The following is a 735219-nucleotide window of genomic DNA, read 5'->3' on the forward strand; positions in this document are numbered from 1 at the left end:
GCGTCGAGGCCGGGCAGCTCGGAGCGGGCGATGCTCACGACCTCTTCGGCGAGGCTGCGCGTGGCGCTGCTGGGTACGCCCGGTACGGCGAGAACGAGCGCGGGCGCGTTCTCGGGAGCCGCCACGGGCTCCGGGCGGCGGTGCCGACCGGGCTGGCGGGGTCGCGGCATTCGTACGGGCAGGCCTGATGCGGGCCCGGTGGGGGAGCTCATGGCCCCGCATGCTACTGGTCCACGGGGCTTCGCTGTTCGGGGAGGGTACAGGTGGGCGGTATAAGTCCGGTTTTGTCTTATGAGTTACGTAAAGCTCAACTGTCGTACTCCGTGTGCACGGTGAGCATGCGCGGGTCGAGCGGCAGGCGCAGCCGGTCCGCGGCGAGGTCGGCGGCGATGCGCACGGCGCCGTCCAGCGGGTCACCGGCGGCCGGAACGACACGGACATGCCGCAGGCGGCCCGTCAGCTCCGCGCGCATCGGGCCGAGCAGCGCGTCGCCCATCTTGAACAGGCCACCGGTCAGGGCGACTTCGGGCCGCTCGCCCTCGGTCACCGCGTCGGACGCCGGGCAGACCGCGGCCGCGGCTTCGGCGATGTGCCGGGCGGCGTCCCGCAGGATCGCCCCGGCCACGGGGTCGTCCGGGGCGCAGTGCGCCACTTCGGGTGCGAAGGAGGCGAGCATCGCGGGCCGGTCCGTACGGGGGTAGAGCTGTCCGGGGATTCCCTGCGCGGGGCCGAAGAGTTCCTCGGCGCGGGCGAGCAGCGCCTTCGAGCCGTGGCGCCTGCCGTCGAACGCCCGCATCGCCGCTTCGAGGCCCGCGCGGCCGATCCAGGCGCCACTGCCGCAGTCGCCCAGGAGATGCCCCCAGCCGTCGGCGCGGTGCCAGGCGACCAGGTCCGTGCCGATAGCGATCATGCCGGTGCCCGCGGCGACGACCGCGCCGGGCCGGTCACCGAGCGCGCCCACGTACGCGGTGACGCCGTCCGCGGCGAGCGCCAGGCGCCCAGCGCCCAGATCCCGGTGGAGCGCGGCCGGAAGCTCCGCGCGCAGCTCGTCACCGAGGCTCGCCATGCCCGCCCCGCCGACGGCTACGGCGGTGATCCGCCCGCCGCCCGCACACGCCAGCAACTCCCGTGCCATGGGCACCAGTTGCTCCGTGAAGTGCCCGGCGTCGATGCCGCGCTCGCCGGTGGGCACCGGCTCCTTCGAGCTCACCGGGGACGGGCCGCCCGCACCGTCGAGGCCACCGAGGGCGACCCGCATCCCGGAGCCGCCCGAGTCCACCCCGAGGACCCATGGGGCGTCCGTCACGGAAGCCGCCAGTCCACCGGCTGCCCGCCCTGCTGGACAAGGAGGTCGTTGGCCCGGCTGAAGGGGCGCGAGCCGAAGAAGCCGCGGTCCGCCGACATGGGCGACGGGTGCGACGACTCCACCGACGGCAGCGGGCCGAGCAGCGGCCGCAGATTGCGGGCGTCACGCCCCCACAGGATGGAGACGAGGGGGCGCCCGCGTGCGGCGAGCGCCTTGATGGCCTGCTCGGTGACCTCCTCCCACCCCTTGCCCCGGTGCGCGGCAGGGCGCCCCGGGGCCGTGGTGAGCGCCTTGTTGAGCAGCAGGACGCCCTGCTGGGTCCAGGGCGTGAGGTCGCCGTTCGACGGCGGAGGGAGGCCCAGGTCGGAGCCCATCTCGCGGTAGATGTTGATGAGGCTGCCGGGCAGCGGGCGCACCTCGGGCGCGACCGAGAACGACAGACCCACCGCGTGCCCGGGGGTCGGATAGGGATCCTGGCCGACGATCAGCACCCGCACCTCGTCGAAGGGCTGTTGGAACGCCCGCAGGACGTTCGGCCCGGACGGGAGGTAGGTGCGTCCCGCGGCGATCTCCGCGCGCAGGAAGTCTCCCATCTCGGAGATCTTCCCGGCGACGGGTTCGAGGGCCTTCGCCCAGCCCGCTTCGACGATTTCATGCAAGGGTCGTGGTGCCACGGCGTCACCCTACTGCCGTAAAGGGGGCGTCGATCAACCGATGGCCGCCGCCCTGACGCACAGTACGTCGGGCAGGTGGGACGCCAACTCCCGCCAGCTTTCGCCGTCGTCCGCCGACGCGTACACCTCGCCGTTGCGATTGCCGAAGTAGATGCCCGCGGGATCCTGGTCGTCGCTGCACATCGCGTCGCGCAGCACCGTGCCGTAGTGGTCGCCCGCCGGGAGGCCCGCGCTGAGCGGCTCCCAGCTCTTGCCCGCGTCCGCCGTGCGGTAGACGCGACACCGGTGGTCGGCGGGGACGCGGTCCATGTCGGCGTTGATCGGGAAGACGTACGCCGTGTCCCCGCGGTGGGGGTGGGCGACGGCGGCGAACCCGAAGTCGGAGGGCAGGCCCTCGCCGATGTCCGTCCAGTGCGCGCCCGCGTCGTCGCTGCGGAACACGCCCCAGTGGTTCTGCAGATACAGGCGGTCCGGGTCGACCGCGTCCCGCGCGACTTTGTGCACGCACTGGCCGAACTCCGGGTTCGGGTCCGGCAGGAAGACCGCGGACACGCCGTTGTTCGACGGGGCCCAGCTCTGTCCGCCGTCCAGGGTGCGGAAGACTCCGGCGGTGGAGACGGCGACCGTCACCGCGTCCGGATCCCGGGGGTCGGTCAGGATGGTGTGCAGACCTTCGCCGCCTCCGCCCGGCACCCACTGGGCGCGCGTGGGGTGCTCCCAGAGGGGGCGTACGAGCTCGAAGGTCTCGCCCCGGTCCAGTGATTTGTAGAGGGCGGCCGGTTCCGTGCCCGCGTACACGACGTCCGGTTCGGCGGCTGCGGGGTGCAGTTGCCAGACCCGCTCCAGGGAGGCGTCGGTGTCCTTGGGGAACTTGACCGGCGCCTTGGACGGCTCCGTCCAGGTCCTGCCCAGGTCGTCGGAGTGGAAGACGGACGGGCCGAAATGGGAACTGTCGCCGCCCGCGAGAAGGCGAGGCGTGTCACCTCGGGTGTCGATGGCCACCGAATAGATGGCCTGGGCGTTGAAGTACGGACTTTCGTCGAACTGCCAGGTGCTCGCGCCGCCGCGCTTGCGGCCGATGAAGAGGCCTTTGCGGGTGCCTACGGTCAGGATCATCTCGGCCATGGTGGCCACCTCCGGGACGTCGTTGTCTCAGGTATGGCTCAGTCTGCACCCCGGCACTGACAGTGACCCCCGGGCCGGGCGTCTCCGCAGGTCGGTGCGGGTGTGGCGGAGGTGCCGCCCGCCCTGACGCCTCGCTACGACCGCCTCGCTACGACCGCCCGGTCCCGGACAGCTCCGCGGCCACCCGCGTGATCGTCTCCGGCCCCACCCGGCAGCAACCCCCGATCAGCCGTGCCCCCGCGTCCCGCCACCCCGCGGCCCGGCCCGCGGAGAAGTGCGCCGGGCCCCGCCACGTCCTTGCGGCCGCGTCCCACGTCTCGCCGCTGTTCGGGTACGCCACCACCGGCTTTCCCGTGATCCGCGCGGCCAGGCGCACCGCCGCGTCCGCGTCCTGCGGGTCACAGCAGTTGACGCCGACCGCGAGGATCTCCTCGGCGTCGGCGGCCAGCGCGAAGGCCTCCGTCAAGGGCTGGCCCGCCCGCGTGTAGCCGCCGGAGACGGTGTACGAGAGCCAGGCGGGCACGCCAAGGCCGCGCACGGCCCGCAGCAGGGCCCGCGCCTCGTCCGTGTCCGGCACCGTCTCCAGGGCGATGACGTCCGGTTCCGCGTCGGCGAGGACCTCCAGGCGCGGGCGGTGGAAGCGTTCGAGCTCGGCCACCGTCAGGCCGTACCGGCCCCGGTACTCGGAGCCGTCCGCGAGCATCGCACCGTACGGTCCCGCGGACGCGGCCACCCACACCTCGCGCCCGGCATCCGATCCCGCGTCGCGGGCCAACTCCACGCTCAGGCGCAGCAGTTCCGCGGTGCTCACCGCGTCGACGCCGTGCTTCGCGAAGCCTTCGAACGTCGCCTGATAGCTCGCCGTGGTGGCGATGTCCGCGCCCGCCTCGTAGTACGCCCGGTGCGCCGCCGCGATGGCCCCGGGTTCGTCGGCCAGTAGCCTCGCCGACCACAGGGCGTCGCTCAGGTCGTGCCCGGCGGCCTCCAGCTGGTTGGAGAGGCCGCCGTCGAGCACGAGCGGGCGGCGGGTCAGGGCATCCGCGAGTTTCACACTGCCGACGCTAGCCGAGGCGCGGACAGGGGGAAGTGGCACGCGACCTGGTGTCCCGCACTGTTCGGGGTGGACACGGGCGGCTCCGTGGTGGCGCACACCTCCTGGGCCAGGGGGCACCGGGTGCGGAAGCGGCAGCCCGACGGCGGCTTCGCGGCCGAGGGCGTCTCGCCCTCCAGGGGGGTGCGGCCTGGGCCCTCCGCCGCTGTCGGGTCCGGCAGGTTGACCGTGTCGAGCAGCCCCCGCGTGTAGGGGTGCAGCGGATGGGAGTACACCTGCGCGGCCGGGCCCGACTCGACCAGCTTGCCCAGGTACATCACGCCGACGGTGTCCGCGAGGTGGCGCACCACCGCCAGGTCGTGCGAGATGAACAGATACGTCAGGCCGCGTTCCCGCTGCAGCTCCCGCATCAGGTTCAGGATCTGCGCCTGCACGGAGACGTCGAGCGCCGAGACCGGCTCGTCCGCGACCACCAGGTCGGGAGACAGAGTCAACGCCCGTGCCAGACCCAGGCGTTGGCGCTGGCCACCGGAGAACTCGTGCGGGTAGCGGTGCACGGCGCCGCGCGGCAGGCCGACCGCGTCCAGGAGTTCGCCGATCAGCTTCTCCTGGTCGGCGCGGGTGCCGACGCCCTGGATGACCAGGGGCTCCCGCAGGATCTCGCCCACCCGCATCCGGGGGTCCATGGCGGCAGTGGAGTCCTGGAACATCAGCTGCACGCGCCGCCGCTGCGCCCGCCGCTCGGCCCGCGACATCTCTGCCGGGTCGTGCCCCTCGAAGCGCACGCGCCCGGCGGTCGGCTCCTCCAGGCCCGCGACGATCCGGCCGAGCGTGGTCTTGCCGCACCCGGACTCGCCGACCATGCCGAACGTCTCGCCCTTGCGGACCTCCAGGGACACCCCACCGACCGCGCTCACCGTGCCCCGACGGCGCGAGAAGGCACCGCCCTTGAGGGGGAAGTCCTTGACCAGGGCGTCGAGTTCGAGGAGTACGTCGCCGGGTGCGCGCGGCGCGGGGACGGCCGGCGGGATCACGACCTCCTCCTCCGACGCGTTGTCCGGCACCGGATGGAAGCAGGCGAACCGGTGCTCGCCTCCCCGCACTTCGTCGTCCGCGAGCTGCGGCTCCCGCTCACGGCACTCGTCCGTCGCGAAGGCGCAGCGCGGCGCGAAGCGGCACCCCGTCGGACGCACCGCCAAGTTCGGTGGAAGCCCCGGGATGGTTTGGAGCGCGGTGCCGCTGTCCGCGGCGCGCTCGGGGAGCGAGGCGAACAGCGCCTCCGTATAGCGGTGCCGGGGTCTCGCGAACAGGCCGCGCACATCGGCCTGTTCGGCGACCTTGCCCGCGTACATCACCGCGACCCGGTCGACCCGGCTCGCGATGACACCCAGGTCGTGCGTGACCAGGATCATCGCCATGCCGAGCCGCTCGCGGAGCCCGTCGATCAGCTCCAGGATCTGGGCCTGCGTCGTCACGTCCAGGGCGGTGGTCGGCTCGTCCGCGATGAGCAGTTTCGGCTCGCAGACCAGGGCCATGGCGATCGCCACGCGCTGGCGCATGCCGCCGGACAGCTGGTGCGGATACGCCTTCATGCGCTCGGCGGGCTGCGGCATGCCGACCAGGCGCAGCATCTCCTCGGCCCGCGCCCACGCCTCTTTCCTGCTCAGCTCGGGGCGGTGCAGGACGAGCGGCTCCGCGACCTGCGCCCCGATCGTCATCGTCGGGTTCAGCGAGGTGAGCGGGTCCTGGAAGACCATGCCGATGGTGTTGCCCCGTACGTCCTGGAGGACCGGCGCGGTGGAAGCGGCCAGGTCCTGGCCGTCGAACAGGACGCGTCCGCCGGTGACTTCGCCGCCGGGCGGAAGGAGTCCGAGGACGCTGAGCGCGGTCATCGTCTTGCCGCAGCCCGACTCGCCCACGATGCCGAGGGCCTCACCCGGGGCGAGTTCGAGGGAGATGCCGTCGAGGGCGTGGACGGTGCGCTCGCGCGAGGTGATGTCGACGCGCAGATCTTCGATCTTGAGCAGAGGGTGGGTCATGTCTGGTGCTCCCTTACTTCCGCAGCCGTACTTCGAACGCGTCCCGCAGCCCGTCACCGATGAAGTTGAACGCGGCGACGACCAGGACGATCGCGATGCCCGGCGGGAAGATCAGCCACCAGTAGCCGTTCTGGGTGTAGGTGATGCCGGCCGAGAGCATCGAGCCCCAGTCGGCCGACGGCGGCGGAATGCTCAGGCCCAGGAAAGCGAGATAGCTGACGTAGAGGATGGCGTCGGCGATCTGGAAGGTGCAGTTGACGATGACCGTGCCGATCGCGTTCGGCACGATGTGCTTGAACACGGCCCGCGCGCCACCGCCGCCCATCATCCGCATCGCCTGTACGTACTCGCGGTCGCGCAGCGAGAGCGCCTCGCCGCGCACCAGACGGGCAGGGGAAAGCCAGGCCACCGACGCGATGATGACGATGAGGACGCCCTTGCTCGGCGTGATGATGGCGGCGACCACGACGAGCAGGAACATCGCGGGGATCGCGAGCGCCGCGTCCGTGATCCGCATCATCGCCGCGTCCACCCAGCCGCCGAAATACCCCGCGACCGCCCCGTACACGGTCCCGAAGAGCGTCGCCAACAGGCCCGCCGCAAGGCCTATTTCGAGCGAGGTCCGCCCGGCGACCATCAGCCGCCCGACCATGTCGTAACCGAGGTCGGTGGTGCCCAGGAGGTGGCCGGGGCTGCCCGGCGCGAGATTCGCCTGGGAGAGGTCGGTGCGCACCTGCTCGGTGGGGTGGAGCAGCGGCCCGAGGTAGCTGAAGGCCAGGAGCAGGACCAGGACCACCACGCCCGTCAGGGCGAGCTTGTTGCCGGTGAAGACCTGGAGCGTACGGCGCGCGAGCGAGGGCGTGGCCTGCGCCGCCGCCTCGTTCCCCGGCGTTGCCTCGGGGGTGACGTCTGCGGTCGCGGTACTCATGCCACGCTCCGGATCCGGGGGTCGAGGACGGCGTAGAGGATGTCGGTGAGCAGCGAGCCGACGACGGTGGCGACGCCGACGACGAGCGTCACGCCGAGCAGCACGGGGAAGTCGGAGCCCTGCGCTGCGTTCCAGAACAGCAGCCCCATGCCGGGGTAGTTGAACATCGACTCGACGACGAGCGCGCCGCTGAAGAGCGTCGGCAGGTACAGGCCGAGCAGCGTGGCCAGCGGGATGAGCGCGTTGCGCAGGACGTGGCGGACCATGATGCGGCGGTTCGACTGGCCCTTGGCCATCGCCGTACGGACGTACTCCTCGGTGAGGTTGTCGAGGACCGCCGAGCGCATGTAGCGGCTGAACATCGCCACGATGCCGAACGCCATGGTGACGACCGGGAGCACCAACCCCGTGAAGTCGCCGAGGAGTTCACCGACGCTCTCGCCCTGCGGTGCCTCCGCCGGGAGGATCGGCAGCACCTGCGCGAACACGATGATCATGATGAGGCCGAGGAAGAACACCGGCGTCGCGTAGAGGAGGAAGGCGAGCCCCGTCAGCGCGTAGTCCGACGCCTTGCCGCGCCGCACGGCCTGAAGCAGGCCCAGCGGGACGGCGATGACCACGGCGAGCGCGGTGGAGAGCACCGTCAGGAGCAGGGTCTTCGGCAGGCGCTGCTTGAGCAGCTCGAAGACCGGCGAATTGAGCTTGAACGACTCGCCCAGGTCGCCGGTGAAAAGACGCTTCAGATACATCACGTACTGCGCGGGCAGCGAACGGTCGTACCCCTGCTGGTGGTTGAAGTGCTCGATCTGCTGCGGTGTGCCCTTGGGGCCGAGAATGGCGCGGGCGGGCCCGCCGGGCAGCATGTGGAGCAGCGTGAAGACGATGACCGAGACGAGGAACAGCACGACGAGCGCCTGAAGGAAGCGCTTGACCAGAAAGCCGGTCACTTGTCGGCTCCCTTCTTCTTGACGTAGTACCAGTCCTGCGGCGCGAAGGTGACGGTCGGGTTCTGGCTGACGCCACGCAAGTCGTTGCGGATGACGGAGACTTGGTAGGCGGGGTTGGGCATCCACATCACCGGCAGCTGCTCGGCGAGGTACTCGCCGTACTCGTGCACGGCCTTCATGTCGGGCGAGTACTGCACCGCGCGGATGATCCGGTCGGCTTTCTTGTCGCTGTAGTTGCCGAAGTTGGCCGAAGCGCCGGTGGAGAAGAGCTGCTCACCGCTCGGGTTGAGCGGGTAGTACCAGCTGCCGGCCGTGCCGAAGAACGACATGTCCCATGCGCAGCCGGGGTCCTTCGCCTTGCAGGGGACGGAGTTGCCGAGCACCGAGTTCAGCGGCTGCTGACGCACCGTCAGGTCGATTCCGCCCTTGGAGAGCGAGGACTTGAGCTCCTGCATCATGTTCGTGGTCTCGGTGGAGCCGGACTGGGAGAGCAGGGTGAGTTCGAGCGGTGCGTTCCTCGCGATGCCCTTGCCGCACTCGTCGGGGCCCGTTCCGGGGCGTACGCAGCGGGCGGTCCCGTCCTCGGTCTTCCAGCCGTGCCCGGTGAGAAGCCGCTGGGCCTTCTGCACGTCGAAGGGGTACTGGTTCTTCTCCATCGCCTTCGACAAGTACTGGCTCTTCGGCGTCACCGGCACCGGTCCGAGCGTCGGCGTGGCGCTGCCCTGCCAGATGACGTCGCTCATCGCCTTCTGGTCGACGAGGTGCTGCATCGCCCGGCGGATGTAGAGCTGGTCCATCATCGGGCCCGCGTGCGTGGAGTTGAAGTTGTAGACGATGTACGTCGCCGCCCAGCCCTCCCAGGGGTCGACGCGATAGCCCTTCTCCTCGAACTTCTCCTTCTGTGCCATCACCGACGGCGGGATGTAGCCGTAGTCGACGCCTCCCGAACGCAGCACGTTGTACTCGGAGTCGGCCGTGGTGAAGGGCTTGAAGACGACCTTGTCGAGGTGCGGGCGCTGCGACTTGGGACCGGTGTACTTCTCGTTGGGCACGATGGTGACCTGACCGCTGTCGCGCCAACCCGCCAGCTTCCACGGGCCGTTGACGGTCTTCCAGAGAGGGTCGGAGCCGTACGAACCCAGGTTCTTGGCGTGCCGCGTGAGCCGCGCGAAGACGGTTTTGGCGCCTTCCTTCGTGCGGTCCCAGTCGCCGATCTCGCCGCCGTCGGTCTTGGCGTCCCAGGCGTGCCGGGGGAGTGCCCGCATCAGCGTGAGCTGGTTGGCGGTGAACCAGTCGGGGTTGTACGCGCGGCTCAGGTGCAGGCGCACGGTGTGGTCGTCGACCGTCTCGAAGCGCTTGACGTTGTCGGGCATCGTGCCGACCGAGTAGTTGCCCCAGTCCGCCTTGTTGGCCTTGAGGAGGTTGAACCAGAATTCCACGTCGCGCGAGGTGACCGGCTTTCCGTCGGACCACTTCACACCCTCGCGCAGCGGCACGGTCACGGTTTTGTTGCCGTCGCTGAACTTCGGCTCCAGGCCGAGCGTGCTCGGGCCGTGCGTGGTCAGCTCGCCCTTCTCCTGTACGGCGTCGTACACCGGCGTGAAGAACAGCGAGTAGATCCCGTTGTTGTACGAGGCGCCGTAGCCGGGCGGGCCGATCGGGAAGATCCAGTTCGGCGTCGCGGCGGGCGGCAGCGCCATCGTCACGGTGCCGCCCTCGACCGGAGTCCCGCCGGTGGGGGCCATGTCGATACGGCCGCCCTCCCGCGTGCAGCCCGTGAGCGCCGCCGCGAGGACGAGCAGCGCTGCCGCCGCGGACCTGAGTGAGCGCATGGCGATGGGCCTCCAAGGGGTACGGGACCGGCCCCGTGCCGGAGAACGACGAGGCGGCGCCCGAACGCTAGGCCGCACGAGAAAACCAAGTCAATAGCTTCATTCGGCAAGAAGTCCCAAAGTCGGGAGGGTCTGGCCAACTTGCTTCGAAGAGACCTAGTGTTCGTCCTGATGTCGAACGAACAGATCGAAGCAACTGGGGGCGGCATGGCCGGAACACCGCACGGCGAACGGGGGTCGGCGCAGCACATCCTGCAGCTGGTCTCCTCGGGCGCCGCCTCCTCGCGGGCCGATCTCGTACGGGAGTTGGGGCTCGCCCCCTCCACCGTGTCGCTGCGCGTCCAGGAACTCGTCGCCGCCGGCGTGCTCACCGAATCAGGCGAGGGAGCCTCACGCGGCGGCCGACGCCCCCGGCTCCTGCGCGTCCACGCGCAGGGCGGCGTCGCCCTCGCCGCCGACCTCGGCAGCCACCACGCCCGTATCGGCGTCGTCGACCTCGGCGGCACCGTCCTCGACGCCGTCGACCTGCCGCACGACATCACCGCCGGGCCCGAGTCCGCCGTCGACTGGCTCTGCGGCCAGGTCGCCGAACTGGGCGCTCGGCAGCGCGAGGCGGGCCGCACCGTCCGCGCCCTCGGCGTCGCGTTCCCCGGTCCCGTGCAGCCCGCCGAGGGCCGCGTCCTGAGCCCCTCCCGCATGCCCGGATGGCACCGCTACCCGCTGCGCGACGTCCTCGCCGAACGCCTCGGCATCCCCGTCACCGTCGACAACGACGCCACGATGATGGCCGTCGGCGAGCACCGCACCGCCCGCCCCGGACTCGACCACCTGGTCGTCGTCAAGGCGGGGCGCGGCATCGGCAGCGGCGTCATCGTGGCGGGCCGCCCGCACAACGGCGCGGGCGGCTCCGCGGGCGACATCAGTCACGTACGCATCGAGGCGGCGGGCGACCGCCCGTGCAGCTGCGGCAACATCGGCTGCCTGGAGACCGTGGCGAGCGGCGCTGCCCTCATCCGCGAACTCGCCCTCCAGGGCGTCGAGGTGGAGGACACCACCGAGCTGCTGCGGCTGGTCGCCGACGGCGACCCGCAGGCCACCACCCTCGTCCGCACCGCAGGACGGCACATCGGCACGGTGCTCTCCGTCGTCGTGAACTTCTTCAACCCCCAGGCCGTCGCCCTCGGCGGCGTCCTCGCCACCGCCGAACCGCTCGTCGCCGCCGTACGCGGCGTGCTCTACGAGCGCTGCCTGCCCCTGGCCACCGCCGACCTGGAGATCACCACCACCGTGACAGGGCGCGACGCGGGCCTCCTCGGTGCCGGACTCACCGCCCTGGGCCAGCACCTCCCGACCACCCCGGCACCCCAGGAAGAGAGCGCCCCCGCATGACCACGAACCAGCGCCGCCTCCGCATCGGCATCGGCGGCATCGGCATCGAGTCCTCCACCTTCTGCCCGCACCGCTCCACCGCGGACGACTTCCGTCAGACCCGTGGCCAGGACCTCCTGGACCGCTACACCTGGACCGGGCCGGAATCGGACCTGGCGTACACGGTCGAATGGGTGCCGCTCCTGCACGCGACCTCGCTGCCCGGCGGCCCTGTGGAGGCCGAGTCGTACCTGATCCTCAAGGACGAACTGGTCACGCGCATACGGGAAGCGGGCCCCCTGGACGGCCTCGTGTACGACATCCACGGCGCCATGAGCGTCATCGGCCTGACCGACGCCGAGGCCGACCTGACGGAAGCGGTCCGTGCCGCCCTGGACGCCGTCGGAACCCCCGACGGCGGCCGCCCGATGATCTCGGCCGCCATGGACCTGCACGGCAACGCCTCACGCCGGTTCGCCGAGCCCGTCGACCTGCTCACCGCCCACCGCCTCGCCCCGCACGAGGACGCCTGGGAGACCCGCGAGCGCGCCGCGCGCAATCTCGTACGCTGCCTGCGCGAGGGAACCCGGCCGCACCGCGCCTGGGTCCAGGTGCCGGTGCTCCTGCCCGGCGAGAAGACCAGCACCCGCCTGGAGCCCGCCAAGTCCCTCTACGCCTCGCTCGCCGACATCGAGAAGCTGGACGGCATCCTCGACGCCGCGCTGTGGGTCGGCTACGCCTGGGCGGACGAGCCGCGCTGCAAGGCCGCGATCGTCGTCACCGGCGACGACCCCGAACTGGCCGCCGCCGAGGCCGAGAAGCTCGCACGACGCTACTGGGACGCGCGCCGCGACTTCGTCTTCGTCGGCCCGACAGGCGGCGCGGAGGAGTGCATCGCCAAGGCCGTTGCCTCGGACAAGCGGCCCTTCCTGATCAGCGACTCCGGCGACAACCCCACGGCGGGCGGCGCGGGCGACCTCGCGTACATGCTCGGCAAGCTCCTGGAGAACGACGCCATCCGCTCCGGGAAGGTCACCGCCGTCCACCCCGGCATCACCGACCCCGTCGCCGTCGCCCGCTGCTTCGAGGCCGGAGTGGGCGCCGAGGTCACCCTGAGCGTCGGCGGCAAGGTCGACGCGCACCACGGCGGTCCGTACGAACTCACCGGCACCGTCGTGGCGTTGCAGCGCGCGACCGAGCAGAAGGACCGGGCGGAGGGCGGCGCCTACGACCGTGGCGTCGACATGGCGGCCGTACGGACCGGTGGCGTGACCGTCATCCTGGTCGAGCGCCGCAAGCCCTTCCACACCCTCGCGGATTTCATGGGCCCGGCGGACGGCGGCCTCGGCATCGACCCGCGCACCTTCGACCTGGTGGTCGTCAAGATCGGCTACCTGGAGCCCGAGCTCTACGACATGGCCGCCGACTGGCTCCTCGCCCTCACCCCGGGCGGCGTCGACCAGGACCTGCTCAGGCTCGGCCACCATCGCGTTGAGCGTCCGCTGTACCCGTTCGACGAGGACGCGTACGACGACGGGGCGGGCCCCGATCTGACACCCACTCAGCTGGGGTCGCCCGGCAGGTGAGAGGGGGCTTCACCGGCGGGATCGCTTCTGCGAAGGTGATCTCTCCGAGCCGCGAACCCGTACGGAGGAGCCCCCGTGAAGCGTGCCGCCACCCTGTCCGCCCTGGTCTGTCTGCTCGCCGTCACGGCCGCCGCGCCCGCGTCCCCCGACGCCGGGCGCGGCAAGGACCGCCACCACGGCAGCCTCCTGGACTCCGTGCCGAAGTCGGGGGTCCTGAAGGTGTGCACGACCGGCGACTACCGCCCGTTCACGCACCTGGACCCCGCCGACAAGACGTACAGCGGCGTCGACATCAAGATGGCCGATGACCTGGCGGAGAGCCTCGACGCCAAGCCCAAGTACGTGGCCACGACGTGGGCGAACCTCACCAAGGACGTCGCGGCGGGACGCTGTGACATCGCGGTCGGCGGCGTCTCCATCACCCTTCCGCGCGCCCGTCAGGTCTACTTCAGCGAGCCCACCCGCGAGGACGGCAAGACACCCATCGTGCGCTGCGCCGACAAGGAGAAGTTCGGCGAGGGCACGCTCAAGGACATCGACAAGCCGGGCACCAGGGTCATCGTCAACCGGGGTGGCACGAACGAGCAGTTCGCGCGCGAGAACATCAGGCAGGCCACGATCAAGCTGCACCCGGAGAACACCACGATCTTCAAGGAGATCATCGCGGGGCGCGCGGACGTGATGATGACGGACGCAAGCGAGACCCGCTACCAGGCCAGGATCCACCCCGAACTCTGCTCCCTGCACCCCGACAAGCCCTTCACCTTCTCCGAGAAGGCCTACGCATTGCCGCGCGGGGACGAGGAGTTCAAGGAGTACGTCGACCAGTTCACGCACCTGGCGACGCACGACGGGACGTACGCGGGGTACGAGGCGGAATGGATGGGTCCTGCCTCGGGGTCCTAGTCGCCACCGGTCGTCCCAGGTCCGGGGTTATCCCTGAGCCCGTCCCCGATGTCGGGGCAGTGGCGCCGCTCTACCTTCCTGGGCATGGCTTCCTTCCGTGAGCGGTGCATCCACAGCAGGCAGAGCGGTCGACTCGCGTCGACCACCACCGCCGACATCGACGAGCTCGTGGCCGGGCTCAAGGACCGGCCGCGCGTGGTGCTCCACTTCCACGGTGGACTGACCGACGACACGCTGGGGTTCGCCACCGCCGAGCGGCTCGCGCCCGTGTACGAGGCGGCGGGCGCCGAGCCTGTCTTCTTCGTGTGGAGCAGTGGGCTCATGGAAACCCTGCGGGGCAACCTGCCGCAGATCCTGAACGAGAGCGTCTTCCGCACGCTGCTCAACAGGGTCACGCGTTACGCCACCGGCACGATCTTCCGGGAGCCGGGACAGCGAGCCCTCGGGGCGGTGACCACCCCTTCCCCGAGGGCCGTAGCAGCCGAACTCGCCCAAGTAAGGGCGGGGCAGGAGCCTTACGCGCGGCTGACCGCCCCGCGCGAGGTGCCCCCGCTGAACGAGGTCGAGCAGAGGCAGATCGCCGCCGAACTCTCGGCGGACACCGAACTGGCCGAGCGCACCCGGGAGATCGTGAACTCGGTGACGCCCCGGGCCGGGGCCCAACCCACAGAGCCGGTCGCCGCGGCGCGAGACATCATCGGGGGGCGTGCCGCGGCGGCCACACTGATGTCACCGGATGTGGTGGCCGACCTCGCGGACAGGGCGGGCACGGGGGAACGTGCCCTGGTGAGCACCGCGTTGATCGTGCGCAAGACCGTGCGCGTCGTGGCGGCCGTCGTCGGCCGCTTCCGGCAGCGCAACGACCACGGGCTCTATGCGACGGTCGTCGAGGAGATCCTCCGCGAGTTCTACCTCGCCAACGTGGGCGCCGCGATCTGGGGCGCGATGAAGCGGCAGACCGCGGACACCTTCGCCGCCGCGGACGACGAGGTCCGCGCAGGACGGTACTTCCTGGACCGGTTCGCCGAGCTGCTCGCCGCCGGCACCCGCCCCCAGGTGACCGTCGTCGGCCACAGCGCGGGCGCCGTGTTCATCAGCAACCTGCTCGACGACCTCGTGCGCAGGCGCGCCGCGGAGAACGACCCGCTGCCCGCCGACTTCCGGCTGCGGGACGTGGTGCTCCTCGCGCCGGCCTGCACGGTGGCGCAGCTCGCGCCGGTCGTCCGCCGGCAGGCCGAACTCTTCGACCGGTTGCGGATGTTCACGATGACCGACAGGGCGGAGCAGGCCGACCACCTCGTGCCGTTCCTGTACCCGAGGTCGCTGCTCTACTTCATCTCCGGAGTCCTGGAGCGCGGGCCGTCCGGGCAGTCCGTGGTCACGCCGATCGCGGGCATGCAGCGCTGGTACCTCGACTCCGCCGCCCCGGGGCCCGACTCCGACGACCTGCGCGGCTTCCTGCGGGCGGACTCCGCGCGCACGGTCTGGTCGCCGGGCCTGGGCGCGGGGGCGCGCAGCCACGTCGCGTTCGACGACGACCCGCAGGTCCTCGCGAGCGTGGCGGCGATGCTCGCGGACTGACGGCGCGAGGACTGAACGTAGGGGGAGAGTCCGATGAACGACCTGCACTACGCCGTGGTCGTCGGCATCAACCGTTATCCGGCCATCAGTGACCTTCAGGCCGCGCGGGGTGATGCGGTCCGGTTCCGTGACTGGCTCGTCGACCCCAAGGGAGGCGATGTGCCCGAAGGCAACGTCACGCTGGTCACCGCCACCGAGGAGCAGGAGCGCGTCGCCGACTTCATGAGCGCCGTACCGACCAGGGAGAACGTCGATCTGGCGCTCTACCGGGCGAACATCGCGGTCCAGCGGGCGATAGAGGACCGGCCCGAGGAGGAGTGGGAGGCCGCGAGGCAGCGGACCCGTCTCTACTTCTTCCTCGCGGGGCACGGATTCATGACGCCCCCGAACAGCACCGCGCTCCTGATGGCCAACGCCGCCTTCGACCTGCTCGGCAATCACCTCGCCGTGGGCCAGTACTTGGACTGGTACGAGTCGTCGTCGCCGTTCCGCGAGATCGTCTGCTTCGCGGACTGCTGCCGTACGAGCAGCGGCAACGGCTCCATGTTCCCCTTCGGGCCGCCCTTCACCACGACAGCGGGGGCGCTGGAGAAGGTCGACTGCTTCGTCGGTTACGCCACCTCGCAGGGCGACCCGGCCTACGAGGAGCAGAACGCCGAACCCGACCTGGCGCGCGGGCACTTCACGACCGCGCTCCTCGACGGTCTCGGCGGTCGCAGCGCCAACCGCAAGGGGCTCATCACCTCCGACAGCCTCGCGGACTACGTCGTACGGCATGTGGAGGACCGCACCAGTCATCTGCTGGTCCCGCAGCAGCCCAGGTTCGTCAAGGGCAGCGCTCCGATGGTCTTCGCCCGTGACGTGGAGAACGGCATGCCCGCCGTCACGCTGCGCTTTCCCGACGGCTTCCGGGGCTGGGTGCAGCTGCGCGGCGGCGATCCCGACGAGCCACCGCTGAGGCTGCTCGTCGACGCCGCGGAACGCGTCGAGAAGCTCGCCCCGGGCTTGTACCGGGTGACGCCGGAGAGCTTGACGGCGGACGACTTCCAGAACGGTGGATTCTTCGAGGTAATGACAGGCGGTGGGAATGGTGTCCAGCTCTGAAGAGCGGCGGCGCGCCCGGGAAGATGCGGCGAAGGAGCGGCGGCGCGCCCGGGAGGAGACCGCGAAGCACGTGCCGTTCGTCGTCATACCGGACACCCCGTCGGTGCTTGTCACCGTCACGGACTCCGCGTTCCGCGAGGTGGCGCACGCGATGGGCACCATCGACACGACGCTGCCGCCCGGTATCTACCGCATCGAGCAGCGGTTCGGCGGCGAGGTGGAGAGCCGGTTCGTCGAGGTCGGCACCGAACCGTTCGTCGAGCGGCTCGCGCTGCCCCGCATGCCCACGGCCACGCCGGTCGAGGGCACCCCCACGACACGTGAGGACCACCGCGCGGCCGCGATGCGCTGGAGCGCGGAGGCGACGCACGGCGGGGGCCCGCCGACCCTGATGGTGCTCATCCGCAACCTGCGCCGGGGCTGGCAGCTCGACCCGTTCGCCCTGGAGGTCGCCGACGAGCACGGCGCGCCCGTGGACGGCGGCGCCGGGGGCTGGGAGCCTTCCGGAGGACAGGAGTGGTCGGCCTGGAGCGGCGAACTGCCGCCCGGCGGCTACCGGTTGAGGACGCGCAGGCAGCCCGCCGACGGGTTGCCCCTCGCGCAGGCGCTGCACGTCCTCGACGGGTGGACGACCTTGGTGTTCGTGAGCAACGGACCGCAGGGCCCGCAGCCGCAGTTCGCCTCGATCCAGATGGTGCCCCAGGGCATCGGCTGGCAGTCGGCGGACCGCACCCTGGACCTCGCCCTGGAGGCCGCCCTCTCGGGGCTGCGGCAGGGGATCGACCTCGTCTCGACGCGGCAGCTGCACGGCCTGCTCGACGCACGGAGCGTCAACCCCTTCCTCGGCATCATCGGCGCCCATGCCCTGCTGCTGCACCCGACCCCCGATCTGGGGCGGATCCGCGGCATCCTGGACCGACTCGTCAAGTACGCCCCCGACCAGCCGGACATCGCCGCCCTGTGCACCCTGCTCGGTGAGCCGGTGCCGCCGGTCGCGTCACCGCCCATGCTGGCCGCCTCCTGCCGCCTCCTGGTCCGGGCGGACTCGGCCGACCCCGGCATCCTCCAGGACGGTTCGGTGGCCGAGAGCGCGGCGGAACACCTGGTCGGGCGCGGCGTGTGGACGACCTGGCTGGAGCAGGAGCCACGGCCGGTCATCGCGGCGCGGGGCGGCCTCGTCGCGCCGGTGGCGGGGGACGTACTCGCGGCGAGGTGGTCCCGGATCGTCGATCCGGTCGACCGGGTCCAGCGCTACGTGTGGGAGATCGCGAGCGTCGAGGACAAGAGCGTCGACGACGTACTGAGCAGCATGGAGCCCAAGGACCTGTCACGCAGGACCGGCCTGCCGCACAAAGCGGTCGACAAGGCCATCGAGGAGCTCAGGAAGCCGCGAGGGGAGTGACACAGGGGGGATTGAAGGGGGGATAGGGGGAACGCGGTGACGGCCCCGGGAGGCATCGCCTGCCGGGGCCGTCACCGCTACCGGCGTCCCCGTACCGCGCTCGGCACCCCCGTGACCGTGCGTGGCGGAACGTCGGTGGCCTGCCGGCCGCGTCCCCCAACACGGCCGGCAGGGGTGGGTGGGACGACCTGCGGCCCGTGCGCCCCCGAGCGCGCACGGACAGACAGGCCGACGGTGACGTGGTGGCGCGTCACCCGCTCTTGAGGAACCCCCACCGCGGTTCCGGTCACCATGGCTGCCTCGCCTCCGGGTCGAGTCCGTCAGGACAGCGCGTGCCGCACCATCGTGCGGAACTGCTCCGAGGGTTCGACGCCGAGCTCCGTGCGGAGCAGCGTGCGGAACGCCTTGAAGTGCCGTACCGCCTCCGCGAGGTTGTTCTCGGCGAGGTGCACCGTCACGACCGCACGGTGCGCGCTCTCGCGCAGCGGATCGATCCTGGTGCTTTCCAGGGCGGCCTCCAGGGCGGGTGCGTACTGCTCGCGCACGACGAGCCGCGCCGAGAGGGCTTCGAGCGCGTGCAGCCGCAGCTGATGCAGCCGCTCGCGCTCGAACACCACCCAGTCCTGATGCCAGCCTGGCAGCAGCTCCCCCATGCCCATCAGTGCGGAGCACGCGGCCCCGGTTCCCTCAGCCGGGGCCGCGAGTATGCGACGTGCCGTGGTGGTGAAGTCCTGGATGTCCATCCGGACGCGCCGGCTGAGCGCGAGCACCCCGGGCCGGGGGCCGCCGACGGCCGAACTCGCCGCGTTGAGGCGCCAGATGGCGGTACGGAGGCAGGCCCGCGCACGTTCCTCGGTGACGTCGGGCCACAGGGTCCCCGCGAGCACCGAACGTGTCGCGGGGCCGCGGAGCCCGAGGAGGGCGAGCAACTGCTGCCCGCTGGCGGACACGTCGACCTGCCCGCCGCCGTCACCCTCGCCGCGGCTGAGGTGAAACCCCCCGAGCAGCCGCAGACGCAGGGCCGGTGGCGCGTCGCCGCATACCGCCGGACATTCCGTGACAGCCATCTGTGCACCCCCACTTGTGCATCACATCCCCTGACCAGCCAAGAAACTACGCCGGACAGAGGCGGGGGTGCCTCAGGGAACCGCCCAGGGATAACCCCGGTGTGCCGGGGCTCGGGCCTGGGGGCTTACTACGGTCTACGACGACGTGCGCCGGTCCTGGGGGGCGAAGTGGTGCACGAGCCCGATGCGCGAGGTGATGCCGAGCTTCGTATAGGTGTGGCCCAGGTGGTACTCGATGGTCTTGACGCTCAGTGCGAGCGCGGTGGCGATCTGCCGGTTGGTGAAGCCCTGCGACGCCAGGCGCGCGACGGCGAGCTCCTGCGGGGTGAGCCCTTCGGCGGCGGAGTCCACGTCCGCCGGGTCGTGCGCGGGCCGCGGGGGCGCCGCTCGCCCGCAGGCGTCCAACTCCCTTTCGCAGCGCGCGAGATAGGGCGCGGCGTCCAGCTGGCTCATCGTCGTGTACGCCGCCTGGAGCTGGGCCACGGCGACCGAGCGGCGGCCGATCCTGCGCAGGAACGCCCCGTGGTCCAGCTGGACGCGGGCGCGGCCGAACGGTGACGGGATCTGCGCCGCCTGGTCGTGCGCGCGCAGGAACGACGCCTGGGCGCGGTCCGTCTCCCGGCGCGCCGCGTGCAGATTGCCCCGCACCCGGGCCGCGGCGGACAGCGCCGCGTGCTGCCCGCGTGCCTGCGCCCGCTCCTCGTAGGGCAGCAGGACCGCCTGAGCCTCGTCGAGGTCGCCGAGCTGGATCAGCGCGTCGACCAGGAGCTCACGCCAGGACACCACGCCCGGTTCGTTCACCCCGTCGTGCGAGGCGAAGTCCAGGAGCGGCCGCAGCGCGTCCACCACCCGCTCGGGCTCCGCGCGGGCCTCGGCGAAGGCCCCGTGCGCCGACGCCGCGTACGCGTAGGCCAGCGCGCTCTCGTCGCAGCCGGGGGCGTCCAGGGCGAGCCGCAGGTGCACCGAGGCGCGGTCCCAGCTGCCGCGTGCCGAGAGGATCCAGCTGGCGATGGCGTGCGTGACGGGCTTCAGCCACGACTGCTCGGTGTCGTCGGCGATCGAGGCGGACGCCTCGGCGTGGATCAGCGCCTCGTCCCAGTCGCCGAGCCGGTGCAGGGTCTGGGCGAGCGCGGAGGCCGAGAGCAGCCGCAACGGCACCGTCCCCTTGCGGCAGTTGGCCACGGCGCCCAGCAAGTCGGCGCGCGCGCCGAGGAGGTCGTCCGACCAGAGCCTCAACTGGCCGCGCGCAAGCAGCAGATCGATGTTCGACGGCGGCACGAGGAGCGGATCGGGAAGGTCACCGGCGAGTTCGATTCCCTTCTTGGCGCACCCGCTGAGGCCCAGCGCGAGAAGGTGGTTGAAGCGCAGCATCCGGCTCGGCCCCTGGAGGGTGGAGAGCCGCTGGGCGCGCTCCGCCCACTGGGCGGCGTCGGCGGAGCGCCCCCGCATGACGGCGGCGTAGCTCAGCTGCTCCGCCGCCCGCGCCGCCAGCGAGGGATTGCTCTCGTGGTCGCACTGGTTCCAGGCGTCGACGAGCAGCGTCTGCGCCTGCTCCATGCGGCCCTGGACGCGGGCCACATATCCGCGTACGTACCCGCGCAGCGCCGGGTCCGCGCCGGCCGGAAGTCCCGCGGCGAGTTCGGCCGACTCGTGCACACGGCCGTCGAGCAGCAGCGCCTCGACCGCCTCGACGGCGAGCCGGTCGCGCTCCAGGTCGGTCGTCGCCACGCGGGAAGCGTGCCGCAGGTGGGTGCCGGCCACCGCCCACTGCCCGGTGGCGGCCTCGCGCCTCGCGCAGGCGGCGAGGGCGGCGGCGAGATGTTCGTCGGGGCCCGTGGCGGCGAGCACGCGGTGGCGCAGACTCGCGTATTCGTCGTCGACCAGGGCCGCGGCCCGCGTGTGCAGATCGGCGCGGTGCGCGGGGCCGATGTCCTGGTAGACGGCGGCATGGACGAGGGGGTGCGGGAAGGCGATCTCGGGTGCGGCCCCCGGGTGCGTCTCCTTCAACAGGCCTGCCTTGACGGCCCGTTCGAGCGCGGGCAGCGGTGCGGTGACGCGGGCGAGCGAGGCGGCCGCGCTCAGCGGGCAGGAGAGCCCGAGCACGCTGACCGCCTGGACGAGCCGCAGCGCCTGTGCCCCGCACTCCGCGAGGTTGGCGAGCACCAGCATGGCGTACGAACGCGGCGCGGGCAGTGGTGTGGTGACGTCCCGTAGTACGTGCGCGGGCACCTGGTCAAGGAGCGCGCGGGCATGCAGCGGATTGCCGTGCGTGTGGTCACGCAGGCGTACGGAAGCGGAGTGCGGGAGCCGGTCGCTGCCCATCTGCGCGCTGAGGGAGCCCAGTTCGTCCGGGCTGAGCCCGTGCAGCGGGATGCGCCGGGTGCGCACGTCGGCGAGCAACCTGCGGATGCCTTCCGGCAGTTGGGGTGCCTGCGGGTCACGTGCCGCCACGATCGCGAGGACCTTGTCGACGCGCAGCCGACGCAGCGCGAACGTCAGCGCGTTCAGCGACGCGGAGTCGGCCCAGTGGGCGTCGTCGAGCACCAGGATGACGGGGCCCTTGTCCTGCAGCTCGCTCAGCAGGTCGAGCAGACCGAAGCCGGCCGCGAGCGGCGGCAGGGTGCCGGGCGCCGAGCGGGGCGTGCGGACCAGTGACCCCAGGCTGTCGGGCAGCGGGAGAGGGCTCTGCCCGACGAACTGGGCGAGCACCCCGCAGGGCAGCGCGCTCTCGTTCTCCTCGCCGCTGGCCTGGAGCACACAGGCGTCGCCCGCCGTGTCCAGGAACCTGCGCACCAGCGCGGACTTGCCGATGCCGCCGGGCCCGTCGATCAGGACGAGCCGCGGCACGCCCTCGCGCGCGTGGCGGAACTCCTCCTGGAGCGCCGTGAGTTCGCGCGTACGACCGGAGAACGCCTCATGGGGCGCCGGTGCGTGGACATGGCCGTTCAGTATGTCGCCGGACGTCATCACCGCCCCCACATGTCGGCACCCGGTACGGGCGCCATGACTGTGACGGTGACCCGTGCCGGGCGCATGGCCCTGAACGTCCACGATGATGCCCAAACCGCTCTCGGGACAAGCCGATTCCCCACTCCCGGAGAGCCGGTTCCCGCGAGGCGGTATCAGGCGTCACAGGAGTCATCACCTGCCGCGCAAGAACGTTCTCCGGCTTCCGCGGACGCGGCGTCCGGGGGCGGTTCGAGCAGCGAGAGCAGTTCGAGCCAGCCGTGAAACGGCGTGCAGTGGCCCGAGTCCCCCTCCTCGCAGCCCGTATCCACCACATTGCCGTGCACGCCCCCGGGGGAGCGGAACACCTCGATGACGTAGCGCACAACGTCCTCCCGAGGGCCGGTACAGGCCCCGAACCGTGACACATCGCGACAGCGCCACGGTATGAACCCCGGTCGGGGCCGCGCTTCGGGGAGTCACCTAGGGATGACCCCAGTCCCCAACCCTTGGCCAAGGCTGGCGCGGCACGTGGGCCTGTGCCGTGGGGCTCAGACCATCCGGTGGTACTGCTGGGGCGTGGCGACCTCGCCGCCCAGGTCGTTGGCGGCGTGGCGCGCCCACGAGGGGTTGCGCAGGAGTTCGCGGCCCAGGAGCACGGCGTCCGCCTCGGAGTTGGCGAGGATCTTCTCGGCCTGCTCGGGGTCGGTGATCATGCCGACGGCCGCCACGGGGAGCGCCGTCTCCGCCTTCACCCGCGCCGCGAACGGGACCTGGTAGCCGGGGCCCGCCTCGATGCGCGCCCTCGGGGCGTTGCCTCCGGTGGAGACGTCCAGGAGGTCCACGCCGTGCGCGTGCAGTTCCTTCGCGAGCCGTACGGTGTCGTCGGCCGTCCAGCCCTCGCGCTCGTCCTCGGGGTTCTCCGTCAGCCAGTCGGTCGCGGAGATCCGGAAGAAGAGGGGCAGTTCCTCGGGCCATACGGCGCGGACGGCGTCGACGACTTCGAGGGCGAGCCGGGAGCGGTTCTCGAAGGAGCCGCCGTACTCGTCCGTGCGGTGATTGGAGAACGGCGAGAGGAACTCGCCGATGAGGTAGCCGTGGGCGCCGTGGATCTCGACCACCTGGAAACCGGCGTCAAGCGCGCGCCGTGCCGCGGCCGCGAACTGGCCGACGACGTCACGGATCTCCTCCGTGGTGAGTTCGTGCGGCACGTGGTGGCCCTCATCGAAGGGGAGCGCGCTGGGCGCCACCGGCTGCCAGCCGTGCTCGTCCTGGCCGACGGGTCCGCCGCCCTTCCAGGGGCGGTCGGTGGACGCCTTGCGGCCCGCGTGGGCGAGCTGGATGCCCGGGGTGGTGCCGTGGGTCTTCAGGAAGCCGGTGACGCGGCGGAGCGCCTCGACCTGCGTGTCGTTCCATATCCCGAGGTCCGCGGGGCTGATGCGGCCCTCGGGGCTCACGGCCGTCGCCTCGACGAGGATCAGGCCGGTGCCGCCGGCGGCGCGCGCCGCGTAGTGGGCGAAGTGCCAGTCGTTCGCCACACCCGCGTTCGGCCCGAACACCTCGGCCGAGTACTGGCACATCGGGGCCATCCACACACGGTTGGGGATGGTCAGCGATCGCAGGGTGTAGGGCTCGAACAGCGCGCTCACGGCGGACTCCATTCGTCACGGACGTCGGTACGGTTCGTACGATAGACCTCGTAGTACGGCAGATGTCAAACTACGATGACTCTCGTACTATGGAGGCCTTCGAGAAGACGTGAAGCCCCGACGTGAAGCCCGACGTGGAGCCCCGACGAAGTGGAGCCGTCATGACGACCGCACCGATCAGCAGCCGTGCGCTCGACCATCCGACGCGTGCGGAGATCCGCCTCGAGGGTGTGCTGCACGCGTTGTCGGACCCGATGCGCCTGCGGGTCGTGCGGCAACTGGCCGGGTGCGAGCCGGGCCTCGACGGACTCTCGTGCTCACAGATCGACCTGCCCGTCACGAAGTCCACGAGCACGCACCACTTCAGGGTGCTGCGCGAGAGCGGCGTGATCCAGCAGATCTACCGCGGCACGGCCAAGCTGAACGGCTTGCGCCGCGAGGACTTGGACGCGCTGTTTCCGGGCTTGCTCGACGCCATCCTCACCGCAGCCACCGCTCAGGCGCAGCGCACGGGGGCCCCGTAAGGGGGCCCCGCCAGGGGCGCGGGGAACTGCGCGCCCAGCCCCCACCGGCCCGCGGCCAAGATGCTGACCGGCTCACCGCTCACCGCCGCGCGCAGCGCCCAGCAGCCCCGCCCAGTCGGCGATCTTCACCGGCCCACGGCCAAGCGCAGCGCCGAGCTGAGCCTCCGCTCGCTCGATCGACTGCCAGCCCTGCCACTCCACGGGGTCGAGTCCCGCATCGCGCAGACCCCGCAGAGGATCGTCCGGCACCCCTCTCCGTACGAGGGCAGGCGCATCCTCCAGGAGGGACAGCACCGTCTCCTTGGCGCACGGGCGGTTGGTCCCGATGACGCCCGTCGGCCCCCGCTTGATCCAGCCCGCCACGTACTCGCCGGGGGATGGGGCACCCTCCCGCAGCACCCGACCCGCCGCATGCGGCACCGTGCCGAGCCCGGGGTCGAACGGCAGCCCCTCGATGGGCACCCCGCGGTAGCCGACCGAGCGCAGGACCAGCTGCCCCGCGATGTCCTCGTACTGCCCGGATCCCGTCACCCCGCCGAGGCCGTCCGGCAGCGTCCGCTCGAACCGCACCCCGCCGACGCGCCCCGCGGCCTCCGTCACCGCCACCGGACGCAGGAAGAAGCGGAGCCGGATGCTGCGCGGCAGATTCCGCGCGGGGCGCTCGGCCCAGCCGCGCATCACCTCGACGTTACGGCGGCCTACCGCGGGCAGGCCGGAGGGGTCGGCGTACGCGGGATCGAGCGCCAACTCCGCGGGATCCACGATCACTTCGGTGTCCGGGAGCGAGCCGAGCTCGCGCAGCTCCTTGGTGGTGAAGCGCGCCTGCGAAGGGCCGCGCCGCCCCACCATGTGGACCTCGCGCACCCGGCTCTCGGCAAGCACGCCGAGCGCCGCCTCCGGCATGTCGGTGGGCTGCAGCTCGGCCACGCCGCGCGCCAGCATCCGGGCGACGTCCACCGCGACGTTGCCGACGCCGATGACCACGGCGGACTCCACGCCCCCGATGAATCCGTCGGCCGTCGCGTCCGGGTGCGCGCTGTACCAGGACACGAACTCCGTGGCCGAATGGCTGCCAGGCAGGTCCTCGCCCGGCACCCCCAGCTTGCGGTCCGCCGCCGCGCCCACGCAGTAGACCACCGCGTGGTAGAGGTCGAGCAGCCGCGCGGTGGGGAGGCCGCCGGGGCCGATCTCGATGCCGCCGAGGAAGCGGACGCTGTCGTGTTCGAGGACCGTGCGCAGGTTGTTCTGGAGGGACTTGATCTTCTCGTGGTCGGGCGCGACGCCGTAACGGACGAGGCCGTACGGGCAGGGGAGCCGGTCGATGACGTCGACGCGCACCCCCGGCACGAGGTCCTGCTGGACGAGGGACTGCGCGGTGTAGACCCCGCTCGGGCCCGATCCGACGACGGCGACCTGCAGCACGGCGGTGCTCCTTCCGCGAGGCGGCCTCGGGGGATGTCTTCAGCATCGCACCCCTGTGCGTGAAGGGGGAGACGCCGTGAGGGGCGCGTTGATCCGGGCGCCCGGGCGCCCCGCTCAGGGGCCGTACGCCGCGCGGGCCCTGCGTGCCGTTCGTGACCTAATGCGATCGCACGGCTACCTTTTGATTGTGCTTGAGAGCCCCTTTCTTGGCGTTTCTGATCACTATCGACCGAATGCTGATGGCTCGCCCTCTTTCTCACCCAGCCCCGCCCTCGTTCCATGTACGGCTGACCTTCGGTGACGGAGCCGCCATCGACGCGAGGGCCGTGGTGTCGGAAGGACGGATCACCCTGGAGGGGCTGCACGCCCAGCCCCCGCACGCGGATGGCGGCGCGACCGCTCCGACCCGCCGCGACGCCCTGCGCCCGCAGGACCGGCCCGCCGTACGCCGCGCCCGCCCGCCCTGGCCGCGCGGACGCGAGGGGCGGCTGATGGTGGCTCAGGAGTACCGCGCGGCGCAGAGCGCGGGGCGGGACCCCGTCCTCGCGGTGATGCAGGCGACCGGCCGCAGCCGCCGCAGGTCCCTCAAGCTCATCGCCTCCGCCCGGGACGCGGGAGTGCTGCCACCGCGCCACAACCGCCGCTAGGCGCATGGTTGTGGCCGCGCGACGCCGTGGTTTGACCTGCGGACCCCTCGCCGGTTTGGATGCCGCAGGTCAAAGTGAGTGTGTTCGAGCGCGCGGCAAGGGGTGGCACGGGGTATGGCGGCCAGGCGGTCCCTCGGGCGGCAGTTCGGATGGCTGTGGGCGGCCTACACGGTCAGTGTGTTCGGCACGCGGCTCGCGTTCGACGCGTTCCCCCTGATCGCGATCCTGGCCCTGGACGCCGGTCCGACGGAGGTGTCGGTTCTCGCGGCGGCCGGGTTCGCGGTGGGCGCGGTGGTGGCGGTGCCGCTCGGGCCGTGGGTGGAGTTCCGCCGCAAGCGGTCGGTGATGATCGCGATGGACCTCGCCCGGTGCGCGGCGCTGCTCAGCGTCCCCGCCGCGTACGCGCTCGGTCTGCTGGGCTTCGGCCACCTCCTGGCTGTGGCGATCGTGGTCGGCGCGGCCGACATCGCCTTCAGCGCGGCGAGCGGTGCGTGCCTCAAGGCGCTCGTACGAAAGGAGGACTTGATCGTCGCCAACGGCCGCCTGGAGTCCACGAGTTGGACCGCTCTGATGCTCGGGCCGCCGCTGGGCGGGGCCGTGATCGGGCTCTTCGGTCCGGTGATCACGGTGCTGGCCGACGCGGTCAGCTATCTGCTCTCGGCCCTGGGGGTCCGCGCGATCGGCGGCAAGGAGCCGCACCCCGTGCGCACCGGGCCGGCGCCCCGCTTCCGGGCGGGCGATCTGCTCGACGGGTGGCGCTACATCCTCGCGGGCCCCGCGCTGCGCCCGCTGTTCTTCAACACCGTGCTGAACAACGGCCTGATCATGGCGACTTCACCCCTCCTGATCGTCCTGATGGTCGGCGAGCTCGGCTTCGCGCCCTGGCAGTACGGCCTGGCGTTCGCCGTGCCCTGCGTCGGCGGCCTGATCGGCTCGCGGCTCGCCCGGCCGCTCGTCGAGCGGTTCGGGCGGCACCGGGTCCTGCTCACCGCAGGGACGCTGCGGGCGTGCTGGCTCATCGGCCTCGCCTTCGTCGGCCCCGGTGTCGCAGGGCTCGTACTCGTCATCGTCGTCGAGTTCGGCCTGATCACCTGCTCGGGCGTGTTCAACCCGGTGTTCGCCACCTACCGCCTCGACCACACCCCGGCGGACCGCGTCGCCCGCACCCTGTCCGCGTGGTCGGTCACCAGCAAGCTCTCCATCGCGGCCATGACCGCACTGTGGGGCCTGCTGGCCGGAGTCACAGGACCGCGTACCGCGGTCGGGATCGCCGGCGTCCTCATCCTCGCCACCCCGCTGCTGCTGCCGCGACGGGACCACGAGCCGCACGACGAGCGGGACGCCGCGCGGACCGGCGGCTGACGCCCGGCGCCGCAACGCCCGGCGCCGCACGGTCCGCGCCCCGATGCCCCGCGCCGTAACGCCCGGTGCCTCACATCTTGCGCATCCGGCTGATCTCCGTCGTCTGCTGCGCGATGACGTCGTTGGCCATCTCCTCGACCTGGATGTTGTTGCCGTCGGAGAGCACATCAGTGGCCATCGTGACCGCGCCGTTGTGGTGCGTGATCATCAGCTTCAGGAAGAGCTCGTCGAACGTCTTCCCCTTCGCGGCGCGCAGCTGCTTCAGCTGCCCCTCGGTGGCCATGCCCGGCATCGTCCCGTGGTCGTGACCTGGCTGCTTCTTCGCGCCGCCGTTGCTCTTCAACCAGCCCTTCATCGCGCCGATTTCGGGGCGCTGCGCGGCCGAGATGCGGTCGGCGAGGCGCTTGACCTGCGTGGACTCGGCGCGCTTCGGGGCGAGTTCGGTCATCGTGAGCGCCTGGCCGTGGTGCGTGATCATCATCTGGGTGTAGCTGAAGTCCGCGGAGTTGGGGGTGTTGTCGTCGGTTCTCTGCTTGGCCGCGTCCTCGGCGGACATCGTCGCGGCGCTCTCGCCCGGTTTGCCGGGAGCGATCACCGAAGGACCGGGCGCGGCCTTCTTGTCCGGCTGTGAACCGGCGTCGGAGCCTCCTGAGTCGCAGGCGCCGAGCGCCAGAGCGGCGGCCGTGAGGAACACGGTGACGGCGGGCGTACGGCGGTGGTGCACGGCTGCCTCCTGTGGCGCGCGGGGGAGTTGGGGACCGTCCTAGCACGCTTACGCGCGGTATTGATCAAAAACTTTCATTACAGATGTGTTGCCACCTGTTGATCTGTGCATGATGAGCACGATACTGCGGGGTGTCCGTGAACCGTTCAATTACGAACGGCGACTAGGGAGGACGCAGTGACCCTGAACAACCCCCGAACACGGCGCAGACGCTTCGGTGTCGGCGCGGCCGCGCTCGGTCTGATTGCCGCACTGTTCAGTGCGGCGCCCGCCGGAGCGACGCCCGATCCGGGCGACTCGCCGGCCGCACCCAAGAGCGTTTCGAAGAGCGATGCCGCCGATGCGAAGGCGGCCATCAAGAGCGGGGAGATACCCGCGCCCGACGAGATCGTGCACTCGGACAACATCAAGCACCTCGCCAACATCCCCAAGGACGCGCTGCCGGGCACCAACTCCGACCTCGCGTTCCAGGGGAAGTACGCCTTCGCGGGCAACTACGACGGCTTCCGCATCTTCGACATCAGCAACCCGAAGAAGCCGCGGACCGTCTCCCAAGTCCTGTGCCCGGGCTCGCAGAACGACATCTCCGTCTCCGGGAACCTGCTCTTCCTCTCCACCGACTCCTCGCGCAGCGACAACTCCTGTAGCAGCACCTCGCAGCCCGCGACGGAGAAGTCCTCGTGGGAGGGCATGAAGGTCTTCGACATCAGCGACAAGTCGAACCCGAAGTACGTCTCCGCCGTCGAGACCGCCTGCGGCTCGCACACGCACACCCTGGTGCCGGAGAAGCGGAACGTGTACGTGTACGTCTCCTCGTACTCCCCGAGCGCGACGTTCCCGGACTGCCAGCCGCCGCACGACGGCATCTCGATCATCAAGGTGCCCCGCAAGGCCCCGCAGAAGGCCGCGGTCGTCGACTTCCCCGTCCTCTTCCCGGGTGAAGGCCCCGACGGCGGCGGGAACCCGGGCGGGCCCACCAACCCGGGTGTCTCCAAGACCACCGGCTGCCACGACATCACCGTGCTGCCCTCCAAGGACTTGGCCGCTGGCGCCTGCATGGGCGACGGGATCCTCTTCTCCATCAAGAACCCCGAGAAGCCCAAGGTCATCGACCAGGTCCAGGACAACAAGAACTTCGCGTTCTGGCACTCGGCGACCTTCAACCAGAGGGCCGACAAGATCGTCTTTACCGACGAGCTGGGCGGCGGCGGCGCCGCCACCTGCGACGAGGCCACCGGCCCGGAGCGCGGCGCCAACGGCATCTACGACGTCACAGGCAAGGGTGACAAGCGCAAGCTCGTCTTCAAGAGCTACTACAAGATCCCGCGCCACCAGGCCGCGACCGAGAACTGCGTGGCCCACAACGGCTCGCTGATCCCGGTCAAGGGCAAGGACCTGATGGTCCAGGCCTGGTACCAGGGCGGCGTCTCGGTCTGGGACTTCACCAACTCCTCGAAGCCGAAGGAGATCGGCTACTTCGAGCGCGGTCCCCTGAGCACCGACGCGATCCAGACCGGCGGGTCCTGGTCGGCGTACTACTACAACGGCTATGTCTACTCGAACGACATCGCCAAGGGCTTCGACGTCCTGAAGATCGACGACAAGCGGACGGATCCCGCCGAGCGTGTCCGCGTCCGTGAGCTCAACGTCCAGACCCAGCCGGACTACTTCGACTGAGTGGACTTCTCAGCGGACCGCTTGGCGGACCGCGTCTCCTGCGCGGCCTGATCGGCGACTCGCGCATGTGTCCCGCCGGGCGGTTCCTCGCCCGGCGGGACTCCGAGCTCCCAGGCGAGCCCGTACCGCTGGAACAGCTCGGCACGCAGCGCGCACAGCGGCATCGGAGCCCCCGGAAGCAGCACCGCGAAGACCGCGCCCATCAGCAGGGCGCGCAGCAGCGGATAGTCGGTGTCCACGTCGGGCGACCCATGGCGTACGACGGTGTCGCGGAGCAGTTCTGCGAGGTGCTGCTGCTCAGGGCAGCGCACGAACCCGTCCGCCTGGAGGATCCCCGCCATGTGCGTGCGCATGAGGACGGGCTGGTCCCTGGCCAGGCCCAGGATCGCGTCGATGGCACGGGCCAGGAGCTCATCGCCGTCCGTCGACCGCGGCTCCTGTTCGAGCGCGGCCTCCAGCGTGCGGTGCATCAGCCGGTGCACCGCCGACTGCAGGAGCTGACGTTTGCCGGGGAAGTAGTACGACACCAGGCCGCGGGCCGAGCCCGCGCGGTCCGCGATGTCGCCGAGTGTCGTCGCCTCGTAGCCGCGCTCGCTCACCAGGTCGACGGTGGCTTGCAGGAGCCGTTCCCTGGAACGCCTTCGCAACTCTTCATTGACCGACGGGCTACGCGGGGACATCCTGTAACTCCTGCGTTGACTGGCTGGGAGCCAGTATACTCAGCGTGTCTCGGACCCAGGCCCTCAGTGGTCGTCTCATCGTGGTCCGGTGCGGCCTGGGGCAGGCAACACCGCGGGGGAGTGTTGCCTGCTCACAGGTGCCGATCGGCCGAACCCTCCTTACAGTGGGCCGGGGGGCCGAGGAGGCGTACTGAGATGGATCAAGAGCAGATTCTGTCCCGGATCGCGTCGATGGTCGACGACGAGCGGACGCTGCGGGACTCCCTGGCGTCGGGAGCGATCGACGAGGCGACGGAGCGTGCGAGGCTCGGCGTGATCGAGCGTGAACTCGACCAGTGCTGGGACCTGCTGCGCCAGCGGCGCGCGAAGGCGGAGTTCGGCGAGAACCCTGACGAGGCACGGGTGCGGCCTGCCGCCGAGGTCGAGGGCTACCGGTCATGAGCCGTGCCGCGCCCCGGGCGTAGGCCGAGGAGCCGCATGGGCGCCGAGCGGGCCAAGCCGTACCGAGGAGAGCACATCACCGTCACGTTCGACGGTCGGCGCTGTCTGCACGCCGCGGAGTGCGTACGCGGGCTGCCCAGGGTCTTCGACACCGGGCGCCGCCCCTGGATCTCCCCCGACGCGGCACCGGCGGACGAGGTGGCCGACGTGGTGCGCCGCTGCCCGTCCGGGGCGCTGCAGTACGAGACGGCGGCGGGGGCGACGGAGAGGCCGACCGCCCCCACGACGGTCGAGCGGCGGGCTGACGGCACGCTCGTGATCCGCGGTGACCTGCGGATTAGGGCGGCGGGGGACGGCGGGGCTGGGCGGGAGATGCGCGAGACGCGCGTGATGCTGTGCGGCTGCGGCGCGAGCGGGAACCAGCCGTACTGCGACCACGGGGGCACGTGCGGAAAACGGCCAGGCAACGCCTGACATCTCAGCCTCTCACTCTCTCAGCCCCGGTCGACGAGGCCGAGGACGGGGCGCAGCCCGGCCGGCCGCTGGTCCACGGGCAGATGGTCCACGAAGCGGACGGCGCAGCCGATCGCGGCGGCGCCGCCGTCCGCGTGCCGGTCGTCGCCGACCACGGCCGGTGACGGTGTCTCAGGGGCTGTGCGCCGCGGCCCGTCGGCTGGGAGTGGGCTTGTTACGTGGGGTCCGTTGGGCGGGGGGTCGGGCGGTATGCGTATGTGGCGATTGCCAGGGTGACCATCAGGGCGCCCAGGAGCCAGCCGCCTACGACGTCCGACGGCCAGTGCACGCCGTTCCAGACTCGGGTCACGCCGACCCCGACGACGGAGACCACGGCGATCGTTACGCTCGTGCGCCATACGGCGGGCCCGACGCCGTACACGCGCAGCAGCCACAGGAGCAGCCCGCAGACGACCATCGCCGTCATGGCGTGGCCCGAGGGGAACGCCGCGTAGTGCGCGGAGTCCACCGGGTCCGGCCACCGCGGGCGCGGCTTGTCGACCGCCGCTTTGAGGCCCTGTTGCACCACGGTGCCCACCACGCAAGTGACCGCGAGCCACAGGGCCAGCCCGTACGCCCCGCGGAAGGCGAGCCACACCACGGCCACGGAGACCAGCGCGCGCATCGTCCACGGATCCCACACCCAGTCGGTCAGGATGCGGCTTGCCTGGGTGACGCCGTCGTGCGCGACGGCCCAGCGGTGCATGGTGCGCGCGATGTCTCCGTCAAGGGTGCCAAGTGGTCCCCATTCCAGCTCGACCAGGAGGATCAGCAGGAGCGAGGGGACGCACAGGAGCGCGGCGACGAGCGGGGCGCGGGGCCTGCGCGGACGGGGCGGACCGGGCGGCGAGTCGAGGGGTGCGGCGGGGTGCATAGGGAGATCCTCGCCGACGGGCGGCGCCGGAGGCCATCCCGGGGCGTGGTCCCGCGGGGTGAGCCCCGGCAGCCGCGGCCTCCGGCGGCAGGCCACTACCCCAGCGCGCGCAGCCCCGGCACGAACGTCACCAGGAGCGGGACCACCGGCACCAGCGCCGCGGCAGCCGTCAGCCGCAGCCGCCGCCCCGCGGTGAGACGGGGCCGCGCGGACAGCAACCGGTGCACCCGCTGCGGCACATGAGCCTGCGGGGTGGGGCAGGGTCCGAACACGCCCCGGTCTTCGTTCAGCTCGACCAGCGCGAGGGCGATCGTCAGGCGCCCGAAGCGCCGCGAAGCCACATCGTCGGCGGCCAGCTCGACCAGGCGGTGCATCTCGTCCCGGAACGCGGCGAAGACCGGCACCTGCGGGAACCCCGTGGCCAGCGCGCCCGAGCAGTGCAGGAGCCAGTCGTGCCGCGCCTGCGCGTGCCCCTGCTCATGGGCGAGCACGGCATCCAGCTGACGGCCCTTCAGGCGCCGCAACGCTGCGGTGGTGATGACCAGTTGGGGCGCGGCCCCCGGCAGCCACCAGGCGTCGGGGCGCTCACCCTCCAGGACGACGAGACGGTCGGCGCCGGGCTCCTCGCCGGGCAACAGCGGTGCGCGCAGGAGGAGTTCGGCACGCCCCTTGCGGCGCCTCGCCCGAGCCCGGGCGATCTCCCGGGTCAGCATCGCGGCGGTCCACACGCCGCCAAGGGCCAGCGCCACGGCGGTCGCGGGCGCCCAGTAGCCGCCCGCCCCGAGCGCGTAGGCGTCGACCACGTCGTGCGGCGCGGGCGCGAAGACGTGGCCGCGTACGGCCTGCCACGCGGCGGCGGCGCTCAGCGTCATCGACAGGGCACAGCACATGAGCACACCCGCCACGACGCACTGCCACGCCCACAGCGCGACCACCGGTTCGCGCTCCGGCCAGTCGGCGCGTGCGAGGAGGCGCGGGGCGACGACGGCGGTGAGGGCGCCCAGCAGCAACAGCGCAACGGGGAGCAACATGTGTCAAGACTATGAGGGCGGCGCTGTCGGAGGGTATGGCCTATCGCCTCAAGTGACGCACGCCACGGCCGATCGCGGGATATCGCCCCTTACGGCCCGGCCCTCCAAGGCCTCGCGTCCTCTGCCGTGGTGTTCTACAGCGTCAGCAGCATCGCGATCATGGCGATCCCCATGGACAGTCTGCACGCCATCGCCAGTTCGGTGAGGTCGGCCCACCCCGTGACCGTCCCGCCGCCGCCCCCCTCCGCCACCGCGAGCGTCGGTACGGGCAGTAGGCGGGCCCCCGACCACAGCACGTATCCCGCGAAGTACAGCAACAGGGCACCGGTGAGCGCCGGAGTGCCCCCGACGCCGTGGCCCGCGTGCGCGGTGGGTGTCGCGGCCATGGCCACCGCCATGTAGACCATGGCGCAGGCGCCGACCAGGTGATGTAGGTGATGCAGGTGGTGGCGGTGGTGCCGGTTCCGGCGGACGGCCCAGAGCGCGTGGAGCGCCGCCGCGCCGAAGACGGCCGCATATCCCAGCCAGGCCCACCGTGGCGGAGCCGGAACGGCGGCGGGCAGGGCCATCAACGCCATCCCGAACCCCATGAGCGCCTCTCCGCCGGCCGTCCGGCGCTGTGCCTCGATCCTGCTGCGCATCCGCAGCAGGCAGTAGGACCCGGTCGCCGCGCACAGCGCCACGAGCAGCCAGCCGGCCTGCGCCGGTCCGTGCACCGCACACCTCCCCGATCGACGGTATCGACGGTGTCGTGTCGTCGGGTCGATGCCCTCGCACGGGGCGTCGTACGCGAGCGCACGGGTGTACGTGGGGAGCGCGGGGGGAGCGGGAGGTGGTTCCCCATGTGAATCATTTCCGAGTAAAACACTTGCTAATGTTCTAGGTATGAGCAGTGCACCGGTGAGCAGTACGCCGCCACCTTCCCCCAGCCCTTCCACCACCTCCAGCCCCTCCAGCCCCTCCCGTGTCCGACGACTCCCGCTCGCCGGTGTGCTGCGCCCGGGGCAACCGTCCGACATCTGGTTCAAGCCCGCGTCCAGCGTGGTCGTCGCCACCGCGATACCGAATCTGACGCTCCTCGCGATCGGCCGCCTTGACCTCGCCATGTACACGATGGCCGGATCGTTCTGCGCCCTCTACACCCACAACCTCCCCTACGCAGCGCGGGCCCGCGCCCTCGCCGGTGTCGTCCTCGGCATGCTCGCTGGCGTCGGCATCACCATGGTCGCCGCCTCGCTCACCACGTCGGCGGCGGTGCTCGTCGCGGTCGGGGCGCTGCTCGCCGCCGCGCAGAAGACGCTCTGCGACGCGACCCGCATCGGCCCGCCCGGCCACCTCATCTTCACGTTCATCAGCTCCGCCACGCTGTTCGCGCCGCAGGCCATCGGACAGGTCCCCGGTCACCTCGCCCTGACGCTCGGCGCGGGCGCCGTGGCCTGGCTGGTCGGCATGGCCCCCGCGCTGGTGCGCCCGCACGGCCCCGAGCGCCGGGCCACCGCGCGGGCCCTGCGAGCGGCGGCCGCGTACGCAGAGGCAGCGGGCCCCGGCCGTGAGCGCGCCCGGCCGGCGGCGGCAGCGGCCGTCCACGCGGCGTGGCAGTCCCTGCTCTCCGCCGGTGCCCGCACGGCGGCGCGGCGGGCCCTGGAGCGCCTGGTCATCCGCGCCGAGGAGGCACTGGCGGCACCATCGGCGGCGGACCCCGCCCAGCTGCGCGCCTGGGCGGCGGGACTGCGCGGCACGGGCGCTGTGCCCCGCGTCGGCGGCGTACGCCCCGAAGAGGAGGACGAACTCCTCGGAGTGGAAGCCGAGTTGGCGTCGGCTCCCTCTCTCTGGCGGCGCCTGGGCCCCGGATCGCCGCTGCTGCCCATCGCGCTGCGCACGGCCGTCGGCTGCGCGCTCGCGGGGTACGCGTCGCTGGCCCTCGGCGTCGGCCGCCCCTACTGGGCGCTGGTCACGGCGGCGTCCCTCTACCAGGCCAACGTCACGCTCACCTGGAACAGGGGAGTGCAGCGCGTGGTCGGCAACCTCGTCGGGGTGCTCGCCTTCGCCGCGATCGCCCCACTGGCCCACCTCAGCCAGGCCGCGCTGATCGTCTGCTGCCTGGCGCTCGCCTTCGGGGCGGAGGCGCTGATGGGCCGCAACTACTGGCTCGGCAGTGTGTGCGTCACGCCGATGGCGCTGCTCGTCACCGAGTTCGCACGGTTCCAGCAGCCAGGGGAACTGATACTCGACCGGGTCGTGGACACGTTCGTCGGTGCGCTGCTCGGCATCGTCGCGGCGATCGCCGTCACCAACCGGCGCGCCGCCGACCACATCGAACTGGCCATCGACGCCACGGACCGGGCCCGCGCCCGCGCCGAGCAGGCCCTGACGACCACCCCCGCCAACCTGCGCCCGGCGCGCCGCGACCTGACCGCCGCGCTGGTCGACCTGCGCGCCACCCATGACGCGGCGGCGGGCGAATGGTGGCAGCGCGCCCTGCCGGAGCAACGGGTGCTGGCCGCCGAGCAGGCAGGACACCGTACGCTCGCGGCGACGGTACGCGGCATGGAGCACGGCGAGCGCGTACGGGTGTGACGATCCGGGCGACACGAGGACAGGGGCGCATGAGGAACGGAAGCGAACGGGCCACGGCGGGAGAAGCCGCGGCCCGTACGGGAGATGGCGGCACGGACGGCCCCGCCCCGGCGCCGCGCGGCGATGCCTGGGCGCCGGGCAGCGCCGACTCCGCGTCGGGCGGTGCGGGTCGTGCGTCGGGCGGTGGCGTCGCTGGGTCGGGTGGTGCTGGTCCTGCGCCGGGCGGTGGCGCCTATGCGTCGGGCGGTACCGGCCCTGCGTCGGGCAGTCGCGTCTCGGGCAGCGCCGGTCCTGCAACGGGTGGTCCCGCCGCTGCCACGGGCAGCACCGCGCCCGCGTCGGGTGGCGCCACGCCCACGACGAGCAGCGCCCTCTCCGCGTCGGGTAGCGCCCTCTCCGCGTCCGGCAGCGGCGCCTCCGCGGCGGGTGGTGCCGGGCCTGCATCGGGCAGCGCCGACTCCGTGCCGGGGCGTGCCGCGGCTGCGGAAGGTGGTGCCGCGCCCGCGTCGGGTGGTGCTCCCTCCGCGTCGGGTGGCGCCGCCCCCGGTGCGGCAGGCGTCGCCCCGCGCGCGCCCCGTGACACCGTCGCCGCTGTCGTGCGGCAGTGGCAGGCTGTGCGGCCGGATATTGATACCGGGCCCATGGAAGTCATCGGTCGCATCAACCGTTGTGCTGCCCTCCTGCAACAGGCCGAGGACGCCCCGCTGCGCCGCGTCGGTCTGACCCGGCCCGAGTTCGACCTCCTCGGCGCGCTGCGCCGCACCGGGCATGAACTGACCCCCGGTGAACTGGCCCGCGAGACCTTCTCGTCGGGTGCCGCCGTCACCAAGCGCCTCAAGCAGCTCCAGGAGCGCGGCCTGGTCGACCGGCGCGCCGACACCCGTGACCGCCGTGTCTCGCACGTCGGCCTGACCGACGCGGGCCGTGACCTGGTCGACTCGATCCTGCCCGATCAGCTCGCCTACGAGACCGTCGTCCTCGCAGGGCTCGACGAGGACGGGCAGAGTCAACTCAGCGCGCTGCTCGGGGATTTGCTGGGTCAGCTGGAGGGGCGGCTCGGTCTCTCACCCGGCTTCCGGGGTTGAGCCGGGGGTGAGTCCAGGCTTCGTCAGTGGTCCTCCATCGACGCCGCCAGCAACTCCCTTGCCTCGGGCTCCACATGCTCCGCGTAGTACTCGTGCAGTGCCGTCCGGCCCAGGCGGGCGGCGAGTGGGGCGTCGCCCGCTGCGATCGCCGTCAGGACCTCGCGGTGATGGGCTATGGAACGCTCCATCCAGGCCGCCGTGTCCGCGACGCCCGCGATCTTCTTCTCGATGACCTCCACCACCGCCTCGTGCACGGCACGCGCGCACAGGCCCAGGAGGGAATTGCCGCTCGCCTCGGCGATCGCGCGATGGAAGAGCGCGTCCGCCTCGCTGAACGCGTGCAGGGACGCCGGGCCGCCCCGGCTGAGGGACTCCATGCGGGTGATCTGCTCCCGCATCCGGGCGAGGTCGTCCTCGCCGTGCAGACGCGCCGCCAGGCGGTTGCTCTCCGCGTCCAACACCATGCGGAACTGGACCAGTTCGCCGAGCGTCGCCACGCTGGAGCGGGTCAAGCGGCCCAGAGCCTGGCTGAGGTTGTCGGGGGAGACGCCGAGGACCTCGGCGCCCAGCGGGTCGCCGGGCCGGGAGCGGATCAGGCCCGCCGACTGCAGGACCCGCAGTGCCTCGCGGACCGTGGACCGGCCCACGCCGAAGCGGTTGACCAGCTCCCGCTCGGCGGGCAGACGGGAGCCGGGCGGCAGATCACCGCTGAGGATGCGCTCCTCGATCTGCTCGGCCACCCGCTGATAGGCGCGGACCGGTGTGACCGGCCGGAACAGGTCGGTGTCATCGGCGGCCATCGGCCCGCCCCCCCTCCACGGTGCGTATCTGATGCGCGGCTGATACGCAGCTGGTACGCGGTGTCGGCGCGGGAAAACCAAGATCTGGTGGTTGACCCGGCCCTGAACGTGCAGGCAGAGTACGGGAATTCAACTGGTCTGACCAGTCGACTGGCCTCTTGGCCGACCGACTTGGAGGTTCCATGCACACCAGCTCAAGTCACACCAGCTCAAGCCACGCCGGTCCGGGGCCCACCGGATCGAGCACGTCCGTCCCCGGCCCCGTCCCTGACATCGACCCCACCGCCGTCGTCGCCTTCACCCAGGATCTGGTCCGGCTGCGTACCGTCAACGCGGCCGGAGCCACCGACGTGGAGCGGCCCGCGGCCGAACTCGTCGCCCGCCTCTTCACCGAGTTCGGCTGGGAGTACGACGTGGTGGAGGTCGCGCCGGGGCGGCCCAACACCGTCGCCGTCATCGAGGGCGGGGGCGGCGAAGGACCGACCCTGATGTTCGAGGGGCACATCGACGTCGTCACGGAGGGGGACCCGGCGGACTGGAGCGTCGATCCCTACGGCGCGGAGATCCGGGACGGCAGGCTCTGGGGGCGCGGCTCCGCCGACATGAAGTCCGGTGTCGCGGCGATGATCTACGCGGTGCGTGCCCTGCAACTCTCCGGACCCTTCCCGGGCCGCGTCGTCCTCGGCGTGCTGTGCGACGAGGAAGGGCTGATGCTCGGCGCGAAGGCGTTCGCCGCGACCCCGCTCGCGCGTGAGGTGGACGGGGTCATCGTCTGCGAGCCGGAGGGGTACGAGGTGTGCACCTCAGCCCGCGGCGGCATCCGGCTCAGGCTCGATCTCGACGGGGTGATGGCCCACGGCGCCATGCCGCAGGAAGCCAGGAGCCCGATCGTCGCGGGGGCCCGCATCGTCGAGGCGCTCGCCCGCGTGCAGGACTGGGCCCAGGAGCGGTACGGCACCCACCCGCACGCCGGGAGCGTGACGGTCACGCCGACCGTCCTGCACGGCGGGGACCCGGACCAGCTCAACGTCATCCCCGCGCACGGGCTCGTCGGCATCGACGTACGCACGATCCCCGGCACCGATCACACCGAACTCATCGGAAGAATAAGGGAGTTCGCCGTCGAGGCGGCCGGGACCGTGGGGGTCGGCGTCGGCCTCACCGTGGTCGACGACCGGCCCGCCATCGAGATCCCCGAGGACCACCCCGTGGTCACCGCGCTCGTCGACGGTCACCGCCAAGTGCACGGCAGCCCACCGCCGTTCGGGGCCGTGCCCGGCACCACGGACGGGACCATCCTCACCCGCGACGCCGGTCTGCCGACCGTCGTCTACGGACCCGGCGGGAAGTGGATCGCGCACCAGAAGGACGAGTTCGTCGAGGTACGCGAGATCGTCGAGTACACCCGCGTGTACGCCGCGGCGGCGCGCTCCTTCCTGAACGGCGCGACCGGAGGTGCGCGATGACCCGCCCCGAGACGTGCCCCGCAGGGCTGCCCGTCGGAGACGGCTGGGTGGCCGCGCCCGCCAGTGGGCCCGTCCGCTTTCCGTACGACGGCAGCGAGATCGGCACGGCGCCGATCGGCGACGAAGACCTCGCGGTACGGGCCGTCGAACATGCCGCGGCGTTGCGGGCGGGGGTCGGCAGGCTGACCGCCGGTACGCGGCGGCAGGTCCTCGCGGGAGTCGCGGCGGCGCTGGCCGACGCGGTGCCGGAACTGGTGGACCTTCTCGTCCTGGAGACCGGGAAGCCGCGGGTCGACTGCGAGGTCGAGATGCGGCGGTCCGTGGCGACCTGGCAGTCCGCCGCCGACGAGGTGGCCCATCTGCACGGCGAGACCGTGCCGCTGGACCTCCAGCCGTCCGGGGAGGGTCTCTTCGGCTTCTGGACGCGCAAGCCCGTCGGCGTCGTGGTCGGCATCGCGGGCTTCAACTACCCGGTCCTACTCGCCTCCCACAAGATCGCACCGGCGCTCGCCGCGGGCTGCCCGGTGATCGTCAAGCCCGCACCGGCGACACCGCTGGCCACCCTGCGGCTCGTCCATCTCGTACGGGAACAGCTCACGGCAGCCGGTGCGCCCGCCGGAGCGGTGCAACTCGTCACGGGGGACGCGGAGGTCGGCCGTACACTCACCACGCACCCGGAGGTCGCCGCGGTCTCGTTCACCGGGTCGGCGGCCGTCGGCCACCGCATCGCGCGGGACGCGGCGCCCCGCAAGGTGGTCCTCGAACTCGGCTCCAACGCGGCGCTCGTCGTGGCCGCGGACGCCGATCTCGACGCGGCGGCCGACGCGGTGGTGCGGGGCGGGTTCTACGCCTCGGGGCAGGCCTGCATCTCCGTACAGCGGGTCATCGCCGTGGCCGCGGTCGCGGAGGCGTTCGAGAAGCGGCTCGCGGAGCGGCTGCCGGACGTGGTGGTCGGCGACCCGCGGGACCCCGGGACCCGCGTCTCGGCGCTCATCGACGGGGCGGCTACGGAGCGGGTGCTGGACTGGATCGGACGGGCGCGGGCGGCGGGCGCGCGGCTCGTGGCCGGGGGAGTGCGCGACGCGGGCGGCCGGTGCGTTGCCCCGACCCTGCTCGCGGAGGTCCCCGACGGCGAACCCGCCTGGGACGAGGAGATCTTCGGCCCGGTCGTCTGCCTGCGCACCGTGCCGGACCTGGACGCCGCGTACGACCTCGTCAACGCGAGCCGCTACGGCCTGCACGCGGCCGTCTTCACCCGGGGCCTGCGGGCGGCGCTGGAGGCCGTGGACCGTCTTGAGGTCGGCGGCGTCGTGGTCAACGAAGTCCCCGGCTACCGCAGCGACGTCGCCCCGTACGGCGGCGTCAAGGACTCGGGCATCGGCCGCGAGGGCCCCAGGTTCGCGATCGAGGAGCTGACGGTGACGCGGATGGCGGTCGTGAGGCCCTAGGCGAGGACCGGGCCGCTGTGCCGCTGTGCGGCGGTCTCCCTCGCGCCTGCGGGCCGGGCGGAGCCGCCACCCTGCCGAGCGCCTGGGCCCAGCTCGCCCCGGCCCGCAGCCCGCCCCTCAGCAGACAACCCACGACAACCGACCTCGACCCTGACCCCCGGACCCGGCCCCCGCCAAGAGAGGCAGCATCACCATGGACTACGGCAACCTGTTCCGGCTCGACGGCCGCCGCGTCGCGGTCGTGGGCGGCGCGAGCGGCATCGGCCGCGAGGCCGCCCGCGCGCTGGTCGCCCAGGGCGCGCACGTCATCGTCGCCGACCGGGACGCGGAGGGGGCGGCGGAGACTGCCGCGCTCGCGGTGAGCGGGGGAGGGCGCGGCGAGGGTGCTCCCGGCACCGCGGTGTCCGGTGGTCCGGCGGCCACGGGGCCCGCTGACCCTGCGCGGCCCGGCGCGTCGGACCGTACGGGGGCCGACGCACTGTCGCCGGACGCCCCGGCGGCGCCCGGCGTCAGTGCCGCCCCCGCCCCCGGCGAGGCCCCCGCCCCCGGCACCGCCGCAACCCACCCCCTGGACGTCCTCGACCCCGACGCCGTCCGTGCCGCCGTCGCCGCGTGGGAGCCGCTCGACGGGCTCGTGGTCACCGTCGGGGCCAACGTGCGCAAGCGCCTCGCCGACTACAGCCTCGAGGAGTTCGACCGCGTCATCGCGTTGAACCTGCGCTCCTACCTCACGCTCATCCAGGCCGTCGCCCCCGGCATGGCCGAGCGTGGCCGGGGGAGCGTGGTGGGGTTCGCCTCGATGCGGGCCTTCCAGGTGGAGCCGGGGCAGGGGCCGTATGCCGCGTCCAAGGCGGGGCTGATCCAATTGCTGCGGACCGCGGCCGCGGAATGGGGGCCGCGGGGCGTGCGGTTCAACGCTGTCGCGCCCGGCGTCGTCCGTACTCCGCTCACCGATCAGATCGCCGCAGACCCCGCATGGTTCGATGCCTACGCCCAGGCCTCCGCGCTCAAGCGGTGGGCCCGCGCCGACGAACTCGCGGGCGCCGTCGCCTATCTCGTGTCGGACGCGTCCACCTTCGTCACCGGCACCGTACTGAGCGTCGACGGCGGCTGGACCGCGGTCGACGGGCGTTACGACCCCACGGTGTGACTCGCCCCGCCCTCCGATTTCGCCCCTCCGATTTCGCACCTCCCCAAGGAGCCTCCGCATGCCCCCCACAGCCGAAGCCGGCGGCGAGCAGGGTCCGCCCGACCCCGCGGCCTCGCCCCTGGACGGCCTCCCCACCCTCCGCGGCGTGGCCCGGCCCTCCCTCTGGCTGCTCCTCGTCCCCGTGGTCCTCTACGGCTCCGCCCCGTTCGTGGCCAACCGCATCGAGCCGCGCGTCCTCGGTATCCCCTTCCTCCTGGCCTGGGTCATCGCCGCCACGGTGATCAGCCCTCTGGTCATCTGGCTCGCCGCCCGGCTCGACCCGGCGTACCGCGCGAACGCCGTGGAGCCCATCCCGGCCGACGACTTCGCCGACGGTCTCGCAGCCCCCGCCACCGAAGGAGGCCGCCGATGAACGGCTCAGCGGCCGTCGCCACCACCATCTTCGGGCTCGCCATGGTCGCGACCATCCTGATCGGCGTCTGGAGCGCCCGCGGCCGGTCCAAGGGCCTCGCCGAGTGGTCCGTCTCCAGCCGCGGGCTCGGTGTCCTGTTCATCTGGCTGCTCATGGCCGGCGAGACGTACACGAGCTTCTCGTTCCTCGGCACCGCGGGCTGGTCGTACTCCTTCGGCGCGCCGATCCTCTACCTGGTCGCCTATCTGACCGTCGGTTTCGCCGTCGCGTACGTCGTCGGCCCCGCCCTGTGGACGTACGCGTCCCGGCACGGCCTCATCTCCATCGCGGACATCGCCGAATTCCGGTTCCGCTCACGGCCGGTGGGGATTCTCGTCGCCGTCGTCGCGACGGTCTTCATCGTCCCCTACATCCAGGTACAGATTCAGGGCATGGGCGTCGTCGTGAACGCGATGACGTACGGCAGTGTCGATCTGAAGGTCGCCGCCGTCATCTCCTTCGTCGTGGCGGAGGTGTTCATCCTCGTGTCCGGTCTGCGCGGCTCGGCGTGGGTGAGCGCGCTCAAGGACATGCTGGTGATCGTCGCCGTCGTGTTCCTCGCCGTGTACATCCCGATGCACTATCTCGGCGGTTTCGGCGACTTCATGCAGCGCATGGTGACCGAGAAGCCCGAGTGGCTGACCTTCCCCGGGCACGAGTCCGGAGGGCGCAACGCCATGTGGTTCCTGAGCACCGTGGTGCTCAACGCCGTGACGATCACCATCTTCCCGACCACTGTCGCCGGCTACCTCAGCGCGAAGAGCCCGAACGCGCTGCGCCGCAACGCACTGCTCCTGCCCTGGTACCAACTGCTCCTGTTCGTCCCGATGGTGGTCGGTGCCACGGCCCTGTTCGTGATGCCCACCCTGGGCAATCCCGACCTGGCGCTCTTCAGCCTCGTCACCGATTCACTGCCCTCGCCCGTCGTCGCGCTCATCGGCGTGGCGGGCGCGCTCTCGGCGATCGTGCCGATGAGCGTCTTCATGCTCTCCATCGGCACGTTGTGGGGCCGCACGGTCCTCGGCGGCGGCAACGGCGCCGACCCGCGGGCGCGCCGCCGCGCGCCGGGTGCGTCCGGCGACGCGAACGACATGCGGGCCAAGCGGCTCTCCCAACTGGTCTGCGTCGTCGCGGGTCTGATCGCCCTCGCGGGCAGCCTCTTCTACCCCAACACCCTCGTGGAGCTCTCCGTCCTGTCGTACGAGGGCCTCGCGCAGCTGGTGCCTGTCGTGCTCCTCGCCTTGTTCTGGCGGCGGTTGACCGCGCGGGCCGCCGTCGCCGGGATGCTCACCGGGCTCGTCGTGATGACCGCGCTGTGGGCCACCGACAACGACCCGTACCACGGTGTGAACGGTGGCATCATCGCCCTCGCGGCCAACCTCGTCGTGCTGCTCGCCGTCGTCCGGATCGCGCCGGGCCCGGGACCGGCCGCGGTGCCCGCGGCCAACCCGGCGGTAACGGACGGTAGTTCGGCGCGAGCCACCGCGAAGGAGCCCCGATGACGGACAGAGACAGCTTCGATGTGCCGGGCCTCCAGGAACCCGTGGAGATCCGGATCGACCAGTGGGGCGTCCCGCACCTGTACGCGGCGTCCCAGGACGACCTCTTCCTGGCCCAGGGCTTCAACGCCGCCCGCGACCGCCTCTTCCAGCTCGACCTGTGGCGGCGACGCGGACTCGGCCTGCTCGCCGAGGTGTTGGGGGAGCGGTACGCCGAACACGACCGCGCGGCTCGGCTGTTCCTCTACCGCGGCGACATGGCCGAGGAGTGGCGCGCGTACGGCGACGACACGGAGCGGGTGACGACGGCCTTCGTCAACGGCATCAACGCCTACGTATCGCTGTGCCGCGCGGACGCGACGCAACTCCCGCCGGAGTTCGCCCTTCTGGCATACGAACCGGCGTACTGGCAGCCTTCCGACGTGGCCCGCGTCCGCAGCCACGGCCTGCAGTACAACCTCCGCGACGAGGTCGCCCGAGCCCTCACCCTGCGCGATCACGGCCCCGAGGCGGAGGATCTGCGCCGCCGGCGCGAGCCCGCGCCGCACCGGCTGCGCGTCCCCGAAGGCCTCGACCTGTCCGTCATCCCGTCCGACGTCCTGCGCGTGTACGAGATGGCCACCACGCCCCCGTGGGCGGCGGACGCGGCGCCCCGCCAGGGCCTGGACGGCTCCAACAACTGGGTCATCGCCCCGTCCCGTACGGCAACCGGCCGCCCCCTCCTGGCCAACGACCCGCACCGCGGGATCGCCCTGCCCGCGCTGCGCTACCTCGCGCATCTCTCGGCGCCGGGCATCGACGCCATCGGAGCGGGCGAACCGGCCCTGCCCGGCATCTCCATCGGCCACAACGGCCACGTCGCCTTCGGCCTGACGATCTTCCCGATCGACCAGGAGGACCTGTACGTCTACCGCACGAACCCGGCGAACCCGTACGAGTACTGGTACGAGGACCGCTGGGAGCCGATGACGCACGTCGCGGAATCGATCCCGGTGCGTGACGCGGACCCGGTCCAGGCGGACCTGTGGTTCACCCGCCACGGCCCGGTCATCCGCGAACTCCCCGAGCGGAACGCCGCGTTCGCGGTCCGCGCGGCCTGGCTGGGCCCCGGCATGGCCCCGTACCTGGGCAGCATGGACTACATGCGGGCGGCGAGCCCCGACGCGTTCGTTGCGGCGATGGCCCGCTGGGGAGCGCCCGGCGAGAACCAGGTCTACGCGTCCCCCGACGGCACGATCGGCTGGCGCCCCGCCGGACGTGTCCCCGTCCGCCCCGGCTGGGACGGCACACTTCCGGTGCCGGGCGATGGCCGCTACGAATGGGACGGCTTCCTGGACGTCGAGGAACTGCCCTCGGTCCGCGACCCGGCCCAGGGCTGGTTCGCCACGGCCAACCAACTGAACCTGCCGCCCGCGTACCCGAACGCGGAGAAGACGGTGACGTACGACTGGTACGCGCCGACCCGCCACGACCGGATCACAGAGGAACTGAACGCGCACGCGGCCTGGACGGTGGAGGACTGCGTACGACTCCAGACGGACTACGTGAGCCTGCCGGCCCGAAGGGTGCAGAGGCTGCTCGCGGAACTGGGGGATGTCGTGCCTGGCGATGGCGCGATCGGGGGCGGCGTGCCCGGCGATGGCGCATCCGCCCAAGCGACGCCGGTCGACGACGCCCACGCCACCACGGCGGGTGGGCCCGCCCCCGGTCTGAGCGCTGCCCTCTCCCTCCTCCGTGACTGGGACGCCCGCATCACCGCCGATTCACCTGCCGCCGCCCTCTTCGAGGTCTGGTACCGGCGGCATCTGCGGCCCGCCCTTCTGGCGCGGGCCCTCGACGGGGTCGTGGGTGAGGAGCAGCGGGAGCGGGCTCTGGCGCGGGTTCTTCCCGTCGAGGACGCCGCGGCGGACGCCCGCGTCGATCTGGAGCTTCTGGAGGGGGACCCGGACCCCGCGCTGCTGCTCGGCACGCTCTCGGCGGCTGTCGACGAGGTCGCCGGGCTTCTGGGGGCCGACCCGGGCGCCTGGTCCTGGGGCGCCCTGCACCACGCCCACCCGCACCACCCGGTCGCCGCCCTGCTCGACGGACCCGCCCCGGAGTGGGCCTCCGTGGGGCCCGCCCCGCGCGGCGGCAGCGGGGACGCCGTGGGAGCCGCCGCCTACGGGCCCCGGTTCCGGCAGACCGCGGGGGCCACCTTCCGGATCGTCGTGGACGTCGGTTCGTGGGACGAGTCCGTGGCGATGAACGCGCCGGGGCAGTCCGGCGTTCCCGGCAGCCCGCACTACGACGACCTGTTCGCGAACTGGGCCGCCGACGGCTCCTTCCCGCTCCTCCACTCCCGCGACGCGGTGGAGAGGCACACGCGGCGGCTCATCACGCTGAGCCCGAGTCGAAGGGCAGGTAGTCCACCTCGTACCCGAAGCAGCGGGGGCCGGTCAGTGCGAGGCCTGCCGGAGTGATCCAGCGTGGGTCGCAGCGGGCGGCGATGATGCTCACGCGCTGGCCGTAGCGCAGGGACTCCGTAGTCACCGGGTCACCGGTCTCGCTGTCCAGGACACAGATCAGGTCGGGGGTGGTCGCCACCGTCGCCCCGTCGCGCGTGGCGAGCAAGTGCTCGTTCTGGAAGCCGAGTTCGAGCACCCGGCCCGCGTCATCCCGCGTCCCGTCGACGCGGGCGTGACCGCGCGCGAAGCCGCCCTCCGTGCGACGGATCACGTCGGCCACCTTGCCCGTCAGGAGGGGGACGCCGTCCAGCAGCGACCGCGCCGCCGCCACCGGATCGCCGTGCGCGGCGCGCGCCTCCCGTACCACCGCGCCGAGCCGCCCCGCCAGCGTCAGCGTCGCCGGGACCAGACCGTCGGCCAGCTGATCGCCACGCAGCACCGTGTCCGCGCAACTGATCTGGCAGCCGAGCTCCACACACACCGCGCGGGCGATCCGCTCGGCGGCGTGGTTGTCGACGGCGTCGACGATGACGGTGTTGCCCTTGTCGTCGGCAAGCGCCATCGGCGAGTTGCTGATCCCGGCGAGGCCGGGCAGCACCATCTGTGCCTCGGGGAACGCCCGACCCATGGCGTCCCCGTCCACGAGGGGAAGCCCGGCCTGCGCGGCGCACGCGATCGGCAGCATCGAGTTGACCCCGCCGACCTCCAGCGGCGTGAGGTGCGTGGCCCTGCGCCCGAGGTGTCGCTCCAGGGCGCGCAGCGCGGCCAGGCACTCCCGCCCGTTGGGCACACGCTCCAGGAGGACGGTGGGCGCGCCCATCCCGGAGATGGGGACCACGGTCGCGTCGGCGTCGACCTCGCCGATGTGGGCGACCCGCACCGGACCGTGCGCGCGGATCGCCTCACGGGCGAGCAGTTTGCCGATGTAGGGGTCGCCGCCGCCCCCCGCGCCGAGGATCCCGGCGCCCCGGGCGATGTCGTCGAGGTTGTCGAGGGTGATCTCACGCACGGGACATCACCTCGGAGCCGGACGCGGTGGCCTCGCCGAGGCGCCGCAGGTCCAGATCGCCCACGGCCTTGACGCGGATGCGCGTCGCACCGCCGGGCAGATAGGCGAGCGGCACCTCCTCGATGTCGACGACGCGTACGCTGCCGGGCCGCGCCCCCGCGTCCAGCGCACGCCCGACGGCCTCCTCGCGGGCCCCGGCGAGCACCGCGTCCCGGTGTCCGTCGGGAACCCGGAAGACCCGGTCGACCTCGCCGCCGACCTGCGCGATCGCCGCACCCACCGCGTTGGCCACGTCGAAGTGGCCCGGCCTGCGCACATCGGTGAAGCCGGGCAGCACCTCGGGCACGAGGATGGAACCGCCTCCCACGGCGACCACGGGCAGCACCGCCGCCGAGGTCCGCATCCGGTCGACGCCTTCGGCGAGCCGCTCGGCGACGCGGCCAAGCGCGCGCACGGTGAACTCGCGCCCCAGATGGGCGACATGGGAGCGGTCCCCGATGTCCGCGCGCCCCGCCGCCACCGCGAGATCCGTCGCCGTGAGCCGCGTGCCGCCGAACACGAGCGCCTCCTCCGTGAGGAGGTAGCCCACCGACCGAGGCCCCGTCTCACCGTCGCGCGACACCAAGGACCCTCCGCCGATGCCGAGCGAAAGGACGTCAGGGATACGGAAGTTGGTGCGGATCCCCGCGGCCTCGCTATCCCCCGCGGCCTCGCGCGGAAAGCCCCCGCTCAGTACGCCGATGTCGGCCGTCGTGCCGCCCACGTCGACGACCGCGCAGTCCCCGAGCCCGGAGAGCAGCGCCGCGCCCCGCATCGAATTGGTCGGCCCCGAAGCGAACGTCGCGACGGGGTACGCGCGCGCGACGTCGACATCCATCAGCGTTCCGTCGTTCTGCGACAGAAAGAACGGCGCCGTGACCGACATCTCGGCCAGCGCCTTGCCGAACGACTCGACGATGACCGAGGCCAGGTCCCGCAGCGACGCGTTGATGATCGTGGCGTTCTCCCGCGCGAGCAGCCCGACCCGGCCGAGGTCGTGCGAGAGCGAGAAGTGCACGCCCTCGCCGAGCTCCTCCCGCAGAATCTCGGCGGCGCGCCACTCGTCAGCCTCCGCGACCGGCGAGAAGACCGACGACACGGCGACGGAGGTGAGACCGCGCGCGGCGATGTCGGCGGCCGTCCGCCTCAGCTCGTCCGGGTCGAGCGGCGACAGCGGCCGCCCGTCGAACTCCCTTCCGCCGTGGCAGAGATAGCCGTGCCCGCCGACGGCCGCCCGCTGCCGCGCGGGCCAGTCAGCCATGGGCGGCAGGGCGGCGGTGGCGGGCAGGCCGAGACGCACGGCGGCCACGGGAGTGAGCCGGGCGCCCTCGACGAGCGCGTTGAGGAAGTGCGTGGTGCCGATCATCACCGCGGTGACGGATTCGACGGGTGGTGCAAGGCCCTGGACCGCCGCGGTGACGCCGGAGGTGATGTCGGGGGTGGTCGGTGACTTGGTGGCCGCGAGCACTCGGTCGTCGTACCCGAGGAGGACGGCGTCGGTGTTGGTCCCACCGACATCGATGCCGATACGCATGGTGGTGGAGTCCTTCGTGTGGCGATGGGCGAGTGACGCGTAGTACGTACGTGGAGTGCGCCGCGATCAACCAGGCGGCGAGACGGCGGGTCCGGGCCGTCTCTCGGCCATCTGGCGGCGGGCATCGACCTTGAGACGAGGGCCGCGGCATTCCGGAGCCCAGAGCAAGGCCTCGGCACGTTGCGGCGGCGCCTACCCCACCACTGGTAGTCGCCCGCCGCCCGCACGACCAGAGAGGCAGCGATGTGCCCCGGCGTGCGCGCGCGAGCCGGTGCCGCTCACGCGCGAAGGCCGGTGCTCGCTGACTGCGAGCACCGGCCTCCGATCGAACTCTCCGACGGGCTAAGGGAACAGCGGCTTCTCCGGGGCCATCGAACGCGCCGCCACCTCCGACGACATCCGTGCGTGGATCTCCTCCGGCGAGAGATAGACGTCCGTCTTCTCGAAGTCCGCCAGCGTGGCGGGCCGTTGGGACTGGAACCCGGTGCGTACGTAGTCGTCGCCGGCGAGCGCGTTGAGGCCCCAGTTCGCGGCCGTACGGAAGCGCGCGGTGACGGTGCGCAGCGCCCCCAAGTGGTAGCCGCGCGCGACGATCTGAGCGGGCAGGCCGCTCAACTGCACGCCCAGCGGCTTCGATACGGCCTGGATGCCGCCGAGGTCCACGACCAGGCCCATGTCCTTGTGCCGGTAGGCGGTCAGCGGCGCGCCCCGCAGTGCCGCGGTGACGTTCTTCGCGGCGGCCCACCCCTGGCGCATCGCGTGCTGCGCGGTCGGCGGGCAGATCGCGCCGCCGCCCTTGGCGAGGTCGGGGACGGCCGCCGCGTCGCCGAGCGCGAACACGCCGTCCATGCCGGGAACCGTCAGCTCGGGGTCGACGACCAGGCGGCCCTTGTTGGTGTCGGCGCCCAGCGTGGCGATGAGCGGGCTCGGCGCGACACCGGCCGTCCAGATCAGCGTCCGGCAGGGCAGCACGCGCCCGTCGGTGAGAGTGACGGTGTCCTCGGTCACCTTGTCCACCGTCACGCCGAGCGACACCTCGAGGCCGCGACGCCGCACGATGTCGAGGGCCTTCTCCCCGAGCCGGTCGCCGAGTTCGGGCATCAACTTCGGTGCCACGTCGACCAGATGCCACTTGATCTGCGAGGGGTCGAGCCCCGGGTACCGTTTGACGGCGGCACTCGTCAGACGGTGCAGATACGCCGCCGTCTCCGTCCCCGCGTAACCGCCGCCGACGACCACGAACTGCAGCCGGGACTCACGCTCGGCCCGGTCGGAGCTGGCCGCCGCCAGGTCGAGCTGCGAGATCACGTGGTCGCGGATCCAGGCGGCCTCGGCCAGCGTCTTCACGCCGACGGCGTGCCGGTCGACTCCGGGGATGTCGAACTGCCGGGTCACGCTGCCCGGCGTCAGGACGAGATAGTCGTAGCGCTCCACGACCTCCTCGCCGTTGATCTTCCGTACGATCACGGCCTTCGCGTTCGGGTCCACGCCGATGGCCCCGCCCGGCACGATCGCCGTACGGCGCAGCATGCGGCGCAGTGGCACCGCGACCGACTGCGGGGTCAGCACGCCCGACGCGACATGGGGAAGCAGGGGCAGATACAGCTGATGGTCCTGTGGGCTGATGAGCCGTAGTTCGGCGTCCTGTGCCTTGAGCGTCCGCTCCAGCTTGTGCGCGCACTCCATACCGGCGAAGCCACCGCCGATGATCAGAATCCGGGGACGTTGCATACGAGATCGCTCCAGGGTTGGGCGAGGGGTCCGGTCAATCCTCCGACGAGGGGCTGCCCGGCGCACGTCGGGTGCGCCGGGCGAGGAACCCGAGTACCCCCGAACCGCCGGACGATTGCACCCGAACCGTCGGATCAGCCGCCTGCCCCGGCGAGCCGGAGATAGTCCCACGGATCGTGCGCGTTGAGGACGGTGAACTCGTCCGTCCGGGTGGCGACCTCCCGTAGCCGCCCCTGATTGGCGACCCGCAGCTCGGCGTCCACCTGGGCGTCCAGCTGGATGATGTCCATCAGGGGATGCGAGTGCGGGGCTTCCCGCGCGATCTCGCGGTGGTAGAAGTACGCGTCCCCGGCATGCACGAGCCACCGCCCGCGATCGCGTACCGCCACGGCGGCGTGCCCCGCGCTGTGCCCGCCGAGCGGCACGATCAGGAACTCATCGCCGAGCCCCGCCAGTTGGCGGACCCCGGAGAATCCGGCCCACTCCTCGCCGGCGTTCTCCTCGTACGTCTCCCAGCGCGGGCCGTGGGCCCAGTGCGCGGGCCGGTAGCGACGGCTGGGGGCCTCCGCGAGGGCCGCGGTGAGTTCGGCGGCCATGAGGTGGACGCGTGCCTCGGGGAAGTCGGGGAGGCCACCGCTGTGATCGACGTCCAGGTGGGTGAGCGCGATGTGCCGTACGTCGGATGCCGCGTACCCCAGCCGTTCGACCTGCGAGAGAGCGGTCTCGGCGAAATCCAGTTCAGGGGCGGCGAGTTCGGTCCACTCCGGATCGAGGGATTCGAGCGGCCTGCGCACATCGCCCCGCCCGAGCCCGCTCTCGACGAGCACGAGCCCGTCCGCGTCGGTCTCCACCAACAGGCAGTGGCACACGGCGTGCAGCGGCGGCGGCCCGTCGTAGGTGGGCTCGATCTTCATCATGGACCCGCAGTTGAGGTGGTGAACCTTCACGCGTTCCTCCCCGTTCCCTTGTCAGGGTGCGCAGCACTCTCCAGGCTCCGCGCGACGACCGAGCCGACGCGCCGGGCCACCGACGAGACGACCGCGGTGTCACGCCGCACCTGCGCGAGGAGGAGGGCCCCCTGCAACGACGACATCACGAGCTCGGCAAGCTCATCGGCCTCCTCATCGGCGGCGCCCCACCCCCGGAACGCCTCCGCGAGCCCCGACAGCCAAGAGCCGTAGGTGACCTGACAGACGTCGCTGATGGGTCCCTCGCCCCCGGCTTGCTCCAGCGCGACGGTGGCGACGGGGCAGCCGTCCCGGAAGCCGGACTCGCGCAGCCCTCGCGCGAGCAGTTCACCGATCCCGAGAACGGCTTCCTCCGCCCCGCCCGAAGAGCCCACGACGGAGGCTATGCGCGCCCCCATCTCGCCCCCGGCGAGCGCCACGGCCTCGGCGGCCAGCTGCTCCTTGCCTCGCGGAAAGTGGAAGTACAGCGACCCCTTGGGGGCGCCACTCTCGGCGAGCACTTGATTGAGTCCCGTCGCGCCGTAGCCCTGCCGCTGGAACAGATCGGCTGCGGTACGCAGGATGCGGGCGCGGGTGTCACCGCGTGTCTTGGTCACACACAGGACTCTAGACCGACCGGTCTAGAGATGACAAGAGGTCAGGGGGATGGCAGGTGGTAGGGGCAAGGTCTTTCGTCAGATCCCGGGCCGGTACCTGATGGGATGTTCCTCCGGTACTTCGACGATGACGATCTTTACGCCGTCGGGGTCCGCGATCCACATCTCGACAAGACCCCAGGGCTCCTTCACCGGCTCCCGCACCACCTCGACGCCCCGCTCAAGCAGCTCCGCGTGCGCCGCCCGCACGTCCGCCACCTGGAGCCAGAGCTGGAGGCCGGGGGAGGGCGGACGCTCCGAGCGGCCCGAGACCTCGAGGTGGCCGCCGCCCAGGAAGTAGACCGTGCCGCGGTCCGGGCCCGTGCCGAACTCGCGGTAGACGGCGAGGCCCAGCGCGTCGCCGTAGAACGCCCGTGAGCGCTCGGGGTCGGTGGGCCGGAGGAGGATCCTGCTGCTCAGTACATGCACCATGCGGCCGCACCTTAGTGGGGGGATCGGCCGGGGGGATACGCTCGGCGGTGCCTCGCCCACGCCGCGCCCGACAGCGGCGGGCCAGAGAGATATCGGAGAACCCGCCCCATGGACACGGCCCCGCACCCCAGCACGAGCGACCTCACCTTCCGTGACGCCACCGACGCGGACGTCGACGTACTCGTCTCGCTGATCCAGTCGGCGTACCGCGGCGACTCGAGCCGGGCGGGCTGGACCACGGAGGCGGACATCCTGGAGGGTCAGCGGACCGACCCGCAGGGCGTCGTCGCGGTCATCAAGGCCCCTGCGAGCAAGCTGCTCACGGTCGAGCGCGACGGCGAGATCGTCGCCTGCTGCCAGCTGGAACACCGCGGGGAGCACGCCTACTTCGGGATGTTCGCGGTGAGCCCGGCGCTCCAGGGCGCGGGCCTCGGCAAGGTGATCATGGCGGAGGCCGAGCGGATCGTCCACGAGGTGTGGGGCGTGCGGGAGATGCACATGACCGTGATCTCCGTACGCGACGACCTCGTCGCCTGGTACGAGCGGCGCGGCTACCGCCGTACGGGAAAGATGACTCCCTTCCCGTACGGCGACGAGCGGTTCGGCATTCCGCAGCGGGACGACCTTCAGTTCGAGCTGCTGGTCAAGCCGCTGGTCTGAGCGGGGCACGGTCAGGCCGTGAAGCGGCCCGTCCGCTTGATCTCCGGATAGTCCGTGGTCGCCCCGTCCAGCTGCAGCGCGCGCACGAGCCGCAGATCGTCCTGCGTGTTCACGACCCAGCCGATGATCCGCAGGTCGGCCTTCTTGGCCCGCTCGACGATCTCCAGCGTCAGACGCCTGATGTTCAGGACGAGGGTGGTGGCACCGACCGCCGTGGCGCGCTCCACGACGTCGGTGCCGTAGCGGCTCGCGACGAGCGCGGTGCGTACGCCGGGGACGAGCCGCGCGATCTCGGCGATCGCCTCGTCGTGGAAGGAGATCACCTCGACGCGGCCCACCAGATCGCGCCGGTGCATCACCTCGGAGAGGGCGCGGGCGGCGGCCACATCCTTGATCTCGGCCTGCAGCGGCGCCTTCACCGCGTCCAGGACCTCTTCGAAGACGGGGATGCGCTCACCGCGCCCCGCGTCGAGCTCCCGCAGCTCGGCCAGGGTCTTCTCGGCGATCGGTCCCTTGCCGTCGGTCGTACGGGCCACGTCGGCGTCGTGCATGACGACGAGGGCGCCGTCCTTGCTCAGATGCAGATCGAGCTCGATGAGATCGAGGCCCGCGGCTTGCGCGGCGATGAAGGACCGAAGGGTGTTCTCGGGTTCGACACCCATGACCCCGCGGTGACCGATGGTGAGGAAGTTCAAGGTTCACTCGCTTCCGTCGACGGCGGCTCGATGGCCGCGCGGCGAGGACAGTGGGTGCCACGCGGCAAGGTCGCAGCCTAACGGCCCGCTTCCGCGAAGGAACCGCCCGTACGGGGGTGCCCGGCCGAATCGGAGTCGTCCCCTCTGCTTCCCACGATCCCGAGCAGGAGCCCGGTGATGACGGCGGCGACAAGGACGGCGCGGGTGGTCACAGGTGCACTGCTCCGTACGGCGGGGTCGGCTGACCCCGCCCGTCCTACCGGCCGCGGCCCCCGCGCCGCGAGCCACGTCACCCGTGGGTGGGCGAGTCCTCGGGGGGTTGACCGGAGGGAGCGGAGGCGCCGGTTTCCGCGCGCTCGGTGGGCGTCGGCGTCGCCATTTCCGTGAGATCGGCGAGCATCGCCTCCGCGAGCTCGATCTCCGCCTCTAGCCGCCGCCCGCTCCAGCGCAGCGCGATCAGCGGATGTGTCCAGGCCGCCTCCCCCTCCGCCCGGGCGAGCGCGTCGTGCACCTCCTTCAGCTCGCCCCGCGTGTGCGCGATGTGCTCGTTCACCAGGGCCCGCAGATGATCCGGCGACGCGAGGTGCCCGAGCCAGACCCGCAGGAGCAGCGGGTGCTTCAGGACGGCGGGACCCGCGTCCCCGGCGCCCCCAGCCCATCCGATCAGCGCCGCACGGCCCTCGGCCGTGATGGCGTACGACCGCTTCGCACGGGGCTCCTCGGGTCCCGAGCGCCGCGACGTCGCGTACCCGAGCGCTTCGAGGCGCCGCAGCTCGGCGTAGATCTGGCTGATGGCGGGGGACCAGTAGAAGTGGCGCAGCGAGGCGTCCGCCCACTTCTTCAGTTCGTACCCCGTCCGCTCCCCGGGGAAGGAGAGCAGGCCGAGCACGGCCCACGCGGTCGGCGGCAGCTCGGAGGGCCGCTGCGGTGAGGTCGGACGGGGGGCTGCCATATGACTGATTGAAGTGAACGTCACAGTCCCGGCGCAAGATGTGCGCGGTGCGAAGAGCGTGCGGGGGTATAGGGGGTGCATGAGTGATCTACCGACCTCGCACATCCGCAGACTGCTCGGTGCCACCGACCGCCTGGCGTTCCACCGCGTGGCCTCCCGCTCCTGGCCGGCGGCGCAGCCTGTCCTGCCGCGGCTGAGCCGGAGCGCCGACCACGGGCTGCTGTGGTTCGGCATCGCCGCGGGGATGTGGGCGTTCGGCGGTGCGCGCGGCAGGCGTGCGGCGGTGCGCGGCGTCGCCTCGCTGGCCCTCGCGTCGGCCACGGTCAACACCCTGGGCAAGAGTGCGGTGCGCCGCTCCCGGCCGCTTCTCGACGCCGTGCCGGTGATCCGGCACCTCTCGGAGCAGCCGATCACCAGCTCCTTCCCCTCCGGGCACTCGGCGTCGGCGGCGGCGTTCGCCACGGGCGTGGCCCTGGAGTCGCGGGGGATGGGCGCGGCCGTGGCCCCGGTCGCGGCGTCGGTGGCCTTCTCCCGCGTCTACACCGGCGTGCACTACCCCAGCGACGTCCTGGTCGGCGCGGCCCTCGGCGTGGGCGCCGCCTACGCGGTGCGCGGCATGGTGCCCTCCAGGGCGCAGATGCCGCCGCCCGCGCGGCCCCGGACGGACGCGCCCGCGCTGCCGGACGGCGACGGCCTTGTCGTGGTGGTCAACCCCTCCTCCGGGGCCCAGCCCCAACTCATGGACCCGGTCCGGCAGTTGAAGACGGCCCTGCCCCGGGCGGAGGTGGTCCTCTACGAGGAGGAAGCGGGGCCGCTGCCCAAGGTCCTCGAGGAAGCGGCCAGGGACGCGGCCCGGCGCGGCGGTGTCTTCGGCGTGTGCGGGGGCGACGGCACGGTGAACGCCGCCGTGACAGCGGCCCTGCGCTTCGACGTGCCGCTGATGGTGCTGCCCGGCGGAACGTTCAACCACTTCGCCGCGGACCTGGGCGTCGACACGGTCGCGGACGCCTGCGCCGCCCTCGCCGAGGGCAGTGCCGTACGGGCCGACGTCGGCCGGATCAAGCCCCTGGCCGGGGTCGGTCCCGGCGGCAGGACGCACGCCGAGCCGGTGTACTTCCTGAACACGTTCAGCCTCGGCGCCTACCCCGAGCTCGTACGCATCAGGGAGGAATGGTCCCCGAAGGTCGGCGGTCCGCCCGCCGCGCTGCTCGGCGTCGCCCAGATCGTGCACACGGGGCGGCCGCTGCGCGCGGTGGTGAACGGCAAGCCCCGCTCGATGTGGCTGCTCTTCGCGGGCAACGGCGCCTACCGCAGCACCGGCATCGCCCCCGTGCGCAGGCACGACCTGGCCGACGGGCTGCTCGACGTCCGCATCGCGAGCGGCGGCCGCTTCGCCCGCACCCGGCTGCTGGCCGCGGCGGTGGCCGGCCAGCTGACCAAGACCCGCCTGTACGCGTCCGCCAAGGCCCAGCGCCTGCTCATCTCCGGCCTGCCCGAGGGCACCCAGATGGCGTACGACGGCGAACTCGCCCCGGCGCCCGCCGCGCTGCTCCTCGACAAGCTCCCCGAGGCGCTCACCGTCTACCGGCCGACCCTCGACTGACCGCGGATCTGACCGCGGGGCGGCCACGGAAGGTGTTACGCCAAGCGGAGCATTCGGGGTGCGGGTCGCTCCCGTCGCCAGTGTGCTGGCCTTCATGGGCTACGACATAGACAGCCCGCGTGAAGCGGGCAGCACACGACGCGACGTACTCGGCGTCGCCGCGGTCCTCCTGGCCGGCGGCGCCTTCACGGTGGCGGGACCCGCGCCGCACGCCGCCGCCGAGACCGACGGCGACTGCGGCATCGGCTACGACGAGGAGTTCGAGGAAGCCCTCGCCGAGGCGGACGAGGCGGTCCCGGAGAACCGGGCGCTCGCCCAGGACAAACCACGGCGCAAGTTCGCCTTGCCGATCCGCCGGCGCTTCCGCGTCTCCGCCCGCTACGGGATACGCGGCAACTGGCTCGCCGGACACCACACCGGCATCGACCTGGCGGTCCCCACGGGGACCCCGGTGCACGCCGTCGGCGGCGGCACGGTGGTCCTGGCCCGCTGGTCGGGCGCGTACGGCAAGGCGGTGACGGTGCGGCTGCGGGACGGGCACTACGCCGTGTACGGGCATCTCTCCCGCATCTCCGTGCGCCAGGGGTCCCGCATCGGCACCGGCGACCGGCTCGGCAGCAGCGGGGCCACGGGCCGGGCCACCGGGCCCCACCTCCACCTGGAGATCAGGGCCCGGCGCGGCTACGGCTCCGACATCAACCCGGTCCGGTACCTCGCGAGACGGGGCGCCCGGCTGCTGTGAGGGCGCGTGCCGCCTAGCCCACGCTGGCGCGTCCCGCGACCGCGGTGGACGTCGTCGTGGTGTGGGCCAGGCGCGCGGTCCGGGTGGCGACGTCGACCGTGTAGGTGTCGACCGTCATGGCACGCTCGGAGACCTTCAGGACCATGAACCCCACGTCGGAGAAGTTCTGCCAGGCGGCGGGGTGGTCGAAGTGGGCCCTGCCGTCACCGGACTTGGCGGCTGCCCCGCAGACGATCTGGCGGGTGCCTGCCGTGCGGGTCGTGGGCTCCAGGATCTGGAGGGTGTGGTCGTGCCCGGACAGGATCAGGTCGGCCCTGCCGCACACCACCTCTTCGTACAGCTCCTTGAGGTGGATGCCGCTCGTGTAGTGGCCGATGACGAACCCGTCGTACGAACCGGCGCTGCCGTGCTTCCCGTTGTTCAGGTAGGGGTGGTGGCCGAGCACCACCTTCCAGCGGGCCCGGGACGCGGCGAGCGCGGAGTCCAGCCACTGCCGCTGGGCGCGCATGTAGGGGCCGTCCCACCGGTAGTGGCGCGAGGTCTGGGCCACCGTGGAGGCGACGGGGTTGGTGTCGAGGGCGAAGAACTCCACCACCGGGTCGCCGTCTCCCGGGGCGTCGGACGACGGCAGGGCGACGTTGTAGTAGCGGCTCGGCATGTACCAGCGCGGTGACGCGGCCGCGTAGGAGACCTCACGGTCGCCGCGCGAGGGGTCACCTCCGCTGCCCGGGATCAGGCCCGAGCAGTCGTGGTTGCCGAGGACCATGAGCCAGGGGACGTCGATGCCGGTGTTGGGCGTCTCGAACTTCTCCCGGAACTCGGAGTCGTGGTCGGACTCGGGCCCGTTCTCGTAGATGTTGTCGCCCAGGCCGACGGCCAGCGAGATCCCCTCGTCACGGCACACCCGCCGGGCGGCCTCGGTCACGGCCAGCTGCTCCTCGCCGCCGGTGCCCGCGTCGCCGGTCACCAGGACGGCGAACTCCCCCTGCCGGTTCGGCGCTTCGGGGAAGGGGAACTTGGCGGCGCCCTGCGCCGCCGTGGCCTGCGGGGCGCCGAACGGCAGCACGGCGAGCGCGGCCCCGGCGGCGGCACCGCCGAGCAGCGTCCGCCGGTGCAGCGTGAGGGCCTGCGGCCCCCACGTGGCGGCGAGGTCCTGGGCGAGCGATTCGTCGGCCCGCAGCCACTGCTTCTCGGTCAAGTCCGCCCTGGGCGGCATCAGTTCGTCATCGCACACCCGAGCGTTCTCCCACAGCGGTGCGGACAGAGGAAGACGATCAGGCGAATTACCGGTGGAGATTACGGTGGGCAGGTCCCACGCGCCACGCACAAGGAGACCGCCGCACATGCCCGATGAGCCCCGCCCCGCTTCCCCCTTGCTCGGCATGAAGGTCGTCGACCTCTCGAAGATCCTCGCCGGTCCCTACGTCACCATGTCCCTCGCCGACCTGGGCGCGGACGTCATCAAGGTCGAGCACCCCCAGGGCGGCGACCCGACCCGCGCCTGGGGCCCGCCCTTCAACGGCCCTGACGCCACCTACTACTTGGCGGCGAATCGCAACAAGCGCTCGGTGACCCTGGACCTCAAGTCCCCCGAGGGGCAGGAGGCCGTCCACCGGATGCTCGCCGACGCGGACGTGATGGTGGAGAACTTCCGTCCCGGCAGTTCCCTGGCCGACGTCTTCGACTACCGCACCCTCAGCGAGCGCTACCCCCGCCTGGTCCTGCTCCACATCTCGGCGTTCGGCGACACGGGACCGCTGCGCGACGAGCCCGGATACGACATGGTCGCCCAGGCGAGCGCAGGCCTGATGTCGCTCACGGGCGAGCCGGAAGGGCCGCCCGTCAAGGCCGGGTACGCGATGGGCGACCTGGGGGCCGCCCTCTTCGGCCTCATAGGCGTCACATCGGCCCTCGTCGAGCGCGAGCGCACAGGACGCGGCCAGTACGTCACGACCTCCCTGTACGAGTCGCAGCTCGCCCTGCACATCAACTGGGCCACCGGCTACTTCGCCACGGGCGAGCGGCCCACCCGCCTCGGATCCGGCCACCCCAGCCTCGTCCCGTACCAGGCCTACCCGGCATCCGACGGGCACTTCGTGATCGCCGTCGGCAGCGACGGACTCTTCCGCCGCCTGAGCGAGTCGCTCGGCCACCCGGAGTGGGCCGACGACCCGCGCTTCGCCACCAACCGCGCCCGCGTCACCCACCGCAGAGCCCTCAACGCCAAGCTGGAGGCGGTACTCGTCGACGAGACGGTGGCCCACTGGTGCGCGCTGCTCAAGCCGCGCGGCGTCCCCGTCGCCCCCATCCGCACCCTCGACGAGGTCTACGACTGCCCGCAGACCGAGGCGCTCGGCATGGTCCAGAAGGTCGACCACCCCGATGTGGGCCCGCTCCAGCAGGTCGCCTTCCCCGTCAGCTTCCGCGGCGAGCGGCCCGCCGTACGCACCGCCCCGCCCACCCTCGGTCTGCACAGCAGGGACGTACTCGCCGAACTCGGCTACGACGACGCGGACATCGACCGCCTGCTCGGCCACTCGCGAGGGCCCCGCTGAACCTCAGCGGCCGAGCCGGTGCAGCGCGGCGCCCACCAGGGTCCGTACGCCCGGCAGCAGGACCGTGAGGTCCGGGGCGAACAGAGGGCTGTGGTTGCCCGGCACCCCGGTGATCTTCTCGCCGAGTTTCTGCCCGGGGGCGGCCTGCCACGCGGCCTTGGGCGTGGAGGGCACGAACCAGAAGTCGTAGGGCACCCCGGTGGGCACCAGGAGGGAGAAGTCCTCGCTGCCCATCGCGGGCCCGAAGTCGAGCACGCTCTGCGCGCCGAAGAGTTCGCGATGCAGGTCGGCGATCTCCGCGTCGAGCGCCGCGTCGTTGACCGTGGCCGGGAAGCTCGCGCCGGTGTTCACCTCGGGCGGCTCGGGGCATCCGGCGGCCTGGCACTCGCCTTCGACGATGCGGCGGACGGCGGAAAGGACCCGCTCGCGCACCGTCGCGTCCTGAGTACGGAGGTTCAGCCCGAGCCGGGCCTCGGCGGGGATGATGTTGGGCCGCTGCCCGGCGTTGAACTGCCCCGTCGTCAGGACCACCGCATCCGACGCGGACACCTCACGGGAGACGACGGTCTGCAGCCGCGTGACGATGTACGCGGCCGTCACCACCGGGTCGACGGTGGCCTCGGGCCGTGAACCGTGGCCGCCGACCCCCGGCACCACGATGTGCAGGTCGTCGGCGGCCGACATGATCAGCCCCGGGGTGTGGGAGACGAGGCCGACGGGGCCGGGGGCGACATGCTGGCCGAAGACGGCGTCGGGGCGGGGGAACCGTTCGTGCAGCCCGTCGGAGACCATCGCTCGCGCTCCGTCGCCCCCTTCCTCCGCGGGCTGCCCGATCACGACGAGGGTGCCCGACCAGGTCTCACGGCCGGCGGCGAGGGCCTCGGCGGCGAACGTCAGCCAGGTGACGTGCATGTCGTGACCGCAGGCGTGCATCACACCGTCGACGGTGGAGGCGTACGCGAGGCCCGTGGTCTCCGTGACCGGCAGCGCGTCCATGTCGCCGCGCAGCCACACCACGGGCCCGTCGCCGTTCTCCAGGACGCCCACGACGCCGGTGCCGCCGACTTTGGTGGTCACCGCGTACCCGGCGCCGCGCAGCCGTTCGGCGAGGATCCCGGCCGTGCGGTGCTCCTGGAAGGAGAGCTCGGGGTGGCGGTGCAGGTCCTGGTAGACCTCCTCGAGGTCACGCGTCTTCAGCCCTGAGGTGAGGTCCAGGGCCAGGCTCGCTGCGGTGGCTGCCGTGGGCATGCGGCTCCTTGCGTTCGAGGTGTTCGAGGCGCGGTGTCCGAGGTACGAGATCACCCTCTGAGCCACCCTCGCACAGCGTGTGCCGCCCGGCAGGGGCTGCCTCGGAAGGTGCCTCAGGTGACAAAGTGCAAAAATCGTGCCATACCCCTCAGGAGGAGTGTGGTCAGTGTGTCGCGGAACCGCCGTCTGATCCTGGCCTCGCCGGCCGAGGTCTGGAGCCTGCTGTCCGACGGCCACCGGTACGGGGAGTGGGTGACGGGAACCCAGGAGGTCCTCGCGGCGGACCCGCACTGGCCCGCGGTGGGTGCCTGCCTGAAGGTCCGGGTCGGCGTCGGCCCTCTGGTCCTCGACGACTCCTGCGTCGTCCGCATCAGCGAGCCGGAGAGCCGTCTGCAACTGGAGGCGAAGGCGGGCCCCTTCGGCGCGGCCCGCATCGCCATCAACCTGATCCCCTGGGGCGAACACACCCTCGTCATCCTCGACTGGCACCCGCTTCGGGGCCCCGGCACCCGGATGCACGGCCTCCCCGTGGACTACGTGGTCGCGATCCGCAACGGCATGATGCTGACGAAGCTGGCGCGTATCGCGGTGGCCGAACACGGCCGGGCCGTCTGACCGCCAGGGGCGGGTCGGCTCAGGAACGTGGCTGCGGGCGTTGCAGACCCCGGAGGAGGAGCTCGATCAGGCGCCGGGCGTCGTAGCGGCTGGGATCGGTGTCGTGTCCGATGCAGAGGTTGCCGATGCCGCGCATGAGTTCGTAGGCGCGCGTACCGGGCTCGATCTCGTCGGCGTCGGCCGCCGCGTCGAGCAACTGCTCGCAGACGGGCACCAGGCGGTCGAGGAAGTACGTGTGCAGCGCCTCGAAGCCGCTGCTGTCCGACTGCATGGCGCCCGCGAGCCCGTGCTTCGTGACCAGGAAATCGACGAAGAGATCGATCCACTGGCGCAGTGCCGCCAGCGGGGAGTCCGCGCCCGCGAGCAGGGTCGGGCCGGCCTCGGCGCACGCCTCGACCTGATGGCGGTAGACGGCGACGACGAGATCCGCCCGGGTGGGGAAGTGGCGGTAGATCGTTCCGACCCCGACGCCGGCACTGGCCGCGATCTCGCGGATCGGCGCGTCGACGCCGGAGGTGACGAACACCGCGGCGGCGGCGGTGAGAAGCGTCTGTTCGTTGCGCTGCGCGTCGGCCCGTTTGCTGCGGGCCGGCACCTCTCCGGAGTGGCTTGCGGCGGGCATGCGCCCCCTTCCAGTGGTCGTTGACAAAGCGGAACAGCGTTCCGTATCGTAATCGGAACAACGTTCCGCTTTCAGGGTATCTGAAGCCGGGACGCTTCTGACCGCCTCCCTGACTGCCGGTCGCGCGAGACCGGCGGCAAAGGCCATCGAAGGGAAATGCGCACCATGAGTGCATCGACTTCCACAGCCGACATCTTCAGCTCGCCCAGTCCCGTCCTCTCGGTCAGCCCCGTCGTCCTGTCGGCTCCCGACCGGGCCGTGGACCTGGAGCTGCGGGTCTCCGCGCCCGTGACCGGCAGCGATCTGCCGGTCATCCTCCTCTCGCACGGTCAGGGCTTCTCGAACCATCTCTCCTCACTGAACGGCTATGCCCCCCTCGCCAACTTCTGGGCGGCGCACGGCTTCGTCGTGATCCAGCCGACCCATCTGAGCTCGCGGACGCTGAGCCTGGACCCCAAGGCCCCCGGGGCGCCCCTGTACTGGCGGTCGCGGGCCGAGGACATGAAGCGCGTACTCGACCGGCTCGACGAGATCGAGTCCGCGGTCCCGCAGCTCCGCGGGCGCATGGACCGGAGCAAGATCGCCGTGGCCGGACACTCGATGGGCGGGCACACCGCGAGCCTGCTGCTAGGCGCGCGGCTCACCGATCCGGACGACGGGAAGGAAGTGAACCTGGCCGACCCCCGCATCAAGGCAGGCATCCTGCTCGCCGCGCCCGGCAGGGGCGGTGACGCCCTCACCGAGAACGTGGCCAAGAGCTTCCCCGCCTTCTTGACCACGGACTTCTCCGAGATGACGACGCCGACGCTCGTGGTCGCGGGCGACAAGGACGAATCCGCCCACATGACGGTCGCGGGCGCGGACTGGCACGCCGACCCGTACGTCCTCTCCCCGGGCCCCAAGTCCCTGCTCACCCTCTTCGGCGCGGAGCACGGCCTCGGCGGCATCTCCGGATACGACGTCGCCGAGACCACGGACGAGGACCCCGAGCGCGTGTCCGCGGTCCAGCGCCTCACCTGCGCCTACCTCCGAGGCGAACTCCACCCCGGGGACTCCGCCTGGCAGACCGAGCGCGACGCGCTGGCGGCCGCGTCCGAGCCGCTGGGGCGAATCGAGTCCAAGATCGAGTCCAAGATCGAGTCCAAGATCGAGTCCGAGTAAGTTCAGCGGACGACGTCGAAGACGTTCTTCTGGATGCCGTTGGCGTAGGCCTCGTGCTCCACGAGCTTCAGCTTCTGGGCATCCTTGTCCGTGTCGCTGAACAGGCGCTTGCCCGCGCCCAGCAGCAGCGGGAAGACGAGCAGGTGGTAGCGGTCGATCAGACCGGCGTCGGAGAGGTTGCGGTTCAGGGTGGCGCTGCCGTGCATGATGATCGGGCCCCCCTCGGTCTTCTTCAGTTCGGCGACCTCGTCCAGGGAGCGCAGGATCGTCTGCTCGCCCCAGCCGGAGACCAGCTTGTCCTCGGTGAGGGTGCTGGAGACGACGTACTTCGGCATGTTCTTGTACTCGGCGAACTCTTCCATGCCCGGCCAGACAGGGCTGAACGCCTCGTAGCTGACCCGGCCGAACAGCATCGCGGTGGCTTCCTCCTGCTCCCGGCCCTTGATCTCATAGGCCTCGGGGAGGAACTCCACGTCCTTGAAGGTCCAGCCGGAGTTCCGGTAGCCGGGCTCGCCGCCCGGGGCCTCCACGACTCCGTCGAGGGAGACGAAGGCAGTGCTGATCAACGTACGCATCTCAATATCTCCTGGTGATGTTTAGCCGGTCGCCGCTTCATCATCGCGGTTACGGGGGTACTGACTGCCCTGCACGCCGAAACTCATCGGCCGTCGTCCTACAGGGGCTCCGCGGCCCGGAGAAGCCGTGCGGGGAGGTAGGGGGACGAGACGCGGATCGTCCAGCCCCGTCGGCGCGCATGGCAGGCCAGGGCCAGGATGTTGAGGTTGACCGCGGCATCGGGGTCCTCTGCCCGGTCCGCCACGCGGTAGTGATCGCGGTGCGTCTCGAGCGCGTCGAGGAGCGCGAGGTTGAAGCTCTCCTCGTCGCCCTCGACGAGCTGGGACAAGAGGATGGACGGAGGCGGCGCGAAGCCCCCGCGTGCGCACTTCTCCAGATCCGCGACGGCACGGTCAGTGGCGGGCTCGGGGTCCACGCCGCGCAAGTAGTCGTGCAGAGCCTGGTAGTACGACGCGTAGGCGGAGCCGTCGGAGAGCAGCGCCGGATCGACGAGGACCAGCGGAGCGAGGTCTTCGCGCGTACCCGTGATCAGAGCGAAGCTGACGGCGGTGAGCCAGCGCCAGGCGCCCGTGTAATGCCGGTCACGCGGGTCGTCGCCACGGGCGGAACGGAAGGCCTCGGCCCCCTGCCGCGAAGCCAGGGTGAGGTTCTCGAACTGCTCGTCGGTGACATCGGGCGTCAGCGTGGAGCGGAACCGGAACAGCAGCTCCTGGTCGTTCATCGCATCCGACCAGTCCGCGGCGGAGACCGGTTCCTTGCGGTTCGGGTCGAGGATCTCCTTTGTGTCCATCTCCAGCTGAGCCACGTACTCGTCGGTGACCGGCAGGGGATTCTCGGGGCGCTCGAACTCGACGGGCCCGGCGGCGAGTTGAGCCACCGCGTCGGGGCGCCGGTCGCGGCCGTACGCCCCTACGCGTGGCCCCGCTTTCTCGAACCCCGTGACCAGCGCCCGCGGAAGGTAATCCGTCTCCACCGGCACCTGCCACCCCTCACGGCGGTGGGCGAGCGCGGCCAGCGTCAGGGGGAGCAGCGGGAGCAGGGCCTCCGTACTGTTGCTGCGCGCGGCCACGCGGCTGTGATCGGTCAGCAGGGTGATCAGCGCCGCGGCGAACGCCTCTTGGTCACCCGCGGCCAGGGCGCGCAGGCCGCGCAGCGCCGTGCTCTCGGGCTTGTCCGGCAATCCCGCGTCGAGTTCACGGTCCAGGTCCTGGATCCGGGCGAGCGCGGCGTCGATGGCGGCCAGCTTCTCCTCCCTCGACGGCGGATATCTCGCGTCGTCGTCCCCGGTGTCCCCGGCGACGTACGCCATCAGACCCTGGACGAGCTCGGCGGCCGGGCGCCCCGCCGCGCCTTGCAGGGGCGCCTCGCGGGCGAAGTGGAAGGCCTCGCCGTGCCATTCGGCCCGTTCGGCGAGGACGGCAAGGCAGAAGGCGTCGATCCAGTCGTGCGCCGAGACGGTCTCGGGAGCTCCCTCGGACCCGGCGTCGTACGCCATCCCGAAGTTCACGTAGTTCAGGGAGACCTGGAAGGAAGCCACCGGGAAGTACGCGGCGTACGCGACCTTGCCCGCCGCGGCCTCGGCGGCATCGCCCAGGACGGCCTTGGCCTCCGGGGTGTGCAGGTCCGGTGTCTCGACGGAAAGCGCGCCGAGGTAGTCGAGGAACTCCTCGGCCAGCATGCCCCACTCGTACCCGGTGACCGGGCCGGCCTTCGACATCGTGCGGACCTCGCGGCCGATGCGGTTGGTGAAGTCCTCACGCACCGCCAGGACGGCGGCTTCGTCGATGTGGTGGCGTTCTATTCGCACGGACCTGCTCCCCGTAGATGATCTCGTGACCGCAGCCTAGAGCGTGCCGCGCGAGCGCCACATGCCGCGGTCGCGGGCGGCGGGCGAGGTGAAATGGTGACCACCGGCCGCCCCAGGGGTGAGCAGCGGATACGGTGCTCTGGTGACTGATGGGGAGGGGACGGTGCCCGGGACCGCGCTGCTGATCGCGGCCGCGCCGGTCGGCAAGGCCCGTATGGTGGACGCGGCTTCCGTGCTGCCCGTGCTCGCGGCGGTGTCGCCGGCGGTACTCGCCGGGACGGCGACCGCGAGCGTCGTGGAGCTCGCGGACCCGCTCGATCCGCAGACCGTGCTCACGCGGCTGCGTGCGGCCGCGATGGCGCCGGGGCCTTTGACGGTGTACCTGGTCGGGCAACTGCACCTCGATCGCCGTCAGCGACTGCAACATGTGGCCCTGGCGCGGACCACGGCGGCGACGGTGCGCTACACCGGTTTCCCCTGGCACTGGATCGCCCAGGAGCTGCGGCTGCGCCCGCCCGGCAGTACGACCGTCATCGCCGATCTGCACGCCGACGCGGACAGTTGGCAGCAGCTGGCGCAGCGCGCCCTGGACGTGGGGCCGGGAGTGGCGCTGTACGGGCGGATCGCGCCGCCGCCCGGTCGGCGTGCCGTGGCGGCGCCCTCGTACATGAAGGCGCTGGCGACGGTCTTGCGCAGCGGGCACCGGCCGCCGCTGGCGGACCTGCACCAACACGTAGCCGCCCAGACGGTGGAGGAGGGGGCGACCGGCGTCGTACTGCTGTCCGCCGACCCTGCCGTCGCCTTCACCGCAGGCGGACTTGGGGGCATGCCCGACAACCGTGCGCCGGTGCCCGCCCAACAGCAGGGCATGCCGCCCTCCATGGCGCCGCGGACCGCGGGTGCGGACCCGCATGCGGCGATCACCAAGGCCGTGGAGGCGGGGCGGCACGGCGAGGCCGCGGCCATGGCGGCGGCCTGGGAGCAGGAGGCGCTGCGTACGTACGGGCCTTCCTCGCCCGAGGTGGTGCACTGGATGGAAGTCCGCGGACATCTGGCGATCTTCGCCAAGGACCCGGGACGCAGCTGCGAGATCTGGCTCGCCGTGGTCTCCACCAGGCTCACGGCAGGCCAAGCACCCGACGCCCCCGATGTCGAGGCCGCCGCGGATCTGGCCCACCACCAGTGGGAGCAGGTCCGCGACCCGGACACGGTCCGCGAACTCGGCCCGGCCCTGGTCGCGTTGCGACGCCGCGTGCCGGGCCGTCAGCGCGGCACGGTGAAACTCGTCCAGCAGCGCCTGGTGCAGTTCCATACGCAGGTCGGCTGAGGCCCGGGCGGACGGGCGTCCTAGCTCGGTGCGCCGAACCACCTCGGCAGTTGGTCGAGCAGATCCTGCTGGTCATCGCCGACCCACGCCACGTGACCGTCGGGCCGCAGCAGCACCGCGGGCACGTCCAGTTCCTCCAACTCCTCGCTGACATCCACGACGTGGTCGACCCGGTCGGCCCACCCGGCGACCGAGAGCCGCCCGGTCTGGTCGAGCAGCAGTCCGCGGCCCTCGTGCATCAGCCCATAGAGACGCCCCTGCTTCAGCTCCACGTCCCGCAGCCGCAGGCCGAGCAGTTCGTGTCCCTCTCCGAAGTCGTAGCGGACGTCGACCGCGGTGATCATCCCGGTCACGTACCGGTTCACCTCCTCGAAGTCCATCAGCTTGGAGAACAGCGCCCGCAGCGCGGTCGCACCCGGATCGGCCCCGAGCAGCGTGATCTGCGCGCGGGTGTTGTCGATGACGCGGGCGCCCACCGGGTGCCGTTCGGCGTGGTAGGTGTCGAGGAGGCCGTCCGGCGCCCAGCCGTGAACCGCCGCGGCCAGCTTCCATCCGAGGTTGAACGCGTCCTGCACGCCGAGGTTGAGCCCCTGCCCGCCGGTCGGCGGATGGATGTGCGCCGCGTCGCCCGCGAGGAACACCCGGCCGACGCGGTAGCGCTCGGCCTGCCGGGTTGCGTCGCCGAACCGGGAGAGCCAGCGCGGCGAGTGCACGCCGAAGTCGGTGCCCGCGTAGGCCCGTAGCTGCTGCTTGAAGTCGTCCAGGGTCGGCTCGGTGGCACGGTCCTCGACGACACCCTCGGCGGGCACGACCACGCGGCACACACCGTCCTCGTTGGGCGGGGCGATGCCGAACCGCAGCTGGGTCTTGTGTACTTCCTTGACGGCGGCGGCGACCGTCTCCGGGTCCGCGGTCACCTCCATCTCGCCGAGGAGCGTCTCGACCTTGGCAGGCTCGCCGGGGAAACCGACGCCGAGCAGCTTGCGCACGGCACTGCGGCCGCCGTCGCACCCGACGACGTAGCGCGCGCGCAGGTGCGTGCCGTCCGCCAGCTCGACGGTCACTCCGGCCCCGTCACCGCCCCCGCTCCCGTACCCGTTCCCGTCCTCGTCGTCGGTCTGACTCAGCCCGACCACTTCACAGCCGCGCCGGATGTCGGTGCCGAGTTCGACCGCGCGCTCGTTGAGCAGCCGCTCGGTGACCGGCTGCGGGGTGGCGACCCCGTACGGGTGAGCCGTGTCCAGCGTGTCCGGCCACGGCTTCACGACGCCGCCGAACAGGCCTCCTGCCTGGAACTTCTCATTGACCGCAAGGAACCGGCCCAGCAGACCGCGCTGGTCCATCACCTCGACGCTGCGCGCGTGCAGGCCCTGCCCGCGGGACTGCGCGGTGGGCTTCTCCGCCTTCTCCAGGACGACGGTGCGCACACCGTGCAGCCGAAGCTCGCTCGCCAGCATCAAACCGGTCGGTCCGCCGCCGACCACGATCACGTCAATCATTGTTCTCATTCCGCTGGGTTCTGGCGCAGGCTGTTCTGGCTCAGACCGTTCTGGTTCTGGTTCTGGCTCAGGCCGATGATTCTGCGGCAGGACCGGGGCCTTGCCGCAAGGCCCCCCTTGCGCTATAAGTTGAGAGTGGCAAGGAGTTCGAACACTCCTTGCCTTTGTCATGCCTGGCCACTGGTACGCGACGAGGAGCGTCACGGCATGAGCACTCTCGACATCCTGTCCGAGGACGAGCAGTCCGTCGTCGCCACGGTGCGGGACTTCGTCGACAAGGAAGTGAAGCCGGTCGTCCAGGAGTTGGAGCACTCCGACACCTACCCCGAAGCCCTGATCGAGCAGATGAAGCGCCTCGGCGTCTTCGGCCTCGCCATCCCCGAGGAGTTCGGCGGCACACCGGTCTCCACGCCCTGCTACGTCCTCGTCACCGAGGAACTCGCCCGCGGCTGGATGAGCCTGGCCGGTGCGATGGGCGGCCACACCGTGGTCGCGAAGCTGCTGCTCCACTTCGGTACGGAGGAACAGAAGCGCCGCTACCTGCCGAAGATGGCCACCGGCGAGGTCCGGGCGACCATGGCGCTCACCGAGCCGGGCGGCGGCTCGGACCTCCAGGCCATGCGCACCTCCGCCCGCAAGGACGCGGTCACGCACAGCGACTCGGGCACGCACCCCGACTCGGACACGGCCGGATACGTCGTCAACGGGACGAAGACCTGGATCACCAACTCCCGCAGATCCGGGCTCATCGCCCTGATGTGCAAGACCGACCCGGCTGCTCGCCCCGCCCACCACGGCGTCTCGATCCTGCTCGTCGAACACGGCCCCGGCCTGACGGTCTCGCGCGACCTGCCCAAGCTCGGCTACAAGGGCGTGGAGAGCTGCGAGCTGTCGTTCGACGACTACCGGGCGCCGTCCGACGCCGTACTGGGCGGGGTCGAGGGCAAGGGCTTCGCGCAGATGATGAAGGGCCTTGAGACCGGGCGGCTCCAGGTCGCGGCGCGCGCACTCGGGGTCGGCAGGGCCGCTTTCGAGGACTCCCTCGCCTACGCCCAGGAGCGCGAGACCTTCGGCGAGCCGATCTGGAAGCACCAGTCGATCGGCAACTACCTGGCCGACATGGCCACTTCGCTGACTGCCGCGCGCCAACTCACCCTGTACGCGGCCCGGGAGGCGGACGCGGGCCGCCGTGTGGACATGGAGGCCGGCATGGCCAAGCTCTTCGCCTCCGAGACGGCCATGCAGATCGCTCTCAACGCCGTACGTATTCACGGTGGTTACGGCTACTCCACCGAGTTCGACGTGGAGCGCTACTTCCGCGACGCCCCCCTGATGATCGTCGGCGAGGGCACCAACGAGATCCAGCGCAACGTGATCGCTCGCCAGTTGGTCAAGCGCGGAGGCCTCGATTCCACGTGACTCGACGCACGCGGGGCGTCGGCATCGCCGATGCGATGGCTCACCACGTCATTGATGGCTCACCACATTGACGACCCGCCCGTTCGGGTCCCGCACGAAGAACCGGCGCACTCCCCATTCCTCGTCCCGCAGGGGATGCACGATCTCCGCGCCGCTCCCGCGCACCGCTGCGTAGACCGCGTCCACGTCGTCCACTTCGACACTCATGTCGGGTACGACGGGCGCGGTCTTGTCGTGGCTCATGAAGGTGACCTGGGCCGTGGGGTTGGAAGGAGAACCGAGGGTCATCACCCAGCCGAGGTTCATGACCTCCTCGAACCCCAGAAGGCCGTAGAAGTCCAGGCTCTCCTCCATGGCCTCGGTTCGGATGTCGGGCATGGCCCGGCGAATGGACATGGGGGCTCCTACGGGCAGACGGGATCGAACGTGTCCCTGATTCTCTCCAGGAGCGCAACGTCGCACTCGTCGCAACACACACGGTCGGCGAACGCGTCGTACGGGCGGTGAACGCGTCATACGGGCGGTCTGCGTCCGAGTTGCTTCTCGGCACCGCACGTGACGGAACTTCGAGGGGCGGGGAGGCGTTGGCAGGAGGACGCGTGGAATGCGCGCGGACGAGCTAACAGGTAGCCGAGGTGGCACGGATGGCGATGTGGGACCGGATCAAGGACCAGGCCAAGGGTCTGCAGCAGTCGCAGGGGGCGCGGAGCTCCGGCGGTCAGGGACGGCCGGGATCGGGATCGGGGACAGGGTCAGGGTCCGGAGGGGGGTCGAAGGCGCAGCTCGTGGGCGTGCTCAAGTCCCAGCTCGCCTCCCTCAAGACGGAGCTCAAGAGCGGCGCCTACCGTGACGCCAGCATGGCCATGTGCGCCCTGGTCGCCGCGGCGGACGGCTCCGTCGACCCGGCCGAGCGGCAGCACGTGGAGTCGCTGATCCTGCAGAACGACGTCCTGAAGAACTTCCCGCCCGAGCAGCTGCAGCAGCGGTTCAACAAGCACGTCGACCAGTTGACGTTCAACTTCCAGCAGGGCAAGACCGAGGCCATGCAGGAGATCGCCAAGGCGGCGAAGAAGCCGATGGAGGCCAAGGCGGTCGTCCAGACCGGCTTCGTCGTCGCGGGCGCGGACGGGTACATCGCCCCGGCCGAGGAGCAGGTCCTGCGCGAGGCGTGCGCGGCGCTCGGCCTCTCCCCGCAGGAGTTCGGCCTCTGATCGCAGGCGCACTTCGCTGCCCGAGCTGGGGCCCGCACCCGAGGTGCGGGCCCCTCCGGGCAGCCGACGCAATCCCCGCACCCTTGCGCCGGACGGTGCCCGTGTAGTCCGCTGAGCCGCATGGGGAAGAGGAGCATTGCCGCAATGACCGCCGCCCTTGTCGCGGGGTCCCTTCTGACGGGCGTGACGAAGGCACCGAGTGCAGGTGCGCAAGCCGCCGAGCACGGCACCGGCAGCTCGTCGCCACCGACCGGGGCACCGCTCGTGGCCGGGGTCGATCTGGACACTGTGACGATTCCGGAGTTACAGGCGCGCATGGCGGCCGGTTCGCTGAGTTCGTCGACGCTGACCCGCGCCTACCTGCGGCGCATCGAGCACGTCGATCCCAAGATTCACTCGGTGCTGCGTACCAGCCCGACAGCCCTGCGCCAGGCGGCCGCCAGTGACGCCAGGCACCGGCGTGGCGAGACCCTCGGGCCGCTGGACGGCATCCCCGTACTGCTCAAGGACAACGTGAACACCCGTGACATGCCGACGACGGCCGGGTCGCTCGCACTCGCCGGAAAACCGCCCGCCACCGATGCCGCGCTGGTGACCCGGCTCCGCAAGGCGGGGGCGGTGATCCTCGGCAAGACCAACCTGTCCGAATGGGCCAACTTCCGCGCGGCCAAGCCGACATCGGGGTGGTCGGCGGTGGGCGGGCAGACCAACAACCCCTACGTCCTCGACCGGAATCCGTGCGGTTCCTCCTCCGGCTCGGCCGCGGCGCTAGCCGCGTCGCTGTCGCAGGTGGCGATCGGCACCGAGACGGACGGTTCCATCGTGTGCCCGGCCGGGATGAACGGCGTCGTCGGCCACAAGCCGAGCCTCGGCCTGGTCAGCCAGTCGGGCGTCGTGCCGATCTCCGCCGAGCAGGACACGGCAGGGCCCATGGCGCGCAACGTGACCGACACCGCGCTCACGTTCTCGGTGCTGAGCGAGGGCAAGGCCAAGGAGGCGGCCCCAGGCCACGGAAGCAGTCTTCGCGGCAAGCGGATCGGTCTGTGGCGACTGCCTTCGCTCGGACCCGACGTGGACGCGGTGATGACCCGTACGGCGAAGAAGCTGCGCAAGGCCGGAGCCGTGGTCGTCGAGGTGACACCCCCGTACCAGGCGCGGCTCGCCGAGCTCGAATTCCCGGCGCTGCTCAGCGAGTTCCACCGGGACATCGACGCCTACCTCGGCACGCGCGAAGGCCCCCGGAACCTCGCCGAGCTGATCGAGTTCAACCGCGCCAGCCCCGAGGAACAGACCTGTTTCGGCGGTCAGGAGCTGTTCGAGCAGGCACTCGCCGCGCCGTCCACCACCGATCCCAAGTACCGTGCCATGCGCGCCGAGTTGAAGGACCTCTCCCGGCGCTCCCTCGACGAGACCATGGCCTCCCATCACCTGGACGCCATCGCCGCGCCCACGAACCCGCCCGCCTGGACGACCGACTGCGCGCGCGGCGACAACGACGTCATCCCGTCCTCCACACCGGCGGCCGTCGCCGGATACCCGTCTCTCTCGGTGCCCGCCGGGTCCGTGAACGAACTGCCGGTCGGCCTGCTCCTGATGGCCGGTGACCACCAGGACGCCGAACTCCTGTCGCTGGGCGCCGCGGTGGAGCACCGGCTGAAGGCCTGGCGAGCACCGCGCTACCTGCCGAAGGCCGGGTCCGGAGCGCCGCGGTGAACACCGGATCCGGGCTCGCTAGAAGGTGTGCGGCGCCCCGTCGTGAGAGGTCATACGGCTCACGGCGGTCTCCCGCGCCACGCGTGACAGCTTCTCGGGGTTGCGGACATGGTAGGCCCCGGTGACGCGGCCGTTCTCGACCCGCAGAGCGACGACGCCGTCGACCTCCCCGTCGACCCGGACGAGCAGCCCCGGGCCGCCATTGATCTGAACCGGCTCGACCGACCTCTCGGCGTCACGCTTCCACCAGCCGGCGGCCAGCAGGCGGGCGACGTTGTCCGCGCCCACGATGGGCCGCAGCAGGGCGTGTTTGACCCCGCCGCCGTCGCTCAGGGCTACGACGTCCGGCGCGAGGATGTCGAGCAGGCCCTGCAACTCGCCGGTCTCGACCGCTTGTTGGAAGGCCTGGAGCGCGGCTCGGGTCTGGGTCGGGGAGACGGTGCCGCGTGGTCGGCGCGCGGCGACGTGTGCGCGTGCCCGGTAGGCGAGCTGGCGGACCGCGGCCGGGCTCTTGCCGACGGCTTCGGCGATCTCGTCGTACCCGAGATCGAACACCTCGCGCAGTACGAACACCGCTCGCTCTACCGGCGCGAGCGTCTCGAGGACCAGGAGCATCGCCATCGAGATGCTGTCGGCCAGTTCGACGTCCTCGGCCACGTCCGGGGTGGTCAGCAACGGCTCGGGCAACCACGGCCCGACGTAGGACTCCTTGCGCCGGCCGAGCGCACGCATGCGGTCCAGTGCCTGCCGGGTGACGATCCGCACCAGGTAGGCACGTTCCTCCCGCACGGTTGCCAGATCGACGCCCACCCACCGCAGCCAGGTCTCCTGGAGGACGTCTTCGGCGTCGGCGGCCGAACCGAGCATCTCGTAGGCGACGGTGAACAGCAGATTGCGGTGAGCGACGAACACCTCGGTGGCGGAGTCCGCCGACTGCCCCCGGCCGGCCCGGCCGATCGGCTCGGCTGTGCCCGTGGTTCGTTCGCTGTGCTCACTCATACCCGGCTCCTGCCCGTTCGTTCCCACTTCTGCTCCACGCACTGGACGCCGGTGCCCGCCGTTTCATAACACCCCCGACCGGTGGCCTACGTCACACGGCCGTGATTGTTACGGGCTGCGGGGCGCCGGCGTCTCGTGTTCGTCAGGACTGCGAGGCCGAAGAAGGGCAGGGAACATGAGCACCAGTAAGTTCGCGGTGGCGGGAGCGACCGGGCGGCTGGGACGCCACGTCGTGGACGTCCTCGCGGAACAGGGGCACCAGGTCGTGTCGATGTCCCGCGCCACCGGCGTGGACATCATCGCTGGTGAGGGGCTTGCCGCGGCGCTCACCGGGGTCGACATCATCATTGACGTCGCGTCATGGCACGCCTCCGACCAGGAGGCCGCCACGGAGTTCTTCCGCACCGCCACCCGCAACCTGCACGAGGCGGGCCGGCGTGCGGGAGTCGCACGGATCGCCGCCGTATCCATCATCGGCACCGACAAGGCCACCGCCGGTTTCGTCGCCGCCCAGCAGGTGCACGAGGAGGCCAACCTGTCCGGCCCGCTGCCCGCTCGCATCCTGCGGGCCGCGCAGTTCCATGAATTCGTCGGTCAACTCCTGGACTGGCAGCAGGGCGATGTCGCGTACGTCCCGGCCCTGCCCACCCAGCTCGTGGCCTGTCGCACCGTGGCCGAAACGCTGGTCGCGCTGGCCACCGACCCCGACGTGCCCGCCCAGCAGAGCCCCGGAACACCGATCCCCGAGATCGCGGGGCCCCGCAGGGAGAGCATGGCCGAAGCGGCCCAACTCCTGGGTGCCCGCCGAGGGATCAAGGTCGTCGAGGTCGACGGCTCCGGCATGCCCGATGCCGAGACCGCGGCGGCCGGCGGCTTCCTGCCGAGCCCGCACGCCGAACTCGCCGGCCCCACCTTCCAGGAGTGGCTCGACACCCAGCCCTGACGCGAAGGGTCAGTCGAAATACGATTCGAGCGTGCCGCGCCGCCGGACATCGAGTGTCGCGCAGTGGAATGAGCCGCCGAACGGCGCGTAGTGCAGCAGGTCGCACGGGATCGGCTCGAACCCCCATCTCTCCAGCGCGCGCAGGGTGTCCGTGTGGTGCCGCTCCGCGATGACCCGCTTTTCGTCCACCATGAGCACGTTCATGTTGAGCCACTTGCCGCACATCGAGGTCATCTTGAGCAGACGCTCGTCGAGGGGGTTGGGCTCGGGGGCGACCAGGACGTCCCAGGAGTTCAGCACGTCGGGCAGGCGGTCGACGTCGATGTAATCGGGATTGACCAGCACCTTTCCGGGCGCGAGCAGGAGGAACGTCGTGTCGATGTGCATAGGCGTCCGGCAGCGGCTCTCGATCTCGTGGATGCGGTATCCACCTCCGAGATGGCGGCGCAACCAGTCGATGCCCATGCGGTTGGTGACATTGCTCCGCGTCACGAACAGGTCGCGTCCCGCGCGGACGAAGTCCGCCGCGTCGAAGACCGGCTCGAACTCGGTGAGGATGTAGCGCATGGGCTCGTCGTCCTCGGGGGCGCTGAAATCCTCGTCGAACAGCTCGTCGGTGAGCTGCGGCCTCGGCGCCGCGGTCCAGCGCGCTCCGCGCCGGAAGTAGTCCTTGAGGACCGTGCGATACGAGTGCGTCTCGAAGTACCGGCACGGCCAGGCCATCGGTGTCTCGATGATCTCGTCGCCGATCACGAGCATGCTGTCGCGCGGACAGGTGTTGCAGAATCCGCGCGACGACCAATCGGGGGTGCTGAAGCGCTGCCTGTGGTCGACCTCGTCAGGGCGCGTGACCGTGACGCCGAGGGACTGCAGGAGAGCGATGAACTGGTCGAGCTCCTGCTGTGCCGGCTCGATCAGCAGGCTCGGGTACTCGAAGCCGCCGGCAAGGCCCTGCAGTCGCGCCGCCCACGGCGGGATGTTGCAGGCCACGACCGGATGGTTGGAGGGGATCGTGGCGCCTTCGAGACGCCCGACGATGACTTCCTCCAGCGGATCCCACTCATTGTGCGAACTGACCGGCGAAACGGGAGTCCCCCCGGCGTCACCGGTCGTATCCGTCGACGTCGCCATGTTCAACCGCTTTCGATCAGGGCGATCGGCAACGGGCCGCGCCGCCCGGTGCAGATCGACTCATCCAGGGATGGTGTGCCAGAAAAGGTGCCAGCAGGCTGGTGTGAATGCAATCGCCCTTCAGTGAATGGCGCTTCGCGTCTACCGAACGAGGTACGGAGCGTCGGGACCTCGCGCTCGCGCGGCCCTGACCGAAAAGAGCCCGCGCGCAAGCCCTTGCTACTTCAGCACCTGACGACTAGTCATATGGCTAATCGAAACAAAGGCGCCCACGCGCACGACGCAGCGGCCCAATTCCCTGGAGGGCACGTGAAGTTCTCCGTCATCTTCGAAGCGCAGCTCGCCGACCCCACAGTCGAGCGCGAGCATCAACTCATCCGTGACAGCGTCGAACAGGCCGTCCTGGCCGAGCAGATGGGCTTCGATCGTGTCTGGGCGGTCGAGCACCACTCCCTCAAGTGGTACGCCCACATGAGCGCACCCGAGATCTTCCTGACCTGGGTGGCCGCGCGCACCAGCACCATCCGCATCGGGCACGGCGTGGTCTGCATGCCGTTCAAGTTCAACCACCCGGCGCGGGTGGCCGAGCGCGCCGCCATGCTCGATCTGCTGTCCGGGGGACGGCTTGACCTCGGGGCGGGGCGCGGCGGGACCCTCCAGGAGACCTCGCTCTGCGGCGTCGACAAGGAACGTACGACCCAGGAGGTCGAGGAAGCCCTGCAGATCATCGGGAAGGCCTGGGAGGGGGAGGAGCTGGAGCACCACGGCGCCCTGCTCGACATCGACCCCCATCCGATCCTGCCCCGGCCGCGGCAGACCCCCCACCCCCCGCTCTTCCTCGCCTGCAGCAGGACCGAGACCCTGACGCAGGCCGCCGAACTCGGCGTCGGCGCACTGGTGATGGGCTTCGCGGGGCCCGAGTCGATCGCCGAGATGCGTGCGGCGTACGACGCGGCGATCGCGGGCCGCGGCGACGCGCGCTTCGTGTCCAGCGTCGTCAACGACCACTTCTCCGTGCTCTGCCCGACCATCGTCCTCGACGACCGGGACGCGGCCCGGAGCGTCGGCATCCGCGGCCAGCGGTTCTTCGCGCAGTCCATCGGGCACTGGTACGGCGGCGCCGGCATTCCCGACGAGGCCGTGGTCGAAGGCGCCGACGAGGCGGCCGCGATGCGTGAGGCCGCCGAGCAGGTCGTCGCGCGGCTGCACGAGCACGACATCCCGGTACGGCCCACCTCCACGGCCACCTTCAACGCCGATCACGCCTATGGAACCGCCGACGACGCCATCGTGTACGTGGAACGGCTCCGCGACGCGGGCGCCGACGAGATCATGTGCCTCATCCAGATGGGCACCGTCCCGCAGGAGGCCTGCATGGAGACCCTGCGGCAGTGGGGCGAGAAGGTCATCCCGTACTTCCGCGCCCAGGAGGCGGGGTGATGGCGGCCGACGGCACGTACGGCGATCGGCTCGCCCCTCAGGCGCGCACCCTCGCCGACGCCCTCAGCGCCGCCTTCCCCGACCTCGGCGGCACGGTCACCGACGCGGCCGAGGCCCGCCGCATCCTCGCCGCGGCGCCCCCTTCCGGCAAGGCCGCGCCGCCTGTGGGGACGGTCGAGGACCGGAGCATCCCCGGTCCCGCCGGGGCCCCCGACCTGCCCGTACGCGTCTACCGCCCCGAGGGTCTGAGCCGCTCACGCCCCACCGTCGTCTTCTTCCACGGCGGTGGCTACACCCTCTGCGGCCTCGACACCCACGACGCCACGGCCCGCACCCTCTGCGCGGAGTCCGGAGCCGTCTTGGTCTCCGTCGCCTACCGCCTCGCCCCCGAGCACCGCTTCCCCGCGGCCGCCGAGGACGCGTACGCGGCCCTGTGCTGGGCGGCGGCCGAGACCCGGGCGGGCGCGCTCGGCGGTGATCCGGGCGCCGTGGTGACGGCCGGGGACAGCAGCGGGGGCGGCCTCGCCACCGTGGCGGCCTTGATGGCGCGGGACCGGGGCGGGCCCGCCGTGGCGCTCCAAGTGTTGATCTACCCCGTGCTCGACGCGGGGCAGGGCAGCGACTCGTATACGTCGAACGCGACCGGCTACTTCCTCACCGCCGCGCACCTGAGCTGGTTCTGGGAGCAGTACCTCGGCCCGGACGGCGACGGCACCCATCCCTACGCCTCTCCGCTGGGCGCGGACGTCACCGGGCTGCCGCCCGCGCACATCGTCACGGCGGGCTGCGATCCGCTGTGCGACGAGGGCGCCGCGTACGCGGAGAAGCTGCGTCTGGCGGGGGTTCCGGTGACGCGGGGGCACCATCCGGAGATGTTCCACGGGTTCCTGGGCTTCCCGCTGCTCCTGGACGATGCGCGGGCCGCGGTGGGAGAAGTGGCAGAAGCAGTCGCCTCGACGGTGTCCGGCAGGAAAATTAGCGGTGATGTCGGGGGTGTCACAGGATAATTTCCCGAGCCCCCTCTTGTGGTGGAGAACCTCGCACACATACGGTGTTCTAACGCGAGGTTCTCCCGTGGAGGTTGACAAGTGACGGAAATTCTTGTGCAGAGGGTTACGGAAGGGGCGGTTCCTCCCGCGAGTGGGGGTGCCCCAGTGGGAAGGGTCGTGGAGCACCCGGCTTGGCCGATGCTCAAGGACGCCGTGGAAGAGATCCGCCCGTGGCAGTCCGCGGACGGCTCGATCGACTTCGACGCGGAGGACGCCCCGGCGAAATCCGTGGCCGAACTGGCCGTGGACCGAGTGATATCCGCGATCGACCAGCTCGCCCCGCTCCTGCCGCACGACGCCGCGTACCACCAGGCGCTCGGCACGGACCTGCGGCGCTGGGCCGACGGCGGCTTCGAAGTGCCGGACTTCCTCGACTCGCTGCTCGCCTTCCAGCCCGCGGCGCACCGCGAGGACGGCCTGCAGCACCTCGTGGTCTTCCCGATGTACACGCAGAACGGCAACCCGGACCGCAACCTCGAAGCGGTCGTGCTGCGCATGGTCTGGCCGGAGTGGCTGGCCGAGCTGGAGCGCACGCGCTACGACAACCCGCTGTTCTGCGGCATCACCTTCGAGGACTTCACCGCCGGGTACGACACGAACTCTGCCGTGCTCTTCCCGGAGACCATCGCCGTGCGCGAGGCCCCCGAGCGCTTCAGCTGGGGCGGCATCTTCTGCGACCGCGAGGCGGCCCGCTTCCGCCGCGTCACCGAGGCCTCCGTCGACATCCTCGGGCTCGAACTGCCCGACGACATCCGCGAGATGATCGGCGACCAGGACCGCTGCCAGCAGGCGTTCGTCCTGTGGGACATGGTCCACGACCGCACCCACAGCCACGGCGACCTGCCCTTCGACCCCTTCATGATCAAGCAGCGCCAGCCGTTCTGGATGTACGGCCTCGAGGAGCTGCGCTGCGACCTCACCGCCTTCAAGGAGGCCGTGAAGCTGGAGGCCGAGGGCGTCCCGCAGGCCCGTGACGTGCAGTACGCCGTCCTCTTCGACCGGATGTTCCGCTTCCCGGTCACCGGCGACCGCGTCAAGAACTACGACGGGCTCGGCGGCCAGCTGCTCTTCGCGTACCTCCACAAGCACGACGTGGTCCGCTGGACCGACAACAAGCTCAAGATCGACTGGGAGCGCGCGCCGCAGGTCACCAACCAGCTGTGCGCCGAGATCGAGGAGCTGTACCGCGCGGGCATCGACCGCCCCAAGCTGGTCCACTGGTTCGCCGCGTACGACCTGGTGTCCCAGTACCTCGCGCCGCACCCCGGATCGCGCTGGGCCAAGGGCCCCGACGCCCTGGATGTGCAGCTTCCGCCGAGGAAACTCGTCGACGACGTGCTTCCTGACGAGTTTCCGCTCAGCATGTTCTATGAGGCGCTCTCCAAGAAGCTCAAGCACGTGATCGCCTCCACCAAGGGGATCACCGCGGCGCGCGCCGAGCAGGTCGCCGCATGAGCGACCGCACCAAGGAGGCGAGGACGATGTCCGCACTCGATGGAGCCGTGGTCGCGGTCGCGGGGGCAGCCGGTCCTGCGGGCCGTGCCACGCTGCTGAGGCTCGCGGAGGCCGGTGCCACGGTCGTGGCGTCCGACGCAGACGCGGCCCGCCTGGCGGAGGCCGTGGACGCCGCGCGGTACGCGCACGGCGGGGCCACCGTCATAGGCGACACGGTCGATCTCCTGGACCTCGGCGCGACCCGGGAGTGGGCCACCCGCACCGAGAAGGAGTTCGGGCGGATCGACGGCCTGGTCCACCTCGTCGGCGGCTGGCGCGGCAGCGCCACCTTCGCCGAGACCGACCTCGCCGACTGGGACCTGCTCGAAAAGCTCCTGATCCGCACCGTGCAGCACACCTCGCTCGCCTTCCAGGACGGCCTGCAGCGCAGCGACCGCGGCCGCTATCTCCTGATCAGCGCGGCCGGCGCCTCCAAGCCGACGGCGGGCAACGCCGCGTACTCGGCTTCGAAGGCGGCGGCGGAGGCCTGGACCCTCGCCCTCGGTGACGCCTTCCGGAAGGCGGGGGCCGAGAAGGGCCTGTCATCGGCGGCTGCCATCCTGGTGGTCAAGGCGCTGGTGCACGACGCGATGCGCGCGGAGCGGCCCAACGCGAAGTTCGCGGGCTTCACGGACGTCAAGGAGCTGGCCGAGGCCATCGCCGGAGTCTGGGAGCGGCCCGCCGGAGAAGTGAACGGAACCCGCCTGTGGCTGACCGAGAAGCCGTGACCGCTCGCGACCCCCGTGACCGAGAAGCCGTGAACCCTCCGAAGACCGACGCGCGCCGTCACCACGACCCGGACGTACGGGGGTTCGCGAGCGACAACTACGCGGGCGCCCACCCGGAGGTGCTCGCCGCCATCGCCCTCGCCAACGGCGGTCACCAGATCGCGTACGGCGAGGACGACTACACGGCCAACCTCCAGCAGGTCATCCGCGGTCACTTCGGCCCCACGGCCGAGGCGTTCCCGGTCTTCAACGGCACGGGGGCCAACGTCGTCGCGCTCCAGGCGATCACCGACCGCTGGGGCGCGGTGATCTGCGCCGAGTCCGCGCACATCCACGTGGACGAGGGCGGCGCCCCCGAGCGCATGGGTGGCCTGAAGCTGCTCACGGTGCCGACGCCGGACGGCAAGCTCACGCCCGAGCTGATCGACAAGCAGGCGTTCGGCTGGGACGACGAGCACCGGGCGATGCCGCAGGTCGTGTCGATCGCGCAGAACACCGAACTGGGCACGCTCTACACGCCCGACGAGATCCGCGCCATCTGCGACCACGCGCACGGCCTCGGCATGAAGGTGCACCTCGACGGCTCACGCATATCGAACGCCGCCGCGTCCCTCGACGTCCCCATGCGGACGTTCACGAACGCGGTCGGCGTGGACATCCTGTCCCTGGGCGGCACGAAGAACGGCGCGCTCTTCGGGGAGGCCGTCGTTGTCCTCAATCAGGACGCCGTCAGCCACATGAAGCACCTGCGCAAGATGTCCATGCAGCTCGCCTCCAAGATGCGTTTCGTTTCGGTGCAGTTGGAGGCCCTGCTCGCCAAAGATCTCTGGCTGCGCAACGCCCGGCACGCGAACGAGATGGCGCAGCGCCTGGCGGAGGGTGTGCGCGCCGTCCACGGCGTGGAGATCCTCTACCCGGTGCAGGCCAACGCTGTCTTCGCGCGGCTTCCGCACGACGTGAGCGAGCGGCTGCAGAAGCAGTACCGCTTCTACTTCTGGGACGAGGCGGCGGGCGACGTCCGCTGGATGTGCGCGTTCGACACGCGCGAGGAGGACGTGGACGGCTTCGTCGCGGCGCTCAAGGAGGAGATGGCGCGCTAGCCTCTCCACTTCGGTATAGAACTGCATAGGTATGCGATCGACCGTAAAAGCATTGACCCGCGGTCGGTCGCATTTCTATGCTCCCGTGGCATGCAGCTGATCCAGGAAACCCCTGACCTGTCCGCCTACTTGGCCGCCGACGACGTCATCGATCACCACCATCCGCTCGTACGCGAGACGGCCGCACGCATCGCCGCACAGGCCGAGGATTCATATGCATACGCCCGCGCGGCCTACGAGTTCGTGCGGGACGCCATCCCGCACTCCGCCGACAGCGGCGATCTGCGCGTGACGTGGCGCGCCTCCGACGTCCTTGAGCAGCGCACCGGCATCTGTCACGCCAAGGCTCACGCGCTGGCCGCGCTGCTGCGGGCCGAGGACATCCCCACCGCGTTCTGCTATCAGCGGCTGGCGTACGACGCGGGTACGGGGTACTGCGTACATGGTCTCGTCGCGGTCCGATTCCGGGGAGCCTGGCATCGGCAGGACCCCCGCGGGAACAAACCCGGAGTCGACGCCCAGTTCTCCCTCGACGGGGAGCGGCTGGCCTTCGCGGCGGATGTCGAGTCCAGTGAGATGGACTATCCGGTACTCTTTGATGTACCGCACCCGGTGGTCCTCCGCGCCCTGAAAGACGCTCCGGACCGGCCGTACCTGTGGGAGCACCTCCCCGACACACTCTGAACGCAAGGCAGACGATGACCTTCCAGATCACCGTGACCGACGAAGTGCGCGCCCTCGCGCCCGGCTTCACCCACGTCGCCATCGAGGCCCACGGGCTCGTCAACGGCCCGAGCACCGAAGAGACCTCGGCCCTCCTCGACGAGGCTGCTCGCCGCCTCGCGGAGCGGCTCGACGGCCGTGCCCCGCACGAGGACCCGCACATGGTGGCCTGGCGCGCGGCGTACACCGCCTTCGGCGCGAAGCCGTCCCGCACGCGCAACTCCGCGGAGGCGCTGGCCAAGCGCGCCCTCGCCGACGGCGGTCTGCCGCGGATCAACACCCTCGTCGACGTCTACAACGCGATCAGCGTCGCCCACCTGATCCCGGTCGGCGGTGAGGACCTGGACCACATCAAGGGCGGCATGCGCCTGGTGCGGGCGGACGGCACCGAGGACTTCGTCACCATGGCCGCGGGGGAGCAGGCCGTCGAGCACCCGGACGCGGGCGAGGTCGTGTGGTGCGACGACGAGGGCGTCACCTGCCGCCGCTGGAACTGGCGCCAGGGGCCGCGCACCCGCCTCACGGAGGAGTCGGTCAACGCCATCTTCCTGCTGGAGGGGATGGGGCCGGACTCCGGCGTCGAGGAAGCGGGCGCCGAACTGGCCGAGCTGCTCGCGAAGTTCAGCCCCGGCGCGCGACTCACCGTCCACGCGCCGGAGCGGGCGTCCGATCGCCCGGAGTAATCGATTCAGCTCGCCTCGGCGGCCTTCACCTCGGCCGGAGTCGGCGCGGTGCCGCCGAGGTGCGCCGGCATCCACCACGTGTCGTCCGGGCCCTTGGGGCGTACGGGATAGGCGCGCTGCGCGGCTTCGAGGAGCTCCTGGCAGCGCTCGCGAAGGCGCCGGGTGATCGCGCCCGCGAACTGGTCCTTCGGGGCCTCGACCGGCTCGCCGACGCGGATCGTGATCGGGATGTGGCTGCGCTTGAAGTTGCGCGGCTGACCCTTGGTCCACAGCCGCTGCGTGCCCCACAGCGCCATCGGGATCAGCGGGACGCCGGCTTCCTGCGCCAGGCGCGCGGCGCCCGACTTGAAGGTCTTCAGCGTGAACGACGGCGAGATCGTCGCCTCGGGGAAGACGCCGATGATCTCCCCGGAGCGCAGCGAGTCGAGCGCGTGCTGGTACGCCGCCTCACCCTGCTTGCGGTCGACGGGGATGTGCTTCATGCCGCGCATCAGTGGACCGGAGATCCTGTGCCGGAACACCGACTCCTTGGCCATGAAGCGCACCAGACGCTTCTGCGGCAGGGCCGCGAGGCCGTCGAAGATGAAGTCGAGATAGCTGATGTGGTTGCTGACCAGCACCGCGCCGCCGGTGCGAGGGATGTTCTCCGACCCCTTGCAGTCGATCTTCAGGTCCCATGCCTTGAACAGGGTTTTCGCGGCACCGATGACCGGACGGTAGACAAGCTCTGCCATGGGTGGGGATGACCCTTCGTTTCTGCCTGGGGAGGGGGTTCCCGGCGGGAAGTTACGCAGCCGTAGGTTTTTCGGCGTTGCGCAGATCGTGCCCCAAGAACGGACGGCTGGCCACCCATCGTGCCCGGCGGGCGCGAGATTCTCGTCACGTTGGGAATGTTCGCGTGCGCTGGGACGCTGAAGCCGAGGACGGTTGGATCATGACGCGGGGCGGGAGGCTGACGTGCGGATACGCGAGGCGGGGGACCGGCTCGAGACGCCGGCGCCGGACACATGGGCGGGGTACGGACTGGGGGAGCGCGCCACGCTCGTGCAGTTCTCCAGCGCCTTCTGCCAGCCCTGCCGCGCGACGCGGCGCGTCCTCTCCGAGGTGGCCGAAATGGTCCCCGGCGTCTCCCACGTGGAGATCGACGCCGAGGCAGAACTCGATCTCGTACGGGACCTGCGCGTCCTCAAGACGCCGACCGTGCTGGTGCTCGACGCGGACGGACGGGTCGTGCAGCGCGCGGCCGGGCAGCCGCGCAAGGCCGATGTGATCGCCGCCCTCGGCAAGGCCGTGTGAGATCCAGGGCACGGGGGAGGAGGGGCATGACCCAGGGAACGACCCAGGCAGTGACCCAGGGACGTCTTTCACATCTTTCACATCGCGGAACGGACTTGACTGCACCCCGCATCCATCGCCAGCCTGCTCCCATGCCTCCGGAGCTCCTTCTCTACGAGCGCGTCCACGTGGACCTCGCCCGTCATGCAAGTGCGCGCTGTCCGGGCTGCTGAGCAGCCACGGAACCGCTCGTACCTCCTGCAGAAGGACAATTCCATGACGGCCACGCCCGATCTCCGCACTCCCCAGCTCGCCTCCCCCGACCTCCTGCGCTCCGTCTTCCGGCAGCACGCGGCGGGGGTCGCCGTGATCACCGCTCAGGGCCACTCCGGGCCCGTCGGCTTCACCGCCACCTCGCTGGTCTCGGTCTCCGCCGAGCCCCCGATGCTCTCGTTCGGCATCGGTACGGGTGCCTCAAGCTGGCCCGCGGTCTCCGAGGCCGAACACGTCGGCGTCCACATACTCGGCGAGCACCAGCTCGACCTCGCCACGACCTTCGCGCGCAGCGGCGCCGACCGCTTCGGCGGGGACACGCGCTGGTACGAGGGGCCCGAGGGGGTGCCGGTGCTGGATGGCACGCTGGCCTGGCTGGTGTGCAGGGTCGCGGCGCGCGTGCCCGCAGGTGACCACCGGATCGTCCTCGCGGAGGCGGTGGTGGGCGACCCCGCGGGCGCCGGCCGGCCGCTGCTCTACCACCAAGGGCGCTTCAACGCGCTGCGCGACTGAGAGTTCCCGAATGCCCCGCTCCGCGCCCGATTACGGAGCGTTGGGAAGGTCACAGTTCAAAGCGCTTGCTTAGTGGGAATGTACTGGGTGTACTGGCGAGTAATATTCTGGTCGGAGCGCGGGCCGCCCCGACCGGGATCCGCCCCTTCAGGCGCCTATGCTGCCTGCAAGAAGGCAGTGGCCAGAGCAAGGCAGCAGCCCAGTAAAGACGATGCAGTAGGAGAGCCGGCGTGAGCTTGAGGATCGTTGTCACCGTGAAGTACGTGCCTGACGCCACCGGCGACCGGCACTTCGCCGATGACCTGACCGTCGACCGTGACGACGTGGACGGCCTGCTGTCGGAGCTCGACGAGTACGCGGTCGAGCAGGCCCTGCAGATTGCCGACGAGGCGGACGACGCGGAGATCACCGTGCTGACGGTGGGCCCTGAGGACGCCAAGGACGCGTTGCGCAAGGCCCTTTCGATGGGCGCCGACAAGGCGATCCATGTCGAGGACGACGACCTGCACGGCACCGACATCATCGGCACCTCGCTGGTCCTGGCGAAGGCGATCGAGAAGGCCGGCTACGACCTGGTGATCTCGGGCATGGCGTCCACGGACGGCACGGCCGGTGTGGTCCCGGCGCTGCTGGCCGAGCGCCTCGGCGTCCCGCAGGTCACGCTGCTCTCCGAGGTCTCCGTCGAGGACGGTGTCGTCAAGGGCCGCCGCGACGGCGACGCCGCCTCCGAGCAGCTGGAGGCCTCGCTGCCCGCCGTCGTGTCGGTCACCGACCAGTCGGGCGAGGCGCGTTACCCGTCCTTCAAGGGCATCATGGCCGCCAAGAAGAAGCCGGTGGAGGCCTGGGACCTCTCCGACCTCGACCTGGAGGCCGAGGAAGTGGGCCTGGAGGGTGCCTGGACGAAGGTCGAATCGGCCACCGAGCGTCCCGCGCGCACCGCGGGCACGATCGTCAAGGACGAGGGCGAGGGCGGCAAGCAGCTCGCCGAGTTCCTCGCGGGCCAGAAGTTCATCTGAGCTTCAGCCACCCCTGAAATCCGCCCAACTTCTTCGTAACCGCAGGAGATTGAAGTCCCATGGCTGAAGTTCTGGTCTACGTCGACCACGTGGACGGCTCCGTCCGCAAGCCCACCCTCGAGCTGCTCACGCTGGCCCGCCGCATCGGCGAGCCCGTCGCCGTCGCCCTCGGCAACGGCGCCGCCGACACCGCCGCCGCGCTCGCCGAGCACGGCGCGGTCAAGGTTCTGACCGCCGACGCCCCGGAGTTCGCCGACTACCTGGTCGTGCCGAAGGTGGACGCGCTGCAGGCCGCCTACGACGCCGTGTCCCCGGCCGCGGTGCTGGTGCCGTCGTCCGCGGAGGGCAAGGAGATCGCCGCCCGCCTGGCGGTGCGCATCAAGTCCGGCATCATCACCGACGCCGTCGACCTGGAGGCCTCCGACGAGGGCCCGGTCGCCACGCAGTCCGCGTTCGCCGCGTCCTACACGACCAAGTCGCGCATCTCCACGGGCACCCCGGTCATCACGGTCAAGCCCAACAGTGCCGCCGTTGAGGCCGCCCCGGCAGCGGGCGCCGTCGAGGCCCTCACCGTCTCCTTCTCGGAGCAGGCCACCGGCACCAAGGTCACCGGGCGCACGCCGCGTGAGTCGACCGGGCGTCCGGAGCTGACCGAGGCCGCGATCGTGGTCTCCGGCGGGCGAGGGGTGAACGGCGCGGACAACTTCCACCTCATCGAGTCCCTGGCCGACAGCCTGGGCGCGGCCGTGGGTGCCTCGCGCGCCGCGGTGGACGCGGGCTGGTACCCGCACTCCAACCAGGTCGGCCAGACCGGCAAGAGTGTCTCGCCGCAGCTGTACATCGCCTCTGGTATCTCCGGCGCGATCCAGCACCGGGCGGGCATGCAGACCTCGAAGACGATCGTGGCGATCAACAAGGACGCCGAAGCCCCGATCTTCGACCTGGTCGACTACGGCGTGGTCGGCGACCTCTTCGACGTCGTCCCCCAGCTCACCGACGAGGTCAACACCCGCAAGGGCTGAGCTCATCGATCGCACGAGGCCCTCACCCCGCAATGAGCGGGGCGGGGGCCTCGCCGCGTCACAGGGTCAGCGAGGCCTGCACCGGCAGATGGTCGCTCGGGAACTGTCCGCCCTGCGAGAAGGTGTTGATCACCGCCGAGTGGACCCGCACCCCGGGCGTCGCCAGGATCCAGTCGATCCGGTCACCGTCCGGCACCAGCGGCTTGTAGCCGTGGAAGGTGGCGTACGCCTTGCTGCGCTCGTCCGCCGCGTCCCACGTGTCGACCAGACCGGCGCCCAGCATGGTGTCGTAGACCGGGTTCTTGTGCGCCGCGACGTTGAAGTCACCCGTGACCAGAAGCGGCAGGGACGGGTCGAGGGTGGCGATCCGTTCGGAAATCAAACTCGCGGCACGCGTGCGTGCGTACTGGCTCGCGTTGTCGAGGTGGGTGTTGAGGACGTACAGCTCGGTGTCCGTGCGCAGGTCGTGGAAGCGGACCCAGGTGACCATGCGGATGGAACCGCCGCCCCAGGTGTTCGATCCGATGACGTCCGGGGTGTCGGAGAGCCAGTAGTGGTCGTACTCGATCGGCGCGAGCCTGCGGGTGTCGTAGTAGACGGCCATGAACTCGTCCCGGCTGCCGCCCGCCCGGCCGGTGCCGATCCAGTCGTAGTGCGGGCCCAGATCCTCGGCGATGTCCTGTACCTGCTGGTAGAGGCCTTCCTGGGTGCCGATGACATGAGGGCGCGCGCGGCGCAGCAGCTCCCGGGTCACCGGGCGGCGGTCGGCCCAGGTGTTGGGCGGCGTGGTGCTCGCGTAGCGGAGGTTGAACGACATGACCTCCAGGCGGCGCCCCGCGCGCTCCACCCCGTGGGCGGGCGAGGCGGCCAGCGCGGTGGTGAAGAGGGGCAGGGCCACCGCGGCGAGCGCGGTCTGCAGGCCGAAGCGGCGCGTTACTCGGGTGTCATTCGGCACGCGGTCTCCTTCAGTGGGTGGCGGTCAGGATGAGGTGCGGGCACGCGAGTGCGGAAGCAGGATCTGAGACATGGATGAACGCACGAGGTCCGGCAGACGAGAGGGTGTTGACCAGCGGGAAGGTCGACGGATAACTTCGCCATGCGGATTGTTGATTCCGTGAAGCGGAAATATTGAGTGGTCCTGAGTGTGTGGTCCTGAGTGTGTGGAGGGTGCAGGAATGGGTCAGCAAGAGAAGGTGGCAACGAGCCTCGCCGGCGCGGTCAGCGAGGGCATCAGCGCTTCCCTCGCCCCGGTGGACGCGGAGCTCGAGCGCCGCTACCCCGGAGACCCGGGCACCCGCCAGCCGGTCCACACCGTGTACGTCCCCGGTGAGCTCTTCGGCGCCGACACCATCCGTACGTGGGGCGACCAGGCCCTGAAGGCCCTCGACGAGCACGCGCCGGACGCCGCCTCCTTCGCGGCCGTCCTCGGCCTCGCCGACGACCTGGCCGCGCCCGTCTACGACCGCGTGCGCGCCAAGCTGGAGCGCGAGCCGATCGAGGACCTGCGCATCGACTTCGAGGACGGCTACAAGGGCGCGGACGAGGACCAGGACGCCGCCCGCGCGGCCCGTCTGGTCGCCGAGGCCTACAAGAACGGCACGGCCGCCCCGTACATGGGCATCCGCATGAAGTGCTTCGAGGAGAACGTGCGCGACCGCGCCATCCGCACCCTCGACATCTTCCTGTCCGGCCTGATGGAGGCGGGCGGGCTGCCCGACGGCCTTGTACTGACGCTGCCCAAGGTCACCTACCCCGAGCAGGTCACCGCGATGGTGCGCCTCCTGGAGGAGTTCGAGAAGGTGCGCGGCCTGGAGCCGGGGCGGATCGGCTTCGAGATCCAGATCGAGACCAGCCAGTCCATCCTCGCCGCCGACGGCACCGCCACCGTGGCCCGCATGATCGGCGCCGCCGAGGGCCGTGCCACCGGCCTGCACTACGGCACCTTCGACTACAGCGCCTGCCTCGGTGTCAGCGCCGCCTACCAGACCAGCGACCACCCGGCCGCCGACCACGCCAAGGCGATCATGCAGGTCGCCGCGGCAGGCACCGGCGTACGCGTCTCGGACGGCTCCACCAACGTCCTGCCCATCGGCACCACGGAGAAGGTCCACGACGCCTGGCGGCTGCACTACGGCCTCACGCGCCGCGCCCTGGCCCGCGCCTACTACCAGGGCTGGGACATGCACCCCGGCCACATCCCCACGCGCTACGCCGCCGTGTTCGCGTTCTACCGCGAGGGCTTCGAGCAGGCCGCCGCGCGCCTGTCCGCGTACGCCGCGCACCGCGAGGGCGGCGACGTGGCGGACGAGCCCGCGTCGGCCAAGGCGCTCGCCGGGTACCTGCTGCGCGGCCTGGACTGCGGCGCCCTCGACGTCGGCGAGGTCACCCGGCTCACCGGCCTGACGCTGGCCCGCCTGCAGAGCTTCTCTGGCCCGCGCCGCGGGGACCTCACGCCGCACGGCAAGTAACTCCCGGCACGCACTGTCACCCCTGCCCCGTAGTCTGTGAGCCACGAAAAGTGGTGTCACAGGAACGGGGCAGCGGTGACTTCGGGGGATCAGGAACAGAGAGGCGGTATCGGCCGCCTTCTTGCCGGGCGCTATCGCGTGACCGCGCAGCTCGGGCGCGGCGGCATGGGGGTCGTCTGGCGCGCCGTCGACGAGGTGCTCGGCCGCGAGGTCGCCGTCAAGGAACTGCGGACGTACACGGACGCGGCCGGGCCCGAACTGGCCGACCTGCGCGTACGGATGCAGCGCGAGGCCCGCGCCGCCGCCCGCGTGCGCCACCCCGGAGTCGTCGCCGTGCACGACGTCGCGGAGGTCGACGGGCGTCCCCTGATCGTCATGGAGCTGGTCGAAGGACCCTCCCTGGACGACGTCCTGCGTGATCGCGGCACCCTCGACCCCCACGAAGCGGCGGCCATCGGCGCCAAGGTCATGGACGCGCTCGCCGCCGCCCACCGCGCCGGAGTCCTGCACCGCGACGTCAAGCCCGGCAACATCCTCCTGGAGACCGGTGGCCGCGTCGTCCTGACCGACTTCGGCATCGCCACGATGGACGACCCGGGGGACGGCTCCGCCACGCACCTCACGCGCAGCGGCGAACTTGTCGGCTCCCTGGACTACTTGGCGCCCGAGCGCGCCCAGGGCCAGGACCCGGGCCCCGCGTCCGACGTGTGGGCCCTGGGCGCCACGCTGTACGCGGCGGTCGAGGGCGCGTCCCCCTTCCGCCGTACGTCGACGTGGTCCACGCTCACCGCGATCGTCACCGACCCGCTGCCCGAACCGCAGCGGGCAGGCCCGCTGATCCCCGTGCTGCGACAGCTGATGCACAAGGACCCGCAGGCACGCCCGGCCGCGGAGCAGGCGGCGCTGACCCTCGCCGACGCGGCCGGGGGCGCCGTCACGGCCGCCCCGCGCGAGCAGGCGCCGAGGCCGAGGGAGGCCACCGAGCGGAGCATCCCGAGCGGGCCACCGCCGGGCTTCGGGCCGCCGCTTTCCAGTGGTGTGGTGCCACCCGGGGCGGTGGCGCCCGGGGCGGTGCCACCCGCCGCGCCCCCGCCCCCGGAGCGGCAGTCGCGCCGCGGGCGTGCGCTGCTCGCGGCTGTGGCCGTGGTGGTCGTCCTGGCGGCGACGGGCGTCACTGTCGCCCTCCTCAACGGCCAAGAGGACAGCGGAAACCAGGCCCAGCGACCCGCCTCCTCCGGGGGCGCTGCCGAGCCGGAAGCCGACAACAGCCGCGGCGCCCTGGAGGGCACGGACGGCCCCAAGCCCTCGAAGCAGGGCGACGAGAAGTCCCGTAAGCCTGACGCGAAGGAATCCTCCTCGGGCAAGGAAGACGACCCCAAGTCCACGGACAGACCGGCGACCCGCCCCAAGCCCTCCGCCGAGCCAACCTCCAAGCCCACCGGGGACGATGGTGCGTCGGGCGGCGGCGACGATCCGGCGCCCGAAGCCGCCTGCCACGCCGCGGGCGGCGGCAAGTACAACTGCTCGGTCTGGCGTACGGCCACCTCGTACACCGCGTCGGGCGCCGAGGCGGGCGTACTGAACGCGGGCACGAACTACTTCTACTGCCAGCAGAACTTGGGCCGCCGCGAGACGCACGGCGAGTGGACGAACGTCTGGTGGGCCAAGACGGACGACGACAGCGGCAACAGGGACGTCTTCGTCAGCGACGTCTACATCAAGGGCGGCGACAACGACAAGCCGCTGCCCGGCCTCCCGGTCTGCTGAGCGCGCTCTTGCCGCCAACTGTCATTCCGCGGGCGGCAGTTCGCCCGACCCGCGCTTGATGAGCCGCGTCGGGAGCTCGATGCGCTCCGGGGTGTCGGACGCGCCGTCCAGCTGCCGGAACAGGCGCTCGGCGGCGGTCCTGCCCAGCTGCGCGGCGTCCTGGGCGACGACGGTCACGCCCGGCTGCAGCAGGTCCGCGAGCTCGATGTCGTCGAAGCCGACGAGGGCCACGGGGCGGGGGAGCCCGGCGAGGACGCGGACGACGGTCACCGTCACACGGTTGTTGCCCGCGAAGATCGCCGTGACCGGTTCGGAGCCGCCCAGCATCGTCCTGGTGGCCTGCTCGACGCGGTCCGGGGCGGTGGGGCCGAGGGACATCCACTCGTCCTCGACGGGGATGCCCGCGTCCTCCATGGCCGCGCGGTAGCCGCGCAGGCGCTCTATCGCGGTGTGGATGCGCGGCTGGTCACCGATGAAGCCGATGCGGCGGTGGCCGTGGGCGATGAGATGGGCGACGCCGTCGCGCGCGCCGCCGAAGCTGTCGGAGAGCACGACATCGGCGTCGATCTTCCCGGCGGGGCGGTCGACGAAGACGGTCGCGACACCGGCGGCGATCTCCGGCTCCAGATAGCGGTGGTCGTCACCGGCCGGAATGACGACGAGACCGTCGACCCGGCGCGCGCAGAGCGCGAGCACCAACTCCTGCTCCCGGTCCGGGTCCTCGGCGCTCGACCCGTTGATGAGGAGCGCGCCGTGGGCGCGCGCCACTTCCTCCACGGCGCGGCTGAGCGGGCCGTAGAAAGGGTCGGCGAGGTCTTCGAGGACGAGGCCGATGCTGGCCGTGCGGCCCTTGCGCAGGACGCGCGCGCTGTCGTTGCGCCGGAAGCCGAGGGCGTCGATGGCCTCCTGCACACGGCGCTCGGTGTCCGGGGTGACGCCCGGCTCGCCGTTGACGACACGGGAGACCGTCTTGAGGCCGACTCCGGCGCGGGCTGCGACGTCCTTCATGGTCGGACGGTTGCCGTAGCGGGGTTCGGGTCGCTCGGGTCGGCTGGCGGTCTCGGCCACGGTGCGCTGTCCTGTCGTCGACGAAGGTGAGCTGAAAGTGGTGCGTAAGTGATGTGGCGTCGAGCATAGAACCTGGACAACGTTGTCAGATGCAAGAGAGACTGTCCATCGCATTCTCCGGCCTGCCCTTTCACCGGGAGAGCCCGGGAGAGCGGCCTGCCCATTCACCAGGAGATCTGACACTGATGCACACGGACCTCGTCGCCGCACTCGACATCGGCGGCACCAAGATCGCCGGCGCCCTGGTGGACGGGCGCGGACGGATCCTGCTGCGCGCCCAGCGGCCCACGCCCGCGCGCGAGGACGGCGACACCGTGATGCGGGCGGTCGAAGAGGTTCTCGGCGAGCTCACGCGCTCCCCGCTGTGGGGCAGGGCGCGCGCGGTAGGCATCGGCAGCGCGGGCCCCGTGGACGCGTCGGCGGGGACGGTCAGCCCCGTCAACGTCCCCGGATGGCGCGGATACCCGCTGGTCGAGCGGGTGCGTGCGGCCACCGGCGGGCTTCCGGTCGAGCTGGTCGGGGACGGCGTCGCGATGACGGCGGCCGAGCACTGGCAGGGCGCGGCCCGTGGCCACGACAACGCGCTGTGCATGGTGGTGTCCACGGGAGTCGGGGGAGGACTGATCCTCGGCGGCAAGCTGCACCCCGGCCCCACCGGGAACGCAGGCCACATCGGCCACATCAGCGTCGACCTGGACGGTGACCCCTGCCCGTGCGGGGCGCGGGGGTGCGTGGAGCGCATAGCCAGTGGGCCGAACATCGCGCGGCGTGCGCTGGAGGGCGGCTGGCGTCCGGGGGCCGACGGCGACACGTCCGCCGCCGCGGTGGCCCTCGCGGCGCGGGCCGGGGACCCGGTCGCCGTCGCTTCCTTCGAACGGGCGGCGCAGGCGCTCGCCGCGGGCATCGCGGCCACGGCGACGCTCGTCGAGATCGACATCGCCGTGATCGGGGGCGGGGTGGCGAAGGCGGGGAACGTGCTCTTCGACCCGCTGCGACGCTCCCTGAGGGACTACGCCACGCTCTCGTTCGTACGTCATCTGACCGTGGGTCCGGCCTTGATGGGGACGGACGCCGGATTGGTGGGCGCCGCGGCCGCCGCGCTCAGCCAGGAGGACAGGGCCGTCGACTTGCGTCCAGCCGTGGGGAGTTGACCGTGCTGGGGGCCGGGCTGCACGACGTCAGCCCGACCCCCAGCCCTCGATCAAGGGGTCACGCGGCTCAGCAGCTGAGCACCGGGTCCGCCCAGTCCGCGTGGTCGGAGTCCCTGCCGTCGCCGCCGTCCGTGACGACGAGGCGTACGACCTGGGCGCCGGTCACGTCGGCCGAAAGGCCTTGCGCGGCATGGGCGTTGGTGAGGACGCCGGTCGACGCGGCCTTCTTTCCGTCCGCCCAGATCTCGAAGGCGACCGTTCCCTTCAGGCCCTTCTCGTCGTCGACGCCCACCTGCGCGGTGACCTTCTCGCAGGCGCCGCCGGTGTAGTACTCGACGGCGCTCTCCGCGTGCACCCCGAGCCCCTTGGCATAGACGGTCCCGCCGATGGTGATCGGATTGCCGTCGCCCGCCGCCTCCTCGCCGTTGCTGGTGTCCTTCTCGACCGGGCCCCAGCCGTTGACCGTCGACATCCACGGCAGGTCACTGACCGCCGAGTTGCCCGCGGGCGGCGGCACCACGACATGCGCCGTCAGCGGCAGCACGCTCTCGGCGCGGGTGCCGGCGGGGGAGCGGTAGCTGGTCCTGAGCGTGAGGTCGTACGCTCCCGGAGCCGCGCCCGGCGGTGCGGTCACCGACCACGACGTACTCAGCGACTTGCCCGTACCCAGGGAGCTCGCGGTCGAGGGTGACGTCGCCTTGATCTGCCAGCCGGAGGGGGCCGTGAAGGTGGCGGACACCTTCTGTGCGGGGGTGCGGCCGAGGTTGGTGACCTTCGACGTCAGCTGCGCGGGCTTGCCCGCCTCCACCAACGGGGCGCCGCCCAGGCCGAGTTCGACGGCGGGCGGGTTCTTGGCCCACTTTCCGTCCGCCGAGACGCGCAGCAGTACGGTGCCGTGCGCGGGGACGGTCGCCGAGATCCTGCCCGCCGTGTTGTAGCTCTTGTGCTTCCACAGGTCCCGCAGCGTGTATCCGTCGGCGTCCGGGAGCCCGACCGCCTTCGCCGATGTGGCGATCGACTGGGCGGTGCCCGTCTCGTTGAACAGCGCCACCGCCCGGCTGCCGTCCTTCATCTCCTTGGCGACGACCCAGCGACCGCCCTCGGACGACAGCACATCGCCCTGCTTGCCCAGCGGGTCCTGGTCGACGGCGATGACTTCCTTGTTGCCGATGATCTCGAAGGTCTCGGGTGAGGCCTTGCGCAGGTCGGAGCCGATGAGCAGCGGCGCGGCCATGATGGACCACATCGAGAAGTGCGTGCGGTACTCGGTGTCCGTCATGCCGCCGTTGCCGACCTCCAGCATGTCCGGGTCGTTCCAGCGGCCAGGGCCCGCGTACTTCGCGAGCGGCAGGTTCTGCTTCATGATCGACAGCATCGACGACCAGTTGTCGCTGATGTCGCCCGTGGTGCGCCACAGGTGGCCCACGTCGGCTGCCCACTCCCAGGGCTTGTTCTCGCCCCACTCGCAGATGCTGTAGACGATGGGGCGGCCGGTGGCCTTCAGCGCGTCGCGCATCGCGATGTACCGCTTCTTGGCGTCGACGCCTTGGTTGTTGCAGTTGTCGTACTTGAGGTAGTCGACGCCCCAGTCGGCGAACTGCCGTGCGTCGCTGGCCTCATGGCCGAGTCCGCCGGGGAAGCCCGCGGTGTTGCAGGTCTTCGTGCCGGCGCTGGTGTAGATGCCGAACTTGAGCCCTTTGGCGTGCACGTAGTCGGCAACTGCCTTGATTCCGTTGGGGAATCGCTTGGGGTCGGGCACCAGCTTGCCGTTCGCGTCCCGTTCGGGAAGCGCCCAGCAGTCGTCGAGGTTGACGTACTGGTAGCCGGCGTCCTTGAGGCCCTTCTCGACGAAGATGTCCGCGATCCCCTTGACCATCGCCTCGTCGAAGTCGGCCCTGCAGTGGGTGGAGTTCCAGTTGTTGAAGCCCATGGGCGGGGTGAGGGCGAGACCGTCGGGGAGCTGCGCTCCGGAGGCGCCGTTGGGCTTCGCTCCGTCGGTGGAGGGCTTTGCGGCCGTGCTCCGTTCGCCCGTGTCACTCGCGCCGCCTGTGCCGTTCGCGCTGCCCGTGTCGCGTGCCGCCGCCGGGGCCGCGAGCCCCGCGGCGCACAGCAGTGCGGCGGCCAGCGATCCGACGACTCTTCGACGCGTGGCGCGGGCTGAGAGATGACGCATCGTTACATTCCTCCGTACTCGCAGAAGTTGGGGGCTGCATGTACGTGTCAGAGGTGCGCGCTTACGGTAGGGCGTGTTGGACTCTGTTGGAAGAGGAGCCGTAACGGTTCGAGCACCCGGACGCCGAAACCCTTGACTGTGGTGGCGCTTGGGAGTGGGATCGCAACCCTTGCGTTCGGTTGTGTTCGTTTGCACCCCGAGGAGGGGGACATGGCACAGTCATCGTTCATGGGTCCTGCCACGCCTCGTAGCATGTCAGGACATCGGATGTCCCGACGGAACGTCCTGCGTGGTGCCGCCGCCGGAGCCGGAGCGGTCACCCTTCCGGCCCTGCTCACGGCCTGTGGTGAAGGACCGGGCGGCAACAAGGACGAAGTCACGATGGGGTCCAATTCCTCGGACGCGGTGCCCAAGAAGGCGTTCGCCGCCGCCTTCGACGCCTATGAGAAGAAGTCGGGGAAGACCGTCAAGGTCAACACGACAGAGCACAACGAGTTCCAGCAGAACATCACGCGTTATCTCCAGGGCACGCCGGACGACGTCTTCATGTGGTTCGCCGGATACCGCATGCAGTACTTCGCCGAGAAGGGCCTGCTGATCGAGATCAGCGACGTATGGAAGGGATTCAAGGGCTTCTCGGACGCGCTGCGGGAGCAGTCCACACACGAGGGCAAGCAGTACTTCGTGCCGTATTACTACTACCCATGGGCCGTCTTCCACCGCAAGAGCCTCTTTGAGAAACAGGGCTACGAACAGGCCAGGACGTGGGACCAGTTCATCGCGCTCGCCAAGAAGATGAGCAAGGACGGCATACCGGTCGCCTTCTGCGACAAGGACGGCTGGCCCGCCATGGGCACCTTCGACTACATCAACATGCGCTTGAACGGATACGAGTTCCACGAGAGCCTGATGGCCGGTGAGGAGGCCTGGACCGACACCAAGGTCAAGAAGGTCTTCGACCTGTGGCGCGAACTCATGCCGTACTACCAGAAAGGCGCGCTCGGCCGTACCTGGGAAGAGGCGGGGCAGGGGCTCCAGCAGCGCAAGACCGCCATGGCCGTCTTCGGAATGCCGCACCCGGGCCAGCAGTTCCCGGCGAACGAACGTGACGACATCGACTTCTTCGCCTTCCCCGAGATCGATCCGGCCCACGGTCAGGACGCCGTCGAGGCGCCGATCGACGGATTCTTGGTGGCCAAGAAATCGAAGAACGTCGACGGCGCCAAGGAACTCCTGAAGTGGCTCGGGACACCGAAGGCCGAGGACATCTACCTGGCCGGAGACCCCAACAACGTCGCGGTCAACGACGGTGCCGACACCAGCAAGTACAGCCCGCTCCAGAAGAAATCGGCCGAACTCGTCGCCGGGGCCAAGCAGATCTCGCAGTTCCTCGACCGGGACACCAGGCCCGACTTCGCACAGACCGTCATGATCAAGGCGCTACAGGACTTCATCGACAATCCCAAGGACGTCGACGGCCTGGTCAACAGCATCGAGCGCCAGAAGAAGGACATCTTCTCCTCGGACGTCAGCTGAGCAGCGGGGGATCGCGCCCGTGCCGCAGAAACCCGTGCCGCAGAAATCCATGCCGCAGAAACCTGTGCCGCAGAACACCGCGCGGCGCGCCGGACGGCGGGGACCACGGCGCTTCACACGCCGTGACATCGCCGTGCTCGGCGTGCTTCTGGGAATTCCCGTACTCCTTGACATCTTCATCATCTGGGGCCCGACCCTGGCCTCCATCGGCCTGTCCTTCACCTCCTGGGACGGCATAGGCGACATCCAGTGGGTGGGCGGAAAGAACTACGAGAACCTGGTCGACAACTACCCGGCGTTCTGGCCCGCCGTCCGCCACAACCTGCTGTGGATCGCGTTCCTCGGCCTGGTGGCCACGCCTTTCGGCCTGCTCCTCGCGGTCGTCATCGACCGCGGAGTGCGCTTCAGCCGCTTCTACCAGTCCGTGCTCTACATGCCGGTGGTGCTCTCGCTCGCCGTGGTCGGTTTCATGGCCCAGCTGATACTCGGCACCGACCAGGGCGTGGTCAACACCATCCTCAACAACCAGAACGACCCGGTCGACTGGCTCGGTAACTCCGACATCAACATCTGGATGATGATGCTGGCCGCGAGCTGGCGGCACACGGGTTACGTCATGATCCTGTACCTGGCAGGGCTGAAATCCGTCGACCCGGCCCTGAAAGAAGCAGCACAGATAGACGGCGCGAACGCCCGCCAGACATTCTTCCGCGTCGTCTTCCCGACACTCCGCCCGGTGAATGTCATCGTCGGCGTCATCACGGTCATCGAGGCCCTGCGCGCCTTCGACATCGTCTACGCGGTCAACAAGGGCCGCAACGGCCTGGAACTGCTCTCCGTACTCATCACCGACAACATCATCGGCGAGGCGAGCCGCATCGGATTCGGCTCCGCCATCGCGGTCGTACTCCTGACTGTCTCGCTCGGATTCATCGTGACGTTCCTGGTCCAAGAGCTGCGAGGTGCGCGCGACCGATGACAGCCGACATCCACACGACGCCGCTCGACGAAAAGCCCGCACCCCTTGCGGAGAAGCCCGCGGGCCGCGGTCGCCGCCCCGGCCGTTTCGGGGTGCACATCTTCCTGATGGCGGTCGCCCTCGGCTTCCTGGCGCCACTCCTCCTGGCCGTCTACGCCTCACTTCGCCCGTACGAGGAGACGGCGCGGCACGGCTATTTCTCGTTCCCCAAGAGCCTCTCGTTCGACTACTACCGCCAGGCCTACAGCGATTCCGGCATGGGCAAGTACTTCACCAACACGCTGCTCATAGCGGTGCCCGCGGTCCTGATCACGCTCTTCCTGGCGTCGTTCGTGGCCTTCGCCGTGTCCCGCCTGCGGATCCGCGGCGGAATGATCCTCCTGATGTTCTTCACGGCAGGAAATCTGCTGCCGCCACAGGTTCTGGTCACCCCCCTCTACGTTCTCTTCCTCAAGATCCCCCTCCCTTGGTGGATGTCCGATTCCCTTACCCTGTACGACTCGTATTGGGCGATCATCATCGTCAACATCGGCTTCCAGGTCGGTTTCTGCGTCTTCGTGCTCTCGAATTTCATGCGGACGCTGCCGCAGGAAATCCTGGAGGCGGCGATCGTGGACGGCGCGGGGGTATGGACGCAGTTCTGGCGCATCACTCTCCCATTGTGCCGCCCCGCCCTCGCGGCGCTGGGCACGCTGGAATTCACCTGGATCTACAACGACTTCCTCTGGGCCCTCATCTTCATCTCCAACCCCGACAAACTCCCGATCACGTCATCCCTGAACAACCTGCGGGGCCAGTTCTTCACGGACTACAACCTCCTGGCGGCAGGCTCGGTCCTGGTGGCGCTCCCCACGGTCCTGGTCTTCCTGCTCCTGCAGCGGCACTTCATCGCGGGGCTGACGCTGGGGTCGAGCAAGGGGTGACTTCGTCCCATCCGCCACCGACAGATCACCCCGGAAAACCTCCACACCTTTCGGGCACCGCCGAAAGGCGGCGACACGCACCCGGCGAGTGCCTACCGTCGCGCCATGAACCTTCTCAGCGCGTCGACGAGACGCGGACTCAGCCCCGGGCGACTGCTCGGGCTCCTCACGCTGTTGTTGGCTCCCGCCCTCGCGGCACCAGCCCTGGCCGCGGCGCCCGCGGAGGCCGAGCCCAACGGTGACCCCGGCTTTCTCCAGGTCTACGACGCCAACGTGGAGAACCTGCCGACCTCGGACGAGCAGCCGCCCGCCACCTGTGCCGGTGACTGGCACGACCTCATGTACTACATGCGCACCCAGGAGTTGAAGCCCGACGTCTACCTGGTGCAGCAGCTCAACAACAAGGCCCAGCTCGATCTGCTGCTCGACCGGATGGAGACACATTTCGGCGAACGGTACGCCGGTGTCCTCGCCGAGAATGACCCGGAGCCGTCCAAGGAGAGCGCGGGCGGCGAGTGCTGGGACTTCAAGAAGCGTCAGACCAACGCCGTGATCTGGCGGACCGACCGGCTGCAGCTCGTCAAGTCGCAGCCCCCGGACAACCGTTGGCAGGCGCAGAACCTCGTGGACGGCCAGTGCGTGAACAACAATCAGCCACGCACCAAGGGCGTCAAGGCCCTCCTCCACGACAAGGTGTCGGGCAAGACGGTCACGGCTGCTTCGTTCCACTGGCCGACGATGGGCCACGGCGGCACGGAGTGCGCCGACGAGAACGCCGTGGAGCTGTCGAACGAACTGACCGAGGACGGATACGACAGCCACGCTCCGTACGGCGCGACCGACCTGTACATCGCCGGCGGCGACACCAACGCCCACGACCGGGAGGACGCAACCTGGCGCAAGTGGTACGCCATGGCCAACGGCGACCTGCCCGGCAGCACCCTCGGATTCCGTGACGCGGTCTACGCGGACTGCCAGACCAAGCCGGACCCGAGTGCGTGCCGCAAGGACCGGTGGACCCTGGTGACGAGCGTGAACCGGCGCGTGGACTACATCCTCGGCCGCAAGCCCGGCGGCGCGCTGCCGCGGATGACGGACGCGGTGGTGCCGACGTTCGACGAAGGGGATCTGGCCGACGAGGCGCTCTCGGGCGACGGCGACAACCGCGACCTGGACTACTCGGACCACAGGGCGGTCGGCACGCGCGTGCACTACTGAGTTCGCGGGAGGCCCCGGACGGCGGCCGTGCGGACCGGCGCCGTCCGGTGTGACGAGTGGTCGCGGAGACGGCCGTCCGCATGATCCACTCTGTGTCATGGGGCGTCACATCCCGTACTGACCAGGGGGATTGAGATGGTCGGAGTGTGCACACCGACCACCTCCAGCAGACGGAGCGCTCCGCATGAAAGCCCCGAAGTACGCGCGTGACATCCCTGGCCTGTGCTGGGACGAGAGGCCCGGTGATGTCCTGCACTGCACCCTCGCTCAGGACCATGCCGGCGACCACTTCCACGCCTACACGCGAACCCGGTGGCCCAACCGCGCCCGTGCTGCCCGGCCTGCGGCGAAGCCACGGTGAGTGCGTGTTTCACACGGGGTGTGAACGGAGTGCATATATGCATCGTGCGCGCCTACTCCCGGCAACGGCGTATGCGAGGCAGGCTCTGAGTGCTGCCCGGACCCCGCAGCACCCCTGAGAGCCCGCCGCCCCCTGAGGCGGGCTCACTTCTGCCGCAGCGCCTCCTCCAGCGTGGAGACCGGTAACAGCATGGGAGTCAGACCCGTGAGCCGCAGGACGCGAAGGGTCAGCGGGTGGGTGCAGACCACGGACAGGCGGGCACCTCTTGCCTTCGTGCGACGACGTGCGCGGACCAGCAGTCCGAGACCGGAGCAGTCGAAGAACGTGGTGTGGGTCAGGTCGATGATCACTGCTGGCGCTGTTCCACCGGTGATGGGGTCCAGGAGCGGGATGATCCGCTGGTAGGCCAACAGGTCGACCTCACCGTGGAGTTCGACGACGACCGCGCCGTCGTGGCCGTACACCCGCGGCTGCGGGTCGGATTCCTCGAAGGCGAATTCGTTCAGTGCATCGAGTTGCACGTGTCCCCCAGAGTCGGACATCGGCCGGATCCTCGCGCGGACGGGGTGCATCGAAAGAGCCGGATTCAGGAGGTCACCAGGGGCTGGGGCGCCTGGCGGATCACGCTAGCGGGGGAGGGCCCGCCCCGCAGTGAGGGAACGATTCATGCAGGGTGACTGCCACCCGATGGGGTGAAGTGGAAGCGAACCGCTTGACATGTTGTGGCGCCTTTCGGTCCAGGCAATGGCCGCCTCATCAGGGCCTGGTTTCCGTGGCAGGGTGTTGCGGGCAAGCCACAGGGGGCCAACAGAAGAGGGGGAACCGTGATCGTCTGGATCAACGGCGCGTTCGGTGCGGGCAAGACCAGCGCCGCACGGGAACTGATCGAGCTGATCCCGAACAGCACACTCTTCGACCCCGAGGTCATCGGCGGCGGACTGCGCGAACTCCTGCCGCCCAAGCGCCTCGCCGAGGTGAGCGACTACCAGGATCTGCCGCTCTGGCGGCGCCTTGTCGTGGACACGGCGGCGGCCCTGCTCGCCGAGGTCGGTGGCGTCCTCGTGGTGCCCATGACCCTGCTGCGGCAGGACTACCGCGACGAGATCTTCGGCGGCCTCGCCTCGCGCAGGATCGCCGTACGACACGTCGTCCTGGCCCCGGACGAAACGATCCTGCGCGAACGAATATCAGGTCGCCCCGTCCCGGACCTGCCCGACGGCGAGATGCGCGTGCGGCAGTGGTCGTTCGACCACATCGAGCCGTACCGCGCCGCGCTCGCGGGCTGGCTCGGCGCCGACGCCCACCGCATCGACACCGGCGCGCTCACCCCCTGCGAGACCGCCGAGCGCATCGCCGACGCCGTACGCACCGGGGCCGCGTCCGTCTGCGACATCGTGCAGACCCCGGAGCCCACCGCGGAGACACTCGCGGCCGGCGTGCTGCTCTTCGACGAGCGGGACCGGGTGCTGCTCGTCGACCCGACGTACAAGGCCGGCTGGGAGTTCCCCGGCGGCGTCGTCGAACGGGGCGAGGCGCCCGCGCGCGCGGGCGTGCGCGAGGTGGCCGAGGAGACCGGCATCCAACTCGCCGACGCCCCCCGGCTCCTCGTCGTCGACTGGGAGCCGCCGAGGCCGCCCGGCTACGGAGGGATGCGGTTCCTCTTCGACGGCGGGAGCCTCGACAGCGGCGAGGCACGGCAGCTGCTGCTGCCAGGACCCGAACTCCGCGCCTGCCGCTTCGTCACCGAGGAGGAGGCGGCCCGGCTGCTGCCCTCCGTGCGCTACGAACGGCTGCGTTGGGCCCTGCGGGCGCGGGAGCGCGGGGCCGTCCTCTACCTGGAGGCGGGGGTGCCGGTCGGCGGCCAGTGACCGTCAGCGCGCCGCGTACTTCTGGAGGAACAGCGCCTCGGCCACCGAGAGCCGCTCCAACTCCTGTGGCGACACGCTCTCGTTGACCGCGTGGATCTGCGCCTCGGGCTCGCTGAGACCGATGAGCAGGATCTCCGCCTCGGGGTAGAGCGCGGCGAGGGTGTTGCACAGCGGGATCGAGCCGCCCTGCCCCGCGTACTGCATCTCCTCGCCCGGGTACGCCTCGCCCATCGCCTCCGCCATCGCCGCGTACGCCGGGCTCGTGGTGTCGGCGCGGAACGCCTGGCCCTGCCCGATCTGCTCGGTGGTCACCCGCGCGCCCCAGGGGGTGTGCGACTCCAGGTGCGCCTGAAGGAGCTTGGTGGCCTCGGCCGCGTCCACGCCCGGCGGCACCCGCAGGCTGATCAGCGCCCGCGCAGCCGCCTGTACCGACGGGGTCGCGCCGACCACCGGCGGGCAGTCGATGCCGAGCACCGTGACCGCGGGACGCACCCAGATGCGGTCGGCGACCGTGCCCTTGCCGACGAGGCGGACGCCGTCGAGGACCTTGGCGTCCTTGCGGAAAGTGTCCTCTTCGTACTGAAGCCCGTCCCACACCTCGTCGCCCGTGAGCCCGTCGACCGTCGTCGAGCCGTCCTCCGCACGCAGCGAGTCGAGCACCCGGATCAGTGCCGCGAGCGCGTCGGGGGCCGCGCCGCCGAACTGTCCCGAATGCAGATTGCCCTCAAGGGTGTCGATGCGGACGCGCATGAGGGTCATGCCGCGGAGCGTGGCGGTGACCGTCGGCAGGCCGACGCGGAAGTTGCCCGCGTCGCCAATGACGATGGTGTCGGCCGCGAGGAGGGCGGGGTGCTGCTCCGCGTACCGCTCGAGACCGCCCGTGGCCTGCTCCTCGGAACCCTCGGCGATCACCTTGACGGTCACCGGGACACCGCCGTTCGCCTTCAGGGCGCGCAGCGCGAGCAGGTGCATCAGGATGCCGCCCTTGCAGTCGGCGCTGCCGCGTCCGTACCAGCGCCCCGCACGCTCGGTCAGCTCGAACGGCGGGGTCGTCCACGCCGACTCGTCGAGCGGCGGCTGCACGTCGTAGTGCGCGTAGAGCAGCACGGTGGGAGCGCCCTCGGGGCCCGGCAGCAGGCCGTACACCGACTGTGTGCCGTCCGGGGTGTCGAGCAGGGCCACGTCCTGGAACCCCTCGGCGCGCAGCGCGTCCGCCACCCAGTTCGCGGCGGCCTCGCTCTCGCTCTTGGGGAACTGATCGAAGTCCGCCACCGACTTGAAGGCCACCAGTTCGGTGAGCTCCGCCTTCGCCTCCGGCATGAGCGAGGCGACGGTCTCGGCGATCGGATTCGGCGACATGGGCACGCTCCTCGTAGGTGCGACGTTGTACGTATGTGGGTGGTGTGATCCTCCCACAGGAGGGTGGCCGAGGTGCCCGCCGTAGGATGCCTTGGAAAGCGCGGCCAACAGCTGGATCGGGAGCGGTAGACCAACGTGAGCAGCGAGAACTCAGCGGACGACGCGCAGTACGTGTGGGACGTCGTCGTGGTGGGAGCAGGGCCGGCGGGGGCGTCGGCGGCCTATGCGGCGGCCGTCGCGGGACGCAGTGTCCTCGTCCTGGAGAAAGCCGAACTGCCCCGGTACAAGACGTGTGGCGGCGGCATCATCGGCCCCTCGCGTGACGCGCTCCCGCCCGGGTTCGAACTGCCCTTGAGGGACCGGGTGCACGCGGTGACGTTCACCCTGGACGGCAAGTTCTCCCGCACCCGCCGCTCGAAGCAGATGCTCTTCGGGCTGATCAACCGCCCCGAGTTCGACCAGCAACTGGTCGAGCACGCCCAGAAGGCGGGCGCCGAGCTGCGCACCGGCGTCACCGTCGCGCGCGTGGAGCAGCACGGTTCCTCGGTGCCCGACCGGCGGACGGTCGCGGTGGTCCTTCAGGGCGGCGAGACGGTGCTCGCCCGCGCGGTCGTCGGGGCCGACGGCAGCGCGAGCCGCATAGGAGCACATGTCGGCGTGAAGCTCGACCAGGTGGACCTGGGTCTTGAGGCCGAGATCCCGGTGCCGCAGAGCGTCGCCGAGGACTGGGCGGGCCGGGTCCTCATCGACTGGGGCCCGATCCCGGGCAGTTACGGATGGGTGTTCCCCAAGGGCGACACCCTCACCGTCGGTGTCATCTCCGCACGCGGCGAAGGCTCGGCCACCAAGCGGTACTTGGAGGACTTCATCGCCCGCCTCGGTCTCGCGGGCTTCGAGCCGAGCATCTCCTCCGGCCATCTGACGCGCTGCCGCAGCGACGACTCGCCGCTCTCGCGCGGCCGGGTCGTGGTGTGCGGTGACGCGGCGGGGCTGCTCGAACCGTGGACGCGCGAAGGCATCTCCTTCGCGCTGCGCTCGGGGCGGCTCGCGGGGGAGTGGGCGGTGCGGATCGGCGAGGCGCACGACGCGGTCGACGCCCGCCGCCAGGCCCTGAACTACGCGTTCGCCATCAAGGCGGGCCTCGGCGTCGAGATGAGCGTCGGGCGGCGCATGCTCACCGTCTTCGAGCGCCGTCCGGGCGCGCTGCACGCGGCGATCACGGGGTTGCGTCCCGCGTGGAACGCGTTCGCGCGGATCACCCGTGGCTCGACGACGCTCGCCGAGCTGGTGCGGAACCACCCGCTGGCGGGCCGGGCGCTGAGCGCGCTGGACCGGTAGGCCGGGCAGGGCTGGTGGGATCGGTCCGCTCGCGGTAGCCCGGCCTCACTTCGTGAGGGCGACGCGGAAGACGGGGTGGTCGCCCGCGGCCGCCTCGATCTCCGCGTCCGTGGACTTGGCGGTGACGCCCTTGAAGTACTGGTTGACCTCCCAGCCCCACTTCTCCAGATAGCCGCGCAGCAGCGGCAGCTTCTCGGCGTCCGGGACCTCCTCGACGGTGAACGCGCGGACCTTGCGCCCCACGCGCAGCTCACCGCCGCCCGCCACGCGCATGTTGCGCACCCACTGCGAGTGCCCGCGGGCCGAGATCAGGTACTGGGCACCTTCGTACGTGAACGGGTTGACCGGGATGCGCTGCAGCTGCCCGCTCTTGCGCCCCCGTACGGAGAGCTCGACCGATCCCGCCAGGCTGATTCCGCGCCGCGCCAGCCAGCCGATCACGCTGTTGAGCCGCACGGCGAGCGGGCTGCCCTTGAGGTAGTAGGGGGTGGGGGAGCCGGAGGAGGAAGACGCCGAGGGGGAGGAGGAAGACATGGTGACCGCCAGAGTCGGGAGGGATTCCGAGAGCACTGCTCTCGCTTAAGAGCAGTGTGCACGAGATGGGTGCTCCATTTCAAGAGCAGTGCTCTCGAAAATGTGCGGTGCTCACGTCGAGGTGCGCTGATCTCGTTTTGGTGCACCGCTCCGAACGCATGGCACACTGCCCGTATGAGCAGCGCCACCAGCGGGGCCAGGGCCCGCGCCCGAATCGAAGTCACCGCCGCCATCAAGGACGAGGCGCGCAGACAGCTGGCCGCCGACGGCGCCGCCAAGCTCTCGCTGCGCGCCGTCGCCCGCGAGCTCGGCATGGTGTCCTCCGCCCTCTACCGCTACTTCCCCAGCCGCGACGAGCTCCTGACCGCGCTCATCATCGACGCCTACGACTCCCTCGGTGCCGCCGCCGAGCAGGCGCACGCCGAGGTCGCGTCGGCCGAACCTGTGCGGCGCTGGACGGTCGTGTGCGAGGCCGTGCGGTCCTGGGCGCTCGCGCATCCGCACGAGTACGCCCTCATCTACGGCTCGCCCGTCCCCGGTTACAGCGCGCCCGCCTCCACGGTCGAAGCCGCCGCCCGCGTCGGGCAGCTGCTCATCGGGATCGTGCGTGACGCTCATCAGAAACGTGGTGTCGCCGTGCGGCCGCTGCCGGGCGGGCTGCGTACCGAGGCCGAGCGGATCGCGGCCGATCTCGCGCCCGATCTGCCGCCTGCGGTGATCACGGCGCTGGTCGCGGCGTGGGCCCAGCTGTTCGGGCTCGTGGGCTTCGAGGTGTTCGGGCAGTTCAACCGCGTCGTCGAGGACCGTGCGGTGTTCTTCTCGTACGCGGCCACTCAACTCGCCCATGGGGTCGGTCTTTTGGAGCAGAGCTGAGCAGAGCTGAGCAGAGCTGAGCCTTCGGGCTCAAAGACCCGCCCCCTCGCGGGTGTGGCCTCGGGTGCCTTCGAGGTACTCCCGCGGGAGTACGCGTGATCGCCACGTCCGGGTGACGCCCGCCGCCCGCCGCGCGGTCTAGCGTGGCGACATGGATGAGCAGCGCGAACACAGGCGCGGCGGTCCGCCCCTGCCCTGGGGCGGACCGGCGATGTGGCGGCAGGGGCCGCCGTGGTGGAACCAGCGCGACGAGACGGGGAACGTCAGCAGGCTGCCGTGGCTGACGACCCTGGCGATCACCGTGTTCGTACAGGTCGGCTCGAAGTACGCGGCGGAGGGCCAGCTCGACCGCGAACCGCTCGACATCTACGCCCGGCTGCTCCTCCTCGCGGGCACGCTCTCGCTCCTGCTGCGTCACCGCCACCCGATCCCGGTCGCGTACGTCACGGCAGGGACCGCCCTCGTCTACCTCGGGGCCGGGTACGCGTACGGCCCGGTCCTGATCACTGTCGCCGTCGGCTGCTTCGCCGCGGTCGTCGCGGGGCACCGGCGTGCCGCGTGGGGCGCCGTCGCGATGCTGTGGGCGGGGCATCTGCTGGTCGCGCACTGGCTCTACCGGTGGCTGCCGCCGGACGGTGACGGACCGCGGACGTGGGGCGAGGAAACCGTCGTCGCCGTCTGGGTCGTCGCCATCATCGCCGTGTCCGAACTGGCCCGCGTACGACGTGAGCAGTGGATGAAGGAGCGTGCCGAGCGTGCGCAGGCCGCCAAGAGGCGGGCCGACGAGGAGCGGCTGCGCATGGCCCGCGAGCTGCACGACGTCCTCGCGCACAGCATCTCCGTGATCAACGTCCAGGCGGGCGTCGGCCTCGCGCTCCTCGACTCCGACCCCGAGCAGGCCCGCACCGCCCTGACCACCATCAAGGCCGCGAGCAAGGAGGCCCTCGGGGAAGTCCGCCAGGTCCTGGACACCCTTCGAACGCCCGGCGACGCGCCCCGCGCACCGGCTCCCGGGCTCGACCGGCTGCCCGAACTCGTACAGCAGGCCGCAAGTACAGGGCTCACGGTCGACCTCGACACGCAAGGGACCGGCAGAAAGCTGGCGCCCGGCGTCGACCTCGCCGCCTTCCGCATCGTCCAGGAGGCCCTCACGAACGTCGTACGCCACTCGGGATCGCGGCACGCGCGCGTCCTTGTGCGGTACGAGGCCGCGGCGCTCACCCTGCGGGTGGACGACGACGGCCCCGCGACCGGCGCGGACGCGGGCGGCAGCGGCAACGGTCTCGCGGGAATGCGGGAGCGCGCCGCCACCCTGAATGGCACGATCGAGGCGGGCTCGCGCCCGGACGGGGGATTCCGGGTCACCGCGGTACTGCCCACCCGCACGTCACCTCAGGAGGATCAGTGATCCGCGTACTGCTCGCCGATGACCAGTCGCTGGTCAGGGCAGGGTTCAAGGCGCTGCTCGACGCCCAGCGGGACATCGAGGTGGCGGGAGAGGCCGCGGACGGCGAGGAAGCCGTGCGCAGGGTGCGGGAACTGCGGCCCGACGTCGTCCTGATGGACATCCGCATGCCGCTGCTCGACGGGCTCGCCGCGACCCGGAAGATCACCGAGGAGCCGGACCTGAACGACGTCAAGGTGGTCATGCTGACCACCTTCGAGCTGGACGAGTACGTCTTCGAGGCGATCCGTTCCGGGGCTTCGGGCTTCCTCGTCAAGGACACCGAGCCCGAGGAACTGCTGCGTGCCGTCCGGGCGGTGGTCGACGGCGACGCGCTGCTCTCGCCCGGTGTGACGCGCCGCCTCATCGCCGAGTTCGCGGCCCGCTCCAAGGAACCCGCGGGGCCCGAGCCGCTGGGTGAACTCACCGAGCGGGAGCGGGAGGTGATGGCGCTGGTCGGCATCGGCCTGTCGAACGAGGAGATCGCCCGCCGTCTGGTCGTCAGCCCGCTCACCGCGAAGACGCACGTCAGCAGGACCATGGTGAAGCTCGGCGCCCGGGACCGCGCCCAACTGGTCGTCCTGGCCTACGAGTCGGGCCTCGTACGCCCCGGCTGGCTCGGCTGACGCGTCGCGCGCCGGTGGCGTACGAGGATCGTCACCAGGGAGACGGCGAAGACGACGGCCCCCGCGATCAGGCCGGCCCGGACCAGCGTGCCCTCGCTGGGTGACGTCACGCCGAAGAAGAACGCCGGTGAGGCCACGGCCAGCGCCGTGATGCCCGCGAAGGACGTGGCGGCGAAGAGCGCGAAGCCGATCTCCACAGTGTCCGCGTCGCGCTCGGCCTGCGTCCTTCGTCCCATCCTCAGAGTGTGCGGTGCGCGCTCCCGGCGGGCAAGCAACTACACGCCGGGAACGGCCTGTTGATCTGTGAGGCGGTCAGTCGCGGGCGGCCACCGGCTCCCTCTCCACCGCCTCCTGGGGCTGCGACTTCGCGACGACGACCGTCTCCCGCGTACGCCGCGTCCATACTCCGGTGAGGGTGATGAGCAGCCCCGCGACCGCGATGGCCGTCACCACGATCAGGCCGGGCCGGTAACTGTCGAGCACGGCCTGAGGCGAGGCGTCGGCGCCGTGGGACGACGCGGTGATCACGGCCGTGACGACGGCGAGGAAGATCGCGCCGCCCACCTGGATCGAGGTGTTCAGGAGGCCCGAGACCATGCCCTGCTCGTCGTCGTCCACGCCGTTGGTGGCCTGGATGTTGAGCGAGGGGAAGACCAGGGCGCACGCGAAGCCGAGCAGGATCATGGAGGGCAGCACCATGGACGCGTACGACGGGGTGAGGCTGACGCGCAGGAACAGCGTGTACGAGGCGACGAGCAGGACGAAGCCCGCCACGATGACCCGCGGAGTGCCGAACCGGTCGATCACCGAGCCGACCTTCGTGGACGACAGGGCGACCAGAGCGCCCGCGGGCAGGAAGGCGAGTGCGGTCTCCAGGGCGGACCAGCCGAGCAGTGTCTGGAAGTACTGCGTGGCCAGGAACTGGAAGGAGACATAGCCGCCGAAGAACGTCATCGCTCCGATCTGCGCCCGGAGTTGGGGGCCCGAACGCAGCACGCCGAGGCGGATCAGCGGGCTCGCGGTGCGCAGTTCGATGCGTACGAAGACGGCGAGCAGCACGGCCGCGGCGAGGAACGACAGGAGGGTGCGGGCCGAAGCCCAGCCGGCCTCCGGTGCCTCGACGACGGTGAAGACGAGCAGCAGCATCGCCGCAGTGCCGGTGACGGCGCCCGGCACGTCGTAACCGCCGACGTTCTTCTCGCGGGGGCTGCGCGGGATCAGCTTGAGCCCGGCGATCAGCGCGATGACGGCGATGGGTGCGGGCAGCAGCATCGTCAGGCGCCAGCTGGCTTCGGTGAGCAGTCCGGAGAGGACGAGTCCCATGGAGAAGCCGGTGGCGGCGCAGGTGGTGTAGATGGTGAGCGCGCGGTTGCGGACCGGGCCCTCGGCGAACGTCGTCGTGATGATGGACAGGCCGGCGGGCGCGGTGAACGCGGCGCTCAGGCCCTTGATGAAGCGGCTCGCGATGAGCAGCGGACCCGAGTCGACGAACCCGCCGAGCAGCGAGGCGAGGGCGAAGACGGCGAGCGCGATGAGGAAGACGCGGCGCCGGCCGAGCAGGTCGGCGGCCCGGCCGCCCAGGAGCAGGAGGCCGCCGTAGCCGAGGATGTAGCCGCTGACGACCCACTGGAGGGTCGAGGTGGAGAGGTTCAGTTCTGAGCCGATGGAGGGCAGCGCGACGCCGACCATCGATACGTCGAGTGCGTCGAGGAACATCGCGGCGCAGAGCACGAGGAGGGTGCCCCACAGACGCGGGGACCAGCGCTCCGGGGACGCGGAGGCAGCTGTGAGCGGAGAAGTCATGCGGAGCACAGTACATGCATGTGCATTGACTGCAAGTGCATTTAATTCCGATGCAACAAAGGGGGTGTTTTCTGCTACCGTGCGATGTCATGGCGGCGAAGAAGGCCGAGCAGGGGCTCGTGGACCAATGGCGCGACATCCTCGCGGTGCACGCACGCACTCTGTGCGAACTCGACAACGCCCTGCGTGAGCACGGCCTCGGGGCGAGCGACTTCGAGGTCCTCGACGTCCTGTCCGAGGGCGCCGCCGCGGACGGCGACTGCGCCTACCGCGTGCAGGACATCGCGGGCCGGGTGCATCTGAGCCAGAGCGCGCTCTCGCGCCTCATCGGCCGCCTGGAGAAGGACGGCCTCGTGGAGCGCGCCATGTGCAGCGAGGACCGGCGCGGGGTGCGCGTCGTGCTCACCGACAAGGGGCGCCGGCTGCACGCGGAGGTGCGGCCGTTGCAGCGCGCGGTCCTTGAGCGGATGCTGGCGGAACCCAGCTCCAAGTAGCCCTCCTTGGGGCTCACACGCCCGACGTCTCGCTCCACAGCGCGCTGAGCGCGGTGTCCCCGCTGACGTGGGGGAACGGCGCGCGATTCCATAGCGCGAGATAGAGGCGCTCCGCGGGTCCCGACACCTCGCAGTCGGCCGGGCCGTCGTCGCCCCGCTCCGTGGCGGGCGGCTCCTGGGACAGGCGGACGGTCCACACGGCGTCCGCGTCGGCGTCCGTCGCCCGCACGCGCAGGACGCGCGGCTCCGGCGTACGCACCCTGCTGCGCGAGCGCGCGTGAAACCCGCGGAGCAGCTCGTCGATCCCGTCCGCGGCGAACTCCGTGCCGATCGGCGACGGCGCGCCCCCGCGCGCGGACTCGGCGTCCACGCGGTGGATCGTCGTCTCGTTCGCCTGCCGCCGCGCCCAGAACGCGAGCGGGGACGGCGCGGGCAGGAACGCCCAGCACCGCACGTCGGGCGCGGCGACCCGAAGCGTGGCGACCAGGTCGGCGTGCGCCTGCCGGTACCAGTCGACCAGCGCGGCACCGTCGAGCTCCGGCGGGTCGCCCAGAGGTCGCGGCGAGGCGTGCTCCTCGGCCACGAACGCCCCGGCCCAGCGGTGCACCGCTCCCGTGTGCCGCAGCAGATCGCGCACCACCCAGCCGGGGCAGGTGGCCACCTTGGCACCCGTCCCGGCCGCATCGGCGGCGCGGGCCAGCAACTTGCCTTCCGCGTCCAGAACTTCAAGGTGCTCGGAGATCTCCATGTGCGGGATTGTGCCGGATGGAGTGAGCTCCAGGGGATCGGGGTCCGCTTCTACTTCTGCTCTTGCTTCTGCTGCTTCAGCGTCTCTCTCCCGTTGAGTTGATACAGCTCGGGCACGGAGACCTTGATCGGTTCCTGCGTGGTCCGGGCGATCACGACGACCGCGGGCTCGTTCGGATCCGGGTTCTCCTCCCGGTGTGGGACGAACGGCGGCACGAGGAAGAAGTCACCCGGTTCGGCGGCGAGCCGCACTTCCTCGGCGCCGTCGTGGTAGACGAACACGGGGTGACCGCTGACCACGTAGATGCCCGCCTCCGAGTCTCCGTGATGGTGATTGTCGGTCGCGCTCAACGGCGGGTTCTCCACCATCCCCATCCAGAGCTTCTTCGAACCGACCGTGCCGCCACTGATGGCGGCGAAGCCGTCCAACTCGCCGGATCCGACGTGGTGGACGCGGTTGTTCAGCGGTGCGTTGTCAGTCATCGTGCGGCCTCTCGGTTTCGATCTCCTTTACGTGGACCAGGCTGCGACCCCAACTCCGCCTGCCGCAAACGTTGTTGCGGTTATGGCAAAGAAGCGGGTCTCATTGGTTAGGGTGGCGGACAGAGACTGATCCGGGGCCTTCGGCCAGGGGGAAACGGGGAGCCGCTGCGTCATGACCGCCTCTCAGTCGGCGCCCGCGGTGCTGCCCCCGACCCTGCGCGTGTGGCTCGGTCTTATCGCTGCCCTCGCCACGCTGGTGGTGGTCGTGCTCGGGGTCCTGTACGCAGGCCACGGCGAGCCCGGCAGGGTGGACAGGTGGGTCATCGATCCGACGGCGGACAGTGTGCGGCCGCCGTGGCGGCAAGTCGCCCTGGCCACGGACTTCTTGGCGGAACCCGTGGGAGCGGCGCTGCTGGTCGTCGCCGCCGTGGCGGGCTGTCTGCTGCTGCGTCATCGCCGCGCGGCCGTGCTCGTCGTTGCCGGCGCAGGACTCACCGTGGCGACGACGACGCTGCTCAAGCACCTCGTGGGACGCACCATCCACGGCGACGGCAACCTGTCCTATCCGAGCGGCCACACCGCCTTCCTCACCGCGCTCGCCCTCGTGGTGGCGCTGCTCGCGACTGGCAGGCTCGGCCTCGGCAGGACGGCGGGCACACTACTCGTGCTCGCCGCGGCGCTGGTGGCCGGAGCCGGAATGGGCTGGGCGCAGGTCGCCCTGGGCGCGCACTACCCGACCGATGTCCTGGGCGGCTGGTGCACCGCGCTTGCGGTGACACCGGCGACCGCGTGGCTGGTCGACAAGGCGGCTGACGCCAGGCGGCGGGAGCCACATTGACGTCACGTCACATCACGCGGCGCCACGCCACCTAACGTCACGCCAAGCGGCGGAACACAGGCTTCACCGGACGCCCCGCCAGCCACGGCGTGGGATCCGCGGCGTCAAGTGCCTTCCGGTACACCGCACATGCCTCGGCCACCACATCGACGGTGCGGTCGATGTCGGCGGCGTCGAGCGCGCTGCTCACCACGAACGACGGGGCGAGCACCCCGCCCGCGAGGAGCTTGCGCAGGAACAGGGTGCGGTACTCCTGCGACGGCTGCCGGTTCTCGTCGAGGGTGGCGAAGACCAGATTGCTGGCCCGGCCCCGGACCACGACGTGCTCGCCGACGCCCATACCGGCCGCGGCCTCGCGGACACCGGCCGCCAACCGCTCGCCGAGGGCGTGCAGTTGCGCGGTGATGCCCTCCTCGGCGTAGGTGGTCTGCACGGCCATCGCGGCGGCAAGGGAGTGCGTCTCGGCGCCGTGCGTGGTGGACAGCAGGAACACCCGGTCACCGGAGTGACGAAGCCCGCCCCGCTCCATCAACTCGCGGCGCCCGGCGAGCGCGGAGACGGCGCATCCGTTGCCCAGCGCCTTGCCGAACGTGGAGAGGTCGGGAGTGACGCCGTACAGGCCCTGGGCTCCCGCCTCGGACCACCGGAAGCCGGTGATCATCTCGTCGAAGACCAGTACGCAGCCGTGCCGGTCGGCCAGTTCGCGGAGTCCTTGGAGGTAGCCCGGCGGCGGCTCGGTGTGCCCGGCGGGTTCGAGGATCAGGCAGGCGACCTCGTCCTGGTACCGGGTGAGCAACTCCTCCGTGGCGGCCAGGTCCCCGTAGGGGAAGGACACCGTGAGATCGGTGGTCGCCGCCGGAATGCCGGCGGACATCGGCGTCGTACCGATGAACCAGTCGTCGACGGAGAAGAACGGATGGTCGGCGCAGATAGCCACCCGCTCGCGCCCGGTGGCGGCGCGGGCGAGGCGTACCGCGGCGGTGGTGGCGTCGGAGCCGTTCTTCGCGAACTTCACCATGTCGGCGGTCGGCACCGTGGCCAGGAAGCGTTCCGCGGCCTCGACCTCCACGATGGAAGGACGGACGAAGTTGCTGCCGCGGTCGAGCTCCCGCCGCACCGCCTCGATCACGCGGGGGTGGGCGTGGCCCAGGCTGACCGACCGCAGGCCTGACCCGTACTCGATGTAGCGGTTGCCGTCGACGTCCCAGACGTGGGCCCCGCGTCCGTGGCTGATGACCGGGGCCAGGTTCTCGGGGTACTGGTCGTCGCCCTTGGCGTAGGTGTGCGCGCCCCCGGGGACCATGGCGTGCAGCCGCTCGTTCGCCGACCGCGACCTGGGCAGGTCGAACTCTTCGGTGTCCACGGTGAGTTCAGCTCTCCTTCTGCTTCAGGGCTTGCGCGAGGCTCGGCGCCTCCCGGTCCCGCTGGGACATCGATGTGGGCGGCAGCGGCCAGGGAACGGCGAGCTCCGGGTCGTCGAAGGCGATCGTCACGTCCTCGGCCGGATCGTGCGGCCGGTCGATCCGGTACGAGGTGTCGGCGGTGTCGGTCAGCGCCTGGAAGCCGTGCGCGCATCCCGCCGGGATGTACAGGGTCGTCTGCGTCTCGCCGGACAGCTCGAAGGTGGCCACGTTGCGGTACGTCGGCGAGTCCGGCCTCAAGTCCACGACGACATCGAAGATCTTCCCGTACGAGCACCGCACCAGCTTGGCCTCGCCCGCACCGGAGCGCAGGTGCAGGCCGCGCAGCACGCCCCGCACCGAGCGGGACACGCTGTCCTGGATGAAGGCGTACGGGTCGAGGCCCACCGAGCGGACCACATCGGCGTCGAAGGTGCGGCAGAAGAAGCCGCGCTCGTCGGCGTACGGGGTCGGCTCGAACAGGAACGCGCCTGCGATCGCCGGGACTTCGGTCGCTTTCATGGAGTCTCCTGCCGGGCGGCCGCCTTGAACAGGGCCGTGGTCAAGGCGGTGAACTGGTGGGTGAGTTGCCGCGCGGCTTCCTGGTTCCGCTCGGTGAGGGTCCGGCGCAACTCCGCCGACCGCTTCTCCAACTCCCGGAACTGTTCGAGGAGTTTGCCGGCGTCGACCTCGCGGGCCGGATGGCAGTACGCGCCGAGGCCCATCATCGCCATGAGCGCGTCACTCTTGGCGGCATAGCTGAGTGCGAGGGTGGGTGTGCCGGCCTTCAGCGCGCAGATCAGGTTGTGGTAGCGGGTGGCCACCACGGCGTCGGCGGCCGCCGTCTCCTTCATCAGGTCGGCGAGGGAGGCCACTTCGGCGGCCGTGACCAGGGGCGAGTCCACCGCTTCGAGGATCGCGTCGACCACCGTCGTATCGCAGTCGTCGCCGGTGAGCAGGCGGACCTGTCTGCCCTCCTCGACCAGTGCGCGCACGAATCGGGTGGTTCCTTCGAGGTAGCGGCGGTGGATCTCGTCGGCCATCGCGCGGTCGTCGTCGCCTCCGTGGAAGTCCATGACGCCTACGCAGACCTGGCCGTTCGGTCCTGGTGGCGGCGGCGTCGGCAGGGCGAAGGCGAGGTCCGGGTAGACCTCGTCGCGCGCGGTGTCCACGCCCATCGCCCGCATCGCGTCGCGGGACTGGGCGTCCCGGTACGAGCGGTACGCGGCGAGGCGTGCCGACCAGCGCACCAGGGCCCGGGTCGGCCGGTTGCCGATCTCGGCGGCTCCGACGCCGACCAGGGCGACGGGGGTACGCAGCAGCTTGCCGCTCGCGCAGAGCAGGAACAGCGAGTACGGGAAGCCCCACGGCCGCAGCGGCAGCGTGGCCTCCAGGACGCCCATGCCCGGCACGATCACCACGTCGTGCCGGCGCACCCAGGCCGCGGTACGGACGGCGTCGACGAGTTTGCCCAGGCCCTTCCCCGCGACCGCGCCCGCACGTGACGCGGTCCGGTACTCCCCGCGGTACCAGTGCAGCCGCGTCGCGGGGATCCCGTACCGGGCCTCGACGGCCTCGGGACCCCCGCACAGCGCGTCCACGACCGCCTCCGGGTGCTCGGCGCGGAGGTAGCCGAGCACGGCCTCCAGGGACCCGTCGTTGCCGAGGTTGCCGGAGCCGAGCAGGCCGAACACCCCGACGCGGGCCGCGCTCACCCCTGCCTCCCCTCGCGGCCAGCGACGAGGGCGTCGACGGAGACGGTGAGCAGGGCCGGGTCGACCGGGGCGCGGTCCTCGACGCGCTCGCCCGCGCCGGGCCGGACCCGGCTGGTCATCCACGAGGCCAGGTGGCGGTAGCACGCGCGCCGGTCGGCCGCCGACAACGGCGCCCGCCGGACCGCCGCGACGAAGCCCCAGACGTACTCGGCGAGCAGCCGGGGCGTCGGGTGCAGCGGGCCGGCCCGGCGCGGGTCCAGGTTGACGCACCGGGAGCGCTTGGAGGGGTTCGCCCGCTCGGCGCGGGTGGGGTGGTCGCGGCGGAAGTACAGCAGCTCCGGCACCTGGTGGAAGGGCCCGTGCAGGGTGATCTCGGCGACGAACGTACGGTCCGCGTGGTGGTAGCTGTCGTGCGGCTTCACCCGGCGCAGCACGTCGGCCCGCATCACCCCGTAGAAGTCGTCGCCACCGGGCTCGAACAGCAGGCTGCGGAAGCGCTCCGGCGCGCGCGGCGAATCGGTGGCGAGTCCGTACGCGTACGGGACCTTCACCTGGCCGTCGCCGTCGATGACCGCCTGGCCGGAGTGGGCGAGGACCACGTCCGGCCGCTCGTCGAGGGCGTCCACGCAGCGCCGCAGCAGATCCCGGGCGTACAGGTCGTCGTGCGAAGCCCACTTGAACAGCTCGCCGCGGCACTCGGTGAACACGTAGTTGTGGTTCGGCGCCGCGCCGATGTTCCGGGGCAGCCGGATGTACCGGATGCGTGAGTCCCGCGCCGCGTACTTGCGGCAGATGTCCTGGGTGCCGTCGGTCGAGGCGTTGTCCGAGATGACCAGCTCGAAGTCCTCGTAGGTCTGGCCGAGCAGGGCGTCGAGCGCCTCGGCGAGGTACTCCTCGCCGTTGTAGACGGGCAGGCCGATGCTCAGCCGGGGATGGGCGGTCATGACGTCCTCACTTCAGGGATGGGATTGCGGTGGCGCTCGCGCAGGGCGGACCGCAGCTGCAGCCACCACATGGCCGAGGCGCAGACGGTCGCGGCGGCGACGCCCCAGGCCGAGCCGACCGTGCCGGCCACAGCTGCCCCGCCGAGCCCGCCGCCGACATAGCAGGCGGAGGCGAACAGCTGGCTGCGCAGGCTGCGCCGGGCCGCGGCGAGCGCGCGCAGGCCGGCCGCGGCGCCCGTGCCGAGTCCCGCGCCCGCGACGCCCAGCGCGGCCGGCACGATGAGCTCCGATGCGGAGCTCCAGACATCGCCGAGCACGAACTCGCCTGCCCGGTCCGGCACAAGCAGCAGCGCCACGCCCCAGAGCAGGGCGGCGGCGGCCTGCCCGCCGCCGAGCAGGAGGCAGAACCTGCCGAGCCGGTGCGGGGCCTGGCGCAGCACCCGTGCCGCTTCCGCGACGGTGACCAGCGACAGGCCCATCAGCACGGCGAGGAACGGTCCGAGGAGGAGCTCGGCGCCCCGGATCGCACCCACCGCGCCGACCCCGACGATCGCGCCGAGCCCGTAGGCCCGCAGCTGGCTCGCGCCGCTGAGGCTGACGTTCTCGACCAGGTACCGGTAGCCGAGGTCGCGGTGTTCGCGGAGCCATCCGCGCGCCCGGGTCACCCGGGGCCGGATGCCCGACTGGAGGCAGCCGTACCCCGCGGCCACCGCGGCGGACGCGCCCCAGGCGAGCACGAAGGCGGCCACGCTGCCCACGTGTGCCGCCACGACCATCGCCGGGACGAGCGCGACGCCCCAGACGAGGTCGTTGACGAACGCCTTCCGCCCGGCGCCCGCGGCGAAGAACGCGTACCGCCAGGCGTCCTGGAGCAGCAGCCCCGGCAGCACGACGCCCAGGCACGCGAACGCGGGCCCGACGCGGCCGCCGACCGCGAGACCGACCACCAGGCAGGCCGCGCCGATGGCGGCGCCGACGCCGAGCGCGGTGCCCGACGAACGGGCCGCCGCCGCGCGCCAGGACGCCTCCGGCACACCGCTGAAGCGCACCACGAGCGGATCGGTCGCCAGGCCGCGGGCGACGTTGAGCACCACGCCGTAGGTCAGCCAGGCCAGGCTGAACACGCCGAACGCGGTCACCCCCAGCGAGCGGGCCACATAGATCCCCACCGCGAAGTTGGTCATGCTGGAGGCCGCCTGGTCGGCGAGCCCCCAGGACAGCCGGCCGGCCATGGCCCGTCTGGCGGTCCGCTTCTCCCCCTCGGTGGTCATCTGGGTCATGCCTTGATCAGCCCGGCGCCGTGCAGGGCGTCGGCCGCGGCGGCGACGGCGCCGAACGGCAGCCCGGACCGCTCGGCGACGTCGAGCAGGCTGTGCTCACCCTCGGAGAGACTGAGCACCCAGAGCATGGCCATCTCGGCCTGCTTCGCGTCGCTGCGGCCGCCGAGCGAGTCGTACAACCCACGTCGGCCCAGCTGTGGTTCGCCGTAGGGGCTGAGGTTGACGTAGCGCCGGTTGCGGTCGAGGACGGCGAACGCCTCGCGGCACACCGCGAGGGTGTCCGCCATCGCCTCCGGGGAGACGAAGTCCGGGTTGTCCGCCGAGGTGTGGTACTCGGCGTAGCCGGCGTACGGCGTCCTGCTGAGCGAGCCCACGCCGAGATCGAACCCGGGGGAGCAGTACTGCCGCTCGTCGTAGCCGTACGGCGTGAACTCCTTTACGTGGTGCGGGCGTTCGGACGCGGAAAGGACGTGCCGCATCACGCGGTCGATCTCCGCGTCGCCGCGCCTGCTCTGCTTGTACGTCAGTTGGCCCCGGTCGCCCGCGCAGGCCAGGACAAGGCCGTGCTTGATCCGCTCGATCCGCTCCGCGTTGCGGGCGAGCCACGTGATCGCCCCGATGGTGCCGGGCGCGAAGATGAACCGGTAGGTGTAGTACGGCGTCGTCTCCGCCAGCGCCCGGGCCAGGAACGTCGCCACCGCGATGCCGGCCAGATTGTCGTTGGCGAGCGACGGGTGGCAGACGTGGCAGGAGACGATCACCTCGTCGGGCACCTGCCCGGGGACCACGTGCTCGGCGTAGGTGAGGTGGCCGTCGGCGAGTGTGGAGTCGACGTGCACCTCGTAGTCGCCGTCCGGCAGCGCGTCCAAGGTCTCCTGGGCCAGGCAGAACCCCCATTCCGGTTTGTAGTAGCTGGTGCGGTACGGCACCCAACTCGGGTGGTCCGGCAGCGTGTGCAGGTGTGCACGCAGCTCGGACAGCGGCAGGGTCCTCGACACCGGCACGCTGTAGCCGAGCACGTGCAGGCTGGACGCGGCGAAGTCGACGACCCGGTTGCCCGCGGTGTCGGCGACGTACGCGTCCCGGATGTTCCACTCCTGCGGCACCGTCCAGTCGAGCACCTGCGTCCCGGTCGGCACCTCGTGCACCTGCAACGGGACGTACTCGCCGACGATGTCCAGGGTGGCGCGCACGCCGTCGCCCGTGATGCTCCGGCAGAGCGGGTAGAGCCGCTCCACCAGCGCGTGCATCTGAGCGCCGAGCTCGGTCATCGGCGCCACCGCAGGGTGTCGTCGACCGTGCCGGCCTCGGACGCCGCGCTCAGCACGGCGAGGCGGGTGAAGCGTCGCTCGAAGTCCTCGCGGGTCAGGCCGAACTGCCGGTAGGCGTCGGCGAGTTCGAGCGCGCCCTGCTTGACCGTCCACTCGCAGTCGAAGCCCGGAATCGCGGCGCGGAACCGGGAGAAGTCCACCCGGTACGAGCGCGGGTCGGCCCCGGTCTCGCCGGTGATCACCACCTTCGAGCCGGACACCGCCGCGGCGACCTGCTCGGCGATCTCGGCCACCGTGACGTTGTTGATCTCGCTTCCGATGTTGAACGCCCGGTCGTGCACCGCCTCTTGGGGCGCGGTCAGCGCGGCCGTGAAGGCCCGTGCGATGTCGGCCGCGTGCACCAGCGGGCGCCAGGGGGTGCCGTCGGAGAGCACAAGCACCTCGCCGGACAACAGCGCGTGGCCCACCAGGTTGTTCAGCACGATGTCGGCGCGCAGCCGGGGTGAGTAGCCGAAGGCGGTGGCGTTGCGCATGAACACCGGGCTGAAGTCGCCGTCGGCCAGCGCGTGCAGGTCGTCCTCCACCCGCACCTTGGACTCCGCGTACGGCGTCACAGGCCGCAGCGGGGCGTCCTCGGTCACCAGGTCGCCACCGCCCGCGGCGCCGTACACCGAGCAGGTCGACGCGTACAGGAAGCGCCGCACTCCGGCGTCGCGGGCGAGCCGGGCAAGGCGTACGGACGCGTGGTGGTTGATGTCGTAGGTGAGCTCCGGGGCAAGGGATCCCAATGGGTCGTTGGACAGCGCGGCCAGGTGGATCACGGCGTCCACCCCGGCCAGGTGTTCGGCCGTGACGTCGCGCAGGTCCACCTGGTGTCCGGACGGGTCCGCGGGCGGCGGGCCGAGCACGCAGTCGGCGAACAGTCCTGCGTCAAGACCGACGACTTCGTGTCCGGCTGCCGCGAGGACCGGGGCCATCACGGTGCCCAGGTACCCCTGGTGTCCGGTGAGCAGTACGCGCAAGGTTCATTCCCCCAGATCGAAAGTGCCGAGATTGAGCGTGAGTTTCGTGGCGGCGAACGCCTCGGCGTAGCGCGCGTGGCATTCGATGCCGCGGATCCGCGCGAGACCGAGGAAGGCCTCCCGGTCGTACCAAGGTCGGTGCCGCTGCGAGGGGTAGTGCTCCTGAAGCAGCCGCACCTTCCGCTCGGCGATCTCCGGCGCCAGCGGCTGGTACGCCGAGGGGCGGCCGAGATCGCCGTCCCACTTGACGATCTCGTAGCCGAGCACGAGGTGGTCGCGGAACGCGGTGGGTATGAGCCGGGCCAGGCCGCGGTGGTCCTGGTGCGCGTCGTCCGTGCGCGGGGCCAGGATCAGCTCCGGCTCGGTCTGCCCGCGCAGTTCCTCGACCGCGGCCTTGGCCTCGTCCCAGTGCACGGGCATCCGGCCGTCCGGCAGCTTGAGCACGGTGAGGCGCAGGTCGGCGCCCGGGCAGAAGGCTTCGAGCGCGGCCCGCTCCTCCTGCTCACGCTCGCTGCCACCGCCGGAGAGCACCAGCGCGTCGACGCGGATGCCCGGCCGCGCGAGGCACAGCGTGAGGAGCGTGCCGCCCGCGCCGATGGCGATGTCGTCGCAGTGCGCGCCGACCGCGACGATCCGGTTCAGGGGCCCGGCCCCGAGCTCGATCACGCGGACCCCACCGCGGCGCGGTCCCGCTCCCACACGGCCCACGGGCGGTCGCCCCGCGCGTACGCCTCGTCGAGCGCGGCCCGCTCCTTGACGGTGTCGGTCGGCTTCCAGAAGCCGCGGTGCTGGTGCGCCACGAGGCGGCCCTGCTTGGCCAGTTGGGCGCATCCGTCGGCGACCAGGTCCCCGTTCTCCGGGATGTGGTCGAAGACCTCCTGGCGGAGCACGAAGTAGCCACCGTTCTCCCACATCGGCAGTTCGCTGACCGGGGTGATGCCCCCCACCAGGCCGTCCTCGCCCAGGTCCACGCAGTGGAACGAGGACTGCGGCGGCACCACCATCATCGACGCACCGGCGTCGCGCCGGGCGAACTTCTCGATCATCTCCGGCAGCGGGGCGTCGGTGAGCACGTCGGCGTAGTTGGCGAGGAACATCTCGTCGCCGTCCAGGTGGTGCCGCACCCGGCGAAGGCGTTCCCCGATCGGTGACTCGATGCCGGTCTGCGCGAACGTGATCGTCCAGTCGGAGATGTCGGTGGAGAGCAGCTCGGTCCGCCCGCCCCGCAGCACGAAGTCGTTGGACGTCGTCTCCTCGTAGTTGAGGAAGAAGTTCTTGATGTGATGGGCCCCGTAGCCGAGGCACAGGATGAACTCCGTGTGCCCGAAGTGCGCGTAATAGCGCATGACGTGCCAGATCAGCGGCCGGGGTCCGACCATCGCCATCGGCTTGGGCACGTCGTCAGCGGCGCCGCTGCGCATCCGCATCCCGTAACCGCCGCAGAACAGTACGACCTTCATGATGTGCCCTCGACAATGCTCAGTTCCGGGATGGGGAAGACAAGGCGGCCGCCCCAGTCATGCACGAAGGACAGCTGCTCGACCAGCTCGTCCCGCAGGTTCCACGGGAGGACGAGAACGTAGTCCGGCCTGTCGGCGGCTATCTGCTCGGGCGGCAGGATCGGGACGCGGGTGCCCGGGGTGAACCTGCCGTGCTTGTAGGGGTTCCGGTCGACCGTGTACGGGAGCAGGTCGGGCCGGATGCCGCAGTGGTTGAGCAGGGTGTTGCCCTTGCCCGGGGCGCCGTAGCCGACGACCGTCTCGCCGCGCTCGGCCGCCGTGATGAGGAACTTGAGGAGGTCCCGGCGCACCTTGGCCACCCGGGCGGAGAACTCGGTGTACCCGGACAGCTCCTGCAGCCCGGCGGCCTTCTCCCGCGCCAGCACGTCGGCCACCCGCTGTGTCGGCTCACCGGCCACCTCGGTGGGCCGGGCCCACAGCCTGATGGAGCCGCCGTGCGTGGGCAGCAACTCGACGTCCACGAGGGCGAGTCCGCCGCTGGCGAGCGCCCGGATCGCGGACGCGACCGTGTAGTACTGGAAGTGCTCGTGGTAGATCGTGTCGTACTGGTTCTCCTCGATGAGGGTCAGCAGGTGCTGCACCTCGATGGAGACCCAGCCGTCGTCGGCCACCAGGGCGCGCAGCCCCTGGGTGAACCCGACGACGTCGGGGATGTGCGCGTACACGTTGTTGGCCACGACCAGGTCCGCCGGGCCGTGTTCGGCGCGGACGGCCGAGCCGGTGTCCGGGCTCAGGAACTCCGTGAGCGTGGGCACACCCGCGTCCCGCGCCGCGGCACCGACGTTCACCGACGGCTCGATGCCCAGGCAGCGGATCCCCCGGTCCACCACGTGCCGCAGCAGGTATCCGTCGTTGCTCGCGACTTCGACCACGAAGGCCTCGGCGCTGTCGGAGCCGAGCCCCACCCGCTCCACGGCGTCGGCGACGAACGTACGCGCGTGCTCCACCCAGGAGGTCGAGAAGGAGGAGAAGTACGCGTACTCCTTGAACGTCTCCTCCGGCGTGATCAGCGGCGGTATCTGCGCCAGCCAGCAGTCCGTGCAGACCCGCAGATGCAGCGGGTACGCGGGCTCCGGCTGGTCCAGTTGGTCCGCGGCGAGAAAGCTCTCGCACGGTGGGGTCGCCCCCAGATCGACGACGCTCGACAGCGCCGCCGAGCCGCAGAGTCGGCATCCTGTCATTTACTGCCCCCCAATGATTCCGTCCGCCCCGCGATCGCGTTGCGGTACCCCTCCACCAGGCGTTCGAGGCCGACGGCCGGGCTGAAGCCCTGCTCGTAACGGCGCCGGGCCGCCTGTCCCATCTCCTGGTTGCGGGCCTGCTCGGCCGCGATCCGGCGTATGCCGTCCGCGAGCGAGGCCGCCTCGCCCGGCCGGTGAAGCAGCCCGGTCACGCCGTCATCGACGAGTTCGACGAACGCGCCGTGACCGGCGGCGACGGTCGGCACCCCGGCCGCCATCGCCTCGACGACCACCAGGCCGAACGCCTCCAGCCACGTCGAGGGAGCCACCACCGCGACCGAGCGCGCGATGGCCTTCTGGCACTCCGCCCCGTCGTACAGACCGACGTAGCGCACGTCGTCCCGGCCCGCGGCCCAGGCGGTCACCTCTCGCTCGAGCGGCCCCGTGCCGGCGACCACGAGCGGCACGCCCACACCGCCGTCGGCGGCGATCGCGTCCCACGCGGCCATGAGCAGCCGCACCCCCTTGGCCTCCGCGAGGCGGCCGAGATAGAGCAGATGCTCACCGGCGCCCTCTCGGCGGGCGTCCGGTTCGGGCACGAAGTTGTGCTTCACCACAAGGCGTTCGGCCGGCATGCCGGACCGCACCAGGACGTCGCGCTGCGCCCCGGAGATGCAGAAGAACCGCTCCACCCCGGACCACCACCGGCGCCGGTTGACCGTCAGGCTGACCGCGAGCGGCACCGTCGCGAGCCGGGAGTTCCGGTAGCAGCCGTGCCGGACGGCGGGCAGCGGCGCCGCTGCCCCGACGCACTCGGTGCACGGCCGGCCGTCACGCTGCAGCGTGCCGGGCGGGCAGACCTGGGTGTAGTTGTGCAGCGTGGCGACGGCGGGCACACCGGCGTCGGCGCAGGCGGCAAGCACCGCGGGGGAGAGGAGCGGGAAGACGTTGTGGACGTGCACCACGTCCGGCCGCTCGGCGCGGAGCCGGGCGGCGAGCTCCTTGCGGACCGCCGGGTTCCACGGCACGAGGAGCGGCACCGCGGCCTTGGCGGGCAGGGACCGGGCGGCGATGTCGTCGCTGCGTCGCTCGAACACCTCGACCCGGTGGCCCGCCGCGCGCAGCAGCTCCACCTCCTGGTCGACGACCTTGTTCTCGCCGCTCGGCTGCGCCGAGGCGTAGCGGTTGTGCACCACGAGGACGTGCATGCTCAACTCACCTCCGTATTGCGGGCCCATCGCGGAACACGTCGCGGGGCACGTCGTCGCGTGACCGCGGGCGCCGGCAGGTGCGAGGCCGCCGCGGGCGCCGCGAGGAGCGAGGCGGCCAGGGCCAGATGCAGCAGATAGGGCGAGGCGTCGCCAAGACCGGCCTCGGTGTACGACGCGATCGCGCAGTAGCTGATCAGGAAGATCGCGCACGCCCTCGACAGCGACGGCGGCCGCAGCAACGCGACGCCGGCGAGCACGATGATGGCCGTCGCCACCAACGCGATGCCGATCAGGCCCTGTTCGTGGTAGACGGCGAGCCAGCTGTTGTCGATCGGCAGCCCGCCGAACGACTTGTCGCCCAGGCCCGTGCCGAACACCTTCTCCGCGGTCGTGCGGGGCGCGGCGAGCAGGGCGTCCCAGACCTTGGCCCGCCCGGTGAGACTGCTGAGGTTCTCCTCGTCCTGTCCGCGCAGGAACCAGACCTGCAACGCGGAGCTGAACCCCACCGCGGCCACCGCGGCGCACAGCACCGCCCAGGTGAAGAACCGCCGGGCGGCGGCGCTGGTCAGTATGAGGGAGCCGATCGCCAGCGCGAGGCCGATGAACAGGCCGAGCGTGGCCGTACGGGTATGGGTCAGCACGAGCAGGACGAGCGAGGGCACGATGACCAGCGCCGCGCTTGCCCTGTCGATCCGGCGGCCCAGTACGAGCAGCACGGTGAGCCCGATGATCACCGCGGCGTACTGGCCGATCTGCGGCGGGGTGAGCGGCCACAACGCGCCGACGAGGCGCCCGCCGTAGAGCTCGGGCATGGCCGCGCCCGGCGAGACGACCAGGCCCGCGGCCACCGACCCGAGCACCGCGAAGTACATCCGGATGTGGTGCCTGACGAACGTCAGGCTGCCGTCCCACCAGCGGCCGAGCAGCCACAGCGTGCCGACGAAGAGCGCGAGCCGGGCGCAGCGGAACAGCGCGCCGAGCCCGGACTCCAGGTCCGCGCTCGCGATCACGCTCGGCACGAGCAGCAGGGTGAGCAGGAACACGAAGGCGCCGGCCCGGATGCGCAGCCGGAGATTGACCGCGAGGGCCAGCGTGAACGCGGCGACCAGCGCGCCCATGGTGACCATCTGGATGAGCGAGCGGGGCAGCGGGACGATGGTCTTCGCCCCGGCGGAGCCGAGCGTGTTGAGGATCAGCAGCCCCCAGACCGTCCCGACGATCTTCGGCGTGTGGTCCGTGATCTTCGACGTGAGATCCGTGTGGTCCGCGCGCTCCGTGTGGTCAAGGCTCATCTCAACCACCGTCCCGTGCGCGGAGGGTGCTGCCCGCGTCCTGCCGGTACGGCGTGCCCTGCCACTGCCCGAAGTCGAGCTTTCCGCTCGGGTCGTGGGCGATGAAGCTCCACGGCCCGCGGTAGACGTTGTCGTGCCAGCGGTTCTTCTGCTTCCCGGTGATCGCCTCGGACACCCGCTCGCCCTTGTACGGCGACCAGTCCGGATAGGTGCCGTAGTTGGCGAGGACCGCCATCCGGCCGCACTTCGCCGTGCACTTGACGACGGACGGGTCGAGCACGAAGCGGTTGTGGTGGATGTCCACCCGCTGGGTCTTCCACCGGCAGTCGGCGTAGAGCGGTGCCTTCGTGATCGCCGGCTTCGCGCAGCGGTCGGTGTTCTTCACCAGCAACGTGCAGTCACCGGACGAGGTGTTGGCCGGGCTGTTGCAGAACCGGTCGGCGTTCTCCCACAGGGTGATCCCGGACCAGTTGTTCTCCAGGAGGTTCCGGTCGATCTCGATCTTGTCGGTGCGGGCCGGGATCCGTGGTTCGCCACCTGACTCGGACACGTAGATGGTCGCGAGCGGGAAGTTGTCGCCGCGGTCGGCGTACCTGCGGCCCTCGACCCAGTTGTTCTTCCTGACCGTGTTCTTCCGGATGACCGCGTTGTAGCTGGTCTCGTAGATCAGGGCGGCACCGTCGTTGGCATCGAGCACGTTGTTCTCGATGCGGAAGTCGTTGTTGTTGGTGTCCGCCCACAGCCCGGTTCCGCGGTTGTCGTGCACCCAATTGCCGCGCACATCGGCGCCGTTGACCGCCCAGAACTTGATGCCTCCGGTGCAGCCGCAGCCCTCCCGCTTCCGCTCCCAGTCGTCGGTGTTGTTGCCCACGATCTCGTTGCCCTCGACCACCAGGCCGCTGATACGGCCCCCGGCCTTGTACGCGTTCATGCCGTACTGACCGTTGTCGCGCAGGCAGTTGGCGCGGACCTGCTGGCGGGCACCGGCCATCAGCCCGGCACCGGAGTTGTTCTGGATCGTCGCGTGCTCGATCACCCATCCGTCGGCCGAGTCGTGGTTGACCACGCCCTCGTCCGGCGGCGCCACGAAACGCTGCACGGTCAGGTGGCGGATGGTGACGTCGCGGGCGGCGCCGCCGAACGCGTACTGGTTGGTCTTCCGGCCGTCGAGCACCGCGCCGGGCGCGCCGAGGTAGCGGTTCCCCTTCTTGGGGATGACCTGGGCGTAGCGGTCCGGATCGAGCCTGTGCTTGCCCGGGCGGAGCCAGAACGTGGTGTTCGGGGGGCTGCTCTTGGTCTTCGCGGCCAGGTCACCCGTGTCCGCGGGGTCGACCGTCACCGCGCCCTTGGGCGCCTTCGTGGGACCGGGTTCGGGTTTGGCGCACACGCGGGCCACGGAGGTGGAAGGCGCACCGGAGGCGGACGGCGCACCGGTCGGCTTCGCCCGGGCGTCCGGCGTGCTCGTACAGCCGGTCGCCGCGAGCAGGGCCAGCGCCAGCGGTGCCGCCGGCAACGCCAGGCGCCGCCACTTGATCCCCACGTGTCCTCCCCTCCTATCCACGGAACTTGAGCACGGTGGTTAACTCCCCCGACTGAGTCGTGCCGTCGGTGAAGCCGGTGCCGACCAGCGTGGTGGCGGGCTCCTTGCGTCCGAAGCCCGCGGAGTACCAGCCCAGCGGTGGCTCGGTCTCGCCGCGATGCGCCCGCCAGGACAGCTGCCCCGGCAGGTCGAGCACCGCCGAGCGCTCCTCGCCGTCCCGGGTCCAGGTGAGCAGCGCCCAGTTCCCCACCAGGTCCGCGGCGATCGCCGGGCCGAGGTGGAACGCCAGGCGCACGGCCCGGCGCGGGCCGCGCACCTCGTCGACCACCCGCAGCTCCTGGCTCGCGCCGGTCAGCTCCACCCGGCGGCGGTGCACGGAGCCCTGGTAACCGTCGTGCTCGGCGCTCCAGCGGGCCGTGCCCCCGTGGGAGGCGCCGGACGGGTCCGCGACCAGGACGCGGCTGCGGGCATGCCGGGTCCACAGGAACGGGCCGCCGGAGACCGACTGGTCACCGCCGTCCAGCTGCAGGGTGTTGTGGCCGAGGGTCGACCGGAAGTACTGCCGCCACTCGGGCTGCCCGTGGTAGCAGAACGTCCCCGGGTCGGCGAGCACGTCGACCCCGTCGTGCCGGACCTCCACGGACAGCGCGTCCGCGTGGGCGTGCGCGGCGATGGACAGGAAGCCGTGCGGCCCGCCGTCGCAGCGGCACCAGACCTCCTCCGCCGGATCGCGCAGGATGGTCATGCCCGCGTCGGCGAAGTGGCCCGGCCTGCTTGCCGGGCGGGCCACGGCCGGTGCGGAACCACTTTTCGCGTACGGCCGGACGAGCGCGGCAAGGAGCGGGGTGCGCACGTCGGTCGCGGTCACCGCCGGCCACCAGGCGAGCCGGCCGAACACGGCGTCTCCCGTGGACAGGAGCGAGGCCCAGCGGTCGGTGCCCGCACCGTCCACGATCAGACCGTGCCCGTCGTCCGCGTCCCCCTGGCGCGGCGGCCGCAGGTGACTGTCCACGACGGCCGCGAGCGCGTCGGTCATCCGCAGCAGCACGAGGCGGACCGACGCGGGAATCGGCACGTGGGCGGCGTCCGCCTCGGCCACCGCGGCCAGGCCGAGCTCAAGGACGAGTCCGTGATACTCGGTGGCCAACTCGCGGTTGAGGCCGGAGCCGAAGGTGTTGCCGCGCAGCTGCCGCTCGAGGGACCGCAGTGCGTCGGCTCGCCAACGCGCCGACGAGGGGAACCATCCGAAGGCGCAGGCCGCGGCGAACTGCCCGGCGGCCTCGGCGATGACGTGGTTGTTCGCCGAGGAACCCCGGCTGGGGAAGGCGGCGAGCCAGCGCTGGTGGTGCCAGATCTGGTTCAGCGCCACCGGGTTGTCCTCGAAGAGGCCGGCCGCGCCGGGCCAGCCGTCGAGCAGCCGCCGTACCCACACCCAGGAAAGCAGCCGGATCCCCAGCTCGATGCCGCTGATCCAGTGGACCCCGCGCAGCGGCGGGTTGGCCGCCCACCACAACCGCAGGTGCTCGGCCACGCGTTCGGCGTACCGCTCGTTCCCGGTGATCGCGTAGGCGGCGGCGAGCACGGTGAGGTACTGGTGCCGGGACAGCTCCCAGATCTGCTTGATGTCCCCGACCGCGTCCTCGTCGCGGTACGGCATGTCGAAGGCGTAGCCCCACGGAGCACGGCGCCCGGTCTTCGGGTCGTACCACCAGTCCGGGTCGGCCAGGTCGTCGCGTTCGACGCCGAAGTACTCGGCGTGCCCGGCCATCAGCCGGTCCGCCTCGGCGACGAGGCGTTTCGCGGCGTCCGGTGGCACCGAGGCGATCGTCCCCGCGGGCAGAACCGCGGTGAACCGGGCGCCGGTCACGGTCGGGCACTCCGGCCGCGCCGACCGCCATCGCCGCCTGCGCAGCGCGTCGCCCAGCCGGCCGCCGACCTCCCGCGGTCCCATCCGGGACAGCCGCCGCAGGTACCAGACGGCGCTCATGGTCATCGCGCCCTCGCCAGGGTCACCGGCACGCCGCCGGCCAGGCCGGTCCGTACGGCGAGGGTGGCCGCCGTGGTGGCGACGAGCGACTCCAGCGGCACCGGCATCGGCCCTCCGGTCCGCACGGCCTTGATGAACGCGGCCAGCTCGGCGTTCTGGCCCTTGTCCCGGGCCTTGGGCAGCCGTGAACTGACCCACCGCTTTCCGCGGCCGTCGTAGACAGAGGCACGGACGAAGTCGTCGAGCCGCAGCGCACGGCCGTCCGCGACCAGGTCGAGGGTTTCCTTGGGGAAGCCGGCCGGGCCGGTGGTGACATAGCTGATGGTGGCCGTGGACCCGTCCGGGTAGCGCAGCACGACCTGGAGGTCTTCGTTGCCGGACGCGGCGACCGCGTACACCGATTCCGGGTCGGCGTCGAGCAGCCAGCTCGCCGTGTCGATGAAGTGCCCGCCCTCACCGGCGAACCGCGAGCCCTCGGTGCCCTGCTGGAGGTACCAGCTGCCGTGCTGCAGGCGGCCCGCGTTGACCAGGTAGCGGAGGTTCGCCGGGCCGCTCCGGGTGCCGAAGCGCTTCCTGGCCTCCTGAAGCAGCGGCGCGAACCGGCGGTTGAAGCCCACTTGCAGCCGGTCGTTGCCGGACTCCTCCACCGCCGCGAGCACGCCGGCCAGGTCGTCCTCGGTGAGGGCCAGGGGCTTCTCCACGAACACCGCCTTGCCCGCGAGGAGTGCCCTGCGGGTCAGTTCGGCGTGCGAGCTGTGCCGGGTGACCACGAACACCGCGTCGATGGACTTGTCGCCGAGCACGGCGTCGAGATCGGTGGTCGCGTCGGCGAAGCCGAACTTCCGCTGCGCGTTGGCCGCGGAAAGCGCCGTCGTGGTGACGACGGTCGACAACTCGACGCCGTCGCGCTGTGCCAGGTGCGGCAGCAGCATCGACGTCGCGTAGTTTCCCGCGCCGACGAACGCGAGCCGTACGGGCGTCTTGGCGACCCGAGCCGGACCCCGCTTCGCGCTTCCGGCGGACACAGCCACCGCGGGCACGGCCACCTCCGGTGCCTCCGCCTGCCCGGCTTCCCCCGTGTGCTCGGGGTACCGGAACAGCACGGCCACGGCCTTCAAGTCGCCGTCCTTCAGGCGCTGGTACGTCTCGACGGCGTCATCGAAGTCGGCGATGTGGGAGATCAAGGGCTCCACGTCGACGCGGTCGCGGGCCAGGAGATCGAGGAAGCACGCCAGGTTGCGGCGCTCCGTCCAGCGCACATAGCCGATCGGGTAGTCGCGCCCCTCGAGTTCGTACGCCGGGTCGTAGCGCCCGGGGCCGTAGGAGCGGGAGAACCGGACGTCGAGCTCCTTCTCGTAGTACGCGTTCCACGGCAGGTCCAGGCGGCACTTGCCGATGTCGACGACCCGGCCGCGGTCCCGGCAGAGCCGGGCGGCCAGCTCGACGGGCTGGTTGCTGCCGCCGCCGGCGGCCAGGTACACCTGATCCACGCCGTGACCGTCCGTGAGCTCGGCGACGGCGGTCTCCACGGCAGCGGACGCCGGATCACCGCAGGCCGCCGCGCCCAGGCGTTCGGCGAGCTCGCAGCGCCCCGCGTCGGGGTCGGCCCCGACGACGCGGACTCCCGAGGCGGTGAGGAGCTGCACCACCAGCTGCCCGATCAGGCCGAGGCCGATGACGAGGGCCACTTCGCCGAGCTGCGGCTCACCCTGGCGGACGCCCTGCATCGCGATCGAGCCGACGGTGCCGAAGGCCGCGTGCCGTGGCGCGAGGCCGTCCGGCACCGGGGCGTAGAGGTTCTTCGGCACCCAGTTCAGCTCGGCGTGCAGCGCGTGCTCGTTGCCGGCGCAGGCCACGACGTCGCCGACCTTCACGTCGTCGATACCGGCGCCGACCTGCTCGACCACCCCGCACAGCGAGTAGCCGAGCGGCGTGTAGGAGTCCAGCTTGCCCATCACCTTGCGGTAGGTGGCGGGCACCCCGTTGGTGGCCACGCTCTGCATGACCTTGGCTACCTGGTCAGGCCGGGAGCGGGCCTTGCCCACCATCGACATGCCGGCTTCGGACACCTTCATGAGCTCGGTTCCGGTGGATATCAGCGAGTAGGCGCTCCGGACCAGCACACCGCCCGGCTTGCACCCCGGCACCGGTACGTCGAGCAGCGCCAGTTCGCCGCTCTTGTAGTTCTGCACAACCTGTTTCACCCGAGCTCCTCTTGTTTCCACTCCGTCAAGCCGCCCGGCTCTGGCCGGAGCCAGAGGTCGCGCCGCGATACCAGTACTCGAGGGTCAGCACATGCCACAGATGCTTGGAGAAGTCCCGCTGCCCGGCGGCATCTTCGGCGACCATCCGGGCCAGCGCGTCGCGGCGCAGGATCCCGGAGTTGACGAGCACTCCGTCGTGCACCACCTCGCGCACCAGCGGCGCGAGATCCCGGCTCATCCAGGCGCGCAGCGGGGCGCTGAACAGGCCCTTGGGCCGGTACACGATCTCCCGGGGCAGGACCGAGGTGGCCGCCTCCTTCAGGACTGCCTTGCCCTGTCGTCCGACGATCTTGCGTTCGCCGGGCACGGCGAACGCCGCCCTGACCACTTCGACGTCCACGTACGGCACCCGCACCTCGGTCGACGCGGCCATGCTGGAGCGGTCCGTGTACGCGAGGTTCAGCCCCGGCAGGAACATCCGCGCGTCGCCCAGGCACATGCGGTTGACGAAGTCGTCGAGGTCGTTGTCCTCGTAGACGTCCGCGTGCTCGGTCAGTACGTCGTCGACCGTCCCTGCCAAGTCCGGGTTGACCAGGGAGAGCAGCTCGTCCTGGTCGTACATGGTGTAGCTGCGCCGGAACGCGGTCTCCTCCGGCAGATCGGCGAAGGACAGGAACCGCTTCGCGAAGCGCACCGACCGGTACCCCCGGCGGGCCGTGGCGACGGGCAGCCGGTCCACGGCCCTGGACAGGCCGCGCCGCAGGGGCCGCGGGACGCGCTGGTAACGCAGCGCGAGCAGGTTGGCCAGGTGCTTGCGGTAACCGGCGAACAGCTCGTCGGCGCCCATCCCCGAGAGCATCACCTTGACCCCGGCCTCCCGGGCTGCCTCGCAGATCAGGAACGTGTTGATCGCCGCGGGGTCGCCGATCGGCTCGTCCAGGTGGTACGTCATCTTCGGCAGCAGGTCGAGCACGTCCGGGGCGATCTCGATCTCGTGCAGGTCGACGCCGAACCGCGCGGCCACCTGCCGGGCGTAACGCAGGTCGTCCGGCATCGCCTCGAACTTGGCGTCCTCGGCGCGGAACCCGATCGTGTAGGCGGAGATCCCGGGCTGGTAGCGGGCCGCGAGGGCGGTCAGGTAGCTGGAGTCGAGGCCGCCGGAGAGGAAGGTCGCCACGGGTACGTCGGAGAGCATGTGCTGCCGGGTCGACTCCTCGACGATGGCGGCCAGGTCCGGCCGCTCACCGCTGCGGGCCCGCTCCTTGCCCTCGGCGGCGACGTCCTTCAGGTTCCAGTACTGGCCGCGCTCCACCCGGCCGTCGGGCCTGCACCGCAGCCAGCTCCCCGGCGGCAGCTTCTCGGCCTCGCGGAACGCGCAGCGCGAGTCCGGCACCCAGTAGTAGAGCAGCGAGGCCACCAGGGCCCCCTCGTCCACCTGCAACGATCCGCCGGTCACGGCGGCGAGCGCCTTGAGCTCGGAGGCGAACACCAGGCCCGCGCCGCGCCGGAGCAGGAACAGCGGCTTGATGCCCAACTGGTCGCGGGCAAGGACCAGTTCACCGGTCCGCTCGTCGAAGATGCCGAACGCGAACATGCCCCGCAACCGGGGCAGGCAGTCCGTGCCCCAGCGCCGCCAGGCCTCAAGGAGCACCTCGGTGTCGGACGTGCCGCGGAAGCGCACCCCGGCGGCCGTCAACTCGGCCCGCAGTTCGGGCGCGTTGTAGAGCTCGCCGTTGTACGTGAGGGAGAGGCCGTCCGAGACCATCGGCTGGGCGCCGGTCTCGGACAGGTCGATGATGGCCAACCGGCGGTGCCCGAGGTGCACTTCGCCGTCGCCGGCACGGTGGCCGTACCGGCCCGCCCCGTCCGGACCGCGGTGGGCGAGGGTGTCGGTGAGCCGGTCGGTCACGGCTTTCCCGTCCGGCCATCGATAGGTACCTGCGATGCCACACACGTCTTACCGCGCCTCCTGGTCGGTGTCCGGGACTCGTACGGCCCAGGAAGGCCGCTCCGTCCGCAGCTGGCCCATCTCGTTCTGCCGGGCGAGGCGCTCGCTGTGGCCCCGCAGCGCGATGTGCAGGCCGTCCCACAGCGTGCCGTCGGTCCGGTCGCGCGGATCGGGGTCGATCAGCACCACTCCGATCACCGGAATGCGCTGGTCCGCGAGTTGCCGCGCCACGGTGTGCAGCCAGTCGGCGCTGCCGTGCCCGGCACGCACGACGAGCACGGTCTGGCCGCCGAGGTACTGGAGGTCGGTCCACGCCGTGCCGGGCGCGACCGAGCCGACGCCGAGCCTGCGCTCCTGGCGCTCCACGGCCGCGGCACGCTCGCCGCTGACCACGGCCGGGTCGCCCGGCTTCCGGCGGCTGTCGGCGAGCTGCGGTCCTGGCAGCCCGTCGACGATGACCACCGGCCCTTCCGCCGCCAGCGCCCTGGCGACGTCCAGGGCGATCACGCTCGTGCCGCGCGCGCAGCCCAGTTCGAGCAGCGACACCGGTTCCGCGGAGCCGCGCACGGTGCGGGCCAGGGTCGTGGTGAGCCGTTCGTGGGCCGCCCGGCTCTTCCGGCGCCGCCACGGCCCGGCCCGCCAACGGGGCACAGGGCGCAGCTCCGCGATGACCGAGGCGCCCAGGTGAGCCGCGATCTCCCGGCGCAGCACGGGTCGGCCGGCCACCACGGCGCCGACCGCGGCCACCGCGAGTCCGAGGACGAGTCCGAGGAGCAACCCGATCGCGGCGTTGGTGACAGCAGCCTTGGGCAGGGAGTGCCGCACCGCGCGGGGCGCGTCCACGATCTGCGTGCCGGAGACGATCTGCGGCGTGCCGGTGCGCGCCTCCGCGGCGCGCTCGTCGAAATCGGCGATCCGCGAGATGAGCTCTGCCCGGCGCGCGAAGAGCGACTCGACGCTCGCCGACTCCTTCGGGTCGCTTTCCGGCGATCGGTCCCCGATCTCCTTGTTGACCTCGGCGAGTTCGCCCCGCATGCGGTCACGCTGGTCGAGCAGGGCCTTGGACTTGGCTTTCGCGGTCTCCCGCATCCGCCTCACATGGTCATCGACGAACGCGTCGGCCAGCGCCTTGGCCCGGGCCACCGCATCCGCGTCGCTGTCACCCGTCACATCGATCTGCAGCAGGTTGTTGGTCAGGCCGGTGCCGCGGTAGTCCCGCATGAAGTCCTCCGGGTTTTCGGGGGACTTGAGGGACTTGAGGGCCTTGCCGGCGATCCGCGTCGTCCCGAGGAGCTCGACGTCGGTGCGGATCAGCGTCCCGGTGTCGTTCGGCTGGTCCTCCTCGTGCGTGACAAGCACCTTGGTCACGGCGGACGGTGGCGGCGGCAGCAGGACCGCCACCGCCGCGCCGACAAGGAGTCCGAGGAGCGCCAGGGAGCACCAGAGGCGCCTGCGCCTGCGTACCGCCGCCACCAGCGCCTGTAGGTCGAAGAGCGGAGTGGTCGTCGACGACTCCGAAGTCTCGCTCGTCGTCACGCTGAACCTCCCCTCGCGTCGTCGCGGCCCGCGAGCGCCGGTGCGGCGTGCTGCGCGGGACGTCCGGCGGTGCGCGCCGGGCGGGCCAGGACCGTTGCGGCGACGACGATGCCGGCGATCTCGTGCCCCGCGTCCGCACACGCCTCCGCGATGCCGGTGAGTTCCGCCGCGGTCCAGCTGCCCGCGCTGAGCACGACCAGGGCGCCGGACTCGGTGTCGCGGTCGGGCACCATCGGCCGCTCCACCGAGACTTCCGCCACCCGCAGCAGCGGGTCGCTCGCGGCCTCGGTGACCAGCTGTCCGGCGGCCCGGCGGGCGATCTCGTCGCTGTCCGGTACGACGACCAGCAGCCGCCGGGGAGCCGGTAGTTGATTTCTGAGGCGAGCGCACAACCGCCGGTAGCGGATCCGCCTGCCGGCCTCGTCGCCGGACGCCTGCGGAGCCGGAACGTCCCACCGCGTGTCGACGCCGAGGAGCCGGCGGATCCGGGCCCGCGTGCCACGGCCCTGCGGTCGGTGCGCGGACCGTTCATCAAGTACGTCGACGGTGCCGATGAGCGCGGAGCCCAGGGCCGCGGCGATCTCCTGTTCGGTGCGCAGCCGGCGATTCGCCCGTGCCGCGACGAGATGGCCGATGACCGTGAGCAGGAAGAACAGCAGGGCCCCTGCCATGATGAGCTGCGTCCTCGTCGGCGGCGCCTCGCCGGTCGGCCGGGCGGCCGACCCCATGACGACCATGTTGGCCTTGTCCGTCGCCGGGTCGGCCTGGTCCAGCTTCTTCATGGCCTCCGCCAGCGCGGTGCGCAGCTTCTCGAGCTCGGTACGGACCTGCACGCTCTCCACCGTCTGCCCCGGATCGGCCGCATTGGCGAGATCGGTGATGCGGCGGTTGGTCTGCACCACCTCCTCCCGCAGTGCCTCGGGCCCCGTCGCCTCTTCGGAGTCGGTGGAGTCGCCCGCGAGGCGTGCGGCGAAGGTGACGAACTCCTTGGCCACTTGGTCGGAGAGCCGCTGCGCGCGGCCCGGCGTCTCGGCCGTACCCGAGATCTTGATGATGTTCCCGTCGGCGGCCTCGGCGCTCACCTGATCCCGCAGTTCGGTGCCGCTGACGCCGGACCAACCGAGCGTGGCGGCGGCGCGGTCGGCCACCTCCGAACTGGTCGCGATCTCCGCCTGGGTCAGCAGCTCGCGCTCCTCCCACTGTCCCGGCAGGAGCACCGAAGCCGACGTGGTGTAACTCGGCGGGAACACCAAAGAGGCGCCGTAGCCGACGAGGGCGCCCAGCACGGCGACGACGGCGAGGAGCCGCCGGCGCCGACGGAAGATCCGCCCGATCGTGACCAGGCGTATCGTGTCATCGCTCAACGGCGCGGCCTCCGCACGTTCCGGGCCGGGCCGCCCGCGGACACCGAAGTGTGCTCGCGGCAGGCCGCGGCGTAGGCGGCGAGCAGCGACGCCTGCGAGTTCCGCCAGGCAAGCTGCCCGTTGATCCGCTCCTGGCCGATCTCGCCCATGCGGGCCCGCTGTTCCGGGTCGTCGAGGAGCAGCGCGATGAGCTTGGCGAACTCGGCCTCGTCGTTGGCGGGCGCGTAGAGGGCGGCGTCACCGGCGGAGACTCTCGCCTCCCGGAGGTCGAACGAGACGATCGGCCGGCCCATCACCATGTACTCCAGGACCTTGTTCATGGTCGACACGTCGTTGAGCGGATTGCGCGGGTCGGGGGAGAGGCACACGTCCGCGGAGGACAGATAGCGCACCAGGTCGGCGTCCGGAACGCGCCCGGTGAACTGCACCTGCTCCGACAGGCCGAGCCGACGGGACAGCTCCACCATCGCGTCGAAGGTGTCGCCGCCGCCGACGAACACCGCGTGCCAGTCGGTACGTCCGAGCTCGTCACGCAGCTTCGCGAGGGCCCGCAAGGCGTAGTCGACGCCGTCCTGCGGCCCCATGACCCCCAGATAGCACAGCAGATGGGGCTTGCCGCGCTTCAACTCCGGCTCGGGCGGCACCGGTTGGAACCGGTCGGTGTCGGGCGCGCTGCGCACCACGAAGACGTCCTCGGGGCGCCGGCCGCCGCGGCGCACCGCGACGTCCCGGTAGCTCTCGTTCGTGGCGAGCACGACGTCCGACGCCTTGTAGGTCAGCCGTTCAAGGGCGCACACCGCGCGGTAGAGCCGGTCCTTGCCGCGGTCGAACCGGGAGAGGTACAGCTCGGGCACCAGGTCGTGCTGGTCGAAGACGAACCGCGCGCCGCGCCGCTTCATCCACAGTGCGGGCAGGAACAGCAGGTCGGGCGGGTTGCAGGCGTGGACCACGTGGACCGGGCCGACCTTGCGGGCAAGGCGGACGGTGTGCCACAGCGCCGATCCGTACTCCCGCAGATAGCCGGCAGGACCTCCGGTGGCCGCGCGCAACGGGTAGCGGTGGATCCGCACCCCGTCGATCACCGCCTCCGGCTCCGTGTCCCGCTTCTCCCCCCGGGGACAGATGACGTGGACCTCCCAGCCCGCGTCGCGCAGCGTCGTGCACTCCTGCCACACCCGCCGGTCGAACGGCACGGACAGGTTCTCCACCAGGATCAGCGCGCGCCGTTTCCGCCGGTCGCCGCCGGTTGTGCCACCAAGCGATGTGTCACCAGACGATGTGCTGCCGAACGATGTGTCACCAGACGATGTGTTACCAAGCAAGGCCTATGTACCCCGGTTCATTCCGGCGCGCCTCGGCGTCGGGTAGGTGGATGAGGTCGACGATCACCGGACCCTCGCCATGGGGCAGTGCCGAGAGCACGGCCGGGTCCCTGGTTCCCACCAGGCACACCTCGGAGTGTTCGAGCACCTCCTCGACGGAGTTCGCGAGGAGCTGCGCGAGGTGCGGAAGGCGGGTCTCGATGTACTCGCGGTTCGCGCCGAGCAGCCGGGACAGGCTCACGTTGGCGTCGTAGATCTTCAGGTCGTAGCCCTTGCCGAAGAGTCTCTCCGCCAGCTCGACGAGCGGACTCTCGCGGAGGTCGTCGGTACCGGGTTTGAAGGAGAGCCCGAACAGGCCCGCCCGGCGCTTGCCGGTGCGCTCGACCAGCTCCACCGCGCGTTGCAGATGGTCGGAGTTGGAGGGCAGTACGTGGGAGAGGATGGGCACCGAGACGTCGGCCCGCCGCGCCGCGTGGACCAGGCTGCGCAGGTCCTTGGGCAGGCAGGAGCCGCCGAAGGCGAAGCCCGGCCGCAGATAGGCGGGGCTGATGTTCAGCTTGCGGTCGGCCAGGAACACGTCCATCACCTGGTGCGAGTCCACCCCGAGCGCCTGGCACACCGCGCCCAGCTCGTTCGCGAAGCCGATCTTGAGGCCGTGGAACGCGTTGTCCGCGTACTTGATCGCCTCGGCTGTCGGGACCGGCACGCGGAACACCTCGCCGGGCAGACCGTCGTACAGAGACGCCACCACGTCGCCGCTCGCCGGTTCGAGCTCGCCGATGACGGTCTTGGGCGGGTCGAAGAAGTCCCGCACGCTCGTGCCCTCGCGCAGGAACTCCGGGTTGACCGCGACCCCGAAGTCCACCCCTGCCGTGCCGCCGACGTTCTTCTCCAGGATCGGCACAAGCAGGTTCAGGCAGGTGCCCGGGAGCATGGTGCTGCGGAACACGACGGTGTGCCGGCCCCCTTCCTCGGCCGCCTCGGCGAGCGCGGCGCCGATCTGCTCGGTGACCCGCTCCAAGTACGTGGTGCACAGGCTGCCGTTGGGCTCCGACGGCGTGCCCACGCAGACCAGCGACACGTCGCTGTTCATGACGGCCTCGCGGACGTCGCCGGTGGCGCGTAACTTCCCGGTCCGCACGGCCTCGGCGACGAGCTCGCCGATCCGCTCCTCGACCACCGGGGCCTTGCCGTCGTTGACCAGGTCGACCTTCACCTGGTTCACGTCGACCCCGATGACCTCGTGACCCATCCCTGCCAGGCACGCGGCCGACACACAGCCCACGTAACCGAGCCCTAAGACACTGACTCTCACAACCCGTTCCTCCCCCCGGGCAAGCCCTTGCGGCCTGCCTTCCGTGCGCCGCTTTGACAGTTGGGCCGCAGCCCCCCGCGCATCAGTAGGCCCCCTGCCCGTGGAGCACCGCACGCAGCGTCTTCCACAAGATCACTGTGTCCAGGGCGAGCGACCAGTCCTCCACGTACCGCAGGTCGAGCCGGATCGCCTCCTCCCACGGCAGGTCGCTGCGTCCGCTGATCTGCCACAGGCCGGTGAGCCCGGGCTTGACCAGGAGCCGCCGCCGGATGTCCGGGCCGTACGCGGCGGACTCCTCCGGCAGCGGCGGCCGCGGACCGACGAGCGACATCGATCCGGCGAGTACGTTGAAAAGCTGCGGGAGTTCGTCGAGCGAGTACCGGCGCAACACCGTTCCCACCCGGGTCACCCGCGGATCCCGGCGGATCTTGAACAGCAGGCCCGCGCCTTCGTTGCGGTCGGCCAGCGCGTCACGTGCCGCGTCGGCGCCGACGACCATGGTGCGGAACTTGAAGATGGTGAACTCGCGGCCGTCCTTGCCGACTCTTCGCTGGCGGTACAGCGCCCCGCCCCGGCTGTCCACGAGCACGAGCAGGCCCACGAGCATCATCAGCGGCGCGAACAGCAGCAACAGGACCGCCGCGCCCATCCGGTCGACGACCCCTTTGACCACCCTGCGGCCCCCGGTGAAGGTCGGCATGCTGACCCGGAGCAGCGGGATCCCGAGCACCGCGTCGACGTGCAGCCGCGGTCCCGCCACCTCCATGAGCACGGGTGCCACGACCATCTCGGCATCGCTGCCTTCGAGGTTCCAGGCCAGCCTTTGCAGGCCGTCCGGTGACCAGTCGGGGTCCGATGTGACCGCGACGACGCGGTAGCCGTCGCGGCGGACGTGGCCCGCGACGTCCGTCAGCCTGCCGACGACCGGCACTCCGTCCAGTTGGTCACCGTCGAGCCCGAGACCGTCCGGCGTGCACACCGCCTCCACCCGCCAGCCGAGGTGCGGGAACTTGCGGGTCCGGGTGATCAGATCGCGTACGGTGGCCGGGCTCCCGGCGGCGAGCACCGGGCGCAGACACTGCCCTTCCTTCCGCTGTTTGTGCAGCCAGAGGCGCAGCAGATACCGCTCGGTCATGGTGATGAGCGCGATCGCGGGGATCGCGACGAAGATCCAGAGCTTGATGTTGCGCGAGGTGAGGGCGATGCCTCCGAGCGCGAGTATGACGGCCGCCGTGAACAGTGAGCGTCCGAGCCGGCGGAATTCCTCGGCTCCCTGGCCGAGCGTGGCCGGAGCCCATGCCCTGCTCACCGCAAGCGCTCCCAGCACGAGCAGCTCGGTGCCGAAGGCGAGAATCCCCCACTTCTCGTGCCAGTTGGCCGCGTCCCGGGCCCCGAAGAAGCTGCCGATCGCCGCCACCACGAAGGCGGTGGCCACCGTATCGCTGACGATCACGGTACGGCGGTACCGCTGTTCCCAGTCGATCGCGGGCCGGCTGATCGCCCCGTTCGCCAGATGCCCGCGTTCCGACGGTAACGGGCTGACTAATTCCCCCTGTTGCACGGGACCCCCCAGGTCGCCAGTGGTTCGACGTGCTCGCCCATCACTGTTCTCGGGAAGCCCCCGCCCCCCGCGCCGCGCTGTTCCTCCCCCTCGGGAGGCCCCCCGGCCTCCCGCGCATGACAACTCCGGCTGTTTCAACGCCACTTGAACAAGATCAATACTGGTCGCTTTGTGCCTGAACAGCTGAAGCACGGTCAATTTAGACCATGGGGATGAGTATGTAGAGGGGTTGTGTGTAATTCGTGCACAAGGTTTGATGCTGGTGCCATCGACCGGCCACGGCCGACGGGATCCTCGACGAAGACGCACTGTTGCCCTGCATGCATGTGCGGCTGCCGGGAACCCCGTGTCCCATGGACTCCAGCCTCACCTGCCCCATCGCGTCCCACCTGTGCGTGGACGCCCTCGACCTGGTGATCGAAGCCGAGCTCAGCCTCACGTACACCACCAAGGATCCTCTGGCCGTCACCCTCACCTTTCCGCCGCCCGCGGCGGAAAGGGCCCCGACGACCTGGGTGTTCTCCAGGGATCTGCTGGCCGCGGGGCTCCGAGCGCGCGCGGGCGAAGGCGATGTCGTGATCCGGCCGAACGGGCCTCACCGGGTACTGGTGACTCTCACGTCCCCAGGCGGACGCGTCCGGGGGGAACTTGAGCGGGCGCAGGTCGAGGCGTTCGTCCGCGAGACGTACGCTCTGCTGCCCGTCGCCGAGGAGAGCGCGGCGCTGGGCCTGGACGAACTGGTCGCGGCTCTCCTCACGGCACCCTGAAACCCGGCCCCGGCGGCCCCGGCGGTCCCCATGCCCTCACACGGGCTGCGGGGCCCCCGGCTCACCGTCAGCCATGGCCACTCGCGCCCGGGCGGCCACGAGCGCCGACTCCACCTCACGGGTGCCGGTGGTGACGCAGAGGGTGTACGCGATGTCCTCGAGCCTCCGGCGGGCCTCAAGGGCGCCGTTGCTCGTATGCAGCGCACTCAGGGCCTCGTACTGCTCCAGCAGGTCGCGCAGTATCCTCGGGTCGGCCATCAGCACGGCAGGGTCTCCTTCGCTCTCGACGAGCAGTGGTGGGCTCCCTCGACGGAAGTCTCAACAGGCTGCGGCACAGGGGGGCTTGGCCCCATCCTGCACGCGCGGGCACGCGCCACCTCACGCGTCACGGCAGGCGGAGTTCCGCGAGGCGCGCTTCGTGTGGATGGCGGTCGAGGAAGAACAACACTCGCTCCATGGAAGCAGGGCTTTTGGGCGCGGCCGCTTCCTGACCTCAGGTTCAGTGTGCCCACGAGAGGACGCCGGACGCCACCCGGCGCTGTGACGTGTGCCGCACGCACCCGGTGTTTGGGCCCTCCGCCGCTTGGTATGCGGCCGTCGGCGCCGCCTGCCACCATGACCCTGTGCGTCCTGGCGGGTGGAGCGCCCGTCGCCGCCGTCCCACCCGGAGGAGTTCTCGTGACCGACCGGAAGCACGTCCTGCGCGGTCGCACAGCTGTCGTGACCGGCGCCGCACGCGGTGTGGGCGAGGCCGTCGCCAGAGAGCTCGCCGCCCGGGGAGCCGCGGTGGCACTGCTCGGCCTGGAGGAGGAGTCACTCGCCCGTGTCGCCCATGAGCTTCCTACGCAGTCGCGGCATTGGCACGTGGATGTCACCGACGCCGACGCGATGGCGCGCGTGGCCGAGGAGGTACGCGAACGTCAGGGCCCCGCATCGGTCGTCGTCGCCAACGCGGGGGTCGCCGAGGGCGGGCCGTTCGTCGACTCCGATCCCGCCGTCTGGCGACGCGTCATCGACGTCAATGTCGTGGGCAGCGCCAACACCGCCCGGGTCTTTCTGCCCCAACTGCTCCATACCCGCGGCTACTTCCTCCAGATCGCTTCCCTTGCCTCCATCAGCGCCGCACCGCTGATGAGCGCCTACTGCGCCTCCAAAGCGGCCGTGGAGTCCTTCAGCCACTCCCTGCGCGCGGAACTCGCCCCTCGGGGTGTCGGAGTGGGCGCCGCCTACCTGGGCTGGACCGACACGGACATCGTCCGCGAGGCCGACCAGCACGCCGTGCTGCGCGAACTCCGCGCGCACATGCCTCCGGCGGCCCGCAAGGTTTACGCCACGGACCACGTGGCCCGCCGCTTGGCGGACGCCGTCGAACAGCGGGCGGCCACCGTGTACGTGCCGGGCTGGCTGCGGGCCCTGCAAGTGGTGCGGGCCGGGCTGCCGCCCCTCGTCAGCAGGTACGCACGCCAGGAGCTGACGCGCTCGGAGTTCACGTCCACGGGCCTGCTCGGGCCCGGCGGGCGCGCCGCGGGGACCTCGACGAGGCCCCGCTGAGGTCAGCCCCGTCGAAGACGCCGGCCGATCCGGCCCCGCAGCGCGGCGCGGGCGGCGTTGGCGCCGGGAGCACCGTGGACGCCGCCACCGGGGTGAGCGGCGGCCGACGCGAGGTAGAGGCCCTTGACCGGGGTCTCCGGGCGGCCCGTGCCCGGGGTGGGGCGGAACACCAACTGCTGGTGGGCCGATGCCGTGCCGCCGTTGATCGCGCCCCCGTGCAGGTTGGCGTCCATGGCCTGGAGGGTGTTCGGGGCGAGGAGACGCCGGGACCTGATGCGGGAGCGGAATCCCGGCGCCCAGCGTTCCACCTCGTTCTCCATGCGGTCCGCCATCACTTCCTGTTCCCGCCGGTCCCAGGAACCGGTCAGGCCGTCGTCACCCGCGTCGCCCTTGATCCGCTGCGGGACATGCGTGTAGGCCCAGGCCGATTCGGTGCCCGCCGGTGAGCGGGAGGAGTCGGCGGTGGTCATCTGCCCGAAGAGCAGGAAGGGACGGTCGGGCACCTGCCCCATCGCGATCTGTGCCGCGAACCGCGTGAGGCCGTCGACGCCGTCGGCCAGATGGACCGTCCCCGCCGTGGCCGCATCGCGCGCCGTCCACGGCACCGGGCCGCTCAGCGCCCAGTCGACCTTGAAGGTCGCGAAGTCCCAATGGAACCGGCGCAGATCCCCGAGGAGCCGCCCCGGCAGATGCCGTGCGTCGACCAGGCCGCCGAACAGCGCCGGTGCGGAAACATCCGCGAGAACCGCACGGGACGCCGGCACGCTCTCGCCGCCTGCGGTGCGCACACCGACCGCGCGCCCGGACCGTACGACGACCTCACTCACGCGCTCCTTGCAGCGGACCACGCCTCCGTACCGTTCGAGCCGCCGCACCAGGGCCGACGTGAGCGCGCCCGCCCCGCCGACCGGGACGGGGAAGCCGTACGTCTGGCCGAGCATGGACATCAGCCAGCCGAAGCCTCCGCTGCCTGCCGCTTCCGGGCCGAGGTCCGCGTGCAGCGCGTTGCCCGCGAGCAGCAGCCGGCCGCCCTCGCCGCGGAACTCCTCCTCGCCGAGGCGCCGGACCGGCAGCGCCAGGGTCCGGGCCATCCGCACACCGCCGGCGCCCCGGAGCTTGGCGGCGAGGCGGATCCCGGACCGTACGGGCGGGAACGGGGTGAACAGAGCCCCGAGGAGGTCGGGGCCCACCCGGTTCCAGGTGGCGCAGAGGCTGAGCCAGGCGGCTCCGTCGCCCGCCGCGAAGGCGTCAAGGCCCGCCGCCGTGTCCGCCGCACCGCGGGCGAGGACCGCGCACCGGCCGTCCGGCAGGGGGTGCGCCAGGACGCGGGGAGCGTGGCTCCAGCTGAGGCCCTCCTGCTGGAGCTGCAGGTCGGCGAGGACCGGGGAGGCCGCGGCCAGCGGATAGAAGGCGCTGAAGAGGTCGTTCACGTAGTCGGGATGAACCCCGCGGTCGCTGCGGACGGCGCCGCCCGGCTCCTCCTGTTCCTCGAGGACCTCCACGCTCCACCCGGCGTCGGCGAGCAGGTTCGCCGCGACGAGACCGTTGGGCCCCGCGCCGATGACCACCGCGTCCGGCATCCCTGACTCCTGACGTTCGCTCGAACTGGTCGAGCGGCCACTCCGGCAATCTGCTCGACCGGCTCTCAGGCCGATGCGTACGCACGCTCCGGGGAGTTCTCCACGACGTCCGCGAGCCGGGCGAGCATGGCGCGGTGCCGCAGTTGGATCAGTGCGTCCACGGCCGCGTTGTGGAGCGCTCCGCCGGGCCCGTCCAGCGGGTGTTCGTCCACGATGACCAGGGCGTACTTGCCCCAGGGCCGTACGTCGACGGCGATCCGCGCGGTGCCGAGCCAGCCGCTGTCGGCCTCGAGTTCCAGAATGCCGGGCTCCTCGCACCGCCGGACGGTCGTGGTCCCCGACAGGGTCCGCCACCCCACCCGCACGGTGTACGTGATGCTGGAGCCGACCTCGGGCCAGCGGCCTTCCCCGGGCTCGGAACGGGACGTGCCGACCACCCAGTCGCCGTAGCGTGACCCGTCCGCGAGGACCGCCCAGACGTCGGCCACGGACCGCTTGATCAATCGGTGTCTTACGGCCATTCGGCTCTCCAGCCCTCGGCGCACGCGGCAGTCCGCGTCGCATGCGGCGGCTCTCCGGTACCCGGCCCGCCCGTTCTCATTCCTGTTCACCCTCGCAGGCGTTCGAGAGGTTCGCCGCTTGCCGGACGCCGAACCGGGTACGCGCGCGTGAAGATCCCCCTGAGCGCCGTGCGGTGCCTCGCGCGGCCTACGCGGCCTGGATCAGTTCGGCTCGGCCGAACAGGAGGGCGTAGCCGGAGGGGAGTTGGGCCAGGATGCGGGTCAGGAGATCGGGGCCCGCAAGGACGGCGACGGCGGCCAGGACAGCGCCGGTGTCCCAGCGTGTGGTGGCGGGGCTCGCGCCGGCTCGGGTGGCGAGATCCTTGACGAAGCCCCAGCCGGTGAGGGGCTGGGTGGCGGGGATCTGGGCGGTGAGGACGCGCGCGGCCTCGACGGGCAGGCGGGCGGCCAGTTCGACGCGTTCATCCCCGGTCAGCTGCCTGCCCAGACCGCCGAGGACCAGCTGGACGGCTTGCTCGGCCCGCTCCTGTGTGGGGTAGGCGCCTTCGCGGCGAACCTTCTCCAGCATCTGCCGGAAGGTCATCGCGGGGTGGGGCCGGTTGGGTGCAGGCCGTTCGAACGTCACGGACATGGCTGAGTGCGCGCCTTTCTCGTCGCAGGGGTTGTCGGGGCGGGTGTGGAGAACGGAGGCGAGGGGGAGGCCGGCCCGTCCTCCGCACCACTGGTCAGCGGCTCAGGATCAGCCGCGGATCTGCTTGCGGGACTCTTCGTTCCCGATGGAGATCTTGCGGGGCTTGGCACGCTCGGCGATCGGGATGCGCAGCGTCAGCACCCCCGCGTCGTAGTCCGCCTGGATGCGCTCGGTGTCCAGCGCGTCGGCCAGCACGATCTGGCGGGAGAACACGCCGAGGGGCCGCTCGGACAGCTCCATCTGGACGTTCTCGGACTTGGTGACCGGCCGGCGCTCGGCCTTGACGGTCAGCATGTTCCGTTCCACGTCGATGTCGATCGCCTCGGCGGTGACGCCGGGCAGATCGAAGGCCACCACGTACTCATCGCCTTCGCGGTAGGCGTCCATGGCCATCGCGGACGGCCGTGACCAGGTGCCGGGGCCGACCAGCTGCTGGGCGAGGCGGTCGAGTTCGCGGAAGGGGTCGGTGCGCATCAACATCGCGAAACACCTCCTGAAGGTTCGGGCAGTACCTGCCAATGCGCTTCACCTGCCTCCCGTTGTAGCATGTCGTCCAATGGATGACAAGCTAGATGTCATCCAAGTGATGACACCGAAGAAGGAGGCCCTCATGGCAGCAACCGGCCCGCCGAACCCACCCCACGCCGAAGGCCGGAATCCGGCGTCCTTCCCGGCCGCGGCCTCTGCCCTGGAGGCCATCCGCGACGCCATGCAGGTCGCCGGACAGGAGGCCGCGGACGCGTCGCCCACCGACGACACCGGCGACACCGACCCGGAACAGGCCCTGGCCTCGCTGCTGTTGCTGCGCGAGGTCCGTGAACAGCTCGCCGCGTGGGAAGCAGGCCTGATCGAGACCGCCCGCCACGCGGGCGCCAGTTGGGCCGATCTCGCCCAGCCTCTGGGGGTCGCCAGCCGCCAGGCCGCCGAACGCCGCTACCTGCGCCAGCGCCCCGGGCCGACCGGAAGCACCGGCGAGCAGCGCGTACAAGCCACCCGTCAGCGCCGTGCCGCCGACCGCACCCGCACCGCCTGGGCCCGCACCAATGCCGCCGCCCTGCGCCGCCTCGCCGGCCAGGTCACCGCCCTCACCGGACTCGCGCCGCAAGCCCGGGTCCCGGTCGGCCATCTCGACGCGGCTCTCGCCGACGACGACCCCGCGGCCCTGATCGACCCACTGAACGCGGCCCGCCCGTACGTGGAGCGAACCCGCCCCGATCTCGCCGCCCAGCTCGAAGCCCTCGTCGGCGACCTCGACGAGAACGGCCCCGCCTGAGAACGGACTGCAGGGCGGACGGCCGGTACGTGCTGAAGGCAGAGCGCTCACGTCACGGATGGTCAGGTGCCTGGTCCGGTGGTGAGAGCATCGGGACCAGGAACTGCCTTGCCAGCGCCCGCAGTTGACCCTCGTCGTCCAGGTCGATGATCTGGCTGGGGACGACCAGGAAGGACGTGGAGACCCGGACCATCATCTCCGCCACGACGTCCACGTCCACCTCGCCGGACAGGTTGCCCGCGCGCTGCTCCTGGCGAAGCCTGCCCGCGACGAACTGCCGGACGCCGGCCAGTGTCCGGCCCCCGTCAGTGGTCATCGACGGCACGACGGCGTCCGGTTCCACGGTCAGCAAGCCGCCGATGAGCGGGTTGGAGCGGATGGCGCGCAATGAGCTCACGAATCCCAGGACGACCCGGTCGGCGACGGACCCGGCGTCCTTGATCTCGACGATGAACTGGTCGAAGTACCGGCGGAACTCACGCCGTACGACCTGTTCGACCAGCGCCTCCTTGGAAGCGAACCGGCGGTAGACCGTGATCCGGGAGAGCCCGGCGAGGCGTGCCACGTCCGCCATGGTGGAGCGCTTGATGCCCATGCGGCAGAACTGCTCGTAGGCGGCGTCGAGCAGGCGCGTGGTGATCTCGTCGTCCGGGGCGCCACCTTTGACACCTTCGGCGCCTTCAAGGCCCTCGATGCCTTCGACGGCCTCGGTGAAGGCGAGTTCAAGCAGCGACCGGGGGACCGAGGGGTTCATGAGGGCCTCGCCTGATTCTGTGCCGCCTCTGGCGTTCATGGTTCGACTGTGCTCCTCTGTGGATACACAGATACTCAATGTGTTTCACAGTACCAGGCCGGCGACTTCAGGGCTCTAGGAGGAGTTCGGAGCAATGGACCGACTCAGCAGGCGCAACGTATTGATGGCGGGCGGAACGCTGGGCGCGCTCGGCGCCCTCGGCGCCGCGGCACCCGCGCAGGCGCGCGTACCGTGGACGTGGTCCCCCAGGGGCTCGGTGGCGGGCGCCGGTGCGGGCGAGGACCCCCGGTGGGTGTGGGACCCGGAGGCCGACCCGCTGGTCGCCTCACTGCTCGACCGGGGCGACGTCCCCAAGGTCAACGCGCTGTTACGCACCTGGACCAAGAACGGCCAGCCACTGCCGGCCGAACTGCCCGCGGACCTGCGGGACTTCATGGAGAAGGCGCGTCAGCTGCCGTCGTGGGCCGACAAGGGCAAGCTGGCCACCGCGGTCGAGTTCAACGAGAAGCGCGGACTGTACCTCGGCGTGCTGTACGGCCTGGCCAGCGGCATGATGAGCACGGTCATCCCCAAGGAGGCACGCGCGGTCTACTACTCCAAGGGCGGCGCGGACATGAAGGACCGCATCTCCAAGACCGCCAAACTCGGGTACGACATCGGGTCCCGCAACGCCTATCAGCCCGACGGCGAAATGATCGTGACCTGCGTCAAGACCCGGCTCGTGCACGCGGCCGTACGCCACTTGCTGCCGCAGTCCCCGCACTGGGCCGACGCCGCCGACGAGGAAATCCCCATCAGCCAGCGGGACATGATGGTCACCTGGCACAGCCTGCCCACGACGGTCATGCAGAAGCTGACCGCGTGGAAGGTGCCGATCCCCGCCGCCGAGTCCGCGGCCTTCCTGCACTCCTGGCAGCTGAGCGCGCACCTGCTCGGCATCAAGACCGAGTACATCCCCGCCTCGTGGGACGAGGCCAACTCCCAGGCCGAGCAGGTCCTCGACCCGGTCCTCGCGCCGACACCCGAGGGCATCAAGCTGGCGGACATCCTGCTCAACCTCGGCTCCGAAGTCGACGGCGGCATCGTCAGCAAGCACGTACTCGGCGCCTTCACACGCTTCCTTCTCGGCGACCGGATCGCGGAATGGCTGGAGATCCCCAGAGAGGTGATCTGGGACTCGCTGCTCAAGACGGCCTGGGGGCCCTTCATCGCCGTACGCGAAGGTCTGCTGCCCCTGCCGCTCGCACCGAAGGCCTACTGGACCTTCGACGAGTTCCTGCGCAAGGCAGCCCTGCTCTTCCTCTCCGAAGCGCGGCCGATCAGCATCGAGATCCCGCAGGCCAACCGCCCGTCCTGAGCAGGGACGCAACTCAAGGAGGAGTGCAGGACATGGCAGAGCTCAGCAGGCGCAGAATGCTGGCCTCGGGTGGGGCCTTGGGGGCGCTCGGAGCGCTGGGCGCGGCGACCCCGGCGCAGGGGCGCGCCCCGATGAACTGGACCTGGGCGCCCAGTGGTTCGGTCGCGGGCTCCGGTGCCGGCAGCGATCCGCGGTGGGTGTGGGACGAGGAGGCCGATCCGCTGCTCGCCTCGCTGCTCGACCGCGGGGCCGTGCCCGAGGTCAACCGTCTGCTCTGGGACTGGAACCGCAACGACCAGCCGCTGCCGCACGGGCTGCCGCAGGATCTGCGGGCGTTCATGGAGAGGGCGCGGCAGCTGCCCTCGTGGGCGGACAAGGGCAAGCTGGAGACCGCGGCCGAGTTCAACAAGTCCCGTGGGCTGTACCTCAACCTGCTCAATGGAGTGGGCGGCGGCATGCTCAGCACCGCCATACCGAAGGAGGCGCGCGCGGTCTACTACTCCAAGGGCGGCGCCGACATGGAGGACCGCGTCGCCAAGACCAGCATCCTGGGATTCGCCGTCGGAGCCCTCAACGCGTACCGCCCAGACGGCGATTGCGTCGTCAACGCGGTCAAGACCCGCCTGGTGCACGCGGCGGTCCGGCACCTGCTCCAGCAGTCTCCCCACTGGGGTGACGACATCCCGATCAGCCAGAACGACATGTTGGTCACCTGGCATACCCTGCCGACCTTCGCCATGCGTAAGATGCGCGACTGGAAGGTCCCGATCACCGGGGCGGAGTCCGCGGCGTATCTGCACGTCTGGCAGGTGACAGCGCACATGCTCGGCATCAAGGACGAATACATTCCCGCCACTTGGGACGCGGCCGACTCCCAGTCGGACCAGATCCTGCCGCCCGCCATGGGGCCGACCCGCGAGGGCGTCGAGCTGACCGACATCCTGCTCGGCCAGCTCGCCGAGCAGACCAGCCCCGGCAGCATCAGCAGACCACTGTGCAACGCCCTCGCGCGCTACCTGGTCGGCGACGAGGTGGCCGACTGGGACGAGATCCCGCGTGAGCCGGTCTGGGGACCGGCGATGAAGCTCGCGTGGCCGGCCCTGGTGAAGTTCCGCGAGGGCCTGATCCCCCGGCCGCTGGTTCCCGAGATCGCCTGGGCCATCGACGAGGCCGCCCGGCAGTACATCCTCTTCTACCTCACCAAGGGCAAGGAGACGAAGATCGATATCCCCGTCGTCAACCGTCCTGAGAGAGCGGGACGCTGACACGATGACTGAGCCACTCGGGCGGCGACGGTTCCTCGGATACGTCATCGCGGCTCCCACCCTGGTGGCCGCGGCCGAACTCGGCCCCGCCCCGGCGGCCGACGCCGCCTCCGCCGCGGACGCGGGGATTCCGTCGCCGGACGTCACGGAACTGTTCGACCTGAACGACATGATGACCGCTGCGGCGCTGCCGACCTCGGGCCTCATCACGGTCGAGGTCCACCAGGACGGCACCGTGTCGTTCGCCCTGCCGCGGGCCGAGGTCGGGCAGGGCATCACCACCTCGACGGCCATGCTCATCGCCGAGGAACTGTCCGTGCCGCTGGACCGGGTGCGCGTCACGCTGGCCGACGCCCGCCCGGAGCTGGTGTTCAACCAGCTCACCGGCGGATCGAACACGACCATCGCGACCTACACCCCGATCCGGGTCGCCGCGGCCATCGCCCGACGGCGACTGCTGGAGGCTGCCGCCGTCCAACTGGACGTAGAGGAAGCCGACTTGAAGCTGAAGGCCGGGGTGATCACCGACCGCTCCGGCAACAGCGTCGGCATCGGCGCGCTCGCCGAGAAGGCCGCGAGCACCCGGACCAGGAAAGTGCCCGTCGAGCTCACGGCGCGCGAGGACTTCACCGTCATCGGCAAACCCCACAACAGGATCGACGCCCTGGCGGCGGTGACCGGGCGCAAGAAGTTCGCGATGGACCTCGACGTCCCGGACGCGAAGCCGACGATGGTGTGCCGCCCGCCGACCATCAACGGCAAGGTCGGCTCGGTCGCCAACCTCGCCGAGGTCCGCGCCATGGCGGGCGTCACCGATGCCGTGGTGATCTCCACCGGTGTCGCGGTGCGTGCCGAGACCTTCGGCCAGTGCATCGACGCCGTACGGGCACTGCGCGTGGCCTGGAGACCGGGCAGCGCCGAAGGGAAGTCCGACGAGACCGTGCTCAAGGAGCTGGAGGCGGCGGAGCTGCCGCTCGGACTGCGGCCGCCGACTCCGACCGTCGAGGGAAAGTTCACCTTCTACTTCCGCGGCAACAGCGCGCTTGAGCCCAACTGCGCGGTCGCCGACGTGCGTTCGGACCGCGCCGAGATCTGGGCGTCGCTGAAATCGCCGATCGTCGCCAAGCAGGCCATCGCCGCCAGGCTCGGGCTGCCTCCCGGCAAGGTCACGGTGCACGTCACCGAAGGCGGTGGCTCCTTCGGCCGCAAGCTGTTCTTCGACGCGGCCCTGGAAGCCGCCGAGGCCTCCCGGAAGATCGGCAAGCCCGTGAAGCTCATGTGGCACCGCGCCGACGACTCCCGGCAGGGCCGCACCCACCCGATGGCCACCTCGCGCGTACGCGTCGCCTACGCGGGCGACACCGTGCTGAGCTACAAGCAGCGGCACACCAGTGTCTCCACGGACCTCGGCCACGGGCTCGGGGAGATCATCACCGCCATGGCCGCGCGGCTGCCGGTCGGCGACATCGGCTTCTCCGAGACGTTCTTCCAGCTCAGCCAGACGATGTCGTACGACTTCGGCCTCAACAGCCGCCTACTCAGCGAGACCGACAAGGGCTTCAACACCGGCAGCATGCGCAACGTCTACTCACCCGACGTGACGTGTGCCCGGGAGCTCATCGTCGACCGGCTCGCCGCCAAGATGGACAAGGACCCGTACCGCTTCCGGCACGATTTCCTGCGGGACGACCGCTCCCGTGCGGTTCTGAAGAAAGCCGCCGAGGCAGGCGACTGGGGGCGGCAGATGCCGGCCGACACCGCGCAGGGCATCGCCTTCCACGCCGAGTACAAGGCGGCAAGCGCCGCCCTCGTGGAGATCGACTGCCGGCCCGAGACCGTCAACCGGCCCATCCGTGACGGCGTGAGCGGGCCACGCGTCACCAAGGTCGTCTTCGTGGTGGACGTCGGCCTCGCCGTCAACCCGCGCGGCCTCGAAGCGCAGATGATGGGGGGCGTCATGGACGGCATCGCGCTGGCCCTGACCTCCAGTCTGCACCTGCGTGACGGGTACTTCCTCGAAGCGAGCTGGGACAACTACTTCTACACCCGACAGTGGAACACCCCGCCCGAGCTCCAGATCATCATCATGCCGAGTACGTCCGAACGGCCCGGTGGTGCGGGGGAGTTGGGTGTCGCGGCGTCGATGGCTGCGGTCGCCTGCGCGTACGGTCGCGCGATCGGCACGATGCCCACCAGCTTCCCGATCAACCACGGAAAGCTCTCCTTCACCCCCAAGCCCACGGTCCCGCCGATCCCTCAGTCCCCGACCGACGGTCTTGACCACAGCCGCTGAGAGCTTGGAGATCCCCGTGCCTGAGCACACCTTCCGCGTCAACGGCGAGCAGGTCACCGTCAGCGTCGCCGACGACGTACGCCTGTTGTGGGTGCTGCGCGACATCCTCGGCATCACCGGGCCGAAGTACGGTTGCGGCATCAACGTCTGCAAGGCCTGCACCAGCCACCTCAACGGCGAAGCGGTCAACCCCTGCGCGATCCCGGTCAAGGACCTCGGTCCCACCGACGAAGTGACGACCATCGAAGGGCTCCCGGCCACGGTCGGCAAGGATCTGCACCCGATGCAGCAGGCGTGGCTCGACCACGACGTCGTCCAGTGCGGCTACTGCCAGCCCGGCCAGATCATGGCCGCCGTGGCGCTGGTCCGCCGTGTCGCCGCCGAAGGCCGCGACATCACCGACGCCGACCTCGACGGAATCCGCAACATCTGCCGCTGCGGCACCTATTTCCGCATCCGCGAAGCCATCAGAGCAGGCGCCGCGGGCTGACCGGCGGGATATCTCGAACTGACTCAGTAGGCGGAGTCGACGTTGTCGATCGAGCCGTACTTGTCGGCGGCGTAATTGGCGGCCGCGGTGATGTTGGCGACGGGGTCGGTGAGGTTATTCGGCGTGCCCTTGACGTGGTAGGCGTCGAAGGTCGGCTGAATCACCTGGAGGAGCCCCTTGGAAGGGGTGCCGTTCTGCGCGTTCACGTCCCAGCCGTTCTGGGCGTTGGGGTCACCGGCGGACTCGCGCATGATGTTGCGGTGCAGGCCCTCGTAGGAGCCGGGGATGCCCTTGGACTTCATGATGTCCAGGGACTCCTTGATCCAGCCGTCGAGGTTGTTGGGGTACTTCTTGTCGGCCTTGGCGGCCTGGGAGACCTTCTTGCTCGCCGCGGTCGGCTCGGCGGCCTGGGCCTGCGAGGGGATCAGCGTGAGGGCGGCGGCCGCGGCACCTGCGGTGGCGATACCGGCGACGGAGAACGAACGGATACGGGCGATGCGGGTGGTGCTGATGCGCGTGGGCATACGGGAGTGAACCTTTTCCATGGGGGACGTGGCGCGGGGGCCGGTGCGGTCGAATGGCGACGTATGGCGATGTATTCGCGCTGTCCGACTTCCGGCCCCGCGATGTCGACCATGGTTAGCGGTGACGGGAAAGGGGCGCAAGGATGTGACGTACTACCCGACTACGCAGAAGGCATTTCCGAGGGCGCCTTCGAGGCGATTACAGGGCCTGTGCGGGCCTAATGCCTTCTACTACCGCCATTAGCGTGTGACGTGGCCCCTATGGGCGGGCTCACAGACAAGGGCCCGAGTATTCCCGGAAAAAGCCCGCCTATTCCTGATCGGGCTCCTTAATTCGACTGCGAGATGCCGGACGAGGCAGGAGTGACAGCGGACGTACTGGGCACTCGGGTGGGGAGAAAGTGCTCCGCCGCCCGGCCCCTGCGGACAAGGGACCGGGCGAGCACACGAGGAAAGGTGTCATCCGTGTCGCAAGTCGAACAGTCCATCGAAGTCAATGTGCCGGTCCGCTCGGCGTACAACCAGTGGACCCAGTTCGAGGCGTTCCCCGAGTTCATGGAGGGCGTGCAGCGGATCGAACAGCGCACCGACACACTCACCCACTGGGTGACGAAGATCGACGGTGTGGAGCGGGAGTTCGACGCCGCCATCACCGAGCAGATCCCGGACGAGCGCGTGGCATGGACCACGGTGGAGGGCCAGGCCAAGCAGGCCGGTGTCGTCACCTTCCACCGCCTGGACGACGCGCGTACCAAGGTCATGCTTCAGATGAACTACGACCCCGACGGCCTGGCCGAGACGGTCGGCGACAAGCTCGGCTTCGTCAAACGGCAGGTCAGCGGTGACCTGGGACGGTTCAAGCAGTTCATCGAGCAGCGAGGCGGTGTGGAGACCGGCGCCTGGCGCGGCGAGGTCTAGTCCGACTCCTCACAAGGCGAGCGAAGGCCCGGGCCCCTTGCGGCCCGGGCCTTCGCCATCGCGGGCCCCGGCAGGTGGTACACGTTGAACGCCTTGCGGATGACCGGCTGGGCGACGTTGCGCACCGGCACGCCGCCGCTGGTCATGCCGTGTTCGGTGCCCGCGTGTGCGTGGCCGTGGACGGCCAGGTCCGCGCCCGCCTCGTCGATCGCCTCGGCCAGGAGGTAGCTGCCGAGGAACGGGTAGATCTCCAGGGGTTCGCCCGCCAGGGTGTCCGGCACGGGCGCGAAGTGCGTGAGCGCCACCCGGACCTCGCAGTCCTGCTCCGCCAGATCGAGCAGCGACGCCCGCAGCCCCTCGGCGCGGCGGCGGGTGTACCGGATGAACTCCTTCATCAGGGGTTCGCCGAACTCGCTGCCGCTCCGGCCGATGAATCCGCCCCCGAAGCCCTTGGTGCCCGCGACGCCCACGCGTGTGCCGTCGACCTCGACGACCGTTCCCTGCCCTTCGAGCACGTGCACGCCCGCCTCGCGCAGGATGGCCGTGACCTCCTCGGGCCGCTCGTCGTGGTGGTCGTGATTGCCGAGCACCGCGATGACGGGGACCGGCAGCCCGGCGACCTCCTGAGCCACGACGCGCGCCTCCTCCGGCGTGCCGTGGCGGGTGAGGTCCCCCGCGAGGAGCAGCAGGTCCGCACAGTCCGGGAGGGTCTCGAAGGCGGGCCGGAGCACGCCGTGACTGTCGAGGCCCATATGGATGTCCCCCACGGCTGCGACGCGGATCATGCGAGCTCCTCCGGGTGGTCGGGGGCGGACGAATCGGCCACCACGATGTCGAAGTGGACCGTCAGGCCGGCCATCTCCTCGTTCACGGTACGCAGCAGTTCCTCGCGGCAGTGCGCCGTGGGCACGGTCCCGGCGACCACCACGGACGACCCCCGGTTCTCGATGCGAATGCCCAGTTCGCCCAGCTCCTCCGCGGCGAGCCGCTCCTTCAGATGGGCGATGCGATAGTCGGCATGTGCCTGGTCGTTCATCGGTCTCCTCCTTTCGGTGCGATGACGTGCAGGCGCTCCAGCAGATAGAGGAAAGCCGCCGGCATCGGCGCATCCCCGCAATCACGGCGGACCGCCTCCCAGTCGATCTTCTCGCGCAGTAGCCGGGCGATCGGCAGGACGGCTCCGAAGTCGCAGTGATGCTCGGAGAAGGCGGCGAGCAGGGCCCGCATCAGGTCCGTCGGCGCCAGGACCGGCATCTGCACCGAGTCCACCGGCAGCTCCGATGCCCGCCCCAGCAGCTCGGCGGTCACCGGCTGGTGGGCCAGCTCGAAGATGAGGTCGATGTCCTGCCCCAGGCACTTGGCCTTGAGCAGCCAGTCCTCCGGCGGCGCGTACACCGTGAGGCCGGCCGCGTCCAGGGTGGCCGCGACCGCTTCGGCGTCCTCCGGCTTGATGCAGAAGTCGGCGTCGTGCTGGAGGTTCCCGGCCCCGCCGTGCGCGTGTACGGCGACGCTGCCCGCGAGGGCGAAGTCGTGACCGCCCCTCTTGAGTACGGCGCCGACCTGCTTGGCCGCTTCAAGAATGGCCTGGTGGAGGTCAGGGGGGAGTTCATCCGCGGGGGAGTCGTGCTGTGTTCTGATCCCGATGGGATCTCCCGCCGGAGGCAGCTGGGTGACCGGCTTCCGCCGGTCGCCGGTGGTGTGGCCTGGGGTGGCGTCTTCCGCGTTCCGCGTCACCTGCTGCTCCGTTTCCGGACATCGGCTGCCGCACCGCTCGTGCGGGCCGGCCGTCTCCGACGATTTCTGACCCAGGCATCCCTGGTACCCGGCAGGCCGGACTCGACCCGGACCAGTTCGCTGCGGGGCGCCGGGGCGTACCGGAGCCTCAGGGCCGGCGCCACTCGTCGCTCCGGAGGTGGGAACCGGCCTGGGGCCCCATCCGCACCATGCCGCCGTCCGCGACCCAGGACGCGCCGGTCACGTACGAGGCGTCGGACCCTGCGAGGAACGCGATGACGGCGGCGATCTCACGGGCGTCGCCCGCACGGCCGAGCGGGATGCCGGGGCGGCTCTCGGCGTGCACGTCCGTGTCCTCCTGCCCGGTCATGGGTGTGGCGATCTCGCCGGGGGCGACGGAGTTGACGGTGATGTCGTGCTCCGCGAGTTCCAGGGCCATCACCTGGGTCAGCAGGCCGAGCCCGCCCTTCGCGGCACAGCAGGGGGCCGCGCCGACGCGGGGCTGGTGCTCGTGCACCGAGGTCACGTTGACGATGCGACCGCCTTCGCCCTGCTGGATCATGCGCCGCGCGGCGTGCTGGCCGCACAGGAACGGGCCGACGAGGTCCACGTCGAGAACTCGTACGACGTCTTCGTGCTTCAGATCGAGGAAAGGGGTGGCGGTGCCCGTGCCGGCGTTGTTGACCAGGATGTCGATACGGCCCAGCCGATCGGCGAGCTCGGCGACCACCCGTGCCGCATCGGGCAGCCGGGACAGGTCCATCCGGGCGACGGCCGCGCGCCGTCCATGCCCGCGCGCCTCCTCGGCCGTCCTCTCGGCGCCCTCCTGATCGCTGTGCCAGGTGATCCCCACATCCACCCCGGCCTCGGCGAGACGGACGGCCGTCGCCCGGCCGATGCCGGAATCAGCGCCCGTGACGACGGCCGCTCTGGCGGTGCAGGCGGTGCGGTCGGTCATGGAACCTCCTCCTGTGCCGGGCCCGGCCGGTCTGGCGCCCTGAGTCCAGGTTCGGTCATGCACGCTTCCGGGTCTCCTCGACGCTTGTGGGTGCGCAGGTGTGGATGGGGATCACCGGGGCACCCAGCCCGGGGCGACGACACGGGGAGAAGGCTCCATCGTCGCCGGGTGAAGCCCTCGGGGGACGACGAACCACATGCCACGACGGAGGGGAAGACATCTCCATGAGCCCGCGCACCGAGCCCCGTCGGCGAAGCCCCGAGCTCCCCGATCCTCGCGGCGTTCTGTCCGACGACGTCCTCGCCGCGCTCCAGCGCAACGAGCCCTCGTGCCTCCCGCCGGGCCAGGCACAGCAGGCCGATCCCTATGGGGACGATCTCCAGCTCGCGCTCTACGTCCTCTATGAACTCCACTACCAGGGATTCAAGGGCGTGGGCGGCGACCGGGAGTGGGACCCCGGCTTACTGACCCTGCGGCAAGTCCTCGAACAGCGGTTCCTCGCCGCGCTGCGAGCCGACGTGGCGCCGCACGACGATGCTGAACAGGCGCTGGACGCCCTGCAGTTGGAGCCCTCGGGACATGACAGGTCGAGCGTCAGCCAGCATCTCCAGCGCGAGGGCGAGCTGTGGCAGCTCAGGGAGTACGCGGCGCTGCGTTCGCTGTACCACCTCAAGGAGGCCGACCCGCATGCCTGGGTAATTCCGCGGCTGCACGGCAGGGCCAAGGCCGCGATGGTGGCCATCGAGTTCGACGAGTTCGGTGCCGGGCGCGGCGAGGACATCCATGCCGGGATGTTCGCCGATCTCATGGCAGACCTCGGCCTGGACACTGCCTACGGCCACTACCTCGACGCGGCCCCGGCGGAGGCCCTCGCCACCGTCAATCTCATGTCCCTGTTCGGGCTGCACCGTGCTCATCGTGGAGCGCTGGTCGGGCACTTCGCGGCGGTCGAGGTGACGTCGTCGCCCAGCTCGCGCCGCCTGGCCGCGGCGCTGCGCAGGACCGGAGTGGGCCCCGCCGCCCAGCGGTTCTACGACGAGCACGTGGAGGCCGACGCGGTGCACGAGCAGGTGGTACGCCGTGATGTCGTCGGAGGCCTCCTGGCCGCCGAACCAGCCCTGGAAACCGACGTCACCTTTGGTCTGCACGCGACGGGCTTCCTCGAGGACCGCCTTGGGAGCAGGCTCCTGGACTCATGGCACCAGGGGCGCAGCGCCCTACGCGCTCCACTGACCGCCGCGCTTCCCCGGGGTGCCGTCGGCTCGGTCAGTGGCGGGTGGTGTACCCGATGAGGGCGGCGAGGCCCGCGAGTGCGGCGACGCTGGTGAGGGCGATGGGGAGGGTGAACCAGTCGGCCATGAAGCCGATGGCGGGCGGGCCGAGGAGCATGCCGCCGTAGCCGAGTGTGGAGGCGGTGGCGACGCCGCTGGGTCCAGCGTGGGCGCCTGCGCGTTCGACGGCGACGGGGAAAATGTTGGCGAGACCGAGGCCGGTGATGGCGAAGCCGATGAGGGCGAGCCAGACGGTGGGGGCGAGTGCGCCGAGGAGCATGCCTGCGGCGGCTGTGGTGCCGCCGGCGACGAGTATGGGGGTCTGGCCGAGGCGTTCGAGCAGCGTCGTTCCGCTGAGTCGGCCGATGGTCATCGCAAGGGCGAAGCAGGAGTAGCCGGCGGCTGCGAGGCCGGGATGGGCGTTGAGGTCCTGTTCGAGGTGGAGGGCGCCCCAGTCGGCGAGCGCTCCTTCGCCGAAGGCGGTGCAGAGGGCGATGAGGCCGAAGACGATCACAAGGCCGCGGGTACGGGTGTCGAGGCGGCGGGGGGCGCTGTCCTCGCGGCGGGCGTCGCTCGGCGGGGCCGGGGGTTCGAGGCGCAGCAGGGTGCGTCCTGCGAAGGCGGTGACGATCAGGCCGATCACGGTGAGACCGAGCAGGTGGCGGGTGGGGGAGAGGGAGCCTGCGATGAGCCCGCCGAGCCCGGCGCCGACCATGCCGCCCAGACTGAAGGCGGCGTGGAAGCTGGGCATGATCGGACGCCGCAGGGCGGCCACGAGGTCGACGGCGGCGCTGTTCATCGCCACGTTGATCCCGCCGTAAGCGGCACCGAACACCAGGAGCACGAGCCCGAGCGCGAGTGCCGAATGCGTCAGCGGCGGCAGCGCGATGCTCAGCGGCATCAGAACCCCGCAGGCCACGGTCACCGGATGGCTCCCGAAGCGGCGGCACAGCCGTCCGGTGAGCGTCATCGTGATGACGGCACCGGCGGAGACCCCGAGCAGCGCGAGCCCGAGGTCGCTCGCCGATGCGCCGGTCTGTTCCTTGATGGCGGGGATGCGGACGACCCATCCGGCGAAGATGAAGCCGTCGAGCGCGAAGAAGACGGTGAGTGCGACACGGAGCCGGACGAGGCCCGGGGGAGTGGCCCGCGACGCTGCGGACGTGGTTTTGTTTAGTAGCGGCACAAAGTCAGAGTAGAGGTGCGCCCCCGTGGCGTACAAGACAGTTCCTGTGAGGCGGCGGTCACCGGAGGGCGGAGGGCCCTTGGTGGGTCGGCGGGCACGGGCGGGGCGGAGGGTTCCCATGAGGTGGCAGTGGAAGGGCAGGGGAAGGGCAGTGGACGGGCGGTGCACGCGCGGATGACGACTGAACGGCGAGGCGGCGTACGGATCATGGGAGACTCGCCCTCATGAACGGCAAGGCTGCCCCCCGCATCGAGGGGGATCTGTCCACGCGTACGCGCCTGGAGCGAGGGCGCGGCGCGCTCGGGCCCGCCCTCGAACTCGTCCACACCGGGCGCGCCCCGACCCGTGCCGTGCTCACCGCCGAACTCGGCGTCACCCGCGCCACGGCGGGCGCCGTCGCCGCCGAGTTGGAGGCGCTCGGCCTGATCAGGATCGACGCGAGGCCGAGCGCGCCCGCGGGTTCGCAGGGCCGCCCCTCGCACGGGCTCTCCATCGCGGAGGACGGCCCGGTGGCGCTTGCCGCACAGGTGCACTCCGACGGTTTCCGGGCCGCGCTCGTCGGGCTCGGCGGACGGATCGTCGCCACCGCGCCCGGCTGCGAGACGATCGACGCCGACCCGGCACAGGTGCTCGGCTCGGTCATCGACGCGGGAGCCCAACTGCTGCGGGAAACCGGCAGGCGGTGCGTGGGCGCGGGCCTCGCGGTGCCCTCGGCCGTCGCCGAACCGGAGGGCACCGCGCTCAACCCGCTGCACCTGGCGTGGCCCGCGGGCTCACAGGTCCGCCAGATCTTCGCCGACTGCGTACGGGAAGCGGGCATCGCCGGACCGGCGTTCGCCGCCAATGACGTGAACCTCGCCGCGCTCGCAGAGCACCGGCACGGCGCCGGGCGCGGCGCCCGCGATCTGCTGTGCGTGGCGACCGGGCACCGGGGAGTCGGCGGTGCGCTCGTCCTCGACGGGCGTCTGCACACGGGCAGTTCGGGCCTCGCGCTGGAGGTCGGCCACCTCACCGTCAATCCGGAGGGCCGCCCCTGCCACTGCGGCAGCCGGGGCTGCCTGGACGTCGAGACGGACCCGCTGGCCTTCCTCACGGCGGCGGGCCGCGAGCCGGGCCCCGAAGGGCTGTTGCTGCAGGCCCGCGAACTGCTCCGGGACGGGGGCGGAGATCCGGCGGTCCGTGCGGCGGCCGAGGAACTCATCGACCGACTAGGCCTGGGGCTCGCGGGCCTGGTGAACATCCTCAACCCGGACCGCATCATCCTGGGCGGCCTGCACCGAGCACTCCTCGAAGCCGACCCCGAGCGGTTGCGCGCCGTCGTGGCCGACCGGAGCCTGTGGGGGCGCAGCGGCGGCGTGCCGATCCTGGCCTGCACGCTGGACCACAACAGCCTGGTGGGGGCCGCCGAACTGGCCTGGCAGCCGGTGCTCGACGACCCCCTCGCGGCGTTGGGCTAGACGCGGGCGCACTCCTTCGCGGTCTCCGTCGTGGTCTCCTGCGGTTCAACTGCCGTGGCCGCAGGCGTGGTTCGGGTGGGCGTGGTTCGGCCGTTACGCAGCCGCTTCAGGTCGGGCAGCAGCGTGACGAGGCCGAGTGCGGCGAGGGTGGCGCCGATCCAGAGCGGGGCCCGCAGGCCGAACGTATCGATGGCGGGCCCGCCCACGGACGTCGCGATGATGATGCCGAGGGTGATGAACGAGGAGTGGACGGTGTTCACCAGCGGCCTCGCGTTGCCCGTGCGCTGGACGCGGGTGACCAGGGCAGGGTTCATGGTGACTCCGACCAGGCCGATGCCCATCATCAACACCACGGCGGCAACGCTCAGTTGGGCGAAGACTGCGAAGCCGGCGAGGAACGCCAGGTTGAGCAGCAGGCCCGTCAGCAGGACCGGCACGGTGTGCTTGTCGGCGAACCGGCCGACGACGGTGTTGCCGATGACGGTGGCCGCTCCGTACGCGATGAGCAGCAGCGGGACGGTGCCGGTGGAGAAGCCGGTGACCTCGGTGAGGATCGGGTTGAGGTAGCTGAAGGCGGAGAACGTGGCGCCGATGACGAAGGTGCTGGTGGTGAGTGTGAGCCAGAGCCGGGGGTTCCGGAAGGCGCCCAGCTCCTGGCGCAGGCCGCCTCCGCCGTCGTCGCCGTCGGCGCGCTCCGTGCGGGGCACCCCGGCGAGAGTGGCGAGCGCGGCGATCACGGTCAGGCCGGTGATGGCCCAGAACGCGGCGCGCCAGCCCAGGTGTTCCCCGATGACGGTGGAGATCGGCAGTCCGAGAAGCGTGCCGAGCATCAGGCCGTTGAGGGCCACCGCGATGGCCCTGCCCCGGACTTCGGGGCGGGTGAGCTGTGCGCACATGGAGATGGAGACGCCGAAGAAGGCCTGCGACGCGACACCGGTGATGACACGCGCCACCAGCATGGTGCGATAGTCCGGCGCGAGGGCGGCGAGGACGTTACCTGCTAGGAAGACTCCGAACAGGACGATGAGGGCGGACTTCTGACGCATCTTCAGCAGTGCGATCGTGAGGAAAGGTCCGCCGAACGCCATCGCTGCGGCGAAGGCGGTGATCAGGTAGCCGATCTCCGGGATCGTGGCGTCGAGTCCGTGGGCCATTTGCGGCATCAGACCGGCGACCACGAACTCGCTGGTCACCATGGCGAAGATGCCGAGGGCCAGGAGGTAGACGGCGCGGGGCATGGGGGCTCCAGTTGATGGGTTTTGGGCTGATGAGTTATGTACTGATCGGTGCAAAACTCGGACATACGCCTGCGGGGGCGGGGGCGGGGGCTGGGCGCGGACAAAGGGCAGGGCAGGCCAGGTTGGGAAGGTTGGGCAGGTCGGTGAGCCAGTGAGTCAGTGAGTCAGCGCGTCCAGGGCGGTATCGGCGATCGCCGTCAAAGCCGCGCGATCGGCGCCGCCCTGCGCGGCGATCCGCATGCCGCCGATGACGGCGTTCAGGAAGCGGGCCAGATCGCCCGCGTCCCGCGTGGAGGTGATGTCGCCGCCGCTCTGCCCTGTGCGGATGACGGCGCTGATGGCGGCGAGCCGCACCGCCTGGTCGCGAGCGAGCATCTCGGCGGCCTCGGGGTCGCGCCCGGCGAGCTCCACCGTCGTATTGACGGTCAGGCAGCCGATGCTGTGCCCGTCCTCGCGGCACTCGAACTCGGAGTCGAGGATTCGGGTGAACAGGGCGCGAAGGCGCTCCATCGGGGGCCGCTCCGCGTCCTCCAGGATCTCGACCTGGATGGACGTCATGGAGTCCATGTAGCGGGCCAGGGCGCGCTGGAACAGTTCGTGCTTGCTGCTGAAGGTGTTGTAGATGCTGCTGCGGCCCAGGCCGGTGGCTTCGCACAGATCCTGGGTCGAGGTGGCCTCGTAACCGTTCACCCAGAAGGCGTGCATCGCCGCGTCCAGGGCCCGTTCCTCGTCAAAGGTTCTCGGTCGGGCCATGCCGGAACCGTACAGGTTTTGGAACGAGCGGTGCAATACGCAATGCAGGTTACCTCTTAACCGGATCTACTGGTAACGTCGATCGCCGGGACGGAAGCACGGAGCGGATCGCGACAGCGGGAGGCACCCAGTGACGTGGCACCTGGCGGAGAAGTTCGAGACGTCGGACGGTTACGTGAGGTGGACGTCGTTCGGGGCGGGAGATCCTGTGGTCCTCCTGCACGGATCGCCTTTCTCGTCGTACATCTGGCGCGAGATCGCCCCCGCCCTCGCCCGCACGCGCAAGGTCTATGTCTGGGACCTGCTCGGCTTCGGGCAGTCGGAGCGGCGGGAAGGGCAGGACGTCGGCCTGGCGGCGCAGGGAAAAATCTTCGCCCGCCTGCTCAAGCACTGGGGCCTGTCCCGGCCCAGCGTCGTCGCGCACGACGTGGGCGGTGCGGTCGCGTTGCGGGCGCTGCTCCTTGAGGGCGCGGGGTACGGGGATCTCACGCTGGTGGACGCGGTCGGCGGCGGCGCGTGGGGGACGGGCTACTTCAAGCTCATCCGCGAGAACGCCCACGTCTTCGAGCAACTCCCGGACTACGCCCACGAGGCGCTGGTGGCCAGCCACCTCCGTCACGCCACACACACCGGCTACGGGCCGGGCGTACTGGACGCGTACGTCGCCCCGTGGCGCGGCCCGGAAGGCCAGGCGGCCTTCTACCGCCAGTACCGCCAGTTCGAACAGTCCCAGACGGACGAGCTGGAGCCTCACCTCGGCAGGGTGGCTGTGCCGACGCGCATCATCTGGGGCCGCGAAGACCGCCTGCTGCCAACTGAGTTCGCCGAGTATCTGCGGTCACGCATCCCGCATGCCGAACTGACGTGGGTGGACGGCGCGGGCCACACCATCCAGGACGACGCACCTGCGCGACTGCTTGCGCACTTGGGGGCGGGTTTCCACACCGCGAGCGTCTGATGAGCGGCCGGGCCCCTATGCCCACTCCACCGCGAACGCCCGCGCCGGGTTTTCCTTGAGTATTCGCCCCACCACACCTCCCCCAAGGGTGAGTTCGAGCCGTGGTCGTACCCTGCGCAGCAGATACGGCAGGCCGGGGCCGCCGTTCACCGCGCGGGCGCCGGACGTCGTCGTGTCGCCGCCCAGGAGGAGCTGGTCCGTGAAGCCTGCCTCGGCCAGGGCCTGGACGGCTTCCGGCATGCGCCAGTCCGTGGCGTGGTTGGCGCGCGAAGGGCCGTCGAAGGCGAGGTAAGCGCCGACTTCGGCCGCCTGGTGGTGGATCGCGAGGTCGGGGGAGCGGTTCAGATGACCGAGGATCAGACGGTCGGGCGGTACGTTCAACTCTCCGCACAGCAAGCCGAGTGCGTCCAATGCGCCTGTGCCTAGCTCCAGGTGGACGGCGATGGGCGCCCCCGTCGCATGGTGGGCCTCGGCCGCCGCCTCCATCGTCCAGCGGGCGTGCGCGTCCAGGCCGTGGAATCCGCCCGCGACCTTGATCAGCCCAGCCCGTACGCCGGTGTCGGCGATGCCCTCGGTCACCTCCCGTACGAAGAGGTCCGCGAGTCCGTCTGCGCGGAGGCGGCTCAGCAACTCCGGTGCGTAGTGGGCTGCTTGGTGGAGCCCTGTTGCCGCGACGATCCGCACGCTCGACGTCCGGGAAAGCTCCGGCAAGTCCTCCGCGCGGCGTCCCATCCCGTGCGGGGTCCACTGGATCAGGCTCTCACCGCCGGCATCCCGGAAGGCCGCGAGCTCCTGGGTAGCTGATGTGGGTGAGTCCAGCTCCTGGTCCGGGAGTTGAGGGCTCGTCAGGAAGAGGTGATCGTGGGCGTCGCAGGTGCCGAGCCCTGCCGGATCGACGTCTCCGAGGACCGTGCGGACCGCGCGAACTGTACGGGCCGTGCTCACTACTGCTGCCCCATGGGAAGCAAGTGCCGCTCCGGCGCGGACAGGTGCAGCACCTGGAACACGTCACCCTGACCCTTGGGCGACGCGTGATCCCAGACGGAGAAGTGCAGTGCCTCCCACGTGCGCGGGTCGATGGCCGCGGCAGCGTAGAGCGCTCCGTCCTGGCGGGCCAACCGCTCGGCCTCGTGGACGAGTTCGGTCGCCAGCGCGCCGACGGGGGTGCCCGGCGGGATGCGCATTCGACGTCGTATCGCCGCCTTCGCGGACGGTGCCGCATCCGAGGCGGCATCCGAGGCGACCCCCTCCACAAACGCCAGCCCCGTCCAGTGCTGCACCTCCGGTCGCCCGAAGTCGTCGACGATGCCCTGGAACCCGGGGCCCCAGAGGAAGGAGTTCATGCCCTCGGGGGTGTTCCAGAGGTAGAACGGCGCGTACTGGTTGACGGGGGAGCCGTCGACGCCGCGCTCGCGGATCAGATACGCCTTGGCCCCGAGGCCCGGGTAGTTGTCCAGCAGATGACCTTTGGTGGCGACCCTGTGGCGGATGATGCCCATGTCGTAGTCGGCCGGAAGCGTGATCTCGTACTGCATCGCGTGCATGGTGCTTCGCTCCTCGCGCTCAAGCCGCCGGGTACTCGTCCGCACCCACGTGGGCGGCCCAGTGCGTGGTCGTGCCGTCGTCCGTCGCCTCGACGACCGCCAGATGTGTCATGAAGGTGCGGGGCGCGGCGCCGTGCCAGTGCCATTCGTCCGGCTCGATCCAGACGGTGTCGCCCGCGCGGATCGTCTCCGCCTCGCCTCCCTCGCGCTGCACCAGGCCCTCTCCCTCCATGACGTACAGGACTTGGCCGTGCGGATGACGGTGCCAGGCGGTGTGCGCCCCGGGGGCGAAGCGGACGTTGAACATCCGTAGCCGGGAGGGGGACGGGGGCGCGGCGATCTCGTCCAGCCACACCGTGCCGGTGAAGTTCTCGGCGGGGCCCGCCTGGCTTTCGGGGCGGTTGCGGGTGATGTGCACTGCTCTTCAAGTCCTTTACGGGGAAGGGGTGGTGGCCGCGAACAGCAGGGCGAGCAAGCCGCGTACGCCGGTGTCGAAAGCCGCGGGCGACCCCGATGCGCGGGCCAGTACATAGCCGCCCTGGACCGTCGCGACGACCGTCGCCGCGATCGCCCGCGCGTCGAGCGTGGCCGCGAACTCGCCCCGCTCCTGGCCCTCTTCGACGATCCCTGCGATGCGGTCCCGCAGCCAGTCGAGCGTCTCGGTGACGGGCGCGCGCAGCTCGTCGCTCGCGATGACGTCCGGGTCCATCGTCAGCCGCCCGACCGGGCAGCCGCGCAGTACGTCGCGCTCGCGCAGCAGATACGCCTCGATGCGTTCGTACGCCGACCCGGTGCCGCCCAGCACGCCCTCGGCCGTGGCGCGCATCTCGTCCGCCGTACGCCTGATCGCGGCGAGCGCCAGGTCGGGTTTCCCGGCGAAGTGGTGGTACATGCTGCCCTGCCCGGCGCCCGCGTGCTGCTGGATCGCCTTGGGGCTCGTGCCGACGTAGCCGCGCTCCCACAGCAGTTCGCGGGTGGACTCGATCAGGCGCTCCGGGGTGCTCATGAAAGCACTGTACATACTAGTAGGTACAGAGATCCAGGGAGAGATCCGGACGCCATCCAGTCGCGCGGACGCCCCCCAGCCAGCCCACCCCAGGAGCAGCTCCCCAGCCCCCACGTACTCCCGGAGTGGTACGCGCAGTGCCGCTGGCCGTACGACGACTCGGACCCCCTCGGAGCGCGAGTCTCTAGACATCGCACGAGACACGAGACACGAGACCCCGCAGAACAGACAGCTTCCGAGGAGATGGACACCATGAACACACTGGCTCACTTCGACGGCGGGCCCGGCCCGTGGATCCTGTTCTTCCCGCTCATCTGGGCTGCCGTCGTGATCGGCGGCATCACCCTCCTGCGCCGCACCGTGTGGCGGGGCCGCCGCGCACCGTGGCAGCGGGACGGCGTCGAGCGGAACGTACGCATCGACGAGAACTCACCCATCGCCGTGCTCGGCCGTCGCTTCGCCTCCGGCGAGATCGACGAGGACGAGTACTGGCGTCGTCTTTCCGTCCTGAACGAGGAGTTCGGGCGCATGTCCAAGGGCGGTGCGGCATGACCACCGCGACCGGATACCGAAGCGGTACCGACACCGTCGACGCCGCCCGCGTCACCGAGGCCGTCAAGGTCTACGGCAGCGGCGACACCGCCGTAAGGGCCCTGGACGGGGTGAGCGTCGGCTTTCCCGCCGGGCGCTTCACCGCGATCATGGGTCCGTCGGGCTCGGGCAAGTCCACCTTGATGCACTGCGCCGCGGGCCTCGACACTCTCACCTCGGGGTGCGCCCACATCGGTGACACCGAGCTCGGCTCGCTCGACGACCGGCGTCTCACGCTGCTGCGCCGCGACCGCATCGGCTTCGTCTTCCAGGCCTTCAACCTGGTGCCGACGCTGACCGTCGCCGAGAACATCACGCTCCCGATGGACCTCGCGGGCAAGCGCGGTGACGCAGCGTCAGCCGAGTGGACCGACGCCCTCATCGACGTGGTGGGGCTGCGCGACCGGCTCCACCACCGGCCCGCCGAGCTCTCCGGCGGACAGCAGCAACGCGTCGCCGTGGCAAGGGCGTTCGCGGGTCGGCCCGACGTCGTCTTCGCCGACGAGCCGACCGGCAACCTCGACTCGCGCTCCGGCGAGGAGGTCCTGCGCCTGCTCGGCCGCGCCGTACGTCAGATGGACCGCACCGTAGTCATGGTCACCCACGACCCGGTGGCCGCGGCCCACGCCGACGAGGTCGTCTTCCTGGCCGACGGCCGCCTCGTGGACCGGATGGCGGACCCGACCGCCGACAAGGTCCTCGACCGGCTCAAGGCCTTCGATGCCAAGGGGGCACCGTCATGAGTTCCCCGAGTGGTGGTTCCCTGAGTGGTTCGCTCAGCTCGTCCGCGCGCATCAGCCTCTCCTCGCTGCGCGGCCACAAGCGACGCTTCGCGGGTACGTTCCTCGCGGTCATGCTCGGTGTCGCCTTCCTGGCGGGCACGCTCGTCATGGGTGACACCCTGCGCGGCAGCTTCGACACGATGTTCGGCAACGCGACGAGCGGCACCGACGCCGTCGTCCGCAGCGCCGACACCATCACCACCCCCGACGACAGCCAGGGCACCCGGCAGCCCGTCAAGACCTCGCTCGTCGCGAAGATCGAGCAGACCGACGGCGTCGCCGCCGCCGCGCCCAGCATCCAGGGCGCGGGCCAGCTCCTCGGCAAGGACCGTGAGCCCATCGGCGGCGAAGGCCCGCCCACCCTCGCCGGCAACTGGATCGACGACAAAGAGCTGAACGCCTATCAGCTGGCCGACGGCCGCGCCCCCGCCAAGTCCGGCGAGGTCGTCATCAACCGAGGCGCCGCCGAATCCGGCGACCTGAAGATCGGCGACACGACCACGCTGCGCACCCCCGACCCCGTCCAGGTGACGGTCGTGGGCCTCGCGACCTTCGGCGGCGAGGACGGCATGGCGCAGACCACCTTCACCGGCATGACCCAGGCCGACGCCGAGAAGTACCTGACGCCGAAGCCCGGCGAGGCCGCGACCATCCAGGTGCGGGCCGGCCCCGGCGTGAGCGAGCGGGAACTCGTCGACGCGCTGAGTCCCGTACTGCCCAAGGGAGTTGAGGCGATCACCGGCGAGGCGTCGGCGGCGGAGAACACCGACAACATCTCCGGGCAGTTCCTGACGCTCTTCACCAGCTTCCTGCTGGTCTTCTCCGGGGTCGCGCTGCTCGTCGCCACCTTCAGCATCCACAACACCTTCGCGATCGTCGTCGCCCAGCGCACCCGCGAGAACGCCCTCCTGCGCGCGCTCGGCGCCTCGCGCCGGCAGGTCACCGCGGCCACCCTGATCGAGGCGAGCGTGGTCGCCGTGGTCGCGTCCGTCGCGGGCCTCGCGGGCGGCATCGGGATCGCGGCCGGGCTCCAGGCACTCTTCCCGGTCATCGGATTCCCCTTCCCCGAGGGCGACTTGGTGATCAGCGGCCTGTCGATGCTGCTGCCGCTCGCCGTCGGCATCGTGGTCTGCCTGGGCTCCGCCCTGCTGCCCGCCGTACGCGCCGGGCGCACCGCACCCCTGGCCGCGCTGCGCGAGACCGCGGTCGACCACTCCGGGGCCTCGCGGACACGTGCTGTCACAGGTGCGTTCCTCGCGCTCGCCGCCGTCGGGCTCTCGCTGACCGGCGTCCTCGTCAGCCCGTCCGTGTGGCTGGCCGGGGCGGGGGCGGCCCTCGCGCTCGTCGCGTTCGTGGTGCTGGGTCCTGTCGCTTCCTCGCGAGCGGTACGTATTCTCGGCGGGCCCCTCGACCGGATGCGCGGCGTCACGGGCGGGCTCGCCCGGCGCAACGCCCTGCGCAGCCCCAAGCGGACCGCCGCCACCGCGAGCGCCCTGATGATCGGCGTCGCCGTCGTCTCGCTCTTCACGGTCTTCGGCGCCTCCCTGAAGGCGACCATGGACCAGACGGTGAACCGCTCCTTCGCCGGCGACCTCGCCATCAGCACCCCCGGCTTCGGCGCGGGCGGCAGCGGACTCAGCCCCAAGCTGGCCCCCGCGCTCGCCGAGCAACCGGAGGTCGCCACCGCGGTCGGCCTCGGCAAGGGCGCCGCGGAGGTCGACGGGGAAGGGCGCGCCCTGACGGTCACCGACCCCGGCCCCTTCGCCAAGTCCTTCGACCTCGGCAAGGTCGACGGGTCCCTGGACGGCCTCGGCACCAACGGCATCGCGATCACCCGCGCGGAGGCCGAGAAGCAGGACCTGAAGGTCGGCTCCAAGACCGAGCTCGCCTTCGCCGACGGCAAGAAGGCCACCTTCACCGTCCGCGCGCTGTACGGCCAGTCGGAGCTCGCGGGGGACTACGTCATCACCCGCGAGGCCTGGGCGCCGCACCGCATGCAGGACGCGGACAGCCTCGTCTCCGTCAGCTTCAAGGACGGCGTGAGCGCGGACGACGGCAAGGCCGCGGTCTCCAAGATCGCGCAGGAGTACGGCAATCCGGATGTGCAGACCCGCGGTGAGTACGCGCAGTCGGCCGCGGGCGGTATCGACATGATGCTCACGCTGGTCTACGCCCTGCTCGCGCTCGCCGTACTGATCGCCCTGCTCGGCATCGCCAACACGCTGACCCTCGCCATCCACGAACGGACCCGTGAGCTGGGCCTGTTGCGTGCCGTCGGCCAGACCAGGGCGCAGCTGCGGGCCATGGTCCGCTGGGAGTCGGTGCTCGTCGCCGCCTTCGGCACGGCAGGTGGCCTGGCGCTCGGCGGCTTCCTCGGCTGGGTGCTGGTCAAGGCCTCGGACGGCGCGACCGACAGTGCTTTCGCGTTCGCGGTGCCGCCCGTGCAACTGGCGGTGGTCGTCCTGGTGGGCCTGACGGCGGGAGCCCTCGCGGGTCTGCGTCCGGCACGGCGGGCCGCACGCCTGGACGTGCTGCGTGCCATCGCCACCGAGTGACGTAGGACGCCCGCGGCGCGGAGCCTGTCACCGCCCGGTCAGCCGACAACGGCCGACCGGGCGGGAGCGTGTCCGGGCGCGTGCCCGTCGGCGAGGGACTGCGACCCGGGGGCCAGGTCCGCGAAGGGACCCGTGGTGGTCGCTCCGTACGCCGGGTACGCGGACGGCAGTGCGGCGGTGGAGGCAGGGGCCGGAAGGGTGAACCAGACGACCTTGCCCCTGTCGCCGTGGGGGCGCACCCCCCAGCTCTCGCTGACCGCGGCGACCATGGCGAGCCCGCGGCCGCAGGTCGCGGACGCCTCGGCGTCGTGGACCTCGGGAAGGCGGGGGTCGTGGTCGTGCACGGAGACCGTGAGGCGGTCGAGCAGCAGCTCGATCTCCACGGTGCACACCTTGTCCGGCTGTGCGTGCCGGTGCACGTTGGTCAGGAGCTCGGTCACACCGAGCGCGGCCTGGTCTATCAACGGATCGAGACGCCAGTAGCGCAACTGTGCCGATACGATTCTGCGTACCTGGCCGATCCGGGACGGCAGGGCCTGAAGCTCTACCGTGCAATACCTGCTTGGCTGGCTGATCACGGCTGCGACTCCCCGAATTGCGGTCCGGAAGAAGACGACGATCGGATCCAGCAGCGGCCGCGGGGTCTGCCGGCTGCTGTTCGCGGCCGGCGGGCTGGTTCGCAGCGTCATCGCCGGTGAACCCAGAGTGATGTGAGACCAGAGTGACTCAGGGGGTGCGGGCGTGCAACTCGCACCGTCCCGGCCGGGAGCGCGAGGGCTCCTCAGGCGCGTGCTTTCCGGCCTCCGGCCCTGCGTACCGCGTCGATGAACTTGCCCACCGTGGGCGGCCCTGATTTGCCGGGCGCCGGATCATGATCGGCGAGGGTGAGTCGATAGCGCGTGCCGTTGAGTTCGGCAAGGGCCCGGTCGTCGGCGGCGAACCACGGCTTGCCCGCCCGCACCGTCTGCACCGGCGCGCTGTCGATCTCGCTGCCGTAACTGGTCAGCAGCTCGAACCTGCCGTCGGTGATGCGGATTTGACCCGCCCGGGTGAGGGAGCGCAGCCGTCGTCCGATCCGCACGCCTGTGGCCGTGAACTCCGGCTCCGCCATGACGTTCCGCCCCCTTGAGCGCTTCGGTATGCCGTTCCGTACGGGACCGCCTGCCCGTGCGGTGCAGTCTGCACGCACCGGACGTCGAGCACCAGTGCGTATGAAGACGTGGTCACAACTGGACGACGTCCCCTTCACAGTGTGCCGCGCCTCTGCCGCCACTGGCTGCGCCAGGTGTGCCTTTGAGGTGCTCAAAGGTGTGTTTATGCAGGTGAGAAGCGTGCGGAAGGTGCCTATGATCGAGGTGTCCTGCCCGCTCCGAGCGCGGCCAGGTTGACGCCAAGGAGCCGCGCGGTGAGCACCACACAGCAGGATCAAGCCGACGAGCCGATGACCACGCTCGACGTGGACCGCAGCGACGCGGAGTACCGGGCCTGGCTCAAAGAAGCCGTACGCAAAGTGCAGGCCGATGCCAACCGTTCCGCCGACACGCATCTGCTGCGCTTCCCGCTGCCGGAACAGTGGGGCATCGACCTGTATCTCAAGGACGAGTCGACCCACCCGACCGGCAGCCTCAAGCACCGCCTCGCCCGCTCGCTCTTCCTCTACGGCCTCTGCAACGGCTGGATCCGGCCAGGGCGGCCGGTCATCGAGGCCTCCAGCGGCTCGACAGCCGTCTCCGAGGCGTACTTCGCGAAGCTGATCGGGGTGCCGTTCATCGCGGTGATGCCCCGCACGACCAGCGCCGAGAAGTGCCGCCTGATCGAATTCCACGGCGGCCAGTGTCACTTCGTGGACGACTCACGCACGATGTACGCCGAGTCGGCCGCCCTCGCCGTCGAGACCGGCGGGCACTACATGGACCAGTTCACCTACGCGGAACGGGCGACGGACTGGCGGGGCAACAACAACATCGCCGAGTCGATCTACCAGCAGATGAGGCTGGAGCGCTATCCGGAACCCGCGTGGATCGTCGCCACGGCGGGCACCGGCGGCACCTCGGCGACCATCGCCCGCTACGTCCACTACATGCAGCACGACACCCGGCTCTGCGTCGCCGACCCCGAGAACTCGTGTTTCTTCGACGGCTGGACCAACCACGAACCGGACGCCACCAGCGACTGCGGATCCCGCATCGAGGGCATCGGCAGGCCGCGGATGGAGCCGAGCTTCGTGCCCGGCGCGATCGACCGCATGATGAAGGTGCCGGACGCGGCGAGCGTCGCCGCCGTGCGCGCCCTGGAGCAGGCGATCGGCCGCAAGGCGGGCGGCTCGACCGGCACCGGTCTGTGGAGCTCCCTGAAGATCGTCGCTGAGATGGTGGCCGAGGGTCGCACGGGCAGTGTCGTCACGCTCATCTGCGACCCGGGCGACCGCTATCTGGACAAGTACTACTCGGACGCGTGGCTGGCAGAACAGGGCCTGGACATCACGCCCTACGAGGCCGCGATCAAGTCGCTGCTCGCGAACGGCACATGGACCTAGAAGCCCTCAACCGCCGTACGGGACTCAGGCGTTGGCCGCGGCCAAGCGCCGGTCGAGGGCGGTGACGGCGTCACGGAAGGCGCGGCCCATGCCCGGCCTGCCGAGCTTCAGGGCGAGGCGGAAGGGGGCGGCGCCGTCCGCGGCGAACGTCCACTGCACGTGGGTGCCGGTCCCGGACGGGGTGAGCCGCCACTCCTCGAGCAGGGCACGCAATCCCGGGGCGTTCGACTCGTCGACGCGGTAGGCGTACCGCACGGAGGGCTCGGCCGCGACGATCGTCTCCCAAAAACGCGTGCCGCCCTTGAGCCGGACCTCGCGGCCCTTGCCGCCGTCCGCGCAGTCGATGGGTTGGCACAGCGTGACCGCCGTGAACCACTCGGGCCAGCCGGCCATGTCGTCGGCGAGCGCGCGGTACACCGCCTCCGGGGACGCGCTCACCTCACGCGCGAAGACCAGACGCAGCGGGGCGGACTCGGCGAACTCCAGCCCCACGGGCCTCAGTCGGCGTGCCATCGAACTCAGCCCCCAAGCGGAATCGGGTCGTTGACCGGGCACCGTCACCATAGCTGGCGGACCGTCAGATGTCTGCGGTGCTCCCGGCGTTCCCTGCCGAACCGACGCCCTCGCCCCGCCCGACGCCCTCGCCCCGCCCGACGCCCTCGCCCCGCCCGAAGCTCTCGCCCTGCCCGTCGGCCCCCGGCTCCTCGGACTCGCCCGTGACCACCAGGCGCCGCAGATGCTCGGAGATCTCCACCCGCGCCTCCGCGGGCAGCCCCGCATCCGTCACCAGCGTGTCGACCTGCTCCAGGGTGGCGAACGAACTGAGGCCCACCGTGCCCCACTTGGTGTGGTCGGCGACCACGATGACCCGCCGCGCCGACTGCACCAGACGCCGGTTGGTCTCGGCCTCCGCGAGATTCGGCGTGGACAGACCGGCCTCCGCCGATATGCCGTGCACACCCAGGAAGAGCACATCGAAGTGCAGGGCGCCGATCGCCTGGTCGGCGACCGGGCCGACCAGCGAGTCCGACGGAGTGCGCACACCGCCCGTGAGGACGACGGTGGCCGCGCCCTGACGCTGGCCCGAGGTGCGCTGCGCGGAGTGGAAGACATCCGCGACCCGCACCGAGTTCGTCACCACCGTCAGATCCGGCACGTCCAGGAGATGGTGCGCCAGCGCGTACGTCGTCGTGCCGCCCGAGAGCGCGATCGCCGTGCCCGGCGCCACCAGGGAGGCCGCGGTGCGCGCGATGTCCTCCTTGGCGTTCAGCTCCAGGCCCGACTTGGCCTCGAACCCGGGCTCGTGCGTGCTCGCCTCGACCACCGGGACGGCGCCGCCGTGCACCTTCTCCAGGACGCCCTGACGGGCGAGGGCGTCGAGATCGCGGCGGACCGTCATGTCCGACACACCCAGCTTGCGGGTCAGTTCATTGACGCGGACCCCGCCCCGGCGGCGTACCTCATCGAGGATCAAGGCGCGGCGCTGCTCCGCGAGGAGGTTCTGATTCTCACTCACGTCCGTCCCGGCCCTTCTGCCTCGTCACACCCGTCGCGCTTGCCAATTGCGCTGCCTCATCCTCGCATGAGCCACCGACAGGCGGCCCACTGCCCGAAGCCGTGCGTTCACCCGGAACGGGGAGATTACGTGACGGGGGGTGTGGACAGGGCCGGGAGTGGAGATCCTTGTGGCCTGACCACGCGCACGTTCGGGGGAACACGCGCACATCGGGGGAAGCGAACAGTGGCAGCTGACCACAGAGAAGAGACAGCTCTCGAACTCCTCGCCCACGGAGTCGGGGGCACCACGCCCGAGGAGATGCTGGGCGATCCCAGGACCGTCCGGATCTCCGGTGACGAGACGGCGGCCGTGTTCCGCCGCACCGAGGACGCCGACGCCGAGAAACGCCCGGACGACTACCGCGGCAAACCGGTCCCTGAGGCGTACGTCTGGTGCAATCTCACCTCCGGGAACGGCTCGCGGGCCCTGTGGCTCCTGCTGCTTCCGTTCATGGTGGTCAACCTCGCGCACTGGATGCGCCCCACGTCACGGCGCATGCGCAAGACGGTCCGTACGTACGGCCTCCTGGTGCGCCTGACCGGGCTCAGCCTCACCGTCCTGCTGGTCGCCGCCGCCTGCGAGGTCGCCATCGACCTGACGGCCTGGCAGTGCGCAGGCACGCCCGCGTGCGCCGCCGACCGCTCGTGGCTCGGCTTCCTGGCGACCGACGCCTCCGGGCACGGCGGCTGGTGGAGCCAGCCGGGACGCCGCCTCGCGTTCGCCGCCCTGCTGCCCGCCGCACTCACCGGGCTGCTCTGGTACCTGTCCCAGCGCACCTGGAGCGCGTACGAGTCCCAGACGCCGCTGCCCCACCAGGCCGACCCGGAGGAGGAGGCCGGACGCACCGCGCTCGGCAAGCCCGGCTTCTGGTACGGGCGCCGCCTGGTGGCCCGCCTGCGTGCCGCGCACACGGCCGCCGGGTTCCTCACGGTGGCCGCCGCGGTCGGCACATCGGCCGCGCGCCACGACCGGCGCGCCGGCGGGCCCGCGCTGCTCGACGCCCTCGGCTGGATCCTCGACGTGACGCTCGTCCTGGGCGGGGGCATCGTCGTCCTGGTGGTCTGGCGCAGGGGCCGCAGCGAGAACAAACTCGACCGGCACCTCGACGAGAAGCTGATCCGCGGCCTGCCCCTGGGAGCCCTCACCCTGCTCGTCCTGACGCTCCTGTACGCCGGGTGGTCACGCCCCGACTGGACCTCCCAGGGCAGGCTGCCGGGCAACGCGACCTTCGGAGCCATCGCCCTGGGCCAAGGGCTCCTGGTCATCGCCCTCGCGGTGGTCGCCCGCCTCCTCTACCGCACGGCACCCGACCCGCGCACCGCCCTGCGGGGCTTCGCGGGGCCCGCTGTCGCGATGCTGGCCTGCGCGCTCGGCGGTGTGATGTCCGGAGGCGGCGCCCAGCGCGTCGCCGACTGGCTCGACGGCGCGGGGGCACCGGGCTCCGGCGGCACCATCGACGGCCCGCCCGTGCTCCTGACCTGGCAGGCGTCCGTCATCCCGCCCCTCCTCGTGGTCGTCGCGGCGCTCTGCGGCTGGCTCGGCCTCCGCACCCTGCGGCAGGCACGCCGCGACCGGCCGAACATCCCGGGCGAGTACCCGGGCGAGCCCAAGGACGCGGCCCGCAGCCGCCGCATCGCCGGCACGCGCGCGCGTGCCGCACTCACCGACCGGGCCCCGCTCCTCGTCGGCATCACCTCGGCGGTGACACTGCTGCTCGGCGCGGGCGCGCTCGCCGGCGCCTGGGTGAGCGAGGAAGTCCCGAGCGAGGCCGCGCAGGGGCTGCCCCTCTTCTTCGAAGGAGCGGCCGAGACCTCGCAGGCGCTCGGCTCCTGGCTGATCGGCTTCGGCTTCATACTGTTCGTGACGTGGGGCCGCCGCGCCTACCGCGACCCCTCCGCGCGCCGGACCATCGGCATCCTGTGGGACGTCGGCACCTTCTGGCCGCGCGCCGCCCACCCCTTCGCCCCGCCCTGCTACGCCGAGCGTGCCGTCCCCGACCTCACCTGGCGCATGCACACCTGGACCCGCGCGACGCGCGCCACGGGCGGCAGACTCGTCATCTCCGGCCACTCACAGGGCAGCGTCCTCGCGGCCGCGGCCGCCTGGCAGCTGTGGCCATCCGTGCGCAAACGGGTCGCCCTGCTCACGTACGGCTCACCGCTGGAGCGCCTCTACGGCCGCTGGTTCCCCGCCCACTTCGGTCCCGCCGCCCTCAGCTCCCTGCACCGCGAGGTCGACTGCTGGCGCAACCTCCACCGCACCACCGACCCCATCGGCGGGCCCGTCCGGGTCCACCCCGACGGCGACGGACCGCAGGTCGACCGCGAAGCGCTCAAGGACCCCCTGGTCTACGGCCGCACGGAGGAGCACCCGCTGCCCGCACCGATCCTGGGCCACGGGGACTACCAGGCCGACCCCGCCTTCGCCGAGGAACGCGCAAAACTGCTCGCCCGGCTCAAGCCGGCCGTGCCGTCGCCCCGGCCGGAGGCGACGGTCACGGCAGCTCCGGCAGATCCTCCGGATACAGCAGGGTGAGGTCGTCCGTGCTCGGCTCCTCGAACTGGGCGACCCGCCCCGCGTGCCGCTCCACCATCGCCTCGAACGTCTGGCGCGCGGTACGGCCGTTGCCGAACGCGGGGCCCTTCGGAAGTGCCGTGAAGTACTTCAGGAGGGCCTCACCCGTCCCCGTGTCCAGGCGGTACTCGTGCTCGTCGGCCTGCTGCTCGACGATCCGCAGCAGCTCCTCGGGGGAGTAGTCGCCGAAGGTGATGGTCCGTGAGAAGCGGGACGCCACACCGGGGTTGACGGAAAGGAAGCGCTTCATCTCCGCCGTGTAGCCCGCGACGATCACCACCACCGCCTCGCGGTGGTCCTCCATCAGCTTCACCAACGTGTCGATGGCCTCCCGGCCGAAGTCACGCCCCGAGTCCTCCGGCGAGAGGGCGTACGCCTCGTCGATGAACAGCACACCGCCACGCGCCCGGTCGAACGCCTCCTGGGTGCGGATCGCGGTCGACCCGATGTGCTCGCCCACCAGGTCGACCCGCGACACCTCGACCAGATGCCCGCTCTCCAGGACGCCGAGCGACGCCAGGATCTCGCCGTAGAGCCGCGCCACGGTCGTCTTGCCGGTGCCGGGGGAGCCGGTGAACACCAGATGGCGGCGCACGGACGCGGCCTTGAGCCCCGCGAGCTGCCTGCGCCGCCCCACCTCGATCATGTCGGTGAGGGCGCGCACCTCGCGCTTGACGCTGTCCAGGCCTACCAGAGCATCGAGTTCACCGAGCACGTCCTTCGAGGAGCGGGACGGCGGCTCGGGAGCCGTGTTCTTCGCGGGCGCCTGGTCCGTGCGCTGACCGGGGATCGCGCCGAGCAGCCCCACGGTCTGTGTGGCCGTCTGCGGGGCAGCCTCCTGCGCGGTGGCCGCAGCGGTCCTTACCCCGCCGCTCTCGTCGCTGGTGCAGTCCTCGACGAGCGGGCCGTCCTCCGCGAACTCGAAGCCGCCGCGCGCGCACCGCTCCGTACGGCACTTCTTCAGCGTCGTACGGCAGCCGTCGATGACGTGGAAGCCGTAGCCGCCGCTGTCGGTCACCCGGCAGCCGTGCAGGCTGCCGCGGCCGCCCGCGGAGACGTAGAAACCGGCCTCCGCGGGTGAAGTGACCGTGCAGCGCTCGATGGTGGGGTCCGCGCCCTTGGTGACGATGACGCCCGTCTGGACACCGTCGACGGTGCAGTTGGCCAGTGTGCCGCCGCTGCCGTGGTCGCGGAACCACGCGCCGGTGGCCGCCTCGCGGATGCGGCAGTCGTCCAGCTGCGCCGTCGCGCCGTCGCTCACGGACACCGCGGTGTTGCGCACCTGGGAGAGATCGCTGTCGACGACGTCGGCGCGCGAGCCGCGGTCGAGGACGAACAGCGCGTCCGGCACGTCGTGCACCCGGCAGGACTCAAGGACGACCGTCGCGCCGTCGCTGACCCACACCGCGGGGTAGTCGCCCGTGCTGTCGTGGATCTCGCACTGGTTGGCGTCCACGCGCGTGCCGGGGTCCCAGACCGAGAGGCCGTTGCGCCCGAACTGCCGCACGGTGGAACGGGTCAGGGTCAGGACCGAGCGGGAACGCAGGTCGATCGCGTTCTCCGGGATGTCGTGGATGCGGCAGTCGGCGAGCGTGAGCACGGCGTCCGTGTCGAGCGTGACGCCGTCCGAGGTCGTGCGGTGCACGTCGCAGTCCGTCAGATGCGCCACCGCCCGGCCGGTGATCTGCACGCCCGAGCCCTTGACCTCGTACACCTCGCAGCCGATCGCCTCGAGCCCCGAGTGCTCACCGGTCACCGACAGCCCCGCGCCGGACGCGTGATGCACGCGGCAGCGCTCGAGACGGGGGTGCGCGCCGCCGCGCACGGCGATGCCCGACTGCCCGGCCGATACGACCTCGCACTCCTCGAAGACACCGCCGCCGCCGTCGAGCACGGCGATGCCGATGCCGCCGGGGTTGTCGACCGTGCAGCGGCGCACCGTGGGGCGCGCTCCGCCGCGCACCTCGATGCCGGTCGCGGAACGCGTCACCACGCGTACGTCGACGAGTTCGGGCGCCCCGTCCTCGACGAGCAGCGCGGGCGCGGCCGAGTCCTGCCCCTCGACGTGCAGGTCCTGGACCACGGCGGACGAACGGATGGTGAGCGGCACCCCGTCCGACGGCGCGATGCGGACGGAGCCGGGGGAGCCCTCGGGGCCGCGCAGCGTCACCGCCCGCTGGACGACGAGATTCTCGCGGTACGTGCCGGGGGCGATGGTGAGGACGTCCCCGTCGCTCGCGGCCTCCAAGGCGGCAGCGAGCGATACGTACTCACCCGTGCGGCGCCGCCACCGCGAGGTGCCGGTGTGCGTCACCTGGACCGTGCCCTGTGCCATGGAGTTGCTCTGCCCCCACCTTGTCGTACGCGGGACCTCACGACCTCGCGCAAGGCGCCGAAGAGTTCGGCCGGTCCACCGTAGCGCGCGCGGCGAGGGCGAGTTGACCCGATCGCCAGGCTCTCACCTGGTCATCGCCGGTCTCTCACCGGCCTCCAGAGCAGGCATCGGCATCTCAGGAGCCGGTGCCGGTGCGTCCCCAGTCCGGTCCCGCCTTCTCCCAGGCCTGGTCCCAGCGGTCGTAGCGCCGAAGGACGATCCGCCAGACGACGATTCGCCTGGCCCCCTCGACGAGTCCGGCGACCGCCACGGCGGCGCCTATCCCGGCCAGTGCCGCGTGCGTGCTCGCCGTCGCGCCGTCCAGCGGACGGCCGACCACCTGGCCGCGCTCGTCCGTCCAGAGCCGGAAGCGGTCGCCCGGGTCGGGGGACTTAAGGGCGGCGACCACCGTGCCGGAGTGCGCCGTGCCGTCCGGAGCGATCCACTCGGCGAGCACACGGCTGTGCCTGTCGCGCGCGGACGACGTCTCGGGATCGGGGTCGACCGGTGGTCTCGACACCTTCCTGACCACCGTGCCGGTGACTTCGTGACGCACCTCGCGCTGTTCCCGCACCGACTGCAGCAGGGCGTCCCGCGAGGCACCACCGATCGCGAGGCCGGCCAGCGGCGCGGCGACGGCGATGAGCAGCACGGCCGCACAGGCCACCCAGGCTTCGACGAGGTCGGTCTTCCGGCGCAGCGGATTGTGCCGCCACCGCCAGAGTCCGACGAGCGCTCGCACAGTCCTGCACCCCCTTCCGCCTTCCGCGTCCGTCATAACCGCGTACGGCACGGATCACGCGTCGACGGGGAGAAGAGAGAGGCAGATCACCCTTCTCATCCCCGCTCAACGACCGTGCCGGGCCTTCGAGTTCCCGGGCGGGGGATGTTCAATCGAGGACGGTGAACGGGTCGCCGATCCGGACCGATCCGGTCGTTTCCGGCACCAGATTCTGGCCGAAGACCAGCTGGTCCCCGAAGCGGCGGTGCTTGGCGAGCGTCCGCAGCGGCTCCTTGCCGCGCTCCGCGCTCCGCTGGTCGGTGGTGGTCACGACACAGCGACCGCACTTCTTGGCCACCCGGAAGGTGACATCGCCGATCGCGACGCGCGACCAGTCGTCCTCGGCCCAGGGCGCCGTCCCGTCCACGACCACATTCGGCCGGAAACGGTTCATGGGGAGCGGGCCCTCGTCGGAGTGATCGCCCTGCGCGATGAGCGAGTTCAGGGCGTCGAGTGAGGAGAGCGTCGTCAGGAGCAGCGGATATCCGTCGGCGAAGGAGACGGTCTCGCCGTCTTTCGCGTACGCGGGATCGATGGGGCGCCGGGTGGCGGGGTCGTCGAGGTGGACGAGCCGGACGTCCGTGTCCAGATAGGCGCTGAACCAGGCGTGGGCGGCCGCGTCGGCCGGTACCGCGTCGACCTTGTCCTTCCAGATCTCCACCGTGACGGTCTCGCCGGAGGGCGGCACGGCGACCGTCAGCGGCTCCTGGCCGGGCGCGGACATGCGTATGCCGCCGCCGGGCAGAAGCTCGGCGGCGGCCAACGCCAGCCTTGGATGCGGCCGTTGCGTGATGATCCGTCCCGCGCTGTCCACAAGGACCCACCGTCGGTCACCCGCGAGCCCCCAGGGCTCGACGACGGCCTCACGCGGAGCGTGTCCCCCGACCGCCTTGAGCGGGTAGAAGTGGATCGAGTGCAGCGCTGGATTCGGCATGACGCCATCCTGCCAGCAGCCACTGACAGGGACGCATGCGGGCGAATCAGTAGCCGCGGTAGGGGCGGTTGTACGGATCCTCGTACGTCGCCGGGGCGGGGCGGGGTGCCGCGGGGCGCATGGCCTCGTAGCCCGTTCCGGCCGGGGGACGCTGTTGTTGCTGGGGGCCCGGGTATCCGCGCGGCGCCGACGGCTGCTGCGGGATGTACGGCGCGGGCGCCTGCTGCAGCGGCGCGGGCTGTTGCGCGTAGCCGTACGCGGGGTTGTGGTGGGACGGTGCAGCCGGCAGTGCGGGCAGGGCTGACTGCAGCGCGGGCAGGTGACTGTGGCTGCCCGTGTCGTACGCGGAGGGGACCCGGATCGGGGCGATCTGAGGAGTACCCCGCTCGGCGACAAGGGAGTCGTAGATCGGAGTGTCCGGGAAGGACGGCGCGGAGTAGTAACCGCCGCCATAGGTGGAGCGGGGGGAGGTCATGACACATAAGTTAAGCCCTTGATGTGCTGGTTGGGGAGACCGATAAGAGGGTTGTTTTACGTGTCGGTAGTGACCTGGCATCCCCAATGCGAGCGAACTTAGGAAAAATCGGTCGCGCGGCGGCGTAGGGATCGTGTAAAAGCCAAGCTCCGTACGGGTTACCGGCGGTTGACGCAGGGTTGACGGAACGTCCGCGCGGCGGGGTGTCGGCGGTGGACATGGGCCTCCCGGGGGTCCGGGTAATAGGTTGGGCATGAACGGGACGGCGGTCCGGCCGGACGTGGCGACTTGCGATGCGAACTTGTGATGCGAACTTGTGATGGGGGCGGACATGACAATGTCTAAAGGCTCGAATGTTCCCGTGCCGGCACCTGCCGTGCGGGTCGAATTGGGGTGGTCTTCAGGAGCCGGGGTGCCGGACGCCGACGCGTCGGCCCTGCTCCTCGCCACTTCCGGAAAGGTCCGCTCGGACGACGACTTCGTCTTCTACAACCAGGCGGTCCACTCCTCGGGCGCGGTGCGGCACGAGGGGAAGAAGGCCGACGGCGGCCGGGTGACCGACGCGCTCGTGGTGGACCTCGCGCGCGTGGAGCCCGCCGTCGAGACCGTGGTGCTCGCCGCCTCGACGGACGGCGGCACCTTCGGGCAGGTCCCGGGCCTCTTCATCCGGGTCGTCGACGCGGCGAACGGCGCCGAGATCGCGCGCTACGACAGCGAGGACGCCACCGTGGAGACGGCGTTCGTCCTCGGTGAGCTCTACCGCCGCCAGGGAGCGTGGAAGTTCCGTGCCGTCGGGCAGGGTTACGGCAGCGGGCTCCAGGGCCTGGCCACCGACTACGGGATCTCGGTGGACGAACCGGAGCAGGCGCCCGCCCCCGCTCCGGCCGCGGTGCAGCCTCCCGCGCCTCCGGTGGCTCCCGCGGCCCCTGTTCAAGCCCCGCCGCCGCCCGCCCAGACGCCCGCCGCCCCCGCGGGCCAGCCCGTGCGCCTCTCCAAGGTCACGCTCACCAAGGACGCGCCGTCCGTCTCGCTGAAGAAGCAGGGCGGCACATCCGGCGCGATGCGCGTGAACCTCAACTGGGAGGTGCGCAAGCAGTTCAAGGGCTGGGCCAGCAAGCTCGGCCGGGCCGTGGCGATGCACGCGGATCTCGACCTGGACCTGTGCGCCCTGTACGAACTGGCCGACGGCCGCAAGGGCGTCGTCCAGGCGCTCGGCAACGCCTTCGGAGCCCTCGACCAGCCCCCCTACCTGCTGCTCGACGGCGACGACCGCACCGGAGCCGTGTCCAGCGGCGAGAACCTCACGGTCAACCTCAACCACATCAACGACTTCAAGCGCATCGTCATCTTCGTGACGATCTACGAAGGAGCGCGCAGCTTCGCCGACCTGAACGCCACGGTCACCCTGCAGCCGCAGCACGGCGCCTCCATCGACTTCTCGCTGGACGAGTGCACGGTGCCCTCCACGGTGTGCGCGCTCGCCCTGATCACGAACAACAACGGCGACCTCTTCGTCCAGCGCGAGGCCCGCTACCTGGTGCCCGAACGCGGCGTGAGCCCGCAGCGCACCATCGACTACGCGTACGGCTGGGGCATGAACTGGACGCCCGGCAGGAAGTGATCAGCGCTGATCGGGAGCTGGATCGGGGCGGTTGTACGTCCGCCCCTTCCAGGCCGCTCCACGCCCCCTGTAGTGCTGCACCGCCGAATCCACCGTCATCAGGAGATAGAGGAAAGCGGTGAACGGCAGCAGGGGAGCGAGCCACAGAGTCTGCCGGTAGTAGCGCAGCATCGGGATGTACGTCGCCGTCATCACGAGCCACGCGGCCCCGCCGAGCACGGCGGGTGCCGCGCTGCCGGTGGCCAGGCCGCCGAACAGCGCGACCGGCGGCACCAGATAGATCAGGGCGAGCCCCAGGACCGTACCGAACAGGATCACGGGGTTGTGGCGCAGTTGGGCGTAGGCGCTGCGCGAGACCATCCGCCAGAGGTCGCCGAGCCCGGGATAGGGGCGCACGCTGTCGACGCGCTCCGCGAGCCCCAGCCAGATGCGGCCGCCCGAGCGCTTGACCGCCCTGGCCAGCGTCACGTCGTCGATCACGGCGTGCCGGATGGAGTCCGGGATTCCCGCGCGCTCGGCGGCCGACGTGCTCACCAGGACGCATCCGCCGGCCGCCGCTGCCGTGCGCGAGCCCTTCTTGGCGATCCAGCGGAACGGATACAGCTGCGCGAAGAAGTACACGAACGCCGGGACGACGAGCCGCTCCCACATGCTCGCGACGCGCAGCCGCGCCATCTGCGAGACAAGCTCAAAACCGGCCGTCTCCGCCGCGGCGACCAACTCCCGCAGACTGTCCGGCTCATGGGCGATGTCCGCGTCGGTGAGCAGCAGATACCGGGGCGCACGCGCGCGTGCCAGGCCGATGCCGTGCCGTACGGCCCACAGTTTTCCGGTCCAGCCGGGCGGGGGTTCTCCTGGCGAGCCGACGGTCAGCGGGAGGCCGCCGTGCCGGTCGGCGAGGGACCGGGCCAGCGTTCCGGTGCCGTCCGAACTCCCGTCGTCGACAAGGAAGATCTCGGCCTGCCCCGGATAGTCCTGGGCGAGCAGCGAGGGCAGGCTCTCGGGCAGCACGGCGGCCTCGTCACGGGCCGGGACGACGACGCAGACCGAGGGCCAGGCGTCCGGGTCGCGGCGCGGCGGCAGACGCAGGTCCGTGCGCCAGAAGAAGCCCTGTCCCAACAACAGCCACAGCCAGGCGGCAAGCGATGCGGCGGCGGTCCACACAACGGCGCTCATCCGCCGCAGTCTGCCCCACGCCGCCGGGCGCCGTAGGCCCATCGACTATGGTGACCGGGTGAAGATCGCGCTCATGGACTCCGGTATCGGCCTGCTCCCCGCCGCGATGGCGGTACGCCGCCTGCGGCCGGACGCCGATCTCGTCCTCTCCTCGGACCCCGACGGGCTGCCTTGGGGACCACGCTCCGCAGAGGACATCATCGAGCGCTCACTGGCCGTCGCCGAGGCGGCCGCCGCCCACAACCCCCAAGCGCTGATCGTCGCCTGCAACACCTCGTCCGTGAGCGCCCTGCCCGCCCTGCGCGCCCGCTTCGAACCCGACCTGCCCGTCATCGGGACCGTACCGGCGATCAAGCCGGCCGCGGCGGGCGGCGGCCCCATCGCCATCTGGGCCACCCCCGCCACCACCGGAAGCCCCTACCAGCGCGGCCTCATCGAGGAGTTCGCCGGCGGCGTCGACGTCACCGAGGTGCCCTGCCCCGGCCTCGCGGACGCCGTGCAGTCTGCCGACGAGGCGGCCATCGACAAGGCGGTCGCCGCGGCAGCGGCCCTCACTCCGCGTGATGTAAGGGCAGTCGTCCTGGGCTGCACCCATTACGAGCTGGTCGGTGAGCGCATCCGCGCGGCCCTCCAGCAGCCGGACCTGCCGCCCCTCGTCCTGCACGGCTCCGCCGGAGCGGTCGCCGCCCAGGCCCTGCGCAGGGCCGGCGAGCTGCCGGGCCCCGGCTCCGGCGCGGAAGGCGGCCTGACGGTGATCCTGAGCGGTCGCCCCGCCGAGCTGCCCGTCGCCGCCCACACGTACGCCGAAGGCAGGCTGCTCGCGGCGGTCACTCCCGCCCGCTGAGTCCCGTACGGACGTGTGGCGGGTCCGCGCTCCGGGCCACTGCCCCGCCCGCGTACAGAGCGGTCCCGCCCGTACAGCCGGAGCGGTAACGCTCCGCGATGCCGTGCCTTCCCTCCGGAACGTCGGTACTCTCGGTCGCATGAGGGACCACACCCACGGCGAGCGGGGCAGCACAGCCGACGCCCCGCCGGAAGTCTGGACCGGAAGCGCGACCAACCGCGTGCAGTGGCTGCTGGCGCTGGCCGGCGCCCTCTGCCTGGCACTGGGGATCGAGCTGGCCGTCGACAACATGTGGACGTCCGGGATCACCGCCCTCGCCATGTCCGTCGTGGGGTGCATCGCCGCCGGGCTGCTGATCCTGTTCGGCACCCTCGCCTTCGTCCATGTCGAGGTGAAGGTCGACAAGGACTGCCTGGAAGTGCGCTGCGGGCACATGGGCGTGCCGCGCCGCCGCATCCTCCTCTCCCACGTCGTGGGCGCCGAATTCGCGCAGGTCGTCTGTCCCAGACAGTGGGGCGGCTGGGGCTACCGCTCGCGGCCCGACATCGGCACCGCCGTCGTGGTCAGGCGAGGTGAGGGCCTGGTCCTCAGCCTCGGCGACGGCCGCAAGTTCACGGTCACCGTCGACGACGCCGAAGCGGCCGTACGGTTCATCCGCCACCGGCTGTCCACGGTACGGAGCTCGGCGGCCTGACCTGCGCCGGTTCGTCGCCCAGCGGTCGCGCCGTGGCGATGCCCGCGAGGTATCCCGCACCCGTCGTCACCGCCGTGAGGCTCAGCGCGTTGCCCACCGAGGCCACGGCGGCCAGCGCCGTCAGGGCCGCGCCCGCCGACAGGACGACCTGGGTGGAGCGCGGCGAGCGGTACAGGGCGTACAGAAGCCAGCAGAACACCGCCGCGAGAAGGACCACGCCCACCAGACCCTGCTCGGCCGCCTGCTGCAACGGCGCCGAATGGGGCTTGCCGTCCGTGAGGAGCTGCTCGGCCACCGTGGGGCTGGCGTCCGCGAACCGGCCGGGGCCCACCCCGAGCGCCGGTTCCCGGCCCGTGAGCGCGAGCGCGTCCTGCCACAGCTGGACCCGGTTGCCGTCGAGCTGGCCCTCCAGGGACGCGCTCAGCCCCTCCGGCAGTACGTCGTCGGCGATCGCCCACGTCAGTCCGGTCACCACCGCCGTCGCCAGGGCGAGGCCCGCGAGGCCGAGCACCCTGCGCCGCATCAGCGCGGTGGCCAGCGAACACAGCAGGATCCCGGCGCACGCGACGAGACCGGCCACCGAGCCGAGCACCGCAGCGGCCACCACGATCCCCACGGCGAGCAGCCGCATCGCGAGCCGCGCCGAAGGACTCCGAGCCGCCCACGCCGCGGAACAGGCAGCCCCCGAAGCCAGGATCAGGAGCGCGGCCGTGGCTCCGGTGTGGCCGAGCGGCGCGGCGCTGACGGGCCCCGGCGAAAGCTGCGGGGCAGCCGCCGCGAGGCCCACCCCTGCCAGCGCACCGGCGCAGGGCGCGGCGACCGGGAGCAGCGCGCCGCAGATCCGCCCGCCCGCGTACCCCGCGGCCACGGCGAGCACCGCGAGGAGCACGCCCTCGGGCCGGCCGCCGTGCACCCCGGAAGTGATCAAGGTCCAGGCCGCGCACACGCCGAGCAGCGCGCAGCCCGTCGCGTCGGACGCGCTGCGCCGTTCGTACGCCGCTGATGGCCCGGCCGTCGTGGCCGTCCCCGTTGTCCCCACCCCGTCGCCCCCCGCCGTGTGACGGGCCCCGAACGCTGTGGCTCGATCCGGCCGCAGGTCAGGGACTCGGGCACACCGTAGTCGCTGGGACCGTGAGATGTGGACATCTTGCGCAGGAACGATCCGTCGATCGTGTGGACGAAACCCCCGGCGACCGGTGTGCCCCCGGGGGCGGGCGAAGCCGCGGCGGCCGGGCACGACCGTCCTGTCTCTGTCCACGTGACGCGCCGTACACTCCCCGAGTGACCGCCACCACCACCTCCGTAGACGAGTCGGAGCAGCTCGGAGCGCAGCCCGCGCCCGCATCGCGCAAGGCCCGCTTCCTGCGAGCGCTCGTCCCGGCCGCCGCGGCGGCACTCTCCGGAGTGCTGCTCTACGTCAGCTTTCCGCCACGCACCCTGTGGTGGCTCGCCCTGCCGGCCTTCGCGGTGTTCGCGTGGTGTCTGCACGGCCGCAGCTGGAAGGCGGGCCTCGGACTCGGCTATCTCTTCGGCCTCGGCTTCCTGCTGCCGCTCCTGGTGTGGACCGGCGTGGAGGTCGGCCCAGGGCCCTGGCTGGCGCTCGCGGCCATCGAAGCGATGTTCGTCGCCCTCGTCGGAGCGGGCATCGCCGCCGTCTCCCGGCTGCCCGTATACCCGCTCTGGGCCGCCGCCCTCTGGATCGCCGGTGAGGCCGCACGCGCGCGCGTGCCCTTCAGCGGATTCCCCTGGGGGAAGATCGCCTTCGGCCAGGCGGACGGTGTCTTCCTGCCGCTCGCCGCGCTCGGCGGCACTCCCGTGCTCGGGTTCGCGGTGGTCCTGTGCGGCTTCGGCCTGTACGAGATCGTCCGGCAGGTGTACGCCGCGCGCGGCACCCGCGTCGTACGCCGTGGCGCGGCGGCAGCGGCCCTGCTCAGCGTGCTCGTCCCGATCGCCGGTGCCTTCGCCGCGCGCCCGCTCGTCGGCGACGACGCCGAGGACGGCACCGCGACCGTCGCCGCCATCCAGGGCAACGTCCCGCAGGCGGGCCTGGACTTCAACGCCCAGCGCCGCGCCGTGCTCGACCACCACGTGCGCGAGACCCAGCGGCTCGCGGACCGGGTGAAGGCGGGCAAGGCCAAGCAGCCCGACTTCGTCCTGTGGCCGGAGAACTCCTCCGACATCGACCCGTTCACCAACCCCGACGCCCACGCGGCCATCGAGCGCGCCGTCAAGGCGATCGGCGCCCCCATCTCGGTGGGCGGAGTCGTCCAGGCCAAGGACGGCAAGCTCTTCAACGAGCAGATCCTCTGGGACCCGGAGAAGGGCCCCACGGACACCTACGACAAGCGTCAGATCCAGCCCTTCGGCGAGTACATCCCGCTGCGCGACCTGGTCGGGTTCTTCAGCAGCGACGTCGGCATGGTGCGCCAGGACTTCAGCCGCGGCACCGAGCCCGGCGTCTTCACCATGGCGGGCACGAAGGTGGGCCTCGCCACCTGCTACGAAGCCGCCTTCGACTGGGCCGTGCGCGACACCGTCACCCACGGCGCGCAGCTGATCTCCGTACCCAGCAACAACGCGACGTTCGACCGCAGCGAGATGACCTACCAGCAGCTGGCCATGTCGCGGATCCGCGCCGTCGAGCACAGCCGCACCGTCACCGTCCCGGTGACCAGCGGCGTCAGCGCGATCATCATGCCGGACGGTCATGTCTCGCAGAAGACGAAGTGGTTCACCGCCGACTCACTCGTCCAGGATGTGCCGCTGCGCTCGTCGCAGACCCCGGCCACCCGGCTCGGCGTCCTGCCCGAGGGCATCCTCGTGCTCATCGCCGCGGGCGGTCTCGGCTGGGCGATGACGGGCGCCGTACGGGCCAGGCGCGCCCGCCGGTCCCGTTAGGGTCGACGGCATGGCAACTCCTGACTTCATCCGCACGATCCGGGCCGACGCGGGCCACCAGCTGTTGTGGCTCCCCGGGGTCACCGCCATCGTCTTCGACGACGAGGGCAGAGTGCTCCTCGGGCGGCGCTCCGACAACGGCAAGTGGTCGGTCATCGGCGGCATCCCGGACCCGGGGGAGCAGCCCGCCGAGTGCGCCGTACGCGAGGTCTTCGAGGAGACCGCGGTGCACTGCGTGCCCGAGCGCATCGTGCTCGTCGAAGCCCTGGAGCCGGTGACCTACCCGAACGGCGACACCTGCCAGTTCATGGACATCACGCTGCGCTGCCGCGCCGTCGGCGGAGAGGCCCGCGTCAACGACGACGAGTCGCTCGAAGTGGGCTGGTTCGCGCTGGACCAGCTGCCCGACCTGCACGAGTTCGGAGTCTTCCGGATCAAGCAGGCGATGGCGGAGGAACAGCCCGCCTGGTTCGACCGCTCCTGAGCTCCGCCGGCGGCGGTATCAGCCCGCCTTGATCATGTCGGCGCACTTCTCGCCGATCATCATGGTGGTGATGCACGGGTTGACCGCCGGCAGGAACGGCATGACCGACGCGTCGGCGACACGGAGCCCGGTGACGCCCTTGACCCGCAGTTCCGGGTCGAGCGGCGAGTCCGCGTCGTCCCTCGCGCCCATCCGCACGGTGCCCGCCGGGTGGTAGACGGTGTTGTGGGTCTGGCGGATGTAGGCGAAGAGCTCGTCGTCGGTCGTGGCGTCCGGTCCCGGAGCGAGTTCGGCGCCCGCCCAGTCGGCCATCGGGGCCTGCGCCGCGATCTCCCGGGCGAGCCGGAGCCCGTACGTCATCACGCGGATGTCGTGCTCGTGCGTGAAGTAGCGCGGGTCGACCGCCGGCTTGTCCCGGAAGTCGCGGGTGCGCAGCCGGACCGTACCCATGGAGCGGGCCCGCGTGACGTTCGGGGTGAGGCAGAAGGCGTTGTCGGTGGTCGGATAGCCGCGCCGGTAGGTGTTCATGTCGAAGGGCACCGAGCCGTAGTGGAACATCAGGTCCGGGCGGTCGAGGCCCGGTTCGGTGTCCGCGAAGATGCCGATCTCCCACCACTGCGTGGAGGAGGTGACCATCGGCTGCTTCGCCTCCCACATGATCACGCCCTCGGGGTGGTCCTGGAGATGCGCGCCGACCCCGGGGGAGTCCACCCGCACCTCGACGCCGCACTCGCGCAGATGCCCGGCAGGACCGATCCCCGACAGCATCAGGAGCTTCGGCGAGTCGATGGCCCCGCAGGACACGATCACCTCGCGGCGCGCCGTGACGCTCCCGCTGTGAATGGTGTCGGGCTCCAGGTACTCGACGCCCGTACAGCGCTTGTTCTCGTCGAACAGCAACTGCCGTGCCTGCAGACCGGTGCGTACCTCAAGGTTGGGCCGCTTGCCGAGGATCGGGTGCAGATACGACACCGACGCGGACGAACGGGTGCCGTCCGGGCGGGAGTTGATCTGGAACCAGTGGGCGCCCCGCACCACCGTCTTGCCGGTGTTGAACGGCGTCGTGGGGATGTCCGCCGCCGCGCACGCCTCCAACAGGGCGGTACCGCACGGGTCGTTCGGCGGGACGCTCATGATGTTCACCGGGCCCGAGCGGCCGTGGTGGTCGCCGGGCGCGTCGTTGGTCTCCAGACGCTGGTAGAGCGGGTAGCAGTCCGCCGCGCTCCAGCCCGTGCAGCCCAGCGAGCCCCACTCGTCGAGGTCCTCGGCAGGGGCCCAGAAAGCGATGCAGGAGTTGTGCGAGGAGCAGCCGCCGAGCACCTTGGCGCGGGCGTGCCGCATGAAGCTGTTGCCGTTCTCCTGCGGCTCCACCGGGTAGTCCCAGTCGTAGCCGGACTCCAACAGGGCCATCCACCGGTCCAGTTGGAGGATGTTGTCGTCGCCGACGTCCGAAGGCCCGGCCTCAAGGACGCAGACGCTGACGTCCGGGTCCTCGGTCAGCCGCGCGGCGACGACGGCGCCTGCCGTACCGCCGCCGACCACCACGTAGTCGAACTCGGCCTTGGGACTCTCAGCGGGCATGACGACTCCAGATCAGAGGGGTTCAGGGTGCGGCCGGCGGTGGCGGGGGAGACGTGGGGTCGACGGCCTCTTCGAAGCGGTGCTCGGCGAGGACGCCGGTCTTGTGCCGCTGCACGAACCAGTAGTAGGCGAAGCCGCCGAGGGCGACGATGCCGATGAAGAGGAACGCGCCCCAGCGCAGGTACCAGTGCTGAGGTCCTGTCGCGTTGTAGACCTCCGCGCGGGGCCAGGCCAGGTTGAGGGACATGGCAGCGCCCCAGAGCACGGCGATGATGTTGATGGGCAGGCCCCACCGGCCGAGCGAGAACTTCCCCTCGGCGGGCGTCCACTCGCCGCGCAGCCGCTTGAGCAGCATGGGCACGGTGACGAGCAGGTAGGCCACGTAGATCATGATGATCGCGATGCTCGTGATCACCGAGAAGATCTGCGGCTGGTTGATGTTGATCACCAGGATGACGACACCCACGACACCGATCAGCACGGCGGGCACCACGGGGGTCTGGAAGCGGGGGCTGACCTTGGCGAGATGCGTGCCGGCGGGCAGGTTGTTGTCCCGGGCCATGGCGAACATCAGCCGGATACCGGCGGCCTGCACGGCCAGCACACAGACGGTGATGGCGACGACCACCGCCCAGAGGAAGATCTCACCGATGGTCGAGCCGAGCGTTTCGAGCACCACGTACTGCAGTCCGCCGGTGGAGAGCTCCTCGGCGTGCAGGTCCGGCACCGCGAGCAGGGCGAACAGCAGGATGAACGCGCCGATGGTGAAGGAGGCGATGAGGGCACGCAGGATGGCGCGGGGCGCGTTGCGGCCCGGATTGTGCGACTCCTCGCCGAGCGAAGAAGCCGTGTCGAAGCCGTACATCACATAGGCGGAGGCCAGCGACGCGGTCAGGAAGGCGCCGAAGTACCCGAGCGTCTGGCCGCTGCCGAGGCCGTTCGTCTCGGTGAGGGCGCTGCTGGGACCACGGGTGATGTGCGCCGCCAGGAAGATGATCAGCGCGACCGCGGCGATCAGCTCGATGAACACACCCGCCGAGTTGATCCGGGCCATGAGCTTTACCCCGAAGGCGTTCACCGCGGTGGAGAACAGGATGAGGACCGTACCGAGGAGCACGGCGTTGGCCGCCGCGTCGTTCTTGCCGCTGCCGTCACCCACGAACTGGAACCAGTCTGAGATCTGCGGCAGCGTGATCTGGTAGGCGAGCGCCACGGCGGAGAGCGTGACCATGGTGGCCGTCATCATCATCCAGCCGCCGAGCCAGCCGACGTGCGGACCGCCCATCTTCTTGGCCCAGTTGTAGATGGAACCGGCGACCGGATACCGGGCGGCGAGCTCGCAGAAGCAGAGGGCCACCATCAACTGGCCGACGAAGACCATCGGCCACGACCACCAGTAGGCGGGGCCGCCGAAGCTGACGCCGAAGTAGAACAGCTGGAAGGTGCCGGTCAGGATCGAGATGTAGCTGATCCCCGCGGCGAAGGTGTGGAAGTTGCCGAGGGTGCGCTTGAGCTCGGGGCGGTAACCGAGCTCGCCCAGGGCGTCGTCGTCATCCTGGCTCTGGGACCTCGCCGGAGCGGTGGGGTCCGGTCCTGGGCCGTTGTCCGTACTCATTCGAACCACCTCTGCGGGGTCGGCGCGAGGTTGCGCCAGATGTGTTTGGCCTCTTGGTACTCGGCAAGGCCCGCCGGGCCCAGTTCGCGGCCGAAGCCGGACTGTTTCATGCCGCCCCACTCCGCCTGCGGCACGTAGGGATGGAAGTCGTTGATCCACACCGTCCCGGCGCGCATCCGGGACGCCACGCGGTGCGCCTTGCCGGTGTCCTGCGACCAGACGGCTCCCGCGAGTCCGTAGACGGTGTCGTTGGCGAGCGCGACCGCCTCGTCCTCGTCCCGGAACCGCTCGACGGTGAGCACAGGGCCGAACGACTCGTCGGTGACCACCGACATGCCGGGGGTGCACTCGTCGAGCACCGTCGGCGGGTAGTAGTAGCCGTCCCTCAGCGCCGGGGCGTCGGGGCGTGCGCCGCCGCAGCGCAGCACCGCACCCTCGGCGATGCCGGCCGCCACGTACGCCTCGACCTTGTCGCGGTGCGCGGCGGAGATCAGCGGACCCGTGCGGGCGTTGAGATCGAAGGGGCCGCCGAGCCGGATCTGCTGCGCCCGCTCGACCACGGTGTCCACGAACGTGTCGTGCAGTTCGTCCTGGACGAGGAGCCGGGCCCCGGCCGAACAGACCTGGCCCGAGTGCAGGAAGATCGCCATCAGGGCGTAGTCGACCGCCGCCTCGAAGTCGGCGTCGGCGAAGACGATGTTCGGGTTCTTGCCCCCCAGCTCCAGGGCGACCTTCTTCACCGTGGGGGCCGCGGCGGCCATGATGCGCCGCCCGGTCACGAGCCCGCCGGTGAACGACACCATGTCGACCCGCGGGTCCTCGCTGAGCGGCGCGCCCGCGGTGGGGCCCGCGCCGAGGATCAGATTGGCGGCCCCGCCGGGCAGTCCGGCCTCGGTCAGCAGGCGCATCAGGATGATGGACGTGTGCGGGGTCAGCTCGCTGGGCTTGAGGACGAAGGTGTTGCCCGCGCCGAGCGCCGGGGCGACCTTCCAGGCGGTCTGCAGCAGCGGATAGTTCCACGGCGTGATCAGCGCACATACCCCGACCGGCTCGTGCACCACCCGGCTGTCCACTTCCGCGCTTCCGGCGTCGACGATCCGGTCGGTGCCGCCCGCCGCCGTCAGGTTGCCGAAGTAGCGGAAGCAGTTCGCGATGTCGTCCATGTCGTACTCGCTCTCCACGAGCCGCTTCCCGGTGTCCAGGGATTCGGCGCGGGCGAGCGCGTCCTTGTCGCGTTCGAGCAGGTCGGCCACGCGCAGCAGCAGGCGGCCGCGTTCGGCCGCCGGGGTGCCGGGCCAAGGGCCGCTGTCGAAGGCCTCACGGGCGGCGGCGATCGCCGCGGCGGCGTCCTTCGGTCCGGCTTCGTCGACGGTCGCGACCAGGGTGTTGTCCGCCGGGCAGCGGATCTCACGTACCTGCCCGTCCACGGCAGTGGTCCATGTTCCGCCGATGAACAGCTCCGGCATGACGGCTCCTCGGGGGGTGGGATGCGCGGGTGCTCCACGAAAGGACGGTAAGGAGAAAGGGCCGCGTCCGCACTACATGAGCCGCTATTCGGCGCAGTGGTCTCGCTCCGTCCCCGCTGGATCAGGCGTCCCCGAAGATCGTGTGCGCGTCACTCGGTTAGCCTGAAGGCACGATGAACCGGCTGATCACGTCATGGGGCGCTTACGACCTCACACGATTTCCCGAGGACCCTCGCGACCCGCTGCGTGCCTGGTCCGCCGCCGACGCCTACCTTCTGCGGCATCTCGCGGGCGAGGCGGGGCCTGCGGGTGAGACGGGTGAGGCGGCGAAGCCCGTCGACCTCTCCGGCACCGTGGTCGTCGTCGGTGACCGCTGGGGTGCGCTGACCACCGCGCTCGCCGAGCACCGGCCGACGCTGATCACCGACTCGTTCCTCGCGCGGGAGGCGACGCGGGCCAACGTGGCACGCGCCGGGTTCGCGCCTGACGCGGTGCGGCTCTCGACGACGGATGACGCGCCGCCGAGCCGGATCGACGTACTCCTGGTGCGCGTGCCGAAGAGCCTCGCGCTCCTGGAGGACCAGCTGCACCGGCTCGCGCCCGCGCTGCACGCGGGCACGGTCGTCGTCGGCACCGGAATGGTCACCGAGATCCACACCTCGACGCTCGACCTCTTCGAGCGGATCATCGGCCCTACGCGGACGTCGCTCGCCCGGCAGAAGGCACGGCTCATCTTCAGCACGCCGGACCCGGAACGCGACGCGGGGCCCAGCCCCTGGCCCCGCAGCTACGTCCTCGACGCCGACTCCGGAGCGGGTTCCGGGCTGACGGCCGTCAACCACGCCGGGGTGTTCTGCGCCGAACGTCTCGACATCGGCACCCGCTTCTTCCTGCGCCATCTGCCGACCGGCAGGGGCGCTTCGGGGGGCGCCGAGGGGGGTGCTCCGGGGGGCGCCCCGCACATTGTGGACCTGGGCTGCGGCAACGGCGTGCTCGGCACGGCCGCCGCCGTCGCCGACCCCGAGGCCACGGTCACCTTCATCGACGAGTCGTACCCCGCCGTCGCCTCGGCGGAGGCCACCTTCCGGGCGAACGCCGCCCCGTCCACCCGGGCGGAGTTCATCGCGGGTGACGCGCTGTCCGCCGTACCCGCGGGATCGGTGGACCTCGTACTGAACAACCCGCCCTTCCACAGCCACCAGGCGACCACCGGCGCGACCGCCTGGCGGATGTTCGCCGGAGCACGCGCGGCCCTGCGTCCGGGCGGCGAGCTGTGGGTCGTCGGTAACCGCCACCTCGGGTACCACGTGAAGCTGCGCAGGCTCTTCGGCAACTCCCAAGTCGTCGCGTCCGACCCGAAGTTCGTGGTCCTGCGGGCGGTCAAGCGCGACCGCTGACGTTGCGTCAGGTACTGCGGCGCCTCAGGAGTCGCAGCGCCTCAGGCGTCGAAGGCGGTGGCCCGGGTGATCTTCTCCCAGGTGGCGATCTCCGCGCGGACCGAGTCGAGGTGACCGACGACCGCGTCCACGGCGTCATCACCCAGCGGCAGCCGCAGCGGAGTCTCCTCGGCGTCCAGCGCGGTGATGATCGCGGCGGCGGCCTTCGCCGGGTCGCCCGGCTGCTCACCGTCGCCGCCCGCGACCATCGCGCGGGTGGCGCCCGCCGTCGGCGCGTAGTCCGGGATCTCGACGGGGCTCGCGCTGGTGTTGCCGAACAGGCTCGTCCGGAACGCGCCGGGCTCCACGACCAGGACCTTGATGCCGAGCGGCCCCACCTCGGCGGCCAGCGCCTCCGACATCCCCTCAAGGGCGAACTTCGTGCCGCTGTACGCCGAGAACCCCGCGAAGGACATCTGCCCGCCCATGCTGCTCATCTGCACGATCGCTCCCGAGCGCCGCGCCCGCATGTGCGGAAGGACGGCGCGGGTCAGCGCGGCCGGGCCGAAGACGTGCACGTCGAACAGGGCGCGCAGCTCGGCATCCGAGTCCTCCTCCAGGGCGCCGACGTGGCTGCGGCCCGCGTTGTTCACCAGGACGTCGATGCGGCCGTGCCGGTCGGTGACGTCGCGCACGGCGGCCGCGATGCCGGCCGTGTCCGTCACGTCCAGGGTGAGGGCCTCGACCTGGTCGGGGTGGGCCGCGACCAGGTCGTCCAGGGACGACGTGTTACGTGCGGTGGCCACGACCACGCCCCCGGCGGCGACGGCCGCCTCGGTGATCGCCCGGCCGAAGCCGCTGTTCGCACCCGTCACGAGCCATACCTTCGTCATCACGAACTCCCTTGTGGTAGCGGCCGGTTCGTGCGTCCCCGGCTGTGTGGATCATCCTGCGGCGGAATCTGGTGGCCCGTCCAAGACCTGACGTGATAGCTGATGGTTATGGACCTTCACGGCAGGGACGTGCACAGCAGGGATCTGCGCTACTTCGTCGCGGTGGCGCGGGAGTTGCACTTCACGCGGGCCGCCGAGCGGCTCTTCGTCTCGCAGCCCGCGCTGAGCAAGCAGATACGGGCGCTGGAACGGCAGCTGGGCGCCGAGCTGTTCGTGCGGGACCACCGCGGCGTGCGGCTCACCTCCGTGGGCACCGCGCTCCTGTCGCACGCACAACAGGTGCTTGAACGCTGGCAGTCGGCGGTCGACGCGGTGGAGCGCGCGAAGACCGAGGAGCGTGCGACGCTCTCCGTGGGCATGAGCACGCGACCGGCCCGCGGCGGAATCCTCCCGGCGGTGCGGTCCCGCTTCGCCGAAGCTCAACCAGAGGCCACGATCCGGCTGCGGCAGGTGAGTTGGGAGGACGCGAGCGCGGGACTCGCGGACGGCACCGCGGACGTGGCCTTCATCTGGCTGCCGCTGCCCGACCAGGACCGCTACGGCTGGGTGGTGGTCGCCGAGGAGCCGCGTCATGTCGCGCTTCCCATGACGCACCGCCTCGCGGGGCGGGATGAGGTCGACTTCGCCGACCTCATCGACGAACCGTTCCTCGCGCTGCCCGGAAGCGCGGGCGCGCTGCGGGACTACTGGCTCGCGCTGGACGCCCGCGCGGGCAGCCCGCCCCGCATCGGCGCGGAGATCGCCAGTACCGACGAGACGTACGAGGCGCTGGTGGACGGCCGAGGCGTCTGCCTGGTCGCCGCGGGCAACGCGCCCCTGATCACGCTTGGCGGTGTCGTCACGCGCCCGGTCCGAGGCATCACGCCCAGCCGGTTCGCCCTGGCCTGGCGCGCGGGCGAGGACCGCCGCCCGCTGGTGAGCGCGTACATCAAGGCGTGCGGGGATGCGCTGGGGAGTGCGGACTGAGAGCTCGCGGAGGGGCTCGGCGGGAGCCCGGAGGCCTATCTCGTCGCAACCGTTGACCTTGCCCCAACACCCCCTTACCGTTTCGGCGTTCGGAGTATCAGATGGCGTTCGAAATCACGAACGCCGACGTGAGGGGACGCTCGCACCATGGAGCGCACAGTGCTCAAGAAGACCGCGTGGCGGCTGCTGCCGTTCCTCGGCCTGCTGTATGTGATCGCCTACATCGACCGCTCGAACGTCGGGTTCGCGAAACTGGAGCTCCAGGCCGAACTGGGCGTCAGTGCCACGGCGTTCACCCTCGGCCAGGTCTTCTTCTTCACTGCGTACGCCCTCTTCGAGGTGCCGAGCAACCTCATGCTGCACCGCGTCGGCGCGCACCGCTGGATCGCGCGGATCCTGCTGACCTGGGGCCTTGTCACCATCGCCACAATCCTCGTGCAGAGCACCTGGCAGTTCTACCTGGCCCGGTTCGCGCTCGGCGCCGCCGAGGCCGGATTCTTCCCCGGAGTGCTCTACTACCTCTCCCGCTGGTTCCCCGGCAGCCACCGGGGCCGCGCCATCGGCGCGTTCATGCTCGCCGCGCCCGTTTCGTTCATCGTCGGCAACCCGCTGATGGGCGCCCTGATGGACCTCGACGGGACCTGGGGCCTGACCGGCTGGCAGTGGGTCTTCCTGGCCACCGGCATCCCGGCCGTGCTCATCGCCCCGGTCGTGCTCGCCCGGCTGCCCGCGGGACCGGAGCAGGCGCGCTGGCTCGCCGCCGATGAGCGCCGGTGGCTCACCGATGCCCTCGCCGCCGACCGTGCGGAGGCGGGCGAACAGCCGGGGCACGCGCTCGCGGTCCTGCGCGACCGACGCGTCCTGACCGCGGCCGTCTTCTTCCTCGCCTTCCCCCTCTCCACCTACGGCCTGTCCTTCTGGCTGCCCACGATCATCGACGGCTTCGGCGACCTGACGAGCACCGAGGTCGGCTTCGTCTCCGCCATCCCGTACGTCTGTGTCGCCGCCGGACTCGTCGTCGTACCCCGCCTGGTGGCGCGCCGCGACACCCCGTATCTGTGGACCGCGGCGATGCTCGCCCTGACCGTCGCCGGGTTCACCGTCACCGCGCTCTTCGGCTCACCCGTCGTGCAGATGCTCGGCCTGTGCGCGGCCGCCGTGGGCGGATATGCGGCGCAGCCCGCGTTCTGGGCGCTGATCCCGCGCTTCCTGACGGGCGCCGCCGCGGCCGCCGGAATCGCCGCGGTCAACGCGGTCGGCAACCTCGGCGGCGGCTTCGGCCCGCTCGGCATCGCGGCGGTCGTCGACTCGACGGGCAGCGCGCTGACCGGCCTGCTGTTCCTCCTCGCGGTCGCCGTGCTCGGCCTGCTCGCCGTCCCCCTGCTGCGGCGCGTGCTGAGCACACCTCCCGCGCCTCCGTCCGTTCCGATCCCCGAGACGCAGTCAGCAGCGGAGAAGTCCACCCCGTAAACAGATCAGCCCCATCTACCTACCGAGGGAGCCACATGAGCCACAGCGAAGTACCCAGTCGCAGAACCGTGTTGAGAGGAACGCTGGCCGCCGGCGCTCTCGCCGCCGCACCGGCCATCGCCCAGGCGGCGCCCGCCCACGCCGCGTCCCGGGCGGCCGCCGCCTACCGCAACCCGCTCGTCGAGCAGCGCGCCGACCCGCACATCCGCCGCCACACCGACGGTCACTACTACTTCACGGCGACCTCACCCGAGTACGACCGCATCATCCTGCGCCGCTCCCGCACCCTGCGCGGCCTGACGCGGGCGGACGAGTCCGTCATCTGGCGGCGGCACACGAGCGGTGACATGGCCTCGCACATCTGGGCGCCGGAACTCCACCACATCAACGGCAAGTGGTACATCTACTTCGCCGCGGCCCCCGCCGACGACGTGTGGAAGATCCGCATCTGGGTCCTGGAGAACGCCAACGCCAATCCTTTCAAGGGGAGTTGGACGGAGAAGGGGCAGCTCACCACGGCCTGGGACACCTTCTCCCTGGACGCCACCACCTTCACCCACCGCGGCAGCCGCTACCTGGCCTGGGCGCAGTACGAGCCCGGCATGGACAACAACACCGGCGTCTTCCTGTCCCGCATGTCCAGCCCCTGGACCCTGACGGGACCTCAGATACGCCTGACCACACCCGAGTACGACTGGGAGTGCGTCGGCTTCAAGGTGAACGAAGGACCCTCCGTCATCCAGCGCAACGGCCGCGTCTTCCTGTCGTACTCGGCGTCCGCGACCGATTTCAACTACTGCCTGGGACTGCTCACCGCCGACACCCGCAGCGACCTCATGGACCCCGCGTCCTGGTCGAAGTCGCCGACGCCCGTCTTCACCAGCAACGACACGACCAAGCAGTACGGCCCCGGCCACAACTGCTTCACCGTCGCCGAGGACGGCCGCACCGACGTCCTCGTCTACCACGCCCGCCAGTACAAGGACATCGTCGGCGACCCCCTGCACGACCCCAACCGCCACACCCGCATCCAGAAACTCGGCTGGAACCCGGACGGCACACCGGACTTCGGCATCCCTGTCGCGGATGCTGCCGGATCGGCGTAATCCCACTATCAGAGGGCGGCGCGCGGTGACGGTCGTCGCCCGCGACTCCGGCGACGACTCGCCGGTGGCAGGCCGCGTGCTGCTCGACGGGAGCGACGTGGGAGCCACGAACGTGTCGTTCAGGGAGCAGTACGACGCGGGCATCGTCACGTTCACCGTGCGCTGCCCGGGCTACGCCGACGCGCAGGCCGAGCTCCGCGTGCGCGAAGACCCCAAGCCGCCGGACCGGCCCGGGGACCGGTGACGACGGTGGCGGGCGGGCGAACGGGTGTCAGCGCCCCTTTCGAGCCACGTAGTAGACGTTGAGGATGTCGCCCTCCACCTGGCGGACGTCGACGTCGCCGAAACCGGCCTCGGCCAGCATGCGCAGGGCGGTCTGCCTGCCCCACACCGTGCCGAGGCCGGCGCCGCCCTCGCCGAGGGAGACCGTCATGCAGTAGAAGACCGAGAAGGTGTAAAGGGTGGGGCCCAGCGGATGATCGAGGTTCTCCTCCAGCTTGCTCGACGCCGCGATGTCCCCCATCAGGAACACCCCGTCGTCGCGCAGGGCATCGGAGATCGCCGACAGAGTGCGTGCCGGGCGGGCCAGGTCATGGATCACGTCGAAGGCGGTGATCAGGTCGTAGGAGCCGCTCAGTTCGGCCGAGTCCACCACATCGAACCGGACGTTTCCAAGGCCGAGCCGCGCGGCCTCGTCGCGAGCCGCCGCAATGCCGGTCTCGGACATGTCCACGCCACGGAAGCGGCTGGCGGGAAACGCCTCGGCCAGGACGGTCACCGCATGCCCCTGCCCGGTGCCGACGTCCAGCACGTCGATGCCTTGACGCAGCCGCTCCGGGAGGCCGGGTGCCACCGGGACGATGCCGTCCACCAGGGCGGCGTCGTACACCCGCGCGGTCTCCTCGGCCTGGAGCTCCTGGAAGCGGGGATAGGACGAGTACGGCACGCCGCCGCCTTTGTGGAACGACGCGAGGACCTGATCCTCGACGATGCCCAACAGGGCGAGGTCCTGCATGAAGGACGCCATGTTGTCGGGGCCGGCGGCCCGGACGAGGGAGGCGGCATGCTCGGGCGGTAGCCAGTACGTGCCGTCTTCCGGGGCGTACTCGACGAAGCCACCCACGGTCATCCCGCCCAGCCACTCCCGTACGTAGCGCTCATGTAGGCCCGCGGCCTCGGCGATCCGCTCGCTGGTGGCCGGCGGCATGCCGGACAGCACATCGAACAGCCTCGTTCGGTGACCGAGGCTGCACAGGTATCCCAGGCAGGAGTCATTGAGCACCTCGACCATCCGCTCCGCGAACCGCTCCTGTCGTACCGGGTCGAGGTCACGTGTCTGCGCGGTCATCTCGCTCCCCATCCTTCGGCCCGGGAGCGGCGGGCGGGGCGCTCTGCCACAGCTGGCCGAATTGGCCGATTTGTTACAATTTTACGTCGGAACTCCGAGGATGTCCCGGAGTGGCCGCGGGTCGCCGTGGGCCGTCATGGAAACGGGTCATCGAAGAAAGGGCCGCACGAAAGAGCGCACGAAGGCATTGCGGAACTTCCCTTGCGGGTCGAGGCGTTGGGCCAAGGCCGCGAACTCCGCCGCGTGCGGATAGCGGACGCCCAGCTCGGCGGGATCGGCGGCGAACACCTTGCCCCAGTGCGGCCGGGGCCCGAACTGCGCCAGGCGCTCCTCGACGAGCGCGATCACCGGGAGCACGGCCCCAGCGTCCGGCACCCACGTGAAGTGGAACGCCACGGTGTCCCGGCCATGAGCGGGGCTCAGCCACTGGGCGTCCGCGGCCACAGTGCGCGTCTCGCACACCTGGAGGACGGGCGCCACCTCGTCCCCGATGGCGGCCAGGGCATGCAGCGCGGCCACGGCGTGCTCGCGCGGCAGCAGATACTCCGACTGGAGTTCCGCGCCGCTGCTCGGCGTGAACTCGGCCCGGAAGTGCGGCAGCCGCTCGTGCCACGGCCCCGGAACGCCCAGCTGCTGCGTGCAGTTGACGGCGGGCATCCCCGGCACGGGGTGGCTCGGCTCCTTCACGGGCGCCGCCCACGGGAAGTCGACCGGGGCGTCGCCGCGCTGCTTGAGCCACACCTGGTTGAAGCGCGGTCCACGCCAGTCCGTGAAGAGACTGACGCTGTACGCCGCCGCTGCCACCGCCTCGAAGTCCAGGCCTGTCAGCGGGAGTTCGCCGTACACGTGCTGGCTCACCGTGTAGGACGGCTCCAGGTCGAGAGTGAGGGCCAGGACCACGCCGAGTGCGCCGAGCGAGACCACGACGCCGTCGAAACCGTCGTCGCCGCGGTTCAGTACGCGGGTCTCCCCGTCGGCGGTCACCAGCTCCACCGTGCGCACGACCTCCGCGAGCGACTGGTTGCCGTTGCCCGAGCCGTGCGTTCCGGTGGCGACCGAACCGGCCACCGAGATGTGCGGCAGCGAGGCCATGTTGGGCAACGCGAGCCCGAACGACGCGACGTGCCGGGCGAGTTCGGCGTACCGCACGCCGCCTGATACGCGCACGGTGCGCGCCGCGGTGTCGACGTCGATGGACGGATCGAGAGCGGAGAGCGAGAGAAGGGCCGTGTCCGCTCCGTCGCCGTCCACATCGGCGATCCGGTTGAAGGAGTGGCCGCTGCCGAGCACCCGCACCTGCCGGCTGCCCGCGACGAGCGCCCGCAGGGCGGACGGCGACGCGGGCCGGTGCAGCTCACGGGCCGAGAAGGTGATGTTCCCGGCCCAGTTGGTCACGGCACCGTCCCGGCCGGTGGCCAAGGTGTCGTCAGTCATGTTCGGGTCCCTCCCTCACGGCCGCGGGGGAGTGAGCCCTGCGCGGCCTCGTCCTCGTACGTACGTCTACGTACGTCTACGTACGTCAGGGTCCATGCACGTCAGGCCGAACCCCGTATCACCAGCTCCGTCGGCAGGATGACCGCGGCCGGGTCCTCGCCGCCGAGCTGGGCGAGCAGCACCCGCACCATCTCGGCGCTGATGCGGTCCCAGGGCTGGCGGACCGTCGTCAGCTCGGGGCGGGCGGTCAGCGCGGCGGGCGAGTCGTCGAAACCGCCGACCGCGATGTCCTCCGGGACGCGGCGGCCCGCGCGGTGGAGGGCGGTGAGGACACCCTGCGCCATGAGGTCGGAGGCGACGAAGACGGCGTCCAGGTCGGGAGCCTGGTCCAGGAGACGGGTCGCCGCGGCCTCGCCGCCCGCCCGGCTGTAGTCGCCGGACACGACGAGCCGCTCGTCGACCGCGATCCCCGCCTCGGTGAGGATCTCCCGGTACCCCGCGAGCCGGTCCACACCGCCGGGGGTGTCGAGCGGCCCGGTCACCGTGCCGACGCGGCGCCGCCCGAGGGAGAGCAGATGGCGCACCATGTCGCGGGCGCCGTCCCGGTCGTCCGCGGCGACATAGCTCACCTTGGACGCCTGGCCGATCGGCTTCCCGCACGCCACCAGCGGGACCCCGGCATCCCGCAGCTCGTCCGCGACGGGGTCACCGGAGTGGCTGGAGACCAGGAGCACCCCGTCGACATGGCCCGCGGTGATGTAGCGCATGATGCGCCGCCGCTCGTCCGGGGTGCCCGCCAGCATCAGGAGCAGCGGGATGTCGTGCGCGGCGAGCGCCTGCGTGCAACCCCGCAGCAGGACATTGAAGTTGGGGTCCTCGAAGAAGCGCTCCTGCGGTTCGGTGAGGAGGAAGCCCACCGAGTCGGAGCGGCCGGTGATCAGCGAGCGGGCGTGCCGGTTGACGACGTAACCGGTCTTGCGGATGGCCGCGTTGACGGCTTCCTGGGCGGAAGGGCTCACATAGTGGCCGCCGTTGAGGACGCGGGACACCGTGCCGCGCGAGACGCCGGCCTCGCGGGCCACGTCGTGGATCGTCGGCGGCCTGCGCCTGCCCCCCGTTGCGTTCATGGTCACGACTTTACGGCTCCGGACAGCAGGTCGAGGCTCCAGAAGCGCTGGATGACCAGGAAGAGGGCGATGAGCGGTACGACGGCGAGCAGGGCCCCGGTGATCACGAGGGTGTAGAGCGCGGGGGTGTTGGAGCCCTGTTCCAGGAGCGTGAACAGGCCCAGCGTGATGGGGAACTTCTCGTCGTCGCTGAGCATGATGTAGGGGAGCAGGAAGTTGTTCCACACGGCCACGAACTGGAAGAGGAACACCGTCACGAGGCCGGGCACCATCATCGGCAGCGCGATCCGCGTGAAGATCCGCCACTCGCTCGCGCCGTCCATCCGTCCCGCCTCCACGACATCACCGGGCACCGCAGAGGCGGCGTAGATCCGGGCGAGGTACACGCCGTAGGGGGAGAGGATCAGTGGCATCAGGACCGAGGCGTACGAATCGGTGAGATCGGCCTTCGCGAGGAGGAGGTACTGCGGGACGGCCAGGATCACCGGGGGCATCAGGACGCCCGCCAAGAGGATGTTGAACACGGTCTCGCGGCCGCGGAAACGGTAGATCGCGAGGGCGTAGCCGCTGACCGCGGAGACGGCCGTGGACAGGAGCGCGCCGAGCCCCGCGTAGAGGGCCGAGTTGCCCATCCACCGCCAGTAGATTCCCTCGCGGTAGGCGGACAGGTCCGTGACGTTGTCGGCGAAGCCGCTGCCGGGCCAGAACGTGAACGTGGAGAACAGCTCGCGGCCCGACTTGGTGGAGGCGATCACCACCCAGAGCACGGGCAGCAGGCAGTACAGCGCGCCGAGCAGCAGCACGGCCGTCGGCAGTACGGCGATCCGGCGGGGCGCGGGCGGGCCCTGGGCGGTGCCGGGGGTCGTGCCCGCGGCGGGTGCGGCCTTGCGGAGCGCGGACTTGCGGACGGCGAGCGAGCGCGGCGAACTCATCGGGCCGCCTCCTTCTTCGTACGGGAGTTCGCGGCGCGCAGGAACCCGAAGGACAGGACGAGCGTGACGACGGCGATGATCACCGCGGTCGCGGCCGCCGAGTTGATGTCACCCTTGCCGAAGGCGTCCTGGTACACCTTCATCAGCGGACTCCAGGTGGTGGAGACGGAGTTGGTGAGCGGCTTGAGGGTGGTGGGCTCGCTGAACACCTGGAGCGTCGCGATGATCGAGAAGAAGAACGTGAGCACCAGCGAGGGCGCCACCATCGGGATCTTGATCCGCAGCGCGATCTGAAGCTGTGAGCAGCCGTCCAGCTTCGCCGCCTCGTGGACCTCGGCGGGGATGGCCCGCAGCGAGGTGTAGATGACGATCATGTTGAAGCCGGCGCCGCCCCAGACCGCGATGTTCGAGAGCGCGAGGTAGAGCGGGCCTCCGTCGAGCAGGTCGGGCTGTGGCAGGCCCAGCTTGTCGAGGACGAAGTAGAAGGGGCTGACGTCCTGGAGGTAGAGGAACCCCCACAGGAGCGCGGCGATGACCCCGGGCACGGCGTACGGCAGAAAGATCGCGAGGCGCGTGAAGGGCGTCAGACGCACCCGCTCGGTGTCGAGGAGCAGCGCGAAGAGCAGGGCGAGGCCGAGCATCACCGGGATGACGATGGCGCCGTACCCGAGCACGCGCAGCGCGCCGTGCAGCAGCTCGGAGTCGGTGAGCGCGTCGGTGTAGTTGCCGATCCCGGCCCAGACCTCGCGCCGGGCGTCCTTGCCGAGGCCGAGGCCCTTCACCTCGACCTTGTGGAGGCTGAGCCAGAGCGCGTAGCCGATGGGCAGCGCGAAGAAGAGCGCGAAGAGCAGGGTTGCGGGGAGTAGAAAGGCGTACGGGGCGCTCCTCATCCCGTGCGAGGTGCGGCGGCGCGGGCGTGCGGTGGTCACGGCGCGACTCCGAAGCCCTGCTTCTTCAGGTCGGCGACGGTGGTGTCCTGCATCGTCTTCAGCGCGCCGCCGAAGTCGGACTTGTTCTTGGCGGCCGAGCCGAAGGCGTCCTTGAAGGTGGTGTACGCGACGTTCACGTTCGGTCCCCAGGCGCCGGGCGCCGCGGTCTTCGCGATCTCGGCGGCCTGCGGGTAGAAGTCCTTCTGGCCGGCGAAGAAGGCCGGGGGTTCGGCGAAGGCGCCGCTGGTCTGCGCCGAGGTGGCGGCGGGGTAGATGCCGCCTTCCTTCGCGAGTGCGTCAAGGGCCTTGGGGTCGGTGTTCAGCCAGGCGGCGAACTTGGCGGCGGCGGCCTTGTGGCCGCTGTCGGTGGTGACAGCGGTCGATGAGCCGCCCCAACTCCCGGTGGTGTTCCCGCCCTTGGACCACTGCGGCAGCGGGGCCATGGCCCACTTGCCCTTGGTGTCGGGAGCGGCGGTGGTGAGGGTGCCGGGCGCCCAGACGGCGCTGACCCAGGCGATCTGCTTGCCGGTGTTGAGGGCCTTGTTCCAGGCGGGCGTATACATCGGCTGGTTGTCGATGGCGCCCTCCTGCACGAGGCCGCCCCAGAAGTCGGCGACCTTGCGCGTGGCGCCGTCGTCGATGCCGACCTTCCACTTCTCGCCCTTGGTGGTCCACCACTTGGCGCCGGCCTGCTGGGCGAGGCCCGCGAAGAGCCCGGAGTCGTTCGCGGAGAACGTGGTGAGGTCCTTTTCCGGTGCCTTCTTCTTCAGGGCGCGGGCGGTCTTCGCGAACTCGTCCCAGGTGGCGGGGACCTTCAGGTCGTACTTCTTGAACAGGTCCGCGCGGTAGTAGAACATCATCGGCCCCGAGTCCTGCGGCACCGCGTACACCGCGTCCGAACCGAGCGTCGTCTGCTGCCAGACGCCCTCGGGGAACTCGCCCTTCACCTGGCCCACTTCACCGGATATGTCGGCGAGCGCGTCATTGCTGACCAGGGTCGGCAGCGCCTGGTACTCGGCCTGGACCAGGTCGGGGGCCTTCTTGGCCTTGTGGGCGGTGAGGATCTTGGTGACGAGAGTGTCGCCGGACGCCTGCTTCTTGACCGTGACCTTGATCTGTTCCTTCTTGCCGGGGCCCTTGTTCCACAGATCGACGACCTTGTCCATGCCGGGCGTCCACGCCCAGTACGTCAGGGAGGCGGGGCCCGATTCGTCCTGGCTCCCGCCGTCCGACGAGCCGCAGGCGGTGAGGGTGGCGGCGCCGAGGGCGAGGGCGAGCGAAGTGGCGTGGAAGCGACGGTGCTTGGTGAACGGCATGAATGGTCTCCCCTGACCGGGTGGCTGTGCCGACTGCGTCGAGCGGCCTGCCACGCATCTGTGAGCGTTCACAGTAGAGAAACATCCAGGACACTTGTCAATGGTTGTTGCTGTGCGGTTATGTTGAACTCACAGCCGCGAAAGTGTGTGTGCACGTTCCCATTTGATGTGTCCAACTGATCGATGACTCGGGAGAGATCCATGCCGGAGAACACCCCAAGGGGCCTGAGCGGGCTCGCCTTCGGCGGGGACTACAACCCCGAGCAGTGGCCGGAATCCGTCTGGCGCGAGGACATGGCGCTGATGCGCGAGGCCGGCGTCACGATGGTGAGCGTCGGGATCTTCTCCTGGGCCCTGCTCGAACCATCGCCCGGCGCCTACGACTTCGGCTGGCTCGACCGAGTCCTGGACCTCCTGCACGAGAACGGCATCCGCGCCGACCTCGGCACCCCGACGGTCGCGCCGCCCGCCTGGTTCTACCGCGCACATCCCGAAGCCCTGCCCGTCACCGCCGAAGGCGTGCGCTACGAGTTCGGCTCACGCGGCGCCATCTGCCACAGCAACGCGGCCTACCGCGAGGCGTCCGCCGCCATCACCGAGCAGCTCGCCCGCCGGTACGCAGGGCACCCCGCGCTCGCCATGTGGCACGTCCACAACGAATACGGGGTGCCGGTCTCCGCCTGCTACTGCGCGACCTGCGCCACCCACTTCCGGGCTTGGCTCCAGGCGGCGTACGGGAACGTGGAGGCGGTCAACGAGGCCTGGGGAACGACCTTTTGGGGGCAGCGGTACGGCTCCTTCGAGGAGATCGAGCCGCCGCGCGCCACACCCACGGTCGGCAACCCCGCCCAGGCCCTGGACTACCGCAGGTTCGCCGACGCGACCCTGCGCGAGAACTTCGTGCGCGAACGCGACATCCTGCACCGCCTCGCCCCCGGCGCCCCCGTCACCACCAACTTCATGACCGCGCTCAGCCAGTGCGACTCCCTCGACTACTGGGCCTGGGGCCGCGAGGTCGACCTCGTCACCAACGACCACTACCTGATCACCGACGGCCGCCGCACCCATGTCAACCTCGCCATGGCCGCCGACCTCACCCGCTCCGTCGCGGGCGGCGCCCCCTGGCTGCTCCTGGAGCACTCCACGTCGGGCGTCAACTGGCAGCCCCGCAACCCCGCGAAGGCGCCGGGGCAGATGGCCCGCAACTCCCTGGCCCATATAGCCCGCGGTTCTGAAGGCGCCCTGTTCTTCCAGTGGCGGCAGTCGCGGCGCGGGGCGGAGAAGTTCCACTCGGCGATGCTTCCGCACGCCGGAACGGACTCCCGGGTCTGGCGCGAGGTCGCCGAACTGGGTGCGTCTATAGGCGAGTTGGCGCCCCTCAAGGGCTCGCGGACCGTCGCCGACGTGGCGATGCTGTGGGACTGGCACTCCTGGTGGGCGCAGTCCCTGCAGTGGCGGCCCAGCGAGGACCACGACGCACGGGAGCGCGCCGACACGTTCTACGAGGCCCTGTACGACCGCCACCTCACCGTCGACTTCGCCCACCCCGAGGCGGACCTGTCGGCGTACCCCTTGGTCGTCGTGCCCGCGCTGTACCTGGCGACGGAGGCAGCGGCGCTCAACCTCAAGGAGTACGTGGCGCGGGGCGGCACCCTCCTCGTCTCCTACTTCTCCGGCATCGTCGACGAGCACGACGCCGTGCACCCCGGACCCTGCCCCGGTGCCCTGCGCGACGTACTCGGCCTGACCGTCGAGGAGTTCTCGCCGCTGCTCGACGGACAGACGGTGCGCATCACGGGACCCGACGGCGCCGGACTGACCGGGGACGTATGGACGGAGTTCGTCGTGCCGCGTGGCGCCGAGACCGTGTGGACGTACGCCGACGGCCTGGCCGCGGGCCTCCCCGCCGTCACCCGGAACCAGCTGGGAGAGGGCACGGCCTGGTACGTCTCCACGCGCCTGACCGCCCGCGACCTCGACGCCCTGCTGGCCACCGCCTGCGCCGACGCGGGCGTCACCGAGCGCCCCGAACTCCCGTGTGACGTCGAGGTGGTGACCCGGCGCGGCGACTCCGGCACCTATGTCTTCGCCATCAACCACACCGAGTCCGACGCCAAGGTGCCGCTCGACGCCCATGGCACCGAACTCCTCACCGGCGAGCGCGCCGGGGGCCACCTCGGAGTGCCCGCGGGCGCCGTACGGGTCGTCCGCCTCGACGGCTGACCCGAGGCCCATCTGCTCACCTCACCCCGACCCCACGTACCGCGAAGTCGAAGGGACATCGACGATGCACGGAAACGGAACATTCAGCTCAGGCACCACCCGCAGAGCAGCCCTGGCAGCAGCACTGGGAGGCGCCGCCGCCATGGCCCTGCCCGCCCGGTCCGCCAGCGCCGCGTCCACCCTCACCAACGGGGGCTTCGAGAGCGGCACCACCGGCTGGAGCACCTACGGCGCCACCGGTGCGTCCTTCACGGAGGCGGGCGGCCGCACGGGCGGTCAGCGCCTGGCGCACTGGTCGGCTTCGGCGTACAAGGTCGAGACGTACCAGTACCTCACCGGCCTCACCAACGGCACGTACACGCTCACCGCGTGGGTCCGGTCAAGCGGCGGGCAGAACGCGGCATACCTGGCCCTCAAGAGCGGTTCCGCCGAACAGCGCACCGACCTGCCGCCCACCCCGAACGGTCCGTGGCTCCGCATCGTCACCTCTGTCACCGTGACCGGCAATGCGTGCACGGTCCGCCTGTACTCCGACGCGAAGGCGGGGAACTGGGTCAACTTCGACGACATCACACTCACTCCCGGCTCAACAGGCCTGCCCATCAGGGGTGCTGACATCTCCTCACTCATGAAGAGCGAGGACTTCGGCGGCGCCTACCGCAACAGCTCGGGCGCCACGGCCGACGCCCTCGCCGTGCTCAGGTCCGCCGGGATGAACTACGCCCGCCTGCGCGTGTGGGTCGACCCCGCCGACGGGTACTGCGACAAGGCCCGCGTCCTCGCCGTGGCCAAGCGCGTCAAGGCGCGGGGCATGAAACTCCTCGTCGACTTCCACTACTCCGACACCTGGACCGACCCGGGCGCCCAGACGATCCCTTCGGCCTGGTCGGGACACTCGTACGCCCAGTTGAAGACCGACGTGTACGACCACACGTACGACGTCCTGAACGCACTCAAGGCGCAGGGCACCACCGCGGACATGGTGCAGATCGGCAACGAACTGAACGGCGGCATGCTGTGGCCCACCGGCTCGACCTCCAACTGGTCGCAGCTGGCGGGGCTTCTGACTGCGGGGGCCACCGCCGCGAAGGCTGTCTCGTCCGGCACGCGGGTGACCCTCCACCTTGCCAACGGCGGAGACAACGCCCTGTACCGCACCTGGTTCGACAACGCGGTCTCGCGCGGCGTGCCCTTCGATGTCATCGGCCTGTCCTTCTACGGCTACTGGCACGGCGCCCTCTCCGACCTCCAGGCCAACCTCGACGACCTCGCGACGCGGTACGCGAAGCCGCTCTTCGTCGCCGAGACCGCCTACCCCTTCCGGCTGGACAGCGACGACGACTGGGAGAACGTCATCGACAAGGCAGAGGAGCTCGTCGGCGGCTATCCCGCCACCGAGGCGGGCCAGGCGGCCTGGTTCCGTGACATCCAGAGCGTCGTCGAGGCGGTCCCGGCAGGCCGTGGCCTTGGCGTGTTCTGGTGGGACGCCACCTGGACCGCCGTCGAAGGCAACGGCTGGGACCCGACCGACCCCTCCACGGGCAACGCCTGGGAGAACCAGGCGCTGTTCGACTACGACGGCGTGCCCACCGAGGCGATGAGCGCCTTCGCGCACCGCTGAGTCAGGGGCTCAGGCCCGCATCACAAGACGGTCCACCGCCGGGTTCCCCGTGCCGTAAGGGACTGGCAGAAGTCCGGCGTCCCCGGCCGCGTACAGCGCCTGTTCGAGACCGCTGATCAGGGGCTGTACGTCGACCGGCGGGCGGACCACGAGGCGCAGGAAGCGGCTGGAGCTGCCGATCTTGTTGCCGCACTCGCGGACCAGGATGCCGTGCTCCGCGAGCAGCCGGTCGCGCAGGACCGCTCCGTCGACGCCGTCGGGCAGCCGCACGTACACGAAGTTGCCCTGCGAGGGATAACTGGTGAGGCCGGGGAGGCGGCCGAGGTGCCAGATCATCTCCTGGCGGTCGCGGCGCACCTGACGCAGGCTCAGGTCGTAGGCGTGGCGGTGCTGTCTCAGCATGAACACCACGGTTTCCGCGAAGGAGTTGAGGTTCCACTTCGGCAGGGCGGCGCGCACCCGGCCGGCCAGGCCCGGATTGGCGACGAGATAGCCGAAGCGCACGCCGTGCAGTCCGAAGTTCTTGCCGAGGCTGCGCAGCACGATGACATTGGGCCGCAGAACGGCCTCGTCGGCGACGCTCGACTCCGGCCCCGCGTCGGCGAACTCGAGGAACGACTCGTCCACGACGACCAGGTCCAGATCCTGCAACGCGTCGAGCAGCGCGAGCACGGAGCGGCGTGGGAGGAGGCCGCCGTCCGGGTTGTTGGGGTTGCAGATGACCGCCGTGCGGGAGCCGCGGGCGCGCACGAAGTCGACGTAGGCCGCCGGGTCGAGCGCGAAGCCGTCGGCCTCCGGAAGCAGGAACATGTCGACGCGCTTGCCGGTCTCCATCGACTGATCGGTCCACCGCCCGAACGTCGGCACGGGCACGGCGAGCGCGTCGCGCACCAGCAGGTGGTCGATCCAGGTGATGAGCTCGGTCGAGCCGTTGCCCATCACGACGGTCTGCGGATTGAGCCCGAGCACGGCACTGAGCTCGGCGGTGATGGTGTCCGCGCCGCTCGGGTAGTACGTGAGGATGTCCCGCAGCCGACCGCCGAGCTCCTCGTACATCTCGGGCGTGGGGAAGTACGGATTGCACGGGATGCAGAAGTCGACGAGCGGTCGCCCGCTGTCCGCCGCCGCCCTGTTCAGCGCGGAGTAGGAGGGGCTGTGCGCGGTGGACGCGCGGAAGAGGGCGGTGACGCTGCCCGCGTCTGCCATGGGAGGCCTCCGGGTGGGGGAGGGTGGTGTCTCCCGTACATACGTACGCGGGCGAGGGCACGCTCAACCGGTGAGGCGAGAGGAACGGGTGAGCCCCCGCCCTGAGGGGCGGGGGCTCATGCCGGGGGGCAGGTGCCAGGTGTTAGAGCGTGCCGGAGGCGGCGATGGCGACCTCGGCCTTGGTGGCGCCCGACTGCGAGCCGAAGCTCTCGATCTTCTTGACGAGGGCCATGCTGTCCTCGTCCGCGACCTCACCGAAGACCACGTGCTTGCCGTCGAGCCAGCTCGTGACGACCGTGGTGATGAAGAACTGCGAGCCGTTCGAGTCGGGGCCGGCGTTGGCCATCGAGAGCAGGCCCGGCTTGGTGTGCTTGAGCTGGAAGTTCTCGTCGGGGAACTTCGCGCCGTAGATGCTCTTGCCGCCCGTGCCGTTGCCGGCGGTGAAGTCGCCGCCCTGGAGCATGAAGTCCGGGATGACGCGGTGGAACTTCGAGCCCGCGTAACCGAAGCCCTTCTCGCCGGTGGCGAGCGCGCGGAAGTTCTCCACGGTCTTCGGCACGACGTCGTCGAAGAGGTTGAACGTGATACGGCCTTCGGGCTTGCCGTCGATGGTGATGTCGAAATAAGCCTTGATTGTCATGGTCCTCATCCTGTCATTGCCCTGTCCCCGCCCGCCAACCGAACCCCCCGAACAGCCTGGCTTAACCCGTTTGACCAGGCATGATGCTGTTTGGGCTCAGTCGGTCCCGATCCTCATGAAGGTGATCGAATTCGCCGGGAAGGTGTACGAGAACGAGTCGGACACGCCCTTGAACGTCGAGGTCACCGGCTTGACCGGCGTCGCGTCCTTCGTGTTCTCGGCTGCCGGGTCGGCGGCGAGCGTGGTCACCTCGGCGCTCGGACCCGCCTTCGTGGCCGAGCCCAGGGCGATCTTGGTGCGGGCATCCGATCCCTGCGCGTTGACGACCTTGACGATGAGGTCACCGGTGGCCTTGTCGCGCGTGACGACCTGGCGGAACGGCTCGGCGGGCTTGTCGTCCGTGAAGGAGCCCCACTTCTTGCCGTCGAGGAAGAGCGTCACCTGACGTCCGCGCACCTCCACGCGCAGGTCGTAGGAGCGGCCCGTCTCGATGGTCGTCGTGTCCTGGACCATGGTCTGCTTCGCACCGTCGACGGTCTTCTCGACGGCCGACTGGCTGTTGTTCCAGCCGCCCAGGTTCCACCAGTAGTGGTTGCCGGAGTCCTTCACCCCGAAGGCGACCATGAAGCCCTCCTTGCCGGACTTCTTGGTGGCCTTCACGTTCAGGTCGTAGTTCTGCCAGCTCTTGTCGCCCGCCGTGACCAGGGTGTTCTCCGCAGACTCGTCGGACTGGACGTAGGCGCCGTCCTGGACGGTCCAGGTGCCCTTGTCCGCCGCCTTGCTCCACCGGCCGTCACCGCCGGAGAAGTCGTCGGTCAGGAGCGTCTCGCCGTTCTCGCCGGTGACCTTCACGTCGTCGTACGCGGCGCTGGTCGCCCAGGTGGACAGGCCGACCGCGCCGGTGATGGGGCCGGACGTGGCGGGGGTCCCGGAGGCGGTGGACGGCACGACCTCGTCGCCGACGTTGCGCATGAAGAGCTTCTGCGTCTCGTAGTTGGCCGAGCCCCATGACTGGTCGTTGTCGTACCAGATCATGTTCGGCTTCCACTGCACGTAGTCCTCGTTGGCGAGCAGCGGGGCGTACGAGGCCAGCTTGACGATGTCCGCGTTGCGTTCGAGGCCGGTCATGAAGGCCGCTTCGGACAGGGCGTTGGAGAACTTGTTGCCCTGCGACGCGTACTCGCCGAGGAAGACCTTGGGGCCCTTGCGGTCGTAGGAGTCGTAGCGGTCGTTGTTCTCCAGGAACCACTGCGGGCTGTTGTAGTAGTGCTCGTCGACCATGGCGACATCTGCGTCGCGGTTGAGCTGCCAGGCCTTGTCGAAGACCGAACCACTGTCGTCGGGACCGGAGTTGGAGATGACGGTGATGTCCGGGTACTTCGCCTCGATGGCCGCGCGGAACTCCTTGAAGCGGGCGAAGAACTCCTCGGGGAGGTTCTCTTCGTTGCCGACCGCCAGGTGGGTGAGGCGGAAGGGCTTCGGGTGGCCCATCGCCGCCCGCTTCTTGCCCCACTCGCTCGTCGCCGGGCCGTTGGCGAACTCGATGAGGTCCAGGGTGTCCTGGATGTGCCGCTTGAGGAGGGCCGGATCGTCGGTGGCCTTGTTCTGGCCACAGCCCGTCACCAGGGCGGGCACGACGGGCAGCGGCATGGCGCCGGTGTCCTCGGCGAACTGGAAGTACTCATAGTAGCCGAGGCCGTAACTCTGGTTGTAGCCCCAGAAGTTGGCGTTCGTGGCGCGCTGCTCGACCGGGCCGATGGTGTCCTTCCACTGGTAGGAGCGCTTGCGCTGCCAGCCGGACTTCTCGTCGTACGCCTCGTGGGAGCCGGTGTTGACCAGGCAGCCGCCGGGGAAGCGCAGGAAGCCGGGGTCGAGGTCGGCGATCTTCTGGGCGAGGTCCTTGCGCAGGCCGTTCGCGCGGCCCTTGTAGGTGTCGCGCGGGAAGAGCGATATCTCGTCGAGCGCGACGGGGGCGCCCGAGGCGACCGCGAGCCGGCCGGTGGCGGAGGTGCGGCCCGCCGTGAAGGAGGCCTTGTACTTCGCCCAGCCGCCGCGCGCGGTGACACGGCGGGCCGGGGCGAGTTCGCCGGAGGAGTCGCGCAGGGTGATGGTCAGAGGGGCCTTCTGCGTGCCGCCGGTCCGGGCCCAGACCGAGAAGTCGTAGCGCTTGCCTTTGGCTACCGCGATGCCGGTGTTGTAGCCGGAGTTGGTGACGGACGCACCGCCGTCCAGGGAGAGGTAGTTGCGGTTACGGGTGTTGAGGCGGCCGTCGTCGTTCACCACCTTGGCGACGCCGGACGAGTCCCAGGAAGTCAGCGGCGTGTAGGAGGCGTTGTCGGCGGTGGAGTACTCGAAGGAGCGGTTCTGGACGAGCTCGGCGTAGAGGCCGCCGTCCGCCGCGCGGTTGATGTCCTCGTAGAAGACGCCGTACATCGAGTCGTCGATCTTCGCGCCGGTGCGGGCCGTGTCGACGTCGATGGTGTAGTCGGTGGGCTCGGCCGCGGCGGTGGGCCCCACGGCGAGCGTTCCGGCGAGCAGGGCCCCCAGGGTGATCCCGAGTCTCCATCGTCTGCGTGCCATGCGTACCCCAGTCTTGAGCGTGTGCGGCATGTGTGCGGTATTTCGAACGCTGATCAGTGGGTCGAACGGCAACTTAGGCAGTGGGGGGCGGCGCGTCAACGCATTGCGCAGGAAGTGGCCGAGGTGGGCCCTGGGGTTCGTGATGTCGAACAACTTCCAAGAGATTCCCGGGACTTCGCCACCGGCTCTGTCCGAACCGTTGACGTGCAAGGCGTTCGACCTTACGGTCCCGTTCGAAGTTGCGAGCAGCATTCGAAATATCGAACAGAAGTGAGCCGCAATGTCACCACCCCTCCCGAGCCGACGAGGTGTGCTCGGCGGCATCGGAGCGCTCGCCGTCGCGGGCAGCTTCGGACTCGCCGCCGCGAACCGCAGCGCATCCGCGATCGCGTCGGACGCGGACGTACGGGTCCGCTACTGGAATCTGTTCTCCGGCGGCGACGGCGCCAACATGATCGCGATGCTTGACGCCTTCCGCGCCGCGAACCCCCGCGTCGACGTCAAGGACTCGACCCTCCAGTGGGGCAATCCGTACTACACCAAGCTCGCGATGGCCGCGTCGGGAAATCGCGCCCCCGACCTCGCGGTGATGCACCTGGGCCGGATACCGGGCTTCGCTCCCGGACAGCTCCTGGACCCGTGGGACGTGCGGCTGCTCGCCAAGTACGGTGTGCGCGAAGCGGACTTCGACCCGTTGCTGTGGAAACGCGCCGTGGTCGACGGCAAGCTCTACGGGCTTCCCCTCGACATCCACGCCCAGCTCTGCTTCTACCGCAGGGACGTGTGCGAGAGGGCGGGACTGCTCGACGCGGGCGGTGATCTGGCCGAAGTCACCTCGCCCGAGGACTGGTTCAAGGCGCTCAAGGCCGCCAAGAAAGCCGTCAAGGGCGACGTCCACACCATCGGCATCAAGGCCGACGAACCGAACTTCTCCTGGTGGTTCTTCCTCTCCTTCTACACCCAGCTCGGCGGCACCTGCCTCAGCGCCGACGGCCAGGGCGTCACCCTCGACACCGACAAGGCCACCCAGGTCCTTGAGTTCCTGCGCCGGCACCTGACCGACGGCTACTCCACCGCGATCGGCGTCGCCGACGGCGAGTCCTTCGTCAACGGCTCCGCCTTCGCCTGGGAGGGCAACTGGTCGGTGCCCGTCTTCAGCGGCGCGAAGCTGAAGTACGGCGCGACCCCGCTGCCACCCGTCTTCGGCAAGCCCGCGACCCACACCGAGTCGCACTGCTTCGTCCTGCCGCACCAGTCGCTGCGCGGCGGCGTCACCAACGAGGGCGCGCACCAACTCGCCGCGTACGTCGTCAAGAACGCCACGGCCTGGGCGCGGGGCGGCCACATCCCCGCCTACCTGCCGACCCTTGACGACAAGAAGTACGTGTCGCTCAAGCCGCAGTCCGAGTACGTCTCGGCCATGGATCACATGGCGGTCGAGCCGCCCGCCTGGTTCGCGGGATCCACCGGGCTCCTCGCCCAGCGCATCGGCCCCGTCATCGCCTCCTCGAACGTCGGCTCCGCCAAGCCCGATGCCACCGCGCGGCGCATGAAGGACGTACTCGAAAAGCTGGTCGCGATGAAGAACCCGATGGAAGGCCGTTCCGCCACCGAGGGAGGGTCCGCCGCATGAGCGCCGTCGACACCGCGGTCGCGCCGCCCACCGTACGGTCCGTTTCTGCGACGGAGGTCGATTCGCTGCGGGCCCGGCTGACCCGTCGCGTCCAGCACGGCGGCTGGTTCGTCGCCCCGTTCCTCGTCCTGTTCGCGTTGTTCGTGCTGCTCCCGATCGGCCGTGGCCTGTGGCTGAGTTTCACCGACGCCAACATCTCCGGCACGGGTGAACGCTTCGTGGGTCTCGACAACTACCGCGAGGCCCTCGACAGCCCGCTCCTGTGGGACTCGCTCGGCCACAGCGCGTACTTCACCCTGCTCGTGGTGCCCTGCATCGTCGTCCTCGCGTTCCTCCTCGCGATGCTCGCCCACCACATCGAGCGCGCCAAATGGCTGTGGCGGCTCTGTTTCTTCGCCCCCTTCCTGCTGCCGTCGACGGTCGCGGGGAACCTCTGGCAGTGGCTGTTCAACCCGGCCACCGGAATGATCAACCACGTCTTCGGGCTCGACACACCCTGGCTCACCCAGAAGTCCACCGCCCTGCTCGCCGTCGTGATCACCACCCTGTGGTGGACGGTCGGCTTCAGCTTCCTGCTCTTCCTCGCGGCGCTGCAGAACATCCCACGGCATCTGTACGAGGCCGCCGAGCTCGACGGCGCGGGCGCCTGGCACCGCATGGTGCACATCACCCTGCCGATGCTGCGCAACATCATCGGCCTCGTGATCACGCTGCAGATACTCGCCTCGCTCCAGGTCTTCGACCAGGCCGTGGTGATGCAGGACTTCGGCCCCGGGCCCGAGGAAAGCACCCGCACTTTCGTCCAGTACACCCTCGAAGAGGGCTTCACCGCCTACCGCGTGGGCTACGCCTCGGCGATCTCCATCATCTTCTTCGTGCTCATCGCGGCCGTCGCCCTCGGCCGGATGTGGCTCCTGCGCAAGCGTGAGGAGGGCGTGCGATGAGCACGGCCATCGTCGTACGGAAGAACAAGAACGCCCCCAAGAGCCGCAAGAAGAAGTGGACCCCGAGCCAGATCGTGCTCACCGCGCTCGGCGTCCTGGTCTCCGCGCTGTGGATGACGCCCCTGCTGTGGGCCCTGTTCACGTCCCTGAAGTCGGAGGCCGAGGCCGTCGAGGTGCCCACCCACTGGGTGCCTCAGGAGTGGACGGGCCAGGCGTGGAAGGCGCTCTTCGAGAGCGGCAACATCACCAACTGGTTCGTGAACTCGGTCGTCGTCTCGGTATGCGTCACCTTCATCGTGGTGTTCGTCAGCGCGCTCGCCGGGTACGGCTTCGCGCGCACCGAGTTCCGGGGCAAGAACGTGCTGCTCGGCCTGGTGATGGCGGGCCTGATGGTGTCGCCGGCCGTGCTCGGCGTCCCGCTCTTCACGACCGTCCAGTCGATGGGGATGGTCGACACCTACTGGGGCATGATCCTGCCGCAGTGCGCGCCCGCCGCGATGGTCTACATCCTCTACAAGTTCTTCCAGTCGATCCCGCACGAGCTGGAGGAGGCCGCGTACATCGACGGGGCCGGACGCTGGCGGGTCTTCTTCACCATCGTCCTTCCGCTGTCCAGGCCCTCGCTCTCGGCCGTCGGGATCTTTACGTTCATCGCGTCCTGGAACAACTTCCTGTGGCCGTACATGGTGACCAACAACCCCGACCTGATGACGATGCCGAACGGCATCGCGACCGTCATGAACTCCTACGGGATCCAGTGGGCGCAGCTGATGGCGGGCGGCCTCATGGCGGGGCTGCCCCTAATCGTGGTCTTCGTCTTCTTCCAGCGCCAGATCGTCAGTGGCGTGGCGCATACGGGCCTGGCCGGGCAGTAGACCCGCACCGTCCGACCCTCACTGTCCGGCCCTCACCTTTCCGGTGGGCGCCGGGCGGTGGTCTCCCGGGGTACGAGCCGATGGCTGAGCGTGGTGGTCGTCCCGCCGTCGGCGCCCGGGCCCGGCGCGGACTCGATGATGCGCCGGGCGGCCATGGAGCCCATCTCGTACAGCGGGAGGCTCACCGTGGTCAGGCCGACGTGCCGGGCGACGCTGAGGTCGTTGATGCCGGCGACGGAGATCTCGCCCGGTACGTCGATGCCCGCCTGACGCAGGGCGCCGAGCGCGCCGATCGCGACTTCGTCGTTGGCCGCGAGGACCGCGTCGGGCAGCGGCCGACGCGCGATGAGCCGCAGGGCCGCGGTGTGACCGGCTTCGTGGTCGAAGCCGCCCGGCACACAGTGCGCGCTCCCGCCGAGTCCCGCGTCGCGCATGCCGGCGAGGAAGCCCTCCATGCGCTGTCGGGTGACGGTCATGCCGGGCGGGCCCTCGATGAACGCGATCCGGCGGTGGCCGAGCGCGACGAGGTGGTCCGTGACGTCCCGGGCGGCGGCGTGGTTGTCGACGGTGATGGTCGGGCAGCCGAGGTCGCGGTCGGCGAGTGAGACGGCCCTGATGCCCTGCTCCTGTGCCTGCCGGACGGCCTTGACCAGGCCCGGGTTCCGCGGGTCGTCGACCTGGCCGCTGCCCGCGAAGATCACTCCCGCGGCGCGGTAGTCCCGCATCGCCTGTAGCCGGTCGATCTCGGTGGCGGTGCTGCGGTCGACGTTGGACAGCATGGTCACGTAGCCGGCCCGGGTCGCCACGTCGTCCACACCGCGGGCGATCACGGAGAAGTACGGGTTGACGATGTCGCTCACCAGGACGCCCACGAGACGGCTGTTGGGCGAGACCATCGCCCGCGCCAGGGCGCTCGGCGAGTACTCCAGCTGCTCGGCGGCCGCGATGACCTTGGCGCGTGTGCTGGCCGACACGGGATGGTCGGACCCGCTCAGGACCCGCGACGCGGTGGCCACGGCCACGCCCGCCGCCCGGGCGACATCCACCAGCGAACTCACGGCCCACCCCCAGAGGGAAACGTTTTCCTCAACATGCCACAGGGCGTGGCCGGTTTGCAATGGGCGCGGACAAGTCCCGGCGCTCTGACCTGAGTTGACCCCTTGACGTTTGTCGGGACCGGGTCGCTACCATCCCGGTGAGGAATACGTTTTCCTAAGCGATGACCTTGGGGAACGTGCAAGGACGTACGAGAACGTACGAGAACGAGAAGTCGACCGAAGCAGACCGAAGCAAGTGGAGGAACCGAAGGGGGAGATCATGCAAGTCCGTACCCGCGCGAAGCGGCTCGCCGCTTTCGCGCTCCTGTCCGTCGTCACCGCGACCGCCTGTGGCGGACCCGGCACCCAGATCCGCGCCGACGGAAAGCTCTCTTTCACTGTCGCGCTCATCGAACCCGACCTCACGACCGTGCCGCTCCTTGCGGCCGTCGACGCCCTCCGTGACCAGGGCCACGAGGTCGATGTCGTGGAACTCGCGGAACCGGAACTGGCCGTCGAAGGACTGGCCAAGGGTGACTACGCCATCTCGGCAGAGGCGACGGGTCCGGCGTTGAGCGCCATCGAACAGAACGCCCCCATCAAGATCATCGCCGATGTCGTCGGCAACCAGTGGGCGCTGTACGGCAGGTCCTCCGTCTCGTCCTGCGACGACCTGAACGGCCGCCCGTTCGGGATCTTCAGCGAGGGCGCGGTGGCGACCGCGATCGCCAAGGACTGGGTGGACGCCGAGTGCGGCGCCGGCAAGCGCCCCGACTACCTGACGATCGGCGGCTCGGACGTGCGCGCCCAGGCCCTCGCCTCGGGGGAGATCGACGCGACGCCGCTCGAGGTGTCCGACGCGGTCGCCCTGGAGTCGTCGGGCGCCACCGGGCTCACCAAGGTCGTCGACTTTGCCGAGCGCCTGCCGGACCTGCATCCGCAGACGGTGTACGCGAACGGCGCCTTCCTCACCCAACACCGGGAGGTGGCCCAGGAGTTCGTCACCGCCCTGGTGCGGGAGCACAGCAAGATCAATGCCGATCCGCGGCATCTGGTGGGGCTGGTCGAGCGGTACCTGCCGGACGAGGACCAGGAGGACGTGGCCACGACCGCACGGCGCTACCGCGACGCGAAGCTGTTCGACGCGGCGGCCCTGACGCGGAACAACGTCCAGGGCACCATCGACTTCTTCGCCCGCGCCGGCGTGATCGAGCGGGGGATGACCACGAAGGACGCGGCCGACCTCAGCTTCATCGAGGAGGCGTCATGACGGTTAATCAGGGAGTCCATCAGGGACGCGTCGTGACGGCCGCAGCGGCACACCGCCGGATCCTGGACGCCAACTGGCCCTACCGGCTCGTCACGTTCGCGCTCTTCGCCGCGGGATGGGAGCTCTACGCCCGCGAACGGGGCGGCCTGCTCCTGCCGGGCTTCGCCGAGACGGTCCGGGCCACGGCCGGGCTCCTCGCCGACGCCGAGCTGTGGCGTGCCCTGTACGTCAGCAACCAGGCGCTCGTGCTCGGCTTCTGCCTCGCCCTTGTCGTCGGCGTACCCGCGGGCATACTCATCGGCAGGTTCCGGCTTCTTGAGCGGTACACGGACGTGTACCTCAACATCCTCCTCGTCACGCCGATGGCCGCGGTCATCCCGCTCCTCGTGATGTCGGTGGGCGTGGGCCTGACCTCTCGGGTCCTCCTCGTCACGGTTTTCTCGGTCGTGATGGTGGTGGTGAACTGCCGGACCGGAGTGCGGCAGGTGGACCCCTCGCTGATCGAGATGGCCCGCTCTTTCGGGGCCCGCGAGCGGCAGATCTGGACCCAGATCCTGCTGCCCGGTGCTCTCCCCGCGATCATGACGGGCGTTCGGCTCGGTGTCGGGCGGGCGGTCACCGGCATGGTCATCGTCGAACTGCTCATGGTCTCCGACGGGTTGGGCGGACTGATCCTCAAATACCGCGGCCTGCTCAAGGCGCCACAGCTCTACGGCACCGTCGTGATCATCCTGGCGGAGGCGCTGCTCCTGATCTCCGTCGCGCGGTGGGGCGAACGCAAGCTGACCCGATGGGCAGGGACACAGACGGCTGGAGGCGCTCGATGATCACGATCCATGGACTGGGCAAGAGCTTCGTCGGACAGGACGGGACCACCGTCCAAGCGTTGCGGGACGTGGACCTGGAGGTGGGCGCGAACGAGTTCCTGACCGTGCTCGGGCCCAGCGGCTGCGGGAAGACCACCCTCCTGAAGGCCGTCGCAGGGCTGACCCCTTGGGACGCCGGAGACATCCTCATCGACGGCGCTCCGGTACGCGGACCCGGGCCCGACCGCAGCGTGGTCTTCCAGAACTTCGCGCTCCTTCCCTGGGCGACCGTCCTCGACAACGTCGCCTTCGGGCTGCGGATGAGGGGTGTCGGCCGGGCCGAACGCGAGGAACGCGCCCGCTCGCTGATCGGGACGGTGGGCCTCGCGGGGTTCGAGACCAAGCTGCCCGGTGAGTTGTCGGGCGGCATGCAGCAACGCGTCGGCATCGCCCGGGCGTTGGCCGTGGAACCCCGGGTGCTGCTCATGGACGAGCCGTTCGGAGCGGTGGACGAGCAGACCCGGCGTCTGCTGCAGGAGGAGCTCCTGTCGATCTGGGAGGAACACCGGCTGACCGTCGTGTTCATCACCCACAGCATGGCGGAGGCCGTGCTGCTCGGAGACCGCGTCGTCCTGATGAGCGCAAGGCCCGGACGGATAGCGGACATCGTGCCGGTGGACCTGCCCCGGCCGCGCTCGGCCGACATCGGCTCCCTGGAGCGCTCGGGCCGGTACGCCGAGATCACGGCGTACCTGTGGGACCGGCTCCGCGCGATGCACGCGGAGCACCGCCCCTCGAAGGTGGCCCGGTGAACGCGCCGGCCGCGCCGGTCAGCCTCGCTGTCGGCGCCCTGGCCTGGGAGCTGACCGGGCGCATGGCGGATGCGTCGTTCTTCCCGCCGCTGAGCACGGTCCTGGCCCGGCTGCGCGAACTGGCCGCCGATGGACTGATCTACGCCAGTCTGCGCGACAGCCTGGTCAATCTGGCCCTGGGGTTCGCCATTTCCCTCGTGGCGGGCCTCGGCATCGGCATGGCCATGGGCCATTGGCGGAAGGTCGACGCCGCGCTCGGCGTGTATGTGTACGCGCTCCTGACGGCCCCGTCGCTGGTCTTCGCGCCGGTCTTCTTCGCCCTGCTCGGCGCGGGCCGCGCCTCGATCGTCGCGGTGGTGGTCACGTACGCGATGTTCGTCGTCATCGTCAACACGGCGTCGGCCGTGCGGGCCGCCCCCGCGCACCTGGTGGAGATGGCACGCTCCTACGGCGCCGGCGAAGCGCAGGTGCTGCTGCGTGTCGTACTGCCTGCCGCCGCACCCATGATCATGGCCGGTGTCCGTCTCGGCATCGGCCGCGCCGTCACCGGGATGATCAACGGCGAGATGTTCATCGCCGTCGTCGGGCTGGGGCACGTCGTCACCGAAGCGGGCGGGCGCTTCGACAGCGCGGGTGTTCTCGCCGTGCTCGTGGTCGTGCTCGTCGTCGCGCTCGGGGCCACCGCGCTGGTCCAGGCCGTCGACCGCAGGGTCACCCGCTGGGTTCCGAACACGTCGAGGGGACACCGATGAACGTCAGCAAAGTGGACGCGTACAGCCACATCCTGCCCGCGCCGTATTTCGCGCGCATGCGCGAGCTCGCCGTCGACACGGGTGCTCTCAAGCGGTGGCTCGAACTGTCCGCGCTGCACGATCTCGACGCGCGGTTGCGGATGATGGACGAGTTCGGCGACGGCTACCAGCAGGTGCTCACGCTGTCGTCGCCGCCGATCGAGCTGCTCGCGGGGCCGTCCGCGTCCCCGGCGCTCGCGCGGCTCGCCAACACCTCGATGCACGAGCTGTGCGTGCGTCACCCCGACCGGTTCCCGGCGTTCGTCGCCGCCCTGCCGATGAACGCCCCCGACGCCGCGCTCGCCGAACTCGCCTTCGCCGTCGACGCATTGGGCGCGCGCGGCGTGCAGGTGTTCACCAACGTCAACGGCAGGCCACTGGACGATCCGGCCTTCCGGGACGTGTTCGCCGAGATGGCGGCGCGGGACCTGCCGATCTGGATGCACCCGACCCGCGGCGCCGCCTTCGCGGACTACGCCGCCGAGGACACCTCCGCGTACGAGATCTGGTGGGCGCTGGGCTGGCCCTACGAGACCAGTGTCGCCATGGCCCGGCTCGTCTTCTCCGGGTTGCTCGAAAGGCACCCGGACATCAAGATCATCACCCATCATCTGGGGGCGATGATCCCCTTCCTCGAAGGCAGGATCGGCCTGGGCTGGAGCGATCAGCTCGGCAGTCGCACGGCCGGCGAGGACTTCGAACGGTTGCGCCGCGAACGGTTGCCGAAACGGCCGCTGGAGTACTTCCGCCGGTTCTACGCCGACACCGCGCTCTCGGGCTCCGCCATCGGCACCCGGTGCGGCCTGGACTTCTTCGGCGCGGACCATGTCCTGTTCGGCACCGACTGCCCCTTCGACCCCGAGGGCGGGCCGCTCTACATCCGCGAGACGATCCGCGTCATCGACGAGCTGGACCTCACGGACACCGCACGCGAGCAGATCTACCACCACAACATCCGGCGCCTGATGCGACTGCCGGGCGAGCGGCCGTGTCGACTGCCGGACGAACGCTCGTGACGACCCATTGACCCCCGGCTGCGCCCGTCTTACGGTCTGTCCGGGAATTCGTTCAACGTCCGGTATATCGAACCAAGTTGAGGGGACCATGACCCGTACCGCCCGCTTCACCCTCGACCCCGCCTTCGCCGTGGGCGCCGTCGACCCACGGCTGTTCGGCTCCTTCGTCGAGCACCTCGGCCGCTGCGTCTACACCGGCATCTACGAACCGGGCCACCCCTCGGCCGACGAGGCGGGCCTGCGCACCGACGTGCTCGGCCTGATCCGCGAACTCGGCGTCACCGCCATCCGCTACCCCGGCGGCAACTTCGTCTCGGGGTACAAGTGGGAGGACTCCGTCGGCCCCGCCGACGAGCGGCCGCGCCGCCTCGACCTCGCCTGGCACTCCACGGAGACCAACCGCTTCGGGCTCTCCGAGTACATCGCCTTCCTGCGCAAGATCGGCCCGCAGGCCGAACCGATGATGGCCGTGAACCTCGGCACGCGCGGCGTCGAAGAGGCCCTGGAACTCCAGGAGTACGCCAACCACCCCGCCGGCACCGCGTGGTCGGACCTGCGTGCCGCGCACGGCGACAAGGGCCCCTTCAGCATCCGCATGTGGTGCCTCGGCAACGAGATGGACGGTCCGTGGCAGACCGGCCACAAGACCGCCGAGGAGTACGGGCGCCTGGCCGCCGAGACCGCACGCGCGATGCGCCAGGCCGACCCGGACGTCGAGCTGGTCGCCTGCGGCAGCTCCGGACAGTCCATGGAGACCTTCGCCGCGTGGGAGGCCACGGTCCTGGCCGAGACCTACGACCTCGTCGACCACATCTCCCTGCACGCCTACTACGAAGAGACCGACGGCGACCGTGACTCGTTCCTCGCCTCCGCCGTCGACATGGAGTCCTTCATCGAGAACGTCGTCGCCACCTGCGACCACGTGGGCGCCCGCCTGAAGTCCAAGAAGAAGATCAACCTGTCCTTCGACGAGTGGAACGTCTGGTACCAGTCCCGGCCGCACCCCGAGGTCGAGGCGAGCCTGCGCGACTGGCCCGAGGCGCCGCGCCTCCTGGAGGACAACTACACCGTCACCGACGCGGTCGTCGTCGGCTCGCTCCTGATCGCCCTCCTGCGGCACGCCGACCGGGTGGCCGTCGCGTGCCTGGCCCAGCTGGTCAACGTCATCGCGCCGATCCTTACCGAGCCGGGCGGCCCGGCCTGGCGGCAGACCACCTTCTTCCCCTTCGCGCAGGCCTCGCGGCACGGCCGCGGCCAGGTCCTCGACGTACGCGTGGACTCGCCCGAGCACGCGACGCCGAAGTTCGGCGATGTGCCCCTGCTGCACGCGACGGCCGTACGCGCCGATGACGGCACTGTCACGGTCTTCGCGGTCAACCGGAGCCAGAGCGAACCACTGCCCCTCGAAGTCGCGCTCCACGGCCTTGAGTTGACTACCGTCATCGAGCACAGCGCCCTCGCCGACGCGGACCCGGGCGCCCGCAACACCCTCGCGGAGCCGGAGCGCGTCACCCCCCACGGCGTCACCGGAACAGCAGTCCAGGACGGCACGCTGCACGCCGTCCTGGAGCCGCTGTCATGGAACGTGATCCGGCTGGGCTGAGCCCCGGGCCCTGACGGGTCAGAGCTTGCCGGCGCCCGCCCCGTTCGTCACCGTGCCGACGACGGACGAGGCGGGCTCGGCCGTGTAGGTGTACGGCGGCTTGGTGAAGTCGCCCGCCTGGGAGATCTCGGTGGCGGCGCCCCCGAGATCGTTGCCCCGCGCGACCGCGTAGCCGTCCTCGTCGCTGCTGCGGCTGGTCGTGATGGCCACCTTCGTGTCGCGGAAGACGTTGTTCTCGACCAGCATCCGCGCACTCATCCGGGAGTGCGCCCCGGTGTCCGCGCCCTGGACGTAATTGTCGTAGAAGTGCCCGGTGCCGAAGCGCAGGCTCGGGATGCGCGAGTAGATGTTGCTGAAGTGGTTGTGGTGGTAGGTCACCTTCAGGTGACCGGTGTCCTCGTCGCCGTTGTTGTCGCTGTGCCCGACGAGGGAGCCCTTGAAGTGGTCCTTGAAGGTGTTCCAGGAGACGGTGACGTCGTCGGAGGCATGCGTGATGTCGAGCAGGCCGTCGTAGTGGTCCTTGTCGTGCTCGCGGTCCGCGGAGAAGGAGTTGTGGTCGATCCACACCTTCGTGGACTCCTGGACCGTGATCCCGTCGGCGGGCGCGACGGGCTTGCTGATGTTGAGGTTCTGCACGACGACGTTGTTGGCCTCCTTGATGCGAAGACCGCCGCCGGTGAACCCGGAGGCCGAACCGACGCCGAGCACCGTGGTGTTGGACCCGATGTCGACCTGACCGGACAGAGAGATCAGACCGTCGACCTTCACCACCTTGGCGCTGCTGCCGCCGACGGCGGCCTTGAACGCCGCGAGCGACTTCACCGTGGTGGCGGTCGCGTCGCCGCCGCCCGTGGTGCCGGCGCCGAAGCCGACCGCCTGGCCCACGGCCGCCGCCGCGGGCTTCGGCGTCGTGACGCCGCTGCCGTCGGCCCCGGACGTCTCGGCGGCGTTCCCGCTCCAGGCGACCGCCCCGACGATCGCGGCCCCTGCCACCGCGGCCACGCCGATCCGCCTGGCCCTCGCGCTCGTCCCGCGCGCTCCGTGCATGAGTTGTCCTCCGGTCATTCGGGGGGTGGGCCGGTCCCGCCCCCTTGCCTGTCGCCGCGGGCGCGGCGGACGTTGCCGCCGCGCCCGCTTCTGTTACGGGGCGGCCACCGGCCGCCGCCCCGCAGGCACCACCTCGTCCGAGAGCGGAAGACCGAGACCGGCCACCGCCCCTGCGACCAGGCGCGACATCTCGAGGGCTCCGCGCTCCTGGAAGTGGGTGTTGTCCTGCACGCCGTTCGGGAAGTTGGGGTACTGGCCCGGAGCCAGCCACAGGAACACCCCCTTGGACGCCTCCACGCCGAGCTCTGTCAGATACCGGCGGCTGAGCTCGGAGAGATCGACCAGCGGGGCGTCCTCCTCATCGGCCACGGCCCGCGCGGCGGCCACGTACGCGGGGAAGGACACCTTGAACTCGCCGGTGCTCGCGTTGAAGTCACGGCGTGAGACAGGCGTGACGACCACCGGCACCGCTCCGCGGGCGCGGGTGGCCCTGATGTAGTCCTCGCGCAGGTACTCCTTGTAGTCCTCCGGCGAGGTGTAGCGCTCCGGGTTGTTCACCGTGGCGTCGTTGTGGCCGAACTGCACGAACAGATAGTCGTCCGGGCGGATCTCCTGGTGGATGGCGGCGAGGCGTCCCTGCTCGATGAACGAGCGTGAACTGCGCCCGCCGATGGCACGGTTGGCGACCGTGACGTTCTCGGTGAAGGATCGGGGAAGCAGCTGGCCCCAGCCCGCCTCGGGGTGGAAATTCGCGTTGTAGGTCTGCGCGGTGGAGTCACTGGCGATGTACAAGGTGGTGACAGCCCGTGCATCCGGGCCGTCGCGTCCGGTGGCGGCGGCGGTGCCGGACGCCGACAGGACGGCGCCGCCCGCGCCCAGTGCGGCGGCGGTGCCGACCAGGAAGCGTCTTCGGCTCGTGAGGGTGATCAGCGCGGAAACCGCGCTGTCTGTGCTGTCTGCGTTGTCTGTGCTGTCTGAGTTGCGGCCCATCGGGCACTCCTGACAGGGAAGAGGGGTGTGCAGGTCCGGGGCGGGGATCAGGCCGGCTTCAGCTGCCACTGCTGGCAGTGGTTGTTGAGCCAGGACCACTGGCGTACGTCGGCTCCGTCCGCCGCCGAGCAGTCGGCGACGTCGGCGACCTTGCCGGTGGCCTGATTGGTCAGGCGGACCCAGCCCGCGTCGGTGGTGACGAGGCGGAACTTCTGGCAGGTGTTGTCCAGCCACGGCCACTGGCGCAGATCCGCTCCGTCGGCGGCGGAGCAGTCGGCCGTGTCGAGCACCTTGCCGCTCGCGACGTTCACCAGGCGGCTGGTGTCGTCGGCACGGTCCTCGATCCGCCACTTCTGGTTGCTGCCGCCGTTACAGCTCCACTGCCGCACGTTGGCGCCGTCGGCGGTCGAACTCCCCGCCACTTCAAGGCACTTGCCACTGCCGCGGTTGGTGAGGGTGTACGCCGCAGGGGTGGCCGCGGTCTCGCCCGAAGGGCCCGCCCGGGTGGTGCCGAGCGCGACCGGCTTCCCGAAGGCCGGGGTGCCGTCGGCGTTCCAGGTGAACTTCTGCGCCCGTGTCGTACGGCCGTTGTCGCAGCCGTCGGACGCGGAGTCGTTGGCGTGGTAGACGATCCAGTCCTCGGTCCCGTCCGGCGACTTGAAGAAGCCGTTGTGGCCTGGGCCGTACACGCCCGCCGCGTCGTCGCGCTGGAAGACCGGCGTGGACTTCTTGGTCCAGGACGACGTGGCCAGCGGGTTCGAGCCGGTGAGTTCGAGCTGCCCCAGCTTGTAGTCGGGGGTCATGCAGCCGCTCGCCGAGACGATGACGAAGGTCCTGCCGCCGCGCTGGAGCACCTCGGGGCCCTCGTTGACGTTCGAGCCCGCCTTCTCCCAGGCGTGGGTGGGCGAGGAGATGGTGGTGAAGGCGCCGCTGACCGTGTACGGGTCGGACATGGGGGCGATCAGCACGTTCTGGTTGCTGCCCTGCCAGGCGCTGGCCAGGAGATACAGCTTGCCGCCGACCGTCATGACGCTGCCGTCGATGAGCCAGCCGCTCTGCGAGGAGTGCTGAAGCCGGTTCTTGTAGCGGTAGGGGCCCTGCGGGTCGGACCCGCTGCTCTCCAGGACGTGCAGACGTTGTGAGCCGAACTCGGTGCTGTCCTCGCCCGCCGTGTAGTAGAGGTACCAGCGGCCGCCGGAGAAGTGCAGCTCCGGCGCCCAGATGTTGCAGCAGCGCGAGGCGTTGTCCGCCTTGCCGTCCCACACCTGCACGCTGGGTGCGGTGGCGAGCCCGGCCAGAGTGGGCGACTTGCGCATGGTGATGACGTGGGTCCAACTCGTCGTCACCAGGTAGTAGTTGCCCTGGTGGTAGGAGATCCAGGGGTCGGCGCCCTTCTGGGCCTTGACCGGGTTGGTGTACGGGCGGCCCTCGGCGGCGGGGGCGGACTGTGCCACGCCGACGCAGAGGAGGAGGGCCGCGAGCAGGGTCAGTAGGCGACGGGCCATCCGGAGCTCCAGTTCAGGAGGTTGACGCCGAGCTTCGGTGTGCCGTTGTCCTGGGCGTCGTAGTAGTGGTAGACGAGCAGGTCGCCGTCGGTGTCCTTCATGACCGACTGACCGCCGGGGCCGATGTAGCGGCCGTGGCTCTCCTGGACCGGGGTGCCGCCGTTGTTCATCATGCCGACGCCGTTCTTGTCGACGTACGGCCCTGTGACGCTGGAGGAGCGGCCCACCTTGATCTTGTACGTGGAGCTTGTGCCCGCACAGCACGTGTCGTACGAGGCGAAGAGGTAGTAGTAGCCGCCCCGTTTGACGATGTAGGGCGCTTCGACGGCCTTGGTGCCTGTGGGGCGCGAGGCCAGCGAGCGGCGGGCCGTGTCGCCCGCGTACTGCTTGCCTGTCGAGGGGTCGACGCGGATCATCTTGATGCCGGTCCACCAGGAGCCGAAGGACAGCCACCACTTGCCGTCGTCGTCCACGAAGAGGTTCGGGTCGATGGCGTTGTAGTCGCTGGACGTGGTCGAGGTGTAGACGGCGCCCTGATCCTTCCAGGAGCCGGGCTCGCCCGTGGTGGAGGTGGCCAGGCCGATGGCCGACTTGTTCGAGCCGAACGACGAGACGGAGTAGTACATCAGGTACTTGCCGCCGTGGTACGAGATGTCGGGCGCCCAGACGTCTCCGGTGGAGTTGTAGTTGTTCCACCAGCTCGGCCGGGTGGGAAAGGCGGAGCCGCTGCGGCCGAAGGCGATCCGGTCGGTGGACGTGCGCAGTTGCAGGCCGTCGCCGGTCGAGTAGAGCAGGTACTTGCCCGATGAGGTGCGGGCCATGGTCGGGTCGTGGACGACGATGTCGCCGGTGACCTGGCCGGGGTTGGGGTAGGCGGTGGCGCTGCTCGGGATGAGGGCGAGCAGGGCGGCGGCGGGCAGCGCGATGAGGGCTCTTCGCCGGAAGGCGGTGGGGGTGCGGCTCACTCCGGTCTCCTTGGGTGGTGGGGGACCGCCGCCAAGGTCGTCCGATATCTCGAACGGCGATCGTGTCTTCGGACGGGACCGTAGAATCGAAGTACTTCCGCGTCAACGGTTCACACAGGCATCGTCGGCCCGTCCCGTGCTCAACTCCCGTCACACGCACGGACATCAGCAGAGAGTGGACGGGAGGGGGTGGACGGCGGCCGGTCGCCGTCCACCCCCGGGGAGGTCGCCGCCCGAGGGGCGGCGGCGGGTTTACAGCGCGGGGTGCGCGTTCTTCATGAGCTGCTGGAACTGCGCCGAGAACCACTTCCCGGAGATCGGCGCGTCGGGGAGTGCCCCGGAGAGGTTGAAGCCGTTGCGGGGATTGCCCTGGTAGGTCGGGTCACACATGCGGTCGAAGCCCTTGCCCTCGTCGTTCGGGATCTCCTTGCTCGACCCGTCGGACTCGCCCGGCGGCTTCATCCACACGTAGGCGTCGATGCCGGCCTCCGGGGCGGTCCTCGGCCGTTCGCCGAGGCCCGCGCCGCGCCCGACTGGTTGCACCAGTTGCCGATGTGGATGCGCCGGTCGTAACGGCCGCCTTCCACATAGGTGTTGACGTCCGTCGTGGGACCGGGGCCCGCGGGCCGGGCGGCGCCGCCCCAGCCGTTGCGTGAGGTGTCGATGAGCATGCCTATGTCGGACCGGAAGCCGGTGGAGACCAGCTGGTTTCGGAACGACTGGGCGAAGGAGAGCTCGTCGACGGAGCGGTTCCAGTCGACCCACATGGACTCGCGGACCGACCGGCCGTTGACGGTGTCGCCGATCTTGAAGTTGTTCTCCTTCAGGGCGCTGTAGTTGGCCGTGTTGGTGATGAAGCCGTGCACCTTGTCGACGGTGCTGCCCTCGGCGGTCGCCGCCTGGTGCATGACCTGCGCGGAGGCGGCGAAGTTGTCGTCCCAGCCGATCCACCCGTGGTGGCCCGCGTCCACGTAGTTGTAGACGTTCGGCACGGCGCCGAGCTTGTTCAGGGCGTAGCCGACACCCTTCACGTAGTTGCCGTTGGCCTTCATCACGTCGCACTCGGGCGTCGCGGTGGGGCGGCCGCCGGTGTTGGTGACGAGGTTCGGCAGCGAGTCGATCTCGACGGTCGTGACGATGCGCAGGTTGGCGTACTTGGCTTCGGCGAGGATCTTCGCGATCGGGTCGATGTACTCGCTCTTGTAACGGTCGATCTCGGTGGGGCCGAGCTCCCCGTTGGAGGCGAGGGCGGAACAGTCCCGGCCCGGCAGGTTGTAGATGACCAACTGGATGACGCCCGCGCCCTGTTGGAGCGCCGCGTCGAGGTGGTCGCGCAGGCCCATCGCGGAGCCCGCGCCCTCGATCGCGGCGATCCGGTCGAGCCAGACGCCGGTGGGCTGGCCGGCGATGGCGCCGCCGCCCGTTTCGGCCTTGGCCTTCGCGGACCACTCGGGGTTCACATAGGGCTTGGCGCCGGCGTACGGATTGTCGACGCGGGCGGCGGCGCGGATCGTGCCGTGTCCACTGTCGCCGACGGCGAGCGCGGTGCCGCCGGAGGTGGCGAGGACGGTGGCGAGCGCGGCCAGGAAGAGGGTGCGGGATCTGCGGTGCTTGGAGGGGGTGCGGCTCATGGTGGGAGTGGTTCCTCTCCGGTGTGGGGGGGGTCAGGTGTCGAGCGCGCGCAGGTGGTCGCGGAGCCCGATGCCGAACGGGGTCGGTGTGCCGTCGTAGGAGCTGATCAGTGCGGGGCCCGACGAGCAGTTCCAGGTGTTCCAGGTCCAGCCGAGGTAGGAGGCCTGGTGCGCGTCGAGCCACTTCATGACGGCGTCGATGAAGCCGTGCGAGCAGGTGTTCTCGCCGATCTCGCCCGCCACGAGCGGCACCTTCGCGGCGACCGGCGCCAACGTGGTGTCCCAACAGCTGGCGTTGGCGCAGGAGTTGAAGTTGTAGACGTGCCAGGCCGCGGCGAGATTGCCCGCCGGGTCCGTGGGCGCGTGCTTCAGCCAGCCGCTCAGATCGTTCGCGTACGCGATGCCGGACGCGAGCACGAGATTCTTCGCGCCTGTGCCGCGGACAGCGTCGATCAGGTCCTGCATGCCGGCGACCTCGTAGCCGATGCCGGGGCAGGTGCCGCCGTCGCGCCAGCAGGCCCAGGCCTGGTCGGTCGTGGGGGTCGCGCGGTCCGGATAGGGCTCGTTGAAGAGGTCGAAGGCGACGGCGGGATCGTCCTTGAAGGTGTTCGCGACCGACGTCCAGAACGCCGGGGTGTGCCGGGCGTTCGGCATCGGCTTCTGGCAGCTGGCGTGCACGTCCGAGCAGGCCGACGAGTTGCCGGTGTACTGGCCGTGCGACCAGTGGAGTTCGACGATCGGCGTCATGCCGTGGTCCTGGACGCGCTGGACGAGATCGCCGATGGCCGCGCGGTAGTTCCCGCCCGCCCAGCGCGGGTCGATGTTGCCGGTGCCCAGCCAGCACTCCTCGTTGAGCGGGATGCGTACGGTGTTGGCCTTCCAGTCCGCGATGGCCTTGACGGAGGCGTCGTCGACGGGGCCGTCGAAGAAGCCCCAGCCCTGGACGCAGGCGTACTCGCCGCCGGAGCGGTTGACGCCGAGCAGCCGGTGCGCGGTGCCTTCGGCGTCGACGAGCCGGTTGCCGTCGGCCTTGAGGACGGGGGGAGGTGCCGCTGCCGACGGAGCGGCGCCCGCCGTCGACAGGGCGGAGGGCATCACGAGTCCGGTGGCGGTGAGGACGGCGCCGGCCAGCACGGCCAGCGTACGGAGCAGACGCGGGGGATGGCGCATGAGCGACTCCTTGGGCATTAGCCGGAATCGCTCCCACTGGTGACCGTGGAAGCTAGCAGGAAGTCGCCGCCGAGAACAGAAAGGTTGGCAGGTTTCTCAGATTCCCCGCATCCTCACTGTCGAATTAATTCGACAACTCCCTTTCGTGTGCGAACTCTTGACACGGCGCCGTTCCGGTTGAATTTTGGGAGCGCTCCCACTGGTTCCCACGCTCCCCAAGCGGAGCACGCCCCCCACCGAGCCGTCAGGAGAGATCCCCGTATGCCCGCATTCTCCGATGCCTACCGCCCCGGCCACTCAAGACCGGAAATCAGCCGCCGCAACCTCCTGGCTCTGGGCGCCGGAGCCGCGCTGGCCCCCGCCGTCGTGGCGCTCAACCCCGCAGCTCAAACCGCTCACGCCGCCCCCGCGGCCACCGAGTACGAACAGCGCTTCCTCGACCTCTACGCGAAGATCACCAATTCCGCGAACGGCTATTTCTCGCCGGACGGTATTCCGTACCACTCCGTCGAAACCCTCATTGTCGAAGCCCCCGACCACGGGCACGAGACGACATCCGAGGCATACAGCTATCTCCTCTGGCTTCAGGCCATGTACGGCAAGGTCAGCGGCGACTGGACACGTTTCAGCGCGGCCTGGGAAACCATGGAGAAATTCATGATCCCGGCCCGCGCCGACCAGCCGACGAACAGTTTCTACAATGCGGCGAAACCAGCCACGTACGCCCCCGAACACGACCAGCCGTCCCAGTACCCCGCCCGGCTCGATCCCTCGGTTCAGGCAGGCGCCGACCCGATCGCCGCCGAGCTGAAGAGCGCCTACGGCAGCGACGACATCTACGGCATGCACTGGCTCCAGGACGTCGACAACGTCTACGGCTACGGCGGCGACGCCACGGGCCCGGTCTACATCAACACCTTCCAGCGTGGCCCCCAGGAGTCGGTCTGGGAGACCGTCCCGCACCCCACCCGCGACGAGTTCGCCCACGGCGGCCGCAACGGCTACCTCGACCTGTTCACCGGCGACGCCTCCTACGCCAAGCAGTGGAAGTACACCAACGCCCCGGACGCCGACGCCCGCGCGGTGCAGGCCGCCTACTGGGCGCACGTCTGGGCCTCGGCCCAGGGCAAGGAGTCCCAGGTCGCGGCGACGGTCGCCAAGGCGGCCAAGATGGGCGACTACCTGCGCTACGCCCTGTTCGACAAGTACTTCAAGACCATCGGCGACTGCACCGACCCCTCCGGCTGCGCACCGGGCAGCGGCAAGAACAGCTCGCACTACCTGCTGTCCTGGTATTACGCCTGGGGCGGCGCCACCGACACCTCCGCCGGCTGGGCCTGGCGCATCGGATCGAGCCACAGCCACGGCGGCTACCAGAACCCCCTCGCCGCCTTCGCCCTCAGCAAGTACGCCCCGCTCGCCCCCAAGTCGGCATCGGGCAAGGCGGACTGGACGAAGAGCCTGACCCGGCAGATCGAGTTCTACCGCTGGCTTCAGTCCGCCGAGGGCGCCATCGCGGGCGGCGTCACCAACAGCTGGCAGGGGCGGTACGCCAAACCCCCGGCAGGCACCCCCACCTTCTACGGCATGGCGTACGACGACAAGCCCGTCTACCACGACCCGCCGTCCAACCAGTGGTTCGGCTTCCAGGCCTGGTCGATGGAGCGGGTCGCCGAGTACCTCCACGAGACCGACGACCCCGCCGCGAAGACCGTCATGGACAAGTGGGTGAAGTGGGCCCTGTCCGAGACGAAGATCGCCGCCGACGGCACCTACAGCTTCCCCTCGACGCTGAAGTGGTCCGGTCAGCCCGACACCTGGAACCCGTCAAACCCCGGCGTCAACGCGGGACTTCACGTGTCCGTCGTCGACCGCACCAACGACGTGGGCGTGGCCGGCGCCTACGCCAAGACCCTCACGTACTACGCCGCCGCCACCGGTCACACCCAAGCCGCCACCACGGCCAAGGCGCTCCTTGACGGCATGTGGCTCCACCACCAGGACCCCCTCGGCATCGCTGTGCCCGAGACCCGCGCCGACTACAACCGGTTCGACGACGCGGTGTACGTCCCGAACGGCTGGACCGGCACCATGCCGAACGGCGACACCATCAACTCCGGGTCCGACTTCACCTCCATCCGCTCCTTCTACCGCGACGACCCCGACTGGCCGAAGGTCGAGGCCTATCTCGCCGGGGGAGCGGCGCCGCAGTTCACCTACCACCGCTTCTGGGCGCAGGTGGACATCGCGCTCGCCATGGGCGCCTACGCGGAGCTCCTCGAACCGGGGCCGGGTTCGCGGTGACCGGCCGTATGACGCGCGGCGGGAAACTGCTCGGCGCCCTCGGCCTGATCCCGGGGCTGCTGCTCGTGGCCGCCCCCTCCTCCGGGGCCGACGACGCCAAGGAGAAGGCAAAGGCCGCGTACACCTGGAAGAACGTCCGTATCGACGGCGGCGGCTTCGTCCCCGGCATCGTCTTCAACCGGTCCGAGAAGAACCTCGCGTACGCCCGCACCGACATCGGCGGCGCCTACCGCTGGCAGGAGAAGTCCCGGACCTGGACCCCGCTGCTCGACTCGGTGGGCTGGGACGACTGGGGCCACACCGGGGTCGCCAGCATCGCGTCCGACACCGTCGAACCGGACAAGGTGTACGCCGCCGTGGGCACGTACACCAACGACTGGGACCCCGGAAAGGGCGCCGTCATGCGCTCGTCCGACCGGGGCGAGACCTGGAAGAAGGCGGACCTGCCCTTCAAGCTCGGCGGCAACATGCCGGGCCGCGGCATGGGCGAACGCCTCGCCGTCGACCCGCACGACAACCGCGTGCTGTACCTCGGGGCGCCCAGCGGCCACGGCCTGTGGCGCTCCACCGACTCCGGAGCCACCTGGTCGAAGGTGGCCGCGTTCCCCAACCCCGGCAACTACCAACAGGATCCGGGTGATTCGACCGGCTACGCCTCCGACAACCAGGGCATCGCCTGGGTCACGTTCGACGAGTCGACGAGCACCTCGGGCAAGCGCACCAAGACCGTCTACGTCGGCGTCGCCGACAAGAGCAACGCCGTCTACCGCTCGACGGACGCGGGCGCCACCTGGTCCCGGCTCGCGGGCCAGCCCACCGGGTACCTCGCCCACAAGGGCGTGCTCGACGCGGAGAACGGCTACCTCTACCTCGCCTACAGCGACAAGGGCGGCCCCTACGACGGCTCCAAGGGCCAGGTGTGGCGGTACGCGACCCGCACCGGAGAGTGGAAGAACATCAGCCCCGCCACCGACGCCGACACGTACTACGGCTACAGCGGACTGAGCGTGGACCGGCAGCGGCCGGGCACCGTCATGGTCACCGGCTACAGCTCCTGGTACCCCGACACCCAGATCTTCCGTTCCACCGACAGCGGCGGCAGCTGGACCGGAGCCTGGAGCTACGCCGCCTATCCCGAGCGCACCAACCGCTACACCATGGACATCTCGTCCGTGCCCTGGCTGTCGTGGGGCGCGAGCCCGGCGCCGCCCGAACAGAGCCCGAAGCTGGGCTGGATGACCGAGGCCCTGGAGATCGACCCCTTCGACTCCGACCGGATGATGTATGGCACCGGGGCCACCGTCTATGGCACCAGAAACCTCCAACAGTGGGACAGCGGCGGCAAGTTCACCGTCACCCCGATGGTGAAGGGCCTGGAGGAGACCGCCGTCAACGACCTCGCCGCACCGGCATCCGGCGCGCCGCTGCTCAGCGCGCTCGGCGACATCGGCGGCTTCCGGCACACGGACGTCACCAAGGTGCCGCCCCTGATGTACACCGAGCCCAACTTCACCACCACGACCAGCATCGACCACGCCGAGTCCGACCCGGACACGGTGGTGCGCGTCGGCCACCTCGACAGCGGGCCACGGATCGCCTTCTCCGGTGACAACGGCGCCAACTGGTCGGCGGGCAAGGAGCCTTCGGGAGTCTCGGGCGGCGGCACGGTCGCCACGTCCGCCGACGGCAGCCGCTTCGTGTGGAGCCCGGACGGCACGGGCGTGCACACCAGCGGTGACCGGGGCGCGTCGTGGACGGCGTCCTCCGGCATCCCGCAGGGCGCGGTCGTCGAGTCCGACCGGGCCGACCCGAAGACGTTCTACGGCTTCAAGTCCGGGACGTTCTACGTCAGTACGGACGGCGGGGCGACCTTCACCGCGAAGGCGTCCACCGGACTTCCGGCCGAGGGCGAGGTGCGCTTCAAGGCGGTACCGGGCTCCAAGGGTGACATCTGGCTCGCGGGCGGCAAGGCGGGCGGGACGTACGGCCTGTGGCACTCGACGGACTCCGGCGCGAGCTTCACCCGCGTCCAGGGCGTCGAGGAGGCCGACACGATCGGCTTCGGCAAGGCCGCGCCGGGCTCCGACCACCAGACGCTCTACACCAGCGCCAGGATCGACGGGGTGCGCGGCATCTTCCGCTCCACCGACGCCGGCGAGAGCTGGGTGCGCATCAACGACGACGCCCACCAGTGGGGCTGGACCGGCGCGGCCATCACCGGTGATCCGCGGATCTACGGGCGGGTGTACGTGTCGACGAACGGCCGTGGCATCGTTTACGGGGACAACTCCGGCCGGTAGGACGTCAGTCGAAGCGCTTCGACGCATCTATGGACAGCACATGGGTGTCCCTCTAGGGTCAAGGTGGCCCCGGAGTCGAAGCGCTTCGCCAGCGCCGCCCCACGACCCGTCCCGTCCCGTCCAGGAGAGCTGAATGGTCACCCTCGCCGAGGTAGCCCACCACGCCGGAGTCTCGGCCAGCACGGTGAGCTACGTACTCAGCGGCAAGCGGTCCATCTCCGCCTCCACCAAGGACCGCGTCGAACGGTCCATCCGGGAGCTCGGCTACCACCCGAACGCCGGTGCCCGCGCCCTTGCGAGCAGCCGTTCCAACATCATCGCGCTGATGGTGCCGCTGCGCACCGACATGTACGTGCCGGTGATGATGGAGATAGCCATCGCCGTGGCCACCACCGCACGCACCCACGGGTACGACGTGCTGCTCCTGACCGGCGAGGAGGGCCCCGAGGCGGTCCGCCGCATCGAGGGCAGCGCGCTCGCCGACGCGATGATCCTGATGGATGTCGAGCTGCACGACGAGCGGCTTCCGCTGATCCGCGAGACCGACCGGCCCGCCGTTCTCATCGGCCTCCCCGCCGACCCCACGGGCCTGACCTGCGTCGACCTCGACTTCGTGGCGACCGGCGCCCAGTGCGTCGAGCACCTCTCCGGGCTCGGCCACCGGGAGATCGCCGTGATCGGCGAGGCGCCCGCCGTGTACGAGCGGCACACCGGGTTCGCGGAGCGCACCCTGGACGGGCTGCGCACACGGGCCGGGCAGCTCGGCGTGCGGGTGCTGCACCGGCCCTGCGAGGGGACGTACGACGCGCTCGCCGCGACCCTGGCCCGGATCTTCGACGAACGCCCCGGCACCACGGGGTTCGTCGTGCAGAACGAGTCGGCCGTGGAGCCGCTCCTGAGCCTCCTGCGCCAGCAGGGCCGCGCCATCCCGGAAGACGTCTCCGTCATCGCCATCTGCCCCGACCAGGTGGCCACCCAGGCCTCGGTCCGGCTCACCTCCGTCGCCATCCCCGCACAGGAGATGGGGCGCCAGGCCGTGGAGCGCGTCGTCGCCAAGCTGCGAGGCCAGGGCGCGGACGAAGTCGCCCTGCTCACACCGGAGTTGACGGTGCGGGCCAGCTCGGGTCCCGGGCCCGCGACGGGCTGAGGACCCGTACTCTCCGGCGGCCTCGCCATCCCTCAGGGAGTGGACACCACCGGGCGTGGTGCCTTCGCCATGCCGGAGCCGATGAAGAAGCTCGGGTGCGGGGGCTGGTTGTACGCCGTATTTTGCCAGGCCAGCGCTGTGCGGTACTGGAGGTCGTGGAGCAGTGTGGTGATCTTCGTCTTCGTTTCGTGCGGGGTGGAGTAGATCCGCAGGGCCTTGTTGTCCGTCGTGCGCCACACGACTTCCTCGCGCCAGTCGCCGAGTATGTCGCCCGAGAGCGCGGGGGTCGCCTTCGTGCCGTTGTTGGACGCGACGGAGGCCCCCGTCAGGAGCCGGGTCTCGCCGCCCGTGCCGTACTTGTCGATCCGGGTGCCGTCGAGGAGTTCGCGGATGGTGTCGCCGTCCCACCAGTTCACGAAGTTGATGCTGGAGGGTTCACGTCCGACCGATGCCCCGGTCGGCGAGCGCAGGGTGTTGTCGGCCGCGGACCACGACTCGGCGCCCGCCGAACCGGCATAGATGTCGGCGGACACGCCACGGCCGTTGTCGGAGCCGGACGGCGTGGTCCACAGGCGCTGGCCCGTGCGGGCGTCCGCCATCCAGGAGCCCGGCTTGGAGCTGTCCTCGGACACCTTGAAGTACTCCAGACCCGCGCGCGACGGATCGAGGTCGCCGACGTGCCCGGCGTCGCCGTGCCCGAGCTTGGTCGTCCACAGGCCGCTGCCGTTGTCGTCGACGGTCATCGCGCCGTAGACGATCTCGTCCTTGCCGTCGTTGTCGACGTCCGCGACCGACAGGCTGTGGTTGCCCTGACCGTCGTAGCCCTTGCCGGTGTTCGTCGAGGAGTTGGTGTCGAAGGTCCAGCGCCGGGTGAAGGCCCCGTTCCGGAAGTCCCAGGCGGCGATGACGGACCGCGTGTAGTAGCCGCGCGCCATGATCAGCGAGGGACGGCTGCCGTCGAGGTAGGCGGTACCGGCGAGGAAGCGGTCCACGCGGTTGCCGTAACTGTCGCCCCAGCCCGCGACGTTGCCGCGCGCGGGGACGTAGTCGACCGTGTCGAGCGCGGCGCCTGAGCGGCCGTCGAACATGGTCAGATACTCGGGTCCGGCAAGGACGTAGCCGCCGGAGTTGCGGTGGTCGGCCGAGGAGCTGCCGATCACCTTGCCCGCGCCGTCCTTCGTGCCGTCCGCCGTCTTCGTGGCGACCTCGGCCCTGCCGTCACCGTCGTAGTCGTACACCTGGAACTGCGTGTAGTGCGCGCCCGAGCGGATGTTCCTGCCCAGGTCGATACGCCACAGCCGGGTGCCGTCCAGCTTGATGCCGTCGATGACCGTGTTGCCGGTGTAGCCGGACTGGGAGTTGTCCTTGGCGTTGGTGGGCTGCCACTTCAGTACGAAGTCCAGGGCGCCGTCCCCGTCGAGGTCGCCCACGGACGCGTCGTTGGCCTCGTACGTGTACGCCACGCCGTCCGGAGTCGTGCCCCCGGCGGGCGGCGTGATCGGCACGTCCTTGTACCCGGCGCGGAACTGCACCGCGTGCACGGAGTCGCCCTGCTCGGTGCCGTCGACCACCGCGCGCACCGTGTAGTCGGCGCTGTTCGGGGCGCCCGCGTGGAAGTAGTTCGTCGAGCCGGTGACCGGGGACGAGTTGACCTTCGTACCCCCTCGGTAGACGTTGAAGGCCACGTCGTCGTCATCGGTGGCGAGCCAGCGCCAGCTGACCAGGTTCCCGGCGCCGGTGTGCACGCTGACCACACCCCGGTCGAGCGCCTCGGCCTGGCGGGTGGTGGCCGCGGACGACGTCGACGACAGCGCGATGAGGCCACCGGCGGCGAGGGCGCCGGCGACGACGGCGGTGACGATGACCCGGCCGCGTGCCCGGCGCCTTCTTCGGCGGCGGTCGCTGTGCGGAATCTCGGCCATGGGGTCCTCCTGCGGGGAGAGAGACAGTGCCTCGGTTGTGTCGCCGCGGAGCGCGCGAAAGGTTGCCGCTTGTATGAATCTCTTGACCGGCGTCCCGCAGTACCTGAAACGGGCCGGATGCCCCCATACCGGCTGGCTCAGATCTGCCTGGGATTCCGGACGTTGTTCGATCTCTCGCACGGACGTTGCTATGCTCGCGCACCGCACTTCGGCGGCACGGGGGCCATCAGCGCGCGTGCGGAGCCGCGCAAGCACAGAAACGAGGTCACCCGTGGGGACAGCCGTCGATGACGCAGCCGCCGCGGAGTTCCATGACTTCTTCGAGCGGCACTACACCGAACTCGCCCGCCTCGCCCACATGTTGACCGGCGAGAAGGACGCCGCGGACGACCTGGCGGCGGACGCCCTGGTCGCGCTCTGGAACCGCTGGGACCGCGTGCGGGCCGCCGACCACCCGGCCGCGTACGCCCGTGGTGTCGTCGCCAACATGGCGCGCAGCCGCATCCGCAGCGCCATCCGCGAGCGCCGCCGCGTGGCCCTGTTCTGGGGGCAGCGCCCGGAAGGCGTCGACGACCCCGACGTACCGGCGGTCGTCGATGTCCAAGAGGCGTTGCGTACGCTGCCGTTCCGTAAGCGGGCCTGTGTGGTCCTGCGGCACGCCTTCGACCTGTCGGAGAAGGACACCGCGCTCACCCTCGGGATATCGGTCGGTACGGTGAAGAGCCAGACGTCCAAGGGAATGGCGGAGCTGCAACGGATCCTGGGCGACCGTGCCGCGTCGCAACTCGTGGGAGGGAGGCAGTGATGGACGACGTACGCAAGCAGCTGCGCGATGCCGCGGCCGAGCACCGCCCCGACAGGGAACGCATGCTCGCCCGGGTCGAGCGCGGCATGGAGCGCGATGCCGCCGGCCTCGGTGCCCCGTCCCGCGGCAGGCTGCCACGGTCCGCCCCCTGGCTGCGGATCGTGGGCGCGACGGCAGCGGTGGCCGGAGTCTTCGCGCTAGGCGGATACGCCGTCGCCTCCGTCGTCGAGGGCGAGGAACCGCCGCCCCGCACCGTGGGCACACCCGCCGCCCCCGACTCCCCGTCCGGGCCGAGCCCCTCCGCCTCCGCACCGGACGACGAGAACGCCGGGCCCAGCTCACCGGCCTCGCCCGAGCATCCGTCGGGCAAGGCCACGAAGGGCACGCAGGACAGGGGCAAGGACCAGGACGCGAACCGGCCGCCGAAGAAGTCCGACCCTCCGCCCTCCGCACGGCGCGTGGCCCCGGACGCCAAGAGCGTCGAAGACGGCTACCTCTGGAGCGACGGTTCCATCGACCCGCAGAGCAACGACTTCTGGGCGCAGAGCACCCTCACCTTCAAGACCGGAAAACCGCTCACCGCGCTCACCGTCGAACTGCGGGTCGCGCAGACCGGCGGGGTCAGCGACACGGGCAACTGGCGCTCACTGCCCACCGACGACTTCACCGCCTCCATACGCGAGGAGGGCGGGGAGCTCGTCTACCGCTGGACGCTGAAGGCGGGCCGGACCGTTCCGGCGGGCGAGCACGTCTTCGCGGGCCAGTACAACCACGCCGAAGGCGGCAGGGACGCGGGCGAGGACACGTACGCGGCGGAGGCGACCGCAGCGGGCCAGAAGGCCGAGGTGCGGGGCGACTTCGCCCGCACGTCATAGACCCAGCACGTCATAGGTTCCGCGGAAATCTCGCGCACCCCGGCAACCTTCCGCACCCGGGCGGAGACCAGCAGACGCAAGGTCATCCCCCCAGCGAAAGAGCGGTCCCCATGACCACGCAACGAGCCGAACAGCGCAAGAGCCGTAAGCGCCGCCTCACCCGCCGCCGCGTCGTGGGCGCGGCGGGCGGCGCGCTCCTGCTGACCGGCGCCACCCTCGGCGCCAACACGCTGCTCTCCCCGGCGGGAGCGGCGACCGCCGCCGACTGGCCGACCCCCACCGGCGACAAGCCCGTCACCAAGACCATCGAGGTGTCCGGCACCTACGACGGCGGACTCCAGCGCTTCTACGGCAGCGGAGACCTCGGCGGCGACGGCCAGGAAGAGGGCCAGGACCCGGTCTTCAAGCTCAAGGACGGCGCGGTCCTGAAGAACGTGGTGCTCGGCAAGCCCGCCGCCGACGGCGTGCACTGCTCGGGCAGCTGCACCATCCAGAACGTGTGGTGGGAGGACGTCGGCGAGGACGCGGCCACCTTCAAGGGCACCTCGGCCGGCGCGACGTACAACGTCACCGGTGGCGGCGCGAGGAAGGCCGACGACAAGGTCCTCCAGTTCAACGGCGCGGGCAAGCTGAACGTCAGCGGGTTCCAGGTCTCGGACTTCGGCAAGCTGGTCCGCTCCTGCGGCAACTGCTCCAAGCAGTACAAGCGCACGATCACCATCAACGACGTGGACGTGACCGCGCCCGGCACCTCCCTGGTCGGCATCAACACCAACTACGGCGACACGGCGACCCTGAGCAAGATCCGCATCCACGGCGACGGCGACAAGAAGATCAAGCCCTGTATCCGCTACACGGGCAACGACTCGGGTGACGAGCCGGAGGAGACGGGCAGCGGCCCTGACGGGACGTACTGCAAGTACAGCGCGTCGGACATCAGTTACCAGTAGGTGCGGCCCACGTCCGTCACACGCGTCACGCCGTCTGCGAGCGGAAGCCGTGGCCGAGCTCCGGCCGCGCCAGGCCGAAGTAGTGCCGGAAGTTGTAGATCAGGGGATTCCAGGCGGCGGGGTCGATGTGCTGGGTCCCGGGCACCACGACGGAGGCGGCGGCGTGCACGCGGACGACCTCGCACTCCACGATCCGGAAGCCGGAGTCGGGCCCGGCCGGCGTGATGCCGCGCACCACGGCCTCCAACTGCAGCGGGCACTCGGCCACACGCGGCGGCCCCACGGCCTCGGAGGCCCGGGGGCGCAGCCCGGCGGCGGCGAACTTGTCGGGCTCGTGGCGGTAGACGCCGCGCTTGCCGGCCGGTACCGGGTCCGCGCCGGTGAGCGGGGCGAGGCGCTCGACCGCCGCCCAGAGGTCGGCCGAGGGCAGGTTGACGACCAGTTCGGGGCGCTCCGCGAGATTGGCGACGGTGCGCCCCTCCGCCCCCAGGCCGAGTACGAGGGTGTGGCCGAGCGCCCAGGCCGAGGAGATGGGGGCGAGGTTCGCCGTGCCGTCCGGGTTCTCGGTGGTCAGCAGGGCGACGGGGGTGCCGAAGTAGAGAATGCTCGGGGATATGGAGAGGTGGTCATCGACGGGGGAGGCGGGGGCGGTGCCCGCCGCGGGGGCATCGGCGGCCGGCGCATCGGTCACCGGCGCATCGGCCGTGGCGACGTCATGAGTCGTGGTGGTGTTCATGCCGCAGAACGCTAGAGCGCCGAGACTTCGGTGACCGCCGAAGCGTCGTCACGCCACAATGTCCCGCATGAGCAAGCCGCCCCACCCCACGAGCCCGTCTACGGACGGCGTCATCGGCCCCGACCTCGCCTCCCTGGCGGGTCTGCTCGCCGACCGCACCCGCGCGTCGATGTGCCTGGCCCTGCTCGACGGGCGCGCCTGGACCGCGACCGAGCTGGCCCGGCATGCGGGGGTGGCGCCTTCGACGGCGACCGGGCACCTGCATCAACTGGTCGCGGGCGGACTCCTGTCGCAGGAGCGGCAGGGACGGCACCGGTATCTGCGCCTGGCGGGCTCGTCCACGGCGGAGATGATCGAGAGCCTGGCCTCGCACGCCCCGATGCGTCCGGTGCCGGTCCGCTCGTTGGCCGACGCACACCGCCGCCGCGCACTGTCCTACGCCCGGAGCTGCTACGACCACCTGGCGGGCAATGTCGCGGTCGCGATCACCGACGCCATGACCGAACGGTCGCTGCTGACCTGGGACTACGGGCCTTCACTGAGCGAGTCCGGCAAGGCGTGGCTGCGTGACCTCGGCATCGACGACCACCGCCCCCGTGGTTCACGCCGCGCCCACGTCCGCACCTGCCTGGACTGGACGGAACGGCGCCAGCACCTGGCCGGGGCGGTGGGCGCCGCGTTCTTCCAGCACGCACTCGACGCCGGCTGGCTCGTCCGCAGGGGCACGACCCGCGTCATCACCGTGACGGACGCGGGGCACGCGGTGCTCCGGGAACAGCTGGGCATCCCCGGCGCCCTCGGTCATGAGGGTGCCGCCGACGAGGCCTGTGCGAGCAGCCCGTCGACGAACGCGCGCAGTCCCTGGGGGTAGATGTCCCGTGCGGCCAGCGCGGCCCATCGGACGCCGATGGCGGCCAGGTGGGGCACCTGGGACGGGTCCAGGTCGTCGCGGTAGGCGAAGGGCTGACCGGCGGCGTTCCGGCGGGCGGAGTGAGCGCGGACGAGCACCTCGCCGACGGTGTAGTACCAGAGGCCGCGGAAGACGTCGACGCTCTGCTCGGGTGTGCATCCGTGGTCCGCGGCTCCGGCCACGATGGCTTCGACCATCCACATCGCCGATTCGTCCAGGAGGCCGACGAAACCGTCGGCCGACAGCACCTCCGCGGCCCATGGCCAGGCCGCGAGCGCGTTGTGCAGCGCGGTGGTGGCCACGAGGATGCGCTCCCGTGGGTCGCTGGGCAGTTGGGGGCGCTCGACCTGGGCGACGTGGTGATTGAGCAGCAGGAGCAGTAGATCGTCCTTGCTCTGGATGTGGTGGTACAGGGTCGTCGCGCCGATGCCGAGCTCGGCGGCGAGCCGGCGGACGGTCAGCTTCTCCCAGCCGTCCCGGTCGATAAGACCGCGGGCCGCCGTCAGGATCTGCGCGCGGGAGGTCACGGGCGGCCGGCCGGTGCGGCCCTGGGGTGCGGGGGATCGTGCCATCGCCCCATCATGCCGCCCCGCGTTCCAACGCCTCGATACGAGTGTTCCCAGCCCGCCTGACTCGATGCTACTTTCGGAACATGTTCCGAAAGTTAACGAGCGGCGTGGGCACCGGATTTGGCTCTGTGGAAACGGGGGAACGATGACCATCAGCGAGCTGTTGCGTCCTCATGTCCGAGGCTTCGCCGCCGTGGTGATCCTCCAGGTGATCGGCGCTGTCGCGGGTCTGGCGCCACTGTTGGCGGTCGTCGAACTGGGGCGCACCCTGCTGTCGCCCGGCACGATCGACCGCGGTCATGTCTGGACGGTCGTCGTCGCGGGCGCGGCGGGGTTGTTCGTCCGCTTGCTGTTCACGTCCGCGTCCTCCGGAATCGGGCATGTGGTGGACGGTCAGGTGCAGCTGACGTTCCGCCGCCAACTGGCCGCCCGCCTCGGGCGCGTACCGATCGGCTGGTTCTCCCGGCGCAGGACCGGCGAACTGGCCAAGGTGGTGGGGGAGGACGTCGGAGCCGTTCACCCGTTCATCGCCCACACTCCCGGTGAACTCGTCTCCGCGTTCGTGGTGCCGCTCGTCTCGCTGATCTACCTGTTCACCATCGACTGGCGGCTCACCCTGATCACCCTGATACCGGTGGTGCTCGCGGTGGCGCTGGTGCCCCTGATGATGACGCCGACCCGGCTGCGCGAGCAGGAGGAGTTCGACGCGGCCATGGGACGGATCTCAAGCTCCGTCGTCGAGTTCGTGCAGGGCATCTCGGTGGTCAAGACGTTCGGCGGGTCCGGGCGCGCCCACCGCACGTTCCTCACCGCCACCGACGATTTCGTCGCCACCTTCAACCGCTGGGTGCACGGCATCTCCCGGATCGCCGCGGGGATGCAGCTGGTGCTGTCACCGCCGTTCGTCCTGCTCGTCGTCCTGATCGGCGGTACGGCCCTGATCACCGACGACTCCCTGGCCCCGGCCGATCTGCTGCCCTTCCTGCTGCTCGGCCTCGGCCTGACCGCCCCGGTGGCGGCGCTCGGCCACGGCTTCGACGAGATGCAGGCCGCCCGGCGCGCCGTCGGGCGTATCCGGGACGTACTGGAGGTACCGCCGCTTCCTGAGCCCGCGCGTCCCGTCGCCCCGCGAGGGCACCGGGTGGAACTGCGCGACGTCCGCTTCGGATACGAGACCGATCACGAGGTGCTGCGGGGGATCGACCTGGTGCTTGAGCCGGGGACGGTCACCGCCGTCGTCGGGCCGTCGGGCAGCGGAAAGTCCACGCTGGTCCAGCTGTTGCCGCGGTTCTTCGACCCCACCCACGGCTCGGTCGCCATCGGCGGTGTGGATCTGCGCGAACTCGGCAGCCACGACCTCTACCGCCTGGTTTCCTTCGTCTTCCAGGACGTACGCCTGCTGCGCGCGTCCGTCGCCGACAACATCGCGCTCGCCGTGCCGCACGCCGACCACGAGGACGTGGTCCGCGCCGCCCGTCTCGCGAACATCCACGACCGGATCCTCGAACTGCCCCGCGGATACGAGTGCGTGATCGGTCAGGACGCCGGGCTCTCGGGCGGCGAGGCGCAGCGGATCTCCCTCGCACGCGCTCTCCTCGCCGACACGCCCGTACTCGTGCTCGACGAGGCGACAGCCTTCGCCGACCCGCAGACCGAGCAGGCGGTGCGTGAGGCCCTCGTGACGCTGGGGCGAGAGCGGACCATTCTGGTCATCGCGCACCGCCTGGAGACGATCACGGACGCCGACACCGTCGTGATGCTGGCCGACGGGGCGATCGTCGAGCGCGGCGCGCCAGCTGAACTACTCGCTCAGGGCGGGGAGTTCGCGGCGTTCTGGCAATCCCACCGATCAGTACCGGCCGACGAGGCCGTAGCCCACAGTGGCGTGGCGCAAGGAGACGAGCCCCGATGATCCGCCTGCTCCTGCGCGTCCTCGGACGCGAGTACGCCCGGCCCGTGCGACGCACCGTGGCCCTGATGACCGTGACCGCGATCGCGGAAGGACTGTCCTACGCACTCCTCGTGCCCGTGCTGCGGGCCCTGTTCGGCCCCGCGCCCGACGACGCCTGGCCCTGGCTGACCGCGTTCGGGGCCGCGATCACGCTCTACGCACTCCTGCGCTACGTCAGCGACCTGTCCGGCTTCCACGTCGGGACCACCCTCCTGCGCGGCATGTACCACCGGCTCGGCGATCATCTGGCCCGGCTGCCCATCGGCTGGTACGGAGCGGGCCGCCTCGGGGAGGTGTCCGTCCTGGCCGGGCGCGGGGTCTTGCAGGCGATGAGCGTGATCGCGCATCTCCTCGCCCCGTTCATCTCCGCGAGCGTGACGCCTTTGACGATCGTCGCCGTGATGACGGCCTTCAACTGGCAGCTGGGCCTCGCCGCGCTGGCCGCCGTGCCGGTCGTGGCAGCCATCCAGATCTGGACGGCACGCTCGACGGCCGCGGCAGACGCGGAACGCGCCGCACACGACGAAGAGGCCACCGGGCGGGTCATCGAGTACCTCCAGGTCCAGCCGGTGCTGCGGGCCGGTGGCCGCACGGCCGAGCGCTTCCGGCTGCTCGACGACTCGCTCCAGGAGGTCGAGCGGGCCTCCCGCCGCTCCACGCTGTCGGCGCTGCCCGGCGCGGTCGGCCTGACGCTCACGGTGCAGGCGATGTTCACCGGGCTGCTCGTCCTGGGCGCCTACCTCGCCCTCGACGGCGACACCGGTGTGGCGGAGATTCTCACGATCCTGGTCCTCGCCGCACGCTGCGCGGACCCGCTCCTCTCGCTGTCGGACATCGGGGGCAGGCTCCGCGGCGCACGCTCCGTGCTGGTGAAACTCGACGCGGTCCTGCGCGCCGAACCGCTGCCGGAACCCGCCCAACCCGTCCAACCGGTGGGCCACAGCCTGGAGTTCGAGTCCGTCACCTTCTGCCACGGGGAACGCACGGTCTTCGACGAAGCGTCGCTGTCCGTGCCCCAAGGCCGGCGGCTCGCCGTCGTCGGACCCTCGGGAGCGGGCAAGAGCACCCTGCTGCAACTGCTCGCCCGGTTCTACGACGTGGACGCGGGCGCGGTACGCGTGGGAGGCGTGGACGTGCGCGCCATCGACACGGAGGTGCTGATGTCGCGGATCGCCATCGTCTTCCAGGACGTGTACCTCTTCGACGGCACGATCGAGGAGAACATCCGCGTCGGCCGCCCCGACGCCGACGATTCCGAGGTACGAGCCGCCGCCACCGCGGCACGCCTGGACGAGGTGATCGAGCGGCTGCCCGGCGGGTGGGCGACCCATGTCGGCGAGGGCGGCGCGCTGCTGTCGGGCGGGGAACGCCAGCGGGTGTCGATCGCACGGGCACTCCTGAAGGACGCGCCCATCGTGCTCCTCGACGAGGTGACCTCCGCACTGGACCCGGTGAACGAGGCCGCGGTGCAGGAGGGCATCGAGCGCCTCATGGCGGGCCGGACGGTCGTCATGGTCGCGCACCGCATGCGGACCGTCCGGCGCGCCGATCACGTCGTCTTCCTCGACGGCGGCCGGATCGTGGAGGAAGGCGGTCACGACGAACTCCTGGACCGCGGCGGCCGGTACGCCGACTTCTGGAACCTCTCCCTGACACCGGCGGCGAATGATTGAGTCGGCATGACATGAACAAGCGCCCAGGAGGCCCCGGTTGCTCCGCACGCACCTGTCGGCCGCCACGATGCTCAGAGTCTCCGCCGAGGGGGTCGCGACCGCCCTGGTGCTCACCGTCCAGGCGCGCACGGGGAACGCGGCGAGCGCGGGATTCGTACAGACCGCGATGACGCTGCCGTACGTGCTGAGCGGTCCGGTCATCGGGCACGCCCTCGACAGGACCGGCCGACCGCGCCGCCTCGTGATCGCGCTGGCCTGCGGCTACGCCGTCGCGATCGCCCTGCTCATGCTGTCGGCGGGGCGATCGCCGCTGGTGCTCGTGCTGATGGTGGCCGCCGTGGTCGGCTGCGTCGAGCCGGTCGTGGTGGCGCTCACCAGTCTGCTGCCGAGATTCGTACCCGCCGAACGCCTCTCACGGGCGTACGGCCTTGAGGCGTCGAGCTACAACATCGCGGCCATCGCCGGGCCGGGCCTCGCCGCGCTGGTCGCCGCCCTCGCGGGCGGAGGGAACACCGGGATCGTGACCGTGGCGACGGCCGCGCTCGGCTTACTCGTCCTTCCTCTGATGCGGATACCGCCCCCGGAGGCCCGCCCGGAACGCACGCGGACGGGCGTCAAGCAGGTCGTGGCGGGCGGGCTCTCGGTCCTCGGGGCCAACCGGGTGCTGCGAGCCCTGACCGTGTCGACGATGTTCGCCTGGTTCGGATACGGCGGGTTCGCGGTGGCGGCGGTGCTGCTCGGCCAGGACATCGGCGCGGGCCCCGCGGCGGGCGGACAACTCCTTGCCTTTTTCGCGCTCGGCTCCCTCGTGGGCGCGCTCGCCTCGTCGCGGTGGCTGACGCCCGCCCGCTCCGAACGGGCCGTGATCGCAGGGCTGTTGGGGTTCGGCACGGCCGTTGCCGCCCTCGCGCTGGTGCCGTCGCTGCCCTGGGCGTGGGCCGCCTGCGTGGCGGCGGGCCTCGCCGAGGGGCCCCTCTTCGCGGCGACGCTCATGCTCCGCCAGCGTGAGTCGCCCCCCGACCGCCTCGGCCAGGTCAACACCACCGGCGGCAGCCTGAAGATCGGCGCGTCGGCGGGTGGCGCCGCCCTGACCGGGGTGTTCGCGGGGCGGCTCGGTGCGGACGGGCTGATGCTGGGCATCGCCGCGTTCCAGTTCGCCGGAGCGGCGATGTGGCTGTGGCTCAGCGGCGGTCCTCCCTCGGCGGTGTCCAGTCCGTCAGATAAGCGGCACGTGTAGCGGACTCGGCCTGCGCGCGGCTGAGTTGGGGACGGTTCTCCGGGACCGTGACGACCGCGCCAGGACCCGTGTTGCGGTACTCGGCGAACCGCTGGGCCTGCCAGGGATGGGCCTCGCGCATGTTCGCGTACGGAACCACCGCGTCGATGCCGTGCCCCAAGTGGGTGTCGCGCACCGTCAGCATGGGGCGGGCCGTCATGTCCGAGCTGGGGACCCAGGGGCGGGCCAGCTTGTAGTACGCGTCCGGGGCGCCGCTCGTGACCCGGCTGCGGGTGACGAGATAGCCGCGCGGGTTGGCGACGGCGGTGGACGGCGCGAAGACGAAGCCGTACGGCGCCGTCGCCAGGTCGCCGCGGGTCAGCGTGTGGAAGTGGCAGTGCTCGAAGACGGCGGTGGCCCGGCCGAAGACGAAGTCGACGTCGCCCTCCACGTAGCAGTGGCGGAAGTACTGGCGGGCGAAGACACTCAGGTCCGCGGTGTCGGCGTACAGGGTGTCCTGGTGGCCCAGGAACCGGCAGCGGAAGAACGCCGAGCGGTCACCCATGACCTTGAGCGCGACGGCCTGGGTCCCGGTGTAGTCCGGGTGGTCGGCGCGCAGCCAGTCGTTGGCGAAGGTGATCGCGTGGGCGGTGAAACCGGCGGCGCGCACGGTCGTGGTGGCCGAACCGCTGGTCCCGTAGGTGCCGGACCCGTCGGGCTTCGGGGTGCCCGCCGCGTTGTCGTACACGATGACCGTGTCACGCGGGTCGCCGCTCGCGCCGATGAGCGTGATCCCAGCACTCGTCTCGGGCACGGTCACCGTCTCTCGGTACGTGCCCGGGGCGAGGACCAGTGTCCAGCCCGGGCCGGAGGCGGCATTCACGGCGGCCTGCACGGTGGTGTGGTCGCCGCCGCCCGCCGGGTCGACGTACAGCGTCCGGCGGGTGGGGCGGCGCTCGGCGGCGCGGGCGTGCGACGTACGGCCGATGGCCAGGGCGGCCCCGGCGCCCGCGCCCGCCGCGAGCAACGTACGCCTGCTGACAGGGAGTTGGCGGGAGTCAGGGGAGTGGTGCGAGGGCATGGCTGCTCCTTCGGGGCTCAGCGACGCTTGCCCGCGCCCGCGTGACGCGCGAGCAGGCCCGGCAGTTCGCGCGGGTCGTCCACCCGCGTCCTGAGAGTCGGCGTCCAGCCCGCGCCCGACTGGAGGGTCTCCTCCGGCATCTCCGCGTTGTGGACGGCGATGAGATCGACACGCTTGCCGTTGACGTAGTTGGCGTCGGCGGTGACCGGCGCCTCCTTCCACTTCTTGAGGATCTTCGCCGCGCTGACCCCGGCCGGGAGCGTGAACGCGTTCTTCTGGGCGACCAGTTGGGACTCCTGCCCGATGCCGAAGGAGTACTGATAGCCGTCCGCCGGGACCACATAGTGGTTGTTGTAGGCGTCGACCTGCCCGAAGCGGACGCGCGGCGCACGCTCGACGATGTCCCGGAAGACGTTGTGGTGCAGGGTGACCCGCAGCTTGCCGCGATCCGTCGCGCCCGCGCTGTCGCTGTTGCCGATCATCAGGGTCTTGTCGTGGTCGGCGAACACGTTCCAGGAGGCGGTCACCAGGTCGGCGCCGCGTACGACGTCCAACTCACCGTCGTGCTGCTGGTACAGCTCGCCGTAGTAGGACGGCAGCGAACTGTCGGGGTGCTCGCCGTCGGTGAACGTGTTGTGGTCGATCCACACATGCGTCGAGCCGTGGACGACCATGCTGTCGTACTCGGAGTTCCAGGCGCCCTTGTCCCCGTCCGTGGGATCCCACTGCGGGAAGCAGTCCAGCGGACTCTCCAGGGTGAGGTTGCGGACGACGACGTTGTCCACGCCCTGGATCTGGAGGCTGCCGCCGACGATCCCAGGGTTCCTGCCGACGCCCACGATGGTCGTGTCGGCCGGGACGTACGCCTTGATCGCCGCGCCCTGGCGGGCTGCCGACGCCGCCCGCAGGTCCTCCTGCGCGCCGCTCACCGGGGTGTCACGTCCCCACACGGCGGGATCGTAGTCGGCGAGGTAGCGGTCGAAGTCGTAGCCCTCGGCCTCGAACGCGGCGCAGCCCGCGGCCGTCGCGTTCAGCGTGCCCTTGACCTTGATGACCCGGGGAGCGCCCGCGTCGTCGGCGAGCGCGGCCCGCAGCTCCTCCCAGGTGGTGACCGTGTAGGTGTGCGCGGCGTCGGCCCCGGCGCCGCCGCTGGTCCCGCCGTCGGCGGACGCCCAGCCGTCGCGGGGCGGCAGCACGTCGTGTGCGCCCGCGGCCGAAGCCGGGGCGGCCGTGACCGCCATGACCAGCGCGGTGCACCCCGCGAGCAGGGTGAGGGATCTGCGTACCGCCTTGCGCGGCGTCCTCATCGGTCTCGTGTTCCTCATCGTCACGGTCCTTCCGGCCAGGTGATCCAGGATTCGGGTATCGCGTCGTCGAGCCGCCGCACGTCCCGCGGCGCCAGCGCCCGGCAGCGCAGCAACTCGGCGGCAACCAGACGTGCCACGGCGATCGCGCCCGGCGGATTGAAGTGCGTGTTGTCCTGCTCGGCGGCCGTCCAGTTGAAGTACGCCTTGGTCTCCTCGACGCCGAGCGTCTGCCACAGGGCGAGCGAAAGCGCCTGGACGTCGAGCAGCGGCACGCCCTCGGCCTCGGCGAGCGCGCGCATCGCCGCCGGATACTCGCCGTGGGTGGGCAGTGCGGTGCCGCCAGCGGCGAACTTCCTGCGCTCCACGGCGGTCACGAGCACTGGCCGGGCGCCACGGGACCGCACCCCGTCGACGTACTGCTTCAGGTAGTCCTGGTACGTCGACCAGGGCTCGGTGTAGCGCGTCGGGTCGGCGCTCTTCTCGTCGTTGTGCGCGAACTGGACCAGGAGCCGGTCGCCAGGCCTGATCGCCTCCAGGATCACGGCGAGACGGCCCTCGTCGACGAAGCTCTTCGAACTCCGGCCGTTCATCGCGTGGTTGGCGACCTTCAGGCGGCCGTGGAGGAAGAAGGGAAGGGCCATGCCCCAGCCGGTCTCGGGCGCCGCGTCCGTGTACTTCTGCGCGGCGGTGGAGTCCCCGGCGATGTAGAGCGTGCTCGCGGGAGCGGCCTTCCTTGAGTGGCTGAAGGCCCCCGGTGCCGCGGCCGCCGCGAGCGGAAGGCTCGCGAGGGCCGCGACCGCACGGCGTCGGCCGACGCCGTGGGCGGGGAGCGCTGTCACTTGTTCTGTTCGTTCCACTCGGCCTGAGCCTTGTTGAGCTGCTCGGCGAGGGTGTCGAGGAAGTCCTTCGCGGACATCTTGCCGAGCAGGACCTTCTGGTAGTTCGGCTCGTTGTCGGCCTTGCTGATGGTGTTCCAGTCGGGCAGGTAGTACGGCAGCTGTACGACCTTCAGGGAGCCGTCGTTGAGCGCCGCGGCGGCCAGCTTCGTGGGCTCGGCCTCGTTCACCCAGGCGTCCTTGGAGGCCGCGGTGTTGGCGGGGATGGCGCCGGCCGACTTGTTCCACTTGCTGTTGGACTCGTGCGAGGCGGCGAACTCGATGAACTTCCAGGCGGCGGCCTTCTTCTTGCTGGACTTGAACAGGCCGAGCCCGTCGACCGGGTTGGAGACCTGGACGCGGACGCCCGCGTCCGTCGTCGGGTTGGGCAGGCCGCGGAACTTGCCCTCACCGAGCGCCTTCACATGGTCCGTGTAGGAGCCGAGGTTGTGGCTGAGCATGCCGATCTGGCCCGTGTCCCACTGGGCGTTCATCTTCTTGAAGTCGTTGTTGACGTCGGCCTCGGGGGTGTTCTTCTTGTAGAGGGCGGCGTACTTCTCCAACGCCTTCACGTTCTTCGGGTCGTTGACGGTGGTCTTGTCGCCGTCCCAGAACGACCCGATGCCGGACTGGCCGTAGGCCGCGTCGAGCGCCTGCGCGATGGAACCCTCGCCGCCGCGAATGGTGTACCCGAACTTGTTCTCGCCCTTGTCGGTGAGCTTGTCGGCCGCCTTGTAGAACTTGCTCCACGTGGTGGGGGCGTCGAGGCCCGCGGCCTTGAACAGGTCGGTGCGGTAGTACAGCACGCCGTTGCTCGCGGACGTCGGCACCGTGAAGAGCCGATTGCCGCCGCCCGCCGCCCGGACGCTGTCGATCATGCCCGGGTTCAGCTTGCCCTCCAGGGAGCTCTCGCTCAGCCGGTTGTCCAACGGCTCGAGAGCGTCCTGCGCGGAGATCCCGGCGAGCATGGCGGCGCCGACACCGCCGACGTCCGGAAGGCCGCCGCCCTGGATGGCGGTGTCGTACTTGGACTGGACGCTCTCGGCGGGAATCGGCACGTACTTGACGTTGATGTCCGGGTTCTTCGCCTCGAAGTCCTTGATGATCTCCTTCCAGACGTCGGTACGGACACCGCCGTTGTTGTCCCAGAAGGTGATCTCGCCCTTCCCGGACCCCTCCTCGCCCTTGTCCCCGCCGGCCCCGCTGCCGTCGTCGCCACAGGCGGTGGCGGTCAGCGCGAGCGAGGCGGCGATGGCGATGGCGGCTACCGTGCGACGGCTTCTGCCTCTTGGGGTGTTGATGGTCATGCCTCAGCTCTCTTCTTTGAGGTGATGCGGAAGTGCGTGAACAGGGCCGTCCCGGCCCCGTTCCGGCCCGAGGGGGCAGTGGCGAACAAGCCGATGAGCGCGCCGACCCACCGCCACGGCGTCGCGGCGAAGGGCTGGCCCGAGGGGCGGAAGCCGTCGCCGGTGTCGGCCGAGAAGCGGCAGCGGGCGCCGTCCGTGATGTCGATCCGCAGCCGTGCGGTGCCGTCGGGGGCGGGGCGTGGGTGCTCGGCGTCGCGTTCGCGTTCGGCGACCGGCTCGGCGAACCGGTGGACTAGGCGGACCGTGCCGTCCTCGCCGCGTTCGAGGCCGATCCAGCTGAAGGCGTCGCCGAGCACCGCGAGACCGGCCCTGGCCTCGGCCGCCGTGCTGTCGAGTCGCAGGCCGACCTCCACGGTGCACGGGGTGAGGGGGAGGCGCTGGGTCAGGATGTGCGGCAGGCGGCGCAGGTCGTGGGCGTCGGCGGACCGGACGCAGGCCAGTCGCAGGCCGTCCGCCGCGTGCGAAGTGGCCCATCCCTCAAGGGGGTTGGCGGACCACTGCCACTGGCGGCCGTGACGCCCGCCGGGGAAGTCGTCGTCGGTGGCGGGCGCGGACGTGGGCTGCGGGGGGAGGTCGGGCTTCTTGTGTACGGCGACGGGGGCGCCGTCGTCCCCGATCACCGGCCAGCCGTCCGTGCCCCACCGCAGCGGCTGGAGGTGGACGACCCGGCCGTACGCGCCGCGCTGCTGGAAGTGCAGGAACCAGTCCTCGCCGGACGGGGTGCGCACCCAGCCGCCCTGGTGAGGGCCGTTGATGTCGGTGCCGCCCTGCTCCAGGACGATCCGTTCCTCGTAGGGGCCGTGGAAGGTCCGTGAACGGAAGGCGCCCTGCCATCCGGTCTCCACACCGCCGGCCGGGGCGAGGATCCAGAACCAGCCGTCGTGGCGGTACAGCTTGGGCCCCTCCAGCGTGAACCAGCCGGGCAGCTGGTCGGCGTCGACCAACACCCGCCCCTCGTCGAGGAGTTCACGTCCGTCCGGGCTCATGCGGTGGCCGGTGAGCCGGTTCTTGACGCCGGAGCGTGACTTGGCCCACGCGTGCACGAGATACGCCTCGCCGCGCTCCTCGTCCCACAGCGGGCAGGCATCGATGAGCCCCTTGCCCGCCTTGACGAGGTGTGGAGTGCTCCAAGGTCCGCGTATGTCCGGGGAGGTGATCTGGAAGACGCCGTGGTCGGGGTCGCCCCAAAAGATCCAGAACCGCCCCTCGTGGTGCCGGATCGACGGCGCCCACACCCCGCAGTCGTGCCGCGGCGCGGCGAACGACTCCCCGGGTTCCAGGCGCTCCAGGGCGTGCCCGATCAGGGTCCAGTTCACCAGGTCGCGGGAGTGCAGCAGCGGCAGGCCAGGGGCGCGCCCGAAGCTGGACGCGGTGAGGTAGAAGTCGTCGCCGACCCGGACGACGTCGGGGTCCGACCAGTCGGCGGCGAGGACGGGGTTCCGATAGGTCCCGTCACCGAGGTCGCCCGGCCTGACCGCCCCCGCCGTGTTCACGCGGTCACCGCCTTGCGGACGAGCCCCGCGGCCTCGGCCCGGCTCGGGCGGCCGTCGGAGACGACGGTGACGACACGGCGTACGACGGTCTCGCCGGGCCCGATCGGCAGGCGCCGCGCATGCGCCAGCGAGGAGCCGACACCCGGATACTCCGCGGCCCGCACGAACCACGGGTCGCGCCGCGTCTCCGGCGTCGCCCCGGCGAAGACGAGTGTCCAGCCCTGGCCGGAGAGGGCCACCCAGTCGGCGGTGGCCCCATGGGCGGCCGCCTCGCCATCCGCGTCAGCCGTGAACACCTCGGGGGTCCGCGCCTCCTTGGGCGCACGCCAGAAGAACCCTCCGTAGGCGGCGCCGGGGCGGCCGTTGGTGGCGGGGCTGCCGATCGAGATCTCCGCGGCGGCCGGATTGGTGAGGGAGAACGTGAAGTCGAGGGCCCAGGCGGACGTGGTGAGGGGCGTGACGGCGACGGTGCGCCGCTCGCGCAGCAACTCGCACTCCCCGTCGAGCCAGCTGATCTCCTCGACGAACCCGTCCGGGTCGCGCAGCTTGAACTCCAGGTGACGCTGTTCGCCGTGGTTGTCGAGCTCGGTCGGCCCCTGGTCGCGTACGTAGGTGCGCCCGCCCCAGAAGTTGCGCCCCGCCGCGTCGGGCACGGCGACGCTCACGCCGAGGTGGTGCGGGTGGTCGGCCGGGGCGTGCTCGGTGACGGGGAGGCCGCCGAAGGTGCGGACGGGATGGAGGTAGGGGCGGGGCGCGAGCCGGGGCGCGGCCGAGGGGTGGATGACGTAGCGGCCGACGGGGCGGCCCGAGCAGCGCAGCATGAGCGCGGTGTCGGTCGCGGTTCTGTTCATGGCGTTCTCACCTCGGTGGGGTCTCGGCGGTGGGGTCTCGGCGGTGGGGATGGAGAGACGGCTGGCTCGGGAGGGCGCCCCGTAAGGGGCGCGGGGAACTGCGCGATCAGCCCCCACCGGACCGCGGGTCCGGCACCGCACTGCCGATGCGGTGCTCGGGTGCGGGGGCCGGAGTCTCGGGGTGCCGAGCGGCCGGGGCCCCGTACGGCAGCGCCCAGAACGTGCCGAGTTCCGCGTAGCCGCACAGCGTGTCGGCGCTCGCCGCGACGATCCCGTCGATGCCGTGCACGACCCGGCGCCGCACGCCTTCGCGCTCGCCGGGCACGGAATGCCACGCCTCGACCGGCAGGGGGAGCGGATCGGGTGCCAGGCGGACCGCCTCGACGACCTTCATGAAGGCGCCCGTCGACGCCGGCGGAACCAGCAGTTCGGCGTGGCCCGCGAGATGCCCGACGAGGTTCTCGAGGAGGTCCGTCCGCCCGTGAAGGACCTCCTCGGGCCCGTGCCCGGCGCGCTGCACGAGCACCCGGTCCTGCTTGTACCAGAACGTGACGCGGCCCCGGGTGCCGTGCACGATGACGTACGGCTCGTCGGGACGCTCGGCGCAGAGGGTCGCCGCGACACCGAGGCGGCTGCCGCGCGCGGTGGTGATCCCCACGAACGAGGTGTCGTCGGACTCGATGGCGTTGGCGCGGAACAGCTCCGGGTCCACCCGCAAGATGTCATCGGCCCGCGTGGACCCGTCCACCGCCAGGGCGGTGGCGACGGCGTGGGCGAGGGGGTTGGTCAGGACCCCGTCCACGACGTCCACGCCGTCCAGGCGGCGTCGCCCCGCCCAGGGCGCGCGCCGGTAGTACGCCTCGTCACGGGCCCAGGCTCCCGCCGCGCCGACGCCCATCGGCTCCCCGATGGCCCCATCGGCGACCAGGGCGCGGATGGCGGGCACGGCGTGCGAGCCGAGCGACTGGAACCCGACCTGGCAGGCCACGCCCCCGGCGGCCACCGCGTCGGTGATCCGCCGGAACTCGGCGTACGAAGGGGCGGGCGGCTTCTCCAGGAGCAGGTGCACGCCTCGCGCGGCTGCGGCCACGGCCAGGTCGGCGTGGGTGGGGATGGGCGTACAGATGACGGCGACGGCGGCTCCGGTCGCGTCGAGCAGCCCGGCGAAGTCCGCGGACTGCGCGGGCTCGCCGAGCCCTTCGAGCTCGGCGCCGGTCAGCGGTTCGAGCTCACAGATCCCCACGAGCCGTACGAGACCGGCCTGTTGGAGGCGTCGAATGTTCTCCAGGTGCCATCGCCCGTGCCCACGCGCACCGGCCAGGACCAGCGGCAGCGGCGTACGGGGCGCTCTCGGTCCTGGGCCGGGGCTCATCCCTTCACCGCCCCGGCGCTGAACCCCGTGACCAGCCATTTCTGGATGAAGGCGAAGACGATCACGACGGGCAGGGCGGCGATGACGCCACCCGCCGCGAGCGCGCCGAGGTCGACGCTGTCGGCGCCCATCAGGGTGGCGAGGCCGACGGGGATCGTCTGCTTGTCCTGGTTGGAGAGGAACATCAGCGCGAACAGGAAGTGGTTCCAGCTGTGCACGAAGGCGAAGGAGCCGACGGCGATCAGACCGGGGCGAAGGAGGGGAAGCACGACGGCGCAGAAGGCGCGGAAGCGTCCGCAGCCGTCGACCCAGGCGGCCTCCTCCAGGGAGTACGGCACGTTCTTGATGAACCCGCTGATCAGGATCATCGAGAGCGGCAGCTGGAAGACGGCCTCGGCGATGATGACGCTGCCGAGCGAGTTGATCATCTGGAGGTTGGCGAAGATCTGGAAGAGCGGCACCAGCATCAGCGCGCCGGGGATGAACTGCGAGCACAGCAGCGCCAGCATGAAGCCGCGCTTGATCTTGAAGTCGAAGCGGGCGAGGGCGTAGCCGCCCGCGAGGGCGACGACCGTGGTCATCAGCATCGACAGAACGCCGACGATGAGGCTGTTCTGGAAGAAGAGGCCGAAGCTCCGCTCGGTCCACACCTTGTCGAAGTGCTCGAACGTGATGGGCCAGGGCAGCAGCGAGGTCGAGCCCGCCGGGCGGATCGCGAAGAGCAGCATCCAGTAGAACGGGATGAGGGTGAAGAGGAGGTAGAGGCCGAGCGGCAGATAGATCTGCCAGCGGGGGGCCTCGTCCCAGGGGCGCCGCTTCGGTGTGCGCGGGCCGCCGCCGCGGATCTCGGCGGGTGCGGTGGTGTCCGCCATGGCGGCTTCCCTGTCCAGGTGCTGAGTGGTGGTCACTTGTCCTGGCCTCCGAACTTGCTCAGCCGCAGATAGACCATCGAGCAGAAGAGGAGGATCACGAACGCGATGGAGGTCAGCGCGGAGGCGTAGCCGAAGTCGTGCGAGTCGACGGCGATGGACGCGATGCGCAGCGGCAGGGTCGTCGTCTCGCCCGCGGGTCCGCCGCCGGTGAGGGTGTAGAGCAGGTCGACGTTGTTGAACTCCCAGACCGCGCGAAGGAGCGTGGAGAGGATGATCGCGTCCTTCAGGTGCGGCAGCGTGATGTGGAAGAACTGCCGGAAGCGGCTGGCGCCGTCCACCTCCGCCGCCTCGTACAGGTCCTTCGAGACGGACTGCAGGTCGGCGAGGATGAGGATCGCGAAGAAGGGGACACCGCGCCAGAGTTCGGCGACGACGACGGCCGGGAAGACGGTGCTGGTGTCCGAGAGCCAGGACGTTCCGTACGAGCCGATGCCCATGTCCGCGAGGTAACGCGTGATGCCCGTCTGGGAGTTGAAGATCAGCAGCCAGATCGTGGAGGTGAGCACGCCGGAGACGGCCCACGGCGAGAAGACGAGCGCGCGGGCCATCGCGCGGCCGATGAAGGTCTGGTTGACGATCAGCGCGAGCCCGAGGCCGAGGAGCAGTTGCAGGACGACCTCGACGGCGACCCACTGCAGGCTGAAGCCGAGCGTCTGCCAGAACTGCGGGTCCTCGGTGAACGCGGTGACGAAGTTGTCGAAGCCCGCGAAGCCGTCGCGCCAGGGCTTGGTGGGGTTGTAGTGACGCAGGCTGTAGTAGAAGACGCTGATGACCGGGTAGGCGATGAAGCCGAGCATCAGGAGTCCGGCCGGCGCGATCAGCAGATACGGGAGGCGGCGCGGGGTCGCTCCCGTTCGGCGCCGGGACGCACCCGGCGTGCGGCGCCGGGGCGGTGGCTGCGGTGGCGCTTTAGCCACAGCTTGGGCCATGTCTGCTTCTCCGTTCTCAGGGGCGGCACACGGTCCGCGAGATGAAGCGCTTCGCAGACGTCGTTCGAAATCTCGTACAAATGGAGAGCTGGGGGGAGGGGAGAGGGCTCAGCCCACGTACGGGTCGGGGACCTCGCCCTCGCGGGCCAGGAACGCGAAGTCGCAGCCGGTGTCGGCCTGGGTGATCTGCTCGTTGTAGAGCGCGCCGTAGCCGCGCCCGTAGCGCACGGGCGGCGGCGTCCACGCGGCCCGCCGCCGCTCCAACTCATCGTCGGAGACGCGAAGATGGAGCGAGCGCGCCTCGACGTCCAGGGTGATCAGGTCTCCCGTACGGACGAGGGCGAGCGGCCCGCCCACATGCGACTCGGGCGCGATGTGCAGCACGCACGTGCCGTACGACGTGCCGCTCATCCGCGCGTCGGAGATCCGCACCATGTCGCGCACCCCCTGCTTGAGCAGGTGGTCGGGGATCGGGAGCATGCCGTACTCGGGCATGCCGGGACCGCCCTTGGGGCCCGAGCCGCGCAGCACGAGGACGTGGTCGGCGGTGATGCCGAGCTCCGGGTCGTTGATGGAGTTCTGCATCTGCCGGTAGTCGTCGAAGACGACCGCGGGGCCGGTGTGCCGCAGCAGGTGCGGCTCGGCGGCGATGTGCTTGATGACGGCGCCGTCCGGGCAGAGGTTGCCGCGCAGGACCGCCACACCGCCCTCGTCGGCAAGGGGCTTCGTGCGGGGGCGGATGACCTCGGGGTTGTGCACGGTGGCGCCCGCGAGCTGCTGGCGCAGAGAGTCGTGGGCGACGGTGGGCCGGTCCAGATGGAGCACGTCGGTCAACTGGGCCAGGAACGCCGGGAGTCCGCCCGCGAAGTGGAAGTCCTCCATGAGGTACTGCCCGCCGGGGCGCAGGTTGGCGAGCACCGGCACGGTGCGCGCCATCCGGTCGAAGTCGTCGAGCGTGAGCCGTACGCCGCTGCGGCCCGCCATGGCGATCAGGTGGATGACGGCGTTGGTGGAGCCGCCGAGCGCGAGGACGGTGGCGACCGCGTCCTCGTACGCCTCCGGGGTGAGGAACCGCGACAACTTCAGGTCCTGGCGGACGAGTTCGACGATCCGCATCCCGGACGCGGCCGCCATCCGGTCGTGCCCGGAGTCCACCGCGGGGATGGAGGAGGCGCCGGGCATCGTCACGCCGAGCGCCTCGGCCGCGGCCGTCAGCGTGGAGGCGGTGCCCATGGTCATGCAGTGGCCGGGGGAGCGGGCCAACCCGCTCTCCAGCTCGGCCAGTTCGCAGTCGCCGATGAGACCGGCACGCTTGTCGTCCCAGTACTTCCACATGTCGGTGCCCGAACCGAGCACCTCGTTGCGCCAGTGACCCGGGAGCATGGGCCCGGCCGGCACGAAGACGGTCGGCAGGTCGACGCTCGCGGCGCCCATGAGCAGGGCGGGCGTCGTCTTGTCGCAGCCGCCCATCAGCACGGCACCGTCGACCGGATAGGACCGAAGGAGCTCCTCGGTCTCCATGGCGAGGAGGTTCCGGTAGAGCATCGGGGTCGGCTTCTGGAACGTCTCCGAGAGCGTGGAGACCGGGAATTCGAGGGGGAAGCCGCCCGCCTGCCACACCCCGCGCTTGACCGCCTGGGCACGGTCACGCAGATGGACGTGACAGGGATTGATGTCGGACCAGGTGTTGAGGACCGCGATGACGGGCTTGCCCAGATGCTCCTCGGGCAGATACCCGAGCTGCCGGGTGCGCGCCCGGTGGCTGAAGGACCGAAGCCCGTCCGTGCCGTACCACTGGTGGCTGCGCAGCTCGTCGGCTCTCATATCGCCCACGCCTTCACCAGCGCCGCTATCTCCTCGCGCCGCTCCTCGGGCAGGACCCGGCTCGGCGGGCGCACCTCGCGGCGGCACAGCCCGAGCGCGGCCAGGGCCTCCTTGACGACGGTGACGTTGTCCGCGGACTGGTCGGCTGCCCGCAGCTCCTCGAAGCGCCGGATCCGCTCCCAGACGTCCATGGCCGCCCGATAGTCGCCCGCCCGCAGGGCCTGGAGCATGCTCAGCGACACCTCGGGCGCGACATTGACCAGGCCCGAGGTGAAGCCGGTGGCGCCGACGGCCCAGTACGCGGGCGCGTACAGCTCGGCGAGCCCCGCCACCCACACGAAGCGGTCCAGGCCCGCGTCCCGCGCGAACGCGGCGAAGGCGGCGGCGTCCGGCGTCGCGTACTTCGCGCCGATCACGTTGGGGCACAACTCGCCGAGATCCGCCAGGCGTTGACCGTCAAGCCGTGGGTTGCGGATGTACGGGACGACGCCGAGCTCGGGCACGGCATCGGCGACGGCACGGTGGTAGTCGACCCAGCCGTCCTGGGACACGTACGGATGCACCGGCTGATGGACCATCACCATGTGGGCGCCGGCGTCCCGCGCGTGCCGGGCGGCGGCGATCGCGGTCGGCAGGTCATGACCGACACCGACAAGGACGAAGACACCGCCGCGGGCCGCCTCCTCCATGGTCAACTCCGTGACCAGGCGCCGCTCTTCGGGGTCAAGGGCGTAGAACTCGCCGGTATTGCCGTTCGGGGTGAGGGTGCGCACGCCGCCGTCGGTCAGTCGCCTGACCAGGGCGCGGTAGGTGTCCCGGTCCACGGCGCCGTCCTCGGCGAACGGCGTCACGGGGATCGCCACGACATCGGCGAGGGCCGAACGCAGCTCATCGAAACGGGGGTCGTGGTGGCTGGTTCCGGTCATGAAAGCTCCCCCTCCGGGAACGCCCGCCGCACGAACGAGGCGATGTGGTCGTGGAGTCCGCGTGCCGCCGCGTCGGCTTCCCCCGCGAGGGCGAGCCGCAGGATCTCCCGGTGCTCGGCGGCCTCCCGCTCCCAGGAGGGCAGGGTCGCCCAGGCGACGGCGGAGACCAGGGCCGCCTGGTCGCGTACCTCGTCGAGCATCCGCGACAGCAGTGGGTTGCCGCACGGGACGTAGAGCGCGCGGTGGAACTCCCGGTTGGCCAGGGAGCGTTCGGCCGCGTCCGCCGCGGTGTCCGCCCGTTCCAGGGCGTCGCGCGCCTCCTCCAGGAGGGCGCCGCTGCGGACGGTGCGCCGCAGCGCCTCCGGTTCGAGGAGGAGTCGTACGTCGTAGACCTCCCGCGCCATGGCCGCGTCCACCGTGCGCACGGTGGCGCCCTTGTACTGGCTCATGACGACGAGACCGGTCCCGGCGAGTGTCTTCAACGCTTCCCGTACGGGCGTCTTGGAGACCGCGAACTGGGCGGCGAGCTCGGTCTCGACGAGGGGCTGGCCGGGCGCCAACTGCCCGGTGAGGATACGGTGCTTGACCGCCTCCAGCACGTACTGCGTGCGTGAGGGGATGGGGTGGGGCGCAAAGTTCATCGATGCTCTCAGTCGTCGTGCAGCCATCGTGCGGTCGTCGCGTACAGCCGTCGTGCAGTCATCGCGTATCGCGTCTCATATATGACGTACGAAGTACGACGCGATGAAGCTAGGGCGCCGACCGGCCCGCGTCAATGTTTCGCGCAGGAAAACCCGTTCGAAATATCGGAGTTGGCGCCCTCCGGCTCGAAGCGCTTCGACCGTTCCTGTCCGAACCGTTGACGTACTCATCCCCACTCCCTACCTTGTCCCGGCAAGCGCTTTCCTAAAACGATTCAATCGCGTAGCGGAGGTCCAACTGTGCCGACAATCAGGGACGTTGACAGGCGTGGCCTGTTGAAGCTGGCCGGCGGCTCGTTGGCGGCCCTCGGGCTCACCGCGGCGGGCTGCGGCGGCGGAAGCGGGTCGGGGGACGGGACCGTCACCATCCGGTACGCGTGGTGGGGCTCCGACGACCGCGCCAAGCGGATCAACCGGACCATCGAGCTCTTCGAGAAGAAGTACCCGAAGATCAAGGTGAAGACGGACTTCCAGCCCTACCTCGACTTCTGGAAGAAGTTCAACACCCAGGCGTCCGGCGGGAATCCGCCCGACGTCTTCCAGAACGCGATCGGCTTCCTGCGCAAGTACGACCAGCGGGGCGTGCTGCTCGACCTGAACGCGCAGGCCGAGGCGGGGAACCTGCGCATGGACGGATTCCGGGCGGGCCTGGAGAAGTTCGGCGAGGTCGACGGCAAGCTGCTCGGCGTACCCGTGGGCAGCAACTCCATGGCCCTGGTCATCGACAAGCCGGTCTTCGAGAAGGCCGGGGTCACCCCGAAGATGGGCTGGACCTGGGACGACTACCACGCCGCGATGGAGAAGATCCGCAAGCAGGGCAGGTCGGGGGACAGCGGCCTCTACGGCGTCATGTACCTCTACGACCCCTACCTGCGCCAGCAGGGCAAGGCCTTCTTCACCGAGGACGGCCTCGGCTTCGACGAGGCCGACCTCAAGGAGTGGTGGACCAAGGGGTACGCCGGAGTGAAGTCGGGGATCTACGCCGACCCGAAGAAGGTCGCCCAGATCAAGCCCAAGTCGGCCGTGGCCGCCGAGATCGCCGCTTCCGAGTTCACCTGGGACAACTTCACCGTCCGCTACACCGCCGAGGGCAAGAGCGAGTACGGCCTCGCGCCCATCCCGACCACCGACGGCAAGAAGACGGGGCAGTACCTCGGCTCGCTGATGCTCAGCGGCTCCAAGCGCACCCAGCACCCCAAGGAAGTCGCGCAGTTCATCGACTTCATGGTGCACGACCCCGAGGTCGCCAAGATCATGGGCTACGACCGCGGGGTGCCCACCACGACCGCGCAGTACGAGGCGTACAAGCCCGCCGAGGAGAAGGACAAGGTGATCGCCGCGGTCAACAAGGAGATCGCCGCGTACGAGGAGCAGCTGGTCGAAGCCGATGTCCTGGACGCCATCACACCGCACCCGGCGGGCGCCGACGTCTGCGAGGCGGCGTTCCTGCGCATCGCGGAGGAACTGGCCCTGGGGGAGCGGTCGGTGGACGAAGCGGTGAAGCAGTTCTTCACCGAGTGCAAGACCGCGCTCGGTTCCTGATGGGCGGCACGATGGCGCCCCTCCAGGCCTCCGCCGCCCCGCCCGCCCCCGAGAAGCCGAAGCCGCCGCGCGGTGCCCGCCTCCCCGCGGCCGCGCGGCGGCGACGGCGGCGACGGCGGGGCGAGAACATCGCCGGGCTCCTCTTCATGTCGCCGTGGCTCGCGGGCTTCCTGGTCCTGACGGCAGGACCCATGGCCGCCTCGCTCTACTTCGCGTTCACCGACTACAACCTGTTCGACGCCCCCAAGTGGATCGGACTCGACAACTTCAGTGAGATGTTCGGCGACCCGCGCTGGCGCAAGTCGGTGGAGGTGACGCTCTGGTACGTCGTCGTCGGCACCCCGCTCAAGCTGACGGCGGCCCTCGGCGTGGCGCTGCTTCTCAACCAGAAGCGGCGCGGACAGGCCTTCTACCGGGCCGCGTTCTACGCGCCGTCGCTGATCGGCGCCAGCGTCTCGATCGCCGTCGTCTGGAAGGCGATCTTCTCGGACGACGCCATCGTCGACCGTACGCAGCGGGCGGTCTTCGGCATGGACGTCGGCGGCTGGACCGGTGACCCGCAGTGGATCATCTACAGCCTGATCGCGCTCACCGTCTGGCAGTTCGGCGCACCGATGGTCATCTTCCTGGCCGGTCTGAAGCAGGTGCCGCGCGAACTGTACGAGGCGGCGGAGGTGGACGGCGCGGGCACCTTGCGGCGGTTCTGGAACATCACGCTGCCGATGATCTCCCCGGTGCTCTTCTTCAACGTCCTCCTGGAGACCATCCACTCCTTCCAGATCTTCGCGTCGGCGTACATCGTCGGCGGCGGCGCGGGCGGCAACGCCTGTGGCCCAGCGGACGGTTCGCTCGTCTACACCTGCTATCTCTACGTCCAGGGCTTCGAGAACAGCCGAATGGGCTTCGCCTCCGCCATGGCCTGGATGCTGCTGCTCGCGGTGGCCCTCGTGACGGCGGTCCTGTTCTGGTCCCAGAAGCGCTGGGTGCACTACGAGGAGGGCTCCCGATGACCGCACCGAGCGCACTGTCCGGCCGCCGCCGTCGCGGCGCCGGTTCGCTGGCCTGGCACATCGGGTCCCTGGTGGTCCTCGCCGTGGTCCTCTATCCCGTGATCTGGGCGATCGGCGGCTCGTTCAAGCCGAACGACGAGATCGTCGGAAGCCTCGACCTGTTCCCGACCGACCCCATCGTCGCGAACTACTCCGGTCTCGCCGACGGCATCGCCGACATCTCCATCTCCACCTTCTTCTCCAACTCCCTCGTCCTGGCGCTCGGTTCGGTGGTGGGAGTGCTCTTCTCCTGCTCCCTCGCGGGCTACGCCTTCGCGCGGATCAGGTTCGCCGGGCGCAACGTGTTCTTCGCGCTGATGATCGGCACCCTGCTGCTTCCGTATCACGTGCTCCTGATCCCGCAGTATGTGCTGTTCCAGAAGATGGGCCTGATCAACACCTATACGCCGCTGCTGCTCGGCAAATACCTGGCGGTGGACGCCTTCTTCGTCTTCCTGATGGTGCAGTTCATGCGGAACCTGCCCAGGGAACTGGACGAGGCGGCGCGGCTCGACGGCTGCGGACATCTGCGCATCTACTGGTCGATCGTCCTTCCGCTGTGCAGGCCCGCCCTGATCACCAGCGCGATCTTCACCTTCATCAACTCCTGGAACGACTTCATGGGGCCGCTGATCTATCTCAACGACCCCTCGAAGTACACCGTCTCGCTGGGCCTGAAGATGTTCGTCGACCAGGAGGGCGTCGCCAACTACGGCGGAATGATCGCCATGTCCCTCATCGCGCTGCTGCCGGTCCTCGCGTTCTTCCTGGCCTTCCAGCGGTACCTGATCGACGGTATGGCCACGTCGGGTCTGAAGGGCTGAGCGCGGATGCGGGTGAAGCACTTCGGGACCTTCGCCGAGTGCCTGCTGACCGGTGTGTGGATCGCCGTGGCCGCGCTGCCGCTGCTCACACTCCCCGCCGCGTTCGCGGCGGGCGCCCGCCACTTGGACCGGCATCTGTCCCATGAGCCGGGCGGCTGGCGGGAGTTCGCCGCGGACCTGCGGTCAGCGACACGGCACGGCTGGCTCGTCGGCCTGACCGGGTGGGTGGCGCTTGCCCTGGTCCTCGCCGACCTGGCGTTCGTACGGGCCGGGCTGCCCGGCGGCCCGCTCGTCGGCGCGGTCGGTGTGCTCGCGCTGTTCGCCCTGGTCGTCGCCGGGCTGCGGGCCGCCGTGAACTGGCGGCCCGGCGCGTCGTGGCGCGCACTCCTGACGGGGGCGGCGCCCCGCACACTGCGGGACCCGGCAGGCTCCCTGGTGATCGTGTGCGGCTTCGCGGTGGTCGCGGCATCCGCCTGGTTCGCCCTGCCGCTCGCGGCTCCCGCACTGGGGATGGTCGCGGCGGCCGCGCTCGCCGTCGAACGGCGCGGCGCGGCGGGCTGACGCCCGCGCGCCGGGGGCGGTCCCGTACCGGGGGCGCCCGTACATCCTGCTCTGTCATGCCCATGCAAAGAGACTCACGCAAAGCGAAAGGATCAAGATGTCTCCGATCCCCCGCAGGTCCCTGCTCAAGGCCGCAGCGGTCGCCGGTGCCGCCGCGCAGTTCAGCTGGGCCCTCGGCCGCGGCGAAGCCGAAGCGGCTCCCCGCGCGGCGGCGGACGACGGCCCCGTCGGCATCGGCTGGCTGGAGAAGGGCGGGCTCGGTGCCGCGCCCGGCTCCACCTTCGGCGTCCCGTGGCCTAAGGGCGCCCACCCCGCCGGGCAGGAGTTCGCCCTCGCCACCGCCGACGGCAAGGACGTCCCCGTACAGACATGGACCACCGCCCGCTGGCCCGACGGATCGCTGAAGTGGACGGCGCACGCGGTGGGCCCGGCGGCGCGAGGCACCGACAAGTTCACCCTCAAGGCCGGGGCACCCGCCGCCCCCGGCAACGCGGTCAAGGTCACCGAGACCCGCAGGGCCATCACCGTCGACACCGGAGTCATCAAGACCGTCATCTCCAAGGACGGCGAGCGGCTCGTCGAGTCCGTCACCCGCGACGGCGTGAAGATCGCCACCGACGGACGGCTCGTGCTGCTCCGCCAGGGCGACCTCGACGACGGCGATCACGGCAACGCCAAGTGGGAACGGTTCGACGGCGAGATCAGCGGCGCGAAGACCGAGCAGGACGGTCCGGTACGCGCCGTGGTCCGTATCGACGGCAAGCACCGCAAGGGCAGCCGCAGTTGGCTGCCCTTCAGCGTGCGCCTCTACTTCTACGCCGGCGCTGACTCCTTCCGCATGGTGCACACCATCACCTACGACGGCGACGCGGAGAAGGACTTCATCCGCGGCCTGGGGGTCCGCTTCAGTGTGCCGATGCGCGACGCCGCGTACGACCGGCACATCCGCATCGCCGGCGAGGGCAAGGGATTCCTGACCGAGGCGGTCAAGGGCATCACAGGGCTTCGCCGCGACCCGGGCGCCGCGATCCGCACCGCCCAGGTCAAGGGCGAGAAGCTGCCGGACCCCGCGACCTGGGACCAGCGGGTCACCACCCGCCTCCAGTACGTCCCCACCTGGGGCGACTACACCCTCGCCCAGCTCTCCGCCGACGGCTTCACCCTGCGCAAGCGCACCAAGCCGGGGCACACCTGGGTCACGGCAGGAGGCGGCGGCAGGGCGACCGGATTCGGGTACGTCGGCGGGGTCGGCGGCGGCTTCTCCTTCGGCCTGCGGGACTTCTGGGAGAAGCACCCCGCCCAGCTGGACATCCGGGGCGCCGCCGGTGACACGGCCGAGGTCACGCTCTGGCTCTGGTCGCCGGAGGCACAGCCGATGGACCTGCGCACGTACCACGACGGCATGGGGCAGGACACCTACCCGGAGCAGATCGAGGGCCTGAACATCACCTACGAGGACTACGAACCGGGCTTCGGCACCCCGTACGGCATCGCCCGCACCAGCGAGCTGATGTTCTGGGCGAACGCCGCGACCCCCTCCGCGGCCACCCTCGTCGACCAGGCCGCCGCCGTCCGCACCCCGCCCCAGCTGGCCGCCGCCCCCGAACACGTGACGAAGGCAGGAGTCTTCGGCGGCGGTCTCTTCTCGCCCGTCGACCGCTCCACGCCGGCGAAGGCGACGATCGAGGACCACCTCGACTTCCTCTTCACCTACTACAAGGACCAGGCCGAACAGCGCCGCTGGTACGGCTTCTGGGACTACGGCGACATCATGCACACCTACGACGAGGACCGGCACCAGTGGCGGTACGACGTCGGCGGCTACGCCTGGGACAACTCCGAACTCTCGCCCGACCTGTGGCTCTGGTACGCCTACCTGCGCTCGGGCCGCGCCGACATCTTCCGCTTCGCCGAGGCCATGACCCGCCACACCGGCGAGGTCGACTCCTACCACCTCGGCAAGTGGGCGGGCCTCGGCACCCGGCACGGCGTGCAGCACTTCGCGGACAGCGCCAAGCAGCAGCGGATCTCCACGGCCGTCTACCGCCGCCCCTACTACTTCCTCACCGCCGACGAGCGCGTCGGCGACCTCATGCACGCCCTGGTCGACTCCGACGAGACGTTCCTCGTCCTCGACCCCCTGCGCAAGATCCGCACCGAGCCGTACGAACCGGACCGCAACGCCCTGTCCATCGGCTTCGGCACCGACTGGAGCGGCCTCGCCGCGGCCTGGCTCACCGAGTGGGAACGCGGCGGCCCCAAGGCGGCCAAGGCCGAGGCCCGCCTGCGCTCCACCATGGAGACCATCGCCGCCCAGCCCAACGGCTTCGTCCAGGGCAGCGGCCTCTACGACCTGGACACAGGGAAGTTCGCGGTGGCCGCGGAGCCCGCCGTCAACGTCTCCCACCTCTCCGCGATGTTCGGCCTGGTCGAGATGTGCGCCGAGCTCATCGACCTCGTCGACCAGCCGGAGTTCGAGCAGGCGTGGCTGGACTACTGCCGTTACTTCAACGCCACCAAGGCCGAGCAGAAGGAGCGCTACGGCAAGGACTTCGGCAGCCTGCTGCTCTTCCAGGGGCACTCCCGCCAGGACGCTTACGCCGCCGCCCGGTTGAAGGACGAGAAGCTCGCGGCGCGCGCCTGGCGGAAGTTCCACGACAGCGACGGCTATACGAAGGCGATGAGCTGGGACCGCACCGACCTCACAGGTCCCGCAGTCCTGGAACCCGGCTACGAGAACCTGCGGATCAACACCAACGAGACCGCGCTCTTCGGCCTCGCCGCGATCCAGAACCTCGCTCTGGTCGGCGACGACCTACCCGGCTAACTACCCGACACAGTCAGGGAGTTGGTAGTGAAGTCCAGACCGCCGGCCGAGCCGCTGATCTCGTAGCCGAACTGCACGTCGCCGATGGTCTCGTTGCCCATCCAGCCCTTGGTGTTCTTGATCCACTTGAGGATCGGGAGGATGTCGACGGTCCCGGCCGACGAGTCGGAGGTGCGCAGGAAGGAGAAGACCTCGTTGGCGCCGTTGGTGCCCTTGTAGACCGCCCAGGTGTGACCGCCGAGGCTGACGGTGCCCTGGGCGGTGCCGAGGGGGCCGACGTTCCCGTGGTAGTTGACCCAGAGCATGATCTCGTAGTCGTGGTCGGTGTCCCAGATGTCGTACGAGGAGTTGTAGTCGCCTGCCGAGGGGACCTTGACGTCGTACGAGCTCTTCAGCGAGGACAGCGAGTCGACCGGCTTGCCTATGGCCTTCGTGGAGTTGGGGTAGGACTTGATGCCGCTGGTGTTCGGGTGGTCGGCGCGCACGCTCCACTTGGTGCCGGAGTCCGCCGATACGCACTGGCTGCCCGCGCCCGAGCCCCAGATGTTGTTGTAGAGGGTGTAGCCGCCCAGGGTGGTGTTGCCCCACTGGTCGCAGGTGCTCCAGACGGCGGCCTGGGCCGGGGCGGAGGCGAGCCCGAGCGCCGCGCCCGCCAGCAGGGTGGGGGCGGGCAGCAGGCGGGTCAGGGTGCGGCGGGTGTGTCGTGTCATGTGTCGTCTCCAGGGTGGGGGGAGTGCCGCGGGGCCGGGGCGGACCCGCGGTCGTCGTGGGCGGCGCGGCGCAGGACGGCCACACCGTGGCGGCCGAGGGTGATCGCACCCTCGGTCGCGTCGCCGGTCAGCAGATCGAGGTGCCTGCCGGGCACGGGCACGGTCACCTGCCCGCGGCCGTGGTGCAGGAGGAACAGGAGATCGCCGCGGCGTACGGCCTCCACCGCGCGGGGGAGGCCTGCGAGCGGGGGCCGTACGCCTGCTTCGGCGGCCACGCGCGCGAGCAGGTCGCGCAGGGCCTCGGGCTCGGGGAGCGTGGACAGGTACCAGGCGCGGTCGCGGCGAAGGAGCGCGGGCAGCCCGTCGAGCTCGCCGCCCCGGTAGGCGGCGACCGTCTCGGCGCTGTCGTCGGCCTGCAGTTCCTCCGACCAGAGCGTGCCGGTGAACTCCCCGCAGTCCACGCTCTCCCCGGCCTCCAGCGGCCACCATTCGTGCACGGTGCGGATGCCGAACAGCGCGCGCAGCCGGGCGTCCATGCCGCCGGGCCGCACCCGGTCGTCCGCGTCGGCCACGCCGGTGAGGAAGCCGCAGACGAGGGTGCCCCCCTCGCGTACGTACGTCAGGAGGTTGTCGATCGCGGTGTCGGTGAGGAGATAGAGGTGCGGGACCACGACCAGGCGGTACGGGGTCAGGTCGTGCTCGGGGTGGGCGAAGTCGACGGGGGTGTTCGCCTCCCACAGCGCGCGGTGCCAGGCGCTGAGCACCTCCGCGTGGTCGACCAGGGCGGAGGGGCGGCCCTCCTGCCCGCTCGCCCACCAGGAGTCCCAGTCGTGCAGGACGGCCACCTCGGCCGTGACGCGCGTGCCCGCCACCTCGGGGCCCACCCGCGCCAGTTCGGCGCCCAGCTCCTTGACCTCCTGGAAGGTGCGGCCGTGCTCGCCCGCGTGGCTCACCATCCCGGAGTGGAACTTCTCCGCGCCCTGCCGGGACTGGCGCCACTGGAAGTAGCAGACGGCGTCCGCGCCGCGCGCCACCGCCTGCCAGGACCAGAGGCGGTTCATTCCGCGTGGCTTGGGGTGGTTCACACCGCGCCAGTTGACCGGCCCTGCCGCCTGCTCCATCAGCATCCACGGACCGCCGCGAGCCTGAGAGCGCGTCATGTCCTGGATGAGTGCGCCTTGTTGGGCGCCGAGCGGGTACCGGGGGTCCGGATAGATGTCGACGGAGACGACGTCCTCCCGCGCGGCCCACATCCACGCGTCCTGCCCCGCCCACAACGGCATGAAGTTGGTGGTGACCGGCAGGTGCGGGGTGTGCGCGGTGACGATGTCCCGCTCGGCGAGGAAACATTCGAGCCAGGAGTCGGACGTGAAGCGCTTGAAGTCGAGGACCTGTGCGGGGTTCTTCAGGTAGTGGGCGCGCCGGGGCGGCAGGATCTCCGCCCAGTTGTCGTAGCCCTGGCTCCAAAACGCGCTTCCCCAGGCCGAGTTGAGCGCGTCGAGCGACGCGTACTTCGCCCGGAGCCAGCGGCGGAACGCCACCGCCGCCTCGTCCCCCCAGTCGTAGGTGCAGTACTCGTTGTTGATGTGCCACATCGTGAGCGCCGGGTGGTGCGCGTACCGGGCCGCCAGATCCTCGGTGATGGCGGCTGCGTACCTGCGGTATACGGCGCTGGAGTGCGCGAAGTGCTGGCGCGAGCCCCACCACTCCACCTGCCCGTTCTCGTCCCGCGGCAGCGTCTCGGGGTGCAGGCGGCCGAGCCACGGCGGGGGAGCGGAGGTCGGCGTCGCGAGGACGACACCGATGCCGTGCTCGTGCAGCAGCTCCATCAGCCGGTCCAGCCAGCCGAACTCCCTCTCGCCCGGCTGGGGTTCGAGCCTCGCCCAGGAGAAGACACCGACCGTGACGGAGTTGACCGAGGCCTCGCGCATCAGCCGTACGTCGTCGAGCCACACCTCCTCGGGCCACTGCTCGGGGTTGTAGTCGCCGCCGAACAGGATCCGGCCGCGGGTGACGTCGTCGAGGGAAGGCATCGGTGGGTCAGCCCTTCACTGCGCCGGTGAGCATGCCCTGCTTGAAATGCCGCTGCACGAACGGCGAGAGGACGGCGACCGGCAGGAGCGCCAGGACCATCACGGCCATCTGGATGGCGAGCGGCGACAGGTGACCCGTGTTGATCGCCTGGGACAGGCCCGTCGGCCTCTGCTGTTTGATCACCAGCTGCTGCATGACGTTCTGCAGCGGCATCATGTCCGGGTCGCTGAGGTAGATCGACGCGTTGAACCACGCGCTCCAGTAGCCCACCGCGTAGAAGAGGGTGATGACCGCGATCACCGCGCGGGAGAGGGGCATGACGATCCGCCACAGGATGCGCAGGTCCCCGGCCCCGTCGATGCGGGCGCTCTCGATCAGCTCCTGTGCCGTGCCCATGAAGAACGCCCGCAGGACGAGGATGTTGAAGACGTTCAGGGCGCTCGGCAGGATCAGTGACAGATAGGTGTCGGTGAGGCCGAGGCCCTGCACCACCAGGTAGGTGGGGATGAGCCCGGCGCCGAAGAACATCGTGGCGACGATGACCAGGAGGATCGGGCGGTGCAGGACCGATCCCGGGCGCGAGAGCCCGTACGCGCACAGGACGGACACCACCATGCTGAAGAGCGTGCCGACGACCGTGACACCCACGCTGACCAGCGTGGCGCGCGACACCTGGCCGCCGCCGAGCAGCTCCTGGTAGTGGATGAAGGTGACGCCCCGGGGGATCACCACAAGGCCGCCGGTCTCGGTGATCGTCTTCACCGAGGAGAGGCTGGTGACGACCACCACCCACACCGGGAAGAGGACCGCCAGACAGACCAGGGTCAGCGTCACCCCTTTGGTGGCGAGGCCGGCCCGGGTCGGGGGCTCCTCCCACACCGGACGCAGACCGGTGCGGCTGCCCGGCCTGATGCCGAAGTTCAGCACGCTCATCGCTTGTACACCCCCTGCTCGCCCATGAGGTGGGCGGCCTTGTTGGCGCCGAGCACCATCAGGAGGCCGAAGACACCCTTGACGATGCCGATGGCGGCGCCGTAGCCGAAGTTGCCGTTGTCCAGGCCGGTGTTCCACACATAGGTGTCAAGGACCTCGGAGGCCGTGGGGCCCACGGCGGTGCGCTGGAGCAGGATCTGCTCGAAGCCGACCGTGAGCGCGTTGCCGACCTGGAGCACCAGGAGCAGGGCCACCACCGGGCGCAGCGCGGGCAGTTGGATGTGCCACATGCGCCGCCAGCGGTTCGCGCCGTCCATCGCCGACGCCTCGTACAGATCCGGGCTGACGGCGGCGAGTGCGGCGAGGAAGACGATGACGCCCCAGCCCGCGTCCTTCCACACCATCTCGAAGGTGACCAGGAACTTGAACAGGCCCGGGTCGGTCATCAGGTCGAAGCCCTCGTGCCCGTGGTCCCGCAGGACCTGTGCGACCAGGCCCGCTCCGCCGAACATCTGCTGGAAGACCGTGATGACCAGGACCCAGGAGAAGAAGTGCGGCAGATAGAGGATCGCCTGGGCGACCGCCCGCACCCGGGGCCGCACGAAGCTGTTGATGAACAGCGCGAGCGCGATCGGCAGCGGGAAGAACAGCGTGAGCTGGATCGCGAAGATCGCGAGGGTGTTCCTGACCGCCTGCCAGAACAGCCGGTCCTCGGCCATGTGCCGGAAGTGTTCGAAGCCGATCCAGGGGCTCTGCGCCATCGCCTGGAACGCGTTGTCGGCGATGTAGGGGTCGTAGTCCTGGAAGGCGACGACATTGCCGATCAGCGGCACGTAGTTGAAGACGAGCAGGAGCAGCAGCGCGGGCAGCACCATGAGGAGCAGTACGCGGTCGCGGCGCAGCCGGTGGCGCAGCGGGACGCGGGATGCCGTCTTCTTCGCGGGGGGCGCGGCTACGGCCGGTGTCTCGGGCGCCGGCTGGGTGGTGTCGCGCGGGTGAGTCGTGCTCTGGGCCATGTCAGGACGCCGCGTCGCCGGTCGCTCCGGTCTCGTCGAGCAGCTTCTTGTACCAGTCGCGCAGCTTGTCGCCGCCACCCGACTTCCAGTCCGCTGCCGCCTGCCGCATGTCGCCGACCTTCTTGCGACCGCGCACGATGTCCTTCTCCAGGTCCTCGAACTCGGCGTTCAGTTCGGTGTACCGGGTCGGCTCGATGATCATCATGCCGTGGAAAAGCGGCTTCTTCGTGTGCGCCCCCTGGCGCTGCTGCCACTCGACCATGCCCTCGGTGACGTCCGGCAGGTCGGGGTAGGCGACGAAGGGCGCGGGCGACGCGAGGTACTCGTACGTCGAGAAGACCTCGTTGTTGCCCTTGCCGTTCTTGGTGAGGACGCCGTCCTTGAACGTGTGGTGGACACCCTCGACGCCGTACATGCGAAGGCGTTGCTCCTTCGAACCGTAGGGAGCTGCCGTGTAGTTGGCGAGGGCGAGGATGTCGCGGACGGTCTTCTCGTCGGCCTTCTCGCTGATGAACGTCCAGATGTCGGCGGGCGGACGTGCGTAGAGGGTGGGCGCGCCGCCGTCGGGGGCGAAGTAGTCGAACGCCTCCATGCGGAACTTCTTGTTGTCCACGCGCTGCACGGCCGCCTTGCCGTACCAGTCGGACAGGTCCTGGCAGTACATCCAGACCTTGCCCGCCGCGCACAGGTCGCCGATGCTGCCGGTCTCGGCCTTCGCGTCGGGGTGGACGAAGCCCGCCGAGTAGAGCCCCCGCGACCACTCCAGGGCTTCGAGGTACTCGTCGGTCTCGTAGCGGTTGACGAGCTTGCTGTCCACGAGCTTCCAGTAGTACGGCTTCTCCGGCAGTACGCCGAAGATGCTCCAGGCCGCCCAGGTCATGTCGCCGCACGCCCACACCTTGCTCTTGGGGGCGTAGAGCTGCTTGCACAGGTCGAAGAACTCCTGGGCGCTGGTGGGCGCTTCGAGTCCTTCCTTCTCGAAGAGGTCGGTGCGGTAGAACGGCGCGATGTTCGGGGTGGTGGCGGAGGGCATGGGCAGGCCGCGCAGCTTGCCGCCGAAGATGGAGCGCTGCCAGGCGCCGGTCGGGATCGCGGCGAGGTTCGGGTACTCCTTGATCTTGTCGCCGCTCAAGTAGGGGCCCAGATCGGCGAACTTGTTGGCGATGGCGCTCGGTATCTTGCCGGTCAGCTCCCAGCCGGGCACGACCACGGCGTCCGGGACACCGCTGGACGCGAGGACCGCGCCCAGCTTCTGGCCGTACGTGTCGCCCTGCTGGTTCTGCCACTTGACGCGGACACCGGCCGCCTTGTCCATCGCCGTCCAGTAGGGATTGCCCTGCTTGGGGACGTTCCCCCAGATCGGCGCCATGACGGTGAACTCGCCGCCCTTGCCGAGCTTCTGAGGCACCGACACCTTCAGCTGGGACGCGGGCAGGGCCTTGGTGAAGCCCGCCGCCGAGCCGTTCTTGGCGGGGATGTCCGGGCTCGCCAGGTCCGACGCGGTGTACGCCGGGAGCAGGCCCTTGAGCTTCTTCCCCGTCGTGGTGCCCTCGTTCTTCGACCCGCTGCCCCCGCAGGCCGCGAGCAGTGGGGCCCCGCCGGCCACGGCGAGCGCGGCGAGGCCGGAGTGGGCGAGGAAGGTTCTCCGGCTCGCATGAGAGCTGCTGGAGCTCGAACGAGAGCTGCTGGAGGGGGAGTTCGGCGTCATTGCGTCAACCCTTCGTGGCGCGTGCCCGGACACACGGCGGTCACCGCCGGTCGGCTTTCGAAGCGCTTCGATATTGCTGCGAGGTTAAGTGAAGGCATGGGCCGTAACAAGAGGTGTCGCATGACTGCCGCCTTGACATCCGCTTGAGCTGCACAGAGCATCGAAGCGCTTCGAAGAATGCCAAGAAGAACGGCAACAAGAACGACAAGAAGAACAGCAAGAAGAACGACCACGAGTCACTTCCACCGTGCCCACCGCTCGCCAAGGGGATCCGCACGTGACCGCAAGCCCGCAGCCTTTCCGTGACCCCGAACTGCCCCTGGACCAGCGCGTGGACGACCTGCTGTCCCGGCTGACCAGCGGCGAACGCATCGCGCTCCTGCACCAGTTCGCGCCCGCCGTCGAACGGCTCGGCATCGCCGCGTTCCGCACCGGACAGGAGGCCCTGCACGGCGTCGCCTGGATGGGCCCCGCCACCGTCTTCCCGCAGTCGGTCGGGCTCGGCGCCACCTGGAACGACGGCCTCGTCCGCCGTATCGGCGAGGCCGTCGCCACCGAGGCGCGGGCCATGCGCGCGCGGGACGACCGCGTCGGCCTCAACCTCTGGGCGCCCACGGTGAACCTCCTGCGCCACCCGCTGTGGGGCAGGAACGAGGAGGGCTACTCGGAGGACCCCCGGCTCACCTCCGCGATCGCCGTCGCCTACACCCGGGGCCTGCGCGGCGACCACCCGGACCACTGGCGCACCGCCCCCGTGCTCAAGCACTGGCTGGCCCACAACAACGAGACGCACAGGGACACTTCGTCCGCCTCCGTGCGCCCGCGCGTCCTGCACGAGTACGACCTGCGGGCCTTCCGCGCCGCCGTCGAGGCGGGCGCCGTGGCCGGGGTGATGCCCGCGTACAACCTGGTCAACGGCCGCCCCAACCACCTCTCGCCGCACCTGCGCGAGCACCTGCGCACCTGGACAGAACAGGAGCTGCTCGTCTGCTCCGACGCGGGGGCGCCCAGCAACCTCGTGGACTCCGAGAAGTACTTCGACACCCACGAGGAGGCCACCGCGGCGGCACTCGTCGCGGGCGTCGACAGCTTCACCGACCACGGCACGGACGCATCGATCATCACCGGGCGCATTCAACGAGCCTTGGAACAAGGCCTGGTGACGGAGCAGGACATCGACACGGCGGCACGCCGACACCTGTCCGTCCGCTTCCGGCTCGGCGAGTTCGACCCCGGACAGGGTCCGTACGCGGACCCGGCCTCGCACGCCTTCGACACCCCCGAACACCGCGCGCTCGCCCAGGAGGCCGCCGAGCAGGCCATCGTCCTGCTCAAGAACGACGGGCTGCTCCCGCTGCCCGAAGGCACCCGGATCGCGGTCGTCGGACTCCTCGCCGACGAGTGCAAGACCGACTGGTACAGCGGCACCCCCATCCACCGCAGCACCCCCCTCGACGGCCTGCGCGAGCGGTTCGGCGCCGACCGCGTCACCTTCACCGAAGGCACCGACCGGGTGCGCCTGAAGTGCGCGGCCGGATGGCTCCGCGTGCCGCACTCCGAGGAGGACGGCGGCCGGTCCGGGGACGCCGAGATCGCCCTGGACCCGGCGCTGCTCGCAGGCCGTACCGATCTGCCGCCCCTGACCTGCGGCCCCGAGCCGACCGAGTTCGCCCTCGTCGACTGGGGAGGCGGCACATGGACGCTGCGTGCCCCCGACGGCCGCTACCTCTCGGTCGCCGACGACGGCTTCGTGCGCGCGTCGGCGGACCAACCCGGCGGCTGGGTCGTACAGGAGACGTTCGCGCTGGTCGGGCACGGGGACGGGTACCTCATCGAGCACACGGGGACGGGCGGGTACGTCTCTGTCGCCGCCGACGGTGCGAAGGTTGCCGATGGCGTGAAGGTTGCAGAGGAGCCCCAGGTCTTCACCGTCGAATACGTGGAGCGCGGCGAGGATGCCGTGGCCCGCGCCGCCGCCGAGGCCGACGCGGTGATCGTCGTCGCCGGGAACGACCCCCACATCAACGGCCGCGAGACCGAGGACCGCACGACGCTCGCCCTGCCGCCCCACCAGGACAGGCTGTGGCGCGCTGCCCGCGCCGCCAACCCCCGCACCGCGCTCGCCCTCGTCTCCGCCTATCCGTACGCGGTCGCCGACGCCCACGCCAAGCTGCCCGTGCTGCTGTGGACCGCACACGGCGGACAGGCCGCGGGCACAGCCCTCGCCCGGGTCGTCGCGGGCGACGTCTCCCCGGCCGGGCGCCTCCCGCAGACCTGGTACGCCGCCGACACCGACCTCCCCGACCTGCTCGACTACGACATCATCGGCTCCCGGCAGACCTACCTCTACTTCGACGGCACCCCGCTCTACCCCTTCGGGCACGGCATCGGCTACTCCTCCTTCGCGTACGAGGACTTGACGTCCGTGCGCGACGGAGAGCTGATCCGCGTCGCGTTCACCGTCACCAACACCGGACCCGTCGCGGCGGACGAGGTGGCCCAGCTCTACACCCGGGCACCCGAGGAAGCCGCCACCGCCCTCGCCCTGCCGCACCGGCAGCTCGCCGCGCACCGCCGCGTCCACCTCGCGGCCGGGGCCTCCTGCCGCCTGGAGTTCCAACTGCCCCTGCCCGAGTTTGGGTTCTGGGACGTCCGGCAGGACCGCTGGGCCGTGTTGCCCGGCGCGTACGAGATCCTCGCCGGGGCCTCCAGCGTCGACATCCGGCTCGCCGCGACCGTCCACGTCGAGGGCGCCCCGATCGCCGCCAGGCCGGTGCGGGAGGCCGGCCTGGCAGCGACCGGATACGACGAACAGGACCGCACCGAGATCGTCGACCGCGCCAGGACGCACGGCGACGCCGTGCGCCCCCGGGACGGTGGTACAGGTGAACTGCTCTTCTGTGCCTGCGACTTCGGAGACGGCGTCCATGACGTCTCGGTCGAAGTGGCGGGCGGGGGAGCCGTCGACCTCATCTCGGGCAGCACCGCAACCACCGTCACCGTCCCGGCCACCGGAGGCGTGTACGACTACGCCTCGCACACCTCCGGCTTCACCGCCGCCGGAGTACGCGATCTGCGCGTGCGGCTGCGCGGCCCCCTGCGCCTCGCCCGGATCACCTTCACCGCCACCGCCACCGCCCAGCCGAGGGAGACCGCATGAAGTTCACCGACGGCTTCTGGCTGATGCGCGACGGGGTGCGTGCCTCGTACGCGACCGACGTGCGCGACGTGCGGGAAGGCGAGGGCCGGTTCACCGCGTACGCCGCCGTTCACCGGGTCCGCGAACGCGGCGACACCCTCAACACGCCGCTCGTCACCGTCGAATGCTTCTCGCCCGCCGATGGCGTGATCGGCGTACGGGCGACGCACCACGCGGGAAAGGCCGCGCACGGACCGGAGTTCGGCCTGAACGCCACCGAGGGAGCGGGGCGCGTCCGGCGTGAGGGCAGCGTCACCGAACTCGCCAGCGGCCCGCTCACCGTACGCCTGGACACCGACCAGGCCTGGGGCCTGGAATTCCTCGACGCCGACGGACAGCGCCTCACCGCCGTCGAGCGCAGAGGCACCGGCTTCGCCACCGCGCGCGACGGCAGTCACCACATGATCGGCCAACTCGCCCTGGGAGTGGGGGAGTACATCTACGGTCTCGGCGAACGCTTCACCCCGTACGTCAAGAACGGCCAGAACGTCGACATCTGGCAGGCCGACGGCGGCACGAGCAGCGAGCAGGCCTACAAGAACATCCCCTTCCACCTCTCCTCGCGCGGCTACGGCGTCTTCGTCAACCACCCCGGCAAGGTCTCCTACGAGATCGGCTCCGAGTCGGTGGGCCAGGTCCAGTTCAGCGTCGAGGACCAGTCCATCGAGTACTACGTCATAGCCGGGCCCACGCCCAAGGACGTCCTGCGCCGCTACACCGCGCTGACCGGCCGCCCCGCGCTGCCGCCGGCCTGGTCGTTCGGACTGTGGCTGACGACGTCCTTCTGCACGCCCTACGACGAGGAGACCGTCACGGCCTTCGTCGAGGGCATGGCCGAGCGCGACATCCCGCTCGGCGTCTTCCACTTCGACTGCTTCTGGATGCGCGAGTACCAGTGGACCGACTTCCGCTGGGACCCGGAAGTCTTCCCCGACCCGGAGGGCATGCTGCGCAGGCTCCGCGAACGCGGCCTGAAGGTCAGCGTGTGGATCAACCCGTACATCGCGCAGAAGTCCGACCTCTTCGCCGAGGCCGCCGCCGAGGGCTACCTCGTCCGGCGGCCGAACGGCGACATCTGGCAGTGGGACCTCTGGCAGCCGGGCATGGCCCTCGTGGACTTCACGAACCCGGCCGCCCGCCAGTGGTACGCGGACCAGCTGCGCACCCTGCTCGACCAGGGTGTCGACTGCTTCAAGACCGACTTCGGCGAACGTGTCCCCACCGACGTCGTCTGGCACGACGGATCGGATCCCGCGCGCATGCACAACTACTACGCGCAGCTCTACAACAGCACGGTCTTCGAACTCCTGGAGAAGGAGCGCGGCCCGGGGGACGCGGTCCTCTTCGCCAGGTCCGCGACGGCGGGCGGCCAGCAGTTCCCCGTGCATTGGGGCGGTGACTGCTTCGCCTCGCTCGGCGCGATGGCCGAGTCGCTGCGCGGCGGCCTCTCCCTCTCGCTCTCCGGCTTCGGCTTCTGGAGCCACGACATCGGCGGCTTCGAGGGCACTCCCGACCCGGCGGTCTTCAAACGCTGGCTCGCCTTCGGCCTGCTGTCCTCGCACAGCCGCCTGCACGGCAACGTCTCCTACCGGGTGCCGTGGGCCTTCGGTGACGAAGCGGTCGAGGTGGCACGGAAGTTCACACGGCTCAAGCACCGCCTCATGCCGTACCTGTACGGAGCCGCCGTCGAGGCCCACCGCACGGGCGTCCCCGTCATGCGTCCGATGCTCCTGGAGTTCCCGGACGACCCCGCCTGCCGCACCCTGGACCGCCAGTACATGCTCGGCCCCGACCTCCTGGTCGCCCCCGTCTTCACCGCCGAGGGGGACGTCGAGTTCTACGTGCCCGAAGGCACCTGGACCCATCTCCTGACCGGCGAGACCGTCCGGGGCCCGGCCTGGCGGCGCGAGACCCACGGCTTCGACAGCCTCCCCCTGTACGTACGCCCCGGCGCGCTGCTCCCGATCGGCGCCGACGACCAGCGCCCCGACGGCGACTGGCTCCAGGACCTCACCCTCCTGGTCACCCCGGACACCGCGGACGGCACGGGGATCACCGTGCCCGACCTGGAAGGCCGGCCGGCCGCCGTCTTCCGCGCCGTACGGGACGGAGCCGGGGTCCGGGTCACCGCGGAGGGGAGCACACGCGCCTTCGCGGTGCGGCCCGTGGCCAACTGGTCGGATCCGGACGGCAACCCTTTGCCCGGCAGCGGCGACAAGGACGTGTAAGCCGTCCACCACCGAAGGAATGATCCGGGAACATGACCCCACGAGCGAACAGGCGCCTCCGTCACCGCCGAGGTCTCACCAAGCGCCGAGCCGTCGTCGGCGGCATAGCCGCGCTCGGCATGACAGGCGCCGCCCTCGTCACCACCTCCATGATGTCGACCGCGGGGGCGGCGAGTGCCTGGCCCCAGGCCAAGGGCGAGAAGCCGACGTCCAAGACCATCGAGGTGTCCGGCACCTACGACGGTGGTCTCAAGCGCCACTACGGCACCGGCGACCTGGGCGGCGACGGCCAGGACGAGGGCCAGGACCCGATCTTCAAGCTGAAGGACGGCGCGGTCCTCAAGAACGTGATCCTCGGCTCCCCGGCCGCGGACGGCGTGCACTGCCAGGGCAGCTGCACCATCCAGAACGTGTGGTGGGAGGACGTCGGCGAGGACGCGGCCACCTTCAAGGGGACCTCGGCGGGCTCGACCTACACCGTCTACGGCGGTGGCGCCAGGAAGGCCGACGACAAGGTCTTCCAGTTCAACGGCGCGGGCAAGCTGGTCGTCACGAAGTTCCAGGTCTCCGACTTCGGCAAGCTGGTGCGCGCCTGCGGCAACTGCTCCAAGCAGTACCAGCGGAACATCATCGTGAACGACGTCGACATCACCGCCCCGGGCAAGTCGATCGTCGGCATCAACACCAACTACGGTGACACGGCCGCGCTGCGCAACATCCGCATCCACGGCGACAGCGGCAAGAAGATCGCCACGTGCGACCGGTTCACCGGCAACAACACCGGTGCCGAGCCGCCCAAGACGGGAACTGGCCCCGACGGCAAGTACTGCAAGTTCACCGCCGGGGACATCAGCTACAAGTAGGCGTCGGCGTCGAGCAGCCGGTCGTACTCGGCCTGCGTCACGGGTAGCACCGTGCCGTGCCGTGCGCCGGCCGGCAGCTCGGCGTCCTGCGTCTGCGTCCATGTGCCCGAGGCGAGGTCGCTCGTCTCGAAGAGGACATAACCGCGCCCGCCGAACTCGTCGATGAGCATGTACCACTTGTCCCCGGTGTTGGCCTTGAACACCGCGGGCCCCTCACCCCGGTCGATCACGCCCTTCCCGATGCAGTCGGCCACGAAGTCGTACGAGGTGTCCGTCAGGCTCCTCGACCTCTCCGCGGTGATGAACTTCGAGCAGGGGGTGCCCGAGGCCGGGTCCCGCTCGTCCTTGGTGAAGCGGTAGTAGTCGCGGCCGTCCTTGACCACGGTGGAGTCGATCACCGAGTAACCCGGGTCGTTCCACACCTTGGGCTTGCTGAAGGTGCGGAAGTCCTTCGTCGTCGCGTACAGCATTTTGTTGTACGTCGATCCTGTGTGGTCCGGGTCGTCCGCGGCGTAGACCTTCGAGGCCCAGAAGACGACGTACGCCTTCAGCTTCTCGTCGTAATAGGCCTCCGGGGCCCAGGTGTTGCCTGCCGTGTCCGGTGCGACCTTCACCAGGCGCTGGTCGGTCCAGTGGACCAGGTCGGTGGACTCCCACACCATGATCGACTTGCTGCCGGTGCGCTGTACCTGGTCCCAACTGCCGCCGCTGCCGCCGTACATCCGCAGGTCGGTGGCGATCTGGTAGAACTTGTCGCCCTTCGGGGAGCGGATGATGAACGGGTCGCGCAGCCCCGTGGTGCCGAGCTGCGAGGTCAGCACCGGCTTTCCGCCGTTCAACTCCCGGTACTGCGTAGGGTCGTTGCCGCGGCTGAGTGCCATGCGGATCTGCTCGCCGTCCGCGGTGCCCTCCCCGGTGAAGTAGCTGAACAGATAACCCGCGTACTTCTGCTTCTGCTGGGCATGGGTTGGCTCCGCGTGCGCGGGAGTTGCGAGCAGACCGACCACGAGGGCGAGGAGCGGGATCAGGATTCTTGTGCGCATGGCTCAGCGCGCCGAGAAGCTGTGGACCGTGCTCGACCGGTAGGTCTGGCCGGGCCGCAGCACCGTCGAGGGGAACTTCGGCTGGTTGGGGGAGTCCGGGAAGTGCTGGGTCTCCAGGCAGAGGCCGTCGCCCTGCCGGTAGGTGCGCCCCGAGGGCCCGGTGAGGGTTCCGTCCAGGAAGTTCCCGGAGTAGAACTGCACGCCGGGCTCCGTGGTGGCGATCTTCATGGAGCGCCCGGACTCCGGGTCCCGCAGCGTCGCGAAGTGCTCGGGGCGCGTGGTGATGCCCTTGTCCAGGACCCAGTTGTGGTCGAAGCCCTTGGCGGTCACCAGTTGCTCGTGCGAGACCCGGATGTCCTCGCCGACCGTCTTCGCACGCCGGAAGTCGAAGGGAGTGCCCGCCACCTTCGCCAGCTCGCCCGTCGGGATGAGACCGGAGTCCGTCGGCGTGAACCGGGCGGCGGCCAGGGAGAGTTCATGGTCGTAGATGCCGCCGCTGCCCTCGCCCGCGAGGTTGTAGTACGTGTGGTTCGTCAGGTTCACCACGGTGGCCTTGTCCGTGGTCGCCGCGTAGTCGATGCGCCAGTCGCCGCGCGCGGTGAGGGTGTACGTCACCTTCACGCGCAGCGTGCCGGGGTAACCCATCTCGCCGTCGACGCTCACGTACCGCAGGACGAGGCCCACGCCGGAGGAGTCCGCGAACGGCTCAACGTCCCACACCCGCCTGTCGAAGCCCTTGGCCCCGCCGTGCAGGCTGTTCTCGCCGTCGTTGACGGAGAGCTGGTGGGTCTTGCCGTCAAGGGTGAAGCGGCCCTTGGCGATGCGGTTGCCGTAGCGGCCGATGAGCGCGCCGAAGAAGGTGGTCCCTGCCGTGTACGCCTCGATGGTGTCGTAGCCGAGGGACACGTTGGTGTACCGGCCGTGCCGGTCCGGGAGTTCGAGGGACTGGACGATGCCGCCGTACGAGAGCACCTTCATGCGGGTGCCGCCGTTGGCGAGGGACCAGCGGTACACCTTCGTGCCGTCGGCCAGCTTGCCGAAGAGCTCCTTGGTGGGCGTCCTGCCGGAACCCGGTGACGCGTACGAGGTGCCGGTGACGGCGGCGGTGAGGCCGGCGGCGGCAGCGGTGGCCAGGACGGTGCGTCTGCTCGTTTCCATGTTCGGCTCCTAATTTCTCAGCCCGTCGTGGGGGTCCCCCCTGCTCTTTAAGAGCTTGGGGGAGTTTGAGGACGAGCCCGAAGGGCGATTTGCGGTGCGAGGAACCACAGGGCAAGGCGTGGTCGGTCACCTGGGGCTCAGCGCCCCACCTTGCGTTTGTTCCAGACGTCGAACCCGACCGCGGCGAGCAGCACCAGGCCCTTGATGACCTGCTGGTAGTCGGTGCCGATGTTGACCAGGGACATGCCGTTGTTGAGGACGCCGAGCACCAGGCCGCCGATCACGGCGCCCATCACCGTGCCGACGCCGCCGCTCATCGACGCGCCGCCGATGAACGCGGCCGCGATCGCCTCGAGTTCGAAGTTCAGGCCCGCCTGCGGTGTGCCCGCGTTCAGGCGCGCCGCGTACACACAGCCCGCGAGCGCCGCGAGCACGCCCATGTTCACGAAGATCAGGAAGGTGACGCGCTTGTCCTTGACGCCGGACAGCTTCGCCGCCGCCTTGTTGCCGCCGAGCGCGTACACGTGGCGTCCGACGACCGCGTTGCGCATCACATAGCCGAGGGTGATCAGCAGGCCGCACATGATGAGCAGTACGACGGGCACGCCGTGGAAGCTGGCGAGGGTCAGCGTGAAGGCGACGACGGCGGCGGTGATCGCCACCAGCTTGGCCACCCACAGGCTCGTCGGCGTCACGTCGAGGTCGTAGGCCAACTGCTGCTTGCGGCTGCGCCATTCACGGAAGAGCAGGAACGCGACCGTCACCGCGCCGAGCAGCAGCGTCGGGTTGTGGTACTGCGTGTACGGGCCCATCTCGGGGATGAACCCCTTGGCGATGTTCTGGAAGCCCTCGGGGAACGGCGAGAGCGACTGGCCCTCGAGGACGATCTGCGTGAGACCGCGGAAGAGCAGCATGCCGGCCAGCGTCACGATGAACGACGGGATGCCGACGTACGCGATGAAGAAGCCCTGCCAGGCGCCCGCGACCGCGCCGATGAGGAGCGAGAGGACGAGGGCGAGCACCCACGGCATGTCGTGTTTGACCATCATCACCGCCGACATGGCGCCGACGAAGGCGACCAACGAGCCGACGGACAGGTCGATGTGCCCGGCGATGATGACGATCATCATGCCGATGGCCAGGATGAGGATGTAGCCGTTCTGCTGGATCAGGTTGGAGACGTTGTTCGGCAGGAGCAGCGTGCCGTCGGTCCAGATCTGGAACAGGATGACGATGAAGGCCAGGGCGACGAGCATGCCGTACTGGCGCATGTTGGAGCGCACGCTCTGCAGCAGCAGATCACGGGCGGACTCCTTGGCGGACGGCGTGGACGACGCGTCACGTGGTGGCGTGGTCGTGGTGGTCATGGCGGATGCCTCAGCTTCTGTTCTTGGTCATGTGGCGCATCAGGAGTTCCTGGGTGGCGTCCGCGCGGTCGACCTCACCGGTCAGCCGGCCCTCGGCCATCGTGTAGATCCGGTCGCACATCCCGAGCAGCTCGGGCAGTTCGGAGGAGATGAACAGCACCGCCTTGCCCGAGGCCGCCAGCTTGTCGATGACGGTGTAGATCTCGTACTTGGCGCCGATGTCGATGCCACGCGTCGGCTCGTCGAGGATCAGCACCTCGGGGTCGGCGTGGATCCACTTGCTCAGGACGACCTTCTGCTGATTGCCGCCGGAGAGCCGCCCCACCTGCTCGAATACGGTGGGAGTCTTGATGTTCATCGACTTGCGGTAGCGCTCGGCGACGGAGCGTTCGTGGTGCTCGTCGACGAAGCCGTCCTTGCGCCGCATGCCCGGCAGCGAAGCCAGGGAGATGTTGCGGTTGATGTTGTCGATGAGGTTCAGGCCGTACTGCTTGCGGTCCTCGGTGACGTACGCGATCCCGGCGTCGACCGCCGCGGGCACGGTCTTCGTCATGACCTCGCGCCCGTTGACGGCCACCGTGCCGGCGACGTACTGACCATAGGAACGCCCGAAGACCGACATCGCGAGCTCCGTGCGTCCCGCGCCCATCAGGCCCGCGATGCCGACGATCTCGCCGCGCCGCACGGTCAGCGACACGTCGTCGACGACCTTGCGCTGGTGGTCGACCGGATGCCGCACCGTCCAGCCGGTGACGGACAGCGCGAGAGATCCCGCGTCCTCGCCCTCGTAGGGCGTGCGGTCGGGGAAGCGGTGATCCAGGTCGCGGCCGACCATGCCGCGGATGATGCGGTCCTCGGCCACCTGCGGTTCGGACGCCGGGGTCTCACGGACCGTCAGGGTCTCGATGGTCCGTCCGTCGCGCAGGATCGTCACCGAGTCGGTGATGGCCCGGATCTCGTTCAGCTTGTGCGAGATGATGATGCAGGCGATGCCCTGGTCGCGCAGCTCCAGGATGAGGTCGAGCAGCTTGGCGCTGTCCTCGTCGTTCAGCGCGGCCGTCGGCTCGTCCAGGATGAGCAGCTTCACCTCCTTGGACAGGGCCTTGGCGATCTCCACGAGCTGCTGCTTGCCCACGCCGATGTCGGCGACCGGAGTCTGCGGCTTCTCGCTCAGGCCGACTCGCTTGAGCAGGGCGCTCGCCCTGCGCAGCGTGTCGTTCCAGTCGATGAAGCCCCGGGTGCTCTGTTCGTTGCCGAGGAAGATGTTCTCGGCGATGGACAGGTACGGGACGAGCGCCAGCTCCTGATGGATGATGACGATGCCGCGCTTCTCGCTGGCTCGGATGTCCTTGAAGGCCATCCGCTCGCCCTCGAAGTGGATCTCGCCGTCGTAACTGCCGTGCTCGTGGACACCGCTGAGGACCTTCACCAGCGTCGACTTGCCCGCGCCGTTCTCGCCGCAGATCGCGTGGATCTCCCCGGCGCCCACGGTCAGATTCACATCGGAGAGCGCTTTGACGCCGGGGAACGTCTTGGTGATGCCGCGCATCTCCAGTACTGGCCCGCTCACGAGAGCTGCCCAGCCTTGAAGTAACCCTCGTCGACCAGGAGTTGGGTGTTGGACTTGTCGATGCTGACCGGGTCGAGGAGGAAGGACGGCACGGTCTTCTTGCCGTTGTTGTAGTCCTTGGTGTTGTTGACCTTCGGCTTCTTGTCGTTCAGGACCGCGTCGCCCATGGACACCGTCTGCGCGGCCAGCTTGCGGGTGTCCTTGAACACCGTCTGCGTCTGCTCGCCGCGGATGATGGACTTCACCGACGCGAGCTCCGCGTCCTGCCCGGTGATCACCGGAAGGGGCTGGCTCTTGGATCCGTACCCCGCGCTCTTCAGCGCGGAGATGATGCCGATCGAGATCCCGTCGTAGGGCGAGAGGACCGCGTCGACCTTCGCCGAGCCGTAGTTCTTGCTGATCAGGTCGTCCATGCGCTTCTGCGCGGTGCCGCCGTCCCAGCGCAGCGTGGTGGCCTGATTCATCTTCGTCTGCTTGCTGCGGACGACGAGCTGGCCGCTCTTGAAGTACGGCTGGAGCACCTTCATGGCGCCGTTCCAGAAGTACTTGGTGTTGTTGTCGTCCGGCGAACCCGCGAACAGCTCGATGTTGTGCGCGTCGCCGCCCTTCTCGGGCTTGCCCAGCTTCAGCTTGTCGACGATGTACTGGGCTTCCAGGCGCCCGACGCGCTCGTTGTCGAACGAGGCGTAGTAGTCGACGTGCTCGGTGCCGAGGATGAGACGGTCGTACGAGATCACGGGGATGCCCGCGTCGTGCGCGCGCTGGAGGACCTCGGTGAGCGCGGAGCCGTCGATGGCGGCGACCACCAGGAGGCTGCGGCCCTTGGTGATCATGTTCTCCAGCTGGGCGATCTGGTTCTCGACCTTGTCGTCGCCGTACTGCAGATCGGTCTTGTACCCGGCCTTCTGGAACTGCTTCGCCATGTTGTTGCCGTCGGCGATCCACCGCTCGGAGGCCTTCGTGGGCATCGCGAGGCCGATGGTGCTGCCCTTGCCCTCGTCCGGCTTGTAGCGGCTGCCGCCCAAGGCCTCCTGGCCGCAGGCGGTCAGCGAGCCGAGCAGGACGACGGTGGCCACGGCGGCGCCGAGACGTACTTTTCTCGATATGCGGGTGCTCGTGCGGGTGCTCATGGATCAGTCCCCTTCCGGGACGGGGAAGCGCTGGAGCTCACCCGGCAGGCGTGAGCCGAGCGGCGACATCCCGCCGTCCGCGCCGTGCCGGGCGAGCAGGTCGAGGGCGAGACGGCCGCGGCGGACCCGCTCGCGGGCGGTGGCCAGGGTGTGGTCGCGCAGGTGGGCACCGTAGGGATAGATGCCGGGGGACTTGCTCAGACCGAACTTGAGGTAGAGCGGGGCGCCGCGCCTGATCAGCTCGGCCGCCTCGTACATCCGGACGTAGCCGCCGAGGTCGTCGGGCGCCTCGACGTACAGGTCCATCGGGGCACGGCTGGCCCTGCGGATCTCCGTGAGGTGGTCCAGGGTGAGGTCGGAGGGGATGTTGAGGGAGTCGGCGCCGAGCCGCTCGTAGACCGCGTACGAGGCCGGGTTGACCGGGCCGATCAGGGCGGAGACCTTGAACGTCGTGTCGGCGGGCAGTACACCGGCGACGCGCAGCCTGTGCAGCGTCCACAGCACGCCCTCGTCGGCGACGAGCAGGCAGCGCACCCCCAACTCCGTGGCCCGCACGGCGTCTTCGACACATCCGGCGAGCGCGTCATGGCCGCGCGAACGAAGGCCGCCACCGCCGGAGTCGGTTCGGGTCGCGGCGCCGATGTCCCAGGTGCCGCGCGGCCCGGTGAACAGGCAGAGCTCGATGTCCCGTTCGGCGCAGGCCTCCACCATCTCGGTGATCTCGTCGTCGGAGAGCATCCAGATGCCGCTGCCCTGGCTGATCCGGTGGATCGGCACGTCGAGCCGCGAGCTCTCCTTGAGGACGACGGCCAGCGCCTCCGGCCCCTCCACGGAGGGGATCTCGGTGCGCCAGGTGCCACCGTCGGGGAACGTGTGCGGTGACGCGTCGGCCGGGTCGATGGCGGGTACGGGGTGCCCGATGCGGGCGAGGGCGTCGACGCCGGGGCGGCGGGGTGCTGACGGGCTGGTCACGGGACTCCCATACGCAATGAATGCTGCTGTGAATGCTGCTGTGTTCGATATTTCGTACGTTGGTCGGTTCAGTGGGTGTACGGCGGTACGGGGGGTTTGCGGGGCGCTGTCACCACGTACCGCCGTACGTCTCGGGGGTGTCTCAGGGGCGCAGCAGCACCTTCCCGGTCTTCGGGTCGCCGCCGCCGACCAGCGCCACCGCCTCGCCGAACCGCTCCAGCGGGAACTCGTGCGTGATGAGCGGTGCCGGGTCGAGCTGGCCGAGCCCGAAGGCGCGTACCGCGTCCGACCAGGCGGAGGACGGCGCGCCGAAGACACTGCGCACCTCGAGCTGGCTGAGTGAGAGGTGCACCGGATCGATGCCGACGGCGCCCGGAGTGAACATGCCGGTAAGGACCACCCGGCCGCCCCTGCGCGCGAGGAGACAGGACGAGGCAGCCGTGCTCGGCGCCCCCGCGGTCTCCACCACCAGGTCGAAACGGCCGTGGTACGCCTCCGCCTCGGCGGGCGTCAGGCTCTCGCTCGCCCCGAAGCCCAACGCCTGCGTGCCGCGCTCGGCCCGCGGGTCGATCACCACGAGCTCGCCGGGCGACGAGGCGGCAAGGAGCTGCACCGCGAGCATCCCGAGGGTGCCCGCACCCACCACGGCGATCCGCTCGCCCGGCCTCGGCCGCCCCGTGCGCACCGCGCCCGCGATCACCGCGGCGGGTTCGAGCAGGGCGGCGGCCGCCAGGTCCGCGTCCGGGTGCAGCAGGTGCAACAGCCGGGCGGGCACGGCCACATGGTCGGCGAAGGCGCCGGGCTCGGTGAACCCGGTCTCCGCGTACCCGCCGCCGCACAGGCTCGTCTCGCCCTCGCGGCAGCGCTCGCAGGTGCCACAGGCGCGGAACCCCTCGGCGACTGTCTTGCGCCCGACGAGCGCCGGGTCGACGCCCTCGCCGGTGGCCTCGACGGTGCCGGACCACTCGTGCCCGGGGATCACGGGATAGCGCACATAGGCGGCGTCGCGATGACCGTCGTAGACCTCGCGGTCGCTCATGCAGATCCCGGCGGCGGCCACCCGGACCAGGACCTCGCCGAGTCCCGGCTCGGGCCGCGCGCCGACCGTGAGCCGGTGCGAGCCCGGCCGGTCGACGACGATCGCACGTGAGTCGCTGCTCACTTCCCGGCCGCCTTGGGGGCGCGCTTCTCCCAGCCCTCGGCCCACAGGTCGAACCGCGCCTGCTGCTGCGGGAACTCGGCCGCCGCGTCCGTGTCGAGCTCGACGCCGAGGCCCGGCTCGTGGGACACCTGGAAGTAGCCGTCGACCACCTGCGGCGCGCCCTTGACCACCTTCTTGATCTCCGCGTCCGCGAAGTCGTTGAAGTGCTCCAGGATCTTGAAGTTGGGCGTGCAGGCGGCGAGTTGCAGCGAGGCCGCGGTGAGCACCGAGCCGCCGACGTTGTGCGGGGCGATCAGCGTGTAGTGCGTCTCCGCGGTCGCGGCCAGCTTGCGGGTCTCCAGGATGCCGCCGATGTGGCCGAGGTCCGGCTGGATGATGTCGGCGGCCTGCGACTCGAAGAGCTCGCGGAACTCGATCCGGTCGTGGATGCGCTCACCCGTGGCGATCGGCATGTCCACCTTGGCGGCGACCTTCTCAAGCGCCTTGAGGTTCTCCGGCGGCACCGGCTCCTCCAGCCAGGCGGGCTTGAACGGCGCCATGTCCTTGGCCAGGCGCACCGCCGTGGACGGGCTGAAGCGGCCGTGCATCTCCAGCATCAGCTCGGCGTCAGGGCCGATCGCGTCCCGCACCGCCTCGATCAGCGAGACCGCGTAGGACGTGCCCGCCTGGTCGAGCTCGAAGTGCCCGGTCCCGAACGGGTCGATCTTCAGGGCGCGGTAGCCACGCTCCATCACGGTCCGAGCGGCCTTGTGGTACGCCTCCGGAGTGCGCTCGGTGGTGTACCAGCCGTTCGCGTACGCCTTGACCTTGTCGGTCACCTTGCCGCCGAGCAGCTGCCAGACCGGCACGCCGAGGGCCTTGCCCTTGATGTCCCAGCAGGCCATCTCCACGCAGGCGATGCCCGACATGACGATCTCGCCGGCGCGGCCGTAGTCGCCGTACTTCATCCTCCGCACGAGATCCTCGACCGCGAACGGATCGGACCCCACGATGTGGTTGGCCGCCGCCTCTTGGAGGTAGCCGAGCAGCGCGTCGGTGCGGCCGAGCATGCGGGTCTCGCCGACTCCGGTGAGGCCTTCGTCGGTGTGGACCTGGACGTAGGTGAGATTGCGCCACGGCGTCCCCACCACGTGCGTGCTGATTCCCGTAATACGCAAGGCAGTTGCCCCTTGGTTGTTCGGTATTTCGTCACACGTTCGAAATGTTGGCGTGACCGTATTCACGCAGGCGGCAGGGTGTCAATGGGTCGAGCGAAACGGTCTTGGGCCGGCCTCGGATCGGTATCGGGTCCGCAGGTGTGCCCCTCAGGCCGTTGCGCGCCGAACGTCGCTGTGACTAGCCTGTGTTCGTCATATCGATCGTTGGCCGAAGTTTCGGACGAAGCTCTCGGACGCACGGGGTGGGAGGCCGACCATGGGACGACTCGTTCCCGCGGTGACCAGGGCACTGGACATACTGGAGCTGTTCCTGGAGGGCGACGTGACACTGTCCGCCCCCGAGGTCACCCGCAGACTCCAGCTGCCGCGGACCACCGTGCACGAACTGCTCACCACCCTCGCCGCCCGCTCGTACCTTGTCCAGATCCCGGACCAGACGGGCCGCTACCGCCTCGGCGTACGCGCCTACCAGCTCGGCAGCCGGTACGCCGAGCAGCTGGATCTGGCCGCCGAGGGCCAGCAGGTGGCCCGCGAGGTCGCTGAGACCTGCGACGAGACCGTCCACGTGGCGGTCCTTGAGGACACGGACGTCATCTACATCGCCAAGGTGGACTCCACGCACGCCGTGCGCATGGTCTCCGCCGCGGGCCGCAAACTGCCCGCCCACTGCACCTCGGTCGGCAAGATGCTGCTCGCGTCGCTGCCCCCGACCGAGCTCGAAACCCGCCTTGCGGGACGCGAGTTGGTGGCGATGACCCAGAACAGCATCACGGAGCCGGAGGCGCTGCTCTCCGCGCTCGCCGACATCCGGGAGCGAGGAGTCGCGGCCGAGCACCGCGAGTCCAACCCGGACGTGAGCTGCGTGGCCGCCCCGGTCCGCGACAGCGCGGGCCACGTCGTCGCGGCGCTCTCCATCTCCGTGCCGATGATCCGCTGGAGCGAGCAGCGCGAGCAGGAGCTCGCCGAGCTGGCCGCCAAGGGCGCGGGCGACCTCTCGGAGCGCCTGGGCCACCGGGGCGGGCGGTGACTACTGCCTCACGCGGACTCCAGGTCCAGGAGTCGCCGCTTGGCCTCCAGGCCGCCCGCGTACCCGGTCAGTGAGCCGTCGGCGCCGATGACCCGGTGGCAGGGCCGGACGACGAGCAGGGGGTTGCGCCCGATCGCCGTGCCCAGGGCGCGGACCGCGGCGCGCGAGATGCCGAGCTGTTCGGCGAGCTTCCCGTACGTGGTGGTCGTGCCGTACGGGAGGGCGTCGAGGGCCTGCCATACCCGCCGCTGGAAGTCGGTGCCGACGCCGCTCGCGTACTCGATGTCGAAGTGCGTGAGCTTCCCGTCGAAGTACGCGCGCAGCTGCCCGGCGATCACGGTGAAGGCCTCGTCGTCGCGCACCCACCCGTCCTGGACGACGACGCCACCCTTCTGCCCCGGCAGGGACAGCGAGGCCAGCGCGATGCCGCCGTTCGCGGTGGCCGACTCCTCGCCGACCAGCAGCAGCTCGCCCAGCGGGCTTTCGACGGTCGTGTAGACGGCCTTGGCCATGATCTTGCTCATCAGATGCTCCCTGTTACCCCGGTGACTTGTCCCCGGTGACGTCCCCAAGTCTGCGGGGTGCGGGGGCGCGCGGCTGGCGGGATTCGGACGTGGCGCTCACCCGGGCGTCACGGTCAGGAGGGTGCCGCTCGTGCGGTCGGACGAGGGGCCGGTCTCCAGCAGGAGCTCGCCCGGTTCCACGACGTACTCCAGAGCGCGGTCCAGCGAGGCCAGGGTATCCGCCTCGACGACGAAGGCGACCTCGGCGTGTTCGCCGGGAGCCAGGTCGAGGCGGGCGAAGCCGCGCAGCTCACGGACGCGCGGCCAGGAGCCGGCGCCCACGACCCGGCGCACATACAGCTGCACGGTCTCCCGCACGGCACGCGCCCCCGTGTTCGTCACGGCGACCGTGCAGGTGAGCGCAGGATCGGTGACCGGAACCTCGGTGCGGGAGAGCCGGGGCTCCCCGTACTCGACGGTCGTGTACGAGAGCCCGTGGCCGAAGGCGTGCAGCGCGGTGGCGGGCTGGTCCACGTAGCCTCGGTAGCCGTGATCCTTGGCGTTGTAGAACACCGGCAGCTGCGCCGCCGAACGCGGCACGGAGACGGGCAGCCGCCCCACCGGCTCCGCGCGCCCGAAGAGCACGTCGGCGATCGCCCGCCCTCCCCACGGCCCCGGATACCAGGCGCAGAGCACGGCACCCGCCCGCCCGGAAAGCTCCGGCACGGCATGCGGACGCCCCTGGACGAGAACCACGACGACGGGCGTACCGGTGGCGGCCACGGCATCGAGCAGCGCCAACTGCCCGCCGGGGAGGGTCAGTTCGGCGAGGTCGACTCCTTCGCCGCACGTCATCCCCACCGGAGCGCCTGAGGCCACGACGGCCGCCCCGTTGCTTTCGAAGAGCGTGTCCGCCTCCCGCGCGCTCGACCCGCCGAGCACGAGTACGGCCGTATCGGCGCCCGCGGCCAGCGTCACCGCGTCCGCGATCCCGCCGCGGTCGTCGCCGACGAGATCGCAGCCCCGCGCGTACGCCACCTCGACGCCCGGCGGCGCCACCGCCCTGATGCCGTCGAGGACGGTGAGCCCGGAGCCGGGGCGCTGCGGCGCGGTGTAGTCGCCGAGCTGCTGGGGGAGCGAGTCGGCGTTGGGGCCGATGACGGCGATGCGGGGCGGATCCGCCAAGGGGAGAGCGGCACCGTCATGGCTGAGCAGGACGATGGACTCGCGGGCCAGGCGCTCGCTCAGCTCGGCCTGCCCCGTGGTCGTGGGTGCGGACTCGCCGACGTAGGGCCTCTCGAACAGACCGAGGCGGAACTTCAGCGTCAGGACGCGGGCGACCGCCGCGTCCAAGGCGTGCTCGGCGACGAGGCCCCGCTCCACCGCCTCCGCGAGCCGCGGGAAGCAGCCGTCCCACAGGCTCAGATCCGTGCCCGCGTCCAGGGCGAGCGCGCCCGCCGCCACCGGGTCTCCGGCGAGGCGTACGAGACGGTCGAGCGCGCACCCGTCGGCCATGACCAGGCCGGTGAACCCCCAGCGCTCGCGCAGGAGACCGGTGAGCAGCTCACGGTTGGCCGCGCACGGCAGGCCGTCGTACTCGTTGTACGCGGCCATGACCCCCGCCGCTCCCGCGCGGATCCCCGCACGCGCCGCGACCAGGTGGATCTCGTGGAGTTCGCGCGGGCCGAGCTCCGTGGCCGCGCTGTTGCGGCCACCGACCGTCGCGCCCTGCCCGGCGAAGTGCTTGAGCACGACCGCCGCACGGTCGGGGGCGAAGACGGCACCACCGCCCTGCATGCCCCGCACCAGCGCCTCCGTGAAGCGCGCCGCCAGGTACGGGTCCTCGCCGAAGCACTCCTCCGCGCGGCCCCAGCGCGGATCCCGGACCAGGTCGAGCGCCGAGACGAGGGCGACATGGGCGCCCCGGGCGCGCAGCTCACGGGCGGCGCCCGCCGCGGCGGCCTCGTACAGCTCCGGGTCCCAGGTCGCGCCCACCGCGAGGTTCACCGGCAGGACCGTGCCGTCCAGGGCCTGGTGGCCGTGCGGGACCTCCTCGACAAGCAGGACCGGGATGCCGAGCCGGGTGCTCGACATGACGTGCCGCTGCACCGAGTCGGCGACCCGCGCCGCGTCGGCAGCGGTGATGCCGTCCGCGAACGTCACCCCCGACCACGGGTCGGCGCGCTGCAGTCCGTACAGCGCGCCCATCCCGTCGAACGCGGCGACCTCGGCACGGAAGGCGTCCGTCAGGCGGTGGCCGTCGGGCGTTCGGGCGTAGGCATCCCAGCCGTACATCCGCTGGTTGACCTGGCCCACCTTCTCGGTGAGCGTCATCCGGGAGAGCGGGTCGCGCACCCGGTCCGCGACCGGAGCGTCCGCGTCCCGGTACAGCGGCGCGCTCATCGCTGCTGAAGGACGCGCACGCCGAACGGGGCGAGCCGTACCTCCTCCACCGCCTCACCCGTCTCCAGGTCGTGCAGCGAACCGTTCACCGCCGGGCGCACCGCCAGCTCCTCGTCCGACTGGCTGACCAGCCACACGAACCGCCGCCCGTCCTCGTGCACCAGGACGTCCGCCGAGACGTACGGGTTGTCGACCGTCACCGGCCGCTGCACACCCGCCAGTTGAGCAAGCGCCGCGTAGAGCCGGTGCGTCTGCTCCGGGTTGACGCGGGCCGTGCGTGCGGCCATGTGCTCCAGCGGGTAGGTGGCGAGGACCGTACGGCCGCGCCCCGTCTCGTGGACAAGCAGTGCCGGGCGGCCGTGCGCGTCCTTCGCCACGACCCGCGCCCCCGTCGGGACGACCGGCAGATAAGCGCGGCTGTCCTCGTTCCCCGCCACCGGGAAGCGCAGCGTCTCGCCTGCCGCGATGCCGCCGAACTCCTCCGTGAAGGTCAGGTCCAGGACGTCGTCCTCGATGGGTTCGGCCACCCCGTACGTGAGGTGCAGCTCGACCCCGAAGAGCCCGTCCAGGTCGTCGAACCACGGGCCGCGCGTCCCCGGGTGCTCGCCGGAGCAGAACGACAGGTACACGGTGGCGCCCTCACGAGCCCGCTGCTCCAGCTCGCGCCGCGTCCGGGTCGTCAACTGCCGGGTGGACGGCAGGAGATACAGCGCCGCGTCCCCGGCGATCCCGTCCGCCTCCCGCGTGAGGGCCACCGGGAGATCGGCCCCGCGCGCGGCGACGTACCCCTGATGCAGTGACGTGAAGATCAGGGGCCGGTCGGCGGGGCGGCTGTAGGGGTAGCCGCGCTCAAGGAACGCGGGCACGACGAGCGCCGCTTCCGCGTCCGAGCGGCGGCAGCGCGCGAAGTCCACCTGCCCCAACACGCGGGAGAAGGCGGCGAGTTCGACGAGCGGGGCCTTCGGGGCGCCGGTCCTGTCCGTGATGCCGAAGTGCATCTCGAAGGGGTGGTGGTCGTACGGCGACTGGTCCCACAGGTCGTCGTAGTCGGTGTTGTTCCAGGCTATCCAGCCCGTCGCGCCGCCCAGGAGGGAGTTGTGGAGCGTCTGGCGGTAGTAGATTCCCGCGTTCTCGGCCGACACGGTGTCCGTCGAGAGCCCGAACTCTTCCAGAACCACCGGCTGTTCGGTGACCGCGGCCAGCTCGCACTCGAACGCGGCACGGTAGTGCTGACGTACGCGATCCGTGTCGGAGCGGTACACGTGCGGGCCCACGAAGTCGACGTACTCGGCGGTGTCCCGCAGCGAGAAGCCGTTGTCGCGGCCCGTCACCTCGATGCCCCACGCGCCGTCGCCGAGCGACACCGGCTGCGTGCCGCCCGCCGCGCGCACCGCGTCGCACATGAACTGCGCCCAGGCGGTGACGACATCGCTGGAGGGCGGGTCCACCTGGTAGACGCGGCCGTAGCCCGGCATCTCGTTGGTGATGAGCCAGCCGGTGACCGCCGCGTGGTCCTTGAAACGGCGCGTCATCTGCGACACGAACCACGCCTGGCGCCCGACCAGCCACACGTCCTCGTAGAGGTCGCGGCCCCCGCGCCACGCCGGGTCCCAGTTCTCGCCGGACATGTGACCGACGATGAAGGTGGGAACCGTGCCCATCCCCAACTCGGTGTGGGCATCGAGGAAGTCACGGAAGCGCTGGCACAGCTCCTCGTCGATGCGGTGCGGCTCGGGGTGGAAGTCCGGCCAGTAGAAGAACGAGCGGGTCATCGTCAGACCGTGCTCGCGCAGCACGGACAGTTCCTCGCGGACCGTCTTCGGGTCGTAGTTCCGCCACATCAGCGGACCGCCGGTGCGGGACCAGAAGTTGGCGCCTATCCAGGGCAGGACGGCGGAGTCATGGGTGAGCTGGGCGCTGTGGCGTCGCATGGGGGTACTCAGGTCTTTCCGTACGGGGGTGGAGAGGTGATCGGGGGTGCGCGCGAGGCAGTCGGCGTCAGCCGGCCGCCGGTCCCGTCGACTCGCGCACGACCAGCCGCGGCCGGTCGTCGAGCGCCACGGGAGGCACGTCCTCGCCGCACTGCGCGAGCAGCGCACGCGCGGCGGCCGCGCCGACCCGCTGCACCTGCTGGTCGACGGTCGTCAGACGCGGATGCAGCCAGCGGCCGACGGGGAGGTTGTCGTAGCCGATCACGGACAGGTCGTCCGGGACGCGCAGTCCGGCGCGCTGGGCCGCGCCGATGCCGCACACCGCCATCGAGTCATTGGCGTACATGACGGCGGTGGGGCGCTCCGCCATGCCGAGCAGCTCCTCGGTCGCGGCGACGGCCGCCGCCTCGGAGAAGTCGGTGCTCAGGACGGCTGCGGGCTGGGCTCCCTTGAGTTGCAACGTCTCTTCGAAGACAGCGCGGCGCAGCCCTGTGTGCAGCAGCTCGCCGGGACCCGACACATAGGCGATGCGCCGGTGACCGAGCTCCAGGAGGTGGTCGACGGCTTCGTGTATGCCGGCGCCCTGGTTGCCCAGGCCCACGGTGGGCACGGGCGCGTCCGGGTGGGGAGCGCCGAGCAGCACGGCGGGCAGACCGAGGCCGCGCAGGAGCGGCGGGCGGGGGTCGTCGGCACGGGCGTCGGTCAGGACGGCGCCGTCGACGCGGCCCTCGGCGGCCAGCCGTTCGTACAGCGCGCTCTCCTCGGCCACATCCGCGACCAGATGGAGCAGCAAGCCGTAGCCCCGCGGCGCCAGTTCGCCCTCCAGACCGGTGATCAGCTCGCTGAAGTGCGGGTCCGCGCCGAGCACGTCGGTGGGTCGGCGCACGACAAGGGCGAGCGTCCGGGTCCGCGCGCTGCGCAGCGCCGTCGCCGTCGCGCTGGGCGACCAGCCGAGCTCGGCGGCGGCGTCCAGGATGCGCCGCCGGGTCGCCTCGGAGATACGGCCCTTGGCGTTGAAGGCCTGCGAGACGGCGGCCGTGGAGACCCCGGCAGCCGCGGCGACCGCCTTGATCGTGGGACGCCCGCCGCTGTCCCTCTCCCTACGGGATGCTTCCGACCCGCTCACATCTTCACCGCCCCACTGACGAGGGCCTGCTGCATCCGCTTCTGCAACACCGTGTAGACGGCCCATACCGGTACGAGAGTCAGTACCGTACCGGCGGTCAGCACCCCGTAATCCGTCCCCGTCAGGGACTTGAGGGTGGGCAGAGCGACCTGCACGGTGCGCTGGGACGGGTCGGGGCCGACGATCACGAGGGAGTACAGGTACTCGTTCCAGAACGTCAGGAAGTTCAGGAGCAGCACCGTCGCGATGCCGGGCAGACACATCGGCGTATAGACGTGCCGAAGGACCGCGAACGTGGAGGCACCGTCCATCCGCGCCGCCTCCTCCATCTCCTTGGGAATGGTCCGCATGAACTGCACGAGGATGACCACGGACAGCGGCATCGCGGTGGCGGGCAGGAAGAGCACCATGAACAGGCGGGTATGGAACAGACCGGTCGCCGCCGCGAGCAGGAACGTCGGGAAGAGCGCGGCGAACGTCGGGATGAGGAAGCCCAGCGAGAAGACCTTCTCCACGAACGCCCCGAGCGGGCCCGTCGCGCGGGCGATCGCGAACGCCGCCGGAATCGCGAGCGCCAGCGTCAGGGCGAGCGAAAAGGCCGTCACCAGAGCCGAGTTGACGACCGCGAGCCCCAGATCGGCGCTCTCGAAGGCCGTACCGAAATTACCGAAGGACAACGACGTGGGGAGGGAGAAGGGGCTCGCGAAGATCTGCTCGTTCGTCTTGAAGGCGGAGGCGAGCAGATAGTAGAGGGGGACGACGAGCAGCGCCGCGTACGCCCACGCCAGGATGTGCGCGGGCAGCCAGGACTTTCCGTGTTTCGGGGTTCTCAAGGTGACCGGCTCCAATCGGGGTCCACCGGGGGCAATCCGGGGTCGTGCGGCGTCAGTAGTTCTGGCGGAACACGCGGCGGATGGTGAGCAGACCGACGAGGCCGACCAGGAAGAGGATCACGCCGACGGTCTGGCTGTAGCCGAGGTCGGCCGCGATGAACGCCTTCTGGTAGACGAGGAACGACAGCGTGGTCGACGAACTGCCGGGCCCGCCCTGCGTGAGCAGCAGGACGTGCTGGGCCGACCCGAAGAACGTCCAGAGGAACTGGAGCATCGTCACCACGCCCACGTACTCGCGGATGACCGGGAAGTGCACGCGCCACATCGTCCGCCAGTGCCCGGCACCGTCCAGCTGCGCCGCCTCGCCGATCTCCTCGGGCACACTGCCGAGCCGCGCGGCGAACAGGACGGCGGTGAAGCCGATGCCGCCCCAGATGTCGAGCACGATCAGACAGAGCAGCGCCGTCGAGGGAGAGGCCAGCCAGGCGTCGGTCATCGAGCCGAGCCCCACCGACTTGAGCGCGCCGTTGACCAGGCCGTCGGGGGAGAGCGCGGCGTAGAACACCATCGCCTTGGCCGGGGTGGAGATCAGGCCGGGGATGAAGAGGAGGTAGCGCAGGACGCGGTGTCCCGGCGGCTTCTGCGCCACGTAGTAACCCAGCATGTACGCGCACACGATCATGATCGGCAGTGCGACGGCCAACTGGACCGCCGTATTGCGCACGGCGTCCCGGAAGACCGGGTCGTCGAGGACCGTACGGACGTTGTCGAACCCGGCGAACGACACCGGCTGGAGCATGCCGGGCCAGCGCAGGGCCGCGATCACGAAGATCGCGATCATCGGGCCGACCATGAAGACCAGGTACCAGACCAGGGCCGGGACGGCGAGGATCGTGCCGCCCTCGCGGCGGCGCTTGCGGGCAGGGGGCTCGGCGGGCGCGGGGCGGACCTCGGTCCCGCCCGGCGCCGACGTCATCGTCGTCATCGCTGGTGACTCCCAAGAGGCTCGGGCGGGCGGCTCATGCGGTGCGGTACGCGGCTTCGAGAACGGAGCGCACCTTGGCGGGGCTCGTGCCGCGCGTGAACGCCGTACTCGTCGCCGTGATCAGCGGCTGCGTCGCGGCCGGCGGGACGTAGAGGTCGGGCAGGAGGGCCTGGCTGACGTCGGTGCCGAGCTTCTGCGCCTCGGCGACGAGCGGGAAGTCCGTGCTGAGGACGTCGGAGCGCAGAGCCATGTCGCGGCCGCTCTCCTTGATGAAGCGCGCGACGGTGTCGGGGCGGTACATGAAGCGCAGGAACTTCTCGACGGCGTCCAGCTTCTTCGTGCCGTTCGGGCTGATCCAGAAACCGATGAGGGTGTACGTCCGCAGGATCGTCGGCTTGGTGTGTGCGGCGTCCGGCGCGAGCGGCCAGCCGCCGACCTCGGTGTGCCGGGCGATCTTCTCCGGAACCTTGGCGAGCGCCGAGGACATCGCGGACTCGATGGCGGCGGCCTCGGTGTTGAACTGCGTCGTCATCGTGTCGGAGGTCAGGCCCTGCGCCTTGTCGGCGAAGACGCCCGCGTCACGCAGGGCGGTGAAGTACTCGATGCCGTCGCGGGCGCCCCGGCTGCCGCTGAAGTCGCCGCTCGTGAACACCTTTTGCGCCTCGTCGGGGGAGAGGAAGGTCTGGATGATCTGGGCGAGGAGCTTCTGTCCCGTCCAGTCGTTGCCGCCGACGGTCACCGGCGCGATGCCCTTGGCGCGGAGCTTGCGGGCGGCGGCGATCAGCTGGTCGCCGGTGGTGGGGATCGCGTCGACACCGGCCCTGCCGAGCAGCGCGGTGTTGTAGGCGACCGGCCAGTTGGTGGCGAAGTACGGGAAGGCCCGAAGCCGCCCCTTGCCGTCGGTCCAGGCGTCGAGGGCGATGGGCAGGACGCGCCCGCGCAGCCCCCAGTCGTCCAGGTAGCCCTTGACATCGACGGTTGCCCCGACCTCGGTCCAGGCCAGCGTCTTGTCGTAGAGGTTCACCATGACGACGTCCGGCTCCTTGCGGGCGAGCCGTGAGGTCTCGTAGACCTGCGCGAGGTCGTCACCGTTGACCAGGTTCTTCACCTTCAGGCCCGGATTCTCGTCCCGGAAGGTGTTCAGGGCGGCGAGGTACGTGGGCGAGCCCGGCGCTGTGGTGCCGAGCTGGCTGTGCACCACGAGCGTGTCGGGATCGGAGTCCGCCGAGGCCAGCGTGGAACAGCCGGCGACGGCGGGCAGGGTGGTGGCGGCGGCCAGGCCTGAACCTGCGGCGATGAAGCCGCGCCGACTCATCGTTGAGCGCACAGCGGGATGTCTCCAACCAGGGTGATGACAACCAGAGGAACCAGGGCGGTTAATCGATATACCTGCGGGGGTGCGAGGAGCGTAGGAGTGCTTCGTTGAATGGTCAATCCCCTGTTGCACAGAGTGAATCTTCGGGCGAATCGGCCAAAAAGGCCGCTTGGGGGTGTGCTGTTCCGAAGTGGCGCCCGCCACCTCTTTATGCAACTAGTTGCACAAGGGGTCGGCGTCCTCTAGAACTGTCCTGACGACACACCGCGTACGGAGGCCCCGCATGAGCCGCTACCCGAACCTGCTGAACCCCCTGGACCTGGGCTTCACCACCCTGCCCAACCGGGTCCTGATGGGCTCCATGCACGTGGGCCTGGAAGAGGCACCGGACGGCTTCCGGCGGATGGCGGAGTTCTACGCGACCCGTGCGCGCGGCGGTGTCGGCCTCATCGTCACGGGCGGCATCGCCCCGAACGAGCTCGGCCGCCCCTGGGACGGCGGTGCCAAGCTGACCGCCGAGGCGGAGGCCGAGGAGCATGCGGGCATCACGGCCGCCGTGCACGCCGAGGGCGGCAAGATCGCCATGCAGATCCTGCACTTCGGGCGGTACGCCTACCACGAGGGCCTCGTCGCGCCGAGCGCGATCAAGGCGCCGATCAGCCCCTTCGTGCCGCGCGCCCTTGAGGACGACGAGGTCGAGCAGACCATCGAGGACTTCGTGCGCGCCGCAGAGCTCGCCAGGCTCGCGGGCTACGACGGCGTCGAAGTCATGGGCTCCGAGGGCTACTTGATCAACGAGTTCATCGCGGCCCCCACCAACCAGCGCGAGGACCGCTGGGGCGGCGCCTACGAGAACCGCATCCGCTTCCCCGTCGAGATCGTCCGTCGCATACGCGAGCGCGTCGGCGCGGACTTCATCATCATCTACCGCCTCTCCATGCTGGACCTCGTCCCCGGCGGCTCGACCCTCGAAGAGGTCGTCCACCTCGCCAAGGAGATCGAGACCGCGGGCGCCACGATCATCAACACCGGAATCGGCTGGCACGAGGCGCGCATCCCCACCATCGCGACATCGGTGCCGCGCGGCGCGTACACCTTCGTCACGAAGAAGGTCATGGGCGAGGTCTCCGTACCGCTCGTCACCACCAACCGCATCAACACCCCGGAGATCGCCGAGCAGTTGCTCGCCGACGGCGCCGCCGACATGGTGTCCCTGGCCCGCCCGCTCCTCGCCGACCCCGACTTCGTCGCCAAGGCGAAGGCCGAGCAGTCCGACGCCATCAACACTTGCATCGGCTGCAACCAGGCCTGCCTCGACCACACCTTCAACCTGCAGATCACCTCCTGCCTGGTGAACCCGCGCGCCTGCCACGAGACCGAGCTCGTCCTCGCGCCGACCCGCCACAAGAAGCGCGTCGCGGTCGTCGGCGCGGGCCCGGCAGGCCTCGCCTTCGCGGTCTCGGCGGCCGAACGCGGCCACGACGTCACGCTCATCGACGCGGCCTCCGAGATCGGCGGCCAGCTCAACGTCGCCCGCAGGGTCCCCGGCAAGGAAGAGTTCGACGAGACCCTGCGCTACTTCCGCACCCAGCTCGAACTGCACGGCGTGGACGTCAAGTTGAACACCCGCGCCACCGCCCGGTACCTCGCGGAGGCGGCGTACGACGAAGTGGTCGTCGCCACCGGAGTCACCCCCCGCACCCCCGAGATCCCCGGCATCGACCACCCCAGCGTGGTCGGCTACCTCGACGTGCTGCGCGACAGCGCGCCCGTGGGGGAGCGGGTCGCGATCATCGGCGCCGGCGGCATCGGTTTCGACGTCGCCGAGTACCTCACCGACAGCGGCGACAAGGCGAGCCTGGACCCGGCGACGTACTTCCGGCAGTGGGGCGTCGACATGGACTACAAGGACCGCGGCGGCCTGACCGCGCCCGACCGCCCGACCCCGCCGCGCTCCGTGCACCTCCTGCAGCGCAAGACGTCCAAGGTCGGCCAGGGCCTCGGCAAGACCACGGGCTGGATCCACCGCACCGAGCTGCGCCACCGCGGCGTCACGATGGTCGCGGGCGCGAGCTACGACCTCATCGACGACGCGGGCCTGCACATCACGGTCGACGGACAGTCCACCGTCATCCCCGTCGACACGGTCGTCCTCTGCTCGGGACAGGACCCGCGCCGCGACCTGTACGAGGAGCTCCTCGCCGCCGGGCACAGCGCGCACCTCATCGGGGGCGCGGACGTGGCGGCCGAGCTGGACGCCAAGCGCGCCATCAAGCAGGGCACGGAGCTTGCCGCGGCCCTGTGACGCCCATGGCCCCGTGACGCCGGGCGCCCGCTCCGGACGCCGTACCTAGGATGGCCGCCATGTCACTCCCGCACGCGATCCTCACCGCCCTACTGGAGAAGCCTTCGTCGGGGCTCGAGCTCACCCGCAGGTTCGACAAGTCGATCGGCTACTTCTGGTCGGCCACGCACCAGCAGATCTACCGCGAGCTGGGAAAACTGGAGCGGGACGGGGCCATCCGCGCCCTTGAGCAGCAGCAGGCGACCCGCGGCCAGAAGAAGGAGTACGAGGTCCTGCCCGCGGGCCGCGCCGAGCTGGCCCGCTGGACCGCCGCGAGCCAGGACCCCAAGCCGCTGCGGGACACGCTCCTGCTGCGCCTGCGGGCGGCGGCGGTCGTCGGCACGGACGGCATCGAGGCGGACCTGCACCGCCATCTCGCCCTGCACAGGCGGCAGTTGGCCGAGTACGAGGAGATCGAGAAGCGGGACTTCCCGCCGGGGAAGGACGCGGTGGAGGACCGGCTGAGGCACGTGGTGCTGCGGGCCGGGATCGATCTGGAGACGTTCTGGACGCAGTGGCTGGAGCGGACGCTGGAGGAGCTCGGGGCGCCGGAGGCCTGATGCCTGAGGCTTGATGCCTGAGGCTTGATGCCCGAGGTCTGATGCCCGAGGGCTGACGCTCGTGTGAACGACGGCTGCCGCCGGACCGACCTGAGTCGGGACCGGCGGCAGCCGCTTTCTCGTGGCTCTGGATCAGAGCCGGTGCTGTGCCCCGCGGCGACGCAGGTACCAGGCGCCGCCACCGCCCGCGGCCAGGACCACGAGGGCCCCGCCCGCGGCGAGCGTGAGGGTGCCGTAGTCCTCGCTGCCGCCCCCGAGTCCGCCCCGGACGCCGCGCGGGGGCGCCGTCGTGGAGCGGGTGGTCGGCGATGCTCCGACGGTGACCGTCTGTGAACCGGCTGTCGTACCGTCCTCGCAGATCACAGCCACCGTGTGCATGCCGGTGCTGACGTTCTGCCAGGAGGCGCTGCCGCCCGTCAAGGCCACTTGCCTGCCTTGGGCGAAGCTCGCCTGACCGTTGCTCATCAGCGAGGCTTCGCCTCCGTCGGGACAGGCCGCCGTGGTCACCGTGACCGTCGATCCCGTGGCGGTCACCGTGATGCCTCCGGGGGCGGCGAACGCCGACGGAGCGGTGAGTGCCAGCGGAAGCGCAGCTGCGGCGGCGATGGTCAGGCCGGAGCGGACGAGTATCTGAGTAGTGCGCATGAGTCTGCCCTCCGGTGGCACGGGATGCGGCACATCCCATGCGCCGCCGGGGGTCGGGGAGCGCCCGTGCTACCTGCCGACGAGCCAACGCGCCAATCTCCCCGGCCGCATGCGGACAGCCACCGGGCAGGTGACGGAATCCTTCGTACGGCCGACAGCTGATGAGCGGCCCGCGGCTGACCCGGCTGCCCCGGCTGACCCGGCGTCAAGGGAGCCGGCCGGTGGTGACCGTCCGTTCGGGGGAGTAGCCGCCCCAGGTCCCGTCCGGGAGCTTGGCCCGGAGCTTCACGCGGTGGGTGTCACCGGCCTCCTTGCCCACGTAGAAGCTGTGCGTGGCCTTCTTCCGGGGCGCTGTACCGCCGAACACCAGCGAGGTGGCGTTCTTCCCGTCCAGGTGGATCTGATACTCCGCCACCGCGCCGCCGGTGTGCGGCGGCGTCCACGCCAGGTCGATGTAGTACGCCCCGTCGGCCTTGTGCGTCGTGGCGCGGAAGTCCGTCGGCGCCGTGCCCCGCCCGTCGTCCCGGCCCGCCGCCGTGGTGAGAGAGACGGCGCGGCTCGCGGGAGACGCGTTGTCGGCCGCGTCGAGCGCCTTGACGGTGAAGCGGTAGTCCGTGCCCGGCCGCAGCCCCGTGACCAGGGTCCGGTGCTCGCTCCCGCCCACACTGTGGATCTTCGACGTCCCCTGATAGATCTCGTACGAGGCCACCCCCTGGTCGTCCTTCGACGCGCCCCAGGACAGCGTCACCGCCCGGCTCCCCTCGACCGTGCCCCGCGGTGCGCCGGGCCGGGAGGGCGGCTTGCTGTCCGCGGTGGCCGCGGCGGGCGTGGTGACCGTCAGCTTCTTGCTGGCCGGACCGACGTTCCCCTCGGCGTCGCGGGCGCGGACGGTGAAGGTGTAGGCGGTGGAAGGCTTCAGGCCGACGACGTCCACCATGTGCTTGCCGCCCGGCACACGCTCGACCCTGGTGGCGCCCCGGTACACGTCGTAGCCGGTGACTTCGGTGTCGTCCGTCGCCTGGTTCCACATGACGTGGGCGGTGGTGGCGCTGCCCGCCTGGACCGTGACGCCTCGGGGGGCGGCAGGGGGCGCCACGTCCTTCGTGTCATCGCCGCCGCTCCATGCGCAGGCGGTGAGAGTGCAGGCGGTGACGGTGAGAAGGGCGGGGAGGCGGGTGAAGCGGGTGGACAGGTGGGGGGTCCGTCGCACGGTCGTGCCTTCCACTCGGGCGGCATTGGTCCGGACCTATTTGACACAGGTGTCGGGTGCACATCAAGGGGTGCGCGTGACGTGAAGGGGCGCGCGTGCACCGTCCGGACCTTGAGCAGTGGCCGGGCCGGGCGACTCGGGACAGATTGGGGTGTCTGTCCGTCAGTTTCCTCTTGGGGAAGGTCTCTTCTCGTGCGTACCAGAACCGCGGCGCTCGCCGCCGTCGCCACAGCCGCCCTGCTCGGCCCCGCGTCCCAGCCCGCGTCGGCGTATCCGCAGGAGAGCGAGCCGAGCACCAAGTCGGCTGAGGGCGAGGGGAGTTCAGTCGCCCCGGCCCGCCAGGAGGGAACCGTGTCCGCTGCCGCCCTCCTGGCCAAGGTCGCAACCTGTCAACAGGTCTCTCGCGGCAAGTACCGGACGGACGACGGAGCCCCCGCGAACATCCCCGTCTGCGGCAAGCGGGGCGCGGTGTTCTGGAAGGCCGACATGGACATCGACTGCGACGGCCGGCCGGGCAAGGCCTGCAACCGGCGCACGGACCCCCTGTTCCAGGACGCCACCGCGTTCCAGGAATCCAACGGCCGCCAGCTCAGCGCGGAAACCCTCCCGTACGTCGTCGTGCCGGGCGCGAGCCACCTCTGGAGCCACACGAAGCACGGCATCACCGGCGGCTCGGTGGTCGCCGTGATTCATGGGGGCAAGGTCCTGTACGCCGTCGTCGGCGACACGGGACCCACCGACCTCATCGGCGAGGCGTCCTACGCGGCGGCGAAGTCGCTCGGCATCAGCCCCGACCCCAGGTCGGGCGGCACCGGCGCGGGCGTCACCTACATCGTCTTCGACGGCCCCAAGGCGTCCCCCATCGAGGACCACCGGGCCGCGGTCACCCGAGGCGACGCGCTGGCCCGGAAGTTCCTCCTCCAGAACTGAACGCCCAGAACCGCCCGTCCAGAACCGGCCCGGCCTCACTCCTTCCGGTAGGAGTACGCCTCCGCTGCCGCGGCCTCCACCGCCGCGAGGTCGGCGCCCGCCGACGCGGCCACCACCGCCGCGACCGCACCCTCGACGAAGGGGGCGTCCACCAGACGGGCGCCCTCCGGCAGCTCGTCGCCCTCGGCGATCAGCGCCTTCACGGTCAGCACCGCGCTGCCCAGATCGGTGAGGATCGCGACGCCCGCGCCGCCGTCCACCTTCGCGGCCGCCGCGGCGATGAGCTCCGAGCTCGTGCCGAGGCCGCCGTCCTCGGTGCCGCCCGCACCGGCCACGGGCGCGGTCGTCCCGCCGCCCGCGAGCCCCGTGGCGAGCGCGGCGACGGATTCGGCGACAGGCCCGCTGTGCGAGACGAGGACGATGCCGACCAGCTTGTCGTCACTCACGGCCGGCCTCCGCGGTCTCTGCGAGCGCGTCGAAGAGGAGCGCCGACGAGGTCGCCCCGGGGTCCTGGTGCCCGATGCTGCGCTCGCCCAGATAGCTGGCCCGCCCCTTGCGCGCCTGGAGAGGCGTCGTGGCCAGGGCACCTTCGTTGGCGGCGTCACGCGCCGCGCCGAACGACTCCGTGAGCGCGTCGACCGCGGGGACGAGGGCGTCCAGCATGGTCTTGTCGCCGGGCGCCGCGCCACCGAGCGCGCTGACGGCGTCGACGCCCGTGCGCAGCGCGCCGGCGAACTCCTGCTCGCTCACCTCGGCGGCGTCACCGAGAGCCTTGCCGGTACGCCGGAGCAACGTCCCGTAGAGCGGCCCGGACGCACCTCCCACGGTCGAGATCAACTGCCGTCCCGCCAGGGTGAGTACGGCCCCCGGCGTGGCCGGTGCCTCCTTCTCCAAAGTGCCCACCACGGCGGCGAACCCGCGCTGCAGATTGCTGCCGTGGTCGGCGTCGCCGATCGGCGAGTCCAGCTCGGTGAGCCGCTCCGCCTCCCGGTCGACGAGTGCGGCGGCCGAGGCCAGCCAGTGACGGAAGAATGCGGCGTCGAGCACGGAAACTCCTTGCGCGATAGAACGGTTGGGCAGAGAGACACAAGTGACGGATCAGATACCCCAGCGAAGCCCCGCGGTACGCACCGGGGCGTTCCACAGCCGCAGCAGCTCCTCGTCGACCTGACACAGGGTGATGGAGGCCCCGGCCATGTCCAGCGAGGTCACGTAGTTTCCGACCAGCGTGTGGGCCACGACGACGCCGCGCTCGGCGAGGACACGCTGGACCTCGGCATTGAAGCCGTACAGCTCGAGGAGGGGAGTGGCGCCCATGCCGTTGACGAGCACGAGCACGGGATTGCGGGGCTGCAGATCCTGGAGTACGACGTCCACGGCGTAGTCCGCGATCTCGCTGGACGTCATCATCGGGCGCCGCTCGCGCCCCGGCTCGCCATGGATGCCGACACCCAACTCCAGCTCGCCGGACGGCAGATCGAAGGTGGGGCTGCCCTTGGCGGGAGTGGAACAAGCGCTGAGCGCGACCCCGAAACTCCGCGTGTTCTCGTTCACCTGCCGCGCGATCGCCTCGACCCGCTCCAGCGGCTGGCGCTCGTCGGCTGCGGCCCCCGCGATCTTCTCCACGTAGAGCGTCGCGCCGGTCCCGCGCCGCCCCGCCGTGTACAGGCTGTCGGTGACGGCCACGTCGTCGTTGACGAGCACCTTGGCGACCTGGATGCCCTCGTCCTCGGCGAGTTCGGCGGCCATGTCGAAGTTGAGGACGTCACCGGTGTAGTTCTTCACGACGAAGAGCACCCCCGCCCCGCTGTCCACGGCCGCGGCGGCCCGCACCATCTGATCCGGCACGGGCGAGGTGAACACCTCACCGGGACAGGCGGCCGACAGCATCCCCGGCCCCACGAACCCACCGTGCAGCGGCTCGTGCCCGGACCCTCCGCCGGAGACGAGGGCGACCTTCCCGTCGACGGGAGCGTCCCTGCGCACGATCACGCGGTTCTCCACGTCGATCGTCAGCTCGGGATGCGCCGCCGCCATACCCCGCAGCGCGTCCGCTACGACCGTCTCCGCGACGTTGATCAGCATCTTCACGGGTACCTCCTGGTGGGTCAGGTCAAGTGTCTCTGGTTCTCGATCTTGGCGGTTCCGAGCGGCCCGGGGAAGGTTTGCGAACTGGGGTCATTATCGAGGGAACAGCGCCGGGCGGCGCCGGGCGGGTCACGCCGGGTGTCGTCAGCGATGTTCGGCAGCGAGATTCCGCAGCATCTGTTGCTGGTGGCGGTGGCCGATCGTCTCGTAGCCGAGCACGGTGACGAAGGGGGCGAGCATGACGACGAGCAGGCAGACCGCGATCGCGACGCCCGCCGCGGCCAGGAGGACGGCCGTCAGGAGGACGGCGAGGGTGAGGGAGATCAGGAGCAGGTGGAATCGGTCCGCCACGGACATCAGCAGGGTGTGCAGCAGATAGACCATCAGCAGGTAGAGGCCGACCGGGAGGGCCAGGGACAGGACCACGGCGACGTCGCCGAGCTTGGAGTGGTGTTCCAGCTGCAGTCCGGCCACGTGCAGTCCGGCACCGGCGCCCGCGATGCCGATGAACAGGGGGATGTGTCCGTAGCCGAAAAGGTATCCGCGGCCGCGGCGGTGGACGAGGACGTCACCGAAGGGGGTGGCGAAGTAGACCCACCACATGCCAAAGGTCAGCCCGACGCCGGCGATGACCACGGCGATCGCGTTGCCGCTCCAGTGCGTGCCGTCCGCGCCGCCCAGCAGTTCGCCCGAGGAGGCGACGGTGCCGACTACGCCCTCGCCGAGCACGATGATGGCGAACAGGCCATAGCGCTCCGCGACGTGATGGGGGTGCCAGGGGGTGCCGCCCGCGGCGCCCTGAGTGAGCACCGGAAGCGCCAGTTCCAGCGCCCCGAGGAGGATGAAGGCGGTGAACACGGCGGCCAGCGGGAGGTGGGTGAAGGCGACCACGATCCAGCCGAGCTGAACGATCGCGGTCCAGCGGATGTTGGCCATGCCCACGTCGTGGAAGGCGGGGGAGTCATGGGCGGCGCGCCACCACTGGAGCAGCATGGCGACGCGCATCACGACGTATCCGAGCACCATGACCCGCAGTTCGAGGTGCCCGCCCTCCTCGACGGAGTGGAACATCGCGGGCAGCCCGAGGGAGAAGACGACGACGCCGATCATCTGGACCATCGTCAGGACCCGGTAGAGCCAGTCGTCGGTGCCGAAGGCGGAGGCGAACCAGCTGAAGCTGATCCAGGCGACGCTGATCGCGAACATCGCGAGGACGAACGCGGTGACCGCCTGACCGGCGTGTCCTTCGGCGACCATCTCGGCGAAGTGGGACGAGGCGGTGCCGACGGCGACCACGAAAGTGAGGTCGAAGAGGAGCTCCAGCGGCGTGGAGACCCGCCCGTGTTCCTCCGGGTCACGCCCGGTCATCGGGATCAGCCGATGTGACAGAGAGGCTTTGCCGGGGCCATCGGGGCCATCGGGGCCATCGGGGCCATCGGGCTCGTGGGTGTTGCCGGGGCGCTGGGGATCACTCATGTCCAGCATCCTTTCTCACGTCTCACGTCGTCCGTTACAGGCTCGCGCCGCACGGTCCGGTCCGCACGGCCATCTTCCGCGGCATGTGCCAGTGGCCTCTTTCGGCCGTTGTTCCGGGGCGTCTTCCTGACGGTCTTCGGTCGTCGGAACGGCTTGTTGGAGAGGGTGTCGGTGCCTCCGCGAGCACGTGCACAGTCGGTGCGCCCATGGGGGACCGGGGCTCGGAACGTGTCATTCGGGTGAGCCCGGGCACGGCACGCGAGCGGCTTATTGCAATCAGGTCGCAACTACTTATCCATGGCTAGAAGGTGACCCGGGGGCCTATGCGTCGCCTGGGGACAGGGGTGATCGTGTGGAAAGCGGAAGGACTCCCTCTCCGGCCGCTTGAGCCGACCGCGGTCGACCGCTGCGGCGCGGCTCGAATGCACCCTCATCCCGACGTGACATTCCCTCCTCCGCACTCACCCGACAGGGGCCACACCCCGGCCCCGGCAAGGGAGTTGGACAGAACGATGCATGGTGTACGCCCTCCGGATCCGCGAGATGTCCGGGAGAAACCCGTCCCCGCCCCGGGCGCACCCGCCGCGACCGCCGGCTCCGCTCCGGTCACCGTCGCCGTCGCGGGCGCCGAGTTCGGCTGGGGAAGCTCCGGCAAGCTGAGCGCCGTCCTGGCCGCCCTGCGCGAACGGTCCGCTCGTCCGCTGAGGTTCGTCGGCCTCGCGTCCGGCCTCGGACGGCCGCTGCTGGCTCAGCACGCGGTCGACCGCTGGTACGACCTGCCGGACGGGGCTCCCGCGGGGGAGCGGACCGATGCCGTGGCGAAGGTGGTGGAGGCGGAGGGGATCGACGCGGCCGTCGTCGTGCTCGACGGTCCCGCGGCCATGGCCCTGGAAGCAGCGGGCGTGCCGACCGTGTTCGTGGACAGCCTGCCGTTCCTGTGGACCGAGGGCGACCTTGCCGAACTTCCGCTGGAGGTCTCCCTCTACTGCGCGCAACAGTGCGTCGAGCTGCCGCAGGAGTGCATCGGCGTACTCGGCTCCGTACGCGAACTGCGCTGGGTCGAAGCCGTCATCGGTACTCCCCCCGAGGCTCCGCTTCCCCGGCGGAGCCGTCCGGAGCCGTTCCGGCGCGCCCTGGTGAACCTGGGTGGCCTGCGCGCCCCCGACCTGGCCGACTGGACGCGCTATCCGGAGATCGTCGTGCCCGCGGTGCTCGAAGCCCTCAACGCGTACGGGGTCCATGAGGCGCATGTGGCCGGGAATCTGCCCGCGGGTCTGGCCGAGCGGCTCCGTGCGGCGAGCGGCGACGCGGACCTCAGCGTCACGGCGGGTCCGCTCTCCCACGCCGAGTTCCTCCACCGGCTCGCCACCTGCGACGTTCTGCTGACCTCGCCGGGCCTGACCACCTTGCTGGAGGCCGGCTCTCTCTCGGTGCCCACCGTCTGCCTGCCGCCGCAGAACCTCAGCCAGATCTTCAACGGCCGCTTCCACAGCCGGGCCGTCCACGCCGACGTCAGAGTCGTCTGGCCGGCGGAGGTCTTCGCGGAGGACGAGGCCCTGGCCCGCCGATCGCAGGGCGAGGACGCGGCCCTCCGGATCATCTACGGGGGTATCACCAACGCTGCCGACGCGGCCAACGCCCCGCGTTTCGTGACCGCCGTACGTGACGGCGTACTTGAGGCTCTGCGGCGCGCGGCGACCGGCGCCGACTGGGGAGGCCTCGCCACCCAGGTCGGCACCCGTGGCGCCGCACAGGTGGCCGAGGCCCTGCTCGACGTACTCGACAGGGAGCCGCGCCCCGGCCCCGCCGGGTTCGCGGTTCCGCGTACCGTCCAGGAAGGCATCGACGTACATGACTGAGCGTCAGCGCTATCTCTTCATCAGGATCCTGGAAGCCTGCAACGCGGACTGCTTCATGTGCGAGTTCGCGCTCTCCCGCGACACGTTCCGCTTCTCGCTGGAGGACTTCACCGAACTGCTGCCCAAGGCCCGTGAAGCCGGAGTGGCCTACGTACGGTTCACCGGCGGCGAACCGCTCATGCATCAGGACATCGTCGAGCTCGTGCGGGCGGGCACGGACGCGGGCATGAAGATGTCCATGATCACCAACGGCATGATGCTGCCGAAGAAGGCTCCGCTCCTCGCCGAGGCGGGCCTCGCCCAGGTGATCGTCAGCCTCGACGGCGGCTCCGCCACGACGCACGACGTCTACCGGCGTTCCCCCGGCATGTTCGACAACGGCCTGCAAGGACTGCGCGACGCCGCCGCCCTCGGTGTCCTTCCCCGGGTCAACACCGTGGTCGGGCCACACAACTACATGGAGATGCCGGACCTGCAGAAGGTGCTCACCGAGGCCGGCGTCAAGCAATGGGAGCTCTCCGCCCTGAAGTTGGAGCGCTCCATCACCTACCCCGACCCCGATCACGTGCGCGCGGTCTGCGACCCGATCTACGACGCGGACCCCGACACCCTCCTCGTGCCGCTCGGCAAGCGCTTCTACGGAGACACCCGTGAGGAACAGGAGCGCTATTTCGCGGAGTCACTGACCCCGCGCGCATCGGAACCCCTGTGCCATGTCGTGGACGACGTGATCTACATCGACGGCAAGTACGGGCGCATGTACGCCTGCAGCTGTCTCCCGCACCGGGAAGGGGAGGACCTGGGCGGCGCCCCGCTGCGCGAGGGCGGCGCCATCCAGCTGGACACGCCGGTCTTCCGGACCCACGCGGACTTCTTCCGCGAGCGGGGGCCCGACATGTGCGGCGGCTGCTCCACCACGGCCGCCGGCTACAGCGACGACGTCGCCCGGCTCGGGACGGCGGCACCGTGGCAGTACTGAGCCCCGGCGGGCCCGCCCCGCTGCCGTCAGGTCCCGCCCCGCGCCGGGTGCTCCTTGTGTCGCGGGACGAGGAACTCGACTCGCTGCTCGCCGGGCGGCGGATCGCCGCGCACCTGGGCGAACTTGAGCGGACCGGGGCCGAGGGCCGTCCGGGGGACGAAGGGCCGCCGCCGGACGTGGCCCTGGTCTGCGACGACGATGCCGCCACCCGCCGTCTCCTCGACCTGGGCGTACCCGTCGTGCAGTTGTCCTCGGGACACCGGGACACCGTCACCCCCCTGGCGGAAGGCACCGAGGGAGCACTGCACCGTGTGCACCGCCCGGCATGGCTCCCGGGACCGTGGCCCGCGACACCGCGCGGCGCGCGCACCACCGGGGTGCTCGCGCCAGCCCGCATGACGCGCGGGCGCAGGCGGAGCGGCACCCTGTTGCTGCTCTCGCTGTGGGACGTACCGGCCGGGGACGCGGACGCGTTCACCTCCGGGGCGCTGCGGCAGCTCGCCGCCGAGGCGGTGCGCCGCACCCAGCGGTGCGAGGTGGTCTGCGACATGCGCGTCGAGAGTGTGCGTGACACGCTCGAAGGGCTCGACGGCGTACGGGTCCGACGCGCCGCCGACACCGACGTCGACGCCCTGCACGCGGACGCCGAACTGCTCCTGGCCGCCCCGGTCTTGGGCGCCGTGGCGCTGGCCCAGGCCCGGCGCGCGCCGCTCGCCTTTCTGCCGCCGCTCAGCGACACGCAGCGCGACCTGGCCGACAGGGTCGCCCGTGCGGTTCCCGTCCCCCTGGCCGCCGACCCAGGAGACCCCTCCCTCTGGGCTCCCGACAAGCCGGACCCGTGGTCCGCGCTCGACGGCGGCACGGACGACCTGCGGGGCGCACAGCGCGTCGCCCGCACCCTGCGCCAGCTCTCCCTCGCACCCCTGTGACAGGTCACTCACCCGCAGAACCTGGAGACACCATGCCCCACACTCCTGGAGCAACAGACGCGGACCGCCACCCCGTTCCGGACCGGCCGGGGCTCCCCGAGATCACCGAAGCGGAGTGGAACGACTGGCGCTGGCACATGCGCAAGCGTGTCACCAACGTCGACAAGGCACGGCAGTGGATCAACCTCACCGCCGACGAGGAACAGGCCATCGACAAATCGGCGGGCAAATACCGCTGGAGCGTCACCCCCTACTACGCGTCCCTGATGGACCCGGACGACTCCACCTGCCCGATCCGGCAGCAGGCCGTCCCCGCACTCGGTGAACTCGCCGAGTTCAGCGGCGCCGAGGTCGACCCCGTCGGCGACATGTTCTACCGCAAGACGAACCGGGTGGTGCACAAGTACCCGGACCGGGTGATCATGCTGATCACCGAGGCCTGCCCGGTCTACTGCAGGCACTGCACACGGAAGTTCCACACCACCGACGTCGACGGCAGCTACTTCCGGGACAACGAGGGCGAGTCCTTCGAGGAGGACCTGCGCTACATCGCCGAACACCCCGAGATCCGAGACGTGTTGCTCACCGGCGGCGACCCGCTCTCGTACCGCGACGGCAAGCTGGAGGAGATCATCTCCGGCCTCCGGGCGATCCCCAGCGTGGAAATCATCCGCATCGGCAGCCGTTTCCCCGTCCTGCTGCCCCAGCGCGTCACGGACGAACTCTGCGAAATGCTCGCGCGCTACCACCCGGTCTGGCTGAACACGCACTTCAACCACCCCAAGGAGATCACCCCCGAGTCCGCCGCCGCGGTCGACCGGCTGTTGCGCCACGGCATCCCGGTGGGGAACCAGACCGTGCTGCTTCGCGGCGTCAACGACGACGTCACGACGATGCGCACGCTGATGACCGAGCTGCTCCGCATCAGGGTCCGGCCGTACTACCTCTACCACTGCGACAACGTCACCGGCGTCTCCCACTTCATGACCTCCATCGAGAAGGGCTGGGAAATCATGGAGGGCCTGCAGGGGCACATCACCGGCTTCGGCGTACCGCAGTACGTACTGACGACGAAAATCGGCAAGATCCCCATCGCCCAGCCGTACTTCTCCCGCGTTCCCGAAGGCCTGCTGCTCCGCAACTACCGAGGCCAGGAGATGGTCGTCGACGCCTCGGTGCACCCCGTCACGGAGGCTGACGCGACATGACCCTCGACAAACGGCTCGGACTGCGGTTCCTCCCCTACGGCGCCAACTACCTCGACTGGCCCGACATGCACGAACTGCGTGCCGCCATCGAGCAGGGCGTTCTCTTCCGCTACCAGACGGAGACCGAGAGCATCGCGTCCCGCCTCGAACGGCGGGTCGGGGAACGGCTCGGAGCGGGTCATGTGCTCGCGGTGCACAACTGCACCGAGGCGCTGCGGCTCGCCCTGGTCTCCACCCGTCCGCGCGTCGGTGACGTCGTCCACATACCGGCGGTCACGTTCGTCGCCGTGGCGGGCGCCGTCCTCTCCAGCGGCCTCATTCCCGTCCTGGTGGACGTCGACGAGTCGCTCTCCATGGACACCTCGCTGATCCCCGAGGGCACCCAACGGGCCATCGTCGCCCACATGGAGGGCACCGTCGCGCCCCTGCCCGACGGCGTCCCGTACGTCATCGAGGACAGCGCCCAGGCGCTCGGCGCCACGTTCCCCGACGGGCGGCACACCGGCACCCGTGGCTACGCGGGCACCTTCAGCTTCCACCACAACAAGGTGCTCACCTCGGGGGAGGGTGGCCTGCTCGTCACTAACGACCCGGCGGCCTGGGAGACGATGCGCTGCTACCACGACCACGGGTCGGCACGGGTGCCCGGCCGCTACCCCACCTGGAACGAGGACGCCTACTACGGCGAGAACCTGGTCACCAGCGAGGAGGTCGCGGCGATCCAGTACCAGCAGTTCCGCCACCTCGACGAGGTGCTCTCCGGCCTGGAGCGCCACCACGCCATCGCCATGGACGAACTGCCCGACCGCACCGGCCTCGACGTCCTGCCCCGCGCGGCGGGCGACGTGAAGATCAGTCTCCGGTTCCGTTGCGAGAGCCGGGAGTTACGCGATGCCGCCGTGTCCGCCCTCACCGAGCGGGGCATCGCCAACTGGACGCTCAACAAATACCTGTTACCGGACCACCCCGTGGTCGCCGGACGGCGTTCGCTCTACGCCGACGGCTTCCCCTGGAACCTCGCCCCCGACCAGCCGCTCGCCCTCAGCCGCGACGGGTTCGCCCGCACCCGGGACCTCCTCGACCGCACCCTGTGCGTGCCGCTCTCGCCGGAACTCTCCGAAGCCGAACAGGTCCTCGCGGTCAAGTCGGTCCGCCAGGCACTGGAGACCGCGTGAACGCGCCGCCGCCGGTGCTCCTCATGGCGGACGACCGTGCCTCCACCTTCACCCGGTACGCGGTGGACGCCCTGCCCGGCCGGCTGGCTCTGCTGCGATTCGCCTCCGCGCGCAAGGACCTCACGGACGAGTACGTACGGCAGACCGCGCACATCCCCGCGTTCTGGGTGAACGAGCGGCTGCCCCTGGAGGAGGAAGCGGCCCGCTACCGCGCCTGGGCCGCTGAACTGCCCGTGGCACCCACGCGGTTCTGCAACCCCTCCGAGCCGCGCCAGGACATCGCCCAGCGGTTCGCCTCGCTGGCAGGTCTGCCGCACCTGACGGAGCGTCAAGTGAGCTGGGTGCGCGACAAAGCGGCGATGAAGGACAAGTTCCGCGAGCTCGGTCTCCTCACCGCACGGTACGCGCGCGTCTCCACGGCGGACGAGGTGGAGGAGTTCGCCGCGCGGTGCGGCTGGCCCGTCGTACTGAAACCCGTGGACTCCTTCGCCTGCGTCGACACCTTCCGGCTCACCGGCCCCGAGCAGCTGCCCGACCTGGCCGTCAACGGCCGCTCCTGGCTGGTCGAGGAGCATCTGGGCGGCACGGAGTGGGAGGTGTGCGCGCTCATCCACGGGGGCGAGGTCCTGGACGCATGGCCGAGTGCCATGCCGTGCCGTCCGCTGGACATCGTCGACGGCGCGATGAACGCCAACATCAGTGTCGCCACCGACGATCGGCCGCCGGTCGACCTGCGGGGCCTGCTCCAGCGGATCGTCACCGGCATGGGGATCGAGCACGGGTACGCGCACATGGAGTTCTTCGTCGTCGGCGACGAGGTGTACGCGGGGGAGATCGGGGTCCGGCTCGCGGGCTGCGAGATAACCGCCAATCACGGGTACGCGTACGGCTTCGACGTGTTCGGCGCCACGCTGGACGTCTACCTCGGCCGCCGCCCCGCCCTCGAGTATTTCGGGCGCTGCTGCGCGGGCGACCTGCTGCTGCCGCTGCCGGGCTCGGGGACCGTGCGCCGGATCACCCCCGAGGAGGAACTGCTGGGGCTGCCCGGGGTCGTCAAGAGCGTCCTCCGGTTCCGCGAAGGGGACCTCGTGGAGGCGCAGCGCGCCTCGCACAACGCGTCCGGATACGTCCACGTGACCGGAGGGTCGATCGCCGAGGTGGAAAAGCGCATGCGCGGCGTACTCGACGCCTTCACGATCGAAGTGATCACCCAGAGGCCGGCGGCCAGAACGCTCCAACGCTGAGCCGCTGCTACTCGTACGCCCGCAACGGGCCACCACGGAACAGGAACCATGGAAGTGAAGCCGAACGGTCTTGCGCGCCGTCTCGCCGCCCTGCTCACGCGCCGTCAGGTCGCGGGACCCGCCTGGTGGAGCGTGGTCTCCAGGCTGCCGGTCTATCTCATGTCCCTCGCGATGGTGCTCGTCGTGCGCGAACAGGGCGGCAGCTACGCCCAAGCCGGTCTGGTCTCCGCGCTCTACACCATCGGCATGGCGCTGGGCAGCCCGCTCATCGCCCGCCGGGTCGACCGGCGGGGCCGCAGGGCCGTCCTGGTGGCGACCGGCACGGTCTACCCGGCGGCGCTCGCCGCGCTGGTGTGGACCACGGAGCCGGGCGACTGGGCGCAGCCGGGCCTGGCCGTGCTCGCCGGGATCACGCTGCCCCCGGCGAACGCCTGCATGCGGTCGCTGTGGGCGCGGCTTCCGCTGCGGGACGACGAGCGGGAGACCGCGTACCTGTGGGAGGCGCTTCTCACCGAAGTCCTGGTGATCGGGGCGCCGTTGATGCTCGCGGTGCTGATGCTGACAGGATCCGCCGGGGCGGCGCTGACCACCGTCGCGGTGATCGGCGGCGCCGGAGCGATCGGTCTGGCGTTCACGCGGGTGCCCGAAGGTACGGACGGCGCGACGACGGAGGCGGCGGGCAAGGAGCCGAGGAAGGAGACCGGAAGTGGCGACTTCCTCGGCCTCCTCGGCCCTCTGAGGTCGCCGCCGATGCTCGCACTGACCGCCGTGATGGCGCTCAGCTCCGTGCCCATCGGGCTGATGACGCTGGCCATCCCTGCCTTCGTCGACCACCACGGCTCGCAGGGCAACACCGGCCTGGTGTACGCCTGCTGGGGCATCGGCAGTGCCCTGGGCGCCGTGTGGCTCGGCCGCTCCCAGTCCGAGGTCGCGGTGCATGTGCGCTTCCCGCGCCTGGTGCTGGCGTTCGCCGTCGGCACGGGGCTACCGCTGCTCGCGACGTCCCAACTGACGCTCGCGCTCGCACTGGCGGTCGGCAGCGTGCCCATCGCGCTCGTCTCCGCGAGCGAGATGACGCTGGTCAGCCTGCTGGCGGACGGCCGTTCACTGACGGAGGCCTTCACCTGGGCGTCCCTGGCGACGGTGGTGGGGGACGCGCTCGGCCAACAGGCGGGCGGCCTCCTCATGGACCCGGCGGGCCCACGGGGCGTCTTCGCCACCGCCTTCGCAATGTCACTCATCGCCGCCTGCGTGGCCTTCGCCTGCCGGGGCCTGATGAGCCGGCGTACGGCAGAGATCCCGGTACCCACCGAAGCGGGGGAGCGGTGAGGGGGCAGGGGCCGCCGAGCGCGGTGTGCTTCGACGGGGCACCGCCTGCCGGTCGCGCACCCCGGCCGGGTCATGCCGCCGGAGGTCCGGGTCGGTCACCGGCCGCTGCGCTGGCGGCGTGGCCTGGTTGGTCACGCCACCGTGCGTCCGGGTCGGTCATCGGCCGCTGTGTGTCGGGGTCGGCCACCGTCGCCGGCGGCTGGTCACCGCCGTTCCGTCTCTTGTCCGGTCGCCGGCCACGGCGTCTGCCAGCCGGTCATCGGCTACCGCGTTCGGGCGGTCATCGCTGGCGGCGCGTCCCGGTTGGTCATGCCACCGTGCGTCCGGGCCAGCCACCGGCCGCTGTGTGTCGGGGGCGGTCATTGCTGGCGGCGTGTCTTGGTTGGTCATGCCACGGCGCGTCGCGTCCGGGTGGTTCACCTGCGGTCGTGCGTCCTGGTCGGCCACGGCCACCGTCGCCGGCGGCTGCGTTTCCGCGGCTGGTCACCGCCGTTCCGTCTCTTGTCCGGTCGCCGGCCACGGCGTCATCGGACGGTCATCGCTGGCCGGTCCCGGTTGGTCAACGCCACCGCGCAACCGGGCCGGTCGTCGCCGCTGTGCGTCTCGGCCGGTCACCGACCACGGCGTCTGCCAGCCGGTCATCGGCTACCGCGTTCGGGCGGTCATCGCTGGCCGGGTGTCCTGGTTGGTCACCGCCACCGCGTGTCCCGGCCGGTCACCGCCACCGCGCATCCCGGCCGGTCACCGACCACGGCGTCTTCCAGCCGGTCACCGCCGCCGTGCGTCCCGGTAGGTATCCCGGACGGTCGCCGCCATCCCGTCTCCCGGCCGTCGCCGCCACGCGAGTCCGGGTCGGTCACCGGCCGCCCCTCGACCCGGCCACCCCTCAGCACTCACCCGCCCAGCACGTACACCGCTCCTCGCAGATCAGCGTAAGAACACGAGGTAACGCTTCATGAAGTCTGCCGTCTCCCGACAGCGCCGCGAGCCGTCGTACACCGAACCGGACTCCGAACCGGACACCGAGCTGTTCAGTCCGGTGAAGTACGTCGATCTCCCCCTGGCCGTAAGGGAGTTCCTTGCCGCGCCCGACCGGATGCCCATCCCCGTCCCGGTCGACGACCGGGAGGATCTGGTCCACAGCGTGGCACTGGCGTCGCGCCTCTACTCCGGTGTGCGCCGGCCCGCCCCCCTGGACTTCGGCGTCGTACTCGGGCGGTCGGAGCTGGCCGACGGTGTCGTGGATCTGGCCCGGCCGCTTGCCCGCGAGTGGCTCACCGAAGACGACCTCGCGACCTTCGGCGACCGTGCCCCGGGGACACTCCTGCTGGTGGGCACCTACGCCCGGCTCAACCTCGACCCAGTGCGCCCGCTGCTCCTCGCCACCTACCGCGACGCCCGGCGCGGTCTCTCCCTGCTGAGCGGCCGCGACGGCGCGTCGGTGGCCTGGAACGTCGCCAAGCAGTACGCCCACGTGCCTGAAGACCTTGACGCGCTCGGTCTGTTCACGGATACCGACCGGCCCCCGCATCTCCCCGGAGTCAAGGTCTTCGACGACCGTGACTTCGAACGCGACGACATCCAGGCCGAGATCCTCGGCACCCAGTGGCGTCGCGTCGTCTTCCAGGGCCACGGCAAGGACGACAGCATCAACCTCGGCGAGTTCACCATCTGCGGCCTCAACGAATCCGCGGCCGCGGAGCCCGGCGTCCTGGCACCGCGATGCGCCTACGGACTGCCCTGCTACAAACCCGAGGACAAACTCGTCCCGCTCAACAAGGTCGAGGCGACGGAGCTCGTCCTCAGCGCCTGCAACAGCGGCCCCCTCGCCGACCTCGCCCTCTACGACCCCAAGTACCAACTCCTGCTCAACGCCCTGGACAGCCCCGCCCGCACGGTCGTCTCCGCCGTCTCCGTGCACGACTCCGACCGGCCCGAGAACGTCGCCTGGATGCTCGCCGCAGCCACCGGCGCCGACTCCGTGGACACCCTCAACGCCAGCCTGGCGGGCTCGCACCCCTACCCCGCCTTCATGCGCTTCGGACTGCCCGGCCAGCCGGAGGACACCCCGGCGCCCCCGCCCCCCTCCGACCACGCGCCCGACCCGCTGGTCCTCACCGTCGGCCGCAGGCTCTCCGCGCTGCTCGGCTCGGAGCTGCTGCCGCACAACCACCCCCTGCGGCCCCGCCTCGGCAAGCTCGCCCGCAAGGTGGACCTCCTGGTGTCCCGGCCCACCCACCTCGCCGACCAGTCACCCGATGAGATCCGCTCCTCCCTCTCGGCGGACCTCCAGTCCCTCGACCACGTGATCGCAGGCCAGGTCTCGGATAACCCCGAGAACGAGCTCATGAACTACCCCGCCCACTTCGGTGACCGCAGCTCACTGGACCCCGATGTCCGCGAGGTCGTCTGCCACTGCGGCCGCCCCGCCCAGGAGTTCGCCCGGCGAGGACTGTTGCCGCACATCCTCGACACCCTCTGCGTGGTCTGCATGCGCTGCGGCGACGTCACCTTCCGCGTCCCCGAAGCGCCCCAACTGCTTGCCTACGCCGCCGACGAGGTCGAACAGGGCGGCGTGCTCGAAGTACGCGCCTCCCTCACCGCGGCGCGCCCCGGCCCCGTACGGCTCGGTCTGTTCCTGCCGAGTTACCTGCGCGACGACACCAACGTGGAACCGGAACGGACCAAGGTCCGGGGCTCCGACGAGCGTGCGAGGGACGTCGTGTTCAGGGTGCGCTTCGCACCCGACACCGCCCCGCAGGCCTACTACTTCACGGTGTTCGCCGTGCAGGACCTCGCGGTCTCGACCGCCCGGCGGCACTTCGGCGTCGTACCGGGCCATGACTGAAAAGGCGCCCCCACCACCACGGCACCAACACGACGAAGGATGGTTGTCATGAAGAAGACCACCCCCACCCCCGCACCCGAGATCGAGCTCATCGACCACGACGGCGAGTTGACCCTCAGCATCGGCGGCGAACAGGCCATGCAGGCCTGGGAACGCGACCTGATGTGGGCAAGCGCCGACATGCTCTGCCGCCACGGCAAGGACTTCTACGAGGTGGGCCTCGGCCTCGGACTCTCCGCCCTGCGCATCGCCGAGAACCCCGCCACCCGTAGCCACCGGGTCCTCGAACTCTTCGGAGAGGTCGAAGACCTCTTCCGCGAACAGCACCCGAAACTCCCCGGCACGCTCTCCATCGAACGGGGCGACTTCTTCCAGCGGGTCTTCGAGCTGGAGTCGGAGAGCATCGACGGAATGTTCTTCGACCCCGCGCTCGACATGGAGGTGTGGAAGGACGAGGAACTGTGGGCCAGGGCCATGCCGGAGGTCGTGCGCGCGCTGCGCCCCGGCGGGGTCTTCATCCCCTTCTTCAGCACCAAGCCCGAACTGCGCTGGCAGTACGTCAAGCACTTCCGCACCATCCGGGTGGAGCGCCACCCGTACACCGCGTACGACACCACCGAGTACACCTACGGCACCTCCGGTGACGCGTACATCCAGTGCTTCTACAAGGACTGACGGGGGGCCACGTGCACAGCACCTACGAAACCGTCGAGGACGCCTACCTGACGGAGCTGCGAAGCACCTATCTCGGCGCGTCGTTCCGCAACGCCCCGCGCGGCTTCCCCAGCCGTGAGCGCCTCGGCGCCGGATTCCTGGTCCGGCAACCCGTCCAGCGGCACGTCGCGCTGCCGGGGCGCAGGTCCAACCTGGTCTTCAACTTCGCCGAGGCCCTCTGGTACCTGTCGGGCTCCGCCGACCTGGAACACGTCGCCCACTACGCGCCGAGCATGCGCAAGTACTCGTCCGACGGCGCCACCCTGACCGGCACCGCCTACGGGCCACGGATATTCGACTACCGGGGGACGGGCCTCGACCAGTGGCGCAGCGTCATCGACGTACTGACGGACGACCCCGACAGCAAACGCGCGGTGGTGCAGATCTTCCACCCGGGCGAGCTGCGCGAACCGGGCAACATCGACGTCGCGTGCACCCTCGCCCTCCAATTCATGCTCCGCGAGGGGAAGTTGCACGCCGTCGGCTACATGCGTGCCAACGACGCCTACCGGGGCATGGTGAGCGACGTCTTCTCCTTCACCTTCCTCCTGGAGATGCTCGCCAGACAACTGGGTGTCGAGGTGGGGAGCTACGTCCACCAGGTGGGCTCCCTGCATGTGTACGACAGTGACGCCCCGCTCGTGGAACGGGTCCTGCGGGAGGGTGCGGACGACACCGGCCCGGAGCGATTCCCCACCATGCCCGCCGGGGACAACTGGCCGCACGTACGCGACGTACTGCGCATCGAGGCGCAACTGCGCACCGACCGGCTCCGGCTCGGCCCCGCCGCGCTGCACGCCCTTGACCTGCCCCGCTACTGGCAGGACGTGATCGGCCTCTTCGAACTGCACCGTCAACTGACCTTCGAGGCCCACACCGACCGTGAGCTGCTCGACGAACTCCCGCCCCTGTACCGCCGGATGATGCTGTGCCGCTGGCCCCGTACCGCTGCCGACCAGGAGGTCTCCGCATGACCACGACTCCCGCCCGTGAGCTCGCAGGTGAGCTCGGCGTCAACACCCTGTTCCTCGCGGGGCCCTTCCTCCAGCTGCTCGATCCCGCCACCGGCGAGATGCCGTCGGGAACGCGGGCACCCTTCGCCTCCCTGATCGAGCACTTCGAGGGGCATGGGTTCAGCGTCCACAACGCACACCGCCGCGAGGCGTGGGGCGCCGAACTGATGGCCCCCGCCCAATGCACGCCACTCGACCAGGAGGAGATCCGCAAGGCCGACGTGTTCGTGGCCTTCCCCGGACTCCCCGCCTCTCCCGGCACCCATATAGAGATGGGCTGGGCCAGCGCCTTCGGGAAACCGATCGTGCTGTTGCTCGAGGAGGGCAAGGAGTACGCGTTCCTTGTCCGTGGGCTGCACGCGGTGGCGACGGTCGAGTACGTGGTCTTCAGCGACCTGGAGGCAGCGCTGCCCGCCGTCGACGAGGCGGTACGGCGCGCGGTCGAACGGCAGCGGGAGGAGGACCTGAGCCGCTGAGACGGAAAGCCCCCGTCAGCGACCTGACGGGGGCCGCAGCCGTCGGAAGAGGCACGGGGCAAGCGGCGGGTTTACGGTGAAACGGCGGGGAACCCGATCCCCCTCTGCACGTCGAGACGCGGGAGGCGAACCGTCCATGGCGATCGCGGCCTACACCTTGGTTGCGCTTGACTGTCCTGAGCCCGAGCCGTTGGCGCGGTTCTACCAGGCCGTGCTCGGCGGTGAGATCCGGCAGTACGACGAGGACTGGTACGACCTGTACGCCACGGGTGGTGCCAGGGTCTCCTTCCAGCGGGTGCCGGACCACCGCCCGCCCAAGTGGCCGCAGGCCGCTTCGGATTCGCAGCAGCTGCACCTCGACTTCACCGTCACCGACATGGAGAAGGCGCACGACGAGGTGCTCGCCGTGGGGGCGACACCGCTCGACGTCGACGACAACGGCGGGAAACGGCCCTGGCGTGTCTACGCCGACCCGGCGGGACACCCCTTCTGCCTCTGCCAGGGGTGAGATTCAGGCACCGGCCGCCCCGTCGAGACTGGCCTGTGCCAGTTTCCGGTCGAGGGCGGCCCTGACCAGCGCCGCGGCGGCCACGCCTGGCTTCTCGTCGCCCGCGAGCCGCAACAGCGCGGACGTGTCCCGGGGCAGACCGAGGCGCTCGGCTCCCTGAAGGACCTTGGCGTCGAAGCAGGGGCCGTACTCGGTCCATACGTCCTGCACCTCGCGCAGGAAGATGTCCGCGCCGGTGGGGCCGAGGCCCGGTACCTGACGCAGCAGCCGTTTCAGTACCGCCGCGTCGCCGTCCGCCTTCTCACGCAGCGTGCGCAGGTCCCCGCCCCACTCGTCGAGCACGATTCGGGCGCCGTCGCCCAGCTGGGTCGCGGTCCGTTCGTCGTAGCGCCGGTAGCCGCCGCGTCCCAGGGCGTCGACCCGCTGCTGCCACGAGGCGTCGGCCATCTGCCGCGGGCCGCGCATCCCGGCCTCGTACAGCGCGCGGGTGCTCGCCACCGCGACGGATGCCCGGATCCGGGCGCTGAGCAGGCAGGACAGGACGAGCGTGCGATAGAGCGGCTGGGGGGTGTCGGTCAAGCGGATGCCCGCCTCCGCCGCGTACGTCTGTCCCGACGTCCTCAGTAGTTCCCGCATCACAGCCTTCTGGGCGGCCATGTCTCTCCTTCCTGTTCAGTGGTCCCGGTGACGGTTCTCAGTGGTCCCGGTGACGGTGGTGCAGGGCCGACAGCACGGCCAGGGCCAGGAGGGCCAGGATCGCGAAGAGGATCGCGAGGACCGCCAGCGCCCAGGGGCTGGGAGGTTCGCCGCTCAGGGAGCGCGTCGCCCACACCCCGAAGAGCACGGCGAGGGCGAGGAAGAGCGGCGTGTAGAGGTAAGTGAGCAGGTGGCGCAGGCGATGGGCGCGGTCCGTGTGCGGCCCAGGGCTCGATGGGCCGGGCTCCGTGCGCGGGTGCCCGCGGCGGCCGGGGTGTTCGCCTTTCATGGCTACCTCCAGCAGCTGAGGGCACAGGCTGCCGTTGGTCCTTGACACGCTCCAGGATAGTCCTGCCGGACCGCTCTTCCGCGATCATGCCGGGTGGCCTGGGGTGAGGCCGGTGACGTCGCTGAGGCGGAGCAGCTTCTCGTGCGGCGGCGGGTCCGCGCCCGCCTCCACCGGGGTGAGATGAAAGCCCACGTGATCTCCCCAGTCGGCGTGCCGCTCGATCCTGCCGACCCACCAGGCGCAGGAGTCCGTGAGCACGGGAGCCCCGCCCGTGCGCGGCTCCCACCGGACGTCGGCGAACTTGTCGACGCGCTTGCCGCACTCGCCGCCGAACAGCCGCGCGAGCCGGTGCTGATCGCGCCTGAGGAGGTGCACGCCGAGGAACGCGGCACGTCGGGCCACCGGGTACGTGTGGTTCGCCCGGGACAGCCACACCACGAAGCGAGGCGGATCCAGCGCACACTGCGAGGCGAATCCGACCAGGCAGCCCGCGGGCGCACGGTCGGCGGCCGCCGTCACCACGTACATCGGGTAGTCGAGGCGGTCGGTGAACCCGTCCACAGCCACCACAGCGACCACCTCTCCTAGGCCGGGGAATCCGGGGAATCCGGAGTCTCGCGCGGTTCCAGGGGATGCGTGGCGGGGCCGTGCAGGACCGAGCCGTCCGTCGCGAAGCGGGACCCGTGGCAGGGGCATTCCCAGACCCGCTCCGCGTCGTTGAACTGCACCAGGCATCCCAGGTGGGTGCAGCGTGCGGAGAGCGCCGTGGCGTTCCCGCTCTCGTCGCGGTAGACCGCGCACCGCTTGCCCCGCAGGCGTACGACGGCTCCGCTGCCGGGCGGGATGTCGGTCAGTGAGTCGACGTGGCTGGTGTGCAGCCGGTCGCTGATGAAGTGCTTCGCCGCTGCCGCCTGGTAGGAGGCGATCTGGCCCGCGTCACGTACGGGCGGCAGTCGGCGCGGGTCGTACAGATCGGTCCAGGCCGGCCGCGGTCCGCCCGCGATGTGGGCGGTGAGCAGGCGCCCCGCCATCACGCCGTTGCTCATGCCCCAGCCGCCGAAGCCGGTGGCGACGAAGACGTGCTGGGTGCCGGGGTGGGCGTGGCCGACGTAGGGCAGATGGTCGGCGGAGTCGTTGTCCTGTGCCGCCCACCGGTAGGAGTCGCCCTTCTCGGCGAAGTGCGGCAGATGCTCGCGCGCCCAGGAGTCGAGCCGGTCGAACCGCCCGCGCACGCCGCCCGCGCCCGGTTCGAACGACTCCCCGGTGACGATGAGCAGCCGTCGCCCGTCGTCGTAGGGTGCGCTGCGCAGCGAACGGGTCCCGCCCTCCGGGGTGATGTACATGCCCGTGGGCGCCGCGTCCGACGGCACGGGCGCCGCGATCACCAGTTCACGGCGTGGCTTGATCCGGGTGAAGAGCAGGGTGCGGTCGAACACCGGGTAGTGCGTGGCGATGACGGCGTCGCGTGCCTCGACCGTGACGCCGGATTCCGCGGTGAGCCGGCACCGGGCGCCGTCATGAAGGGCGGTGACCCGGGTGCGCTCGAAGACGCGTCCGCCCGCGCGGGTGATGTGCTCGGCCAGGGCGAGGAGGAACTTGCGTGGGTGGAACTGCAGTTGGCCGTCGACGCGTACGGCGCCCGCGACGTCGAAGGGCAGTTCCGTGTCGGTCACGAAGGACGCGTCGAGACCGGCCCGCCGAGCCGCGGCTGCCTCCTGCCGCAGCTCGTCGACGCGTGCGGTGTCTTGTACGTAGGTGAAGGCGGGGGCGCGTTCCAGCTCCGCGTCGATGTGGAGCTCGGTGCAGAGGGCCGCGGTCCGCTCGACCGCTTCCTGCTGCGAGAGCGCGTACAGCCGCGCGTCGTCCGCGCCGTGCCTCGCCTCGATACCGGCATAGATGAGGCCGTGCGCGGCGGTCAGCTTGGCCGTGGTGTAGCCGCTCACGCCCGCGGCGATCCGGTCAGCCTCCAGGACGACGACGTCGAGACCTGCGCGGACGAGATCCCAGGCGGTGCACAGACCGGCGATGCCGCCGCCGACGACCGCGACGTCGGCCGTCAGATCCGCGTCGGGGGCCGGATACCCGGTGCCGGGCGTGGTCGCCATCCAGTACGACTCGTCGACTGTCCCGCGTTGCGTGGTCATGTCTTCTCCTGAGGGACCGGTGGTGCGTGGTCATCACGGCGCTGACGCGAACGGGTACCCAGGGCGAGGCGTCTCAGTGGTCGCTATCCGCGTCGCACGTACTGCCGAGGGGCGCACCCAGGCACTGGGTGCGCCCCTCGGGGCCTACGCGGTCCGCGCGTCAGACCAGGTCGTCGTCCATGCCCTGACGGTGCTGCGCGCGTGCGTCGCTCTGGTCACGCTCCTGCTGGCGACGCTGGCCCGGCTGTGCGGGGTCCTGCGGGCGCTGACCCCGCTGCGGGGGTTCCTGCCGGCCGGGGGCCTGACGGGACGGATCTGCGGACCGCTTTTGCTTGCCCATGAGTTCACTCCTCGTGAGGGCGGATTGGTTTTCTCATCGTGGCACGGGTGGTGACGCAGTGCATGTCAAGCGATCGCAGGGAGTGATGTTCCCTGGTGGGGAGTGCTTCCGAGGTCTTGGTTACCGCTCGGTCACCCTCCAGCGCTGGTTGGACCCGGAGTTCGGTGTCCACGTCGTGACGGCCGCTCCGTCGTGCGTGGCCTGGCCGCCGACCTCCAGGAGCCGGCCTGTGGCCGCGTTGACGAGGGTCCAGGTGCCGTCGCCGGTCGTGGACATGATCCACTGGGCCGCCTTGCCGCGAGGGCCGTTGTCGGCCTCGGCCACCGGTACACCGTCACGGACGGCCAGCCGCTTTCCTTCCAGCGGGTTGGTGAACACGTACCGCCGCTGATTGCCGGTGTCACCGCTGATCTGCCGCAGCTGCCACCGCTGGCCCGCCGTGTCCGCGGCGGTCTTGATGACGAGGCCGGTGCCGTCGTCGGCGACCGTGAGGTCCTTGCCGCTCTGGACGCCCGTCAGTTCGTACGTGTGGTTCTTGCGCAGCAGGGCGGCGTCCTTCGCGACGCCGGAGACTCCCTTGACGAGGAAGGACGTGACCGACTGCGCGGGCACATCGAACGTGGCCTTCTTGTCGCGGACGTCGATGGCGGCGTGCCGTTCGAGTTTGCCCTCGGCGCTGGTCACCACGGGCGTGATCGTCGCTCCGCCGCTCACGTGGCCGAACTTGGACAGGTCGACCGTGACGGTGCGTCCGGCGCTCTCGCTGTTGACGTGGACGACCGTCGCTCCGTCGCCCTTGCCGGACACGGCGGCGGCGCTTGAGGTGTCGTCGACCTTGACGAGCCGGTCGCCGGGCCTGATGAAGTGGGTGAAGTTGCGGGCCGTGTCGAACTTGGTGTTCGTACGGATGGGGCAGGTCTCAAGCGTGTCCTTGGAGGTGCAGCTGAACGGCAGTTGGATGCTGCCCCAGTTGCCGCCCTTGGCGGACTCGCCGCCGGGCTTCATGTTGTCGTAGTCCTCGACCGGCTGCCAGAACACCCAGGCCTTCGGCTCCAGTTCACGCAGGTCGTCGACCATCCGCTGGGCCATGCCGAGGCCCGGCCGCATGTCGTCGAAATCCTGCCCGTCGCCCCAGTCGCCCTCGACCTCGCTCATCCACAGCGGCTTGTCCTCCGCCTTGGCCAGGTCGCGCACGCTGGTGCGTCCTCCGGTGCCGTACGTGTGGACGTTCATCTGGTCGACGGCGTCCCTGACCTCGCGCGGGTAGGAGTTCCAGTTCCGCGTGAAGAGGGTGGGGTTGGTCTCGTCCATCGCGGAGATCTCCGCGCCGGTCCGGGACTTGCCGAGCGCCGGGTCGAGCGCGCGGATCACCTTCTGCTGGAGCTCGGGACCGATGTGCGCCCCTTCCTGGCGACCGCCCACCGGCTCACCGTCCGCTCCCAGGCGGGTGCCCCAGTAGTCGGTGTTGGGCTCGTTGAACGGGTCGAGGGTGTCGACCTTGATGCCGTGCGCCTTTTCGAGGCGCTCGGTGGCGCCCACCAGATACGAGGCGAAGTCGTCGACGGACCCGGTCTTGAGCTGGTCGGTGCCCGCGTCGAAGTTGCCCGAGACGTAACCGCTCTCGGTCATGAACCAGGGCGGCGAATTGCTGAACGTCTCCCAGTGGTCGACGTCGTTCTTGATCCGGTCGACCCACCAGCGCTGGGTGACGTCGGCCTTCGGGTTCCAGTCGGCCGGGTCCGTCGCGCTCCACCAGTCGGTGTCCTCGCGTGTGGTGCCCGCCGGGGCCTTCCACCAGCCCTCGACCGCGCCTCCGGGGCGCAGATAGTCCTTGACGTCAGGGGCGTTGCCGCCGCCGATGTTGTAGCGGGCGATGTTCAGGCCGAGCCCCTCGTCTCCGAAGAGGAGATCCGCCAGCTTCTCGCGTATCTCCTTGGGGTAGTCGCCGGTGGCGTTGGCGAACCAGACCAGACTCGTGCCCCAGCCCTCGAACTTCTCGTGCTGGTAGGAGGGATCGGGCCGGACGGTGACCGCGGCGGACGCCGCGGCTGCCGTCTGCGGCGGTCCGGTGAGCAGGGCCGCCCCGGTGGCGAGGGCGGTGATGCCGACGGCGCTGATGAGTCGTCTCGTGCGGGTACGACTCGTGCGGGTACGAGGTGCCAACGTGTGCTCCCTACGTAGGTGCGCTGAGGATGGGTGTCAGCAGGGGCTGGGCTGTCGCAGGACGGCGACTTCCCTGGGCGGCAGGACGAGACCGCCGCCCGCGGCGTCCGGGGCGCCGCCGATGAGGATGTCTCCGGTCAGTCCGGGGAGCGGGACCGTGTCGTCCGTCCGGTTGACCAGGAACAGATAGCGGGCGTCGGCTCCGCGGCGTACGGCCAGTTCGACGCGTCCCTGTGCGGGGGTGGGCAGTTCGCTCTCGACGCCGGCGGCGGCGAGCAGCTCCGGCAGCAGAGCGGTGAGGCCGTCCCTGCCGAGCCGGGTGGACACGTACGCCGCCGAACCACCGCCCGCGGTGCGGCGGGTGACGGCGGGACGCTCGGCGTACGCACCGCTGCGGTAGCGCGCGAGCACCTCAACCTCCGGGCCGGTGACGGTGATCCGGTCGGTCCACACCGTGCCCGTCGTCGCGTTGTCGAGGGAGACCGTGTCATCGGCGAGCAGCGGCCCGAACTCCTCGACGCGGATGCCGAGCAGCTCGCGCAGCGCTCCTGGATAACCGCCGAGCCAGATGTGGTCGTTCTCGTCGACGATGCCGGAGAAGTAGGTCGTGACCAGATGACCGCCTCCCTCGACGTACCGCGTGAGGTCCTTGGCGAGCGCCTCGGGGACCACGTGCAGGACGGGCGCGATCAGGACGTCGTACGAGGTGAGGTCGGTCCGCGTGGTCACGACGTCGGCGCGGACGCCGAGGGCGAGGAGCGCGGAGTACCAGTCGAGGGCCTCCTGGTGGTAGTCGAGCAGGGAGGTGGGGTGGGAGTCCTGCTCGCTCGCCCACCACGAGTCCCAGTCGAAGAGGACGGCCACGCGTGCCGGTTCGCGCCCGGTCCCCGCGACGGGCGCGAGCGCCTTCAGGGTCTGTCCCAGACCGGTCACCGCGCGGAACACCTCACTGTCCGCTCCGGCGTGCGGCACCATCGCCGAGTGGTACTTCTCGGCGCCCGCCGCCGACTGTCGCCACTGGAAGAAGCACACGGCGTCGGCGCCGTGCGCGACGTGCAGCAGGGAGTCGCGCGCGAGGTCGCCCTCGCCCTTGGCCAGGTTGACGGGCTGCCAGTTGACGGCACTGGTGGAGTGCTCCATGAGGAACCACGGACGGTGGCCCGCGACGGAGCTCGTGAGGTTCGCGGAGAAGGACAGCTCGTCCCTGGCCTGCGGTCCCGGCACGACGTAGTGGTCGTTCGAGACGAAGTCGATCTCGCCCGCCCAGTCGGCGTAGTCCATGCCCTTGGTGCCGCCCATCACCATGAAGTTCGTGGTGACCGGCACCTCCGGGGTGAGCTCGCGCAGGACGTCACGCTCCGCGCGCAGATACTCCTTGAGCGCGTCCGATGAGAACCGCTTGAAGTCCAGCTGCTGGGTGGGGTTCGGGTGCGATGCCGCGAGCCGCGGCGGCAGGATCTGCTCCCAGTCGCTGTAGCGCTGGGACCAAAACGCCGTGCCCCAGGCGTGGTTGAGCCCGTCGAGGGTGGTGTAGCGGGCGCGCAGCCAGACGCGGAAGGCGCGGGCCGCGTCGTCGGAGTAGTCGTAGATGTTGTGGCAGCCGAGCTCGTTCGAGACGTGCCAGGCCACCAGGGCCGGGTGATCGGCGTAGCGCAGGGCCATCTCCCGCACCAGGTGCAGCGCGTGCTCCCGGAAGACGGGCGAGGTCGGCCGCCAGTGCTGCCGCGCCCCCGGCCACACCGTCTCGCCGGCGGCGGTCACCGGAAGGATCTCCGGGTGCGCCGCGGTGAGCCAGGGCGGCGGGGACGCGGTGGCCGTGGCCAGATCGACCCCGATGCCGCCCGCGTGAAGGAGGTCCATGACCTCGTCGAGCCACGCGAAGTCCCAGGCGCCCTCGGCCGGTTGGATGCGCGCCCAGGAGAAGATCCCCAGCGAGACGATGTTGACGCCGGCCTCGCGCATCAGCCGGACGTCCTCCTCCCAGACCGCGCGCGGCCACTGCTCGGGGTTGTAGTCGGCGCCGTACGCGAGCCGCGGCGCGGCGTCACCGTCCGGTCCGCGCAGCAGCCGGGACGGGAGGGTGGGGGGCATGGTGGTCCTTCCGGTGTGGTGCTCGGGGGTGCGTAGAGGTGCTCGGGGGTGCGTACGAGGATCTGGACGCGTCACTTCTGGACGCTGAAGCCCTGCTCGGAGCCGTACTTGACGGAGGCGTCCTGCCATGACTTCAGGCCCTTGGACAGGGGAGTGCCGGAGACGTAGGCCTTGCCCGCGGTGTCGTTGAAGATCGAGTTGGCGTACACCTGGTAGGGCAGGTACTTCCAGTCGTCGGCGACGTTCGCCGCGGACTCGGCGAAGACCTTGTTGGCCTTCTGGCCGCCGAAGTACGGGAATTCGGTGTTCTGGAACGCCTCGGACTCCAGGTCCTTGGTGGTCGCCGGGAAGGCGCCTTCCTTGATGCGGGTCTGCACGCCCTTGCCGGAGTTGGCGTACTCGACGAAGGCGTAGGCGAGTTCCTTGTTCTTGCCGAGCTCCGGCAGGGCGAGCGAGCTGCCGCCGTTCTCCGCGCTCGCCTTGTCGCCCGCCGTCCACTGCGGCAGGGGAGCAGCGCGCCAGTCACCGGCGGCCTCCTTCACGCCGGACGCGAAGTTGGCGGGCATCCAGGCGCCGGTGGGCAGGGTCGCGATGGTGCCGTCGCCGAAGGCCTTGTACCACTCGTCGGTCCAGGGGTTGATCGGTGCGACCAGCTTCTCGTCGATGAGCTTCTGCCAGGTCTCGGTGTAGGCACGGGCGCCCTTGTCGGAGAAGTCGATGCCCACCTTGGTGCCGTCGACCTTGTAGGGACGCGAACCGGCCTGCCACAGCAGGCTGGTGGTCAGGCCCGCGTCTCCGGTGTCGCTGGTGATGTACGCCTTCGGGTCGGCCTTGTGCAGCTTGCGGGCGGCCTGGAGGTACTCGTCCCAGGTCGTCGGCACCTTGATCTTGTGCTTGTCGAAGACCTTCTTGTTGTAGAAGAGGGCCATGGGACCGGAGTCCATCGGCAGGGCGTAGACGCCGTCACCGGACTTCACCGCGTTCCACGGGCCCGGCGAGTAGGACTTGGCGAGCTTGTCCGCGCCGAAGGGAGCCAGGTCGGTGATGGACTTGGTCAGGGCGTACTGGCTCAGCGCGTAGTACTCGACCTGCGCGACATCGGGGACGCCCTTCTTCGCCGAGATGGCGTTCTGCAAGGCCGTGTACTGGTCCTTGTTGGTGCCCGCGTTCACCAACTCGACGTCGACCGCGGGGTGTTCCTTCTCGAAGTCGGTGACGACCTTCTTGAGGGTGGGCTCCCACGCCCACACCTTGACCTTGCCGCCCTTCTTCAGGGCCGCGTCGATGTCCGCGGACGAGACCTGCTTCTGGTCCGATCCTCCGTCGTCGGAGCCTCCGCAGGCGGTCGCCCCCAGGGTGAGGGCGCAGACGAGACCTATGCCGCGCAGCAGGCGGCGGGTGTTCTGGGGCATGGCGATGCTTCCACTTCTCCGTGGTCCACAAGGGGCGGGTCTACAAGGGCGGAACGAGATGAACTGCCGTGCGGGGGCTACTCCTTGACGCTTCCGGCGGCGAGTCCGGACTGCCAGTACTTCTGGAGCAGCAGGAACGCGGCGATCAGCGGAACGACGGTGATCAGCGAACCGGTGATCACCAGGTGGAAGACGGGATCGCCGCCCGCGGTCGCGGCCTGGGCGTTCCAGCTGTCCAGGCCCAGGGTCAGCGGGTACCAGTCCGGATCCTTGAGCATGATCAGCGGCAGGAAGTAGTTGTTCCAGGTCGCGACCATCGTGAACAGCAGGACGGTCACGGTGCCGGGCGCGAGCAGCGGCAGAGCGACCTGGAAGAAGGTGCGCAGCTCGCTCGCCCCGTCGATGCGGGCGGCCTCCATCAGCTCGGCGGGGATGGCCTCGGTGGCGAACACCCACATCAGATAGAGGCCGAACGGCGAGATGAGCGAGGGGATCAGGACGGCCCAGGGGGTGTCGGTCAGGCTCATCTTGCTGAACATCAGGAAGGTGGGCACCGCGAGAGCGGTACCGGGCACGGCGACGGCGCCGATGACGACGGCGAACACGGCGCGCTTGCCGGGGAAGTCGAACTTCGCGAGGGCGTAGCCGCCGAGGACCGCGAGGAAGGTGGCGCCGCCGGCCCCGACCACGACGTACAGCACGGTGTTCAGGAACCAGCGGGTGAAGACGCCGTCGTCGTACGTGAAGGTCGTGCTGATGTTGTCCCACAGGGCGAAGTCGCCGCTGAACCACAGGCCGAACGAACCAGCGAGCCCCTCCTGGGTCTTGGTGGCGCTGATGACCAGCCACAGCAGCGGTACCAGGCTGTAGAGCAGGACGAGACCGGTGAGCACGGTGAGCAGGACGCTGCGCCGCGGACGGCCCGCGGTGTGCCGACGGGACGTGCGGACGCGGGGTGTCCGCAGCCGGGGAGCGGCGCCCTGGGCGCGGGCAGGGGCGGGAACGGTCGGGGGAGCGGTGGTGACGGGGCTGCTCGGTCCGGTCATCGGGTCACGCTCCCTTGCGCATGCCGCGCAGCTGGACGACGTAGGCGATGACCATGGTGATCAGGCCCATGACGATGGCGACCGTCGCGGAGTAGTTCTGCTGCTGACCGGAGAAGGACAGCGAGTACGTGTAGAAGTTCGGGGTGTAGTCGGTGGTGATGGCGTTGGGCGCGAGGTTCTGCAGGATGCTCGGCTCGTTGAACAGCTGGAAGCTGCCGATGATCGAGAAGATCGTCGCGATGACCAACGCGCCCCGGATCGCGGGGAGTTTGATGGCCGTGATGACGCGGAGCTGACCGGCGCCGTCGATCTCCGCGGCCTCGTACAGGGAGTGCGGGATGACGCGGAGCGCGGAGTAGAAGATCAGCATGTTGTAGCCCACGAACTCCCAGGTGACGATGTTGCCGATCGACGCGAGGACCAGGTCGGGCGAGAGCGGGTCGGGCAGCGAGACGCCCAGGGCGTCGTTGATGTCACCCACGAGCCCGAAGCGCGTGCCGTACATGAAGCCCCACATCAGCGAGGCCACGACGGCGGGCACGGCGTAGGGCAGGAAGACCGAGATGCGGAAGAAGTCCTTGCCGTAGAGGCGGCCGCTGTCCAGGGCGAGGGCCACGAGCAGGGCGATGCCCAGCATGATCGGGACCTGGACCGCGAGGAACAGCGAGACGCGGCCGAGAGACGCCCAGAACTGGCTGTCGGTCAGGGCCTGTTGGTAGTTGTCCAGGCCCACGAACGTGGTTCCGCCGATGAGTTGGTCACGGAAGAGGCTGAGATGGACCGAGTACGCGAGGGGCGCCAGGAAGACCAGGGCGAAGACCGCCACGAAGGGGCCGATGAACCCCCACCCCGTCCAGGAACGGCGGTTCCTCGGTGCCGGGGGTCTGGCGGGACGCCGCTTCGCGGCCCCCTGCAGGTGAAGCGTCGTCATGTCGTTCCTCGCTCGTCCATCTCGGAGCCGGCGTCACGTGCCGCGATGTTTGCGTAAACATCACCGTGTGACAAGGGCCTTCGCCGGGCGTCGCGGGATGTTATGTTTACGTAAACATTCAGTGGCGGAATGTCTACACTGCCCCGATGGCGGCGGTCAAGGGTCGTCCGAGAAGGCCGGGACACGCGCGGTGAGGGAGACAGTGGAAGCAACAGAGAACACTTCGGCGAGCGGCGCCCCGGGCGAACGGGAGCGGGACCGGGACCGGGCCGCGCGCCGCGGGCAGAGCGCGTCCATGGCCGACGTGGCCCGTCTCGCCGGCGTCTCCTCGCAGACCGTCTCCCGTGTCTCCAACGGGTATTCGGGCGTCACCGAAGAGACCCGGCAGCAGGTCCTCGCCGCCATGAAGGAACTCGGCTACCGGCCCAACAGCGCGGCCCGCGCCCTCAAGCGCGGCGAGTTCCGCACGATCGGCCTGATCACCTTCACCCTCTCCACCACGGGCAACGTACGCACCATCGACGCGATCGCCACCTCCGCGGCACAGGAGGGGTACGCCGTCACCCTGCTCCCCGTCGCCGTCCCCACCCAGGACGAGGTGCGGGGCGCCTTCTCACGGCTCGGGGAACTCGCCGTCGACGCCGTCATCGTCATCATGGAAGTGCACCTGCTCGACGCGGCGGCCCTCTCCCTGCCTCCCCATGTCCAGGTGGTGGTGGCCGACTCGGACGCGGGGGACCGCTACACCGTGGTCGACACCGACCAGGCGGGCGGCACCCGCGACGCCGTACGGCACCTGCTCGACCTCGGCCACCACACCGTCTGGCACCTCGCGGGGCCCGAAGGCTCCTATGCCGCGCAACGCCGCGCCGACGCCTGGCAGGCCACGCTCGAAGAGGCCGGGTGCGTCGTGCCGCCCCTCGTGCGCGGCGACTGGTCGGCGGAGTCGGGCTACCGGGCAGGACTCGGCATCGCCGAACAGGAGGACTGCACCGCGGTGTTCGCCGCCAACGACCAGATGGCCCTCGGTCTGCTGCGCGCCCTGCACGAGCGCGGCCGCAAGGTCCCGGACGACGTCAGCGTCATCGGCTTCGACGACATCCCCGAATCCGGCTCCTTCCAGCCTCCCCTGACCACCGTCCACCAGGACTTCGCCGAAGTGGGCCGCCGCTGCGTCGAGGGAGTCCTGCGCCAGATGCAGCAGAGCGCACCCGAGCGCGGCACCACGCTGGTGCCCACGCGGCTCGTCCTGCGCCGGAGCACCGCCGAGCCACCCTCGCGCTGACCGCGCGCGAGAGAACACCCTCCGGGAGAAGGTGGAGCCGAGGACGTAACCCAAGGCCGGAGGTTCCCATGGACAGCGGCAAAGGCGCGCGGGAGCTGCGCTGCCTGGTGACCGGAGCGACCGGATACATCGGGGGGCGGCTCGTCCCCGAGCTGCTCGACGCGGGGCACCAGGTGCGGTGTCTCGCCCGCTCGCCCGAGAAGCTGCGCGACCACCCCTGGGCCGGGCGGGCCGAAGTGGTGCGCGGCGACGCGTCCGACGCCGAGTCGGTCGGCGCCGCCATGCGGGACATCGACGTCGCGTACTACCTCATCCACGCGCTCGGCACCGGCCGCGGCTTCGAGGAGACGGACCGTAAAGCGGCCCGGATCTTCGCCGAGCAGGCCCGCGCGGCGGGCGTGCGGCGCATCGTGTACCTCGGCGGGCTCACTCCCGAGGGCACCCCGGAAGCGGAACTGTCGCCACATCTGCGCTCGCGGGCCGAAGTGGGACGCATCCTCCTGGAGTCAGGCGTGCCCACCACCGTGCTCCGCGCCGCCGTGATCATCGGCTCCGGCTCCGCGTCCTTCGAGATGCTGCGCTACCTCACGGAGCGCCTGCCGGTCATGGTCACGCCGAGCTGGGTGCGCACCAGGATCCAGCCGATCGCCGTGCGCGACGTCCTGCGCTACCTCGTGGGCAGCGCCACCCTGCCCGACGAGGTCAGCCGCGCCTTCGACATCGGCGGCCCCGACGTCGTCACCTACGCCGACATGATGCGCCGGTACGCGGCGGTGGCGAAGCTGCCCCACCGCCTCATCGTGCCGGTGCCCATGCTGACCCCGCGCCTCTCCAGCCACTGGGTCGGCCTGGTCACCCCCGTACCGGCGTCGATCGCCCGGCCGCTCGCGGAGTCCCTGCGCTACGAGGTGGTCTGCCACGAACACGACATCGCCCGCTACGTCCCCGACGGGCCCGGCGTCCCGATCAGCTTCGACGAAGCGCTCTCGCTGGCCCTGGAACGCGTGAAGGACGCCCAGGTCAGCACCCGTTGGTCGTCCGCCTCATTGCCCGGCGCCCCCAGCGACCCGCTGCCCACCGACCCCGACTGGGCGGGCGGCAGCCTCTACACCGACCGCCGCGAACGCACCGTGGAGGCGTCGCCGCAGGCTCTGTGGCGTGTCGTGGAAGGCGTGGGAGGCGACAACGGCTGGTACTCCTTCCCGCTCGCCTGGGCGGTGCGCGGCTGGCTCGACCGGCTCGTCGGCGGGGTCGGCCTCAGACGCGGACGCCGAGACGCCCAGCGGCTGCGGGTGGGGGACTCGCTGGACTTCTGGCGGGTCGAGGAGATCGAACCGGGACGGCTCCTCCGGCTGCGGGCCGAGATGCGGCTGCCGGGCCTCGCCTGGCTGGAGATGTACGCGGAGGAGGACGGCAGGGGCCGCACGCGCTACCGGCAGCGGGCGCTCTTCCATCCGCACGGCCTGCTGGGGCACGCCTACTGGTGGAGCGTCTCGCCGTTCCACGCGCTCGTCTTCGGCGGCATGGCACGCAACATCACACGTACGGCCGAACAGCGCGCCGCGGGAACCATCCGGAAGCCGTGACCCACGGACAATACGGCGACGCACCGGTCGCGGCTCCGACGAGCGGGCACCCGGCCCGGTGGCCCTGATGAGCTTCCCCCACGACATGAGGAGCCGCGCCAAGTGACCGTATCCATCGCCCTGTTCACCTCCGACCTGCGCCTGCACGACAACCCCGCGCTGCGGGCGGCCCTGCGCGAGGCGGACCGGATCGTCCCGCTGTTCGTGTACGACGACGGGCTGCGGGCCACGGGCTTCGCCGTCCCGAACCGCCGCGCCTTCCTCGCCGACTGCCTGGAGGATCTCGACTCGGGGCTGCGCGAGCGCGGCGGTCGCCTCGTGGTCCGCAGCGGCGATGTCGTCGACCAGGTCTGCCGGGTGGTGACGGAGACCGGGGCGGCTCGCTTGCATGTCGCGGCCGGGGTGAGCGGGTACGCGACGCGGCGCGAGGAGCGGCTGCGGGCGGCGCTCGGCGACACCGGTTGCCGCCTCGTCGTGCACGACGCGGTCCTCACGGCCGTCGCTCCGGGGGAGTTGCTCCCGGCGGGCAAGGACCACTACGCGGTGTTCACCCCGTACTTCCGGCGCTGGACGTCGGAAGGCGTACGGGACTTCCTGGCCGCTCCGCGCAAGGTGCCCGTCGCCGATGTGAAATCGGAGCCGGTGCTGCCGCGTGCGGAGATCGCCGGCGTCTCACCGGGACTCGACTCCGGCGGCGAGAGCGCCGGGCGAAAGCGGCTGCGGGCCTGGCTGGCCGGTGGCATCGCGGGGTACGAGGACGGCCACGACGACATCGCGGGCGACGCGACATCGCGGCTCTCGCCCCACCTCCACTTCGGCACCCTTTCGGCGGCCGAAGCCATCCACAAGGCAACCCGCGAGGGCTCGCCGGGAGCGCAGGCGTTCGTCCGGCAGCTGGCCTGGCGGGACTTCCACCACCAGGTCCTCGCGGCCCGCCCGGAGGCGGCGGCCCAGGACTACCGCTCGCACGGCGACCGGTGGCGCACCGACAAAAAGGAGATCACCGCCTGGACCGAGGGGCGCACCGGCTATCCCTTCGTGGACGCGGCGATGCGACAACTGCGCCACGAGGGCTGGATGCACAACCGGGGCCGCATGGTGGTGGCGAGCTTCCTCACCAAGACCCTCTACGTCGACTGGCGCGTGGGCGCCCGGCACTTCCTGAGCCTCCTGGTCGACGGGGACATCGCCAACAACCAGATGAACTGGCAGTGGGCGGCGGGCACCGGAACCGACACCCGGCCCAACCGGGTCCTCAACCCCGTCGTCCAGGGCAAGCGCTTCGACCCGGGCGGCAGCTACGTACGCCGCTGGCTCCCCGAACTCTCCGAGGTCCCGGACCGGTACATCCACGAGCCGTGGAAACTCCCGGACGACGACCGGGCGGGCGTCGACTACCCCGCACCGGTCGTCGAACTGACCGAGGGCCGCGCCCGCTTCGAGCGGGCCCGCGGCGCCTGAGCCGCTGTTCAGGAGCTCGACTCAGGCATGACTCAGGCACAGCTCAGCAGGCGTACCAACCGCTCCAGCCGCTGGAGTAGGAGCTGCACCAGAGCTTGTGGGAGGCGTTGGAGTTGATCACCTGCACGGTCGGCCGGTTGCCGGAGTAGAAGGCGTCCCTGACGTTGGTGGCCTTGCCGCCCATGCTCTTCCAGCCGCCCGAGGACGCCGAGATCCGGTACACCTGGTAGTTGGTGCCGATGACGAACGTCTCGGTGTGGCCGGCGGCCCAGGTGATGTCCAGGACGTCACTGGAGCAGGTCTTGTACCCGGTGTAGCCGTGGCGCTTGATCGCGCACCCGGCCCGGACGTCTTCCTGCGCCTGGGCCGACGCCCGGGTGCCGGCCTGCGAGGCGGTGGCCGTGGCCGTGCCGCCCAGTACCGCTGCCGTGGCAAGACCGGCGACAGCCGTGGTGGTGAGGATGTTCTTGAGCACCGTATGTCCTTTCTGAGAACGGTAGTCGAGTCGGCGCCCGCCCCCGTCCGGGCGCCGCACGGCCCACTGTTTCCGGACGACTGTGGCCAAACCTTGGACAGACCTTGAATGACCAGGTCAGGGTGGTGGACGGGTCGGCGGTCCTGCGGTCCTGCGGTCCGGCAGGACACGGACAGGCGGACAGGCGGTCAGGAGGTTCGGTGCGGTGACGGCGCAGTTCACGGTGCTCGGTGACATCGCGGTCCGGGTGGACGGCCGGCCGCTCGACATCGGGCACATGAGGCAGCGCAGTGTGCTTGCGGCGCTCCTGGTCGACGCCAACCGCACCGTCTCCGTGGACCAACTGGCCGATCGGATCTGGGCGGACCGGCTCCCGCAGCGGTACCGCTCCACCCTCTACAGCTATCTGTCCCGCCTGCGACAGGCCCTGATCCTGGCTGAGGGCGCCGGTGCACGAATCGGGAAGGAACCGGGCGGTTACCAGCTCACCGTCGACGCATCGGCGGTGGACCTGCACCGGTTCAGAGACCTGGTGGCGCAGGCCAGGGCCGCCGAGGACGACGAGCGTGCCGTGGCCCTGTTCGACGAGGCGCTCGGCCTGTGGCAGGCCGAGCCGTTCGCCGCCCTGGACACGCCGTGGTTCAGCGCGCTGCGCGAAACCCTCGTACGCGAACGGCTCGCGGCCGATCTCGACCGCTACGACTTCATGCTGCGGCAAGGCCGTCATGGCGAGCTGCTGGCCGAACTGACCGCGGGGGCCGACGCGCACCCGATGGACGAGCGGCTGACCGGTCAGCTGATGCTCGCCCTGTACCGATCCGGCCGCGCGGCCGATGCACTGGGCCACTACCGGCGTACGCGGGAACGGCTGGCCGCGGAACTCGGCGTGGACCCCGGGGCGCCGTTGCGGGAACTGCACCAGCGGATCCTCACGGCGGACCCCTCGCTGGACCCGCCGCACTCCCCGCCGGTGGCCGCGTCGCCGCTTCCCGTTCCCCGCCAACTCCCCGCGCCGCCAGGGGTGTTCACGGGCCGCGGTAAAGAGCTCGACCAGCTCACCGAGGCCCTGGCCGCTTCGGCGGGTACGGGTGACGGCCCGTGCGGGACCGTCGTGATCTCCGCGATCGGCGGCATCGGCGGCATCGGCAAGACCTGGCTGGCCCTGCGCTGGGCGCACGAGAACGCGCACCGGTTCCCGGACGGGCAGTTGTACGTGAACCTGCGCGGGTTCGACCCGGCCGAGCCACCGATCCCCACCGCAGGCGTGGTGCGCGCCTTCCTCGACGCGCTGCACGTCGACCCGGACAGCATCCCGGCGGACCCGGACGCACAGACCGCGCTGTACCGGAGCCTGGTCGCCGGGCGGCGCATGCTGATCCTCCTGGACGACGCCCGCGACGCCGACCAGGTCCGCCCCCTGCTGCCGGGCAGCCCCTCGTGCACCGTTCTGATCACCAGCCGCAGCCGTCTCGCCGCACTGGTGGCGACGCACGGCGCCCAGTTGGTGCCGCTCGACGTCCTCGGACGGGACGAGGCGCACCACCTGCTGGTCAGCCATCTCGGCGTACCCCGGGTCGCGGCCGAACCCGACGCCGTGTCCGTGCTGATGGACCACTGCGCGGGCCTTCCGCTGGCCCTGGGGATCGTGGCCGCCCGCGCCGCCACCCACCCGGACTTCCCGCTCGCCGTCCTGGCCGCGGAGCTGAACGACGCCGCCGACCGCCTCGACGCGCTGGACATCGGTGACCTCACCGCCAGCCTCCGCGCGGCTTTCGCCGCCTCCCACCGCGTGCTCACCCCGCAGGCCGCCACCCTGTTCGTCCTCCTGGGCCTCGCGCCGGGACCGGACATCAGCCTGGCCGCGGCGGCGAGCCTCGCCGCGCTCCCGCCTGCCCGCGCCCGGGCTCTCCTGACGGAACTGGAGTCCGCCCACCTGGTGCGGCAGGACCGCCCGGGCCGCTACCGGATGCACGACCTGGTCCGTCTGTACGCCGCCGAACTCGCCCATGAGACCGGCCAGGACGCAGCGGCCGCGCTGACCCGGCTCGTCGACTTCCACGTGCACACCGCCTACGCGGCCAACCGGCTCCTGGACGGCCCGAACACGCCGTTCGACGCCCGGCTCGATCCGCCGGTGCCCGGGTGCCGCCCGCTGACTCCGGCGGACACCACGGCCGCGCTCCGGTGGTTCGACGAGGAACACGCATGCCTCCTCGCCGTCCAGTCCCTCGCCCTGGCCACCGGCCGCCACCCCCAGGTGTGGCAATTGGCCTGGTCCCTCATCTCGTACCACCAGGGCGGCTACCACCTGACGGAGTACCTCACCGTCTGGCGGGCCGCCCTGACCGCGACAGAACGCCAGGGCGCCACCGCCACCCCCAGAGCCCTCGCCCACTGGCGCTACGGCCACGCCCGCTCCCTGACAGGGGACCACCGCGAGGCCCTCGACCAGCTCGGCCTGGCCCTGGCCCTGGCCGAACGCACCGAGGACACCGCGGGGCAGGCACACATATGCCGCACCCTCGGCCGGGTCTGGGAGCAGTACGGCGACGACGAGCGCGCCCTGGAGCACGCCCTGCGCGCCCTCGACCTCTACCTGCGGTTGGACAACCCCGTCTGGCAGGCCAACCAGCTCAACGCCGTCGGCTGGATGCACGCCCAGCTGGGCCGCTATCCGCAGGCGCGGACCCACTGCGAGCAGGCGCTGCGCCTCTACAGGGAACACGGCCGTCCCGCCGACGCCGCCTCCGTCCTCGACAGCCTCGGCTACATCGCGCACCACACCGGCCGGCACGCGCAGGCCCTGGAGTACTACCAGCAGGCCCTGGCCCTCTTCCGCGAGTACGTGGACTTCTCGAACGAGGCGGACACCCTCGCCAACCTGGCCGAGACCCACCACGCCATGGACAGCCCCGCTCTCGCCCGCGAAGCCTGGGAGCAGGCCCTGACGCTCTACCGCGGCCAGAACCGCACCGCAGAGGCCGAACAGGTACTGGCCCGACTCAGGGCGCCCCACTCGCCCAAGTCGCCACCCTCCTCCGGCACACCGAGGTGAAGGACAGGACCGCCTGCCGGGGTGAGAGCCTTGGGGAAACGAAAGGACAGCTCCCCATGACTCCCCCCACCGATCTGGCCCCCGCCGAGGCGGCCGCCCGCCTGGACCGCTACACCGTCATCGACGTCCGCAGCCCCGGCGAGTACGCCTCCGGCCACCTTCCCGGAGCCCACAACATTCCCGTCGACCACCTGCACATGGCGCTGCCCGAGCTCAAGGCCGCGGCAGCCCGTGGCGAGCTCCTGATGGTCTGCGCCTCCGGCAAGCGCTCCGCCTCCGCCTGCGACGAGCTTGCCGCCGCCGACATCCCCGCCGCCACCCTCGCCGGCGGCACCACCGCCTGGGCCGAACAGGGCCACCCGCTGCACCCCTCGGAGGGCGCGCCGACAGCCTGGCCGATGGAGCGGCAGGTGCGGCTCGCGGCCGGATCCCTCGTCGTCCTCGGCCTCGCCGCCGGAACCCGCTTCGGGCCCGCGCGCTGGCTGGCCGCGGGTGTCGGCGCCGGCCTCGTCTTCTCCGCCGTCACCGACACCTGCGGCATGGCCGCCGTGCTCGCCAGGCTTCCGCACAACCGCCCTCGCGCCACCGACCTCCGCGCCACGCTGGAAGCCCTGTAGCCGTAGCCGCTCAGTGGATACGGCGCGCCCGGTGCCGCCGGGTCGTGAGGCGCACGTCCGCCTCCAGCGTCCGGGGTGCCGCCGCCGCCCGTGCCTCGGCGATGGTGCCCCGGGCGAGCTCGCGCAGTACCGCTTCCGGGGAGCCGTCGGGGTCCAGGACCAGCGTCATGCGGGCGCGCAGCCGCCGGGGGCGTCCGAGCAGGCGTACGTGCGCGCGGGCCACGCCGTCGACGGCTCGGGCGCGTTCGGCCATCGCGGAGGCCAGGGCCGCGGCCGAGAGGGTGACACCGGCTTGCCCGAGCGGGAGTTCGCGCAGCCGGCCGGTGCGGATCTGGGCGGCGGTCCAGCAGAGGAACAGGACGGTGCCGACGGCCAGCGCGGCGATCACGACGGGCGGCCACCAGCCGTGATCACGCCACCGCCCGAGCATCTCCTGGTCCAGCCACACCCGGTCGGCGCCTACGCGCGGCAGGGCTGACGGCAGCCGGTCGCGGACGGGAGCCGCCGCGGAAGCCAGTGCGGCTCCCGTGAAAAGAAGAACTGCCGCCGCACAGAGCAGAGTTGAGCGGTTCGTGCCGCTACGGAGTCGGCTCATCAGGAGTGCTCCTCTCCGCTGCGGTGGATTCCGTACGCAGGCGCACGCGCAGCCGCAGCGGTCCGGCGAGGCCGAGCTCCGCTGTCGCCGCCTCGGCGGCCTCGGCCACCGCCCGCCTCGCACGCTCCCGTTCACCGAACTCAAGCCCGGCGCGCACCCGTGCCGTACGGCGGCCGACCTTGACCCGGACTTGTCCGATGCCCGGTACGCCGGCCACGGCATCCCGCAGGAGGACCGCGACCGCCCTGCGATCCAGGACCGCGCGCACCCCCGGCAGCGGCGGCCTCATCGGGAGCACGCTGCGACGGCCCGGCGTGACGGCGAGGACCAGCAGCCACACACCGAGCGCGAACACTCCGATCGCCGCGAGCGCACCCATGACCGTGCCGCTGCTCGGGCCGTGCGTGGCGAGCCGCTCCATCACCTCGACCCGCCACCGCGCGGGAGCCTGCCCGGCGGCGTGCACGGACACCACGTCGTACAGCAGCACTCCGCAGGCCGCGGCGGCGAGCAGGGCCAACACCCCGACGGGCAGGCGGCGTTGGGACCAGGGGCGGTGTGCGCGAATCCCCGCCGCCTCGGTGGGGGCCACCTGCGGTGCGAGCTGCCCGCCGGACAACTCCTCGCGGGGCAGCCCCCGGGACAGACCCCGGACGCGGATCCGCGCCGAGGGCACGGTGAGGCCGGTGAGCCGGGCCGTGCGCTCGGCGACGTGTGACCGTACGCTCTCGCCCGCCTCGTCGAGCACGGCGGGGTAGGGCAGGGTCACGGTGACGCCGACCCGGGCCCGGCGGCCGCGCACGGCCGCCGAACCTCCCTCGACCTCGACCGCGCCGGGAGCCAGTGCCTCTGTCGCGGCGCGTTCCGCGATGCGGCGCACCGCGCGGTCCGCGACGGTCGTCACCCCGCGCTCCGCCGCGGGCGTGGTCATCGCCGCTCCCGGTCACGCCCGCCGAGGAAGGCCCGGATGTCCGTGCCGTCGTCGACGAGGCGCCCGAGGACGAAACCGACCGCGCCGAGCGCGGCGACCAGGAGGAACGCGCCGAAGCCACCGAACCACCCGGCGAATCCCAGGGCCATGCCCGCCATCAGGCCGACCAGAGCTGTGCTCACCACTCACCTCACACCGCAGAAGGGGACGTCACGTCTTGGCCCGCGTGGGGCAGGGCCGTGCGCTACTCGACGCGGGTCTCGGCGCCTGAGTCCGCGCTGTCGTCCTCGGGCAGGTGGACGTCGTTGACGGCGACGTTCACCTCGACCACCTCGAGTCCCGTGATGCGCTCCACCGCCGAGATGACGTTCTCGCGCACGTCGTGGGCGACGTCCGTGATGGGCACGCCGTACTCGACGACGATGTCGAGGTCGATCGCCGTCTGCCGCTCGCCGACCTCGACCTTCACCCCGCGGCCGACGTTGGGGCGCCCGCCGGGAACGCGGTCGCGCACGGCGCCGATGGTGCGGGAGAGGCCGCCGCCCATGTCGAACACGCCGGGGATCTCGCGGGCCGCCATGCCGGCGATCTTCACGACCACGACATCGGCGATGGACGTCTTGCCCCGCGTCGCCGCGGGCTCGGCCGCGCCGGTGACTCCGCTGACGGTGGTGGCCCCCGGCGTGCTCCTGCGAGCCTCGCCGGTGAGGTCCTTCCCGGTGCTTCCGGGTGCTCCTGTGCTCGAAGTGAGGTCCTGCGTCGTCATGGTGGCGTCTCCTCGTCGTCAGGGGTTTCCCCGCCTCTTCTCCTGCTCCGACCCGGGTACCCCGGCTCCGTTACGCGCCTCGCGGGAATTTCCCGTCCCGGCATGTAGCGTTCCTGGGCCGCGTAACGCGGAGGGCCCTTCGTGTGTCGTACGAGCACGACCGAAGTGAGAGGAGCCGCGTGTGCCGGGCGACCGGGGCGGAACAGCCGAGGAAGCGAACGCGTCCTCAAGACGTGAGGAGGCGGACGCGTCCTCGGGACGTGACGACGGACTGCTCGCGGTGCGGGCGGCGGAGGGCGACGAGGAGGCCTTCGAAGCCCTCGTGCACCGCCACGCGCCCATGGCGCTGCGCCTGGCCACGCGCCTGCTCGGGAGCCGCCCGGAGGCGGAGGACGCCGTGCAGGATTCCTTCGTCAGCGCCTGGCGCAAACTGCCGGAATTCCGCGGGGACGCGCAGTTCGGTACGTGGATCTACCGCATCGTCACCAACCGCTGCCTGAACCTGCTGCGTTCGCGGCGGCCGGTCGTGGCGCTCGACTTCCTGCCCGAGCCGGCCGCGCCGGAGTACGAGGTCTCGCCCGCGCGGGTGGCCGAGGGGCACGCCGCCGTGGCGGACCTGGCGCGGGCGATGGAGGGACTCTCGCCGGAGCAGCGGGTGTGCTGGGTGCTGCGTGAGCTGGACGGCGCGCCCTACGAGGCCATCGCCGAGACGGTCGGTATCAGTCCGGAGGCGGTCCGCGGCCGTGTCTTCAGGGCGCGGCGCTATCTGACGGAGGCGATGGCCGCATGGCGATGAACGGAGAGTCCGTACCGGACGACGAGCGGGAGGCGGGCTTCGGAGTGCTGCCCGATGACGAACTGCTGCCCTGCGGGCGCGAGTTGTCGCACGTATGGGAACAGCGGGAGGCGGGCGTGCCCGACCCCCACACCGACGGCTGCCCGCACTGCACGCAGGCCCTGAACGCCCTGCTGCGCCTTGAGGGGATCGTCACGGAGGCGCGCGAGACGGCACCGCGGGAACAGGACACCTCCGCGCTCGCGGGCCGTGTCATGGACGTGGTGCGTCTGGAGCTGCGGCCGGGCCGGACGCTGCCGCTGGGCGACGAGGACGAGGACGCGTGGATCGTGGAGGCCGCCGCGGCCAGAACGGTCCGGGCCGCGGCCGAGTCCCTTCCGGGCGTGCGCGCGGGAAGCTGCCGCATCGGCCCGCTGGACGAGCCCGCGTCCCCGGCGCCTGCCGGTCGCCTCGCGCGTGGGCCGGTCAGGATCCGCATCGAGGTGCAGGTCCCGCTCACGTGGCACCTGCCGGAGGCCGCCGACCGGGTGCGCGGGCGAGTGCTCGATGCGGTGGACGACGAGCTCGGCATGCGGATCGCGGTCGTCGACGTGACGATCAGCGACCTCATCGATGACGACGACGATAGCGACGATGACGACAGCACAGAAGGGCGGCAGCGATGAGCGAGCGGGACGTTGCGCGCGTGGTGGCGGACGCCGTCATAGAGGCGGTCCTCGGCACCCCGGGGGTCGCCTTCCTGCGGCCGGGCCTCGCGGACCTGCTGCGGTCGTCGGCGGTGTTGAGGCGCGGTCTGCCCAGTACTCCGGCGGGCTCCGCGGGAGTACAGGTGCGGCGGGAGAAGGACACGGGGGCCTTGAGCGTGGAGGTGTACGTCGTCCTGCACCGGGGGCGGCGGGCCCTGGACGTGACACGGGAGGTGCGCTCGGCCGCGGCGAAGGCCGTCGAGCGAGTGACCGGCGAGCCGGCCGCGCCCGGTGTCGCCGTCACGGTCACCGGTCGGGTCTGAGGCACTCTGGGGCACTCTGGGGCGCGAAGTGGGGGCTGACATCCCGACTACTGGTGAGTAAGGTCGCGGGTCGAGGATCGGAGTTGTCATGACCCGCACGTTCACAGTGTCACGCAGCATCCTGGTCGAGGCGTCACCGCGGACGGTGTACGAGCAGGTCAGCCGGCCCGCTCTGATGGGGCGCTGGAGCCCCGAGAACCTCGGCGCGACCGTGCCCGGAGGCGAAGGCCCCGCCGTCGTCGGCCTGGTCTTCGAGGGGCACAACAAGCGCGGCCCGTTCCGCTGGACCACGCGCTGCACGGTGACCAAGGCCGAGCCGGGGCGGCGCTTCGCCTTCCGCGTGCACGCGATAGGGCTGAAGCGCCCCCGGCTGCGTGCCCCCATCGCCACCTGGGAGTACCGGTTCCAGGAGTGTGACGGAGGCACCAAGGTGACCGAGACCTGGACGGACGACAGGCGGTCCTGGCCCACTTTCGTGGCCAACGCCTTCGACCGCATCGCCACGGGCGGACGCACCTTCGCCGTCTTTCAGGTCGGCAACATCGACAGGACGCTGAAGAACCTCAAGCGGGAGTTCGAGAAGGCGCGCTGAGCTTCGAGAGGGCGCACTGAGCTACGCCCGCACCTTCGCTGAGGGTTCGGGGGCGCCCGGCGGCCCGGTGATCGGAGCGATCGGCGTGTCGGCCGCGCGCACCCAGCGCGGCCCCTCGGGCCCGTACACCCCGCGCGGCTCCGGGAACGCCGCGAGCAGGGCGAGGTAGACGATCGCGGCGACGGCGGCTCCCAGCGGGAGGCTGATGTCGGCGCCGTTCGCGAGGTCGCCGAGCGGCCCGACGAACTGTCCTGGAATGTTGGTGAAAAGGACGCCGGTCACCGCACCGGTCCACCAGGCCGCCATGCCGCGCCAGTTCCAGCCACGGGCGAACCAGTAGCGACCGCCGTGCTGACGGCGCGTGAAGACCTGCAGCGCCTCGGGGTCGTACCAGCCGCGCCGGGTGACGTAGCCGAGCATCATGACGATCATCCACGGCACGGTGCAGGTGATGATCATCGTGGCGAACGTGGAGATCGCCTGGACGAGGTTGAAGCCGAACCGGCCCACGAAGATGAACGTGATGGACAGGACGCCGATCAGAACGGTGGCCTGCACACGGCCGAGCCGCGGGAACACCGAGGAGAAGTCCAGGCCGGTGCCGTACAGCGCGGTCGTCCCGGTGGACATGCCGCCGATCAGCGCGATCAGACAGACCGGCAGGAAGTACCAGCCGGGCGCGATCGCGAGCAGACCGCCGACGAAGTTCGGGGCGGCCGGGTCCATGTACTTGGGCGCCTGCTCGGCGATGATCGCCGCCGTCGCCAGGCCGAAGCCGAACGGGAGCACCGTGGCGACCTGCGAGAGGAAGGCCGCTCCCATCACCTTGCGGCGCGGGGTCTCGGCCGGGATGTAGCGCGCCCAGTCACCCAGGAAGGCGCCGAAGGAGACCGGGTTGGACAGCACGATCAGCGCGGCGCCGATGAAGGACGGCCAGAACAGGTCCTGGGTGGCCCGGTCGGCGTCCGCGGTGAAGATCCCGGCGTACGAGGGGTCGAAGTCCCCCGCGAAGGCGACAAGGCCGAGGACGAACAGCAGGGTCGCCGCCACCACCGCGACCTTGTTGACGAGCAGCATGAAGCGGAAGCCGTAGACGCACACGGCGAGCACGAGAGCGGCGAACACGGCGTACGCGCAGCCGTAGGCCACGTCGCTCTCCGGCACCCCGAGCAGCCGGTGCGCCCCGCCGATGAGGGCGTCGCCCGAGCTCCACACCGACAGGGAGAAGAACGCCACGGCGGTGAGCAGGGAGAGGAAGGAGCCGACGATCCTGCCGTGCACGCCCAGATGCGCCGACGACGAGACGGCGTTGTTCGTGCCGTTGCGCGGCCCGAACACCGCCATCGGGGCGAGCAGCAGCGCGCCGATGAGCAGCCCGATGAGCATCGCGGCGAGCCCCTGCCAGAAGGAGAGCCCGAACAGGATCGGGAACGCCCCGAGCACGCAGGTGGCGAAGGTGTTGGCGCCGCCGAACGCGAGCCGGAACAGATCGAGCGGCCCCGCCGTGCGGTCCGCGTCCGGGATGCGTTCGACTCCGTGCGTCTCGACCTCGGTGACGGACGGAGATGGCTCCTTGGGCACAGGCGGCTCCCTGGGTGGCAGCACCCCGGCGTGCGAGGTGCTGTGGCGGAAAGTGCAGGGACCGTAAACGCCACGCGCCCCGGCGCACCAGTGCCCGATTCGCACTGCGCACGCCGACGCGGTGGATGAATCGCACATCCGCCTGCGTGAATCGTCCCTACAGCGCGTCGAGTTCGCGGACCACTGTCATGTCGTCGAAGGGGATGAGCCGTTCGCCGACGATCTGGTGCGGCTCGCTGCCTTTGCCCGCGACGAGCACGATGTCGCCGCGCCGCGCGGAGGTCAGCGCGTGCGAGATCGCGGCGCGGCGGTCGGCCTCCCGGTGGAAGGGCGTCCCGGTGGACGTCAGACCCGGAACGATCTGGTCCAGGATGGCCTCGGGATCTTCGTCGCGGGGATTGTCCGATGTGAGGACGCACAGATCTGAGTGACGGCCCGCGATCTCGCCCATCAGGGCCCGCTTGGTGACGTCACGGTCGCCGCCGCAGCCGAAGACGGTGATCACCGACCCGGTCGCGAAGCCGCGGATCGTGGCGAGGACCTTCTCCAGCGAGTCGGGAGAGTGCGCGTAGTCGACGATCACGCAGACCCCCTGCGCGGTGGTGAAGCGTTCGAGCCGGCCCGGAGTGGGCGGCATCCGGTCCAACGCGGAGACGAGGGCGGGCAGTTCATGCCCGAGGAGATGGCACGCGGCGAGGGTGGCCAGCGCGTTGGACACCGAGAAGCGGCCCGGTATCGGGATCGCGGCAGGGTACTTGCGGCCGTCGTGGTGGAGCGTGAAGCGGGTGCCCGCCGCGTCCACGACCAGATCACTCGCCCGGTAGTCGGCCGGTGCGTCCAGCCCGTACGTGGTCACAGCGCCCGGCATCAGGGCCATGATCTCGGCGCTGACGGGATCGTCGGCGTTGACCACCGCGCGGTCGCACAGCCCTGTGAAGAGGCGCAGCTTGGCGTTCTTGTAGTGCTCCATCGTCCCGTGGTCGTCCAGGTGGTCCTGGGTGAGATTGGTGAAGACACCGATGCCCACGGGCACATGGTCGAGGCGCCGCTGCAACAGACCCATGGAGGTGGCTTCGAGCACCACGCTGCTCGCGTCCCGGTCGCGCATGTGGCCGAGGAGATAGTGCAGATCCGGCGACTCCGGGGTGCTGAGGACCGACCGCGGCATCGGTATCCGCTCGGTCCCGATCCGGCTTCCCGAGGTGCCGATCACCCCCACCTTCGCGCCCTCGGCCAGCCTGAGCGCCGACTCGACCATGTACGAGACGGAGGTCTTGCCGTTCGTCCCCGTGATCGCCACGATGTCCATCGCGCGGCCGGGATCGCCGTAGTACCGGGAGGCGGCGAGCGAGGCGGCCGCCCGTGCGTCGGCCACCCGCACCACGCACACTTCCTGCCCGGCGGACTCCGCGTCCGGCAGTGGGCCGCCCTCGGAGATGACCGCCACCGCCCCTCGTTCCAGTGCCCGGCCGATGCCCCCGGGTCCGCCCTCCTCGTGGCCCGGAACGGCGACGTACAGCGATCCGGGCGTCACATGCCCGGCATCGAAGGTCATTCCCGCGGTGACCGGGACTTCCGGGTCACCGTGCAGAACGTGGTGGTCGTGCCCGTCGAGCAGTGCGCTGAGCTTCACAACAGTCCCCTCGAAGGCGGTCCGCGGCACACCGCGCACGCCCGGCCTGAGGGGCAGGGCGACGGCGAGCCGGAATCCGCGGTGATACGCGTAAGGCGAGCGGGCCCCACAGGGGGATATCTGCGTGCGGGCCGAAGGGCCAAGACGGCCGAGGACGCTACCCGTGCGCCGCACGACTGGTCGCAGAGGACCGGATCCGGGTCGTGGAGGGCTGATCACAGGTGGCCGGGCGGAGCAGGGACCTGCCCGACACCGCTCCAGTGTACGGCCGCGTCGGCCGGCCGCGGACGTAACCGGAACGCTCCCAGCGATCTCCGCCCTCACGCCGAGCGATCTCCGCACTCGACCGCGGACCAACTGCGGGTCAACCGCGGGCACACGAAGAGGTATTGACGTGGACGTGTCACTCGGTATGGTCTAGTCCAACGGTAGGAGCCATTCCGGAGAGCTGCAGCTCCCGGTGTGCCGCGACCCACATCCTCCCCCCCCCCCACCACGTGACGGGCGGCCGTGCACACGCATGCGCCGGCCCGCCAAGGAGTGATCCCTCATGCGTCCTCGTGTCCTTGCCGCGCTGACCGCGACCGCGTCGGCCGCCGTGCTCACCGTCCTGACCCTCGCGCCCAACGCCTCCGCCGAGAAGACGGGGCCGGGGGAGCGGGCCGCGGCGGCGGAATTCCCCGTCAGCGAGGCCCAGTTCAACCAGATGTTCCCGAACCGGAACTCCTTCTACACCTACAGCGGTCTCACGCAGGCGCTCAGCGCCTATCCCGAGTTCACCGGGACCGGCAGCGACACCGTACGCAAGCAGGAGGCGGCGGCTTTCCTCGCGAACGTCAGTCACGAGACGGGCGGTCTGGTCCACGTCGTCGAGCAGAACACCGCGAACTACCCGCACTACTGCGACAGTTCCCAGCCCTACGGCTGTCCCGCGGGCAACGACAAGTACTACGGCCGCGGCCCGATCCAGCTCAGCTGGAACTTCAACTACAAGGCGGCGGGCGACGCCCTGAACATCGACCTCCTGAACAACCCCGACCTCGTGCAGAACGACGCGGCCGTGGCGTGGAAGACCGGCCTTTGGTACTGGAACACGCAGAACGGCCCGGGGACCATGACCCCGCACAACGCCATGGTCAACAGCAAGGGCTTCGGCGAGACAATCCGCAGCATCAACGGCAGCCTGGAATGCGACGGGAAGAACCCCGAGCAGGTGCAGAGCCGGATCAACAACTACACCCGGTTCACCGGCATCCTCAACGTCGCCCCGGGCGACAAGCTCAGCTGCTGACGGCCCCGGCGGCCGAATGGCCGGTCAAGGTCCCCTCGCCCCGCCGTTTCCGACCGGCGGGGCGAGGGTGATTTTCGGCCAACATTAGTGCAGTGCTCAACCGTCGGCCGGGAGGGGCTGGTTGCCTCAGTAAGTGATCAATAGCCTGGTGCGCGTTGCCTGTCTCTGACCTAGGAGCCACATGTCCACCGCGCAGCAGGTCCCCGACATCCTCTCGCCCGAGTTCGCCAAGGACCCGTACCCGGCCTACCGAGTGATGCGGGAGAGCGCGCCGCTGTTCTGGCACGAGGCGACGCAGAGCTGGATCATCTCGCGGTACGAGGACGTCGAGCGCGTGTTCAAGGACAAGGCCTCGCAGTTCACCACCGACAACTACGACTGGCAGATCGAGCCCGTACACGGCAAGACGATCCTCCAGCTCAGCGGCCGGGAGCACTCCGTGCGGCGCGCGCTCGTGGCACCGGCGTTCCGCGGCAGCGACCTCCAGGAGAAGTTCCTGCCCGTCATCGAGCGCAACTCCCGGGAACTCATCGACGCCTTCCGGCACACCGGCAGCGTGGACCTGGTCGCGGACTACGCCACCCGCTTCCCCGTCAACGTCATCGCCGACATGCTCGGCCTGGACAAGGCCGACCACGCGCGCTTCCACGGCTGGTACACCACCGTCATCGCCTTCCTCGGCAACCTCGCGGGCGACGCCGAGGTCGCGGCGGCCGGCGAACGCACCCGGGTGGAGTTCGCCGAGTACATGATCCCGATCATCCGGGAGCGCCGCGACAACCTCGGCGACGACCTGCTCTCCACACTGTGCGCCGCCGAGGTCGACGGCGTACGCATGAGCGACGAGGACATCAAGGCCTTCTGCAGCCTGCTGCTCGCGGCGGGCGGCGAGACCACCGACAAGGCCATCGCCAGCATCTTCGCCAACCTCCTCATGCACCCCGAGCAGCTCGAAGCCGTCCGCCAGGACCGCACCCTGATCGCCCGCGCCTTCGCCGAGACCCTGCGCCACACGCCGCCCGTCCACATGATCATGCGGCAGTCGGCGACCGACGTGGAGGTCACCGGCGGCACCATCCCCGCCGGGGCCACCGTGACCTGCCTGATCGGCTCGGCCAACCGCGACGAGCAGCGCTACCGCGACCCGGACCGCTTCGACATCTTCCGTGACGACCTGACCACGACGACCGCGTTCTCCGCCGCCGCCGATCACCTCTCCTTCGCCCTCGGACGGCACTTCTGCGTGGGCGCCCTCCTTGCCAAGGCCGAAGTGGAGATCGGCGTCGGCCAGCTCCTCGACGCGATGCCCGACATACGGCTCGCCGAGGGCTTCGACCCCGTCGAGCAAGGGGTGTTCACGCGCGGACCGCAGTCCCTGCCGGTGCGGTTCACGCCCGTCACCGCCTGACCCACCGGGGCGCCGCCCGCAGGCGGCGCCCCGGCACCGCTTCAGTGCGCCACAGGCGTGAACTGCACCGGCAGCGACGTCAGACCGCGCATCCAGATGGACGGGCGCCACGTCAGCTCGTGCGGCTCCACCGCGAGGACCAGGTCGGGCAGCCGCTCCAGGAGCGTCTCGACCGCGGTCCTCGCGATGACGTCGGCGAGCAGCGGAGCCGGGTAGGGGCAGCGGTGCTCGCCGTGGCTGAAGGACAGATGCGCCGAGTTCTCCGGGCCGACATGCGACTCCGGCCAGATCTGCGGGTCCGTGTTGGCCGCGGCGAGGCCGAGCACCAGACAGTCGCCCGCCCGGATCTGCCGCCCGCCGAGCTGGGTGTCGCGCACCGCCCAGCGGCCGATGAAGTTCTGGGTCGGGGTGTCCAGCCACAACACCTCGTTGAGCGCCTCGCCCACGCTGAGGCGACCGCCGGACACGTTCAGGGCGAACCGCTCGTCGGTCAGCATCAACCGCAGCGTGTTGCAGATCCAGTTGGCCGTCGGCTGCTGCGCCGCCGCGATGATGGAGATCAGGTCCTGGACGATCTCCTCGTCGGTGAGGCCCGCCGAGTGCGTCAGCATCCGTGACGTGACGTCCGCTCCGGGCTTCTCCCGCTTCTCCTTGACCAGGAGCTGGATGCGCTCCCCGACGCGGGTGTACGCCGCCACGGGGTCGTCGCCCTCATGTGCGTCGAGCGAGATCCGCAGGTCGTCCACGAGTTGCTGCGTGTCCGTGCTCGCGTCCGGCATGCCGCACATCTGCACCGCGGCGATCATGGGCAGCGCGTGCGCGTACGCGTCCATCAGCTCCGCCTGGCCGCTGCCGGCGAACGAGGCGATGAGACGGTCGGCGATCCGGGCGCTGTCCCGGGCGAGTTCGAACTGGTCGACTCCTTCGAGGGCCTCCGTGATCACCCCGGCCCGCCTGCGGTGCTCCTCGCCCTCGGTGAACAGGACCGAAGGCTGGTAGCCGACGAACGGGAGCAGCGGCCAGTCGGCGGGGATGTGCTCCCACTGGTTCCAGCGGCGCGAGTCGCGGGCGAACAGCTCGTCGTGCGAGGTCACATAGCTGACCTCGGAGTAGCCGAGCACCAGCCACGCGGGCACGTCAGCGTCGAGGAGCACCGGCGCGACCGCCCCGTGCTCCCTGCGCAGGGTGCGGTAGAGCTGCGAAGGCGTCTGCTGGTACTCCAGACCGCCCAGGCGCACCGCGCCCGTACCCGCGTGGGCCGGGCAACCGGGCGGCGGGCTCTGCTCGTAAGGGGATCCGGTCGGCTCGGTCACGGTGTCATCTCCTGGGCCATGGCCAGTGCGTAGAGGTGGTCCACGAGGGTGATCAGGACGTCCTTGCCCGACGATCTCACCCGTGCGTCGCAGTCGATCAGCGGCACATGGTCGGGCAGCGCGAGGGCCTGGCGGATCTCATCCAGCGAGTGCCTGGAGGTGTCGTCGTCGAAGCGGTTGACGGCCACCACGAACGGCGTCTTGTGGTGTTCGAGACGGTCGATGGCGTACCAGGAGTCGTCCATCCGCCGCGTGTCGACCAGGACGACCGCGCCGAGCGTGCCGGCGAAGAGCCGGTCCCACAGGAACCAGAAGCGTTCCTGGCCGGGGGCACCGAACAGGTAGAGCACCACACGCTCGTTGAGACTGATGCGGCCGAAGTCGAACGCCACCGTCGTGGTGGTCTTGGCGGCGACGTCGGCCGTCTCGTCGACGCCGACACCGGCCTGCGTCATCACCTCTTCGGTGTTCAGCGGACGGATCTCGCTGACCGACCGGACCAGCGTGGTCTTGCCGACCCCGAAGCCGCCCACGACGACGATCTTCAAGCCGGTCTCGGCAGTGTCGGAAAGGGGCGTACGGGAGGGCAGCTCAGATGTTGCGGAGCCCATGGAGCACCTCCTTGAGAAGGGCGGAATCGGGGATCGCGGCGGCCGAGCCGGCCGCACGGGGATGGCGGGCGGTGATCCGGCCCATCGCGAGCAGGTCACCAAGGAGGATCCGCACCACCGTGATCGGCAGCTTCATCTCCGCGGCGATCTCCACCACGGCGCTCGGATGCCGGCACAGTTCGAGGATGCGTACGTGCTCCGACTGCATCCCCGCAGTGGGCTCGCACTCGCTCACCACCAGCGTGACCAGGTCGAACGAATCGTCGTCGGCGCGGCTGCGACCGCCGGTGACCGTGTAGAGCCGGTCCGGATCACCGATGTCCACGGGCCTGCGCGGCGTCACGAGGAGCCGCTGCCTTCGGCCTGACCGCGCGGCTCGGCGCGCAGATGTTCACCGATCTGCTCGACGAGTTCGGTCATCTGATGCCCCACCACTCCGGGATCGGCGTTCTCCTCCGCCACCACCGCCAGATGCGCGCCCAGGCCGGCTTCGACGATGAAGAGCAGCCCGCCGTGGAACTCGGTCATGGAGTGCCGGACGCCGCCGGTCCCGTCGCCGAACTCCATGGAGGCACCCTGGGCGAGGGCCTGGATGCCGGAGCAGATCGCCGCCAGCTGGTCAGCCTGGTCGAGCGTCAGATGCTCGCTCCAGCACAGCTTCAGGCCGTCCCGGGAGAGCACCAGGGCGTGCCGCGTACCGGGGGTGCGCTTCAGGAGGCTCTGCAGGAGCCAGGTCAGGCTGTTGTCAGTGGTCTGCATGGTAGGCGGGGCGAGATGCGCGGTTCTTCCGGTCACCTGCCCGTCCCTCCAATCTCACGATTTCGAGCGGGGAAGGGGGGCGCCAGAGCCCGGGCGCCGTGCGGGTGGCTTCGGTCTACTCGGCGGGCGGCGGCCCGGAATCGGCGGGGGACTCGGGTGCCGCGGGGGAGCCGGGCACGTCGCCCGCCGCCCGCCGCGCGCGGTGGAAGGCACCGAAGCGGGAACCGGCGTCACGCGGCGGCAGCCCCGCGTCACCGGCAAGTGACCCTGCCCCGGCGGCGGCGTCGGACGCCGCCCTGCGCTGCTCGCGCTCACGCTCCGCCTCGGCCATGGTGCGGCCGGGTGCGCGCACGGGCAGGCCGTTGGTGGTGGCCGCCGCGGGACGCGCATGCTCCGGCTGGGGCTGTGCCTGAGCACCGGCCGGGGGCTGCACGGGGGCGGCGGGCCGCTCCGGGGCGGCGGGGATCTCCGCTGCCGGCGGTGCGGGGGCTGCCGGGGTCGGCGCGGGCGCCGGTTCGGCGCCGCGGGGGGCGAGCTGCTGGGGAGCGGGGTCGCGCTGCTGGGCCATGAGCTGCGGGGGCAGGAGCACCACGACGCCCGTGCCGCCGCGTGAGGACGGACGGAAGTTGACGCTCATGCCGTACTTGGCGGCGAGGCGCCCCACCACCGCGAGACCGAGGCGGGTGCCCTGCAGCGAGGCCAGGTCCGTGACGTGCCCGGAGACCGACTGCTCCGCACGGCGCATCGCCGCGTCGGCCATCTTCAGGCCGCTGTCCTCGATCGTCACGACGATCCCGGCGCTGCGCTCCTCCACATAGACGTGCACCTCGTCGATGGGCGGGGAGAAGTTCGCGGCGTTGTCCATGAGTTCGGCCAGGACGTGCATGACGCCCTCCGCGGCGAACCCCGCGATCGCCACGGTCGTGGAGCAGTGCAGCCGCACCCGCTGATAGGCGGAGATCCGGCCCACCGCGCCCCGCAGGATGCTCTCCATGACGATCGGCTTGTTCCAGGCACGGCTGGAGCGGCCGCCCATCAGCAGGGCGAGCCGGTCGGTCATGAGCCCCAGCTGCGACGTGCTGTGATCCAGGCGCAGCAGATCGCCGAAGACCTCGACACCGTGCCGCTCCTGCATGTCCCGCAGGTCCGCGAGCATGCTCACGGACTTGGCCTGCACCCGGCTCAGCGCCTTGGCGGACGCCGCCTGCGCGGCAGCCGCCCGCCGCTCGCTGTAGGCGAGTTCCCGTACGAACGACTCGGCGGGCACCCGCAGCAGGGGATTGCGCGGCCACTCGAGACCGGCGAGGACCGTGTCCGCGGAGGCGCCGTCGCGCAGCCGCTCGATCGCCGAGGGCAGCGTCACCGCCGTCAGCTGGTCCAACTCTTCGGCCGCCTGGGCGAGTTGGCCCTGGGCGTGGTCGCGTCGGGACTCGACGTCGGCTGCGTGCCTGACGGTCTCCTCCACCACGGACGCGAACACGTGGACGACCTGGCGCAGTTGCGGATCCGACGGCGGCGCCGTCTGCGCCAAGGTCTCACTCGCGCTCGTCCCGTCGCGCAACCGTTTCACCACGGTCGGCAGCGTGACGTTCACCAGGTGCGCGGCCTCGGCACCCTGGCGCGCCAGCTGAGCCTTGAGGGACGCGGCCTCGGCGTGGTCCGCGGCGGCGGCCTCGCGGACCCGCTTGACGAGCAGGGAACTCGTCACGAGCGCGATCGCCAGACACAGCCAGCCGGCAAGGACCGAAGCCACCGTCCAGGCCCGGGCGCCGTCCGGTGCCATGACGCCCGCGACGGCCCCGGCCGCGGCGGTCACCACCAGCACGACCACGGGCAGGGCCGACGCGCGCCGACGCGCCTTCTCTATTCGGTGCGGGCTGGGAGGAGCAGGCACGGGCATTCAGCGGTCCCTCGGTCCTTGAGTGCAGGTAAGCAACGAGCCGACCGATGCGCGCATCGGTCTCGGGCCCGGTGGGAACGCCAAAGGGGACGGCGATCTTCCGGGCCACATATCGCGCCATGCTAGTCACCCCGCCGGGCGCGGAGGACAGGGAGTCGGAACAGGCCGCCCCGGAAGGGCTTTCGTCGTGATCTCGCCCCTCGAACATGACGCCGTGATAGGGGAGTTCGACTCCGCACGGACAGTGGTTGACGGTGAATCAGTCGACCGCCGACGTCTCGGCGATCTCGTACGCCTCAAGGCCAGGAGCCGCGAGGAGATCCGCGACGCAGGCCGCCGAACCGCCGACGTACGTGCTCACCAGATCGACGTCACCGGCCACGCACCAGGCTCGGTCCTCGGGCCACCACAGGTCGGGGAGTTCGGGCGGCGCGCACTCATCGGCGTCGCCGCCCGGTGACGCGGGTGAGTCCGCGTCGGTCAGCGGCCCGGAGAGCAGGATCTCGTCACGGCCCGGGGTGCGGAACACGGGATATCCGTCCCAGTTGTACTGGCCGTACCCCTCCCAGAGCCCGTACCAGCAGCGCTCGGGTGTGGCCGTGTGCCGGGAAAGCACGGGGATCAGGGCGCGGGCGACGCCGGCGGGGGTCGGGCCCTCGTCGGGGTGTTCGTCCCAGACGCCGGGGACGGCTGGGGTGTCGTCGTTGCGGTAGAGGAGGCGGTCCCCGAGGCCGATCAGCTCGTGCCAGCGCGTCCCCGCCGACACCGGCCTGCCGTACACGGCGGCCACTTGGTCCCACCGCACAGGCTCCGCGCCGAGCCAGGCCGGGTGGAGGATGCGCGCGTACGCCTCGAAGCCGGGCGCGCAGACACCGGCGACCGTGCCGAATCCGTCGTCGTGGGGCGGGCGTTGTTCCAGCCAGCGGGCGGGCGAGAGGTCGCTCCGCTCGATGCGGAGACGGCCGTAGACGGAAGGGGGCGGGCACTGGTCGACGAGGCGCATGCCCCCAGTGTCACCCGCGTCGGGACACCCGTGCGCCCGCGGGGGACGCCGATTGAGGCGGGCCGAGCGGGGCACTCGGACGGTCGCGGGGTGGCCGGGTGAGACGGCCACCGCCTTTGTGCCGGACCATGCCGATCCATGTCTACAGAAGAGGGACCCCATGGGTGTGAAGAAGACCGCTGTCCTCGTCCTGGACTGCGCGAAGCCCGAGGAGCTCGCGGAGTTCTACGCGGGGTTGCTCGGAGGCACGGCCAGCATGGGCAACGACCCCGACTATGTCGAGGTCTACGACGCGCAGGGCATCTGCCTGGCGATCCACAGGGACTACGGCTACGCGCCGCCGAGCTGGCCGCGGCCCGAGGACGCGCAGCAGGCGCACCTCAGGATCCTGGTGGACCGCGGCGACATGGACGAGGCGGAGCGCGAGGCAGTCGGCCTGGGAGCCAGGCCCGTGGACACCAAGGACAACGCCGGCCCCCGGGACACCCGGACCTACAGCGACCCGGCGGGCCACTCGTTCACCCTGGCCGTCTCCGCGGAGCCGAGGCCGTCCCGCTGAGCGCGCGCCGACGGGGGCCGCCCCGCGGTCTCCGATGACTCCGCTCAGTCGGCGGGCTCGTCCGGCACGGGCTGGTCCGGGCGCACGCCACCCGAGTGCGGTGCGCCGCGCCGGCCGGTGCCCGCCTCATCCGTGTCCGGTACGTCGTCGTCGGCGTCCGGAGCGTTGCCCGTGGTCGCCGACTCGTCGTCGGGCTCCCAGCGGTCCTCCTCTTCCGACGCCTGCTGATCGGGCAGATCCCTCGGTACGGGCGTCTCGTCCTCGCCCCGGGTCTCGGGCAGCTCCTCGCTCACGGTGAATCCCTCCAGTCCTTCTCACTTCGTTCCGCTCGTTCCGCGCGGTCTCACGGCGGCTTCCGGTGCGGAGGCGCGGCTACCCGCCGTGGTGGCGGCAACACCTCGTACTGCTTCACGGTGGACCGCAGACGCCGGGTCGGCCACACGAACGGGGCCGGTTGCCCGGCCGTGCCCCGGCCGAGACGGTCAGGGCGACGGCGATCATCGCCGAAAGGAGTCCCCAGACCGGCACGAAGCTGCCGGTGAGATCCTTGAGCAGGCCGAGCACCGGCGGCATCACCACGATGGCGATCTGGTTGACGGACATGGCGAGGCCGAGGGCGAATCCCGTCCGGTCCGGCGGAGCAGATTCGGTCACGTGGGCGACCCAGGGGCCGTACCAGCCGAAGCCGAAGAAGCCGAGCCAGACGAGCGTGCAGCAGGCGACCGCGGGCGAGCGGCCCAGCGGGGTCATCAGCACAGTCATCGCGGCGAGTACGGCGGCCATGCAGAGGACGAGCGAGCCGTACCGTCCGGACCTGGCGCGGTCGCTCCAGGCCGCCAGGGCGATCCGGCCGACGACGCCCGCCCCCTGGACGGCCACCAGGACGAGAGCCGCGGGGCCGGCTCCGACGGACGCCGTCTCGTGCAGATAGAGCACCGTCAGGATGCCCACGCCGCACTGCACCGAGATCAGGCTCGATCCGGTGAGCATGATCCGCACCATGGACGGTTCCCGGAGCATGTTCAGCCGGGCGCCGAGCCGCGACCTGAGCGAGGGGCGCGGCCCGCCGTCCCGACGCGTGGCAGGGACGGGCGGCCTGCGGTAGAAGCCCATGAACACGCAAGACCCCAGGAGCGCGACCAACCCGCCCGTCACGAGCGTCGCCCGCCAGCCGAAGGCCCCGGCGATGAAAGGCAGCGCGGCCGAGGCCAGTGCGGCGCCCAGCGGCAGCCCCGCCTGACGGATGCCCATGGCCAGACCCCGCTGGGACGCGCCGAACCACGACGCCACCGATTTGCTGCCGCCGGGCTGCACGGTGCTGTAGCCCGCGCCGACGAGCAGCAGCACCAGCAGCAGGGACACATAACCCGGCGCCGCGCTTCCCACGAGCAGGCCCACGGCGACCACGCCCGCGCCCGCCCCGACGACCCAGCGCTCGTCGCAGCGGTCGAGCAGCTCCCCGGCGACCAGCAGCCCGACCAGCGGGACCAACTGGGCCGCCGAGACCAGCAGCCCCAACTGGACGGTACTCAGGTGCAGTTCGCGTTGCAGGTGGATGCCCATCGCCCCGATTCCCTGCACGAAGAAGCCGGCCGCGGCCTGCGTGAAGGTGGCGATGCCGAGGACGACCCATCGGTAGCGCCACGTGCTGTGCGCCACCTCGGTGAGGGCTGTCATGGGCGCCAATACAGGGCGGGATCGGGGTGGTTGACGAAGCCGAGCTCGCGGTAGAGCGGCTCGCCCTCGTGCGATGCGTACAGGTCCACGCGGGCCACCTCGCGCTCCCGGAACCAGTCGAGCAGGCCCCGCATGAGCGAGCGGCTGTGTCCGCGCCGCCGGTGCGCCGGGTCGGTGACCACGCCGATCACCATGCCGACCCGGCCGTTGCGCAGATGCGGGCCCGGCAGCCGCTGCTCGACCGAGCCGATGGCGCACGCGGCCAGGCAGCCGTCACCCCTGTCACCGCCACCGCCGTCGCCGTCCACGACGAGCATCCGCGTGTTTCCCGTGGCCAACTGGTCCTTGAGGACGACGGCCAGGGCGTCCTGCCAACTGCCGTCTACCGATGGCGGGTTGAAGTAGTCGCCGCCGAGGTCTTCGAACAGCAGCGCCCGCAGGCGTACGAGCTCCGCGATGTCGTCCTGTGTCGCCGGGCGTATGCCGGCGTGGTCTCCGGTGCGTTGTGACATGCCGGTCAGCCTGATGTAATGGTCTTGTGCACCTCAACCCTTACGGCGAGGAAGTCGTGAACCTGGCCGCCGACCTCGCCAACCGGCGCCCTGAGACCGCCGATGAGCTCGCGGACCGCTGCCGCGCGGCGGGGCTCGTTCTGGAGCGGCCCGTCACGCCGGAGGACCTCGGCCGCACCCAGGACGCGCTGCACGCGTGGGAGAAGGTCGTCGACGCGACCGGCGAGGAGGAGCGTGCCGAGCGGCTCAACCAGATGCTGGCGGCATCCGCGGCCCACCCCCGGCTGACCGACCACGCGGGCTCGGGCTGGCACCTGCACTACCGCGACGAACGGCAGCCGCTCGGCGCCCTGCTGTTCCAGCTGATCTCCGTCGGCACGGCGCTGCACCTGGCAGGGCGTGGCATGCACCGGCTCCGGCGGTGCGCCGTGACCGAGTGCGCCACGATCTCCGCCGACACCTCACGCACCGGGCGGCAGCGCTACTGCTCCCAGCGGTGCGCCAACCGCGACGCGGTCCGCAGGCACCGGGCGCGCTCCACGGGGCGAGACGACTGAATCCGCCCCCGGATACGGGGCCCGGGGCCTGTTCTCCGGCCGGCCTTCTGGTATTCACTCCTGGGATCGATCGCCGTCCGCGCGCTCGCGTTCGCTGCGGGTGTCCCTACGCGACCCAGGAGTTCCCGTGGCCCTTGCACGCCGTCCGTTCAGCGCCGCAGCGAAGGCGACGGTGGTGGCCGTCGCCGCCGCGGGGCTTCTCGCCCCCGGTGTCGTCGTCGACCGGTACGGGGACACCGCGGCGGCTGCGGCCCCAACTGCCGCTGTCCCGCCCCCGATCGCCGACTGGCAGCACGAACGCCTCGCCCCCGGGGCCGATCTGTACCAGGGGAGCATCTCGGGCCGCCCCGGCGCGGACCACTGGACGGTCACCGTGCGCGCGAACGGTGCCCACCTCGCCGCGGAGCGGGACGCGCAGGCGCTGGCCGAGCGGGTGCGCGCTGCCGGGTTCGGCGCGCGTGCCGAGGCGGTCGCGTGGCCGCGGGGTGCCGACCGGACCGGGGTGATCGGGGTGCGGGTCCGGGTGGGGGAGTACGACGCGCGGACCGGCGCCGACGCCCAGCGGAAGGCGCTCGCCGCCGCCGGGTTCGACGCGGTGAGCGAGTGGACCGGCGCCGACGGCGTGCCCGGCACCGGAACCGCCCGGGTCAAGGTGGCGATCGTCGACCCGAAGCGCTACGGCGGCGCGATGAAGGGCACGTACGGCACGGGTGTCGCCGGCCGCGAGACGGTGAGCGCCATGGCCGCGGACGACGACGCCCTGCTCGGCGTCAACGCGGGCTTCTTCGTCATGGAGGGCAAGGACGGGGCGCCGGGCGCGGCGGCCGGGATCGCCGCGTACGACGGGGAGTTGCAGAGCGCGGCCACCAACGGGCGGATCGCGGCGGTGCTGCGCGGCGACGGCCTGCGCCCGGAGTTCAAGAAGCTCAGGACAAAGCTCCGGGTCCGCGCGGGGTCGGCGTCCGCGATGGTGGACGGCATCAACCGGGTGCCGGGCCTGGTCCGCAACTGCGGCGGTACCGGCGGCGATTCCCCGACCGAGCGCCCGCAGCACGACGTCACCTGCACCGACCCCGACGAGATCGTGAAGTTCACCGACGAGCTCGGCGCGAACACCCCTGCGGGCGAGGGGCTGGAGGCCGTGCTCGACGCGAGCGGGCGCGTACGGGAGATGCGTGCGCGCGGCGGCGCGGTGCCGGACGGCGGCAGCGTCCTCGCGGGCATCGGCGCGGGCGCCACCTGGCTGCGTACCCACGCGAAGCCGGGCAGCGCCGTGAAGGTGGGGCAGCGGATCCTGGACGAACGGGGCAGGGAGCTGAAGCTCGGCCCGCAGGACGACATCGTCAACGGCGGCCCCGAGCTGGTGCGCGGCGGCAAGGTCGCGGTGAACTACGCCGCCGACGGCATCGACCGCGCCGGCGACCGTTCCTTCGCGTACACCTGGGGCATCAAGCGCAACCCGCGCATGCTCCTGGGCGTCGACCGGCAGGGCCGCATGCTCCTGGCGGGCGTGGACGGCAGGCGGCCCGGCCACAGCGACGGGTTCGGCCTGGGCGAAGGCGCGGAACTGATGAAGTCGCTCGGCGCGGTCCACGCCATGGCCCTGGACGGCGGTGGTTCCGTCACGATGACGGTGAACGGCAAGGTGATCAACTCCCCGTCGGACGGCACGGAGCGCCCGGTGGGCGACGCGTTGCTGCTTACGCGCTGACCGCCTCCCGCGCAGGCGGAGGAGCGGTGGTGACGGGGACACAGCGCGGGCCGCGGACCAAGAGGCCCGGGCGGTAGGGGAGTTGGGCCGGGTCGGCCGTCAGGCGCAGGGTGGGGAAGGCCGCCAGGAGGCGGGGGAGCGCGATCGTCGCCTCCAGGCGGGCGAGCCGTGAGCCGACGCAGAAGTGCGGTCCGTGGCCGAAGGCGGCGTGCGGCGCCGGGCGGGTGTCACCGGAGCCTGCCAGATAGCGGGCCGGGCGGAAGGCGTCCGGGTCGGGGAAGTGCCGGGGGTCGCGGTTGGCGGCGGCGAGCACCGCGAGGACGGAGGCGCCCCCGGGTATGACCACGCCCTCGCCGAGGTCCACCTCCTCGGTCGTGTGCCGCCATGTCGTGCCCTCCAGCGGACTGGCGTGCCGCAGCGTCTCCTCCACGACGGCGGGCCAGCGAGCGGGATCACGCCGCGCTGCCACCAGCTCCTCGGGGTGGGTGAGCAACAGCAGCGACGCCGACGCGAGGAGGTTCATCGTGGTCTCGTAGCCCGCGAACAGGAGGAGGAACGCCATGGCGAGCAGTTCCCCGTCGTCGAGGCCACCCTCCGTCGCGTCCTGCGTGAGCGCGCTGAACAGGTCGGAGCCGGGCGCGCGGCGCTTGCGGGCGATCAGCTCGGTGAAGTAGGCGTACAGACCGGTCCACGCCTCCTCCACCGCGCCCGGCTCCAGCGCGTCGGCGGGCGAGCCCACCCGGTAGGTCCAGTCCCGCAGATCGGCCCGGTCGGCCTCCGGCACCCCGAGCACCTCACCGATCACGAGGACGGGCAGCGGGAAGGCGAAGGCGTCCACGAGGTCCACGCTCCCCTCGCGCCGCAGCCGTAGCTCCATCTCCCGCAGGAGCCCGCCGGTCAGCTCCTCGATCCGCGGCCGCAGCGCGTCGACGCGGCGCGGGGCGAACGCGGCTGTGGTCAGCCGTCGCAGCCGGGTGTGATCGGGGGCATCGGAGTTGAGCATGTGCCGGGCGAGGCAGGCGCGGGCTCGCTGCGCGGGCGAATCCCCCTTCGGCCGCCCGGCACCCTGCGGGGGCACGTTCGAGAAGCGGGGGTCGGCGAGCACGGCCCGCGTCCGCTCGTATCCGGTGACGAGCCAGGCGTACGTCCCGTTGGCGAGCGGGACCCGCACGGCGGGCCCCCGGTCGCGGAGGCGCGCGTAGTACGGATACGGGTCGCGCGCGAAGGCGGGATCCGCGGGGTCCAGGGGCGTGGGGGCCGGGGGAGCGATGTCCGGGGGAGTGATCACCCGCTCATCCTCGCCGCGGCGGCCCCACCGCGGAGATCGGCCCCGGCGCCAGGAACGAGGGCCGGGACCTGTGGGAACCGAACAGTAACCATCGGTAGGGGCGCGAGCCACAGAACGTGACGAGGGCTACTGGCTGTCACGCCCGAGAACCGGGGGCGCTTCGTGGAAGAGGGCGATCACGAGATATCTTGATGTCGAGCAATGTTGCAGACGTGGAGCGGAGCACCCGGTGACTGACTCGACCATCATCTACACCCAGACTGACGAGGCCCCGGCCCTCGCGACGTATTCGTTCTTGCCGGTGGTCAGGGCCTACGCCTCGACGGCCGGGGTCGCCGTGGAGAGCCGTGACATCTCCCTGGCGGGGCGCATCATCGCTCTCTTCCCCGAGTTCCTCGAGGAGAGCCAGCGCATCGACGACGCCCTCGCCGAGCTGGGCGAGCTGGCCAAGACGCCCGGCGCGAACATCATCAAGCTGCCGAACATCTCGGCCTCGATCCCGCAGCTGAAGGCGGCCGTCGCCGAGCTCCAGTCGCAGGGTTACGCGCTGCCGAACTACCCGGACGACCCGAAGACCGACGCGGAGAAGGACATCCGCGCCCGTTACGACAAGGTCAAGGGCAGCGCCGTCAACCCGGTCCTGCGCGAGGGCAACTCCGACCGCCGCGCCCCCGCCTCGGTGAAGAACTACGCCAAGGCGCACCCGCACCGCATGGGCGCCTGGACGGCCGACTCGAAGACGAACGTCGCCACCATGGGCGTCGATGACTTCCGCTCCACCGAGAAGTCCGCGACCATCGCCGACGCCGGCACCCTGCGCATCGAGTTCACGGGCGAGGACGGCAGCACCACGGTCCTGCGCGAGTCCGTACCGGTCCTCGCGGGCGAGGTCGTCGACGCGGCCGTCATGCGGGCGGCCAAGCTGCGTGAGTTCCTCACCGCGCAGATCGCGAAGGCCAAGGCCGACGGTGTGCTGTTCTCCGTGCACCTCAAGGCCACGATGATGAAGGTGTCCGACCCGATCATCTTCGGCCACGTCGTGCGCGCCTTCTTCCCGAAGACCTTCGCCGCGTACGGCCCTGCCCTTGCGGGCGCGGGCCTGAGCCCGAACGACGGCCTCGGCGGCATCCTCAACGGCCTCGGCGCCCTGCCCGAGGGCGAGCAGATCAAGGCGTCCTTCGAGGCCGAGCTGGCCGAGGGCCCGGAGCTCGCGATGGTCGACTCCGACAAGGGCATCACGAACCTGCACGTGCCCTCCGACGTCATCGTCGACGCCTCCATGCCGGCGATGATCCGCACCTCCGGCCACATGTGGGGCCCGGACGGCGGCGAGCACGACACCCTCGCGGTCCTGCCGGACTCCAGCTACTCCGGCGTGTACCAGGTCGTCATCGACGACTGCCGCGCCAACGGCGCCTTCGACCCGGCGACGATGGGCTCGGTGCCCAACGTCGGCCTCATGGCGCAGAAGGCCGAGGAGTACGGCAGCCACGACAAGACCTTCGAGATCGCCGCGCCCGGCACGGTGCGCGTGCTCGACGAGGCCGGCAACGTCGTCCTGGAGCAGACCGTCTCCACCGGCGACATCTTCCGCATGTGCCAGGCCAAGGACGCCCCGATCCGCGACTGGGTCAAGCTGGCCGTCAACCGCGCCCGCGCCACCGGCTCGCCGGCCGTGTTCTGGCTCGACGAGACCCGCGCGCACGACGCGCAGCTCATCGAGAAGGTCAAGGCGTACCTGCCCGAGCACGACACCGACGGCCTGCAGATCGAGATCATGTCCCCGGTCGAGGCGACCGCGTTCTCCCTGGAGCGCATCCGCCGCGGCGAGGACACCATCTCCGTCACCGGCAACGTGCTGCGTGACTACCTGACGGACCTGTTCCCGATCCTCGAGCTCGGCACCAGCGCCAAGATGCTCTCCATCGTTCCGCTCATGAACGGCGGCGGCCTCTTCGAGACGGGCGCGGGCGGCTCCGCCCCCAAGCACGTCCAGCAGCTGGTCCGCGAGAACTACCTGCGCTGGGACAGCCTGGGCGAGTTCCTCGCCCTCGCGTCCAGCTTCGAGCACCTCGCGCAGACCACGGACAACGCGAGCGCGCAGGTCCTCGCCGACACCCTCGACCGCGCGACGGCGACCTTCCTGGAGAAGGACAAGTCGCCGACCCGCCGCGTCGGCGGCATCGACAACCGCGGCAGCCACTTCTACCTGGCCATGTACTGGGCCCAGGAGCTGGCCAAGCAGACCGCCGACACCACGCTCGCCGAGGCGTTCGCCCCGCTGGCCAAGACCCTGGTCGAGCAGGAGCAGACGATCGTGGACGAGCTGAACGGCGTCCAGGGCTCGCCCGCCGACATCGGCGGCTACTACCAGCCCGACGAGGCCAAGGCCGCGGCCGTCATGCGCCCGTCGGCGACGCTGAACAAGGCGCTCGGCCTTCTTGGCTGAGTGAACTCCGGCTCGGCCGAGTGAACTCCGGCTTCGTCGAGTGAACTTCGGCTGACACAGGTCCGCCCCGGCAGCGAATTCGCTGCCGGGGCGGACCTGTTCGCGCGTCCGGTGGGCGGGTCCGGCAGGATCGGGCTCATGTCGCGATCACCGAGCACGTTCCCCTGGCCAGCCACCCTCACCACGGACCGCCTCGTCCTGCGTCCGATCGAGCCCGGCGACGTCCCCGCCATGGCGCGGCTGTGGACGGACGCGGAGGTCCGCCGTCACCTCGGCGGGCCGGTCGACAAGGAGACACTTCGCGTGCGCGAGCGGCACTGCGTCGGTGCGCGCGGCGCCTTCAGCGTGACGCCGCGTGCGGGCGGACCGGTGATCGGCGGCGTACAACTGGAACCCGATGGGCGGCGGGCCGGGCGGACCGAGGTCTCGTATCAACTGCTGCCCGAACACTGGGGGTTCGGATACGGGCGTGAGGCGGTCGCCGCCGCGGTCGCCTGGGCGCGCGAAGCGACCACCCCCGTCGCTTCGGAGGTGGTCGCGGTCACCCAGGAGGCCAATGTCCGGTCGCGCCGCCTGCTCGAGTCGATCGGCATGGAGCAGGCGGAGGCCTTCGTCGAATGGGGCGCGGCGCAGGTGCTGTACTCCGCAGGTTCCGTGGTCCGCGGGCCGCGGCCCTAGCCGAACGTCACCGAGCTGACCCTGTTGTCGAAGCCGATGGTGGACAGGTCGGCCACGTCACCGCCATTCCCTATTTCTGAAACGCGTTCTACTGTGTGCGCCGTCAAGCCCACGCCCGGGGAGCCAGCGAAAGCAGGAGGGGCCGTGCACCTCGAATACACGCCTGAGCAGCGGCAGTTGCGCACCGAGCTGCGCACGTACTTCGCCGAGCTGGTGCCCGACAACGCGTACGCCCGGTACGCCGACCCCGCCGCGCAGAAGCAGTTCTACCGGGAGACCATCCGCCGCCTGGGCGCCGACGGCTGGCTCGGTGTCGGCTGGCCCAAGGAGTACGGAGGCCGCGGGCTCTCGCCGATGGAGCAGTTCATCTTCTTCGACGAGGCCGCACAGGCCGGCGTCCCACTGCCTTTGATGGCCTTGAACACCGTAGGGCCGACCCTGATGCAGTTCGGCACGGAGGAGCAGAAGGCGTACTTCCTGCCGAAGATCCTCTCCGGCGAACTCGACTTCGCGATCGGCTACAGCGAGCCGGACGCGGGCACCGACCTCGCGGCGCTCAAGACCAAGGCGGTCCGCGAAGGCGATGAGTACGTCGTCAACGGCCAGAAGATCTGGACCACCAACGGCGACACCGCCGACTGGGTCTGGCTAGCCGTCCGCACCGACCCGGACGCCCCGCCCCACAAGGGCATCACCATGCTCCTCGTACCGACGAGCGACCCCGGCTACTCCTGCACCATCATCAACACCCTTGCCTCGCACGACACCACGGCGAGCTACTACGAGAACATCCGCGTCCCCGTCTCGCGCCGCGTGGGCGAGGAGAACAAGGGCTGGCGGCTCATCACCAACCAGCTCAACCACGAACGCGTCACGCTCGCCGCGCACGGCACCATGGCCATCCGTGCCTTCCACAACGTGCAGCGCTGGGCCGCCGACACCAAGCTCGCCGACGGCCGCCGCGTCATCGACCTCGGCTGGGTCCGCCAACGCCTGGCCAGGACGCACACCAAGCTCGACGCGATGAAGCTCCTCAACTGGCAGATGGTGAACGCCGTCCAGGAGGGCACCCTCACCCCCCAGGACGCCTCCGCCGTGAAGGTGTACGGCTCCGAGGCGCGCAGGGACGCGTATGGCTGGCTGATGGAGGTGGTCGGCTCGGCCGGCTCGCTGAAGGAAGGCTCTGCGGGCACGGTCCTCCACGGCGAGCTGGAGCGCGGCTACCGCAGCGCCGTCATCTTCACCTTCGGCGGCGGCAACAACGAGATCCAGCGCGAGATCATCTCCTGGATCGGGCTCGGGATGCCGCGGGTGCGCCGCTGACCTCTGGAATCGGACCCTCCTTCTTTCCGGTTTTCTTTCCGGCGGCAGGCAAGGTAATCAGCAGTACAACTGCTCCGAGGAGTGCGATGGCCGCGATCCAGCCCGCGCCGACGTGCATGGCATGGACAAACGCATCGTCAGCAGCCTGAGCAAGAGTGGGCCGGTGGATAGTGGTGGCGACGTGGCGGGCCTGTTCGGCGGAAACGCGCGCCTGATCCCGCACCGGACCGGGTGCACCCTCCAGTGCAGGTTCGATCGCACGCCGGTACGTGATCGACATGATCGTGCCGCCTACCGCGATTCCGATGACGCTGCCGGTCTGTCGCACGGTGTTGGTGACGGCCGATCCTGCACCGGCCTGTTCCAACGGCAGGTCGCTGATCAACGCGGCCGTAACGGGGCCGATCACCATGCCGATCGAGAGACCCTGTATCAACAGCAGGATCTCGATCCAGACGAGCGGAGTCTGGAGTCCGAGGAATCCGTACCCGCCCATGGTCAGCGCAGCCAGGGTCAGCGCCGGCACGGTGACAAGACGTAGAGGCAGGCGGCGAACCAGGCGCGAGGCGAGGGGCGCCCCCGCGAGCGCGCCGAGTGCGGTCGGGATATTGGCCAGACCCGCCTTCATCGGCGAAAATCCGAGCGCGCCTTGCAGGTAGAAGGCGTTGTAGAAGGTAATGGCGGCAACGCCGAAGAGCAGCAGCCCGAGGGCCACATTGCCGCCGCCGAATGTGCGTTGCGCGAAGAGTCGCGGATCGAAGCTGGGCATTTTGACACGCAGTTCGACGACTACGAAAACGGCCAGCAGAACCAGACCGGCAACGATCGGCGCCCAGACGTCGGTACGGCTCCACGCCGCCACCTGCCCCGCCCGGATCAGCCCGTAGGCCAACGCCACGAGCCCACTCATCGACAGCAGCATTCCAGCGGGGTCCAGTGGTCGCAGAGTGGGGCTGCGGAAATTTGGAACCAGCACGGCGAGCCCCACCAACGCCAATACCGCGACCGGGACATTGATCAGAAATACCGAGCCCCACCAGAAATGATCGAGCAGAAACCCCGCAAGGACCGGTCCCGCAGCCATTCCGACACCGGCCGACGTCGAGAAAATCCCGACCGCGGCAGCTCGCGCGGGACCGGTAAAGGTCCACATGAGGATGGCCATCATGGCGGGCGTGATCAGCGCGCTGCCCACCCCCATCGCAACCCGAGCCGCAATCAGCTGGCCCGCATCGCTTGCGTACGCAGCCCACAGCGAAGACCCGGCGAAAATCACCAAGCCACTGGAAAACACAGTCCGGTGACCGTACCGATCGCCCAATGCGCCTGCGGTGAACATCAATGTGGCGAAGGCCAGAGTGTACGAACCGGTCGCCCATTGCAGCTGACCGGGATCGGCTCCCAATCCCCGGACCGGGTCTGCGAGGGTCTCCAACGTGGTACTCAGGACGGTATTGTCCAGCCAAATCAGCAGCGAACACACCATAAGAACGGAAAGAATCAACCGCTGCCTGAACTTCGGCAAAGTTGGAGGCGTGGTCATGAACACCTTCGGATATCGATCGGCGGGAACTGAACGACTGGACCATAAGCAAACTCCACGACGCCGTCAAGCTTGGAATTTCTTGCCAATGCTGTTGCTAGTGAAGGGGGTTATATGCCCTCCGCGGGATTTGCGGACGGAATAAATTTGTGCCCTCTGGCGGATTTGCAAATTGAAGGAATTCATGACCTCCGACCCCAGCTCCTCCTCGCCCCCGGCGGCTGCCGTGGTCGAGGCTGCCGGGCTCAGCCCAGGGCGGGGCCACCCCCGCCGCCCCCGCAGGTGTTACGGCCAGATGTATTGACACGGCCCGAGGGGCGGGTCAGCATCACTGCCAAGTTAATTAACTACCTAGTGCGTTAACTACGTCCCCTCGCAGCCTGCCCCACCCCCGTGGTTGGCCGGCTGCTGTCCCCGAGGAGTTCACGTGTCCGCTCACCCACAGGACGGCCGGCCCTCGGCCGCGCCGCCGCAGGGCAAGCCACGCAAGGCCGCCTTCGCCGCCTGGATCGGCAGCGCCCTCGAGTACTACGACTTCTTCATCTACGGCAGTGCCGCGGCCCTCGTCTTCCCCAAGGTCTTCTTCGACCCGGACGACCCGGCCACCGCCACCCTGATCTCCCTTGCGACCTTCGGCGTCGCGTACGCCGCCCGCCCCCTCGGGGCCCTCGTCCTCGGCCACTTCGGTGACCGGCTCGGCCGCCGGAAGATCATGGTCTGGACCCTGATCCTCATGGGCCTCTCCACCTTCCTCATCGGCTGTCTGCCCACGTACGCGCAGGTCGGCACCGTCGCTCCGGTGCTGCTCGTGCTGATGCGGGTGTTCCAGGGTCTGTCCGCGGCCGGTGAGCAGGCCAGCGCCAACGCGATGACGCTGGAACACGCGCCGGAACACCGGCGCGGCTACTACACGAGCTTCACCCTCAACGGCACCCAGGCCGGCCAACTCCTCGCCACCCTGGTGTTCCTGCCGGTCGCCGCCCTCCCGGACGAGCAGCTCTACAGCTGGGGCTGGCGCATTCCGTTCCTGCTGAGCGCCGTCGTCGCGGTCGCCGGATACGTCATCCGGCGCACCCTCGACGAGACCCCCGTCTTCCAACAGGCCTCCGCCGAACGGAAGGTGGCCAAGATGCCGCTTGCGGAGCTGCTCAGGAACCACTGGGCCGACGTGCTGCGCGTGGTCGCCGCGGCGCTGATCGCGACGGTCAGCACGATCTTCTCCGTATGGGCCCTCTCGTACGCCACGAGCGACACGGTCGGCCTCGACAAAACCGGCATGCTCTGGGTCGCCGGCAGCGCCAACGCGGTAGCGCTGCTCGCCATCCCGCTCTGGGCCAGGCTCTCGGACCGGATCGGCCGCAAGCCCGTCTTCCTCGTCGGAGCACTGGGCAGCGGCGTCATGATCTTCGTCTATCTGTGGGCGATCTCCACCGGCAGCTACCCCCTGATCTTCGTGACCGGAGTGCTGCTCTTCGGCGTCGTCTACAGCGCGGCCAACGGCATCTGGCCCTCGTTCTACGGTGAGATGTTCCCCGCCAGTGTCCGTCTTTCCGGCATGGCCATCGGCACCCAGATCGGGTTCGCCATCGCCGGATTCGCGGTGACCTTCGCGGCACAGATCGACGGCCCCGATGGCGATGGCTGGGTCGGCGTCGCGATCTTCACCGCCGCCTTCTGCGCCCTCTGCGCGATCGCCGTGGCCACGGGACGCGAGACGCACCGGGTGCCTACGGCCGAGCTGGGGCTGCGCACCGGGGACGCGAAGGCGCCGACGGCCGCGCCCGAGGCCGCCGCTCTCTGATTCCCTCCGATGGTCTTTGAACCGTCCGCCCCCACCGCGGTGTTGTGATCGACCGCCCCCCGAGACGACCCACAGGAATCCTCGATGACCTCGTACCTCACCGGCCTGATCGGCTCCGGTATCGGCCCCTCCCTGAGCCCCGCCCTGCACGAACGCGAGGCGGACCGGCACGGTGTGCGCCTCATCTACCGCACCCTCGACATCGACGTACTGGGCGTCGCGCCCGAGGCGGTGGGCGACCTTGTGCACGCCGCCCGGCACCTCGGCTTCGACGGTCTGAACATCACCCACCCCTGCAAGCAGCTGGTCATCGAGCACCTGGACGAACTCGCCCCCGACGCCGCCGAACTCGGCGCCGTGAACACCGTCGTCTTCCGGGACGGACGCGCCATCGGGCACAACACCGACGCCACTGGCTTCGCCCAGTCCTTCGCCCGCGGCCTGGCCGACGCGCCGACCGGTGACGTCGTACAGCTCGGCGCGGGCGGTGCGGGCGCCGCGGTGGCGCACGCCCTGCTGAACCTCGGCGTCGACCGGGTCACCCTGGTCGACACCGACCCGGCCCGTGCCGCCGCCCTCGCCGCGGCGCTGACCTCGCGCTTCGGGCCCGGCCGTGCGGTGTCCGCGCCCACCGGGGCCTTGGCCGAGCGCCTCGCCGCCGCGGACGGGCTCGTCCACGCCACGCCGATGGGCATGGTCGCGCATCCGGGTCCGCCCCTGCCGGTCACGCTGCTCAGGCCGGACCTGTGGGTGGCCGAAGTCGTCTACCGGCCGCTGGAGACGGAGCTGTTGCGCGAGGCGCGCGCCATCGGCTGCCGCACCCTCGACGGTGGAGGCATGGCCGTCTTCCAGGCGGCCGACGCCTTCCGGCTCTTCACCGGGCTCGAACCGCACACCGGCCCGATGCTCGCCGACCTCGGCGATCTGGCCGCCTTCCCGGCCTGACAGGAGAACAGAGAACATGCGTAAATCGATCGCCACCGTTTCGCTCAGCGGCCCGCTCTCCGAGAAGCTCACCGCCGTCGCCACGGCCGGATTCGACGGCGTGGAGATCTTCGAGAACGATCTGCTCGGCGGCCCGCTCAGCCCCGAGGAGGTACGCCTCCGCTGCGCGGACCTGGGGCTCGGCATCGACCTCTACCAGCCGTTCCGCGACTTCGAGGCCGTGCCCGCCGACGTGCTCGCCCGCAACCTGCGGCGCGCGGAACGCAAGTTCGCCGTGATGGAGCGCCTGGGCGCGGACCTGCTCCTCGTCTGCTCCAGCGTCGCCCCCGAGTCGGTCGACGACGACGCGCTCGCCGCCGAGCAACTGCGGCTGCTCGCCGACCGGGCGGCGGCCCACGGCATCCGCATCGCCTACGAGGCCTTGGCCTGGGGCCGGCACGTCAGCACGTACGACCACGCCTGGCGGATCGTCGAACAGGCGGACCATCCGGCCCTCGGCACCTGCCTCGACAGCTTTCACATCCTCTCCCGCGGTTCCGATCCCAAGGGCATCGCGGACATCCCCGGCGAGAAGATCTTCTTCCTCCAGCTGGCGGACGCACCCCTGATGGCGATGGACGTCCTCCAGTGGAGCAGGCACTACCGCTGCTTCCCCGGCCAGGGCGGCTTCGACCTCGCCCCTCTGGTGGCCGCCACCGTGCGCGCCGGATACCGAGGGCCCCTGTCGCTCGAAGTGTTCAACGACGTCTTCCGGCAGGCAGGGGCGGCCTCCACCGCCGTCGACGCGCTCCGCTCGCTGCTCCTCCTTGAGGAATCGGCAGGTCTGTCCACGCTCCCCGCCGCGGCCGAGCCCTCCGGTTTCGCCTTCGCCGAGCTGACCGCGGCCGACACCGAACCGCTGCGCGGAGTCCTTGAGTCCCTCGGCTTCGCCCACACCGCACGGCACACCTGGAAGCCGGTCGAACTGTGGGAACAGGGGGACGCCCGGATCCTGCTCAACACCGGCGTCAGTGTCAGCGCCGGCGGCCGTCGGCAAGGTCCCGCGCTGACCGCCATCGGCGTGGAGACCCCCGACCCGCAGCGAGCGGCGCGGCGCGCGGAGGCGGTGCTCGCCCCCGTGGTGCCCAGGCGCCGAGGGCCGCAGGACGCGCCCCTGGACGCGGTGGCCGCGCCCGACGGCACGGAGTTCTTCTTCTGCCGCACGGAGCAGCCCGACCACCCGAGCTGGACCGGTGACTTCACCGACGTACCGTCGCGCGCCTCGTCACCCGAGCCAGGGGACACGGCGTCACCCGAGCCAGGAGACACAGCGTCACCCGAGCCAGGGGACACGGAGGCGACCGTCCGCCACATCGACCACATCGCCCTCACCCAGCCCTGGCACCAGTTCGACGAGGCATCGCTTTTCCACCGGGGCGTGCTGGGCCTTGAGCCGGACGACAGCCTCGATCTGGCCGACCCCTACGGCCTCGTGCGCAGCCGGGCCGTCGCGTCCCCCGACGGCGGTGTGCGCATCGTCCTCAACATCGCGCCGGCGCCGGACGCCGACGGCAGCCGCCTTCAGCACATCGCGCTTGCGACGGACGACATCGTCGGCGCGGCCCGCCGCGTCCGCGAAACGGGCACGGGCCTCCTGCCGATCCCCGCCAACTACTACGACGACCTCGACGCCCGCTACGAACTCGACCCACAGCGCCTGGCCACCCTCGCGGAGCTCGGCATCCTCTACGACCGCGACGAGAACGGGGAGTTCCTGCACTGCTACACCGCCACGGTCGGGCGTGTCTTCTTCGAGCTGGTGCAACGCACGGGCGGCTACCGGGGATACGGGGCGCAGAACGCGGCCGTACGGCTCGCGGCTCAGCATCTTCACCAGCATTAGCCGGCATCCTCACCAGCACTAGACTGACCGGCGCCGATGAGTCCGCCCTGAGGAGCCGCATGGCCGCCGCTGTCCCCCCGCCGTCCCCGCCCGTCAAGCGAACCCGGGACGCGGCCCGTACGCAGGGGGAGATCCTCGACGTGGCCACCGAGGAGTTCGCGCGCATGGGCTACGCGGGGGCCAGGGTGGACGAGATCGCCGCCCGTATGCGGACCACGAAGCGGATGATCTACTACTACTTCGGCAGCAAGGACCAGCTGTTCACCGCCGTCCTGGAGCGGGCGTACAAGGTCATCCGGCACGAGGAGCAGCAGCTCGACGTCGGGCATCTGGACCCGGTGTCCGCCATCCGGCGCCTGGCCGAGCTCACCTTCGACCACCACGAGGCGCACCCGGACTTCATCCGCCTCGTCAGCATCGAGAACATCCACGAGGCGAAGCACATCGGCGCCTCGCCGAGTCTGGCGTCGCTCAGCTCTCCGGCGATCGACGTCATCGCCTCGATCCTCGAAACCGGGCGCGAGCAGGGCGTGTTCACGGCCGAGGTGGACGCCGTCGACCTGCACGCGATGATCAGCTCGTTCTGCTTCTTCCGGGTCTCGAACCGGCACACGTTCCGTGCGCTCTTCGGCCGCGACCTCACCGAGGCGTCCAGTCGTGAGCACTACCGGACGATGCTGGGGGACATGGTCATCTCCTACCTGACCTCGGATCTCCCTGCCACAGGCCGGAGTTGACCCTTCACCGATCGCTGGCCTCAGTGCGAGCCTCATCGCGGGCCGGCACCACCATCACCTCGGTGCCGGCCGCGCGCACCGCCCGTACCTGATCCGCCGCCAGGCCGTCGTCCACGATCAGCAGATCGAAGTCGGTCAGCGGCGCGAGCGCGTACAGACCGTCCTTGCAGAACTTGGTGTGGTCCGCGACAAGCACCCGCCGCGCCGCGCACTCCATCATCGCCCGCTTGACCTGCACCGTCTCCGGCGAGGTGTGGTAGCAGCGGCCGTTGGTGACGGCCGTAGTGGACATGAAGAGGACATCGGCGCGAAAGGCACGGACCGCGTCCGCGGTGTGCAGGCCCATGAAGGCGTCGTACGCCGGGAAGTACGCGCCGCCCAGCGTGATCAGCGAGACGCCGGGTTCCTTCGCGAGCGTGGTGATGGCCGGGAGTGAGTTGGTGAGCACGGTCAGCGGGGTGTGCTCGGTGACCTGGTGCGCGAGGAGCAGGCAGGTCGTGCTGTCGTCGAGCAGCACCGTCTGGCCCGGCACGAGCAGCGTCGCCGCGGCGCGCGCGAGGAGCTGCTTCGTCTGCGCCATGGTGGCCATTCGCTCCGCGACACTGCCGTGGAACTGCGCCGAGGGCAGCCCGGTCGCACCGCCGCGCACCTTGCGCAGCCAGCCCTGTGCCTGAAGGGCGTCCAGATCGCGGTGCGCGGTCATCAGGCTGACGCCGAACTCCTCGGCGAGGTCCGCGGTGCGCACGAAGCCGCGGCCGATGACGGCCTCACGCATCTGCCGCCGCCGCTCCTCCTGGGCCTCGACACGGTCCATCGCAGCGCTCCCTCCGGTGTCCGCGGCCCCTCGTCGTGGGGGCGCGTGTGTGAACTCGCCGCGTTATGTTCGCACGAATTTAACGCGCCTCCGCCGAGGAGAGCGGCGTCCGCGAGCGGCTCCCGTACGACACAACACGGCAGGTCGCCGCCCCGATGGGAAGATTCCGGCCGCCATTGACCCGCCTTTCCGGCCAGCGGTTCCATCACCTCGTCCGTCCCTCCTGCCGCCGCCGCAGAAAGGGGAGAGTCGATGCCGACTCCTCCGCCACCCCAGTCCGCACCTCCGCGTTCGCTGATCACACGCCTCGGCATCCCGCCGACCCTCGCCTGGGGCTACCTCGGGCTGCTCCTCTTCATGATCGGAGACGGCGTCGAGTCCGGCTATCTCTCGCCCTACCTGATCGACGAGGGCATCTCGCAGCCCCGCGTCGCGCTCCTGTTCACCGTCTACGGAGGCGCCGCGGCCATCGCCGCCTGGCTCTCCGGAGTGCTTTCCGACCTGTGGGGCCCGCGCCGCGTCATGTGGACCGGTCTGGGTATCTGGGGCGTCTTCCAGCTCCTCTTCCTCGTCCTGGCCATCCCCATGACCAGCTATCCGCTGATGATGCTCGGGTACGGCCTGCGGGGCCTCGGCTACCCGCTGTTCGCCTACGGGTTCCTGGTCTGGATCGCCTCGGTGGCACCGCGCGCCCGGCTCGGCACGGCCATGGGCTGGTTCTGGTTCGCCTTCACCGGCGGTCTGCCCACGCTGGGTTCACTGGTCGCCAGCGGACTCATCCCGCAGATCGGCGCCTACGCGACGCTGTGGTCCGCACTGGTGCTCGTGGCCGCGGGCGGACTCATCGCCCTGCTTCTGGTCCGCGACGACCGGGGCGGGAAGCGGTCGCGCGGCGAGGGCGAAGGGCCGCTCGCCACGCTCGTCGGCAGCGTCACGGTGCTGTGGCGCAATCCCCGGGTCGGCGCGGGATCGCTCGCGCGGGTCATCAACACGGCATCGCAGTTCGGCTTCTTCGTGATCATGCCGATCCACTTCACGAAGACGGTCGGCTTCAGCCTCACCGAGTGGCTTCATCTGCTCAGCGCGATGTTCGCCACCAACATCTTCGCCAACCTGCTCTTCGGGGTGGTGGGCGACCGGGTCGGCTGGCGCAGGACCGTCGCCTGGTTCGGCGGCGCGGGATGCACCGTCAGCACGCTGCTGCTCTTCTACGTCCCGAACGCGGCCGGCGACAACTTCCCGCTGGCACTGGCCGCCGCCGCGCTCTACGGGGCTACGCTGGCCGGATATGTACCGCTTTCGGCACTGGTGCCCTCGCTGGAGCCGCGGCACAAGGGGCAAGCGCTCGCCGCGCTCAACCTGGGTGCGGGCGCAAGCACCTTCGTCGGCCCCGCCATCGTCGCCGTCTTCGTCGGACCGCTCGGTGTCACAGGGGTGGTCTGGATTTTCGCGGGGATGCATGCGGTGAGCACCGTGCTCGCGCTCTTTCTGAAGCTGCCGGACGACGCGGGTGCGGCGGAGGCGGGCGGCGCGTCGCCGGACACCGCGTCCGCCGCCGCCCCGGGCACGGCGTCCGCCACCTCGGCCCTGGCGTGAAAGGACTGACCTGATGTCCGTACTGACCATCGACGTCGGCACCACGATGATCAAGTCGGTCGTCTTCGACGACCAGGGCAAGGAGATCGCGGTCTCCCGGCTCGCCACCGAAGTGCTCCGGCCCCACCCCGGCTGGGCGGAACAGGACATGGACGCCGTCTGGAACGCCGTCGTCCACACCGTCCGCAGCGTGCTGTCCGGCCTAGCCGACCCCGTCTGGCTGGTGTCCTTCACCGCCCAGGGCGACGGAGCCTGGCTCGTCGACGAGGACGGCCGCCCCACCGGGCCCGCGATCCTCTGGTCCGACGGCCGGGCGGGCGACCTGCTCACCGCCTGGCAGCGCGAGGGCGTCCTCGAAGCGGCCTTCCGCCTCAACGGGTCGCTGACCTGCGCAGGCATGCCCAACGCCCTCTTCCGCTGGCTCGCCGCCCACGACCCGGACCGCCTCGCGCGCTCCCGCACCTCGCTCACCGCCGCGGGCTGGCTCTTCCTGCGCCTCACCGGAGTCCGCGCCTGCGACGAGTCCGACGCCTCCGCCCCGTTCCTCGACCACACCACCGGGGACTACGACCCGCGGATCCTCGACCTGTTCGGCCTGAGCGACTACCACCGGCTCCTGCCGACCGTCCTCGGCGAGTCGGAACGGATCGCCGAGATCACCCACGACGCCGCGGGCCAACTGGGGCTCCCCGCCGGTCTTCCGGTCGTGATGTCCCCGTACGACATCGCCGCCACGGCCCGCGGCGTCGGCGTGGTCAACCCCGGGCAGGCGTGCAGCATCCTCGGCACCACCTTGTGCACGGAGATCGTCCGCACGGACGTGGACACCAGCGGTGAACCGTCCGGCATCAACATCGCCTACCGCGGCCGCGAGCGCGTGCTGCGCGCGTTCCCCACCCTCAACGGGGCGGAGGTGCTCGGCTGGGCCGCGCGGACGCTGGGGCTTCCCGGGCCGCCGGACCTCGCACGCCTGGCCTTCGAATCGGAGCCGGGCGCCCGCGGGTTGCTGTTCCTGCCCTACCTCTCCCCGGCGGGCGAACGCGCCCCGTTCCTCGACCCGCACGCCCGCGGGTCCTTCTGGGGCCTTTCCCTGGAGCACTCGCGCGCCGACATGGCCCGCGCCGTCTTCGACGGCCTCTCACTGGTCCTGCGCGACTCGCTTGCAGCGGCCCGCACGGACGTGAGCGAGCTGCGGCTGTGCGGGGGCGGCGCGAACAGTGACGCGTGGTGCGCGCTGATCGCTGACGCGACGGGAGTGCCGACCGCCCGCTCCGGCGACACAGAACTGGGCGCCAAGGGCGCCTTCCTCACCGGCCTCGTCCGCTCGGGAGCCGAGAGCAGCATGCATACGGCTGCCGCCAAGTACGTTCGGATGCAGAGCAGTTGGGATCCGGACCCGGAACGCGCGCAGTTCTACGCGGCTCTGTACGAGGACTTCATCGACCGGCGGGCTGTCGTGCGGGAGGCGGGCTGGGGTGGTGGGGCGGTCTGGCGGGGGAGCGGTGCCGCGGGGCAGGGCGGCGCCCCGCACGAAGCTGACAGCGTCCCCACTGCCGTGGGAGAAAACCATGTCTGAGGCCAATGCCGTGGACCACTACACCGCCCTGTATGAGGACTTCGTCGGCCGACGGGCCCTCGTGCGCGAGGCGGGTCGCAGCGGTGGCCACAGTGTGGCGGGTGAGCACGGCCGCGGGCGGGGCGGTGCCTCGTACGGAGTCGCCAGCATTTCCGCCGCCCTGGGGGATGTCGACGACGTCCCCGGTTCCGTCGAGCGCGCGGTTGGAGCGGTGGTGCGCTGTGGTGGGGGAGCAGTGTCCGCGGGGCAGGGCGGTGCCTCGTACGGAGTCGCCAGCATCTCCGCTGCCTCGGGGACGTCGGCCACGCCCCTGGTCCCGTCGAGCGCGCGGTTGGAGTGGTGGTGCGCTGTGGTGGGGGAGCAGTGTCCGCGGGGCAGGGCGGCAGCCCGTGCGGAGCCGACAGGATTTCCGCCGCTCGGGGGGATGTCGACGACGTCCCCGGTTCCGTCGAGCGCGCGGTTGGAGCTGTGGTGCGCTGTGGTGGGGGAGCAGTGCCTGCGGGGCAGGGCGGTGCCCCGTACGGAGTCGCCAGCGTCTCCGCCGCCCGGGGGGACGTCGACCACGCCCCCAGTCCCGTCGAACCAGCGGCTGGGCGGGAAGCCGAGTAGCCCCGGACGAAGCTGACCGCATTCCCGCAGCCCCAGGAGACCTACATGTCTGAGACCCAATCCGCCGACCGCGCCGCCCCCGACCCCCTCGACGGCATCTGGCTCGGCCTCGACCTCGGTACCCAGAGTGCCCGTTGCGTTGCCGTCGACGGTGCCGGGCAGCTTCTCGCCGCCGCCTCGCGGCCGCTGAACAGCCGTCGTGACGGCGTGCGCCATGAGCAGGACCCCGAGGAGTGGTGGACCGCCTTGGCCGCTGCCTGTCGCGAGGCCCTGGCCGGGCTCGACGCGGCTCGGGTCCGCGGGCTCGCGATCGACGGTACCTCCGGCACGATCCTGCTCGCCGACGCCGCAGGACGCCCGCTCACCCCCGGCCTGATGTATGACGACGGGCGCGCCGCCGACGAGACCGCGACCGTCAACGACGCCGGAGGAGCCGTCTGGCGGGAGCTCGGCTACCGGAGCATGCAGCCGTCCTGGGCGCTGCCCAAGCTGCGCTGGCTCCTTGATCAGCAGTCCGAGGCGTCCGGCGCGGGCCTCCGGCTGCTGCATCAAGTCGACCTGATCACTTGGCGCCTCGCCGGACATCAGGTCGCCGCCGACGCCAGCCATGCCCTCAAGACCGGCTACCACCTGATCGAGGAGCGCTGGCCGGACAAGGTCATGGCCGAACTGGGCGTTCCCGAGGGCCTGTTGCCCGATGTCGTACGGCCCGGCAGCGTGCTCGGGGTCGTGTGCGCCGCCGCCGCGGACGTCACCGGCATCCCCGAAGGCACCACCCTGGTCGCCGGAATGACCGACGGCTGCGCCGCCCAGATCGGCGCCGGAGCCCTGGCACCCGGCGCCTGGAACTCGGTGCTCGGCACCACCCTCGTCCTCAAAGGCAGCAGCCCGCATCTGGTCCGCGACCCGGCGGGCGTCGTGTACTGCCACCGCGGACCGGGCGAGAGCTGGCTGCCGGGCGGCGCTTCCAGCAGCGGCGCCGGTGTCATCTCCCGGCACTTCCCCGGCGAGGACCTGGACGAACTCACCGAGCAGGCCGCCGCGCTCGACCCGGATGCGGTCACCTACCCCCTGGTCTCCACCGGAGGCGAACGCTTCCCCTTCCGCGCCCCGGAAGCCGAGCCCTTCACCCTCGGCCAAGTCCCCACCCGCGCCGCCGAGTTCCACGCACTACTGCTCGGCGTCGCCTGCCTGGAACGGCTCTGCCTCGACTACCTCGACCACCTCGGCGCCCCCGTCGACGGCCCCCTCACCCTCACCGGCGGCGGCGCCCGCAACCGCTACTGGTGCCGGCTGCGCGCCGAGGTCATCGGACGTCCCGTACGCCTGCCGGAACAGGCGGAGGGTGCCATCGGCATGGCGGTCCTCGCCGCCACCTCCTCCGGAGCGAGCCTCCAGGAAGCGGCCGCGGCCATGGTCCGCGTCGGCGCGGATATCCACCCCTCGACGGACCGCACCGCCCGCTACCTCCCCGTATACCTCCGCTTCATCGACGAACTCACCCGCCGCGGCTGGCTCGACCAGGCCGTGGCCGACCACGCCCGCAGGAGGGCAGCGCAGTGACCGACTTCATCCTCGTACGCCATGGCGAAACCGTCTGGCACGCGGAGAACCGTTACGCGGGGCGCACCGACGTGCCCCTCACCCCGCACGGGCGCGAGCAGGCCGCCGCGCTCGCCGAGTGGGCCCGCGGCGCGGGGCTCACGGCCGTCTGGAGCTCCCCGCTCTCCCGCGCCCGCCTCACCGCCGCGCCCGCCGCCGACGCCTGCGGCCTCACGCCGCGCGTCGACGAGCGGCTCTACGAACTCGACTTCGGCCAGGGCGACGGCCTGACCAGGGACGAGATGCGACAGCGCTTCCCGGAACAGCTCGCGGCCTTCCTCGACGATCCGGTGGAGCACCATCTGCCCGGCGGTGAGGACCCGCGCAAGGCCGCCGCACGCGCAGCCGACTGCCTGGCCGACATCGCCCGCGAACAGCCGCACGGCAGGGTCCTGATCGCCGCCCACTCCACGCTCGTGCGGGTCCTGCTCTGCCACCTCCTCGGCATCCCCCTCTCCGACTACCGCCGCGTCTTCCCCCAACTGCTCAACGGCGCCCTCACGGAGATCCGCGTCGAGGACGGACAGACCGCACTGCTGCGTCTCAACGCCCCCGCGCTCCACTGATCCGCCACCCACCCGTACCGCCCGCATCGCCCTTCAGGAGACAGTACCCATGAGCACCACCGTCCTCGCCGCAGGCAACCACTTCATCCGCCCGAGCCTGTTCGCCGAGGCCGTGCGCGCCGCCGCCGGGGAGCTGCCGCTGGACGTCCGCGAGCTCCAATTCCCGTGGCCGCACACGCCGTTCGGCCCGGTCGGCGAGGTCATCGAGGCATCGGGCAGCGAGGACGAGATGATCGAGGCGCTCCAGGGCGTACGGATCTGCGTCACCGAGCACGGCCCGCTCACCGAGCGCATCCTCGCCAACTGCCCCGACCTGAAGCTGTTCTGCACCAGCCGCGGCGGCCCGGTCAACGCCAACCTCGAAGCCGCGACCCGGCACGGCGTCGCCGTCTGCTACGCCCCCGGCCGCAACGCCACCGCCACCGCGGAACACACCCTCACCCTGCTCCTCGCCGCCGCACGCGGCGTCGGCGACACCCACACCGACCTGCGCAAGGGCACCTGGCGCGGCGACTACTACGACTACGACAACTGCGGCATCGAGATCGACGGAGCGACCGTCGGCCTGATCGGTTACGGAGCCATCGGCAGCCGCGTCGCCCGCGTCCTGCGCGCCATGGGCGCCGAAGTCCTGGTGCACGACCCGTACGTACGGCCCGATGCGCTGGCCGGTGTCGCGGAACAGGTCTCCCTGGACGAACTGCTGCGCCGCTCGCGCATCGTCTCCCTGCACGCCCGGGTCACCGACGAGACCAAGGGCATGATCGGCCGCGCGCAGATCGCCGCGATGCCCCGCGGATCGATCCTGGTCAACTGCGCCCGCGGCGCGCTCCTCGACTACGAAGCGGCCTGCGACGCCCTGGAGTCGGGCCACCTCGCAGGCGCGGGCTTCGACGTCTTCCCCGAGGAGCCCCTTCCCGCCGACTCCCGGCTGCTCAAGGCCCCCGGCGTCGTCCTCACCCCGCACATCGCGGGCGGCAGCCAGCAGGTCGCGCACAAGGCCGCGGCGATCGTGGCCGCGGAGGCCGGCCGCTTCCTGCGCGGCGAGCCCCTTGAGCACTGCGCCAACCCCGAGGTGTTCAAGGCGGGTTGAGGCCGGGCGCGGCGGCGTAGCCTGCGGTCAGGAGGCGGTTGTATGCGCGAGACATCCTCATCGGAGCACCCGAGGGAGACGGACCCGGCGGCCGACCCTGGGCTCTTCGGACCCTCGTCCGTGACCTGGCAGATGCACGGCGACCCGATGATGTGGGTCGCCGGAATCCGCGCCCTGTATCTGCAGGCCCTGCACCCGCGCGCGGTCCGCGGCGTCATGCAGAACAGCGACTTCCGCAAGGACGCCTGGGGCCGCCTCATGCGGACCGCCAACTTCGTGGGCACCATCTCGTACGGCACCACCGAGGTCGCCGAGCACGCGGGCGCGCGCGTGCGGAAGATCCACACGATGATAAAAGCCACCGACCCCGACACGGGGGAGCGGTACGGCGTCGACGAGCCCGAGCTGCTGCTGTGGGTGCACTGCGCCGAGATCGACTCCTATCTGCACGTCGCACGCCGGTCGGGATTCCGCCTCACCGACGAGCTCGCCGACCGCTATGTCGCCGAGCAGCGGGAGAGCGCCCGGCTCGTCGGCCTCGACCCCGCCGAGGTACCGGGGTCGACCGCCGACATGGCCGCGTACTTCGAGCGGGTGCGGCCCGACCTCGCCGCAGGGCCCGAGGCGCGCGACGTCGACGACTTCCTCCAACGTCCGCCCACCCACCCGCTGTTGATCCCGGCGCGCGCCCTGCTGTGGCGGCGCGTGGCGAATCTCGCGTACGCCTCGCTGCCGCCGTACGCCCACGAGTTGTACGGCAGGACCGCCCCGCCGCCCGCCACCGTGACCCGGCGGCTCGTCACCACCGGCACCATGCTGCGCACCGTTCCCGCACGTCTACGCTGGCAACTTCCCCCGAAGCACATTCTGCGCGCCATGGCCAGGCTGGGGCCCGGCGCCCGGCCCGCCCCGTACAAACTCGACAGGCGGGCAGCCATACTGGACGGGCCGGGGAGGGCGAAGCGAAGCAACGGGGGCGACGGCGGGAGATGGCGGACACCAGGCTGATCCAGGGCCGGTACCGGCTACTGGACCTGATCGGACGCGGCGGCATGGGCGAGGTGTGGCGAGCCCGCGACGAGTCCCTCGGTCGCAGGGTCGCCGTGAAGTGCCTCAAGCCGCTGGGGCCCCAGCACGACCAGTCGTTCACGCGCGTGCTGCGTGAGCGGTTCCGGCGCGAGGCGCGCGTCGCTGCCGCGCTGCAGCACCGCGGCGTGACCGTCGTCCATGACTTCGGGGAGCACGACGGCGTCCTGTATCTGGTGATGGAGCTGCTCGAAGGACGCAACCTCAGTCAGCTCCTGGAGGACAACAAACAGCATCCGCTGCCCGTCGCGGACGTCGTGGAGATCGCCGACCAGGTCTCCGCCGCGCTCGCGTACACCCATGAACAGGGCATCGTGCACCGCGACCTGAAGCCCGCCAACATCATGCGGCTCACGGACGGCACGGTGAAGATCTGCGACTTCGGGATCGCGAGACTCGGCCACGACATCGGCTTCACCTCGCGCCTGACCGGCACGGGCATCGCGATGGGCACCCCCCACTACATGTCGCCCGAGCAGATCAGCGGCGCCCAGGTCGACCAGCGCAGCGACCTCTACTCCCTCGGGTGCGTGCTGTACGAGATCGCCACCGGGGCGCCGCCGTTCGACCTGGAGGACGCCTGGGCGGTGCTCGTCGGCCACCGGGACACACCGCCCGAGCCGCCGCGCAGCCACCGCGAGGAGCTGCCCGAGTACTTCGAGAGGATCGTTCTCGACCTGCTCGCCAAGGAGCCGGACGAGCGGCCCAGCGACGCACGCGAACTGGGGCGCCGCATCGTCACGGGCCGCACGGTCCCTTCGTACGTACCCACCGTCGTCACCCCGCCCGTGCGCCGCCCGGAGCAGCCGCCCTCGCGCGAGCCGCGGCTGCCCTCGTGGACCCGCGGCATGACGACCGGGCACAAGGCGAACGGCGCGTCCGAGCTGCGGACGACCCCGCCCGACGCGGCGGCGGGCCTGACCGGCGAGTGGATCCCGCGCACCGACGCCCGCCGGGCCGCGACACCGAGGCAGCCCGAACGGCCCACCCCGTCACCCGAGGTGGTCGCCACCCTCGTCAGCCGGCACAACGCTGGCCTGAGCCTGGGCCGCCTCGGCCGCTGGGCCGAAGCGGGCGAGGTGCACCGCGCGGTGGCCGCCGAGCGGGAGCACGCCCTCGGCCCCGACCACCCCGACACCCTCGCCAGCCGCTACGAAGTGGGCTTCACACTCAGCCGTACGGGGCGCGCGGCCGACGCCCTGCGGGAGTACGGCCGCGTCGCCCAGGGCAGGGAGCGTTCCCTCGGCCCCGAGCACCCGGACACGCTGGCCGCACGGCAGGAAATGGCATACGTCATGGGGCAGTTGGGGCGGCACTTCGAGGCCCACCAGATGTACACGTCGGTCCTCGCCGTCCGGGAGCGGACCGCTGGCCCCGACCACCCCGACACCCTGCGCTGCCGGCACAACCTCGCGTACAACCTCAGCAGACTCGGCCGCCTGGAGGACTCCTACCAGCTGGCCCGCCAGGTCGCGACGGCCCGTGCGCGCGTCCTCGGCGAGACGCACCCCGACACCCTCGTCACCCGATACGAAGTCGCCTACGCGCTCGGCCAGTTGGGCCGCTGGCCCGAGGCGCTCCAGACGTACCGCGAGGTCGCCGACGCGCGCGTGCGAGCGCTCGGCGCCGACCACCCCGACACCCTCGCCGCCCGCTACGAGGTGGGCATCAGCCTCGGCAGGCTCGGCCGCAGCGGCGAGGCCCTGGAGCTGTACCGCGACCTGATCGACGACCGCACCCGCGTGAACGGCCCCTCCGATCCCGAGACGTTGCGCGCCCGGCACGGCCTCGGCGTCAACCTCGGCCGCCAGGGCCGCTGGGAGGAAGCCCTCGCCGAGGCCCGTGACGTCTGCGCGATCCGCGAACGCGTCCTCGGCGGCGACCACCCCGACACGCTGGTCAGCCGCCGCGAGGTGGCCGTGGGCCTCGGCTGGCTCGGCCGCTGGGCGGACGCCCTGACCGAGTACCGCAGGGTCGCTGCCGCGCGTGAGCAGGTACTTGGCGCTGACCATCCCGACGCCCTCGCCAGCCGCAACGACGAGGCGCACTGCCTGGAGCAGCTGGGCCGCGGCACCGAGGCGGTCGAGCTCTACCGGCGGGTGGCGGCGCTGCGCCAGCGGCGGGCGTCGGGCGGGCACTGACTCGCGGGGCGCGTCGTGCGGGGCAACTTCGGTGGATGGTCGACTGCCGACACGTCGTGGCTGGTCGCGCAGTTCCCCGCGCCCCTTCGGGGCGCTCCACGTGTTACCAAGGGCTATGCCCCTTCGCGATCGATACGACGCCGTCATCGTCGGCGGCGGTCACAACGGACTCGTGGCCGCCGCCTATCTCGCCCGCGCCGGACGCTCCGTCCTGCTCCTGGAGCGGCTCTCCGGGACCGGCGGAGCCGCCGTGTCCAGCCGCCCCTTCGCCGGTGTCGACGCCCGGCTCTCGCGCTACTCGTATCTGGTGAGCCTGCTGCCGCGGAAGATCGTCAGGGATCTCGACCTGGACTTCCGGGTGCGCACCCGCACCGTCTCCTCCTACACGCCGACCGAGCGCGACGGACGCCCGGCCGGACTGCTCGTCGGCGGGGGAGAAGCGCGCACGAGGGACGCGTTCGAGCGGCTCACCGGTGGTCCGCGCGAATACGAGGCCTGGCGGGAGTTCTACGCCATGACGGGGCACGTCGCCGAGCAGGTGTTCCCCACGCTCACCGAGCCCCTGCCCACACGCCACGCCCTGCGCGAGCGGATCGGCGACGAGGCCGCCTGGCGCGCGCTGTTCGAGGAGCCCATCGGCACCGCCATCGAGGAGCGCTTCGCCGACGACCTGGTACGCGGCGTGGTGCTCACCGACGCCCTCATCGGGACGTTCGCCGACGCCCACGACCCGTCCCTGCGGCAGAACCGCTGCTTCCTCTACCACGTCATCGGCGGCGGCACCGGCGACTGGAACGTGCCCGTCGGCGGCATGGGCGCCCTCACCGGAGCCCTCGCGGACTCGGCCCGCGCCGCGGGCGCCGAACTCGCCACGGACCACGAGGTCACACGCATCGAATCGGACGGACAGACCGCCGAGGTCACCTACCGCACCCCCGAGCGCGAGGCCACCGTCGCCGCCCGGCACGTCCTGGTCAACGCCTCACCGCAGGAGCTCGCCACGCTCGTCGGCGACACCCCACCAGCCCCGGCCGAAGGCGCCCAGCTCAAGGTCAACATGCTGCTCGAACGGCTGCCGAGGCTGCGCGACACCACGGTCGACCCGCACGAAGCCTTCGCCGGGACCTTCCACATCGGGGAGGGCTACGGGGAGTTGGGAGCCGCCTACGCCCAGGCCGCGTCCGGGGAGCTGCCCGCCGCGCCGCCGTCCGAGATCTACTGCCACTCCCTGACCGATCCCAGCATCCTCGCCCCCGAACTCGTGGAGCGCGGCTGTCAGACCCTCACCCTCTTCGGGCTCCACACGCCCGCCCGCCTCTTCGCCCACGACAACGACGCCGTACGGGCCGAACTCCTGAAGGCCACCCTGGCGCAGCTGGACGCGCACCTGGCCGAGCCGCTCGCCGACTGCCTGGCCACCGACGCCGAAGGCCGCCCCTGCATCGAGGCCAAGACCCCGCTGGACCTGGAACGCGACCTGCGCCTGCCCGGCGGCAACATCTTCCACCGCGACCTCGCCTTCCCCTACGCCCAGGACGGCACAGGCCGCTGGGGAGTGGAGACACGGCACGCGAACGTCCTGCTGTGCGGTGCGGGTGCCGTGCGCGGCGGCGGGGTCAGCGGCATCCCCGGGCACAACGCCGCGATGGCGGCGTTGGGGGAGTAGGACACCACCCGTCCTCGGCGGGGGAGTAGGACACCACCTGTCCTCGGCCGGCTGTCGTCAGTCGGCCGACGGCGCCCAGCCCACCGCCTCGATGAGCGCCGCGTCGGCGGGCCGTGCCTCGTCGAAGGCGGTACGGCCGCCGTCCTCCACCCGCAGCCCGTCCGCGTACGCGCCGCGCCCCACGTAGAGCCGGTCCGTCGCGTACCGCCAGCGCAGCCGCACCCGCCCGCCACGCCACTGCGCGAGGTCCGCGGTCAGCCGGTGCCAGACACGCCCCGACCAGCCGCTCGCCGTGCCGTCAGTGTGCTGCCGAGGCGCCGACCCCTTGCGTTCCGTCGTGAACGGCACCGGCTGCCATGTCGCTCCGTCGTCGCCCGAGGCTTCGAGCCGCAGCACGTCCGACCCGGGCTCGGTGTCCCACCACAGCGAACACCGCAGCCTCGCCCGGTCCGTGGTGAGGGAGAGCGGCGGCAGGGTCAGGGTGGCCGCGGTGGCGTTCGCCATGCCGGAGAACCAGGCGGTGCGCCCGCGCGCGGGACGTACCGGGACGGCGCGTGCCATGTGGTTCGCCGCCGCCACCCTGGGGGCCGAACCGGAGCGCCAACTGCGCACCGGGTGAACCGAGTTGCCGAGGACGACGAGGAAGGAGTCGGTCGTCGGGTCCAGGACGAGGGACGTGCCGGTGAACCCCGTGTGGCCCGCGGTGCGCGGCGTCGCCATCGCGCCCATGTACCAGTGCTGGTAGAGCTCGAAGCCCAGGCCGTGCTCGTCGCCGGGGAAGTCGGTGTTGAAGTCGGTGAACATCAGCTTCACGGACTCGGCGGAGAGGATGCGGGAGCGGCCGTAGACCCCGCCGTTGAGCAGCGTGCGGCCGAGGATCGCCAGGTCCCAGGCGCAGGAGAAGACCCCGGCGTGCCCAGCGACCCCGCCGAAGCCGAAGGCGTTCTCGTCGTGCACCTCGCCCCACACCATGCCGCGGTCCAGGCCCGACCACGGCAGGCGGGCGTCCTCGGTGGCGGCGATCTTCGGCTGCCAGGACGCGGGCGGGTTGTAGCGCGTGCGGTGCATCCCGAGTGGAGCAGTGATCTCGTCGTGGAGCAGTGCATCCAACTGACGACCCGTGATCTCTTCGAGGACCAGTTGGAGCGAGATCAGATTCAGGTCCGAGTAGAGGTACTTGGTGCCGGGCGGGTTGAGCGGCGCTTCGTTCCAGATGAGGCGCAGCCGACCCTCGCGCGTGGGCTCCTTGAAGAGGGGGATCCAGGCGCGGAAGCCCGAAGTGTGGGTGAGGAGCTGCCGGATGGTGATGTCCTGCTTGCCCGCGCCCCCGAAATCGGGGAGGTACGAGGCCACCTTCGCCTCAAGCTCCAGCTTCCCCCGCTCAATCTGCTGCACCGCGAGCAGCGACGTGAACAGCTTGGAGACGGAAGCGAGATCGAAGACAGTGTCCTTGGCCATCGGGATCTGCCGGTCGGCCGGCAGCTCGACGCCGGTGTCGGTCTTCTCGTCGTACGCCGAGTAGCGCACCGCCTTGCCGATCGGCTGGTGCAGGGCGACCGTGCCGCCACGGCCCGCGAGCAGGACGGCGCCCGCGTACCAGGGGTGCTTGGGGGATGGGCCGAGGAACTGTTCGGCGTCGGCGACCAGTTGCCGCAGGTGCCCGGCGAGCAGTCCGGCGCGCTCGGGGCTGCCGGGCCGCAGCGTCGGGTGCCCGGCGCCCTTCGCGGACTCCGCTGCCGCGGCGGGACCTGCGGGGAACGGCACCAGCGCGAGCGCGCCACCCAACGCCACGACCCGCGCGCCCAGTTGGCGACGGCTCAGCCCGCCACCCGCACCGTCGGCCGCTCCGCCATCCGCTCTGTCAGACGCTCCGCCACCCGCTCTGTCCGACGTCGCCCCGCTGTCCTCGGCCATGACCGTGCCCCCTCCTGAAACGCTCCTGAGCTGAAATTATCTTTCGGGATCACAAGAGACTGCTGAAACTTTCATGTCAGTGTCCGGCCCTGTCAACCACGGGCGCCCGGCAAAGATCTGACACCGCATCAGAAAATCTCTTCCGTCGTCCGGACGGCTGCGGCATCCTGCGCCCATGCAGACAGATCTGAGCAGGAAACTGGGGATCGAGCACGCCATCTTCGGCTTCACGCCCTTCCCGGCGGTGGCGGCCGCCATCAGCAGAGCGGGCGGATTCGGTGTGCTCGGCGCGGTCCGATACACGGCGCCCGACGAGCTGGCCCGGGATCTCGACTGGATGCAGGAGCATGTCGACGACCGGCCCTACGGACTCGATGTCGTGATGCCCGCGAAGAAGGTCGAGGGGGTGAGCGAGGCCGACGTCGAGGCGATGATCCCCGAAGGACACCGGCAGTTCGTCAAGGACACCCTCGGCAAGCACGGCGTACCCGAACTCGCCGAAGGGGAGGCCTCCGGCTGGCGCATCACCGGGTGGATGGAGCAGGTCGCCCGCAACCAGCTCGACGTCGCCTTCGACTACCCGATCAAACTGCTCGCCAACGCGCTCGGCTCACCGCCCGCCGACGTCATCCAGCGCGCCCACGAGAACGACGTACTCGTCGCCGCCCTCGCGGGCAGCGCCCGGCACGCGCGGAAGCACGCGGACGCGGGCATCGACGTCGTCGTCGCGCAGGGCTACGAGGCGGGCGGCCACACCGGCGAGATCGCCTCCATGGTCCTGACACCGGAGGCCGTCGAGGCCGTCGCGCCGCTGCCGGTGCTCGCGGCGGGCGGCATCGGCAGCGGCGAACAGATAGCCGCCGCGTTCGCTCTCGGCGCGCAAGGCGTGTGGCTGGGCTCCCTCTGGCTCACCACGACCGAGGCCGACATGCACTCGCGGGCGCTCACCGAGAAGCTCCTGGCGGCGGGCTCGGGCGACACGGTCCGCTCACGCGCCCTGACGGGCAAGCCCGCACGCCAGTTGCGCACCGAATGGACCGACGCCTGGGACGACCCGGACGGGCCCGGCACACTCCCCATGCCGCTACAGGGACTCCTGGTCGCCGAGGCGGTCTCACGCATCCAGAAGTACGAGGTCCAGGCGCTGCTCGGCACGCCCGTCGGGCAGATCGTCGGCCGGATGAACAGCGAACGCAGCGTCCAGGCGGTCTTCGACGACCTGACCCGCGGTTTCGAGCGCGCCATCGACCGTGTGAACCGCATCGCCGGACGCGACTGATGACTGCCGAGTGCCGACAGATGACAGATGACAGATGACAGATGACGACGACTGACGACTGACGAGAGACGGAGGAGAGGTCCTTATGAGCAGCATGCCGGGCAGCACGCCCCCCAACGGCTTCTGGGCGCAGGCCGAAGCGGACCCGGACCGCACGGTCCTGACCGCGCCCGACGGCGAGCAGTGGACCGCGCGACGCCTGCACGCGGCGACCAACCAACTCGTCCACGGGCTGCGCGCCGCGGGCCTCGAGCGCGGTGACGCCTTCGCCGTCGTGCTGCCCAACGGCGTCGAGTTCCTCACCGCGTACCTGGCGGCGTCGCAGGCCGGTTTCTATCTCGTCCCGGTCAATCATCACCTGGTCGGACCCGAGATCGCCTGGATCGTCGCCGACTCCGGCGCGAAGGTGCTGATCGCGCACGAACGGTTCGCGCAGGCGGCGACCGACGCCGCCGACGAGGCGAAGCTCCCGGCCACGCACCGGTACTCCGTGGGCGATGTCCCCGGCTTCCACCCCTACGCCGAACTCCTCACCGGACAAAAGGAGTCGGCCCCGGACGGCCGCACCCTCGGCTGGGTCATGAACTACACATCGGGCACGACGGGACGCCCGCGCGGCATCCGGCGCCCGCTGTCCGGCAAGCTCCCCGAGGAGTCGTACCTCGGCGGCTTCCTCGGCATCTTCGGCGTCAAGCCCTTCGACGACAACGTGCACCTCGTCTGCTCGCCGCTGTACCACACCGCGGTCCTCCAGTTCGCGGGCGCCGCCCTGCACATCGGCCACCCGCTGGTCCTGATGGACAAGTGGACGCCCGAGGAGATGCTCCGTCTCATCGACACGTACAAGTGCACGCACACCCACATGGTCCCGACCCAGTTCCACCGCCTCCTCGCGCTGCCGGACGCGACGAAGGCGGCGTACGACGTGTCGTCGATGCGCCACGCCATTCACGGCGCCGCGCCCTGCCCCGACCACGTCAAACGGGCGATGATCGAGTGGTGGGGCGAGTGCGTCGAGGAGTACTACGCGGCCAGCGAGGGCGGCGGTGCCTTCGCCACCGCGCAGGACTGGCTGAAGCGGCCCGGCACCGTGGGCAAGGCCTGGCCCATCAGTGAACTGGCCGTCTTCGACGACGACGGCAACCGACTGCCGCCCGGTGAACTCGGCACCGTCTACATGAAGATGAGCACCGGCGGATTCTCGTACCACAAGGACGAGTCCAAGACGAAGAAGAACCGCATCGGCGACTTCTTCACCGTCGGCGACCTCGGCCTCCTGGACGAGGACGGCTACCTCTATCTCCGTGACCGCAAGATCGACATGATCATCTCGGGCGGGGTCAACATCTACCCCGCCGAGATCGAGTCCGCACTGCTCACCCACCCCGCCGTCGCGGACGCCGCCGCGTTCGGCATCCCGCACGACGAATGGGGCGAGCAGGTCAAGGCGGTCGTCGAGGTCGCCGAGGGCCACACGGTGGGCGACGCCCTGGCCGCCGACATCCTCGATCACTGCGAACGCCAACTGGCGGGCTACAAACGCCCGAAGAGCGTCGACTTCATCGAGGTCATGCCACGCGACCCGAACGGCAAGCTCTACAAGCGACGGCTGCGGGAGCCGTACTGGGAGGGCAGGGAGCGCGTGGTCTAAAACTCTGCCCGGCCCCTCGTGACGGCCCGGCCCTGGCCGTCACGACGGGTCGAGCGGTCCGAGCAGCCAGGAGCCGGCGGAGTGCGGGTCGTCGCTGAAGTAGAACTCCCGGATGGCGTCGAGGATTTCGTCCCGGCCGATGGCGCCGTCCGCGTTCCTGTCGAGGCGGCCGAAGACCTCCCGCGCGTCCGCCTCCGGCAGGTTCATCAGAGCACCGGTCCAGCGCACCTGCTCCTCCCGGGTCAGTTTGCCGTCGCCGTCCGCGTCGGCGATGTCCATGATCGCGTCGAGGAACGGGATGTACCCCTCGTCGAACGACTTCGGCGTCTCGAGAAGCCCGGCCGCGAAGGCGGCCTTGTACTCCGCCTCGCTGATCCTGCCGTCCTTGTCGGCATCGGCGACTCGCGCGAGGTGCTCCCACAGCCCGACGCTCAGCTCCCGCAGCCTGGCCACGGGCCCGGAGCCCGCACCGTGACCGAAGGCTTCGCCGAGCCGGGCCACGGACGTCTCGAAGTCCGCACGCTCGATGAACCCGTCGCCGTCGGTGTCGTACGTCGAGAACCTCCGGGACAGCTTGCGGTCCAGGAACGTGGATGGCTTCACCATGGGTCCTCCCCTGAGAGATGTCCCCTCCTGACTACCTCAGTTCGCCGTGGTCGCCATAGAGCGCGGGCAGCAACTGTTCCTCCTCGTACGCGAAATGCTCCTCCAGGCCCGAAGCCAGCCGGTCGAGTTCGGCTTCCAGGTCGATGACGGAGTCCGGATCCGCGAGGAGCGCCTCCAGTTCGGTCAGGGTCCGTGCGACCGTCTTGTGCTCATCGCGGAGCCTGGCGATTCCCGGCGCCAACTCCGGGAACTGGCGCTCCAGTTCGGTGAAGGCGCCGTCCTCGTTGGTGTGGTGCTCATGGAGCGCGCCGCAGAGGGTGAGGCAGTGCCGGGCGAGCTGCCCGCCGAGGGACAGAGCAGGGCTGCGCCGGGTGTCGGACGTCGTGCGGTAGGCGGCTGCCTGCTCGCGCAACTCGGCGAGTTCACCCCGCAGTTCGGTGTGGACGGCGACCAAGTGGTCGGCGATCGCCCGGTGCCGGGCGGGATCGGCCGCGCTCAGGCGGTGCAGAGCGATGACGGGGATGGTGCGGTCCGTGCCCTGCTGGTAGGCGGTGAACGCCGGGTCGCGCTCGCACTGCGCCGCGAACTGGCGGTCGCGTTCCTCGCCGTGGAGGGGTTCTGCCGTGACCGGGAAGCGGTCGATGCCGCCCGCGCCGTCGCCGATCTCCACGGTGAGCCGCGGGTTGGCCAGGAGGTTGTGGTACCAGTCGGGGTTCTTGTCCCCGCCGCCGTTGGAGGCGAAGACGAGGAGCCGCTCGCCGTCGCGGGCGTACACGGCGGGGTTGCTCCGGGGGCGGCCACTGCGGGCGCCGGTCGTGGTCAGGAGGACGAGTGGGGCGCCGGTGAACATGCCGCCGACCCGGCCGCCGTTCGCACGGAACTCGGCCATGAGCTGCTGGTTGAACTCGGCGGGGGATAAGGGCTGTCCGGGGTCTGCGGGCTGCTTCTCGGGCATGGCTGTGGACCCTTTCGATAGCATCGGCAGCGCAAGCGCGTTTGCTTTGAAAGCGAAGTAGCTTTGAGGTCAAAGCTATTGAGGAGGGTGGCGAGTGTCAACGGGTGACGAGGCCGGTCCGGAGGTCGACGACGCCGTCCGGACCCTGCTCCTGCTGATGCCGCGCATGGTCGGACGCGTCAAGCGGATCAGGATCCCCGAAGAGCTCCAGTCGCTCGCGCTCGCCCCCCGCCACCTCTCGCTGCTCGCCTACCTGCTCTTCGACGGGCCGATGAGCGTCAACGAACTCGCCGCGCGCCTGGAGGTCGCGCCGACGACGGTGAGCCTGATGGTCGGCGAGCTGAGCCGTAAGGGCGTCCTGGAGCGGCAGGAGGACGCGGCGGACCGCCGACGCAAGATCGTCAGCATCGCCGAGGACCGCCGCGCGGCGATCGACGGCTGGCTCGGCCGGGGCGCCGTCGCCTGGCGCAAGGCCCTCGCGCCGCTGACGGCCGCCGAACGGAAGCTCTTCATCGACACGCTCGCCGCGTACGAGGACGGCCTCGCCGACGAGTGAGCATCCCCCGCACAGCATGAAGCCGGGCCACTCCGCGTCGACTTCAACGCGGCGTGACCCGGCCCCAGTTGGTACAGCGCGCCCTCAGCGGTGCTCGCGCACCTTCACCACCTTCAGCTTCGGATCGCGCAGGATGTCCTTCTCGCAGAACCGCGACGTCACCCAGCGCTCATCGGCGTACAGCCGCGTCTGATCGCTGTAGTGCGGCGAGTTCGGGTTCGACGACTGCGAGTAGGTGAGGAGCGTGCGCGCCTCCGGGCAGCGGCCCTTGCCCCAGCCGACCGCCTGGATGTGGCTCGAACCGTGCGCTACCTCGGTGTAGCCGCCGCCCTTCGCATCCCAGACCGGCTCGACCTTGTTCCACACGCCGACCGACTCCGTGCCGCCGTGGACCGGCAGCCGCTCCGAGCCGCGTACGACGAACTGGTTCCTGCCCAGCGGCGCGTCGAGCGCGATGCCCGCCCCGCTCAGCTCGGCCACCGCGTCGGCGAGCGCCGTCGCGAAGCCGGGCGCGGCCGTGTTGAGGGTGTTCGGCGTGCGCACCGGGTCGGCGGCGGAGAACGGCACCTTCCACAGCTGGGCGTTCGGCACGGCGGCGACCAGCTTGCGCCAGAACCGGTCGAAGAGCAGGGCGCCCTTGCTGTCCGTGTTCATGCTGTGGTCCCAGGCCTTGAGCGCAGCACAGGCCTTGCGTACGTCAATCGCCTTGCCGTCACTGCCCGTTGCGGTCCCACCGGGCAGCGCGGCACACGCACGCGCCGCGTCGTCGGCGGCCAGGTCGCCCGCCGGGGCGCGGTTCGCGAACTGCTGCTCCTGGAGGTCCTTGACCGTCAGACCGCCCTGCTTCGCCATCGCCGCGACGTCCTCGATGGCGCCGCGCGTCCGCATGGAGCGCTGCGTGCCGATCGTCCCGAAGACCCGCTCGTAGCCCGTGATCGGCCGGTCGGCGTTGGTCAGCCAGGCGCTGTCGTTCGAGTTCTCCGCGTACGGGGCGTCCTTGAGCGTGGGCATCTTCGACGGGCCGAAGACGCCTGGCTGGAGCGCGTCCTTGTCCGAGCCGAGGGCGCAGTCACCGCGCGAACCGTCGAGCACGGCCACGCCCGACGCCGGATACGTCACCTTGCCCAGGTCCGTGGAGCAGCGCTGGGCGAGATCGTCGGTGATGCGGGGCAGCACCTGCGACTGGGTGAGGAGCGAGTGGCCCTTGCGGTCGGCGGCCACGGTGTTGACCCAGGGCAGCCCCTGCGTGTCGCGCAGCGCCTTCAACACGCCTTCGGTGGAGCGGGCCTTGCCGAAGCCCAGGTTGGTGTCGCTGCCGCGCATGTTCGTGGCGTTGGGGTCGTTCAGGGCGTACGCCGTCTTCGCCGACCAGGGCAGCGGAAGCTGAGTGCCGAGACCGGTGGTGACCGGGCCGTACCGGGTCCACCACTGGGTGCGGGTCACCGGAGCGCCGTCCTTGACCGGCACTTCGACCGTCCGCTTCGTCATCTTCTCCCGCTTGCCGTCCACCAGATAGGTGGTCGGATCGGCGGGATCCAGCGTGAGCTGATGCAGATTGAGGGTCACGCCGGTCGCCACCGTGTGGCTCCACGCCACGTCGCCGTTGAAGCCGATGTTGACGACGCTCGTGCCGAGCAGCGAACCGCCCGAGACGTTCAGCTCACCGGGGATGGTCTGCTGCGACTGCCAGAAGCGCCGGCCGCCCTGCCAGGGGTAGTGCGGATTGCCGAGCAGCAGACCCTTGCCGTTCGCGGTGGTCCTCCCGCTGAACGCGACGGCGTTGGACCCCATGACGGCCTCGTCGGCCGAGAAGAGCTTGCGCGCCGCCTTCGCGGTGCGCTCGGGGTCGGCCGCACGGTCCGGGGCCGTCGAACTCGGCGGCTGCGCGGCGGTGATGCCGTCGATGCCGCGTCCCTGACCACCGAGGACCTGGACGGCGAAGCCCTGCCTGGCCACATCCAGGGAGCTGATCGGGCGCAGCCACTTGGCGCCCTTGCACGCGGGGTCCGTCACGCGGTTCTGCTTGAGCCAGGCGTTGTAGCCCGCCGCGAAGCCGTGCATCAGCTTCTTCGTCGTGGCGCTCGGGCCCGCCGGGGCGGGCTGCTTGAGGAGCTTCTCCACCGTGCGCGTGTCGCGGACACCGCCGAAGTAGAGGTCGCTGGAGAGGTTGGTGGTCGCCGAGGACAGCGAGCCGTCGGGCTTGCCGTCAGGGCCGAAGTAGCGTGACCGCTCCCCGCGCACGGTCACATATCCCTCGGCGAGGGTGCACACCTGGTCGGCGGCCTGCGCCCAGCCGGTGCCGAAGCCGAGGTTCTCGTAGTCCTTGGCGAGAATGTGCGGAATGCCGTACTGGGTGTAGCGGACGGTCGCGGACAGGCCGCCGCCCGACGGGCGGTCCTCGCGCGCGTCCGCCGCACCGGCGGTGGCGGCGGACGAGGGCAGAAGGGCCGTGGCGGTCAACAGGCTGATGCCGAGGGCCGTCAGGCGTCTCGAGCGGATACGCATACTGCCTCCCAACGCGGGTCGGGGAAGGGGCGGTTGAGCGTACCAATCGGTATGTCACTTGATCGAGTACCGGAACCGGCCGGGTTCGCGACCCGTCCGGAGCCTTGACCGCCGTGACGCGCGCGGCACAGGATCACGCCATGACGGGTGTACGCAGCAATACGGTCGATGGGGTCCTTCGACGCAGCGCGCGGCGCGTGCCGGGGCGAGTGGCTCTGCGCTACGGGGAACGGGTCTGGACGTACGCGGAACTGGACACGGCCGTGTCGCGTGCCGCCCATGTGCTGCGCGATACGGGCCTCGGCCACGGTGACCGCGTCGGTGCCTACGCCCACAACTCGGACGCCTACCTCATCGGCTTCCTGGCCTGCTCGCGGGCGGGCCTCGTCCATGTGCCGGTCAACCAGAACCTCGTCGGCGACGACCTGGCGTACATCGTCGGCCAGTCGGGCAGTTCCCTGGTCCTCGCCGACCCGGATATCGCCCCGCGCCTGCCCGGCGACGTACGCGTCCTCGCCCTCCGCGACGCCGATGACTCACTGCTCACGCGGCTCACTGCCGCACCGGCGTACGACGGGGAGGAACCCGGCGCGGAAGACTTGGCTCAGCTGCTCTACACCTCCGGCACCACCGCGCTCCCCAAGGGCGCGATGATGACGCACCGCGCCCTCGTACACGAATACGTCAGCGCCATCACGGCCCTCGACCTGAAGGAGACGGACAAGCCCGTCCACTCGCTGCCGCTCTACCACTCGGCGCAGATGCACGTCTTCCTGCTGCCGTACCTCGCGGTGGGCGCCGAGAACACCATCCTCGACGCGCCCGACGCCGAGCGGATCTTCGATCTGGTCGAGGCCGGCCGCGCCGACAGTCTCTTCGCGCCGCCCACCGTGTGGATCGGCCTGTCGAACCACCCCGGCTTCGCCACCCGCGACCTCGGCGCCCTGCGCAAGGCCTACTACGGGGCGTCGATCATGCCCGTCCCCGTCCTGGAGCGGCTGCGCGAACGGCTGCCGTCGCTCGGCTTCTACAACTGCTTCGGGCAGAGCGAGATCGGCCCGCTCGCCACGGTCCTCGGGCCCGACGAACACGAGGGGCGGATGGACTCCTGCGGGCGGCCCGTCCTGTTCGTCGAGGCGCAGGTCGTGGACGAGCGCGGCGCCGAGGTGCCCGACGGCACCCAGGGCGAAGTCGTCTACCGCTCACCGCAGTTGTGCGAGGGCTACTGGGACAAGCCCGAGGAGACCAAGGAGGCGTTCCGTGACGGGTGGTTCCACTCCGGGGACCTCGCCGTGCGGGACGAAGAGGGCTACTTCACGGTCGTCGACCGGGTGAAGGACGTCATCAACTCCGGCGGCGTCCTCGTCGCCTCGCGCCAGGTGGAGGACGCGCTCTACACCCACGAGCGGGTCGCGGAGACAGCCGTGATCGGGCTCCCGGACGAGCGCTGGATCGAGGCGGTCACCGCCGTCGTCGTACGCAACGGAGAGGTGAGCGAAGCCGAACTCATCGACCACGCACGCGAGAAGCTCGCCCACTTCAAGGCGCCCAAACGGGTCCTCTTCGTGGACGAGCTGCCGCGCAACGCGAGCGGGAAGATCCTCAAGCGGGAGCTGCGGGACCGCTTCAGCGCGTCGTAGCCCTAGGTGTTTCTCAGGTCCACGATCCGCTTGAACTTCCCCACCGACCGCTCGATCGTCTCCGGATCGACGATCTCGACCGCCACCGAGACGCCGATGCCGTCCTTCACCGCTGACGCGATCTCCCGCGCCGCCGCCTCGCGCCGCTCGGGAGTCGTGTCCGCGCGGGACTCGGCACGGACCGTCAGCGCGTCCATGCGGCCCTCGCGGGTCAGACGCAGCTGGAAGTGCGGGGCGACGCCCGGTGTCCGCAGCACGATCTCCTCCACCTGCGTGGGGAAGAGGTTCACGCCGCGCAGGATCACCATGTCGTCCGACCGGCCCGTGACCTTCTCCATACGGCGGAACGTCCGCGCGGTGCCGGGCAGGAGGCGGGTCAGGTCGCGGGTGCGGTAACGGATGACGGGCATGGCCTCCTTGGTGAGGGACGTGAAGACCAGCTCACCGCGCTCGCCGTCCGGAAGCACCTCACCGGTGATCGGATCCACCACCTCCGGATAGAAGTGGTCCTCCCAGATGTGCAGACCGTCCTTGGTCTCCACGCACTCCTGGGCGACACCGGGGCCGATGACCTCCGAGAGCCCGTATATGTCGACCGCGTCGATCGCGAACCGCTCCTCGATCTCGCGGCGCATCTCCTCCGTCCACGGCTCGGCTCCGAAGATGCCGACCTTGAGGGACGTCGTACGCGGATCGACGCCCTGACGCTCGAACTCCTCAAGGAGCGTCAGCATGTAGGAGGGCGTGACCATGATGATCTCGGGGCGGAAGTCCTGGATCAGCTGGACCTGACGTGCCGTCATGCCGCCGGACGCGGGAATGACCGTACAGCCGAGCCGCTCGGCGCCGTAGTGCGCGCCGAGTCCGCCCGTGAACAGGCCGTATCCGTACGCCACATGGACCTTGTGTCCGGGGCGGCCGCCCGCCGCGCGGATCGAGCGGGCGACGACGTCCGCCCACATCGACAGGTCCTGCTCGGTGTAGCCGACGACCGTGGGCCGGCCCGTGGTTCCGCTGGACGCGTGCAGGCGCCGCACCTCGGACTGCTCGACCGCGAACATCCCGAAGGGGTAGTTGTCCCGCAGGTCGGTCTTGGCCGTGAACGGGAAGCGGGCCAGATCGGAGAGTGCGCGGCAGTCGTCGGGGCGCAGGCCCGCCTTGTCGAACGCCGCCCGGTAGAAGGGCACGTTCTCGTACGCGTGCAGCAAGGTGTCCTGCATGCGCTCCAGCTGCAGCGCTTCGAGCTCCTCGCGCCCGAGGCGCTCCGCCGCGTCCAGCATGGCCGTCATATGGAGTTTCTCCCGTCCCAAACGGGCGACCGATCATTCGGTCGTGGATCTTCCGTCAAGGTCAGTAATCCAGCCCCGGAGGCGGCCGTCAAGAGATCGCGCAGGGCGGCCTTGAGCTATTGGGCAGGACGGTCTTGAGCTGGGGCGCTGCGGCCGAACGGCATTGTCCGGATGCGGCGTGAGATGTGATGATCACCCCCATGCCGACCTTCACCGCGTACGACGGGACCGAACTCGCCTACCACGAGAAGGGGGAGGGCGAGCCGCTGCTGTGCGTGCCGGGCGGCCCCATGCGGGCCTCCGCCTACTTCGGCGATCTCGGCGGCCTGACGGCGCACCGCCGTCTGATCCTGCTCGACCTGCGCGGTACGGGCGACTCCGCGCTGCCGGCCGACCCGGCCACGTACCGCTGCGACCGGCTCGTGGACGACGTCGAGGCGCTGCGCGAGCACCTGGGGTTCGACGAGGTCGACCTGCTCGGCCACTCGGCGGCAGGCAACATCGCCACGCTGTACGCGGCACGCCACCCGAAGCGGATCCGCAGCCTCGTCCTGATCACCCCGGCCACGCAGTCGCTCGGTCTCACGCTGGGCGCTCGGGACCACCTTGACGCCGCGCGGGCGCACAAGGACGAGCCGTGGTACCCGGCGGCCGAGGCCGCGCTGAAGGAGATCGAAGCCGGACGTGACCCCCGTGAGGTGTGGGACGCGATCGTCCCCCTCGCCTACGGGCGCTGGGACGACGCGGCGCGGGCGCACCAGGCGGCGAGCGCGCGGGAGAAGAACGCGGAGGCTGCCGCCGCGTTCTACGGCGACGGGGCTTTCGACCCGCCCGCGACGCGTGCGGCGCTGGCTGAGCTGATCGCTCCCGTGCTCGTCCTCGCGGGGGAGTACGACGGGGCTCCGAACCCCGCGCACGCGGAGGAGTTCGCCGGGTTCTTCCCTGGCGGAGTGCGTCAAGTGCAGCCGGGCGGTGGGCATTTCCCGTGGCTGGACGACCCGGAGTGGTTCGCGCGGCGCGTGGCAGGCTTCCTCGCGCAGGACTAGGGCTACCAGGGGAGTCACTGTGCGTTCACTTCGTCCGTGGGGCGTCTGCTCGCCGCCGGGGCCGTGGCTGTGACTGTGGCGGGCGCTTCCGTCTGTCTGTGCGGGTTGATTCTCTTCCGGGCCGCCGCTTCGCGGCGGATTTTTTCCCGCCCACCCACCCGATTGCCCCGCAGCGACTTCGGTGGGGTGGGAAGGCGGTTGCGTGGCGGACGGCGCTCGCGCCGCCCGACTACCCCGCCGCCCCCGCCGCCACCGACTTCGCCCACCTGTAGTCCGCCTTGCCGCTGGGAGAGCGTTGGATCTCCGTGGTGAAGACCACCGCCCGCGGGATCTTGTAGCCGGCGAGGCGGGCGCGGCAGTGGGTCTGGATGGCTTCGAGGTCCAACGCGGGGGCTCCCTCCCGCAGTTGGACGACCGCTGCCACGCGGTTGCCCCAGCGTTCGTCAGGGACTCCGGCGACCAGCGCGTCGTACACGTCCGGATGCGATTTGAGCGCCTGCTCGACCTCCTCCGGATACACCTTCTCGCCACCGGTGTTGATGCACTGCGAGCCCCGGCCCAGGACGGTGACTATGCCGCCCTCGTCGACCGTCGCCATGTCGCCGAGCAGCACCCAGCGTTCGTCGCCCTTCTGGAAGAAGGTCTCGGCGGTCTTCACCGGGTCGTTGTAGTAGCCGAGCGGCACATGGCCGCGCTGGGCCAGGCGGCCCGGTACGCCGACCGGCACCGGCTCGTGCGTGACCAGGTCCACCACCTGGGTACGTTCGTTGACCTCCAGGCGGAAGCCCTTCTCCGGGCCCGAGTCGTCCGTCGCCTTGCCGTTGGAACCGGACTCCGATGAGCCGAAGTTGTTCAGGAGCAGGACGTTCGGGGCCAGTTCCTGGAACTGGGCCCGGACCGTCTCGGACATGATCGCCCCGGAGGAGGAGACGCTGAAGAGGGACGACAGGTCCGTACCCTTGAGCGGGCCGAGCAAGGCGTCGATGAGCGGCCTGAGCATCGCGTCGCCGACCAGCGACACGCTGGAGACCTTCTCCCGCTCGATCGTGCGGAGCACCTCTTCAGGGACGTACTTGCGGTGAATGGCCACCCGCTGGCCGTAGTTGAAGGCGATGAACGACGTCAGCGTCGAGGTGCCGTGCATCAGCGGGGGAGCGGGGAAGAACGTGAGGCCGGGGCCGCCCGCCGCGACGCGCTCCGCCAGCTCCTCGGGCCGCTTCACCGGCTCGCCCGCGGGCTCACCGCCGAAGAGCCCGGCGAAGAACAGGTCCTCCTGGCGCCACATGACACCCTTGGGCATGCCGGTGGTGCCGCCGGTGTAGATGATGAAGAGGTCATCGGCCGAGCGCGGCCCGAAGCCGCGCTCCTGCGAACCCGCCGCCTCCGCCTCGGTGAAGGCCACCACGTCGAGCGCGGGGGCGTCCACGGGCGGTGTCCCCACCCGCACCAGATGCCGCAGCTTCTCCGTGCGCGGCAGCGCCGCCGCGACCCGCTCGGTGAACTCCGCGTCGAAGACGAGCGCGGCGAGGTCGGCGTCGCGGTAGAGGTAGACCAACTCCTCTTCCACGTAGCGGTAGTTGACGTTGACCGGTACCAGGCGTGCCTTGAGGCAGGCGAGCACGGTCTGGAGGTACTCGACGCCGTTGTAGAGGTGCAGCCCCAGATGCTCGCCGGGCTTCAGGCCACTGTCGATCAGGTGGTGCGCGATGCGATTGGCGGCCCGGTCGAGCTCGGCGTACGTCAGCCTGCGTTCCGCCCCGGTGCCGGGGTGATCGATGTACACGAGCGCCTCGCGGTCGGGGACCACGTCGACGACCGACTCGAACAGGTCGGCAAGGTTGTACTCCACCGCTCCTCCTGACCCCGGCGTCATCTCTTCTGGCGGTCATCAGAGCAGAGGCACCCACAAGTGGGAAGGGTCCTCGTTCAAGAAATCTGACTGACTGTCAGAAAACTATTGAACTGGCTCCCCGCCTACTGCAACCTGTTCCAGGTCCGAAGCCGACAGCAGAGGGAGCACGGCTATGGGTGGGACGGAACATCTGGCTGTGCGGCGCGAAGGCGCCACACTGATACTCACGCTCAACCGGCCGGAGGCGAAGAACGCACTCTCGCTGCCGATGCTGGTGGGCCTCTACGACGGATGGCTGGCCGCCGACGAGGACGACGCGATCCGCTCCGTCGTGCTCACCGGAGCGGGCGGCGCCTTCTGTGCCGGCATGGACCTCAAGGCCCTCGCGGGCAACGGCATGGACGGTGAGCAGTACCGGGACCGGATGAAAGCCGACCCCGATCTGCACTGGAAGGCGATGCTGCGCCACCACCGCCCCCGCAAACCGGTCATCGCCGCGGTCGAGGGGTACTGCGTCGCGGGCGGCACGGAGATCCTCCAGGGCACGGACATCCGCGTCGCGGGCGAGTCCGCGACGTTCGGGCTCTTCGAGGTCAAGCGCGGCCTCTTCCCGATCGGCGGCTCGACCGTGCGACTGCCCCGGCAGATTCCCCGTACGCATGCCCTGGAGATGCTGCTGACCGGGCGGCCCTACTCGGCCACCGAGGCCGCGTCCATCGGTCTCATCGGGCACGTCGTCCCGGACGGCACCGCGCTGGAGAAGGCGCTCGTCATCGCCGAGCAGATCAACGCGTGCGGGCCACTCGCCGTGGAGGCGGTGAAGGCGTCCGTGTACGAGGCCGCCGAGATGTCCGAGGCGGACGGGCTCGCGGCGGAGTTGAAGCGGGGGTGGCCGATCTTCGACACCGCCGATGCGAAGGAGGGCTCCAGAGCCTTTGCGGAGAAACGGCCCCCGGCGTTCCGGCGCGCGTAGGCCCGTTTTCGGCTGCGGGTTCGTCGTGGCTGGTCGCGCAGTTCCCCGCGCCCCTTCGGGGGCGCCCCCTGACGGGGCGCCCACCCTCCGCTCTCATCACTAGAAACGGAGTTCTGCTCATGGCATCCGCTCCCTCCCCCGAAGTGCTGCGTGCGCCTCTCATCGTCGAGTTTCCCTTCACCCGGTCCCTCGGGCCCGTGCAGAGCGCCTTCCTCACCGGGCTGCGCGAGCGCACCGTCCTCGGCGTGAAGACCACCGATGGGCGCACCCTCGTCCCGCCCGTCGAGTACGACCCCGTCACCGCCGACGAGATACGCGACCTGGTCGAGGTCGCCGCCACCGGCACCGTCACCACCTGGGCCTGGAACCACGAACCGCGCAGGGGCCAGCCCCTCGACGGGCCCTTCGCCTGGGTCCTGGTGAAGCTCGACGGCGCCGACACCGCCCTGCTGCACGCCCTGGACGCGCCGGGCCCCGACTCGGTCAGGACCGGCATGCGCGTCCGGATCCGCTGGGCCGCCGAACGCACCGGCGCCATCACGGACATCGCCTGCTTCGAGCCGTACGAGGGCCCGACAGGCGGCGAACCGGCCCCGCACGACGGGGAGTTCAGCGACCCCGTCACCGGCATCGTCGCCGCCGCGCGCCTCGACTACACCTACGCGCCGGGCCGCGCGCAGACCGCCTACATCAAGGCGCTCTCCGACCGGAAGACCGTCGGCGAGCGCTGCCCCTCCTGCCACAAGGTCTACGTACCGCCCCGCGGCGCCTGCCCCACCTGCGGCGTCGCCACGACCGAGCGGGTCGAGGTCGGGCCCCGCGGCACCGTCACCACGTACTGCATCGTCAACATCAAGGCGAAGAACCTCGACATCGAAGTGCCCTACGTCTACGCCCACATCGCCCTCGACGGCGCCGACCTCGCCCTCCACGCCCGCATCGCGGGCATCCCGTACGACCAGGTGAGGATGGGGCTGCGTGTCGAGCCGGTGTGGACCGAGGGCGCCCGCTTCCCCGACCACTACCGGCCCACGGGCGAGCCGGACGCCGACTACGACACGTACAAGGAGCTGGTGTAGATGCCGTCCGCGAAGCCGTCCGTGATGCGGCCCGTCCGGGACGTCGCCATCGTGGCCTTCGGGCAGACCGACCACCTGCGCTCCACCGACGAGCTCTCCGAGGTGGAGATGCTCATGCCGGTCCTGCACCAGGTCCTCGCCGCCACCGGCTTGAAGACCAGCGACATCGGCTTCACCTGCTCCGGGTCCTCGGACTATCTGGCCGGACGTGCCTTCTCCTTCACGATGGCGCTCGACGGGGTCGGTGCCTGGCCGCCGATCTCCGAGTCGCACGTCGAGATGGACGGCGCCTGGGCGCTGTACGAGGCGTGGACCAAGCTGCTCACCGGTGAGGCCGACACCGCGCTCGTGTACTCCTACGGCAAGTCGTCCCCCGGATCCGTGCGTGACGTGCTGACCCGGCAGCTCGACCCGTACTACGTGGCGCCCCTGTGGCCGGACTCGGTCGCCCTCGCCGCCCTCCAGGCACAGGCCCTGATCGACGCGGGGGACACCGACGAGCCCGCGCTCGCCGGGGTGGCGTCGCGCAGCCGACAGGACGCGGCCGCCAACTCCCATGCGCAGCTGCGGGGTTCGGTGCCCCAGGGCGACTACGTCGTACGTCCTCTGCGTACCGGCGACTGCCCGCCCATCGGGGACGGCGCCGCCGCCGTGATCCTCGCCGCAGGGGACCGGGCCCGCGAGCTCTGCGAGCGGCCCGCGTGGATCCGCGGCATCGACCACCGTGTCGAGGCGCACAGCCTCGGCGTACGCGACCTCACCGACTCGCCGTCGAGCCGCCTCGCCGCCGAGCGGGCCGGTGCCTTCGAACGGCCTGTGGACACCGCCGAGTTGCACGCGCCGTTCACCTCCCAGGAGGTCGTCCTGCGCAAGGCGCTGAAATTGGGCGACGACGTCTCGGTGAACCCGTCCGGGGGCGCGCTTGCCGCGAACCCCATGATGGCCGCCGGTCTGATCCGGCTCGGTGAGGCCGCCGCCCGCATCCACCGGGGCGAGTCGGACCGGGCCCTCGCGCACGCCACATCCGGACCCTGCCTGCAGCAGAACCTGGTCGCCGTCCTCGAAGGAGAGCCGTCATGAGTGGGGTGAGCGGGGTGGGCAAGGAGCCCGTGGCCGTCGTCGGGATCGGCCAGACCAAGCACGTCGCCGCCCGGCGTGACGTCTCGATCGCGGGCCTCGTCCGCGAGGCCGCCCAAGCCGCCCTGAACGACGCGGAGTTGACCTGGGCGGACATCGACGCGGTCGTCATCGGCAAGGCCCCGGACTTCTTCGAGGGCGTCATGATGCCCGAGCTGTACCTCGCCGACGCGCTCGGCGCCGTGGGCAAACCGATGCTGCGCGTCCACACGGCCGGCTCCGTCGGCGGGTCCACCGCGCTGGTCGCCGCGAACCTGGTCGCGGGCCGCGTCCACGGCACCGTACTGACCCTCGCCTTCGAAAAGCAGTCGGAATCCAACGCGATGTGGGGGCTCTCCCTGCCCATCCCCTTCCAGCAGCCGCTCCTCGCGGGCGCGGGCGGCTTCTTCGCCCCGCACGTGCGCGCGTACATGCGGCGCACCGGCGCCCCCGACACGGTCGGCTCGCTCGTCGCCTACAAGGACCGCCGCAACGCTCTCAAGAACCCCTACGCCCACCTGCACGAGCAGGACATCACCCTGGAGAAGGTCCAGGCATCGCCCATGCTCTGGGACCCGATCCGCTACTCCGAGACCTGCCCGTCCTCCGACGGGGCCTGCGCGATGATCCTCACCGACCGTACGGGCGCGGCCCGTTCGCCCCGGCCGCCCGCCTGGATGCACGGCGGCGCGATGCGCAGCGAGCCGACCCTCTTCGCGGGCAAGGACTTCGTGTCGCCGCAGGCGGGCAAGGACTGCGCCGCCGACGTCTACCGGCAGGCGGGAGTCACGGACCCGCGGCGCGAGATCGACGCCGTCGAGATGTACGTGCCGTTCTCCTGGTACGAACCGATGTGGCTGGAGAACCTGGGCTTCGCCGAGGAGGGCGAGGGCTGGAAACTGACCGAGTCCGGGGTGACGGAGCTGGACGGCGATCTGCCCGTCAACATGTCGGGCGGCGTCCTGTCCACCAATCCCATCGGCGCCTCGGGCATGATCCGCTTCGCCGAGGCGGCACTTCAGGTGCGCGGCCAGGCAGGCGAGCACCAGATCGACGGGGCCCGCAGGGCGCTCGGACACGCCTACGGAGGCGGCTCGCAGTTCTTCTCCATGTGGCTGGTCGGCGCGGAGCCGCCCACAACGTGACGGGTGTGTCGTGCCGGACAGGCCGCCGTCCTCCTTCCGCGGCCTGTCCGGCACAGGAAGCGAAAGCTAGGCTGGCGGGCGGACGACGCATCGGGAGGAGCACGGACGTGGCCGAAGGCACCATTCAGCAGCATCCGCTCGCAGGTCAGCAGCGCCCGCTCGCGGGCTGGGACAAGCCGGAGCTCGACCTCAGCACAGCGGACTGGCAATCGAGCAGCGAGGGGCGGGGTGATGTGGAGATCGCCTTTGTCGAAGGCTTCATCGCGATGCGCAACGCAGGCCGCCCCGAGAGCCCGTCCCTCATCTTCACTCCGGCGGAGTGGGGAGCGTTCGTGCACGGCGCGCGTGCGGGGGAGTTCGATCTGACGTAGGCCGTGTGGGGCGTTGTGGGCCCTCGTCTCCGGCTGTCGCGGCCGCTAGCGGCTCGCGCCGTGCTGACCTGGTGACTTCGGACTCCGCCTCCGGCCCGCCTCCCGCACGGGGCGGCGCCGGAAGCGGGGCCGGCCGACCTTGGCCTTGCGCCGGAGACGAGGAAGCCATGAGTGACGACGCGCCCGTTGAACCCGCCCCGGCCGCGCCCGCCCCGGCCCGCGACGCACCTGTCGTGGTGGCCGTCGACGGGTCGGCCGGCAGCGACCACGCCCTGGAATGGGCACTGACGGCCGCCCGGCTGCGGAACGCGCCGCTGCGGATCGTGCATGTGCGGCAGTACGCGATGCCGCTGGCCGACGGCCCTTACATGCCGACCATCGACCACCGCCCCGACGCCGACCCGGTGGTCGAACGCATGCGTGGGGCCCTGGAGGGACGGGCTGATCTGCCTCCGCTGACGGTCGAGGTCGTGGAGGGTTCCCCGGGGCGGGACATCGCACCGCTCGGCGACGAGGCGCAGCTCTTGGTGCTCGGGTCACGCGGACGGGGCGGCTTCGCCAGTCTGCTGCTCGGTTCGAACGGCCTCGCGTGCGCGCGGGAGGCGGCGTGCCCGGTGGTCGTGGTGAGGCCGGACGCGGAGCTCACGGCGGGGGCCGAGCCGTGCGTGGTGCTCGGGCTCGACCCGCTCTCCCCGCACGACGACACGATCGGCTTCGCCTTCGTGGAAGCGGCGCTGCGGGGCGCGGTGCTCCGGGTCGTCTGCGCCTATCCCGGGCCCGTCCTCGTCTACACGGCCACCGGTGACTTCGTGACCTCGGCGGAAGCGGACGCGGCGACCGCTGCGCAGTACACGGAGCTCGCGGGCGAGCAGCTCGCGCCCTTCCAGGAGCGTAATCCGAAGGTGCGTGTGGAGAAGGAGGTCCTGCCGGGGGACGCGGCGGGGGTTCTCGTGGACGCGTCGCGGGAGGCGGAGCTCGTGGTGGTGGGGCGTCACCAGAGCCGGATGCCGCTGGGGAGGCTGATGGGATCGGTGACCAACGCGGTGCTGCTGCATGCGAAGGGCGCGGTGGGTGTGGTGCCGCCGGAGCACCGGTAGCGAGGCTCCACCCAGCGGCTCGGTCGGCGTACCTCACCGCAGCACCACACACCCCCGCCCCTCCAGCCTCCGCAGCAGCTCGTCCGGCACGGCGACCTCGTTCCAGCGCAGGTCGAGCTTCTCAAGGGCGGGCAGGTCGCCGATCCACGGCGGGAGCTCCCGCAGGCGGTTCGCCCGCAGATCGAGCCTCCGCAGCAGGGGCAGCTCACGCAGGGCATCCGGCACCGTCGCGAACTCGTTCTCGCGCAGCTCCAGTTCGCGGAGTGCGCCGAGGCGGCCGAGCGATGCGGGGAGCGACGTGAGGCGGTTGCCGCGCAGCCACAGTTCACGCAGGGCTGTGAGGCCGCCGAGCGATGAAGGGACCGAGGCCAGCCGATTGTGCTGGGCGCGCAGTTCGACGAGGGCGCCGAGTGAACCCAGCGTGTCCGGCAGCGCCGTCAGCCGGTTCTCGCCCACGTTGAGGTAGGTCAGCCGCTTCAGGTTGCCCAGGGTGTCCGGAAGTGACGTGAGGCGGTTGTCGTGGACGTAGAGGAAGCGGCTGAGGTCCGTCAGGTCGCCGAGCTCCGGCGGTAGCTCGGTCAGGTGGTTGTGGCCGAGGTCCAGCGTGTGCAGGGACGCCAAGGTGCCGATCCGGGCGGGGAGCCGCGTGAGCGCGTTGTCGGGGAGGAGCAGGACCTCCAGGGACGGGTGGTGCCACACCTCGTCGGGGACGTCGCTCAGGCCGCCGTGCCAGTAGTTGAGTACGTTCTCGGTGCCGGGCGTCACGTGAGGGTCCCTTCGTCGGAGTGGACGACGGTAGCCAACCGCACCGCTGCGGCGGAATCAGCTCCCGGCGGGCCCCGAGCCCCGAGCCCCGAGGCGCGCTCGTCGCGTCGTCGCCTGTCGCTTGAGGAACTGCCCGCCCATGCCGAAGAGTTCAGAGACCTGCCAGGACGTGCCGGACAGGATCATCGGCTCCGAACTGCTCAGCGCCCCCGCGACGAAGGGCCGGGCCCCGTCGCCCGGCCGCGTCGCCGCCGACCCGGCCGGCGGCCCGCCGTGGCACGCCGCCTACCGGAAAGGGGGGAACGGACCACTCTGGTCCCGCCGCCTCGCTCGCGCCCCATCACCCCCGCTGACCTCGCGCTGAACACCGGCCCGCCCTCCCGCCGCCCCGCGCGGACCGGCGCCGCCCCCGCGCCGACAAGCGCCGCGGGCCACGTACCATTGGCGCATGTCCTTCCTCCGCCGCCGCAGCTCCGCCACTCCCGCTGGCCCGGACTTCGATGTCCTCGCCATGGACCCGGGTGACTGGCCCGGCAACCTCGGCGCGGGCCTGCTGCCCGCCCCCGACGGCAGCTGCCAGGGCGTCTTCCTGCGCTACGACCTCTTCGGCGGGCGCGGCCCCGCGATGATCATCGGCAATCTGCCCGAGGGCTCCCCGGCGCGCGAGATCGCCGACGACGAGGTGCCCTTCGAGGTCGCCCAGCTGCTGCTCGCGCTGGAGAACGACGAGGAGGTCACCGTCGTCACCACCGAGGACATGCCGGTGATGCAGGGCGACAACCTCCTCATCGTGCGCCGCCTCAAGCTCTCAGAAAGCCGTATCTCCTGCGTGCAGTTCGACCGCAGCGACGGCGTCCTGGTCACCATCGCCGCCTGGGACCGGCCCATCACCGACGATCTGTACGCCCTCCTGAAGCCGCTGCCCGCGGAGCTCTTCCAGCAGGGCTGACACACCCGGCACGACCGCGGGCCACGTACCCACCCCTTCTGTCGGAGGGGTGGGTTTTGTCATGCGCCTTGCCAGGCCAGTCATCGGACTTTTAACGTGACCGGTCATGACTCCCGGGATCTCGCGAAGAACCACGATGAAGTCCGCCGTAGGCGGAGCAGCCCTTCTGGCGGCGGGCGGAGGTCCTCTCGCCGATGCCGCGGCTGCGGCCGAGGGGCGACATTACGGGCGCGACACATCCGATGAATCGCTGCTCTGGTATGCGAAGCCCGCCGCCGACTGGGAGCGCGAGGCCCTCCCCATCGGCAATGGCGCACTCGGCGCCATGGTCTTCGGCACCCTCGTCTCCGAACGGCTCCAGTTCAACGAGAAGACTCTGTGGACCGGCGGCCCCGGCTCCCGCGAGGGCTACGACCACGGCAACTGGCGTGAGGCCAGACCCGGCGCACTCGACGCGGTACGCAAGGAGCTGGACGAGAAGGGCGGGCTCTCCCCCGACGCGGTCGCCGCCGACCTCGGCCAGTCCCGCCGCGGCTACGGCGCCCACCAGACCTTCGGCGATCTGCACCTCGACATGCCGGGCGCCCCGGACACGCCCGACGTCACGTACCGCCGCGCCCTCGATCTCCGCAAGGGCCTCGCGACCGTCACGTACATCCACCAAAAGGTGCGCCACGAGCGGGAGTTCTTCGCCTCCCATCCCGGCGGCGTGCTCGTCGGGAGCCTCACCGCCGACCGCCCCGCGAGCGTCACCTGCACTCTGCGTTACACCTCGCCCCGCGCCGACTTCACTGCGAAGGCGGACGGTGACCGGATGTCCGTACGCGGTGAACTCGCCGACAACGGGCTGAAGTTCGAGGCGCAGGTGCGCGTCGTGCACCAGGGCGGCATGCGCACCGCCAACGCGGACGGCAGCATCACCGTCACCGGAGCCGACCACGTCTGGTTCGCGCTCGCCGCGGGAACCGACTACGCCGACATCTACCCCGACTATCGCGGCGACGACCCGCACGCCCTCGTCACCCGCACCGTCGACCAGGCCATCGCCAAGGGCCACGGCGCGCTCCGGGCCCGCCACCTGCGCGACCACGGCGACCTGTTCGGCCGGGTCGCCCTCGACATCGGCCAGAGCGCACCCGCTGACGTCCCGACCGACCGGCTGCTCAAGGGGTACGGGGCAGGTGCGAGCGCGGCCGACCGCGCCCTCGAAGCCCTCTTCTTCCAGTACGGGCGCTACCTCCTCATCGCCTCGTCCCGCGCGGGTTCGCTGCCCGCGAACCTCCAGGGTGTGTGGAACAACAGCACCACCCCGCCCTGGTCGGCGGACTACCACACCAACATCAACCTCCAGATGAACTACTGGCTCGCCGAGGCCGCCAACCTCCCCGAGACCACCGCCCCGTACGACCGCTTCGTCGAGGCACTGCGCGCGCCGGGGCGGCGCAGCGCGAAGGAGATGTTCGGCTCGCGGGGCTGGGTGGTGCACAACGAGACCAACCCCTACGGCTTCACCGGCGTCCACGACTGGGCGACCGCCTTCTGGTTCCCGGAGGCCGCCGCCTGGCTCACCGCGCAGCTCTACGAGCACTACCGTTTCGGTGGTTCCACGGAGTACCTCCGTTCCACCGCCTACCCGGTGATGAAGGAAGCCGCCGAGTTCTGGCTCGACAACCTCCGCACCGACCCCCGCGACGGCACCCTCGTCGTCACGCCCAGCTACTCGCCCGAGCACGGCGACTTCACCGCGGGCGACTCGATGGCCCAGCAGATCGTGCACGACCTGCTCACCAACACCCTGGAGGCCGCCCGCGTGCTCGGTGACTCGGCCGCCTTCCGCGCCGAGCTCGACAAGACCCTCGGCAAGCTCGACCCCGGCCTGCGCGTCGGATCCTGGGGGCAGCTCCAGGAGTGGAAGGCCGACCTGGACTCCAGGACGGATGACCACCGGCACGTCTCCCACCTCTACGCCCTGCACCCCGGACGCCAGATCGAACCGGGCAGCAAGTGGGCCGACGCCGCGAAGGTCTCCCTCACCGCGCGCGGCGACGGCGGCACCGGCTGGTCCAAGGCGTGGAAGGTCAATTTCTGGGCGCGCCTTCGCGACGGCGACCACGCGCACAAGATGCTCGGCGAGCAGCTCAAGTCCTCGACGCTCCCGAACCTCTGGGACACCCATCCGCCGTTTCAGATCGACGGCAACTTCGGGGCAACATCGGGCATCGTGGAGATGCTCCTGCAGAGCCAGTTCGACGTCATCGAGGTGCTGCCCGCACTGCCGGCGAGCTGGCCCGAGGGGGCGGTGCGCGGCCTGCGGGCACGCGGCGGGGCACGGCTGGACATCGAGTGGTCGGGCGGACGGGCCACGCGCATCGTGCTCACCGCCTCACGCACCCGTGAACTCACCGTGCGCAGCGTCCTGTTGAAGGGCGGCGAGAAGACCTTCAAGGCGCGGGCAGGACAGCGGTACGTCTTCGACTGACCTCTTCCCGGCAGACATGACAGGGCCGGGCCCGCCCTCACGCGAACCCGGCCCTGACCGCACAGCAACTCGGCGGCTCTAGGAGCCCGAAGGCACCACCCGCACATCGGCCGCCCGGACATACGCCACGCGGTGCCCGAACTGGACCTCGTAGTACGTGTCCTTGCCGCGCACCACCTTGTGCGGCGCCGTGTCGAACGTCGGTGCGTAGAAGTACTCGCCAGGCACCTTGTCGCCGATCGCGTACTTCTGTCCCGCGAGGAGCTTGTACGGGAGCGGCGTCACCGGCTGCACCGGGACGCCCGCCGGGTACGCCTCCTTCTCCGGGTAGGCGCGCCCGTACACCGGGATCTCCTTGGCGTCGCCCTTCGGCGTCACCACGAGCCCCTTCGCGTCGACGGCCGTCGGCTGCTTCTTCGGGTTCTTGAACCAGGCCTTCTGGCCCAGGTACCAGACGGCGGTCCAGTCGCCCCGGCGATCGGCGACCGCGTACTGCTGGCCGGTGGAGAGGCGGGCGCCGGTGTCGTTCACGCCGATCGTCGAGGCGCCGCCGCCGGGCCGCAGGCCGATGTCCTTGATGAGCGGCGCGTCGTCACGCGGCTCGGTGTGGACGCGCACGGCGGCGGAACCGTGCGGCACGCACTTCTCGCCCGGCTTGACGCAGCCCGTGTACTCCGGCCGGTTCTTGGAGTAGTCCGGTGCCACCGTCACCAGACCGCCGCCGGGGCCCGCCGTGCGCTTGAACGGCTTGCCCATCAGGGTGAAGTAGTGCTGCCAGTCCCAGTACGGGCCGGGGTCGGTGTGCATGCCCGCGATCGTCGACGGCAGCGTGCCCGGGACGTTGTCGTGCCCGATGATGTGCTGGCGGTCCAGCGGGATGTCGTACTTCTTCGACAGATACTTCACCAGGCGCGCCGACGAGCGGTACATCGCCTCCGTGTACCAGGTGTCGGGCGCGGTGAGGAAGCCCTCGTGCTCCAGGCCGATCGACTTGGAGTTCACGTACCAGTTGCCCGCGTGCCAGGCGACGTCCTTGGCCTTCACGTGCTGGGCGATGTGACCGTCGGTGGAGCGCAGGGTGTACTGCCAGGACACGTACGTGGGGTCCTGCACCATGTTCAGGACGCCTTCCCAGCGGCCCTCGGTGTCGTGGATGACGATCGTGTCGATGCTCTGGCTCTCGGGCCGGTTCGACAGGTCGTGGTTGCCGTAGTCGTCGTTGCCGTTCGGGTCCTTGAACTCCTCGTACGGCGCCGGGATCCACTCGCACGACACGGTCGAGGGGCACTCGGTCTCGCCCTTCGGCGCCTTGCGCAGCCCCATGCCCCGCACCTGAGCGGCATCCGGCTTCAGACCGCTGACCGCCGCGAGCGCCACGTGCTGCCCGGCGTCCGTGGTGCGCGACTGCCCGTCGTGGATGACGGCGAAGACATCATTGGCGTACGTCGCCGCGGTGGCCTGGTCGTCCGCGCCGGAGAAGCGTGCGATCGCTCCGTACCAGTCGGCCGGGTCGTCGCTCAGGGGCTTGCCGAGCTTCTTTTGTGCGGCGGCGAGCAGGGCCGCGCCGCCGCGTACGTTGGCGGCAGGGTCGGTGCGCAGCTTCTCGGCGGACTGCCCGCTGAGTTCGGCGGCGCGGGGCAACGTCTTGAGCCGCGCGGGCAGTTGGGAGTTCTCTGGCACCTTCGCCGTGGACTCCTTCGGCTTGAGGACGCCGCGGGACGCGTCACCGCGCGGATCCTCGTCGCCCTCGCTGTGGTGCGGGGCGCCGGCGACGGCGGTGCGCGCGTCGGTGAGGTGCATCGGGCCGTATCCACCGGTCACGCTCGGCGCGCCGCCGTGCGCGTCCCAGCGGGACTGCAGGTAGGACACTCCGAGCAGCACGCTCTGCGGTACGCGGTATTCGGCGGCCGCTGCGGCGAAGGCGCTCTGCAGCTCTTGCGACGGGGATCGCCCGGGAGCGCCGGACGAGGGCGCGGCACCGAGCAGCGGAAGCAGCAGACCGGCGGAGACAAGGGCACCCGCGGTCCTGACGGCGCGTCTGCGCGCGGCAGGGGTGCGGGCGGTGACGGATCCTCGCAATGCAGCCTCCTGGGACGGTGAAGCGTGATGGGGCGTGCGGGGCCGGGCGTGCGTCAGTGGTACCGGCTCTCAGACGATCCGTCAATCATGCCCAGGGGAAGGGATTTCCCATGTCAGCGCCGGTCCCGGCGGGTTTCGCCCCAGGAGGCCGCACGGCCTGCGACGCGTCAATGGATTGGACCAATGAGGTCTGGACCACCTGTTCAGACGAAGCAGCGCGGGGAACGCGGCTCAGCGGGCCGCGCCCGCCAGTACCCGGTCCACCTGCCGCGGGGACAGCGCGTGCTCGACCGCGAGGATGCCCGCCCCGATCGCCGCCGCGTTCTCGCCGGTGCGGCTCGGCTCGATCCGGAGCACATGCGTGGCCAAGGGATGCGAGCGGCGGTACACCGCTTCCCTCACGCCCGCCAGGAGTTGGTCGTGGACGGCGGCCATCACGCCACCGACCACCACCGTGTCCGGGTTGAAGAAGTTCACCAGGCCCGCGAGCACCTCGCCCACCGCACGCCCTGCCTCGCGCACCATGCTGACGGCGTCGCGGTTGCCGGACTTCACCAGGCGTACGACATCGCTGCCCGAGGTCGCCTGCAAGCCGAGCCGGGAGAGTTTGCGTGCGATCGCCGCGCCGCCCGCCACCGCCTCCAGACAGCCCGAGTTGCCGCACCGGCAGGGCTCCTCGATGTCGCCGACCCGGATGTGCCCGATGTCGCCCGCGCTGCCCTGCGCGCCCCGGTGCAGCCTGCCGTCGGCGACGATGCCGCAGCCGATGCCCGTGCCCACCTTGATGTAGAGCAGATAGCGCGTGTCGGGGAAGGCGCGGCGCTGCTCGGCGAGCGCCATCACGTTCACGTCGTTGTCGACCAGGGCCCGCGGACCGAACCGCTCGGCGAAGAACTCCGGTATGGGGTACTGGTGCCAGCCCGGCATGATCGGCGGATCCACCGGGCGGCCCGTCGAGAACTCCACGGGCCCCGGCACCCCGACCCCGATGGACTGCAGCGACGCGGGGTCGCGATCCGCCTCCTTGAGGAGCGTGTGCAGCGTCCGCTCCACGTGGCCGAGCACCTCCTGCGGGCCGTCCGCGATGGAGAGCGGATCCTCGCGCAGGGCGAGCATCTCGCCGCCGATGTCCATCAGGGCGACCCGGCAGTGCGAAGCGCCCAAGTCGACGCCTGCCACGGCGTGTTCGCGTGTGCGCAGGCGAAGGCGGCGCGGCGGCCTGCCGCCCGTCGACCCGCCGTCCGCCTCCTCGGTGACGAAGCCGTGCGCGATCAGCGCGTCCACCCGCTGCGAAACCGTCGACCGTGCGAGCCCCGTCACGCGGGCGATGTCGGCGCGGGTCTCCACCGCCCCCGTACGCAGCAGGGCGAGGACTTCGCCGGGTGAGGACGGTGAGGACGGTACGGAATCGGGGTGATCCGGCGCTCCAGACATGGCAGTCACCATAGGGACGAGTTTCGCTGCTCACAAGGCCGATGCTGTTCGGTGTCCGGCCTAAGTCACCGTCAACTCGCTTGCGATGAAAGCTGCTTGGGCTCTTGACAGGTCAAAGCTCCCTCATCACATTGCTCTGCAGACCGCTGCCGAAGGAGCCGAGGGTGCAGGCGATACAGGCGACGCAAGAGATGTTGGCGATGCGCGGGGTGTCCAAGAGCTTTCTCGGAGTGCGTGTGCTGCACGGCGCCTCGCTCGACCTCGCCGCCGGCGAGGTGCACGCGCTTGTCGGTGAGAACGGCGCGGGCAAGTCCACCTTGATGAAGGTCCTCGCGGGCGAACACGTCCCGGACGAGGGCACCATCGTGCTCGACGGAACAGAGCATTCCTTCAGCCATCCCGCGCAGGCCCAGGCCGCCGGGATCGGCATCATCCACCAGGAGTTCGCGCTGCTCGCGCACCGGACGGTCGCCGAGAACGTCTTCCTGGGCCGCGAACCGACCCGCTACGGCCTCGTCGACCGCCGCGCGATGGAGGCGCGTACGGCCGAACTCCTCGCCGAAGTCGGCGTATCGGGCATCACGCCGCGCACGTACGTCCGCGATCTGTCCGTCGCCCGGCAGCAGACCGTCGAGATCGTCAAGGCGCTCGCGTCGGACGTCCGCGTCCTGGTCATGGACGAGCCGACCGCCCCGCTGGCCGACCACGAGGCGGGCCTCCTGCACGACCTCGTACGCCGCCTCGCTGGGCGCGGCCTCGGCATCCTGTACATCTCGCACCGCCTGCGCGAGGTCTTCGAACTGTCGCAGCGGATCACGGTGTTGAAGGACGGCCACCACGTCACGACGGTCCGGACCCGGGACACGGACACCGACCAGGTCGTACGCGCCATGGTGGGCCGGGAGCTGAGCGCCTACTACCCGCCGCGCGCCCACCCCGACGACATCGGCGAGGTACGCCTCGCCGTCACCGGCGGCGGCAACGACCGGCTGAGCGGCATCGACCTGACGCTGCGCGCGGGCGAGGTCACCGGCATCGCGGGCCTGGAGGGCTCCGGCCGTACGTCCCTCGCGCGGGCCCTGTTCGGAGCGGCGCCGTTCACCAGCGGGGCCATGACCGTGAGCGGCGAAGCCCTGCGGCCCACCACCCCGCGCCAGGCCATCCGCGCCGGGATCGCCCTGGTGACCGAGGACCGCAAGGCGGAGGGGCTCGCCCTGCGCCAGTCCGTGCGCGACAACGCCCTGCTGGTGACCCGCGCCGTACCGGCCAGGGGGGAGCCGCCCGCCGCCCGCGAACTGACCGCGCTCCTGGAGCGGGTACGGCTCCAGGCGCGCGGCGAGGACCAGGAGGCCCGCTTCTTGTCCGGCGGCAACCAGCAGAAGGTCGTCATCGCCAAGTGGCTCGCAGCCCGCCCCCGCGTCCTGCTCTTCGACGAACCGACCCGAGGCGTCGACGTGGGCGCCAAGGCCGCCATCCACACCCTCGTCCGCGAACTGGCCCGCGAGGGCATCGCCGTCCTGATCGTCTCCTCCGAGCTTCCCGAACTCATCGGCATGAGCGACCGCATCCTCGTCATGTCCGAAGGCCGCATCGCCGGTGAACTCCCGGCGGGGGCCGCCGAGGAGGACGTGATGCGGCTCGCCACGGCCTCACTGTCCGGCGAAACGACCACCCCGTCCGGAAAGGACTCCGTCGCGTGAGCGGTACCACCGGCACATCCGGTACCACCGTCGCCCCACCGCCCGCCTCCCTGAAGACCCGCGCCCCCCGCCGCAGCAGGCTCACCGACCCCGCCGTCGGCGTCTGGCTCGCGGCCGCCGCAGTCACCGCGCTCGGCTGGATCGTGGTCGCCGCGCGCGGCGGCGACTTCCTCACGCTCTCGAACGTCGTCGGCATCCTGCAGAACTGCGTCGCCCTCGGCCTCGTCGCCGTGGGGCAGACCGCCGTCATCCTCACCGGCTCCCTCGACCTGTCGGTGGCGTATCTGATCAGCCTCGGCACGCTCGTCGCCGCCACCACCATGGAGGACGGCAGCGTCGTCACCGCGGTCCTCGCCGTCCTCGCCCTGTCCGCGGCCGTCGGACTCGCCAACGGCCTCATCGTGACCGGGCTCAAGGTCAACGCGTTCATCGCGACGCTCGGCACCGCGTTCATCCTGCGCGGCTGGATCGAGGACAACTACACGGGCCCGGCCGGCAAGGTCCCCGCCTCCTTCCAGCATCTGGGCTACGACCGCATGGGCCCGATCCCCGTCTCGCTCTTCCTGCTCGCGGCCGTCGCCGCCGCCATGTGGCTGATCACCCGGCGCACCCGCTTCGGGCACCACCTGTACGCCACGGGCGGCGACGAACACGCGGCCCGGCTCTCCGGCGTCCGCACCCGCCGCACGATCATCGCCGCCCACGTCCTGTGTTCGCTGTGCGTGGGCGCCGCCGCCCTCTTCCTTGCCTCACGGCTCGGCGCGGGCGCCCCCTGGGCAGGCACCGAGGCCCGCTACGACCTGGAGTCGATCGCCGCCGTCGTGCTCGGCGGCACCGTGCTCGCGGGCGGGCGCGGGGGAGTGGCGGGCACGCTCGGCGGGGTCCTCGTGCTCGCCGTGCTCGACTCCGTCTTCAACCAGCTCAGCGTCGACCCCTTCTTCAAGAACGTCGTACGCGGCGTCGTCATCATCGCCGCGGTCGCGATCTACGCCCGGCGCGGCAGCAGGAGGTCCGCATGAGCAGCAGCACCGCAACTGCCCCTCCCTACAAGCGAGTCGTACGGTCCCTCGGTACCGGCGCCCCGGTCTATGCCCTGCTCGTCGTCCTGCTCGTCGCGCTCGCCGCCACCGACCCCGGCTTCTACGAACCCGACCGCTTCCTCGCCTTCGTCAAGCGCGCCGCGCCCCTGGTGATCCTCGCCGCCGGGCAGTATCTGGTCATCGTCTGCGGTGAGTTCGACCTGTCGGTCGGGGCGATCGTCACCGCGGGCGTCGTCGCGGCGGCAGAGGTCTACGGCTCATTCCCGGACGCTCCTTGGCCGCTCATCACGGCGGGCCTGCTGCTCGCCGGGGCGGTCACGGGTCTCGTCAGCGGGCTGATCACCACACGCCTGAGAGTGCCTTCGTTCATCACCACGCTCGGGATGATGCTGATCCTTGAGGGCGCCGTCTTCTTCTGGACGGGCGGCTCCCCGCACGGCCAACTGTCCGAGGGATTCCGCCAGATGGGGCGCGGCACCGCCATGGGCTGGCTGCCCTGGGCGGTCCTGGCCTGCCTCGTCGCGGGCATCGTCGCCGTCCTGCTGATGCGCTCCGACTTCGGCCGTACGTTGATCGCGACGGGGGACAGCGAACGCGCCGCCGCCCTGGCGGGAGTGCGCGTGCACCGCGCCCGCGTCATCGCCTTCGTACTTTCCGGCGCGGCCGCGGCGCTCGCCGCCGTCCTCGTCGGCGGCTTCTCGGGGGTCTCCGCGCAGGCGGGCCGCGGCTACGAGTTCGAGGCGATCACCGCCGTGGTCCTCGGCGGGGTCGTGCTCGGCGGCGGCCGGGGCAGCGTCATCGCCGCGATGGCGGGCGCCTTCTCACTGCAGGCCCTGTTCACGCTGCTCAACCTCCAGGGCGTATCGGGCGCCCTGGAATCCACCGTCCAGGGCGTCATCGTCATCGCCGCGGTCGGGCTCGGGGCCGCCGACTGGTCCCGGCTGCGCCGCCGTCGTACCCACTCCTCGGGAGGCAGACCCTCGTGATGCACACCCCTCTGAACCGCCCGCACCGCCGACGCACGCTCGCGCCCGCTGCCGCCGCGCTCCTCGCGGGCGTCCTGCTCACCTCCTGCTCCAGCGACACGCCACCCGACTCGCCCGCCGGGGCCTCGCAGTCCGCCGCATCCGACGAGAACGGCGACAAACCCTCCAAGTTCTTCGAACAGGCCGAGTACGACCGCCAGTTGAAGCTCGGCAAGGAGACCCCCCAGGGGCCGGACACCAAGCCCTGGGAGCAGATGCTCGAACCGAAGATGACCGACACCGCCCAATACAAGAAGAAGGGCTCGGGCGGCACGCACCTCTGCTTCTCCAACGCCGGTGTCTTCAACCCCTGGCGCCAGGTCGGCCTGAAGAACATGAAGGCCGAGGTGAAACTCCACAAGGAGATCAGCGACTTCACCGTCCTGGACGCCCAGGGCAAGGACGACAAGCAGATCTCCGACATCCAGGAGCTCGCGGGCAACAAGGACTGCGACGCGCTCATCGTCTCGCCGAACACCACCGCCACCCTCACCCCCGCGGTGAAGGAGGCCTGCGGCAAGCTCCCCGTGATCGTCTTCGACCGGGGTGTGGAGACCGACTGCGCCGTCACCTTCGTCAACCCCATCGGCGGGTACGGATACGGCGCGGTCGCCGCCGACTTCCTCGTCGACAAGGTCGAGCCCAAGGGCAAGATCCTCGCCCTGCGCATCTCGCCAGGCGTGGACGTCCTGGAGACGCGCTGGTCGGCGGCGAAGCTGGCCTTCGATAAAAGCGAACTCGACGTCGTGGACGCCAAGTTCACCGACGGCGACCCCGCCAAGACGAAGTCGATCGTCTCCGACGCGATCTCCCGGCACGGCTCCATCGACGGCGTCTGGATGGACTCCGGCGCCACGGCCGTCGCCGCCGTCGAGGCCTTCGAGGACGCGGGCGTCGACGTACCGCCGATCACCGGCGAGGACCAGCAGGACTTCCTCCAGGCGTGGAAGGACAAGGACCTCACCGCGATCGCCCCCACCTACCCGACCTTCCAGTGGCGTACGCCGGTCATCGCGGCCCTGCGCATCCTGGACGGCAAGCAGGTGCCCAAGGAGTGGAAGCTGCCGCAGCCCACGGTCACGCAGGACAACCTCGACGAGTACCTCCAGGAGGGCATGCCGCCGCTGCACTACGCGATGTGCGGCTGCCAGGAACTGCCGGGCTTCCCCAAGGACTGGGGAGGCAAGAAGTGACGTACACCGCCTGGCAGTTGGGCGCGAACCCGTGGATCTGGCACTCCCCGGTCACCACCGAGGCGCTCGCCGAGACGCTGCCACGCCTCGCGGGCTGGGGCTTCGACTGCGTGGAACTTCCCCTGGAACAGCCCGACGACTGGGAGCCCGCGGCGGCGGTCAAGCTCCTCGACGCCACGGGCCTGACGCCCGCGGCCGTCGTCGCCGTCATGGCCGAAGAGCGGAACCTGGTCCGCGCGGACCAGGGCGCCGTGCGCGCCACGCAGGACTATCTCCGCCGCTGCGTCGACGCGGCCCACGCGATCGGCGCCCCCGTGGTCGCGGGTCCGGTGTACGCGGTGGTGGGTCGCACGTGGCGGATGGACCGGGCCTCGCGCACAGCGGCGTACGAGGAGTGGCGCGAGGCGATCGCCCCGGTCGTCGAGTACGCGGCACGGGCCGGTGTCCGTATCGCCGTCGAGCCGCTCAACCGCTATGAGACGAGCCTGTTCAACACCGTCGCCCAGACCCTGGAGGGCCTCGCGGGCCTGCCCGAGGAGTCGATCGGCGTGGCCCTCGACACCTACCACCAGAACATCGAGGAGCACTCCCTGCCGGAAGCGGTCCGCACGGCGGCGGGCCGCATCGCCCACGTCCAGGTGTGCGCCAACGACCGGGGCGCCCCCGGCGCCGACCACCTCGACTGGCCCGGCTTCCTGCGCGCCCTGGGCGAGTCCGGCTACCGAGGGCCGCTCTGCATCGAGTCGTTCACGGCGCACAACGACGCCATCGCCGTCGCCGCCTCCGTCTGGCGGCCCCTCGCGCCCACCCAGGACGCGCTCGCGACCGACGGGCTCGGCTTCCTGCGCCGGGCCGTGGCCGCACTCTGACATCCGGCAATCCCGCACGTCCGTCCGTCCTTCCCAGCAGATTCCCAGCAGAGAGGACCACCCCATGGACTGTCATGTGCGTGACATAAGACTGCGCGACCCGAGAAGCCTACGAAGAGCGGTGATCGCGATGGTGGCGGCGCTGCTCCTCGCGGTCGGGTTCCTGCCCGCCACATCGAGCGCCGCCGACACCAAGGCGCCCGCCTTCCGCGCCCTGCTCTTCACCAAGGCCGTCGGCTACGTCCACGACTCCATCCCGGCCGGCATTCAGATGGTCAAGGAGCAGGCAGCGGCGAACAACTTCGAGGTCGTCGAGACCGCCGACGCCACGGTCTTCGACGACGCGAAGCTCAAGGACTTCGACGTCATCATCATGCTGCAGAACTCCGGCATGGTCTGGGACACCGAAGGCCAGCGCGACGCCATGAAGAAGTACGTGAAGAGCGGCAAGGGAGTCGTCGCCCTGCACAACACCCTCGACATGGGCGTCGAGGACTCCTTCCCCTGGTGGGACGACCTCATCAACGCCGGCGCCCACATGCCCGCCCACTCACCGGGCGTCCTCAAGGGCACCGCCAAGGTCGCCGACCGCGTGCACCCCTCCACCAAGGGTCTTCCCGAGCGCTGGGAGCGCCCGGAGGAGTGGTACAACTTCGACAAGAACCCCCGCGGTGACGTGCACGTCCTGGTGACCGCCGACGAGACCACGTACGACCCGGGCGGCTCCAAGATGGGCGCCGACCACCCCATCTCCTGGTGCCGCAACGCCGAGGGCGGCAAGGTCTGGGCCACCGCCATGGGCCATGACAAGGCGTCGTACAGCGAGCCCGCCTTCCGTGAGCACGTGCTCGGCGGCATCAAGTGGGCCGCGGGCAACCAGCCCGGTGACTGCGGCGGCACCGTCTGGTCCGGCTACGAGAAGACCGCACTGGACGACAACACCGCCGACCCGATGGAGCTGGACGTCGCCAAGGACGGCAAGGTCTTCTACGTCCAGCGCAGCGGCGAGGTGAAGATCTTCGACCCGAAGAGCCACTCCACCTCCACGGCAGGTAAACTCGACGTCTACACCGGCGGCGAGGACGGCCTCGTCGGCATGGAACTCGACCCGAAGTTCGCCACCAACCGCTGGATCTACCTCTACTACGCGCCCGCATCGGCGAAGGACGACGTCAACCGCCTCTCCCGCTTCACGGTCAAGAAGGACAACACCCTCGACCTCGCCAGCGAGAAGAAGCTCCTCGACGTCCCCGCCTACCGCGACCGCACCTTCCCCGAACCCGGACACACCGGCGGCGCCGTCGAGTTCGGCCCGAACCGCACGCTCTACCTGGGCGTCGGCGACGACGTCCCGCCCAACCTCGACCCCAACTGGCAGGGCTACGCCCCGCTCGACTGGCGGCCCGGCAAGCAGATGCTGGACGCCGCCCGCACCGCGGGCAGCACCAACGACCTGCGCGGCAAGATCCTGCGCATCAAGCCCACGGACAAGGGCGGCTACACCATCCCCAAGGGCAACCTCTTCGCCAAGGGCACCGCGAAGACCCGCCCCGAGATCTACGCCATGGGCTTCCGCAACCCCTTCCGCTTCACCGTCGACCCCAAGACGGGCTACGTCCACGCCTCCGACTACGGCCCCGACCGCGGCGCGCCCGAGACCAACCGCGGCCCGGAAGGGCTCGTCGAGTACAACGTCATCAAGAAGGCGGGCAACTTCGGCTGGCCCTTCTGCCACGGCAACAACCAGGCGTACGCCCCCTACAACCCCGACACCCAGGAAGTCGGCGCCAAGTTCGACTGCGCCAAGCCCACCAACCCCTCGCCGAACAACACCGGCCTGAAGGACCTGCCGACGCTCCAGCAGCCGGAGATCTGGTACGGCTACGGCGCGTCCAAGGAGTTCCCGGAGATGGGCGCGGGCGGCTCGGCGCCGATGAGCGGTCCCGTCTACCACTACGACCCCGAGAACCCCTCCAAGACCAAGTTCCCCGCCTACTTCGAGGGCGCGAGCTTCTTCTACGAGTGGGCCCGCGACTCGGTCAAGGAGATCCGTTTCGACAAGGACGGGAAGCTCCTGAAGATCAACGACTTCCTGAAGTCGGCGAAGTTCGCCAAGCCGATGGACATGACCTTCGGGCCCGACGGCTCGCTGTACGTCCTGGAGTGGGGAAGCGAGTTCGGCGGCGGCAACAACGACTCCGGGCTCTACCGCATCGACTACGCCCAGGGCCAGCGCACCCCGCTCGCCCAGGCCAAGGCCTCCGCCACCAACGGCCCGACCCCGCTGAAGGTCGACTTCTCCAGCGAGGGCAGCAAGGACCCGGACGGCGATCCGCTCACCTTCGCCTGGGACTTCAACGGCGACGGGACCTACGACTCGACCGAGGCCAGCCCCTCCCACACGTACGACACCAAGGGAGACTTCAACGCCCAGCTGAAGGTCACCGACTCCACCGGCAAGTCCGGCTACGCCAACGTGCCCGTCACGGCGGGGAACACGGCACCCAAGGTGAAGGTCGAGACCCCCGTCGACGGGAAGCTCATCCAGTTCGGCGACAAGATCCCCTACAAGGTCACGGTCACCGACCCCGAGGACGGCACGATCGACTGCTCCAAGGTCACCGTCAACCCGGCCCTCGGCCACGACGACCACGAGCACCCCACCACCGACATCCCCGGCTGCGAAGGCACCGTGGACACCGGTGACCTGGGCGGCCACCCCGAGGGCGCCGACCTCACGTACGTCCTCAACGCGAAGTACACCGACAAGGGCGGCGACGGCGTCAGCGCCCTCACCGGCTACGGACGCTCCGTGATGCACCCCAAGCACAAGCAGGCGGAGTACCACGACGGCCAGTCAGGGACCCGCATCGTCTCCCAGGAGGGCGCCGAGAACGGCAAGCGCATCGGTGACATCAGTGACGGCGACTGGATCGCGTACAGCCCGATGAGTGTGGAAGGCGTCAGCAAGGTCAGCTACAAGCTGTCGTCGCCGTACGGCGTCGGCTCGATCGAGCTGCGCGCGGACGCCCCGGACGGCAAGCTGCTCGCCACGACTCCCGTCCCCAACACCGGGGGCTGGGACACCTATCAGGCCACACCCGATGTGCCGGTCGAAGCCCTGGCAGGCACCCACAAGCTGTATCTGGTCTTCAAGTCGCCGCAGAACAATTCCTTTGACGTAGACGCGGTGCAGTTCACCACGTCATAGTCACCCGGAAGTAGCCGGAGGCATAGACAAGTCCGCAGTGCGCCGCTGTCCAAAGGCGCACTGCGGACTGTCTTCCCCGTCAGCGAGTACCGACCGCGGCGCGCACGGCCCTGCGGGCCAGCTGGCAGTCGTCGTGCAGCCGCCTCAGCAGCAGCCGCTGTTCCTCACCGGACGGCGCAGCACCCGGGTGGGCTGGTCCCGGTGCCGCCGGGGTCGCGTCGTGCATCGATCGCTGCACGGCCATCTCGTACGTACGGATCTCGCGGGTCAGCACGAGCATCAGGTTCACCAGGAACGCGTCACGCGCCGCCGGACCCTTCTCCTGTGCCAGCTGGCTGATCTCGCGCCGCGCGACCGGTGCGTCACCGAGCACCGTCCACAGCGTCGCCAGGTCATAGCCGGGCAGATACCAGCCCGCGTGCTCCCAGTCCACGAACACCGGGCCCGCGGGGGACAGGAGGATGTTCGAAAGCAGCGCGTCGCCGTGGCAGAACTGCCACGTGTCGTGCTGCCCGGCCGAGTGCGCGATGCCGTGCAGAAGCTTCTGCAGGTCGCCCATGTCCCGGTCGGTGAGCAGCCCCAGCTCATGGAAGCGGGAGATCCGCTTGCCGTAGTCCATGGGCCTGCCGAACAACTCCTGCGGCGGACGCCACCGGTTGAGGTGGCGCAGGGCGTTGAGCGCCAACCGCACGTCCGCGCGCGGTGGAGTCTCCACGGGGTGGCGGGAGAGCGCGGCGACGCGCCCCTGCATCCGCTCGATCACCAGCGTGCAGTCCTCGGGGTCCGCGGCGATGAGCCGCGGGGCCCGGACGGGAGGACGGTGCCGGACGAACGAGCGGTATGCCGCTATTTCGTGCCTGATCCGCTCGGCCCACACGGGCGAGTGGTCCAGTAAACATTTGGCGATCGCGGTGCTGCGTCCTGTGGTTCCCACGAGCAGTACGGTGCGTCCGCTGCGGCGGAGCACCTGTACCGGATTGAACTCTGGACAGATGCGGTGCACCGAGGCGATCGCGGTGCGCAGTTGCGCCCCCTGGGGGCCTGACAAGTCGAGTCTCCCGCTGAGCGGTTGCGTGCCGGGCCCCGGAACGCGTCGCGTTCGGCCGGCGCCGAGCGACCCGGCCGCGGGGCGCGCGGGCTCCAGATACGGGCCGCTGCCGGGCTGTCGGCTGTGCAGTGGCCGGGGCGGGGCGGACACGGAGGACGATGCTGTGTACATGGGCGATACAGATCCCTTCGTGTGCCTGCGAATTGCGGCGCCTCCCGCCCCGGCCGCCCTGGTGCACCCTGGGGAATGTCCCGCGGTGGTCCGGGTCGGGGTGGCGCATTCCTACCTGACACCCGGCGTCCCCTGGCACACCATGTGGCGCACCCTGGCGAACCCTGGCGAATAGTCGCCCAGCAACTGACAGAGGGTTACTGTCAACTCAGCCGAGAACCTGGGGGCTTGACGTGAACGGACAACCCAACACCCGTCTTTCGGACCTGTTCGGCCTGGCAGGCTGGTCCAAAGGGGAGCTCGCGAGACTGGTGAACCGGCAGGCGGCGGCCATGGGCCATCCGCAACTGGCCACCGACACCTCGCGGGTACGGCGTTGGATCGACATGGGAGAAATCCCCCGCGATCCCGTGCCCCGGGTGCTGGCGGCTCTGTTCACCGAGCGTCTCGGCCGTGTCGTGACCATTGAGGATCTTGGTCTGGTCCGGCACGGGCGCGTGGGGAAACGGCGTGGCGACGGTGGTGTGGAGCACCCCGACGGCGTGCCGTGGGCGCCCGAACGGACAGCCGCGGTCCTCACCGAATTCACGGGAATGGACCTCATGCTCAACCGACGCGGCTTGGTGGGCGCGGGTGCCGCGCTCGCCGCCGGCTCCGCACTCAGCAGCGCCATGCACGACTGGCTGCACACCGATCCGGCCCTCGTTGCCGACGCTCCCCGAACCGACCGTCCCCTGCACGCCGACCCCGCTGGGTTCGACCGCTATGAGGCCGCCCCCATCGGGTCGCAGGAGATCGAGGAACTGGAGACCTCCGTCGAGGTGTTCCGGGCCTGGGACGCGGCCCGCGGCGGCGGGCTGCAGCGCAAGGCTGTGGTGGGACAGCTCAACGAAGTGGGCGGCATGCTCGCCTACCGACACCCCGACCATCTCCAGCGGCGCCTGTGGGGCGTCGCTGCCAACCTCGCCGTCCTCGCGGGCTGGATGTCGCACGACGTCGGCCTGGAGCCCACGGCGCAGAAGTACTTCGTCATCGCAGCGCACGCGGCCCGTGAAGGTGGGGACAGGCCGCGTGCCGGCGAGGCCCTGTCCCGGGCCGCGCGCCAGATGGTGCATCTGGGGCGTCCCGACGACGCTCTGGACCTGATGAAGCTCGCCCAGTCGGGTTCGGGCGAGGAGATGCTGCCGCGCACGCAGGCCATGCTCTACACCATCGAGGCCTGGGCACAGGCGTCGATGGGCAAGGGGCAGGCGATGCGCCGCACCCTCGGCATCGCCGAGGACCTGTTCGTCTCCGACAAGGGGGACGTGCCACCGCCGAGCTGGATGCAGATGTTCGACGAGGCGGACATGCACGGCATGCAGGCCCTGGCCTTCCGCACCCTCGCCGATCACGACGCGTCCGCAGCCAACACGGCCCAGCGCCACGCCAGGGAGGCGATCGACCTGCGGGCCAAGGGCCGAGACCGCTCGCAGATCTTCGACTACATCTCGCTGGCTTCGGCGTGCTTCATCGCCGACGACCCCGAACAGGCCGATCGTTACGCACGGTTGGCGTTGGTCTCGATGGGGTCGAACTCCTCGCACCGCACCTGGGACCGGCTGCGCGAGATGTACCGCCTGACCGCTCAGTACTCGGGCTATCCGAAGATCCAGGATCTGCGTGAGGAGATCAAGCTGGCCCTGCCCAGGGCGGCGGCCAAGACCGGGGGTGGCAGCCGGGTTCGCGCGTAGGGTCCGGCAGGGCTCGGTCGCGGGTCAGGAATTGACCCGCGCGATCAGCAGGCAGGCGTCGTCCTCACGCGGGGTCACGCCGAACTCTTCGACGACCGTCCGTACGCAGTCCTGCGCACCTCGCGTGTCCCTGAAGCGTGGCGCGAGCGCGAGCAGCCGGCTCGTGGCCGCGTCCCTGGTGCGCCGTGGGACAAGGCCATCGGTGTGCAGCAACAGCAGGTCGCCGGGCTCGAGTTGCTCTTCGGCCTGCTCGTACGTGGCTCCGGAGGTCGCCCCGAGGATCACTCCGCCCGGCGGCGTCAGCGCGCGCCCCGTCCCGTCGCGGAACAGCAGCGGGGCGGGGTGTCCCGCCTGCGCCCAGCTGAGGGTGTGGGTGGCGGGGGTGTACTGGCAGCAGACGGCGCTGCCGAGGGCCGGTTGCGCGGTGGTGTCCAGTAACTGGTTGAGCCAGCCCATCAGTTGGCCCGGCCGGACTCCGGTGACCGCCATGCCGCGCACCGCGCCAAGGAGCATCGCCATGCCCGACGTGACGGTGACCCCGTGCCCCGTGAGGTCGCCGACGCTGAGCAGGAACTGGCCGTCGGGCAGCTCCATGGCGTCGTACCAGTCGCCGCCGATGAGTGCGCTCGTCGAGGAAGGGAGGTAGTGCGCGGCGAGGTCGAGCGCCGCGGGTCCGCCGTGCGGGAACCGCAGGGAGCCGCGCCACGGCGGCAGCACAGCCTCCTGCAGTTCGACCGCGAGCCGGTGCTCTGTCTGCGCGATGTGCCGCTGGCGCTGCAACGAGTCACGGGTCTCGCGCACCACTCGCTGGCTGCGGCGCAGCTCGCTGACGTCCCGCAAGACCGCCCACATCGAGGCGGTGCTGCCATCAGCGGCGAGCACGGGCTCGCCCATCATGTGCACCTGTCGTACGCCGCCGTCGGGGCGCACGATACGGAACTCGCCGTCGATCGGCTTCCCGTCGATCAGGCAGTCCGTGACCATGGCCGTCAGCATCGGCTGGTCGTCGACGTGCACCAGGGAGGGCAGTTCGTCGAGGGAGAGCGGGGGAGCTTCCGGGTCCCGCCCGAGGATGTGGTACAGCTCGCCCGACCAACTCGCCTCGTCGTTCAGGAGGTTCCACTCCGCGCTGCCGACCCGGCTGAGCAGCGAACCGCGCTGCGGTTCGAGCGGCGGGGGCACGGCCGGAGCGGCGGGCTCCACGGCCGGTTCCACGGGTCCGTCCCGAAGTTGGGCGAGGTGGTCGTCCAAGTCGTTGAGCTGGTGGACCGCCAGGTCGCACAGGGCGCGCTGCCAGCGCCCCTGCGGGTCGCTCTGATCGGGCCCGGCATCCCGGCGCACGGCGTCGACCTCGCCGCGGAGCCGGCGCGTCTGCGTGATCAGCGCTTCGACCGAACCGCGCTCGGGCGGCTGGGCGGAAGGGCGGTCCGCGAAGACATGGGACGGCATGAGGTGCTCCGTTGAGGATGCGGTGCGACCAAACGGGCGGGAAGGACCGCTAATGACTTTCGCACAGCCGGGAGGGGCTCGTAAGGGATTTGGCAACACACGACGCGGTGGTGCTTCTGGCATATGCCTATGTCCTTCGGAACGATATGTTCCGGTGACTCGATCCCGATCACCCGCGCAAGTAGCGAACAACGGCCAGGACACGGCGGTTGTGGTCATGTGACGCGGGCAGCCCGAGCTTGTCGAAGACGGCGGCCACATGCTTCTCGACGGTGCCCGCGGAGACGACGAGGCTCTGCGCGATCGCCGCGTTGGACCGGCCCTCGGCCATCAGCGAGAGGACTTCGCGCTCGCGGTCGGTGAGGGGCGCGAGCTCCTCCGCGCGGTGACCTGCCCCGGCCAGTTGCGTGACGACCTCGGGGTCGAGCGCCGTACCGCCCGCGGCCACCCGCTCCAGGGCGTCGGTAAACTCCGCGACGTTCGCGACGCGGTCCTTGAGCAGGTAACCGACGCCCGCCGAACCCGCGGCGAGCAGCCGCGTGGCGTACTTCGTCTCCACGTACTGGGAGAAGAGCAGCACTCCCGTGCCGGGGTGCTCGCGGCGGATGTCGATGGCCGCGCGGAGCCCTTCGTCCGTGTGCGTCGGCGGCATCCGGATGTCGGTCACCGTGACGTCAGGGCGGTGCTCGGCGACCGCGGCGCGCAGCGTGTCCGCATCGCTCACGGACGCACAGATCTCGTGCCCACGCTCCGCGAGCATCTGGCCCAGCAACTCCCGCAGTACCGCGGCATCCTCAGCGATCACGACGCGCATGGCGGCATGCTCTCACGCGTGCAGCGGCAGCTCGACGGTGACCGCGGTCGGCCCGCCATCGGGACTGCTGACATCTATCCGCCCATCGACCGTACGTACGCGTTGCATGAGTCCCGTCAGGCCGCTTCCGCCGGCCGCATCCGCGCCGCCGTGCCCGTCGTCGCCGACCTGGAGGAGGAGCCTGCCGTCCGACTGGGCCACCGTGATGGCGGCCCGCCGGGCCCCGCTGTGCTTGATGACGTTCGCGAGCAGCTCGGCGGCGCAGAAGTACGCGATGGTCTCGATCGCCGGGGTCGGACGCTCGGGAATGTCCGTCACCAGGTCGACGGGAATGCTGCTTCGGGCGGTGAGCGTGGCCAGCGCGTCCGGCAGACCGTCGTCGAGGACCGGAGGGTGGATGCCGCGGGCCAGATCACGCAGTTCGGTGAGGGCCTCGGTGGCGTTGTGGTGCGCTCCGTCGACGAGTTGACGCAGGCGCGCGATGTCGTCGGTGCCGGTGCCGGTTCGCTCGCTCTCGTTCAGCCGCTGTCTGATCATGTCGAGGCTCATCGCCACCGCGACGAGGCGGACCTGAGCCCCATCGTGCAGATCGCGCTCGACGCGGCGGAGCAGCGCCACCGAGTCGTCCACGGCGAGCGCCCGCGTCATTTCCAAGTCGCGTACACGATTGGCCAGTTGGCCCGGTCCGAGCAGGGCGCCGATCAGCCACCGGTCGGCCTCGGTCACCAGGCGCGTCACCCAGGGCGCACCCAGCAGAATGCCCGCACCGATGGCGACCGCGACGAATGTGCCGACGAAGGTGTCCGCGTCCAGACCGCCGAAGGGGAGCGGTGTGAGCACCGGCATGCCCTCCGGGGAACCGGGCTCGGGGCGCTGCCCGAAGGCCGCCCACCGCAGCGGCGCCGTCAGATTGACCAGCCCCGTGAGCCACCACAGGACGGCGTACGCCCCCAGACAGCTGACCGGCAGCTTCACCAGGACGTAGGCCGCCGACCGCCACCCGTCTCCGTCCCACAGCCGGGCGTCGAGGCGGCTGACCAACCGCCCCTGCGGACGCAGCGGCGGCGGCGCGGGTGTTTGGTCCCCGAGGAGCAGGGCCGCAAGGCGGCGATGGACGACGCCCAGCGCCCGGGCCAGCTGGAGCCCCGTGATGAACAGAAGGGCGCCGAGCACCGCGAAGACCACCGACACCGTGAAACCCGCGCCCAGTGCCAGCGCCACCGCGAGCAGCACGCCGCCCGCGAGGCCCAGCGGGAACCCGATCAGACAGTAGGCGGTCTCGGCCCATGCCCGCCGGGTGAGCGGGGCGCGCCCCACGGCTCGTGCGAGGGCGCGCGCCCCTCGCGTACCGGACGGCGTCCCGGGGTGCTCCGGCGCGCCTGAGGTGGTGACACCGGCAGCCGGGCCGGCAGCCTGAGGCGGGCGTATGACGTGCATGGATACCAGTGTCCAGCACGACATCCGGCGAGCCGACTGACCATGCCGGTCCCGCTTCGCCGGATGCGCGCTGTGCCGGACGTCGCCTACCGCACGGCCCTGTAGATGACGGACGTGTTCTTGCACTCGCCGTTGGCGAACACCGCGATGGCGTCGAGCTCGGCCGGGTTGGATGCCAGGTCCCAGCGCAGCTTGGTGGACACCCAGTCGGAGAGGTAGCGGCAGTGCGCGCCGGGCAGCGGCGGCATCCAACCGGCGGGGTCCTGCCCGGCCTTGGCGCGGTTGCTGCGGTGGGTGACGGCCACCAGGCCCGCGGGCGCGCCCTGGTCGTTGGCGTACTTCTCACGGCGCTCGGCGCTCCAGCCGGAGGCGCCCGAGGCCCAGGCCTCCGCGAGCGGCACCGTGTGATGGACGGCGAGCTTGTCCGGGTCGTCGACTTCCTGGTTGTCGTAGTACGAGACCCACTCGCCCTCGCTCAGCCTGCAGTTCTCGCCGACCTTGGGGGCCTCTTCGGCCTCGGCGATGAGCACTTCGGCGCGGGTGTCGCAGCCGTCCTTCTTGTCGAGTCCGGCGTTCCAGTGCTTGAAGTGGCCGCGGGTGTAGCCCTCGTGCTGCTCACTCGCGACCGGGAGCCGGTGCAGGGCGTCGGCCAGCGTGGTGACCTCCGCGGGCTGTGCGATGACGGGCGCGGGAGCGATCAGCGGGGCGAGGGACAGCGAGAGCGCGGCAAGGCCGCGCGTGAAGTTCTTGATCATGTCCACAGGCCTACTGGTCGAGAGGTCTCGACAGGTGGCGCACGGCGGGAGACCCGGCCAGGTGGGTCAGGAGATTCACCGCAGAAACGTCTCGGCCCGCCCGGCCAACGTCATGTTTCGGCGAGGTTACGCCACCTCGATCGGGCCGCGTACACGGCTTGACCAGGGGTTCGGTGGCAGCGTGCGCCAGTTGCGCCACCTTCTGTCTCGGTACGTGAATGTCGCATGCCGGAAGTCTTGTTCCACGAACGGCGGTAGTCCTAGGGTCGGGCCACCCCGCACGACCGACCTGGCGTACGGCTGACACCGGGCTCTTTGCCGTACGCACGGCACCCCGTTGGCGGCCGCACGCGGAGCTTGGCGTGCGCGGAGTGGCAAAGGCGCAGGCATGCGACGTACGAAAGCGGGCGAGTGGGTTGGCGAGCGAGCAGCGGATCGAGCAGTCGGCGGAGCAAGGTCAGAGCGAAGGGCAAGGGGCGGAGCCGTCGGGTCTGGGGGAGCAGTCCGGGACCGGCAGACGCAAGTTTCTGGTCGGGGCGGGACTTGCCGGTGCCGCTGGGCTCATCAGTGCTCCGGCCGCCGGGAGCGCCACCGCGGCCACGGGCACGAACGAGCGGGAGGGCGCGAACAGCGGTGGCGGTCCCGGTGCGGTGCGGGCGGAGCAGTTCAAAGGGGCCAGGAAGCTGCTCGTACCGGAGCTGTTGATGTTGCCCGGGGGGCCGAAGCGTGGGCAGGCCGTGCTCGTCGAGGGCAGGAAGTTCCGGGCGGTCGGGCCGGCCAAGGAGCTCATGGCCGCGCACCCCGGCCTGCAACCGGTGCGGCTGGACGGGCACTTGATCATGCCGGGCTTCGTCGACGCGCATCATCACTTGACGCAGAGCTTCGGCAAGGCCCAGTCGTTCGGGCAGCCTTCGGAGATCTTCAAGACGATATGGGAGCCGCTGGAGCACGCACTCGACAAGGAGAGCGCGTACGTGTCGGCGAAGCTGGCCTCCCTGGAGGCGCTGCGTGGCGGCTTCACGACGGTCGCCGATGCCGGGACGCGGGCGCCGGTCGACGTGGCCGCCATAGCGAAGGGAACCGAGGAAGCCGGTATCCGGTGCGTCCTGTCCAAGGTCGTTTCCGACGGGAAGGGCGGGCCGGAACATCTGGGGCGGTGGGACGCGCCTCCCCTGATCCACCCCTCGCTCGCCATCCCCGTGGCCGAGGACGCGTCCGCGACGATCCTCAAGCGGACGGCGGATCTGTGCCGCGAGGCCGACGCGGTCTTCCAGATCCACGTCAATGAACATCTGGCCTCCGTGGAAAGGTCGTTGAAGAGCGTCGGCCGGCGACCGGTCGAGTACCTGCGGCATCTGGGGGCGCTGGGTCCGCAGACGCTCGGCTCTCACGCCACTCTGCTCACGCCCGGCGAGATGCGGATGCTGGCCGACTCCGGCGCCGCCATCAGCTACAACCCCGTGGCCAGCGCCTGGAAGGGCAACGCTGTCGCACACGCCACCATGCTGGCCGCGATGGGGGTGCGCTTCGGTACCGGCACGGACGGGACGCGCGGTGACGGATTCCGCCTCGTCGACGCCGCGGAGACGGCTCAGCGGCTGGCGTACGGCATGGCGTCGGGGGATTCCTCGTGCGGCGCGGGGCGGATGTGGCTGGAGCACGCGACATCGCTCAGCGCCGACGCGCTCGGTCTCGGCAAGGTGACCGGGGAGATCGCGGTGGGGAAGGCCGCCGACTTCCTCGTCGTGGACGTCAACGTCCCTGAGCTGACTCCCTCCTGGGACCTGGAGTGGGAACTCGTCCGCCTGGCCAACCGCGACCAGATCACCGCCGTCGTGGTCGACGGCAAGCTGCGGCTGTGGGAGGGCTGGCCGCCGGACTGGGACGGCCGCGCGCTGGTGGAACGGGCGGCGAAGCTCGGTCCCGAGGTGGTGCGCCGGGCAGGGTTGCAGCGCGTGGAGCCGCGGTAGTCGTCCGGAGGGACACATCCTGGGGCCCCTGCGCTGCGGGGCTTGTGCTCCGGGGCCTTCGCCCCGGGGCTCCCCCTCCTGGCTCCCCCCTCCTGCTCACCGCTCCGGCGGAAGCCACCTGGCGACGGCGAACGCGACCAGCGTGATCGCGGCGGCCAAGGTCAACGTCGCTGTGTGCAGGCCCGCAGTGAACGCGTCGACGACCCCCGCGTGCAGGTGAGGATCGGAGGTACGGGACACGGCCTCCGCGACCGTCGTCGGCCGATCGGCGCCGGACCCTTGAGAATCGACGCCGGACAGTGGCGAGGGGAGCCGGGCCGTGAAGACGGCGGTGGTGATCGTGCCGGTGACAGCGATGCCGATGGCACTGCCCAACTCCCTTGCCAGGCTCTGCAATGCGGAGCCCGTTCCGGCCCTCTCGGCGGGCAGCGCACTCATCATGGCGTGCGAGAGCAGCGGGCTCGCGGTGCCGCAGCCGAGGGCGGTGAGTCCGGCGCCCAGGGCGTAGAGCGCGTACGGGGTATGGGCGTTGGCGGCGGACACCACGCACAGCCCGGCGGCCAGTACCAGCATCCCGATGAGGACGGTGCCGCGTCGGCCGCACACCCGCTCGATCAGCAGGCCGAGGCGTGGGCCCGCAAGGAGCGCCGCGGCCATCGGCAGCAGGCGCAGCCCGGCTTCGAGCGGCCCGTACCCCTTGGCGTACTGGAGGTACTGGCCGTTGAGGTAGAAGAGGCCGAACATCCCGGCGAACAGCGCTGCCATCCCTGCCGCGCCCGCCGGTACGGCTGGCCTCACGAAGAGCCGCGGGTCCAGAAGCGGGTCGCGGGCGCGCAGTTCATGCCGGGCCCAAGCAGTGAGGAGCACAACTGCCGCCGCGCAGGCGGCAAGAACCTGCGGGGCGCTCCAGCCGGATTGCGGGCCGGAGACGATCGCGTAGAGCAGTGCCAGGAATCCGGCGGTGAGCAGGGCGCCGGCGAGCGGCGCGGCGGGGCTCGGACGGCGGGCGGTGACGGGTGCCACCGCGGCCACCAGGAGCAGGGCGCACAGCGCGAGCGGGATCAGACAGAGGAAGAGCGTCCGCCAACTGCCGTACTCGATGGCGGCGCCGCCGCCCACGTTTCCCAGTACGGCCGCGAGCCCCGTCATGGATGCCCACACGGCGACGGCCTTGCGCCGAGCCCGCTCGGGCAGGCCATCGACCAGCAGGGCGAGAGTCGTGGGCAGTACGGCGGCCGCGCCCACCCCGCTGATCATGCGCCCGGCGATCAGTACGGAGACATGCGGGGCGGCGGCGCAGATCACCGCGCCGAGGGTGAAGACTCCCATGCCGCACATGAGTGTTCCCTTGCGACCCCTGCGGTCGGCGAGCGCCCCGGCGGGCACCAACAGGCAGGCGAAGATGACGACATAGCCGTCCACGACCCACACCACGGCCTGAGCGGAGGGGCGCAGAGCGTCGGCCGACAGATCGGGGATGGCCAGATTGACGGCGGAAACCATGCCGATCACCAAGGTGACGCACAGGCACATGGCCAGCGTGGTCAGGGCGGCGGGCGGACGGTGGGGGAGCGGACCTGGTTCCGGCTGTGGGTGTCGGTGGGTGGCATGAGCGGAATCGGCAGTCTGTGTGTGGTCCAACGGAGCCTCCGTGGCACAGGAGTTGGGCGCGCCGCGCATCAACAGGCTTACTGACCGCTGGGCTGACGCCCCGTCACCCGTCCTGACGCGGGCCCGGCTGACGCCCCGTCACGCAGGGATGCCTGAACGGTCGGTGGCGCGCGAGCCGCTACAGCAAGGAACTGCCGGCGCGGTCGGTGTACTTGGTCGCCCGGTCGAGCGTGGCGTGCAGTGTCAGTCGGTCCCCGCGCAGATGGAGGAACTCCAGGTCGGCGGGGCGGCCGTCGGCGAGGCGGGTGAGGCGTTCGACGGCGAGGATCGCACCGCCCTCGGGCATCTCCAGGACCGCGCAGGTCGCCGGATCGGTGACCGTGGCGTGGACGGACACCTCGGCCGAGCCGAGCGGCATGCCCGTCGCGGTCTCGATCAGATCGAAGACGTCGTGGTCCTCCAGCGTGCGCGGCGTCTTCCCGGCGTGTGCCAGAAGGGGCTCACCCACCTCAGGGATGAGATAAGTGCAGTCCAGGGACAGGGGGATGCCGTCCACCCGGCGCAGCCGCTCCAGGTAGACGGCCGTGCTCCCTTCGGGCAGGTCGAGGCGGCGGGCGACCGTGAGCGGCGGCCGCAGGACGCGGGCTTCGCGTACCTCGTTGACGACGGTGCCGTGCCGCTGGAGAACCTCGGCGAGCCCCGACAGCTCGCCCAGCGGATGTTCGTAGGCCCGGCCGATCACGACCGTGCCCACGCCCCGGCGGCGTTCGACAAGGCCTTCGTCACGCAGCAGGCCCAGGGCCTCCCGGACCGTGTTCCTGGAGGCGCCGAACTCGGCGATCAGGGCCCGCTCATCGGGCAGTACGCCACCGGGAAAGGCGCCGCGCATGACCTGCCTGCGCAGCACACTGGCCACGGTCCGGGCCCGGTCGGCCCGCATCAGCGGCACGCCGGACCCGTCACCCCTGGGCTTCGGATCGCGCATGGCTCCCTCAAGGTGGATGCATGGGTGGCTGGGTCGGTGTCTATGTCGGTGACGCTAGGCGAACAATGTTGCCGCGAAGTTACGCCACCCTATCTGACCTGCGGTGATGCCATGACCTGGGGCTTTGTGGACCGAGCGGGAGGGTGCGCCACCGGGTGTGGGCGAGAGGCCGCCCCTCGGGCTCAGCAGCCCCATCGGGGTGTGCTCGCGCAAGCGATCGCCGGCCGCCCCGGAGGGGGAGGGCATGGTACTCCGCCGGGTGGTGGCCGAAGTTGGCCCCTCTGAGTCCGACGCTCCTGAGCAGCATGTTTGCATGTGTCCATGATCGTTAACGCACAGCAAACATCCGAGCCGCGGACGTACCTGGACCGCATCCTGGAGCACTGGCACACGGACGAGGCCGCCGAGGCGCTCGTCCAGGGTGCGCAGCGGCTGAACCGCGGAGAGGCTCGGCGGCGGCTGTTCAGGCTGGGGCACGCGCTGCGCGAGCAGGGGCTCGAACCCGGCGACGGAGTGGGGCTGTTCCTGGCCAATCGCGTGGACTCCGTCCTGGTGCAGCTCGCGGTCCATCTCATCGGCTGCCGAGTCGTGTTCCTGCCGCCGGAGCCGGGGCCCGGTGAGCTCGCCGCGCTGGTCGAGCAGTCCCGGGCGCGCGCCGTGGTCACCGACCCGCTCTTCGCCCAGCGGGCCGCCGACGCGGCCGGCCGCAGCGTCCACGCCCCCGAGCTGCTCAGCCTCGGGCCCTGCGACCAGGAGTGCACGGACCTGCTGGCCATGGCGGCCGAGTGCCCGGCGACGCGCCCCGACGGCGTGCCCGCCCCGGGAGCGGACGAAGCCGTCACCGTCCTCTACACCGGCGGCACGCTCGGCCGTCCCAAGCTCGCCGCGCACAGCCACCGGCTCTACGACACGCTGGTGGGCCTGGCGGACGACACCCCGCAGGACTCCCGCTCCGCGGGCTTCTTCCCGGCCATGGTCCCGGGCGCGGACCGGGTGCTCGCCTCCACGCTGCTCACGCACGGCAGCGGCCACCTCACCTCGATCCAGGCTCTGGTGACAGGCTCCGCCCTCGTCGTGCTGCCCGAGTTCGAGGCGGGCGCGGCGCTCGCGGTGCTGCGCGAGGAGCGGATCACCGCCACCATGTTCGTGCCGCCGATGCTGTACGCGCTTCTCGACCACCCGGAGTGCGTCCCGGGCGCCCTCCCCGCGCTGCGGCGGATCGTCGTCGGCGGCGCGGCCACGTCGCCCAGCAGGCTGCAACAGGCGGTCGAGGTCTTCGGGCCGGTGCTCAGCCAGGGCTACGGGCAGTCGGAGGCGCTCGGCATCGCCGCGTTCGGTGCCGACGATCTCGCCACGGAGGGAGCCAGGCGGCCCGAGCTCTGGCGCAGCTGCGGCCGCGCGATATCCGACACCGAGATCGAGATCCGTGCCGAGGACAGCTCGGCGGCGCTTCCCGTCCGCCAGGTCGGCGAGGTGTGTGTCCGGGGCGAGACCGTGATGCTCGGCTACTACGAGGACCCGGCGCGCACCGCGGAAGCACTGAGCGACGGCTGGCTGCGCACCGGGGACATGGGCTATCTCGACGCCGAGGGGTACCTCTATCTCGTCGACCGGGCCAAGGACATCATCGTCACCGGCAGCACCAGCGACAACGTCTACTCCAGGGTCCTGGAGGACTTCCTGCTCACGCTGCCCGGTGTGCGCAACGCGGCGGCGCTCGGCGTGCCCGACGAGGAGTACGGCGAGGCCGTACAGATCTTCCTGGCCACGGCCGAGGACGCCGACGTGGACCCGGACGCGGTCGGCGCGGCGGTGACCGCCGAGTTGGGAGAGCTGTACACGCCCCGAAAGACGGTCCTGCTCGGCCAGTTGCCGACGACCAAGGTCGGCAAGGTGGACAAGAAGGCGCTGCGCGCCGAGTGGACGAGCCCGGCCCTGGCCACGCCGTAGCCAGCCCTTTTCGCCGAATACGCGGATCGCCTGCCGGGAGCAGACGCAGGCGATCCGCGCATACGGCAACGTACGAATTCACAGAGTCACACCGGGGATTGAGGAACAGAGTCCCTCCGCAAACGCGTGCCAGTACCGCGAACGGAGTACCGTGGGCGTGGTAGAGGCATCGGAATAGTGCCTGCATACGCACGTCGACGCGGCAGAGCCTGATCACGAGGATTGAGCGCAACGCTCAATGACTCGAGGAGAAGACGATGCCAACCGAGACTCCCCGTACGGATGGAGCTCTGGCGGGACTGGCCCGGTTCTGTTACCGGCGCCGCCGGCTGGTCCTTCTGACCTGGATCGTCGGCGTGCTTGCCCTCGCCTTCGTCGGCTTCGGTTTCGGCGCCGACTCCGACAACGACTTCACCGGCGGGGACTCCGGGTCCGCCAAGGCGCAGGTTCTGGTCGAGAAGCACTTCCCCGAGCAGCAGGGCGACACACTGACTCTCGCGATCAAGGCGAAGAAGGGGATCGATGATCCCGCCGCCAAGAAGAAGATCGAGAAGGTTGTCGCCGAGCTGTCCGACTCGGACATCACGGGGCCGGTGACCTCGCCGTACGAGGACAAGGACCTGGTGACCGAGGATCGTCGCATCGCGCGTACGACGATCCCGCTGACCGATCAGGACGTGGCGAAGACCGACGTCAAACCCTTGGTGACCACGGTCAAGGACGCCTCCGGTGACGGCGTGACGCTGGGGCTCGGCGGCGACAAGGCCGAGAAGGCGGAGACTCCCGAGCAGGGGCCGGCCGAGAGCGTGGGCGTCCTGGCCGCCGCGGTGATCCTGTTCATCGCCTTCGGGTCGCTGGTGGCGATGGGCCTTCCGATCGTGACCGCGCTGATGGCGATCCTCGGCGGCATCGCCCTGATCAAGCTCGTGGGGCACCTCGTTCCGTCGCCGGACTTCACCGTGCTCGTCGCCGCGTTGATCGGTCTCGGTGTCGGCATCGACTACGCGCTGTTCATCGTGACCCGGTACAAGGAGAGCCTGAAGGAAGGCGACGACCCCGAAGCCGCCACGGTCAAGGCCATCACGACCGCCGGTCACGCGGTGCTGTTCGCCGGAACGACCGTCGTGCTCGCACTCCTTGGCCTGGTCACCATGGGACAGAGGCTGATGACCGGCGTGGCCATCGGCGCGTCGGTGACCGTGCTCGTGACGATGATCGCCGCGGTGACCCTGCTGCCGGCGTTCCTCGGCTTCACCGGCCACAAGATCAGCTCGCTGCGCCTGCCCCGTCGTACGTCACGCCGCAGCAAGCCCGCCGGCGTCCCCGCCCGGGAGCGCCGCACCCCGGCCGAGCGCTGGGCTGGCGTGGTGCAGCGCAAGCCGCTGATCGCAGCGGTTCTGGCGGGCACGGGCCTGCTGGTCCTTGCCGCCCCCGCGCTTTCTATGCGGCTTAGCCTGCCCGACGCCAGTGTCCAGCCCCGTGACAGGAGCAGCTACACCTCGTACGAGATCGTCTCCGAGGGCTTCGGTCCCGGCTACGGCGCACCCCTGATCTTCGCCACCGAGATCGACTCGAAGGACGCCGATCTGGGGCCCGTCGTCGAGGCGGTCAGGAAGACCGAGGGCATCGCCTACGCCACGCAGCCCCGGGTCAGCAAGGACGAGCAGGCCGCCACCTTCATGGCCTTCCCCAAGACCGGATACCAGGAGGAGGCGACCGCGGACCTGGTGCACAAGCTCCGCGACGACGTGCTGTCCACGGCAGCCGGTGGCGAAAAGGTCTACGTCGGCGGCCCGAACGCCGGCGCGATCGACTTCGCGGAGGAGACCAGCTCGCGTCTCCCCTTCATGATCGCGATCGTCATCGTGATGTCCTTGCTGCTGCTGATCGCGCTGGTCCGGTCGGTCACGATCGCGCTGCAGGCAGCCGTGATGAACCTGCTGTCGATCGGTGCCGCCTACGGCGTGCTGGTCGCGGTCGTGCAGTGGGGCTGGTTCGGCTCGGCCCTCGGCTTCCCCACCGAGATGCCGGTCACGACCTGGGTGCCGATGATGATGTTCCCGGTGCTGTTCGGTCTGTCGATGGACTACGAGGTCTTCCTGATCTCGCGGGTCCGTGAGGAGTACGAGCGCACCGGCGACACCCGGATCGCCGTCACACGCGGCCTTGCGCGGACCGCCAAGGTCATCACGGCCGCGGCCGCCATCATGATCGCCGTCTTCACGACCTCCCTGCTCGGCCCCGACGTCTCGATCAAGCAGATCGGTCTGGGTATGGCGGTCGCCGTGTTCATCGACGCCACCGTCATCCGGATGGTGCTCGTCCCCGCCGTGATGGAACTGTGCGGCAAGGCCAACTGGTGGATGCCCGGGGGCCGGACATCCAAGGCGGCCCCGGCTTCACCGACCGGGGTCGAGGAAGAGGCCAGGGTCTGACCCTTCGGGGTCTGCCCCTTCCGCACGTCGGAGTGCGGGAACCGTTGGGCTGGTTACCCGCACTCCCGGCTTCTCGGCGACACCAGGCCCGACTCGTAGGCGAGGACGACGAGTTGGGCCCGGTCGCGAGCCCGCAGCTTGGTCATGGCCCGGTTGATGTGGGTCTTCGCGGTCAGCGGGCTGATCACCATGCTGTCGGCGATCTGCTCGTTCGACAGGCCCTGTGCGACCAGGACGACGGCCTCGCGCTCGCGGTTGGTCAGCTCGTCGAGGCCGGTGCCGGCTTCTGTGCCGAGAGGCTGGGCGACGTACCGGTCGATCAGCATCTTGGTGATCGACGGCGCAAGGAGGGCGTCACCGCGCGCGGCGACGCGGACCGCGTGCAGGAGGTCCTCCGGCACGATGTCCTTGACCAGGAACCCGGCGGCGCCCGCGCGCAGCGCGTTGAAGACGTTCTCGTCCAGGCCGTAGTTGGTGAGGATGACGACGTGCATCCGGGCCAGGGCCGGGTCCGCCGCGACCTCCCGGGTCGTCTCTATACCGTCCATGACCGGCATCGAGATGTCGACGAGGGCGAGGTCGGGCAGGTGTTCTCTGGCCAGCGCCAGGGCCTCCTTGCCGTTGCCGGCTTCGGCCACCACCTCGATGTCGTCCTCGGCGTCGAGCAGCGCGCGGAACCCGCTGCGCAGGAGGGGCTGGTCGTCGACCAGCAGAACACGGATCATGAAATCCTCGCCACGGGGAGTTCGGCCTGGACGGTGAAGCCGCCGCCGGTGCGCGGTTCCGCGCGCAGACGGCCGCCAAGGGCGGTGACGCGCTCGTGCATACCGAGTAGTCCTACGCCGGGCACCGGGGCGGATCCCGGTTTGGCCGTCCCGTCGTCGTCGACCTGGATGGAAAGGCCGTCGGGAAGATATCCGATCCGGACCGAAGCGGTGGCGGCTGCCGCGTGACGGGCCGTATTGGTGAGCGACTCCTGGACGATCCGGTAGGCGGTACGGTCCACGGCGTCCGGCACGTCGTGCCGCTGCCCTTCGATCGTCAGCGTCGTCTTCAGACCGATCCCGTGGGCCCGTTGCACCAGCTCCGGCAGGTGGTCGAGGCCATGGGACAGCGGCTGGACGGTGTCATCGCGCAGGGTCTCCAGCGTCGCTCGCAGTTCCCGGGTCGCCTCACGGCCGGCCACTTGGATCGCCAGGAGGGCCTCGGGCACCTGCTCGCCTCGTTTACGGGCCAGGTGCACGGCGACCTCGGACTGCACCTTGACGATCGAGATCTGGTGGGTGAGCGAGTCGTGCAACTCCCGCGCGATGTGAAGCCGTTCCTCGGTGGCGCGAAGCCGCGCGGTCTCCTCGCGGGTGCGCTCTGCCTCGTCCGCCCGCTGCTCGGCCTGGCGCAGCGCCTCACCCGCGGCACCGGCAGCGACCAGCCAGGCGATCTCGAGGACGCTGCGGGCCTGCGCGAACGCTTCGGCCGCCGCACCGTCCGCGGGGGAGGCCAGCACGGCGATCGGCAGAAGGATCAGCAGCGCCACGGACGTGAGCACGGTGACGAGGCGGTGCCCTTCCCGCACGGCGGCGTAGACCGCGAACAGATAGGCGACGGCGGGCACTTCGAAGCCGACTGCGTTGTACCCCACCACGCAGAGCCCCGTCACGATGAGGACGGGAATGGGCGTGCTGCGACGGCCGATCAGCGCAAGGCCGCCCGCCACCACGAGCGCGTAGCCGAGCGGGTCGAGATCCGTGCCGGCGTGATCCTCGGCGAGCGCGGTGACCAGGAGTGTCGCCGCCACGCAGATCGCGATCACCCAGTCTTTTGTCTGGGCCCAGACGTGGGACAGTCCAGTGGTCATGGGCGAACCCTAGCCGGAGGCCGACGCGCGGGAGTCGTGCGCGGGAAGGACTGGCCAACTACCGCACGCGCAGTACTTTTACGGCGCCTGCTGCCCTTGCGGTAACAGGGTCTGGTGCGTTCCCGGCGCGACCGCGCTGCTGGCTTACATGAATTTCCGGCGTACGAAGTAGGCGACCGCACCCGCGGCCAGGACGGCGGCGCCGGAGACGGCGGAGGAGAGCGGGAGGCTGAAGGCCAGGAGCAGGCAGCCCGCCAGGCCGAGTACGGGGACGGGTCGCGGCGGGCGGCCTTCGCCCGGCGTCAGGGTCCAGGCCGCGGCGTTGGCGATGGCGTAGTAGGCGAGCACCCCGAACGAGGAGAAGCCGATCGCGCCGCGCAGGTCGGCGAAGGCGACGAGGCCCACCACGACCGCCCCGACGGCGAGTTCGGCCCGGTGGGGGACGTTGAAGCGGGGATGGACGGCGGCCAGCGCGTGCGGCAGGTGATGGTCGCGGGCCATCGCCAGTGTTGTACGCGAGATGCCGAGGATCAGGGCGAGCAGCGAGCCGAGCGCGGCGACGGCGGCACCGACGCGCACCACCGGGGTCAGAGCGGGCGCCCCGGCCGCGCGGACCGTGTCCGCGAGGGGCGCGGTCGCTTCGGCCAGGCCGCCGGGGCCGAGTACGGCAAGGGCGGCGATGGCGACCGCCGCGTACACCACCAGCGTGATGCCCAGGGCGAGAGGGATCGCCCGCGGGATGGTGCGCCGCGGGTCGCGGACCTCCTCGCCGAGCGTGGCGATGCGCGCGTATCCGGCGAAGGCGAAGAACAGCAGCCCGGCGGCCTGCAGCACGCCGCCCACGCTCGCGTCGCCGCTCAGCTCCAGCCGGGCGGCGTCGGTGTGACCGCCGGTGAAGGAGGCGGCCACGACAGCGGCAAGGACCGCCAGGACGAGGGCGACGACGGTGCGGGTCAGCCACGCGGTCTTCTGGATGCCGACGTAGTTGACGGCGGTCAGGGCGACCACGGCGGCGATCGCCACCGGGCGTTCGTGGCCGGGCCAGGCGTACGCGCCCGCGGTGAGGGCCATGGCCGCGCAGGAGGCGGTCTTGCCGATGATGAAGCCCCAGCCCGCGAGGTAGCCCCAGAAGTCGCCGAGCCGCTCACGGCCGTAGACGTAGGTGCCGCCGGAGGCGGGGTAGCGGGCCGCAAGCCGGGCCGACGAGGTGGCGTTGCAGTAGGCGACGACGGCCGCGACCGCCAGGCCGACGAGCAGTCCCGAGCCCGCGGCACGGGCGGCGGGCGCGAACGCGGCGAAGATCCCCGCCCCGATCATCGACCCCAGGCCGATGAACACGGCGTCACTCACTCCGAGCCGCCGTTGGAGGCGGGGGGTGTTCGCGGCGGGTGGGGTGCTCATCGATGGCTCCTTGGCAGCGGAACGCCCGGTCGTGCGTGCAGACGGTATCCGATATCGGAGTTCGGGTCCGGCATGAGGGTGTCGTAGGGTCTGCCCGTCGTACGCGAAGTGGATCAGGGGGCAGCGGTGGTGTGGACTGGTGGCCGTAAGGCAGTCGGCGCGGTGGTGGCCGCGGGGGTGCTCATCGTCACGGGCTGCTCGGCGCAGGGCCCGGTCGAAGCTTCGGAGCCGAAGGATGTGGCATCGGCGTCCGCGCCGCCTTCGCCGACGCCCTCGTCATCACCGGCCCCGGCCCGGCCGCTGACAGCCCGGCAGCTGAAGTCCCTCCTGCTGCGGGAGGGGGAGGTGCCGCGGATCGACAGCGCGCCCGTGCAGGGGCCCGTTCCCAAGTACGAGCCGCGGGTTCTGGTGCCGGGTCCGGGCTGCCAGGACGTGTTCGACGCGCTCGTCTCGCACAACGCGTCCACGTCCGTGATCCAGGACTTCTGGTGGAAGAACAACCAGTGGGGTGGCCGGACATGGCTGGCCTCCTACTCCGGGGACGGGGCCGCGGAGGAGTTCCAGAGGCTCACGGAAGGGCTCAAGACCTGCGAGAAGCTGGTGGGGCGCACACCGGAGGGGAAGCTCAACTCCCGTATCGACGTGGCGAAGGCCCCCGCCCTCGGTGACGAAGCCGTCGCCTTCGACCTGAGCGCCGCCGGCCCTGACGGTACTGTCCAGAGCGACCACCACATCTGGGTGCGTGTGGGCGGCCTCACCGTGGAGTTCAGCGACCGGGGCGCACAGCGCACCCCCGGCTTCCCGCTGGACGCGGTGGCCGACAGGCAGCTCGATCGGCTCCCGTAAGGGCCGGGTCAGAAGCGCTCACGGGCCTCAGCACTGCGCGAAGACGTATCCCTTCGTGCCCTTGGTGCTGACATCGCGGTCGCGCAGGGTGACGGACAGCCGAGGACCCCAGGTGTCGCAGGCGTTGCGGTAGTCCTTGCGCGTGTACTCGACGGCGAAGACCTTGTCGTCGTAGGCGTCGGCGAAGTCGCCGCACTCCTTGTACGCCGCGCACTCCTCGACGACGGCGAAGTCGAACCCGATGCGGGCGCGCTCAGGGAGGAGGTCGGTGGTGTTCTTCTGGGCGATGGCAAGGCCGCGGTCGTGGGCCCGTTCGGCGAGCAACTTGGCGAAGGCGGCGGCGTGTTCGGGCGTGAGGAGCTCGTCGGAACGCTCGTAGGAGTCGAGGTTGTCGGGCTCCACGGCGTCGTAGCCCGACTCCGCGCAGCCGTCGATCCACGGCCCGACGACGTCCATCAGTTCCCGGCGCTTGCCGGGTGTGGAGATGTCCAGGAGGGGCTCGTCCCAGTCGTCGTCGATCACCAGCGAGCCGTCGTCGTCCTTCAGGAGCAGGTCGGGGTGGTTCTTCTTCCACCAGGTGATGGCGTCGCCCGGCTGGGTCTGGAAGGCATTGACGTAACACACGTTGTACAGGCCCTTGGCCGGCTCGGCGGAGCGGTCGCGGGAGACGGCCCGCACGGCATCGTCGGGCTGGTAGGGGCCGCCGAGTTGGTAGTCGAAGACGGCGTTGGCCTTGGGCATACGCACGGCGTCCGCCCCGTTCGTGGCGGCCGGGGTGTCCCCGCCGTCGTCGGTGGCGCAGGCGGCGGCCAGGAGAAGGGCGGCGGCGCAGACCGCAAGGCGGGCCGTGCGCGAGCGATGCGGGTGGGACGGATGGTGCGGGTGGTGCGGGCGGTGCATCGAAGACTTTCGTTCGGGGCGGCTGCGGGCAAAGGCCTCCGTCGGATCAGTGCGCGATGGAGTCGATCAGCTCGCGCGCCCCCTGGCGCAGCAGCGTGACCGCCACGGACGTGCCGAGCGTGGCCGGGTCGAGCGGTCCCGCCCACTCGTGGGCGTTCAGGACCGTCTTGCCGTCCGGGGTGAACACCCGGGCGCGCAGCGAAAGGTCGCCGCCCCGCTCGCAGCGCGCGTACCCGGCGATGGGGGAGTTGCAGTGCCCCTGAAGGACGTGCAGGAACATGCGCTCGGCGGTGGCCTCCCGCCAGGCGTCGGGGTCGCCGAGGCCCGACACGGCGTCGATGGTCTCCGCGTCGTCCTCGCGGCACTGCAGGGCCAGGATCCCCGCGCCGATCGGCGGGCACATCGTCTCCACCGACAGGACTTCGGAGACGACATCCATGCGGTCGATGCGCTCAAGGCCCGACACCGCGAGCAGCAGCGCGTCCGCGTCGCCCGCGGCCAGCTTCTCCATCCGGCGCCCCGCGTTCCCGCGCATCGGGACGCACTCCAACTCCGGGTGGGAAGCGGCAAGTTGGGCGATGCGGCGCACCGACGACGTGCCGATGCGGGTCCCCGCGGGCAGCTCGTCCAGGGTGAGCCCGCCCGGGTGGATGAGCGCGTCGCGGATGTCGTCCCGCTTGAGGAACGCGGCGAAGGTGGTGCCCGCCGGAAGCGGCCGGTCCGCCGGTACGTCCTTGACGCAGTGCACCGCGAGGTCCGCCTCACCGGCGAGCAGCGCCGCGTCGACCTCCTTGGTGAACGCGCCCTTGCCGCCCAGCTTCGCGAGGTCTCCCATCCAGCGGTCCCCGGAGGTCGTGACCGGCACGACCTCCGTACGGATCCCGGGGTGCAGGGCGGCGAGTTCGGCGCGTACGCGCTCCACCTGGGCCAGCGCCATGGGGGAGGAACGGGAGACGATGCGGATCAGCTCAGGAGCGGACATGCGCACCACGATAGGCGCTCACAACAGCAGTCTGTTAAAGGGCTGCTCGGTTCGGCCGGGGGCCCGGGGGCGGTCGTTCCTGGAGTGCGCGACGCCCCGGGCCCTCATAGCGTGAGAAGCAGCCGGTCACCGTCCCGCCCCGTGCGGGTCCCGGCCGCCAGCCACCCGGGAGGTCCCATGTCAGCCGCCGCCGCGCATCAGCGGTCCCCGATCGTTCTCGAACGGATGGCTCCCACCCATCTGGCGGACGTCCTCGCCCTGGGGCGTGAGCTGTACGACACCTCGGTGAAGCCGTACACGTCCTGGTCGCTCTCGGCGATCGCCCGGCACCTGGACGCCGATGCCTCCTCCTGCTGGGTGGCGCTCGACGGTGACGCGCTCGCCGGGTTCGTCTGCGGCTCGATGGGGTTCGACCAGCGTACGGACTGGGGGAACCTGGAGTGGATCGCCAGCGCCCCCGCCTATCAGGGGCAGGGTGTCGCCAGCCATCTGGTGCAGGCCTGTTGCGCGACGCTGACCGCCGCCGGTGCCACGGCCGTGGTGACCGACGTCGAGTCGCGCAACACCGCATCCGCCTCGCTGATGCGGCGCAACGGCTTCAAGGAGAGCGTGTCGGTCACCCTCTTCGTGCGCGACGCCCCCGACGCGGCGGTCTGACACTCCCGGCACCGCTACCCCGCACAGTCCTTGCCGGGCTCCAACGGCGGTGCGGCGACGCCCAGATGGGACTTGCAGCGTGGTGTGTTCCCCGCGTCCTCGTGCCAGGTGGCAGGACGCGGGCGGATGAAGAGAGCCGCCGCTGCCGCCGCGAGGACGAACAGGCCCGCGCAGCCCGCGGCCGCCTTGCCGAACGCCGAGTTCAGCGCCTCCGGATCCGCGTACGCCGTGCCGGAAAGGCCCACCGCGAGCGGTAGCGCGGCGACGACCAGCATCTGGGCCACCCGCGCCGCCGTGTTGTTGACGCCGCTCGCCAGCCCCGCGCGCCCCGCGTCGACCGAGGCGAGGACCGTCGCCGTCAGCGGAGCCACGAACACGCTCATCCCCAGGCCGAGGACCACGACCGCGGGAAGGACATCGGCGATGTACGAGGCGCCGGGCTCGATCCGCAGCATCAGGAGCGCCCCCGCGGCCGCGATGAGCGGCCCGGCGACCAGCGGCAGGGTGGGCCCGACCCGCCGTGACAGATCCCCTGCCGCGGCCGAGAGCAGCAGCATCAGGACCGTGATCGGCAGCGTCGCCGTGCCCGCCTGGAGCGCGTCGTAGCCGAGCGTCGTCTGCAACTGCACCGGCAGCATGAACAAGAGCCCGCCGATGGCCGCGTACAGGCACAGCGTCATGACGTTGGCCGCGCTGAACAGGCGGGAGCGGAAGAGGGAGAGCGGCAGCATCGGGTTCCGGCGGCGGTGCTCCACCACGACGAAGGCGACGCCCGCCGCGAGTCCGCAGAGCCCCGGCAGGAGCGCCGCCGCCTTCGACGAGTCACCCGCGGCGCCGATCAGCGAGAAGCTGATGCCCGCGAGGAACAGCGCCGCCAGGCACGCCCCCGTCACGTCGAACGGCTTCTCAGCGGCGCCTTCGGCCCGGCTCTCCGGGACATGGCGCACCGCGAAGAGCACGAGCGCCGCCAGCGGCACGTTGATCAGGAAGATCCACCGCCAGCCGGGGCCGTCGATCAGCCAGCCGCCCAGGAACGGCCCGACCGCGCCCGCGACCCCGCCGAGCCCCGACCAGGCGCCCACCGCACGTGCCTGGTCCTGCGGCCGGAACGACGTACGCACCAAGGCCAGTGATCCCGGCGTCAGGAGCGCACCGCCGATGCCCTGCAACGCCCGTGCCGCGATGAGCGTTCCGGCGTCCTGCGCGAGCCCGCAGAGCGCGGAGGCCAGGGCGAACCACACCACGCCGATGACCAGGGTGCGCCGCCGTCCGATGCGGTCACCGAGCGCTCCGCCGAGCAGCAGCAGCGCCGAGAGCGTGAGCATGTAGGCGTTGACGACCCACTGCAGGGACGCGAGCGAGGTGTCCAGGTCGCGGCCGAGGGTGGGCAGGGCGACATTGACCACCGTGCCGTCCAGCATCGCCATGCCCGAGGCGAGAACGGCGCAGGCGAGCACCCAGCGGCCCCGTGCCGAGGCCAGCGCGACACCCCCGTCGGCGTCTTCCGCCGCTGAAGCCTCGGATTCGGTTGCCATCGGCCCTCCGTCCGTCCTACATGTGTACCGCGCCGCCGCCCGCCTCCGAGTGGGCCGGGGCAGGGGCACCCCTGCGGTACAGCACGACCGTAACGATCAGACCGATCGCGAAGAAGACCGCGGACCATGTGTACGCGGTCGAGTAACTCTCCATCGCGGACTGGGCCTTGGTTTCCGGCGAAGGCTGCCTGCCCACGAGGTAGTTGGCCGCGGCGCTCGTCGCGAGGGAGTTGAGCAGGGCCGTGCCGATCGAACCGCCCACCTGCTGGCTGGTGTTGACCATCGCCGACGCCACACCCGCGTCGTGCGCGGCGACGCCCGCGGTCGCCATGCTCATCGCGGGGGCGAAGACCAGACCGAGCCCGAGACCGGCGACGAGCAGCGGCGGTAGCACGTGGGCCGCGTAGCCGCTGTGCACGTCGAGGGCGGTGAGCCAGGCCATCGCGGCCGCCGCGAGGCCCATGCCGAGCGGCACGATCGGCTTGGCGCCGAACCGCGGTACGAGCACGTTGGTCGTGACGACCGAGATCACCACCATGACGGCGACCATCGGCAGGAACGCGAGCCCCGTCTTGACCGGTGTGTAGCCGAGGATCTGCTGGAGGTAGTACGTCAGGAACAGGAAGACACCGAACATGCCGGCGCCGGAGATGAACATCGCGAGGAACGACGCCCCGCGGTCCCGGTCGAGCACCACGCGCAGCGGGAGCAGGGGATGCGCGGCTCGCGTCTGCCACCAGGCGAAGGCCGCCACCAGGACGGCGCCGACCACCAGGAACCCCCAGGTGTCGACATCGCTCCAGGCGTGCGTCTCGGCGTTCGAGAAGCCGTAGACGATGCAGAACAGGCCCGCGGAGACCAGCAGGGTGCCGGGCACGTCCAGCTTCGGCCGGTCAGCGGGGCGGCCGCCGTGCAGCAGCCGGGCGCCGCCCAGCATGGCGAACACCGCGAAGATCAGGTTCACGTACAGGCACCAGCGCCAGTCCAGATACTCGGTCAGGACGCCGCCCAGGAGCAGTCCGACGGCGCCGCCCGCGCCCGCGATGGCGCCGTAGATGCCGAACGCCTTCGCGCGTTCCTTGGGATCCGTGAACGTCGTGGTGAGCAGGGAAAGCGCGGCGGGTGCGAGGAGCGCGCCGAACACGCCCTGGAGCGCGCGGGCCACCACCAGCATGGTGAAACTGGTCGCCGCGCCACCGAGGGCCGAGGCGAGCGCGAAGCCGCCGAGCCCGGCGAGGAAGACCAGCTTGCGGCCCACCAGGTCGGCGATGCGTCCGCCGAGGAGCAGCAGGCTGCCGAAGGCGAGGGCGTACGCGGTGACGATCCACTGGCGGTTGCCGTCGCTGAACCCGAGGTCCCGCTGGGCCGAGGGCAGCGCGATGTTCACGATCGTCGCGTCGAGGACCACCATCAGCTGGGCGATCCCCACGACTCCGAGGATCAGCCAGCGGTGCTCGTGCCGCCCGCCGCTCAGCTGTGGGGCGGCCGGTGGTGGTGAGCCGGCCGACTGCACGGCCTCGAAGGGTTCCGGCGGGGGTGAGCGGTCCATCGATGGCCTCCAAACGCCCCCGTCACACGGTAGGCGCGCTGCTCAGAGGCCGCGACCGGGGCCTGGCAGAGGCAGGCCCGGGTCACGGAACGTTCAACTCCGCGGGTGGGGGTCAGCTCTGCGGCTCGCTGATGTTGACCATCCAGGGGATGCCGAAGCGGTCCGTACACATGCCGAAGACGTCGCCCCACATCTGCTTCTCCATCGGTACGGACACCGAACCGCCGGCGGACAGCTTCTCCCAGTAGCCGCGGAGCTCGGCCTCGTCGTCTCCGCTGAGGCTCACCGAGAAGTTGTTGCCCGGGGTGTGGTCCATGCCCGGCGGGGTGTCGGCGCCCATCAGGGTGAAGCCGTTGGGCGCCTCCAGCATGCCGTGCATGATCTTGTCGGCGGACGGCGTGCCCTGCTGGCCGGCTTCGCCGAAGGTGTTGAGCGCGAGATCGCCGCCGAAGACCTCCTTGTAGAACTCAAGTGCCTGGCGGGCGTCGCCGCCGAAGCTGAGATACGGGTTGAGGCGCGAGACCATGGAAAACCTCCCGGAACGGGGTGGAACGGTCAGTTGCGCGGAGAGTAGCGCGGGGCACTGACAACGGCCCGGCGAGCGGCACGGGGGGCCCGGCGAGCGGCACGGGGACGGCTCGTCCCTTGATGGACGGAAAGTCCGCTGCGTGTAGCGTACAGCCATTTGTCGCGCCCGGTTATTCAATCTTCATCAAATCCGGTCCGACATCCGGACGGGCCTCTTGTGTGCGGACTGTATGCGAAATACGTTCTGCCGTATTCCTTGATCGTCCACGATCACCCGGAACCACCCTGGCGGAGGTACCTACTCGTGCGCCGAAAAGCGGTTGCCCTCGCGGCAGTTGCCCTGGTGATGTCCATGACGGCGGGCTGCGGCTCCTTGCAGTCCTCGGCCACCGAGGTCGGCGCTGAGCGCATGACCGACGACCGTCCCGTGCGGGACGGCGGCACCCTCACCGTCGCCCTCAACGCCGACCCGGACAAGCTCGATCCGACCCTCGCGCAGACCCTCGTGGGCCGCACCGTCTTCGCCGGGATGTGCGAGAAGCTCTACGACATCGACGAGCACGGGACCGTGATCCCGCAGCTCGCCACGGCCCTGCCCAAGACGTCGAAGGACGGCCGCACCGTCACCTTCGGCCTGCGCGAGGGCCTGAAGTTCAGCGACGGCACCAAGCTCGACGCGAAAGCCGTCGTCACCTCACTGCTGCGCCACCGCGACCTCCCGGGCTCGGCGCGCGCCACCGAACTCGCCCCGCTCGCCGGGGCGAAGGCGACAGGCCCGTACACCGTGAAGCTCACGCTCAAGCAGGCCTACGTCCCGCTCACGGCCGTTCTCGCGGACCGCTCCGGCATGGTGATGTCACCCGCCGCGCTCAAGAAGTACGGCAAGAGCTTCACCAACCACCCATCCTGCGTGGGCCCGTTCAAGTACGTGGAGCGCGTCGGCGGCGACCGCATCGTGCTCGCCAAGGACCCCAACTACTACGCGGCCGACCAGGTCCACCTCGACAAGGTGATCTACAAGCCGATACCCGACGGCAACGTCCGCCTGGCCAACCTGCGCTCCGGCGACATCCAGATCGGCGACCAGATGACACCCGTCGACGTACGCAGCGCCCTCACCGAGCCCGACCTCCAGCTCTTCAACTCGCCCTCGCTCGGCTACCAGGGCATCGGCTTCAACGTCGGAAACGTCAAGGGCCTCGGGGAGAAGCCCGGTCGCATCGACACGCCCCTCGCGCGTGACCCGCGCGTCCGTGAGGCCTTCGAGCTCGCCATCGACCGCGACCTCATCAACAAGGTCGTCTTCCAGGGCATGTACGAGCCCGCCTGCGGCCCCGTCTCGCCCGAGTCCGCCATCGCGCCCGGCGTCAAGGCGTCCGAATGTCCCGAGCGGGACGTCGCGAAGGCCAAGCGGCTGCTCAAGGAGGCCGGGGTGGGGACTCCGGTCCGTATCGAGCTGAAGGTGTCCACGACGCCCGAGCACAGCCGCCTCGGCCAGGTCGTGCAGGCCATGACCAAGGAGGCGGGGTTCGCGGTCACGCTGCGCCCCACCGAGTACGCCACGATGCTCGAAGAGACCGACTCCGGGCACTACGACGCCTTCACCAGCGGCTGGTCGGGGCGGCTCGACCCGGACGGCAACATCGCAAGCTTCCTCCAGACACGCGGCGCGATGAACGCCTACGGGCTCTCGGACCCGGCCATCGACCGGCTCGTCGAACGCGGCCGAGCCGAGGCCGACCCGGACGAACGCGCCAAGATCTACGAGGAGTTGACGAGGCGAGCCCAGGAGCGGCGCGGGCTCATCTATCTCTACCGGCAGAAGAACTACATCGTCACCGGCAAGGACGTCGCGGGCGTCCGCGTGTACGGGGACGGCCTGGTCCGCGTGACGACTGCGGGGTACGCCCGATGAGCCCCATGACGTCCTATGTGCTCACCCGCGTCCGCCAGTCCCTCATCACGCTCGTCCTGGTCAGCATGGTCGTCTTCGCCGGTATCCGCGCCCTGCCGGGCGACCCGGCGCTCGCGCTCGCCGGTGAGGAGCGCAGCCCCGAGGCGCTCGCCGCCATCCGCGAGAGCTACGGCCTGAACGACAACATCGTCGTCCAATACGGGCGGTTCATCGGGCACGCGATCACCGGCGACCTCGGGACCTCCTCACGCACCGGCCTTCCCGTCTCCGACGCGATCACCGCCGCCCTGCCCATCACCCTTGAACTCGCCGCCCTCTCCCTGCTGTTGGCGGTCACGGTCGGCATCGGCGCGGGCATCGTCGCCGCCGTACGGCGCGGCAAGCCCGAGGAGTGGCTCGCCAACGCCCTTGCTCTCCTCGGCCTCTCCGTCCCCACCTTCTGGCTCGGCATGGTCCTGGTCCTCGGGTTCGCCATCGCCGTGCCGGTCTTCTCGGCCTCCGGATACGTGCCCTTCGGCACCGACCCGCTGGACAACCTGCGCCGCATGGTGCTCCCCGCGATCGTTCTCGGCTCGGGGCTCGCGGCCGTCGTGATGCGCCAGACACGGGCGGCGATGCTCGACTCGCTCTCCGCCGACTACGTACGCACCGCGCGGGCCAAGGGCCTGTCACGGCGCGAGGTCATCGGCGGGCACGCACTGCGCAACTCCCTGGTCACCGTCGTGACCGTGCTCGGGCTCCAGCTCGGCCACCTCATCTCCGGGGCGGTCGTCACCGAGCAGATCTTCGTCCTGCCCGGCTTCGGCAAGCTCACCATCGACGCCGTCTTCACCCGCGACTACGCGACCCTGCAAGGCGTGGTGCTGTGCACCTCCGCCGCGTACATCCTCATCAACCTGCTGGTCGACGTGGCGTATTCGGTCATCGACCCGCGCATCCGGCTCGGAGGTGCCCGGTGACGACAGCGGTGCTCACAACCCTGGGGCGGATACGTTCCGCGAGCGCGGGCGGCGGCAGCGGCAAGCTGCGCGCCCTGCGCAAGAACCGGCTCGCCATGACCGGTGGCGTCATCGCCGCCGTCTTCGTCCTCGCGGCGCTCTTCGCGCCGCTGGTCGCGCCCTACGATCCGGCGCGGCCCGACTTCGCCAACGCCCTTGCCGCGCCCGGCTGGTCGCACTGGCTCGGCACCGACGACCTCGGCCGCGACCAGCTATCCCGCGTCGTGTACGGGGCGCGGGCCTCCATGCAGGTGGGCGTGGTCGCGGTGGCGCTCGCGTTCGTCGTCGGCGTACCGCTCGGCCTGCTCGCGGGCTATTACGGCAAGTTCACCGACAGCGTGGTCTCGCGGCTCACCGACACAATGCTGGCCTTCCCCTTCCTGGTGCTCGCCGTCGGGCTCGCCGCGGTGCTCGGCCCCTCGCTCACCAACGCGACCATCGCCATCGGCATCTCACAGATCCCGGCCGTCATCCGCATCACCCGCGCGGAGACACTGCGGCTGCGGCACGTCGACTACGTGGCCGCCGCCGTCGCCAACGGAGGCGGCGACGCCACCGTCCTCTTCCGGCACATCCTGCCCAACGCCACCTCCGCGCTGACCGTCCAGGCGACCGTCGGCATCCCCGCCGCCATCATCGGCGAGGCACTGCTCAGCTTCCTCGGCCTGGGAGTCCAGCCACCGGAAGCGTCGCTCGGCGTGATGCTCTCCGGCGCCCAGTCCTTCCTCGCGCCCGCGCCGTGGATGGCGGTCTTCCCCGGCCTCGCGGTCGTCGCGGCCACCCTGGCGTTCAACCTGCTCGGCGACGGCCTGCGGGACATCCTCGACCCCCGAGGAGCCACCCGATGACCGAGCCTGTACTGAGCGTGCGCGACCTGTCGGTCTCCTTCCGCTCCGACACCCGCACCGTGCACGCCGTCGACCATCTCTCGTACGACGTCGCACCGGGCGAAGTGCTCGCGGTGGTCGGCGAGTCGGGGTGCGGCAAGTCGGTCACGGCGATGGCCGTGATGGGGCTACTGCCGCCCACCGCCCACATCGAGGGATCGATCCGGCTCGGCGGTGCCGAGATCGCGGGAGCGAGCGAGAAGGAGCTCGGGCGGGTCCGCGGCAAGGACATCGCGATGATCTTCCAGGAGCCGATGACCTCGCTGAACCCGGTCCTGACCATCGGCCGGCAGATAGGCGAGGTGCTCCGGCGCCACCAGGGCCTGTCGAAGAAGGAGGCACACGCGCGTGCCATCGAACTCCTAGACCTGGTCGGCATCCCGGCCCCCGCCCAGCGCGTCGACGAGTACCCGCACCAGCTCAGCGGCGGCATGCGGCAGCGCGTCATGATCGCCATCGCGGTCGCCTGCGACCCGTCCGTCCTGATCGCCGACGAGCCGACCACCGCGCTCGACGTCACCGTCCAGGCGGGCATCCTCGAAGTGCTCCAGTCCCTGCGGGAGAGGCTCGGCACCGCGATCGTGCTCATCACCCACGACCTGGGCGTGGTGGCCGACGCCGCCGACCGCGTCCTGGTCATGTACGCGGGCCGGCCTGTCGAACAGGCCCCGGTGGACGAGCTGTTCGCCGAGCCGCGCCATCCGTACACCCGCGGTCTGCTGGGCGCGGTCCTCCGCCCCGGCGGTGAGGGCAAGCGGCGGCTGCCCGAGATCCCCGGCCTGGTGCCGAGCCTCGACGCACAGCCGGACGCCTGCACCTTCGCCCCGCGCTGCGCGCACGCCGACGACCGGTGCACGACGTCCAGGCCCGGCTTCAAGGCGGTCTCCCGGAACACCGGTGCCGACGCCGCGCACCGGGCGGCCTGCTGGCACCCGCAGGACGCGGCCGTGCTCACGCCCACCACCCAGGAGGCCGGACAGTGACCCCCACACCCGTTCTTGAACTGCGCGGCCTTCAGCGGCACTTCGCGGGCCCCGGCGGTATCGTGCGCGCCGCTGACGGAGTCACGCTCACGGTCGGCAAGGGTGAAGTCGTGGGCTTGGTGGGGGAGTCGGGGAGCGGTAAGTGGACCGTCGGGCGCTGTGCCGTACGGCTCGACGACCCGACCGGCGGCACCGTCCACATCAACGGCACCGACGTGACCCGCCTTTCGCGGCGCGCCCTGCGGCCCCTCCGTAAAGACTTCCACCTCGTCTTCCAGGACCCCTCGTCCTCGCTCGACCCACGGATGACCGTCGGGCAGATCATCGCCGAACCCCTGCGCCTGCACTCCCTCGCCAAGGGGGACGCGGCACGCGCGCGTGTCGCCGAACTCCTCGGCCAGGTCGGCCTGCGCCCCGAGCACGCCGACCGGCATCCGCACGAACTCTCCGGCGGACAGCGCCAGCGCATCTCCATCGCCCGCGCGCTCTCCGTCGACCCGGACCTCCTGGTGGCCGACGAACCCACATCGGCCCTCGACGTCTCCGTCCAGGCCTCCGTCCTCAACCTCCTCGCCGATCTCCAGCGGGACCGTGGCTTCGGGTGCCTGTTCATCACGCACGACTTGGCCGCCGTGGAGTTCCTCGCCGACCGCATCGCGGTCATGTATCTCGGCCAGATCGTCGAACAGGCGCCGACCGCCGAGCTGTTCGCCGACCCCAAGCACCCGTACACACAGGCGCTCCTGTCCGCCGCGCCCGTGCCCGACCCGGCGGTCCAACGCACCCGCGAGCGCATCGTCCTCAGCGGCGAACTGCCGAGCCCGCTCGCCCCGCCGCCCGGGTGCCGCTTCCACACGCGCTGCCCGCTGGCCGTCGACCGCTGCCGCACCGAGGTGCCTGAGCTGCGCGAGCTTCCCGGCGGCGGTGGACGCCATGCCTCCTGCCACCTCGTCGCCGACGACGGCACGGCTCCGGACGCGGCAGCCGCACCGACCCTTCGTACGATTCCCCGTACCCGCACCGCACGCTAGGAGCAGCACTCTTGTTCACCACTAGGCCGACCCTGCAAGGCACCTTCGGCATGGTGTCCTCCACGCACTGGCTCGCCTCGCAGTCCGCGATGGCCGTCCTGGAGGACGGCGGCAACGCCTACGACGCGGCGGTCGCCGCGGGTTTCGTCCTGCACGTCGTCGAGCCGCATCTCAACGGCCCCGCGGGCGAGGTGCCGATCATCCTGGCCCCCGCCGACGGGGAGGTGCGGGTCCTGTGCGGGCAGGGCGTCGCGCCCGCCGGGGCGACCGTGGACCACTACCGCTCGCTCGGCCTCGAACTGGTGCCGGGCACAGGGCCGCTCGCGGCTGCCGTGCCGGGCGCCTTCGACGCGTGGATGCTGCTCCTGCGCGACCACGGGACCAAGTCCCTCGCCGATGTCCTCAAGTACGCCATCGGGTACGCGGAAGACGGGCACGCGCCCGTGGAGCGCGTCGGCGAGACCGTCGAGACGGTACGTGAACTCTTCGAGACCGAATGGCCGTCGTCGGCCGAGATCTACCTGCCGGGCGGCCGGTCCCCGCGGCCCGGCGAGCTCCTGCGCAACCCCGCGCTCGCCGCGACCTGGCGCCGCGTGATCGAGGAGGCGGGGACGGGCTCACGCGTCGAGCAGATCGAGGCAGCGCGGAAGATCTGGAGCGAGGGGTTCATCGCCGAGGCGCTGGTCCGCCAGGCGGGCCGTCCCGCGATGGACACCAGCGGATCCCGGCACACCGGAACGCTGACGGCGGCGGACCTCGCCGGATGGGAGGCGAGCTACGAGGCCCCGGCGACGTACGACTGGAACGGCTGGACGCTGTGCAAGGCGGGCGGCTGGAGCCAGGGCCCGGTCTTCCTCCAGCAGCTGGCCGTGCTCCCCTCGGCGCTCGCGGACCTGCCCGCGTACGGTTCCGCCGACTACGTCCACCTGCTGATCGAGGGCTGCAAGCTGGCCATGGCGGATCGCGAGGCCTGGTACGGCGACGCGGACGGCGCCGAGACGGTCCCCGTGGCCGAGCTGCTGTCCGCCGCCTACAACGAGGCGCGGCGGACGCTCATCGGCGAGAAGGCGTCGCACGACCTGCGCCCGGGGAGCCCCGGCGGGCGCACTGCCAAGATCTCCGCCCACGCGAGCGCCGTGGCCGCGGGCGAGCCCGGCTTCGACGCGCTCGGCCTGCCCGGAGCGGGTGCCGGTGAGCCGACCGTCGCCAAGAGCGGCACGTCACCCGTGCCCGGCGAACCGGCCGTTTCGGCGGACGGCGCGACCCGCGGCGACACCTGCCACCTGGACGTCGTCGACCGCTGGGGCAACATGGTCGCGGCGACGCCGAGCGGCGGCTGGCTGCAGTCCAACCCGGTCGTCCCGGAGCTGGGCTTCCCGCTCGGCACCCGCCTCCAGATGGCGTGGCTGGAGGAGGGCCTGCCCAACTCCCTCACGCCGGGCCGCCGTCCGCGCACCACCCTGACGCCGTCCCTCGCGCTCAAGGACGGCGTACCGGTGATGGCGTTCGGTACGCCGGGCGGAGACCAGCAGGACCAGTGGCAGGTGCACTTCTTCCTGGCGGTGGCGCTGCGCGATTCCGTACGCGGCGGCCTCGACCTGCAAGGCGCCATCGACGCCCCGAACTGGCACAACGACAGCTTCCCCGGCTCCTTCTACCCGCGCGGCATGCGCCCGGGAAGCGTCACGGTCGAGTCCCGCATGGACGAGGCGGTCATCGAGGAACTGCGGCGACGCGGGCACGACGTGACGGTCGGCGAACCCTGGTCGGAGGGACGCCTGTGCGCGGTGGCACGGGACCCACGGACCGGCGTGCTCTCGGCGGCGGCCAATCCGCGGGGGATGCAGGGGTACGCCGTGGGGCGGTAGAGAACCCGGAGAGCGCCCCGAAGGAGCGCGGGGAACTGCGCGAGGACGGACCACGATCCGCGGTCGGCAATGGCGCGAACCCGGCAGACGCAGATCCGAGGAGCCCTGCGGCACGGCCGGGTACGCGGCGTCGTGCGCCGCGTACCCGGCCGAAGGCGGGCGTCAGGGCCGGCCGCTCGTGCCCTGTCCGTCGAGCGACTCCTCCGACGACCGCTCCGGCTCTCGTGGGGAGGGCAGGGTCACCGCGGCGGTGGTTTCGCGGCGGCGTGAGACGGTGCCGCCCACCAGCGCGGCCACCGGCTGTGCGAAGCGTGCGGTCAGCGGGCCGACGATCACCAGGATCAGGACGTACGCCGTGGCCAGTGGGCCGAGCGAAGGTTCGATGCCCGCGGTGACCGCGAGACCCGCGATCACGATGGAGAACTCGCCGCGCGCCACCAGCGCACCGCCCGCCCGCCACCGCCCCTTCACGGAGATCTTGGCGCGGCGGGCCGCCCAGTATCCCGTGGCGATCTTCGTGCACGTCGTGACCACGGCGAGCGCGAGCGCGGGAAGCAGCACCGGCGGGATGCTCGCAGGGTCGGTGTGCAGGCCGAAGAAGACGAAGAAGACCGCGGCGAACAGGTCACGCAACGGGGCGAGGAGGCTGTGCGCGCCCTCGGCGACCTCTCCGGACAGCGCGATGCCGACCAGGAACGCCCCCACGGCGGCGGAGACCTGGAGCTGCTGCGCGATCCCGGCGACCAGGATCGTCAGACCGAGGACGACCAGGAGCAGCTTCTCGGGGTCGTCACTCGATACGAAGCGCGAGATGACGCGGCCGTAGCGCACGGCGAGGAACAGCACCAGACCGGCCGCCCCGAGCGCGATGCCCAGGGTGAGACTGCCGGCGGCCCACCCGACACCGGCCAACAAGGCCGTGATGATGGGCAGATACACCGCCATCGCCAGGTCTTCGAGGACCAGGATGCTGAGGATGACGGGCGTCTCGCGGTTGCCGAGGCGCCCCAGGTCGCCGAGCACCTTGGCGATGACCCCGGACGACGAGATCCAGGTGACGCCCGCGAGAACGACCGCGGCGACAGGACCCCATCCCATGAGCAGCGCGGCGATCGCGCCCGGCACGGCGTTGAGCCCCATGTCGACGAGCCCGGCCGGGTACTGCGTCTTGAGATTGCTGACCAGATCGCTCGCCGTGTATTCGAGGCCCAGCATCAGGAGCAGCAGGATGACGCCGATCTCGGCGCCGATCGCGACGAACTCCTCACTGGCGCCCAGCGGAAGCAGCCCGCCCTCGCCGAACGCGAGCCCGGCGAGCAGATAGAGCGGGATCGGGGAGAAGCGGAACCGCCCGGCGAATCGGCCGAGCAGCCCGAGCGCGAGGATGATCGCGCCGAACTCGATCAGGAAGACAGCGGAGTGCATCGAATCACTCCCGCCCGAGTATCGCGGCGGCGCTCTCCACACCCTCGCGGGTGCCGATCACGATGAGTGTGTCCCCGCCCGCGAGGCGGAAGTCGGGCGCGGGCGACGGAATGGCGTCGGCCCTGCGCAGCACGGCCACGATGGAGGCACCGGTCTCGGTGCGCATCTGGGTCTCGCCGAGCAGCCGTCCGTTCCAGTGCGAGGTACCGGACACCTCGATGCGCTCGGCGACGAGGCCGAGATCGGTGGTGTGCAGGAGGTTCGGGCTGTGGTGCGAGGGCATCAGCGCGTCGATCAGGGCGTCCGCCTCACCGGAACTCAGCCGCAGCGAGAGGGCGCACTCGTCGGGGTCGTCGGCGCGGTAGGCGCTGAGGGTGCGCGCGCCGTCCCGGTGCGCGACGACCGAGACCCGGCGCTGTTCTCGGGTCGTCAGGTCGTACCGGATTCCGATGCCTGGAAGTGGCGTCTGGCTCAGGCGTGAAGCGGGCACAGCTTTCCCCTAGGTGCTGATCGGGCTGGTGGGCGTCAATACGGCGTTAAGGTCACCCTATCGGCCCGTTCTTTGCCAGAACTTGGTGGTATAGGTCCCGTGCCGGGTCTAGGACTGACGCAGCTCTAAGGGTGATGCAGCTCTAGGGCTGATGCTCCGCCAACACCGTCTCGACGGAATCGGCTTCCGCCGGCGACTTGTCCTCGCGATAGCGCACGACCCGGGCGAAGCGGAGCGTGACGCCGGCCGGATAGCGGGTGGACTTCTGCAGCCCGTCGTAGGCGATCTCGACGACGAGCTCGGGACGTACGGTCACGACGAAGCCGTCGTCGCTGACCGCGAGCTCACGCAGTCGCTCGGTCTGCCAGGCGAGCATCACGTCGGTCATGCCCTTGAAGGTCTTCCCGAGCATGGCGAACGTTCCGTCAGGTCGCCGGGCACCCAGGTGCAGGTTGGACAGCTTGCCGGTACGCCGCCCGTGTCCCCACTCGGCGGCGAGCACGACGAGGTCCAGGGTGTGCACGGGCTTGACCTTCAGCCAGCTCGCGCCTCGGCGCCCGGCGATGTACGGCGCGTCGAGGGCCTTGAGTACGACGCCTTCATGGCCGCGGCGCAGCGTGTCGGCGAAGAACTCTTCCGCGGCGCCCACTTCGGACTCGTCGGCGGGGTCGGTGACGAGGGTGCGCCGCACCCGCATCGGCTCGGGGACGAGCCGGGCCAGATGGCTGTGCCGCTCGACGAACGGCAGATCGAGGAGATCCATCCCCTCGGCGTACAGGGCGTCGAAGAAGACGGGGGAGACGGGGAGCCCGGCTGCGGCGGTGGTGACGTCGACACGGGACCCCACGCGTCCGGCGATCTCTTGGAAGGGCCGGGGTCTGCCGTGGCTGTCGAGCGCGATGACTTCACCGTCGAGAATGAAGGTCTCACCCGCCAAGTCCCGCGCGGCAGTGGTGAGTTCGGGAAAGCGGTCGGTGATGTCGTCGAGGGTGCGGGTGTAGACGCGGACGTCGTCCCCGTCGCGGTGCACCTGGACGCGGATGCCGTCCAGCTTCTCCTCGATGGCGCACGGCCCGCCCAGCTTGCCGACGCCTTCGGTGACGGACCCGGCGCCGTGCGCGAGCATCGGCAGCACGGGCTGCCCGACGCTGAGCCGGAACTCGTCCACCGCGCTCGGCCCTCTCGCGAGGAGGGCCTCGGCGACGGGAGTCACCGCCCCGGCCAGCATCACCGCGCGGCGCACGGCTGCCGGCGGGGCCTCCGTGGCGCGGGCGAGGCCCTCCACGGCGATGGCATCGAGCGCGCCCTGCCGGACTTCGCCGGTCAGCAGCCCGACGAGGAACCGCTGCTCCTCGCCTGTGGCGGCACCCATCAACTCCCTTACGAGTCGCCTGCGTTCGGACTGGGACCCCTGCCCCGAGACGGCGCCGATGGCGGTCAGGGCGTTGTCCGTGGCCTGCACGGTGAGGGTGGGCTCGACGGCGGGCGGGGGCGCATCCTTCAGAAGACTCCACCCGACGCCCAGCCTCCCCTGGGGGAGGCGGCCCGCCAGGTAGGGGATGACGATGGGGGCGTCGGCGGGGGCGGCCGCGCGGAAGAGGTCGGAGAGGAGGGTGATCTTCTGGGACCGGGCGGGGGTGGTGGCGACGGCGGCGGATACGTGGGCCAGGCGGGCGAGGAGCATGCGTTCTCCTTTCCCCGATCCCACCCCTTCCCGAAACCGGGGCCCCGCGAAGCTTTCAGCCCGTCCGGCGTTTGAGGACGAACTCGGCGAAGCCGGTGATCGACGGCGCGCAAGGCCCCCGCGCCGGAGCGGGTTTTCGGGAAGGGGCGGGGTCGGGGACTGAGCCTGTCGACCCACCCCCGACACCCCCGACTACGGACTGTGACAGATATGGATCGGCCCGACCCAGGGCTCACAGACCGGCGAGGGCGGAGGCGTGGGCTCGACGGGGGTGGGCTCGACCGGCGTCGGGCCCACCGGAGCGGGCGTCGGGGGAGGCGTGGGAGTCGGCGTAGGTATAGACGTGGGCGTCGGTACCGGCGTCGCAGGTTCCGTCGGCTCGACGGGCGGCACGACCGGCTCGGTCGGCTCAGCAGGCGTAACCGGCTCAACCGACTCTGCTGGCTCCGAGGGGGCCTCCCCCTCCGGCCGCTCTGCCGGAGCCGACGGCTCAGGCGCGGGAGCGACCGGCTGCGCAGGCGCCTCCCCGACAGCAGGCTCCTGCTCCGGCGGCGCTTCCTCCTCGCCAGGAGGATCCTGCGCAGGGGGCTCCGGCGCAGGTGCCTCCTCCGCGGGAGGTTCCTGTACTGGGGGCGTCTCCTCCGCAGCCGCCTCCTCCGTCGAAGGTTCCTGCACCAGGGGCACCTCCGCCGAAGCCGAAGCCGAAGCCGGAGCCGAAGCCGGACCAGACCCAGCCCCCGCACCCTCCCCCCGACGCTCCGGCACAGGAGCCGTCGAGGCCGCCGAAGAGGGAGCCCGCTCCGGTGCCCCGCTCTCCACCGCGGTGGCCCGCTGCGGCGGCGCCGCAGGGTCAGGCCCCCCGAGCACGAGCCCCGCCGCCACAGCCGCCCCCGCCACAGACGCACCCACGACCCCCACCACCGCGGCCGGCACCTTGCCGCCTCCGGTGAGGACGTGACGTACGCCGTGCAGGAAGCCCCCGTGCCCACCCGAGCCGGAAGCGGCCCCCGCAGACCCCGCGGAACCCGCGGCCAGCGGCAGGAGGAACTTGCCCGTGCCGCCCAAGGCGAAGATCAGCAGCGCCGGTCCCACCAGCGCGGGAAGCCGGTCGTTCGCGCGGGCGAGCAGCGCGAGCCGTCCCCGGCAGTCGGCGCAGCCGTCGAGATGGGCGAGCAGCTGCTCGGACTGCCGGGCGGAGGCCTCGCCGCGTATGTGGCCGGGTATGCGGTCCCAGTGCTGCTCGCACGCGGGATCCTCGGGCGTCCCGGGATGGGCGCGCAGGAACGCCTGCCGCATCCCCTCGCGGGCACGGTGGAGCAGTACGGCCGTCGCGCCCCGCCCGGCACCGATCCGGCGCCCGACCGTCTCCAGCGGCTGCCCCTCCGCCTCGGCGAGCCACAACGCCTTCACCCAGCGCTCGGGCAGCTGCCCGAGCACGCGGCCGAGCAGGTCCACGGAGGAGACACGGTCACCGGGGTCTTCACCGCCACCGGCCACCACACCACCAGCCACCACGCCGAAGGGCTCGACCGTCTCCGGGGCATGCGGATCACGCGGTGTCTCGCGCCCGGCATCGCGCCCCACGGCAGCCGCCAGGTGCCGCACGGTTGTCATGAGGTACGCCGGTACGTTCTCGATCTCGTGCCCCGAGGACAGTCGCCGCCAGACGCGGAAGTGCGCCTCCGCGACGAGGTCGTCGGCGACCCAGGCGCTGCCGGTCAGCGAGCGCGCGTAGGCGACGAGACGCGGCTGTTCTTCCTCGTAGATGCGGGAGTACGCGGCCGTGGCGGGCGTGGTGACGGGCCCGTCGGCGGGGACGTCGGTCATGGCAGAAACTCTCCCGGTCCCACTGCGGGTGGTTCGGACGAATTCGAAAGCCTAGGCGTTAAATGTCCGACTTGTGATGCGAGAGTGGCGCAGGTCACACAGATCGGCCCGCGTGTCGCGTAATGAACCACCTGGCCACGGACTCGAACAGGCACGGAAGACGGAAGAACGCAGAGCGAGCAAGCGAGCAGCGGCAGCTGCGCCAGAACAGGAGTCCGATCATGGCCGTCACCCTTGAGCAGCCCGCCCGCGCCTGCCTGATCACCCCCGAAGGGCGCGAGCGCGCGCTGCCCGTGACCCTGCGCTATGCGGCGGCCGACCCCCTGGCCGTCCAGATCGTCTTCCCGTCGGAGGCCTCCCTCGATGGCGCGGAAGTCACCTGGATCTTCGCCCGTCAGCTCCTGGAGGAGGGGCTGCGCGCCCCCGCGGGCGGCGGCGACGTGCACATCTGGCCGTGCGGCCGGGCCCGCACGGTTCTCGAGTTCCACGCGCCGCAGGGCCTGGCCCTTGTGCAGTTCGACAGAGCCGTGCTGCGGCGTTTCCTGCTCCGTACGTACGCCGTGGTGGGGGTGGGGTGCGAGGCCGCGGGGCTCGGCCTGGACCAGGATCTCGCCCGTCTGCTGGGCGGAGTCTGAGCGGGAGGCCCCCGGCCACGATCAGCGGTGGACGCGGGCCGACCGCCGCCGCCGGATCACCACCACCGCACCCGCCACCAGAGCCGCCGAACCCCCGGCCACGAGAAGGTTCGCGGTCCAGTCCGAGCCGTCCGAACCGCTTGCGTGGGCGGCGAGCTCGGCAGCGGTCACGGAACCCTGCGCCGTGCCCCGCTTCTCGCTCGCCGGGATCAGCGAACCCACCGGCCTGACGTGCTTCGCCGCCTTGAACCCCCAGTCGAGGAGCGACCTGGTCTCCTCGTACACGCGGTACCCGCCGCTCGCCTGAGGGTTCATCACCGACACGACGAGGGTGCGGCCGCCGCGCTGCGCCGCGCTGATGAGGGTGTTGCCCGCGTGGCTGGTGTAGCCGTTCTTGATGCCGAGCAGGCCCGGGTAGGGGGCCACGCCGTCGGCTCCGGTGAGGAGCCGGTTGGTGTTCTGGATGGGGTAGGACCAGTCGCCGTGCGGGAACTTCGCGATCGACGTCGAGCAGTAGCGGGCGAACTGCGGGTCCGCGAGCCCCGCCCGGCCGAAGACCGCCAGGTCGTACGCCGACGACACCTGCCCCGCCGCGTCGTAACCGTCGGGAGAGACCACATGGGTGTCGTGGGCGCCCAAGGCGCGGGCCTTCGCGCGCATCTGACGGACGGTCTGCTGCCAGCCGCCGTTGAGCTTGGCCAGCACGTGCACGGCGTCGTTGCCGGAGCTGAGGAACACGCCGCGCCACAGGTCGGCGACGGTGTAGCTGCGTCCCGCCTCGATGCCCACCAGGCTGCTGCCGTCCCCTACCTCGGAGAGCTCGCTCTGGGTGACCCGGTGCCGGGCCACGGCGTCCAGGCGGGGCAGGGCCGTGAGGGCGAAGAGCGACTTGAGGGTGGAGGCGGGCGGCAGTTGGCGGTGCGCGTTGTGGGCGGCGAGCACTTCGCCCGAACGGGCGTCGGCCACCAGCCAGGAGAGGGCGGAGACGTCGCTCGGCACGGCCGGGGCGCCGGCGCCGGGCCGGACCTGAACGCCCGGCCTGTCGAGGAGGTTCGAGGAGTAAGCGGGCCCCGGCTTGGGTGGCGTGGGCTCCTCGACGGCCGCGGCGACGGGTGTGGGCAGGAGGACCAGAGCGGCCAGCGCGAGGGCCGCGGTGCGGACGGACGAGGAGCGCGGGAGGTACCTGATGACCATTCAGTCACCGTACGAGCGCGGCCTGAAGCCCGCAGGTCAGCTTGGTCCGGCTGGATGTACGGGGCGGTCGGCGGCCTGCGCGCCAAGGGAGTTGTGAGGTCGGTCACGAATGACCGCTCTCCCCATTACTTTCCTCTAGGTACCTACTGACCCCGCGCCGGTAGCTTCCATCGAGTCGGCGAAGAACGACGCAGCAGAACGACGCAGAAGAACGACTCATACGACTCGTGGGAGCGAAGAATGATCGCGGTGACCGGGGCTACGGGCAATGTCGGCAGGCCTCTCGTGCGGGCCCTCGTCGAGGCGGGTGAACAGGTCACGGCGGTCTCGCGCGGGACAGCGGCGCCGGACACCCCGGAAGGCGTACGACATCGGCAGGCCGATGTGGCCGACCCGGTGGGCCTCAAGCCCGCGCTGGAAGGCGCCGAAGCCCTGTTCCTGCTGACCTCCGGCGATCTGGTGCTCGGCGGCGGAAACGTGAACGGCGCCCTCGAAGCCGCGCGGTCCTGCGGCGTCCGGCGGGTCGTCCTGCTGTCCTCGCAGGGCGTCGGGTCGCTACGGCACCCTCCGGAGTTCGAGAACGCCGTCAAGCGGTCGGGCCTGGAATGGACGGTGCTGCGCCCGGGAGGCTTCGGCTCCAACGCCTTCCTCTGGGCCGACTCGGTCCGGGAGCGGCGGGAGGTGGCCGCGCCGTTCGGGGACATCGCGCTGCCGGTCATCGATCCGGCCGACATCGCGGAGGTCGCGGCCGCCGCGCTGCGCGACAGCGGCCACGGCGGCGCCACGTACGAACTGACCGGCCCCGTCCCCCTCTCGCCCCGGCAGCAGGCGGCCGCGATCGGGGACGTGCTGGGCGAGCCGGTGCGGTTCGTCGAGCAGAGCCATGCGGAGGCACGGGCCCAGATGATGCGGTTCATGCCCGCGCAGGTCGTGGACGCCACCCTCGCCATCCTGGGCACGCCGTCCGCCGAGGAGCAGCGGGTGAGCCCCGACGTCGAGCGGGTCATCGGCCGTCCGCCCCGCGCGTTCGCCGAGTGGGTGGCGAGGAACGCGGCAGCGTTCAATTAGCGAGGACGGTCACCCTGCCCGCCCTCAGCCACCCGCTCCCCAGCCGCCCGCCCGGACGTGGAGATCCAGACCCTTCGTCCCCGGCGCCTCCACGCCCGGCAGCAACCGCATGTCGTGGTCGTAGTCGCCGCCGACGAGCGAGCGGAACGGGACCGGCTCATCCGTGAAGAGCCCGGCGAGGCGTCGCGCGTACTCACGCTTCGCCGCCGCGAACTGATCCTCCGGCAGCTCGTTGGCGGCGTACACCGCGAACGGTTCCAGGGGCGCCATGCCGGTGAACCAGAACAGGCCGTGCTGCACCGGATGCAGGACGTCCGCGAGGCGCCCGTGGATCCCCCGCTCGGAGAACGCCGACTCCCGGGCGCCGACCGTCACCGACACCAGCGCACGGCGCCCCCCCAAGGCACCCTCGCCCCCGCGTCCCCCGACGTCCACCCCGAGTGGGAGGCCAGGGCGGCGGAGGCCGTGGGCCAGCTGCGGGTGGCGGCGGGGCGTTACCCCGAGGACACGGAGCTTGCCGCGCTCATCGCCGAACTGGCCGCGCGCAGCGCCGAGTTCCGGCGGATCTGGGACAGCGGCGAGGTCGTGATGTGCGCGGCGGGCCGCAAGCGGCTGCGGCATCCGGTGGCCGGACTTCTCACCCTGGACTTCGAGAGCCTGCATGTGCCGGCCGCGCCCGGTGAGACGGGCCTGGTGGTGCACGTGTTCAGCGCCGAAGAGGGCAGCGCGGAGAGCGACGCGCTCGCGGCCCTGGCCCAGGGCTTGCCCTCCCATGGCCGGGACGGCTAAGGCGCGGCACACCGGAAGTGACCGGTGTGCCGCGCCTTAGCGGTGCAGTGGTGCAGCGGTGTAGCGGTGCGGCTGGGTTACTTCGGCAGGTTCGCCTCGATCGCGGCGACGACCTCGGGGGCGTCCGGCTCGGTCTGCGGGGAGAACCGGGCCACCACGTCGCCGCTCGCGTCGACGAGGAACTTCTCGAAGTTCCAGCGGATGTCGCCGGTGTGTCCCTCGGCATCCGCCGTGCCCACGAGGTTCCCGTACAGCGCGTGCCGGTCGTCGCCGTTCACGTCGACCTTCTCGGTCATCGGGAAGGTCACGCCGTACGTCGCCGAGCAGAACTCGGCGATCTCCTCGGACGTACCGGGCTCCTGGCCCATGAACTGGTTGCAGGGCACGCCGAGGACCGTGAAGCCACGGGCCGCGTACTTCTCCTGCAGCCGCTCCAGGCCCGCGTACTGCGGGGTGAGCCCGCACTTGGAGGCGACATTGACGATCAGGACGGCCTTGCCCAGGTACTGGCCCAGGTCCGCCGAGCCGCCCTGAAGGTTTTCGATCTTTACCGCGTCGTAGACAGACATGCTCCGGAGCCTACGCTCCGGCCGAAGCGCGCCCGCAGGGAGATGGTGCCCCCTCGTCATTCCAAGACAGTCGCCGTCCGATTCAGGCGTCCGCAGGCGACCAGTTCGACGGTCGTTGCTACCGCGATCGCCTGGATCGCCATCAGAGCGATCAGCACGAACAGCTGCACCGCGCCCGCGAGGACGGGGGACGCGCCGCCCAGGAGCATGCCGACGAAGGCCCCGGGGAGTGTGACCAGGCCCACCGTGCGGGTCTGGTCGAGTCCCGGCAGCAGGGCGTCCGACGCGGCGGGGCGGATCACCTCGAGGCGGGCGTCCCGGTCCGGCAGGCCAAGGGCCAGGCCCGCCTCGAACTCGCCGTTGCGGGAACGGAGTTCATCCAGGGCACGGCGCCCGCCGAGCACCGTCGCGGTCAGCGCACCGCCGATGAGGATGCCCGTCACGGGGATCATGGCGATGCCGTTCACCGGCAGTAGACCGGCCAGGGTCAGCCCCGCCACCACCGGGACGACCGGCCCCGCGATCGGCAGCGCCGCCCACCACCAGGTGCCGTTGGCGGTGATGCGGCGCCCCGCCGTACGCGCGGCGACCGCGAACATCAGGAGCAGGAAGGCGAAGAGCGCCACGACGTGGTGGATCACCCAGCCGATCACCAGGGACACCACGCCCAGCTGTACGGCAGCCCGCACCCCGGCCACGAGGATCTCCCGCGCCCTGCCGTACGAGCCGTCGGGGGAGAGGCGGAACACGGCTGCCGTCGTGGCGGCGGCGAGCAGGAGGACAAGGAGCACCACACCGAGCGTCGCGTTGACCGGAAGCAGGGCCTGGGCAGCGAGATCACGCACCAGCCCACCCTAGGCGGCACCGCGGCCCGCGGATCAGGGAAAGAGCCTGAACAGATCAGGGAAAGAGCCTGAAATCGATGATCGGAACTCGTGCGTCCGGGGTCGTCGCGGGTGGGCCCGGTCTGTGAGGATGCGGGAAGAACATGCGATGCCGGACGAGCAAGTAACGCCGGAAGAAAGAAGGGCTGACCTCATGGCGCAGCAGGTACAGGGCGTGATCGCGCGCGCGAAGGGCGAGCCGGTACGGATCGAGACGATCGTCGTGCCGGACCCGGGGCCCGGGGAAGCCGTGGTGAAGGTGCAGGCCTGCGGGGTCTGTCATACCGACCTGCACTACCGCGAGGGCGGCATCAACGACGACTTCCCCTTCCTCCTCGGCCATGAGGCGGCGGGCATCGTGGAGTCGGTCGGCGACGGTGTCACGGAGGTCGCGCCCGGCGACTTCGTGATCCTCAACTGGCGTGCGGTGTGCGGCCAGTGCCGCGCCTGCCTGCGCGGCCGCCCCCAGTACTGCTTCGACACGCACAACGCCAAGCAGAAGATGACCCTCACGGACGGCACGGAGCTCTCGCCCGCGCTCGGCATCGGCGCCTTCGCGGAGAAGACCCTCGTCGCCGCCGGGCAGTGCACCAAGGTCGACCCGGCCGCCTCGCCCGCCGCGGCCGGGCTCCTCGGCTGCGGTGTCATGGCCGGTATCGGCGCCGCCATCAACACCGGCAACGTCGGCCGCGGCGACTCGGTCGCCGTCATCGGCTGCGGCGGCGTCGGCAACGCCGCGGTCGTGGGCGCGCGCCTCGCGGGCGCCGCGAAGATCATCGCCGTGGACATCGACGACAAGAAGCTGGATACGGCCAAGGGCCTCGGCGCCACGCACACCGTCAACTCCCGCTCCACCGACCCCATCGAGGCGGTCCGCGAGCTGACCGACGGGAACGGCGCCGACGTCGTCATCGAGGCGGTCGGCCGTCCGGAGACCTATGAACAGGCCTTCTACGCCCGCGACTTGGCGGGCACGGTCGTCCTGGTCGGCGTGCCGACACCGGAGATGCGCATCGATCTGCCGCTCCTCGACGTCTTCGGGCGCGGCGGCGCGCTGAAGTCGAGCTGGTACGGGGACTGTCTGCCCTCACGCGACTTCCCGATGCTCATCGACCTCTACCAGCAGGGGCGCCTCGACCTGGACGCGTTCGTCACGGAGACGATCGCGCTCGCAGACGTGGAGAAGGCGTTCGAGCGGATGCACCACGGGGACGTCCTGCGTTCGGTGGTGGTCCTCTGATGGCGGCGCGCATCGACCACTTGGTCACATCGGGCACGTTCTCCCTCGACGGGGGCACCTGGGACGTCGACAACAACGTATGGATCGTGGGTGACGACAGCGAGGTCGTCGTCATCGACGCGGCGCACGACGCGGACGCCATCGCGGCGGCGGTCGGCGGGCGCCGCGTCGTCGCGATCGTGTGCACACACGCCCACGACGACCACATCGACGCGGCCCCGGCCCTCGCCGACCGCACCGGGGCGCCGATCCTGCTGCACCCCGCCGACGCGGAGCTGTGGAAGCAGACCCACCCCGACCGCGCCCCCGACGGTGAGCTGTCCGACGGGCAGGAACTCACCGTGGCGGGCACGGAGTTGAAGGTCCTGCACACCCCGGGCCACTGCCTGGGCGCCGTCAGCCTCTACGCGCCCGCCCTTGCCGCGGTCTTCACCGGCGACACGCTCTTCGCGGGCGGCCCCGGAGCGACGGGCCGGTCGTTCAGCGACTTCCCGACCATCGTCGACTCGATCAGGGACCGCCTCCTCACGCTGCCCCCCGAGACGGTGGTGCGGACCGGGCACGGCGACAGCACGAGCGTCGGTGCGGAGGCGCCGCACCTGGAGGAGTGGATCGCCCGCGGTCACTGACTGACCGCACTGACAACGGCCCCGCGTGGTTCACCGCGCGGGGCCTTTCGCGTACTGGCCCTGTCCCGCGATCTCCGATAAGTTAGGCAAGGCTTACCTAATGGAGGTTGAAGGATGGGTGTCCGTCACGCCAGCACGACCGTGCCCACTGCAGCGGCACGCGCTCGCTCACTGCTCACCACCGCGTGGTCCTGCGCGGTGACCACGGAGATCGGCAGGGATGAACTCGTCGGCGCGCACAGCGTCACGCCGGAGGGCATCCTCCTGCTGTCCCCGCCACCCGACAGCGCGCTGGCCACCGCGATGATCTGCGCGCCGCGCGGCGAACCGTCCACCCTGGTGGAGTTCGCCGACGTCGCCCCCGTGCCGGTCAGGGACCGGATCCGGGCCCGGCTGTGGCTCTCGGGGTCACTGGTACCCGACGGGGAGGGATTCATCTTCACGCCGACCTGCGCCGTACTGCACGACTCCACGGGCGGCCGCATCGGCATCGACCTCGACGAACTCGCCCTGGCCGCGCCCGATCCGCTGGCCGAGGCGGAGGCGCGCCTCCTCACCCATCTCGCCGACGCGCACGAGGACGCCGTCGAGCAGCTGACCCGGCTCGTGTGCGCGGACAGCCTGCACGGCGTGGTCCGCGTACGCCCGCTCGCCATCGACCGCTACGCGCTCACACTGCGCCTTGAAAAGGCCCGCAGCCAGGCGGACGTCCGGCTCGCCTTCGACGAGCCCGTCGAGGACGTGTCCCAGGTGACCGAGCGCATGCACATCCTGCTCACGAAGGCCCGGCACCTGCGCCGCCCCCTACTGCGCCCCACGCCCCCCGATGCCTGAATTCGCCGACTTCATGGACCGCAGCGCGAGTACGAGCACGCCGATGTCATCGAGAAACACCGGGTCCGGCAGCAGATCGGCCGGCAGGACGAGATAGGCGACCGCCCCCCAGAACACCCACTGGCGCTCGACGGGCAGTCCCGCCGCGCGCAACGTGCGGCGTGTGCGGACCAGACGTACGAGCAGCGCGATCGCGACCGCGAGTGTCGCGGCCACCAGGACCGCGCCGGCGACAAGGAGGACCGTGACTTCCGTGCTCATCAGACCCTGACCTCCATCCTGCGACGTACCGCGACGTCCTGCGCGGGCACTCGGCCCAGGCTATGGGTACCCGCGGGACGCCGCGCGAACATCCTGTCCCGCCCTCGTACGACGGACGTTCCGCTCCCCGACGACGGACTTTCTGCCCTCCCATGACGGACGATGGAGGCCGGCACCACCGCCAGCTCCTCCAACTCCTTCCCGGAAAGGCAGAGATGAGCCAGACGCTGATCTTGGCAAGGCGGGTTCTGACCGGGCCGCGTGGCCAGTACGTCACAGACGGCGCCGTACTGACAGAGGGCACCGACATCGTCGCCGCGGGCGCCCGGGCCGAGGTCGAGCCCCTGGCACGCGGCGTGTCGCGGCGGTACGCGCTGCCCGGTGCCACGGTGCTGCCCGGCCTCATCGACGCCCATGTCCACCTGGTGTTCGACGCGAGCAAGGACCCCGTCGCGGTCCTGGACGCGCACAGCGACACCACCCTCATGGCGGCGATGGAGGAGCGGGCGCTCCAGTTCCTGCGCAGCGGCGTCACCACGGTGCGCGATCTGGGTGACCGGGGCCGCCTCACCCTGCGGCTGCGCGAGGAGATCGCCGCGTGCCGGGTGCCGGGCCCGCGGATCATCGCCGCCACGACACCGCTGACCACGAAGGGCGGCCACTGCTGGTTCCTGGGCGGTGAGGTCGAGGGCGAGGACGAGATCCGCGCCCTGGTCCGGCGCAACGCCGAGCTCGGCGCGGACGTCATCAAGGTCATGGCCACCGGCGGCGGCCTCACCCGAGGCGGTCCCGCCACGTGGCAGGCCCAGTTCGACGCCCCCGAGATCCGCGTGATCGTCCGTGAGGCGCACCGGGTGGGGCTGCCGGTCGCCGCCCACGGACACGGCACCGCGGGGATCGTGGCCGCCGTGATGGCGGGCGTCGACACCATCGAGCACTGCACCTGGATGACGCGCAAGGGCCTCGGCCTGCGCGAGGACGTCCTGGACGCCATCGTCGACAAGGGCATCCGGATCTGCCCCACCGTCAGCCCGAACTGGCGGATGCTGCCCATGTTCTTCGGCGCCGAACGGGCCAAGGCGATGTTCGACCAGGTCCGCACGATGGCGGAGCACGGCGCGCGGCTGATCGCCGGGACGGACGCGGGAGTCCAGCGTGCGGGCTGTGACGGCCTGGCCCAGAGCCTCGGCTTCTACCAGCACTTGGGCATCGAACCCGGCCGCGTCATCGACATGGCGACCACGGAGGCGGCCGACGCTCTGGGCATCGCCGACCACGTCGGACGCCTGGCCGCGGGCTATCGCGCCGACCTGATCGCGGTGCACGGCGATCCGCTCAGGGATGTGGAGGCCCTGGGCGACGTACGGCTGATCATGGCGAACGGCAAGATGGTGGACCATGAGTGAGCAATCCCCGCATCCCGCAGAGGCGCTTCCCACGAAGCCCGTTCCCGCCAAGCCGGTCCAGGCACTGATCGTCGTCGACATGCAGGCCGCCTTCGTCACCGGCGCCGACGCCGTGCCCGAAGCGGTCCGCGTCCTCGACCGGACGTCCGACCTGATCAGCCGGGCCCGCGCGGCGGGCGCCCTCGTCGTCCAGCTCCAGAACGACGGCGAGCCGGGAGCCGTCGACGAACCCGGCGCTCCCGGCTGGCAGATACACCTCCCCGCGGACACCGACAGGGGCGAGAGGGTCCTGCGCAAGACCGTCGACGACGGCTTCGAGGAGACCGGACTCGCGGACCTGCTCGCCGAAGCGGGTGTGCACGAACTGGCCCTCTGCGGGGTGCAGTCCGAGATGTGCGTGATGGCGACCGCGCGTACCGCCCTGGAGCTGGACTTCCGTGTCGTCCTGCCGCACGACGCGCACGCCACGTACGACATCCCGGCCGCCGAAGGCATCAGCGACATGGTCCCGGCGGCGATGGTGTCGCGGGTGGCCGAATGGGCCCTCGGCGACGAGGTGGAGATCGTCGCGAGGGCCCAGGACGTCGACTTCACCAAGCCCTAGCGGGCGGTGTACGCGCCGTCCACCAGGTGGTAGCTGCCGTGGATGAACGAGGCCCGCTCCGAGAGCAGGAACACGATCAGCTCGGCGACCTCCTCGGAGTGACCGAGGCGGCCCGCGGGGTGCAGGGAGACGAGGGCGTCGTACGCCTCCTTGTCCATGTTCTGGAGGAGGGGCGTCTCGATGAAGCCGGGGCCGACCGCGTTCACGCGGACGCCCTTCGCGGCGTACTCGGCGGCGGCGGTCTTGGTGAGGCCGACGACGCCGTGCTTGGCGGCGACGTAGGCGGGGGAGCCCGCGAAGCCGACGGAGCCGAGGATCGAGGCGACGTTCACGACGGCGCCCGCGCCCGAGGCCTCAAGGACCGGGAGTTCATAGCGCATCGAGTAGAAGACGCCGTCGAGGTTCGTGCGTACGACGCGGTTGTAGACGTCGATGTCGTACGCGCCTGTCGGCTTGCTCTCCCCGCCGATGCCCGCGTTGTTGACCGCGAGGTCGAGCCCGCCGAACGTGTCGACGGCGAACCGCACGGCGGCCTCGACGGAAGCGGGCTCGGTGACGTCCACGGCGACCGCGGCGGCCTTGACGCCCTCCGCGAGGAGCTGGGCGGCGGCCTTCTCCGCGCCCTCGGCGTTGTAGTCCGCGATGACGACGTTCGCCCCGCCCGCGCCCAGGCGGCGGGCGGTGGCCAGGCCGATGCCGGAGGCGGCGCCGGTGATCAGCGCGGTCTTGCCCGCGAACTCGGTGGCGTAGTCAGGGGCGGGGGTGGTGGTGGCGGGGGTGGTGCTCATGGTGCTCTTCGCTTTCCTCATCCGATGTGCGGGGCGGCGCTTGCTGCCTCCCCGGTCAGGACGGCGTAGGCCTGCTCCACATGTGCGGCGAGGTCTGCGTCGTGCTTGTGCCCGCCGCGCGCCCAGCTGCGCAGGGCCGCGGTCAGGACTCCGGCGGCGGCGCCGACAACGACGGCCGGGCGCTGGTCCCGGGCGGGGTCGGTGCCGAGCCGGTCGGCGATGATCCGGACGGACTCGTCCTGGGCGTCGACCCGGACGCGTTCGTACGCGGCGAACAGGGCGGGCTCCGTGTCGACGAGCGCGAGCAGCTCCCGCCACCGGGCCCGGCGGTGCGGGCCGGGGGACTCCGGGTCGGCGAGCCAGTCCCGCACGGCCGCGCGGTAGGCGGCCAGCGGGGGCTCGTCGGCGGGGCGGGTGCGCAGGGCCGCGTTGATGCGGTCGCCGTCGGCGCGGGTGAAGTCGAGCGCCGCCGCCTCCTTGCCGCCGAAGTGACGGCTGAAGGTGCGGCGCGTGACGTCGGCGCGCTCGGCGATGGCCTCCACGGTGACGGCCGCGAGGCCGTGCTCCAGGATCAGGTCGATGGCCGCGTCGGCGAGCGCCTCCCGGGTCAGCCGGGCCTTGCGCTGCCTGCGGTCCTCGCCGCTCCCGCCGCCGGCCGGGGCATCTGAGCCGGATTCCGCAGCCTTGGATTCCGTCGCCTTGTTCATGTCTTCGACCGTACACCCGTAATGTCCCAATGGGACATCTGTCCCTTCGGGACTTAATCGGCGGCTGACGCGGGACCCAGATCGAAGACGCCGTACCCGAATCCCCGCGCCGTGACGAGGCCGCTCGCAGCCTCCACGCCCTCCGCCTCCAGCGCCCGTGGACCCGCCTCGCCCACGACATCGGTGCTGAAGGTCGCCGGTGTACTGCGGGGATTGATCACCACGAGATGGCGCCCGCCCCTGACATACACGAACGGATAGCCGCTGTGCAGCACCTCCACCGATCCGTCGGGTCCAAGGTCCGGCGTGGCCTTGCGCAGGGCGATCAGCCGGTGCACGAGGTGCAGCAGAGACGTCTCGTCGGCCATCTGGGCGGCGACGGTGGGGCGCCCCGGGTCGGGGTCGACGGGGAGGTAGAGGCGGTCGGGCTGGGCGGTCGAGAAACCGGCGTTCGCGCTGTCGTCCCACTGCATGGGGGTGCGTGAGCCCGCCCGGTTGTAGCGCGGGCCGAGCACGCTGCCCTCGGTGTCGGGCAGGCCCGGGATGTAGCGCATGCCGATCTCGTCGCCGTAGTAGATCGCCGGTAGCGTCGGCCAGGTGAGCTGGAAGGCGAACGCCGCCGGGAGCTGCTCGGCGGTGCGCGGACCGCAGTTGAGGCGGGAGAAGTCGTGGTTGGAGGTGGGCAGCGCGACGTGCCCCGCACCACCGATGGCCTCGTGGGCCGCCTGCCACGCCTCGACGAACGTACGGGGTGATCCCTTGCCGCTGGGGTCGAAGAAGCAGTCGAGCGGGTCCCACCCTTCGTCGTCGGTGCCTTCGCCGTTGTTCCACAGGGAGCGCAGGGGCCCGCCGTTGGTGGGGCCGCCGAACTGGAGGAAGAAGTCGGCGTGGAACCCGGCGGGCACGGACACCGCCGGATCGCCCCACTCCGAGAGCAGCACCGCCTTTGGGTGTGCGGCGTCCAGCCAGCCGCGCAGCTCGGTCCACACCCCCGCCGTCGCGCCGCGGTCCGGGTCGTCCTTGACGAGGGAGTGCGCCATGTCGACGCGGAATCCGGCGAGGCCGAGGCGCAGCCAGTGGTCCATGATGTCGCGCAGCGCGGCACGGTTGGCGCGCGGACCCTCGGCGTCGACGGGCTGCCGCCAGGGCTCGGCCGGATCCCTGCGCGCGTAACCGAAGTTGAGGGCGGGCTGGGAGTCGAAGAAGTTCGGCAGATACGCGCCGGGCCGGCTCCCCGGGGACCGCACGAAGCCGTCCGGACAGCCCTCGGCCGTCCAGATGTACCGGTGGTCGTCCGGGTCGTCGGCCGACGCGGTGAACCACGGATGCCGGTCGGAGGTGTGCCCGGCCACCAGGTCGAGCAGCACCCGGATGCCGCGCCGCCCCGCCTGCTCCACCAACTCGGCCAGGTCGTCGTCCGTCCCGTAACGGGGCGCGAGGGAGAGGTAGTCGGAGATGTCGTACCCGGCGTCGCGGAACGGCGAGGCGAAGCAGGGGTTGATCCAGACGGCGTCGACACCGAGCCAGGCCAAGTGGTCCAGATGTCCGGTGATGCCGTTGAAGTCACCGATGCCGTCGCCGTCGGAGTCGGCGAAGGACTGCGGATAGATCTGGTAGAAGACGGCGTCGGAGAGCCAGGCGGGTGCGGGGCGGAAAGAAGTCATGGAGCGGGTGCGGCCTTTCCCTCGTACGGTGGCTGCTGAGACGGAGCAGTGGTGAGCGGCGCTGGTGAAACGCGGCGGTTGTCCCCAGGCGGGCGGGGGTAGGTCCGCACGGTGCTTTCCTTACCCAGCAATACCCCGCTGCTGAGCGATCACTTCGCCGCCGAGGGCTATCTGAGACTTCCGTCGCTCATCCCGCCGCCCCTGCTGGAGGAACTGACGTGCGAGGTCGACCGGTTGGAGAAGCTGGCCGTGCGCCGGGACTTCGCCATGGCGTCGACGGACGGCTCGCCCCGCCACATGACCACCCTCGGCGGCCACGCCATCGACCGGGAATCCACCCTGATCCCACGCCTGTACCGCGACAGTGAACTCCTGACCTGGCTCGGCGGGGTCGCGGCCCTGCCCGTGGTCGAGGTCGCCGACCCCCTGGAGCGGCACGTCCTGAACATCTTGCACCGGCCCGGCGACACCCATGGCGCCCACACCGACGACTACCCCCTGGCCCTGGTGCTCTTCACCGAAGCCCCCACGGACCCGGCCGACGGCGGCCTGCTGCACCGCACGCCGCGCACGGGCGCCCTCGACGCCCTGCACACCACCGCCGACCCGGTGCACCACCAGCGCGGCGACGGCTACCTCCTGCGGGCCGACACCACGGCCCACCGCGTGACCGCGCTGCGCAGGCCGGGCGTCCGCCGTACGGTGCTGAACTTCGCCTACACCACCCCCGACCGGCAACGGGCGCGTACGCCGTCGGCTGCCCAGCTGTACGCGCCCTAGAGGGGCAGCGCGCACACCGCCGCCGGAGCGGTGAACGGCTCACCCGTCAGGCGTAGTTGGCCGCCCCTGCCCACGCGGAAGACGCTGACCGAGCTCGACTTCTGGTTGGCCGCGAACAGCAGCCGCTGGGACGGCGAGAAGGCGATGTGCCGGGGGAAGTCCCCGCCGACGGGGACCGTGTCCAGCAGCCGCAGCCTGGCACCGCCCGCTTCGATCGCGTACCTGGTGAGGCTGTTGTGTCCGCGGTTGGCGAGGAAGGCGAAGGCGCCCTCGCGCGTGACGAGCAACTGCGCCGGATAGCTGGTGCCTTCGCCCGTGCCGGTGGATTGCGGCACGCCGGGCGTCAGCCGCCCGCTCGCGGGGTCGTACGCGCAGACGACCACGGTGTTGTCGACCTCGTTGGCGAGATAGGCGAAGCGCCCCGAGGGGTGGAAGGTGAGGTGACGTGGCCCGGCTCCCGGTCGCAGGGTGGCGTACGAGACCTGGGTGAGCTTCCCCCTCTTCGCGTCGAGGCGGTAGCTGTAGACGGTGTCGTTGCCCAGGTCGACGGCGAGGACGTGTCCGCCGTCCGGGCTCGTCACGATCTGGTGGGCGTGCGGCCCTTCCTGCCCTGGGCCCGGTGGCGGGCTGGAGTGGGTGACCAGATCGGTCAACTCGCCCAGCGCGCCCGAGCGTTGAACCGGATGGACGGCGACGCTCCCGGAGAGATAGTTCGCGCTGAGCAGCCAGCGCCCGCTCGGGTGCACGGACAGATGGCAGGGTCCGGCGCCGCCGGTGGTGCGCGCGCCGAGGACCTCGGGACCCGCGGCCGAGAGCGCGACCGCGGTCACACCGCCCTGCTCCCGCTCGTTGACGGTGTAGAGAGTCCTGCCCGAAGGATGGAGACAGAGGTAGGAGGGGTCGGGTACGCCGGTCAGCGTGCCGGTGCCGGTGATACGCCCCGTCGCTTCGTCGTACGTCGCGAGACCGAGGCCGGTGCCGCCGTCGGGCTGTGTGGTGTAGGTACCGAGGAAGAGCGGGCGTGCGCGGCGCGGGGGCTGACCGGGCCGACCGGGGGGCGCGGAGGCTCTGGCCGGAGCGGACGTGGCGACGGCCGTGGCGGCGAGTGCCCCGATGAAACCCCGCCGCCCCCAGCCACCCGCCGTGCGCCGCCCCTCGTTCTCACCGGTCATGTCAGCCTCCATGTCCGTGACTCACGCGTCGGTGGTGACGCGTGTGGCAGACACAGTGGTACCCGGAAACCTCCGAGGACAAGAGCACAACCGGGGTTGCTTCCTGCGCAACGCGGTGCGTCACCGGCTCGCGTCGCGGTGGGTTACAGACTCGCGTCGCGGTGCGTGGGCCTGCCGTCGAGGAGCGTGAGCAGGACCGGCAGGTCGGGGAGGTCGGTGGCGGTCGTCGTCAGGGGGCTTTCGGCGAGAACCGTGAGGTCGGCGCGGTGGCCGATCGCGAGCTGTCCCGCCTCGTGCTCCTCGCCCGCCGCGTAGGCGGCGTTCACCGTCATGGCCCGCAGTGACTCCAGGGCGGTGAGCGCCTGTTCGGGGCCGTGCGGGGGCTGAGTGAGGTCGCGGCTCGGGCGGCGGTGGCGGGCACCGGCCATGACGCCGAGCGGCGGGTAGGGGGCGATGGGCCAGTCGGAGCCGAGGACGACCGTGGCGCCGGAGTCCCACAGATCGCGGCAGCGCCAGGCGCGTGCCGCACGCTCCTCGCCGAGCCGGCGCGACCAGTTGTCGGTGTGGTCGGCGCGGGTGAAGTCACAGCAGTGCGTGGGCTGCATGGACGCGATGACGCCCAGCTCGGCGAACCGGCGCAGGGTGTCGTCGGGCACGGTCTCGATGTGCTCGACGCGGTGCCGGAGCTCGCGACCCCCCGTGGCCCTGGCCTTCTCGACGGAGTCGAGGACATGACGTACGGCCGCGTCCCCGATGGCATGGGTGGCGGTCGGCACCCCGGCGCGGTGGAGCTCGCCGATGACGTGGGTGTAGGCCTCGGGGTCGGGCCAGAAGGCGTGGGCGGACTCGCCGTGGCAGTCGGGGCGTTCCAGCCAGGCTGTGCCGTTGTCGATGGTCCCGTCCATGAAGAGCTTGATGCCCTCGGTCCGCCAGAGCCTGCCGCCCGCGCCCTGCTGCTCGATGAGCGCACGCAGCGCGTCGGCGTCGGTGCCCGGCTGGCAGCGGGGCGCGACCCGCACCCGCAGCGGTAGTTCACCGGCCGCGTCGAGCTCGGCGTAGAGCGCGAGGCTGTCGCCGTCCGCGTCCATGGCGTGCCCGCCGGTCAGGCCGGTGGCGGCCATGCCGCGCAGCGCGGCGGCCAGGCGGGCGCGGCGTTCCGCGCGCGTGGGCCGCGGCGCCGCGCGCTCGACGAGCGCGCAGGCGGCGTCCTCCAAGAGCAGCCCGGTGGGCTTGCCCGCGTCGTCGCACACGACCTCGGCGGCCTGGGCGAAGGTGCGCGGCCCGTCGACGCCCGCGAGTTCGAGCGCGCGCGGGCTGGCCAGCATGGAATGGGCGTCGAAGAGCTGGAGGAGCGCGGGTACGCCGTCGAGGACGGGGGAGAGGGCGGCGGACTCCACGGGGCGGTCCCCGAAGACGTTCGGGTCCAGGCCCCAACCGTGCAGCCAGGCACCGGGCGCGAGGGTCCGCACCTCGCGGGCCAGCGCCTCGCGGACCTCGTCGAGGCCGGTGCAGCCCGAGAGATCGAGGCCGTGCGTCAGCTCCGCGCCGGAGACCGGATGGAGGTGCCCGTCGACGAGGCCGGGGGTCACCACGGCCCCCTTCAGGTCGATCACCGTCGTCGAGGAGTCCGCGAGCGCTCGGATCTGCCGGTCGTCGCCCAGCGCGGAGATCCGCCCCGAGGACACGGCCAGGGCCGTGTCCTCGAGGAACCGTCCCGTGACCGGGTCGAGCAGACGGGCGGAGAGCAGGACGAGGGTGGTGCGCACGGTGACTGACTCCTTGAAGTGCGGGTGGAGGGTGGCCTGTTGGGGAAGGCGGGGCGTCTACGGCCGGTCGGCCCGGCCGGTGGGCGTCTCGACAGCATCGGCGTCGGCATCCGAAGCGGTGTCCGCGTCGGTGAGCGTGCCGCTCGCGAGCCCCAGCTCCCGCTCCGCCGTGGTGACGGCCATCCGCGTCACCGCCTCGGGGCGACCGCTGGTGTCGGTGTTCGCGTGGGCGCCGAGGCCGTCGATCACGACCAGGATCTGAATGGTCGTCACATAGGCGTCGGCCGTGCGGAACTCGCCCTGCTCGACGCCGTCCCGGACGAGTCCTTCCAGGCGGCCGCGCCAGGCGCCCTCCTGCTCGGCTACCCGGTCCCGCAGGACGGGGCGGTAGCGGCTGAGGTGACGCGCGTTGATCCAGAGGCGGCTGATGTCCTCGTACGCCTCTCCCGTCGCGTGTGCGAAGAACCGCGCGAGGTGGCGCGTGGGAGACCCGTCCGGCCGCTCGGCGGGCAGCAGTGTGTCGAGTTCCGCGCTCGCGGCGCTGCCGAACGCCTCGGCGACGAGATCCTCCGTCGACGGAAAGTAGTGGCTGATCAGTCCCGGCCGTACATCGAGCTCTTCGCCGATCCGCCGCAGCGTGACGCACTCGAGCCCCTCGGTCAGGGCGACGGCGGCGGCCGCCTCGACGATTTCCGCACGTCGGGCGGCCGGAGATTTCCGAATTCGCTTGCGCTGAACGCTTGACGACATGACCGCAACGTTATTGAGTGTGCGACCAATAAGCAAGCAGTGGGCTTGATCCAGCATCCGGAGGGCCACATGGCGTCCACGATTCCCGACCCGCACCCAGATACGCCCGGCGCCCCCGAGGCGCCGCGGCCGCGGGGCTCGGATCGGGCGGCCCGCGTCGAGGCGCACGGCATCGACCCCATTCCCGAAGAGGAACGCCACGGCCATCCCCGGGAGCTCTTCTCCGTCTGGGCGGCGGCGAACGTCAACTACCTGAGCCTGGTGGTCGGTGGCGCCCTGATCCTGATGGGTCTGACCCTGTGGCAGGCCCTGGCGGTGCTCGTCGTGGGCAACCTGTTCTGGACGCTCACGGGATTCCTCGCGGTGTCCGGACCGGCCGCGGGCGCGCCGAGCGAGGTGATCACCCGGGCCATGTACGGGATACGCGGCAACCGGGTCAACAACGCGGTCGTCGGGTGGATGGTCTCCGTCTGCTACTTCGCCCTGAACCTCTCCGCCGCGGCGGTCGCCGCCTTCTCCCTCGTCGAGAAGGCCGGCATCACGGCGAACAACGGGGTCAAGGTCGCGGTGATCGTGGTCATCGCCGCGCTCACCCTGACCATCAGCGTCTTCGGCCACGCCTTGATCATGAGGCTCTACCTCCCGATCACCCTGGTCCTGACCGCCGCTTTCGCCGTCGTCGCCGTCAGCGTGATCGGGTACGCGGACTTCTCGTACGCACCCGCCGAACCGCTGACCGGCATCGACCTCTGGGCGAGTGCCGCGGCCGGTGTCACGCTCATCGCGTCGGGCCCGCTCTCGTACACCACCAGCGCCGACTTCTCCCGCTATCTGCCCCGTACGACGTCCAAGAAGGCGATCGTGGGCTGGACCGCCCTCGGCGGCTTCCTGCCCAGCATGATCGTCTGCTCCCTCGGCCTGTTCGCCGCGACCGCGGTCGACATGACCGACCCGCAGGCCGCGCTGGAGCGCATCCTGCCCGACTGGTTCACGCCGTTCTTCCTGCTGGCCCTGATCCTCGGCACGATCTCCATCAACGCCCTGACCGCCTACAGCGCCGGTCTTGCCCTGCAAGCCGTCGGCCTGCGGATCCGCCGTTCGATCAGCGTCATCATCGACGGGATCGCCGCGGTCTGCCTGACCCTGTACGGGCTCCTGGTGTCCAACTTCCTCGACACCGTCAGCAACGTCCTCCAGCTCACCGTGATCCTGCTCGGCCCCAGCACGGCGATCTACGCCACGGACATCCTGCTGCGCCGCAACCGCTACGACGGCCTCGCACTGACGGACGAAACCCCTGGTGGCCCCTACTGGTTCACCGCCGGTGTCAACGCGGCCGGAGCCCTCGCGCTCACTGCGGGCACCGGCACGGCCGCCCTCTGCGTCAACACCCTCTACACGGGCCCGGTGGCCGGTGCCCTGGGCGGTGTGGATCTGGCCCTTCCCGTCGGCATGGTCGTGGCGTCGGGCCTCTATGCCCTCCTGGCGCGGCGCACGATCGGCGTCGCACACGCGGCGTGAAATACGGAGAGTAACTACGGTAGATGGGCCGTGAATATGCGCCGCAGGGTGGCCGAGGATGCCACCCGGAGGTATGAACTGGCCCTGAGCGGGCAAGATGTAGATGCCATTCGCGGTGCCGCCCCAGACCCCGGCGGCCTGGGGCGTCGGCCTCAGGGCCTCGCCGCTCGCGTTGTCGTTACTCTTCGTATGCGGGGTGTAGTGAATTGGGGGGTGGACCATGGGCACGCCCGACCCGGGCTTTGGGCTGCACCACCGTGTGGTGGACGGATCGATCATCCTGACGTTCCGGGGTGAACTGGACGCCTGGGCGGACCAGGAACTCTCGCCGCGCATAGCGGAGTTACTGGACCGGCCAGGCGCAGACGTGGTGGTGGACCTGCGGCAGGTGACCTTCCTGGACGCCGGCGGGCTGCGGCTGCTGGTGCGCATCAAAGGCCGGACCGTCGCGAAACGGCGCACCCTGCGACTGGTCCGCAGCAGTCCGCGCGTCTGGCGGGTCCTGCGCATCACCCGGCTGGATCGCAGCTTCACCGTCCTGGACAGCATGCCCGCCGCTCTGGACACGCCCGACGGCCACGAGGGAAACCTGAACAGGCCGGCCTAGAGGCCCAGAACTCCAAAGGTGCCACCTGGCTGGTTATCTCTCGCCGCGACGGAAGTCGACGACTGTGCGCCACTGCTCGGATACGGTGTGCGAGCTGTTTCCCGTTTCCCGTGGATGCGCGAGGAGTTGCTGAGTGGACCGCAGTTCTGTGATCCGGATCCGTACTGTTCTGGCCGCGATGGGCGTGGCGACGGCGATGGCGGCCGCCCCCACCGCGACGGCGGCGGCGGAGCAGAAGCCCGCAGCGTCGGCGGCCGGGTCGTCATCGTCTTCGGCACCGCACAAGCCCTGCACCGGAGAGTTCCACAAGGATGCCCGCCTCGGCCCGAAGTGGCTGCCCAAGAAGTGGCAGGAGCCGGTCGGCCCGCTGCTCAAGGGGTGGAAGCGCACGGGCGGCCTCTCGCCGTCGTCCTTCCTGAAGAAGTACTGGGAAGGTCCTGCCGAATCGGGCAGCTGGAAGTATCCGCCGAACGACGGCTTCGAGACGGTCAACGGCCAGGTCGACAAGCACCCCGAGGAGCTGGAGAAGGGCGACCTCCTCGACCGCTTCGGGTCGGAGTACGGCTCGTTCCTGGCCCCTGCCGGAGACTCGTACGCCGAGCGCGCGCTGCCCCCGCAGAACCTCAACACCCGTGACGCCGCCGTCGCCTGCGACTACCGCGTCTACGAGGTGAGCAAGCCGTTCTACGTCTGGCAGGGCGGTATCGCCCCCTGGTTCGCGCAGCCCGGCGGCGGCCAGCAGATCAAGCTCGACCCGGCGTTCCTCGACCCGGGCGACGGCCAGCGCCTGAACGTGAAGTGGCTGCTGGATCACGGCTACCTCGAGCCCGCGAACGACTAGCCCCGGGAACGACTAGGCCGGGAGCGACTGGCACCGATGGACATCCGTGGACTGCCCACCGCGCTGCGCGAAGCCGGTGTCGCCGACGGCTACTACTGGATCGAGGGCGTCCACGAACCGGCCCCCACGCCCCCCGACTTCGTCTACCTGCGGAGAACCGAGGACGGCCGGGCGTGGGAGACCGGCACGTACGAACGTGGAGCGCACCACCCCCTCGCCCGGCACACGGACGAGGGGGAGGCCTGCGCGCAGCTGCTGCGCCTACTGCTGTGAGACGGCGAGGGCCTCGTGCTCGCAGGCGTCGTCGATGCCGTACGTGTCCCACGCGGGGAACGGGTCGTCCACCGGCAGGCTCTCGCCCTCGGCCATGAGGCAGCCCGCGAGCGCCGCCCGCAGGGAGTCGGCGCGCAACCCCGTCCCGATGAAGACCAGTTCCTGTCCCTGGGGTTCCCCCGCATCGCGTGCCGCGGACGGTTCGAAGCGCGCCACGGACCCCGCCTGGGACCACAATCCGGTCACGTTCGGGCGGCTTGCGAGCCAGAAGAAGCCCTTGGACCGCAGCACGTCCCCGAAGGTCCCGCTGTCCAGACCCTTCGTCACGAAGGTCCACAACCGGCCCGGATGGAAGGGGAGTTCAGCACGGAAGACGGTGCTGGAGATCCCGTACTCCTCGGTCTCCGGCACATGGTCACCGTTCAGCTCCCGCACCCACCCCGGAGCCTGCTGCGCCCGCTCCAGGTCGAACAGGCCGGTGCCGAGGACCTGTGGGAGTTCGACGCGGCCGTGGGTCGCGGTAACGACGCGGGCGAGCGGATTGAGGCGAGCGAGCGTGGCGGTGAGCCGCTCCGCGCTCTCCGTGTCCACGAGGTCGAGCTTGTTCAGGACGATGACGTCCGCGAACTCGATCTGGTCCATCAGCAGATCGCTGACGGTGCGCTCGTCCTCCTCGTACTGATCGAGGCCTCGCTCGGCCAGGCCGTCCCCACCCGCCAGTTCCGGCAGGAAGTTCGCGGCGTCGACCACCGTCACCATCGTGTCCAGGCGGGCCAGATCGCCGAGCGTGGCGCCGTCGTCGCGCGGAAACGCGAACGTGGCCGCGACCGGCATCGGCTCGGAGATGCCGCTGGACTCGATGAGGAGGTAGTCGAACCGGCCCGCTCGCGCAAGGCGGTCGACCTCCTCCAGGAGATCGTCGCGCAGGGTGCAGCAGATGCACCCGTTGGTCATCTCCACGAGGCGTTCCTCGGTGCGCGAGAGGGCGGCATCACCGCCGCGCACGAGGGCGGCGTCGATGTTGATCTCGCTCATGTCATTGACGATCACCGCGACGCGCAGGCCCTCGCGGTTGCCAAGGACATGGTTGAGCAGGGTCGTCTTGCCCGCGCCGAGAAAGCCGGACAGGACGGTCACCGGCAGTCGCTCGGCCATGTCCGTCAGCTCTCGGGGCGCAGCAGGCCGCGCTCGTACGCCTTGGCCAGTCGCTGGGGCACCAGGTAGGCGGAGCCGTCGACGGTGACCGGCACGAGCTGCGGGGTGGTGGCCTTCCACTGCGCGCGGCGGTGACGGGTGTTGCTGCGGGACATTTTCCGCTTGGGTACGGCCATGGTTTCGAGTCCTCTCTCGGTGGTGCGACGCCGAGGCTATATGAAAATGGATCCCATTTCGAACTGAAGGGTCGCGGCAACGCGCCAATGGGCCCGAGTCACCGTGTGAGCCCGAGCCACGGTTGACAGTCCGGACGCGCCCGCGACAGCATCCCGGCGATGGAGATCACCGACCTGACACCGGCGGAGCGCCGCGTCTGGCAGGCGTTCCCGCTCGGCGGCGGCGTCGACTTCCGCGAGAGCCCCGATGACGACCCCGCGGCCGGTGGCTCCTGGGGGCCCGAGCGGACGGTGCGGGGCGAGGTGCTGCGGGCGCTGCTGCTCGACGGCCCGACGCGGGACGGCGAGATAACCGGCATGAAGCTGACCGGAGCACGCGTCACCGGGCGCCTCGACCTCAGGTACGGGACGGTCGAGCACGCCGTACGACTCCGCTCCTGCCGCTTCGACCAGACACCGAACCTGTACGGAGCCCAGGTCCGCACCCTGGACCTGAGCGACTCGGTCCTGCCGGGCCTGAGAGTAGGCAACCTCCGTGTCGAGCTGGACCTGCGGATCACCTGCTGCCGGATCACGGGCCCCGTGCGGCTGGCGGGCGCGCAGATCACCGGGGCCTTCTTCGCCAACGGCGCGGAACTCGGCACCCCGCACCCACCTGACCCGGAGCCCGCACCGGACCCCGCACCGGCTGCGGAAGCGGTGCTCCAGCTGAACCACGCGGTGATCGGCACCGACGTATGGGCCCCCGGCCTGGTGGCCCATGGCCAGATCCGGCTGAACGGCGCCACCGTCGGAGGCCAGGTCAACCTCGACGACGCCGAACTGAATGCCCCCGGTGAAGTCGCCCTGCACGCCGAGACCTTGACGGTCGGCACCGATCTGCGGGCCATGCGGCTGCGTGCCGACGGTCAGCTCAACCTGAGCGGCGCCAGAATCCCGCGGCACGTCAATCTCGCCTACGCCCGCCTCTCCCGCCCCGGCGCGACGGCCCTGCGCGCCAGCAGCTGCGTCATCGGCGAGCTGTGGCTGCGGGAAGCCGCTCCGATCGAGGGCGCCGTGAACCTGCGACGCTCCCAGCTCGACCTGTTGCACGTCCCTCCGGAGGTGTGGCCCGGCCAGGTCAAGCTCGACGGCCTCGCGTACCAGAGGCTCGCCCCGCACCTGCCCGCCGAGCAGCGGCTACCGGTGCTCGAACGCGAGGCGGGCGGCTATCTCCCGCAGAGCTACGAGCAGCTGGCCGCGGCGTACCGCACCGTGGGCGACGAGGCCGCCGCCCGCACCGTGCAGCTGGCCAAGCTCCGCCGCCACCGGCGCACCCTGCCCCCGTACGCCAGGATCTGGGGCCATCTCCAGGACGTGACGGTCGGCTACGGATTCCGGCCGATGCGCGCCGCGGGATGGCTGCTCGTCCTGCTGCTCACCGGCACGCTCGCCTTCGCCCTGCATCATCCGCCCGCGCTGAAGGCCGACGAGGCCCCCGACTTCAACCCCGTCTTCTACACCCTCGACCTGCTCATCCCGATCATCGGGTTCGGCCAGGAGGCGGCCTTCGCGCCGGAGGGCTGGTACCAGTGGCTCTCGTATCTGCTTGTCGCCACGGGCTGGGTCCTCGTCACCACGGTCGCGGCCGGCATCACCCGCTCCCTCAGCCGCCAGTGACCCAGCAGCCGCCAGTGACCCAGCGCTCGTCGCGACGAACATCGCCGACCTGGACACAGGCGGGGCGACGATCGATATCCTCCAGCGAAACGCTCAAACGAACACCTGACGAGTACGTCGCGAGGGGGCCGGCAGCATGCGGGAGCCGAGGGATGTCAGGCGGCAGCGGATACTCGCGGTCGTGGAGTCGCGTGGCGAGGCACGGCTGAGCGATCTCGCCGACGATCTCGAGGTGTCGGTGATCACCGTGCGCCGGGATGTCGAAGACCTGGCCCAGGAGGGCAAGTTGCGGCGCGGGCACGGCGTGGCGCGCTCGGTCGGGCCCGTGGAGCGGAGCCCCGCGCCCGCCGAACCCGTGGCGAGCGGCGGGGCCGTGGCCCTGATGGTGCCCGAGCGGCACACCTACCTGTACGAGACGATGCACGGGGCCCGAGGCGTCCTGGGCGAGGCCGGTATGCGGGTCGCCCTGCACATCGCGCCGCAGGTCGAGGGCGCCGAACGGCCCCTGGTCGAGCGGGTGTTGACCGAAGGCGTGCGGGGGCTTCTCATCGCCCCGCGCTGGCGCACGGAGGCTGAGGAGGAGGCGGACTACGCCTGGCTGGCCGCATCGGGCGTGCCCACGGTCCTGATGGAGCGGCGGCCACGCGCGGGCAGTGCGCTGCACGCCATGGACTCGGTCTGCACCGACCACTGGTACGGCATCCACCTCGCCGTCGACCACCTCGTCGGGCTCGGTCACCGGCGGATCGTCCTTGCCGCCCGCGACGACAGCCCGACGGCCCGCGCCCTGCGTGCGGCCTTCGCCGAAATCGCCGCCTCCCGGCCCGAGATCGAGGACTGGAGCGTCATGCTCAGCGCCGCGGGCGCGGGGCCGGGGCGGGTGCGCGAACCGCTCGACCTCGCGGCGCGGCTGCGCGAGCGCGGGGCCACGGCCGCAGTGCTGCACGGCGACGTCGACGCGCTGATGCTCGTGCAACAGCTCATGGACCGTGGGGTGCGGGTGCCGCAGGACTGCTCGGTGGTGGCGTACGACGACGTGGTGGCCGCGCTCGGCAGTACGCCGCTGACCGCCGTGTCCCCGCCGAAGCACGAGGTGGGACGGACGGCGGCCGGTCTACTGCTGCGCAGGCTCGACGAGTTGGCGGGTTCTGGCGCCGGGCCGACACAGCGCGTGGAGCTTCTGCCGGAGCTCAAGGTCCGCGGATCCGCCACCAACATCGAGATCGTTTGACCGCTTCAGTTTCTTTTGATCGGTCTATTGACCGGCACCGTTCACGCGATCAGGATTCCCGTGTCCCGAACAAGAGCCGCGGGAGGCACCCATGCCTGGTCGACCGAGCCGCCGGTCCCTGCTCGCCGTGACAGCCGCAGTTCCCATGTCAGGTGCGCTCAGCGCCTGTTCGGGCAGCAAGGGCGGTACATCGAGCAGCAAGGGCGGCACCACACGCATCACCTTCTGGTCCGCACTGCGCGGAAGCCAGGAAGTGGTCGACGCGTTCAACAAGACCCACGACCGCATCCAGGTCGAGTTCCAGCAGATCCCGTCCGGCGCCATGGGCGGATACGCCAAGCTCAGCAACGCCGCCCGGGCCGGCAACGCCCCGGACGTCGCCACCCTCGAATACCCCCAGGTCCCCGGCTTCGCCATCGACGGCGTCGCCCGGGACATCACGTCGCTCGTCAGCGACCGGCTGCGCGCAAAGCTGCTGCCGCAGGCCCTCGGCCTCACCACCTTCGAGAAGCACGTCTACTCCGTCCCGCTCGACGTCGAACCGATGGTGCTGCACTACCGCGCCGACCTGTTCGACCGGTACGGGATCGAAGTCCCGCGTACCTGGGACGAGTTCGCCGATGCAGCCCGCACCGTGCGGGACAAGGCGCGCGACCGGCGGATCGCGGTCTTCCCCACTGACGGCGGCACCCAGTTCGCCGCGTGGGCATGGCAGGCGGGCGCCCAGTGGTTCGACACCCGCGACGGCGCGTGGAACGTCTCGCTGACGGACCGCCCGACCCGCAAGGCCGCGGCGTACTGGCAGCGGCTCATCGACGAGGAACTGCTCTTCGTCAACGCCACGGAGAGCAGGCACTACGACTCGCAGCTCAGTGAAGGGCTGATCCTGGCCCGGCTCAGCGGCGCGTGGGACGCGGGCGCGCAGATGAACGCCAGGCCCGGCCAGAAGGGCCAGTGGGCCATCGCCCCGCTCCCGCAGTGGGACCCCGAGAACCCCGTCGTCGGCACCCACGGCGGCTCCACCTTCGCCGTCACCAAGGACTGCCAACAGCCCGAAGCCGCCATGGAGTTCATCGAGTGGCAGGTCTCGCACCCCGACGCCCTGCGCGCCCGCCTCTCCAGCGGCACCAGCAGCCAGTACCCGGCCGTCCCCGACCTGGTTCCCGTGGGCCGCAAGGCCTTCGACCGCGCCTACTACTCGGGCCAGGACATCTACCGCCTCTTCGAGGAGCAGGCCGAGACGATCCGCGACGGCTGGGTCTGGGGCCCGCGCATGACCGCCACCCAGAGGGTCATGCAGGACGGCTTCGCCCGCGCGGGCGGCGGCAAGGGCTCGCTGCTCGATGCCGTGCGCGCGGCGCACGACGGCACCATGCCGGACCTCAGAGCCCTCGGCCTCTCGACCACCGAGCACAGCACGTGACCGGCCCGAGCGGCGCGGCGCGACAGAAGCCCCGTACATCGACAAGCACCAGCACAAGCACCAGGACCAGCAGAAAGGCAGGTGACCCCCGATGACCACGACCGCGCCCCCGGCCCGAGCCACCCGCACCGCCGATGCCCCCGTCGCCGTCCGAAGCGCCCGTAAGCGCGCGCGGCGCCGTGAACACCTGGCGTGCGGCGTCCTGATGACCCCCTTCCTGATCCTGCTGGTGACGGTCTTCCTGATACCCGTCGCCACCGCGGTCTGGCTGAGCTTCTTCAGCGACGACCAGCCCGGCCTCGGCTTCGGCCCGGAACGCACGGTCTTCGTCGGCCTGCGCAGTTACACGGCCGTCCTCACCGACCCGACCTTTCTCGGCAGCCTCGGCCTGGTCGCGCTGTACTGCCTGATCTACATCCCGCTGATGGTGATCGGCGCCCTCTCGCTCGCCCTGCTGCTCGACTCGGGCGTCGTACGGCTGCGTGCCTGGGCCCAGTTGGGGCTCTTCCTGCCGCACGCGGTGCCGGGGATCATCGCGGCCCTCATCTGGCTCTACCTCTACACCCCGGGGCTGAGCCCGGTCGTCGACGTGCTCTCCAAGGGCGACATCCACATCGACTTCCTCGGGGTGAACACCGTGCTCCCGTCGATCGTGAACATCGCCCTGTGGAGCAACCTCGGCTACAACATGGTGATCTTCTACGCCGCACTCCAGGCCGTGCCCCGTGAAGTGATCGAGGCCGCCGTGGTCGACGGCGCGGGACCCGTGCGCACGGCACTCCAGGTCAAGGCGCCCCTGGTGCGCTCCTCGATCGTCATGGTCGCCATGTTCACCCTGATCTGGGCGATGCAGCTGTTCACCGAACCCATGCTGCTCAGCCAGTCGTCCCCGATGATCAACTCGCGCTTCTCGCCCAGCATGTACATCTACGACGCGGCCTTCACCCGCAACAACTACGGCCTGGCCGCCGCCGCTTCGGTGATCCTGCTCCTGTGCACGGTCGCCCTCTCCTACGGCGTCACCCGCTGGACCAACCGCTCCCAGAAGGAGGCCGCACGATGAGCGCCGACACCCTCACCGCGCACCGCCCCCGCCTCCTGGGCCGCACCGTCGTGAACACCGTGGTCGGCGTCGCGGTGCTCTACACCCTGCTGCCCGTCCTGTGGCTGGTGCTCGCCGCCTCCAAGAACCGCGACGCGCTGTTCAGCAGCAGCTTCTTCACGCTGACCGACTTCTCCTTCGTACAGAACCTGCGCGACCTGTTCGCGATGGACGGCGGCCTCTACGGCCGCTGGTACACCAACAGCCTCCTGTACGCCGTCCTGGGCGCCGCGATCAGCGCATTGGTGAGCGTCGCCTGCGGCTACGCCTTCGACAAGTACCGATTCCCCCACAAGGAGAAGGTCTTCGGCCTGGTCCTTGCGGCGGTGATGGTGCCGCAGACGGTGCTCGCCCTTCCGCTGTATCTGATGGCCTCGGCCACGGGCGTCGTCGACACCTTCTGGGCCGTGTTCATCCCCGTCCTCTTCAACCCGTTCGGCGTCTATCTGGGGCGGATCTTCAGCCAGGGATACGTGCCCGACGAGGTGCTCGAAGCGGCTCGCGTGGACGGCGCCGGGGAACTCACCACGTATGTGCGCGTCTCCCTGCGGATGCTGGGCCCCGGCCTGGTGACGGTGTTCCTCTTCCAGCTCACCGCCATCTGGAACAACTTCTTCCTGCCGATGGTGATGCTTTCGGACGAAAAGCTGTACCCGGTCAGCCTCGGCCTCTACACCTGGAACAGCTCGGCGACCGTCTCGCCCGAGTACTACCCCGTGGTGATCATCGGCCGCTCCTCGCGGTGCTTCCGCTGATCCTCGCCTTCGTACTGCTGCAACGCTTCTGGAAGTCGGGTCTCACCGCGGGCTCGGTCAAGTGATCCATGCGAACCATGCGAACCATGTGAACCATGCGAAAGGGAATGTGTTGATGAACGGCAGTCGCCGGCCGCGTGCCGCGCTCGCCATGGCCCGGGACGCGGCGAAGGCCGTGCTCGGCCCCGACGCCCTGGCCGCGCTCGGCCGTGTCTGCGATCTTGAGCCGGACACGGTCCTGGACGACTTCACCACGGAGGAAGCGCGCTCCGTGCTCCGGGACGTGGAGGTCCTGGTCACCGGCTGGGGCTGCCCGCGACTGGATGCCGCAGCGCTCGCGGCGGCGCCCCGGCTGCGGGCCGTCGTGCACACCGCCGGTTCCGTACGCGGCCACATCACCCCGGAGTGCTGGGACCGCGGCATCGAGGTGTCGTCGGCCGCCGCGGCCAACGCCCTGCCCGTCGCCGAGTACACCGTCGCCATGATCCTGCTCAGCGGCAAGCACGTCATGGAGCGGGCACGGGAGTTCAAGGCCACCCGGCGCCGCGACGAATGGCTCGGCCTTTCGCACGGCGTGGGCAACTACGGCCGTACGGTCGGCATCCTCTCCGCCTCGATGATCGGCCGCCGCGTCATCGAACTCCTGGGCCCCTACGACCTCCAGGTCCTGCTGCACGACCCGTACGTCTCCGACGAGGAAGCCCTGGAGCTCGGCGTACGGCCGGTCGGCATCGCGGAGTTGTTCGCGAGCAGCGATGCCGTCAGCGTCCACACCCCGCTCCTTCCCGCCACCCGCGGCCTGGTCAGCCGTGAGCTGATCGCCGCGATGCGCCACGAGGCGGTGCTCATCAACACGGCCCGCGGCGCGGTCGTCGACCAGGACGCCCTCACCGAAGCCGCGCTCGCCGGCCGTGTCCGTGCCGTCCTCGACGTCACCGACCCCGAAGTCCTGCCCCCGGAACACCCGTTGTGGGAGTGCGACCACGTCATGATCACCCCACACCTGGCGGGTTCGCAGGGCAACGAGTGGGGGCGTCTCGCCGATCTCGCCGTCGCCGAGGTCGGCCGCTGGGCCGCGGGCGACGGTTTCGCCCATGCCGTACGACGCGAAAGGCTGGCCTACCTCGCATGAGCATCCCCGGACTGCCCGAAGAAGACCGGGAGTTGAGCCCTCACACCGGTTACACGCGCGCGCACTGGGAGGCTGCCGCCGACGGTCTCCTGGGCGCCGCCTGGCAGTGGGCGACACCCCGCGGCGCCCTGCTCGACCTGCCGGGGCGGCCCTCCGCTTCGGGCGTACGGTCGGACGGCCTGGAGGGGTACGCCCGTACCTTCCTCGCGGCCGCGTTCCGTGTGGCGGGCGCCGAGGGCAAGGACCCGCACGGCTGGCTCGACCGGTACGCGGAAGGCCTCGCGGCGGGCACGCGCATGCCGGGCCACGACGACGCCGAGTCGTGGCCGCTGATCCTGGACCACAACATCCAGGGCCAGCCGATGGTCGAGTCCGCGTCCGTCGCCCTCGGCCTGCGGCTGACCCGCCCCTGGCTGTGGGACCGGCTCGACAGCGACGTACAGGACCGGGCGGAGGAGTGGCTGCGCGGCGCGATACGTCACGTCCCCGCACCCAACAACTGGTACCTCTTCCCCTACACCGTGGCCGGATTCCTGGAGTCCGTGGGCCGTGGCGACGCGGAGACGGCAAGGGCGCGCGAGCGGGCGCTCGGGCTCCTGGAGAGCTGGTACCGCGGCCAGGGCTGGTACGCCGACGGGGACGGCCGTGCCTTCGACCACTACAACGGCTGGGCGCTGCACCTGTATCCGACGCTGGACGCCCAACTGGCGGGAAACGCCGGTGAGTTGGCTCGGCACGGTGCCCGCCTGCACGAGCACCTGAAGAGCTTCGGGCTGCTCTTCGGCGGCGACGGCGCCCCGATCCACTTCGGCCGCTCACTGACCTACCGCTTCGCCGCGGGCGCGTCCGTGGCCCTCGGCGCGCTCACGGGCCACACGCCGCTGAGCCCCGGCGCCTCGCGCCGCCTGCTCAGCGGCTCGCTGCGCTATTTCCTCGACCGCGGCTCCGTGAGCGCCGACGGACTGCTCACCCTCGGCTGGCATGGCCCGCACGAGGCGACCCTTCAGCCTTACTCGGGTCCCGCGTCGCCGTACTGGGCGTCCAAGGCGTTCGTCGGCCTCCTGGCACCTGCGAGTCACCCCCTGTGGACCGCCACGGAGGAACCCGCGCCCAGCGAGAGCCACGACACGGTCCTCGCCCTGCCCGCGCCCGGCCTCCTCGTGCAGAGCACCCGCGCCGACGGGATCGTACGGCTGCACAACCACGGCAGTGACCACGCGCGCCCGCACGAGGGCGAGTCGGCGGCCCACGAGGACCCGCTCTACGCCCGCCAGGCCTACTCCACGCGGACCGGCCCCACGGCACGCGACAACACCCCGGACAACCACATCGCGGTGGAGGTGGCGGGAGTCCGCAGCGCCCGCACCCGCATCCACCCGCTGGGCACCGGTCAGGGCGCCGGCTGGGGCTGGGCGGCGTCCCGGCACACCCCTGCCTTCGTGAGCGGCCCGCCCATGGTGCCGGGTCTGCGCGTGGAGAGCGTGACGGTGGCCAAGGGCCGCCACGAGTTGCGCGTGCACCGCGTGGTCGGCGCACCGCGCGGAGCCCGCATCACCCACACGGGCTGGGCAACAGGCCCGGAGGAGCCTCTGCTCTCCGCGCTCCACTCCTTGCACGGCTGGACCGGCCAGGACGAACAGCGCGCACCCCAGGGCACGGCCTTCACCCCGTGGGCCCGCTTGCCGCGCCTCACGGCCGAGACGGAGGGCACGGCCGTGTACGCGGCTCTGGCCACGCTCACCGCGGAACCGGCCCCCGCGCCTATGGCGGAAGCGGCCACCGTGGTGAGCGCGACGGAGGACGCGGTGGAGGTGCGGTGGACGGACGACGGATCCGTGACCCGGATCGCTTTCGAGCCGCTGGGGGTGGAGCACGGCTGATGGCTGGGCCCGGCTGAGTCGCCACCCACGTGGCGTCAGGCTGTGCGCTGCACGCTGTGCGCGACGAAAGGTGAGGCCCATGAGTTACACGGCAGGGCAGGCCTCCGGGTCCGCGGGGACCACAGTCCGCAGGCTGCATCACCACGACCGGCCCGGGCTGCTCGTGCCGAGCGAGCTGCGGGCCCAGCACAAGGCGCTGGTGGAGCAGATCGGCAGACTGGGCCGCCTGGTGGAGGTCGCCGAGTGGGCCATGGAGGTGCGGCAGACCGGCGTGCGGCTCAGCCCGCAGGAGCGGTTCGAGGTGTTCGGTGAGATCACCTTCGAGCTGAGCTACGCCACCGAGGCCGGCCTCAAGTGGGAGGGCCGCGCGGGGCATCGGAGGCGATGAGCCGGGCCGCCGCCCACTCCAAGGAGGACTGGGCCCGGCCCATGGGCCAGGCGGCGGCCTGGCCGACCGAACTCGTCAAGGCTCGGCTAGGTCCTCATCACCTCTCCGCCCACCACCACGACCTCGGCCTTGGTCCCGGGGATGTCCTCGGGGCGTGCGCGCAAGATGTCCCGTGACAGCACGACGAAGTCGGCCAGCTTGCCGACCGTCAGTGAACCCCGGTCGTCCTCAAGGAAGTTGGCGTACGCGGAGCCCATCGTGTAGCCGTGGACGGCCGTTACCACGTCGAGCGTCTCGTCGGGCTGCCAGGCTTCGCCGCCGCCGAGGGGGCGGCGGGTGAGGGCGGTGTAGATGCCCGCCATCGGGTCCATCTCGGCGACGTTCCAGTCGCTGGAGAGCGCGAGGACCGCCCCCGCCTCGTGCAGGCTCCGCATCGGCCAGGCCTTGTGCCACCGGTCGGCGCCGATGTTCTCTGCCCAGTCCTGGCCGGGGCCCGCGATCTCGGGGGCGCAGTGGCGCGGCTGCATGCAGGCCACGACACCGAGTTCGGCGAAGCGCGGGGTGTCGGCGGGGTCCAGGCACTCGACGTGCACGACCTGGTGGCGGGCGTCGCGCGGACCGTTGAGGGCGCGGGCGTGCTCGACGGCGTCGAGGACCGTGCGGATGCCCCGGTCACCGGTGGCGTGCACGAAGCACTGGAAGCCGCGGGCGTCCAGCTTCGCCAGCAGTTCCGCGAACTCGTGCGCGGGGTAGAACGTGTCGCCCCGGTGCCGCCCGCATCCCGAGTAGGGCTCCAGGAGCGCGGCCGTGCGGGGCTCGACGACGTCGTCGATGTAGAGCTTGAGCGGCCCGACCCGCAGCCGGTCGTCCGCGAACCGCCGTGCGGCGTCCGCGAAGTCGTCCAGGTCCGCGTCGGACGTGCCGCGGGGATGAAAGAGCGCCGCCACGATGCGCGAGCGCAGTCGCCCTTCCGCTCGGGCGCGGGTGAAAAGTTCCAGGTCGTCCAGGGAGTTCTGCGGTTCGACGACCGTGGTGATGCCGAAGCCGATCGCGTCGTCCAGGCTCTTGGCGAGGCGCCCGTACTGCCGGTCGGGCGACGCCCACGGCAGACCGAGTTCGCGCAGCGCCCGGTGCCCGTCGCGGGAGAGCCCCTTGACCGCGAAGTCCTTGATGAAACCGGTGGGTTCACCCGTCGCCGGGTCGGTCTCGGCGCGGCCGAACGGCAGCGACGTACGGTCGCGGTCGACGCCGAGCCGGCGCAGGGCTGCCGTGTTGAGCCAGGCGGTGTGGACGTCGTAGCTCAGGACGAAGGCCGGGGTGTCGCCGGTGACGGGATCGAGGTCGGCGGCGTTCGGCATACGGCCGCCGGGGATCGCGGAGTAGTCGAACGCCTCCGCCTCGATCCAGTCGGCGTCGGGATTCTCGGTGCGCCAGGCGCGGACGCGGTCGTGGATCTCGTCGAGGGTGCGGGCACCGGCGAGTTGTACGCAGGCGTCGTCGGAGCCGAGGCGCACGTGATTGTGGGCGTCGATGAAGCCGGGCAGGACCAGGCGCCCGCCGCCGTCGACGACCCGTGTGCCCTCGCCGGTCCAGGAGTCCGCTTCCGCGTCGGGTCCGAGCCATGCGATGCGTCCGTCGACGACGGCGAGCGCCTCGGCGGAGGGGAGGTCCGGGTCGACGGTGTGGATGCGGGCGTTGCGCAGGACGAGATCCGCGGGCCTGGGGGTGGTGCTGGTCATGAGAGGTGAACTCCTGGGGCGGTACGGGTGGTTCGAGTCGTACGAGAGGTGCGCGAGGGATGTCTCATGTCGAGACCGGCAGGGATGAGGAAACGCTGCGGCGGGCCAGCGCCCAGTACGTGAGTCCGGCGACGACCGAGCCGAGGAGGGTGAGATCACCGCCGCCGAGCGGCGCGACCAGCGGCCCTGTCCACAGCTCCGAGTCGCAGGTCAGAGCGGCGAAGGCCATCCCGGTGACCAGGGCGGCCATCCCGGCGGGGTGGAAGCCCGCCCGGTACCAGTAGGCGCCCTCGCGGCCGGTGGTGTGCAGAGCCCCGGTGTCGTACCGGCAGCGCCGCAGGAGCATGTCGGCGAGGAACACCCCGCCCCACGGCGCGAACACGATGATCAGGAGGGAGAGGAAGCTGAGCAGCGACTCGGTGAAGTCGGTCAGGAACAGCGCGCCGAGCGAGCCGAGCGCCGTCACGACGATGCTGATGACGATGGCCTTCGCCCGGCCCCAAGGGATGCCGAGCACCTGGAGGTTGAGGCTTGAGGAGTAGAGCGTGAGGATCGAGTTGGTGACCGAGCCGCCGAGCACCAGCACCAGGAACACCGGCTGGAACCACCCCGGAAGCAGCTTCTCCACCCCCGCGACCGCGTCCGTCATGTCGGCCTGCGTGGCGGCGGCGACGCCCGCGACACCGAGCGCCACGGAGGAGACGAGACCGCCCAGCGCGCCGCTGACGGTGATCGACCGCAGCGAGGTGTCCCGCGGCAGATAGCGGGTGTAGTCGGCGGGCATCGGCAGATACGAGAACGGCCCCGCGAGCATCACCACGAACGCGAGCGTCCAGCCGGAGAAACTCGCCCCACCGCCCCCGGCCGCACCGAACTCCGCGTCGGGCAGCACGAACACGAGCAGCACCCCGAAGCCTGCGGCGAGCACGTAGGCCATCCAGCGCTCGGCGAACTGCACGGTGGCATGTCCCCACATGGCCACGGCGAAGGTCATGGCGAGGGTCACCGCGAGCGCGAGGGCGCGCGCCGCGTCACCGCCCGACCAGCCGAGGTCGGTGAAGAGGGCTTCGAGGGCGAGCGTGCCGACCACGGTGTTGACGATGGTGTAGCCGATGGAGACCACCCAGTTGAGCAGCCCGGCGGGGAAGTTCCCGAGAACGCCGAAGGCGGCGCGCGAGATGACGAGGGTCGCGGTGCCGGTGCGGATGCCGCTGAGCCCGGCCGCGCTGATGACGAAGAAGGAGAGCCCGCCGATCACGACCACGGCGGTGGCCTGCCAGAAGCTGAGGCCGAAGCTGACGGCGAGTGCGCCGTTGATGACGTAGGTGAAGGTCAGGTTGGAGCCGAACCAGAGCCAGAACAGATCCCTGGCGCTGCCGTGCCGGTCCTCGTCCGGGATCGGGTCGATGCCGTGGGTCTCGACCCGGAACACCTCGTCGCTGGTGACGCCGGTGCCGATCCCGGCGGTCGCGGTTCCGGAGGATGTCGTTCCGGCGGTCTTCGTTCCGGTGGTCTTCGTTCCGGCGGAAACCGGGGCCTCTTCCGTCATGCGGGCACCTCACTCTCCGGCACCCAGACTTTGAATGCCGTTCTATGACCTAGAACGGCATTCAAAATGCGCCACGGGTCGTGGAGCCGTCAAGACCCTGCGGGAAATCAGCCGCGGGCAGCGGGGATAAGGTCGGCGGGTGGAGCAGGACGCGGGGACCGGAACGGGAGCAGGCGTGGCACGACGGAGGGACGGGCAGGTCGCGCGGGACCGGATGCTGGAGGAGGCGATGACGGCGATCGCCGAGAACGGCCTCGCCGCACTCACCATGTCCGCGCTCGCCGAGCGCCTCGGCACCAGCGGCGGCCACATCCTGTACTACTTCGGCAGCAAGGACCGCCTGCTCCTTGAGGCGCTGAGCTGGAGCGAGGCCGCGCTGACCGAGGAGCGGCGCGCGCTGCTCGCGGGCCGGGCGGCGCCCGCACGCAAGCTCGACCGTTTCCTGCGGATGTATCTGCCCAAGGGACCGCGCGACCCCCGCTGGATGCTGTGGATCGAGCTGTGGGCACGCGCCGGTGCGAACGCGCCGCTCCGTACGGCCCAGGACGATCTCGACCGCGGCTGGCAGGCGGATCTGGAGGCCCTGCTCACCCAGGGCGCGGCTCAGGAGGCCTTCGCGGTGGACGACGCCGCGGCCCGCGCCGGTGAACTCCTCGCGCTCCTCGACGGCCTGAGCACCCGTGTCGTCCTCGGCCAGCGCGGCGCGGACCGCAAGGGGGCGCTCGCCTCCGCGCGCTCGGCGGCCGAGCGGCTCGTCGGTCGCCCCGAGGCGACAGGTACGTAGCCCGAGCGGCCGAACGGGCAGGTCGTGATGGTCATGACGGGGCCGGAGCGTGGAAGCCTCCAGACATGACCGAAAGCGCGTACCTCTATATGGCGAACCCTCGGATCACGGTCCTTGGCGTCAACCCCGGCCGACCGCCCTTCCGCATCGTGGAGCTCGACGGCGAGGTGGTCGGCGAGGCCAGGGAACTTGTCGACGTCCTGGAGGTGGCCGCTCAGGCGGGCGTCGTCGTGCACGACGTGGACGACCCGGATCTGGTGCGCTGGGTGGGCGGCGACAAGTTCACCTGGAAGCCGAAGGAACCGGCGGGGCCCGAGGAGCCTATGGAATCGATGGAGCCGAACTAGCCGGAGCGGGGCACGCCCGGGGATCGGGGCGGTCGGGCTCGAGGTCGTAGATCCTGTTCAGGAGCTCGGCCTCGTTGCCCGTCAGGCCCGCGCGGCGCAGCGCTTCGTCCGCCTCCGCCATGGGCCCCGCGAGCAGCGAGGCCGCCGCGGCCGGTGAGGGGCCTGACAGCGCGGCACGTGCGGTGTGCAGCAGCCGCAAGCAGGCCTGGGCGGCGGCCAGTTCCGGGGTCGGCGTGCTGGTCATGTCGAGAGCTCCTCTGCGCGTGGTCGGACGGACCGATGGCTCGCACCGGTGGACCCTCCACTCTTGCGCACGGGTCTGACAATCGAGCTCTACGCGGAGCTGGCGCGGCGGGTGAGCCGCAGCGTGAGGCCTTCCGGCATGAGCGTGAGGCGCTCGACGACCCGCAGGCGGTAGCCGGGGTCGGTGTGCAGGTCGTAGCGGCGCAGGAGCAGTCCGAGCACCAAGGTCGCCTCGTGCAGCGCGAACTGACGGCCGATGCAGGCCCGCGCGCCCGTGCCGAACGGCTTGAAGACGTGGGCCGGCCGCGCGCGTACCGCCGAAGGGGCGAACCGGTCGGGGTCGAACTCCTCGGGCCGCTCGCCCCACGCCGCCGGATCGCGGTGCAGCAGCGTGGCGAGGACGAGCGCCCAGGCCCCCTCGCGCATCGGGTGCACACCACCGATCGTCGTGTCGTGCCGGGCCTGGCGCGAGAAGCCGGGCGCGGTCGGCCACAGCCGCAGCGACTCGTCGAGGACGCGCCGCAGATAGCGGAGCTTGGCGACCTGCTCGTACGCGGGCTCATCCGCGTCGCCCCAGATCTCGTCGACCTCGGCCTGGGCGCGGGCGAGGACTTCGGGGGAGCGCGAGAGGTAGTGCAGTGCGAACGACAGGGCGCCCGAGGTCGTCTCGTGCCCGGCGACCAGGAAGGTGATGACCTGGCGGCGGATGTTCTCCGGGGAGAGCCGCTCGCCGGTGTCGGGGTGGGCGACCTCCAGCATCCGGTCGAGCAGATCGCCGTCGCCCGGGCCTGGCGCGGCCATGCGGGCCGCGACCACGTCGTCGACGGTGCGGTTGAGATAGGCCATGTCGGCGGCGTTGCGCTTGGTGGCGCCGCGCAGCAGCAGCGGGGCGAGCGCGGGCGGCACGACGTTGCGGCGCTGGGCGTAGGAGAGCGTGCCGACCATGGCCGACACGAAGGGGTGCGGCCGTGGCCGCTCGAAGGAGCCGAAGTCGTGCCCGAATCCGGTGCGGGCGATCGTCTCCAGGGTCAGCTTCGTCATGTCTCCGGGCACGTCAACGGCCCTGCCGATCTGCTCGCTCGCATCCCAGCGGGCGGTCAGCTGCCGGGCGACGTCCAGCATCAGCGGGTGGTAGCCGGCCATCGCGTCCCGGCTGAAGCCCGGCGCGAGGATGTCGTGCGCAAGCTGCCAGTTGGGCTCGTGGTTGTACGCGGTGAACAGGCCGTCGCCCGCCACCGGCCGCAGGTTGGCGACACCCAGGCCCACGTGTTTGGCGAAGCGCGACTCGTCGGCCAGTTCCGCCACGAGCTCGGCGCCCCAGACGAAGACGATCTCCTTGCCGAACGCCTTGCGGCGGAAGATGGGCCCGAGCCCGCTGCCGATACGCATCGAATCCTGCACCGGCGTACGGACGTTGGCGCCCAGGATGTCGCCGACCAGGGGCAGGCGGCGCGGCGGATGCGGTATGAGATCGAGGCGCGGCCACCCGAGCTCGGCGCTGCGGAACCCTTTGGGAGGAGCCTCCGCACCCTCCGCCACCTCCGCGACCTGCGGTGTCTGTGATGTCTGCGATGCCTGCGAGACCTGCGCCATGTGTGCCATCTCCCTTGTGCCGCAGACCCGTTGAGCCTGTTGTACGCGGATTCAATAAGGACTTCAGTCTGGTCCCGCTGTTGAATCCACGTCAAGTAAGGTGCTCCCATGGCCGCGAACCCGCAGGAGCGCACGCGCCGCAGACTCAGCACCGAGGAGCGCAGGGAACAGCTGCTCTCGGCAGGGGCGCGGCTCTTCGCCCAGAATCCGTACGACGACGTGTGGGTCGAGCGGGTGGCGGAGATCGCGGGCGTCTCACGCGGCCTGCTGTACCACTATTTCCCGACCAAGAGTGACTTCTTCGCCGCCGTGGTGCGGCGCGAGAGCCGGCGCATGTTGCGCCTGACGGCGGCCGTGCCCGGAGTCCCGGTCCGCGACCAGATCGGCACGGGCCTCGACACGTTCCTCGCGTACGTCGAGTCGCACGCCGAAGGCTTTCGCGCGTTCCACCGGGCGGAGGAGACGGGCGACGCCACGGTCCGCAGGATCTATCGCGAAGGTCTCGCGGCCCACGAGGACCAGATCCTCCAAGCCCTGGCCGCGGACCCCGAAACGGCGTCCACTCCCCACGACCTTCCGACCCTGCGCCTGGCCGTGCGCGGCTGGCTCGCCTTCATGGTGACCGTCTGCCTGGAGTGGCTGGAGGAGCCGGAGCTGCTGCCGCGCGCACAGGTGCGGGACCTGTGCGCGAGGGCGTTGCTGGGCGCGATCGCGCCGTGAGGTGACCTCTTCCGCGTCGGGCCAGCGCGCTCAGGCCGCCATCGCCAGCGGCCTCGTCACGGCCACCACCCGTCCGTCCGGCAGCAGCTCGCCGGTGTCGTCGAAGACGATCGTGCCGTTGCACAGCAGGCTCCAGCCCTGTTCGGGATGGGCGGAGAGGATCCGGGCCGCGAGGTGGTCGGGGCTCTCGGCGGGCGGGCACGGGGGCTGGTGGGCGCACATGGTGTACCTCCGGGTGGGGGTCGCGAACCTTGCGCGCGGCCCGGTCTTTCTCGGTTTCTCCTTGTGTGAGTGAAGACTCCGCGGGAGGCGTCAACTCATCGCTCGGAGAGGCTACTTGTGAGCTCAGGTGGGGAGGAAACCGGCCCGGAAGTGCGCCAGGAGTGTGGTACGCGACGACGCGTCCGCGTCCGTCAGGCGGCCCGCCACCCAGAGGAAGAAGTCGTCCGCCTCCGCGTCCATCCAGTCGTACGTCGGGTCGAAGGGGCCGGGATCCGGTGCCGGGTAGGGGAGTTCGAGAAGGGTCGCGCCCCGCGCGTCCTCGACCGTGAAGCGGCGTGTGCCGGCTGACGGTCCTGTGGACTGACGGACCGTCACTGCGCCGCAGTCCCAGCGGCGTCCGCCGAACTGGAGCCAGAGAGTCGGCTCCTCGTCGGAAGGGTCGGCGTACAGCGCCGCTGCCGCCTCCCCGCCCGCGTCCGTGTGGACGAAGCCGTGGCAGCGGCCGGACGCGGGGGAGAGGAGCCCCGTGCGGGGGTCGAGGGTCCACGTCCGGCCGTGGTGGTCGTAATCCTTGAGCAGCATGGAAGTCAGGCGCGCGGCGGGATGCCGAGTTCCTTGTCGACGGCGGCGCTGGTGCGGGTCGCCGCCTCGATGACCTTGGCCCAGCTGCCGTACTTGGCGAACTGCTGGTCCGCCGTCGGGCCGAGGGGGTTGCCGTACTTCTTCATGTTCCGCTGCTCCAGGGCCTCTACCGCCTCCGGGGTCATCCCGGCGCGGGTGATGTCCTTGGCCTCGTTGCGCATGTCGACGAGGACGCGGGCGATCTCCTCGTCGGAGCGGCCCTCCTCGTGCATACGGTCCGCCACGCGCTCCATGGTGTCCAGGAGCTGGTGGTAGCGCAGCCGCACCTCACGTGCCCGCTCCCGCTCCTCCGGAGTCATCTGCCGGATCAGGCAGACCGCGGGGTCCTTGCTGGTGCATGGCTCTTCGGTCGCGGGTGGCGGGGCCTGGAGGCTGATGACGGACGGTGCGTGCTGGGCCGCCGCGTCCGCGTGGGCGTGTGCCGGGGCGAGCAGGGTGCCGCTGAGGGTGGTGAGCAGGGGGAGCAGAAAGAGGACCACGAGGCGGGGGAGGATCCGCGGGGGGATTCGGAGGGTCCGGTGGGTGCGCACGTAAGAACTGTCCTTCGCCTGGGAGTTGGGACGAAGGGGACATTACGGGTGGATAACGGGCGAGGACGGCCACCCTCGCGGCGCGTCCGGGTGACGTGTCCGGGTGATGCGTCTGGGTGACGTGTCCGGGTTCCGCGTCCGGCTAACCGATGGCGTGTCCTAACCGATGGCGTGTCACCTCAGCGCGCCGCGCTCCCCTCACCCGCGGCCGGCCGCAGGCTCAGCGCGTGCAGCGCCAGCTGCATCTCGAACTGCGCCACCGGATCGTGCAGCCGGTCGCCGAACACCTCCTCCAGCTGCCGCAGGCGGTAGCGGACCGTCTGCGGATGCACCGCGAGACGCGTGGCGACCTCGCTCGCGTTGTGCCCGCACCGCAGCCAGCACAGCAGCGTCTCGGCGAGGCGCTCCCGCTGCGGTGAGCGCACCTCCTCCAGGGGGAGCAGATGCCGCCCCGCGAGCGCGTCGACCAGGGCCTCGTCCTGGAAGAGCAGCAGCGTCGACAAGTGGTCGGCGCAGTGCAGCAGGCCCGCGCGGGGCAGGATGCCGCGCCGGGACAGGTCCAGGGCGTCCAGCGCCCAGCGCAGCGAGCGCGCGCCCTCGTGCAGTGCGACCGTGGGACCGATCACCGCACGCAGCCCCTGGAGCGCCGCGGCGATGGAGCGGGCCCGCCCCGGGCCCTCCGGGTCGGGCACCACGATGCAGCCGGGCTGCTCGGAGAAGCGCGCGAGGAACTCCGGCGGCACGATGGGCCTGATGGTCTCCGGGGTGAGGACGTGGTCGATGACGACGACGGCCACCTCGCGCGGGATGGGCCACTGGGCGGTCTGCGCGAGATCGGCGATGGCCTCCGCCGACGCCGGGGGATCGGCGGTCAGCAGATCGATGAGGCGCGCGCGGCGCTGCTGCAGCTCGCCCGCCGCGTGCAGCCTGGCCTCGGTGTAGCCCGCGGTCGTCGCCGCGGCCATCTCGTCCAGATGCACGAACAGCGCCTCGCCGAAGGCCGCGAGGACGGTGTGCGGCAACAGGTCGGCGTTGACAAGGGCGTTGACCCGGCGCCACGTCACGCGTGCGCCGAGGCGCAGCGCCGACTGGAAGGAGTCGAGACTGCGGCCCTCGTCCGCCTCGCCCCTGCCGATGTTCTGGTAGGTGGCCTTCACCGACTCCCAGTCGGTGTCCGGGTGGGCCATCCGGGCCAGGAACCCCTCAAGGGCCTGCTCCACACCCCGGTTCACGACATGCATGTACGTGTCGTCGGTGGGGCGGGCGTACTCCGGTATCTCCGTGCGGATCGCCCGCACCACCTCCGCGGTGATGTCGTCGAGGAACGGCCTCACGTGATCGTGGAGGCCAGAGGGGAAGGCCCTGAACGCGGCGTACGACTCCTCCGCCGGGGTGCCCGCGGACGCGGGGGTCGGGGGTATGCCGCCGGGCAGCGTCGAACCGTTCACCATGAGGTGCTCCCTCTGCGGGCGGGGGACAAAGGCTTGGTGAAGATACCGCCACGGGTGCGCGGCGGCCCGTCGAGTACGGACAGACATGATGCTGCCTCCTGCCGCCCGGGTGGCAAGAGGCATCGGGTGCGAACTAGCTCACGGCAGCATGCAGTTGCCGTACTCCGGTCTGCCTTCGAACGAGCTGTACGGGACCTTCCAGGCGCGCATCGCGATGTTGCCCGCTACGTGGGCGAGTGCGGTCACACCCCGTCCAGGAACGCCCCAGTCCGTGACCCGCTCGCCCGCGCGATCTCCTTCGGCGCGCCCTCGGCCACGATCTCGCCGCCCGCCGCGCCGCCTTCGGGGCCCAGGTCGACGACCCAGTCCGCGGCGCGGATGACGTCCAGGTTGTGCTCGATGGTGATGACGGTGTTCCCGGCGTCGACCAGGCGTTGCAGGACGCCGAGCAGGCGTGCCGTGTCGGCGGCGTGCAGGCCGGTCGTGGGCTCGTCCAGGAGGTAGAGGGTGCGGCCCGTGGCGCGGCGCCCCAACTCCTTGGCCAGCTTGACGCGTTGGGCCTCGCCTCCGGAGAGCGTGGTCGCGGGCTGGCCGAGCTGGAGGTAGCCGAGGCCGACGTCCGACATGCGCTGGAGCCGCGTCGCCGCCCCCGGCACGGCGGCGAACACCGTCAGCGCTTCGTCGACGGTCATGTCGAGAACCTCCGCGATGTCGTGTCCGCCGTACCGTGCGGCGAGCACATCGGGCTTGAAGCGGCGGCCACGGCAGGCGGGGCAGCGCACCTCCACGTCGGGCAGGAAGTGCATCTGCACGGTCAGCACCCCCGCCCCCGTGCACCGCTCGCAGCGGCCCCCCGCCACATTGAAGGAGAAGTGCCCCGCGGTGAGCCCCCGTCGACGTGCGTCGGCGCTCGCCGCGAACGCCTCCCGGATCGGCGTGAACGCGTCCGAGTACGTCGCCGCGTTCGACCGAGGCACCCGGCTGATCGCCTGCTGGTCGATGGTCACGACCTTGTCGACGTGCTCCCAGCCCTCGATCCCGTCGTGGGCGCCCGGCGCGTCGCTCGCACCGTGGAAACGCTGCCGAGCGGCACGCCCCAAGATGTCCAGGACCAGCGACGACTTGCCCGAGCCCGATGGCCCGCTCACCGCGACGAGCCGCCCGAGCGGCAGCCGCGCGGTGACGTTCCTGAGGTTGTGCGCCCGCGCCCCGCGGATGATCAGCTCGGCACCCGACGCGGGCGTACGGAGCGCGGGCAGAGGCATCGCGAGGCGCCCGGAGAGATAGTCACCGGTGACCGAACCGGCGGTCGCCGCCACCTCGTCCGGCGAACCTTCGGCCACGATGTGCCCGCCGGCGCGGCCCGCGCCGGGACCCACGTCGACGACATGGTCGGCCGCGCGCAGCACATCGAGGTCGTGCTCGATGACGAGGACCGTGTTCCCCAGGTCGCGCAGGCGGCGCAGGACGTCGACCAGGCGGGCGGTGTCCGCGGGGTGCAGCCCGATGGTCGGTTCGTCCAGGACGTACAGCACGCCGGTGAGGCCCGAGCCGAGCAGTGCGGAAAGGCGCAGGCGCTGGGTCTCGCCCGCCGAGAGGCTGGGTGTGGCCCGCTCCAGGGTCAGATAGCCGACACCGACGTCGACGAGGCGGCGCACGCGCTCCCGCAGATCGTCCACGATCGGCTCGGTGACCTGCCACGCCTCGCTGTCGGTGACGTACTCCCGCAGGCCTTCGATCCACCCGGCGAGCTCGTCGAGTGGCAGGCGCGCCGCGTCGACGATGGTCAGCCCGGCGACGGTGACCCGTCGGCTCTCGGGGCGGATGCGGGTGCCGTCGCAGTCCGGGCAGACGTCGTTGACGAGGAGCTTCTCCGCCTTCTCGCGGTAGGCGGCGTCGTCGATGCGCTCGGCGTATCGGCGCAGCATGTTCGTGACCACGCCCTCGAAGCGTCCCCGGCTGACCGTCGCCGGTGGTGCGGCGTCCGGGAAGTGGCGGCGGAACTGCTCGCCCTCCACGCCGTGGAGCAGCAAGTCCCGCTGTTCCTCGCCGAGTTCACGTACGGGGGTCTCCGCGTCGAAGGTGAAGCCGTAGTGCTCGCCGGCGGCGCGCAGGATAGGGATGTTGCGCGTGGTCAGGGCGGGGAGCCAGCCGAGCACGGCGCCCCCGGCGACGCTCAGGCCGTCGTCGACCAGGCGGTGCACATCGGCCCGGAAGACGGTGCCGATGCCGGTGCAGGTGACGCAGGCGCCGGCGGGCGTGTTGAAGGAGAACGTGCCCATCACCATGCCCGGAACCGGCGCCCCACAGTGCGGGCAGGGGAGTGCGGGCTGGTCGTCCGGCGACCCGTCGGCGGCGGGTTCGGTCCCCGACGGTTCGTCGTCCCAGAGTTCGTCGCCGCTCACGTGGTAGGCGGGTGGGACGTCCTGCCCGCACGACGGGCACGGCCGGTGACCGATGCGCGCCCACAGGAGACGCAGATACGTGAAGACCTCGGTGACCGTGCCGACCGTCGACCGGGGGCTGCGGTTGGTCAGATGCTGGTCGACGCTGATCGACGGCGAAAGGCCGGTGATCGAGTCGACCGATGGCTTGCTCGCGAAGGTGGTGACCAGGCCGAGCGACTCCAGATACTGCCGCTGGCCCTCCCGGTGCAGGGTGTCGAAGGCGATCGTGGACTTGCCGGAGCCGGAGAGGCCGGTCAGGACGACGAGCTGGTTCTTGGGGATGGTGAGCGAGACGTTCTTGAGGTTGTGAAGGCGCGCGCCCTTGATGCGGATCGCATCGGCATTGTCGGTGCTTGCGTCCATCGCAGTCGCAGTGCTGGCATCCATGCCTTCAAGTGTTCCATTGAAGCGCTTCTTGAGGCTTTGGAGCGAGAGAGGCCGTACTTGGCGGGGGCCCGCTCGGATAACCTTCAACTGAGCACTTCAACTCCGTACTTCGACGCCAGTCAGGGGAGGTCCCTTCATGAGCCGAGCCGAGACGGCGCTGCGCCCGGTGGATCTGGCGCGGGCGGCCGGTGTCTCGACCCAGCAGATCCGCAACTACGCCGACGCGGGCATCCTGCCGCCGACCCCGCGCACGCCCGCCGGATACCGCAGGTTCGGCACACGCCACCGCGACGCCCTGCTCACCTATCGCGCGCTCGTCCCGGGCTACGGCCTCGACACCGCCCAGGCGATCATGCGGGCCGTCCACGCGGGAGACCTTCCGCAGGCCCTCACCCTCGTCGACGCCGGGCACGCCGACCTGCACCAGCAGCGGCTCTCGCTCCGGGCCGCGGGCGAGGCACTGGAAGCCGTCGCGAAGGAGACCCCGGACGACACCCCTGCGCCCGCCACGCCACCGCACCTGCGCATCGGCGATGTGGCCGCCCGCCTCGGTGTGCGCACCTCCGCGCTGCGGGTGTGGGAATCGGCGGGCCTGCTGAAGCCGCGGCGTGAACCGGGCACGCACTACCGCTGGTTCAGCCCCGCCGACGTACGCGACGCCCGCATCGTCAGCATCCTCCGGCAGGGCCACTACCCCCTGCCGCAGATCCACGCCGTGCTCGATGGGCTGCGCGAGACGGGCAGCCCCGACGCGCTCCGTGCGGCCATCGAGCAGCGCCTCGCGGGCGTCGCCACGCGCTCGACCGCCATGCTGGCCGCCTCTGGCCGGCTGCATCAGTACGTGACGGATGATCAGTACGTGAAGTGACAGAGGTTGTCAGTCACGGGCGGCTCGGGCTCAGCGCACCGTCACGTAGACCGTGGGCGAGATGGCGCGGCCGCCGACGATGCGCAGGGAGTTGCGGCCCTTGAGGCCGAGCTTGACCCGCATCTTGTACGCGCCGTTGCGCGCGGTGTACACCGACGCGGGCAGCGAAACCCAGCGCTTGCCCTGCTTCTGCTGAAGCGTGACGCGGGTGCCGGGCCGCATGTTGCGGCCGACTCCGTAGATGTAGAAGTCGCGCCACGCGCGCACGCTGGCCACGGTCGACTTCGCCGTCAGTGTCGGACGCGGGGCCGCGGTCGCGGCGGCCCCGGGTGCGTGTGAGGCATGCGGGCTCACGGCGCCCGCGCCGGGCGCCGCGGGGCCCGCCAGGACGGCGAGGGCCGCGATTCCCGCCACCGACGTGTACTTCACCGACGCGTACTTCAGCTTCAACCGATTCACACGCTCGCTCCGTTCGCTCACTTCCGGGTCGGACCATGTGTAGACCGCAGGAAGATGAACGAATCAGATGGCTGGGCTTCTTCTGCTCATGTTGACCCGAGTGCCTCAAGTGCCCGGTGGATTCCACCCGCACGGAGGGGGCCACTCGACTCCGCCGAGCGCGGGGCCGTGTTCGATCGCGGTGATCAGCTGATGTACTGAGGCGGCGCCGAGCGGTCCTGCCACGGAGACGGCCCCGGCGAGCGCCTTGTGCGCGCGGCGCCAGGCCCGGCTGCGCCGGCCGCGCAGATGCTCGACGAGGGCGTGCGCGTACTGCGTCATGGAGCGCGTCCATATGTCGTGCCGCGTCTGCGTTCCGGCCGACGCGCGTCGGACACTGCGCAGGGCGTCGGCCGGGCGGACGCGTGCCTGGGCCACGGCGAGCTGGGCCCAGCTGACCGCGGCGGGCGGGCCGTGGTCGGCGTGGGCGGGGACCGTGTGAGCGGCTTCCCGCAGATGTTCGATGGCGCGTTCCGTCTCGCCCTCGCGCAGCGCGATCACGCCTTGTACGTGGGCGACCCGGCCGATGGTCGCGTCGTCACCGGAGAGAACGGCCACGCGCCAGGCCTGGCAGAGAAGTTCCTCGGCCTCGGCCTCCGCCTCCGGTGCGCCGGTGCACGCCGCGAGCCAGCCCGCCAGCCACAGGGCCCTCCCACACCCCAGGGTGTCCGTGCGGCCGAGCGGCAGCAGCCGCCGCAGATGCTCACGCCCCTCGGCGGCGTGCCCGCACACCGCCCACCAGAACCACAGGTCCACGACCATGGCGAGGGCGGAAGCACCCTGGCCGGCGGTGTGCGGGGCCCGCTCCAGCGCGGCCCGCAGGTCGGTCTCCTCGTCACGCAGCAGCCGGGTCGCCTGCTCGTGCCGTCCGGTGCTCCACAGCTGGTGGGCGGTCGAGGCGACGGTGCGGTACCAGGCGAGGTGACGGGTGGTCGCCGCCGCGGACTCTCCCACGGATTCCAGGCGTTCGCCGCCGAACCCGCGGGCCGCCGCAGGCAGCCGATAGCGGGGCTGCAGCACGCCGCCGGGGTCACGCACCGGTTCGAGCACCGAAGCCAGGACGAGCCGCGCGAGGCAGGAGGCCACAAGCTCCCGGTCGAGGCCGCCGCCCGCGCACACGTGGACGGCGGCGTCCTCGTCGAACTCGCCCGCGAAGACGCTGAGCCGCGCCCAGACGCTGCGCTCGGCCTGCCCGCACAGCGCGTAACTCGCGCCCACGGCGGCCCGTAAGGACCGGTGCCGCCGCAAGGGCGCCTCCGGCTTGCCGAGCCACCCCTGGGCGGGCCGCAACATCCGGGCGAGCTGCGCGGGCGGATGCAGGGCGGTCTGCGCCGCGGCGAGCTCCACTGCGAGCGGTACGCCTTCCAGCCGAGCGCAGATGTCACTCACGGCGCGCAGTTCGGCTTCGTCGGGCGCTGGGGGAGAGGGGGCGGGCTGCGCAACCCCCCGGTGCTGCCGTGCACCGCGCGCCCGCTCCATGAACAGCTCCACCGCGGGCCCCGGCTCCGCCTCCGTCCCCGGTGCGCCGACGGGAAGCGGCTTCAGGTGCAGCACCAACTCCTGCCCAAGGCCCAGCGGTTGACGCCCGGTGGCGAGAATACGGACGCCGGGCGCGAGCAGCAGCAGCGACTGCACCAGACGTACGCACTCGTCGCGTACGGGATCGAAGTCATCGAGAACGACGAGCACGCGGCGCCCCCGAAGCCGACAACCAAGCTCCCACTCCCCACTCCCGCCCCACACCCTGACGCTCGGCTCACCTCCGTTTGCGGGCGACCCGTGCACACCCCTGTCCGCGGGCGGCGCATGCTCACCTCCGTCCGCGGGCGGCCGTTGCTCATCGGCGCGCGCGGAGGGCGTGCCATGCTCGCCGCCACGAGCGGCAGCCGTGTCCTCCTCGCTATGCGCGGTGGGAGTGTCTTCCTCACCGCTATGCACGGTGGGAGTGCCCTGCTCACGCCTGCCCGTGGCGGTCGTGCCTTGTTCGTGGGCATCCGCGGGGGGCGTGCTTTGCTCACGACGACATGCAGCGGAGCTGCCCTGCTCGCCCTTACCCGCAGTGGGCGGACCTTGCTCACCGCCATCCGCGGTGGGCCGACCCTGCTCACCGCCACGCCCAGCGGACCTGCCCCGCTCACCACCCCCCGCATCGCCCACGCCCTCCCCAGCTTCGTCCGCCCAGGGTGGTGGCTTCCCCTCAGCTCCGTCCATCTCACCGTCCATGGCCTCGACCACCGCCCGTGCCACCGACTGGCCCCGCGCAGGGGCGCCGTCCCACCACCGCACCATGATCACGCCGTCCGGCAGCTGGCTGCCCACCGCTGCCGCGGCGTGCGCCGCGAGGGTGCTCTTGCCGACGCCCGCGCTGCCCGTCACCGTCACCAGCCTGCTCTGGGCCAGCAGGCGGCGGAGTCTCGACAGTTCCTCGGTCCGGCCCATCAGGCCACCCCCGCGAACACGCATCAGCCCCGTCATCCCCTTCACGCTCGGGCCCGCCCCTACGCCACACTCGCCGTGCAGAATCGTCACTGCAACGAATTCGACAGATCCTCTAACTCCGTGGCTCGATCTGGGTTACGGGGCGAAGGGCCGGGCCGCCGGTCAGGCAGATGAGCCTCGTCGGCGTCCTTTCCGACGTGACCAAGAACGAGCCGGAGCAGCCGGCCAACAAGAGACCGGCGCCAGAGAGTCCGGCGCAGGAGCGGCTCTCCGCCGGTGAGACCTGGCGGGCGCTCTACCGCTACTTCCGCCCGCACCGCTGGGTCGTCGCGCTCGGCGCCCTCTGCACGCTGATCGGCGCGGCGACCGGCCTCGCCCAGCCGCTCGCCGCGAAAGCCCTCGTGGACCGGCTCGGCAGCGACGACTCGATCGCCGGGATCATCCTCCTGCTCAGCGCCCTCGTGGTGCTCGGCACCGTCATCGAGTCCATCGGCGCGTACGTCCTTGAACGCACCGCCGAATCCGTGGTGCTCTCGGCCCGGCGCACCCTGATCGGGAGGCTGCTGCGGCTGCGCCTGCCGGAGGTGGAGCGCACCCAGCCCGGCGACCTGATGTCCCGCATCACCTCGGACACGACACTGCTGCGCGCGGTCACTACGCAGTCCGTGGTGTCCGCCGTCGCGGGCGGGCTCACCTTCATCGCGACGATCGTGATGATGGCCCTCATGGACGTCGTCCTGCTCGGCGTCACCCTCGGCGTGATCGTGCTCATCGGCGGCGCGGTGGCCCTGGTGATGCCGAAGATCGCCCGGGCGACGGAACGGGCCCAGGAAGCGGTCGGCACCATCTCGACCGCGCTGGAGCGGGCGTTCGGCGCGTTCCGCACGCTGAAGGCCTCGGGCGCCGAGGAGCGCGAGACCGCCGCGGTGCAAGCCGCCGCGCAGGAGGCCTGGCGGCACGGGGTGCGGTCCGCCAAGTGGCAGGCGGTGGCCTGGAGTTCGGTCGGCTTCGCCGTGCAGGTCTCGTTCCTCGCCGTCCTCGGCATCGGCGGCGCACGCGTCGCGTCCGGCGCCATCTCCGTCTCGACGCTCGTGGCCTTCCTGCTCTTCCTCTTCTATCTGATCGACCCGGTGTCCCGTCTCGTCGAGGGCGTCTCGCAGTACCAGGTCGGCTCCGCGGCCATCGCGCGGATCGTACGGGCCGAACGTCTGGAGACGGAGGACGTCACCGAGACCGCGGAGCCCACGGGACACCACGGCCCCGCCGCCGTCACCTTCGAGGACGTGACCTTCCGCTACCGCGACGCCCTTCCGTACGTCCACCACGGCGTGAGCTTCGACATCCCGGGCCCCGGCATGACGGCCTTCGTCGGCCCCTCGGGCGCGGGCAAGACCACCGTCTTCGGCCTCCTTGAGCGCTTCTACGACGCGACCGGGGGCCGGGTCCTCGTCGACGGCCGCGACGTGCGGGAGTGGCCGCTCGCCGAACTGCGCTCCGTCATCGGCTACGTGGAGCAGGACGCGCCCGTCCTCGCCGGCACCCTGCGCGAGAACCTCCTCTTCGGGGCGCCCGGCGCGACCGACGACGAGATCCAGGACGTACTCGTACGCTCCCGGCTCGACACCCTCGTCGACCGGTTGCCGGACGGTCTTCAGACGCTGGTCGGACACCGCGGCTCCCAGCTGTCCGGCGGCGAACGCCAACGCGTGGCGATAGCGAGGGCGCTCCTGCGCAAGCCGCGCCTCCTGCTCCTCGACGAGGCGACATCGCAACTCGACGCGGTGAACGAACTGGCACTGCGCGACGTCGTCGCCGAGGTCTCACGGGAGGTGACGGTCCTCGTCGTGGCGCACCGCCTCTCGACGGTGACACTGGCCGACCGGATCGTGGTGATGGACGCCGGACGGGTCCGTGCGTCGGGTACCCATGAGGAGTTGGTGGCGGCCGATCCCCTGTACGGGGAGCTGGCGGCGACGCAGTTCCTCGCGACGTCGGCATGATCGCCGAGCCGCTGACAAGGGCTGGCCCCGGACATGACACTCAGGGTTGGATGGCGGGCATGGCCAGTGGACGCAGGCGAGCCGAGCTGTTCGTCGACGAAGAGCGGGACGGGCGGCTCGCCGCGCGCACGACCGGCGACGAGCGGGCCATGCTCGTCGACTTCCTGGCGGCCCAGCGCACGACGCTAGAGCTGAAGTGCGCAGGTTTGGACGCCGAGTTGGCCAGCCGGTCCGTGGAACCCTCCACGCTCTCGCTGCTCGGCCTCGTCCGGCACCTCGCCGATGTGGAGCGCCGCTGGTTCCGGCGCGTCCTCGCGGGTCAGATCGCGCCGCCTCTTTTCGGCTCGGACACGGACCCCGACCAGGACTTCGACGGCGCCGTGCCCGAACCGGCCGTCATCGCCGCCGCGTGGGAGACCTGGCGTTCCGAAGTGGCGTTCGCCGACCGCCTCGTGGCCGAAGCTCCGGACCTGGACATGGAGGGCGACGACAGCTGGCGCGGAACGGTGTCGCTGCGCTGGGTGCTCATCCACATGATCGAGGAGTACGCCCGCCACAACGGCCACGCCGACCTGCTCCGTGAGCGGATCGACGGCGCGATAGGCGTGTAGCCGATGACGGCCTCCGCCGCCCGCAGCTGAAAACGACCCTCCTCAACGGCCCCGGAGAGCATGGGTGACGGCGCCCCTGGACGACCTCATACGCCACAACCTGGGCTCCGGCAAGGGCGCGACCGGGGGGACCTGCTGCGACTCCTGCGCCCGGGCGGCCAGTTGGGCATGGCGACGCGGGCCTGCGCCGAGCAACACCCTTGCGCCGGTGCTCGACTGGGCCCTGACGCGGCTGCATCGGCCGCTGCCCGTCGCCGAACTCGCCGCCCGCGCGGGCATGAGCGTACTCACCTTCGAACGGCACTTCGCCCGCGAGGTGGGCACCACCCTTTTCCACCGCCTGCTCGGCACGACTCCGGGCGCCTGCCGGCGTACCTGTCGCGGCATGCCCGGCTGACGTCGCGCCGAGGCTAGGGCGCGGGCACCAGCCGGGTGACGAGGTCGTGCCATCCGGCGTCCACGCGGGCGAGCGGCATGCCGCGCTCGACGGTCAGGTGGTGCACGAGGACGCTGTCGATGGAGCCGAGCAGGGTGTGGGCGAGCAGCTCGGCATCGCCCGCGACGCCCGCCTGGCGCAGCAGCATCGTGACGTGCGTGAGCCGCAGCCGGTTCGCCGGGACGGCGTAGGTGCGCAGCGGGTCGGTCCGTGAGGAGAGGATCAGTTCGTGGTGGTCGCGCTCGTGGCGGATCAGGGCGGGCCCGAACGCGTGCAGGCGCTCCAGGGGCGGGGCGTCGGGGCCCAGCGGGGCCGGGCCGGAGAGGAAGGCGGCCTGGAGCTGCTGCTCGCGGTGGTCGAGCAGGGCGACGAGGAGTCCGGTGCGGTCGCCGAAGCGCCGGAAGACGGTCCCCTTGCCGACTCCGGCCGCCGCGGCCACCGCGTCCATGGTCAGCTGTGCGGCTCCGCACCCCGCCATCAGCTCTGAGGCGGCTTCAAGGAGCCGCGTGCGGTTGCGCGCCGCGTCGGCCCTGAGCGACGGCGGTTCGCCGGCCGGCGTGAGGGTGAGCTCGGTCGCCCCGCCCGGTGTGCCGGGCGAGGGGAGTGGCGGGGGAACGGAGCCGGTCATGGGTCCAGCGTAGCGCTCCGAACCGCTAAGTGGACCGCGGTCCGGATAGGTGGTACAACTTTAAACGGACCCCGGTCCGCTTGATTCGTATCCCGTATGTGAGTCCGTCCGCACTTTCCAGGAGTTCCGCCATGTCTGTACGCATCCTCGCCCTCGTCGGCAGCCTCCGCGCCGGCTCGCACAACCGCCAGCTCGCCGAGGCCGCCGCGAAGCACGCGCCCGCCGGTGTGGACATCGAGCTGTTCGAGGGCCTCGCGGACGTGCCCTTCTACAACGAGGACATCGACGTCGAGGGCAGCATCCCGGCCGCCGCGGCCCGTCTGCGCGAGGCGGCGGGCAGCACCGACGCCTTCCTGCTCTTCTCGCCCGAGTACAACGGCACCATGCCGGCGGTCCTCAAGAACGCCATCGACTGGCTGTCCCGGCCGTTCGGCGCCGGTGCGATCTCCGGCAAGCCGGTCGCCGTCGTCGGCACCGCGTTCGGCCAGTACGGCGGCGTGTGGGCGCAGGACGAGGCCCGCAAGGCCGCGGGCATCGCGGGCGGCGCGGTCATCGAGGACGTCAAGCTGTCCATCCCCGCCTCCCTGACGCGCTTCGCCGAGACCCACCCGGCCGACGACGTGGAGGTGGCCACGGCCCTCACCGAGGTCGTCACCCGCCTCACCGAGCAGGCCACGCCCGCCGCTGCCTGACGCTTCTCGAACGTCAGCGGATGCTCCATCGGCCGGCCGCACTCCGTGCGGGCCGGCCGTCGCGGCTCCTGGCCCCAGCCTCGGGGATAAGGGGTGGCACTCCCGTGGCCCCGTGCCCGGAGATGGCTAACACCACGTGATCCCCGAGGAGTTGGAATGCCCGGTCACTGAAGCGCGCGTTGACTCGTAGGTCTCCATCGACCTGTCAACCGCGTGCTGCCCACGAGTTGCGGCACGGCGAACCTTTCGCTGCCTCAAGGGGTCCCTGTGCCGTCCGCTTCTCCTGCCGTTCCCGCCCGCCCTCCGTCGGGCCTGTGGCGGGACGCCGACTTCCGCAGACCCTGGCTGGGGCGACCGCCTCGCAGCTCGGGGCGGCCTGCGCGCGAGCCTGCTGCTGGCCGCGGCTTCCGGAAGAGGACGACGTCCCGTGCGAGCGGCCGGCGTCCTAGATTGGGTCTCATGTACTCGACCCAGGTGTCCGGACATGTGAACGCCCCGCGTTCGGCCGTCTACCAGGCGCTTCTGGACGCGGACGCGATCGCGCGCTGGCGCGTGCCGGACGGCATGAGCAGCCATGTGCACACCTTCGACGCCCGCGAAGGCGGTCGGTTCCGCGTCTCGCTGACCTACGACGCGGCGTCCGGCACCGGCAAGTCGGCCTCGCACACCGACACGTACCACGGCCACTTCGCGAAGCTCGTACCGGACGAGCAGGTGGTCGAGGTGCTCGCCTTCGAGACCGCGGATCCCGCCCTGCGCGGCACCATGACCATGACGACCACGCTCGCCGACGCGGACGGCGGAACCGACGTCCTGGTCCTGCACGAAGGGATCCCCGACAGCGTGCCCGCCGCCGACAACGAGACGGGGACGCGCATGGCGCTGGCGAATCTTGCCCGGCTCGTCGAGGAGACGCGGTAGGCGCCGCGCGGCGGCAAGGGCGCCTCAGCTCGCGCGGGCCTCGGTCCGGCCGCGCAGGGCCGCCGCCAGCATCACGGCGGCGAGCAGCAGAAGCGCGGGCGCGAGCGCGGCGGCCGTGCCGTGGTTGAGCTGGAGCAGCCCGCCCGCGAGGGCCCCGGCGAACATCGCGGCGACGGACACGGACCTGCGCACCGACGCCGGGCCGAGCCGGTCGGAGGCCAGGCCCGTCAGGGTGCGCGTGAGGACGGTGGTGGTCAGATCGGGTACGGCGAGCTTGCCGACCACGGCGTTCTGCACGCCCATGCCGAGTGCGAGCAGCACGATCAGGACGTGCTTGGCGTCGGCGGCCAGGTCGAGCAGCAGGGCCGCCGCCACCAGCACGGCATGCGCCCCGACGAGGAGCGCGAAGAGCCACAGCGGCCGCGCGACCCGCGGCGCGATCCGCCCGCCCGCCCACGCGCCCGCCACGAACGCGCCGACCGCGAGGAGCGAGGCCGTCGCGGACAGCTGCACGTCGCCCGCGAGCGCGAACCCCAGGAAGACGACGTTGCCGGTCATGTTGGCGACGAAGACACGGTCGAGGCCGAGATAACTGACGGCGTCGACAAGGCCGGTGACGAAGGTCAGCACGACGAGGAGCGGAGGCAGTACGCCGTGGTGGCCCTCGGTGTCGGGGAAGAGGCGGGCGGCCGACCGGTCGAGCAATGAGTTCATACCGTTTCTTCGGCAGGCACGGCCCGTCGCCCGACCCGCCCGTGCCCGCCGCTCACCTCACCGCCTCCAGGCCCGGCGCACGTCGCCGCGGAGATCCTCACGCACCGCCCAGCGGTGGCCGATGACCATCGCGGCCCGGCGGCGGGTGTCGTACGGGGCCCAGCCGGGATCGCCGGCGCGCGCGAAGCGGATCCACGCGGCGTGCATGCGGGGAGCCAGGTCGGCAGGAGGGCTGCCGGGGCCGAACAGCGCGGCGGGACCGCGCAGTCGGGCCGGGTCGAGACCGAAGACGAAGGGGAGTTCCATCGTGTGGGTGGCGCCGAGCAGCCCGTCGAAGGCGCCGGAGCGCCAGTCGAACAGATAGCTGTACGTGGCGCCGGAGGACCGCTCGGCGTGAGCATCGGCCAGGGCCCAGCTGCCCCTGCCGAACAGCGCGTCGCCCATGACGGCGGAGCGCAGCTGTCCGGGGGTGGCCCCGGGGTGCGCCGCGCGGTAGGTGTCGACGAGCAAGTCCGGTTCGGGATGGGAGCGTTCGGCCGCGGCCCGGACGTCGGGCATCGTCGAGGTGGCGTAGGCACCGGAGGGGACGAGATAGAGGTTGCCCTCTTCGGCGTTGGTGCCGATGAGGAGATCGATGTCGGTGCTGCCGAGCCCGGCCGCGACGGCGTCGGCGGGCTGGCGGTCCGCGACCACGCTGAAGGGACTGAGCCCGATCAGCGGGTCGTACGCGGTCGTGGTCCGCAGGTCGATCCCGCCGAGCCGGGCCGTGGCCTCGACCAGGCGCACGTCGGGGACGGCCTCGAAGGCGTCGGCGCGTGGTGCGATGCCCAGGGCGGCGGCCGCCGCCTTCGTCACCCGGGCGGCCTGTTCGGGCGAGAAGGCGCCCAGGCCGCTGCCGCTCTGCACGATGGCGCGGCGCACGAGGCCCTTGCTCTGCGGCGCGGCGATGACGGCACCGGTGAGGGTGGCGCCTGCGGACTGGCCGAACAGCGTGACCTGGCCGGGGTCGCCTCCGAACGCGGCGATGTTCTCGCGTACCCAGCGCAGGGCGGCGATGACGTCGAGGAGACCGCGGTTGCGCGGCGCTCCGGGCAGGTCGAGGAAACCGGCCATGCCGAGGCGGTAGTTGACCGTCACCAGTACGACGCCGCTTCGCGCGAAGGCGGTGCCGTCGTACAGGCTCGCCCTGGTCGAACCCGCCACGAAGCCTCCGCCGTGCACGAAGACCATGACCGGCAGGGCCTGGAGGCGGTCCTTGCCCTGGCTCCGGCGGACGGGGCGGTCGGGGGTCCAGACGTCGAGGGTGAGGTAGTCGTCCCCGGGGACCCAACCGGGGCCGAAGTAGGGCGACATGTCGATGGCACCGAGGTTCCGCTCGGCCTGCGGCGCGGTCGGCCCCGCCGCCGTCGCGTCCCGGACGCCCTCCCACGGGGCGTGCGGCCGCGGCGCGGCGAAGCGTCCGGTGAGGGCCGGGGGCGCGGCGTACGGAATGCCGCGGAAGACGGTGGCGCCCGCGTGCAGGGCGCCGGCGACCACGCCCTGCGCCGTGGTCACGGTGCGGTTCTCGGTGGTCATGCCTTCGCCTCCGCACGTACGTACGGCGTGAAGGGCGCCCACCCCTTGACGGTGAACGCGTTGCCCGAGCGCTCGACCTCGGCGGCGCCGTGGCCTCCCAGGTGCGCGGGGACGACGAGCGCGTTGTGGTCCGCGGCCCAGCCCAGGATGCGACGGCGCGTGGCGCGGGCGCCGACGGGGTCCTCGCAGAAGCAGCTGTTGTGGTCCGGATCGACGAGCTGGACGGGACTGTGCAGCAGATCTCCGACGAAGACCGCGCGGTCCGTCCCGCTGACGAGGGTGAGCACGCTCGATCCCGGGGTGTGGCCGGGGGCCGCGTCGAGGCGGAGACCGGCGTCGATCCGGTGGCTTCCTTCCCACAGATGCGCCTGCCCTGCCCGGTGCACGGGGGCGACGCTGTCCTCGAAGACGTTCTGGTTCCCCCGGCCGAGCAGCGGCTTGTGACCGTTCTCCGGGTTCCAGAAGTCGTAGTCGTCCTTGGGCAGCAGATAGGTGGCGTTCGGGAAGGTGGGGACCCAGTCCCTGCCCTCCAGGCGGGTGTTCCAACCGACGTGGTCGACGTGCAGATGCGTGTTGATCACGATGTCGACGTCCTCGGGGGCGACACCGGCACGCCCCAGGTCGGCCAGGAAACCGGTGCGCAGGTGGCTCCACACCGGGGAGTACGGGCGCTCCTTGTGGTTGCCGACGCCGGTGTCGACGAGGATGGTCTTCCCTTCGCTGCGCAGGACCCAGCTCTGGACCGCGGAGTTGACGATGTTCGTCCGCGGGTCGAGGAAGTGGGGCGCGTGCCAGGCGTCGTTGTCGCGCCAGGCGCCCTCCGGGGCGGTGGGGAGGAATTGGCCGGGCGTCATGCCGACGGGGCCGTAGTACTCCTTGACGCGGGCGACGGTGATCTCTCCGAGCCGGATCTGTTCCACCTGATCCGCTTGATCAGCTCGATCCCATTGGTTCACTCGCTGTACCTGGTCCATCTGTTCCATCGGGGTGCTCCATGGCCGGGGGACGGGCTTCGGATCACCACCGTCGTCGTGTCCGCTCAGGTCAGCCAGACCCGCCGCTGCCTACCCCGGACAGGGTCAGGCTGCCGCGCGAGGGCCGACGCAGACTGGGGGACATGAGCGAACGAGGCAGGCTCGGCGACTTCCTGTACGCGCGACGTTCCCAGCTGCGCCCTGCGGACGTCGGCCTGAAGGACTACGGAGACCGGCGGCGCGTGGCAGGCCTGCGCAGGGAAGAACTCGCCCTGCTCGCCGGCGTCAGCGCCTCGTACTACACGAGGCTGGAGCAGGGCCAGTCGGTCGGGGCCTCCCCGGAGATCCTGGATGCCGTCGCCCGGGCCCTCTGCCTCGACGAGGCGGAGCGCAGGCATCTGCACGACCTCGCCGACGCAGGCAGGAGGCGGACCCCGGCCCGCCGACCGCGGGCCGAGCAGGCGGGGACCACCACGCTCGATCTGCTGAGCACCCTGGAGAGTGTTCCGGCGCTGGTCAGCGGCCGTCGCACCGACGTGCTCGCCTGGAACCGTCTTGGTCACGCACTGTTCGCGGCGCACCTGAGCGCCGACAGCCCCCAGCGGGCGGCCGAGCGACCCAACCTCGCCAGGATGCTCTTCCTCGACCCCCACACCCGTGCGCTGTACGCCGACTGGACGGCGAAGGCCAAGGCCGTCGTCGAGAATCTGCGGATGGTCGCGGGACGCCACCCCGACGACACGCTGCTCACCTCGCTCATCGGTGAACTCACCGTCAAGAGCCCCGAGTTCGCCGCCATGTGGACCGGCCACCGGGTGCACCCCTGCGACTTCGCCCGCTACGAGATGCGCCACCCCCTCGTCGGCACCCTCACCGTCACCCAGCAGAGCCTCCACCTTCCGCAGGCGGAGGACCAGCACCTGGTCCTCGCCGTCACGGAGCCCGGCTCACCGTCGAGAGAGGCGGTGACCCTCCTCGGGCAGGCCGCGACCGCCGGCGACCGTACCCACCTCCACGCGGACCGACTCGAAGGCCGCACCCACCTCCACGCGGACCGCCCCTAGGACGGCTGGCGCCCCTCCAACGCGGCGTGCCAGCCCGGCAGTTCGGCCTCGCGTACCGGCGTGGCGCGCCGCCCGCCGCGTGCGAAGAAGTCGGCGAGCGGCAGCGTCGCGGCGCCGACCGTCACCGCGTCCGGTCCGAGGCGGCCGAGTTCGATGGTGACGCGCCCCGCCGGGTAGGAGAGGGCGTAGGTGGGGATGTGGCGCTTCACCGCGGTCAGGAAGCGCTGTCCGAGCTGGAGTCCGGCCCAGCCGCCGACGAGGATCCGCTCCGGCTGGAAGAGGTTGATCAGGTCGGAGAGCCCCGCGCCCAGGTACTCGGCGGTCTCCTCAAGGACCGCCAGGGCCGTCGGATCCGCCGCGCCGCCACCCTCCGGATAGGCGGCGTCGAGCAGCGCGGTGAGCGCGCTCTCCTCGTCCGTGCCCCCGGGCGGGCGCCCGCCCGCCTCCTGCCACCGTTCGAGCAGCGCTTCCGCACCCGCGTACGCCTCCAGGCAGCCGAGGGAACCGCACCGGCACCGTCTGCCCTGCACCCGCACGGTGAGGTGTCCCCACTCGACGGCGCGGCCCTGCTCCACGTCCTCGGTGACGACGCACGCGCCGACACCCGAGCCGAACAGGACCACCACCGCGTCCCGCGTCCCGCGCCCCGCTCCGAACCACATCTCCGCCTGGCCGAGCGTCTTGGCGCCGTTGTCGATGAAGTACGGTACGGAGGAGGGGAGTTGAGTCGTCCCCCGGCCGGTCTCGCGCAGCAGTGACTCCAGCGGGACAGCGTTCCAGCCGATGGTCTGCCCGTGCACGACAGCGCCCAACTTGCCGTCGCGCGCGACGATTCCGGGTACGCCGATCCCGACGCCGAGGAGTCCGTCCGCCGTGACACCCGCGGCGTCGAGCACCTCGCCGATCCCGTCCCTGATGTGCTCCGCGATGCCGCCGACGTCGTGGCCCTTCAGGGTCAAAGGCCGTTCAGCCCTGGCGAGTTCGGACAAGGAGAGGTCGAAGAGTTCGACGCGTACGCGGGTCTCGCCGACGTCCACGCCGATCAGCTGACCGCGGCCGGGCGCGACCCGAAGCAGCGTACGCGGGCGCCCGCCGTCGGACTCCACGCTGCCCGCCTCCTCCACCCACCCCTCCGACACGAGCTCGGCCACGACATTGCTGATGGAACCTGAACTCAGCCCGGTGGCGGGCCCGAGCATGAAGCGGCTCATCGGTCCCTCGAAGTACAGCCGCTGCAGTACGGCGGCGCGGTTCTCCCGCCGCAGGTCGTGCACCGTACGCCCGTTGCGCTGCCCAGCCATGTGGTTCCTTCCGGCGTGCTCTGCCTCGAAGTTGGTTCTGTGTGACCCCTTGACGGTATCTTCCCCGCCGGTTTAACTCACGTCCTAAATTAAGTCATGAGGGCATTCAGGAGTTGAACGCGGCGCCTGCTCGACCCGGCGCTGGGCCAGCCGTCCTCCCCATGACTCCCTCCGGAAGGGACACCTGGAGCCATGCGCAGATTCCGAGCCGCCGCCGTCGGCGCCGCCACACTCTCGCTCGCCCTCACCGCGTCCGCCTGCGGCGGCGGTTCGACGACGGGCGGTGCGGGGTCCGACGACTCGCCGAAGACGCTGACCTACTGGGCGTCGAACCAAGGCCCCAACGTCGAGGCGGACAAGAAGATCCTCAAGCCCGAACTCGCCAAGTTCGAGAAGCAGACGGGGATCAAGGTCAAGCTCGAAGTCATCCCGTGGTCGGAGCTGCTCAACAGGATCCTGACCGCGACGACCTCGGGCCAGGGACCCGACGTCCTGAACATCGGCAACACCTGGAGCGCGTCACTGCAGGCCAGCGGCGCCCTGCTGCCCTGGGACGAGAAGAACTTCGACAAGATCGGCGGCAAGGACCGCTTCGTGGAGTCCGCGCTCGGCTCGGCGGGAGCGCCGGACAAGGATCCGGCGGCCGTGCCGCTGTACTCCATGGCGTACGCCCTCTACTACAACAAAAAGATGTTCAAGGAGGCCGGCATAGACGAGCCGCCCGCCACCTGGGACGAGCTGGTCGAGGACGGCAAGAAGCTCTCCAAGGGCGGCAAATGGGCCCTGGGCGCGGAGGGGGCGAACCTCTCCAACAACATCCACCAGGTCTTCGCCCTCGGAAAGCAGCACGGCGCCGACTTCTTCACCGCGGACGGCAAGGCCGACTTCACCTCCGACGGCGCGGTCGCGGCCGTGAAGCAGTACGTCGACATGATGGCGAAGGACAAGATCATCGCCCCGGGCAACGCGGAGTACGCGCAGAACCAGTCCCTGAGCGACTTCGCCAAGGACAAGACGGCCATGGTGCTGTGGCAGGCCGCGGCCACCACCTTCAAGTCGCAGGGCATGAGCGACGACGAGTGGGGCGTGGCGCCCGTGCCCGTGGACTCCGGAACGCCCGGCCAGGGCAAGGCCACCAACTCGATGGTCGCCGGAATCAACATGGCCGTCTTCAAGAACACCAAGAACATCGACGGCTCACTGAAGTTCGTGAAGTTCATGACCAGCGACGCGGAACAGAAGATCCTCTGCGAGTCCTACGGATCCGTGCCGCCCGTCAAGGCCGCACAGGAGGACGCGGCCTTCGACCGTCCCGAGCTGAAGGTCCTGCGCGACACCCTCGCCAAGAGCGCCGCGCCGCTGCCGCAGGTGGCCAACGAGTCGCAGTTCGAGACAGCGGTCGGCACCGCCGTGAAGAACCTCTTCGCAGACGCCGCGGGCGGCCGTGAGGTCACCACCGCGTCCGTGAAGGCCGAACTGGCCAAGGCTCAGCAGCAGATGTCCCAGCAGTGAGCGACACGACCGTGCCCACCAGGACCACGACCGTCGTTCAGAGCGCGAAGGAGCCGTCCGTGACAGCCCCGGAGACGGAGCGCGGCCCGCGCCGCCGTCCCGGACGGCTCCGCCGCATCGGCCTCCCGTACCTCCTGCTGCTCCCCGCCCTCCTGCTCGAAATCCTCGTCCATCTGCTGCCGATCGTCATCGGCATCGTGATGAGCTTCAAGGAGCTCACGCAGTTCTTCATCCGCGACTGGGGCGCCGCGCCCTGGTCGGGCCTGGACAACTACAAGGTGTCGGTGGACTTCGACGCGCCGGTGGGCGAGGCGCTGCTGCACTCGTTCCTCGTCACCTGCGCGTTCACGGTGCTCTCGGTCGGCCTCTGCTGGCTGATCGGGACGACCGCCGCGATCTATCTGCAGGAGACGTTCAAGGGGCGCGGCTTCCTCCGGGCGCTCTTCCTCGTCCCGTACGCGTTGCCCGTCTACGCCGCGGTGATCACCTGGGGCTTCATGTTCCAGCGTGACAACGGCCTCATCAACCATGTCCTTCACGACCAGTTGGGCCTCACCGACAGCGCGCCGTTCTGGCTCATCGGCGACAACAGCTTCGTCGCGCTGCTCACCGTGTCGGTGTGGAAGGGCTGGCCGTTCGCCTTCCTCATCATGATGGCCGGGCTGCAGAACATCCCGAAGGAGATGTACGAGGCGGCCGCGCTCGACGGCGCCGGGATGTGGCAGCAGATCCGCCGCATCACCCTGCCGTCCCTGCGCTCCGTCAACCAGGTCCTCGTGCTCGTCCTGTTCCTGTGGACGTTCAACGACTTCAACACGCCGTACGTCCTGTTCGGCAGGTCGGCGCCCGAGGCGGCGGACCTGGTCTCGATCCACATTTACCAGTCGTCGTTCGTCACCTGGAACTTCGGCACCGGCTCCGCCATGTCCGTCCTGCTTCTGCTGTTCCTGCTCGCGGTGACGGGCGTCTATCTGTGGATCACTTCGCAGGAGAGGAAGTCCGCTCATGTCTAGCGCCCGCATGTCCGGCGCCCGCATGGCCGCGCGGCCCCGCGGGGCGGCGAAGCCCCGGTCGCCGATGGCGGCGCCCCGCTCGTTCCTGTGGTCGCGGCGGATCTTCCTGATGCTGCTCACGGGCTTCGTGCTGCTGCCCGTGTTCGTGATGGTGTCCAGCTCGCTCAAGCCCCTCGAAGACGTGTCGGGCGAGTTCCGCTGGATGCCGAGCGGGCTCACGATCCGCCCGTACATCGACATCTGGAACACCGTTCCACTGGCGAAGTACTTCGTGAACTCGCTGATCGTGGCGGGCGCGGCCACCGTCTGCTCGGTGGTGATCGCCGTCTTCGCCGCCTATGCCGTCAGCCGCTACCAGTTCCGCGGCAAGCGCGTCTTCACGGTGACGGTCCTGTCCACCCAGATGTTCCCCGGCATCCTGTTCCTCCTTCCGCTGTTCCTGATGTACGTCAACATCGGCAACGCCACGGGGATCGCCCTGTTCGGCTCCCGGGGCGGGCTCATCCTCACGTACCTGACCTTCTCGCTGCCCTTCTCGATCTGGATGCTGATCGGGTACTTCGAATCGGTGCCGCGCGATCTGGACGAGGCGGCGCTCGTCGACGGCTGCGGGCCGATCGGCGCGCTCTTCCGGGTCGTCGTCCCTGCCGCGATCCCCGGCATCGTCGCGGTCGCCGTCTACGCGTTCATGACCGCCTGGGGAGAAGTGCTCTTCGCCTCCGTCATGACGAACGACGCCACCCGCACCCTCGCCATCGGCCTCCAGGGCTACTCCACCCAGAACGACGTCTACTGGAACCAGATCATGGCGGCGTCGCTGGTCGTGAGCATCCCCGTGGTCGCGGGTTTCCTCCTGCTCCAGCGCTATCTGGTCGCCGGCCTCACCGCCGGAGCCGTCAAGTGACCCACCCCCTCGCAACAACTCCGTCTGAGAGGACGTCCGTGTCGTCTGTGTCGTCTGTGTCCGAGCTCATCGACCTTGCCGCTCTTCCGCACGACTTCGCGTGGGGCACGGCCACATCGGCGTACCAGATCGAGGGTGCCGTCTCCGAAGACGGCCGTTCCCCCTCGATCTGGGACACCTTCTCGCACACTCCCGGAAAGATCGACAACGCCGATCACGGTGACGTGGCCTGCGACCACTACCACCGCTGGCGCGAGGACATCGCGCTGATGCGGCAACTGGGCACCAACGCCTACCGGTTGTCCCTCGCCTGGCCGCGCGTCGTGCCCGGCGGCGACGGACCGGCCAACCCCAAGGGCCTTGATTTCTACGACCAGTTGATCGACGCTCTCCTCGACGCGGGCATCACGCCGTCCGTGACTCTCTACCACTGGGACCTGCCGCAGGTCCTTCAGGATCGCGGCGGCTGGCCCGAGCGGGACACGGCCGAGCACTTCGCCGCGTACGCGTCCGTCGCCGCCGAGCGCCTCGGTGACCGCGTCACCCAGTGGGCCACGCTCAACGAACCCCTCTGCTCGGCGTGGATCGGCCACCTCGAAGGGCGGATGGCACCGGGAGTGACCGATCTGACCGCCGCCGTGCGCGCCTCGTACCACCTGCTGCTCGGGCACGGCCTCGCCACCCAGGCCATCCGTGCCGCGGCGCCCGGGGCGCGGATCGGCATCGTCAACAACCTCTCCACGGTCGAGCCCGCCACCGACCGTCCCGAGGACGTCGCCGCCGCCCGCCGCGTGGACGGCCACACCAACCGCTGGTGGCTCGACCCGGTCCACGGCCGCGGCTTCCCGGCCGACATGCGAGAGGTCTACGGTGTCGAACTCCCGGAGCGTGCACGCGACTTGGCGACCATCGCGCAGCCGCTCGACTGGCTGGGCCTGAACTACTACTTCCCGGCCGTCGTCTCCGACGACCCCGCGGGCCCCGCGCCCCACGCCCACCAGGTGCGCCGCGAGTCAGTGCCGCGCACCGGCATGGACTGGGAGATCGACGCGAACGGCATCGAGACGCTCCTGCTGCGCCTGACGAACGAGTACGGCGCGCGCAAGCTGTACGTCACCGAGAACGGCTCGTCCTACCCCGACGTCGTACGCCCCGACGGAACCGTCGACGATCCGGAGCGCACCGACTACCTGGTCCGCCATCTCGCCTCCTGCGCGAGCGCCGCCCGCAAGGGAGCGCCCCTGGCCGGGTACTACGCGTGGTCGCTGCTCGACAACTTCGAGTGGGCCTACGGCTACGACAAGCGATTCGGCCTCGTGTACGTCGACTACGAGACGCAGCGCCGCACCGTCAAGGGCAGCGGTCTGCGCTACGCCGACATCATCCGCGGCCACCAGGGGCGAGCGAGCCGCGCCGCCTGACGCGTTCGCACGACCGACGGCGGCTCCCGGCTCTCCGCCGGTCCGGGGGCCGCCGCGCTTGTGGCTCCGCCTTCCCGCGTCAGGTCGTGTTCGCCCTGCGGCCCTCCTTCGCCGCCGCGCCGATGCACACGAGGCCCAACAGGAGGGTGAGGCCGCCGATGATGATGTTGGTGAGGATGACGCCCGCGTCGGGGCTCGTGCCGACGACCCACGGCGACACGATCATCCATACACCCATGGCGCACATGGCCCAGCTCAGGCCGTACATCCTGGCAGGCGCGACAGTGAATCCGAGGCCCAGCAGGCCGATCGCGATGCCCATGATGAGGTTGTGCGTCGTGAGGACTGGCTGGCTGGTGGTGAAGTGGACCACCCACGGGGAGATGGCACAGAAGAGACCCGTGAGGAACACAGGTCCGTCCACGAGCGCCACATCTTTTCCACCGAGTACGCGGGCGTATCGATCCCGCATTTCGGATACGTCAGGGTGAGCGGCTATGTCTCCCCTGTGTGAGACGTCGGCCATGAGACTCGTCTCCTCTGCTTGGTGCAGGCCTGATGACCTCGCGCGGCGGGTTGTCGCACATATCCATTCTGCTCTTATTTTTTCTTTATGCGTAGTTGTGGCCGATCCGCGACCTTGCGGTCACCGCCCGTACGGGGGACCAGAACGCGCCGTCCCACGCCCCGGCCGCTGGAATGAACACGTGACCGCGCCCCCGGACGACTGCCTAGCGCGCAACGAGTGGATCTGCGGTGAGTATCTGAGCACCCGCCGCCAGATCATCGTCGACGCGGTCCTCCAGCATCTGGAGCTGACCGCCGTCTCCATCCTCATCGCGCTCGTCATCGCCGTACCGCTGGCCGTCGCCGCCCGCCGCTGGGCCCTCGCGGCAGGGCCCGTCCTTGCGCTGACCACGATCCTCTACACGATCCCCTCGCTCGCGATGTTCTCGCTGCTGCTCCCCGTGTACGGCCTCTCCGCGTCCCTCGTCGTCGCGGGACTCGTCCTGTACTCCCTGACGCTGCTCGTCCGCAACATCCTGGCCGGACTGCGCGCCGTCCCCGAGGACACCCGGCAGGCCGCCCGCGGCATGGGCTACGGACCGATCCGGCTCCTGCTGACCGTCGAACTGCCGCTCGCGCTGCCCGCCGCCATGGCCGGCCTGCGCATCGCCACCGTCTCCGCGGTCTCCCTCGTGACGGTCGGCGCGATCGTCGGCTTCGGCGGGCTCGGCAACCTGATCTACACGGGCATGAACACCTACTTCAAGGCGCAGGTCCTGACCGCCTCCGTGCTGTGCGTCGTCATCGCCGTACTGGCCGATCTGCTGCTCCTCGGCGTGCAGCGGATCCTCACTCCGTGGACGAGGGCGGCCCGCTCATGAACACCATCAGCGACGCCTGGCAGTGGCTCACCGACTCGGCGCACTGGGCGGGCGACGACGGCATCTGGCACCGGCTCACCCAGCACCTCGTCCTCACCGTGGTCTGCCTGATCCTGAGCTGTCTGATCGCGCTGCCGGTCGCGCTCGTCCTCGGCCACCTCGGCAAGGGCGGCGCCCTCGCGGTCAACATCTCCAACGTCGGCCGCGCGGTACCGACCTTCGCGGTCCTCGTCCTGCTGCTCCTCACCCCCATCGGACGGTGGAGCGAGGGCCCGACCGTCGTCGCGCTCGTCCTGTTCGCCGTGCCGCCGCTGCTCACCAACGCGTACGTCGGGATGCGCGGTGTCGACCGCAGCGTCGTACAGGCCGCACGCGGCATGGGAATGACGGGACGGCAGATGCTGTGGCGGGTCGAACTGCCGCTCGCGATGCCGCTGGTCCTCAGCGGGGTGCGGATCGCCGCCGTGCAGCTCGTGGCCACCGCCACGATCGCGGCACTCGCCGGCGGCGGGGGTCTCGGCCGGATCATCACGGCCGGCTTCAACCTCGCGAGCACCCCGCAGGTGGTGGCGGGCGCCGTGCTGGTCGCCGTGTTCGCCCTGATCGTCGAGGGGCTCTTCGAGATCGGCGAACGGCTCGCTCCCGGCGGGGCGCGGGGGAGAGGGCGGACGGGATGAGGCGGCGCGGGGTACGGGTTGCCGCGGCCGCGGCGGGGATGGCGCTGCTCCTGCCCGGCTGTTCCTCGGGCCCGTCCCTGGAGACCCAGGGCGAGGTGACCGCCCCGCCCGGCGACAGTCATCACCTGGTCGTCGGTTCCGCGGGATTCGCCGAGAGCGACCTGCTCGCCCAGATGTACTCCCTGCTCCTCCAGAAGGCCGGATACGGGGCGGAGATCCTCTCCGTGGCCAACCGCGAGCTGTACGAACCCGCCCTGGAGTCCGGGCAGATCGACGTCGTCCCCGAGTACGCGGCGACGTTCGCGGACTGGCTGAACGCCAAGAAGAACGGCGCGGACGCGAAGCCGGTCGGCTCACCCGACCTGGACGCCACGATGAAGGCCCTGCGCGGACTCGCCACGCCGCGAGGCCTCACCGTCCTCGACCCTGGCAAGGCCGTGGACCAGAACGCCTTCGCGGTCACGGCGTCCTTCGCCGAGCAGCACCACCTCAAGACCCTGAGCGACCTCGGAAAATCCGGCCTGAAGGTACGCCTCGCCGCGGGCGACGAATGCGTGCAACGCCCGTACTGCGAACCCGGCCTGAAGAAGGTCTACGGCATCGACATCACCTCCGTCGACCCCAAGGGCGTGGGCACGACCCAGGCCAAGAAGGCCGTGCAGAGCGGTCAGGACCAGATGGTCCTGACCACGTCGACGGACGCCACGCTCGACAACTTCGGCCTCGTCCTGCTGAAGGACGACAAGAAACTCCAGAACGCCGACTACATCGTCCCGGTCGTCAACCGCTCCCGCGCGGGCAGCGAGGGCGTCGCGAAAGCACTCGGCCGCCTCAACTCCGTACTGACGACAGCGGACCTGGCGTCCATGAACGAACAGGTGGACAGCTGGCGGCGGCTGCCGCAGGACGTGGCACGGACCTACCTGGAGGAGAAGGGGCTGCTGTAGGCGGCGAGGCCTTTGGGGCAGAGGCCTACGCGTCGGCCACCGAGTCGAACTCCACCTCGTCCCGAGCCACGCCCTGCGCGTCCGCGTCCACCGAGCGGCGCAGCGCCTCGTGCAGCTTGGCGGGGGTCAGCACGCCGAGGAAGCGGGCACCGTCGAGGACCGCGACCCAGCCCGCGTCGTGCTGGAGCATCACACCGAACGCCTGCTTGAGCGGGGCGCCCACCGGGACCCACGCCTTCATACGATGGGCCAGATCGCCGACCCTGCCACCCTCTCCGGCAAGTGCGACTTCGTCGATGCCGACCCAGCCGTGCAGATCTCCGTCCGTGTCCAGGACGACGCCCCAGCGGGCGTCCTCCTCGCGCAGCCGGGCCGCGGCGTGCGCGGCGGGCTCGTCGAGCCTGACCACCGTCGGCTGCTCCAGGTCGTCCGGCTGGATCTCGGTGACCGAGAGCCGCTTCAGGCCACGGTCGGCGCCCACGAACCCGGCGACGTACGGCGTCGCCGGAGTGCCGAGCACCGCTCCGGGCGTGTCGTACTGCTCGATGCGCCCCTGCCCGTACACCGCGATCCGGTCACCGAGCCTGACCGCCTCCTCGATGTCGTGCGTGACCAGGAGAACCGTCTTGCGGACCGTCGCCTGCATCCGCAGGAACTCGTCCTGCAACTGCTCGCGCACCACCGGGTCGACCGCCCCGAACGGCTCGTCCATGAGGAGCACGGGCGGATCGGCGGCCAGGGCACGTGCCACGCCGACGCGCTGGCGCTGCCCGCCCGACAGCTGCTCGGGATAGCGGGATCCGTACGTCTTCGGGTCGAGGCCCACCAGGTCGAGCAGCTCGGCCGCCCGTGCCCGCGCCTTCGCCTTCTTCCAGCCGATCAACGCGGGGACGGTCGCCGTGTTGTCGAGGATCGTCCGGTGCGGGAAGAGCCCCACCTGCTGGATGACATAGCCGATACGGCGGCGCAGGAGGACCGGGTCGACGTCCGCGATGTTCTCGTCGTTCACGAAGATGCGGCCCGCGGTCGGTTCGATGAGGCGGTTCACCATCATCATCGTGGTCGTCTTGCCGCACCCGGAAGGCCCGACGAGCGTGACCAGTTCCCCCTGGGCGACCTCGAAGGACAGGTCGTCCACGGCCATCGTGCCGTCCGGGTAGCGCTTGCTCACCTGCTCGAACCGGATCATGCACTCACGCTAACCGCGGCCCTCGGACTCCGCTCACCAGCACCACCTCCAGGGTGCGGGGGCCGTGCACGCCCTCCACCCGGTCCAGTTCGATGTCGCTGGTGGCGGACGGTCCCGAGATCCAGGTCAGCGGGCGGGCCGGGTCGAGCCGTTCGAGTGCCTGCGGCACGGAGGAGACCACCTGGCCCGGGACCCGTACGACACAGATGTGGTGATCGGGGACGAGCGTGATCCGTCGGCGGCCCTGGTCGGGGCCGCCGTCCAGGACGATCGTGCCGGTCTCGGCCACGGCGACCGCGCAGCCGGTGACGACGCTGTCGACCGCGTCGAGCTCACGCGGAGTGCTCGCGGCACGGTCATCGACACGGGTCGCGGCGGAGGCCTTGAGCCAGTACGGCGGGAGACCGGGCGGCACGAGCACGGTACGCGCGCCGCGTTCAGCGAGCAGCCGCATGAGCAGGTCAGGCAGCTCCGCGTCCGCGCAGCGGTGCACGAGCGCGCGGTAGTCGGCGAGGTTCTCCGCGAGCAGGTCGACGGTCTGCTCGGTGGTGCGGTCGCCGTGCTCGCGCAGGTAGTCGCGGGGGACGGTCGTGGCGCGCGCATCTGCCTCCCCGCCTACGGGTACGTCAGCCAGTGCTCGCCGGACGCGGCCCAGGATCTGCTCCCTGCTGCTCACTTCTCGCCGCCCTTCTCCGCCCGGTCGCCGGACGTACGCCGCCACCAGTCGCGGAACGGCTCCGCGGGTACCTTCGGCAGATCCCGTGTCCCGCTCCACGCCCGCCCTGGCCCGGGAAGCGTGCGCGGATGGACGCGCCGGGTGCCGGACGCCAGCTTCTGTCCGGCCCGGAGCGCTGCCGGGCGGCCGAACGCCCAGCCCGCCGCGCGCATCGCGGCCCGCTCCGCGGCGTGCCCCTTCGCCGGCCGCAGGGTCACCTTCGAGCCGTGCCGTGTCACTTCGCCGCCCTGGACCACCCGCTCCCGCAGGTGGACGAGGACTTCGGGGATGTCGATGGCTACCGGGCACACCTCGTAGCAGGCGCCGCAGAGCGATGACGCGTAGGGGAGTGAGGCGTCGATCTCGCTCTGGGTGCCGCGGAGTTGAGGGCTGAGGATGGCTCCGATGGGGCCGGGGTAGACCGAGCCGTACGCGTGGCCGCCGGCCCGTTCGTACACGGGGCAGACGTTGAGGCAGGCCGAGCAGCGGATGCAGCGCAGTGCCTGGCGGCCCACCTCGTCGGCGAGCGTGTCGCTGCGGCCGTTGTCGAGGAGTACGAGGTGGAAGTCGCGCGGCCCGTCCTCGTCGGTGGTGCCGGTCCACATCGACGTGTACGGGTTCATCCGCTCGGCCGTCGAGGAGCGGGGGAGCGTCTGGAGGAAGACCTCCAGGTCCCGCCAGGTGGGCACGATCTTCTCGATCCCGACGACCGAGATCAGCGTCTCGGGAAGCGTCAGGCACATGCGGCCGTTGCCTTCCGACTCGACGACGACCAGGGTGCCCGTCTCGGCGACCATGAAGTTCGCCCCGGAGACGCCGACCTTGGCGCGCAGGAACTTCTCACGGAGGTGGAGACGGGCGGCCTCGGCGAGTTCGGCGGGGGTGTCGGTGAGGTTGTCCGGGGCGGGGCGGCCCCACTCGCTCATCTCGCGCGCGAAGATCTCGCGGATCTCGGCGCGGTTGCGGTGGATGGCGGGCACGAGGATGTGCGAGGGGCGGTCCTTGCCCAGCTGGACGATGAGTTCGGCGAGGTCGGTCTCGTAGGCGTGGATGCCCGCCTCTTCGAGGGCTTCGTTGAGCCCGATCTCCTGCGTGGCCATCGACTTGACCTTGACGACCTCGGACTCGCCGGTCTCCTGGACGAGGCGGGTCACGATGCGGTTGGCCTCGTCGGCGTCGGCCGCCCAGTGCACGGTGCCGCCCGCTGCCGTGACCGACTCCTCCAACTGGACCAGATAGTGGTCGAGTCGGGAGAGCGTGTGGTCCTTGATCCGCTTTCCGGCCTCGCGCAGCTGTGCCCAGTCGTCCAGTTCGGCGACGGCGCGGGCCCGTTTGTCGCGGATGGTGTGCGTGGCGTGGCGGAGATTGGCGCGCAGGGTCTTGTTGCCCACGGCCTCGCGGGCCGCGGCGGGGAAGGCGGGCATGCCCACGAACGTGCCGCTCGTGCCGCTCACGCTGCTCGTGCCGCTCATGACAGGGGCTCCTCTTCCGTGCTCGCCAGGATCTCCGCGATGTGGACCGGGCGCAGGCCGCTCCTGAGGCGGGACAACGTGCCCCCGATGTGCATCAGGCAGGAGTTGTCCGCCGCGCACAGGGCGTCGGCGCCGGTCGACTCGGCGTTGCGCACCTTGTCCGTGCCCATCGCCGACGAGACATCGGAGTTCTTCATCGCGAAGGTGCCGCCGAAGCCGCAGCACTCGTCAGCGCCGGGGAGCACCCGCAGTTCAAGGCCCTTGACCGCCTGGAGCAGTCGCGTGGGCCGGTCACCCAGACCGAGACTGCGCAGACCGTGGCAGGTCGGGTGGTACGTCACCGGGTGCGGGTAGTACGCCCCGACGTCCGTCACGCCAAGAACGTCCACCAGGAACTCGGTGAGCTCGTACGTCTTGGGAACGACGGGCGCCAGCGTCGCCGCCAGGCCGTCGCCGCGACCCTCGGCACGGGCTCGTTCTCCCATGCGAGGGTAGAGCTCGCGGACCATCGCGCCGCATGAACCGGACGGTGTCACGATCGCGTCGTAGTCTTCCGATCCGAATACATCGGAGAAGTGACGGGCGAGGGGCTCTGCCTGGTGGCGGTAACCCGTGTTGTAGTGCGCCTGCCCGCAGCAGGTCTGCGCCATCGGGAAGTCGACGTCAACTCCCAGTCTGGTCAGCAGTTTCACCACTGCTCGGCCTGTGTCGGGATACAGCGTGTCGTTGACACAGGTCAGGAACAGAGCGACACGCATCGCGGGTTCCTCCTCGTCGATCATCGGATGGATGCAGCGTATGCGCTGCGCGCGCTTTGCGGGAGTCATGGTGCGGGCACGTCATGGGAGGACGCGTCGGGACGCCTCCTCCCACGCCGCACGGGTCGCTGGGTCGCGGGTCGGCTCGTAGCGAGTCAACTGCTGGGTGCGGGCCAGCAGGGCGCGCATTTCGTGGCGGCCTTCGCTTATGAGGCCGTGCGCCCTGGTCTGGACGAGTACGTTGCCCAGCGCCGCAGCCTCCGCGGGCCCCGCGACGACGGGCAGCCCACAGGCGTCCGCGGTCAGTTGGCACAGGAGCGCGTTGCGGGCGCCGCCGCCGACTATGTGCACTACGTCCACGGCTCGGTCCGCGAGGCGTTGGGCGTCCTCGATGGCGCGGCGGTGGGCCAGGGCCAGGGAGTCGAGGATGCAGCGTGTCGTCTCGGCGGGGGTGCCGGGGGCGGGCTGGCCGGTGGCCTCGCAGGCTTGGGCGATGCGGTGGGGCATGTTGCCCGGGGGCAGGAAGGCGGGATCTGCCGCGTCGACGAGGGAGCGGAGGGCGGGGGCGTGGGCGGCTTCGATCAGCAGCGCTTCCAGGGTGGGCGGGCTTTCACCTGTGTGCCAGGTGCGCAGGCACTCCTGGAGCAGCCAGAGGCCCATGATGTTGCGCAGGTAGCGGACCGTGCCGTCTATGCCCAGCTCATTGGTGAAGTTGGCTTCGCGGCCCTCCTCCGTACGGATGGGAGCGGTCAACTCCAGCCCTGCCAGCGACCAGGTACCGGTGCAGATGTAGGCGAAGTTGTCGGTGGTGGCGGGGACAGCGGCGACGGCTGAGGCGGTGTCGTGCGAGGCGACCGTTGTCACGGGGGTGGGCGAGGTCAGGCCGGTGTCGTCGAGGACCTGGGGGAGTAGGTGGCCCGCTGGATCGCCGGGGTGCCGCAGGGGCGGGAACAGGCCTAGGTCGATACCGAGGCGCGTCGCTACCTCGTGCGACCAGTCGCCTGTTCCCGGGTCCATGAGCTGCGTGGTGGAGGCGTTGGTCAGCTCTGTGCCGAGTTCGCCCGTCAGCCAGTAGGCCAGCAGATCCGGGATGAGCAACAGGTGCTTGGCGATGGCGAGTTGGGCGGACCCGTGGGCGGCGAGTAGCTGATACAGGGTGTTGAAGGGGGCGTACTGGATGCCTGTCGCGGCGTAGAGGTCGGTGGGAGGGACGGTCGTCCATGCCTTGGCGGCGATGCCTTCGGTGCGGGTGTCGCGGTAGTGCACCGGGTTGCCGAGGAGGGCACCGTCCGTGTCCAGCAGGCCGTAGTCGACTGCCCAGCCGTCGATGCCGACGGAGGTGAGGGGGCCGGCAGAGCCTGCGGCGCGGAGGCCATCCAGGATTCCGTTGTAGAGGGAGAGGATGTCCCATTGCAGGGTGCCGGAGGTGCGGACGGGGTGGTTGGGGAAGCGGTGCGCCTCGTGGAGGGTGAGGGTGTCGGGGCCGGCCTTCGCCACCATGACGCGGCCGCTGGAGGCGCCCAGGTCGATGGCGGCGAAGCGGTGTTCTGAGGAGCGGGGGTGTGGGCGGGGGCTGGGGGTGGCGATGGGCATGGTGGCTCGCAGGGTTGAAGGTCGAGTGCGGGTCGTCCGTGGTGGCGTGGTGCTCTTCGGGGCGGGGCCGCGCCGGTATGTCCGTCCTCGCCAACTCGGCTTGCACGCAGGGCTACTGCGCCACCGCAACGCCACGCACCGTGCTCCGGGCAGACATACCGACACGTCCCCTCCGGCCGTACGCGCGGCTGCGGGCCGGTGGGGCTGCCTGCCTCTTGGCGGCCTGGAACCTGCGGGGGCCTTGAGGTTCTGCGTGCTGTGCTGCGGGCGGGTAAGTCGGCGCGTCCCCCTCCGGGTCGTATGGGTGGTTGTGGGGTGGTGGGGCGGCTGTCTGTCTCTTGGTTGCCTGGGACCTGCTGGGGCTCCTGGTGTCCTGTGTCTCGCGCTCCGGAAGAGATGCCCGCGTGTCGCCTCCGGTCGATCGTGCGGTTGTGGGTGGGCCGTCTGTCTCTCGGTCGTTTGGAACCTGCCGGAGGCCTGCGCGCCGTGGCATACCGGCACGCCGTGGTCGCCTGAGGCCTGGGGGCCTGTGTCTCGTGCTTCGGGTGGGCATGCCCGCATGTCCCCCGGACCTCCGGCCGTACGCGCGGCTGCGGGTCTGGGGAAGCGCCCGTCTCTCAGTTCCAGGTGCCCTCCGGACGGGGCCCGGCGGGGGATTGGGTTACCTGAGGAACGCCGCTGCGACGCCCGCGTCCACCGGTATGTGCAGGCCCGTCGTGTGGGTCAGGTCGCCTGCTGTCAGGGCGAAGACCGCGTTGGCCACGTGCTCGGGGAGCACCTCGCGCTTGAGGAGGGTCCGCTGGGCGTAGAACGCGCCCAGGTTCTCCTCCTCGATCCCGTACGTCGCCGCGCGCTGCGCGCCCCAGCCGCCCGCGAAGATTCCCGATCCGCGGACCACGCCGTCCGGGTTGATGCCGTTCACCCGGATGCCGTGCTCTCCCAATTCCGCTGCCAGTAGGCGGACTTGGTGGGCCTGGTCCGCCTTCGTCGCGGAGTACGCGATGTTGTTCGGGCCCGCGAACACCGCGTTCTTGGACGTGATGTAGATGATGTCGCCGCCCAGCGCCTGGTCCCGCATGATGCGGGCCGCCTCGCGGGAGACGAGGAACGAGCCGCGGGCCATGATGTCGTGCTGGAGGTCCCAGTCGCGGGCCGTGGTGTCGAGCAGGGGCTTGGAGATGGAGATGCCCGCGTTGTTCACCACCAGGTCGACTCCGCCGAAGGCCAGCGCAGCCGTGGCGAACGCCCCCGTGATCTGCTCCTCTGATGTGACGTCCATGGGGATGGCGACCGCCTTGTCGGGACCACCGAGCTCCTCCGCCACGGCCGCGGCGTTCTCCGCGTTGAGGTCCGCCACCGCGACGCACGCGCCCTCCGCCACTAGGCGGTGCGCTATCGCCTTGCCGATGCCGCTGCCCGCGCCGGTCACAAGGGCGACGCGGGTGGCCAGGGGTTTGGGCTTGGGCATGCGCTGGAGCTTGGCCTCCTCCAGCGGCCAGTACTCGATGCGGAACTTCTCCGACTCGTCGATGGGCGCGTAGGTGGAGACCGCTTCGGCGCCGCGCATGACGTTGATGGCGTTCACATAGAACTCGCCCGCCACGCGTGCCGTCTGTTTGTCCTTGCCGAAGGAGAACATCCCTACGCCCGGAACGAGGACGATGGCCGGGTCCGCGCCGCGCATCGCCGGGGAGGTCGGGTCGGCGTGGCGGGTGTAGTACGCCGCGTACTCCTCTCGGTATGCGGTGTGGAGTTCCTTGAGGCGGGTGATGGTCTCCTGGAGTGGCGCGGTGGGGGGCAGGTCCAGGACCAGGGGCCTGATCTTCGTACGGAGGAAGTGGTCGGGGCAGGACGTGCCCAGGGCCGCAAGGCGCGGGTGCTCCGTGCTGGTCAGGAAGTCGAGGACGGTGTCCGTGTCGGTGAAGTGACCGATCTGGGGGCGGTCCTGCGAGGCCAGCGAGCGGATGTGCGGGGCCAGTTCGGCCGCACGCTGGTGGCGTTCAGCGGTGGGGAGCGGGGCGTACCCCTCCAGGGCCGCGCCGAACGGGGCGGGCTTTCCGTGTGCGGAGAGGAACGCCTCCGCCGTGCGGATGATGTGCAGCGAGTTGCGCTCGCACTCTTCCGCCGTGGCGCCCCAGGCCGTGATGCCGTGACCGCCCAGGACACAGCCGATGGCGTCGGGGTTGGCGGACTTCACCGCGGCGATGTCCAGGCCCAGTTGGAATCCGGGGCGGCGCCAGGGCACCCAGGCCACCGTGGAGCCGAAGCACTCCGCCGTCAGCTTCTCGCCGTCCGCCGCGCAGGCCAGGGCGATGCCCGAGTCCGGGTGGAGGTGGTCCACGTGGGGCGCGTCCACCAGGGCGTGCATGGCCGTGTCGATGGAAGGCGCCGCGCCGCCCTTGCCGTGCAGGCAGTAGTCGAAGGCGGCGACCATCTCGTCCTCGCGGTCCACGCCCCCGTACACCTCCTTGAGCGCGTGGAGGCGGTCCAGGCGAAGGACCGCCAGGCCGTCCTCGGTGAGGGTGCCCAGGTCGCCGCCCGAGCCCTTGACCCACATCAGGTCCGTGTCCGCGCCCGTGACCGGGTCGGGGGCCGTGCCCTTCGCCGACGCGTTGCCGCCCGCGTAATTGGTGTTGCGCGGGTCCGCGCCCAAGCGGTGGGCGCGGTCGAGGAGTTCCTTGACGCGGGCGTGCTGCGCGTTCTGCCCGTGCTCTGCCTGCTGCGTGTGCTGTGTCATGTCGCTCATGCCCCCCATCCGGCCTGCTCGCCGCCCACGCGGTCCTTGACGATCTGCTCCTGCCAGCCTGACTCCTGATAAGCCCTCATGGGATCAGGGTCGAGCCCCGACTCCTCCCTGACTTCTGCCAGTAGGGGACGGACGTCCGTGTTGAACGCGTCCATCAAGGCCGCGTTGGCGGCCAGCACGTCACCGGTCCGCTGAGCCTCGGCCAGTGCTTCCGCGTCGACGAGGAGCGCCTTCGCCGTGGCCTCCTGCACGTTCATCACCGAGCGGATGATCGCGGGGATCTTCGCCTCGATGTTGTGGCACTGGTCGAGCATGAACGCGATGTCCGAGTCCAGGCCGCCGCCCCGGACGACCTCGTACATGATCCGGAAGAGCTGGAAGGGGTCCGCGGCGCCCGCCATCAGGTCGTCGTCCGCGTAGAAGCGCGAGTTGAAGTCGAAGCCGCCCAGACGCCCCTCGCGCAGGAGCGTCGCGACGATGAACTCGATATTGGTGCCGGGCGCGTGGTGGCCGGTGTCGACGACGACCTGCGCCTTCGGCCCGAGCTTCAGGCAGTGCGCGTAGGCCGTGCCCCAGTCCGGGATGTCCGTCGCGTAGAAGGCGGGCTCGAAGAGTTTGTACTCGATGAGCATGCGCTGGTCGTCGCCGAGACGGTCGTACGTCGTCCGCAAAGCCTCCGAAAGGCGGTCCTGGCGGCTGCGGATGTCGTCCTGGCCGGGGTAGTTGGTGCCGTCGGAGAACCACAGCTTCAGGTCGCGTGAACCCGTCGCGTCCATGATGTCCACGCACTCCAGGAGGTGGTCGAGCGCCTTGCGCCGGACCGTCGGGTCCGGGTTGGTGACCGAACCGAGTTTGTAGTCGTCGTCCTGGAAGACGTTCGCGTTGATCGCGCCGAGCGTCACGCCGCGCTCGGCGGCGTACTCCGCGAGCGCCGCGTAGTCGTCGACCTTGTCCCAGGGGATGTGCAGCGCCACCTTGGGCGCCACGCCCGTGTGGGCGTGCACCCGCGCGGCGTCGTCCAGCTTCTCCCGGGTCGTGCGTGGGACACCTGGCTGCGCGAAGACCTTGAAGCGCGTACCGGAGTTGCCGTACGCCCAGGACGGGGTCTCCAGGGCCTGGGTACTGAGTGCCGCTTTCACGGCGTCCTTGCTGGTTCCGGCGGTCATCGCGCAGCCTTCCGAAAGAGCGGTCGAGGTGGGTCAGTTGGAGAATCGGTGCGTGCCGGAGGCGGCGGCGAAGACGGCGCAGCCGTCCTCCATGCGCAGGAAATCCGCCGAACCATGCGCTACTTGAGAACGCTTGTCGGCGGGGATCCACACCTCGGCAGTGGTGTTCGCGGGCAGGGTCAGAGTCAGACGGAACCCGTCCGAGTCCGTCTTCCAGTGGGTGCTGACCGGGCCGTAGAGCGCGTCGAAACTGCTCTCCGCCTCGGTCACGCCGCCACCGGGGCGGGGGCGGACGAGGATCTTGCGGAAGCCCGGGTCGGCCGGGGCGATGCCCGCGATGTTGGCGTACATCCACTCGCCCACCGAGCCGTAGGCGTAGTGGTTGAAGGAGTTCATGCCGGCGTCCTGGAAGCTGCCGTCCGGCTTGATGGAGTCCCAGCGCTCCCACATCGTCGTGGCGCCCTTGTCGATCTGGTAGCCCCAGCTGGGGAAGGACCGCTGGACGAGGAGGCGGTAGGCGACGTCCGTGTGGCCGGTGGACGTGAGGACGGGGAGCAGGCGCGGGGTGCCGAGGAAGCCTGTCGACAGGTGCCATTCCTTGGACTTGATGAGCTCCACCAGGCGGGCTGCCGCCGGTGCGCGGTCGCTGTCGGCGAGCAGGTCCATGGACAGGGCCAGGACGTACGCGGTCTGCGTGTCGCCCTTCACACGCCCGGCGCCGGTCACGTACGCCGTGCGGAAGGCGTCACGGACGCTCCCGAAGAGCTTCTTGTACGGGGCCGGGTCCTTGCCCAGCGCTTCGGCGGTGCGCGCGACGAGGTCGGCGCTGTGCGCGAAGTAGGCGGTTCCGATGACGTCCTTGGGAGTCTCGTCCTGGATGTTGAGCCAGTCTCCGTAGCCCTCGGCGGGGCGCAGATATCCGGTGCTGTGCTTCTCCAGGTAGTCGAGCCACTTCAGCATCGAGGACCAGGACTGCTCCAGGACGCGCTTGTCCCCGTACGCCTGGTACAGCGCCCAGGGGACGGTCACTCCGGCGTCGCCCCAGCCGGCCACGCCCTTGCCGAGCGACCCGATGGCCGGGGCGACATCGGGGAAGGCGCCGTCGCCGGACTGGCCGTCGCGCAGGTCGTCGAGCCACTTGGTGAGGAAGCGCGCCGACTCCATCGTGTAGGCGGCGGTCGGAGCGAAGACATTGATGTCGCCGGTCCAGCCGAGCCGCTCGTCACGTGCGGGGGTGTCCGTGGGGATGGAGAGGAAGTTGCCGCGCTGGCCCCATGTGATGTTGCTGTGCAGCTGGTTGAGCATGGGCACGTTCGTCTTGAAGTCCATAGTGAACGGAGCCGACGTGTGGATCACGCGGCCCACCACGGCGTCGAGCGGCGGCTTGCCCGGGTAGCCCGTCACCTCCACGTAGCGGAAGCCGTGGAAGGTGAACCGCGGCTCGTACGTCTCCTTGCCGCCGCCCTTGAGTGTGTAGGTGTCGGTGGCACGCGCGGACCGCAGATTGGTGGTGTAGATCGTGCCGTCGGGGTTGAGGACCTCCGCGTGGCGCAACCGGACCTTCGTACCGGCCTTCCCGGAGACGGTGAGGCGGACCGCGCCGACCATGTTCTGACCGAGGTCGAAGACGAAGACGCCCGGCTTCGGCTCGCTCACCTTCCGGGAGGAGATCTCGCTCTCCACGCGCGCGTGCCCGTCGATCTGGGCCACGACGGCGGCCTCGACCTTGTCGACGGCGTCCGCCGCGATCCACTTCGAGTCGTCGAAACCGGGGCGCGTCCAACCCGCGGTCTCCAGGCGCGCGTCGTAGTCCTCGCCCGACAGGAGGTCGGCGGCGGTGACCGGACCTGTGGCGGCGCGCCAGTCGGTGCCGGACAGCACACGGTCGGTGGAGCCGTCGGTGTACGTGACCTCCAACTGGGCCAGGAACGCCGGGCGTTCGCCGTACTGATGCGGACCGAACATGCCGACGTTGCCCGCGTACCAGCCGACCGCGACCGTCACGCCGAGCGCGTTGGCGCCGGACCTGAGCTGCTTCGTCACGTCGTACGTCTGGTACTGGACCCGCTTGTCGTAGTCGGTCCAGCCGGGTGCCAGGCGGTCGTCGCCGACGCGCTCGCCGTTCAGCCAGGCGTCGTAGAGACCGAGGGCCGTGGAGTACAGCCGGGCCCGTGCGACCTTCTTCCCCGGACGGAGGCGGAACGCGTGGCGCAGCTGGGCGGCGGGGCAGTGGTGGGGTGCGACCTTCCCCCAGGGGCCCGAACCCCAGGGCGCCAGGACTTTGGCCGCCGTCCAGGAGCCGTCGTCGTACCCCGTCGACCGCCAGTCGCCCGCGGGCTCCTTGTCGGTGGTCTTCCACGTGCCGTCGGTGCTGAGGGTGCGTACGCCCTCGGCGGTCGTCAGTTCGAGCAGGCCGAGCAGGCCGGCGGGCCCGGTCGTGGCGTTGGTGGCCGAGACGGCGATGACCCCGGCGCCGGCGCGGAGTTGGCCGGTCACGTCGACGACCGCGGGGCGGCGCCAGTTGTCCGCGGCGCTGTCCGCCTCGGCGTGCGACACCCGCGTGCCGTTCACGTACGCGGTGTAGCCGTCGTCGGCCGTCATGACCAGCCGCGCGCGGGTTACCCCTTCGGGAACGTCGACGCGGCCCCGGAACCAGCGGGTGGCGGCCGGAGCGCTGTTCGCGGGGTCGCCCTCGGGGAACCAGATCCACGAGGCGCCAGCCAGGGAGGGCGCGCCGACGAGGGAGGCGGGGGCGCCGATCCACCGCGCCGTCCAGTCCTTCGCCGAGGAGAGCCCGGTCTCCCACCAGGAGGCCTCACTCCAGTCGGATGCCGTGCCCTCGGTGTCCCAGACCCGGACCGACCAGTAGTAGCGCGTACGGGACTTGAGGTCGGGGCCCGCATACGGGACCAGGACGGAGGCGCTGGAAGCGACCTTGCCGCTGTCCCAGACGTCGGGCTCGGTGAGGCGGCCGGGGGCGGTGGCCACGCGTACCTGGTAGGCGGTCTGTGCCTGCCCCTCCTTGGCCGACGTCAGGGGCCAACTCAGCCTCGGGCGCGGCACGTCGAGACCGAGCGGGTGCCTCACGTACTCGACGGTCGGTCTGGTCACGCGCAGGGCCCTGCCCCCTGCGGAGGGGGCGGCGTGGGCCGCCGGAACGGCCCCGGCGGCCACCGCCGTTCCCAGGGCTGCCGTGGCGGTGGTGCTGAGCAGTCGTCTTCTGCTGATCACAACTCGACTCCGTAACGACTCGACGATGAATCGTTTCACGAGAGGCGAAGCTAGGGAGCGTGCCGCCCGCTGTCAAGAGCCTTGAAGCGCTTGGCCCTTGGTGCATCAAGTGGCGACAGGATTTTCAAGTCCCGCCCATTGACGCCGTAGTTGGCGCGGGTTTAGCTTCCCTGGAAATTGATTGAAACCTTTCATGAATGCCGGAAGACGCATGCCCTTCGTGACCGATCGGTGCTACCTATGAGAGAGCCCCCCGTCCTTGCCGTGCAGGGCCTGAGCAAGTCCTTCGGGGCCGTGCGCGCCCTGCGTGATGTCTCCCTGGAGCTGTACGCCGGTGAGGCGCACGCCCTCGCGGGCGAGAACGGCGCAGGGAAATCCACCCTCATCAAGGCCCTCGCCGGGGTCCACAGGCCGGACGCGGGGGAGCTGTCGCTCGACGGGTCCCCGGTCGTCTTCCACGGCCCGGGAGACGCCAGGGACGCGGGCGTCGCCGTCATCTACCAGGAGCCGACGCTCTTCCCCGACCTCTCCGTCGCCGAGAACATCTTCATGGGGCGCCAGCCACGCCGTTCCCTCGGCCGCGTCGACCACAAGGCCGTGCACGCCGCGGCCGACGCGCTCTTCAAGCGCCTGGCCGTGGACCTCGACCCCGAACAGCCCGCGCGCGGCCTGTCCATCGCGGACCAGCAGATCGTCGAGATTGCCAAGGCGCTCTCCTTCGACGCCCGCGTCCTGATCATGGACGAGCCGACCGCGGCGCTCACCGGCAGCGAAGTGGCCCGCCTCTTCGGAGTCGTACGCACCCTGCGCGAACAGGGCGCCGCCGTGCTGTTCATCTCGCACCGCCTGGAGGAGATCTTCGAGCTGTGCCAGCGCGTCACCACGCTGCGCGACGGCGGTCTGATCGCGAGCGAGCCGCTCGCAGGCCTGACCGAGGACGATCTCGTACGCCGCATGGTGGGCCGCGACCTCGACGAGCTCTACCCGAAGCAGGACACGCGGGTGGGTGAAGTCGCGCTCAGCGTCCGCCGGTTGACCCGGGAGGGCGTCTTCACCGATGTGTCGTTCGACGTGCGGCGCGGGGAGATCGTCGGGCTCGCGGGGCTCGTAGGGGCCGGGCGCAGCGAGGTCGCGCGGGCCGTGTTCGGCGTCGACCGGTGGGACGCCGGAACGGTCGAGGTGCAGGGAAAGGCGCTGATCAACGGAGCCCCCAGCACCGCCATGGCGGCCGGGCTCGCGCTCGTCCCCGAGGACCGGCGCGCCCAGGGCCTGGTGATGGACATGTCGATCGAGCGCAACATCGGGCTCACCGGGCTGCGTACGACGGTGCGCGCGGGCCTCATGGACCGCGGTGCCGAGCGCAGCCGCTCGCTCGACTGGGCGGTGCGGCTTCAGGTGAAGTACGCGCGCATCGCCGACGCCGTCGGCACCCTGTCCGGCGGCAACCAGCAGAAGGTCGTCCTGGCCAAGTGGCTCGCCACCCGGCCACAAGTGCTGATCGTGGACGAACCGACCCGGGGCATCGACGTCGGCACCAAGGCCGAAGTGCACCGTTTGCTTTCCCAACTCGCCGCCGACGGGGTCGCGGTCCTGATGATCTCCTCCGACCTGCCCGAGATCCTCGGCATGGCCGACCGGGTCCTCGTCATGCACGAAGGCCGGCTCACCGCCGAGATCCCGCGCGCGCGGGCGACCGAGGAGTCCGTGATGGCGGCCGCCACAGGGAGGGCGGCATGAGCGCGACCACCCAGAGCCCGGCCCCCGCCGTGGACCCGGAGAAGGCCGGGGCCACCCGCCTCGTCGACCGCGTCTTCAAGATGCGCGAACTGGCCATCCTGCTGGTCTTCCTGGTGATGATCGGCATCACGCAGGCGGGCAACAGCGAGTTCCTGTCCGAGCAGGGCATCAAGGACCTGCTCCTGAACGCGACCATCCTCGTTCTCGTCGCGACCGGACAGGCCCTCGTCGTCATCACCCGCAACGTCGACCTGTCGGTCGGCTCGACGCTCGGGATCAGCGCCTTCGCCGCCGGCAACTACCTCCAGGGCGGCGGCGACTCGACGGTCGCGATCCTTCTGGCTGTCGCGCTCGGCGTCGGGTGCGGTCTGCTCAACGGGGCGCTCGTCAGCCTCGGCCAGGTGCCCGCGCTCGTCGTGACGCTCGGCACCCTCTACGTCATCCGGGGCGTCGACTCCATCTGGGTCGGCTCCCGGCAGATCACCGCGTCCGACCTGCCGGACGGCTTCGTCGACTTCGGCTCCGGCGGGATCTCGGCGGTGCCGTACCTGGGTCTCATCGCGCTCGCCGTCCTGGTCGCGGTCGCCTACTATCTGCGGCACTTCGGCGGCGGACGCGAGCTCTACGCCCTCGGCTCCAACCCCGAGGCCGCCCGGCTCGCCGGAATCCCGGTGCGCAAACGCATCCTCGCCGCCTACACCGCGTGCGGGGCGCTCGCCGGGCTCGCCGGTGCGCTCTACCTGGCCCGCTTCGGCAACGTCGACTCCGCCACCGGCAACGGCTACGAACTCACCGTCGTCAGCGCCGTCGTGGTCGGCGGCGTCGTCTTCACCGGCGGCTCCGGGAGCGTCTACGGCGCGGCACTCGGCGCGCTGCTCCTGACCTCCATCAACAGCGTGCTTCCCGCGCTCGGCGTCAGCTCCGTGTGGGTGCTCGCCATCAACGGCGTACTGCTCGTCCTGGCCATCGCCGTCGACCGGATCGTCGCCCTCCGCGTCGCCAAGGCCCTGACGAAGAGGGCCGCATCGAACAGAAGGGCTGGCCGCCATGGCTGACTCCAACCGGCTCACGTTCACGCGCGCCGTGCGCTGGGACACCGTTGTCGGCGCTCTCCTTGTCGTCCTCCTCCTGATGTCGTTCTCCTTTGTCGACGGTTTCGGGAACGCCCTCAACCTGTCGTTCCTCATCGGCAACACACTGCCCATCGCGCTGATCGCCCTCCCGATGACGCTTCTCGTCGTCTCCGGAGAGATCGATCTGTCGGTGGCCTCGACAGCGGGACTCTCCGGAGCCGTGATGGGCGCCCTCTGGAACGCCGGTATGGCCATCGAGACGATCATTCCGCTCGTTCTCCTCATCGGAGTCGTCTGCGGCCTGGTCAACGGCCTCCTGGTGACGCGTCTCGGGCTGCCCTCGCTCGCCGTCACCATCGGCACCATGGCCGCCTACCGGGGCATCGCGCAGATCGTCCTCGGCTCGGACGCCGTCACCGACTTCCCCTCGCAGTACCTGGACTTCGCGGCCGGACGCATCGGCGACACCTTCCTGCCGTACGCGTTCTTGCCCTTCCTCGCGCTGCTCGCGATCGCCGTCGTCGTCCTGCACGCCACGCCCTTCGGGCGCTCGCTCTTCGCTATCGGCGCCAACGAGGAGGCCGCGCGGTTCGCCGGCATCCGTGTCAAGCGGCACAAGCTGTGGCTGTTCGTCTTCACGGGGCTCATGGCCTCCCTCACAGGCGTCTTCTGGGCCCTGCACTACGCGAGCGCCCGCTACGACAACGCCACCGGCCTCGAACTGTCCGTCGTCGCCGCCGTCCTGCTCGGCGGCATCGACTTCGACGGCGGCAAGGGCACCCTGGGCGGCGCGATCGCCGGAGTCTTCCTGCTCGGCGCGCTGCAGAACGCGATGAGCCTGCTCAACGTCTCCGCACAGTCGCAGATCGTCGTCACCGGCGTGCTGCTCGTGGTGTCCGTCCTCGGTCCGCGCGTGGCCCGCCAGATCGCCGTCGCCAGAGCGGGCCGCCGCGCCGCCGCCCCCGCCCGCTGACCCCTCGTACCGTCCGGAAAGTCCGAAAGGGACCAACGATGCTCTCTCCCCACCGCTCTCCCCGCCGATCCGTCCGCCGCCCCGCGCTCACCCGCGCCTGCGTGACCCTCGCGGCCGTCACCTCGCTCGCCCTGACCGCCACCGCCTGCGGAGGCACCACCAAGGAGTCCTCGAAGAACGACGACGCCGCCAAGGCCTCGAACGCCAAGGCCGACCCTGACGCGCCGACCAAGAAGGGGCTCACGGTCGCCTTCCTGCCCAAGCAGGTCAACAACCCGTACTTCACCGTCGCCGACAAGGGCGGCGAGAAGGCGCTCAAGGAGCTCGGATCGACGTACAAGGAAACGGGCCCCAACAGCGCCACCGACACCAGCGGGCAGGTCTCCTACGTCAACACCCTCACCCAGCAGCAGGTCGACGCCATGGCCGTCTCCGCGCAGGACCCGGGCGCCCTGTGCACCGCGCTCAAGCAGGCCATGAAGAACGACATCAAGGTCGTCACGTACGACTCGGACACCAACCCCGGATGCCGTGACGTCTTCGTCTCGCAGTCCAGCGCGGAGGCGCTCGGCCGCACCCAGGTGGAACTGCTCGGCAAGCAGCTCGGCTACAAGGGCGACATCGCGATCCTCTCCGCGGCCCAGACAGCAACGAACCAGAACACCTGGATCCGCTACATGAAGGACGAGCTGAAGAAGCCCAAGTACAAGAACATGAAGCTGGTCAAGACCGCCTACGGCAACGACGACGCCCAGCAGTCCTTCCAGCAGACCCAAGGGCTCCTCCAGGAGCACCCGAAGCTGGCCGGGATCATCTCGCCGACGACCGTCGGCATCAAGGCGGCCGCCCAGTACCTTTCGGGATCTAAGTACAAGGGCAAGGTGAAGCTTACCGGGCTCGGCACGCCCAACGACATGCGCCAGTACGTGAAGAACGGCACTGTAGAGGGCTTCGAGCTGTGGGACCCGGCCAAGCTCGGCGCGCTCGCCGCGCACACCGCCGTGGCCCTGAAGTCCGGCCAGATCACCGGCAAGAAGGGCGAGAAGTTCGAGGCGGGTGACCTCGGCGGCTTCACCATCGGCGACAAGGGCGTCGTCGATCTCGGCGAGCCGACCGTCTTCGACAAGAAGAACATCGACCAGTACAAATTCTGAGGGGATCGGGATCGCACGCGGCGGCGCACCAGGCACCGCACGCGCAACAGAACAAGGGGACGCATGGTCGGCATCAAAGACGTGGCCAAGCACGCCGGCGTGTCGGTGGGCACCGTGTCGAACGTGATCAACCGCCCGGACGTCGTCTCCGAAGAGACACGCCACCGGGTGCAGTCCGTGATCGACCGGCTCGGCTACGTCCGCAGCGAGTCCGCACGGCAGCTGCGCGCCGGGCAGAGCCGCATCATGGCGCTGCTCGTGCTCGACATGGGCAACCCCTTCTTCGTGGACGTCGCGCGCGGTGCCGAGCGGGCCGCGCGCGATGCCGGGCTCCGCGTCATGATGTGCAACAGCGGACAGAGCCCCTCCGAAGAGGCCGAATATCTGGCGCTCTTCGCCGAACAGCGGGTACGCGGCGTCCTGCTGACCCCGGCGGACGCCACGGGGCGGAACATCGAGGCCTTCCGCAGACACGCCATCCCGTTCGTCCTGGTCGACCGGGTCGCCGAGGGCGCCACCGAGTGCTCCGTCTCCGTGGACGACGTCCTCGGCGGGGCGCTCGCGGTGCGCCATCTCGTCGACACGGGGCACCGCAGCATCGCGTACGTGAGCGGCCCGCCCGGGCTCAACCAGGTCAAGGACCGCAGGGAGGGGGCGCTGCAAGCACTCGCCGAAGCCGGACTGCCGGCGTCGGCGCTGCGGGAGCTGCCCACCGAACGCCTCGACGTGGCCGCCGGACGCGACGCGGGCGCCCGCGTCCTCGGCCTCGCCGAGCGGCCGACCGCCGTCTTCTGCGCCAACGACCTGCTCGCGCTCGGGGTGCTCCAGGCGATGTACGCGGCCGGGGTGAGCGTGCCCGAGGAGATCGCCATCGTCGGCTACGACGACATCGAGTTCGCCGCCGCGGCCGTCGTCCCGCTCACCTCGGTGCGCCAGCCCGCCATCAAGATGGGCGCGATGGCCGCGGAACTCCTTCTGGAGGAGACCGAGTCGGACGCGGACCCCGCCGAGCACGACCACCGGCGCGTGGTGCTCCAGCCGGAGCTCGTGGTGCGGCGCTCCAGCTTGACGCCCCGCTGATCGCCGGTGGGGCGGATGTGCTGGACTGGGGCGAACCGTCCCGTTCACGTATGCCGCCAGGAGCCCTCTTGACCGTCGCCACCGCCACCGCCTCCTACAGCCAGCCCGGAGTCGTCCTCACCGACCACCGCTTCTCCGTGCCCCTCGACCACGACGACCCGGCGGGGGAGCGGATCGAGGTCTTCGCCCGCGAGGCCGTGGCGAAGGCGCACGGGGACCACGGGGACCACGGGGGCGCCGACCTGCCGTGGCTGGTGTATCTCCAGGGCGGCCCGGGCTTCGGGGCCAACCGGTTCGTCGGCAAGGAGGCGTGGCTCGGCAGGGCCTTGCAGGACTACCGGGTGCTGCTCCTCGACCAGCGCGGAACAGGCAGCTCTACTCCGGCGACGCGCCAGACGCTCCCGCTGCGCGGCGGACCCCGCGAACAGGCCGACTACCTCACGCATTTCCGTGCCGACTCCATCGTCCGCGACTGCGAGCTGATCCGGCGCGAGCTGACCGGCGGCGCCCCCTGGACCGTCCTCGGCCAGAGCTTCGGCGGCTTCTGCGCGACCCACTACCTGTCGGCGGCCCCCGAAGGCCTGCACACCGCCATCATCACCGGCGGCCTGCCCACCCTCGACGGCCACGCGGACGACGTCTACCGCGCCGCCTACCCGCGCATGGAGCGCAAGACCCGCGCCCACTACGCCCGCTACCCCCAGGACGTCGAGCGCGCCCGCCGCATCGCCGCGCACCTCGCCGAGCACGAGCCGGTCCTCAACGGCGGCTACCGCCTCACCGTCGAGGCGTTCCAGTCCCTCGGCATGCTGCTCGGCACGGGCGACGGCAGCCACCGCCTCCACTACCTCCTCGAAGACGCCTTCGTGCGGACCCCGGCGGGGCACCAGCTCTCCGACGCCTTCCAGGAAGGCGTACAGGCCGCCCTCTCGCACTGGAGCCACCCGCTCTTCGCGCTCCTGCACGAGTCCATCTACGGCCAGGGCGAGCGGCCCACCGACTGGTCGGCGCAGCGGCTGCGCGGCGAGTTCCCGCAGTTCGACCCGGGCAAGGCGCTCGCCGGGGACGCGCCGCTCCTCTTCACCGGGGAGGCCGTCCAGCGCTGGCAGTTCGACTGCGACCCCGCCCTGCGGCCGCTGCGCGAGACCGCCGACCTCCTCGCCGCACGCACCGGTTGGGCACCCCTGTACGACACGGCACGCCTCGCCGCGAACGAGGTGCCGGCCGCCGCCGCGATCTACCACGACGACATGTACGTCGACACCGAGCACTCGCTGCGCACCGCCCGCTCCATCCGCGGCCTGCGCACCTGGGTCACCGACGAGTACGAGCACGACGGTCTTCGGGTGGGTTCGCCGCGCGTCCTCGACCGGCTCCTCGCCCTCGCCAGGGGCGAGGCCTGAGGGCCTCCTTGAGTGAGGTCCGCGAAGCTAGGCTGCGGGCATGACAGAGCCGTTGACAGAGCCGTTGAACGAGAACGACCAGCTCACCCCCATGCCCGAGGACTGGCAGCGGGCCCTCGCCGTCGTCGCCCACCCCGACGACCTGGAGTACGGCTGCTCGGCCGCGATCGCCGGGTGGACGGACGGCGGGCGCGAGGTCGCCTACCTCCTGGCCAGCCGTGGTGAGGCGGGCATCGACACCCTCGACCCCGCCACGTGCGGCCCGCTGCGCGAGCGCGAGCAGCGGGCGAGCGCGGCCGTCGTCGGCGTGTCGAGCGTGGAGTTCCTCGACCACAGGGACGGCGTGATCGAGTACGGGATCGCGCTGCGCCGCGACATCGCCGCCGCGGTCCGCAGGCACCGGCCCGAGCTCGTGATCACCCTCAACCACCGTGACACCTGGGGCGGCGTCGCCTGGAACACCCCGGACCACGTCGCCGTCGGCCGCGCCACCCTGGACGCCGTCGCGGACGCGGGCAACCGCTGGATCTTCCCCGAGCTGATCGAGGAGGACGCGCTGGAGCCGTGGGACGGCGTGCGCTGGGTGGCCGTCGCCGGTTCGTCCTCGCCCACCCACGCGGTGGACGCGACGGCCGGGCTCGAGCGTTCCGTGGCCTCGCTCCTCGAACACCGCACGTACATCGAGGCGTTGACGACGGAAGACCCTGAGAAGTACTGCCGTGAGTTCCTCATCGGCTACGCCCAGCAGCTGGCACCGCGCTTCGGTGGGAAGCCCGCGGTGGCCTTCGAGGTCTTCAGCCGCTGAGCCACCACCACTACGCTGACGGGACGTCACCGTCCTGACGAACCGTCAGAAATAGAGGCTGGAGCTGGTGCTGGATGATCGACACCATCGGCACGGACATCCCGGAGGGTGAGGAGCGGCTGCGCCTCGACATCGAGGGCGGCCTCGGCATCCTCACCCTCTGCCATCCGCGCAAGCTCAACGCGTGGAGCTGGGAGTCCACGCGTCAGCTCGGCATCTTCGCCGACCGGATCCGCTTCGACGACTCGATCAGGGTGGTGCTGCTGCGTGCGGAGGGGCGGGCTTTCTGTGCGGGGATCGACATCACCGCGCACATCGGCGGTGCGATCGAGGGCCGTTCGGGTTCCGAGCGCACACGCAATTACTACGAGGCCCTGCGCTGGGTCCATGAGCGTTTCCGTACCTTCGCGGGCCTTCCGCAGCCCATCGTGGCCGCCGTGCAGGGGTACTGCCTCGGGTTCGGCTTCGAACTCGCGCTGATGGCGGATGTCCGGATCGCGTCCGACGACGCGGTGTTCGCGCTGCCCGAGGCGCAGATCGGCGTCGCGGTGGACGCGGGCGGCGATCTGCGCATCGCACGCGAGGCCGGTGCGGGCTGGGCCAAACTGCTCTCGCTCACCGGCCGCCGTATCGACGCGGCGACGGCCGAGCGGCTGCGCCTGCTGCAAATCGTCACGCCGGTGGACGAGTTGGCCAAGACGGCCCGGGGGGTCGCCGCGGAGATCGCGGCGAATGCCCCGCTTGCCGTCCAGGGCATCAAGCGGGGCATCGACGCGTACGCGGACGCGGGGATGGACGCGGCCCTGGACCGGGTCGCGATGAACGCGGCGATCACGCTGACGTCGGAGGACTCGCGGGCCGGGTACGCGGCGAAGGGAGAGCGGAGGGCGGCCACCTTCGAGGGGAAGTAGCGCCCGGGGCTGCCCCCCCGGCGGGAGTGGCTATCCCTCGAAACGCCCGCGCCCCATCTGCTCGCGCACCGTCACCACCTCCGGGCTCACCAGGCCCCGCCGCTGCCAGTTCGCGCCGTCGACGACCAGCGTGTGCCCGGTGATGTAGCGGGCGTAGGGCGAGGCGAGGAAGGTTGCCGCCCAGCCCAGTTCGCGCGGGGCGCCGACGCGCAGGGCGGGCTGGCGAGAGCTCAACTCCGCGCGCCGGGCGCCCGGTTCTTCGTGCTCCGCGGTCGTGGCTCGGTCGAGGTTGCCGCGGATGTCGGCGGTCATGTCCTCGTGCGGCATCAGACCCGGCACCAGGCCGTTGACCTGGATCCCGTACGGGCCCCACTCCACCGCCAGGCTCTCGACGAGGCTCTTCACGCCCGCCTTGGCCGCCGCGCTGTGCGCGAAACCGGGGCCGCCGGTCCATGCGTAGGACGCCCCGATGCTGATGACGGAGCCGGGCGTCCCCGCCGCGAGGTGGCGGCGGGCGAACTCCCGCGTCATGAAGAACGTGCCGTTCAGCGTGATGTCCACGACCGAGCGCCACGCGTTCGGGGACATGTCCTCGGCGGGCACGGGGAAGTTCGCCGCCGCGTTGTTGACCAGGACGTCAGGCAGGCCGAACGCGTCCCGCGCCGCGTCGAAGACTTCGGCGACACGTTCCGGCTCCCGGATGTCGCACGGGACGGCCGCCACCCGCCCTCCCAGGCCCGCGAGTTCGTCCCGCGCGGCCTTCAGCCGTTCCTCCTTGCGGCCGGCGATCACCAGATCCGCCCCGAGCCGCGCGAATTCCGCGGCGATCGCCTTGCCGAGGCCACTGCCGCCGCCGGTCACGAGGACGACCGTTCCGTCGTACGTCCCCTCGGGCAGGGCACTGGTGCCGGCCGGGGCGGGAGCCGGCAGCCCCGGCAGCGCCCCTCCGCTCACATCGTCCGTCATGGCCGCATCGTTATCGCGTAACGCTTCAAAGCTCCATGCCCACGCGGAACTCCATACGGCCCGAAGGTGCTCTATTGACAAATGGCATTGCCGATATTGCAATTGCCGCATGGCAGAGAACAGGGCAGCGGACAAGGCGGCCGACGCGGCAGGCGACGACGGCGGTGCGAATCTGGACGGTGTGCTGGCCGAGGTCGGCCCCCGGCTGCGCAGAATCCGCAAGGAGCGCGGTGCGACGCTCGCGGGTCTTGCCGCCGCCACCGGTATCTCCGTGAGCACCCTCTCCCGCCTGGAGTCCGGGAACCGCAAGCCCAGCCTCGAACTCCTGCTTCCCATCGCCCGGGCCCACCAGGTCCCCCTGGACGAGCTGGTCGGCGCCCCGCCCGTCGGCGACCCCCGCGTGCGGGCCAAGCCGATCGTCCGGCACGGTCGCACGATGGTCCCGCTGACCCGCCAGCCCGGCGGCCTCCAGGCGTACAAGGTGTTCGAGCCCTCCCGGTCCGTCCAGCCCGACCCGCAGACCCACGAGGGGTACGAGTGGCTGTACGTCCTGTCGGGGAAGCTGCGGCTCGTGCTTGCCGATCATGACGTGGTCCTCACCGCGGGTGAGGCGGCCGAGTTCGACACGCGGCTTCCGCACTGGTTCGGGTCCACGGGGGAAGGGCCCGCGGAATTCCTCAGCCTGTTCGGGCCGCAGGGCGAGCGGATGCACGTACGGGCGCGGCCCACCCAGCGGACCGCTGAGGACAAGCGCAAAGCGGACTGACGAGACGGTTCCCCTGGCTGCAAGCGACCGCTTAGTATGCGATGGAGCTTGGTCTACGAACGCCCCGTGGAGGCCCCGCATGCAGGCATGGCAAGTGCACCAGAACGGCGAGCCGAGCGCGGTGATGCGCCTCGAAGACGTGGACCGGCCGGTGCCCGGCGAAGGACAGCTGCTCCTCAAGGTCCGCGCCGCCAACATCAACTTCCCTGATGCCCTGCTCTGCCGCGGGCAGTACCAGGTCACACCCCCGCTGCCGTTCACACCCGGCGTGGAGATCTGCGGCGAGACCGAGGACGGGCGGCGCGTGATCGCCAACCCCGCTCTTCCGTACGGCGGATTCGCCGAGTACGCGATCGCGGACGCCGCGGCCGTGCTGCCCGCGCCCGACGCCCTGGACGACGCGGAGGCCGCCGCGCTGCACATCGGCTACCAGACGGGCTGGTTCGGCCTGCACCGCCGCGCGCACCTCCAGGCGGGCGAGACCCTCCTGGTGCACGCGGCCGCCGGGGGAGTCGGCAGCGCGGCCGTCCAGCTCGGCAAGGCGGCGGGCGCCAAGGTCATCGGCGTCGTCGGCGGCGCCGCGAAGGCCGAGGTCGCGCGCGAGCTCGGCTGCGATGTCGTCATCGACCGGCGTACGGAGAACGTGATCGGCGCGGTCAAGGAAGCCACCGGCGGCCGTGGCGCCGATGTCGTCTACGACCCCGTGGGCGGCGACGCGTACACGCAGTCCACGAAGTGCGTCGCCTTCGAGGGGCGGATCATCGTCGTCGGCTTCGCGAGCGGTGTCATCCCGACGCCCGGGCTCAACCACGCCCTGGTGAAGAACTACGCGGTCCTCGGCCTGCACTGGGGCCTCTACAACACCAAGGACCCGCAGGCGATCCTGCGCTGCCACGAGGAGCTCACCCAGCTCGCGGCCAAGGGTGCCATCAAGCCGCTCATCAGCGAGCGCGTCCCGCTGAGCGAGGCGCCCGCCGCCGTCCAGCGGGTCGCCGACGGCGTCACCACGGGGCGGGTGGCCGTGATTCCCGAGGGAGGCGACGTATGACGGACGCCGCCGAACTGCGCCGCCGCACCCAGGAGTTCCTCGCCGCGCACCCCCCGGCGGCGACGGAGCGCGCGGCCTTTCTCAAGGCCCGCTTCGACGCCGGTCTCGCCTGGGTGCACTACCCGGAGGGGCTCGGCGGGCTCGGAGCCCCGCGTTCTCTGCAGGCCGTCGTGGACGCCGAGTTGGAGGCCGCGGGCGCGCCCGACAACGAGCCGCGCCGCATCGGCATCGGCCTCGGCATGGCCGCGCCGACCATCCTGCGCTTCGGCACCGAGGAGCAGAAGCGCAGCTTCCTGCGGCCGCTGTGGGTCGGCGACGAGGTGTGGTGCCAGCTCTTCAGCGAGCCGGGCGCAGGCTCCGACCTCGCCGCCCTCGGCACGCGCGCCGTCCGTGATGGCGACACCTGGGTGGTCAACGGGCAGAAGGTGTGGACCTCGGGCGCGCACGCCGCCCGCTGGGCCATCCTCATCGCCCGCACCGACCCGGAGGTGCCCAAGCACCGCGGCATCACGTACTTCGTCTGCGACATGACCGATCCGGGCGTCGAGGTGCGCCCGCTGCGGCAGATCACCGGCGAGGCAGAGTTCAACGAGGTCTTCCTCACCGACGTACGTATCCCGGACGCGCACCGCCTCGGTGAGATCGGCGACGGCTGGAAGGTCGCGCAGACCACCCTCATGAACGAGCGCGTGTCGATCGGCGGGGCCCGCATCCCGCGCGAGGGAGGCATGATCGGCCTGGTCGCCGAGACGTGGCGGGACCGCCCCGAACTGCGCACGCACGATCTGCATCAGCGGCTCCTCAAGCTGTGGGTCGAGGCCGAGGTCGCCCGGCTCACCGGGGAGCGCCTGCGCCAGCAGCTCGTCGCGGGGCAGCCGGGGCCCGAGGGCTCGGGCATGAAGCTAGGGTTCGCCCGCCTCAACCAGGAGATCAGCGGACTGGAGGTGGAACTCCTGGGCGAGGAGGGCCTGTTGTACGAGGACTGGACGATGCGGCGGCCCGCGACCGTCGACTTCGTCGGCCGTGACGCGGGCTACCGCTATCTGCGCGCCAAGGGCAACAGCATCGAGGGCGGCACGAACGAAGTGCTGCTCAACATCGTCGCCGAGCGCGTCCTCGGACTGCCCTCCGAGCCGCGCACCGACAAGGACGTCGCCTGGAAGGACCTCGCCCGATGAGTACGCAGACCACCCAGATCCCGCAGCCCCCGCCGCGCGACCTGCTGTACTCCGAAGAGGAAGAGGCGCTGCGCTCGGTCGTGCGCGGCCTCCTCGCCGACCACTGCGACGCCACCGCCGTGCTCGCCCGCACCGAGTCCGCCGAGCCGCACGACCGCGACCTGTGGAAGGCGCTCACGGACGGCATGGGCCTCGCGGGCCTGCTCGTGCCCGAGGAACTCGGCGGCCAGGGCGCCACGCACCGCGAAGCCGCCGTGGTCCTTGAGGAGTTGGGCCGCGCGGTGGTGCCCGTGCCCTATCTGACCAGTGCCGTCGTCGCGACCGAGACGCTGCTGGCCTGCGACAGCGATGCGGCCAGGGAACTGATCGGCGCGCTCGCCTCGGGTCGCAAGGTCGGCGTGCTCGCCGTGCCGCTGGCCACCGCTCCGGGCGGCGTGCTGCCCAACGTACGCGCGGAGGACGGCGCCCTGCACGGCAGCGTCACTGGTGTCGCCGACGCGGTCGCCGCCGATGTGTTCCTCGTGCCGACGGGTGCGGGGCTGTACGCGGTGGACGCGGAAGACGCCGGCGTGAGCGTCGTGCCGCAGACCTCGCTCGACCAGACGCGGCCGCTCGCCACGGTCACCTTCGAAGGGGCACGCGCGCGTGCGGTCGGTCCAGAATCCGGACCCGCTGTACGGCGTGGTCTGCGGGCGGGGGCGGGGCTCCTGGCGTCCGAGCAACTGGGCCTCGCCGACTGGTGCTTGACGGAGACCGTCCGGTACACGAAGGAACGGCACCAGTTCAACCGGCCCGTCGGCTCCTTCCAGGCGCTCAAGCACCGTCTCGCGCAGCTCTGGCTGGAGGTCGTGAACATCCGCGCTGCCGCTCGCAACGCCGCGGACACCCTCGCCGCCGGTAGCGAGGACGCCGATGTCGCGGCGGCTCTCGCGCAGGCCTACGCGTCACCCGCCGCGGTGCACATCGCCGAGGAGGCGCTCCAGCTGCACGGCGGCATCGGCATGACGTGGGAGCACCCCGTCCATCTCCACCTGAAGCGGGCCAAGGCCGACTCGATCGCGCTCGGCACGGTGGGACGGCACCGGGAGGGCTTGGCCGCACTGGTGAACCTGCCCGCTCCCTGACCTCGGCGGCCGCGGCCATCGTGATCCACTCGGTACGGCCCACACGTTTTACCCACCCATTACATGAGGCATAATTGCGACCCGTTCGCAATAACGTTTGATCTTCAGTAGGGGTGTGGAGCATGAGGGCCCGATCGATACGGGGTACGGGCGCGGTAGCGGCGGCCGCCTCACTGGCGGTCGCCGCATCGGCCTGTTCGGCGCCGGGCGACGGCAAGAACACGGGCAGCGCCAAGGACTCCGCGGTCGTCGGTATCGCCTACGAACCGGACACCCTGAGCCCGCTCCTCGGCTACGGCAAGGACGGCAACTCCAAGATCTTCGACGGTCTGCTCACGCACGACGCCGAGATGAAGCTCAAGCCCGCGCTCGCGGCCGAGCTGCCCAAGGTCGGCGACGGCGGCAAGACGTACACGTATCAGCTGCGCAAGGGCGTCAAGTTCAGCGACGGGAAGCCCTTCACGTCCAAGGACGTCGTCTTCACGTACGAGACGATCCTCGACAAGAAGACCAACAACGCCGCCAAGACCGAGCTCGACGCCGTCAAGAACGTCGAGGCGAAGGGCGACGACACCGTCGTCTTCCACCTCAAGTACCCCTACGCGCCGTTCGCCGAGCGCACCGTCCTGCCGATCGCGCCCGAGCACATAGCCGGCAAGCAGGACGTGAACACCGGTGAGTTCACCACCAAGCCGGTCGGCACGGGCCCGTACAAGCTCGTGAAGTGGTCCAAGGGCGAGAAGCTCACCTTCAAGGCCAACCCCGGGTACTGGGGCGGCGCGCCGAAGGTCAAGAACTTCACCATGGCGATCATCAAGGACGACGACATCCGTGCCACCCGGCTCGACGCCGGTGAGCTCGACGGGGCGATCCTGCCGCCCAACCTCGCGAAGAAGTACGAGAGCGACGGCAACAAGAAGTCGTACGCGGCCAAGACCTTCGACTACCGCGTGGTGACGCTGCCCACCGGCAACAAGGTCACGGGCGACACCGACATCCGGCGCGCACTCGACTCCGGCGTCGACCGCAAGGCCATGGTCGACTCGATCCTGGACGGCGCGGGCAAGGAGGCCTACGGGCCCGTCCCGACCGACAGCCCCTGGTTCACCAAGGGCACCGAGCGCAAGCACGACCTGGCCAAGGCCAAGAAGATCCTCGACAAGGCGGGCTGGAAGCCGGGCAAGGACGGCATCCGCGAGAAGGACGGCGTCCAGGCGACGTTCCCGCTCTGGTACCTCTCCGGCGACAAGCTCCGCCAGGACCACGCGCTCGCCTACGCATCCGACGCCAAGAAGCTCGGCATCAAGGTGCAGGTCCAGGCAGGTACGTGGGAGGTCATCGAGCCGCGCATGCCCAAGGACGCGGTCCTCGCGGGCGGCGGCTCCCCGGCCGACCCGGACTTCGACCAGTACACCCTCCTGAAGTCCTCACTCGCCGGTGACGGCTTCAACAACATGGCCCACTACGACAACCCCAAGGTCGACAAGGCGCTCGACGAGGCCCGCGAGAGCGGCGACCACGCCAAGCGGCAGGCCGCGTACGACACCATCCAGCGTGAGCTGGTGAAGAACCCGGGCTACACCTTCCTCACCCACATCGACCACCTCTACGTCGTCGACAAGCGCTTCGGCGACCTGACCACCCAGACCGAGCCGCACGACCACGGCCTCGCGTCGGGCCCGTGGTGGAACGTCGAGGACTGGCAGCCGAAGCAGTGAAAACCGCGCTCCACAAGCTCCCCTGGGGGCCGATGGCGCGCATGACGGGACGGCGGGCCCTGTTCGCCGTCCCGGTCCTGCTCGCCGTGACCTTCGGCGTCTTCGCGATCGCCGCCGCGTCCCCCTTCGACCCCGTCAAGGCGTACGCGGGCACGGCCGGGCTCACCGCGTCGCAGGAGAATCTCGACCAGCTGCGTGCCAACCTCGGCGTCGACCAGCCGCTCGTGCAGCGTTGGTGGGACTGGCTGACGTCGGCCGTGCACGGTGACCTCGGGGATTCGAGCACCTTGCGCCAGCCCGTCTCGGACGTCATCGGTGAGCGCATCGGCTGGTCCGTGCTGCTCGCCGCCACCGCGTTCCTGCTCGCGATCCTCGTCGGCACCACGCTCGGCGTCCTCGCCGCGCGCCGCCCCGGCGGCTGGCTCGACCGCGCCGTGACCTCGCTCGCGTACACGCTCGAAGCCGCCCCGCCGTTCTGGATCGGCCTGCTCGCCGTCTGGCTGTTCGCCCTGAAGCTCGGGGTGCTGCCGTCCGGCGGGCTCACGGACACCGCGAGCTCGGCCGTCACCGCCGGGCAGGTCGCGAGCCATCTGGTGCTGCCCGCCGCCGTCCTGGCGATCTCGCAGCTGCCGTGGTTCGTCCTCTACGTACGCCAAGGGGTCGGCGACGCGCTCGGTGACGACCCCGTCCGTGGGGCACGCGCGCGTGGCCTCGCCGAACGGACCGTCCTCCTCGGGCACGCCTTGCGCTCGGGCATGCTGCCGGTGCTCACGCTGATCGGCTCCCGCGTGCCCGAACTGATCACCGGTGCGCTCATGGTGGAGACCGTCTTCAGCTGGCCCGGCATCGCGGCGGCCACCGTGTCGGCGGCGACCGCCGTGGACTTCCCGCTGCTCGCCGCGCTCACCGTCCTCGCCACGGCCGCGGTGCTCCTGGGCAACCTCCTGGCCGACCTGCTGTACGGCCTCGCCGACCCGAGGGTGGGATTCGATGGCTGAGACGACCACATGGCGTGCCTCCCTGGGGAGCGCCTCGAAGGCTCGCTCCACGCGCGCGTGGCGGGTCCGTTCCTCCGCGGTGATCGTCGCGGCCGTCGTCCTCGCCGTCCTCGTCGTGCCGCCTCTGGTGAACCTCGACGAACAGGCCGTGGACCTCGCGGCCAAGCTTCAACCGCCGTCCTGGGACCACCCCTTCGGCACCGACGACGTAGGGCGCGATCTGCTCCTGCGCTGCGTGTACGGGCTGCGGGTCTCGCTCCTCGTGGGTGTGGTGGCGGCCGTCGTCGCGACCGTCATCGGCACGGCCGTGGGCGCGCTCGCCGCCGCGTCGGGCGGCTGGGTCGACCGGGTCGTGATGCGGCTCGTGGACGTCTTCTCGTCCGTACCGCACCTGCTGCTCGGCATCTTCATCGTGGCGATGTTCCGACCGGGCGTATGGCCGGTGGTCGTCTCGGTGGCGCTCACGCACTGGCTGTCCACGGCCCGCATCGTGCGCGCCGAGGTCCTTTCCCTGCGCTCGCGTCCGTACGTCGACGCCGCCATCTCCGGCGGTGCGTCGCGGATGCGCGTGACCGTGCGCCATCTGCTGCCCGGCGTGCTCCCGCAGGCCGGACTCGCCGCCGTCCTGATGGTCCCGCACGCCATCTGGCACGAGTCCGCGCTGTCCTTCCTCGGGCTCGGACTCCCCACCCACCAGGCGAGCCTCGGCACCCTCGTGCAGAGCGCGCGCGGCTCGCTCCTCGCCGGGGACTGGTGGCCGACGCTCTTCCCCGGCCTGTTCATCATCGTGCCCACCCTGGCGATCGCGGGCCTCGCGGGCGCCTGGCGGGAACGGATCAATCCCCGGCGCCGATCGGAGCTGATGCTGTGACCGCCGTGACCGAGCCCGTCTCGTCCCCGGTGCTTTCCGTACGAGGACTCTCCGTACGGTTCCGCATGCGCGGCGACACCTTCGTCTCCGCCGTCACCGACGCCCACTTCGACCTGGCGGCCGGGGAGTGCCTGGCCCTCGTCGGCGAGAGCGGCTGCGGCAAGTCCGTGCTCGCCTCGGCGCTGCTCGGGCTGCTCCCGCAGAACGCGGAGACCGCCGGGTCCGCGCTCATCGGCGACGTGGACCTCCTGACCGCCGACGAGCGCACCCTGGCCCGTACGGTCCGCGGGCGTCGCGTCGGTCTCGTACCGCAGAGCCCGGCCGCGCACCTGACGCCGGTACGCACGGTCCGCGCCCAGCTGGAGGAGACCCTGCGGGAACTTGCGGACGTGCGCCGCCCGCAGCTGCGCAAGGCGGCCGAAGCCGCCGCCGAGCGCGCCGCGTTCCCCGCAGGGCACCTCGACCGCTACCCGCACGAACTCTCCGGCGGACTCGCCCAGCGCGCCGCCACCGCGCTCGCGCTCATCGGCGACGCGCCCCTGCTGCTCGCCGACGAACCGACGACGGGCCTCGACCGCGACCTCGTCGACCGCACCGTGGACGAGCTGCGCAAGCACGTCGGTGACGACCGCGCGCTGCTCCTGATCACCCACGACCTGGCGGCCGCCGAACGCATCGCGGACCGCGTCGCCGTGATGTACGCCAGCCGCATAGTCGAACTCGCCGACGCCGAGGACTTCTTCGGCACCCCCGGCCCCCGCCACCCCTACGCGCGCGGCCTCCTGAACGCCCTCCCGGAGCGGGAGTTCACGCCGATCCCCGGCATGCCGCCCGAACTTTCCGCGCTGCCGACGGGATGCGCCTTCGCCGCGCGCTGCTCCGGAGCGGACGAGGCCTGCGGGACCGTGCCGCAGGCCGTGGCCGGAGTCGCCTGCCACCACCCCCACACGGCGGCCGTGCTGGAGGCACCCCGTGCTTGAACTCCGTTCCATCACCGCCGGATACGACCGCCGCGCCCCCGTCATGCGCGGCGTGGACCTCACGCTCGCGCCCGGCGCCTCCGTCGGACTCCTCGGCCCCAGCGGCTGCGGCAAGTCGACCCTGGCCCGGGTGGCCGCCCTGCTGCACAAGCCCGACGCGGGCCGCGTCGTCATCGACGGCGAGCCCGCCCGCGGCTGGCGGCACCGCGCCCCCCGCGCCCAGCGCACCGCCTTCGGCGTCGTCTTCCAGCAGCCGCGCCTCTCCGCCGACCCGCGCCTCACCCTCACGGACCTGATCGCCGAGCCGCTCCGTGCGACCGGCCGCAGCAGCGAAGCCACCGAGCGCGTACGGAAGTTGGCGGCCACGGTCGGCCTCGGCGAGGACCTCCTGGGCCGCAGGCCGCACGAGGTCAGTGACGGCCAGCTCCAGCGCGCCTGCCTGGCCCGCGCCCTTGTGCTCCGCCCGCGCTGGCTGATCTGCGACGAGATGACGGCGATGCTCGACGCCTCGACGACGGCGGCACTCGTGCACGCCGTGGAGGAGTACCGGCGCGAGAGCGGCGCCGGACTGCTCGCGGTCGGGCACGACCGGGTGCTCCTGGAGCGGTGGTGCGAGCGGACCGTCCACTGGGCCGAGCTGGTGGGAGAGACACCGCGCGACGCGTGACGCGTCCGGAGTTAACGCAGAGCGTCGATAGCGCCAACTCCCGGCCCGAAGGGGTTTCTTGACGCGAGCATGGCCTCATACTCACTGAGGCCCGCCCGTCGTCATCGCCCCTTCCCGGGAGTCTCCGTGGCACTCATCACCCGTCGTAGAGCCCTGACCATCGGCGCCGCACTCGCCGGCACCGCCGCCGTCCCCACGTACGCCCAGGCCACCGAGCGAGGGCATCACCCACGCCCCCTCATCCGCGCCCACGCGCACAACGACTACGAGCACCCCCGGCCCCTGTTCGACGCGCTCGACCACCGCTTCGGCAGCGTCGAGGCCGACATCTACCTCGTCGACGGTCAGCTCCTGGTCGCGCACGACCCCATAGACCTCGATCCCGCCCGCACCCTCGAATACCTCTACCTGGACCCCCTGGCCGCCCGCGTGCGCGCCAACCACGGCTCCGTGTACCGCGGTTACCACCGCACTCCCTTCCAGCTCCTGATCGACATCAAGACCGAGGGCGCGGCGACGTACCTGGAACTCGACCGGCATCTGCGGCGCTACCGGCACCTGTTCACCACGTACTCCCACGGCAAGGTGCGCCGCGGACCCGTGATGGCCGTCATATCCGGTGACCGGGCCGCCCGCGCGCCGATGGAGGCCCAGCGCGTGCGCCGCGCCTTCTACGACGGCCGCCTCGCCGACCTGGGCGGCCCGGCGCCCGCCTCGTTCATCCCGCTGATCAGCGACAACTGGACGCTCAACTTCAGCTGGCGGGGCGTCGGCGCGATCCCCGCCGCCGAGCGCGACAAGCTGCGCTCCATCGTCGGAGCCGCCCACAAGCGCGGGCAGCGCGTCCGCTTCTGGGCGACGCCCGACCTGGCGGGCCCGGCACGCGACGCGGTATGGGGTGAGCTCCTCGCTGCCGGCGTCGACCACTTGAACACGGACGACCTGGCGGGGCTCGAAGCGTTCCTCGACGCCCACAGGCAGTAGGTCCCGGCGCGGCTGAAGCAACGCCCCCGCACATAACACCCGTTCGGAGGACATGCCGGTCGCCCGGACGGTCCCTCCGCTACGCCACACTCGGCCGAAAGCCGCGGTGTTGACGTGGCGGAGGAGGTTGTCCCCATGGCCATTTCGGTCTCTGTGGTGCTGCTGCTCGTGATCCTGGCAGTGGTCTTTCTGCGCAACGGCGCGCTGAAGTTCTCGCACGCCCTGGTCTGTGCGCTGCTCGGCTTCTATCTGGCGAGTTCGAGCATGGCGCCGACCATTCACAACGGGGTCACGGCCGCCGCGGACATCGTCAGCGGCCTGCAGCCCTGATCAGCCCCCGGAGAACACGCCGATCCCGTTCGGCACCGCGCGTTCCACGCCGCCGCTCGGGTTGTTGCGTACGGTGACGGACTCCGCGCCCGGGGCCCTCGCGACCAGGGTGGTGGACGAGGCCAGGGTGGAGGAGCCTCCGCCGTCCAGGCTGAAGCCGTCCCGCGCGCCCAACCCCCGCAGGGTGTCCGCGACTTCGGCGATGGTCAGCCCCGAGCGGAACTCAGGGGAGCCGTCCAGGGAGAGCAGCAGGAGGCGTCGGCCGTCGTCGGAGATTCCCGCAGCCGTCCGCACGGCCGATGTGACGGAGTCGAGGCCCGGCAGCGGGGCGCCGTCGCGCAGGACGGGGAATCCGCCGAGCGCGAAGCGGAACGCGACGCGCGACTCGGCCGCCACCAGGCGGTGCCTGACCGCAACCCGGTCGCCGATCGCGAGCTTGCGCAACTCCTGAGCACCCGCCTCACGTCCCACGAGGACCGTCGTGCCGCGGGCGACCGGACCGCTGCCTGGTGTGCCCGCGGAGTCCACGACACGGCCGCCGCGGACTGCCACCTCGTGGGTGTCCGTGCTACAGGGAGCGCCGCGGTTCGTGTCCGTGCCGCAGGTGGAGCGCACCCGCGATGTACTGCCCCAGTCGCTGGTGAACGCGCCGACGGAACCCACCGGGAGGGCGTACTGATTGAGCCCGCCGAGCGGCAACCGTGTCTCCAGGGTCCGTACTTCACCGTCGAGGCGGAGGTTGTCCATGCGGGCCCGGCGGTCGAAGCCCACGCCGAGCACGGCTTGGGTCGTCACGCCGGGAGGCATCGCGGGCCCGAAGCGCTGACCGTTCGGCACCGCCGCCTTGAGGGCCCGGCCGCGTGCGACCGCGGGGCCGACGGGCGCGCCGGTGGGCTCTACGCCGGGATGCTGGGTCTCGGAGATGTTGAAGAAGTCGCCGTTGATCCCGCCGACCGCTCCCGCGTTGTCCGCGAGCGCGGAGACGACGGAGCGGGCGCCCACCGCCCCCGGATAGAGCAGGTCGACGCCCGTGCGCGGATCGCTCAGGTCGACGTCGAGCAGATGCGCGCGTGCCATGCCGTGAGAGGCCGGGATGTCGAAGTACCGGTACTGCACGCCCGGCGCGATCCGCGACGCGGCCGTCTTCCCGTCCGCCTCCACGCCGCCGGCCGGTGCCGCCCCCATCAGGGCCGCACCGGCCAGCGTGCCGAATGCCGTCATTATCGAGAGCGCCGCTCTCGCCGTTCTGAACCGTCCCAAGATGTGCTTGCGCCGTGATGTCACGCATGCCCCCTGAAGTCTTCCTGGCCGACCAACCGCCTCAGTCTGAGGGTCGGTCAGAAAGTGCACCAGAGGGGAGCGCCGGACGGGTGCAGGAGCGGTGGCTAGGTGCCGACCAACCGGGAACGGATGAGGAAACGTACGCCTTCCGGGGCTTCGAGGGAGAAGCCGCTGCCACGGCCCGGCACTACGTCCACGATCAGCCGGGTGTGGCTCCACACGTCGTACTGGCTCTTCGACATCCAGAAGGCGACCGGTTCCGCCACCCCTTCCACGGTCAGGGACGCCAGGCGCACATCGGAGTCGCCGGTGCGGAACTCACCCTCCGGATAGCACATGGGCGCGCTGCCGTCGCAGCATCCGCCGGACTGATGGAACATCAGCGGGCCGTGGGCCTCGCGCAGCCGCCGCAGCAGATCGGCGGCGGCAGGGGTCAGCTCCACGCGTGGAGTATCGGTCATGGGCCCATCCAACTCCGGGCAAGGTTGCGAGGAGGTTGCAGGCGAGGCCGCGACGCACAGCGCCGTCGGCCGCACCCCCCCGAATGGCCTCAGGCGAGCAGCACTCGAATGGCCTCAGGCGAGCACCGCCCGAACGGCTTCAGGCGAGCACCGCCCGAACGGCCTTGCCGCGTCGTCCGCTGCCGACGACCTCCAGGCGCGCGGCGAGGTGACGCACCATCGCGAGGCCCCGTCCGCTGTCCCGCTCGGTGCTCGGCTTGAGCACGCGCGGGGCGACGGGACTCGCGTCGTGGACCTCGACCGTCACCTTGTCGTCGGACACCTCAAGGCGCAGACGGCAGGGGCTGTGGCCGTGCTGGGTCGCGTTGGCGACGAGTTCCGACACGATCAGTGTGGCGTCGTCCACCCGCTCGGAGTCCACCTCTGTCAGATGCCGACGGGGCCGGGTGAGGAACGCGGAGGTCAACTTCCGCGCCCGGCCGGCCGATGCGGCTTCCTGTGGCAGTACGTACTCAACGCGGGCGACGTGCCGATGGGCGCGCTTGTGCGCACGCATGGCGACTCACTTCCCTCCCCTGGGACAACCGGCGTGCTCGCGACGACATTCCGCTCACCGGGGCCACGGCATGTCTTGCGCGGCCGATGCTGCCCCACGGTGATGCCCGCCCTCGCTGATCGTCAATCAAGCTCCTGGCAGTGGGGACGCCGCGCTGAGCCCTCGCCGGGTTCGTCGGCGATCAGCCCCTTGTCCGTCAGGGGATGCGCGCCACCGCCGCGTAGACGCCGCTGCCCTCCGCTTCCGGCCGTGCGGCGTCCTTGAACCAGTCCGGGGCCGTCACCAGGCCCGGCTCGACGAGGGTGAGTCCTTCGAAGAAGCGGCTTACCTCGGCGCGGGTCCGGAAGCCGAGCTTGATGCCGCCCTTCGCGTACTCGGCGGTGACCTGCTCCGCCAGCTCCGGGAAGATGTCGGACGCGGCATGCGAGAGCACCAGGTGGCTGCCGGAGGGCAGGGCGTCCAGGAGCGTGCTCACGATGCCGTACGGGTCCTGGTCGTCGGGCAGGAAGTGCATGAGAGCGATGAGGGAGAGGGCGATCGGGCGGTCGAAGTCGAGGAGGCCGCGGGCGTGTCCGAGGATCTCCAGCGGCTCACGGACATCCGCCTGGATGTAGTCGGTCATCCCCTCGGGGTGGCTGACCAGCAGGGCCTCCGCGTGACGCAGCACGATGGGGTCGTTGTCGGTGTAGACGACCCGTGCCGACGGCACTATCTCCTGGACGATCTGGTGGAGGTTCGGCGCGGTGGGGATCCCGGTGCCGATGTCGAGGAACTGGTCCACGCCCTGGGTGGCGAGCCAGGCGCTCGCGCGGTGCATGAACGCGCGGTTCTGCCGCGCCCCGTCCTTCGCCTCGGGCGGCAGCTTCTCGCCCACGGCCTCGTCGACGGGGTAGTTGTCCTTGCCGCCGAGCAGCCAGTCGTAGACACGCGCGGGATGCGGCTTGCTGGTGTCGATCGTCGGCCTGGGCGCACCTGCGGTCATGACGTACTCCGTTGCTGCTGAGAGACGCTTGGGTCGCCGCAGTCTGCCACAGCAACATCACCTGGGGCATGGGGTGTTGGGGCGTGGGTGCGCCAGTCCATGAAGTCGGGTGCGCCAGACCATTAAGTCGGGGGCGCCAGTCCATGGAGTCGGGGGCGCCAGTCCATGGAGTCGGGTGCGCGAGGGCGATGAATCAGTCACACCCCGTGTGACCGGGCCGTGCCGATCGCGCCAATCGTCCTCTCGGTTCAGCCGTCACGGGTGTTCTCCGCCGCCTCTGCCGTCCCTTCGCGCGGACCCGGGTGAGCCTGCCGAAATTCCATTGGTTTCCGCATCATCGGCAATACCGCAGGAGTTTCCCGTAGATATGGAACAGGGAAGTCCGGTCGTCGGCCAAGTGGCGCGTTCGCGACGGTTATTCGACATCATTGAGTCAAATGACGCTGGTGGTTGATTTTCAGATATGGCAGAGTCTTCAAGCAAGTGGCCGGGCAAGTCGAAAGGTGAGATCCGGCTGAACGCCCGGCCGCTCCAGGATCAGCCGTCAGGCGCGGGGGAGAAGTCGGCTCATGAACTTGGTGGACCGTGAGGAAGAGTTCTCGATCATGGACGGCATGCTCAACGCCTCTATGGCGGGGCATGGCGGAGTGCTATTGGTAAGCGGCGCGGTGGCCAGTGGGAAAACCGCGCTGCTGCGGGCTTTCGGTGAACGCGCAACCGCTGCCGGGGCGTTGTTTTTGCAGGCCACAGCGTCGGAGGCGGAGAGTGACCTGCCTCTTGGCGTGATGGGGCAGTTGCTGCTCGGCGCGGATCTGCCGGGGGCCGACGCCAAGCGTGCGGCTCGCCTTGTGGACCTGATGGCGGTGGCCACGCAGATTCGGCGGGCCGAGGGGGTGGTGCCCGCGGTCGTGATGAATGAGGTTCCCAAGCTCTGCGGGATTGTCCTTGAACAGTCCAGGGAAAGGCCGGTGGTGCTCAGCATCGACGACGTGCACCATGCCGACGGCCACTCTCTTGAATGCGTCCTGTACCTGGCCCGCAGGCTCGACGCCAGCCGCATTCTGGTGGTCCTGGGAGAGAACAGCGGATTTCTGGCCGGAAATACGCGATTACACGTCGACTTGCTGCGTCTGCCGGGCTGCCGCAATATCAGGCTCGGACCACTGGAGCGGCAGGGAGTGGCCGAAATGATCTCCGAATTCGGGGGCGACGGGTGGGGGACGCGCCAGCTCGTCTCGGACCTTCACCGGACGGGCGGCGGGAACCCGCTCCTGACCCGGGCGTTGATCGAGGACCACCGTGCGGCGGGAGGCGGCGAGTGCGGCTCCGCGGCTCTGGTGCCGGGCGAAGCCTTCGCACAGGCCGTCGCCACGGGCCTGTACCGCAGTGACGTGTCGACGCGGCGTACGGCGTGGGCCCTCGCGGTGGTCGGCCAGGACGTGCCGCTCGCCGAACTGGTGGAAGTCCTGGGAACCAGCCGGGAGTCGGTCCACCGCAGCCTGCGCGCCCTGAACGACGCGGGACTGCTCGACTCCGGCTGGTTCCGCCACGAAGCGGGCAGGGCCGCGGTCCTGCGGAGCATGGAGCCCGCACATCGCGCCCGCCTCGAGGCCCGCGTCGCCCAAGTGCTGCACGAGCACGGCGAGGCGGCGACCGTGGTGGTGCAGCATCTGATCGCGGCCGAGCCCATCGACGCCGCGTGGGCGCTCGGCACGCTCTTCGAGGCCGCCGAGCGCGCGCTCGCGGACGACGAGGTCGAACTGGCCCTCACCTGCCTGCGCGCCGCCCGCGACACCTGCACCGACGCCCGGCAGTCCGTGGCCATCAGGGAGGCGCTGATCCGGGCCGGCTGGCGGCTCAACCCGGCCACCGCGGCCCGGCACCTGCCCGAGCTCACCGCGGACGCGCTCGACGGCGGACTCGGCCACCGGCAGGCCGGTGAACTCGTCGGCCACCTGCTGTGGTTCGGGCAGGCCGAGCCGGCCCTGGAGGTACTCGACGCCGTCGAGCGGGGCGGCACCGGCACCGAGGCCTGCGGACAACCCGGTGCGGAAACCTCGCGCCGGCTCGACTGCGTCCGGTCCTGGATGGCGTACGAATATCCCGGTCTCCCGGGCTCCGCGCGTGCCCGCGCCCGCCACGGTGAAGCCGAGCGGTGCGTGCGAACGCCCGCGCGCAGTCCCCATCAGCGCGCGGCCACCCTGATGAAGGCCGTACTGGACGGGGCGGGCGATGACGTGGTGGTCAGGGCGGAGCAGATCCTGCAGAGCACCCGCCTCGACGACGGCACGCTGACCGCGCTCGTCGTGGCCCTGAACTCCCTTGTCCTGGCCGACCGCCTGGACACCGCGGCCTTCTGGTGCGAGACCCTCCGCAAGGAAGCCGCCGACCGCCACGCACCCATGTGGCAGGCCCTGCTCGCCGCGACCGAGGCGCGCATCGAACTCAGGCTCGGCGGGCTCGCCGCGGCGGAGGAGTCGGCGCACCTGGCGATCACGCTCGTCCCGCACGAGGGCTGGGGTGTGGCCGTCGCATCGCCGGTCGCCACCTCGGTCTTCACCAAGACCGCCATGGGCCGCCTGGAGGAGGCCGCTGCCCAACTGAGCGTCCCCGTACCGGAGACGGCGTTCCACACCCCCGACGGGCTGCTCTACCTCCGGGCGCGCGGTCACTACTACCTTGCCGCCGGGCGCCCCTATGCCGCGCTCGACGACTTCCACACCTGCGGCGACCTCATGACCCGCTGGGAGTTCGACCTGCCCGCGCTGGTTCCGTGGCGGACGGACGCGGCCGAGGCCCATCTGCGGCTCGGCGAGGCCGCCCGGGCCAGGGCGCTCGCGCAGGAGCAACTGGCCATGGCCGACGGGGGAGGCGCCGGGCACGCCTGGACGCGTGGCGTCTCGCTGCGGGTCCTGGCGAGCGCGCTCCACCCCGGACGCAGGCCCGTGCTCCTGGGCGAAGCGATCGAGGTCCTGCGGGAGCGCGGTCACCGCCTGGAACTGGCCCGCGCGACGGACGAGCTGGCCCGCGCCCACCGCGAGCTGGGCAACGGCGGTCAGGCACGGGCTCTGGCCCGCAAGGCGCAGCAGCTGGGACGGGAGTGCGGGGTTCCCGTCCCCAGGGCGTTGCCGGTCGCCGACACCGGCGCCGCCATTGCTGCCGAGCAGCCGTGGCCGTCCGGAGCCCGCCGCAAGGCCGACGACCTCAGCGGCGCGGAGCTGCGCGTGGCGACGCTCGCGGCCCGCGGCCACACCAACCGGCAGATCGCCGACAAGCTGTTCATCACGATCAGCACCGTCGAGCAGCACCTCACGCGCGCCTACCGCAAGCTCGCCGTCCAGCGCCGGGCTGACCTGGCGGCGAAACTCAGCCCCGTTCCCGTGCCCGTCGCGGGCCCCGGCAGGCGGGAGGGGCACCGCGAAGGGCACCGTGAGGGGCGGAAGGACGGCGATGCCCGCGACCGTCTGCGCGTGGTCTAGACGGTGCGGGAGGTGCAGGTCGCCGCGCGGGTTGGTGACCACGGCCTGCATCTCCTCTCCCGTACCGAGTGGGCTCGTTCCGCATGCGTCTGTGTTGCTCCGCGATGCGTTTTCCGTTTCTACGCGGCGGCCGGTCACACTGCGGTCCGCGAATCTGTGACCGGAGGATCCGCCACCGCGGCGGTACGCTTTCGACAGCAGCAGGTCGGACACGAGAGCGCGTTGACGGGGGGCCGTCGCCGGAGCTGTGACCGGTGTGTGACGTGGGATCGGGCAACGTGGTGCCGCATGATCAGCCACTGCCGCTGCCTTCCCCGTGAACCCTCCCCTCCGTTCGTGACGTGCCGTGCGAGGAGGGGGCGATGAGGGTATTGGTGGTCGAGGATCACGCCGAACTCGCGCATTCGGTGGCGCGGGTGCTGCGCCGCGAGGGGATGGCGGTCGACGTCGTCTATGACGGCTCGGACGCGCTGGAACGCACGACCGTCGTCGACTACGACGTGGTCGTGCTCGACCGCGACCTCCCTGGCGTCCACGGGGACCAGGTCTGCATCGCACTGGCCGCCCAGCCGATGCACGCCCGGGTGCTCATGCTCACCGCGTCCGGCACCATCGCCCACCGGGTGGAGGGGTTCAGCCTCGGCGCGGACGACTACCTCCCCAAGCCCTTCGCGTACGCCGAACTCGTCGCCCGCATCCGCGCGCTCGCCCGGCGCTCGCAGCCGGCGCTGCCGCCGATCCTCGTCCAGGGCGACCTGCGGCTCGACCCCGCGCAGCGCATCGCCTCCCGTGCCGGGGTACGGCTCGCGCTGACGCCCAAGGAATTCGCCGTACTCGAATACCTGCTCGCCGCCCAGGGCCGGGTGGTGTCGGCGGAGGAACTCCTGGAGCGGGTGTGGGACGAGGCGGCCGATCCGTTCACCACGACGGTCAAGGCGACCATCAACCGGCTGCGCCCCAAGCTCGGCGACCCGCCCGTGATCGAGACCGTTCCTCGGGGCGGCTACCGGATTTGAGATGCCCATGCGCCTGCCCACGCTCATCGCCCTGGCCCCGGGACTCGCCCGCCGACTGCTGCCGCGGCGCGTCCGCGTCCGCCTGACACTCCTGTACGGAGTGCTGTTCGTCGCCTCGGGCGTGGTCCTGCTCGCCATCACCAATCTGCTCGTCGCCCGCACACCGGCGAACCTCGTCCTCGTCAAGAACCGGGGCGGCGAACCCGTGCTGGAACCGGGCGCCGACGGGCGCCTGTACCTCGGCTATCCCGACGCCAACTCCTCCGTCCAGCTCAACGACATCACCCAGCAGCTGCGCGACCAGGCGATCCGCCAGCACGAGATCGAGATGGACCACTTGCAGGTCCAGTCGGGCATCGCGCTCGCGATCATGGCCGTGATCGCGATCGGGCTCGGGTGGCTGGTCGCCGGGCGCGTCCTGCGCCCGCTGCGCACGATGACGGGCACCATCCAGCGCATCTCGGCCCGCAACATGCACGAGCGTCTCGCCGTGGTCGGCCCGGCCGACGAGCTGAAGGACCTGGCCGACACCGTCGACGGACTCCTGGGCCGCCTGGAGACGGCCCTCGACTCCCACAAACGCTTCGTCGCCAACGCCGCGCACGAGCTGCGGACGCCGCTCACCCTGGAGCACGCGCTCCTGGAGGAGTCCCTCATCGACCGCGACGCCACCCGCGAGTCGTTCCGGTCGAACTTCGAACGGCTCCTGGAGATCAGCAAGCAGCAGGCCCGCCTCCTGGAGTCGCTGCTCACCCTGTCCAGCAGCGAGCGCGGCCTCGACCACCGCGAGCCACTCGACCTCGCGGTCATCGCCGAGGAGGTCGTGGACGCCTCGCGCGCGGAGACCGGGCGGCGCGGTCTGCGCGTCGAGACCACGACCGGGACCGCCGAAGCGTCGGGTGACTCGGCGCTCGTCCAACGCCTGGTGGCCAACCTCGTCGAGAACGCGACCGGCTACAACACCCCCGGCGGGCACGTGGAGGTCACCACCCGCACCGACGCCGGGCGGGCCGTCGTCGCCGTGGCCAACTCCGGCCCAGAGGTGCCGCCGGAGCAGGTGGAGCAGCTCTTCGAACCCTTCCAGCGGCTCGGCCGCACCGCGGGCGACGGACATCACGGGCTCGGCCTCTCCATCGTCCGCGCCATCGCCACCGCCCACGACGCCGTGATCAGGGCCCAGGCGCGTCCCGGAGGAGGGCTCGTGGTGGAGGTCTCCTTCCCGCCCCGGACGGATCGGTCCCAACCCGCCCTGGAAATTGAGCAGTTGGACGATGCGCCGGACATGCTTTGAGAGGCGGACCCTGAACTCCTACCGTTGGTGCGGCGCTTGATGGATCCCCCCGTCCGAAGGTGCCGCCGGACATGGCGAAGCCGTCCCCAGCAACGGGAGGAACCCCAATGGTCGTCGTGATGGCCCCCGAGGCCACACAGCAAGACGTGGACGCGGTCGTGGAACTGGTGAGGGCGGCGGGCGGTGACGCGTTCGTCAGCCGCGGAGTGACCCGCACCATCGTCGGTCTGGTGGGGGACGTGGAGGCGTTCGACGCCCTCAATCTGTCCAACCGCCGAGGCGTCCTGGACGTCGTACGGATCTCGGTGCCGTACAAACTGGTCAGCCGCGAGCATCACCCCGACCGGTCGGTGATCAGGGTGGGAGGCGTGCCCATCGGCCCCGACACCCTGACCGTGATCGCGGGACCGTGCGCGGTGGAGAGCCCCGAACAGACCCTGGCCGCCGCGCACATGGCCCAGGCCGCGGGGGCCGCGCTGCTGCGCGGCGGGGCGTTCAAACCGCGCACCTCCCCGTACGCCTACCAGGGGCTCGGCGAGACCGGGCTGCGGATACTCGCCGACGTCAGGGACGAGACGGGGCTCCCGGTGGTCACCGAGGTCATCGACCCGGCCAGCGTCGAACTGGTCGCCCCCTACGCGGACATGCTGCAGATCGGCACCCGCAACATGCACAACTTCGCACTCCTCCAGGCGGTCGGCGCCGCCGGACGGCCCGTGCTGCTCAAGCGCGGCTTCGGCGCCACGATCGAGGAGTGGCTGATGGCCGCGGAGTACATCGCGCAGCGGGGCAACCTCGACATCGTGCTCTGCGAGCGCGGCATCCGTACCTTCGAGACCGCCACCCGCAACACCCTGGACATCAGCGCCGTGCCGGTCGTCCAGCGCCTCTCCCACCTGCCGGTGATCGTGGATCCCTCGCACTCGGGCGGCCGCCGCGACCTCGTCGTCCCCCTCACTCGCGCCGCCATCGCGGTAGGGGCCGACGGCGTCATGATCGACGTACATCCCGACCCCAGCACGGCGCTGTGCGACGGCGATCAGGCCGTGACACGCGCGGAGATCGGTGAGCTCGCGAACATCGCCGCGGTCCTGTCACCGCTGATGGGCCGCACCCTCACGCGGCCGGCGGAGCGAGCCGGGGTCGGTGGCGGCACCCGATAGGGGTGAATAGGGGTTTGAGGCGCTAGATCAATTCTGCTAGTGAGGGGTACCAGGCAGATAAGCGCGTTGTTAGGGTGAGCGTGGTTCGGCCAGCGGGATTCCGCTCCATTTCAGGAACGGATCGGAATCCCGACGGAGGGGAAGTGGCGCCGAGTGCGGGTGTAGTTCTGCGAATCGACGAGAGATGTGCGGCTCGGGCTCATCACCGCAGTGGCGGTGATGTATTTCCGCGCACCTCGTTCTTCGCCCGGACACCGGGCGAACCATTCTTCTGAGCGCGCCTCAGCTTTCACTTCATGGTCGATCTCTCCCGGGTACCGCGCCGATCCTGACCAGCGGGTGGTCAATCGCGCACGGGAGACATCAGATCACTAGGGGGATTTCAGTTGGCAATACCTGGGCATGCGCAGATCGACCAACTCATGGTCGTCGAAGTGGAGATCGGTTCACTGTCGACGGCCGACTCGCCGCGAATCTCCGGAATAGACCAGGAACACGTGGAGGCGCTCGCGGTGGTGCAGAGTCCGCTGCCGCCGATCACCGTGCACCGCTCGACCATGCGCGTCATCGACGGACTGCACCGCTTGCGGGCCGCCGAACTGCGGGGACAACGCAAGATCGCGGTGAAGTTCTTCGATGGGGACACGGCCGACGCCTTCGTCCTCGCCGTCGAGTCCAACGTCACGCACGGTCTGCCGCTGACCACGGCGGACAGGAAACGCGCCGCCGGGCGCATCATCGCCTCGCACCCGCAGTGGTCCGACCGGATGATCGCCTCCGTCAGCGGCATCGCCCCGGGAACCGTCGCGGAGATCCGCAGACGGGCCCCGGCCGAGCAGGCCGGCGAAGCGAGCAGGATCGGCCACGACGGCCGGGTGCGCCCGGTCGACGGGACCGAGGGACGCAGGGTGGCGAGCGAACTCATCGCCGAGAACCCGCAGCTGTCCCTACGCCAGATCGCGCGCGTCGCTTCGATATCGCCGGAGACGGTCCGCGACGTACGCAACCGGATGATGCGCGGTGAGGACCCGCTGCCGCAGCGCGGGAAACGGGGCGGCGGCGAGGGCATGGCGAGCGTCCCGAGGAACGGCGGCGGACCCACCGCGGTGCCCGACCGTGACGCGGGCCAGGATCGTGCCACCGTCCTCAAGCGCCTGAACGCGGACCCGGCGCTGCGCTTCAGCGAGACCGGCCGCACCCTGCTGCGGCTGCTCAACATCCATACGATCAGCGCGGAGGAATGGGACGAGATCATCGACAAGGCCCCGCCGCACTGCGGCCGGATCGTGGCCTACCTGGCCAACGAGTGCGCCGAGATGTGGGCGGAGGTCGCGGTGCGCGTCCAGCGCAAGGTCGCCGAGACGGCGTAGGACGCCCCGGGCGTCCGACCGGGGGTTCAACCGGGCGTCCAACTGAGCGGATCGCCCGGTTGGACGCCGACTCCATGAAGTACGAACGTTTCGCTGACCATGGGCATTTCCTGGTGGGCGCCGCTCTGCCCGATCGCCGGTATTCCCGTGCCCAATTAAGGGCTTGGATGGCGGGAAAGCAGAAAGGTATCGTCCTGCCGGTGAGCAAATTGCACGACATATCAGCGAGTCCCATTCCGTAATGCCGAGGCAGGAGGATTCCGTCGCGTGTTGATCACCCAAGGACCTGGTGGACCTACCGTCGGAGGGCCGCAATCCGGGGCCCAGAAGCAATCGCTCCGGCCGGGATCAGTGCGCCGGGCGATGTCCTACATGAAGCCGCACAAGCTCGCGTTCGTCTTTCTGCTGATGACCACCGTGGTGGATTCCCTCATCATCGTGTCGACGCCCCTGCTGCTCAAGACGATCATCGATGACGGAATTCTCAAGGACGACTCGGGTGTCATCGTGACCGTCGCGCTCGTCGTGGCGGGACTCGCCATCGTCGACGCGGTGGCACAGCTCGTGCAGAGCTATTTCTCCGGGCGCATCGGACAGGGCGTGAGCCACGATCTGCGGGTCGAGGCCTTCAAGCACGTGCAGCGGCAGCCGATGGCGTTCTTCACCCGGACCCAGACGGGGCTGCTCGCGAGCCGCCTCAACGGCGACGTCATGCTCGCCCAGCAGGCGCTCACCACCATGCTGGTCTCCGCGACCAGCGTCCTGACCGTGCTCCTGGTCCTCACCGAGATGTTCTATCTGTCCTGGCTCATCAGCCTGGTCTCCATCGCCATGCTGCCCCTGTTCATCGTCCCCGGCATCTATGTGGGGCGGCGCCTGACGCACTACTCCAGGGCGCAGATGCAGGCCAACGGCGAACTGGGCGGCATCATCAACGAGCGCTTCAACGTGGGCGGTGCGATGCTCGCCAAGCTCTTCGGGCGCCCGCGCGAGGAGGCGGCGGCGTTCGAGGCCCGAGCGGGCGAAGTGCGCCAGGTCGGCATCATCTGGACGGTCTACAGCAGGCTCTCCTTCATCTTCATGGCGCTGCTCGCGTCACTGGCGACCGCCCTCGTCTACGGCGTCGGCGGCCGTCTGGTGCTCGACGACGTGTTCCGCATCGGCACGCTGGTGGCCCTGGCCGCGCTGCTCGGCCGGCTCTACGGGCCCATCACACAGCTGTCCGCCCTGCAGTCCAACGCGCTGACCGCGATGGTCAGCTTCGACCGGATCTTCGAGGTCCTCGACCTCAAGCCCCTCATCGAGGAGAAGCCGGACCCCGTCGCCCTCACCGCCCCCGGCAACGGCCCCGCGCCGGAGATCGAGTTCGACCAGGTGTCCTTCCGGTACCCGCGCGCCAGTGACGTGTCCCTGGCCTCGCTGGAGTCCAACGCGCTGTCGGCGGTCGAACGGGCCAAGGAGACGGCGGAAGTGCTCCACGGGATGACCTTCCGGGTGCCCGCGGGCAAACTCACGGCCCTCGTCGGCCCGTCGGGCGGCGGCAAGACCACCACCACCCATCTGGTGTCCCGCCTCTACGACCCGACGTCGGGAAGCGTCCGCATCGACGGCCACGACCTCCGCGACGTCAGCCTCGACTCGCTGCGCGACGTCGTCGGCGTGGTCAGCCAGGACGCGCACTTCTACCACGACACGATCCGCGTGAACCTCTCCTACGCACGCCCCGACGCCACGCAGCGCGATCTGCTCCGAGCCTGCGACGCGGCCCAGATCGGGGACCTGATCCGCTCACTGCCCAGCGGCCTCGACACCGTGGTCGGCGACCGCGGCTACCGGCTCTCCGGCGGCGAGAAGCAACGCCTCGCCCTCGCCAGGCTGCTCCTGAAGGCGCCCTCGGTCGTCGTGCTCGACGAGGCCACCGCGCACCTGGACTCCGAGTCCGAGGCGGCCATTCAACAGGCGCTGACCACCGCGTTACGGGACCGGACATCCCTGGTCATCGCCCACCGGCTCTCCACCATCCGCGAGGCGGACCAGATCCTCGTCATCGACGAGGGCGAGGTCCGCGAGAGCGGCACGCACGACGAACTCCTCGCGGCAGGAGGGCTCTACGCCGAGCTGTACCACACGCAGTTCAACCGCCCCAGCACCAACGGAGCGGGCCCGGACGCCCACAAGGAGCGCGTGCTGCAAGGCCCGGTCCTCGGCGGCGGCCCCGTCCTGGGCGGCAGCGGACCCGTGCTCGGCGGCAGCGGCCCCCCGCCGGCGGTCGGCGGCGAGCACATCCTGCGCCTCGGTGCCGATCCGGACGAGCGCTGAGCGCCCGGCCTGACCTGAAGGGGGAAGTGGTGGAGTCGTCGCTGGTGGCGGAGCTGATCGCCGCACGGGTGGAGTCGTCGCCCGGCGCGGTGGCGGTCGAGGGTGAACGGACACTGTCGTACGGGGAGTTGTGGGCACAGTCCGGTCAGTGGGCGGCGTATCTCGCCGCGCTGGGTGTCGGCCGCGGCGACCGGGTCGCGGTGGTGATGGAGCGGTCCCCCGACCTGGTGGCGCTGCTTCTGGGCGTGTGGCGGGCGGGCGCCGCCTACGTCCCCGTCGACCCGGGTTCCCCGGCGGCACGCATCGCCCTCGTCATCGGGGACGCGGCTCCCGCGGTGGCGCTGTGCACGGAGGAGAACCGGGACGTGCTCCCGGAGAGCATCGCCGTGCGGGTGGTGGACGACCCGCGGGTGCGGGCGGCGCTGGCTGCCTGCGACGGCCGGGACGTCCGCACGCCGTTGGACGGGCGGGACGTGGCGTACGTGATGTACACCTCGGGTTCGACCGGGGCACCGAAGGGCGTCGCGGTGCCGCACGGAAGCGTGGCGGCACTGGTGGGCGAGGACGGCTGGGCGGTCGGCCCGGACGACGCGGTCCTCATGCACGCCCCACACGCCTTCGACGTCACGCTGTTCGAGGTGTGGGTGCCGCTCGCCGCCGGTGGCCGCGTGGTGATCGCCGAGCCGGGCGCGGTGGACGGCCGGAAGGTGCGCGAGCACGTGAAGAGCGGCGTGAGCGCCGTGCACGTGACCGCGGGTTCGTTCCGCGTCATGGCCGAGGAGTCCCCGGAGTGCTTCACCGGACTGCGCGAGGTGCTCACCGGCGGGGACGTGGTGCCGCCGGGCTCGGTGGCCCGCGTGCGCGAGGCCTGCCCTGACGTGGCGGTCCGCCACCTGTACGGGCCGACCGAGACGACCCTGTGCGCGACCTGGCATGTGCTGAGGCCGGGCGACGAGGCGGATTCCGTACTCCCGATCGGTCGCCCGTTGCCCCGCCGGCAGACCTTCGTCCTGGACGCGGATCTCCGGCCGGTGCCCGTCGGCACGGTCGGGGAGCTGTACGTGGCGGGATCGAGCCTGGCGCAGGGCTACTTGAACCGGCCGGGACCGACCGCGGAGCGCTTCGTGGCCTGCCCGTACGCAACGGGCTCGTACGCACCGGGGCAGCGGATGTACCGCACCGGCGACCTGGTGCGCGAGACCGATGCCGGTGAGCTGCTCTTCATCGGCCGCGCTGACACCCAGGTCAAAGTGCGGGGATTCCGCGTGGAGTTGGGCGAGGTGGAGGCGGCCATCGCCGCTCACCCCGCCGTGGCCCAAGCGGTCGTCGTCGCCCGCGAGGACCGGCAGGGCGAGCGCCGCCTGGTCGGCTACGTCGTCCCCGAGGACCCGGAAGGCCTCGACCCCCGCCACGTACGCGACAGCCTCGCCACGACCCTGCCCGAGTACATGGTCCCCGCCGCCGTACTCACCCTGGACAGCCTCCCCGTGACCCGCAACGGCAAGGTCGACCGCGACGCCCTGCCCGCACCCGACTTCGCGGCCAAGGTCACCGGGCGCGCGCCGCGCACCGAAGCCGAGGCGCTCCTGTGCGACCTGATGGCGGAACTGCTCGGCCTGGAGCGCGTCGGCGCGGAGGACAGCTTCTTCGAGCTGGGCGGCGACTCGATCATGTCGATGCAACTGACCGCACGGGCCCGCCGCGCCCACCTGCTCTTCAGGGCGGAGGACGTCTTCGAGCACGCGACACCGGCGTCCCTCGCCGCGATCGCACGACGCGGAGAGCGGACGGAGGCAACCGTCCGTGAACGTTCCGCCGGTTCGCTCATGGGTGAGCTCCGGGAAGGCGAGACCGACCGGCTGCGGGCCGCGGTGCCCGGCCTGGTGGACGTATGGCCGCTGTCGCCGTTGCAGGAGGGGATTCTCTTCCACGCGACCTTCGCCGACGGCGGGCAGGACGGCGGGCGGGACGTGTACGCGAGCCAGCGGACGCTGGCCCTGGACGGCCCCCTCGACGTGGACCGGCTGCGCGCGTCGTGGCAGACACTGCTCGCCCGGCACGCGGTGCTGCGCGCGAGCTTCCACCAGCGCGACTCGGGCCAGACGATGCAAGTCGTCGCGGCCACGGCCGAGTTGCCCTGGCGCCAGGCCGATCTGTCGGAGCTGCCGGAGGACGACGTGCCCGCCGAGGTGGCACGCCTCGCCCGGGCCGAGCGGGCCGAGAACTTCGACCTCCGGGCGGCGCCGTTGCTGCGGCTGCTCCTGATACGTCTGGGCGCCGGCCGGCACCGCCAGATCGTCACCGTCCACCATTCGCTCGTGGACGGCTGGTCCACCGACGTCGTCTTCGCGGAGCTCTCCGAGGTGTACGCGGCGGGTGGCGACGGCCGGGCGCTGCCCACCACGACGTCGTACCGGGAGTACCTGGCCTGGCTCGACCGGCAGGACAAGGAAGCGGCCCGCGAGGCCTGGCGTACGGCGTTCGCCGGGGCGGACCAGCCGACGCTGGTGGTGCCCGAAGAAGCCGCCGGGGAACAGGTCGTGCCGGAACCGGTGCCGTTCCAGCTCACCGAGGAACTCACCAGCGGTGTCGCGGAGTTGGCCCGCTCCCAGGGCGTCACCGTCAACACGGTCGTGCAGGGCGCGTGGGCCCAGATCCTCGCCCGGCTCGTGGGGCGCACGGACGTGGTCTTCGGCACCCCGGTGGCGGGCAGGCCCGCGGAGTTGCCTGGGGTCGAGTCGGCGGTCGGCCTGTTCATCAACACCGTGCCCGTACGCGTGAGCCTCGCGGCGGACCAGTCGGTCGCCGGGATGCTCGCGGACCTGCGGAAGCGGCAGATCGGGCTGATGGCCGGGCAGCACCTGGGCCTCCGTGAGATCCGTCAACTGGTGGGGGCCGGCGCGGTGTTCGACACGCTCGTGGTGTTCGAGAACCTTCCACGGACACCGGACGGGAACGGCGCCGGCACTGGCGCCGAACTGGCCATCCGTACTGTCGGGGAGCCCGAGGACAGGGGCCACTACCCGATGGCGCTCATCGTGGTCCCTGACACCCGGCTGCGGGGGCTCCTCGTGCACCGCCCGGATGTGGTGGGACGCGACCGCGCCGAGGCCGTGATCTCCTCGCTGAAGCGCGTCCTTGAGCAGATGGTGGCTGACCCGTCGGCGCCGGTGGGGCGGCTCGACGTCCTCCCCGAAGCCCTCCTCGAACCCGAGCCCGAATTCGAACCCCAACCCCAGCCCCAACCCCACCCCAAGCTCCCGCCCGCCCCGACAGCACCGGAACTCTTCGCCGCGCAGGCGGCGGCCACCCCCGCCGCGGTAGCGGTGGTGGACGGCGAGCGTTCGCTGACGTACCGCGAGCTGGCCGACCGAGCCACGGGCCTGGCCCGGTACTTGACGGACAGGGGAGTACGGCCGGAGACGCGGGTGGCCGTTCTGGCGGACCGCTCGGCGGAACTGGTGACCGCGCTCCTCGCGGTGTCGACCGCGGGCGGTGTCTACGTCCCCGTGGACCCGGGGCTTCCCGCCGCACGGCTGCGCACGCTGCTCGACGACGTGGCCCCGCCGGTCCTGGTCTGCGTGCAGGAGACCCGCGACGCGGTGCCGACCGAGTACGGCGGCCAACTCGTTGTCCTGGACGATCCGTTGACATCCCGGAGCGCGGCGAGTCACACGGACGGCCGGATGAGGGACGGAGAGCGGCCCACACCACTGACCGCGTCCAACGCGGCGTACGTCATCTACACATCCGGATCGACCGGCACCCCCAAGGGCGCGGTAGTCCCCCACGGAGGCCTGCGCAACCTCGTCGCCGACCGCATCGAGCGCTACCGGATCGGCGCGGACAGCGCGGTGCTCCAACTCGTATCGCCGAGCTTCGACGTCTCCATGTCGGACATCTGGCCGGTCCTGTGCGCGGGCGGCCGACTGGTCCTCGCACCGCCCGCGCGGCGTCGAGCGAGCGGCGAGGAACTGGTCGACCTGATGAGCAAGGAGCGGGTGACGCACGTCGCGATGACTCCGACGCTCCTGGCGCAGCTGCCGCCGGCGGAACTGCCCGCGCTGCGCGTCCTGGTCATCGGCGGCGAACCCGTCTCCGATGAACTGCGCGGCCAGTGGTCGGCGAACCGCGAGATCTACAGCGAGTACGGGGTCACCGAGGCGACGGTCGCCTCGACCGTCAGCCGTGCTCTCGGCGCACATGAGGAGCCTTCGATCGGCCGCCCGGTCGCCAACACCTCCGCCCACGTCCTCGACGGGTTCCTGCGGCCGGTGCCCGCGGGCACGGTGGGCGAGCTGTATGTGGCGGGCGCGGGCCTGGCGCGCGGCTACCTGCGGCGGACGGAGCTGACGGCGCGGCGCTTCGTGGCAAGTCCGTTCGCGCACGGCGAGCGCATGTACCGGACAGGGGACCTGGTGCGCAGGACCGGCACCGGCGACCTCGTCTACGCCGGGAGGGCCGACGCACAGGTGAAGGTGCGCGGGTTCCGGGTGGAACTGGGCGAGATCGAGGCGGCCCTCGCCGGACATCCCGCCGTCGACCGGGCCGTGGTGATCCTCAAGCAGGACGGGCGCGGGGAACGCCGCCTTGTCGGCTATGTGGTGGGCACCGACACCCGCGACGGCACCGGAGCCGGCACGCGGACGGTGGACGGGCCATCAGTACGCGAGTACGCCGCAAAGGCGCTGCCGGACTACATGGTGCCCGCGGCCGTGCTCGCCCTCGACACCCTGCCGGTCACCCCGAACGGCAAGGTCGACGTCCCCGCGCTGCCCGCCCCCGACTTCGCGGACCACGTGTCCGGCCGGGCGCCGCACAGCGAGGCGGAGAAGATCCTCTGCGCCCTGTTCGCGGAGGTGCTCGGCCTGGAGCGGATCGGCGCCGACGACAACTTCTTCCGGCTCGGCGGGGATTCGATCAGCTCGATGCAGCTCGTGAGCCGTGCACGCCGGGCGGGCGTCTTCTTCAGCGCCCAGGACGTGTTCGAGCACGGGTCACCGGAAGGCCTCGCCCGGGTGGTCAGGCTCGGCGCCGGACGGGTGTCGGGGCCGGACGTGGGCGAGGGCGAGGTGGCCTGGACGCCGGTGATGCGGGCCCTGGGCGAGCGGGCGCTCGGCGGCGGCTTCACCCAGTGGGTGGTGATGGGGACTCCCGCGGGTCTCGGCGGCGAAGCCCTCGCGGCGGGGATGGGCGCCGTACTCGACACGCACGACATGCTGCGGGCCCGTGCCATGCCGGGCGGCGACGATGGGCCACGCCTGGGTGACGGGCCACGCCTGGTGGTGGGCGAGCGCGGGTCCGTTGACGCGGCTCGCCTGATCACCCGCATCGACGCGACGGAGGTCGCGCCGGACGACCTGGACGAGCTCGCGGGGCGCGCCGCGCGGGAGGCGGTCCTGCGGCTCGACCCCTTCGCCGGTGTGATGGTCCAGGCCGTGTGGCTGGACGCGGGCCCGCAGCGTGTCGGCCGACTGGCCCTGGTGGTCCACCACTTGGCGGTCGACGGCGTCTCGTGGCGGATCCTGGCCCCGGACCTGCGCGCCGCGTGCGAGGCGGCGACCGCAGGGCGGAAGCCGGAGCTCGACCCGGTGGGAACGTCCTTCAGGCGCTGGTCCAGGCTCCTCGTCGAGGAAGCGACCGGCAGCAACCGTGTCGCGGAGCTCGACGAGTGGACCGCCCTCCTCGGCGACCGGGCGGAACCACCGCTCGGCGACCGGGTACTCGACCCGGCACGGGACACGGCGGCAGGCATGCGCCACCGGACCTGGACGGTGCCGCCCCGGCAGACGGCCACGCTCGCGGGACCGACACCGGCGCTCTTCCACTGCGGCGTGCACGAAGTGCTCCTCGCCACGCTGGCCGGAGCGGTCGTCCAAGGGCATCGGGGCAGTGATGACGGCACGGTCCTGATCGACGTCGAGGGACATGGGCGCAAGCCGGTGGGCGAAGCGGATCTGCTTCGCACTGTCGGATGGTTCACCAGCGTGCACCCCATCCGCCTGGACCTGTCCGGCATCGATCTGCCCGGCATCAACCTGTCCGGCATCGACACGATCAGCGCGGCGGACGGCGGTCCCGCCGTTGGCTCGCTCCTGAAGGCGGTCAAGGAGCAGGCGCGGGCGGTGCCCGGCGACGGCCTCGGATACGGCTTGCTGCGCCACCTGAACCCGGAGACGGGCCCGGTGCTCGCCGCACTGCCGCACCCGCAGATCGGCTTCAACTACATGGGCCGCTTCCCCGCGGCCGACGGGACGGACGCCGTCGGGCCCTGGCAGATGGCGGGCGAAGAGGCGATCGGAAGCTCCACCGACGACGCCATGCCCGCCACCCACACCCTGGAGGCGGGTGCGACCATCCGCGACACCGCCGAAGGGCCCGAGCTCACCCTCTCGCTGAGCTGGCACGGCGCGCTCCTCGACGACGCGGTGGCGGAACGCGTCGGCCACCACTGGCTCGCCCTGCTCGCGGGCCTTGCCGCACACACCACGGACCCCACGGCGGGCGGCCACACCCCGTCCGACTTCCCCCTCGTCGAGCTCGCCCAGGACGAGGTCGAGCAGTTCGAAGCGATGGCAGCAGAGCTCGAAGGAGGGCGTTCGCTGTGAAGACTCCCACTCCCGCCACGGGGAACGCGCCCGCGCCCGCCGCCCACCAGCCGGCGCCCCGGGCCAAGGGCTCCGCGCTCGCTGAGGTCTGGCCGCTGTCTCCCCTCCAGGAAGGGCTCCTGTTCCACGCCGACTTCAACGGCCAGGGGCCCGACATCTACACCGTGCAGAACATCCTGGCGGTCGAAGGACCCCTGGACGCGGACCGCTTCCGTGCCTCCTGGGAGGCGCTGCTGACCCGGCACGCGGCGCTGCGGGCGAGTTTCCAGCGGCGCAAGACGGGCGAGGCCGTGCAGCTCATCACCCGCGAGGTCGTCCTGCCGTGGAGTGAGGCCGACGTCTCCGAGCTCTCAGAGGCCGCGGCGAAGGCCGAGGCGCAACGCCTGGCCGAACGCGAACGCGCGCACCGGATCGATCCGGCGTCCGCGCCACTGATGCGCCTGCTCCTCATCCGCGTCGGCGAGCGCAGGCACCGCCTGGTGATGACGAGCCACCACATCCTGATGGACGGTTGGTCGGCCCCGATCCTGCTCGACGAACTCGCCGAAATCTACGCGGCGGGCGGCGACGCCTCGGGCCTCGCGCCCGCCACGTCCTACCGGGAGTACCTGGCCTGGCTCTCCCGCCAGGACAAGGAAGCTGCGCGAGCCGCCTGGAAGGCGGAGCTTGCCGGAACCGACGAACCGACGCATGTCGTGGGCCCCACGAACCCGGCACGCGCGGCTCGCGTCGAGGGCAGCGAGGGCGGTGGGGGCGGTGAGGGAAATGGGGCTTCCACACCTCCGCAGAAACGCTCCGCCCACCTCACCGAGGAGACGACCGAGGCGCTCGCCGCCCTGGCCCGCACGCACGGCCTGACGATGAACACCCTCGTGCAGGGCGCGTGGGCGCTGGTGCTCGCGCGCCTCGCCGGGCGTGCGGACGTGGTGTTCGGCGCGACGGTGGCGGGACGTCCCCCGGAGCTGCCGGGCGCCGATTCGATGATCGGCCTCTTCATCAACACGCTGCCGGTACGGGTCAGGCTCGACGGTTCGCAGCCGCTGCTCGACATGTTGCATGAGCTACAGGATCGCCAGTCCGCGCTCATGGCCCACCAGCACCTGGGCCTCCCGGAGATTCAGCAACTCGCCGGTCCGGGCGCGGGGTTCGACACACTTCTCGTGTACGAGAACTACCCCCGACCGCCCGAAGAAGCCCCCACACCGGACGCGCTCTCCCTCACCACGGTGGAGTCGCGCCAGGCAACCCACTACCCGCTGTCGATCGGCATCGCCCCCGGCGAGCGCCTCCGGGTGGACGTGACGTACCAACCCGAGCTGGTCGACCAGGCGTTGGGCGACGCGCTGGGTGGGCTGTTGATACGGGTGCTGCAACGCATGGTGGCGGAACCGCAGGCGGCGGTGGGACACATCGGTGTCGCGAACCCGCTGCCCGTGCGTGGGACGTCGGCCCCTTCCGTGGGTGAGTCGGTGCCGCAGCTGATCGCGAGTCGAGTGGCGGAGTCGCCGGGTGCGGTGGCCGTCCAAGGCGAACAGGACCTGTCGTACGGGGAGTTGTGGGGCCACGCGGGGCGCTGGGCTGCGCGCCTGGCCTCCCTGGGGGTTCAGCGGGGTGAGCGAGTCGCGGTCGTGATGGAACGGTCGCCGGACCTGGTGGCCGTGCTCCTGGGCGTATGGCGGGCGGGCGCCGCCTACGTGCCGGTGGACGTGAGCTCGCCGAGGGAGCGGGTGGCCTTCGTGCTGGCGGATGCGGCTCCTGCCGTGGTGGTGTGCACGTCGGAGAGTCGCAGTGTGCTGCCGGAGGATGCTGCCCCGCGTGTGCTGGTGGCGGATGACCCGCAGCTCGCAGAAGCCCTGGCCACAGCCGAGTTCACCGCGCCGGTGACCACGCCGGTGACCACGCCGGTGACCGCGCCAGTGACCGCGCAGGACGTGGCGTACGTGATGTACACGTCGGGCTCGACCGGCACACCCAAGGGCGTGGCGGTGCCGCACGGGAGCGTCACATCACTGGTGGGGGAGCAGAGTTGGGGCGTGGGACCGGCGGACGCGGTCCTGATGCATGCCCCGCACGCCTTCGACGTGTCGCTCTACGAGATATGGGTCCCCCTGTCCGCCGGTGCCCGCGTGGTGATGGCCGAGCCCGGTGTGGTGGACGCCCAGCAGCTGCGCGAGCACGTGAAGCGTGGCGTCACGGCGGTGCATCTGACCGCGGGTTCGTTCCGGGTGCTCGCGGAGGAGTCCCCGGAGAGCTTCGCGGGACTGCGAGAGGTGCTGACCGGAGGGGACGTCGTCCCGGCCGCGTCGGTGACGAGGGTCCGGGAGTCGTGCCCCGAGGTCACGGTCCGGCACATGTACGGCCCTACGGAGACGACCCTGTGCGCCACCTGGCATGTGCTGAAGCCGGGCGACGCGATGGATTCCGTACTCCCGATCGGAAGCCCGCTGCCCCACCGCCGGACACTGGTCCTGGACGCGTTCCTCCAGCCACTGCCGCCGGGCGTGACCGGTGAACTGTACGTGGCCGGCGCCGGGTTGGCGCGGAGCTACTGGGGCGGTCCCGGTGCGACCGCCGACCGCTTCGTGGCCTGCCCGTACGCGCCCGGCGAGCGGATGTACCGTACCGGCGACCTGGTGCGCGCGACCGAAACCGGCGAGCTCCTGTTCGTGGGCCGTGCGGACAAGCAGGTCAAAGTACGCGGGTTCCGCGTGGAGTTGGGGGAAGTGGAGGCGGCCCTGGCCGCTCACCCCGCCGTGGCGCAGGCCGTCGTCGTCGCCCGTGAGGACGGCCCCGGCGAGCGTCGGCTGATCGGCTATGTCGTCCCGGACGACCGGACGCTGGATGCCCGGCTCGTCCGCGAGTACGTCGCCCGTGCGCTGCCCGACTACATGGTGCCCGCCGTCGTGCTCGTCCTGGACGCCCTGCCGGTGACCCGCAACGGCAAGGTCGACCGCGCGGCTCTGCCCGCCCCCGACTTCGCCGAGCGCGTCTCGGGCCGCGAGCCGCGGAGCGAGGCCGAGGAGACGTTGTGCGGTCTGTTCGCCGAGGTGCTCGGTCTTGAGCGGGTCGGCGCGGAGGACAGCTTCTTCGAGCTGGGCGGCGACTCGATCATGTCGATGCAGCTGGCCGCGCGGGCCCGCCGCGCGGACCTGCTCTTCAAGGCCCAGGACGTCTTCGAGCACGAAACACCTGCCGGACTCGCGGCCGCCTGCCGGACCGCGGGCGAGGTGTCGGCGCCGCCGGACGTGGGCGTGGGAGATGTGCCCTGGACGCCCGTGATGCGGGAACTCGGCGAGTCGGCCGTCCGTCCGAAGTTCGCCCAGTGGGCGACTGTCGGCGCTCCGTCCGGCCTCGAACGGCACGTCCTGGTGGCCGCGTTGGGCGCGGTCGTGGACACCCATGACGTACTGCGATCCCAGGTGGTTGCCGACGACGCGGGGCCGAGGTTCCTGGTCCGCGAGCGGGGCTCGCTGGACGCCGGTGAGCTGATCACCCGCGTGAACGCGACCTACGCGGTGGCCGGCACCCTCGACGACATCGCGGACGAGGCGGCACAGGAGGCCGCGGAGCGCCTCGATCCGGCGGCGGGCGTGATGCTTCAGGTGGCGTGGGTGGACGCGGGGCCGGGACGGGTCGGCCGACTGGCCTTCGTGGTGCACCACTTGGCGGTCGACGGGGTCTCCTGGCGGATTCTGGTGCCGGACCTGAAGGCCGCGTGCGAAGCGGTGGCGGCGGGGCGGGAGCCTCGGCTCGACCCGGTGGGCACATCCTTCAGGCACTGGTCGCGGCTGCTGGTCGAGCAGGCCGTGGAGGAGACGCGGATCGCCGAACTCCCGGAGTGGTCCGCTCTGTTGGGGTCGGCGGAACCCCCGCTCGGGGAGCGGGGGCTTGAGCTGGACCCGGACCGTGACACCGCGGCGACCGTGCGCCGCCGCACGTGGACCGTGCCGTCCCACCAAGCCGAAACGCTGACGAGCAGGACGCCGACGGTCTTCCACTGCGGTGTGCACGAGGTGCTGTTGGCGGCTCTGGCGGGGGCGGTGGCCCACTGGCGGCGGGAGGCGGCGCCCGGGGTGCTGGTGGACGTGGAGGGGCACGGGCGGGTGTCGGCCGAGGGTGTGGATCTGTCGCGCACGGTGGGTTGGTTCACGAGCGTGCATCCGGTCAGGCTGGATGTGGGCGTCGTCGATGTGAGTCAGGTGGTGGCTGGTGGTCCTGCGGCCGGGGCGTTGCTGAAGGCGGTCAAGGAGCAGGTGAGGGCGGTTCCGGGTGACGGGCTCGGCTTCGGACTCCTGCGCCACCTCAACCCCGCGACCGCGCCGGTCCTGGCGGCTTTACCGCGCCCGCAGATCGGCTTCAACTACCTGGGCCGCTTCACCGCCGACGCCTCCGGCACCTCGATCGGCGGCTCGCTCGACCCCGCCATGCCCGCCACCCACGCGATCGAGGCGGGCGCGGTCGTCGTCGACACGGCCACGGGACCCAGGCTGACGCTCACGCTGAGCTGGGCCGCCGCGCTCCTCGACGAAACGGCGACGGAACGCCTCGGCCTGCTCTGGCTCGACCTGCTCGGCGGTCTGGCCGCCCACACGGCCGATCCCACCGCGGGCGGACACACGTCCTCCGACTTCCCCCTCCTCGACCTCGCGCAGGACGAGGTCGACGAGCTCGAAGCCGGCTTCGCCGACGGCATCTCGTAACCCTGAATCCGCTCGAAGCAAGCAACTCGCCCTGAGGAGAGAAGCGATGACCCGATCCCTTGTCGAGGACGTGTGGCCGCTTTCGCCACTGCAGGAAGGGCTGCTCTTCCACGCCGCCTTCGACAGCGAGGGTCCCGACGTCTACCAAGGGCAGCGGCTGCTCGAACTGACCGGCCCACTGGACGCGGACCGGCTGCGGGCGTCATGGCAGGCGCTCATCGCCCGGCACGCCGCCCTGCGGGCGAGCTTCCGCCGACGCAAGACGGGCGAGGCGGTGCAAGTCATCGCCCGTGACGCCGAGTTGCCATGGCGTACGGCCGACCTCTCCGGGCTCGCGGAAGCGGACGCGCTGGCAGAGGCGGACCTGCTCGCGGGCCGCGAACGTGCCGAGCGCTTCGACCTGACGGCGGCGCCGCTGCTGCGGCTCCTGCTGATCCGGATCGGCGCGGAGCGGCACCGCCTGGTGGTCACGAGCCACCACGTCCTGATGGACGGCTGGTCCATGCCGGTGCTGCTCGACGAACTCTCGGCGACGTACAAGGCGGGTGGCGACACCTCGGGGCTCCCGCCGGTGACGTCCTACCGCGATTACCTGGCCTGGCTGGGCCGCCAGGACAAGGAGGCGGCGCGGGCAGCCTGGCAGGCGGAACTGGCGGGGGCGGACGGGCCGACCCTGGTCGCGCCCGCGGATCCGGGCCGGACGCCGCTGCCCCCGGAGAGCCTGATCGACGAACTCCCCGCGCAACTGACCGAGGGCCTGGTGCGGTTCGCCCGTGGCCAAGGTCTGACGGTCAACACCGTGGTGCAGGGTGCGTGGGCGCTGATCCTCGCGCGGCTCGCCGGGCGCACGGACGTGGTGTTCGGCGCCACCGTGGCGGGACGGCCGATGGAACTGCCGGGCGTCGAGTCGATGGTCGGCCTGTTCATCAACACACTGCCGGTACGCGTCCGGCTCGACGCCGAACAGCCGGTGGCCCGGATGCTGGCCGAACTGCAGGAACGGCAATCGTCCCTGATGGCACATCAGCACCTGGGGCTGCCCGAGGTGCAGGGGCTCGCCGATTCCGGGGGCGCGGTCTTCGACACCCTCGTGGTGTACGAGAACTATCCGAGCCCGCCCGCCGAGCCCCCGTCGCCGGACACCTTCACCGTGCGTGTCGCCGTAGGTCAGGAGACCGCGCACTATCCGTTCACGCTGGTGGTGGCGCCCGACGGCGAACGGATGCTCTGCAAGCTCGACTACCGTCCTGACCTGTTCGACCGCGAGACCGCGGAGTCGGTGTTCGCGTGGCTGGTGCGGGTGCTCGAACAGCTGGTGACGGACCCGTCGGTCCTCGTGGGCCGGATCGGCCTGCTCGCGGCGCCCGAGCACGGCCTGGTCGTGGAGGGATGGGGCGGCACGGCGGGCGAGGCCACGGCCGGCCCGGTCCCCGAGCTGATCGCCGGACGCGTGGAAGCGGCTCCGGACGCGTCGGCCGTCGTGGGCGAACGGACGCTCTCGTACGGGGAGTTGTGGGCGGAGTCCGGCAGTTGGGCCCGGTACCTGGCGGACGCGGGGGTGCGGCGCGGTGACCGCGTCGCGGTCGTGATGGAGCGGTCGGCTGATCTGCTGCCGCTGCTGCTCGGGGTGTGGCGGGCGGGCGCCGCCTATGTGCCGGTCGACGCGGGCTCGCCTCTGGAGCGCGTGGGCTTCGTCCTTGAGGACTCGGCCCCGGTCGTCGTGCTGTGCACGGAGAAGACCCGGGCCGTCGTGCCGGACGGTGCCGAGCTGCTCGTGGTCGACGATCCACGTGTGCGGGGCGCTGTGCTCGCCGCAGCGACAGCAGCCGCAGCAGCCGCATCCGCAGCCGACGATTCGCCTGTGCTCGTGGGCGCGGACGACGTGGCGTACGTGATGTACACCTCGGGTTCCACGGGCGTGCCGAAGGGCGTGGCCGTGTCGCACGGCAGCGTCGCGGCGCTGGTGGGGGAGCGCGGCTGGTCCGTCGGCCCGGACGACGCGGTCCTGATGCACGCCCCGCACGCATTCGACGTATCGCTCTTCGAGGTGTGGGTCCCGCTGGCCGCAGGTGGCCGCGTGGTCGTCGCCGGGCCGGGCGCGGTCGATGCCGAGCAGGTGCGGGAGCACGTGTCCCGCGGGGTCACATCGGTGCACCTGACCGCCGGTTCGTTCCGCGTCCTTGCAGCGGAGTCGCCCGAGTGCTTCACCTGCTTGCGCGAGGTCCTGACGGGCGGGGACGTGGTCCCTGTCGGGGCGGTGGAGCGGGTGCGCGAGGCCTGCCCCGATGTGGTCGTACGGCATCTGTACGGACCGACCGAGGTGACCCTGTGCGCGACCTGGCGGCTCTGGGGACCGCATGACGCCGTGGGCTCGGTGCTGCCCATCGGCCGCCCCTTGGGCAACCGGCGGGTGTTCGTCCTCGACGCGTTCCTCCAGCCGGTGCCGTCGGGCGTGACCGGCGAGCTGTACGTGGCGGGCGAGGGCCTGGCGCGGGGGTACTGGGCCCGCGCCGAGCTGACGGCGGAACGCTTCGTAGCCTGCCCGTTCGTGCCGGCCGGGCGGATGTACCGCACCGGGGACCTGGTGCGCTGGTCCGACACCGGTGAACTCCTCTTCGTCGGCCGTGCGGACGCGCAGGTCAAGGTGCGCGGCTTCCGGGTGGAGCTGGGCGAGGTGGAGGCGGCACTCGCCGCGCATCCGGAGGTGGCGCAGGCGGTGGTGGTCGCCCGTGAGGACGGTCCGGGCGAACGCCGTCTGGTCGGGTACGTCGTGCCCGAGGGCCCCGAGGGTGTGGACCCCGCCCGCATCCGCGCGCACGTGGCCAGGACGTTGCCCGACTACATGGTCCCGGCCGCCGTGCTGCCCCTGAGCGAACTCCCCGTCACCCGCAACGGCAAGGTCGACCACAAGGCCCTGCCCGCCCCCGACTTCGCGGCACGGGCCACCGGGCGCGCACCGCGTACGGAGACCGAGGCGACCCTCTGTGGTCTGTTCGCCGAGGTGCTCGGACTGGAGCGGGTCGGCGTCGAGGACAGCTTCTTCGAGCTCGGCGGCGACTCGATCATGTCGATGCAACTGGTCGCGCGAGCCCGCCGCGCCGGCCTGGTGGTGACACCCCGGCAGGTCTTCGACGAGAAGACCCCGGAGCGGCTGGCACTGGTGGCGGAGGCGGCCGAGGGTCCGCGTGGCACGGGGACGCATCAGGACGCGGGCGTGGGCGATGTGCCCTGGACGCCGGTCATGCGGGAGCTGGGCGAGCGGGGCCTGCGCGGCAGGTTCGCGCAGTGGATGATCGTCGGCGCTCCTGCTGGTGTCGGCCGGGATGTGCTGGTGGGTGGTATGGGTGCCGTAATCGATGCGCACGACATGCTGCGGGCGCGGGTTACGGCAGATGAGGGCGGGCCCAAGCTGACCGTGGGGCCGAGGGGCTCGGTTTCTGCCGAGGGGCTCGTCGTGCGTGTCGGTGCGGAGGAAACGCCCGGGGACTCGCTGGATGACGTCGCGGTACGGGCGGCGCGCGAGGCGGTGGAGAGGCTCGACCCGGCAGCGGGTGCGATGGTGCAGGCCGTGTGGGTGGATGCGGGGCCGGGGCGTACCGGGCGACTGGTCCTCGTGGTGCATCACTTGGTGGTGGACGGCGTTTCGTGGCGGATTCTGCTGCCGGATCTACGAGCCGCGTGCGAGGCGATGGCAGAAGGCCGGGAGCCGCAACTCGACCCGGCAGGTACTCCGTTCAAGCGCTGGGCCGATGGGTTGGCGGAGGAGGCGAGCGGCGAAACCAGGGCGGCGGAGCTCGCTGAGTGGACCGAACTGCTCGGCGGGGTGCTTGAACCACCGCTGGGCGCAAAGGAGTTGGAGCCGGAGGGCGACACCGCCGGGACCATGCACCGCCGGTCGTGGACGGTGGCGGCGGAGCGCGCAGCGACTTTGGTGGGCCGGACGCCGACGGTTTTCCACTGCGGTGTGCACGAGGTGCTGTTGGCGGCTCTGGCGGGGGCGGTGGTCCATTGGCGGCCGGAGGTAGCACCTGGGGTGCTGGTGGACGTGGAGGGGCACGGGCGGGTGTCGGTCGAGGGTGTGGATCTGTCGCGCACGGTGGGTTGGTTCACGAGCGTGCATCCGGTCAGGCTGGATGTGGGCGCCGTCGATGTGAGTCAGGTGGTGGCCGGTGGTCCGGCGGCCGGGGCGTTGCTGAAGTCGGTCAAGGAGCAGGCGCGGACGATACCGGGTGACGGGCTCGGCTTCGGACTCCTGCGCCACCTCAACCCCGCGACCGCACCCCTCCTCGCGGCCTTGCCGCGCCCGCAGATCGGCTTCAACTACCTGGGACGCTTCACCCACGACGCCTCAGGCACGGACACAGTGGCCCCCTGGCAACTGGCCGGAAGCGATGCGATCGGCGGCTCGATCGACCCCGGCACACCGGCCCAGCACACCCTGGAAGCGAGCGCCGCCGTACAGGACACCCCTGAAGGGCCGGAGCTGACCGTCACGTTGAGCTGGCCGAGCGGGCTCCTCGACGATGCGGACGCGGCACAGCTCGGCCAGGCGTGGGAGCAGGTACTCGGCGGTCTGGCCGCCCACACCGCCGATCCTGCCGCCGGCGGACACACCCCGTCCGACTTCCCCCTCCTCGACCTCACGCAGGAAAACGTGACGGAACTGGAGGCAGCCGCCCCGGAGTTGGTGGACGTATGGCCGTTGTCGCCGTTGCAGGAAGGGATGCTGTTCCACGCCACGTACGACGAGGAAGGGCCCGACGTCTACCAGAGCCAGCGGCTCATGGCGCTGGACGGGCCGCTGGACGTGGACAGGCTGCGCGCCTCGTGGGAGGCGCTCATCGCCCGGCACGCGGCACTGCGGGCGAGCTTCCACCGGCCCGAGTCGGGAGAAGCGGTACAGGTCGTCGCACGGCGAGTGGAGCTCCCCTGGCGCGAGGCCGATGTGTCGGAGCTGGCGGAGGCCGAGGCCGAGCGCCTGGCCGAGCGCGAGATGGCGGAGCGCTTCGACCTGACCCAGGCGCCGCTGCTGCGTCTGCTGCTCATCCGCTTCGGTGAGGACCGGTACCGCCTCGCCGTCACCAGCCACCACATCCTGGTGGACGGCTGGTCCATGCCGGTCATCCTCAACGAGGTGTCCGCGCTGTACGCGGCGAGCGGCGACGCGGGGGGCGACATGGCGAGCGGCGGCCCCGCGCACCTGAAGCCGACCGCCTCCTATCGCGACTATCTGGCCTGGCTGGAACAGCAGGACAAGGAAGCAGCACGGGCCGCCTGGCAGGCGGAGCTTGCCGGAGCGGACGAACCGACGCTGGTGGCGCCCGCGGATCCGGGCCGCCCGCCGGTGATGCCCGCAGTCAGCACGGCCGAGCTCCCCGAGGAGAAGACCCAGGCCCTTGCCGAACTGGCCCGCGCCCACGGCCTGACGCTGAACACCGTCGTGCAGGGCGCGTGGGCCCTGGTCCTCGCACGCCTCGCCGGGCGCACGGACGTCGTGTTCGGCGGGACCGTGGCCGGGCGGCCCCCGGAACTGGCCGACTCCGAGTCGATGATCGGCCTCTTCATCAACACCCTGCCCGTACGGGTGCGGCTCGACGCCGACAGGCCCGTCCTGAAGATGCTCGCCGAGCTCCAGGAGCACCAGTCCGCGCTCATCGCCCACCAGCACCTCGGCCTGTCGGAGATCCAGCAACTCGCCGGTTCCGGCGCGGTCTTCGACACCATGCTGATGTTCGAGAACTACCCGCGGAACTCGGCCACCCTGGCCGGCCCGGCCGAAGGCCCCGCGGCCGACGAGGTCACGATCACGCAGCTGCACACCCTGGCCGGGACGCACTACCCGCTGGCGGTCGGGGTCGTCCCCGCCGACCGGCTCCGTGTCCTGGTGACCTACAGGCCCGACCTGATCAGCAAGGAGGGATCCCTCCGGACAGCACGTCAGGTCGTACGGACCTTGGAGCAACTGGTCGCCGACCCCGCGCTGTTGGTGGCACGGGTGGACGCGCTGGACGCCGCGGATCGCGCGTCGGTCGTGGAGGCGTGGAACGCCACGGGGACGCAGGCCCTTCGCGGGACCCTGCCCGAATTGATCGCAGGGCGTGTGGCGTCGTCGCCGGACGCCGTGGCCGTCGAGGGCGAACGGGCGCTGTCGTACGGGGAGTTGTGGGCGGAGTCGGGGCGGTGGGCCGGGTATCTGGCCGGTCTCGGCGTGGGCCGCGGCGACCGCGTGGCGGTGGTGATGGAGCGGTCGCCCGACTTGCCGTCCCTGCTCCTCGGGATCTGGCGGGCGGGCGCCGCCTATGTGCCGGTGGACGTCGGGTGGCCGGTGGAACGGGTCGCCTTCGTCGTGGACGACGCGGCTCCAGCGGCGGTGGTGTGCACGTCGGAGAGCCGAAGTGCGGTGCCGGACGGAACTGCCGCCCCCGTCGTGGTCCTTGACGACCCTCGGGTGCGGGCGGCGCGGGCCGAGCGCGATGCCGACCGGCCGATCGTGCCGGTGGCGACGCAGGACGTGGCGTACGTGATGTACACGTCGGGCTCGACGGGCGTACCGAAGGGCGTGGCCGTGCCACACGGCAGTGTGGCGGCCCTGGTGGGCGACCGTAGCTGGTGCGTCGGCCCGGACGACGCGGTGCTGATGCACGCCCCGCACGCCTTCGACGTGTCGCTCTACGAGATGTGGGTCCCCCTGTCCGCCGGTGGCCGTGTGGTGATCGCCGAGCGCGGTGTCGTGGACGCCCAGCGGATGCGCGAGCACGTGAAGCGCGGGGTGACGTCCGTCCATGCCACGGCCGGTCAGTTCCGGGCGCTGACGGAGGAGACACCCGACTGCTTCGCCGGGCTGCGAGAGGTGCTGACCGGCGGTGACGTCGTCCCTGCCGGGTCGGTGGCCCGGCTGCGGGAGGCCTGCCCGGACGTCACCGTCCGCCACATGTACGGACCGACCGAGGTGACCCTCTGCGCGACCTGGCACACGCTGAAGCCGGGCGACGCGATGGGCTCGCTACTGCCGATTGGCCGCCCTATGAGCAGTCGGCGGACCTACGTCCTGGACGCGTTCCTGCGGCCGGTGTCCCCAGGGGTGACCGGCGAACTGTACGTGGCGGGGGCCGGGTTGGCGCAGGGCTACTGGAGCCGCCCGAGCCTGACCGCGGAGCGGTTCGTGGCCTGTCCGTACGTCCCCGGTGAGCGGATGTACCGCACCGGCGACCTGGTGCGCTGGACCGAGGGCGGGGAGCTGCTCTTCGTCGGGCGCGCCGACGCGCAGGTGAAGATCCGTGGCTTCCGCGTCGAGCTGGGCGAGGTGGAGGCGGCCCTCGCCGACCACCCCGCCGTGGCCCAGGCCGTCGTCGTCGCCCGCGAGGACCGGCAGGCGGAGCGCCGCCTGGTCGGCTACGTCGTACCCGCGGAGACGGAGACCGTAGACCCCCAACTCGTCCGCGCCCACGCCGCCAGGACGCTGCCCGACTACATGGTCCCCACGGCCGTACTCACCCTGGAAACCCTCCCGGTGACCCGCAACGGCAAGGTCGACCGCGACGCCCTGCCCGCCCCCGACTTCGAGGGAAAGGCCGGCGGGCGCGCGCCGCGCACGGAGACCGAGGCGGTTCTGTGTGAGCTGACAGCCGAGCTGCTCGGCCTGGAGCGGGTCGGGCCCGACGACAGCTTCTTCGAGCTGGGCGGCGACTCGATCATGTCGATGCAACTGGTCGCCCGCGCCCGCCGCGCGAACCTGCTCCTCAAGGCGCAGGACGTCTTCGAGCACGAGACGCCCGCGCGCCTCGCCGCCGTGGCCCGACATGTGGTCGCGGAGACGGCCACCGCGGAATCCGGCATCGGCGACGTGCCCTTGACGCCCGTGATGCGGGCGCTCGGCGAGCGCGGCCTGCGCGGCAGGTTCGCGCAGTGGACGATCGTCGGCGCCCCGGCAGGTCTCGGCCGGGATGTGCTGGCGGGCGGTGTGGGCGCCGTACTCGATACGCACGACATGCTGCGGGCCCATGCGGTGGCAGGCAGCACCGGGCCCAAGCTGTCCGTGAGGCCGCGCGGCTCGGTCGATGCCGCGGCGCTTGTCACGCGCGTCGACGCGACCGACGCACAAGTCGATTCACTGGATGGCCTCGCGGACGAGGCGGCCCGCGAGGCCACCGAGCGTCTCGACCCCGCGGCGGGTGTGCTGCTCCAGGCCGTCTGGGTGGACGCCGGTCCGGAACGGACCGGTCGACTGGCCCTCGTCGTACACCACTTGGTGGTCGACGGGTTGTCGTGGCGCATCCTCGTCCCCGATCTGCGGGCCGCGTGCGAGGCGTTGGCCGCCGGACAGCGGCCGGAGCTCGACGCGGTGGGCACGTCGTTCAAGCAGTGGACGGACGCCCTGGCCGAGCAGGCCACCAGCGGGAGCCGGACCGCCGAGCTCCCGGCCTGGGCCGCCCTGGTCGGCGGTCCGGTCGAACCCCCGCTGGGGAAGCGGGAACTGGACCCGGCACTGGATACGGCGGCCACCATGCGCCGTCGCTCCTGGGCCGTGCCGACGCACCTCGCGGGCACGCTGGCGGGCCGGACGCCGTCGCTGTTCCACTGCGGGGTGCACGAGGTGCTCCTGTCGACGCTCGCGGGCGCGGTCACGCACTGGCGGCGCGGTGAGCACGGGCACGTACTCCTCGACGTGGAGGGCCACGGCAGGGAACCCCTCGACGGCGCCGAACTGTCCCGCACCATCGGCTGGTTCACCACCACACACCCCGTCCGCCTGGACGCGACCGGGATCGACCTCGACGAAGCGCGGAACGGCGGCCTGGCGGCCGGAGCACTCCTGAAAGCCGTCAAGGAGCAGGCCAGGGCAATACCCGGCGACGGGCTCGGCTTCGGCCTCCTGCGCCACATCAACCCCGACACCGCACCCCCTCTGGCGGCTCTGCCGACCCCGCGGATCGGCTTCAACTACCTGGGTCGATTCACGGCGGACACGCACGCGGGCCCGGTCGCCCCCTGGCAACTGGCCGGCGGCGAGGCGATCGGCGGCTCGGTCGACCCGGACATGCCCGCCCTGCACACCCTGGAGGCGGGGGCGGCGGTGCAGGACACCCCTGAAGGGCCGGAGCTGACGGTCACGCTGACGTGGCCCACCGGCGTGATGGAGGAGACGGAGGTGGAAGACCTCGCGCGGATCTGGCTCGACCTGCTCGCCGGTCTCGCCGCCCACACCACCGACCCCGACCCCGCCACGGGCTTCACCGCGGGCGGACACACCCCCTCCGACTTCGCTCTCCTCGACCTCACGCAGCACGAGGTCGACGAACTCGAAGCAGAGGTACCCGAGTTGGCGGACGTATGGCCGCTCTCGCCGTTGCAGGAAGGGCTGCTGTTCCACGCTGGATTCGACGAGCAGGGGCCGGACCTCTACGAAGGGCTGCGCGTACTCGACCTGGACGGCCCGCTGGACGTGGACCGGCTGCGGGCCTCATGGCAGGCGATCATCGCCCGGCACCCGATTCTGCGGGCGAGTTTCCATCGGCGTGCGTCGGGCCAGGCGGTGCAGGTCATCGCGAGGGAAGTGGAACTCCCCTGGAGCGAGGTCGACTTGTCGGCACTCTCGGCCGACGACGCGCGCGCCGCACTCGACCGCGTCGTCGAGGAGGAGCGCGCCCGCCGACTGGACGTGACCGCGGCTCCGCTTCTGCGCCTGCTGCTGATCCGTCTCGGCGAGAACCGCCATGCCCAGGTGGTCATCAACCACCACATCGTCACCGACGGCTGGTCGCTGCCGGTCCTCATCGCCGAGATGTCCGCGATCTACGCGGCAGGCGGTGACGGACGCACCCTGCCCGCCGCGACCTCGTACCGGGAGTATCTGGCATGGCTGGAACGCCAGGACAAGGAGGCGGCACGCGAGGCCTGGCGCACGGAGTTCGCAGGAGCGGACGAACCGACGTTGACGGTGCCGGAGGATCCGTCCGCCGCGCCCGCAGTGCCGGAACGCGTGCCCTTCGAGTTCGGCGAGGAACTCACCCGCAGTGTCGTCGAGTTGGCGCGCGGCCACGGCCTGACGGTCAACACGGTCGTGCAGGGCGCGTGGGCGCTGCTCCTCGCCCGGATCGTCGGACGTACGGACGTGGTGTTCGGCGCGACGGCGGCGGGACGCCCCGCCGAGCTGCCCCGCGTGGAGTCGATGGTCGGCCTGTTCATCAACACGCTTCCCGTACGGGTCGATCTGCCGGCGGAGCAGTCGGTCGCCGCGATGCTGACCGGCCTCCAGGAGCGGCAGGTCGCGCTCATGTCCCACCAGCACATCGGTCTCTCCGAGATCCGCAGGATCGCAGGACCCGGCGCCGCCTTCGACACGCTCGTCGTGTACGAGAACTACCCGCGCCCGCTCCTCGATGAGCCCTCGCCCGACACCCTGTCCATTCGCCCCGGCGGCACACCGGAGGACACGGGCCACTACCCGCTGACGCTGATCGCGGTGCCCGGCGAGCGCCTGCACGGTGAGTTCATCTACCGGCCCGGCGTGTTCCACCGCGCCTGGGCCGAGGAGATGGTGGCGTCACTGGGCAGCGTGCTCGAAGGGATGGCCGCCGATCCTTCGGCGCCCGTGGCACGGGTGGGCGTCCTGGGCGGGGCGCGTCGCGAGCGCGTCGTGGGCGAGTGGAACCGCACGCAGGTCCCGGTGGCCGCGGAGACGCTGCCCGAGTTGTTCCGGCGACAGGTGGAGCGGTCGCGGGACGCCGCCGCCCTGGTGTCGGGCGAGCGGACACTGTCGTATGGAGAGCTGGAGGCGGAGGCGGGACGCTGGGCCCGCCGGCTGATCGCGGCGGGCGTGGGGCCGGAGCGCCGGGTGGCCGTCCTCGCCCCGGGCTCGGCGGCGACGGTGGTGTCCCTCCTCGCGGTGTCCATGGCGGGCGGGGTCTTCGTTCCGGTGGACCCGGGACACCCGCCGGAGCGGGTGGCGTTCGTCCTCGCGGACGCCGACCCGGCGGTGGTGCTGTGCACGCGGGAGACACGGGCCTCGGTGCCGGAGGGGTTCGCGGGCCGCCTGATCGTCCTCGACGACCCGGAGGTCACCGAGGCCGTCGCCGCACAGACTGCCGGACCCGTCGACCAGGGGGAGCGGACCGGGCCGCTCGGCGCGGGCAACGCTGCCTACGTGATCTACACCTCGGGGTCCACCGGCACACCGAAGGGCGTGGTCGTGCCGCATGCGGGGCTCGCCAACCTGGCGCGGGCGCAGATCGAGCGGTTCGCTGTGGGTCCGGACGCGCGGGTGCTCCAGTTCGCCTCGCCGAGCTTCGACGCGTCGGTCTCCGAACTGTGCATGGCGCTCCTGTCGGGAGGCGCGCTCGTGGTGGCGGGCGCGGACGCCCTGCCGCCGCACGTGTCGCTGGGGCAGGCGGCCCGTGACTGGGGGGCGACACACGTGACGGTGCCTCCGAGCGTGCTCGCCGTGGAGGAGGAACTGCCGTCAGCGCTACGGACGTTGGTGGTCGCCGGAGAGGCGTGTCCCCCGGCGCTCGTGGACCGGTGGTCCGCCGGGCGGCGCATGGTGAACGCGTACGGCCCCACCGAGCTGACCGTGTGCGCGGCCATGAGCGCACCCTTGACCGCGGCTGAGGAGACAGGCCGGGAAGCGGTGCCGATCGGCCGCCCGATGGCCAACGTCAAGGTGTTCGTCCTGGACCGCTTCCTCCAGCCCGTCCCGCCGGGAACGCGGGGCGAGCTGTACGTCGCGGGCGCGGGAGTGGCCCGCGGCTACCGGGCGCGGCCCGGTCTGACCGCCGAGCGGTTCGTGGCCTGCCCGTACGAGCCCGGAGAGCGGATGTACCGCACCGGTGACGTGGTGCGGTGGACCGACGACGGCGAGCTCGTCTTCATCGGGCGCGCGGACGCGCAGGTGAAGGTGCGGGGCCACCGGATCGAACCGGGCGAGGTCGAAGCGGTCATCGCCGCGCATCCCGGGGTCGCCCAGGCCGTGGTCGTGGCACGCGACGACCGGCGGGCGGGCGAGCATCAGCTGGTGGCGTACGTCGTCACCGACCCGGCGGAGGCAGGGCGCACCGGACAACTCCTCGCCGCGTTGCGCGATACCGCGGCCGCGCGGCTCCCCGCCTCCATGATCCCGTCGGCGTTCGTTCCCCTGGAGCGCCTGCCCCTCACCGCGAACGGGAAGGTGGACCGGCGTGCGCTGCCCGCCCCCGACTTCGCGGGGAAGGTCTCGGGACAGGAGCCGCGTACGGAGACCGAGGCGCTGCTGTGCGCCCTGTTCGCCGAGGTGCTCAACCTGGAACGGGTCGGCGTCACGGACAGCTTCTTCGAGCTGGGCGGCGACTCGATCTCCTCGATGCAACTGGCCTCCCGCGCCCGCCGCTCCGGCATCGTGGTGACACCCCGGCAGGTCTTCGAGGAGAAGACCCCCGAGCGCCTCGCGACCGTGGCGGAGACTGCTGGCGGCGGCGGGCACACAGCCGTCGAGGACATCGGCGTCGGCGAGGTGCCCTGGACCCCGGTGATGCGGGAGCTGGGTGAGCCCGCACGCGGGCCGAGGTTCGCGCAGTGGGCCGTCATCGGCGCTCCGGCCGGCCTCACACGCGACGTACTCCTGACCGGGGTGGCCGCGGTCATCGACACCCACGACATGCTGCGCGCACGCGTGGTCACGGAGAAACACGACGGCACGGACGGCGACGGCACCGAACCGCGTCTCGTCGTCGGCGAACGAGGGACCGTGGACGCCGCGGCCCTGGTGACCCGCGTGGCAGCCGAGGACGCGGCGCCCGAAGCACTGGACGAGATCGCGGAAAGCGCGGCGAAGGAAGCCGTCGACCGTCTCGATCCGTCAGCCGGCGTGATGTTCCAGGCCGTGTGGGTGGACGCGGGCCCGACGCGGGTCGGCCGACTGGCCTTGATGGTCCACCACCTGGCCGTGGACGGAATGTCCTGGCGGATCCTGATACCCGACCTGGCCCAGGCCTGCGAGGCCGCGGCGGCGGGACAGGAGCCCGTGCTCGACCCCGTGGGGACCTCCTTCAGGCGCTGGGCGAACCTCCTGTCCGCACAGGCGAAGGAACCGGACCGCGTGGCGGAACTCGCCGCGTGGACGGCCCTCCTGGACGGCACGGAACCGCTCATCGGCCGACACGCGCTCGACCCGGCGTTCGACACCGCCGAGACCACACGCCACGCGTCCTGGCAGGTCCCAAGGGAGCAAGCGGCCACCCTCGCGGGCCGGACCCCCGCGCTGTTCCACTGCGGGGTCCACGAGGTGCTCCTGGCGACGCTGGCGGGCGCCGTCACGCACTGGCGCGGCGAGGCCGGGCCCGTACTGCTCGACGTGGAGGGCCACGGCCGTGAACCGGTCGAGGGCACCGAACTCTCCCGAACCATGGGCTGGTTCACCAGCACACACCCGCTCCGTCTCACCGTCGCCGACGTGGACCTCACCGAAGCGGCGGACGGCGGCCCAGCCGCCGGGGCACTCCTGAAGGCGGTCAAGGAACAGGCGCGGGCGGTGCCGGGCGACGGCCTCGGATACGGCTTGCTGCGCCATCTGAACCCCGAGACGGGCCCGGTGCTCGCCGCCTTGCCCGGCCCGCAAATCGGCTTCAACTACCTGGGCCGGTTCACCGCCGGCGACCCTTCCGACGACCGCACGGTCGCGGCCTGGCAGATGGCCGGAGACACGGCGATCGGCGGCTCGGCCGACCCGGACATGCCGTCCACGCACGCCCTGGAAGCGGGCGCGGCCATCGTGGACACTGCTGACGGGCCCGAGCTGACCGTCTCGCTCAGCTGGGCGGGCCGCGCCGTCGACAGCGCGGCGGCCGAACGCATCGGACGGCTCTGGCTTGACCTGCTCGGCGGCCTCGCCGCCCACACCACCGATCCCACGGCCGGTGGACACACACCTTCCGACTTCCCCCTCCTCGGCCTCGCACAGAGCCAGATCGAGGAGCTCGAAGCCGGATTCAACCCGCGCTGAAGCCCTGCGGATCCGAAAGCTCCAAGGAGAGAAGAGATGACCCGATCACCGGTCGAGGACGTGTGGCCGCTGTCGCCGCTCCAGGAAGGGCTGCTCTTCCACGCCGCCTTCGACGACCAGGGACCGGACGTATACACCGTGCAGTCCGCGCTCGACATCGACGGACCCGTGGACGCGGGCCGGTTACGGGCATCGTGGGAGGCGCTCCTCACCCGGCACGCCGCACTGCGCGCCTGCTTCCGTCAGGTGAGCGGGGCGCAGATGGTGCAGGTCATCGCGCGGGACGTGGCGCTGCCCTGGCGTACGGAGGACGTGTCGTCCCTCGCCGCGTCCGAACAGCCCGCCGCGCTGGAGCGCCTGGCGGAGAGCGAGCGGGCGGAGCCCTTCGACCTGGCGGTGCCTCCGCTGCTGCGCCTCCTCCTGATCCGCGTCGGCGGGCACCGGCGCCGCCTGGTCGTCACCAGCCACCACATCCTGATGGACGGCTGGTCGGCCCCGATCCTCATCGGTGAACTCGCCGAGATCTACGCGGCGGGCGGCGACGCCTCCCGGCTCGGCCGCACGACCTCCTACGGCGAGTACCTGAAGTGGCTCGGCCGCCAGGACAGGGAGGCCGCGCGGGACGCCTGGCGGTCGGAACTCGCGGGCGCGGACGAACCGACGCTGGTGGCACCGGCCGTACCGGACCGGCTCCCCGTCTTCCCCGAGAACGTGAGCGAATACCTCACCGAGGAGACCACGCGGGACGTGGTGGAGCTGGCCCGCGCCAACGGCCTGACAGTGAACACCGTGGTCCAGGGCGCGTGGGCGCTGGTCCTCGCGCGGCTCGCAGGGCGCACGGACGTGGTGTTCGGCGCGACGGTGGCGGGCCGTCCTGCCGAGCTGCCTGGCGTGGAGTCGATGGTGGGGCTGCTCATCAACACGCTGCCCGTCAGGGTTCAACTGGACGGCACACAGTCCGTGTTGGAGATGCTCCGTGCATTACAGGAGCGCCAGTCGGTACTGATGGCCCACCAGCACCTGGGCCTCCCGCAGATCCAGAAGGCGGCGGGCCCGGGAGCGGGCTTCGACACGCTCCTGGTGTACGAAAGCTTCCCCCAGCCTCCGGCTGCCTCCGACTCCGACACCGACTCCGTATCCACATCCACCTCGCCGGACAGCGAGCGTCTCTCCCTCAGGCCGGCGGGGTTCACCCGTGAGGCGGCGCACTATCCGCTGACCCTGGTCGTCGGCCCCGGCGAGCGCATGCACCTGAAGCTCGAGTACCGACCGGACCTGTTCGGCCGAGGTGTCGCCGCGGCGGCGCTCGCATCGCTGGTGCGGGTCCTTGAACAGGTGGCCGCCGATCCCGCTGTGGTCGTGGGACGCGTCGGCGCGATGGCGGCCGCCGAACGCGAGGCGGTGGTTCAGCCTCGGCGCGGGGTGGTCCCCGAGTTGATCGCCGGGCGCGTGGTCTCGTCGCCGGGCGCGGTGGCTGTCCAAGGTGAACGGGCGCTGTCCTACGGGGAGTTGTGGGCGGAGTCCGGTCGCTGGGCCCAGTACCTGGCGGGCACGGGGGTGCGGCGCGGCGACCGCGTCGCGGTGGTGATGGAGCGGTCGCCGGACCTGGTGGCGCTGCTCCTGGGAATCTGGCGAGCGGGCGCTGCCTACGTGCCGGTGGACGCGGGCTGGCCGAAGGAGAGGGTGGCGTTCGTTCTGGACGACGCGGCCCCGGCGCGGGTGGTGTGCACGTCCGGGAGCCGTGGCGTGGTGCCGGAGCGGGCCGCCGCGCGACTGGTGGTCCTCGACGACCCTCAGGTGTGTGCGGCGCTGGCGGAATGCGGAACCGCCAAGCCGATCGTGCCGGTGGCCGCGCGGGACGTGGCGTACGTGATGTACACGTCGGGCTCGACCGGCACACCCAAGGGCGTGGCCGTGCCGCACGGCAGTGTGGCGTCGCTGGTGGGGGAGCGGGGCTGGGATGTGGGTGCGGCGGACGCGGTCCTGATGCATGCCCCGCACGCCTTCGACGCGTCGCTCTTCGAGCTGTGGGTCCCGCTGGTCGCGGGTGGCCGTGTGGTGGTCGCCGAACCCGGTGTGGTGGATGCCCAGCAGGTGCGTGAGCTCGTGAAGGGCGGGGTCACGGCGGTGCATCTGACCGCCGGTTCGTTCCGTGTCCTCGCCGAGGAGTGGCCCGACTGTTTCGCGGGCCTGCGTGAGGTGCTGACCGGTGGCGACGTGGTCCCTGCCGCGTCGGTGGCCCGTGTGCGCGAGGTCTGCCCGGACGTCGCCGTCCGCCACCTGTACGGGCCGACGGAGACGACGCTCTGCGCGACCTGGCACGTGCTGAGGCCGGGCGACGCGATGGCTCCCGTACTCCCGATCGGGAGTCCTCTGCCCCACCGCCGGGCCTACGTCCTTGACGGCTTCCTCCGGCCCCTGCCGCCGGGCGTGACCGGCGAACTCTACTTGGCGGGGGTCGGGTTGGCGCAGGGCTACTGGAACGGCCAGGGCCTGACCGCGGAGCGGTTCGTTGCCTGTCCGTACGTACCCGGTGAGCGGATGTACCGCACCGGGGACCTGGTCCGCCGTACCGAGGGCGGGGAGCTGCTCTTCGTCGGGCGCGCCGACGCGCAGGTGAAGATCCGTGGCTTCCGCGTCGAGCTGGGCGAGGTGGAGGCGGCCCTTGCCAACCACCCCGCCGTGGCCCAGGCCGTGGTGGTCGCCCGTGAGGACGGTCCGGGTGAGCGGCGCCTGGTCGGCTACGTCGTACCCGAGGGGACGGAGACCATCGACCCTCAACTCGTCCGCGCCCACGCCGCCGAGAGCCTGCCCGACTACATGGTCCCGGCCGCCGTCCTTGCCCTGGGCGCCCTGCCCGTGACCCGCAACGGCAAGGTCGACCGCGAGGCCCTGCCCGCCCCCGACTTCACCGAGCGCGCCTCCTCAGGCCGCAAGCCCCAGACCGCGGCCGAGGAGACGCTGTGCCGCCTGTTCGCCGAGGTGCTCGACCTGGAGCGGGTCGGGCCCGACGACAGCTTCTTCGACCTGGGCGGCGACTCGGGCCTCGCGATGCGCCTCGCAGGACGGATCCGCGAGGAGTTCGACGCCGAACTCGGCATCCGGCAGTTCTTCGGCTCGCCGACACCCGTAGGGGTGGCCCGGCTGCTCGCCACGAAGGCGCGTCCCGTGCTGCAAGCGGTCGAGAACCGAGACGAAGTCCCGGTCACGGCAGGGCAGTTCCGCACCTGGCTGATGTCCCGGCTCGACGACGAGGCGGGAACCGACCGCATCCCGGTGGCGCTGCGGCTCAGTGGCGACCTTGACCAGGACGCGTTGCGAGCGGCCCTCGGCGATGTCGCCGCGCGGCACGAGATCCTGCGCACCACCTTCGACGGGGCCCCCGGCGGCGCTATGCGGCAGCGCGTCCTGGACGCCGCTGTCGCCCGCCCCACCCCGGCCCTGGTGCAAGTGACCGAGGCGGAGCTGCCGGAGCTGCTCGCCGCCCGCGCCAGGCACGCGTTCGACCTCGGGCAGGAAGTGCCGTGGACGCAGGCGCTCTTCCGCCTCTCGGACACCGAGTACGTGCTGCTGCTCGTGGTGCACCGGATCGCCGCCGACGACGCCTCGCTGGACGTCCTGGTCCGTGACCTGGCGACCGCGTACGGTGCGCGCCGCGAGGGCCGGGTGCCGGAACGGGCCCCGCTGCCCCTCCAGTTCGCCGACTACGCGCTCTGGGAGCGGCAGCTCCTCCAGGGAGAGCAGGAACCCGAGAGCCTGTTCAACGACCAACTCGCCTACTGGCAGGACACCTTGGCGGGCATCGACGCCGAGATCGAGCTGCCCGCCGACCGGCCGCGCCCGACCATCGCCTCGCACCGGGCCGGGACGGTACCGCTGCGCCTCGACACCGAGGCGCACGGCCGTCTCGCCGACCTGGCCGATGACGACGGGACGACGCCGTTCATGGTCGTGCAGGCGGCCCTCGTGATGCTGCTCGCCCGGCTCGGCGCGGGCACCGACGTCACCATCGGCACACGGATCCCGCGTCGGGGCGAGTCCGGTCTCGAAACGCTGGTGGGCCCCTTCGCCGGGGCGCTCGCGTTGCGTACGGACGCGTCCGGCGACCCCACGTTCCGCGAGCTTCTCGGCCGGGTCCTGGCGTCGAACCAAGAGGCACGCGAGCACCGGGACGTACCGTTCGAACGCCTCGTGGACGCCCTGGAGCTGCCGCCCTCGCTCGCACGCCACCCGGTGTTCCAGGTGCTCCTTGAAGTCGACGACAGCGTCGCCGAGCCCTGGGACCCCTGGGAGCTGCCCGGCCTGCGCACCACCCGCCAGGAGCTCGGCGCGGAAGCCACCGAGCTGGACCTGGCGTTCAGCCTCACCGAACGGTACGAGCCCGACGGTGACCTCGGCGGCATCGACGGTCAACTCCGGTACGCCACCGAGCTGTTCGACCAGCGGACCGCGCAGACAATCGCGCAGCGGTTCGTCCGCGTGCTCGACCAGGTGACGGCCGATCCGGAGCGGCGCCTGAGCGAGGTCGACGTACTGCTCGACGCCGACGAGGCCCGTCGCATCGTGGCGGGCGGGAACGACACCACGGAGGAGGCTCCGACGCGCACCGTGGTGGAGATGCTGGCCGCGCAGACGGCACGTACGCCCCACGCGGTCGCCGTCACGGATCCGCACGGCGCCCTGACGTACGAGGCGCTGGACGCCGCGGCGGAGCGGCTCGCGCGTCGGCTGATCGAGCAGGGTGCGGGCCCGGAGAGCGTCATAGATGTGGCGCAGCCGACCGGCAACGCCTTGGTCGTCGCGCTGCTCGGGGTGCTGAAATCCGGTGCGGCCGCCTCCTTCGCCGAAGACCCCGCACGCCCTCAGAAGGGCGTCGATCTCACGGTCGCCGATGTCCCGATCCCGGACGACGAGACCAACTGGGCGCCGGAGGAAGCCGGTTCCGCCCAGCCTGCCCTTCCGGGGCATCCGGCGCTGGTCCTCGCCGGCGCCGTCGTAGAACACCGCACGCTCGCCTCCCACACGACGTACCGCATGCATGCCTCCCCGGCGTTGGGCGCGGCACCACTGCTGGATGCCAGGGCCCCGTTCGCGGCCCTCGTGACGCCGCTGCTCGCGGCGCTCTGTGCGGGAGGGAGCGTGCGGCTCGGCATACCCGGCCAGGACCTTGAAGCGGGGGAGACCGGGACCCTGGTGGTCACCACCCCCGAGCTGCTTGAGGCCGCTCCCGAGGCCGCTCCCGAGGCCCTGGTCGTGGACCTGGCGGGCGAGTCCCAGGCCGTGGACCAGGTGCGCGGCTGGCGGGAACGGCACCCCTCGACTCCGCTGGTGTGCGGCTACGGAGTGCCGGAGACGGGAGGGGCCTGGCTGGAGCACCGGGCGAGCCCCGAGACGGCCGGCGCCTGGGAGCCCCGCACCGGCAGCGCGGTCCAGAACACCCGCGCCTTCGTGCTCGACGAACGCCTGCGTCCGGTGCCGCCGGGTGTCACGGGCGACCTCTACCTGGCGGGCATCGCGCTGGCCCGCGGCTACGCGCGCGCCCCGGGACGCACGGGTGATCGGTTCGTCGCGTGCCCCTTCGGTGCCGCGGGTGAGCGCATGTTCCGTACCGGCGAACGGGCGAAGCGGACGAACGAGGGCCGCATCGCCGTACAGCCCGAGGACCAGGGGTGGAAGCGGGACACCGGAGCGGGGCGGCGCATGGGGCGGAACCGCGGCGACCTGGGGGTTCTGCTGCCCCTGCGGCCGGAAGGCAGCCGCCCCCCGCTGTTCTGCCTGCACACCGGTATGGGCCTGAGCTGGACCTACGCCGCCCTCCTGCCGCACCTGCCCCAGGACCAGCCCGTGTACGGCGTGCAGGCGCGCGGCATCGCACGGTCCGAGCAACTGCCGGGAAGCATCGAGGAGATGGCGGCCGACTACGCGGACGAGATCCGCACCGTCCAACCCGTCGGCCCCTACCACCTCCTGGGCTGGTCCATCGGCGGAACCATCGCCCAGGCCGTCGCCGCCCGCCTGGAGGAACTGGGCGAAGAAGTGGCGCTCCTGGCGCTGCTCGACGCCTATCCCGGCAGCGGCGCCGCCAAGTCGCGGTTCCGCGGCGAGGAGGGGCGGGAGTCGGAAGGCTACGGCGTGCTGCGACAAGGCGAGGGCGCCGACGTGGCCTCCCTCTACCGCTCGTCGGGCATGAGCGAGCAGGCCCTCTCCAACCTGGAGACGGTCGTCCGCAACATGTCGGGCTTCGCACCGGACCACACGCCCCGCCCCTCCCACGGCGACCTGCTGCTCTTCGTGGCGGCAGCCGACCGGACGGAGGAGCGGCCCGTGGCGGAAGCCGTCGCGACCTGGCGGCCCTTCATCGAGGGCGACATCGAAACGCACGAAGTGCCCGTCGGCCATTACGACATGCTCAAACCCGAAGCCCTTTCGCGCATCACGCGGGTCGTCGCGCGAAAACTCGCCGCCGAAAATCCGGAACAGCGGACATCAACCCCAGCAACCGAAAAGGACTGAACGATGACCAATCCGTTCGACAACGAAAACGGCACTTTCCTGGTTCTCGTCAACGACGAGGGACAGCACTCTCTGTGGCCCGCTTTCGCCGAGATCCCCGAAGGCTGGACCACGGCTCACGGCGAGGGCACCCGCCAGGAATGCCTCGCGTACATAGAGGAGAACTGGACGGACATGCGGCCGAAGAGCCTCATCGCGGACATGAGCAGGAACGAGACGGCGGCGCCGTAGATGGACACGGAATCGCTGGTGACCGTGGCGATCGGCGATGTCGCCGTCATCGTCATCGTCTCCCGCCTCCTCGGAGCGCTGGCCCGCCGCTGCGGCCAGCCGGTGGTCATCGGCCAGATCGTCGCCGGTATCGCCCTGGGCCCCACGCTCCTCGGCCGCCTGCCCGGAGATCCCACATCGCGGCTCTTCCCGCCGGAGGTACTGCCGTTCCTGACGGTGCTCTCGCAGATCGCCATCGTGATCTTCATGTTCGTCGTGGGGTACGAGATGGACTGGCGGCAGCTGCGCAAGGGAGGCAGAGCGGCGGCCACCGTGGCGCTGTGCGCGTTCCTGGTCCCGGCCGGTCTGGGCGTGGGCGCGGTGGGCGTGTTCCACGGGGCGTTCGACGCGGTCCAGCCGGGGCACGCGGACGGCAGGGCGTTCTGGCTGTTCATGGCCGTGGCGGTCTCCGTCACCGCGCTGCCCGTGCTCGCGGCCATCGTCCGCGAGCGGGGGCTCGCGGGCACCGTCGAGGGCACCGTGGCCACCACCGCCGCCGGGCTCATGGACGTGGTGGCGTGGCTGGTCCTCGCCGCCGCGCTCGCCGGCACCGGGCACGCCACCGGCAGGTCGTGGCAGCTGACGCTGCTCCTGATCGCCCTGTTCGTGGCGGCACTGTTCCTGCTGGTGCGCCCGGTGCTCGGGTGGTGGCTCCGGCGCTCCAAGGTGGTCCTGGCCAACCAGCTCACCATCGCGCTCGGCCTCGCACTCGGCAGCGCCTGGGTGACCGCCGAGCTCGGTCTGCACCCCGTGTTCGGCGGGCTGCTCGCCGGCCTCACGATGCCCCGCAGGGACGGCGTGCCGGACGCCGATGTGCTGCGGCCGATGGAGCAGACCTCCGACCTGCTGCTCCCGCTGTTCTTCGTGACGACAGGCCTTTCCTTCAACATCGGCTCGCTGGACGGGAACGGCGGTCTCCTGCTCCTGTTGATCCTCGCCGTGGCGGTCCTCGGCAAGCTCGGACCGGCGTACGCGGCATCGCGGATCAGCGGCATGGACACGTACCGCTCGGCGACCGTCGCCGCGCTGGTGAACACCCGCGGACTCACGGAACTGATCGTCCTGAACGTCGCGTTGGACGCGGGGATCATCGGCCCTGCGCTTTTCACCGTTCTCGTACTCATGGCATTGGTCACCACCTTCATGACGGGGCCTTTGCTCTCTCTCGCACGGCGCAGGCACGAACGGAAAATCCCGCACCGTCCGGAAAAGAAGGTCGTTCCCGCGCTGACGGATGGACAGCCTTGACGCCCGGGCAGAGCGATTTCAGACTCGATTGAGCATCAGAATTTGCTGTTTTCCCGTCCGGGAGAAAAAGGGGAGGGATGACCTTGCCGGATTCCGAGGAATTCGACGTGGTGGTGGTCGGCGGAGGGCCCGCCGGGTCGACACTGGCGGCACTCGTGGCCATGCAGGGGCGGCGGGTCCTCGTCCTGGAGAAGGAGTTCTTCCCGCGCCACCAGATCGGCGAGTCGCTGCTGCCGTCCACCGTGCACGGCGTGTGCAGGCTGACCGGCGTCGCGGACGAACTGGCCAAGGCGGGGTTCCCGCGCAAGCGCGGCGGCACCTTCAGGTGGGGCGCCAACCCGGACCCCTGGACCTTCTCGTTCTCGGTCTCCCCGCGCATGAGCGGGCCGACGTCGTTCGCCTACCAGGTGGAGCGGTCCAAGTTCGACGACATCCTGCTCAAGCACGCCCGCAAGGTGGGCGCCGAGGTGCGGGAGGGCTGCGCGGTGCTCGACGTCATCGACGACGCCGAGCGGATCAGGGGCGTCACGTACACCGACGCCGACGGCAACGTACGCCGGGCGCTCGCCACGTTCGTCGTGGACGCGTCGGGCAACAAGAGCCGCGTGTACCAGCGCGTGGGCGGCAAGCGCGAGTACTCGGAGTTCTTCCGCAGCCTCGCCCTGTTCGGCTACTTCGAAGGCGGCAAGCGGCTCCCGGAGCCCAACTCCGGCAACATCCTGTCGGTGGCGTTCCCGAGCGGCTGGTTCTGGTACATCCCCCTCAGCGACACCCTGACGAGCGTCGGCGCCGTGGTGCGGCGCGAGATGGCCGAGAAGATCCGGGGCGACCAGGAGAAGGCGCTCATGGCGCTCGTCGACGAGTGCCCCCTGATCGGCGAGTACCTCGCGGGCGCCAAGCGGGTCACCACCGGCCAGTACGGACAACTGCGCGTCCGCAAGGACTACTCGTACCACCAGACGACCTTCTCCCGCCCCGGTCTCGTCCTCATCGGCGACGCGGCGTGCTTCGTCGACCCGGTGTTCTCGTCGGGCGTCCATCTGGCGACGTACAGCGCGCTGCTCGCGGCCCGCTCCATCAACAGCGTCCTGTCCGAACGCGTCGACGAGGACCGGGCGTTGAAGGAGTTCGAGGCCCGCTACCGGCGCGAGTACGGCGTGTTCTACGAATTCCTCCTGTCCTTCTACGACATGCACCACGACCAGGACTCCTACTTCTGGCAGGCGAAGAAGGTCACCAGGACCGAGCGGCCCGAACTCCAGTCGTTCGTCGAGCTCATCGGCGGAGTCTCCTCCGGCGAGCGCGTCCTGACCGACGCCGAGATCCTCGCCAAGCGCTTCTCCTCGGGGTCGCAGGAGTTCGCCGCCGCGGTCGACGAACTGGCGGGCAGCGAGGACGGAAGCATGGTGCCGCTGTTCAAGTCCTCGGTGGTGCGCGAAGTCATGCAGGAGGGCGGCCAGGTCCAGATGCGCGCCCTGCTCGGCGAGGACGCCGAAGCGGAGGCCCCCTTGTTCAGCGGCGGTCTGGTGCCGTCACCCGACGGCATGTTCTGGCAGCAGCCCGTGCCCGCCCCCGGCCCGGCCGAGTAGAAGGAGGTCCGCGCATGGCGCGGCCGTCAGACCTCTCCATGCACAACCGCAGGGACCGTCTCGACCCGCTGCCCGAGCTGAGCGAACTCAGTGCGCGGGCACCGCTGTCCGAGGTCGAGCTCGGCGACGGGCCCAGCTCGTCGACGGGCTGGCTCGTCACGGGCCACGACGAGGTGCGCGCGGTACTCGGCGACGCGGAGCGGTTCAGTACGGCCCCGCCCGCGGGCGGCACCCGGCCGGTCCAGGCGGGCAACCTCATCCAGTACGACCCGCCCGACCACTCCCGGCTGAGGCTGCTGCTCACACCGGAGTTCACGGTCCGCCGGATGCGGGGCCTAGAGCCCGCCGTGGAAGCCGTCGTGGCGGACTGCCTGGACTCCCTGGAGAAGGCGGGGCGGCCCGCCGACTTCATGCGGCACGTCGCCTGGTCCGTCCCCGGCCTCGTCATGTGCGAGCTGTTCGGCGTGGCGCGCGACGACCGGGCGGAGCTCGCGCGGCTGCTCAAGGTCAGCCGTCCCGCCTTCCGCGGCCGGCAACTGCAGCTGACCGCGGGCGCCGCCTATCTCGCGTACGTCGACCAACTCGTCGCCCGCAACCGGCGGGCGCCCGGCGACGACCTGCTCGGCAGGCTGGTGCGCCGGCACGGCGACGACATCGACGACGACGAACTCGTCGGCCTCACCGCGTTCGTCATGGGCTCCGGCGTCGAGAACATGGCCAGCATGCTGGGGCTCGGCATCCTCGCACTGCTCGAACATCCCGACCAGCTGGCCCTGTTGAGGCAGTGCCCGCACCTGATCGACCAGGCGGTGGAGGAGTTCATCCGCTACCTCTCGATCATCCCGACGGCGTCGCCGCGGACCGCTCGCGAGGACGTACCCCTCGCGGGCAAGGTGATCAAGGCCGGGGACCAGGTGGCCTGTTCGCTGTTCGCGGCCAACCGCGTCCGGCCGCCCGGCGCGCCGCCGGACGTCCTCGACATCACCCGTGAGGCCACCGCCCATGTCGGGCTCGGCCACGGCATCCACTACTGCATCGGTGCGTCGCTGGTGCGGATGGAGCTCAGGAGCGCCTACCTGGCGGTGCTTCGCCGCTTTCCCGAGCTGCGCCTGGCCGTACCGCCGAAGGACATCCGCTTCCGGACACAGGCGCCGTACGGCGTGGAGACACTGCCGGTCACCTGGTAGGGGAGCCATGACATCGACGACCGAGACGACCGGGACGACCGGGACGACCGAGTCCGGGCCCGTGTACGTCCGCCGCGACGGCTTCGGCCCGGCCGAAGAGCTGCGCAGGCTGGCCGAGGGCCGTCCCGTCACCCGGATCGACGTGGGTCCGGGGACCGACGGAGTGCCGGTCTGGCTCGTCACGGGCCACGCGGAAGTACGCCAAGTCCTCGGCGACCACCGGAGGTTCTCCACCCGGCGCCGCTTCGGACCACGCTCACCGCGGGGACGGGACGAGGGCCCGCGGCCCGACGAGCTGATCGGGCAGCTCATGGACTACGACCCGCCCGAGCACACCCGGCTCCGGCAGATCCTCACGCCCGAGTTCACCCTGCGCCGGATGCGCAGGATCGAGCCGGGCATCACCGGCATCGTCACCGAGCACCTCGACGCCATTGAACGCGCCGGGCCGCCCGCCGAACTGGTCGCGGCCTTCGCCTCGCCCGTCCCCGGCGCCGCCCTGTGCGAGCTGATCGGAGTGCCCCGCGACGACCGCGGCGACTTCCTGCGCCGCTGCCACGCATTCCTCGTGCCCGGCCGGGGGCGGCAGCGCCGGGCGGCGGCCGGGGAACTGCTCTCGCGGTACGTCGCCGCGATGGTGGCCCGGCAGCGCACCGACCCCGACGAAGGCTTCCTGGGCATGTTGATCCGCGACCACGGCGACGAGGTCACGGACAAGGAACTGCGGGGTGTCTGCGTCCTGTTGGTGCTCGCCGGCCTCGACAACATCTCCGGCATGCTGGGCCTCGGCACCCTTCTGCTGCTCGGTCACCCCGACCAGCTCGCCGCCGTGCGCGACGACCCCGGAGCCGTGGACGGCGCGGTGGAGGAGTTGCTGCGCCACCTGTCGGTTCCGCACGCCCCGACGCCCCGGACGGCCCTGGAGGACGTCACCGTCGGAGGGCAGGTCATCAAGGCGGGGGAGCACGTCCTGTGCTCGCTGCCGATGGCCAACCGCGACCCCGCGCTGCTCGCCGATCCGGACCGTTTCGACATCACACGGGCGCCGGGGGCCCATGTCGCCTTCGGCCACGGCATCCACCACTGCCTGGGCGCGGCACTGGCCCGCATGGAACTGCGCATCGCCTACCCGGCGCTGCTGCGGCGCTTCCCCGGCCTGCGCCTCGCCGTGCCCGAGCGCGAGGTGCCGTTCCGCGTGCACGCGCTCGCCCACGGTGTGGAGCGGCTGCCGGTCACCTGGTGAAGGACGCCAAGGACAAGGCCAAGGAGGAACAGATGGACGTACGGGTGGACCGTCACCGATGTGCGGGCTCCGGGCTCTGCATGGCCCAAGTGCCCGCGGTCTTCGACCAGTCGGACGAGGACGGCAAGGTCCTGCTGAACGCCCAGGACCCGGGCCCCGAGCTGGCAGGCGCCGTGCGCGCGGCGGCCGCGCGGTGCCCGTCCGGCGCGATCACGCTGCACGAACACGACACCGCCGGCCACTGACGCTCTCTCAGGCTCTCAGGCTCTCAGGCCCGGCCACCCTGCGGGATGCGCACCGTACGCAGCTTCCCGGCCGCCTCGACCCCGGCGCAGCCCGCGAGGCCCAGCGCGTCGCGCAGCTCGTCGGCCAGCAGGTCGAGGACCTGACGGACACCGGTCTCTCCGGCCGCGGCGAGCCCCCACACCGGCGGCCGCCCCACCAGGACCCCGTCCGCCCCCGACGCCAGGGCCTTGAGCACGTCGGTCCCGCCGCGGATACCGCCGTCCACCATGACCTCGCACGTGCCGCCGACGGCCTCGACCACCTCGGGAAGGGCGTCGATGCCGGGCAGCGCGCCGTCGAGCTGACGGCCACCGTGGTTCGACACCACGACGGCGTCCGCGCCAAGGTCGGCCGCCCGCACCGCGTCCTCGGGTGCCAGGACACCCTTCAGGACGAGCGGGAGACGGCTGGCAGCCCGCAGCTCCTCCACACAACGCCAGGTCACCGCGGCTGAGAACGCCTCGGCGGTGTGGGCGGCCACCGCCGAGCCGTCCGCCGACGAGCGGTGCGCCGAAGAGGCCGCACCGCCGTCGAGATGCGCCGCCCGCACATGGCCGGGCAGCGCGAAGCCGTTGCGCACGTCCCGCAGGCGGCGGCCCATCCAGGGCACGTCGACGGTGAGCATCAACGCCTCGCAGCCCGCGTCCTCGGCCCGGCGCGCCAGGTCCAGGGTGCGCCGCCGCTCGCGGAGCCAGTAGAGCTGGAACCACACCGTGCCGCCGACCGCCGTGACCTCCTCGACGGGGACGCTGCTCAGCATGGCCACCGTGAACGGCACACCCGCCGTCTTCGCCGCCCGCGCGGTGGCCAACTCGCCCTCGGGATGCACCAGTCGGTGGTACGCGACCGGGGCGATCGCCACCGGCATCCGCACCGGACGCTTCAGGAGCGTCGCATCCGTGGTGCATCCCGAGACGTCCCTGAGCACCCGGGAGGCGACGAAGATGCGGTCGAACGCCTCCCGGTTCGCGTCGAGGGACCGCTCACGGCCGCTGCCACCCGCGACGAAGTCCCACACCTCGGGTGGCAGGGCCGCGGCCGCGGCGCGCTCGACGTCGCTCAGATCGCGCGCGGCCGCGGGGTCAGCGGGCCACACGCTGCCCGGTCCGTTCCAACTCCACGGCCTCGTACAGCGCCTTGATGTTGGAGCTGCCGAAGGTCCGGGCGCCCTGGCGCTCGATGACCTCGAAGAAGATCGTGCCGCGCGGGTGCGTCGACGCGGTGAAGATCTGGAAGAGCTGGCCGTCGTGGTCCTCGTCGACGAGGAGGTTCGTCGCGCGCAGTTCGTTCAGGGTGTGGGACTTGAGCCCGATCCGTTCGGAGAGCAGTTCGTAGTACGTCGACGGGGTCTGGAGGAACGCGACACCGCGTGCGGACAGCGTCCGCACGGAGCGGACGGCGTCCTTGCTGGAGAAGGCCAGATGCTGGACCCCGGCGCCGTGGTGGCTCTTGAGGAATTCGTCTATCTGACCGGGCTGCGCCAGCGGATCGGGCTCTATGAGCGTCAGCGTCACCGCCCCGGTCGCGCTCTGCACGACCTTGGAGTCCATCGCCTGGGCGCCGACGACGATGTGCTCCTTGAAGACCTCACGGAAACCGAGTGCCTGCTGATAGAAGCGTGCCGTCGATTCGAGGTCGCCGGCGTTCAGGCACACCGCGATGTGGTCGATGTCGAGGAGCCCCACCTCACTGGTGCGCGCCTCGCGTGAGCCGAGCGCGGGAACGAAGCCGGGCGGGAGCCCGGGGCCTTCCCCCGGGGTCCGCTGGACCAGCGTGTGCACCACGTCGCCGAAGCCCGCGACGGTGGCCGTGACCGCCGGGCCCTCGCCCGCGTGCCGTGTCGGCTGCCGGACGGGACGTGCGCCGCCCGCCACCGCGGCGGCGAAGGCCGCGGACACGTCCGCGGTGCGCAGGGCGATGTCGGCGACGCCGTCGCCGTGCGTGGTGACGTACGTGGTGGCGGGGTGGCGCCCAGCGGTCGCCTCGGTGAGCACCAGGGTCATCCGGCCCTGGCGCAGGGCGATGCTGCGGTGCTCGGCGGAGCCGCCGGTGCCGACGACCGTGAAGGCGTACTTGTCGACCCAGGCGAACGCCGCCGCCTCCAGGCCGTCGACGTACATCTCGACATAGTCGATCGCGAGATCCGTGAGATCCGCGAGGTCATGGTGGGGGGCCGTTGCGGGTAAATCCGTCATCGGAGTCCTCGTGGGAAGAAGAATGCGGATTCTTGCTCTCGCGCCGGTTCGCGGAATGCCGGAACAGCAGAAAGCGCGAGGCAGAATTGTCTTTGCGGGCCTATGCTACGACTGCCTTTTTGTTTCCGCACCTGTCAAGCCATTGATGTGGATCTGTTGTCAGGAGACGCTGAAGCGATGGAAATCATGCAAACGGAAATCGCCCTCGCCGAGTTGAACGCGGCCACGCTGCACGCGTCGCTCGCGGATGTGTCGATGGAGTCCATGAACCTCCTCAACCAGGTCGCCGACACCTATCCGGACGCGATCTCGTTCGCGGCGGGCCGTCCGTACGAGGGCTTCTACGACGTGACCCAACTCCACGAATACCTCCAGGTCTTCTGCGACCACCTCCGTACCCGGCTCGGTCTGAGCGAGGCGGAGACCGCACGCACGCTGTTCCAGTACGGCGCGACGAAGGGGATCATCGGCGACCTCGTGGCGCGCAGTCTCGCCCTGGACGAGGGCATCGACGCCGACCCCGCGTCCGTGGTCGTCACGGTCGGCTGCCAGGAGGCGATGTTCCTGCTGCTGCGCGCGCTGCGCGCCGACGACCGCGATGCCGTACTCGCCCCCAGCCCCACCTATGTCGGCCTGACGGGAGCCGCGTTGCTCGCCGACATGCCCGTGCTCCCGGTGCGCACCGCCGCGCACGGCATCGACCTCGACGACCTGCTGGTCCAGCTGCGCCGGGCACGCGCGGACGGGCGGCGGGTCCGCGCCTGCTACGTGACGCCGGACTTCGCCAACCCGGTGGGCGTCAGTCTGCCGCTCGCCGACCGGCACCGGCTCCTGGAGATCGCCGCCGACGAGGACCTCCTGCTCCTCGAGGACAACGCGTACGGCCTTCTGAACAGCGCCGCGGACCGGCCGCCCACGCTGAAGGCACTCGACCGCCGTCAACGCGTCGTCTATCTGGGCTCGTTCGCCAAGACCGGGATGCCGGGCGCCCGCGTGGGCTACGTGGTCGCGGACCAGCGTGTGACCGGCCACAGCGGCGGTGACGTCCTGCTCGCCGACGAGCTGTCGAAGCTCAAGAGCATGCTCACCGTGAACACCTCACCGATCGCCCAGGCCGTGATCGGCGGCAAGCTCCTCGCCCACGACTGCAGCCTGGTCGCCGCCAACCGCCAGGAGACGGAGGTCTACCGACGCAACCTGCACCAGGTGCTCGACGGACTCGACCGGCGACTCGGCAGCCTTCCCGACGTCACCTGGAACGCACCGACCGGCGGCTTCTTCATCGTGCTCACCGTGCCCTTCACCGTCGACGACACCCTCCTGGAGCACGCGGCGCGCCGCCACGGAGTGCTGTTCACACCCATGCACCACTTCTACGGCGCGTCGGACGGGTTCCGCCAACTCCGCCTGTCGATCAGCACGTTGACGTACGACCGGATCGAGCAGGGCCTCGACCGGCTCGCCGCGCTGATCCACGAGCGTCTGGACGGTGAGGTCGCGTGACGATCCGCACCATGGCCGTCGTCGGCACCGGCCTCATCGGAACCTCCGTGGCCCTCGCGGCCCGCCTGCACGGCGTGAGCGTCTACCTCTCCGATCGCGACGAGTCCGCCGTCCGCGCCGCCGCGGTGCTCGGCGCCGGACGGCCGCAGCCCCCGCCGAGCCCCGTCGACCTGGCCGTGCTCGCGGTGCCGCCCAGCCAGATCGCCCCGGTCCTCGCCGAACTGCAGTCGCGGGGCCTCGCGTTGAGCTACACCGACGTGGCGAGCGTGAAGGCGCACGCGGAGCGGGAGATCCTGGACACCGCCCCCGACCCGTCCCGCTACATCGGCGGCCACCCCCTGGCCGGCCGCGAGCGTTCGGGCCCCCTCGCCGCCCGCGCGGAGCTGTTCCGGGACAGGGCCTGGGTGCTCACCCCGACCCGCCTCACCTCCCGGGCCGCCTTCGGCCGCGCCCTGGACCTGATCACCCTGTGCGGCGCCGTACCCCGCGTGATGCGGGCCCGCGCCCACGACGACGCGGTGGCGCTGACCTCCCACGCACCGCACCTGGTCGCCAGCCTGATGGCGGCGCGCCTGCGTGAGGGCCCGGCGGAGGCGGCCCATCTGGCGGGGCAGGGGCTGCGCGACACCACCCGGATCGCCCGCGGCGACTCCCGGCTGTGGAGCGACATCGTCGAGTCCAACGCGGCGGCGGTCGCCGACATCCTCACCCGGCTCCAGGAAGACCTCTCCAGCGTCGTCGCCGCCCTGTACGACCTCGCCGACCGCGAGCGGGGGCGGGAGCTCTCCGGCAAGAGCAGGCACACCCTGGTGGACCTCCTCGACCGAGGCGTGGCCGGGGTGGGGGAACTGGACGAGCCCCGCCCTGGACAGCCCGTGCCGTGCCCTCCGCGGTGAAGTCACCGTCTTCGCAGGTGAGGTGGGGTGCTCTCGATGCCTGCGCCCGGTGGCCGGACAAGGCTGTACGGACGGAGCCGCTTGTATCCGCCGTGTGACCGGTCCCCGCGTAGAACTTGGCCCCATGTCCACCACACACAAGCGAACCACCCACAGGCGAACCGCACAGACACTGCTCGCGGCATCGGCCCTCGTGGCCGGCGTGCTCCTCAGCGGCTGCTCCGACGAGTCGCCGGCGTCGTCGTCCGACGACCCGAAGAAGGCGGACGCCTCGCCCACAAGCCCCTTCGACCAGGCCCTCGCCTTCTCCCAGTGCATGCGCGAGAACGGCGTGTCCGGCTTCCCCGACCCGCAGAAGGACGCGGGCGGCGGCATCGCGCTCACGCCGGGCGGCGACGTCGACCCCAACTCGCCCGAGTTCCAGTCCGCCACGGAGGCCTGCCGCGACAAGATGCCCCAGGGCGGCCAGCTCGGCGGGGGCGGAGGCGGCGGTGAACCGCTGGACTCCGCCAAGGTCGCGGCATGGGCGAAGTGCATGCGCGAGAACGGTCTGCCCAAGCTGCCCGACCCGGAGATCAACGGCGGCAACATGTCGCTCGACTTCGGAGCGAGCGGCATCGACCCCGGCAGCGACGCGTTCCAGAAGGCCAGGATCGCCTGCCAGGACAAGTGGCCCGGCGGCGGCCTCACCGGCTCCGGCGGCGGCGCCTGATGACCGCGCCGGACGAGACCCGTGAGAGGGAACGGGACGAAGAGACAGGGGAGTTCGAGGAGGCCGAGCTCCATGAGCCCTCGGCCCGCGGCGCCGGAGCCCTGGCGCTGCACACCCCCGGAGAGGTGTCCGAGCGGACCCCCGACGCCGTCGGCACCGCCCCCGAGGAGACCGCCCCCGATGCGGGTGACGGAGACGGTGACGACGGCGGCGAAGGCACCACGCCCCCTCCGGCGAACCGCCGCAGGCGCCGCCCGCTGCGGATGTCGCTGATCGTCGTCGTCGCGATCGCCGTGGTCGCGGCGGCGGGCGCCGCCACCACCGGCGTCTTCGGCGACGACGGCTCCGGATCGGCGGGCGACGCCCCCTCCGCGCCACCGAAGACCGCCGAGGTGGAGCGGACCACGCTGACGCGCACGGAGACCGTGGACGGGAACCTCGGCTACGGCGACGCGACAGCCGTACAGGCCCCGGCCGCCACCAAGGCGGGCGCAGGGATCATCACCTGGGTGCCGGGCGACGGCGACACCGTCAAGCGCGGCGGGACCGCCTACAAGGTGGCGGAGCAGAAGGTTCCGCTGCTGTACGGCTCCACCCCCTTCTACCGCCCGCTGGAGACGGGCACCGAGGGCAGGGACGTCGAGATCCTGGAGAAGAACCTCTCCGCGCTCGGCTACACCGGCTTCACCGTCGACGACACGTACGACGCCGGAACCGCCGAGGCCGTGCGGGACTGGCAGGACGACCTGGGCCGCGAGGAGACCGGGACCGTGCAGCCGACGGACGCCGTGGTCGCCCCCGGCGCCAGGCGCGTGGCCGAGGTGAAGGCCACGGCGGGAGCCCCGTCGAACGGGCCCGTCCTCACCTGGACCGGCACCGAACGCACCGTCACCGTGGACCTCGACGTGCAGTACGAGGACATGGTCGAGAAGGGCACCAAGGCCACCGTCACCCTGCCCGACGACACCACCGTGCAGGCCGAGGTGACCGACGTAGGCACCCCCTCCACGCCGTCCCAGGACGGCGGATCGGAGGACTCGGGCGGCCAGTCGGGCGGCGACGACAAACCCACCCTGCCCGTGGAGCTGAAGGTCGAGGACCAGAAGGGACTTGGCCGCTACCAGGCGGCAGCCGTGGAGATCTCCCTCAAGGCGGAGACCCGCAAGGACGTGCTCGTCGTCCCCGTCAACGCCCTGGTGGCGCAGAAGGGCGGCGGCTACGCCGTGGAGGTCGTCGGGGCCGACGGTGAGGTGAAGCCGCGGGCGGTCAAGGTCGGCATGTTCGCCGACAGCATGGTCGAGGTGTCCGGCGCCGGCATCACCGACGGCACGGTTGTGGGGGTCCCCAAGTGACCACTGCGGCCCACCCGGTGGTCGAACTGGCCGGAGTCTCCAAGACGTACGGAGAGGTCGAGGCACTCAAGGGCGCCGACCTCGTCATCGGGCGCGGGGAGCTGCTCGCCGTCGTCGGCCCCTCCGGCTCCGGCAAGTCCACGATGCTCAACATCATGGGCACCCTCGACCGCCCCACCACCGGCACCGTGCACATCGACGGGCACGACATCGACCGCCTCAGCGACCGGGAGCTCTCCGCGCTGCGCGCCGGGACGATCGGCTTCGTCTTCCAGCAGTTCCATCTCGCCCCCGGCGTACCGGCGTTGGACAGCGTCGCGAACGGGCTGCTCTACAGCGGCAGGCCCCGCGCCGAGCGGCGCGGACTCGCCGAGCGGGCCCTGCGCCGGGTCGGCCTCGGCCACCGGCTCTACCACGAGCCGCATCAGCTCTCCGGCGGTGAGAAGCAGCGCGTCGCCATCGCCCGCGCGGTCCTCGGCGACCCGCCGCTGCTCCTCGCGGATGAGCCGACCGGTGCCCTCGACTCCCGTTCGGGGGCGGTGGTGATCGAGCTCCTGCACGAACTGCACCGGGCGGGGACCACGGTCGTGGTCATCACCCACGACCGGGACATCGCGGGGTCCCTGCCGCGAGAGGTCCGGATCAAGGACGGCCGCATCGAAGCCGACGCCGCCGCACTCCTCCCCGGGGAGGCCCTGCGATGAACCCGACCAAGGAGTTGAGTACGACAGGGCAGCGGGGCACTGCCCGCGAACTGCCCCGTCCCGCGCCACCGCCGCGCCCCAAGCCGGCCCGCATGGGCCCGGCCGACGTGCTGCGGGTCGGCGGCTCCGGCCTGCGCTCGCGCCCCATGCGGGTGTTCCTCTCGGCGCTCGGCATCGCCATCGGTATCGCGGCGATGGTCGGCGTGGTGGGCATCTCCACCTCAAGTAGCGAGGACCTCAACCGGCGCCTCGCCGCCCTCGGCACGAACCTCCTGACCGTCTCGCCGGGGCAGTCGTTCGCCGGTGACGCGGCCCATCTGCCCGACTCGTCCGTCGACATGATCGGCAACATCAAGGACGTCGAGTCGGTCTCCGCCATCGGCAAGACGAGCGCCAAGGTCTACCGCAACGACCACATCAAGAAGGAGGAGACCGGCGGCCTCAACGTCTACGCGGCCCGTACGGACCTGCCGAGGACGGCGGGCGCGCAGGTCGTCGACGGCCGCTGGCTGAACGCCGCGAACCAGCGCTACCCGGCCGTTGTGCTCGGCCCCAAGGCCGCCGAACAGCTGGGCGTCTTCCGGGCCGGGCCCGACACGAAGGTGTGGCTGGGCGGCCAGTGGTTCACCGTCGTGGGGATCCTCGCGCCCAACGAACTCGTCCCCGACCTGGACTCGGCCGCGCTGGTCGGCTGGCCCGTCGCGGAGAAGGAGCTGGACTTCGACGGCTACCCGACGACGGTCTACACCCGCGCCGAGGAATCCGCCGTGAGCGACGTCCAGTCCGTGCTCGGCGCCACCGCCAACCCGGAGAACCCCAGCGAGGCCAACGTCTCGCGCCCCTCCGACGTCCTGGAGGCGAAGGAAGCCACCGACGACACCCTCAGCGGCCTGCTGCTCGGCCTGGGCGCGGTCGCCCTGCTCGTCGGCGGGGTCGGCGTCGCCAACACCATGGTCATCTCGGTCCTGGAACGCCGCTCCGAGATAGGCCTGCGCCGCTCCCTCGGCGCCACCCGGGGCCAGATCCGTACGCAGTTCCTCTGCGAGGCCCTGCTGCTCTCGGCGCTCGGCGGCCTGGGCGGGGTCCTGCTCGGCATAGCCGTCACCACCGGCTACTCCACCTACCAGGGCTGGCCATCGGTGGTGCCGGTCTGGGCGATGGCGGGCGGTGTCGGCGCGACCCTGGTCATCGGCGGGCTCGCCGGTTTCTATCCCGCGGTCCGCGCGGCGCGGCTGCCTCCGACGGAGGCGCTTGCCACGACGTGACCCCATAAAGACCCGACGCCATACGGCAGTTACCCCATGGACGCGGTGCCTTCGTCAGCCTAAATCCCCCGCGGGCGACGAGGGCATCGCTCTGGGCGTCGCTCATTTCCGCGGCATGCCCACATTGGTTCAACTGGACAGCCACCGCCTCTCGTATTCTCGCCCGTATGACTGAGCATTTAGGGAAAGTCGACGAAAGCGCCCTGCTCGATCTTCTCCAGGAGCAGCGCATCGGCACGCTCGTCACCCTCAAACGCGACGGCCGCCCGCAACTCTCCAACGTCGGCTATGCCTACGACCCCGAGGACCGCGTCATCCGTCTCATGGTCACCGACAGCCGCGCCAAGACCCGTAATCTGCGCCGTGATCCGCGCGCGAGTTTCCTCGTCACCGACGGCGCCGGTTTCTCCTACATGATCGCCGAGGGCGACGCCGAACTGACGCCGGTCGTGACCGACCCGCATGACGCCGTCGCCGACGAACTGGCCCTGGTCTTCCGGGGGTTCCAGGGCGAGCACCCCGACTGGGAGGGTTTCCGCGCCGCGATGGTGCGGGAGCGGCGCCTGGTGATACGGCTGCACGTCAAGCACGTGTACGGAGCCGCAGGGAAACGGATCCTCGCGGGCAGCGGCCCCAAGCTGGCCTTCAAGGGGCCCGGCAGCGAGGCCGTGGCGGGCGGCCCCGGCCTGCGGCTCGGCACGGACGGCCCGCCGCCTCAGCTCGGCACGGACGGGCCGCCGCCTCAGCTCGGCACGGACAGTCCGCCGCCTCACTTGCGGTAGAGATCGGTCAGGAGCGCCACGGCGGCGTGCGTCATGGGATGCGGGTCGTGGCGGCGCCAGATGAGGTGGACGGCGATGGGGTCGGCGTCGCGCAGCGGGCGGAACACGACGCCGTCGCGGCGGTACTGGTTGGCGGTGCTCTCCGGAGTGAGGCCGACGCAGCGGCCGGACGCGATGATGGCCAGCCAGTCGTCGATGTCCTGGGTGTGCTCCACCGGAGGGCGCGCCTCTTCGGGCCAGAGTTCGGCGGTGGTGGTGCCGGTGCGCCGGTCGATGAGGAGAGTCCGGTCCCGTATGTCGGCCAGGGGGATGGAGCGCCGCCTGGCCCACGGGTCGTCGCTCGCCAGGGCGCAGAAGCGGCGCTCGTGACCGACGACGGCACTGGCGAAACGGGTCTCGTCGAAGGCCGTGCGGACGACCGCGAGGTCGCACAGACCCTCGGCGAGGCCGCCGGTCGCGGAGTTCGTCCGGATCAAGTACAGCTCGACGTCGGGGTGTCCGGCGGCCCAGCGGCGCTGGAACTCCGCCGTGTGCCGGCCCATCGCCGACCAGGCGTGGCCGATGCGCAGCCGGGTGTGTCCGGTGGTCGCCTCACGGATCAGGTCGTCGGCCTCCGCGAGCAGATGGCGGGCCCGGGCGAGCACCTGTACTCCCGCGGTCGTGGGCGTGATGCTCCGGCTCGTGCGGTGCAGCAGGCGCACCCCGAGCACCGCCTCCAGCCCGCCGAGGGTGCGGGAGACGGCCGCCTGGGAGACACCCAACTCGGCGGCGGCATCGGTGAAGCCACCGGCGTCGACGATGGTGACCAGGCAGCGCAGATGCCGCAGTTCCAGATCCATGGCTTCAGTCTATGGACGACCGGAGAGCATGGATAACCGGAGCGTATGGATGACCAGTGCGTATGGATGAGCACTCGCATGCATTTTTCGTATGTGCCCGAGTGACGCATTCTGCGGTGCATGCGAACGTCTCAGAGCGAAGCCGTGCCCGCCGCAGTCCAGGGTGTCCCGGAAAGCTTGAGTGATCGGGCACAGAATTCACGAGGCCGCCTTTCCGGCATGGCGATGATGTTCGGCAGTGGCCTGTCCAACCAAGTCGGCGCCGCCACAGGCGCCTTGGCGTTCGGCGTCATCGGCCCTGCCGGTGTCGTGGCCGTACGGCAATGGGTCGCGGGAGCCGTGCTCCTGGCGGTGGGCAGGCCCAAGGTGCGCGCCTTCACCTGGCGCCAGTGGTGGCCCCTGCTGTGCCTGGCGGCGGTCTTCGCCACCATGAACCTCTCCCTCTACACCGCGATCGACCGCGTGGGTCTGGGCCTCGCGGTGACCCTGGAGTTCCTGGGCCCGCTGACGGTCGCGCTGACCGCGTCCCGCCGTGCGGTGGACCTCGGCTGCGCCGTCGTGGCCGGGGCGGCGGTGGTCGCGCTGGCCCGCCCGCAACCCAGCACGGACTACGCCGGCATCGCGCTCGGCCTGCTCGCCGCCGCCTGCTGGGCCTCGTACATCCTGCTCAACCGCACGGTCGGAGCCCGTCTCCCGGGCGTCGAGGGGTCGGCCGCCGCCGCGGGAATCTCCGGGTTCCTCTACCTGCCGGTCGGCGCCGTGGTGCTCGCCCACCACACGCCGACGGCCACCGCCCTGGCGTGCGCGGCGGCCGCCGGGATTCTTTCCTCCGCGGTCCCGTTCCTCGCCGACCTGCTCGCCCTGCGCCGGGTCGACGCCCGCTTCTTCGGGATCTTCATGAGCGTCAACCCGGTCCTCGCGGCCCTCGTGGGCATGGTGATCCTGGGGCAGTCCCTTGACTGGGTGGAGTGGCTGGCCATCGCGGCGATCGTGACGGCGAACGGGGTCAGTGTCCTGAAGTAGCCCTGGTGGATGTAGCTGAGCTTAACGAACGTTCAAAACTCTTTGCTTGTCCTTTCAGGTCGGCGGCGGCATCGTTCACTGCCAACGGCCCGAAGGGCGCGGCGCGGCGAGCAGGGAGAACAACAGTGAACGGCGTCCCCGGAAGAACGTGGGCAGCGGCAAGGGTGGGCGTACTTGCACTCCTCTGGGGATCGACCTTCCTGTGGATCGAACTGGCCCTGGACGGCCTGTCTCCCGTACAGGTCACCCTCCTGCGCTGCGCACTCGGGGCGGCGACCTTGACACTCCTGCTCTTCAGTACGCGCAAGCGACTCCCGCGGGCCCGCACGACGTGGAAGCACATCTTCGTCGCCGCCTTCTTCTGCAACGCCCTGCCCTTCGGACTCTTCAGCGTCGGGCAGCAGACGGTCGACTCCGGGGTGGCAGGCGCGCTGAACGCGACGACTCCGCTGTGGTCCGTCCTGATCGGCCTCGCGATCGGCACGGAACGGGGACTGCGCCCCGTCCGCCTCGCCGGACTCCTCCTCGGTTTCGCGGGTACGTCGCTGATCTTCGCCCCGTGGCAGCAGTCAGGGCTGACGAGTTGGGGCGCCCTCGCGATCGTGGGAGCGGCGGCGAGCTACGCCGTCGGCTTCGCGTACATGGGACGTCACCTCGTAGGGAAGGGCATTCCCACTCTGTCCCTCTCCGCCGCCCAGCTCATGGCGGCGACGGGCCTGACGGCGCTGGCCCTGCCGGTGGGCGGCCTGGAAACGATCCATGTCGATGCCACGGCCCTGATCGCCGTCGTCATCCTGGGGATCTTCGCCACAGGCGTGACTTTCCACCTCACGTACCGGATCATCGCGGACGAGGGCGCGACCAACGCCGCGACCGTCGGGTACCTGCTGCCGGTGGTCTCCGTGGCCCTGGGCGCCATCGTGCTCGACGAGGCCTTCAGCTTCCGGGTGGCCGCGGGGATGGTGGTCGTACTCGTCGGAGTGGGTATGACGCGCCGCCAGAAGCGGATTCCGGTCTCACCGCCGATGAAAACCCCGGAAGCCTCGGGTCGTCCGGCTGGGGTGCGGCGTCCGCGGGTAGATTCCCCGCATGACTGATGTCGTGGACGCCGACGAACTGCTGCGCCGAATCCAGCGGGCCCGGGACTGGGCCCAGCAGGAGGAGGGGCACTGGAAGACGCAGTCCGACGCCTTGGAGAGGGAGGACTCGAACGAAGCGCTGAGAGCGGAGGTCTTCGCCTCCGCGTACGAAGCAGTCCGAAAGGCCTTGGACGAGGTCGTCGAGCCGGGGAGCAACGACCGCGACTAGTGCGTGGCCCGGGGCGCGACAGCCATCCCGCCCTGGGCGGTAGCGGTCTCCAACACCTGCCGCTAGGCTCCGTGGTGCTCATCCGAGAGCCCGAGCGCTGGCGACGTGTCCGATGGGGGACAGTGCTCACATCTCGGCAGACATGAGCACGATGAGTCTCTGATCGTCGCAGAGCCTCAGCAGGCCATCGCAAGCGGTGGTCGAGCTGAGGCTGCCCGCCGACTGGTCGACCACCTTCGTGAGGGGATCGACTGGTGAGGCTGACATTTCCCGCGCAGGTACTTCTGGCGCTCCTGTCCTTCGTGTCGTCGCTGCTGGTAGCGGTAGTGGCGGGGGTGCTCTCGCATGAGGCAGGGGCGTCGGCGGCTGGGGCGGTGCTGTACGGCGGCGGCGCCTTCATCGCCTGGATGACGCTCAGCGTCACCGTGCTGACGGCGCTCGGCCTGCTCGGGCATCCCGCACATCCCGGCGAGTGAGGGTCGTACGGCCGCGATGCCGCAGCGCGCTGTCCGATTCCCGCCAGCATCCGCGCTCGCGCCACCGCACTGTTGGGGGTGGAAGGAAAGCACAGAAGAGAGAGGTCCCCCCATGACCGTCTACACCACCGTCACCAGCCCGCTCGGTCGGCTGCTGCTCGTGGGCGAGCCTACGTCGGACAGCGTCTCGCTGGCGTCACTGTCCATGCCCGGTCAGGGGAACGCGCCCGCCGTGCAGGGCAGTTGGGTCCGCGACCCAGGCCGGTTCTCGGGGATCGCGCGGCAGCTGGCTGCCTACTTCGACGGTGAACTCACCGCGTTCGACATCGAGTTCACCCCGAGCGGCACGGACTTCCAGCGGCGCGTCTGGAGCGCCCTGGAGGACATCCCGTACGGCACAACCACCACCTACGGCGAGATCGCCGCGCGCATCGGCGTGGACCGGGGGCGGATCCAGGCCCTCGGCGCCGCGATCGGCGCGAACCCGCTGCTTCTCGTGCGCCCGTGCCACCGCGTGATCGGCGTGGACGGCTCCATGCGCGGCTATGCCGGAGGCGTGGAGCGCAAGGTCAAGCTCCTCACCCACGAGGGCGCGCTGCAACCCACCCTTGTCTGACCCGCACGGCCCCGAAGCACCTCGAAGGACCCTCATCATGACCGACACCACTCACCCGACGGCCGCCCACGTCGGCGAACGCGTCGCGGCAGGGGACTGGGACGCGCTCGCCGCCGAGCTCGACGAGCACGGCCACGCCCTCACCGGCAGGATCCTGACCCCCGAAGCCTGCCGCGACATCGCCGCCCTGTACGACGAGACCGACCGCTTCCGCGCCACCATCGACATGGCCCGCTACCGCTTCGGCTCCGGCCAGTACCGCTACTTCACCCACGAACTCCCTGATGTCGTACGGGAGTTGCGCGAGGCATTCTACCCCCGGCTGCTGCCCATCGCCCGCGACTGGGCCGCGAGGCTCGACAAGCCCGCCCCCTGGCCCGACACCCTGGGGGAGTGGATGGAGATGTGCCACGCGGCCGGACAGGCCAAGTCCGCGCAGATCCTCCTCCGTTACGGACCCGGCGACTGGAACGCCCTGCACCGCGACGTCTTCGGCGACATGCTGTTCCCACTCCAGGTCGTCATCGGTCTCGACGCCCCGGGAGCCGACTTCACCGGCGGCGAGTTCATCATGACCGAGCAGCGCCCCCGCGCCCAGTCGCGCGGATCGTCCACCACCCTGCCGCAGGGCCACGGGCTCATCTTCACGACCCGCGACCGTCCTGTGGCCTCCAAGCGCGGCTGGTCGACCGGACCGATGCGGCACGGCGTCAGCACCGTCCGCTCCGGGCGCAGGCACACACTCGGCCTGGTCTTCCACGACGCGGCGTGAACCCCTCCCGGGCTGGGGAGCCGGGCCGGCGTACGTACACGCTGTGCGGCCCCGACGGAAAGCCGTACCCCAGCAGCACACCGGGCACCCTGGGCGGGCACCGCCGCGGGCGCCTGTACGGCCGCCTCGACTGCCCCTCCGCGCTGCGGGCCGTCGCCCGCGGCCCCTACGCCACCCACCGTGTGTTCTTTCCCGACGAGGCCACCGCGATCGCGGCCGGACACCGGCCCTGTGCGGTCTGCCTGCCCGCTCAGTACGCTCGCTGGAAAGCAGACCCAGAAAGCACCGGCACACCATGAGCATCCTCAAGGAGCGGGAAGCCTCCCGCTCGCCCCTCGTCAGCGCCGCCGAGCTGGCCGCCCACGCGGACCTGCCCGCGCCCGCCGCGCACACCGAAGCCGAACTCGCCGCCCTCATCGGCCTTTTGACCCTCCCGAAGGCGCGGATCGAGACCGTCACCATCGGCCACAGCCGCGACACAGCCTCCCGCGCCGCCGCCGAAGCCTTCGCCGCCGCGTGGACGGACCGCGGCGGCACGGTCCTCACCACAGTGAGCTGGCCCGAGACCGCCGCGTCCTGGCTGCGCCCCGCGCACCGGCTGACCGCGGATACTCCCGACGCCTGGGTCGTGGCCGCGGCGCCCCTCGGCCTCGCCCAGCTGGCCCGCCGCCTGCGCCACTCCACCGACTGGGACCCGGCCCGCACCTACGCCTTCGCCTCCCTCCAGGACTCCCGTGTCCCCGCGCTCGCCGGGGACGACGTCCTGCACGGCCTGCGTGGCGCAACCGCCGACGGCGCCACCTGGGACGTACGCCACCGCTGGGTCACCACCTACCCGCCCGCGGAGGCGACCTCGTGAGCGCCCTGATCCCCCGCCCCACCACGGAGATCGCCCCCGGCGCCGTGCACGTGCCCGAGTGGCTCACCCTGGCCCAGCAGCGCGAACTCGTCACCGCGTGCCGCCAGTGGGCCACAGGGCCGGTGCCGATCCGCCACACCGAACTGCCGCGCGGCGGGGTCATGTCCGTGCAGACGGTGTGCGTGGGCTGGCACTGGCAGCCGTACCAGTACACGCGCACCGCCGGTGACGTGAACGGCCGCCGGGTCGCCGCTTTCCCGGACTGGATGGTCGACCTCGGCCGCCGGGCGCTCACGGCGGCGTACGGCGACGGTGACGGCGGCCCGGCGGCCGCGGCCGACTACACCCCGGACACGGCGCTGATCAACTTCTATGACGGGCAGGCCAAGATGGGCATGCACCAGGACAAGGACGAGCGGTCATCGGCCCCGGTGGTCTCGCTGTCCATCGGCGACACCTGCGTATTCCGCGTGGGCAACACGGAGACCCGCACCAAGCCGTACACCGACATCGAACTGGCCTCGGGCGACCTGTTCGTCTTCGGCGGCCCCTCGCGCTACATCTTCCACGGCGTGCCCAAGGTCCACGAAGGCACAGCGGACCCCGCCACCGGCCTGACCTCGGGCCGCCTGAACATCACGATGCGGGTCACCGGCCTCACCGACTGACCCCGGCGACTACTCGAACCGCGAGGTGTCGCCCGCGCCCCGGCGCACGATCTCGGCCTCGCCGCCGGAGAAGTCGATGACCGTGGTCGGGCTCGTGCCGCAGTCGCCCGAGTCGACCACGGCGTCCACCACATGGTCGAGGCGTTCCTTGATCTCCCAGCCCTGGGTCAGCGGCTCCTCCTCGTCGGGCAGGAGCAGAGTGCTGGAGAGCAGCGGCTCACCGAGCTCGGCGAGCAGGGCCTGCGTGACGACGTGGTCGGGAATCCGGACACCGACCGTCTTCTTCTTCGGGTGCAGGAGCTGGCGCGGCACCTCCTTCGTCGCGGGCAGGATGAAGGTGTAACTGCCCGGCGTGGCCGCCTTGATCGCACGGAACACGTCGTTGTCGACGTGCACGAACTGGCCGAGCTGCGCGAAGTTCTCGCACACCAGGGTGAAGTGGTGGCGATCGTCGAGGTTCCGGATCTTCCGGATCCGGTCGAGGCCGTCGCGGTTGCCCAGCTGGCAGCCGAGCGCGAAACAGGAGTCCGTCGGATACGCGATCAGCGCACCGGAGCGGATGCTGTCGGCCACGGTGCTGATGCTGCGCTGCTGGGGATTCTCGGGGTGCACGTCAAAATACTTCGCCATCCGCCGAGCGTACGTGATCGCATCAGCGGACCCGGGTTACTCAGCGGGCCCAGCCGAACCAGTGGTCAGTCGTCGTCGACGACCGTGATCAGCGCGAGCGTGATGTTGTCGGGACCGCCCGCGTCGATGGCGGCCTTCCACAGTTCGAAGACCGCCCGGCCGCCGTCGTGGGCCGCGAGCAGCTCGGCGAGGGTGTCCTCGGGCACGGGGTCGGTCAGGCCGTCGCTGCACACCAGGAAGCGTTCACCGCCGACCAGCGGCGACGTGCTGACGTGCGGCGTGATCGCGCTGAACCGGAGCGCGCCGCCGAGCGCCTGCGTGACGATCGACGTGGTGCGCCGGCCCGGCGTGAGCGGCGGACTGTCGTCGACGCTCACCTGGCGGAGCGCGCCGTCCGCGCCGCCGCGGCCCACGTCGAGCACCCTGCTGTCGCCGACGTTGAACACCAGCAGTTCTTTCCCGAGGAGCACGACACCCGCGACCGTCGTCCCCATGGTCGTCAGCTCGGGATTCGCCTCGGCGGCCGCGTACACGGCGTGGTTGCAGGCGTTCAGCGCGTCATGCACAGACTGCTCGCTGTCCAGCGAGGGCCCGATCGAGGCCAGCTGCCGTACGACGAGGCCGCTGGCCACCTCGCCGCCCGGCTGGCCGCCGATACCGTCTGCGACCGCGACGACGAGGGGGTTGCCGAGCGGGAATCCGAGGGTCTGCGGGTTCTCGGTCATCGTCCCGCACAGCGTCCATGGGCCGACGGCCAGGCTGTCCTCGTTGTGATCGCGTACGAGTCCGGGGTGGCTCAGCGCGGTGACTGTTATGTACGGCATCCGTGGGCCGCCTCTCCGCAACGGCGGGCGTGTTCCGCACCACCATTGTCGCGCCGGGAGCCGCTCCCGGCTCAGTGGCGGACCGTGGCCGCCCTCTGCCCGTCGGTGACCGTGCGTGCCATGGTGGGGGAGTCGGCTGGTCTGGACCAGCTTCCGGTCGTGGTGAGGAGCGTACGCATGCGCGGCACAACGGTCTTGCCCGGCGAGGGGAACAGCGGATTACCGGGAGAGGAGGGCATGCCGACGCACCGCCTGGAAGTGCCCATGCCCAACGCGCTTCCGTTCGCCATCGGCACGTTCGACACCATCGGGCCGATGTCGCGCGCGTCGTTCCCGCACCGGCACACCTTCCACGAGATCGTCCACGTCACGGGCGGCACCGGCGGGCACGTCGTCGACCTGACCCGCTTCGCGCTGCGTCCGCCGAACCTGTGCTTCATCGCCCCCGGCCAGGTCCATCACTGGGAGGACGTCACCGGCCTGGAGGGGAGCGTCATCCTCTTCACCGACGACTTCCTCCTGGACCACCCCGCGGACCGCCACGCACTGCGAGGGCTCGGACGGCGCTCCTGGCTCGAACTCCACGACGAGGCGGCCGACCGGACCGCGCGCCTCGTCGCCGATCTCGACGGCGAGTACCGCGCGGGGGCCGAGGGATTCCAGAGCGTGCTGCGGGCCCTGCTGCACGTCCTCGTGGTGCGGGCGGCGCGGCTGCCCGCACACCATCCGGGGGCGGTCCCGCCCACTCCGCGCACGCGGCCCGGCTCCGTCGCCGCGGAATTCGTGACCCTGCTCGGCACCCCGGAGCCCGGCACCCAGGAGGGTTCCCTGCGGTCCGTGCGCGCGTGCGCGAGGCACCTGGGCGTCTCCGAGAGCTACCTCAGCGAGGCGGTGAAGACCTCCACCGGCCGCACGCCCGGCGAACTGATCCGGCAGACGCGCGTGCACGAGGCCAAACGCCTGCTCCTGCGTACGGAGTTGTCGGTCCGTCAGATCGCGGACCGGGTCGGCTTCGGGGACCCCGCATACTTCTGCCGCTTCTTCCGCCGCGAGACCGGCGCGAGCCCCGGGGACTTCCGGCGCGGCGGTGGCGATATTCACCACGACCACCGACTTGAGTCCATCGCCCGCGCACAGCCCCCGGCATAGCTTCGGAGCCGATCCGGAACCCACCCCACCCCCCTCAGGAGGAGCGATGGAGCGCGAGATCGGCACGCCCGGAGACGGCACGACCGGAGACGGCATACGCGACGACGACGGCGGGGCCGGCCCGTCGAAGGAATACCGCAACGGCAGCAGCGGCCCCAGCCGCAAGACCGTCCTGAGAGCGGCCGCCGCGGTGGGCATGTCCCTGCCCGTGGCCCTCATGGGGGTCCCCGCCCTGGCCAGGACCGCAGGCGAACGGGGCGTGATGCCGGAGGCGACCCCGGCCTGCGACGACGGTGATGACCCGACGCCGCCGCAGATGGAGGGGCCGTACTTCAAACCCAACTCGCCCCGGCGCACCTCGCTCCTCCAGCCCGGCACGCCCGGCGTGCGGCTCACCGTCACCGGCTACGTCTTCGGACTCGCCTGCCGGCCGATACCCCGGGTCCTGATGGACTTCTGGCAGGCCGACACCTACGGGACGTACGACAACACGGGGTTCCGCTGCCGAGGACACCAATTCACCGACGCGAACGGCGCGTTCAGGCTCACCACGATCGTGCCCGGCCTCTATCCGGGCCGCACCCGGCACCTGCACGTCAAGGTGCAGGCCCCGGGGCGTCCGGTCCTCACGACCCAGCTGTACTTCCCCGGTGAGCCGCGCAACAACACGGACCCGATCTTCGACGCCCGGCTGCTCATGAACGTACGCACCGTCGGCAACGCGAAGGAGGCGGACTTCGACTTCGTTCTGAACGTGCCGCAGCAGCCCTGACCGCGAGACGGTCCGAGGGCCGGGGGCGGCTTCAGTCGCCCCCGCCACCGCCCCCTCCGCAGCCGAATCCGGAGCCCGAGTCGTCGGACTCCAAGGCGTGGTCCAGTGCCTTGCCCATCCGGATCATGGCCCGGCCGAGGCCGGACGGGATCAACTGCGCCTCCATGACACTGCGTCGGACCGTCCCCTTCGGGAGGGCATCGGGGCCGTCGAACACGTACGCCGGGAGGTCCCCGTCCTGTTCGGCCTTCTCGAGCCGCTGCTTGCCGACCCGGGTCAACTGACGCCGGGCCCTGGTCACCAGGCACCAGTCCGCGAGCCGGTCACCGATCTCCGCCACCTCCGGGGACTCCCGCAACTCCGCGCACACGGACGCCGCGCCACGGCCGCACAGGCACGCCGTGACCAAGGCGCGCTCGACCGGCTCCTCGGGCAACTCCACGCCCACGGCGCGTATGCGCGAAGCCCTGAGCCTGATCAGCCCGCGCTCGGCCAGCGCGATCACCGCGCACTCCACGACCCGCCGCGGGCCGCCCGCCAGATACGCGACGTCGTACACCCCAAGAGCCCGTTGCGCTCCGGCCGCCGCCGTGGCCCGCCTGAAGTACATCCGCATGCCCCCACCCCCGTCGGACACCCCGCCTTTCGGCTGTGGTGCCCGACGCCGGGAGCGTGCATCCCTCTCCCTCGCCGCTTCAGAGCAAAACTTGAGGGTTCCGGACCCATTGGTGCGCCCCCGTCCCGCGGTCATCATGACGGCATGCGGGGATACGAAGACGTCGATGCCGCCGGCGCGTACGGCGAGGCCCTTTGGCGCGCCGTGGACAGGGACGCGCATCTGCGGCGCCGGATGCTGCGCGCCGCGCTCACGGTCGGGGTGGGGTCCGGTGTCGGTGGGCTGCTGCTCGCCGCCGACGAGCCCGTCGCCGCCGCCGTGGTCATGGGCTGCTTTCTGCTCTTCGGGCTGCCTGTGGCCCTCTACTGGCTGCGCGACAGCCGTGCCGTCGTCGAGGTGCACGTGGTGTCCGGCGACCGGTCGGTCTTACGGCTGCGGAGGGCTGTCGGACGGATCGTGGAGATCCCGGCTGCCTCGGTCAGCCGCGTACACATGGTGACCACACCGTTTCAGGAGCCCGACAGCCCCGGGGACGGGACGGTCGTACTGCGGCTGCACCTCCGTCAGGGCCGCCGCTACCGGAGCCGTTTCGCGGGCATGGACGCACGGAAGCGCGCACTCTCCCAGGAGGCTTGGAGCAGGGCGTGTCCCGCCGCGTCCTTCACGACGGGAGTGCGGACCTGGCCGCTGCCGTCCGGCGACTACGACTGACGGCGCGCCCCGTCACGCGGCTTTCGCCGACTCGGAGCACAAGGTCGTCATGGCCTGGTGCAGAGGAAACACCCCTCCCAGTGCGGGAGCGCGCTAAGGACCCGGTGTTGTGAGCATGAGGCCATCGCACGTTCGTCCGCTCCGGGGAAGCCGCCGAGGAGAGGAGTGTCGTCCGCCGGCACGAAGGACTCGACCATGGCTTTGAACCGGCGCAGGTAGTCACGGGCGAACGGCGGGTCGTAACCCAGCTCGCTCCAGCGGTGGCGGCTCGACGCGAGTGCGATGGCGCGCAGCACGAAGTCCTTCGACCGGGCACGACCCTGCGGAGTTGTGCCCCACGCGATGTCTTGCAGGTCGAATCCGACAGCCCCTCGCCCCATCACGTTCTGGTTCTGGAGCGTCAGAAGAGCCGCGAAGCGGTAGTCCCAGACGTCATCAGCAAGATCAGATACCGCCAGCATCAGCACGTCGATGAACACCTCTGTGCCGCCGTTGGACAGGTACAGGTCCTGTTCCCCACCACCGAATACGTTCCCCACCAGGCCACTGTACGACGGGTGTCTTGACAGCAACTGCCTGGCGGCGATCGCCTGGAGGCCTGCCGCGTGGTGGCGGTGGGACACACGGGGGAGAGGTGGGCCATGTTGCGGGTGTACTTCACGGTAGAGGATCTGGCGCGGGTGCGGGTCGCCTCGGGGCCTGACTTCCTCTGGGAGATCAGCAACAGCGTACAGACGCTGCAACGGCGGGACGGAGCAAGGGTGTTCGGGGAATGGCGGCGATGGGCGAGGCCGCGTCTCTCCGACAGCTGCCGTCTCCTGTCGCCCCTGCTCCCGCCGCACGGCTGCTCCCCGGACTTCCTCACCCCCACCCACGGAGAAGGCGAGACGCTCCACGCGGCGGTCGACACCCTCGTGCGCACCCCCCTGCCGCGGCTGCGCACCGATCTGACGCGGGTGGCCGCATCGCGTCGGCTCCCGGGCTGGACCGAGTCGCTGGCGCGGGGCGACGCCGCCGCTCTCCGGCAGTTGGGGCAGGCACTCCACACGTATCACCTGGAGGCGCTCGCGCCGTTCTGGCCGCGCATCCACGCGCAGATCGACGCCGACCGCATCATCCGTCTGCACAGCCTCCTCGACGGCGGGACCGACGGGCTCCTCGGGGGCCTGGGGTCTCAACTGCGCTGGCTGCCCCCGGTGTTGGAGGTCGACTATCCGGTGGACCAGGAGCTGCGTCTCGACGGGAGGGGGCTCACCCTGCAGCCCTCGTTCTTCTGCTGGCCCACGCCCGTCACGCTCGCCGACGGTGAACTGCCGCCCGTCCTGGTGTATCCCATCGACCACGCGATGGACTGGACCCACCCCACGCCCTCCGAGCGTCCGGACGACGGCGCCCTGGGGCCGCTCATCGGGCACACGCGCGCAGCCGTCCTCAAGGCGGCACGCACCGGCTCGTCCACGGTCGAGCTCGCCCGTCTTCTGGCGGTCACCCACCCGGCGATAAGCCAGCACGTGAAGGTGTTGCGCGCGGCCGGTCTGCTGACCACGGTCCGCAGGGCGGGGCGGTCGCTTCATGTCGCGACCGCGGAAGGGCGCGCACTGCTGCGCAGTTGCGGGTCGTGAGCCGCGTCCGGCCGTAAGTCTCCGGCCGTAAGTCTGGGCTTTCATTGATTGCGCCTGGCATGGGCATGCAAGGAAGCTGGCCGGGCTGTTGCACACGCATCCCCCCACCGCGTTGCGTCCCGACAACCCCGCCCCGCGCGCCGTTCAACGCGCGTCGACGTGTGAACTCCCGCGCACGGCACGGCACGAGGGAACGCAGCGACGATCCGATGAAGGAGTGGCGTTGCGCACTACTCGTACTCTCACCCGCCGTGCCGCCCTGGCCGCCTCGCTCGCCATGGCCGGCACCCTCTGCGCCGTGCCCGGCACCGCGCAGGCCTCCACGGCCCCCATGGCCCCCACGGCATCCTCCGGGCACGGCCTGAAGTGGTTCCAGGAGCGTCACGGCCTGCCAAGGACCGGCTCGGTCGACGGCGCGACCGCGAGAGCCCTGCGGCAGGCGTCCGATGCCGAACTGCACCAGACCTTCCGGACGGCGGCCGACCTCGGGCCCGAGGAACTCGCCAACGCACGCACCGTCATCGGTGTCGGCAAGGGCGCACAGATCCCCGAACAGGGCCTGGTCATCGCGCTGATGACCGCCATGCAGGAGTCGAAGTTCGTCAACTACCTGACGCCGGTGGACCATGACTCGCTGGGGATCTTCCAGCAGCGCCCGAGCACCGGCTGGGGCACCCCTGAGCAGATCACCGACGTCGCCACCTCGTCCAAGTCCTTCTACGGAGTGGCCCCCTTCGGCAGCAATCCGGGGCTGATCCAGATCGACGGCTGGCAGACCATGCCCCCGGGCGACGTCTGCCAGGCCGTCCAGGTCTCCGCCTATCCCGACCGCTACGCGCAGTGGGAGCAGTTCGCCCGCGACCTGCTCGCCCAGGAAGGGCCCACGGTCCCGCCGATCCCCTGAGCCACCGGGCCCCACCGGCGACCCTCCCCCCACACCCCACACCCCTCACTCCAGGAGCCCGTATGCGCAAGAGACTTGTCTCCACAGCGATCGCCGTAGCCGCCGTCGGCACGCTCGTCACCCCGGCCGCCGCCCAGGCGGAACCTGCACACCCGCACAGCGTGTCCGTGCTCGCCGAAGGATCGAAGGCCGGGACCGCGGTCGTCAGCGGACAGAACGAGCCCGGCACCCGGCTGCGCGTCGGCGGTGCGCAGACCCGGAGCGCGCACACGCTCCCGGTCGACTACCAGGTCCAGGAGACCGGCTACTGGTGCGGACCCGCCGCCACCCGCATCGCCCTGTCCGCACGGATCGCCCCGCCGAGCCAGGGCGCTCTGGCCGCGCAGCTCGGCACCACCGAGGCGGGCACCGATCACATCAGCCAGGTCACCGGCGTGCTCAACGCCAACCTCGGCACGGGCTGGTACGAGACCAAGGAGATGCCGAACGATCCGCCCACCCAGGCCCAGAAGGACCTGCTGTGGAACGACATCGTCGTGGACATCGACAACAACTACCCGTTGGTGACCAACATCGTGGCCCCGCCCGGCAACCAGCCGCCCGGCTACCCGCCGGACCAGACGATCTACCACTACTTCACGGTCATCGGCTACGACGACGCGAACCGCACCGTCCTCATCGCCGACCCCGCCTCCTTCGGCGGCAACCAGATCTACTGGCTCTCCTTCGACCAACTCGCCACCCTGATCCCGCCGAAGGGGTACGCCGCCTGAGCGGTGAGCGGTGAGCGGTGAGCGGTGAGCGGTGAGTCGTCAGCGGTGAGCCGTGAGCCGTACGTCGCCGACTGTGGGTGGCGCCACCGACACAAGCGCCACCCACAGCCCGCACGGTCGCCGTTTCGGGGGGTAACGACGACAGCCTCAGCGGCGCCGACTCCGCTGAGGCCGAACAGGAAGCAGGGTCCGGGCGGACCTGCCGGCCTCAGGCTCGATGACGGTCACGACGAGCTACTTCTTGCTTCCGTCGGAACCGGGTGCGTGGATGCACCAACACGCGAAGTTCTTCAGCGGCCGTCCTGTACGTCCTCCAGGCGGAGCCGCAGACTGCGGATGCCGCGCCGGGCGTGGCTCTTGACCGTGCCCAGCGGCCACCCGGTGTGCTCGGCGATCTGCGAGTGGGTCAGATCCTCGTAGAACGCCAGGCGCAACACCGTCCGCTGCGGCACCGGCAGCCTCGCCAGCTCCTGTGTCATCAGCGTCCGGTCGACCGTCGAGTCCATGCCTTCGTGGGCGCGGTGATCCATGGTGGCGTACTGCGCGACCGCACCCTCGACGAGCGCCTCCCGCCGGGCGCGCGCGTTGAGCGCGTCCGCGATCCTGTGCCGCGTGATGCCCGTCAACCATGCGGCCAGGCTGCCGAGTTCGGGGCGGTAGCCCGCCCGGCCGCGCCATGCGGCGAGGAACACCTGCTGCGTGACGTCCTCCGCCTCACGGCTGTCGCCGAGCGCGCGCTGGGCCAGGGCGTGCACCAGCGGACCCCACCGGCGGTACACCGCCGCGAGGCTCGCCTCGTCCCCACCGGCGAGGCCCCTGGCCAGATCTGTGTGGTCCGCTCACTGGCGGGGGCCCGCACCGGCTGTGCTGCCACCACTGCGCTCATAGGCGTCTCGTCAGCTCCTTCCGGCGATCGCAATCGCCGTACGACCGAACGGAAACGGGCAGCCGAGCCGTCGCCGTGGCCGCGATCCGGTCATCCTGGGAACAGCCGCCGACGCTCGGCAACCCGCATCGGTTGTGCGTCGTATCGTGGCCGGATGAGCGAGGGGCAACGCCGCGGTAAGGAAGACGATGCGGCGATCACCGGAGTCACCACCGGCGCCCTGGCACGGCGGCTGGGAGTGTCACCGACGACGCTGCGGACCTGGGACCGCAGGTACGGTCTTGGCCCTGCCCGGCGCGATCCCGGTCACCACCGCCGCTGGTCCGAGCGGGACATCGCCATGGTGGAGGAGATGGGCCGCCTCACCTCCTCGGGGATGCCGCCGGCCGAGGCCGCCCACGAGGCGCGCAAGCTGCTCGACCCCGGGGCCGGAGCCGAGCCCGCCCCAGGCCGGACCACCGTGCCGGAACAGCGAAGGACCGCAGGCCCTGCCCCGGCCCAGTCGCCCGACACGTTCATCCGCCGCAGGCGTGGCCTCTCGCGTGCCGCCGTACGGCTCGACGCCCCCACCCTCCAGGACCTGCTGGCCGACGCGGTGGAGAGCCACAGCCTGGTCACCGCGTGGCAGGAGGTAATGGTGCCGACGCTGCACGCGGTGGGCCGCAAGTGGGAAGAGGCAGGCGACCGTTACGTGGAGGTCGAGCACCTGCTGTCCTGGCACGTCTCCCGCACCCTGCACCGCTGCGCCATGGCCCCGACCGCTCCGGCGCCGCCGAACGGGCCCGCCGCGCACGCGCCCCTCGTCCTTGCCTGCGTACCCGGTGAACAGCACTCGCTCCCGCTGGAGGCGCTCAGCGCGGCCCTTGGTGAACTCGGCGTCCCGCAGCGCATGTTCGGTGCGGCCGTGCCGGTCGAGGCGGTCTCGGCTGCCGTGCGCAGGACGGGCCCGGCCGTCGTCGTGCTGTGGGCACAGGCCCGCTCCACCGCGAGCGTCCCCCTGGCCCGGCACATCGCCGACACCCGATGGGGAGTGCGCGGCGCCCGCGGTCGTCCCGTGGTCATGCTCGGCGGGCCTGGGTGGGCAGGCCCGGCGGTGCGCGGTGCGCTGCGCCCCACCAGCCTGCGTGAGGCACTGAACCAGATCGGCAGGGTGCGCGGCGAGAACGCGACCGACCGCGCAAGGTGACCGGCGCCGTCAGCCCGCCACCGTCAGCCCTCCGCCATCAGCCCGCCACCATCACCGTCAACGGCTCGCGCAGCGCGCTGCGTTCGTCGCGCCAGGCGGACAGAAGCCGTGCACCCAGGCGGTCTTCAAGGAAGCCCGTGGCCTCGATGCCGAAGACCACGTCGGACTCCAGACCCGGTTCGCTCGCGAGGAGGCCGCCGATCACCTCGCGGCGCACCACCTGCTCATGGACGGCATCGGCTTCCACATGCTCGTCGTAGAACCGCTCGGCCGCCCGTCCGGCGCCGCTCCTGCGCATGGCCTTGGCCAGCCGCCGCGAGCCCGGGGGTGAGGTCACCTCGACGGCGGCGAAGTGTCCGACCAGCGCGCCGCGCAGCGCCCGGTGCAGGCCGAGCAGGGACATCAGGTTGACCGTCGCGAGCGCCTCGCCCGGGGCGGCGTCGAGGTAGTGCCCGTACGCCGTCTCCAGCGAGAGGTCCTCCATGAGGTCGGCGAAGAGGCGGGCATGGATGTCCTCGGCGCGCCCGGCTCCGAACTCGTCGAACTCGACGGCCACCATGCCCGCCTTGGCCCGGCCGTGCAGCCGGGGGATGACCCAGGCGTGCGGGTCGGCCTCCTTGAGGTGGTACAGCGAGCGCGCCGCCGCGTACTCCCGCAACTGCCACAGTTCGCCGTCGCGTTGAAGATGGTGGCTGACACTGGTGCGGCTGTGCCCGATGGGCTCCACGAGCAGGTCGGCCAGGGCGCGTTCGGCGGTGTCCGTGGAACGGCAGTTGGCGCGCAGGGCGCCCAGGAAGCGCCCTTCGAACGCGCGGCGCAGTCCGAGGAGTTCGGGGTCCCATTCGAGGTCGTCGCGGACTCCGTCGAAGCCTTGGTAGTGCAGTTCGTAGAGCGTGTAGAGCGCGAGCTGGAGGTCCTCGCCATAGGGATCGGCGTCGTGCGTGTCCAGGGGCATCGGGCCCGGACTCCCGCCCTCCCGCAGGGTGGTGACCACGAGCTCGGACAGTACGCCGCGGGGCTCGGGCAGGGCGGGGCTCGTGCGGCGCGACTCGCGAGGACCGTCGGAGGGCGCGTGGTTCTCAGCGGACATCGGGTGCTTCCTCCCCCTCGCTGTGTTCGGTGTGTTCTGTGTGTTCGGAGTGCTCGGTGTCCTGGGTCTTCGCGCGGCGGCGGTGACTGGTGTCGCACCACGGGTAGCTCCGGCTGCGGCGGCAGGTGCAGATCGCGGTGGTGAAGCGCCGGGAAGCGATGACGCTGCCGTCGTCGGCGACCACTTCCACGGGACCCTCGACGAGCAGCGGGCCCTCGGGGTCGATGGTGACGCGGCGTGGCCGCTGGTCCCGCGTCGTCGGCACGGGTTCAGGTGCGTTCGGCACGGATGACCACCAGCTCTTCCATCAGTTCTTCCCTGTCGTCCAGTTCTTCCCTGGCGTCGTCGCCGAGCAGGCCCTGGCTGCGCAGGAACGCCCGGCGTGAGCGCAGGACGGGCCCGAAGGGAATGAGGGCGCGGTCGGCGACCGTGGGCTCAAGGCCCGCCTTGGACAGCCGCGTCAGCGTGGCGTCGGTGTCGCACAACGCCGAGTGGACCATGAGCAGTACACCTCCCGGGCGCAGCGCCGCGGGTGCCGTGTCGCAGATGCGGTCGACCACCGCGCGGCCGTCCTGCCCAGCGTCCCAGGAACGCGCAGCGCCGCGCCGCGGCAGCCGTCGGGAGGGGGAGGGCACGTACGGGGGATTGCTCGCCACGACGTCGTAGGACCGCCCGGGGACGGCGGCCGTGAGGTCGCCCCGCAGGACGGTGATGCGCTGCCGGGCCGCCAGCGCGTTGAGGCGGGCGGTCAGGACGGCACGCCTGGCGATGTCCACCGCCGTCACCCGGGCGCCGAGCCGCGCCGCGTGGAGGGCCAGCGCGCCGCTGCCGGTGCCGAGGTCCAGTACATCCGTCCCCGGACCGATGTCCTCGCGGCACAGTGCGCGGGCGAGGAGGCCGGTGTCGTCCTGTGGTGCGTAGACCCCGGGAAGGGTCAGCAGATGTCCCGGGGCCGCACCCGCGGCGGTATCCGCAGCCATCACGCACCTCCGGTGGCTCGGGGGCCGGCGGGGGCGAAGCGATGCCCCTCCTTTCTCCGGCCTCTCACCACACTCCGCTGTTCCCGCACCGGCCACCACTTGGGTGATGACTCACAGTGACGGATCGGGCCGACCGCGTGCCTCTCTGGCCTCATGGATTCCTTTGGGTGCTCGGGGCTCGCTCCCGCGACTGCCGATCTCCCAGGTGCCCGGTGAACCGTGACGCACACGTGTGGTTCCACGGGGCAGCCCCCGGGCGCGGGAGCGGAGGCCGAGGCGGTGGAGGGGGTGGGATTGCGCCACTGCGACATGGGTACGCGGCCATCCCTGCCACTCAGCGGAACAGCCGCGGGCACCCGGACACAGAAGGGGCGCCATGCCGCTCAACATCTTCGTACTCGGCCTCGACGAGGCCAATCTGCCGACGCTGCGCGCCGTCCCGAACGCGCAGGACTACGTCTTCCACCCTCTGCTCACCGTCGACGAGCTGCAGAGCGGTGAGGTGTCGGTCCCCGTCCTGCTGGCCGAGGCCGAGCGGGTGCTCGACGCGTTCGACGGCCACATCGACGCGATCGTCGGCTACTGGGACTTCCCCGTCAGCACGCTCGTGCCGATCCTCGCCGAGCGCTACGGGACGCGCAGCACCAGTCTGGATTCCGTGGTCAAGTGCGAGCACAAGTACTGGAGCCGCCTGGAACAGCGGCGGGTCACCGACGCGCATCCGCCGTTCGGCCGCGTCGACATGGACAGTGCCGACCCCAAGCCTCCCGAGGGCATGGACTTCCCGATGTGGCTCAAGCCGGCGCTGTCCTACTCATCGGAACTGGCCTACGGGGTAGGGGACCAGGCCGAGTTCACGGAGGCGGCCGACCGCATCCGTGAGGGCATGGGGCGCATCGGGCGGCCGTTCGAGGACATACTCGACCGCGTCGAGCTGCCCCCGGAGATGGCCGACGTGGGCGGCCAGGTGTGTCTGGCCGAAGGCGCCCTGAACGGCATCCAGGTCGCGGTCGAGGGATACGTCCACGAAGGCGAGGTCACCGTCTACGGCATCCTCGACTCGATCCAGTACCCCGACTCGTCGTGCTTCCTGCGCCACCAGTACCCCTCCACTCTCCCCGAGCCCGTGCTCGACCGGCTGCGGGACGTGTCGGAGCGGGTGATGCGGCAGATCGGCATGGACGCGGCGACCTTCAGCATCGAGTACTTCTACGACCCGCGGTCCGACGCGATCAACCTCCTTGAGATCAACCCCCGTCACTCCCAGTCGCACGCGGAGATGTTCGAGTACGTCGACGGCGTACCCAACCACCACTGCATGCTGAGCCTCGCGCTCGGCAAGGACCCCGAACTGCCCTACCGCCAGGGCAAGTTCAAGACGGCCGCCAAGTGGTACTACCGCTGGTTCGCCGACGCGACCGTCCACGACGTCCCCTCCCGCAAGGACATCGAGAGCATCGAGCGCCGCATCCCCGGAGTGCGCATCGACGTGGTGGTCGAGGAGGGGCAGCGCCTGTCGGACGGATCCGAACAGGACAGCTACAGCTACGAGTTGGCCCACATCTTCACGGGCGGGGAGAGCGAGGAGGACATACGGGCCAAGTACGACCAGTGCGTGGCCGCCCTGGGCCTCACCTTCGACGAGGCCGAACCGGGCGGTCGCGACACGAAGAACGACTGAACCGCGAACACCTCCGCAACCCGAAGGAGCGACCCGGCTTGCGCTATGTGAGCGACCTTCCGTACGAGACGAAGGAAGAGGAGAACGTCACCATCCCGGCGGCGGACGGAACCCGCCTCGCGGCCCGCATCTGGCGGCCGACGTCCTCCGACCAGGACCCCGTCCCCGCCGTCCTGGAGTACATCCCCTACCGGCAGCGCGACCTGACCGCCGAGCGCGACTCCATCCACCATCCCTACATCGCCGGGCACGGCTACGCCTGCGTCCGCGTCGACCTGCGCGGCACCGGCGACTCCGAAGGTGTGCTCAAGGACGAGTACCTGGAGCAGGAGCAGACCGACGCCGAGGACATCCTGGCCTGGCTCGCCGACCAGCCCTGGTGCGACGGCACCACCGGCATGATGGGGATCTCCTGGGGCGCGTTCGCCGCGCTCCAGGTCGCCGCGCGGCAGCCGGAGAGCCTGCGCGCCATCGTCATCGCGTCCTTCACCGACGACCGGTACGCCGACGACATGCACTACATGGGCGGCGCGCTCCTGTCGGACAACCTGGCCGAGGCGGGCACCATGTTCGCCTACGGCACCATGCCCCCGGACCCGGTCATGGTCGGGGACCGGTGGCGCGACATGTGGCACGAGCGGATGGAGGGCACCCGTCCCTGGGTGATCGAATGGCTCAGGCACCAGCGCCGCGACGACTACTGGCGGCACGCCTCGGTGTGCGAGGACTACCAGGCCGTGCGCTGCCCCGTCCTCGCGTCGAGCGGCTGGGCGGACGGCTACTCGAACGCGGTGACACGACTCCTTGGCAACCTGGACGTGCCGCGCAAGGGGCTGATCGGCCCCTGGTCCCACAAGTTCCCGCACCTCGGTGAACCGGGCCCCGCCATCGGCTACCTCCAGGAAGTGGTGCGCTGGTGGGACCACTGGCTGAAGGGCGTCGACAACGGCGTCATGGAAGGACCGATGCTGCGGACGTGGATGCAGGACAGCGTGCCGCCCTCCACGTCGTACGAGGAACGTCCGGGCCGCTGGGTGGGAGAGCCGTCCTGGCCCTCCCCGCACATCACTCCCGTCGTGCGGCGCCTGACGCGCCACGGTCTCTCCGACCCGGTCGCTCAGCATGAGGCTCCGGGTGACGGCGACGGCGACGGCGGCACCGGCATCAGTACCGGCGAGGGGCTTTCCGTCCAATCACCGCTGTCCGTAGGCCAGTTCGGCGGGAAGTGGGCCTCCTACAACGCGCCCCCGGACCTGCCCTACGACCAGCGTGAGGAGGACGGCGGCTCGCTGGTCTTCGAGACCGACCCGCTGACCGAGCGCACGGAGATCCTCGGCTCGCCCTGCGTCGAACTCGACCTGAGCGTCAGCGAACCCGTCGCCATGGTCGCGGCCCGCCTGTCCGACGTGGCCCCCGACGGCAGCGCCACCCGCGTCAGCTACGGCCTGGTCAACCTCACCCGCAACGAATCGCACAGCGATCCGCGTCCGGTGGAACCGGGGCGCCGCTACCGTGCGGTCATCCCGCTCAACGGCGTCGCCCAGGCCTTCCCGCCCGGCCACCGCATCCGCGTGTCCCTGTCCACCTCGTACTGGCCGCTGGCCTGGCCGCCGCCGAAGCCGGTGCTCCTGACCGTGTACGAGACGTCGAGCACCCTGACGCTCCCGGTCCGCCCGGTGGCGGAGCCCGATGCCCTGTCGGAGCAGCCCTTCGACGAACCGGAAGGCACACGGCCGAGGTCTCCCGTCCAACTCGTCGCCCCGGAGGAGCGCTGGCAGGTCAAGCGTGATCTGGTCGACTACGCCGCGGAGCTGGAGATCGTCAAGGACCGGGGGACGGTGCGGCTGGAGGACATCAACCTCGACGTCGGCCGCCGGGCCTACGAGCGCTACACCTCCATGGCCGAGGACTTCACCTCCGCCACCGGCGAGTCGGCCTGGACGATGTCCTTCCGGCGCGACGACTGGGACGTACGGGTGGAGACCCGCACGGTGCTCAGCTGCGACGAGGAGAACTTCCGGGTGGACGCCACCCTCGATGGTTACGAGGGTGACCGGCGGGTTTTCTCACGCACCTGGAATGAAACGGTGCCTCGCGACTTGCTGTGACACGGAGGTGGAACCAGCCGCGGTGAGACGGCCGGAAGTTTCTGTTTGGCCTCTTTCCGGCAGGGCACCCGATGCGTTGGAGGTTGATCAACTCCTCCCGTTAAATGAATCCCCGTGTTTCAGGGAAAATCAATTGAGGAGTTCTCTATGAGCAACGAAATCTGGAGCTACGCTCCCACCGCCGGTCACGGCCCGGACGCCGATCTGACCGGTTACAAGGTCGAGGCCGCCGACGGTCACATCGGCAAGGTCGACAAGCACTCGAACGAGGTCGCCAACCAGTACATCGTCGTCGACACCGGAGTGTGGATCTTCGGCAAGGAGGTGCTGCTGCCCGCGAGCACCGTCACCGCCATCGACCACGACGCGCGGAAGATCCTGGTCTCGCGTACGAAGGAGCAGATCAAGGACGCGCCCGAGTTCGACAAGGAGAAGCACCTGGGCGACCCCGCCTACCGCGACCAGCTCGGTGGCTACTACGGCGGTCTGGGCCCGGGGCACTGACTCCCGCGGAGATATCGAGCGGGGTGTGAGAACGCCGCCCCACTGACACCGATGGCGTCCGAGGCATCAATTGCCTCGGGCGCCATCAGGTATTCACAGGCATTCATGGTGCCTGACAAAGCTTTTCTCGTCGGATCTCGTCGGATCTCGTCGGATCTCGTCGGATCTCGTCGGACGAATTCAATGCGCGATTCAACCGACGCGCGCGGCGATGGCTCGCGCGCACTCCAGGGACTCGGTGCGCGTCGTGTCCACCTCCATGTCGTAGAGCACACCCTGGTGGACCACTTCGGCCTGGGAGGCGGCCGTCCCGGCCACCCGGTCGCCCCGCGCCGTTTCCCGGCCCGCGGCGACCGCGCTGTCACAGCGGACGCCGACCCACAACACCCGCAGATCACCGAGGGCCTTCTGCCACCGCGCCTGAGACGCCGCACCGCCGAGGAAGACCTCGTCGACGATGACCCGCGCGCCGGAGCGGGCCATCGTCGCGACCCCCTCGATCCACGCGGCCTCCAGCGCCCGGAACTCGGGGCCGACGGTCACCTCGCCGTCCGCGCCGAACTCGATTCCCTCCGACGCGGTCCGCATGGACGCGGGCATCGCGTCGACCAGCGTGTCGCAGCCGAAGGCCAGCCACGGATCCGGCAGCACCGCCTGCAGACACCGCGCGATGCCGGACTTCCCGGAGCTGGACCCGCCGTTGAGCACGATCACTTGAGTTGTCACCGCGCCACAGTAGAAGCATCACCGCGGCGCAGGAAACGGATTTCGGCGCCCGCGCCCGCGGCCCGCGCCCGCGAAGTCGCCCTCGGCCGTGACCCGTTCGGTCAGCCCGTCCCGTCGTACGGGCTGACGCGGCGGTACGCGGCGCGCGCGTGCAGCACGCGGCCCGCCGTCGTGCCGACGAGGGCGGCGGCCAGCAGACACGTGATCCACTCGGGGTCCCGGTGCCCGGCCCAGGAGATCTCCCCGATGGGATGCGTGGCGAAGACGTTCAGCAGCATCCAGCACAAGAGGGCCGTCCCCGGCGCCGCGACGAAACGGCCCCGCACGCCGAGCAGCGCGGCCAGCACGGAGAGAGCCGCGAGCGCGAGCCCCGTGCGGTCGAGCGCACCCAGCAGATCGAGCACCGTCACCAGCACGAAGGCGCCCGCGTACGCTCCCGTCCAGATGAAGGGCGTGGCCACGGGTTCGGGAACGAACCGCACGCCTTTGGCGATGTACCGCCACTCCACCACCATCGATTCCTCCCCACCGCCGGCCCGCCGGGGCGCCACTGCCCCGGGGACGTCCGTGACCGGCGCCTCCCGCAACGAGGCCCATGCTCCGGAGATCTGGCACGGGCATGGTCTCGGGCAGATTGTCGCACCACATCCGATGAGGGCTGTCCGGCAGCGTCCTCCGTTCGTGCGTCGTCCTCTGGTCGTGTCCCCGTCATAATTTCCGGATGAACCTCGTCCCGGCTCCCGAGCCCTCCGCGCCGCCACGGCGTGCCCGCGTCGTCGTCGTAGGAGCCGGACCGGCGGGCCTCACCGTCGCCAACATCCTCCGTGCCGCCTCCGTCGACTGCGTGGTCCTGGAGACGGAGACCAGAGAGTTCATCGAACAGCGGCCCCGCGCGGGCTTCATCGAGGAATGGGCGGTGCGCGCCCTGGAAGAGCGGGGCCTCGCCGACCGGCTCCTCGCCCACGCGCAGACGCACACGGAATGCGAGTTCCGGTGGGCGGGGGAGCGCCACCGGTTCGCGTACGGAGAGCTCTCCGGGCACCGCCACTTCGTCTACCCCCAGCCCTTGTTGGTGACGGACCTGGTGCGCTCCTACGCCGATGAGGCGGGCGGGGACATCCGTTTCGGCGTACGCGACGTGGAACTGCACGGCATCGACACGGACCGCCCCTCGGTGTCGTACACCGACCCGGCGACGGGCGAGCGCCTACGCGTCGACTGCGACGCGATCGCGGGCTGCGACGGCGCGCGCGGCGTGACGCGCACCTACCTGGGGGCCGGGCGGGCCACGGTCGCCCGGCACGACTACGGCATCGGCTGGCTCGCCCTCCTCGCACAGGCGCCGCCGTCCTCGGACTGTGTCGTCTTCGGCATCCACCCGCGTGGCTTCGCGGCCCACATGGCCCGAAGCCCCGACGTCACCCGCTACTACCTCGAGTGCCCGCCCGGCGACGACCCCGAGAACTGGCCGCACGAGCGTGTCTGGTCCGAGCTGCACGCCCGCCTCACGGTGGCGGGGGCGCCGCCGCTCACCGAGGGGCGACTGATCGAGAAGCGCGTCCTCGACATGCACAACTACGTCGTGGAGCCCATGTCCTACGGGCGGCTGTACCTCGCGGGCGACGCCGCCCACCTCGCCGCCCCGATCGCGGCGAAGGGCATGAACCTGGCACTGCACGACGCCCTGCTGCTCGGCGACGCGCTCGTCGCCTACTGCGCCGAAGGGGACGACAGCGACCTGAACGGCTACTCGGAGGCCAGCCTGCCGCGGGTGTGGCAGTACCAGGAGTTCTCCCAGTGGTTCTCGGAACTCCTGCACGGGACGTCGTCGGGCATCCCGTTCAAGGCGGGCACAGCGGCCGCCCGGCTGCGCAGGATCCTCGGCTCGCCGGCCGCCGCGGCCGCGTTCGCCGAGATCTACATCGGGAAGGGCGCAGGCGACTGAGGCTCGGCGCCGTGGGGGAGGTGACGTTAGGGTAGGTCGGCGGACGCCGGGTTCGGCTCGCGAGCCGAACCCGCTCCCGGGTGCGGGAAACCTTCCGTGACCCCGCCGTCGAGAGCGGCGTTTCCCGGCCCACTTTCTTCTTCTTCGCACGCCCAGGGTGACGCCAGGCGCTGCCCGAGCATGACAGGTACCTCTCTTGTCCACGTCCGCACTGTCCCCGGCCGCCCGGCTGCGTGGCCTGCGCCCCGACTGGCTGTCCGACCCGAAGGTCTGGCGCACCGAGGTGCTCGCCGGTCTGGTGGTCGCGCTCGCGCTGATCCCCGAGGCGATCTCGTTCTCCATCATCGCCGGGGTCGACCCCGCGATCGGTCTGTTCGCCTCCTTCACCATGGCCGTGGTGATCTCGGTCGTCGGCGGACGCCGCGCGATGATCTCCGCCGCGACCGGCGCCGTGGCCCTGGTCATCGCCCCGCTCAACCGCGAGCACGGACTCGGCTATCTGGTCGCCGCCGTCATCCTGGCCGGTGTCTTCCAGATCGTCCTCGGCGCCGTCGGCGTCGCCAAGCTGATGCGCTTCGTGCCGCGCAGCGTGATGGTCGGATTCGTCAACTCCCTCGCCATCCTGATCTTCATGGCGCAGGTCCCCGAGATGCACGACGTGCCCTGGCCCGTCTACCCGCTGATCGCGGCCGGGCTCGCCCTCATGGTGTTCTTCCCGAAGGTCTCCACGGTGATCCCGGCACCGCTCGTGTCCATCGTGATCCTCACGGCGATCACGGTCGCGGCCGGGATCGCGGTGCCGACCGTCGGCGACAAGGGTGAGCTGCCGTCCTCCTTGCCGGTGCCGGGCCTGCCGGACGTGCCGTTCACGCTCGACACCCTGACCACCATCGCCCCCTACGCGCTCGCCATGGCGCTGGTCGGCCTGATGGAGTCCCTGATGACCGCCAAGCTCGTCGACGACATCACCGACACGCGCTCCTCCAAGACCCGCGAGTCCCTCGGCCAGGGCATCGCCAACATCGTCACCGGCTTCTTCGGCGGCATGGGCGGCTGCGCCATGATCGGCCAGACGATGATCAACGTGAAGGTGTCCGGGGCCCGCACCCGCCTGTCCACCTTCCTCGCGGGCGCCTTCCTGATGGTCCTGTGCATCGTCTTCGGACCCGTCGTCTCCGACATTCCCATGGCCGCGCTGGTCGCCGTGATGGTGATGGTCTGCTTCGCGACCTTCGACTGGCACTCCGTCGCACCGAAGACACTGAAGCGGATGCCGGCCGGCGAGATCACGGTCATGGCCGTCACCGTGGCGTGCGTGGTCGCCACGCACAACCTCGCCGTCGGCGTCGTCGCGGGCTCGATCACCGCGATGGTCATCTTCGCCAAGCGTGTCGCCCACTTCGCCGAGGTCGCTGCCCTCGCCGACCATGACGACGGCAGCGTGACCTACTCGGTCACCGGCGAGCTGTTCTTCGCCTCCGCCAATGACCTCGTCGGACAGTTCGACTACGCGGGCGATCCCGACAAGGTCGTCATCGACCTGACGGCCGCCCACATCTGGGACGCGTCCTCCGTCGCCGCCCTGGACGCGATCGAGACCAAGTACGCCCAGCGCGGCAAGACGGTCGAGATCATCGGTCTGAACAGGCCGAGCGCCCAGCTCCACAAGAAGCTCAGCGGCGAACTCACCAACCACTGAGCGCCCGCGCCCGGTGACATGTGTACCGGGGGATCGGCGACATCCGGATCTGCCCCGCGCATCGCCCCGCGGGCACGATGGGCCGTGTGAAGACTCAAAGGGATCAGACGGTGCCGGAGAGCGGCACGTACGAGATCGACGCGAAGGCTTCGACGGTGCGGTTCCGGACGCGCACGGTGTTCGGCCTCTTCCCGGTGCGGGGCACCTTCGGCATCGGACGGGGGCAGATCACGGTGGCCGATCCCGTCGAGAAGTCCTCGGCGGAGGTGACGATCCGGGCGGACAGCTTCGACTCGGGTCTGGAGCGCCGTGACCGGCACGTCGCGTCCGCCGACTATCTCGACGCGGCCACGTATCCGGAGATCGCGTTCCGCGGCCTGCGGGTGGCGGAATCCGAGACGGGAACGGCAGTGCTGCAAGGGGAGTTGACGGTGCGAGGCGTCACGCGGCCCGTCGTCGTCACCGTCGGTGCGGTCGTGCCGGACGGCGAGCGGCTGACCGTCGAGGGCACGGCCGCCGTCGACAGATACGCGTTCGGCGTGACCACGGCGAAGGGCATGACCGGCCGGCGCCTGGAGATTCACCTCGCCGTCGTGGCGGTCGCCGTCGGCTGACGGTCAACGCAAGGGCAGGACGGGGAAGGTGTGGTCCTGCCAGATCAGGCGGGAGGACTCCTCCGGGTACGTGGTGACAGCAGGCCGCGTGTCGAAGAGCCGCACGAGGCGTTGCCCGGCGTCGTACGCGGGCCAGCCGGGGTCACCGTTCGTGGCGAACGACGTCCAGGCGCCGCGCATGCGGGCGGACAGCGCCTCTGCCTCTGGGGGTGGGCCCTCGCCGATCAGCGCGGCGGGCTGACCCCGGTCCAGATTGCCGAAGACGAGCGGCACGTCGAGTCCGTGACAGGCGCCGAGGACACCGCCCATGCCCGGGGCCGGCCAGGTCAGTTCGTAGACGTGGGCGCGGCCACCCCCGGCGGTCTGGGCCTCGGCGAGGTGGAGGCTCGGCATGCGGAACAGCCAGTCGGACAGGACCACTTCGTGCAACTCGTCAGGGCCCGCCGCCGGGAAACCGTCGCGGTAGCGGCGCGCGCCGTCCCGCCCCGGGCCGAAGACGTGCAGCGTGGCCTCCGCCTGTTCCTCCGTCACCTGACCGAGCAGCCCGTCGAGGGCGCTGAGCAGCCGCTGCTCGTCACGTGTGTGGCCGACGACGAGCTCGATGCCGCGCCCCGCGCCCTCGGCCAGCGCCTGCCACGGAGTGACCGGCAGCGCATCTCCCTCGACGACCGGCGAGAACGCGATCGACCTGTGCGCCACCTGACCCCAGCGATCCGCCCACTGCCCCGTCTTGGCGCTGACCGCGTCACCCGCGGCGGACAACCGCGCCGGGTCCACCCCGGACAGGTCGCCCACCGTGGGCCGCAGCCCCAGCTCGGTGGCGCACGCCGCGGTGATGTCGGCGGCCAGCTCCGGCGAGAAGAACGTACCCTGCACACTCTGCGCCACCACCCGGCCGAAGAGCCCGGCCGCACGCGGCATCGCAAGGAGCGCGGCGACCGATCCGGCGCCCGCCGACTGGCCGAAGACCGTGACGCGGGCCGGGTCACCGCCGAAGGCACGGATGTTGTCCCGCACCCACTCCAGCGCGGCGACCTGGTCGAGCAGCCCCCGGTTGGCGGGCGCCCCCTCGATCTGCCCGAAACCCTCAAGGCCCACCCGGTAGTTGAACGTCACCACGACGACGCCGCCCTCACGCGCGAGGCGGCCGCCGTCGTACTCGGGAAGGCCGGACATGCCGATCGTGTAGGCACCGCCCTGGATCCACACCATCACCGGGAGCCCGGCCGCCGGGCCAGGATCGGGCGACCAGACGTTGACCGTCAGCCAGTCGTCGCCCACCACCTCCCGCGCCAGCGCGTCCATGCCGAAGTGGCCGCCCTGAGGGGGCGGCGGCCCGTACGACGTGGCCGTCCGCATCCCGTCCCATCCCCGCACCGGCCGCGGCGAGGCGAAACGCAGCGGGCCGACCGGCGGCTCGGCGAACGGGATGCCACGGAAGACCGCCACCCCCGCCTCCCGAGTGCCGCGCAGCGCTCCGCCCGCCGTGCGTACCGTCGTGTCAGCGGTCATCACCACTCCCTCGCCGGGCAGCCGGGAACGCGAGCAGGAGGCGTCGCGCAGCCCCGGACACTGGGGAGCATCCCGCCGAATTCGGCTGCCGCGCCAATCATTTACGGGCGAGGCCGCGAGAGGCAGGCGCGACCACGCCCTCGGGCGGGGCGTCCGTGCGTACGGGTGAGGCGCGTGATGGACTCGGATCATGGTTGTGAAGGCTCTCATCGTCGTCGACATGATCAACATGTACGACCACCCCGATGCGGAGATCCTCCGCAGGTCGGTCAAGGAAGTGCTGCCGAACGTCCGCAGAGTGATCGAGAGGGCGCGGGCCGATGACATCGCGGTGATCTACGTCAACGACAACTTCGGTCTGTGGCGCTCGCACCACGACGAGCTGCTCGACAAAGCCCTGAGCGGCCCGCATGCCGACCTGGTCGCCCCGATCCGCCCGGAAGACGACTCGCTCTTCGTGGTGAAGGCCCGCCACTCGATCTTCTACGACACCCCTCTGGAGTACCTGCTCCGCCAGCGCGGCATCGACTCCGTGCTCCTGTGCGGCCAGGTGACCGAGCAGTGCATTCTCTACTCGGCGCTCGACGCGCACATCCGCCACCTGGATGTGGTCGTGGCCGAGGATGCCTGCGCGAGCATCCACAGTGACCTCGCCGATGCCGCGCTGCACATGATGGAACGGAACATGCAGGCACGCCTGGTCCGTTCCACCGACGACGCGCTGTTCGGGTCCGAATGAACCCGCTGGACGAGTTGGACGCGCGTGTCGCGGGGTGCTCCGCCTGCCCCCGGCTGGTCGCGTGGCGGGAGGAGGTGGGGCGGGTCAAGCGGGCCGCCTTCATGGACTGGACGTACTGGGCAAGGCCGGTGCCCGGGTTCGGACCGCCTGACGCCTCCATGCTCGTCATCGGGCTCGCGCCCGCGGCGCACGGCGGGAACCGTACGGGCCGGATGTTCACGGGCGACCGTTCCGGAGACGTCCTCTACCGGGCGATGTACGAGCTGGGCCTCGCTTCGAGCCCGCTGGCGGTGTCCATGGACGACGGCCTGACACTGCGTGGGGTGCGGGTGACGTCGCCGGTGCACTGCGCACCGCCCGAGAACAAGCCGACCCCCGGCGAGCGGGACACGTGCAGGCCGTGGCTCGTGCGGGAGATGGAGTTGCTGGGACCGCGGCTGCGGTCGGCGGTGATTCTGGGGGCGTTCGGCTGGCAGGCCGCCTTGCCGGCGTTCGCGGCGGCGGGCTGGCGCGTGCCGAAGCCACGGCCGCGGTTCGCCCACGGAGCAAGGGTGACGCTGGAGCGTGAAGTGGCGCAGGCAACCGGCGGCCGCTCGGAGGCCGTCGCGCCCGGGGAGTCCGAGCCGGGCCCCGTCACCCTGTACGGCTGCTTCCACGTCAGCCAGCGGAACACGTTCACCGGCCGACTGACTCCGGACATGCTCAAGGACGTCCTGCGGGAAGCGGCGGGCGAGGCGGCCATTCCGCCGTACGCACGGGCGGATGGGCGGCACTGATGGGCGGCACTGATCGGCCTGGCACGCGCCACCGATGACCTCAGCCGCCCTCGACCCCGGTCGAGTCGTGTGCCGAGCCGACCGGCTTCGACTCCGGTGAGCCGCGCTGGCGCAGATAGACGGAGAAGATGGCCATCGACCCGACGGCGAGGAGTTCGGACTGCCAGTTCTGCAGCGTGCGGTTCCAGAAGTCCGCGGCGCCCAGGTACTGGAACCAGCTGATCGGCGCCTGGAGTTCCCGTAGGTGCTCCTCGTTGTACGCGGCCACGCCGGTGATGGACTGTGCCAGCCAGGAGAGCAGGAACACCGTGCACATGAGGGTGCCGAGGGACCGGGAGTACCAGGCCTGGCGTACGCCGCCCGCGGCTGCCCAGCGCGGCGAGTCGGGCTTCGCGTACCGGCCGACCTTCTGGTCCTTGTCCGCCTCCAGGCCCGCCTTGTCGAGCTCCTTGGACTCGGGCGACCCTCGCTGGAGCAGCCAGACCGTGCCGAAGATGTAGAGGAAGAACTGCAGGTACTCGGACTGCCAGTTCTCCGTCACGTCCACGGCGAAGTCGGAGGTGAGGAGATAGCCGCCGAAGCTCACCGGCTGGAGTTGCTCGGCGACGAGGTGGTTGTTGAAGTCGGCGTGCCCGGCGATCGCCTGGCCGGCCAGGGAGAGGAGGAATCCCGTGCCGAACACCAGGGTCAGCCCGTTGTCGCGCAGAAAGCGCCCGACCCGCGTCATCGCTGCATCAGCCCCAGCGTGATGCAGTAGGCAAGGCCCCCGGTCACCATCAGGAGATACAGCGTGAACAACGCCCGCACCCGTCAACCGCCCTTGATCAGACACTGATACGGCATGGCCGGGCGTTCGGTGCAGCCGGCCGCTGTGACCTTCCATCCGCCGGGGAAGGACGACAGGAAGAGCGTGTCGCGGTTCGTCACGACACGGGCCTGCCGCCCGTACACATCGACGACGCGCACCTCGTCCGCCGTGCCCGCCTCGGGGAGTCCCGCGTCGGACAGGGCGCGTGGGCACGGCAGTTCGGCGTTCTGCTCCAGCTCGTCGCGGGTCCCGGGGGCGAGCGCCGCGCAGCCCCGCGTGGTGTCCGTCGTACGGAGGCTCTCCTGGAAGCGGAGCACCGCCGCGGATGCGGAGTCCTCGCGCTCCTGGACGCTGCCGCAGCCGCTCAGGGATGCCAGCAGCACCGCCGCGAGCGCCACCGGTCCCGCTCCGCGCATACCGCGCACCAGATCTGCTCTCCTTCGCGGGCCGCCGGTCTCCGAGTCGTCGCACCGGGGCGGTGATCCGCGCGGGTACGAGCTCTGCCGACGATGCCGCACGCCTTCCCGGCGGGCGGAACCCGCGCAGCCGACACGCTGTGGCAGCCGGTCCGATTCATCGTGGCGGCCTAGAGCACCTGCCCGCGGGCCGTGCGAGAGCCGTCCAGAACGGCGGAAGCCCCCGCACGGGAGTGGGCGGGGGCTTCGGCTTCGGCTTCGGGGGAGCCGGTCAGGTGTCGCGGCGCTTCATGGAGTCCCGCGTTTCCTGGGCGCGGTCGCGGGCGTCGACCATGGCCTTCTTGGCCTCGCCCTTCGCCTGGTCCACCTTGCCCTCGGCCTGCTTGCCACGGTCACCCGTGACCTTGCCGGTCATCTCCTTGGCCTTGCCCTTCATCTTGTCCATGCCGCCCTTGTCAGCCATGACCACTCCTTTGTCGTTACAGCGCCCACCGGTCTCACGCACGGTGTCGGCCTCTGCGTTCAACGTAAGCGGGACATGGAGACCCCGCCCGTCCAGCCGTCACACACGGTCACCACGGGTCGAGTCAGTCCAGGCAGAATTCGTTGCCCTCGGGGTCGGTCATCACGATGAAGCCCGCGCTCATCGGGGGAGCGGGCTCGTCGCGGCGCACCCGCTTCGCCCCCAGCGCGACGAGGCGGTCGCACTCGGCCTCAAGGGCGGCCATGCGCTCCTCTCCCTCAAGTCCGGGAGCCGCACGGACGTCGAGATGGACGCGGTTCTTGGCGACCTTGTCCTCCGGGACCTGCTGGAAGAACACGCGTGGGCCCTGCCCTGCCGGGTCCTCGATGGCCGACTTCGAGTTGCGCTGGTCCTCCGGTACGCCGATCCGCGCGAGGAAGTCGTCCCACGCCGCGAGCGCGTCGGCGCCCTCCGGCAGGTCCACCCCGGGCGGGCCCGGGTGGACGTAGCCCAACACGTCGCGCCAGAAGGACGACAGCGCCCGCGGGTCATGCGCGTCGAAGGTGACTTGGATGTGGCGGCTCATGGGATTGCTCCGTTCGTGGCGGGATTCAGGTAGGGGCATTTCTTGCCGATCGGCGCACGCTGCCCAGCGTCTCCGAGGCGCCGCGCGGGCGCACGCTCGGTTGCGTTCATGCATCCACCGTGACACCCATGGCGGACAGGATCGGTCCGCCAGTTCTGGCAGGCTGAGCGGCATGGACGGGGCACGCGATGACGAACTGGGTACGACGGAGCGGGTGCTCACCCTGCTCGGGCTGCTGCAGCGACGCCGGGTATGGACCGGCCCCGAACTCGCCGACCGGCTCCGGGTCACGCCGCGCACCGTACGGCGTGACGTCGATCGGCTGCGCACGCTCGGCTATCCGGTGCACGCGGGCCAGGGCGTCGGCGGTGGCTACCGGCTCGGCGCGGGGCGGGATCTGCCGCCGCTGCTCCTCGACGACCAGGAGGCGATCGCCACCGCGGTCTCGCTGCTCGCGGGTGCGGGAGGTGCGGTGGCCGGGGCAGGTGACGCCGCACTCCAGGCGCTGACCAAGCTCGACCAGGTGCTGCCCGCGCGGCTGCGGCACGAGGTGCGCGCGCTCTCCGACTCGGTGGAGTTCTTCGGCGGAGGCCGCGCGCCCGTCGACCCCGAGGTGCTCATGACGCTGGCCAGAGCCTGCCGCGACGAGGTCGAGGCCGGTTTCGACTACCCCTCAAGGGGCGAGGTGCGACGGAGGCGGGTCGAGCCCTACCGTCTGGTCGCCTCCGACCGGCGCTGGTATCTCCTCGCCTACGACCTCGATCGCGACGACTGGCGCAGCTTCCGCGTCGACCGGATGACCGACGCGTCCGCACGGACCTTCCGCTTCCGCCCGCGCGCCGCGCCCGACGCGGCGGCGTACGTACAGGAGGGGGTGGCGAGCCGGGTCTACTCGCACCGGGCGCGTTTCCTCGTGCACGCGCCCGCCGACACGGTGCGCGCGCAGATCCCGGCGTCGGCGGCGGTCGTACGACCGCGGGGGAGCGACCTCTGTGAGGTGCTCAGCGGGGCCGAGCGCCTGGACGCCGTGCTCATGCACATGCTCCTGCTGGGGCACGACTTCGAGGTGCTCGACCCTCCGGAGCTCGGCGATCGGTGCCGCGCCCTGGCGGAGAGACTGCTGTCGGCCGGAGCGACGGCCCCTGCGCCGCCGGACCCCGAGAAGCCCTGAACCGCGCTCACTTGGGCGCCGCACCACCAGTCTGTGACGTCGAGCTCTCGGCAGCCGGTGAACGCAACTCCCGTCGCACCCGTATCTAGGACCGGACATGTCCCCGGCTCCGGCCGGTGACCGCATTCGGTATCCCCCACAGGAGGCGACGAGTTGAGGCACAAGCGAATACCCAAGCGAAAGGCTGTGCTGGCAGGGGCCGCGGCGTTGGGCATGGTCGCGACGGCCGTCCTGCTGCAGCAGGCCAACGCCTCGCAGTCCGGGTCGCGGACCGCTGAAGGGGCCGCCGCCAAGAGGCTCAGCGCGGCGTCGGCGACGAAGCTGGTCGAGCCGTTGGCCTCGGAGCTCGGCGACGCCTACGCCGGGGCGTACTACGACGAGGCGAAGCAGCAGCTCGTCGTCAACGTCGTGGGTGACGACAACGCGGTGAACGTCCAGGTGAAGAAGGCTGGAGCGGTGGCGCGGAGCGTCGACAACAGTGCGGGCGAACTGGGCTCCGCCACTCGGACGTTGGCGAGTCGCGCCACCATGGCGGGAACCGCGTGGGCCACGGACCCCAGGACCAACCAGATCGTGGTCACGGCCGACCGCACGGTCACCGGCGAACGCTGGGACAAGCTCGAGGCGACCGTCGACTCACTCGGCTCGGGAATGGCCCGCATCCAGAAGTCCGCGGGAGAGTTCAAGCCCTTCGCCGCGGGCGGTGACGCCATCTTCGGCGGCGGCGCACGCTGCTCGCTCGGCTTCAACGTGACGACCGAGGACGGAAGCCCCGGCTTCCTCACCGCGGGCCACTGCGGGGTGGCCACCGACAGCTGGTCGGACGCCCAGGACGGCGCGGCCATCGGCACCGTCCAGGCCGCGACGTTCCCGGGGGACGGCGACTTCGCCCTCGTCACGTACGACGATCCGGCGACGGAGGCCCCGAGCACGGTCAACACGGGCGACGGCCAGAGCACGGAGATCGTGCAGGCCGCAGAGGCGGCGGTCGGCCAGGAGGTGTCCCGCATGGGCAGCACCACCGGGCTTCAATCCGGCGCCGTGACCGGCCTCAACGCCACGGTGAACTACCCGGAAGGCACCGTCAGCGGGCTCATCCAGACCGATGTCTGTGCCGAACCTGGCGACAGCGGGGGCTCGTTGTTCACCGCCGACGGAAGCGCGATCGGCCTCACGTCGGGCGGCAGTGGCGACTGCACGGCGGGCGGCGAGACCTTCTTCCAGCCAGTGACCACCGCACTGGCGGCGGTCGGCGCGGAGATCGGCGCCGGCGGCAACTGAGGTCCGCGCGGAGTTGTGTGCGGCGCCGCGGTGGACGCCTGCCGGTGATCACTCCGCGGCGCCGGTCAGCTGCCGGGAGAAATCAGCTGCCGGGGAAAAGAGGAGCCCACGGCAGGGCTGTGCGCCATGAAGGGCCGTCGCGCATCCAGTCCGCGATGACATCGGCGACCGGCTGTACCCCGATCACATCGCCCCGCGAGGGGACGTGAGCCTGGAAGTGCATTTCGTCGCCGCCCTCCCGGTACTCGACCTGATGGCTGATGTCCTCGTTGAGGTACACCTGCATGAAGTGCTGGCCGTCCGGCTGCCGGTCGGTGCGTTCGACGATGACGAACGGGTGGCTGAGGTTCATGTCGGCGAGCAGGTCGTGCACTTCGTCGTCGGTGGGGTCGTCGATCGACTTCCCGCCGGCTTCACTCGCACGGAACAACGGCTTGGTCATGCGATCAACTGTACGTGCCGGTGTACGTGCCGGGTGGTGGGCGCCAGGGTGACCCAACGCCCGCCCCGGGCACACCAGTTCGCCGTCACGCGGGCACCCAGCTTCCGTGGAAGCCCAGCGGCACCCGGCCCGGCAGATGGATGCGGGCCAGTCGGGGTCGTTCACGTAGGCGAGGACGTAGCCGTCGTCGTTCCGCGCGCCCCGGCGCGGCACGAACACCGGCTCGCTCGCCGCCGCGCCCTTCGGGAAGCGGACGACCTGCTTGCTGTCGCGCAACATGTCATGTTTCACGAGGCAGTTGGTGAACTTGTCGTCAGGCACAACCCCGTCGACCGTCTCGTACGCGCGCCACATCTCCGCCGCGCTCGCCGTGTACCCGAAGCGGTGCCTGCGGGAGACGAGGGATTCGTTGACGCGAGGGAACTCCTGCGGCAGATCGTCGATGCGGGTGCTGCCGACCCAGCCGCGTGGAACGGGGCCGGCATGCCGGTGTACTCCACCACCACCGAGTCGCCCTGGTCGTACGCGTTCAGGGTGTGCGAGAAGTAGACCGGGTCGATCTCGAACCAGCGGGTGGCGCCTCCGGCCCGCGGCATGACGCCGACGCGCATGGGGTGGTGGTCGTTCCAGATGTACGGCACCGTCGCCCCCGCCTCGGCGGCCGCCGCGTCGAACGTGATCGGGACGTCCACGATCACCACGTACTTCTGGGTGAGGGCGAAGTCGTGCATCATCGGCGCGTCCGTCACCGGAATCCTCCGCCGCCGCGTCGTACTTGGTGTGCGCGGTGAACGCGCCCCGCAGCGTGGAGCGGAAGTCGTACGGGCGCACCGTGCCGAGCTCCCCGTCCAGCTCGTACGGCAGTGGCCCGCCCTCCTGGAGCGCCAAGATCCGCCCCGGTACCTCTCGCCCAGCTTCTTCGCCACCTGCGAGGAACGCACCCACCGGTTGCGGTACCACTCGGCGCGTCCGCCGCGCAGCCGTACTCCGTGCACGATGCCGTCGTCCAGCATCAGGAACGGGAGCGACTTTTTGCCCCGCACGCCCTGGCCACCGACCCGGCCGCTCTGCGCGGCGTGCGCCGCCTGTGCCGCCGAGTCCGTAACCGCCGACCACGCTGCCCGCAGCCGCGAGCGCCGTCCCTTGGAGAATCCTCCGCCGCGTATGACTGGCCATCACGTCTCCCCGTTCCTGTCGGTGCCCGGCGGGGGACCGCCGGACTGTTCGCTGGTGACGGGAACAAGCCTGCGCCGATGGGGGCCGCGGGTCAGGAGGTCTGAGGCCCGGACCAGGGGTGGTGTTGAAGCCACCTCTCTTGCCCTGCGTGTCAGTCGACCGGCCTGCCGGGCTGATCGTGCGTGGAGCAGTGGATGCCGCCGCCACCGGAGGCGATGGCGTCGATCCGGACCGGCACGATGTCGCGCTGGGGGAAGTGCTCCCGCAGGATGCTCCGGGCGCGGCTGTCGGCCTTCCGGTCCCCGAACCTGGGCATGAACACGGAGTCGTTGGCGACGTAGAAATTGGCGTACGTCGACACGAAGTCGTCGCCCTCACCGGTGATCCTGTCCAGGTCGGGCTGCGGCAGATCGATGACCTCGAAGGACCGCCCCCTGGCATCCGTGGCCTTGCTGAGCACGGCCTTCGCCTGGTCGGCCGCGCGTGACCAGGAGTCGGCGGGCGTGCCGGGGAAAGCCCGGTCGAGGAGCACCACACCGGGCGCGGTGAAGCGCACGAGGCTGTCCACGTGCGCGTCGGTGATGTCCTCGCCACGCACGCCGGCCAGCCAGATCACCTTCTTGATGCCCAGCGTCCGCTTGAGCTCGGCCTCGATCTGGTCCTGGCTCTTTCCGCGGTTGCGGTTGTCGTTGACGATCGAGCTCTCGGTGATGAGGAGAGTGCCCTCGCCGTCGGTCTCGAAGGAGCCGCCCTCGGAGACCAGGGGAGCCTTCCTGCGCGGGATGTCGTACTTCGACAGGAGGGTGCGGCCCACGCGGGCGTCGTTCGTGTGCTCCTGCTTGTCGCCCCACCCGTTGAAGTTGAAGTCGACGCCGACGACACCGCCGTCCTGCTCCACGAACACGGGCACGGTGTCGCGGGCCCACAGATCGTCGACGACCAGCGGGATCACCTCGACGTCGCGCCCGCAGGCCTTCTGGGCGGCCTTCCGCTGTTCGGGCCTGGCCATCATCACGACGTACTCGTACTCCGCGATGGTGCGGGCGACGCGCGCGATGTCCTCGCGGACGTGGGGGAGGTCCTCGCCCCACACCGACTCCAGGGCGGGCCACGACATGAAGGTGCGCGCGTGACTCTCCCACTCGGCACCCATACGCAGCCCCTCACCCGCCGTGTCCTCGTCACCCGCGGTCTTGGCGCTCCCCGCCAGCTCGTCGCCGGGCCCGCACGCCGAGGCTCCGAGGACCGCGGTGCCGATACCGGCGAGCGCGCGGAGGGCCGAGCGGCGAGAGGGGAGAGGCGGGAGGAAGGAGGACGAGGGGGACGAGGGGGACAGGGCGGGCAGGGGGGTCACGGTGAACTCCGATCATCGTGATGGGGATCCAGTTATCCCGCCTCGACTCTGACACGAACTGAAAATTCAGTCAAAGAATGGAGGCATGGGCGCCTTGACCCGTCACGAGTACGGCCGAAGGGCCGGGTAGGGTTCGGATCCATGGCGCCCCGCACTACTCAGATCCTCGAAGCGGCCGCACGGCTCATCGCCCGTCGCGGCGTCCGCGGCCTGCGGGTCGAAGAGCTCGCCGCGGAGGCGGGCGTCTCGACCGGGTTGATCTACTACCACTTCAAGGACCGCACCGGGATCCTGCGCCACACGCTGGAGTTCATCAACGACCGCGCCGAGCGCTACACCACCAGCCGCGCGGTGGACGCCGAACCGCTGGCTCCGCGCGAGGAGTTGGAGGAGACCCTCCTCCTGGAACTGCAGGAATCCCAGGTGGTCAGGGAGAACAGCACCGCCTGGGGCGAACTGCGGGCGAGCGCCGTCTTCGACGAGGTGCTGCGGGAGGACCTCGCCAGGGCGACCCTGGTGTGGGTGCAGGAGGTGGCGGCCCTCCTCGGCCAGGTACGGCCGACGGCCCCGGCGCCCGCCCTGGCCGCGGCGGCGGAACGGCTCACCGCCCTGCTCGAAGGGCTCAGCATGCGCTGGCTCAGCGGCGGACTGCGGATCGACCACGCGCGCGACCTGATGCGCGGTGCCATCGACGCCGAGCTGGCGCTGCTGCGGGAGCGGTAGATTCTGCGCTACTGAAAATGTAGTCAGAAATCCTGCCTGCCCCAGACCTGCCCGCCCGCCTCAGGCCATGCTTGTCGCGCCGTCCAAGGACTCACGGATGATGTCGGCGTGACCGGAGTGCTGGGCGGTCTCGCTGACGATGTGCATCAGCACCCGGCGGGCCGACCACTGCGCATCGGACTCGAACCACGGGGCCTTCGGCAACGGCCACGCGACGTCCAAGTCGGGCAGATTGGCGACCAGTTGGTCGGTCCGGCGGGCCACCTCGGCGTACTCGGCCAGTACGCCGGTCAGCGTCTCGCCCGGCAGCAGCCGGAACCCGTCGGACCGGCTGGCCCAGTCGGCCTCGGTCATGGATGTGAAGTCCGCCATCGTGGACGGGCCGTTCAGGATGAAGTCCACCCAGGACCGCTCGACCCCGGTGACGTGCTTGATCAGACCGCCGATGCAGAGCTCGCTCGCGGTGGTCCGCAGCCCGGCCTGCTCGTCGGTGAGGTCACGGGCGGTGAAGCGCAGGAATTGCCGCTGATGGGCCAGCGCCTCCAACCATTCGGCACGCTCGCCGGTGGCGGCCGGGGTCTCCGCCGCGTCGGGAGTGGTGTTCAGCTCGTTCGCAGCCATGGTCTCCGCCTTCCGGTGTTCCTGTCCTGCCGGTCAAGGAACACGCTATGAGGCGTGTAGGCCAGATGCTGTCCTATATGGATCTGTGTGGAGCCGAGGACGCAGACGCCTGGCTCGGGCAGGGGCCCTGGACGGTCGTCGACAAGCCGAGGCTCGCGCCCGGCGGTGACGTGCACGACTACCTGGTCGACACCGGGACCGACCGCCAGGAGCTGGAGACGCCTCCCGGCGGCGACCTGTGGGCGCAGCGCCCCCCCCCGCGGCCGAGCAGCTGGACTCGATCGCGGGCTGAGATCGCGGGCTGAGCGGAGGTGCCGGGCAGGGCGTACCTGGGGCTAGCCCCACCCGGAGCCGGGCGGCTAGCAGGATCGTTCCGGGCAGCGGCCTCCGGAAATGCTGGGACCGGCAGATGCCGTTGGTTTTCCGACATTCCGTAGGAGTTGGCTCGTGCGTGAGCAGGTATGGCAGACGTCCCGTTCTTCCCGGCCCCAGAGGGGGCTGCCGCCCAGGCGGCAGAGCGGGCTGCGCGGAGCCGTTCCGGCCGCGGCCGTGGTGGCCGTCGGCGTCATGACGATGGGCGCCCTCGCGCAGCCCGCGGCGTCCGCCGCCCCCAGGCCGGACACCGTGCAGCAGGGTGTGGACTCGCTGGTGCGCTCCGATGGCCTGCCCGCCGCGCTGGCCAGCGCCCAGGACCGCGAGGGCCGCACCCGCACCTACACCGCGGGGGTCGGCGATCTGGCCACGGGCGCGAAGGTGCCCAGAGACGGCCGGGTGCGGATAGGCAGCAACACCAAGACGTTCACCGCAGTGGTCGTGCTGCAACTGGTCGGCGAAGGGAAGATCCGCCTCGACGACCCGGTCGAGACCTACCTCCCGGGTCTCGTACGAGGCGATGGGATCGACGGGCGCCGCATCAAGGTCCGCCAGCTCCTCCAGCAGAACAGCGGACTGCCCAACTACAGCAACTACCTCGGGGACGAGGTCCGTTACTTCGAACCCCGCGAGCTCCTCGACATCGCGCTGCGGCACAAGGCCGACTTCGAGCCCGGGAAGAAGTGGGCGTACAGCAACACGAACTACGTGCTGGCCGGTCTGATCGTCGAGAAGGTCACCGGCCGTCCCCTCTCCGAGGAGATGGACCGGCGCATCATCAAGCGCATCGGGCTGCGCCACACCTACTTCCCCGCCCCCGGCGACGCGACCATCCGAGGCCCCCACCCCCACGGCTACTACCGGGATTCGGCGGACGCGCCTCTGCAGGACGTCACGGAGATCGACCCTTCCTGGGGGTGGGCCGCAGGCGCGTTGGTCTCCACCAACTCCGACCTCAACCGTTTCTACTCCGCGCTCCTGTCCGACCGCGGCCGCCTCCTCGCGCCGGCCCAGCTCGCCGAGATGCGCGGTTCCACCCTCCCCGCCGAGGACACCTTCGGCCCAGGCGCCCGCTACGGCCTGGGAATCGTGAGCAAGCCGCTTCCGTGCGGCGACGGCCTCTACTGGGGCCACGGCGGCAGCTTCCCGGGATACGAGACCCGAGGCGGAGCCACCGACGACGGCCGCGCCGCCAACGTCGCGGTGACCATGCAACTGAACGACGAGGCGGAGAGGGAGCGCGTCGACAAGGTCGTGAACGAGGCCCTCTGCCGCTGAACCAGGGCAGCCTGAGTGGAGGTGGCCGCCCCGCTGTGCCCGTACCGGATCAGGAGCTCGCTCAGCGCGGGGCGGCCACCTCCGGACCTGATCTTCGCGCTGCGCTCCCGGGCGACTCGGGTTAGTTTGACCACGTTTTTCCGACCTACTCCTTCCGTCCCGCTTCGCGTGGGCCGGAAGGGGAGCCCTACTGCGTGTAGGGGGAAGGCAGGCGATGGTCAAGACCCTGAGCGTCCCGCTCGCCGTACTGGAGAGCCACGGCCCGAAGCCGGCCGTCCGCACCCCGCGACGCACCGGAGGCCAAGGCTGGCTGGCCGCCGTTGCGGTGGCCTTCACACTGGCCCAACTGGCCCTCGTACGACCCGGAATGGGGCTCGGATGGGACGAGGCGGTGTACGTCAGCCAGGTCAGCGGCCACGCCCCGGCGGCATTCTTCAGCGCACCCCGTTCCCGCGGCATCTCCCTGCTGGTCGCGCCCATCGCCTCGTGGTCGTCGTCCACCGAACTCCTGCGGATCTATCTGGCTCTGCTGTCCGGCCTCGGCCTCTTCCTTGCGCTGCGCGTGTGGCGCGGTCTCTTCCCCCAACGGGTGGTGGTCCTGGCCGGCGTCCTGTTCGCGACGCTGTGGGTGACCGTCTTCTACGGCCCGGAGGTCATGCCCAACTACTGGGTCGCGATCGGCGCCCTGGCCTGCGTCGGATGCTTCCTGCGCGCCCAGGCCGACCGCCGCGACCGGGCCGCGCTGTGGGGCGCGGGCGCGAGCGCGGCGCTGCTGGCGTGGATGCGGCCCACCGACGCCGTCTGGGTGGTCATCCCGCTGTTCGTCCTGCTGGTGTGCGTCCGCCGGTGGCGGCGACCGCGGCTCCTCGCGGCGCTCGTCGTGGGGCTCGGGACGGGGGCTGTCGGCTGGGTGGCCGAGGCGTACGTCAGCTTCGGCGGCCTGGGCGAGCGCCTGGCCGACGCCTCCCGGATCCAGGGCGGCCTCGGCTGGAACATCGCCGTCCTGGACCAGCTGCGCAGCCTGGGCGGCCAGACCCTGTGCCGCCCGTGCAGCAGTTCGCTCCCGGCCCCTGAGCTGATCGCGTGGTGGTTCGCCCTGCCGCTGCTCGCCGCCCTGGGGCTTGCCGTCGCGGTCAGGGGCCGGCGCACCGCGCGCACGCTCCTGCCGCTGGCCTGCGCCGCGACGGCGAGCGTCCCGTACCTGTTCATGATCGGTTACGCCGCGCCGCGCTTTCTGCTGCCGTTCTACGCGCTGCTGGCCATCCCGGTCGCCGACGCCCTCATTCACCTGGTCACCAGCGTGCGCCATGAGTGGCGGCCGGTGGCGCTGACGATGGCGGCGCTTGCCTTCGCCGGGCATGTGGCCGTGCAGTACGCGGTACTTGAGGACACCGTGGCCCGCTCCACCGCCGGCCGGCAGGAGTGGGCCCGCACGGCAGCCGAGCTTCACCGACTCGGCGTACGGCCGCCCTGTGTGCTCAACGGACACGAGGCGCTCCCGATCGCCTTCTACGCCGGGTGCTCCTCCGCGCAGACCCAGGGGCACAACGCAAGCACCACCAGGGTGGACCTCCTGCGGACGGCACAGCGCACGCCGACGGCCACGCTCGCCACGGCGGAGGACGGGCCGCCCGGGTACGTGCGCGGCTGGGCGTCCCATCGGTTCGGTGACCTGAGCATCTATCTGGGTCCCGCGGTGCCGGCAGGCAATCGGGGGTGACGTCAGCCGGGCACCTGACTCCCACAGGGGCATATGCGCTCTTTTTGGCATATCAACTGTTTGCGCCTCGTGGTGTCGGGTACCCCGGGATGGGGCCGGAACGCGACGTTCCGCCCTGTGGATCAGTTGCCCTCACTCGTCGCTCTGGAGAGTTCATGTCGGATCAGCGCAAGAGTTCGTTCGCGACCGTGAGCCCGTACACGGGGGAGACCCTCGTCGAGTTCCCGGTCATCGAGGGCGAAGAGGTCGATGCCACGCTTGAGACCGCGGGCCACGCGTTCGACGCCTGGCGGAAGCGCCCGATCGAGGAGCGCGCGGCCGTCGTCGGACGCGCGGCCGACCTGATGAAGGAACGCAAGGAAGAGCTGGCTCACCTCATCACCCTGGAGATGGGCAAGCTCATCTCGGAAGCGCGCGGAGAGGTGGACCTCGCCGCGTCGATCCTGGAGTACTACGCGCGGCACGGCCCGGACTTCGCCGCGCCCGAGCCGCTGGACTTCGAGGGGGAGGGAGAGGCGTACCTCGTCAACGAGCCCCTCGGCGTTCTGCTGGGCGTCATGCCGTGGAACTTCCCGCTCTACCAGGTGGTCCGTTTCGCCGGGCCGAACCTGGTGCTCGGCAACACCGTGCTGGTCAAGCACGCAGGCATCTGCCCGCAGTCCGCACTCGCCCTGGAGACCCTCTTCCGCGACGCCCAGGCCCCCGAAGGCGTCTACAGGAACCTCTTCGTGAGCCACGAGGAGATCTCGCGCATCATCGACAGCCCGGTGGTCCGCGGAGCCTCCCTGACCGGCAGCGAGGGAGCTGGGGCCAAGGTCGCCGAACGGGCCGGGCGGAACATGAAACCCAGCCTGCTGGAGCTCGGCGGCAGCGACGTCTTCATCGTTCTCGACGGCGAGAACCTCGATCGCACGATCGGGGCCGCGGTGGCGGGCCGGATGGCGAACACCGGTCAGAGCTGCGTGGCCTCGAAGCGGTTCATCGTGATGGACGACGTGTACGACGACTTCGTCGACGGGCTGCGTCGCAAGTTCGAGGCGCTGCGGCCGGGCGACCCCGCGGACGAGGCGACCACCCTGGGCCCGCTCTCCTCCGAGCAGGCGGCCTCGGACCTGGCCGACCAGATCCGCGAGACGGTGGACCAGGGCGCGGAACTTGTCACCGGTGGCCACCGCATCGACCGCCCCGGCGCCTTCGTCGAAGCGACGATCATCACTGGCGTCAAGCCGGGGATGCGCGCCTACGCCGAGGAGCTCTTCGGGCCCGCAGCCGTCATCTACCGCGTCGCCGACGAGGACGAGGCCGTCGCCCTCGCCAACGACAGCCAGTACGGCCTCGGCGGGTCCGTGTTCTGCGCGGACGTGGAGCGGGGCCGCCGGGTGGCGGAGCGCGTGGAGACCGGCATGGTCTGGGTGAACCACCCCACCTCGACCCAGCCCGACCTGCCGTTCGGCGGAATCAAGCGCTCCGGCTACGGGCGCGAGCTCTCAGAGCTCGGCATGCGGGAATTCGTGAACCGCAAGCTCGTCCGCATCCTGCCGCCCGACGCGGAGCTGAGCGGAATCGCCGGCTGAACGCCCGCACGTCCCGCACGTCCTGCACGTCCGCGGTGGGACAAGCCCTGACCACCAGCAATGCACCACCAGCAGTACACCACCAGCAATACAAGGAGCCATCGTGACCGCAGTACCCGACATCACCCTCAACAACGCGGTGCAGATCCCCCAGCTCGGCTTCGGCACCTTCCAGATCGAGCCGGAGGAGACCAGGGAGACGACGCTGGCCGCGCTGGAAGCCGGCTACCGGCACATCGACACGGCCGAGATGTACGGCAACGAGAAGGAGGTCGGCCAGGCGGTCCGTGACTCCGGCATCGACCGCGCCGACATCTTCGTGACCAGCAAGCTCAACAACGACGCCCACGCGCACGACGACGCCCTCAAGGCGTTCGACCGCACCATGGACGACCTGGGCCTCGACTACCTGGACCTCTTCCTCATCCACTGGCCGCTGCCCGGCAAGGGTGACTTCGTGGAGACCTGGAAGGCCCTGGAGGAGATCTACCGCTCAGGGCGGTCCAAGGCCATCGGAGTCTCCAACTTCCAGCCCCACCACCTGCGCAGGCTGCTGCAGGACAGCGACGTGGTGCCCGCGGTCAACCAGATCGAGGTGCACCCCTACCTCACCCAGGACGACGTCAGGGCCTTCGGCGCCGAGCACGACATCGCCACCGAGGCCTGGTCGCCCATCGCCCAGGGCAAGGTGCTCGACGACCCCACCATCAACCGCATCGCACAGCGGGTGGGCAAGACGCCGGCCCAGGTGACCCTGCGCTGGCACATCCAGCGCGGAGACATCGTCTTCCCCAAGTCGGCGACCCAGAAGCGCATCGAGGAGAACTTCGACCTCTTCGACTTCGAGCTCAGCGAGGGCGACATCGGTGAGATCTCCGCGCTGAACCGCGACGAGCGGACCGGCCCGGACCCGGACCGGTTCAACGGCTGACCGCTTCAGCAGCTGAGGGCCGTCTCACTCCGTCGAGGGGAAGGCCTGTTCGGTCCAGATGGTCTTGCCGGAGCGGGTGTAGCGCGTTCCCCACCTCTGGACGAGCTGCGCGACGATGAACAGTCCGCGCCCGCCTTCGTCGTCCTCGCCGCTGTGGCGCAGGTGCGGTGAGGTGTGGCCCCTGTCCGCCACCTCGCACAGGAGGGTGCGGTCACGGATGAGGCGTACCTGGATCGGTCCTTCGGCGTATCGGACCGCGTTGGTCACCAGCTCGCTGACGACGAGTTCGGTCGCGAACGTCAGCTCCTCCAGCCCCCATCGGTGCAGCTGCTGGGTGGCCAGATCCCGGGCGCGGCCCACGGCGACGGGTTCCGCGGGCAGCTCCCATTCGGTGACCCGTGAGGCGTCGAGTTCGCGGGTGCGGACGAGCAGCAGGGCGGTGTCGTCGGCCGTCGAGCCGCTGGGCAGGAGTTCCGCCACGGCCCGGTCGCAGAGTTCTTCGAGCGACGCGTGCCGGTCGCTGAGCACCCGTGCCAAGGTGTCGAGTCCGTGGTCGATGTCGCGGTCGCGCGCCTCGACCAGGCCGTCGGTGAAGAGAGCAAGCAGGCTGCCCACCGGCAGCTCGATCTCCATCGACTCGAACGGCAGGCCGCCCAGGCCCAGGGGCGGCCCCGCCGGCAGGTCGGGGAAGGTCGGCCGGCCGTCCGCGGCGACGACCGCAGGCGGCAGGTGACCGGCCCTGGCCATGACGCAGCGCCGGGACACCGGGTCGTAGACCGCGTAGAGACAGGTCGCCCCGGTGGTCACATCGGCGTAGGTCCCATCCGGTGTTCCCAGCTCGCTGCGCTGCTCCTCCGCCGACTGCGCCACCAGATCGTCGAGCCGCGAGAGGAGCTCGACGGGATCCATGTCCATCTGGGCGAACGCGCGTACGGTCGTGCGCAGTCGGCCCATGGTGGCGGCCGCCTGCAGACCGTGGCCGACCACGTCCCCGACCACGAGCCCGACCCGGGTGCCGGACAGGGGGATGACGTCGAACCAGTCACCGCCGACGCCTGTCTCGTCGTCCGTGGGCAGGTAGCGGTGGGCCAGCTCGACCGCTGACTGCTCCGGCACGTGCTGCGGCAGCAACTGGCGCTGGAGAGCGAGCGAGGCGGTGCGCTCACGGGTGAAGCGGCGGGCGTTGTCGATGGATACGGCCGTACGGGCGACCAACTCGTCGGCAAGTGCCACTTCGCCGCTGTCGAAGGTGGCCGAACCGGCGCCGTCACGGATGAAGGTGACGAGTCCCAGGGTGCTGTTCCCGGCCCGCAGCGGCACGACCAGGGTCGTGTCGTCGAGCACGAGCCCGCCGGAGGAGAGGCTGCGATATTGCGGCGAACCGGGCGGGTACTCCACACGTGAATGGTTCACCGGGGGAGCCGGGGGAGGGGGCGTGGCGTCCTGCCCCGGACTCTCCTGCGCGGCCTTCTCGGCCGAGCAGCGGGCGACCCGCACCAGAGACGTCGCCGCCGCGCGGCTGGTGGCCGGAACCTCGCCTTCCAGCACCCCTTGCGCAAGGTCGACCGTCACCGCGGTGGCGAACTCCGGTACCGCCACCTCGGTGATCTTCTCGGCGGTGACCCGCACGTCGAGTGCGGTCCCGATTCCGCGGCCCGCCTCGACGAGCAGGGCAAGACGCCGCTGGGCCTTGTAGCGATCGGAGATGTCGAACGCGTCCTCGCAGACTCCGATGACGCGTCCGTCGGCGTCCTGGAGCCGGTAGTAGGCGCAGGACCAGAGGTGGACCGTATCCGGGTCGCTGGGGGGCCGGCCCTCGAAGTGCAGGTCCAGGAACGGTTCTCCGGTGTCCAGTACGTGACGCATGACTGCTTCGAGCGTGGGCGGGTGCCCCTTCGTCACGAATTTCCCGTCGGAGTACAGTTCATCGGCCCGACGGCCCCGGAACTCGGCGAACGGCCGTCCGATCTCTCGTTCGAATGCCGTGTTGCACCAGGTCAGCCGCAGGTCGTCGTCGTAGATGCCCAGGCCGACGGGTGACTGGGTGGCAAGGCCGTGCAGCAGGGCAAGGCGGGATTCCCACTGCTGGAGATCCTTCAGCTCGGTCGCGACGAGGACGCGCGACGCCGTGCCAGTGCCCGGCAGGGCGCACACCGCGGTGGCGACGATCAGCTCATGCCCGTCCCGGTGCCGGGCGACACGGATCTCGTTGCCCCGGAACTCGGGAGGTAGAGGCAGAACAGGGGGCTTCGGGCCGGGTGACAGGAACGTGGCAAGGGGCCGGCCGACGATCTCCTGCGGCGGGTAGCCGAGGAGCCGCTCAGCGGCGGGGCTCCATCCGATGACCGTGTCCTGGGCGTCGACGACCGCCGTGGCCGCCCTGGTGACATCGAGGGGACCACGAAAGTCAGCACCTTGCTCCGCGTTCCACGCCGTCATGGCACCACACCAGCCCCGTTCATCCCCTACAGAATCCGCTGTCCTCGGGGCAGGCACAACCGCGGTACACCCACTCAACGGAATCGTGGCGGCGCGACGGGCCGTGTCGTGCCGGGGTTCAGCCGCGGGGCGGGCCGATGTTCCGCAGCCACTCCTGGACGTCGGCATCCGCCTTTCGGACCACTCGCCGCGGATCCCTCCCTGCGGGAGGCCGACCTCTTGACCTCGGTTGGCCGCAGCCATTAGTTTTCGATGGCTGTCGATCTGTCACGACCGAAAGGGGGCGACCAGCGGATGAACACCAGCTCTGATCTTGGCCGCCTCGCCCAGCGCACGGTCTGGGTTCCGGGTCGGATCGCGCACGGCTGCTGACCCGTCGCTCTGAACGGCTGCTGAGCCCGCCGTTCTGATGTGCCCGTCGCCCGTCGCCCGTCCGCGGCACATGTGCGCCCGCACGGCCGCGGCACATTCCGGGTTTCCCGTCACCACCCCTCGTCACCATCTCCTGGCACGTAACTGTTCCGTGCCGTTTTGCGCCCGCTTCTCTCACTGGCGCCTCTGAACACAGAAAGCTGCCTGAAATTGGCGAACATGAAGAATCGACCCATCGCGTACCGAAAAGAAGGCCTGGCATGGTAGCGGCGCGGATCACAGTCAACGGCAAAGAAGCACCGATCTCACCGGCTGCACCCCACACCACAACGCTGGACTTTCTGCGCGAGCGTGGTCTCACCGGCACCAAGGAGGGCTGTGCCGAAGGTGAATGCGGCGCGTGTTCGGTCCTGGTGGCCCGTCCCGGGGTGAACAAGCCCACCGACTGGGTGGCGGTCAACGCCTGCCTGGTCCCGGCCGCGGCCCTCGACGGTCAGGAGATCATCACCGCTGAAGGGCTCGCCACCGCCGGCGAACCCGGCACGCCGCCCACGCTGCACCCGGTGCAGGAGGAGATGGCGGTCCGCGGCGGCTCCCAATGCGGTTACTGCACACCGGGATTCATCTGCAGCATGGCCGCCGAGTACTACCGGCCTGACCGCTGCGCGCACGCGGAACCGGCCGAAAGCACCGCCTCGACTCAAAGCACTGACGCCGAGCACGGACCGAACGGCTTCGATCTGCACGCGCTGAGCGGAAACCTGTGCCGCTGCACCGGCTATCGCCCGATTCGCGATGCCGCGTTCGCCGTCGGCACGCCCACCGACGAGGACCTGCTGGCGCGGCGTCGCGAGCAGTCCCCGCCCGCACCGGTCGCCACCGAATACACCCAGGGCGACACGACGTTCCTGCGGCCGAGCACCCTGGCAGAAGTACTGCGCCTGCTGCGCGAACGGCCCGACGCGGTGGTGGTCGCCGGAAGCACCGACTGGGGCGTGGAGGTGAACATCCGTTCCCGGCGGGAGAATTGCGTGATCGCTGTCGACCGGCTGCCCGAACTGCGGGAACTGCGGGTCGAATCCGACCACATCGAGATCGGGGCGGCGCTGACGCTCACCGAGATCGAACGCCGCCTGAACGGCGAAGTCCCGCTGCTGGCCGAGCTGTTCCCGCAGTTCGCGTCCCGGCTGATTCGCAACAGCGCGACCCTCGGCGGCAATCTCGGTACCGGCTCACCGATCGGTGACAGCCCGCCGGTGCTGCTCGCCCTTGAGGCGTCGGTGCTGCTCGCCGACGCCGACGGTGAGCGCGAGGTCCCCCTGTCCGACTACTTCACCGGCTACCGGCAGAGCGTGCGCCGCCCCGGCGAGTTGATCCGCGCGGTGCGCGTCCCGCTGCCGCTGTCGCCGGTCGTGGGCTTCCACAAGATCGCCAAGCGTCGCTTCGACGACATCTCCAGCGTGGCGGTCGCCTTCGCTCTCGACATCGAGGACGGAATCGTCCGCAAGGCACGGATCGGCCTGGGCGGTGTGGCCGCCACCCCGATCCGCTCCCTCGCCACCGAGGCGGCCCTGGAGGGCAAGCCATGGGCGACGGAGACCGTCGAGGCCGCTGCCCGGGTGCTGCGGGGCGAGGGCACACCGATGAGCGATCATCGCGCCAGCTCCCTCTACCGTTCCGCGATGCTCGGCCAGAGCCTCCTGAAGCTGTACGCGCAGACCACCGAGGCGGTTTCCTCATGAGCCATCTGTCCCAGCGCCCCGAAAAGCCCGTCGTCGGCCTATCGATGCCGCACGAGAGTGCCTTCCAGCACGTCACGGGCACCGCGCTCTACACCGACGACCTGGTTCAGCGGACGAAGGATGTGCTGCACGCGTATCCGGTCCAGGTCATGAAGGCCTGCGGCAGGATCACCGCGCTGCGCACCGAGCCCGCGCTCGCCGTGCCCGGAGTGGTCCGCGTGCTGACCGGAGCCGACGTACCCGGCGTGAACGACGCGGGCATGAAGCACGACGAGCCGCTGTTCCCCGACGAGGTCATGTTCTACGGCCACGCTGTCGCGTGGGTGCTCGGCGAGACACTTGAGGCGGCCCGGCTCGGTGCGGAAGCCGTCGAGGTGGACATCGACGAACGGCCTTCCCTGGTCACGTTGCAGGACGCGATCGCGGCCGAGAGTTTTCACGGAGCTCAGCCCGTGATGCTGACCGGTGACGTCGACGCGGGCTTCGCCGACTCCGCGCACGTGTTCAGCGGCGAGTTCCAGTTCTCCGATCAGGAACACTTCTACCTCGAGACGCACGCGGCGCTGGCCCATCTCGACGAGGCGGAGCAGGTGTTCGTCCAGAGCAGCACCCAGCATCCTTCGGAGACCCAGGAGATCGTCGCGCACGTACTCGGGCTGCACAGCCACGAGGTGACGGTGCAATGCCTGCGTATGGGTGGCGGCTTCGGCGGCAAGGAGATGCAGCCGCACGGGTTCGCGGCCATCGCCGCGCTCGGCGCCAAGCTGACGGGCCGGCCGGTCCGGCTGCGGCTCAACCGGACGCAGGACCTGACCATGTCCGGCAAGCGCCATGGTTTCCATGCCAGTTGGAAGATCGGCTTCGACGCCGACGGACGCATCCGGGCCCTCGCCGCGACCTTGACCGCGGACGGCGGCTGGAGCCTTGACCTCTCCGAGCCGGTGGTGGCGCGTGCGCTGTGCCACATCGACAACACCTACTGGATTCCCAACGCGCGCATCGCCGGTCGCATCGCCAAGACCAACAAGGTCTCCAACACCGCCTTCCGCGGCTTCGGCGGACCGCAGGGCATGCTGGTGATCGAGGACATCATGGGCCGATGCGCGCCGCTGCTCGGCCTGGATCCCATGGAGTTGCGGGAGCGCAACTTCTACCAGCAGGGCCAGGCGACGCCGTACGGACAGCAGGTCGTCCAGTACGAGCGGATCGCCGCTGTCTGGCAGAAGGTCCGGGAGAACGCCGGTGTCGCCGATCGCAGGCGCGAGATCGCCGCCTTCAACGCCGCGCACCCGCACACCAAGCGGGCACTTGCGGTCACCGGCGTGAAGTTCGGCATCTCGTTCAATCTCACCGCCTTCAACCAGGGCGGCGCGCTGGTGCTGATCTACAAGGACGGCTCGGTCCTGATCAACCACGGCGGCACCGAGATGGGCCAGGGCCTGCACACCAAGATGCTGCAGGTCGCCGCGACCACACTGGGCATCCCGCTGCACAAGGTCCGGCTGGCCCCGACGCGCACCGACAAGGTCCCCAACACCTCCGCCACCGCCGCGAGTGCCGGGGCGGATCTCAACGGCGCCGCGGTGAAGAACGCCTGCGAGCAGTTGCGCGAGCGGCTGCTCCAAGTGGCCGCCACCCAGCTGGGTTCGAGCGCTGCGGACGTGCGCATCGTCGAGGGCGCCGCCCGCGCCCTGGGCAGCGACAAGGAACTGGCCTGGGACGACCTGGTGCGCACCGCGTACTTCCAGCGGGTGCAGTTGTCGGCGGCCGGTTTCTACCGGACCGAGGGACTGCACTGGGACGCGAAGACGTTCAGGGGCTCGCCGTTCAAGTACTTCTCCCACGGCGCTGCCGCGGCCGAGGTGGAGGTGGACGGTTTCACGGGCGCGTACCGCATTCGGCGGGTGGACCTCGTGCACGACGTCGGCGACAGCCTGTCCCCGATGATCGACATCGGGCAGGTCGAGGGCGGTTTCGTGCAGGGCGCGGGCTGGCTGACACTTGAGGACATGCGTTGGGACGCCAGTGACGGGCCGAACCGCGGCCGCCTCCTCACCCAGGCCGCGAGCACCTACAAGCTGCCGAGCTTCTCGGAGATGCCCGAGGAGTTCAACGTCACGCTCCTTGAGAACGCCACCGAAGAGGGCGCCGTATACGGCTCCAAGGCGGTGGGCGAGCCGCCGCTGATGCTGGCCTTCTCCGTACGGGAAGCCTTGCGGCAGGCAGCGGCCGCGTTCGGGCCGAGCGGGGTCAGCGTCGAGTTGGCATCGCCCGCAACGCCGGAGGCGGTGTTCTGGGCGATAGAGGCGGCTCGCCAAAGTGCTGGTCCCCGGGACGGGTTCGCGCACGACGAGCTTGCCACCAACGGCCACCCCGGCAAGATCCGAACCGACGCGACAGCGTCAGCGCTGAACGGTGCCTGACATGACGTGGGTCGCCGCGGTCGCGCGGCTACGAGCACGCCGGGAGGCCGGGGTGCTCGTGACCGTCGCGACCGTGCGCGGCCATGCCCCGCGCGACGCCGGAGCGAAACTCGTCGTGGGGCAGACCGAGACATGGGGCTCGATCGGGGGCGGCAATGTCGAGGCCGTCGCGATCGATCGGGCCCGGGAGATGATCGCCGCGTCCAAGCCGGAGCCGGAGCTGATCGATTTCGCCCTGAACGACAAGGTGACCAACCAGCACGGCGTCCAGTGCTGCGGCGGCACGGTCTCGGTGCTGCTCGAACCGCTGGCGGTGGTAAGGGCGGTGGCGATCTTCGGAGTAGGGCACGTCGGCCTCGAACTGGCGCGGATCCTGGCACGCCAGGACCTCGACCTCCACCTGGTCGACAGCCGCGCCGACCTCCTCACCGAGCGGCGGCTTGGTGTGCTGGCGGACGCGGCGGGGCAGGTGCACGTGCATCACACGCCGCTGCTGCCCGAGGAGGTCCTCGCGGAACTGCCGCGCGGCACCCACGTCCTGATCATGACCCATGACCACGCCGAGGACGCCGCGCTGTGCGACGCCGCCCTGCGCACCACCCACCTCGGCTCCATCGGGCTGATCGGCTCGGCGGCCAAGTGGGTGCGCTTCCGCAAGCGCCTCGCCACCGAGGGCGGACACGACGAGGCCACCATCGACCGCATCAAGACCCCGATCGGCCTCGCGGACATCACCGGCAAGGAACCCGCGACCATTGCCGTGAGCGTCGCCGCCGATTTGCTGCGCACTTTCGAAACCGAGGGGAACTGAGAAGCTCACTCTCGGGCCCAGTGCGTCCCGTTACGGCTTAGCTGTGCTGCGGGCTCTGGCTGCTCTCTTCTTGCTGGTTCTTCGGGCAGCTCGGGTTGTGGCAGGAACCCGGCTTCCACTGGGGAACGTAAATTCCCATCGTCTTGTGCCGCGTGACTTCCGCGGGCACGGGATTGTGGCAGGCGGGGCAGACGCCATCCGCGGCCTGCGGTGTCTTTGCATGCTCGTCGCTGCGCATATGGCCAGAATAAGATGATTTGCACGAAAATGGGGAGAATTTTACGAAGGTGGAGTGTCCTGGCCTCGGTCCTGGTTCTTGCCCTGCTCCTGAGGTGGGTCGCCCCGCGGCTCTTGTGCCGGGATGGGGCGTCGAATGCTCAGCGTGACGGCCGCCGCAAGGACGGCGACGATGACCGCGAGGCTGATCGGTGAGGGGATCTCCGGGATGCTGCTGCTGATCAGCTTGTGGGACGCCTGAAGGATCAGCTTCACGCCGATGAAGGAGAGGATCAGCGCGAGACCCTTGCTGAGGTAGTGGAACCGATCGAGGAGCCCAGCGAGCAGGAAGTACAGCGCCCGCAGCCCAAGGATGGCGAACGCGTTGCTGGTGTAGACGATGAAGGCGTCGTCGCTGACCGCGAGGACGGCGGGCACACTGTCCACGGCGAAGATCAGGTCGGCTGCCTCGATCGCGGCGACGACCGCGAGCAGAGGCGTGGCGACGCGCTTGCCGGCCTCTCTCACGAAGAACTTCATCCCGGCGTACTCGTCCCTGACCGGCATTACCTTGCGCAGCAGCCGAACGGCGAAGCTCTTGCCCGGGTCGAAGCTCTCCTCTTCCCCTTTGAGGATCTTGTAGGTGCTGTAGAAGAGGACGGCCGCAAAGGCGAAGAGCACCGCGGTGAACCGGCTGACCACGGCCACGCCGGCGGCCAGGAAGATCCCTCGGAACACCAACGCGCCCATGACGCCGAAGAACAGCACACGGTGCTGGTAGGCGCGCGGCACCTTGAAGTAGGCGAAGATCAGCGCGAAGACGAACAGATTGTCGACCGACAGGCTCTTCTCCAGCAGCCACGCGGTGGTGTACTCGACTCCCGGAGTCGTGCCGAGTACGAGGAAGACGACCGCTCCGAAGACGAGGGCGAGACCGATCCACACGCCGCTCCACGCGGCTGCTTCCTTGAACCCGATGACATGCGCCTCCCGGTGCGCCAGCAGGTCAATGGCCAGCGACACGACCACGGTGACGGCGAACGTCGCCCAGAGCCAGAACGGCACATCGAGCACGGGAGACCCCCTGACACGGGCGGGGGTGGGTGGAAGCCTTCCTCTGGAACAATTCTGACCCAGCAGTTCACCCTTGTCGCCCGCACCCGGCCCGCCTCGTCTGTGCCGCCCTCAGTGCGCGGTCCGCTCCGCCGCTTCCCTGGTGATGTCGGCGTAGAGGCGGAAGAGGGCCGGGCTCGATTCGCCCTGTTCTCGTTCGTGCAGGGCCGCCCAGCACCGGGCGATGAGCTCCCGGGCCTGGGTGCCGGGCCAGGGCCGCGGCAGGAGCTGGGGCGGCAACAGAGGGTCGGGCTCGATGGCGCGCGTGAGTTCCGCGGCCAGCTCGACCGCGATGGTGAGGAGCGCGGGCGGCGAGAGTTCGGCAGGCCCCGTGAGCTTGGCGAGGCGGGGCTGTGCGATGCGGCGGAGGCGGTGATAGCGCTCGGCGATCTCTTGCAGGGGCCACAGACGGCGGGCGAGTTCGGCGGGCTCCTGGGTCTCGCCCCTGCGCAGGTCCGTCGTGGTGAGGAGGGTGAGCGCGTCGTGGGCGCCGAGGCGGTGGGCCGCTTCTTCGACGTACGGCTCCCATGTGTTGGCGCAGACGTACAGTCCGCCCTGGAGCGGGGCGCCGCCGAGGTGGACGAGCGTCTCGCGCAGGGAGTCCCGCGCCGTGCGCGCCGACTCGGGCACCGCGAAAGCGGCCAGGTGCCATACGCCGTCCCAGGGCGCGAGGCCGGCGTCCTGGTGGAACGCGTGCCGGAGGAAGTCCGCGTTGGGGGCGAGGGCACGCGTGGTGTCCTCGGTCGCGTGCAGCCGCGCCTTGCGGCCTCGGCCCTCGTGGGTGAACCGTCCTTCGGCCACGAGGCGTTTGACGCACAGCCGCACCTGCTGGTCGCTCATGCCCAGGGTGTTGGCGACGGTGTACAGCTCGTCCGCCGCGACGCTTCCGTCCTCGCGGATCAGCGCGTGGACGAGCATGCGGGTGGGGATCTCGACGTGATCCGGCTCGGCGCTCATAGCTCTGTCATCCCACTCTCTCCGTTCGGTCCATGCGGTCCATCTGGTTCATGCGGTCCTACCGTTCCGACGGCGCGGCGCATGGTGGTCACCGCGCCGAACCCCATCAGGCCGCGCAGGTAGGGCGTCCGCTCGGTCCGCACGGGCGTGAAGCCGCGCCGCTCGTACAGGGCCTTGGCCCGCGGGTTGGTGTCGATCACGTCCAGTCTGATCTCCCGGCAGTCCTTCTCCGCCGCGACGGCGGCGACTTCCTCGAGCAGCAGGCTGCCGACGCCGCGGCCGCGCATGGCCGGGTCCACGGCTATGCCGTCCATGAGGAGCTGGCCGGGGGACGGGCGGCGTTCGAACAGGGCGAGGAGCAGGACTCGGTGCAGTCCTCGCAGGTGCCCGTACGCGCGCAGCACGCTGGCGGCCGATCCTCCGGTGAGGGCCCGGCCGTCGAGCTGGTAGCCGGCCAGGCCGACGAGCTGCCCGTCCAGCAGCGCGCACACCGCGCGATCGGCGTTGAGGTGGGCGGCGAGCAAGGGCACCGCCTTCTCCGGCGGGTTCAGGGCGGGGCCGAGTTTGCGCCCGAAGGCGTCCCAGTACAGCTCGGCCGCCCGCTGTTCCGCCCCGGCCGGAACGCCCCGCCGGACTGTCACCGCCCCGGTGCCGGCGCTTGTCGCGTCCAGTCCCATGCCGTGCCTCCTCATCGCGTCTCTGACCTCGACCCTGACCTCAACCCAAAACTATCATCTTGCCTACGATCGTGGGAGTGCTGATAGTTTCAGTGCTGTACGCAAACCGAGCAGAGGTGGTCAGATGCCCATGTCCCTCAAGATCCAGCCCCGACGACGCGGGCTCCGCACAGCCGCATGGTTACTCGTCACCACCCTGGTCGTGGCCGCAGGCCTCGTCGGTGTGGTGGTGTGGCAGAACTCCTACGACATGAACGAGCGGCGAGTCTCGATCCGCCACGGCGGCCACACCCTCAACGGCGTACTTGCCACTCCCAAGGACGGCCGAAAGCGGCACGGCCTGGTCGTGTACGTCCATGGCGACGGCCCCGTCGACGCCACCCACGAGGACGGCTACAAGCCCATGTGGGAAGCGAATGCCAAGGCCGGGTACGCCTCCCTGTCCTGGGACAAGCCCGGAGTCGCGGGCGCCCCCGGCGACTGGCTCGGACAGTCCATGGACGACCGGGCAGAGGAGACGGCCGCCGCCATCGCCTGGGCGCGTGCCCGCCCGGACATCGACGGCGACCGGATCGGGCTCTGGGGCGCCAGCCAGGCGGGATGGGTCCTGCCGAAGGTCGCCGCCAAGACCTCGGTGAGCTTCGTCATCGCCGTCTCACCCGCGATCAACTGGCGCAGGCAGGGCCGCTACAACCTCCTCGCCGAGCTGCGCGCCGACGGCGCGTCGCCGGCCCGTATCAAGGCGGAGGTCGCCAAGAGCGACTCCACCCGCCGACTCCTCGACCGTCGTGCGACCTTCGAGGAGTACGTCACGGCGATGGGCGGCGACGCGGACGGCATGACCGCAGAGCGCTGGGGCTTCATCTCCAAGAACCACACCGCGGACGCGACGCGGGACCTCCGCTCCCTGCGCGGCGTACCGGTGCTGCTGGAGCTCGCGGGCCATGACGTCAACGTCGACACGGCCGACACGGAGCGCGGCTACCGCAAGGTGCTGGGAGCGGACGGCGCACTGACGGTCGATCGCTACCCGGACGCGACCCACTCCCTCCTCAAGCAGAGCATCGAGCGGTCGGGCCTCAGGACCACGCTCACCGCGCTCTTCTCCCCCCGCTCGCTCTTCGCGGACGGGTTCCTGGACGGCCAACGAGAGTTCCTCAAGGACCCCGGCCTCGGCCGAGGCGCCAACGCCGCTCCATGACACTCCCGCACGGTCGGCCAAGTCGTGCAGCGCGTCCTATGCCGTGATCATGGTTACCGAGTGCTGGATATAAGCGGCAAACCAAGTGAAATGGTTTGGCGCGGGTGTGCGGGGTACCTGGGACGCCCAGTGGTCGCTGGCTCACGGAAATCGATAGGCAGGGAGAACTCATGTCCAACAACGCCGATGAGACAGCCAATGGAACAGCGGGATCCGTCCTCGTAGGGGTGGAGCAAGGGGATGACCAGCACACAGTCGTGCGATACGCGGCGCGGCACGCATCGCTCCACGGCGGCCGGCTGCACCTCCTGCATGTCGTGGAGGGAACCCCTCCGGCCGGGTCGGCAGCGGAACGGGAACACCAGACCCTGGTGACGCAAGCGGTGGCGACGGTTCTGCAGCCGATGGTGGAGCTGGTCGAAACGGAGTTCCCCAAAGTCGCGGTGACGGCAGAAGCCGTGACCGGGCAGCCCGCCGGGGTACTCGTGGAACGTTCCGCCGAGGCGGCATGGCTGGTGGTCGGTCACCGCGGCAGTGGTGGATTCCCCCGACTGCCGCTGGGTTCGGTGAGCTGGCAGGTGGCCACTCACGCCTCCTGCCCCGTCGTCGTCATCCGCCCCGGCGCCAGTACCGCCCGGGAGAACCGGATCGTGGTCGGCGTGGACGTCCGCGACATTCCCCACGAGGCCCTGGACCTCGCCTACGCCGAGGCCCAGGTTCGAGGCGCCACCCTTCAGCTGGTGCACGGTGCCTTTCACCTCGGCGAGATGCCTACCGGGCCGGGCATGGCCGCACCCGACTTCGCGGCTCTCGACGAGAAGGCGCGGCAGGAGCTGAAGGCGGAGGCCGCCAAGCGCCTCGCCCGGTACCCGGACGTACCGGTGGATGTGTACGTCGAGCGCGTTCGGCCCGCGACGGTTCTGGTCGAGGCGTCGCGGCGTGCCGGACTACTGATCGTCGGTTCCCACGGGCGTACCGGGCTGCGGAGGTTGATGCTCGGATCCGTCAGCGGCGAGGCGCTGCACAGTGCCGAGTGCCCCGTGGCCGTCGTACCGCACGCGCATTGACCGCTACATGTGCGGCTGGTTGTAGTAGCGGGCGAACTGTTCAAGGTAGGTCGGCTCGGTGCTGTACTTGGCCTCGTCGAATTCCGGGGCGTCCTTGATCTGGCCCTTCGTCCGATTCACGTAGACCTTTTCCTCGGCCGTGTCGATGCGGTCGATGGTCCCGGCCGGGAGGAGGACGTGTTTGCCGAAGATCCACACTCCGGTGTCGACGACGATGTGGGCCGCGTCGACGTCCTCCGAGTGCTTGTCGACCTTGCCGATGTGGCCGTCGGTGGCCTCTACCTTGTAGCCGATGAGGTCGATCCCCTTCTCGTGGCCCGAGCTGGGGTGGTAGCTCCAGATGCCTTCGCTCACGGAATGGCCTTTCTCGTGTGTGGAGGATGCGTCTGCCGAAATCCACCAGTTTGGGCTGAACGTACGTCTGGGGCCGCGGAGCTGCCACCGGTGGAGAACCACGGCGACCCCTGCTAATTTCTCGGAGCCCGTGCGAGAGGACGAGGAGGTGGTATCCGTGAACGCAGATTCGACATGGGTGCTCCTCTCCGGGGTCACGGTCGGACGATAGGTCGGGTCGTCCGGGAGTGCCGTTCAAGCGCACTCCTGAGAGGCACGACCATGCACTTCACTTCTGAACAGTGCTTCCATGACGGCGTCTTCGAGCGCGAATTCACCCTCGGCGAGATCCTCGGCGCCCTGTGGACGCCTGGATCCGAACCTGCCCCGCTGATCCTGATGGCCTACAACAACGGCCTGCCCAAGGTGGACCGCCGTCGGCATCCGCCTTGCGGCGGTCGAGCCGCGCATCGCGGCCGCGGGTTTCTTCGCCGGGGGTTACGTGCCTCGCGCCCAGTGCCATGAAGGTGGCGACGCGCGTCCGGACCCGTGCGCAACCTGAGCGTCTTGTGATCGTTCAGGTGGGTATGAGGAACACCAAGCGCGTAGTCGTTGCCCTGACCCTTACCGCCGCAGCCCTTTCTGTGGCCGGCCCCGCTAGTGCGGACGACGGTTCCAGCGGCGAGGGACGTATCAACCTCCCCGAAAACCCCGGCGAGGTCGTCGATGGGGTGCGAACGGGTCTTGAGGTGGCGGCAATGAGCTGGGAGCTGGCCCAGGCCCGGCCCCGCTGAGAATTGAGCGCGAGGGGGGGGGCTCAATCGGCAGCCGTGGTCGGGGCCAACCGCAGGAGAGTCCCCGCCTGCTCTCTCTGCCTGTAGAGCAAGCCGAGATGGTCATCCAGCTTCTGGTCGCTGACGTGCATACGCAGCCTGGCGATGGCGAACCCAAGCTCCCACGCGGCCTCGTTGACGAGCTCGCCGAGTTCATCCCGGCGAGCTTGCGAGGTGCTGGGGTCAGCCAAGGCAGTCGAGCTGCGGTACATGGCTCTTGAAGTCCGACGGCCTCGGCCGTACGGTTGAACGCTGACGCGTTCGCGGGCCGGGATCATGGTTGCTGACCAGCTCACTCCGTCACGGGCAGGCACTCGGCGAGCAGGTCGACGATGTCGTGCCAGGCGCGCTCCGCGTGCTGTGGGTGGTGGCCGACGCCGGGGAGCAATCTTGGTCGACCGGCGGGTGGTGGAAGGCGTGCAAGGCGCCGCCGTAGACCACGAGACGCCAGTCCACGCCCGCGGCCTGCATCTCGGCGGTGAACGCCTCCCGTTGCGCGGGCGGCATGATCGGGTCCTCCGAACCAACCCCCGCCCAGACGGGGCAGCGTATGCGCGCCGCCTCGCCCGGACGGCCCGTGGTCAGTGCGTTGACTGTCCCGATCGCACGCAAGTCGACGCCGTCGCGCCCGAGTTCCAGCACGATCGCGCCCCCGGTGCCGTAGCCGATGGCGGCGATGCGGTCGGGGTCGGTCCGCGGTTCGGCGCGCAACACGTCGAGCGCCGCGTGGCCGATGCCCCGCATCCGGTCGGGGTCGGCGAGCAAGGGCATCGCGTGCGCCAGCATTTCCTCGGGATCGCTGAACCAGCGCCCGCCGTTGATGTCGAAGGCCAGCGCCACGTACCCCAGTTCGGCGAGGGCGTCGGCACGGCGGCGCTGGAAGTCGTTCAGCCCCGTCCCCTCGGGACCGATCAGGACCGCGGGCCTGGGGCCGACACCGGCTGGGAGCGCGAGGTGCCCGATCATCGTCAAGCTGTCGGCCGGGTACTCGATCGTGCGGGTTGTCACCGTCGTCACCGTCGTCATGAGACTGGACCGTAGTGATCGTCGATCCCGGTCGGGCCGGTGTTCACCGCTGGCAGAACGGCAAGGAAGCCGGTGCGGGCGAGCCCGCGGAGACGGTGGGTGGGGCTCGGCCGGCCCGATTCCGGGCCTGCGACGGCCCCGGTGTCATCCATGCCGTACATGTCGCCCTACGGCGAAGACCGCTGCAGCCTGCGGCCGACGAAGATGGCGGGGGCCAGGAAGAACGGGATCATCACCAGCGCCGCGAGAGTGATCTGCCACGACAGGAAGATCACCGTGGCGAGCACGAGCACCAGGGTCAGGAGGGTCGACACCGTCTGCGACAGCAGCGTCGTGATGGCTCGCTGGGCGCCGATCACGCCGGTGTTGAGCCTGCTGACCAGGGCTCCGGTCCGCGTACGGGTGAAGAATGCCAGTGGCTGCCGCTGAACATGCTCGAACACCTGGCAGCGCAGGTCGTAGACGATGCCCTGGCCGACCCGCCCGGAGAACCAGGTCTGGGTGAACGCGGCCACCACTTCCACCAGCGCCAGGGCGGCCACGAGCAGGGCAAGGCCCACCACGGTGCCTTCCTCGCGCGGCACGATTCCGTCGTCGTTGATCATCTTGAGTAGCAGCGGGCTCGCCGCCGTGATGGCCGCACCCGCGACCGTCGTCAGCGACCGTACTCGCGAAGACGACGTGTGTGAAAGGCAGTGCGGCTGCCGGCCGACGCCGCGGCCGTCGGCGCTGTTCAACCTCCGCGCGGCCACAGTCCGCCGGAGGCCGTTCAACTAGGCCTTGCTGCGGTTGAACGGCAGGGTGCAGCGGCGGTTTCCGCGTCGTCCTGCTGTGAGGACCGCGACAAGGGATGAGCTAACCGCCGGGAAACCTGCCGCACAGCACCCTGATGGTCATGCAGACGAAGTCACCTTTCACCGCTACGACGGCAGCGGTCCGCTGCGTCGGTCCGCTCTGCGGCGAGACCGAGCGGACCACGCGGAGGATGAGCCATGTTGGAATCTGAGGCCACCCGAGAGGGCGTGCCCGAGCAGGAGCGCTGGACAGAGCCGGAAAGCAGTCACGCCGACGAGAGCAACGAGGCGTCGTCGACGCCGCGTCGGCGCCGACGCGGCGTCTGGGTGACGCTCGGCGTCGTCGTGCTGGTGGTCGGCGCGTCCGGCGCGGTGTACCTGGCGCAGGACGAAGACAGCAAGCCGGCGAAGTCGGCTGCGAAGCTGCCGACCGCGAAGGTGGTCCGCACCGATCTGATCAACACTACCGAGGTGGACGGCACGTTGGGCTTTTCGGGCGGCCGTAATGTGCTCGCCGAGGGGCCCGGGCGGGTCACATGGCTCCCGGGCGTCGGCGACGTCATCAAGCAGGGCGAGCGGGTCTACGCCATGGACGGCCACTCGGTACCGCTGTTCTACGGCTCGACGCCGTTCTGGCGGGATCTGAAGAAGGGGATGTCCGACGGGTACGACGTGCTGGAGCTGGAGCGCAACCTGCTCGCACTCGGCTACGGCGGCTACCTGAGCGTGGACAGGGAGTTCACCTCGGGCACCGCCGACGCCGTTAAGGACTGGCAGGAGGACCTGGGCGTGAAGGAGTCCGGCGAGGTCGCGCCGGGCGACGTGGTGATGCAAGCGGGGCAGTTCCGGGTGAGCAAGGTCGACGCCGAGCTGGGCGCACCGGCCCGGGGAACGGTACTGACCGCCGGCAGCACACAGCAGCGGATCACCGTGAATCTGCCGGTGAGCGACCTGGAGTTGGCGAAGGTGGGCGCGAAGGTGACGGTGAAACTGCCGGGTGGCGAGAGCACCACCGGTCGGGTCTCCTCGCTCGGCAAGGTGGCGGCCGCCGGGGACACCAACTCCCAATCCCAGACCGGGGAAGGCACCCAGAACGCCACCGTCCCCGTCTATGTCGTGCTGGACGAGAAGAGCGGCAAAGGGAACCTGGACGGTTCCCCCGCGACTGTCGGCTTCGCCAGCGCCGAGCACAAGGACGCACTGGCGGTGCCGGTGAACGCGCTGCTGGCATCGGCGAACGGCTCCTACCAGGTGAAGGTCGTGAACGCGGCCGGGAAGGTACGGACCGTGCCGGTCAAGCTCGGCATCTTCGAAGCCGACATGGTCGAGGTGAAGGGTGACCTCTCGGCGGGCATGAAAGTGCAGGTGCCCCGCTCATGAGCAAGGGCATCAGCACCGCGGAAGGGCTGACTCCGACGGAGTCGACCGCCGGCCGGTCGGCCGCGGTCATCGAGGTGGACAACTGCACCAAGGAGTACCCCGGTGGCGTGCGGGCACTGCGCCCGGTCTCGCTCGCCGTCCATGACGGTGAGCTGATGGCGATCCTGGGACCGTCCGGATCCGGAAAGTCGACCCTGCTGAACCTGATGGGGACCCTGGACAAGCCGAGCACCGGCCGGGTCCTCATCCAGGGACACGACGTCGCCAAGCTTCCCGACCGGCGGCTCGCCGCGGTTCGCGCCCACTGGATCGGCTTCGTCTTCCAGCAGTTCTTCCTCACCCCGCACCTCTCCGCCGTGGACAACGTGGCAACCGGGCTGCTGTATCACGGCACCCCGGCTCGGGAACGACGCAGGCTGGCGAAGGTCGCGCTGGAGCGTGTCGGGCTCGGCCACCGACTGGACCACCGTCCGAACCAGTTGTCGGGTGGCGAGAAGCAGCGCGTCGCGATAGCCCGGGCGGTCGTCGGCAACCCGCCGCTCGTGCTCGCGGACGAGCCGACCGGCAACCTGGACACGAAGTCCGGTGACGGTGTGCTGGAACTGCTCGCGGAACTGAACCGCGACGGCACCGCCGTCGTGGTGATCACCCATGACATGGAGGTCGCGGCTTCGCTGCCGCGGCGCCTGGAGATCCGCGACGGGCGGATCTACGCCGATACGGGGGCTGCGGCATGAAGGCCCTACCCAGCGCAGCCCGGCTGCGTACCGGTGACCTGGCTGTGGTCGGCGTCGACGGACTGCGCGGCCGGCCGCTGCGCGCCGTGCTCTCCGCGCTCGGCATCGCCATCGGTGTCGCCGCCATGATCGCCCTGGTGGGCATCAGCACCAGCAGCCGAGCCGCGCTGATCGCCGACATCGAGAAACTCGGCACCAATCTGCTGACCGTCAAGCCCGGCACGACGCTGGCGGGCAAGAACTCGACACTGCCCAAGAGCGCGGAAGGCATGGTCTCCCGTATCCCAGGGGTGACCAGCGTGTCCGCGACGGGAAAGGTCAAGGACGCAACCGTCCGCCGGACCGACAAGATCGACTCGGCTACCACCCATGGCATCGCGGTGCAGGCCAGCCGACCGGACCTGCTCAGGACGCTCGGCGGCACGCTGCGCTCCGGCACCTTCCTCAACGCCGCCACCAGCAACTACCCGGTGGTTGTGCTGGGGACCGACGCCGCCGGGCGGCTCGGCATCGACAGCGCCGGCGCCCACGTGTTCATCGACGGACAGTGGTTCATGGTCGTGGGGATCCTCGACGAGGTCGATCTCGCGCCCGAGGTCGACCGCTCCGCTCTCGTCGGCTGGGCGTACGCGAAACAGCTGGGATTCGACGGGAACGTCACCACCCTCTACGAGAAGTCCACAGACACGACAGTGGACCAGGTGCGCAGCGTGCTGGGGGGCACTGTGAATCCCGAGCACCCGGAGGAGGTGGCGGTCAGCCGTCCCTCGGACGCGCTCACAGCCCAGGCCGCCGCGGAACGCACCTTCAACGCACTGTTCTTCGGACTCGGCGCCATCGCCCTGCTGGCAGGCGGCGTCGGCATCGCGAACATCATGGTCATCTCGGTCCTTGAGCGACGGCAGGAGATCGGGCTGCGCCGCTCGCTGGGCGCGACCCGTGGGCAGATCCGGCTGCAGTTCCTCACTGAATCGGTGACCCTGTCAGCACTGGGTGGGGCCGCTGGAGTACTCATCGGGCTCGGCACCTGCGTCGGATTCGCCGCCTACCGTGACTGGCCCACCGCCCTGCCTGGCGATGCCATCGTCGGCGGCGCCCTGGCCGCCGTCCTCATCGGCGCGCTGGCCGGCGTCTACCCGGCCCGTCGCGCGGCCAATCTCACGCCCACAGAAGCCCTCGCCACGAACTGACCGGTCATCCCCCGGCCGGTCACAGGGGTGCCTCCGCGTTCACCGGCGCGGAGGCACCCCGTCTTCATGTCCGCCGCCGCGCTCCCGTTCCCCGATGAGCCTGCCTTACGACGGTCACCGCGGGGAAACCTGTCGACGGCCACGCTGGTAGGCATGAAGACACATATTTTCGCCGCGGTGGCTCTCGCGGCCGCCGCCACGTTCGGGCTGACTGCTTGCGGCGACGACTCCGCCTCCAGCGGGACCTCGTCGGCAGAGGAGGGCCCCAAGCAGCAGAAGTTCGAGAAGTGCATGGAGGAGCACGGCATGGACGTCCCCGACCCCGGAGAGGTGAAGGAGGGCGAGTTGGACGTCCAAGCCCCTGGGGAATCCTCCGCCGAGCAGGAGGCCGCGCGGGTGGCCTGCGCGAAGTTCGCGCCCGTCCAGGACGCCCCCGAGGACGTCACGAAAGACGACCAGGACCGTGCGCTGAAGAAGGCCGAGTGCTTGCGCAAAGAGGGGATCGCCGCCGAGGATCCCAAGCCGGGAACGGTCGACATCACCATCGAGGAAGGCTCCGACAGCTCCCAGGAGAAGCTTGTCGATGCATTCGCTCTGTGCAACAAGAAAGTTGGAGGACAGAGCGGCGGGTAGAGGCGCCGAGATCCTTCGGTCACCGCCGCAATACATTTCTCCGAGTCGGCATCGGCCGCCGCCCCGCCCGTTCACACCGGGTGGGTCGGCGGCCGAACTGCGTGCCCTGGAGCACTGGCAGCAAGCGATCTCGTAGTATCTTCAGGCACTTTGCCGAGCCGTTCGCCGATGCTCTGAAATGATCCGGCCGACTGGGGAAGTGTGTTGGTGGTGGGCGGAATTGTGATGAGGCGTTCGATGCGCTAAGGAGATGCATTGATGATCCCGTTGTCGTTCGCTCAGCGTCGCTTATGGTTCCTGTCAACAACGTCATGGCTTTGGGCGTTGCGGGGAGCCGTGAACGTGACGGCACTTGACGCCGCCTTGCGGGATTTGTTAGTACGCCACGAATCTTTGCGCACGGTATTCCCCGACATGGATGGTGAGCCTTATCAGCGAATCCTTGATCCGGGGGAGCTCGACTGGGTGCTGACAGCCCGTCACGTTGCGCGCGAGGACGTGGACAAGGACAGGATGGCCGTGCGGTGCTGCTCACGACCGCGCCGGACGAGCATGTGCTGATCCTGATCCTGATCGTGCATCACATCGTCACCGACGCCTCGTCCCACCGTCCGCCGGCACGTGAACTGTCGACGGCATACGAAGCGCGGCTGCGCGGTGCTCGAAGCCGGCCGGGCCATGGTGCGGCCGGCCGTCGAACAGCCCGACCCGGAGGCGCAGTTGCGGGAGGATGCGGCGCGGATCCGAGGGGAGGTCGGCGACATCATCGACGGAATCACCGAGGAGGAACTGCTCCTCATCACCAAGATATTCCGCAACAACACAAGGCTGCGAAAGCGCATGGGAGGCGATAGCCGCATGGATGGAGTCGAGGAGCGCAGAATCCGGGACGTGAGCGGAGCCGCGGGCCGGAGCCGGAGCGGAGGTGCCGGCCACCTCCGCTCCCGGCGGCCCGCGGATCAGGCGGACAGCACCGGGGCGTGTACCGGCAGGGCCACGCGGACCGAGAGCCCGCCCTCGAGGTTGGCCGTCGCGTGCACGCTGCCGCCATGGGCGTTGGCGATGGCGACGACGATGGAGAGCCCGAGGCCTACGCCTTCGGACGAACCGGTCCGGTCCGCGTGCAGCCGCCGGAACGGCACGAACAGCTCGTCGACCTGCTCGTCCGGAACATGCGGGCCGGTGTTGTAGACCACGAGACCGCTTTCGGGGGACAGGTCGATCAGAACGTGCCCGCCATCGACGTTGTGCCGGATCGCGTTCTGCACCAGGTTGGCGACGAGACGGGTGAGCAGCACCTCGTCACCCGAGACGATCACGGGAGGAGTGACGGCCGTGAGGCTGATGTTGCGGCGCTCGGCCAAGGGGAGTTGCTCGGCCATGACCTGGTCGACTGCGGTGGCGAGATCCACTGGATCCCGGGAGGTGAGCTCCTGCTCTCCCTGCGCGAGTACGAGCAGGCCCTCGATGAGCCGCTCGAAACGCTTGGTGGCGCGGAGGAGTTCTTCGCGAATCCGGGCCACCCGCTCCGGGGTCGGGTCGTTCAGGCCGATCTCGATCGCCGTTCGCTGGATGGCAAGGGGGGTGCGCAGCTCGTGGGAGGCGTTGGCGACGAAACGGCGCTGGCTCGCCACGGCGCGATCCAGTCGGTCGAGCATGGCGTCGAAGGCGTCGGCGAGTTCCTTGAGTTCGTCCTGTGGCCCCGACAGGGCGATGCGTTCGTGCAGGGTGGACAGCGACAGTCGGCGGGCGGTAGCGGTGACGCTGTGCAGCGGACGCAGCAGCCGTCCGGTGAGCCACCAGCACACGACGATGGCCAGCAGCACCAGCACCCCGATGGCGATCAGGCTGATGATGAGCTGGGTGTCCGCCAGCGCCTCCTGCAGCTGCTCCTTCTCGCCCACGATGATGGCCGACGGCTCGGACTTGGGGCCCTGAGGGACGGCGTCGGACGCCTCGTACGGCAGGACCGAGCACGGTGCCTCCGGAGGCCGGAAACGGCAGGGGATCTTGGCGATCGAGCCGGGCGAGACGAAGAAGTTGTCCACCTTGTCGCTGACGGCGCGCTGCTGGAATCGTTGCGTGACGCTCAGCACTGCCAGGGTGATGATCGTGAACATGCCGCTGTAGAGCAGCGTCATCCGGGCCCGGAGCGAGCCACTGAACGCCGAAGGGATGCGCCGCACGACCCGTACCAGCCTCATGACCTGCACCCGCTTCCTGCGATGGCGACGACGACGGCGGGGTCGCCAGCATCTATTGGCGCAGATGCCCTGTACGGAGGGGGTTAACGCCTTCGGTCACTTTGCGGAAACCGCTTCTGCCCGTCGGCCGACTCGTATATCCGGAGAGCTGCCTCTCTCCCCACGACTGACCGGAACGCGAATCGGCCGCCAGGCGAACCTGACGGCCGATCACGGAAGGCACTCTTCTTGGCGCCTCGCCGAACATGGTCTTCCAGCCGTCGGGTACGGCCACGAAGACAGGCCACAGCGAATGCTGGCCTTCATCGTTGACCAGGACCAGATAGCTTGCGTCAGACCGCAGCGACGAGCGGATCCACTGTTGCATAGGCACTCACGGGTCATCAATGGGCGATGGTGCATACAGCGTTACCGGCCCAGCGTAAATTCCGTACAGGAGGGCCCAGATGCGTGACAGCCGAGACCGAATATTTCTCCGCTCGAATGCGATCACCGAACCACTGGTCGATAGGTTCTGTGCGTGGATGCATATTGTTGCGCCCGCTCAGGCGTCCATGCTCTGCGCGGCGGATACTTCGTCGACGTCGAAGAGTCGCGGGCGGCGGAGGTCGGCGAGCTGCTGGACACCATCAAGCGCGAGCGCGCGGACATGCTCGCGTTCGCCGCTGCCATGGCCGAGACGGACGAGCTGCTGCGGCAGAACGCCACCGGCTTCGATCTCACGCCGCTGTACCTGAAGCTGCCGGCGGCGCTGAACGGCTTGGTGGAGCTGGCCTACGACACCAGCAACCAGGCGTCCGTGCACCTGATCGAGCCGCTGCTGTACCACAGCAAGGCATTCGACCGGGGCCGCCAATCCGTCCAGCTCTCCCTCGACGACGGTGTGGAGCGGCCGTTCATCCTCAGCACCCCTCGACTTCCCTCACCCGACGTGCTGGACCTGCAGATCCCGTTCGACCACCCCGGTCTGGACGAGCTGATGAGGGCGCGGATCGAAGCTACGACCGCCGCTCGCCCTGCTGGAGAGCGGGGTCAAGCTGCCGCCGAAGTACCGGGCGGCGACGGGGAAACCGTTGCCGCGGGCCAGCAGTGGATCGACACCGACCAGCACCGCCGATCGGACCTCGGCAAGATCACCGCACCCTGCCGCGTCGTTGGCGGGCCGGCGGCGAACGAAGCGGCGTCGGCCCGTCAACGGGCGTTCCAGCGCCTCCGTACCGGCCTCAAAGCCTGTACCCGCTTCCCGGTACGGTGACGATGACGGGCGGATCGCCGAGCTTGGACCGGAGCTTGCTCATCGTCACCTTGACGACGGTGGTGAACGGGTCCGTGTGCTCGTCCCAGGCCCGTTCCAGTAGTTCCTCCGTGCTGACGACCGCGCCTTGAGCCTGCATCAGCACTTTCAGCACCGCGTACTCCTTGCGGGAAAGCGGCACGTAGCGCCCGTCGCGGGACGCCTGCCGACGCGCCGTGTCCAGTGTGATGTCGCCGCGCTCAAGGACCGGGGGCAGCAGCGGCCCGGCGCGGCGGCCGAGTGCGAGGACCCGCGCCACCAGTTCGTCGAAGGCGAAGGGCTTGGCCAGGTAGTCGTCGGCCCCCAGGTTCAGTCCCGCGACCCGTTCGTGTACCGCGCTGGAGGCGGTGAGCATCAGGATGCGTACGCGCCCCCCGAGCTGGGCCATGGCGCGGCAGATCTCGTCGCCGTGTACCCGTGGCAGGTCACGGTCCAGGACCAGTACGTCGTAGTCGTTGACGGCGAGGCGCTCCAACGCGGTGGCACCGTCATAGACGACATCCACCGCCATCGCCTCATCATGAAGTCCCTCGGCCACCAGGTCCGCCAGAAATTGCTCGTCCTCGGCCACCAGAATTCGCATGCTCGACATTGGCACACATCCGCCGTAATGCGGCGGTGAACAAACACAGTTCGAGCCGATGGAGATGAGGCGGAGATGTCCGCGGTCAAGGACGTCAGCAGGTCGTTGAGCCGGGTGACGAATGCGGCCGGCTCTTCGATCCGGGCACCCGTGGCAAGGACTGCCTGGTCGAACAGGACATGCGCCCAGACGGGCAGGCGCGGGTCGTCCTGTCCGCGGTTGAGCCGCTCGACCAGGGCGTGGCCGGGGTTGATCTCCAGGGTCGGCTGGTGGGGCAGACCCGAGCCCCGTAGCTGCTGCACGGCGGTGACGTCGGTCTCCGTCCCGTCGGTGACGAGGCGGGCGGGGGAGGTCGTCAGCCGGCTGGTCACGCGTACGTCCCACGCCTTGCCCGCCAGGTGCGCCTTGAGCCGGCCGAGAAGCGCGGCGTAGTCGGAGCTCGCCCGGTCGGCGGCCTGTTTCTCGGCGTCGTCCGTCAAGTCGCCGAAGCCGGGCGGCCCTTGGGCGATGGACTGCAGCCGCTTGCCCTGGTATTCGCGCAGCGGGCCGGAAACGACGAAGCCGTCCACCGCCTCGGCCAACAGGAGCACTTCGATGCCCTTGGTGCGGAACGCCTCCAGGTGAGGGCCGGCCGCGGCGGCGGCCGGGCTGGGTGCCAGGAGGTAGTAGATCTTGTCCTGGCCCTCCTTCATCCTGGCCACGTAGTCGCTGAGCGAGACGTCGGCGCCCTGCGTGCCCGAGTAGGTGGAGGTGAAGCGCAGGAGCTCGGTGATGCGGTTGGTGCTGCAGCGGAGCTTTCGCAGGAGGCGCCCCCCTTGAGGGTGGCCATGGCCTGCTCGCCGTGTTGTGGCGGTGCTTCCACCTTGAGGTGTCGGCGGCGATGCGGTCGATCGGCAACAGGGTGCCGTCGAGGATGACGAACGCCTCCTCGACGGCTTCACTTAGGTAGCGATAGACGGTCGCGACACCGATGCCGAGCCCAGCGGCGAGCAGGGCCTGTCGCGAGGCGGGAAGACGCCGCCAACGCGTCCCGATCTCCTGCCGCCTGGCCGCCAGTCGCCCGGTCAGGAACCGCAAGGTGCGGCTGGGCAGATCAATTGAGGACGGATAGACAAGCGCGCGAAGCTCCAACTCGCACTCAGCGCCGCCAGCTTGGAAAAGGCTCACTGCCCAAATTCGCGCCAAAAAGACTCCGCAGGGGGAGTTGTGGCGACCGTACGGCGCACGCCAGACTGGTCCTCAACGTCCGTTGAGGGGAATCATTCCATTTGTCAGCTTCAGGGAGCAGATCGTGACTTCTCCGGCTGCCGGGCCGACCGCCGGCACAGCGCCGTCCGAACCGCCGGCCACAACCCGGCGTTCCACCAACTACCGTGTGCTGCTTGGCCCGTCGCTGCTCGGGCTCTTCCTGGTCATCGCCTTCGCCGGGCTGATGATCCCCGGCCTGCGCAACCCCGCCCCGCACGATATGCCGCTCGGGGTCGCGGGACCGCCCCCGGCCGTCGAGCGCCTCGGCCAGCAGCTGGAGGCGGGCGCACCGGGTGCCTTCGACGTGACCGGGTACGCCGACGAGAAGTCGGCCCGCGAAGCGCTGCGCGACCAGAAGATCCTGGGCGCCATCGTCATCGGGCCCCAGGGCGCGCCCGCCTTGCTCACCGCGAGCGCGGCAGGCGACGCGCCGACCCGGGCCACGACGGCGGCCTATGAGCGACTGACCGACCAACTCGGCACCCCGCCAAAGGTGCAGGACGTCGCACCCCTGCCCGAGCACGACTCCCGCGGGGTCAGCGCGGTGCTGCTGTGCGTCGCCCTGTCCGTGGGCGGACTGCTCTTCCAGGTGGGCCTGAGTCTGGCAGCCGGAGGCGAACGGGCTTCTGCGCGTCGGCTGGCCTCCGTCGCCTACGCCGTGGTCGCCGGCCTGATCGGTGCCCTGCTCGCGGGACCGGTCACCGGTGCCCTCACGGGGCAGTTCACCGAGCTGCTGGGGATCTCGATCCTGCTGTCGCTGGCCGTCGTCGGCGTAGTGGCGGCCTGTCAGGCCGTGTTGCGTGCGCTCGGCATCGTCGTCGGCGCGCTGCTTGTGCTGCCGCTCGGCGTGTCGTCGTCCGGTGGTGTCGTCGATCCCCACTTCCAGCCCGCCTTCTACGCGGCCGTCTCGGAGTATCTGCCCATGGGCAGCACGGTCTCCCTCCTGCGGAGGGTCTTCTACTTCGACGGCAACGCGGTGGGCGGCCCGTTGCTCACCCTGGCGCTGTGGGCGGCCTTGTCCTGGATCCTGGCGCTGGTGGTGGAGCGGTTCCGGCCGTTCCGCCCGGTCGTGGTCATCGTGCCCGCCTCCGCAGTACCCGTCGGCGACCCACGGACGGCCTGATGGCGGCCGAACCCGGCGGCCTTGCCGCGATGCCCGCGGAACCGGGCGGTCCCGACGGGTCGCAGGAGAACCGCCGCGAGCTGATTCGGCTCGCGGCGGTCGAGCTGTTCGCACGGCACGGCTATCGCGGCACCACCGTCCGGGCCATCGCGGAACGCGCCGGTGTGGACCCGGCCCTGGTGATGTACCACTACGGCAGCAAGGAGAAGGTCTTCTCCGTGGTGATCCGGGAGGTGATGCGCGCAGAGGAGCTGCTGCCCGCCCTGCCCGAACTCCTCGACGAACCCCCCGGCGCCGGCGGGCCCGACGGAGCACGGGGCGGTCCCGGCAGCCGACTGGTCCGCGGCTTCCTGACCCGCTGGGAGGACCCGTCAACACGCTCCGCGCTCCTTGTGGTCTTCCGCTCGGCGATGGAGCATCCCGAGGCCTCGCAGCTGTTCCGGGAGGTGGCCGGCGGCGAACTCCTGATGCCGATCGCCCGCCGGATCCCGGCCCCCGACCCCGAACTGCGGGCCGTGCTTGTGGCGTCCCTGCTCGTAGGACTGATCACCGGCCGATACGTGGTGCCCATCGCCCCGCTGGCCGACATGGACCTGGACACGGTCGTGGACCTCTACGGGCCACACGCCGACGCCATGCTTCTGGGCCGGCTGGGCACGCCGCCGCCCATGCCGTGACGCCACCCCACTACCTCAACGGCGGCCGGGAAGCGTTCCCTTGACCAGTGCGTTCACCACCTGGCTCCGCTGGAGCTTGCCGCTCGGGGTCTTCGGCAGGGCACCCCGGGGCACCACCTCGACCCGGTCGGGACGCAGCCCCGTCTCCGCGGAGACCGCGGCGATCACCGCCGCGCGGATCTCCGCGACGCGCTCGGAGTCGGCATGGCTGCGGGACTCCACCACCAGGACCAGTACCTCGGTGCTGCGCTCAGGGTCGGGGCAGCCCACGGCGGCCACCGCGTCCGCCCGCAGCCCGTCCACCGTGGCAGCCGCCGCCTCGAAGGCGTACGGGTGGTAGTTGGACCCGGCGATGATCACCACGTCCTTGATCCGACCGGTGACGTACAACTGGCCGTTGTCCAGGAACCCCTGGTCGCCGGTGTCCAGCCAGCCGTTTTCGAGGACCTTCGCGGTCTCCTCGGGCTGGCGGTAGTAGCCCGACATCATGGAGAGGCAGCGCAGCAGGATCGTCCCCTGGCGGCGGTCCGGCAGATCCGCGCCCGTCCCGTCCACCACCCGGATCTCGATCTCCTTCAGTGCGCTGCCCGACGACACCAGCTCCTGCCTGTCGGGATCGTCCGGCGAGGCCTCCACGACCTCCCCGTCGCCGGCCAGCCGGTCACGGCGGACGGGCAGCGTGATCAGCGGGTCGCCCGGCACGCACATGGTCGCCGCCAGGGTGATCTCCGCCATGCCGTAGCAGGGCGTCATCGCCCGCTCCCGGTAGCCGTAGGGGGCCATACGCTCGGCGAACGCCCGCAGTGTGCCGGCCTGTACGACTTCGGCGCCGTTGCCCGCGAGGCGCCAGGCGCTGAGGTCGAGCCCTTGAAGCTTGGTGTCCGGCACGTTCGTCGCGCACAGCCGGTAGGCGAAGTTCGGCGCCGAGGTGAACGTGCCACGGTAGCGGTGCATCGCCCACAACCACCGCTCCGGACGCAGCGCGAAGGACAGTGGCGGCATGCTCGCCACGGGCAGGCCGTGCAGCAGCGGAGCGAGGCTCAGCCCGATCAGCCCCATGTCGTGGTGGAGTGGCAGCCAGCTGACGATCAGATCGCCCGAGCGGTAGGCATGGTCACCGATCGCGGCGGCATTGGCGAAGACGGCCTCGTGGGTCAGCGTCACGCCCCGGCTGCTGCCCGTGGTGCCGGACGTGAACTGGATCAGCGCGAGGTCACCGGCTCGCGCCCGCACCGAGCCCGGCACCAGTCCGCCTTCGAACGGCGGCTCCACGACCGCCACCCCGGCCTGGGCGCACGGCGCCGACACGGCGTCCCGGAACTCCGGGGAGACCACCAGAGCACGTGGCTCCGCGCGGCTGATGAGTAGCCGCAGCCGGTCCTCCCAGCGCTGCCGGCGCATGGTGGCCAGGGGCGGCTCGCACACGAAGGGGACGGCGCCCAGGAGGAAGCAGCCGTGCAATGCCGCGTAGGCGTCGACGCCGGTGTCCATGCAGACACCGACCCGGTCACCGGGGCGCACCCCGTGCTCGGCCAGCGTGGTCGCCGCCGCTCCCGCCAGCTCGGCGAGGTCCGCCGCGGTGAGTCGCACCGGCTCCCCGGAGCCCTCGACATAGGCCAGCGGCCGGTCGGGATCCTGGTCGGCCAGCTCCAGCAGGGCGGCGCCGATCGTGCTCGCGGAGGTCAGGGATACCGGGCCCGGACGGTCTTCCGGCTCGAATCCCTTCCGGTCTATGTGTACGTCCTCGGTCGAAATGGCAACTGGCATTTCCTACCCCCGAATTGACCACCGCGGAGCGGCTGAAAATGACATGGTGAACTCGTGCGTATGATGTGCAGAATACAACGGGCAAGTCAAGCACGGTAAGTGACGGACCACGGCTTTAGAGCACCGCAAGAGCGTCCTTAGTCGGCCCGGTCATTATGGATCTGCTGGAATTGTCCGGGCATTCTCGGGAATCCCGCAGCCGAAAGATCCGGATTGGTATTTCCGACGCAACCGAAGGAACATCACGCCGTGTTCGCGCTCGTTTTCCCCGGCCAGGGTTCGCAGCACAAAGGAATGGGTGCGCAGCTCTTCGCCGCATTTCCGGAACTGGTGGCGGAGGCCGACGAGTTCCTCGGCTATTCCGTCGAGGAACTCTGTCGTGACGACACGGACGGGCTGCTCCAGGACACAGAGTTCACGCAGCCCGCCCTGTACGTCGTGAACGCGCTGAGCCTGCTGGCACATCGCCTGGACGGCGAGCCCGAGCCCGACTACGTGGCGGGGCACAGCCTGGGTGAGTACAACGCGCTGCACGCGGCGGGCGTCTTCGACTTCGCCACCGGATTACGCTTGGTGGCCAAGCGCGGCGAACTGATGGCCCGGGTGGCCGACGGAGGTATGGCCGCCGTGGTGGGCCTGACGGCCGAGCAGGTCGACGAAGTCCTCGACGCACCGGGTCTGGGAAACCTGTCGATCGCCAACTACAACAACCCCACCCAGATCGTGGTCGCCGGTCCCCGGGAGGACGTCGAGCGCGCCCGACCCGCGTTCGAGGACGCGGGCGCGGGCCTCTACACGGTGCTGCGGGTCAGCGGCGCCTTCCACTCGCCGTACATGTCGGACCTCCGTGACGAATTCGCCGACCATGTACAGACCTTCGCTCTCCGGGCACCCGCCATCCCCGTGATCTCCAATGTGACCGCCCGCCCCTACGGCGACGACGTCGCAGGCGCGCTGATCCGCCAGCTCGACCACCCGGTGCGGTGGACGGACACCGTGCGCTACCTCCTCGCCCGGGGCGTCGCCGACATCAAGCCCGTCGGTCCGGGCCGGGCACTGCGCGGTCTGATCCAGGCGACCCGACGGGACGAGGAGCGGCCGGCCCTGCAGCTCGACGAGGCACCGGCGCCGCCGCAGGCGCAGGAAGGGGAGCTGCGCCTGCGGCGGCCCGAGCGGCAGCGCGGCGCCCGATCCGTCGGCACTTCCCGGGAGCCACTGCGCGACGCCCTGCTGGGCGACCTGCGCAGCGCGGTCGCCGAGGTGTTGAAGGTCGAGCCGTCCGCCGTCCGGTCCGAGGCGGAGCTCAGCACCCTCGGCTTCGACTCGATCCGGCTGATCGAGTTCGCTGAACGGCTGCGGCGGGATCTCGGCGTGGATCTCACCCCGTCCGTGTTCTTCGAGCACTTCACGCTGAAGGCCTTCGCCGACCATCTGCTCACCGAGCACCTCGACCTGGTGACGGCCCGTCATCCGGACGCGGAGCACGAGCACACAGAGCACAGGGGCAGGCGTCCGGTGGCGACCGCCGAACGGGGCGCGCAGGCCGGCCGGGGCGCCGAGGACGACGCCCCGTATGCCGTCGCCGTCGTTGGTGTCAGCGCGCTCATGCCCGGCGCCGGGGACCTCGAGCAGTTCTGGCAGCGGTTGGTGGCCGGCGACGAACTCGTCACCGGCGTGCCGCGCGAGCGCTGGAGCGACTGGGCCGGGTCCGAGCGGGCGCGTGACGCGCACGGGGCCTTCCTCGACGAGGTCGACTCCTTCGACTGCTCCTTCTTCGGCATCTCACCGCAGGAAGCAGAGCTGATGGATCCTCACCAGCGGCTGTTCCTGCAGACCGTGTGGAAGGCGATCGAGGACTCCGGACGACGTCCCGGCGACCTGGCCGGCAGCCGCACCGGGCTGTTCGTCGGCCAAAGCTCGATGGACTACCTGGAGGTGCTGGGCCACAGCGCCGCAGGACCCCAGGCGCACACCGCCACCGGCCTGGCGCACGCCGTCCTGCCCAACCGGGTGTCGTACCAGCTCGATCTGCGCGGCCCCAGCGAGGCTGTGGACACCGCCTGCTCCTCCTCCCTGGTCGCCGTCCACCGCGCGGTGCGCAGTCTGCGCTCCGGCGAGTGCGACCTGGCTGTCGCCGGCGGAGTGAACCTGTTGCTCAGCCCCACACCGTTCGAGTGCTTCGGCCTCGCCGGCATGCTCGCGCCGGACGGCCGCTGCAAGACCTTCGACCGGGCCGCGAACGGGTACGTCCGCGGCGAGGGCGTGGTGGCGGTCCTGCTCAAGCCCCTGGCCGCCGCCGAGGCCGACGGCGACCACATCCACGCCGTGATCCGGGGCAGCGCCGTGGGCCACTCGGGCCGCAGCGCCTCGCTCACCGCACCCAGCCCCGAGGCACAGGCGGACGTCATCGTCGACGCCTGGCGCGCCGCACGCCTCGACCCGGCCACCGCGACACACATCGAGACTCACGGCACCGGCACCAGCCTCGGCGACCCGATCGAGATCGAGGGCCTCAAGCAGGCGTTCAGACGCCTCTACCGCGACTGGGGGCACCCTGCGCCCGCCGTGCCGCACTGCTCCCTGGGCTCGGTGAAGACCGCCATCGGCCACCTGGAGGCGGCGGCCGGGCTCGCCGGGCTGGTCACCATGGTGCAGGCCCTGCGCTACGGCCGGCTTCCCGCCCTGCGCCACTTCGAGGTGCTCAATCCGTACATCCGCCTGGACGGCAGCCCCTTCCGCATCGGGGACCACGTCACGCCCTGGGGTGCGCCGACCGGCGCTGACGGCACCACGCTCCCGCGCCGCTGCGGCGTCAGTTCCTTCGGCTTCGGCGGCACAAACGCGCATGTCGTCCTGGAGGAGTACTTCACCGACCGGGCGACCCCGGTCCCGGCCGCGGGTCCGCTGCTGATCCCGCTGTCCGCCCGCACCCCCGAGGTGTTGCGGGAGTACGCCCGGGACCTGGTCCGCCACCTGGACCGGCACGCGCCCGCCGAGGGCGCCCCGGACTTCGCCCTGACCGCGTTGTCCGACACCCTCCAGCTCGGCCGTGAGCCGATGCAGACACGGCTCGCGGTGGTCGCGGCCGACATCGACGACCTGTACGACGCGCTCGTTCGCTTCCTGCGCGGCGAGGAGCAGGGCGACACCTGGTGCACCGGGCATACCGGCGGCACCGCCGAGCTGTCCCGCGCCCTGCTCGACGGCCCCGAGGGAGCGGCTCATCTCGCCGCCCTGGCCGAGGCCGGGAAGACCGGCACCCTGGCCCGGCTCTGGGCCGCGGGCGCCGATTTCGACTGGGCGGTGCTGCGCGATGACCGGCCGGTACGCCGGACGCCGCTGCCGACCTACCCCTTCGAACGCCGGCACTGCCGGCCGCAGGACCTCGCGTCGCACGGCCTGTCGCGCCCGGCGGTGGACGCGGCCGCCGTCGTCGCGGTGCCTGCCGCGCCCGCGGTCCCGGTCTCGCCGGAGGGGATCCAGGGGCATCTGGTCCAACTGTTCGCCGAGGCACTGAAGTGGCGGCCGGAGGAGATCGATCCGTCCGCCCGCTTCGAGGACCTCGGCCTCAACTCCCTCCTCGTGGAGAAGCTGCGCCGCCGCCTGGAGGAGCACTACGGTCCGATCGACAGCACCACGCTGTTCACGTACAAGAGTCTGGACGCGTTGGCACGCCATGTGACCGAGCGGGTCCGCCGCACGCCCGCACCGCCGGCGGTCCCCGCGTCGACCTCGGCACCCGTGCCTGCCGTGGCCGTCGCGCCGGTGGAACCGGTCGTTCCGCCGACGCCCACCGCGCCGACGAGGGTCCTCGGTGCCGCCTCCGACGAGGGGCACAACGCCGCAGACATCGCCATCATCGGCATCGGCGGCCGCTATCCCCAGGCCCCGACCCTGGCCGACTTCTGGGAGAACCTGCGCCACGGCAGGGACTGCGTCGGCGAGATACCGCTCGACCGGCCCGGCTACCGGCGATACGCGGAGTTGGCCCGTGCGCGCTTCGGAGAGGCATGGCCCCGCTGGGGAGGGTTCCTGGACGACATCGACGCGTTCGACGCGCAGTTCTTCCACATCTCGCCGCGCGACGCCCGGCTCCTCGACCCGCAGGAGCGGCTCTTCCTCACCACCGCCTGGGAGACCCTGGAGGACGCCGGATACACCCCGGCGTCCCTGGCCGACCCCCGGCTCGGCGACCGGCGCGGCTCCGTGGGCGTGTTCGCGGGAGTGACCTACAACAACTACCAGATGTTCGCCGGGAACGACCTGGATCAGGGCGTCTGGCGCATGGTCACCTCCCAGACCTTCTCCGTCGCCAACCGGATCTCCCACCTGCTCAACTTCGGCGGCCCCAGCCTCGCGCTCGACACCGCCTGCTCCTCCTCCCTCTACGCGATCCACCTGGCCTGTGCCGCCATCCGCCGCGGCGAGTGCGCCACCGCTCTGGCGGGCGGCGTGAACCTGTCGCTGCACCCCAGCAAGTACGTGATGCTCGCCGAGGCCGGTTTCCTCGCCGAGGACGGCCGCTGCCGGGCCTTCGGCGAGGGCGGCACCGGCTACGTTCCGGCCGAGGCGGTCGGCGCGGTCCTGCTCAAGCCGCTCGACCGGGCCCTGGCCGACGGCGACCGGATCCACGCCGTCATCAAGGGCTCGGCGGTCAACAGCGACGGCCGCACCTACGGCTACGGCGTGCCCAACCCGGTCGCGCAGGCCGAACTGGTCCGTGCCGCGTTGCGCGACGCCCGCGTGGACGCCGGCACCGTCGGCTACGTCGAGGCGCACGGCACCGGCACCAGCCTCGGCGACCCCATCGAGGTGCGGGGCCTCACCGAGGCGTACGGGGACGCGGCAGCCCCGCACCGCCGGGACGGGCGCCCGCCGTGCGCCATCGGCTCGGTGAAGTCGGTCATCGGCCACGCCGAGGCGGCGGCCGGAATCGCCCAGGTCACGAAGGTCGTGCTCCAGATGCGGCACGGCACGCTCGTGCCCTCGCTGCTGCACTCGCCGGACCTGAACCCCCATCTCGACCTCGACAGCACGCCGTTCCGGGTACAGCGCGAGACCGCCCCCTGGGAACGGCTCCGGCCGCCCGCTCCCGGCGTCGAGGAGGCGCCGCGCCGGGCGGGAATCAGCTCGTTCGGCGCGGGCGGGGTCAACGTCCACCTCGTCCTGGAGGAAGCCCCGGCCCGGCCTCGACCGCCCGCCGCAGGTCCCGGCCGTCCGCTGGTGTTCCCGCTGTCCGCCCGTACGCCCGAGAACCTGCGCTCCTACGCGTCCCGCATGGCTGAGTTCCTGCGCTCCCTGGAGCGAACCCCGACGGGGCCGGACGAGGACGCGGCACGCCCGGGGGACGTCGCGCACACGCTGCAGCAGGGCAGGGAGGCCATGGAACACCGGGCCGCGTTCATGGCCCGCACCCTCGCCGAGGCGATCGACGGCTTCGACCGGGTGGCCGTCGGCCAGGACACCTCCGCCGGCGTCCACATCGGCCGCCGTCCCGGCCGCTCCGGCACCGCACCGACCGTGCCGGCGGACGCCACGCCCGAGGAGACCGCCGCCCGGTGGGTCGAGGGGGCCGACACCGACTGGGCTGCCACGCCCACCGGCGGGCGACGGATGTCGCTGCCGACGTACCCGTTCTCCTGCGAGCGTTACTGGCTGGAGCCGGGCAGCGGCACGGACCCGGCAGGACCCGGACCCGTGCGTGACCCGCGCGCCGACGCTCGTGACGACGCGGACCTGCGAGCCGAGCTCGCCGCCGTGCCCCGCAGCGAACGGCACACCACCCTGGCCACCCACATGCAGAGGGAACTCGGCGGCCTGCTGCAGTTCCCGCCGGACAGCCCCCCTGGCCGGCAACGCGGCTTCTTCGAACTGGGCCTGGACTCCGTGATGGCCGTCCGGCTCGGCAACCTCTTGGAGGAGTCGCTGGGGCTGGTCCTCTACGCAGGCGTCGTCTTCGACTACCCCTGCATCGACGACCTCGCCGGCCATCTGCTGGAACAGCTCGACCTCGACGAGCCCGGCCCGGCCGCTCCGACGTCCGCCGTGACGCCGGTCGACTCCCCGGCACCGCAGGTCGTCCACTACACCGCCGACTGGGAACGGGCCGACACGCCCCAGGGGCCCGGCGACTGGCTCACACGCCCGGTCCTCGTCTTCGACGCCGACGGGTCCCTCACCGAACGCGTCCGGCGGCACCACCGCGACGCCGCCAAGGTCATCGGCGTACGGCCCGGCGAGCGGTACGAGGCTTCCGGCACCGAGCGGACCGTCCGGGCGGGGTCAGCCGAGGACCACGCGGTCCTCCTCACCGACCTGGACTCACCGCCTGACACCGTCCTGCACGCCTGGACCGATCCGCGCACCGCGCTGACGTCCGTGTTCCACCTCAGCCAGGCCCTGCTGCGGGGCGGTCTGCACCGGCCCGTGCGCCTGCTGCGCCTGCACACCCGCACCGGCGGACCGGCCGACGCGCTCGCAGAGGCCTTCGGAGGTTTCGCCCGCTCCGTCGAGCACGAGAACCCCCGCCTCGTCCAGCAGGCCGTGGCCGTGCACACCGCGGACGGCCACCCGGTGGACGCTCTCCTCGATGCCTGTCTCGCCGAACTGGCCGCCGAGACGCGCACCGAAGCCGAGGTCCGTCACGACGACCGGGGGCGCTGGGTGCGCAGGCTCCGGGCGGTGCCCGCCCAACTGCCCGCACCGGCCGAGATCACCGTACGGGACGGTATGACCTGGGTGGTCACGGGCGGCGCCGGCGGCCTCGGCCTGCTCTTCGCCGGGCACCTGGCCCGCCGGGCCCGGGTCAACCTGCTCCTCGTCGGCCGCTCGGAGCTGACCGACGAGCGCCGGACAGCCCTGGAGGACATCCGCGCGCTCGGCAGCGACGTCCGCTACGAACGCGCCGATGTCGCCGACAGGGCCGAAGTGGACCGGCTGCTCGCCCTCGCCCGGGAGCGCTGGGGCGCCGTGCACGGCGTCATCCACTCCGCCGGTGTGCTGCGCGACGGCCTGCTGCCGAACAAGACCGCCGACGAGATGGACACCGTCCTGGCCGGCAAGGTCGACGGCGCCGTCCACCTCGACGAGGCGACACGCGACGACGACCTCGACGTCTTTATGGTCTTCTCCTCGCTGGCCGCCCTCGCCGGCAATCCCGGCCAGGCCGACTACGCCTTCGCCAGCCGCTTCCTGAACGCCTTCAGCCGCGCCCGCGACGAGAAGCGGACCGCGGGGGAGCGGTCCGGCGCGAGCATCGCCGTGGTGTGGCCGTTCTGGCGCGAGGGCGGTATGCGGGTCGACGCGGCCACCGAGGGCTTCGTACGCCGCCGGCTGGGCCTGACCCCGCTGGAGAGCGCCGTCGGCTTGGCCGCGTTCGACGCGGCACTGCACCACGCGAGGCCCGAGTTCGGGGTCGTACACGCCGAACGGGCCAAGCTGGAAAGGCTGTTGCGCATCGAACCGCCGGAGCACACCGACCGGCCGGAACCGGCAGCCGTGGACGGCGTCTCGGCGGTCGCGGCCGAACTGGAGCACGTCCTGGCCGAACTGGAGCTGTAGGCGTGAAGTCCGCGCACGTGTGCCGGACGGCCGCAACGGAGCCGGCCGCGCGGGCGTCCGGCGAACCACCGGGGGAGAGGAACAACCATGACCGATGACGCCCTGTTGAGGCGTTCCCTGGACGCCGTGCGCGCACTGCGGGAGCAGGTCGGGCAGTTGCGCGCCCGGACCGAGGAGCCGATCGCGGTGGTCGGCATGGGCTGCCGCTTCCCCGGCGGCGCGGACAGCCCCGAACGTTTCTGGGACCTGCTGCGCGCGGGCCGCGACGGCATCGTGGACGTCCCCGACGACCGCTGGCCGGCAGACCGCTGGTACTCGCCCGACCGCAACACCCCCGGCACCGCCTACACCCGCCGTGGCGGCTTCCTCACCGAAGGGGCTCACGCGTTCGACGCGTCGTTCTTCGGCATTTCGGACGCCGAGGCCCGCGAGATGGACCCGCAGCACCGGTTGCTGCTGGAGGCGAGCTGGCAGGCGCTCGAACATGCCGGGCTGCTCTCCGGAACCCGGGCCGAACAGCGCGTTGGTGTCTTCGTCGGCATCTCCGGCTCCGAGAACGCACTGCAGCCCCGCTCCTTGCGGGACGCCGGGCCGTACACCGCCACCGGCTCCGCGATCAGCGTCGCCGCGGGCCGGGTGGCGCACACCCTGGGGCTGCGTGGCCCCACCCTTGCGGTGGACACGGCGTGCTCCTCGTCGCTGCTCGCCGTGCATCTGGCGGTCGAGAGCCTGCGCCGCGGCGAGTGCGCGGCGGCCGTGGCCGGCGGGGTGAGCGCGATGATGTCACCCGCCGTCATGGTCGCCCTGAGCCGGATGGAGGCCCTGGCCGAGGACGGGCACTGCAAGGTCTTCGACGCCGCGGCCGACGGCTACGCCCGGGCGGAGGGCTGCGGCATGATCGCCCTCATGCGCGCCGGGGACGCCGCGGCCGTACGCGCCCCCGTGCTCGCCCTCATCAGGGGATCGGCCGTGAACCACGACGGCCGCACCAGCGGCCTGACCGTCCCCAACGGCAGGGCGCAGCGCGAACTCATCACCCAGGCCCTGAAGACGGCCCGGACCGAACCGCACGAGGTGGACTACCTGGAGGCGCACGGTACGGGCACTCCGCTGGGCGATCCGATCGAGGTGCGCGCCGCCGCCGACGTCCTGTGCTCCGGGCGGACCGCCGAGGCCCCGCTGCGCATCGGTGCCGTCAAGTCCAACGTCGGGCACCTGGAGGCGGCGGCCGGAGTGGCGGGCCTGATCAAGACGGTCCTCGCTCTGCGGCACGGCGAGATCCCGGGCAACCTGCACCTGCGCACCCCCAACCCGCGGCTCGGCATCGAGCGGCTGCCGGTGGTCCTCAACGACCGGACGAGCCCTTGGCCGGGCCACCCGGACGGTCAGCCGCGCACCGCGAGCGTCAGCTCCTTCGGCTTCAGCGGCACCAACGTGCACGTCGTCCTCACCGAACCCCCGACCACGCCGCCGCGCCAGACCGGCCCGGAACGCCCCGCCCACGTGCTGGCCCTGTCCGCCCGCGACCCCCAGGGCCTGCGCGACGCGGCGGCCCGCCTCGGCGACTGGCTGGCCCGCCACCCCGAGGCACCCCTCGCGGACGTCTGCCACACCACCACCGCCCGCCGAGCGCACTTCGCGCACCGCGCCGCTCTTGTGACCGCGTCGCGCGGCGAACTCACCGACTGGCTGACGGCCCTCGCCGCGGGCGACGTCCCCGAGGCGGCCGGCGGCGGCCGGCAGCTCTCCGCCTCCGACGCGGTCGGCGCCCGCGACCGCGCCCCCGCGCGACCGGTCGCTTTCCTGCTCGACGCCACCGCGGACCGGGCGGCCCGCATCATCGCGGCGCTGCACCCCACCCACCCCGGCTTCCGCGCCCACTACGACGAGTGCGCCACCGAGTTGGCCACCGCCGCAGGCGCCACCCCGGTCGTCCCCGAGCACCCCGGCTCGGCCCTCGCGGCGGACGTGGGGACCGTCGCCTGCCAGGTCGCCCTGGTGCGTACGCTCGCGGACTGGGGCCTCGTTCCCGGTGCCGTGGCCGCCGGGAAAGCCCCCGGCGACCTCGCGGCCGGCCTGCTCAGCGAGGCCCTCGACGTCCGCGACGCCGGCCTGCTGCTCGGCGCCCGGCACACCACTGCCCCCACCCCCGCGACCCTGCCCCGGCGCGCCCCCGCCCTGCGCCTCCTGCATGGCCAGCAGGCCACCGAGGTGAGCGCCGACCAAGCCGCCGACCCGGCCTTCTGGTCCCGGACCGGGACCGGCACCTCACCGCGGGCGGCGGCCGGAGCGCTTGCCCCGCACGGCTACGACACCCTGGTCCACATCGGCGGCGCACCGGCACCGGGTGACCCGGACGGTGTGCGGCTGCCCGGCCACGACATCTGGCGGGAGCTCCTCGACGGCTTGGCCCAGCGTCACCTGGCGGGCGAGGAGGTCGACTGGTCCGCCTTCGACGACGGTTACGACCGGACCCGGCTCGACCTGCCCGGCCAGGCCTTCCGGCGCCGCGCGTACGGCACCACGCCCGCCGAGCCGGACACCTCGGCGGCCCCCGGCACCGGCGCACCGGTCGGCACGCTGGGACTACGGACGGTGCCGTCGCCGCTGGAGCAGCGGCAGTTCACCACCACGGTGAGCCGGACGCTGCTGCCCGAGGTCGCCGACACCGCGGGTGTCGTCCACGTCGGCTACTACCAGGACATGCTCGCTTCGGCGGTGCGCACCGGGGACGGACTGCGGCTGTCCGGCGTCACCTTCGAGCAGGCGCTCACGCTCCCCGGCACCCGGGAACGCGCCCTGCACCTCGTCATCGACCCGTCCGACGGCGACGGTTGGTCCGCGTTCTCGGTGCACAGCCGGGCCACCGACGAACCGGCCGGATGGCGCCGGCACGCCGGTGGCCGGGTGCGACCCGGGCCGACCGCCGAGGACCCCGCAGCAGGCACTGAGCCGCTGACCGAGCAGGCCCGTGCGGCCATCACGGAGCGCTGCGCCGAACGGATCGACGGGGCCGAGTTCTACCGCCGCCTCAGCGAGCGCGGTGTCCCCTACGGACCTTCGGTCGAATGGGTCACCGAGGCGTGGCTCGGCGACGGCGAGATCCTGGCCAGGCTCCGTGCCCCGTCCACCGTTGAGACACAGGGCGGACCCGGCCGGCCGGCCCCCGAACTCCCGGTGCCGCCGGGCGTGCTGGACGCCTGCGCCCCGCTCTACGCGCTCGCCGCGGAGGAGCACTTGAACGAACGTGACCTGTTTATGGTCGCGGGCCTCGGCGAGGCCGGTTTCGGCGCCCCCGCGGACGGCCCCCTGTGGTGCCACATACGGCTGACCGTTCCCGCCACCCGCCACAGCCTGGTCGGCGACCACGTGCTGTGCGCCGAGGACGGCCGGGTGGTCGGCTGGGCCCGCGCCACCGAGATCCGGGTCATCAGCGCCGGCGATCCCACCCCGGACACCCCGCTCACCGACGCGGCAGCCGACGCGACCCGCGCGCGATGGCGCGGCCCGGCCGGCCGCGCGGCCCTGCGGTCCCGGCTCGCGCGGATGGTCGGGGAACTGCTGCACCTGCCGCCCGACGACGTCCCGTTCACCCAGCCGTTGTCGGATGCCGGCCTCGACTCGCTGGCCGCTCTGGAACTGCGTCAGCGGGTCCAGACGGAGACCGCGGTCGGCCTCCCGGCCGACCTGCTCATCGCCGGACCCACGCTCGACGAGATAGTGGACCGCGTCACCGCGTCTGCCGAGGGGCACACCGTGACCGCGCTCCGGCGCCCCTACGACACGGACAGCGCCCGGTGGCTCCCGGCCACCCCGCGCGACGACTGCGCCGCCCGGGTCTTCTGCCTGCCCTACGGCGGCCGCGGAGCCTCGCTGTACCGGGACTGGGCGGCCGCCGCGGATCCCGAGATCGACGTGTGCCCGGTGCAGCTGCCGGGCCGCGAGGAACGAGGGGACGAGCGTCCCCTCGATGCCGCGGAGGAGGCGGTGGAGGCCGTCGCGCAGGCCATCGAGCCCTACCTGGACCGGCCCTTCGCCTTCTACGGACACAGCATGGGCGCGCTGCTCGCCTTCCGGCTGGCGCACCGTCTTGGACCCAAGTACGGGGAGTCGCTGCGTCACCTCTTCGTCAGCGCGTTCAGCGCGCCGACGGGGCGGGAGAACCCGCTCGGCGCGCGGCTGCGGTCGGTCACCCGCAGCCTGGGCTTCACCGGCATGCCCGACCACAAGGACCTGATGCGCCTGCGCCGCGCGGAACCGGAACGCTATCTGGACGCGCTGCGCACAGAACTGGGCGACGATCTGGCCGGCATGGCGGAGGTGGCCCTGGACGGCGCGGGGTACGCGGACCTCCGCATCGTCGAGAACTACCGCCACGACCTGACAGAGCCGTTGCTGGACTTGCCGGTGACGGTCTTCAACGGTGCCGCCGACCCGGTGGTGTCGGAGCCGGACGCGAGGGACTGGCAGACGCTGACCACCGGGGCTTTCGAACTGCTGATCCTGCCGGGTGACCACTATTTCGTCCACGGCGACCAGAGCGGTCCGAGGGTCCTGGCGGAACTGACGCACCGCCTGCGTACCTCACACGGGCCGACGCGGAGCTGATACCGGTCCGCCCCGGGAATCGGACCGGGCGGGCCGAGCCTGTGGCTCGGCCCGCCCGGTCGCGCAGGGGACGCGGGTCATGCCGTGTGGGGCAGCTCCAGCCGTTCGTCGGCCATCAGGATGGCCTGCTGCAGATCGCGCAGCGCCCGGCACGGTTCAAGGCCCAGCTCCTTGTTGAGCCGGGACCGGGCCTGCTGGTAGGTGCGCAGCGCGTCGGCCTGCCGCTCCGAGCGGCACAGGGCGAGCATGAGCTGGCGGTAGAAGGTCTCCCGCAGCGGGTGCTCGGAGGTCAGGGAGCCGAGACGGCCCACGAGTTCGCGGTGCAGTCCGAGTGTGAGCTGTGCTTCGATGAGGGACTCGACGCACTCCAGCCTGGTCTCCTCCAGCCACGTGGCGAAGCCCTGGATGACCGGTCCGTCGCACAGGTCGCCCAGAGCGGGGCCGCGCCAGAGGGAGAGCCCCGCCTCGAAGGCGGCGACGGCGTTCTCCGGCCGGCCTTCCTTGAGGTGCCGCCGCCCCTGGTGGAGCAGCCCCTGGAACTGGTCGACGTCGAGCTCGTCGTTGCCCAGGTGGAAGAGATATCCCGGAGGCCTGGTGAGAATCGGATTGTGTCGGCTGCCGGGTTGTGCGAGGAACTTGCGGAGCTGGGATATGTACACATGAATGCTCGCGGTGACCCGGCGTGGGGGATTGTCTCCCCAGATTTCGGCGATGGCCTCGTCGATGGAGACCACCTGCCGGGCGCGGATGAGCAGAAGGACCAGCAGCACCTGCACCTTCCTGGCACTGACGAACTTGCTGCCCCGGCTGTCGGTTACTCGAACCGGTCCGAGTATGTCGTATTGCACGAACGCAACCCCCGTTGAAAAGTACGCCGTGTCCGGTGCTGCTCTTTTGCCGGAACAAAGCTCATGTTTTGCTGCTCTCTCCCTCCGTGTGATGAGCCGGGCTGTTGTTCCGTTGTGAAGGCTATGAGGAATCAGAGGGCGTCTGAAAGCCCCTAACCCCCCTAAGAATCCCCTAAGAATCGTCCCGAAACTGCTGGTCATGGCCGAGATGACCGCGTTGTGGGCCGGCGTGGTCGCGGCGCCGGATTCGTCGGTTCGGCAAGGCGGTCACAGCGGTGCGGCGCGAGGGTGCCAACCCGGTCCGGGGCCTGGCCCGGGGCATCCCGCGGCCACGAGTTTTCGCAGATTTCACAACGTCATGGAAGTTTGATACGTTGTGACAGTGACGAACTCTATTGCCGTGGCAGGCTTAGTGAAGACGTTCGGTCAGGTTCGGGCCCTCGACGGCTTCGACCTGACGGTCAGGCAGGGTGAGGTGCACGGCCTCCTGGGGCCCAACGGTGCCGGCAAATCCACGGCCATCCGGGTCCTGCTCGGCCTGCTGAGGGCCGACGCCGGCGAGGTGCAGATGCTGGACGGAGACCCGTGGCACCAGGCCGTGGACCTCCACCGCCGTCTCGCCTATGTCCCGGGAGACGTGAACCTCTGGCCCAATCTCTCCGGCGGCGAGTCGATCGACCTGATCGGCAGGTTGCGCGGCGGCATCGACAAGAAGCGCCGCGACGAGTTGCTGGAGCGGTTCAAACTCGACCCGACGAAGAAGTTCCGTACCTACTCCAAGGGCAACCGGCAGAAGGTGGCGCTGGTCGCCGCGCTCGCATCGGACGTGGAGCTGTTCATCTTCGACGAGCCCACCTCCGGCCTCGACCCCCTCATGGAGTCGGTCTTCCAGAGCTGTGTGCTCGACCTGAAGCGGGCCGGCGCGACCGTACTGCTGTCCAGTCACATCCTGGCCGAGGCAGAGGCCCTGTGCGACCGCGTCAGCATCATCCGTGAGGGCCGCATCGTGGAGTCCGGCTCGATGAAGGAACTGCGCCACCTCACCCGTGTCTCGGTCACGGTCCAGACGGAACGCGAGCTGACCGGCCTGGACCGGTTCGAAGGAGTCCACGACGTGCGCTCCGGCGCCGACGGGCTCAGCTTCACCGTGGACAGCAGCAAGGTCGGTGCCGTGATCAGTCACGCGGCCGACTTCGGCATCGTGTCGCTGACCAGCACCCCACCCACCCTGGAAGAGCTGTTCATGCGGCACTACGGCGACGAGGTGCCCGCCCAGCGCGAGACGGCCGGAGCACGGCGATGAGCCGCTACTTCGCCGGCACCGGTGACCTCCTGCGGCTCGCCCTGCGCCGGGACCGGATCCAACTCCCGCTGTGGATCCTCGGCCTGACACTGGTACAGACGGCCACCGCCTCGAGCATCAGCGGTCTGTACGAGACCCAGAAGGACCGGATCGCCGCCCAGACCAGTGCCGCGGACAACCCGTCCTCACTGGTGTTCAGCGGCCTGGTCTCCGGCGCCGGCGAGGGCGCCACTGCGATGACGCAGTCCTTGCTGCTCGTGCTGGTGGCCGCCGCCCTGATGAGCACCCTCGCCGTCATCCGGCACACCCGGCAGAACGAGGAACTGGGGCGTTCCGAGCTGATCGGCTCCACCGCCGTCGGGCGGCACGCTGCCCTCACTGCCGGCCTGCTGCTCGCGATCCTGGCCAACGTGGTGCTCGCCGTCGTGAGCGCCTTGGGACTCGCCTCGGCGGGGCTGCCACTGGGCTCCTCCTTCGCGGCCGGCGCCGCGATCGGCGCGGTCGGTGTCTCCTTCGCCGGCGTCGCCGCGATCACCGCCCAGATCTGGGAGAGCGCCCGGGCCGCCAACGGCGCCGCGGCGGCCGTGCTCGGTGTGGCGTTCATGCTGCGCGCCGTCGGCGACGTGGCCGGCCGCACCACCGGCGGCGGCCTGCGCGTGGAGAGCGCCTGGCCTTCCTGGCTCTCCCCGATCGGCTGGGGCCAGCAACTGCGCCCCTACGACCAGGACAACTGGTGGGTGCTGGCCCTGCCACTCGCCGCCTTCGCCGTCCAGGTCGGTGTGGCCTTCGCCCTGACCCGCATCCGCGACGTCGGTATGGGCATGCGCGCGGTCAAGCCCCGCCCGCCCGAGGCCACCCCCGCTCTGCTCAGCCCGACCGGTCTGGCCTGGTTCCTGCACCGTGGCTCCCTGGCCGGCTGGGCCGTCGGGGTGTCCGTCATGAGCTTCGCCTTCGGAGTCGTCGGCGACGAGATCAACGACCTGATCGGCGACAGCGACCGAACCGCCGAGATCATCCAGCAACTCGGCGGCACCGGCTCGCTGCTGGACGCCTACCTGTCCGCCACCATCGGCCTGATGGGCCTCGCGGTCGCCGGATTCGCCGTGCAGTCCCTGAACCGAATGCGCAACGAGGAGACCAGCGGCGGAATGGAAACCGTGCTGTCCACGGCCACCAGCCGGTTCAGCTGGATGACGGGCCATCTGGTCGTCACGCTCGCCGGGGTCACCGTACTCATGTTGCTCACCGGGACCAGTGCCGCCGTCGGCTACGGCCTGGCCACCGGCGACATGGGAGCGGAGTTCGGTTCCCTCGTCGCGGCCGCGATGGTGCGCCTTCCGGCCGTGCTGGTGCTGGCGGCGTTCGCCGTGCTCGCCTTCGGCTCCCTGCCCAGGCTCGCCGTAGGCCTGCCCTGGGCGGTGTTCGCGCTGTGCCTGCTGATCAGCCAGATCGGCTCGACCCTGGACCTGCCGCAGGTGGTCCTCGACATCTCGCCGTTCAGCCACGTGCCCGGGCTGCCCGGCGGCGACTTCACCGTCGGCCCGCTACTGGTACTGCTGGTGATCACGGCGGTGCTCACCGCCGCGGGCACCGCCCTGTTCCGCCGCCGCGACGTGGCCATCCAGTGACATCCCCCGGCTGAGGGCCGGCCGCGACGGCACGAGCCCTCACCGGGACCGCGGCAATTCCCCCGACGCGGTCCCGGTGACGGCTCTTCGTGTGCGCGGCGCCCCGCTCAGGACGGCAGGGCGCCGTCTCGCATGGCCAGCAGCGAGCCGAACGTCCACTGCACGGTCTGCTGGACGTGCCCCGGAGCACCGTGCACGTCGTCGAACTCATTGAGGGCCAGCCGCCGCACATGTCGACGCAGGAACACCGGATCCCCCGCGGGAATGATCTCGTCGCGCAAACTGGCCGAGTAGCACACCGGGATGTCCAGCGCAGAGAGCTCCTCCGGCGTCAACGGCCAATCGGCCAGCACATCACCCAGCGCCGCGTCGTCGCCGGGGGCGACGCCCGTCAGATGAGCCAGCGTGTCCCGGGTGACGCGCGGCAGCCGACGCTGCCAGTCGCCGTCCGTGAAGAAGACACTGACCGGCGCCCCGGACGTCACGATCCCACGCAGCCGCGCATCCCGCCCGGCCCATCTCAGCGCCAGATGACCCCCGAAGCTGTTCGCGAGGGCGTAAGTGTGGGAGACGTCCGCACGGTCCGCGACCGCGTCCAGCACGGCCGGCAGCATCCGCCAGCTCTCCCGGTTGTACGCAAGGGTGTTCTCGCCCACGCCAGGCAGCTCCGTCACCACCACCGCCATGCCCAGCTGGGCCGCCTGGAGCACGACCGGTGCCCACTGCTCCTTCACGCTGACGATCCCTCCCGTCACCAGCAGCAGCGGCTTCGGCTCCCCGGCGGACAGACCACCCGCCCAGCAGACCAGCTCACCATCGGGCAACTTCACCCGCACCGGCTCGATGTCCGGATGCTGTGCGCGCCACCGGTCGAACACCGCCCGCGCTTGCTCGTACGCCGAGCGCCGCGCCGGACCGTCGACGAACGGGAAGCGGGCCATGGCTGAGCACAGGAAGGCCGGCAGCAACTGACCCGACCCGGCAAGCGCGGCCGCGGCCGCCGACCACTCCACCGCCCACGAACCCGGGGCGCCGTCCTCGTCGTTGGTGACGCGGCCCAGCACCCCTGCGTAGAGCTCGGGCGGCAGTTGCAGCGCCCGGGCGTGGACGGCCGTGAACTCCTTGAGTTCGGCGACGTCGTTCATCGTGTTCCCTCCCGCTTCCAGTGCACCGTCAGGCCCAGATGCCCGGGTGCCGCCGTGATCCGCCGCAGCTCGTGACGGAACAGGGCGGTCCCGTCCTCGGTGTGCCCGGACGCGTCGAAGCCGTTGCGTGGATAGAAGTCCTTGACCTTGCCGTTCTTCGAGGACGGCACATAACGCGCCTCGACCGCGCCGGCGCCGGCGGCGCGGGCGTGCTCCAGCAGCACGGCCAGGCAGCCCTGTTCGATGCCCCGGGCGAAGACCCGGCAGCTGAGCAGGAAGTTGTCGATGTGCCACACCGGCCCGCCGGTTCGCACGAACACCGCCCCCACCAGCCCGTTGTCCCCGAAGCGGTCGCCGGACCGGATGGCGAGGACCAACTGTCCCGGTGAGCCGGCCAGGGCGCGTACCTCGTCCTCCTGGAGCCGCCGGGTCGTCAGGTTGAACTGGTTGGTGCGCTGGGTGAGCTGGGCGAGCCGGGCGGTGTCGGCCTCGCCCGCCGCGGTCAGTTCGACCCGCACCTCCAGCTCCCGCAAGTAGTCCTCCAGCGAGGCGAAGGAGTCCAGGAAGTCCTTGCGGACGAACTCCTCGCGGTAGCGCGCCGGGCGCCGTACGTCGTCCTCCGTGACGTCCCGCACGTCGAACCAGCCGTCGGCGAGCACCCGTTCGGCGTGCAGCGCCGGATCGCCGTCCAGATGCAGCACGGTGACTTCGGGCAGTTCGCGGGCGACCAGACCGCACTCGTAGGCGCTGTCGTCGGCGAAGACCAGACTGTCCAGGCCGAGATTGAGGTCGTCGGCAAGGGCTCGCAGATTTTCGTGCTTGGGCTCCCAGTTGGCCACCACACGCACGAAGTCGTCCTCGCGCAGGATCATCTCGGGGTGCTCGCGCAGCACCTGCTGCACCGGCTCCAGGTCGTTCTTGCTGACCGCGGCCAGCAGCACCCCGCGCGACGCGAGTTGCGCGAGCACCCGCTGCAGGTGCCGAAAGGCCCGGCCCCTGCGCCCGCCGGCGACCTCGATCCCCTCCGGGCCGTCGTCGCCCAGCACCCCGCCCCATAACGTGCCGTCCAGGTCCAGGGCCAGCACCTTCTTCGCCCGGCCGGACCGGCCGCGCACCAGATGGGCCAGATCGCGGGCGAGCGCGGTGGTGAGCTCCGGAGTGTACGGCGTCCCCGTGTACGCCGCCAGGCGGGCGTCGCCCAGGGCGGCCGGGCCGGTGAGCAGCTGGTCCAGGTCGAGGACGACAAGACCCGGATGTTCCTCCATCAGCCCCAGCAACCGGGCGTTCCCGTCCCGCCAGACCGCGCCAAGGCGGGCCCGGGAGCGGTGGTCCACCAACTGGGCCGGAAACTCACGGGGAAGGGGCAGCGAGGTGTACACGAGCGTGCCCGACCCCGCAGCGGCGTGGGTGGCGGCGAGCTTGTCCAGCAGCCGGACCTTCTCGGCCAGTATCCGCTCCACGTCCTCGGGCCGCCACGGCCGGGGAACCTCGTCGAACACCACGTCGGCGTCCAGCACACACACGACCAGGTCACCGCCGGCCGCGTACACCTCGCTCGCCGGATCGGCCAGATCGAAGAGCCAACTGCCGAAATCGGCGACATGCGGCCGCAGCAGCAGCCCGTGCCGGGCCAGTTGCGCGGTGAGCGGCGGGATCAGACCGGCCACCGTCCCGTGCCCGGTGACCGTGACCGACACGGTCGGCTGCTCCGGGTGCTCGGCGAGCACCTCGTCGGCGGACAGGCGTGTCAACAACCGCCCTGCGCGCTGCAATTCGTCATCGCCGAGCCCGCGCAGCAGGGCGGGCAGCCGCCGATACTCGGCAATCAGGCGGCCGGACCGGTGCAGGTCGGCCACGGGGTCGGCGGCGGGCGGGGGAGCGGGGGCCGGGGACACGGATCACACCCTCCAGGCGAGGCTTCGCGACGGTCCGCTCCGGGGCGCGACACCGCACCCGGGCGGGCGCCCCAGCCTCACCGCGCACGCTTGGCGCCGGCTTGCAGCCGCCTAAAGCGGCCTCTCCCGCCCTGGGTTCCCTGAAGTGCTCAGGACTCGTCGTCCGGAGCCTTACCCTGCGACTCGTGCCAGCGAGTCATGAGCTTGGGCACCTCGCCGCGGATGAACTCGAAGAACCGCCGCGTCTCGTCCAGCCGCGCAGCCCCCGGGTTCTCACTGCCGAGCGCGACGATCCCGTCGGCGAGATTGTCCTCCAGCCGCAGGAACACCTCGTCGCGGCGGGCGAACATCTCGTACCACGTGCCGTCCATGACCCGGTAGTGGTCATGACGCTGGCCCGGCTCACGCTGCCGCTCGACCAGCCCCAACTGCATCAGATAACGCACCGCCTGTGAGACCGCGGCCCGGCTGATCTTCAGCTGCGCCGCCAGCTCGACGGCCGTCAGCCCGTCCTTGGAGATGAGTACGGCCACGAACACCCGCGCCGCCATCCGTGGAAAACCGAGCCCCGTCATGCTGAGGGCGAAGTGCTCGATGAAGCGGCCCACCGCCAGCTCCTGGTCGGTGCCTTGTCGAGTGCCGTCCGGGGCGATCGCCATCCGCGCATCCCTCCGCGTCATGTGTGCCGATGTGCCGTACGCCTGGGAGAAAGCCGAACGCACCGGGATTTTCGTTCACTGTTTCATGAAAACTATATATTATCTGCCGTCGAAAATGGCTTCCCGGCATACGCGTCGGCGCCGCGGCCCCTCAACAGGGCCGCGGCGCCGACACACACGCAACGGAACAGCAGAACCGAACCGTCAGTCCGCCTCCAGAGCGAACCCCGACTTGATCCACTTGCTGGACTCGATCGCGACCCCGAGAGCCCGGTCCCCCGGCGCCAGCCGCGACAGCAGCCGCTCCAGCTGGAAGAACACCAGCGCGTTGCCGTTGTTGCCGGTCTCCTCCACGCAGGACACCTCCCGCGCCTCCGGCAACCCCATCCGCTCCCGGATCCGTGCCGTCATCCGGCCCGACAGCTGCGGCGGCAGCACATGCGACAGATCACCGGGCTTCCACTCCAGCCCGTCCAGCAACTCCTCGGCCGACTCGGCGGCCAGCACGGGAACGGCCTCCTCGATCGCCTTGTAGTCCTCGCTCACCGGAGGACCATCAAAGCGCCGGCTCGCGCCGTACCAGGCCAGAGTCTGCCCCGGCTCCCGCCCCAGGCCCACCAGCCGCGTGAACACCGCCCGCAACGCCGGGCCCGGAGACGGCTCCGTGGTGAGCACCAGCGCACCCGCCCCGTCCCCGAACAGCACCAGGTTCACCAGCTGCGACGGCGGCAGCGCCGCCGCGTCCATGTCCGGGTCCACCAGCTTCGCGGAGACGTCACCGCCCAGCACCAGAGCCGTGCGATGCCCCCCGGACAGCAGCAGCGACGCCGCCAGCGACAGAGCCTGCACCGCACCCGAACACCCAGACTGCAACTGGTACGTGGGCACCTGATCGATGCCCAGCCGGTCGGCAATCACGTTCACCGTCGTCGGCATCAGCATGTCGGGCATGGCAGTGCCCATCACCATCACATCGACGTCCGAGGGCTCCAGACCCGCCGCGGCCAGCGCCCGCCGACCAGCCGTCTCGCCCAGATCCGCCAGCGAGAACCGCGGCTCACCCGTCTCCAGATCCACAGCGAGATGCCGGAACCTCGTACCGATAAAAGCCTCGGCCCACTGCTCCCACGCCGGACCCAGACCCATCCTGCGCCCCAGCGTCGCGTTGTCGATCCGCGGGCCCGGCACCGCCGTACCCACCGCCGCCATCCGCAGCACCGGAGGCCCGTTCAGAACCAGCACCGCCCCGCACCTCCCCGCCACTCGACGACCACCACGGGCCGGCACACCGAACGCACCGGACCCACCAGGCGCCCGGCACCCGCAGCCCGCCTCACCACGTCACCGGAAGCCGCTGCGCGGAGTACATCGTCGCCTGCGAACGCAGCGGCACCTCGTCCGCGTCCACCGCCAACCGGAGCCCCGGGAACCTCCGGAACAGCGCCGAATACGCGATCCGCATCTCCACCCGCGCCAGCTGCTGCCCGATGCACTGGTGGATGCCAAAACTGAACGCCATGTGCCCGGAGGTGGAACGCCCCACGTCCAGCCGGTCCGGATCCTCGAACCGCCCGGAATCACGATTGACCGCCGCGAGCGACACCGTCACCCCGTCACCGGCCTTGATCAGCTTGCCCTCCAGCTCGACGTCCTCCAGCGCCGTACGCGGCACCCCGAACTGCGCGATCGTCAGATACCGCATCAGCTCCTCGACGGCATTGCCGAACAGCCCCGGATCCTCCCGCAGCCGCGCCAGCTCATCGGGATGGCGCAGCAGCGCGTACGTGCCCAGCGACAGCATGCTCGCCGTCGTCTCGTGCCCCGCCATCAGCAGCAGCATCCCGACCCCGGTCAGCTCCGCGTCGTCCAGCTCGCCGGTGGCGATCAGACCGCTCAGCAGATCGTTCGCCGGCTCCTTGTGCTTGAGCTGCACCAGCTCGTGGATCAACCCGTAGATCGCCGCGAAGGCCGCCGCCACCTCCTCGTGGGACGACCCGATCCGCATCACCGTCGTCGAATGGTCCTGGAACCGCGGACGCTCGCTGTACGGAACGCCCAGCAGCTCGCAGATGACCAGCGACGGGATCGGCAGCGCGAACGACGGCACCAGATCCGTCGGCGGCCCCTGGCGCTCCATGGCGTCCAGATGCTCCTCCGTGACCTGCGCGATACGCGGCTCCAGCGCCTTCATCTGCCGCACGGTGAACTGCCCGGTGAGCAGACGCCGGTACTTCGTGTGGTCCGGTGGGTCCATGTGCATGAAGAAACCGGGCGGCACCGTCTCCCACGGGCGGCCCCCCGACGGCAGCTCGAACGGCACCTTCTTCAAGTCGCCGCGAGCGCTGAACCGTTGATCGCTGAGTACCTTCCGGGCCGCGGCGTGGCTGGTCACCAGCCAGCCCACGTGCCCGTCCGGATACAGCAGCGGACTCACCGGCTCCTCCTCACGCAGCCGGCCCAGCTCCTCGGGTGGATCCAGTGGACGCGTGCGCTCGGTCGGCAACCGCCGCGGCGGCGTGGACAGCGTGTCCGTCATCTAGCGTTCCCTTCTCGGGCTGCTCCCACGACCGGCGAATCCGGCGCGGCGGGCGGAACCGGCAGGTGACACAACGCCAGGGCACGCCGGGCCGCGCCGCACGACGATGACGGGAAAACACGGAGCGCAGCGCCCCGCCCTACCCCGCCGCGCCCGCGCGGAGCACGTGCGCCGGCGCACGGTGGTACGCCCACGCCGCGTGCGGAACACCGCTGTGCGACGGCGGCGCCAACCACACCGGTCCACGCCTTCTCGCCCAGCCTCGGGCAGCCCGCTTAAGCCGCCCTTGGATCGCCTTAACGCCGCAGCAGGCCGCGCCCGCCTACCGGCTCTCGCCCCGCGCGGCCGCCTCACGGAAGCGGATGACCTGCCCCGGACACGAGCGCTCGGCCTCTTCCACCGCCTCCCAGTCCTCCGTCGGCGGATGCTCCTCCAGCAGCACCACCTGGCCTGTGCGCTCCTCCTGGTCGAAGACCCCGGGCGCGAGCAGCGCACACATGCCCGACGCCACACACCGGTTCACATCGACTCCGACCTGCATGGACGAATCCCGCATGAAGGCATCCTTCCGGACTCGGACCTGCGGAACAGGCCCGTAGCGTAAGGCCTTCGACCGTCCCTCACGAAGCCGCGAAAGCCTTTAGAAACCAGCAAGTCGCCTCTAAGCCGCACCCCGCAAGGTGAGCCGGGCGGCATACGTCGACCGCCCGGTACCGGACCACGAGAAAGGGCGGATCGGGGATGGTCGAAGCAACACCACGTGAGCGGGAGACAGTGCATGGCGTTGTGCTCGGCGGCGGCCTCGCCGGCCTTCTGGCCGCCCGCGCCCTGCGCAACCATGTCGACAAAGTGACCGTGATCGAACGCGACACCTACCCGGACCGACCGGAACCCCGCAAGGGCGTCCCCCAGAGCCACCACGCACACATCCTCTGGTCCGGCGGCGCCGAGGCCATCGAAGCCCTGCTGCCCGGCACACTCGACAGCCTGCGTGCCGCAGGAGCCCACCGCGTCGGCGTCAAACAGGACATGGTCCTCTACAGCGCCTACGGATGGCAGCACCGCTTCCCGTCCTCCCACTACGCCCTCACCTGCAGCCGCCCCCTGCTCGACCGGACCGTACGGAACGCCGTACTGAGCGACCCGAGTATCGAAGTCCTACAGGGCACGGAGGCACAGGACCTGCTGGGCGACCGCGACCGCGTCACCGGCGCCCGCATCCGCACCCAGGACGGCACCACCCGAGACCTCCCCGCCGACCTAGTCGTCGACGCCACCGGCCGAGGCTCACGCCTCAAGCACTGGCTGGTCAAACTGGGCCTGCCACCCGTCACCGAGGAGAGCGTCGACACCGGACTCACCTACGCCACCCGCGTCTTCCACGCCCCCGCAGGCGCCCCCTGGCCCTTCCCGGTCGTCAGCGTCTACGCCGACCACCGCACCGGCCGCCCAGGGCGCAACGGCCTGCTCCTGCCCATCGAGGACGGCCGGTGGATCATCACGCTCTCCGGCACACGAGGCGGCGAACCGACCACCGACGAGCACCAGTTCGCCGAGTTCGCACGCGCCCTGCGCCACCCCCTGATCGCCGACCTGATCGAGGTCGCCGAACCTCTCACGCCCGTCCGCACCACCCGCAGCACCCTCAACCGCCGACTACACCTCGACCGCCTGCCCCGGCACCCCGAGGGACTCGTCGCACTCGGCGACTGCGTCGTCTCCCTCAACCCCATCCACGGTCACGGCATGAGCGTCGCGGCCCGCTCCGCCCACGCCCTGGAGACCTGCCTCCGCCGCGCCGGCGGCCTCAAACCGGGCCTGGCCCGGACCGCCCAGCAGGCCGTCGCGGCCGCCGCCGACGCACCCTGGCTGCTCTCCGCCTCCCAGGACCTGTGCTATCCCGACAACCGGGCCAACGTCAGCGACCCGCGCCTGACCACCCAGGCCGCCCAACGCCAGGGCTTCGCCGACCTCGTGACCAGCGCGTCGCTCGTGAACCAGCGCGTGTGCGACGCCCTCACGGCCGTCACCACCCTGACAGCACCGCTCGCCCACTTGGAGACCCCCGAGTTCTTCACGGCCCTGCGACAGGGCCCCGCACGGCCGCCGCTGAACGCGCCGCCGCTGAACGCGGAGGAAGCGGCGGTACTGCGGAGTACGAGGGCGCGGTAAGTCACCCCGCTGGTCACTGAACCGCCCCGCCGACGACGAACCGCCCCGGTGCCGATGATGGCACCGGGGCGGTTCGTCGTCGTGTCAGGAGCCGGTTCAGTGACCGGCGGACGAGGTGGCGTCGGCACCGTCGGCCCGGCCCAGCTGCCGGTCGATGAAGTCGAAGATCTCCTCCGTCGACGACTCCTGGATCTGGTCTCCCACATCCACGGCCGCCGCCGGCCGTGCGTCGTTCCAGTTCGACAGCAGCGTCCGCAGTCGCAGCGTGATCCTCGCCCGGTCCTCGTCATCAGGCGTCAGCCGCGTCAACTCCGTCTCCAGCGTGTCCAGTTCCTCGATCACCCGCAGCGAGGCACTGCCGGACGCCGGCACCAGTTCCTGAAGGATCCGACTGGTGAGGGCTTGTGGGGTGGGGTGGTCGAAGATGAGGGTGGCGGGGAGGCGGAGTGTGGTGGCGTTGGTGAGGCGGTTGCGGAGTTCGACGGCGGTGAGGGAGTCGAAGCCGAGGTCTTTGAAGGGGCGTTGTGGGTCTACGTTGTTGGGCTGGCCGTGGCCGAGGACGGCGGCGATGTGGGTGCGGACGAGTTCGAGGATCAGGCGTTGTTTGTCGGCCGGCTCGGTCAGTGCGGCCAGCCGTTCGGAGAGTGCGGAGCCGCTGGTGGTGGGGGTTGTGGCGGCGGTGCGTCGGGTGGGGTGCGGGGTGAGGTCGTGGAGGAGTGCGGGGGTTGTTTCGGTGGTGCGGAGTGCGTTGGGGTTGAGGGGGAGGCACACCTGATATGGCTGAGGTGCTGCTAGTGCGGTGTCGAACAGGTGGAGGGCGTGGTCGGTTTCCAGCGGCCGGGTCCCGTGGGTGATTTTGCGGAGTTTTGTGTCGGTGAGGTGGTGGGTGAGGTTGGTGGTGTGTTTCCAGTAGCCCCAGGCGAGGCTGGTGGCGGGTTGGCCGTGGTGGTGGCGGTGGTGGGCGAGGGCGTCGAGGTAGGTGTTGGCGGCGGCGTAGTTGGCTTGGCCGGGGTTGCCGAGGGTGCCGGCGGCGGAGGAGTAGAGGATGAAGGCGGTGAGGTTGAGGTGTTGGGTGGCGTGGTGGAGGTTCCAGGCTGCGTCGACCTTCGGGGCGAGGACGGGGTGGAGGCGGTCGGGGGTGAGGCCGGTGAGGGTGGTGTCGTCCAGAGTGCCGGCGGTGTGGATGACCGCGGTGAGCGGATGCTCCTGCGGGATCGACGCGATCAGTTCTTCGACGGCTTGGGGATCGGTGATGTCGCAGGCCGCCAGGGTGACCTGGGCTCCGAGGGCTTCCAGTTCGTGTTGCAGGTCGGTGTGTTGGGGTGCGGTGCGGGAGGCGAGGAGCAGGTGGGTTGTGCCGTGGGTGGTGATGAGGTGTTGGGCGGTGAGGGTGGCCAGTCCTCCGGTGCCGCCGGTGATGAGGATGGTGCCGTCGGGGTCGAGGGGCTGCACGGTGGAGTCGGCTGTTGTGGTGGTGCGGGTGAGGCGGGGTGCGAGGAGTTGGCCGTTGCGGTGGGCGAGTTGGGGTTCGCCGGTGGCCAGGGCTTGTTGCACGTATGAGGTGTCGGCGGCCGGGTTGTCGGTGTCGATGAGGTGGATGCGGCCGGGGTTTTCGTTCTGGGCGGCGCGGACCAGGCCCCACAAGGGTGCATGCGGGAGGTGAACGTCCTCGGCAGAGCTTGTCGCCATGGCGTGCCGGGTGAGGATGACGAGGCGTCGGTTGGTGGCGTCGTTGGTGGCCAGCCAGGACTGAAGGTGGTGGAGGAGCGCTTCGGTTGCGTCGTGTGCGGCCTGCGGATTGTCCTGGGGATACGTCTCTGGCCGGTAGATGTCGACTTCGTTGGGGTCGACATCTGTGGTGCCTGCTTCGGTGGGCTTCCAGGTGAGGTGGAAGAGGCTGTTGCGGGTTCCCGTGCCGGTGTTCTTGTGGAGTGTGGCGATGTCGATGGGGCGGGTAGTGAGGGTGTTGATGGTGGTGACGGGTGTGCCGGTGGGGTCCCAGGCTTGGATGGTGATGTCGTTGCCTGTGGTGGTGAGGGTGACGCGTAGGTGGGTGGCGTCGGTGGCGTGGACGGTGACGCCGTTCCAGGCGAACGGCAGCTGGGTCTCGCCGGTTGATGTGGTCTGGGTGGCGAGGGGGTGGAGGGTTGCGTCGAGGAGGGCCGGGTGGATGGTGTGTCCGGTCGGGTCGGCCTCTTCGGGGAGGGTGACTTCGGCATGCAGGGTGCCGTCGGGCTGGGACCAGACCGAGGTGACGCCCTGGAAGGTGGGCCCGTACTCGTAGCCGGCTTCAGCCAGTTGCTCGTACAGATCCGAGATCTCGACAGGGGTGGCGTTAGTGGGTGGCCATTGGGTGAGGGGTTCGGCGGGTTCCTGGGTTGTGGTGAGGGTGCCGGTGGCGTGGCAGGTCCACTCGGAGTCGATGCCGTCCGGTGCGTCGGTGTGCGGGCGGGAGTGGATGGTGACCTGCCAGCCGTTCGCCTCCGGGGTGGCGGTGATCTGGAGGTCGCGGGTGGTGGTGTCGTCCAGGGTGAGGGGTGCGTGGAGGGTGAGTTCGTCCAGGTGGGTGGCGCCGGTGTGGTCTCCGGCGTGAAGCGCCAGGTCGACCAGGGCCGTTCCGGGCAGCAGGACGGTCCCGGACACTGCGTGGTCGGCCAGCCAGGGGTGGGTCTTGAGGCCGATGCGGCCGGACAGGACGGTGGTGTGGGTGTCGGCGAGTTGTGTTGCCGTGCTGAGCAGGGGGTGTTCGGTGGTGGTCAGGCCCAGGTCGGTGGCGTCGGTGAGCTGGGCGGGTATCTGGAGCCAGTAGGGCTGGTGTTGGAAGGGGTAGGTGGGGAGGTTGATGTGGGTGGTCTGCCGCTGGGGCA

608 protein-coding genes and 16 pseudogenes (1 of these 624 cut by a window edge) are annotated in these 735219 nt (G+C 70.7%); 319 read left to right on the forward strand and 305 right to left on the reverse strand.

All coding sequences use genetic code 11. The features are described from left to right. The 9 genes from ACWGI2_RS21760 to ACWGI2_RS21800 form a co-directional block, all read right to left on the reverse strand. Window positions 1-212 carry the beginning of a sirohydrochlorin chelatase gene (locus tag ACWGI2_RS21760; RefSeq protein ID WP_453399844.1) on the reverse strand. The gene continues 730 nt to the left of window position 1, outside the view, so 212 of the gene's 942 nt are visible here — the first part of the coding sequence; the start codon lies at window positions 210-212; its stop codon lies beyond the left edge, outside the window. Window positions 213-307: 95 nt separating this feature from the next. After that, on the reverse strand, window positions 308-1306 hold the full coding sequence (locus ACWGI2_RS21765) for an N-acetylglucosamine kinase (RefSeq protein ID WP_453697011.1): 999 nt from the start codon (window positions 1304-1306) through the stop codon (window positions 308-310). Then, window positions 1303-1980: a uracil-DNA glycosylase gene (locus ACWGI2_RS21770; protein ID WP_453697012.1), complete on the reverse strand. Its 678-nt coding sequence runs from the start codon at window positions 1978-1980 to the stop codon at window positions 1303-1305. Before ACWGI2_RS21770 ends, ACWGI2_RS21765 begins: the two co-directional genes overlap by 4 nt. A gap of 33 nt (window positions 1981-2013) precedes the next feature. After that, window positions 2014-3105 (reverse strand): WD40/YVTN/BNR-like repeat-containing protein, encoded by a 1092-nt coding sequence (locus tag ACWGI2_RS21775; RefSeq protein WP_453399842.1) that lies wholly within the window; start codon window positions 3103-3105, stop codon window positions 2014-2016. Between the two features lie 148 nt (window positions 3106-3253). After that, the gene (gene mmuM / locus ACWGI2_RS21780; RefSeq protein ID WP_453697014.1) at window positions 3254-4156 is read right to left on the reverse strand and encodes a homocysteine S-methyltransferase; all 903 of its coding nucleotides are present in this window, start codon (window positions 4154-4156) and stop codon (window positions 3254-3256) included. Next, window positions 4153-6195, reverse strand: a complete 2043-nt coding sequence (locus ACWGI2_RS21785; RefSeq protein ID WP_453697016.1) for an ABC transporter ATP-binding protein — start codon at window positions 6193-6195, stop codon at window positions 4153-4155. Before ACWGI2_RS21785 ends, mmuM begins: the two co-directional genes overlap by 4 nt. Before the next feature lie 13 nt (window positions 6196-6208). After that, on the reverse strand, window positions 6209-7123 hold the full coding sequence (locus ACWGI2_RS21790; protein WP_453697018.1) for an ABC transporter permease: 915 nt from the start codon (window positions 7121-7123) through the stop codon (window positions 6209-6211). Beyond that, on the reverse strand, window positions 7120-8070 hold the full coding sequence (locus ACWGI2_RS21795) for an ABC transporter permease (RefSeq protein WP_453697019.1): 951 nt from the start codon (window positions 8068-8070) through the stop codon (window positions 7120-7122). Before ACWGI2_RS21795 ends, ACWGI2_RS21790 begins: the two co-directional genes overlap by 4 nt. Beyond that, on the reverse strand, window positions 8067-9902 hold the full coding sequence (locus tag ACWGI2_RS21800; protein WP_453399837.1) for a peptide ABC transporter substrate-binding protein: 1836 nt from the start codon (window positions 9900-9902) through the stop codon (window positions 8067-8069). The genes ACWGI2_RS21795 and ACWGI2_RS21800 overlap by 4 nt, the downstream gene beginning before the upstream one ends. A gap of 171 nt (window positions 9903-10073) precedes the next feature. Between ACWGI2_RS21800 and ACWGI2_RS21805 the strand changes: the two genes are divergently transcribed. From ACWGI2_RS21805 to ACWGI2_RS21830, 6 genes are all read left to right on the forward strand, one after another. Beyond that, window positions 10074-11291, forward strand: a complete 1218-nt coding sequence (locus tag ACWGI2_RS21805; protein ID WP_453697021.1) for an ROK family protein — start codon at window positions 10074-10076, stop codon at window positions 11289-11291. Next, the gene (locus tag ACWGI2_RS21810; protein WP_453697023.1) at window positions 11288-12856 is read left to right on the forward strand and encodes a M81 family metallopeptidase; all 1569 of its coding nucleotides are present in this window, start codon (window positions 11288-11290) and stop codon (window positions 12854-12856) included. Before ACWGI2_RS21805 ends, ACWGI2_RS21810 begins: the two co-directional genes overlap by 4 nt. Window positions 12857-12931: 75 nt before the next feature. Further along, a complete protein-coding gene (locus ACWGI2_RS21815) occupies window positions 12932-13762 on the forward strand; it encodes a transporter substrate-binding domain-containing protein (protein WP_453697025.1) in 831 nt (276 codons plus the stop codon). 84 nt (window positions 13763-13846) lie between these two features. Next, window positions 13847-15343: a hypothetical protein gene (locus ACWGI2_RS21820; protein ID WP_453697027.1), complete on the forward strand. Its 1497-nt coding sequence runs from the start codon at window positions 13847-13849 to the stop codon at window positions 15341-15343. A gap of 33 nt (window positions 15344-15376) precedes the next feature. After that, on the forward strand, window positions 15377-16447 hold the full coding sequence (locus tag ACWGI2_RS21825) for a caspase family protein (RefSeq protein ID WP_453399832.1): 1071 nt from the start codon (window positions 15377-15379) through the stop codon (window positions 16445-16447). Continuing rightward, window positions 16431-17849 carry a hypothetical protein gene (locus ACWGI2_RS21830; protein WP_453697028.1) on the forward strand — a complete coding sequence of 473 codons (1419 nt, stop codon included), beginning with the start codon at window positions 16431-16433 and terminating at the stop codon, window positions 17847-17849. The genes ACWGI2_RS21825 and ACWGI2_RS21830 overlap by 17 nt, the downstream gene beginning before the upstream one ends. A gap of 320 nt (window positions 17850-18169) precedes the next feature. Here ACWGI2_RS21830 and ACWGI2_RS21835 read toward each other — a convergent pair whose 3' ends face one another. The 4 genes from ACWGI2_RS21835 to ACWGI2_RS21850 form a co-directional block, all read right to left on the reverse strand. Beyond that, window positions 18170-18916, reverse strand: a complete 747-nt coding sequence (locus ACWGI2_RS21835) for an AfsR/SARP family transcriptional regulator (RefSeq protein ID WP_453697030.1) — start codon at window positions 18914-18916, stop codon at window positions 18170-18172. A 135-nt stretch (window positions 18917-19051) separates the two neighbouring features. Then, window positions 19052-21883: a helix-turn-helix transcriptional regulator gene (locus tag ACWGI2_RS21840; RefSeq protein WP_453697032.1), complete on the reverse strand. Its 2832-nt coding sequence runs from the start codon at window positions 21881-21883 to the stop codon at window positions 19052-19054. A 155-nt stretch (window positions 21884-22038) separates the two neighbouring features. Further along, on the reverse strand, window positions 22039-22248 hold the full coding sequence (locus ACWGI2_RS21845) for a hypothetical protein (RefSeq protein WP_453399828.1): 210 nt from the start codon (window positions 22246-22248) through the stop codon (window positions 22039-22041). Window positions 22249-22413: 165 nt separating this feature from the next. Next, window positions 22414-23511, reverse strand: coding sequence for an NADH:flavin oxidoreductase/NADH oxidase (locus ACWGI2_RS21850; protein WP_453697034.1), 1098 nt, complete (start codon window positions 23509-23511; stop codon window positions 22414-22416). Between the two features lie 161 nt (window positions 23512-23672). On the opposite strand from ACWGI2_RS21850, the gene ACWGI2_RS21855 reads away from it, so the two are divergent. Continuing rightward, window positions 23673-24035 (forward strand): ArsR/SmtB family transcription factor, encoded by a 363-nt coding sequence (locus tag ACWGI2_RS21855; protein ID WP_453697035.1) that lies wholly within the window; start codon window positions 23673-23675, stop codon window positions 24033-24035. Between the two features lie 72 nt (window positions 24036-24107). Here ACWGI2_RS21855 and ACWGI2_RS21860 read toward each other — a convergent pair whose 3' ends face one another. After that, window positions 24108-25457, reverse strand: coding sequence for an FAD-dependent oxidoreductase (locus ACWGI2_RS21860; protein WP_453697036.1), 1350 nt, complete (start codon window positions 25455-25457; stop codon window positions 24108-24110). 233 nt (window positions 25458-25690) lie between these two features. Between ACWGI2_RS21860 and ACWGI2_RS21865 the strand changes: the two genes are divergently transcribed. Together ACWGI2_RS21865 and ACWGI2_RS21870 are read left to right on the forward strand one after the other, a co-directional pair. Then, complete coding sequence (locus ACWGI2_RS21865) at window positions 25691-26104, forward strand: DUF6214 family protein (RefSeq protein WP_453697038.1); 414 nt, start codon at window positions 25691-25693, stop codon at window positions 26102-26104. A 114-nt stretch (window positions 26105-26218) separates the two neighbouring features. Then, on the forward strand, window positions 26219-27466 hold the full coding sequence (locus ACWGI2_RS21870; RefSeq protein WP_453697040.1) for an MFS transporter: 1248 nt from the start codon (window positions 26219-26221) through the stop codon (window positions 27464-27466). A 70-nt stretch (window positions 27467-27536) separates the two neighbouring features. Here the strand turns inward: ACWGI2_RS21870 and ACWGI2_RS21875 are convergent, their stop codons facing one another. Continuing rightward, window positions 27537-28190, reverse strand: coding sequence for a DUF305 domain-containing protein (locus ACWGI2_RS21875; protein WP_453697042.1), 654 nt, complete (start codon window positions 28188-28190; stop codon window positions 27537-27539). 177 nt (window positions 28191-28367) lie between these two features. Between ACWGI2_RS21875 and ACWGI2_RS21880 the strand changes: the two genes are divergently transcribed. Further along, window positions 28368-29867 carry an LVIVD repeat-containing protein gene (locus tag ACWGI2_RS21880; protein WP_453399821.1) on the forward strand — a complete coding sequence of 500 codons (1500 nt, stop codon included), beginning with the start codon at window positions 28368-28370 and terminating at the stop codon, window positions 29865-29867. Here the strand turns inward: ACWGI2_RS21880 and ACWGI2_RS21885 are convergent. Further along, on the reverse strand, window positions 29855-30547 hold the full coding sequence (locus ACWGI2_RS21885) for a TetR/AcrR family transcriptional regulator (RefSeq protein WP_453399820.1): 693 nt from the start codon (window positions 30545-30547) through the stop codon (window positions 29855-29857). The genes ACWGI2_RS21880 and ACWGI2_RS21885 overlap by 13 nt on opposite strands. A gap of 195 nt (window positions 30548-30742) precedes the next feature. Between ACWGI2_RS21885 and ACWGI2_RS21890 the strand changes: the two genes are divergently transcribed. Both ACWGI2_RS21890 and ACWGI2_RS21895 read left to right on the forward strand, forming a co-directional pair. Next, window positions 30743-30988, forward strand: a complete 246-nt coding sequence (locus tag ACWGI2_RS21890; RefSeq protein WP_160503481.1) for a DUF2630 family protein — start codon at window positions 30743-30745, stop codon at window positions 30986-30988. A 36-nt stretch (window positions 30989-31024) separates the two neighbouring features. Then, the gene (locus tag ACWGI2_RS21895) at window positions 31025-31462 is read left to right on the forward strand and encodes a (4Fe-4S)-binding protein (RefSeq protein ID WP_453399819.1); all 438 of its coding nucleotides are present in this window, start codon (window positions 31025-31027) and stop codon (window positions 31460-31462) included. Window positions 31463-31482: 20 nt separating this feature from the next. On the opposite strand, the pseudogene ACWGI2_RS21900 reads toward ACWGI2_RS21895, so the two are convergent. The 4 genes and pseudogenes from ACWGI2_RS21900 to ACWGI2_RS21915 all read right to left on the reverse strand — a co-directional run. Next, window positions 31483-31617 (reverse strand): annotated as a pseudogene (locus ACWGI2_RS21900) (hydrolase); the annotation flags it as partial. Between the two features lie 59 nt (window positions 31618-31676). Then, a complete protein-coding gene (locus ACWGI2_RS21905; RefSeq protein WP_453399818.1) occupies window positions 31677-32375 on the reverse strand; it encodes a phosphatase PAP2 family protein in 699 nt (232 codons plus the stop codon). A gap of 95 nt (window positions 32376-32470) precedes the next feature. Beyond that, entirely contained in the window at window positions 32471-33406 is a 936-nt protein-coding gene (locus ACWGI2_RS21910) for a M56 family metallopeptidase (protein WP_160503479.1), read from the reverse strand. Window positions 33407-33540: 134 nt separating this feature from the next. Further along, window positions 33541-34122: a DUF5134 domain-containing protein gene (locus ACWGI2_RS21915; RefSeq protein ID WP_453697043.1), complete on the reverse strand. Its 582-nt coding sequence runs from the start codon at window positions 34120-34122 to the stop codon at window positions 33541-33543. Window positions 34123-34291: 169 nt separating this feature from the next. Between ACWGI2_RS21915 and ACWGI2_RS21920 the strand changes: the two genes are divergently transcribed. Continuing rightward, a complete protein-coding gene (locus ACWGI2_RS21920; protein ID WP_453697044.1) occupies window positions 34292-35983 on the forward strand; it encodes an FUSC family protein in 1692 nt (563 codons plus the stop codon). Window positions 35984-36444: 461 nt separating this feature from the next. After that, window positions 36445-37068, forward strand: coding sequence for a MarR family winged helix-turn-helix transcriptional regulator (locus tag ACWGI2_RS21925; protein WP_453400035.1), 624 nt, complete (start codon window positions 36445-36447; stop codon window positions 37066-37068). A 23-nt stretch (window positions 37069-37091) separates the two neighbouring features. On the opposite strand, the gene ACWGI2_RS21930 is transcribed toward ACWGI2_RS21925, so the two are convergent. After that, window positions 37092-37868, reverse strand: coding sequence for a FadR/GntR family transcriptional regulator (locus ACWGI2_RS21930; protein WP_453697046.1), 777 nt, complete (start codon window positions 37866-37868; stop codon window positions 37092-37094). 182 nt (window positions 37869-38050) lie between these two features. On the opposite strand from ACWGI2_RS21930, the gene ACWGI2_RS21935 reads away from it, so the two are divergent. From ACWGI2_RS21935 to ACWGI2_RS21960, 6 genes are all read left to right on the forward strand, one after another. Then, window positions 38051-39334 carry a M20 family metallopeptidase gene (locus ACWGI2_RS21935; protein WP_453697048.1) on the forward strand — a complete coding sequence of 428 codons (1284 nt, stop codon included), beginning with the start codon at window positions 38051-38053 and terminating at the stop codon, window positions 39332-39334. Continuing rightward, the gene (locus ACWGI2_RS21940; protein ID WP_453697049.1) at window positions 39331-40782 is read left to right on the forward strand and encodes an aldehyde dehydrogenase family protein; all 1452 of its coding nucleotides are present in this window, start codon (window positions 39331-39333) and stop codon (window positions 40780-40782) included. Before ACWGI2_RS21935 ends, ACWGI2_RS21940 begins: the two co-directional genes overlap by 4 nt. Window positions 40783-40975: 193 nt before the next feature. Further along, on the forward strand, window positions 40976-41932 hold the full coding sequence (locus ACWGI2_RS21945) for an SDR family NAD(P)-dependent oxidoreductase (RefSeq protein ID WP_453697050.1): 957 nt from the start codon (window positions 40976-40978) through the stop codon (window positions 41930-41932). Between the two features lie 58 nt (window positions 41933-41990). Continuing rightward, window positions 41991-42344: a DUF3311 domain-containing protein gene (locus ACWGI2_RS21950; RefSeq protein WP_453697052.1), complete on the forward strand. Its 354-nt coding sequence runs from the start codon at window positions 41991-41993 to the stop codon at window positions 42342-42344. Next, window positions 42341-43885, forward strand: coding sequence for a sodium:solute symporter family protein (locus tag ACWGI2_RS21955; RefSeq protein WP_453697054.1), 1545 nt, complete (start codon window positions 42341-42343; stop codon window positions 43883-43885). The genes ACWGI2_RS21950 and ACWGI2_RS21955 overlap by 4 nt, the downstream gene beginning before the upstream one ends. Then, complete coding sequence (locus ACWGI2_RS21960) at window positions 43882-46341, forward strand: penicillin acylase family protein (RefSeq protein ID WP_453697056.1); 2460 nt, start codon at window positions 43882-43884, stop codon at window positions 46339-46341. The genes ACWGI2_RS21955 and ACWGI2_RS21960 overlap by 4 nt, the downstream gene beginning before the upstream one ends. Here ACWGI2_RS21960 and ACWGI2_RS21965 read toward each other — a convergent pair. The 6 genes from ACWGI2_RS21965 to ACWGI2_RS21990 all read right to left on the reverse strand — a co-directional run bounded on the left by ACWGI2_RS21965 (window position 46256) and on the right by ACWGI2_RS21990 (window position 52674). Continuing rightward, the gene (locus tag ACWGI2_RS21965; protein WP_453697057.1) at window positions 46256-47335 is read right to left on the reverse strand and encodes a DUF917 domain-containing protein; all 1080 of its coding nucleotides are present in this window, start codon (window positions 47333-47335) and stop codon (window positions 46256-46258) included. The two genes, ACWGI2_RS21960 and ACWGI2_RS21965, sit on opposite strands and share 86 nt — an antisense overlap. Beyond that, window positions 47328-48908 carry a hydantoinase/oxoprolinase N-terminal domain-containing protein gene (locus ACWGI2_RS21970; protein WP_453697059.1) on the reverse strand — a complete coding sequence of 527 codons (1581 nt, stop codon included), beginning with the start codon at window positions 48906-48908 and terminating at the stop codon, window positions 47328-47330. The genes ACWGI2_RS21965 and ACWGI2_RS21970 overlap by 8 nt, the downstream gene beginning before the upstream one ends. Window positions 48909-49250: 342 nt before the next feature. Further along, window positions 49251-50639: an NAD(P)/FAD-dependent oxidoreductase gene (locus ACWGI2_RS21975; RefSeq protein ID WP_453697060.1), complete on the reverse strand. Its 1389-nt coding sequence runs from the start codon at window positions 50637-50639 to the stop codon at window positions 49251-49253. 134 nt (window positions 50640-50773) lie between these two features. Further along, window positions 50774-51586 carry an MBL fold metallo-hydrolase gene (locus ACWGI2_RS21980; RefSeq protein WP_453399805.1) on the reverse strand — a complete coding sequence of 271 codons (813 nt, stop codon included), beginning with the start codon at window positions 51584-51586 and terminating at the stop codon, window positions 50774-50776. After that, a complete protein-coding gene (locus ACWGI2_RS21985) occupies window positions 51583-52203 on the reverse strand; it encodes an LmrA/YxaF family transcription factor (protein WP_453697062.1) in 621 nt (206 codons plus the stop codon). Before ACWGI2_RS21985 ends, ACWGI2_RS21980 begins: the two co-directional genes overlap by 4 nt. Window positions 52204-52281: 78 nt before the next feature. Further along, a complete protein-coding gene (locus ACWGI2_RS21990) occupies window positions 52282-52674 on the reverse strand; it encodes a VOC family protein (protein ID WP_453697064.1) in 393 nt (130 codons plus the stop codon). A gap of 108 nt (window positions 52675-52782) precedes the next feature. On the opposite strand from ACWGI2_RS21990, the gene ACWGI2_RS21995 reads away from it, so the two are divergent. After that, entirely contained in the window at window positions 52783-53334 is a 552-nt protein-coding gene (locus tag ACWGI2_RS21995) for a GNAT family N-acetyltransferase (RefSeq protein WP_453697066.1), read from the forward strand. Between the two features lie 11 nt (window positions 53335-53345). Here the strand turns inward: ACWGI2_RS21995 and ACWGI2_RS22000 are convergent, their stop codons facing one another. The 3 genes from ACWGI2_RS22000 to ACWGI2_RS22010 form a co-directional block, all read right to left on the reverse strand. After that, window positions 53346-54029 (reverse strand): glycerophosphodiester phosphodiesterase, encoded by a 684-nt coding sequence (locus ACWGI2_RS22000; protein ID WP_160503462.1) that lies wholly within the window; start codon window positions 54027-54029, stop codon window positions 53346-53348. 77 nt (window positions 54030-54106) lie between these two features. Next, a complete protein-coding gene (locus ACWGI2_RS22005) occupies window positions 54107-54241 on the reverse strand; it encodes a hypothetical protein (RefSeq protein ID WP_453399801.1) in 135 nt (44 codons plus the stop codon). Between the two features lie 77 nt (window positions 54242-54318). After that, entirely contained in the window at window positions 54319-54981 is a 663-nt protein-coding gene (locus ACWGI2_RS22010) for a PadR family transcriptional regulator (RefSeq protein ID WP_453697068.1), read from the reverse strand. A gap of 79 nt (window positions 54982-55060) precedes the next feature. Between ACWGI2_RS22010 and ACWGI2_RS22015 the strand changes: the two genes are divergently transcribed. Then, window positions 55061-56584, forward strand: coding sequence for a phosphatase PAP2 family protein (locus ACWGI2_RS22015; protein WP_453399799.1), 1524 nt, complete (start codon window positions 55061-55063; stop codon window positions 56582-56584). Window positions 56585-56642: 58 nt separating this feature from the next. After that, window positions 56643-57326 carry a M23 family metallopeptidase gene (locus ACWGI2_RS22020; protein ID WP_453399798.1) on the forward strand — a complete coding sequence of 228 codons (684 nt, stop codon included), beginning with the start codon at window positions 56643-56645 and terminating at the stop codon, window positions 57324-57326. 13 nt (window positions 57327-57339) lie between these two features. Here the strand turns inward: ACWGI2_RS22020 and ACWGI2_RS22025 are convergent, their stop codons facing one another. Further along, window positions 57340-58560 carry a metallophosphoesterase gene (locus ACWGI2_RS22025; protein WP_453697069.1) on the reverse strand — a complete coding sequence of 407 codons (1221 nt, stop codon included), beginning with the start codon at window positions 58558-58560 and terminating at the stop codon, window positions 57340-57342. Window positions 58561-58669: 109 nt separating this feature from the next. On the opposite strand from ACWGI2_RS22025, the gene ACWGI2_RS22030 reads away from it, so the two are divergent. Beyond that, complete coding sequence (locus tag ACWGI2_RS22030; protein WP_453697071.1) at window positions 58670-59881, forward strand: CaiB/BaiF CoA transferase family protein; 1212 nt, start codon at window positions 58670-58672, stop codon at window positions 59879-59881. 3 nt (window positions 59882-59884) lie between these two features. On the opposite strand, the gene ACWGI2_RS22035 is transcribed toward ACWGI2_RS22030, so the two are convergent. Then, window positions 59885-61129: an amidohydrolase gene (locus tag ACWGI2_RS22035; RefSeq protein WP_453399795.1), complete on the reverse strand. Its 1245-nt coding sequence runs from the start codon at window positions 61127-61129 to the stop codon at window positions 59885-59887. Window positions 61130-61297: 168 nt separating this feature from the next. On the opposite strand from ACWGI2_RS22035, the gene ACWGI2_RS22040 reads away from it, so the two are divergent. Next, window positions 61298-61744, forward strand: coding sequence for an SRPBCC family protein (locus tag ACWGI2_RS22040; RefSeq protein ID WP_453399794.1), 447 nt, complete (start codon window positions 61298-61300; stop codon window positions 61742-61744). A 19-nt stretch (window positions 61745-61763) separates the two neighbouring features. On the opposite strand, the gene ACWGI2_RS22045 is transcribed toward ACWGI2_RS22040, so the two are convergent. Beyond that, a complete protein-coding gene (locus tag ACWGI2_RS22045) occupies window positions 61764-62366 on the reverse strand; it encodes a TetR/AcrR family transcriptional regulator (RefSeq protein WP_453697072.1) in 603 nt (200 codons plus the stop codon). 165 nt (window positions 62367-62531) lie between these two features. On the opposite strand from ACWGI2_RS22045, the gene ACWGI2_RS22050 reads away from it, so the two are divergent. Beyond that, window positions 62532-63527, forward strand: a complete 996-nt coding sequence (locus ACWGI2_RS22050; protein ID WP_453697074.1) for an alpha/beta hydrolase family protein — start codon at window positions 62532-62534, stop codon at window positions 63525-63527. A 2-nt stretch (window positions 63528-63529) separates the two neighbouring features. Here the strand turns inward: ACWGI2_RS22050 and ACWGI2_RS22055 are convergent, their stop codons facing one another. Next, entirely contained in the window at window positions 63530-64102 is a 573-nt protein-coding gene (locus ACWGI2_RS22055) for a dihydrofolate reductase family protein (RefSeq protein ID WP_453399791.1), read from the reverse strand. Between the two features lie 98 nt (window positions 64103-64200). Further along, complete coding sequence (locus tag ACWGI2_RS22060) at window positions 64201-65910, reverse strand: Imm49 family immunity protein (protein WP_453697076.1); 1710 nt, start codon at window positions 65908-65910, stop codon at window positions 64201-64203. 163 nt (window positions 65911-66073) lie between these two features. Between ACWGI2_RS22060 and ACWGI2_RS22065 the strand changes: the two genes are divergently transcribed. Next, a complete protein-coding gene (locus ACWGI2_RS22065) occupies window positions 66074-67237 on the forward strand; it encodes a hypothetical protein (RefSeq protein ID WP_453697696.1) in 1164 nt (387 codons plus the stop codon). Between the two features lie 20 nt (window positions 67238-67257). On the opposite strand, the gene rox is transcribed toward ACWGI2_RS22065, so the two are convergent. Continuing rightward, window positions 67258-68736 carry a rifampin monooxygenase gene (gene rox, locus ACWGI2_RS22070; protein ID WP_453697078.1) on the reverse strand — a complete coding sequence of 493 codons (1479 nt, stop codon included), beginning with the start codon at window positions 68734-68736 and terminating at the stop codon, window positions 67258-67260. Window positions 68737-68943: 207 nt separating this feature from the next. Between rox and ACWGI2_RS22075 the strand changes: the two genes are divergently transcribed. Beyond that, window positions 68944-70155 (forward strand): acyl-CoA dehydrogenase family protein, encoded by a 1212-nt coding sequence (locus ACWGI2_RS22075; protein WP_453697079.1) that lies wholly within the window; start codon window positions 68944-68946, stop codon window positions 70153-70155. Window positions 70156-70203: 48 nt separating this feature from the next. On the opposite strand, the gene ACWGI2_RS22080 is transcribed toward ACWGI2_RS22075, so the two are convergent. After that, window positions 70204-70551 (reverse strand): VOC family protein, encoded by a 348-nt coding sequence (locus tag ACWGI2_RS22080; RefSeq protein ID WP_453399787.1) that lies wholly within the window; start codon window positions 70549-70551, stop codon window positions 70204-70206. Window positions 70552-70799: 248 nt separating this feature from the next. Here ACWGI2_RS22080 and ACWGI2_RS22085 point away from each other — a divergent pair, with 248 nt between their 5' ends. Beyond that, window positions 70800-71366 (forward strand): tellurite resistance TerB family protein, encoded by a 567-nt coding sequence (locus ACWGI2_RS22085; protein WP_453399786.1) that lies wholly within the window; start codon window positions 70800-70802, stop codon window positions 71364-71366. A gap of 120 nt (window positions 71367-71486) precedes the next feature. Then, window positions 71487-73079, forward strand: a complete 1593-nt coding sequence (locus ACWGI2_RS22090; RefSeq protein WP_453697081.1) for an amidase family protein — start codon at window positions 71487-71489, stop codon at window positions 73077-73079. A gap of 18 nt (window positions 73080-73097) precedes the next feature. Here the strand turns inward: ACWGI2_RS22090 and ACWGI2_RS22095 are convergent, their stop codons facing one another. Further along, complete coding sequence (locus tag ACWGI2_RS22095) at window positions 73098-74078, reverse strand: RNA polymerase sigma-70 factor (protein WP_453697082.1); 981 nt, start codon at window positions 74076-74078, stop codon at window positions 73098-73100. A 175-nt stretch (window positions 74079-74253) separates the two neighbouring features. Here ACWGI2_RS22095 and ACWGI2_RS22100 point away from each other — a divergent pair, with 175 nt between their 5' ends. After that, window positions 74254-75021 (forward strand): SDR family oxidoreductase, encoded by a 768-nt coding sequence (locus ACWGI2_RS22100; RefSeq protein ID WP_453697084.1) that lies wholly within the window; start codon window positions 74254-74256, stop codon window positions 75019-75021. A 9-nt stretch (window positions 75022-75030) separates the two neighbouring features. Here ACWGI2_RS22100 and ACWGI2_RS22105 read toward each other — a convergent pair whose 3' ends face one another. Further along, window positions 75031-76152: an amidinotransferase gene (locus tag ACWGI2_RS22105; protein ID WP_453399782.1), complete on the reverse strand. Its 1122-nt coding sequence runs from the start codon at window positions 76150-76152 to the stop codon at window positions 75031-75033. Between the two features lie 309 nt (window positions 76153-76461). Between ACWGI2_RS22105 and ACWGI2_RS22110 the strand changes: the two genes are divergently transcribed. The 7 genes from ACWGI2_RS22110 (at window position 76462) to ACWGI2_RS22140 (ending at window position 83369) form a co-directional block, all read left to right on the forward strand. After that, on the forward strand, window positions 76462-77592 hold the full coding sequence (locus ACWGI2_RS22110) for an LLM class flavin-dependent oxidoreductase (RefSeq protein ID WP_453399781.1): 1131 nt from the start codon (window positions 76462-76464) through the stop codon (window positions 77590-77592). After that, window positions 77592-78599 carry an alpha/beta hydrolase fold domain-containing protein gene (locus tag ACWGI2_RS22115; RefSeq protein WP_453697086.1) on the forward strand — a complete coding sequence of 336 codons (1008 nt, stop codon included), beginning with the start codon at window positions 77592-77594 and terminating at the stop codon, window positions 78597-78599. The genes ACWGI2_RS22110 and ACWGI2_RS22115 overlap by 1 nt, the downstream gene beginning before the upstream one ends. Before the next feature lie 81 nt (window positions 78600-78680). Next, window positions 78681-80096 carry a DUF6421 family protein gene (locus tag ACWGI2_RS22120; protein ID WP_453399779.1) on the forward strand — a complete coding sequence of 472 codons (1416 nt, stop codon included), beginning with the start codon at window positions 78681-78683 and terminating at the stop codon, window positions 80094-80096. Further along, window positions 80093-80863, forward strand: coding sequence for an SDR family NAD(P)-dependent oxidoreductase (locus tag ACWGI2_RS22125; protein ID WP_453697088.1), 771 nt, complete (start codon window positions 80093-80095; stop codon window positions 80861-80863). The genes ACWGI2_RS22120 and ACWGI2_RS22125 overlap by 4 nt, the downstream gene beginning before the upstream one ends. 29 nt (window positions 80864-80892) lie before the next feature. Beyond that, the gene (locus ACWGI2_RS22130) at window positions 80893-81963 is read left to right on the forward strand and encodes a beta-eliminating lyase-related protein (RefSeq protein ID WP_160510085.1); all 1071 of its coding nucleotides are present in this window, start codon (window positions 80893-80895) and stop codon (window positions 81961-81963) included. A gap of 90 nt (window positions 81964-82053) precedes the next feature. Continuing rightward, a complete protein-coding gene (locus ACWGI2_RS22135; protein ID WP_453697089.1) occupies window positions 82054-82647 on the forward strand; it encodes a transglutaminase domain-containing protein in 594 nt (197 codons plus the stop codon). 14 nt (window positions 82648-82661) lie between these two features. Continuing rightward, window positions 82662-83369: a B3/B4 domain-containing protein gene (locus tag ACWGI2_RS22140; protein WP_453697091.1), complete on the forward strand. Its 708-nt coding sequence runs from the start codon at window positions 82662-82664 to the stop codon at window positions 83367-83369. 5 nt (window positions 83370-83374) lie between these two features. Here the strand turns inward: ACWGI2_RS22140 and ACWGI2_RS22145 are convergent, their stop codons facing one another. Beyond that, complete coding sequence (locus ACWGI2_RS22145; protein ID WP_453399775.1) at window positions 83375-84103, reverse strand: lysophospholipid acyltransferase family protein; 729 nt, start codon at window positions 84101-84103, stop codon at window positions 83375-83377. A gap of 223 nt (window positions 84104-84326) precedes the next feature. Here ACWGI2_RS22145 and ACWGI2_RS22150 point away from each other — a divergent pair, with 223 nt between their 5' ends. The 4 genes from ACWGI2_RS22150 (at window position 84327) to ACWGI2_RS22165 (ending at window position 87468) form a co-directional block, all read left to right on the forward strand. Beyond that, window positions 84327-84665 (forward strand): thioredoxin family protein, encoded by a 339-nt coding sequence (locus tag ACWGI2_RS22150; protein WP_453399774.1) that lies wholly within the window; start codon window positions 84327-84329, stop codon window positions 84663-84665. Between the two features lie 255 nt (window positions 84666-84920). Beyond that, window positions 84921-85430: a flavin reductase family protein gene (locus tag ACWGI2_RS22155; protein WP_453399773.1), complete on the forward strand. Its 510-nt coding sequence runs from the start codon at window positions 84921-84923 to the stop codon at window positions 85428-85430. A gap of 230 nt (window positions 85431-85660) precedes the next feature. Next, window positions 85661-86446, forward strand: a complete 786-nt coding sequence (locus ACWGI2_RS22160) for an electron transfer flavoprotein subunit beta/FixA family protein (RefSeq protein ID WP_453697092.1) — start codon at window positions 85661-85663, stop codon at window positions 86444-86446. 59 nt (window positions 86447-86505) lie between these two features. Continuing rightward, entirely contained in the window at window positions 86506-87468 is a 963-nt protein-coding gene (locus ACWGI2_RS22165) for an electron transfer flavoprotein subunit alpha/FixB family protein (RefSeq protein ID WP_453697094.1), read from the forward strand. A gap of 58 nt (window positions 87469-87526) precedes the next feature. Here ACWGI2_RS22165 and ACWGI2_RS22170 read toward each other — a convergent pair whose 3' ends face one another. Then, the gene (locus tag ACWGI2_RS22170; RefSeq protein WP_453697096.1) at window positions 87527-88423 is read right to left on the reverse strand and encodes an endonuclease/exonuclease/phosphatase family protein; all 897 of its coding nucleotides are present in this window, start codon (window positions 88421-88423) and stop codon (window positions 87527-87529) included. Window positions 88424-88643: 220 nt separating this feature from the next. Between ACWGI2_RS22170 and ACWGI2_RS22175 the strand changes: the two genes are divergently transcribed. Next, window positions 88644-89936, forward strand: a complete 1293-nt coding sequence (locus ACWGI2_RS22175; RefSeq protein ID WP_453697098.1) for a DUF6986 family protein — start codon at window positions 88644-88646, stop codon at window positions 89934-89936. 75 nt (window positions 89937-90011) lie between these two features. Next, window positions 90012-91703 (forward strand): serine/threonine-protein kinase, encoded by a 1692-nt coding sequence (locus tag ACWGI2_RS22180; protein ID WP_453697100.1) that lies wholly within the window; start codon window positions 90012-90014, stop codon window positions 91701-91703. 21 nt (window positions 91704-91724) lie between these two features. Here the strand turns inward: ACWGI2_RS22180 and ACWGI2_RS22185 are convergent, their stop codons facing one another. Next, window positions 91725-92711: a LacI family DNA-binding transcriptional regulator gene (locus ACWGI2_RS22185; RefSeq protein ID WP_453697102.1), complete on the reverse strand. Its 987-nt coding sequence runs from the start codon at window positions 92709-92711 to the stop codon at window positions 91725-91727. A gap of 245 nt (window positions 92712-92956) precedes the next feature. On the opposite strand from ACWGI2_RS22185, the gene ACWGI2_RS22190 reads away from it, so the two are divergent. Continuing rightward, window positions 92957-93922 (forward strand): ROK family protein, encoded by a 966-nt coding sequence (locus ACWGI2_RS22190; RefSeq protein ID WP_453697104.1) that lies wholly within the window; start codon window positions 92957-92959, stop codon window positions 93920-93922. A gap of 67 nt (window positions 93923-93989) precedes the next feature. On the opposite strand, the gene ACWGI2_RS22195 is transcribed toward ACWGI2_RS22190, so the two are convergent. Next, window positions 93990-96095 carry an NPCBM/NEW2 domain-containing protein gene (locus tag ACWGI2_RS22195; protein ID WP_453697106.1) on the reverse strand — a complete coding sequence of 702 codons (2106 nt, stop codon included), beginning with the start codon at window positions 96093-96095 and terminating at the stop codon, window positions 93990-93992. A gap of 267 nt (window positions 96096-96362) precedes the next feature. Here ACWGI2_RS22195 and ACWGI2_RS22200 point away from each other — a divergent pair, with 267 nt between their 5' ends. The 4 genes from ACWGI2_RS22200 (at window position 96363) to ACWGI2_RS22215 (ending at window position 100751) form a co-directional block, all read left to right on the forward strand. Then, window positions 96363-97631: an ABC transporter substrate-binding protein gene (locus ACWGI2_RS22200; protein ID WP_453697108.1), complete on the forward strand. Its 1269-nt coding sequence runs from the start codon at window positions 96363-96365 to the stop codon at window positions 97629-97631. A 64-nt stretch (window positions 97632-97695) separates the two neighbouring features. Then, complete coding sequence (locus ACWGI2_RS22205; protein WP_453697698.1) at window positions 97696-98610, forward strand: carbohydrate ABC transporter permease; 915 nt, start codon at window positions 97696-97698, stop codon at window positions 98608-98610. Then, a complete protein-coding gene (locus tag ACWGI2_RS22210) occupies window positions 98607-99533 on the forward strand; it encodes a carbohydrate ABC transporter permease (RefSeq protein ID WP_453697110.1) in 927 nt (308 codons plus the stop codon). Before ACWGI2_RS22205 ends, ACWGI2_RS22210 begins: the two co-directional genes overlap by 4 nt. 105 nt (window positions 99534-99638) lie before the next feature. After that, window positions 99639-100751 carry a hypothetical protein gene (locus ACWGI2_RS22215; protein WP_453697112.1) on the forward strand — a complete coding sequence of 371 codons (1113 nt, stop codon included), beginning with the start codon at window positions 99639-99641 and terminating at the stop codon, window positions 100749-100751. A 504-nt stretch (window positions 100752-101255) separates the two neighbouring features. On the opposite strand, the gene ACWGI2_RS22220 is transcribed toward ACWGI2_RS22215, so the two are convergent. Further along, window positions 101256-101654 (reverse strand): STAS domain-containing protein, encoded by a 399-nt coding sequence (locus ACWGI2_RS22220; RefSeq protein ID WP_453399761.1) that lies wholly within the window; start codon window positions 101652-101654, stop codon window positions 101256-101258. Between the two features lie 282 nt (window positions 101655-101936). Here ACWGI2_RS22220 and ACWGI2_RS22225 point away from each other — a divergent pair, with 282 nt between their 5' ends. Beyond that, entirely contained in the window at window positions 101937-102980 is a 1044-nt protein-coding gene (locus ACWGI2_RS22225; protein ID WP_453399760.1) for an NUDIX domain-containing protein, read from the forward strand. A 3-nt stretch (window positions 102981-102983) separates the two neighbouring features. Here ACWGI2_RS22225 and ACWGI2_RS22230 read toward each other — a convergent pair whose 3' ends face one another. Then, entirely contained in the window at window positions 102984-104339 is a 1356-nt protein-coding gene (locus ACWGI2_RS22230) for a M20/M25/M40 family metallo-hydrolase (protein WP_453697114.1), read from the reverse strand. Window positions 104340-104474: 135 nt separating this feature from the next. On the opposite strand from ACWGI2_RS22230, the gene ACWGI2_RS22235 reads away from it, so the two are divergent. After that, window positions 104475-105677, forward strand: a complete 1203-nt coding sequence (locus ACWGI2_RS22235) for a geranylgeranyl reductase family protein (RefSeq protein WP_453399758.1) — start codon at window positions 104475-104477, stop codon at window positions 105675-105677. 45 nt (window positions 105678-105722) lie between these two features. Here the strand turns inward: ACWGI2_RS22235 and ACWGI2_RS22240 are convergent, their stop codons facing one another. Further along, a complete protein-coding gene (locus ACWGI2_RS22240; protein ID WP_453697116.1) occupies window positions 105723-106211 on the reverse strand; it encodes a nitroreductase family deazaflavin-dependent oxidoreductase in 489 nt (162 codons plus the stop codon). A gap of 174 nt (window positions 106212-106385) precedes the next feature. On the opposite strand from ACWGI2_RS22240, the gene ACWGI2_RS22245 reads away from it, so the two are divergent. The 3 genes from ACWGI2_RS22245 (at window position 106386) to ACWGI2_RS22255 (ending at window position 109154) form a co-directional block, all read left to right on the forward strand. After that, window positions 106386-107084, forward strand: coding sequence for a TetR/AcrR family transcriptional regulator (locus ACWGI2_RS22245; RefSeq protein ID WP_453697118.1), 699 nt, complete (start codon window positions 106386-106388; stop codon window positions 107082-107084). A 151-nt stretch (window positions 107085-107235) separates the two neighbouring features. After that, on the forward strand, window positions 107236-108492 hold the full coding sequence (locus ACWGI2_RS22250) for a sensor histidine kinase (RefSeq protein WP_453697120.1): 1257 nt from the start codon (window positions 107236-107238) through the stop codon (window positions 108490-108492). After that, entirely contained in the window at window positions 108489-109154 is a 666-nt protein-coding gene (locus tag ACWGI2_RS22255; protein ID WP_453399754.1) for a response regulator, read from the forward strand. Before ACWGI2_RS22250 ends, ACWGI2_RS22255 begins: the two co-directional genes overlap by 4 nt. Here the strand turns inward: ACWGI2_RS22255 and ACWGI2_RS22260 are convergent. Then, window positions 109115-109390, reverse strand: a complete 276-nt coding sequence (locus ACWGI2_RS22260) for a DUF6332 family protein (RefSeq protein ID WP_453697122.1) — start codon at window positions 109388-109390, stop codon at window positions 109115-109117. The two genes, ACWGI2_RS22255 and ACWGI2_RS22260, sit on opposite strands and share 40 nt — an antisense overlap. 76 nt (window positions 109391-109466) lie before the next feature. Beyond that, a complete protein-coding gene (locus tag ACWGI2_RS22265; protein WP_453697123.1) occupies window positions 109467-110957 on the reverse strand; it encodes an MFS transporter in 1491 nt (496 codons plus the stop codon). A gap of 89 nt (window positions 110958-111046) precedes the next feature. Between ACWGI2_RS22265 and ACWGI2_RS22270 the strand changes: the two genes are divergently transcribed. Beyond that, window positions 111047-111451: a MarR family winged helix-turn-helix transcriptional regulator gene (locus ACWGI2_RS22270; RefSeq protein ID WP_453697124.1), complete on the forward strand. Its 405-nt coding sequence runs from the start codon at window positions 111047-111049 to the stop codon at window positions 111449-111451. Window positions 111452-111464: 13 nt separating this feature from the next. On the opposite strand, the gene ACWGI2_RS22275 is transcribed toward ACWGI2_RS22270, so the two are convergent. Further along, window positions 111465-112199, reverse strand: coding sequence for a maleylpyruvate isomerase family mycothiol-dependent enzyme (locus ACWGI2_RS22275; protein WP_453697125.1), 735 nt, complete (start codon window positions 112197-112199; stop codon window positions 111465-111467). Window positions 112200-112249: 50 nt separating this feature from the next. After that, entirely contained in the window at window positions 112250-112681 is a 432-nt protein-coding gene (locus ACWGI2_RS22280) for a cupin domain-containing protein (protein ID WP_453399749.1), read from the reverse strand. A gap of 172 nt (window positions 112682-112853) precedes the next feature. On the opposite strand from ACWGI2_RS22280, the gene ACWGI2_RS22285 reads away from it, so the two are divergent. After that, window positions 112854-113519, forward strand: coding sequence for a phosphatase PAP2 family protein (locus ACWGI2_RS22285; RefSeq protein ID WP_453697127.1), 666 nt, complete (start codon window positions 112854-112856; stop codon window positions 113517-113519). A 37-nt stretch (window positions 113520-113556) separates the two neighbouring features. Here ACWGI2_RS22285 and ACWGI2_RS22290 read toward each other — a convergent pair whose 3' ends face one another. The 21 genes from ACWGI2_RS22290 to ACWGI2_RS22390 form a co-directional block, all read right to left on the reverse strand. Next, the gene (locus ACWGI2_RS22290) at window positions 113557-114882 is read right to left on the reverse strand and encodes a glutamate-1-semialdehyde 2,1-aminomutase (RefSeq protein ID WP_453697128.1); all 1326 of its coding nucleotides are present in this window, start codon (window positions 114880-114882) and stop codon (window positions 113557-113559) included. Between the two features lie 7 nt (window positions 114883-114889). Then, entirely contained in the window at window positions 114890-115441 is a 552-nt protein-coding gene (rfbC, locus tag ACWGI2_RS22295; protein WP_453697129.1) for a dTDP-4-dehydrorhamnose 3,5-epimerase, read from the reverse strand. Beyond that, window positions 115438-116634: a polysaccharide pyruvyl transferase family protein gene (locus tag ACWGI2_RS22300; RefSeq protein ID WP_453697131.1), complete on the reverse strand. Its 1197-nt coding sequence runs from the start codon at window positions 116632-116634 to the stop codon at window positions 115438-115440. The genes rfbC and ACWGI2_RS22300 overlap by 4 nt, the downstream gene beginning before the upstream one ends. Next, window positions 116631-117578, reverse strand: coding sequence for a glycosyltransferase family 2 protein (locus ACWGI2_RS22305; protein WP_453697133.1), 948 nt, complete (start codon window positions 117576-117578; stop codon window positions 116631-116633). The genes ACWGI2_RS22300 and ACWGI2_RS22305 overlap by 4 nt, the downstream gene beginning before the upstream one ends. Beyond that, complete coding sequence (locus ACWGI2_RS22310) at window positions 117575-118849, reverse strand: hypothetical protein (protein WP_453697700.1); 1275 nt, start codon at window positions 118847-118849, stop codon at window positions 117575-117577. Before ACWGI2_RS22310 ends, ACWGI2_RS22305 begins: the two co-directional genes overlap by 4 nt. A 5-nt stretch (window positions 118850-118854) precedes the next feature. Next, complete coding sequence (locus tag ACWGI2_RS22315) at window positions 118855-120138, reverse strand: DUF4910 domain-containing protein (protein ID WP_453697134.1); 1284 nt, start codon at window positions 120136-120138, stop codon at window positions 118855-118857. Beyond that, window positions 120126-121151 carry an NAD-dependent epimerase/dehydratase family protein gene (locus ACWGI2_RS22320; RefSeq protein WP_453697136.1) on the reverse strand — a complete coding sequence of 342 codons (1026 nt, stop codon included), beginning with the start codon at window positions 121149-121151 and terminating at the stop codon, window positions 120126-120128. Before ACWGI2_RS22320 ends, ACWGI2_RS22315 begins: the two co-directional genes overlap by 13 nt. A gap of 3 nt (window positions 121152-121154) precedes the next feature. Further along, window positions 121155-121817: a PIG-L deacetylase family protein gene (locus tag ACWGI2_RS22325; RefSeq protein WP_453697138.1), complete on the reverse strand. Its 663-nt coding sequence runs from the start codon at window positions 121815-121817 to the stop codon at window positions 121155-121157. Beyond that, window positions 121814-122611 carry a glucose-1-phosphate cytidylyltransferase gene (locus tag ACWGI2_RS22330; RefSeq protein ID WP_453697139.1) on the reverse strand — a complete coding sequence of 266 codons (798 nt, stop codon included), beginning with the start codon at window positions 122609-122611 and terminating at the stop codon, window positions 121814-121816. The genes ACWGI2_RS22325 and ACWGI2_RS22330 overlap by 4 nt, the downstream gene beginning before the upstream one ends. Further along, entirely contained in the window at window positions 122608-123852 is a 1245-nt protein-coding gene (locus ACWGI2_RS22335) for a class I SAM-dependent methyltransferase (RefSeq protein ID WP_453697141.1), read from the reverse strand. The genes ACWGI2_RS22330 and ACWGI2_RS22335 overlap by 4 nt, the downstream gene beginning before the upstream one ends. After that, the gene (locus tag ACWGI2_RS22340; protein ID WP_453697143.1) at window positions 123849-125060 is read right to left on the reverse strand and encodes a glycosyltransferase family 4 protein; all 1212 of its coding nucleotides are present in this window, start codon (window positions 125058-125060) and stop codon (window positions 123849-123851) included. The genes ACWGI2_RS22335 and ACWGI2_RS22340 overlap by 4 nt, the downstream gene beginning before the upstream one ends. A 2-nt stretch (window positions 125061-125062) precedes the next feature. Further along, on the reverse strand, window positions 125063-126355 hold the full coding sequence (locus tag ACWGI2_RS22345; protein WP_453697144.1) for an O-antigen ligase domain-containing protein: 1293 nt from the start codon (window positions 126353-126355) through the stop codon (window positions 125063-125065). Window position 126356: 1 nt separating this feature from the next. Continuing rightward, window positions 126357-127895: a right-handed parallel beta-helix repeat-containing protein gene (locus ACWGI2_RS22350; protein WP_453697145.1), complete on the reverse strand. Its 1539-nt coding sequence runs from the start codon at window positions 127893-127895 to the stop codon at window positions 126357-126359. Between the two features lie 13 nt (window positions 127896-127908). Then, window positions 127909-129888, reverse strand: a complete 1980-nt coding sequence (locus ACWGI2_RS22355; protein ID WP_453697146.1) for an alginate lyase family protein — start codon at window positions 129886-129888, stop codon at window positions 127909-127911. Further along, complete coding sequence (locus ACWGI2_RS22360; RefSeq protein WP_453697147.1) at window positions 129885-132086, reverse strand: bi-domain-containing oxidoreductase; 2202 nt, start codon at window positions 132084-132086, stop codon at window positions 129885-129887. Before ACWGI2_RS22360 ends, ACWGI2_RS22355 begins: the two co-directional genes overlap by 4 nt. Window positions 132087-132111: 25 nt before the next feature. Further along, window positions 132112-134040, reverse strand: coding sequence for an asparagine synthase (glutamine-hydrolyzing) (gene asnB / locus ACWGI2_RS22365; protein ID WP_453697149.1), 1929 nt, complete (start codon window positions 134038-134040; stop codon window positions 132112-132114). Window positions 134041-134043: 3 nt separating this feature from the next. After that, window positions 134044-135570, reverse strand: coding sequence for a Wzz/FepE/Etk N-terminal domain-containing protein (locus ACWGI2_RS22370; RefSeq protein WP_453697151.1), 1527 nt, complete (start codon window positions 135568-135570; stop codon window positions 134044-134046). Then, complete coding sequence (locus ACWGI2_RS22375; RefSeq protein ID WP_453697153.1) at window positions 135567-136934, reverse strand: Wzz/FepE/Etk N-terminal domain-containing protein; 1368 nt, start codon at window positions 136932-136934, stop codon at window positions 135567-135569. The genes ACWGI2_RS22370 and ACWGI2_RS22375 overlap by 4 nt, the downstream gene beginning before the upstream one ends. Beyond that, window positions 136931-138145 (reverse strand): glycosyltransferase family 4 protein, encoded by a 1215-nt coding sequence (locus ACWGI2_RS22380; protein WP_453697702.1) that lies wholly within the window; start codon window positions 138143-138145, stop codon window positions 136931-136933. Before ACWGI2_RS22380 ends, ACWGI2_RS22375 begins: the two co-directional genes overlap by 4 nt. A 100-nt stretch (window positions 138146-138245) precedes the next feature. Beyond that, the gene (locus ACWGI2_RS22385) at window positions 138246-139571 is read right to left on the reverse strand and encodes a nucleotide sugar dehydrogenase (protein WP_453697155.1); all 1326 of its coding nucleotides are present in this window, start codon (window positions 139569-139571) and stop codon (window positions 138246-138248) included. An 82-nt stretch (window positions 139572-139653) separates the two neighbouring features. Beyond that, window positions 139654-141132 (reverse strand): sugar transferase, encoded by a 1479-nt coding sequence (locus ACWGI2_RS22390; RefSeq protein WP_453697156.1) that lies wholly within the window; start codon window positions 141130-141132, stop codon window positions 139654-139656. Window positions 141133-141485: 353 nt separating this feature from the next. On the opposite strand from ACWGI2_RS22390, the gene ACWGI2_RS22395 reads away from it, so the two are divergent. Next, on the forward strand, window positions 141486-141899 hold the full coding sequence (locus tag ACWGI2_RS22395; protein ID WP_453399728.1) for an SsgA family sporulation/cell division regulator: 414 nt from the start codon (window positions 141486-141488) through the stop codon (window positions 141897-141899). 36 nt (window positions 141900-141935) lie between these two features. On the opposite strand, the gene ACWGI2_RS22400 is transcribed toward ACWGI2_RS22395, so the two are convergent. Further along, window positions 141936-142163 carry a DUF5133 domain-containing protein gene (locus ACWGI2_RS22400; protein ID WP_453697158.1) on the reverse strand — a complete coding sequence of 76 codons (228 nt, stop codon included), beginning with the start codon at window positions 142161-142163 and terminating at the stop codon, window positions 141936-141938. 414 nt (window positions 142164-142577) lie between these two features. Here ACWGI2_RS22400 and ACWGI2_RS22405 point away from each other — a divergent pair, with 414 nt between their 5' ends. Next, window positions 142578-143450: an SDR family oxidoreductase gene (locus ACWGI2_RS22405; protein ID WP_453697160.1), complete on the forward strand. Its 873-nt coding sequence runs from the start codon at window positions 142578-142580 to the stop codon at window positions 143448-143450. 2 nt (window positions 143451-143452) lie between these two features. On the opposite strand, the gene ACWGI2_RS22410 is transcribed toward ACWGI2_RS22405, so the two are convergent. From ACWGI2_RS22410 to ACWGI2_RS22425, 4 genes are all read right to left on the reverse strand, one after another. Next, window positions 143453-145030 carry a phytoene desaturase family protein gene (locus ACWGI2_RS22410; RefSeq protein ID WP_453697161.1) on the reverse strand — a complete coding sequence of 526 codons (1578 nt, stop codon included), beginning with the start codon at window positions 145028-145030 and terminating at the stop codon, window positions 143453-143455. A gap of 65 nt (window positions 145031-145095) precedes the next feature. After that, complete coding sequence (locus ACWGI2_RS22415; protein ID WP_453399724.1) at window positions 145096-145551, reverse strand: SRPBCC family protein; 456 nt, start codon at window positions 145549-145551, stop codon at window positions 145096-145098. A gap of 187 nt (window positions 145552-145738) precedes the next feature. Next, window positions 145739-146182 (reverse strand): DUF2267 domain-containing protein, encoded by a 444-nt coding sequence (locus ACWGI2_RS22420; RefSeq protein ID WP_453697163.1) that lies wholly within the window; start codon window positions 146180-146182, stop codon window positions 145739-145741. A gap of 108 nt (window positions 146183-146290) precedes the next feature. Further along, a complete protein-coding gene (locus ACWGI2_RS22425) occupies window positions 146291-146722 on the reverse strand; it encodes an Hsp20/alpha crystallin family protein (RefSeq protein WP_453399722.1) in 432 nt (143 codons plus the stop codon). 130 nt (window positions 146723-146852) lie between these two features. Here ACWGI2_RS22425 and ACWGI2_RS22430 point away from each other — a divergent pair, with 130 nt between their 5' ends. Beyond that, window positions 146853-147515 (forward strand): type III effector protein, encoded by a 663-nt coding sequence (locus tag ACWGI2_RS22430; RefSeq protein ID WP_453697164.1) that lies wholly within the window; start codon window positions 146853-146855, stop codon window positions 147513-147515. A 52-nt stretch (window positions 147516-147567) separates the two neighbouring features. Here the strand turns inward: ACWGI2_RS22430 and ACWGI2_RS22435 are convergent, their stop codons facing one another. After that, window positions 147568-148308, reverse strand: a complete 741-nt coding sequence (locus ACWGI2_RS22435) for a TetR/AcrR family transcriptional regulator (protein WP_453697166.1) — start codon at window positions 148306-148308, stop codon at window positions 147568-147570. Window positions 148309-148402: 94 nt separating this feature from the next. Here ACWGI2_RS22435 and ACWGI2_RS22440 point away from each other — a divergent pair, with 94 nt between their 5' ends. The 4 genes from ACWGI2_RS22440 to ACWGI2_RS22455 are packed head-to-tail and all read left to right on the forward strand — an operon-like array spanning window position 148403 to window position 153674. Then, a complete protein-coding gene (locus ACWGI2_RS22440) occupies window positions 148403-149626 on the forward strand; it encodes an oxygenase MpaB family protein (protein ID WP_453697167.1) in 1224 nt (407 codons plus the stop codon). A 32-nt stretch (window positions 149627-149658) separates the two neighbouring features. Then, window positions 149659-150891, forward strand: coding sequence for an oxygenase MpaB family protein (locus ACWGI2_RS22445; RefSeq protein WP_453697168.1), 1233 nt, complete (start codon window positions 149659-149661; stop codon window positions 150889-150891). A gap of 4 nt (window positions 150892-150895) precedes the next feature. After that, window positions 150896-153184: a molybdopterin cofactor-binding domain-containing protein gene (locus ACWGI2_RS22450; RefSeq protein WP_453697169.1), complete on the forward strand. Its 2289-nt coding sequence runs from the start codon at window positions 150896-150898 to the stop codon at window positions 153182-153184. Window positions 153185-153200: 16 nt separating this feature from the next. After that, window positions 153201-153674 carry a (2Fe-2S)-binding protein gene (locus ACWGI2_RS22455; protein WP_453697171.1) on the forward strand — a complete coding sequence of 158 codons (474 nt, stop codon included), beginning with the start codon at window positions 153201-153203 and terminating at the stop codon, window positions 153672-153674. A gap of 23 nt (window positions 153675-153697) precedes the next feature. Here the strand turns inward: ACWGI2_RS22455 and ACWGI2_RS22460 are convergent, their stop codons facing one another. Continuing rightward, complete coding sequence (locus tag ACWGI2_RS22460) at window positions 153698-154198, reverse strand: transglycosylase SLT domain-containing protein (protein ID WP_453399716.1); 501 nt, start codon at window positions 154196-154198, stop codon at window positions 153698-153700. Window positions 154199-154663: 465 nt separating this feature from the next. On the opposite strand from ACWGI2_RS22460, the gene ACWGI2_RS22465 reads away from it, so the two are divergent. Next, entirely contained in the window at window positions 154664-155116 is a 453-nt protein-coding gene (locus ACWGI2_RS22465; RefSeq protein WP_453697172.1) for an SRPBCC family protein, read from the forward strand. On the opposite strand, the gene ACWGI2_RS22470 is transcribed toward ACWGI2_RS22465, so the two are convergent. The 4 genes from ACWGI2_RS22470 to ACWGI2_RS22485 form a co-directional block, all read right to left on the reverse strand. Continuing rightward, entirely contained in the window at window positions 155113-155901 is a 789-nt protein-coding gene (locus ACWGI2_RS22470; protein ID WP_453697174.1) for a metallophosphoesterase family protein, read from the reverse strand. The two genes, ACWGI2_RS22465 and ACWGI2_RS22470, sit on opposite strands and share 4 nt — an antisense overlap. Continuing rightward, window positions 155898-156152 (reverse strand): hypothetical protein, encoded by a 255-nt coding sequence (locus tag ACWGI2_RS22475; protein WP_453399713.1) that lies wholly within the window; start codon window positions 156150-156152, stop codon window positions 155898-155900. The genes ACWGI2_RS22470 and ACWGI2_RS22475 overlap by 4 nt, the downstream gene beginning before the upstream one ends. Beyond that, on the reverse strand, window positions 156149-156850 hold the full coding sequence (locus ACWGI2_RS22480; protein WP_453697175.1) for a nucleotidyltransferase family protein: 702 nt from the start codon (window positions 156848-156850) through the stop codon (window positions 156149-156151). Before ACWGI2_RS22480 ends, ACWGI2_RS22475 begins: the two co-directional genes overlap by 4 nt. Window positions 156851-156998: 148 nt before the next feature. Continuing rightward, window positions 156999-157808, reverse strand: a complete 810-nt coding sequence (locus ACWGI2_RS22485; protein WP_453697176.1) for an SDR family oxidoreductase — start codon at window positions 157806-157808, stop codon at window positions 156999-157001. Between the two features lie 224 nt (window positions 157809-158032). On the opposite strand from ACWGI2_RS22485, the gene ACWGI2_RS22490 reads away from it, so the two are divergent. Beyond that, window positions 158033-159100 carry an iron-containing redox enzyme family protein gene (locus ACWGI2_RS22490; RefSeq protein WP_453697177.1) on the forward strand — a complete coding sequence of 356 codons (1068 nt, stop codon included), beginning with the start codon at window positions 158033-158035 and terminating at the stop codon, window positions 159098-159100. Here ACWGI2_RS22490 and ACWGI2_RS22495 read toward each other — a convergent pair. Next, window positions 159075-160265: an MFS transporter gene (locus ACWGI2_RS22495; RefSeq protein ID WP_453697179.1), complete on the reverse strand. Its 1191-nt coding sequence runs from the start codon at window positions 160263-160265 to the stop codon at window positions 159075-159077. The genes ACWGI2_RS22490 and ACWGI2_RS22495 overlap by 26 nt on opposite strands. Window positions 160266-160489: 224 nt before the next feature. On the opposite strand from ACWGI2_RS22495, the gene ACWGI2_RS22500 reads away from it, so the two are divergent. Beyond that, window positions 160490-161722, forward strand: coding sequence for an ROK family protein (locus tag ACWGI2_RS22500; protein ID WP_453399708.1), 1233 nt, complete (start codon window positions 160490-160492; stop codon window positions 161720-161722). Here the strand turns inward: ACWGI2_RS22500 and ACWGI2_RS22505 are convergent. Continuing rightward, window positions 161719-162960 (reverse strand): MFS transporter, encoded by a 1242-nt coding sequence (locus ACWGI2_RS22505; RefSeq protein ID WP_453697181.1) that lies wholly within the window; start codon window positions 162958-162960, stop codon window positions 161719-161721. The two genes, ACWGI2_RS22500 and ACWGI2_RS22505, sit on opposite strands and share 4 nt — an antisense overlap. A 156-nt stretch (window positions 162961-163116) precedes the next feature. Beyond that, window positions 163117-163713: a TetR/AcrR family transcriptional regulator gene (locus tag ACWGI2_RS22510; protein WP_453697183.1), complete on the reverse strand. Its 597-nt coding sequence runs from the start codon at window positions 163711-163713 to the stop codon at window positions 163117-163119. Between the two features lie 130 nt (window positions 163714-163843). Here ACWGI2_RS22510 and ACWGI2_RS22515 point away from each other — a divergent pair, with 130 nt between their 5' ends. After that, the gene (locus ACWGI2_RS22515) at window positions 163844-164671 is read left to right on the forward strand and encodes an alpha/beta fold hydrolase (RefSeq protein WP_453697184.1); all 828 of its coding nucleotides are present in this window, start codon (window positions 163844-163846) and stop codon (window positions 164669-164671) included. 15 nt (window positions 164672-164686) lie between these two features. On the opposite strand, the gene ACWGI2_RS22520 is transcribed toward ACWGI2_RS22515, so the two are convergent. The 4 genes from ACWGI2_RS22520 to ACWGI2_RS22535 are packed head-to-tail and all read right to left on the reverse strand — an operon-like array spanning window position 164687 to window position 167221. Then, window positions 164687-165616, reverse strand: coding sequence for a phosphotriesterase family protein (locus ACWGI2_RS22520; protein ID WP_453697186.1), 930 nt, complete (start codon window positions 165614-165616; stop codon window positions 164687-164689). Then, complete coding sequence (locus tag ACWGI2_RS22525; RefSeq protein ID WP_453697188.1) at window positions 165616-166215, reverse strand: DUF4865 family protein; 600 nt, start codon at window positions 166213-166215, stop codon at window positions 165616-165618. Before ACWGI2_RS22525 ends, ACWGI2_RS22520 begins: the two co-directional genes overlap by 1 nt. Before the next feature lie 19 nt (window positions 166216-166234). Beyond that, complete coding sequence (locus ACWGI2_RS22530; protein WP_453697190.1) at window positions 166235-166633, reverse strand: (R)-mandelonitrile lyase; 399 nt, start codon at window positions 166631-166633, stop codon at window positions 166235-166237. A gap of 15 nt (window positions 166634-166648) precedes the next feature. Then, entirely contained in the window at window positions 166649-167221 is a 573-nt protein-coding gene (locus ACWGI2_RS22535) for a TetR/AcrR family transcriptional regulator (RefSeq protein ID WP_453697191.1), read from the reverse strand. Between the two features lie 252 nt (window positions 167222-167473). Between ACWGI2_RS22535 and ACWGI2_RS22540 the strand changes: the two genes are divergently transcribed. From ACWGI2_RS22540 to ACWGI2_RS22550, 3 genes are read left to right on the forward strand one after another with little or no spacing between them, the layout of a single operon-like run. Beyond that, window positions 167474-167773, forward strand: a complete 300-nt coding sequence (locus ACWGI2_RS22540) for an SHOCT domain-containing protein (protein WP_453697193.1) — start codon at window positions 167474-167476, stop codon at window positions 167771-167773. Further along, complete coding sequence (locus ACWGI2_RS22545; protein WP_453697194.1) at window positions 167770-168555, forward strand: ABC transporter ATP-binding protein; 786 nt, start codon at window positions 167770-167772, stop codon at window positions 168553-168555. Before ACWGI2_RS22540 ends, ACWGI2_RS22545 begins: the two co-directional genes overlap by 4 nt. Continuing rightward, entirely contained in the window at window positions 168552-171149 is a 2598-nt protein-coding gene (locus tag ACWGI2_RS22550) for an ABC transporter permease (RefSeq protein ID WP_453697195.1), read from the forward strand. Before ACWGI2_RS22545 ends, ACWGI2_RS22550 begins: the two co-directional genes overlap by 4 nt. A gap of 38 nt (window positions 171150-171187) precedes the next feature. Here the strand turns inward: ACWGI2_RS22550 and ACWGI2_RS22555 are convergent, their stop codons facing one another. Then, window positions 171188-171727 (reverse strand): ATP-binding protein, encoded by a 540-nt coding sequence (locus ACWGI2_RS22555; protein WP_453697197.1) that lies wholly within the window; start codon window positions 171725-171727, stop codon window positions 171188-171190. 203 nt (window positions 171728-171930) lie between these two features. Further along, a complete protein-coding gene (locus tag ACWGI2_RS22560) occupies window positions 171931-172260 on the reverse strand; it encodes a hypothetical protein (RefSeq protein WP_453399697.1) in 330 nt (109 codons plus the stop codon). A gap of 330 nt (window positions 172261-172590) precedes the next feature. On the opposite strand from ACWGI2_RS22560, the gene ACWGI2_RS22565 reads away from it, so the two are divergent. Then, window positions 172591-173685, forward strand: a complete 1095-nt coding sequence (locus ACWGI2_RS22565) for a PLP-dependent cysteine synthase family protein (RefSeq protein ID WP_453697703.1) — start codon at window positions 172591-172593, stop codon at window positions 173683-173685. A gap of 24 nt (window positions 173686-173709) precedes the next feature. Here the strand turns inward: ACWGI2_RS22565 and ACWGI2_RS22570 are convergent, their stop codons facing one another. Both ACWGI2_RS22570 and ACWGI2_RS22575 read right to left on the reverse strand, forming a co-directional pair. Continuing rightward, window positions 173710-174198: an SRPBCC family protein gene (locus ACWGI2_RS22570; RefSeq protein WP_453697199.1), complete on the reverse strand. Its 489-nt coding sequence runs from the start codon at window positions 174196-174198 to the stop codon at window positions 173710-173712. Between the two features lie 64 nt (window positions 174199-174262). Next, window positions 174263-175201 (reverse strand): DeoR/GlpR family DNA-binding transcription regulator, encoded by a 939-nt coding sequence (locus tag ACWGI2_RS22575; RefSeq protein WP_453697200.1) that lies wholly within the window; start codon window positions 175199-175201, stop codon window positions 174263-174265. A 300-nt stretch (window positions 175202-175501) separates the two neighbouring features. On the opposite strand from ACWGI2_RS22575, the gene ACWGI2_RS22580 reads away from it, so the two are divergent. Beyond that, window positions 175502-177778 (forward strand): hypothetical protein, encoded by a 2277-nt coding sequence (locus tag ACWGI2_RS22580; RefSeq protein WP_453697705.1) that lies wholly within the window; start codon window positions 175502-175504, stop codon window positions 177776-177778. Here the strand turns inward: ACWGI2_RS22580 and ACWGI2_RS22585 are convergent. The 4 genes from ACWGI2_RS22585 to ACWGI2_RS22600 all read right to left on the reverse strand — a co-directional run bounded on the left by ACWGI2_RS22585 (window position 177738) and on the right by ACWGI2_RS22600 (window position 182381). Then, a complete protein-coding gene (locus tag ACWGI2_RS22585) occupies window positions 177738-180152 on the reverse strand; it encodes a right-handed parallel beta-helix repeat-containing protein (protein WP_453697202.1) in 2415 nt (804 codons plus the stop codon). The genes ACWGI2_RS22580 and ACWGI2_RS22585 overlap by 41 nt on opposite strands. A 175-nt stretch (window positions 180153-180327) precedes the next feature. After that, window positions 180328-180933: an Rv1733c family protein gene (locus ACWGI2_RS22590; RefSeq protein ID WP_453399693.1), complete on the reverse strand. Its 606-nt coding sequence runs from the start codon at window positions 180931-180933 to the stop codon at window positions 180328-180330. Window positions 180934-181081: 148 nt separating this feature from the next. Then, window positions 181082-181906, reverse strand: coding sequence for an MOSC domain-containing protein (locus ACWGI2_RS22595; RefSeq protein ID WP_453399692.1), 825 nt, complete (start codon window positions 181904-181906; stop codon window positions 181082-181084). A 46-nt stretch (window positions 181907-181952) separates the two neighbouring features. Next, on the reverse strand, window positions 181953-182381 hold the full coding sequence (locus ACWGI2_RS22600) for a DUF6643 family protein (protein ID WP_160503355.1): 429 nt from the start codon (window positions 182379-182381) through the stop codon (window positions 181953-181955). A gap of 319 nt (window positions 182382-182700) precedes the next feature. On the opposite strand from ACWGI2_RS22600, the gene ACWGI2_RS22605 reads away from it, so the two are divergent. Then, window positions 182701-184002, forward strand: a complete 1302-nt coding sequence (locus ACWGI2_RS22605) for a TerD family protein (RefSeq protein WP_453697203.1) — start codon at window positions 182701-182703, stop codon at window positions 184000-184002. On the opposite strand, the gene ACWGI2_RS22610 is transcribed toward ACWGI2_RS22605, so the two are convergent. Then, on the reverse strand, window positions 184003-185178 hold the full coding sequence (locus tag ACWGI2_RS22610; protein ID WP_453697204.1) for a glycosyltransferase: 1176 nt from the start codon (window positions 185176-185178) through the stop codon (window positions 184003-184005). A 58-nt stretch (window positions 185179-185236) separates the two neighbouring features. Between ACWGI2_RS22610 and ACWGI2_RS22615 the strand changes: the two genes are divergently transcribed. Next, entirely contained in the window at window positions 185237-186022 is a 786-nt protein-coding gene (locus ACWGI2_RS22615) for a glutamate racemase (protein WP_453697205.1), read from the forward strand. A gap of 139 nt (window positions 186023-186161) precedes the next feature. Then, on the forward strand, window positions 186162-186716 hold the full coding sequence (locus tag ACWGI2_RS22620) for a hypothetical protein (RefSeq protein ID WP_453399688.1): 555 nt from the start codon (window positions 186162-186164) through the stop codon (window positions 186714-186716). Here the strand turns inward: ACWGI2_RS22620 and ACWGI2_RS22625 are convergent. Then, window positions 186673-187755 carry an O-antigen ligase family protein gene (locus ACWGI2_RS22625; RefSeq protein WP_453697206.1) on the reverse strand — a complete coding sequence of 361 codons (1083 nt, stop codon included), beginning with the start codon at window positions 187753-187755 and terminating at the stop codon, window positions 186673-186675. The two genes, ACWGI2_RS22620 and ACWGI2_RS22625, sit on opposite strands and share 44 nt — an antisense overlap. 242 nt (window positions 187756-187997) lie before the next feature. Here ACWGI2_RS22625 and lnt point away from each other — a divergent pair, with 242 nt between their 5' ends. Both lnt and ACWGI2_RS22635 read left to right on the forward strand, forming a co-directional pair. After that, window positions 187998-189614 carry an apolipoprotein N-acyltransferase gene (gene lnt, locus ACWGI2_RS22630; protein ID WP_453697207.1) on the forward strand — a complete coding sequence of 539 codons (1617 nt, stop codon included), beginning with the start codon at window positions 187998-188000 and terminating at the stop codon, window positions 189612-189614. Between the two features lie 10 nt (window positions 189615-189624). After that, complete coding sequence (locus ACWGI2_RS22635) at window positions 189625-190098, forward strand: NUDIX hydrolase (RefSeq protein ID WP_453399685.1); 474 nt, start codon at window positions 189625-189627, stop codon at window positions 190096-190098. Window positions 190099-190116: 18 nt separating this feature from the next. Here the strand turns inward: ACWGI2_RS22635 and ACWGI2_RS22640 are convergent, their stop codons facing one another. Genes ACWGI2_RS22640 through ACWGI2_RS22650 form a run of 3 tightly spaced genes read right to left on the reverse strand, consistent with a single transcriptional unit; the run spans window position 190117 to window position 194760 of the window. Next, window positions 190117-191679, reverse strand: a complete 1563-nt coding sequence (locus tag ACWGI2_RS22640) for a GMC family oxidoreductase (RefSeq protein ID WP_453697208.1) — start codon at window positions 191677-191679, stop codon at window positions 190117-190119. A gap of 22 nt (window positions 191680-191701) precedes the next feature. After that, window positions 191702-193294, reverse strand: a complete 1593-nt coding sequence (locus tag ACWGI2_RS22645; protein WP_453697210.1) for an APC family permease — start codon at window positions 193292-193294, stop codon at window positions 191702-191704. Next, window positions 193291-194760 carry an aldehyde dehydrogenase family protein gene (locus tag ACWGI2_RS22650; RefSeq protein WP_453697212.1) on the reverse strand — a complete coding sequence of 490 codons (1470 nt, stop codon included), beginning with the start codon at window positions 194758-194760 and terminating at the stop codon, window positions 193291-193293. Before ACWGI2_RS22650 ends, ACWGI2_RS22645 begins: the two co-directional genes overlap by 4 nt. Before the next feature lie 173 nt (window positions 194761-194933). On the opposite strand from ACWGI2_RS22650, the gene ACWGI2_RS22655 reads away from it, so the two are divergent. Further along, a complete protein-coding gene (locus tag ACWGI2_RS22655) occupies window positions 194934-196157 on the forward strand; it encodes a methyltransferase (RefSeq protein WP_453697214.1) in 1224 nt (407 codons plus the stop codon). 41 nt (window positions 196158-196198) lie between these two features. Here ACWGI2_RS22655 and ACWGI2_RS22660 read toward each other — a convergent pair whose 3' ends face one another. Then, the gene (locus ACWGI2_RS22660) at window positions 196199-197029 is read right to left on the reverse strand and encodes an oxidoreductase (RefSeq protein WP_453697216.1); all 831 of its coding nucleotides are present in this window, start codon (window positions 197027-197029) and stop codon (window positions 196199-196201) included. Between the two features lie 102 nt (window positions 197030-197131). Here ACWGI2_RS22660 and ACWGI2_RS22665 point away from each other — a divergent pair, with 102 nt between their 5' ends. The 4 genes from ACWGI2_RS22665 to ACWGI2_RS22680 all read left to right on the forward strand — a co-directional run bounded on the left by ACWGI2_RS22665 (window position 197132) and on the right by ACWGI2_RS22680 (window position 200875). Beyond that, window positions 197132-198055 carry a LysR family transcriptional regulator gene (locus ACWGI2_RS22665; RefSeq protein WP_453697217.1) on the forward strand — a complete coding sequence of 308 codons (924 nt, stop codon included), beginning with the start codon at window positions 197132-197134 and terminating at the stop codon, window positions 198053-198055. A gap of 147 nt (window positions 198056-198202) precedes the next feature. Next, complete coding sequence (locus tag ACWGI2_RS22670; protein WP_453697218.1) at window positions 198203-199525, forward strand: MFS transporter; 1323 nt, start codon at window positions 198203-198205, stop codon at window positions 199523-199525. 35 nt (window positions 199526-199560) lie between these two features. Continuing rightward, entirely contained in the window at window positions 199561-200631 is a 1071-nt protein-coding gene (locus ACWGI2_RS22675) for a glycoside hydrolase family 43 protein (protein WP_453697219.1), read from the forward strand. A 25-nt stretch (window positions 200632-200656) separates the two neighbouring features. Then, window positions 200657-200875 carry a hypothetical protein gene (locus ACWGI2_RS22680; RefSeq protein WP_453697220.1) on the forward strand — a complete coding sequence of 73 codons (219 nt, stop codon included), beginning with the start codon at window positions 200657-200659 and terminating at the stop codon, window positions 200873-200875. Between the two features lie 27 nt (window positions 200876-200902). Here the strand turns inward: ACWGI2_RS22680 and ACWGI2_RS22685 are convergent, their stop codons facing one another. From ACWGI2_RS22685 to ACWGI2_RS22710, 6 genes are all read right to left on the reverse strand, one after another. Then, complete coding sequence (locus ACWGI2_RS22685) at window positions 200903-201979, reverse strand: methyltransferase domain-containing protein (protein WP_453697222.1); 1077 nt, start codon at window positions 201977-201979, stop codon at window positions 200903-200905. 147 nt (window positions 201980-202126) lie between these two features. Beyond that, window positions 202127-203413: an FAD-binding protein gene (locus ACWGI2_RS22690; RefSeq protein ID WP_453697223.1), complete on the reverse strand. Its 1287-nt coding sequence runs from the start codon at window positions 203411-203413 to the stop codon at window positions 202127-202129. A 101-nt stretch (window positions 203414-203514) separates the two neighbouring features. After that, window positions 203515-204546: a LacI family DNA-binding transcriptional regulator gene (locus tag ACWGI2_RS22695; RefSeq protein WP_453697225.1), complete on the reverse strand. Its 1032-nt coding sequence runs from the start codon at window positions 204544-204546 to the stop codon at window positions 203515-203517. Next, window positions 204543-205472 (reverse strand): carbohydrate ABC transporter permease, encoded by a 930-nt coding sequence (locus ACWGI2_RS22700; protein ID WP_453697227.1) that lies wholly within the window; start codon window positions 205470-205472, stop codon window positions 204543-204545. Before ACWGI2_RS22700 ends, ACWGI2_RS22695 begins: the two co-directional genes overlap by 4 nt. Next, window positions 205469-206362 (reverse strand): carbohydrate ABC transporter permease, encoded by an 894-nt coding sequence (locus ACWGI2_RS22705; RefSeq protein WP_453400028.1) that lies wholly within the window; start codon window positions 206360-206362, stop codon window positions 205469-205471. Before ACWGI2_RS22705 ends, ACWGI2_RS22700 begins: the two co-directional genes overlap by 4 nt. Window positions 206363-206397: 35 nt before the next feature. Beyond that, window positions 206398-207717, reverse strand: a complete 1320-nt coding sequence (locus ACWGI2_RS22710) for an ABC transporter substrate-binding protein (RefSeq protein WP_453697228.1) — start codon at window positions 207715-207717, stop codon at window positions 206398-206400. Between the two features lie 201 nt (window positions 207718-207918). Between ACWGI2_RS22710 and ACWGI2_RS22715 the strand changes: the two genes are divergently transcribed. Further along, window positions 207919-209940 (forward strand): beta-galactosidase, encoded by a 2022-nt coding sequence (locus tag ACWGI2_RS22715; RefSeq protein WP_453697230.1) that lies wholly within the window; start codon window positions 207919-207921, stop codon window positions 209938-209940. A 142-nt stretch (window positions 209941-210082) separates the two neighbouring features. Next, on the forward strand, window positions 210083-211561 hold the full coding sequence (locus ACWGI2_RS22720; RefSeq protein ID WP_453697231.1) for a glycosyl hydrolase 53 family protein: 1479 nt from the start codon (window positions 210083-210085) through the stop codon (window positions 211559-211561). A 9-nt stretch (window positions 211562-211570) separates the two neighbouring features. Here ACWGI2_RS22720 and ACWGI2_RS22725 read toward each other — a convergent pair whose 3' ends face one another. The 3 genes from ACWGI2_RS22725 to ACWGI2_RS22735 form a co-directional block, all read right to left on the reverse strand. Further along, entirely contained in the window at window positions 211571-212767 is a 1197-nt protein-coding gene (locus tag ACWGI2_RS22725; RefSeq protein ID WP_453399669.1) for a pyridoxal phosphate-dependent aminotransferase, read from the reverse strand. A 142-nt stretch (window positions 212768-212909) separates the two neighbouring features. Beyond that, window positions 212910-213407 (reverse strand): peptidylprolyl isomerase, encoded by a 498-nt coding sequence (locus ACWGI2_RS22730; RefSeq protein WP_371530744.1) that lies wholly within the window; start codon window positions 213405-213407, stop codon window positions 212910-212912. A gap of 96 nt (window positions 213408-213503) precedes the next feature. Further along, window positions 213504-215987: an alpha-L-arabinofuranosidase C-terminal domain-containing protein gene (locus ACWGI2_RS22735; RefSeq protein ID WP_453697233.1), complete on the reverse strand. Its 2484-nt coding sequence runs from the start codon at window positions 215985-215987 to the stop codon at window positions 213504-213506. 280 nt (window positions 215988-216267) lie between these two features. On the opposite strand from ACWGI2_RS22735, the gene ACWGI2_RS22740 reads away from it, so the two are divergent. The 3 genes from ACWGI2_RS22740 to ACWGI2_RS22750 are packed head-to-tail and all read left to right on the forward strand — an operon-like array spanning window position 216268 to window position 219439. Beyond that, window positions 216268-217620: an extracellular solute-binding protein gene (locus ACWGI2_RS22740; protein WP_453697234.1), complete on the forward strand. Its 1353-nt coding sequence runs from the start codon at window positions 216268-216270 to the stop codon at window positions 217618-217620. Then, complete coding sequence (locus ACWGI2_RS22745; RefSeq protein ID WP_453697236.1) at window positions 217617-218564, forward strand: carbohydrate ABC transporter permease; 948 nt, start codon at window positions 217617-217619, stop codon at window positions 218562-218564. The genes ACWGI2_RS22740 and ACWGI2_RS22745 overlap by 4 nt, the downstream gene beginning before the upstream one ends. Next, on the forward strand, window positions 218561-219439 hold the full coding sequence (locus ACWGI2_RS22750; RefSeq protein WP_453697237.1) for a carbohydrate ABC transporter permease: 879 nt from the start codon (window positions 218561-218563) through the stop codon (window positions 219437-219439). Before ACWGI2_RS22745 ends, ACWGI2_RS22750 begins: the two co-directional genes overlap by 4 nt. Window positions 219440-219471: 32 nt before the next feature. Here the strand turns inward: ACWGI2_RS22750 and ACWGI2_RS22755 are convergent, their stop codons facing one another. Then, window positions 219472-220497 carry a LacI family DNA-binding transcriptional regulator gene (locus ACWGI2_RS22755; protein ID WP_453697238.1) on the reverse strand — a complete coding sequence of 342 codons (1026 nt, stop codon included), beginning with the start codon at window positions 220495-220497 and terminating at the stop codon, window positions 219472-219474. A gap of 259 nt (window positions 220498-220756) precedes the next feature. On the opposite strand from ACWGI2_RS22755, the gene ACWGI2_RS22760 reads away from it, so the two are divergent. The 6 genes from ACWGI2_RS22760 to arfA all read left to right on the forward strand — a co-directional run bounded on the left by ACWGI2_RS22760 (window position 220757) and on the right by arfA (window position 226774). Next, window positions 220757-221746 (forward strand): ABC transporter substrate-binding protein, encoded by a 990-nt coding sequence (locus ACWGI2_RS22760; RefSeq protein WP_453697239.1) that lies wholly within the window; start codon window positions 220757-220759, stop codon window positions 221744-221746. Continuing rightward, on the forward strand, window positions 221743-222573 hold the full coding sequence (locus ACWGI2_RS22765; RefSeq protein ID WP_453697241.1) for an ABC transporter permease: 831 nt from the start codon (window positions 221743-221745) through the stop codon (window positions 222571-222573). Before ACWGI2_RS22760 ends, ACWGI2_RS22765 begins: the two co-directional genes overlap by 4 nt. After that, complete coding sequence (locus ACWGI2_RS22770; protein ID WP_453399661.1) at window positions 222570-223364, forward strand: ABC transporter ATP-binding protein; 795 nt, start codon at window positions 222570-222572, stop codon at window positions 223362-223364. Before ACWGI2_RS22765 ends, ACWGI2_RS22770 begins: the two co-directional genes overlap by 4 nt. Further along, window positions 223361-224116 carry an ABC transporter permease gene (locus tag ACWGI2_RS22775; protein WP_453697243.1) on the forward strand — a complete coding sequence of 252 codons (756 nt, stop codon included), beginning with the start codon at window positions 223361-223363 and terminating at the stop codon, window positions 224114-224116. Before ACWGI2_RS22770 ends, ACWGI2_RS22775 begins: the two co-directional genes overlap by 4 nt. Next, window positions 224113-225171 carry an amidohydrolase family protein gene (locus ACWGI2_RS22780; protein WP_453697245.1) on the forward strand — a complete coding sequence of 353 codons (1059 nt, stop codon included), beginning with the start codon at window positions 224113-224115 and terminating at the stop codon, window positions 225169-225171. Before ACWGI2_RS22775 ends, ACWGI2_RS22780 begins: the two co-directional genes overlap by 4 nt. 88 nt (window positions 225172-225259) lie before the next feature. Continuing rightward, window positions 225260-226774: an arabinosylfuranosidase ArfA gene (gene arfA / locus ACWGI2_RS22785; protein ID WP_453697246.1), complete on the forward strand. Its 1515-nt coding sequence runs from the start codon at window positions 225260-225262 to the stop codon at window positions 226772-226774. Window positions 226775-226792: 18 nt separating this feature from the next. On the opposite strand, the gene ACWGI2_RS22790 is transcribed toward arfA, so the two are convergent. The 6 genes and pseudogenes from ACWGI2_RS22790 to ACWGI2_RS22815 form a co-directional block, all read right to left on the reverse strand. Continuing rightward, window positions 226793-227821, reverse strand: a complete 1029-nt coding sequence (locus ACWGI2_RS22790; protein WP_453399657.1) for a pectate lyase family protein — start codon at window positions 227819-227821, stop codon at window positions 226793-226795. Between the two features lie 93 nt (window positions 227822-227914). Next, window positions 227915-228811, reverse strand: coding sequence for a rhamnogalacturonan acetylesterase (locus ACWGI2_RS22795; protein ID WP_453697247.1), 897 nt, complete (start codon window positions 228809-228811; stop codon window positions 227915-227917). Between the two features lie 47 nt (window positions 228812-228858). Then, window positions 228859-230316 carry a family 43 glycosylhydrolase gene (locus tag ACWGI2_RS22800; protein ID WP_453697249.1) on the reverse strand — a complete coding sequence of 486 codons (1458 nt, stop codon included), beginning with the start codon at window positions 230314-230316 and terminating at the stop codon, window positions 228859-228861. Next, the gene (locus ACWGI2_RS22805; RefSeq protein ID WP_453697250.1) at window positions 230298-231281 is read right to left on the reverse strand and encodes an arabinan endo-1,5-alpha-L-arabinosidase; all 984 of its coding nucleotides are present in this window, start codon (window positions 231279-231281) and stop codon (window positions 230298-230300) included. Before ACWGI2_RS22805 ends, ACWGI2_RS22800 begins: the two co-directional genes overlap by 19 nt. Before the next feature lie 252 nt (window positions 231282-231533). Continuing rightward, a pseudogene (locus ACWGI2_RS22810) lies at window positions 231534-232912 on the reverse strand (glycoside hydrolase family 6 protein). Between the two features lie 33 nt (window positions 232913-232945). Continuing rightward, complete coding sequence (locus ACWGI2_RS22815; protein WP_453697252.1) at window positions 232946-234100, reverse strand: glycoside hydrolase family 5 protein; 1155 nt, start codon at window positions 234098-234100, stop codon at window positions 232946-232948. 402 nt (window positions 234101-234502) lie between these two features. On the opposite strand from ACWGI2_RS22815, the pseudogene ACWGI2_RS22820 reads away from it, so the two are divergent. The 3 genes and pseudogenes from ACWGI2_RS22820 to ACWGI2_RS22830 form a co-directional block, all read left to right on the forward strand. Next, window positions 234503-236386 (forward strand): annotated as a pseudogene (locus tag ACWGI2_RS22820) (glycoside hydrolase family 48 protein); the annotation flags it as partial. Between the two features lie 8 nt (window positions 236387-236394). Next, complete coding sequence (locus ACWGI2_RS22825; RefSeq protein ID WP_453697254.1) at window positions 236395-238686, forward strand: WD40/YVTN/BNR-like repeat-containing protein; 2292 nt, start codon at window positions 236395-236397, stop codon at window positions 238684-238686. A 133-nt stretch (window positions 238687-238819) separates the two neighbouring features. Beyond that, window positions 238820-239833, forward strand: coding sequence for a LacI family DNA-binding transcriptional regulator (locus tag ACWGI2_RS22830; protein ID WP_453697255.1), 1014 nt, complete (start codon window positions 238820-238822; stop codon window positions 239831-239833). Between the two features lie 32 nt (window positions 239834-239865). Here the strand turns inward: ACWGI2_RS22830 and ACWGI2_RS22835 are convergent, their stop codons facing one another. Next, complete coding sequence (locus tag ACWGI2_RS22835) at window positions 239866-241755, reverse strand: rhamnogalacturonan lyase (protein WP_453697257.1); 1890 nt, start codon at window positions 241753-241755, stop codon at window positions 239866-239868. Window positions 241756-242026: 271 nt separating this feature from the next. On the opposite strand from ACWGI2_RS22835, the gene ACWGI2_RS22840 reads away from it, so the two are divergent. The 3 genes from ACWGI2_RS22840 (at window position 242027) to ACWGI2_RS22850 (ending at window position 244385) form a co-directional block, all read left to right on the forward strand. Continuing rightward, window positions 242027-242560: a SigE family RNA polymerase sigma factor gene (locus tag ACWGI2_RS22840; RefSeq protein ID WP_453396148.1), complete on the forward strand. Its 534-nt coding sequence runs from the start codon at window positions 242027-242029 to the stop codon at window positions 242558-242560. Further along, window positions 242560-243435, forward strand: a complete 876-nt coding sequence (locus ACWGI2_RS22845; protein ID WP_453697259.1) for a hypothetical protein — start codon at window positions 242560-242562, stop codon at window positions 243433-243435. The genes ACWGI2_RS22840 and ACWGI2_RS22845 overlap by 1 nt, the downstream gene beginning before the upstream one ends. A gap of 110 nt (window positions 243436-243545) precedes the next feature. Next, window positions 243546-244385 carry a pectate lyase gene (locus tag ACWGI2_RS22850; RefSeq protein ID WP_453697260.1) on the forward strand — a complete coding sequence of 280 codons (840 nt, stop codon included), beginning with the start codon at window positions 243546-243548 and terminating at the stop codon, window positions 244383-244385. Window positions 244386-244410: 25 nt separating this feature from the next. On the opposite strand, the gene ACWGI2_RS22855 is transcribed toward ACWGI2_RS22850, so the two are convergent. Then, a complete protein-coding gene (locus tag ACWGI2_RS22855) occupies window positions 244411-245121 on the reverse strand; it encodes a flavin reductase family protein (protein WP_453697262.1) in 711 nt (236 codons plus the stop codon). A gap of 58 nt (window positions 245122-245179) precedes the next feature. On the opposite strand from ACWGI2_RS22855, the gene ACWGI2_RS22860 reads away from it, so the two are divergent. Continuing rightward, on the forward strand, window positions 245180-245992 hold the full coding sequence (locus ACWGI2_RS22860) for an ArsR/SmtB family transcription factor (RefSeq protein ID WP_453697264.1): 813 nt from the start codon (window positions 245180-245182) through the stop codon (window positions 245990-245992). Here the strand turns inward: ACWGI2_RS22860 and ACWGI2_RS22865 are convergent. Further along, window positions 245923-246603 carry a TetR/AcrR family transcriptional regulator gene (locus tag ACWGI2_RS22865; protein ID WP_453396153.1) on the reverse strand — a complete coding sequence of 227 codons (681 nt, stop codon included), beginning with the start codon at window positions 246601-246603 and terminating at the stop codon, window positions 245923-245925. The two genes, ACWGI2_RS22860 and ACWGI2_RS22865, sit on opposite strands and share 70 nt — an antisense overlap. 148 nt (window positions 246604-246751) lie before the next feature. Here ACWGI2_RS22865 and ACWGI2_RS22870 point away from each other — a divergent pair, with 148 nt between their 5' ends. From ACWGI2_RS22870 to ACWGI2_RS22880, 3 genes are read left to right on the forward strand one after another with little or no spacing between them, the layout of a single operon-like run. Further along, window positions 246752-248512 (forward strand): ABC transporter ATP-binding protein, encoded by a 1761-nt coding sequence (locus tag ACWGI2_RS22870; protein WP_453697707.1) that lies wholly within the window; start codon window positions 246752-246754, stop codon window positions 248510-248512. Beyond that, the gene (locus ACWGI2_RS22875) at window positions 248509-250224 is read left to right on the forward strand and encodes an ABC transporter ATP-binding protein (RefSeq protein WP_453697266.1); all 1716 of its coding nucleotides are present in this window, start codon (window positions 248509-248511) and stop codon (window positions 250222-250224) included. Before ACWGI2_RS22870 ends, ACWGI2_RS22875 begins: the two co-directional genes overlap by 4 nt. Window positions 250225-250261: 37 nt before the next feature. After that, the gene (locus tag ACWGI2_RS22880; RefSeq protein WP_453697268.1) at window positions 250262-251461 is read left to right on the forward strand and encodes an MFS transporter; all 1200 of its coding nucleotides are present in this window, start codon (window positions 250262-250264) and stop codon (window positions 251459-251461) included. Here the strand turns inward: ACWGI2_RS22880 and ACWGI2_RS22885 are convergent. From ACWGI2_RS22885 to ACWGI2_RS22940, 12 genes are all read right to left on the reverse strand, one after another. Continuing rightward, complete coding sequence (locus tag ACWGI2_RS22885) at window positions 251406-252521, reverse strand: pectinesterase family protein (protein WP_453697270.1); 1116 nt, start codon at window positions 252519-252521, stop codon at window positions 251406-251408. The two genes, ACWGI2_RS22880 and ACWGI2_RS22885, sit on opposite strands and share 56 nt — an antisense overlap. Window positions 252522-252538: 17 nt before the next feature. Beyond that, complete coding sequence (locus ACWGI2_RS22890) at window positions 252539-253828, reverse strand: pectate lyase family protein (protein ID WP_453697272.1); 1290 nt, start codon at window positions 253826-253828, stop codon at window positions 252539-252541. Between the two features lie 20 nt (window positions 253829-253848). Next, window positions 253849-254667 carry a rhamnogalacturonan acetylesterase gene (locus ACWGI2_RS22895; protein WP_453697273.1) on the reverse strand — a complete coding sequence of 273 codons (819 nt, stop codon included), beginning with the start codon at window positions 254665-254667 and terminating at the stop codon, window positions 253849-253851. After that, window positions 254664-256010: an ABC transporter substrate-binding protein gene (locus ACWGI2_RS22900; protein ID WP_453697274.1), complete on the reverse strand. Its 1347-nt coding sequence runs from the start codon at window positions 256008-256010 to the stop codon at window positions 254664-254666. Before ACWGI2_RS22900 ends, ACWGI2_RS22895 begins: the two co-directional genes overlap by 4 nt. Continuing rightward, a complete protein-coding gene (locus tag ACWGI2_RS22905) occupies window positions 256007-257563 on the reverse strand; it encodes a family 43 glycosylhydrolase (protein WP_453697275.1) in 1557 nt (518 codons plus the stop codon). Before ACWGI2_RS22905 ends, ACWGI2_RS22900 begins: the two co-directional genes overlap by 4 nt. After that, a complete protein-coding gene (locus ACWGI2_RS22910) occupies window positions 257560-258414 on the reverse strand; it encodes a DUF6807 domain-containing protein (protein WP_453697276.1) in 855 nt (284 codons plus the stop codon). The genes ACWGI2_RS22905 and ACWGI2_RS22910 overlap by 4 nt, the downstream gene beginning before the upstream one ends. Before the next feature lie 106 nt (window positions 258415-258520). Then, entirely contained in the window at window positions 258521-259786 is a 1266-nt protein-coding gene (locus ACWGI2_RS22915) for a Gfo/Idh/MocA family protein (protein WP_453697277.1), read from the reverse strand. Next, window positions 259783-260658 carry a carbohydrate ABC transporter permease gene (locus tag ACWGI2_RS22920; protein WP_453697709.1) on the reverse strand — a complete coding sequence of 292 codons (876 nt, stop codon included), beginning with the start codon at window positions 260656-260658 and terminating at the stop codon, window positions 259783-259785. The genes ACWGI2_RS22915 and ACWGI2_RS22920 overlap by 4 nt, the downstream gene beginning before the upstream one ends. Window positions 260659-260690: 32 nt before the next feature. Continuing rightward, the gene (locus ACWGI2_RS22925; protein WP_453697279.1) at window positions 260691-261647 is read right to left on the reverse strand and encodes a carbohydrate ABC transporter permease; all 957 of its coding nucleotides are present in this window, start codon (window positions 261645-261647) and stop codon (window positions 260691-260693) included. Between the two features lie 108 nt (window positions 261648-261755). Then, complete coding sequence (araD, locus tag ACWGI2_RS22930) at window positions 261756-263471, reverse strand: L-arabinonate dehydratase (protein ID WP_453697281.1); 1716 nt, start codon at window positions 263469-263471, stop codon at window positions 261756-261758. After that, a complete protein-coding gene (locus ACWGI2_RS22935; protein ID WP_453697283.1) occupies window positions 263468-264397 on the reverse strand; it encodes a dihydrodipicolinate synthase family protein in 930 nt (309 codons plus the stop codon). Before ACWGI2_RS22935 ends, araD begins: the two co-directional genes overlap by 4 nt. Further along, window positions 264394-265038: a GntR family transcriptional regulator gene (locus ACWGI2_RS22940; RefSeq protein WP_453396165.1), complete on the reverse strand. Its 645-nt coding sequence runs from the start codon at window positions 265036-265038 to the stop codon at window positions 264394-264396. The genes ACWGI2_RS22935 and ACWGI2_RS22940 overlap by 4 nt, the downstream gene beginning before the upstream one ends. A gap of 300 nt (window positions 265039-265338) precedes the next feature. On the opposite strand from ACWGI2_RS22940, the gene ACWGI2_RS22945 reads away from it, so the two are divergent. The 5 genes from ACWGI2_RS22945 (at window position 265339) to ACWGI2_RS22965 (ending at window position 271901) form a co-directional block, all read left to right on the forward strand. Next, window positions 265339-266640, forward strand: coding sequence for an ABC transporter substrate-binding protein (locus tag ACWGI2_RS22945; protein WP_453697284.1), 1302 nt, complete (start codon window positions 265339-265341; stop codon window positions 266638-266640). Between the two features lie 11 nt (window positions 266641-266651). Continuing rightward, window positions 266652-267650 carry a carbohydrate ABC transporter permease gene (locus tag ACWGI2_RS22950; protein WP_453697711.1) on the forward strand — a complete coding sequence of 333 codons (999 nt, stop codon included), beginning with the start codon at window positions 266652-266654 and terminating at the stop codon, window positions 267648-267650. Beyond that, window positions 267647-268513 (forward strand): carbohydrate ABC transporter permease, encoded by an 867-nt coding sequence (locus ACWGI2_RS22955; RefSeq protein ID WP_453697285.1) that lies wholly within the window; start codon window positions 267647-267649, stop codon window positions 268511-268513. The genes ACWGI2_RS22950 and ACWGI2_RS22955 overlap by 4 nt, the downstream gene beginning before the upstream one ends. A gap of 6 nt (window positions 268514-268519) precedes the next feature. Continuing rightward, window positions 268520-269074 (forward strand): hypothetical protein, encoded by a 555-nt coding sequence (locus ACWGI2_RS22960; protein WP_453697287.1) that lies wholly within the window; start codon window positions 268520-268522, stop codon window positions 269072-269074. Between the two features lie 97 nt (window positions 269075-269171). Further along, complete coding sequence (locus tag ACWGI2_RS22965; RefSeq protein WP_453697289.1) at window positions 269172-271901, forward strand: exo-rhamnogalacturonan lyase family protein; 2730 nt, start codon at window positions 269172-269174, stop codon at window positions 271899-271901. Here ACWGI2_RS22965 and ACWGI2_RS22970 read toward each other — a convergent pair. Genes ACWGI2_RS22970 through ACWGI2_RS22990 form a run of 5 tightly spaced genes read right to left on the reverse strand, consistent with a single transcriptional unit; the run spans window position 271898 to window position 278302 of the window. Continuing rightward, window positions 271898-272611 carry a glycoside hydrolase family 12 protein gene (locus ACWGI2_RS22970; protein WP_453697290.1) on the reverse strand — a complete coding sequence of 238 codons (714 nt, stop codon included), beginning with the start codon at window positions 272609-272611 and terminating at the stop codon, window positions 271898-271900. The two genes, ACWGI2_RS22965 and ACWGI2_RS22970, sit on opposite strands and share 4 nt — an antisense overlap. Then, on the reverse strand, window positions 272608-274644 hold the full coding sequence (locus tag ACWGI2_RS22975; RefSeq protein ID WP_453697292.1) for a beta-galactosidase: 2037 nt from the start codon (window positions 274642-274644) through the stop codon (window positions 272608-272610). Before ACWGI2_RS22975 ends, ACWGI2_RS22970 begins: the two co-directional genes overlap by 4 nt. A gap of 7 nt (window positions 274645-274651) precedes the next feature. After that, window positions 274652-275578, reverse strand: a complete 927-nt coding sequence (locus tag ACWGI2_RS22980; RefSeq protein WP_453396172.1) for a carbohydrate ABC transporter permease — start codon at window positions 275576-275578, stop codon at window positions 274652-274654. Next, window positions 275575-276594, reverse strand: coding sequence for an ABC transporter permease (locus tag ACWGI2_RS22985; protein WP_453697293.1), 1020 nt, complete (start codon window positions 276592-276594; stop codon window positions 275575-275577). The genes ACWGI2_RS22980 and ACWGI2_RS22985 overlap by 4 nt, the downstream gene beginning before the upstream one ends. A gap of 1 nt (window position 276595) precedes the next feature. Beyond that, window positions 276596-278302 (reverse strand): extracellular solute-binding protein, encoded by a 1707-nt coding sequence (locus tag ACWGI2_RS22990; RefSeq protein WP_453697295.1) that lies wholly within the window; start codon window positions 278300-278302, stop codon window positions 276596-276598. 277 nt (window positions 278303-278579) lie between these two features. On the opposite strand from ACWGI2_RS22990, the gene ACWGI2_RS22995 reads away from it, so the two are divergent. Genes ACWGI2_RS22995 through ACWGI2_RS23005 form a run of 3 tightly spaced genes read left to right on the forward strand, consistent with a single transcriptional unit; the run spans window position 278580 to window position 284592 of the window. Continuing rightward, window positions 278580-281462, forward strand: a complete 2883-nt coding sequence (locus tag ACWGI2_RS22995; RefSeq protein ID WP_453697297.1) for a glycoside hydrolase family 3 C-terminal domain-containing protein — start codon at window positions 278580-278582, stop codon at window positions 281460-281462. Continuing rightward, window positions 281459-283729, forward strand: coding sequence for an alpha-xylosidase (gene yicI / locus ACWGI2_RS23000; RefSeq protein ID WP_453697298.1), 2271 nt, complete (start codon window positions 281459-281461; stop codon window positions 283727-283729). The genes ACWGI2_RS22995 and yicI overlap by 4 nt, the downstream gene beginning before the upstream one ends. 32 nt (window positions 283730-283761) lie before the next feature. Then, entirely contained in the window at window positions 283762-284592 is an 831-nt protein-coding gene (locus tag ACWGI2_RS23005; protein WP_453697300.1) for a pectate lyase, read from the forward strand. Between the two features lie 5 nt (window positions 284593-284597). Here the strand turns inward: ACWGI2_RS23005 and ACWGI2_RS23010 are convergent. The 8 genes and pseudogenes from ACWGI2_RS23010 to ACWGI2_RS23045 form a co-directional block, all read right to left on the reverse strand. Continuing rightward, a pseudogene (locus ACWGI2_RS23010) lies at window positions 284598-285635 on the reverse strand (glycoside hydrolase family 43 protein); the annotation flags it as partial. A 3-nt stretch (window positions 285636-285638) separates the two neighbouring features. Then, window positions 285639-286793 (reverse strand): aldose epimerase family protein, encoded by a 1155-nt coding sequence (locus ACWGI2_RS23015; protein ID WP_453697302.1) that lies wholly within the window; start codon window positions 286791-286793, stop codon window positions 285639-285641. 137 nt (window positions 286794-286930) lie between these two features. Further along, the gene (mmsB, locus tag ACWGI2_RS23020; RefSeq protein WP_453396179.1) at window positions 286931-288160 is read right to left on the reverse strand and encodes a multiple monosaccharide ABC transporter permease; all 1230 of its coding nucleotides are present in this window, start codon (window positions 288158-288160) and stop codon (window positions 286931-286933) included. Window positions 288161-288170: 10 nt separating this feature from the next. Beyond that, the gene (gene mmsA / locus ACWGI2_RS23025) at window positions 288171-289709 is read right to left on the reverse strand and encodes a multiple monosaccharide ABC transporter ATP-binding protein (protein ID WP_453697713.1); all 1539 of its coding nucleotides are present in this window, start codon (window positions 289707-289709) and stop codon (window positions 288171-288173) included. 17 nt (window positions 289710-289726) lie between these two features. Then, window positions 289727-290860, reverse strand: a complete 1134-nt coding sequence (chvE, locus tag ACWGI2_RS23030) for a multiple monosaccharide ABC transporter substrate-binding protein (protein ID WP_453396180.1) — start codon at window positions 290858-290860, stop codon at window positions 289727-289729. A 3-nt stretch (window positions 290861-290863) separates the two neighbouring features. Next, entirely contained in the window at window positions 290864-291832 is a 969-nt protein-coding gene (locus ACWGI2_RS23035; protein WP_453396181.1) for a hypothetical protein, read from the reverse strand. Between the two features lie 142 nt (window positions 291833-291974). Beyond that, window positions 291975-292994, reverse strand: a complete 1020-nt coding sequence (locus ACWGI2_RS23040; RefSeq protein ID WP_453697304.1) for a zinc-dependent alcohol dehydrogenase — start codon at window positions 292992-292994, stop codon at window positions 291975-291977. Beyond that, a complete protein-coding gene (locus tag ACWGI2_RS23045) occupies window positions 292991-294151 on the reverse strand; it encodes a mandelate racemase/muconate lactonizing enzyme family protein (protein WP_453697306.1) in 1161 nt (386 codons plus the stop codon). Before ACWGI2_RS23045 ends, ACWGI2_RS23040 begins: the two co-directional genes overlap by 4 nt. A 256-nt stretch (window positions 294152-294407) precedes the next feature. Between ACWGI2_RS23045 and ACWGI2_RS23050 the strand changes: the two genes are divergently transcribed. Beyond that, the gene (locus ACWGI2_RS23050) at window positions 294408-295178 is read left to right on the forward strand and encodes an IclR family transcriptional regulator (protein WP_453697307.1); all 771 of its coding nucleotides are present in this window, start codon (window positions 294408-294410) and stop codon (window positions 295176-295178) included. An 8-nt stretch (window positions 295179-295186) separates the two neighbouring features. Here the strand turns inward: ACWGI2_RS23050 and ACWGI2_RS23055 are convergent, their stop codons facing one another. From ACWGI2_RS23055 to ACWGI2_RS23085, 7 genes are all read right to left on the reverse strand, one after another. Then, entirely contained in the window at window positions 295187-295702 is a 516-nt protein-coding gene (locus ACWGI2_RS23055; RefSeq protein ID WP_453697309.1) for a methylated-DNA--[protein]-cysteine S-methyltransferase, read from the reverse strand. A 96-nt stretch (window positions 295703-295798) separates the two neighbouring features. After that, window positions 295799-298084, reverse strand: a complete 2286-nt coding sequence (locus ACWGI2_RS23060) for a glycoside hydrolase family 3 N-terminal domain-containing protein (protein ID WP_453697311.1) — start codon at window positions 298082-298084, stop codon at window positions 295799-295801. After that, the gene (locus ACWGI2_RS23065) at window positions 298081-300015 is read right to left on the reverse strand and encodes a cellulase family glycosylhydrolase (RefSeq protein ID WP_453697313.1); all 1935 of its coding nucleotides are present in this window, start codon (window positions 300013-300015) and stop codon (window positions 298081-298083) included. The genes ACWGI2_RS23060 and ACWGI2_RS23065 overlap by 4 nt, the downstream gene beginning before the upstream one ends. A 67-nt stretch (window positions 300016-300082) precedes the next feature. Further along, the gene (locus ACWGI2_RS23070) at window positions 300083-301087 is read right to left on the reverse strand and encodes a LacI family DNA-binding transcriptional regulator (RefSeq protein WP_453697714.1); all 1005 of its coding nucleotides are present in this window, start codon (window positions 301085-301087) and stop codon (window positions 300083-300085) included. A 50-nt stretch (window positions 301088-301137) separates the two neighbouring features. Further along, on the reverse strand, window positions 301138-301974 hold the full coding sequence (locus ACWGI2_RS23075; RefSeq protein ID WP_453697314.1) for a carbohydrate ABC transporter permease: 837 nt from the start codon (window positions 301972-301974) through the stop codon (window positions 301138-301140). A gap of 52 nt (window positions 301975-302026) precedes the next feature. Beyond that, window positions 302027-302959: a carbohydrate ABC transporter permease gene (locus ACWGI2_RS23080; protein ID WP_453697315.1), complete on the reverse strand. Its 933-nt coding sequence runs from the start codon at window positions 302957-302959 to the stop codon at window positions 302027-302029. Between the two features lie 34 nt (window positions 302960-302993). Next, complete coding sequence (locus ACWGI2_RS23085) at window positions 302994-304286, reverse strand: ABC transporter substrate-binding protein (RefSeq protein ID WP_453697317.1); 1293 nt, start codon at window positions 304284-304286, stop codon at window positions 302994-302996. Between the two features lie 271 nt (window positions 304287-304557). On the opposite strand from ACWGI2_RS23085, the gene ACWGI2_RS23090 reads away from it, so the two are divergent. Then, window positions 304558-306579: an oxidoreductase gene (locus ACWGI2_RS23090; RefSeq protein ID WP_453697319.1), complete on the forward strand. Its 2022-nt coding sequence runs from the start codon at window positions 304558-304560 to the stop codon at window positions 306577-306579. A 59-nt stretch (window positions 306580-306638) separates the two neighbouring features. Beyond that, on the forward strand, window positions 306639-307178 hold the full coding sequence (locus ACWGI2_RS23095) for a PadR family transcriptional regulator (protein WP_453697321.1): 540 nt from the start codon (window positions 306639-306641) through the stop codon (window positions 307176-307178). Window positions 307179-307310: 132 nt separating this feature from the next. On the opposite strand, the gene ACWGI2_RS23100 is transcribed toward ACWGI2_RS23095, so the two are convergent. Both ACWGI2_RS23100 and ACWGI2_RS23105 read right to left on the reverse strand, forming a co-directional pair. Then, a complete protein-coding gene (locus tag ACWGI2_RS23100; RefSeq protein WP_453396192.1) occupies window positions 307311-307823 on the reverse strand; it encodes a hypothetical protein in 513 nt (170 codons plus the stop codon). Between the two features lie 205 nt (window positions 307824-308028). Then, complete coding sequence (locus ACWGI2_RS23105; protein WP_453697323.1) at window positions 308029-309033, reverse strand: fibronectin type III domain-containing protein; 1005 nt, start codon at window positions 309031-309033, stop codon at window positions 308029-308031. Window positions 309034-309225: 192 nt separating this feature from the next. On the opposite strand from ACWGI2_RS23105, the gene ACWGI2_RS23110 reads away from it, so the two are divergent. Continuing rightward, entirely contained in the window at window positions 309226-309963 is a 738-nt protein-coding gene (locus tag ACWGI2_RS23110) for a glycoside hydrolase family 75 protein (protein ID WP_453697324.1), read from the forward strand. A gap of 35 nt (window positions 309964-309998) precedes the next feature. On the opposite strand, the gene ACWGI2_RS23115 is transcribed toward ACWGI2_RS23110, so the two are convergent. From ACWGI2_RS23115 to ACWGI2_RS23130, 4 genes are all read right to left on the reverse strand, one after another. After that, window positions 309999-310409 (reverse strand): PTS sugar transporter subunit IIA domain-containing protein, encoded by a 411-nt coding sequence (locus ACWGI2_RS23115; protein WP_160503269.1) that lies wholly within the window; start codon window positions 310407-310409, stop codon window positions 309999-310001. Beyond that, on the reverse strand, window positions 310402-311010 hold the full coding sequence (gene dhaL / locus ACWGI2_RS23120) for a dihydroxyacetone kinase subunit DhaL (protein WP_453396195.1): 609 nt from the start codon (window positions 311008-311010) through the stop codon (window positions 310402-310404). The genes ACWGI2_RS23115 and dhaL overlap by 8 nt, the downstream gene beginning before the upstream one ends. A gap of 51 nt (window positions 311011-311061) precedes the next feature. Next, entirely contained in the window at window positions 311062-312054 is a 993-nt protein-coding gene (gene dhaK, locus ACWGI2_RS23125) for a dihydroxyacetone kinase subunit DhaK (protein WP_453697325.1), read from the reverse strand. A gap of 141 nt (window positions 312055-312195) precedes the next feature. Continuing rightward, window positions 312196-313527 (reverse strand): low temperature requirement protein A, encoded by a 1332-nt coding sequence (locus ACWGI2_RS23130; protein WP_453697327.1) that lies wholly within the window; start codon window positions 313525-313527, stop codon window positions 312196-312198. Window positions 313528-314039: 512 nt separating this feature from the next. Between ACWGI2_RS23130 and ACWGI2_RS23135 the strand changes: the two genes are divergently transcribed. Genes ACWGI2_RS23135 through ACWGI2_RS23165 form a run of 7 tightly spaced genes read left to right on the forward strand, consistent with a single transcriptional unit; the run spans window position 314040 to window position 322250 of the window. Further along, on the forward strand, window positions 314040-315386 hold the full coding sequence (locus ACWGI2_RS23135; RefSeq protein ID WP_453697328.1) for a hydroxymethylcytosylglucuronate/cytosylglucuronate synthase: 1347 nt from the start codon (window positions 314040-314042) through the stop codon (window positions 315384-315386). Continuing rightward, window positions 315379-316365: a cytosylglucuronate decarboxylase gene (gene blsE, locus ACWGI2_RS23140; RefSeq protein ID WP_453697329.1), complete on the forward strand. Its 987-nt coding sequence runs from the start codon at window positions 315379-315381 to the stop codon at window positions 316363-316365. The genes ACWGI2_RS23135 and blsE overlap by 8 nt, the downstream gene beginning before the upstream one ends. After that, on the forward strand, window positions 316353-317294 hold the full coding sequence (gene blsF / locus ACWGI2_RS23145; RefSeq protein WP_453396200.1) for a CGA synthase-related protein: 942 nt from the start codon (window positions 316353-316355) through the stop codon (window positions 317292-317294). The genes blsE and blsF overlap by 13 nt, the downstream gene beginning before the upstream one ends. Window positions 317295-317326: 32 nt before the next feature. Continuing rightward, on the forward strand, window positions 317327-318502 hold the full coding sequence (blsG, locus tag ACWGI2_RS23150) for an arginine 2,3-aminomutase (RefSeq protein WP_453697330.1): 1176 nt from the start codon (window positions 317327-317329) through the stop codon (window positions 318500-318502). Beyond that, window positions 318499-319677 carry a DegT/DnrJ/EryC1/StrS family aminotransferase gene (locus ACWGI2_RS23155; protein WP_453697332.1) on the forward strand — a complete coding sequence of 393 codons (1179 nt, stop codon included), beginning with the start codon at window positions 318499-318501 and terminating at the stop codon, window positions 319675-319677. Before blsG ends, ACWGI2_RS23155 begins: the two co-directional genes overlap by 4 nt. Continuing rightward, on the forward strand, window positions 319674-320921 hold the full coding sequence (locus ACWGI2_RS23160) for an ATP-grasp domain-containing protein (protein WP_453697334.1): 1248 nt from the start codon (window positions 319674-319676) through the stop codon (window positions 320919-320921). The genes ACWGI2_RS23155 and ACWGI2_RS23160 overlap by 4 nt, the downstream gene beginning before the upstream one ends. A gap of 48 nt (window positions 320922-320969) precedes the next feature. Then, window positions 320970-322250, forward strand: coding sequence for an MFS transporter (locus ACWGI2_RS23165; protein ID WP_453697336.1), 1281 nt, complete (start codon window positions 320970-320972; stop codon window positions 322248-322250). A 689-nt stretch (window positions 322251-322939) separates the two neighbouring features. On the opposite strand, the gene ACWGI2_RS23170 is transcribed toward ACWGI2_RS23165, so the two are convergent. Further along, window positions 322940-323110 (reverse strand): hypothetical protein, encoded by a 171-nt coding sequence (locus ACWGI2_RS23170; RefSeq protein WP_453697337.1) that lies wholly within the window; start codon window positions 323108-323110, stop codon window positions 322940-322942. 95 nt (window positions 323111-323205) lie between these two features. Between ACWGI2_RS23170 and ACWGI2_RS23175 the strand changes: the two genes are divergently transcribed. From ACWGI2_RS23175 to ACWGI2_RS23195, 5 genes are all read left to right on the forward strand, one after another. Next, window positions 323206-325098, forward strand: coding sequence for a hypothetical protein (locus tag ACWGI2_RS23175; protein WP_453697339.1), 1893 nt, complete (start codon window positions 323206-323208; stop codon window positions 325096-325098). A 48-nt stretch (window positions 325099-325146) separates the two neighbouring features. After that, entirely contained in the window at window positions 325147-325773 is a 627-nt protein-coding gene (locus ACWGI2_RS23180; RefSeq protein WP_453697340.1) for a class I SAM-dependent methyltransferase, read from the forward strand. 11 nt (window positions 325774-325784) lie between these two features. Then, entirely contained in the window at window positions 325785-326786 is a 1002-nt protein-coding gene (locus ACWGI2_RS23185) for a thymidylate synthase (protein ID WP_453697341.1), read from the forward strand. After that, the gene (locus ACWGI2_RS23190; RefSeq protein WP_453396208.1) at window positions 326783-327301 is read left to right on the forward strand and encodes a nucleoside 2-deoxyribosyltransferase; all 519 of its coding nucleotides are present in this window, start codon (window positions 326783-326785) and stop codon (window positions 327299-327301) included. The genes ACWGI2_RS23185 and ACWGI2_RS23190 overlap by 4 nt, the downstream gene beginning before the upstream one ends. A gap of 136 nt (window positions 327302-327437) precedes the next feature. Further along, window positions 327438-327809, forward strand: a complete 372-nt coding sequence (locus ACWGI2_RS23195) for a VOC family protein (protein WP_453396209.1) — start codon at window positions 327438-327440, stop codon at window positions 327807-327809. A gap of 3 nt (window positions 327810-327812) precedes the next feature. On the opposite strand, the gene ACWGI2_RS23200 is transcribed toward ACWGI2_RS23195, so the two are convergent. From ACWGI2_RS23200 to ACWGI2_RS23245, 10 genes are all read right to left on the reverse strand, one after another. After that, entirely contained in the window at window positions 327813-328466 is a 654-nt protein-coding gene (locus tag ACWGI2_RS23200) for an endonuclease (RefSeq protein WP_453697343.1), read from the reverse strand. Window positions 328467-328503: 37 nt separating this feature from the next. Next, window positions 328504-328794 (reverse strand): DUF6343 family protein, encoded by a 291-nt coding sequence (locus tag ACWGI2_RS23205; protein ID WP_453396211.1) that lies wholly within the window; start codon window positions 328792-328794, stop codon window positions 328504-328506. Between the two features lie 84 nt (window positions 328795-328878). Beyond that, window positions 328879-329364: a flavin reductase family protein gene (locus tag ACWGI2_RS23210; protein ID WP_453396212.1), complete on the reverse strand. Its 486-nt coding sequence runs from the start codon at window positions 329362-329364 to the stop codon at window positions 328879-328881. 14 nt (window positions 329365-329378) lie between these two features. Next, window positions 329379-330938, reverse strand: a complete 1560-nt coding sequence (locus tag ACWGI2_RS23215) for an FAD-dependent oxidoreductase (RefSeq protein WP_453396213.1) — start codon at window positions 330936-330938, stop codon at window positions 329379-329381. A 160-nt stretch (window positions 330939-331098) separates the two neighbouring features. Beyond that, the gene (locus ACWGI2_RS23220) at window positions 331099-331278 is read right to left on the reverse strand and encodes a hypothetical protein (protein WP_453396214.1); all 180 of its coding nucleotides are present in this window, start codon (window positions 331276-331278) and stop codon (window positions 331099-331101) included. 120 nt (window positions 331279-331398) lie between these two features. Further along, window positions 331399-333441: a glycoside hydrolase gene (locus ACWGI2_RS23225; RefSeq protein WP_453697345.1), complete on the reverse strand. Its 2043-nt coding sequence runs from the start codon at window positions 333439-333441 to the stop codon at window positions 331399-331401. Between the two features lie 36 nt (window positions 333442-333477). Continuing rightward, window positions 333478-335532, reverse strand: coding sequence for a beta-galactosidase (locus tag ACWGI2_RS23230; protein WP_453697346.1), 2055 nt, complete (start codon window positions 335530-335532; stop codon window positions 333478-333480). A 71-nt stretch (window positions 335533-335603) separates the two neighbouring features. Then, a complete protein-coding gene (locus ACWGI2_RS23235) occupies window positions 335604-336944 on the reverse strand; it encodes an ABC transporter substrate-binding protein (protein ID WP_453697348.1) in 1341 nt (446 codons plus the stop codon). 77 nt (window positions 336945-337021) lie between these two features. After that, complete coding sequence (locus ACWGI2_RS23240) at window positions 337022-337990, reverse strand: carbohydrate ABC transporter permease (RefSeq protein WP_453697350.1); 969 nt, start codon at window positions 337988-337990, stop codon at window positions 337022-337024. 4 nt (window positions 337991-337994) lie between these two features. Then, window positions 337995-338921, reverse strand: coding sequence for a carbohydrate ABC transporter permease (locus ACWGI2_RS23245; RefSeq protein WP_453697351.1), 927 nt, complete (start codon window positions 338919-338921; stop codon window positions 337995-337997). Window positions 338922-339216: 295 nt separating this feature from the next. Here ACWGI2_RS23245 and ACWGI2_RS23250 point away from each other — a divergent pair, with 295 nt between their 5' ends. From ACWGI2_RS23250 to ACWGI2_RS23260, 3 genes are all read left to right on the forward strand, one after another. Beyond that, window positions 339217-340206 carry a LacI family DNA-binding transcriptional regulator gene (locus ACWGI2_RS23250; protein ID WP_453697716.1) on the forward strand — a complete coding sequence of 330 codons (990 nt, stop codon included), beginning with the start codon at window positions 339217-339219 and terminating at the stop codon, window positions 340204-340206. Window positions 340207-340274: 68 nt separating this feature from the next. Beyond that, a complete protein-coding gene (locus tag ACWGI2_RS23255; RefSeq protein ID WP_453697352.1) occupies window positions 340275-341792 on the forward strand; it encodes an SDR family oxidoreductase in 1518 nt (505 codons plus the stop codon). A 102-nt stretch (window positions 341793-341894) separates the two neighbouring features. Further along, window positions 341895-343253, forward strand: coding sequence for a cryptochrome/photolyase family protein (locus tag ACWGI2_RS23260; protein ID WP_453697353.1), 1359 nt, complete (start codon window positions 341895-341897; stop codon window positions 343251-343253). Between the two features lie 43 nt (window positions 343254-343296). Here the strand turns inward: ACWGI2_RS23260 and ACWGI2_RS23265 are convergent, their stop codons facing one another. Further along, complete coding sequence (locus tag ACWGI2_RS23265; RefSeq protein WP_453697355.1) at window positions 343297-343728, reverse strand: hypothetical protein; 432 nt, start codon at window positions 343726-343728, stop codon at window positions 343297-343299. Window positions 343729-343933: 205 nt separating this feature from the next. On the opposite strand from ACWGI2_RS23265, the gene ACWGI2_RS23270 reads away from it, so the two are divergent. Then, window positions 343934-346783 carry a BTAD domain-containing putative transcriptional regulator gene (locus ACWGI2_RS23270; RefSeq protein WP_453697357.1) on the forward strand — a complete coding sequence of 950 codons (2850 nt, stop codon included), beginning with the start codon at window positions 343934-343936 and terminating at the stop codon, window positions 346781-346783. Window positions 346784-346839: 56 nt separating this feature from the next. Then, window positions 346840-347400 (forward strand): rhodanese-like domain-containing protein, encoded by a 561-nt coding sequence (locus tag ACWGI2_RS23275; RefSeq protein WP_453697359.1) that lies wholly within the window; start codon window positions 346840-346842, stop codon window positions 347398-347400. 10 nt (window positions 347401-347410) lie between these two features. Here ACWGI2_RS23275 and ACWGI2_RS23280 read toward each other — a convergent pair whose 3' ends face one another. From ACWGI2_RS23280 to ACWGI2_RS23295, 4 genes are all read right to left on the reverse strand, one after another. Next, the gene (locus ACWGI2_RS23280) at window positions 347411-347995 is read right to left on the reverse strand and encodes an alkaline shock response membrane anchor protein AmaP (protein WP_453697361.1); all 585 of its coding nucleotides are present in this window, start codon (window positions 347993-347995) and stop codon (window positions 347411-347413) included. After that, window positions 347979-348926, reverse strand: coding sequence for a DUF6286 domain-containing Asp23/Gls24 family envelope stress response protein (locus ACWGI2_RS23285; protein ID WP_453697362.1), 948 nt, complete (start codon window positions 348924-348926; stop codon window positions 347979-347981). The genes ACWGI2_RS23280 and ACWGI2_RS23285 overlap by 17 nt, the downstream gene beginning before the upstream one ends. Further along, the gene (locus ACWGI2_RS23290) at window positions 348923-349108 is read right to left on the reverse strand and encodes a hypothetical protein (protein WP_160503241.1); all 186 of its coding nucleotides are present in this window, start codon (window positions 349106-349108) and stop codon (window positions 348923-348925) included. The genes ACWGI2_RS23285 and ACWGI2_RS23290 overlap by 4 nt, the downstream gene beginning before the upstream one ends. A gap of 62 nt (window positions 349109-349170) precedes the next feature. Then, complete coding sequence (locus tag ACWGI2_RS23295; RefSeq protein WP_453697364.1) at window positions 349171-349692, reverse strand: Asp23/Gls24 family envelope stress response protein; 522 nt, start codon at window positions 349690-349692, stop codon at window positions 349171-349173. Between the two features lie 181 nt (window positions 349693-349873). Here ACWGI2_RS23295 and ACWGI2_RS23300 point away from each other — a divergent pair, with 181 nt between their 5' ends. The 4 genes from ACWGI2_RS23300 to ACWGI2_RS23315 all read left to right on the forward strand — a co-directional run bounded on the left by ACWGI2_RS23300 (window position 349874) and on the right by ACWGI2_RS23315 (window position 352089). Beyond that, a complete protein-coding gene (locus ACWGI2_RS23300; RefSeq protein WP_453697365.1) occupies window positions 349874-350488 on the forward strand; it encodes an RNA polymerase sigma factor in 615 nt (204 codons plus the stop codon). Further along, window positions 350479-351153, forward strand: a complete 675-nt coding sequence (locus ACWGI2_RS23305; RefSeq protein WP_453697366.1) for a hypothetical protein — start codon at window positions 350479-350481, stop codon at window positions 351151-351153. The genes ACWGI2_RS23300 and ACWGI2_RS23305 overlap by 10 nt, the downstream gene beginning before the upstream one ends. Further along, complete coding sequence (locus ACWGI2_RS23310; RefSeq protein WP_453396230.1) at window positions 351150-351497, forward strand: Asp23/Gls24 family envelope stress response protein; 348 nt, start codon at window positions 351150-351152, stop codon at window positions 351495-351497. The genes ACWGI2_RS23305 and ACWGI2_RS23310 overlap by 4 nt, the downstream gene beginning before the upstream one ends. A gap of 88 nt (window positions 351498-351585) precedes the next feature. Next, the gene (locus tag ACWGI2_RS23315) at window positions 351586-352089 is read left to right on the forward strand and encodes an SRPBCC family protein (RefSeq protein WP_453697368.1); all 504 of its coding nucleotides are present in this window, start codon (window positions 351586-351588) and stop codon (window positions 352087-352089) included. A gap of 21 nt (window positions 352090-352110) precedes the next feature. Here ACWGI2_RS23315 and ACWGI2_RS23320 read toward each other — a convergent pair whose 3' ends face one another. Together ACWGI2_RS23320 and ACWGI2_RS23325 are read right to left on the reverse strand one after the other, a co-directional pair. After that, a complete protein-coding gene (locus tag ACWGI2_RS23320; RefSeq protein ID WP_453697370.1) occupies window positions 352111-353670 on the reverse strand; it encodes a purine-cytosine permease family protein in 1560 nt (519 codons plus the stop codon). 157 nt (window positions 353671-353827) lie between these two features. Next, complete coding sequence (locus ACWGI2_RS23325) at window positions 353828-355303, reverse strand: UDP-N-acetylmuramoyl-L-alanyl-D-glutamate--2,6-diaminopimelate ligase (protein ID WP_453697372.1); 1476 nt, start codon at window positions 355301-355303, stop codon at window positions 353828-353830. 550 nt (window positions 355304-355853) lie between these two features. Here ACWGI2_RS23325 and ACWGI2_RS23330 point away from each other — a divergent pair. Both ACWGI2_RS23330 and ACWGI2_RS23335 read left to right on the forward strand, forming a co-directional pair. Beyond that, window positions 355854-356594, forward strand: coding sequence for a chitinase (locus ACWGI2_RS23330; RefSeq protein ID WP_453396234.1), 741 nt, complete (start codon window positions 355854-355856; stop codon window positions 356592-356594). A gap of 181 nt (window positions 356595-356775) precedes the next feature. Then, window positions 356776-358002 (forward strand): cytochrome P450, encoded by a 1227-nt coding sequence (locus tag ACWGI2_RS23335; RefSeq protein WP_453697374.1) that lies wholly within the window; start codon window positions 356776-356778, stop codon window positions 358000-358002. Window positions 358003-358043: 41 nt separating this feature from the next. Here the strand turns inward: ACWGI2_RS23335 and ACWGI2_RS23340 are convergent, their stop codons facing one another. The 6 genes from ACWGI2_RS23340 to ACWGI2_RS23365 all read right to left on the reverse strand — a co-directional run bounded on the left by ACWGI2_RS23340 (window position 358044) and on the right by ACWGI2_RS23365 (window position 363588). Further along, window positions 358044-359315: a cytochrome P450 gene (locus ACWGI2_RS23340; RefSeq protein WP_453396236.1), complete on the reverse strand. Its 1272-nt coding sequence runs from the start codon at window positions 359313-359315 to the stop codon at window positions 358044-358046. Next, a complete protein-coding gene (locus ACWGI2_RS23345) occupies window positions 359312-359926 on the reverse strand; it encodes a GTP-binding protein (RefSeq protein ID WP_453396237.1) in 615 nt (204 codons plus the stop codon). Before ACWGI2_RS23345 ends, ACWGI2_RS23340 begins: the two co-directional genes overlap by 4 nt. Continuing rightward, window positions 359907-360269 (reverse strand): DUF742 domain-containing protein, encoded by a 363-nt coding sequence (locus tag ACWGI2_RS23350; protein WP_160503229.1) that lies wholly within the window; start codon window positions 360267-360269, stop codon window positions 359907-359909. Before ACWGI2_RS23350 ends, ACWGI2_RS23345 begins: the two co-directional genes overlap by 20 nt. Then, entirely contained in the window at window positions 360266-360685 is a 420-nt protein-coding gene (locus ACWGI2_RS23355) for a roadblock/LC7 domain-containing protein (RefSeq protein WP_453396238.1), read from the reverse strand. Before ACWGI2_RS23355 ends, ACWGI2_RS23350 begins: the two co-directional genes overlap by 4 nt. Window positions 360686-360800: 115 nt before the next feature. Further along, window positions 360801-362585 carry a sensor histidine kinase gene (locus tag ACWGI2_RS23360; RefSeq protein WP_453697376.1) on the reverse strand — a complete coding sequence of 595 codons (1785 nt, stop codon included), beginning with the start codon at window positions 362583-362585 and terminating at the stop codon, window positions 360801-360803. A 259-nt stretch (window positions 362586-362844) separates the two neighbouring features. Then, entirely contained in the window at window positions 362845-363588 is a 744-nt protein-coding gene (locus ACWGI2_RS23365; protein ID WP_453396240.1) for a hypothetical protein, read from the reverse strand. Window positions 363589-363748: 160 nt separating this feature from the next. Here ACWGI2_RS23365 and ACWGI2_RS23370 point away from each other — a divergent pair, with 160 nt between their 5' ends. After that, entirely contained in the window at window positions 363749-364147 is a 399-nt protein-coding gene (locus tag ACWGI2_RS23370; RefSeq protein WP_453697377.1) for a VOC family protein, read from the forward strand. 44 nt (window positions 364148-364191) lie between these two features. Here the strand turns inward: ACWGI2_RS23370 and ACWGI2_RS23375 are convergent, their stop codons facing one another. The 3 genes from ACWGI2_RS23375 to ACWGI2_RS23385 all read right to left on the reverse strand — a co-directional run bounded on the left by ACWGI2_RS23375 (window position 364192) and on the right by ACWGI2_RS23385 (window position 366336). Further along, window positions 364192-364440 (reverse strand): hypothetical protein, encoded by a 249-nt coding sequence (locus ACWGI2_RS23375; RefSeq protein ID WP_453396242.1) that lies wholly within the window; start codon window positions 364438-364440, stop codon window positions 364192-364194. Between the two features lie 115 nt (window positions 364441-364555). Continuing rightward, the gene (locus tag ACWGI2_RS23380) at window positions 364556-365824 is read right to left on the reverse strand and encodes an MFS transporter (RefSeq protein WP_453697378.1); all 1269 of its coding nucleotides are present in this window, start codon (window positions 365822-365824) and stop codon (window positions 364556-364558) included. After that, window positions 365821-366336, reverse strand: a complete 516-nt coding sequence (locus tag ACWGI2_RS23385; protein ID WP_453697379.1) for a GNAT family N-acetyltransferase — start codon at window positions 366334-366336, stop codon at window positions 365821-365823. Before ACWGI2_RS23385 ends, ACWGI2_RS23380 begins: the two co-directional genes overlap by 4 nt. A gap of 26 nt (window positions 366337-366362) precedes the next feature. Between ACWGI2_RS23385 and ACWGI2_RS23390 the strand changes: the two genes are divergently transcribed. After that, a complete protein-coding gene (locus ACWGI2_RS23390; protein WP_453697381.1) occupies window positions 366363-366893 on the forward strand; it encodes a CGNR zinc finger domain-containing protein in 531 nt (176 codons plus the stop codon). A gap of 127 nt (window positions 366894-367020) precedes the next feature. Continuing rightward, the gene (locus tag ACWGI2_RS23395; RefSeq protein ID WP_453697383.1) at window positions 367021-368604 is read left to right on the forward strand and encodes a phosphodiester glycosidase family protein; all 1584 of its coding nucleotides are present in this window, start codon (window positions 367021-367023) and stop codon (window positions 368602-368604) included. Here ACWGI2_RS23395 and ACWGI2_RS23400 read toward each other — a convergent pair. Next, a complete protein-coding gene (locus ACWGI2_RS23400) occupies window positions 368594-369892 on the reverse strand; it encodes a cytochrome P450 family protein (protein ID WP_453697385.1) in 1299 nt (432 codons plus the stop codon). The genes ACWGI2_RS23395 and ACWGI2_RS23400 overlap by 11 nt on opposite strands. A gap of 229 nt (window positions 369893-370121) precedes the next feature. Here ACWGI2_RS23400 and ACWGI2_RS23405 point away from each other — a divergent pair, with 229 nt between their 5' ends. The 3 genes from ACWGI2_RS23405 (at window position 370122) to ACWGI2_RS23415 (ending at window position 374342) form a co-directional block, all read left to right on the forward strand. Then, window positions 370122-372341 carry an NADP-dependent isocitrate dehydrogenase gene (locus tag ACWGI2_RS23405; protein WP_453396248.1) on the forward strand — a complete coding sequence of 740 codons (2220 nt, stop codon included), beginning with the start codon at window positions 370122-370124 and terminating at the stop codon, window positions 372339-372341. A 138-nt stretch (window positions 372342-372479) separates the two neighbouring features. Continuing rightward, the gene (locus ACWGI2_RS23410) at window positions 372480-373019 is read left to right on the forward strand and encodes a GNAT family N-acetyltransferase (RefSeq protein WP_453396249.1); all 540 of its coding nucleotides are present in this window, start codon (window positions 372480-372482) and stop codon (window positions 373017-373019) included. A 144-nt stretch (window positions 373020-373163) separates the two neighbouring features. Next, the gene (locus tag ACWGI2_RS23415; RefSeq protein WP_453697387.1) at window positions 373164-374342 is read left to right on the forward strand and encodes an acyl-CoA dehydrogenase family protein; all 1179 of its coding nucleotides are present in this window, start codon (window positions 373164-373166) and stop codon (window positions 374340-374342) included. On the opposite strand, the gene ACWGI2_RS23420 is transcribed toward ACWGI2_RS23415, so the two are convergent. Further along, entirely contained in the window at window positions 374299-375885 is a 1587-nt protein-coding gene (locus ACWGI2_RS23420; protein WP_453697389.1) for an MFS transporter, read from the reverse strand. The two genes, ACWGI2_RS23415 and ACWGI2_RS23420, sit on opposite strands and share 44 nt — an antisense overlap. Window positions 375886-376312: 427 nt before the next feature. Here ACWGI2_RS23420 and ACWGI2_RS23425 point away from each other — a divergent pair, with 427 nt between their 5' ends. The 4 genes from ACWGI2_RS23425 to ACWGI2_RS23440 all read left to right on the forward strand — a co-directional run bounded on the left by ACWGI2_RS23425 (window position 376313) and on the right by ACWGI2_RS23440 (window position 381250). Then, window positions 376313-377686 carry an MFS transporter gene (locus ACWGI2_RS23425; protein WP_453697390.1) on the forward strand — a complete coding sequence of 458 codons (1374 nt, stop codon included), beginning with the start codon at window positions 376313-376315 and terminating at the stop codon, window positions 377684-377686. A gap of 84 nt (window positions 377687-377770) precedes the next feature. Continuing rightward, window positions 377771-378631, forward strand: coding sequence for a shikimate dehydrogenase (locus tag ACWGI2_RS23430; RefSeq protein WP_453697391.1), 861 nt, complete (start codon window positions 377771-377773; stop codon window positions 378629-378631). A 16-nt stretch (window positions 378632-378647) separates the two neighbouring features. Continuing rightward, the gene (locus tag ACWGI2_RS23435; protein WP_453697392.1) at window positions 378648-380513 is read left to right on the forward strand and encodes a bifunctional sugar phosphate isomerase/epimerase/4-hydroxyphenylpyruvate dioxygenase family protein; all 1866 of its coding nucleotides are present in this window, start codon (window positions 378648-378650) and stop codon (window positions 380511-380513) included. 59 nt (window positions 380514-380572) lie between these two features. Continuing rightward, entirely contained in the window at window positions 380573-381250 is a 678-nt protein-coding gene (locus ACWGI2_RS23440) for a TetR family transcriptional regulator (RefSeq protein ID WP_453697393.1), read from the forward strand. 4 nt (window positions 381251-381254) lie between these two features. On the opposite strand, the gene ACWGI2_RS23445 is transcribed toward ACWGI2_RS23440, so the two are convergent. Then, window positions 381255-382064, reverse strand: a complete 810-nt coding sequence (locus ACWGI2_RS23445) for a DeoR/GlpR family DNA-binding transcription regulator (protein WP_453697395.1) — start codon at window positions 382062-382064, stop codon at window positions 381255-381257. 252 nt (window positions 382065-382316) lie between these two features. Between ACWGI2_RS23445 and ACWGI2_RS23450 the strand changes: the two genes are divergently transcribed. The 8 genes from ACWGI2_RS23450 (at window position 382317) to ACWGI2_RS23485 (ending at window position 393999) form a co-directional block, all read left to right on the forward strand. Continuing rightward, window positions 382317-383660 carry an MFS transporter gene (locus ACWGI2_RS23450; RefSeq protein WP_453697397.1) on the forward strand — a complete coding sequence of 448 codons (1344 nt, stop codon included), beginning with the start codon at window positions 382317-382319 and terminating at the stop codon, window positions 383658-383660. A gap of 13 nt (window positions 383661-383673) precedes the next feature. Then, window positions 383674-385236: an FGGY family carbohydrate kinase gene (locus ACWGI2_RS23455; protein WP_453697398.1), complete on the forward strand. Its 1563-nt coding sequence runs from the start codon at window positions 383674-383676 to the stop codon at window positions 385234-385236. Window positions 385237-385890: 654 nt separating this feature from the next. After that, on the forward strand, window positions 385891-387408 hold the full coding sequence (locus tag ACWGI2_RS23460; RefSeq protein ID WP_453697400.1) for an FGGY-family carbohydrate kinase: 1518 nt from the start codon (window positions 385891-385893) through the stop codon (window positions 387406-387408). Next, window positions 387405-388013 (forward strand): histidine phosphatase family protein, encoded by a 609-nt coding sequence (locus ACWGI2_RS23465; RefSeq protein WP_453396262.1) that lies wholly within the window; start codon window positions 387405-387407, stop codon window positions 388011-388013. The genes ACWGI2_RS23460 and ACWGI2_RS23465 overlap by 4 nt, the downstream gene beginning before the upstream one ends. Window positions 388014-388062: 49 nt before the next feature. After that, window positions 388063-389106 carry a 2-hydroxyacid dehydrogenase gene (locus ACWGI2_RS23470; protein WP_453697402.1) on the forward strand — a complete coding sequence of 348 codons (1044 nt, stop codon included), beginning with the start codon at window positions 388063-388065 and terminating at the stop codon, window positions 389104-389106. Window positions 389107-389148: 42 nt separating this feature from the next. Further along, window positions 389149-390114 (forward strand): oxygenase MpaB family protein, encoded by a 966-nt coding sequence (locus ACWGI2_RS23475; RefSeq protein WP_453697403.1) that lies wholly within the window; start codon window positions 389149-389151, stop codon window positions 390112-390114. Further along, on the forward strand, window positions 390096-392333 hold the full coding sequence (locus ACWGI2_RS23480) for a tetratricopeptide repeat protein (RefSeq protein WP_453697404.1): 2238 nt from the start codon (window positions 390096-390098) through the stop codon (window positions 392331-392333). The genes ACWGI2_RS23475 and ACWGI2_RS23480 overlap by 19 nt, the downstream gene beginning before the upstream one ends. Window positions 392334-392448: 115 nt before the next feature. Continuing rightward, window positions 392449-393999: a phytoene desaturase family protein gene (locus tag ACWGI2_RS23485; RefSeq protein WP_453697406.1), complete on the forward strand. Its 1551-nt coding sequence runs from the start codon at window positions 392449-392451 to the stop codon at window positions 393997-393999. Window positions 394000-394056: 57 nt separating this feature from the next. Here ACWGI2_RS23485 and ACWGI2_RS23490 read toward each other — a convergent pair whose 3' ends face one another. Then, the gene (locus ACWGI2_RS23490; RefSeq protein WP_453697408.1) at window positions 394057-395913 is read right to left on the reverse strand and encodes a serine hydrolase; all 1857 of its coding nucleotides are present in this window, start codon (window positions 395911-395913) and stop codon (window positions 394057-394059) included. Window positions 395914-396088: 175 nt separating this feature from the next. On the opposite strand from ACWGI2_RS23490, the gene ACWGI2_RS23495 reads away from it, so the two are divergent. Together ACWGI2_RS23495 and ACWGI2_RS23500 are read left to right on the forward strand one after the other, a co-directional pair. Continuing rightward, window positions 396089-397192 carry an NAD(P)H-dependent flavin oxidoreductase gene (locus ACWGI2_RS23495; protein ID WP_453697409.1) on the forward strand — a complete coding sequence of 368 codons (1104 nt, stop codon included), beginning with the start codon at window positions 396089-396091 and terminating at the stop codon, window positions 397190-397192. Window positions 397193-397286: 94 nt separating this feature from the next. Next, a complete protein-coding gene (locus tag ACWGI2_RS23500) occupies window positions 397287-398843 on the forward strand; it encodes an acyl-CoA synthetase (protein ID WP_453697717.1) in 1557 nt (518 codons plus the stop codon). Window positions 398844-398882: 39 nt separating this feature from the next. Here ACWGI2_RS23500 and ACWGI2_RS23505 read toward each other — a convergent pair whose 3' ends face one another. After that, the gene (locus ACWGI2_RS23505) at window positions 398883-399449 is read right to left on the reverse strand and encodes an EF-hand domain-containing protein (protein WP_453697410.1); all 567 of its coding nucleotides are present in this window, start codon (window positions 399447-399449) and stop codon (window positions 398883-398885) included. Between the two features lie 31 nt (window positions 399450-399480). After that, entirely contained in the window at window positions 399481-400404 is a 924-nt protein-coding gene (locus tag ACWGI2_RS23510; protein WP_453697412.1) for a nitroreductase/quinone reductase family protein, read from the reverse strand. A gap of 157 nt (window positions 400405-400561) precedes the next feature. Here ACWGI2_RS23510 and ACWGI2_RS23515 point away from each other — a divergent pair, with 157 nt between their 5' ends. Further along, entirely contained in the window at window positions 400562-400960 is a 399-nt protein-coding gene (locus ACWGI2_RS23515) for a MarR family winged helix-turn-helix transcriptional regulator (protein WP_453697718.1), read from the forward strand. An 84-nt stretch (window positions 400961-401044) separates the two neighbouring features. Here ACWGI2_RS23515 and ACWGI2_RS23520 read toward each other — a convergent pair whose 3' ends face one another. Beyond that, window positions 401045-403465 (reverse strand): penicillin acylase family protein, encoded by a 2421-nt coding sequence (locus ACWGI2_RS23520; RefSeq protein WP_453697413.1) that lies wholly within the window; start codon window positions 403463-403465, stop codon window positions 401045-401047. A 140-nt stretch (window positions 403466-403605) separates the two neighbouring features. Here ACWGI2_RS23520 and ACWGI2_RS23525 point away from each other — a divergent pair, with 140 nt between their 5' ends. Continuing rightward, complete coding sequence (locus tag ACWGI2_RS23525; RefSeq protein WP_453697414.1) at window positions 403606-405105, forward strand: acyl-CoA synthetase; 1500 nt, start codon at window positions 403606-403608, stop codon at window positions 405103-405105. Window positions 405106-405107: 2 nt separating this feature from the next. Here ACWGI2_RS23525 and paaK read toward each other — a convergent pair whose 3' ends face one another. Then, complete coding sequence (paaK, locus tag ACWGI2_RS23530) at window positions 405108-406394, reverse strand: phenylacetate--CoA ligase PaaK (RefSeq protein WP_453697415.1); 1287 nt, start codon at window positions 406392-406394, stop codon at window positions 405108-405110. Window positions 406395-406594: 200 nt separating this feature from the next. Between paaK and ACWGI2_RS23535 the strand changes: the two genes are divergently transcribed. Continuing rightward, entirely contained in the window at window positions 406595-407440 is an 846-nt protein-coding gene (locus ACWGI2_RS23535; RefSeq protein WP_453697416.1) for an alpha/beta fold hydrolase, read from the forward strand. Window positions 407441-407669: 229 nt separating this feature from the next. Here ACWGI2_RS23535 and ACWGI2_RS23540 read toward each other — a convergent pair whose 3' ends face one another. Continuing rightward, window positions 407670-409289: an acyl-CoA synthetase gene (locus tag ACWGI2_RS23540; RefSeq protein WP_453697418.1), complete on the reverse strand. Its 1620-nt coding sequence runs from the start codon at window positions 409287-409289 to the stop codon at window positions 407670-407672. A 175-nt stretch (window positions 409290-409464) separates the two neighbouring features. Here ACWGI2_RS23540 and ACWGI2_RS23545 point away from each other — a divergent pair, with 175 nt between their 5' ends. From ACWGI2_RS23545 to ACWGI2_RS23570, 6 genes are all read left to right on the forward strand, one after another. After that, on the forward strand, window positions 409465-410265 hold the full coding sequence (locus ACWGI2_RS23545) for a crotonase/enoyl-CoA hydratase family protein (RefSeq protein ID WP_453396276.1): 801 nt from the start codon (window positions 409465-409467) through the stop codon (window positions 410263-410265). Window positions 410266-410384: 119 nt separating this feature from the next. Beyond that, window positions 410385-411344, forward strand: coding sequence for a Zn-ribbon domain-containing OB-fold protein (locus ACWGI2_RS23550; RefSeq protein ID WP_453697419.1), 960 nt, complete (start codon window positions 410385-410387; stop codon window positions 411342-411344). Then, on the forward strand, window positions 411345-412424 hold the full coding sequence (locus ACWGI2_RS23555) for a thiolase domain-containing protein (RefSeq protein ID WP_453697420.1): 1080 nt from the start codon (window positions 411345-411347) through the stop codon (window positions 412422-412424). Between the two features lie 14 nt (window positions 412425-412438). Further along, the gene (locus tag ACWGI2_RS23560; RefSeq protein ID WP_453396517.1) at window positions 412439-413605 is read left to right on the forward strand and encodes a thiolase domain-containing protein; all 1167 of its coding nucleotides are present in this window, start codon (window positions 412439-412441) and stop codon (window positions 413603-413605) included. Window positions 413606-413712: 107 nt separating this feature from the next. After that, on the forward strand, window positions 413713-413976 hold the full coding sequence (locus ACWGI2_RS23565) for a DUF397 domain-containing protein (RefSeq protein WP_336605706.1): 264 nt from the start codon (window positions 413713-413715) through the stop codon (window positions 413974-413976). Between the two features lie 167 nt (window positions 413977-414143). Next, window positions 414144-415073: a universal stress protein gene (locus ACWGI2_RS23570; RefSeq protein WP_453697421.1), complete on the forward strand. Its 930-nt coding sequence runs from the start codon at window positions 414144-414146 to the stop codon at window positions 415071-415073. Window positions 415074-415106: 33 nt separating this feature from the next. Here the strand turns inward: ACWGI2_RS23570 and ACWGI2_RS23575 are convergent, their stop codons facing one another. Continuing rightward, entirely contained in the window at window positions 415107-415838 is a 732-nt protein-coding gene (locus tag ACWGI2_RS23575; RefSeq protein WP_453697422.1) for a leucine-rich repeat domain-containing protein, read from the reverse strand. Window positions 415839-415977: 139 nt separating this feature from the next. Between ACWGI2_RS23575 and ACWGI2_RS23580 the strand changes: the two genes are divergently transcribed. The 3 genes from ACWGI2_RS23580 (at window position 415978) to ACWGI2_RS23590 (ending at window position 419266) form a co-directional block, all read left to right on the forward strand. Next, window positions 415978-416202, forward strand: coding sequence for a hypothetical protein (locus ACWGI2_RS23580; protein WP_453697423.1), 225 nt, complete (start codon window positions 415978-415980; stop codon window positions 416200-416202). Between the two features lie 84 nt (window positions 416203-416286). Continuing rightward, entirely contained in the window at window positions 416287-416787 is a 501-nt protein-coding gene (locus ACWGI2_RS23585) for a hypothetical protein (RefSeq protein ID WP_367039047.1), read from the forward strand. Between the two features lie 136 nt (window positions 416788-416923). Then, window positions 416924-419266 (forward strand): glycoside hydrolase family 95 protein, encoded by a 2343-nt coding sequence (locus tag ACWGI2_RS23590; protein ID WP_453697424.1) that lies wholly within the window; start codon window positions 416924-416926, stop codon window positions 419264-419266. Window positions 419267-419344: 78 nt separating this feature from the next. On the opposite strand, the gene ACWGI2_RS23595 is transcribed toward ACWGI2_RS23590, so the two are convergent. Both ACWGI2_RS23595 and ACWGI2_RS23600 read right to left on the reverse strand, forming a co-directional pair. Then, window positions 419345-421345 carry an N-acetylmuramoyl-L-alanine amidase gene (locus ACWGI2_RS23595; protein WP_453697426.1) on the reverse strand — a complete coding sequence of 667 codons (2001 nt, stop codon included), beginning with the start codon at window positions 421343-421345 and terminating at the stop codon, window positions 419345-419347. Between the two features lie 231 nt (window positions 421346-421576). Further along, the gene (locus tag ACWGI2_RS23600) at window positions 421577-422779 is read right to left on the reverse strand and encodes an ROK family protein (RefSeq protein WP_453697428.1); all 1203 of its coding nucleotides are present in this window, start codon (window positions 422777-422779) and stop codon (window positions 421577-421579) included. A gap of 191 nt (window positions 422780-422970) precedes the next feature. Between ACWGI2_RS23600 and ACWGI2_RS23605 the strand changes: the two genes are divergently transcribed. From ACWGI2_RS23605 to ACWGI2_RS23630, 6 genes are all read left to right on the forward strand, one after another. Further along, entirely contained in the window at window positions 422971-424479 is a 1509-nt protein-coding gene (locus tag ACWGI2_RS23605) for a sugar ABC transporter ATP-binding protein (RefSeq protein WP_453697719.1), read from the forward strand. Between the two features lie 50 nt (window positions 424480-424529). Further along, the gene (locus ACWGI2_RS23610; RefSeq protein ID WP_453697720.1) at window positions 424530-425498 is read left to right on the forward strand and encodes an ABC transporter permease; all 969 of its coding nucleotides are present in this window, start codon (window positions 424530-424532) and stop codon (window positions 425496-425498) included. Beyond that, the gene (locus ACWGI2_RS23615) at window positions 425495-426505 is read left to right on the forward strand and encodes an ABC transporter permease (RefSeq protein WP_453697429.1); all 1011 of its coding nucleotides are present in this window, start codon (window positions 425495-425497) and stop codon (window positions 426503-426505) included. Before ACWGI2_RS23610 ends, ACWGI2_RS23615 begins: the two co-directional genes overlap by 4 nt. Further along, entirely contained in the window at window positions 426505-427737 is a 1233-nt protein-coding gene (locus tag ACWGI2_RS23620) for a substrate-binding domain-containing protein (RefSeq protein WP_453396285.1), read from the forward strand. The genes ACWGI2_RS23615 and ACWGI2_RS23620 overlap by 1 nt, the downstream gene beginning before the upstream one ends. Beyond that, window positions 427734-428606, forward strand: a complete 873-nt coding sequence (locus ACWGI2_RS23625) for a sugar phosphate isomerase/epimerase family protein (protein WP_453396286.1) — start codon at window positions 427734-427736, stop codon at window positions 428604-428606. The genes ACWGI2_RS23620 and ACWGI2_RS23625 overlap by 4 nt, the downstream gene beginning before the upstream one ends. Window positions 428607-428697: 91 nt before the next feature. Beyond that, window positions 428698-431817 (forward strand): ThuA domain-containing protein, encoded by a 3120-nt coding sequence (locus ACWGI2_RS23630; RefSeq protein ID WP_453697722.1) that lies wholly within the window; start codon window positions 428698-428700, stop codon window positions 431815-431817. A gap of 79 nt (window positions 431818-431896) precedes the next feature. Here ACWGI2_RS23630 and ACWGI2_RS23635 read toward each other — a convergent pair whose 3' ends face one another. Beyond that, window positions 431897-433036 (reverse strand): aminoglycoside phosphotransferase family protein, encoded by a 1140-nt coding sequence (locus tag ACWGI2_RS23635; RefSeq protein ID WP_453396287.1) that lies wholly within the window; start codon window positions 433034-433036, stop codon window positions 431897-431899. Between the two features lie 233 nt (window positions 433037-433269). On the opposite strand from ACWGI2_RS23635, the gene ACWGI2_RS23640 reads away from it, so the two are divergent. Further along, the gene (locus tag ACWGI2_RS23640) at window positions 433270-434769 is read left to right on the forward strand and encodes a DNA-binding protein NsdB (RefSeq protein WP_453396288.1); all 1500 of its coding nucleotides are present in this window, start codon (window positions 433270-433272) and stop codon (window positions 434767-434769) included. 24 nt (window positions 434770-434793) lie between these two features. Here the strand turns inward: ACWGI2_RS23640 and ACWGI2_RS23645 are convergent, their stop codons facing one another. From ACWGI2_RS23645 to ACWGI2_RS23660, 4 genes are all read right to left on the reverse strand, one after another. After that, window positions 434794-436218, reverse strand: coding sequence for a PP2C family protein-serine/threonine phosphatase (locus ACWGI2_RS23645; protein WP_453396289.1), 1425 nt, complete (start codon window positions 436216-436218; stop codon window positions 434794-434796). Window positions 436219-436387: 169 nt separating this feature from the next. After that, window positions 436388-437032 carry a response regulator gene (locus ACWGI2_RS23650; RefSeq protein WP_453697430.1) on the reverse strand — a complete coding sequence of 215 codons (645 nt, stop codon included), beginning with the start codon at window positions 437030-437032 and terminating at the stop codon, window positions 436388-436390. A gap of 12 nt (window positions 437033-437044) precedes the next feature. After that, window positions 437045-438469: a sensor histidine kinase gene (locus tag ACWGI2_RS23655; protein ID WP_453697431.1), complete on the reverse strand. Its 1425-nt coding sequence runs from the start codon at window positions 438467-438469 to the stop codon at window positions 437045-437047. Between the two features lie 86 nt (window positions 438470-438555). Continuing rightward, the gene (locus tag ACWGI2_RS23660; RefSeq protein ID WP_453697433.1) at window positions 438556-439224 is read right to left on the reverse strand and encodes an HNH endonuclease family protein; all 669 of its coding nucleotides are present in this window, start codon (window positions 439222-439224) and stop codon (window positions 438556-438558) included. Window positions 439225-439874: 650 nt separating this feature from the next. Here ACWGI2_RS23660 and ACWGI2_RS23665 point away from each other — a divergent pair. Beyond that, window positions 439875-441194 (forward strand): amidohydrolase family protein, encoded by a 1320-nt coding sequence (locus tag ACWGI2_RS23665; RefSeq protein ID WP_453697723.1) that lies wholly within the window; start codon window positions 439875-439877, stop codon window positions 441192-441194. A 96-nt stretch (window positions 441195-441290) separates the two neighbouring features. On the opposite strand, the gene ACWGI2_RS23670 is transcribed toward ACWGI2_RS23665, so the two are convergent. Further along, window positions 441291-442697, reverse strand: coding sequence for an MFS transporter (locus ACWGI2_RS23670; protein WP_453697435.1), 1407 nt, complete (start codon window positions 442695-442697; stop codon window positions 441291-441293). 286 nt (window positions 442698-442983) lie between these two features. Beyond that, window positions 442984-443790 (reverse strand): GntR family transcriptional regulator, encoded by an 807-nt coding sequence (locus tag ACWGI2_RS23675; protein WP_453697437.1) that lies wholly within the window; start codon window positions 443788-443790, stop codon window positions 442984-442986. Window positions 443791-444111: 321 nt separating this feature from the next. On the opposite strand from ACWGI2_RS23675, the gene ACWGI2_RS23680 reads away from it, so the two are divergent. Both ACWGI2_RS23680 and ACWGI2_RS23685 read left to right on the forward strand, forming a co-directional pair. Continuing rightward, window positions 444112-445740: a class I adenylate-forming enzyme family protein gene (locus tag ACWGI2_RS23680; RefSeq protein ID WP_453697439.1), complete on the forward strand. Its 1629-nt coding sequence runs from the start codon at window positions 444112-444114 to the stop codon at window positions 445738-445740. A gap of 257 nt (window positions 445741-445997) precedes the next feature. Beyond that, window positions 445998-448175 (forward strand): MMPL family transporter, encoded by a 2178-nt coding sequence (locus ACWGI2_RS23685; protein ID WP_453697440.1) that lies wholly within the window; start codon window positions 445998-446000, stop codon window positions 448173-448175. A 53-nt stretch (window positions 448176-448228) separates the two neighbouring features. Here the strand turns inward: ACWGI2_RS23685 and ACWGI2_RS23690 are convergent, their stop codons facing one another. From ACWGI2_RS23690 to ACWGI2_RS23700, 3 genes are all read right to left on the reverse strand, one after another. Next, on the reverse strand, window positions 448229-448900 hold the full coding sequence (locus ACWGI2_RS23690; protein ID WP_453697441.1) for a response regulator: 672 nt from the start codon (window positions 448898-448900) through the stop codon (window positions 448229-448231). After that, entirely contained in the window at window positions 448897-450030 is a 1134-nt protein-coding gene (locus ACWGI2_RS23695) for a sensor histidine kinase (protein WP_453396297.1), read from the reverse strand. The genes ACWGI2_RS23690 and ACWGI2_RS23695 overlap by 4 nt, the downstream gene beginning before the upstream one ends. Window positions 450031-450174: 144 nt before the next feature. Further along, window positions 450175-451431, reverse strand: coding sequence for an APC family permease (locus ACWGI2_RS23700; protein ID WP_453697443.1), 1257 nt, complete (start codon window positions 451429-451431; stop codon window positions 450175-450177). A gap of 126 nt (window positions 451432-451557) precedes the next feature. Between ACWGI2_RS23700 and ACWGI2_RS23705 the strand changes: the two genes are divergently transcribed. Continuing rightward, entirely contained in the window at window positions 451558-452277 is a 720-nt protein-coding gene (locus tag ACWGI2_RS23705; RefSeq protein ID WP_453697444.1) for a hypothetical protein, read from the forward strand. A 27-nt stretch (window positions 452278-452304) separates the two neighbouring features. Here ACWGI2_RS23705 and ACWGI2_RS23710 read toward each other — a convergent pair whose 3' ends face one another. Together ACWGI2_RS23710 and hemC are read right to left on the reverse strand one after the other, a co-directional pair. Continuing rightward, window positions 452305-453177, reverse strand: coding sequence for an endo alpha-1,4 polygalactosaminidase (locus tag ACWGI2_RS23710; protein WP_453697446.1), 873 nt, complete (start codon window positions 453175-453177; stop codon window positions 452305-452307). Window positions 453178-453223: 46 nt separating this feature from the next. Continuing rightward, window positions 453224-454159 carry a hydroxymethylbilane synthase gene (gene hemC / locus ACWGI2_RS23715; protein ID WP_453697447.1) on the reverse strand — a complete coding sequence of 312 codons (936 nt, stop codon included), beginning with the start codon at window positions 454157-454159 and terminating at the stop codon, window positions 453224-453226. A gap of 177 nt (window positions 454160-454336) precedes the next feature. Here hemC and ACWGI2_RS23720 point away from each other — a divergent pair, with 177 nt between their 5' ends. After that, on the forward strand, window positions 454337-454816 hold the full coding sequence (locus ACWGI2_RS23720; protein WP_453396301.1) for a GNAT family N-acetyltransferase: 480 nt from the start codon (window positions 454337-454339) through the stop codon (window positions 454814-454816). Window positions 454817-454830: 14 nt separating this feature from the next. Here the strand turns inward: ACWGI2_RS23720 and ACWGI2_RS23725 are convergent, their stop codons facing one another. From ACWGI2_RS23725 to ACWGI2_RS23735, 3 genes are all read right to left on the reverse strand, one after another. Beyond that, complete coding sequence (locus tag ACWGI2_RS23725; RefSeq protein WP_453697449.1) at window positions 454831-456351, reverse strand: MFS transporter; 1521 nt, start codon at window positions 456349-456351, stop codon at window positions 454831-454833. Window positions 456352-456367: 16 nt separating this feature from the next. After that, window positions 456368-457900, reverse strand: a complete 1533-nt coding sequence (locus ACWGI2_RS23730) for an MFS transporter (protein ID WP_453697450.1) — start codon at window positions 457898-457900, stop codon at window positions 456368-456370. A gap of 112 nt (window positions 457901-458012) precedes the next feature. Further along, entirely contained in the window at window positions 458013-458426 is a 414-nt protein-coding gene (locus ACWGI2_RS23735; protein WP_453396304.1) for a VOC family protein, read from the reverse strand. A 306-nt stretch (window positions 458427-458732) separates the two neighbouring features. On the opposite strand from ACWGI2_RS23735, the gene ACWGI2_RS23740 reads away from it, so the two are divergent. From ACWGI2_RS23740 to ACWGI2_RS23765, 6 genes are read left to right on the forward strand one after another with little or no spacing between them, the layout of a single operon-like run. Continuing rightward, the gene (locus ACWGI2_RS23740) at window positions 458733-460343 is read left to right on the forward strand and encodes an ABC transporter substrate-binding protein (RefSeq protein WP_453396305.1); all 1611 of its coding nucleotides are present in this window, start codon (window positions 458733-458735) and stop codon (window positions 460341-460343) included. 5 nt (window positions 460344-460348) lie between these two features. Further along, on the forward strand, window positions 460349-461302 hold the full coding sequence (locus ACWGI2_RS23745) for an ABC transporter permease (RefSeq protein ID WP_453697725.1): 954 nt from the start codon (window positions 460349-460351) through the stop codon (window positions 461300-461302). A gap of 20 nt (window positions 461303-461322) precedes the next feature. Further along, a complete protein-coding gene (locus ACWGI2_RS23750; RefSeq protein WP_453396523.1) occupies window positions 461323-462189 on the forward strand; it encodes an ABC transporter permease in 867 nt (288 codons plus the stop codon). Continuing rightward, a complete protein-coding gene (locus ACWGI2_RS23755; RefSeq protein WP_453697452.1) occupies window positions 462186-463211 on the forward strand; it encodes an ABC transporter ATP-binding protein in 1026 nt (341 codons plus the stop codon). Before ACWGI2_RS23750 ends, ACWGI2_RS23755 begins: the two co-directional genes overlap by 4 nt. Then, window positions 463208-464242 carry an ABC transporter ATP-binding protein gene (locus ACWGI2_RS23760; protein ID WP_453697453.1) on the forward strand — a complete coding sequence of 345 codons (1035 nt, stop codon included), beginning with the start codon at window positions 463208-463210 and terminating at the stop codon, window positions 464240-464242. The genes ACWGI2_RS23755 and ACWGI2_RS23760 overlap by 4 nt, the downstream gene beginning before the upstream one ends. Window positions 464243-464253: 11 nt before the next feature. Then, window positions 464254-466110, forward strand: coding sequence for a gamma-glutamyltransferase family protein (locus ACWGI2_RS23765; RefSeq protein WP_453697455.1), 1857 nt, complete (start codon window positions 464254-464256; stop codon window positions 466108-466110). A 162-nt stretch (window positions 466111-466272) separates the two neighbouring features. On the opposite strand, the gene ACWGI2_RS23770 is transcribed toward ACWGI2_RS23765, so the two are convergent. The 4 genes from ACWGI2_RS23770 to ACWGI2_RS23785 all read right to left on the reverse strand — a co-directional run bounded on the left by ACWGI2_RS23770 (window position 466273) and on the right by ACWGI2_RS23785 (window position 471536). Beyond that, on the reverse strand, window positions 466273-467535 hold the full coding sequence (locus ACWGI2_RS23770) for a cation:proton antiporter (protein ID WP_453697456.1): 1263 nt from the start codon (window positions 467533-467535) through the stop codon (window positions 466273-466275). Window positions 467536-467539: 4 nt separating this feature from the next. Beyond that, on the reverse strand, window positions 467540-468025 hold the full coding sequence (locus tag ACWGI2_RS23775; protein WP_336605696.1) for a cation:proton antiporter regulatory subunit: 486 nt from the start codon (window positions 468023-468025) through the stop codon (window positions 467540-467542). 142 nt (window positions 468026-468167) lie between these two features. Then, a complete protein-coding gene (locus ACWGI2_RS23780) occupies window positions 468168-469709 on the reverse strand; it encodes an ATP-dependent DNA ligase (protein WP_453697457.1) in 1542 nt (513 codons plus the stop codon). Window positions 469710-469901: 192 nt separating this feature from the next. Then, window positions 469902-471536, reverse strand: a complete 1635-nt coding sequence (locus tag ACWGI2_RS23785) for a sigma factor (protein ID WP_453697459.1) — start codon at window positions 471534-471536, stop codon at window positions 469902-469904. A gap of 221 nt (window positions 471537-471757) precedes the next feature. On the opposite strand from ACWGI2_RS23785, the gene ACWGI2_RS23790 reads away from it, so the two are divergent. Next, window positions 471758-472171 carry an SsgA family sporulation/cell division regulator gene (locus ACWGI2_RS23790; RefSeq protein ID WP_453396312.1) on the forward strand — a complete coding sequence of 138 codons (414 nt, stop codon included), beginning with the start codon at window positions 471758-471760 and terminating at the stop codon, window positions 472169-472171. Between the two features lie 21 nt (window positions 472172-472192). On the opposite strand, the gene ACWGI2_RS23795 is transcribed toward ACWGI2_RS23790, so the two are convergent. Next, entirely contained in the window at window positions 472193-473365 is a 1173-nt protein-coding gene (locus tag ACWGI2_RS23795; protein WP_453697461.1) for a D-alanyl-D-alanine carboxypeptidase family protein, read from the reverse strand. Window positions 473366-473605: 240 nt separating this feature from the next. Between ACWGI2_RS23795 and ACWGI2_RS23800 the strand changes: the two genes are divergently transcribed. Then, window positions 473606-474433 carry an NAD(P)H-binding protein gene (locus ACWGI2_RS23800; protein WP_453697463.1) on the forward strand — a complete coding sequence of 276 codons (828 nt, stop codon included), beginning with the start codon at window positions 473606-473608 and terminating at the stop codon, window positions 474431-474433. A gap of 24 nt (window positions 474434-474457) precedes the next feature. On the opposite strand, the gene ACWGI2_RS23805 is transcribed toward ACWGI2_RS23800, so the two are convergent. Further along, on the reverse strand, window positions 474458-474808 hold the full coding sequence (locus tag ACWGI2_RS23805) for an NAD(P)H-dependent oxidoreductase (protein WP_453697465.1): 351 nt from the start codon (window positions 474806-474808) through the stop codon (window positions 474458-474460). A 90-nt stretch (window positions 474809-474898) separates the two neighbouring features. Between ACWGI2_RS23805 and ACWGI2_RS23810 the strand changes: the two genes are divergently transcribed. Continuing rightward, a complete protein-coding gene (locus ACWGI2_RS23810; RefSeq protein WP_453697466.1) occupies window positions 474899-475222 on the forward strand; it encodes an MmyB family transcriptional regulator in 324 nt (107 codons plus the stop codon). Between the two features lie 77 nt (window positions 475223-475299). Here ACWGI2_RS23810 and ACWGI2_RS23815 read toward each other — a convergent pair whose 3' ends face one another. After that, on the reverse strand, window positions 475300-475791 hold the full coding sequence (locus ACWGI2_RS23815) for a glutathione peroxidase (protein ID WP_453697468.1): 492 nt from the start codon (window positions 475789-475791) through the stop codon (window positions 475300-475302). 56 nt (window positions 475792-475847) lie between these two features. Further along, window positions 475848-476636 carry an ABC transporter permease gene (locus tag ACWGI2_RS23820; protein WP_453697470.1) on the reverse strand — a complete coding sequence of 263 codons (789 nt, stop codon included), beginning with the start codon at window positions 476634-476636 and terminating at the stop codon, window positions 475848-475850. Window positions 476637-476829: 193 nt separating this feature from the next. On the opposite strand from ACWGI2_RS23820, the gene ACWGI2_RS23825 reads away from it, so the two are divergent. From ACWGI2_RS23825 to ACWGI2_RS23835, 3 genes are all read left to right on the forward strand, one after another. Then, entirely contained in the window at window positions 476830-477915 is a 1086-nt protein-coding gene (locus ACWGI2_RS23825; protein WP_453697472.1) for an S-(hydroxymethyl)mycothiol dehydrogenase, read from the forward strand. Then, window positions 477915-478544 (forward strand): MBL fold metallo-hydrolase, encoded by a 630-nt coding sequence (locus ACWGI2_RS23830; RefSeq protein ID WP_453697474.1) that lies wholly within the window; start codon window positions 477915-477917, stop codon window positions 478542-478544. The genes ACWGI2_RS23825 and ACWGI2_RS23830 overlap by 1 nt, the downstream gene beginning before the upstream one ends. A gap of 114 nt (window positions 478545-478658) precedes the next feature. Continuing rightward, entirely contained in the window at window positions 478659-479378 is a 720-nt protein-coding gene (locus tag ACWGI2_RS23835; protein WP_453697475.1) for a DUF2470 domain-containing protein, read from the forward strand. Here the strand turns inward: ACWGI2_RS23835 and ACWGI2_RS23840 are convergent. Next, the gene (locus ACWGI2_RS23840; RefSeq protein WP_453697476.1) at window positions 479349-479639 is read right to left on the reverse strand and encodes a DUF1232 domain-containing protein; all 291 of its coding nucleotides are present in this window, start codon (window positions 479637-479639) and stop codon (window positions 479349-479351) included. The two genes, ACWGI2_RS23835 and ACWGI2_RS23840, sit on opposite strands and share 30 nt — an antisense overlap. Window positions 479640-479791: 152 nt before the next feature. Here ACWGI2_RS23840 and ACWGI2_RS23845 point away from each other — a divergent pair, with 152 nt between their 5' ends. Together ACWGI2_RS23845 and ACWGI2_RS23850 are read left to right on the forward strand one after the other, a co-directional pair. After that, a complete protein-coding gene (locus ACWGI2_RS23845) occupies window positions 479792-481045 on the forward strand; it encodes an amidohydrolase family protein (protein WP_453697478.1) in 1254 nt (417 codons plus the stop codon). After that, window positions 481038-481649, forward strand: a complete 612-nt coding sequence (locus ACWGI2_RS23850) for an isochorismatase family protein (protein ID WP_453697480.1) — start codon at window positions 481038-481040, stop codon at window positions 481647-481649. Before ACWGI2_RS23845 ends, ACWGI2_RS23850 begins: the two co-directional genes overlap by 8 nt. Here the strand turns inward: ACWGI2_RS23850 and ACWGI2_RS23855 are convergent. From ACWGI2_RS23855 to ACWGI2_RS23865, 3 genes are read right to left on the reverse strand one after another with little or no spacing between them, the layout of a single operon-like run. Continuing rightward, window positions 481646-482437 carry an SDR family NAD(P)-dependent oxidoreductase gene (locus tag ACWGI2_RS23855; RefSeq protein WP_453697482.1) on the reverse strand — a complete coding sequence of 264 codons (792 nt, stop codon included), beginning with the start codon at window positions 482435-482437 and terminating at the stop codon, window positions 481646-481648. The genes ACWGI2_RS23850 and ACWGI2_RS23855 overlap by 4 nt on opposite strands. 17 nt (window positions 482438-482454) lie before the next feature. Beyond that, complete coding sequence (locus ACWGI2_RS23860; protein WP_453697483.1) at window positions 482455-483144, reverse strand: TetR/AcrR family transcriptional regulator; 690 nt, start codon at window positions 483142-483144, stop codon at window positions 482455-482457. A gap of 53 nt (window positions 483145-483197) precedes the next feature. After that, window positions 483198-484808 (reverse strand): alpha-amylase family glycosyl hydrolase, encoded by a 1611-nt coding sequence (locus ACWGI2_RS23865; RefSeq protein WP_453697484.1) that lies wholly within the window; start codon window positions 484806-484808, stop codon window positions 483198-483200. A 111-nt stretch (window positions 484809-484919) separates the two neighbouring features. On the opposite strand from ACWGI2_RS23865, the gene ACWGI2_RS23870 reads away from it, so the two are divergent. Further along, window positions 484920-485588, forward strand: coding sequence for a HalD/BesD family halogenase (locus tag ACWGI2_RS23870; protein ID WP_453396327.1), 669 nt, complete (start codon window positions 484920-484922; stop codon window positions 485586-485588). On the opposite strand, the gene ACWGI2_RS23875 is transcribed toward ACWGI2_RS23870, so the two are convergent. The 3 genes from ACWGI2_RS23875 to ACWGI2_RS23885 form a co-directional block, all read right to left on the reverse strand. Beyond that, complete coding sequence (locus ACWGI2_RS23875; RefSeq protein WP_453697486.1) at window positions 485585-486760, reverse strand: lactonase family protein; 1176 nt, start codon at window positions 486758-486760, stop codon at window positions 485585-485587. The two genes, ACWGI2_RS23870 and ACWGI2_RS23875, sit on opposite strands and share 4 nt — an antisense overlap. 143 nt (window positions 486761-486903) lie before the next feature. Next, the gene (locus ACWGI2_RS23880; RefSeq protein ID WP_453697487.1) at window positions 486904-488526 is read right to left on the reverse strand and encodes an amidohydrolase; all 1623 of its coding nucleotides are present in this window, start codon (window positions 488524-488526) and stop codon (window positions 486904-486906) included. A gap of 57 nt (window positions 488527-488583) precedes the next feature. Continuing rightward, the gene (locus tag ACWGI2_RS23885) at window positions 488584-489276 is read right to left on the reverse strand and encodes a TetR/AcrR family transcriptional regulator (RefSeq protein WP_453697489.1); all 693 of its coding nucleotides are present in this window, start codon (window positions 489274-489276) and stop codon (window positions 488584-488586) included. Window positions 489277-489345: 69 nt separating this feature from the next. On the opposite strand from ACWGI2_RS23885, the gene ACWGI2_RS23890 reads away from it, so the two are divergent. The 4 genes from ACWGI2_RS23890 (at window position 489346) to ACWGI2_RS23905 (ending at window position 492518) form a co-directional block, all read left to right on the forward strand. Beyond that, on the forward strand, window positions 489346-490797 hold the full coding sequence (locus ACWGI2_RS23890; RefSeq protein WP_453697490.1) for a purine-cytosine permease family protein: 1452 nt from the start codon (window positions 489346-489348) through the stop codon (window positions 490795-490797). 220 nt (window positions 490798-491017) lie between these two features. Continuing rightward, the gene (locus ACWGI2_RS23895; RefSeq protein ID WP_453396332.1) at window positions 491018-491404 is read left to right on the forward strand and encodes an STAS domain-containing protein; all 387 of its coding nucleotides are present in this window, start codon (window positions 491018-491020) and stop codon (window positions 491402-491404) included. 178 nt (window positions 491405-491582) lie between these two features. Continuing rightward, window positions 491583-492245, forward strand: a complete 663-nt coding sequence (locus ACWGI2_RS23900; RefSeq protein ID WP_453396524.1) for a TNT domain-containing protein — start codon at window positions 491583-491585, stop codon at window positions 492243-492245. Window positions 492246-492281: 36 nt separating this feature from the next. Beyond that, the gene (locus ACWGI2_RS23905) at window positions 492282-492518 is read left to right on the forward strand and encodes a hypothetical protein (RefSeq protein ID WP_453396333.1); all 237 of its coding nucleotides are present in this window, start codon (window positions 492282-492284) and stop codon (window positions 492516-492518) included. On the opposite strand, the gene ACWGI2_RS23910 is transcribed toward ACWGI2_RS23905, so the two are convergent. Continuing rightward, window positions 492507-493673, reverse strand: coding sequence for a GTP-binding protein (locus ACWGI2_RS23910; RefSeq protein WP_453697491.1), 1167 nt, complete (start codon window positions 493671-493673; stop codon window positions 492507-492509). The two genes, ACWGI2_RS23905 and ACWGI2_RS23910, sit on opposite strands and share 12 nt — an antisense overlap. Before the next feature lie 5 nt (window positions 493674-493678). Then, complete coding sequence (gene rpmF, locus ACWGI2_RS23915; RefSeq protein WP_453396335.1) at window positions 493679-493849, reverse strand: 50S ribosomal protein L32; 171 nt, start codon at window positions 493847-493849, stop codon at window positions 493679-493681. A gap of 159 nt (window positions 493850-494008) precedes the next feature. On the opposite strand from rpmF, the gene ACWGI2_RS23920 reads away from it, so the two are divergent. The 8 genes and pseudogenes from ACWGI2_RS23920 to ACWGI2_RS23955 form a co-directional block, all read left to right on the forward strand. Further along, the gene (locus ACWGI2_RS23920; RefSeq protein ID WP_453697493.1) at window positions 494009-495508 is read left to right on the forward strand and encodes a membrane-associated oxidoreductase; all 1500 of its coding nucleotides are present in this window, start codon (window positions 494009-494011) and stop codon (window positions 495506-495508) included. Between the two features lie 136 nt (window positions 495509-495644). Next, window positions 495645-496739, forward strand: a complete 1095-nt coding sequence (locus ACWGI2_RS23925) for a substrate-binding domain-containing protein (RefSeq protein ID WP_453697495.1) — start codon at window positions 495645-495647, stop codon at window positions 496737-496739. Window positions 496740-496830: 91 nt separating this feature from the next. Continuing rightward, window positions 496831-498162, forward strand: coding sequence for an ABC transporter substrate-binding protein (locus tag ACWGI2_RS23930; RefSeq protein WP_453697496.1), 1332 nt, complete (start codon window positions 496831-496833; stop codon window positions 498160-498162). 91 nt (window positions 498163-498253) lie between these two features. Next, window positions 498254-499225, forward strand: coding sequence for a carbohydrate ABC transporter permease (locus ACWGI2_RS23935; RefSeq protein ID WP_453697498.1), 972 nt, complete (start codon window positions 498254-498256; stop codon window positions 499223-499225). Continuing rightward, window positions 499222-500084, forward strand: a pseudogene (locus tag ACWGI2_RS23940) (carbohydrate ABC transporter permease). The gene ACWGI2_RS23935 and the pseudogene ACWGI2_RS23940 overlap by 4 nt, the downstream one beginning before the upstream one ends. Window positions 500085-500134: 50 nt before the next feature. Next, window positions 500135-501151, forward strand: a complete 1017-nt coding sequence (locus ACWGI2_RS23945) for a hydroxyacid dehydrogenase (protein ID WP_453697500.1) — start codon at window positions 500135-500137, stop codon at window positions 501149-501151. Beyond that, window positions 501148-503031, forward strand: a complete 1884-nt coding sequence (locus ACWGI2_RS23950; RefSeq protein ID WP_453697502.1) for a DUF2264 domain-containing protein — start codon at window positions 501148-501150, stop codon at window positions 503029-503031. Before ACWGI2_RS23945 ends, ACWGI2_RS23950 begins: the two co-directional genes overlap by 4 nt. 79 nt (window positions 503032-503110) lie before the next feature. After that, window positions 503111-503502: pseudogene (locus ACWGI2_RS23955) on the forward strand (MerR family transcriptional regulator); the annotation flags it as partial. 3 nt (window positions 503503-503505) lie between these two features. On the opposite strand, the gene ACWGI2_RS23960 reads toward ACWGI2_RS23955, so the two are convergent. Both ACWGI2_RS23960 and ACWGI2_RS23965 read right to left on the reverse strand, forming a co-directional pair. Beyond that, complete coding sequence (locus ACWGI2_RS23960) at window positions 503506-505158, reverse strand: amidohydrolase (RefSeq protein ID WP_453697503.1); 1653 nt, start codon at window positions 505156-505158, stop codon at window positions 503506-503508. A 64-nt stretch (window positions 505159-505222) separates the two neighbouring features. Then, complete coding sequence (locus ACWGI2_RS23965; RefSeq protein WP_453697504.1) at window positions 505223-506707, reverse strand: purine-cytosine permease family protein; 1485 nt, start codon at window positions 506705-506707, stop codon at window positions 505223-505225. A 214-nt stretch (window positions 506708-506921) separates the two neighbouring features. On the opposite strand from ACWGI2_RS23965, the gene ACWGI2_RS23970 reads away from it, so the two are divergent. Beyond that, window positions 506922-507491 carry a TetR/AcrR family transcriptional regulator gene (locus tag ACWGI2_RS23970; RefSeq protein WP_453697726.1) on the forward strand — a complete coding sequence of 190 codons (570 nt, stop codon included), beginning with the start codon at window positions 506922-506924 and terminating at the stop codon, window positions 507489-507491. Between the two features lie 65 nt (window positions 507492-507556). After that, window positions 507557-507838 carry a hypothetical protein gene (locus tag ACWGI2_RS23975; RefSeq protein ID WP_453396345.1) on the forward strand — a complete coding sequence of 94 codons (282 nt, stop codon included), beginning with the start codon at window positions 507557-507559 and terminating at the stop codon, window positions 507836-507838. On the opposite strand, the gene ACWGI2_RS23980 is transcribed toward ACWGI2_RS23975, so the two are convergent. Then, window positions 507813-508082, reverse strand: coding sequence for a hypothetical protein (locus ACWGI2_RS23980; protein ID WP_453697506.1), 270 nt, complete (start codon window positions 508080-508082; stop codon window positions 507813-507815). The genes ACWGI2_RS23975 and ACWGI2_RS23980 overlap by 26 nt on opposite strands. 89 nt (window positions 508083-508171) lie before the next feature. Further along, window positions 508172-509674 carry a cytochrome P450 gene (locus ACWGI2_RS23985; RefSeq protein WP_453697507.1) on the reverse strand — a complete coding sequence of 501 codons (1503 nt, stop codon included), beginning with the start codon at window positions 509672-509674 and terminating at the stop codon, window positions 508172-508174. Window positions 509675-509782: 108 nt separating this feature from the next. On the opposite strand from ACWGI2_RS23985, the gene ACWGI2_RS23990 reads away from it, so the two are divergent. Next, window positions 509783-510394: a TetR/AcrR family transcriptional regulator gene (locus ACWGI2_RS23990; protein ID WP_453396348.1), complete on the forward strand. Its 612-nt coding sequence runs from the start codon at window positions 509783-509785 to the stop codon at window positions 510392-510394. A gap of 30 nt (window positions 510395-510424) precedes the next feature. On the opposite strand, the gene ACWGI2_RS23995 is transcribed toward ACWGI2_RS23990, so the two are convergent. The 5 genes from ACWGI2_RS23995 to uvrA all read right to left on the reverse strand — a co-directional run bounded on the left by ACWGI2_RS23995 (window position 510425) and on the right by uvrA (window position 516073). Then, window positions 510425-510616, reverse strand: a complete 192-nt coding sequence (locus tag ACWGI2_RS23995) for a DUF5999 family protein (protein ID WP_453396349.1) — start codon at window positions 510614-510616, stop codon at window positions 510425-510427. A gap of 123 nt (window positions 510617-510739) precedes the next feature. After that, the gene (locus ACWGI2_RS24000) at window positions 510740-511198 is read right to left on the reverse strand and encodes a hypothetical protein (protein WP_453396350.1); all 459 of its coding nucleotides are present in this window, start codon (window positions 511196-511198) and stop codon (window positions 510740-510742) included. 5 nt (window positions 511199-511203) lie between these two features. Further along, window positions 511204-511788 carry a hypothetical protein gene (locus tag ACWGI2_RS24005; RefSeq protein ID WP_453396351.1) on the reverse strand — a complete coding sequence of 195 codons (585 nt, stop codon included), beginning with the start codon at window positions 511786-511788 and terminating at the stop codon, window positions 511204-511206. 179 nt (window positions 511789-511967) lie between these two features. Beyond that, window positions 511968-513239, reverse strand: coding sequence for a helix-turn-helix domain-containing protein (locus tag ACWGI2_RS24010; RefSeq protein WP_453396352.1), 1272 nt, complete (start codon window positions 513237-513239; stop codon window positions 511968-511970). 242 nt (window positions 513240-513481) lie between these two features. Continuing rightward, the gene (uvrA, locus tag ACWGI2_RS24015) at window positions 513482-516073 is read right to left on the reverse strand and encodes an excinuclease ABC subunit UvrA (RefSeq protein ID WP_453697509.1); all 2592 of its coding nucleotides are present in this window, start codon (window positions 516071-516073) and stop codon (window positions 513482-513484) included. Window positions 516074-516209: 136 nt separating this feature from the next. Between uvrA and ACWGI2_RS24020 the strand changes: the two genes are divergently transcribed. Further along, on the forward strand, window positions 516210-516941 hold the full coding sequence (locus ACWGI2_RS24020) for a MerR family transcriptional regulator (RefSeq protein ID WP_453697510.1): 732 nt from the start codon (window positions 516210-516212) through the stop codon (window positions 516939-516941). 30 nt (window positions 516942-516971) lie between these two features. Here the strand turns inward: ACWGI2_RS24020 and ACWGI2_RS24025 are convergent, their stop codons facing one another. Together ACWGI2_RS24025 and ACWGI2_RS24030 are read right to left on the reverse strand one after the other, a co-directional pair. Next, on the reverse strand, window positions 516972-517400 hold the full coding sequence (locus ACWGI2_RS24025) for a hypothetical protein (RefSeq protein ID WP_453396355.1): 429 nt from the start codon (window positions 517398-517400) through the stop codon (window positions 516972-516974). Between the two features lie 105 nt (window positions 517401-517505). After that, window positions 517506-519128 (reverse strand): ATP-binding protein, encoded by a 1623-nt coding sequence (locus tag ACWGI2_RS24030; RefSeq protein WP_453697512.1) that lies wholly within the window; start codon window positions 519126-519128, stop codon window positions 517506-517508. A gap of 920 nt (window positions 519129-520048) precedes the next feature. Here ACWGI2_RS24030 and ACWGI2_RS24035 point away from each other — a divergent pair. The 3 genes from ACWGI2_RS24035 to ACWGI2_RS24045 all read left to right on the forward strand — a co-directional run bounded on the left by ACWGI2_RS24035 (window position 520049) and on the right by ACWGI2_RS24045 (window position 522886). Continuing rightward, window positions 520049-521878, forward strand: coding sequence for an ABC transporter ATP-binding protein (locus tag ACWGI2_RS24035; protein ID WP_453697513.1), 1830 nt, complete (start codon window positions 520049-520051; stop codon window positions 521876-521878). 59 nt (window positions 521879-521937) lie between these two features. After that, window positions 521938-522489 (forward strand): DinB family protein, encoded by a 552-nt coding sequence (locus ACWGI2_RS24040; RefSeq protein ID WP_453396358.1) that lies wholly within the window; start codon window positions 521938-521940, stop codon window positions 522487-522489. Between the two features lie 64 nt (window positions 522490-522553). Next, window positions 522554-522886 carry a hypothetical protein gene (locus tag ACWGI2_RS24045; protein WP_453396359.1) on the forward strand — a complete coding sequence of 111 codons (333 nt, stop codon included), beginning with the start codon at window positions 522554-522556 and terminating at the stop codon, window positions 522884-522886. A gap of 13 nt (window positions 522887-522899) precedes the next feature. Here the strand turns inward: ACWGI2_RS24045 and ACWGI2_RS24050 are convergent, their stop codons facing one another. After that, on the reverse strand, window positions 522900-523553 hold the full coding sequence (locus ACWGI2_RS24050) for a TetR/AcrR family transcriptional regulator (protein WP_453396360.1): 654 nt from the start codon (window positions 523551-523553) through the stop codon (window positions 522900-522902). Window positions 523554-523684: 131 nt separating this feature from the next. Between ACWGI2_RS24050 and ACWGI2_RS24055 the strand changes: the two genes are divergently transcribed. Both ACWGI2_RS24055 and ACWGI2_RS24060 read left to right on the forward strand, forming a co-directional pair. After that, a complete protein-coding gene (locus ACWGI2_RS24055; protein WP_453396361.1) occupies window positions 523685-524245 on the forward strand; it encodes an NAD(P)H-dependent oxidoreductase in 561 nt (186 codons plus the stop codon). A gap of 459 nt (window positions 524246-524704) precedes the next feature. After that, entirely contained in the window at window positions 524705-525166 is a 462-nt protein-coding gene (locus tag ACWGI2_RS24060) for an SRPBCC family protein (RefSeq protein WP_453396362.1), read from the forward strand. Between the two features lie 24 nt (window positions 525167-525190). On the opposite strand, the gene ACWGI2_RS24065 is transcribed toward ACWGI2_RS24060, so the two are convergent. The 3 genes from ACWGI2_RS24065 to ACWGI2_RS24075 are packed head-to-tail and all read right to left on the reverse strand — an operon-like array spanning window position 525191 to window position 528375. Continuing rightward, window positions 525191-525880 carry a YoaK family protein gene (locus ACWGI2_RS24065; RefSeq protein WP_453396363.1) on the reverse strand — a complete coding sequence of 230 codons (690 nt, stop codon included), beginning with the start codon at window positions 525878-525880 and terminating at the stop codon, window positions 525191-525193. Window positions 525881-525937: 57 nt separating this feature from the next. Then, window positions 525938-527455, reverse strand: a complete 1518-nt coding sequence (locus tag ACWGI2_RS24070; RefSeq protein ID WP_453396364.1) for a carboxylesterase/lipase family protein — start codon at window positions 527453-527455, stop codon at window positions 525938-525940. Further along, window positions 527452-528375, reverse strand: a complete 924-nt coding sequence (locus ACWGI2_RS24075) for an MBL fold metallo-hydrolase (protein ID WP_453396365.1) — start codon at window positions 528373-528375, stop codon at window positions 527452-527454. Before ACWGI2_RS24075 ends, ACWGI2_RS24070 begins: the two co-directional genes overlap by 4 nt. Window positions 528376-528572: 197 nt before the next feature. On the opposite strand from ACWGI2_RS24075, the gene ACWGI2_RS24080 reads away from it, so the two are divergent. Continuing rightward, window positions 528573-529493: a helix-turn-helix transcriptional regulator gene (locus ACWGI2_RS24080; protein ID WP_453396366.1), complete on the forward strand. Its 921-nt coding sequence runs from the start codon at window positions 528573-528575 to the stop codon at window positions 529491-529493. On the opposite strand, the gene ACWGI2_RS24085 is transcribed toward ACWGI2_RS24080, so the two are convergent. Continuing rightward, complete coding sequence (locus ACWGI2_RS24085; protein WP_453697515.1) at window positions 529490-530794, reverse strand: ROK family protein; 1305 nt, start codon at window positions 530792-530794, stop codon at window positions 529490-529492. The genes ACWGI2_RS24080 and ACWGI2_RS24085 overlap by 4 nt on opposite strands. 192 nt (window positions 530795-530986) lie before the next feature. On the opposite strand from ACWGI2_RS24085, the gene ACWGI2_RS24090 reads away from it, so the two are divergent. The 4 genes from ACWGI2_RS24090 to ACWGI2_RS24105 are packed head-to-tail and all read left to right on the forward strand — an operon-like array spanning window position 530987 to window position 535644. Continuing rightward, the gene (locus ACWGI2_RS24090) at window positions 530987-532306 is read left to right on the forward strand and encodes an ABC transporter substrate-binding protein (RefSeq protein WP_453697516.1); all 1320 of its coding nucleotides are present in this window, start codon (window positions 530987-530989) and stop codon (window positions 532304-532306) included. Between the two features lie 59 nt (window positions 532307-532365). Further along, window positions 532366-533319, forward strand: coding sequence for a carbohydrate ABC transporter permease (locus ACWGI2_RS24095; protein WP_453697518.1), 954 nt, complete (start codon window positions 532366-532368; stop codon window positions 533317-533319). A 22-nt stretch (window positions 533320-533341) separates the two neighbouring features. Next, window positions 533342-534223, forward strand: a complete 882-nt coding sequence (locus ACWGI2_RS24100) for a carbohydrate ABC transporter permease (RefSeq protein ID WP_453697728.1) — start codon at window positions 533342-533344, stop codon at window positions 534221-534223. Window positions 534224-534279: 56 nt separating this feature from the next. Then, entirely contained in the window at window positions 534280-535644 is a 1365-nt protein-coding gene (locus ACWGI2_RS24105) for a GH1 family beta-glucosidase (protein ID WP_453697730.1), read from the forward strand. 79 nt (window positions 535645-535723) lie between these two features. Here the strand turns inward: ACWGI2_RS24105 and ACWGI2_RS24110 are convergent, their stop codons facing one another. Beyond that, a complete protein-coding gene (locus ACWGI2_RS24110) occupies window positions 535724-536170 on the reverse strand; it encodes an SPW repeat protein (RefSeq protein ID WP_453396370.1) in 447 nt (148 codons plus the stop codon). 181 nt (window positions 536171-536351) lie between these two features. Between ACWGI2_RS24110 and ACWGI2_RS24115 the strand changes: the two genes are divergently transcribed. From ACWGI2_RS24115 to ACWGI2_RS24125, 3 genes are read left to right on the forward strand one after another with little or no spacing between them, the layout of a single operon-like run. Continuing rightward, window positions 536352-537032: an ABC transporter permease gene (locus ACWGI2_RS24115; protein WP_453396371.1), complete on the forward strand. Its 681-nt coding sequence runs from the start codon at window positions 536352-536354 to the stop codon at window positions 537030-537032. Then, window positions 537029-537709 carry an ABC transporter permease gene (locus tag ACWGI2_RS24120; RefSeq protein WP_160503067.1) on the forward strand — a complete coding sequence of 227 codons (681 nt, stop codon included), beginning with the start codon at window positions 537029-537031 and terminating at the stop codon, window positions 537707-537709. Before ACWGI2_RS24115 ends, ACWGI2_RS24120 begins: the two co-directional genes overlap by 4 nt. Next, a complete protein-coding gene (locus ACWGI2_RS24125; protein WP_453697519.1) occupies window positions 537706-538656 on the forward strand; it encodes an ABC transporter substrate-binding protein in 951 nt (316 codons plus the stop codon). Before ACWGI2_RS24120 ends, ACWGI2_RS24125 begins: the two co-directional genes overlap by 4 nt. Window positions 538657-538681: 25 nt before the next feature. Here ACWGI2_RS24125 and ACWGI2_RS24130 read toward each other — a convergent pair whose 3' ends face one another. The 8 genes from ACWGI2_RS24130 to ACWGI2_RS24165 form a co-directional block, all read right to left on the reverse strand. Beyond that, window positions 538682-539845, reverse strand: a complete 1164-nt coding sequence (locus ACWGI2_RS24130) for an ABC transporter ATP-binding protein (protein ID WP_453697520.1) — start codon at window positions 539843-539845, stop codon at window positions 538682-538684. Window positions 539846-539849: 4 nt separating this feature from the next. Further along, window positions 539850-540521, reverse strand: coding sequence for a LutC/YkgG family protein (locus ACWGI2_RS24135; RefSeq protein ID WP_453697522.1), 672 nt, complete (start codon window positions 540519-540521; stop codon window positions 539850-539852). Further along, complete coding sequence (locus ACWGI2_RS24140) at window positions 540518-542032, reverse strand: LutB/LldF family L-lactate oxidation iron-sulfur protein (RefSeq protein ID WP_453697524.1); 1515 nt, start codon at window positions 542030-542032, stop codon at window positions 540518-540520. The genes ACWGI2_RS24135 and ACWGI2_RS24140 overlap by 4 nt, the downstream gene beginning before the upstream one ends. After that, the gene (locus ACWGI2_RS24145; RefSeq protein WP_453697526.1) at window positions 542029-542790 is read right to left on the reverse strand and encodes a (Fe-S)-binding protein; all 762 of its coding nucleotides are present in this window, start codon (window positions 542788-542790) and stop codon (window positions 542029-542031) included. The genes ACWGI2_RS24140 and ACWGI2_RS24145 overlap by 4 nt, the downstream gene beginning before the upstream one ends. 81 nt (window positions 542791-542871) lie before the next feature. Further along, window positions 542872-544383 carry a rhamnulokinase gene (locus ACWGI2_RS24150; protein WP_453697528.1) on the reverse strand — a complete coding sequence of 504 codons (1512 nt, stop codon included), beginning with the start codon at window positions 544381-544383 and terminating at the stop codon, window positions 542872-542874. 661 nt (window positions 544384-545044) lie between these two features. Then, complete coding sequence (locus tag ACWGI2_RS24155) at window positions 545045-547120, reverse strand: bifunctional aldolase/short-chain dehydrogenase (RefSeq protein ID WP_453697732.1); 2076 nt, start codon at window positions 547118-547120, stop codon at window positions 545045-545047. 5 nt (window positions 547121-547125) lie between these two features. Further along, window positions 547126-548295 (reverse strand): L-rhamnose isomerase, encoded by a 1170-nt coding sequence (rhaI, locus tag ACWGI2_RS24160; RefSeq protein ID WP_453697530.1) that lies wholly within the window; start codon window positions 548293-548295, stop codon window positions 547126-547128. Between the two features lie 33 nt (window positions 548296-548328). After that, window positions 548329-551526: an alpha-L-rhamnosidase gene (locus ACWGI2_RS24165; protein WP_453697532.1), complete on the reverse strand. Its 3198-nt coding sequence runs from the start codon at window positions 551524-551526 to the stop codon at window positions 548329-548331. A 240-nt stretch (window positions 551527-551766) separates the two neighbouring features. On the opposite strand from ACWGI2_RS24165, the gene ACWGI2_RS24170 reads away from it, so the two are divergent. The 8 genes from ACWGI2_RS24170 (at window position 551767) to ACWGI2_RS24205 (ending at window position 560662) form a co-directional block, all read left to right on the forward strand. Next, complete coding sequence (locus tag ACWGI2_RS24170; RefSeq protein ID WP_453697534.1) at window positions 551767-553263, forward strand: sugar ABC transporter ATP-binding protein; 1497 nt, start codon at window positions 551767-551769, stop codon at window positions 553261-553263. Next, window positions 553260-554318, forward strand: coding sequence for an ABC transporter permease (locus tag ACWGI2_RS24175; protein WP_453697535.1), 1059 nt, complete (start codon window positions 553260-553262; stop codon window positions 554316-554318). The genes ACWGI2_RS24170 and ACWGI2_RS24175 overlap by 4 nt, the downstream gene beginning before the upstream one ends. Continuing rightward, window positions 554311-555309 (forward strand): ABC transporter permease, encoded by a 999-nt coding sequence (locus tag ACWGI2_RS24180; RefSeq protein WP_453697537.1) that lies wholly within the window; start codon window positions 554311-554313, stop codon window positions 555307-555309. The genes ACWGI2_RS24175 and ACWGI2_RS24180 overlap by 8 nt, the downstream gene beginning before the upstream one ends. 38 nt (window positions 555310-555347) lie before the next feature. After that, window positions 555348-556463, forward strand: a complete 1116-nt coding sequence (rhaS, locus tag ACWGI2_RS24185) for a rhamnose ABC transporter substrate-binding protein (protein ID WP_453697539.1) — start codon at window positions 555348-555350, stop codon at window positions 556461-556463. 63 nt (window positions 556464-556526) lie between these two features. Beyond that, window positions 556527-557543, forward strand: a complete 1017-nt coding sequence (locus ACWGI2_RS24190) for a LacI family DNA-binding transcriptional regulator (protein WP_453697540.1) — start codon at window positions 556527-556529, stop codon at window positions 557541-557543. 50 nt (window positions 557544-557593) lie between these two features. Further along, on the forward strand, window positions 557594-558946 hold the full coding sequence (locus ACWGI2_RS24195) for an alpha/beta fold hydrolase (protein ID WP_453697542.1): 1353 nt from the start codon (window positions 557594-557596) through the stop codon (window positions 558944-558946). 40 nt (window positions 558947-558986) lie between these two features. Next, on the forward strand, window positions 558987-559751 hold the full coding sequence (locus tag ACWGI2_RS24200; protein ID WP_453697543.1) for a PIG-L deacetylase family protein: 765 nt from the start codon (window positions 558987-558989) through the stop codon (window positions 559749-559751). Between the two features lie 74 nt (window positions 559752-559825). Then, window positions 559826-560662, forward strand: coding sequence for an enoyl-CoA hydratase/isomerase family protein (locus tag ACWGI2_RS24205; RefSeq protein ID WP_453697545.1), 837 nt, complete (start codon window positions 559826-559828; stop codon window positions 560660-560662). A 30-nt stretch (window positions 560663-560692) separates the two neighbouring features. On the opposite strand, the gene ACWGI2_RS24210 is transcribed toward ACWGI2_RS24205, so the two are convergent. Continuing rightward, window positions 560693-561628 (reverse strand): SDR family oxidoreductase, encoded by a 936-nt coding sequence (locus tag ACWGI2_RS24210; protein WP_453697546.1) that lies wholly within the window; start codon window positions 561626-561628, stop codon window positions 560693-560695. A 109-nt stretch (window positions 561629-561737) separates the two neighbouring features. On the opposite strand from ACWGI2_RS24210, the gene ACWGI2_RS24215 reads away from it, so the two are divergent. From ACWGI2_RS24215 to ACWGI2_RS24265, 11 genes are all read left to right on the forward strand, one after another. Next, window positions 561738-562394 carry a helix-turn-helix domain-containing protein gene (locus ACWGI2_RS24215; RefSeq protein ID WP_453396388.1) on the forward strand — a complete coding sequence of 219 codons (657 nt, stop codon included), beginning with the start codon at window positions 561738-561740 and terminating at the stop codon, window positions 562392-562394. 79 nt (window positions 562395-562473) lie between these two features. Then, the gene (locus ACWGI2_RS24220) at window positions 562474-563442 is read left to right on the forward strand and encodes an NADPH:quinone oxidoreductase family protein (RefSeq protein ID WP_453697547.1); all 969 of its coding nucleotides are present in this window, start codon (window positions 562474-562476) and stop codon (window positions 563440-563442) included. Continuing rightward, a complete protein-coding gene (locus ACWGI2_RS24225; protein WP_453697549.1) occupies window positions 563439-564620 on the forward strand; it encodes an acyl-CoA dehydrogenase family protein in 1182 nt (393 codons plus the stop codon). Before ACWGI2_RS24220 ends, ACWGI2_RS24225 begins: the two co-directional genes overlap by 4 nt. Beyond that, complete coding sequence (locus ACWGI2_RS24230) at window positions 564617-565744, forward strand: acyl-CoA dehydrogenase family protein (RefSeq protein ID WP_453697551.1); 1128 nt, start codon at window positions 564617-564619, stop codon at window positions 565742-565744. The genes ACWGI2_RS24225 and ACWGI2_RS24230 overlap by 4 nt, the downstream gene beginning before the upstream one ends. Before the next feature lie 122 nt (window positions 565745-565866). After that, the gene (locus tag ACWGI2_RS24235) at window positions 565867-567462 is read left to right on the forward strand and encodes an ABC transporter substrate-binding protein (RefSeq protein WP_453697552.1); all 1596 of its coding nucleotides are present in this window, start codon (window positions 565867-565869) and stop codon (window positions 567460-567462) included. A gap of 32 nt (window positions 567463-567494) precedes the next feature. Next, window positions 567495-568460, forward strand: coding sequence for an ABC transporter permease (locus tag ACWGI2_RS24240; protein ID WP_453396530.1), 966 nt, complete (start codon window positions 567495-567497; stop codon window positions 568458-568460). Then, window positions 568453-569331, forward strand: a complete 879-nt coding sequence (locus ACWGI2_RS24245; RefSeq protein WP_453396393.1) for an ABC transporter permease — start codon at window positions 568453-568455, stop codon at window positions 569329-569331. Before ACWGI2_RS24240 ends, ACWGI2_RS24245 begins: the two co-directional genes overlap by 8 nt. A gap of 65 nt (window positions 569332-569396) precedes the next feature. Beyond that, window positions 569397-570311, forward strand: a complete 915-nt coding sequence (locus ACWGI2_RS24250; RefSeq protein ID WP_453697733.1) for an ABC transporter ATP-binding protein — start codon at window positions 569397-569399, stop codon at window positions 570309-570311. Further along, window positions 570304-570978, forward strand: coding sequence for an ABC transporter ATP-binding protein (locus ACWGI2_RS24255; RefSeq protein WP_453697553.1), 675 nt, complete (start codon window positions 570304-570306; stop codon window positions 570976-570978). Before ACWGI2_RS24250 ends, ACWGI2_RS24255 begins: the two co-directional genes overlap by 8 nt. Window positions 570979-571104: 126 nt before the next feature. Continuing rightward, window positions 571105-571962 carry a phosphatidylinositol-specific phospholipase C/glycerophosphodiester phosphodiesterase family protein gene (locus tag ACWGI2_RS24260; protein ID WP_453697555.1) on the forward strand — a complete coding sequence of 286 codons (858 nt, stop codon included), beginning with the start codon at window positions 571105-571107 and terminating at the stop codon, window positions 571960-571962. Window positions 571963-572097: 135 nt separating this feature from the next. Beyond that, on the forward strand, window positions 572098-572292 hold the full coding sequence (locus ACWGI2_RS24265; RefSeq protein ID WP_160503040.1) for a hypothetical protein: 195 nt from the start codon (window positions 572098-572100) through the stop codon (window positions 572290-572292). Here the strand turns inward: ACWGI2_RS24265 and ACWGI2_RS24270 are convergent, their stop codons facing one another. The 4 genes from ACWGI2_RS24270 to ACWGI2_RS24285 all read right to left on the reverse strand — a co-directional run bounded on the left by ACWGI2_RS24270 (window position 572293) and on the right by ACWGI2_RS24285 (window position 575572). Beyond that, a complete protein-coding gene (locus ACWGI2_RS24270; protein WP_453697556.1) occupies window positions 572293-573513 on the reverse strand; it encodes a phosphodiester glycosidase family protein in 1221 nt (406 codons plus the stop codon). 164 nt (window positions 573514-573677) lie between these two features. Continuing rightward, window positions 573678-574034, reverse strand: a complete 357-nt coding sequence (locus ACWGI2_RS24275) for a DUF779 domain-containing protein (protein WP_453697558.1) — start codon at window positions 574032-574034, stop codon at window positions 573678-573680. A 139-nt stretch (window positions 574035-574173) separates the two neighbouring features. Further along, complete coding sequence (locus ACWGI2_RS24280; RefSeq protein WP_453396398.1) at window positions 574174-574590, reverse strand: ATP-binding protein; 417 nt, start codon at window positions 574588-574590, stop codon at window positions 574174-574176. A gap of 196 nt (window positions 574591-574786) precedes the next feature. Then, window positions 574787-575572 carry an SAM-dependent methyltransferase gene (locus ACWGI2_RS24285; RefSeq protein WP_453697559.1) on the reverse strand — a complete coding sequence of 262 codons (786 nt, stop codon included), beginning with the start codon at window positions 575570-575572 and terminating at the stop codon, window positions 574787-574789. A 569-nt stretch (window positions 575573-576141) separates the two neighbouring features. Here ACWGI2_RS24285 and ACWGI2_RS24290 point away from each other — a divergent pair. The 16 genes and pseudogenes from ACWGI2_RS24290 to ACWGI2_RS24365 all read left to right on the forward strand — a co-directional run bounded on the left by ACWGI2_RS24290 (window position 576142) and on the right by ACWGI2_RS24365 (window position 623785). Further along, window positions 576142-579051 carry a helix-turn-helix transcriptional regulator gene (locus tag ACWGI2_RS24290; RefSeq protein ID WP_453697561.1) on the forward strand — a complete coding sequence of 970 codons (2910 nt, stop codon included), beginning with the start codon at window positions 576142-576144 and terminating at the stop codon, window positions 579049-579051. A gap of 362 nt (window positions 579052-579413) precedes the next feature. Next, the gene (locus ACWGI2_RS24295; protein ID WP_453396401.1) at window positions 579414-580067 is read left to right on the forward strand and encodes a response regulator transcription factor; all 654 of its coding nucleotides are present in this window, start codon (window positions 579414-579416) and stop codon (window positions 580065-580067) included. A 1-nt stretch (window position 580068) separates the two neighbouring features. Then, window positions 580069-581358, forward strand: coding sequence for a sensor histidine kinase (locus ACWGI2_RS24300; protein ID WP_453697562.1), 1290 nt, complete (start codon window positions 580069-580071; stop codon window positions 581356-581358). A 107-nt stretch (window positions 581359-581465) separates the two neighbouring features. Beyond that, window positions 581466-582521, forward strand: a complete 1056-nt coding sequence (gene aroF / locus ACWGI2_RS24305) for a 3-deoxy-7-phosphoheptulonate synthase (RefSeq protein ID WP_453697563.1) — start codon at window positions 581466-581468, stop codon at window positions 582519-582521. Window positions 582522-582907: 386 nt separating this feature from the next. Continuing rightward, entirely contained in the window at window positions 582908-583891 is a 984-nt protein-coding gene (locus ACWGI2_RS24310) for a streptomycin biosynthesis protein (RefSeq protein WP_453396404.1), read from the forward strand. A 372-nt stretch (window positions 583892-584263) separates the two neighbouring features. After that, window positions 584264-586210, forward strand: coding sequence for an ABC transporter ATP-binding protein (locus tag ACWGI2_RS24315; protein WP_453697564.1), 1947 nt, complete (start codon window positions 584264-584266; stop codon window positions 586208-586210). A gap of 68 nt (window positions 586211-586278) precedes the next feature. Then, window positions 586279-587964, forward strand: a pseudogene (locus ACWGI2_RS24320) (non-ribosomal peptide synthetase); the annotation flags it as partial. A 72-nt stretch (window positions 587965-588036) separates the two neighbouring features. Continuing rightward, window positions 588037-597515: pseudogene (locus ACWGI2_RS24325) on the forward strand (amino acid adenylation domain-containing protein); the annotation flags it as partial. Window positions 597516-597564: 49 nt separating this feature from the next. Then, the gene (locus ACWGI2_RS24330; protein WP_453697566.1) at window positions 597565-611490 is read left to right on the forward strand and encodes an amino acid adenylation domain-containing protein; all 13926 of its coding nucleotides are present in this window, start codon (window positions 597565-597567) and stop codon (window positions 611488-611490) included. Window positions 611491-611526: 36 nt separating this feature from the next. Further along, a complete protein-coding gene (locus tag ACWGI2_RS24335) occupies window positions 611527-618003 on the forward strand; it encodes an amino acid adenylation domain-containing protein (protein WP_453697567.1) in 6477 nt (2158 codons plus the stop codon). A 3-nt stretch (window positions 618004-618006) separates the two neighbouring features. Further along, window positions 618007-618234 (forward strand): MbtH family protein, encoded by a 228-nt coding sequence (locus ACWGI2_RS24340; protein ID WP_160503028.1) that lies wholly within the window; start codon window positions 618007-618009, stop codon window positions 618232-618234. After that, window positions 618235-619521, forward strand: a complete 1287-nt coding sequence (locus tag ACWGI2_RS24345; RefSeq protein WP_453697568.1) for a cation:proton antiporter — start codon at window positions 618235-618237, stop codon at window positions 619519-619521. It abuts the gene before it with no gap. 77 nt (window positions 619522-619598) lie between these two features. Then, window positions 619599-621110 (forward strand): tryptophan 7-halogenase, encoded by a 1512-nt coding sequence (locus ACWGI2_RS24350; protein WP_453697569.1) that lies wholly within the window; start codon window positions 619599-619601, stop codon window positions 621108-621110. 14 nt (window positions 621111-621124) lie between these two features. Next, the gene (locus ACWGI2_RS24355) at window positions 621125-622297 is read left to right on the forward strand and encodes a cytochrome P450 (protein WP_453697571.1); all 1173 of its coding nucleotides are present in this window, start codon (window positions 621125-621127) and stop codon (window positions 622295-622297) included. Between the two features lie 7 nt (window positions 622298-622304). After that, window positions 622305-623540 (forward strand): cytochrome P450, encoded by a 1236-nt coding sequence (locus ACWGI2_RS24360; RefSeq protein WP_453697573.1) that lies wholly within the window; start codon window positions 622305-622307, stop codon window positions 623538-623540. Continuing rightward, window positions 623537-623785, forward strand: a complete 249-nt coding sequence (locus ACWGI2_RS24365) for a ferredoxin (protein WP_453396414.1) — start codon at window positions 623537-623539, stop codon at window positions 623783-623785. The genes ACWGI2_RS24360 and ACWGI2_RS24365 overlap by 4 nt, the downstream gene beginning before the upstream one ends. 23 nt (window positions 623786-623808) lie before the next feature. On the opposite strand, the gene ACWGI2_RS24370 is transcribed toward ACWGI2_RS24365, so the two are convergent. Further along, the gene (locus ACWGI2_RS24370; protein ID WP_453697574.1) at window positions 623809-624921 is read right to left on the reverse strand and encodes an alpha-hydroxy acid oxidase; all 1113 of its coding nucleotides are present in this window, start codon (window positions 624919-624921) and stop codon (window positions 623809-623811) included. Next, a complete protein-coding gene (gene hppD / locus ACWGI2_RS24375; RefSeq protein WP_453396416.1) occupies window positions 624908-626020 on the reverse strand; it encodes a 4-hydroxyphenylpyruvate dioxygenase in 1113 nt (370 codons plus the stop codon). The genes ACWGI2_RS24370 and hppD overlap by 14 nt, the downstream gene beginning before the upstream one ends. 177 nt (window positions 626021-626197) lie before the next feature. Here hppD and ACWGI2_RS24380 point away from each other — a divergent pair, with 177 nt between their 5' ends. The 7 genes and pseudogenes from ACWGI2_RS24380 to ACWGI2_RS24410 form a co-directional block, all read left to right on the forward strand. Further along, window positions 626198-627523, forward strand: coding sequence for an aminotransferase-like domain-containing protein (locus ACWGI2_RS24380; protein ID WP_453697575.1), 1326 nt, complete (start codon window positions 626198-626200; stop codon window positions 627521-627523). Continuing rightward, complete coding sequence (locus ACWGI2_RS24385; protein WP_453697577.1) at window positions 627520-628419, forward strand: prephenate dehydrogenase; 900 nt, start codon at window positions 627520-627522, stop codon at window positions 628417-628419. Before ACWGI2_RS24380 ends, ACWGI2_RS24385 begins: the two co-directional genes overlap by 4 nt. 124 nt (window positions 628420-628543) lie before the next feature. After that, on the forward strand, window positions 628544-629131 hold the full coding sequence (locus ACWGI2_RS24390; RefSeq protein WP_453396419.1) for a hypothetical protein: 588 nt from the start codon (window positions 628544-628546) through the stop codon (window positions 629129-629131). Beyond that, window positions 629131-630483, forward strand: coding sequence for a peptidoglycan-binding protein (locus tag ACWGI2_RS24395; protein WP_453697579.1), 1353 nt, complete (start codon window positions 629131-629133; stop codon window positions 630481-630483). The genes ACWGI2_RS24390 and ACWGI2_RS24395 overlap by 1 nt, the downstream gene beginning before the upstream one ends. Further along, on the forward strand, window positions 630480-631187 hold the full coding sequence (locus tag ACWGI2_RS24400; RefSeq protein ID WP_453697581.1) for an ABC transporter ATP-binding protein: 708 nt from the start codon (window positions 630480-630482) through the stop codon (window positions 631185-631187). Before ACWGI2_RS24395 ends, ACWGI2_RS24400 begins: the two co-directional genes overlap by 4 nt. Window positions 631188-631279: 92 nt before the next feature. Further along, complete coding sequence (locus tag ACWGI2_RS24405; RefSeq protein ID WP_453697734.1) at window positions 631280-632452, forward strand: ABC transporter permease; 1173 nt, start codon at window positions 631280-631282, stop codon at window positions 632450-632452. A 167-nt stretch (window positions 632453-632619) separates the two neighbouring features. After that, a pseudogene (locus ACWGI2_RS24410) lies at window positions 632620-633051 on the forward strand (PPOX class F420-dependent oxidoreductase); the annotation flags it as partial. Between the two features lie 170 nt (window positions 633052-633221). Here ACWGI2_RS24410 and ACWGI2_RS24415 read toward each other — a convergent pair. Continuing rightward, the gene (locus ACWGI2_RS24415) at window positions 633222-634073 is read right to left on the reverse strand and encodes a LysR family transcriptional regulator (RefSeq protein WP_453697582.1); all 852 of its coding nucleotides are present in this window, start codon (window positions 634071-634073) and stop codon (window positions 633222-633224) included. A gap of 219 nt (window positions 634074-634292) precedes the next feature. Here ACWGI2_RS24415 and ACWGI2_RS24420 point away from each other — a divergent pair, with 219 nt between their 5' ends. The 9 genes from ACWGI2_RS24420 to ACWGI2_RS24460 all read left to right on the forward strand — a co-directional run bounded on the left by ACWGI2_RS24420 (window position 634293) and on the right by ACWGI2_RS24460 (window position 639795). Next, complete coding sequence (locus ACWGI2_RS24420; RefSeq protein WP_453697584.1) at window positions 634293-635096, forward strand: EamA family transporter; 804 nt, start codon at window positions 634293-634295, stop codon at window positions 635094-635096. A 164-nt stretch (window positions 635097-635260) separates the two neighbouring features. After that, window positions 635261-636193, forward strand: a complete 933-nt coding sequence (locus ACWGI2_RS24425; protein ID WP_453697585.1) for a DMT family transporter — start codon at window positions 635261-635263, stop codon at window positions 636191-636193. Then, the gene (locus tag ACWGI2_RS24430; RefSeq protein ID WP_453697587.1) at window positions 636186-636404 is read left to right on the forward strand and encodes a hypothetical protein; all 219 of its coding nucleotides are present in this window, start codon (window positions 636186-636188) and stop codon (window positions 636402-636404) included. Before ACWGI2_RS24425 ends, ACWGI2_RS24430 begins: the two co-directional genes overlap by 8 nt. Before the next feature lie 254 nt (window positions 636405-636658). Further along, window positions 636659-636880, forward strand: a complete 222-nt coding sequence (locus ACWGI2_RS24435) for a hypothetical protein (protein ID WP_453697589.1) — start codon at window positions 636659-636661, stop codon at window positions 636878-636880. Between the two features lie 112 nt (window positions 636881-636992). After that, entirely contained in the window at window positions 636993-637496 is a 504-nt protein-coding gene (locus tag ACWGI2_RS24440) for a methylated-DNA--[protein]-cysteine S-methyltransferase (RefSeq protein ID WP_453697590.1), read from the forward strand. 37 nt (window positions 637497-637533) lie between these two features. After that, entirely contained in the window at window positions 637534-638268 is a 735-nt protein-coding gene (locus ACWGI2_RS24445; protein ID WP_453697591.1) for a 2OG-Fe(II) oxygenase, read from the forward strand. Then, window positions 638265-638567, forward strand: a complete 303-nt coding sequence (locus ACWGI2_RS24450) for a metal-binding protein (protein ID WP_453697593.1) — start codon at window positions 638265-638267, stop codon at window positions 638565-638567. The genes ACWGI2_RS24445 and ACWGI2_RS24450 overlap by 4 nt, the downstream gene beginning before the upstream one ends. Continuing rightward, entirely contained in the window at window positions 638564-639127 is a 564-nt protein-coding gene (locus ACWGI2_RS24455) for a hypothetical protein (RefSeq protein ID WP_453697594.1), read from the forward strand. Before ACWGI2_RS24450 ends, ACWGI2_RS24455 begins: the two co-directional genes overlap by 4 nt. After that, window positions 639124-639795, forward strand: a complete 672-nt coding sequence (locus ACWGI2_RS24460; RefSeq protein WP_453697596.1) for an alpha-ketoglutarate-dependent dioxygenase AlkB family protein — start codon at window positions 639124-639126, stop codon at window positions 639793-639795. The genes ACWGI2_RS24455 and ACWGI2_RS24460 overlap by 4 nt, the downstream gene beginning before the upstream one ends. A gap of 9 nt (window positions 639796-639804) precedes the next feature. On the opposite strand, the gene ACWGI2_RS24465 is transcribed toward ACWGI2_RS24460, so the two are convergent. The 3 genes from ACWGI2_RS24465 to ACWGI2_RS24475 all read right to left on the reverse strand — a co-directional run bounded on the left by ACWGI2_RS24465 (window position 639805) and on the right by ACWGI2_RS24475 (window position 641488). Continuing rightward, window positions 639805-640425: an L-threonylcarbamoyladenylate synthase gene (locus tag ACWGI2_RS24465; RefSeq protein ID WP_160503006.1), complete on the reverse strand. Its 621-nt coding sequence runs from the start codon at window positions 640423-640425 to the stop codon at window positions 639805-639807. A gap of 65 nt (window positions 640426-640490) precedes the next feature. Continuing rightward, window positions 640491-641249 (reverse strand): PP2C family protein-serine/threonine phosphatase, encoded by a 759-nt coding sequence (locus ACWGI2_RS24470; RefSeq protein WP_453697597.1) that lies wholly within the window; start codon window positions 641247-641249, stop codon window positions 640491-640493. Between the two features lie 71 nt (window positions 641250-641320). Beyond that, window positions 641321-641488 carry a hypothetical protein gene (locus tag ACWGI2_RS24475; RefSeq protein WP_453697741.1) on the reverse strand — a complete coding sequence of 56 codons (168 nt, stop codon included), beginning with the start codon at window positions 641486-641488 and terminating at the stop codon, window positions 641321-641323. Here ACWGI2_RS24475 and ACWGI2_RS24480 point away from each other — a divergent pair. Next, window positions 641427-642398, forward strand: a complete 972-nt coding sequence (locus ACWGI2_RS24480) for an AraC family transcriptional regulator (protein WP_453697598.1) — start codon at window positions 641427-641429, stop codon at window positions 642396-642398. The genes ACWGI2_RS24475 and ACWGI2_RS24480 overlap by 62 nt on opposite strands. Window positions 642399-642594: 196 nt before the next feature. Continuing rightward, a pseudogene (locus tag ACWGI2_RS24485) lies at window positions 642595-643167 on the forward strand (dioxygenase family protein); the annotation flags it as partial. A gap of 34 nt (window positions 643168-643201) precedes the next feature. On the opposite strand, the gene ACWGI2_RS24490 reads toward ACWGI2_RS24485, so the two are convergent. Next, window positions 643202-643786 carry a TIGR04222 domain-containing membrane protein gene (locus ACWGI2_RS24490; protein ID WP_453697599.1) on the reverse strand — a complete coding sequence of 195 codons (585 nt, stop codon included), beginning with the start codon at window positions 643784-643786 and terminating at the stop codon, window positions 643202-643204. 144 nt (window positions 643787-643930) lie between these two features. On the opposite strand from ACWGI2_RS24490, the gene ACWGI2_RS24495 reads away from it, so the two are divergent. Then, window positions 643931-644497, forward strand: a complete 567-nt coding sequence (locus tag ACWGI2_RS24495) for a hypothetical protein (protein ID WP_453697601.1) — start codon at window positions 643931-643933, stop codon at window positions 644495-644497. A gap of 47 nt (window positions 644498-644544) precedes the next feature. Here ACWGI2_RS24495 and ACWGI2_RS24500 read toward each other — a convergent pair whose 3' ends face one another. Beyond that, the gene (locus ACWGI2_RS24500; RefSeq protein ID WP_453697603.1) at window positions 644545-645036 is read right to left on the reverse strand and encodes a hypothetical protein; all 492 of its coding nucleotides are present in this window, start codon (window positions 645034-645036) and stop codon (window positions 644545-644547) included. 102 nt (window positions 645037-645138) lie between these two features. On the opposite strand from ACWGI2_RS24500, the gene ACWGI2_RS24505 reads away from it, so the two are divergent. The 3 genes from ACWGI2_RS24505 to ACWGI2_RS24515 all read left to right on the forward strand — a co-directional run bounded on the left by ACWGI2_RS24505 (window position 645139) and on the right by ACWGI2_RS24515 (window position 647796). After that, a complete protein-coding gene (locus tag ACWGI2_RS24505) occupies window positions 645139-646119 on the forward strand; it encodes an ArsR/SmtB family transcription factor (protein ID WP_453697604.1) in 981 nt (326 codons plus the stop codon). Between the two features lie 277 nt (window positions 646120-646396). Further along, window positions 646397-647023, forward strand: coding sequence for a peptidoglycan-binding protein (locus ACWGI2_RS24510; protein WP_453697736.1), 627 nt, complete (start codon window positions 646397-646399; stop codon window positions 647021-647023). Window positions 647024-647085: 62 nt separating this feature from the next. After that, window positions 647086-647796 (forward strand): C39 family peptidase, encoded by a 711-nt coding sequence (locus tag ACWGI2_RS24515; protein WP_453697606.1) that lies wholly within the window; start codon window positions 647086-647088, stop codon window positions 647794-647796. Between the two features lie 290 nt (window positions 647797-648086). Here the strand turns inward: ACWGI2_RS24515 and ACWGI2_RS24520 are convergent, their stop codons facing one another. Next, entirely contained in the window at window positions 648087-648620 is a 534-nt protein-coding gene (locus ACWGI2_RS24520) for an RNA polymerase sigma factor (RefSeq protein ID WP_453697738.1), read from the reverse strand. A 216-nt stretch (window positions 648621-648836) separates the two neighbouring features. Here ACWGI2_RS24520 and ACWGI2_RS24525 point away from each other — a divergent pair, with 216 nt between their 5' ends. Then, complete coding sequence (locus tag ACWGI2_RS24525) at window positions 648837-649868, forward strand: MerR family transcriptional regulator (protein ID WP_453697607.1); 1032 nt, start codon at window positions 648837-648839, stop codon at window positions 649866-649868. 37 nt (window positions 649869-649905) lie between these two features. On the opposite strand, the gene ACWGI2_RS24530 is transcribed toward ACWGI2_RS24525, so the two are convergent. From ACWGI2_RS24530 to ACWGI2_RS24540, 3 genes are read right to left on the reverse strand one after another with little or no spacing between them, the layout of a single operon-like run. Continuing rightward, window positions 649906-650958, reverse strand: a complete 1053-nt coding sequence (locus tag ACWGI2_RS24530; protein WP_453697609.1) for an iron-containing redox enzyme family protein — start codon at window positions 650956-650958, stop codon at window positions 649906-649908. Then, window positions 650948-651244: a CDGSH iron-sulfur domain-containing protein gene (locus tag ACWGI2_RS24535; protein ID WP_453697611.1), complete on the reverse strand. Its 297-nt coding sequence runs from the start codon at window positions 651242-651244 to the stop codon at window positions 650948-650950. Before ACWGI2_RS24535 ends, ACWGI2_RS24530 begins: the two co-directional genes overlap by 11 nt. Next, on the reverse strand, window positions 651228-651938 hold the full coding sequence (locus ACWGI2_RS24540; protein ID WP_453697612.1) for a HemK2/MTQ2 family protein methyltransferase: 711 nt from the start codon (window positions 651936-651938) through the stop codon (window positions 651228-651230). Before ACWGI2_RS24540 ends, ACWGI2_RS24535 begins: the two co-directional genes overlap by 17 nt. 376 nt (window positions 651939-652314) lie before the next feature. Between ACWGI2_RS24540 and ACWGI2_RS24545 the strand changes: the two genes are divergently transcribed. The 3 genes from ACWGI2_RS24545 to ACWGI2_RS24555 all read left to right on the forward strand — a co-directional run bounded on the left by ACWGI2_RS24545 (window position 652315) and on the right by ACWGI2_RS24555 (window position 656231). Next, complete coding sequence (locus ACWGI2_RS24545; protein ID WP_453697613.1) at window positions 652315-653619, forward strand: ATP-grasp domain-containing protein; 1305 nt, start codon at window positions 652315-652317, stop codon at window positions 653617-653619. Between the two features lie 38 nt (window positions 653620-653657). Beyond that, complete coding sequence (locus tag ACWGI2_RS24550) at window positions 653658-655727, forward strand: CocE/NonD family hydrolase (protein ID WP_453697615.1); 2070 nt, start codon at window positions 653658-653660, stop codon at window positions 655725-655727. A 147-nt stretch (window positions 655728-655874) separates the two neighbouring features. Further along, window positions 655875-656231 (forward strand): PRC-barrel domain-containing protein, encoded by a 357-nt coding sequence (locus ACWGI2_RS24555; RefSeq protein ID WP_453396445.1) that lies wholly within the window; start codon window positions 655875-655877, stop codon window positions 656229-656231. A 192-nt stretch (window positions 656232-656423) separates the two neighbouring features. Here ACWGI2_RS24555 and cpt read toward each other — a convergent pair whose 3' ends face one another. Further along, window positions 656424-656957 (reverse strand): chloramphenicol phosphotransferase CPT, encoded by a 534-nt coding sequence (gene cpt / locus ACWGI2_RS24560; protein ID WP_453697616.1) that lies wholly within the window; start codon window positions 656955-656957, stop codon window positions 656424-656426. Between the two features lie 101 nt (window positions 656958-657058). Then, on the reverse strand, window positions 657059-657472 hold the full coding sequence (locus tag ACWGI2_RS24565) for a hypothetical protein (protein ID WP_453697617.1): 414 nt from the start codon (window positions 657470-657472) through the stop codon (window positions 657059-657061). A gap of 206 nt (window positions 657473-657678) precedes the next feature. On the opposite strand from ACWGI2_RS24565, the gene ACWGI2_RS24570 reads away from it, so the two are divergent. The 3 genes from ACWGI2_RS24570 to ACWGI2_RS24580 all read left to right on the forward strand — a co-directional run bounded on the left by ACWGI2_RS24570 (window position 657679) and on the right by ACWGI2_RS24580 (window position 661215). Next, window positions 657679-658902: a 4-hydroxybenzoate 3-monooxygenase gene (locus tag ACWGI2_RS24570; RefSeq protein ID WP_453697619.1), complete on the forward strand. Its 1224-nt coding sequence runs from the start codon at window positions 657679-657681 to the stop codon at window positions 658900-658902. Window positions 658903-659098: 196 nt separating this feature from the next. Beyond that, a complete protein-coding gene (locus tag ACWGI2_RS24575) occupies window positions 659099-660601 on the forward strand; it encodes a SulP family inorganic anion transporter (RefSeq protein ID WP_453697621.1) in 1503 nt (500 codons plus the stop codon). An 86-nt stretch (window positions 660602-660687) separates the two neighbouring features. Further along, entirely contained in the window at window positions 660688-661215 is a 528-nt protein-coding gene (locus ACWGI2_RS24580; RefSeq protein ID WP_453697622.1) for a YceI family protein, read from the forward strand. 3 nt (window positions 661216-661218) lie between these two features. On the opposite strand, the gene ACWGI2_RS24585 is transcribed toward ACWGI2_RS24580, so the two are convergent. Continuing rightward, window positions 661219-662727, reverse strand: coding sequence for a carboxylesterase/lipase family protein (locus ACWGI2_RS24585; RefSeq protein WP_453697623.1), 1509 nt, complete (start codon window positions 662725-662727; stop codon window positions 661219-661221). A 190-nt stretch (window positions 662728-662917) separates the two neighbouring features. Between ACWGI2_RS24585 and ACWGI2_RS24590 the strand changes: the two genes are divergently transcribed. Next, window positions 662918-663466, forward strand: coding sequence for an isochorismatase family cysteine hydrolase (locus tag ACWGI2_RS24590; RefSeq protein ID WP_453697624.1), 549 nt, complete (start codon window positions 662918-662920; stop codon window positions 663464-663466). After that, complete coding sequence (locus tag ACWGI2_RS24595; RefSeq protein ID WP_453697626.1) at window positions 663463-664242, forward strand: uracil-DNA glycosylase; 780 nt, start codon at window positions 663463-663465, stop codon at window positions 664240-664242. Before ACWGI2_RS24590 ends, ACWGI2_RS24595 begins: the two co-directional genes overlap by 4 nt. Before the next feature lie 40 nt (window positions 664243-664282). Here ACWGI2_RS24595 and ACWGI2_RS24600 read toward each other — a convergent pair whose 3' ends face one another. The 4 genes from ACWGI2_RS24600 to ACWGI2_RS24615 form a co-directional block, all read right to left on the reverse strand. Then, window positions 664283-664969 (reverse strand): DUF6766 family protein, encoded by a 687-nt coding sequence (locus ACWGI2_RS24600; protein WP_453396454.1) that lies wholly within the window; start codon window positions 664967-664969, stop codon window positions 664283-664285. An 83-nt stretch (window positions 664970-665052) separates the two neighbouring features. After that, window positions 665053-665466, reverse strand: coding sequence for a hypothetical protein (locus tag ACWGI2_RS24605; RefSeq protein WP_453396535.1), 414 nt, complete (start codon window positions 665464-665466; stop codon window positions 665053-665055). 271 nt (window positions 665467-665737) lie between these two features. Next, window positions 665738-665929 (reverse strand): CsbD family protein, encoded by a 192-nt coding sequence (locus ACWGI2_RS24610; RefSeq protein ID WP_453697627.1) that lies wholly within the window; start codon window positions 665927-665929, stop codon window positions 665738-665740. A 124-nt stretch (window positions 665930-666053) separates the two neighbouring features. Next, the gene (locus ACWGI2_RS24615) at window positions 666054-666515 is read right to left on the reverse strand and encodes a VOC family protein (protein ID WP_160502983.1); all 462 of its coding nucleotides are present in this window, start codon (window positions 666513-666515) and stop codon (window positions 666054-666056) included. A gap of 172 nt (window positions 666516-666687) precedes the next feature. Here ACWGI2_RS24615 and ACWGI2_RS24620 point away from each other — a divergent pair, with 172 nt between their 5' ends. Together ACWGI2_RS24620 and ACWGI2_RS24625 are read left to right on the forward strand one after the other, a co-directional pair. Continuing rightward, entirely contained in the window at window positions 666688-667686 is a 999-nt protein-coding gene (locus ACWGI2_RS24620) for a helix-turn-helix transcriptional regulator (RefSeq protein WP_453697629.1), read from the forward strand. A 213-nt stretch (window positions 667687-667899) separates the two neighbouring features. Beyond that, complete coding sequence (locus ACWGI2_RS24625; protein WP_453697630.1) at window positions 667900-668967, forward strand: S1 family peptidase; 1068 nt, start codon at window positions 667900-667902, stop codon at window positions 668965-668967. 82 nt (window positions 668968-669049) lie between these two features. On the opposite strand, the gene ACWGI2_RS24630 is transcribed toward ACWGI2_RS24625, so the two are convergent. The 3 genes and pseudogenes from ACWGI2_RS24630 to ACWGI2_RS24640 form a co-directional block, all read right to left on the reverse strand. Continuing rightward, window positions 669050-669409 carry a hypothetical protein gene (locus tag ACWGI2_RS24630; protein ID WP_453697632.1) on the reverse strand — a complete coding sequence of 120 codons (360 nt, stop codon included), beginning with the start codon at window positions 669407-669409 and terminating at the stop codon, window positions 669050-669052. A gap of 85 nt (window positions 669410-669494) precedes the next feature. Further along, a pseudogene (locus ACWGI2_RS24635) lies at window positions 669495-670585 on the reverse strand (carotenoid oxygenase family protein). Window positions 670586-670736: 151 nt separating this feature from the next. Continuing rightward, window positions 670737-671930: an agmatine deiminase family protein gene (locus ACWGI2_RS24640; protein ID WP_453697739.1), complete on the reverse strand. Its 1194-nt coding sequence runs from the start codon at window positions 671928-671930 to the stop codon at window positions 670737-670739. A 150-nt stretch (window positions 671931-672080) separates the two neighbouring features. Between ACWGI2_RS24640 and ACWGI2_RS24645 the strand changes: the two genes are divergently transcribed. Beyond that, on the forward strand, window positions 672081-672662 hold the full coding sequence (locus tag ACWGI2_RS24645) for a TetR/AcrR family transcriptional regulator (RefSeq protein WP_453697634.1): 582 nt from the start codon (window positions 672081-672083) through the stop codon (window positions 672660-672662). 60 nt (window positions 672663-672722) lie between these two features. Here the strand turns inward: ACWGI2_RS24645 and ACWGI2_RS24650 are convergent, their stop codons facing one another. After that, window positions 672723-673283, reverse strand: coding sequence for a DinB family protein (locus tag ACWGI2_RS24650; RefSeq protein ID WP_453697636.1), 561 nt, complete (start codon window positions 673281-673283; stop codon window positions 672723-672725). Window positions 673284-673330: 47 nt separating this feature from the next. Between ACWGI2_RS24650 and ACWGI2_RS24655 the strand changes: the two genes are divergently transcribed. From ACWGI2_RS24655 to ACWGI2_RS24675, 5 genes are all read left to right on the forward strand, one after another. Further along, window positions 673331-673588: a hypothetical protein gene (locus ACWGI2_RS24655; RefSeq protein ID WP_453697742.1), complete on the forward strand. Its 258-nt coding sequence runs from the start codon at window positions 673331-673333 to the stop codon at window positions 673586-673588. A 262-nt stretch (window positions 673589-673850) separates the two neighbouring features. Beyond that, window positions 673851-674933, forward strand: a complete 1083-nt coding sequence (locus ACWGI2_RS24660) for a serine hydrolase domain-containing protein (protein WP_453697740.1) — start codon at window positions 673851-673853, stop codon at window positions 674931-674933. A gap of 214 nt (window positions 674934-675147) precedes the next feature. Next, the gene (locus ACWGI2_RS24665) at window positions 675148-676653 is read left to right on the forward strand and encodes a hypothetical protein (RefSeq protein ID WP_453697637.1); all 1506 of its coding nucleotides are present in this window, start codon (window positions 675148-675150) and stop codon (window positions 676651-676653) included. Window positions 676654-676808: 155 nt separating this feature from the next. Further along, window positions 676809-678227, forward strand: a complete 1419-nt coding sequence (locus tag ACWGI2_RS24670; RefSeq protein WP_453697638.1) for an NAD-dependent succinate-semialdehyde dehydrogenase — start codon at window positions 676809-676811, stop codon at window positions 678225-678227. Between the two features lie 103 nt (window positions 678228-678330). Next, complete coding sequence (locus tag ACWGI2_RS24675; RefSeq protein ID WP_453396463.1) at window positions 678331-679158, forward strand: aldo/keto reductase; 828 nt, start codon at window positions 678331-678333, stop codon at window positions 679156-679158. Between the two features lie 24 nt (window positions 679159-679182). Here the strand turns inward: ACWGI2_RS24675 and ACWGI2_RS24680 are convergent, their stop codons facing one another. Then, the gene (locus tag ACWGI2_RS24680) at window positions 679183-681597 is read right to left on the reverse strand and encodes a SpoIIE family protein phosphatase (protein WP_453697639.1); all 2415 of its coding nucleotides are present in this window, start codon (window positions 681595-681597) and stop codon (window positions 679183-679185) included. A 632-nt stretch (window positions 681598-682229) separates the two neighbouring features. On the opposite strand from ACWGI2_RS24680, the gene ACWGI2_RS24685 reads away from it, so the two are divergent. The 3 genes from ACWGI2_RS24685 to xdhC are packed head-to-tail and all read left to right on the forward strand — an operon-like array spanning window position 682230 to window position 686945. After that, window positions 682230-683711 (forward strand): xanthine dehydrogenase small subunit, encoded by a 1482-nt coding sequence (locus ACWGI2_RS24685; RefSeq protein ID WP_453697641.1) that lies wholly within the window; start codon window positions 682230-682232, stop codon window positions 683709-683711. Further along, window positions 683708-686134, forward strand: a complete 2427-nt coding sequence (gene xdhB, locus ACWGI2_RS24690; protein ID WP_453697643.1) for a xanthine dehydrogenase molybdopterin binding subunit — start codon at window positions 683708-683710, stop codon at window positions 686132-686134. Before ACWGI2_RS24685 ends, xdhB begins: the two co-directional genes overlap by 4 nt. 1 nt (window position 686135) lies before the next feature. Beyond that, on the forward strand, window positions 686136-686945 hold the full coding sequence (xdhC, locus tag ACWGI2_RS24695) for a xanthine dehydrogenase accessory protein XdhC (protein ID WP_453697645.1): 810 nt from the start codon (window positions 686136-686138) through the stop codon (window positions 686943-686945). 37 nt (window positions 686946-686982) lie between these two features. Here the strand turns inward: xdhC and ACWGI2_RS24700 are convergent, their stop codons facing one another. From ACWGI2_RS24700 to ACWGI2_RS24715, 4 genes are all read right to left on the reverse strand, one after another. Next, complete coding sequence (locus ACWGI2_RS24700) at window positions 686983-687183, reverse strand: hypothetical protein (protein WP_453396468.1); 201 nt, start codon at window positions 687181-687183, stop codon at window positions 686983-686985. A 41-nt stretch (window positions 687184-687224) separates the two neighbouring features. After that, window positions 687225-688235, reverse strand: coding sequence for a TerC family protein (locus ACWGI2_RS24705; protein ID WP_453697647.1), 1011 nt, complete (start codon window positions 688233-688235; stop codon window positions 687225-687227). Between the two features lie 111 nt (window positions 688236-688346). Next, the gene (locus ACWGI2_RS24710; protein WP_453697649.1) at window positions 688347-689231 is read right to left on the reverse strand and encodes a PaaX family transcriptional regulator C-terminal domain-containing protein; all 885 of its coding nucleotides are present in this window, start codon (window positions 689229-689231) and stop codon (window positions 688347-688349) included. Further along, on the reverse strand, window positions 689228-689908 hold the full coding sequence (locus ACWGI2_RS24715; protein ID WP_453697650.1) for a GNAT family N-acetyltransferase: 681 nt from the start codon (window positions 689906-689908) through the stop codon (window positions 689228-689230). The genes ACWGI2_RS24710 and ACWGI2_RS24715 overlap by 4 nt, the downstream gene beginning before the upstream one ends. A 130-nt stretch (window positions 689909-690038) precedes the next feature. Between ACWGI2_RS24715 and ACWGI2_RS24720 the strand changes: the two genes are divergently transcribed. Together ACWGI2_RS24720 and ACWGI2_RS24725 are read left to right on the forward strand one after the other, a co-directional pair. Continuing rightward, window positions 690039-691109 carry an alpha/beta hydrolase family protein gene (locus ACWGI2_RS24720; protein ID WP_453697652.1) on the forward strand — a complete coding sequence of 357 codons (1071 nt, stop codon included), beginning with the start codon at window positions 690039-690041 and terminating at the stop codon, window positions 691107-691109. A 170-nt stretch (window positions 691110-691279) separates the two neighbouring features. Further along, window positions 691280-692176: a universal stress protein gene (locus ACWGI2_RS24725; RefSeq protein ID WP_453697653.1), complete on the forward strand. Its 897-nt coding sequence runs from the start codon at window positions 691280-691282 to the stop codon at window positions 692174-692176. Between the two features lie 3 nt (window positions 692177-692179). On the opposite strand, the gene ACWGI2_RS24730 is transcribed toward ACWGI2_RS24725, so the two are convergent. After that, window positions 692180-692530 carry a PRC-barrel domain-containing protein gene (locus ACWGI2_RS24730; RefSeq protein WP_453697654.1) on the reverse strand — a complete coding sequence of 117 codons (351 nt, stop codon included), beginning with the start codon at window positions 692528-692530 and terminating at the stop codon, window positions 692180-692182. A 261-nt stretch (window positions 692531-692791) separates the two neighbouring features. On the opposite strand from ACWGI2_RS24730, the pseudogene ACWGI2_RS24735 reads away from it, so the two are divergent. Then, window positions 692792-693035: pseudogene (locus ACWGI2_RS24735) on the forward strand (alpha/beta hydrolase); the annotation flags it as partial. Window positions 693036-693634: 599 nt separating this feature from the next. Here ACWGI2_RS24735 and ACWGI2_RS24740 read toward each other — a convergent pair. Together ACWGI2_RS24740 and ACWGI2_RS24745 are read right to left on the reverse strand one after the other, a co-directional pair. Beyond that, window positions 693635-694359, reverse strand: a pseudogene (locus ACWGI2_RS24740) (dienelactone hydrolase family protein). 176 nt (window positions 694360-694535) lie between these two features. Continuing rightward, entirely contained in the window at window positions 694536-695105 is a 570-nt protein-coding gene (locus ACWGI2_RS24745; RefSeq protein ID WP_453697656.1) for an ABC transporter transmembrane domain-containing protein, read from the reverse strand. Window positions 695106-695360: 255 nt separating this feature from the next. Here ACWGI2_RS24745 and ACWGI2_RS24750 point away from each other — a divergent pair, with 255 nt between their 5' ends. From ACWGI2_RS24750 to ACWGI2_RS24770, 5 genes are all read left to right on the forward strand, one after another. After that, a complete protein-coding gene (locus ACWGI2_RS24750; protein ID WP_453697657.1) occupies window positions 695361-696542 on the forward strand; it encodes a peptidoglycan-binding protein in 1182 nt (393 codons plus the stop codon). Next, entirely contained in the window at window positions 696539-697279 is a 741-nt protein-coding gene (locus ACWGI2_RS24755) for an ABC transporter ATP-binding protein (protein WP_453396478.1), read from the forward strand. The genes ACWGI2_RS24750 and ACWGI2_RS24755 overlap by 4 nt, the downstream gene beginning before the upstream one ends. Continuing rightward, entirely contained in the window at window positions 697276-698469 is a 1194-nt protein-coding gene (locus ACWGI2_RS24760) for an ABC transporter permease (protein WP_453697659.1), read from the forward strand. The genes ACWGI2_RS24755 and ACWGI2_RS24760 overlap by 4 nt, the downstream gene beginning before the upstream one ends. A 153-nt stretch (window positions 698470-698622) precedes the next feature. Beyond that, entirely contained in the window at window positions 698623-699102 is a 480-nt protein-coding gene (locus ACWGI2_RS24765) for a hypothetical protein (RefSeq protein ID WP_453697661.1), read from the forward strand. A 258-nt stretch (window positions 699103-699360) separates the two neighbouring features. Beyond that, window positions 699361-699663 carry a condensation domain-containing protein gene (locus tag ACWGI2_RS24770; RefSeq protein WP_453697662.1) on the forward strand — a complete coding sequence of 101 codons (303 nt, stop codon included), beginning with the start codon at window positions 699361-699363 and terminating at the stop codon, window positions 699661-699663. A 398-nt stretch (window positions 699664-700061) separates the two neighbouring features. Here ACWGI2_RS24770 and ACWGI2_RS24775 read toward each other — a convergent pair whose 3' ends face one another. Together ACWGI2_RS24775 and ACWGI2_RS24780 are read right to left on the reverse strand one after the other, a co-directional pair. Continuing rightward, complete coding sequence (locus ACWGI2_RS24775) at window positions 700062-701306, reverse strand: sensor histidine kinase (protein WP_453697663.1); 1245 nt, start codon at window positions 701304-701306, stop codon at window positions 700062-700064. A 223-nt stretch (window positions 701307-701529) separates the two neighbouring features. Continuing rightward, window positions 701530-701673: pseudogene (locus ACWGI2_RS24780) on the reverse strand (MbtH family protein); the annotation flags it as partial. A gap of 157 nt (window positions 701674-701830) precedes the next feature. Between ACWGI2_RS24780 and ACWGI2_RS24785 the strand changes: the two are divergent. Further along, a pseudogene (locus tag ACWGI2_RS24785) lies at window positions 701831-702561 on the forward strand (hypothetical protein). Here the strand turns inward: ACWGI2_RS24785 and ACWGI2_RS24790 are convergent. Together ACWGI2_RS24790 and ACWGI2_RS24795 are read right to left on the reverse strand one after the other, a co-directional pair. Then, the gene (locus ACWGI2_RS24790; protein WP_453697665.1) at window positions 702530-703183 is read right to left on the reverse strand and encodes a response regulator transcription factor; all 654 of its coding nucleotides are present in this window, start codon (window positions 703181-703183) and stop codon (window positions 702530-702532) included. The pseudogene ACWGI2_RS24785 and the gene ACWGI2_RS24790 sit on opposite strands and share 32 nt — an antisense overlap. Before the next feature lie 86 nt (window positions 703184-703269). Next, window positions 703270-704124: pseudogene (locus ACWGI2_RS24795) on the reverse strand (hypothetical protein); the annotation flags it as partial. A gap of 350 nt (window positions 704125-704474) precedes the next feature. Here ACWGI2_RS24795 and ACWGI2_RS24800 point away from each other — a divergent pair. Further along, window positions 704475-705554 carry a hypothetical protein gene (locus ACWGI2_RS24800; RefSeq protein ID WP_453396484.1) on the forward strand — a complete coding sequence of 360 codons (1080 nt, stop codon included), beginning with the start codon at window positions 704475-704477 and terminating at the stop codon, window positions 705552-705554. Next, complete coding sequence (locus tag ACWGI2_RS24805) at window positions 705554-706231, forward strand: TetR/AcrR family transcriptional regulator (protein WP_453396485.1); 678 nt, start codon at window positions 705554-705556, stop codon at window positions 706229-706231. The genes ACWGI2_RS24800 and ACWGI2_RS24805 overlap by 1 nt, the downstream gene beginning before the upstream one ends. 15 nt (window positions 706232-706246) lie before the next feature. On the opposite strand, the gene ACWGI2_RS24810 is transcribed toward ACWGI2_RS24805, so the two are convergent. Further along, entirely contained in the window at window positions 706247-707998 is a 1752-nt protein-coding gene (locus ACWGI2_RS24810; protein WP_453697666.1) for a fatty acyl-AMP ligase, read from the reverse strand. Between the two features lie 249 nt (window positions 707999-708247). Here ACWGI2_RS24810 and fabD point away from each other — a divergent pair, with 249 nt between their 5' ends. Beyond that, on the forward strand, window positions 708248-715558 hold the full coding sequence (gene fabD, locus ACWGI2_RS24815; RefSeq protein ID WP_453697667.1) for an ACP S-malonyltransferase: 7311 nt from the start codon (window positions 708248-708250) through the stop codon (window positions 715556-715558). Window positions 715559-715645: 87 nt separating this feature from the next. After that, complete coding sequence (locus ACWGI2_RS24820; protein WP_453697669.1) at window positions 715646-720166, forward strand: beta-ketoacyl synthase N-terminal-like domain-containing protein; 4521 nt, start codon at window positions 715646-715648, stop codon at window positions 720164-720166. 77 nt (window positions 720167-720243) lie between these two features. On the opposite strand, the gene ACWGI2_RS24825 is transcribed toward ACWGI2_RS24820, so the two are convergent. Next, the gene (locus ACWGI2_RS24825; RefSeq protein WP_453396488.1) at window positions 720244-721014 is read right to left on the reverse strand and encodes an AfsR/SARP family transcriptional regulator; all 771 of its coding nucleotides are present in this window, start codon (window positions 721012-721014) and stop codon (window positions 720244-720246) included. A gap of 382 nt (window positions 721015-721396) precedes the next feature. Here ACWGI2_RS24825 and ACWGI2_RS24830 point away from each other — a divergent pair, with 382 nt between their 5' ends. Together ACWGI2_RS24830 and ACWGI2_RS24835 are read left to right on the forward strand one after the other, a co-directional pair. Beyond that, window positions 721397-722317 carry an ATP-binding cassette domain-containing protein gene (locus ACWGI2_RS24830; RefSeq protein ID WP_453697671.1) on the forward strand — a complete coding sequence of 307 codons (921 nt, stop codon included), beginning with the start codon at window positions 721397-721399 and terminating at the stop codon, window positions 722315-722317. Continuing rightward, the gene (locus tag ACWGI2_RS24835) at window positions 722314-723945 is read left to right on the forward strand and encodes an ABC transporter permease (RefSeq protein ID WP_453697672.1); all 1632 of its coding nucleotides are present in this window, start codon (window positions 722314-722316) and stop codon (window positions 723943-723945) included. Before ACWGI2_RS24830 ends, ACWGI2_RS24835 begins: the two co-directional genes overlap by 4 nt. A 107-nt stretch (window positions 723946-724052) precedes the next feature. Here the strand turns inward: ACWGI2_RS24835 and ACWGI2_RS24840 are convergent, their stop codons facing one another. The 6 genes from ACWGI2_RS24840 to ACWGI2_RS24865 all read right to left on the reverse strand — a co-directional run bounded on the left by ACWGI2_RS24840 (window position 724053) and on the right by ACWGI2_RS24865 (window position 730736). Continuing rightward, window positions 724053-725090, reverse strand: coding sequence for an alpha/beta fold hydrolase (locus ACWGI2_RS24840; RefSeq protein WP_453697673.1), 1038 nt, complete (start codon window positions 725088-725090; stop codon window positions 724053-724055). After that, the gene (locus ACWGI2_RS24845; protein ID WP_453697674.1) at window positions 725087-726985 is read right to left on the reverse strand and encodes an HAD-IIIC family phosphatase; all 1899 of its coding nucleotides are present in this window, start codon (window positions 726983-726985) and stop codon (window positions 725087-725089) included. Before ACWGI2_RS24845 ends, ACWGI2_RS24840 begins: the two co-directional genes overlap by 4 nt. A 149-nt stretch (window positions 726986-727134) precedes the next feature. Continuing rightward, window positions 727135-727644 carry a GbsR/MarR family transcriptional regulator gene (locus ACWGI2_RS24850; RefSeq protein WP_453396493.1) on the reverse strand — a complete coding sequence of 170 codons (510 nt, stop codon included), beginning with the start codon at window positions 727642-727644 and terminating at the stop codon, window positions 727135-727137. A 204-nt stretch (window positions 727645-727848) separates the two neighbouring features. After that, window positions 727849-728886, reverse strand: a complete 1038-nt coding sequence (locus ACWGI2_RS24855; protein WP_453697675.1) for a 3-oxoacyl-ACP synthase III family protein — start codon at window positions 728884-728886, stop codon at window positions 727849-727851. 91 nt (window positions 728887-728977) lie between these two features. Continuing rightward, window positions 728978-730180 (reverse strand): cytochrome P450, encoded by a 1203-nt coding sequence (locus ACWGI2_RS24860; RefSeq protein WP_453396495.1) that lies wholly within the window; start codon window positions 730178-730180, stop codon window positions 728978-728980. A 322-nt stretch (window positions 730181-730502) separates the two neighbouring features. Then, a complete protein-coding gene (locus ACWGI2_RS24865; protein ID WP_160502945.1) occupies window positions 730503-730736 on the reverse strand; it encodes a ferredoxin in 234 nt (77 codons plus the stop codon). A gap of 218 nt (window positions 730737-730954) precedes the next feature. Between ACWGI2_RS24865 and ACWGI2_RS24870 the strand changes: the two genes are divergently transcribed. Next, window positions 730955-732352, forward strand: a complete 1398-nt coding sequence (locus ACWGI2_RS24870) for an NAD(P)/FAD-dependent oxidoreductase (protein ID WP_453697676.1) — start codon at window positions 730955-730957, stop codon at window positions 732350-732352. A 96-nt stretch (window positions 732353-732448) separates the two neighbouring features. Here ACWGI2_RS24870 and ACWGI2_RS24875 read toward each other — a convergent pair. Continuing rightward, the coding region (locus tag ACWGI2_RS24875) for a type I polyketide synthase (protein ID WP_453697678.1) at window positions 732449-735219 on the reverse strand (2771 nt) is incomplete at its 5' end.

It is taken from the genome of Streptomyces sp. NPDC054866 (assembly GCF_053610745.1).

Coding starts and splice junctions, on each gene's coding strand:
- ACWGI2_RS21775 (WP_453399842.1), bottom strand. CDS start 3,105: ATGGCCGAGATGATCCTGACCGTAGGCACCCGCAAAGGCCTCTTCATC.
- ACWGI2_RS21785 (WP_453697016.1), bottom strand. CDS start 6,195: ATGACCCACCCTCTGCTCAAGATCGAAGATCTGCGCGTCGACATCACC.
- ACWGI2_RS21790 (WP_453697018.1), bottom strand. CDS start 7,123: ATGAGTACCGCGACCGCAGACGTCACCCCCGAGGCAACGCCGGGGAAC.
- ACWGI2_RS21800 (WP_453399837.1), bottom strand. CDS start 9,902: ATGCGCTCACTCAGGTCCGCGGCGGCAGCGCTGCTCGTCCTCGCGGCG.
- ACWGI2_RS21805 (WP_453697021.1), top strand. CDS start 10,074: ATGTCGAACGAACAGATCGAAGCAACTGGGGGCGGCATGGCCGGAACA.
- ACWGI2_RS21810 (WP_453697023.1), top strand. CDS start 11,288: ATGACCACGAACCAGCGCCGCCTCCGCATCGGCATCGGCGGCATCGGC.
- ACWGI2_RS21820 (WP_453697027.1), top strand. CDS start 13,847: ATGGCTTCCTTCCGTGAGCGGTGCATCCACAGCAGGCAGAGCGGTCGA.
- ACWGI2_RS21825 (WP_453399832.1), top strand. CDS start 15,377: ATGAACGACCTGCACTACGCCGTGGTCGTCGGCATCAACCGTTATCCG.
- ACWGI2_RS21830 (WP_453697028.1), top strand. CDS start 16,431: ATGGTGTCCAGCTCTGAAGAGCGGCGGCGCGCCCGGGAAGATGCGGCG.
- ACWGI2_RS21835 (WP_453697030.1), bottom strand. CDS start 18,916: ATGGCTGTCACGGAATGTCCGGCGGTATGCGGCGACGCGCCACCGGCC.
- ACWGI2_RS21840 (WP_453697032.1), bottom strand. CDS start 21,883: ATGACGTCCGGCGACATACTGAACGGCCATGTCCACGCACCGGCGCCC.
- ACWGI2_RS21855 (WP_453697035.1), top strand. CDS start 23,673: ATGACGACCGCACCGATCAGCAGCCGTGCGCTCGACCATCCGACGCGT.
- ACWGI2_RS21865 (WP_453697038.1), top strand. CDS start 25,691: ATGCTGATGGCTCGCCCTCTTTCTCACCCAGCCCCGCCCTCGTTCCAT.
- ACWGI2_RS21870 (WP_453697040.1), top strand. CDS start 26,219: ATGGCGGCCAGGCGGTCCCTCGGGCGGCAGTTCGGATGGCTGTGGGCG.
- ACWGI2_RS21885 (WP_453399820.1), bottom strand. CDS start 30,547: ATGTCCCCGCGTAGCCCGTCGGTCAATGAAGAGTTGCGAAGGCGTTCC.
- ACWGI2_RS21890 (WP_160503481.1), top strand. CDS start 30,743: ATGGATCAAGAGCAGATTCTGTCCCGGATCGCGTCGATGGTCGACGAC.
- ACWGI2_RS21895 (WP_453399819.1), top strand. CDS start 31,025: ATGGGCGCCGAGCGGGCCAAGCCGTACCGAGGAGAGCACATCACCGTC.
- ACWGI2_RS21905 (WP_453399818.1), bottom strand. CDS start 32,375: ATGCACCCCGCCGCACCCCTCGACTCGCCGCCCGGTCCGCCCCGTCCG.
- ACWGI2_RS21910 (WP_160503479.1), bottom strand. CDS start 33,406: ATGTTGCTCCCCGTTGCGCTGTTGCTGCTGGGCGCCCTCACCGCCGTC.
- ACWGI2_RS21920 (WP_453697044.1), top strand. CDS start 34,292: ATGAGCAGTGCACCGGTGAGCAGTACGCCGCCACCTTCCCCCAGCCCT.
- ACWGI2_RS21930 (WP_453697046.1), bottom strand. CDS start 37,868: ATGGCCGCCGATGACACCGACCTGTTCCGGCCGGTCACACCGGTCCGC.
- ACWGI2_RS21935 (WP_453697048.1), top strand. CDS start 38,051: ATGCACACCAGCTCAAGTCACACCAGCTCAAGCCACGCCGGTCCGGGG.
- ACWGI2_RS21940 (WP_453697049.1), top strand. CDS start 39,331: ATGACCCGCCCCGAGACGTGCCCCGCAGGGCTGCCCGTCGGAGACGGC.
- ACWGI2_RS21945 (WP_453697050.1), top strand. CDS start 40,976: ATGGACTACGGCAACCTGTTCCGGCTCGACGGCCGCCGCGTCGCGGTC.
- ACWGI2_RS21950 (WP_453697052.1), top strand. CDS start 41,991: ATGCCCCCCACAGCCGAAGCCGGCGGCGAGCAGGGTCCGCCCGACCCC.
- ACWGI2_RS21955 (WP_453697054.1), top strand. CDS start 42,341: ATGAACGGCTCAGCGGCCGTCGCCACCACCATCTTCGGGCTCGCCATG.
- ACWGI2_RS21960 (WP_453697056.1), top strand. CDS start 43,882: ATGACGGACAGAGACAGCTTCGATGTGCCGGGCCTCCAGGAACCCGTG.
- ACWGI2_RS21970 (WP_453697059.1), bottom strand. CDS start 48,908: ATGCGTATCGGCATCGATGTCGGTGGGACCAACACCGACGCCGTCCTC.
- ACWGI2_RS21975 (WP_453697060.1), bottom strand. CDS start 50,639: ATGCAACGTCCCCGGATTCTGATCATCGGCGGTGGCTTCGCCGGTATG.
- ACWGI2_RS21990 (WP_453697064.1), bottom strand. CDS start 52,674: ATGGTGCATGTACTGAGCAGCAGGATCCTCCTCCGGCCCACCGACCCC.
- ACWGI2_RS21995 (WP_453697066.1), top strand. CDS start 52,783: ATGGACACGGCCCCGCACCCCAGCACGAGCGACCTCACCTTCCGTGAC.
- ACWGI2_RS22010 (WP_453697068.1), bottom strand. CDS start 54,981: ATGGCAGCCCCCCGTCCGACCTCACCGCAGCGGCCCTCCGAGCTGCCG.
- ACWGI2_RS22015 (WP_453399799.1), top strand. CDS start 55,061: ATGAGTGATCTACCGACCTCGCACATCCGCAGACTGCTCGGTGCCACC.
- ACWGI2_RS22030 (WP_453697071.1), top strand. CDS start 58,670: ATGCCCGATGAGCCCCGCCCCGCTTCCCCCTTGCTCGGCATGAAGGTC.
- ACWGI2_RS22035 (WP_453399795.1), bottom strand. CDS start 61,129: ATGCCCACGGCAGCCACCGCAGCGAGCCTGGCCCTGGACCTCACCTCA.
- ACWGI2_RS22045 (WP_453697072.1), bottom strand. CDS start 62,366: ATGCCCGCCGCAAGCCACTCCGGAGAGGTGCCGGCCCGCAGCAAACGG.
- ACWGI2_RS22050 (WP_453697074.1), top strand. CDS start 62,532: ATGAGTGCATCGACTTCCACAGCCGACATCTTCAGCTCGCCCAGTCCC.
- ACWGI2_RS22055 (WP_453399791.1), bottom strand. CDS start 64,102: ATGCGTACGTTGATCAGCACTGCCTTCGTCTCCCTCGACGGAGTCGTG.
- rox (WP_453697078.1), bottom strand. CDS start 68,736: ATGATTGACGTGATCGTGGTCGGCGGCGGACCGACCGGTTTGATGCTG.
- ACWGI2_RS22075 (WP_453697079.1), top strand. CDS start 68,944: ATGAGCACTCTCGACATCCTGTCCGAGGACGAGCAGTCCGTCGTCGCC.
- ACWGI2_RS22080 (WP_453399787.1), bottom strand. CDS start 70,551: ATGTCCATTCGCCGGGCCATGCCCGACATCCGAACCGAGGCCATGGAG.
- ACWGI2_RS22085 (WP_453399786.1), top strand. CDS start 70,800: ATGGCGATGTGGGACCGGATCAAGGACCAGGCCAAGGGTCTGCAGCAG.
- ACWGI2_RS22090 (WP_453697081.1), top strand. CDS start 71,487: ATGGGGAAGAGGAGCATTGCCGCAATGACCGCCGCCCTTGTCGCGGGG.
- ACWGI2_RS22095 (WP_453697082.1), bottom strand. CDS start 74,078: ATGAGTGAGCACAGCGAACGAACCACGGGCACAGCCGAGCCGATCGGC.
- ACWGI2_RS22100 (WP_453697084.1), top strand. CDS start 74,254: ATGAGCACCAGTAAGTTCGCGGTGGCGGGAGCGACCGGGCGGCTGGGA.
- ACWGI2_RS22105 (WP_453399782.1), bottom strand. CDS start 76,152: ATGGCGACGTCGACGGATACGACCGGTGACGCCGGGGGGACTCCCGTT.
- ACWGI2_RS22115 (WP_453697086.1), top strand. CDS start 77,592: ATGGCGGCCGACGGCACGTACGGCGATCGGCTCGCCCCTCAGGCGCGC.
- ACWGI2_RS22125 (WP_453697088.1), top strand. CDS start 80,093: ATGAGCGACCGCACCAAGGAGGCGAGGACGATGTCCGCACTCGATGGA.
- ACWGI2_RS22135 (WP_453697089.1), top strand. CDS start 82,054: ATGCAGCTGATCCAGGAAACCCCTGACCTGTCCGCCTACTTGGCCGCC.
- ACWGI2_RS22140 (WP_453697091.1), top strand. CDS start 82,662: ATGACCTTCCAGATCACCGTGACCGACGAAGTGCGCGCCCTCGCGCCC.
- ACWGI2_RS22145 (WP_453399775.1), bottom strand. CDS start 84,103: ATGGCAGAGCTTGTCTACCGTCCGGTCATCGGTGCCGCGAAAACCCTG.
- ACWGI2_RS22155 (WP_453399773.1), top strand. CDS start 84,921: ATGACGGCCACGCCCGATCTCCGCACTCCCCAGCTCGCCTCCCCCGAC.
- ACWGI2_RS22165 (WP_453697094.1), top strand. CDS start 86,506: ATGGCTGAAGTTCTGGTCTACGTCGACCACGTGGACGGCTCCGTCCGC.
- ACWGI2_RS22175 (WP_453697098.1), top strand. CDS start 88,644: ATGGGTCAGCAAGAGAAGGTGGCAACGAGCCTCGCCGGCGCGGTCAGC.
- ACWGI2_RS22185 (WP_453697102.1), bottom strand. CDS start 92,711: ATGAAGGACGTCGCAGCCCGCGCCGGAGTCGGCCTCAAGACGGTCTCC.
- ACWGI2_RS22190 (WP_453697104.1), top strand. CDS start 92,957: ATGCACACGGACCTCGTCGCCGCACTCGACATCGGCGGCACCAAGATC.
- ACWGI2_RS22195 (WP_453697106.1), bottom strand. CDS start 96,095: ATGCGTCATCTCTCAGCCCGCGCCACGCGTCGAAGAGTCGTCGGATCG.
- ACWGI2_RS22200 (WP_453697108.1), top strand. CDS start 96,363: ATGTCCCGACGGAACGTCCTGCGTGGTGCCGCCGCCGGAGCCGGAGCG.
- ACWGI2_RS22210 (WP_453697110.1), top strand. CDS start 98,607: ATGACAGCCGACATCCACACGACGCCGCTCGACGAAAAGCCCGCACCC.
- ACWGI2_RS22215 (WP_453697112.1), top strand. CDS start 99,639: ATGAACCTTCTCAGCGCGTCGACGAGACGCGGACTCAGCCCCGGGCGA.
- ACWGI2_RS22220 (WP_453399761.1), bottom strand. CDS start 101,654: ATGTCCGACTCTGGGGGACACGTGCAACTCGATGCACTGAACGAATTC.
- ACWGI2_RS22230 (WP_453697114.1), bottom strand. CDS start 104,339: ATGTCGCCGAATCCGATCGCCGAGACCGTCGCCTCGCTCATGCCGGAG.
- ACWGI2_RS22240 (WP_453697116.1), bottom strand. CDS start 106,211: ATGTCTTCCTCCTCCCCCTCGGCGTCTTCCTCCTCCGGCTCCCCCACC.
- ACWGI2_RS22245 (WP_453697118.1), top strand. CDS start 106,386: ATGAGCAGCGCCACCAGCGGGGCCAGGGCCCGCGCCCGAATCGAAGTC.
- ACWGI2_RS22250 (WP_453697120.1), top strand. CDS start 107,236: ATGGATGAGCAGCGCGAACACAGGCGCGGCGGTCCGCCCCTGCCCTGG.
- ACWGI2_RS22260 (WP_453697122.1), bottom strand. CDS start 109,390: ATGGGACGAAGGACGCAGGCCGAGCGCGACGCGGACACTGTGGAGATC.
- ACWGI2_RS22265 (WP_453697123.1), bottom strand. CDS start 110,957: ATGACTTCTCCGCTCACAGCTGCCTCCGCGTCCCCGGAGCGCTGGTCC.
- ACWGI2_RS22270 (WP_453697124.1), top strand. CDS start 111,047: ATGGCGGCGAAGAAGGCCGAGCAGGGGCTCGTGGACCAATGGCGCGAC.
- ACWGI2_RS22275 (WP_453697125.1), bottom strand. CDS start 112,199: ATGGAGATCTCCGAGCACCTTGAAGTTCTGGACGCGGAAGGCAAGTTG.
- ACWGI2_RS22280 (WP_453399749.1), bottom strand. CDS start 112,681: ATGACTGACAACGCACCGCTGAACAACCGCGTCCACCACGTCGGATCC.
- ACWGI2_RS22285 (WP_453697127.1), top strand. CDS start 112,854: ATGACCGCCTCTCAGTCGGCGCCCGCGGTGCTGCCCCCGACCCTGCGC.
- rfbC (WP_453697129.1), bottom strand. CDS start 115,441: ATGAAAGCGACCGAAGTCCCGGCGATCGCAGGCGCGTTCCTGTTCGAG.
- ACWGI2_RS22305 (WP_453697133.1), bottom strand. CDS start 117,578: ATGACCGCCCATCCCCGGCTGAGCATCGGCCTGCCCGTCTACAACGGC.
- ACWGI2_RS22310 (WP_453697700.1), bottom strand. CDS start 118,849: ATGACCACCGAGGGGGAGAAGCGGACCGCCAGACGGGCCATGGCCGGC.
- ACWGI2_RS22330 (WP_453697139.1), bottom strand. CDS start 122,611: ATGAAGGTCGTACTGTTCTGCGGCGGTTACGGGATGCGGATGCGCAGC.
- ACWGI2_RS22335 (WP_453697141.1), bottom strand. CDS start 123,852: ATGACAGGATGCCGACTCTGCGGCTCGGCGGCGCTGTCGAGCGTCGTC.
- ACWGI2_RS22340 (WP_453697143.1), bottom strand. CDS start 125,060: ATGCACGTCCTCGTGGTGCACAACCGCTACGCCTCGGCGCAGCCGAGC.
- ACWGI2_RS22345 (WP_453697144.1), bottom strand. CDS start 126,355: ATGAGCCTTGACCACACGGAGCGCGCGGACCACACGGATCTCACGTCG.
- ACWGI2_RS22355 (WP_453697146.1), bottom strand. CDS start 129,888: ATGACCATGAGCGCCGTCTGGTACCTGCGGCGGCTGTCCCGGATGGGA.
- ACWGI2_RS22395 (WP_453399728.1), top strand. CDS start 141,486: ATGGACTCCAGCCTCACCTGCCCCATCGCGTCCCACCTGTGCGTGGAC.
- ACWGI2_RS22410 (WP_453697161.1), bottom strand. CDS start 145,030: ATGCCGGACGCGGTGGTCATCGGCGCGGGGCCCAACGGTCTCGTCGCG.
- ACWGI2_RS22415 (WP_453399724.1), bottom strand. CDS start 145,551: ATGGCCGTAAGACACCGATTGATCAAGCGGTCCGTGGCCGACGTCTGG.
- ACWGI2_RS22420 (WP_453697163.1), bottom strand. CDS start 146,182: ATGTCCGTGACGTTCGAACGGCCTGCACCCAACCGGCCCCACCCCGCG.
- ACWGI2_RS22425 (WP_453399722.1), bottom strand. CDS start 146,722: ATGTTGATGCGCACCGACCCCTTCCGCGAACTCGACCGCCTCGCCCAG.
- ACWGI2_RS22430 (WP_453697164.1), top strand. CDS start 146,853: ATGGCAGCAACCGGCCCGCCGAACCCACCCCACGCCGAAGGCCGGAAT.
- ACWGI2_RS22435 (WP_453697166.1), bottom strand. CDS start 148,308: ATGAACGCCAGAGGCGGCACAGAATCAGGCGAGGCCCTCATGAACCCC.
- ACWGI2_RS22440 (WP_453697167.1), top strand. CDS start 148,403: ATGGACCGACTCAGCAGGCGCAACGTATTGATGGCGGGCGGAACGCTG.
- ACWGI2_RS22445 (WP_453697168.1), top strand. CDS start 149,659: ATGGCAGAGCTCAGCAGGCGCAGAATGCTGGCCTCGGGTGGGGCCTTG.
- ACWGI2_RS22450 (WP_453697169.1), top strand. CDS start 150,896: ATGACTGAGCCACTCGGGCGGCGACGGTTCCTCGGATACGTCATCGCG.
- ACWGI2_RS22460 (WP_453399716.1), bottom strand. CDS start 154,198: ATGCCCACGCGCATCAGCACCACCCGCATCGCCCGTATCCGTTCGTTC.
- ACWGI2_RS22470 (WP_453697174.1), bottom strand. CDS start 155,901: ATGATCCGCGTCGCAGCCGTGGGGGACATCCATATGGGCCTCGACAGT.
- ACWGI2_RS22475 (WP_453399713.1), bottom strand. CDS start 156,152: ATGAACGACCAGGCACATGCCGACTATCGCATCGCCCATCTGAAGGAG.
- ACWGI2_RS22485 (WP_453697176.1), bottom strand. CDS start 157,808: ATGACCGACCGCACCGCCTGCACCGCCAGAGCGGCCGTCGTCACGGGC.
- ACWGI2_RS22490 (WP_453697177.1), top strand. CDS start 158,033: ATGAGCCCGCGCACCGAGCCCCGTCGGCGAAGCCCCGAGCTCCCCGAT.
- ACWGI2_RS22500 (WP_453399708.1), top strand. CDS start 160,490: ATGAACGGCAAGGCTGCCCCCCGCATCGAGGGGGATCTGTCCACGCGT.
- ACWGI2_RS22505 (WP_453697181.1), bottom strand. CDS start 162,960: ATGCCCCGCGCCGTCTACCTCCTGGCCCTCGGCATCTTCGCCATGGTG.
- ACWGI2_RS22510 (WP_453697183.1), bottom strand. CDS start 163,713: ATGGCCCGACCGAGAACCTTTGACGAGGAACGGGCCCTGGACGCGGCG.
- ACWGI2_RS22525 (WP_453697188.1), bottom strand. CDS start 166,215: ATGCACGCGATGCAGTACGAGATCACGCTTCCGGCCGACTACGACATG.
- ACWGI2_RS22535 (WP_453697191.1), bottom strand. CDS start 167,221: ATGAGCACCCCGGAGCGCCTGATCGAGTCCACCCGCGAACTGCTGTGG.
- ACWGI2_RS22540 (WP_453697193.1), top strand. CDS start 167,474: ATGAACACACTGGCTCACTTCGACGGCGGGCCCGGCCCGTGGATCCTG.
- ACWGI2_RS22545 (WP_453697194.1), top strand. CDS start 167,770: ATGACCACCGCGACCGGATACCGAAGCGGTACCGACACCGTCGACGCC.
- ACWGI2_RS22550 (WP_453697195.1), top strand. CDS start 168,552: ATGAGTTCCCCGAGTGGTGGTTCCCTGAGTGGTTCGCTCAGCTCGTCC.
- ACWGI2_RS22560 (WP_453399697.1), bottom strand. CDS start 172,260: ATGGCGGAGCCGGAGTTCACGGCCACAGGCGTGCGGATCGGACGACGG.
- ACWGI2_RS22565 (WP_453697703.1), top strand. CDS start 172,591: ATGACCACGCTCGACGTGGACCGCAGCGACGCGGAGTACCGGGCCTGG.
- ACWGI2_RS22570 (WP_453697199.1), bottom strand. CDS start 174,198: ATGGCACGCCGACTGAGGCCCGTGGGGCTGGAGTTCGCCGAGTCCGCC.
- ACWGI2_RS22580 (WP_453697705.1), top strand. CDS start 175,502: ATGCTGGGCGATCCCAGGACCGTCCGGATCTCCGGTGACGAGACGGCG.
- ACWGI2_RS22585 (WP_453697202.1), bottom strand. CDS start 180,152: ATGGCACAGGGCACGGTCCAGGTGACGCACACCGGCACCTCGCGGTGG.
- ACWGI2_RS22595 (WP_453399692.1), bottom strand. CDS start 181,906: ATGCCGAATCCAGCGCTGCACTCGATCCACTTCTACCCGCTCAAGGCG.
- ACWGI2_RS22600 (WP_160503355.1), bottom strand. CDS start 182,381: ATGACCTCCCCCCGCTCCACCTATGGCGGCGGTTACTACTCCGCGCCG.
- ACWGI2_RS22605 (WP_453697203.1), top strand. CDS start 182,701: ATGGGGGCGGACATGACAATGTCTAAAGGCTCGAATGTTCCCGTGCCG.
- ACWGI2_RS22610 (WP_453697204.1), bottom strand. CDS start 185,178: ATGAGCGCCGTTGTGTGGACCGCCGCCGCATCGCTTGCCGCCTGGCTG.
- ACWGI2_RS22620 (WP_453399688.1), top strand. CDS start 186,162: ATGAGGGACCACACCCACGGCGAGCGGGGCAGCACAGCCGACGCCCCG.
- ACWGI2_RS22635 (WP_453399685.1), top strand. CDS start 189,625: ATGGCAACTCCTGACTTCATCCGCACGATCCGGGCCGACGCGGGCCAC.
- ACWGI2_RS22640 (WP_453697208.1), bottom strand. CDS start 191,679: ATGCCCGCTGAGAGTCCCAAGGCCGAGTTCGACTACGTGGTGGTCGGC.
- ACWGI2_RS22645 (WP_453697210.1), bottom strand. CDS start 193,294: ATGAGTACGGACAACGGCCCAGGACCGGACCCCACCGCTCCGGCGAGG.
- ACWGI2_RS22650 (WP_453697212.1), bottom strand. CDS start 194,760: ATGCCGGAGCTGTTCATCGGCGGAACATGGACCACTGCCGTGGACGGG.
- ACWGI2_RS22655 (WP_453697214.1), top strand. CDS start 194,934: ATGAACCGGCTGATCACGTCATGGGGCGCTTACGACCTCACACGATTT.
- ACWGI2_RS22660 (WP_453697216.1), bottom strand. CDS start 197,029: ATGACGAAGGTATGGCTCGTGACGGGTGCGAACAGCGGCTTCGGCCGG.
- ACWGI2_RS22665 (WP_453697217.1), top strand. CDS start 197,132: ATGGTTATGGACCTTCACGGCAGGGACGTGCACAGCAGGGATCTGCGC.
- ACWGI2_RS22670 (WP_453697218.1), top strand. CDS start 198,203: ATGGAGCGCACAGTGCTCAAGAAGACCGCGTGGCGGCTGCTGCCGTTC.
- ACWGI2_RS22675 (WP_453697219.1), top strand. CDS start 199,561: ATGAGCCACAGCGAAGTACCCAGTCGCAGAACCGTGTTGAGAGGAACG.
- ACWGI2_RS22685 (WP_453697222.1), bottom strand. CDS start 201,979: ATGACCGCGCAGACACGTGACCTCGACCCGGTACGACAGGAGCGGTTC.
- ACWGI2_RS22690 (WP_453697223.1), bottom strand. CDS start 203,413: ATGACTGACGACACCTTGGCCACCGGCCGGGACGGTGCCGTGACCAAC.
- ACWGI2_RS22700 (WP_453697227.1), bottom strand. CDS start 205,472: ATGAGTTCGCCGCGCTCGCTCGCCGTCCGCAAGTCCGCGCTCCGCAAG.
- ACWGI2_RS22705 (WP_453400028.1), bottom strand. CDS start 206,362: ATGAGGAGCGCCCCGTACGCCTTTCTACTCCCCGCAACCCTGCTCTTC.
- ACWGI2_RS22710 (WP_453697228.1), bottom strand. CDS start 207,717: ATGCCGTTCACCAAGCACCGTCGCTTCCACGCCACTTCGCTCGCCCTC.
- ACWGI2_RS22715 (WP_453697230.1), top strand. CDS start 207,919: ATGCCGGAGAACACCCCAAGGGGCCTGAGCGGGCTCGCCTTCGGCGGG.
- ACWGI2_RS22720 (WP_453697231.1), top strand. CDS start 210,083: ATGGCCCTGCCCGCCCGGTCCGCCAGCGCCGCGTCCACCCTCACCAAC.
- ACWGI2_RS22725 (WP_453399669.1), bottom strand. CDS start 212,767: ATGGCAGACGCGGGCAGCGTCACCGCCCTCTTCCGCGCGTCCACCGCG.
- ACWGI2_RS22730 (WP_371530744.1), bottom strand. CDS start 213,407: ATGACAATCAAGGCTTATTTCGACATCACCATCGACGGCAAGCCCGAA.
- ACWGI2_RS22735 (WP_453697233.1), bottom strand. CDS start 215,987: ATGGCACGCAGACGATGGAGACTCGGGATCACCCTGGGGGCCCTGCTC.
- ACWGI2_RS22740 (WP_453697234.1), top strand. CDS start 216,268: ATGTCACCACCCCTCCCGAGCCGACGAGGTGTGCTCGGCGGCATCGGA.
- ACWGI2_RS22745 (WP_453697236.1), top strand. CDS start 217,617: ATGAGCGCCGTCGACACCGCGGTCGCGCCGCCCACCGTACGGTCCGTT.
- ACWGI2_RS22750 (WP_453697237.1), top strand. CDS start 218,561: ATGAGCACGGCCATCGTCGTACGGAAGAACAAGAACGCCCCCAAGAGC.
- ACWGI2_RS22760 (WP_453697239.1), top strand. CDS start 220,757: ATGCAAGTCCGTACCCGCGCGAAGCGGCTCGCCGCTTTCGCGCTCCTG.
- ACWGI2_RS22765 (WP_453697241.1), top strand. CDS start 221,743: ATGACGGTTAATCAGGGAGTCCATCAGGGACGCGTCGTGACGGCCGCA.
- ACWGI2_RS22770 (WP_453399661.1), top strand. CDS start 222,570: ATGATCACGATCCATGGACTGGGCAAGAGCTTCGTCGGACAGGACGGG.
- ACWGI2_RS22780 (WP_453697245.1), top strand. CDS start 224,113: ATGAACGTCAGCAAAGTGGACGCGTACAGCCACATCCTGCCCGCGCCG.
- arfA (WP_453697246.1), top strand. CDS start 225,260: ATGACCCGTACCGCCCGCTTCACCCTCGACCCCGCCTTCGCCGTGGGC.
- ACWGI2_RS22790 (WP_453399657.1), bottom strand. CDS start 227,821: ATGCACGGAGCGCGCGGGACGAGCGCGAGGGCCAGGCGGATCGGCGTG.
- ACWGI2_RS22795 (WP_453697247.1), bottom strand. CDS start 228,811: ATGGGCCGCAACTCAGACAGCACAGACAACGCAGACAGCACAGACAGC.
- ACWGI2_RS22800 (WP_453697249.1), bottom strand. CDS start 230,316: ATGGCCCGTCGCCTACTGACCCTGCTCGCGGCCCTCCTCCTCTGCGTC.
- ACWGI2_RS22815 (WP_453697252.1), bottom strand. CDS start 234,100: ATGCCCAAGGAGTCGCTCATGCGCCATCCCCCGCGTCTGCTCCGTACG.
- ACWGI2_RS22825 (WP_453697254.1), top strand. CDS start 236,395: ATGACGCGCGGCGGGAAACTGCTCGGCGCCCTCGGCCTGATCCCGGGG.
- ACWGI2_RS22830 (WP_453697255.1), top strand. CDS start 238,820: ATGGTCACCCTCGCCGAGGTAGCCCACCACGCCGGAGTCTCGGCCAGC.
- ACWGI2_RS22835 (WP_453697257.1), bottom strand. CDS start 241,755: ATGGCCGAGATTCCGCACAGCGACCGCCGCCGAAGAAGGCGCCGGGCA.
- ACWGI2_RS22845 (WP_453697259.1), top strand. CDS start 242,560: ATGGACGACGTACGCAAGCAGCTGCGCGATGCCGCGGCCGAGCACCGC.
- ACWGI2_RS22850 (WP_453697260.1), top strand. CDS start 243,546: ATGACCACGCAACGAGCCGAACAGCGCAAGAGCCGTAAGCGCCGCCTC.
- ACWGI2_RS22855 (WP_453697262.1), bottom strand. CDS start 245,121: ATGAACACCACCACGACTCATGACGTCGCCACGGCCGATGCGCCGGTG.
- ACWGI2_RS22860 (WP_453697264.1), top strand. CDS start 245,180: ATGTCCCGCATGAGCAAGCCGCCCCACCCCACGAGCCCGTCTACGGAC.
- ACWGI2_RS22865 (WP_453396153.1), bottom strand. CDS start 246,603: ATGGCACGATCCCCCGCACCCCAGGGCCGCACCGGCCGGCCGCCCGTG.
- ACWGI2_RS22875 (WP_453697266.1), top strand. CDS start 248,509: ATGATCCGCCTGCTCCTGCGCGTCCTCGGACGCGAGTACGCCCGGCCC.
- ACWGI2_RS22885 (WP_453697270.1), bottom strand. CDS start 252,521: ATGCCCTCGCACCACTCCCCTGACTCCCGCCAACTCCCTGTCAGCAGG.
- ACWGI2_RS22890 (WP_453697272.1), bottom strand. CDS start 253,828: ATGAGGACGCCGCGCAAGGCGGTACGCAGATCCCTCACCCTGCTCGCG.
- ACWGI2_RS22900 (WP_453697274.1), bottom strand. CDS start 256,010: ATGACCATCAACACCCCAAGAGGCAGAAGCCGTCGCACGGTAGCCGCC.
- ACWGI2_RS22910 (WP_453697276.1), bottom strand. CDS start 258,414: ATGAACAGAACCGCGACCGACACCGCGCTCATGCTGCGCTGCTCGGGC.
- ACWGI2_RS22915 (WP_453697277.1), bottom strand. CDS start 259,786: ATGAGCCCCGGCCCAGGACCGAGAGCGCCCCGTACGCCGCTGCCGCTG.
- ACWGI2_RS22920 (WP_453697709.1), bottom strand. CDS start 260,658: ATGGCGGACACCACCGCACCCGCCGAGATCCGCGGCGGCGGCCCGCGC.
- ACWGI2_RS22925 (WP_453697279.1), bottom strand. CDS start 261,647: ATGGCCCAAGCTGTGGCTAAAGCGCCACCGCAGCCACCGCCCCGGCGC.
- araD (WP_453697281.1), bottom strand. CDS start 263,471: ATGAGAGCCGACGAGCTGCGCAGCCACCAGTGGTACGGCACGGACGGG.
- ACWGI2_RS22935 (WP_453697283.1), bottom strand. CDS start 264,397: ATGACCGGAACCAGCCACCACGACCCCCGTTTCGATGAGCTGCGTTCG.
- ACWGI2_RS22940 (WP_453396165.1), bottom strand. CDS start 265,038: ATGAACTTTGCGCCCCACCCCATCCCCTCACGCACGCAGTACGTGCTG.
- ACWGI2_RS22950 (WP_453697711.1), top strand. CDS start 266,652: ATGGCGCCCCTCCAGGCCTCCGCCGCCCCGCCCGCCCCCGAGAAGCCG.
- ACWGI2_RS22955 (WP_453697285.1), top strand. CDS start 267,647: ATGACCGCACCGAGCGCACTGTCCGGCCGCCGCCGTCGCGGCGCCGGT.
- ACWGI2_RS22960 (WP_453697287.1), top strand. CDS start 268,520: ATGCGGGTGAAGCACTTCGGGACCTTCGCCGAGTGCCTGCTGACCGGT.
- ACWGI2_RS22965 (WP_453697289.1), top strand. CDS start 269,172: ATGTCTCCGATCCCCCGCAGGTCCCTGCTCAAGGCCGCAGCGGTCGCC.
- ACWGI2_RS22970 (WP_453697290.1), bottom strand. CDS start 272,611: ATGACACGACACACCCGCCGCACCCTGACCCGCCTGCTGCCCGCCCCC.
- ACWGI2_RS22975 (WP_453697292.1), bottom strand. CDS start 274,644: ATGCCTTCCCTCGACGACGTCACCCGCGGCCGGATCCTGTTCGGCGGC.
- ACWGI2_RS22980 (WP_453396172.1), bottom strand. CDS start 275,578: ATGAGCGTGCTGAACTTCGGCATCAGGCCGGGCAGCCGCACCGGTCTG.
- ACWGI2_RS22985 (WP_453697293.1), bottom strand. CDS start 276,594: ATGGCCCAGAGCACGACTCACCCGCGCGACACCACCCAGCCGGCGCCC.
- ACWGI2_RS22990 (WP_453697295.1), bottom strand. CDS start 278,302: ATGACGCCGAACTCCCCCTCCAGCAGCTCTCGTTCGAGCTCCAGCAGC.
- yicI (WP_453697298.1), top strand. CDS start 281,459: ATGAAGTTCACCGACGGCTTCTGGCTGATGCGCGACGGGGTGCGTGCC.
- ACWGI2_RS23005 (WP_453697300.1), top strand. CDS start 283,762: ATGACCCCACGAGCGAACAGGCGCCTCCGTCACCGCCGAGGTCTCACC.
- ACWGI2_RS23015 (WP_453697302.1), bottom strand. CDS start 286,793: ATGGAAACGAGCAGACGCACCGTCCTGGCCACCGCTGCCGCCGCCGGC.
- mmsB (WP_453396179.1), bottom strand. CDS start 288,160: ATGACCACCACGACCACGCCACCACGTGACGCGTCGTCCACGCCGTCC.
- mmsA (WP_453697713.1), bottom strand. CDS start 289,709: ATGCGCGGCATCACCAAGACGTTCCCCGGCGTCAAAGCGCTCTCCGAT.
- chvE (WP_453396180.1), bottom strand. CDS start 290,860: ATGAGCACCCGCACGAGCACCCGCATATCGAGAAAAGTACGTCTCGGC.
- ACWGI2_RS23050 (WP_453697307.1), top strand. CDS start 294,408: ATGGGACGACTCGTTCCCGCGGTGACCAGGGCACTGGACATACTGGAG.
- ACWGI2_RS23055 (WP_453697309.1), bottom strand. CDS start 295,702: ATGAGCAAGATCATGGCCAAGGCCGTCTACACGACCGTCGAAAGCCCG.
- ACWGI2_RS23060 (WP_453697311.1), bottom strand. CDS start 298,084: ATGAGCGCGCCGCTGTACCGGGACGCGGACGCTCCGGTCGCGGACCGG.
- ACWGI2_RS23065 (WP_453697313.1), bottom strand. CDS start 300,015: ATGCGACGCCACAGCGCCCAGCTCACCCATGACTCCGCCGTCCTGCCC.
- ACWGI2_RS23080 (WP_453697315.1), bottom strand. CDS start 302,959: ATGACGACGATGACGTCGGCGCCGGGCGGGACCGAGGTCCGCCCCGCG.
- ACWGI2_RS23090 (WP_453697319.1), top strand. CDS start 304,558: ATGAGCCGCTACCCGAACCTGCTGAACCCCCTGGACCTGGGCTTCACC.
- ACWGI2_RS23095 (WP_453697321.1), top strand. CDS start 306,639: ATGTCACTCCCGCACGCGATCCTCACCGCCCTACTGGAGAAGCCTTCG.
- ACWGI2_RS23100 (WP_453396192.1), bottom strand. CDS start 307,823: ATGCGCACTACTCAGATACTCGTCCGCTCCGGCCTGACCATCGCCGCC.
- ACWGI2_RS23130 (WP_453697327.1), bottom strand. CDS start 313,527: ATGAGTGATCCCCAGCGCCCCGGCAACACCCACGAGCCCGATGGCCCC.
- ACWGI2_RS23135 (WP_453697328.1), top strand. CDS start 314,040: ATGCATGGTGTACGCCCTCCGGATCCGCGAGATGTCCGGGAGAAACCC.
- blsE (WP_453697329.1), top strand. CDS start 315,379: ATGACTGAGCGTCAGCGCTATCTCTTCATCAGGATCCTGGAAGCCTGC.
- blsG (WP_453697330.1), top strand. CDS start 317,327: ATGCCCCACACTCCTGGAGCAACAGACGCGGACCGCCACCCCGTTCCG.
- ACWGI2_RS23155 (WP_453697332.1), top strand. CDS start 318,499: ATGACCCTCGACAAACGGCTCGGACTGCGGTTCCTCCCCTACGGCGCC.
- ACWGI2_RS23165 (WP_453697336.1), top strand. CDS start 320,970: ATGGAAGTGAAGCCGAACGGTCTTGCGCGCCGTCTCGCCGCCCTGCTC.
- ACWGI2_RS23175 (WP_453697339.1), top strand. CDS start 323,206: ATGAAGTCTGCCGTCTCCCGACAGCGCCGCGAGCCGTCGTACACCGAA.
- ACWGI2_RS23180 (WP_453697340.1), top strand. CDS start 325,147: ATGAAGAAGACCACCCCCACCCCCGCACCCGAGATCGAGCTCATCGAC.
- ACWGI2_RS23190 (WP_453396208.1), top strand. CDS start 326,783: ATGACCACGACTCCCGCCCGTGAGCTCGCAGGTGAGCTCGGCGTCAAC.
- ACWGI2_RS23195 (WP_453396209.1), top strand. CDS start 327,438: ATGGCGATCGCGGCCTACACCTTGGTTGCGCTTGACTGTCCTGAGCCC.
- ACWGI2_RS23200 (WP_453697343.1), bottom strand. CDS start 328,466: ATGGCCGCCCAGAAGGCTGTGATGCGGGAACTACTGAGGACGTCGGGA.
- ACWGI2_RS23205 (WP_453396211.1), bottom strand. CDS start 328,794: ATGAAAGGCGAACACCCCGGCCGCCGCGGGCACCCGCGCACGGAGCCC.
- ACWGI2_RS23215 (WP_453396213.1), bottom strand. CDS start 330,938: ATGACCACGCAACGCGGGACAGTCGACGAGTCGTACTGGATGGCGACC.
- ACWGI2_RS23220 (WP_453396214.1), bottom strand. CDS start 331,278: ATGGGCAAGCAAAAGCGGTCCGCAGATCCGTCCCGTCAGGCCCCCGGC.
- ACWGI2_RS23230 (WP_453697346.1), bottom strand. CDS start 335,532: ATGCCCCCCACCCTCCCGTCCCGGCTGCTGCGCGGACCGGACGGTGAC.
- ACWGI2_RS23235 (WP_453697348.1), bottom strand. CDS start 336,944: ATGCCCCAGAACACCCGCCGCCTGCTGCGCGGCATAGGTCTCGTCTGC.
- ACWGI2_RS23240 (WP_453697350.1), bottom strand. CDS start 337,990: ATGACCGGACCGAGCAGCCCCGTCACCACCGCTCCCCCGACCGTTCCC.
- ACWGI2_RS23245 (WP_453697351.1), bottom strand. CDS start 338,921: ATGACGACGCTTCACCTGCAGGGGGCCGCGAAGCGGCGTCCCGCCAGA.
- ACWGI2_RS23250 (WP_453697716.1), top strand. CDS start 339,217: ATGGCCGACGTGGCCCGTCTCGCCGGCGTCTCCTCGCAGACCGTCTCC.
- ACWGI2_RS23255 (WP_453697352.1), top strand. CDS start 340,275: ATGGACAGCGGCAAAGGCGCGCGGGAGCTGCGCTGCCTGGTGACCGGA.
- ACWGI2_RS23275 (WP_453697359.1), top strand. CDS start 346,840: ATGACTCCCCCCACCGATCTGGCCCCCGCCGAGGCGGCCGCCCGCCTG.
- ACWGI2_RS23280 (WP_453697361.1), bottom strand. CDS start 347,995: ATGAGCCGACTCCGTAGCGGCACGAACCGCTCAACTCTGCTCTGTGCG.
- ACWGI2_RS23285 (WP_453697362.1), bottom strand. CDS start 348,926: ATGACCACGCCCGCGGCGGAGCGCGGGGTGACGACCGTCGCGGACCGC.
- ACWGI2_RS23295 (WP_453697364.1), bottom strand. CDS start 349,692: ATGACGACGCAGGACCTCACTTCGAGCACAGGAGCACCCGGAAGCACC.
- ACWGI2_RS23305 (WP_453697366.1), top strand. CDS start 350,479: ATGGCGATGAACGGAGAGTCCGTACCGGACGACGAGCGGGAGGCGGGC.
- ACWGI2_RS23310 (WP_453396230.1), top strand. CDS start 351,150: ATGAGCGAGCGGGACGTTGCGCGCGTGGTGGCGGACGCCGTCATAGAG.
- ACWGI2_RS23315 (WP_453697368.1), top strand. CDS start 351,586: ATGACCCGCACGTTCACAGTGTCACGCAGCATCCTGGTCGAGGCGTCA.
- ACWGI2_RS23330 (WP_453396234.1), top strand. CDS start 355,854: ATGCGTCCTCGTGTCCTTGCCGCGCTGACCGCGACCGCGTCGGCCGCC.
- ACWGI2_RS23335 (WP_453697374.1), top strand. CDS start 356,776: ATGTCCACCGCGCAGCAGGTCCCCGACATCCTCTCGCCCGAGTTCGCC.
- ACWGI2_RS23345 (WP_453396237.1), bottom strand. CDS start 359,926: ATGGGCTCCGCAACATCTGAGCTGCCCTCCCGTACGCCCCTTTCCGAC.
- ACWGI2_RS23355 (WP_453396238.1), bottom strand. CDS start 360,685: ATGCAGACCACTGACAACAGCCTGACCTGGCTCCTGCAGAGCCTCCTG.
- ACWGI2_RS23360 (WP_453697376.1), bottom strand. CDS start 362,585: ATGCCCGTGCCTGCTCCTCCCAGCCCGCACCGAATAGAGAAGGCGCGT.
- ACWGI2_RS23365 (WP_453396240.1), bottom strand. CDS start 363,588: ATGCGCCTCGTCGACCAGTGCCCGCCCCCTTCCGTCTACGGCCGTCTC.
- ACWGI2_RS23370 (WP_453697377.1), top strand. CDS start 363,749: ATGGGTGTGAAGAAGACCGCTGTCCTCGTCCTGGACTGCGCGAAGCCC.
- ACWGI2_RS23380 (WP_453697378.1), bottom strand. CDS start 365,824: ATGACAGCCCTCACCGAGGTGGCGCACAGCACGTGGCGCTACCGATGG.
- ACWGI2_RS23385 (WP_453697379.1), bottom strand. CDS start 366,336: ATGTCACAACGCACCGGAGACCACGCCGGCATACGCCCGGCGACACAG.
- ACWGI2_RS23410 (WP_453396249.1), top strand. CDS start 372,480: ATGTCGCGATCACCGAGCACGTTCCCCTGGCCAGCCACCCTCACCACG.
- ACWGI2_RS23420 (WP_453697389.1), bottom strand. CDS start 375,885: ATGACCACGCCTCCAACTTTGCCGAAGTTCAGGCAGCGGTTGATTCTT.
- ACWGI2_RS23430 (WP_453697391.1), top strand. CDS start 377,771: ATGACCTCGTACCTCACCGGCCTGATCGGCTCCGGTATCGGCCCCTCC.
- ACWGI2_RS23435 (WP_453697392.1), top strand. CDS start 378,648: ATGCGTAAATCGATCGCCACCGTTTCGCTCAGCGGCCCGCTCTCCGAG.
- ACWGI2_RS23440 (WP_453697393.1), top strand. CDS start 380,573: ATGGCCGCCGCTGTCCCCCCGCCGTCCCCGCCCGTCAAGCGAACCCGG.
- ACWGI2_RS23445 (WP_453697395.1), bottom strand. CDS start 382,064: ATGGACCGTGTCGAGGCCCAGGAGGAGCGGCGGCGGCAGATGCGTGAG.
- ACWGI2_RS23450 (WP_453697397.1), top strand. CDS start 382,317: ATGCCGACTCCTCCGCCACCCCAGTCCGCACCTCCGCGTTCGCTGATC.
- ACWGI2_RS23455 (WP_453697398.1), top strand. CDS start 383,674: ATGTCCGTACTGACCATCGACGTCGGCACCACGATGATCAAGTCGGTC.
- ACWGI2_RS23460 (WP_453697400.1), top strand. CDS start 385,891: ATGTCTGAGACCCAATCCGCCGACCGCGCCGCCCCCGACCCCCTCGAC.
- ACWGI2_RS23470 (WP_453697402.1), top strand. CDS start 388,063: ATGAGCACCACCGTCCTCGCCGCAGGCAACCACTTCATCCGCCCGAGC.
- ACWGI2_RS23475 (WP_453697403.1), top strand. CDS start 389,149: ATGCGCGAGACATCCTCATCGGAGCACCCGAGGGAGACGGACCCGGCG.
- ACWGI2_RS23480 (WP_453697404.1), top strand. CDS start 390,096: ATGGCGGACACCAGGCTGATCCAGGGCCGGTACCGGCTACTGGACCTG.
- ACWGI2_RS23485 (WP_453697406.1), top strand. CDS start 392,449: ATGCCCCTTCGCGATCGATACGACGCCGTCATCGTCGGCGGCGGTCAC.
- ACWGI2_RS23490 (WP_453697408.1), bottom strand. CDS start 395,913: ATGGCCGAGGACAGCGGGGCGACGTCGGACAGAGCGGGTGGCGGAGCG.
- ACWGI2_RS23495 (WP_453697409.1), top strand. CDS start 396,089: ATGCAGACAGATCTGAGCAGGAAACTGGGGATCGAGCACGCCATCTTC.
- ACWGI2_RS23500 (WP_453697717.1), top strand. CDS start 397,287: ATGCCGGGCAGCACGCCCCCCAACGGCTTCTGGGCGCAGGCCGAAGCG.
- ACWGI2_RS23505 (WP_453697410.1), bottom strand. CDS start 399,449: ATGGTGAAGCCATCCACGTTCCTGGACCGCAAGCTGTCCCGGAGGTTC.
- ACWGI2_RS23510 (WP_453697412.1), bottom strand. CDS start 400,404: ATGCCCGAGAAGCAGCCCGCAGACCCCGGACAGCCCTTATCCCCCGCC.
- ACWGI2_RS23515 (WP_453697718.1), top strand. CDS start 400,562: ATGCCGCGCATGGTCGGACGCGTCAAGCGGATCAGGATCCCCGAAGAG.
- ACWGI2_RS23520 (WP_453697413.1), bottom strand. CDS start 403,465: ATGCGTATCCGCTCGAGACGCCTGACGGCCCTCGGCATCAGCCTGTTG.
- ACWGI2_RS23525 (WP_453697414.1), top strand. CDS start 403,606: ATGACGGGTGTACGCAGCAATACGGTCGATGGGGTCCTTCGACGCAGC.
- paaK (WP_453697415.1), bottom strand. CDS start 406,394: ATGACGGCCATGCTGGACGCGGCGGAGCGCCTCGGGCGCGAGGAGCTC.
- ACWGI2_RS23535 (WP_453697416.1), top strand. CDS start 406,595: ATGCCGACCTTCACCGCGTACGACGGGACCGAACTCGCCTACCACGAG.
- ACWGI2_RS23545 (WP_453396276.1), top strand. CDS start 409,465: ATGGGTGGGACGGAACATCTGGCTGTGCGGCGCGAAGGCGCCACACTG.
- ACWGI2_RS23550 (WP_453697419.1), top strand. CDS start 410,385: ATGGCATCCGCTCCCTCCCCCGAAGTGCTGCGTGCGCCTCTCATCGTC.
- ACWGI2_RS23555 (WP_453697420.1), top strand. CDS start 411,345: ATGCCGTCCGCGAAGCCGTCCGTGATGCGGCCCGTCCGGGACGTCGCC.
- ACWGI2_RS23570 (WP_453697421.1), top strand. CDS start 414,144: ATGAGTGACGACGCGCCCGTTGAACCCGCCCCGGCCGCGCCCGCCCCG.
- ACWGI2_RS23580 (WP_453697423.1), top strand. CDS start 415,978: ATGCCGAAGAGTTCAGAGACCTGCCAGGACGTGCCGGACAGGATCATC.
- ACWGI2_RS23585 (WP_367039047.1), top strand. CDS start 416,287: ATGTCCTTCCTCCGCCGCCGCAGCTCCGCCACTCCCGCTGGCCCGGAC.
- ACWGI2_RS23590 (WP_453697424.1), top strand. CDS start 416,924: ATGAAGTCCGCCGTAGGCGGAGCAGCCCTTCTGGCGGCGGGCGGAGGT.
- ACWGI2_RS23600 (WP_453697428.1), bottom strand. CDS start 422,779: ATGTCTGGAGCGCCGGATCACCCCGATTCCGTACCGTCCTCACCGTCC.
- ACWGI2_RS23605 (WP_453697719.1), top strand. CDS start 422,971: ATGTTGGCGATGCGCGGGGTGTCCAAGAGCTTTCTCGGAGTGCGTGTG.
- ACWGI2_RS23615 (WP_453697429.1), top strand. CDS start 425,495: ATGAGCAGCAGCACCGCAACTGCCCCTCCCTACAAGCGAGTCGTACGG.
- ACWGI2_RS23620 (WP_453396285.1), top strand. CDS start 426,505: ATGCACACCCCTCTGAACCGCCCGCACCGCCGACGCACGCTCGCGCCC.
- ACWGI2_RS23635 (WP_453396287.1), bottom strand. CDS start 433,036: ATGTACACAGCATCGTCCTCCGTGTCCGCCCCGCCCCGGCCACTGCAC.
- ACWGI2_RS23645 (WP_453396289.1), bottom strand. CDS start 436,218: ATGCCGTCCCATGTCTTCGCGGACCGCCCTTCCGCCCAGCCGCCCGAG.
- ACWGI2_RS23650 (WP_453697430.1), bottom strand. CDS start 437,032: ATGCGCGTCGTGATCGCTGAGGATGCCGCGGTACTGCGGGAGTTGCTG.
- ACWGI2_RS23655 (WP_453697431.1), bottom strand. CDS start 438,469: ATGCACGTCATACGCCCGCCTCAGGCTGCCGGCCCGGCTGCCGGTGTC.
- ACWGI2_RS23660 (WP_453697433.1), bottom strand. CDS start 439,224: ATGATCAAGAACTTCACGCGCGGCCTTGCCGCGCTCTCGCTGTCCCTC.
- ACWGI2_RS23670 (WP_453697435.1), bottom strand. CDS start 442,697: ATGGTTTCCGCCGTCAATCTGGCCATCCCCGATCTGTCGGCCGACGCT.
- ACWGI2_RS23675 (WP_453697437.1), bottom strand. CDS start 443,790: ATGCGCGATCCGAAGCCCAGGGGTGACGGGTCCGGCGTGCCGCTGATG.
- ACWGI2_RS23680 (WP_453697439.1), top strand. CDS start 444,112: ATGATCGTTAACGCACAGCAAACATCCGAGCCGCGGACGTACCTGGAC.
- ACWGI2_RS23685 (WP_453697440.1), top strand. CDS start 445,998: ATGCCAACCGAGACTCCCCGTACGGATGGAGCTCTGGCGGGACTGGCC.
- ACWGI2_RS23690 (WP_453697441.1), bottom strand. CDS start 448,900: ATGATCCGTGTTCTGCTGGTCGACGACCAGCCCCTCCTGCGCAGCGGG.
- ACWGI2_RS23695 (WP_453396297.1), bottom strand. CDS start 450,030: ATGACCACTGGACTGTCCCACGTCTGGGCCCAGACAAAAGACTGGGTG.
- ACWGI2_RS23700 (WP_453697443.1), bottom strand. CDS start 451,431: ATGAGCACCCCACCCGCCGCGAACACCCCCCGCCTCCAACGGCGGCTC.
- ACWGI2_RS23710 (WP_453697446.1), bottom strand. CDS start 453,177: ATGCACCGCCCGCACCACCCGCACCATCCGTCCCACCCGCATCGCTCG.
- hemC (WP_453697447.1), bottom strand. CDS start 454,159: ATGTCCGCTCCTGAGCTGATCCGCATCGTCTCCCGTTCCTCCCCCATG.
- ACWGI2_RS23720 (WP_453396301.1), top strand. CDS start 454,337: ATGTCAGCCGCCGCCGCGCATCAGCGGTCCCCGATCGTTCTCGAACGG.
- ACWGI2_RS23725 (WP_453697449.1), bottom strand. CDS start 456,351: ATGGCAACCGAATCCGAGGCTTCAGCGGCGGAAGACGCCGACGGGGGT.
- ACWGI2_RS23730 (WP_453697450.1), bottom strand. CDS start 457,900: ATGGACCGCTCACCCCCGCCGGAACCCTTCGAGGCCGTGCAGTCGGCC.
- ACWGI2_RS23735 (WP_453396304.1), bottom strand. CDS start 458,426: ATGGTCTCGCGCCTCAACCCGTATCTCAGCTTCGGCGGCGACGCCCGC.
- ACWGI2_RS23745 (WP_453697725.1), top strand. CDS start 460,349: ATGACGTCCTATGTGCTCACCCGCGTCCGCCAGTCCCTCATCACGCTC.
- ACWGI2_RS23755 (WP_453697452.1), top strand. CDS start 462,186: ATGACCGAGCCTGTACTGAGCGTGCGCGACCTGTCGGTCTCCTTCCGC.
- ACWGI2_RS23770 (WP_453697456.1), bottom strand. CDS start 467,535: ATGCACTCCGCTGTCTTCCTGATCGAGTTCGGCGCGATCATCCTCGCG.
- ACWGI2_RS23780 (WP_453697457.1), bottom strand. CDS start 469,709: ATGCTCCTCGCCCGCCTGGCCCACGTATCCGCCGCCGTCGCCACCACC.
- ACWGI2_RS23785 (WP_453697459.1), bottom strand. CDS start 471,536: ATGACCGACGTCCCCGCCGACGGGCCCGTCACCACGCCCGCCACGGCC.
- ACWGI2_RS23790 (WP_453396312.1), top strand. CDS start 471,758: ATGGCCGTCACCCTTGAGCAGCCCGCCCGCGCCTGCCTGATCACCCCC.
- ACWGI2_RS23795 (WP_453697461.1), bottom strand. CDS start 473,365: ATGGTCATCAGGTACCTCCCGCGCTCCTCGTCCGTCCGCACCGCGGCC.
- ACWGI2_RS23800 (WP_453697463.1), top strand. CDS start 473,606: ATGATCGCGGTGACCGGGGCTACGGGCAATGTCGGCAGGCCTCTCGTG.
- ACWGI2_RS23815 (WP_453697468.1), bottom strand. CDS start 475,791: ATGTCTGTCTACGACGCGGTAAAGATCGAAAACCTTCAGGGCGGCTCG.
- ACWGI2_RS23825 (WP_453697472.1), top strand. CDS start 476,830: ATGGCGCAGCAGGTACAGGGCGTGATCGCGCGCGCGAAGGGCGAGCCG.
- ACWGI2_RS23830 (WP_453697474.1), top strand. CDS start 477,915: ATGGCGGCGCGCATCGACCACTTGGTCACATCGGGCACGTTCTCCCTC.
- ACWGI2_RS23835 (WP_453697475.1), top strand. CDS start 478,659: ATGGGTGTCCGTCACGCCAGCACGACCGTGCCCACTGCAGCGGCACGC.
- ACWGI2_RS23840 (WP_453697476.1), bottom strand. CDS start 479,639: ATGAGCACGGAAGTCACGGTCCTCCTTGTCGCCGGCGCGGTCCTGGTG.
- ACWGI2_RS23845 (WP_453697478.1), top strand. CDS start 479,792: ATGACGGACGATGGAGGCCGGCACCACCGCCAGCTCCTCCAACTCCTT.
- ACWGI2_RS23850 (WP_453697480.1), top strand. CDS start 481,038: ATGAGTGAGCAATCCCCGCATCCCGCAGAGGCGCTTCCCACGAAGCCC.
- ACWGI2_RS23855 (WP_453697482.1), bottom strand. CDS start 482,437: ATGAGCACCACCCCCGCCACCACCACCCCCGCCCCTGACTACGCCACC.
- ACWGI2_RS23860 (WP_453697483.1), bottom strand. CDS start 483,144: ATGAACAAGGCGACGGAATCCAAGGCTGCGGAATCCGGCTCAGATGCC.
- ACWGI2_RS23865 (WP_453697484.1), bottom strand. CDS start 484,808: ATGACTTCTTTCCGCCCCGCACCCGCCTGGCTCTCCGACGCCGTCTTC.
- ACWGI2_RS23875 (WP_453697486.1), bottom strand. CDS start 486,760: ATGACCGGTGAGAACGAGGGGCGGCGCACGGCGGGTGGCTGGGGGCGG.
- ACWGI2_RS23885 (WP_453697489.1), bottom strand. CDS start 489,276: ATGTCGTCAAGCGTTCAGCGCAAGCGAATTCGGAAATCTCCGGCCGCC.
- ACWGI2_RS23890 (WP_453697490.1), top strand. CDS start 489,346: ATGGCGTCCACGATTCCCGACCCGCACCCAGATACGCCCGGCGCCCCC.
- ACWGI2_RS23895 (WP_453396332.1), top strand. CDS start 491,018: ATGGGCACGCCCGACCCGGGCTTTGGGCTGCACCACCGTGTGGTGGAC.
- ACWGI2_RS23900 (WP_453396524.1), top strand. CDS start 491,583: ATGGGCGTGGCGACGGCGATGGCGGCCGCCCCCACCGCGACGGCGGCG.
- ACWGI2_RS23905 (WP_453396333.1), top strand. CDS start 492,282: ATGGACATCCGTGGACTGCCCACCGCGCTGCGCGAAGCCGGTGTCGCC.
- ACWGI2_RS23910 (WP_453697491.1), bottom strand. CDS start 493,673: ATGGCCGAGCGACTGCCGGTGACCGTCCTGTCCGGCTTTCTCGGCGCG.
- rpmF (WP_453396335.1), bottom strand. CDS start 493,849: ATGGCCGTACCCAAGCGGAAAATGTCCCGCAGCAACACCCGTCACCGC.
- ACWGI2_RS23920 (WP_453697493.1), top strand. CDS start 494,009: ATGGAGATCACCGACCTGACACCGGCGGAGCGCCGCGTCTGGCAGGCG.
- ACWGI2_RS23925 (WP_453697495.1), top strand. CDS start 495,645: ATGCGGGAGCCGAGGGATGTCAGGCGGCAGCGGATACTCGCGGTCGTG.
- ACWGI2_RS23930 (WP_453697496.1), top strand. CDS start 496,831: ATGCCTGGTCGACCGAGCCGCCGGTCCCTGCTCGCCGTGACAGCCGCA.
- ACWGI2_RS23935 (WP_453697498.1), top strand. CDS start 498,254: ATGACCACGACCGCGCCCCCGGCCCGAGCCACCCGCACCGCCGATGCC.
- ACWGI2_RS23945 (WP_453697500.1), top strand. CDS start 500,135: ATGAACGGCAGTCGCCGGCCGCGTGCCGCGCTCGCCATGGCCCGGGAC.
- ACWGI2_RS23950 (WP_453697502.1), top strand. CDS start 501,148: ATGAGCATCCCCGGACTGCCCGAAGAAGACCGGGAGTTGAGCCCTCAC.
- ACWGI2_RS23960 (WP_453697503.1), bottom strand. CDS start 505,158: ATGACCAGCACCACCCCCAGGCCCGCGGATCTCGTCCTGCGCAACGCC.
- ACWGI2_RS23965 (WP_453697504.1), bottom strand. CDS start 506,707: ATGACGGAAGAGGCCCCGGTTTCCGCCGGAACGAAGACCACCGGAACG.
- ACWGI2_RS23970 (WP_453697726.1), top strand. CDS start 506,922: ATGCTGGAGGAGGCGATGACGGCGATCGCCGAGAACGGCCTCGCCGCA.
- ACWGI2_RS23975 (WP_453396345.1), top strand. CDS start 507,557: ATGACCGAAAGCGCGTACCTCTATATGGCGAACCCTCGGATCACGGTC.
- ACWGI2_RS23980 (WP_453697506.1), bottom strand. CDS start 508,082: ATGACCAGCACGCCGACCCCGGAACTGGCCGCCGCCCAGGCCTGCTTG.
- ACWGI2_RS23985 (WP_453697507.1), bottom strand. CDS start 509,674: ATGGCGCAGGTCTCGCAGGCATCGCAGACATCACAGACACCGCAGGTC.
- ACWGI2_RS23990 (WP_453396348.1), top strand. CDS start 509,783: ATGGCCGCGAACCCGCAGGAGCGCACGCGCCGCAGACTCAGCACCGAG.
- ACWGI2_RS23995 (WP_453396349.1), bottom strand. CDS start 510,616: ATGTGCGCCCACCAGCCCCCGTGCCCGCCCGCCGAGAGCCCCGACCAC.
- ACWGI2_RS24000 (WP_453396350.1), bottom strand. CDS start 511,198: ATGCTGCTCAAGGATTACGACCACCACGGCCGGACGTGGACCCTCGAC.
- ACWGI2_RS24010 (WP_453396352.1), bottom strand. CDS start 513,239: ATGGTGAACGGTTCGACGCTGCCCGGCGGCATACCCCCGACCCCCGCG.
- uvrA (WP_453697509.1), bottom strand. CDS start 516,073: ATGGATGCCAGCACTGCGACTGCGATGGACGCAAGCACCGACAATGCC.
- ACWGI2_RS24020 (WP_453697510.1), top strand. CDS start 516,210: ATGAGCCGAGCCGAGACGGCGCTGCGCCCGGTGGATCTGGCGCGGGCG.
- ACWGI2_RS24035 (WP_453697513.1), top strand. CDS start 520,049: ATGAGCCTCGTCGGCGTCCTTTCCGACGTGACCAAGAACGAGCCGGAG.
- ACWGI2_RS24040 (WP_453396358.1), top strand. CDS start 521,938: ATGGCCAGTGGACGCAGGCGAGCCGAGCTGTTCGTCGACGAAGAGCGG.
- ACWGI2_RS24050 (WP_453396360.1), bottom strand. CDS start 523,553: ATGACCGGCTCCGTTCCCCCGCCACTCCCCTCGCCCGGCACACCGGGC.
- ACWGI2_RS24055 (WP_453396361.1), top strand. CDS start 523,685: ATGTCTGTACGCATCCTCGCCCTCGTCGGCAGCCTCCGCGCCGGCTCG.
- ACWGI2_RS24060 (WP_453396362.1), top strand. CDS start 524,705: ATGTACTCGACCCAGGTGTCCGGACATGTGAACGCCCCGCGTTCGGCC.
- ACWGI2_RS24065 (WP_453396363.1), bottom strand. CDS start 525,880: ATGAACTCATTGCTCGACCGGTCGGCCGCCCGCCTCTTCCCCGACACC.
- ACWGI2_RS24070 (WP_453396364.1), bottom strand. CDS start 527,455: ATGACCACCGAGAACCGCACCGTGACCACGGCGCAGGGCGTGGTCGCC.
- ACWGI2_RS24080 (WP_453396366.1), top strand. CDS start 528,573: ATGAGCGAACGAGGCAGGCTCGGCGACTTCCTGTACGCGCGACGTTCC.
- ACWGI2_RS24085 (WP_453697515.1), bottom strand. CDS start 530,794: ATGGCTGGGCAGCGCAACGGGCGTACGGTGCACGACCTGCGGCGGGAG.
- ACWGI2_RS24090 (WP_453697516.1), top strand. CDS start 530,987: ATGCGCAGATTCCGAGCCGCCGCCGTCGGCGCCGCCACACTCTCGCTC.
- ACWGI2_RS24100 (WP_453697728.1), top strand. CDS start 533,342: ATGGCCGCGCGGCCCCGCGGGGCGGCGAAGCCCCGGTCGCCGATGGCG.
- ACWGI2_RS24110 (WP_453396370.1), bottom strand. CDS start 536,170: ATGGCCGACGTCTCACACAGGGGAGACATAGCCGCTCACCCTGACGTA.
- ACWGI2_RS24120 (WP_160503067.1), top strand. CDS start 537,029: ATGAACACCATCAGCGACGCCTGGCAGTGGCTCACCGACTCGGCGCAC.
- ACWGI2_RS24125 (WP_453697519.1), top strand. CDS start 537,706: ATGAGGCGGCGCGGGGTACGGGTTGCCGCGGCCGCGGCGGGGATGGCG.
- ACWGI2_RS24130 (WP_453697520.1), bottom strand. CDS start 539,845: ATGATCCGGTTCGAGCAGGTGAGCAAGCGCTACCCGGACGGCACGATG.
- ACWGI2_RS24140 (WP_453697524.1), bottom strand. CDS start 542,032: ATGAGCGGCACGAGCAGCGTGAGCGGCACGAGCGGCACGTTCGTGGGC.
- ACWGI2_RS24145 (WP_453697526.1), bottom strand. CDS start 542,790: ATGCGTGTCGCTCTGTTCCTGACCTGTGTCAACGACACGCTGTATCCC.
- ACWGI2_RS24150 (WP_453697528.1), bottom strand. CDS start 544,383: ATGCCCATCGCCACCCCCAGCCCCCGCCCACACCCCCGCTCCTCAGAA.
- ACWGI2_RS24155 (WP_453697732.1), bottom strand. CDS start 547,120: ATGACACAGCACACGCAGCAGGCAGAGCACGGGCAGAACGCGCAGCAC.
- rhaI (WP_453697530.1), bottom strand. CDS start 548,295: ATGACCGCCGGAACCAGCAAGGACGCCGTGAAAGCGGCACTCAGTACC.
- ACWGI2_RS24170 (WP_453697534.1), top strand. CDS start 551,767: ATGAGAGAGCCCCCCGTCCTTGCCGTGCAGGGCCTGAGCAAGTCCTTC.
- ACWGI2_RS24175 (WP_453697535.1), top strand. CDS start 553,260: ATGAGCGCGACCACCCAGAGCCCGGCCCCCGCCGTGGACCCGGAGAAG.
- ACWGI2_RS24180 (WP_453697537.1), top strand. CDS start 554,311: ATGGCTGACTCCAACCGGCTCACGTTCACGCGCGCCGTGCGCTGGGAC.
- rhaS (WP_453697539.1), top strand. CDS start 555,348: ATGCTCTCTCCCCACCGCTCTCCCCGCCGATCCGTCCGCCGCCCCGCG.
- ACWGI2_RS24190 (WP_453697540.1), top strand. CDS start 556,527: ATGGTCGGCATCAAAGACGTGGCCAAGCACGCCGGCGTGTCGGTGGGC.
- ACWGI2_RS24195 (WP_453697542.1), top strand. CDS start 557,594: ATGCCGCCAGGAGCCCTCTTGACCGTCGCCACCGCCACCGCCTCCTAC.
- ACWGI2_RS24200 (WP_453697543.1), top strand. CDS start 558,987: ATGACAGAGCCGTTGACAGAGCCGTTGAACGAGAACGACCAGCTCACC.
- ACWGI2_RS24205 (WP_453697545.1), top strand. CDS start 559,826: ATGATCGACACCATCGGCACGGACATCCCGGAGGGTGAGGAGCGGCTG.
- ACWGI2_RS24210 (WP_453697546.1), bottom strand. CDS start 561,628: ATGACGGACGATGTGAGCGGAGGGGCGCTGCCGGGGCTGCCGGCTCCC.
- ACWGI2_RS24215 (WP_453396388.1), top strand. CDS start 561,738: ATGGCAGAGAACAGGGCAGCGGACAAGGCGGCCGACGCGGCAGGCGAC.
- ACWGI2_RS24220 (WP_453697547.1), top strand. CDS start 562,474: ATGCAGGCATGGCAAGTGCACCAGAACGGCGAGCCGAGCGCGGTGATG.
- ACWGI2_RS24225 (WP_453697549.1), top strand. CDS start 563,439: ATGACGGACGCCGCCGAACTGCGCCGCCGCACCCAGGAGTTCCTCGCC.
- ACWGI2_RS24230 (WP_453697551.1), top strand. CDS start 564,617: ATGAGTACGCAGACCACCCAGATCCCGCAGCCCCCGCCGCGCGACCTG.
- ACWGI2_RS24235 (WP_453697552.1), top strand. CDS start 565,867: ATGAGGGCCCGATCGATACGGGGTACGGGCGCGGTAGCGGCGGCCGCC.
- ACWGI2_RS24240 (WP_453396530.1), top strand. CDS start 567,495: ATGGCGCGCATGACGGGACGGCGGGCCCTGTTCGCCGTCCCGGTCCTG.
- ACWGI2_RS24245 (WP_453396393.1), top strand. CDS start 568,453: ATGGCTGAGACGACCACATGGCGTGCCTCCCTGGGGAGCGCCTCGAAG.
- ACWGI2_RS24250 (WP_453697733.1), top strand. CDS start 569,397: ATGCGCGGCGACACCTTCGTCTCCGCCGTCACCGACGCCCACTTCGAC.
- ACWGI2_RS24265 (WP_160503040.1), top strand. CDS start 572,098: ATGGCCATTTCGGTCTCTGTGGTGCTGCTGCTCGTGATCCTGGCAGTG.
- ACWGI2_RS24270 (WP_453697556.1), bottom strand. CDS start 573,513: ATGACGGCATTCGGCACGCTGGCCGGTGCGGCCCTGATGGGGGCGGCA.
- ACWGI2_RS24275 (WP_453697558.1), bottom strand. CDS start 574,034: ATGACCGATACTCCACGCGTGGAGCTGACCCCTGCCGCCGCCGATCTG.
- ACWGI2_RS24280 (WP_453396398.1), bottom strand. CDS start 574,590: ATGCGTGCGCACAAGCGCGCCCATCGGCACGTCGCCCGCGTTGAGTAC.
- ACWGI2_RS24285 (WP_453697559.1), bottom strand. CDS start 575,572: ATGACCGCAGGTGCGCCCAGGCCGACGATCGACACCAGCAAGCCGCAT.
- ACWGI2_RS24290 (WP_453697561.1), top strand. CDS start 576,142: ATGAACTTGGTGGACCGTGAGGAAGAGTTCTCGATCATGGACGGCATG.
- ACWGI2_RS24295 (WP_453396401.1), top strand. CDS start 579,414: ATGAGGGTATTGGTGGTCGAGGATCACGCCGAACTCGCGCATTCGGTG.
- ACWGI2_RS24300 (WP_453697562.1), top strand. CDS start 580,069: ATGCCCATGCGCCTGCCCACGCTCATCGCCCTGGCCCCGGGACTCGCC.
- aroF (WP_453697563.1), top strand. CDS start 581,466: ATGGTCGTCGTGATGGCCCCCGAGGCCACACAGCAAGACGTGGACGCG.
- ACWGI2_RS24315 (WP_453697564.1), top strand. CDS start 584,264: ATGAAGCCGCACAAGCTCGCGTTCGTCTTTCTGCTGATGACCACCGTG.
- ACWGI2_RS24330 (WP_453697566.1), top strand. CDS start 597,565: ATGACCCGATCCCTTGTCGAGGACGTGTGGCCGCTTTCGCCACTGCAG.
- ACWGI2_RS24335 (WP_453697567.1), top strand. CDS start 611,527: ATGACCCGATCACCGGTCGAGGACGTGTGGCCGCTGTCGCCGCTCCAG.
- ACWGI2_RS24340 (WP_160503028.1), top strand. CDS start 618,007: ATGACCAATCCGTTCGACAACGAAAACGGCACTTTCCTGGTTCTCGTC.
- ACWGI2_RS24345 (WP_453697568.1), top strand. CDS start 618,235: ATGGACACGGAATCGCTGGTGACCGTGGCGATCGGCGATGTCGCCGTC.
- ACWGI2_RS24350 (WP_453697569.1), top strand. CDS start 619,599: ATGACCTTGCCGGATTCCGAGGAATTCGACGTGGTGGTGGTCGGCGGA.
- ACWGI2_RS24355 (WP_453697571.1), top strand. CDS start 621,125: ATGGCGCGGCCGTCAGACCTCTCCATGCACAACCGCAGGGACCGTCTC.
- ACWGI2_RS24360 (WP_453697573.1), top strand. CDS start 622,305: ATGACATCGACGACCGAGACGACCGGGACGACCGGGACGACCGAGTCC.
- hppD (WP_453396416.1), bottom strand. CDS start 626,020: ATGACGGATTTACCCGCAACGGCCCCCCACCATGACCTCGCGGATCTC.
- ACWGI2_RS24380 (WP_453697575.1), top strand. CDS start 626,198: ATGGAAATCATGCAAACGGAAATCGCCCTCGCCGAGTTGAACGCGGCC.
- ACWGI2_RS24390 (WP_453396419.1), top strand. CDS start 628,544: ATGTCCACCACACACAAGCGAACCACCCACAGGCGAACCGCACAGACA.
- ACWGI2_RS24395 (WP_453697579.1), top strand. CDS start 629,131: ATGACCGCGCCGGACGAGACCCGTGAGAGGGAACGGGACGAAGAGACA.
- ACWGI2_RS24405 (WP_453697734.1), top strand. CDS start 631,280: ATGGGCCCGGCCGACGTGCTGCGGGTCGGCGGCTCCGGCCTGCGCTCG.
- ACWGI2_RS24415 (WP_453697582.1), bottom strand. CDS start 634,073: ATGGATCTGGAACTGCGGCATCTGCGCTGCCTGGTCACCATCGTCGAC.
- ACWGI2_RS24420 (WP_453697584.1), top strand. CDS start 634,293: ATGGCGATGATGTTCGGCAGTGGCCTGTCCAACCAAGTCGGCGCCGCC.
- ACWGI2_RS24430 (WP_453697587.1), top strand. CDS start 636,186: ATGACTGATGTCGTGGACGCCGACGAACTGCTGCGCCGAATCCAGCGG.
- ACWGI2_RS24440 (WP_453697590.1), top strand. CDS start 636,993: ATGACCGTCTACACCACCGTCACCAGCCCGCTCGGTCGGCTGCTGCTC.
- ACWGI2_RS24445 (WP_453697591.1), top strand. CDS start 637,534: ATGACCGACACCACTCACCCGACGGCCGCCCACGTCGGCGAACGCGTC.
- ACWGI2_RS24455 (WP_453697594.1), top strand. CDS start 638,564: ATGAGCATCCTCAAGGAGCGGGAAGCCTCCCGCTCGCCCCTCGTCAGC.
- ACWGI2_RS24465 (WP_160503006.1), bottom strand. CDS start 640,425: ATGGCGAAGTATTTTGACGTGCACCCCGAGAATCCCCAGCAGCGCAGC.
- ACWGI2_RS24470 (WP_453697597.1), bottom strand. CDS start 641,249: ATGCCGTACATAACAGTCACCGCGCTGAGCCACCCCGGACTCGTACGC.
- ACWGI2_RS24480 (WP_453697598.1), top strand. CDS start 641,427: ATGCGCGGCACAACGGTCTTGCCCGGCGAGGGGAACAGCGGATTACCG.
- ACWGI2_RS24475 (WP_453697741.1), bottom strand. CDS start 641,488: ATGCCCTCCTCTCCCGGTAATCCGCTGTTCCCCTCGCCGGGCAAGACC.
- ACWGI2_RS24490 (WP_453697599.1), bottom strand. CDS start 643,786: ATGCGGATGTACTTCAGGCGGGCCACGGCGGCGGCCGGAGCGCAACGG.
- ACWGI2_RS24495 (WP_453697601.1), top strand. CDS start 643,931: ATGCGGGGATACGAAGACGTCGATGCCGCCGGCGCGTACGGCGAGGCC.
- ACWGI2_RS24505 (WP_453697604.1), top strand. CDS start 645,139: ATGTTGCGGGTGTACTTCACGGTAGAGGATCTGGCGCGGGTGCGGGTC.
- ACWGI2_RS24510 (WP_453697736.1), top strand. CDS start 646,397: ATGGCCGGCACCCTCTGCGCCGTGCCCGGCACCGCGCAGGCCTCCACG.
- ACWGI2_RS24515 (WP_453697606.1), top strand. CDS start 647,086: ATGCGCAAGAGACTTGTCTCCACAGCGATCGCCGTAGCCGCCGTCGGC.
- ACWGI2_RS24525 (WP_453697607.1), top strand. CDS start 648,837: ATGAGCGAGGGGCAACGCCGCGGTAAGGAAGACGATGCGGCGATCACC.
- ACWGI2_RS24530 (WP_453697609.1), bottom strand. CDS start 650,958: ATGTCCGCTGAGAACCACGCGCCCTCCGACGGTCCTCGCGAGTCGCGC.
- ACWGI2_RS24540 (WP_453697612.1), bottom strand. CDS start 651,938: ATGGCTGCGGATACCGCCGCGGGTGCGGCCCCGGGACATCTGCTGACC.
- ACWGI2_RS24545 (WP_453697613.1), top strand. CDS start 652,315: ATGCCGCTCAACATCTTCGTACTCGGCCTCGACGAGGCCAATCTGCCG.
- ACWGI2_RS24555 (WP_453396445.1), top strand. CDS start 655,875: ATGAGCAACGAAATCTGGAGCTACGCTCCCACCGCCGGTCACGGCCCG.
- ACWGI2_RS24565 (WP_453697617.1), bottom strand. CDS start 657,472: ATGGTGGTGGAGTGGCGGTACATCGCCAAAGGCGTGCGGTTCGTTCCC.
- ACWGI2_RS24570 (WP_453697619.1), top strand. CDS start 657,679: ATGAACCTCGTCCCGGCTCCCGAGCCCTCCGCGCCGCCACGGCGTGCC.
- ACWGI2_RS24585 (WP_453697623.1), bottom strand. CDS start 662,727: ATGACCGCTGACACGACGGTACGCACGGCGGGCGGAGCGCTGCGCGGC.
- ACWGI2_RS24590 (WP_453697624.1), top strand. CDS start 662,918: ATGGTTGTGAAGGCTCTCATCGTCGTCGACATGATCAACATGTACGAC.
- ACWGI2_RS24595 (WP_453697626.1), top strand. CDS start 663,463: ATGAACCCGCTGGACGAGTTGGACGCGCGTGTCGCGGGGTGCTCCGCC.
- ACWGI2_RS24600 (WP_453396454.1), bottom strand. CDS start 664,969: ATGACGCGGGTCGGGCGCTTTCTGCGCGACAACGGGCTGACCCTGGTG.
- ACWGI2_RS24605 (WP_453396535.1), bottom strand. CDS start 665,466: ATGCGCGGAGCGGGACCGGTGGCGCTCGCGGCGGTGCTGCTGGCATCC.
- ACWGI2_RS24610 (WP_453697627.1), bottom strand. CDS start 665,929: ATGGCTGACAAGGGCGGCATGGACAAGATGAAGGGCAAGGCCAAGGAG.
- ACWGI2_RS24615 (WP_160502983.1), bottom strand. CDS start 666,515: ATGAGCCGCCACATCCAAGTCACCTTCGACGCGCATGACCCGCGGGCG.
- ACWGI2_RS24620 (WP_453697629.1), top strand. CDS start 666,688: ATGGACGGGGCACGCGATGACGAACTGGGTACGACGGAGCGGGTGCTC.
- ACWGI2_RS24625 (WP_453697630.1), top strand. CDS start 667,900: ATGGTCGCGACGGCCGTCCTGCTGCAGCAGGCCAACGCCTCGCAGTCC.
- ACWGI2_RS24630 (WP_453697632.1), bottom strand. CDS start 669,409: ATGACCAAGCCGTTGTTCCGTGCGAGTGAAGCCGGCGGGAAGTCGATC.
- ACWGI2_RS24645 (WP_453697634.1), top strand. CDS start 672,081: ATGGCGCCCCGCACTACTCAGATCCTCGAAGCGGCCGCACGGCTCATC.
- ACWGI2_RS24650 (WP_453697636.1), bottom strand. CDS start 673,283: ATGGCTGCGAACGAGCTGAACACCACTCCCGACGCGGCGGAGACCCCG.
- ACWGI2_RS24655 (WP_453697742.1), top strand. CDS start 673,331: ATGAGGCGTGTAGGCCAGATGCTGTCCTATATGGATCTGTGTGGAGCC.
- ACWGI2_RS24660 (WP_453697740.1), top strand. CDS start 673,851: ATGACGATGGGCGCCCTCGCGCAGCCCGCGGCGTCCGCCGCCCCCAGG.
- ACWGI2_RS24665 (WP_453697637.1), top strand. CDS start 675,148: ATGGTCAAGACCCTGAGCGTCCCGCTCGCCGTACTGGAGAGCCACGGC.
- ACWGI2_RS24670 (WP_453697638.1), top strand. CDS start 676,809: ATGTCGGATCAGCGCAAGAGTTCGTTCGCGACCGTGAGCCCGTACACG.
- ACWGI2_RS24680 (WP_453697639.1), bottom strand. CDS start 681,597: ATGACGGCGTGGAACGCGGAGCAAGGTGCTGACTTTCGTGGTCCCCTC.
- ACWGI2_RS24685 (WP_453697641.1), top strand. CDS start 682,230: ATGGTAGCGGCGCGGATCACAGTCAACGGCAAAGAAGCACCGATCTCA.
- xdhB (WP_453697643.1), top strand. CDS start 683,708: ATGAGCCATCTGTCCCAGCGCCCCGAAAAGCCCGTCGTCGGCCTATCG.
- xdhC (WP_453697645.1), top strand. CDS start 686,136: ATGACGTGGGTCGCCGCGGTCGCGCGGCTACGAGCACGCCGGGAGGCC.
- ACWGI2_RS24700 (WP_453396468.1), bottom strand. CDS start 687,183: ATGCGCAGCGACGAGCATGCAAAGACACCGCAGGCCGCGGATGGCGTC.
- ACWGI2_RS24710 (WP_453697649.1), bottom strand. CDS start 689,231: ATGAGCGCCGAGCCGGATCACGTCGAGATCCCCACCCGCATGCTCGTC.
- ACWGI2_RS24715 (WP_453697650.1), bottom strand. CDS start 689,908: ATGGGACTGGACGCGACAAGCGCCGGCACCGGGGCGGTGACAGTCCGG.
- ACWGI2_RS24720 (WP_453697652.1), top strand. CDS start 690,039: ATGTCCCTCAAGATCCAGCCCCGACGACGCGGGCTCCGCACAGCCGCA.
- ACWGI2_RS24725 (WP_453697653.1), top strand. CDS start 691,280: ATGTCCAACAACGCCGATGAGACAGCCAATGGAACAGCGGGATCCGTC.
- ACWGI2_RS24750 (WP_453697657.1), top strand. CDS start 695,361: ATGTTGGAATCTGAGGCCACCCGAGAGGGCGTGCCCGAGCAGGAGCGC.
- ACWGI2_RS24755 (WP_453396478.1), top strand. CDS start 696,539: ATGAGCAAGGGCATCAGCACCGCGGAAGGGCTGACTCCGACGGAGTCG.
- ACWGI2_RS24760 (WP_453697659.1), top strand. CDS start 697,276: ATGAAGGCCCTACCCAGCGCAGCCCGGCTGCGTACCGGTGACCTGGCT.
- ACWGI2_RS24765 (WP_453697661.1), top strand. CDS start 698,623: ATGAAGACACATATTTTCGCCGCGGTGGCTCTCGCGGCCGCCGCCACG.
- ACWGI2_RS24770 (WP_453697662.1), top strand. CDS start 699,361: ATGATCCCGTTGTCGTTCGCTCAGCGTCGCTTATGGTTCCTGTCAACA.
- ACWGI2_RS24775 (WP_453697663.1), bottom strand. CDS start 701,306: ATGAGGCTGGTACGGGTCGTGCGGCGCATCCCTTCGGCGTTCAGTGGC.
- ACWGI2_RS24790 (WP_453697665.1), bottom strand. CDS start 703,183: ATGCGAATTCTGGTGGCCGAGGACGAGCAATTTCTGGCGGACCTGGTG.
- ACWGI2_RS24805 (WP_453396485.1), top strand. CDS start 705,554: ATGGCGGCCGAACCCGGCGGCCTTGCCGCGATGCCCGCGGAACCGGGC.
- ACWGI2_RS24810 (WP_453697666.1), bottom strand. CDS start 707,998: ATGCCAGTTGCCATTTCGACCGAGGACGTACACATAGACCGGAAGGGA.
- ACWGI2_RS24820 (WP_453697669.1), top strand. CDS start 715,646: ATGACCGATGACGCCCTGTTGAGGCGTTCCCTGGACGCCGTGCGCGCA.
- ACWGI2_RS24835 (WP_453697672.1), top strand. CDS start 722,314: ATGAGCCGCTACTTCGCCGGCACCGGTGACCTCCTGCGGCTCGCCCTG.
- ACWGI2_RS24840 (WP_453697673.1), bottom strand. CDS start 725,090: ATGAACGACGTCGCCGAACTCAAGGAGTTCACGGCCGTCCACGCCCGG.
- ACWGI2_RS24850 (WP_453396493.1), bottom strand. CDS start 727,644: ATGGCGATCGCCCCGGACGGCACTCGACAAGGCACCGACCAGGAGCTG.
- ACWGI2_RS24860 (WP_453396495.1), bottom strand. CDS start 730,180: ATGACGGACACGCTGTCCACGCCGCCGCGGCGGTTGCCGACCGAGCGC.
- ACWGI2_RS24865 (WP_160502945.1), bottom strand. CDS start 730,736: ATGCGGGATTCGTCCATGCAGGTCGGAGTCGATGTGAACCGGTGTGTG.